Annotated in this window: 823 protein-coding genes, 17 tRNA genes, 2 other RNA genes and 94 pseudogenes (1 of these 936 cut by a window edge); 549 read left to right on the forward strand and 387 right to left on the reverse strand. The window is 58.7% G+C overall.

What is annotated here, in order from left to right; genetic code table 11:
• Positions 1-5: 5 nt before the first annotated feature.
• From ACZ1GU_RS04940 to thiL, 8 genes and pseudogenes are all read right to left on the reverse strand, one after another.
• Complete coding sequence (locus tag ACZ1GU_RS04940; protein WP_472646977.1) at positions 6-188, reverse strand: hypothetical protein; 183 nt, start codon at positions 186-188, stop codon at positions 6-8.
• Complete coding sequence (locus ACZ1GU_RS04945; protein WP_472646978.1) at positions 175-1,035, reverse strand: GNAT family N-acetyltransferase; 861 nt, start codon at positions 1,033-1,035, stop codon at positions 175-177. Before ACZ1GU_RS04945 ends, ACZ1GU_RS04940 begins: the two co-directional genes overlap by 14 nt.
• Positions 1,032-1,940, reverse strand: a complete 909-nt coding sequence (locus ACZ1GU_RS04950) for a cupin-like domain-containing protein (protein WP_472646979.1) — start codon at positions 1,938-1,940, stop codon at positions 1,032-1,034. Before ACZ1GU_RS04950 ends, ACZ1GU_RS04945 begins: the two co-directional genes overlap by 4 nt.
• Positions 1,937-3,103: a GNAT family N-acetyltransferase gene (locus ACZ1GU_RS04955; RefSeq protein ID WP_472646980.1), complete on the reverse strand. Its 1,167-nt coding sequence runs from the start codon at positions 3,101-3,103 to the stop codon at positions 1,937-1,939. Before ACZ1GU_RS04955 ends, ACZ1GU_RS04950 begins: the two co-directional genes overlap by 4 nt.
• A gap of 167 nt (positions 3,104-3,270) precedes the next feature.
• Entirely contained in the window at positions 3,271-3,558 is a 288-nt protein-coding gene (locus ACZ1GU_RS04960) for an alpha/beta hydrolase family protein (RefSeq protein ID WP_472646981.1), read from the reverse strand.
• Complete coding sequence (locus tag ACZ1GU_RS04965) at positions 3,542-5,335, reverse strand: alpha/beta hydrolase family protein (protein ID WP_472646982.1); 1,794 nt, start codon at positions 5,333-5,335, stop codon at positions 3,542-3,544. Before ACZ1GU_RS04965 ends, ACZ1GU_RS04960 begins: the two co-directional genes overlap by 17 nt.
• Before the next feature lie 214 nt (positions 5,336-5,549).
• Positions 5,550-7,665 (reverse strand): annotated as a pseudogene (locus ACZ1GU_RS04970) (sodium-translocating pyrophosphatase).
• A 164-nt stretch (positions 7,666-7,829) separates the two neighbouring features.
• The gene (gene thiL / locus ACZ1GU_RS04975) at positions 7,830-8,771 is read right to left on the reverse strand and encodes a thiamine-phosphate kinase (protein WP_472646983.1); all 942 of its coding nucleotides are present in this window, start codon (positions 8,769-8,771) and stop codon (positions 7,830-7,832) included.
• Between the two features lie 60 nt (positions 8,772-8,831).
• Between thiL and ACZ1GU_RS04980 the strand changes: the two genes are divergently transcribed.
• Positions 8,832-9,809 carry an alpha/beta hydrolase gene (locus ACZ1GU_RS04980; protein ID WP_472646984.1) on the forward strand — a complete coding sequence of 326 codons (978 nt, stop codon included), beginning with the start codon at positions 8,832-8,834 and terminating at the stop codon, positions 9,807-9,809.
• Here the strand turns inward: ACZ1GU_RS04980 and nusB are convergent.
• Genes nusB through hisG form a run of 3 tightly spaced genes read right to left on the reverse strand, consistent with a single transcriptional unit; the run spans position 9,806 to position 12,236 of the window.
• Complete coding sequence (gene nusB, locus ACZ1GU_RS04985) at positions 9,806-10,273, reverse strand: transcription antitermination factor NusB (RefSeq protein ID WP_472646985.1); 468 nt, start codon at positions 10,271-10,273, stop codon at positions 9,806-9,808. The two genes, ACZ1GU_RS04980 and nusB, sit on opposite strands and share 4 nt — an antisense overlap.
• Positions 10,270-11,562 carry a histidinol dehydrogenase gene (hisD, locus tag ACZ1GU_RS04990; protein WP_472646986.1) on the reverse strand — a complete coding sequence of 431 codons (1,293 nt, stop codon included), beginning with the start codon at positions 11,560-11,562 and terminating at the stop codon, positions 10,270-10,272. The genes nusB and hisD overlap by 4 nt, the downstream gene beginning before the upstream one ends.
• Positions 11,562-12,236: an ATP phosphoribosyltransferase gene (hisG, locus tag ACZ1GU_RS04995; protein ID WP_472646987.1), complete on the reverse strand. Its 675-nt coding sequence runs from the start codon at positions 12,234-12,236 to the stop codon at positions 11,562-11,564. The genes hisD and hisG overlap by 1 nt, the downstream gene beginning before the upstream one ends.
• A gap of 101 nt (positions 12,237-12,337) precedes the next feature.
• On the opposite strand from hisG, the gene ACZ1GU_RS05000 reads away from it, so the two are divergent.
• Both ACZ1GU_RS05000 and ACZ1GU_RS05005 read left to right on the forward strand, forming a co-directional pair.
• Complete coding sequence (locus ACZ1GU_RS05000; RefSeq protein ID WP_472646988.1) at positions 12,338-13,402, forward strand: DUF2332 domain-containing protein; 1,065 nt, start codon at positions 12,338-12,340, stop codon at positions 13,400-13,402.
• Between the two features lie 41 nt (positions 13,403-13,443).
• Entirely contained in the window at positions 13,444-13,944 is a 501-nt protein-coding gene (locus tag ACZ1GU_RS05005) for a hypothetical protein (protein WP_472646989.1), read from the forward strand.
• On the opposite strand, the gene ACZ1GU_RS05010 is transcribed toward ACZ1GU_RS05005, so the two are convergent.
• Positions 13,905-14,792, reverse strand: coding sequence for an alpha/beta fold hydrolase (locus ACZ1GU_RS05010; RefSeq protein WP_472646990.1), 888 nt, complete (start codon positions 14,790-14,792; stop codon positions 13,905-13,907). The genes ACZ1GU_RS05005 and ACZ1GU_RS05010 overlap by 40 nt on opposite strands.
• Positions 14,793-14,924: 132 nt before the next feature.
• Between ACZ1GU_RS05010 and ACZ1GU_RS05015 the strand changes: the two genes are divergently transcribed.
• Both ACZ1GU_RS05015 and ACZ1GU_RS05020 read left to right on the forward strand, forming a co-directional pair.
• Entirely contained in the window at positions 14,925-15,617 is a 693-nt protein-coding gene (locus ACZ1GU_RS05015) for a TetR/AcrR family transcriptional regulator (protein WP_472646991.1), read from the forward strand.
• On the forward strand, positions 15,605-15,913 hold the full coding sequence (locus tag ACZ1GU_RS05020; protein WP_472646992.1) for a hypothetical protein: 309 nt from the start codon (positions 15,605-15,607) through the stop codon (positions 15,911-15,913). The genes ACZ1GU_RS05015 and ACZ1GU_RS05020 overlap by 13 nt, the downstream gene beginning before the upstream one ends.
• On the opposite strand, the gene ACZ1GU_RS05025 is transcribed toward ACZ1GU_RS05020, so the two are convergent.
• From ACZ1GU_RS05025 to ACZ1GU_RS05035, 3 genes are all read right to left on the reverse strand, one after another.
• Complete coding sequence (locus ACZ1GU_RS05025; protein WP_472646993.1) at positions 15,883-16,692, reverse strand: SDR family NAD(P)-dependent oxidoreductase; 810 nt, start codon at positions 16,690-16,692, stop codon at positions 15,883-15,885. The two genes, ACZ1GU_RS05020 and ACZ1GU_RS05025, sit on opposite strands and share 31 nt — an antisense overlap.
• Positions 16,693-16,704: 12 nt before the next feature.
• On the reverse strand, positions 16,705-17,541 hold the full coding sequence (locus ACZ1GU_RS05030) for a helix-turn-helix domain-containing protein (RefSeq protein ID WP_472646994.1): 837 nt from the start codon (positions 17,539-17,541) through the stop codon (positions 16,705-16,707).
• Between the two features lie 144 nt (positions 17,542-17,685).
• The gene (locus ACZ1GU_RS05035; protein ID WP_472648714.1) at positions 17,686-17,928 is read right to left on the reverse strand and encodes a BolA family protein; all 243 of its coding nucleotides are present in this window, start codon (positions 17,926-17,928) and stop codon (positions 17,686-17,688) included.
• A gap of 74 nt (positions 17,929-18,002) precedes the next feature.
• On the opposite strand from ACZ1GU_RS05035, the gene ACZ1GU_RS05040 reads away from it, so the two are divergent.
• Positions 18,003-18,596: a J domain-containing protein gene (locus ACZ1GU_RS05040; protein WP_472646995.1), complete on the forward strand. Its 594-nt coding sequence runs from the start codon at positions 18,003-18,005 to the stop codon at positions 18,594-18,596.
• A gap of 9 nt (positions 18,597-18,605) precedes the next feature.
• Here ACZ1GU_RS05040 and ACZ1GU_RS05045 read toward each other — a convergent pair whose 3' ends face one another.
• Both ACZ1GU_RS05045 and ACZ1GU_RS05050 read right to left on the reverse strand, forming a co-directional pair.
• Positions 18,606-18,965: a DUF1428 domain-containing protein gene (locus tag ACZ1GU_RS05045; protein WP_472646996.1), complete on the reverse strand. Its 360-nt coding sequence runs from the start codon at positions 18,963-18,965 to the stop codon at positions 18,606-18,608.
• 61 nt (positions 18,966-19,026) lie between these two features.
• On the reverse strand, positions 19,027-19,872 hold the full coding sequence (locus tag ACZ1GU_RS05050; protein ID WP_472646997.1) for an oxygenase MpaB family protein: 846 nt from the start codon (positions 19,870-19,872) through the stop codon (positions 19,027-19,029).
• A 105-nt stretch (positions 19,873-19,977) separates the two neighbouring features.
• Between ACZ1GU_RS05050 and ACZ1GU_RS05055 the strand changes: the two genes are divergently transcribed.
• Positions 19,978-20,970 (forward strand): AAA family ATPase, encoded by a 993-nt coding sequence (locus ACZ1GU_RS05055; protein ID WP_472646998.1) that lies wholly within the window; start codon positions 19,978-19,980, stop codon positions 20,968-20,970.
• A 58-nt stretch (positions 20,971-21,028) separates the two neighbouring features.
• Positions 21,029-23,206: a transglycosylase domain-containing protein gene (locus ACZ1GU_RS05060; RefSeq protein WP_472646999.1), complete on the forward strand. Its 2,178-nt coding sequence runs from the start codon at positions 21,029-21,031 to the stop codon at positions 23,204-23,206.
• Here the strand turns inward: ACZ1GU_RS05060 and ACZ1GU_RS05065 are convergent.
• Both ACZ1GU_RS05065 and ACZ1GU_RS05070 read right to left on the reverse strand, forming a co-directional pair.
• Entirely contained in the window at positions 23,203-23,622 is a 420-nt protein-coding gene (locus ACZ1GU_RS05065; RefSeq protein ID WP_472647000.1) for a PaaI family thioesterase, read from the reverse strand. The genes ACZ1GU_RS05060 and ACZ1GU_RS05065 overlap by 4 nt on opposite strands.
• Positions 23,615-24,115, reverse strand: a complete 501-nt coding sequence (locus ACZ1GU_RS05070) for a PaaI family thioesterase (protein ID WP_472647001.1) — start codon at positions 24,113-24,115, stop codon at positions 23,615-23,617. Before ACZ1GU_RS05070 ends, ACZ1GU_RS05065 begins: the two co-directional genes overlap by 8 nt.
• A 124-nt stretch (positions 24,116-24,239) precedes the next feature.
• Between ACZ1GU_RS05070 and ACZ1GU_RS05075 the strand changes: the two genes are divergently transcribed.
• Genes ACZ1GU_RS05075 through ACZ1GU_RS05085 form a run of 3 tightly spaced genes read left to right on the forward strand, consistent with a single transcriptional unit; the run spans position 24,240 to position 26,286 of the window.
• Positions 24,240-24,398: a hypothetical protein gene (locus ACZ1GU_RS05075; protein ID WP_472647002.1), complete on the forward strand. Its 159-nt coding sequence runs from the start codon at positions 24,240-24,242 to the stop codon at positions 24,396-24,398.
• Between the two features lie 14 nt (positions 24,399-24,412).
• Positions 24,413-25,396 (forward strand): hypothetical protein, encoded by a 984-nt coding sequence (locus tag ACZ1GU_RS05080; RefSeq protein WP_472647003.1) that lies wholly within the window; start codon positions 24,413-24,415, stop codon positions 25,394-25,396.
• A complete protein-coding gene (locus tag ACZ1GU_RS05085) occupies positions 25,384-26,286 on the forward strand; it encodes a transposase (protein WP_472647004.1) in 903 nt (300 codons plus the stop codon). Before ACZ1GU_RS05080 ends, ACZ1GU_RS05085 begins: the two co-directional genes overlap by 13 nt.
• Here ACZ1GU_RS05085 and ruvX read toward each other — a convergent pair.
• From ruvX to pyrE, 9 genes and pseudogenes are all read right to left on the reverse strand, one after another.
• Entirely contained in the window at positions 26,283-26,765 is a 483-nt protein-coding gene (gene ruvX / locus ACZ1GU_RS05090) for a Holliday junction resolvase RuvX (protein WP_472647005.1), read from the reverse strand. The genes ACZ1GU_RS05085 and ruvX overlap by 4 nt on opposite strands.
• Positions 26,762-27,562 carry a DUF3089 domain-containing protein gene (locus ACZ1GU_RS05095; protein ID WP_472648715.1) on the reverse strand — a complete coding sequence of 267 codons (801 nt, stop codon included), beginning with the start codon at positions 27,560-27,562 and terminating at the stop codon, positions 26,762-26,764. The genes ruvX and ACZ1GU_RS05095 overlap by 4 nt, the downstream gene beginning before the upstream one ends.
• Positions 27,498-27,932: a hypothetical protein gene (locus ACZ1GU_RS05100; RefSeq protein WP_472647006.1), complete on the reverse strand. Its 435-nt coding sequence runs from the start codon at positions 27,930-27,932 to the stop codon at positions 27,498-27,500. Before ACZ1GU_RS05100 ends, ACZ1GU_RS05095 begins: the two co-directional genes overlap by 65 nt.
• 38 nt (positions 27,933-27,970) lie before the next feature.
• Positions 27,971-28,846: a signal peptidase I gene (gene lepB / locus ACZ1GU_RS05105; protein ID WP_472647007.1), complete on the reverse strand. Its 876-nt coding sequence runs from the start codon at positions 28,844-28,846 to the stop codon at positions 27,971-27,973.
• Between the two features lie 21 nt (positions 28,847-28,867).
• Positions 28,868-29,281, reverse strand: a complete 414-nt coding sequence (gene acpS / locus ACZ1GU_RS05110; protein WP_472647008.1) for a holo-ACP synthase — start codon at positions 29,279-29,281, stop codon at positions 28,868-28,870.
• A complete protein-coding gene (locus ACZ1GU_RS05115; RefSeq protein WP_472647009.1) occupies positions 29,278-29,586 on the reverse strand; it encodes a hypothetical protein in 309 nt (102 codons plus the stop codon). The genes acpS and ACZ1GU_RS05115 overlap by 4 nt, the downstream gene beginning before the upstream one ends.
• Positions 29,583-29,870: a pyridoxal phosphate biosynthetic protein gene (locus tag ACZ1GU_RS05120; RefSeq protein WP_472647010.1), complete on the reverse strand. Its 288-nt coding sequence runs from the start codon at positions 29,868-29,870 to the stop codon at positions 29,583-29,585. Before ACZ1GU_RS05120 ends, ACZ1GU_RS05115 begins: the two co-directional genes overlap by 4 nt.
• A 2-nt stretch (positions 29,871-29,872) precedes the next feature.
• Positions 29,873-30,613 (reverse strand): pyridoxine 5'-phosphate synthase, encoded by a 741-nt coding sequence (locus ACZ1GU_RS05125; RefSeq protein WP_472647011.1) that lies wholly within the window; start codon positions 30,611-30,613, stop codon positions 29,873-29,875.
• Between the two features lie 9 nt (positions 30,614-30,622).
• Positions 30,623-31,205, reverse strand: a pseudogene (pyrE, locus tag ACZ1GU_RS05130) (orotate phosphoribosyltransferase).
• Between the two features lie 209 nt (positions 31,206-31,414).
• On the opposite strand from pyrE, the gene coxB reads away from it, so the two are divergent.
• The 16 genes and pseudogenes from coxB (at position 31,415) to ACZ1GU_RS05210 (ending at position 43,369) form a co-directional block, all read left to right on the forward strand.
• Positions 31,415-32,446 (forward strand): cytochrome c oxidase subunit II, encoded by a 1,032-nt coding sequence (coxB, locus tag ACZ1GU_RS05135; protein ID WP_472647012.1) that lies wholly within the window; start codon positions 31,415-31,417, stop codon positions 32,444-32,446.
• A 44-nt stretch (positions 32,447-32,490) separates the two neighbouring features.
• Positions 32,491-34,213: pseudogene (ctaD, locus tag ACZ1GU_RS05140) on the forward strand (cytochrome c oxidase subunit I).
• A gap of 115 nt (positions 34,214-34,328) precedes the next feature.
• Positions 34,329-35,270, forward strand: coding sequence for a heme o synthase (locus tag ACZ1GU_RS05145; RefSeq protein ID WP_472647013.1), 942 nt, complete (start codon positions 34,329-34,331; stop codon positions 35,268-35,270).
• Positions 35,267-35,401 carry a hypothetical protein gene (locus ACZ1GU_RS05150; RefSeq protein ID WP_472647014.1) on the forward strand — a complete coding sequence of 45 codons (135 nt, stop codon included), beginning with the start codon at positions 35,267-35,269 and terminating at the stop codon, positions 35,399-35,401. Before ACZ1GU_RS05145 ends, ACZ1GU_RS05150 begins: the two co-directional genes overlap by 4 nt.
• Complete coding sequence (locus tag ACZ1GU_RS05155; RefSeq protein WP_472647015.1) at positions 35,398-35,985, forward strand: cytochrome c oxidase assembly protein; 588 nt, start codon at positions 35,398-35,400, stop codon at positions 35,983-35,985. The genes ACZ1GU_RS05150 and ACZ1GU_RS05155 overlap by 4 nt, the downstream gene beginning before the upstream one ends.
• A gap of 38 nt (positions 35,986-36,023) precedes the next feature.
• Positions 36,024-36,908: a cytochrome c oxidase subunit 3 gene (locus tag ACZ1GU_RS05160; RefSeq protein WP_472647016.1), complete on the forward strand. Its 885-nt coding sequence runs from the start codon at positions 36,024-36,026 to the stop codon at positions 36,906-36,908.
• 95 nt (positions 36,909-37,003) lie between these two features.
• Positions 37,004-37,297, forward strand: coding sequence for a DUF983 domain-containing protein (locus tag ACZ1GU_RS05165; RefSeq protein ID WP_472647017.1), 294 nt, complete (start codon positions 37,004-37,006; stop codon positions 37,295-37,297).
• A complete protein-coding gene (locus ACZ1GU_RS05170; protein ID WP_472647018.1) occupies positions 37,294-37,908 on the forward strand; it encodes an SURF1 family protein in 615 nt (204 codons plus the stop codon). The genes ACZ1GU_RS05165 and ACZ1GU_RS05170 overlap by 4 nt, the downstream gene beginning before the upstream one ends.
• A 161-nt stretch (positions 37,909-38,069) precedes the next feature.
• Positions 38,070-39,473, forward strand: a complete 1,404-nt coding sequence (gene thrC, locus ACZ1GU_RS05175; protein ID WP_472648716.1) for a threonine synthase — start codon at positions 38,070-38,072, stop codon at positions 39,471-39,473.
• Complete coding sequence (locus ACZ1GU_RS05180; RefSeq protein ID WP_472647019.1) at positions 39,473-40,363, forward strand: class I SAM-dependent rRNA methyltransferase; 891 nt, start codon at positions 39,473-39,475, stop codon at positions 40,361-40,363. Before thrC ends, ACZ1GU_RS05180 begins: the two co-directional genes overlap by 1 nt.
• Before the next feature lie 27 nt (positions 40,364-40,390).
• The gene (locus ACZ1GU_RS05185; RefSeq protein ID WP_472647020.1) at positions 40,391-40,783 is read left to right on the forward strand and encodes a dihydroneopterin aldolase; all 393 of its coding nucleotides are present in this window, start codon (positions 40,391-40,393) and stop codon (positions 40,781-40,783) included.
• Positions 40,780-41,100, forward strand: coding sequence for a Rossmann fold domain-containing protein (locus tag ACZ1GU_RS05190; RefSeq protein ID WP_472647021.1), 321 nt, complete (start codon positions 40,780-40,782; stop codon positions 41,098-41,100). The genes ACZ1GU_RS05185 and ACZ1GU_RS05190 overlap by 4 nt, the downstream gene beginning before the upstream one ends.
• Entirely contained in the window at positions 41,093-42,142 is a 1,050-nt protein-coding gene (moaA, locus tag ACZ1GU_RS05195; RefSeq protein ID WP_472647022.1) for a GTP 3',8-cyclase MoaA, read from the forward strand. The genes ACZ1GU_RS05190 and moaA overlap by 8 nt, the downstream gene beginning before the upstream one ends.
• A 1-nt stretch (position 42,143) precedes the next feature.
• Positions 42,144-42,386: a MoaD/ThiS family protein gene (locus ACZ1GU_RS05200; protein WP_472647023.1), complete on the forward strand. Its 243-nt coding sequence runs from the start codon at positions 42,144-42,146 to the stop codon at positions 42,384-42,386.
• A 6-nt stretch (positions 42,387-42,392) separates the two neighbouring features.
• Positions 42,393-42,836: a molybdenum cofactor biosynthesis protein MoaE gene (locus ACZ1GU_RS05205; RefSeq protein ID WP_472647024.1), complete on the forward strand. Its 444-nt coding sequence runs from the start codon at positions 42,393-42,395 to the stop codon at positions 42,834-42,836.
• A gap of 92 nt (positions 42,837-42,928) precedes the next feature.
• A complete protein-coding gene (locus ACZ1GU_RS05210; protein ID WP_472647025.1) occupies positions 42,929-43,369 on the forward strand; it encodes a hypothetical protein in 441 nt (146 codons plus the stop codon).
• On the opposite strand, the gene ACZ1GU_RS05215 is transcribed toward ACZ1GU_RS05210, so the two are convergent.
• The 3 genes from ACZ1GU_RS05215 to ACZ1GU_RS05225 form a co-directional block, all read right to left on the reverse strand.
• Positions 43,366-43,596: a helix-turn-helix domain-containing protein gene (locus tag ACZ1GU_RS05215; protein ID WP_472647026.1), complete on the reverse strand. Its 231-nt coding sequence runs from the start codon at positions 43,594-43,596 to the stop codon at positions 43,366-43,368. The genes ACZ1GU_RS05210 and ACZ1GU_RS05215 overlap by 4 nt on opposite strands.
• Positions 43,490-44,065 (reverse strand): Crp/Fnr family transcriptional regulator, encoded by a 576-nt coding sequence (locus tag ACZ1GU_RS05220; RefSeq protein ID WP_472647027.1) that lies wholly within the window; start codon positions 44,063-44,065, stop codon positions 43,490-43,492. The genes ACZ1GU_RS05215 and ACZ1GU_RS05220 overlap by 107 nt, the downstream gene beginning before the upstream one ends.
• 177 nt (positions 44,066-44,242) lie before the next feature.
• Positions 44,243-44,566 (reverse strand): hypothetical protein, encoded by a 324-nt coding sequence (locus ACZ1GU_RS05225; protein ID WP_472647028.1) that lies wholly within the window; start codon positions 44,564-44,566, stop codon positions 44,243-44,245.
• Positions 44,567-44,800: 234 nt separating this feature from the next.
• On the opposite strand from ACZ1GU_RS05225, the gene rplU reads away from it, so the two are divergent.
• From rplU to ACZ1GU_RS05245, 4 genes and pseudogenes are all read left to right on the forward strand, one after another.
• The gene (gene rplU, locus ACZ1GU_RS05230; RefSeq protein ID WP_472647029.1) at positions 44,801-45,286 is read left to right on the forward strand and encodes a 50S ribosomal protein L21; all 486 of its coding nucleotides are present in this window, start codon (positions 44,801-44,803) and stop codon (positions 45,284-45,286) included.
• 12 nt (positions 45,287-45,298) lie between these two features.
• Positions 45,299-45,569: pseudogene (rpmA, locus tag ACZ1GU_RS05235) on the forward strand (50S ribosomal protein L27).
• Positions 45,570-45,792: 223 nt separating this feature from the next.
• Positions 45,793-46,341: a GNAT family N-acetyltransferase gene (locus tag ACZ1GU_RS05240; RefSeq protein ID WP_472647030.1), complete on the forward strand. Its 549-nt coding sequence runs from the start codon at positions 45,793-45,795 to the stop codon at positions 46,339-46,341.
• A gap of 134 nt (positions 46,342-46,475) precedes the next feature.
• A complete protein-coding gene (locus ACZ1GU_RS05245) occupies positions 46,476-47,066 on the forward strand; it encodes a TetR/AcrR family transcriptional regulator (RefSeq protein WP_472647031.1) in 591 nt (196 codons plus the stop codon).
• A 3-nt stretch (positions 47,067-47,069) separates the two neighbouring features.
• On the opposite strand, the pseudogene ygfZ reads toward ACZ1GU_RS05245, so the two are convergent.
• Positions 47,070-47,799, reverse strand: a pseudogene (gene ygfZ, locus ACZ1GU_RS05250) (CAF17-like 4Fe-4S cluster assembly/insertion protein YgfZ).
• On the reverse strand, positions 47,796-48,689 hold the full coding sequence (locus ACZ1GU_RS05255; RefSeq protein WP_472647032.1) for an ATP-grasp domain-containing protein: 894 nt from the start codon (positions 48,687-48,689) through the stop codon (positions 47,796-47,798). Before ACZ1GU_RS05255 ends, ygfZ begins: the two are co-directional and overlap by 4 nt.
• Before the next feature lie 82 nt (positions 48,690-48,771).
• On the opposite strand from ACZ1GU_RS05255, the pseudogene pyrC reads away from it, so the two are divergent.
• Positions 48,772-49,810: pseudogene (pyrC, locus tag ACZ1GU_RS05260) on the forward strand (dihydroorotase).
• On the opposite strand, the gene rarD reads toward pyrC, so the two are convergent.
• Positions 49,807-50,715 (reverse strand): EamA family transporter RarD, encoded by a 909-nt coding sequence (gene rarD, locus ACZ1GU_RS05265; RefSeq protein WP_472647033.1) that lies wholly within the window; start codon positions 50,713-50,715, stop codon positions 49,807-49,809. The pseudogene pyrC and the gene rarD sit on opposite strands and share 4 nt — an antisense overlap.
• Before the next feature lie 384 nt (positions 50,716-51,099).
• Here rarD and ACZ1GU_RS05270 point away from each other — a divergent pair, with 384 nt between their 5' ends.
• Positions 51,100-51,819: a hypothetical protein gene (locus ACZ1GU_RS05270; RefSeq protein WP_472647034.1), complete on the forward strand. Its 720-nt coding sequence runs from the start codon at positions 51,100-51,102 to the stop codon at positions 51,817-51,819.
• Between the two features lie 18 nt (positions 51,820-51,837).
• Here ACZ1GU_RS05270 and astD read toward each other — a convergent pair.
• A pseudogene (astD, locus tag ACZ1GU_RS05275) lies at positions 51,838-53,253 on the reverse strand (succinylglutamate-semialdehyde dehydrogenase).
• A gap of 167 nt (positions 53,254-53,420) precedes the next feature.
• Positions 53,421-54,862 (reverse strand): annotated as a pseudogene (locus tag ACZ1GU_RS05280) (protein adenylyltransferase SelO).
• Between the two features lie 84 nt (positions 54,863-54,946).
• Between ACZ1GU_RS05280 and ACZ1GU_RS05285 the strand changes: the two are divergent.
• From ACZ1GU_RS05285 to ACZ1GU_RS05305, 5 genes and pseudogenes are all read left to right on the forward strand, one after another.
• Entirely contained in the window at positions 54,947-55,816 is an 870-nt protein-coding gene (locus ACZ1GU_RS05285; protein WP_472647035.1) for an alpha/beta fold hydrolase, read from the forward strand.
• The gene (locus tag ACZ1GU_RS05290) at positions 55,813-56,919 is read left to right on the forward strand and encodes a glycosyltransferase (protein WP_472647036.1); all 1,107 of its coding nucleotides are present in this window, start codon (positions 55,813-55,815) and stop codon (positions 56,917-56,919) included. The genes ACZ1GU_RS05285 and ACZ1GU_RS05290 overlap by 4 nt, the downstream gene beginning before the upstream one ends.
• Positions 56,920-57,114: 195 nt before the next feature.
• Positions 57,115-57,954, forward strand: a complete 840-nt coding sequence (locus tag ACZ1GU_RS05295) for a tetratricopeptide repeat protein (protein WP_472647037.1) — start codon at positions 57,115-57,117, stop codon at positions 57,952-57,954.
• A 51-nt stretch (positions 57,955-58,005) separates the two neighbouring features.
• Positions 58,006-59,354: pseudogene (locus tag ACZ1GU_RS05300) on the forward strand (outer membrane protein assembly factor BamB family protein).
• Positions 59,355-59,453: 99 nt separating this feature from the next.
• A complete protein-coding gene (locus ACZ1GU_RS05305) occupies positions 59,454-60,848 on the forward strand; it encodes a methyltransferase family protein (protein ID WP_472647038.1) in 1,395 nt (464 codons plus the stop codon).
• Here ACZ1GU_RS05305 and ACZ1GU_RS05310 read toward each other — a convergent pair whose 3' ends face one another.
• Together ACZ1GU_RS05310 and ACZ1GU_RS05315 are read right to left on the reverse strand one after the other, a co-directional pair.
• On the reverse strand, positions 60,849-62,219 hold the full coding sequence (locus ACZ1GU_RS05310; protein ID WP_472647039.1) for a glutamate--cysteine ligase: 1,371 nt from the start codon (positions 62,217-62,219) through the stop codon (positions 60,849-60,851).
• A gap of 63 nt (positions 62,220-62,282) precedes the next feature.
• The gene (locus ACZ1GU_RS05315; protein WP_472647040.1) at positions 62,283-63,050 is read right to left on the reverse strand and encodes a 16S rRNA (uracil(1498)-N(3))-methyltransferase; all 768 of its coding nucleotides are present in this window, start codon (positions 63,048-63,050) and stop codon (positions 62,283-62,285) included.
• 38 nt (positions 63,051-63,088) lie between these two features.
• Between ACZ1GU_RS05315 and ubiA the strand changes: the two are divergent.
• Together ubiA and ACZ1GU_RS05325 are read left to right on the forward strand one after the other, a co-directional pair.
• Positions 63,089-63,992, forward strand: a pseudogene (ubiA, locus tag ACZ1GU_RS05320) (4-hydroxybenzoate octaprenyltransferase).
• Positions 63,992-64,652, forward strand: a pseudogene (locus ACZ1GU_RS05325) (SOS response-associated peptidase). Before ubiA ends, ACZ1GU_RS05325 begins: the two co-directional pseudogenes overlap by 1 nt.
• Positions 64,653-64,686: 34 nt before the next feature.
• Here the strand turns inward: ACZ1GU_RS05325 and ACZ1GU_RS05330 are convergent.
• On the reverse strand, positions 64,687-65,070 hold the full coding sequence (locus tag ACZ1GU_RS05330; protein ID WP_472647041.1) for a VOC family protein: 384 nt from the start codon (positions 65,068-65,070) through the stop codon (positions 64,687-64,689).
• 112 nt (positions 65,071-65,182) lie between these two features.
• Between ACZ1GU_RS05330 and soxR the strand changes: the two genes are divergently transcribed.
• Positions 65,183-65,638, forward strand: a complete 456-nt coding sequence (gene soxR, locus ACZ1GU_RS05335; RefSeq protein WP_472647042.1) for a redox-sensitive transcriptional activator SoxR — start codon at positions 65,183-65,185, stop codon at positions 65,636-65,638.
• Here soxR and ACZ1GU_RS05340 read toward each other — a convergent pair.
• Together ACZ1GU_RS05340 and ACZ1GU_RS05345 are read right to left on the reverse strand one after the other, a co-directional pair.
• A complete protein-coding gene (locus ACZ1GU_RS05340; RefSeq protein WP_472647043.1) occupies positions 65,635-66,162 on the reverse strand; it encodes a SixA phosphatase family protein in 528 nt (175 codons plus the stop codon). The two genes, soxR and ACZ1GU_RS05340, sit on opposite strands and share 4 nt — an antisense overlap.
• A pseudogene (locus ACZ1GU_RS05345) lies at positions 66,159-68,832 on the reverse strand (ATP-dependent DNA helicase). The gene ACZ1GU_RS05340 and the pseudogene ACZ1GU_RS05345 overlap by 4 nt, the downstream one beginning before the upstream one ends.
• A gap of 210 nt (positions 68,833-69,042) precedes the next feature.
• On the opposite strand from ACZ1GU_RS05345, the gene ACZ1GU_RS05350 reads away from it, so the two are divergent.
• A complete protein-coding gene (locus ACZ1GU_RS05350; RefSeq protein ID WP_472647044.1) occupies positions 69,043-69,435 on the forward strand; it encodes a nuclear transport factor 2 family protein in 393 nt (130 codons plus the stop codon).
• A gap of 219 nt (positions 69,436-69,654) precedes the next feature.
• On the opposite strand, the gene ACZ1GU_RS05355 is transcribed toward ACZ1GU_RS05350, so the two are convergent.
• Positions 69,655-70,833 carry a GGDEF domain-containing protein gene (locus ACZ1GU_RS05355; RefSeq protein ID WP_472647045.1) on the reverse strand — a complete coding sequence of 393 codons (1,179 nt, stop codon included), beginning with the start codon at positions 70,831-70,833 and terminating at the stop codon, positions 69,655-69,657.
• 207 nt (positions 70,834-71,040) lie between these two features.
• Here ACZ1GU_RS05355 and ACZ1GU_RS05360 point away from each other — a divergent pair.
• Positions 71,041-72,682: pseudogene (locus ACZ1GU_RS05360) on the forward strand (lysine--tRNA ligase).
• 36 nt (positions 72,683-72,718) lie between these two features.
• Here ACZ1GU_RS05360 and ACZ1GU_RS05365 read toward each other — a convergent pair.
• Positions 72,719-73,387, reverse strand: a complete 669-nt coding sequence (locus ACZ1GU_RS05365; protein ID WP_472647046.1) for a prolyl hydroxylase family protein — start codon at positions 73,385-73,387, stop codon at positions 72,719-72,721.
• Here ACZ1GU_RS05365 and ACZ1GU_RS05370 point away from each other — a divergent pair.
• Positions 73,386-73,535 (forward strand): hypothetical protein, encoded by a 150-nt coding sequence (locus tag ACZ1GU_RS05370; protein ID WP_472647047.1) that lies wholly within the window; start codon positions 73,386-73,388, stop codon positions 73,533-73,535. The two genes, ACZ1GU_RS05365 and ACZ1GU_RS05370, sit on opposite strands and share 2 nt — an antisense overlap.
• Here the strand turns inward: ACZ1GU_RS05370 and ACZ1GU_RS05375 are convergent.
• A complete protein-coding gene (locus ACZ1GU_RS05375) occupies positions 73,517-74,581 on the reverse strand; it encodes an RcnB family protein (protein WP_472647048.1) in 1,065 nt (354 codons plus the stop codon). The genes ACZ1GU_RS05370 and ACZ1GU_RS05375 overlap by 19 nt on opposite strands.
• A 172-nt stretch (positions 74,582-74,753) precedes the next feature.
• Here ACZ1GU_RS05375 and ACZ1GU_RS05380 point away from each other — a divergent pair, with 172 nt between their 5' ends.
• Positions 74,754-75,338: a pyridoxamine 5'-phosphate oxidase family protein gene (locus ACZ1GU_RS05380; RefSeq protein ID WP_472647049.1), complete on the forward strand. Its 585-nt coding sequence runs from the start codon at positions 74,754-74,756 to the stop codon at positions 75,336-75,338.
• A gap of 209 nt (positions 75,339-75,547) precedes the next feature.
• Here ACZ1GU_RS05380 and ACZ1GU_RS05385 read toward each other — a convergent pair whose 3' ends face one another.
• The 4 genes from ACZ1GU_RS05385 to ettA all read right to left on the reverse strand — a co-directional run bounded on the left by ACZ1GU_RS05385 (position 75,548) and on the right by ettA (position 78,231).
• The gene (locus ACZ1GU_RS05385; RefSeq protein ID WP_472647050.1) at positions 75,548-75,844 is read right to left on the reverse strand and encodes a hypothetical protein; all 297 of its coding nucleotides are present in this window, start codon (positions 75,842-75,844) and stop codon (positions 75,548-75,550) included.
• Positions 75,828-76,103 (reverse strand): hypothetical protein, encoded by a 276-nt coding sequence (locus ACZ1GU_RS05390; RefSeq protein ID WP_472647051.1) that lies wholly within the window; start codon positions 76,101-76,103, stop codon positions 75,828-75,830. The genes ACZ1GU_RS05385 and ACZ1GU_RS05390 overlap by 17 nt, the downstream gene beginning before the upstream one ends.
• Before the next feature lie 184 nt (positions 76,104-76,287).
• Complete coding sequence (locus tag ACZ1GU_RS05395) at positions 76,288-76,548, reverse strand: hypothetical protein (protein WP_472647052.1); 261 nt, start codon at positions 76,546-76,548, stop codon at positions 76,288-76,290.
• Positions 76,549-76,557: 9 nt separating this feature from the next.
• On the reverse strand, positions 76,558-78,231 hold the full coding sequence (gene ettA, locus ACZ1GU_RS05400) for an energy-dependent translational throttle protein EttA (protein ID WP_472647053.1): 1,674 nt from the start codon (positions 78,229-78,231) through the stop codon (positions 76,558-76,560).
• 116 nt (positions 78,232-78,347) lie between these two features.
• Here ettA and ACZ1GU_RS05405 point away from each other — a divergent pair, with 116 nt between their 5' ends.
• The 3 genes from ACZ1GU_RS05405 (at position 78,348) to ACZ1GU_RS05415 (ending at position 81,714) form a co-directional block, all read left to right on the forward strand.
• Entirely contained in the window at positions 78,348-79,763 is a 1,416-nt protein-coding gene (locus ACZ1GU_RS05405; RefSeq protein WP_472647054.1) for a M20/M25/M40 family metallo-hydrolase, read from the forward strand.
• A gap of 171 nt (positions 79,764-79,934) precedes the next feature.
• Positions 79,935-80,342: a DUF421 domain-containing protein gene (locus ACZ1GU_RS05410; protein WP_472647055.1), complete on the forward strand. Its 408-nt coding sequence runs from the start codon at positions 79,935-79,937 to the stop codon at positions 80,340-80,342.
• Positions 80,343-80,499: 157 nt separating this feature from the next.
• Positions 80,500-81,714: a GGDEF domain-containing protein gene (locus ACZ1GU_RS05415; protein ID WP_472647056.1), complete on the forward strand. Its 1,215-nt coding sequence runs from the start codon at positions 80,500-80,502 to the stop codon at positions 81,712-81,714.
• A gap of 12 nt (positions 81,715-81,726) precedes the next feature.
• Here the strand turns inward: ACZ1GU_RS05415 and ACZ1GU_RS05420 are convergent.
• From ACZ1GU_RS05420 to ACZ1GU_RS05435, 4 genes are all read right to left on the reverse strand, one after another.
• Positions 81,727-81,803: transfer RNA gene (locus tag ACZ1GU_RS05420), tRNA-Pro, on the reverse strand.
• Positions 81,804-81,861: 58 nt separating this feature from the next.
• Positions 81,862-81,938: transfer RNA gene (locus ACZ1GU_RS05425), tRNA-Ile, on the reverse strand.
• A 76-nt stretch (positions 81,939-82,014) separates the two neighbouring features.
• Positions 82,015-83,025, reverse strand: a complete 1,011-nt coding sequence (locus ACZ1GU_RS05430) for a polysaccharide deacetylase family protein (protein ID WP_472647057.1) — start codon at positions 83,023-83,025, stop codon at positions 82,015-82,017.
• Positions 83,026-83,067: 42 nt separating this feature from the next.
• Positions 83,068-84,996 carry a histidine kinase dimerization/phospho-acceptor domain-containing protein gene (locus ACZ1GU_RS05435; protein ID WP_472647058.1) on the reverse strand — a complete coding sequence of 643 codons (1,929 nt, stop codon included), beginning with the start codon at positions 84,994-84,996 and terminating at the stop codon, positions 83,068-83,070.
• 234 nt (positions 84,997-85,230) lie between these two features.
• Between ACZ1GU_RS05435 and ACZ1GU_RS05440 the strand changes: the two genes are divergently transcribed.
• Genes ACZ1GU_RS05440 through ACZ1GU_RS05450 form a run of 3 tightly spaced genes read left to right on the forward strand, consistent with a single transcriptional unit; the run spans position 85,231 to position 86,549 of the window.
• The gene (locus tag ACZ1GU_RS05440; RefSeq protein ID WP_472647059.1) at positions 85,231-85,692 is read left to right on the forward strand and encodes an Lrp/AsnC family transcriptional regulator; all 462 of its coding nucleotides are present in this window, start codon (positions 85,231-85,233) and stop codon (positions 85,690-85,692) included.
• 8 nt (positions 85,693-85,700) lie between these two features.
• Positions 85,701-86,135, forward strand: coding sequence for a GFA family protein (locus tag ACZ1GU_RS05445; RefSeq protein ID WP_472647060.1), 435 nt, complete (start codon positions 85,701-85,703; stop codon positions 86,133-86,135).
• A gap of 12 nt (positions 86,136-86,147) precedes the next feature.
• Complete coding sequence (locus tag ACZ1GU_RS05450; RefSeq protein ID WP_472647061.1) at positions 86,148-86,549, forward strand: hypothetical protein; 402 nt, start codon at positions 86,148-86,150, stop codon at positions 86,547-86,549.
• Positions 86,550-86,576: 27 nt separating this feature from the next.
• Here ACZ1GU_RS05450 and ACZ1GU_RS05455 read toward each other — a convergent pair whose 3' ends face one another.
• The 8 genes and pseudogenes from ACZ1GU_RS05455 to ACZ1GU_RS05490 form a co-directional block, all read right to left on the reverse strand.
• A complete protein-coding gene (locus ACZ1GU_RS05455; RefSeq protein ID WP_472647062.1) occupies positions 86,577-87,308 on the reverse strand; it encodes a hypothetical protein in 732 nt (243 codons plus the stop codon).
• Between the two features lie 10 nt (positions 87,309-87,318).
• Positions 87,319-88,669 (reverse strand): annotated as a pseudogene (gene accC / locus ACZ1GU_RS05460) (acetyl-CoA carboxylase biotin carboxylase subunit).
• A gap of 9 nt (positions 88,670-88,678) precedes the next feature.
• The gene (accB, locus tag ACZ1GU_RS05465) at positions 88,679-89,176 is read right to left on the reverse strand and encodes an acetyl-CoA carboxylase biotin carboxyl carrier protein (RefSeq protein WP_472647063.1); all 498 of its coding nucleotides are present in this window, start codon (positions 89,174-89,176) and stop codon (positions 88,679-88,681) included.
• Between the two features lie 94 nt (positions 89,177-89,270).
• Positions 89,271-89,711 (reverse strand): type II 3-dehydroquinate dehydratase, encoded by a 441-nt coding sequence (locus tag ACZ1GU_RS05470; protein WP_472647064.1) that lies wholly within the window; start codon positions 89,709-89,711, stop codon positions 89,271-89,273.
• A 24-nt stretch (positions 89,712-89,735) separates the two neighbouring features.
• A complete protein-coding gene (locus ACZ1GU_RS05475) occupies positions 89,736-90,149 on the reverse strand; it encodes a holin family protein (protein WP_472647065.1) in 414 nt (137 codons plus the stop codon).
• 86 nt (positions 90,150-90,235) lie between these two features.
• Positions 90,236-91,093 (reverse strand): HpcH/HpaI aldolase/citrate lyase family protein, encoded by an 858-nt coding sequence (locus tag ACZ1GU_RS05480; RefSeq protein WP_472647066.1) that lies wholly within the window; start codon positions 91,091-91,093, stop codon positions 90,236-90,238.
• A gap of 46 nt (positions 91,094-91,139) precedes the next feature.
• The gene (locus ACZ1GU_RS05485; RefSeq protein WP_472647067.1) at positions 91,140-93,236 is read right to left on the reverse strand and encodes a TonB-dependent receptor plug domain-containing protein; all 2,097 of its coding nucleotides are present in this window, start codon (positions 93,234-93,236) and stop codon (positions 91,140-91,142) included.
• Between the two features lie 152 nt (positions 93,237-93,388).
• Positions 93,389-93,465, reverse strand: a tRNA-Pro gene (locus ACZ1GU_RS05490).
• Between the two features lie 262 nt (positions 93,466-93,727).
• Between ACZ1GU_RS05490 and yajC the strand changes: the two genes are divergently transcribed.
• The 3 genes and pseudogenes from yajC (at position 93,728) to secF (ending at position 96,706) form a co-directional block, all read left to right on the forward strand.
• Positions 93,728-94,048 (forward strand): preprotein translocase subunit YajC, encoded by a 321-nt coding sequence (gene yajC, locus ACZ1GU_RS05495; protein ID WP_472647068.1) that lies wholly within the window; start codon positions 93,728-93,730, stop codon positions 94,046-94,048.
• Positions 94,049-94,114: 66 nt separating this feature from the next.
• Positions 94,115-95,715, forward strand: a pseudogene (secD, locus tag ACZ1GU_RS05500) (protein translocase subunit SecD).
• Between the two features lie 13 nt (positions 95,716-95,728).
• A complete protein-coding gene (gene secF, locus ACZ1GU_RS05505; protein WP_472647069.1) occupies positions 95,729-96,706 on the forward strand; it encodes a protein translocase subunit SecF in 978 nt (325 codons plus the stop codon).
• 9 nt (positions 96,707-96,715) lie between these two features.
• On the opposite strand, the gene ACZ1GU_RS05510 is transcribed toward secF, so the two are convergent.
• Together ACZ1GU_RS05510 and ACZ1GU_RS05515 are read right to left on the reverse strand one after the other, a co-directional pair.
• Positions 96,716-97,903, reverse strand: a complete 1,188-nt coding sequence (locus tag ACZ1GU_RS05510; protein WP_472647070.1) for a glycosyltransferase — start codon at positions 97,901-97,903, stop codon at positions 96,716-96,718.
• Positions 97,900-98,481: a helix-turn-helix domain-containing protein gene (locus ACZ1GU_RS05515; protein WP_472647071.1), complete on the reverse strand. Its 582-nt coding sequence runs from the start codon at positions 98,479-98,481 to the stop codon at positions 97,900-97,902. Before ACZ1GU_RS05515 ends, ACZ1GU_RS05510 begins: the two co-directional genes overlap by 4 nt.
• A 110-nt stretch (positions 98,482-98,591) precedes the next feature.
• Here ACZ1GU_RS05515 and ACZ1GU_RS05520 point away from each other — a divergent pair, with 110 nt between their 5' ends.
• Positions 98,592-99,077, forward strand: a complete 486-nt coding sequence (locus ACZ1GU_RS05520; protein WP_472647072.1) for a DUF6456 domain-containing protein — start codon at positions 98,592-98,594, stop codon at positions 99,075-99,077.
• A 12-nt stretch (positions 99,078-99,089) separates the two neighbouring features.
• On the opposite strand, the gene ACZ1GU_RS05525 is transcribed toward ACZ1GU_RS05520, so the two are convergent.
• The 3 genes and pseudogenes from ACZ1GU_RS05525 to ACZ1GU_RS05535 all read right to left on the reverse strand — a co-directional run bounded on the left by ACZ1GU_RS05525 (position 99,090) and on the right by ACZ1GU_RS05535 (position 101,864).
• Complete coding sequence (locus ACZ1GU_RS05525) at positions 99,090-99,449, reverse strand: SnoaL-like domain-containing protein (RefSeq protein ID WP_472647073.1); 360 nt, start codon at positions 99,447-99,449, stop codon at positions 99,090-99,092.
• Between the two features lie 30 nt (positions 99,450-99,479).
• Positions 99,480-100,058: a uracil-DNA glycosylase family protein gene (locus tag ACZ1GU_RS05530; protein ID WP_472647074.1), complete on the reverse strand. Its 579-nt coding sequence runs from the start codon at positions 100,056-100,058 to the stop codon at positions 99,480-99,482.
• Positions 100,055-101,864, reverse strand: a pseudogene (locus ACZ1GU_RS05535) (ABC-F family ATP-binding cassette domain-containing protein). The gene ACZ1GU_RS05530 and the pseudogene ACZ1GU_RS05535 overlap by 4 nt, the downstream one beginning before the upstream one ends.
• A gap of 127 nt (positions 101,865-101,991) precedes the next feature.
• On the opposite strand from ACZ1GU_RS05535, the gene ACZ1GU_RS05540 reads away from it, so the two are divergent.
• The 3 genes from ACZ1GU_RS05540 to ACZ1GU_RS05550 all read left to right on the forward strand — a co-directional run bounded on the left by ACZ1GU_RS05540 (position 101,992) and on the right by ACZ1GU_RS05550 (position 104,557).
• Complete coding sequence (locus ACZ1GU_RS05540) at positions 101,992-102,309, forward strand: PepSY domain-containing protein (protein WP_472648717.1); 318 nt, start codon at positions 101,992-101,994, stop codon at positions 102,307-102,309.
• 126 nt (positions 102,310-102,435) lie between these two features.
• A complete protein-coding gene (locus tag ACZ1GU_RS05545; RefSeq protein ID WP_472647075.1) occupies positions 102,436-103,113 on the forward strand; it encodes a response regulator transcription factor in 678 nt (225 codons plus the stop codon).
• Positions 103,114-103,231: 118 nt separating this feature from the next.
• Positions 103,232-104,557: a sensor histidine kinase gene (locus ACZ1GU_RS05550; protein ID WP_472648718.1), complete on the forward strand. Its 1,326-nt coding sequence runs from the start codon at positions 103,232-103,234 to the stop codon at positions 104,555-104,557.
• 9 nt (positions 104,558-104,566) lie between these two features.
• Here the strand turns inward: ACZ1GU_RS05550 and ACZ1GU_RS05555 are convergent, their stop codons facing one another.
• Positions 104,567-104,875 carry a chorismate mutase gene (locus ACZ1GU_RS05555; RefSeq protein ID WP_472648719.1) on the reverse strand — a complete coding sequence of 103 codons (309 nt, stop codon included), beginning with the start codon at positions 104,873-104,875 and terminating at the stop codon, positions 104,567-104,569.
• Positions 104,876-104,940: 65 nt separating this feature from the next.
• Here ACZ1GU_RS05555 and ACZ1GU_RS05560 point away from each other — a divergent pair, with 65 nt between their 5' ends.
• The 8 genes and pseudogenes from ACZ1GU_RS05560 to ACZ1GU_RS05595 all read left to right on the forward strand — a co-directional run bounded on the left by ACZ1GU_RS05560 (position 104,941) and on the right by ACZ1GU_RS05595 (position 114,369).
• Complete coding sequence (locus tag ACZ1GU_RS05560; RefSeq protein ID WP_472647076.1) at positions 104,941-105,954, forward strand: polyprenyl synthetase family protein; 1,014 nt, start codon at positions 104,941-104,943, stop codon at positions 105,952-105,954.
• Between the two features lie 8 nt (positions 105,955-105,962).
• Positions 105,963-108,395 carry an ATP-dependent helicase HrpB gene (gene hrpB / locus ACZ1GU_RS05565; RefSeq protein WP_472647077.1) on the forward strand — a complete coding sequence of 811 codons (2,433 nt, stop codon included), beginning with the start codon at positions 105,963-105,965 and terminating at the stop codon, positions 108,393-108,395.
• Between the two features lie 127 nt (positions 108,396-108,522).
• A pseudogene (locus ACZ1GU_RS05570) lies at positions 108,523-108,802 on the forward strand (ETC complex I subunit).
• A 177-nt stretch (positions 108,803-108,979) separates the two neighbouring features.
• An RNA gene (gene ffs / locus ACZ1GU_RS05575) (signal recognition particle sRNA small type) lies at positions 108,980-109,074 on the forward strand.
• A gap of 59 nt (positions 109,075-109,133) precedes the next feature.
• Positions 109,134-111,011 (forward strand): DNA polymerase III subunit gamma/tau, encoded by a 1,878-nt coding sequence (locus ACZ1GU_RS05580; RefSeq protein WP_472647078.1) that lies wholly within the window; start codon positions 109,134-109,136, stop codon positions 111,009-111,011.
• 4 nt (positions 111,012-111,015) lie between these two features.
• Positions 111,016-111,357, forward strand: a complete 342-nt coding sequence (locus tag ACZ1GU_RS05585) for a YbaB/EbfC family nucleoid-associated protein (protein ID WP_472647079.1) — start codon at positions 111,016-111,018, stop codon at positions 111,355-111,357.
• A 117-nt stretch (positions 111,358-111,474) separates the two neighbouring features.
• The gene (gene lon / locus ACZ1GU_RS05590; protein WP_472647080.1) at positions 111,475-113,871 is read left to right on the forward strand and encodes an endopeptidase La; all 2,397 of its coding nucleotides are present in this window, start codon (positions 111,475-111,477) and stop codon (positions 113,869-113,871) included.
• A gap of 224 nt (positions 113,872-114,095) precedes the next feature.
• Positions 114,096-114,369 (forward strand): annotated as a pseudogene (locus ACZ1GU_RS05595) (HU family DNA-binding protein).
• 124 nt (positions 114,370-114,493) lie between these two features.
• On the opposite strand, the gene ACZ1GU_RS05600 reads toward ACZ1GU_RS05595, so the two are convergent.
• Positions 114,494-115,387, reverse strand: coding sequence for a hypothetical protein (locus ACZ1GU_RS05600; RefSeq protein ID WP_472647081.1), 894 nt, complete (start codon positions 115,385-115,387; stop codon positions 114,494-114,496).
• A gap of 25 nt (positions 115,388-115,412) precedes the next feature.
• On the reverse strand, positions 115,413-116,201 hold the full coding sequence (gene rlmB / locus ACZ1GU_RS05605; protein WP_472647082.1) for a 23S rRNA (guanosine(2251)-2'-O)-methyltransferase RlmB: 789 nt from the start codon (positions 116,199-116,201) through the stop codon (positions 115,413-115,415).
• Between the two features lie 135 nt (positions 116,202-116,336).
• Between rlmB and ACZ1GU_RS05610 the strand changes: the two genes are divergently transcribed.
• The 4 genes from ACZ1GU_RS05610 (at position 116,337) to ACZ1GU_RS05625 (ending at position 121,608) form a co-directional block, all read left to right on the forward strand.
• Positions 116,337-116,422: transfer RNA gene (locus ACZ1GU_RS05610), tRNA-Tyr, on the forward strand.
• Positions 116,423-116,995: 573 nt separating this feature from the next.
• A complete protein-coding gene (locus ACZ1GU_RS05615; RefSeq protein WP_472647083.1) occupies positions 116,996-118,765 on the forward strand; it encodes a hypothetical protein in 1,770 nt (589 codons plus the stop codon).
• A gap of 183 nt (positions 118,766-118,948) precedes the next feature.
• Positions 118,949-120,343 (forward strand): hypothetical protein, encoded by a 1,395-nt coding sequence (locus tag ACZ1GU_RS05620; protein WP_472647084.1) that lies wholly within the window; start codon positions 118,949-118,951, stop codon positions 120,341-120,343.
• 119 nt (positions 120,344-120,462) lie between these two features.
• Positions 120,463-121,608, forward strand: a complete 1,146-nt coding sequence (locus ACZ1GU_RS05625) for a beta-ketoacyl-ACP synthase III (RefSeq protein ID WP_472647085.1) — start codon at positions 120,463-120,465, stop codon at positions 121,606-121,608.
• Here the strand turns inward: ACZ1GU_RS05625 and ACZ1GU_RS05630 are convergent.
• Positions 121,569-122,660, reverse strand: coding sequence for a phosphatase PAP2 family protein (locus ACZ1GU_RS05630; protein ID WP_472647086.1), 1,092 nt, complete (start codon positions 122,658-122,660; stop codon positions 121,569-121,571). The two genes, ACZ1GU_RS05625 and ACZ1GU_RS05630, sit on opposite strands and share 40 nt — an antisense overlap.
• A 163-nt stretch (positions 122,661-122,823) precedes the next feature.
• Here ACZ1GU_RS05630 and ACZ1GU_RS05635 point away from each other — a divergent pair, with 163 nt between their 5' ends.
• Entirely contained in the window at positions 122,824-123,576 is a 753-nt protein-coding gene (locus ACZ1GU_RS05635; RefSeq protein WP_472647087.1) for a phosphatidylserine decarboxylase, read from the forward strand.
• A complete protein-coding gene (locus ACZ1GU_RS05640) occupies positions 123,573-124,388 on the forward strand; it encodes a CDP-alcohol phosphatidyltransferase family protein (protein ID WP_472647088.1) in 816 nt (271 codons plus the stop codon). Before ACZ1GU_RS05635 ends, ACZ1GU_RS05640 begins: the two co-directional genes overlap by 4 nt.
• Here the strand turns inward: ACZ1GU_RS05640 and ACZ1GU_RS05645 are convergent.
• A complete protein-coding gene (locus ACZ1GU_RS05645; RefSeq protein WP_472647089.1) occupies positions 124,351-124,623 on the reverse strand; it encodes a hypothetical protein in 273 nt (90 codons plus the stop codon). The two genes, ACZ1GU_RS05640 and ACZ1GU_RS05645, sit on opposite strands and share 38 nt — an antisense overlap.
• A gap of 333 nt (positions 124,624-124,956) precedes the next feature.
• On the opposite strand from ACZ1GU_RS05645, the gene rpsB reads away from it, so the two are divergent.
• From rpsB to ACZ1GU_RS05660, 3 genes are all read left to right on the forward strand, one after another.
• The gene (gene rpsB, locus ACZ1GU_RS05650; RefSeq protein WP_472647090.1) at positions 124,957-125,703 is read left to right on the forward strand and encodes a 30S ribosomal protein S2; all 747 of its coding nucleotides are present in this window, start codon (positions 124,957-124,959) and stop codon (positions 125,701-125,703) included.
• 116 nt (positions 125,704-125,819) lie between these two features.
• Entirely contained in the window at positions 125,820-126,746 is a 927-nt protein-coding gene (gene tsf, locus ACZ1GU_RS05655; protein ID WP_472647091.1) for a translation elongation factor Ts, read from the forward strand.
• A 383-nt stretch (positions 126,747-127,129) separates the two neighbouring features.
• Positions 127,130-127,801, forward strand: coding sequence for a hypothetical protein (locus ACZ1GU_RS05660; protein WP_472647092.1), 672 nt, complete (start codon positions 127,130-127,132; stop codon positions 127,799-127,801).
• A gap of 1 nt (position 127,802) precedes the next feature.
• Here the strand turns inward: ACZ1GU_RS05660 and ACZ1GU_RS05665 are convergent, their stop codons facing one another.
• Positions 127,803-128,639, reverse strand: a complete 837-nt coding sequence (locus ACZ1GU_RS05665) for a metallophosphoesterase (protein ID WP_472647093.1) — start codon at positions 128,637-128,639, stop codon at positions 127,803-127,805.
• 94 nt (positions 128,640-128,733) lie between these two features.
• On the opposite strand from ACZ1GU_RS05665, the pseudogene pyrH reads away from it, so the two are divergent.
• The 10 genes and pseudogenes from pyrH (at position 128,734) to rpmE (ending at position 138,203) form a co-directional block, all read left to right on the forward strand.
• Positions 128,734-129,454 (forward strand): annotated as a pseudogene (gene pyrH / locus ACZ1GU_RS05670) (UMP kinase).
• A 7-nt stretch (positions 129,455-129,461) separates the two neighbouring features.
• The gene (gene frr / locus ACZ1GU_RS05675) at positions 129,462-130,019 is read left to right on the forward strand and encodes a ribosome recycling factor (RefSeq protein ID WP_472647094.1); all 558 of its coding nucleotides are present in this window, start codon (positions 129,462-129,464) and stop codon (positions 130,017-130,019) included.
• A gap of 18 nt (positions 130,020-130,037) precedes the next feature.
• Entirely contained in the window at positions 130,038-130,721 is a 684-nt protein-coding gene (uppS, locus tag ACZ1GU_RS05680; RefSeq protein WP_472647095.1) for a polyprenyl diphosphate synthase, read from the forward strand.
• The gene (locus ACZ1GU_RS05685) at positions 130,711-131,448 is read left to right on the forward strand and encodes a phosphatidate cytidylyltransferase (RefSeq protein ID WP_472647096.1); all 738 of its coding nucleotides are present in this window, start codon (positions 130,711-130,713) and stop codon (positions 131,446-131,448) included. The genes uppS and ACZ1GU_RS05685 overlap by 11 nt, the downstream gene beginning before the upstream one ends.
• A gap of 6 nt (positions 131,449-131,454) precedes the next feature.
• Entirely contained in the window at positions 131,455-132,618 is a 1,164-nt protein-coding gene (gene dxr, locus ACZ1GU_RS05690) for a 1-deoxy-D-xylulose-5-phosphate reductoisomerase (protein ID WP_472647097.1), read from the forward strand.
• Between the two features lie 16 nt (positions 132,619-132,634).
• Positions 132,635-133,744 carry an RIP metalloprotease RseP gene (gene rseP, locus ACZ1GU_RS05695; protein ID WP_472648720.1) on the forward strand — a complete coding sequence of 370 codons (1,110 nt, stop codon included), beginning with the start codon at positions 132,635-132,637 and terminating at the stop codon, positions 133,742-133,744.
• A 162-nt stretch (positions 133,745-133,906) separates the two neighbouring features.
• Positions 133,907-136,554: pseudogene (bamA, locus tag ACZ1GU_RS05700) on the forward strand (outer membrane protein assembly factor BamA).
• Complete coding sequence (locus ACZ1GU_RS05705; protein ID WP_472647098.1) at positions 136,554-137,246, forward strand: OmpH/Skp family outer membrane protein; 693 nt, start codon at positions 136,554-136,556, stop codon at positions 137,244-137,246. Before bamA ends, ACZ1GU_RS05705 begins: the two are co-directional and overlap by 1 nt.
• A gap of 35 nt (positions 137,247-137,281) precedes the next feature.
• Positions 137,282-137,767 (forward strand): 3-hydroxyacyl-ACP dehydratase FabZ, encoded by a 486-nt coding sequence (fabZ, locus tag ACZ1GU_RS05710; protein ID WP_472647099.1) that lies wholly within the window; start codon positions 137,282-137,284, stop codon positions 137,765-137,767.
• A gap of 211 nt (positions 137,768-137,978) precedes the next feature.
• Entirely contained in the window at positions 137,979-138,203 is a 225-nt protein-coding gene (gene rpmE / locus ACZ1GU_RS05715; RefSeq protein WP_472647100.1) for a 50S ribosomal protein L31, read from the forward strand.
• A 58-nt stretch (positions 138,204-138,261) separates the two neighbouring features.
• Here the strand turns inward: rpmE and ACZ1GU_RS05720 are convergent, their stop codons facing one another.
• Both ACZ1GU_RS05720 and ACZ1GU_RS05725 read right to left on the reverse strand, forming a co-directional pair.
• Complete coding sequence (locus ACZ1GU_RS05720) at positions 138,262-138,843, reverse strand: MOSC domain-containing protein (protein WP_472647101.1); 582 nt, start codon at positions 138,841-138,843, stop codon at positions 138,262-138,264.
• A complete protein-coding gene (locus tag ACZ1GU_RS05725; RefSeq protein ID WP_472647102.1) occupies positions 138,840-139,478 on the reverse strand; it encodes a prolyl hydroxylase family protein in 639 nt (212 codons plus the stop codon). Before ACZ1GU_RS05725 ends, ACZ1GU_RS05720 begins: the two co-directional genes overlap by 4 nt.
• Before the next feature lie 213 nt (positions 139,479-139,691).
• Between ACZ1GU_RS05725 and ACZ1GU_RS05730 the strand changes: the two genes are divergently transcribed.
• The 10 genes from ACZ1GU_RS05730 to ACZ1GU_RS05775 all read left to right on the forward strand — a co-directional run bounded on the left by ACZ1GU_RS05730 (position 139,692) and on the right by ACZ1GU_RS05775 (position 148,065).
• Positions 139,692-139,768 (forward strand) — tRNA-His (locus ACZ1GU_RS05730).
• Between the two features lie 68 nt (positions 139,769-139,836).
• Positions 139,837-140,901 (forward strand): Leu/Phe/Val dehydrogenase, encoded by a 1,065-nt coding sequence (locus ACZ1GU_RS05735; RefSeq protein ID WP_472647103.1) that lies wholly within the window; start codon positions 139,837-139,839, stop codon positions 140,899-140,901.
• A 120-nt stretch (positions 140,902-141,021) separates the two neighbouring features.
• On the forward strand, positions 141,022-141,780 hold the full coding sequence (ccmC, locus tag ACZ1GU_RS05740; protein ID WP_472647104.1) for a heme ABC transporter permease CcmC: 759 nt from the start codon (positions 141,022-141,024) through the stop codon (positions 141,778-141,780).
• Positions 141,780-141,920 (forward strand): hypothetical protein, encoded by a 141-nt coding sequence (locus tag ACZ1GU_RS05745; protein ID WP_472647105.1) that lies wholly within the window; start codon positions 141,780-141,782, stop codon positions 141,918-141,920. The genes ccmC and ACZ1GU_RS05745 overlap by 1 nt, the downstream gene beginning before the upstream one ends.
• 5 nt (positions 141,921-141,925) lie before the next feature.
• Complete coding sequence (gene ccmE / locus ACZ1GU_RS05750) at positions 141,926-142,387, forward strand: cytochrome c maturation protein CcmE (protein ID WP_472648721.1); 462 nt, start codon at positions 141,926-141,928, stop codon at positions 142,385-142,387.
• Between the two features lie 12 nt (positions 142,388-142,399).
• Positions 142,400-144,400 (forward strand): heme lyase CcmF/NrfE family subunit, encoded by a 2,001-nt coding sequence (locus tag ACZ1GU_RS05755; RefSeq protein WP_472647106.1) that lies wholly within the window; start codon positions 142,400-142,402, stop codon positions 144,398-144,400.
• Complete coding sequence (locus tag ACZ1GU_RS05760) at positions 144,397-144,927, forward strand: DsbE family thiol:disulfide interchange protein (protein ID WP_472647107.1); 531 nt, start codon at positions 144,397-144,399, stop codon at positions 144,925-144,927. Before ACZ1GU_RS05755 ends, ACZ1GU_RS05760 begins: the two co-directional genes overlap by 4 nt.
• Positions 144,924-145,349, forward strand: coding sequence for a cytochrome c-type biogenesis protein (locus tag ACZ1GU_RS05765; RefSeq protein WP_472647108.1), 426 nt, complete (start codon positions 144,924-144,926; stop codon positions 145,347-145,349). Before ACZ1GU_RS05760 ends, ACZ1GU_RS05765 begins: the two co-directional genes overlap by 4 nt.
• Positions 145,346-146,005, forward strand: coding sequence for a tetratricopeptide repeat protein (locus ACZ1GU_RS05770; protein ID WP_472647109.1), 660 nt, complete (start codon positions 145,346-145,348; stop codon positions 146,003-146,005). Before ACZ1GU_RS05765 ends, ACZ1GU_RS05770 begins: the two co-directional genes overlap by 4 nt.
• A 137-nt stretch (positions 146,006-146,142) precedes the next feature.
• Entirely contained in the window at positions 146,143-148,065 is a 1,923-nt protein-coding gene (locus tag ACZ1GU_RS05775; RefSeq protein WP_472647110.1) for a potassium transporter Kup, read from the forward strand.
• Positions 148,066-148,102: 37 nt separating this feature from the next.
• On the opposite strand, the gene ACZ1GU_RS05780 is transcribed toward ACZ1GU_RS05775, so the two are convergent.
• The 6 genes from ACZ1GU_RS05780 to ACZ1GU_RS05805 form a co-directional block, all read right to left on the reverse strand.
• Positions 148,103-148,768, reverse strand: coding sequence for an inner membrane-spanning protein YciB (locus ACZ1GU_RS05780; RefSeq protein WP_472647111.1), 666 nt, complete (start codon positions 148,766-148,768; stop codon positions 148,103-148,105).
• Positions 148,768-149,706 (reverse strand): signal recognition particle-docking protein FtsY, encoded by a 939-nt coding sequence (ftsY, locus tag ACZ1GU_RS05785; protein ID WP_472647112.1) that lies wholly within the window; start codon positions 149,704-149,706, stop codon positions 148,768-148,770. Before ftsY ends, ACZ1GU_RS05780 begins: the two co-directional genes overlap by 1 nt.
• Complete coding sequence (mtaB, locus tag ACZ1GU_RS05790; RefSeq protein WP_472648722.1) at positions 149,703-150,878, reverse strand: tRNA (N(6)-L-threonylcarbamoyladenosine(37)-C(2))-methylthiotransferase MtaB; 1,176 nt, start codon at positions 150,876-150,878, stop codon at positions 149,703-149,705. Before mtaB ends, ftsY begins: the two co-directional genes overlap by 4 nt.
• 11 nt (positions 150,879-150,889) lie before the next feature.
• Positions 150,890-151,711 (reverse strand): diaminopimelate epimerase, encoded by an 822-nt coding sequence (gene dapF, locus ACZ1GU_RS05795; RefSeq protein ID WP_472647113.1) that lies wholly within the window; start codon positions 151,709-151,711, stop codon positions 150,890-150,892.
• 73 nt (positions 151,712-151,784) lie between these two features.
• On the reverse strand, positions 151,785-152,354 hold the full coding sequence (locus tag ACZ1GU_RS05800; RefSeq protein WP_472647114.1) for an EAL domain-containing protein: 570 nt from the start codon (positions 152,352-152,354) through the stop codon (positions 151,785-151,787).
• Positions 152,302-153,459, reverse strand: coding sequence for a diguanylate cyclase domain-containing protein (locus ACZ1GU_RS05805; RefSeq protein ID WP_472647115.1), 1,158 nt, complete (start codon positions 153,457-153,459; stop codon positions 152,302-152,304). Before ACZ1GU_RS05805 ends, ACZ1GU_RS05800 begins: the two co-directional genes overlap by 53 nt.
• 176 nt (positions 153,460-153,635) lie before the next feature.
• Here ACZ1GU_RS05805 and ACZ1GU_RS05810 point away from each other — a divergent pair, with 176 nt between their 5' ends.
• From ACZ1GU_RS05810 to ACZ1GU_RS05820, 3 genes are all read left to right on the forward strand, one after another.
• Positions 153,636-154,046 (forward strand): EVE domain-containing protein, encoded by a 411-nt coding sequence (locus tag ACZ1GU_RS05810; RefSeq protein ID WP_472647116.1) that lies wholly within the window; start codon positions 153,636-153,638, stop codon positions 154,044-154,046.
• A 71-nt stretch (positions 154,047-154,117) separates the two neighbouring features.
• Positions 154,118-154,867: an SDR family oxidoreductase gene (locus ACZ1GU_RS05815; RefSeq protein ID WP_472647117.1), complete on the forward strand. Its 750-nt coding sequence runs from the start codon at positions 154,118-154,120 to the stop codon at positions 154,865-154,867.
• A 140-nt stretch (positions 154,868-155,007) separates the two neighbouring features.
• Positions 155,008-155,214 carry a hypothetical protein gene (locus ACZ1GU_RS05820; protein WP_472647118.1) on the forward strand — a complete coding sequence of 69 codons (207 nt, stop codon included), beginning with the start codon at positions 155,008-155,010 and terminating at the stop codon, positions 155,212-155,214.
• Here the strand turns inward: ACZ1GU_RS05820 and ACZ1GU_RS05825 are convergent, their stop codons facing one another.
• Positions 155,215-156,534, reverse strand: coding sequence for an MFS transporter (locus ACZ1GU_RS05825; RefSeq protein ID WP_472647119.1), 1,320 nt, complete (start codon positions 156,532-156,534; stop codon positions 155,215-155,217).
• A 116-nt stretch (positions 156,535-156,650) separates the two neighbouring features.
• Between ACZ1GU_RS05825 and pgsA the strand changes: the two genes are divergently transcribed.
• Both pgsA and msrA read left to right on the forward strand, forming a co-directional pair.
• Positions 156,651-157,259: a CDP-diacylglycerol--glycerol-3-phosphate 3-phosphatidyltransferase gene (pgsA, locus tag ACZ1GU_RS05830; RefSeq protein ID WP_472647120.1), complete on the forward strand. Its 609-nt coding sequence runs from the start codon at positions 156,651-156,653 to the stop codon at positions 157,257-157,259.
• Positions 157,260-157,487: 228 nt separating this feature from the next.
• Positions 157,488-158,054, forward strand: a complete 567-nt coding sequence (gene msrA / locus ACZ1GU_RS05835; protein WP_472647121.1) for a peptide-methionine (S)-S-oxide reductase MsrA — start codon at positions 157,488-157,490, stop codon at positions 158,052-158,054.
• A gap of 11 nt (positions 158,055-158,065) precedes the next feature.
• Here the strand turns inward: msrA and ACZ1GU_RS05840 are convergent, their stop codons facing one another.
• Positions 158,066-158,962 carry a LysR substrate-binding domain-containing protein gene (locus ACZ1GU_RS05840; protein WP_472647122.1) on the reverse strand — a complete coding sequence of 299 codons (897 nt, stop codon included), beginning with the start codon at positions 158,960-158,962 and terminating at the stop codon, positions 158,066-158,068.
• Entirely contained in the window at positions 158,959-160,170 is a 1,212-nt protein-coding gene (gene rnd / locus ACZ1GU_RS05845; protein WP_472647123.1) for a ribonuclease D, read from the reverse strand. Before rnd ends, ACZ1GU_RS05840 begins: the two co-directional genes overlap by 4 nt.
• Before the next feature lie 217 nt (positions 160,171-160,387).
• On the opposite strand from rnd, the gene aspS reads away from it, so the two are divergent.
• Both aspS and ACZ1GU_RS05855 read left to right on the forward strand, forming a co-directional pair.
• Positions 160,388-162,205, forward strand: a complete 1,818-nt coding sequence (gene aspS / locus ACZ1GU_RS05850) for an aspartate--tRNA ligase (RefSeq protein WP_472647124.1) — start codon at positions 160,388-160,390, stop codon at positions 162,203-162,205.
• Positions 162,206-162,317: 112 nt separating this feature from the next.
• Positions 162,318-163,337 carry a tetratricopeptide repeat protein gene (locus ACZ1GU_RS05855; RefSeq protein ID WP_472647125.1) on the forward strand — a complete coding sequence of 340 codons (1,020 nt, stop codon included), beginning with the start codon at positions 162,318-162,320 and terminating at the stop codon, positions 163,335-163,337.
• Positions 163,338-163,529: 192 nt separating this feature from the next.
• On the opposite strand, the gene ACZ1GU_RS05860 is transcribed toward ACZ1GU_RS05855, so the two are convergent.
• Positions 163,530-163,964 (reverse strand): PA2169 family four-helix-bundle protein, encoded by a 435-nt coding sequence (locus ACZ1GU_RS05860; protein ID WP_472647126.1) that lies wholly within the window; start codon positions 163,962-163,964, stop codon positions 163,530-163,532.
• Positions 163,965-164,151: 187 nt separating this feature from the next.
• On the opposite strand from ACZ1GU_RS05860, the gene ACZ1GU_RS05865 reads away from it, so the two are divergent.
• The 20 genes and pseudogenes from ACZ1GU_RS05865 to trxB all read left to right on the forward strand — a co-directional run bounded on the left by ACZ1GU_RS05865 (position 164,152) and on the right by trxB (position 187,633).
• Positions 164,152-164,934 (forward strand): hypothetical protein, encoded by a 783-nt coding sequence (locus tag ACZ1GU_RS05865; RefSeq protein WP_472647127.1) that lies wholly within the window; start codon positions 164,152-164,154, stop codon positions 164,932-164,934.
• A gap of 122 nt (positions 164,935-165,056) precedes the next feature.
• Positions 165,057-165,294 (forward strand): annotated as a pseudogene (locus tag ACZ1GU_RS05870) (acyl carrier protein).
• A gap of 113 nt (positions 165,295-165,407) precedes the next feature.
• Positions 165,408-166,667 carry a beta-ketoacyl-ACP synthase II gene (fabF, locus tag ACZ1GU_RS05875; protein WP_472647128.1) on the forward strand — a complete coding sequence of 420 codons (1,260 nt, stop codon included), beginning with the start codon at positions 165,408-165,410 and terminating at the stop codon, positions 166,665-166,667.
• A gap of 4 nt (positions 166,668-166,671) precedes the next feature.
• On the forward strand, positions 166,672-167,640 hold the full coding sequence (mltG, locus tag ACZ1GU_RS05880) for an endolytic transglycosylase MltG (RefSeq protein WP_472647129.1): 969 nt from the start codon (positions 166,672-166,674) through the stop codon (positions 167,638-167,640).
• An 8-nt stretch (positions 167,641-167,648) separates the two neighbouring features.
• Positions 167,649-168,179: a 2'-5' RNA ligase family protein gene (locus tag ACZ1GU_RS05885; protein WP_472647130.1), complete on the forward strand. Its 531-nt coding sequence runs from the start codon at positions 167,649-167,651 to the stop codon at positions 168,177-168,179.
• Between the two features lie 89 nt (positions 168,180-168,268).
• Positions 168,269-168,345, forward strand: a tRNA-Met gene (locus ACZ1GU_RS05890).
• A gap of 242 nt (positions 168,346-168,587) precedes the next feature.
• On the forward strand, positions 168,588-170,288 hold the full coding sequence (locus tag ACZ1GU_RS05895) for a formate--tetrahydrofolate ligase (protein ID WP_472647131.1): 1,701 nt from the start codon (positions 168,588-168,590) through the stop codon (positions 170,286-170,288).
• Positions 170,289-170,585: 297 nt separating this feature from the next.
• The gene (locus ACZ1GU_RS05900) at positions 170,586-170,963 is read left to right on the forward strand and encodes a YidH family protein (protein WP_472647132.1); all 378 of its coding nucleotides are present in this window, start codon (positions 170,586-170,588) and stop codon (positions 170,961-170,963) included.
• Between the two features lie 514 nt (positions 170,964-171,477).
• The gene (locus ACZ1GU_RS05905) at positions 171,478-172,299 is read left to right on the forward strand and encodes a hypothetical protein (RefSeq protein ID WP_472647133.1); all 822 of its coding nucleotides are present in this window, start codon (positions 171,478-171,480) and stop codon (positions 172,297-172,299) included.
• Complete coding sequence (locus tag ACZ1GU_RS05910; protein ID WP_472647134.1) at positions 172,259-172,480, forward strand: hypothetical protein; 222 nt, start codon at positions 172,259-172,261, stop codon at positions 172,478-172,480. The genes ACZ1GU_RS05905 and ACZ1GU_RS05910 overlap by 41 nt, the downstream gene beginning before the upstream one ends.
• A gap of 20 nt (positions 172,481-172,500) precedes the next feature.
• Complete coding sequence (locus tag ACZ1GU_RS05915) at positions 172,501-172,992, forward strand: hypothetical protein (protein ID WP_472647135.1); 492 nt, start codon at positions 172,501-172,503, stop codon at positions 172,990-172,992.
• 60 nt (positions 172,993-173,052) lie between these two features.
• Positions 173,053-174,111 carry a hypothetical protein gene (locus ACZ1GU_RS05920; protein ID WP_472647136.1) on the forward strand — a complete coding sequence of 353 codons (1,059 nt, stop codon included), beginning with the start codon at positions 173,053-173,055 and terminating at the stop codon, positions 174,109-174,111.
• A gap of 45 nt (positions 174,112-174,156) precedes the next feature.
• Entirely contained in the window at positions 174,157-179,289 is a 5,133-nt protein-coding gene (locus ACZ1GU_RS05925) for a hypothetical protein (RefSeq protein WP_472647137.1), read from the forward strand.
• Positions 179,290-179,328: 39 nt separating this feature from the next.
• Positions 179,329-180,663 carry a DUF11 domain-containing protein gene (locus ACZ1GU_RS05930; protein ID WP_472647138.1) on the forward strand — a complete coding sequence of 445 codons (1,335 nt, stop codon included), beginning with the start codon at positions 179,329-179,331 and terminating at the stop codon, positions 180,661-180,663.
• 59 nt (positions 180,664-180,722) lie between these two features.
• Positions 180,723-181,511: a hypothetical protein gene (locus ACZ1GU_RS05935; RefSeq protein WP_472647139.1), complete on the forward strand. Its 789-nt coding sequence runs from the start codon at positions 180,723-180,725 to the stop codon at positions 181,509-181,511.
• 80 nt (positions 181,512-181,591) lie between these two features.
• Complete coding sequence (gene otsB / locus ACZ1GU_RS05940; RefSeq protein WP_472647140.1) at positions 181,592-182,347, forward strand: trehalose-phosphatase; 756 nt, start codon at positions 181,592-181,594, stop codon at positions 182,345-182,347.
• A complete protein-coding gene (locus ACZ1GU_RS05945) occupies positions 182,344-184,155 on the forward strand; it encodes a glycoside hydrolase family 15 protein (RefSeq protein WP_472647141.1) in 1,812 nt (603 codons plus the stop codon). The genes otsB and ACZ1GU_RS05945 overlap by 4 nt, the downstream gene beginning before the upstream one ends.
• The gene (locus ACZ1GU_RS05950) at positions 184,152-185,540 is read left to right on the forward strand and encodes an alpha,alpha-trehalose-phosphate synthase (UDP-forming) (RefSeq protein WP_472648723.1); all 1,389 of its coding nucleotides are present in this window, start codon (positions 184,152-184,154) and stop codon (positions 185,538-185,540) included. Before ACZ1GU_RS05945 ends, ACZ1GU_RS05950 begins: the two co-directional genes overlap by 4 nt.
• Positions 185,541-185,787: 247 nt before the next feature.
• Positions 185,788-186,579 carry a tyrosine-protein phosphatase gene (locus tag ACZ1GU_RS05955; protein WP_472647142.1) on the forward strand — a complete coding sequence of 264 codons (792 nt, stop codon included), beginning with the start codon at positions 185,788-185,790 and terminating at the stop codon, positions 186,577-186,579.
• A 77-nt stretch (positions 186,580-186,656) separates the two neighbouring features.
• Positions 186,657-187,633 (forward strand): annotated as a pseudogene (gene trxB / locus ACZ1GU_RS05960) (thioredoxin-disulfide reductase).
• Between the two features lie 11 nt (positions 187,634-187,644).
• On the opposite strand, the gene ACZ1GU_RS05965 reads toward trxB, so the two are convergent.
• The 3 genes from ACZ1GU_RS05965 to ACZ1GU_RS05975 all read right to left on the reverse strand — a co-directional run bounded on the left by ACZ1GU_RS05965 (position 187,645) and on the right by ACZ1GU_RS05975 (position 189,580).
• Positions 187,645-188,094, reverse strand: a complete 450-nt coding sequence (locus tag ACZ1GU_RS05965; RefSeq protein ID WP_472647143.1) for an MAPEG family protein — start codon at positions 188,092-188,094, stop codon at positions 187,645-187,647.
• On the reverse strand, positions 188,091-188,543 hold the full coding sequence (locus ACZ1GU_RS05970) for an MAPEG family protein (RefSeq protein WP_472647145.1): 453 nt from the start codon (positions 188,541-188,543) through the stop codon (positions 188,091-188,093). Before ACZ1GU_RS05970 ends, ACZ1GU_RS05965 begins: the two co-directional genes overlap by 4 nt.
• Before the next feature lie 65 nt (positions 188,544-188,608).
• On the reverse strand, positions 188,609-189,580 hold the full coding sequence (locus ACZ1GU_RS05975; RefSeq protein WP_472647146.1) for a threonine ammonia-lyase: 972 nt from the start codon (positions 189,578-189,580) through the stop codon (positions 188,609-188,611).
• 62 nt (positions 189,581-189,642) lie between these two features.
• Between ACZ1GU_RS05975 and ACZ1GU_RS05980 the strand changes: the two genes are divergently transcribed.
• Positions 189,643-190,854: a saccharopine dehydrogenase family protein gene (locus ACZ1GU_RS05980; RefSeq protein WP_472647147.1), complete on the forward strand. Its 1,212-nt coding sequence runs from the start codon at positions 189,643-189,645 to the stop codon at positions 190,852-190,854.
• Positions 190,854-192,032, forward strand: a complete 1,179-nt coding sequence (locus tag ACZ1GU_RS05985) for a carboxynorspermidine decarboxylase (RefSeq protein ID WP_472647148.1) — start codon at positions 190,854-190,856, stop codon at positions 192,030-192,032. The genes ACZ1GU_RS05980 and ACZ1GU_RS05985 overlap by 1 nt, the downstream gene beginning before the upstream one ends.
• A 5-nt stretch (positions 192,033-192,037) precedes the next feature.
• Here ACZ1GU_RS05985 and ACZ1GU_RS05990 read toward each other — a convergent pair whose 3' ends face one another.
• On the reverse strand, positions 192,038-193,021 hold the full coding sequence (locus ACZ1GU_RS05990) for a DUF3137 domain-containing protein (protein WP_472647149.1): 984 nt from the start codon (positions 193,019-193,021) through the stop codon (positions 192,038-192,040).
• A 106-nt stretch (positions 193,022-193,127) separates the two neighbouring features.
• Here ACZ1GU_RS05990 and ACZ1GU_RS05995 point away from each other — a divergent pair, with 106 nt between their 5' ends.
• The 4 genes and pseudogenes from ACZ1GU_RS05995 (at position 193,128) to ACZ1GU_RS06010 (ending at position 196,014) form a co-directional block, all read left to right on the forward strand.
• Positions 193,128-193,685: a LemA family protein gene (locus tag ACZ1GU_RS05995; protein WP_472647150.1), complete on the forward strand. Its 558-nt coding sequence runs from the start codon at positions 193,128-193,130 to the stop codon at positions 193,683-193,685.
• A gap of 163 nt (positions 193,686-193,848) precedes the next feature.
• Positions 193,849-195,055: pseudogene (locus ACZ1GU_RS06000) on the forward strand (type III PLP-dependent enzyme).
• 221 nt (positions 195,056-195,276) lie between these two features.
• Complete coding sequence (locus ACZ1GU_RS06005; protein ID WP_472647151.1) at positions 195,277-195,531, forward strand: cold-shock protein; 255 nt, start codon at positions 195,277-195,279, stop codon at positions 195,529-195,531.
• Between the two features lie 273 nt (positions 195,532-195,804).
• Positions 195,805-196,014, forward strand: coding sequence for a hypothetical protein (locus ACZ1GU_RS06010; RefSeq protein WP_472647152.1), 210 nt, complete (start codon positions 195,805-195,807; stop codon positions 196,012-196,014).
• A gap of 115 nt (positions 196,015-196,129) precedes the next feature.
• On the opposite strand, the gene ACZ1GU_RS06015 is transcribed toward ACZ1GU_RS06010, so the two are convergent.
• The 3 genes from ACZ1GU_RS06015 to murI form a co-directional block, all read right to left on the reverse strand.
• A complete protein-coding gene (locus ACZ1GU_RS06015; RefSeq protein WP_472647153.1) occupies positions 196,130-196,822 on the reverse strand; it encodes a nitroreductase in 693 nt (230 codons plus the stop codon).
• 81 nt (positions 196,823-196,903) lie between these two features.
• Positions 196,904-198,124: a 5-aminolevulinate synthase gene (hemA, locus tag ACZ1GU_RS06020; protein WP_472647154.1), complete on the reverse strand. Its 1,221-nt coding sequence runs from the start codon at positions 198,122-198,124 to the stop codon at positions 196,904-196,906.
• A gap of 114 nt (positions 198,125-198,238) precedes the next feature.
• Positions 198,239-199,027 carry a glutamate racemase gene (murI, locus tag ACZ1GU_RS06025; protein ID WP_472647155.1) on the reverse strand — a complete coding sequence of 263 codons (789 nt, stop codon included), beginning with the start codon at positions 199,025-199,027 and terminating at the stop codon, positions 198,239-198,241.
• 131 nt (positions 199,028-199,158) lie between these two features.
• Here murI and plsY point away from each other — a divergent pair, with 131 nt between their 5' ends.
• From plsY to ACZ1GU_RS06050, 5 genes are all read left to right on the forward strand, one after another.
• On the forward strand, positions 199,159-199,749 hold the full coding sequence (gene plsY / locus ACZ1GU_RS06030; RefSeq protein ID WP_472647156.1) for a glycerol-3-phosphate 1-O-acyltransferase PlsY: 591 nt from the start codon (positions 199,159-199,161) through the stop codon (positions 199,747-199,749).
• Positions 199,746-200,879 carry a DNA-processing protein DprA gene (dprA, locus tag ACZ1GU_RS06035; protein ID WP_472647157.1) on the forward strand — a complete coding sequence of 378 codons (1,134 nt, stop codon included), beginning with the start codon at positions 199,746-199,748 and terminating at the stop codon, positions 200,877-200,879. Before plsY ends, dprA begins: the two co-directional genes overlap by 4 nt.
• A 127-nt stretch (positions 200,880-201,006) precedes the next feature.
• On the forward strand, positions 201,007-203,559 hold the full coding sequence (gene topA / locus ACZ1GU_RS06040) for a type I DNA topoisomerase (protein WP_472647158.1): 2,553 nt from the start codon (positions 201,007-201,009) through the stop codon (positions 203,557-203,559).
• Between the two features lie 149 nt (positions 203,560-203,708).
• Positions 203,709-204,029 carry a hypothetical protein gene (locus ACZ1GU_RS06045; RefSeq protein ID WP_472647159.1) on the forward strand — a complete coding sequence of 107 codons (321 nt, stop codon included), beginning with the start codon at positions 203,709-203,711 and terminating at the stop codon, positions 204,027-204,029.
• Between the two features lie 61 nt (positions 204,030-204,090).
• Complete coding sequence (locus ACZ1GU_RS06050; RefSeq protein WP_472647160.1) at positions 204,091-204,699, forward strand: response regulator; 609 nt, start codon at positions 204,091-204,093, stop codon at positions 204,697-204,699.
• 53 nt (positions 204,700-204,752) lie between these two features.
• Here ACZ1GU_RS06050 and ACZ1GU_RS06055 read toward each other — a convergent pair whose 3' ends face one another.
• The 5 genes from ACZ1GU_RS06055 to lepB (ACZ1GU_RS06075) all read right to left on the reverse strand — a co-directional run bounded on the left by ACZ1GU_RS06055 (position 204,753) and on the right by lepB (ACZ1GU_RS06075) (position 208,130).
• Complete coding sequence (locus tag ACZ1GU_RS06055; protein WP_472647161.1) at positions 204,753-204,902, reverse strand: hypothetical protein; 150 nt, start codon at positions 204,900-204,902, stop codon at positions 204,753-204,755.
• Between the two features lie 114 nt (positions 204,903-205,016).
• On the reverse strand, positions 205,017-205,661 hold the full coding sequence (locus ACZ1GU_RS06060) for a hypothetical protein (protein ID WP_472647162.1): 645 nt from the start codon (positions 205,659-205,661) through the stop codon (positions 205,017-205,019).
• Complete coding sequence (gene era, locus ACZ1GU_RS06065) at positions 205,658-206,563, reverse strand: GTPase Era (RefSeq protein WP_472647163.1); 906 nt, start codon at positions 206,561-206,563, stop codon at positions 205,658-205,660. Before era ends, ACZ1GU_RS06060 begins: the two co-directional genes overlap by 4 nt.
• The gene (gene rnc / locus ACZ1GU_RS06070) at positions 206,560-207,270 is read right to left on the reverse strand and encodes a ribonuclease III (RefSeq protein WP_472647164.1); all 711 of its coding nucleotides are present in this window, start codon (positions 207,268-207,270) and stop codon (positions 206,560-206,562) included. Before rnc ends, era begins: the two co-directional genes overlap by 4 nt.
• The gene (gene lepB / locus ACZ1GU_RS06075) at positions 207,267-208,130 is read right to left on the reverse strand and encodes a signal peptidase I (RefSeq protein ID WP_472647165.1); all 864 of its coding nucleotides are present in this window, start codon (positions 208,128-208,130) and stop codon (positions 207,267-207,269) included. The genes rnc and lepB (ACZ1GU_RS06075) overlap by 4 nt, the downstream gene beginning before the upstream one ends.
• A 50-nt stretch (positions 208,131-208,180) precedes the next feature.
• On the opposite strand from lepB (ACZ1GU_RS06075), the gene pgi reads away from it, so the two are divergent.
• The 18 genes from pgi (at position 208,181) to ACZ1GU_RS06165 (ending at position 227,669) form a co-directional block, all read left to right on the forward strand.
• Positions 208,181-209,725, forward strand: a complete 1,545-nt coding sequence (pgi, locus tag ACZ1GU_RS06080; RefSeq protein ID WP_472647167.1) for a glucose-6-phosphate isomerase — start codon at positions 208,181-208,183, stop codon at positions 209,723-209,725.
• 273 nt (positions 209,726-209,998) lie between these two features.
• Complete coding sequence (locus tag ACZ1GU_RS06085; protein WP_472647168.1) at positions 209,999-211,579, forward strand: DEAD/DEAH box helicase; 1,581 nt, start codon at positions 209,999-210,001, stop codon at positions 211,577-211,579.
• 38 nt (positions 211,580-211,617) lie between these two features.
• Positions 211,618-212,925: an MFS transporter gene (locus ACZ1GU_RS06090; protein ID WP_472647169.1), complete on the forward strand. Its 1,308-nt coding sequence runs from the start codon at positions 211,618-211,620 to the stop codon at positions 212,923-212,925.
• 102 nt (positions 212,926-213,027) lie between these two features.
• On the forward strand, positions 213,028-214,377 hold the full coding sequence (gene gorA, locus ACZ1GU_RS06095) for a glutathione-disulfide reductase (RefSeq protein WP_472647170.1): 1,350 nt from the start codon (positions 213,028-213,030) through the stop codon (positions 214,375-214,377).
• Positions 214,378-214,428: 51 nt separating this feature from the next.
• The gene (locus ACZ1GU_RS06100; protein WP_472647171.1) at positions 214,429-215,454 is read left to right on the forward strand and encodes an NAD-dependent epimerase/dehydratase family protein; all 1,026 of its coding nucleotides are present in this window, start codon (positions 214,429-214,431) and stop codon (positions 215,452-215,454) included.
• Between the two features lie 79 nt (positions 215,455-215,533).
• Complete coding sequence (locus ACZ1GU_RS06105; protein ID WP_472647172.1) at positions 215,534-217,066, forward strand: acyl-CoA carboxylase subunit beta; 1,533 nt, start codon at positions 215,534-215,536, stop codon at positions 217,064-217,066.
• Between the two features lie 402 nt (positions 217,067-217,468).
• Positions 217,469-217,762, forward strand: coding sequence for a GIY-YIG nuclease family protein (locus ACZ1GU_RS06110; RefSeq protein WP_472647173.1), 294 nt, complete (start codon positions 217,469-217,471; stop codon positions 217,760-217,762).
• 118 nt (positions 217,763-217,880) lie between these two features.
• Positions 217,881-218,270: a hypothetical protein gene (locus ACZ1GU_RS06115; protein ID WP_472647174.1), complete on the forward strand. Its 390-nt coding sequence runs from the start codon at positions 217,881-217,883 to the stop codon at positions 218,268-218,270.
• The gene (locus ACZ1GU_RS06120; protein ID WP_472647175.1) at positions 218,267-218,476 is read left to right on the forward strand and encodes a hypothetical protein; all 210 of its coding nucleotides are present in this window, start codon (positions 218,267-218,269) and stop codon (positions 218,474-218,476) included. The genes ACZ1GU_RS06115 and ACZ1GU_RS06120 overlap by 4 nt, the downstream gene beginning before the upstream one ends.
• Positions 218,473-218,922: a methylmalonyl-CoA epimerase gene (gene mce / locus ACZ1GU_RS06125; protein WP_472647176.1), complete on the forward strand. Its 450-nt coding sequence runs from the start codon at positions 218,473-218,475 to the stop codon at positions 218,920-218,922. Before ACZ1GU_RS06120 ends, mce begins: the two co-directional genes overlap by 4 nt.
• A gap of 66 nt (positions 218,923-218,988) precedes the next feature.
• Positions 218,989-219,774: an enoyl-CoA hydratase-related protein gene (locus ACZ1GU_RS06130; protein WP_472647177.1), complete on the forward strand. Its 786-nt coding sequence runs from the start codon at positions 218,989-218,991 to the stop codon at positions 219,772-219,774.
• A 45-nt stretch (positions 219,775-219,819) separates the two neighbouring features.
• Entirely contained in the window at positions 219,820-221,973 is a 2,154-nt protein-coding gene (gene scpA, locus ACZ1GU_RS06135; protein WP_472647178.1) for a methylmalonyl-CoA mutase, read from the forward strand.
• A 167-nt stretch (positions 221,974-222,140) separates the two neighbouring features.
• Entirely contained in the window at positions 222,141-222,401 is a 261-nt protein-coding gene (locus tag ACZ1GU_RS06140) for a hypothetical protein (protein WP_472647179.1), read from the forward strand.
• A gap of 37 nt (positions 222,402-222,438) precedes the next feature.
• Positions 222,439-223,461: a biotin synthase BioB gene (gene bioB, locus ACZ1GU_RS06145; protein ID WP_472647180.1), complete on the forward strand. Its 1,023-nt coding sequence runs from the start codon at positions 222,439-222,441 to the stop codon at positions 223,459-223,461.
• A gap of 400 nt (positions 223,462-223,861) precedes the next feature.
• Positions 223,862-224,656 (forward strand): heme-dependent oxidative N-demethylase family protein, encoded by a 795-nt coding sequence (locus ACZ1GU_RS06150; protein ID WP_472647181.1) that lies wholly within the window; start codon positions 223,862-223,864, stop codon positions 224,654-224,656.
• Entirely contained in the window at positions 224,653-225,051 is a 399-nt protein-coding gene (locus ACZ1GU_RS06155; RefSeq protein ID WP_472647182.1) for a lysozyme inhibitor LprI family protein, read from the forward strand. The genes ACZ1GU_RS06150 and ACZ1GU_RS06155 overlap by 4 nt, the downstream gene beginning before the upstream one ends.
• Positions 225,052-225,131: 80 nt before the next feature.
• Entirely contained in the window at positions 225,132-227,150 is a 2,019-nt protein-coding gene (locus ACZ1GU_RS06160) for an ATP-binding protein (RefSeq protein ID WP_472647183.1), read from the forward strand.
• 231 nt (positions 227,151-227,381) lie between these two features.
• Positions 227,382-227,669, forward strand: a complete 288-nt coding sequence (locus tag ACZ1GU_RS06165) for a hypothetical protein (protein ID WP_472647184.1) — start codon at positions 227,382-227,384, stop codon at positions 227,667-227,669.
• Here the strand turns inward: ACZ1GU_RS06165 and aroB are convergent, their stop codons facing one another.
• Positions 227,670-228,791, reverse strand: coding sequence for a 3-dehydroquinate synthase (gene aroB / locus ACZ1GU_RS06170; RefSeq protein WP_472647185.1), 1,122 nt, complete (start codon positions 228,789-228,791; stop codon positions 227,670-227,672).
• The gene (locus ACZ1GU_RS06175; RefSeq protein WP_472647186.1) at positions 228,782-229,360 is read right to left on the reverse strand and encodes a shikimate kinase; all 579 of its coding nucleotides are present in this window, start codon (positions 229,358-229,360) and stop codon (positions 228,782-228,784) included. Before ACZ1GU_RS06175 ends, aroB begins: the two co-directional genes overlap by 10 nt.
• A 38-nt stretch (positions 229,361-229,398) precedes the next feature.
• On the opposite strand from ACZ1GU_RS06175, the gene ACZ1GU_RS06180 reads away from it, so the two are divergent.
• The 5 genes and pseudogenes from ACZ1GU_RS06180 to ACZ1GU_RS06200 all read left to right on the forward strand — a co-directional run bounded on the left by ACZ1GU_RS06180 (position 229,399) and on the right by ACZ1GU_RS06200 (position 234,866).
• On the forward strand, positions 229,399-229,584 hold the full coding sequence (locus ACZ1GU_RS06180; protein ID WP_472647187.1) for a hypothetical protein: 186 nt from the start codon (positions 229,399-229,401) through the stop codon (positions 229,582-229,584).
• Positions 229,581-231,485 (forward strand): hypothetical protein, encoded by a 1,905-nt coding sequence (locus tag ACZ1GU_RS06185; RefSeq protein WP_472647188.1) that lies wholly within the window; start codon positions 229,581-229,583, stop codon positions 231,483-231,485. Before ACZ1GU_RS06180 ends, ACZ1GU_RS06185 begins: the two co-directional genes overlap by 4 nt.
• Positions 231,486-231,500: 15 nt before the next feature.
• The gene (locus ACZ1GU_RS06190; RefSeq protein ID WP_472647189.1) at positions 231,501-232,382 is read left to right on the forward strand and encodes a tyrosine recombinase; all 882 of its coding nucleotides are present in this window, start codon (positions 231,501-231,503) and stop codon (positions 232,380-232,382) included.
• A 10-nt stretch (positions 232,383-232,392) separates the two neighbouring features.
• Positions 232,393-233,338 (forward strand): annotated as a pseudogene (locus tag ACZ1GU_RS06195) (acetyl-CoA carboxylase carboxyltransferase subunit alpha).
• Between the two features lie 52 nt (positions 233,339-233,390).
• Positions 233,391-234,866 carry a M48 family metalloprotease gene (locus ACZ1GU_RS06200; RefSeq protein WP_472647190.1) on the forward strand — a complete coding sequence of 492 codons (1,476 nt, stop codon included), beginning with the start codon at positions 233,391-233,393 and terminating at the stop codon, positions 234,864-234,866.
• A gap of 102 nt (positions 234,867-234,968) precedes the next feature.
• On the opposite strand, the gene ACZ1GU_RS06205 is transcribed toward ACZ1GU_RS06200, so the two are convergent.
• Together ACZ1GU_RS06205 and ACZ1GU_RS06210 are read right to left on the reverse strand one after the other, a co-directional pair.
• Positions 234,969-235,142 carry a Flp family type IVb pilin gene (locus ACZ1GU_RS06205; protein WP_472647191.1) on the reverse strand — a complete coding sequence of 58 codons (174 nt, stop codon included), beginning with the start codon at positions 235,140-235,142 and terminating at the stop codon, positions 234,969-234,971.
• A gap of 116 nt (positions 235,143-235,258) precedes the next feature.
• Positions 235,259-235,441: a Flp family type IVb pilin gene (locus ACZ1GU_RS06210; protein WP_472647192.1), complete on the reverse strand. Its 183-nt coding sequence runs from the start codon at positions 235,439-235,441 to the stop codon at positions 235,259-235,261.
• Between the two features lie 98 nt (positions 235,442-235,539).
• Here ACZ1GU_RS06210 and ACZ1GU_RS06215 point away from each other — a divergent pair, with 98 nt between their 5' ends.
• The 4 genes from ACZ1GU_RS06215 (at position 235,540) to folE (ending at position 237,545) form a co-directional block, all read left to right on the forward strand.
• A complete protein-coding gene (locus ACZ1GU_RS06215) occupies positions 235,540-235,965 on the forward strand; it encodes a (deoxy)nucleoside triphosphate pyrophosphohydrolase (protein ID WP_472647193.1) in 426 nt (141 codons plus the stop codon).
• 48 nt (positions 235,966-236,013) lie between these two features.
• A tRNA-Arg gene (locus ACZ1GU_RS06220) sits at positions 236,014-236,090 on the forward strand.
• A gap of 163 nt (positions 236,091-236,253) precedes the next feature.
• Positions 236,254-236,745, forward strand: coding sequence for a hemerythrin domain-containing protein (locus ACZ1GU_RS06225; protein WP_472647194.1), 492 nt, complete (start codon positions 236,254-236,256; stop codon positions 236,743-236,745).
• 176 nt (positions 236,746-236,921) lie between these two features.
• Positions 236,922-237,545 (forward strand): GTP cyclohydrolase I FolE, encoded by a 624-nt coding sequence (gene folE / locus ACZ1GU_RS06230; protein WP_472647195.1) that lies wholly within the window; start codon positions 236,922-236,924, stop codon positions 237,543-237,545.
• A gap of 70 nt (positions 237,546-237,615) precedes the next feature.
• Here folE and ACZ1GU_RS06235 read toward each other — a convergent pair whose 3' ends face one another.
• A complete protein-coding gene (locus ACZ1GU_RS06235) occupies positions 237,616-238,095 on the reverse strand; it encodes a redoxin family protein (RefSeq protein ID WP_472647196.1) in 480 nt (159 codons plus the stop codon).
• Positions 238,096-238,432: 337 nt separating this feature from the next.
• Between ACZ1GU_RS06235 and ahcY the strand changes: the two genes are divergently transcribed.
• The 8 genes and pseudogenes from ahcY to trxA all read left to right on the forward strand — a co-directional run bounded on the left by ahcY (position 238,433) and on the right by trxA (position 251,297).
• Complete coding sequence (gene ahcY, locus ACZ1GU_RS06240) at positions 238,433-239,851, forward strand: adenosylhomocysteinase (protein ID WP_472647197.1); 1,419 nt, start codon at positions 238,433-238,435, stop codon at positions 239,849-239,851.
• 113 nt (positions 239,852-239,964) lie between these two features.
• Positions 239,965-242,290: pseudogene (locus tag ACZ1GU_RS06245) on the forward strand (sensor histidine kinase).
• On the forward strand, positions 242,290-242,733 hold the full coding sequence (gene tsaE / locus ACZ1GU_RS06250; RefSeq protein ID WP_472648724.1) for a tRNA (adenosine(37)-N6)-threonylcarbamoyltransferase complex ATPase subunit type 1 TsaE: 444 nt from the start codon (positions 242,290-242,292) through the stop codon (positions 242,731-242,733). The pseudogene ACZ1GU_RS06245 and the gene tsaE overlap by 1 nt, the downstream one beginning before the upstream one ends.
• On the forward strand, positions 242,730-243,719 hold the full coding sequence (locus ACZ1GU_RS06255; protein WP_472647198.1) for an aminoglycoside phosphotransferase family protein: 990 nt from the start codon (positions 242,730-242,732) through the stop codon (positions 243,717-243,719). Before tsaE ends, ACZ1GU_RS06255 begins: the two co-directional genes overlap by 4 nt.
• A 29-nt stretch (positions 243,720-243,748) precedes the next feature.
• Positions 243,749-244,438: a nucleotidyltransferase family protein gene (locus tag ACZ1GU_RS06260; protein WP_472648725.1), complete on the forward strand. Its 690-nt coding sequence runs from the start codon at positions 243,749-243,751 to the stop codon at positions 244,436-244,438.
• Positions 244,431-247,436, forward strand: coding sequence for a PD-(D/E)XK nuclease family protein (locus tag ACZ1GU_RS06265; RefSeq protein ID WP_472647199.1), 3,006 nt, complete (start codon positions 244,431-244,433; stop codon positions 247,434-247,436). Before ACZ1GU_RS06260 ends, ACZ1GU_RS06265 begins: the two co-directional genes overlap by 8 nt.
• A complete protein-coding gene (gene addA, locus ACZ1GU_RS06270; protein ID WP_472647200.1) occupies positions 247,433-250,927 on the forward strand; it encodes a double-strand break repair helicase AddA in 3,495 nt (1,164 codons plus the stop codon). Before ACZ1GU_RS06265 ends, addA begins: the two co-directional genes overlap by 4 nt.
• A gap of 49 nt (positions 250,928-250,976) precedes the next feature.
• Positions 250,977-251,297, forward strand: a complete 321-nt coding sequence (trxA, locus tag ACZ1GU_RS06275) for a thioredoxin (RefSeq protein WP_472647201.1) — start codon at positions 250,977-250,979, stop codon at positions 251,295-251,297.
• A 24-nt stretch (positions 251,298-251,321) separates the two neighbouring features.
• Here the strand turns inward: trxA and ACZ1GU_RS06280 are convergent, their stop codons facing one another.
• Positions 251,322-252,134, reverse strand: a complete 813-nt coding sequence (locus ACZ1GU_RS06280; RefSeq protein WP_472647202.1) for an inositol monophosphatase family protein — start codon at positions 252,132-252,134, stop codon at positions 251,322-251,324.
• On the reverse strand, positions 252,131-253,360 hold the full coding sequence (argJ, locus tag ACZ1GU_RS06285) for a bifunctional glutamate N-acetyltransferase/amino-acid acetyltransferase ArgJ (RefSeq protein ID WP_472647203.1): 1,230 nt from the start codon (positions 253,358-253,360) through the stop codon (positions 252,131-252,133). The genes ACZ1GU_RS06280 and argJ overlap by 4 nt, the downstream gene beginning before the upstream one ends.
• Before the next feature lie 114 nt (positions 253,361-253,474).
• Here argJ and ACZ1GU_RS06290 point away from each other — a divergent pair, with 114 nt between their 5' ends.
• The 5 genes from ACZ1GU_RS06290 to ACZ1GU_RS06310 all read left to right on the forward strand — a co-directional run bounded on the left by ACZ1GU_RS06290 (position 253,475) and on the right by ACZ1GU_RS06310 (position 259,056).
• Positions 253,475-254,230: a TonB family protein gene (locus tag ACZ1GU_RS06290; RefSeq protein WP_472647204.1), complete on the forward strand. Its 756-nt coding sequence runs from the start codon at positions 253,475-253,477 to the stop codon at positions 254,228-254,230.
• A gap of 302 nt (positions 254,231-254,532) precedes the next feature.
• Positions 254,533-255,012 (forward strand): energy transducer TonB, encoded by a 480-nt coding sequence (locus ACZ1GU_RS06295; protein WP_472647205.1) that lies wholly within the window; start codon positions 254,533-254,535, stop codon positions 255,010-255,012.
• Between the two features lie 53 nt (positions 255,013-255,065).
• On the forward strand, positions 255,066-255,338 hold the full coding sequence (locus ACZ1GU_RS06300; protein WP_472647206.1) for a hypothetical protein: 273 nt from the start codon (positions 255,066-255,068) through the stop codon (positions 255,336-255,338).
• 137 nt (positions 255,339-255,475) lie between these two features.
• Positions 255,476-258,253, forward strand: coding sequence for a preprotein translocase subunit SecA (gene secA / locus ACZ1GU_RS06305; protein ID WP_472647207.1), 2,778 nt, complete (start codon positions 255,476-255,478; stop codon positions 258,251-258,253).
• A gap of 47 nt (positions 258,254-258,300) precedes the next feature.
• Positions 258,301-259,056: a sulfite exporter TauE/SafE family protein gene (locus ACZ1GU_RS06310; protein ID WP_472647208.1), complete on the forward strand. Its 756-nt coding sequence runs from the start codon at positions 258,301-258,303 to the stop codon at positions 259,054-259,056.
• 6 nt (positions 259,057-259,062) lie between these two features.
• Here ACZ1GU_RS06310 and ACZ1GU_RS06315 read toward each other — a convergent pair whose 3' ends face one another.
• Entirely contained in the window at positions 259,063-260,022 is a 960-nt protein-coding gene (locus tag ACZ1GU_RS06315) for an acyltransferase family protein (RefSeq protein WP_472647209.1), read from the reverse strand.
• A gap of 288 nt (positions 260,023-260,310) precedes the next feature.
• On the opposite strand from ACZ1GU_RS06315, the gene ACZ1GU_RS06320 reads away from it, so the two are divergent.
• On the forward strand, positions 260,311-260,733 hold the full coding sequence (locus ACZ1GU_RS06320; protein WP_472647210.1) for an energy transducer TonB: 423 nt from the start codon (positions 260,311-260,313) through the stop codon (positions 260,731-260,733).
• A 20-nt stretch (positions 260,734-260,753) separates the two neighbouring features.
• Here the strand turns inward: ACZ1GU_RS06320 and ACZ1GU_RS06325 are convergent.
• Together ACZ1GU_RS06325 and ACZ1GU_RS06330 are read right to left on the reverse strand one after the other, a co-directional pair.
• Positions 260,754-260,828, reverse strand: a tRNA-Asn gene (locus ACZ1GU_RS06325).
• 214 nt (positions 260,829-261,042) lie between these two features.
• Entirely contained in the window at positions 261,043-261,831 is a 789-nt protein-coding gene (locus tag ACZ1GU_RS06330) for an NAD kinase (protein WP_472647211.1), read from the reverse strand.
• 112 nt (positions 261,832-261,943) lie between these two features.
• Between ACZ1GU_RS06330 and ACZ1GU_RS06335 the strand changes: the two genes are divergently transcribed.
• Positions 261,944-262,813, forward strand: coding sequence for an EAL domain-containing protein (locus tag ACZ1GU_RS06335; RefSeq protein WP_472647212.1), 870 nt, complete (start codon positions 261,944-261,946; stop codon positions 262,811-262,813).
• 69 nt (positions 262,814-262,882) lie between these two features.
• Here ACZ1GU_RS06335 and ACZ1GU_RS06340 read toward each other — a convergent pair whose 3' ends face one another.
• The 3 genes from ACZ1GU_RS06340 to ACZ1GU_RS06350 all read right to left on the reverse strand — a co-directional run bounded on the left by ACZ1GU_RS06340 (position 262,883) and on the right by ACZ1GU_RS06350 (position 267,130).
• Entirely contained in the window at positions 262,883-263,161 is a 279-nt protein-coding gene (locus tag ACZ1GU_RS06340; RefSeq protein ID WP_472647213.1) for a CPCC family cysteine-rich protein, read from the reverse strand.
• A gap of 170 nt (positions 263,162-263,331) precedes the next feature.
• The gene (gene mfd / locus ACZ1GU_RS06345) at positions 263,332-266,817 is read right to left on the reverse strand and encodes a transcription-repair coupling factor (protein ID WP_472647214.1); all 3,486 of its coding nucleotides are present in this window, start codon (positions 266,815-266,817) and stop codon (positions 263,332-263,334) included.
• A gap of 28 nt (positions 266,818-266,845) precedes the next feature.
• A complete protein-coding gene (locus ACZ1GU_RS06350; RefSeq protein ID WP_472647215.1) occupies positions 266,846-267,130 on the reverse strand; it encodes an FAD assembly factor SdhE in 285 nt (94 codons plus the stop codon).
• 57 nt (positions 267,131-267,187) lie between these two features.
• Between ACZ1GU_RS06350 and recG the strand changes: the two are divergent.
• Positions 267,188-269,264, forward strand: a pseudogene (gene recG, locus ACZ1GU_RS06355) (ATP-dependent DNA helicase RecG).
• On the opposite strand, the gene ACZ1GU_RS06360 reads toward recG, so the two are convergent.
• Positions 269,261-269,722 (reverse strand): low molecular weight protein-tyrosine-phosphatase, encoded by a 462-nt coding sequence (locus ACZ1GU_RS06360; protein ID WP_472647216.1) that lies wholly within the window; start codon positions 269,720-269,722, stop codon positions 269,261-269,263. The pseudogene recG and the gene ACZ1GU_RS06360 sit on opposite strands and share 4 nt — an antisense overlap.
• A 65-nt stretch (positions 269,723-269,787) precedes the next feature.
• On the opposite strand from ACZ1GU_RS06360, the gene ACZ1GU_RS06365 reads away from it, so the two are divergent.
• Positions 269,788-271,590: a DUF885 domain-containing protein gene (locus ACZ1GU_RS06365; protein WP_472647217.1), complete on the forward strand. Its 1,803-nt coding sequence runs from the start codon at positions 269,788-269,790 to the stop codon at positions 271,588-271,590.
• Here ACZ1GU_RS06365 and ACZ1GU_RS06370 read toward each other — a convergent pair.
• Positions 271,587-272,945 carry an ABC1 kinase family protein gene (locus ACZ1GU_RS06370; protein WP_472647218.1) on the reverse strand — a complete coding sequence of 453 codons (1,359 nt, stop codon included), beginning with the start codon at positions 272,943-272,945 and terminating at the stop codon, positions 271,587-271,589. The genes ACZ1GU_RS06365 and ACZ1GU_RS06370 overlap by 4 nt on opposite strands.
• Before the next feature lie 98 nt (positions 272,946-273,043).
• Positions 273,044-273,226 (reverse strand): YqaE/Pmp3 family membrane protein, encoded by a 183-nt coding sequence (locus ACZ1GU_RS06375; protein WP_472647219.1) that lies wholly within the window; start codon positions 273,224-273,226, stop codon positions 273,044-273,046.
• A gap of 204 nt (positions 273,227-273,430) precedes the next feature.
• Between ACZ1GU_RS06375 and ACZ1GU_RS06380 the strand changes: the two genes are divergently transcribed.
• From ACZ1GU_RS06380 to ACZ1GU_RS06425, 10 genes and pseudogenes are all read left to right on the forward strand, one after another.
• On the forward strand, positions 273,431-273,886 hold the full coding sequence (locus ACZ1GU_RS06380; RefSeq protein WP_472647220.1) for a DUF3429 domain-containing protein: 456 nt from the start codon (positions 273,431-273,433) through the stop codon (positions 273,884-273,886).
• Positions 273,887-274,028: 142 nt separating this feature from the next.
• Positions 274,029-275,007, forward strand: a pseudogene (gene thyA / locus ACZ1GU_RS06385) (thymidylate synthase).
• 86 nt (positions 275,008-275,093) lie between these two features.
• On the forward strand, positions 275,094-276,389 hold the full coding sequence (locus ACZ1GU_RS06390; protein WP_472647221.1) for a thiamine pyrophosphate-dependent enzyme: 1,296 nt from the start codon (positions 275,094-275,096) through the stop codon (positions 276,387-276,389).
• The gene (locus tag ACZ1GU_RS06395; RefSeq protein WP_472647222.1) at positions 276,386-277,447 is read left to right on the forward strand and encodes an alpha-ketoacid dehydrogenase subunit beta; all 1,062 of its coding nucleotides are present in this window, start codon (positions 276,386-276,388) and stop codon (positions 277,445-277,447) included. The genes ACZ1GU_RS06390 and ACZ1GU_RS06395 overlap by 4 nt, the downstream gene beginning before the upstream one ends.
• Positions 277,448-277,453: 6 nt before the next feature.
• Complete coding sequence (locus ACZ1GU_RS06400) at positions 277,454-278,734, forward strand: dihydrolipoamide acetyltransferase family protein (RefSeq protein ID WP_472647223.1); 1,281 nt, start codon at positions 277,454-277,456, stop codon at positions 278,732-278,734.
• 75 nt (positions 278,735-278,809) lie between these two features.
• Positions 278,810-278,886: transfer RNA gene (locus ACZ1GU_RS06405), tRNA-Asp, on the forward strand.
• Positions 278,887-279,085: 199 nt separating this feature from the next.
• A complete protein-coding gene (locus tag ACZ1GU_RS06410) occupies positions 279,086-280,213 on the forward strand; it encodes a helix-turn-helix domain-containing protein (protein WP_472647224.1) in 1,128 nt (375 codons plus the stop codon).
• A gap of 80 nt (positions 280,214-280,293) precedes the next feature.
• Positions 280,294-280,890 (forward strand): hypothetical protein, encoded by a 597-nt coding sequence (locus tag ACZ1GU_RS06415; protein WP_472647225.1) that lies wholly within the window; start codon positions 280,294-280,296, stop codon positions 280,888-280,890.
• Entirely contained in the window at positions 280,820-281,383 is a 564-nt protein-coding gene (locus tag ACZ1GU_RS06420; RefSeq protein WP_472647226.1) for a hypothetical protein, read from the forward strand. The genes ACZ1GU_RS06415 and ACZ1GU_RS06420 overlap by 71 nt, the downstream gene beginning before the upstream one ends.
• A complete protein-coding gene (locus ACZ1GU_RS06425) occupies positions 281,301-281,789 on the forward strand; it encodes a S41 family peptidase (protein ID WP_472647227.1) in 489 nt (162 codons plus the stop codon). The genes ACZ1GU_RS06420 and ACZ1GU_RS06425 overlap by 83 nt, the downstream gene beginning before the upstream one ends.
• On the opposite strand, the gene ACZ1GU_RS06430 is transcribed toward ACZ1GU_RS06425, so the two are convergent.
• From ACZ1GU_RS06430 to ACZ1GU_RS06445, 4 genes are all read right to left on the reverse strand, one after another.
• Entirely contained in the window at positions 281,786-282,025 is a 240-nt protein-coding gene (locus ACZ1GU_RS06430; protein ID WP_472647228.1) for a DUF2842 domain-containing protein, read from the reverse strand. The two genes, ACZ1GU_RS06425 and ACZ1GU_RS06430, sit on opposite strands and share 4 nt — an antisense overlap.
• Before the next feature lies 1 nt (position 282,026).
• A complete protein-coding gene (locus ACZ1GU_RS06435; protein WP_472647229.1) occupies positions 282,027-282,593 on the reverse strand; it encodes a 5-formyltetrahydrofolate cyclo-ligase in 567 nt (188 codons plus the stop codon).
• A gap of 143 nt (positions 282,594-282,736) precedes the next feature.
• A non-coding RNA gene (ssrS, locus tag ACZ1GU_RS06440) (6S RNA) lies at positions 282,737-282,909 on the reverse strand.
• Positions 282,910-282,919: 10 nt separating this feature from the next.
• Positions 282,920-283,483 (reverse strand): cell division protein ZapA, encoded by a 564-nt coding sequence (locus tag ACZ1GU_RS06445; protein ID WP_472647230.1) that lies wholly within the window; start codon positions 283,481-283,483, stop codon positions 282,920-282,922.
• A 461-nt stretch (positions 283,484-283,944) separates the two neighbouring features.
• Between ACZ1GU_RS06445 and tkt the strand changes: the two are divergent.
• The 9 genes and pseudogenes from tkt (at position 283,945) to ACZ1GU_RS06490 (ending at position 293,586) form a co-directional block, all read left to right on the forward strand.
• Positions 283,945-285,943: pseudogene (gene tkt / locus ACZ1GU_RS06450) on the forward strand (transketolase).
• An 18-nt stretch (positions 285,944-285,961) separates the two neighbouring features.
• Positions 285,962-286,969: a type I glyceraldehyde-3-phosphate dehydrogenase gene (gene gap / locus ACZ1GU_RS06455; RefSeq protein ID WP_472647231.1), complete on the forward strand. Its 1,008-nt coding sequence runs from the start codon at positions 285,962-285,964 to the stop codon at positions 286,967-286,969.
• Between the two features lie 32 nt (positions 286,970-287,001).
• Positions 287,002-287,409: a hypothetical protein gene (locus tag ACZ1GU_RS06460; protein WP_472647232.1), complete on the forward strand. Its 408-nt coding sequence runs from the start codon at positions 287,002-287,004 to the stop codon at positions 287,407-287,409.
• A 21-nt stretch (positions 287,410-287,430) separates the two neighbouring features.
• Positions 287,431-288,633 (forward strand): phosphoglycerate kinase, encoded by a 1,203-nt coding sequence (locus ACZ1GU_RS06465; RefSeq protein WP_472647233.1) that lies wholly within the window; start codon positions 287,431-287,433, stop codon positions 288,631-288,633.
• A 1-nt stretch (position 288,634) separates the two neighbouring features.
• Positions 288,635-288,946: a DUF4440 domain-containing protein gene (locus tag ACZ1GU_RS06470; protein ID WP_472647234.1), complete on the forward strand. Its 312-nt coding sequence runs from the start codon at positions 288,635-288,637 to the stop codon at positions 288,944-288,946.
• Positions 288,947-289,071: 125 nt separating this feature from the next.
• Positions 289,072-289,521, forward strand: a complete 450-nt coding sequence (locus ACZ1GU_RS06475; protein ID WP_472647235.1) for a PaaI family thioesterase — start codon at positions 289,072-289,074, stop codon at positions 289,519-289,521.
• 94 nt (positions 289,522-289,615) lie between these two features.
• Positions 289,616-290,503 (forward strand): fructose bisphosphate aldolase, encoded by an 888-nt coding sequence (locus ACZ1GU_RS06480; RefSeq protein WP_472647236.1) that lies wholly within the window; start codon positions 289,616-289,618, stop codon positions 290,501-290,503.
• Between the two features lie 51 nt (positions 290,504-290,554).
• Positions 290,555-291,187 (forward strand): thiamine phosphate synthase, encoded by a 633-nt coding sequence (gene thiE, locus ACZ1GU_RS06485; protein ID WP_472647237.1) that lies wholly within the window; start codon positions 290,555-290,557, stop codon positions 291,185-291,187.
• A 353-nt stretch (positions 291,188-291,540) separates the two neighbouring features.
• Positions 291,541-293,586, forward strand: coding sequence for a hypothetical protein (locus ACZ1GU_RS06490; RefSeq protein ID WP_472647238.1), 2,046 nt, complete (start codon positions 291,541-291,543; stop codon positions 293,584-293,586).
• A 43-nt stretch (positions 293,587-293,629) separates the two neighbouring features.
• On the opposite strand, the gene ACZ1GU_RS06495 is transcribed toward ACZ1GU_RS06490, so the two are convergent.
• Positions 293,630-294,037, reverse strand: a complete 408-nt coding sequence (locus ACZ1GU_RS06495) for an elongation factor P (protein WP_472647239.1) — start codon at positions 294,035-294,037, stop codon at positions 293,630-293,632.
• 190 nt (positions 294,038-294,227) lie between these two features.
• On the opposite strand from ACZ1GU_RS06495, the gene efp reads away from it, so the two are divergent.
• The 3 genes from efp to ACZ1GU_RS06510 all read left to right on the forward strand — a co-directional run bounded on the left by efp (position 294,228) and on the right by ACZ1GU_RS06510 (position 295,883).
• Entirely contained in the window at positions 294,228-294,791 is a 564-nt protein-coding gene (gene efp, locus ACZ1GU_RS06500) for an elongation factor P (protein WP_472647240.1), read from the forward strand.
• Positions 294,792-294,941: 150 nt separating this feature from the next.
• Complete coding sequence (locus ACZ1GU_RS06505) at positions 294,942-295,760, forward strand: inositol monophosphatase family protein (protein ID WP_472647241.1); 819 nt, start codon at positions 294,942-294,944, stop codon at positions 295,758-295,760.
• 38 nt (positions 295,761-295,798) lie between these two features.
• Positions 295,799-295,883, forward strand: a tRNA-Leu gene (locus ACZ1GU_RS06510).
• Positions 295,884-296,025: 142 nt separating this feature from the next.
• Here ACZ1GU_RS06510 and ACZ1GU_RS06515 read toward each other — a convergent pair.
• Positions 296,026-296,676 (reverse strand): hypothetical protein, encoded by a 651-nt coding sequence (locus ACZ1GU_RS06515; protein ID WP_472647242.1) that lies wholly within the window; start codon positions 296,674-296,676, stop codon positions 296,026-296,028.
• A 456-nt stretch (positions 296,677-297,132) separates the two neighbouring features.
• Entirely contained in the window at positions 297,133-297,351 is a 219-nt protein-coding gene (locus ACZ1GU_RS06520) for a hypothetical protein (RefSeq protein ID WP_472647243.1), read from the reverse strand.
• Positions 297,352-297,525: 174 nt separating this feature from the next.
• Between ACZ1GU_RS06520 and ACZ1GU_RS06525 the strand changes: the two genes are divergently transcribed.
• The 37 genes and pseudogenes from ACZ1GU_RS06525 to ACZ1GU_RS06705 all read left to right on the forward strand — a co-directional run bounded on the left by ACZ1GU_RS06525 (position 297,526) and on the right by ACZ1GU_RS06705 (position 325,696).
• On the forward strand, positions 297,526-299,967 hold the full coding sequence (locus ACZ1GU_RS06525) for a DUF4062 domain-containing protein (protein ID WP_472647244.1): 2,442 nt from the start codon (positions 297,526-297,528) through the stop codon (positions 299,965-299,967).
• A gap of 301 nt (positions 299,968-300,268) precedes the next feature.
• Positions 300,269-300,641 (forward strand): annotated as a pseudogene (rpsL, locus tag ACZ1GU_RS06530) (30S ribosomal protein S12).
• A 220-nt stretch (positions 300,642-300,861) separates the two neighbouring features.
• On the forward strand, positions 300,862-301,332 hold the full coding sequence (gene rpsG, locus ACZ1GU_RS06535; RefSeq protein WP_472647245.1) for a 30S ribosomal protein S7: 471 nt from the start codon (positions 300,862-300,864) through the stop codon (positions 301,330-301,332).
• 27 nt (positions 301,333-301,359) lie between these two features.
• Positions 301,360-303,492, forward strand: a complete 2,133-nt coding sequence (gene fusA, locus ACZ1GU_RS06540; RefSeq protein WP_472647246.1) for an elongation factor G — start codon at positions 301,360-301,362, stop codon at positions 303,490-303,492.
• Between the two features lie 90 nt (positions 303,493-303,582).
• Positions 303,583-304,760, forward strand: a pseudogene (gene tuf, locus ACZ1GU_RS06545) (elongation factor Tu).
• 315 nt (positions 304,761-305,075) lie between these two features.
• Positions 305,076-305,387 (forward strand): 30S ribosomal protein S10, encoded by a 312-nt coding sequence (rpsJ, locus tag ACZ1GU_RS06550; RefSeq protein ID WP_086436159.1) that lies wholly within the window; start codon positions 305,076-305,078, stop codon positions 305,385-305,387.
• 298 nt (positions 305,388-305,685) lie between these two features.
• Positions 305,686-306,531, forward strand: a complete 846-nt coding sequence (gene rplC / locus ACZ1GU_RS06555) for a 50S ribosomal protein L3 (RefSeq protein WP_472647247.1) — start codon at positions 305,686-305,688, stop codon at positions 306,529-306,531.
• A 4-nt stretch (positions 306,532-306,535) separates the two neighbouring features.
• A complete protein-coding gene (gene rplD, locus ACZ1GU_RS06560; protein WP_472647248.1) occupies positions 306,536-307,159 on the forward strand; it encodes a 50S ribosomal protein L4 in 624 nt (207 codons plus the stop codon).
• Entirely contained in the window at positions 307,152-307,460 is a 309-nt protein-coding gene (locus ACZ1GU_RS06565) for a 50S ribosomal protein L23 (RefSeq protein ID WP_472647249.1), read from the forward strand. Before rplD ends, ACZ1GU_RS06565 begins: the two co-directional genes overlap by 8 nt.
• 8 nt (positions 307,461-307,468) lie before the next feature.
• Positions 307,469-308,305: a 50S ribosomal protein L2 gene (gene rplB, locus ACZ1GU_RS06570; protein WP_472647250.1), complete on the forward strand. Its 837-nt coding sequence runs from the start codon at positions 307,469-307,471 to the stop codon at positions 308,303-308,305.
• A 6-nt stretch (positions 308,306-308,311) separates the two neighbouring features.
• The gene (gene rpsS, locus ACZ1GU_RS06575; RefSeq protein ID WP_472647251.1) at positions 308,312-308,587 is read left to right on the forward strand and encodes a 30S ribosomal protein S19; all 276 of its coding nucleotides are present in this window, start codon (positions 308,312-308,314) and stop codon (positions 308,585-308,587) included.
• Positions 308,587-308,964, forward strand: a complete 378-nt coding sequence (gene rplV, locus ACZ1GU_RS06580; protein ID WP_472647252.1) for a 50S ribosomal protein L22 — start codon at positions 308,587-308,589, stop codon at positions 308,962-308,964. Before rpsS ends, rplV begins: the two co-directional genes overlap by 1 nt.
• A gap of 3 nt (positions 308,965-308,967) precedes the next feature.
• A complete protein-coding gene (gene rpsC / locus ACZ1GU_RS06585; protein WP_472647253.1) occupies positions 308,968-309,663 on the forward strand; it encodes a 30S ribosomal protein S3 in 696 nt (231 codons plus the stop codon).
• A gap of 19 nt (positions 309,664-309,682) precedes the next feature.
• Positions 309,683-310,117: a 50S ribosomal protein L16 gene (rplP, locus tag ACZ1GU_RS06590; RefSeq protein ID WP_472647254.1), complete on the forward strand. Its 435-nt coding sequence runs from the start codon at positions 309,683-309,685 to the stop codon at positions 310,115-310,117.
• Entirely contained in the window at positions 310,117-310,326 is a 210-nt protein-coding gene (rpmC, locus tag ACZ1GU_RS06595) for a 50S ribosomal protein L29 (RefSeq protein ID WP_472647255.1), read from the forward strand. The genes rplP and rpmC overlap by 1 nt, the downstream gene beginning before the upstream one ends.
• A 10-nt stretch (positions 310,327-310,336) precedes the next feature.
• Positions 310,337-310,639 (forward strand): 30S ribosomal protein S17, encoded by a 303-nt coding sequence (rpsQ, locus tag ACZ1GU_RS06600; protein WP_472647256.1) that lies wholly within the window; start codon positions 310,337-310,339, stop codon positions 310,637-310,639.
• 70 nt (positions 310,640-310,709) lie between these two features.
• Complete coding sequence (rplN, locus tag ACZ1GU_RS06605) at positions 310,710-311,078, forward strand: 50S ribosomal protein L14 (protein ID WP_010411138.1); 369 nt, start codon at positions 310,710-310,712, stop codon at positions 311,076-311,078.
• 2 nt (positions 311,079-311,080) lie between these two features.
• On the forward strand, positions 311,081-311,401 hold the full coding sequence (gene rplX / locus ACZ1GU_RS06610; protein ID WP_472647257.1) for a 50S ribosomal protein L24: 321 nt from the start codon (positions 311,081-311,083) through the stop codon (positions 311,399-311,401).
• Positions 311,394-311,983, forward strand: a pseudogene (rplE, locus tag ACZ1GU_RS06615) (50S ribosomal protein L5). The gene rplX and the pseudogene rplE overlap by 8 nt, the downstream one beginning before the upstream one ends.
• Before the next feature lie 40 nt (positions 311,984-312,023).
• On the forward strand, positions 312,024-312,329 hold the full coding sequence (rpsN, locus tag ACZ1GU_RS06620) for a 30S ribosomal protein S14 (RefSeq protein WP_472647258.1): 306 nt from the start codon (positions 312,024-312,026) through the stop codon (positions 312,327-312,329).
• 11 nt (positions 312,330-312,340) lie between these two features.
• Positions 312,341-312,736 carry a 30S ribosomal protein S8 gene (rpsH, locus tag ACZ1GU_RS06625; RefSeq protein WP_472647259.1) on the forward strand — a complete coding sequence of 132 codons (396 nt, stop codon included), beginning with the start codon at positions 312,341-312,343 and terminating at the stop codon, positions 312,734-312,736.
• Positions 312,736-313,269 carry a 50S ribosomal protein L6 gene (rplF, locus tag ACZ1GU_RS06630; RefSeq protein WP_472647260.1) on the forward strand — a complete coding sequence of 178 codons (534 nt, stop codon included), beginning with the start codon at positions 312,736-312,738 and terminating at the stop codon, positions 313,267-313,269. The genes rpsH and rplF overlap by 1 nt, the downstream gene beginning before the upstream one ends.
• Before the next feature lies 1 nt (position 313,270).
• Entirely contained in the window at positions 313,271-313,615 is a 345-nt protein-coding gene (rplR, locus tag ACZ1GU_RS06635; protein ID WP_472647261.1) for a 50S ribosomal protein L18, read from the forward strand.
• Between the two features lie 9 nt (positions 313,616-313,624).
• Positions 313,625-314,467 carry a 30S ribosomal protein S5 gene (gene rpsE, locus ACZ1GU_RS06640; RefSeq protein ID WP_472647262.1) on the forward strand — a complete coding sequence of 281 codons (843 nt, stop codon included), beginning with the start codon at positions 313,625-313,627 and terminating at the stop codon, positions 314,465-314,467.
• A gap of 5 nt (positions 314,468-314,472) precedes the next feature.
• Positions 314,473-314,658: a 50S ribosomal protein L30 gene (gene rpmD / locus ACZ1GU_RS06645; RefSeq protein WP_472647263.1), complete on the forward strand. Its 186-nt coding sequence runs from the start codon at positions 314,473-314,475 to the stop codon at positions 314,656-314,658.
• 74 nt (positions 314,659-314,732) lie between these two features.
• The gene (gene rplO, locus ACZ1GU_RS06650) at positions 314,733-315,263 is read left to right on the forward strand and encodes a 50S ribosomal protein L15 (protein ID WP_472647264.1); all 531 of its coding nucleotides are present in this window, start codon (positions 314,733-314,735) and stop codon (positions 315,261-315,263) included.
• 142 nt (positions 315,264-315,405) lie between these two features.
• On the forward strand, positions 315,406-316,770 hold the full coding sequence (gene secY / locus ACZ1GU_RS06655; RefSeq protein ID WP_472647265.1) for a preprotein translocase subunit SecY: 1,365 nt from the start codon (positions 315,406-315,408) through the stop codon (positions 316,768-316,770).
• 40 nt (positions 316,771-316,810) lie between these two features.
• Positions 316,811-317,455 carry an adenylate kinase gene (locus tag ACZ1GU_RS06660; protein WP_472647266.1) on the forward strand — a complete coding sequence of 215 codons (645 nt, stop codon included), beginning with the start codon at positions 316,811-316,813 and terminating at the stop codon, positions 317,453-317,455.
• An 81-nt stretch (positions 317,456-317,536) separates the two neighbouring features.
• Positions 317,537-318,211 (forward strand): SRPBCC family protein, encoded by a 675-nt coding sequence (locus ACZ1GU_RS06665; RefSeq protein ID WP_472647267.1) that lies wholly within the window; start codon positions 317,537-317,539, stop codon positions 318,209-318,211.
• Positions 318,212-318,243: 32 nt separating this feature from the next.
• Positions 318,244-319,612, forward strand: a pseudogene (gdhA, locus tag ACZ1GU_RS06670) (NADP-specific glutamate dehydrogenase).
• A 375-nt stretch (positions 319,613-319,987) separates the two neighbouring features.
• Positions 319,988-320,356, forward strand: coding sequence for a 30S ribosomal protein S13 (rpsM, locus tag ACZ1GU_RS06675; RefSeq protein WP_472647268.1), 369 nt, complete (start codon positions 319,988-319,990; stop codon positions 320,354-320,356).
• 70 nt (positions 320,357-320,426) lie between these two features.
• Positions 320,427-320,819, forward strand: coding sequence for a 30S ribosomal protein S11 (rpsK, locus tag ACZ1GU_RS06680; RefSeq protein ID WP_298467369.1), 393 nt, complete (start codon positions 320,427-320,429; stop codon positions 320,817-320,819).
• Positions 320,820-320,944: 125 nt separating this feature from the next.
• Complete coding sequence (locus ACZ1GU_RS06685) at positions 320,945-322,000, forward strand: DNA-directed RNA polymerase subunit alpha (protein WP_472647269.1); 1,056 nt, start codon at positions 320,945-320,947, stop codon at positions 321,998-322,000.
• A 94-nt stretch (positions 322,001-322,094) separates the two neighbouring features.
• The gene (gene rplQ / locus ACZ1GU_RS06690; RefSeq protein WP_472647270.1) at positions 322,095-322,523 is read left to right on the forward strand and encodes a 50S ribosomal protein L17; all 429 of its coding nucleotides are present in this window, start codon (positions 322,095-322,097) and stop codon (positions 322,521-322,523) included.
• Positions 322,524-322,629: 106 nt separating this feature from the next.
• Positions 322,630-324,042, forward strand: a complete 1,413-nt coding sequence (locus ACZ1GU_RS06695; protein ID WP_472647271.1) for a serine hydrolase domain-containing protein — start codon at positions 322,630-322,632, stop codon at positions 324,040-324,042.
• 166 nt (positions 324,043-324,208) lie between these two features.
• On the forward strand, positions 324,209-324,775 hold the full coding sequence (locus ACZ1GU_RS06700; protein WP_472647272.1) for a hypothetical protein: 567 nt from the start codon (positions 324,209-324,211) through the stop codon (positions 324,773-324,775).
• A gap of 132 nt (positions 324,776-324,907) precedes the next feature.
• A complete protein-coding gene (locus ACZ1GU_RS06705; protein ID WP_472647273.1) occupies positions 324,908-325,696 on the forward strand; it encodes a hypothetical protein in 789 nt (262 codons plus the stop codon).
• A gap of 36 nt (positions 325,697-325,732) precedes the next feature.
• Here ACZ1GU_RS06705 and ACZ1GU_RS06710 read toward each other — a convergent pair whose 3' ends face one another.
• From ACZ1GU_RS06710 to ACZ1GU_RS06785, 16 genes and pseudogenes are all read right to left on the reverse strand, one after another.
• Positions 325,733-326,413 carry a trimeric intracellular cation channel family protein gene (locus ACZ1GU_RS06710; RefSeq protein ID WP_472647274.1) on the reverse strand — a complete coding sequence of 227 codons (681 nt, stop codon included), beginning with the start codon at positions 326,411-326,413 and terminating at the stop codon, positions 325,733-325,735.
• Positions 326,410-327,111 carry a PepSY domain-containing protein gene (locus ACZ1GU_RS06715; RefSeq protein WP_472647275.1) on the reverse strand — a complete coding sequence of 234 codons (702 nt, stop codon included), beginning with the start codon at positions 327,109-327,111 and terminating at the stop codon, positions 326,410-326,412. The genes ACZ1GU_RS06710 and ACZ1GU_RS06715 overlap by 4 nt, the downstream gene beginning before the upstream one ends.
• A 21-nt stretch (positions 327,112-327,132) precedes the next feature.
• Positions 327,133-328,491, reverse strand: a complete 1,359-nt coding sequence (locus ACZ1GU_RS06720) for an amidase family protein (protein WP_472647276.1) — start codon at positions 328,489-328,491, stop codon at positions 327,133-327,135.
• A 72-nt stretch (positions 328,492-328,563) separates the two neighbouring features.
• Positions 328,564-329,223, reverse strand: coding sequence for a DUF3471 domain-containing protein (locus tag ACZ1GU_RS06725; RefSeq protein ID WP_472647277.1), 660 nt, complete (start codon positions 329,221-329,223; stop codon positions 328,564-328,566).
• The gene (locus tag ACZ1GU_RS06730; RefSeq protein ID WP_472647278.1) at positions 329,220-329,936 is read right to left on the reverse strand and encodes a serine hydrolase domain-containing protein; all 717 of its coding nucleotides are present in this window, start codon (positions 329,934-329,936) and stop codon (positions 329,220-329,222) included. The genes ACZ1GU_RS06725 and ACZ1GU_RS06730 overlap by 4 nt, the downstream gene beginning before the upstream one ends.
• Positions 329,937-329,988: 52 nt before the next feature.
• Complete coding sequence (locus ACZ1GU_RS06735; RefSeq protein WP_472647279.1) at positions 329,989-330,819, reverse strand: hypothetical protein; 831 nt, start codon at positions 330,817-330,819, stop codon at positions 329,989-329,991.
• The gene (gene lpdA, locus ACZ1GU_RS06740) at positions 330,819-332,225 is read right to left on the reverse strand and encodes a dihydrolipoyl dehydrogenase (protein WP_472647280.1); all 1,407 of its coding nucleotides are present in this window, start codon (positions 332,223-332,225) and stop codon (positions 330,819-330,821) included. Before lpdA (ACZ1GU_RS06740) ends, ACZ1GU_RS06735 begins: the two co-directional genes overlap by 1 nt.
• 16 nt (positions 332,226-332,241) lie before the next feature.
• The gene (locus ACZ1GU_RS06745) at positions 332,242-332,544 is read right to left on the reverse strand and encodes a hypothetical protein (RefSeq protein WP_472647281.1); all 303 of its coding nucleotides are present in this window, start codon (positions 332,542-332,544) and stop codon (positions 332,242-332,244) included.
• Positions 332,545-332,565: 21 nt separating this feature from the next.
• Positions 332,566-333,789, reverse strand: a complete 1,224-nt coding sequence (gene odhB, locus ACZ1GU_RS06750) for a 2-oxoglutarate dehydrogenase complex dihydrolipoyllysine-residue succinyltransferase (protein ID WP_472647282.1) — start codon at positions 333,787-333,789, stop codon at positions 332,566-332,568.
• Between the two features lie 38 nt (positions 333,790-333,827).
• Positions 333,828-336,641: a 2-oxoglutarate dehydrogenase E1 component gene (locus ACZ1GU_RS06755; RefSeq protein ID WP_472647283.1), complete on the reverse strand. Its 2,814-nt coding sequence runs from the start codon at positions 336,639-336,641 to the stop codon at positions 333,828-333,830.
• A gap of 57 nt (positions 336,642-336,698) precedes the next feature.
• A pseudogene (sucD, locus tag ACZ1GU_RS06760) lies at positions 336,699-337,590 on the reverse strand (succinate--CoA ligase subunit alpha).
• Between the two features lie 58 nt (positions 337,591-337,648).
• Positions 337,649-338,188, reverse strand: a complete 540-nt coding sequence (locus ACZ1GU_RS06765; protein ID WP_472647284.1) for a hypothetical protein — start codon at positions 338,186-338,188, stop codon at positions 337,649-337,651.
• A gap of 37 nt (positions 338,189-338,225) precedes the next feature.
• Positions 338,226-339,188 carry a malate dehydrogenase gene (mdh, locus tag ACZ1GU_RS06770; RefSeq protein WP_472647285.1) on the reverse strand — a complete coding sequence of 321 codons (963 nt, stop codon included), beginning with the start codon at positions 339,186-339,188 and terminating at the stop codon, positions 338,226-338,228.
• Positions 339,189-339,469: 281 nt separating this feature from the next.
• Positions 339,470-341,449 carry a putative bifunctional diguanylate cyclase/phosphodiesterase gene (locus ACZ1GU_RS06775; RefSeq protein ID WP_472647286.1) on the reverse strand — a complete coding sequence of 660 codons (1,980 nt, stop codon included), beginning with the start codon at positions 341,447-341,449 and terminating at the stop codon, positions 339,470-339,472.
• 92 nt (positions 341,450-341,541) lie between these two features.
• Entirely contained in the window at positions 341,542-341,877 is a 336-nt protein-coding gene (locus tag ACZ1GU_RS06780; RefSeq protein ID WP_472647287.1) for a hypothetical protein, read from the reverse strand.
• A 179-nt stretch (positions 341,878-342,056) separates the two neighbouring features.
• On the reverse strand, positions 342,057-343,241 hold the full coding sequence (locus ACZ1GU_RS06785) for a cell wall hydrolase (RefSeq protein WP_472647288.1): 1,185 nt from the start codon (positions 343,239-343,241) through the stop codon (positions 342,057-342,059).
• A gap of 182 nt (positions 343,242-343,423) precedes the next feature.
• On the opposite strand from ACZ1GU_RS06785, the gene ACZ1GU_RS06790 reads away from it, so the two are divergent.
• The 5 genes and pseudogenes from ACZ1GU_RS06790 to ACZ1GU_RS06810 all read left to right on the forward strand — a co-directional run bounded on the left by ACZ1GU_RS06790 (position 343,424) and on the right by ACZ1GU_RS06810 (position 347,371).
• A complete protein-coding gene (locus ACZ1GU_RS06790; RefSeq protein WP_472647289.1) occupies positions 343,424-344,275 on the forward strand; it encodes an ABC transporter substrate-binding protein in 852 nt (283 codons plus the stop codon).
• Positions 344,272-345,241 (forward strand): annotated as a pseudogene (locus tag ACZ1GU_RS06795) (FecCD family ABC transporter permease). The gene ACZ1GU_RS06790 and the pseudogene ACZ1GU_RS06795 overlap by 4 nt, the downstream one beginning before the upstream one ends.
• Complete coding sequence (locus ACZ1GU_RS06800; RefSeq protein WP_472647290.1) at positions 345,241-345,978, forward strand: ABC transporter ATP-binding protein; 738 nt, start codon at positions 345,241-345,243, stop codon at positions 345,976-345,978. The pseudogene ACZ1GU_RS06795 and the gene ACZ1GU_RS06800 overlap by 1 nt, the downstream one beginning before the upstream one ends.
• A gap of 60 nt (positions 345,979-346,038) precedes the next feature.
• Positions 346,039-346,464: a hypothetical protein gene (locus ACZ1GU_RS06805; protein ID WP_472647291.1), complete on the forward strand. Its 426-nt coding sequence runs from the start codon at positions 346,039-346,041 to the stop codon at positions 346,462-346,464.
• Positions 346,465-346,552: 88 nt separating this feature from the next.
• Positions 346,553-347,371, forward strand: a complete 819-nt coding sequence (locus ACZ1GU_RS06810; RefSeq protein ID WP_472647292.1) for a hypothetical protein — start codon at positions 346,553-346,555, stop codon at positions 347,369-347,371.
• 78 nt (positions 347,372-347,449) lie between these two features.
• Here ACZ1GU_RS06810 and ACZ1GU_RS06815 read toward each other — a convergent pair whose 3' ends face one another.
• A complete protein-coding gene (locus ACZ1GU_RS06815) occupies positions 347,450-349,729 on the reverse strand; it encodes a M3 family metallopeptidase (RefSeq protein WP_472647293.1) in 2,280 nt (759 codons plus the stop codon).
• Positions 349,730-350,247: 518 nt separating this feature from the next.
• Here ACZ1GU_RS06815 and uvrA point away from each other — a divergent pair.
• The 3 genes from uvrA to ACZ1GU_RS06830 all read left to right on the forward strand — a co-directional run bounded on the left by uvrA (position 350,248) and on the right by ACZ1GU_RS06830 (position 354,209).
• Entirely contained in the window at positions 350,248-353,163 is a 2,916-nt protein-coding gene (gene uvrA, locus ACZ1GU_RS06820) for an excinuclease ABC subunit UvrA (RefSeq protein ID WP_472647294.1), read from the forward strand.
• A gap of 272 nt (positions 353,164-353,435) precedes the next feature.
• Positions 353,436-353,804 carry a hypothetical protein gene (locus ACZ1GU_RS06825; protein WP_472647295.1) on the forward strand — a complete coding sequence of 123 codons (369 nt, stop codon included), beginning with the start codon at positions 353,436-353,438 and terminating at the stop codon, positions 353,802-353,804.
• Between the two features lie 108 nt (positions 353,805-353,912).
• On the forward strand, positions 353,913-354,209 hold the full coding sequence (locus tag ACZ1GU_RS06830; RefSeq protein ID WP_472647296.1) for a hypothetical protein: 297 nt from the start codon (positions 353,913-353,915) through the stop codon (positions 354,207-354,209).
• Positions 354,210-354,362: 153 nt separating this feature from the next.
• Here the strand turns inward: ACZ1GU_RS06830 and ACZ1GU_RS06835 are convergent, their stop codons facing one another.
• Both ACZ1GU_RS06835 and ACZ1GU_RS06840 read right to left on the reverse strand, forming a co-directional pair.
• Positions 354,363-355,364, reverse strand: a complete 1,002-nt coding sequence (locus tag ACZ1GU_RS06835; protein ID WP_472647297.1) for a deaminase — start codon at positions 355,362-355,364, stop codon at positions 354,363-354,365.
• 121 nt (positions 355,365-355,485) lie between these two features.
• Positions 355,486-355,887, reverse strand: a complete 402-nt coding sequence (locus ACZ1GU_RS06840) for a hypothetical protein (protein WP_472647298.1) — start codon at positions 355,885-355,887, stop codon at positions 355,486-355,488.
• 568 nt (positions 355,888-356,455) lie between these two features.
• Between ACZ1GU_RS06840 and ACZ1GU_RS06845 the strand changes: the two genes are divergently transcribed.
• Complete coding sequence (locus tag ACZ1GU_RS06845) at positions 356,456-356,779, forward strand: hypothetical protein (protein WP_472647299.1); 324 nt, start codon at positions 356,456-356,458, stop codon at positions 356,777-356,779.
• A 42-nt stretch (positions 356,780-356,821) separates the two neighbouring features.
• Here the strand turns inward: ACZ1GU_RS06845 and ACZ1GU_RS06850 are convergent, their stop codons facing one another.
• The 3 genes and pseudogenes from ACZ1GU_RS06850 to ACZ1GU_RS06860 all read right to left on the reverse strand — a co-directional run bounded on the left by ACZ1GU_RS06850 (position 356,822) and on the right by ACZ1GU_RS06860 (position 359,538).
• Complete coding sequence (locus tag ACZ1GU_RS06850; protein ID WP_472648726.1) at positions 356,822-356,941, reverse strand: RlpA-like double-psi beta-barrel domain-containing protein; 120 nt, start codon at positions 356,939-356,941, stop codon at positions 356,822-356,824.
• A gap of 76 nt (positions 356,942-357,017) precedes the next feature.
• Positions 357,018-357,104 (reverse strand): annotated as a pseudogene (locus tag ACZ1GU_RS06855) (hypothetical protein); the annotation flags it as partial.
• Positions 357,105-358,323: 1,219 nt separating this feature from the next.
• Positions 358,324-359,538 carry an argininosuccinate synthase gene (locus tag ACZ1GU_RS06860; RefSeq protein ID WP_472647300.1) on the reverse strand — a complete coding sequence of 405 codons (1,215 nt, stop codon included), beginning with the start codon at positions 359,536-359,538 and terminating at the stop codon, positions 358,324-358,326.
• Between the two features lie 147 nt (positions 359,539-359,685).
• Between ACZ1GU_RS06860 and ACZ1GU_RS06865 the strand changes: the two genes are divergently transcribed.
• Both ACZ1GU_RS06865 and ACZ1GU_RS06870 read left to right on the forward strand, forming a co-directional pair.
• Complete coding sequence (locus ACZ1GU_RS06865) at positions 359,686-361,062, forward strand: acyltransferase family protein (protein WP_472647301.1); 1,377 nt, start codon at positions 359,686-359,688, stop codon at positions 361,060-361,062.
• 767 nt (positions 361,063-361,829) lie between these two features.
• Positions 361,830-362,549, forward strand: coding sequence for a hypothetical protein (locus ACZ1GU_RS06870; RefSeq protein WP_472647302.1), 720 nt, complete (start codon positions 361,830-361,832; stop codon positions 362,547-362,549).
• An 8-nt stretch (positions 362,550-362,557) separates the two neighbouring features.
• Here ACZ1GU_RS06870 and ACZ1GU_RS06875 read toward each other — a convergent pair whose 3' ends face one another.
• Positions 362,558-363,823, reverse strand: a complete 1,266-nt coding sequence (locus tag ACZ1GU_RS06875) for a class I SAM-dependent methyltransferase (protein ID WP_472647303.1) — start codon at positions 363,821-363,823, stop codon at positions 362,558-362,560.
• A gap of 85 nt (positions 363,824-363,908) precedes the next feature.
• On the opposite strand from ACZ1GU_RS06875, the gene ACZ1GU_RS06880 reads away from it, so the two are divergent.
• A complete protein-coding gene (locus tag ACZ1GU_RS06880; protein WP_472647304.1) occupies positions 363,909-364,346 on the forward strand; it encodes a DUF1801 domain-containing protein in 438 nt (145 codons plus the stop codon).
• A gap of 15 nt (positions 364,347-364,361) precedes the next feature.
• On the opposite strand, the gene ACZ1GU_RS06885 is transcribed toward ACZ1GU_RS06880, so the two are convergent.
• On the reverse strand, positions 364,362-365,117 hold the full coding sequence (locus ACZ1GU_RS06885) for an SDR family oxidoreductase (protein WP_472647305.1): 756 nt from the start codon (positions 365,115-365,117) through the stop codon (positions 364,362-364,364).
• A 135-nt stretch (positions 365,118-365,252) separates the two neighbouring features.
• Entirely contained in the window at positions 365,253-365,774 is a 522-nt protein-coding gene (locus ACZ1GU_RS06890) for a glycine zipper 2TM domain-containing protein (RefSeq protein WP_472647306.1), read from the reverse strand.
• A 275-nt stretch (positions 365,775-366,049) separates the two neighbouring features.
• Here ACZ1GU_RS06890 and ACZ1GU_RS06895 point away from each other — a divergent pair, with 275 nt between their 5' ends.
• Entirely contained in the window at positions 366,050-366,895 is an 846-nt protein-coding gene (locus tag ACZ1GU_RS06895; protein WP_472647307.1) for a PhzF family phenazine biosynthesis protein, read from the forward strand.
• Between the two features lie 5 nt (positions 366,896-366,900).
• On the opposite strand, the gene ACZ1GU_RS06900 is transcribed toward ACZ1GU_RS06895, so the two are convergent.
• Genes ACZ1GU_RS06900 through ACZ1GU_RS06925 form a run of 6 tightly spaced genes read right to left on the reverse strand, consistent with a single transcriptional unit; the run spans position 366,901 to position 371,922 of the window.
• Positions 366,901-367,545 (reverse strand): MOSC domain-containing protein, encoded by a 645-nt coding sequence (locus ACZ1GU_RS06900; RefSeq protein WP_472647308.1) that lies wholly within the window; start codon positions 367,543-367,545, stop codon positions 366,901-366,903.
• Positions 367,542-368,147, reverse strand: a complete 606-nt coding sequence (locus ACZ1GU_RS06905) for a class I SAM-dependent methyltransferase (protein ID WP_472647309.1) — start codon at positions 368,145-368,147, stop codon at positions 367,542-367,544. The genes ACZ1GU_RS06900 and ACZ1GU_RS06905 overlap by 4 nt, the downstream gene beginning before the upstream one ends.
• Complete coding sequence (rlmN, locus tag ACZ1GU_RS06910) at positions 368,144-369,406, reverse strand: dual-specificity RNA methyltransferase RlmN (protein WP_472647310.1); 1,263 nt, start codon at positions 369,404-369,406, stop codon at positions 368,144-368,146. Before rlmN ends, ACZ1GU_RS06905 begins: the two co-directional genes overlap by 4 nt.
• A 55-nt stretch (positions 369,407-369,461) precedes the next feature.
• Positions 369,462-369,947: a hypothetical protein gene (locus tag ACZ1GU_RS06915; protein WP_472647311.1), complete on the reverse strand. Its 486-nt coding sequence runs from the start codon at positions 369,945-369,947 to the stop codon at positions 369,462-369,464.
• 30 nt (positions 369,948-369,977) lie between these two features.
• Entirely contained in the window at positions 369,978-371,144 is a 1,167-nt protein-coding gene (locus tag ACZ1GU_RS06920) for a lytic transglycosylase domain-containing protein (protein ID WP_472647312.1), read from the reverse strand.
• Positions 371,068-371,922, reverse strand: coding sequence for a hypothetical protein (locus ACZ1GU_RS06925; protein WP_472647313.1), 855 nt, complete (start codon positions 371,920-371,922; stop codon positions 371,068-371,070). Before ACZ1GU_RS06925 ends, ACZ1GU_RS06920 begins: the two co-directional genes overlap by 77 nt.
• A 100-nt stretch (positions 371,923-372,022) precedes the next feature.
• Here ACZ1GU_RS06925 and dapA point away from each other — a divergent pair, with 100 nt between their 5' ends.
• On the forward strand, positions 372,023-372,904 hold the full coding sequence (gene dapA / locus ACZ1GU_RS06930) for a 4-hydroxy-tetrahydrodipicolinate synthase (protein ID WP_472647314.1): 882 nt from the start codon (positions 372,023-372,025) through the stop codon (positions 372,902-372,904).
• A 3-nt stretch (positions 372,905-372,907) separates the two neighbouring features.
• Here the strand turns inward: dapA and ACZ1GU_RS06935 are convergent, their stop codons facing one another.
• Entirely contained in the window at positions 372,908-374,233 is a 1,326-nt protein-coding gene (locus ACZ1GU_RS06935) for an alpha/beta hydrolase family protein (protein WP_472647315.1), read from the reverse strand.
• Positions 374,230-374,889 (reverse strand): hypothetical protein, encoded by a 660-nt coding sequence (locus ACZ1GU_RS06940; protein ID WP_472647316.1) that lies wholly within the window; start codon positions 374,887-374,889, stop codon positions 374,230-374,232. The genes ACZ1GU_RS06935 and ACZ1GU_RS06940 overlap by 4 nt, the downstream gene beginning before the upstream one ends.
• Positions 374,890-375,036: 147 nt before the next feature.
• On the opposite strand from ACZ1GU_RS06940, the gene smpB reads away from it, so the two are divergent.
• The 7 genes and pseudogenes from smpB (at position 375,037) to alaS (ending at position 386,248) form a co-directional block, all read left to right on the forward strand.
• The gene (smpB, locus tag ACZ1GU_RS06945; protein ID WP_472647317.1) at positions 375,037-375,519 is read left to right on the forward strand and encodes an SsrA-binding protein SmpB; all 483 of its coding nucleotides are present in this window, start codon (positions 375,037-375,039) and stop codon (positions 375,517-375,519) included.
• 179 nt (positions 375,520-375,698) lie between these two features.
• Complete coding sequence (locus tag ACZ1GU_RS06950) at positions 375,699-376,298, forward strand: DUF2062 domain-containing protein (protein ID WP_472647318.1); 600 nt, start codon at positions 375,699-375,701, stop codon at positions 376,296-376,298.
• Between the two features lie 77 nt (positions 376,299-376,375).
• On the forward strand, positions 376,376-378,829 hold the full coding sequence (locus ACZ1GU_RS06955; protein ID WP_472647319.1) for a response regulator: 2,454 nt from the start codon (positions 376,376-376,378) through the stop codon (positions 378,827-378,829).
• Positions 378,830-378,942: 113 nt separating this feature from the next.
• Positions 378,943-380,451 carry a DUF4139 domain-containing protein gene (locus tag ACZ1GU_RS06960; RefSeq protein ID WP_472648727.1) on the forward strand — a complete coding sequence of 503 codons (1,509 nt, stop codon included), beginning with the start codon at positions 378,943-378,945 and terminating at the stop codon, positions 380,449-380,451.
• 186 nt (positions 380,452-380,637) lie between these two features.
• Positions 380,638-382,134 (forward strand): DUF4139 domain-containing protein, encoded by a 1,497-nt coding sequence (locus ACZ1GU_RS06965; RefSeq protein WP_472647320.1) that lies wholly within the window; start codon positions 380,638-380,640, stop codon positions 382,132-382,134.
• A 177-nt stretch (positions 382,135-382,311) separates the two neighbouring features.
• Positions 382,312-383,377, forward strand: a pseudogene (gene recA, locus ACZ1GU_RS06970) (recombinase RecA).
• Positions 383,378-383,589: 212 nt separating this feature from the next.
• A pseudogene (alaS, locus tag ACZ1GU_RS06975) lies at positions 383,590-386,248 on the forward strand (alanine--tRNA ligase).
• A gap of 27 nt (positions 386,249-386,275) precedes the next feature.
• Here the strand turns inward: alaS and ACZ1GU_RS06980 are convergent.
• The 5 genes and pseudogenes from ACZ1GU_RS06980 to cpdR form a co-directional block, all read right to left on the reverse strand.
• The gene (locus ACZ1GU_RS06980) at positions 386,276-386,461 is read right to left on the reverse strand and encodes a hypothetical protein (protein WP_472647321.1); all 186 of its coding nucleotides are present in this window, start codon (positions 386,459-386,461) and stop codon (positions 386,276-386,278) included.
• 52 nt (positions 386,462-386,513) lie between these two features.
• Positions 386,514-388,277: a cation:proton antiporter domain-containing protein gene (locus ACZ1GU_RS06985; RefSeq protein ID WP_472647322.1), complete on the reverse strand. Its 1,764-nt coding sequence runs from the start codon at positions 388,275-388,277 to the stop codon at positions 386,514-386,516.
• Between the two features lie 71 nt (positions 388,278-388,348).
• A pseudogene (locus ACZ1GU_RS06990) lies at positions 388,349-389,571 on the reverse strand (NADP-dependent isocitrate dehydrogenase).
• 168 nt (positions 389,572-389,739) lie between these two features.
• A tRNA-Val gene (locus ACZ1GU_RS06995) sits at positions 389,740-389,814 on the reverse strand.
• A gap of 109 nt (positions 389,815-389,923) precedes the next feature.
• Entirely contained in the window at positions 389,924-390,313 is a 390-nt protein-coding gene (cpdR, locus tag ACZ1GU_RS07000) for a cell cycle two-component system response regulator CpdR (protein ID WP_472647323.1), read from the reverse strand.
• A 158-nt stretch (positions 390,314-390,471) separates the two neighbouring features.
• Between cpdR and ACZ1GU_RS07005 the strand changes: the two genes are divergently transcribed.
• Positions 390,472-391,422 (forward strand): N-formylglutamate amidohydrolase, encoded by a 951-nt coding sequence (locus ACZ1GU_RS07005; protein ID WP_472647324.1) that lies wholly within the window; start codon positions 390,472-390,474, stop codon positions 391,420-391,422.
• 221 nt (positions 391,423-391,643) lie between these two features.
• On the opposite strand, the gene ACZ1GU_RS07010 is transcribed toward ACZ1GU_RS07005, so the two are convergent.
• Complete coding sequence (locus tag ACZ1GU_RS07010; RefSeq protein WP_472647325.1) at positions 391,644-392,438, reverse strand: SapC family protein; 795 nt, start codon at positions 392,436-392,438, stop codon at positions 391,644-391,646.
• 132 nt (positions 392,439-392,570) lie between these two features.
• Positions 392,571-394,010 (reverse strand): FAD-binding oxidoreductase, encoded by a 1,440-nt coding sequence (locus ACZ1GU_RS07015; RefSeq protein WP_472647326.1) that lies wholly within the window; start codon positions 394,008-394,010, stop codon positions 392,571-392,573.
• Positions 394,011-394,165: 155 nt separating this feature from the next.
• On the opposite strand from ACZ1GU_RS07015, the gene ACZ1GU_RS07020 reads away from it, so the two are divergent.
• Positions 394,166-394,762, forward strand: coding sequence for a hypothetical protein (locus ACZ1GU_RS07020; protein ID WP_472647327.1), 597 nt, complete (start codon positions 394,166-394,168; stop codon positions 394,760-394,762).
• Positions 394,763-394,905: 143 nt separating this feature from the next.
• Entirely contained in the window at positions 394,906-396,309 is a 1,404-nt protein-coding gene (locus ACZ1GU_RS07025) for a DEAD/DEAH box helicase (protein WP_472647328.1), read from the forward strand.
• A 37-nt stretch (positions 396,310-396,346) separates the two neighbouring features.
• Here ACZ1GU_RS07025 and ACZ1GU_RS07030 read toward each other — a convergent pair whose 3' ends face one another.
• The gene (locus tag ACZ1GU_RS07030; RefSeq protein ID WP_472647329.1) at positions 396,347-397,048 is read right to left on the reverse strand and encodes a hypothetical protein; all 702 of its coding nucleotides are present in this window, start codon (positions 397,046-397,048) and stop codon (positions 396,347-396,349) included.
• 85 nt (positions 397,049-397,133) lie between these two features.
• Positions 397,134-399,454, reverse strand: a pseudogene (locus tag ACZ1GU_RS07035) (ATP-dependent helicase).
• Positions 399,455-399,631: 177 nt separating this feature from the next.
• On the opposite strand from ACZ1GU_RS07035, the gene ACZ1GU_RS07040 reads away from it, so the two are divergent.
• Together ACZ1GU_RS07040 and ACZ1GU_RS07045 are read left to right on the forward strand one after the other, a co-directional pair.
• Positions 399,632-399,916: a hypothetical protein gene (locus tag ACZ1GU_RS07040; protein ID WP_472647330.1), complete on the forward strand. Its 285-nt coding sequence runs from the start codon at positions 399,632-399,634 to the stop codon at positions 399,914-399,916.
• Between the two features lie 261 nt (positions 399,917-400,177).
• The gene (locus ACZ1GU_RS07045; protein ID WP_472647331.1) at positions 400,178-400,636 is read left to right on the forward strand and encodes a hypothetical protein; all 459 of its coding nucleotides are present in this window, start codon (positions 400,178-400,180) and stop codon (positions 400,634-400,636) included.
• A gap of 93 nt (positions 400,637-400,729) precedes the next feature.
• Here ACZ1GU_RS07045 and rsmD read toward each other — a convergent pair whose 3' ends face one another.
• From rsmD to ACZ1GU_RS07060, 3 genes and pseudogenes are all read right to left on the reverse strand, one after another.
• Complete coding sequence (gene rsmD / locus ACZ1GU_RS07050) at positions 400,730-401,278, reverse strand: 16S rRNA (guanine(966)-N(2))-methyltransferase RsmD (protein WP_472647332.1); 549 nt, start codon at positions 401,276-401,278, stop codon at positions 400,730-400,732.
• Positions 401,275-402,052 (reverse strand): annotated as a pseudogene (locus ACZ1GU_RS07055) (pseudouridine synthase). Before ACZ1GU_RS07055 ends, rsmD begins: the two are co-directional and overlap by 4 nt.
• A 38-nt stretch (positions 402,053-402,090) precedes the next feature.
• Complete coding sequence (locus ACZ1GU_RS07060) at positions 402,091-403,299, reverse strand: aromatic ring-hydroxylating oxygenase subunit alpha (protein ID WP_472647333.1); 1,209 nt, start codon at positions 403,297-403,299, stop codon at positions 402,091-402,093.
• A gap of 73 nt (positions 403,300-403,372) precedes the next feature.
• Between ACZ1GU_RS07060 and ACZ1GU_RS07065 the strand changes: the two genes are divergently transcribed.
• Genes ACZ1GU_RS07065 through ACZ1GU_RS07075 form a run of 3 tightly spaced genes read left to right on the forward strand, consistent with a single transcriptional unit; the run spans position 403,373 to position 406,433 of the window.
• A complete protein-coding gene (locus tag ACZ1GU_RS07065; RefSeq protein WP_472647334.1) occupies positions 403,373-404,503 on the forward strand; it encodes an MFS transporter in 1,131 nt (376 codons plus the stop codon).
• Positions 404,406-405,101, forward strand: coding sequence for an MFS transporter (locus ACZ1GU_RS07070; RefSeq protein WP_472647335.1), 696 nt, complete (start codon positions 404,406-404,408; stop codon positions 405,099-405,101). Before ACZ1GU_RS07065 ends, ACZ1GU_RS07070 begins: the two co-directional genes overlap by 98 nt.
• 6 nt (positions 405,102-405,107) lie before the next feature.
• On the forward strand, positions 405,108-406,433 hold the full coding sequence (locus ACZ1GU_RS07075) for an AmpG family muropeptide MFS transporter (protein ID WP_472647336.1): 1,326 nt from the start codon (positions 405,108-405,110) through the stop codon (positions 406,431-406,433).
• A 3-nt stretch (positions 406,434-406,436) separates the two neighbouring features.
• Here ACZ1GU_RS07075 and ACZ1GU_RS07080 read toward each other — a convergent pair.
• The 8 genes and pseudogenes from ACZ1GU_RS07080 to purB form a co-directional block, all read right to left on the reverse strand.
• Positions 406,437-407,746: pseudogene (locus ACZ1GU_RS07080) on the reverse strand (bifunctional folylpolyglutamate synthase/dihydrofolate synthase).
• A gap of 5 nt (positions 407,747-407,751) precedes the next feature.
• Positions 407,752-408,600: an acetyl-CoA carboxylase, carboxyltransferase subunit beta gene (gene accD / locus ACZ1GU_RS07085; protein WP_472647337.1), complete on the reverse strand. Its 849-nt coding sequence runs from the start codon at positions 408,598-408,600 to the stop codon at positions 407,752-407,754.
• Positions 408,601-408,620: 20 nt separating this feature from the next.
• The gene (gene trpA / locus ACZ1GU_RS07090) at positions 408,621-409,403 is read right to left on the reverse strand and encodes a tryptophan synthase subunit alpha (RefSeq protein WP_472647338.1); all 783 of its coding nucleotides are present in this window, start codon (positions 409,401-409,403) and stop codon (positions 408,621-408,623) included.
• Positions 409,404-409,726: 323 nt separating this feature from the next.
• Positions 409,727-410,944 carry a tryptophan synthase subunit beta gene (trpB, locus tag ACZ1GU_RS07095; protein WP_472647339.1) on the reverse strand — a complete coding sequence of 406 codons (1,218 nt, stop codon included), beginning with the start codon at positions 410,942-410,944 and terminating at the stop codon, positions 409,727-409,729.
• Between the two features lie 7 nt (positions 410,945-410,951).
• A complete protein-coding gene (locus ACZ1GU_RS07100; protein ID WP_472647340.1) occupies positions 410,952-411,584 on the reverse strand; it encodes a phosphoribosylanthranilate isomerase in 633 nt (210 codons plus the stop codon).
• 11 nt (positions 411,585-411,595) lie between these two features.
• The gene (pyrF, locus tag ACZ1GU_RS07105; RefSeq protein ID WP_472647341.1) at positions 411,596-412,270 is read right to left on the reverse strand and encodes an orotidine-5'-phosphate decarboxylase; all 675 of its coding nucleotides are present in this window, start codon (positions 412,268-412,270) and stop codon (positions 411,596-411,598) included.
• A gap of 4 nt (positions 412,271-412,274) precedes the next feature.
• Positions 412,275-412,661: a hypothetical protein gene (locus ACZ1GU_RS07110; protein ID WP_472647342.1), complete on the reverse strand. Its 387-nt coding sequence runs from the start codon at positions 412,659-412,661 to the stop codon at positions 412,275-412,277.
• Positions 412,662-412,785: 124 nt separating this feature from the next.
• The gene (gene purB / locus ACZ1GU_RS07115; RefSeq protein WP_472647343.1) at positions 412,786-414,096 is read right to left on the reverse strand and encodes an adenylosuccinate lyase; all 1,311 of its coding nucleotides are present in this window, start codon (positions 414,094-414,096) and stop codon (positions 412,786-412,788) included.
• Positions 414,097-414,321: 225 nt separating this feature from the next.
• On the opposite strand from purB, the gene ACZ1GU_RS07120 reads away from it, so the two are divergent.
• The 4 genes from ACZ1GU_RS07120 to ACZ1GU_RS07135 all read left to right on the forward strand — a co-directional run bounded on the left by ACZ1GU_RS07120 (position 414,322) and on the right by ACZ1GU_RS07135 (position 419,395).
• Positions 414,322-415,734 (forward strand): DUF3857 domain-containing transglutaminase family protein, encoded by a 1,413-nt coding sequence (locus tag ACZ1GU_RS07120; RefSeq protein WP_472647344.1) that lies wholly within the window; start codon positions 414,322-414,324, stop codon positions 415,732-415,734.
• A gap of 65 nt (positions 415,735-415,799) precedes the next feature.
• Positions 415,800-417,104, forward strand: coding sequence for a tetratricopeptide repeat protein (locus ACZ1GU_RS07125; RefSeq protein ID WP_472647345.1), 1,305 nt, complete (start codon positions 415,800-415,802; stop codon positions 417,102-417,104).
• Between the two features lie 119 nt (positions 417,105-417,223).
• A complete protein-coding gene (locus ACZ1GU_RS07130) occupies positions 417,224-418,360 on the forward strand; it encodes a DoxX family membrane protein (protein ID WP_472647346.1) in 1,137 nt (378 codons plus the stop codon).
• A gap of 135 nt (positions 418,361-418,495) precedes the next feature.
• Positions 418,496-419,395: an NAD(P)/FAD-dependent oxidoreductase gene (locus ACZ1GU_RS07135; protein WP_472647347.1), complete on the forward strand. Its 900-nt coding sequence runs from the start codon at positions 418,496-418,498 to the stop codon at positions 419,393-419,395.
• A 5-nt stretch (positions 419,396-419,400) separates the two neighbouring features.
• On the opposite strand, the gene radC is transcribed toward ACZ1GU_RS07135, so the two are convergent.
• Entirely contained in the window at positions 419,401-420,135 is a 735-nt protein-coding gene (gene radC, locus ACZ1GU_RS07140; RefSeq protein WP_472647348.1) for a RadC family protein, read from the reverse strand.
• Positions 420,136-420,239: 104 nt separating this feature from the next.
• Here radC and ACZ1GU_RS07145 point away from each other — a divergent pair, with 104 nt between their 5' ends.
• From ACZ1GU_RS07145 to ACZ1GU_RS07185, 9 genes are all read left to right on the forward strand, one after another.
• Positions 420,240-420,974, forward strand: coding sequence for an intermembrane phospholipid transport protein YdbH family protein (locus tag ACZ1GU_RS07145; protein WP_472647349.1), 735 nt, complete (start codon positions 420,240-420,242; stop codon positions 420,972-420,974).
• Between the two features lie 28 nt (positions 420,975-421,002).
• Positions 421,003-423,468, forward strand: coding sequence for an intermembrane phospholipid transport protein YdbH family protein (locus ACZ1GU_RS07150; protein ID WP_472647350.1), 2,466 nt, complete (start codon positions 421,003-421,005; stop codon positions 423,466-423,468).
• A 77-nt stretch (positions 423,469-423,545) separates the two neighbouring features.
• Positions 423,546-423,755 (forward strand): YnbE family lipoprotein, encoded by a 210-nt coding sequence (locus tag ACZ1GU_RS07155; RefSeq protein ID WP_472647351.1) that lies wholly within the window; start codon positions 423,546-423,548, stop codon positions 423,753-423,755.
• A gap of 24 nt (positions 423,756-423,779) precedes the next feature.
• Positions 423,780-424,169, forward strand: a complete 390-nt coding sequence (locus ACZ1GU_RS07160) for a YdbL family probable chaperone protein (RefSeq protein ID WP_472647352.1) — start codon at positions 423,780-423,782, stop codon at positions 424,167-424,169.
• Between the two features lie 191 nt (positions 424,170-424,360).
• Complete coding sequence (locus tag ACZ1GU_RS07165; protein ID WP_472647353.1) at positions 424,361-424,687, forward strand: AtpZ/AtpI family protein; 327 nt, start codon at positions 424,361-424,363, stop codon at positions 424,685-424,687.
• 69 nt (positions 424,688-424,756) lie between these two features.
• Complete coding sequence (locus ACZ1GU_RS07170) at positions 424,757-425,545, forward strand: F0F1 ATP synthase subunit A (RefSeq protein WP_472647354.1); 789 nt, start codon at positions 424,757-424,759, stop codon at positions 425,543-425,545.
• A gap of 46 nt (positions 425,546-425,591) precedes the next feature.
• Entirely contained in the window at positions 425,592-425,819 is a 228-nt protein-coding gene (locus ACZ1GU_RS07175) for a F0F1 ATP synthase subunit C (protein ID WP_027442220.1), read from the forward strand.
• A 110-nt stretch (positions 425,820-425,929) separates the two neighbouring features.
• Complete coding sequence (locus tag ACZ1GU_RS07180; RefSeq protein WP_472647355.1) at positions 425,930-426,424, forward strand: F0F1 ATP synthase subunit B family protein; 495 nt, start codon at positions 425,930-425,932, stop codon at positions 426,422-426,424.
• Positions 426,417-426,950, forward strand: a complete 534-nt coding sequence (locus tag ACZ1GU_RS07185; RefSeq protein WP_472647356.1) for a F0F1 ATP synthase subunit B family protein — start codon at positions 426,417-426,419, stop codon at positions 426,948-426,950. Before ACZ1GU_RS07180 ends, ACZ1GU_RS07185 begins: the two co-directional genes overlap by 8 nt.
• 62 nt (positions 426,951-427,012) lie before the next feature.
• Here the strand turns inward: ACZ1GU_RS07185 and ACZ1GU_RS07190 are convergent, their stop codons facing one another.
• From ACZ1GU_RS07190 to aroA, 7 genes and pseudogenes are all read right to left on the reverse strand, one after another.
• Entirely contained in the window at positions 427,013-427,495 is a 483-nt protein-coding gene (locus tag ACZ1GU_RS07190; protein ID WP_472647357.1) for a zinc-binding dehydrogenase, read from the reverse strand.
• 35 nt (positions 427,496-427,530) lie between these two features.
• Positions 427,531-427,992: an alcohol dehydrogenase catalytic domain-containing protein gene (locus ACZ1GU_RS07195; RefSeq protein ID WP_472647358.1), complete on the reverse strand. Its 462-nt coding sequence runs from the start codon at positions 427,990-427,992 to the stop codon at positions 427,531-427,533.
• 5 nt (positions 427,993-427,997) lie between these two features.
• Entirely contained in the window at positions 427,998-428,756 is a 759-nt protein-coding gene (gloB, locus tag ACZ1GU_RS07200; protein ID WP_472647359.1) for a hydroxyacylglutathione hydrolase, read from the reverse strand.
• Between the two features lie 196 nt (positions 428,757-428,952).
• Complete coding sequence (rpsA, locus tag ACZ1GU_RS07205; protein ID WP_472647360.1) at positions 428,953-430,662, reverse strand: 30S ribosomal protein S1; 1,710 nt, start codon at positions 430,660-430,662, stop codon at positions 428,953-428,955.
• 210 nt (positions 430,663-430,872) lie between these two features.
• Entirely contained in the window at positions 430,873-431,493 is a 621-nt protein-coding gene (locus ACZ1GU_RS07210) for a (d)CMP kinase (protein WP_472647361.1), read from the reverse strand.
• Complete coding sequence (locus ACZ1GU_RS07215; protein WP_472647362.1) at positions 431,490-431,750, reverse strand: CBU_0592 family membrane protein; 261 nt, start codon at positions 431,748-431,750, stop codon at positions 431,490-431,492. The genes ACZ1GU_RS07210 and ACZ1GU_RS07215 overlap by 4 nt, the downstream gene beginning before the upstream one ends.
• Positions 431,747-433,064 (reverse strand): annotated as a pseudogene (aroA, locus tag ACZ1GU_RS07220) (3-phosphoshikimate 1-carboxyvinyltransferase). Before aroA ends, ACZ1GU_RS07215 begins: the two are co-directional and overlap by 4 nt.
• Before the next feature lie 147 nt (positions 433,065-433,211).
• On the opposite strand from aroA, the gene ACZ1GU_RS07225 reads away from it, so the two are divergent.
• The 9 genes and pseudogenes from ACZ1GU_RS07225 to ACZ1GU_RS07265 all read left to right on the forward strand — a co-directional run bounded on the left by ACZ1GU_RS07225 (position 433,212) and on the right by ACZ1GU_RS07265 (position 441,389).
• Positions 433,212-433,559 carry a TIGR02300 family protein gene (locus ACZ1GU_RS07225; protein WP_472647363.1) on the forward strand — a complete coding sequence of 116 codons (348 nt, stop codon included), beginning with the start codon at positions 433,212-433,214 and terminating at the stop codon, positions 433,557-433,559.
• A 99-nt stretch (positions 433,560-433,658) separates the two neighbouring features.
• Positions 433,659-433,734, forward strand: a tRNA-Ala gene (locus ACZ1GU_RS07230).
• Between the two features lie 204 nt (positions 433,735-433,938).
• On the forward strand, positions 433,939-435,411 hold the full coding sequence (gene ffh, locus ACZ1GU_RS07235) for a signal recognition particle protein (RefSeq protein WP_472647364.1): 1,473 nt from the start codon (positions 433,939-433,941) through the stop codon (positions 435,409-435,411).
• A gap of 33 nt (positions 435,412-435,444) precedes the next feature.
• Positions 435,445-436,008, forward strand: a complete 564-nt coding sequence (gene rpsP / locus ACZ1GU_RS07240; RefSeq protein WP_472647365.1) for a 30S ribosomal protein S16 — start codon at positions 435,445-435,447, stop codon at positions 436,006-436,008.
• An 8-nt stretch (positions 436,009-436,016) separates the two neighbouring features.
• Positions 436,017-436,535 (forward strand): ribosome maturation factor RimM, encoded by a 519-nt coding sequence (rimM, locus tag ACZ1GU_RS07245; RefSeq protein ID WP_472647366.1) that lies wholly within the window; start codon positions 436,017-436,019, stop codon positions 436,533-436,535.
• Between the two features lie 4 nt (positions 436,536-436,539).
• Positions 436,540-437,493, forward strand: a complete 954-nt coding sequence (locus ACZ1GU_RS07250) for a carbon-nitrogen hydrolase family protein (protein ID WP_472647367.1) — start codon at positions 436,540-436,542, stop codon at positions 437,491-437,493.
• A 340-nt stretch (positions 437,494-437,833) separates the two neighbouring features.
• Positions 437,834-438,576 (forward strand): annotated as a pseudogene (gene trmD / locus ACZ1GU_RS07255) (tRNA (guanosine(37)-N1)-methyltransferase TrmD).
• Entirely contained in the window at positions 438,573-438,941 is a 369-nt protein-coding gene (rplS, locus tag ACZ1GU_RS07260; protein WP_472647368.1) for a 50S ribosomal protein L19, read from the forward strand. The pseudogene trmD and the gene rplS overlap by 4 nt, the downstream one beginning before the upstream one ends.
• A gap of 129 nt (positions 438,942-439,070) precedes the next feature.
• Entirely contained in the window at positions 439,071-441,389 is a 2,319-nt protein-coding gene (locus ACZ1GU_RS07265; RefSeq protein WP_472647369.1) for a S9 family peptidase, read from the forward strand.
• Here the strand turns inward: ACZ1GU_RS07265 and ACZ1GU_RS07270 are convergent.
• Positions 441,349-442,269, reverse strand: a complete 921-nt coding sequence (locus tag ACZ1GU_RS07270) for an alpha/beta fold hydrolase (protein WP_472647370.1) — start codon at positions 442,267-442,269, stop codon at positions 441,349-441,351. The two genes, ACZ1GU_RS07265 and ACZ1GU_RS07270, sit on opposite strands and share 41 nt — an antisense overlap.
• An 87-nt stretch (positions 442,270-442,356) precedes the next feature.
• Here ACZ1GU_RS07270 and ACZ1GU_RS07275 point away from each other — a divergent pair, with 87 nt between their 5' ends.
• The 10 genes and pseudogenes from ACZ1GU_RS07275 to ACZ1GU_RS07320 all read left to right on the forward strand — a co-directional run bounded on the left by ACZ1GU_RS07275 (position 442,357) and on the right by ACZ1GU_RS07320 (position 450,771).
• Entirely contained in the window at positions 442,357-443,382 is a 1,026-nt protein-coding gene (locus ACZ1GU_RS07275; RefSeq protein ID WP_472647371.1) for an aspartate-semialdehyde dehydrogenase, read from the forward strand.
• Positions 443,383-443,385: 3 nt separating this feature from the next.
• Positions 443,386-443,928 carry an aspartate-semialdehyde dehydrogenase gene (locus tag ACZ1GU_RS07280; RefSeq protein WP_472647372.1) on the forward strand — a complete coding sequence of 181 codons (543 nt, stop codon included), beginning with the start codon at positions 443,386-443,388 and terminating at the stop codon, positions 443,926-443,928.
• Positions 443,929-443,940: 12 nt separating this feature from the next.
• Positions 443,941-444,591 (forward strand): DsbA family protein, encoded by a 651-nt coding sequence (locus tag ACZ1GU_RS07285; RefSeq protein WP_472647373.1) that lies wholly within the window; start codon positions 443,941-443,943, stop codon positions 444,589-444,591.
• Positions 444,555-445,355 carry an alpha/beta fold hydrolase gene (locus tag ACZ1GU_RS07290; RefSeq protein WP_472647374.1) on the forward strand — a complete coding sequence of 267 codons (801 nt, stop codon included), beginning with the start codon at positions 444,555-444,557 and terminating at the stop codon, positions 445,353-445,355. Before ACZ1GU_RS07285 ends, ACZ1GU_RS07290 begins: the two co-directional genes overlap by 37 nt.
• Positions 445,352-445,873: a hypothetical protein gene (locus ACZ1GU_RS07295; protein ID WP_472647375.1), complete on the forward strand. Its 522-nt coding sequence runs from the start codon at positions 445,352-445,354 to the stop codon at positions 445,871-445,873. Before ACZ1GU_RS07290 ends, ACZ1GU_RS07295 begins: the two co-directional genes overlap by 4 nt.
• Positions 445,874-445,938: 65 nt before the next feature.
• Positions 445,939-447,805: pseudogene (locus ACZ1GU_RS07300) on the forward strand (M2 family metallopeptidase).
• Between the two features lie 170 nt (positions 447,806-447,975).
• Entirely contained in the window at positions 447,976-448,881 is a 906-nt protein-coding gene (locus tag ACZ1GU_RS07305; RefSeq protein ID WP_472647376.1) for a YncE family protein, read from the forward strand.
• Positions 448,868-449,320 carry an ATP-dependent zinc protease family protein gene (locus ACZ1GU_RS07310; protein WP_472647377.1) on the forward strand — a complete coding sequence of 151 codons (453 nt, stop codon included), beginning with the start codon at positions 448,868-448,870 and terminating at the stop codon, positions 449,318-449,320. The genes ACZ1GU_RS07305 and ACZ1GU_RS07310 overlap by 14 nt, the downstream gene beginning before the upstream one ends.
• A gap of 9 nt (positions 449,321-449,329) precedes the next feature.
• Complete coding sequence (gene rimK / locus ACZ1GU_RS07315) at positions 449,330-450,235, forward strand: 30S ribosomal protein S6--L-glutamate ligase (protein WP_472647378.1); 906 nt, start codon at positions 449,330-449,332, stop codon at positions 450,233-450,235.
• Positions 450,235-450,771 (forward strand): type III secretion system chaperone family protein, encoded by a 537-nt coding sequence (locus ACZ1GU_RS07320; protein ID WP_472647379.1) that lies wholly within the window; start codon positions 450,235-450,237, stop codon positions 450,769-450,771. The genes rimK and ACZ1GU_RS07320 overlap by 1 nt, the downstream gene beginning before the upstream one ends.
• 36 nt (positions 450,772-450,807) lie before the next feature.
• Here ACZ1GU_RS07320 and ACZ1GU_RS07325 read toward each other — a convergent pair whose 3' ends face one another.
• The 4 genes from ACZ1GU_RS07325 to rpsF all read right to left on the reverse strand — a co-directional run bounded on the left by ACZ1GU_RS07325 (position 450,808) and on the right by rpsF (position 453,680).
• Positions 450,808-452,244: an AMP nucleosidase gene (locus ACZ1GU_RS07325; RefSeq protein ID WP_472647380.1), complete on the reverse strand. Its 1,437-nt coding sequence runs from the start codon at positions 452,242-452,244 to the stop codon at positions 450,808-450,810.
• Positions 452,245-452,385: 141 nt separating this feature from the next.
• Complete coding sequence (rplI, locus tag ACZ1GU_RS07330) at positions 452,386-453,078, reverse strand: 50S ribosomal protein L9 (RefSeq protein WP_472647381.1); 693 nt, start codon at positions 453,076-453,078, stop codon at positions 452,386-452,388.
• 12 nt (positions 453,079-453,090) lie between these two features.
• The gene (gene rpsR / locus ACZ1GU_RS07335; protein ID WP_118052723.1) at positions 453,091-453,315 is read right to left on the reverse strand and encodes a 30S ribosomal protein S18; all 225 of its coding nucleotides are present in this window, start codon (positions 453,313-453,315) and stop codon (positions 453,091-453,093) included.
• On the reverse strand, positions 453,315-453,680 hold the full coding sequence (gene rpsF / locus ACZ1GU_RS07340) for a 30S ribosomal protein S6 (protein WP_472648728.1): 366 nt from the start codon (positions 453,678-453,680) through the stop codon (positions 453,315-453,317). The genes rpsR and rpsF overlap by 1 nt, the downstream gene beginning before the upstream one ends.
• 225 nt (positions 453,681-453,905) lie before the next feature.
• On the opposite strand from rpsF, the pseudogene ACZ1GU_RS07345 reads away from it, so the two are divergent.
• A pseudogene (locus tag ACZ1GU_RS07345) lies at positions 453,906-454,863 on the forward strand (DUF808 domain-containing protein).
• Complete coding sequence (locus tag ACZ1GU_RS07350; RefSeq protein ID WP_472647382.1) at positions 454,863-455,513, forward strand: glutathione S-transferase family protein; 651 nt, start codon at positions 454,863-454,865, stop codon at positions 455,511-455,513. Before ACZ1GU_RS07345 ends, ACZ1GU_RS07350 begins: the two are co-directional and overlap by 1 nt.
• Before the next feature lie 6 nt (positions 455,514-455,519).
• Here the strand turns inward: ACZ1GU_RS07350 and ACZ1GU_RS07355 are convergent, their stop codons facing one another.
• Complete coding sequence (locus ACZ1GU_RS07355) at positions 455,520-455,759, reverse strand: hypothetical protein (protein WP_472647383.1); 240 nt, start codon at positions 455,757-455,759, stop codon at positions 455,520-455,522.
• A 35-nt stretch (positions 455,760-455,794) separates the two neighbouring features.
• Positions 455,795-457,165, reverse strand: a complete 1,371-nt coding sequence (locus ACZ1GU_RS07360; RefSeq protein WP_472647384.1) for a glutamate ligase domain-containing protein — start codon at positions 457,163-457,165, stop codon at positions 455,795-455,797.
• A gap of 125 nt (positions 457,166-457,290) precedes the next feature.
• Here ACZ1GU_RS07360 and ACZ1GU_RS07365 point away from each other — a divergent pair, with 125 nt between their 5' ends.
• The 5 genes from ACZ1GU_RS07365 to ACZ1GU_RS07385 all read left to right on the forward strand — a co-directional run bounded on the left by ACZ1GU_RS07365 (position 457,291) and on the right by ACZ1GU_RS07385 (position 462,308).
• Positions 457,291-458,118 carry an LD-carboxypeptidase gene (locus tag ACZ1GU_RS07365; RefSeq protein WP_472647385.1) on the forward strand — a complete coding sequence of 276 codons (828 nt, stop codon included), beginning with the start codon at positions 457,291-457,293 and terminating at the stop codon, positions 458,116-458,118.
• Positions 458,119-458,147: 29 nt separating this feature from the next.
• A complete protein-coding gene (gene fabD, locus ACZ1GU_RS07370) occupies positions 458,148-459,086 on the forward strand; it encodes an ACP S-malonyltransferase (protein ID WP_472647386.1) in 939 nt (312 codons plus the stop codon).
• Positions 459,086-459,838, forward strand: coding sequence for a 3-oxoacyl-[acyl-carrier-protein] reductase (gene fabG, locus ACZ1GU_RS07375; RefSeq protein ID WP_472647387.1), 753 nt, complete (start codon positions 459,086-459,088; stop codon positions 459,836-459,838). Before fabD ends, fabG begins: the two co-directional genes overlap by 1 nt.
• Before the next feature lie 178 nt (positions 459,839-460,016).
• Positions 460,017-461,144 (forward strand): DNA polymerase III subunit beta, encoded by a 1,128-nt coding sequence (gene dnaN, locus ACZ1GU_RS07380; protein ID WP_472647388.1) that lies wholly within the window; start codon positions 460,017-460,019, stop codon positions 461,142-461,144.
• Between the two features lie 75 nt (positions 461,145-461,219).
• Complete coding sequence (locus ACZ1GU_RS07385) at positions 461,220-462,308, forward strand: DUF2855 family protein (RefSeq protein ID WP_472647389.1); 1,089 nt, start codon at positions 461,220-461,222, stop codon at positions 462,306-462,308.
• On the opposite strand, the gene ACZ1GU_RS07390 is transcribed toward ACZ1GU_RS07385, so the two are convergent.
• The 5 genes and pseudogenes from ACZ1GU_RS07390 to ACZ1GU_RS07410 all read right to left on the reverse strand — a co-directional run bounded on the left by ACZ1GU_RS07390 (position 462,305) and on the right by ACZ1GU_RS07410 (position 467,617).
• On the reverse strand, positions 462,305-463,069 hold the full coding sequence (locus ACZ1GU_RS07390; RefSeq protein WP_472647390.1) for an SDR family NAD(P)-dependent oxidoreductase: 765 nt from the start codon (positions 463,067-463,069) through the stop codon (positions 462,305-462,307). The genes ACZ1GU_RS07385 and ACZ1GU_RS07390 overlap by 4 nt on opposite strands.
• A gap of 70 nt (positions 463,070-463,139) precedes the next feature.
• Positions 463,140-464,907: pseudogene (locus ACZ1GU_RS07395) on the reverse strand (N-acyl-D-amino-acid deacylase family protein).
• Between the two features lie 57 nt (positions 464,908-464,964).
• Positions 464,965-465,816 carry an alpha/beta fold hydrolase gene (locus ACZ1GU_RS07400; RefSeq protein WP_472647391.1) on the reverse strand — a complete coding sequence of 284 codons (852 nt, stop codon included), beginning with the start codon at positions 465,814-465,816 and terminating at the stop codon, positions 464,965-464,967.
• A 101-nt stretch (positions 465,817-465,917) separates the two neighbouring features.
• Positions 465,918-467,033, reverse strand: coding sequence for a PHA/PHB synthase family protein (locus ACZ1GU_RS07405; protein WP_472647392.1), 1,116 nt, complete (start codon positions 467,031-467,033; stop codon positions 465,918-465,920).
• On the reverse strand, positions 467,015-467,617 hold the full coding sequence (locus ACZ1GU_RS07410; protein WP_472647393.1) for a hypothetical protein: 603 nt from the start codon (positions 467,615-467,617) through the stop codon (positions 467,015-467,017). Before ACZ1GU_RS07410 ends, ACZ1GU_RS07405 begins: the two co-directional genes overlap by 19 nt.
• 212 nt (positions 467,618-467,829) lie before the next feature.
• On the opposite strand from ACZ1GU_RS07410, the gene ACZ1GU_RS07415 reads away from it, so the two are divergent.
• The 6 genes and pseudogenes from ACZ1GU_RS07415 to lepA all read left to right on the forward strand — a co-directional run bounded on the left by ACZ1GU_RS07415 (position 467,830) and on the right by lepA (position 476,986).
• Positions 467,830-470,043 (forward strand): EAL domain-containing protein, encoded by a 2,214-nt coding sequence (locus ACZ1GU_RS07415; RefSeq protein ID WP_472647394.1) that lies wholly within the window; start codon positions 467,830-467,832, stop codon positions 470,041-470,043.
• A gap of 5 nt (positions 470,044-470,048) precedes the next feature.
• On the forward strand, positions 470,049-471,140 hold the full coding sequence (locus tag ACZ1GU_RS07420) for a PAS domain-containing protein (protein WP_472647395.1): 1,092 nt from the start codon (positions 470,049-470,051) through the stop codon (positions 471,138-471,140).
• A complete protein-coding gene (locus ACZ1GU_RS07425) occupies positions 471,062-472,762 on the forward strand; it encodes an EAL domain-containing protein (protein WP_472648729.1) in 1,701 nt (566 codons plus the stop codon). Before ACZ1GU_RS07420 ends, ACZ1GU_RS07425 begins: the two co-directional genes overlap by 79 nt.
• 125 nt (positions 472,763-472,887) lie before the next feature.
• Positions 472,888-473,847, forward strand: coding sequence for a diguanylate cyclase domain-containing protein (locus ACZ1GU_RS07430; protein ID WP_472647396.1), 960 nt, complete (start codon positions 472,888-472,890; stop codon positions 473,845-473,847).
• Positions 473,747-475,078, forward strand: coding sequence for an EAL domain-containing protein (locus tag ACZ1GU_RS07435; RefSeq protein ID WP_472647397.1), 1,332 nt, complete (start codon positions 473,747-473,749; stop codon positions 475,076-475,078). The genes ACZ1GU_RS07430 and ACZ1GU_RS07435 overlap by 101 nt, the downstream gene beginning before the upstream one ends.
• 89 nt (positions 475,079-475,167) lie before the next feature.
• Positions 475,168-476,986, forward strand: a pseudogene (lepA, locus tag ACZ1GU_RS07440) (translation elongation factor 4).
• A 25-nt stretch (positions 476,987-477,011) separates the two neighbouring features.
• Here lepA and ACZ1GU_RS07445 read toward each other — a convergent pair.
• Positions 477,012-477,746 (reverse strand): response regulator transcription factor, encoded by a 735-nt coding sequence (locus ACZ1GU_RS07445; protein WP_472647398.1) that lies wholly within the window; start codon positions 477,744-477,746, stop codon positions 477,012-477,014.
• A 200-nt stretch (positions 477,747-477,946) separates the two neighbouring features.
• Here ACZ1GU_RS07445 and ACZ1GU_RS07450 point away from each other — a divergent pair.
• The 4 genes and pseudogenes from ACZ1GU_RS07450 to ACZ1GU_RS07465 form a co-directional block, all read left to right on the forward strand.
• A pseudogene (locus ACZ1GU_RS07450) lies at positions 477,947-478,180 on the forward strand (hypothetical protein); the annotation flags it as partial.
• Positions 478,181-478,241: 61 nt separating this feature from the next.
• Complete coding sequence (locus tag ACZ1GU_RS07455; protein ID WP_472647399.1) at positions 478,242-478,400, forward strand: hypothetical protein; 159 nt, start codon at positions 478,242-478,244, stop codon at positions 478,398-478,400.
• Positions 478,401-478,414: 14 nt separating this feature from the next.
• Positions 478,415-478,981 (forward strand): annotated as a pseudogene (locus ACZ1GU_RS07460) (hypothetical protein); the annotation flags it as partial.
• Positions 478,982-479,114: 133 nt separating this feature from the next.
• Entirely contained in the window at positions 479,115-480,248 is a 1,134-nt protein-coding gene (locus ACZ1GU_RS07465; RefSeq protein WP_472647400.1) for a YadA-like family protein, read from the forward strand.
• 40 nt (positions 480,249-480,288) lie between these two features.
• On the opposite strand, the gene ACZ1GU_RS07470 is transcribed toward ACZ1GU_RS07465, so the two are convergent.
• The gene (locus ACZ1GU_RS07470; protein WP_472647401.1) at positions 480,289-481,098 is read right to left on the reverse strand and encodes a hypothetical protein; all 810 of its coding nucleotides are present in this window, start codon (positions 481,096-481,098) and stop codon (positions 480,289-480,291) included.
• A 170-nt stretch (positions 481,099-481,268) separates the two neighbouring features.
• On the opposite strand from ACZ1GU_RS07470, the pseudogene ACZ1GU_RS07475 reads away from it, so the two are divergent.
• A pseudogene (locus ACZ1GU_RS07475) lies at positions 481,269-482,068 on the forward strand (outer membrane protein assembly factor BamD).
• A 6-nt stretch (positions 482,069-482,074) separates the two neighbouring features.
• Here ACZ1GU_RS07475 and ACZ1GU_RS07480 read toward each other — a convergent pair.
• Positions 482,075-482,512 (reverse strand): DUF1499 domain-containing protein, encoded by a 438-nt coding sequence (locus tag ACZ1GU_RS07480; RefSeq protein ID WP_472647402.1) that lies wholly within the window; start codon positions 482,510-482,512, stop codon positions 482,075-482,077.
• A 142-nt stretch (positions 482,513-482,654) separates the two neighbouring features.
• On the opposite strand from ACZ1GU_RS07480, the gene ACZ1GU_RS07485 reads away from it, so the two are divergent.
• The 8 genes and pseudogenes from ACZ1GU_RS07485 (at position 482,655) to ACZ1GU_RS07520 (ending at position 492,394) form a co-directional block, all read left to right on the forward strand.
• On the forward strand, positions 482,655-484,706 hold the full coding sequence (locus ACZ1GU_RS07485; RefSeq protein ID WP_472647403.1) for a CapA family protein: 2,052 nt from the start codon (positions 482,655-482,657) through the stop codon (positions 484,704-484,706).
• A 64-nt stretch (positions 484,707-484,770) separates the two neighbouring features.
• Positions 484,771-486,435, forward strand: a complete 1,665-nt coding sequence (gene recN, locus ACZ1GU_RS07490; protein WP_472647404.1) for a DNA repair protein RecN — start codon at positions 484,771-484,773, stop codon at positions 486,433-486,435.
• Positions 486,435-486,620 carry a hypothetical protein gene (locus ACZ1GU_RS07495; RefSeq protein ID WP_472647405.1) on the forward strand — a complete coding sequence of 62 codons (186 nt, stop codon included), beginning with the start codon at positions 486,435-486,437 and terminating at the stop codon, positions 486,618-486,620. Before recN ends, ACZ1GU_RS07495 begins: the two co-directional genes overlap by 1 nt.
• Positions 486,621-486,972: 352 nt before the next feature.
• Complete coding sequence (locus ACZ1GU_RS07500) at positions 486,973-487,662, forward strand: GNAT family N-acetyltransferase (protein WP_472647406.1); 690 nt, start codon at positions 486,973-486,975, stop codon at positions 487,660-487,662.
• 9 nt (positions 487,663-487,671) lie between these two features.
• Positions 487,672-489,740, forward strand: a pseudogene (gene ligA, locus ACZ1GU_RS07505) (NAD-dependent DNA ligase LigA).
• Entirely contained in the window at positions 489,737-490,756 is a 1,020-nt protein-coding gene (locus ACZ1GU_RS07510; protein WP_472647407.1) for a hypothetical protein, read from the forward strand. The pseudogene ligA and the gene ACZ1GU_RS07510 overlap by 4 nt, the downstream one beginning before the upstream one ends.
• The gene (locus ACZ1GU_RS07515) at positions 490,753-491,253 is read left to right on the forward strand and encodes a CinA family protein (protein WP_472647408.1); all 501 of its coding nucleotides are present in this window, start codon (positions 490,753-490,755) and stop codon (positions 491,251-491,253) included. The genes ACZ1GU_RS07510 and ACZ1GU_RS07515 overlap by 4 nt, the downstream gene beginning before the upstream one ends.
• A complete protein-coding gene (locus ACZ1GU_RS07520; RefSeq protein ID WP_472647409.1) occupies positions 491,243-492,394 on the forward strand; it encodes a serine hydrolase in 1,152 nt (383 codons plus the stop codon). The genes ACZ1GU_RS07515 and ACZ1GU_RS07520 overlap by 11 nt, the downstream gene beginning before the upstream one ends.
• A 12-nt stretch (positions 492,395-492,406) precedes the next feature.
• Here the strand turns inward: ACZ1GU_RS07520 and ACZ1GU_RS07525 are convergent, their stop codons facing one another.
• The 5 genes from ACZ1GU_RS07525 to ACZ1GU_RS07545 all read right to left on the reverse strand — a co-directional run bounded on the left by ACZ1GU_RS07525 (position 492,407) and on the right by ACZ1GU_RS07545 (position 496,385).
• Entirely contained in the window at positions 492,407-493,078 is a 672-nt protein-coding gene (locus ACZ1GU_RS07525; RefSeq protein WP_472647410.1) for an SDR family oxidoreductase, read from the reverse strand.
• Positions 493,079-493,141: 63 nt separating this feature from the next.
• Positions 493,142-493,888: a DUF2459 domain-containing protein gene (locus tag ACZ1GU_RS07530; RefSeq protein WP_472647411.1), complete on the reverse strand. Its 747-nt coding sequence runs from the start codon at positions 493,886-493,888 to the stop codon at positions 493,142-493,144.
• Entirely contained in the window at positions 493,864-494,766 is a 903-nt protein-coding gene (locus ACZ1GU_RS07535; RefSeq protein ID WP_472647412.1) for a 50S ribosomal protein L11 methyltransferase, read from the reverse strand. Before ACZ1GU_RS07535 ends, ACZ1GU_RS07530 begins: the two co-directional genes overlap by 25 nt.
• Positions 494,767-494,809: 43 nt before the next feature.
• The gene (locus ACZ1GU_RS07540) at positions 494,810-495,688 is read right to left on the reverse strand and encodes an MBL fold metallo-hydrolase (RefSeq protein WP_472647413.1); all 879 of its coding nucleotides are present in this window, start codon (positions 495,686-495,688) and stop codon (positions 494,810-494,812) included.
• Positions 495,678-496,385: an SDR family NAD(P)-dependent oxidoreductase gene (locus ACZ1GU_RS07545; protein WP_472647414.1), complete on the reverse strand. Its 708-nt coding sequence runs from the start codon at positions 496,383-496,385 to the stop codon at positions 495,678-495,680. The genes ACZ1GU_RS07540 and ACZ1GU_RS07545 overlap by 11 nt, the downstream gene beginning before the upstream one ends.
• Positions 496,386-496,503: 118 nt before the next feature.
• Between ACZ1GU_RS07545 and sdhC the strand changes: the two genes are divergently transcribed.
• The 5 genes and pseudogenes from sdhC to ACZ1GU_RS07570 all read left to right on the forward strand — a co-directional run bounded on the left by sdhC (position 496,504) and on the right by ACZ1GU_RS07570 (position 500,773).
• A complete protein-coding gene (gene sdhC, locus ACZ1GU_RS07550) occupies positions 496,504-496,896 on the forward strand; it encodes a succinate dehydrogenase, cytochrome b556 subunit (protein WP_472647415.1) in 393 nt (130 codons plus the stop codon).
• Positions 496,896-497,282 (forward strand): succinate dehydrogenase, hydrophobic membrane anchor protein, encoded by a 387-nt coding sequence (sdhD, locus tag ACZ1GU_RS07555; RefSeq protein ID WP_472647416.1) that lies wholly within the window; start codon positions 496,896-496,898, stop codon positions 497,280-497,282. Before sdhC ends, sdhD begins: the two co-directional genes overlap by 1 nt.
• An 86-nt stretch (positions 497,283-497,368) precedes the next feature.
• Positions 497,369-499,118: pseudogene (gene sdhA, locus ACZ1GU_RS07560) on the forward strand (succinate dehydrogenase flavoprotein subunit).
• Between the two features lie 13 nt (positions 499,119-499,131).
• Positions 499,132-499,662, forward strand: coding sequence for a hypothetical protein (locus tag ACZ1GU_RS07565; protein ID WP_472647417.1), 531 nt, complete (start codon positions 499,132-499,134; stop codon positions 499,660-499,662).
• Positions 499,663-499,717: 55 nt separating this feature from the next.
• The gene (locus tag ACZ1GU_RS07570) at positions 499,718-500,773 is read left to right on the forward strand and encodes a C13 family peptidase (protein ID WP_472647418.1); all 1,056 of its coding nucleotides are present in this window, start codon (positions 499,718-499,720) and stop codon (positions 500,771-500,773) included.
• On the opposite strand, the gene ACZ1GU_RS07575 is transcribed toward ACZ1GU_RS07570, so the two are convergent.
• On the reverse strand, positions 500,730-501,461 hold the full coding sequence (locus ACZ1GU_RS07575; RefSeq protein WP_472647419.1) for a peptidylprolyl isomerase: 732 nt from the start codon (positions 501,459-501,461) through the stop codon (positions 500,730-500,732). The genes ACZ1GU_RS07570 and ACZ1GU_RS07575 overlap by 44 nt on opposite strands.
• A gap of 128 nt (positions 501,462-501,589) precedes the next feature.
• Between ACZ1GU_RS07575 and ACZ1GU_RS07580 the strand changes: the two genes are divergently transcribed.
• The 4 genes from ACZ1GU_RS07580 to creD all read left to right on the forward strand — a co-directional run bounded on the left by ACZ1GU_RS07580 (position 501,590) and on the right by creD (position 505,304).
• The gene (locus tag ACZ1GU_RS07580) at positions 501,590-501,973 is read left to right on the forward strand and encodes a BlaI/MecI/CopY family transcriptional regulator (RefSeq protein WP_472647420.1); all 384 of its coding nucleotides are present in this window, start codon (positions 501,590-501,592) and stop codon (positions 501,971-501,973) included.
• Positions 501,970-503,760 carry a M56 family metallopeptidase gene (locus ACZ1GU_RS07585; protein ID WP_472647421.1) on the forward strand — a complete coding sequence of 597 codons (1,791 nt, stop codon included), beginning with the start codon at positions 501,970-501,972 and terminating at the stop codon, positions 503,758-503,760. The genes ACZ1GU_RS07580 and ACZ1GU_RS07585 overlap by 4 nt, the downstream gene beginning before the upstream one ends.
• A gap of 196 nt (positions 503,761-503,956) precedes the next feature.
• Positions 503,957-504,364 (forward strand): inner membrane CreD family protein, encoded by a 408-nt coding sequence (locus ACZ1GU_RS07590; RefSeq protein WP_472647422.1) that lies wholly within the window; start codon positions 503,957-503,959, stop codon positions 504,362-504,364.
• Positions 504,324-505,304 carry a cell envelope integrity protein CreD gene (gene creD, locus ACZ1GU_RS07595; RefSeq protein ID WP_472647423.1) on the forward strand — a complete coding sequence of 327 codons (981 nt, stop codon included), beginning with the start codon at positions 504,324-504,326 and terminating at the stop codon, positions 505,302-505,304. The genes ACZ1GU_RS07590 and creD overlap by 41 nt, the downstream gene beginning before the upstream one ends.
• 72 nt (positions 505,305-505,376) lie before the next feature.
• On the opposite strand, the gene ypfJ is transcribed toward creD, so the two are convergent.
• The gene (gene ypfJ / locus ACZ1GU_RS07600) at positions 505,377-506,252 is read right to left on the reverse strand and encodes a KPN_02809 family neutral zinc metallopeptidase (protein ID WP_472647424.1); all 876 of its coding nucleotides are present in this window, start codon (positions 506,250-506,252) and stop codon (positions 505,377-505,379) included.
• 126 nt (positions 506,253-506,378) lie between these two features.
• On the opposite strand from ypfJ, the gene ACZ1GU_RS07605 reads away from it, so the two are divergent.
• The 6 genes and pseudogenes from ACZ1GU_RS07605 (at position 506,379) to ACZ1GU_RS07630 (ending at position 512,225) form a co-directional block, all read left to right on the forward strand.
• Positions 506,379-507,134, forward strand: a complete 756-nt coding sequence (locus ACZ1GU_RS07605; RefSeq protein WP_472647425.1) for a 3-hydroxybutyrate dehydrogenase — start codon at positions 506,379-506,381, stop codon at positions 507,132-507,134.
• A gap of 23 nt (positions 507,135-507,157) precedes the next feature.
• Positions 507,158-508,633, forward strand: coding sequence for a M20/M25/M40 family metallo-hydrolase (locus tag ACZ1GU_RS07610; RefSeq protein ID WP_472647426.1), 1,476 nt, complete (start codon positions 507,158-507,160; stop codon positions 508,631-508,633).
• 119 nt (positions 508,634-508,752) lie between these two features.
• Positions 508,753-510,210, forward strand: a pseudogene (gene guaB, locus ACZ1GU_RS07615) (IMP dehydrogenase).
• Between the two features lie 30 nt (positions 510,211-510,240).
• Complete coding sequence (locus ACZ1GU_RS07620; protein ID WP_472647427.1) at positions 510,241-510,477, forward strand: hypothetical protein; 237 nt, start codon at positions 510,241-510,243, stop codon at positions 510,475-510,477.
• Positions 510,474-511,652 carry an RsmB/NOP family class I SAM-dependent RNA methyltransferase gene (locus ACZ1GU_RS07625; RefSeq protein ID WP_472647428.1) on the forward strand — a complete coding sequence of 393 codons (1,179 nt, stop codon included), beginning with the start codon at positions 510,474-510,476 and terminating at the stop codon, positions 511,650-511,652. Before ACZ1GU_RS07620 ends, ACZ1GU_RS07625 begins: the two co-directional genes overlap by 4 nt.
• Before the next feature lie 30 nt (positions 511,653-511,682).
• On the forward strand, positions 511,683-512,225 hold the full coding sequence (locus ACZ1GU_RS07630) for a tetratricopeptide repeat protein (RefSeq protein ID WP_472647429.1): 543 nt from the start codon (positions 511,683-511,685) through the stop codon (positions 512,223-512,225).
• Here ACZ1GU_RS07630 and ACZ1GU_RS07635 read toward each other — a convergent pair.
• Together ACZ1GU_RS07635 and ACZ1GU_RS07640 are read right to left on the reverse strand one after the other, a co-directional pair.
• Positions 512,222-512,716, reverse strand: a complete 495-nt coding sequence (locus ACZ1GU_RS07635; protein WP_472647430.1) for an RNA pyrophosphohydrolase — start codon at positions 512,714-512,716, stop codon at positions 512,222-512,224. The two genes, ACZ1GU_RS07630 and ACZ1GU_RS07635, sit on opposite strands and share 4 nt — an antisense overlap.
• Entirely contained in the window at positions 512,713-513,663 is a 951-nt protein-coding gene (locus tag ACZ1GU_RS07640; protein ID WP_472647431.1) for an alpha/beta hydrolase, read from the reverse strand. The genes ACZ1GU_RS07635 and ACZ1GU_RS07640 overlap by 4 nt, the downstream gene beginning before the upstream one ends.
• A gap of 97 nt (positions 513,664-513,760) precedes the next feature.
• On the opposite strand from ACZ1GU_RS07640, the gene ACZ1GU_RS07645 reads away from it, so the two are divergent.
• The 3 genes and pseudogenes from ACZ1GU_RS07645 (at position 513,761) to ACZ1GU_RS07655 (ending at position 517,444) form a co-directional block, all read left to right on the forward strand.
• Entirely contained in the window at positions 513,761-514,747 is a 987-nt protein-coding gene (locus ACZ1GU_RS07645) for a metal-dependent hydrolase (protein ID WP_472647432.1), read from the forward strand.
• Between the two features lie 15 nt (positions 514,748-514,762).
• A pseudogene (locus ACZ1GU_RS07650) lies at positions 514,763-516,155 on the forward strand (cryptochrome/photolyase family protein).
• A gap of 86 nt (positions 516,156-516,241) precedes the next feature.
• Positions 516,242-517,444 (forward strand): serine hydrolase domain-containing protein, encoded by a 1,203-nt coding sequence (locus ACZ1GU_RS07655; protein WP_472647433.1) that lies wholly within the window; start codon positions 516,242-516,244, stop codon positions 517,442-517,444.
• Between the two features lie 35 nt (positions 517,445-517,479).
• Here ACZ1GU_RS07655 and ACZ1GU_RS07660 read toward each other — a convergent pair whose 3' ends face one another.
• The 3 genes from ACZ1GU_RS07660 to purF all read right to left on the reverse strand — a co-directional run bounded on the left by ACZ1GU_RS07660 (position 517,480) and on the right by purF (position 520,156).
• Complete coding sequence (locus ACZ1GU_RS07660) at positions 517,480-517,821, reverse strand: PilZ domain-containing protein (RefSeq protein ID WP_472647434.1); 342 nt, start codon at positions 517,819-517,821, stop codon at positions 517,480-517,482.
• A 142-nt stretch (positions 517,822-517,963) separates the two neighbouring features.
• Positions 517,964-518,683, reverse strand: a complete 720-nt coding sequence (locus ACZ1GU_RS07665; protein ID WP_472647435.1) for an SDR family NAD(P)-dependent oxidoreductase — start codon at positions 518,681-518,683, stop codon at positions 517,964-517,966.
• On the reverse strand, positions 518,684-520,156 hold the full coding sequence (gene purF / locus ACZ1GU_RS07670) for an amidophosphoribosyltransferase (RefSeq protein ID WP_472647436.1): 1,473 nt from the start codon (positions 520,154-520,156) through the stop codon (positions 518,684-518,686).
• Positions 520,157-520,344: 188 nt separating this feature from the next.
• Between purF and ACZ1GU_RS07675 the strand changes: the two are divergent.
• The 3 genes and pseudogenes from ACZ1GU_RS07675 (at position 520,345) to ACZ1GU_RS07685 (ending at position 522,799) form a co-directional block, all read left to right on the forward strand.
• Positions 520,345-521,587, forward strand: a pseudogene (locus ACZ1GU_RS07675) (lipoprotein-releasing ABC transporter permease subunit).
• The gene (locus tag ACZ1GU_RS07680) at positions 521,580-522,260 is read left to right on the forward strand and encodes an ABC transporter ATP-binding protein (protein ID WP_472647437.1); all 681 of its coding nucleotides are present in this window, start codon (positions 521,580-521,582) and stop codon (positions 522,258-522,260) included. The pseudogene ACZ1GU_RS07675 and the gene ACZ1GU_RS07680 overlap by 8 nt, the downstream one beginning before the upstream one ends.
• Before the next feature lie 59 nt (positions 522,261-522,319).
• Positions 522,320-522,799, forward strand: a complete 480-nt coding sequence (locus tag ACZ1GU_RS07685) for a glutathione peroxidase (RefSeq protein WP_472647438.1) — start codon at positions 522,320-522,322, stop codon at positions 522,797-522,799.
• A gap of 6 nt (positions 522,800-522,805) precedes the next feature.
• Here ACZ1GU_RS07685 and ACZ1GU_RS07690 read toward each other — a convergent pair whose 3' ends face one another.
• Positions 522,806-523,096 (reverse strand): DUF6958 family protein, encoded by a 291-nt coding sequence (locus ACZ1GU_RS07690; RefSeq protein WP_472647439.1) that lies wholly within the window; start codon positions 523,094-523,096, stop codon positions 522,806-522,808.
• A 100-nt stretch (positions 523,097-523,196) separates the two neighbouring features.
• Between ACZ1GU_RS07690 and dnaE the strand changes: the two are divergent.
• The 6 genes and pseudogenes from dnaE (at position 523,197) to ACZ1GU_RS07720 (ending at position 531,218) form a co-directional block, all read left to right on the forward strand.
• A pseudogene (gene dnaE, locus ACZ1GU_RS07695) lies at positions 523,197-526,737 on the forward strand (DNA polymerase III subunit alpha).
• A 117-nt stretch (positions 526,738-526,854) separates the two neighbouring features.
• Complete coding sequence (locus tag ACZ1GU_RS07700) at positions 526,855-528,453, forward strand: long-chain fatty acid--CoA ligase (RefSeq protein WP_472648730.1); 1,599 nt, start codon at positions 526,855-526,857, stop codon at positions 528,451-528,453.
• Positions 528,454-528,459: 6 nt separating this feature from the next.
• Positions 528,460-529,005: a pseudouridine synthase gene (locus tag ACZ1GU_RS07705; protein ID WP_472647440.1), complete on the forward strand. Its 546-nt coding sequence runs from the start codon at positions 528,460-528,462 to the stop codon at positions 529,003-529,005.
• A gap of 12 nt (positions 529,006-529,017) precedes the next feature.
• Entirely contained in the window at positions 529,018-529,455 is a 438-nt protein-coding gene (locus ACZ1GU_RS07710; RefSeq protein ID WP_472647441.1) for a DUF1330 domain-containing protein, read from the forward strand.
• Between the two features lie 44 nt (positions 529,456-529,499).
• Positions 529,500-530,660 (forward strand): pyrophosphate--fructose-6-phosphate 1-phosphotransferase, encoded by a 1,161-nt coding sequence (locus tag ACZ1GU_RS07715; protein WP_472647442.1) that lies wholly within the window; start codon positions 529,500-529,502, stop codon positions 530,658-530,660.
• A gap of 9 nt (positions 530,661-530,669) precedes the next feature.
• The gene (locus tag ACZ1GU_RS07720) at positions 530,670-531,218 is read left to right on the forward strand and encodes a hypothetical protein (RefSeq protein WP_472647443.1); all 549 of its coding nucleotides are present in this window, start codon (positions 530,670-530,672) and stop codon (positions 531,216-531,218) included.
• A gap of 119 nt (positions 531,219-531,337) precedes the next feature.
• On the opposite strand, the gene ACZ1GU_RS07725 is transcribed toward ACZ1GU_RS07720, so the two are convergent.
• From ACZ1GU_RS07725 to ACZ1GU_RS07745, 5 genes are all read right to left on the reverse strand, one after another.
• A complete protein-coding gene (locus ACZ1GU_RS07725; protein ID WP_472647444.1) occupies positions 531,338-532,447 on the reverse strand; it encodes a PA0069 family radical SAM protein in 1,110 nt (369 codons plus the stop codon).
• A 28-nt stretch (positions 532,448-532,475) separates the two neighbouring features.
• On the reverse strand, positions 532,476-533,006 hold the full coding sequence (moaB, locus tag ACZ1GU_RS07730; protein ID WP_472647445.1) for a molybdenum cofactor biosynthesis protein B: 531 nt from the start codon (positions 533,004-533,006) through the stop codon (positions 532,476-532,478).
• A 6-nt stretch (positions 533,007-533,012) separates the two neighbouring features.
• Positions 533,013-534,290: a lytic transglycosylase domain-containing protein gene (locus tag ACZ1GU_RS07735; RefSeq protein WP_472647446.1), complete on the reverse strand. Its 1,278-nt coding sequence runs from the start codon at positions 534,288-534,290 to the stop codon at positions 533,013-533,015.
• On the reverse strand, positions 534,259-534,798 hold the full coding sequence (locus ACZ1GU_RS07740) for a hypothetical protein (protein WP_472647447.1): 540 nt from the start codon (positions 534,796-534,798) through the stop codon (positions 534,259-534,261). Before ACZ1GU_RS07740 ends, ACZ1GU_RS07735 begins: the two co-directional genes overlap by 32 nt.
• A gap of 276 nt (positions 534,799-535,074) precedes the next feature.
• Positions 535,075-535,590, reverse strand: coding sequence for a hypothetical protein (locus ACZ1GU_RS07745; RefSeq protein WP_472647448.1), 516 nt, complete (start codon positions 535,588-535,590; stop codon positions 535,075-535,077).
• Between the two features lie 90 nt (positions 535,591-535,680).
• Here ACZ1GU_RS07745 and ACZ1GU_RS07750 point away from each other — a divergent pair, with 90 nt between their 5' ends.
• Genes ACZ1GU_RS07750 through ACZ1GU_RS07785 form a run of 8 tightly spaced genes read left to right on the forward strand, consistent with a single transcriptional unit; the run spans position 535,681 to position 544,056 of the window.
• Entirely contained in the window at positions 535,681-537,324 is a 1,644-nt protein-coding gene (locus ACZ1GU_RS07750) for an electron transfer flavoprotein-ubiquinone oxidoreductase (protein WP_472647449.1), read from the forward strand.
• Complete coding sequence (locus tag ACZ1GU_RS07755; RefSeq protein ID WP_472647450.1) at positions 537,324-537,839, forward strand: hypothetical protein; 516 nt, start codon at positions 537,324-537,326, stop codon at positions 537,837-537,839. The genes ACZ1GU_RS07750 and ACZ1GU_RS07755 overlap by 1 nt, the downstream gene beginning before the upstream one ends.
• Positions 537,840-537,848: 9 nt before the next feature.
• A complete protein-coding gene (locus ACZ1GU_RS07760) occupies positions 537,849-538,661 on the forward strand; it encodes a 4-(cytidine 5'-diphospho)-2-C-methyl-D-erythritol kinase (RefSeq protein ID WP_472647451.1) in 813 nt (270 codons plus the stop codon).
• On the forward strand, positions 538,658-539,383 hold the full coding sequence (locus ACZ1GU_RS07765) for an N-formylglutamate amidohydrolase (protein ID WP_472647452.1): 726 nt from the start codon (positions 538,658-538,660) through the stop codon (positions 539,381-539,383). Before ACZ1GU_RS07760 ends, ACZ1GU_RS07765 begins: the two co-directional genes overlap by 4 nt.
• Positions 539,384-539,425: 42 nt before the next feature.
• The gene (gene ilvD, locus ACZ1GU_RS07770; protein ID WP_472647453.1) at positions 539,426-541,141 is read left to right on the forward strand and encodes a dihydroxy-acid dehydratase; all 1,716 of its coding nucleotides are present in this window, start codon (positions 539,426-539,428) and stop codon (positions 541,139-541,141) included.
• Positions 541,122-541,478, forward strand: coding sequence for a hypothetical protein (locus ACZ1GU_RS07775; protein WP_472647454.1), 357 nt, complete (start codon positions 541,122-541,124; stop codon positions 541,476-541,478). Before ilvD ends, ACZ1GU_RS07775 begins: the two co-directional genes overlap by 20 nt.
• A complete protein-coding gene (locus ACZ1GU_RS07780) occupies positions 541,475-542,863 on the forward strand; it encodes an NAD(P)H-hydrate dehydratase (protein ID WP_472647455.1) in 1,389 nt (462 codons plus the stop codon). Before ACZ1GU_RS07775 ends, ACZ1GU_RS07780 begins: the two co-directional genes overlap by 4 nt.
• Complete coding sequence (locus ACZ1GU_RS07785; RefSeq protein ID WP_472647456.1) at positions 542,860-544,056, forward strand: class I SAM-dependent RNA methyltransferase; 1,197 nt, start codon at positions 542,860-542,862, stop codon at positions 544,054-544,056. Before ACZ1GU_RS07780 ends, ACZ1GU_RS07785 begins: the two co-directional genes overlap by 4 nt.
• 9 nt (positions 544,057-544,065) lie before the next feature.
• On the opposite strand, the gene ACZ1GU_RS07790 is transcribed toward ACZ1GU_RS07785, so the two are convergent.
• The 4 genes from ACZ1GU_RS07790 to ACZ1GU_RS07805 all read right to left on the reverse strand — a co-directional run bounded on the left by ACZ1GU_RS07790 (position 544,066) and on the right by ACZ1GU_RS07805 (position 546,957).
• Positions 544,066-544,845 carry a hydrolase 1, exosortase A system-associated gene (locus tag ACZ1GU_RS07790; RefSeq protein WP_472647457.1) on the reverse strand — a complete coding sequence of 260 codons (780 nt, stop codon included), beginning with the start codon at positions 544,843-544,845 and terminating at the stop codon, positions 544,066-544,068.
• Positions 544,842-545,522: a hypothetical protein gene (locus ACZ1GU_RS07795; protein ID WP_472647458.1), complete on the reverse strand. Its 681-nt coding sequence runs from the start codon at positions 545,520-545,522 to the stop codon at positions 544,842-544,844. The genes ACZ1GU_RS07790 and ACZ1GU_RS07795 overlap by 4 nt, the downstream gene beginning before the upstream one ends.
• A gap of 6 nt (positions 545,523-545,528) precedes the next feature.
• Complete coding sequence (locus ACZ1GU_RS07800; RefSeq protein WP_472648731.1) at positions 545,529-545,813, reverse strand: phosphopantetheine-binding protein; 285 nt, start codon at positions 545,811-545,813, stop codon at positions 545,529-545,531.
• Between the two features lie 130 nt (positions 545,814-545,943).
• Positions 545,944-546,957, reverse strand: a complete 1,014-nt coding sequence (locus ACZ1GU_RS07805; protein WP_472647459.1) for a GNAT family N-acetyltransferase — start codon at positions 546,955-546,957, stop codon at positions 545,944-545,946.
• A gap of 22 nt (positions 546,958-546,979) precedes the next feature.
• Here ACZ1GU_RS07805 and ACZ1GU_RS07810 point away from each other — a divergent pair.
• From ACZ1GU_RS07810 to ACZ1GU_RS07870, 13 genes and pseudogenes are all read left to right on the forward strand, one after another.
• Positions 546,980-548,517, forward strand: a pseudogene (locus ACZ1GU_RS07810) (acyl-CoA ligase (AMP-forming), exosortase A system-associated).
• Entirely contained in the window at positions 548,514-549,761 is a 1,248-nt protein-coding gene (locus ACZ1GU_RS07815; RefSeq protein ID WP_472647460.1) for a pyridoxal-dependent decarboxylase, exosortase A system-associated, read from the forward strand. Before ACZ1GU_RS07810 ends, ACZ1GU_RS07815 begins: the two are co-directional and overlap by 4 nt.
• 210 nt (positions 549,762-549,971) lie before the next feature.
• Positions 549,972-550,610, forward strand: a complete 639-nt coding sequence (locus ACZ1GU_RS07820; RefSeq protein ID WP_472648732.1) for an XrtA/PEP-CTERM system exopolysaccharide export protein — start codon at positions 549,972-549,974, stop codon at positions 550,608-550,610.
• Positions 550,611-550,626: 16 nt separating this feature from the next.
• A complete protein-coding gene (locus ACZ1GU_RS07825; protein WP_472647461.1) occupies positions 550,627-552,147 on the forward strand; it encodes an XrtA system polysaccharide chain length determinant in 1,521 nt (506 codons plus the stop codon).
• Positions 552,148-552,157: 10 nt separating this feature from the next.
• Positions 552,158-553,039 carry an AAA family ATPase gene (locus tag ACZ1GU_RS07830; protein WP_472647462.1) on the forward strand — a complete coding sequence of 294 codons (882 nt, stop codon included), beginning with the start codon at positions 552,158-552,160 and terminating at the stop codon, positions 553,037-553,039.
• A gap of 16 nt (positions 553,040-553,055) precedes the next feature.
• Positions 553,056-553,178 carry a hypothetical protein gene (locus ACZ1GU_RS07835; RefSeq protein WP_472647463.1) on the forward strand — a complete coding sequence of 41 codons (123 nt, stop codon included), beginning with the start codon at positions 553,056-553,058 and terminating at the stop codon, positions 553,176-553,178.
• Entirely contained in the window at positions 553,175-554,860 is a 1,686-nt protein-coding gene (locus ACZ1GU_RS07840) for a TonB-dependent receptor (protein WP_472647464.1), read from the forward strand. The genes ACZ1GU_RS07835 and ACZ1GU_RS07840 overlap by 4 nt, the downstream gene beginning before the upstream one ends.
• Positions 554,836-555,987, forward strand: coding sequence for an XrtA/PEP-CTERM system-associated ATPase (locus ACZ1GU_RS07845; RefSeq protein WP_472647465.1), 1,152 nt, complete (start codon positions 554,836-554,838; stop codon positions 555,985-555,987). The genes ACZ1GU_RS07840 and ACZ1GU_RS07845 overlap by 25 nt, the downstream gene beginning before the upstream one ends.
• On the forward strand, positions 555,988-556,887 hold the full coding sequence (locus ACZ1GU_RS07850; RefSeq protein ID WP_472647466.1) for an XrtA system polysaccharide deacetylase: 900 nt from the start codon (positions 555,988-555,990) through the stop codon (positions 556,885-556,887).
• A complete protein-coding gene (locus ACZ1GU_RS07855) occupies positions 556,884-557,945 on the forward strand; it encodes a FemAB family XrtA/PEP-CTERM system-associated protein (protein ID WP_472647467.1) in 1,062 nt (353 codons plus the stop codon). The genes ACZ1GU_RS07850 and ACZ1GU_RS07855 overlap by 4 nt, the downstream gene beginning before the upstream one ends.
• 10 nt (positions 557,946-557,955) lie before the next feature.
• On the forward strand, positions 557,956-559,179 hold the full coding sequence (locus ACZ1GU_RS07860) for a TIGR03087 family PEP-CTERM/XrtA system glycosyltransferase (RefSeq protein ID WP_472647468.1): 1,224 nt from the start codon (positions 557,956-557,958) through the stop codon (positions 559,177-559,179).
• Complete coding sequence (xrtA, locus tag ACZ1GU_RS07865; RefSeq protein ID WP_472647469.1) at positions 559,169-560,206, forward strand: exosortase A; 1,038 nt, start codon at positions 559,169-559,171, stop codon at positions 560,204-560,206. The genes ACZ1GU_RS07860 and xrtA overlap by 11 nt, the downstream gene beginning before the upstream one ends.
• A gap of 11 nt (positions 560,207-560,217) precedes the next feature.
• Positions 560,218-562,116, forward strand: coding sequence for an XrtA/PEP-CTERM system amidotransferase (locus ACZ1GU_RS07870; RefSeq protein ID WP_472647470.1), 1,899 nt, complete (start codon positions 560,218-560,220; stop codon positions 562,114-562,116).
• On the opposite strand, the gene zapE is transcribed toward ACZ1GU_RS07870, so the two are convergent.
• Genes zapE through ACZ1GU_RS07885 form a run of 3 tightly spaced genes read right to left on the reverse strand, consistent with a single transcriptional unit; the run spans position 562,113 to position 564,477 of the window.
• Complete coding sequence (gene zapE, locus ACZ1GU_RS07875) at positions 562,113-563,219, reverse strand: cell division protein ZapE (RefSeq protein WP_472647471.1); 1,107 nt, start codon at positions 563,217-563,219, stop codon at positions 562,113-562,115. The two genes, ACZ1GU_RS07870 and zapE, sit on opposite strands and share 4 nt — an antisense overlap.
• Before the next feature lie 3 nt (positions 563,220-563,222).
• Complete coding sequence (locus ACZ1GU_RS07880; RefSeq protein ID WP_472647472.1) at positions 563,223-563,693, reverse strand: PaaI family thioesterase; 471 nt, start codon at positions 563,691-563,693, stop codon at positions 563,223-563,225.
• 4 nt (positions 563,694-563,697) lie between these two features.
• Entirely contained in the window at positions 563,698-564,477 is a 780-nt protein-coding gene (locus ACZ1GU_RS07885; protein WP_472647473.1) for a succinate dehydrogenase iron-sulfur subunit, read from the reverse strand.
• A 212-nt stretch (positions 564,478-564,689) separates the two neighbouring features.
• Between ACZ1GU_RS07885 and ACZ1GU_RS07890 the strand changes: the two genes are divergently transcribed.
• A complete protein-coding gene (locus ACZ1GU_RS07890) occupies positions 564,690-565,424 on the forward strand; it encodes an SDR family NAD(P)-dependent oxidoreductase (protein ID WP_472647474.1) in 735 nt (244 codons plus the stop codon).
• Here the strand turns inward: ACZ1GU_RS07890 and ACZ1GU_RS07895 are convergent, their stop codons facing one another.
• Positions 565,425-566,444: a D-alanine--D-alanine ligase family protein gene (locus tag ACZ1GU_RS07895; protein WP_472647475.1), complete on the reverse strand. Its 1,020-nt coding sequence runs from the start codon at positions 566,442-566,444 to the stop codon at positions 565,425-565,427.
• Between the two features lie 245 nt (positions 566,445-566,689).
• Between ACZ1GU_RS07895 and ACZ1GU_RS07900 the strand changes: the two genes are divergently transcribed.
• The 3 genes from ACZ1GU_RS07900 (at position 566,690) to ACZ1GU_RS07910 (ending at position 569,856) form a co-directional block, all read left to right on the forward strand.
• Positions 566,690-568,093: a hypothetical protein gene (locus tag ACZ1GU_RS07900; RefSeq protein WP_472647476.1), complete on the forward strand. Its 1,404-nt coding sequence runs from the start codon at positions 566,690-566,692 to the stop codon at positions 568,091-568,093.
• An 85-nt stretch (positions 568,094-568,178) separates the two neighbouring features.
• Positions 568,179-568,814, forward strand: coding sequence for a class I SAM-dependent methyltransferase (locus ACZ1GU_RS07905; RefSeq protein ID WP_472647477.1), 636 nt, complete (start codon positions 568,179-568,181; stop codon positions 568,812-568,814).
• 43 nt (positions 568,815-568,857) lie between these two features.
• Complete coding sequence (locus ACZ1GU_RS07910) at positions 568,858-569,856, forward strand: hypothetical protein (protein ID WP_472647479.1); 999 nt, start codon at positions 568,858-568,860, stop codon at positions 569,854-569,856.
• Positions 569,857-569,898: 42 nt separating this feature from the next.
• Here the strand turns inward: ACZ1GU_RS07910 and ACZ1GU_RS07915 are convergent, their stop codons facing one another.
• Positions 569,899-572,610 carry an Rne/Rng family ribonuclease gene (locus tag ACZ1GU_RS07915; protein ID WP_472647480.1) on the reverse strand — a complete coding sequence of 904 codons (2,712 nt, stop codon included), beginning with the start codon at positions 572,608-572,610 and terminating at the stop codon, positions 569,899-569,901.
• 443 nt (positions 572,611-573,053) lie between these two features.
• Here ACZ1GU_RS07915 and ACZ1GU_RS07920 point away from each other — a divergent pair, with 443 nt between their 5' ends.
• The 9 genes and pseudogenes from ACZ1GU_RS07920 (at position 573,054) to ACZ1GU_RS07960 (ending at position 582,787) form a co-directional block, all read left to right on the forward strand.
• On the forward strand, positions 573,054-573,938 hold the full coding sequence (locus ACZ1GU_RS07920) for an N-acetylmuramoyl-L-alanine amidase family protein (RefSeq protein WP_472647481.1): 885 nt from the start codon (positions 573,054-573,056) through the stop codon (positions 573,936-573,938).
• A 66-nt stretch (positions 573,939-574,004) separates the two neighbouring features.
• Positions 574,005-576,517, forward strand: a pseudogene (locus ACZ1GU_RS07925) (penicillin-binding protein 1A).
• 116 nt (positions 576,518-576,633) lie between these two features.
• Positions 576,634-577,761: a peptide chain release factor 2 gene (gene prfB / locus ACZ1GU_RS07930; RefSeq protein ID WP_472647482.1), complete on the forward strand. Its 1,128-nt coding sequence runs from the start codon at positions 576,634-576,636 to the stop codon at positions 577,759-577,761.
• A 29-nt stretch (positions 577,762-577,790) separates the two neighbouring features.
• The gene (locus tag ACZ1GU_RS07935) at positions 577,791-578,489 is read left to right on the forward strand and encodes a class I SAM-dependent methyltransferase (protein ID WP_472647483.1); all 699 of its coding nucleotides are present in this window, start codon (positions 577,791-577,793) and stop codon (positions 578,487-578,489) included.
• Positions 578,490-578,634: 145 nt separating this feature from the next.
• The gene (gene fabA / locus ACZ1GU_RS07940; protein WP_472647484.1) at positions 578,635-579,144 is read left to right on the forward strand and encodes a bifunctional 3-hydroxydecanoyl-ACP dehydratase/trans-2-decenoyl-ACP isomerase; all 510 of its coding nucleotides are present in this window, start codon (positions 578,635-578,637) and stop codon (positions 579,142-579,144) included.
• Between the two features lie 10 nt (positions 579,145-579,154).
• The gene (locus tag ACZ1GU_RS07945) at positions 579,155-580,384 is read left to right on the forward strand and encodes a beta-ketoacyl-ACP synthase II (RefSeq protein ID WP_472647485.1); all 1,230 of its coding nucleotides are present in this window, start codon (positions 579,155-579,157) and stop codon (positions 580,382-580,384) included.
• Between the two features lie 31 nt (positions 580,385-580,415).
• Positions 580,416-581,216, forward strand: coding sequence for an enoyl-ACP reductase FabI (locus ACZ1GU_RS07950; protein ID WP_472647486.1), 801 nt, complete (start codon positions 580,416-580,418; stop codon positions 581,214-581,216).
• Between the two features lie 13 nt (positions 581,217-581,229).
• Positions 581,230-581,685, forward strand: coding sequence for a GNAT family N-acetyltransferase (locus ACZ1GU_RS07955; RefSeq protein WP_472648733.1), 456 nt, complete (start codon positions 581,230-581,232; stop codon positions 581,683-581,685).
• Between the two features lie 13 nt (positions 581,686-581,698).
• Entirely contained in the window at positions 581,699-582,787 is a 1,089-nt protein-coding gene (locus ACZ1GU_RS07960; protein WP_472647487.1) for a DUF7079 family protein, read from the forward strand.
• A gap of 32 nt (positions 582,788-582,819) precedes the next feature.
• Here ACZ1GU_RS07960 and ACZ1GU_RS07965 read toward each other — a convergent pair whose 3' ends face one another.
• Positions 582,820-584,124, reverse strand: coding sequence for an ammonium transporter (locus ACZ1GU_RS07965; RefSeq protein ID WP_472647488.1), 1,305 nt, complete (start codon positions 584,122-584,124; stop codon positions 582,820-582,822).
• Between the two features lie 22 nt (positions 584,125-584,146).
• Positions 584,147-585,100 (reverse strand): 2-hydroxyacid dehydrogenase, encoded by a 954-nt coding sequence (locus tag ACZ1GU_RS07970; RefSeq protein ID WP_472648734.1) that lies wholly within the window; start codon positions 585,098-585,100, stop codon positions 584,147-584,149.
• A 157-nt stretch (positions 585,101-585,257) separates the two neighbouring features.
• On the opposite strand from ACZ1GU_RS07970, the gene ACZ1GU_RS07975 reads away from it, so the two are divergent.
• Complete coding sequence (locus ACZ1GU_RS07975; RefSeq protein WP_472647489.1) at positions 585,258-585,740, forward strand: SH3 domain-containing protein; 483 nt, start codon at positions 585,258-585,260, stop codon at positions 585,738-585,740.
• Here ACZ1GU_RS07975 and ACZ1GU_RS07980 read toward each other — a convergent pair whose 3' ends face one another.
• Both ACZ1GU_RS07980 and ACZ1GU_RS07985 read right to left on the reverse strand, forming a co-directional pair.
• On the reverse strand, positions 585,741-586,166 hold the full coding sequence (locus tag ACZ1GU_RS07980) for a hypothetical protein (RefSeq protein WP_472647490.1): 426 nt from the start codon (positions 586,164-586,166) through the stop codon (positions 585,741-585,743). It lies immediately after the preceding gene.
• Positions 586,166-587,362: a thiolase family protein gene (locus ACZ1GU_RS07985; protein WP_472647491.1), complete on the reverse strand. Its 1,197-nt coding sequence runs from the start codon at positions 587,360-587,362 to the stop codon at positions 586,166-586,168. The genes ACZ1GU_RS07980 and ACZ1GU_RS07985 overlap by 1 nt, the downstream gene beginning before the upstream one ends.
• Before the next feature lie 168 nt (positions 587,363-587,530).
• Here ACZ1GU_RS07985 and ACZ1GU_RS07990 point away from each other — a divergent pair, with 168 nt between their 5' ends.
• The 23 genes and pseudogenes from ACZ1GU_RS07990 to ACZ1GU_RS08100 all read left to right on the forward strand — a co-directional run bounded on the left by ACZ1GU_RS07990 (position 587,531) and on the right by ACZ1GU_RS08100 (position 608,367).
• The gene (locus ACZ1GU_RS07990) at positions 587,531-588,961 is read left to right on the forward strand and encodes a coniferyl aldehyde dehydrogenase (RefSeq protein WP_472647492.1); all 1,431 of its coding nucleotides are present in this window, start codon (positions 587,531-587,533) and stop codon (positions 588,959-588,961) included.
• Positions 588,962-589,121: 160 nt separating this feature from the next.
• A complete protein-coding gene (locus ACZ1GU_RS07995) occupies positions 589,122-589,496 on the forward strand; it encodes an NADH-quinone oxidoreductase subunit A (protein ID WP_472640909.1) in 375 nt (124 codons plus the stop codon).
• A gap of 71 nt (positions 589,497-589,567) precedes the next feature.
• Positions 589,568-590,098 carry a NuoB/complex I 20 kDa subunit family protein gene (locus ACZ1GU_RS08000; protein WP_472648735.1) on the forward strand — a complete coding sequence of 177 codons (531 nt, stop codon included), beginning with the start codon at positions 589,568-589,570 and terminating at the stop codon, positions 590,096-590,098.
• A complete protein-coding gene (locus tag ACZ1GU_RS08005) occupies positions 590,095-590,607 on the forward strand; it encodes a hypothetical protein (RefSeq protein WP_472647493.1) in 513 nt (170 codons plus the stop codon). The genes ACZ1GU_RS08000 and ACZ1GU_RS08005 overlap by 4 nt, the downstream gene beginning before the upstream one ends.
• Positions 590,604-591,371: an NADH-quinone oxidoreductase subunit C gene (locus tag ACZ1GU_RS08010; protein WP_472647494.1), complete on the forward strand. Its 768-nt coding sequence runs from the start codon at positions 590,604-590,606 to the stop codon at positions 591,369-591,371. The genes ACZ1GU_RS08005 and ACZ1GU_RS08010 overlap by 4 nt, the downstream gene beginning before the upstream one ends.
• Complete coding sequence (locus ACZ1GU_RS08015) at positions 591,368-592,579, forward strand: NADH-quinone oxidoreductase subunit D (RefSeq protein ID WP_472647495.1); 1,212 nt, start codon at positions 591,368-591,370, stop codon at positions 592,577-592,579. Before ACZ1GU_RS08010 ends, ACZ1GU_RS08015 begins: the two co-directional genes overlap by 4 nt.
• Positions 592,576-592,812 carry a hypothetical protein gene (locus tag ACZ1GU_RS08020; protein ID WP_472647496.1) on the forward strand — a complete coding sequence of 79 codons (237 nt, stop codon included), beginning with the start codon at positions 592,576-592,578 and terminating at the stop codon, positions 592,810-592,812. Before ACZ1GU_RS08015 ends, ACZ1GU_RS08020 begins: the two co-directional genes overlap by 4 nt.
• The gene (locus ACZ1GU_RS08025; protein WP_472647497.1) at positions 592,805-593,473 is read left to right on the forward strand and encodes a complex I 24 kDa subunit family protein; all 669 of its coding nucleotides are present in this window, start codon (positions 592,805-592,807) and stop codon (positions 593,471-593,473) included. Before ACZ1GU_RS08020 ends, ACZ1GU_RS08025 begins: the two co-directional genes overlap by 8 nt.
• A gap of 177 nt (positions 593,474-593,650) precedes the next feature.
• Positions 593,651-593,836 carry a hypothetical protein gene (locus ACZ1GU_RS08030; RefSeq protein WP_472647498.1) on the forward strand — a complete coding sequence of 62 codons (186 nt, stop codon included), beginning with the start codon at positions 593,651-593,653 and terminating at the stop codon, positions 593,834-593,836.
• Positions 593,826-595,118, forward strand: coding sequence for an NADH-quinone oxidoreductase subunit NuoF (gene nuoF, locus ACZ1GU_RS08035; RefSeq protein WP_472647499.1), 1,293 nt, complete (start codon positions 593,826-593,828; stop codon positions 595,116-595,118). Before ACZ1GU_RS08030 ends, nuoF begins: the two co-directional genes overlap by 11 nt.
• A 3-nt stretch (positions 595,119-595,121) precedes the next feature.
• Positions 595,122-597,140 (forward strand): NADH-quinone oxidoreductase subunit NuoG, encoded by a 2,019-nt coding sequence (gene nuoG, locus ACZ1GU_RS08040; RefSeq protein ID WP_472647500.1) that lies wholly within the window; start codon positions 595,122-595,124, stop codon positions 597,138-597,140.
• Positions 597,137-597,328 (forward strand): hypothetical protein, encoded by a 192-nt coding sequence (locus tag ACZ1GU_RS08045; protein ID WP_472647501.1) that lies wholly within the window; start codon positions 597,137-597,139, stop codon positions 597,326-597,328. Before nuoG ends, ACZ1GU_RS08045 begins: the two co-directional genes overlap by 4 nt.
• On the forward strand, positions 597,328-598,377 hold the full coding sequence (gene nuoH / locus ACZ1GU_RS08050) for an NADH-quinone oxidoreductase subunit NuoH (protein WP_472647502.1): 1,050 nt from the start codon (positions 597,328-597,330) through the stop codon (positions 598,375-598,377). Before ACZ1GU_RS08045 ends, nuoH begins: the two co-directional genes overlap by 1 nt.
• On the forward strand, positions 598,374-598,862 hold the full coding sequence (gene nuoI, locus ACZ1GU_RS08055) for an NADH-quinone oxidoreductase subunit NuoI (RefSeq protein ID WP_218405600.1): 489 nt from the start codon (positions 598,374-598,376) through the stop codon (positions 598,860-598,862). Before nuoH ends, nuoI begins: the two co-directional genes overlap by 4 nt.
• Positions 598,863-598,904: 42 nt before the next feature.
• Positions 598,905-599,528, forward strand: a complete 624-nt coding sequence (locus ACZ1GU_RS08060) for an NADH-quinone oxidoreductase subunit J (RefSeq protein ID WP_472647503.1) — start codon at positions 598,905-598,907, stop codon at positions 599,526-599,528.
• A gap of 14 nt (positions 599,529-599,542) precedes the next feature.
• Positions 599,543-599,845 (forward strand): NADH-quinone oxidoreductase subunit NuoK, encoded by a 303-nt coding sequence (gene nuoK / locus ACZ1GU_RS08065; RefSeq protein ID WP_472648736.1) that lies wholly within the window; start codon positions 599,543-599,545, stop codon positions 599,843-599,845.
• Positions 599,846-599,853: 8 nt separating this feature from the next.
• Positions 599,854-601,860, forward strand: a complete 2,007-nt coding sequence (nuoL, locus tag ACZ1GU_RS08070) for an NADH-quinone oxidoreductase subunit L (protein ID WP_472647504.1) — start codon at positions 599,854-599,856, stop codon at positions 601,858-601,860.
• Between the two features lie 14 nt (positions 601,861-601,874).
• Complete coding sequence (locus ACZ1GU_RS08075; protein WP_472647506.1) at positions 601,875-603,425, forward strand: NADH-quinone oxidoreductase subunit M; 1,551 nt, start codon at positions 601,875-601,877, stop codon at positions 603,423-603,425.
• A complete protein-coding gene (gene nuoN, locus ACZ1GU_RS08080; protein ID WP_472647508.1) occupies positions 603,425-604,903 on the forward strand; it encodes an NADH-quinone oxidoreductase subunit NuoN in 1,479 nt (492 codons plus the stop codon). Before ACZ1GU_RS08075 ends, nuoN begins: the two co-directional genes overlap by 1 nt.
• A complete protein-coding gene (locus ACZ1GU_RS08085; protein ID WP_472647509.1) occupies positions 604,900-605,631 on the forward strand; it encodes a biotin--[acetyl-CoA-carboxylase] ligase in 732 nt (243 codons plus the stop codon). Before nuoN ends, ACZ1GU_RS08085 begins: the two co-directional genes overlap by 4 nt.
• Positions 605,632-605,636: 5 nt before the next feature.
• Positions 605,637-606,415, forward strand: a pseudogene (locus ACZ1GU_RS08090) (type III pantothenate kinase).
• A 9-nt stretch (positions 606,416-606,424) separates the two neighbouring features.
• Positions 606,425-608,083 (forward strand): ribonuclease J, encoded by a 1,659-nt coding sequence (locus ACZ1GU_RS08095; protein WP_472647510.1) that lies wholly within the window; start codon positions 606,425-606,427, stop codon positions 608,081-608,083.
• Positions 608,083-608,367: a DUF1467 family protein gene (locus ACZ1GU_RS08100; RefSeq protein ID WP_472647511.1), complete on the forward strand. Its 285-nt coding sequence runs from the start codon at positions 608,083-608,085 to the stop codon at positions 608,365-608,367. Before ACZ1GU_RS08095 ends, ACZ1GU_RS08100 begins: the two co-directional genes overlap by 1 nt.
• Before the next feature lie 3 nt (positions 608,368-608,370).
• On the opposite strand, the gene ACZ1GU_RS08105 is transcribed toward ACZ1GU_RS08100, so the two are convergent.
• Positions 608,371-610,635: a coiled-coil domain-containing protein gene (locus ACZ1GU_RS08105; RefSeq protein ID WP_472647512.1), complete on the reverse strand. Its 2,265-nt coding sequence runs from the start codon at positions 610,633-610,635 to the stop codon at positions 608,371-608,373.
• Entirely contained in the window at positions 610,604-611,026 is a 423-nt protein-coding gene (locus ACZ1GU_RS08110) for a hypothetical protein (RefSeq protein WP_472647513.1), read from the reverse strand. The genes ACZ1GU_RS08105 and ACZ1GU_RS08110 overlap by 32 nt, the downstream gene beginning before the upstream one ends.
• A 70-nt stretch (positions 611,027-611,096) precedes the next feature.
• Here ACZ1GU_RS08110 and ACZ1GU_RS08115 point away from each other — a divergent pair, with 70 nt between their 5' ends.
• The 4 genes and pseudogenes from ACZ1GU_RS08115 (at position 611,097) to ACZ1GU_RS08130 (ending at position 615,086) form a co-directional block, all read left to right on the forward strand.
• Positions 611,097-611,393, forward strand: coding sequence for an Hpt domain-containing protein (locus tag ACZ1GU_RS08115; protein ID WP_472647515.1), 297 nt, complete (start codon positions 611,097-611,099; stop codon positions 611,391-611,393).
• 107 nt (positions 611,394-611,500) lie between these two features.
• Positions 611,501-612,685 (forward strand): hypothetical protein, encoded by a 1,185-nt coding sequence (locus ACZ1GU_RS08120; protein ID WP_472647516.1) that lies wholly within the window; start codon positions 611,501-611,503, stop codon positions 612,683-612,685.
• A gap of 55 nt (positions 612,686-612,740) precedes the next feature.
• Entirely contained in the window at positions 612,741-613,706 is a 966-nt protein-coding gene (locus ACZ1GU_RS08125; protein WP_472647518.1) for a hypothetical protein, read from the forward strand.
• A gap of 869 nt (positions 613,707-614,575) precedes the next feature.
• Positions 614,576-615,086: pseudogene (locus tag ACZ1GU_RS08130) on the forward strand (sensor histidine kinase).
• On the opposite strand, the gene ACZ1GU_RS08135 reads toward ACZ1GU_RS08130, so the two are convergent.
• Complete coding sequence (locus ACZ1GU_RS08135) at positions 615,083-616,369, reverse strand: citrate synthase (protein ID WP_472647519.1); 1,287 nt, start codon at positions 616,367-616,369, stop codon at positions 615,083-615,085. The pseudogene ACZ1GU_RS08130 and the gene ACZ1GU_RS08135 overlap by 4 nt on opposite strands.
• Before the next feature lie 45 nt (positions 616,370-616,414).
• A complete protein-coding gene (gene gltX / locus ACZ1GU_RS08140; RefSeq protein ID WP_472647520.1) occupies positions 616,415-617,833 on the reverse strand; it encodes a glutamate--tRNA ligase in 1,419 nt (472 codons plus the stop codon).
• 28 nt (positions 617,834-617,861) lie between these two features.
• Here gltX and ACZ1GU_RS08145 point away from each other — a divergent pair, with 28 nt between their 5' ends.
• On the forward strand, positions 617,862-619,640 hold the full coding sequence (locus ACZ1GU_RS08145; RefSeq protein WP_472647521.1) for a ComEC/Rec2 family competence protein: 1,779 nt from the start codon (positions 617,862-617,864) through the stop codon (positions 619,638-619,640).
• 8 nt (positions 619,641-619,648) lie between these two features.
• Positions 619,649-620,068 carry a hypothetical protein gene (locus ACZ1GU_RS08150; protein WP_472647522.1) on the forward strand — a complete coding sequence of 140 codons (420 nt, stop codon included), beginning with the start codon at positions 619,649-619,651 and terminating at the stop codon, positions 620,066-620,068.
• 30 nt (positions 620,069-620,098) lie between these two features.
• Here ACZ1GU_RS08150 and lexA read toward each other — a convergent pair whose 3' ends face one another.
• The 9 genes from lexA to ACZ1GU_RS08195 all read right to left on the reverse strand — a co-directional run bounded on the left by lexA (position 620,099) and on the right by ACZ1GU_RS08195 (position 629,512).
• Positions 620,099-620,791 (reverse strand): transcriptional repressor LexA, encoded by a 693-nt coding sequence (gene lexA, locus ACZ1GU_RS08155; RefSeq protein WP_472647523.1) that lies wholly within the window; start codon positions 620,789-620,791, stop codon positions 620,099-620,101.
• A gap of 184 nt (positions 620,792-620,975) precedes the next feature.
• The gene (locus ACZ1GU_RS08160) at positions 620,976-622,160 is read right to left on the reverse strand and encodes a molybdopterin molybdotransferase MoeA (RefSeq protein WP_472647525.1); all 1,185 of its coding nucleotides are present in this window, start codon (positions 622,158-622,160) and stop codon (positions 620,976-620,978) included.
• Positions 622,157-622,630, reverse strand: a complete 474-nt coding sequence (moaC, locus tag ACZ1GU_RS08165) for a cyclic pyranopterin monophosphate synthase MoaC (RefSeq protein WP_472647527.1) — start codon at positions 622,628-622,630, stop codon at positions 622,157-622,159. Before moaC ends, ACZ1GU_RS08160 begins: the two co-directional genes overlap by 4 nt.
• Positions 622,631-622,819: 189 nt before the next feature.
• Complete coding sequence (trpC, locus tag ACZ1GU_RS08170) at positions 622,820-623,605, reverse strand: indole-3-glycerol phosphate synthase TrpC (protein WP_472647528.1); 786 nt, start codon at positions 623,603-623,605, stop codon at positions 622,820-622,822.
• A 12-nt stretch (positions 623,606-623,617) separates the two neighbouring features.
• Positions 623,618-624,610: an anthranilate phosphoribosyltransferase gene (gene trpD / locus ACZ1GU_RS08175; RefSeq protein ID WP_472647529.1), complete on the reverse strand. Its 993-nt coding sequence runs from the start codon at positions 624,608-624,610 to the stop codon at positions 623,618-623,620.
• Complete coding sequence (locus tag ACZ1GU_RS08180) at positions 624,607-625,194, reverse strand: anthranilate synthase component II (RefSeq protein WP_472647530.1); 588 nt, start codon at positions 625,192-625,194, stop codon at positions 624,607-624,609. The genes trpD and ACZ1GU_RS08180 overlap by 4 nt, the downstream gene beginning before the upstream one ends.
• 14 nt (positions 625,195-625,208) lie before the next feature.
• Entirely contained in the window at positions 625,209-626,018 is an 810-nt protein-coding gene (locus tag ACZ1GU_RS08185) for a phosphodiester glycosidase family protein (RefSeq protein WP_472647532.1), read from the reverse strand.
• 29 nt (positions 626,019-626,047) lie between these two features.
• A complete protein-coding gene (trpE, locus tag ACZ1GU_RS08190) occupies positions 626,048-627,562 on the reverse strand; it encodes an anthranilate synthase component I (protein WP_472647533.1) in 1,515 nt (504 codons plus the stop codon).
• A gap of 15 nt (positions 627,563-627,577) precedes the next feature.
• Positions 627,578-629,512: a peptidylprolyl isomerase gene (locus ACZ1GU_RS08195; RefSeq protein ID WP_472647534.1), complete on the reverse strand. Its 1,935-nt coding sequence runs from the start codon at positions 629,510-629,512 to the stop codon at positions 627,578-627,580.
• 204 nt (positions 629,513-629,716) lie between these two features.
• On the opposite strand from ACZ1GU_RS08195, the gene tpiA reads away from it, so the two are divergent.
• The 3 genes and pseudogenes from tpiA (at position 629,717) to ACZ1GU_RS08210 (ending at position 632,688) form a co-directional block, all read left to right on the forward strand.
• Positions 629,717-630,478, forward strand: coding sequence for a triose-phosphate isomerase (gene tpiA, locus ACZ1GU_RS08200; RefSeq protein WP_472647536.1), 762 nt, complete (start codon positions 629,717-629,719; stop codon positions 630,476-630,478).
• A 77-nt stretch (positions 630,479-630,555) separates the two neighbouring features.
• Positions 630,556-630,975 (forward strand): preprotein translocase subunit SecG, encoded by a 420-nt coding sequence (gene secG / locus ACZ1GU_RS08205; protein ID WP_472647537.1) that lies wholly within the window; start codon positions 630,556-630,558, stop codon positions 630,973-630,975.
• Between the two features lie 79 nt (positions 630,976-631,054).
• Positions 631,055-632,688 (forward strand): annotated as a pseudogene (locus tag ACZ1GU_RS08210) (CTP synthase).
• 411 nt (positions 632,689-633,099) lie between these two features.
• Here ACZ1GU_RS08210 and ACZ1GU_RS08215 read toward each other — a convergent pair.
• Positions 633,100-633,579, reverse strand: a complete 480-nt coding sequence (locus ACZ1GU_RS08215; RefSeq protein ID WP_472647538.1) for an Hsp20 family protein — start codon at positions 633,577-633,579, stop codon at positions 633,100-633,102.
• Between the two features lie 199 nt (positions 633,580-633,778).
• Here ACZ1GU_RS08215 and grxC point away from each other — a divergent pair, with 199 nt between their 5' ends.
• From grxC to ACZ1GU_RS08235, 4 genes are all read left to right on the forward strand, one after another.
• On the forward strand, positions 633,779-634,042 hold the full coding sequence (grxC, locus tag ACZ1GU_RS08220) for a glutaredoxin 3 (RefSeq protein WP_472647539.1): 264 nt from the start codon (positions 633,779-633,781) through the stop codon (positions 634,040-634,042).
• A 9-nt stretch (positions 634,043-634,051) separates the two neighbouring features.
• The gene (locus tag ACZ1GU_RS08225) at positions 634,052-634,864 is read left to right on the forward strand and encodes a carbon-nitrogen hydrolase family protein (RefSeq protein WP_472647540.1); all 813 of its coding nucleotides are present in this window, start codon (positions 634,052-634,054) and stop codon (positions 634,862-634,864) included.
• Positions 634,865-634,872: 8 nt separating this feature from the next.
• Entirely contained in the window at positions 634,873-635,352 is a 480-nt protein-coding gene (locus tag ACZ1GU_RS08230) for a DUF1178 family protein (RefSeq protein WP_472647541.1), read from the forward strand.
• A gap of 37 nt (positions 635,353-635,389) precedes the next feature.
• Positions 635,390-635,466: transfer RNA gene (locus tag ACZ1GU_RS08235), tRNA-Arg, on the forward strand.
• A gap of 48 nt (positions 635,467-635,514) precedes the next feature.
• Here ACZ1GU_RS08235 and ACZ1GU_RS08240 read toward each other — a convergent pair.
• Positions 635,515-636,414 carry a haloalkane dehalogenase gene (locus tag ACZ1GU_RS08240; RefSeq protein WP_472647543.1) on the reverse strand — a complete coding sequence of 300 codons (900 nt, stop codon included), beginning with the start codon at positions 636,412-636,414 and terminating at the stop codon, positions 635,515-635,517.
• 103 nt (positions 636,415-636,517) lie between these two features.
• Positions 636,518-637,408, reverse strand: coding sequence for a mechanosensitive ion channel family protein (locus ACZ1GU_RS08245; protein WP_472647544.1), 891 nt, complete (start codon positions 637,406-637,408; stop codon positions 636,518-636,520).
• A gap of 162 nt (positions 637,409-637,570) precedes the next feature.
• Here ACZ1GU_RS08245 and ACZ1GU_RS08250 point away from each other — a divergent pair, with 162 nt between their 5' ends.
• The 3 genes and pseudogenes from ACZ1GU_RS08250 (at position 637,571) to ACZ1GU_RS08260 (ending at position 640,514) form a co-directional block, all read left to right on the forward strand.
• Positions 637,571-637,870: an FtsB family cell division protein gene (locus ACZ1GU_RS08250; RefSeq protein ID WP_472647545.1), complete on the forward strand. Its 300-nt coding sequence runs from the start codon at positions 637,571-637,573 to the stop codon at positions 637,868-637,870.
• Between the two features lie 138 nt (positions 637,871-638,008).
• A complete protein-coding gene (gene pdhA / locus ACZ1GU_RS08255; RefSeq protein ID WP_472648737.1) occupies positions 638,009-639,136 on the forward strand; it encodes a pyruvate dehydrogenase (acetyl-transferring) E1 component subunit alpha in 1,128 nt (375 codons plus the stop codon).
• 3 nt (positions 639,137-639,139) lie between these two features.
• Positions 639,140-640,514 (forward strand): annotated as a pseudogene (locus tag ACZ1GU_RS08260) (pyruvate dehydrogenase complex E1 component subunit beta).
• Positions 640,515-640,599: 85 nt separating this feature from the next.
• Here the strand turns inward: ACZ1GU_RS08260 and ACZ1GU_RS08265 are convergent.
• From ACZ1GU_RS08265 to ACZ1GU_RS08280, 4 genes are read right to left on the reverse strand one after another with little or no spacing between them, the layout of a single operon-like run.
• Positions 640,600-641,283 (reverse strand): TadE/TadG family type IV pilus assembly protein, encoded by a 684-nt coding sequence (locus ACZ1GU_RS08265; protein WP_472647546.1) that lies wholly within the window; start codon positions 641,281-641,283, stop codon positions 640,600-640,602.
• Between the two features lie 17 nt (positions 641,284-641,300).
• Complete coding sequence (locus tag ACZ1GU_RS08270; RefSeq protein ID WP_472647547.1) at positions 641,301-641,918, reverse strand: TadE/TadG family type IV pilus assembly protein; 618 nt, start codon at positions 641,916-641,918, stop codon at positions 641,301-641,303.
• A complete protein-coding gene (locus ACZ1GU_RS08275; RefSeq protein ID WP_472647548.1) occupies positions 641,915-643,507 on the reverse strand; it encodes a vWA domain-containing protein in 1,593 nt (530 codons plus the stop codon). The genes ACZ1GU_RS08270 and ACZ1GU_RS08275 overlap by 4 nt, the downstream gene beginning before the upstream one ends.
• Entirely contained in the window at positions 643,464-643,943 is a 480-nt protein-coding gene (locus ACZ1GU_RS08280) for a TadE/TadG family type IV pilus assembly protein (protein WP_472647549.1), read from the reverse strand. Before ACZ1GU_RS08280 ends, ACZ1GU_RS08275 begins: the two co-directional genes overlap by 44 nt.
• 176 nt (positions 643,944-644,119) lie before the next feature.
• On the opposite strand from ACZ1GU_RS08280, the pseudogene ACZ1GU_RS08285 reads away from it, so the two are divergent.
• The 3 genes and pseudogenes from ACZ1GU_RS08285 to ACZ1GU_RS08295 form a co-directional block, all read left to right on the forward strand.
• Positions 644,120-644,407: pseudogene (locus tag ACZ1GU_RS08285) on the forward strand (squalene/phytoene synthase family protein); the annotation flags it as partial.
• Positions 644,408-644,416: 9 nt separating this feature from the next.
• A complete protein-coding gene (locus ACZ1GU_RS08290) occupies positions 644,417-644,782 on the forward strand; it encodes a hypothetical protein (RefSeq protein ID WP_472648798.1) in 366 nt (121 codons plus the stop codon).
• A gap of 48 nt (positions 644,783-644,830) precedes the next feature.
• Positions 644,831-645,295, forward strand: a complete 465-nt coding sequence (locus ACZ1GU_RS08295) for an EF-hand domain-containing protein (protein WP_472647550.1) — start codon at positions 644,831-644,833, stop codon at positions 645,293-645,295.
• A 3-nt stretch (positions 645,296-645,298) separates the two neighbouring features.
• On the opposite strand, the gene trmFO is transcribed toward ACZ1GU_RS08295, so the two are convergent.
• On the reverse strand, positions 645,299-646,681 hold the full coding sequence (gene trmFO / locus ACZ1GU_RS08300; RefSeq protein WP_472647551.1) for a methylenetetrahydrofolate--tRNA-(uracil(54)-C(5))-methyltransferase (FADH(2)-oxidizing) TrmFO: 1,383 nt from the start codon (positions 646,679-646,681) through the stop codon (positions 645,299-645,301).
• 67 nt (positions 646,682-646,748) lie between these two features.
• Between trmFO and ACZ1GU_RS08305 the strand changes: the two genes are divergently transcribed.
• On the forward strand, positions 646,749-647,414 hold the full coding sequence (locus tag ACZ1GU_RS08305) for a lysoplasmalogenase family protein (protein ID WP_472647552.1): 666 nt from the start codon (positions 646,749-646,751) through the stop codon (positions 647,412-647,414).
• A gap of 19 nt (positions 647,415-647,433) precedes the next feature.
• On the opposite strand, the gene gyrA is transcribed toward ACZ1GU_RS08305, so the two are convergent.
• The gene (gene gyrA / locus ACZ1GU_RS08310; RefSeq protein ID WP_472647553.1) at positions 647,434-650,226 is read right to left on the reverse strand and encodes a DNA gyrase subunit A; all 2,793 of its coding nucleotides are present in this window, start codon (positions 650,224-650,226) and stop codon (positions 647,434-647,436) included.
• A 307-nt stretch (positions 650,227-650,533) separates the two neighbouring features.
• Here gyrA and ACZ1GU_RS08315 point away from each other — a divergent pair, with 307 nt between their 5' ends.
• On the forward strand, positions 650,534-651,886 hold the full coding sequence (locus ACZ1GU_RS08315) for a tetratricopeptide repeat protein (protein WP_472647554.1): 1,353 nt from the start codon (positions 650,534-650,536) through the stop codon (positions 651,884-651,886).
• A 77-nt stretch (positions 651,887-651,963) separates the two neighbouring features.
• Here the strand turns inward: ACZ1GU_RS08315 and ACZ1GU_RS08320 are convergent, their stop codons facing one another.
• The 4 genes from ACZ1GU_RS08320 to ACZ1GU_RS08335 are packed head-to-tail and all read right to left on the reverse strand — an operon-like array spanning position 651,964 to position 654,662.
• Positions 651,964-652,692 (reverse strand): NYN domain-containing protein, encoded by a 729-nt coding sequence (locus ACZ1GU_RS08320; protein ID WP_472647555.1) that lies wholly within the window; start codon positions 652,690-652,692, stop codon positions 651,964-651,966.
• A gap of 40 nt (positions 652,693-652,732) precedes the next feature.
• On the reverse strand, positions 652,733-653,374 hold the full coding sequence (locus tag ACZ1GU_RS08325; protein WP_472647556.1) for a carbonic anhydrase: 642 nt from the start codon (positions 653,372-653,374) through the stop codon (positions 652,733-652,735).
• The gene (locus ACZ1GU_RS08330; protein WP_472647557.1) at positions 653,374-653,682 is read right to left on the reverse strand and encodes a P-II family nitrogen regulator; all 309 of its coding nucleotides are present in this window, start codon (positions 653,680-653,682) and stop codon (positions 653,374-653,376) included. The genes ACZ1GU_RS08325 and ACZ1GU_RS08330 overlap by 1 nt, the downstream gene beginning before the upstream one ends.
• Entirely contained in the window at positions 653,679-654,662 is a 984-nt protein-coding gene (locus ACZ1GU_RS08335) for a sodium-dependent bicarbonate transport family permease (protein ID WP_472647558.1), read from the reverse strand. The genes ACZ1GU_RS08330 and ACZ1GU_RS08335 overlap by 4 nt, the downstream gene beginning before the upstream one ends.
• Positions 654,663-654,783: 121 nt before the next feature.
• On the opposite strand from ACZ1GU_RS08335, the pseudogene lipA reads away from it, so the two are divergent.
• Together lipA and ACZ1GU_RS08345 are read left to right on the forward strand one after the other, a co-directional pair.
• Positions 654,784-655,759: pseudogene (gene lipA, locus ACZ1GU_RS08340) on the forward strand (lipoyl synthase).
• Complete coding sequence (locus ACZ1GU_RS08345) at positions 655,759-656,220, forward strand: type II toxin-antitoxin system RatA family toxin (RefSeq protein WP_472647559.1); 462 nt, start codon at positions 655,759-655,761, stop codon at positions 656,218-656,220. Before lipA ends, ACZ1GU_RS08345 begins: the two are co-directional and overlap by 1 nt.
• Here ACZ1GU_RS08345 and ACZ1GU_RS08350 read toward each other — a convergent pair.
• Together ACZ1GU_RS08350 and ACZ1GU_RS08355 are read right to left on the reverse strand one after the other, a co-directional pair.
• A complete protein-coding gene (locus ACZ1GU_RS08350; RefSeq protein WP_472647560.1) occupies positions 656,181-656,681 on the reverse strand; it encodes a CinA family protein in 501 nt (166 codons plus the stop codon). The two genes, ACZ1GU_RS08345 and ACZ1GU_RS08350, sit on opposite strands and share 40 nt — an antisense overlap.
• Positions 656,638-657,849 carry a bifunctional 2-C-methyl-D-erythritol 4-phosphate cytidylyltransferase/2-C-methyl-D-erythritol 2,4-cyclodiphosphate synthase gene (locus ACZ1GU_RS08355; RefSeq protein WP_472647561.1) on the reverse strand — a complete coding sequence of 404 codons (1,212 nt, stop codon included), beginning with the start codon at positions 657,847-657,849 and terminating at the stop codon, positions 656,638-656,640. The genes ACZ1GU_RS08350 and ACZ1GU_RS08355 overlap by 44 nt, the downstream gene beginning before the upstream one ends.
• Positions 657,850-657,928: 79 nt before the next feature.
• Between ACZ1GU_RS08355 and dusB the strand changes: the two are divergent.
• The 7 genes and pseudogenes from dusB to hflX all read left to right on the forward strand — a co-directional run bounded on the left by dusB (position 657,929) and on the right by hflX (position 667,247).
• Positions 657,929-658,946 (forward strand): annotated as a pseudogene (gene dusB, locus ACZ1GU_RS08360) (tRNA dihydrouridine synthase DusB).
• Positions 658,943-660,043 (forward strand): two-component system sensor histidine kinase NtrB, encoded by a 1,101-nt coding sequence (locus ACZ1GU_RS08365; RefSeq protein WP_472647562.1) that lies wholly within the window; start codon positions 658,943-658,945, stop codon positions 660,041-660,043. The pseudogene dusB and the gene ACZ1GU_RS08365 overlap by 4 nt, the downstream one beginning before the upstream one ends.
• The gene (locus ACZ1GU_RS08370; RefSeq protein ID WP_472647563.1) at positions 660,040-661,452 is read left to right on the forward strand and encodes a sigma-54-dependent transcriptional regulator; all 1,413 of its coding nucleotides are present in this window, start codon (positions 660,040-660,042) and stop codon (positions 661,450-661,452) included. Before ACZ1GU_RS08365 ends, ACZ1GU_RS08370 begins: the two co-directional genes overlap by 4 nt.
• 59 nt (positions 661,453-661,511) lie before the next feature.
• Entirely contained in the window at positions 661,512-663,737 is a 2,226-nt protein-coding gene (locus ACZ1GU_RS08375; RefSeq protein ID WP_472647564.1) for a sensor histidine kinase, read from the forward strand.
• A gap of 64 nt (positions 663,738-663,801) precedes the next feature.
• Entirely contained in the window at positions 663,802-665,190 is a 1,389-nt protein-coding gene (ntrX, locus tag ACZ1GU_RS08380; RefSeq protein ID WP_472647565.1) for a nitrogen assimilation response regulator NtrX, read from the forward strand.
• Positions 665,191-665,381: 191 nt separating this feature from the next.
• Positions 665,382-665,921, forward strand: coding sequence for an RNA chaperone Hfq (hfq, locus tag ACZ1GU_RS08385; protein WP_472648738.1), 540 nt, complete (start codon positions 665,382-665,384; stop codon positions 665,919-665,921).
• 32 nt (positions 665,922-665,953) lie between these two features.
• Positions 665,954-667,247, forward strand: a pseudogene (gene hflX / locus ACZ1GU_RS08390) (GTPase HflX).
• 6 nt (positions 667,248-667,253) lie between these two features.
• Here hflX and mazG read toward each other — a convergent pair.
• The 10 genes and pseudogenes from mazG to ACZ1GU_RS08440 all read right to left on the reverse strand — a co-directional run bounded on the left by mazG (position 667,254) and on the right by ACZ1GU_RS08440 (position 676,845).
• Entirely contained in the window at positions 667,254-668,048 is a 795-nt protein-coding gene (mazG, locus tag ACZ1GU_RS08395) for a nucleoside triphosphate pyrophosphohydrolase (RefSeq protein WP_472647566.1), read from the reverse strand.
• Positions 668,049-668,120: 72 nt separating this feature from the next.
• Positions 668,121-668,888 (reverse strand): MBL fold metallo-hydrolase, encoded by a 768-nt coding sequence (locus tag ACZ1GU_RS08400; protein ID WP_472647567.1) that lies wholly within the window; start codon positions 668,886-668,888, stop codon positions 668,121-668,123.
• A pseudogene (locus ACZ1GU_RS08405) lies at positions 668,885-669,660 on the reverse strand (TatD family hydrolase). Before ACZ1GU_RS08405 ends, ACZ1GU_RS08400 begins: the two are co-directional and overlap by 4 nt.
• Complete coding sequence (gene metG, locus ACZ1GU_RS08410; RefSeq protein ID WP_472647568.1) at positions 669,660-671,264, reverse strand: methionine--tRNA ligase; 1,605 nt, start codon at positions 671,262-671,264, stop codon at positions 669,660-669,662. Before metG ends, ACZ1GU_RS08405 begins: the two are co-directional and overlap by 1 nt.
• On the reverse strand, positions 671,257-672,219 hold the full coding sequence (locus tag ACZ1GU_RS08415) for a DNA polymerase III subunit delta' (RefSeq protein WP_472647569.1): 963 nt from the start codon (positions 672,217-672,219) through the stop codon (positions 671,257-671,259). The genes metG and ACZ1GU_RS08415 overlap by 8 nt, the downstream gene beginning before the upstream one ends.
• On the reverse strand, positions 672,216-672,860 hold the full coding sequence (gene tmk / locus ACZ1GU_RS08420) for a dTMP kinase (protein ID WP_472647570.1): 645 nt from the start codon (positions 672,858-672,860) through the stop codon (positions 672,216-672,218). Before tmk ends, ACZ1GU_RS08415 begins: the two co-directional genes overlap by 4 nt.
• Positions 672,857-674,032, reverse strand: coding sequence for a D-alanyl-D-alanine carboxypeptidase family protein (locus ACZ1GU_RS08425; RefSeq protein WP_472647572.1), 1,176 nt, complete (start codon positions 674,030-674,032; stop codon positions 672,857-672,859). The genes tmk and ACZ1GU_RS08425 overlap by 4 nt, the downstream gene beginning before the upstream one ends.
• Before the next feature lie 50 nt (positions 674,033-674,082).
• The gene (locus ACZ1GU_RS08430) at positions 674,083-675,129 is read right to left on the reverse strand and encodes a lytic murein transglycosylase (RefSeq protein ID WP_472647574.1); all 1,047 of its coding nucleotides are present in this window, start codon (positions 675,127-675,129) and stop codon (positions 674,083-674,085) included.
• Positions 675,130-675,207: 78 nt separating this feature from the next.
• Positions 675,208-675,945: a sulfotransferase-like domain-containing protein gene (locus tag ACZ1GU_RS08435; RefSeq protein WP_472647576.1), complete on the reverse strand. Its 738-nt coding sequence runs from the start codon at positions 675,943-675,945 to the stop codon at positions 675,208-675,210.
• Between the two features lie 48 nt (positions 675,946-675,993).
• Positions 675,994-676,845, reverse strand: coding sequence for an aminotransferase class IV (locus ACZ1GU_RS08440; protein WP_472647577.1), 852 nt, complete (start codon positions 676,843-676,845; stop codon positions 675,994-675,996).
• Between the two features lie 83 nt (positions 676,846-676,928).
• Here ACZ1GU_RS08440 and ACZ1GU_RS08445 point away from each other — a divergent pair.
• Positions 676,929-677,018, forward strand: a tRNA-Ser gene (locus tag ACZ1GU_RS08445).
• A 27-nt stretch (positions 677,019-677,045) separates the two neighbouring features.
• Positions 677,046-677,414, forward strand: a complete 369-nt coding sequence (locus ACZ1GU_RS08450; protein ID WP_472647578.1) for a hypothetical protein — start codon at positions 677,046-677,048, stop codon at positions 677,412-677,414.
• On the opposite strand, the pseudogene lpdA (ACZ1GU_RS08455) reads toward ACZ1GU_RS08450, so the two are convergent.
• The 4 genes and pseudogenes from lpdA (ACZ1GU_RS08455) to ACZ1GU_RS08470 all read right to left on the reverse strand — a co-directional run bounded on the left by lpdA (ACZ1GU_RS08455) (position 677,411) and on the right by ACZ1GU_RS08470 (position 681,193).
• Positions 677,411-678,827 (reverse strand): annotated as a pseudogene (lpdA, locus tag ACZ1GU_RS08455) (dihydrolipoyl dehydrogenase). The gene ACZ1GU_RS08450 and the pseudogene lpdA (ACZ1GU_RS08455) overlap by 4 nt on opposite strands.
• Positions 678,828-679,015: 188 nt before the next feature.
• The gene (locus tag ACZ1GU_RS08460; RefSeq protein ID WP_472647579.1) at positions 679,016-679,402 is read right to left on the reverse strand and encodes an acyl-CoA thioesterase; all 387 of its coding nucleotides are present in this window, start codon (positions 679,400-679,402) and stop codon (positions 679,016-679,018) included.
• On the reverse strand, positions 679,395-679,823 hold the full coding sequence (locus ACZ1GU_RS08465; RefSeq protein ID WP_472647580.1) for a hypothetical protein: 429 nt from the start codon (positions 679,821-679,823) through the stop codon (positions 679,395-679,397). The genes ACZ1GU_RS08460 and ACZ1GU_RS08465 overlap by 8 nt, the downstream gene beginning before the upstream one ends.
• Positions 679,824-679,909: 86 nt before the next feature.
• The gene (locus tag ACZ1GU_RS08470) at positions 679,910-681,193 is read right to left on the reverse strand and encodes a pyruvate dehydrogenase complex dihydrolipoamide acetyltransferase (RefSeq protein WP_472647581.1); all 1,284 of its coding nucleotides are present in this window, start codon (positions 681,191-681,193) and stop codon (positions 679,910-679,912) included.
• Between the two features lie 121 nt (positions 681,194-681,314).
• Between ACZ1GU_RS08470 and ACZ1GU_RS08475 the strand changes: the two genes are divergently transcribed.
• Positions 681,315-681,767 (forward strand): universal stress protein, encoded by a 453-nt coding sequence (locus ACZ1GU_RS08475; RefSeq protein WP_472647582.1) that lies wholly within the window; start codon positions 681,315-681,317, stop codon positions 681,765-681,767.
• 23 nt (positions 681,768-681,790) lie between these two features.
• Here the strand turns inward: ACZ1GU_RS08475 and ACZ1GU_RS08480 are convergent, their stop codons facing one another.
• From ACZ1GU_RS08480 to radA, 12 genes and pseudogenes are all read right to left on the reverse strand, one after another.
• A complete protein-coding gene (locus ACZ1GU_RS08480; protein WP_472647583.1) occupies positions 681,791-682,306 on the reverse strand; it encodes a peroxiredoxin-like family protein in 516 nt (171 codons plus the stop codon).
• 62 nt (positions 682,307-682,368) lie between these two features.
• Positions 682,369-684,682, reverse strand: a pseudogene (gene rnr, locus ACZ1GU_RS08485) (ribonuclease R).
• A gap of 24 nt (positions 684,683-684,706) precedes the next feature.
• Positions 684,707-685,864, reverse strand: coding sequence for a M28 family peptidase (locus ACZ1GU_RS08490; protein ID WP_472648739.1), 1,158 nt, complete (start codon positions 685,862-685,864; stop codon positions 684,707-684,709).
• Positions 685,758-686,207 (reverse strand): hypothetical protein, encoded by a 450-nt coding sequence (locus tag ACZ1GU_RS08495; protein ID WP_472647584.1) that lies wholly within the window; start codon positions 686,205-686,207, stop codon positions 685,758-685,760. The genes ACZ1GU_RS08490 and ACZ1GU_RS08495 overlap by 107 nt, the downstream gene beginning before the upstream one ends.
• Before the next feature lie 48 nt (positions 686,208-686,255).
• Entirely contained in the window at positions 686,256-686,795 is a 540-nt protein-coding gene (locus ACZ1GU_RS08500; protein WP_472647585.1) for a DUF805 domain-containing protein, read from the reverse strand.
• Positions 686,796-686,812: 17 nt separating this feature from the next.
• Positions 686,813-688,357, reverse strand: a complete 1,545-nt coding sequence (gene proS, locus ACZ1GU_RS08505; RefSeq protein WP_472647586.1) for a proline--tRNA ligase — start codon at positions 688,355-688,357, stop codon at positions 686,813-686,815.
• A 79-nt stretch (positions 688,358-688,436) separates the two neighbouring features.
• A complete protein-coding gene (gene phaR / locus ACZ1GU_RS08510) occupies positions 688,437-689,039 on the reverse strand; it encodes a polyhydroxyalkanoate synthesis repressor PhaR (RefSeq protein WP_472647587.1) in 603 nt (200 codons plus the stop codon).
• A 76-nt stretch (positions 689,040-689,115) separates the two neighbouring features.
• On the reverse strand, positions 689,116-690,171 hold the full coding sequence (alr, locus tag ACZ1GU_RS08515; protein WP_472647588.1) for an alanine racemase: 1,056 nt from the start codon (positions 690,169-690,171) through the stop codon (positions 689,116-689,118).
• Positions 690,161-691,822, reverse strand: coding sequence for an MFS transporter (locus tag ACZ1GU_RS08520; protein ID WP_472647590.1), 1,662 nt, complete (start codon positions 691,820-691,822; stop codon positions 690,161-690,163). Before ACZ1GU_RS08520 ends, alr begins: the two co-directional genes overlap by 11 nt.
• A gap of 57 nt (positions 691,823-691,879) precedes the next feature.
• A complete protein-coding gene (locus ACZ1GU_RS08525) occupies positions 691,880-692,320 on the reverse strand; it encodes an iron-sulfur cluster assembly scaffold protein (protein WP_472647591.1) in 441 nt (146 codons plus the stop codon).
• Positions 692,320-692,856: a CvpA family protein gene (locus ACZ1GU_RS08530; RefSeq protein WP_472647592.1), complete on the reverse strand. Its 537-nt coding sequence runs from the start codon at positions 692,854-692,856 to the stop codon at positions 692,320-692,322. Before ACZ1GU_RS08530 ends, ACZ1GU_RS08525 begins: the two co-directional genes overlap by 1 nt.
• Before the next feature lie 11 nt (positions 692,857-692,867).
• Positions 692,868-694,236: pseudogene (radA, locus tag ACZ1GU_RS08535) on the reverse strand (DNA repair protein RadA).
• Positions 694,237-694,308: 72 nt separating this feature from the next.
• Between radA and ACZ1GU_RS08540 the strand changes: the two are divergent.
• Positions 694,309-696,628: pseudogene (locus tag ACZ1GU_RS08540) on the forward strand (patatin-like protein).
• Between the two features lie 3 nt (positions 696,629-696,631).
• Here the strand turns inward: ACZ1GU_RS08540 and ACZ1GU_RS08545 are convergent.
• The 3 genes from ACZ1GU_RS08545 to dnaK all read right to left on the reverse strand — a co-directional run bounded on the left by ACZ1GU_RS08545 (position 696,632) and on the right by dnaK (position 700,772).
• Positions 696,632-697,522, reverse strand: a complete 891-nt coding sequence (locus tag ACZ1GU_RS08545) for an MBL fold metallo-hydrolase (RefSeq protein WP_472647593.1) — start codon at positions 697,520-697,522, stop codon at positions 696,632-696,634.
• Between the two features lie 88 nt (positions 697,523-697,610).
• Positions 697,611-698,759 (reverse strand): molecular chaperone DnaJ, encoded by a 1,149-nt coding sequence (dnaJ, locus tag ACZ1GU_RS08550; protein WP_472647594.1) that lies wholly within the window; start codon positions 698,757-698,759, stop codon positions 697,611-697,613.
• 78 nt (positions 698,760-698,837) lie between these two features.
• Positions 698,838-700,772, reverse strand: a complete 1,935-nt coding sequence (gene dnaK / locus ACZ1GU_RS08555; RefSeq protein ID WP_472647595.1) for a molecular chaperone DnaK — start codon at positions 700,770-700,772, stop codon at positions 698,838-698,840.
• A 170-nt stretch (positions 700,773-700,942) separates the two neighbouring features.
• Here dnaK and ACZ1GU_RS08560 point away from each other — a divergent pair, with 170 nt between their 5' ends.
• Positions 700,943-701,452: a copper chaperone PCu(A)C gene (locus tag ACZ1GU_RS08560; protein ID WP_472647596.1), complete on the forward strand. Its 510-nt coding sequence runs from the start codon at positions 700,943-700,945 to the stop codon at positions 701,450-701,452.
• A complete protein-coding gene (locus ACZ1GU_RS08565; RefSeq protein ID WP_472648740.1) occupies positions 701,449-701,964 on the forward strand; it encodes a vgr related protein in 516 nt (171 codons plus the stop codon). Before ACZ1GU_RS08560 ends, ACZ1GU_RS08565 begins: the two co-directional genes overlap by 4 nt.
• On the opposite strand, the gene grpE is transcribed toward ACZ1GU_RS08565, so the two are convergent.
• Genes grpE through ACZ1GU_RS08580 form a run of 3 tightly spaced genes read right to left on the reverse strand, consistent with a single transcriptional unit; the run spans position 701,961 to position 704,172 of the window.
• Entirely contained in the window at positions 701,961-702,533 is a 573-nt protein-coding gene (grpE, locus tag ACZ1GU_RS08570; protein WP_472647597.1) for a nucleotide exchange factor GrpE, read from the reverse strand. The two genes, ACZ1GU_RS08565 and grpE, sit on opposite strands and share 4 nt — an antisense overlap.
• A 33-nt stretch (positions 702,534-702,566) precedes the next feature.
• Positions 702,567-703,613: a heat-inducible transcriptional repressor HrcA gene (hrcA, locus tag ACZ1GU_RS08575; protein ID WP_472647598.1), complete on the reverse strand. Its 1,047-nt coding sequence runs from the start codon at positions 703,611-703,613 to the stop codon at positions 702,567-702,569.
• Positions 703,614-703,632: 19 nt separating this feature from the next.
• The gene (locus ACZ1GU_RS08580) at positions 703,633-704,172 is read right to left on the reverse strand and encodes a DUF6438 domain-containing protein (RefSeq protein ID WP_472647599.1); all 540 of its coding nucleotides are present in this window, start codon (positions 704,170-704,172) and stop codon (positions 703,633-703,635) included.
• A 75-nt stretch (positions 704,173-704,247) separates the two neighbouring features.
• Between ACZ1GU_RS08580 and rph the strand changes: the two genes are divergently transcribed.
• Together rph and rdgB are read left to right on the forward strand one after the other, a co-directional pair.
• On the forward strand, positions 704,248-704,961 hold the full coding sequence (gene rph, locus ACZ1GU_RS08585) for a ribonuclease PH (RefSeq protein ID WP_472647600.1): 714 nt from the start codon (positions 704,248-704,250) through the stop codon (positions 704,959-704,961).
• Complete coding sequence (gene rdgB / locus ACZ1GU_RS08590; RefSeq protein ID WP_472647601.1) at positions 704,958-705,593, forward strand: RdgB/HAM1 family non-canonical purine NTP pyrophosphatase; 636 nt, start codon at positions 704,958-704,960, stop codon at positions 705,591-705,593. Before rph ends, rdgB begins: the two co-directional genes overlap by 4 nt.
• On the opposite strand, the gene ACZ1GU_RS08595 is transcribed toward rdgB, so the two are convergent.
• Positions 705,594-706,256 carry a CAP family protein gene (locus ACZ1GU_RS08595; protein WP_472647602.1) on the reverse strand — a complete coding sequence of 221 codons (663 nt, stop codon included), beginning with the start codon at positions 706,254-706,256 and terminating at the stop codon, positions 705,594-705,596. It lies immediately after the preceding gene.
• A gap of 31 nt (positions 706,257-706,287) precedes the next feature.
• Entirely contained in the window at positions 706,288-706,764 is a 477-nt protein-coding gene (locus ACZ1GU_RS08600; protein ID WP_472647603.1) for a CAP family protein, read from the reverse strand.
• Positions 706,765-706,859: 95 nt separating this feature from the next.
• Here ACZ1GU_RS08600 and hemW point away from each other — a divergent pair.
• From hemW to ACZ1GU_RS08615, 3 genes and pseudogenes are all read left to right on the forward strand, one after another.
• A pseudogene (gene hemW, locus ACZ1GU_RS08605) lies at positions 706,860-708,012 on the forward strand (radical SAM family heme chaperone HemW).
• Positions 708,009-708,908 (forward strand): tyrosine recombinase XerC, encoded by a 900-nt coding sequence (locus ACZ1GU_RS08610; RefSeq protein WP_472647604.1) that lies wholly within the window; start codon positions 708,009-708,011, stop codon positions 708,906-708,908. The pseudogene hemW and the gene ACZ1GU_RS08610 overlap by 4 nt, the downstream one beginning before the upstream one ends.
• Position 708,909: 1 nt before the next feature.
• On the forward strand, positions 708,910-709,485 hold the full coding sequence (locus ACZ1GU_RS08615; protein WP_472647605.1) for a hypothetical protein: 576 nt from the start codon (positions 708,910-708,912) through the stop codon (positions 709,483-709,485).
• Positions 709,486-709,492: 7 nt separating this feature from the next.
• Here the strand turns inward: ACZ1GU_RS08615 and gshB are convergent, their stop codons facing one another.
• The 3 genes from gshB to rsmI are packed head-to-tail and all read right to left on the reverse strand — an operon-like array spanning position 709,493 to position 711,676.
• Complete coding sequence (gshB, locus tag ACZ1GU_RS08620; RefSeq protein ID WP_472647607.1) at positions 709,493-710,443, reverse strand: glutathione synthase; 951 nt, start codon at positions 710,441-710,443, stop codon at positions 709,493-709,495.
• Positions 710,444-710,465: 22 nt separating this feature from the next.
• Positions 710,466-710,825 (reverse strand): YraN family protein, encoded by a 360-nt coding sequence (locus ACZ1GU_RS08625; RefSeq protein ID WP_472647608.1) that lies wholly within the window; start codon positions 710,823-710,825, stop codon positions 710,466-710,468.
• The gene (rsmI, locus tag ACZ1GU_RS08630) at positions 710,822-711,676 is read right to left on the reverse strand and encodes a 16S rRNA (cytidine(1402)-2'-O)-methyltransferase (RefSeq protein ID WP_472647609.1); all 855 of its coding nucleotides are present in this window, start codon (positions 711,674-711,676) and stop codon (positions 710,822-710,824) included. Before rsmI ends, ACZ1GU_RS08625 begins: the two co-directional genes overlap by 4 nt.
• Before the next feature lie 37 nt (positions 711,677-711,713).
• On the opposite strand from rsmI, the gene ACZ1GU_RS08635 reads away from it, so the two are divergent.
• The 3 genes and pseudogenes from ACZ1GU_RS08635 to ACZ1GU_RS08645 all read left to right on the forward strand — a co-directional run bounded on the left by ACZ1GU_RS08635 (position 711,714) and on the right by ACZ1GU_RS08645 (position 715,280).
• Complete coding sequence (locus ACZ1GU_RS08635) at positions 711,714-712,877, forward strand: penicillin-binding protein activator (protein WP_472647610.1); 1,164 nt, start codon at positions 711,714-711,716, stop codon at positions 712,875-712,877.
• 58 nt (positions 712,878-712,935) lie between these two features.
• Positions 712,936-714,913: pseudogene (gene parE / locus ACZ1GU_RS08640) on the forward strand (DNA topoisomerase IV subunit B).
• A complete protein-coding gene (locus tag ACZ1GU_RS08645) occupies positions 714,906-715,280 on the forward strand; it encodes a hypothetical protein (RefSeq protein ID WP_472647611.1) in 375 nt (124 codons plus the stop codon). Before parE ends, ACZ1GU_RS08645 begins: the two are co-directional and overlap by 8 nt.
• On the opposite strand, the gene ACZ1GU_RS08650 is transcribed toward ACZ1GU_RS08645, so the two are convergent.
• Positions 715,277-716,497, reverse strand: a complete 1,221-nt coding sequence (locus tag ACZ1GU_RS08650; RefSeq protein ID WP_472647612.1) for a bifunctional alpha/beta hydrolase/OsmC family protein — start codon at positions 716,495-716,497, stop codon at positions 715,277-715,279. The genes ACZ1GU_RS08645 and ACZ1GU_RS08650 overlap by 4 nt on opposite strands.
• A 215-nt stretch (positions 716,498-716,712) precedes the next feature.
• On the opposite strand from ACZ1GU_RS08650, the gene ACZ1GU_RS08655 reads away from it, so the two are divergent.
• Positions 716,713-717,570 (forward strand): AAA family ATPase, encoded by an 858-nt coding sequence (locus tag ACZ1GU_RS08655; protein ID WP_472647613.1) that lies wholly within the window; start codon positions 716,713-716,715, stop codon positions 717,568-717,570.
• Positions 717,571-717,583: 13 nt separating this feature from the next.
• Here the strand turns inward: ACZ1GU_RS08655 and ACZ1GU_RS08660 are convergent, their stop codons facing one another.
• On the reverse strand, positions 717,584-718,981 hold the full coding sequence (locus ACZ1GU_RS08660) for a methyl-accepting chemotaxis protein (RefSeq protein ID WP_472647614.1): 1,398 nt from the start codon (positions 718,979-718,981) through the stop codon (positions 717,584-717,586).
• 163 nt (positions 718,982-719,144) lie between these two features.
• On the opposite strand from ACZ1GU_RS08660, the gene ACZ1GU_RS08665 reads away from it, so the two are divergent.
• Positions 719,145-720,329, forward strand: coding sequence for a vWA domain-containing protein (locus ACZ1GU_RS08665; protein ID WP_472647615.1), 1,185 nt, complete (start codon positions 719,145-719,147; stop codon positions 720,327-720,329).
• Positions 720,330-720,353: 24 nt separating this feature from the next.
• Here the strand turns inward: ACZ1GU_RS08665 and ACZ1GU_RS08670 are convergent, their stop codons facing one another.
• The 4 genes from ACZ1GU_RS08670 to ACZ1GU_RS08685 form a co-directional block, all read right to left on the reverse strand.
• Complete coding sequence (locus ACZ1GU_RS08670) at positions 720,354-721,259, reverse strand: hypothetical protein (RefSeq protein WP_472647616.1); 906 nt, start codon at positions 721,257-721,259, stop codon at positions 720,354-720,356.
• Positions 721,256-722,092, reverse strand: coding sequence for an aspartyl/asparaginyl beta-hydroxylase domain-containing protein (locus tag ACZ1GU_RS08675; protein WP_472647617.1), 837 nt, complete (start codon positions 722,090-722,092; stop codon positions 721,256-721,258). Before ACZ1GU_RS08675 ends, ACZ1GU_RS08670 begins: the two co-directional genes overlap by 4 nt.
• A gap of 71 nt (positions 722,093-722,163) precedes the next feature.
• A complete protein-coding gene (locus tag ACZ1GU_RS08680) occupies positions 722,164-722,427 on the reverse strand; it encodes a hypothetical protein (RefSeq protein ID WP_472647618.1) in 264 nt (87 codons plus the stop codon).
• Complete coding sequence (locus tag ACZ1GU_RS08685) at positions 722,427-723,629, reverse strand: exo-beta-N-acetylmuramidase NamZ family protein (protein ID WP_472648741.1); 1,203 nt, start codon at positions 723,627-723,629, stop codon at positions 722,427-722,429. Before ACZ1GU_RS08685 ends, ACZ1GU_RS08680 begins: the two co-directional genes overlap by 1 nt.
• 80 nt (positions 723,630-723,709) lie before the next feature.
• Between ACZ1GU_RS08685 and ACZ1GU_RS08690 the strand changes: the two genes are divergently transcribed.
• Entirely contained in the window at positions 723,710-724,189 is a 480-nt protein-coding gene (locus tag ACZ1GU_RS08690; protein ID WP_472647619.1) for a TspO/MBR family protein, read from the forward strand.
• Here the strand turns inward: ACZ1GU_RS08690 and ACZ1GU_RS08695 are convergent.
• Entirely contained in the window at positions 724,186-724,701 is a 516-nt protein-coding gene (locus tag ACZ1GU_RS08695; protein ID WP_472647621.1) for a DOMON domain-containing protein, read from the reverse strand. The two genes, ACZ1GU_RS08690 and ACZ1GU_RS08695, sit on opposite strands and share 4 nt — an antisense overlap.
• A gap of 89 nt (positions 724,702-724,790) precedes the next feature.
• On the opposite strand from ACZ1GU_RS08695, the pseudogene tyrS reads away from it, so the two are divergent.
• From tyrS to cysK, 4 genes and pseudogenes are all read left to right on the forward strand, one after another.
• Positions 724,791-726,021, forward strand: a pseudogene (gene tyrS, locus ACZ1GU_RS08700) (tyrosine--tRNA ligase).
• Between the two features lie 111 nt (positions 726,022-726,132).
• Positions 726,133-726,471 carry a PilZ domain-containing protein gene (locus ACZ1GU_RS08705; protein WP_472647622.1) on the forward strand — a complete coding sequence of 113 codons (339 nt, stop codon included), beginning with the start codon at positions 726,133-726,135 and terminating at the stop codon, positions 726,469-726,471.
• 73 nt (positions 726,472-726,544) lie between these two features.
• Positions 726,545-727,858 (forward strand): MFS transporter, encoded by a 1,314-nt coding sequence (locus tag ACZ1GU_RS08710; protein ID WP_472647624.1) that lies wholly within the window; start codon positions 726,545-726,547, stop codon positions 727,856-727,858.
• 1 nt (position 727,859) lies between these two features.
• Positions 727,860-728,780, forward strand: a complete 921-nt coding sequence (gene cysK / locus ACZ1GU_RS08715) for a cysteine synthase A (protein WP_472647626.1) — start codon at positions 727,860-727,862, stop codon at positions 728,778-728,780.
• A 329-nt stretch (positions 728,781-729,109) separates the two neighbouring features.
• On the opposite strand, the pseudogene ACZ1GU_RS08720 reads toward cysK, so the two are convergent.
• The 5 genes and pseudogenes from ACZ1GU_RS08720 to ACZ1GU_RS08740 all read right to left on the reverse strand — a co-directional run.
• A pseudogene (locus ACZ1GU_RS08720) lies at positions 729,110-730,916 on the reverse strand (acyl-CoA dehydrogenase C-terminal domain-containing protein).
• 47 nt (positions 730,917-730,963) lie between these two features.
• Positions 730,964-731,401, reverse strand: a complete 438-nt coding sequence (locus tag ACZ1GU_RS08725) for a MerR family transcriptional regulator (RefSeq protein ID WP_472647627.1) — start codon at positions 731,399-731,401, stop codon at positions 730,964-730,966.
• A 31-nt stretch (positions 731,402-731,432) separates the two neighbouring features.
• Positions 731,433-731,813, reverse strand: a complete 381-nt coding sequence (gene hisI, locus ACZ1GU_RS08730; protein WP_472647628.1) for a phosphoribosyl-AMP cyclohydrolase — start codon at positions 731,811-731,813, stop codon at positions 731,433-731,435.
• 333 nt (positions 731,814-732,146) lie between these two features.
• Positions 732,147-732,731: a ComF family protein gene (locus ACZ1GU_RS08735; RefSeq protein ID WP_472648742.1), complete on the reverse strand. Its 585-nt coding sequence runs from the start codon at positions 732,729-732,731 to the stop codon at positions 732,147-732,149.
• 27 nt (positions 732,732-732,758) lie between these two features.
• Positions 732,759-732,965 (reverse strand): annotated as a pseudogene (locus tag ACZ1GU_RS08740) (double zinc ribbon domain-containing protein); the annotation flags it as partial.
• A gap of 53 nt (positions 732,966-733,018) precedes the next feature.
• Here ACZ1GU_RS08740 and ACZ1GU_RS08745 point away from each other — a divergent pair.
• Positions 733,019-733,774: a class I SAM-dependent methyltransferase gene (locus ACZ1GU_RS08745; RefSeq protein ID WP_472647629.1), complete on the forward strand. Its 756-nt coding sequence runs from the start codon at positions 733,019-733,021 to the stop codon at positions 733,772-733,774.
• On the opposite strand, the gene ppdK is transcribed toward ACZ1GU_RS08745, so the two are convergent.
• The 3 genes and pseudogenes from ppdK to ACZ1GU_RS08760 form a co-directional block, all read right to left on the reverse strand.
• Positions 733,775-736,438 (reverse strand): pyruvate, phosphate dikinase, encoded by a 2,664-nt coding sequence (gene ppdK, locus ACZ1GU_RS08750; protein WP_472647630.1) that lies wholly within the window; start codon positions 736,436-736,438, stop codon positions 733,775-733,777.
• Positions 736,439-736,534: 96 nt separating this feature from the next.
• A pseudogene (glyS, locus tag ACZ1GU_RS08755) lies at positions 736,535-738,654 on the reverse strand (glycine--tRNA ligase subunit beta).
• Entirely contained in the window at positions 738,651-739,568 is a 918-nt protein-coding gene (locus tag ACZ1GU_RS08760; RefSeq protein ID WP_472648743.1) for a glycine--tRNA ligase subunit alpha, read from the reverse strand. The pseudogene glyS and the gene ACZ1GU_RS08760 overlap by 4 nt, the downstream one beginning before the upstream one ends.
• 203 nt (positions 739,569-739,771) lie before the next feature.
• On the opposite strand from ACZ1GU_RS08760, the gene ACZ1GU_RS08765 reads away from it, so the two are divergent.
• The 11 genes from ACZ1GU_RS08765 (at position 739,772) to ychF (ending at position 747,488) form a co-directional block, all read left to right on the forward strand.
• Entirely contained in the window at positions 739,772-739,897 is a 126-nt protein-coding gene (locus tag ACZ1GU_RS08765; RefSeq protein WP_472647632.1) for a hypothetical protein, read from the forward strand.
• Between the two features lie 105 nt (positions 739,898-740,002).
• The gene (locus ACZ1GU_RS08770) at positions 740,003-740,383 is read left to right on the forward strand and encodes a hypothetical protein (protein ID WP_472647634.1); all 381 of its coding nucleotides are present in this window, start codon (positions 740,003-740,005) and stop codon (positions 740,381-740,383) included.
• Entirely contained in the window at positions 740,380-740,574 is a 195-nt protein-coding gene (locus tag ACZ1GU_RS08775) for a helix-turn-helix transcriptional regulator (RefSeq protein ID WP_472647635.1), read from the forward strand. Before ACZ1GU_RS08770 ends, ACZ1GU_RS08775 begins: the two co-directional genes overlap by 4 nt.
• Positions 740,561-741,196: a hypothetical protein gene (locus tag ACZ1GU_RS08780; RefSeq protein ID WP_472647636.1), complete on the forward strand. Its 636-nt coding sequence runs from the start codon at positions 740,561-740,563 to the stop codon at positions 741,194-741,196. The genes ACZ1GU_RS08775 and ACZ1GU_RS08780 overlap by 14 nt, the downstream gene beginning before the upstream one ends.
• 58 nt (positions 741,197-741,254) lie before the next feature.
• On the forward strand, positions 741,255-742,202 hold the full coding sequence (locus ACZ1GU_RS08785) for a TraB/GumN family protein (RefSeq protein WP_472647637.1): 948 nt from the start codon (positions 741,255-741,257) through the stop codon (positions 742,200-742,202).
• Complete coding sequence (locus ACZ1GU_RS08790) at positions 742,202-743,107, forward strand: TraB/GumN family protein (RefSeq protein ID WP_472647638.1); 906 nt, start codon at positions 742,202-742,204, stop codon at positions 743,105-743,107. Before ACZ1GU_RS08785 ends, ACZ1GU_RS08790 begins: the two co-directional genes overlap by 1 nt.
• Positions 743,108-743,255: 148 nt before the next feature.
• On the forward strand, positions 743,256-743,954 hold the full coding sequence (locus ACZ1GU_RS08795; RefSeq protein ID WP_472647639.1) for a 50S ribosomal protein L25/general stress protein Ctc: 699 nt from the start codon (positions 743,256-743,258) through the stop codon (positions 743,952-743,954).
• Positions 743,955-744,045: 91 nt separating this feature from the next.
• Positions 744,046-744,612, forward strand: coding sequence for an aminoacyl-tRNA hydrolase (pth, locus tag ACZ1GU_RS08800; RefSeq protein WP_472647640.1), 567 nt, complete (start codon positions 744,046-744,048; stop codon positions 744,610-744,612).
• A gap of 24 nt (positions 744,613-744,636) precedes the next feature.
• A complete protein-coding gene (locus tag ACZ1GU_RS08805; RefSeq protein WP_472647641.1) occupies positions 744,637-745,293 on the forward strand; it encodes a lysostaphin resistance A-like protein in 657 nt (218 codons plus the stop codon).
• 21 nt (positions 745,294-745,314) lie between these two features.
• Complete coding sequence (locus tag ACZ1GU_RS08810; protein WP_472647642.1) at positions 745,315-746,307, forward strand: SDR family oxidoreductase; 993 nt, start codon at positions 745,315-745,317, stop codon at positions 746,305-746,307.
• Between the two features lie 80 nt (positions 746,308-746,387).
• Positions 746,388-747,488, forward strand: coding sequence for a redox-regulated ATPase YchF (ychF, locus tag ACZ1GU_RS08815; RefSeq protein ID WP_472647644.1), 1,101 nt, complete (start codon positions 746,388-746,390; stop codon positions 747,486-747,488).
• A gap of 12 nt (positions 747,489-747,500) precedes the next feature.
• Here the strand turns inward: ychF and ACZ1GU_RS08820 are convergent, their stop codons facing one another.
• Both ACZ1GU_RS08820 and mutL read right to left on the reverse strand, forming a co-directional pair.
• The gene (locus ACZ1GU_RS08820; protein ID WP_472647645.1) at positions 747,501-748,271 is read right to left on the reverse strand and encodes an aminoglycoside adenylyltransferase domain-containing protein; all 771 of its coding nucleotides are present in this window, start codon (positions 748,269-748,271) and stop codon (positions 747,501-747,503) included.
• Positions 748,258-750,117 carry a DNA mismatch repair endonuclease MutL gene (gene mutL, locus ACZ1GU_RS08825; RefSeq protein ID WP_472647647.1) on the reverse strand — a complete coding sequence of 620 codons (1,860 nt, stop codon included), beginning with the start codon at positions 750,115-750,117 and terminating at the stop codon, positions 748,258-748,260. The genes ACZ1GU_RS08820 and mutL overlap by 14 nt, the downstream gene beginning before the upstream one ends.
• A 188-nt stretch (positions 750,118-750,305) precedes the next feature.
• Here mutL and ACZ1GU_RS08830 point away from each other — a divergent pair, with 188 nt between their 5' ends.
• The 5 genes from ACZ1GU_RS08830 to rodA are packed head-to-tail and all read left to right on the forward strand — an operon-like array spanning position 750,306 to position 756,059.
• Positions 750,306-751,349 carry a rod shape-determining protein gene (locus ACZ1GU_RS08830; RefSeq protein WP_472647649.1) on the forward strand — a complete coding sequence of 348 codons (1,044 nt, stop codon included), beginning with the start codon at positions 750,306-750,308 and terminating at the stop codon, positions 751,347-751,349.
• Positions 751,350-751,367: 18 nt separating this feature from the next.
• A complete protein-coding gene (gene mreC / locus ACZ1GU_RS08835) occupies positions 751,368-752,258 on the forward strand; it encodes a rod shape-determining protein MreC (RefSeq protein WP_472647650.1) in 891 nt (296 codons plus the stop codon).
• Positions 752,258-752,812 carry a rod shape-determining protein MreD gene (gene mreD, locus ACZ1GU_RS08840; protein ID WP_472647651.1) on the forward strand — a complete coding sequence of 185 codons (555 nt, stop codon included), beginning with the start codon at positions 752,258-752,260 and terminating at the stop codon, positions 752,810-752,812. Before mreC ends, mreD begins: the two co-directional genes overlap by 1 nt.
• On the forward strand, positions 752,812-754,935 hold the full coding sequence (gene mrdA / locus ACZ1GU_RS08845) for a penicillin-binding protein 2 (protein WP_472647652.1): 2,124 nt from the start codon (positions 752,812-752,814) through the stop codon (positions 754,933-754,935). Before mreD ends, mrdA begins: the two co-directional genes overlap by 1 nt.
• Positions 754,932-756,059, forward strand: coding sequence for a rod shape-determining protein RodA (gene rodA / locus ACZ1GU_RS08850; RefSeq protein WP_472647654.1), 1,128 nt, complete (start codon positions 754,932-754,934; stop codon positions 756,057-756,059). Before mrdA ends, rodA begins: the two co-directional genes overlap by 4 nt.
• Before the next feature lie 16 nt (positions 756,060-756,075).
• Here rodA and ACZ1GU_RS08855 read toward each other — a convergent pair whose 3' ends face one another.
• Positions 756,076-756,816, reverse strand: coding sequence for a helix-turn-helix transcriptional regulator (locus ACZ1GU_RS08855; protein ID WP_472647655.1), 741 nt, complete (start codon positions 756,814-756,816; stop codon positions 756,076-756,078).
• Positions 756,817-756,998: 182 nt separating this feature from the next.
• Between ACZ1GU_RS08855 and ACZ1GU_RS08860 the strand changes: the two genes are divergently transcribed.
• The gene (locus ACZ1GU_RS08860; RefSeq protein WP_472647656.1) at positions 756,999-757,337 is read left to right on the forward strand and encodes a hypothetical protein; all 339 of its coding nucleotides are present in this window, start codon (positions 756,999-757,001) and stop codon (positions 757,335-757,337) included.
• A gap of 119 nt (positions 757,338-757,456) precedes the next feature.
• A tRNA-Lys gene (locus ACZ1GU_RS08865) sits at positions 757,457-757,532 on the forward strand.
• 108 nt (positions 757,533-757,640) lie between these two features.
• On the opposite strand, the gene ACZ1GU_RS08870 is transcribed toward ACZ1GU_RS08865, so the two are convergent.
• From ACZ1GU_RS08870 to ACZ1GU_RS08895, 6 genes and pseudogenes are all read right to left on the reverse strand, one after another.
• Positions 757,641-758,354 carry a glycoside hydrolase family 3 C-terminal domain-containing protein gene (locus ACZ1GU_RS08870; RefSeq protein WP_472647657.1) on the reverse strand — a complete coding sequence of 238 codons (714 nt, stop codon included), beginning with the start codon at positions 758,352-758,354 and terminating at the stop codon, positions 757,641-757,643.
• Positions 758,299-760,035 (reverse strand): glycoside hydrolase family 3 protein, encoded by a 1,737-nt coding sequence (locus tag ACZ1GU_RS08875; protein ID WP_472647658.1) that lies wholly within the window; start codon positions 760,033-760,035, stop codon positions 758,299-758,301. The genes ACZ1GU_RS08870 and ACZ1GU_RS08875 overlap by 56 nt, the downstream gene beginning before the upstream one ends.
• 37 nt (positions 760,036-760,072) lie before the next feature.
• On the reverse strand, positions 760,073-761,020 hold the full coding sequence (locus ACZ1GU_RS08880) for a glycoside hydrolase family 16 protein (RefSeq protein ID WP_472647660.1): 948 nt from the start codon (positions 761,018-761,020) through the stop codon (positions 760,073-760,075).
• A 130-nt stretch (positions 761,021-761,150) separates the two neighbouring features.
• A complete protein-coding gene (locus tag ACZ1GU_RS08885) occupies positions 761,151-762,530 on the reverse strand; it encodes a TonB-dependent receptor domain-containing protein (protein WP_472648744.1) in 1,380 nt (459 codons plus the stop codon).
• Between the two features lie 69 nt (positions 762,531-762,599).
• Positions 762,600-762,923, reverse strand: a pseudogene (locus tag ACZ1GU_RS08890) (hypothetical protein); the annotation flags it as partial.
• 577 nt (positions 762,924-763,500) lie between these two features.
• Positions 763,501-763,968, reverse strand: a pseudogene (locus ACZ1GU_RS08895) (TonB-dependent receptor plug domain-containing protein); the annotation flags it as partial.
• A gap of 159 nt (positions 763,969-764,127) precedes the next feature.
• Between ACZ1GU_RS08895 and ACZ1GU_RS08900 the strand changes: the two are divergent.
• Together ACZ1GU_RS08900 and ACZ1GU_RS08905 are read left to right on the forward strand one after the other, a co-directional pair.
• Positions 764,128-765,183 (forward strand): LacI family DNA-binding transcriptional regulator, encoded by a 1,056-nt coding sequence (locus ACZ1GU_RS08900; protein WP_472647661.1) that lies wholly within the window; start codon positions 764,128-764,130, stop codon positions 765,181-765,183.
• A gap of 1 nt (position 765,184) precedes the next feature.
• Positions 765,185-766,432, forward strand: coding sequence for an MFS transporter (locus ACZ1GU_RS08905; protein ID WP_472647662.1), 1,248 nt, complete (start codon positions 765,185-765,187; stop codon positions 766,430-766,432).
• 13 nt (positions 766,433-766,445) lie between these two features.
• Here ACZ1GU_RS08905 and ACZ1GU_RS08910 read toward each other — a convergent pair whose 3' ends face one another.
• The 5 genes and pseudogenes from ACZ1GU_RS08910 to ACZ1GU_RS08930 form a co-directional block, all read right to left on the reverse strand.
• Positions 766,446-767,474, reverse strand: coding sequence for an ACP S-malonyltransferase (locus tag ACZ1GU_RS08910; protein ID WP_472647663.1), 1,029 nt, complete (start codon positions 767,472-767,474; stop codon positions 766,446-766,448).
• A gap of 1 nt (position 767,475) precedes the next feature.
• Positions 767,476-769,659, reverse strand: coding sequence for a thiamine pyrophosphate-dependent enzyme (locus ACZ1GU_RS08915; RefSeq protein WP_472647664.1), 2,184 nt, complete (start codon positions 769,657-769,659; stop codon positions 767,476-767,478).
• Between the two features lie 213 nt (positions 769,660-769,872).
• A complete protein-coding gene (locus ACZ1GU_RS08920) occupies positions 769,873-771,069 on the reverse strand; it encodes a hypothetical protein (protein WP_472647666.1) in 1,197 nt (398 codons plus the stop codon).
• The gene (locus tag ACZ1GU_RS08925) at positions 771,011-771,823 is read right to left on the reverse strand and encodes a hypothetical protein (protein ID WP_472647668.1); all 813 of its coding nucleotides are present in this window, start codon (positions 771,821-771,823) and stop codon (positions 771,011-771,013) included. The genes ACZ1GU_RS08920 and ACZ1GU_RS08925 overlap by 59 nt, the downstream gene beginning before the upstream one ends.
• Positions 771,824-771,833: 10 nt before the next feature.
• A pseudogene (locus tag ACZ1GU_RS08930) lies at positions 771,834-772,559 on the reverse strand (hypothetical protein); the annotation flags it as partial.
• Between the two features lie 437 nt (positions 772,560-772,996).
• Between ACZ1GU_RS08930 and ribB the strand changes: the two are divergent.
• The 3 genes from ribB to ACZ1GU_RS08945 all read left to right on the forward strand — a co-directional run bounded on the left by ribB (position 772,997) and on the right by ACZ1GU_RS08945 (position 775,785).
• Positions 772,997-774,244, forward strand: a complete 1,248-nt coding sequence (gene ribB, locus ACZ1GU_RS08935) for a 3,4-dihydroxy-2-butanone-4-phosphate synthase (protein WP_472647669.1) — start codon at positions 772,997-772,999, stop codon at positions 774,242-774,244.
• 6 nt (positions 774,245-774,250) lie between these two features.
• A complete protein-coding gene (gene ribH, locus ACZ1GU_RS08940; protein WP_472647670.1) occupies positions 774,251-774,673 on the forward strand; it encodes a 6,7-dimethyl-8-ribityllumazine synthase in 423 nt (140 codons plus the stop codon).
• Between the two features lie 536 nt (positions 774,674-775,209).
• The gene (locus ACZ1GU_RS08945) at positions 775,210-775,785 is read left to right on the forward strand and encodes a MarR family transcriptional regulator (RefSeq protein WP_472647671.1); all 576 of its coding nucleotides are present in this window, start codon (positions 775,210-775,212) and stop codon (positions 775,783-775,785) included.
• A 21-nt stretch (positions 775,786-775,806) separates the two neighbouring features.
• Here the strand turns inward: ACZ1GU_RS08945 and eno are convergent.
• Positions 775,807-777,086 (reverse strand): annotated as a pseudogene (eno, locus tag ACZ1GU_RS08950) (phosphopyruvate hydratase).
• A 167-nt stretch (positions 777,087-777,253) separates the two neighbouring features.
• Here eno and ACZ1GU_RS08955 point away from each other — a divergent pair.
• From ACZ1GU_RS08955 to ACZ1GU_RS08980, 6 genes are all read left to right on the forward strand, one after another.
• Positions 777,254-777,889, forward strand: a complete 636-nt coding sequence (locus tag ACZ1GU_RS08955; protein ID WP_472647672.1) for a hypothetical protein — start codon at positions 777,254-777,256, stop codon at positions 777,887-777,889.
• A gap of 28 nt (positions 777,890-777,917) precedes the next feature.
• Positions 777,918-778,388, forward strand: coding sequence for a phage holin family protein (locus ACZ1GU_RS08960; RefSeq protein ID WP_472647673.1), 471 nt, complete (start codon positions 777,918-777,920; stop codon positions 778,386-778,388).
• Positions 778,385-778,798: a hypothetical protein gene (locus tag ACZ1GU_RS08965; RefSeq protein ID WP_472647674.1), complete on the forward strand. Its 414-nt coding sequence runs from the start codon at positions 778,385-778,387 to the stop codon at positions 778,796-778,798. Before ACZ1GU_RS08960 ends, ACZ1GU_RS08965 begins: the two co-directional genes overlap by 4 nt.
• A complete protein-coding gene (locus tag ACZ1GU_RS08970) occupies positions 778,791-779,354 on the forward strand; it encodes a hypothetical protein (RefSeq protein ID WP_472647675.1) in 564 nt (187 codons plus the stop codon). Before ACZ1GU_RS08965 ends, ACZ1GU_RS08970 begins: the two co-directional genes overlap by 8 nt.
• Positions 779,355-779,452: 98 nt before the next feature.
• Positions 779,453-779,683: a DUF4170 domain-containing protein gene (locus ACZ1GU_RS08975; RefSeq protein ID WP_472647676.1), complete on the forward strand. Its 231-nt coding sequence runs from the start codon at positions 779,453-779,455 to the stop codon at positions 779,681-779,683.
• Positions 779,684-779,704: 21 nt separating this feature from the next.
• Positions 779,705-780,193, forward strand: a complete 489-nt coding sequence (locus tag ACZ1GU_RS08980) for a GNAT family N-acetyltransferase (protein WP_472647677.1) — start codon at positions 779,705-779,707, stop codon at positions 780,191-780,193.
• 19 nt (positions 780,194-780,212) lie between these two features.
• On the opposite strand, the gene greA is transcribed toward ACZ1GU_RS08980, so the two are convergent.
• The 5 genes from greA to carA form a co-directional block, all read right to left on the reverse strand.
• On the reverse strand, positions 780,213-780,689 hold the full coding sequence (gene greA / locus ACZ1GU_RS08985; RefSeq protein ID WP_472647678.1) for a transcription elongation factor GreA: 477 nt from the start codon (positions 780,687-780,689) through the stop codon (positions 780,213-780,215).
• A gap of 113 nt (positions 780,690-780,802) precedes the next feature.
• Positions 780,803-784,144 carry a carbamoyl-phosphate synthase large subunit gene (gene carB, locus ACZ1GU_RS08990; protein ID WP_472647680.1) on the reverse strand — a complete coding sequence of 1,114 codons (3,342 nt, stop codon included), beginning with the start codon at positions 784,142-784,144 and terminating at the stop codon, positions 780,803-780,805.
• A gap of 23 nt (positions 784,145-784,167) precedes the next feature.
• Positions 784,168-784,671 carry a hypothetical protein gene (locus tag ACZ1GU_RS08995; RefSeq protein WP_472647682.1) on the reverse strand — a complete coding sequence of 168 codons (504 nt, stop codon included), beginning with the start codon at positions 784,669-784,671 and terminating at the stop codon, positions 784,168-784,170.
• Positions 784,668-784,976, reverse strand: a complete 309-nt coding sequence (locus ACZ1GU_RS09000) for a hypothetical protein (protein ID WP_472647683.1) — start codon at positions 784,974-784,976, stop codon at positions 784,668-784,670. Before ACZ1GU_RS09000 ends, ACZ1GU_RS08995 begins: the two co-directional genes overlap by 4 nt.
• 83 nt (positions 784,977-785,059) lie before the next feature.
• Positions 785,060-786,241: a glutamine-hydrolyzing carbamoyl-phosphate synthase small subunit gene (carA, locus tag ACZ1GU_RS09005; protein WP_472647685.1), complete on the reverse strand. Its 1,182-nt coding sequence runs from the start codon at positions 786,239-786,241 to the stop codon at positions 785,060-785,062.
• 147 nt (positions 786,242-786,388) lie between these two features.
• Between carA and ACZ1GU_RS09010 the strand changes: the two genes are divergently transcribed.
• The 11 genes from ACZ1GU_RS09010 to ACZ1GU_RS09060 all read left to right on the forward strand — a co-directional run bounded on the left by ACZ1GU_RS09010 (position 786,389) and on the right by ACZ1GU_RS09060 (position 796,674).
• Positions 786,389-786,853, forward strand: coding sequence for a GatB/YqeY domain-containing protein (locus tag ACZ1GU_RS09010; protein ID WP_472647686.1), 465 nt, complete (start codon positions 786,389-786,391; stop codon positions 786,851-786,853).
• 70 nt (positions 786,854-786,923) lie between these two features.
• On the forward strand, positions 786,924-788,822 hold the full coding sequence (gene dnaG / locus ACZ1GU_RS09015) for a DNA primase (RefSeq protein WP_472647687.1): 1,899 nt from the start codon (positions 786,924-786,926) through the stop codon (positions 788,820-788,822).
• A gap of 9 nt (positions 788,823-788,831) precedes the next feature.
• Positions 788,832-790,856, forward strand: a complete 2,025-nt coding sequence (gene rpoD, locus ACZ1GU_RS09020) for an RNA polymerase sigma factor RpoD (RefSeq protein ID WP_472647688.1) — start codon at positions 788,832-788,834, stop codon at positions 790,854-790,856.
• A 184-nt stretch (positions 790,857-791,040) separates the two neighbouring features.
• Complete coding sequence (locus ACZ1GU_RS09025; RefSeq protein WP_472647689.1) at positions 791,041-791,778, forward strand: sterol desaturase family protein; 738 nt, start codon at positions 791,041-791,043, stop codon at positions 791,776-791,778.
• Positions 791,779-791,900: 122 nt separating this feature from the next.
• Complete coding sequence (gene rpiB / locus ACZ1GU_RS09030; protein ID WP_472647690.1) at positions 791,901-792,380, forward strand: ribose 5-phosphate isomerase B; 480 nt, start codon at positions 791,901-791,903, stop codon at positions 792,378-792,380.
• Positions 792,377-793,687: a serine hydroxymethyltransferase gene (gene glyA / locus ACZ1GU_RS09035; RefSeq protein WP_472647691.1), complete on the forward strand. Its 1,311-nt coding sequence runs from the start codon at positions 792,377-792,379 to the stop codon at positions 793,685-793,687. The genes rpiB and glyA overlap by 4 nt, the downstream gene beginning before the upstream one ends.
• A 3-nt stretch (positions 793,688-793,690) precedes the next feature.
• Positions 793,691-793,909 (forward strand): hypothetical protein, encoded by a 219-nt coding sequence (locus ACZ1GU_RS09040; protein WP_472647692.1) that lies wholly within the window; start codon positions 793,691-793,693, stop codon positions 793,907-793,909.
• Between the two features lie 9 nt (positions 793,910-793,918).
• A complete protein-coding gene (nrdR, locus tag ACZ1GU_RS09045; protein ID WP_472647693.1) occupies positions 793,919-794,395 on the forward strand; it encodes a transcriptional regulator NrdR in 477 nt (158 codons plus the stop codon).
• Positions 794,396-794,404: 9 nt separating this feature from the next.
• A complete protein-coding gene (locus ACZ1GU_RS09050) occupies positions 794,405-795,145 on the forward strand; it encodes an RNA methyltransferase (RefSeq protein ID WP_472647694.1) in 741 nt (246 codons plus the stop codon).
• Between the two features lie 159 nt (positions 795,146-795,304).
• Positions 795,305-795,919, forward strand: a complete 615-nt coding sequence (gene rpsD, locus ACZ1GU_RS09055; protein ID WP_472647695.1) for a 30S ribosomal protein S4 — start codon at positions 795,305-795,307, stop codon at positions 795,917-795,919.
• A gap of 122 nt (positions 795,920-796,041) precedes the next feature.
• Positions 796,042-796,674, forward strand: a complete 633-nt coding sequence (locus ACZ1GU_RS09060; RefSeq protein ID WP_472647697.1) for an NAD(P)H-dependent oxidoreductase — start codon at positions 796,042-796,044, stop codon at positions 796,672-796,674.
• Here ACZ1GU_RS09060 and ACZ1GU_RS09065 read toward each other — a convergent pair.
• From ACZ1GU_RS09065 to ACZ1GU_RS09120, 12 genes and pseudogenes are all read right to left on the reverse strand, one after another.
• The gene (locus ACZ1GU_RS09065) at positions 796,671-796,982 is read right to left on the reverse strand and encodes a chorismate mutase (RefSeq protein WP_472647698.1); all 312 of its coding nucleotides are present in this window, start codon (positions 796,980-796,982) and stop codon (positions 796,671-796,673) included. The two genes, ACZ1GU_RS09060 and ACZ1GU_RS09065, sit on opposite strands and share 4 nt — an antisense overlap.
• 40 nt (positions 796,983-797,022) lie before the next feature.
• Complete coding sequence (locus ACZ1GU_RS09070) at positions 797,023-798,441, reverse strand: alpha/beta hydrolase family protein (RefSeq protein ID WP_472647699.1); 1,419 nt, start codon at positions 798,439-798,441, stop codon at positions 797,023-797,025.
• On the reverse strand, positions 798,413-799,021 hold the full coding sequence (locus ACZ1GU_RS09075; protein ID WP_472647700.1) for a hypothetical protein: 609 nt from the start codon (positions 799,019-799,021) through the stop codon (positions 798,413-798,415). Before ACZ1GU_RS09075 ends, ACZ1GU_RS09070 begins: the two co-directional genes overlap by 29 nt.
• 62 nt (positions 799,022-799,083) lie before the next feature.
• A complete protein-coding gene (tgt, locus tag ACZ1GU_RS09080) occupies positions 799,084-800,211 on the reverse strand; it encodes a tRNA guanosine(34) transglycosylase Tgt (protein ID WP_472647701.1) in 1,128 nt (375 codons plus the stop codon).
• A 22-nt stretch (positions 800,212-800,233) separates the two neighbouring features.
• Entirely contained in the window at positions 800,234-801,007 is a 774-nt protein-coding gene (locus tag ACZ1GU_RS09085) for an ABC transporter permease (RefSeq protein ID WP_472647702.1), read from the reverse strand.
• Positions 801,004-801,963: an ABC transporter ATP-binding protein gene (locus tag ACZ1GU_RS09090; protein WP_472648745.1), complete on the reverse strand. Its 960-nt coding sequence runs from the start codon at positions 801,961-801,963 to the stop codon at positions 801,004-801,006. The genes ACZ1GU_RS09085 and ACZ1GU_RS09090 overlap by 4 nt, the downstream gene beginning before the upstream one ends.
• Positions 801,964-802,004: 41 nt before the next feature.
• On the reverse strand, positions 802,005-803,039 hold the full coding sequence (queA, locus tag ACZ1GU_RS09095; protein WP_472647703.1) for a tRNA preQ1(34) S-adenosylmethionine ribosyltransferase-isomerase QueA: 1,035 nt from the start codon (positions 803,037-803,039) through the stop codon (positions 802,005-802,007).
• Between the two features lie 38 nt (positions 803,040-803,077).
• Positions 803,078-803,765: pseudogene (locus ACZ1GU_RS09100) on the reverse strand (peptidylprolyl isomerase).
• 101 nt (positions 803,766-803,866) lie between these two features.
• A complete protein-coding gene (gene coaD, locus ACZ1GU_RS09105) occupies positions 803,867-804,379 on the reverse strand; it encodes a pantetheine-phosphate adenylyltransferase (RefSeq protein WP_472647704.1) in 513 nt (170 codons plus the stop codon).
• A complete protein-coding gene (locus ACZ1GU_RS09110) occupies positions 804,376-804,840 on the reverse strand; it encodes a hypothetical protein (protein WP_472647705.1) in 465 nt (154 codons plus the stop codon). The genes coaD and ACZ1GU_RS09110 overlap by 4 nt, the downstream gene beginning before the upstream one ends.
• Positions 804,837-805,748, reverse strand: a complete 912-nt coding sequence (locus tag ACZ1GU_RS09115) for a polyprenyl synthetase family protein (RefSeq protein WP_472648746.1) — start codon at positions 805,746-805,748, stop codon at positions 804,837-804,839. The genes ACZ1GU_RS09110 and ACZ1GU_RS09115 overlap by 4 nt, the downstream gene beginning before the upstream one ends.
• Positions 805,749-805,754: 6 nt before the next feature.
• Complete coding sequence (locus tag ACZ1GU_RS09120; RefSeq protein ID WP_472648747.1) at positions 805,755-806,039, reverse strand: exodeoxyribonuclease VII small subunit; 285 nt, start codon at positions 806,037-806,039, stop codon at positions 805,755-805,757.
• A gap of 64 nt (positions 806,040-806,103) precedes the next feature.
• Here ACZ1GU_RS09120 and ACZ1GU_RS09125 point away from each other — a divergent pair, with 64 nt between their 5' ends.
• The 4 genes from ACZ1GU_RS09125 (at position 806,104) to ACZ1GU_RS09140 (ending at position 809,791) form a co-directional block, all read left to right on the forward strand.
• Positions 806,104-806,505: a DUF2177 family protein gene (locus ACZ1GU_RS09125; protein ID WP_472647706.1), complete on the forward strand. Its 402-nt coding sequence runs from the start codon at positions 806,104-806,106 to the stop codon at positions 806,503-806,505.
• 98 nt (positions 806,506-806,603) lie between these two features.
• Positions 806,604-807,200, forward strand: coding sequence for a hypothetical protein (locus ACZ1GU_RS09130; protein WP_472647707.1), 597 nt, complete (start codon positions 806,604-806,606; stop codon positions 807,198-807,200).
• A 15-nt stretch (positions 807,201-807,215) separates the two neighbouring features.
• Positions 807,216-809,468, forward strand: coding sequence for a phosphoribosylformylglycinamidine synthase subunit PurL (purL, locus tag ACZ1GU_RS09135; RefSeq protein WP_472647708.1), 2,253 nt, complete (start codon positions 807,216-807,218; stop codon positions 809,466-809,468).
• A 62-nt stretch (positions 809,469-809,530) separates the two neighbouring features.
• Entirely contained in the window at positions 809,531-809,791 is a 261-nt protein-coding gene (locus ACZ1GU_RS09140; protein WP_472648748.1) for a DUF6122 family protein, read from the forward strand.
• Here the strand turns inward: ACZ1GU_RS09140 and ACZ1GU_RS09145 are convergent.
• On the reverse strand, positions 809,788-810,591 hold the full coding sequence (locus ACZ1GU_RS09145; protein ID WP_472647709.1) for a Coq4 family protein: 804 nt from the start codon (positions 810,589-810,591) through the stop codon (positions 809,788-809,790). The genes ACZ1GU_RS09140 and ACZ1GU_RS09145 overlap by 4 nt on opposite strands.
• A gap of 143 nt (positions 810,592-810,734) precedes the next feature.
• On the opposite strand from ACZ1GU_RS09145, the pseudogene ACZ1GU_RS09150 reads away from it, so the two are divergent.
• Positions 810,735-811,422: pseudogene (locus tag ACZ1GU_RS09150) on the forward strand (nitroreductase family protein).
• Between the two features lie 9 nt (positions 811,423-811,431).
• Here the strand turns inward: ACZ1GU_RS09150 and ACZ1GU_RS09155 are convergent.
• Complete coding sequence (locus ACZ1GU_RS09155) at positions 811,432-812,253, reverse strand: Coq4 family protein (protein ID WP_472647710.1); 822 nt, start codon at positions 812,251-812,253, stop codon at positions 811,432-811,434.
• A gap of 85 nt (positions 812,254-812,338) precedes the next feature.
• Positions 812,339-813,247 (reverse strand): phosphoserine phosphatase SerB, encoded by a 909-nt coding sequence (gene serB, locus ACZ1GU_RS09160; RefSeq protein ID WP_472647711.1) that lies wholly within the window; start codon positions 813,245-813,247, stop codon positions 812,339-812,341.
• Between serB and miaA the strand changes: the two genes are divergently transcribed.
• The 5 genes and pseudogenes from miaA (at position 813,240) to ACZ1GU_RS09185 (ending at position 818,325) form a co-directional block, all read left to right on the forward strand.
• A complete protein-coding gene (gene miaA / locus ACZ1GU_RS09165) occupies positions 813,240-814,187 on the forward strand; it encodes a tRNA (adenosine(37)-N6)-dimethylallyltransferase MiaA (RefSeq protein ID WP_472647712.1) in 948 nt (315 codons plus the stop codon). The genes serB and miaA overlap by 8 nt on opposite strands.
• 124 nt (positions 814,188-814,311) lie before the next feature.
• Positions 814,312-816,093: pseudogene (gene ilvB / locus ACZ1GU_RS09170) on the forward strand (biosynthetic-type acetolactate synthase large subunit).
• A 30-nt stretch (positions 816,094-816,123) separates the two neighbouring features.
• Positions 816,124-816,640, forward strand: a pseudogene (gene ilvN / locus ACZ1GU_RS09175) (acetolactate synthase small subunit).
• Positions 816,641-816,670: 30 nt separating this feature from the next.
• Positions 816,671-817,705 (forward strand): ketol-acid reductoisomerase, encoded by a 1,035-nt coding sequence (ilvC, locus tag ACZ1GU_RS09180; protein WP_472647713.1) that lies wholly within the window; start codon positions 816,671-816,673, stop codon positions 817,703-817,705.
• 74 nt (positions 817,706-817,779) lie between these two features.
• Positions 817,780-818,325, forward strand: a complete 546-nt coding sequence (locus tag ACZ1GU_RS09185) for a DUF4329 domain-containing protein (protein WP_472647714.1) — start codon at positions 817,780-817,782, stop codon at positions 818,323-818,325.
• 490 nt (positions 818,326-818,815) lie between these two features.
• On the opposite strand, the gene ACZ1GU_RS09190 is transcribed toward ACZ1GU_RS09185, so the two are convergent.
• On the reverse strand, positions 818,816-819,292 hold the full coding sequence (locus ACZ1GU_RS09190; protein WP_472647715.1) for a YHS domain-containing (seleno)protein: 477 nt from the start codon (positions 819,290-819,292) through the stop codon (positions 818,816-818,818).
• Positions 819,293-819,498: 206 nt separating this feature from the next.
• On the opposite strand from ACZ1GU_RS09190, the gene ACZ1GU_RS09195 reads away from it, so the two are divergent.
• The 3 genes from ACZ1GU_RS09195 (at position 819,499) to ACZ1GU_RS09205 (ending at position 821,551) form a co-directional block, all read left to right on the forward strand.
• A complete protein-coding gene (locus ACZ1GU_RS09195; protein WP_472647716.1) occupies positions 819,499-820,647 on the forward strand; it encodes an alpha-hydroxy acid oxidase in 1,149 nt (382 codons plus the stop codon).
• Positions 820,648-820,767: 120 nt separating this feature from the next.
• Positions 820,768-821,040, forward strand: a complete 273-nt coding sequence (locus ACZ1GU_RS09200; protein WP_472647717.1) for an I78 family peptidase inhibitor — start codon at positions 820,768-820,770, stop codon at positions 821,038-821,040.
• Positions 821,041-821,083: 43 nt separating this feature from the next.
• Entirely contained in the window at positions 821,084-821,551 is a 468-nt protein-coding gene (locus ACZ1GU_RS09205) for an I78 family peptidase inhibitor (protein WP_472647718.1), read from the forward strand.
• 64 nt (positions 821,552-821,615) lie between these two features.
• On the opposite strand, the gene ACZ1GU_RS09210 is transcribed toward ACZ1GU_RS09205, so the two are convergent.
• Positions 821,616-822,170: a YHS domain-containing (seleno)protein gene (locus ACZ1GU_RS09210; RefSeq protein ID WP_472647719.1), complete on the reverse strand. Its 555-nt coding sequence runs from the start codon at positions 822,168-822,170 to the stop codon at positions 821,616-821,618.
• A gap of 360 nt (positions 822,171-822,530) precedes the next feature.
• Between ACZ1GU_RS09210 and leuA the strand changes: the two genes are divergently transcribed.
• Positions 822,531-824,207, forward strand: coding sequence for a 2-isopropylmalate synthase (gene leuA, locus ACZ1GU_RS09215; protein WP_472647720.1), 1,677 nt, complete (start codon positions 822,531-822,533; stop codon positions 824,205-824,207).
• Positions 824,208-824,226: 19 nt separating this feature from the next.
• Here leuA and ACZ1GU_RS09220 read toward each other — a convergent pair whose 3' ends face one another.
• Positions 824,227-825,939 carry a vWA domain-containing protein gene (locus ACZ1GU_RS09220; RefSeq protein ID WP_472648749.1) on the reverse strand — a complete coding sequence of 571 codons (1,713 nt, stop codon included), beginning with the start codon at positions 825,937-825,939 and terminating at the stop codon, positions 824,227-824,229.
• Positions 825,940-826,401: 462 nt separating this feature from the next.
• On the opposite strand from ACZ1GU_RS09220, the gene ACZ1GU_RS09225 reads away from it, so the two are divergent.
• Both ACZ1GU_RS09225 and ACZ1GU_RS09230 read left to right on the forward strand, forming a co-directional pair.
• Positions 826,402-827,442, forward strand: coding sequence for an amidohydrolase family protein (locus ACZ1GU_RS09225; RefSeq protein WP_472647721.1), 1,041 nt, complete (start codon positions 826,402-826,404; stop codon positions 827,440-827,442).
• Between the two features lie 48 nt (positions 827,443-827,490).
• Positions 827,491-828,477 (forward strand): NAD(P)H-dependent flavin oxidoreductase, encoded by a 987-nt coding sequence (locus ACZ1GU_RS09230; RefSeq protein ID WP_472647722.1) that lies wholly within the window; start codon positions 827,491-827,493, stop codon positions 828,475-828,477.
• Here ACZ1GU_RS09230 and ACZ1GU_RS09235 read toward each other — a convergent pair.
• From ACZ1GU_RS09235 to ACZ1GU_RS09245, 3 genes are all read right to left on the reverse strand, one after another.
• Positions 828,474-829,013 (reverse strand): AHH domain-containing protein, encoded by a 540-nt coding sequence (locus ACZ1GU_RS09235; RefSeq protein ID WP_472647723.1) that lies wholly within the window; start codon positions 829,011-829,013, stop codon positions 828,474-828,476. The genes ACZ1GU_RS09230 and ACZ1GU_RS09235 overlap by 4 nt on opposite strands.
• Before the next feature lie 71 nt (positions 829,014-829,084).
• On the reverse strand, positions 829,085-829,783 hold the full coding sequence (locus tag ACZ1GU_RS09240) for a hypothetical protein (RefSeq protein WP_472647724.1): 699 nt from the start codon (positions 829,781-829,783) through the stop codon (positions 829,085-829,087).
• Positions 829,784-829,976: 193 nt separating this feature from the next.
• Complete coding sequence (locus tag ACZ1GU_RS09245) at positions 829,977-830,468, reverse strand: flavodoxin family protein (RefSeq protein ID WP_472647725.1); 492 nt, start codon at positions 830,466-830,468, stop codon at positions 829,977-829,979.
• 81 nt (positions 830,469-830,549) lie between these two features.
• On the opposite strand from ACZ1GU_RS09245, the gene recJ reads away from it, so the two are divergent.
• The 9 genes and pseudogenes from recJ (at position 830,550) to phoB (ending at position 838,857) form a co-directional block, all read left to right on the forward strand.
• On the forward strand, positions 830,550-832,337 hold the full coding sequence (recJ, locus tag ACZ1GU_RS09250; protein WP_472647726.1) for a single-stranded-DNA-specific exonuclease RecJ: 1,788 nt from the start codon (positions 830,550-830,552) through the stop codon (positions 832,335-832,337).
• 85 nt (positions 832,338-832,422) lie between these two features.
• Positions 832,423-832,497 (forward strand) — tRNA-Glu (locus ACZ1GU_RS09255).
• Between the two features lie 98 nt (positions 832,498-832,595).
• The gene (locus tag ACZ1GU_RS09260; protein WP_472647727.1) at positions 832,596-833,675 is read left to right on the forward strand and encodes a histidine kinase dimerization/phospho-acceptor domain-containing protein; all 1,080 of its coding nucleotides are present in this window, start codon (positions 832,596-832,598) and stop codon (positions 833,673-833,675) included.
• The gene (locus ACZ1GU_RS09265; protein ID WP_472647728.1) at positions 833,663-833,878 is read left to right on the forward strand and encodes a hypothetical protein; all 216 of its coding nucleotides are present in this window, start codon (positions 833,663-833,665) and stop codon (positions 833,876-833,878) included. The genes ACZ1GU_RS09260 and ACZ1GU_RS09265 overlap by 13 nt, the downstream gene beginning before the upstream one ends.
• A gap of 86 nt (positions 833,879-833,964) precedes the next feature.
• Positions 833,965-835,351: pseudogene (gene pstC / locus ACZ1GU_RS09270) on the forward strand (phosphate ABC transporter permease subunit PstC).
• A complete protein-coding gene (gene pstA, locus ACZ1GU_RS09275; RefSeq protein WP_472647729.1) occupies positions 835,351-836,616 on the forward strand; it encodes a phosphate ABC transporter permease PstA in 1,266 nt (421 codons plus the stop codon). Before pstC ends, pstA begins: the two are co-directional and overlap by 1 nt.
• A 38-nt stretch (positions 836,617-836,654) precedes the next feature.
• A complete protein-coding gene (gene pstB, locus ACZ1GU_RS09280; RefSeq protein WP_472648750.1) occupies positions 836,655-837,401 on the forward strand; it encodes a phosphate ABC transporter ATP-binding protein PstB in 747 nt (248 codons plus the stop codon).
• A pseudogene (gene phoU, locus ACZ1GU_RS09285) lies at positions 837,401-838,070 on the forward strand (phosphate signaling complex protein PhoU). The gene pstB and the pseudogene phoU overlap by 1 nt, the downstream one beginning before the upstream one ends.
• A gap of 97 nt (positions 838,071-838,167) precedes the next feature.
• Entirely contained in the window at positions 838,168-838,857 is a 690-nt protein-coding gene (gene phoB / locus ACZ1GU_RS09290; protein WP_472647730.1) for a phosphate regulon transcriptional regulator PhoB, read from the forward strand.
• A gap of 3 nt (positions 838,858-838,860) precedes the next feature.
• On the opposite strand, the gene ACZ1GU_RS09295 is transcribed toward phoB, so the two are convergent.
• From ACZ1GU_RS09295 to ACZ1GU_RS09310, 4 genes and pseudogenes are all read right to left on the reverse strand, one after another.
• Positions 838,861-839,601 (reverse strand): extensin-like domain-containing protein, encoded by a 741-nt coding sequence (locus tag ACZ1GU_RS09295; RefSeq protein ID WP_472647731.1) that lies wholly within the window; start codon positions 839,599-839,601, stop codon positions 838,861-838,863.
• A gap of 9 nt (positions 839,602-839,610) precedes the next feature.
• Positions 839,611-843,189 (reverse strand): annotated as a pseudogene (locus tag ACZ1GU_RS09300) (error-prone DNA polymerase).
• A 1-nt stretch (position 843,190) separates the two neighbouring features.
• Positions 843,191-844,624 (reverse strand): UdgX family uracil-DNA binding protein, encoded by a 1,434-nt coding sequence (locus ACZ1GU_RS09305; protein ID WP_472647732.1) that lies wholly within the window; start codon positions 844,622-844,624, stop codon positions 843,191-843,193.
• Positions 844,624-845,863 (reverse strand): annotated as a pseudogene (locus ACZ1GU_RS09310) (putative DNA modification/repair radical SAM protein). Before ACZ1GU_RS09310 ends, ACZ1GU_RS09305 begins: the two are co-directional and overlap by 1 nt.
• Positions 845,864-846,091: 228 nt before the next feature.
• Here ACZ1GU_RS09310 and ACZ1GU_RS09315 point away from each other — a divergent pair.
• Both ACZ1GU_RS09315 and ACZ1GU_RS09320 read left to right on the forward strand, forming a co-directional pair.
• On the forward strand, positions 846,092-846,664 hold the full coding sequence (locus tag ACZ1GU_RS09315) for a phosphoribosyl-AMP cyclohydrolase (RefSeq protein WP_472647733.1): 573 nt from the start codon (positions 846,092-846,094) through the stop codon (positions 846,662-846,664).
• A gap of 306 nt (positions 846,665-846,970) precedes the next feature.
• Positions 846,971-847,798: a class I SAM-dependent methyltransferase gene (locus ACZ1GU_RS09320; protein WP_472647734.1), complete on the forward strand. Its 828-nt coding sequence runs from the start codon at positions 846,971-846,973 to the stop codon at positions 847,796-847,798.
• A 157-nt stretch (positions 847,799-847,955) separates the two neighbouring features.
• On the opposite strand, the pseudogene ACZ1GU_RS09325 reads toward ACZ1GU_RS09320, so the two are convergent.
• The 3 genes and pseudogenes from ACZ1GU_RS09325 to ACZ1GU_RS09335 all read right to left on the reverse strand — a co-directional run.
• A pseudogene (locus ACZ1GU_RS09325) lies at positions 847,956-848,255 on the reverse strand (PilZ domain-containing protein); the annotation flags it as partial.
• Between the two features lie 112 nt (positions 848,256-848,367).
• Positions 848,368-850,020 carry a DUF6504 family protein gene (locus tag ACZ1GU_RS09330; RefSeq protein WP_472647735.1) on the reverse strand — a complete coding sequence of 551 codons (1,653 nt, stop codon included), beginning with the start codon at positions 850,018-850,020 and terminating at the stop codon, positions 848,368-848,370.
• A gap of 3 nt (positions 850,021-850,023) precedes the next feature.
• The gene (locus ACZ1GU_RS09335; protein WP_472647736.1) at positions 850,024-850,698 is read right to left on the reverse strand and encodes a hypothetical protein; all 675 of its coding nucleotides are present in this window, start codon (positions 850,696-850,698) and stop codon (positions 850,024-850,026) included.
• A 167-nt stretch (positions 850,699-850,865) separates the two neighbouring features.
• On the opposite strand from ACZ1GU_RS09335, the gene ACZ1GU_RS09340 reads away from it, so the two are divergent.
• Complete coding sequence (locus tag ACZ1GU_RS09340; RefSeq protein WP_472647737.1) at positions 850,866-851,348, forward strand: pyridoxamine 5'-phosphate oxidase family protein; 483 nt, start codon at positions 850,866-850,868, stop codon at positions 851,346-851,348.
• 59 nt (positions 851,349-851,407) lie between these two features.
• On the opposite strand, the gene ACZ1GU_RS09345 is transcribed toward ACZ1GU_RS09340, so the two are convergent.
• Positions 851,408-852,820: a sodium-dependent transporter gene (locus tag ACZ1GU_RS09345; RefSeq protein WP_472647738.1), complete on the reverse strand. Its 1,413-nt coding sequence runs from the start codon at positions 852,818-852,820 to the stop codon at positions 851,408-851,410.
• Between the two features lie 133 nt (positions 852,821-852,953).
• On the opposite strand from ACZ1GU_RS09345, the gene panB reads away from it, so the two are divergent.
• Both panB and ACZ1GU_RS09355 read left to right on the forward strand, forming a co-directional pair.
• The gene (gene panB, locus ACZ1GU_RS09350) at positions 852,954-853,826 is read left to right on the forward strand and encodes a 3-methyl-2-oxobutanoate hydroxymethyltransferase (protein ID WP_472647739.1); all 873 of its coding nucleotides are present in this window, start codon (positions 852,954-852,956) and stop codon (positions 853,824-853,826) included.
• A 58-nt stretch (positions 853,827-853,884) separates the two neighbouring features.
• Positions 853,885-854,955, forward strand: coding sequence for a DUF475 domain-containing protein (locus tag ACZ1GU_RS09355; RefSeq protein WP_472647740.1), 1,071 nt, complete (start codon positions 853,885-853,887; stop codon positions 854,953-854,955).
• On the opposite strand, the gene ACZ1GU_RS09360 is transcribed toward ACZ1GU_RS09355, so the two are convergent.
• From ACZ1GU_RS09360 to ACZ1GU_RS09385, 6 genes and pseudogenes are all read right to left on the reverse strand, one after another.
• Positions 854,936-855,901 (reverse strand): bile acid:sodium symporter family protein, encoded by a 966-nt coding sequence (locus ACZ1GU_RS09360; RefSeq protein WP_472647741.1) that lies wholly within the window; start codon positions 855,899-855,901, stop codon positions 854,936-854,938. The genes ACZ1GU_RS09355 and ACZ1GU_RS09360 overlap by 20 nt on opposite strands.
• 40 nt (positions 855,902-855,941) lie before the next feature.
• Entirely contained in the window at positions 855,942-857,468 is a 1,527-nt protein-coding gene (locus ACZ1GU_RS09365; RefSeq protein ID WP_472647742.1) for a tetratricopeptide repeat protein, read from the reverse strand.
• Positions 857,452-858,821: pseudogene (gene prsR / locus ACZ1GU_RS09370) on the reverse strand (PEP-CTERM-box response regulator transcription factor). The gene ACZ1GU_RS09365 and the pseudogene prsR overlap by 17 nt, the downstream one beginning before the upstream one ends.
• Before the next feature lie 36 nt (positions 858,822-858,857).
• Entirely contained in the window at positions 858,858-860,954 is a 2,097-nt protein-coding gene (gene prsK / locus ACZ1GU_RS09375; RefSeq protein ID WP_472647743.1) for an XrtA/PEP-CTERM system histidine kinase PrsK, read from the reverse strand.
• Entirely contained in the window at positions 860,951-862,336 is a 1,386-nt protein-coding gene (locus ACZ1GU_RS09380) for a TIGR03013 family XrtA/PEP-CTERM system glycosyltransferase (protein WP_472647744.1), read from the reverse strand. Before ACZ1GU_RS09380 ends, prsK begins: the two co-directional genes overlap by 4 nt.
• 181 nt (positions 862,337-862,517) lie before the next feature.
• Complete coding sequence (locus ACZ1GU_RS09385) at positions 862,518-863,855, reverse strand: helix-turn-helix domain-containing protein (RefSeq protein ID WP_472647745.1); 1,338 nt, start codon at positions 863,853-863,855, stop codon at positions 862,518-862,520.
• Between the two features lie 158 nt (positions 863,856-864,013).
• Here ACZ1GU_RS09385 and ACZ1GU_RS09390 point away from each other — a divergent pair, with 158 nt between their 5' ends.
• Both ACZ1GU_RS09390 and ACZ1GU_RS09395 read left to right on the forward strand, forming a co-directional pair.
• Positions 864,014-865,612, forward strand: a complete 1,599-nt coding sequence (locus ACZ1GU_RS09390; protein ID WP_472647746.1) for an isocitrate lyase — start codon at positions 864,014-864,016, stop codon at positions 865,610-865,612.
• Positions 865,613-865,714: 102 nt separating this feature from the next.
• Positions 865,715-865,897: a hypothetical protein gene (locus tag ACZ1GU_RS09395; RefSeq protein WP_472647747.1), complete on the forward strand. Its 183-nt coding sequence runs from the start codon at positions 865,715-865,717 to the stop codon at positions 865,895-865,897.
• Between the two features lie 189 nt (positions 865,898-866,086).
• Here the strand turns inward: ACZ1GU_RS09395 and ACZ1GU_RS09400 are convergent.
• From ACZ1GU_RS09400 to ACZ1GU_RS09430, 7 genes and pseudogenes are all read right to left on the reverse strand, one after another.
• A pseudogene (locus ACZ1GU_RS09400) lies at positions 866,087-867,425 on the reverse strand (amidohydrolase).
• A 42-nt stretch (positions 867,426-867,467) separates the two neighbouring features.
• Entirely contained in the window at positions 867,468-869,267 is a 1,800-nt protein-coding gene (locus tag ACZ1GU_RS09405) for an SLC13 family permease (RefSeq protein ID WP_472647748.1), read from the reverse strand.
• A gap of 85 nt (positions 869,268-869,352) precedes the next feature.
• Positions 869,353-869,547, reverse strand: coding sequence for a GNAT family N-acetyltransferase (locus tag ACZ1GU_RS09410; protein ID WP_472647749.1), 195 nt, complete (start codon positions 869,545-869,547; stop codon positions 869,353-869,355).
• Positions 869,519-869,941, reverse strand: a complete 423-nt coding sequence (locus ACZ1GU_RS09415; protein ID WP_472647750.1) for a GNAT family N-acetyltransferase — start codon at positions 869,939-869,941, stop codon at positions 869,519-869,521. Before ACZ1GU_RS09415 ends, ACZ1GU_RS09410 begins: the two co-directional genes overlap by 29 nt.
• Positions 869,942-869,966: 25 nt before the next feature.
• A pseudogene (locus ACZ1GU_RS09420) lies at positions 869,967-870,762 on the reverse strand (LysR family transcriptional regulator).
• Positions 870,763-870,830: 68 nt separating this feature from the next.
• A complete protein-coding gene (gene apaG, locus ACZ1GU_RS09425) occupies positions 870,831-871,232 on the reverse strand; it encodes a Co2+/Mg2+ efflux protein ApaG (RefSeq protein ID WP_472647751.1) in 402 nt (133 codons plus the stop codon).
• A 110-nt stretch (positions 871,233-871,342) separates the two neighbouring features.
• Positions 871,343-871,972, reverse strand: coding sequence for a DsbA family protein (locus ACZ1GU_RS09430; RefSeq protein WP_472647752.1), 630 nt, complete (start codon positions 871,970-871,972; stop codon positions 871,343-871,345).
• A gap of 110 nt (positions 871,973-872,082) precedes the next feature.
• Between ACZ1GU_RS09430 and ACZ1GU_RS09435 the strand changes: the two genes are divergently transcribed.
• The gene (locus tag ACZ1GU_RS09435; RefSeq protein ID WP_472647753.1) at positions 872,083-872,730 is read left to right on the forward strand and encodes a hypothetical protein; all 648 of its coding nucleotides are present in this window, start codon (positions 872,083-872,085) and stop codon (positions 872,728-872,730) included.
• Between the two features lie 34 nt (positions 872,731-872,764).
• Here the strand turns inward: ACZ1GU_RS09435 and ACZ1GU_RS09440 are convergent, their stop codons facing one another.
• Complete coding sequence (locus ACZ1GU_RS09440) at positions 872,765-874,285, reverse strand: SulP family inorganic anion transporter (RefSeq protein ID WP_472647754.1); 1,521 nt, start codon at positions 874,283-874,285, stop codon at positions 872,765-872,767.
• A 215-nt stretch (positions 874,286-874,500) separates the two neighbouring features.
• Here ACZ1GU_RS09440 and ACZ1GU_RS09445 point away from each other — a divergent pair, with 215 nt between their 5' ends.
• Positions 874,501-874,866: an excalibur calcium-binding domain-containing protein gene (locus ACZ1GU_RS09445; RefSeq protein ID WP_472647755.1), complete on the forward strand. Its 366-nt coding sequence runs from the start codon at positions 874,501-874,503 to the stop codon at positions 874,864-874,866.
• Positions 874,867-874,992: 126 nt separating this feature from the next.
• Positions 874,993-875,403 (forward strand): DUF6628 family protein, encoded by a 411-nt coding sequence (locus ACZ1GU_RS09450; RefSeq protein WP_472647756.1) that lies wholly within the window; start codon positions 874,993-874,995, stop codon positions 875,401-875,403.
• A gap of 10 nt (positions 875,404-875,413) precedes the next feature.
• On the opposite strand, the gene ACZ1GU_RS09455 is transcribed toward ACZ1GU_RS09450, so the two are convergent.
• The gene (locus tag ACZ1GU_RS09455; protein WP_472647757.1) at positions 875,414-876,631 is read right to left on the reverse strand and encodes a trans-sulfuration enzyme family protein; all 1,218 of its coding nucleotides are present in this window, start codon (positions 876,629-876,631) and stop codon (positions 875,414-875,416) included.
• A 10-nt stretch (positions 876,632-876,641) separates the two neighbouring features.
• A complete protein-coding gene (locus ACZ1GU_RS09460) occupies positions 876,642-877,190 on the reverse strand; it encodes a TetR/AcrR family transcriptional regulator (protein ID WP_472647758.1) in 549 nt (182 codons plus the stop codon).
• A 75-nt stretch (positions 877,191-877,265) separates the two neighbouring features.
• Between ACZ1GU_RS09460 and ACZ1GU_RS09465 the strand changes: the two genes are divergently transcribed.
• Positions 877,266-877,676, forward strand: a complete 411-nt coding sequence (locus tag ACZ1GU_RS09465) for a hypothetical protein (RefSeq protein WP_472647759.1) — start codon at positions 877,266-877,268, stop codon at positions 877,674-877,676.
• A gap of 77 nt (positions 877,677-877,753) precedes the next feature.
• Positions 877,754-879,007 (forward strand): phospholipid carrier-dependent glycosyltransferase, encoded by a 1,254-nt coding sequence (locus ACZ1GU_RS09470; protein ID WP_472647760.1) that lies wholly within the window; start codon positions 877,754-877,756, stop codon positions 879,005-879,007.
• Positions 879,008-879,133: 126 nt separating this feature from the next.
• Here the strand turns inward: ACZ1GU_RS09470 and ACZ1GU_RS09475 are convergent, their stop codons facing one another.
• From ACZ1GU_RS09475 to ACZ1GU_RS09495, 5 genes are all read right to left on the reverse strand, one after another.
• Entirely contained in the window at positions 879,134-880,231 is a 1,098-nt protein-coding gene (locus ACZ1GU_RS09475; RefSeq protein WP_472647761.1) for a glycosyltransferase, read from the reverse strand.
• Positions 880,232-880,253: 22 nt separating this feature from the next.
• Positions 880,254-881,312 carry a 3-isopropylmalate dehydrogenase gene (gene leuB / locus ACZ1GU_RS09480; RefSeq protein WP_472647762.1) on the reverse strand — a complete coding sequence of 353 codons (1,059 nt, stop codon included), beginning with the start codon at positions 881,310-881,312 and terminating at the stop codon, positions 880,254-880,256.
• A 70-nt stretch (positions 881,313-881,382) separates the two neighbouring features.
• Positions 881,383-881,925: a DNA repair protein RecO gene (gene recO / locus ACZ1GU_RS09485; protein ID WP_472647763.1), complete on the reverse strand. Its 543-nt coding sequence runs from the start codon at positions 881,923-881,925 to the stop codon at positions 881,383-881,385.
• 15 nt (positions 881,926-881,940) lie between these two features.
• A complete protein-coding gene (locus ACZ1GU_RS09490; RefSeq protein WP_472647764.1) occupies positions 881,941-882,192 on the reverse strand; it encodes an accessory factor UbiK family protein in 252 nt (83 codons plus the stop codon).
• 69 nt (positions 882,193-882,261) lie between these two features.
• Positions 882,262-882,810, reverse strand: a complete 549-nt coding sequence (locus ACZ1GU_RS09495) for a TspO/MBR family protein (RefSeq protein ID WP_472647765.1) — start codon at positions 882,808-882,810, stop codon at positions 882,262-882,264.
• A 303-nt stretch (positions 882,811-883,113) separates the two neighbouring features.
• Here ACZ1GU_RS09495 and ACZ1GU_RS09500 point away from each other — a divergent pair, with 303 nt between their 5' ends.
• Positions 883,114-883,392: a hypothetical protein gene (locus tag ACZ1GU_RS09500; protein ID WP_472647766.1), complete on the forward strand. Its 279-nt coding sequence runs from the start codon at positions 883,114-883,116 to the stop codon at positions 883,390-883,392.
• Between the two features lie 74 nt (positions 883,393-883,466).
• Entirely contained in the window at positions 883,467-884,123 is a 657-nt protein-coding gene (locus ACZ1GU_RS09505; RefSeq protein ID WP_472647767.1) for a DUF6969 family protein, read from the forward strand.
• Positions 884,124-884,234: 111 nt separating this feature from the next.
• Here the strand turns inward: ACZ1GU_RS09505 and ACZ1GU_RS09510 are convergent, their stop codons facing one another.
• Positions 884,235-884,999 (reverse strand): TlyA family RNA methyltransferase, encoded by a 765-nt coding sequence (locus tag ACZ1GU_RS09510; RefSeq protein WP_472647768.1) that lies wholly within the window; start codon positions 884,997-884,999, stop codon positions 884,235-884,237.
• A gap of 43 nt (positions 885,000-885,042) precedes the next feature.
• On the opposite strand from ACZ1GU_RS09510, the gene ACZ1GU_RS09515 reads away from it, so the two are divergent.
• The 5 genes from ACZ1GU_RS09515 to ACZ1GU_RS09535 all read left to right on the forward strand — a co-directional run bounded on the left by ACZ1GU_RS09515 (position 885,043) and on the right by ACZ1GU_RS09535 (position 889,492).
• Positions 885,043-885,606 carry a hypothetical protein gene (locus ACZ1GU_RS09515; protein ID WP_472647769.1) on the forward strand — a complete coding sequence of 188 codons (564 nt, stop codon included), beginning with the start codon at positions 885,043-885,045 and terminating at the stop codon, positions 885,604-885,606.
• A gap of 670 nt (positions 885,607-886,276) precedes the next feature.
• Positions 886,277-887,368 carry a branched-chain amino acid aminotransferase gene (locus tag ACZ1GU_RS09520; RefSeq protein ID WP_472647770.1) on the forward strand — a complete coding sequence of 364 codons (1,092 nt, stop codon included), beginning with the start codon at positions 886,277-886,279 and terminating at the stop codon, positions 887,366-887,368.
• A gap of 6 nt (positions 887,369-887,374) precedes the next feature.
• Positions 887,375-888,406 (forward strand): oxygen-dependent tRNA uridine(34) hydroxylase TrhO, encoded by a 1,032-nt coding sequence (gene trhO, locus ACZ1GU_RS09525; RefSeq protein WP_472647771.1) that lies wholly within the window; start codon positions 887,375-887,377, stop codon positions 888,404-888,406.
• The gene (locus ACZ1GU_RS09530) at positions 888,403-889,065 is read left to right on the forward strand and encodes a glutathione S-transferase (protein ID WP_472647772.1); all 663 of its coding nucleotides are present in this window, start codon (positions 888,403-888,405) and stop codon (positions 889,063-889,065) included. The genes trhO and ACZ1GU_RS09530 overlap by 4 nt, the downstream gene beginning before the upstream one ends.
• 43 nt (positions 889,066-889,108) lie before the next feature.
• The gene (locus tag ACZ1GU_RS09535) at positions 889,109-889,492 is read left to right on the forward strand and encodes a hypothetical protein (RefSeq protein ID WP_472647773.1); all 384 of its coding nucleotides are present in this window, start codon (positions 889,109-889,111) and stop codon (positions 889,490-889,492) included.
• Here the strand turns inward: ACZ1GU_RS09535 and ACZ1GU_RS09540 are convergent.
• The gene (locus tag ACZ1GU_RS09540) at positions 889,489-890,394 is read right to left on the reverse strand and encodes a LysR family transcriptional regulator (RefSeq protein WP_472647774.1); all 906 of its coding nucleotides are present in this window, start codon (positions 890,392-890,394) and stop codon (positions 889,489-889,491) included. The genes ACZ1GU_RS09535 and ACZ1GU_RS09540 overlap by 4 nt on opposite strands.
• Positions 890,395-890,508: 114 nt before the next feature.
• Here ACZ1GU_RS09540 and ACZ1GU_RS09545 point away from each other — a divergent pair, with 114 nt between their 5' ends.
• From ACZ1GU_RS09545 to ACZ1GU_RS09555, 3 genes are all read left to right on the forward strand, one after another.
• Entirely contained in the window at positions 890,509-891,210 is a 702-nt protein-coding gene (locus ACZ1GU_RS09545) for a pirin family protein (RefSeq protein ID WP_472647775.1), read from the forward strand.
• A 79-nt stretch (positions 891,211-891,289) separates the two neighbouring features.
• Positions 891,290-891,883, forward strand: a complete 594-nt coding sequence (locus tag ACZ1GU_RS09550; protein ID WP_472647776.1) for an FMN-dependent NADH-azoreductase — start codon at positions 891,290-891,292, stop codon at positions 891,881-891,883.
• 35 nt (positions 891,884-891,918) lie between these two features.
• On the forward strand, positions 891,919-892,305 hold the full coding sequence (locus ACZ1GU_RS09555) for a DoxX family protein (protein ID WP_472647777.1): 387 nt from the start codon (positions 891,919-891,921) through the stop codon (positions 892,303-892,305).
• Positions 892,306-892,342: 37 nt separating this feature from the next.
• Here the strand turns inward: ACZ1GU_RS09555 and ACZ1GU_RS09560 are convergent, their stop codons facing one another.
• Both ACZ1GU_RS09560 and ACZ1GU_RS09565 read right to left on the reverse strand, forming a co-directional pair.
• Entirely contained in the window at positions 892,343-894,415 is a 2,073-nt protein-coding gene (locus tag ACZ1GU_RS09560) for an NAD(+) synthase (protein ID WP_472647778.1), read from the reverse strand.
• A 57-nt stretch (positions 894,416-894,472) separates the two neighbouring features.
• Positions 894,473-895,483 carry a DNA topoisomerase IB gene (locus ACZ1GU_RS09565; protein WP_472647779.1) on the reverse strand — a complete coding sequence of 337 codons (1,011 nt, stop codon included), beginning with the start codon at positions 895,481-895,483 and terminating at the stop codon, positions 894,473-894,475.
• Between the two features lie 110 nt (positions 895,484-895,593).
• Between ACZ1GU_RS09565 and yghU the strand changes: the two genes are divergently transcribed.
• Positions 895,594-896,448 carry a glutathione-dependent disulfide-bond oxidoreductase gene (yghU, locus tag ACZ1GU_RS09570; RefSeq protein ID WP_472647780.1) on the forward strand — a complete coding sequence of 285 codons (855 nt, stop codon included), beginning with the start codon at positions 895,594-895,596 and terminating at the stop codon, positions 896,446-896,448.
• Between the two features lie 97 nt (positions 896,449-896,545).
• A tRNA-Gln gene (locus ACZ1GU_RS09575) sits at positions 896,546-896,620 on the forward strand.
• A 48-nt stretch (positions 896,621-896,668) separates the two neighbouring features.
• On the opposite strand, the gene ACZ1GU_RS09580 is transcribed toward ACZ1GU_RS09575, so the two are convergent.
• The 8 genes and pseudogenes from ACZ1GU_RS09580 to ACZ1GU_RS09615 form a co-directional block, all read right to left on the reverse strand.
• A complete protein-coding gene (locus ACZ1GU_RS09580) occupies positions 896,669-897,181 on the reverse strand; it encodes an NAD(P)/FAD-dependent oxidoreductase (RefSeq protein ID WP_472648799.1) in 513 nt (170 codons plus the stop codon).
• The gene (locus ACZ1GU_RS09585; RefSeq protein ID WP_472647781.1) at positions 897,109-897,651 is read right to left on the reverse strand and encodes an NAD(P)/FAD-dependent oxidoreductase; all 543 of its coding nucleotides are present in this window, start codon (positions 897,649-897,651) and stop codon (positions 897,109-897,111) included. The genes ACZ1GU_RS09580 and ACZ1GU_RS09585 overlap by 73 nt, the downstream gene beginning before the upstream one ends.
• 44 nt (positions 897,652-897,695) lie before the next feature.
• Positions 897,696-898,683: pseudogene (egtD, locus tag ACZ1GU_RS09590) on the reverse strand (L-histidine N(alpha)-methyltransferase).
• On the reverse strand, positions 898,683-899,963 hold the full coding sequence (egtB, locus tag ACZ1GU_RS09595) for an ergothioneine biosynthesis protein EgtB (RefSeq protein ID WP_472647782.1): 1,281 nt from the start codon (positions 899,961-899,963) through the stop codon (positions 898,683-898,685). Before egtB ends, egtD begins: the two are co-directional and overlap by 1 nt.
• A 111-nt stretch (positions 899,964-900,074) precedes the next feature.
• Positions 900,075-900,659: a GGDEF domain-containing protein gene (locus tag ACZ1GU_RS09600; protein WP_472647783.1), complete on the reverse strand. Its 585-nt coding sequence runs from the start codon at positions 900,657-900,659 to the stop codon at positions 900,075-900,077.
• Between the two features lie 21 nt (positions 900,660-900,680).
• Positions 900,681-901,145 (reverse strand): hypothetical protein, encoded by a 465-nt coding sequence (locus ACZ1GU_RS09605; RefSeq protein ID WP_472647784.1) that lies wholly within the window; start codon positions 901,143-901,145, stop codon positions 900,681-900,683.
• A 99-nt stretch (positions 901,146-901,244) separates the two neighbouring features.
• Positions 901,245-902,618: a class II 3-deoxy-7-phosphoheptulonate synthase gene (locus tag ACZ1GU_RS09610; protein ID WP_472647785.1), complete on the reverse strand. Its 1,374-nt coding sequence runs from the start codon at positions 902,616-902,618 to the stop codon at positions 901,245-901,247.
• Between the two features lie 137 nt (positions 902,619-902,755).
• On the reverse strand, positions 902,756-904,542 hold the 3' portion of the coding sequence (locus ACZ1GU_RS09615; protein ID WP_472647786.1) for a M16 family metallopeptidase. Its footprint extends 1,282 nt past the window's final position; only the last 1,787 of its 3,069 coding nucleotides appear in the window; its start codon lies off the right edge, out of view; it ends in the stop codon at positions 902,756-902,758.

The following is a 904,542-nucleotide window of genomic DNA, read 5'->3' on the forward strand; positions in this document are numbered from 1 at the left end:
CCGCTCTAGCGTTGCCATACTCGGCGCAAGATCGCGGCCTGCAACCCACCGCGCACAAACAGGATGTCGGAAACGCTGGAGGTCTCCTCTGCGCCCATCTGCCGCTTGTAGCCGCCATCGCCAAGGCCCCAGTCGATGCGAGCGAGGCCGCGCTTGGCTGCGCTGGTGAAATCATCATAGAGCAGCACGCGGTACGGGCGAGAATTTGTGGAATTGCTGGTCGTAATTGTTGGCGATGCAATAGCGCGTGTCGCCGCAATCCAGGCCGAAGGTGAAGGCGGCGGGCGTATCGCCAACACACAGTAGGCTGCCGCGGATCATTGCGGCGATGGCCGGATCGCGGGCGATGTCTTCCCAGAATTGACGCAGGCCCGGGTCATGGAATTTTGTGTCGCCGCCTTGCTCCAATTGCCCGACCCATGAATTGGCTTCGACGGTGGCAATGGCATTGCGGGTGGCGTCGTTCCAATCCTCACCGGTGAAATGCGAAATTGTTACCGGGCCGGTCTTTTCGAGTTGGCGCACGCGCCAGCGATCCTTTTGCTGGCCTTTGCTCGATGGCCATTTGCCCGAGGCGGTGAGCGCGACGAGATCGAGCACGAAAAGCGAGCCAACGGGACGGGATAGCGCGTGCCAGCCAGCCTGCTTCGCGGCGTCAATCAGCTTGATGAGCGATGGATCATCGTCGATCACCGGACCAATGCGCCAGACCGGACCAAGCTGTTTGACGAAAGCCTTGCTGCTCATGGCGCTGGCGAGCGCAGTGACGCTGCAATTCTGGTCGATGGGGGCGCCGCGGAACGGCCAATAGGCGCCTGCGATCTGGTTGACTGTGATGGGGCCGATGGGCTTCGCGCGCAGTGGGAATGCGGCGAGCGCTGCTCCATGCTCATCCTTCGCCAGCAATGTGCGGGCTGCTGGCTCTGTGCCAGCAGAGAACCATTGCGCGCGCAGGAACGCGCGGCGCGGATCATCGGCAATCTGATCAATCGCGACAGGTCGCTCTGCCGTGTCGATGGAGAAGGGCGCGTTCATACGGCGGTGTCTTGGCTTGGCAGACCAGCGCGGTCGAAAAGACGTCGCCAAGCCCGAAAGCCGAGCGCCTTTGCGCGGCTCTGGCCCGGCCAGCGTGGCGGTGCCTTGGGTGTGACGCCGAGATGGCGCAGCAGCACGTTTGCGCAGCGCGCATCGCTCTCATCATAGCTCCAGTTGGAGCGCCAGGTGATAGAAAGCGAGATTGAACTGGCCGGTCCGTTGCGCACAAAATGCGGTGCCATCACGGGCACATAGACTGCCTCGCCCGGGCCGAGTGGAAACTCGCGGCCCTGGCTGGCAAAAGCATCATCCCATTTCAGTTCGCGCGCGCCGCCAGCGTGATAGGCTTCGTGCGCAGCATCGCTGGCAAACCGTGTGTCGCCAGCCGGGAATTGAGTCATCACCTTGCTGCCTTTCACTTGCAGCAGGATGTTGTGCTCCGGGTCGAAGTGATAGGGTGTGACGGCGTCGGGGCTGGAAATGAAGATGAAGGCTTGAGGCGTTAGCATTTCGCCCGTTTTGGCCTCGATCTCGTTTTGCAGTTCGCCCAACAGATCTTGCAGCAGCGTGCGATAGGCGGGCGCTTGCTCTACGTTTTTGAGGACTGCCCAGCTGTTCGTTTCGGCAACCCTGCGGATGGTTTCGCCAATCGAAAGGCCGGTCGCGCCTGGCTTGACATCGACGCCAATCGGCAAATCGCCGCGATTGTATTCGACCGATGCTTCGGGAAGGCTCTCGGCTAATTGCGCCAACGCATGCAGTTCGAGCAGTGGATGTGTGTCGAGCGCATGGCGCAAGGTGTGCGGCGTTTCGGGATAATTCTGGCCAAATGTCGCGCGCGCTTCCGGATCGAAGATCGACACCGCTTTTGCATCAGCACCAAGGTCAGACAGTGGCGCGTTCATTTGGCTTTCCCATTACCCGCGCGCGTTTCGCGGCGCATCAATTGCTTGAACATTGCGCGGCGCAGTTTTCCGCCAATTGCGACGTTGTAGCTATGAAGGGTGCGTTTCTCCCGCCACAAGCGCTCGATCATCGGGTGTCCTTCGGCAGCACAGCTATCGGCCCATTCGATCACCTCGCAATCGAGCAGTTGGAGATTTTCCAGCTGCAGCAAAAGCCCGGGAGAATGCTTCTTGTAGCGCTCGTCAAAGGTGGTTTTGAAACTGAATGCGCCCGGTGGGCAGAGGAAATTCGCCAGCATCGCCACCGCGCGGCCATCGACGCGCAATGCGAGGCGTTCCAGCCGACCGGCGCTGGCTGCGCCGGCAAGCGTTTCCGCAAAGAATGTCTCGGTTTCGGGCGCGCTGGCGAGAGCGGAGCCTTCTGCGCCTTTCCATCCGGCGCGCTCGATCGAGAGGAATTCCTGTGTCCATTCGGCCAGGCCGGTTTCGCCTTCCAAGCGCTCGACCGATAAAACACCCTCGTCGCTCAGACGTTTGTGCTGGCGGCGCAACTCCTTGCGCTTCTTGGCCGACATCGACTTTTCGAGATATTCCTCGGGCGAAACCTCGGCATCGAGCATGGCGCGTTCATCGGTTTTGACGATGGCATGCGCGCGGTCCTGCTCATGCAGAGCTTCGCGCAAGGCTTCGCCCGTCGGACCGCCAGCCGGGATCATCGGAAGGTGGAGCATCAAAGCCGCGCCGGTGCGCGTGTCCAGTGCGGTGAACAAAGTGCGCCAGAAATTGACCTCATGTCCGCTTGCGATCAGAGGCGCGCCGCAAAAGGCATTGTCGTGCAAAGCGGTCCCGAAATGCGGAACCGGATAGCCGTAATAGTGTGCGCTTTTCTCGAGCGGGATCAGTCCGAGCAATTCGCCATTTACGATATAGGCGAACAGCTCTGCGCTCTTCGTGCCGGAAACATTGGCTAGCGAGGCTGATAAGAACCACTCTTCAAAGAATGGATTGGGCTCGGCTGCGCGGTTCGTCAACTCGTCCAACGCAGCAACGAAGGCGGAGCGGTTGATATGGGCCGCAGGGAGCGCATGCATGCCATCGCTCCACCCGTCGAGCGGGGCAGAGGTGCTGCTGTCAGGCATTAATGGCGATGCTGCCATATCCATGCGTTAACCCTGTTTTGGCGCGCAATTCGGCGCGTTCGCGCAGGTTAAAGCAGATTGGCGTTAAGGAATGGTTGTTGTTCGGCGTGCGCGCGCTCCTAATCGCGCCCTGAACGAAAAAGGGCGACTCCGATCAACGAAGCCGCCCCAAGTCTGTTTTTAAGGACCGGTCAATCTAGGTTGATCAGCGGTGGAGGTGTATCGGTGTCCGAAGCGGTGTAGGCCGGGTTATACCGTTCCAGCCATGCGTATGCTTCATTGATCCACTGCATATGAACATCGTCATAGGGCAGGTTATGCGTGCCTTGTTCCTGCACGATGTATTTGAAATCAGTGCCTTCCCGCTTGCCCGACTTCTTCAGGTTTTTGACCAAGGTTTCGGCCTGTTCCATCGGGATACGCGCGTCACGTTTCGCAGTGACGATCAGGATCGGAGACCACTTACCGTCGGTGTTCAAAGCCGGCGAAATACCCTCTGGATCCTCTGATGTTGCCTGAAACCCGCTGTTGAAGCGTACTGAGGTTCTTTGCATCCCACTTATTCATCAGTGGCATATCGTAAACGCCTGCACCCGCAATCGCGCATTTCCAGAGCCCTGGATCGCGCTGAGCGCCGCGGGCAGCGGCATAGCCGCCGTATGACCAGCCCATCACACAGGCGCGCTCAGGATCGATAATTCCTTTCTCACCATAATAGGTCAGAATGTCATTCAGATCGTCTTGCATGCGCTTGCCGTAGCCGCCCGGCTCACGGCCGATTTTGACGAACTCTTTGCCGTATCCACCCGAACCGCGATAGTTTGGCTGGATCACGACATAGCCTTGCTCTGCAAGCGGCTGATTCCAGGGCTCAAGGCGGTTTGTTGCAGACAACACGCCGAACGGACCGCCATGAGGCATTACGACCACCGGCAGGTTTTTCTGTCCCATACGATGACGAGGATACGTCACGATCGCCTGAATCTTGGTCCCGTCGCTTGCAGTGTACCATTCTGCTTTCACTGGATTGAGCGGCGCGTCTTTAAGTGCTGTTCGCTGCCAGTTGAGCAACTGCATAGAGCCGGTGCGCGTATCGAACATGTAGAAGCCTGCAGCGCGGGTTACACCACCACCACTTAGGATGACCTTCGACATGTCAGGGGTGTAGTCAAAGATACGTACTTCGTCTTCGCCGAACACTTCCTCGAGCATCGACTGAATCGTCTTCAAGTCGGGATCGGTATATTCGACCCGCATAGTGCCATCAAATGTGCCGTACCCAAGGATTTTGGACTCGTCGTCATTGAGCACAAGACCCTGCACGTCGAAGCCTTCGGTTTCGAAGACTTTCTCGACCGGACTCATTGTGAGCATGTCGATTTTGTAGACCGCGTTGTATCCTTCATGGTTTGAGGTGGCGTAAGCGTAGTTAGTGCCAGGAATGAACATCGACGGTGTTGGCAACGATTCAGTGAAGGTCGCGTCTGCTTCGTTGTAGACAGTCTTCAGATTCCGTTCGCCCTCAGGCTTGAAAAGCATGCGGAATTTACCGTTGTCACGATCACGGTTGAAACCGGCTCGGACCTCACCCTTGCTGTCGACAGCCCAGCCACGCACGATTGGATTGGTGCGCTGAACCATCTTATACTTGCCAGTGGCAACATCGACTTCGATCACTTCGGGTAGAAATCGGCGTTCAAGCCGTTCTGAGACCGCATCGCGTTGCAGCAGATACTTACCGGTATCATGGTCGATATGCAGAATGTTGCCCGCATCTACCCCCGATTTCTCCCAAGCCTGCTGAACCAACTCACCCGAATTCACGTTGTAAGCCACCAAACGGCGGAAATCAGCGGTGTCACCGCCCAAATCTTCGCGGTTTACCGTGGTGATGACAATGTGTTCATTTCCGATCCAGCGGAAATTGGTCATTGTCCGCTCGCCGCCTTCACGCGCTTCTTCGGCGGCAAGAATGGCTTTCTCTTGCATTGTGTCGAGATTGAGCGTGACAAGCAAAGAGCGACCGCCGCGGCCAGCTTCGTAGGCAAGCCGTTTCCCGTCAGGAGAAATCCTAATGTTGCTCATGTTTGGCGCTTTTACGAATTCCCCCGCAGGAATGCGCTTTTCAGCCGTTTCAGGTACTTGCGGCGCAGCCTCTTGCGCAGCAGCAGGTGCTGCAACCGCGCCCATAGCGAGCACAGACAAGCTCAGCGCCCCCGCGCTTACCCCGCGAAGGATCGATGTCTTCAATTTCATTCTACAGTCCCGTTTCTTCGGATGGCGACCCATCCCATCAAGTGCGACAAAGCAGAGCTAACCCCGCTCCACTTCCCTCCTGATTCCAAAGTTATGCCAAGCGTCGGCGAAAAATCAACCGCCGCGGCATCATCAAAGAAAAACCCCGCCGAGCCTTGGCTCAGCGGGGTTGCGATAGATTCCCCTGCATGAAGCGCAGGTGAAGGTTAGATCATCAATGACCAGCCAAAGCCGCGAGCAGCAGCAGCGCGACGATGTTGGTGATCTTGATCATCGGGTTCACGTACCGGACCTGCGGTGTCCTTGTAAGGGTCGCCAACAGTGTCGCCAGTCACAGCAGCCTTGTGAGCTTCCGAGCCCTTCCCGCCGTGATTGCCGTCTTCGATGTACTTCTTCGCATTGTCCCATGCGCCGCCGCCAGCGGTCATGGAAAGCGCGACGAACAGACCGCCGACGATCACGCCGAGCAGCAACGCTCCAAGTGCGGCGAAGGCCTCGTTCTGGCCCGCAATGAAGTAGATCACGTAATACGTGACGATCGGTGCGAGCACCGGAAGCAGTGACGGAATGATCATCTCCTTGATCGCAGCCTTGGTCACCAGGTCGACCGTGCGGGCATAGTTCGGACGGCTGGTGCCCTCCATAATGCCCGGGTCGTTCGCGAACTGGTCACGCACATCGACAACTACGTCGCCAGCTGCGCGGCCCACGGCGGTCATGCCCATCGCACCGAACAGGTACGGGAGCAGCGCGCCCAGCAGCAGGCCGACGATCACGTAAGGATTCTCGAGGCTGAAATTGACTTCAGCGGTCGGGAAATACTCACGAAGGTCAGCGGTGTAGGCTGCGAACAGCACGAGCGCTGCAAGACCAGCTGAGCCAATGGCATAACCCTTGGTCACGGCCTTGGTGGTGTTACCCACCGCGTCGAGCAGGTCGGTCTTTTCACGGACGCTCTCGTCCAGGCCCGCCATCTCGGCGATGCCGCCCGCATTGTCCGTAACCGGACCGTAAGCGTCGAGCGCCACAACCATGCCAGCCAGCGCAAGCATCGCGGTCGCACCAAAGGCGAGGCCAAGGAGGCCAGCCAGCTGATACGCGCCGATGATGGCTGCGATGATGACGATGGTTGGCAGAGCGGTCGATTCAAGGCTGATCGCCAGACCCTGGATCACGTTCGTGCCGTGGCCCGTTTCCGAAGCTTTGGCAATCGAGCGGACCGGACGGAAATTCGTGCCGGTGTAGTATTCGGTGATCCAGATGATGATGCCGGTCAGCGCCAGGCCGATCAGCGAGCAGTAGAACAGGTCACGACCGGTGAACTCGACCATGCCGAGGCCCGGATTGAGGACGGTGTTCATATCTGCGCCAACGGTTCCAAGCGCGTGCGCGGTTGCGAACCAAATCAGCGGGATCGCCAGCACGGCAGTCACGATGAATCCTTTGTACATCGCGCCCATGACGTTGGTGCCATTGCCGAGACGCACAAAGTAGGTGCCGATGATCGAGGTGACGATACATGCACCGCCGATGAGAAGCGGAAGCGCCATCAATGGCAGAAGCAAGTCACCGATATTGGTGAGCAGCAGCGCCATCAGAACCATGGTCGCACCGACGGTGACAACATAGGTTTCGAACAAGTCAGCCGCCATACCAGCGCAGTCGCCGACATTGTCGCCCACATTGTCGGCGATGGTCGCCGGGTTGCGGGGGTCATCCTCCGGGATCGACGCTTCGACTTTACCGACAAGGTCGGCGCCCACGTCAGCAGCCTTGGTGAAGATACCGCCGCCAAGACGCGCGAAGATCGAAATCAGCGAGGCGCCGAAGGCAAGGCCGACGAGACCGTCGATCACGGTGCGGCTGTTCACAGCCTCAGCCATCGGTCCGACCAGGACGTAGAAGAAGACGGCGATTGCCAAGAGAGCGAGACCAGCAACCAGAAGGCCGGTGATCGCGCCTGCGCGGAATGCGATGGTGAGGCCGTTTTGCAGCCCTTTTTCAGCCGCAGCAGCGGTACGGACGTTCGAGCGAACCGAGATGTTCATCCCGATATAGCCCGCGACGCCAGAAAGCACCGCGCCGACTACGAAGCCGACCGCCGGAACCAAGCCGAGGAACGCCCCGACCAGCACCGCAGCGATCACACCAACGATGCCGATCGTGGTGTATTGACGGTTGAGATAGGCCTGCGCGCCTTCCTGAATCGCTCCCGCGATTTCCTGCATTTTTGCGTTCCCGGCATCAGCGCCGAGAACCTGGCGGCTGGTGATGATGCCGTAAACAACGGCGAGCAGTCCCAGCCCGATTGAAATTAGTATGAGCTCCACGGAAATAATCCCCTCTTCCAAAGCGTGGAAAAAACGCCCCGATTGAGAACGGGGCGGTTAGGCGCGTGTGGCTATAGCGGTTGGTCCGAGGTGACAAGGGCGTAAAGCGTGCCATTCGTCGGATTTGTGCGGTTTGGCGGCTTTAGCAAGGAGCCGAGGCGCGATCAGCCGTGCTGATAGCCGAGCGGTTGGGCCTCATCAGCAGGCTTGCCGTCGATAAGCAGAGCATGCTCTCCGCGAGCCGTGACCGAGCCGATGCGTGTTGCTGCGACGGGCAGCTTCGCGCCGGCTGGAGCGGTAAAGAGCAGCGCGTAATCATCGCCCCATGAGCAGGCAGTTCTTCGCATTGGCCAACCGTTGCTCATCACATCCAACTGATTGCCTTGCCTCGCTACCTCGATGAATTGTTCTGAGTGTGGCACATCGTCTTGCACAAGGTTCAGGGTCACTGTGCTTGCGTGAGCAAGACGCGCGGCGTCCAGGAACAAACCGTCCGACACGTCCATCATCGCGGTTACGTGGGGTGCCAGTCGCTGACCTTGCTCAAGCAAAGGAGTGGGCCTGAGGAATGCATCGAGGAACAGTGGATCTGCGTTAAACCCGCATTCCTCGTATTTCGTCAGTTGATAGCCAAGGAACGCATTTCCAATTTCGCCGCATAAGAACACGTCATCACCAACCTCCGCGCCCGAGCGGCTGGGAACGGGCGTGTGGCTGGCTCGACCAAGCGCAGTGAGGCCAAGAGTTTGCGGTCCATCAGCGGCGATTGTGTCTCCGCCGAGCAGCGGCACGTCGTATTTAATCAGAACCTCGTTCAGCCCTTCAATGAAGCGCTCGTCACCCTTGCCGAGCGAATGCCCCAGCAAGACGCCGATGGGCTCCGCGCCCTTGGCCGCGAGGTCGGAGAGATTGGTCGCAACCAGCTTCCACGCGACATCCGCCATATCTTGATCGGGCAACCAATGGGTGCCTTCCGCCATCATGTCGTGCGTTATGACGAGCGTTTCGCCGCCGACTTCCAGAACCGCGCAATCATCCTCGATCCCGCGCGCACCAGGATGGAGCGGCAGGTTGCGAAGAGCAGCTATGAAGTCGGTTTCGTTCATGGCTTCCAATTGGGAGCAAGGCACGGCATCACAGGCGCTCCTTGCACCGGAGAATTGCTGATGTCACGTCTGATTGGTCTCGCTTGCATTGCACTTGCAGCGGCGTTTCTGCCTTCCGGCAATGTCATTGCGCAGGAGACGGACAAGCCGGCTGTGCCTCAAGTGTCGGCTGGATCAATCGTCTGGTGGGAAGATTTCGCCCCCGCTGAAGCTGTCGGTGTTGGCGATATATGGATATGGCTACCGCCAAGCTACGAAAGCGAGGACGCCAAGCGCTTTCCGGTCCTTTACATGCATGACGGGCAGAACATTTTTGATCGGCGGTTGACCAATTACGACAAGGAATGGGCGGTCGATGAGGCGATCGCGCGCATGGCGCTGCGCGGGGATTTGCGCGAATGGATCGTCGTCGGCCTGCGCAGTCCGGAAAATCGGTATCAGACGCTCTTCCCGCAAAAAGTCTTCGATTATCTGCCCGAAGATCAACAGCGCCGGGTGACCGAGATTGACCTGGCTGGGATCGCCGCAGGCCTGCCTTTGACCGGCGATGCCTATGCCCGGATGCTTGCAGTCGACCTCAAAGCCAAGATTGATGCCGAATTTCGTACGCTCGCAGGGCCAGGCGACACGGCTGTGATGGGGTCATCAATGGGTGGACTGATCAGCCTATATGTGATCGGCGAATACCCGCACGTGTTCGGTCAGGCAGCAGGGCTCTCAACTCATTTGCCGCTCTCTGATCCTGAAGGCGGAGACCCTGAGAGCCGCGCGGCCGAAGTCGCCGAAGCGTTCCGTTCGTACTTTGCTCAGACCAAGCTGGATCCGGCGCGCAACCGGATTTATGTCGATCATGGCACGGCGACGCTCGACCAGTATTACCCACCCTATTTCAAAGCGTTCGACGCGATGATGGAGGGTCTTGGCTGGCGGCAACCGTCGTTCGAAAGCCGGGTCTTCATCGGCGCCGAGCATGAGGAAAACGCGTGGGCGCAGCGGATCGATATCCCGCTGTCCTTCCTTGACGCGTCTGACCCTTAGGCGCGAACCTCTTTGCTTACTGCATCCAAAATGCCGTTCACGAACTTCGCCTCGCGGTCATCGAAGAAGGCTTTTGCCACATCGACATATTCGTTGATTGCCGCGGCAGGAGGCACATCGGCGCGGGCGATCAGTTCGTAGACGCCCGCGCGCAGCACTTGCACCATAGTCTTGTCGAGCCGCGCGATAGTCCAGCCCTCGGCAAGTTTGCTCAGCAGCAGCGCGTCGATCTCTTCGCGGCGGGCATCGACCCCGCGCACAATATCATCGAAGAAGTCGACCTCCGCGTCGGCAAAAACCTCGCCATCATGGTCTTCATCGTCGACTTCGCGGCCCAGCCGGTGCTGGTGAAATTCGTTGAGCAGTTTGGCGGTTGCTGTGCCTTCCATTTGCTGCTGGTACAGCGCCTGGACGGCGGCGAGGCGCGCGGTCGAGCGGGCCTGGGAACGGGCGGGCGTATTCATTTGAGGCGAAGCTCCACGGATTTGGCATGCGCGGGCAGACCCTCGGCGTGGGCGAGGGTGGCCGCAGCGGGACCGATCGCGGCAAAGGCCTCGTCGTCCAATGAGATAAAGCTGGTGCGCTTCATGAAATCGAGCACGGATAGGCCACTGGAAAAACGCGCGCGCCGTCCGGTTGGCAGCACGTGGTTTGGCCCGGCAACATAGTCACCGACCGCTTCCGGTGTCATCCGGCCCAAGAACACGCTGCCTGCATGTTTGATGTTTGCGAACAAAGCTTCGGGGTCGGCGACCGCCAGTTCGACGTGCTCAGCAGCTAGCCTGTCGGCGAGGGCAGGGGCCTCTTCCTCGAGGTTCTCGACCAGAATGATGACGCCATGATCGTCCCAGCTTTGCTTGGCGGTTTTGCCGGTGGCCAATTGCGAGATCTGAACAGTCACGCGGTCTTCGACTTGCGCTGCGCAGGTCGCGTCATTGGTGATCAGGATCGATTGCGACGTCGGATCATGCTCGGCCTGGCTCAGCAGATCTGCTGCGATCCAATCGGGATCGTTGTTGCAATCTGCGATTACCAGGATTTCGCTCGGACCCGCGACCATGTCGATGCCGACCACGCCGTAAAGCTGGCGCTTGGCCTCTGCGACATAGGCATTGCCAGGGCCGGTGATGACATCGACTGGCTTGATCCGTTCTGTGCCATAGGCCAGCGCACCGACTGCCTGTGCGCCGCCAACGCGCCAAATCTCGCTGACTCCAGCGACGTGAGCCGCCGCGAGGACAAGCGGGTTCGAATTGCCCTTTGGCGTTGGCGTGACAACCACGATCCGTTCAACCCCTGCGACTTTGGCAGGGATGGCGTTCATCAGGAGCGAGGAAGGATAGGCCGCGCGACCGCCGGGCACATAGAGCCCGACCGCGTCGACAGCGCGCCAGACCGCGCCCTGGCGCACGCCATCCTCGTCGGTGAAGTCACGGTTCGCCGGGATCTGGTCGCGGTGGTAGGCCTCGATCCGCCGCGCGGCGAGGTCAAGTGCATCGCGCAGCTCTCCATCGAGCGCCTTGTACGCTTGTTCGCAGCGCTCAGGCGAAATCGACCAGTCATCATCCGTGTTGAGCGAGTGGCCATCAAAGCGCTGGCTATACTCAATCAGCGCAGCATCGCCGCGCGATTTCACTTGCGCAAGGATGTCCGACACTTTGCCAGAGACATTCTCACCGCTCTCGCGCCGCGCATTGACGATCGCGGCAAAACGCTTTTCAAAATCGGCGTCTTTGGTCGAAAGCTTTTGCATCACGCAGCGTCCTTATCGGCGCCACCGCTGACGGCTCTGAAAGCGTTTACTAGATCGGCGACCCGCTGATCGGTTTTGAGCGCCGCGCGGTTGACGATCAGGCGCGCAGAGATGTCGATGATCTTGGACGTTTCAACGAGGCCGTTCTGCTTCAGCGTCGCGCCGGTAGAGACCAGATCGACAATCTGGCGCGCAAGACCGAGCACCGGTGCCAGCTCCATCGCGCCGTTGAGCTTCACGCATTCGGCCTGAATGCCTTGGAGTTCGAAATGGCGGCGGGTCAGGCTCGGATATTTGGTCGCGACCCGCAAGTGGCTCGATGTGCCATGCGGCGCAGTGTCATCAGCGAGCCGCGCGACCGACAAACGGCAGTGTCCGATATCAAGATCGACCGGTGCATAAAGATCGGCGTAATCGAACTCCTCGATCACGTCGGAACCGACAATCCCCACCTGCGCAGCGCCATGCGCCACGAACGTCGCCACATCGAATGCGCGCACCCGGATGAGTCGCATATCGGCGCGATTTGTGCCAAAGCTCAAAGAGCGGTTGGCCTTGTCGTGGAACGCGGCCTCGGGCTCCACCCCCGCACGCGCCATCACAGGCAGCGCTTCATCAAGAATGCGCCCCTTGGGAATAGCAAAGGTGAGCTGGCCAGGATTGTCAGTTGTCATTGCGAGGCGGCACTTAGGCATTGCACCGGCAAAGGGCAACATGCGCGAGCCAAGGCTCATGCGCTTTTGCGAGGCCGACATGAGTGAAGGAGAAACGTTGAATGGACAAACCGGCGATCATGGAACTCGATGATTTTTCCGCAGCGCTCGATTGGCAGGCGACCCATGCGGATGAAAACGGCGCTCCCTGCACGGCGCGGATCGTGCGTGCGCTAGAGGCTGTGGCGAAAGGGGAGACGACAGTTGCCGAGCGCATGACCAATTGGCCGGGTTTGACTTTGAAAGACGCGATGCCGCTGCGGATTGCGGGCGGGCTGCATTACCTCAAGCTGTCGGGCGTGGATGAACGGCTCGCGCCGGTCTACGCAGGCGAGATCACCGATCAGACCGAGGTTGATGCTTTGGTTTGTGCCGTGGTCGAAGCGCACGATGCGGCGCTTGTTCCATGGTTCGATGGGCCACCGCAGACCAATGAAGCCGGGCGCTCTGCAAGCATTATGGCGGGTCTGCTTTGGCTGGCCGAGCGCGTGCCGGCGCGGTTCGACATGTTCGAACTGGGCGCAAGTGCAGGCGTCAACACCATGATGGACCGGTATTTTTACCGGTTGGGCGATACCGAAGCGGGGCCGGCGAGCTCGCCCATGCAGATCAAGCCGGAATGGCGCGGCGCGTCACCTCCGCAGGTCGATTTCGAGATCATCGGTATCCGTGGCTGCGATGTCAGCACGATCGATTTGAGCGATGCCGACGCGGCTTTGCGGCTCAAAAGCTATGTCTGGCCCGACGCTTTGGAGCGCATGAAGCGCATTGACGCGGCGATCCAGCTTGCGGGCGAGCGCGCGCCGGACCTCACGCAAATGGACGCCGGTGATTTCGTGCGCGAACAATTGGCGCGGCTGCAAGACGCGGGCACGACCCGCGTCATGTTTCATTCGATCATGTGGCAATATATGCCCGCCGAAACGCAAAGCGCGATCACGCGGGCGAAGGAAGAGGCTGGAGCGCAGGCAAGCGCTGGTAAACCGCTGGCCTGGGTATCGCTAGAAACCGACCCGGCGACCTTCCGGCACGAATTGCGCGTGCGATATTGGCCGGAAGGCGAACAGGAAGTGTGCCTCGCCCACGCTCACCCGCACGGCGCCTGGGTTGATTGGAGCGGGAAATAATAGAGTTGCAAATCGAAACCTAATTCGCTATGTCGTGGCTCATGACGACGAAACTACCCTACGCTGACCTGTCGCTCGACGCCGCACTCGCTGAGTTCCGCAAGGAGCATGGCCTTGACCAAAAATACGCCGTGATGCGGGCTGAAGCGCAGCTCCACTTTGAGCGGCATGATATCGTGCACGTACTGTTCGGGCTCGACACGTCGATCAGACAGGAAGCGCAGGCGGATGGGTGGACGCTGTTCGGGACCGACATTTCAGGCCGCGACATTCGCGATTTTTTCAAGCTGCCTGAAGAACAGGAGCTGATTAAAGACGTCGGCCTATTGACGATTGCGCGCGGTTATCTGGCGGCCATCGTCGATTATCCGCGCATCGCGTGGCAATCGCGCAAATTGCATAAGAAGTGGCGTTGGTCTGACAACCGCGCCTATCGTGATTGGTCAGTATCAGCCATCCGAGAGGAATTCGGGATCGGTACGAGCGCTAAAAGCCTGAAGCATCAGCGCGCAAGGAACTCTTCCATCGCAGCGTTGACCTGATCGGGCGCTTCCCACGGCACGAAATGCCCGCAATCGGGCACTTGCTTGATCGTCAAATCGTCAATGATCTCGTCGAGCCCTTCGAGATTCTCGGCAGGCAAAGCGAGGTCGTCCATCGCCCAAATGACGAGTGTCGGGATGGTCAGGTTTGGCAGCTCCGGCCCGACGTAGTCTGACGGTATCTCGAACGGTTCATCCATTGTCGGCACGGCGATCGGGCTCGCGCGGTAATAGTTGATCATGCCGAAGGCCGCGTCGCGGTTCTGCCAATCGCGCAGCAGAGCCTCGCGCTCTTCCGGTTCCATCGCCGCCGGGCGATCCCACTTGACCTCCTGCAACATTAGCCCGGTAAGCCCTTGATCCTTGATCAGCGCATCATTCTCGGTGTCCTTGAACCCGCGAATATACTGGCTCGCCTCGCGCTGGCCGGGATGGGTGTAGAGCAGCTTTTGGAAGATCAGTGGGTGCGGAGCGTTGGCGATAATCGCGCGATCGACCCGTGCGTGCTGGCCGCCCAAAGCGACGCCCCAGGCAATCGCTCCGCCCCAATCGTGGCCGACAATCGTGAATGTCGGGATCGCGAGCGTGTCCGCCAGCAGGAAGATGTCACCGATCAATTTGTCGGGAGTGTAGGCCTCGACCTCCTGCGGCTTGGACGAGCTACGATAGCCGCGTTGATCCGGCGCGATGCAGCGATAGCGGTCCGAGAAATGCGCGATCTGATGGCGCCAGGTGCGGTGGCTTTCGGGAAAGCCGTGAAGAAAGATCAACACCGGTGCATCGACCGGTCCTTCGTCAACAATGTTGAGGTGAATGCCGTTGGGCAAGTGAACGCGCTTTTGTTCCATCCCGTGAATGTGACGCGAAGCCGAGCAATTGGCCAGTGCCTTTGATGACTTGTATAAGAATGACCGTTCTGATATTGCCTGCGCATGCCAAGACCCCGCTCTTCAGAACGCCAGGATGTGCTTGACCGGGCCATGCGTGCTTTTTGGGCCAACGGCTATTCGGCGACGTCGATGGCCGAACTTGTCGAAACAACCGGGTCGACGCGGCAATCGATCTACGGGGATTTCGGCAGCAAGCATGGGCTCTACACCGCGTGTTTTGAGACCTATCAGAGCGAGGTCGTAACTCCGGCGCTGGAGCCGTTTGCTGATGGGACGCGCGGAATTTCGGCTATCGCGGACTATTTCGAAATCCAGATCAGCCGCGCAGAGCGCATCGGGCTGCCCGGACCGGGCTGTATGGTTGGCAATGCGACGACAGAACGCGGCGCAAGCGATCCTGAGATTGCAGAGCTCGTCCAGCAGCACCATGACCGGCTGGCGAGTGCATTCGCCAAAGCGCTGCCCGACAGTCTTGCCGACATACGCCGCGCGGAACTTGCCCAATTCCTCGTCTTGGCTGCCCAGGGGCTCTGGGCGATGTCGCGTGTCGCGAGTTCGAGTCGAGCCTCTGCGCGCGCAGGCGGCAACAATAGTCTCAATCTTGGAACGGGAGTGCAGGCATGCAGCCTAACTATCCAGCGGAGGGCTCGTTCAAACTGGCGCTCCTGCTCAATTTCTTCTGGATCAACGTCTCGGAGGTCGCGCGCTATTTCCTCGTGGTTCGCCCGCAGCTCCACGCTGCGTTTCCCGAGCGGCCCGAGATCGCGCAGATGGACTGGGTGATTTTTTCGATCTGGGGTGTCTGGGATCTTATCCTGATCCTCGCAGCGACGGGTTTCTTCTGGATCTGGCTTGGGCGATTTGGCGCGTCGATCCGGCAAGTGATCCTCGCTGCGAGCGCCTTTACTGTGACCGTATTTGGACTGCTCTGGTTGGGCGTCGCCAATATGGGGCTCGCGCCCTATTCAATGATCGCTGTCGCTTTGCCATTGGCGTGGCTCGAACAGGTTATCGCCTGCGGGATTGTGGCCTGGGCGATGAAGCGCGATCAATCCTCCGCTTCCATGCGCTCCATATAGCCGCTGGCGACCATGCCCGCCATTTGATCGAACAGCGCCTCTGGCGTGCGGCGCAATTCGCCCATTTCCAATTCCGCCCCTTTTGCGACGATGATCTCGCGCTCGCCCTTCGCGATGCCATCAAGCATAGTTTTGGCGGCTTCATCAGCGGGAATGCCATTATCGATCACGTCGTCGCTGCGCCCACGCTTTGCGCCGTCTGCGGTGAGAGCATTGCGCGCGACATTGGTCGCGACCGAGCCGGGATAGATCATGTGCACATTGACCCCGCTCTGGCTCAGCTCGGCGCGCAAGGCGTCGCCATATCCGGCGAGGCCGAACTTCACCGCGCTGTAGGCTGTGCGCATCGGGACGCCGACTTTGCCCGCTATGGATGAGATAAAGGCCAAACCGCCCGAGCCTCGCTGGACCATATGGCCGATCAAACCTTGGCTGAAGGCGATTTGCGCGGTCAGGTCAATGTCGATGATGTCGCGGTAAACCTGCATGTCGGTTTTGAGCGCGCGGCTGCGCTGCGAGACCCCTGCATTGGCAAAGGCGAGGTCAACGCCCCGCCATGAAGTCGCCGTTTCTATGGCTTCGGCCAAGGCTTTATCGTCGCGCACATCGAAAGGCAGGATCAGGTTGTCGCCGCAATCGCCCGCAACCTCTTCGAGCCGCTTTTCATCACGACCGGACAGGATGACATGCGCACCGCGCCCCGCAACATCGCGCGCCAGGGCGGCGCCAATTCCCGATGACGCGCCGGTGATCCAGACGACTTTGCCTTTGAAATGCATAGTTCTGCCTTCCTAATCCTCGAACTTGCTCTCTTCACGCAGCTTTAGGCCCGCTGTTTGCAGCGGTGTAAAGGCTTTCTTGAACTGGCCGGGTGTCATCTGAGCAAAGCGCTTAAACTCGCGGTTCAGGTGCGATTGGTCGGTGAAGCGCAGCTCTCGCAAATCGGCCTCGCTTGGCGTGCTGAACCCTCTGATCGCAGCTGCGAGGTCAAGGAACCGGCTGCGTCGCATCACTGACTTGGGCGTCAGGCCAAAATGCTGTTTGCAGCGCCGCTCCATCTGCCGGACAGACAACCCGATCTCGTGCGCGGCATCTTCAATCATCATAGTGGAGTTGGTTCGCGAAATTCGCTCGAACTTTGCCATCGCTTTATCGGGTTCCGGACGACCAAGCTCTTCGATACGCCCAAGTATGGCTTTTTCCATCGCCGCGACTTTCGCATCGTCATCGGGCGCGGCTTCGACGTCCTTGAGCATTCCTTGGAAGTTGACGCCCGACAGGGCTTCCATCGGGATCAGGCGGTCGACGAATTCGGTGTGGTCTCGCCGCGCGACACAGCGCCACGCGCTTGGCCGGATCGCGAATCCGGCGACGGCAAAGCTCCCCTGCACGCGAACGCGGAACGGAAATTCATTCGACCCGAAGAAGAGCGCTTTGCTGGGCCGGGACCATTCGCCGGGCGCGACTTCTCCGACCCATTCGCCCTTCAACAGGCAGCGAACGAAGGCGGTCTCAGCGAGTAAAAAATCTTCTATTATGAAGTCGTCGGGCAGTTCGGCTTCGAACACGTAGAAACGCCTGACATAGGGTTTGAGCCGCTCAGACGGAAGGTAGGTACGCGATAGCAACACCTGTCCACCTTCTCCCCAACAACCCGTCGCCCGCTTTCAGGGGCGCTCCTGTTCTAGCTGGCGAGTATTAGGGGCTTAAATCAGCGAAATTGCAAGAGAAGCTATGAGTTGACGAACTTCACGCTGCGGCTTGGGGCTTCGTCAAGGCGCGCTGGCCTTGATTGCAACGGCGTGCACGCGCTCTCCGACGATATCGCCCAATGCGGCGATCACCGCGCGTTGACGCGCCAGGCGATTCATGTCTGCAAAGGCCGCTGCTTCGATCACGATCGTGAAGTGCGATTCCCCGCTGCCATCATCGCCGACATGGCCGGAATGCTGCGCGCTGTCATTGATGACTTCGAGCTTTGTGGGGTTGAAAGCCGCGGCCAGCAACTCGGTCATTTCAGCTTGGATCGTTCCGCTCACTGGTAATTGTCCCTTGGATTTTGCCGGGGAAGTCCCCATGCTTAGCGCTTATGCGCTCAATGAAATTTCATGGCCGTCATGAAGACGAAAACCGCATTTGTGAAGCGCCAGGGTGCGCCGAGGCCGGCGAATTCAGAGCGCCCGGCAGGCAGCCTAACGGGTTTGACGGGCCGGGCACCTGGCGCTGGTTCTGCCTCCAGCATGTGCGTGAATTTAATGACGGGTATGACTGGTTTGAAGGGATGAGCGCGGAAGAAATCCTTCAAGCGCAATCGCCCGCGAGCGGCTGGAAGACCGAAAGCCCCAGTTTCAGACCGACCGCAGGCGTCGATGGAATGCCGCGCTGGGCCGATTTCGACGATCCGCTCGATGCGATTTCTGCGCGCGCGAACGGGATCAAGAGCCGCGCCCAGCGCGAGGCGCAAATGGCGATGGACGGGCGGTTCTCCAAAGAGGAAGCGGTCGCACTTGAGACGATGGGGCTTGGGCTTAATGCCGACCGGCGACGCTTGAGACGCCGCTATTCAGAGCTCGTTCGCCGCTATCACCCGGACCGCAATGGGGGTGACCGCAAATACGAAGCGCGGCTCGGCCAAGTGGTCGAAGCCTATCAATTGCTGCGAAAAAGCGCGGTGTTTGGGTGAGGCTGGGAGCTAGCGCCCCCGCGTTAGTACCGGTGTAAACTCGCCAAAGATCAGTCGTGATCCATCAAAGGGCGGATCGCCTTCGGGATAGCCTTCGAAGCCTTCGCCTTTGCCCATCGCTTCCTTGGCTTTGTCGAGGGTTTCCTTATCCGGCCAGATCACCCAGCCGGCGACGATCCTCTCCCCATCGGGCGCGGCAACGGCTTTGCGCATGTCGGTATTCTTGCCTTCGGGTACGTTGGATTCCCAAGCTTCCATAACTTCCAAGGCGCCGTGCTTCATCGACCAATCGGCCATGAATTCTGCGGCTTCCTTGTAGGCTTCGCGATTGTCCTCGCTCACTGAAAGCAGTGCTACGGCAACATACATATCCATCTCCCTCCAGACGATTCTGTCGCGGGAGGCATATCACGATTGCGATGGTGCCGGGTCAGTTTTGTTTGAACGCCCAGCGTAGGGTGCGGCCCATTCCCCATGTCGCGGCCCGCGCGGGCAGGGCTGCAAGGCCGGGGCGGGCGAGGCCCAGCATATTGCGGCTCCAATCAGGCAGCATGGCGACGGCATCCGCGCCAAGCATGGCTTGCAGGCCCGGCGGCGTGCCTTGGGGCCGCTGGGTCAGCACCAATTGCGCAACCTCGCGCGCCTCGAGGGAAGGGCGCAAATCCATGCGCAATTCACGGAACAGAGCGTCGGCCTCAGCGCGGGTTTCAGGCACGGGTTCTGCGCCGAGCGCGCGGGCAATCACCGCGAATTGCCGGTAGTATTCGTCTTGCTCGGCCCGCGGCATATCGGGCCGGACATGGCGCATATAGCCCGCAAGGAAGCTCTGCGCTTCGGCAACATGCACCCATGCGAGGGTGCGCGGGTCGCTCGCGACATAAGGCGATCCGTCGGGCAGGGTGCCAGTCACTTGCGCATGAATGCCATTGACCCGCTCTATCGCCGCCATCGCCCGGTCGCGGTGGCCGAAGGTGGTGACCGCGATGAACTTCGCGGTGCGGCGCAAGCGCCCGTGCATATCCTCGCGAAAGTTTGAATGGTCGAGCACCCCCTGCAAGGCATGCGGGTGAAGCATTTGCAGCAGCAGGCTGCGAATGCCGCCGGTCATCATCCCGACCAGATCGGCATGCACCATGCGGATTGGCGAATCGCGCTCGAACAAAGCCTCATCCGAAGGCGGCTCCGGCTTTTGCCCAGCGCTCGCATCGTTGAATACAGCGCGCACCTGTTCAACCAGTTTAAGCCGGAAGGCTTCGAGGGGATCGGGGCGCGCCATTGCGCATCTGATATAGTGTCCAAACGCACCATTCAAATTGGTAGCATCAAAAAACTTACCCGCATGCTTGCAGCTTCGCGCGCGCCGTTATAGGCGAGCATTGCAATGAGCTCTCCATTACACACCAGCTTCGATCAAAGCGCTGAAACGCTGATCCCCGAACCCGATACCACGGTCGATGTGCGCGACACATTCGGTATTGATATTGATTGGCAAGTGCCCGCCTTCAGCCTGTCGGATGAGCACGTGCCGGAGCTCGATGAAAGCTATGTGTTCGACCCCGACACCACGCTGGCGATCCTTGCAGGCTTTGCCCACAATCGCCGCGTGATGGTCCAGGGCTATCACGGCACGGGTAAATCAACGCATATCGAACAGGTGGCCGCGCGCCTTAAATGGCCGAGCATTCGCGTGAACCTGGACGCACATATCAGCCGGATCGATCTGGTCGGGCGCGATGCGATTGTGTTGAAAGACGGCCTGCAGGTCACGGAATTTAAAGAAGGCATTCTGCCCTATGCTTTGCAGCATCCGGTCGCGCTGACCTTTGACGAATATGATGCGGGTCGCCCCGACGTGATGTTCGTTATCCAGCGGATTCTCGAATTTGATGGCCGGCTGACGCTGCTCGACCAAAACCGCGTGATCACACCGAACCCGTGGTTCCGCCTGTTCGCGACGACCAACACCGTTGGCCTGGGCGATACAAGCGGGCTCTATCACGGTACGCAGGCGATCAACCAGGCGCAGATGGACCGCTGGAATATCGTGGTTGCGCTCAACTATCTGCCTGCCGAGACCGAGCAGAACATTGTCAAATCCAAGGCTCCTGAAGCCGACGACGCTCTGGTCGCGGATATGGTCAAAGTGGCCGAGCTGACGCGGCAGGGCTTTATGAACGGCGATATCTCGACCGTGATGAGCCCGCGCACGGTCATTACGTGGGCGCAGAACGCGGCGATCTTCAACTCGGTCGGGTTCGCCTTCCGCCTGTCGTTCCTCAACAAATGCGATGAGGCCGAGCGGGTGCTGGTGAGTGAATACTACCAGCGCGTCTTCAACGAAGATCTGCCCGAAAGCGCCGCAAAGAGCGCGTGAGGTCGCCGCGCAAGAAAGCACTCGCTTTCACTGTGTTAATAGTGTAACACACTAGTCGATGTTGTGGCGTCGTTCTTCACGTTCTGATTCTAGCGGGCGCGGTAACCGGCGCGATGCGGGCTATTACTCGTCGCAAGACCCCTATGGCAGCGCGCTTGATGCATTCGATGACAAGTTTGATTGGGGCCAGCATGAAGGTCGCGAAAAGCCCAAACGGCGCTGGCTGAAATGGCCGAGTTTCCGCCGCGAACGCGAGCCTGACTACGCGCCGCCTGAATTCGATTATGATGATTATGAGCCCGCGCAGCCGCCTTCCAAATGGCGCAAGCGGTGGAAATGGATCTCGCGCGGACTTGCAGCCTGCCTGTTCATCTTCATCCTGATCGTTGGGTGGCTGGCGTTGACCGCGCCCCTCTCCAAATCGCTCGAACCAATCGCTCCGCCGCAGGTAACCCTGCTGGCGAGCGACGGCACGCCGATTGCGCGCAGCGGCGCGGTGGTGGATGAGCCGGTCGATGTTTCCAAACTGCCCGACCACGTTGTCGGCGCGTTTCTGGCGATTGAGGACCGGCGGTTCTATTCCCATTGGGGCGTCGACCCGCGGGGGATTGCGCGCGCGGCATGGTCGAACATTTCCGGCGGTCCGCGCCAGGGTGGAAGCACGATCACCCAGCAGCTGGCGAAATTCACCTTCCTCACGCCCGAACAGAGTATGACGCGCAAGGCGCGCGAAGCCTTGATCGCGCTGTGGATCGAGACATGGCTGACCAAGGAAGAGATACTCGAACGCTATCTCTCCAACGCTTATTTCGGCGACAATCAGTATGGGCTTCGCGCGGCGAGCCTGCATTATTTCTACCGCCAGCCGGAGAATTTGCGGCCTGAGCAAGCGGCAATGTTGGCAGGCTTGCTGAAGGCTCCTAGCCGCCTTGCGCCGACCAAGAACTATGACCTCGCCGAAGAGCGCATGGGGCTGGTGATCGGCGCGATGGTGGAAGAGGGCTATCTGACCAAGGCAGAAGCGGATGCGCTCGGCGCGCCGAAGCTTGATGTGCGCACCCGCAACACTTTGCCGACCGGAACTTATTTTGCCGACTGGGCGCTGCCGATTGCGCGCAGGACCTCTGAGGCGAGCTACGCCAAGCAAGTGATCACGACGACGCTAGATGCGCGGTTGCAGGCGCTTGCGAGCCGGGTGGTGAGCGGAGCGAAGCTGGGCGATGCTCAGGTGGCGCTGGTCGCGATGCGTCCAAGCGGTGAGGTCGTCGCGATGGTCGGCGGCAAGGACTACGCGAAGTCGCCGTTCAATCGCGCGACACAGGCCAAGCGACAGCCCGGGTCGACCTTCAAGCTATTCGTCTATCTCGCCGCTCTCGAGGCCGGTTGGGAACCGGGAGATACGATTGCCAACACCCCGATTGAAAGCGGCAGCTACCGGCCCAAAAACGCGCGCGAGAATTACTCGGACGCGATCACTCTGGAGCAAGCATTCGCCAGCTCCAGCAATGTCGCCGCCGTGCGTCTGTTCCAAGAGGTCGGCAGCGAACGTGTGATCGAGACCGCGCGCGAGCTGGGCATCACCGCGCCGCTGCCCAAGGGCGATCCGAGCCTTGCGCTCGGCACGTCGAGCATGACGCTGCTTGAACTCACCGCCGCCTATGCCGGAGTTGCAGGCAACACATTTCCGGCAGAGCCGCACGCCTTCCCGCGTGAGGAAGCGGGTTGGCTCGATTGGCTCACCTCGGGTGAAGACAGCCTGCCTTCCTCCACGCATCGCGAGATGGAGCAGATGCTGCGTGCTGCGATCAACGATGGGACGGGCCGCGCGGCGACTTTGCCAATTGCGAATTATGGCAAGACCGGCACGACGCAGAACTATCGCGACGCTTTGTTCGTTGGCTATGCCGATGATCTGGTGGTCGGCGTGTGGGTCGGCCATGACGACAACTCATCGCTCGACGGGGTGACCGGCGGCAGCACTCCTGCGCGGATCTGGAAAGATTTTATGCGCGGCGCGCTGTCACTCGGTCCGGCCAAGCCGACGACCGCGCCCGATCCGCAAGGTCCGGTCCAACCGCTCGACATCGAGCTGGGCGAGCCGATCGAGCTTGACGACAATGGCACCGAGCTGACCTTTGACGAGGACGGCGTGACCGTCACCGCCGATATCGAAGGTCTGCCGGTCGAGTTCCGCTTGGACGAGGATGGGCTGAGCGTTGAGCCAGCAGAGCGTTAGCCACTCACCTTTTCAGCCATCAGGATGTTCATAATCGCGGTCGCAATCGGCTGGGAGCGATCATCCTGCCACGCTTCAACCGTGATATTGGCATTGCGCCGCCCGAGCCGCGTGATCCGTCCGAGCGCGTAAGTCTGCTTTTGTTTGCCCGCAGCCAGGAATTGCACGGTGATATTGACCGGCTTCAGCTGCGGATTGCGCCCCTCGCGGATCAGCACGCTGCGCAGAGCGGCATAGCCTGCATTCTCCAAGAGGCCCGATGTAGCCCCGCCGTGAAACGCCCCAGGGCGCCCTTCAATGATCGAGGAAAAGCCAACCGTGAGCACCGGCATATCGTCCTGCACCTCGTGCAGGGAAATCCCCAGCGACGCGGCATAAGGCGGCAGTACGATTGCAGTATTGTCGGAGTTACTCATCGCCTGTCCCCGCTTCGCTACCACTGGTTTCGCTCACTGAAACCTTACCCTGTCGTGGATCGCGGCCAATCGTCATAAACACACCCGCAATGTGCGCGACCGGATCATCCGGATCGCCATCATGCGCGATGCCGCGCACAAACGCTGCCGAGCGGGTGGTACGATAGCATTCGACCCGCCCGATTACATTGGTGCGCTCTTTGGCCGGACGCTGATAATCCACCCGCAGGTCAAGGGTCGCAATCGGGGTAAAGTCGCCCATTGTCGTCCAGATCGCCATCCCGCTCGCCATATCCATCAGGCTGATAATGGGGCCGGAGGCGAGCACGTGGCGATCTTCCTCACCCAGCAGGTCTTCGCGCCAGGGCAATTCCAGCTCGACCCAGTTTTCCCCGTGATCGCAGTAAGCCAGGCCAAGCCAGCCCGAATGACCATGCTTCGTAAAGAATTTCGCAGCGTCTGCTGGATTAAATCGCGGCATCGTTTTTGTCATATTATTGCTGTCTAACACCCTGAAAACTATTTCAATATTTTAATTTTTCATAATCTTATTGCGCGCCCATTTTGCTTTTCACGCCGTGGCAACTCTGCACGGTGGGAACGTGGAGAATGTGATTATGAACCTTCCAAAAATTGACCTGGCTTCATTGCCCGGTCTCGACAGCGCGGCCGGCCTGTTCGGCTCGGTCGTCGAGGCAGGCCCAACCTATGATGACCGTATCATCATTATCATGGTCTATGTCTATGACACCATTCCACCGGACGCGGTTGTATAAGGGTATCTGCGACAATGCAGGTTCACCCTGATATCTCGGCGCTGCGGAGCGATCCTGCTCTGCAGCGCCAAGCTAACGACACGATGTCGGCTGCGTTTTCCGGTTGGAAGGAAAGCGAGGGCTATGCGCGGATCGCCTCTGATCTGAAAGCCTATGACCAAGGGCGCGCGCTTGCCGATTGCGCCGATCTTGGCCGTATGCTGGCCAATGTTGAAGCGGCAGACGCCTTTGTGGCCTCATGGCGCGATGCGCTGCTGGCGGCATTGCGGACGCAGCCGCTTGGTAATGTCCCCTCGCGCCACAGCATCAGCAAGGGGCTGACGACGATACAGCTCATGGTGGCGGGTAATGCGACATTGTCTCTGCTTGCCTATGAGGAGCGCAGCGACCTGGCCGAACCGCAAAGCGCGATGTTCGTGGATCGCGAGCTGCACGAAATGGTGCTCGCTGGCGGGGCGACAGGCATGCGGCATACGCTTTCGCAGGAGCAGGGCGGACAGGCGCAAGTCGCCTCTCACAAATTTGAATACGGGCGGGGATCGACCGCCAGCTTCGCGCCTCGTACCGATGCGCGCCAATTTACCCGCGTGGCAGGCTCCATGCTGGTTTTGCAATTGAGCCGCACGCCTGCGCGGCCTGCGCCATCCGCGCTCTATTCGCTCGATAATGGCACTTTGTTGCAGCGGACCAGCGGAAACAAGCGCGCCAGCCAGAACTTTCTGGCGCTCGACGTTCTGGGTGCAATGGGCCGCACCGATGCGGTTCTAGCGATGATCGAGCTGGCCTCGTCCCATTCCGAAGAGCCTGAGCTGCGGTGGGAGGCAGTGCGTCAGGTGCTAGGGCTGGATGCAGCGCAAGGGATGACCTTGCTCGGCCAATTGTCGGCCCGCGACACCGATCCGCTGGCTGCCCCGGCGCAATCGCTCCAGCAATCGCTTGTGCAAGCCGACGCACAGTTGGCGCAATTTGCTAAGGAGAACGCACGATGCCCCGCATAATCGACGCCGCGTCATCTGACGCAGTGAGCCTTGAAGAGACCATCGCCAGCCTTGAGCAGACAGGATTCGATCCGCGCGATGCGGAAAGCACACAGAACGCTGCCATTGAATTGCGCAAACTGACCAACAATCGCAGCTTTTTGGGCGATATGCTGGTGGACCAGATCAAGAACCGCCACCGCGAGGATGTGCTGCAAAGCGGTTATGGCCCGCAGGCGATTGTGCTCAGCCCGGTGCGCGGCAACATTTTTCTGCGTGCAAACATCTGGCCGGCTGAAAGCGATTTGTGCTTTCAGACGAGCGGTGCGAAGACGTTCGTCTATGACGTGCCGCACGATCACAACTTTTCGTTTCTGACGAGCGGTTATCTCGGGCCGGGCTATCGCAGCGACTATTACGAATACGAATATGAAGACCACGTCGGCTATGCGGGTGAGGCGGCGAAGCTGACCTTTGTCGAGCGCAGCGCTCTGTCACAAGGCAAGCTGATGCTCTACCGCGCGCACCGCGACATTCACTCGCAATTGCCGCCCGAAAGCCTCTCGGTCTCGCTCAATGTGATGCATGTCGATCCGGCGCAGGACTGGTATGATCAATACGGCTTTGATCTCGACGATCATCGGATCGAGCGGGTGGTTAGCCCCAATTCGACCGAGGCGTTTTTGCGCGTAGCGGTGGCGACCGGCGCGGATGAGGCGCTGGACTTTGCCGAATGGGTCGGGCGCGAGCATCCGAGCGACCGCTTGCGGCAGGCGAGCTTTGAAGCGCGGAGTTTGCAATTGCGCGATGCGGCGGCGCGCGATGCTCTTTGGCGGGATGCGGAACTATCGGGCAGCCGGATGCTGCAAGAGGCCGCTAAACAGCAGCGGGCGCAATTGGTCGAGGCTTAGAGGATACCGCCAGCCAGCCGGTCTATCGCGCCTTGCAATATGACCGCGGCGGCGTGGCTATCGATGCTTTCGGCACGTTTGGCGCGGCTCATATCCTGACCGATCATCGCGGCCTCCGCGCTCTGGGTGGACCAGCGCTCATCCCACAGCAGGATCGGCAGATCGAAACTGTCGGCGAGATTGCGGGCATAGGCGCGGCTGCTCTGCACGCGCGGCCCCTCGCTGCCGTCCATATTGCGCGGCAGGCCGATGACAATGCCGGCGGTGGCGCGTTCTGTGATGAGTTTGCGTAAAAGCTCGCGATCATGCCCGAATTTGCCGCGTTTGATGGTCGAGCCGTTTGTGGCGAAACGCCAGCCCGCATCGCAAGTGGCGGTGCCGATGGTCTTGGTGCCGAGATCTAGGCCAAGCAGCGCCCCGCCATCAGGCAGAGCGTCGCGAAACACGCTCGCCTCTTCTGTAATCAAGGATTGGCTCAAGGACGCGCGCCCCACGCATTGGCGCGTCGGGCAACGTCGGCTTGCGTGTTCGCCCAGAACAGGGGGATGTCATAGACGTGGTAATTGTTGCCCGGCAGTACATAGCGGCCCATGTCGGGCGGGTCGCCGATCAGCAGCAGGCCGCGATTGTCGCAGCGCGCGGGGATCGCGCCGGGGACAAGCTCGCCATCGCTGAGGTCGTCGTTGGGGAGCAGCGTGCCAAGGTTTTGCGCCATGTCAGCCGAGCCGCCAAACGTGCCGCTCAGCGGGTTGGTGCACAGGATCTCGCTCGTGCCGCGCTTTTCACCGTCGAACCCGGTGCTCTCGGAATAGGTTTCGATCACGTCGGACGGGTCGGCAGGCTCGGCAAAGCTCGACCATGACAGGATGCAGCCGGTCTGGCTTGGTGTAGCGCACGCGGGCAGGCCGAGAGCGGGCAGATCGTGCGTCATCGAAATCGGCCAGCCAATGACATAGGCGGCGATGATCCGGTCCGCGACTGGTTTGCCCGCGACTTCCTCTTTCAGGAGGCGCAGGAGATGGAGCGAGCCCTGACTGTGCCCTGCCAGAACGATCGGCGTGTCCTCATCGACGGAATCGAGGAAGAAGCGATAAGCTTCGCGCACATCGGCAAAGGCCGCGTCCAGCGCCATCTGCGCCTCGGGCTGATCGGTCAGGAACGCTCCCATTGTTGCCTGGCGATAGCGCGGAGCCCAGATCTCCGAGGCGGAGTTAAACGCGCTCGCCATGCCGCGCACATAGAGCCGCGCCACGCGCTCGGCTTCCTCTTCGCCAATCGCTGCGTTCCAGCTGGTCTTGTCGAGATGGCTGGTCGGGTGGACGAAGAATACGGCGTAGTCGCGGGCTTCGGGAACGACAGCTTCGCGGCGCGCCGGTGCGTCTTCGCTCGCTTCGCCTCCGAGCCGGTTCAGGCGTTTTAAAGGCGGGCTGCCAGCGGGCTGGATCGCTTACGCCCATACCGGGGCGCGAATACCACAGGCCGGGGTCCTGATAGGCGTTGGCCTCGAGCGGATCTTGCTCGACAAACTCGGTGTCGGGGACGAGCGCGATCGCTGCCAATTCGCTCGACCAGACGCGCAGAGCGATCAGCACGACAAAGATCAGGACGATCACCAAAGCGACAAGTTGCAGAAATCTCTTGGCCATAATGAAGCTACGTTTGGGGTCCCGTTTCGGTTTCTGGCCTATTCGGTTTGTGCGGTGGATTGTTCAGCAAGTGGCGGCCGCAAAGTGCTCCACGCTCTCTCGCCGCGCAAGGCGCCCCACCAGCTCAGCGGGTTCCACGTGGCTGACCCGTCGAGCGAGAAGGTGATGAATTCAGCCCGCCCGCCGATATTCTCGAGAGGTACCGGCCCGCCAAGGCCGCTTTCGGCAATGGTCGCGCGGCTGTCAGCGGAGTGATCGCGGTTGTCGCCCATCACGAAAACCGAACCCTCGGGCACGGTCAGCGGACCGAAATTGTCGCTTACCTGTTCGCGGTGATCGATGGTGAGGTAAGTCGCGCCATTGGGCAAAGTTTCGCGGTAGGTGTCGGGCTCGAAGAATTGCTCACCGTTCGCTTCGCGGACGCGATAGGCTTCGAATGCGAGCAGGCACGGCGCGCCATCGCAGGTCAGTTCCGGCTCGAACGGGATTCGCACCGGCGGCATGACCTCGCGCTTGATCGGCTCTCCGTTGAGGACAATCAGACCGTCTCGCAGCTCGATGGTATCGCCGGGCAGGGCAACAACCCGCTTGATGTAATCTTCGTTGCGCTCAGGATGCACCGGGATGACAATGTCGCCATATTCGGGCGTATCGCCGAAAATGCGCCATTCACCGCGCGGCAGCAGATGGAAACTCGCCGAGGCCCAAGACCAGCCATACGGATATTTGCTAACGATCAGACGGTCGCCCACATGCAGGGTCGGCATCATCGAGGTCGACGGGATGTAGAACGGCTTGGCGATCAGGCTGTGGAACGCCAGCACCGCGAGCAGCATCAGGCCAAGCCCGCGCAGCTCTGCCCACCAATTTACCTTGTCGTCCGTGGTCTCAGGCGAAGTTTCTTTTTCAGTCACGTATATGCTCGAAAGGGCCGCTTATTTGGCCGCGATGATGGGGAGGGCTTCGATAATTACGAAGGCCTGCGCCCATGGATGATCGTCGGTTAGGGTTAGATGAACGCGCGCCTCATGGCCTTCCGGGACCATTTGCGCAAGCCGTTCTGCCGCCCCGCCGGTGAGCGCGAGGGTCGGCGCGCCCGATGGCGCGTTCACTACACCGATATCTTTCATGAAAACGCCGCGGCGAAAGCCCGTGCCGACCGCTTTGCTGAATGCCTCTTTGGCGGCGAAACGCTTGGCGTAGGTTCCTGCGATGGTGAAGGGGCGCCGCCGCGCCTTGGCACGCTCTTTCTCGGTAAAGACGCGGTTCTCGAACCGCTCGCCAAAACGGTCGAGAGAGTTTTGGATCCGCTCGATATTGCAGAGGTCTGATCCGGTGCCTATGATCATACCACGGCACCTGAAAGCCAGACAAATCCGATGAGAACGACAAGCATGCTGCCCACCCAAATGACAATCGCGACGTTACGCATGTTTCTGGTCCACACGAAGATCGTCGCGATCAAGAGAGCGATGCTGACCAGCAGGGGACTGTAGATCATGAGCAGCTCAGCGCCCGGAATGCCGTCGCCGCGGTGGACCTCTGATCCGAAGGCCAGCCCAATGAGCAATACGAATGCCGACCCGATAATCAGCATCACATACCAGCAGATCATGACCGCCAGCAGGAGATTCGATTTCGTCGCATCACTCATGTCCCGCGTCCTCCGAACAGCACCATGGCCAAGAGGCCGACCGCGACGCAATGCAGCATCACCTGGCTCTTGAAGAGCGGGTGGGCGAAATCGCCATTGGCGCGCTGGATCGATCCGACATAGCCGAAAATCTGCAGCGCGACCCAGCCGATTGCAAAGGCGATCATCACGCCGTTGGATAGGGCAAAGCCGAGAAACCCGATGGCTGCGAGAAACAAGGCCGCGGCGGCAAAGGCCCAGCCTTTTTGCGCGCCGCTAAGCTCAGGCAGCTCAGGTTCCTCCACGCTCAACGCGCCTCATCCATCAAATCGCGCATCCGGCGGATTGCGGATTCGAGACCAACGAACACCGCCTCGCCGACTAGATAGTGCCCGATATTGAGTTCAGCGATTTGCGGGATCGCGGCAATCGGCTGAACGTTATCGAATGTCAGGCCGTGGCCAGCATGCGGCTCAATCCCGTTCTTGGCGGCGAGGGCGGCCATATCGCTGATGCGCTTCAACTCGCTTGCGAGCTTCTCATTGTCGCCGTCGAGGAAGGCGTGCGCATATTCGCCCGTGTGAAATTCGACGACCGGCGCGTCCAGTCGCAAGGCCGCGTCCAATTGCCGCTCGCTCGCCTCAATGAAGAGCGAGACGCGAATGCCCGCATCGCGAAGCTGATCGACAATCGGCACCAGCGAGTTGTGCAGGCCCGCTGCATCCAGCCCGCCTTCGGTGGTGCGCTCTTCGCGCTTCTCCGGTACGATACAGGCCGCGTGCGGTTTATGCCGCAGCGCAATCTCGAGCATTTCAGGCGTTGCGGCCATTTCCAGATTAAGCGGCAGTTCGGTCGCGCTCTGAATGCGGGCCAAGTCCTCGTCGCGAATATGCCGCCGGTCTTCGCGCAAATGCGCCGTGATCCCATCGCCGCCGACGCTTGCGACGATCTCGACCGCGCGGACAGGATCGGGATGATCCCCGCCGCGCGCATTGCGGATGGTCGCAACGTGATCTATGTTCACTCCGAGGCGTAGTTTGGTGGTCATTGGGCTTTTTTATTCCTTGCGGCTGCCGGGCTTGGTGACGGGAATGGCGGCGAGCTCCTCCGGCACTTCATCATCGGCATAGGTCGGAAAGTTGATGGCTATCAGCGGGAAAAATGGGACGCCAAGATCCACTTTTCCAGCCGAACGATCGACCAGCGAACATTCGGCGGTCACTTCGCCGCCTTCACGGCCCACCGCTTCGATCGCTTCGCGGCTGGAAAGGCCAGTCGTCACCACGTCTTCGACCATCAGCACTTTCGCGCCGGGTTCCAGCGCGAGATCCGCGCCGAAAGTGAAACACGCCGTCTGGGCGTTCAAGAAACATCGCATCTTTTTCGAGGCAGCGACCAACTTCGTGTCCGACGATCAATCCGCCCATTGCGGGCGACACAACCGTGTCGACTTCGGAGCGAATCTCTCGCGGAATATTGGCGCAGATTGCGCGCGCCAATCGGCCCGCGCGTTCCGGATTCATCAACACCCGCGCGCATTGCAAATAGTACCCGCTATGGCGGCCAGAAGACAGCTTAAAATGTCCCTCTAACAGCGCGTCGCAGCTACGGAATTCGGCCAGCACTTCCTCTTCAGTCATTGCAGAAAATTACATCCCTTTTTGCAAACTTGCGCGCCAATCATGCTGGCTTGCATAATTTTCTCCCTAGAAGCGCTTGAGGCTCGGAGCAAGCGCAGCTAAGGGGACGGTGAAGCTGGCTTCATTGTCAGTGCGTAAGCCGTGCGAAACATACGATAAAGATGTATGGGTCAAGGCGGCATGGGATTAGCAGCGGATAGATTAGACACATGAAACTGGGTCATTTTTTCGACCGTGCGTCGCTCGCAATTTTTGCTTTGATGGCAGCGATGTCGATTGCCTTGATGCCGCAAGCGGCACTGGCACAAGATACGGAATCGGGTGAGGTTGCTGCGGCAGCTGAAGCTGGAGCCGAAGCGGGTGATGCGGCGGCAAGCGAGCAGGCCTCGTCATACACGCCGATGGCACCTACCGAAGGCAAGGGCATGCCGACATCGTTCGAAGACGATGCGATGAAGAGCATGACTTTCCAGGATCAGTATTCGGCAGATGGTGAATATGCGCTCTGGATGCACGATGTGATCCTGCTTCCGGTGATTACCGCGATCAGCCTGTTCGTGCTTGGCCTGCTGTTCTGGGTGATCTTCCGCTATCGCAAGGGCGCAAACCCTGTTCCTTCGAAGACCACGCACAACACCGCGATCGAAGTGATCTGGACGATCGTTCCAGTGATTATTCTTGTCATTATCGCTGTTCCGTCGATCTCGCTCCTGGCGCGCCAGTATGAGACACCGCCGGAAAACGCCATCACGATCAAGGCGACCGGATATCAGTGGTATTGGACCTACACCTATCCTGATAACGGTGATTTCGAGATCGTCTCGAACATGCTGACTGAGGAAGAAGCTGCGGCGAGCGGCGAACCGCATCAGCTTGCAGTTGATAACCGCATGGTTGTGCCGGCTGGCGTCCCGCTGCGGATCCAGACGACCGCTGCCGACGTGATCCACGCTTTTGCGGTTCCTTCGCTGTGGTTCAAGATGGATGCGATCCCTGGTCGCCTCAATGAAAAGCTGCTGACGATTGATGAGCCGGGCGTGTATTACGGCCAGTGCTCTGAGCTGTGCGGCGCTAAGCATGCTTACATGCCGCTGGCGGTCGAAGCTCTGCCAATGGCTGAATATGAAGCGTGGGTGCGCTCGCAGCCGGGCGGAACTGTCGCAAGCGATGCGGTTGCTGAAGCTGCGCCAGAAGCAGATGCTGGCGAAGCGGCTGAAGCTGAAGCCGAAGTCGCTTCGTAACTGATTAGAACATAACGATTTAACGAACCTGAGAGATACCAACGATGGCTACCACCGCTGAAGGTTTCGACATCCATACCGAAGATCACGCTCATGATGCGGATCACAAGCCAAGCTTTTTCAAGCGTTGGTTCATGTCGACCAACCACAAGGATATCGGCACGCTCTATTTGATCTTCGCGATTTTCGCGGGGATCATTGGCGGTGCGATTTCCGGCATCATGCGGATGGAGCTGGCAGAGCCGGGCATCCAGTATCTGCAGTTCTGGGCGGACTTCATGGGCAATACGCCGGGCGATACCAACGCCGCGCTGCACATGTGGAACGTGTTTATCACGGCACACGGACTGATCATGGTCTTCTTCATGGTCATGCCGGCCATGATTGGCGGCTTTGGCAACTGGTTCGTGCCGCTGATGATCGGCGCGCCGGACATGGCCTTCCCGCGGATGAACAACATCTCGTTCTGGCTGACCGTTGCCGGTTTCATCAGCCTGCTGTTCTCGCTGTTTGTGCCTGGAGGAACCGGTACGGGTGCAGGCGTAGGCTGGACGGTTTACGCACCGCTATCGACGACCGGCTCCGTTGGTCCTGCGGTCGACTTTGCGATCTTCTCTTTGCACTTGGCGGGCGCCGGCTCGATCCTGGGTGCGACCAACTTCATCACCACCATTTTCAACATGCGCGCGCCGGGCATGACCCTGCACAAAATGCCGCTGTTCGTGTGGTCGGTGCTGGTCACAGCCTTCCTGCTTTTGCTCGCGCTTCCGGTGCTTGCCGCAGCGATCACCATGCTGCTGACCGACCGTAACTTTGGCACGACCTTCTTCGATCCGGCCGGTGGTGGCGACCCAGTTCTCTACCAGCACCTGTTCTGGTTCTTCGGTCACCCGGAAGTTTACATCATGATCCTGCCGGGCTTCGGTATGATCAGCCAAATCGTTGCGACCTTCAGCCGCAAGCCAGTGTTCGGCTATCTCGGCATGGCCTACGCCATGGTTGCGATCGGCGTCGTCGGCTTCATCGTGTGGGCTCACCACATGTACACCGTCGGCCTCGACGTGAACACGAAGATGTACTTCACCGCGGCGACTATGGTCATCGCTGTTCCGACCGGTGTGAAAATCTTCAGCTGGATCGCGACGATGTGGGGCGGCAGCTTGGAGTTCAAATCACCAATGGTCTGGGCGATGGGCTTCATCTTCCTGTTTACCGTTGGCGGTGTGACCGGCGTTGTGCTCGCCAATGGCGGCATCGACGACAACCTGCACGACACTTACTACGTGGTGGCTCACTTCCACTACGTGCTGTCGATGGGTGCGGTGTTCTCGCTGTTCGCGGGCTTCTACTACTGGTTCCCGAAGATGAGCGGTACGGATGCACTCGGAGCTCCTGTCGCATCTTCACTTCTGGGGCTTCTTCATCGGCGTGAACGTGATCTTCTTCCCGCAGCATTTCCTCGGGATGCAGGGCATGCCGCGCCGCTACCCTGACTATGTTGAGGCGTACACCTACTGGAACGAGATCTCGACGCTTGGCTACGCGATCATGGCGGCTTCCATGCTGCTGTTCTTCGCCAACCTCGTCTACGCCTTCACGGCAGGCAAGCGCGTCGGCAACAATCCATGGGGCGAAGGCGCAACCACGCTTGAATGGACGCTTTCGAGCCCGCCACCGTTCCACCAGTTTGAAACGCTGCCTGTGATTGAGGATCACCACGATTATCACAATCACCTGCCGAGCGAACAAAAGCCTGAAACGGCCTGATCCCTCCCGGCGACCGGCCAGCCGGTTGCCGAGCTGAGACACGAAAACCAAAGGGGGCGCGCTGGCAATGGCGCGCTCTCTTGCCAGAAAGGATAAGACGCAAGAGCCTTAAGCGATGGATACGTTGCTGACCCCGACTGCAAAACCGCAACCAATGCCGGCGGATTGGCGTGATTTCTTTACGCTGACCAAGCCGCGCGTGATGACGCTGGTGATCTTCACCGGCATTTGCGGGCTGTTGGCCGCGCCAGGCAGCATCCACCCGGTTCTTGGTTTCACCGCTATCCTCGCCATTGCGATGGGTGCTGGCGGTTCGACCGCGCTCAATCACTGGTGGGAAGCGGAAATTGATGCAGGGATGAAGCGGACCCAGAACCGCCCGCTCCCCAGCGGACGCCTGCGCCGCGAAGATGCGCGCGATTTCGGCATTTTCCTGTCCGCCGTCTCGGTCGGGATCATGGGTGTGGCGATCGGCTGGCTCGCCGCTGCCTCGCTCGCAGTCGCGATCATCTATTACGCTGTCATTTATACCATGTGGCTGAAGCCGCGCACCCCGCAGAACATCGTGATCGGTGGTGGGTCAGGCGCGTTTCCGCCCTTCATCGGGTGGGTTGCTGTCACCGGAGAGATCACTCTCATGCCGGTGCTGCTGTTCGCCATCATCTTCATGTGGACGCCGCCGCACTTCTGGGCGCTCGCGCTGTTTATGAAGTCGGACTACGCCAAGGTCGGCATCCCGATGATGCCAGTAGTCGCGGGCGAGAAATCCACCCGTCGCCAGATACTTGTCTACACCGTACTGCTCGCACCTGTCGCGATCGCGCCGTGGCTGATCGGTGCAACCAGCTGGGTCTATGGATCGGTCGCGGTCGCGCTATCGCTGCTGTTCCTCGCGCTTGCTTTGCCGGTCGGATCGCGCACCAGCGATGAAGCAATGCTGGCGGAAAAGACACTGTTCAAGTTCAGCATCTATTACCTGTTTATCCTGTTCGCGGCGCTGGTCGCGGACCGGTTGCTCGCGAATAACGGCCTCATTTCGGGAGGTGTGTTCGCATGACCCCCGAAGAGGAAGCCGAAGTGAAGCGCCGGCAGAAAGCGCGCAATTGGGTGCTTGGCGGCACGCTGATCTTTTTCGTGGTGCTGTTCTACCTTATCACCATTGCGCGTATCGGAGGGCAGGCGGGATGAGCCAGACCTCCGCAATCGAACGCAATAACGCTCGCGTTGGCCTGATGGCCTTTGGCGGCGCGCTCGCCATGCTCGGTATGGGCTATGCCGCCGTTCCGCTATACGAGCTGTTCTGTCAGGTCACAGGCTTTGGCGGCACGACTCAAGTCGCAAGCCTCGATGAAGCGAACCGTGCCGCTGCCAAGGCAAGCTCTCGCACCATGTCGATCCGCTTTGATGGATCAACCGCGCGCGATGTGCCGTGGCAATTTGCGCCTTCGCAGGCGACCGACACCGTGCAGATCGGTGTGCGCGACCTTGCGACCTATGTTGCCAAGAACAATTCGGGCGTGCCGATTACCGGCACCGCCACCTTCAATGTCGAGCCGAGCCAGGCAGGCAAATACTTCCACAAAATCCAGTGCTTCTGCTTTACCGAGCAGACCCTGCAGCCGGGTGAGGAAGTCCACATGCCGGTGCTCTACTACGTAGATCCAGCCATCAACGATGATGATTTTATGGACGACGTTGAACAGATCACCTTGAGTTACACTTTTCACCGCGCGAAAGAGACCGTATCGTCGGCTCTGGACCGCGAAAACTGATATTTGAAACACGCATCCTGGGAACGAAAGAGACCATCATGGGCGGGAAAGTAAACCACGATTATCACATTCTAGAGCCTGACATCTGGCCATTTGTCGGGTCCATGTCGGCGCTCGCCTTCACTTCGGGAATGATCCTTTGGCTCAATCCGGACGTGTTCGGCAATTCTGGCTGGATCGTGATGGGCCTCGGCCTTGCCGGTCTGCTCGCCACCTTCTTCATGTGGTTCAAGAATGTCGTTGTCGAAGCGCAACGGGGCGATCACACGCCAGTGGTTCAGCTCCACATGCGCTATGGCATGATCCTGTTCATCGCCTCTGAGGTGATGTTCTTTGTGGGCTGGTTCTGGAGCTTCTTTGACTTTGCTCTGTTCCCTGAACCACTTGTGGTCAGCGCGGCTGGTACGGCAGAGCAGGTCACCACGAACCTGTTCCTCGAAGACAATACGGCGACGGGCGGAACGCTGGTTCCAGAGGGCATGGAAGTGCTCGATGCGTTTTCGTTGCCGCTGCTCAACACGCTGATCCTGCTGTGCTCAGGTACGACCGTTACCTGGGCGCACCATGCGTTGATCCACGGTGATCGCGAAGGTTTGAAGCAAGGTCTTTGGGCGACCATCGCTCTTGGCGTTCTGTTCAGCCTTATCCAAGCCTATGAGTATTCGATCGCACCGTTTGTGTTCGGCCAGAACACCTACAGCTCGGCCTTTTACATGGCGACCGGCTTCCACGGCTTCCACGTTTTGATCGGTACGATCTTCCTCGCGGTATGCCTCTATCGCGCATATATCGGCCACTTCACGCCGCGCCAGCACTTCGGTTTTGAAGCGGCTGCGTGGTACTGGCACTTCGTCGATGTGGTGTGGCTGTTCCTCTTTATCGCCGTCTACATTTGGGGCGGTTGGGGTGCACCGGTTCACTGATGCAATCGGGCGAGAATTCGCCGAATGAGAAAGGGCAGCCGGGTTTTGGCCAGGCTGCCCTTTTCGGTTTGTGCGTGAGGTGCTCAGAGCCGACATTGTTTGCTGCGCCGGCGCGGGTTGCGGCCAAGTGCTCGTCATGTGGATTGAACTTTGCCGAACTGGAGCGCGGGGCGCGAGCAGCGGGATTGGTAACGATTGTGATGGCAGCCGTGTTGATCGGCGTCGCCCTTTGGATCGAAGATACGTTTCGCCCGCCACTGGTTCTTCAATTGCTGGTGTGGGCGCCGCTGACCGTGGCGGTGGTGGTCGGGAGCCTGCGCGGCTTCAAGACATTTATGATGATGGCGAGCTATGAGCGTCACCTGGCCCAAGAGGATAGCGAGCAATGACCTGGCGCGATTTTCCGATAATTCCGAGCGTGCTGGTGCTGGCCGCAGCGGCAACGATGGTGGCGCTGGGTTTCTGGCAGCTGGGCCGCGCGGAGGAAAAAGCGGAGCTGATTGCGAAGTATGAGTCTGCGCTTAGCGATGAAGCGTCGGTCGATTTTCCCGCCAACCCTGACGGCGTGGAGGGCGGGGCATACGATGCCGATACGCTATTTCGCCGCTCGCAGTTTGAGTGCCGGGAGATCACCGGTGTTACGAGCATTTCAGGCAAGAGCGAACGCGGACAAAGCGGCTTTGCGCATATTGCGACATGCGCGACCGAGTTTGGCCCGAGCGAGGTGAAGCTCGGTTATTCGCGTGATCCCAACACGCCTGCTTGGACTGGCGGAGAGGTCCAGGGCCTGATTGCACCGGGTGGCCGCTATGGCGTTCGCTTGCAATTGGATGAGCCGATTGATGGGCTTGAGCCTTTGGCGAAACCTGATCCTGCGGATTTGCCCAACAACCATCTCGCCTATGCGGGGCAGTGGTTTTTCTTCGCGCTGACTGCGCTGGTGATCTATTGGTTTGCGCTGCAATCGCGGGTCAAGACGCGCGCGGCAAAGCGGGATTAGGGGCGGGACAAAGCTCGGTCACGTAGTGACCGCAAGGCCGACTGGCCGCCCGAGCTTATGCGAGGAAGCCAAGCGAACGGATGTGAGCGCCCGGCGACTGAGGGCGAAACAAAAACGCTTGCTTGCCCCAGCACCTCAGCACCGCTAACCGCCTTTCCAACATGCAATATGTATCGACCAGAGGCAGCGCACCGGCGCTCGATTTTGAAGGCGTAACCCTTGCGGGGCTCGCGTCTGATGGTGGGCTGTATCTGCCGTCCGAATGGCCGCGCTTTGACGCTGCTGAAATCGCTGCGATGGCCGGGTTGCCCTATGCCGAGCTAGCGACGCGGGTGATGCTTCCCTTTGTAGGAAACAGCCTAAGCGAAGACGAGTTGGGCGATCTCTGTGCGCAGGCCTATCTGCGCTTTAGCCACAAGGCGGTGACCCCGCTGGTGCAGCTCGACGAGCGTCAATGGCTGCTCGAATTGTTCCACGGACCGACTTTGGCGTTCAAAGATGTCGCGCTGCAATTGCTCGGTCTGTTGTTCGAAACGTTCCTGTCTCGCTCGGGCAAGCGCCTTACGATCGTCGGGGCGACAAGCGGCGACACTGGCTCTGCCGCGATTGATGCTGTTGCCGGACGCGAGGGTGTCGAGATATTTATGCTCCACCCCAATGGCCGGGTGAGCGATGTGCAGCGCCGTCAGATGACGACCGTGCGCGCGCCCAACGTCCACAATATCGCCATCGACGGCAGCTTTGACGATGCGCAGGCGATGGTAAAGCGTATGTTTGTAGATGACGCGCTCACGAGCAAACTACAGATCGGCGCGGTCAATTCGATCAACTGGGCGCGGTTGATGGCGCAGGTCGTATATTACTTCGCTGCGGGCCTGCAACTGGGCGCGCCGTATCGAGCTGCCGCCTATTCCGTGCCGACTGGCAATTTCGGCGATATCTTTGCCGGCTATGTCGCGCAGAAGATGGGGCTGCCAATCGAGCAGCTCATCGTCGCGACCAATGTTAACGACATTCTCCACCGGGCAATCAGCAGCGGCGACTATTCGGCTGGCACGGTCACGCCGACCGCGACCCCTTCGATGGACATTCAGGTTAGCTCCAATTTTGAGCGGCTCCTGTTCGATTGCGGCGAGCGCGATGGCGCAGCTTTGGCTGAGCAAATGCGCAGTTTCGACGAGAACAAGGCAATGCAACTGACCAATGCGCAGCGGCAGGGCGTGGCTGATCTCTTCACCAGCGCCCGCGCTGACAGCGATGACATGGCGAAGGCGCTGCGCTGGGCGCATGAAAGCGCTGGTCAGGTGCTGGATCCGCACACAGCCGTCGGCCTGCACGCGGCGATCGAGAGTGAACTCGACCCTTCGGTTCCAATCGTCACCCTCGCAACAGCGCATCCGGCGAAGTTCCGCGAGGCAGTTGAGCGCGCAACCGGCATTCGCCCATCCTTGCCTGCCCGGGTCGGTGACCTGTTCGCGCGCGAAGAGCATTTCACCGAGCTGCCTGGCGAATACGATGCAGTGCGCGATTTCGTCCTCTCAAATGCGGCGGGTGCTATTGCCTGATGGCGAGGCTTGTCCGCGATCCGGTGATAATGGAGTGCGAAGGCTGGGATGCCTATCGTTTGCTCGACAGCGGCGCTGGGCGGAAGTTTGAGCAGTTCGGACCCTATTCTTTTATCCGGCCTGAACCGCAAGCCATGTGGCAGCCGCGCCTTGCCGATTGGGATGCCGCTGGCGAGTTCGTCCCCGGTTCCGACGAAGACGGAGGAGGGCGCTGGTCGTTCAACCGCGACGTTCCCGAGGATGGTTGGGACCTTGCTTGGAAGGAAGCGCGCTTCAAGGCTCGACCCACACCATTTCGTCACCTCCAATTCTTCCCGGATATGGCGCCCGTTTGGGATTGGATGCGCGGGACGCTGACCGGACGCGAGGCTGCCGAAACCATGAACCTGTTCGGCTACACTGGCGTCGGCAGCCTCGCGCTCAGCCAGCACGGGCGCGTCACACATGTCGATGCGTCGAAAAAGTCGGTGGCGCAAGCGCGCGAGAACGCCGCGATATCCGGCATGGGGGATCGTCCGATCCGTTGGCTGGTCGACGATGCGGCGAAATTTGCCGCTCGCGAGGTCCGCAGAGAGCGGCGCTATGACGGGATCATTCTCGATCCGCCAAAATTTGGTCGCGGGCCCAAGAACGAGACCTGGCGCCTGGAAGAAAGCCTGCCCGATTTGATCGACGATTGCGCGAAGCTGCTCGATGACAAAAGCGCGTTCCTGTTCTTAACTGTTTACGCCGTGCGCATGAGCAGCCTGGCGATTGCAGGGCTCTTGGACGAGGCGCTACGCGAACTCCCCGGGACGATCGAGCATGGCGATCTTGCCGTGCGCGAAGAAGGTGAGGGCGCACGCTTGCTTCCGACTGCCATCTTCGCAAGGTGGAGCAATCAGGGCTAAAGCTCGCATCCGAACATGACGCAGACAATGAACGATTCGCTGATCCTTGAAGTAGCCGACCTCGAAGTGGATGTCCTCACCGGCATCTATTCGGAGGAAACCGGCAAGCCTCAGCCGCTGCGCATCACCGTGCAGGCGCGCTATGACGTGGCCGATCACTATGATGCGGACACGCCGCTGGATGCCAGCAAGAACTATATGGACCTCAAATTTGCGGCGTCCGAGGGCCTGCCCAAGGGCGTGCATTTCAAACTGATCGAAGCGGTGGGCGATCACATCTGCGAGACCTTGTTTGTACAGGATGCGCGGGTGCAGGCGGTGACGGTCAAGATCATCAAGCTCGCTATTGCCGAGGCGAATGAGAAGATCGGCATCACGCTTCACCGCGAGCGCAGCGTGTGGGAGAGCAAGAGCGCATGAGCCAGTGGGTCCAGCAAGTCTCAGAACTCCCTGAAAGTCCGCTGGCTGCGAGCGTCGCGTTTTTCGAACACCATCTGAGCGCAGCGTGCGATGCGCTTGCTAATCCTGATGTGACGGCGTTGGCGATACTCTTGCCGGCTGCCGATACGAGCCACGACGATTGGCGTCGGTCGCTTGCGAGGGATCTGGCGCGGGAGTTTACTCCGCAACGCGTGAATGTCGTCGGTTCCGGCGGCGTTGAAGAAACAGAGGCACTGGTTGACTATTTGGCTGGTGCAACCGGCGTCACAGGCCACTATTGTGCCGCGCATGAGTGAGCTTGCTGCCTCTCCTCGCGCACCCGATGTGCTGGTCCCCCAGCTCTCCAAACCGCTGATGAACTCGTTTCAGCGCAGCATTACCTACTTGCGCCTGTCGGTCACGGATCGGTGCGATCTGCGCTGCTCATACTGTATGCCGGAGCAGATGAAATTTCTGCCGCGCCGCGAAGTGCTCTCGCTAGAGGAACTGCGCGATTTGGCCTTCGGCTTCATCGACAGGGGCGTCACTAAGCTTCGCATCACAGGCGGCGAGCCGCTGGTACGGCGAGACATTGTCGACCTGTTCAAGGCGCTAGGCGGACGGCTGGGTGACGGGCTTGAGGAACTCACCCTGACAACCAACGGGACGCAGCTGGCCAAACATGCCGATGCGCTTGCGAAGTCGGGCGTGCGGCGGGTCAATATCTCGCTCGACACTCTGGACCGTGCGAAGTTTGCCGAACTGACCCGGCGCGATGCATTGCCTCAGGTCCTCGATGGAATTGCTGCTGCCAAAGAAGCTGGCCTGAAAGTGAAACTCAACGCGGTTGCACTCAAAGGCATCAATGAAGCGGAGCTGCCAAGCCTGATCGCGTGGGCGCATAGCGAAGGGCTCGATGTCACGCTAATCGAGGTTATGCCATTGGGCGAGGTCGAAGAGGATCGCGTCGATCATTATTTGCCGCTGACTGATGTTCGTGCGTCTCTTGAGCAGCGCTGGACGCTTACAGACAGCGACGCGAATACGGGCGGTCCGGCGCGCTATGTCGATGTGGTAGAAACGGGCGGACGGCTCGGATTTATCACTCCGCTGACCAACAATTTTTGCGCGGGTTGCAATCGGCTGCGTGTGACTGCCACGGGCCAGCTCTATCCTTGTCTTGGCGGCGGCGAGCGGGTCGATCTACGCGCTGCTTTGCGGTCGGATGACTCTGCTGAGAATTTCCAGTGTGCTTTGGACGAGGCGATGATGATCAAGCCAGAGCGGCATGCATTCAGAATCGACGAGCGCGGCGCAGAGCCAGCGCTTGCGCGCCATATGTCGATGACGGGGGGCTAGGATGGCGGTGCGTATCCTCTTCCTCGGTCCGTTGCGCGATCTCGCAGGCGAGGAGGAGCGCGAGGTCGACGCTCCACTCGATTGGGCAGGGCTGCTGCAAGCCGTCGGTCCCGACGTCGCTGAACAACTGAACGAAGCCCGAGTTAACGTTGCCTGCGCGGGTAAGGTGCTGGCGGACAAGACTGCTCTCACCGCACAAGACGGCGATGAAGTAGCGCTGCTTCCGCCTGTTTCCGGCGGCTGACCTCCAATGAGGGACGTCCGGCTCCTCGACCAGCTCTTCATTCCTGGCACATTGATCGGCCCTTTTACCATGGCGCACCCAGGTCTGGGCGGGGTTTGCACCTTTGTCGGAGAGGTCCGCAGCGACGAAGGTGTCGAGGCATTGGAGCTTTCGCATTACGAGCCAATCACGTTGCCCGGCATGGAGGACCTAGCAGACACGGCAATTGAGCGCTTTGGTCTGATGGGCCTGCTGATGGTGCACCGCATCGGCGCGATGCGACCCGGCGAACCCATTGTGTGCGTCTCGGCGGCCGCCAAGCACAGGCGCGGCGCGATCGACGCCGTCGATTTCTGCATGGATCATCTGAAAAGTGCCGCATGGTTCTGGAAACGAGAGAAGCGTTCAGGCCAGTGGCGCTGGATTGAACCGCGCAGCGAAGACTATGCCGATCTAGCGCGCTGGCAGTAATGTTCGAAAGAATTTCGCCAGTTTGATCTGAATCAAGGTGCGCGCATGCTTAGCAGGGTAACTCTCTCCTCACGGACGGAAGGAGACTACCCATGAGCAAACATATCAAAGAGCAAATCGAAGTTGGCAAGGCGCGGATCGTTACCGCTCCTGCAATTGAGCCAGCTGTCAAAACGAGCTTCGAGGTCGACCGCACCTTCGAACTGCCAAAGGCGCTGTATGGCGTGACAGTCGGCTGCTACTTCGCGTTCCTCGCGACGATGTATGTCGGCTTCACTTCACCGGGACTGGTCATCCCGATGGTGATTTTCGCTGCCTTTATCGTTGCTGGTTTTGGTGTTCCCGCAATCTGGACACGCTTGAAAGCGAACACCGAATCTCGCCCGCTCACCATGGGGGAATTCACACAACGTGGCATCATGACAAATACCGACCGCCTCGCTCCACGGGACGTCGCTATTCAGATGCTTATCCTGCCGGTGCTCATCGTGCTCTGGGGCCTTGCGGTGGTGACCATAGCCGCTTTGGTCTAGTAAACCTTCCTTGCGGAGAGGGCCTGCAGGTGCGCGGGGTCGACGAGTTCGATCCCGCGCTTGCCTGTGCGTTTGATAGCGCCAACTTCTTCCAACTCACCCAGTTTCCGGCTGACAGTCTCAATCGTGAGCCCCAGCATGTTGGCGAGTTCGCCGCGAGTAAGCGGAAGGTCGAATTGATCGGTACGGGTGGCACGGCGATTGGCTAGCCGCCTGAGCGAAGTCATAAAGCAATGACGCAATCCGAGCTTCTGCGCTCGCATGAGCGGTGAGTTCGAGCAGGCCGCGAGTCGCGTGCAAATCCTCCTGGGACCGCCGTAGCAGCGCCTTTGCGAGCGCCGGATATTCATCGACCGCTCGCTCAATATCGACCTTTGCGAAGGTGCACAGAGTGCTTTCTGTCAGCGCGATGACATCGTGGTGGGCGAATGGCGCGAACAATTCCCCAATAAATCCTGATGGGTGGACCAGTGCGAGGATGTTTTCATTGCCCTCGGCATCTACCGCGGAGACTTTGAGCGCGCCGGTGACCAGGGTCGCGCAAGCCGCGTCTTCATCTCCCGCAGCGAATAGCATCTCGCTTCGCTTGAGCGTGCGAGTGCGTCCCGCAGCGGCCAAGGCTTCGCGTTCCTCCTCGGTCAGAACCGAGCAGGCGGCGCTATCGCGAACAGGACAGGATACGCAGGCGAGGCTCATCAGCGAATCATCCGTCGAAGCTCGGCCAGAATTTGATCCTCTGAGCTGATTTGCGTCGCGATTCTCGCTCTTAGCTCAGCAATTTCGGGTGCTATCGCGAGGTCGCTGGAAGCTTCTGCGTATATTTGATCGACATCGGCAAGCGCGATCGCAGTCTGGCTGCGCTGCGCATCGAGGTCAGACAAAGACACCTGAGCCGCGGCCCATTGATTGCTTGTCTGCGATCGGTACGCGCGCAGCCTGCACCGCAGCCTCGACGCGCGGGACAGCCGCGAGGAATGCGTCGTAAGAACGCTGCGCGCGCGCCTCTATCGCAGGAAGTCCGGCGAGCAGGGCCGGATCGATTTTTATCGGCTCCGCCTCAGTGGGAGCTGGATTGAAGGCGCCGGTGACGCGCTCTGCATCGCGCACAGCGAGCGAGGGGTATTTGTCGCCACTGCCGACGCAGCCCACCAATAGCATGGCGGAACATAGCAAGATGGAGGATGTGGGCCGGCGCATAATTCGCCTGCAACTATCATGTTCAACAGAGCTGGCAAAGCGCGATCGGCCTCGCGGCCAAAAAGTCGAAAGATTCCCGATTTCACCTTGGACAAGCGTTGACTTGCAAGCGCCTTTCCCTTAACGGCGTGCGTCTTCCCAGCGCTGCAATGTTTGCGGCGCGGTGTTTTGCGTCTTGTTTTTGCGAGATCTCGCATGGAGCAAGGCAAAGCTTTAGATCGAGAGTAGATAGTCATGTTCGCAGTAGTGCGCACGGGCGGTAAGCAATATCGGGTTGCCGCTGGAGACAAGATTGCCGTTGAGAAACTCGCTGGCGAAGCGGGTGATACGGTGACTTTGGGTGATGTTCTTTTGGCTGGTGAAGGCGAGAAGATCGCTGACGCGTCCAAAGTGACGGTTTCGGCAGAGATCATCGCGCAGGCCAAGAGCGAGAAGGTCGTCGTTTTCAAGAAGCGTCGCCGCCACAATTATCGCCGCAAGGCTGGTCATCGTCAGCAGATGACCCTGCTGCGCATCACCGATGTGGGCACTGGCGCGAAGAAGGCTCCGGCCAAGAAAGCGGATACTGCCAAGAAGGCGGACACCGAATCGAAGGCGGCTCCAGCTAAAAAGGCACCAGCCAAGAAGGCAGCGCCAAAGGCTGCTGCGGCGAAGAAGCCAGCAGCGAAGAAAGCTCCTGCTAAAAAGGCTCCGGCCAAAAAAGCAGCTGACAAGAAGTAAGGATTAGAAACCATGGCACATAAAAAAGCAGGTGGTTCGTCACGCAACGGTCGCGACTCAGAGGGTCGGCGCCTTGGTGTGAAAAAGTTCGGCGGTCAGAATGTGATCGGCGGCAACATTATCGTGCGTCAGCGCGGTACCAAATTCTATCCAGGCACCAATGTCGGCATGGGCAAGGACCACACTCTCTTTGCGACTGAGCAAGGCGTGGTGCGATTCCACAAAGGCAAGCTCGTACCGCAAATACGTGTCGGTGGACATGATTGCGGAAGCAGCTGAATAGCCGGACGGTTCAATAACAGGATCGTCCCACGGGGCGGTCCCAGCCGATGACATAATCGGCAGCGTAGAGGGAGAAGGGCCACCCCAAAATCGGGGGAGCCATCTCCCTCTTCTCGTTTCTCCCTCGAATATGGACCGTGTTGTCGCGGATTTGTTGTCCGCTGCAATGCAAGTGTCACGCACAGTTCCTACGTGAACAGAGCGGGGCGTTGAGGAGAGATACGATGTTCCATCGCAGCGAAAGACTGTTGTTGAGACCGATCTGGCCAGAGGATTGGCGCGGCGTATTCACCGGCATTGCCGACGAAGGCGTTGTGCGAAATCTCGCGCGTGCTCCCTGGCCGTATAGCGAAGCAGATGCGCGAAAATTCACACAATCCTCTGGCGACCCGCTCTATCCGCGTTTCCTCATCACGCGCGCTCGCGATGCAACTGTAATCGGCTGCATCGGGATCGATGCAATGGATGATGACAAGGGCGGCCAAGAGGTCGAATTGGGATATTGGATCGCTCGTCCATTTTGGGGTCAAGGCTTTGCCACTGAAGCGGGACGAGCGGTCATTGAAGTCGCCGCTGCACTCGGTCACAAGCAATTGAAAGCATCGCATTTTCTCGACAATCCTGCCTCTGGCGAGGTGCTGCGTAAGCTCGGCTTTTCTTCGACCGGTCGTGTGGTCGAGAGGCATTCGTGCGGGCGCGGCGGAAAGGCGCCGGTGGCAGAGTTTGCGCTTGGTTTGGAGAGCGAGCTAGCCGGAGTGAAAGCCGCTGCGTGATCGGCTTTGAACGATCTAGGTAAACCAGTTTGTTCGTACTAGTTCAATACCGGGACTTGCCGGGCAGGGCACCGCCATCTATTTTGATCGGTAAGCAAGGGGCCAAAAGCTCTAACGCGAGGGGCATCGCAAGTATGACAGGTCGCAAACGTCTTTCTCCGGAGGAATCACGCAGTTCCGCTCTAGAAGCTGCGCGCGCTCTACTGATTGAGACAGGTCCGCAATCTGTCACGCTAAAGGCGGTTGCGGGCCGAATTGGCCGCACACACGCGAACTTGCTGCATCACTTCGGTTCGGCATCGGGCCTTCAAAAAGCGCTGGCAGAGCACCTCGCGCGTACGGTTTGTGAGACGATCATCGAGGCCGTCCGGGCAAGCCGCGCTGGGCTAGGATCTGCGCGCGAAGTGGTTGATCTCGCTTTTGATGCCTTCGACAAGGAAGGTGCTGGTGCGCTGACCAGCTGGATGCTGCTCACCGGCAATGAAGATGCGTTGCATCCGATTATCGAGACGATCCACGATCTGGTTGATGAGATTGCGCCGGAGGAGGCGTGTCATGACGGAGACGAACAACGCGTTCACCGCGAAACGTTGAGCCTCGTGCTTATGGCGCTGGGCGATGCCTTGATCGGCGCTGCTCTCGCGAAATCGCTTGGGCTTCCGCGCGATGCGGCGCGGGTTCGCGCTCAGAAGATGCTCGAGGCTTCGCTCGCCGAATATCAGTAGCGATTATGCGGTGAGTGCGGCTCGCTGCCACTCCGGCAGGGCCGAAGGATCAAGGTCTGCAACTCGCAAGTGATCGACCGCGACTCCGTGGTCGGGATAGGCGATCTTGCGGCGCTTTTCGTCCGATCTTTCAAGCGGAACGATGACCACGCGACGGTTGACCTTTTGCCGCCAATTCATGCGCGCGGTGTTTTCCTGACCGATGTAGCAGCCTTTTTCGAAGCTCACCCCATTAAGCTCGACGGCGTTCGTTTCGAGCCACAAGAGATCGCCGAATTCAGCGCGTCCTTCAGGCACGCCGAGTGAGAGCCGGTGCGCCAAATATTCTGCATCTGCCGACGGTGTATCATCGTACCGGGGCAATCCATCGCCAGCCCAGCTCTGGAAGCCTTGGATCGACTGAAGCGCCGTCACCATCTGTGGCGCCCCAGTGCACCGCGAGGCTTTCATCACGCGCAATCTCGATCTTGCGCCGCAGGCGATACAGCGAAAGCCGCTTGGCCAACTCATCCGCCGCATCTGCCTCGCAATCGAGCAGCAGAGCCTCGCCGTCGCGCCAGACGAAAAAGTCGAACATCGCCTTGCCCTGCGCGGAGAGCAGTGCGGCGTAGACTGGCAATTCGCCGCTCACGTCATTTGTCACAAGTCCTTGCAAGAACTCACCGACATTCTCGGTATTGTCGAGCGGCGAAAGGCGCAGGATCGCACGATTCTTCAGAAGAGTGGCGGTCATTGTTTCTCTAGTCTCTTTGCAATGGCGGACGCGATGCGCGGGCCAAGTTCCGGCCCTTGCTCGGGATAGAGATAGGGTTCCACCATCTCGGCTTCCATAAGCAACAGCGCGCCATCTTCGCCGCGCACCATGTCGATCCGAGCGTATAGCGGCGCATCAAACGGCAGGGCGGCAATGACCGCTTCGGCCTGAGCGAGATCGGAAGCGCCAGGGGCCAACTCCACCTCAGTTCCGCCGTAAAGCGATTGAATGCGGTATTCGCCGCTCGCCGCACGCTTACACAGCGAATGGCTGAATTCGCCATCGACAAAGAGGAAAGAGAATTCACCCTCGCTTTGGATCGAAGGGAGAAAGGGTTGGAGCATCGCGGCATGGCCATAGCGCCAATCGGCGGCAGGGAGTTCGTTCTGCGAGAACATGACTTGCCCTTCCGCGCCCGCGCCGACCTGACGTTTGACCACAAGCTTGTCGCAGCCGAACTCATCCGTTGCCGCTTTGACGTCATCGGTTCTCACATCATCGAGCCAGATGGTCGAGATCGTTGCTGCGCCAGCTGATTCGAGCTCACGCAAGTAGGTTTTCACCGAATTCCAGCGGACAATCTCTGCCGAATTGCACAGCTGCACCCCGCTCGTTTCAAGCGCATCGAGCTTCGCGAGATAGGCTGCATGATTGTCCTGATAGTTCCATGCAGATCCGAGCATTGCGAGGCGGATGCCATCGAAGGCCGACACATCAGCCTCCCAATCGATCACTTGCATCGCGATCCCGCGCTGGGCCAAGGCAGGTTCAATCGCCGCTACCATAAGGTCGTGTTCGTAGGCATCGCCTCGCCGTTCACCAGCGCCCGGTAAAGTGGTCGCGCAAGCCATAAATGCAATCGTCGTCATGACGTGACCCTCTAGGCGAGGCGATTGAGAGTGACCAGTCTGGGGTGGAAAACGCGTTCGCTCGGCTCTAGGGCTTCTGTCGATGACCGACACTTTGACCATCCGCCGACCAGACGATTGGCACCTGCATTTTCGCGACGAAGAGATCATGCGCGAAGTTGTTCCTTACACGGCCCGGCAATTCGCGCGCGCGATCGTGATGCCCAACTTGTCGCCGCCCGTGACCGACACGGCAAGCGCGGCGGCCTATCGCGAACGGATCATGGCGGCTCGTGCCAGACGGCGCCAGCTTCACGCCGCTTATGACGTGCTACCTCACGGACACGACCGATCCGGATGATCTGGTGCGCGGCGCAAGAGAGGGCGTATTCACCGCAGCCAAGCTCTACCCGGCCAATGCGACGACCAATTCAGCGCACGGCGTGAGCGATGTTGCGACGATCTACCCGGTCCTCGAAGCGATGGAGCGCGCAGACATCGTATTGTGCGTCCACGGTGAGGTGACCGAAGCCGATATCGATGTATTCGACCGCGAGGCTGAATTTATCGAACGACATCTGCGGACAATCGTGCGCGACTTTCCGGCGTTGCGCGTCGTTTTTGAGCATATCACCACGTCTGACGCGGCGGATTTTGTGAAGGCTTCCGGCGAAAACGTCGCCGCAACAATCACGCCCCAGCATCTGCACATCAACCGCAATGCTATGCTTGTCGGCGGCATAAAGCCGCATAATTATTGCTTGCCCGTCGCGAAACGAGAAGCGCATCGGTTGGCCCTGCGCAAAGCTGCCACCTCAGGGTCGCCGAAATTCTTCCTCGGCACTGATAGCGCGCCGCATCTGCGCAGCGCGAAAGAAAGCTCGTGCGGCTGCGCGGGCATTTTCAACGCGCCGAATGCCCTTGAGAGCTACCTCAAGGTCTTCGACGAGGAAGATGCGCTCGAGCACTTTGAAGCCTTCGCCTCGTTCAACGGACCGCGCTTTTACAAGCTGCCAGTCAATGAAGCGACCATCACGCTTGAGCGTGGTGAAACACAGGTTCCGGCCTCAATCGCGATGGCGAACGAAGAAATCGTGCCATGGCATGCTGGCGAGACTCTTGGCTGGCGGCTGGTGGACTAAACGGCTGGCGAGGCGCTGCGCCTCGTACGCACCCACAAGTCGCCGACGAAGATTGCTAGGGCTGTCCAGATAAGCAAGAAGCTGGCCAGCTGCACTGGCCGCAATTCTTGCTCAAAAACCGTAAGGCCAAGGATGAAGACAATGGTCGGGGCAAGGAACTGGATAAAGCCCAAGGTTGAATAGGGCATGCGCTTCGCGGCGATTGCGAACAGCAGTAGCGGGACGGCCGTCAGAACGCCTCCGGCAACGATCAATAGGCTCAGCCAAGCGTCGTTTACAAACGCTGATCCCGCAGGCGTTTGCGCATACCACCAGACGATCAGACTTGCCGGTGCCAATAGAATTGCAGACTCGATCGTCAATCCGGGCAAAGAGCCCACAGGAACTTGTTTTCGCACCAACCCATACAGCCCGAAGCTGAATGCGAGGCTGATGCTGATCCAAAGGGTGGTTAGCGCGCCTCCAAGGAGCAGCGCGACCGCCGCGCTGGCGATCGCAACTGCTAACCATTGCCAACGACTTAGGCGCTCGCCCAGAAAGAGCGTGCCGAGAAGTACGTTGAGCAATGGGTTGAGGTAATAGCCAAGGCTCGCTGCGTAGACCTGATTCTCCATGATCGCCCAAACATAGATGAACCAGTTTGCGGCGATCAGCGCCGCACTGACCGTGAGCAAGCCGAGCATGCGTAGCGACAAAATTGCATCTTTTAGGGCAGGAAACTGTCTGCGCAGGGCAACTATCAAAAGGCAGAACGGGAGCGTCCAGATGATCCGCCAACCGACAAATTCGAACGCCGGAACACTTTTTACAAGTATCAGATAAAGCGGTAAAAATCCCCAAATCAGATAGGCTCCGAACGCTGCGGGCAGGCCTGATGGCGTGCGTTCGAACTGGGGTGTTTCCATGGCCGAACTGGTAGAGACGATGATCGCTTTGCACAAGCCGTGCAAGGGGGCAGACCCGGGTCATTTTCGTACGTCGCGGGGTTACATATGTTTACAACCCTGCACGCATTGTTGCACCGAATTCAGAGAAATTCCGCTATGAAGACAGAAGAGAAAGCGGGGTGCTGCTCGGGGGCACAAAGTGAGTGGTTCCCGCTTTTTCGCCCAGATTATTGTCTTAGGGCCCATTCCCACCAATGGCCCAAGCGCGGCTCCCACCAGCCGCGGAAAGCGCTCTCAGGCCGCATGGCCTGGGGGCGTTTTCATTTCTCGTTTTCTAGCGTCTCCAAGTGGTCGACTAGGTGAAAATTAACCAAGATCGGTCAATGGGGGAGTATGCGGCTAATGCGTCCCTTTTCCCGATTGGTCATTGCGATCGGTGGAGCTTCTGCTCTGTCCGCCTGCGCGGATGATGCGGCGACGAAACTGGGTGACCAAACACGTGATCCTATTATTGCACGGGCGCTACATGATCCATTGATGGTGGATCCGGATCTCGCCTATCGCAATGAGGCGGCTGCTGCATTGACCTATGGTGCTGGTCAACCGTTGCCCGTTCTGGCTGGCAATGCTGAATTGGCGCGGCTTGCGCGCGATGATGCCCGTTTAGAGCTGTTAGAAGATGGCGCCATAGCCGAGTTGCCTGAGCCGAGCGACGCGAAATCAGCGCCAGAACTATCTGCTTCCACATCTGCGCGAGACCTTGTCATGGCGTTCGATGGTCCATCTGAATGCACGCAACATTTGAAAGCCGACTTTGGTTGGGCGACGCGCCTCGACCGCTCAGTGCCGATTTTGCCTCGCGGATATGTTCGAGCGGCAGCCGGCGTTGAGAGCGATACGTGCTCGATACGTGTCGTGCGATATCTGACACCCGCGACAGTCGACACTGCAATGGAATACCATTTCAATTGGGCCGTGAGATCCGGCCTTAAACCGGCAATCTATGAATCGCCCCAGTCAATGGTGATCGTCAAATCTGATGGAAGCTCGCAGGTCACAATCATACGTGAGAGCCCGAATGCGATGCGCCAAGTGGATTTGGTGTCTTGGCGGAAAAAGTGACTCGTGGGGCGCCTTGGCTTAGTCTTTGAGACCGATGCCAATATTAGCTCGTGGCTGTTCCATCTCAGTGCTGGCAACCGGATAGGCGCAGTAATCTGCGGCGTAGTAGGCTGCCGCTACCGGTGATTTCCGGAAAGGCCAATGCCGCCGAACGGCTGCGATGATGAAGCGCCATTGGTGGGTCGGTTCCAGTTGATAATACCTGCACGCACGTTGGCCCAGAAACGGCCAAAGTCTTCGGGAGATCCGCCGATCAACGAAGCGGACAATCCGAAACGCGTGTTGTTTGCTTCGGCTATCGCAAGGTCCAGATCGGGCACTCTGATGACTTGGAGGATCGGTCCGAACAGCTCGACATCCGGGCGATCTGCTACTTCGGTCGTGTCGATGATCCCGGGCGTTAAAAACGGCTTTTCAGGATCACTCCTACGCAAATGAGCCAATGGCTTGCCGCCCTCGGTTACGAGTGCGAGAAAACTTTGCTCAAGTTTGTCTGCGGCTTCATTGTCGATTACCGATCCCATGAACGGTTGCGGGTCAGCGAAGGGCTCATCAACTATGAGCTTGCGCGTGAGTTTGAGCAGAGCCTCCATCAACGGCTCATACATGCTTTCTTTCACGATCAACCTGCGCGCGGCGGTGCAACGCTGACCAGCCGTGGTGAATGCGCTTTGGACAATGAGAGATGCGGTATCGCTCACGATAGGCGTATCGGTCACAACCAGCGGGTTATTGCCGCCCATTTCGAGCGCAACGATCTTGCCAGGATTGGAAGCCAAGCGGCGGTTAATAGCAATTCCGGCCTGGACAGAACCTGTAAACAAGACACCGTCCACACCGCCGTGCGCGACCAATTCCTTCCCCTCTTCGGCGCCGCCGTAAACTAGCTGGATGACATCTTTCGGGATACCGTACCGCATGCAAGCATTCGACCAGCATTTCGCCAACTGCCGGCGTTTTTTCTGACGGTTTGAACAGGATCACATTACCAGCGATCAGCGCTGGAACGATGTGTCCATTGGGGAGATGTGCGGGGAAATTGTAGGGACCCAGAACAGCCATTACGCCGTGGGGCTTGTGGCGCACCGCAGATGTTCCCTGCAATGCGCTGTCCAGCCTCTTACGACCAGTGCGCTCGCCATAGGCATTGACCGAAATTTCGACCTTGCCCATTACGGCATCAACTTCCGTGCGGGCTTCCCACAAGGGTTTGCCAGTTTCGGTTGCGATCAGTTTGGCGAATTCTTCATGCTGTGCGCGGACCTGATTTACGAAGCGGCGCAAGAACTCAATTCGATTGGCAAGCGGGGTTCCTGCCCATTCAGGCCAAGCGCGGCGCGCCCGGCTTACTGCGGCTGCGACATCGCTCGCTTCGCTGCGCCAAATTTCTTCTCCCGTGGCGGGCGCATAAGAGATTAGTGTTTTTTCAGTCACCTACGATAACTTACCTGTGCTGGCGCGTTGGCCGCGCGCTGTTGTGTTATGCCCGGCGAGCGTCCTCCCAATCGCCGACGAACAGTCAACTAGTTTAGCTGTTGCGCAAAAGCTAGTGCGCCTCACATGATTACGACAATTGAACGCACTGAACCCGTAAGGTGGAATTACGCGATACCTGCCTTGGAGGGTTTCCGCAGCGCTTGTGTTTCCCCATGACTTGCGGGCGGCGGCGGGTTTCCGTGCGCTTCGGCCATGCGCCTGATCCGGGTGATTTTTTGTGTGAGCGGTGACCAATCATCATCGCTGTCAATCGCTGACCAAATGGTTTCGACCTCTTGGATCAACATGGATTCGGGCGTTTCGCCGTTCCAATAATCGTGGTTGTCGCCGATCGGCTGGTAGTCCGCCAGCGCTTCCGCGAGGTCGCCCGAGGCATGCTTCCCGCCGCGATGCTTGAAAAAGAACTCATCGGGCTGCGCTTTGCTCTCGCGCATCTCTTTTTCGCAGGCCGCGACAAGCGCCGTGTCGGTCTCCAGATCGCGCGAATGAAGCCCCAGTCGCCAACACCATCGTCGCGCGACAGCGGCCATGTATAGATCACCGTATCGGTTGAGGGCTGCGATGAGTGGTTCAGCTTCGCACACCAAACGCAAGGCAACAGCGAACTGCCCGCAATTCCAATGCAGTGCTTCGGGTTGGCGGTACCGAACGCGTAAAGCCCGCCATGATCGAAATAGGCAGCGGTAAAGCTAGGATCCCATTGCGGGAGCCAGCGCCACGGACCGTAATCAAAGCTCTCCCCCGTTACATTCATGTTGTCGGTGTTGAGCACGCCGTGCACAAACCCTGCGACCATATAGCTCGCTGCGAGATCGGCCATCCGCTCAACCACTTGATGCATTAGAATGACAGCTGGCTCATCGCGGCCCGGAGCATCCTCCGGGGGCAAGGAGCCGGGAAACTGCTTGAGGCAATAGTCGATCAGGGCCGTCATTTGATCACGTTCTTCGTGTGCAAGCAGGCGCTGGAACGTGCCGATCCGGATGTGCGAATGCGACAGCCGAACCATCACCGCTGAGCGGGCAGGCGAAGGCTCATCATCGCGCCACAGCTGTTCACCGGTCTCGATCACCGAGAATGTCCTGGAGGTGTTGACGCCGAGCGCTTCGAGCATTTCGGTGGCAAGGATTTCCCTTACCGCGCCTTTCAGCGTCAGCCTCCCATCTCCGCTTCTACTGTAAGGCGTTTGGCCGGAGCCCTTTGTGCCGAGATCGAGCAGCCGGTCATCGCCCCCTCTAAGCTGTGCGGCAAGAAATCCCCGTCCATCGCCAATGTCGGGATTGTAGTTGCGAAACTGATGCCCATGATATTTGAGCGCGAGGGGCTGCGATAGATTGCCAGGCAAGGGTTCAAATCGCCCGAAATGCTCTACCCAGTGTTCATCGGTTAAGTGCGCTAGGCCGACTTCGGTAGCTGCACGGTCATTGCGAAAACGAAGCCGCGTTTGCGGAAAGTCGGCTGGATCGACAGGCGAGCCAAGCCAGGGAGCCAAGTCATCGATCGGCGTATCTGGCCGGTAATCAGGATGTTGCGGTTCAGCGCTCATGCCGCGATAGTGGAGGTAAGCCATTCGCCGCGCAAGCGCTCGCGAACCAAACGGAACAGTTAATTGAGGGATTGCGGATAGCTCATGACGGGCATTTTTGAGGACCGGTACTGGACAAGTGAGGACGGTCTGGCACTGCATTATCGCGACTACGCCGGATCAGATGATGCGAATACGCGACTGCCGGTAGTTTGCCTTCACGGGCTAACGCGCAATGCACGCGATTTTGAGGATCTTGCCGAGCATCTCGCAAAGCATCGCCGTGTGCTTGTGCCCGAAATGCGCGGACGCGGGATGAGCGACTATGCGCCAACATCAGACAGCTACAATCCGGCAGTTTATGTTGATGATGTCGAAAAGCTTTTGGCCGAGCAAGGCATTGATCGTTTCATTGCGGTAGGGACATCGATGGGCGGCTTGATGACGATGTTGATGGCCGCTGCGAAGCCCGGGCGCATAGCAGGCGTTGTCATGAATGATATCGGGCCAGAGATTGATCCTGCAGGCATTGAGCGGATCGGCAGTTACGTCGGACAGCAGCGCAGTTATCCGACCTGGGTTCACGCGGCGCGGTCTATGGCGAGTGTCCATCAATCGAGCTTTCCTACCTATGATCTTGATCAGTGGTTGAAAATGGCCAAGCGCACCATGGTGGTCGGACAGAACGGGCGGATCAGCTACGACTACGATATGGCAATTGCCGAGCCTTTTTCGCAGCCGGGTAATGCCGCGCCGGCGGACTTGTGGCCGGCCTACAGCGCGCTCGAAAATGTGCCGATGGTATTGGTAAGAGGCGAATTGTCCGATCTGCTGTCCGAGGCGACAGTTCAGAAAATGGCTAACCGCAATTCAGCGATGACGCGTGTCACAGTCCCAAATGTGGGTCACGCGCCGACCTTGGACGAACCCGAAGCGCGCGATGCGATAGATGCACTTTTGGGCCAAATCGCATGAGCAAGTCCAAGACAGTGAGGGCGCATTCATCCGCCCCCAAGGTGCTTCACTGCCATTCGACTTTCTCGGCTGGAGGAAAGGAATTGCGCAGCGTCCATTTGATGAATGCGTGGGGAGGGCGGCTCGACCATACGATCATTTCCGGGCAGCCCGATCAATTGGGCGCTCATACAGCCATCGCCAAAACCGTGCCGGTGAGGTTTCCGCGTGATTTTCCTTCCTTGAGCGGATTTCCCTCACCTGGGCGATTGCAGAAAATTGCCAAGGCGCTGACCGCATATGACCTCGTGCTAACCTATAATTGGGGCGCGATGGATGTCGTCATGGCGCATACCGTATTCAGTCGCGCTTTCGACTTACCGCCGCTTATCCATCATGAAGATGGGTTCAACGAAGATGAGGCCGAGAAGCTCAAAGCCAGTCGTAATTGGTTTAGGCGGATTGCTCTGGGGCGCTCTGCGGCGCTAGTTGTGCCATCGGAAACGCTGGAAAAAATCGCGCTCGAAGTGTGGGATCAGCCGGGCGAACGCGTAGTCAGGATCCCCAACGGTGTGGACACTCTGGCTTTTGCCAAGACCCCTAAAGCAGACAGCCTGCGCGTGGTGAAACACAAGGGCGAGTTCTGGGTTGGCACTCTTGCTGGCTTGCGTCCGGTAAAACAGCTTACGATGCTGGTCGAAGCCTTCGCGGTGCTACCGGAGGAATGGCATTTGGTCATTCTGGGTGAGGGGCCGGAAAAAGACGCTATCCGTGCAGCGGCAGCCGAAGCAGACATAAGCCACCGCGTGCATCTGCCAGGGAAAGTCGCTGATCCTGCGTCAGCGGTCGGGCTGTTCGATATCTTCGCGCTCTCTTCAAAAAGCGAACAGTTCCCCTTGTCCGTGGTGGAAGCGATGGCGGCCGGCGTGCCAGTTGCAGCGCCAGATGTGGGGGATGTGCGAGAGATCGTAGCGGATGAAAATTGTGATCTGATCTGTAAAGCGAATTCTGCCGAGGCGCTGTCCCATGCTTTGAAGGCACTGGCTCAAGATCCTGATTTGAGGAAAAAATTGGTGAAGCAAACCGCAAAAGAGCGCTCGCCCAATTTGATAGAGCCAGCATGATCAAACGATATGAGGCGCTGTATGCAAAGGCGCTTGGCCGCGACTTTTAAGGTGGCTTGGCTGCGCGCTTAACCTGCTGTTCAACCGCAGATTGCTCAACTCTCTGGAGACTTTGGCCAGAGAGCATTGCGGTCGCTGCAATGCACCCCTAAAGCTGCGACCCATCATAGCTAAGACTTAACGGAAAGGGCCCACGTGGCGCTGACACCAAAGGGCGGGAAGACCGCCGAAGACGACAAGGCAGCGAAGAAGGCAGCAGAAGACGAGGTCATTCTGCGCGAAATCGACGAAGCCGTTCGCAAAGATGATCTTGAACAGTTCGGCAAGAAATACGGCACCGTTCTGATCGGCGGCTTGGCCGTCATTTTGCTTGGGTTTGGCGGATACCTGTTTTGGGATGCGCAAAAAGAAGGCGAAATGGAAGCTCAGTCTGAAGTGCTTGTCGGTGCGCTTGATCAAGTGGAAGCCAACAATTTCGACGCGGCCAGCGAAGCCGCGAGCGAGCTCTCGACAACTGGCGGGCCGGCTGCGAAGGCGAGTGCGCTGATGCTGCAAGCTGGCGCCGCACTTGAAAATGATGACAAGGCTGCTGCGATTGCTCTGTTTGCGCAGATCGCAGGTGACGAGAATACTCCGCCAGCCTTGCGCGATTTGGCGACAATTCGCGAGGTTGCGACCAATTTCGACGAACGCGAACCGTCAGAAGTGATCGAAAAACTGAAGGGGCTGGCCGTTCCTGGCAATGCCTTTTTCGGGAGCGCGGGTGAGCTGACAGCGATGGCGCACCTTGAGGCTGGGAACGATGCTGAAGCGGGCGCGCTGTTTGCTGCGATTTCGCAAGATGAGGGCGTGCCGGAAACCTTGCGCGCGCGCGCCCGCCAGATGGCTGGTTTGTTGGGTGTCGATGCGATCGAAGACCCCGAGGAACTGCTCGAAGATGAAGGGGTGATCGACGAAGACGGAAATCCTGTCGGCGGCGCCCCAGCAGGTGCGCCGACTCCCCGGCATAGTGATCGAGAGCATTCACGAAATTAAAAGGTGCCGAGCTATAACGCACCGCAAGGAAACAGTCTGATTGGACGGATGATGACGAGCATTACCAAGACTTCACGCAACGCATTGTTTGCAGGCGCATTGGCTGCGCTGGTAACGGGTTGCAGCGGTGGCCTGTTTGGCGGAGGCGACAAAAAGGCGACCCCGACAGTCGGCGAACGCACTCCCATCCTTTCGCGGATTGAAAGCGGTGCGACGGTCGATCCGTCTTTGGCGCAGGTCAGCGTCGTCCTACCTCCTGCTCAGACGAACGAAGCCTGGGCGCAGGTGGGTGGTTCAGCCAGCAAATCCTATGGTCACCTGGCATTGTCCGACACGCCGACAAGAGCATGGACGGCCCAGATTGCTGGCTCGAATGGGCGCACGCGTTTGGCAGCCGCTCCAGTTGTTGGCGGCGGCGCGTTGTTTGCGGTCGGAACTGACGGAACCATTCACAGCTTTGACTCGAAGACCGGCGCGCGCCGCTGGCAAATCTCTCCTGAAATGGAAGCCGACATGCGCCCTTCCGCTTTTGGTGGCGGCGTCAGCTATTCCGATGGCAGGCTATATGCCACTAACGGTGCTGGCGAGGTCAAAGCGCTGAACGCCGATGACGGAGCTGAAATCTGGAAGGTGAAGCCTTCGGGGCCACTGCGTGGCTCGCCAACCATCGCTTTCGGCCAAGTCTATGTGATGACGCAAGATAATCAGGTGTTTGCGCTGGACGCAGCAACTGGCGAATTGCTGTGGAATGATGCGGGCTCTGCCACGCAGGCTGGCGTTTTCGGCGTGGCCGCCCCTGCAGCGGGACAGGGCACAGTGATCGCGGGATATTCGAGCGGGGAGCTTTCCGCCTATCGCTATGAGAACGGGCGGACCCTCTGGGCCGACGCTCTTTCGCGGACCAATATTTCGACGCAAGTTGGCTCGCTCACCGACATCGACGCCGACCCGATTATCGATTCCGGGCGCGTCTATGCGCTTGGGCAAGGCGAGCCGGATGGCAGCCTATGAACTGCTTACCGGGCAGCGGATTTGGGAATTGAACCTGGCCGGGATATCTACACCAGCGATTGCGGGTGAGTGGATCTTTACGCTCACGGACGACGCGCGATTGCTCGCCATTGCCCGTTCAACGGGCCGGATCTCGTTGGATCACGCAATTGCCGCAATACCGCGATGAGGAGGACAAAAAGGGCGCGATTTTCTGGACCGGTCCAGTTCTCGCCGGCGGCCAGCTCTGGGTGGCAAGCTCGCGCGGTGCGCTTTATCGGATCAGCACTGGGGAGGGCTCGGCTCAGGGCTTCGCTGAGCTCGATGATCCGGTGAGCCTGCCGCCGATCGTCGCTGATAACATGATGTATTTGCTGGACGATGGCGGCACGATCCACGCTTGGCGGTAAGAGTCTACGGTTAACCGTTCTGCCTGTGCTGTTCCTCCCCGGGACGGCGCGGGTTTTCTATCCAAGCTGTTAACCCTTTGCCGCTAAGGGCAAGGGGCAATGAATGCGATCGCAGAAACGGACAGCGGCAAGACCGACAGCGTAGCTTACGCTCCGCCGTGCAGCGATGTGTCTGCGGGCGTTGGGTTCGCCGGCTTGCTGGGCATGCTGGTCTGGTTGCTGTTCTGCCGAACCTATCCGGCGATTGCAGAGTTTTTTGACATTCCCGGCCCGCGAGGTGTGCTGTCTGGTCCCTATGCGGCGCTTGCGACGATGCTGTTTACCGCAGGACCAATGGCGATTTGGTCGATCTTGGTCGACCGCGTGCATTTAAGGCCGTCCACAGGCCTAGATTGGTCACAAAAGAAATCTATGGCCGACACGCTCGAGGTCTCGATCGTCAAGATCGCAGGGCTATGGGCTACATGGGCGATCATCGCCGGATTGTACTGTCTCGCAAGGTGGTATTGGAACGGCCAATATCTGTTTGCGATGGAAGTGCTGGCATTTGCAGCAATTCCGCTCGTAGTGCTGACTGTTCCCTATGTGCTGTGGATCGACCGCTATATGGTCGACCCGCGCGATGGAGCATGGCATTTTGGTGCAATGCTGATCGGGCGCGAAGCGTTCGACGCAGAGGCGGTTAAGAAGCACTGGAGAGCCTGGATCATCAAGGCTTTTTTCGGCGCATTTATGATCTCGATCCTGCCGTTTGGCTGGGCACAGATTGTCCAAGCCGACATAGCCGCAATCTATCAGAACCCGGTCGAGCTGGGCCTGATCCTCATCGCGCTGCTGTTTGTAATCGACGTGCAGATCGGGACGGTCGGCTACCTTTTCACAATGCGCCCGCTCGACGCGCACATCCGTAGCGGCAATCCGTTTTTGGGTGGCTGGCTTGCGGCGCTTATCTGTTACCCGCCGTTTGTGTGGGGCATTATCGGCAACGGCCAAGTTCTAAGCTACGAGCACAATGTCGAGGGTTGGGGCTTTTGGTTTGATGGCAATCCAGCGCTGCTTTGGGTGTGGGCGGCGTGGCTCGTCTTCCTCACCGCGGTCTATGCATGGGCGACAGTTGCGTTCGGTATCCGCTTTTCAAACCTTACCTATCGCGGTGTGCTGACCAACGGACCTTATCGCTTCACGCGCCATCCGGCTTACTTAAGCAAAAACCTGTTCTGGTGGTGCTCGGTAATGCCGTTCCTCGTGACAAATGGGTCAATGACCGACGCGATCCGCAACACTTTCTTCCTGCTGGCGGTGAATGCGATCTATTACTGGCGCGCACGGACAGAAGAGGTGCATTTGCTCGCCGAGGATCCGAAATATCGCGAATACTACGATTGGATGGAGCGGCACGGCGTCATTACTGCTCCGCTTGCGCGGTTAAAGCGTGCGGTGCTCAGCCGCGGTCGGCGCGTGCAGGTTGGTTCCGTCGCCGAACCAGCCGAATAGTCAGAAGCTGTATTTGTAGACGCGGGTTATGTCCCCGTTCCATTCGCCGTGATAGCGATCAAGCAGGCGCTGCGCGGGCACTTTGCCGCTCGCGACGATTTCGTCGAGCGTTTCGAGAAATCCTGTCTCGTTGTCGCCGCTCAGGTTCAGTGCGTTGCGAGATTTGAGTCCTTGGCGCGCAATCGCCAGCACCTCTTTGCCCAAGTCCTGCATCGTACCGCCACCGGGAATTTGGGCATCTAGCCCCAGCTTGGGTGCATCATTGCGCAGGCGTTCACGCTCTTCCATCGACCAATCTTTGACCAGATCCCAGGCAGCATCAAGCGCGCCCTGATCGTAGAGAAGGCCAACCCAGAGGGCAGGAAGCGCGCAAATGCGGCTCCACGGACCACCATCGGCTCCGCGCATTTCAAGAAAGCTCTTAAGCCGTACCTCTGGGAAAGCGGTCGAGAGGTGATCCCACCAGTCGCTTTGCGTTGGCTTCTCGCCGGGTAGGGCGGGCAGCTTACCCTCAAGAAAATCGCGAAAGCTCTGTCCCGCTGCGTCGATGTATTTGCCGTCGCGGAACACGAAATACATTGGCACATCGAGCATGTAGTCGACCCAGCGTTCATAGCCGAAGCCGTCTTCGAATACGAAGGGGAGCATGCCTGTGCGATGCGGATCGGTATCTGACCAGATGTGCGAGCGATAGGAGAGGTAGCCGTTGGGCCTGCCTTCGGTGAAAGGCGAGTTCGCAAACAGGGCGGTCGCCAGCGGCTGCAGAGCTAGGCCGACGCGGAATTTCTGAGCCATGTCGGCTTCAGATGAATAGTCGAGATTGACTTGAATGGTGCAGGTCCGCAGCATCATGTCGAGGCCGAGATTGCCGACCTTGGGCATGTGCCGCATCATTATTTGATAGCGGCCCTTTGGCATCACGGGCAGCTCTTCGCGGGTCTTGTCTGGCCACATGCCGAGGCCGAGGAAGCCGATACCACAGCGCTCGCCAATGGCCTTTACCTGCTCAAGATGGCGGCCTGTTTCCGCGCAAGTTTCGTGCAGGTTTCGAAGTGCTGCGCCGGAGAGCTCTAGCTGGCCCGCAGGCTCAAGGCTAACCGCTCCGTCTTCGCCCTTAAGCGCGATGACATTGCCGTTTTCTTCGATCGGCTCCCAGCCAAATTCGCACAAACTCAAAAGGATATCGCGAATGCCGTTCGGTTCGTCATAGGACGGGGCGCGAAAGTCCTCGCGTCGATATACAAGCTTTTCGTGTTCGGTCCCAATCCGCCAATCTGCTTTGGACTTTTCGCCGCCTTGCATTGGCGCGACCAATTGGTCGCGGTCTTCGATGATCGGATCTTGCTCGCTGGAGGCTTCGCGCGTGCTCATGCCGGTTGCCTTAGGAAACTGATCTGCGAGTGGGAAGCGTAAATTGCATTGGGTGCAACGAAGTCAAACTTCGGCTTCGTCCAAGTCGTTCCAGTCGCCGGCCTCGGCCATCCAGACCGCGAGCGCGGCTATCGCAGCTGTTTCGCCGCGTAGAATACGCGGGCCGAGCGAGATTGGCTTGGCCGCAGGGTGGGCGCGGATGGCCGCACGTTCGGCATCGTCGAAGCCGCCTTCCGGGCCGATCAGGATCGCCGCGGCGCCCTCATGGTAGACAAACGCATCAGCCGCAAGCTCTCCGCCTTCTTCATCGGCAAAGAATAACGCGCGGTCGGCTGGCCAGTCACGCAGCATGGCATCGAGTTTCTGCGGTGCCAGGAGCTTCGGCAGCGCGGTGCGCGCGCATTGCTCGGCAGCTTCGATGGTGAGGGTGCGTGCCCGTTCCAGGTTGAGTTTGTCTGCGACACAACGTCGCGTAATAACGGGCTGGATCCGCGCGGCGCCCAATTCGGTAGCCTTTTCCAGCACCATGTCGAAGCGGTCCTTTTTCAGCAGAGCTGGGCAGAGCCAAAGGTCCGGAACTTCCTCACGGTCGCACAGTTTCTCGACCAGTTCGAGCGTCACATCGCGCTTGCCTGCTTCGACCACCCGCGCAGCCCATTCGCCTGTCACATTGTCGCACAGGATCACCGCATCGCCCTCTTGCACGCGCATAACCCGCGAAAGATAGTGACCCTGCTGGTCACCAATCATAAGAATCTCGCCTGCCGCAAGATCGTGTTCGACAAACAGGCGCGGCGCGCTTTTCGGGGGCCAAGATGGGGTCGCAGGCATGGCTTCCCCCTTGGCGTGCGCGCGGCTAGAGAGCAAGTGTGAGCGAACAGATCGTCCCTGATAGCGAGCATCGCGGGCTGATTGCCCTGCTGCCGCAATTGCCAAGAGATTTGGCGCAATTGGCCCGCTTCGACCGGTACGATTGGCTGGTGGCTGCTGTTCTGGCCATGCGTCTTTGGCGTTTGGCTTGCTGGTACAGGGCCGCAGCTTGTGCTGCTTGGCTGGCTGCTGTTGGGGTCGATCGCGATGCGCGGTGCAGGTTGTGTTTATAACGACGTCGTTGACGCCGATCTCGACAAGAAGGTCGCGCGTACAGCTTTGCGCCCTGTGGCTAGTGGACGCGTGTCGAAACGCACAGCTTGGATATGGCTGGTCTCTCTGTGTCTCGTCGGACTCGTAGTTCTGCTCCAGCTGAGGCTGGAGGCGCAGATTGTTGCCTTCGCAAGTCTAGCACTCGTCGCTGCCTATCCATTTATGAAGCGGATCACTTGGTGGCCCCAGGCTTGGCTAGGCATGGTTTTTACATGGGGCGTGTTGGTGGGTTGGACCCATGTGCGGCTCGACAATTGGGACGTGCTCGCCTGCATCTACGCCGGCTGCATCGCCTGGGTGATCGGCTACGACACGATCTATGCCCTGCAAGACAGAGAGGATGACGCGCTGGTCGGCATTCGATCCTCAGCGCTTCGCTTGGGGGAGAGGGTCAAAAGCGGCGTAGCTGTGTTCTATGGTGCGGCGATTGCATTGTGGGCACTCGGATTTTGGCTTTACCGCCCTGACTGGATAGCCTTGATGGCTTTGCTTCCGGTCGCGTTCCATTTGGTGTGGCAGGTCGCAACACTTGACGCGAGTGATCCCGAAAATCCGCTCTCCCGCTTCCGCTCAAACCGCTGGGCCGGAGCGTTGATGGCAGCAGCCTGCTTCGTGGTGGGCAACGCCTGATGTGCAATCTTTACCGGATGACCAAAGCGCAGGACGAGGTCGCCAAGTGGTTTGGCGCGATTGAGGCCTTGGGCGGCGCAAACTTCGGGTCCGAAGTCTATCCCGGCTATCCCGGAGCGGTCGTTGCCGACGGAAAGCTGCGCCAGATGAATTGGGGCTTTCCGCTGGTGATGAAGGGCAAGAGCGGCAAGATGCTCAAGCCAAAGCCGGTCAACAATGCCCGCCAAGACAAGCTGAAGAGTTTCTTTTGGCGGCATTCCTTTGAGGAACGCCGTTGCCTGATCCCAGCGACCGCCTGGGCCGAAGCGCAAGGTGCCAAGGGCGCGAAGACTCGCACTTGGATGTCTCTCCCCGATGGTGAATTGTTTGCCTGCGCAGGGGTTTGGCGCAATTCCGACGAATGGGGCCAGTGCTACTCAATGGTTATGACCGACAGCGCCGGTTCAGCCGCTGCCGACATCCATCACCGCATGCCAGTTTTATTGCGTACCGGAAGACTATCAGACTTGGGTCTCCGGAACCCCGCATGAGGCCTTTGACTTGTGCCGCCCGTGGAAAAGCGAACTGATCGTTGACCACACGGATGAGAGCTGGACGCGTGGCTCAGCCAAGCCAGTATTACGGGACGAAGGCGGCTCGGAGCAATCGCGATTGTTGTGATGGCCGAATATCGGTTCTTTTAGTATCGGTTCGTTCATTGGCTGTCCCCGGCATAGCTGACGACCTCAAACTCGATTCCGTCCCAGTCGAAGAAATAGAAGCGCTTGCCGGGATCGTATTCATCGTGACCAAAGGGTTTGAGGCCTGCATCGGCAACCACTTTTTCCGCGGCTTCAAGATCATCGACCAGCAACCCAACATGGTTGAGCGGTTGGCCCTTTGAATAGTCACCTTTGACGTGATCACCGGTGTAGAGCGCGAGATAAGTCGTCTCGTCTCCGACATGCACGGTCCAGCCAAATTTCTGACTTGGGCCGCGCCAGCGTTCGTGCCATCCGAGCAATTGTTTGAATAGCTCCGCGCTACGATCGGGATCTGTGACCGAAAGATTGGCGTGTTCAATTTGACCTTTTGGCATTTTTTGCACTCCTTGTTGGCGGAGCAAAATGTGTCCGCGAATCAGTAAGTGCATGATTAGTGCAACCTCAACCTCACTTGAGGTCAAGGACAATTTTGTCTAGGCGTACTCCATGGTGAGAACATTGACCAAGAATGATCTGATTTCGATAGGTGAAATCGCAAGTCGGACGGGCTTGTCCGTCTCCGCTATCCGTTTTTACGAAGACAAGGGTTTGGTCGAACCTATCCGCACCAGCGGCAATCAGCGCCGATTCCTGCGCTCTGACATTCGACGCCTGAGCTTTATCCTCATCGCGCAGCAATTGGGTTTAGCGCTTGGTGAGATCGAAGAAGAGCTCGCTAAACTTCCGCAAGGCCGTACGCCCAATGCCAATGATTGGAGCAAGATCAGCCGATCCATCCGCACGCAGTTGGACCGCAAGATTGCTCAGCTTGAACGGACAAGAGAGCGATTGGATGGATGCATTGGCTGCGGCTGTTTGAGCCTGAAAAAATGCCAGCTGTACAATCTTGATGACCATTTGGCTTCGCGTGGGGCGGGGCCACGGCAAATCTTCGACGGTTAGTGCTCCGGGCCTAGCTCTGGATCGAGGTCGCGCGGGCGAGCAAAATGCACGAGCTTCGCGCAATATTTCTTTAGCTCACTCCAGTCATCGATCGTGCATTCGAGCACGGCGAATGTCGCGGTCGGAAATTTGACCGAAGCCTCCTTGAATAGGTCATTTTCATGCGCGGGGGAGACGAGGTCTAGCAGCACTTCCTGAAAACCGGGATTGTGACCGCCGATCAGAATCGCGTCGTGGTCGCTCCCAAGCTCTTCAACCACCTCAAGGATGGTGTCTGAGCTGGCGAGGTAGAGTCGCTCATCATATTCGGTATTAAGGTCAGGCAAAGAGAGCACGTTCGTCTGTTTGACGCGCTCCGCCGGGCTGGCGATCACCAAATCCCACTTGATGCCATGGTCCTTGATATGCGCGCCGATGATTTCCGCGCCTTTGCGCCCGCGATCATTCAGGCCGCGATCAAAATCGCGCTTGGCCATATCATCCCAATCGGATTTGGCATGTCGCAGAAGGCCCAGAATTTTCACTGTATGTATGGTTCCTCACCAAGCACGTCGGCGAGATCGTCCCCGCCATTTCCGTCACCCGAAACACCCATTTCGACGCGTTGTAAAGCTTCCTCAAGCGTTAAGCGGATGACGGGTGTTCCCTCTGGGAAGGCGGTGAGCAAGCGGGTGGGGAAAGCGGCGGAGAGCACGACGAAATGGCCTGCATCATCCTTGCCTCGGATCAGCCGCCCGAATGCCTGAGCGAGCCGTGCGCGGATAATGCGATCATCATACTGGCTCGCTGGACCGTGCGCGCTCGCCGCGAGCCGTCGTGCTTTATGGAGAATATCAGGGCGGGGCCAGGGCACTTGCTCCATCACCACGCAGCGCAAGGATCGGTACGGGCACATCGACACCATCGCGCAGGGCATCGGTGCCCAGCAGACTGGCGCGTGGATCATCGCGGAAAATATCGACCAGGGTTCCGGTGTCGATCGGATCGACATGCTGCGCATAGAGCGGCAGGCCAGCTCGTGCGAGCCGGTCGGCAATGCGTCCGTGTACCGCTCGCATGCGGCGGATCGCGGTGAACAGGCCGAGCAGGCCGCCATCGCTCACCTCGATCAGCTTGGCATAAGCGCCTGCGAGCGCGGGCAAATCGCCTTTCTTAATATCGGTGACGATCAGCACTTCGGCGCGCTTTTCATAGTCGAACGGGCTTTGCGCGGCGGAGCGCAGCGGTTCGCTTTCGATGTGGTTTGCGCCCGAGCGCGCGATGGCTGAGGTCCATTTGTCGTCCTCGCTTGCCTCGCTGCTAACGCGATCGGTTAGGGTGGCGCTGGTAAGCATCACGCCGTGTGCGGGCTCAAGCACGGTCTTCGCGAATGGCTTCATCGGGTCGAGCCAGCGGCGGTGAATGCCAATATCAAACTCGCGCGCATCGTTGCGCTCGACCGAGAGCCAGTCGACGAACTCGGGATCTGCCGGGCCGCCCAGCCGCTCGAGCAGAGCACCCCAAGCGCTCAGCAAATCGACCCGCCAGCTGAGAGAGAACCGCGCGCCTTCGATCCGCTGGCGACCTTGCCCGTCGAGCCAGTCGGGAGGGTCGGCCATGATGGCCTCGAGCCGAGTTGCAAGTTTGATCAGCGGCGTACGGATCGCCGCGAGCGCTTCGCCCGCATGGCCCGCCGCTTCGATCAGCTCGCCTGGCAGGCCCGACGCCTCGGTCTCGATCCCATAGCCCGCATCGACCCCGCCACTTTCGTCACGCGCATAGGTGGCGGCGCGGACTTGGGCGAGCAGCGCTTCGAGCGGGCCAGACGGTTCGCCTTCGTTGAGGCGCTGAAGCCAGCCCTCGGCCAGGAGTACCTGTGCCGCTTCGACAGCGTCTTCTATCGCAATGCCGCCTTCGTCATCATAACTTGCGACATCGGCAAGCCGCGCGGAAAGGCCGCGCCTCCGCCCTCTGTTTTTGCGTTCGGGACCGAGGATCCAGCGGCGCAGCTCAATGGCTTCTTGACCGGAGAGCACGGCGGCGAAGGTCGAATCCGCCGCTTCAAAGACATGGTGGCCTTCGTCAAAGATGACACGGGTCGGCTGCATCGCATGATCGCGTCCGCGCGCGGCGTTGACCATGACGAGGGCGTGGTTGGCGATGACGAGATCGGCTTGGACGCTGTTGCGGCTCGCGCGCTCGATAAAGCACTTCCGGTAATGCGGGCACCCGGCATAGACGCATTCGCCGCGTTGGTCGGTAAGGGCTGCAATACCGCGCTTGCGGAACAGGGTGCCGAGCCAGCCAGGTAAGTCGCCGCCGATCATGTCGCCGTCTTGCGTGAAAGCTGCCCAGCGCGCGACCAATTGCGCGAGGATGGCGGGGCGCCCCGCAAAACCGCCCTGGAGCGCGTCCTCCAGGTTTAGCAGGCAGAGATAGTTTTCGCGGCCCTTGCGCACCACGACGGGCGGGGTGCCGTCCTGGCGTTTGGAGGGCCAAGCGCGCTTGCTCTCGCTGCGCAATTGGCGTTGGAGGTTCTTGGTGAAGGTCGATACCCACACCGTGCCGCCAGCCGCGCGCGACCAAAGGGATGCAGGCGCGAGATAGCCCAAGGTTTTGCCGATACCCGTGCCCGCCTGCGCCAGCACGATATGCGGCACCTCTCGCTTGTCGCGCGGATTGAAGATGCGCGCGACGTCTTTTGCATAGTCACGCTGGCCCGCGCGTTTCTCAGCACCCTCGCCGGTCAGGTGATCGAGCTGGGCAAGCACATCCTCTTCGGAAAGTTCGATCTGACGCGGCGGCGCGCGCTCGCCCGCATCCTCCCATTCAGGGAGCTTTGAGAACAGCCACTTTTCCGCACGCTCGGGCCTTGCGATATTTGGTTTCATGACGCCAGCCCAAGGCCAGCGCAGCCGTTCAAGCGATTGAAGCGCCGACCATGCGCCATCGCGCTCAAACCAATCGGGTTGTTCGCAATCGGCGATCAGCTTCGCAGCGGCGGTCTGCAGGAATGCGGGTACATCGGCGTCGCCCTCTGGCTCTTCCAGTTCAAGCGCCTGAGCCAGACCCCTAGGCGTTGGCACGCAGAATGATGCTGGGTGCACGAAGGCGAACAGCTCCAGGAGGTCGAGGCCCGACAGGTCAGGATAGCCCAGCCGGTTTGCAACCAGCGGCGCGTTGAGCAGCAGCATCGGCGTATCGGCGGCGGCCATGATCGCGTCGCCTTTGGACACCGCGCCGGTCTCGCCAGCGGGCGAGCGCAGCCAATTGCCCGAATGGCTGGCGTGGAGCGCTGGCAGAGTAAGCGGGGAGGGGGCGTTCGTGCTCACGTGGACTGAAATGAAAGAGCGAGAACGAAAAGTAAACGATTGCAGCCCATGCTGCGCACGGTTTTTGAGGATGGGGACAAAATTATGCGCAAAATGGCTAAATTTTTAGGCGCAGCCGTGCTCGTGGCATCATCGCTCACCGCACCAATGGCGGTCGCAAAAGCTGACGATTCTGCGGTCGTACAAGCGCATGTGAACGCCTATCGAACCGGCAATCTCGATGCTTTTGTAGCGACGTTTGCCAAGGATGCCCGCGTAGAGGCGAATGGCATGGTTGCTGTCGGACGTGCGCAAATTCGCGCGTTTTATGCCCTCAACTTCAAGAAGGGCGCACCGAAGGTGACTATCGTTGACAGCGGTATGAGCGGTCCAAATGTCTACATAACCATCAGCTACACCTTTACCGATGGCCGCGAGGTTTGCTGTTCCTATTCCGAGTATACAATCGAGGACGGCAAGATTACCCAATTGGTCGCTGTCGGCTGAGGCCTAGCCGTACCGTTGCCTCGCGACGAAAAAAAGCGGCGCAGCACGAACGCGCTACGCCGCTTTTCTCAAATGCGACCCGGATTACTTTTGTTCTCAAAAGTCTTTCTCACGCCGGCACTAGCTCCAAATCAAATGCCGTCGCGCGGACCATTTGGTTTATCAATGCACACACCCTGCCATTCGATCCCGACGAATGTATCTTTTTCCGAATTCGGATCAGGCGACCGCTTTCATGATTTGCAGTCCGCGATCATAGACTGCACCGACCACCCGATCCCTGCCGTCGTTTTTTGCGCAATAGACCGCCTGGTCGGCATTCTGCACGGCATCCTCAATGCTGTCCTTGCCAATCCGTTCGTGAAAGCCGACGCTTGCGGTCATCTTGAGGCGAGCGAGCGGACCCTCGAACTTCAGCTCAGCAATCGCTTTTCTCGCTGACAGCGCAAGAGCAGAAACCCCTCTTGCGTGCCGTTCTTCGAGCAGGACAACGAATTCCTCGCCGCCTAGCCGGAATACATAGCCAAATTCAGCAAACAGCCTGTCGAGCCGCGCGCCAACTATTCGCAGCACATCATCACCCGCATCGTGGCCGTATCGGTCGTTGACTCGTTTAAAATGATCGAGATCGATCGCGATCACCGCGCCAAAGGCGTGTCTTCCCACTTTTTCCTTGGCGATCTTTCGGTCAAACATGCGTCGATTGCCGAGCTTTGTGAGCGGATCGATCTCGCCTTCCTCGATGCGGTCGCGGACAATGTCGTAGCCGATCATCATGACCAAAACGATGCCAAGCGACATGCCCATAAGCGCGCTCGCCGAATGGAAGACGAGATTCAAACCCTCGTAGAACGCGATAACGTCTTCGCGTGTTTCACCGATCGGATTGAGACCGATCGCAATTGTCCTCCCGCCATAGGAAAGCGCAGCAGCCAAAATGATGCAGAATGCGATTAAGTCGACCACAGATTTGCGCCGGACAGCCCAAAGCTTGGGAAGGCTGAGAGCAATGATGAGGGCGCACGCTGACTGAACAAATACGCCTCTGACCCACTGAGAAGGAGACCAGGGCATGTCTGGCATCACAAAGATACAAGCAGCTAGGGTCAGCCCGACGGCAATTTTCGGCGCGAACTGATCATGCCGGGCGAGGAAGGCTTGCGTCATAATGAGCAGAGGCAAAAAGTGCGTCGCAACGGCATACCATGCCGCCCATGGGTTGCCTGTTGGATCTCGGTAACCATCAACAAGGATAGAGGTGAACGCAACGAAGAACCCAGCAGCGGCCCATCGCGCGGCGATCAACCTGCGATCGACGCACGCAATGATGACCAGCGCAAGCGTGAAAAGCGCATACATTGCAGGGATCAAAATGAAGAAGGCGTTGCTACCTGACATAGTGTTTGTCGCTAGGGTGGTTTAGTTTCCAAGCGCCTAATTTTGCGTCTGAATTCACAAATTTTCCTGTTCGAGAATTGGTCCCACAGGAAATGGCTTTTGCAACAATGAGTTCGTTCGAGACGGTGTCGTGCCAACAGCAAACACGCAGGCTTCGACCGTTTCGCGCTTGCGCGTTGGCCGCCTTTACGCAAAAGCGCCTGATCTATGACCAACAGTGCACAAATTGACGAATTGATGGAGGCCGCGCGTGCTTCCAAGGCTTGGCCTTTTCAGGAAGCTCAGCGTCTGCTGAAACGCTATCCTGACGGCGTCAAACCTGATGGTTCGCCGGTATTGTTCGAGACAGGGTATGGCCCGAGCGGTCTTCCGCATATCGGCACCTTTCAAGAGGTACTACGTACCACCTTCGTCCGCCGTGCATTCGAAGCGCTGATTGGAGCAAAGCCTGAAGACGGCAAGACCCGCCTTGTCGCGTTCAGCGACGACATGGACGGCCTGCGCAAAGTGCCGGACAACGTGCCCAACCAGCAAATGCTGACCGAGCATCTGCACAAGCCATTGTCGCGGATTCCCGATCCGTTTGAGGCCGGGCATGAAAGCTTTGCCGCACACAACAACGCGATGCTGCGCGAATTTCTGGATCGCTTTGGCTTCGACTATGAATTCGTTGCTTCCAACGACATGTACAATTCCAGCTAGGTTCGACGAGGCTTTGCGCAGCGTGCTGCGCAACAATCAGGCGATCCTCGACATCATGCTGCCTACCCTGCGCGCTGAGCGGGCGGCGACCTATTCGCCGATCATGCCGATCAGCCCGATTTCAGGACGTGTGTTGCAAGTCCCTGTCGAAGTGGTCGACGCCGACGCCGGTATTGTTCGTTTTACGGATGAAGACGGCAGCGAGGTCGAACAATCGGTGCTTGGCGGTATGTCGAAGCTGCAATGGAAGGTCGATTTTGCGATGCGCTGGGTCGCGCTGGGTGTCGACTATGAAATGTACGGCAAGGATCTGACGGATACCGGCGTGCAATCGGGTAAGATCGCCAAGGTGCTTGGCGGGCGTAAGCCGGATGGTCTGATCTACGAGCTGTTCCTCGATGCCAATGGTGAGAAGATTTCCAAGTCCAAGGGCAATGGCCTGACTATTGAGGAATGGCTCACCTATGGCAGTCAAGAAAGCCTCGGATTTTACATTTTCCCAAATCCGAAGAGCGCAAAGCAGCTGCATGTCGGCGTGATCCCTCGCGCGGTCGATGATTACTGGCAGTTCCGTGAACGGCTGACCGAACAACCGCTCGACAAGCAACTGGGCAATCCCGCCTGGCATTTGCTGCGCGCCAATGGTGGGTATGAAGGAGCCGAGGCTCCCGGTGCGGGCGATAGTCTGCCGGTAAGCTACGGTCTGCTATTGAACCTTGCGAGCGTGCTTGGCGCAGAGGCGACCGAGAGCAATCTGGCCGACTATCTCGACACCTATCTCGATGAGGTTGAGCGCGGGCCGGAACTCGACACTTTGATCGCGTCAGCGGTGGCTTATACGCGCGATTACATAGTTCCGACTCTCAACAAGCGCGCACCAGCTGAGAACGAGGCGGCGGCGTTGCGCGCGCTCGATGCAGCCTTGGCGGGCGCGAGTGAAGATGCGGCGGCGGAAGACTTGCAGACGATGGTATACGAGATCGGCAAGGACGAAGCGCATGGGTTTGAGAACCTGCGCGATTGGTTCCGCGCGCTCTACGAGACATTGCTTGGTAGCGAGCAGGGACCGCGCATGGGCAGCTTTATCGCGCTGTATGGGATTGATAACTCGCGCAAGCTGATCGCCGAGGCGCTGGCGCGCGCCTAAATCTTGAATGGGAACGGGCGGCATTGTGCCGCTCGTTCATCCCCATTTGCGAGTTCGGTACCAGCGCGTAATCACGTATTTCTCGCCTTTGATCACAGGCGTTCCTGCGTGCAGCGTATCGCGGTTAGGGCTGCCATCTGGCTTGGCGTTGTTCCAAACGAGCAAGACACCGCGCTTGGGTTCGACCTTGATACCGACTTCGGTGAAATGTGTTTCACCGCCTTCTTCGACGTCATTAAGGAACGCCATCGCCGTCCAGCATCTTTGTCCACCGCGCTTGCGCTCGGTCGGCCAATAGACCTGGTTGGTATGGAAGAAGTCGTGGTGCGGCTTGAACTGCTGCCCAACGTGATAGCGCTGTCCCTGGATCGACTCTCCGTTCGCAGGATTAATGCCGAGCAAATCATCAATGCGGCGTGAGACGGATCGTACGAAGCTGTCATTGGCATTTAGATCGCCGGAATACGATGTGCGAAACCCATCGTTTTCTTGCTCTTCGTGAAGCGTGGAAGGACGGGCGACGAGGTCAATCATTTCGCAGAGCCGCGCGCATTCCGCTTCTGACAGGAAATCACCAACGGCGTAAATCTCTGCTTTGTCGGTATCGACTTTGTACGCGCCCGGATCGGCATCAAGGCGTTTGCGGACGCTCTCTCCCACGCGTTTAAGCGAGGCTTGATCGGGGATGGCGGCAGTCTTTGGCATGAAACACGTATCGTTGTTGGAGGGCTATCGCGGCTATGTGCCAGCCAATCGCAGCGTAGGAAAGTCCAAAGCGAAGCCCCCGCCAGCATCTCTGCCAGCGGAGGCTCTGTTTGCTTCTGACTTACTGACTTACCAGAAGAAGTCGTAAATCACGTCGACCACTTCGCCGCTGTAGATGTCGACCAAAACGACGTCATCGTAATAGCGAACCCAGCGATATGGCCCATACACCTGCGGCAGGCGATAGCGCCATGGATCGTTGATGTAATACCGCGAGGAGAAGAACAGGCTATCAAGGTAGAAGCCTATGCTGACGCGGCTGTAACGGTGGCTGCGATAGGGCGAGTAGTACCGACCAAGGCGGAAGATGTTCCGATTGGCGCGGCGGTGGCCATACCAGTTGTAACGGTTGTGCTTTCTCCAAGCGCGGTTCCAGCGCTTGTGATCGCGGTATCCGGCCCGGTAGCCATTGCGGTAGCCACGACGCTCTGCCCGGTAGCCCCGGCGGCCGTCCCGGTAGCCACGGCGACCGTCTCTGTAGCCGTCACGCCGACCGTCGCGATACCGATCGCGCCGATCCGCCCGACGCTCTGCCCGGCGGCCATCACGGCGACCGTCCCGGTATGTATCGCGGCGTTCAGCCCGGCGCTCGGCACGATAGCCGTCACGACGACCGTCACGGTAGGCGCGGTTGCGATTACGATCTGCGTAGGTCTGATTGCGGCGCGTTTCTACTGCGCGCCGGTCGCGGCGGTCGCCGCCTCGGCGGACCTCTGTCGTGCGGCGTTCTGCACGGCGCTCCGCCCTGCGTTCACCGCGACGCTCTCCACGCCTTTCAGCCTGGCGTTCAGCGCGTGCGCGCGAGGGCGCTTCGCGTGCCTGTCTCTGCGTCTGACGGAACTCGCGGCGATCGGTCCGCACCTCTCGGCGGGCTTCCCTTCGTTCACCGCGTCGTTCACCTCGAGCCTCACGGCGCTCGCCTCGACGTTCGCTCCGAACCTGACGCCGTTCGCCGCGACGCTCACCGCGTGCTTGCTGGCGATTGGCGCGCCGGTCGGATCGAGCCTGAAACTGCTCACCGCGATTTTCGAAACCGCGACTCTGTGCCTCAGCTTCGACCGGAGCGACAGTCACCGCCATCGCCACCGCAAGAGCGGACAGCGCACTTCCCTTCAGCAGTTGGTATAAAGCCATTTGGGGGCCTCCTGTTTTGCCGCTCCACCACTCACGGCTGTGTTGATATGATGGTGTTCTACAGACGAGTCCATGTCTCGATACTTAACCACTTGTTTAGGGTTACGTTCATGTTTGAAGCACATTTGCTGAACGCCTTGACCGCGGCTCGCATTGCGCCAATGGCGTGCCCATGGACCCGACTTTTGACGAGATACGCCGCGAGATCGCTGATCGCCTGACCCGCGCAGCCAAGGACCGCAAGTCCGCGATGCACACGCCCGTTGTCGTGACCGGAGACGTCGATGCGCGCGTCATGGTGCTGCGCGCTTTCGACCGCGAGGCTTGGTCGCTGCGATTCCACACCGACACCCGCGCGCCCAAGGTCGCCGCGATCGAGGCTGACCCGCGTATGGCTGTGCTGTTCTACGACAAAGGCGCCAAGGTCCAGATCCGCTTGCGCGGCCGGGGCGAGGTGCTACGTGAAGGTGCGGAGGCGGATGCTGCATGGGCGGCTAGCACCAACTTCGCGCGCCGCTGCTACCTTGGCGAAGGACCGGGCGCGGCCGCGCAGGAGCCGACTTCCGGTCTTCCCGCCGAGTTCGAAGGGGCTGAGCCGAGCGATGCGCAAGTCGTCCCCGCAAGGCCCAATTTCGGCGTCCTCAAGGTGCATCTGGAGAGCCTCGACTGGTTCTACCTCAAGCACACCGGCCACATCCGCGCACAGTTCGCACGCGGCAACAGCGGTGAGTGGGAAGGGCGCTGGGTCTCGCCTTAGCGCTCTCTGGTTCGTCTCACATACGCCACACATGGACCGCATGTTACACGGTCTTAGCGACAAAAATCCGCCGGACGCTGCACCCCCTGATTTTCCGGTCTGAGGTCGTGAGAATGCGTTCGTAGTCATAGGCTGACCACTAGTGCTTCACCCGCGAGTAGGAAAACGCGGATCTACCTCATGCCGATGACCAGATTGCGAAAGCGGCCCTAAGCTTCCGGCGGGCTCCATTCGACCAGCTTCAGCTTCGCGAGTTTGCCGCGCGCGATGCCGGGTTCGCGGTGCTCTTCAAACTCGACCGAGCCCTGCAAGGCGCCCATCGCGATCTTTGCGTCGAGCAGCAAACAGTCACCGGCAGCGACGCTGACGGGATAGGTCTTGGCTGTGCCCTTGGTTTGCGAGGCCATCTGCGCAATCACCGTGTGGTCGCCCGGCTCAACCTCTGCTTTCACAAAACGCCCAGTGCGGAATTGCGCCGTCATATCGTCATCAATCGTGACATTCATTCCCTGTTGCCCTGCAACAAAGGCATCGCGCATCACGTAGATCGCGGCCTTGCCGTCGGCTACGGTGAATTGGCGGGCGAGCCGCAGTGGTTGCTTCGTCGGCTTCCGCGCCGCCTTTGTTCTTGAGCAAAACGAAGGCGATGAAGCCCACCACCGGGATGAATAGCAAGAGGCCAAGAGTCGGGTAGATAAAGCCAAGGATAAGGCCGATGACGATTGCGCCGGCGATAAGCACGATGTTGCGGGTTTTCACATCCATTGAACGAAGCTCCTGAGGGGATTAGAGTTCTTACGTAGCTTCGGGCCGAGCCAGAAGCGAGAGCAATGACAAGCGCTATGCCCGATTGCGTTTTTATGGTGTGAGCCGCTGGCAAGCGGGTGGGTGGACCTTATCGTCATCTGGCAGTTGAGTGGTTTGGGACCATGCTTTTGCGAAGCACGGCTTAAAGCCAGTCGGAAACAGCCGCATATGCTTGCACGATCGCGGCTATCGCTACGATCGTCGCCGCAACAGCAGACCAACGTGCTGCACTATTTGCCGCTTTTTGAGAAGCGTCGCTCGCAGCGCGCTGCTCTGCCAAGAATGTCTGCTGCTCCTCTTGCTGTTTCGCGAGAAAGCTTTTGAGATGCACTAAGTTGCCGCCCAATTGATCGCCATGCGATCCAATGGACTCTGTCAGGCGACTGACTTGCTCATCGTTCATTGACTGATGCTACCTAGTCAGTTTCTTATACGCCAACCTCGTAGGCCGGTCCGCTGCATCGCCCAGACGGCGGCGTTTGTCTTCCTCATACGCCTCGAAGTTGCCTTCGAACCATTCGACGTGTGAGTTACCTTCAAACGCCAGAATGTGCGTTGCGAGGCGATCCAGGAAGAAGCGGTCGTGCGAGATTACCACGGCGCAGCCGGCGAAGTTCTCAATCGCCTCTTCCAGCGCGCCCAGCGTCTCGACGTCGAGATCGTTGGTCGGCTCGTCCAGCAGCAGAACGTTGCCACCTTGCTTCAGCATTTTTGCCATGTGCACGCGGTTGCGCTCACCGCCGGAAAGCTTGCCGACATTCTTTTGCTGGTCGCTGCCCTTGAAGTTGAACGCGCCCACGTAAGCCCGCGTCGAGGTGTCGTGGCCGTTGACCTGCATGTAGTCGAGCCCGTCGGAAATTTCCTCCCAGACATTGTTTGATGCGGTGAGGTCATCGCGCGACTGGTCGACATAGCCGAGATGCACGGTGTCGCCGATTTCGATCGTCCCGCTGTCGGGTGTTTCCTGTCCGGTGATCATGCGGAACAGCGTCGATTTACCCGCGCCATTGGGCCCGATCACGCCAACAATGCCGCCCGGTGGCAGCATGAAGCTGAGGTTTTCGAACAAGAGCTTGTCGCCGTAGGCCTTGGAGATGTTCTTGGCTTCGATCACCTTGCCGCCGAGGCGCTCTGGCACCTGAATGACGATCTGCGCCTTGCCCGGCTTGCGGTCGTTCTGGCTGTCCTGCAATTGTTCAAACTTGCGGATACGCGCCTTGGATTTGGTCTGGCGCGCGGCGGGCGTTTGCTTGATCCACTCGAGTTCGCGCTGCAGCGCTTTCTGCTTGCCCGATTCCTCGCGGCTTTCCTGTTCGAGGCGCTTCGCCTTCTTCTCGAGATAAGTCGAGTAATTGCCTTCGTATGGATAGTAGGAGCCGCGGTCGAGCTCGAGGATCCACTCCACCACATTGTCGAGGAAGTAGCGATCGTGCGTGATCATCAGCACGGCGCCGGCATAGGCCTGAAGGTGCTTTTCCAGCCATTCGACGGATTCTGCGTCGAGGTGGTTGGTCGGCTCGTCGAGGAGAAGAATTGACGGCTTTTGAATGAGCAGACGGGTGAGGGCGACCCGGCGCTTCTCACCGCCGGACAAGTTGGTGACGGGGCTGTCCGAAGGCGGGCAGCGCAGCGCCTCCATCGCGATTTCGAGCTGGTTGTCGAGCGTCCAGCCGTCAACCGCGTCGATCTTTTCTTGCAGCTCGGCCATTTGCTCGCCCAGCGCTTCAAAGTCTGCGTCAGGCTCGGCCATTTCGGCAGAGATCTGGTTGAACCTTTCGACCATGGCGGCGGTTTCGCCAGCCCCTTCGCGCACGTTTTCGAGCACGGTCTTGCTTTCGTCCAGCTGCGGCTCCTGCGGCAGATAGCCAACCGTAATGTTCTCACCCGGCCAGGCCTCGCCCGTGATGTCGCTATCGATCCCGGCCATGATCTTCATCAGCGTCGATTTGCCTGCGCCGTTAGGGCCGACGATGCCGATCTTCGCGCCTTGGTAGAATTGCAGATTGATGTTGCTCAGCACCGGCTTTTGAGCGCCGGGGAAGGTTTTGGTCATGTTCTTCATGACATAGGCATATTGCGCGGCCATCGGGCGTGTCCTTTAAACTCGAATTCTTTGTGATGAGATTCCACTGGGCAAATAGTGCGCGCGGCGGTGAAGGGCAAGCTGGACTTGGGCCAAGCGCGAAGCTAGCTGGTTGGGTCATGAAAAAGACCATGCTCGCGCTCGCTGCGCTTTCGCTCCCAACTCTTGCCACGGCTACGCAGGCTCAGGAAGTCGGCTCTGTCTCGCTAGAGGATATGGCCGACGGTGCCCTGACGCTTGATACGATTGCGTGGGACTTTGTCGAAGGGATCACAACCGAGGTGGGGCCGCGTCAGGCGGGGACCGAGGCCGAGGCGCGCGGGCGCGAATGGGCGATGAACTGGCTGCGCGAGAACGGGTTTGCCAACGTCGCGAACGAACCGTTCGAAATGGATACGTGGGTGCCGGGCGAGTTGCACAAGGCTGAGATTGTCTCGCCATTCCCGCAGCCTTTGGTGGTCCAGCCGCTGGGTGGCAGCGCTTCAACCGGTGCGGACGGGATCACGGCGGAGGTGGTCGAGTTTGAGAACGTTGCCGCTCTGCAGGCAGCGCCGGAGGGCAGCCTTGCGGGCAAAATCGCCTACATCTCACACTCGATGACGCCGACCCAGGACGGCTCGCAATATGGCTTTGCTGGCCCAGCGCGCTGGGTCGGGGCGAGCATCGCGAAAGAGAAGGGGGCTGTCGCGACGGTGATCAAGTCGGTCGGGACGGACTATCACCGCAACCCGCATACCGGCGGGACGCGCGTGGTCGACGGCATGATCCCGGCGGGCGCTCTGCCACTGCCCGATGCGGAGAACTTGGAGCGGATGTTTGATCGCGCAGATGGCCGCCCGATCACGATGAAGCTGACGCTCACACCGCAGCAGCTCGGCAAGACGATGAGCGGCAATGTCGTGGGCGAGATCGTCGGCAGCAATCCGAACCTACCGCCAGTGCTGCTCGCATGCCACATCGATAGCTGGTGGAATGCACCGGGCGCTTTTGACGATGGTGCAGGCTGCGGCATTATCGCCGCGGCAGCGCTTCATGTCTCGCATACCGGCCAGCCACTGCGCACCATCCGGGTGCTGTTCGCTGGCGCCGAGGAAACGGGCCTGTGGGGCAGCCGCGCCTACAGCGAGGCGCATATCAATGAACCCATCGCGGTGGGGCTTGAAAGCGACTTCGGTGCGGACCGGATCTGGCGCTTTGAAAGCAATTTCCGTGAGAGCAATCCGGATCTGCACGCCAAGATTGCGTCTGCTGTTGCGCGCTTTGGCGTGGCCAACTCGACCATCACCGCGACCGGCGGTGCGGACCTCAACATCGCCCGCGACCAGAAGACCGCGATCATCGATTTGCAGCAGGACGGCACGCGCTATTTCGATCTCCACCACACGCCCGACGACACGCTCGACAAGATCGATCCGGTGCAGCTGCGCCAGAACGTCGCCGTGTGGACGCAGGTGGTCGGGATCCTCGCTAACGAGCCGCGCTCAATCCAGACTGGCGGGATAGTGCCAAGCGCTCCTGCGATTATGGAAGAATAGCCGGACCCAAAAAGGCTAGGCGGCGTTGAACCTCTGAAAAGAGGGAAGCCGCCATGTTTGTATCATCAACGGAATTGGATATCGCGCTGCGAGGCATCCTGCTTGCCGCAATCGCTCTCATCTGGGTTACGCTGCTCATTCGAGATCAACGGATTGCGATCGCTTTCCAAGATGACCAATTTCGATTTCGTGATGACCGTCGCAATGGGCAGCGTCGCTGCCGGTGTCATTCAAGCGGGCGACTGGAAAACTGTCGCGCAGGCGATGATCGGGATGGCCGGACTTGTGCTCGCACAATATCTGGCTGCAAAGTTGCGCTCCAACTCCGACGCGGTTGAGACCGTCATGCAAAACCAGCCGCTGCTGCTCATGCGCGACGGTTCGATCTACCACGAAGCGTTGAAGAGCGCGCGCGTAGCCGAAAGCGATCTGATCGCCAAACTGCGCGAGGCCAATGTGCTGGACTTCTCTAAAGTTCGAGCGGTCGTTCTGGAGACCACAGGCGATGTTTCCGTGCTGCATGGCGAGAGTCTCGATGAAAAACTGATCGAAAATGTGCGGTCATCGGCCAGCGGCTGACCCTTGGCAGCCGCTTTTCTCGCGCATGAGCAGTGCTCATTACAGACAGTCGGTTTAACGCCAAGCGCTCCTGAGATTATCGCCCATTACGTGGTTTTTCGAAAGCCGATGTTAACCATATCGGTCTAGCCCACCATCAGGGAAACTCGGTGGGTCGATGCAAACGCAAATACTCGGACTTCTGACGCCTTTGATGGCGCTGTTGTTCTCAATCACATTCGCTGTCTTCTGGAAGGCGGGGCGCATGAAGCGTCACGTGCTCGGCTTTGCCATTGGCTATTTGCTATTTGCCGCCGGCTTTCTGGCGACCCACATCCTGCCGCCCGGCGCTTTCTATGTCTTCCACGTCACACAGCTGCTCTACACCTCGGCGCTCATTGTCTATCTCGCCTCAGCGTGCGAGCGCGCGGGTCAAAAACTCCACCTCGGCAGTCAGCTTGGCGTCTACGCCATCAGCGCTTCGGCCCTGGCCGTGGCGGTCAGCATGACTACCGACGTCGGCCCAAGGCTGATTATCGTCAACACAGGCTATGGCGTGATGTGCGCAATGGGTTTCACAACCCTTCTCAATGCTGGGCGACGCAATCTTGTTGACGTTGCGATCATCGCTGTCATCGCCGTGCAGGCGATCGATTTCCTGATCCGCCCCAATATGACCTTGATGTACGAGCGCACCATTCCAGCGGAGGAATATCGCCAGTCGGTTTATTACTCGCTGATTGGCCTCGTCCTAGGCGTGAAGTCGGTTGTCGGCGCGATGGTGTTGATGGGCGCTACGATCATAGAATGGACCAATTCGCTGAAGGAAAGCAGCTCACGCGATCCGTTGACCGGTCTGCAAAACCGCGCCGCGTTCGAACAATCCATGCTGTCCATGCTCCCGCAGGCTCAGGTGGAAAAGCGACCGCTCAGTCTGGTCATCGCCGATATTGATCACTTCAAGCGTGTGAATGATATCTGGGGGCATCAGGCGGGGGATCAGGCGCTGGCAGGGTTCGGCAAGCTGATCAAAAAGATGGTGCGTGAATGCGACGTCGCCGGCCGCGTCGGCGGCGAAGAATTTTGCATCGCCGTGTGGGACTGCCCCAATGATCCGGCAGAACGACTGGCCGAAAGGATCAGGCAGGCATATGCGCGCCTCGAACATGATGGCCTTGGCGCTGAGATCCGGCTGACCGCAAGTTTCGGCGTGGCCACTGCGAACGAGCGCGAGAGTTATGCGCACTTGTTCGCACGGGCTGACGAAGCGCTCTATCGCGCAAAATCGAGCGGCAGGGACCGGGTCGAGAATGCCGAGCGCAAACGGATCGAGCCACTAGAGCCAGTCGCGAAAGCAGATCTAATCGAATTGAAGAGCGTGGCGAAAAGCTGATCTTGAGAAATCTGGTCGGGGAGAGAGGATTCGAACCTCCGACCCCCTGTACCCAAAACAGGTGCGCTACCTGGCTGCGCCACTCCCCGACAGATTTCAGTCACCTTGGAAAGGTCCAAGATAAGTTATGGCATCGCTGACCAGCGGTGGTGGGCCCGGCAGGACTCGAACCCGCGACCTAGCCGTTATGAGCGGCCAGCTCTAACCAACTGAGCTACAGGCCCGTATGGTCCGGCCACGATGCTGCGGGAGCCTCTACAGCGCAGTTGCGAATGAAACAAGCACTCGATTGCGCCTATTTCACTTTTTTTGCGGCTGGGCGAGTTTGATGATTTCGGCGACACTGGTGGGCTGCACCTTGCGACGATTGAGATAGCCGTAAACCTGCTCAAACCAGTGGTACAGCGCCTCCACATCTTCGAGCGTTTTCGAATAGGGCGTGTGACCAGGCGCAAGCGAGGGGCTGTGGAATGACAGCACCAGAACGGGCAGGCCATCGTCAAGCGCAATGTCAATCCCGCGAACGGCCTCGTCGACGCTTACCCCTTCGGGAGTAAGGGCAATGCGTTCGAGCATTGCGAGTCGCGACAGCGCACTGCCGAGGCGCGGCATCTTCTCCTGAGCCTTGCGGATGAAGCGGCCCTGCTTGCGCAGCATCCCCCAGTATGTGCTGGTCACCGGCAATTCGAGCAGCTCGTGCGCGTCATCCGCCCAATAGGGTTCGAGCGGATGCGCCGAGTAATCGGGGCCGTACTGATCAGAGTAGTCGAACAACGGGCGGACCGAAGTATCGACTTTGATTCCTCCTTGTTTGAGCATTTCGGCGCTGTGCTCGCTGAGACCATAGCGCCCAGCGCGATAAATTTGCGGCGCGAGGCCGAACGCGGTTTCGATTTTGTCGCGAAGGCTCTTGAATTTCGCCGCTTCGAGTTCCTGCGGCAAGTTACCTGCGTAGCTGTTGCGGGCGTTGACCTCTTCGTCGAATGGCGGATTGACCCAAGGGTGCAATTGTACGCCGACCTCGGCGGTGCCGCGCTCCAGCGCATCGCTGATGATCTCCACCGCCGGTTCGCAGGTCGCAATCGGCCAGTCGACCAGATAGACGGGGCTGACCTTCAAACCTTCGCAAAACTCCTGAAACCGCTGCAATTGCGCGACATGCGTGAGGCCGTGCCCTTCACGGCTGAACGGCGCGTTCCAGTCAAATTCCTCTTCAGTGTCGACCGTGAGAAGCGCCCGCTGACCAAACGCTTTTTCGAAACCTGCCAGCGCATTCGGCTTGGGCGGGGTCAGCAACGACGGAGTAGGCATTCTTGTGCACGCCCCCTCTGGTCGGTGACGGGAAGCGCGCGCTTATGCTTCTCCGCCTGCACGATGATCGACCGGCTCGTCATCTTGAAATGGAGCGGGGTCTTCGTCGCTCGCATCCTCTGCTTGGCTAGGCAGCGCGCTTTCTTCGGTCAAGAGCGGGAGCGTGAGGAGTAGATATTCATCCTCATGCGAGAGCATTCCGCCTGCTGCTCGCGCTTCCGCGCGGGCAAGTCGCAGGGTGAACCCTGCGCCAAACAGTCCGGCATTCACTGCGACATTGGCGGGCTTAACGTTGGCTGCGAACAGGTCATCCTGGCCAGCAAGTTGCTCCGGCAATTCGCACAAAAGGCGCGCGCGCGAGTGCTCGCCGATCAGGCGGCAGGTGATGATCTCGCCAGAGCCGCATGCACCTCCAAGGGTCGCCAGAATACGCCAGATCAGCGCTTCTGCGTCTTCTGGATCAAGCGCAATCTGCACAGGCTTATCGTCGTCTTGCAGCAACTCTACACCGGCCATGCGCGGGCTGAGAACGCCAGCAATCTGTCCAGTGATCCGTGCTGCAATATCGCTCAGATCAGCTTCCCCTTCGATCATTTCGAGCGCATCGGTTTCCAGCCGCGCAAGGCGGTCCAGTTCCTCAAAACCAGCGAGAATGCGAGCAGCGTCAGCGGCAATCGCAGCAGCCAACGCGCGATATTCGTGAGGGGCAGGGCCAAACAATTGCTGCTGGATGACCTCTGCATAGCCTTGCACGGCTGTCACCGGAGTGCGCAGTTCATGCAGCAATTGGCGTATGCGGTCGGCTTCGATCCGTCGGCTTTCGGCCTGAGCGTCGCCGTGCGCTGTGCGGCGAAAACGTCCGACATATCCAGTGAAGCTGCCTTCGTCAGAAAAGCGCGGCTGCGCATCGACCAGCCAATCGCCTGCGATTGCCGCCGCCCCTTGCAAAGCAAAGGGTGCCTGATGGATCGGCTGGCGACGGTCGAACGCGCGCTCGATCAAGCTCTGCGTGGCAGGATCAGCGAAGGCCTGTGCGGGAACGAGCCTCTTGCCAATGACCATCGGAGCGGCGGCGGCCTCCGCCCATTCGATCCGTCCACTGGCATCAACGCTAAAACCGAACGCTTGCAGGGCTCGCGCCTGCGGCCTGTCCTCATCTTCGAGCGGCAAGAGCGGCGCGTTCTCGAGATTTCGCGCCACCTCTCGTTCGCGTTTGAATTGAGCGATTCGTTCGACCAGTGCGGAAATTTCATTTCGCCCGGTGTCTGCCTCTTCGGGGCCGACAAATGGAGCGGAGCCCGACGCTTCTATCTGCTCAGCCGGATCGATGTCCTCCGGTGGAGCTTCTTCGCTCAGCTCAAACGGCTCATTCGCGGGCGAAAGATCAAACACCGCCGGACGATTGCGGGCAGGAAAGGTCGTGGGCGGTGCGGCCATGTCATCGACTGAGAACGGCGGAGCTGATTGCGTCTCGTCCGCCGGTGCATCCTCGGCTTCATGCGCGTCGACAGTTTGTTCGGGTTGAGGAAGGCCGCGGTCGTGAACTCCCAGCCGGTCCAGCAGAGCTTCGACATCCACTGGCAGGTCATCGCGCAGCCGCAAAAATCCGCGCGCTCTGACCGGCAGTCGCGGGATCAACGCCGACCAATCTTCTTCGCTTAGGTCGGCTCGGTTCAGTGCGGCAGAGGCCACTTCGGGTTCGAAATCGGCCAGATGTGCCGTAAGATCTGCGTTGCGAAGGCGCCAGCCGCGTTCTCGGATTGCCGCCGCCCGCTCGCTGGCGGGGACGATTTCCGCCAACGCATCCATCCTCAGCCACGCCGCAGCGACCTGGCTTTGCGCAATGCTGTCATCACGCGAGAACTTGCGATTGCCAAGAATATCAAGCAATTGCCTGAATTGCGTGCGCGCACCCGTCTTGCTCTCGCCAGTTTGGCGCAGAACAGTAGCAAGACGATCATCGTAAAACATCGTGTCTCCGATACACGCACACAGGCGCCAAGCGCCATAGGTGGAGCAAATTTGCATACCAGCGCTTACTCACGGGCAGGGCGATACATTCCCATGCGTTGCAAAGTGGGACAATTGCTGCCAAGCATAATTTTATTAGGTTTTTGCACGGATTTGTGCGCAGATACTTTCGAGTGGTTGTTAGTTATCAGCCATGATCGAACCATAAATTGAACGATTGGGAGCGTGCGCCGCATGGCCAATTTGGATGAAATAGATAAGCGCCTCTTGTCCGAACTTCAGGCAGAAGGCCGGGTTACCAATGTCGAGTTGGCGCAGCGTGTCGGCCTTACCGCGCCCCCGTGTTTGCGCCGTGTTCGCGGGCTAGAGGATGACGGTGTGATCCGCGGCTATCACGCAGATCTTGATCCGTCGAAGCTGGGTTTCGCGATCACCGTGTTCGCCATGGTCAGTCTCAAGAGCCAGGCCGAAAGCGCGCTTCGCGAATTTGAAGATGCGATGCGCGATCTGCCCGAAGTGCGCGAAGTGCACATGCTCAACGGGGAAATCGACTTCATCCTTAAAATCGTCAGCAATGATCTGCAGAGCTTTCAGGAGTTTCTGACCAGCAAACTTACACCGGCACCAAATGTCGATAGTGTCAAAACTTCGCTGACCATCCGCACCGCCAAATATGCGCCGGGAGTGCCTCTCTGAGTGGGCCTGTGCCTCTCGTCGGACCGCTGCAAGGCAAATGCCTGTGCGGCTCGGTCACTATCACGCTGAACAGCGCACACGCAGAGGTCGACGTGTGCCATTGCTCCATGTGCCAGCAATGGACTGGCTCGATGTACGCCGGGATCGAAAGCGAAGACTTCGAGATTTCCGGGGAGGAGCATATCTCCACCTACAATTCGAGCGATTGGGCCGAGCGCGCCTTTTGCGGCACATGCGGCAGTTCGCTGTGGTACAAGTTCAAGCCAACCGGCAATCGCACCTTCCTTGCGGGCATGTTCGATCTGCCCGAAGGCTTGCCGATCAAGCATCAGATCTTCGTCGACGAAAAGCAGGATTGGTATGATCTGGCGCAGGAAAGCCCGATGAAAACCGCGCAGGAAATCATTGCTGAGGCCAAAGCCGCTGGTCTCAAGTTTGAATAGGGCTTTGCCGGAATGATCCAGGATGCTCCCCCGATTGATCCGCCGGCCGAGGCCGAGATCGCCATCGTGGATGAGCAGGCGGCGGCGCAGCCTGAGGGGTTACCCACGATTGAAAATGCAGATGGCTCATTGGTTATCGACCTAAAGCCGCTCGCCCCGGTCCCTACTTACGAGCAGTGCTTTGACCGCGATGCCAACCCGCTCGATAATACGATTGTGGTGTGCCGGAAGGTGACCGATCAGCGGCTCGGTCCGCAGACCCCTCCGGCAGACGAATTGACGTTTGGCAGCGCGATTCCACGGGCTCGCGTCAGGATTTCAGACAATGCGCAGGCTGAGATCAACACAATCAAGAAAGGTGTTGGTGGCGTTGACGCCGATGGCGCCGAGGTCAGAGTGAAGATCGATTTTTGAGGGGCGGTTGGGGTTAAGTCTTCCGCGTCATAATTGTTCGATGATGTTCAAGGCAGGGTCGAAAAACATAAATCGATCCTCTTCGCTAGCTCGCAAGCCAACTTCAACGATCGCGTCTTTCACTTTTTCCGAACCTAGATGGCGCACCATGCTTGTGTGGGCAGCGTCGGGTACATTGTCCCAGATTGAGTGCTTTAGATCACCATGCCTGATCAAGCGATCCTGGTGATCGATCGCGATCTTAGCTAAATTTTTCACTGCGTTCGATTTGCTCAACGAGACAGCTAGTTTGAGTTGAGCTTGTGCATCTTCGCCGAGGATGAGGGTCGCTACTAGCCAAGACTCAAAATCGGCAAACACGCCGACAGGTTTTTTGGAGGCACTTTCGAAACCCGTAATGAAAAAGCTGCGCAGGGCGATGCGCTGCCGTTCAGACCAAGTTTGCCATACGGCATACTGTAGTTTGTTTGCGATGGCCCAAGGCTCAAACCCAGTCCACCCTTGATCGAAGAGGGCAACCTCTAAAATGCGAGGAAGAAAGTGCTGATAGTCGGTGACGTCACCGACCGTGTAGAGTGCTGAACTGGCGTAGGGTCCAAGAGTTTCCGGCGGAACTTCCCGGAGAGGCAAAGCCACTAGCCTTTCATAACTCAATCGGTCCGCTTCGCTTTTGGCGGGAGAGAAATCCAATTTTTTCGGGGCCGCATTCGACGAGAACGCTTCATAAAGAGGTCCGACCAACTCATTGGGATCGAGCATGGACTGATTTTTACTCCTCCCGCTCGGCCAGCCAATCTTCGAGCCATTTGATCGAGTAATCGCCCGACAAAACATCGTTCTGCCGCAACAATTCCTGATGCAGCGGAATGTTGGTCTTCACGCCCTCGACCACCATCTCTTCGAGCGCCCGGCGCAGGCGCATGATGCAGCCTTCGCGGTTGCGGCCATAGACGATCAGTTTGGCGATCATGCTGTCGTAGTAAGGCGGGATCGAATAGCCCGCATACAGCCCTGAATCGACCCGCACGTGCATGCCGCCAGCCGGGTGGTAATAGGTCACCTTGCCAGGTGAAGGCGCGAAGGTGAACGGGTCTTCGGCATTGATCCGGCACTCGATGGCGTGGCCGGTGAACTCGAGGTCTTCCTGAGCGACCGAGAGCGGCTTGCCCGCAGCGATGCGGATCTGCTCGCGCACCAGATCAACGCCGGTGATTGCTTCGGTCACAGGGTGCTCAACCTGAAGCCGGGTGTTCATCTCAATGAAGTAGAACTCGCCGTCTTCCCACAGGAACTCGATGGTGCCTGCGCCGCGATAGCCCATGTCGCGCATCGCCTTCGAGCAGACCTCGCCCATCCGCATCCGCTCTTCATGGCTGATAACGGGGGAGGGGGCTTCTTCGAGCACCTTCTGGTGGCGGCGTTGCAGCGAGCAATCGCGCTCGCCCAAATGGATCGCATTACCATTGCCGTCGCCGAACACCTGAAATTCAATGTGGCGCGGATTGCCGAGATATTTCTCGATATAAACCGTCGCGTCGCCGAAAGCGGCCTTCGCCTCGCTACCTGCTTGTTTCATCAGCGTTTCGAGCTGGTCCTCGCTTTCGCAGACCTTCATCCCGCGACCGCCGCCGCCAGAGGCCGCCTTGATGATCACCGGATAACCGATCTCGACTCGCGATTTCCTTGCCTTCCTCCGGATCAGAGACCGCGCCGTCAGAGCCGGGGACCAGCGGCAGGCCAAGCTCGCCCGCGGTCTTTTTCGCCTGCACCTTGTCGCCCATTGTGACGATGTGTTCAGGCTTCGGCCCGATCCATTTGATGTCGTGGGCTTCGACGATCTCTGCGAACTTCGCGTTCTCCGACAGGAAGCCATAGCCCGGGTGTATCGCATCGCATTGCGAAACCTCGGCGGCGGAAATAATTGCCGCAACGTTCAGGTAGCTGTCTGTTGCAGACGGCGGGCCAATGCACACCGCGTGATCGGCCAGCCGCACATGCATCGCGTCGGCATCGGCGGTTGAGTGCACTGCGACCGTCTCGATCCCCATTTCGTGGGCCGCACGGTGGATGCGCAAAGCGATTTCGCCGCGATTGGCGATCAATATGCGGGTTATGGACATGGCAGAGCCTTACCCGATGACGACCAGCGGCTGGTCGAACTCAACCGGCTGTGCGTTTTCGACCAGAATGGCTTTGATCGTGCCCGATTTGTCGGCGGGGATGGGGTTCATAACCTTCATGGCTTCGACGATCAAAAGCGTGTCGCCTTCTTTCACTTTGTCGCCAACTTTCACAAAGTCATCCGCGCCGGGTTCGGGAGCGAGATAGACGGTGCCCACCATCGGGGAAAGCATCGCGCCTTCATGGGCTTCGCCAGCAGTTTCTGCCTCTGGGGTAGGCGCTGCCGCAGCTGGAGCGGGTGCTGCGGCAACCGGTGCAGGCGCGACAGGCGCGTGCATAGGGACGGGAACACCGCCGCCGCGCGCTACGCGGATCTTGCGATCATCGTCCTCAACTTCGATTTCGGTGAGGCCGGTTTCAGCGAGCAATTCCGCCAGCTCGCGCACCAAGGCCGTGTCGATATTCATGCCGGAATTCTTTCCAGCGGCAGGCTTCTTCGTAGCCATGCATACCCCTTGTGTAGTTTCGGGGGCTGGTTATTCACGCCAATTGCGGCTGGCAAGTGGCAATCGTTGAAATTTCCGCAAAAGTGCGAGCGTGTCAGACCTCGCCTGCCGCCACGGCTTCGAGCGCCATGCGATAGGAACCGGCCCCGTGCCCCTCGACCGTCTTGGCCGCAGCCATGCCGACATAGGAAGTGTGGCGGAACTGTTCGCGGGTCTTGGGATCAGACAGATGCACTTCGATTACAGGGGTTTGGATCGCCTTGATCGCATCGAGTAAAGCAATCGATGTGTGCGTGTAGGCTGCCGCGTTGAGCAACACAGCGCGCGCACCCTCGGCCTGCGCTTCGTGTAGCCAGTCGACCAGCATGCCTTCATGATTGGTCTGACGCATATCGATAATGAGACCAAGCTCACGGGCGCGATCTTCGAGCATTCCCGCAATTTCATCGAGCGTTGTCGAGCCGTAAATCTCAGGCTCGCGCAGGCCGAGCAGGTTGAGGTTGGGGCCGTTGAGGACATAGACAGTGTTGCTCATGCCCTCAGGCTTAGCCCGCTTTGCCTATTTAGCAACGCCCTTGATCTTACCCCATTGGCGCGCGGCGGTGTAGCCGAGGTAGCCGGTGCCAAACAGCGCGTAGAGCGGTTCGGGCAGGCCGTTGAGATAGGCGTTCATGCCGCTGGCGATATCGCGCGCCGCGCCGGGATTGAACGCGGAGAGCACACCCATCGGCAATGCCCACAGGATCATCGCATACATAACGTAGAGAAAGCTCGGGCGTGCGCGGCTGGTCCACGGGTCGGTGCTCTGCGCCTCGGCCACAATCGCCTGCAAGCGCGCCTCGATCAGGTTCATCTCCTGGCTGCCTTCGAGCTTGAGCAGTTCCAGCTTCGCCTTTGCACGCGCTTCTTTGTCAGGGATGATTCTGTCGATGATCGAAGTGATGGGACCGATCAGAGATTCGAGAATGGCCATAATTGCTGCGCGCCTTCCATTTGCGAGAGTCGCGCCTCAATTATCCAAATGGGTTCAAGTAGGAAAATTCTATCTCCTAAAAAGCCTTATTCACCGTTCTCAGCCAGCAGTCTCTGTGCCAGCGCCAGATGTGGGCGGTCGAGCATATTGCCATTCAGCGCGAGCGTGCCAGCGCCAGGATTCTCAGCAAACAATTGCACCACAGCGCGGGCATGGGCGAGTTCGTCGTCGCTCGGTGTGAAGGCTTCATTGATCGGCGCGATCTGTGCGGGGTGAATCGCAAGCATGCCGCGAAAGCCCTGCCGCCGAACCCGCAAAGCGCGCGTGCGCAGCGCATCGAGGTCGCGAAACTCGGGCTGCACGGTTTCGATCGGCGCGACTTGCGCTTTGACTGCGCCGAGCAAGCAAAGGCTGCGCGCCATCTCGTAGGTATGAGTGTATTCACCGTCTGGGCCGCGCTGTTCCTGAGCGCCCAGTTCAGATGACAAGTCCTCCGCGCCCCAGCTCATCGCCACCAGTCGCGGCGCCCCGTCATAAGTGCCGGTGGTGAACATCGCTGCGGCGGTCTCGGTTACGAGTGCGGCGACTTTGATCGAGCCTTGTTCAATGCCAGCCGCTTGCTCGCGCGCGGTCAGCATTTTGCCGAGCGTTTCGACATCATGGCCGCCCTCGGCTTTGGGCAGGAAGATACCGCCCGGCTGCGCGGCAATTATCGCGTCCAGGTCCGCCTCGGTCCAGCCGCTTGAGAGCGGGTTGACGCGCACCCAGATACGCTGGCGATTTTCGTGGCCAGCAATGGTTTCGCGCACCAGTTCGCGCGCGACGGCCTTATTCTCAGGCGCAACTGAGTCTTCCAGATCGAGCAGGGCGATGTCGGCCTCGCTCGCGATCGCTTTGCCCATCTTCTTTTCGCTGTCGCCCGGGGCGAACAGCCAGGAACGCATTCTCAAACCCATCAGCCAATCCTCTCGTGAGAGCCGAGTAGGGCGGTTAGAACGATCCTTCAATGTCGATTGAGTAGATCGTGCCGAAGCGGCGACGGCGCTCTTCGCGAAAGTCTACAATTCCGTTCAACCGGTCGGAGAAGATTGTGCGATCCAAATTGTTGGCGCGGTCCAGGATGTTGCCGATACGGCCGCGCACGGTCAGGCCGAACACATCCTTATGCTCGACGAAGACGCGCGCAAACCCCGACCGTTCGGTGCGGTCTGCGATTTCATCCAATCGCACAAAAGCACGGTTGTCGTCGATCCGGAACGCGCCGCCAATCGCCCACGGCGTGCCGAGGAAATCCTGCCGCACCTCGGTGTCGAATTCGATGTAGCGCTGGCCCGATATTTCGCGCGGCGTGCCAAGCAACGGGTCGAGCACTTCGCTTTCGGAATATTCGAGCTCGGTGTCGACCCTCAGCCCCTTGATACCGATAGGATCGAACAGCAGGGTGAGTTCAGCCGAAGCCCCCCAGATTGTTGCGCTGTCGATATTCCCAGGAGCCTGGCCGCCGGCTTCAATCGGGATCTGGTCGACGATGTCGCTGATATCCTCGTAAAATCCGCGCAAGTTTAGCGAACCGAACGCGCCAAGGCTCTGTGTTGCTTCGAGCTCGAACAGCCAGCTTTGCGGCGGGACCAGATTGGCATTGGTCACGTTTACACGGTCCTGATCGAGATTGGCCGAGGCGATGAAGTCGAAGAATTGCAGTTGGCCGACCTGCCGCTCGATCCGGCCAGAAAGATCGAGCGAAGGATTCGCGTCCCAATCGAGCGCGATGAAACCTTTGGGCCGGACAAAGCTGCGGGTTTGCCCCGCGACGCCCGATTGGCTGATGCGCGAATATTCCCCGCCTGCGGAGAGCTGCAATTGCAGTGCGCTGGAGAGCGCGCGGCTGTAGGTGAGGCTGGTCTCTGCGCGATCTTCTTCGACGCGCGCGGTTGCACCGTCGAACGCGACGGGCTGCAAGTTTCCGTCCGCATCGCGCTCCTCAAAAGCGGAATTGATATCGAGGAAGTTTTTCACTCCCTCAAGCGCAAGTTGGAAGTCTCCGCCCAGCGCGCCGAAGCTGTATTCGGAGCGCAGGATTGTCTCGCCTTCATCGGCATCGCGTGTGAAAACCGAGCCTTGCGGCGCCGAGCCATCGGCGAATGTGGTTAGAACTTCCGAACGGGTGGGGCTGTCTTCATACCGATGATAGGCGATCAGCTTGAGCTGGCCGCCGCCGAAACCAAAGCTGTAGTCTGCGCCGATCTCATAATTGAACTCGTCCTCGCCGGAAGTGAATTCGCGTAAGCGGTCGCTCGCCGCGATAGTGCCGCTGCGCTCGGAAATCTCGCTCTGGTTGAAGATAAAGCCGACAAGCTGTCCGGTAAGATTGAGAACATTGCCGTTATCAGCGGTGCGCGCATAGGAACCGGAGAGATTGATCCGGTCGGCATTGAAGTTTGATCGTTCTTGCCGGGTGTCGATAAGATTGTCGTCGCCGTCAAAAACGCGTTCCAATCCTGCGTCGCCGCGCCTTCCGGAATCGTTTTCAAGGCTGAGCGTCCATTCGGTCTTCTCACCGCCGCCAGCGACTGACACCTGGCCATCGCCCCATCGAAATGGGACGCCAGATGATCGCCATTCTGCCGAATAGCGAAACTGTCCGGCAATTCCGCCTGAGCTAGAGGTGACGACGTTCAGAACCTGTCCGGTCAGCCCGCCAATATCGAGGCTTGCACCGTCGACGAGTTCGAGCCGCACGACATCTTCGACCGGAAGGCGTTGCAGCGCGTCGACGGGTCCGTTTGACTTGCCTGAAATGCGCCTGCCATTGATGAGCACGTTTGTGTCAGCCTGACCAAGCCCGCGATCACCGCCACCTTCGCGAATGGAGAAGCCAGGGATCTGGCGGGCCATATCGAGCGCGTTGCGCGGGGCGAAGCGTTCGAAGTCGGCAGGTGTAAAGCTGCGGCGAACTTCTGACTCGCTCGCTGCAATCTGTCCGGCCACCACCGCTTCATTTGCGGCGGCATTTTCCTGAGCGGCAAGCGGCGTCGCGATCGGCGCAAGTGCCGAACAGACAAGGATGGCAGCGCAGTTGCTGTGCAAATTGGGCCGATTTCTCATGAGTGGCTTCAAACGCGCCTTTCCGATGCGGGTTCCTGCGCGCAAACGGGAAGGGCGCAAGCTTTGGCAAGCGCATTGATGCAAAGTTTCAAAATGGGAAGAGAAATCGCGTCACTATTCGACGAATGTTCCACTGGTCGGGACGACTGGATTCGAACCAGCGACCCCCACACCCCCAGTGTGATGCGCTACCAGGCTGCGCTACGTCCCGATCCAGTGGAAGGCGGCGCTATAAGCGCGGTCTTGAATAGTGGCAAGCGAGCATTGTGCGATCCGCAAAGTTTCGCCAATTCGCCTGCGCCGGATTCAAACCTGTGTGCGAAGCGCAACGCTTGGCGAGCAGTTGATTGCCGCGACCTTGCATTGCTGCTAGGCGCGCCCACTTACCGATAATTCGGGGCGGGATAGCGCGGTGCATATTGCGCGCGGTTCAACGTCCAGAATGACTTTGAAGACACGATAGGCTTAGTACGATGCTTGAACTTCTCGCTGCTGCCGGTGCTGGACAGGCGCCTCCGGGATGGCTGCAATGGCTTCCCATCCTCGGCATGATCCTAATTTTCTGGTTCCTTATCATCCGTCCGCAAATGAAGCGGCAGAAGGAGCATCAGGAGAAGGTCGCTGGCCTGAAGAAGGGTGATCAAGTCGTTACTGCTGGCGGGCTGGTCGGCAAGGTTGCCAAGGTCACCGATGAATACGTCGAGCTCGACCTGGCACGGGATGTTCGGGTGAAAGCGGTCAAGCACACCATTGGTGATGTTATTCAGCCCGGCGGCAAACCAGCCAACGATTAAGCGCGTATCCTCGCCGTTCGGCGAGCGCTCGAAGATAAAATAGAAGCGGAATAAAGCGAAACGCTAATGCTCGATTTTCCTCTCTGGAAGAAGGTGTCGCTCTGGGGGGTGACGTTGCTAGCGACGCTCGCGGCGCTGCCCTCTCTGCTCGCCTCGACCAATATTGATTGGCCCGATGCGCTGCCCAGCCCGCAGGTGAACCTCGGCCTTGACCTTGCAGGTGGCAGTCACATCCTGCTCGAAGCGGACCCGGCAGAAGTCGGTGTGCAACGGCTTGAGAATATGGAAGAAAATGTTCGCACGGCGCTGCGCCAGGCAGAGCCGCGCATTCGCATTGGCGATATTTCGACTTCCGATGGCGCGCTTTCTTTCATGCTCGACAGCGCCAGCGACATTGATCGCGCACGCGGCCTGATTGAGCCGATGATGCAAGGAAACAACCTCGTCCGGGAATGGAATCTCTCGGTCGAAGACACCCAGAGAATGATCCTGACCCCGACGCAAGACGGGATTGATCAGGCCGTCGATGATGCAATGGAAACCGCGATTGAGGTGATCCGCAAACGTATTGACGAGCTTGGTACGCGTGAGCCGACCATCATCCGTCAGGGCGACACGCGGATTGTTGTGCAGGTTCCAGGCCTTGAAAACCCGCAACAGCTCAAAGACCTGCTCGGCAAGACAGCGGAGCTGGAGTTCAAACTGGTTGATCTGTCAGCACTGCCGGTACGATGTACAAGCCGGTGTCGCGCCTCCGGGAAGCGAGATCTTCCCCTATGCTGACGGAACCCCCGGCAAGGTCAGTTCGAGGCAGTTCGTCGGCTTGGCGGCATTCGCGGCGACAGCCTCACCAATGCTCAGGCCGGCGTCGATCCGCAAAACAACGAGAATGTGGTCAACATCCAGTTCGATCAGCAGGGCGCATCGAAGTTCTGCCGCTTGAGCACCGAGAACGTGAACCGGTACCGTTCGCGATTATTCTCGATGGCGAAGTCCTGTCAGCGCCGAACTTCAATGAGCCGATCTGTGGCGGCTCGGCGCAGATCTCCGGCAGCTTCAATGCTGACAGCGCGAACGAACTGGCGATTGCGCTGCGCTCTGGCGCACTTCCGGTTGAGCTTACAATTGTTGAGGAGCGGACGGTTAGCGCGGAACTGGGCGCGGATTCGATCCGCAAGGGTCTGCTCGCCATGCTCATCGGTTCGGTCGCGGTGATCGCCTTGATGATCGCGACCTATGGTCGTTTCGGGATTTACGCGACGTTTGCCCTGATCTTCAACGTGCTGATTATCCTCGGCATCATGGCCGGCCTAAACACCACGCTTACATTGCCCGGCATCGCCGGTTTTGTGATCACCGTGGGTGCGGCGGTGGACGCCAACGTGCTGATCAACGAGCGAATACGCGAGGAGCGAAAACGCGGGCGGCGTGTCGTCGCTGCGGTCGAGAATGGCTACAAAGAAGCCAGCCGCGCGATTTACGATGCCAACATTACCAACTTCATCGCCGGCGTTCTGTTGTTCCTTTTTGGCTCTGGCCCGGTTCGCGGATTTGCCGTGGTGCTTGTCGTCGGCCTGTTCACCAGCGTTTTTACCGCGCTTGTCCTGACCCGCATGTGGGTCGCCGGATGGCTGCGGGCAAAACGCCCTAGCGACATCAACGTTTGAGGAGGGCTGACAGATGAAACTGCTCAAACTCGTCCCCGAAGACACCAACATCAAGTTCCTAAAATTCAGGCTGCCGTTCTTCATATTCAGCCTGTTGCTGATCGCGGGTAGCTGGGGTTTGGTGCTGACCAAAGGCATCAATTACGGCGTCGATTTCGCCGGCGGCCAGCAAGTCCGCATGACCTTCACACAGTTGGAGCAAGCCCCAATTGGTGAGCTGCGTCAATCGGTCGAAGGGCTGGGCTATGGCACGCCCGTCGTGCAGGAATTCGGCGCACCCAATGAGGTCTCGATCCGCGTTCCGCTTCCCGAGAATGTCGAGGAGCAAGAAGGTGCTGCGACCGAGATCGGCAACCAGGTCATCCAGATGATCGAGGACGAATATCCTGGCGTGCGCGCCGATGCGAACGAAACCGTCTCCGGTAAGGTGGCTGGCGAGTTCCGCCAAGATGCGGTGCTCGCTTTACTCGCAGCGATGCTCGCGGTGGCGATCTACATCTGGGTCCGGTTTGAATGGCAGTTCGGCGTTGGCGGTCTATTCGCTCTGTTCCACGACGTGTCGGTCACGCTCGGCATGTTCGCGCTGTTCCAGCTGGAGTTCAGCTTGCAGATTATTGCCGCTATTCTGGCGATCATCGGTTACTCGCTGAACGATACGATCGTGGTCTATGATCGTATTCGGGAGAACCTGAAAAAGTATCGCAAGATGCCGCTCCCAGAGCTACTTGATCTCTCGGTCAACGAGACATTGGCGCGCACGGTGATGACCTCGCTCACGCTGCTGGCGGCGCTCTTGCCGCTGCTTTTGATCGGTCCAGCCAGCCTGTTCGGTCTGGTCGCAGCGATCACAGCTGGCCTGTTCATCGGAACTTATTCGAGTGTCTATCTCGCTGCGCCGATCCTGATCTGGCTGGGTGTGACATCGAACAGCTTCGTGCCGCAGGAAAGCAAAGCAGACATTCAGGAACGCAAGGCACGCGGCGAAGCGTAACGAGCTGACTTAGTTTCGGCTTGCTGCCAGCTTCTCATAGTGGGCGGCAAGTTCGGCTGCGTTGATCTCCCAGTCAAACCGGTCGACGATGGCGGCAACCTCCTGCTTGCTCACCGGCTTTGCCATCAGAGCTTTGACCGCACCGGCAACTGCCTCGGGCGATCGCGGCACAAGTCTGCCCGCAGTTTCACCGGTGATCAGCTCGCGCGCACCGCCGACATCGCTGGTCACAACCCGCGCGCCGCAAGCAAGCGCTTCGACCCAGGCATTGGCGAGTCCTTCCGAAGCAGTGGGAAGCACCATCACATCGGTTGCGGAGAGGATAACGGGAAGCAAATCGTGGTCGATTGATCCGGCGAAGCGCACACGATCCGACACACCAAGATCGTAAGCAAGCCCGCGCAGTTGCTGTTCATGCTCACCTTTGCCGATCAGGACAAGCCGGGCGTTGGGCAGAGCGGAAAGCGCATTGATAGCAATGTCTTGACCCTTGCGTGTGATGAGCGCGCCTATGCATGCGAGCAGTGGCACGCCCTCAGGAAGTTCGAAATCCAGTGTCTGGCTCAATTGAGATCGCAGGCCAACGTGATCCATCGGGCGAAAGCGATCGCGATCAAGACCGGTGTAATGCACTGTGATTTTCTCGCGCAGCACACCCATCGTAACCATGTCATTGGCCAGTGCCTTGCTCACCGAGAGAATGCCGTCTGCACGTTTGGCAGCGCCGAGAATTTGTTCCCGCGTGCCGCGCTGTTCTCCCCAATAGGCAATGTCGCTGCCGCGTGCCTTGATCGATAAAGGCAGGTCCAGCGCTTCGGCGATTTGCGCTGCTGCTGGCCCCTCGGGAAAGAAGAATTGTGCATCAAGCACGTCAATCGGGTGTTCGGAATGGATGCGCTCGATCAGTGGCAGCGTCGCTTTGACAATTGCTGCTGCGTTGCGCCGCGCGCCGAACCGAGGGATGAGGCGGAAGCGGGGGCGGTAAATGTCGATCCCGCCTTCCTGCGCAACAGGGGGGAGATCGGCGATCGCGCGATACCGCCCGAAGGCGACCGGGGGAATGCCAAGCGGATTGACCATCGTGACCCGCCAGTCTCCGCGCTTTGCCAGCGCTTCTAGCGATCTGGCGACGAACGTCCCGAACCTCGGATTGGTCGGGTTGGGGTAAAGCGTGGACAGTGATACGACGTGCTTCACAAGCGGCGCACCAGCATTTCAGCGACAGCAATCCAAGGGGGATTGTCGACCACTTGCTGTTTCTGGCCGCTCCCCGCAGGTAAAATCCCGACAAGGGTTCCGCGGCGATCAATCAACCGGCCAAAGGCGAAGCGGCTGCCCGGACGAGGGACCAGACAATCGCGATTGATCGCGCTCGCAGCATCTTCAGGCTGCAATTGCCGCAGCCACAGCAGGTCGCCAGGTCGAAATTCACCGGTGCTGGCCGATACGCTCAGCACGACAAGTTGGCCGCTATCGCTGGTCGCAGCGAGATCTGTCGGAAGAATGGCTTCGCGCGGCGCCGAGAGCGCTTCCGGGCCATCAGCTGTCAAGTCTGCGACGATCTGGGATTGTGGTGCTTCTTCTGAGCGCACCAGAGTTTCGGGATCAACGGCCAGTGCATGCCCGATCCGATCCATCCACTTGATCGACAGGTTGCGCATCCCTGTTTCGAGCCGCCCGATGGTTTGCGCAGTGGTGGGCGGATCGCAGGCCTCTGCCAGTTCGGCCAGAGTGATCCCTTTGCTCTTGCGAATGTCACGAATGCGATTGATCATAATTGCCAGCCCTCTCTCCAGCGCATGAACCGATTTGGTAATTTGAACTTTCCTACACGAACCAAATTATTGCAAGTGTCATTTCGAAGCGACCCACAGGAGGGATCTGGATGAAACGGACATTGGTTGAGCGGGAATTGACGCAAGAGGGTCCGAAGCGTGAGCAGTCGCAGCACAGTTCGGCGAAGGGGAAACGCCGCTCGGTGACCGTGAATATCGGGGAGTCACCACTCAGCTGGTTGCATGCGCGCGGGCATATTTCGGGCCGGTTGCACGATGCAGGTGAAAGGCTGCGCGCAGACTATGAGCGGGCGCAATTGCCAGCCAACGTGACAATGCGGTGGGATCCAGTGCGTAGCAAAACAACCGGCGAGCAGGGGCTGTCCGCGAGCGAGAAGCAGATCGCCGCCAAGCGCCGTTTTGACGAAGCGCTAGGCCAGGCGGGCAAAGGCCTGGAAGATATTTTGTGGCGCGTGGTGTGTGCGGGCGAAGGCCTGCCCGAAGCCGAGAAAACGCTGGGCTGGCCCGCACGCAGCGGGAAGCTTGTGCTCAAACTCGCGCTCGACCGGGTCGCGGATTATTACCGCATCACATGATGCGCTTGGGAGTTACTCGGGCGCGCCTTCATAGAAGAAACGCTCCTCGGCAATCTTTCCATCTTTGACGGTGTAGATCGCGGTTTCCGATGATTGGCTTCGCTCGCCCATCATCGTAACGTCCATTGAGTAGTTCACCGCGAATTGATCCCCGACAACGTAAGGCCCGGACATCTCGAAGTCATGCATTTCGGCGTTTTCGTTCCACCATGCATGCTTTTGCAAAAGCTGCTCGCGCCCCTGCACGTGGTTCATCGGGCCATTGCCTGGCTCACGGCTGACAATGTCATCAGACCACATGGCTTGATAATCAGCTTCGCGGTCTTCCTTGACGGCGTTGAAAAAATCCTGAGCAAATTGATCGATCGACATAGAACTTCTCCCGTCTGAATTTGCGGAAGACTATAGCGAGATTATGTCAGCAACACGGCGGCGCAATTCGGGCAAGACTTGGGCCTCGAACCACCGGTTTTTGGCACTCCACATCCGCACCCGCCACGAGGGATGGGGCAGGGGGAAGAGCGGCGCAAACTCATCAAAGCGCCGTACGCGTTCGGTCAGCGACAGCTTCTTGGTTGCGGGCAAGTAGTGCGCCTGCGCATAGGACCCGACTAGCAGGATCAGGCGATTCTCAGGAAGCTGCTTGATAATGCGATCGTGCCATTGCGGCGCGCATTCCTTGCGCGGAGGCAGATCTCCGCCAGCGGTTTTGCCGGGGTAGCAAAACCCCATAGGGACAATCGCAAACTTGCTGGGATCGTAGAGTGTGTCTCGATCAACGCCGAGCCATTCGCGTAAGCGATCGCCGCTGTCATCATCCCACGGAACTCCGCTCGCATGGACCTTTGATCCGGGCGCTTGTCCGATAATCAGCACCCGGCTTGTGGCGGAGAACTGCACCACAGGACGGGGTCCGTGCGAGAGATGTTCGGCGCATAAAGTGCAGGCTGCAATCTCGCGGTGCAACGCTGTGTCGCTCATCCCTCGACTTGCTCGGCCAGCATCAGCCAGCGTTCTTCCGCCTCGTCCTTCTCCGCGCGCGCGTTCTCAATGCCCTTGGAAATCGTGGCAAAGCGTTGCGGGTCTTTGGTGAAGAGATCGGGGTCTGAAAGGATGGTCTCGCCCTTGGCTATCGCCGCTTCCAGCTCCTCGAGCCGCGCGGGCAAAATCTCGTAATCGCGCTGATCCTTGTACGAGAGTTTGTCCGATTTCGCGGGCGCTGAAGACTTGGCCGCAGGCTTCGATGCAGGTTTGGACGAAGCCTTCGTTTTGCTCGCGGTACGGCTGGCGACGCTTGCGCTCCCAATCCTCGTAGCCGCCGGCGACGATGTCGACCCGCCCGCTGCCATCCAAACCCAATGTCACGGTTACCGTGCGGTCGAGAAAGTCGCGGTCGTGGCTGACGATCAGAACCGTTCCGTCAAAGTCAGCGATCACCTCTTGCAGCAGGTCGAGCGTTTCGAGGTCGAGATCGTTGGTCGGCTCATCGAGCACAAGTAGGTTTGCTGTCCGCGCAAATTCGCGCGCCAGCAAGAGGCGCGATCGCTCACCGCCAGACAGGATTGCAACCTTCGTGTCGACGATCTTGGGGTCGAACAGGAAATCCTTGAGATAGGCCTGCACGTGTTTGCGCGCGCCGCGAACGTCGATCCAATCGCCGCCTTCAGCCAGAATATCGCGCACCGTCGCTTGTGGGCTGAGCAACTTGCGCTGCTGATCAATCATCACGCCGGTGAGCGTACGGGCATGGCTGACATTGCCGCTGTCCGGTTCCAGCTCTCCGGTCAGCAATTTGAGTAGCGTCGTTTTGCCCGCGCCGTTCGCGCCGACAATGCCGATGCGGTCGCCGCGCTGTATGCGCAGCGAGAAATTCTTGATGATGGGACGATCTTCGAAGCTTTTGCTGACCTTCTCTGCGACGATCACCGACTTTGATTTAAAGTCTTCGTCATTGGCGAGTTTCAGCTTTGCCGAGCTCGAATCGGAGATCATCGCCGCCCGCGCTGCACGCATCTGGTGCAGCTTTTCGAGCCGCCCCTGGTTGCGTTTGCGCCGCGCTGTGACGCCGCGTTCGAGCCAATGCGCCTCCAACTTCAGTTTGGCGTCGAGCTTCTCCGCCGCGCGGGCCTCTTCCGCATAAACGCTCGCTTCCCATGCTTCATAGCCGCCAAAGCCGACCTCTTTTCGCCGCAGGCTTCCACGATCGAGCCAAAGGGTCGCGCGGGTCAGGCGCTTCAGAAACGTCCGGTCGTGACTGATCGTGATGAACGCGCCTTTGTAGCGGCTGAGCCAATCCTCAAGCCAATCAATTGCGCTAAGGTCCAGATGGTTTGTTGGTTCGTCGAGCAAGAGAATATCGGGCTCCTGCGCCAACGCCCGAGCGATGGCTGCGCGGCGTCTTTCACCACCGCTTGCAGTCTCGGCGTCGCGGTCCATCGCAATCCCGAGCTGGCCCGCAATCGCTTCCACCTCGTGCGCTTGAGGGGCGTCATCGCCCGCGAGCGCAAAATCCATAAGGGTAGCGAAGCCGCTGAAATCGGGCTCTTGTTCCAGAAAGACAACGCGCGTTCCAGGCTTGATCCGGCGCTGGCCGCGATCCGCTTCGATCCGGTCGTCAATCAGTTTGAGCAGCGTCGTCTTACCGGCACCATTGCGTCCGATCAGCGCCAGCCTGTCACGCGGGGCGACATGCAGATCGATCCCGTCCGTGCCGGGACCGCCGAACAGCCAGCGTCCGCCTTGTTGCAGGCCTAAGCCTTCCCAGGAAAGAATTGGTGGTTGCGCCATAGGCTGAGCGCGGTAGGAGTTTGCCGTGTGGCGGGCAAGTGCGCAACATTCAGAAACCACTCTGAATGGCGCGCAACGGCGCTATTCACAGCGTGTTAAACGCGACGTCGGTAGATGCGGGGGCATGATGAAACGCGGACTCTCTATTTTGAGCGCTTTGGCGATTGGTGCGACAGTTGGCATTCCAGCTGCGCCTGCACAGGCGGCATATTCGCAATCGCAGTCGGACCAGAGCAGTGCTCGCAAGGAAATGAAGGCCGGCAACCAGATGTCGCTGCGCCAGATCGAGGCGCGCGTGCTCCCCCGCATGCGCGGCAGCGAATATCTCGGCCCGTCTTACGACAGCACGGCGCGCGCTTACCGTTTGAAATTCATCAAGGATGGCCGTGTGACCTTTGTCGATGTTGATGCCCGCACCGGGCGCATCATCAACCGCTCGCGCTAGCTTCAATTTAAGCAAAAAATCGGCGCAATCCGTGCGCAATTCGCAACGCTTGCTTGACGCAAATTGCGCAAAAGCGCACGACGAGCGGCGAAAGTACAACGCCACCGACCCGGGGAAACGTCACTTATGCGCATTCTGATTGTCGAAGATGAACCGACACTTGGCCAGCAATTGAAATCCACGCTCGAACAGACCGGTTATGCCGTCGATCTGTCGACCGATGGTGAAGACGGGCATTTTCTCGGCAGCACCGAAGATTATGATGCGGTGATCCTCGATCTCGGCCTGCCTGAGATCGATGGGCTTTCGGTGCTGGGCATGTGGCGCAAGGAAGGGCGGGAATTCCCCGTTCTAGTGCTAACAGCGCGTGACAGCTGGTCTGACAAGGTTGCCGGATTGGATGCGGGCGCGGACGATTATCTCGCCAAGCCATTCCAGACCGAGGAACTCATCGCTCGCCTGCGCGCGCTTATCCGCCGCGCTTCGGGCAATACTTCTTCGGAGCTGACCGCTGGCGATGTTCGGCTGGACACCAGATCTGGCCGTGTGACGCTGCAAGGAGAGCCGGTCAAATTGACTGCGCAGGAATATAAGCTGCTTAGCTATCTCATGCACCACAAGGGCAAAGTGGTCAGTCGGACCGAGTTAATCGAACACATTTATGATCAGGATTTCGATCGCGATTCGAACACGATTGAAGTGTTTGTAACGCGCATCCGCAAGAAACTTGGCGCAGAAGTGATAACAACGATCCGTGGACTCGGTTATAGCCTCGACGACCCCGCAGACGCACCAAGAGCGTGAGCCATTGGCTGCAGGCGCATCTTCGCCAGAGGGCGGAGGTGACCTTGCGGCTGATGCGCAATCGGGTGAAGTTGTCCCTTCGGGCAAGCAGCCCCATACCGGCAGTCTTGCCCGGCGCATGGCGTTTATCGCGGCGGGCTGGATTGCGGTGCTGTTGCTTGGTGGCGGTCTCGCACTTGATCGCGCGCTGACCAATCAGGTCGAGCGCAGTTTTGACGAACAACTCGAATACATTCTGACTGCGATGATCGGCGCTGCCGAGGTTCAGGCCGGCGGTGAAGTGGCGTTCAACCGCGTGCTGGGTGACCAGCGCTTCCTAGAGCCCAATAGCGGACTTTATTACCAAGTCAGCGGGGAAGGGGAGGAGCCGTGGCCATCTCGCAGCCTATGGGACCGCGTGCTGGATGTGCGCGGCGACCACTTCGACAATCAAGCGCACTTCTACAATTCGAACCAGTTTGACTATGAGCCTTTGCGCGTGGTCGAGCGTTCGATCATCCTGCCCGGGTCTGACACACAATGGTGGTTCACCGTTGCCGCTAGCCGTGAAGAACTCGACGAGGAAATCGCGGAGATCCGCGCGATCCTGTTCTGGAGTTTTGCGGTGCTCGGCCTTGGTTTGCTGCTGATGGCGATCCTTCAAATCCGCTATGGCCTCTCGCCACTGCGCCGTGTGCGCGCAGCGATCCAGAACCTGCGCACCACTGGAGCGAACCGGATCACCGAGCCGCTGCCGACCGAAGTCGAACCGCTGGTGGAAGAGTTGAATGGTTTGCTCGAGCATTCAGAAAAGCAAGCCGAGGAAGCGCGCACGCATGCGGGCAATCTTGCGCATGCATTGAAGACGCCGCTGACCGTTTTAACCAATGCCGCGACGGCCAAAGCGCCTGACCTTGGCGACGCGGTGATCCGCGAAACGCGCACGATGCAGCGCCATGTCGATCACCATCTCGCGCGCGCTCGTGCAGTCGGACGCCGCGCAGTTGGCCACGCCCGCACCAGCGTCTTTGCCAGCGCTGAGGCAGTGCGCCGCGCGGTCGAGCGACTGTATCCGCAGGCACGGATAGATGTCGCAGGGAATAAGCAGAGCAACGTCGCGATTGAACGGCAGGATCTTGACGAAATCCTTGGCAATCTCATCGAAAATGCCGCCAAATATGGTGGCGGCAGCGTCTTCGTGACGGTCGATGCCGAAGCGGATGACGACCCGCCGAGCGAGCAATGCGTCATCTGGGTGGAGGATGACGGGATGGGCATCCCCGAAGAAGAGCGCGAGCGCATCTTCGATCGCGGCGCGCGGCTGGATACTGGCAAGCCGGGCACAGGCTTAGGCCTCGCCATCGTTCGCGATGTTGCCGAGATCTACGGCGGCAGTGTCGCTATCGAGGAAAGCGAGGACTTGGGCGGTTTGCTGATCAAGCTCAGCCTGCCTCGCACCTCTTAAATTTGACTGCTAGCGCTGTTGCGCTCTCTCATGATGGCGGATCACCTCGTCGATGATGAAGCGCAGGAACTTCTCGCTAAACTCTGGGTCAAGATTGGCTTCTTCGGAGAGCGCCCGTAGCCGCTCAATCTGACGTTTCTCTCGGTCCGGATCCGCAGGGGGCAGTGTGACCTTTGCCTTATACTCGCCCACCGCCTTTGTGATGCGAAACCGCTCAGCGAGCATATGGATCAGCGCGGCATCGATATTGTCGATGCTTTTACGAAACGTCGCGAGCTGCGGATCATCAGGCTTCGAAGGATGCGTTTCATCGGACATACCTTGCAGAGTTAGCAGCAATTCTACGCTTGCCAAGCAGCCTTGGCTCGCGCAAATGCGCCTGCATGAGTGCCGAAGTGGTCCCAATGCCGCGCAAGAAGCGGCTGACGCTCGATCCGATGCTGTCATTGACCGCGAACGGAATGAACGCGGTCAACACTGTTATTCTTGAGCGGATGCAGAGCGAAATTCCGCTGATCCCGCGCCTTGCTGGTCACCTAATTTCGGGCGGCGGCAAGCGCTTGCGCCCCATGCTAACGCTCGCGGGCGCTGAACTGGTGGGTTATCAGGGCACGCGCCATCACAAGCTCGCTGCGGCTGTCGAGTTTATCCACACCGCGACTTTGCTGCACGACGATGTGGTCGATGGCAGCGAGCTTCGCCGAGGCAAGGCTGCAGCCAACATCATCTTTGGCAATCCGGCGACCGTTCTGGTCGGTGACTTCCTGTTCAGCCGCGCGTTTGAGCTGATGACCGAAGACGGCAGCCTAAAAGTGCTCAAAATTTTGAGCCATGCGAGCGCTGTGATCGCCGAGGGCGAGGTTTCGCAATTGACCGCTCAACGTCAGATCGAGACCAGCGAAGAGCGTTATCTCCACATCATCGGCGCGAAGACGGCTGCTTTGTTCGCCGCCGCAAGCCAAATCAGCGCCGTGGTCGCCGAATGCAGCGAGGAGCAAGAGCGCGCGCTTGAAGATTACGGTCGCAATCTGGGTGTGGCCTTCCAGCTCGTCGATGACGCGATCGACTACGATTCCGATGCTGCACAGATGGGCAAGGACCAGGGCGATGACTTCCGCGAAGGCAAGATGACCCTGCCGGTGATCCTCGCTTTCGCACGTGGCGACGATGACGAGCGCAAGTTCTGGAAGGCCGCGATTGGCGGTCACCGCACATCAGACGAGGATTTGGCGCACGCGATCACGCTGATCGAGAAGCACAATGCGCTTGAAGATACGCGCGAACGAGCGCGCCATTTCGCACAGCGCGCGATTGATGCGATCTCGATTTTCCCCGATGGCAAAGCGCGTGCGGCGATGGCCGAAGCGGCGCAATTTGCCGTTGCGCGGGGGTATTGAGCGGGGCTTTGGACCCTGCGCTTCCCATCCATGAGGTCATTCCCGAACTGCGCTGCGCGCTGAGCGAGCAGGGCGCTGCCGTGCTGATTGCGCCGCCGGGTGCGGGTAAGACCACCGCCGTCGCACCCGCTCTGCTCGATGAGGATTGGTGCAGTGGGCAGATAGTTCTCACCTCACCGCGCCGCGTCGCTGCACGGGCAGCGGCTGAACACATGGCACAAATGCTCGGAGAAAAGCCGGGGGAAACCATCGGCTATGCGACCCGCATGGACAGCAAGGTCTCCAAAAAGACGCGAGTGCTGGTCGTGACCGAAGGGATCTTCGTCAATCGAGTGCTCGCAGATCCCGAGCTGCCGGGCGTGTCCGCCGTCCTGTTTGACGAAGCCCATGAGCGCCATCTCGACTGCGATCTTGGGCTGGCGCTCGCGTTGGAAGCGCGCAGCGTTTTGCGCGAGGATCTGCGTGTGCTGGCCATGTCAGCGACGATTGATGGCGCGCGCTTTTCAGACCTGCTGGGCGATGAAGCGCCGGTGATCGAGAGCAAAGGACGCAGCTATCCGCTCGACATCAAATGGCTCGGCAGCAGTCCGACCCAGCCAATCGAAGCGCAAATGGTGAGCGCCATTCTGACTGCGCGCCGCGAGAACGAGGAGGGCGACATCCTCGCCTTTCTGCCAGGCGTGCGCGAGATTGAAAGAGTGCGCGAACGACTGGAAGCAAACCTTTCCTCAGATACGCCAATCCTGCCGCTGCACGGGCAGGTTGATCGGGCTAGCCAGCGCGCCGCAATCCGGCGCGATCCCGACGGGCGCAGACGAATCGTTCTTGCGAGCGCGATTGCGGAGACTTCTTTGACCCTGGACGGTGTTTCGATTGTCGTCGATTGCGGATTGGCGCGCTACGCCGAGTTCGATGCAGCGGCTGGCACTCAGCGGCTCGTCACGCGAGCGGCCAGTCGGGCGGCGGCGACCCAGCGGGCAGGGCGCGCGGCGCGGCAAGGGCCGGGCGTGGCTTATCGCTTGTGGGAAGAGGCGGGGCATAGCGGCAAGCCAGCATTCGCACCGCCCGAAATCGCCAGTTCCGATCTTGCGCCGCTTGTACTTTCGCTCGCCGCATGGGGGATACGCGACCCGGCGTCGCTGGCGTGGCTCAATCCGCCTCCCAAAGCCGCGGTTGCGAGTGCGCGCGAACGGCTGAGAGCAATGGGCGCTCTCGGCGAAGAGGGCGGCATAACCGACTGGGGCGCGACCATCGCGAAAATGCCGCTCGATCCCGTCTCCTCGGCGGCAATCTTGTTCGGCGCGCAAGCAGGCCAAGCTTTGGTGGCGGCAAAGCTGATGCTGCTTTTACAAGAGCGCGGACTTGGTGGTCGCGGAGAAGACCTTTTGCATCGGCTCTCACGCTGGGACGATGATCGCGGCCATCGCGCCAAGAGTGCGCGCAAACTGGCAGAGCGCTGGGCAAGTACGGCTGAGGGATTGGTTGGCTGTTCCAGCAACGAAGGCCAAAACCCGGCTCTCTTTTTGGCATCGGCTCGGCCTGACATGATCGCCAGAAAGCGCGACAAGAATGGCGAGCATTGGCTCTCGGCTGGAGGTTGCGGTTACGTGCTTGATCCAGCTTCGCCGCTCGCACGCGCCGAGTGGATCGTGATTGGCGATGCAAGCGGTCAGGCTAAGGGCGCACGCATTATCGCAGGCGCTGAGCTGAGGTATGGGGATGTCGAGCAAGAACTGGCTAACCAAATCAAGACGCAGAAAGCGGCGCGGTGGAACGCCAAGGAGAGCCGTGTCGAAGCACGCGTGGAACGCCGTTTGGGTGCGATCACATTGGCGAGCGGACCGGACGCTGAGCCCGACGCGCAGGCCATTGTGGATATCCTTGTGGAGAAGGCTCTGGAAAAGCTGGGGGAATTGCTGCCTTCAGAACTGATCGCGCGCGGCAGTTTCGGTGGAATTTCGGATCTCTCTCTAGAAGCGCTGAAAGAACAAGCGGAGCTCTGGCTTTTGCCACTCCTAAGCGGGCGGCGCGACCTGAACCTCTCTCCAGTCAAATATGCCGAGGCCGCGCTTGCTACGCTCGACTGGAATGAGCAGCAAAGACTCGATAGCGCAGCGCCGGCACATTTCACTTCGCCCGCCGATACGCGGCACAGAATAGACTATTCTGGCGACGATGCGCCTAGTGTTGAGGTGCGCGTCCAAGCGCTCTTTGGCCTCGATACGCACCCAATGATCGGGAGCACGCCCTTGCTGCTCAAGCTGACCAGCCCTGCAGCTCGTCCAATCCAATCCACTCGCGACCTGCCGGGCTTCTGGCGCGGTAGCTGGGCCGATGTCGCGAAGGACATGAAGGGGCGCTATCCAAAGCATCGCTGGCCCGATCAGCCGTGGACCGAAAAACCCAGCCTGAAGACGAAAAACGCCTTCAATCGAAGCTGAGTTTGGATTATTGGCGAGACAAACCGGTCGCGCAGCGACCGCAAGGCCGACTGGCCGCCGCGGCTTATGCCGTGAAAGCCAAGGCAGGCGGATGCCTGCCGCCCGGCGTCTGAGGGACTAAAAGAATATGACCGCAATTATCTATCAGCAGCCGAAAAGCGCGATGCAATCGGGCAAAGCCAAGACCGAAATGTGGGTCCTTGAATTTGAGCGTTCCGAAGCTCTGCGGCCCGATCCGCTGATGGGTTGGAGCGGCAGCGGCGACACACAGTCGCAGGTTCGGCTGACCTTCCCGGATAAGCAGGCGGTACGAGGATTACGCCGCGAAATACGGTATTCCCGCACGTGTCCACGCCACGCCTGCGAAGGGCCTCAAACTGCAAGCCTACGCTGACAATTTTAGATGATGTTTTTGCGCGGAGTTTGAACATCCGTTCAAACCTTTGGTTGCACCGCCCACTCCCCCGCCCTTCCACCCGGATTGCGTCTGGGTAAGTTCCGGGTGGAAGGGCGGGGGAGCGGGCGGCTCGGTCATCTTCGGAAAACATAGTTGAATTCTTCGCATCTCGCCGCCATATGCAGCGCCGGGAGTCGGGTGGACGTTTGCGTTCGCTCACCGGGTCAGGTCCGGAAGGAAGCAGCCCAGGTGAATTGCGACGGGTCGCTCGGCTCCTTTTTCCAACAAATCGTTCGATGATCGCAATGACAAACGCAGCCTTTGCGCGTAGCTATTCGCGCATGGGTGATTCACCAGACAACATGGATTCGCCACCTTGGGGTGGAGAGGATCAGGAAGATGATAAGCCAAGCGCTGCCGAGCTTGAGGCTGCTGGCCAGAACTCTATGTTTGGCGATCCCGAGCCAAGTCCGGAGCCAACAGCTGAAACGACCGCGGAAACACCCAAGCCAGCGACTATAACGCCGAGCGATCCTGTGGTTGAACAGCCGAAAGCTGCGGCGCCTGCCGAAACCAATCAGCCTTACCGCGTGCTGGCGCGCAAATACCGCCCGCAAACCTTCTCCGAACTGATCGGTCAGGAGCCGATGGTCCGCACGCTCGCCAATGCGATTGAGCGCGACCGATTGGCGCATGCCTTCCTGATGACCGGGGTTCGCGGGGTCGGTAAAACCTCTACCGCACGGCTGATCGCCAAAGCTCTGAACTGCATCGGTCCGGATGGCGAGGGCGGACCGACCATTGACCCGTGCGGCCAGTGCGAGCCGTGCACCGCCATCGCGCAAGGTCAGCATATAGACGTGATCGAGATGGACGCGGCCTCTCACACCGGCGTCGACGATGTGCGCGAGATCATTGAGGCGGTGCGCTATGCTGCGGTCAGCGCGCGCTACAAGATTTACATCATTGACGAGGTGCACATGCTCTCGCGCAATGCCTTCAACGCATTGCTCAAGACGCTCGAAGAGCCACCCGCGCATGTCAAATTTCTCTTCGCGACTACCGAAGTCGAAAAGCTCCCCGTTACCGTGCTCAGCCGCACGCAGCGCTTTGATTTGCGCCGTATCCCGGCTGGCATGCTGGCCGAACATTTCGGCAATGTCTGCGCGAAAGAGGGCGTTGAGGCGGAGCCAGAAGCGCTCAACATCATTGCGGGCGCAGCGGAAGGATCAGTGCGCGATGGCCTTTCGATCCTCGACCAGGCGATTGCCCACGCCGATCTGGACGGAGGTGGCAACGTCACCGGAGAGCGAGTGCGCGACATGCTCGGCCTTGCCGACAAGAGCGCGCAGCGGAAACTGCTGGAAACGCTCCTGAGCGGAGATGCGTCTGCGCTGCTCGCTGGTATTGATGAGCAATACGCGCTGGGTGTCGAGCCGCTGGCCTTGATGCGCGCGCTCATGGACCTGACGCATAAGATCACTGTCTCGCAAGTCTCTGGCGCTGAACCGGATGCTCCGACGGAGGAAGAACGCACGGCGCTTGGCAAATTCGCGACCGAACTTAGCGCTGGGCAATTGCACCGTCTGTGGCAATTGCTGCTCAAGGGGCACGAAGAGGTTCGCCAGGCCCCTGATCCGCTGGTGTCGCTGCAAATGGCGCTGCTGCGGGTCATGCACGCGGCCGACATGCCCGATCCCGGCCAGCTGGTGAAGCGGATGGAGGAGCTGGCGAAGTCTGCTCCCGGGCCTTCCGCTATGGCTCCTACGGCGTCTGACGCCGCGCCCGTCTCAGGTGACGCTACACCAGCCCCAACAGGTTCGCTAGATTGGGCTGAACTCGTGCAACAAGTCGATGATGCGGGGCAATTGCGCGTCGCTCAGATCATGCGCGACCGCATCCGGGTCATTGAACTTGCGCCCGAGCGCCTCATATTCGAACAAGCGGATAGTTTCGCAGACGATCCCGCGCCGGACATTCGCGACGCCTTGCTCAAAGTGACCGGCAAGCGCTGGTTGCTTGAGAAGGGAACGGGCGAGGCGCAACCGAGCTTGCGCGAACAGGCCGATGCTGAGCGCAATGCTGCGGCTGAACGTGTGCGATCTGATCCACTGGTGAAGGCAGCCTTCGAGGCATTCCCCAATGCCGAACTGCTCGACCCGCACGACAATTCCACCCCCAGTGCCTTGCGCGCCGGCGGTGACAAATGGAGCCGATAGACCGATGAAATCGATGGAAGAAATGATGCAGGCCGCACAGAAAGCGGTAGAGACGATTCAGACCCAGATGAATGACATGCAGGTCAAACTCGACAATATCGAGGTTGAAGGTCAGGCGGGCGGCGGTCTGGTCAAAGTGAAGGCGACTGCAAAGGGCCGAATTATCAAGGTTGATATCGACGACAGCTTGATGAAGCCTGAAGAAAAAAACATCGTTGAAGATCTGGTGACCGCCGCGTTCAATGATGCGCGCGACAAGGCTGACCGGGTCTCGGCAGAGCAAATGAAGGAAATGCAGGGCGGAATGGGCCTGCCCCCAGGTTTCAACCTACCCGGTATGGGATAATAGCCGAGCGTTTCCATACCGCTAAAATACCAGCCATTGCGGGCTGCGGCACGCCTTCCCATATCTTGTGACAAAGGCGCGCATTGAGCCGCCAGATCAATCTAGACGGCAGTACAAATGACACAGCATTTTCCTCTCCTTCCCTTGCGCGACATCGTCGTGTTTCCCGGCATGGTCGTGCCGCTTTTCGTTGGGCGCGAGAAATCGGTTGCGGCGCTCGAAGCAGCGATGGAAGCCAGCAAGGATATCTTCCTGCTCGCCCAGCTTGATCCCGCGTGCGACGATCCTGGCGAAGACGATCTCTATGACGTTGGTGTGGTCGCGCAGGTGCTTCAACTTTTGAAGTTGCCAGACGGCACGGTCCGCGTGTTGGTCGAGGGTACGCACCGCGCGAAGCTCGAAATGTCGCGGCTGGAAGACGACTATGTGCTCGCCAGCGTTGCGCTGGAAGAGCCCGAGACGGTCAGCGGCAGCGAAGTCACCGCGCTGATGCGCCAAGTCATCGACCAGTTCGGTGAATATGCGAAGCTCAACAAGAAGCTCGGCGACGACTCCGACATCGATCTATCCGAGGTCGATGACGCGGGCGAACTCGCTGATACGATTGCCGCCGCGATCAATGCGAAGGTCTCTGACAAGCAAGCCCTGTTGACCGAAGCCAATCCCTTGAAGCGGCTCGAAATGGTCATGTCTTTCATGGATGGCGAGCTTTCGGTCCTGCAGGTCGAGCGCAAGATCCGCGGTCGCGTGAAGCGCCAGATGGAGAAGACCCAGCGCGAGTATTATCTCAATGAGCAACTGAAGGCGATCCAGAGCGAGCTTGGCGGTGGCGACGGCGAGGACGGCGATGAGATCGCCGAGCTGACCGAAAAGATCGAAAAGACCAAGCTGTCAAAAGAGGCCAAGACGAAGGCTAATGCTGAGCTGAAAAAGCTCAAGGGCATGCAGCCGATGAGCGCTGAGGCGACGGTCGTGCGCAACTATCTCGATGTGCTGCTGGGCCTGCCGTGGGGTAAGAAATCGAAGCTCAAAAAGGACATTGCGAAGGCGCAGGAAGTGCTAGATGCCGATCACTATGGCCTCGAAAAGGTCAAAGATCGGATCATCGAATATCTCGCCGTGCAGGCGCGCACCAACAAGCTGAAAGGTCCGATACTGTGCCTCGTCGGCCCTCCCGGCGTGGGTAAGACTTCACTCGGCAAAAGCATTGCCAAGGCGACGGGCCGCGAGTTTGTGCGCCAGTCACTCGGCGGCGTTCGCGATGAGGCCGAGATCCGTGGTCATCGCCGGACATATATCGGTTCGATGCCCGGCAAGATCGTCAACAATTTGAAGAAGGCGGGAAGCAGCAATCCGTTGTTCCTGCTCGATGAGATCGACAAGCTGGGTCAGGACTTCCGTGGCGATCCGGCGAGCGCCTTGCTTGAGGTGCTCGACCCTGAGCAAAACGACAAATTCCAGGATCACTATCTCGAACTCGATATCGACCTCAGCGACATCATGTTCGTGACTACCGCTAACTCGCTGAACCTTCCTCAGCCGCTGCTCGACCGGATGGAGATCATCCGTCTTGAGGGGTACACCGAGGATGAGAAGGTCGAGATCGCGATGCGGCATTTGCTGCCAAAGCAGATCAAGGAACACGGTCTGAAGGATGACGAGTTCGAGCTGACCGAAGAGGGTCTGCGCGACCTGATCCGGTATTACACCCGCGAAGCTGGGGTACGGACGCTTGAACGCGAAATCGCGCGACTTGCTCGCAAGAGCCTTCGCAAGATCCTCGAGAAAGAAGAAACCTCGATCACGATTACGCCTGACAACCTTGGCGACTTCGCTGGCGTGCGCAAATTCAAGCACGGCATGTCAGAGGAAGAGGCCCAGGTCGGTGCGGTCACGGGTCTTGCATGGACATCGGTTGGCGGCGAATTGCTGACCATCGAGAGCGTAACAACGCCGGGCAAAGGCGAGGTGAAAACCACGGGCAAGCTTGGCGAGGTGATGAATGAGAGTGTCGCAGCAGCCTTCAGCTTCGTGAAAGCGCGCGCTCCTGCTTACGGGATCAAGCCGTCGATCTTCCAGCGCAAGAACATCCACATTCACTTGCCCGAAGGTGCGGTGCCAAAGGATGGGCCGAGCGCCGGTATCGGCATGGTGACGTCGATAGTCTCGACTTTGTCGGGAGTCGCCGTTCGCCCCGATATCGCGATGACGGGTGAAGTCACACTGCGCGGTCGTGTGCTCGCTATTGGTGGCCTCAAAGAGAAGCTACTCGCGGCGTTGAGAGGCGGGATCAAGACAGTCCTCATCCCGGAAGAGAACGTAAAGGATCTGGTCGAAATCCCCGACAAGGTTAAGGACGGTCTCGAGATCCTTCCGGTCGCGCATGTCGATCAGGTTTTGGAGCAGGCGCTTGTCGAAGCGCCGGAACCGATTGAATGGACCGAAGCGGACGATCTGGCGAGCCAGCCAAGCCCGTCGACGCCTCCCGGTTCGGGAACCGCAACCGCGCATTAAGGTAGCGACAAATTGTAGAAACGCGACAAGTGGCGGCGGGCCTAGCCTGCCTATGCTCATTGATCCTTATCGTTTCGTCGCAAATGCAAAAGAATTGTCCGAAAATGGCGCTTTTCCGCGCGATTTGCCTTTGACAGCGGTGCTAAAAAAGTCTCTCTTGCGCGCTTTCGGAGAGGCGATTCACCGAGACACACTTTAGCAAATCGAATGAGGGGGTTCCCAGAATGAACAAGAACGATCTGATCAGTGCAGTTGCCGAGACAAGCGGCCTTTCAAAAAGTGATTCTGCGACCGCAGTTGAGAGCGTGTTCGAGACAATCACAAAGTCGCTGTCTAAAGGCGACGAAGTTCGACTGATCGGTTTCGGTACGTTTTCTGTTGCCAAGCGCAAGGCTTCGACCGTACCGTAACCCGCGCACCGGCGAGCCGATGAATATCCCCGCATCGACGCAGCCAAAGTTCAAGGCCGGCAAAGGCCTCAAGGACGCCGTAAACTAAGACTGATTTCTGGCTGGCGCATCGCCTCAGCGCCGCCGACAATTAGAGAAAACCCCGCTGGAGCGATCCGGCGGGGTTTTTCTATTTGCACTTCTGCGTCTGTAGTCAGCGGCTCTAGCGGGCCTCACTGTGACATTCTGATGAGCGCTGTCGGTGCAGACTTGGTGCGCGGCGAAACATCCCAACTAAGGGTGAGAGGACCGTCTGGATCACTCGCCTCTGCAATCGGACCACCATCAGTGTTGTTCGCCAGGATGGCACCATCGGTGACGATTGAAAACGTGCCTTCAATCACAGGCACATTAGGCATCCCTTTGATAGGATTGTCCGATCCGCTCGATCCAATCGATGCGAGCCCAGCCATAGCAGCTGTACCACCCATCATGCTCGCCATTGGATTGTTCTCGTTTTGCGCGGCAAATCCGGGTGCGTTGACCCGCACCACATTTTCATCGCGCAAGACGATCTCGACAAAGGGGTTGGTCAGCGGAATGCCTTCGATGATCGGGAAGATGAAGTCGTGGCTCAACGAGCCAGACACAGAGTAAGACACGTCAAACACGCCGTCGCCCTTGTCCTCGACCCGGTTCCAACCTTTGTGGCGAAGCAGCAGCTGGCGCAGTTCCTCGACCGCTTCCGGATCGGTCGGATCCACGCCGCCCAGCATGGCTGACATCTCTTTCGCTTCCTTTTTCGCCTCGGCTGCGCGTTGCTCTGCATTGGCATCCCATTCGGCGCGCTGCTCAGCAATCTCCGCCTCAGTGCATTCGCGATCTTCGAAGGTCTCTTCGTTGAAGCAATCAGCCGTAAATTCCTCAGCCGCTGCGCCCATTTCGGCAAGGCCTGAAAGGCCAAGGAAGAAGATTTCGCCTTCATAGGTGAAGGTGAAGCTATCCTCTCCGGTCAGCTGCAATTCGGAAGTGAACTTGCCTGGTGCAACCAGACAGCCGGTCAGAAGAATTGAGAAGCCTGCCAGCAATGCCGCAGCTTTTAAGCGAATGGGTGTGAATTTGGTCATGAAGTGATCCCCTGTGGCTGAGATATCAGCGTGTTGCGACGGCGTATAGCGCAATTGCAGCTGCGTTTGAAACATTGAGACTTTCGATGGCGGAGGTGATGGGAAGCCGGGCCAATGCATCGCAATGCCCTTCAATATTGTGGCGCATCCCTTCGCCCTCCGCACCAAGCACCAGCGCAACTGGGCCAGCTGGCAGCGCTTCGCCCAGTGTTGCGTCGGCCTCTCCGGTCAACCCGATACGCCAGTAGCCCGCCTCGGCCAGCTCATCCAAGGCCCGGGCGAGATTGACGACGCGCACCCAAGGGACGGTTTCCAAAGCGCCTGAGGCTGATTTCGCAAGCACGCCGGATTCGGGCGGCGCGTGACGGTCTTGTGTCACGACTGCGGTCGCTCCAAACGCCGCTGCCGAGCGCAGGATCGCGCCCACATTGTGCGGGTCTGTGACTTGATCGAGGATCACAATCGGCTGGCTGGCGTCACCGGTTGCAATCTCATCGAGGAACACCGTGTCGAGCGGTTCGCATTCTAGCACCAGCCCCTGATGCGGCGCGTCCTTGGCGACCAAACGCGCAAGATCGGTCACTTCGGCATATTCGAGCGGGAAGTCAGACGGCAGCTCGCCATCGAGGCTATCGATCCCCTCGCGCGTGGCCCACAGCTTGCGGTGCTTTCGCGCCGGGTTCTTGAGCGCCGCTTCGACCGGATGGCGACCCCACAGGCGTGTATGGCCTGCGGTGCCTTTACCGGAACCACGCCCACCCTTCATTCGACCCGCGCGCCCGCGCAGCGCCTTTTTGCGTTCACCCTTTGCCATTTCACGTCCCTAAAACTGAGCTTTGTTTGTCCCCCTGCCACTCGCCCCATTGACAGGCAAGCGCCGCTTCGCCATTGGGGCGCGTCTCGGCATGAGGAGCCCGCAAGGGCACGCTCATTTTCCCGCAAGCGATGTGGACAGGTGGCCGAGTGGTTAAAGGCAGCAGACTGTAAATCTGCCCGCGCAAGCGTACGCTGGTTCGAATCCAGCCCTGTCCACCATTGCTTACCTTTCGGATGAACCAGCGTGTGCTATCGCGCCAGCGATGGCCGCTGGGTCGGATTCGGAGCGAAGCGGAGAAGGCGGCCCCGCCGCCAATCCAGCCCTGTCGACCACCTGCTTGCGTTTCTGGTCGCGCTTCCGCTTTGCTACTTGAGCGCGTCATGTCGCGGTCCAACTGACGCTGTTTGAGAGACAGGCAAGGCATGTCACTCGCTTCACCGACGGCCAGCCACACTTGGACCGGATGTTACACGGTCTTGGCGCTAAACTTTTCCGACATGGGCGGAGCCGAATGGGACAGTTCGAGCTGATCCAAGTAATTGATTCAAAACGTGTCATGAACTTGCGAATACGCACTGGGGCGCATGGAGGAAAAGCGCCGCCCTATCTTTCGTCGCAAATCTTCAAGCCATTTGACGACTTTCTACAATCAATTTCTCCCATCAGGATTATCTTGCGAGGCCTCATGCAAGGGGGAGTCAAATAGATCCGGCGCAATGTGATTGAATAAGATCGGATCAGAGGGCCGCTTGCACGCCTCCCTTTTTCAAAAATGAAGAAGGGAAATACACATGAAAAAGTCACTTTTGTTTTCGACCGTTCTTTCAGCCGCGGTCGGCATCTATGTGCTCGCGGCACCACAGCAGGTCCAGGCTCAATCTTGCCTGCTTGACACCAATGACGATGGCAATGCCGACAGCAATGTGGACACAGATGGCAATGCAAGTACGGTTGAATCTCAGGATACCTCTTGCGGCGTAAGTTCTGTCGCAGACGGTGAAAATGCCAATGGTGATGGTGCAACAGCTTACGGCGATTTTGCCCGCGCGCGCGGCCCGGGAACACTGGCGATTGGCAATGACGTCTTGGCTGACGGTATCGGAGCAGTGGCAGTCGGTGGCGATTCTGATAGCAACGGCGCTGACCGAGTTACGAGTGCGACTGGAAATGGTGCCTCTGCATTCGGTAACGGTGCAGGTGCGACTGCGCTTAACGCGACAGCTCTGGGCTACAACACTCTGGCGAGCGGCACTGGGTCCGTGGCCATTGGCAATAGCGCTAGTGCCGCAGTCAGCGCCTCTTTGGCTATCGGGCAAAATGCTTCCACGTTGAACGGCGGCGCGATTGCTATCGGAAACGCTACGACCGCAGAGGGTACTCAATCGGTCGCAGTTGGACGCAATGTGTCAACGGATGGCTTCGATGCGGTAGCACTTGGTGCCGTTGGGTCGGCAACCGGATCTTTTGCGATCGGTATTGGTGGCCAATTCAATGCGAATGGTAACAATGCGATTGCAATAGGCGGTAACGCTCGATCACAGGCCGAAGATGCGGTCGCAATTGGTGGCTCGGCAACGGCTGATGCAGTCGGAGCGATTGCATTCGGCGCAGGCAGCGATGCCAACGGTGTAGCATCTATCGCCATTGGCGCAGATGGCGCAGATACGGATTCTCTGGGTGCACAAGCGACAGCTGACAGGGCATCGGCCTTTGGTGCAGATGCCTTGGCCGAGGGCGAGGACTCGACTGCAATTGGCAGCGGCACCCGGGCAAGCGCTTTGCGCAGCGCCGCCTTTGGACGCGGATCGCGCGCGCTCGCAACCAGTACCACCGCAGTCGGTGATACGGCCTTTGCCACGGCAGGCCGGGCGACAGCGATCGGGCAGCGGGCCAATGCGTTTGGCGGTCGGTCAACAGCGGTTGGTTTTGATACTGACGCCGCCGCGAATGCGACTGCCGTGGGTGACACGGCAGCAGCGACAGGAGTTGGGTCGACAGCAGTTGGCTTCCGCGCCAGTGCAGACAACTCCAATTCGACCGCAATCGGAGCCAACGCGACAACCACGGCCGCCAACCAGGTGACAATCGGCGGCACAGGCTCAAGCGTAAGGATTGGCGACATCGACGCTTCGACCGCCGCTCAGGTTGGTCCGGTGGATGCAGTAACGGTCGACGCCAATGGCACTTTGGGCCGTCAATCGGTTGCCACGGCTGCCTCGGTCAACAATGTCCGTGTTGCGCTCAATGCCTTCTCGCAGGTCAGCACGGCGCAGTTCGATGCGCTCAGCACGCGGGTCGACGACCTAAACTTCCGTCTGGAAGACCTTGACGAGAGCACGCGCGGCGGGATCGCGGCGGCAGCGGCTATCGGCAGCGCCATAGCAATGCCGGACAAGTCGTTCACGATTTCTGGCAACATCGCGACGTATCGTGGTGAGCAAGGCTTTGCCGCGAGCATCACGGGGCGCGTGAATGACAGTTTTGCCATTGGCGCGGGCATTGCGGGCAACACCGGCGATGGCGCGGTCGTCGCTCAAGCGGGCGTGGCCTTAGGCTTCTAAGCCGCAAAACCTGGCCTTGTGGCGGCATTTTGGCAATGTCGATTCAATGCAAGCATCTTGCCGAAATGCCGCTACAGTCCTGCCCCTGTGGGGAGGTGGGCCCGATAGGTCATTTGTTTCTGAAAAATGCGATAGCGAGCCGCTGACAGCCTCCCTTTCTTGACGGGAAGAAGGGGAATGAAAATGATTAACCCAAGACTGCTTATCGGCGTAGCGGGTGTTGCCTTGGCCGGTGCTCTAATTATCGCACCGCAAGACGCCGGGGCCGAGGCCTGCCTGCTCGACACCAATGAAGATGGCAATGCCGACAGCAATGTCGACACGACCGGCGGCGCGGTTTCCGATGATGGCAATAACGAGCTCGCCTGCGGCGTCGGCGCGAATGCGAGTGGGAGCAATAGCACCTCAGTCGGCGCAAGCTCGGTTGCGCAGGGACCTTCTTCTACTGCGGTTGGGTTTGACTCGCTCGCGTTCCAAACGAACAGCTCAGCTCTGGGGGTTTCGGCGACGGCCGCGGGTGTGGACAGCACTGCCGTAGGACAGGGATCTTCAGCAGTAAGCGATGGTTCGTCGGCGTTTGGTCAAAGCGCAAGTGCGACTGGGATCGGTTCGGTTGCAATAGGTATACAGGCAAACACCAGCGAAGACTGGGCGATTGCTATCGGCGCTGATACCGAGGCCACCGGAATAGCTTCCATCGCCATTGGTGGTGACGGTGCGGATGGGGGTACGCTGGGCGCGCAGGCCTTGGGTGTGCAGGCAACGGCATTGGGCGCGGACGCGTTGGCAGAGGCTGACGAAGCGACAGCCATCGGCAGCGGAACCCGAGCTGCCGCGCTGCGAAGCGCGGCCTTTGGTCGCGGATCGCGCGCGCTCGCAACGAGCTCGACGGCGGTCGGCGACACTGCCTTTGCTCTGGGCGGACGCGCCACAGCAATTGGTCAGCGCGCCAATGCATTCGGAGGACGGTCGACCGCGGTTGGCTTTGACACCGATGCAGGAGCCAATGCTACGGCTGTGGGCGACACGGCCAATGCCAGCGGTGTTGGCTCGACAGCGGTCGGCTTCCGCGCAACTGTCACGCACGCCAATTCGACAGCGGTCGGCGCGAACGCGACCACAACAGCTGACAGTCAAGTAACCCTTGGAGGCACGGGCTCAAGCGTGAGGATTGGCGACATCGACGCGAGCACCGCCGCGCAGGTTGGCCCGGTTGATGCGGTGACCGTCGATGCGAACGGCACGCTCGGCCGCCAGAGCGTCGCCACCGCCGCCTCGGTCGACAATGTCCGCGTGGCGCTCAACGCGTTCTCGCAAGTGTCGACCGCGCAGTTCGACGCTCTGGCAGGGCGCGTTCAAGACCTCGACTTCCGCTTGCAGGACTTGGATGAAAGCACCAGCGGAGGCATCGCCGCAGCCATGGCGATGGGCGGTGCGCCAATTGTGCCGGGCAAGAACATCTCGATGACGGTCGCGGTACGCAACCTATCGCGGGGAGCAAGCGTTTGCCGGATCGCTGACGGGCCGCGTCTCGGACAGTTTCTACATCTCCGCCAGTGTCAGCGGGAACACTGGTGATGACAGCGTCGGTGCACGCGTCGCGGGGACAATAGGGTTCTGATCGCCGCGCAGGGCAGGTGTTGAAGTCGCGCAATAGAGCCTTGCCCCGCTCCGGGCAGAGGCTTAATTGCGAGGGCATGAACACCTTCCCAGAAATGCTCACGCAGCGCCCCGTCATCTCGGCCACCGGCCTGTTCACCCCCGAACAATCGATCACTAATGCAGAGCTGGTCGAAAGCTTCAACGCCTTCGTCGACCGTCACAATGCCGAACATGCCGATGCGATTGCCGCAGGCGAGGCTGAGGCGCTGACCTACAGCTCGGTTGAATTCATCGAGAAGGCGAGCGGGATCAAGGCACGCCATGTGATGGCGAAAGAGCCGATCCTCGATCCAGCGGTGATGTCGCCGCGCTGGGACGAGCGAGGCAATGACGAGCTTTCGATCATGGCTGAGATCGGCGTGATCGCCGCGCGCGAGGCCTTGGAACGGGCGGGGCGCAAACCCGAAGACGTCGATGCGGTGCTGTGCGCGGCGTCGAACATGCAGCGCGCCTATCCGGCGATGGCGATCGAAATACAGGAAGCGCTCGGCATCGAAGGCTTCGGCTTTGACATGAATGTCGCGTGCTCCTCGGCCACCTTCGGCATCCAGACCGCAGCAGATTATGTCAGCGCAGGCAATGCCAAGAGCGTGCTGGTGGTCAGCCCGGAGATCACCTCGGGCCATCTCAATTGGCGCGACCGCGACAGCCACTTCATCTTCGGTGACGTGGCGACCGCTGTGCTGGTCGAAGATGCGGCCATCGCGCCTGAGCAGCATTGGGACATTCTTGGTACCAAGCTGAAAACCGTGTTCTCAAACAACATCCGCAACAATTTCGGCTTCCTCAACCGTGCGCATCCCGAAAGCGCGGGCGAAGCCGACAAGCTCTTCGTCCAGGAAGGGCGCAAGGTCTTCAAGGAAGTCGTGCCGATGGTCGCACAGATGATCCTCGACGAAGCCGAACGCCTCGATGTTGAGCCAACCGAGCTTCGCCGTATGTGGTTGCATCAGGCCAATGCCGGGATGAACCGTCTGATCGCGCAGAAAGTGCTGGGTCACGAAGCGAATGAGGATGAGAGCCCGACCGTGCTCGACACCTATGGCAACACATCAAGCGCGGGTTCGATCATCGCCTTCCACCTGCACAGCGAAGATATGGTCGAAGGTGACACGGGCCTGATTTGCAGCTTTGGCGCGGGCTATTCGGCTGGGACGGTGTTCGTGCGCAAAGCCGCCTGACCGCGATTTTCCAGGAACGCATCCCACGCGGCGATGATCCGCTGCGCTACCCACCAGATCGCTGCGACCGCAACCACTGAGACAAGCCCGTCGACCGCATAATGGTAGGCGAGGTGGACGCTGCTGATCCAGGTGATTGCGAAAAACGCCCCGAAGAATAGGGCCGCGCGCGGAGAAATCTGCCGCATGGCGAGCCAATAGAGAAACGCGATCGCGACATGCATGCTGGGCATTGCCGTGATACCGCTGCCTAGGCCATTGTCGGCAGTGGCGAAGCGCTCCAGCAACATTTCCTGTACTGTCAGGACCATGATCGGAAACTGTTCGTTTGCGGCCTTGAGATACGCCATTTGCTCATCGAAACGCGGGTCGCCGAGTAGCGGCCCAACAAAGCACGGGCCGACCGAGGCGAGCCATGTAGCCATCGCCCCGCCAACCAGCGTCCAGCTTAGCACATAGGACAGGAAGAATTGGCGGCGCAGCGGGCTATCGACATTGGCAAAAGCGAAGTAGAGTACGCCGGGATAGAGAAGCAGAAACCATAGCTGATAGAGCAGGGCGAGGAACGCGGTAACAATCGGGAAGCCCAGCACCGGCTGGAGGACCTCCCAAGCGTCATACCCAAAGAAGATCGCGCGATCCCATGCAACGAAAGTGTCGTCCCAGGTGTAGTCGTTGAACAGCGGAATTGCCGCCTTCATCTTGGAAAAGAACGGCAACAGCACGATCGCTACGCCAAGCAGCGGAAGGCCTGCGACAACGGCTCGCTTGAACTCCGGCGATGAGTAGCGCGCCTTCAGGAAATCGACCGGGCTATCCGGGCGATGCTTGAACAATTGCCGCGTGCTGTCGAATGCCGCAATCACGATCAGAAACAGCGCAAACAGGCGTATATTGACCCATATGCCAATAAAACTGGGCGGTACGCCCTGACTGAGCAACAGTCCGATGCAAAGCGCCATCAGCGACAGACCAATGGCAAAGATTGGTGCTTCGCTGGTCCAGCGGCGGGTGATTGTACCCGAGATTCCGGTTGATTGTTCGTTCGTCATGCGCGGGCAGATTTACGGTAAACATATCACTAAAGAGTGAATGCGGGCGGGCGTTTAGCGCAATTTTCGCCGCTGCGCGCCGGCTGACCGCCGCTGACTTTATCGGCGGCAAAGCGTGCCAGATCGCTTGCGAGCCGCGACCGCAGTGCCTAAGTGGCGGCCTATGCCCGGAGAAATTCTTGACAATGAAGGTCGCGGCGATGTCAGCTGGAGCTGGCCGCCGATCCACCCCGAAGGTCGCAAATTTGGCGTTATCGCCATCGCGATCAGCCTTGTGTTCCTGCTGCTGCTCGATTGGGAGATCATCGGCTGGCCGCTGCTCGCTTTGTCGGGCGGCGTGTTTGCATTCTTTCGCGATCCGGAGCGGGTCGTGCCGCAAGCTGACGATGCGATCATCGCGCCTGCCGACGGCTTGGTTTCGCTGATTACTGAATGCGAGCCTCCAGCGGAGCTGACCATTGACGATGGCTCTGGCACCCCCGGATTGCCCGACGGCTCGGTCACTCGTGTGTCTATCTTCATGAGTGTGTTTGACGTGCACATCAATCGCTCGCCGATTGCAGGTGCGATCAGGCGGTTGGTCTACATCCCCGGCAAGTTCATGAATGCCGATCTCGACAAGGCGAGTGAAGAGAATGAGCGTCAGCATATTCTGGTCGATCGCGGTGACGGCGTGATGATAGGCTTTACCCAGATCGCTGGACTGGTCGCACGGCGGATCATTCCGTTCGTGAAGCCGGGAGACACGGTTGCTAAGGGGCAGCGCGTCGGCCTGATCCGTTTTGGCAGCCGCGTTGATGTGTATCTTCCAGCTGGCACGTCACCCAAGGTACTTCTCGGTCAACGTGTCATCGCTGGTGAGACGGTCTTGGCGGAAATCGGCACGCAGAAACTGCTCGAGGGCATTTCGCAGTGAGCGAAAAACGCGTCGGGCCAAAAGCTGCAGAGGATGACGAGCGCGATCGCGCGCCGCTTGACAGAAAGGGTCTGACGCTTCGGGCGATGCTGCCCAATGCGATTACCGCTGCGGCGCTATGCGCTGGTCTAACGGGTATTCGCTTTGCCATAGCGGAGGAATGGGCGCTGGCTATTCTCGCTGTTGTGCTCGCTGGCGTGCTTGATGGGATCGACGGACGCATAGCGCGGCTCCTGAACGCGCAGTCGCGGTTCGGTGCTGAACTGGACAGCCTTGCGGACTCGCTGTCCTTCGGCATGGCTCCCGCGATTATTTTGTACCTCTGGGCCTTGCAGGACTTGCCGCGCTTCGGCTGGTTTGCGGCCCTTGCCTTTGCGATCTGCTGCGCGGTTCGTCTTGCACGCTTCAACGCGCAGATCGATGTCGATGATCAGCCGCATAAATCAGCGGGCTTTTTAACCGGGGTGCCTGCTCCGGTGGGGGCGGGGCTTGCTTTCCTGCCGTTCTATCTCTGGATGGAGACAGGGAATGAGGCATTTCGTGAGCCGCTGATGGTCGCCATATGGGTGGCGTTCATGGCGTTCTTCATGATTTCCAACATGGCGACGCTTAGCTGGGGATCGCTAAGACCACGCCGCGGCATTCGTCTTGGAGTTATCGTATTTGCAGCGCTCGCCTTTGCGGCTTTGCTGCTCGAACCATGGTGGCTGCTAACCACAATCAGCGTCGGCTATATCGCCTTGATGCCTTACGCTCTGTTCAAATATGGCCGGATCAAGCGGCGGCGGCGTCAGTCGCTTGAGAGCCAGTAGGGCGGGGCAGGCGCCTCGCAAAAGCGCGGCTCGTTCCGCCACGGTGGGTCACAATCACAGGCCGCAGACGCAATTCGCACGCATCGACCATCGGCACGAAGCCGGAATCTGCTAGAGCGCGTTCACGCGAAATTGCCTTGAACGCATTGCTCCAACGCAATGCGCTGTCGATCAGAGATGCGCCAACCGCAAAAATCACGGTCGCGAACAGAGCGGTCAAAACAAAAGCGATCATAACTCAAATACCTTATGCTTACGCATTATTACGGATTGGAACGGAAAATCGTTACGTCGGTTCCTGTTCCACGTTTGTTCTGATGCACTTGTTCACCAAGTGTTCCGCGGGGTCAAGCATTTTGTTCCACTTGTGTTCCAACACCAGCGGTTTGCACTAGATTTTGTGTCCAAGGGGCGCTAATGGCCGCGCCATCGCGGAGAGAAGCGATGCGAATCGGCACGGCTCTCTCGGCGAAATTCACATGGAAGGCGCAACATACCGGTGCCGCCCGCGGGACACTCCGCAAGCGGTTCCATGCTTTCCAGAGGACGAACCGGAAAGGAATTACCTATGGCGGCCACCACCGTCACAATGCAGCAATTGATTGAGGCCGGCGCACACTTCGGCCACCAGACCCACCGTTGGAACCCGCGTATGAAGCCGTATATCTTCGGCGCGCGCAACGGTGTTCACATCATTGACTTGTCACAAACCGTGCCTTTGTTCGCACGCGCGCTCGATTTCGTTGAGCAGACCACCCGCGCAGGCGGCAAGGTTCTGTTCGTCGGCACGAAGCGTCAGGCGCAGGAGCCAGTGGCTGAAATCGCCCGCGCTTGCGGCCAGCACTTCGTCAATCACCGTTGGCTCGGCGGCATGCTGACCAACTGGAAGACGATCAGCGGTTCGATCAAGGAATTGAAGTCGCTTGAGGAACAGCTTTCGGGCGACACCGGCGGTTTCACCAAGAAAGAAGTTCTGCAGCTCACTCGCAAGCGCGACAAGCTTGAAATGTCGCTTGGCGGTATCCGCGATATGGGCGGCATTCCTGACGTGATGTTCGTGATCGACGCGAACAAGGAAGACCTCGCCATCAAGGAAGCAGCTGTGCTCGGCATTCCGGTAATTGCGGTGCTCGACACCAACACCGATCCGACCGGCATCGCTTTCCCTGTTCCGGGCAATGACGACGCCAGCCGCGCTGTGCGCCTTTATTGTCAGGCGATCGGCGATGCAGCGGCAGCGGGTCGCGGCGGCGCGGTTGTAGACTCGGGCGACATTGGCTCGATGGAACAACCACCGGTCGAAGCGACTGCCTAAACGCTGAATTGTTCGACGCGCGTGCCAGTTGCGCGCGTCACATTCATTGATAATTGCGCCGGGCATTCCCCCAATTGGACCCCGGCGCCCCAGAATTATTTGAAAAGGAAATTCCCATGGCTGATTTCACCGTCGCCGATGTGAAGACCCTGCGCGAGAAAACCGGCGCAGGCATGATGGATGCGAAAAAAGCGCTGACCGAAGCCGGCGGCGATATCGAAGCGGCTGTTGACGCACTGCGCGCCAAGGGTCTTGCGACCGCACAGAAGAAGTCGAGCCGTACGGCTGCTGAAGGTCTCGTCGGTGTGGCCGTTGAAGGCCCCAAGGGCGTTGCTGTTGAAGTGAACTCTGAAACCGACTTCGTCGCCAAGAACGACAAGTTTCAGGACTTCGTGCGCAAGACCACTCAGGTCGCGCTTTCGCTGGGCAGCGACGATGTCGAAGCTTTGAAGTCGGCTGACTACCCCGATGGCGGCACGGTCGCTGACAAGCTGACCGACAATGTCGCGACTATTGGTGAGAACCAGCAGATCCGCCGTATGAAGACAGTGACGGTCGGCAGCGGTGCGGTCGTTTCCTACGTCCACAACGCGGCAGCTGACGGTCTTGGCAAGATCGGCGTGCTGGTTGCTCTTGAAAGCGACCTTGGCGCAGACGTGCTCGAGCCATTCGGCAAGCAGCTTGCCATGCACATCGCTTCGATGTTCCCGCAGGCTCTTAACGCAGACGGCCTCGATCCGGCTTTGATCGAGCGTGAGCGTTCGATCGCTGCTGAGAAGGCAGCCGAAAGCGGCAAGCCCGAGCAAGTCCAGGAAAAGATGGTCGAAGGCGCGATCAAGAAGTTCGCGAAAGAGAACGCTCTGCTCAGCCAGATGTTCGTGATGGATAACAAGACTTCGGTCGAGGACACCGTTGCGAAGTTCGGCAAAGACAATGGCGGCTCAGTCACGCTGACCGACTATGTCCGCTTCCAGCTGGGCGAAGGCATCGAAGTCGAAGAAAGCGACTTTGCTGCTGAAGTGGCGGCTGCCGTCGGAGGCTAAGCCAAGGTTCACGCCTAACAAACTTTCAAATCCGTTTTGGATTCGTTCAGCCACTGGCTCCTAGAGGGCCGGTGGCTTTTCGTTTTAACGTGATAAAACAAAGGTCTGACGCCCTTTTAAGGGGTTCATCACATCACCAGTTAACGCGGGAGGCGATCATCCCCCTCCGTCGTCGCTTTCGCTTGTGCGAACGCCCCAGCAATCCGGGTCGCAAGTTGGTTTGCAATGGGGTGCCTCCGGTCAAAGGGAGGAGCGACACCGGAAGTCACGGCGCGTGAGCCGGTGATACGCTGATGAGATCGCCCGACTGCAATTGCGTCTCGACAATCCGGTGCACTTTAACCAGTGTGTGTGCGATGGCTCCTGCTCAAAATCGAAGGCGGATGGATTGGCAAACGCCAGCTTGGATCGTTGCTGCGCTGACAGGCTTTGCCATGCCCGCAATGATGATTGTCTTGCTTGCGAATGCTGCTGGCCAATCATCGCTTGCGCAATTGATCGCCCCGCTTCTGGCGGTCGCGCTGATGGGTAGCGGCATGATTGTAGCTGCAATCACCGGTCGAATATGGTTCGGCATAGGCGCGGCGATGTTTGCCGGAATGGTGCTTGTCCTGATTGTAAATTGGGTCGCTACCCAAGGCGTGCTGCATCCGGTGCAGACCGCAGGGGCGTTTCTAATCGCCAGCCTCAGTTTCGCCGCGCGCGGCGTACTTTTCAGAACATCGTCTGGTTACAAAGGCTGGTGGATCGCATTGGCGATCGTCGCGGGCGAGGGCGCAATTCTTGCTGCCGCATCGGCAGAGCCAGGGGCCATTCCGCGATGGCTGCTAGTGCTTTTGCCCGCGCAATGGGCGAGCCTAGCAATCGGAGCTGCGATCACGGGCGAAGGCGTGGGAGTCGCGCATGCCGCGCTCATCGCATTAGCTGGCACCGCTGCTGCGACGTCGCTGGTCGTCAAGCTGTGGCCACGCCGTTGGACCTATGCGGTAATGTTCACGACATGGATCGGATTGTCTGCGCTCGTGTGGAACGCAGGATTCGGGGTTGCTTCCTGAGCTAACGCTGCGCCCCCGCGCTCCTCACCGCCACAATCCATATCTCGGGCTGGGTAAACAGTCGCAGGGGAAGCAGGCTCGTCCCGATCCCCGCGCTGGTGATCAATGTCTTGCCGTGCTGGCTGACGACACCACAAGCATATTTCTCGCCATAGTCTGACATGGTCGCAGGCGAGCCGCCCCATGGATAGGCGATCTGCCCGCAATGGGTATGCCCTGCGAGCACGAGCACGGTATCGACCGGCACCTGCGGAAACACATCGGGGCTATGCGTAAGCGTAACTCTCACACCATCAAGCGCACGCTGCGCGGCAAAGGTCGCCTGCAAATCTGCCCGACCAGTGAAGTCGTCATCAATCCCGCCGATGGCCAGCGGCCCAAGCTGCACCGCGTCATTCTCTAACACGGTCATATTCGGGATCGCCGTCAGTTCTTTCTTGAGCGCAGGCCAGTCAGACCAATGGTCATGATTGCCCGGCACGAACACGGTCCCCAGCGGCGCATCCAGTTTGGCGAGCGGCGCGACGATCTCGTCCGGCTCATAGACGTGCGTGGCGGTGCGTTTCTCGCTCACCAGATCGCCTGAGATCATGACAACGTCCGGCTCTAGCGCGTTTACTTGTTTGACGATCCGGGCAAGCCGCGTTGGCGGCATATCCGGTCCGGCGACATGAATGTCCGCCAGTAAGACAATCGTGACGGGCGGGGCGTCAGCGGGGAGGTCTGCGCTCTCGACCATATGCCGCTGAACCACGGGCGCGCGCATGGTGTCATGCCAAGCCTTAGCGGCGACCAACAGAGCAATGAGCAGCCCGGCAATCATAGCTTTGCGGATCATCGCATCCCCTTATCCACCGCTATTCCCCTTGGCAGCGCCAACGCCGAGCGATAAGGGCAGCGCAGCGAATTATCCAGCGAAAGACTTGTCGAACATGGCACTTCCCGAAATCAAGCGCGTCCTCCTGAAATTGTCAGGCGAGGTTCTGATGGGAGAGCAGGAATACGGCATTGATCCGGCCTATGTTGCGCGGCTCGCTGAAGAGGTGAAAGCAGCCAAAGACAGCGGGCTTGAAGTCTGCCTCGTCATTGGCGGCGGCAACATTTTCCGCGGGGTTGCGGGCGCTGCCAAAGGGCTCGACCGTACGACCGGCGATTATATGGGCATGCTCGCGACGGTGATGAACGCACTCGCGATGCAAAACGCGTTGGAGCAGGCGGGCGTCCAGACCCGCGTGCAATCCGCCATCCCGATGAGCAGCGTGTGCGAGCCTTACATTCGCAGGCGGGCAGAACGGCACCTGCAAAAGGGCCGGATCGTCATCTTCGCCGCAGGTACTGGCAACCCTTTCTTCACCACCGACACCGGCGCTGCCCTGCGCGCGGTACGAGATGAATTGCGATGCGCTGATGAAGGGCACGAGCGTTGACGGGGTCTATGACTGCGATCCCAAGCACAACCCGGATGCGACCCGTTTCGATACGATCTCTTATGATCAGGTGCTGTCCGACAATTTGAAGGTTATGGACGCCACCGCCGTTGCGCTTTGCCGTGAGAACGACATTCCGATAGTGGTGTTTTCGATCCGAGAAAAAGGCAATGTGGCCACCGTCCTTTCGGGCAAAGGCACGCAGACGATAGTACAAAAAGGATAAGTGACCGATGGCTCAATATGACAAGGCCGATATCGAGCGCCGGATGAATGGTGCGGTGGAATCGCTCAAAAGTGATTTGAGCGGTCTGCGCACAGGCCGTGCGAACACCAGCCTGCTCGATCCCGTGGTGGTCGAGGTGTACGGTTCAATGATGCCGCTCAACCAGGTCGCGACCGTCTCTGCGCCGGAGCCGCGCATGTTGAGCGTACAGGTGTGGGACAAGAGCAATGTCTCGGCTGTCGAGAAGGGCATCAGCAAGGCCAATCTCGGTCTTAACCCGATGACCGATGGTCAAAACGTGCGTTTGCCAATGCCGGACCTCAACGAAGAACGCCGCAAGGAACTCGCCAAGCTCGCGGGCGAATATGGCGAGAAGGCCAAGATTGCGATCCGCAATGTCCGCCGCGATGCGAACGAGAGCCTGAAAGCTGACGAAAAGTCGAAGGATATATCCGAGGACGACCGCAAGCGGCTGGAGGATGAAGTCCAGAAGCTGACCGACAATTACGTCACCGAAACCGACAACGCGGTTGAGAAAAAGGTGCAGGAGATCCTGACCCAATAAGGGCGGGCTGCGGCAGACATGGCGTCTCAGTCAAATCGCGCGCGGCATGTCGCCATTATCATGGATGGCAATGGCCGCTGGGCGAAAAAGCGCGCGCTGCCGCGTGCTGTCGGGCATCAGCGCGGGGTCGAGGCGGTGCGCAAGCTGGTGCGTAGCGTTGAGAGCATGGGCCTAGATTGCCTGACGCTTTACGCCTTTTCATCGGAAAACTGGAAGCGGCCCGACGAAGAGGTCGATGACCTGATGAACCTGATGCGCAAGTTCATCAAATCAGACCTGCCCGAGTTTATTGTCAATGACGTGCGGCTGAAGATCATCGGCGATTGGCAGGGACTTGCGCCTGATATCGTCGCGATGCTCGAAGATGCGCTGGAGCAAACCTCCAAAGGCTCGAACACGCTCGCGGTTGCACTCAATTACGGCTCGCAGAACGAGATTGCGCGCGCCGCAGCGAAAGCGGCCGCAATCGGAGATGTGACGCCAGAGGCTATAGCGGCGCATCTCGACACTGCCGACCTGCCGCCGCTCGATCTGCTCATACGCACCAGCGGCGAAGTGCGGCTGTCGAACTTCTTGCTGTGGCAATCGGCCTATGCCGAGATGCTTTTTGTCGATACGCTTTGGCCGGATTTCAAGCCCGAGCATTTGCAAGAGGCATTGGATAATTTCGCCAAAAGGGAGCGGCGATTTGGTGGACGGTGATCAGACGGCGCCAGTAACAGCGCCGAAGTCGAAAAATGCAGATTTGCCGGTACGGCTCGCTTCTGCGCTCGTCATGGTTACGGTCGCGGCGTTTGCTCTGTGGCTGGGCGGCTGGTTCTGGGTAGCCTTCGTGGCGCTGCTTGCAGGTCTCGTGCTGTGGGAATGGAACAGACTGATCAAGGCGTTCGCAGGCTCGCCGCTAACCGAAGTCATGTGGATGTTCTTCGGCGCGTTATATGTCGGCGGCGCTGCATTGGCGATGGTCGAAGTGCGACAAAGTTATGTCCCGGTATTTATGCTTGTCGGGTTTATCCTACCGGTGATCGCGGTTGACGTTGGGGCCTATTTCGCCGGACGCGCGATTGGCGGCCCGAAAATCGCACCCAAGCTCAGTCCTTCCAAAACCTGGGCTGGCTTAGGTGGGGGCGCGCTTGCGGCGAGTGTGGTAGCAATTGGCGTGCAGCTTTCGTATCCCGAACAGCCGCATTTCGGCCCGGTCGTGAGCGATGGGTTCAGTCTCGCGAGCCTTATCGGCCCAATCATCGCAGGCGTTGTGATTGCTGTGATTGCTCAAGCTGGCGACTTTTTTGAAAGCTGGATGAAGCGCCGCGCAGGGGTGAAAGATTCGGGCACGCTGATCCCTGGGCATGGTGGCGTTTTCGACCGGCTCGACGGCTTTATCGCGGTGTTTTTCGTTCTCGCCATTACGCGCATCTTCTTGGGTTAAGGCAGGATGGCGCGCTCGATTACCATCTTGGGAGCGACCGGATCGGTCGGAGCATCGACGCTCGATCTGATCCGCCGCAACCGCGAGGATTGGCAGGTCGAAGCGCTGACCGCGAATTGCTCGGCGGAAGAGCTGGCGGCGCTCGCACGCGAATTCGGTGCAAAGGTGGCGGTTGTCGGCGACGAGAGTTGCCTTGACGATTTGCGCAGCGCGCTTTCGGGCAGCGGGATCGAGGCAACTGGCGGAGCCGAGGCTCTGTGCGAAGCCTCCGCACGCCCGGTCGATCTGACCGTCGCGGCGATTGTCGGCTGCGCAGGCCTTGCCCCGGTGATGGCGACGATTGAGCGCGGCGGCACAGTCGCTCTTGCCAACAAGGAAGCGCTCGTTTCCGCCGGTGACGTCATGACGGCAGCGGTTGCGAAGCACGGCGCGACGTTGCTGCCGGTCGATTCCGAGCACAACGCGATTTTCCAATGTCTTGCCGGGAGCGACATTGCCGATGTGGCGCGCATCACACTGACAGCGAGCGGCGGACCGTTCCGTGAATGGACGCAGGCTCAACTCGATGCGGCAACCCCCGAACAAGCGGTCGCGCACCCCAACTGGGATATGGGCGCGAAGATCAGCGTCGATAGCGCGACGATGATGAACAAGGGGCTTGAGTTCATCGAGGCGCACCATCTCTTCCCGGTCGGTCTCGATCATCTTGGCATCGTGGTGCACCCACAGAGCGTCATTCACTCGATGGTCGAGTATAAGGATCGCTCGACGCTCGCGCAGCTTGGCCCTTCGGATATGCGCGTGCCGATTGCCTCGTGCCTCGCGCACCCCAAGCGGATGGAAACGCCGATGGAGTCGCTTGATTTGCCGGCGATTGGCGAGCTGACCTTCTTCAAGCCGGATGAAGCGCGATTTCCCGCGACCCGGCTGGCGCGCGAAGCCATTCAGGCGGGGGCGAGTGCTCCTGCGACGCTGAACGCCGCGAATGAGGTGGCGGTTGCCGCTTTCCTGGCTGGTCAGATTGGGTTCACCCGGATTGCCCTAGTGGTCGAGGATGTCCTAAATCTCTATAGCGTCGCCACACCGCGCACACTCGACGATGTTCTCATCGTCGATGCCGAAGCGCGGGCGCACGCTAGCGCTGTGTTGGAGAGCCTCGAGAGTGTTTGAATCGCCACCTTTTTGGATGTATTTCATCGGCTTCGTGCTGTTGCTCGGCCCGTTGGTGACTGTTCACGAGCTTGGCCACTATCTCGTTGGCCGCTGGTTCGGCGTGAAGGCAGAGGCTTTTTCGGTCGGCTTTGGCAAAGAGCTGTTCGGGCGCACGGATAAGCACGGCACGCGCTGGAAGCTCTCGGCACTGCCGCTGGGCGGTTATGTCCAGTTCAAGGGTGATATGGACCCGGCGAGCATTCCCGATCCCAACGCGCCGAGCGGGACCGTCGATGATGGCAGCTTTCAGAACGCTGCGCTTTGGAAGCGCGCGCTGATCGTTGCGGCGGGGCCGGTCACTAACCTTTTCGTGGCCGTCGCAATTTTTGCCGCGTTCTTCACGATCTATGGCAAACCGACAATCATAAGCGATGTCGATACGCGTGAAATCGGCGCGTTTTCTGAAGAATCGGCGGCGCAAGATGCCGGCCTCATGATTGGCGATACAATTGTCGAGATCGACGGCGAGGAGATATCCGACTTCGATGACATCCGCAAACAGATCGCGCTCTATCCCAATAAATCGGTTGTGATCGAGGTTGAGCGCGAGGGCGAGGGCACCCTCGAATTTCCAGTCACTATCGCGAGTGTCGATCAGACCGATGAATTCGGCAATTCAGGCAAAGTTGGCCTTATCGGCGTCTCTCCGCTTGATGCGGAATATGTCTTTCGAGACGTGGGCGTTTTGCAGTCTATCCCGCTGGCCGCGAACCAATGCTGGGAAATCACCAAGATGATGGTGACTGGGATTAAGCAGATCATCACGGGCGAGCGCTCGATCAAAGAGTTGGGTGGACCGATCAAGATCGCCAAATATTCGGGCGAACAACTCAGTAAAGGCACGGTTGACTTCATCAACTTCGTCGCGCTGATCTCGCTTAATTTGGCATTCATCAACTTCTTGCCAATCCCTGCGCTCGATGGTGGTCACTTGGCTTTCTATGCCGCTGAAGCGGTCCGTAGAAAGCCTGTTGGCCCTCGCGCGACCGAATACGCCTATCGCGGCGGAATAGCTTTCGTATTGCTGTTCATGGTGGTCGTGACCTTCAACGATTTGGTCTCGCTGCCGATCTTCGGCAGTTAGTCGGGGAAAGGGAGCCATTGAACGGCAATTGGCGGGTTCGCCCGCTTGATTGCTCAGGCGGCATCGGGCACAGGCAGGGCCTGTGAGGAAACAGCCTAATGAGATTGCGCCCCGGGCAGGCGTGCGTGATTGAACGACTGGTTAGACGGGAACACTTACTTCATGAATCGAAGCAACGAGGCACACGCCGTGTCTGTTAAGTCAGCCGGGCGGCTCTCTATCGCACTTCTGTGCACCAGCGCGCTTGCTGGGTTGCCGCACGTCGCGCTCGCGCAAGAGACAGATGATGCAACCGCGGCGCAGCAGCCTGCACAAGCAGAACCCGCACCGCCGCCCGCACCAGCCACGCAAACGATCCGCAGCATCACGGTTGTCGGGGCCGAACGGCTCGAGCCGACAACGATCCTTAGCTACATCCGTTTGCGCGTTGGTCAGGAATACACCAGTGTCGCAGCCGACCAGGCGATTAAGGACCTGGGTGCGACCGAGTTGTTCGCGGGCGGCGCACAAATCCGTAATGACAACGGCAATGTCGTCATTACGGTCACAGAAAACCCGGTGATCAACCGGATCGTTCTCGAAGGCAATGACCGAATCAAGAACGACAAGATCCTGCCTGAGATCAAGCTGTCTCCGCGTCAGATTTTTACCCGTTCGAAAGTGCGCGCCGACGTTGCCCGGATTATTGAACTCTATAAGCGGCAAGGCCGCTTTGCGGCGACCGTCGAACCAAAGATGGTCACCCTGCCGCAGAACCGCGTCGATATCGTATTCGAGATCAGCGAAGGGCCAAAGTCCAAGGTCCGAAAGATCAACATCATCGGTAACGAAGAGTTTTCCGATGGCGAGCTGCGCGGTGAGATGGTCACCAAGGAATCGCGGATTACGCGCTTCTTCAGCTCAAACACCAGCTATGACCCTGACCGTCTGGCATTTGACCAGCAGAAGCTGCGTCAGTTTTACCTGACGGAAGGCTATGCCGATTTCCGCGTGGTATCTGCTGTTGCCGAACTGACGCCTGACAAGCGCGACTTCATCATCACCTATGTGGTTGAAGAGGGCGAGCGCTATCGCTTTGGCGATGTCGAGGTGGAAAGCCAGATCCGCGATTTTGATGGCGATGCGTTGGCCGCGCGCCTGCCGATGAAATCGGGCGATTTCTACAACGCAAAGTCGGTTGAAGACACGGTCGAACAACTCTCCGATCTCGCCGGATCGTTCGGTTATGCCTTTGCCGATGTGCAACCGGAATTCCGCCGCGACAAAGATAACCTGCAGATGAACATCAATTTCGTGCTGCGTCAGGCGCCGCGCGTTTATGTTGAGCGGGTTGATATCAATGGCAACACGCTGACTCAGGACAAGGTTATCCGCCGTGAATTCCGTATCAGCGAAGGCGATGCCTTTAACTCGCTTGGCGTTCAGCGGACCACCGCGCGGATTGCTTCGCTTGGCTACTTCCAGGAGAACTTTGAGGTCAATCAGGTTGAAGGCAGCCAGCCAGACCGGATCATCCTCGAGGCCAACGTGGAAGAGCAGCCCACCGGCGAATTGCAATTCTCGGTACCGGTTTCTCTTCGATTGAGAGTTTCATTCTGTCTGGTTCGATCCGTCAGCGTAACTTCCGCGGACGCGGTCAGACGGTTGGTTTGAACCTCAACTTCTCTCGCTTCTCGCGTTCGGCGCAGCTGAGCTTCTCCGACCCGTATGTGTTCGACCGAAATATCTCTGCCGGCATCGACATTTATCGGCGCGATTTCAATAGCTTCAACTTCAATGGCCGAGATCGCAACAGGACCTTTGAACAGGCGACCACCGGCTTTGCCATCCGTGGCGGCGTTCCGCTGACCGAGTTTACGTCCCTCGTCGCGAGCTACACGCTCAATTACGATGACGTTGATCTGGATCGCGGGATTTTCTTCACCGATACAAATGGCGACGGCATCCCGGGCAACAGTCCTGAAGATACCTGCGATCCGCTGCGCGCGGGCCGGTTCCTATGTGACGCTTTGGGTGAGCGGCTTAGCTCGATCCTCGGCGTGAGCCTCAATTACAGCACGCTGAATTCTCGTTTGCGGCCAACCGCTGGTGCGAGGGTGAACTTCTCGACGGAATTTGCTGGCCTAGGCGGCGACGTGCGCTACCTTCGCTTCCGCGGCTCAGGCGCGCAATTCTTTAACATCGGTAGCGGCTTTATCTTCTCGCTTTCGGCAGAAGGCGGAACGATCATTCCGTTCGAGGATCGCGCGGGAGTGGGCATCGACGATGTTCGCTTGACCGACCGTTTCTTCCTGGGTGAACCACAAATTCGCGGCTTCGATATTCGCGGCGTAGGTCCGCGTGTGCTTCGCCGTGGGTTTGACGGTGAAGGCAATCCGATCTTGGAACGTGATCAAATCCAGGATGACGCGATTGGTGGCAGAAATTATTACCTTGGCCGTGCAGAGCTTGAAATTCCGCTCGGCACAGGCGCGCGTGAGCTTGGTCTGCGTCCATCGGTGTTCGTGGATGTCGGCGCTCTCTGGAATGTGACAACGCCTGTGTTGACGAACATTGCCCCATTCATCGACGCTGCCGGTAACCCCACCGATGACGCAACCGCTCCGGATGGCACAGCAAACGTGCGAAATCCTGGCGCATTTGAAGAAATTTTCCTCGGCGACTCCGCAAGTCCGCGTGTGACAGTCGGCATCGGGGTAAACTGGAACTCGCCATTCGGCCCGTTCCGCATCGACCTCGCACATGCATTGCGCACGGTCGAAGGTGACGACACCAAAACATTCTCATTCAATGTAGGAACTCAGTTCTAATGAAACTTTTTGCCAAATCGCTCGCGCTTGCGAGCATCGCTTTAACCACCGCGATTGCTGCGCCTGCCACCGCCCAGGTGCAGGGCAATATCGCAACGATTGATACGCCAAGTGTTGTTATCGGAACCACCGCATTCCAAAACGCCTATCAGCAGATCACGACCACCTATCGTTCGCAGATCGATACGCGCCGCGCCAAAGGTCAGGAGCGCCAAACGCTACTGCAGCAACTCGACACGGACAATAATGGTGAATTGAGTCAGGCAGAACAGCAAGCGGCCAATGGTTCGACACAGCTGACGCAAATCCAGACCATCGATCGTGAAATTCAGCAATTGAGTGCGCAGATTGACGGTGCGCGTGTCTACGCTGTCGAACAAATCCTCGCGCAGTATCCGACCGCGTTGCAAGAGGTTGTGCAGGCCAATTCGATCCAGATGATTGTTTCGCCAGAAGCCATTGTCTATGCGCCACAAGGTGCTGACATCACACAGAAAGTAACCGCTGCGCTCAACGCCAAGGTCGCAAGTGTGCAGGTTGTGCCGGCACAAGGATGGCAGCCGCAGCGCAATTCCGTGGCGCTGTTCCAACAGATCCAGCAGGTGCTACTGACCGCGCAGGCAATCCAGCAGCAACAGGCAGCTCAGCAGCAGCAACAGCAGCCAACTCCGCAAGCGCCCACGGGCCGCTAAGACGCGCAGGCAACTAGAAACGAGGGGGCAGAGCTATGAGTGACGAAACGGAACAGACCGGCTCGTCAGAGCGGAATGTGGATTATGACATTCACAAAGTGCTCAAAGCTCTGCCGCATCGCTACCCGCTGTTGCTCGTCGATCGCGTGCGCTCAATCGACTTGGGCGAGCGCATTCATGCGGTGAAAGCCGTGAGCATGAATGAAGAGTTTTTCCAGGGTCATTTCCCGGGCGCTCCTATTATGCCTGGCGTGCTGCAGATCGAAGCGTTGGCGCAGGCTGCAGGAATCCTCGGCATTGAAACGATGAATTTGGCTGATTCTGGAAAGCTCGTGATTTTCATGGGCATCGAGAACGCGAAGTTCCGTGCGCCGGTGACACCGGGGTGCTTGCTCGACCTGGAGGTCGAATTCCTGAAAAAGGGTAGCCGCGCTTATAAGTTTGCGGGCAAGGCGAGCGTCGAGGGCAAAGTGACCTGCCAGTGCGAATTCACAGCAATGATGGCGGATGCACCCTCATAGGTGTGTAGCGCATCCGCGCTGCGATTTCCTCGCTCACGCGACCTGAAGGCCGCGTCGCTGCGGACGGGCAGTCGCCCTTGCAGTCGCGCCCCAACCGAGACCCGCTTTTACTTCTAGGCTTGCATTTTAAACCCAGCGCGCTAAACGCGCGCCTTCTCCGAAATCATAGCAAGGCCGGTCGGTACCGGCTCACGCTCAAAAGGAATTTGATATGAAAGCCGAAGGGCATCCCGATTACCACATGATCACGGTCAAGATGACCGATGGTACTGAGTTTCAAACGCGCTCAACCTGGGGCAGCGAAGGCGACACTCTGTCGCTTGACATTGACCCGACCAGCCACCCGGCATGGACCGGCGGCAACCGTCAGGTTCAGGAAGGTGGACGTGTGGCTGCGTTCAACAAGCGCTTCGGCGGGCTTTCGCTCAAAAAATAAGCGCACTCGCTTTTGCGACGTTCAAAGATGGCGGTCCGGTAGGGCCGCCTTTTTTGTTTCATACCCGGTCCAAGGGGATGTGCGGGCCCTTTGGTGGAACGATCGTAATCTCGTCACGCGCCGCAACTCGCCCGCCTTCGCGAGCGATTGTCATGATCCCGGCCTTTCGAACGATGCCTTCATCGGATTTGACCGCTACCTCTTTGAGCAGCCCTGGTCGGAAGGCCTCGATTTGCGCGCATGGGTTTCTGAGGCCGGTCACTTCCAGAACCGCCCCCTTACTGATCCTGAGCAGAGTGCCGCGTCCGAGCGAAAGTAGGTCGACCCCGCGTGTCGTGATGTTTTCGCCAAGTTCGCCGGGTTTGAGGTGAAATCCCTTTTCTGCCAGTTCGTCGAAAAGTTCTGAGTGGATGAGGTGCACCTGTCGCAAATTGGGTTGCTCAGGATCGACTCTGACCCGCGAAAGATGCTGGACCTTTTCGCCCGAATGCGCGTCACCTTCCACCCCTACACCAGCGATTATTGTGATTGCATCGCATGGCTGTTTCGAAAAATTGTGGGCGTCAGACCGGCTGACGGTGAGAACTTGTCTGGTGCCGCTGGATGTCATTCGTGTCGGCAGTTCTGCTTGCTCGGTCATATCCATCCCCAGGGCTTTTCGCGATACCACTTGGTGATCACATATTTCACGCCTTTGCGCACCTTCATACCATGATGCACTGTCGCCGGGTTAACGCTGCCGTCCGCGCGTCGATTGTTCCACGATACAAGCTTGCCAATCTCCGGGCGAAAGATCTTCTTGATCGCTTTGAAACGCGTCCCACCGCCTGCTTCAACCACGTTGAGATAGACCATAAAGGTCCATGTGCGCTGTCCCGCGACCGAACAGAATTTGTCATAATCCACGCCGCCGGGCGTGAAGTAGTCGGTGTGCGGCTTGAACTCTTGTCCCACATTATAACGCTGCCCTTGGAGCGGCTCGCCATAGGCAGGATCAATGCCGTTTAAACTCTGGATCAGAGCTTCAAATCGTTTCACCGCTGGTTCGTCCGCACTAAGATCGCAGGTTTCGCTGGTGCGGAAATAGTCGTCGCCATTGCTGTCTGCGATAGTGGAAGGACGACGATCCTTGTCGATCAGCGCGATCAGATCTGCGCAATGGTCTGGCGTCAGAAACTCGCGCAATCGGAACAGTTCAAGTTTGTCGCTCGGCAGTCTTTGGATCGCTGGATGCGATTGCAGTTTTTCCGCCGAAGATTCGCCCGACCCCATCATGGTCCAATGTCGCGCGACTAAAGCCGAGTGACAAGTGCGAAATAATCTTGCGCATACTTCAATATCACGCAGTTTTTGCTTCCCTTACCCTGCGGTTTGTGCAACAGGCTCGCCCCGCTCGCAGCCAGCCTTGACCCGCTGGCCAGCAGGCGTAACAGGCCTCCCTTGCGCAGCTAACGCATGGACCGAATGGTGCGTTGGGGGATGCATGTGGCGATCGTAGCTCAGTTGGTTAGAGCGCCGGTTTGTGGTACCGGAGGTCGGGGGTTCGAGACCCCTCGATCGCCCCATTTCTCCCGATCATGAAGTGGTCCAATCGCGTGCTAAAGGCTGCGCCGAAAATGGAGCTGCGTGGCCGATGACTGCTTTCTGGACCGAACCGGATTTTGACGATCACGAATTCGTGCATGTCGTGCATGATCGCGAAAGCGGGCTTGCAGCGATTATTGCGGTCCATTCGATGCATTTGGGGCCGGGCGCAGGCGGAACGCGCGTGTGGCATTATCCCGATCCGAAAGATGGCTTGCGCGATGCGCTGCGCCTCAGCCGCGGCATGAGCTACAAGAATGCGATGGCAGGCCTGCCGCTGGGTGGCGGCAAAGCTGTGATCCTCGCGGACAAGAACCGCACTAAAACGCCCGAAATGCTCACCGCCTTCGCCGATGCTGTCGAAGGGCTGGGCGGGCGCTATGTGACCGCTGCAGATGTCGGCATCACGGAAGCCGACATGGTCACCATGTCGAAACGGACCAAGCATGTCTCCGGCCTTCCTGTCGAAGGCGAAGGCGATGCTGGCGGTGATCCGGGGCCATTCACCGCGATGGGCATCTATCACGGTATTAAGGCTGCTGTTCGCCACAAGCTTGGCAAGGACAGCGTCGATGGTGTCCACGTTGCGGTTCAAGGTACAGGAAGTGTCGGTGGCGGAGTGGCGAAATTGCTCGCCAAGGACGGCGCTAAGCTGACTGTGGCAGACATCAATGCGGAGCGCGCCAAGGCGCTGGCCAGCGAATTGGGCGGCAAGGCGGTGGACGCTGAAACCATCATGAGCACGCCATGTGACGTGTTTAGCCCTAATGCGCTCGGCGCGATCTTGGATGATGAGGGCATTGCGCGGCTCGACTGTGCGATCGTCGCAGGCGGCGCGAATAACCAATTGGCGCGCCCGGAGCACGGAACGGTTCTCGCTGGACGGGATATTCTCTACGCGCCTGACTATGTTATCAATGCCGGCGGCATCATCTCAGTTGCGCTCGAATATCTGGCGCGGCGCGACGGCGTTGTGGCTGACCTCAACGACGTGCGCAAACGCATTGCTCAAATCCCCACGCGCTTGGAGCAAATCTGGCAGGAGAGCGATCAAACTGGAGACACGTCTGATGTGGTGGCCGACCGGCTGGCTGCAAAGCTGATCGGACGGTAATTCAGCACGATTGCGCGAAACTGGCCGGATATTGCCAGATTTGCGCGTCAAACGTGCGCCAGCAGGGCTTGCCGCAGGGCGTAGGAACGCTACATCCGGCTAAAGCATTTATCGGTAATTATGCACGGCTACGCCAACCCCACCCGTTTTTTGAGCCTCGCGCGCTGGCTCACCCCGCTGCTGCTCGGCTTGGGCGCGGCATTGACGCTCGTCGCGCTGGCTTGGGGCCTGTTTTACGTGTCGCCTGATCGCTTGATGGGTGAGACCGTTCGCATCCTTTTCATTCACGTGCCCGCAGCTTGGCTCGGTATGGGCGGCTGGACGGGCATTGCGATTGCGAGCGCCGCTTTGCTCATCTGGAAGCATCCGCTCGCCGCGATTGCTGCGCGCGGCATCGCTGTTCCGGGTATGGTGTTCACCGCGATCTGCCTTGCCACTGGTTCGATCTGGGGGCGCCCCACCTGGGGCACATGGTGGGTGTGGGATGGCCGGTTGACGAGCATGCTGGTGCTGCTGTTCCTCTACGCCGGATACATAGCGCTTGCGCAGGCAAGCGCGCGCGATGGCGGATCGAGCAAGCTGCCTGCGATTTTTGGGCTTATCGGTGCGATCAACATTCCGATCATCAATCGCTCGGTCGTGTGGTGGAATTCATTGCACCAAGCGCCAAGCCTCTCGGCTGGCAAGAGCGCGATTGATGGTGAGTTCCTTGTCCCGCTGCTCATCGCCGTGTTCGGCTTCTCACTGCTGTTTGGTGGCGTCGTGCTCATGAGGATGCGTGCGCTGATCGCAGAAATGCAGGTCGAAGCGCGCTTGCGTCGCCGCGCGCTGGAAGACGATGACGCACCCGTCACTGCGGCTCCGGCAGGGAGTGCGTGATGCGTGAAGCGCTCAACCAGTGGGATTATGTGATGGCCTCCTATGTCGTCGCGATTGGAGCAATGCTGACGCTGCTGATCTGGGCGTGGACTACGATGCGCGCTGCCGAGAAGCGCCGGGATCAGGTGAAGCGGCGGTGAGCGAGATCAAGGCCAAACATCAGCGGCTAGTATTGGTCGCCATAGCGCTGGTCGCGATTGTCGCAGCTGGCCTGTTCGCAGCCTATGCTTTGCGCAATCAGGCGAACTATTTCTACCTCCCCGAACAGATGGCGGCCAATCCACCCGCGGCTGGCCAGCCAGTTCGGCTCGGCGGGATGGTGCAAACCGGCTCGCTGGAGCGGCTCGAGGATGGCATCACCGTCGCCTTTGTGGTGACCGGCAATGAATCCGCGACGATCCCGGTGCAATATAGCGGGATCCTGCCGGACCTGTTCGTCGAAGGGTCGGGCGTGGTCGCTGATGGCAGTCTACGAGAGGATGGCACATTCCTCGCGACCAATCTGCTCGCGAAGCACGACGAGAATTACGTCCCGCGCGAGCTCGAAGGGCTGCATGGTGATGAAGCGGCTCAGCAGGCGGCGGAAACCGTCAGCTATGGCAATTAGAGCGCTGCTGCGATGATTGCGGAGATCGGCCTGGCTGCCCTATGGCTCGCTGCGGCTCTAGCTGTGCTGCAACTGGCCGCGGGCGCGCTCGCGACACGGGATGCGGATGGCGCGCCAAGCGAATTCGCAAATCTGGTGCGCCCTGCTGCGATCACGCAGGCGCTGCTCGCCGCGCTGTCCTTTGCGATGTTGTTGTGGTGTTTTGCGATTACCGATCTGTCGGTGAAGCTCGTCGCGACCAATTCGCATTCGATGAAGCCGATGCTTTACAAGCTTACGGGAACATGGGGAAATCACGAAGGTTCGATGCTGCTGTGGGTGGCGGTGATGGCGCTATCCGGTGGCCTGATCGCGTGGCTGGAGCGCCGATTGCCAGCAAAGACGATGAACGCGACGCTCGCCGTGCAGGGCTTTGTTGCGATCGGATTTTACGCCTTCCTGCTGCTGAGTTCTAACCCTTTTGAGCGCCTCCCCGTGCCCGCGCCAGAGGGGCAGGGCCTCAACCCGCTTTTGCAGGATATCGGCCTCGCGCTGCATCCGCCGACGCTTTATATCGGTTATGTCGGACTGTCGGTGGCGTTTAGCTTTGCGCTCGGTGCGCTGCTGACCGGCCAGGTTAACCCAGAATTCGCCCGCGTGATGCGACCATGGGTGCTGGGCGCATGGGTGTTCCTGACGCTTGGGATCACTGCTGGCAGCTATTGGGCCTATTACGAACTTGGCTGGGGCGGATACTGGTTCTGGGACCCGGTCGAAAACGCGTCGCTGATGCCGTGGCTAGCAGCCACTGCCTTGCTGCATTCGACCAGCGTCCTCGCCGCGCGTGATGCACTTCGGACGTGGACGATTATGCTCGGCGTTGTCGCCTTTTCTATGAGCATGCTCGGCACATTCCTGGTGCGCTCTGGCGTGCTAACCAGCGTCCATGCCTTTGCGGTCGATCCGGAGCGCGGCTCATTCATCCTTGCTCTGCTGGCGATCTATATCGGCGGAGCGCTGACCATCTTTGCCCTGCGCGCGCATTCGATCTCCGAGGGCAAGCGCTTCTCCGCAAGCAGCCGCGAGAGCGCGCTCGTCTTCAACAATGTTATGCTGTCTGCGATCCTTGGTGTTGTCCTCCTCGGCACGTTATATCCGCTGCTGACCGAGGCGTTTGACGTGCGGGTGTCAGTCGGTCCGCCATACTTCAATCCGGTAAGTGCGATCTTTGCGGTCCCGATGTTCATTGTGATGGCGGTCGGGCCGATCCTGCGCTGGCGCGAAGACAAGCCGGCGCGCGTGCAGGTGCAGATGATCGTCATAGCAGCAGTAATGCTGGCGGTACTCGCTGTGGCCGCCTTTGCGGGCGAATACTCTATTCTGGCCGTGCTGGGACTCGCGCTGGCAGCTGGCCTCGCCATTGCAGCATTTCTGCCCCTGAGAGGTCGCACTTTGAGCCGCGTGCCGCTAGCGACATGGGGCATGGTGCTCGCGCATTTCGGTGTCGCCGTATCGCTGTTCGGAATGGCCAGCGAGAGCGCGTTCACCAAAGAGCGGCTGGCGGCGATGGTTGCTGGTGAGAGCGTCGCGGTGGCGGACTGGCGGATCACGCTCGACGCGGTTGACCCGATTGCCGGGCCGAATTGGACGGCGATGGAGGCGCGGATCAGCGCGGCGCGCGGTGGCGCCGCTCCAGTCGAGGTCACGCCGCAGGCAAGAACCTTCTGGGCCCCGTTTCAGGCCACCAGCGAGAGCGCACTGCTCACCCGCTGGGACGGACAGCTCTACGCTGTGATCGGCGACGGTGCAGGCGTCGATGAGGAGGGTAACACACGCTGGCAAATCCGCGTCTGGTGGAAGCCGTTCGTGACCTTCATATGGTATGGCGGCTTGCTGATCGCGCTTGGCGGAGCGCTCGCCATCATCGGGCGCTTGAGCAGCGATCTCAAGCGGCGCAAAGCTGTGCGCAGAGGTGACGAAAAGCGCGAAGAAGCTCGCGCTCTCGCAATTGAATTGGACAAGGAGCCTGCATGATGCGCTGGAAACTCTGGATACCGCTTGCTCTGTTTCTGTTTTTCCTTGGCGTTGCGGGCTATCAGCTGACGCAGCCAAAGGACGATACGATCCCGTCGCAGATGGTCGAAAAGCAGCTGCCGCAATTCGAACTGCCCGCAGCGGTGGAGACCATGCCCGGCGCATCGAGCGCGAACTTTATCGGCGGCAAGCCAAAGCTTCTCAACATTTGGGCGAGCTGGTGTCTGCCCTGCATCGCCGAGGCGAAACAGCTCGAAGTGCTGGAAAAGCAAGGCGTCGAAATCATCGGCATTGCGATCCGCGACAAGCCGGAGGATGTTGCTGACTTTCTCGAGCGCTATGGCAACCCTTACACGCGGATCGGGGCGGACGATATCTCGCAACTGATGCTTGATCTCGGCGCCTCTGGCGTGCCGGAAACCTATGTTATCGATCCCGAGGGCAAGATCACCTACCAGCACATCGGTGACATTCGTCTGGAGCATGTGCCACTGTTGCTTGAGAAGCTGGAGGAAGCTGCAAAGTGAGGCTGCTAGCGGCTTTGATGCTGGCACTGATGTCCGTAACTGCAACCGCGCAGGATTCGATGCCGCCTGCGCCCTATGCGTACAAGCAGCTTGAGGACCCTGCGCTTGAGGCGCAGGCGCGCGATCTGATGCTGACATTGCGCTGCCTTACCTGTCAAAGCCAGACGATTGCGGATAGCGACGCGCCGATTGCAGGTGATATGCGCCATCAGGTGCGCAGCCGTATCGTTGCTGGTGAAAGCCCGGAAGAAGTGCGCGAATGGCTGCGGACGCGCTATGGCGATTATGTCAGCTACGAGCCGGAAGTGAGCGCAACGACATGGCCGCTATTCCTTATCCCGCTTGGGTTCCTACTCACGATCGGGCTGATCTTGTGGCGGCGTATCAAGGGTATCCCACTTAACGAAGGTGACGCTGCTTGACTTGGTTCGCTATCCTTGTGGTTGCGCTCGCGGCCTTTGCGTTCACTGCGATTGCGCTCAAGCTGCCGCGATCAAGCTGGACGATGTTTGCCGCTGTGCTGGTCTTCGGCTTGGCGGGTTATGCGTGGCAGGGCAGCGCATCACAGCCCGGCAGTCCCAAGGCCGCGCAAACAGGCCAAATCCGGTCGGGCGACGCGATGGTCGATGCGCGGCTTGCGCTGTTCGATGATGAGGGGCTTAAGGCTGCCTATATCACAACCGCCGATGCTTTCGCTCGCAGAGGGCAGTTCGGGCGCTCTGCCGCGATTTTACGAAGCGGGGTAACGGAAAACCCCGAGCACTTCGAGGGCTGGCTCGCGCTCGGCATGACCTTATTTGAGCATGCAGAGGGCAATGTGACACCGGCAGCGCGCAACGCTTTTGACCGGGCCAGTGAATTGCAGCCGCGAAACCCTGCGCCAGCCCTGTTTCTCGGCACGGCCTATTTTGCCTCGCGTGATGTGCGCGAGGCGCGCGCGGTATGGGGCCAATTGCTGCTCGATACGCCCGAGGATGCACCATGGAGAGCTGATCTTGAACGACGCGTCGAAGCGCTCGATCAAATCCTCGCTGGTCCGGCGAGAGCCGCTCCACCGCAGGATACGCCGCAAAGTTAGGCGGCGCTAAAGTTGCAGGGGCTTTGTCGCAGTGCTAAGCGCCGCGGCCTTGCAAAAATGCAAGGGCTTGAGTCGCCTCAAAGAGCGGATCGAGCTGGGGCAGGGGCAGTACCGGGAATTCGGGAAATCCAACGATTATGAGCGATACAGCAGCGCCAGCACATCAGCCGCCCACAGGTGGCAAGTCGCACAGCGCTTCCAAAACAGCGTTGGCGGTTGGCGCGATCGGTATCGTTTTTGGCGATATCGGCACGAGCCCGCTTTATGCGTTCCGCGAAACATTCGTTGGCCCGCATCCGCTGGCGCTTGATCAAGCACATGTGCTGGGTGTGATCAGCCTGATTTTCTGGTCGATGACACTTGTGGTGGCGATCCAATACGTCACCATCCTGATGCGCGCGGACAACAAGGGGCAGGGCGGATCGCTCGCGCTTGTTGCACTGATCTCGGGACAATTGAGCAAGTCGAAATATGGCTGGGTGGCGTTGCTGCTCGGCGTGTTTGCGACTTCGCTGTTCTACGGCGACAGCATGATCACGCCTGCGATTTCGGTCCTATCGGCGGTTGAGGGGCTGACTGTAGTTGACCCCGGTCTGCAGCGCTTCGTTATCCCGATTGCGCTTGGCTTGCTGGTGTTCCTCTTCATGCTGCAAAAGCGCGGTACGGCGAAGGTCGGCGCGCTGTTTGCACCTGTGATGATCGTCTACTTCACTGTCATTGCCAGCATGGGCGCGTGGCAGATCATCCAGACGCCCGATATTTTGTGGGCGCTCAACCCCTATTACGCGATCAACTTCTTCGTGATCGATGGCTGGCTGGCGTTTCTCGCGCTCGGCTCGGTCGTACTCGCGGTGACGGGTTCGGAAGCGCTCTATTCCGACATGGGGCACTTTGGACGCGGTCCGATGCGACTGTCGTGGTTCGGCTTTGTCATGCCGTGCCTGCTGCTCAATTATTTCGGCCAAGGCGCGATGATCATTGGCCTGCCGCCAGAGGCTGCGGCTGAGGCGATCCAAAGCCCGTTCTTCTTCCTCGCGTCGGAAGAATGGCGTCTGCCACTCGTGTTCCTTGCAACCGTCGCGACCTTCATCGCCAGCCAAGCGGTGATTTCAGGCGCGTTCTCGATCACCCATCAGGCGATCCAGATGGGCTATATCCCGCGTCTTTCGATCCGCCACACCAGCGAGACCGAAGGTGGGCAGATCTACATCCCAGTCGTGAATTGGGCGCTGATGATCGCGGTCATCATCCTGGTGCTGACCTTCCAGAACTCGTCCAACCTCGCCAGCGCCTATGGCATCGCGGTGACGGGCGCGGTCACGATCGATACGCTGCTGATGGCGGTGCTGCTGATCGGCGTGTGGAAGTGGAAGTGGTGGTATGCCGCCCCGGTCGTGCTGCTGTTCCTGATCGTCGATGGGGCCTATTTCGCCGCGAACCTCACCAAGGTTCCCGATGGCGGCTGGTTCCCGCTGATGGTCGGCTTCATCGCCTTCCTGCTGCTCACCACCTGGGCGCGCGGTCGCAAGCTGATGCGTGAGCGGATGAGCGAAGTCGCTTTGCCGATGGAAATCTTCGCCAAGTCGGCCAAGAACTCCGCCACCCGCGTTCCCGGCACTGCGATCTTCATGGCCTCGAGCACCGCTGGCGTGCCGTCTGCGTTGCTCCACAACATCAAGCACAACAAGGTGCTGCACGAACGGGTCGTCATCCTGACGGTGAACATCCAGGACGTGCCCTATGTCGATCCGGATGCGCGCTGCGAGTACACCGATATGGGCGATGGATTCTATCGCGCGGTGCTCAATTATGGCTTCATGGAAGAGACCAACGTACCGCTTGGCCTCAAGAAGATGGAGCGGTGCGGTGGCGAATTCGACATGATGCACACCAGCTTCTTCCTGTCGCGGCAGACGCTGCTGCCGAGTGAGAAGCCGGGCATGCCCATCTGGCGCGAAAAGATCTTCGCGTGGTTGCTAAGGAATTCAGCGACGGCGATGGAGTTCTTCCGCCTGCCGACGAACCGCGTGGTGGAGCTGGGTAGCCAGGTGGAGATTTAAGGCAAGGGCTTTGAGCTGATGCTTTAAGTCGGAGTCTTCACCCCGTCGGCGGCTTGTCCTTCACCACATCATCCTCTGCCTCTTCAAAGCTCAGCCCGTGCTTCATCAGCATGGGGATTTGCGTGAAGGTGAACAGGAACGTAAGCGGCAAGAACACCCAAAGCTTGGCCCACAGCCAGCCTTCAAAGCTGAGGTAAGCGCGCAGGCCTTCATTGAGCGCGGCTAGAACCAAGAAGAACACGCCCCAATTGCGCGACAGCTTGAGCCAGCCCTCATCTGAGAGGCCCTCAAACGCGGCCTCCAGCAGGATTTTGAGCAGCGCTTTGCCCATCTTCCATCCGACCAGCAAGACAACGCCGAAGACGCCGTAGATCATGGTCGGCTTTAATTGCACGAAGACAGGGTCACCGAACAGGATTGTGAGCGCGCCAAAACCGACGATCAGCGCGGTCGAAAACCACAGCATGGGTGAGACTTTGCCAAGCCGCCATTTGGACACGGCCAGCGCGATGATGGCTGCGATCATAAACGCGGCTGTCCCGCGAATGATCGCGAACAGCTCGCCCGCAGGTTCAGGTTCGTCCGGTGCAAAGAAGCGGTAGGTGCCTAGGAAGACGAGCAACGGCCCGTAATCGACCGCGACATTGAGCCAGCCGGAACTTTGTTTTTTCGCTTCAGGAGCGGGCGCTTGCGTATCAGACATCAGGCAACTCCCGCGATGACTTTGGCGACCAGATCAGGATCGAAGGGGCGCAGGTCTTCCATTGTCTCTCCCACGCCAATTGCGTGGATCGGCAGGCCATATTGTTCTGCCGCTGCGACGAGCACACCGCCGCGCGCCGTGCCGTCGAGCTTGGTCATAATGAGACCGGTGACGCCCGCGACTTCCTTGAATACGTCGATCTGCGAGAGCGCGTTCTGGCCGTTGGTCGCATCGAGCACGAGGATCACGTCATGCGGTGCTTCCGGGTTGAGGCGCCCGAGGACGCGGCGGATCTTCTCCAGCTCATCCATCAACTCGCGCTTGTTCTGGAGGCGGCCTGCTGTGTCGACGATCAGTGCGTCAATCCCCGTGTCGGTCGCTTCCTTGACCGCGTCGAACACGATTGAGGCGGGGTCTCCGCCTTCCGGTCCGCGCACGATGGGAACCCCGATCCGCTCCGCCCAGGTAGCAAGCTGGCCAATGGCGGCGGCGCGGAAGGTGTCACCTGCGGCCAGCATCACGCCGTAATCATCCTCTTGAAAGAGATGTGCGAGCTTGGCGATGGTGGTGGTCTTGCCCGATCCATTGACGCCGATCACCAGGATGACTTGCGGGCGAGGGAAGGCCACGATGTCCAGCGGCTTGGCAACCGGGCGCAGGATTTCTGCGATTTCCTCGGCCACAGCCTCCTTCAATTCGTGTTCGGAAATCTCGAGGCCAAAGCGCTTTTCGGCCAGCTTGGCGCGAATGCGCGCGGCTGCCGCAGGTCCGAGGTCAGACACAATGAGTGCATCTTCAACATCATCGAGCGTCGCATCGTCGAGCTTTGCGGTGCTGACGATCCCGGTGAGGTTGGACGATAGCCTGTCCGATGTCTTGCTGAAGCCGCCGAACAGGCGTTCGCTCCAGCTCGACTTGGCCGGTTCACTCTCACTCATTGCAGCAGGCCTTCTTCATGGCGGGTCGGTGTGATGTCGATGATATCGCCGCGCCGTGTTCCTTCAGGTAGCGCGATGCGGGCGTAGCTCTCGCTGTAGCCGGTATTGTCTCCCTCGGCGAGGACGCGTTGGCTTTCGCCCACAAGCCGTTCGAGCCACGCAGAGCGGGTTTCGGAGGCGACAGCGCGCAGCTCAGCGGCGCGGGCCTTGATAAGCGCGCGGTCATGCTGAGGCATACGCGCGGCGGGCGTGCCTTCGCGCGGGGAGAAAGGAAAGATGTGCGCGTGCACGATGTCGAGCTCGCGGATTATTGAGAGGTTCGCTGCGTGATGCTCTTGCGTTTCGGTCGGGAAACCGGCGATCAGGTCCGCACCGATGGCGATGTCCGGACGGCGCGCTTTCAGCCGCTGCACAATATCAACCGCATCGCCGCGCAAGTGCCTGCGCTTCATGCGCTTGAGGATCAAATCATGCCCGTGTTGCAACGAGAGATGCAGATGCGGCATCAGACGTTTCTCGTTAGCGAAGAGCTCGAATAAGGCTTCGTCAATCTCGATGCCGTCGAGTGACGACATGCGAAGTCTGGGCAGTTCAGGAAAACGATCAAGGATTGCGCCGACCAGCGACCCAAGCGGCGGTGTGTCCGGCAGGTCTTGACCCCAGCTGGTCACATCGACGCCGGTGAGCACGACTTCGCGCGCGCCGAGCGTCACATGCTGTTCAATCTCGTGCAGGACCTCGGCGATGGTCAGCGAGCGGCTTTTTCCGCGCCCTTGCGGGATGATGCAGAAGGTGCAGGCGTGGTCGCAGCCATTTTGCACCGCGATGAAAGCGCGGGTCTTGGTCGGGGCAGGAGGCGCCTCGCTGATCGGCAGGTTCCAAACGCGCGGATCAAGCTTGGTCTCGTTCGCGATCAGGCCGTCGACCTCGGGCATGTCAGCAAGCTGTTCGCGTTCAATTTCGGCAGCGCAACCTGTGACAAGCAAGCGAGCATCGGGTCGAGCGCGTCGCGCCTTACGAATTGCCTGGCGGGTCTGACGCACCGCTTCATTCGTCACCGCGCAGGAATTGATCACGACCACGTTTTCATCATCGGGCAGCATCGCGCGCAATTTTTCGCTCTCGGCGATGTTAAGCCGGCAGCCAAGCGAGACGACTTCGGGCGAGATCACATCACTGTCGCTCACGCGTAATCTTCCCATTCGAACGTGCCGCGAAACGCTTCGGTTGCGGGGCCGCTCATCAGGATCGTTTCATCATTGCGCCAGCTGATTTGCAAATCTCCGCCGGCCAGTGACACCATGACGTCACGTCCGGTGATGCCACGTTTGGCCGCAGCGACCGCAGTGGCGCAGGCTCCTGTGCCGCAAGCGCGCGTCAGGCCCGCTCCGCGCTCCCATACGCGCAACTTGAGGTGATCCGGAGCGACAAGGCTTGCAACGTTCACATTGACGCGCTGGGGGAAGACGGGGTCGTGCTCGATCTCTGGACCAAGAACGTCGAGCGGGACTGCGTCGGCATCGTCGACGAAGAAGACCGCATGCGGGTTGCCAACATTGACTGCTAGCGGGTTTTCAAGCGCGCCATTCTCCATTGACCAGGCCATCGGCATAGAAAGAGTATCCATCGCATAGTCGAGCGGAATCGCGTCCCATTCGAAGCGTGGCCTGCCCATGTCGACGCTTGCGCCCCCGTCTTTCGGCTCCAGCTTGATCGCGCCGCCATCGGTCTCGACCACGGCAGAGGAACCATGCAACAGGGCAACCGCGCGACTGGCATTGCCGCAAGCCTCGACCTCTCCTCCGTCACTGTTGAAGATGCGCATGCGAAAGTCGTGCGTCTGGCTGGGTTCCAACACAATCAACTGGTCGCAGCCAATCCCTCGGCGGCGGTCAGCGATGGCGCGCGCAAATGCTCCGGTGACAGACGGCAGCTCTTCTTCGCGCGCGTCGAGCACCACGAAGTCGTTGCCGAGGCCGTGCATCTTGATAAAGGGCGTGCGCATAGTCAGCTGCGCATCTATGCACGCGGGGTCAGTTCGTCCAGTTTTGTGTCGAAATCGCTATTGAGTTCAGCGATTATTTGACAGCGCGGCGAAGAGCACGCGCGGCCTCGACAGGGTCGTCCATGCTCTGCGTCTCTTCAACTTTAATCGAACGATCAACGGGGGTATCTGCAAGCAATCCAGCAGTCTTCAACCGTTCACGGACCTTCTCGCCGTTCTCCGGCTGGCCATAGAGGTAGCCCTGACCCTTCAAGGTGCCCATTGTTTTGAGCAGGTCAAGAATGGCCTCATCCTCAATGCCTTCTGCGACAATCGGCATATCGAGGCCATTGCCGAGCGACACGATCGCATCGACGATCTTCGAGCTCGCATCGGGATTGCGTAGTTCGCTGATAAAGCTGCGGTCAATCTTGAGGCGATCGAACGGCAGCGAGCGCAATTGTTCGAGGCTTGAATAGCCTGTGCCAAAGTCATCAAGGCTGACCCGGACTCCCTGGTTGCGAAGGCTCGCAATCATCGAGCGCACCATGCCAACATTTTCGTGCAAGCAGCTTTCCGTGATCTCGATCTCAAGCCTGCGTGCAGGGAAATTACATTCGACCAGCAGTTTGAGCAGCTTCTGCGCAAACCACGGATCGCGCATTTGTACCGGCGAAATGTTGACCGAAAGCGAAATTGACAGAATCCCACAGCAATGCCTCCTCAAAGGCCTGTACCATCAACTTTTCTGACAACTCACCGATCACACCGATATCTTCCGCAATCGGAATAAATATCTCGGGGCTTACGATACCAAGCTCCGGTGAATGCCAGCGTGCGAGCATCTCGAATCCGACCAGCTCGCCGGTTTCAAGGTCAACTTGCTGTTCGAAGTATGGGATGAATTCTTTGTTGCTAAGTCCGCGCCGAATACCTGTCTCGAGCTCATTGCGAAAACGCAGCTCGTTCTCCATCGTCGCCTCGAACCAGCAATAGCGGTTCTTGCCGTTCTTCTTCGCGTGGTACATCGCGATATCGGCGCGGTGCATCAATGTCTGTGCATCGCAATTGGCGCCATAAACATCGTCCTCAATGTCCGAGGCGATACCAATCGACATGGTCAAGTCGATCGTCATATCCTCGCTTTGATGGATTTTGGGAAGGCCGCTGAACAGGCGGATGACATGTTCGTCAATGCGCTCGGGTTGTTTCTTGTCATACGGCACGACGAAAGCGAATTCATCGCCGCCCAAGCGGGCCAGAACGGCATCTTTGGGCAGTTTGTCGCGCAACTGATCAGCCAATCCGACAAGAACTTTGTCACCGGTCGCGTGGCCATTCATATCGTTGATATGTTTGAAGTTGTCCAAGTCGATCATGACATAGGCAAGGGCTTGGCCACGGGCATTGCATTCTTCGCGAAGCTTTTCTGTCGCGCGCGCCATGCTACGACGGTTGAGGCAGCCGGTCAGCGGATCAATTTCCGATAGTTTGCGCGCCTGCTCTTCGGCTTTGCGGCGCTCACTGATCTCGTGGGTGAGTTCACGATATCGGCGCCAACCGAAAATGATCAGCGCAATGTTGAGCAACAAAGCGTTGGTGAGGACGTGATCAGGCCCAGATCCTTCACCGAGCATCGACCGCACGACTTGCGGCAGGACAGTGCCACCCGTTCCAACAAAAAGGATGATCGCGGCTGTTGCGATTCCGAGCGCGACGATGTCCCGCTCGGCGTTGCCAAACCGTTTTTTCTTTGTTTCTTCTGCCACCGTCAATGTGTTCGGTCTTTGACCGATCCTGCCCCCAGTGATTTCGAACTGCCACGTCTTGACGAAACAAATTAAAGATCGGGTTAACTCCGTTCTCAAGGGCGGAATCGGGTGGCATCGCGATGGCTGGCTCGTTAGGGAGTCGCCAGACAACATTTCAAACCGGAGACGCAAACGTGCCTGCTTACTGGCTGATCAAATCCGAACCATTCAAATACAGCTGGGACGATCTGATCCGGGATAAAGAAGAAGTGTGGGACGGTGTGCGCAATCACCGCGCCAAGAACAATCTCAAGGCCATGGAAGTAGGCGATCAGGCCTTCTTCTATCATTCGCGCGAGGGCTTGGAGATTGTCGGTATCTGCGAGGTTTCGGTGGCAGACCTGAAAGACCCGACCGATCCGACAGGCACATGGGATACAGTGAAGTTCAAGCCGGTTCGTCCTTTGGAAAACCCCGTGACGCTCAAACAAATCAAGGCCGAACCGAAGCTCGCGGATTGCGAATTGGTGCGCCTGTCCCGGCTGTCAGTTGCAAGCATCACGCCTGATGAGTGGAAGCTGATCTGCAAGATGTCCCAAGGCTGACATTGTTTCGGAACATTCAGGGTCGCAAGTCCGTTGGGTAAGCAAACACTTATTTGCAAACGGAGACGACAATGAACAGGTTCGAAGGCAAGCGCATCCTCATCACGGGCGGAACCAGCGGCATGGGGCTGGCTGGTGCCAAACTGATCGTGGACGAGGGCGGCGAGGTCGCCGTTACCGGAACCAGTCAGGACCACTTGGATGAAGCGGGCCGTAGCCTGCCGTCGGGTTCACTCGTGCTCCGCAATGATGCTTCCGATCCAGAAGCTGCAGTTGAACTGGGTGAAAAGATAAAGGACCAGATGGGCGAGATCGATGGCGTCTGGCTTAACGCAGGTTTCGGTAAATTCGGCCCGCATGAGAGCGTCACCGCGGGCGCTTTCGACCGTATGAACAATGTGAATGTGCGCGGCCCGGTTCTGCAAATGGCGCAGCTGATCCCATTGATCAAAGACGGCGGCTCGGTTGTTCTCACGTCTTCAGTCGCACCATATCTTGGGCAGGAAATGGGTGCTGTTTATGCCGGGACCAAAGGCGCTGTAACAGCGATTGTGCGGACTTGGGCTCGCGCGCTCGCTCCGCGCGGCATTCGTGCAAACGTGGTCGCACCTGGCCCAATTGAAACGGGCTTCTTTGAGGCTACTGGCATGGACGAAAGTCAGGTCGAACAGATGAGCAAGCAGATCCAGAAGCAAGTCCCGTTGGGTCGTTTCGGAACATCGGAAGAGGCGGCACAAATCGCGCTGTTCCTGCTCTCCGATCACAGCTCTTACGTGACCGGTTCAGAATACATGGTCGATGGCGGCATGACGATGCGTTGATGCTTGTCAGGCTACAATTCTGGCGGTGCGCGAGGGCTGCCGAAAGCCTGCTCTGATGAACAGACAAGGTTACTGTGCCAGCTTGTGACAGTTGACAATACGGCCTCAACAAATCGTTAAAAAAGTCTTAACGAGGGGGCATGAAAACAGCACAAACGCGTCGCAACCTTGTCCTAACCGCAGAGTCGGCTCGTCATCCGTTTCGGGCGACATTGCCACCACATGTCTTGACTGATGAGCTCGCTGCGCCGGCTGAAAGCCTGTGGCAATTGACCCGCGATGATGTGCGCGGATTTGCGACGGTCTACGTAGCAGCTTTTGCAGCGATGCTGGCTTTTATTGCTTGATCAGGCAGTAGCCATTTCTGCTTCATCGCGCTCTGCGCGGTAGAGCCGCCGGCCTAGCCACGCTGAAATCACGCACATTGCGGCGCTCAGCAGCAGCTGCTCTGCAATCGGGATGCCAAAGACGCTGAGGCTCATAGCGATCAGCGCTCCAACAACCATCGCGCCTGAGTTTACGATATTGTTGGCAGCGATTGTCCGCGCCGCTTTGTTGGGTGCGACACGCGTTGTGAGGAATGCATAGAGCGGGACCACAAACATGCCGCCAGCAATTGAAATGCCAAGCAGGCAGATGAGCAGCGTCAACGCTGATGGCCATCCGATAAATTCGCGCACGCCCATCAATTCGGTCGGTGCGTCGGCAGCCCAAGCTCTGCATACGATGTAGAAAGCAACGACGAAAACGCCCATCGCAATGACCGAAACGGGCGCATAGCGAGCGGACACAGTGCCCTTAAGCAGCGCGTTGATCGACACCGATCCGATGGCAATTCCGACTGAGAAGGTCGCAAGGAAGAGGCTCGCAACTTCCGGGCTAGCCATCAGTGTGTTCTTCGCAAGCGGAGGGAACTGGATCGTCAGAACCGCACCAATCGTCCAGAAGAAACTGATCGCAATAATCGCGAGGTAAACTTGGCGGTCATCCATCGTCGCCCTTATCAAATTGACCGAGGCGCGCCAGACGTTCCAGTCGAGCTTCTTTATCTCGCCCAATGGCGGGGCTTCAGGAATGAAGCGGCTGGTGAAATATCCGACAATGGCCGTGATGATGATGCCGATCGCAGCCCATTCGACCGGAATCCATCCTGCGAGCACAGTCCCGGTCAGGATCGCGATGTAGGTGCCTGCTTCGACCAGGCCTGTGCCCGCCAGCACTTCTTCTTTCTTCAAATGCTGCGGCAGAATTGCGTATTTGATGGGGCCGAGAAACGTAGACTGCACGCCGGTCAAAAACAGGGCTGTCATCATCAGCGGGATTGCGAAACTTTCGACAGCTACGCCGCGCCAAGCGAGATACAGCCCGGTTGCACCGGTAAGCATCAAGCCGATTTCGCACAGCTTCACGGTTCGAATAATCGCAGCTTTGTCGCGCATGTCGGCAAGCTGCCCCGCGACAGCCGACAATGCGAAAAAGGGCAGGATAAAAAGCCCGGTCGCTACCGCGCTGAAAATACCTTCCTGGCTCTCGTCATTGTAGAGCTGGTAGACAACAAACAGCACCATCGCTGTCTTGTAGAGGTTGTCGTTGAAGGCATTGAGCAATTGCGTGCAAAACAGCGGCAGAAAGCGTTTGCGATGCAACAGGTGCGTCGATGTGGTCATGCAAAAATGTGGCCTCTCGCTCCGCAGTGGTACCGCGATAGACGATACGCAGACGTTAACAAGCCGAGTCTCACATCTTTTTCCTTAACAACTGAGCGGCTAAAGCATCTTCCACTATGTTGACGCTGCCGAACATACTGACCTTGTCGCGCATTCTTGCGCTGCCGCTTCTGGCGTTTTTCCTGTGGTGGCCGGACTGGCGGCTCGGTTACGCGATTGGCTTTGCGCTGTTTGGCTTGATTGCCATCACCGACTTCTTCGATGGCTATCTCGCGCGGGCGCAGGGAACCGTGTCGAAACTGGGCATTTTTCTCGATCCGATTGCAGACAAGATCATGGTCGCTACGGTAATTCTGGTGCTGACCGCGCAAGGGTATATGCGCGGGCCATACGTGGGCGACATGCACGTGATCGCGGGTCTCATTATCCTGATGCGTGAAATCGCCGTGAGCGGTTTGCGTGAATTTTTGGGCGGGATCCAGGTGTCGGTACCCGTCAGCCAGCTGGCAAAATGGAAGACGACGTTTCAACTGATTGCCTTGGGCGCATTGATCGGCGGCGGCGCGGTGCACGGCCAACCATGCCAAGTGCCAGGTGCAAGCTGCGCCTCAATTGAGGAAACATGGATCCACCTCGTCGGACTGACCGCGCTTTGGGCCGCAGCCGTCCTGACCTGTATCACCGGCTGGGATTACCTGCGCGTAGGCCTCAAGCATATGGATTGATCAGCCGTATTGAGGGACATCTGGTCCTCAATCGCGCCTCCCGACGTAACCATTTTCTCCTTTGGATCGTATCTTAGAATGAACCGTTTAGGCAGAGTGAACGCCCAATTAGGCGCGAAGGGATACCTATGGCGAAAAATCTGATCATGTACCGTTTGGCAGCCGCACTGTTAGCAGGAGGGGCGCTGGCGCTTTCGTCCTGCGCGTCGCCATACAGTTCAGCGGATAATGAAGCGGTACGGCAGCACTTTGGTCACGACCGAAGGCCTTCCCGAAGGACAAGCTACTGCGGTGTTCGCGATGGGCTGTTTCTGGTGCGCGGAGGCAGACTTCGAAAAGGTCGATGGCGTTATTGATGTGGTGTCGGGCTATACCGGCGGGACCACCAAAAGCCCGACCTACCAGCAAGTGACATATTCAGAAACCGGTCACTATGAGGCTGTGCTCGTCACGTATGACACCTCAAAACTGAGCTATAAAGATTTGCTGCCGGTGTTTTGGAGCAATGTCGATCCGTTCGATGCCAGAGGACAATTCTGCGACAAGGGCACAAGCTATCGTGCCGCAATTTTTCCAGGAAATGACGAAGAAGCCGAATTGGCGAGCGCCTCTAAGAAAGAGGTTGCCGAGCAATTCGACCGTGAAATCGCGACGGCAGTTATCGATCGCAGCGACTTCTATCTCGCTGAGGACTACCATCAGGACTACTACAAAAAAAACCCGATCCGCTATCGCTATTACCGCAATGGCTGCGGGCGTGATGATCGCTTGGAAGCAATTTGGGGTGAACGCTAAGGCGCGACTGCCTACCCGGCGCGAAGCTCCTCGGCGAGCAGCTTGAAGTCATCGCTACGCGGCGAATTCTTGCGCCAAATCAGCGTGATCTCTCGGCTGGCTTCGGCGCTTTTCAGCGACCGCGCGACCACCTCTGTGCCGTTCAAGATGCCTGCATTCAGCGCCATCTCTGGCAGCATGGTCAGCCCCAGATCATTGTCGACCATCTGAACCAAAGTGTGCAGGTTCGTGCCGATCATTGTCGCGCTGCCGCGCAGCTCTGGTCGATTGCATGCTGCAAGCGCATGATCGCGCAGGCAGTGCCCGTCTTCGAGCAGCAGCAGCCGCCCTTCATCAATCATGCTGGGCGGAACTGTGTCCGGCGGATCACGTGGGTCGTCCTTGGGAAAGGCGACGAATAAGCGATCATCGCTGATATGCTCTGACTCCACCTCGCCGGTGGCAAAGGGCAGGGCGAGAAGCACGCAATCGACGCGTCCGTGCTGGAGCGATTCCACCGCATCCGCGCTGGTTTCTTCGCGCAGCAGCAACTTGAGGTCGGGGCGCTCTTTTTTCAGGCGCGGCAACATGCGGGGAAGCATAAACGGCGCGATGGTTGGGATTACGCTCATGCGCAAAGTGCCGGATAATGGCTTACCCGCCGCCTGGACCAGATCGGAAAGCTCTTCGGCCTCGCGCAGAATGCGGTGCGCCTTTTCGACCACCGCGTCGCCCAAAGCAGTAAAGCGCACGACCCGGCGGCTGCGTTCAACTAAGGTTATGCCGAGCAGCGATTCCAGCTCACGAATCCCAGCCGAAAGCGTCGACTGCGAAACATAGCTCGCATCGGCGGCACGACCGAAATGCTTGTGCTCGTGCAGCGCTACGAGATATTGCAATTGCTTGATGGTGGGGAGGTAGGTGCTCACTCGCCTTCCTGTGCTTCCTGCGCCTCTGCCATGCTCGCCTGCATGTCATCAATATGCGTCATGGCGAGCTTGCCTTTACGCACCGCGAAGGCGAGGCGCCCCTCGACCAGTTCGAGCGCATCCTTACCGAACACGTCATAGCGCCAGCCTTCGAGCACTTTAAGATCGCGCACGCCCGCAGCAAGCGCTTCCATCTCGTCGGCTTTGGTCAGCAGGCGGGCGGCTACGTCGATTTCGCGCGCGCGAATTTTCAGCAGCAGTTTGAGCAGGTCAGCGACCAGCGCGCCTTCTTTGCCGAGCGGCGCACCGCGTTTCATCTTGGCGGGCATTTCATCCTTGGGCAGCGGCTCGGCTTCGGTGGCCACTTTCATCAGCCTTTTGCCAATATCGTTGTCCCGCCATGCCGATGACAATCCGCGAACTTTTGCGAGATCGGACTGCTTCTTAGGAGGATGGCTGGCGATATCGGCGAGCGTCTCATCGCGCATAATCCGGTCGCGCGGGATATTCTTGTGCTGCGCTTCGCCTTCGCGCCACGCGGCAAGCGCCTTCATCCGGCCAAGCACCGCAGGGTTGCGGCCAGGCTGGCGAATGCGCCGCCAGGCAAGGTCAGGGTCGGTGATGTAATTGCTGGGATCGGCCAGCTTCTCCATCTCTGCATTGAGCCAATCGCCGCGCCCGGTCTTGATCAGCTTTTGCAGCATCTTCGGAAAAATCTTGGACAGATGCGTCACGTCGCCGATCGCATATTCGATCTGGCGGTCGGTCAGCGGACGGCGGCTCCAATCGGTAAACCGCGCGCCCTTGTCGATCTGGATGTTGAGCCAGGTATCGACCAGATTGGCATAGCCGATCTGTTCGGACTGGCTGATTGCCATCATCGCAATCTGGGTGTCGAAAACGGGATGCGGGGTCTTGCCAGTCATATTGACGATGATCTCGACATCCTGCCCGCCCGCGTGGAAGACTTTTAAGACCTCGTCGTTCTCAGTCAGCAGATCGAGCAGTGCGGTCAGATCAATGCCATCGGCCAGCGGATCAATCGCAGCGGCCTCTTCCGTATTGGCGATCTGCACCAGGCAGAGCTCTGGCCAATAGGTGTTCTCGCGCATGAATTCGGTGTCGACGGCGACAAATTCGGATTGGGCCAGGCGCTCGCACAAATCGTTGAGAGCCTCGGTCGTCGTAATCAGATCATGTATCTTCATCTGTGTCTTTTCTGTGTGTCGGGCGGAGTACCACCCTCGGGCCAATGAGAGAAAAGGCCCATTGATAACGCTGTGTGCGCCCGCGAAACCTTGACAAAGCCCCACGCTTGCCCTGTTAGCGCGCGCATACAAATGACGCGCTGAAACCGGGTCAGGCCACGACAGCAATCGTGGCGCGCCTTTAGCGCCATACTCTCGAACAGGACAAGAGTTTAGGATGCACACCTACCGTTCCCACACTTGCGCACAGTTACGTGACACGCATGTCGGCGAAACCGTTCGGCTTTCGGGCTGGATTCACCGCAAGCGCGACCATGGCGGCGTTCTGTTCGTCGACTTGCGCGATCACTACGGCATGACGCAGATTGTCGCGGACGAAGATTCGCCAGCGCTACCGGTGCTCGAATCTTTGCGCGCAGAGAGCGTGGTGACGATTGATGGCGATGTAAAAGCGCGCTCGGCAGAGACGGTGAACGACAATCTGCCGACCGGCGCGATTGAAGTGTTCGCGCGCAGCGTCACGATCCAGAGTGCTGCTGAAGAGCTGCCGATGCCAGTTGCGGGCGAGCAGGATTACCCGGAGGATATCCGCCTCAAATATCGCTATCTCGACCTGCGCCGTGAGACCATGCACCGCAACATCATGTTGCGCAGCAAAGTGATCTCTTCGATCCGTCAGCGTATGGTCGATCAGGGCTTCACTGAATTCCAGACGCCGATTCTCACCGCATCTTCGCCAGAGGGTGCGCGCGATTTCCTCGTGCCGAGCCGTATGCAGCCGGGCAATTTCTACGCGCTTCCGCAAGCGCCGCAGATGTTCAAGCAGCTGCTGATGGTGTCGGGCTTTGATCGCTATTTCCAGATCGCGCCGTGCTTCCGCGACGAAGACCTTCGCGCTGATCGCAGCCTCGAGTTTTACCAGCTCGATTTTGAGATGAGCTTTGTCACTCAGGAAGACGTGTTCCAGGCCTTGGAGCCGGTTCTCGCTGGCGTCTTTGAAGAGTTTGCCGACGGCAAGACTGTCACCGCATCGGGCGAGTTCCCGCGCATCCCCTATGCCGAGGCGATCCTCAAATACGGCACAGACAAGCCTGACCTGCGCAACCCGCTGATCATCAGCGATGTTACCAGCCACTTCGAAAAATCGGGCTTTGGCCTGTTTGAAAAGATCGTTGGCGGCGGCGGCGTTGTCCGCGTGGTGCCTGCGCCGGGCACGAATGAGAAGAGCCGCAAGTTCTTCGATGATATGAACAATTGGGCGCGCAGCGAAGGGTTTGCTGGCCTCGGTTACGTCACCCGCAAAGGCGGCGAGTTCGGCGGGCCGATTGCCAAGAACCACGGGCCTGAACGGATGGAAGAGCTCTATAACGCGCTTGGCCTTGGCCCGGATGACGGTCTGTTTTTCGCTGCCGGCAAGGAAGCCGAGGCGGCCAAGCTGGCCGGTGCCGCGCGCACGCAGGTCGGCGAGCAACTCGGTCTGATCGAAGAAGGCTGTTTCAAGTTCTGTTGGATCGTCGATTTCCCGATGTTCGAGTATGACGAAGAGCTGAAGAAGGTCGACTTTTCACACAACCCATTCTCGATGCCGCAAGGCGAGATGGAAGCGCTCGAAACGATGGACCCGCTCGAGATCAAGGCATGGCAATACGACATTGTCTGCAACGGCTATGAGCTGTCATCGGGCGCAATTCGGAACCACCGTCCGGACATCATGTACAAAGCGTTCGAACTTGCAGGCTACGACAAGGCGACGGTCGACCGCGAATTCTCCGGAATGATCGAGGCGTTCAAGCTGGGCGCACCGCCGCATGGTGGCTCGGCGCCGGGTATTGACCGGATCGTGATGCTGCTCGCCGGCGAAGAGGCAATTCGCGAAGTCATTGCCTTCCCTATGAACCAGAAGGGCGAAGACCTAATGATGGGCGCGCCGAGCAAGGCTGAGCCGAAGCAGCTGCGCGAACTCTTCCTGCGCACGGTCGAACCACCACAGAAGCAAGAGCAGGGTGGCGCGGCCAAAGGCTCCAGCGAAAGCTGATTGCGTATCCTGACCTTTCCCTCGGGTGAAACCTTTGGAAAGGCTGGCCATTCATCTTTCCCTCACTTGCCCCGCGCGATAGCATGGGGCGTGAAACATGGGGAATTTCGACATGAAACGTAGCCGGTTGAGCGCGTTTGCGGCATTTGCGAGTGGTCTCGCAGCGATCACAAGCGCGTCTGCGCAAGCTGAAACGCTAACCGTTGGCGGTCACCTGCCGGCCACGACCGATGCCGGGCTCGACGTGGAAACAATCGCCGTCGATGATTTAAGCGGCGGCATGGGCTCGCGTCTGAGTTATGAACTCAAAAACGCGCTTGAGCGAACGCGGGTCGAGGATCAGAATTGGTTCGAGATTGTGCCGCTTGGTGCGAAGCCAGTCGACGCAATTATCCAAGGCAGCGCTGGCATTCAATCATCGGTGCTGCAGCTTGAGCCGAAGCGCGAACGCGAGTGCGTGGAAAAGGATAAAGACAAGAAGTGCGTTCGCTACCGCACGAATGTCTATGAGTGCACGCGAACCGAAGTTTCATTCTTTCCGGACATCGAGATTGTAGGGCGCGAAGGGGAGATCCTTTACACGGCGCGAAATGAGTTGAACCGTAACGAGGACGTGTGTGCCGACACCGGATCGCCGCCTTCTGTTTCAGGGATGTCCGATGCGCTTGTCTCCAATTTTGCGTGGCGCGTGCGCAATGCATTGGCTCCACGTTTCTTGAGCCGGGAATATCGAGTGCTTGAGCGTCGCAAAGGTCTGGAAAAAGCGGATCGCAAGGCTTTCAAAGAAGCGCTGCGTCTGACGAAGACGGATGAAACTGCGGCATGCAAGGCTTTCCAAGCGCTCGAAGCTGCCAATCCGCAGCACGTTTCTGTGCTGTTCAATGTTGCCATGTGCCAGGAGCGCGACGGAAACTACGAGACATCTTTGGCGACGCTTGAGCGCGCACTTGCGGTCGAACCGAAAAAACTGATGGCGCTGGAATCGGTTGATCGCGTTCAAGGTTGGATCCGCGGAGAAGATCAGTTGATCGCGCGGGCTGAAATCATGGGTGCACGCTATCCAGACTTTGCTGCCTTGCCCGATACTTCAGGCGGCGGTGAGGGCCAAGCGGAAGGCACTCAGGTAGAATAACAGCCTCGCCGCACAATCGAGTTGGGAACAGCAAAAGGCGCCCGATCCGTTGCGGATCGCGCGCCTCAGTGTTTGGGGATTGTGTTGAAACTTGTGGGCGGGCGCGTCAGCGTGGCTTGAATGTCAAACGCTTAGTACGCCTCGCGCTCGACGCCCGGGTGCAAGTCCCCACTTGCACTAGCATGCACGACGTTATGCGTATTGCTTTTCAATCATGTCGCCGAAGCGTTCGCCGACCTTGATTTCAGAATAGGCTGGTTCAATCCAGCCCTTCATCTTCTGATCCACGTTATTGTTTTCAAGTGCATCGCGGAACTGGTCGGCAATGTAATCTTCGCCTTCCTCTACTCGCTCGGCTGCGGCTTCATCGCCGTTCTCGAATGCGTCGGTGATCTTGAGAAACATCTGGTGCACCGTACCGCTTGCGCTTGCCTCGGTGATCGGACTCACATCCAGTTCGACGAGGCCGCTGTTCAACATCGAGAGCGTTTCTGCACGCTTCTCACGGCGGGTCTCCAGCGCACGTTTCAGTGCCGGGCTCTTCGCCGTTTCGGCCGCCTTGCGGTATCCTTCGACCGAATCATAAGTCGTTTGTGTCAGTGATTTTAGCAGTTCAATATTTGTCATGTGTCTCCTTAAAAGTTGTCGTTTCGCGTCGTCGTGACATGAGTTTAACGGGATAAAGCACAATTGTTTCCGATGCTTACGATGAAGCGAGTGTCAGCTGCGTTAAGCTGTGATTGGACGTGTATTTCCCCGGTCAGAGCCATTTGCCAATTGTAACCCGCGCCTGCATGGCTACGAATGTCTCACCATGATTCCGACCCGTCGCGCCATGATTTTGAGCAGTCTCGCCGCCGCCGCCGCGGCAACGGTGCCGCTCGCCGGTTGCGCGAAACCCAAGCCAAAGTCTGGCGCAACGCGGGTAACGGTGTTGGGTGCAATCCACGGGCGTCATCGTGATAGTGAGCGGTATTCACTCGACGTATTGCGCGAGGCGGTGCGCCGCGCCGCTCCAGATGTGATTATTTCAGAGATTCCGCCCGACCGGATCGATGAGGCCAAGCGGAGTTTTGCCGAAACTGGCGAGGTTACCGAGCCGCGTACAAAAGTCTTTCCCGAATACACAGACGTTATCTTCCCGCTCACGCGAGAAATGAATTTCGAGATCCTTCCAGGCGCCGGATGGACGCGCGAAATTGCAGATAATCGCCAGGCGGCGTTGGCACGTATCGAAAACGATCCACAGCGCGCTGAACAATGGACGGAGCATCTCGCTGCCCGGCGGGCCTATTCGCGCGAGCTCGCGGGGCGCGGCGATGACCCCAAATTCATTCATACAGACGAGTATGACGCGATCGTCGAGCGCGCCCAAAGGCCTTACCAGCGGTATTTTGATGCAGATCTGGGCCCCGGCGGCTGGACGCAAATCAACAAGGCGCACAATGACTTAATCCATTCTGCGCTCGATTCTGTCAGCGGTGAGGAACTCAACGCACTTGTAACTTTCGGAAGCTGGCACAAATATATGATCAAGCGATCATTGGCATCGCGCGATGATATCGAGTTACTCGACGCGCGCGCTCTGTTCGATTGACGCGACATTCGGTCCCCGTCCGGGGACAGTTTCGGAGGGGTATTCATCTCCTCTTGCACTCACTCGCAGCGTTCATTAGGGCGATAGCGAATTTCACACCCCAATTTTCAAGAGGGAATACTATGAGCGATACTGCCGACCGCGTGCAGAAAATTGTCGTCGAACATCTCGGCGTAGAAGCCGACAAGGTTTCGCAGGATGCAAGCTTCATCGATGATCTGGGCGCAGACAGCCTAGACATCGTCGAGTTGGTCATGGCTTTCGAAGAGGAATTCGGTGTCGAAATCCCTGACGATGCGGTACGAAAAGATCACCACTGTTGGTGACGCGACCAAATTCATCGAGAGCCACAAAGGCTGATTAGACGCGGACTGAAGTGCGCGAGGTTTTGCGCACCTTTCCCGTCGATTTAGGCTAAATCATCAGGCCCGCGCCCCCAGTGGGCGTGGGCCTGAGTTGTATTGGAGAATTGAATGCGCCGTGTTGTCGTCACCGGGTTGGGTCTTGTCACGCCGCTGGGCGGCGATGTGGAAACCACTTGGCGCAACCTGATTGCAGGGGAAAGCGGCGCGGGGCCAATCACGCGCTTCGATCCGGAAGATCAGAAGTGCAAGATTGCTTGCGAGGTCAAGGACAAGGATCATCCCTGGGGGTTTGATCCGGACAAGCGCGTCGATGGCAAGATCCAGCGTCAAGTCGATCCGTTCATCGTTTATGGCATCGATGCCGCCGGTCAGGCGATCGAAGATGCCGGCCTTGAAGACATGGATGAGGCGACGAAGCTGCGCACGGGTTGCTCGATCGGTGCCGGTATTGGCGGCCTTCCGGGGATCGAAAAGGAGAGTGTCAACTTGCATGAGCGCGGTCCTGGCCGCGTAAGCCCGCACTTCGTGCACGGGAGGCTGATCAACCTCGTCACGGGGCAAGTTCAGATCAAATATGGCTATATGGGCCCCAATCACGCGGTTGTGACGGCTTGTTCGACTGGTGCCCACTCCATTGGCGATGCAGCGCGCATGATTGCTGCTGATGACGCTGACATCATGCTCGCAGGCGGCGCAGAAAGCACCGTCAATCCGCTCGGCATAGCGGGCTTCGCTCAGGCGCGCGCTCTCAACACGAGTTTCAACGATCGCCCGACAGAAGCGAGCCGTCCATACGACAAGGACCGCGAAGGCTTTGTGATGGGCGAGGGCGCCGGTGTCCTCGTTCTTGAGGAATATGAGCACGCCAAAGCGCGCGGAGCAAAGATCTACGCCGAGGTGACCGGATACGGCCTCTCAGGCGACGCCTATCACGTCACAGCTCCGCATCCTGAGGGCAAAGGCGCGGAACTCGCCATGCGGATGGCATTGCGCAAGGCTGGCTTGTCTGAAGGCGACATTGATTATGTAAACGCGCACGGCACTTCGACCATGGCCGACACGATCGAACTGGCCGCGGTCAAGCGAGTGTTAGGCGATGATCTGAGCGGCGCGTCGATGAGTTCGACCAAGTCGGCGATTGGCCACTTGCTTGGCGGTGCAGGCGCGGTCGAAGCGGTGTTCTGCATTCTCGCGATGCGCGATGGCATCGTCCCGCCGACGCTCAACCTTCACAATCCTGATGAAGGAACCGAGGGTATCGACCTCGTCCCGCTGGAAGCGAAGAAGCGCGAAGTGCGCGCGGTGCTGAACAACAGCTTCGGTTTTGGCGGCACCAACGCTTCGCTCGTCATGCAAAAGGTGGATTGAGAATATGCGCCGGCTCGGCCTGATCTTTGCGGTGGGGCTGGCGCTGCTGCTGGCGGCTGGTCTTTTTGCAGGTAGCCAGTTTCTTGGCTCGGCGACGGTCAAGGAAGAGAGCAACTTCGTCATTTCGCCGGGCTCCTCTCTGAGCGCGGTGGCCGCAAAATTGGAAGAAGAGGGCCACATTTCTTCGGCTGACGGCTTCCTCTTGCGCGCTCGGCTTCTCGGCTCCGGTGATCCGATCCAAGCTGGAGAATTCTCACTCACTCCCGGAATGACGCAGGGGCAAATCCTGTCAGCATTCCAAAATGGTGATGTGGTACGTCGCTTTGTAACCATACCGGAGGGCATGCCTTCGATCCTCGTGCACGAGCGGTTGATGGCAGAGGAATTGCTAACCGGCGAGGTCGATGTACCGGTCGAAGGGTCGATCTTACCCGATACATATGATTTTGAGCGCGGCGAGAGCCGTCAAAGTGTGGTTGCGCGTATGCAATCGGCGATGGACAGCTATCTCGCCGAGGCGTGGGCAGAGCGCGGCCCGAACACCGTGGTCGACACGATGAAAGAGGCTGTGATCCTTGCCTCAATCGTGGAGAAAGAAACGGGCAAAGCCTCCGAACGCAAGCAGATCGCGGGGCTTTATTCCAACCGTGTGAAGACAGGAATGCTGCTGCAAGCCGATCCGACGATCATATACCCGATTACGAAGGGCAAGCCGCTGGGGCGCAGGATCCGCCAATCGGAAATTGCGGCGGTCAACGGCTACAACACCTACACGCGGATTGGACTGCCCGAGGGGCCGATCACGAACCCGGGCCGTGAAAGCATCGCGGCCGTGCTCAACCCGGCTGAGACAAACGCGCTCTTCATGGTCGCCGACGGAACAGGCGGGCATATGTTCGCCGAGACCCTCGCGGAGCATAACGCCAATGTTGAGAAGTGGTACGCGATCCGCCGTGCGCGCGGTGAGATGTAACGCGAAGAGTGGCCAACCCATACATCGTCACAGCGGCACTTCCGCCTGATGTCGCATCCTGGGCTGAAGGTCTTCGCCGCGCGCATTATCCCGCACATCGCAACCATTTGCACGCGCATGTCACGATGTTCCACTCCTTCGCGCCTTCACTGCTTGAGGAACTCAAGAGCTACATTCCTCGCCTGACGGCTGAATATGCTCCGGTAGAGGCGCGGGTTAGCGGTGTGATGGATTTGGGCAAGGGAACTGCAATTGCGCTCGAGAGCCCTGATTTGCTTGCTGTGCGGGCCGAGATTGCTGAGCACTTCCACGGCAGCCTCACCAATCAGGATCTTTACGAGCCGCGCCCGCACATCACGATCCAAAACAAGGTGACAAAGGAAGAGGCGAGGGCGCTGCAAGCGCAACTGCGACTTGATATCGAGCCTTGGATTGAGCGCGGTGCCTTTCGCTTTCCCGCGATTGAGCTGCACCTTTATCAAGGCGGTCCTTGGGATTTGGTGAAGCGCTGCGCGCTGCGCGGAAAAGCGCTTCCATAAAACCTTCGCAAGAGTGGTTGACCGCTTGGCGAGCGCAGCCTAAATGCGCCGCTCGTTTGAGGCGTTTGCGCCTCGCGAACCCCAATTGGGGCGGAGTAGCTCAGGTGGTTAGAGCAGTGGAATCATAATCCATGTGTCGGGGGTTCGAGTCCCTCCTCCGCTACCAATCCTAAAGCGGCATAGTTCGGCTGGATATGTGAGTGGTGGGCCAATTGCGGTTACAAACCGCCGCCAGCCTGCAAGCTCCCATGCGTGATCGCCTTGCCGCAGGACATTATTGACCCACAGCAACAACAAATATGCGCCCATAGTGCTGCTAGGGCTTGTTTGAGCGGCGAAATACTTCAGACAGTCGCGCAGCTTATGTCAGTGTGCTTCTCTGACAACTTTTGGGGAGGGCGAGCGCTGATGGCGCGAGACGATTTACCTGGACCTGGGGCACCTGATATCGAAATCGCCCGTGCAGCAGCGATGGAACCCATTCTTGACCTCGCCAAACGGCGGCTGGGTTTGGACCCTGAAACACTGGTGCCCTTCGGCCACTACAAGGCGAAATTGAGCCTCAAGCATATCAACACGCTTAAGGACCAGCCTGACGGCAAGCTCGTGCTCGTTACGGCCATTACGCCGACACCTGCAGGCGAGGGCAAAACCACAACCAGCGTTGGATTGACCGATGGTCTGAACGCAATCGGTGTGAACGCGATGGTTTGCCTGCGCGAACCTTCTCTTGGTCCGTGTTTTGGTATGAAGGGCGGGGCGGCAGGCGGTGGCCGGGCGCAGGTCGTCCCGATGGAAGACATAAACCTTCACTTCAACGGTGATTTCCACGCAATCACCTCTGCGCATAGTCTGTTGGCCGCTCTCATCGACAATCATCTGCAATGGGGCAACGCGCTCGATATCGACCCGCGTCGCATCACATGGCGGCGGGTTGTCGACATGAATGATCGCGCCTTGAGGAATATCACAATCGGCCTCGGCGGTCCTGCTCACGGCATTCCTCGCGAAAGCGGGTTTGATATCACGGTCGCCTCGGAAATCATGGCGATCCTGTGCCTCGCTAGCGATCTTCAAGACCTGCAAAAGCGGTTGGGCGACATCATTGTGGCTCGCACTCGCTCCAAAAAACCAGTCACCGCGCGCGATATCGGTGCTGATGGGGCGATAGCAGTGCTGCTGAAGGATGCGCTCGCGCCTAATCTGGTTCAGACGATCGAGCACAGCCCGGCCTTTATTCACGGCGGACCGTTCGCCAACATCGCGCATGGCTGCAATTCGGTGATGGCCACCAAAAGCGCACTCAAACTAGCCGATGTTGTCGTCACAGAGGCAGGCTTTGGAGCGGATCTCGGCGCCGAGAAGTTCCTCGACATCAAATGCCGGCAGTCTGGTTTACGCCCTGATGCGGTGGTGCTCGTCGCCACAGTGCGCGCCTTGAAAATGCAAGGCGGCGTCAAGAAAGATGATCTGGCAAATCCCGATCCCGAGGCACTCAAACGCGGCGCGCTAAATATCGGCCGCCATATCGAAAATCTGAAGAAGTTCGGCATTTCTCCGATCGTTGCGATCAACCATTTCGTCCATGACACGGCAGAAGAAGTCGGGACTTTGCAGCAGATTTGTGCGGAGCACGGCGTGGCCTGTGCGGTTTCGAAGCACTGGGCCGATGGCGGTGAAGGCGCTCGCGACCTAGCGACGGCGGTGAAGGCTGCGCTTGATGCCGACGAAACCGCAGTGGAATTGCTCTATCCTGATGAAATGCCGCTTGCTGAGAAAATCCGCACTGTAGCGCAGGAAATCTACCGCGCCGACGAGATCGTCCTGTCTGCGGCGGTGAAGCGGTCGCTTCAGGAGTTTGAGGACTTGGGTTACGGAGCCCTTCCGATATGTGTCGCCAAGACTCAGTATAGCTTTTCGACTGACGCGGCTAAGCTGGGGGCTCCATCTGGCCACAGTGTTCAGGTTCGAGAAGTGCGCCTGTCGGCTGGCGCGGGCTTCATTGTCGCGATCTGCGGTGACGTCATGGTGATGCCGGGCTTGCCTCGCAGACCTGCCGCGCTCGAGATTGGGCTGGACGAGAATGGCGAAATCGTCGGGCTCGCGTAATTGTGGCGCAGGGTGCGCTAGCGCGGGCTGAATGATGGGATACTCCGAAGAAAGACCAGTTTCGGCACATCACAGGTTTGTGCCAAGCACGCAGCGCGGCTTGGCCCAGTGCTTTCATAACAGACTCTCTAGAGTTAGATTACCTATGATGTATGGCTATCAAAACTCTATTTTAACGCGAGTTTATCCGTTCTGAAGTAGCGCTAAGTATGCGTAAGGGGTCGGCATTAGTGGCTTTGTTCAACGCAGATTGCGCATTTGAATGACGTGCCCGCCAAACAGCGCTAATGCATTATCATGACAGACCAAAGCACAAGCAACGAGCTCGCCGAAGATCGCACCGACCTTGCTGAAGATCGCACAATAATGGCCAATGAGCGAACATTCGCGGGATGGATGCGGACGGGACTGGCATCGGTCGGCATAGGGCTTGGCTTCAACGCGCTGTTTGAAAAGCTTGAACCGTCATGGCTCCCGAAAGGCATTGCCACACTGTTCATACTGATCGGGATCGCGATTTTCTGGGCCGCGGAGCGCAAGGGATGTGCGGTCAACGCTCGGCTCAATTCTCATCGAGCTGAGCCAATTAAGTCTGTGAATTTGAAAATTATCGCGGCCCTGATGTCTTTGGGAAGTTCCGCGCTAATCCTCGGAATCTGGCTCTTGAGCGTCTGACCGATCTTATTGCGATGCGATTTAAGCTCTCATGCGATGTAAGATTTGTCTTTTAAATATATAAAAACATGATGAAATATCACTAAGTTCAATCTTAAATCTTTGCCGACGTCCTCTTGCTCGTCATCAAGTTGCCGAGCATTGCGGTTGATTGCGTGATCTAGAAATCACTATAGATTACGAATCTAAGGCAATTAAAAACATACTGAATTTAAGCCTTGAGGTCTGGCGAATAGCTTCGGATTAAGCCTGGAGTTAGCTGATCTATCTCTAGCTACACAGCTCTGACGGGCTCTTCGCGTATACTGCGCCCAGTATGACCTTCGGTTCAGTTACGTCTCACAGCTTCGATCTCAAAAACCGGCCTGAAAACCGCTGGTCAGCGAACGCTCGGTTAAACGCGGAATTAACCCTCTCTCTGGGTGATTGTAAACTCGTGTAAACCGCTAAAGTCTGCGCTTTCGGATCGATATGTAAACGGTTCGATAACCAATTCTGCGTATTCGTCCGAGGCATGAATACACGGAACCTCATTAAGCCAAGCCTGGCTAACTCGCTCGCACCGGCTCTCGCCGTCGCAATTTTTGCGACCGCTGCCGCCGCTCCTGCTCACGCTGCTGGCGTCGATGCCGGTACTCTCATCGAGAACACCGCGACCGCAACCTACGACGATGGGACGGGGCCGCAGACTGTGGACTCCAACACCGTCACTGTTCTTGTCGACGAGCTTCTCGACGTCACGGTGACGTCGCTCGATGGTGGGCCAGTTGGCACGACGCCGGGCGACGAAGTGCTTACGTTCGAGATCACGAACCAGGGTAATGGCCCCGAAGCGTTCGAACTGACAGCCAACCCCGTGGTAGCGGGCAATGACTTCGACACGACCGTCGATGGCATCGCGGTCGATACAAACGGAAACGGCACATACGATCCGGGCGTCGACCAGATCCTGACCGGTCCAGAGACCACAGCAGTGCTGGCAGCCGATGAGACGCTCACCGTGTTCGTTCTCGTCACGGTTCCGGCAAGCGCGACCGACACACAGCAAAGCGATGTCGAGCTGACTGCCGAAGCCGTTACCGGAACGGGTGCGCCAGGCGACACCTTTGCCGGACAAGGCGTGGGCGGCGGCGATGCGATCGTCGGCACCACCGGCGCAGATGCGACCGCGACCGGTTCGCTGCTGGTTGGCATCACGACGGTCGATCTCGTCAAGTCAGCCGCAATCGTCGATCCCTTCGGCGGAACCAGCGCTGTCCCTGGCTCGGTCGTAACCTTCACGATCTCGGTACGAGGTGACGGGCAGCGGCACAGTCGACAATCTGATCGTCACTGACGCCTTCCCAGCAGACACAACTTATGTGCCCGGCACGCTGACGCTCGCGGGCGCCGCGCTCACCGATGCGAGCGGCGATGATGCGGGCGAGACCGATGCGACGGGCATCACCGTTGATCTTGGCACGGTCGCAGGCGGCACAACGCAAGCCATCACTTTCGATGTCACGATCGATCAATAATCAAAACAGGGTCCGATAGAATGACTTTTTCCAAGACAATTTTCGCAGCTCTTTTGGCTCTGGCGCTGCCAGCCATGCCTGCGCTTGCGCAGGGCAATGCGATGGAGCTTAATGGCGACGTCAAAGCGGTGAAGACCACCACTGATGCCGCGGGCAATGAAAGCACTGAGCTGGTGGAGCCGAGCGTGATCGTCCCGGGCGATCGTTTGATCTTCGGCACCGACTACACAAACTCAGGCGCGGAAACGGTAACCGACTTTGTCGTGACCAATCCGCTGCCAAAGGCTGTAGCCTTGGCTCCAGACGCCAGCCCTGAACTAACCGTTTCGGTTAATGACGGAAAAGATTGGGGTGTTCTTGGCACCCTTACCGTGACGCAGGAGGATGGCACCAGCCGTCCCGCCGAACACGGTGATGTCACTCATGTTCGATGGACGCTTGCCTCGGTTGCACCGGGCGAGAGCGGTACGGCTCGAATATCCAGCAATCATTCGCTGAGAGGCGAACGGTAACCGCCAAGCCTTGCGGGCGGGACTTTATTAGTCGTGGGGCACACGCAGAGGAACTCTAACATGAGACCTACCACCCAGTTGCTGGGAGCTGTCAGTTCGGTTGCGCTCGTTGCTATGAGCAGCGCGCCAGCTTTGGCTGCAGGCACCACAGCAGGTGATACGATCACCAACAACGTCTCCGTCACGTACGACGTAGGCGGTGTGACTCAAGACGTGGAAACTGCATCTGATACTTTCACTGTCGACCAAAAAGTCGATGTGACGGTAACGGCTGTGGGCGGTTCTACTTCTGTCTCACCCGGTGAGCAGAACGCAGAGCTAGTCTTTGATGTCACCAACCTGTCGAACAGCGATGTCGACCTTGACCTGACCACGGCTTTGACCGCGGGTACGGCTGGTAACATCGCCAACTTTGAAATCTTCCTTGATGCCAATGGGGACGGCGTATTGAGCGCGGCTGAGATCTCAGCCGGACCAATTACCTTCCTTGACGAGGTCACCGAAGACGAAGTTGTGCGCGTGATCGTTGTCGCCGACATCGATCTAGCTGCGACTGATGGCGAAACATTTGATGTAACGCTGACGGCTGACGCACACGAAGCTGGCGCAGCTGGCCTTGGCGCGGAACTGACGAACACTGCAGGGGCAAACACTGCCGGTGTTGATACGGTTCTTGCCGATAATGCAGGCGCTACCGACGGTGTGGGCAACGGCGACTTCTCAGCGACAAACACCTATGTGGTTGCCGCGGCGAATGTCACTGTAGCGAAATCCAGCAGCATCTTCAGTGATCCAATCAATGGTACTAGCAACCCGAAGGCAATTCCGGGCGCGTTCGTTGATTACTGTATTACTGTAACGAACGCTGCTGGTTCAGCGACGGCAACCGATGTCAACGTGAACGACTTGCTGCCAGCAGACGTAACATTCGATGCGTCTTTCGGCATTTTCGTGAACGGCGACGCAGCGTGTACCGGTGGTACCGACGGTGTACCGGGCGGCACGGCCTCATTTAGTGCGGGCAGCGGCCCGGGCGGTGAGGACGAGGTCGACGGTGTTCTGGCGGACATTCCCGGCGGCACAACCCGCTCGCTCTACTTCCGCGTCGAAATCAACTAGTCGACCTGGAATAAGACTTTGCGTGTAGCTCTCTCTCTGAGACGCTTGGCAGCAGCACTTATCTTAGTGCTGCTGCCATTTGTCGTGCTCGGAGAGGGGGCGCGCGCGCAAACGGCCTCGGATCGCACAATCACGAATATTGCCGAGGCAACCTGGCAGTTTGATGGAACCACGATGAGCATCAGCTCCAACGAGGTTTCTATCAATGTGTCACCAGCTCCGCCTGAGATCCGTGCTTTCCGGCCTGCGCCGGCAAGCTCGTTCGAGCTGAATTATCAGGCACCATTGTGCAGCATTGCGGGTCAGTCTCCGCAAGCCATCTCCACAAATGGACAAACCACGCAGCAAAATGCCAGTGTTGAGCAGACCAATGTGCTTCGCGCGGGCCAAAACCTGCTGTTTGAGGTTTCGGCAAGCGCCGCAAACGTCGATTCTGGTGCGATTGACCAGCTAAGCGTGGTGATCACCACGACGAACGGCGACAGAGAGACCGAAACAATCTTCGAAACCGGGCCCGATACGGGCGTATTCATCGGAGAAATCCCGACCGTACGCGCGCCGCCGGCTCCGGTTCAGAGCGATTGTCGCCTCAGTGTCGCTGACGGTGAAATGATCCAGATCGCGGCTTCGCTGCCCGGTCAGTCCGATGTTATCGTGACCACCGATGTCGAAGTACTCGCCGATCCTTTTGGTGTGGTGTTCGACAGCGAAACTGGTGAGCCTGTTGATGGTGCGACCGTTTCATTGGTCGATGCCGATACGGGCCTGCCAGCAGTAGTGTTCGCCGAGGATGGGGTAACACCTTGGCCTTCAACCGTTATTTCTGGCCAGCCGATCACCGATGGTGCAGGAAATGTGATCCCGATGGGGGCTGGTGAATTCTGGTTCCCGCTTACGTCGCTGGGTCGTTATCGCTTGGTGATAGAGCCGCCTGAGCCTTACACGGCACCATCAGTCGTTGCTCCTGAGCAGATTGCTAACCTAACGCGACCCGATGGTCGATCATTCGTTATCCAAATAGGTTCGTATGGCGGTGTCTTTGAACTGGTCGATCCTACGCCGGTTCAGATAGATATTCCGCTTGATCGACCCAGTTTGGACATCGGGCTAACCAAAACCGCGTCTCGCGACCGCGTGCAGCCCGGTGATGTCGTGTTCTATGCTGTCACCGCGACAAATAGCGATCCTGATCGCATTAAGCGCGACGTGGTGCTGACCGATACACCGCCATCCTCGTTGCGATTGCGCCCGGATACCATCCGGATTGATGGCGCTGAAGACCCTGACGCGATCACGATTGCGCCCGATGGCAGCGTGCTATCCGTGGCGCTCGGCGATCTCGCTGGCGGGGCTTCGAAGCGCGTCACCTATGCGATGGTAGTCCGCGCCGATGCTTCTCCGGGCCGCGCGCTGAATCGCGCTGAGACTACAGATTCTCTCGGACGGACGGCTACGGCCAGCGCCGTCGTTGATATTGAGCGCGACAGCATTGCTGATCGCCTGACCATTATTGGCCGTGTGACCGCAGGGCGCTGCTCTGTGCGCGATCCTCGCGTCGGCATTCCCGGCGTCCGCATAATGCTAGAAGATGGCAGCTTCGCCATTACCGATGCCGACGGTCGTTATCACTTTGAAGGCGTGGTGCCAGGTACTCATGTCGTGCAGGCCTCTCGCATGACCCTGCCCGAAGGGGCCGAGTTCATCGATTGTCATCGTTCTAGCCGCAATGCGGGCAGCGCCAATTCGCGCTTTGTCATCGGACAAGGCGGCAGCCTGATCGTGGCTGATTTCCATGCCATCGTCCCAGAAGGCGCGCTGGAAGCTGTTGCTCCACTGGCAGAAACCACACCAGAGGGCTCGATCGCTCGCGACGTCGCGGAGACCGCAACCCCGACCGCACGGACCGGTGACGCCTTGGTTGGCTCGCCAATCGCAGGCGGCGCGCTGCTCGCAGATCGTCCCGCGACCGTGGGCGACGGCCTGAATGATGCTAAAACCACGCAAGACCTTTCGCCCAAGACCGACTGGATCGCTCTCGGCGATGGTCCGGACGGCTGGCTCACCCCAGAGGTTGATCACAACCCCCGCGCACCGGCGATCCGCGTCGCTATCCGCCACCGCAAGGGCCAGAAGGTCGTTCTGCGCGTCGACGGTGAAGAAGTGAACCCGCTCGCATTCGACGGCACCAAGAATCCTCAGCGCGGCAAATTCGCTGTCAGCACCTGGCGCGGCGTTCCGCTTCGAGGCGAGCGCACTGTGCTTGAGGCTGACATCTACAATTCTTTCGGAGAAGTCCGCGAAACGATCACGCGTGACGTGTTCTTCACCACTACACCTGCAAAGGTTGAGTTCCTGCCAGAGCAGTCGAATCTGATTGCCGATGGGCGCACCCGTCCCGTGATCGCTGTCCGCGTGCTCGATCGCAACAATCGTCCGTTGCGCGAAGGCATCGCCGGTGAATTCTCAATCAACTCGCCATATGAAAGCGCAGAGCAGATTGATCGCCAGCAGCTCAACCAGCTCACTGGTTTGGCTCCGAGCTCGGCCCGCTGGGTAGTGAAGGGCAATGACGGCATTGCGCTGATCGAACTGGCGCCAACCATGGTCTCCGGCTCTGTGCAGCTCGACTTCCGTTTCGATGATGGCGAAATCACCCGCACGCAGGAGCTTGAGGCTTGGATCGAGCCAGGCGATATCGAGTGGACCATTATTGGTCTCGCTGAAGGCACAATCGGCGCAAAGAGCGTTGCGGACAATATGGAGCGCGCGGGCCGCTTTGACAGCGATCTGGGCGACGATGCGCGCGTCGCTCTCTATGCAAAGGGCCGGGTGCTCGGCAAATACCTGCTCACACTGGCCTATGACAGCGCCAAGCAGCGCGAAGACCAGCGTGTACTCGGGACCATCGACCCGAATGCCTACTACACCGTGTTTGCTGACGGCTCGAGCCGCCGCTTTGACGCTGCGAGCCGCGAGAAGCTGTATGTTCGTATCGAAAGCTCGACCTTCTACGCGCTCTATGGCGATTTCGAAACCGGCTTCAACCAGACCCAGCTTGCGCGCTACAACCGCACCGCAACCGGCATCAAGGGTGAGGCACGTATCGGCCAAGTCAAGGTCGCGGGCTTCGGCGCGGAAATCTCAACACGTCTGCGCCGTGACGAGATCCAGGGGCAGGGCATTAGCGGCCCATACCGCCTGTCAAACCGCGCAATTCTCGCCAATAGCGAGCGGGTCGTACTTGAAGTACGTGACAGGTTCCGTTCTGAAATCATTGTTTCATCAAGAGAATTGACGAGATTTATCGACTATGATGTTGATCTGCTTTCTGGCACGATCACATTTGCTGAGCCGGTACTTAGCCGCGATTTTAGCTTAAACCCACAATTCATTGTAATCACATATGAAACTGATGGACTGGGCGATGAAAAGCTAAATGTCGGTGTCCGTGCAGATTGGACCAGCGAGAGCGGCCAGCTTCGCATCGGTGCGACCGCGATCTCCGACAAGGGCGAGGGTGCCCGGACCGATCTCGGTGCGCTCGACCTGCGTGCGCGGATCGGCGACAACACCGAAATTCGCGCTGAAGTCGGTTTTAGTCACAAGGACGACCGTACCTCTAACGCCTGGCTCGTTGAAGCTCAGCACCAGACCGGCAACCTCGACGTTCTGGCCTATGCGCGCGGCGTCGATGCCGACTATGGCGTGGGCCAAGAGAATGCAGCAGAGCGTGGCCGCAGCAAGGTTGGCGTGGATGCGCGTCTGCGGCTGCACGAACACCTCAGCCTTGTTGGCAGTGTTTGGCAGGACGATAGTCTGACAGACGACAGTCGCCGTCGCGCGGCTCAGGCCCAGGTCACTTACACGACGCAAGGCACGGATCTGAATGTCGGGCTGGCTCATTTTGACGACCGCCTCGCTGATGGAACCAAGAACAGGTCTACCGTCCTCGAAGGCGGTGTGACGCAGCGTCTCTTCGACAATAGACTTGAGTTGAGTGTTTCTACCAGCATTGCACTTGATAATACTGAAAGTATTGACCTTCCTAACCGTCATCGCTTTGGTGCACGCTATGCGATTACTGACGATATCCGTCTGGTCGGTCTTTACGAAATCGCTGACGGTGAAAACATCGACGCACGCACATTGCGCGGTGGTATCGAAGTGACACCATGGCAGGGCGGTAAGATTGTGACCACCCTCGGTCAGCAAGACATTGGTGAGTTCGGAAATCGCAGCTTTGCAGCTTTCGGTCTCTCGCAGACTGTACAGGTGAGCCCGGAGCTGACGATTGACGCCACATTGGACGGCAGCCGCACTCTCAACGGTTCACCTGACGTCACTGACGTCGTGAATGCGCAGCAGCCGGTCGCAAGCGGTGGCCAGCTAACCGGCAACTCGCAATTTGAAGACTTCACCGCAGCAACAATCGGTGCGGCATGGCGCAAGGACCGCTGGAGCGCGACCGCGCGCGGCGAATACCGTGATGGCGAGTTTGCCGATCGCAAAGGCGTGACAGTCGGTGCGATCCGCCAGCTGGGCGAGGGCAGCATTGTAGGCTCGGGCGCGACTTGGACTGAAGCGACTGCTACAAACGGTGCCAAGACCGAGATCTTCGATGCCAGCATCGCTTTTGCGCACCGTCCAGATAGCTCGGAAATCGCGATGCTCGGCAAGCTCGAGTACCGCAGCGATAAAATTACCGGCGCAGTTACAGGCGAAACTGCCGGCGCAGGGCGTACCGCGCTGATCGTTGATGGCGATGCACGGTCGCGCCGTCTGATCGCCAGCGTTTCCACCAATTGGTCACCGCGTGAATGGGATCGCGACGAGAATGACGAGCTGGTGCAGCGCCGCAACGACGAATACTCGCTATTCCTTGGTGCCCGCTACAACCTCGATCGCTTCGAAGGCACCGAGTTTTCGGGCACAAGCCTGCTGGCAGGGGTTGATGCGCGCATTGGCATCGGCGAACGCTTCGAAATTGGCGCTACCGGTACTGTGCGCGCCAATTTGGAAGATGATGTCACAAGCTTTTCTTACGGCCCACAAATCGGCTTTGTCCCGGTACGATGGCATGCTGCTTACGGTGGGCTACAACATCGAAGGTTTCCGCGACGAGGATTTCTCCGCCGCGCGCAATACCGACAAGGGCGTGTTCGCGGCGGTGCGAGTTAAATTTGACGCAGATACCTTTAGTTTTCTGGGGCTTGGCCGGTGAACTTGTCAATTAACCTCACTAACCTGCGCGTCGTCGTGACGTCATTGCTGCTGGCTATGCTGGCGCTGTTCGCGCCGCAAGTGGCTTTGGCTCAAGATGCAGACATCGACTGGGCCGACGCAGGTGTCGCCAGCTTGACGCCAATGCCAAACGGAACCGTCGTCACGGGATCTGACGGCACAACCGCGACGGTGACATTCACAACGCAGACGCAAGGGACGAGTACCTTCACTCCGCAATTCGGTGGTGATTTTGTAAGCTACTTCTCCGGGACCGTAGGCTCTGGTGTTTCTCCCTTGCTGATGAGCTTCAACAATTCAGAGTATGACCCGCTGGATCGCGTGATCGTCACAGTGACCCTAAGCCGCGCCGTTGAGAACCTGACGTTCTCGATCAACGATTTCGACAACGGCAACTTTGTCGATGCGATGGAGGTGTATTACGACAACGATTTGTCGGGTTCATTCATCAACGCTGCTGACAATCCCGCGTTCTACACGACCGGCGTGGCACAGACGCGCACCAACGATGCTGTCCTCAACGGCTGGATCGGCACCTCGAACGCTGACACGGCGAGCACCAACGGTGACTTGTATTTCGATTTTAATGGTCAGCCGGTCCGCCGGATCCAATTGGTTTACTTTAGCTATACAGGAACGGGCGATCCTGGCGGGCAATTTTCCACGCTCTCTGACCTCGAATACAACCAGCTGACGGCTGACTTGTCCGTATCTAAGCAATTGCTCGGCTCTGCGCCAAGCAATGGCGGATTCGTGACGTGGCGCCTCACCGTGACCAACGACAGCGCCTCTGAGACCACCGCGAACGGCGTCGTTGTTCGCGACAATCTGCCGGGCAGCTTTACGTTTGACGGTGCGAGCGGTGATGGCAGCTTTAATTCCACGACGGGCGATTGGACCGTGGGCTCTCTTGCGCCTGGAGCCAGCGCAACGATCGACGTGTCGGGTTTCATAAATGCGAGTGCGGGGACTACCATCACCAACACCGCAGAAGTCATCGCCAGCAGTCAACCCGACCCTGATTCCACAGCCAACAACGGAGTCACGACGGAAGACGACTTTGGGCAATCCAGTTTTGTTGTCGCGGATGACCCATCTGGTACGCCGCCAATTCTCTCATGCCCCGCAGGTCAGTCTATCTTCGATTGGGATGCAGTCACCTGGGCCGCAGGCAGCCTCAACAATTCCTACCAATTGAGCAATTGGGGAACGATCGAATTCGACATCGTTTCGTCCGCGAATTTGACGAGCCGTGCGTCGTTTGGCGGTCAGACGCCGATCCTGACGACGGTACCGTATCCGGCGGACTGAATCCCGCGGAACTTGGTCTCGCTTTCAATGCCGACAATGACAACCGCAGCCAGGAGGTCGTGACAACGGTCACCCTTCCGCGTGTTGTGACGGGAGCCCAGTTCAAGGTCTTTGATATCGACCAGTCGAGTTCGTTTCAGGACCGCGTAACCGTTTACGGTTTCAACAATGGTATTCGCGTGAATGCCATTCTGACCAATGGCTCAGCCAACACGATCAGCGGCCCATCGCTGCTCGGTTCTGGCGGGGCTGGCGATACCACCAATGCGGGCGACGGCACATTCACCTTCCTTGATCCGATCGACACAATCGTCATCGAATATGGCAATGGCCCGTCGGCCCCCACAAATCCCGGCAACCAGAGCATTGCCATCCACGATTTCACTTTCTGCACGCCGCAACTGCCGGATCTCTCGGTCACGAAAATCAGCTCGGTGCTCTCCGATCCGGTGAATGGTTCGACCAATCCAAAAGCCATTCCAGGTGCTCTCGTCGAATATCTGATCACAGTGTCAAACACCGGCGCAGGCTTTACCGATGCCGATAGTGTGATCGTATTGGATGATGGTCCTGCCGATGCGAAAATGTGTTTGATTTCGGCGGGCACCGGCCCGGTGATCTTTACCGATCCAAGCTCGAACACCGGTCTGACCTACAATTACGCGAGCATTGGTTCGACGACGGATGATATCGAGTTCTCGAATAATGACGGTGCGAGCTTCGCCTACACCCCGGTCGCCGATGCGGACGGATGCGACACCGCCGTGACAGACTTCCGCTTGACTCCAAGCGGTGCGATGGCGGGTAACAGCGCATTCACGCTACGAGTACGCTATATCGTCGAATAAATTAGATTGAGCTCGTCAATGCATACGTAATGCGACTGGGGACCGATTGACCGAGCGCGCTCAGTGTATATGTCGCTGCAATGCACCGCAATCCGGGCCTTGCTGAACCGCCATCTCTTGCGAGCTTGATTGCAAGCGGTCCTGTCTCGCTGTTCCTCGACTTTGACGGTACCTTGGTAGAGATTGCCTCGCGCCCCGATGCAATTGATGTGCGCGAGAGCCTCAACTTAAGCTTGGAACGGTTGGCTGCGCGCGTCGAAGGCCGCTGCGCGCTCGTGAGCGGACGTTCGGTTGACGAATTGCAGCATTATGTAGGCGCGGCTTCGATTGGCTGGGCGGGCTCTCACGGCGCAGATGTCAGAGCGCAAAACGGCAACCAAATTGGCAAAGTGCCAAATGGGTTATCAAATGAGGTTGAGGAGCTGCTGAAACGGTTTTCTGAAGCGCGCGGCGTCGATTTTGAAGAAAAACCGCATGGCGGAGCGCTTCATTATCGCAACCGGCCCGAAGAAGGCGAGGCCACGCACGATTTCGTCGAGAAGCTTGCTGCTGAACACAGACTTCGCGCTCAAAGCGGCAAGTTTGTTGCCGAGCTCGTGGCAAATATATCGAGCAAGGCGGAAGCTGTGCACGCATTTATGGCGCAACCTTCGTTTGCTGGCTCGCGTCCCTTCTTTTTGGGCGATGATTTGACCGACGAAGCAGGCTTTGAGGCATGTGCGCAGCTTGGCGGCGCGGGTGTGATCGTGGGAGAGCGAGCTCAGCAGAAATCTGAAACGAAAGCGGAATTCGCTTTGCCCGATGTCGCATCTGTGCATGTATGGTTAGACTTATGACCCAACCGCAAGCCGTCGTTCCCAACCTGCAATTATGGCCCATCGGCAATTGTCAGGTATCGGGCCTGGTAGATCGCACTGGAGCTCTCGTATGGGGCTGCGTGCCGCGCGTCGACGGCGACCCGGTGTTCTCCTCTCTGCTCAATGGAGACCAGCGTGAGGCGGGCATATGGCGCTTCGAGCTCGATGGACAGGTTAGCGCGAGCCAACAGTATATTCGCAACACACCCAATCTTGTCACCACGCTCACGGCAGATGACGGCAGCTCTGTGGAGATTCTCGATTTTTGTCCGCGTTTTGAGCGGTCTGGGCGGATGTATCGGCCCGTGTCTTACGTCCGGATCGTGCGACCGATTGCTGGAAATCCGCGTATCAAGGTGGTGCTAAACCCGACCAAGAATTACGGCGCGGAGCTGGCTGAGACCACGCACGGCACCAATCACATCCGCTATCTCGCCGGCGCGCAATCGCTGCGCCTGTCGACCGATGCGGCGGTCGGGTACATTCAGGAAGGGCGGTTCTTCAGGGTCGAAACCGACACCCATTTCTTCCTTGGTCCAGATGAGCCATTCGTCGGAAACTTGCGCGAAACCGTTCGCTCGATGGAGCAAAAGACGCGCAAATACTGGCAGCACTGGACACGCGGCCTTCACATTCCGCTCGAATGGCAAGAAGAGGTCATCCGCTGCGCGATCACGCTCAAGTTGTGCCAGCATGAAGAGACTGGCGCGATTGTCGCGGCGCTCACCACCTCCATCCCCGAAGCTGCGGATTCCGAGCGCAATTGGGACTATCGTTACTGCTGGATTCGCGATTCCTACTACACCGTGCAGGCTCTGAACCGGCTGGGCGCGCTCGATGTCATGGAGAAATATCTCGGATATTTGCGCAACATCGTGGATGGGGCGCGCGGTGGGCAGATTCAGCCGCTTTACTCGGTGATGGGTGAAAGTGAGCTCAGCGAAACCACTGCAAGCTATCTCGCCGGCTATCGCGGCATGGGGCCCGTGCGGCGCGGAAACGCCGCCTATAAGCAAGTGCAATATGACTGTTATGGCCAGATAATGCTGCCGAGCGCGCAGGCGTTCTTTGACAAGCGTCTACTCCGGATGGCCGATGACCGCGATTTCGAGAATCTCGAACAGGTCGGCAAGATGGCTTGGGCTATGCACGATCAGCCGGACGCAGGACTGTGGGAGTTCCGCACCCGGCAAGAGGTGCACACCTATTCCGCCGTGATGTGCTGGGCGGCGTGTGACAGGCTCGCCAATGTTGCCGATCATATCGGCAAGACAGATCGCGCGAAAGTCTGGCGCGAGCGGGCTGAGAGCATACGCGCAAAGATCGAAAGTGAAGCGTGGAAAGAAAACGGCGATAAAGGCGGCCATTACGGTGCTAGCTTTGAGAGCGACTATCTCGATGCAAGCCTGCTGCAGATGGTCGAGCTGCGGTTTCTCTCGCCTGATAATGAGCGTTTCCAGCAGACCTTTGCTGCAGTCGAGCGCGATCTCAGGCGCGGCGATCACATGCTGCGCTATGCAGCCGAGGACGATTTTGGTGCCCCCGAAACCGCCTTCAACGTCTGCACATTCTGGCTCATCGAAGCCTTGCACCTCGCCGGGCGAGACGAAGAGGCGCGCACGCTCTTCAGCACCATGCTCAGCCACACCACGCAAAGCGGGCTGCTGTCCGAAGACCTCGACTATGAGACCGGCGAACTTTGGGGGAACTTCCCGCAGACCTACTCGCTGGTAGGTGTAATCAATTGTGCCGGGCTTTTGTCCAAACCGTGGAGTGAAGTGCGATAAGCCGTCTCGTCGTCATCTCGAACAGGGTCGCTGTGCCCAAGGCGCGCGGCGCCGCTGGCGCGCAAGGCGGATTGGCGGGCGCGCTCAACGCTGCGCTCAAGAAGAATGGCGGGCTGTGGTTCGGCTGGTCGGGTCAAGAAAGCGAAGACCGCACCGGAAACATGAACCTTCAGCGCGGCGATGGTGTAACGACCGCGACGATCGACCTTTCGACGCGCGACGTCGATGAGTATTACAACGGATATGCCAATTCGACGCTGTGGCCGCTGTTCCATTATCGCATCGATCTGACCGAATATGAGAGCAAGACCGGCAAAAGTTATGAGCGGGTCAATGATCGTTTCGCCGACAGCGTACTACCGCTGATTGAAGAAAACGACCTTGTCTGGGTCCATGACTACCATCTGATCCCCTTGGGCGAACGCCTGCGTCAGCGCGGTGTCAAAAACCGCATCGGCTTCTTCCTCCACATCCCTTGGCCTCCCACGCGCCTCCTGACGTCGCTGCCGTTTCACGACCGACTGGTGCGCACCATGCTCGATTATGATCTACTCGGATTTCAGACTGAAGAATGGCTCGGCAGCTTCCTGCACTATTGCGAGAACGAGCTGGGTGCAGAGGTCGATGAGGCGACCGGGCGCATTGCATTTGAGGGCCGCGAAACGCGCGCAAAGGCGTATCCGATTGGCATTGATTGGGATCATTTCCAGCAAGTTGGCGCAACCGAAGAGGCCAAGCACGCCGAAACACGTTTTCTCGATTCCATGCGCGGCAGAACAGGGATGATCGGCGTCGATCGGCTCGATTACTCCAAGGGGTTGCCCGAACGGATTGACGGCATCGGGCGATTTTTTGACAACACTCCGGAGCGCACCCGCGATCTTGTATTCATTCAGATCGCCCCGCCGAGCCGCGAGGATGTCGAGAGCTATCAGAAGATCCGCGCCGAACTTGAGCAGAAGACCGGACAGATCAACGGCGCGCGTAGCGAGGTCGACATTGTTCCGATCCGCTATGTGAACCGCGGACACAGCCATAGCGAGCTCTATGGCTTTTTCCGCGCCGCCAAGATTGGCCTCGTCACGCCGCTTCGCGATGGGATGAATTTGGTTGCGAAGGAATATGTCGCCGCGCAAGACCCGGATGATCCCGGCGTGCTGGTGTTGTCAGAATTTGCGGGCGCAGCCTTGCAATTGGGTTGCGACGGGAAGGGTGCAGTGCTGGTCAATCCGCATAGTCCCGATGACTTGGCCCGCGCTATAGGAGCCGCGCTTGATATGCCGCTGGAGGAGCGAAAGAGCCGATATCAAGCGATGGTCGCGACGGTCCGCGACGACAACATCCAGAATTGGACCAAGGATTTCTGCGCTGATCTGGCTGGCTGAGCAGTCTTTCGATCGGCAATACGAGCCGCGCAGCCTCAATCGGCTTCCTGACAAAGTCTTACCCTCCTCCGTAAATCGCCTGCTCTTCGTCGCGGTTGGCAGTCATCATCGGCAATCAGGACATAAGCCATAGTCAGGCTTGTCTTGTTTTTCACTATCCCCATCCATTGCGAGGCTTCATGCACTATAACGTATGTTTGATCCATTCTGATTGCTGCGCGTCGAGGTGGATGCCAGGGTGTACGGCATGATTCGAACAGAGCCGCCCGCGCAATTCCTCAAAACCGAAGCGATCCATAATCTGCGTGATTATGGCGGCTATTCCGTCGGCGGAGGCGGGCGTGTGAGAACGGGCCTTCTCTTCAGATCGGGTCATCACGCTGACGCGAGTGAGAGCGACTTATCGACCGTTTCGGAGTTGGATTTGCGCCACGTCATCGACCTTCGGGGTGAGAGCGAGCGGGCGCGCCATACCTGTCGCCGAACCGAAGACTTTGATGGCGAGGTGCTCTACTTTGAGGGTGAGACGGCAGGTCTTGCGCCGCATCTGGAAGCCGCCGAAAGCAGCCTTGATCCAGAAACCGCCCACCGCGCAATGGTTGGCCTTTATGCCGCTTTGCCTGACCGTGAAGGTTTGACCTGGGTGTTGCAGCGCTATTTCGAGGCGCTTGCAAGGGGCGAGGGGCCTAGCTTGATCCACTGCGCGGCAGGGAAGGACCGCACCGGGATGGCAGTCGACCTGTTGCACCATATCCTCGGCGTGCATCCGGATGATGCGATGCATGATTACCTGCTCACCAATCATTCTCCGCGAAACGAAGAGCGCATCGCGCACGGAATGGAACTGATGGGCGACAAGTACGGTGCCATCGATGAAGCGACCGTGCGGGTGCTGATGGGCGTTGACGAAGCTTTTCTGAATGCCGCTCGTGCCTCTGTGCAAGAGCGGTTCGGCTCAACCGATGCCTATCTTGAGCAGGCTTTGGCCGTGAATGCTTCAAAGCGAGAGGCGATCAAAGCTGCGCTTGTGGAAGCATAAGACAAACCTCTTCGCTGCGAATTGAAGCGGCGCCGCGAAGGGCCTAAGTATCAGCCAAACGAACAGGAACGACTTCAATGGCTACTCATCACACAAAAATGCTCATCATCGGCTCGGGCCCTGCGGGATACAGCGCAGCGATCTACGCGGCGCGCGCCATGCTGGAGCCAATTGTGGTGCAGGGGCTTCAGCCAGGCGGTCAGCTGACTATCACCACCGATGTCGAGAACTATCCCGGCTACCGCGAAGTGGTGCAGGGGCCGTGGCTGATGGAAGAGATGAAGGCGCAGGCCGAGCATGTCGGCACGCGCATGATGTGGGACACGATCGTTTCGGTTGATCTTGAAAATGGTCCTCCGTTTCGCGCGATCGGTGACAGCGGCGATGAGTATATCGGCGAGACGCTGGTGATCTGCACCGGTGCACAGGCCAAATGGCTCGGCGCTCCGGGCGAACAGGAGCTGGGCGGCAAGGGCGTGTCTGCCTGCGCGACCTGTGACGGCTTCTTCTATCGCGGCAAAAAGGTCGCGGTGATCGGCGGCGGCAATACGGTACCGTCGAAGAGGCACTCTACCTTACCAATCACTCCGATGACGTGACACTGATCCACCGCCGGGACGAGCTGCGCGCGGAGAAAATCCTGCAAGACCGCTTGTTCAAGTCAGACAAGATTTCGACCTTGTGGAACAAGACCGTGAAGAGCTTTGAAGCGGGCGAAGACGGCTCGCTCAATCACCTCGTTCTGGAAGACACGCAGACCGGCGAAACCTCTACGCTTGAAGTCGATGGCGCGTTTGTCGCTATCGGTCATGCCCCAGCCACCGAGCTTTTCAAAGGCAAGCTGGCAATGGACGAAAGCGGTTATCTCGATGTTGAACCTGGCACACCCAAGACCGCCATTCCCGGCGTGTTTGCCGCCGGTGATGTAACCGACCATGTCTATCGCCAAGCGGTTACCGCGGCGGGCATGGGCTGCATGGCGGCGCTTGATGGTGAGCGTTTCCTCGCCGCGCGCGAAGACGCGGAAGAAGAGCAAGCCGAAGCGGCGGAGTAACCCGGTTTCGGCTATTCCACTGCGTAGCCGAACACCACCATCGTCGCATGGAAGATCAGCGCGATCAGCACCAGGCTTGAAAGCGCGAACAGTACAAAGCGCACAATCACTCTGTTCGCGGTCACTTGGATCAGAGAATGCGCCACGCGCAGGCCGGTGTAGATCCAAGCCAACAGAGCATGCTCGCCATCGCCGTGGCCGCTGATCGCTAGCACGATCACCACTGCGTAGAACAGCGTGGGTTGCTCATGGAGGTGGTTGTAATTGTCCGCCTTCCAACTGACCTTTTCGGGCAGTTTTTCGCGCAGGCTTGCACCTGTGCTGCCAACCAGCTTTGACGGAGCCTCGATTTCCGGCGCCTTGGACATGGCCGGAATGCGGGTCGCGTACATCCAGACCCACATGATCATGGTCCAGATCATCAGCGCGACGGCAGGTTGCAGGATTACCAAATCAGTCATGTCGGAAGCGCTCCGGGATTGTGAAAGAGTGTCGCCATCACCGCGCGAATGGCTAGGACGATCAGCACTATTGAACTGGCCAAGAACAGCGCGAATCGGATCGGCAGCTTGTTGACGAGAATTTGCCAGAACGAGTGCACAATTCGCAGCCCGACATAGGCCCAGGCCAGCATTACATCGAGCGCGCCCGGCCCCATGATCGTCAGGATGACGATGGTGATGTAGAAAAGGGTCGGCTGCTCATGCAGGTGCGTATGGTTGTGCGCGGGCCAGTTCGCCTGGTCAGGGATCACCCCTTCAAGATCTTGACCGCGTGCGCCTTTCTTGCGCGACAGTTTCGACTTATCGACCTTCGCCAAAGAGCCAAAACGCGCCGGTATGATCCACAGCAGTACGATCAGCGTCCACACCACCAGTACAGCGGCAGGGGCGAGCATTTGCGCTTGCATGATGTCCCTATCTCCCTCTTGCCATGTTCCTGCGAGAGCGCGTTCCGATTGTCAAATGCAACCGATCAGGTTTCTGCGTTGTCGACCGCGTTGCTGTCCGCGATGGTCGCCGCAAAGGCTGCGGGATCGGCATTGCCGCCCGTGAGCATGATGACAGTGCCATCATCGAGCGGTACTTTCCCTGACAGTGCTGCTGCGAGGGCTGCTGCGCCGCCCGGCTCGATCACCATGCGTAGGTTGGCGAAGGCCCAACGCTGCGCCTCGCGCACTTCCTCATCGGTGACGGTCACTCCCGGCTCAGCGCGGCCAGCAAGCACTTCGAGGTTAATCTGTTTGGTCGCGGTCGGTTGGAGTGCGTCGCATATGGTGGTCGGCGCATCATCACCGACAGGTACGATCGCGCCAGCCTCCAATGCTTGCCCCACCATGTCCCAGCCGTGCGGTTCAACCACCTGGATCCCCGCTTCGGGGCAGGCGAGGGCGAGACCTGCGGCTAGGCCTCCGCCGCCGCAGCACGCGACAACGCGGCTTGGCTGACCGCCCAACTGCTCCGCAATCTCGATCCCGGCGCTTCCTTGACCCTCGATCACCCACGGATCGCCGAAGGCATGGACCAGCGTTCCGCCTTTCTGCTCAATCAGCTTGGCCGCTACTTGGTCACGGTCCTCGCCAGGCCGGTCGTAGAGCACGATCTCCGCTCCGAGCGCGCGCGTGTTGTCGAGCTTCACCTGTGGGGCATCGCGCGGCATCACGATGGTCGCTGTGATACCCAGTTTGCGAGCCGCCCAAGCGACGCCTTGCGCGTGGTTGCCGCTCGAGACCGCGACAACGCCGTCAGCGCGCTCCGCCTCGGTCATTGCCGATAGCCTGTGCCAGCCTCCGCGTATCTTGAATGCGCCAATGGGTTGAAGGTTCTCTGCCTTTACCCAGCATTGCACGCCGACAATTTCGACCGGCAGCAGCGGGGTAGGAGGCAGGATCTCGGCGATTTTGCGCGCTGCCTCAAGCACGCCATCACGAGTAGGTGTTCGGATCATTTTGCGGTCTTAGCGCATTGCTCTAATGCGCGCGCAAGAATCATTTTCGAAAGGCAGCCAATATGTCTACAGTTCTCGTAATCGGTGCCGGCGGTGTTAGCTCGGTCTGCGTCCACAAAATGGCGCAAAATGCTGGCATTTTCACTGATATCCATCTCGCCAGCCGGACCAAGCGCAAGTGCGATGCCATCGCCGCCAGCGTCAAAATGCGCGAAGGCGTCGACATATCGACCTATGAAATCGACGCGGAAGAAGTGCCCGCAATGGTGCAACTGATCCGCAAGGTTCAGCCCAGCCTCGTCGTCAATCTCGCGCTGCCGTATCAGGATTTGCCGATCATGGATGCGTGTCTGGAGGCAGGCGTGCACTATCTCGACACCGCCAATTACGAGCCGAAGGACGAAGCAAAGTTCGAATACAAATGGCAGTGGGCCTATCACGACCGCTTCAAAGAGGCCGGCCTGATGGCGCTGCTCGGATCAGGCTTTGATCCCGGCGTCACCAGCGTCTTCACCATGTGGCTGAAGAAGCATAAGCTGAAGACCATCCGCCAACTCGACATTCTCGACTGCAATGGCGGCGATCATGGTCAGGCGTTTGCGACCAACTTCAACCCCGAAATCAACATCCGCGAAGTGACCGCTCCCGCGCGTCATTGGGAAAACGGCGAATGGGTCGAGACGCCTGCCATGCAAGTGAAGACCGAGTTCGACTTTGAAGAGGTGGGCAAGCGCAATGCCTATCTGATGTATCACGAGGAGCTGGAAAGCCTCGCCAAATTCGTGCCCGAGCTCGAGCGCGCGCGCTTCTGGATGACCTTTGGCGATGAGTACATCAAGCACCTCACCGTGCTGCAGAATGTCGGCATGACCGGGATTGAGCCGATCCGCTATCAGGGCAGGGAAATCATCCCGCTGCAATTCCTCGCCGCCGTTCTGCCCAAGCCGGAAACGCTCGGTGAGACGACCACGGGCAACACCAATATCGGCTGCATCGCGACCGGCGAAGCGCTGGATGGCTCAGGCGAAAAGACGTTCTACATCAACAATATCTGCAGCCACGAAGCGGCCTACGAAGAAACCGGCAATCAGGGGGTCAGCTACACCACCGGCGTTCCCGCGATGATCGGTAGCGCTCTGATGGTGCAGGGCGTTTGGTCAGGGGACGGCGTTTTCAATATGGAAGAGATGGATCCCGATCCCTTTATGGAGATGCTCAACGCGCACGGCTTGCCGTGGAACGTGAAGGAAATGGACGGACCGGTCTCTTTCTGATGGAAACCAAAGCCGGTGATCCGGGCGCCTTCGCCCAGTTTGATTTGAACCGCGTCGACAGTCCCGCTTTCGTGGTCGATGCAGCAAAGCTGCGCGCTAACTGTCAGGTGCTGGCCGAGATCCGCGACGAAGCAGACATCAAGGTGCTTGCCGCGCTCAAGGCATTCTCGATGCACGCGGTCGCGCCCCTGATCGGCGAATATCTCGACGGGGCAACATGTAGCGGATTATGGGAGGCGCGGCTCGCCAGCGAGTATTACGACGGCGAAATCGCAACCTATTCGCCCGCGTACAAGCCCAACGAGCTCGAAGAGATTTGCCGACTTTCCGATCATGTGATCTTCAACTCGCCCGAGCAGATCGGGCGCGCGGCGCTGATCCTCGACCATGCGGCGACCACGGGCGGCGATGTCTCGGTGGGCCTGCGCATTAATCCGATGGTCGCGACTGGCGAAGTGCCCAAATACGATCCCAGCGCGCCCGGATCGCGGCTCGGCTTTCCCATCGACCAGCTGACTGACGAGCATATGCACGGCGTGGACGGCATTCACTTTCACAACCTGTGCGAGCAGACTTTCGAGCCGCTCAAGCAAACATGGGACCGTGTGTTCGACGCGATTGAACCCTATTTCGGTCAGCTCAAATGGATCAATATGGGCGGCGGGCATCACATCACCCGCGCCGATTACGAGCGCGACGAACTGATCGAATTTCTCACGGACGCCAAGGAAGACACCGGCGCTGAAATCTACCTGGAACCGGGCGAGGCAATCGCGCTCGATGCCGGAATTCTTGTGGGCACTTTGCTCGATACCGGCTTCAACGACATGCCTATCGGAATCACCGATGTCTCAGCGACGTGCCACATGCCCGACGTGCTCGAGGCGCCGTATCGTCCCGCCATGCTGGGCGAGCTGACCGACGAAGACGTCATTCCGATCCGGCTGGGTGGGCCGTCCTGCCTAGCCGGCGATGTGATTGGAGACTATCGCCTGCCGGTCAAAGCCGAACCGGGCGCGCGCTTCGCCTTCCTCGATCAGGCGCATTATTCGATGGTGAAGACCAACACTTTCAACGGCGTGCAATTGCCAAGCATCTGGCTGTGGGACAGCGAGACCGATGCGCTCGAATGCGTGAAGCGGTTTGAATATGAGGATTTCCGAGACCGGCTGAGCTAACCGCTTCAACTGACCTTTCGACCAAATCCGCTGTGCCCACGCGGATCGCCGCGTTCATGCTTGTTGAGCGCGATCGCCAACCCAGCGAGCGATGCGAACTGCTTTGCGGTTTTTTCGGCGCGCTCATGATCGCCACCCGCATTGATGTGGCCGCTTTCAAACAAATTGCCGCTCTCAATCGCGATAATCACCTCGCCATGCGCGAACAGCGCACGCACTGCATCACCGTCAAAAGCTTTCTCGATTGCGAGAAGATGTTCGACATAAGCCGGGTCGACCAACACCCGTGCTTCGATATTGTCATTGCTATAGACATCAAAGACGTCCTCAAACGCAGGATGAACTTGATCGATCAGGGCGAGTTCTAGCCCCTTGATGGAAATTCGGTCCTTGCGCCCACCAAGCCCGAACCATTTTTTATGCTTGCCCGCGCGTTGCAGCAGTGTGGTGCACTCGAACTTGCGGCCAAATTCCATGCGGATGATTGCCCCGCGAAACACCGTGACCCAGCGGCGGTTCTTACCTGAACCGCGTCGTTCTTCGAGATGCGCTTCGTAGAGTTTGAAGTGGTGACCTTCGATATCGCCGGACCACTGGTCTTCGAAGTCACTACGATCATGGCTTGGAAGCAAGCCAAAGCGCTTGGCATCGTCAAACTCGCTGCCTGCATGAACTTCGTGGCTGTAATAAAGGCCCAATTCTCGCGCGATGGCAGAATTGATGCCGATCTTGATCGCCTGCTTCGCCTTGGCAATGGGCATGTAACCCCAGGCATATCCGCCGCCAATGCCGATCGCGCTAATCATGATCTTCATGCCGCTGCCCCAATCGGGGCCGAACCACAGGAAGGCGAGCAGCGGCAGCACGACGACTGTCGCAATGGTCCAGCGATTGCTTGCGTTTTTCTTAGCTTGCGCGCGCATGTCCTGCTGACTGTCGAGCCAGCTTCCCAGCTCGCCGCCCATCAGCTTATTCACATCTGCGCGCATTTTGCCCCCTTGGAACGCCACGAAACTGTGCGAGAGCACGAAACTCTCGGTTTTCCCTTAACCAATTGCTGTTAATATACACAAAGGTGGCAATGGAGGGTTAAAGATGTTCTGGACGTTGGTGATTGTTGTCGGTTTTGCCTTGCTGTTGGCGGTGCTCGTCATCGGGGTTTACAACAACCTTGTTCGGCAGCGGCAGAACGTGAATCAGGGCGTCGCCGATATCGATGCTCAGTTGAAACAGCGCCACGACTTGATCCCCAATCTGGTTGAGACCGTCAAAGGCTATGCCAGCCACGAAGCCAGCACATTGGAAGCGGTTATCGAGGCGCGCAACACAGCTGCCAAAGGCAAGCCCAATTCGGGCGACGAGCAGGGATTGAAGATCGCGCTCGACAATTTGCTAGCGCTGGGTGAGGCCTATCCAGACCTCAAGGCGAACACGAATTTTCAAGAGCTTCAGCGTGAGCTTTCGGAAGTTGAGGACAAGCTCGCCGCTGCTCGCCGCGCGCTTAACGCAGCCGTTGCGTCGTTCAACACCGCGCGCGAAAGCTTCCCGGCGGTGCTTTTCGCCGGCATGCTCGGCTTTGAGCAGGCGGATTTCGACCGGCTCGATGACAGCGAAAAGGGCGTCGTCGATCAGGTGCCGAGCGTCGCCTTCTGATTTTGTCGGATGGGGCGGGAACTACCTGCGCCTCAACGCTTTTCATCTTGCGGAAGCGGATTTTCCGACTATATCCGCGCTTCCGCTGCCCCATGGGAACCTAACCGCAAGGCAGGCCTGAACGTTTAACGTCACAAACTAAACCTTCCGGGGGTCCCTTGAGTTGCACATCTATCCTGACGCCAAGGCTGTAGTTCAGGCGCTCGCGCCGGACGAACCCATCATCCTCAATCGCCCGCATGCTGCCATGCGCGCCGCTCGGTTCTTCAACTCGAAGTTTCCGGGGAAGGTACTTTATGCGGTGAAGGCCAATCCTGCGCCTTCACTGCTGCGTGTGCTGTGGGAAGCTGGTGTGACGCATTACGACGTCGCCTCGATTGCGGAAGTGCGTCTGACGCGCGCTGAGCTACCGGATGCGGAATTGTGCTTCATGCACCCGATCAAGACACGCCGCGCAATCGCGGAAGCCTATCATCAGCACCGCGTGCGCACATTCAGCTTGGATAGCGCTGAGGAACTCGCCAAGATCATCGAGGCGTGCACCGACCCGGAAACCGGTGAGCCTGCCAGCGATTTGCGCCTGTGTGTGCGCATCCGTGTCTCTTCGGAATATTCGGAGCTCTCGCTCGCCAGCAAGTTCGGCTGCGACCAGACCGAAGCGCCCGCTTTGCTGCAAGAGGCTCGCCAGCATTGCGATTGGCTGGGCGTGTGCTTCCATGTCGGCAGTCAGGCGATGACGCCGTTCGCGTTCGTCCAGGCGCTCGACCGCACCCGCGCCGCGATTGCCGAGGCCAGCGTGGTGATCGACATGATCGATGTCGGCGGAGGCTTCCCCAGCATCTATCCCGAGATGGAGCCGCCACCGCTCGAAGATTACTTCGCGCTGATCGGCAAGCATTTCGAAGACCTGCCTATCGCCTACAATGCAGAGCTGTGGTGCGAGCCGGGCAGGGCGCTTGCGGCGGAATATTCCTCGCTAGTCGTGCAGGTCGACAAACGTCGCGGCGATGAGCTTTACATCAATGATGGCGCCTATGGCGCGCTCTACGATGCGGCGCATGTCGGCTGGCGTTTCCCGGTTGCGGGTCTCGCGGATAATCTGCGCGATCCACCGGTCGATTTCGCATTCTACGGGCCGACCTGTGACGATGCGGACTATATGGCGGGGCCATTCCCGCTGCCCGGCGACATCCAGGCGGGCGACTATATCGAGATCGGCATGATCGGCGCCTATGGCGCGGCGATGAAGACCGGCTTCAACGGCTTCGGCAATGCGGATGAATATGTCGTCGCGGACGAGCCGATGATGAGCCTCTATCGCGGTGACCGCGTGCGTACCGGATGCAGATAATGTGGTGAGCTTGCGGTAGGACCGGTTCGACCCCTCAGAAGCAATGGGGGGCTCTTCTATCGATGTTCATGTCTTTGCGCGGGGTTGCAATTGTCACTCGCCATAACCATCTAACACTAAGCTACCAGTCGTAATCGACGGTCACCGCTCCCACAATCTGGAGCCTTTCCTTCAGTTCCGCCTCTTAGTCGCAGCCGGGTCTATTTTGGCGCGCTGCACGCTCGTTTGAAGGAATTCCACATGACACATTTTGGCAAAATCAAGAGCTATGACAGCAGCGTGGGCACAGGCTCAATCACCGCTGAAAAGGGCGGCGATGTGCTACGTTTCAAGAAGGCTGACCTACAGCAAGAAGGTCAGGTGCCGAAAGTAGACCAGCGTTACAGTTACGAAACGAGCCAGGTTGACGGCGGCAAGAAGCAGGCGGTGAATCTGCAGCACCAGCAGGGCGAAAGCCAAGGTCAGAAGGAGCAGGCCAGCAAACAGCAGAGCTGATCCAGCCAACAGCAGGGCCGGGGGTTCTTACTCCCGGCTCATGCTCCATCCCTTTTGCAAGGACTTCTCCCATGCCGATGAATCAGTTTCTTTTCGATCACCAGCTTGCAGCCATGAAATTGGACCGCTCGGGTTCGGCTGAAGAGCGCAAGGAAGCTATCGATCTGATGGGAAAGCGGGCGAAACGGATGGCAAAGTGGCGCAAGGCAAATGGCTTATCCCATCAGGGCTGGCCTCGTGACGAGCGTGCGCCCACTCGAAAGGATGTATGACATGAGTGTTTCAATCGCAACGGGTCCCAAGCAGTCTGGAACCGACGAATGGGAAAGCGAAGGCGGTTCCTTGAAGCCAGATGCTGCAACCCCGCTGCCGGACGGGATTATTGCTGTCACGTCGGTTCGCTATCGCGTCGGACCATACATCTATTCCAAGCTTGAAGATGCACTGGCGGAGCATGGACGCAACCGTTCTCTGTGCAAGTGACAAGCGGCTAGGCGATCATCTTGCGAACTTAGCCTGAAAGCACGGCGACCGCGTGCGGCCCCCGATGCGGATAACGTAATGATTTGACGGCAAGGCCAATTTTTCCCGTAAGGCGTTATTCAAACCCAACAAACGTCGCGGCCTCATCGACGCTGCGGCGCGTGATCTTCACCGGGTTTGCCGGGAAGTCTTCATCTGGCCAGCCAAGCGCGACGGCTTTCATGATAACCTGATCGTCGGGTATATTCGCGTGTTCGCGCACGACGGGTGATTGCATGATGCCTTGCGAGTTGATCACGCAGCCAAGTCCGCGTGACCATGCCGCGTTGACTAAAGCGGTCGTCACAGCGCCGCAATCGAACACGGTGTCGTCGGCGTCGGACAATTCCTTGTCATAGGTGACGATCACGCACACCGGCGCGTCGAACTGGCGGAAACCGCGCAGCACCCAATCCTGCCTTTTTTCCTTGTCGTCGCGGCCAATCCCCATCGCTTCGAACAGCTGGATTGCGCAGCCGACCTGCCGGTCGCGGTGAACGCCCTCAAACGGATGACCCTTGCGGAACTCGCGGCTGTCCGGCTCGCCGGCAAGAATACGCTCGGTGTTGCCCTTGCGGATCCGATCGAGAGGCTCACCCGTGATCACATGGAAGTAATAGGGCTGCGTGTTCATCGAGGAGGGCGAGCGCATCGCCATCGTCAGGACTTCCTCGATCAGCTCCTGCGGCACAGGCTTGTCGAGATAACCCCGGATTGAGCGCCGCCCGAGCACGACTTCGTCATATTTCTGATCTGGATTGCCGTACACGCATATCTCTCCTGAAAATTCAGGCGAGTGCTAGCGCAGGTTGTCGGCAACGCAAAGGACGTTACGGCAGCGCCGAGGGGCCTACGCCGCTTCTCGAAGCTCCAGCTCAAGCCGGTCCCAGATTTCAACGAGCGCGCTCACCAGCTCGTCCATCATTTCGGCGGTGTGCATCGGTCCGGGTGTGAAGCGCAGGCGCTCCGTCCCGCGCGGGACGGTCGGGTAATTGATTGGCTGAACATAGCAGCCATATTCGGCGAGCAGGATGTCGCTGATCTTCTTTGCGCGCACCGGATCACCGACCATCAGCGGAACGATATGCGTGACGCTGTCCATCACTGGCAGGCTCGCATCGCGCATCTTCGCTTTGAGCATTTCAGCGTTGGCTTGCTGTGCGTCGCGTTCTTCGCTCGACTGCTTCAAATGCTTCACCGCTGCTAGGACGCCAGCGACCAGCACCGGCGACAGCGAGGTCGTGAAGATGAAGCCCGGCGCGTAGGAGCGGATGCAATCGACCACGCGCTTGTCCGCCGCGATGTAGCCGCCCATCACGCCGAAGGCTTTGCCCAGCGTGCCTTCGATAATGTCGATGCGGTGCGCTGCTTCGTCGCGTTCCGAAATGCCGCCGCCATGCTCGCCATACATGCCGACCGCGTGCACTTCGTCGATATAGGTGAGCGCGTTGTATTTCTCTGCCAAGTCGCAAATCGCGTGGATCGGGGCGACATCGCCGTCCATCGAATAGACGCTTTCGAACGCGATAACCTTGGGCGTGTCGACGTCTTCTGCAGCAAGCAGCTCTTCGAGGTGCTCCAGATCATTGTGACGGAACACGCGCTTTTCGCAGCCCGAATTGCGGATCCCGGCGATCATGCTGGCGTGGTTGAGCGCGTCGGAAAAAATCACGCAGCCTGGCAGCAATTTGCCTAGTGTTGAAAGCGTGGCATCGTTTGAGACATAGCCGCTGGTAAAAGTCAGCGCAGCTTCTTTGCCGTGAAGCTCAGCCAGCTCCTGTTCCAGCTCGACATGCAGGTGTGTGTTACCGCCGATATTGCGCGTGCCGCCGGAACCGGCGCCGACATCGTGCAGCGCGTCTTCCATAGCGCCGATCACCTTGTCATGCTGTCCCATGCAGAGGTAGTCGTTCGAGCACCAGACGGTGATCGGTTTCGGCCCGTTGTGCCCGTGAAAACAGCGCGCGTTAGGAAAGGCGCCCTTATTGCGCATGATGTCGATGAACACGCGATAGCGGCCTTCCTCGTGGAGGCGATCAATCGCTTTGTCGAAGACTGTACCGTAATTCACGCGTCTGCTCTTTGGTTTTGCCCGCCAGGGGTGGGCCGTTTTCAGGGCGCGATTTAGGCGCGGAATGCCCCCATTTCCAGCGCTATCTTTGCGAACCATTTGCAGGTGGTCTGCTTAAAACCGATCAATCTGATCGATTTCATAATTCGCAAGGGCGCTCGCTAGTTCCTGCAAGCGCGAAAGCTCGCCTGTCGTGACTGCGCGATTGGGGCCGCTGCGGGCGAATTCTTGACCTTGAAGCAAGTCCGCAATGCGGCGGGCAATTCCCTCGGCGCCGTCGATAAAACGCACGTCAGGCGACCACCCTAGATCGTTGACGGCGACCTCGTGCAACTCGTCGGCGAGCAGCGGAAAGTGGGTGCAGCCGAGCACAACACGGTCGATCTTCATCTGCCCATCTTGCTCGTCCAGACCTTCAAGCGCGGCTTTGAGCACTTCGCGATTGACGGGCTTGCCGCGCAGTTTGTTCTCCGCCTCGTCCACCAAGGCAGGCGCGGCGTAGCGCAACAACTTACCGCCATTCATAAACTCCGCCTCCAACCGGTCGACATAAGGCTGGCGGACGGTGGCAGCGGTCCCGAGCATGCCAATCACCCCGGTTTTGCTGGTGAGCGCCGCGGGCTTGATCGCAGGCACGGTTCCGACAATCGGGATTTCGAGCACTTCGCGGACCATGCCGAGCGCAATCGTGCTCGCCGTGTTGCAGGCGATGCAGGCGAGACGCGGCTGGTATCGCTCGCACATCCGCCCAAGCAGTCCGGCGACTCGCGCGGCGACCTCGGCCTCGGTCTTGGTGCCATAGGGTAGGCCTGCATAATCGGCGGCGAAGATGATCGGTGCATCGGGCAGAGCTTTACGCACCTCGTCATAGATGGTCAGCCCGCCAACACCGGTGTCGAGCAACAGGATCGGGGCGGTCGGATTGGGAATTGATCGCGCTTTCTTGGCAATTGCTTGTCGTCGCCTCGCCTTTTACTTACGGCTTGCGAAAAGGGAAGCGGGCCACAATCTCTTGTGGTGGAGAGGCGAAGTTCATGGAAGCAATCTACGCAGCGATCCTCGGCTATGTGCTGGGATCAATACCGTTCGGGCTGTTGCTGACGAAAGCCGCAGGGATGGGCGATGTGCGCCAGATCGGCAGCGGCAATATCGGCGCGACCAATGTGCTGCGCACAGGCAATAAGGGGCTAGCTGCGGGCACATTGCTGCTCGACCTGGTGAAGGGCTTCGCGCCCGTTTTCATCGCCGGCCAGCTTTGGGGCGAGGTTGCAAGCGCCTTTGCTGCGGGCGGAGCGGTGCTGGGTCATTGTTTCCCAATCTGGCTCAAGTTCAAGGGGGGCAAAGGCGTTGCCACCAATGCCGGCGTTGCGTTCGGTTTAGCCTGGCCGATCGGACTGGTTTATGCGGTCGTGTGGATCGCAATTCTCGCGATCTTCCGCATTTCCTCGCTCGCCGGGATGAGCGCGGTGGTTGCTGCCGCCGCCGCAGCGGCGCTCTTTCGCTATCCGCAATTCTTCCCCGTGCTGTTCGCGATCGCTTGTCTGATCATCTACCTCCACCAGGAGAATATCGGACGGCTGATGCGCGGCGAAGAACCCAAGATCGGCGGGAAAAAAGACGCGTGAGCGATCCGCCGGTGCCTGCGCTGACCCAGCCTGAGGCGTTTGCGCGCATTCGCCTTCTGCGTTCGCCCAATATCGGCCCGGTAAGCTATCGCACATTGCTGGCGCGTTACGGTAGCGCGGTTGAAGCGCTCGAAACGCTTCCCGAACTCGGATCGCGCGGAAAACGAACTTACGCTCCAGCGCCGCGCGACCAGATCGAACGCGAAGTGGAGGGTATCCAGCGCGCGGGCGCAAGCTACCTGTTTCACGATCAGCCTGACTTTCCCGCATTGCTAACTGAGATCGAAAGCGCGCCGCCAATCCTGACCTATCGTGGCGACTTGCGCCTCGCCTCCAAGCCTTGCGTGGCGATGGTGGGCGCACGCAATGCATCAGCGGCGGCGGTGAAGCTGGCGCGAGAATTGGCGGTCGATCTGTCTAGCCAAGGCTATGTCGTCGTTTCGGGACTGGCGCGCGGGATCGATGGAGCGTGTCACGAAGGCGCTTTGCCCGCGACCATCGGTGTGATCGCCAGCGGCATCGACATCGCTTATCCGCCGCAGCACAAAGATTTGCAGGAACAGATTGCGCAGCAAGGCCTGCTGATCGCGGAGCAACCGCCGGGCACAGAGCCGCGCGGGCGGCACTTCCCCAGCCGCAACCGGATTATTGCGGGGTTGGCGGCAGGCACGCTCGTTGTCGAAGCCGCGCCGAAATCCGGCTCACTCATCACCGCGCGGCTGGCGGGCGAAGCGGGCAGGGAAGTGATGGCGATCCCCGGCTCGCCGCTCGACACGCGCAGCCTCGGGTGCAACCAGCTGATCCGCGATGGCGCGGTGCTGGTGCAGACGGCCGAGGAAGTGATCGAATTGCTCGAAAGCTTTGAAGGCACGCCGCGATCACGCTTCAACGTGGCAGAGACGGTCGCCGAGTTCGACTATGACGAATTGCGCCATCTCGAATGGGGCGAAGCGAAGACCGATTACAGCCGCGATGTCGCAAAGTTGCTGAGCAAGACGCCGATTGCGGTGGACGAACTGGTTCACCAGTCTGGCGCGAGCGCAGCAGCGGTGCAAATGGCGTTGCTGGAACTGGAGATCAGCGGAGAGCTGGAACGGCACTCTGGCGGTCTGGTGAGTTTGGCGGGGTAGGGGATGCGAAAGAACGTGCAGCAAGGCGACATGATGTAAACTTGCGATAATCCCACTTGACGCGTCTGTGAAACCGACTCCACCCTCGCGCGTACGTACGCACGTAAGGAAATAGAACAAAAACACCATGCAGCTTGTTATCGTTGAATCGCCCGCCAAGGCGAAGACAATCGAGAAATATCTGGGCAAGGACTTCAAGGTTCTCGCCAGCTACGGCCATGTGCGCGATCTCCCGCCAAAGGATGGCAGCGTGCGCCCCGACGAAGATTTCGCGATGGATTGGGAGCTGTACCGCGACAAGCAAAAGCGATTTAAGGAAATCGCCGATGCGGCGAAGGGGGCCTCGCGGCTGGTTCTTGCGACCGATCCCGACCGCGAGGGTGAGGCGATCAGCTGGCACGTTCAGGAGCTGCTGAAGAAGCGCAAGGCCCTGCCGACTAAAGTCGACCGGGTGACGTTCAACGCGATTACCAAGAAGGCGGTCACCGACGCGATGGGATCGCCGCGTGAGCTCGATACCGATCTGATCGACGCCTATTTGGCGCGCCGCGCGCTCGACTATCTGTTTGGCTTTACGCTCTCGCCCGTTCTGTGGCGCAAGTTGCCCGGCGCAAAGTCGGCGGGTCGTGTGCAGTCGGTTGCGCTGCGTCTTATCGTAGACCGTGAGCGTGAGATTGAGGCGTTCAATCCGGTCGAATATTGGTCTGTGCTGGCCAAGATGGAGCATGACGGGACCGAGTTCGATGCGCGGCTTGTCAAATTCGATGGCAAGAAGCTGGGCAAGCACGATCTCGGCAATGAAGCGAGCGCTATGGCAGCGAAGGCTGCGGTCGAAAGCGGGAGCTTTACGGTCGAGGAGATCGAGACCAAACCGCTCAAGCGCAATCCTGCGCCACCCTTCACGACCTCAACCCTGCAGCAAGAGGCTGCGCGCAAGCTGGGCTTTTCGGCCAGCCACACGATGCGGTGTGCGCAGTCGCTCTACGAAGCGGGCGCGATCACCTATATGCGGACCGACGGCGTGCAGATGGACATGTCGGCGATCATGGCGGCGCGAGATGCGATTGAAGAGCGCTTTGCCAGCGAATATCGCCCGGAAAAACCGCGCTTTTACAGCAGCAAGGCCAAGAATGCTCAGGAAGCGCACGAGGCGATCCGTCCGACCAATTTCAGCCGCGATAGCGCTGGCTCCGGCGACGAAGCGAAGCTTTATTCGCTGATCTTCAAGCGCGCGATGGCAAGCCAGATGTCTACCGCTCAGCTTGAGCGCACGACCGTCACCATGCGCGATGCGACGGGTCAACATGAGCTTCGGGCGACCGGCCAGGTGGTCAAGTTTCCGGGCTTTTTCGCGGTCTATCAGGAAGGCTTCGACGATAAGTCTGACGATGACGAAGACGGCCTGCTTCCGGCAATGCACAAGGGCGATGCGCCTGCGAAAAAAGCGGTCGAGGCCAATCAGCACTTTACTCAGCCGCCGCCGCGTTTCTCCGAAGCTTCGCTCGTCAAGCGGCTGGAAGAACTCGGCATTGGACGCCCTTCGACCTATGCCTCGACTATCCAGACCCTGCGCGATCGCGACTATGTGCGGATGGAGAAAAGTCGTTTCCACGCAGAGGATTCCGGGCGGCTTCTCACAGCTTTCCTTGAACGCTTTTTTCCGACCTATGTGGCGTATGATTTCACCGCGGGCATGGAAGACGAGCTCGACACCGTTTCTGACGGGCGCGAGGATTACAAGGAGCTGCTCGCGAAGTTCTGGAAAGATTTTAAACCCAAGACCGAAGAGGTGATGGAGAAGCTACCGTCAGAGGTGACGGAAGTGCTCGACGAATATCTTTCCGACTATCTCTTCCCGCCACGCGAGGACGGCAAGGATGCGCGCTTCTGCCCGCTGTGCGAGACCGAGGGACGCGAAGGCGGGAAGCTATCGCTTCGCGGTGGCCGCTTTGGCGCGTTCATCGCGTGTGCAAACTATCCCGAGTGCAAGTTCACCCGCCGCTTTGCCCAACCGGGCACGGATGGCGAGGATGGAAGCAATGATGGCGTGATGGGGCAGCACCCGGAAACAGGTGAGGACATTGAGCGCAAGTCAGGCCGCTTCGGTCCCTATGTCGAAATGGCGGACGGTGATAAGAAGAAACGCGCCTCGATCCCCAAAGACCTCGACGACTTCGATCTCGAATGGGCGATCAAGCTACTCGACCTGCCGCGCATCGTCGGTGCGCATCCGGAAACGGGCAAGGAGATTGAGGCTGCGATTGGCCGCTATGGTCCCTATCTTCGGCACGACGGCAAATATGCGAAACTCTCTAGCACCCGCGACGTGTTTGAGACCGGAATGAACGCTGCTGTCACCATGCTTGCCGAGGCGGCGAACCGCAAAGGCGGCGGGCGTGGCAAGGCGGAGCCGATCAAGACCCTCGGCGAACACCCGACCAGCGGCGGCGAGATTAAGGTGATGCCGGGGCGCTATGGCCCTTATGTGACCGATGGCAATGTCAACGCGACGATCCCGAAGGACATAAAACCGGAGGATATCGAGGCGGCAAAGGCGATCGAATTGATCGATGCGCGTGCCGCGAAAGGTCCTGCGAAGAAGAAACGCAAAAAGGCGGCTCCCAAGAAGAAGGCTGCGGCAAAGAAGCCAAGCGCCAAGAAAAAAGCAGCTGCAAAGTAAATTGAAAGCCGCGGAGAAGCAGGGTGAATCCGCACCTTGCGGCAACCCTTTGTCCGCGCGTTTGCAAATCCTTTAGTATTCTTCCCTATCCCGTGTGTTGAAGTACCGGCGCTGCAAAAGCGCTCGGGCCCATATCAAAGGCCGCACACGTGATCGAAATCGAAGTCCAGAACGAAACGCACCAAACTCAAGAGCTCCTGCGCTTTGCTGCTGTTCCGCGCATCGGCGAAGGGCTTCGCCTGCGCGAACCTGATGGCATTTGGGCGAGCTACGACGTGCTCGACGTGTGGTATCAAAAGGCGGAATTTGGGGACGTCTGGATGCCCTATCTGCACGTGTGCATGACGCCAGGCGAAGCATCGGTCGGCGCGGCTGAACCGACGCCTTTCGAGGCAAACGATCAAGTATCAGAATTGGACCGGGCGGAAGAAGTCGATGAAGAGAACTTCGCGAGCCTTCGGGGGAGCTAGAGCCATTCAAAATCTAATCAAACGCACGACTGGCCCCAAATCACCGGGCGGTCAGGCTCGCATGGCCCAAGCGATGGAAGGCAAAACCCTTGCCGAGAAGCTCGCTGCTGCCAAAGGCGGGGCTGCTGATGAAGCTGCGCCTGCCGAAGACACGCCAGTGGCACCGGCTCCAGTTACCGAGGCACCAACTGCAGCATCCGTAGACGCTGTTGCTCCAGTACGAAGCGGAAATGACACCGACTCGATCGTCGAGGCCGCCAAAGCCATGCGTGACGGCGCAGGGACACATGTCCAGCAGTCTGCCGCGAAAGTTTGCCTGATAGTCGATGACAGCCGCGTGATCCGCAAGGTTTCGAGCAAGATTGCGAAGAGCTTGGGCTACGTTCCGATCGAAGCGGAAAATGGACAGGAAGGCCTGGCGCGCTGCAAAAAGAGCATGCCGCATCTAATCCTTACCGACTGGCAAATGCCGGAAATGGACGGGATCGAGTTCGTGCGGCAATTGCGCGCCATCCCTACACCCAAAGCGCCGACTGTCGTGTTTTGCACGTCGAAAGGCGATGCGACCGACATCCATGAAGGTATCGCTGCTGGCGCAGATGACTACATCGTCAAACCGTTTGACGAGCCGAGCCTGCGCGCCAAGCTGGAAAAAGTCAGCAAGGGCTGAAACGGTGAATGACAGCGCGGCACCGAGAAGCCGCGCTGCCAATTCGGTTCTGATCACCAAGGCAGAGGGATGTAGTCCGGCTCTGGATGTGGGCAACCGTTCGGGAAGTAGCTGTTTCCGCACCACTCGCCGCCGGGATGACGCTCTTCGATCTCACGAATAATGTTGCCGCCGGCAACAGTCGAAACTTCAAATTCAGTCATAGTTTTCATCTTTCACACTCCTTTTTGCTGATGAGGAGTTTTGAATAGGATGAGGTTGCACGTGCCGCGATTGGGCAGACGCACTAGGACAAGCGGGTTAGGATGGATGGGGGATCAGGTGCCCGCCAGATTTCTACCTGCATCCTTCCATGCGCGGCTGTTGGTAAGGCTGCTGGCGCGCAATGGTATCTTCGCATCAGGCGCGATCTGGTGGATTATCCCTCGCAAATTTTCAGTTAGGCTCGGCGGCATCCACGGATTAAACGTTATCGTATTGATCCAGTCGAGCTCGATCGGGAGGTCGGCATATTCGCGCACCTCGTCGCGCTTTGCGATGATCCGCCATTCGCGCTCGTCCGAATACCCTTCGCGCTTGACAAAAGGCAGGATTTCTATGCCTGATGCGGTGCTCTGTTCGAGTGCGTGCACACCCATGTAGTTGACCGGACCGGCGCGAAAACCGGTCTGCTGCTTGACCGCTCTCTCCAGAGGCTCGCGGTGAAACTCAATCGACACGCCATCAATGCCAGATGTGAAGACCCGCCAGTGGTGATAGGTCTCTTTGGCCATCGTGCAGCATAGGGCAAGCACCGACGGCGAAGAGGTTTTCGCGCGGTACAAATCCATGAAATAGGCGTCGTTCGCATCATCCCATTTCGATGGGCTGAGCAGCACAAGCTTCTTCTGGTTGAGCGTTTGCAGGGCGCTGGAAAGCGTCGTGTAGCGTTTGACGAATTTCCTCAGCGCGCGCGTGCTCATTTGACCCAGTCGAGACCCATCTCTTCAAAGATTTCCTTATCTTCCGACCAATTTTCGGCGACCTTTACGTGCAGGAAGAGGTGCACTTTGACGCCAAGTATCTCGGCGAGCTCCTTGCGCGCCGCTTCGCCGATTTCCTTGATCCGCTGGCCGCCTTTGCCGAGTACAATCGGTTTCTGGCTGTCGCGCGCGATCACGATCTGCTGACGTACTTCGACCGAGCCGTCGCTGCGCACTTCATAGCTTTCCGGGCGCACCGCCGCATCATAAGGCAGCTCGTCATGCAGTTGCTGGTAAAGTTGTTCGCGCGTGATTTCCGCCGCCAACAGGCGCTCGGAAGCGTCGGAGACCTGATCTTCCGGATACATCCAGGGGCCGGTCGGCATCATCTTCGCGAGCGCCTCGAGCATTTCCGGCACGCCATCGCCGGTCAACGCCGAGACGAAAAACACTTCATCGAATGCGATCCGCTCGGTCAATTCCTGTGCAAGCGCCAGCAGCGGCTCTTTCTTCGCCTTGTCAACCTTGTTCAGCACCAGGATCTTGCGCTCTGGCCGCTTCTCCAGCGCTTCGACCAGCGGCATCAGTTCATGGCGGCGCTGCTTGATCGGATCAACCATCAGCAGGATTGCGTCCGCGCTTTGCGTGCCCTCCCATGCAGCGCTGACCATCGCGCGATCAAGACGGCGGCGCGGCTCGAAAATGCCGGGAGTATCGACCAGGATCATTTGCACAGGACCGTAAAAAGCGATGCCGAGCATGCGGGCGCGGGTTGTCTGCGCCTTGGGCGAGGTGATCGCAACCTTCTGGCCGACCATCTGATTAACGAGAGTGGACTTGCCCGCATTGGGCGCGCCGATAACGGCGACAAGGCCGCACTGTGTTGGCGCATCAGCGCTCATGAAAATTGCTCCATAAAGGATTTGGCTGCCTGCTTTTCGGCTTCGGATTTGCTCGGTGCGGTTGCTTGCGCTTGGCCGACATTGTGCACGCTCACCTGCACAGTGAAGCGGGCCGCGTGATCCGGGCCGCTACGTTCGATGATCTCATAGTGCGGCGCGCGGTGACGATTGCCCGCCGCCCATTCCTGAAGTGCGGATTTGGGATGCTTGGCGACACCAGCTTTACCTGCCAGTTCCGCTTCCCAAACGCGGTAAATGAAGTCGCGCGCAGTCTCGAAACCGTGCTCGATAAAGCAAGCGCCAATCAGCGCCTCCATCACATCTCCAAGGATGTTATCGCTATCCGCGCCGCCATCCTCGCGCGCCTGTTTACCGAGCCGCAAGTGTGCCGGAAGTCCAATCGAACGCGCGATCCTTGCGCAGGTTGCACCGCTGACCAGCGCATTGAGGCGCTGTGAGAGCTTGCCTTCTGGCGCGTTGCCCTCGCCGTAAAGCCAATGCGCAACCGACAGGCCGAGCACGCGGTCGCCGAGGAATTCGAGGCGCTGATAGTCCTTTGGTGTGGGGGCACCGTTAGGCACGGCGCCTTGCACGCTGCCATGGGTTAGCGCTTCTAGCCAGGGGGCTTCACTGCGCATTTCGAGGCCCAATGAGGCGAGCCATTCCGCCGTTTCCGGACCGAGCTGGTCGAGCGGAGGGGCGGTCAAATCCCGTCTCCCATGCGGCTCCAACGTGCCGCAGAAAACCAAGTCCACGGCAAGAACCAGTTTGCGCCGCCATCGGTCGACCACATCACGACGCTCGCCTGACCTACGAGATTATCCTGCGGCACAAACCCGACCCCGCCGCCCGCAACGGCAGGGAAGCGGCTGTCCTGCGAGTTGTCGCGATTGTCGCCCATCACGAACATGCGGCCTTCCGGCACGATGACTGTGTCTTCGTTATCGGATGTGGTCGGGCCGAAGTCGAGCACGTTGTAGCTCACCCCGTTTGGCAGGGTTTCCCGGAACTGGGCATAGACGCACACGTCATCTCCCTCGGCATTGATCTGCTGCTCTGCGCCCCATGCGCAGCCGGTATTCTCCGAGACGGGGATCACGAAATCCTCGATCCGTTCTTTGGGGACAGGCTGACCGTTGAGGATGACCTGCCCATCCTGCATCGCCACGCTGTCACCGGGCAGAGCGATCACGCGCTTGATATAGTCCGTGCCGTCGATCGGGTGCTTGAAGATCACGACATCGCCCGCCTCGGGTTGATCGGCCAGCATTCGGCCCGGGATTAGCGGCGCGCCAAATGGTAATGAATTGTTCGAAAACCCGTAAGACCACTTGGCCGCGAGCAGATAATCGCCGTTCCAAAGGCGCGGCAGCATGCTTTCTGACGGGATCGAAAAGGGCGAAAAGATAAAGCTGCGGAAGATCAACACCGCCAGCACCAGCTTCACCAGGAAAAAGGCGAAACTGGTCAAGCTCTCCGTTTGCTCTTCAACTGCTGCAGTATCGCTCGCAGCCGCGCATACGTCACCAACCGGTTCGTCCGCATCAGTTTGGGTCTTAACATTCATCGGCTTCGTCCCTAACCGCGTGGAGGCAATCAAGCCAAGGGAATTTGCCAATGTCCGATCCGATTTCCACCGCCTGGGATGACATTTCCAAGCTTCCGCAGCCGTCTCTCACTGAGCTGTTCGATGCCGATCCAGATCGCGTGGAAAAGCTGAGCCAGCGGATCGAGGCGAGCTTTGGCGACCTGGGTGAGCTTGGTATTCGCTTCGATTGGTCGAAAACGCATCTCGACGATGCGGTTCTGGGCGAGCTGGAAAAGCTCGCCGAGGCGATGGATTTTACGGGTCAGCGAGAGCAGCTGTTCAATGGCGGGATCGTTAATTCGACCGAGGGACGCGCGGCGACCCACGGCGCGATGCGCGGCAGCGGCACCGAGGCACAGGTCGAAGAGGCAGAGGCGCTGACGGCGCGGATGGGCATGCTGGTCGAGGCAATCCATCAAGGCGCATTGGGAGAGATCAAGCACCTCATCCATATCGGCATTGGCGGATCGGCGCTTGGCCCCGCTCTCGCGGTGGACGCCCTTGGCCGCGACCTGACTTTGGTCGATGTGCATGTCGTCTCCAACATTGATGGTTTGGCGCTGGAGCAAGCCTTTGCCGCGTGTGATCCGGCGACGACGATGATTGCGGTCGCCTCCAAGACCTTCACCACGACCGAGACGATGACTAATGCCGCCAGCGCGTTCAAATGGCTGAGCGAAAATGGTGTCGATGATCCGGGCGGGCGCGTGGTTGCGCTGACGGCAAGCCCTGAAAAGGCGGTTGAGTGGGGCGTTGACGAGACCCGCGTGCTGCCGTTCCCTGAGAGCGTCGGCGGGCGCTATTCGCTATGGTCGAGCATTGGCTTTCCGGTGGCGATGGCGGTCGGCATAGAGGATTTTCGGGCTATGCTGGCGGGCGCGCAGGCGGTCGATACGCATTTTCGGGAAAGCGAGGGACGAGCGAACTGGCCGCTGCTCGCCGCCTTTGCCGACCAATATTATGTGCGCGCTCGTGGATGTCAGACCCGCGCCGTGTTCGCCTATGATGAGCGGCTGGCGCTGCTGCCCGACTATCTCCAGCAGCTGGAGATGGAATCGAACGGCAAGCGCGTGACCAAGGATGGCAAGCCGGTTGAGCTTCCTACCGCCGCGGTGACTTGGGGCGGGGTGGGCACGGACGCGCAGCACGCGGTGTTCCAGCTGCTGCATCAGGGCACGCATCTGATCCCGGTCGACTTTATCGCCAGCATTGCGCCGGGTGATGAGCTGGATCCGGCGCATCACGCAATCCTGCTCAACAATTGCTTTGCGCAGGGGGCTGCTTTGATGGCGGGCGGCAATATGGCGAAGGATGGCAAAGATCCCGCGCGCGCCTTCCCCGGCGATCGGCCCAGCGCAATGATGCTGGTCGATGATCTTGACGCAGCGGCGCTCGGCGCGCTGATCGCGTTTCACGAACACCGGACTTTCGCCAATGCGGTGCTGATGGGGATTAATCCGTTCGACCAGTTTGGCGTGGAGCTGGGCAAGAAAATGGCGCAGGATATGGAAGGCGGCGAGGGCGACTTTGATCCGAGCACGAAGGCGCTGCTGGCAGCGGCGGGGATGGGGTGAAGTTTCCTAATTCGACCGGCTCGCGACAAACGGAAAACGAATTGCTTTGACTTTTTGCACTGCAGCATCCACATGGCGCGCAACATGAAACGAACAAAGCCAGCGTGAAGCGGCGGTTCTTGAAAAATCACTCCCGCCCCGGCAGCGTTTCGACTCACATTTCCCACAACTTCCCTATTCACGCGGGCGGTTATTTAACCACCGCGACCGCGCCCGGATTCCATCTGGTTTCCGGCCAGCGTGCCGCACATATTGCGAGCTTAACACTCAAACATGACGACTACATTTGACCAATTGGGGCTGTCTCAGCCCATCCTTCAGGCATTGGACCTGCAAGGCTACACCACGCCGACACCTATTCAGGAGCAGGCAATTCCCTCCGTCCTTGAAGGCCGGGACTTGCTCGGCATTGCGCAAACAGGAACGGGCAAGACCGCAGCCTTCATGCTGCCGGGCATCGACCGTCTGCGCGAAAGCGATAATCAGATCCCGTTCAAATCCTGCCGGATGCTGATCCTTGCGCCGACCCGCGAACTGGCCGGGCAGATCGCCCAGAGCGCGAAGGATTACGGCGCGCTGGCTGGCATGAAAGTGCACTCGATCGTCGGCGGAACCTCGGTCAATAAAGACCGCAACAAGCTGCATCGCGGCACCGATATTCTGGTCGCTACACCGGGCCGTTTGCTCGACCTGATCGACCAGAAAGCGTTCAACCTTTCAGGCGTTGAAGTGCTGGTGCTGGACGAGGCCGACCAGATGCTCGACCTCGGCTTTATTCATGCGCTGCGCCGGATCAACGATCTGGTCCCGAGCGACCGCCAGACGCTGTTTTTCAGCGCCACCATGCCCAAGCAGATCAAGGAACTGGTCAAGGGCTATTGCAACAATCCAGTCCATGTGAGCGTGACACCGGAATCCTCCACCGCCGAGCGGATCGACCAGTACCTTTTCATGGTGCAGCAGAATGAAAAGCAATCGCTGCTCGAAATGGTGCTGTCTGGCCGCCATGCGGTACCTGGCAAGATTGAGCGTGTGCTGATATTTACGCGGACCAAGCACGGCGCAGACCGCGTCGTGAAGAAGCTGAGCCAGTGCGGCATCGCTGCCAACGCGATTCACGGCAATAAGTCTCAGCCCCAGCGAGAGCGCGCTCTAAGCGAGTTTAAGCGGGCGAAAACGAATGTGCTGGTGGCAACGGACGTAGCGGCGCGCGGGATTGATATTCCGGGTGTTAGCCACGTGATCAATTACGAGCTGCCTAACGTGCCGGAGCAATATGTCCACCGCATCGGGCGCACCGCGCGTGCGGGCAAGGATGGCGTTGCAATTGCTTTCTGTGCCGAGGATGAGCGCGCGTATCTCAAAGATATCAACCGCACGACGGACGCCGAATTTGAACGGCTCGACTTGCCGGAAAACTTCCGCGCGGTTGTCGAAGGCGTCGGCCCGACCAAGCCGGAGCCACGCGGCGCAACGCGTGTCTCGAAGAAGAAGGTCAGGCCGAAGCCGATTGGCGCGAAGAAGCATGGCGGCGGCAAGCCGCAAAATGGCTCAGGCGAGGACGGCGAGGAGCGCAAGCCGTTTCGCAAATCCAAGCCGAAGCACAATGCCCGCAAGGGTCGCCCAAACCGGGACAGTCGGCCTGAAGGTGATCGTCAAAGGGGTGATAGGCCGCAGGGTGATCGTCCAAGGGGTGACAGGCCGCAGGGCGATCGTCCTCAGGGCAACAAGCGGCGCGGCGGACGTCCGGGCGGCAATTCCGGTGGCGGCAGGCCCGGAGGCAGTCGTCCTGGTGGCAACCGTCGCAGATCGGGCGGCGGAAATCGCCAAGGCGCCAATCGCTCACGCGGCTAAACTCGGCACAAATCCGCGCGGGGGGCATTTAAGCTCGCATGCAGGGCAAATCTTCAACGCTGGAAACCGTCTTCGAGGCGCTCGTCATCGATGATGACGGGCGCACGTGCCGCGACATTCCCGACAGTTCGTGCCGCGAAGAGCCGCGCAATTTCTTCACCCATGTCGGCTCGCTGTCATTGAGCAAGTTGGCCGATGGCCTAATCGATCCTAAGCTGGTTTTGAGCTGGCTGATGACGACGCTCGGCGCGCCGGGCTATCTCATCGGCTTGCTGGTGCCGGTGCGCGAAGCAGGTGCGCTGCTGCCGCAATTGTTCACGGCTGGCGCGATCAGGCAGATGGCAAAGCGCAAATATGCCTGGGCTGCCGGCGCGGTCTCTCAAGGGTTGGGAGCGTTTGGCATTTTGGCGAGCGCGCTGTTGTTCGAAGGTGTGGTCGCGGGCTGGGCGATCCTCGGCTCGCTTACGGTCTTGGCCGTGGCGCGCAGCGTGTGCTCGGTCTCCTACAAAGATGTGCTGGGCAAAACCGTGTCTAAGTCGCGGCGCGGCACAGCCACCGGCACGGCGGGATCGATCTCGGCAGCGCTGGTGATAGTCTTCGCGCTGCTGCTCGTGACCGAGGTGATCGACCGCAAGGAACTTGTCCTCGGCGGACTGGCGGTGGCTGGCCTTTGCTGGATAACCGGAGCGGCTTTGTTCGCGACGCTTCAGGAGCACGCGGGCGCAAGCGAGGGCGGATCAAACGCATTCGATGTCGCTAAGGAAAACCTCTCGTTGCTGGCCGAGGATAAGCAACTGCGCCTCTTCATCTATGCGCGCGGTAGCCTTACGGCGACGGCGCTTGCACCGCCATTCATGATCGCGGCTGCCTCATCGGGCGGAGGAAGCGTGTTTGAAGGGCTGGGCTATCTGGTTCTGGCTTCGTCCGGCGCGGCTTTGGTCAGCTCTGCAGTCTGGGGCCGGTTGGCCGACCAATCGAGCCGCAAGGTTCTGATCTTTTCCGCTTTGGCAGGGGCAATCGCATTGGCGGCTACAGCGGCAGCGGGTTGGCTGGGAATGCTGTCCAACGCCTGGCTGCTGCCAGTGCTGCTGATGGGCCTGATGATCGCCTATCAAGGCGTGCGCTTGGGCCGCTCGACCCATCTGGTCGACATGGCAACCGAGGATACGCGCGCAGCCTACACCGCGCTCTCAAACACGGTCATCGGCGTGATCCTGCTCGTCGGGAGCGTGTTTGGAGTGATCGCGCAGGCCTTTGGCGCGGAGGCCGTGCTGGCCGGCATGGCGGTGTTGTGCGTCGCGGGTGCAGCCTTCGCCTTGCGGCTGGAAGAAGTGCAGCAGGCGTAACCCTTTTGGGTCTCATCGCGAATTGTCGATGCGCGCGCACGCTTGGCAATTCTGCCAAGCCCCGCCATAGCGCGCGCAACAGTTTCAAGGAGCACTGCCGCCATGGCCGAATACGATTACGACCTTTTCACTATCGGTATTGGCTCTGGCGGGACACGGGCGAGCCGTGTCGCGGTCGCGCATGGTGCGCGTGTCGCAGCGGCAGAAGAGCACCGGGTCGGAGGCACCTGCGTCATCCGTGGCTGTGTCCCGAAGAAGATGCTCGTTTACGGTGCGCAGTTTGCTGAGGATCTTGAAGACGCAACGCAATTCGGCTGGACCGTTGAGGGCAAAAGCTTCGATTGGGTCAAGCTGCGCGACCATGTGCTCGGGGACGTGGAGCGGATCGAAGGCGTATACACCGAGACGCTCGACAAGCACGACGTGACGATCTTTCATGAGCGCGCAGAGATCACCGGCGATCATGAAATCACGCTGGCAAGCGGTAAAGTCGTCACCGCGAAATACATCCTCATCGCGACCGGCGCATGGCCGCACGTGCCCGAGTTCGAAGGCTCAGAGCATTGCATCACCTCGAATGAGGCATTTCACCTCGATGACATTCCAAAGCGCATCTTGATCGCAGGCGGCGGCTATATCGCCAACGAGTTTGCGGGGATCTTCAACGAATTCGGCGCGAAGGTGACAATCGCCAACCGGTCGGATGTCATCTTGCGCCAGTACGATTTCTCTCTGCGCGATCGGCTGATGCAAATCTCCATGACCAAGGGCATTGAGTTCTGTTTCCACGCCGAGTTCGAATACGTGCGCAAGAACGACGATGGCAGCTTCGCGGTGAAGATGACCAATCACGAAGAGCGCGAGTTCGACCTTGTGATGATCGCGACCGGGCGCGTGCCGAACACAAAAGGGCTGGGTCTCGATAATATCGGCGTCGAGCTTGGCGATAAGGGCGAGATCAAGGTCGACGATTTCTCGAAGACCAATCTCGATTATGTCTATGCCGTTGGCGATGTGACCGACCGCGTCCAGCTTACCCCGGTAGCCATCAGAGAAGGTCAGGCATTTGCCGATAGCATGTTCGGCCCGGGCGAGCCGTATTGCGTGGACCATTCCTGCATCCCGAGCGCAGTGTTCAGCCACCCACCGATTGCGTCTGTTGGCCTCAATGAGCGCGAGGCGAAGGATCAATATGGCAAAGTCGCGGTCTACACCTCTGACTTCCGCCCGATGAAAAATGTCGTCGCGGGACGCAATGAACGCAGCCTGGTCAAGATGATCTGCGATGATGCAAACGGGACGATCCTTGGCATCCACATGATCGGTCCGGATGCGCCCGAAATCATGCAAGCCGCTGCGGTCGCAGTGAAGGCGGGCATGAACAAGGCCGACTTCGACGCGACCACCGCCATTCACCCGACAGTCGCCGAAGAGCTCGTTTTGCTGAGGTAAGTTGCCCTCTGCCACTCACCTCAATAGAGAGAGGCCAAAGGGAGAGGGACTATGACCAAGACCGTACTCGTCACGGGCGGCACAGGCTACATTGCGGGCGAACTCATCCGGCAACTCTTGGCGCGCGATTGGACCGTTCACACGACCGTTCGCAACAAGGCCAAAAGCGAAGCGATCTTGCGGAAGCGCCTCGGCAATCCGGGTGACGACAAAGTCAAAGTTTTTCAAGCCGATCTGATGAGCGATGATGGCTGGGCTGAGGCGGTCGCAGGATGCAGCCATGTCGCGCATGTCGCTTCGCCGATCGCCGCCTCTACGCCCAAGGATGAGAATGAGATGATTGTGCCGGCGCGCGAAGGAACCTTGCGCGCACTGCGCTTTGCCAAGGATGCGGGTGTCACGCGGTTCGTGCAGACCAGCTCGATGGCAGCCGTCGCCTATGGTCGCAGCGAGAAGGAATACACCGTCAGCGAGGCGGACTGGACCGACATCACGCATCCAGACGTCTATCCTTACGTCAAATCCAAGACGATTGCAGAGCGCGCGGCGCGCGATTGGGTCGCGGAACATGGCGGCGACATGGAGTTCGTCTCGGTCAATCCCTCGATGGTGCTGGGCCCGGTCGACGATCCTGATTTCTCGCCCTCGGTTGAAGCGGTGCGGCAGTTGTTGTCGGGCGAGGTTCCGATGGCGCCCGACCTCGGCTTTGCGATTGTCGACACGCGCGACACGGCAGAGCTGCATGTCAAATGCCTGGAAGAGCCCGGGCTGGGCGGCGAACGTTTCCTTGCCGCGGGTGGCTTCTACAAATTCATCGAAGTCGCACAGATGCTCAAAGACGAACTGCCGCCCGAGCATACCAAGAAAGTGCCAACGCGGATCATGCCCAACTTCCTTGTCCACGTGCTTGGCCTGTTCAACGCAGGGGTTCGTTCGATCAAAAGCGAGCTTGGCAAGAGCCGGCATTGCGATGTGAGTCATGCGAAAGAGCGTCTGGGCTGGCAAACACGGCCCGCGAAGGAAAGCGTGGTCGACTGCGCCAAGAGCCTGATCGAACACGGGGTCGTAAAGGTCTGACCCACCACTCGCATTGACGATCCGCCGCCGCTGCGGCAACGCGGTTCGCAATTGAGATTTCGAGAGCAGGGGCCCCTTTATGTCTGCCAATATCGCTGAAATGGAACGTCGCCGCGAAGCCGCCCGCATTGGTGGCGGACAGAAGCGCATCGACGCACAGCATGCCAAGGGCAAGCTGACCGCGCGCGAGCGGCTCGATGTACTCCTCGACGAAGGCAGCTTTGAAGAGCTCGACACCTATGTTGAACACGATTGCGTCGATTTTGGCATGCAGGATCAGAAGATCCCGGGCGATGGCGTCGTCACCGGCAGCGGCACGATCAATGGCCGGCTAGTCTATGTGTTCAGCCAGGATTTCACCGTGTTCGGCGGCTCTTTGTCAAAACGCCATGCGGAGAAGATCTGCAAGGTGATGGACAATGCGATGAAGGTAGGCGCGCCCGTCATCGGCCTGAATGACAGCGGCGGCGCGCGCATTCAGGAAGGCGTCGCATCGCTTGGCGGCTATGCCGAGGTGTTCCAGAAGAACGTGCTCGCAAGCGGTGTCGTGCCTCAGCTGAGCCTGATCATGGGGCCGTGTGCGGGCGGCGCGGTGTACTCGCCTGCCATGACCGACTTCATCTTCATGGTGAAGGACAGCTCCTACATGTTCGTCACCGGGCCGGACGTGGTGAAGACCGTCACCAACGAAGAGGTGACGCAGGAGGAGTTGGGCGGAGCGGTGACGCACACGACCAAAACCAGCGTTGCCGACAATGCGTTTGAGAACGACATCGAAACGCTGCTCGCGACGCGCAAGTTCTTCGATTACCTGCCGCTTTCCAACCGTGAGGAAGTGCCTGAATACCCCACGAACGACAGCTGGGACCGCGAGGAGCACTCGCTCGACACTCTGATCCCGGACAATGCGAACCAGCCTTATGACATGCATGAGGTGATCGCGAAGACGCTGGATGAAGGCGACTTTTTCGAGATCCAACCCGCCCATGCGGCGAACATCATCTGCGGTTTTGGCCGGGTTGAAGGGCGCACCGTGGGCGTGGTTGCGAACCAGCCGATGGTGCTTGCGGGCGTGCTCGACATCAACTCGTCAAAGAAGGCCGCGCGCTTTGTGCGTTTCTGCGATGCGTTCGAGATTCCGATTGTAACCTTCGTCGATGTGCCCGGCTTCCTGCCCGGCACCTCTCAGGAACTCGGCGGCATCATCAAGCACGGTGCGAAGCTGCTGTTCGCCTATGCCGAGGCGACCGTGCCCAAGATCACTGTGATCACCCGCAAGGCCTATGGCGGCGCGTATGACGTCATGGCGTCAAAGCATTTGCGCGGCGATTTGAACTATGCTTGGCCGACGGCTGAGATCGCGGTGATGGGCGCGAAGGGCGCGGTGGAGATTATCTTCCGACAAGATCGCGACGATCCCGACAAGATCGCTGAGAAAACGAAAGAATATGAAGACCGCTTTGCGAACCCATTTGTGGCGGCATCGCGCGGCTATATCGACGAGGTGATCTACCCGCACTCGACCCGCAAACGTGTGGCGCTTGGCCTACGCAAACTGCGGACCAAGCAGCTCGAGAACCCGTGGAAGAAGCATGACAATATTCCGCTGTGAGAAATTTTCGGACAGCTTCGACGGCCACGATCCTATTTTGGCTGACGGTCGTTTTCTTTCACATTGGAATTGTGTTGACGGTTTTTGTCGGAATGATTTCGTCGGGCTTGATTTTAGTCGCGCTCGGGGTTGCCTCAATGTTTGGCGCGATGGGTTTGGCTACGTATTGTCTCTTCGCTGTTCGTTGCCAGAACTGCGGAGAACGGTTCTTCGATTTCATCTTCCCTGGCTTCCCAGTCCAAGGTGGTTGTCAAAGTTGCCGCGTCTCTAAAGATGAAGGACTATCGAACTGAAACTCAGTCGTCTCAGCCGTCATTGCGAGCGTAGCGAAGCAATCCAGAGCGGAATGCGCAACATGCTGGATTGCAGCGTCGCCCCGAAACAAGTTCGGGCCTCCTCGCAATGACGAAATTGCCATGTGTCTACATCATGGCGAACATACGCAACGGAACCCTCTACACCGGGGTGACGTCAGATTTGCCCAAGCGCGCTTGGCAGCATCGCGAAGGCCTCGTCGAAGGTTTTTCCAAAAGATACGGATGCAAGCTACTTGTCTGGTTCGAACGGCACGACACAATGGAAAGCGCCATTCTTCGCGAAAAGCAGATCAAGGCTGGCAGTCGAAAGGCCAAGCTCAAATTGATCGAAACGCTCAATCCGACATGGCGCGATCTGTTTGACGATGTTGCGCAATGACCTGCCAACCGTCATTGCGAGCCGCGAAGCGGCGCGGCAATCCAGAACGATTGCGCGCTAGGCTCTGGATCGCCACGGCCCTTTGGGCCTCGCGATGACGAAAAGGGCAAACCAAGCAATGCAACCAAAACACCCCATCGTCCGCGCCATGCAATGGTTCGTCGCGCTGTTTTTCTTCCCGGCGCTCGCGGCTGTCGCGTGGATCAAGGCGCCGCAATTCGATCCCTACACGATGAGCTTTTTCACCAAGACCTATGTCGAGCCAACACATGATATGCCGGGGGATATCCGCATCGTCGGATGGATCATGATCGGCATCGGCGCAATTGTCGCCTATGCGGGGTTGAAAGGTGTGGTCAAACGCATTGGCAAGTGGCTCGACAACGCGATGCTGCTATGGATCGGGATGCTGGTTGTAGCGTTCGGCGCATCCTTCTTCGCGGCGGCGGACTCAGCGCAAGAGCGGATCGAACAGGAGACAGCGGGTGAAACTCGGCAGGCGAAATGACTGACCTTCCTACAATCTTTGCAGGATTGGCGGCGATCTCGCTGCTTGTTTGGACGCTCTTTCTCAGCTTGTCTTCTCGGCAAAAATCACGCGAGGGTCAAACTGGTGGGCCAGACTACAAGCTCTTCTCGTGGCTTGCCTTGATCGTCGCGGTGTTCTTCGTCTTTTTGGCATTTGCCACGTTTGAAATTCAGGTGATCCAATGAAACTCGGCAGACTTAATCACATCGGAGTGGCAACGCCTTCCATCGCTGACTCTATCGCGCATTACCGCGATACGATGGGCGCGACGCATATTCATGAGCCGTTCGATCTGCCCGAACAGGGGGTGAAGGTGTGCTTTGTCGATACGCCCACCGATTCCGGCATGAACGGGACGCAGATCGAATTGATCGAACCACTGGGGGAGATGTCCGCGATCAATAGCTTCCTCGCCAAAAACCCGCTCGGGGGTCAGCATCACGTCTGCTTCGAGGTTTCCGATATCGAGGAAGCACGCGCTGAGTTTGAGGCAATGGGCAAACGCATCCTCGGCCCGACGCGCATCGGCGCGCATGGCACACCGATCTTCTTCATCCATCCCAAGGACATGCAGGGCATGCTTACCGAGATCATGGAAACGCCCAAGGAAGGCGCGCACTGGTCGAATTGAAGCTCTTGCCAGCGGCCCTTCCAAGCGCCTAGGTCCGTTGCAAAGAGAGACCTTGGGAGAGCTTGGGTGAACTACGAAACAATCCGCGTGACGCGCGATGGCCCGCTGATGACAATCACGCTGAATCGTCCGGATCGATTGAATGCCATGCCGCCACAAATGGCCGATGAGATTGGTGCGGCGTTTTACGACCTTGATGGCGCGCGTGCGGTCCTGATTACGGGCGAGGGCAAGGGCTTTTGCTCTGGCGCAGACCTTTCCGCGCGCGGCGACCGTAGCGAGGCGGACATAAAGGGCGGCAGTCACAAGGCGCTGCAAAATCACTACAATCCCGCGATCAGCCAAGTGCTTCGCGCGCCAGTCCCGGTGATCTGCGCGGTCAACGGACCGGCGGCGGGTGTTGGGTGTTCGCTGGCCCTTGCAGGCGACTTCGTGCTTGCGGGCAAGAGCGCCTATTTCCTCCAGGCCTTCGTCAATATTGGCCTCGTGCCCGACGGCGGATCGACCTGGCTGCTGGCCCGCGCGATTGGCCGGGCTCGCGCGACGCGGATGATGATGCTGGGCGAAAAGATCGGCGGCGAACAGGCCGAAGAATGGGGTCTTGTCTACAAATGCGTCGATGACGCGGCCCTGATGGATGAGGCGCGCGTGCTTGCTGAAAAGCTCGCCAATGGGCCGACGCTTGCGCTCGCGACAATGAAGGCGAACATCAACCAATCGCTCGACGGATCGCTGCAGCAGGTGATGCTGGCAGAGGCAGAGGGACAAAGGCTTGCCGGAGCGAGCGACGATGCGCGCGAAGGCGGCATGGCGTTCCTCGAAAAGCGCAAGGCTCAATTCAAGGGAAAATAGTCCGCGCGACTTTTCCCGCGCGGCAAGTGTGGTAAAGCGCGCGCCATGACCAACACACCGACCCCCGAGGACTGGAAAGCGCTGGCGGACAAGGAGTCCAAAGGCCGCGATTTGACCACGCAGACGCCTGAAGGCTTTACTGTAAAGCCGCTCTACACCGGTGAGGATCACGCGGATTTCGATCCCGGTCTTCCCGGCTTTGCGCCGTTCACGCGCGGGGTGAAGGCGAGCATGTATGCCGGGCGCCCGTGGACGATCCGGCAATATGCAGGCTTTTCTACTGCCGAGGAATCGAACGCATTCTATCGTCGCAATCTCGCGGCGGGGCAAAAGGGCCTGAGCGTTGCTTTCGATCTGGCCACCCACCGCGGCTATGACAGCGATCACGAGCGCGTCGTCGGCGATGTTGGCAAAGCGGGCGTTGCGATCGACACAGTTGCCGACATGGAAATCCTGTTCGATCAGATCCCGCTCGACACGATGAGCGTGAGCATGACGATGAACGGCGCGGTGATCCCGGTGATGGCGTTCTATATCGTCGCGGTAGAAAGGTCTGGCGTGAACCAGGATCAGCTTTCGGGCACGATCCAGAACGACATTCTCAAGGAGTTCATGGTCCGCAACACCTATATCTATCCGCCCGAGCCGAGCATGCGGATTGTGTCGGATATTATCGGCTACACCAGCGCGAACATGCCGCGCTTCAACAGCATATCGATTTCGGGCTATCACATGCACGAGGCCGGGGCGACGGCGGTGCAAGAGCTCGCCTTCACCATCGCCGACGGCAAGGAATATGTCGTGCGGGCGATGGAAGCTGGGCTGGACATTGATGCGTTTGCGGGTCGCCTCAGCTTCTTCTTCGGCATCGGCATGAACTTCTTTATGGAGATTGCCAAGCTGCGCGCAGCGCGCACGCTCTGGTACCGCGTCATGGACGGGCTGGGCGCACAGAAAGACCGCTCCAAAATGCTGCGCACGCATTGCCAGACCTCCGGTGTGAGCCTGCAAGAGCAGGACCCGTACAACAACGTCATCCGCACCACGATTGAGGCAATGGCGGCCACACTGGGCGGGACACAGAGCCTCCATACCAACGCGCTCGACGAAGCGATTGCGCTGCCGACCGATTTCTCCGCCCGCATCGCGCGCAACACGCAATTGGTGCTGCAAGAGGAAAGCGGGATCACGCAGGTCGTCGATCCGCTGGGCGGCTCGCATTACATTGAGGCGCTGACTGCGACCTTGGTCGAGGAAGCCGAAAAGCTGATTGCAGAGGTCGATGCGGCGGGCGGTATGACCGCCTATGTCGACACCGGCGCGCCCAAGGCTGCGATTGAACGCGCGGCGGCGGAAAAGCAGACGAGCGTCGACAAAGGCGAGACGGTGATCGTCGGGGTCAACAAGTACCGCAAGGACAAGGAAGACCCGATTGAAACGCTCGACATCGACAATGCGAAGGTGCGCAAAGGCCAGATCGAGCGCTTGAAACAGGTGCGCGCTGGCCGCGATGAGGCCGCGTGTCAGGCGGCGCTCAAGGCGCTCACCGGAGGCTGCAAATCAGGCGGCAATGTGCTCGAACTCGCCGTCGAAGCCGCACGGCACGATGCGACCTTGGGCGAAATCTCTGCCGCGATGGAAGAGGTTTTTGGCCGCCACGATGCGACGCCAATGCCTGTGACCGGCGTCTACAAAACCGCTTACGAGTTCGATCAACGCTGGGCGCAGGTGACCGACGGCGTCGCAGCGGTCGAGCGCCGCCTGGGCCGCAAACCGCGGATCATGGTCGCCAAGATGGGGCAGGACGGGCACGATCGCGGCGCGAATGTCATCGCCAGCGCCTTTTCAGACATGGGTTTTGAAGTCGTCTCCGGCCCGCTGTTCCAGACACCACCAGAGGCGTGCGCAATGGCGCTGGAGCACGATGTCGATGTGGTTGGCGCCAGCTCGCTTGCGGCAGGTCACAAGACGCTGATCCCCGAGCTGATCCGCTTGCTAAAGGAGGCAGGCCGTGCGGATATCAAAGTCACTGCAGGCGGCGTGATTCCGCCGCAGGACTATGACTTCCTTCGCGAAGCGGGCGTGCAGGGCATTTACGGTCCAGGCTCCAACGTGGTCGAATGCGCAGCGGATATTCTGACCCTGCTCGGCCACAATATGCCGCCCTTGGGTGAGGGCTTGGACGAGGCAGCGGAGTGAGGTTTGCAGCACCCTCTTATTTGTTGCTTTCCGCATGCATCGCGCTGCCCACCCAACCAGCCTTGGCCTGCACGCATGAAGCGGCAAAATCGGTGGGGCGTTATCTCGATCGAGAGCGCAAAAAGAGGATAAAAGTTGAGGGCACGCTGCGGGTGGCGAGTTCTTTCATGATAACTCGACCGGATGATTTCAACAAAGACGCTATCGTAGAAGAGACCTGGCACTTCGGAAGTCTTGAGACCGACAAGGGTCGTAGATACGAAACATACCACAACACCGACAACTTGATCGTTTTGTGCGGGCGGGCTCAAGGGCCCGTGCGCGATGCGACAGGCGTGTTCTACCTTCAAAAGAACCCGGAAAACGGGAATTTCTACATCTACGATTGGGACGGCGACTACTTGCCCGTCGACACGGCAGAAAACTGATTTAAAGCCTGCCGTCCTTGATACTTAGAGGAAATTGATGACCAACCCCCGCAATGATTGGACCCGTGACGAGATCGCGGACCTTTTCAACCTGCCGTTTACCGAGCTGTTGTTTCGCTCAGCCAGCGTTCACCGCGAGAACCATCCGCCCGAGCAAATCCAGCTGTGCACTCTGCTTAGCATCAAGACCGGCGGGTGCGAGGAGGATTGCAGCTATTGCAGCCAGTCCGCGCATCACAGCACCGATGTGAAGGCGACCAAGCTGATGGACCCGCAGGAGATATTGCAACGCGCGGCTGAGGCCAAGGATGCCGGATCGCAGCGCTTCTGCATGGGCGCAGCGTGGCGCAATCCCAAGGAACGCGACATGCCCAAGATCGTCGAGATCGTGAAGGGCGTGCGCGAAATGGGGATGGAGACTTGCATGACGCTCGGCATGCTGACTCCCGATCAGGCTGATCAGCTCGCCGAAGCGGGCCTCGACTATTACAACCACAACATTGATTCTTCGCCGGAATATTATGAGCGCGTGATCTCGACGCGGACGTTTGAGAATCGGCTCGACACGCTCGGCAATGTGCGCGCGGCGGGGATCAATGTGTGCTCTGGCGGGATTATCGGCATGGGCGAAACGCGTGAGGATCGCGTTGGCTTTGTCCATACGCTCGCGACTTTGGATGAGCATCCCGAAAGCGTGCCGGTCAATGCGCTGGTGCCGGTGAAGGGCACGCCGCTGGGCGATATGCTGGCCGATACGCCGCTCGCGAAAATCGACGATATCGAGTTTGTGCGCACGGTTGCGGTCGCGCGAATTACGATGCCGATGTCGATGGTGCGACTATCTGCCGGGCGTGAAAGCATGAGCGAGGCGACGCAGGCCCTGTGCTTCCTCGCGGGCGCGAATTCGATCTTTACCGGAGACAAGCTGCTGACCGCGCCTAATGCGGGCGATGATAGCGACGGCGCTCTATTTTCGAAGCTGGGCCTGACGGCGCTGCAAGGCGAGGAGCCTGCGAGAGGTCTAAATCCGGCGCGCAAAGTGAGCGAGGCAGCGGAGTAGTGCTTCTAGGCTTCCACTTTGATCCTAGAACCGGAAAGACTATTGATAGAGATAATAAGGAAGTTCTTGTCGTTCCTGAAATCAATGGAGAAAAACAGAACGGACCATGGCTGATTGGTCAAGTGGAAGACTTAACGGGAAGAATTCGGTTCAGTTGGGTGTCGACTCGTACTTGGCATTCCGCAGGTTACAGGAACTCAGAAGGTAGCGAGATTAAACATGAAATTGTGCATTTCGTTTGCTGGGAAACCTCACCGCTCGCGAAATTTAGTTCAGACAGATATCTTTCCAGAATTGGAGAGCATTTGACAGATCATAAACACATGTACCGCATGGGATTAGCGTCATCGCAATGGCAAAAATCCCCTGAATTGGAGAAAGAGTGGCGGGCCTCCCAAGAATGACCCTCGGTTTCTCCGTCGATGAGCTTTTGCCCAAGGCACGCGGCGGCGGGCAGCTTAAGATGGGCCTTAGCAAACTCTCCGAAGGAGACTGGCTCCAGCCAAATCCTGATACCGCCGCGAGGCGCAAAGGCTTCGAAGAATTTCCAGAAGGCGCTCAGCTGACCGCAAAGGCCTTAGGGCCGGGCGAAGAACTGGCCGACATGCTGGGCCTCAAAGGCGGCCTGATCGAGTCGGCAATGGCGCATCACGAGGACATGTGCTTGCTGACCCAGCTTGATGGCGAGGAGCATTACCGGCTGATCGGAACGGCGGTGGCATGGCCGAGCGATTGGCGTCCAGCGGATAAAATGGGGCTGCCTTTGCGTGCACTGCATGCGCCGATTGCCGGCTATGAAGAGCAGTTGGCGAGCGGCGTCGATCACTTTATGGCGAAGCTCCAGCCCGGCCAAATCTATGGCCGCTGTAATTGGTTTGTCGCGCCGACCGGAGATATGCGCTGGACCGCCGACAAGCCTGCACCGGTCGCCTTCGCGCATGTCACGCCGGACAATGCAGGCGAAACCCTGTTCGTCCGCTCAGAGCGCCAGACCCTGCGCCGCCTGCCAGAAACCGGAGCAATCCTGTTCACCATTGGCATCTACGTGGAGCCGCTCGGCACGCTCAACAAGGCCAATATCGCTCGTCTTGCGGTGGCGGCTCAGACCCTTCTGGCAAATGAGGGTGACCGCCGGGGCGCGCCGCATTATGCAGCAAGTCTCAGCGCATTCGCCGCGCGAAAGGACCTGACATGATAGAAGCTCTCCTCCTGCTGTTCCAGGCCGATTACGTGCCGCCATGCGATTGGGAAAAGGCTGATCAAGGCATTCAGGCAGAGATGAATATCTGCGCGCTCAACGACTTCATTGCCGCCGATAAAGAGCTCAATGAGCAATGGACGATCACCTCGGCAGTGATGAAATCGCGCGACAAAGGCTGGAATCCAGAATGGGACGAGCGTCCGGGGTATTTTGAAAGTCTGCTTGCCTCGCAGCGCGCCTGGCTGAAATATCGCGATGCGCATTGCCGGGTGGAGGGATATGTCGCGCGCGGTGGCTCGATGGAGCCGCTGCTCGTCTCGACTTGCAAGACCAGCCTAACCAAAGCGCGAACACAAGAATTGCGCTCGCTTGCAGACAGTCCTGCTTAGGACAACACCGCGCCGTCTTGCTTGGCGCGCTTCAAGACGGCATAGCGCCTGTCATTCTAGTTCACGCCCGGGGGCCCAATTTGTTTTCCAAGATCCTGATTGCCAATCGCGGGGAAATCGCCTGCCGCGTCATCAAGACCGCGCGGGCCATGGGGATCGCGACGGTCGCGGTTTACTCGGATGCCGATGCGCGCGCGCCGTTTGTGCGGATGGCGGATGAGGCGGTGCATATCGGCCCGGCGCCTGCGGCGGAAAGCTACCTGATTCCGGAAAAGATTATCGCGGCGTGCAAGGAAACCGGCGCTGAGGCGGTGCATCCCGGTTATGGCTTCCTGTCCGAACGCGCGAGCTTTGTCGAAGCGCTGGAAGCTGAAAACATCGCCTTTATTGGCCCGCCTCCTGGAGCGATTGCGGCGATGGGCGACAAGATTGAATCGAAGAAACTCGCGCGCGAAGCAGGCGTCAATGTCGTCCCCGGCTTTGTCGGCGAAATCCGCGATACTGATCACGCGGTCGAGATTTCAAACGACATCGGTTATCCGGTGATGATGAAGGCCTCTGCCGGCGGTGGGGGCAAAGGCATGCGCCTCGCATGGTCCGAAACGGACGTGCGCGAGGGCTTCGAAGCGACCAAGCGCGAGGGGCTCAACTCATTCGGGGACGACCGCGTCTTTATCGAAAAATTCATTGAGAACCCGCGCCATATCGAGATTCAGATCCTCGGCGATAAGCACGGCAATATCCTGTACTTGAACGAGCGCGAATGCTCGATCCAGCGGCGTCACCAAAAGGTAGTCGAGGAAGCGCCTTCACCTTTTGTGACCGACAAAATGCGCAAAGCAATGGGCGAACAATGCGTCGCTCTGGCGCGCGCAGTCGACTATCATTCGGCGGGCACGGTCGAGTTGATCGTGAGCGGCGCGGACAAGACCGGCGAGAGCTTCTACTTCCTCGAAATGAACACCCGGCTCCAGGTCGAACACCCTGTGACCGAGGCGATCACCGGCGTAGATCTGGTCGAACAGATGATCCGCGTTGCAGCGGGCGAAAAGCTCGAAATGACGCAGGACGATATCGGGATTGATGGCTGGTCGATTGAGAACCGCGTCTATGCCGAAGACCCCTATCGCGGATTTTTGCCCAGCACCGGTCGCCTGGTCGAATATGAGCCGCCACTCGAAGGCTGGACCGATGATGGGGAGGCCAATGGCCGCCGCGGTGTCGATGGTGTGCGCGTCGATGATGGCGTGTTCGAGGGCGGCGAGGTCTCGATCTTCTACGACCCGATGATAGCCAAGCTGATCACCTGGGCTCCGACCCGCGAAGAGGCGGTCGATAAACAGATCGAGGCGCTCGATCGCTTTCGCATCGAGGGGCTCGGCCACAATATCGATTTCCTCAGCGCGATCATGCAGCACGAAAGGTTCCGCTCGGGCGAGCTGACCACCGGCTTCATCGCAGAGGAATATCCCGAGGGCTTCACCGGCGCGCCAGCGGACGAAGCGTTCATGCGCCAGCTAGCGGCTCTGTTCGCGGGCGCGGAGTTTACCGAGCGCGTCCGCGCGCAGCAAATCTCTGGGCAGATGGCAACCTTGCCGCATCCGCCTTCGGATTGGATCGTGAAGATCGGCTCGGAGACCTATGACGTGCTGCTCGAAGAGGGCGGTGCGCGGGTCGATGGCGTTACTATGCGCGGCACGTGGGATTGGGAATGCGGCATGCCGCTCGCCAATGTCACCGGCGAATACGAAATCGGCGTTCAGGTCGAGCGGATTGGTGTGCGCTGGCGGATGACGACGCAAGGCGCATCGCATGCAGCGCTGGTGCTCCCTGCGGGCATAGCGCCGCTTGCAGAGCATATGATCGAGAAGGTTCCGCCTGATCTATCGAAGATGCTGATCTGTCCGATGCCCGGCCTGCTCGTGAAACTGCACGTTAGCGAAGGCGAAGAGGTGCAGCCCGGTCAGCCGCTGGCGACGGTCGAAGCGATGAAAATGGAGAACATCCTGCGCGCTGAAAAGGAAGGCACGATTGCCACAATCAACGCGGCTGAAGGCGAGAGCCTGGCAGTTGATGCAGTCATTCTCGAACTCGAGTAATTGCGCGTTTGCTTGTTTTGCAAACGTTGCAAGATTTACCAATTTCACGAATATTTGCTTCGCCGGAAATTTTCTTAGGCTCGCGTAAAACAAGTGCCGTTCGACTGTATCAATATCGGACGGAGCTCTTGTTGATTCGCGACAATCTCCCGAATTTGCTGGATAATACGATCCGAATTGGAAACAGTTCTCCCAATCGCGAATCATCGCGAAGGCTTTATGAGGTTGGTTATGGCGAAGCAAGGAACAGGGTTTTTCGATGCCAAAGGGCACTATTTCCGCTCGCCCGAAGAAGCGACCGTTAGCGATATAGCCGCGCTTCTGGGGCAAATTGGCGATGGCGAAAGTCTCGCCCCCGGTATCGCGACAACATTGCTCAGCCGCCGCGCTGACATTGAGCGTTTGTTTGCAGAGCACGATGCTATGTTGGTCGAGCAGGAACGGATCAAGGCAGCGCTTGAAGGCTTACCTGAGAAGGTTTCCAAACTGCCGAGCCGCGCAAGCAAACACTTGGCCTGATCAGAGGTGCGCCAGTTCGTCATCGAGGAAAGCGGCGACATCGCTTAGATCGACATCGCGCGCCATAAACGCGCCGCCAATGCCATCGAGCAACAGAAAGGGAAGCGTTCCGCTTTCCATCTTTTTGTCGTGCCGCATGTGATCGACGAGCCGCGCTCCGTCGCATGACAATCCGAGCGAGGTGATCTCCGAGCGCAGGCCGACTTGCGCAATCGCCCGCGCGACCCGATCCGCGTCGGCTTTATCGAAATGCCCGCGCCGTGCCGAATAGCGCGCCGCGAGCACCATACCGAGCGCGACGCCTTCGCCGTGCAGCAGGTCTTGCGAAAACCCGGTTTCCGCCTCGAGCGCGTGCCCGAACGTGTGGCCAAGATTGAGCAGAGCGCGCCGACCCGAAAGCTCGCGCTCGTCCTCCGCGACGATGCGCGCCTTTGCACGAATACTGGTGGCGATTGCGTAAGTGAGCGCTTTGGGCTCTCGCGCGATGACCTTTTCGCCGTTTGCTTCCAGCCAAGCGAAGAAATCAGCATCGCCCAGCAGGCCGTATTTGAGCACCTCGGCATAGCCGGCGCGCATTTCGCGGTCGGGCAATGTGTCGAGAACTAGGGGGTCAATCAGCACAGCGGAAGGCTGGTGAAAGGCCCCGATCAGGTTCTTTCCTGCTCCCGTATTGATTGCGGTTTTTCCGCCGACCGAACTGTCGACTTGTGCAAGCAAAGTGGTGGGGATTTGGACAAACCCACATCCGCGCTTGAGCACAGCGCAGGCAAAGCCGGTGAGATCGCCAACCACGCCGCCGCCGAGCGCGAATACATGATCGCTGCGGGTCACGCCAAGCGCGAGCAGCCAATCGGTCAGCTTTTCCAGCACGCCCCACGACTTCGCGCCTTCACCTGGTTCGACCACGAACCAGTCTGCTTCATAGCCTTCAGAAGAAAGGCTCTTCTCGATTGGATTCTGAAACAGCCTGTATGAATTGGTGTCAGCGACGAACGGAACCTTGCGCTCGTTATACGGCTGAAAATACTCAACTGCTTTGACGGCAAAGTCATGAAGAATGCAGCCGCTTTCAATCGTCACATCATAGCTGCGTCCAGCTAGTTCAACGGGGATCACATCCATCTGTCGATTGCCTCGATTATGCGGAGCGCAGTGTCTTCGTGCGGGCCGTCCACGCTATCGACCCGGATCTGGGCCTGCGAATAAAACGGTTGGCGCGCTTGATACAGCCCGCTGAGAATGTCCTTGGGATCGCCGGTTCGCAGCAAGGGCCGCGTATTCCGCCGCGAAGTGCGCTCGACGAGGGTGTCAATGTCGCAATCGATCCACACGGCGACCGCCTTGTCGAGGATCAGCGCGCGCGTCTCGTCATCAATGAACGCGCCGCCACCGGTCGCGATAACGCCGGAATGTTCGTCAATGAGCCGGGCAATCACCCGGCGTTCGCCCGCGCGGAAATAGTCTTCGCCAAATTCATCGAAGATTTCGGAGACCTTGCGCTGTGCGGCTTCTTCGATCGCATCATCCGCATCGACAAAGCCGCGTCCCAGCATATTGGCAAGCCGTCTTCCGACGGTCGACTTGCCCACACCCATCAATCCGACAAGCGCAATTGGCTTGTCGAGCTCGCGCGAGACCCGCGAGATTGTGGGCGTCAATTCGCCGTGGTTTATAGCGCCGTCTTCGGTCATTGCGGCAAGGCCTAGAGATGGGGTAGGGCGCTTGCAACATGGCACGTTCACCCGGCACACTCAGACCTATGGATAATTCGGCTGGCTCAAGCGGTTTGCGTGGTCGGTGGCAATGGTATTTGCTGGCGGTGATAATTATTGTGATCGCGCTCGCTTGGATTGATGGCGGTGAAGAACCGCTGCATCCTATCGAGCAGGAAATTGAGGTGCCGGAAGGGCAATGATGGAACGCTTTGGGATCAAGTGGGTCGGCGGAAAACCAGCTGTCGCAGCAGCTGCGATGGGTGCTGCTGTGATCACGGGTGCGATGGCAGCAAGCTATGCGGGCGCACAGGATGCACCGGAATCGCTGCTACCGCCGGGCTTTGACGATCCTGCGCCGCCTCCACCTCCGCCGCCACCGCCTCCACCGCCGCCATCAGGTGGGGGCGCGCCTTCGGCCGGATCATCTTCGCCAGGTGGGGGGATAGCCCCGCCGCCATTGCCGGGTGGAGGGGGTAGCGTTGACTTGCCGCCGGTCCCGAGCATCTCAAGCGGTGAGCTTGGCCGCTTGCCCAGCGTCGAAGAGCTTGAGGCGATGTCGACCGACGATCTCGACGAATTGCTGGGTCTTTCGCCGAGTTACGACATTCCGCCGGCGGCGCGTCGCCGGATGACGCAAGTAGGACTGCTGGGCGAGGACGAGGGCGGCGTGCCGACAGCGTCGCTCGCCAAGCAACCCGCATCGCTAGTGCGCGCCGCGCTCGAAGGGACCAAGGGCCGCCTGGTCTCGCGCTGGGGACACATTCTGTTGCGCCGCGCAGCTGCAAGCCGGCTTGAAGCGCCTGATGGTATGAACCCGGCAGAATTCGCCGCCTTGCGTATAGCTTTACTCAACCGTCTCGGGGAGTTTACCGCCGCGCGTGCGCTCGCTCAGGATGTCGACACCGGCAATTGGAACGACGCGCTGACCGACGCGGCGCTCAATGCCTATGTCGGTTCGTTCGATTTTGTCGGCGCGTGTCCGGTTGTACGGCTTAAAGGCGGCGAACGCGAAGACCCTCAATGGGTCATGTGGCAGGCGATTTGCAGCGCCTATGCGGGCGAGTCAGCCATTGCCAATCGTGAGCTCAACCGGGCGCTTGATGGCGAAATTGCGCCCGCGATCGATATCTTGCTTGCGCGCCGTTATGCTGGCGCTGCGGGTAGTGGTCGGCGCGCGGTCGAGATTGAATGGGACGGGGTAGAGGAATTGAACCCGTGGAGATTTTCGCTCGCCAACGCAGTCGGTGAACCGATCCCGGAAAGCCTGCTCGAAAATCCGGGCGCCTATTTCGCGCGGTCTGCAGCGACCGGGCCAGCGGTTCCGCTCGATCAGCGCGCCGCTTTCGCGCAAATTGCAGGCGCTGAGGGTATCCTGTCATCCTCAGCGATAGTCGATCTCTACAGCCAGATATACGCCGATGATGGGCTAGAGGGCGATGGCGCCGACACCGCCGTGCAATTGCGCGAAGCATATGTCGCAAGCGAAGCATCGGATCGGCTTGCGGCAATGCAAAACATTTGGGGTCCGGATGGTGGCTATGGCGGCTATGTTCTGACAGCTTACGCAGCCGCACGCATGCCGGCTCAAGCTGCCTTCGCCGATGAATCGGGCGATTTGATCGCCTCTATGCTCACGGCTGGCCTGGATCGCGACGCTTTGGCCTGGGCCGAGGTAGCGCCTGCTGGAAGCATGGGTTGGGCGTTGATTACCTTGTCGCAGGCGCAGCGCGGGGTTCCCGCTTCGACCGAAGATCTCGACGAATTCATCAGCGACGATGACAGCGAAGACAGCCGCAAATCGCAATTCCTTATTGCAGGACTTGCGGGACTGGGACGGATCAGCAGCGCGGATCGTGACAGCTTCTCAAGCGATCTCGACATGAATTTGTCACGCAGCACCAAGTGGACACAAATGATTACCCAAGCGGGTGAGTATCGCAATCAGGCGCTCGTGTCGTTCCTTGCTGGGTTGGGCATGCAGGGAGAAAGCTGGGGTCAGATGACGCCACTGCACCTGTATCATATCGTCTCTGCGCTTAACGCAGCAGGCCTTGATGCTGAAGCGCGGATGATCGCAGCGGAAGCGGTCGCTCGCGGCTGATCGGGAGCGGCGCTGATGTCAGCCGCGACGGACGCCTTTCTCGATATGCTCGCGGCCGAACGCGGCGCGGCGGCCAATACCTTGGCAGCCTATCGGCGCGATCTTGCGAACACTGAAGAATTGATCGGCGATCCCGCCAAAGCGGCGCGCGATGATGTCGCCAAATTGGCGGGCGAATGGGCGAGCCTTGCTCCTGCGACTGTGGCGCGCAAAGCCTCGACACTCAGGCAGTTCTTCGGTTTCGCGCTGGATGAGGGCTGGCGCGATGATGATCCATCAGGTGCCTTGCCGCAGCCCAAGACGCGGCGCCCTTTGCCAAAGGTGCTCTCGCACGATCAGGTCGAACAATTGTTCGCCCGCGCGGAGCTGGAGGCGGAAAGCGAAAAACCGGATGCGGTGCGGCAATTGGCGCTGCTCGAACTGCTCTATGGGTCGGGCCTGCGCGCGACAGAGCTCGTTTCGCTGCCCATCAGCGCAGTCCCGCGCGACGCGCCGCTGCTGACGGTGATGGGCAAAGGCGGTCAGGCGCGCATGGTTCCGGTGAGCGAAAGAGCGCAGCACGCGCTGGCCCGCTGGCTCGAATTGCGCCCGTCCGACCCGCGTTTTTTATTCCCTTCGAGAGGCGGTAAACATCTGTCGCGCGTGCGACTTTTCCAGATATTGAAGGCACTGGCAGCGCGCGCCGACCTCGACCCGGCAGGGATCAGCCCGCACGTTCTGCGCCACGCGTTTGCCACGCATCTGCTAGAGGGCGGGGCAGACCTTCGCGTCCTGCAAACGCTGCTCGGTCATGCCGATATCGCCACCACGCAGATATACACCCATGTCGACGCCGCACGGCTGGTGGAACTAGTCAATTCGCGCCACCCGCTTGCCACCCGCCGCAACTCGGACTAGCGGAACAGGCATGAACGCTTACCTCGAATTCGAGAAACCCGTCGCCCAGCTGGACGAGCGCATCAAGGAATTGCGCAGCGCAGCTGAAGGCGATGACGTCGATATTGCATCTGAACTCGCGCGGCTTGAAACCAAGAGCGCCGATCTGCTCGCCAGCACCTACGCTTCGCTAACGCCGTGGCAGAAGACGCAAGTCGCTCGGCATCCCAATCGTACCGCATCTGCGCGACTATATCGAGCACGCGTTTGAGGATTTTACCCCACTCGGCGGCGACCGCTATTACGGAGATGACCAGGCGATAATCGGCGGATTCGCGCGGCTGAATGGTCGCCGTGTGATGCTGATCGGGCATGAGAAGGGTCACGACACCGAAACGCGCATCAAGCACAATTTCGGCATGGGCAAGCCAGAGGGCTATCGCAAGGCTATCCGCCTTATGGAGATGGCGAGCCGATTTGGACTGCCAGTGGTGACATTGGTCGATACCTCCGGTGCATTCCCGGGCGTTGAAGCGGAGGAACGCGGTCAGGCCGAAGCGATTGCTCGCTCGACCGAGGCCTGCCTAGCGCTACGCGTGCCCATGGTTGCGGTGATTGTAGGCGAGGGTGGTTCTGGCGGTGCCGTTGCTCTCGCTAGCGCGGAACGGGTCCTTATGCTCGAACATGCGGTATATTCTGTGATCTCGCCCGAAGGCTGCGCGTCGATCTTGTGGCGCACGGCGGACAAGGCCCCTGAGGCAGCGCAGGCGATGAAGGTCACCGCGCAGCACTTGAAGCGGCTCGGTGTCATCGACCGCATCATCAAAGAGCCTGTCGGCGGCGCGCATCGCGATCCGATCGCTACCGCGAAGAACCTTGCCAAAGCGATCGGCCAGGAATTGGACGGGCTTATCGACTTACCGAGCGAGACGCTCATCCGAACGCGGGAGGAACGATTCCTCCAGATGGGCGGTTAGGTAAAGGACAGCCAAAACCATAACTTGCGTCATATTTGAGGAGAATAGAACCGTGTCGAAAGTCACCCATAGGATCGCCCTGGCAGGCTCAGCACCCCTCGCACTTCTCCTTTCTGGTTGCCTTGGCGGCGGTGAAATTCCGTCTGCCTCAACCCCGATTACGCAAACAGAGGCTCAGCAGGGAGCTGAGTTTCACCCCAAATTGCTCGCCGAATTTGGTGGCGCGATGACCGGTCCACGGGCCGCCTATGTGGAGCAGGTGGGCAAGAATATCGCCGTGCACTCAGGTCTCGGCAATGCGCGTGAGAGCTTTACGGTGAGCACGCTCAACAGCTCGGTCAATAACGCGTTCGCGGTGCCCGGCGGCTATATTTATACGACCCGTCAGCTGGTCACCTTGATGAATAACGAGGCCGAATTGGCCGCGGTGCTCGGACATGAAGTTGGCCACGTTGCCGCGCGTCACTCACAGCGTCGCCAACAGAGGTCACAGCGCAACACGCTGCTCGGCGGGTTGGGCGCGATCCTTTCAGGCGTTCTGCTGGGCGACAGCCAGCTTGGCAACACGCTTAGCCGCGGCTTCTTACAGGGCTCGCAGATGCTGACACTGAGCTTCTCGCGCAGTCAGGAATTGCAGGCCGATGATCTCGGCATCGAATATCTTAGCCGCGCCGGGTACGATCCGCGCGCGATGGGGACCGTGCTGGCCAGCCTTGCGGCGCAAAACTCGCTGGATGCGCGTTTGCAAGGACGCGGAGATGCGAAGGTTCCAGCTTGGGCTTCCACTCACCCTGACCCAGCAAGCCGGGTGCAAGCCGCGCTGTCAAAGGCGGGGACAGTCGGCGGTGTGACGAATCGCGACACCTTCCTCAGTCGGATCGACGGCTTTATTTATGGAGATGACCCCGCGCAGGGCGTGATCGAGGGACGGCAATTTATCCATCCTGACCTGCGCTTGTCCTTCACCGCGCCCCAGGGCTTCTACATGGTGAATGGCACGCGCGCGGTGAGCATTAACGGGCAAAGCGGGCAGGCTCAACTGACCTTGGCTCCCTATGCCGGCGACCTTGATGCCTATGTCCGCCAGCAGTTTACCGCCTTGGGCAATGAGCAGCAGCGGATTACGCCATCACGAATCGAACGCACAACCGTGAATGGCATTCGTGCGGCTTACGGCACTGCGCGGGTGAACAACGGCAATTCGCAGGTCGATGTGACGATCTTCGCGTATGAGTTCGCCAATGACCGCGCCTATCATTTTGCTGCGATCACACCTGCAGGGCGGGGCAACACTTTTGGACCGATGTTTAATTCGATGCGGCGGGTTAGCGCGAGCGAGGCGAGTAATGTTGTGCCGCGCCGGATTGATGTGGTGACAGTGGGCCGGAGCGATTCGGTACAATCGCTGTCTCGTCGGATGGCCTATTCCGATGCGCAAGAAGCGCGATTCCGGGTGCTTAATGCCCTCGGTTCAGGCGAAGGGGTGCGTCCCGGGCAAAAGGTAAAGCTGGTGGTGCGCACCCGATAAAAGCGCTGACGGGCGAATAACGCACTCGTCAAATCTAATGCAGGCACAAAAAAAGCGGCGGGGAAATCCCCGCCGCTTCTCTTTGGCGTATCGCCTTAAGACTTATGCGTCTTCGTTTGCCATTTCGGTAGCAACTTCAGAGAAAGTCTCGTCGAGCTGGTTGCCGAGGCTCTGCATAGCAGTAATAGCAGCAACAGCGATAAGAGCAGCAATCAGGCCATACTCGATAGCGGTTGCACCCTGCTCGTCAGCGAAAAGCTTGTTGAAAAATTTCATTTGTAGTCTCCTGGTTCAGTCTTCGTTACCCGTGTCGACCCCTGTTTGGGTTCGGACAGATTGCGGTTTAATCGGCAGCTATTGAAAAATTGCTAACTCGCAGCCTTTCAAAAGTCTTAATCTGACGACGCCTCCACATTTGTTCTGACAGTTGCCCAAAGCCCGGTGTTTTCGTTAGCGACAGCTTCCAAAGACCCGATGACTCCGATCACGATCAGACTCACGATCAGGCCGTATTCAACTGCGGTAGCCCCTGCTTCGTTATTTTTGAGTTCCCGAAGGAATGTCTTCAAAAGCATGGTTCCACCCGTTGCTTACGTTTCTGATGACACCCCAAATGAGCCAGGCCGGTTAAAAAAGTGTTGATGCGGGCCAGAAAGATGGAAAAAATTCCGACATGCTGACTGAGTGGATTCCCGTAGTTGCCGGCGCATTGTCGAGAAAAGACGGGAGGTTCCTGATGCATAAACGTCCGCTCGAAAAGCATCACGGCGGGCTTTGGGAATTTCCGGGAGGCAAGGTCGAACCGGGCGAGACCCCAGTAAATGCGTTGATTCGTGAGTTGCACGAAGAACTGGGCGTCGAAGTGACGGCGAATAATTGCCGGCCTTCCGGCTTTGCTGAGGAGCCTTTCGAACCCGGCTGTCAGCCGATTGTCATAATGCTTTACACAATCGGCGATTGGGATGGGGTGCCCTGTGCCTTGGAAGGCGGCGAAGTCGACTGGTTTACATCGAGTGAAATCGAGGCTTTGGACAAACCACCGCTGGATATCGCTCTCGCGGCACAACTCTTCAAAAAAGGCGACATGAATTGGTGCTAAAGGGATTGCCAAGCGCGCGAAGCCCCCTTATGTGCCGCCCCTCTACGCGCGCCAGTAGCTCAGCTGGATAGAGTACCTGACTACGAATCAGGCGGTCGGAGGTTCGAATCCTTCCTGGCGCGCCAAAAAAGCCCACCCCAGCAAGGGGTGGGTTTTTTTGTTGGGTCATGGGTAGGATCGAGCTTCGCAAATCGAACTGATGCGTCGGCCAATCCTATCTAGGGCGTGGCACATTCTCGGAACATTTCCTCCGCAAATTCATTGGTAAAATGAAAGAAGAGGAGATTTATGTCACAGGAAACTACCGTTCTGAACCGCTTGAAGTCCGACCACGACCGTCAGCGCGAGCTGCTCGATAGAATCGCGGAAACCAGCGGCGATACGGAAGAGCGCCGCGAGCTTTTCACCGAATTGACCAAGGAATTGAAGAGTCACGCGGCAGCCGAAGAGCAGGCCGTCTATTCCGAAATGCTCGCCGATCCTGAAGTCAGCGATGAAACGCGCCACTCGGTCGCAGAGCACCATGAGATTGATGAGATGCTCAACGATCTGGCAGCGACGGACATGGGCTCACCAGGCTGGCTGCAGAAGTTCAAGCAGCTCGATCATCGTTATCGTCACCACATCAATGAGGAAGAAGACGATCACTTCCCTGATTTCGCCGAACAGATCGACGAGGCGATGGACAAGGAAATGACCGAGGCTTTTGACGATCGCAAGCAGGCGGAAAAGGCAGCGGCCGAGGTGACACCTGAGAAAATGGAAGACGCCAAAGAATAAGCTCCATAGGCAACTAGCGAGAGCGCCCTCGATCCAATGGATCGGGGCGTTTTCTTATTTCCCCAGAGCTAATTAGGAACCACGGGCTTTCACCGGCGTTGTCGAACTTGGGATCGGAAGGAAATTGTGGAGGGCCGGGTAGAGAGTCCGTCCGCTAGCTGAGAAAGCGAATAGCCATGAACTACATAAACGTGCATGATCACACGGAATTTGACCCGGAGAATCCATTGAACAAGCCAGAAGTGCCCGAGGATGTGCAGGACGCTGTGCGAACGCTGATCCGTTGGGCGGGTGATGATCCGGAGCGCGAAGGACTGATCGATACGCCTAAGCGAGTGGGGCGTGCGTGGCTTGAATATTGCGCGGGTAATAAAGAGGATCCTGCCGTTCACCTCAGCCGCATTTTCGAAGAGGTCGGCGGCTATGACGAGATTGTTTTGCTTAAGGACATCCCGTTCCATTCGCATTGTGAGCACCACATGGCTCCGATCACAGGCAAAGCGCATATCGCCTATCTGCCGAACAAGAAGGTTGTGGGCATCTCGAAGTTGGCGCGCGTTCTGCACGGCTTTGCGAACCGGCTACAGGTGCAAGAGCGCCTCACCGCCGAAGTCGCAGACTGCATCTGGGAGCATCTTGAGCCACAGGGCGTCGCCGTCGTTATCGAGGCCGAGCATGGCTGTATGACTGGGCGCGGCGTAAAAGTGCATGAGGTCGAGATGCTGACCAGCCGCATGCTCGGTTGCTTCCTCGAAGATCACCGCAGCCGCAAAGAGGTGATGAGCCTGATGGGATACTGATCAACTCGCAGATGACCAAAAAGAAGGGCGCCTCAACCGGGCGCCCTTCTTGTTTGCGATGTGATGATCTTTAGAGCTGATCGAGCATGTAGTCCGCGCTTGAGACTTTGAACTCGCCGCCCTCTTCCACGTTGAGTTGTTCGACCACGCCATCATTCACGACCATTGAGAATCGCTGGCCGCGTTTGCCCATGCCAAAGCCGCTGCCGTCCATCGTCAGGCCAACGCCTTCTGCAAACTCCGCATTGCCGTCTGCCAGCATGGTGATGTCGTCAGACCCTGCGGCCTGGTTCCATGCGCCCATGACGAATGCATCGTTGACGGCTGTGCCCACAATTTCATCGACGCCTTTGGCCTTCAGTTCGTCGGCCTTCTCGACAAAGCCGGGCAGGTGCTTGGCAGAGCAGGTCGGCGTGAACGCGCCGGGCACAGAGAACAGCGCGACCTTCTTGCCAGCGAAGTAATCTGCCGACTGGACCTGCTCCGGTCCGTCGGCGGTAGCCTTTACCATTGTTACATTGGGCAGCTTATCGCCAACTGAAATCGTCATAATCCGTGCCTCCTTTGCGGCTTCATTCCTTATTGCACTTAATGCACTTGAGGCCAGCTTCAAGGCGAAAGGCCATGCTTAATTTGGCTTCACCGTGGTGGTTGAACAATCAGTAAACCGCGCGCGCGATAAATGACGTAGTTCTGGTAATTTAGAGCGTTTTCACACCTCGGGCCTTCGGGCGCGGAGTGAGGCGGCTGCGCATGCCCCCGCGCAGCCGCCGATCCTGTTTGAAGGGGATATAAAGAAAACTTTATATTTGCTTGTCGGGCCTGTGACGGCTAGGTGCGCCGGATAGTTTCAATCTACACCAATTTTGCATTCCCCGGAGACACTCATGGCCACCGCTGCCGCTACTCAAGACTATATCGTCAAAGACATTTCGCTCGCGCAATATGGCCGCGACGAGATCGCAATTGCTGAAACTGAAATGCCGGGCCTGATGGCTCTGCGCGAGGAATATGGCGCGTCGCAGCCGCTGAAAGGCGCGCGCATCACTGGATCGCTGCACATGACGATCCAGACAGCTGTGCTGATCGAGACGCTCGTCGCGCTCGGTGCCGAAGTGCGCTGGGCGACTTGCAATATTTTCTCGACGCAGGACCACGCTGCTGCCGCTATTGCCGATAAGGGCATCCCTGTGTTCGCGATCAAGGGCGAAACACTCGCTGATTACTGGGACTATGTTGGCCGCATCTTCGACTGGTCGACCGATTCCGACCCGGACCTGACCGCAAACCTCATCCTCGATGATGGCGGCGATGCGACCATGTTCGCGCTGTGGGGCGCGCGGATCGAAGCTGGCGAAGAAATGCCTGCGCCTGCAAACGCTGAAGAGATCGAATTCCAGCGCGCGCTCAAAGCCTTCGTTGCGGCAAAGCCGGGCTACCTCACCAAGAGCGTTAAGAACATCAAAGGCGTGTCCGAAGAGACCACCACCGGTGTTATGCGTCTTTACCAGATCGCCAAGCAGGGCAAGCTGCCTTTCCCCGCGATCAACGTGAATGACAGCGTGACCAAGTCCAAATTCGACAACCTCTATGGCTGTAAGGAATCTTTGGTCGACGCGATCCGCCGGGCAACTGACGTGATGCTGGCCGGTAAGGTCGCTTGCGTTGCCGGTTATGGCGATGTGGGTAAGGGCTCGGCAGCTTCGCTGCGCGATGGTGGGGCCCGCGTGATGGTCACCGAAATCGACCCAATCTGCGCGCTGCAAGCGGCGATGGACGGATACGAAGTCGTCTCGATGGAAGAAGCAGCCAAGCGCGCTGACATCTTTGTCACCGCAACCGGCAATGAAGACGTGATCACCGGCGAGCACATGAAGGCGATGAAGAACATGGCCATCGTCTGCAATATCGGTCACTTCGACAGCGAGATCCAGATTTCCGCGCTCGACAATTACGAGTGGAAGGAAATCAAGGAAGGCACTGACCTTGTGACAATGCCGGACGGCAATTCGCTGTTGATCCTCGCCAAGGGACGCCTGGTGAATCTGGGCTGTGCCACCGGTCACCCAAGCTTCGTGATGAGCGCAAGCTTCACCAACCAGACGCTGGCTCAGATCGAACTGTTCACCAAGGCGGATGAGTATCAGAACGACGTCTATGTTCTGCCCAAGCACCTCGATGAGAAGGTCGCGGCTCTGCACCTCGATAAGCTTGGCGTTGAGCTCAGCAAGTTGAGCCAGAAGCAAGCCGATTACATCGGTGTGCCAAAGGATGGACCGTTCAAGCCGGATCATTATCGCTACTAATCCGCGCCGTTCATCGACAATTTCCAAAGAGCCCTCGCAAATAGCCTAATTTGCGGGGGCTTTTCATTGCGCAGCCGTTGCAACATGGCAGCTCTCGTCATAGCTCAGCAGCGATGGAATTCTCGCCCACCGCATTGGCTTTGATCGGCCTCGTGCTTGCCGCATGGACGGTGGGTGCGGCTGTGCTGATGGCCCGGGCGGGCAAACAGACCCGTCGGACCAAGGCATTGCAAACATCGCTGCGGCGGATGCAGCATATGCTTGATGTCGCGCCAGCTATTCCATTGCTGGTTCGGGTCGATGGCCGGATTGAAGCGCCAGAACGCCTCGCACGCTGGTTGGGGCTGGAGTCAATGCCGCTCTATCTCAGCGAACTCGACGCAGAAGGCGGTGAAGGGCTGACCAAAGAGCAGCTTGCCGAGCTTTCCGAAAATGTTCGCCGTACGCAGAAGACCGCAGCGCCATTCCAGATGGCGCTCACTCCGCCAGGCTCGGAACGCAGTCTCGCCTTGCAGGGAGCGCTTGCTGACGCGCGTGTTTCACCCGGCGGCGCGGCTCTGGTATGGGTGTTCGACTTTTCCGAAAGCGAAGACGAATTGTCGCGCCTGCGCGCCGCAGCCATGCGGGCCGAAAGCGATTTTGCTGCGCTGATCGGCCTGATCGAAGCCGCACCGATGCCGATGTGGTTCCGCGCATCGGACATGAAATTGCGGCTTGTGAACCAGGCCTATGTCGATGCGGTCGGAGCGGAAGATGCGGCGGCGGTGATCAACAACCAGATTGAGCTGATCGAGGAAATGGATGGGCAAAAGCCGTCGGAAATCGCCCGCGCATCGCTAAAGGCGCAAGAGAAATCTGAGCGCATTGTGCCTGCGACCATTCTTGGCCAGCGCCGGTCTATGCGGGTCAGCGACCTACCGCTCGGCAGCGAAGGTGTCGCTGGCTATGCCATCGATATCGAAGAGCAGGAGCAAGAGCGCCGCGAGTTTCGCGCCTATCGCGATGCGCAGCGCGCGATGCTCGATCAGCTTTCCGTGGGTGTTGCGCTGTTCGATGCAAAAGAGCAGCTCAGCTTTGCCAACCGTCCGTTCCGTCGCCAGTTCGGCCTCGCCAATGAGGCGGTGAGCGGCCTCGGCTTTGCGCGCTTCTTGTCGGACGCGCGCGAACAGGGTTTGACGCCGGAAGTGCGTGACTTCCCTGAATGGCGGCGCGAGCATGTTGCATGGTTCGAGGCGTCGGAAACCATTGAAGAAGCATGGCCGCTGTCAGGCGGAACGCACTTGCGCATCGTCGCGCAGCCGATGCCCGATGGCGGACTGGTGCTGATCGCGGAAGATCGCACCGAAAGCCTCTCTCTATCCGCGACGCGTGACACCCTGCTGCGAACCCGCACGGCGACCCTGGATAGTTTGTTTGAAGCGCTGGCGATCTTTGCGCCCGACGGATCGGTGCAATTGTGGAACCGGAGCTTTGCTGGGACGTGGGGACTATCAAGCGAGTTTCTCGACACCCACCCGAGCGCACAGGAACTGCTCGATGCGATTGCGGAGAACCTCGTCAAACCGCAGCAATCCAAGTCGATCGGCGCGGTGGTGCGCGCGGCCACGCTTGACCGTCAGGAAAAAGGCGAGCCGGATCGAGCTTAAAGATGGGCGCACACTGGAATTTGCGGGCGTGCCGCTGCCCGATGGCAACGGGCTTCTGACCGTGCTCGACATCTCCGCCTCGCAAAACGCGGAAAAAGCTCTGGTCGAACGCAATCAAGCACTTGAAGAGGCGGACACGGTCAAAGCGCGCTTCCTCGCCAATATGTCGTATGAATTTCGCACCCCGCTCACCTCGATCGGCGGCTTTGCCGAGCTGATCAAGAGCGGCGCGGCGGGCGAGCTCAGCGAGCAAATGGGCGAATATGTCGATGCAATCATAGAGAGCGTTGCGCGGCTGACCGATCAGGTCGAAAACGTGCTCGATCTGTCGCAAAGCGAAGCTGGTCTGCTGCCGATCAGCAAGCAAGATGTCGACCTGCTGCCGTTCCTCACCGCGCTTGTTCGCGAGCGTGAGAGCGCGATTATTGAAGCGGGACTGGGCCTTGACCTGCGCGGCAAGAAGGGGCGGGTCGTGCAAGCTGATCCGCGCCAATTGGGCCGCGCGCTTGGCAATCTGCTCGACAACGCGATTGCGGGCACTCCGGCGGATGGGCAAATCCTGATCAACATTGCGGCGAAAGAAGGGTTGGTCGAAATCGTCATCTCCGACAATGGCAAAGGCATGAGCGCAGAAGAACTGGCCCTCGCGCTTGGCACGTCAGGCAATCAAGATGGAAAACGTGCAGGCCTTGGCATTCCGCTCGCTAAGCAATTGATTGAAGCGCATGGCGGAACGCTTGAAATGCAAAGCGAAGAAGGCGCGGGGACGACCGCGATCATTCTTCTGCCGTGATGGAAGTTGACTTGCCCGATCTCGCGGCGATGGACGCTTTTGGCAAGCGGATCGCAGAGCAATTGCGCGGTGGCGATGTGGTTGCGCTTTCCGGGGGATTGGGCGCGGGCAAGACGACGCTCGCGCGCTCCATCATTGCGGCTTTGGGGTATGAAAACGAAGTGCCTTCGCCGACCTTCACCATCATCGAAACCTATGATGCGCCGCCGCCGCGACTGCCGGTCGTCCATGCTGATTTCTATCGTTTGGAGCACCCGGACGAGCGCCATGAGATCGGCCTTGATGATTACCGCGAAGGCGCTGCTCTTATCGCCGAATGGCCCGAGAATGCAGGCGGTTTCGCGCATGAGGCGGCTTGCCTCTCGATCACACTTGAAACTGTGGGGCAGGGGCGCAAAGCGACTGCCCAAGGCGGCACGGATTGGGTAGGACGGATGCCATGAGCGATCTTCCCGACGGACTTCACGCCTTTCTTGATTCTGCCGGTTGGGGCGATGCCGTAATCGACCCGATTCCCGGCGATGCCTCGTTCCGCCGCTATTTTCGTCTTCGCAAGGACAGCGGTGAGGGCGCGATGCTGATGCATGCGCCGCCGCCGCATGAAGACCCGGTGCCGTTTTTGAATGTCGCCGAGTGGCTCACCGAAAAGCAAATGCGCGCGCCGCAAATCTATGCCAGCGATCCAGCACAAGGATGGGTTCTGACCGAGGATTTCGGCGATGATCGGATGCGGGACTGGCTCGATGACAACCCAGAGCGTGAGCGCGCGGCTTATGAGGGTGCGATTGACGCACTGGTCGATTTGCACGCCTGTGAACCCGGCCCGTTCGCGCCTTACGACATGCCGACTTACGCGCGTGAAGCAGCGCTTTTGACCGAATGGTATTGCCCGGCGCAGGGTCTCGATGTTGACGCGGCGGGCTATCATGCAGCGTGGGAAGAAGCGCTATCGCCGATGATTGCGCGGCAATCGCCGGGCGTGACGGTGCTGCGCGACTATCACGCGGAAAACATCATGCTGCTGGGCGATCCGGCCCAGCGCGCACCGCAGGGCTTGATTGATTTTCAGGACGCGTTGGTCGGACATCCGGCCTACGATCTCGTGTCGCTGTTGCAAGATGCGCGGCGCGATGTCTCGGAGGAATTGGAGGCGGCGATGCTTGCGCGCTATCTGGAGCGTGCCGAAGCCGATGAGCATTTTGCCGCCGACTATGCGCGGCTTGGCGCGCAGCGAAACGCCAAGATCGTTGGCATTTTTACGCGTCTCTACAAGCGTGATGGCAAGCCGCGTTATCCGACGCTGATCCCGCGTGTTTGGAAGGCGATGGAGCGCGATCTCGCGCATCCGGCTCTCGCGCCGGTCGCAAGCTGGTTTGATGCAAATATCCCGGCGGAATTGCGCGCAAGTTTTGGCGGAGAGATCAAGTGAGCAAGTCTGAGCTTGCCAGCGACACTGCGATGGTCATGGCCGCAGGTTTGGGTAAACGGATGCGGCCGCTGACGGCGAGCCAACCCAAGCCGCTCGTGCGGGTCGCGGGCAAGCCGCTGATCGACCACGCGCTTGACCGGCTCGCCGAGGCCGGCGTCGCGCGCGCTGTCGTCAATGTGCATTACCTTGCCGACGCGCTCGAGGCGCATGTGAAAGAGCGCGGTGCGCCGCAGATCATCGTCTCGGATGAGCGCGATGAATTGCTGGAAACCGGCGGCGGACTGATCAAGGCAAAGTCGCATCTGCCCGACCCATTCTTTTGTCTTAACGCCGACAATATCTGGCTCGATGGTCCGAAGGACGCGTTTCACGATCTGTCGAAGAGCTGGAACCCGGATATTATGGACGCGCTGCTCCTCGTGGTCCCCCACGCGCAGGCGCGCAATTTCGCCGGACCGGGCGACTTCCATATGGATACGCGAGGGCTTTTGAAGCGACGCATCCCAGGGCGGATCGCGCCCTTCATTTACACCGGCATCCAGCTGATCTCGCACCGCCTGCTGCGGGACGCGCCAGAGGGCAGGTTCTCGACCAATGTGCTGTGGAGCCGCGCGATTGAGGAGGGCCGCCTGTTCGGCGCATCCTTCACCGGCGAGTGGTTTGAAGTGGGCACGCCCGATGCGATCCGGCCAACCGAAGATGCGCTGAAGGGTGGCTGACCGCAAAGAGCCACACGTATACTCCATCGCCGCGCATCGCGGCTTTGCCGATGCGCTGGTTGCGGGTTTGGTCCCGCGATATTCGGAGGAAGGCTTGGGGCTTGCGCGTCTCACCTTGCTCGTTCCATCGAGCCGCGCTGCGCGGACAATCAGCGAAGCTTTCATACGTCACGCGGGTGAGGCGGGCACGCCGGGTCTGCTAATGCCGCGCATGGTCGCGGTTGGCGATCTCGACCTCGACGAGAAGCTCGGCACTCTGCTCGACCCTTTGGGCGCGAGCGACATTCCACCTGCGATTGAGCCGACGCGCCGCTGGTTTGAGCTTGCGCATTTGCTGCGTGAGGAATTGCAGGGCGGCCAGGCGCCGCTTCCGCCCGACGCAGCGATCCTGCGCATGGCGCGCGATTTGGCTCGCACGATGGATCGCTTGCTAGTCGAGGAAAAGGCGCCTGAAGACCTGCTTGACGACACTGTGCTCAACCTTGAGCCGAGCCTTGCCAAGCATTGGCAGGAATCGATCCGCACCTTTGCCCGAGTGCAGGCGCGCTGGCGCTTTGCTCTCGATGAAAGCGGGCATGTCGATGCGGCAACGCGGCGCAATATGCTGTTTGACCGGGCTGCACGCGAATGGAAATCCAGCCCGCCAACAATGCCGATTGTCGCTGCTGGCGTGACCAGCGCTGCGCCCGCGCTTGCACGAATGCTGCGCAGCATGGCGGACCTCGATAACGGCGCGGTGATCCTGCCCGACCTTGATCTCGCAATGCCGAAAGAGGCTTGGGAGGAGCTCGGCCGCGCGGGGCAAAGCGATGAACCGGGCGGTGAGGTCTTTGGCCAGGATGATGCGCTCACCCACCCGCAATATCACCTCAAACTGCTTTTGGGCCGGATGGGCATCGCTCGCGAGGAGGTACGGCAATGGCATCGCAAGGGGCTGGGCGCGGCGGAACCGGCGCGCACGCATGCGATCAGTTCGCTGTTCCTGCCGCCAGAGGCGAGCGCCAGCTGGGTCGATCTTCCCTCAGACAAGCGCCGCCTTGCCGATGTGCGCTTGCTCACCAGCGCGACTTCGGAAGAGGAAGCCCAGGCCATAGCGCTGCTCGTGCGCGAGAAGCTGGAAGAGCCGGAAAAACGCATCGCCGTGATCAGCGGGGATCGTAGCCTGGCGCGGCGCGTGACGCAGCATTTGGCGCGCTGGAACATCATCGCTGACGATTCCGCGGGCCGCCCGCTGTCGCTCACCGCTGCGGGCCGGTTCTTCGCATTGCTTGGTGAACTGGCGAGCGGCATCATGACGCCAACTGCGATTATCGCCGCGCTGGCGCATCCTCTGGTCCGATCGGGCGATGAGCGGCGCGAATGGCTAGCGAACCTGCGCTCATTTGAGCGGGAGCTGCGCGGACCGTCACCCGCTTCCGGTTTCGGTCCTTTGCGCGAAGTCGCCGAAAAAGCTGGCGTGTCTGATTGGTGGGCGGAGGCTGAAGCGTTGCTTTCACCTCTTGGAATCGAAGGCAACACCGTTGCGCTTGCCGATGCGCTTGATCTGCTGAGCGCTGCTGCCGAAGCGCTGGCGGGTGTGGGCGTTTGGGCGCGCGAGGATGGCCGCGCTTTGTCCGCGATGGTCGAAGATCTGCGGCTTCACTCCCGCGCCAGCGGCACTCAGCTTTCGCCGCGCGATTTGGCAAATACCTTGCGCGATGCGATGGACGAGATCGCCGTGAGGCCGCCCTATGGCGGGCATCCGCGCGTCGCGATTTACGGCTTGTTGGAATCGCGCATGGCGCGCGCCGACCTCGTCATCTGCGGCGGCTTGAACGAAGGCACCTGGCCGCAGAGCCCTTCACCCGATCCGTTGCTCGCGCCCGGAGTGCTGCGCGCGCTCGGAGTGCCCGGCGCGGAGTTTCGCATCGGCCTTGCCGCGCATGACCTCGCCGGAGCCATGGGCGCGCCCGAAGTGGTGCTGAGCCGGGCAGAGCGCGACAAGGACGGGCCGACGATCCCCTCGCGTTTCCTGTTGCGGGTTGAGGCATTGCTGGGCGAGCTCTCGGATGATTACCGTGAGGAGACTATCCCCGCGATCCTGCCGCAGCTCGACCGGGCGGTTGCGCGTGCGCCGCAATACCCTCGTCCGGCGCCAGATCCTTCCTCAGAGCAGCGTGCCGTCCCGATCAAGGTTACCGCGCTCGACCGACTGCTGGGCGATCCGTACCAGTTCTATGCCGCCGAGGTTCTCGCGCTCAGACCGCTCGAGCAATTGGAGGCCGACCCGTTTAGCGACCCAGCTCTGCGTGGCACTTTGACGCATAAAATCCTCGAGCTGTGGCATGAGGCGAGGGCCAGCGACCCGAAAGCCGACATTGTCGAAGTCGCGGAGGTGCATTTCCGTGAGGCGCAATGCCATCCGCTGTTCATGGGCCTGTGGCGACCACGCCTGCTTGCGGCGCTCAAACGGTTTGCCGAATGGATCGACGCCTATGAGGATCGCGAAGTTGTCGCGTGGGAGCGCAAAGGTTCGATGGTGGTCGATGGCGTGCGGGTTTATGGCCGCGCAGACCGGATTGACCGGCTGGCTGACGGCACTCTGGCGATCGTCGACTATAAGACGGGGCGGCCACCGAAATCGTCCCAGGTCGAGGCGGGTTTCGCGTTGCAATTGGGTTTGCTCGGGCTGATTGCACGCAATGGCGATTTCGAGGGCCTGTCGGGTGAGGCCACTGGCTTTGAATATTGGTCGATGGCGAAAGACGGCGGCGAGTTTGGCTTCATCGACAAGCCCATGAAAGTCGATGGCAAGCGAAGCGGATTATTACCCGAAGAGTTCTTGCCCAAACACGAGGAAAAGCTCGCCGAGGCGATCCGCCGGTTCATCAAGGGCCGCGATCCGTTCACCGCGAAAGAGAACCCGGACTATCCCGGCTACACCGATTACGATCAGTTGATGCGGCTCGAAGAGTGGAACATTACGCTCGCCGATGACGATGCGGATGGTTCGGCATGAGCGGCAAGGTTTTCGAGCTCAAGGGCGATCAGCTAAACGCGGCGAATCCGGCGGACAATGTCTGGCTGTCGGCTTCGGCAGGGACAGGCAAAACGCAAGTGCTTTCCGCGCGTGTGCTGCGGCTGTTGCTGCGCAAGGATGTCGATCCAGGCCAGATCCTTTGCCTGACCTTTACCAAGGCGGGCGCGGCGGAAATGGCCAACCGGATCAATGCGGTGCTCGCGCGCTGGGTGCGGCTGGAACCGACCGCGCTTGCGACCGAGCTTGGCCACCTGGGCGCGGATATCGGTCCCGAGACGCAGGCGCGTGCGCGCACTCTATTTGCGAGCGTGCTTGATTGCCCGGGCGGCGGGTTGCGGATCGATACGATCCACGCTTTTGCCCAGTGGCTGCTCGCGAATTTCCCCGGCGAGGCGGAGCTGCAACCCGGCGCCAAGCCGATGGAGGATCGCGAGCGCGATCATCTGGCACGCGAAGTGCTTTCTGGAATGCTCGAAGAAGCTGAGCGAGTAGGTGACCAAAAGGTGCTCGATGCGGTCGGTCTGTTTACTACGCGCAAAGATCCCGACGCCTTGCGCGCTTGGTTGATGCGGTGTGCCAGCGCACGCGAGATGTGGCTCGGGCCAGGTGCGTGGCAGCCGCCGATGAAATCGCGGGTCAATCGCCTGCTCGATATGCCGGTCGATGCGGATGAAAGCTGGGCCGAAGAGGTATTCCACCCCGACACTTTTCCGGACCATCAATTGCGCGTGATGCTGCCGCCTCTCATGGCTTGGGGAACAGCGACAGGCAATAAAGCAGTCGAAGCCATCAAACTATGGTTGTCTCTCGATCATGCAGATCGTGTTGATCGCACGGACTTGTTGCTTGGAACAGTGCTCACGAAAACTGGCAAGCCGAATGGCAAGCTGTCTAAGCCGCAAAAGGATGATCCCAAGTTTGTGGTTCGCCAAGAAGAGATTGCCGATGTCATGCGTCAGCATTCGGAGCGACGCGCGCTGCTCAGCCTCGCTGAATTGCTCGCGCCTGCGCTTGAGTTGGGGCGCGCCTTCGCGCTGCGCTGGGAAGAGGCAAAAACCCGCGAGGCGCTGCTCGACTTTGACGATCTGATCCAGCTCGCCGCAGACCTGCTTGGGCGCAAGGAGGCCTCAGACTGGATCCGTTACAAGCTCGACCGTCGTTTCGATCACATCCTGATCGACGAGGCGCAGGACACCAATAGCGCGCAATGGGATATCGTTTTTGCGCTGATCGATGACTTCTTTTCGGGCGAGGGCGCAGCCGGCGACAAGTTGCGCACGATCTTCACCGTCGGCGACTACAAGCAGGCGATCTTCGGCTTTCAAGGGACCAGCCCAGAGAACTTTGCGCGTGCCAAGGACAAGGTGAACGCCGCGATCGAAACGGCGCGTGCCAATGCCGCGCAAGTGCGGCGCAGGCGTTTGCCGAATTGGCGCGACCTCGACCTTGGCGAGAGCTTCCGGACTTCCAATGCGGTGCTCGAATTCGTCAACCGAGCGATTGATGCGGTTGGCGCGGGCGCGTTTGGACTGAAGGACGAACCCGAGCCGCATAGTGGCGAAGAACGCGCGGGCCTCGTGACCATGTGGGAGCCGGTGCGCGGAGCATCGGAAGACGGCGATGATGAGCAGGATTGGCTCGCCAAGCACGACCGTCAATTGGCTGACAGGATCGCTGAGCAAGTGCGCCGCTGGCACACCCGCGAAGAGCCGTTCATACTCGCGAAGGACAAGGCCGATCCGCGCGCAGCGAGCGCGGGCGATGTCATGGTGCTGGTCCGCAAGCGCAAGGATCTGGCTGCGCTGATTGTCGCGCGCTTGCATGCCAAGGGCGTTCCCGTGGCGGGTGTCGACCGGCTGAGACTGGGCGCGCCGCTGGCGGTTAAAGACCTGCTCGCTGCCTTGCGATTCGCCGCGCAGCCACTCGACGATCTGATGCTGGCAAATTTGCTAGCAAGCCCGCTGATCGGGTGGTCGCAGGATGAGCTGCTCGAATATGTTCCTCGCGACAAAGGCGTGCGGCTCTGGGATCATTTACGCAAGTCGGAAGAGCCGTTCGTTGCCGAAACGGCGGAGAAGCTGCGTGAATTGCTGCGCCTTGCCGACTATGAAACGCCGCAGGCTTTGCTCGCGTGGTTGCTCATCGGACCGTGGCAGGCACGCGCCAAGCTTGTCGCTCGGCTGGGGCGTGAGGCGAATGATCCGATTGATGAGCTGGTCAAAGCAGCTTTCGCCTATGAAAGTGCGAGCGTCCCGAGCCTTGTCGGCTTCCTGCAATGGTTCGACGCTGGCGAAGGTGAGCTGAAGCGTGATCCGGGCGAGGCGGGTGAGCAGGTGCGGGTGATGACCGTGCACGGTTCGAAGGGACTGCAGGCGCCGATTGTGATCTTGGCCGATGCGACCGGAGAGCCGGGGCAGGGCGGTTCGATTGAGTTGGAAGAGACGCCGCTTGGCGAGGATACGACTACGGATGACAGGCGGATTGTCCCGCTGCCGCGCCTTTCCAAAGAGGAAAAAGCCGGTCCGGTCAGCGATGCCGACGAAGCTGCGACCATCGCTGAGATGCAAGAGCATTGGCGGCTGATGTATGTCGCGATGACCCGCGCGGAAGAAGGGCTGTTCGTTACCGGATCGCTCGGTCCGCGGGACCAGAACGGCCCGCATGAAGATAGCTGGTATGCGCGGCTTGCGCCGATCTTTGAAGAAGACCCGCTCGAGGATGAATTGTGGGGCGCACGGCGAGAATGGGGTTATCGCGCGATGCATTTCCCGGAGGCCACGGGAAGCGATGTGTCGGGGAGCGCGGTGGAACTGCCCAAATGGGCGCGTACGCCGATTGGCCCCGAGCCGCGACCGCCGCGTCCTCTCGCTCCAAGTTCCGCCGGTGAGGACGTGGCCGCTGATCCGCCGCTCGCGCCTGAAGTGGCTAAGGTCGCCGCGCGGCGCGGGGTTTTGATCCACGCGCTGCTTGAGCGGCTTCCCGAGATTGCGCCGGACGAACGCGATTTCGCTGCCGAAGTATGGCTCGAGCGCCAGGCGAGCGACCTTTCGGAGCAGGCGCGCCGCGAAATGGTCGAGCAAGCACTCGGTGTTATCTCTGACCCGCAATTCGCAAACATCTTCGCGCCGGGTGCCTTGGCTGAGGTTCCGCTTGCCGCGACGGTCGGCGGGATCGTGGTTGCAGGAACGGTCGACCGCCTACTCGTCACCGAGGATCGCGTCACCATCGTAGACTACAAAACTACGCGCCGCCCGCCGGCATCCTCGGACGAGATACCCGCTGCGACGCTTAAACAGATGGCAGCCTATGCCGCCGCGCTGGAAGTGATTTATCCGAACAGAGTGATCGAAGCGGCCGTGCTCTACACTCAAACCCCGCAGATTTTCGCACTTTCACCCGAGCAAATCGCATTACACAAGAACGCTTTGGGCGGCGCGCAGGAAAGCTATCCACCGCCGATGGTTGAGTGAAACGCAAACGCGCCTAGATAGGACCCAACCGAATAACAGGAGACATTCCATGGCAACCTTCGCCGTTACCGATGACAGCTTCAAATCCGATGTGCTGGACAGCGACACCCCCGTTCTGGTCGATTTCTGGGCGGAGTGGTGCGGCCCGTGCAAGATGATTGGCCCTTCTCTTGAAGAAATCAGCGCCGAGCTCGATGGCAAGGTGAAGATTGCCAAGATGGACATTATGGAAAACACTGGCGTGCCGGCAGACTTTGGCGTCCAGTCGATCCCGCTGATGGTGCTGTTTAAGAACGGTGAAGCGGTCGCGCAGAAACTGGGCGCGGCTCCGAAAAGCCAACTCAAAGAGTGGATTGAAAGCGAATTGTAAGAGCTTTGAGCGTTGGCGCGGTCGTTAGGTCGGCTGCGCCAACATCCGCTTCACAAACGCATCCCACAGGGCTGGGCTAGAAGCGCCGACCATGCCCTCCATATCGCCTTGATCCACGCGGTATTCGCTGCCGTCGAGCCGAGCTGCCTTCCCGCCCGCTTCGTTCAGCCACAAGACGCCCGCTGCGTGATCCCAGGCGAGCGTGCGCTTGAAAGTCGAAACGTCGTTTTCACCCAGAGCGAGCCGGGGATATTGTTCAGCGGCGCAGCGCGGGATGTCGGTCAGCGCATAATGCGGCGCGATTTTGGCATCGACTTCGGCGCGTTCTTGTTCATCCAGAAACATTTTTGAGATTGCCGCGATCGGCGGGTTGTGGCCGCTGGTGCGAGCGGTGATCTGCACACCGTCAATGAAAGCGCCTTCGCCCTTTTTCGCGTGGCACAGGCGGTCGCGCACCGGGTCGTACAGCCACCCTGCTACCGTCTCGCCAGCATCGGCCAGCGCGATGATAATCCCGAACGGCTCCTTGCCCTCCGCGAAATTGGCTGTGCCGTCGAGCGGGTCGATGATCCAGCATTGCTTCGAGAGGTTATCGAGCACGCCCGCGTCCTCATGCGCAGTCTCTTCGCCGACGATGGGCACGCCGGGCGCAAGCTTGGTCAGCGCTTCGGATAGAAAGGCTTCGACCTCGCGGTCCACCACGGTGACGGGGTCATCTTCGCCTTTCAGCTCGATCTCATCATCGCTGAGCGCGCGAAAACGCGGCAGCATCGATCCGCGCGCGGCAAAACGCAGCAGGTCGCGGATTTCGGCGTCCAAGGCGGAGAGTTCGCTCATGAGCGATAATCTGCATTGATCGAAATATAGCCATGCGTGAGGTCGCAGGTCCAAACCGTCGCGCGGCCATCACCCAAGCCCAAATCGACAGCGAGGTCAATCTCCTCGCCCTTCAAATGCTCGGCAACGGGGGCCTCGTCATAGTCCTCGACCGGCAGGCCGTTCTTCGCCGCCCAGACGCCGCCAAAGGCGATCGAGAGCGTGTCGCGATCTGCCGGTTCGCCTGCTTTGCCGACTGCCATGACGACACGGCCCCAATTGGCATCCTCGCCCGCGATAGCGGTTTTGACCAGCGGTGAGTTGGCGATGGCAAGGCCGATGCGGCGCGCGCTGTCATCGCTCGCGGCGCCCGAGACGCGCACGGCGATAAACTTGGATGCGCCTTCGCCGTCCCGCACCACGAGATGCGCGAGTTGGCGGCAGATATCGGTGAGCGCTGCGGCGAAGGCGTCGGCACCGGGGCTGTCCCATCCGGTGATGCGCGCATTGCCCGCTTTGCCGGTCGCGAAGGCCATCACCGTGTCGCTGGTCGAGGTATCGCCATCGACGGTGATGCAGGAATAGGTTGAGGCATTGGCGCGGTTCAACAGCTGTTGCAGGAAGTCCGGCGCGATGTCGGCATCGGTGAAGATATAGCCGAGCATGGTCGCCATATCGGGCGCGATCATGCCGCTGCCCTTGATAATCCCGACAAGCTCGACGCGCTGCTCGCCTATCATGGCAGAGGCATGCGCGCCTTTCGGGAAGGTGTCGGTCGTGCCGATCGCGCGTGCTGCGTCCTCCCAGCTTGCCTCGGTTGCGGTGAAGGCCGCGGCAAGGCCTTCGCGCGCTTTGTCCTTGGGCAACGGAACGCCGATCACGCCGGTGCTCGAGACGAAGACCTGCTCTGCAGCGCAATCCAGATGCCCGGCAGCTTGCGCCATGATCTGCTCGACCGCTTCGCGCCCGCGATAGCCTGTAAAGGCGTTGGCATTGCCCGAGTTAACGACCAAGGCGCGCGCCGAGCCTTGCGCGATATTTGCCCGGCCAAGCTCAACTTCGCTCGATGCGCAGGCGCTTTGCGTGAAGACGCCCGCAACGCTGGTGCCCTCGGAAAGCTCGATAAATGTGAGGTCGGCCCGGTCCGCGCCTTCCTTGTATCCGGCACGCGCCACGCGCGCAGAAACTCCCGCAATTTGCGGCATGTCGGGGAAGGGGCGAGCCAGCGGCGAAGTCGTCAAGTCCATGGGGCTCGCCCTAGTGGGCAACGCTATCAACCGCAATTCCCGCTTGGTTCTTTGTTGTTAAGCTTCGCTTTGATAAGGCTTGAGCTCACTTCACAAAACGGGCGGGAATCTACGATGAAGTTCAATCTGTTGGTCGCGGGTGCAGGCGCGCTCATTCTTACTCAGCCAGCCTTGGCGCAGTCAGCTCAGGAGGCCGCCGAAGATGCAGCTGAGGCAGTTGCCGAAGCAGCTGAAGATGTTGCTGAGGAAGCTGGGGATGATACTCCTGTTCTAATGGCACCACCGCCGCTGCCGCTTCGCGTAGCTCCAGCGCAGCCCTATCCCAGCGACCCGCGTCCAAATCAAACGCTCTTCCGCCTGATCAAGCCGGTAGATTATCCTGTCGAGGCATGGAATGCGGATCAGGAAGGGTTCGTCGGCTACGATATCCAAGTGAGCGCGGATGGAACCGCGGAGCGATGCTATGTCACCGAAAGCTCCGGCCACGCACTACTCGATAAGGCCACCTGCGATCTGGTGATGGAGCGGCTCACGTTTGATCCAGCTCTTTCTGACGAGAATGAAGCGACTTCCGGCACCTTTTCAGGCTCCTACACCTGGCGCAAGCGCGAACCGGAAATGCCGCAAATGGCCATCACTTTTCGCTATCTTCAAGACGAGCAGGGGGTCACGAGCGAATGTGAGTTCCTGAGAATGGAAGGCGATATACCCGACAAGATGATGAGGGATATTGAAAGAGACCGCGAGCGTGGTCGGCTTTGTCCGGGGAACGGGAGCAATCGCGGGATCCCGTACCGCGATGAAAATGGAGTTCCGATTGCAAAGCGGGTGACGGTGACTTTTGATGTCGTGCTGGAGGATGTGGAATGAACGCGCGGCTGATGAATTGCGCAAAAGCGCTCGCTCCGATCCTTGCGATCACTGTCGTGCAACCAGCCTCGGCGCAATCGGAAGGAACCGCATCTCAGGCGAAGCCAGAGGCCAGGCAAGTCGTCCCATCGCCGCCAGCGCCCCCTGCGCCTTCCTCGGTAGAGATACCACCGCCTGCACCTCCAGCGATCCGCATCCCGCCACCTCGGCCTCAGGCCCGTCCGATGCCAGCTTAACGGCCAACGACATACGAACGAGGCGCGAGGCCCATCGAACAGTATTACTGGTATCGCAATGTCACTATGCCCGCCGATCTGTATCGTCAGAGAGCCGAAGGGCTTGTGAGTTATCAGGTCGATCTTGACGAGGAAGGACGCCCAAGCAATTGCCTTGTTACCGAGACCAGTGGTTTTCCAGCGCTTGACATTTTGACCTGCGATATCGTCGTTTCCAAAGGCAAGTTTGTCTCGGCGCTTGACGAAGCGGGTGATCCAATTGCGTCGACCTATTCCGGATATAAGTCATGGGATCACAAGCCCCACGATCTCAACGATTTCGATATCATAATTAGGGTGGTTGTAGATGAGAACGGTGAGCAGACGTCGTGCGAAGTGGTCGAGCAAACCGGGATTATGCCTCAAGGCTTTAACGGTGAAAGCCCGTGCAGGGGGCTAGTCAGGGGTCAGGGCCCTTACCGCGATGAAAATGGTGTCCCGCAGGCCCGCGAAATGGTGTTCAAGGTTTCGATCGAAGGCTCCGAGCCAATAGCTGACGGCGAGTAACTTTGCCCGCAGACTGGACGAACTGGCCTCTAAGCCATATATCGGAGCGTGTTATGCGTCGCCAATTGATCGCCTTTCTTGCACTTCTCACAGGGCTCGCCGCTCTGGGAGCGCCTGCGAGCGCGTCAGTCAATGAAGCGCTAAATCAGAATTTCGATGTCTCCGCGCATGCCGAGCCATCGGATAATTGTGATCGCGCGACCCCGGCTGACGATCCTCAGAAGAAGGCGACGAAGTGTCGCAAGGCCAAGAAGCGCAAGACCGGCCAAGTTCCAGAAGCGCTGCGTTTGCCTGTCCTTATGGGAATTGAGCGCGCTTACGAATAGCGCTGCGGAACACGCATCGAACGCTTGACCCAAGCGGCGCAGAGCACCTGCGCAATCCGGGTATTTCATGCATATTTTTTCCGATGCCGCCCTCGCGAAATGCTGGGGGCGCTCCCGATTTCAAGGCCACAAGTTCCATGTTCAACGCAATCACAAAATCCATCTTCGGCTCATCGAACGATCGCTACGTTAAGTCGGTTCGCAAGGTTGTCGCGCAGATCAACGCGCTCGAGCCGCAAATCCAGGCGCTGTCCGATGAGGAATTGAAAGCTCAAACGGATAAGTTCCGCGAGCAGCTCGACAATGGCGCGACGCTTGACGAGATCCTGCCCGAAGCCTTTGCCACGGTGCGCGAAGCCTCGGTGCGCGTGTTCGGCATGCGTCACTTCGATGTGCAGATGATCGGCGGCATCGTGCTGCACCGCGGCGAGATCGCGGAAATGCGCACGGGTGAGGGTAAGACCCTGATGGCGACGCTGGCGACCTACCTTAACGCGATCGAGGGCAAGGGCGTCCACGTCGTGACCGTCAACGATTACCTCGCCACGCGCGATGCCGAATGGATGGGCCAACTGTATAACTGGCTGGGTCTGAGCGTTGGCGTCATCGTTCCGAACATTGACGAATATGCCCGCCGCGATGCTTACAATGCGGACATCACCTACGGCACGAACAACGAGTTCGGGTTCGATTATCTGCGCGACAATATGAAGCACGAGCGCGGCCAGATGGTGCAGCGCCCGTTCAACTTCGGCATCGTTGACGAGGTGGACTCGATCCTGATCGACGAAGCGCGGACGCCGCTGATTATCTCCGGACCGACCGAGGACAAATCCGACCTCTATGTCGCGCTCGATGCAGTTGCGAAGGAAATCCCTGAGGACTGGTACGAGAAGGACGAGAAGACCAAACAGATCCAGCTGACCGAAGAGGGGCTGGATGAAGTCGAAAAGATCCTGATCGAGAAAGAGCTGCTCGAAACCGACAACCTCTACGACGTCGAGAATACTCAGGTCGTCCACCACTTGGACCAGGCGCTCAAGGCCGTGCACATGTTCAAGCGCGACACCGATTACATCGTCAAGGACGACAAGGTCGTGATCATTGACGAGTTCACTGGCCGCATGATGGATGGGCGGCGTTGGTCCAATGGTCTGCACCAGGCGGTCGAGGCCAAGGAAGATGTGAAGATCGAGCCGGAAAACCAGACCATGGCCTCGATCACGTTCCAGAACTATTTCCGTATGTATCCCAAGCTCTCGGGAATGACCGGTACGGCGGCGACCGAAGCGGCGGAATTCTGGGACATTTACAAAATGAACACGGTCGAGATTCCGACCAATCTTCCGGTCGCGCGGATCGACGAGGAAGACGAATTCTACAAGAACACGATGGACAAGTTTAAGGCGATTGCGAAGGCGATTGCCGAGAAGGCCGAGATCGGCCAGCCGGTTCTGGTCGGCACGGTCTCGATCGAAAAGTCTGAATTGCTCAGCAAATTCCTCGATGAGGAAGGCGTGAAGCACGAAGTCTTGAACGCCCGTCAGCACGAACGCGAGGCGCATATTGTCGCGCAGGCGGGCCGTCTGGGTGCGGTCACCATCGCCACCAATATGGCGGGTCGCGGTACCGACATTCAGCTGGGCGGCAACCTTGAATATCGCATAGGCGACGAGCTTGCCGATCTGGCAGAGGATGATCCCAAGCGCGAGGCAGAAATTGCTCGGATCACCGCCGAGGTCACGGAAGAGAAGCAAAAGGTTCTCGAAGCGGGCGGGTTGTTCGTCCTTGGCACAGAGCGGCACGAAAGCCGTCGGATCGACAACCAGCTGCGCGGCCGTTCGGGCCGTCAGGGCGACCCGGGTCTCTCGCGCTTCTACCTCTGCCTCGAAGACGATTTGCTGCGTATCTTTGGCCCGGACACTCTGTTCGCCAAGATGATGAATTCTAACCTAGAAGATGGCGAGGCGATTGGCTCCAAGTGGCTGTCCAAGGCGATCGAGACCGCACAGAAAAAAGTCGAGGCGCGCAATTATGACGTGCGGAAACAGGTCGTCCAATACGACGATGTGATGAACGACCAGCGCAAGGTCATCTACGAGCAGCGCTCTGAAATCATGGATTCCGAAGCGGTCGATGATGTCGTCGTCGATATGCGTCACGACACGATCAATGCGTTGGTCGGCACCGCGTGTCCTCCGGGCTCTTACCCGGAGCAGTGGGATATCGATGGCCTCAAAGAGAAGCTGGAAGAGGTGTTCAACCTGACGCCGCCGATCGATGAGTGGATGGAAGAAGAGCAGGTCGAGCCGGAACTCCTCGAGGAGCGACTGACCGCGATGACCGACGAGATGATGGACGCCAAGATGGCGGATGGCGACCAGAACATCTGGCGCATCGTTGAAAAAGACGTGCTGCTGCGTCAGCTGGACGCGCATTGGAAAGACCATCTGGCGACGCTCGATGCGCTGCGTCAGGTAATCTGGATGCGCGGTATCGCGCAGAAACAGCCGATCAACGAATACAAGCAGGAAGCGTTCGGCCTGTTTGAAACCATGCTCGACAATCTGCGTGAGGAAGTGACCAAGATCCTGTTCCGGTCAGAGCTGCGCATGGCACCACAGGAAGATCCGGCGGAGGCGCTGCCCGATCTACCCGATTTCCTTACCGGCCATATCGATCCGCTCACCGGCATCGACAATTCGAATGATGGCGATGGGTCGGCAGAACGTCCTGAGATGTTCGGCTCGCTTGCAGGCAGCCCGCGCGCAGCATCGGGGCCGGGCGGTTCCAATCCAGACAACCCTTGGGCCAATCAGGAAATCAGCCGCAATGCGCCATGCCCATGCGGCAGCGGCAACAAGTACAAGCATTGCCACGGTGCTGCAGGGGCGAAGAAGCCGACTATTGCCTGAACGGGCATCCGGGCTGGGCGGATGAGCGCGGCTGAGGAGATGCGAGCATGATCGGCGCGGTTCCGGCGCTGCTCGCGCTCGCATTCCTGGTGACCGCGCTGCTCTATGCCAGCGTCGGGTTTGGCGGTGGGTCGACCTATTCCGCGCTGCTGGCGTTGTCGGGACTCGATTATCGCTTGCTGCCGCTGGTTGCGCTCGCCTGCAACATTGTCGTTGTCGCCGGTGGCACAATCCGGTTCGCGCGGGCCAGGATAACCCCTTGGCGCGGCGCGCTTATGGTGACCGCACTGGCTGCGCCAGCCGCCTTCCTGGGAGGGCTGACCCCGATTGACCGCGAGGCGTTTATGCTGCTGCTAGGGGGCAGCCTGATCCTGACAGCGGTGACGATGTTGATCCCGGTGCGGGAGGGGGTAGCAGGCGAACCGACCCGTTTTGCCAAAGCCATGCCGTTTGCCGCCGCGCCGTTGGGATATCTCGCAGGGCTCGTCGGAATAGGCGGGGGCATTTTCCTCGCGCCTTTGCTTCACCTCACGCGTTGGAAGGATGCGCGCGCCATCGCTGCGACTGCGAGTTTCTTCATCCTCGTCAATTCGCTTTTCGGCCTCGCCGGACAATTGCTGAAGCAGGGGCCGGCGGCCTTTGGCGGCGCCATTACCTACAGCCTGCCATTGCTGATCGCAGTCGTGATCGGAGGGCAGATCGGCAGCCTTATGGCGGTGCGGTTGCTGCCCAAACGCTGGATCCGCTGGCTGACCGCAGCACTGGTGCTCGTTGTCGGGATCAGGTTGATCGTGGCAGGCTAGGGCGCTTCACGCCCTGGATGCGGCAGGCGCAGCTTTCTCGCCCGACTGTAGTCCAAACAGCGCCGCATTGCGCTTCCACTCGAATGTCAGCGCGACCGCAGCTGCGACCGCGAGAGCAGCCGCCGTCGCAATCACTGGATGCACGCCCAGATGCTCGCCAATCTGCAGGATCGGATAATGCACCGCGTAAAGCGGGAAGGAGATGCTCCCCAAGATAGCGCTGAACCGGTTCGCATTGGCGGATAGGCCCGCCAGCAGCAGCGCCGGTGATACCAGCATCACGAACACCAGATCGTAGAACATGCCCTTCGGCAACAGCAGCAGCGCAAGCACCAGAGCAGGATTTGCGAAATAGGGCGGTATGATTGTGCGCCAATCGAGCCGGAACAGCATAATTCCGATCGTATAAGCGAGCAGCACGCGCGGAACGCCCAGCCATAAATTGTCGTTGCGGTGGCCGACCAGAATATCCGGTCCGGCAAAGGCGAAAAGCGTGCCCGCGCTTGCCACAGCGACCAAGCCCAGAACCCAAACTGGCAGTCGCCACATCAACACCGCGTGCACGGCGTTTGCGACCAGTTCGAAGAGGATCGACCAGGCAGGCTTATTGAGCATGAACGGGTAGACTGGTCCGCTAGGGATGTAGACCAGCGTCGCCGCATAGATGACCGCGACGGATGCTAGGTCGGAGCGGGCGAAGAAGAACAATCCCAGCGCGGCGCCCACAGCCATCGGCCAGAACAGCCGCTTGTAGCGCATCAAAGTGAATGAGACCGGGTTCAGGCCGGAGGCGAACTTGGTCTCATAGGTCCGCGCCATGACATAGCCGGACAGCATGAAGAAGAAATCGACCGCCAGATACGCGCGGTCAAACAGGTCCGCCACGTCGTAAATGGTGAACACGTGAAAGCCTACCACGGTCAACGCGGCATAGCCTCTCATCGCATCCAGTCCGACGAGCCTCATATCAGGCGGTTCTGTTCGGCACTTTGTCCATCAGACCGCGCTAAACAAAAGTGGTTAAGTTTTTGGGCGGTTCGGCGGTTGGAAAGGCTGGATTTTTGAGGGTTTCAGGTGGAAACAGGCGTTCGAGCTGCGCGTGGTGTCGGAGAAGCGATTGATCTGCAACGCGAATGGGCTCGACTTGGTTGGACTACGCATCGCAGTGCGTCTTGAGATTATTTTACAACTCGGCGTGTTTTCGAAGGCAAATGACGTCTGGAACTCAGCGGCCAGGGCTCTATAGTTTCATCCATGACAAGCATCCCAAAAACGAAGCATATTCAGCTCATTGCACTGTTGGCACCTTTTGCGCTGGGTTCGGTTGCCGCTCACGCGCAAACAACTGCCGACGAGGCTGATCAGACTGTAGCAGCACAGCCCGTCGCGGCTGCCTCGCTCGCTCGATCTGCTGAAATGACGCGGATGCCACCGTTCAACTATCCGGCGCAGTCGCTGCGTCTGGAGCAGCAGGGACGAGTTGAATATCGCTATTCTGTCAATGTGAAGGGCAGGGCCGTCGACTGCATCATCACGCGATCGAGCGGGTATCGGCTGCTTGACGAAGAAACTTGCAAGTCAATGACGAAGCACGCCCGTTTCCGGCCTGCTCTCGATGAAGCTGGCAATCCCATTTTGGCCACATATTCAGGCAGCCGGAACTTCCAGCTCGACTAACTCAAAAATGTGGGATGAAATGGCTCCCCGAGTTGGATTCGAACCAACGACCAAGTGATTAACAGTCACCTACTCTACCGCTGAGCTATCGGGGAGCAGCTTCCCAAGCGGTATCGAGGGAAGCGGAGGCGAGCCTATATGGCTGCGCGCGAAACTTGGCAAGAGGGTTTTGGAGGAAAAATGCGCGGTTTTGACGGCAGAGTCCAAACGGTGGCGTAGCCACCGCAAGGGCGCACGCCCGCCCGCAGCGATGCGCCTGAAAGGCGCATGAGCGAGGAGTTCGCGAGCGCGGATGCGCTTGCGCAAAAACTATAGAGCAAACTGCTCCGCTACGATCCGCTCATCGAGTGAATGGCCCGGATCGAATAGCAAGGTCAGTTCCGTCTCGCGCTCAATCGTCAGCGTCACCTCGGCAATGTCGCGCAATTCGCGCTGATCGGCCACGGCAGAGACCGGGCGCTTGCCCGCCTCCAGAATGCGGAACTTCACCGGCAGATGATCGGGCAGGATCGCGCCGTTCCAGCGACGTGGGCGGAACGGGCTGATCGGGGTCAGCGCCAGCAGATTACACCCAAGTGGCAGGATCGGGCCATTGGCGGAGAGATTGTAGGCGGTCGATCCAGCCGGGGTCGACAACAGCACCCCATCGCACACCAGATTCTCGATCCGCACGCGATCATTGACGCTCACCTCGATCTTGGCCGTCTGCCGCATTTCACGCAGCAGCGAGACCTCGTTGATCGCGAGAAACGTGTGACGCTCCCCGCTTTGCGTGACCGCTTCCATTTTCAGCGGCGCAATGGTGAAGGGCCGCGCGCGTTGAGCCCGGCGCAGTGCATTCTTGCCGTCGCGAAACTTGTTCATCATAAAGCCGACGGTTCCGCGATTGAGGCCAAAGGCCGGGATGATCCGCCCCGCATCAATCATCGCATGCAAAGTTTGCAGCATGAACCCGTCACCACCCAGCACAATCGCGGCATCGGCGGTTTCGAGCGGTGACCAATCGTGCTGATCCTTCATCGCTTCATAGGCTTTTTGCGCCCGATCACTGTCTGAGGCAAGCAGCGCAACCCGCTCAAATTCCTGTTTTTTTGGCAATTCGTGGTCCTCAAAATCGGGATGCAGCTGCGGCGCTATCCACAGCTTTGCTATAGCGGGTTTTCCTGATGTTCCAATTTCGGTCGGATTGCAATTGGCGCATGCATTCGCCGTGCGCTACACTATCGGCGACGTGATGGAGTCGCAGTCCCCTTCTTTGCGCAAAGGCACACGCGGTGGTTTTCCCGGTGTGAAGCCCGAGGCGCTCGATGCTGATCTGCTCAGCGCACTTGACCGGCGCGAGATCGAGGTGCTGTTTCAGCCGCAATTTTCCTGCGCGACCGGGCGGGTTGTCGGGGCAGAGGCGCTGGCGCGCTGGCGGCATCCGACCCTGGGAGAGATCGGCGCGCGCGATCTGTTTGCGATTGCGGAGCGGGCTGCGCTGGTTGCGCCTTTGTCGCGCCATGTGGTCGCCCGCGCGCTGGAAGATGCACACCGCTGGCCAGAGGAATTGCAGCTTTCGCTCAACATCACGCCGGAGGAATTGGGCGATGCGCGGTTCGCGGCGGACTTTGCCGAATTGATCGGCAAGAGCGAAATCGCGCCGCAGCGGCTGATGCTGGAAATTACCGAGGATGTGTTGCTGCGCAATTTGCGGCAGGCAGCCGAGGCGTTGAGCGCGTTAAGGGCGCTGGGGTTCAAGACTGCGCTCGATGATTTTGGCGCGGGCTTTTGCAACTTCCGCTATTTGAAAGAGCTGCCGCTCGATGCACTCAAGCTCGACAAGGTGATGGTCGAAGGCGTGCCGGGTGACACCCGCGATCTGGCGGTGTTCCGCGCGATTGTTGAGCTGGGTCATGCGCTCGGTCTTAAGGTCATCGCCGAGGGGATCGAAAGCGAGATCCAGCGCGCGACGGTGATCAGCGAAGGCTGCGATTACTGGCAGGGCTTCTTGCAGGCGGAACCCATGCCAAGCGAGAAGATGCTGGGTGTGGCGAGGGCCGCGCGGGGGTTAGGGTTCCGCTCAAGGCTCAATCGCTGAAGGCCGAGCGGATTTTGCGTTTCTTTGAGGATAAGCGCATGAATTCTTGCGAATGCTAACGGTCTGACGTCAACATAACTCAGAGGCTGTTGGACTCCGCACGTGCTGGACGACACTTTTGTCAAAAGCACCAAATCTCTGGTAGTTTAGTCTAGCCGCGGACAACGAAAGATCGCCATTGGGTCCACCTCGAACTAAATCCGCGTCATGATCGTCTTGGCCGTCATCCTCCCAGAAACAAACCGGGCAAATTTCAAATCCACCACGTTCATCTAGCGTGCGGCTGCGGCAGCACGGGCATTGGTATGGACCTCCGTCAGCTGGTTTATATACATTCTCGAATTTCATCTAAGCAAAATGACATCGAATTCACACGACCGCAAATGGATCGTTTGTTTGAGGTCCCGTTCATGCTGAGGAGCCGTTGAGCCTGTCGAAACGGCGTCTCGAAGCATCCGCCCTTCGAGACGGTCATTCAGCCTCCAGCTTCACGACCTCGTCAGGACGCACGGTAGCGTTCAAGCCGCCTCGCGCTTCTTCGCCTTGCGCGCAATCCCGCTCAAACCCTTGGTCAGCTGGAACAAGCCGTTGAGGCGGCTCTGCGGGTCGCCCCACGCGCGGTTGATCACCAGCTTCATATCGGGGCGCAGTTTCGCGGTCCCCTGAAGCCTATCAACATAGGCGATCAGGCCCGGACCGTCGGGGAAGTCATCCTTGTGGAAGGTGACGAGCGTGCCGCGCGCGCCCACATCAATCTTGGCGATGTTCGCTTCGATCGCCTGATGCTTGATCTCGATCAGACGGATGAGGTTCTTGGTCGCATCGGGCAGATCGCCAAAGCGGTCGATCATTTCCGCCGCCATGCTTTCAATCTCGGCCTTATCCTGCGCCTGATTGAGGCGGCGATAGAGCGCCATGCGCACGGCCAGATCGGGCACGTAATCCTCTGGGATCATAATCGGCGCATCGACGGTGATCTGCGGTGAGACCGTGTCGCGGCTCGGCTCCAGCCCCATCGCGCCGGCCTTTGCGGCGAGGATCGCATCTTCGAGCATCGATTGGTAAAGTTCAAAGCCAACCTCGCGGATATGGCCAGATTGTTCATCGCCCAAGAGGTTGCCCGCGCCGCGAATGTCGAGATCGTGGCTTGCGAGCTGGAAGCCCGCGCCAAGGCTGTCGAGATCGCTCAAAACCTTCAAGCGCTTCTCGGCAATCTCGGAAAGCTGCACGTCCTTCTCGTAAGTCAGATAAGCGTAGGCGCGCAATTTCGCGCGGCCCACCCGCCCGCGCAATTGGTAAAGCTGCGCGAGGCCAAAACGGTCGGCGCGGTGGATGATGATCGTGTTCGCACTTGGCAGGTCGAGGCCGCTTTCGACAATCGTGGTCGACAGCAGAACCTCGTATTTGCCTTCGTAAAACGCGCTCATGCGCTCTTCGATTTCCCCTGCACCCATCTGGCCGTGCGCGGCGATGACTTTTACCTCGGGCACGTTTTCGGCGAGCCATTCCTCGACCGTTTCCATATCGGAAATGCGCGGCACGACGATAAAGCTCTGCCCGCCGCGATGATGCTCGCGCAGCAGTGCTTCGCGCATCACCATATCGTCCCATTCCATCACATAGGTGCGCACCGCAAGCCGGTCGACCGGCGGGGTTTGGATGGTAGAAAGCTCGCGCAGGCCCGTCATCGCCATTTGCAGCGTGCGCGGGATCGGCGTGGCGGTCAGCGTGAGCATATGCACGTCGGCGCGCAGCTGTTTGAGCTTCTCCTTATGCGTCACGCCAAAGCGCTGTTCCTCGTCGACGATCACCAGCCCGAGGTTCTTGAAGCTGGTCGATTTGGAGAGGATGGCGTGCGTGCCGATGACGATGTCAATGTCGCCAATGGCGAGGCCGTCGCGGGTCTCGCTCATTTCTTTGGAGGAGACGAGGCGGGAAAGGCGCCCGACTTTGAGCGGGAAGCCTGCAAAGCGCTCGGCAAAGTTTTGATAGTGTTGGCGGGCGAGCAGTGTGGTCGGCGCGACGACCGCGACCTGCTGACCGTTCATCGCGGCAACGAAGGCGGCGCGCAAGGCGACCTCGGTTTTGCCGAAACCGACATCACCGCACACCAGCCGGTCCATCGGCTTTCCGCTTTCCAAATCGCGCAGAACGTCCGCGATGGCCGCGTCCTGATCGTCGGTCTCTTCCCACGGGAAGCGGTCGACGAATTGGTTGAAGCTGGCGTCATCGACGGCGAGCGCGGGGGCTTTTTTGAGCGCGCGCTCGGCGGCGACCTTCATCAGTTCCCCAGCGATTTCATTGATGCGTTCTTTCAGGCGCGAGCGGCGGCGTTGCCACGCTTCTCCGCCCAGCCGATCCAGCATCACCGCATCTTCAGAAGAGCCATAGCGCGACAGCACATCGAGGTTTTCAACCGGGATGAACAGCTTGTCCCCGCCGCGATATTCGAGCGCCACGCAATCGTGCTTGCTCTTGCCGACGGGCACGGGCTCGAGCCCGCGATATTTGCCGATGCCGTGCTCGACATGGACGACCAGATCGCCGCGAGCGAGCGCTTGCAATTCGGCGAGGAATGCGTCGGAGTCCTTGCGCTTCTTCTTGCGGCGAACCAGCCTGTCGCCCAGCACATCCTGCTCTGTCAGGACTTCCAATTCGTCGCTGGCAAAGCCGGTGTCGAGCGGCAGGACCATCGCGACAACGCCGCTTTTGACCGAGGCGCCGAGTGCTTCTTGCCACGTGTCGGCGGTGGCAGTTTTGACGCCCGCTTCGGTAAGAATCGAGGTGATCCGCGAGCGGCTACCGGTGGAATAGGCGGCGAACAGAGCGCGTTTGCCCTGCTTGGCGAGCTCAGCGAAATGCTTGGCCGCTTGCTCATAGACATTGTCGCCGCGGGCGCGCTCGGGCGCGAAATCGCGCGCGGAGGTGAAGCCGAAATCGATGTTGGTGTCGCTGTCGGGCGCGGCGAAGATCTGGCTGCGATGCGCAGGCGCTTTGGCAATCGCCGCGTCAAATTCTTCGCGCGAAAGATAGAGCGCGTCGCTGGCCAGCGGGCGATAACTGCCGGCGGCTTCAGCTGCGGATCGCACGCGTTGATCGTGGTAATCGGTGATGTCTTTGAGGCGCTCCTCAGCCGCGCCAATTGCACCGTTGTCGATCACCACAACATCGTCATCGTCCAGATGATCGAAGAGGGTGTCGAGCCGCTCTTCAAACAGCGGCATCCAGTGCTCCATCCCCGCCAGCCGCCGTCCATCGCTGACCGCTTCGTAGAGCGGGTCTTGCGTGGCGGTCGCGCCGAACATCTCGCGATAGCGGCTACGGAACCGCGTGATGCTGTCCTCGTCGATCAATGCTTCGGACGCTGGCAACAGCAGATGCTTGTTTAACGTGCCGGTGGAACGCTGCGTGCTTGGATCAAACAAGCGCAGGCTCTCGAGCTCATCGCCGAAAAAATCGAGCCGCAAGCCTTCATCGAGCGAAGAGGGGAAGATGTCGACAATCGAGCCGCGTACGGCAAACTCGCCGTGATCGACCACGGTGTCGGTGCGCGAATATCCTTGCCGGGTGAGCAGCGCAGCGAGGCTTTCATGCCCGATCTCGGTCCCTTGCTTGAACTCGCGCACGCTCTCGCGAATGCGGAACGGGGTGAGCACGCGTTGCAACACCGCGTTGACCGTCGTGACCAGCAATTGCGATCCGCTGGCGGGATTTTGCAGCGCGTGGAGCGCTGCCAACCGCTTGGCGCTGACCGACAGAGCCGGGCTGGCGCGGTCATAGGGCAGGCAGTCCCATGCCGGAAACTCGATCACCTCGATCTCTGGCGCGAAGAAATGCGCCGCCTCGCTGACGCTGCGCATCGCGGTATCGTCTGGAGCGATGAAAACCGCGCGTTGTTTCGCCGCACGGGCAAGATCGCTCAGCACCAAAGGCAGGCTGCCGCGCACCAGCGAGGAGAGCGTCAGCGGCGTTTTCGCCGTCAATATGCGGGAGAAATCAGGCATGCTTCGTCTTCAACGCAGGCGGGGGCTATCAGTGCCCCATATCGACGTAGTCGAGCTTTTGCATCTGCTCGATCAGCGGGCCTTGAAAGCGCGGCGGCGTTGGCTGAGTGCCGAGCGCCCATGCCATCACGTCGACATCGTCTTCGGCCAGTAGGTCTTCAAACCATTCCATTTCCGTCACGCCCCAATCGGCATGATAACGGTCGAAAAAGCCGCCAATCATATAATCGGCCTCACGCGTGCCGCGATGCCAGGCGCGAAATTTCGCGCGGGCGAGACGTTCGGGGGTTATCTGATCGGGGGAAATGGACATGCCGCGCCGCCTAGGACACTCGCCAAGGGCGCGCAAGCGGGTATAGGGTGACGCGCGATGCGGCCCGATATTCTCAACCCTCTGTTTGCGGAAAGCACCACGCTGGAAGGCGTCGGGCCGAAGCTGATGAAGCCGCTCGAAAAGCAGGGTCTGACGCGGATCAAAGACCTCGCTTATCACCTGCCCGAGCGGTTTGTGACGCGGCGGGTGGTCGAAAATCTCGATGCGGCGAGCGAGGGCGAGCAGGTCATCGTCGCGCTCACTCCGACCGAGCATCGGGGCGCGCGCAATCCCGGTCGCGGGCCGTATCGCGTGTTGGCGCAGGACGAGGTCGGCAACATCTGCGCGCTGACATATTTCGGGCGCGCATCCTACACCGCAAAGAAGCTTTTGCCGGTGGGGGAGAAGCGCTGGGTCGCAGGAAGGCTCGACCGCTATGGCGACATGCTGCAGATCGTGCATCCTGACCATGTCGAGAAAGAGGCCTCTGCGCATCTCGCTCGGCTGAATGAGCCAGTCTATCCGCTGTCAGAAGGGCTGACGCAGCCGCGCATGGGGGCACTCACGGCGCAGGCGCTGGAGCGCTTGCCAGAGCTGTCCGAATGGATCGATGGCAGCCAGTTTGAGCGCGAAGGGTGGCCCACTTGGCGCGATGCGCTGCACCTTGCGCACAAGGATGAAAACAAGAGCGCGCGCGACCGGCTTGCTTACGATGAGCTGCTCGCCAATTCGCTCGCGCTGCTGCTCGTGCGGGCGGAGGGCAGGCGGCGCAAGGGGCAGGCATTGCAAGGCGATGGCAGCTTGCGCGACAAGCTCGACCTGCCGTTTGCGTTGACCGGTGCGCAGTCGCGCTCGATAGGCGAAATCGAAGGCGATCTGGCACAGGAAGCACCCATGCTGCGCTTGCTGCAAGGCGATGTCGGCGCGGGCAAGACTGTGGTCGCGCTCGAGGCAATGCTCATCGCCAATGAAGCGGGAAAACAGGCGGCATTGCTCGCCCCGACGGAAATCCTCGCGCGCCAGCATTTCGAAACGATCCGCAAAATGGCGCAGCCCACCGGGGTCGAGGTCGCGCTGCTCACCGAGCCGGGCCAAGGGCAAGGAGCGCGAAGGCCTGTTGATGGGGCTGCTCGACGGCTCGATCGATATTCTCGTCGGCACGCATGCGATCTTTCAGGATACGGTGAACTATAAGGATCTTGGCCTAGTTGTGATCGATGAGCAGCATCGCTTTGGCGTCGCGCAACGATTGCAGCTTGCGGCCAAGGGCAAGCGCGCGCCGCACACTCTGGCGATGACCGCGACGCCGATCCCGCGCAGCCTCACGCTCGCGCAATATGGCGAGATGGATGTGAGCCGCCTGGATGAATTGCCGCCAGGCAGGCAGGCGATCGACACCGTTGTCGTCGCGCAAGACCGGCTAGAAGATGTGATCGCAGGCGTTGCGCGGCATGTTGCTGCGGGCCAGCAGGCCTATTGGGTGTGCCCGATGGTGCGCGAGATGAACGGCGCGTTCCAGGCCGACGATATTGCCGCTGTCGAGGCGCGCTATGCGGCGCTGAAAGAGCGCTTTGGCGAGGATGTCGTGATGGTTCACGGCCAGCTCAAGCCCGAGGAAAAAGACGCAAATATGGAGCGGTTTGCGAGCGGCGAAGCCAAGCTGCTCGTCGCGACAACCGTGATCGAAGTCGGCGTCGATGTGCCTGCCGCTACGCTAATGGTGATCGAGCAGGCGGAGCGATTTGGCCTTGCGCAACTGCACCAGCTTCGCGGACGCGTGGGGCGGGGCAGCGAAAAATCGGTCTGCCTGCTGCTGCGCGGCAACGAACTGTCAGAGACCGGCAAAAAGCGGCTTGCCCTGATGCGCGAGACGCAGGACGGCTTTCGCATTGCCGAAGAGGATCTGGAACTGCGCGGCGGCGGCGAATTGCTCGGCACGCGGCAATCGGGCGAGGCGGCGTTCCGCATCGCCGATCTCGAACAGACGCAGCGCCTTTTACCAGCGGCTCATGCCGATGCGCGCCTGCTGATGGAGCGCGATGGGGGGCTCACCAGTGCGCGCGGTGAGGCGGCGCGCGAACTTCTCTATCTGTTCGAACGCGATTGGGGCGTGCAGCTGCTAAGGGGCGGTTAGCGCAGCCGTTCTACCAAGGCCTCGGCGGCCATCCAGACGTCTTCCCAGGTGTCGTCGAACTGGTCCTCGCCGTCATAGTATGGATCGGAAATGGCCGCGCCTTCGCGGTCGGGGACCATGTCCATCAGCAGCGAGACATGCGTTTCTGATCCCTTTGGACGCACAGCCTCGATATTGCGCAAGTTCTGGTGATCCATCCCGAAAATATGCGTGAAGCGGGTGAAGTCTTCGCGGACCAGCTGCCGCCCACGCAGCCCGGATATGTCGATACCGTTTGCCGCAGCAGTCTCGACCGAACGCGGATCAGGCGGCGAATTGATATGATAGGCAGACGTGCCGCAGCTATCGATCAGGACATCGAGCCCGGCATTATCAGCGGCGCGGCGCATCGCGCCCTCCGCCAATGGCGAGCGACAGATATTGCCAAGGCAGACGAACAGAAGCGCAGGTTTCGACATGGCCAGCATCCTACTGGACCGCAGGTGCGCCAATCAATATGCAATGCGCCAAACAGGAGGTTTTCATGCGCCCACTCTTTGCCGCCATCGCTCTTGCCACCGCCACTTTGGCCGCACCCGCATGGGCAGGACCGGAGGAAGATTACAAACAGCTACGCGAAGAGATCTGGCAGGCGACACTCGATGACAATCCACTGCTGGCGACCAGTATTGGCGACCGGCGCGGGGATGGGAAGCTGGGCGATCTGTCGCTCGAAGAGTTTGAGCGCTCTGCGATCGAGAGCGAGGGGTTTCTTGCGCGGCTTTACCAGATCAACGCCAACGACTTGCCGCAGGATTTGCAGGTCGATTACGCGATCCTTGTGCGCAGCATTCGCGATCGGCTGACAGGCGCACAGTACGATCACAATCGCTACCAGATATTCACCAATCGCGGCGGCTGGTTCAGCAGTTTTGCCTCGCTGCCTAATCGCTCGCCATTTTTCACGCTCGCTGATTATGAGAGCTATATCAGCCGCTTGGAAGCATTCGCTAAGGTCAATGCTGACGGCATCGGCCGCAGCCGCGAGGCGGTAGCGCGCGGGCTGACGCATGCGTGCGAGCCGATGCAGGGATTAGAGGATCGGATTAAAACGCAGATTGTTGAGGACTATAAAACCTCTCCATTTTGGAAGCCGTTTGCCGGTGACAAGCCAGCGTCGATCTCGGATGCCGAGTGGGAAAATTTGCAGGATCAGGCGAGCGTTGCCTTGGAAGAGGCGGTGCTGCCTTCGTATCGCGACTTTCTCACATTCTACACCGAGGAGTACGCGCCCAATTGCCGCACGGGCACTCCCGGTGTGCTTGCGACGCCAGGCGGCAAGGAATATTACGATTACCGCGTAAAGAGCTTCACCACGACCGATATGACGGCGGATGAGGTTCACCTCTTGGGACTGAGCGAAGTCCGGCGCATTCGCGCTGAAATGATCGAAGTCGCTGCCTCTGCCGGGTTCAACACGCGCGAGGCCTTCATTGAGCATCTGCGCACCGATCCGCAATATTACATGACCGATCCGGACGAGTACCTTGAGTACACACAGGCGCTCGCCAAGCACATTGATGGCTTTATGCCCAAGCTTTTCGGGCGGTTGCCGCGCAATCCCTACACCGTCTCACCAATTCCGGCGGCGCAGGCTCCGGGCAACACGACGGCCTATTATGAGCCGGGCTCGCTCGAGACCGGGCAGGCGGGCATTTACCGGCTGAACACGACCGAGCTGGATCAGCGCCCTTTATGGGAACTGCCAGCTCTGGGCGTGCATGAGGCGGTTCCGGGCCACCACCACCAGATCGCTTTGCAGCAGGAATTGGACATCCATCCGCTGCGCGCCAATGGCACATTCTTCACCGCCTTTGTCGAGGGGTGGGGGCTTTATTCGGAGCGGCTCGGGATCGAGATGGGGCTCTATGATACGCCAGCAAAGCAGATGGGGCGTTTGAGTTATGAGATGTGGCGCGCGACCCGCTTGGTGGTCGATACCGGGCTGCACTCGAAGGGCTGGAGCAAGCAGCAGGCGGTAGACTACATGCTCGACAACACCGCGCTGTCCCCTGCCAATATCGACGCGGAAGTGAACCGCTACATCACCTGGCCGGGGCAGGCTCTTGCCTACAAAGTGGGTGAGCTCAAAATCCGCGAATTGCGGACCCGAGCTGAGGATGCGCTGGGGGCCGATTTCGACCTGCGCGCCTTCCACGATAAGGTCTTAGAGAATGGATCGGTTCCGCTCGACGTTTTGGATGACTACGTCACGCGCTGGATTGAGAGCCAAGCAGGTGCGATAGAATACGTTGATGGCTATGCTTCGGAAACGCCGGAAGGCTAAGCCGCCTTCGCTGGCAGCGGATCGGTGCTCGCAAGCACCTCCTCGGCAATCCGGCGGACGTTCACCTGCGCTTTGAGCCGCGCGCCGAGCAGGGCTGTGCCGCTCACCTTGCGCTGAACGAACAGTGTCTCGACCGGCGGAAAGGCCCAGGTGTCCTTATCCTGTGCAATGGCCCAACCTTCGTCACGCAGCAGCGGGACGAAGCTGCGGTCGCCGAAGTCGAAATCCTTGTCCTCGCGCATTTCGTTGACGACGATGTCGATCATTCGGTCGACCCGCTCACCGTGTTTCTCGACCACGATCGGCAGCATGAAACCGGCGGCGATCGTTTCTTCGCGCACCTTGTCTTTGTCACCGGCTAGGCCCGCTTGCAGCAGGCGGCGATAAGCGTTGCTGACATCGGGATCGACATCGCGGCACGCGCCGAAATCGAGCAGCACGATCTGGCCCGTATCCTTGCGATAGCGGAAATTGGCAAAGTTGGGATCGGTCTGCATCACGCCGAACTCGAACAACTCGCGCGCGACGAGCCGCATCAACCGGCCCATCACCTCATCACGCCGCTCGTCAGTTTCGTTCTCGAGCTCTTCGATAGAACTGCCTTCTTCAAAACTCATTGCGAGAATTCGGTCGCGTGTAAGCCCTTCGTGAAGGCGCGGGACAACAAAACCTTCTTCGCCTGCCAGCCGCGCGCGATACATCTCCATCTGCGCGCCTTCGCGGTGATAATCGGCCTCTTCGTGCAGCTGCTTCTTCGCTTCGGCGAGCAGCGCTTCGATCTCCAGCTCGGGCGGGGCAAAGCCTGACACTTTGAGCAGCGTCATCACATTGTCGACATCGCTGTCGATGCTGTCGGCGATGCCGGGATATTGCACCTTGATCGCGAGCTCTTCGCCATCGCGAGTCAGCGCCTTATGCACTTGACCGATGCTGGCCGCGGCAATCGGGCGTGGATTGAACCAGCGAAATTGCTTGCGCCAATCGGGGCCCCATTCCTGCTTCAGCACTCCGTCAAGTTGACGTGCGGGCATGAAGTTTGCCTGATCGCGCAAGGTCGCCAAGATTTTGGAGAGTTCAGGCGGCAGGAAGTCGCCCGAGTCCATGCTGATCATCTGTCCCATTTTCATCGCCGCGCCGCGCAGATGCGAAAGGCGATCGGTCATGCGCTGGACATTGCCCGGTGTGAGGACGAGATCGCGGGCATTGATGCCTTCGCCGCGCGCGAGCCTGCGCGCACCCTCAGCCATCATTCCGCCAGCCACGCCCGAAGCGAGCCTGCCAAAGGTGGCCAGGCGCGACACCCTGCCCGAGGGCACGGCACGTTGGCGCGATTTGTCTGATGGGTCTTGAGACATAGTGTGGCGGCTCGTTATGCGAAAATCGGTTGCCCACAAAACGAAACGGCCCCGGGATGTATCCCGAGACCGCTGCGTTTATTCGATTGCCTTGCCTATCAGGCGAGCGCGCGTCCGCCGCCCCGCAGATAGTTCACGTACAGACCGTGGATGAGGCCGGGTACGTAGAGGATGATCGTCAGGATCAGGTTGATCCAGAAATCGCGGTCGAGGCCGTGCTTCAGCGCGACGCCGAGCGGTGGAATAAGGATCGTGGCGATAAGGGTGATAATTGCCATCATGTGGGGACTTCTCCTGTGAATTGCGTGTGGCGCGTCGCCGCGCTCGGTATGTAAAAGTAACGGCTGTTTGTGGTTGATGTTCCAAGGTTTTCGTCGGAACATTTTCGGGTCTCGTGTGTTTGAAAAGGCGGTTCGAGGCGTGAATGCGGGCTGCGAAATGCACTCTGCGGGAACCCAAAGCCCAGCCGATGCGCTTGAGCTGTCATGGACGAACAACCTTCTCTGACCCCTGCCGCACGCACTCTCGGCTATGCCGGGCTGTTGCCGCAGATTATCTGCGTGACGCTCGCAGCGACGGGTCACGAATATGCCTATTCTGCGCTGGCAGGCGGTTTTGCCTATGCGGCGCTGATCTTCAGCTTTCTGGGCGGTGTATGGTGGGGACAGGCGCTTGTTAAGGGTAATGCAGGCGCTGGCGCCTATCTGCTCGCTGTCCTGCCCAGCCTGATCGCGCTCGCGCTGTTCATGCCGTGGACCTTCGGCTGGGATTGGCCGGGGCCAGCCTTGCTTTACCTCGGCGCGCTGATTGCACTGAGCCCCCTGGTGGACCGGATGCTAGGTTTTGCCGCGCGCGACTTCCTGCAAATGCGCTGGCATTTGTCGCTGGGCTTGGGCGCGCTAACGATTGCGCTCGGCTTTATCGCCGATCGGATCGTTTGAGTCGCCACTTTCAATGTCGGGGGATGGTCGCCCCACACAGCGCCAGCTCCATGAAGGCGCTGAGTGAGGCGAACCAAGGCGCGGCGTATAGGTGTGGATGGGTGGGGTGGCAAGCGGGCATTTGCGCCTTATAGTTTGGCCTATGGTAGCGCTTGAAACACCCCAGACGATTCCATCCGAACTGCACGGCCCTGGCCATCCCGAATGGCAATATCTCGACCTTATGCGCCGTATTTGGGAGGGGGAGCGAACGCAGCGACCGCACCGGAATTGGCACACGGTCCATCTGCGGCGCGCAATTGCGCTATGAATTGGCCGATGGCGCGATGCCATTGCTCACGACGAAGCGTGTATATTGGAAGACGGCGACGCGCGAAATGCTGTGGTTCCTCACAGGCGAGACCAATATCCGCCCGCTGGTGCTGCAAGGTGTGAAGATCTGGAACGAGTGGCCGCACGCTCGCTACGTCAAGGAAACGGGCGAAGACATCGCGCTCGCTGCTTTCGTCGAGCGTATCGCTGATGATGAGGAATTCGCGCGGCGCTGGGGTGATCTCGGGCCGGTCTATGGCAAGCAATGGGTAGACTGGCCGACCTATCGCTATCGCAAGGACGGTCTTTACGAAAAGGGCGAGGCGATCAATCAGGTCGCGCAGGTGGTTGAGAGCCTGCGCACATCACCTGGCAGCCGTCGCCACATCATTGAGGGATGGAACGTGGCCGAGCTTGACCAGATGGCCCTGCCACCGTGCCACAAAACGTATCAGTTCCATGTCGAAGGCGAGGGCGCAGAGGCCAAGCTCAATTGCTTGCTCTACCAGCGCAGCTGCGATGTCGCGCTAGGTCTGCCGTTCAACTTGTGGTCGGCGGCCCTGCTCACCCGCATGATGGCGCAGCAAGTCGACATGCAGCCGGGCGAGCTGGTGTGGATGGGAGGCGATGTGCACCTCTATCTGAATCACAAACACTTGATCGCAGAGCAACTGACTCGCGAGCCGTCGGGCAGCCCCACTTTGGAAATCACCAGAAAGCCCGAAACAATTTTCGATTACTCGATCGAGGATTTTGTGGTGCATGATTACGCGCCGCAGGCTCCGATCAAGGCTCCTGTTGCGGTGTGATCCGGGCCGCTTGACCGCCATAATTTGCTGCCATAGGCGACGCTGAAACCACCCAAGTGGCCCCTTTAATTTGGGAGAGCGAAACTATGGCCGAACAGGCCTCTAACCGACCCGCCTTGGCGCTGCACGTGCCAGAGCCGCGTTCGCGGCCCGGCGATCCGGTCAATTTCTCCGATGTCGATATTGGTGAACCCGGCAAGATGCCGCGCCCGGATGAGGGCTGCGATCCGGGTGAGATGAAGGACCTGGCCTATGGTCTTGTCCGCGTGCTGGGCGAAGACAATAAGGCGCACGGTCCTTGGGATCCGAAGCTGTCGCCTGATACCTTGCGCGAAATGCTCGGGTATATGGCGATGGTCCGCGCCTTTGATGAGCGCATGTTCCGCGGCCAGCGGCAGGGCAAGACCTCGTTCTACATGAAGTGCACGGGCGAAGAGGCTACCAGCGTCTCCGCCGCTATGGCGCTTGCCAGCGATGACATGGTGTTCCCGAGCTATCGCCAGCAGGGTATCTTGCTGGTGCGCGGCTATCCGCTGATCGAAATGATCAACCAGATCTATTCGAACAAAGGCGACAAGCTGAAAGGCCGCCAGCTGCCGATCATGTATTCGAGCCGCGAGCACAGCTTTTTCTCGATCTCCGGCAACCTCGCCACGCAGACGCCGCAAGCGGTCGGCTGGGCGATGGCGAGCGCGATCAAAGGCGACAGCCGGATCGCGGCGACATGGGTGGGCGAGGGCTCAACCGCCGAGGGCGATTTCCACAGCGCCTGCACCTTTGCGACGGTGTATAATGCACCGGTTATCCTCAATGTTATCAACAACCAGTGGGCGATTTCGAGCTTCTCCGGTTTTGCCGGGTCGGAGCGGACGACCTTCGCTGCCCGCGCGCTCGGATATGGCCTCGCTGGCCTGCGGGTCGACGGCAATGACGCGCTGGCTTGCTACGCCGCGCAGCAATGGGCCGCGAACCGTGCCCGCGCTAACCAGGGTCCGACGCTGATCGAATACTTCACCTATCGCGCTGAGGGGCACTCAACCTCGGACGATCCATCCGGCTATCGCTCCGCCCAAGAGCGTGAGGAATGGCCGCTCGGCGATCCTGTGATGCGACTTAAGAACCACCTGATCGCACTCGGCGAGTGGGATGAAGAGCGGCAGGAGGCGATGGATCTCAAATGCGCTGAGGAAGTGAAGGCAGTCACCAAAGAGGCCGAGAAGAACGGCATTCTCGGGCACGGTCTGCACCATCCATTCCATACCATGTTCGAAGACGTTTTTGAAGAGCTGCCCTGGCACCTCAAGGAGCAGGCCGAACAGGCAACGCGCGAGCGCCAGATCAAATGGCCTGACGAGCACCCAATGGATGGAGCGGGCAAATGAACGCTCAAACCGAAACCACCAAGCCGCAGACAGGCGAGGCCGAAGAACGCCGGATCAATATGATCGAGGCGATCAACGAAGCGCTCGACATCATGCTGGAGCGTGATCCTGACACGATCGTGATGGGCGAGGATGTCGGCTATTTCGGCGGCGTGTTCCGCTGCACCGCTGGCCTGCAAGAGAAATACGGCAAAACCCGTGTATTCGACACGCCGATTTCGGAATGCGGCATTATTGGTGTCGCAGTGGGCATGGGCGCCTACGGCCTGCGACCGATCCCAGAGATTCAGTTCGCCGATTATATCTATCCCGGCCTTGATCAGCTGATTTCTGAAGCGGCGCGGCTGCGCTATCGCTCTGCGACCGAATACATAGCCCCGATGACGGTGCGGTCACCTTTTGGTGGCGGGATTTTCGGAGGGCAAACGCACTCGCAGTCCCCAGAGAGTATCTTTACCCACGTAGCGGGCCTGAAGACGGTGATCCCGTCCACGCCCTACGATGCAAAAGGCCTGCTGATCTCCTGCATCGAAGACAACGACCCTGTGATCTTCTTTGAGCCGAAGCGGATTTATAACGGGCCGTTCTCAGGCTTTTACGACAAGCCGGTCGAGCCGTGGAAGAAGCACAAGGATAGCGTAGTGCCAGAGGGGTATTACAAAATCCCGCTTGGCAAGGCGCGCCATGTAACAGAGGGCGAGCAGCTGACTGTGCTGGCCTATGGCACGATGGTTCATGTGGCCGAGGCGGTTTGCGCAGATAAAGGCATCGAGGCCGATATTCTCGACCTGCGCACGCTGATGCCGCTCGATATCGACGCGATCGAAGCATCGGTTAAGCGCACAGGGCGCTGCCTGATCGTCCACGAAGCCACCCGCACATCGGGCTTTGGAGCGGAGCTTTCCGCGCTGGTGACGGAGCGCTGTTTCTATCACCTCGAAGCCCCGGTCGAGCGCGTCACCGGCTTTGACACACCCTATCCGCACAGCCTCGAATGGGCCTATTTCCCCGGCCCGGTTCGCATCGGCGAAGCAATCGACAAGATTTTGAAGGACTGACCTCCGATGGCAAAGTTCACATTCAACATGCCCGATGTGGGCGAAGGCGTGGCCGAGGCGGAGATCGTCGAATGGCAGGTGAAGGTCGGCGACACGGTGTCCGAAGACCAGCATCTGGTCGATGTGATGACCGACAAGGCGACGATTGACATCGAAAGCCCGGTCGATGGCAAAGTGATCGAGGTTGCTGGTGAAGTCGGCGACGTAATTTCCGTCGGCGCGATGCTGCTGGTGATCGAAGTCGAAGGCGATGTGCCCGACGAGGTGGAGGAAAAGGCCGCAGAGCCTGCGTCCGCACCGGAACCGGAGCCAGCGCCCGAGCCGACACCGGCTCCAGAACCGGCGCCTGAGCCAGTTGCGGTCACTAAGCCTGAGCCATCCACCGGCGGAGCAGAACGTGAAACGGTTTCTGAGGCCAAGGTCCTTGCGACCCCCGCCGTGCGCCAGCGTGCGCGCGATCTCGGCATTGATCTCGCCGACGTAAAGCCTGCTGCCGATGGCCGCGTGCGCCACGCCGATCTCGACCAGTTTCTGTCCTACAATGCCGGAGGCGGTTTTGCCCCGACCGGCGCGACCCGTGCGGACGAGGAAATCAAGGTCATCGGCTTGCGCAAACGCATCGCGCAGAACATGGCCGCATCCAAGCGCTCGATCCCGCACTTCTCCTATGTCGAGGAATGCGATGTGACCGAGCTTGAGCGGATGCGCGCCGACCTCAACGCCAATCGCGGTGCAAAGCCGAAGCTGACCATGCTGCCGCTGCTGATCAGCGCGATCTGCAAGCTGATCCCGGACTATCCTATGATCAATGCACGCTATGATGACGAGGCGAATGTCGTCACGCGTCACGGCGCGGTGCATCTCGGCATGGCGGCGCAGACCGATAACGGCCTGATGGTGCCGGTGATCAAGAACGCGCAGGCGCAGAACATCTGGCAGCTGGCACGTGAAATTGGCCGTCTGGCAGAGGCCGCGCGCGACGGCTCAGCCAAGTCGGATGAGCTATCCGGCTCGACGCTGACCGTCACCTCGCTCGGCCCATTGGGCGGGGTCGCGACCACTCCGGTTATCAACCGGCCTGAAGTCGCGATTATCGGCCCCAACCGCATTATCGAGCGGCCCATGTTCGTCACGGGTCCGGATGGCGCAGAGCGGATCGAGAAGCGCAAGCTGATGAATATCTCGATTTCCTGCGATCACCGCGTGGTCGATGGCTATGACGCGGCGAGCTTTATTCAGGACGTCAAAAAGCTGATCGAAACGCCGGTCTTGTTGCTGACCGAATAAAGTTTGAGTTTTCGCGAAAAGGGTCGTTGACAGCCTATCGGCTCGGCCCTATTTGCGCGTCTCCCAAGTGGCTGCGCGGGTGTAGCTCAGTTGGTTAGAGTGTCGGCCTGTCACGCCGAAGGTCGCGGGTTCAAGTCCCGTCACTCGCGCCACTTGGGGAATTCCTGAAAGTTCAGAGACACTGCGAAACCCGCACAATAGCGCGGTGAGTTTGCTCGTGCGTCGGCCCTCGACGTCTCAATTCTTAAATTGCAGGCAATTTGCGCCGCTTTGTCGTGAATTGAGACGACCTTGCGCGGCCAGGCGATATTGCGCGCGGCATTCGAACAGCGCACAGGATGCACCGCAGATATGGATCGCCCCGAAGACCTCATCATGAATTGGCGCAGCGTTGCGCTGGCGAGCATCCTGCTCTGCGCGTTGATTGCGCAGGCCTATTTGTGGGCCAAGGGAATAGAGCGGCGCGCGCTTTTCTGGCTTGCGGCATTTGTCGGCGCGGTTGCAGTCCACATGGTCCCGATGGTGATTGGCTTTGCCGGCGCGTACGACATTTGGCCCGGCCTGACCTTCCTGCCAACGGGCATGGAGCTGTTTCTCGGACCGCTGCTCTATCTGCATGCGCGCCAGCTGATGATGGGCGCGGTTCCGTTAAGCCATTACTGGCTGCTTGCGCCCGGTGTCATCAATTGGCTCTATCAATTGTGGGCCTTTACCATGCTCGGTGATTACCGTGCGAAATGGGCCTACAATAACGCCTTCCATGAGCCCTACATCGTCCCGCTCGTCTCGGTTGGAGCGATGCTGCTTGCTGCATGGTGCTTTTGGCAGATCTGGCGGATGCGGCGGGCCTATCTCGACTGGCTCGGCGCCAACCGATCCGATGGCGACGAGTTCGAGCCGACATGGATCACGCATTCGGGGCTGCTAGGCCTTGGCCTCGCAGCGTTATGGACGATTGAGTTCGTCGTCTCCAACGTGACCGATGCGGATTATTTCGACGCATTCTGGTGGGACATGGCCGGGTTGTTCGTAGTCCTGATCCTCTCGCTTGAGGCGCTTGCGCGGATTCTCCAACCGTTCCCAAAGATGCTCGCGCCCGATGCGATCTCAGTTGAAGAACTGATGGAGGCAACCGCTGCCGAACGCGACTGGGTGACCGAAGGCGAGCGTTTGCAAGCGATGGTGATCGAAAATGGCTGGCATCTGGAATCGAGCCTGTCGCTGCAGACGCTCTCGCGCCGTTTTGGCATGAACCAGGCCTATGTTTCGCGCGCGCTCAACCAAGGCCTTGATCTGAGCTTCAGCCAGTTCATCAACGGCTTGAGAATTGAACACGCGAAGGCGATGATCGAGCGTGAAGACGTCAATCTGCTTGATGTCGCGCTGTCATCGGGTTTTGGTTCAAAGGCGAGTTTCAACCGCGCATTTCGACTGCATGCGGGGACCAGTCCGAGCGAATTCAAACGTCTCAAATCATAAATACTGACGCAAAAAAGGCGTATTGCGCCGACAGGTTGCAGCAATAAGCGCAGAGGGCGCTCCAGCAAGGAGATGCCTTTATGAAATTCGTTCAAACCTTTGTTGTCGCCGCAGCCCTTACCGCTTCTGCATGCGATGCCGATGCGAGTGAGCCGCAAATCGCGCCGCCACTCGCCGCTGATGCGGTGATGACGCCTGACCAAGTGCGCGCCGACGTTGCACTGGCAAAAGAAGCGTTTGAGCGAGTCCATCCGGGCTACACGCGCTATGCCACCAAAGCAGAAATGGATGCCAAGTGGCAGGCGATCATTGATCAGGCCGATACCAAAGGTGGCATGAGCCTGCCCGAATTCTACCTCGCGTCTGAACTGGCATTGGTTGCGATCCGCTGCGACCACACCAAGGCCGAATTGCCGCGATCTCTACGCGCAGTGCGCAAAGGCATGCCGCTCTACCTTCCGATGCGCTGGCGCATGATTGAAGGTCGCGCGCTGATTGAAAGCGCGGGCGAGGGTACGGGCCTGAACTTTGGAGACGAGATCGTCAGCATTGATGGCCGCACGATCGCTCAATTGCTCGATGAGCTGGTCAAATATGTGCCGGTGGATGGCTATACCGAATGGTCACGGTACGGGCGGCATTGCGCAATCGCTCGAATTCATGGGTGGCGGGGTTGATCACTTCGGCGCTCTCCTATGGGATGTGCCCGAACTTGCTACGTTAGAGGTGCGCTCGGCCAATGGCGAAACGCGCACGGTAGAGGTGAAGCGGACCGACTTCGATGGCTGGACTGCGCTCGGCAAGAAGTCTCAGGCCAATTTCAAGGACGCCGTGACCTTCAAACGAATTGGCGAAAACGCCGCTTATCTAAGCGTCGACACCTTCGTGAACTACCGCGACCCGGTGAAGCCGAAAGTCATCTATGATCCGATTTTCGAAGCGATGAAGAAGGAAAGGCGCCGCACTCTGATCCTTGATCTGCGCAAGAATGGCGGCGGATCGTCCGATGCCAATTACGGGTTGCTCGCAGAATCTTCTGACAGAGAAATTCCGGCCGCGTTCCGGAATGATCGCCAAGACGCTCAACATGGATGGCATTCGCCCATATCTGTGGACGTGGGACAAGCGTGCGCTCAAGCCCAATCCGCTGGGCTTTTCGAAACAGGATGACGGCACCTATGCGCTGCGCAGCTTCGCCACCGATGAACTGAAAACAGTCAAGCCAACCAAAAATGCGTTTGATGGTGAATTGATCGTGCTGACCAGTCACACGAATTCATCGGGCAGCACCAACTTCATCAGCTGGATGACCGAGCTGGGCCGCGCCACCACTGTGGGCGAAAAGACCGGAGGATCGAAGGAAGGGCCGACCGCCGGTCTGCAATTTACGCTTACCCTGCCGCATAGCGGTGTGCGTATGCGGCTGCCGTTCTTTCATGTGAAAAACAATGTGAAAAGTTTTGAGAAGGGCCTCGGTATAACGCCCGAAATCTCAGCGCCGCTGACGGTCGAGGCGTTTCGCGAAGGCCGCGACCCGGCGATGGAGATGGCGCTGGAGCTGATTGCGCAGACTTAATCCTGAGGGGGTGGAGGCGGGCTCCAGCGGCCTGTCTCCATCCAGATCAGCAGCGGTTTGAGTGGCAACAGCCAGATCACGCCGAGGATCAGGTAGACGATGGTTTGCAGCCAGCCCGGCCATGTGCTGATCGTCGTCGGAGCGAAATGGGCGATCAACAAACCATAAGCGGTGAGGCCGAGCAGCAGGCCAACTATACCAACGGGAATGCGCCAGGTCGGTTCTTCGCGGTTCATCTCACAATCCATAACTGCGCGTCGGGGTGATCACAGCGTCTAGCTGAATATCGTGCGGCTCGGTGGGGAGCGCGTCGCAAAGCTGCACATCCCACGCCAAACCAATCGCCAAGCGGCCCGGATGTTCCGCGAGCCAGCGATCATAGTGCCCGCCGCCTTGACCGAGCCGCTCTCCTTCTGCGGTAAAGCCGATCAGAGGCACGAACAGGACATCGGGCACCACCTCGGCAGCGTCAGCGGCAGGTTGCGGAACGCCATAGGGGCCGTCTTCGAGCGCTTCTCCGCTGAAGGGATCATCGAATTCGGCAAAGCTCATGGGCGCATCGCGCGCGTCAAATCGCGGCAGGGCGATGGCATGCGATTGTTCGAAGAAGAACTTGGCATATCCGAGCGTGGGCGCCTCTTCGGCGGTTGCCGCATAGAGGCCGATGGTCGCGTCTTTGCCGATCCGTTCCAGCAGAGTGCCGGGTGGGCGGTGGAACAGTAACGCCTTGATGGCCTCGGGCTGCGCGAGAACATGCTCACGGCGGGCCTTGCGTAAGTCTTTGCGGAGAGTGGATTTGTCCAAGGTTACTTCCCAGGGAGATAAGTGGTCGGCCCGAAGGGTCGCAAGGGCGACTGCCCGCCCGCAGGCGCCCCGTATTGAGCGAAAGCGAAAGGAGGGAACTGCGCCGAGGACGCAGCGCGAATGCGCTGCAAAAACACAAAGATGACGGGACCACCATGGGCCGGACCAGGAGAAATCCTCTGACGCGAAAACGTCAGGTGGGCGCCGTATGCCCAAGTCCCACGGTACCGAACCGGTGGACTCGGGCAGGGACAGCTCCCGTTGGATTGCTTATAGCCTCAGGGATATTCAATCGGCTCGTACCGGGCAGCCCCGCCGCGATCTATTTAGGACGCTGCTGCCCCAGTCTCAAGAGCCTCTGCGCAGGCTTCGGCCTGAGCGGCGAGCGCTTCGAGTCGTGAGACCAGCACATTTTCGCCAAACATATCGGTTTGCTGCGCGTTGGCGGCCTCGTCTTGCGCTTCGGCCCGAGCCTTTTGCGCGGCGTCTTCAGCGGCAGCGGCAACCGCCGCATTGACAGCGGTTTGGGTTTCGTCCTTTGCGGCTTTGAGCTGGTCGGCGAGCGAATCCCGCTCCGCCTCAAGGCTCGACTGAACTTTGCGGAGCTGTTCGAGTTCCGCGGCGAGCTCTTCCGCTCTGCCATTTGCCTTTTCAGGTTGTGGCGCCGGTGCAGGAGCCGCAGCCTTTCCATTCTTCGCCTCGTGCAATTCATCGGCCAGGATCAGCGATGCAAACAGAAAGTTCTGCACTTCTTGCGGTGCAAGATTATCGCCCATCTGCGTGAACTTATCATCAATCATAGAGCCGAGCTTGGCGATGTGCTGCTCTTCGCCGTCGGCGCATGCGACGGGATAGGACCGACCGCCGATCTGAAGCGTTACCGTGCTCATTCCTCAAGCTCCGCGATCACACCATCAAGCTGCGTGAGCGTGTCCGCCACTTCTTCGCGCAGTTTCTCATGCGCATTGACCAAGGCCATCAGGCGCGGTGAATTTGCGCCATCATCTCCTGGCGGTTGAGGGGCTGCGGTACGGGGTCGCGGCGCGCGCTGCGTCAATGCGGGCCAACGCGGTCTCTATCCGCGCCATTGCCTCGTCTATCTTGGCTTCGCTCATAATCCGCCATTTACCAACAAAGATTCGCCCCTGCAAAGCCTTGGGTGCTCCTGTTGATAAGTGCTCGCAGCGAAGTGTGCGGCAAAAGCGGTCAAATGATTGGCGGGGGTAGGGCGGTGCGCGCGCTTGACCTGACTATGCGCCTACGCGAAGGCTTCCGGCGCGCGGCGAGATCGATGCGAAAGACACGGGCGTGCGCGCGCTCAACATCGCTGGCAGCAGGAGCCCACCCGAGCATGACGACCGACACCGCCCGCTTGCAGAATATGGCGAACGCCATTCGCGCGCTTTCAATGGATGCAGTTCAGGCGGCAAATTCGGGGCATCCCGGCATGCCGATGGGCATGGCCGATGTGGCGAGCGTGCTCTATTCCGGCCATGTGAAGTTCGATCCGGCGCGTCCCGATTGGGCGGATCGGGATCGTTTTGTCCTGTCGGCGGGCCACGGCTCGATGCTGATCTATTCGCTGCTGCATCTCACCGGATATGCGGCGCCGACAATGGATGACATCCGCAACTTCCGGCAACTCGGTAGCCCGTGCGCCGGCCACCCGGAAAACTTCCTGCTCGAAGGTGTCGAATGCACCACCGGCCCGCTGGGTCAGGGACTGGCGATGGCAGTTGGCATGGCGATGGCAGAGCGGCATTTGAACAGCGTGTTTGGCGACGATCTGGTCGATCACCGCACCTGGGTGGTCGCGGGCGATGGCTGCCTGATGGAAGGCATCAACCACGAAGCGATAGGCCTTGCTGGCCACCTCCAGCTCGGCAAGATGATCGTGCTGTGGGATGACAACAACATTACCATCGACGGCACGGCAGACCTGTCGACCAGCGAGAACGTGAAGGCGCGTTACGAGGCGACCGGATGGCACGTCGTCAGCTGCGATGGCCACGACTTTGCCGATATCGACCGTGCGATCGGCGAGGCGAAAGCCGATCCGCGGCCGTCATTGGTCGCGTGCAAGACCGTGATCGGCAAGGGCGCCCCGAACAAGCAGGGCACATCCGCAACGCATGGCGCGCCCTTGGGGCCGGACGAGATTGCCGCCGCTCGCGAGGAGCTAGGCTGGGTGCACGAGCCATTCGTGGTTCCTGACGACATCCTCGCCGATTGGCGCGCGACCGCCGATAGCGACCGCGCTGCGCATGGGGCGTGGCAATCGCGCCTCGATGCCTCAGGCCAGAAAGCAGCATTTGAAAACCATATGATGGGCGTGTCCGATCTGGCGGCACCCGCGCTTGAAGAGCACATTCACGCGCTCGCTGCAGAGCCGCAAAAGGTTGCGACCCGCAAGGCGTCGGAAATGGCGCTCACCCCGCTTACCGCAAAGTTGCCGCAACTGATCGGTGGTTCGTACCGACCTTACCGGATCGAACAACACCAAGACCGCCAGCACCCTGCCGATGACGGCGGATGATTACAGCGGGCGCTATGTCTATTACGGCATTCGCGAATTCGGCATGGCCGCGGCGATGAATGGAATGGCCTTGCACGGCGGCGTGGTGCCCTATGGCGGCACATTCCTGATCTTCTCCGACTATGCCCGCAATGCGATCCGCCTGTCGGCGCTGCAAAAGACCGGCGTCGTCTATGTGATGACGCATGACAGCATCGGCCTTGGCGAAGATGGCCCGACGCACCAACCAGTTGAACAGGTGATGAGCCTGCGTCTTGTGCCGAACCTCAACGTCTATCGCCCGTGCGACACGATCGAGACGGCGGAGTGCTGGGCGCTTGCGCTCTCGACGCCGGAAACGCCTTCAATCCTTGCGCTTTCGCGACAAGGCCTGCCGCAATTGCGCGGCGAGGGTGATGCGGATTGGTCTGCGGAGAGCAATCGCAGCGCCAAAGGCGGCTATCGCCTGCGCGCCGCAAAGGCCGAGCGCAAGGTCGTACTGATCGCGAGCGGAAGCGAAGTCTCGCTGGCAGTGCAATGCGCAGAACAATTGGAAGCAGCTGGGATCGGCGCGGATGTCGTCTCGATGGTCTCGACCGACCTGTTCGACCAGCAAGACGCAGATTACCGTGCAGACGTATGCCCTGCCGATTGCCTCAAAGTATCGATAGAAGCAGGCAGCACACTCGGTTGGGAGCGCTACACTGGCAATGACGGGCTGAATATCGGGATCGACACATTCGGCGCATCTGCCCCGGCGGGCGATCTGTTCGCCCATTATGGTTTCACTGCGGACGCTATCGTGCCGCAAATCAAAGACAAATTGAACGGATAAGCAGGAGTTTCCCCTCTCATGGCGATCAAAGTAGCAATCAACGGATTTGGCCGGATTGGCCGTCTTGTCGCACGCGCAATTCTGGAGCGCGGCGATCACGATCTGGACCTCGTTTCGATCAACGATCTGGCGGATACCAAGTCCAACGCGCTGCTGTTTCAATATGACAGCACGCATGGGCGCTTCCCCGGCACGGTCGAGGTCGCCGATGGCGCGATCGTTGTGAATGGCAAGTCGATTGCCGTCACGTCCGAGCGCAATCCCGGCGATCTGCCGCACGGCCAACAGGGCGTAGACATCGTGCTGGAATGCACCGGCTTCTTCCAAAGCCACGACGCTGCGAAGCCGCACCTTGATGCAGGCGCCAAGCGGGTGCTGATTTCGGCCCCGGCAAAGGAAGTGTCAGCCACCATCGTGTACGGCGTGAACCACGACACCCTCACGGCGGATGACGTGATCGTCTCTAACGCCAGCTGCACCACCAACTGCCTCTCGCCCGTGGCGAAAGTGCTGAATGACCTTGTGGGTATCGAGCGCGGTTTCATGACCACGATCCACTCCTACACCAATGATCAGCGCATGCTGGACCAGATGCACAGCGACATGCGCCGTGCGCGCGGCGGCGCGCAGAATATGATCCCGACCACCACCGGCGCAGCGCGCGCTGTTGGGCTGGTGCTGCCGGAACTGGCGGGCAAGCTGGACGGCTCTTCCGTTCGCGTCCCAACCCCTAATGTATCGCTGGTTGATCTGGTGTTCACACCGGGCCGCGACACTACGGCTGAGGAATTGAACGCTGCGCTGAAAGCCGCCGCCGACGGTCCGATGAAGGGCGTTCTCGACTACACCAGCGATCCGCTGGTCAGCAGCGACTTCAACCACCACCCCGCGAGCTCAACGGTCGACAGCCTTGAAACCAGCGTGATGGAAGGCAAGCTAGCCCGCGTCGTTTCATGGTATGACAACGAATGGGGATTCTCCAACCGGATGATCGACACCGCCGGCGTAATGGCGAAATTCCTTTGACGATCAGGTGTTGAGATTTGAGCGTGTTGGAATTGCATCCTGAATACCTGGCTGACTTGGCGCGGCAATTTGGCTTTCTGGGTGCGTTTCTAGGCGGGGTTTCGGCCACGTTCTTTGTGACATTGCTGACACTTGCCAAGCCTTCGCTCGTGGTGCGTTGGAGTATCGGATTGTCGGCTGTTGCAGCCGCGGCATTCATTATGACCGCCTATATGAGCGTCGGGGTCATCGCGAAAAACCATCCAAAGGCGCCGCAGATCGTCATCGAAAGCGCCAATGCACCCGTGCAATTGGGAATGGCCTTTAGCTTTGCGATTGGGACGTTTTCGTTGCTTGCCGCGATCGGGACGAGTGGATGGTCGCGTTCGAAGCCACTCGGCTATGTTACAACAACGGTAGCCATACTCGCTGCAATCCCCCTTTTACTCGACTTGGCCTAGATTGGCCGGAGAAGTTGTCCAATGCCAGATTTCAAAACTCTTGACGATCTTCCCGAAGACCTCACCGGCAAAGTCGCGCTCGTTCGCGTTGACTTGAACTTGCCGATGAATGGCGGCTCGGCGAGCGATGTGACGCGGGTCGAAGCGGTCAAACCGACCATACTCGAGCTGGCGGACAAGGGCGCGAAAGTGCTTTTGCTCGCGCATTTCGGGCGTCCGGGCGGCAAGCGTTCCTCGGTCCTGTCGACCAGCATGGTGCAGGGCGACGTCGAGGAAGTGCTCGACCGTGAGATCATGTTCATTCCTGAACTGATGGGGCCGGTGGTCGAACAGTCGATCGGCATCTTGCGCCCCGGTGATATTGGCCTGCTAGACAATGTCCGCTTCTGGCCGGGTGAAGAGGGTAATGATCCAAACTTCGCGCAAGGCATTGCTGCACATGGCGACTTCTACGTGAACGACGCTTTCTCGGCTGCGCACCGCGCGCATGCAACGACAGAGGGGCTCGCTCATCACCTGCCATCCTATGCAGGCCGCGCGATGGAACGCGAGCTGTCCGCACTCGACAGCGCGCTCGGGAATCCTGAAACGCCTCTGGCGGCAGTGGTTGGCGGCGCCAAAGTGTCGACCAAGCTTGCCGTGCTGGAACACCTCGTTGGCAGAGTGCAGCATCTCATCATTGGCGGCGGGATGGCCAATACCTTCCTGGCTGCGCGCGGTGTGAATGTCGGCAAAAGCCTTTGCGAACATGATCTTACAGAGACAGCCTCGAAAATCATGGACGAGGCGGAGCATGCCGGTTGCACGGTGCATCTGCCCTATGACGTCGTGGTGGCCAAGGAATTCGCCGCCAACCCGCCAAGTATGCGCATCTGCAATGTCCATGAGGTTGCCGAGGACGAAATGATCCTCGATATCGGCCCGAACGCGACCGAGGCGCTGGCCGATGTGCTCAAGACGTGCCGCACGCTTGTGTGGAACGGGCCGCTCGGCGCATTTGAGACCGAGCCGTTCGACACCGCCACAATGGCGCTGGCACGCCATGTCGCGGCGCTGACCCAGGAAGGCTCGCTGATTTCGGTCGCCGGCGGCGGCGATACGGTCGCCGCGCTCGCGCAAGCAGGCGTGACGGGTGACGTGACCTACATCTCGACCGCTGGCGGCGCGTTCCTCGAATGGATGGAAGGCAAAGAGCTGCCCGGCGTTGCGGCACTGAGCGCCTGATATGGCAGACATTGCTGCGACAATCGAAACGCTCGAGCACCGCTTTATGCGCGCCTGGATGCGGCGCGATAACAATGATCTGCGCGGGCTGCTGCGCCGCGATTTCATGATGATCGTTGGGGCTGAGCGCTCCCAATTGCTCGATCGGCCAAGCTTTCTCGAAGCAGCTGAAGGACGGCTATCCTGTTCGGCCTATCGTTTCCGCGAAGTGATCGTGCGCAAGCATGGCCCTTGTGCATGGTTCGCGGTACGGGGTCGATCTCGAAATGCGGATCGGCGGACGCGATTGGGAAGGGCAGTTCTGGCTCACTGATCTGTGGCGTCGCGGAAAGGTCGCCCGCGGCTGGAAACTCGCAGAACGCAGCCTGTCACGCACCGATGGTGATGAGGCTCTCCCCGGAGCGCTCAAGAAACTGCAATTGTGGAATTGACCGTCAAATGAGTGAAACCGAATACGGCTATGGCGGCGCGATCGAGTGCACCGAAGGCGAGTTTGCCGGGTGGTACCACTGGAATCACGACGCGTTCGAGACCCAATCCGGCCCGTTCTACATGCTGCGTCAGGACGATGGCAGCTATTTGAGCGCCTTTCGCGCCGAGGCGCGCCACATGAACGGAGCGGGCTTCATGCATGGCGGATGCTTGCTGACCTTTGCCGACTTCGCGCTTTTCGGCATCGCGACAGACGAGCTGAATGGCGACAACGCGGTGACGATGAACCTGTCCGGGGACTTCCTTGGCGCAGTTGAAGAGGGCGCACTTGTCGAAGCGCGCGGCGAAGTTACGCGTGGCGGCGGCAAGACAATCTTCGTGCGCGGCCTTGTAACTGCAGACGGAAAGCCTGCGCTCAGCTTTACCGGGATCATCCGGCGGTTGGGGAAGCGCTGAGCAGCCATGGTTGCTAGAGCGCTATCCGCTGGCTAAGGCGAAATCAGTGACACGCGCATACCTATGCGCTGGGTAAAAACGCAAGGGATCTCCGATGACTTTCGACGAAATGGCCGCCAAGATTAGCACTGGCGACGGCTTTATTGCAGCACTCGATCAGTCGGGAGGTTCAACGCCGAAGGCCTTGAAAGGCTATGGAATTTCCGAAGATGCGTGGTCTGGCGAGCATGAGATGTTCGCCAAGATTCACGAAATGCGCACCCGCGTGATTACCGCGCCCAGCTTTGCCAGCGGCAAGGTCATCGGCGCGATCCTGTTTGAACGGACGATGGACAGCCAGGTCGAAGGTGTCTCAACCGCTGATGCGCTCAAATCGCGCGGCATTGTCCCCTTTATCAAAGTCGATCAAGGTCTCGCCGATGAAGAGGACGGCGTGCAGATGATGAAGCCGCTCGACAAGCTTCCCGCGCTGCTCGAAAAGTCGGTTGCGAACGGCATGTTCGGCACCAAAATGCGCTCGGTGATCAAGTCGGCTAGCCCGACCGGAATCGCCGCGATTGTCGCGCAGCAATTCGAGGTCGGCAACCAGATCGCGGATGCGGGCCTCGTGCCGATACTTGAGCCGGAATATGATATCACCGCCGCTGACCGGGGAGAGGGCGAAGAGATATTGCTGGCCGAGATTATGAAGGGTCTCGACGCGCTGCCAACTGGCCGCAAGGTCATGCTCAAGCTGTCTATTCCCGTGAAGCCGGGACTTTATGCGCCTGCCATCGCGCACCCCAACGTACTGCGCGTTGTAGCGCTGTCTGGCGGGTTTTCGACCGACGATGCGTGCGAGCGTCTGGCGCAAAACCCGGGTATGATTGCGAGCTTTAGCCGCGGGCTGCTGCAGGATCTGCGCGCTGCACAAAGCGATGCCGAGTTTGACGAGACGCTCGGCAAAGCGATTGACAAGATCTGCACCGCCAGCGTCGGCTGAGCCGGCCAATCAGGGATTGGCTCGCTGCACCAAGCTGACTATGGCGCGAGCATGACCGAACAGCACACAACCGACCTTTACCTGATCTCTCCGCTTGATGTGGGCGGTGAATTCCCGCAGCGGCTCGAGCGCGCGCTTGCGGCGGGCAAGGGGCTGGTCAGCGCATTTCAGTTTCGCGTCAAAGGCCTTGAGCAGCATGAGGCGGCGCGGCTCGCTGCGCCCTTGCAGGAGATCTGCGCCGCGCACGAGGTCGCCTTTATCGTCAATGACAGTGTGCCATTGGCAAAGCGCCTCAAGGCTGACGGTGTGCATCTGGGGCAGGGCGACGGCGATGTGAGGGAAGCGCGCGAAGAGCTTGGTCGGGAGGCGCAGATCGGCGTCACCTGCCACGCGTCGAAACATCTCGCTATGGAAGCGGGCGAGGCGGGCGCGGATTATGTCGCCTTCGGTGCTTTCTTCGATAGCACCACGAAGGATAAGGGCGATGCCGAGCGCCCTACGCCAGAGCTCATAGAATTCTGGTCCAAACTGTTCGAAATCCCCTGCGTCGCGATTGGCGGGATCACGCCCGGCAACTGCGCGCCGCTAGCCGAGGCGGGCGCGGACTTCCTCGCGGTCTCAGGCGCGGTGTGGAACGGCGATGAAGTCGCGGCGATTGAGGCGTTTATGAAGGCGATGCGCTAAGGATTGTTTGAAGTCGCGACTCGGGCAGTGCGCACATCTGGAACTAGTCCTGCAAATTTTCGCAGATCAGACAATTCCGCTCAAAAAACGCACTTTTTCGCAAATTGACACGCTTTTGGGGGCGTTTTAACACGGTCTGACACGGTTCTTAACACGCTCTCTAACACGCTAGGCCTTTAGCTAGGGTCCCCGCAGGAATGGTGTCCCTGCCAGTGAGTGGGCGTGTTTTGCCTTAATCGACCCTTTGGGCCGGATGCGCTCACTCACTGATCGGGCACTCTTCATCTGGGGGCTTTTCCCGGCGTTAGCACCATCCCTGCATTGTGAAACACCAATGAGGGGACACCTTCGACATGAAAAAGCTTACTCTACTTTCGACTGCAGCAGCCACGGCCACTATTGCCGCGCTCGCATTGCAGCCCACACCCGTCGCCGCAGAGGACTGCATCGTATCAGTAAATGACAATGACACGCCCAATGGCCGAGCAGGTGCCAATAGTGGCGGAGTTGATGACAGTCTGGCCTGTGGTCGAAACGCAGCAGCGACCGGAGATGGAAGTACTGCTGTGGGCGCCGGGGCGCAGGCCACACGAGACTTTTCGACCGCAGTTGGGGTAGAGACTACCGCATCAGCCCCGGCAGCTTCTGCTTTCGGTAACGATGCTTCTGCAACTGGCTTTGCATCAACAGCACTTGGCAACCAATCTGTCGCGATCGGCTCCAGCACAACTGCAGTAGGATCCTCCGCAGTAGCGAGCGGTTTCTTTTCTACCGCTGCTGGTGCGGCGAGTGAGGCAATTGGGGACAATTCTGTTGCTTTGGGCGTAGAAAGCGTGGCGCAGAACAATGCTGATGTCGCGTTAGGTGGCTTCGCGACCACATTGGGAACTGGCTCAATCGGCGGCAATATTGCGATTGGTGGCGTCCCTTCGAATATTGGTGCGTCTGGTCCGGGAGGGAGTTCCGCATCGACGGCGAGAACACCCACGACAGCCAATGGAGGCGGATCGATTGCTATTGGCGCATCCACGCAGGCGACGGCACAGAATGCAGCCGCGCTTGGATCGAATGCAAGAGCAAATTCAGACTCAGCTTTGGCCATTGGGAACTTCAGCACCGCAGAAGGGCAGTCCTCGACCGCTATCGGAGACGCAGCCTTCGCAGGTGGCGAAGAGTCCATTGCTTTTGGTCGAGAGGCCAATGCAGTTGCCAACGGCGCCATTGCCATTGGGGGCACTGTTCCCGATCCAACTAATGGTAATACTGGCAACGATGACCGTATCGGCGTGCAGGCGACAGGCATTGACTCAATCGCGATCGGCACCGCTGCAGCGGCTGATAGCTTTCAAGCCACCGCTATAGGAGCCGGAGCAATTGCTTCGGCTCAGCAAACACTTGCTCTGGGAAGCCAAAGCAGGGCCACTGGATTTGGCGCGATTGCGATCGGCAATGAGGGCGACGAAAGTGGCCTCGGTCCGCAAGCTGGCGGTTTTAATGCGATCGCGATTGGCACAGATACGGATGCGCGGGCGAGCAACAGCATTGCGTTCGGCGCGGATGCGGAGGCGCTGCGAGAGGAAGCGACCGCTATCGGCACGGATACGCGCGCTGGCGGGCTGCGCAGCGCAGCCTTTGGCCGCGGATCGCGCGCGCTCGCGACCAGTGCGACGGCAGTCGGTGACACAGCGTTTGCCACTGCGGGCCGCGCCACAGCGATTGGTCAGCGTGCCTTGGCGAGCGGCGGCCGAGGAACGGCAGTCGGCTTTGATACCGAGGCTGGAGCAAACGCGACGGCAGTTGGGGACACGGCGGTTGCGACTGGCGCCGGTTCGACTGCAGTTGGATTCCGCGCTGCAGCGGCGAATGCGAATGCCACCGCAATTGGTGCAAACGCGGCGACAAATGCCGACAATCAGGTGACGCTCGGCGGAACCGGAAGCTCGGTTAGGGTTGGCGACATCGACGCCAGCACCGCCGCGCAAGTCGGTCCGGTTGACGTGGTAACAGTCGACGGCAATGGCACACTCGGTCGTCAAACGGTTGCTACCGCTGCCTCGGTCGACAATGTGCGCGTGGCTTTGAATTCCGTCGCAATGGTGTCGGACGCTCAATTTGATGCTCTGAGCGGACGGGTGGATGCGCTCAACTTCCGCCTCGAAGACCTCGATGAAGGCCTCTCCGGCGGCATCGCCGCAGCCATGGCGATGGGGAACGCACCGATCATCCCCGGTAAGAACTTCTCGGTATGGGTGAATGCTGCGACCTATAACGGTGAACAAGGCTTTGCCGGGTCAATAACCGGGGCTGTTTCAGAGGGTGTCTATCTGTCCGCCAGCGTGGGCGGCAACACAGGTGACGGCGATGTCAGCGGACGCGTGGGCGTTGGCTTCGGGTTCTGATTGAGCAAGTGCGGGGGCCGCGGCCTCCGCACATTTGCTGACCTCAATCCTCGCTGAACCTCTGCGCGCCTAGCCGGGTACACAAGACTTTCGTGCGTTTGCCATTCGCATCCAGCTTGACCATCTGGTTCGTGCCGATGCGGCGATAGCGCTCCCCTTTGCGCGGTCCGCGCGTGAAGGTCAGAATACTGCCCTTCAGCAGATACACGCCGCTGCCGTTTGGCCCGACATAGCTCGAGGCTGCGCCCAGCCGGAATTCACCATCGGGGATTTCAGTGTAGGCTGAACCGCCAGCATCCCCTGGCAACACGCATTGGTAATTGCCTTGCGGCATGGTGGAGAGCATTCCTCCACCGCTGCTAGTGCCCGCGTTCTGTCCGCGCACTTGCGGACCGGTCGCAGCCAGTGCAGCGGCAAATGCCGTCAAGCCAAGGATGTAGCGCGTTTTCATAGCGCCTCCGGCTTTACCAGCGCGCGCGCCTGACCGCCAGCGGCTTAACCTTAATTTATGCATGGCTGCGGCGCATATATTTGCGCTGCTTTACCTTGCATGAAGGCTCCGCTATGCGCGCAGCCACATGCCGGATGTGCACCGCGCACTCCGAGCCAAATCATTTCCCAATCGAAGGCACGAACTTCCCATGAAAATCAGCGGCGTCGATATCCGTCCGGGTAACATCATCGAATATGAAAACGGCATCTGGAAGGTTGCCAAGATTCAGCACACGCAGCCGGGCAAGGGCGGGGCGTATATGCAGGTCGAGATGAAGAACCTGCAGGACGGGCGCAAAACCAATGTGCGTTTCCGCAGCGCCGACAGCGTCGAAAAGGTGCGGTTGGACACCTCCGACTATCAGTTCCTCTACGAAGATGGCGACATGCTCGTTTTCATGGATCAGGTGAATTATGAGCAGATCATGCTGCCGTCCGATTTGTTGGGCGATGCGCGTCCGTTCTTGCAGGACGGGATGCAGGTTCAGCTGGAGCTGTGGGAAGAGAAGCCGATTTCGGTCCAGCTGCCGCAGCAGATCGAGGCAGAAATTGTCGAGGCCGACGCGGTGGTGAAGGGGCAGACGGCCTCTTCCAGCTATAAACCGGCTGTGCTCGACAATGGCGTGCGGATCATGGTCCCGCCGCATATCGAGAGCGGCACGCGGATCATCGTCGATGTGTACGAGCAATCCTATGTCGGTAAAGCGGGCTAGGAGGGTGCATTGGCTCCACCCCGGGCTGCAAATCCCACGTTGCTGCGCTTCCGGTGCTCACCTATTTAAACATAGGCTCCGCTCCGGTTCTCGCACCGCAAGATTTTCGCTCCAGGCTGATGCCAATCCCCTCCTCCTAGGAGTGATTTTATGAGTATGTTTTCAGGCCTGGTGCGCGTGATGGAGCGCGCCGCGCGCAAAGCCGGTGGACGTTTGCGGCGCGACTTTGGTGAGGTCGAGCATTTGCAGGTGAGCCGCAAGGGCCCTGCCGATTTCGTCTCGAAAGCCGATATGCGCGCCGAGCGTATCCTTTATGATGAGCTGCTCAAAGCGCGGCCCGGTTGGGGCTTTGTGCTGGAAGAGGCGGGGATCATCGAAGGCGATGAAGGCATGCCGCGCTGGATCATCGATCCGCTCGACGGGACGAGCAATTTCCTCCACGGCATCCCGCATTTCGCGGTTTCTATTGCGGTGCAGGAGCCGCGTTTGGATGGCAAAGGCTGGGGCGACGTCACCGCGGCGGTGATCTATCAGCCGATTGAGGATGCGACCTATTGGGCCGAGAAAACGCGCGGCGCATGGCGGCAGGATGCGCGGCTGCGCGTGTCGGCGCGGCGGAGCCTGTCGGACGCGCTGATCGCGACCGGCATTCCGTTTCAGGGGCATGGCGACTTTGCCGAATGGAGCCGTATTTACGGCGCGATCGGTCCGGAAGTGGCGGGTATTCGCCGGTTCGGCGCTGCCTCGCTCGACATGGCGTATGTGGCGCAAGGTCGCTTTGATGGCTTCTGGGAAAGCGGCCTTAACGATTGGGACACGGCGGCGGGCTGCCTGTTGATCCGCGAAGCGGGCGGCTTTGTCAGCGATTTTCGCGGGCGCTCGGAGCCGATCCATTCACGCCAAGTGCTCGCCGCGAACAATGGTCTGCATTCAAAGCTGCACAAGCTGCTCGCAAATAGCTTGAAGTAGGCTGGGACCGGCGCTAACACGCGCCGCCTACGCAGGGTGCCCCTGTGGTGGAATTGGTAGACGCGCTCGACTCAAAATCGAGTTCCTAACGGAGTGCCCGTTCGAGTCGGGCCAGGGGCACCAAATTTTCTTAGAAAATTTGGGTTGTTTGAGTTTCGCACGCCATCCGGCGTGCGATGTCCTCGCTCACGCGACCTAAAGGTCGCATCGCTGCGGGCGGCCACAAGGGCCTTGCGGCGCTTCGCGCCGGACCATTCCCAGCCAGTCAGCCTGCTCCTCTTCTTTCCGCCTCCCACTCTGCGCGCCAGCGCTGTTTGAAGCCGAGCAGCCACTCCTCCACCGCCCGCTTGCGCTCAGGCGAGCGCGACGCCGCAAGCGCCTCCGCCTCCAGCTCCTCACGCAGCTCGGCCCGCATCTCCTCGCGCAGAGCCTCCACATCCACCCCCGCCTGCGCCCCGTAACGATGCGGCAACCGCCCGCGCAGGAAGAACATCACCAGCGCCTCGTTATGGCGCACCTCATAGCCCAGCACCTTGCCCGCAGAGACGACCATCCGCTCCTCCCCCGCAATCGCCCGGGTGAGCGCGGTCGCCTCCAACCGCGACACCCCGCGATCAATCGCCGCATCCCACGCCGCGCGAAAGCTCTCCGCCCCGGGCCGCGCGCGCAGCTTGTAGATCGCCTCGACAGACTTGCCGATATGCCGCGCCGCCGCCGTGACGATGCCGGTGGCCGCAAGATGAGCGATGAAGGCGCGCTGCAGATCAGGGGTGATCGAATTGCGACGGGGCTGCTTGTGTAGGACGGGGGTGAAATCGAGCAAAGGGTCGGACGCGTCGGGCGGCGAACCTTCGATGGCGACGGCGGAAGTGGCTTGGCGGGGGATCGCGCGTTTATTGGTTAGGTTGGAGGACATAGCGGAAACCTATTGGCTGAGCGGCGGTGTGTTTTTGTTTTTCGCACGCCATCCGGCGTGCGGTGTCCTCGCGGCTTGCGGACAAGTCCGCGCCGCTGCGGGCGGGGGCAAGCCCCTTGCGGACCCTGACGGGTCCGAACCATTCCAAGCCATCTGACAAGCACCGAGCGCCTTGGCACTACGTCACTGGCTTGGTCGCGAAGTGCCCTCAGCTGTCCGTCATTGCGAGGAGCCGCAGGCGACGCGGCAATCCAGAGAGCTTCGGGACTGGATTGCGTCGCTACGCTCGCAATGACGAGTAGGAAAATGGTTTCTGGCTTGGTCGCAGAGCACGGTCGCGCCAGCGACCGCAAGCGCGCAGCGCGCCCGGAGGGGTGGCGCCGAAGGCGGAGACGGCGCGTAGCGCCAGCCCAAAACAAAAAACTCGGTCCATCGAAGCGCTTCGCTCTCTACCTCTCACCTCACCCTTCCCAAAACCATCAGCTCATTGCGCACGTGGCGGGCGAGTTGGGCGCTGGTGGTGCCGGGATTGGTGGGGATCAGGCCGAGGGCGACGCGGGCGTGCCAGTCCTGCTCGATGCGAAGGGCGTCGCGATCGCCCGGAGGCGCGCTGGTGCCAAAGACCTTGCGCTCGGCAGCGGGCCTCGGGGTGGGGAGGTGCTTGGTGGATTTCATCTAAGGTCCTTTGAACCGTGGCGGAAAGGACCAAGGGATTAAGCAGAAAGTCGGAGAGTAGGAAAATCTTCCTCCAATTTATTGCCGTTTGTGGAGAAACCAAGGCCCAGGCTAATCGCGAGTCCTCAAAGCTGTTAGGGCAATTTTCGCGGAATACTATATCTGAGGCGATAAATGACTGAAAGCATCAAAGTCGTACGCATTTTTATTGCTTCGCCAGGAGGCCTCGAGACAGAACGAGAGGCTGCCCGTGATATTGTTCGGGAGATTAATCAGGCGCACTCAGACCATTGGGGCTGTCAGATTAGGCTTGTAGGTTGGGAGGATACACTTCCTGGATTTCAGCGCCCTCAAAGCAAGATCAATCAAGATCTTGATCGATGCGAGTATTTTTTGGGATTGATTTGGGATCGTTGGGGGACGCCCCCTTCGCTCGATCAAGATGGTCCTAGCTCTGGTTTTGAAGAAGAATACCTGCGGGCTTTGTCACATCTGAGCGAAGGCAGGATGAATGACATGGCAATGTACTTCAAGTCAGTGGATATTCCCGCTGGTATGCAGCCCGGACCCGATATTCAGAAGGTGTTAGCGTTCCGGCAACAGTGTATCGATGAGAAGCAGTTCCTTTTTCAAGACTTTAGCGACATAGAAGCTTTCAAATCGATCATCCGGGCGAAAATCATTGAGATAGGTTGGCGAGAGACGGAACTATTGCAAAGCCGCGCTGAACTACGCACTCAAGATGAGAAGGTCCCACAAGAGCCATCGAGCGATCACAGTGCTCCTCGGTTGATCGACCAAGAAGCACTAGAATTCGTCTCGAACTTGAGCCAACGTAGCGCAGATTGGGACGCCACCTCCTCCACTGAAATCGCCCGCTTTAGGCTGATAGCATCTTCAATCGGACGGAGCGGAAACGACGAGCTTCATCTGGGCAACCACGATGCCAATCTGGTTTTTCGATCACGTGAGGCTACCAAATTTTCGCATCAAGAGTTGCTGGCACTGATTGACACGGGTGTCGCAGCTTACAGGCATCAAAACGTTCCTCTTTGGTATTGGCTCACCGCGGAAGGTGGCAAGACCAACACTCTTCGTCGGGTTGCTGGTCTTACTAGTTACGGGGACGACATCGAGAAACGTAATGCTTTAGAATTGCTTGCAAAAGGGAGCTTCAACATTAGATCAGAGTGGGACCAGAACTTCTACGAGATCATTTTTCGGGAGTGGCTCTCTGATGGGACCAAGGAGCCAGTTTTCCAGGCCGCATTAAACTACATAGACAGAATGCAACACAAAGGTGACCTCGCGTTGCTTGAAGAAGCTGCAGGGCAAGCGAGTGATGCGAGGGCGCGAGCAATACATGCTGTAAGGGTCTCTCTGACTGCAGGGGATGGCAAACCGAATGAAGCGCTCAAACTGATCGCTGAAACTGGAGCTGAGAAGATAACGAAGAAGACGATTGCTCAGATTTTTGGTCGCCCCGACGAATTGGAAACCTCGACCGCTAAGGGCGCCATGGATTGTCGTGCTGAAAAGGTAAGAGAGCTAGCCTTAAGACTCCTCTTGGATCGAGGAGAAGTATCATTTGAAGAAGCAATGGTTTGGGCGACCGATGGCAACTATACGGTTCGCCTGATCGCAGCAGATGCTCTTGATGCCATTGGGCGTCCGCTTGATGAGAAAGAGCTAAAAGGGTTGCTAGTCCAAAAGTCCAGTAGAGGACTTCTCGGTGCGTCTGGCAACAATGAAAAATATTTGGACAGGTACCGTGACGCCAAGCTTAGGAAGCAGGGATTCAAAGAACTAGCCGATGCAGTCCTTGCCGCAGGGCCACGTTGCCACCGTGAATTGTCTGTCCTTTATGATAAGTACGGGTCGCGATTAAGAAGTGAGCTTCGCGCAAGAATCGAAGATCGTCACTCTGCCTTTTATCGAGAGGCAATAAACGCTGACGAGTCTCTAGCGTCTATGAATGAAGAGGGTCGCGAAACAATATATAGCATTGGGGCAACTTCAAGAGATCTAATGACCTCGACTGCGTTTGCGTCACTTGCCAAATTTGGTGAAAAAAGTGATCTCGATATGATAAGGTCGGCGTTAGATGAAGGAACCGCGAAAGGAAGTTATGAGGTTCTTGAATTTTTATCAAAGCACGGTGATTGGTCGGATATCGGAAGAGTTGCCGATATGGACTTCGGCTATACTTCGATATCGATGCTGCTCTCAACGGATTTCGAGAAACAAGTCGCCGCAAAAGCGAGATGCTTAGTTGATATCGGTGGCCATCAGCCGAAAGACTTGCTGCATAGTGTTTCTTCATTTCCTGTACGCATTGGAATAGTCAAAGGACTAACCAAAGCGGCGTTTAAGTCTCTCACCAACGAAGAGCTCTTAGGCGAACTCAATATGGAAAATGACGAATATCGCGTCACATTCGCAGCTAGGGCTGTGGTGGAGCTGACTCAGAGCAGACTTTCGGAGCTGCTCGAGGCTTACCTGAGCATTGAAGGATATCGATACTACAACACTATTCACTGGCTTGATCTGGGCGCGAACACCAATCGCAAGTTGGCAATTCGCGTGGCGAAAGACGTTTTGAGTGACAACCCTTGACCCCTCCACAGTTTCCCCCTAGATGCGCCGCCATCTGGGCAGTCCTCCACGCGAGTCCATGTCCGAATTTGAGCTGAACATTGGCGGTTGCGTTATTTGTTTAAGCTGGATTTCCGCCACCTCGGGAATGTCGGCTTAAAGACACATCCGGCAAAGTAATCCGGCGCTTTTGGCCCCGGGTGGAGCGTTTCAGGCTCGTGACAGACCATCGGCCCGCGACTGACGCGGCGCTCGGCACGGTCTGCACGATCTGCTTCCCTTCATCTTGGTAACCTGACCGCCAAACACACGAAGGGTATTTATGCCAACGATTAACCAGCTGGTCCGCAAGGGCCGCGTTCCGCAGAAGGCCAAGAGTAAGGTCCCTGCGATGGAGCAGAACCCGCAGAAGCGCGGCGTCTGCACCCGCGTCTACACCACGACGCCGAAGAAGCCGAACTCCGCTCTGCGTAAGGTTGCCAAGGTGCGCCTGACGAACCAGCGCGAAGTCATCAGCTACATTCCGGGCGAGGGCCACAACCTGCAGGAGCACTCTGTTGTGCTCATCCGCGGCGAGCCGTGTTCGCGACCTTCCCGGCGTTCGTTACCACGTCCTTCGCGGCGTGCTCGATACGCAGGGTGTGAAGGACCGCAAGCAGTCGCGTTCGAAATACGGCGCCAAGCGGTCGAAGTAAGGTTTTAGTGCTCGCCATCGGCCTTGTGCTGGTGGTGGGGTGAGAGTTTTTTGTGCGTGCGGTCGTCACATACGTGCCGACCTCTGTGCCAGCCCATCTCCCGCTCCCAACCACCCGATATGATCCCCGATAGGTTATCGGGTGGTTGGGAGCGGGAGACGGGCCGGAACAGCCAAGCCCCGACGGATGTCGGGGTGCACTCCGAAGGAGTTAAACAAAGATGTCACGTCGTCGTAGACCCGAGAAGCGGGTAATCTTGCCGGATCCCAAGTTTGGTGATCAGGTTTTGTCGAAGTTCATGAACAACCTGATGCTGGACGGTAAGAAGTCCGTTGCAGAAGGCATTGTTTATTCAGCGCTTGATACCGTGGAAGCCAAGGCCAAGACCGATCCGGTCCAGCTGTTCCACGAGGCGCTCAACAACATCAAGCCGCAGGTCGAGGTTCGCTCTCGCCGTGTGGGTGGTGCTACGTACCAGGTGCCGGTCGAGGTTCGCCCCGAGCGTGCGCAGGCTCTCGCGATCCGCTGGATGATTTCGGCGGCGCGTGGTCGTCCTGAAACCACGATGTCGGCGCGTCTTTCGGGCGAGCTGATGGATGCGGCTAACAATCGCGGCAATGCGGTGAAGAAGCGCGAAGATACGCACCGGATGGCCGATGCGAACCGTGCGTTCTCGCATTACCGCTGGTAACTCTCCCCTCTTACGAAAGATACGATTATGGCACGCGAATATCCGCTAGAGCGGTACCGCAATATCGGCATCATGGCTCACATCGATGCTGGTAAGACGACTACGACCGAGCGTATTCTCTACTACACCGGCAAGTCCTACAAGATCGGCGAAGTGCACGATGGCGCGGCGACGATGGACTGGATGGAGCAGGAGCAAGAGCGCGGGATCACGATTACCTCGGCTGCGACGACCTGTTTCTGGAACCCGGAAGACAGCTCGATGGACCCGATGTCCGACCCGAAGGCTCTGCGCGAGAACTCGCCGAAGCACCGGATCAATATCATCGATACGCCAGGGCACGTTGACTTCACGATTGAAGTTGAGCGTTCGCTGCGTGTGCTGGATGGCGCGGTGGCCTGCTTTGACGGCGTTGCGGGCGTTGAGCCTCAGTCGGAAACGGTATGGCGCCAGGCTGACAAGTATTCTGTCCCACGTATGTGTTTCATCAACAAGCTAGATCGCACGGGCGCAGATTTTAAGTATTGCGTGCAGTCGATTATTGATCGCTTGGGGGCGACACCTGCTGTTCTTTATTTGCCGATCGGCGCAGAAGCGAACCTCGTTGGTCTTGTCGACCTAGTGAACCAGCGCGCGATCACATGGAAGAATGAGGACCTGGGCGCGGAATATGCTTTCGGTCCAATCCCTGACGACATGGCTGATGAAGCAGCTGAATATCGAGAGAAGCTGATCGAGCTTGCCGTTGAGCAAGATGATGATGCGATGGAAGCATACCTCGAGGGGAACGAGCCGGATGCCATCACTCTGAAAGGTCTGATCCGCAAAGGCACACTGAATCAGAGCTTCGTTCCAGTTCTGTGCGGTTCGGCGTTTAAGAACAAGGGCGTTCAGCCTCTGCTCGACGCCGTAGTCGATTACATGCCGTCGCCGCTTGACGTTGCTGCGATTAAGGGCGTGAAACCTGACAGTGACGAGGAGGACACTCGTCCATCAGACGACAATGCGCCGTTTTCAGCGCTGGCGTTCAAGATCATGAACGATCCGTTCGTGGGCTCGCTGACCTTCACCCGCATTTATTCGGGTAAACTTGAGAAGGGTTCGGTTCTGAACTCGGTCAAGGATAAGAAGGAAAAGATCGACCGCATGCTGCTGATGCACTCCAACAATCGTGAGGACATCGAAGAGGCGTTTGCCGGCGACATCGTTGCGATTGCAGGCCTTAAGGAAACGACGACTGGTGATACGCTTTGCGCGCCATCGGCTCCGATTATCCTCGAGCGCATGGAATTTCCCGATCCCGTGATCGAGCTTTCGGTGGAACCGAAGACCAAAGCTGACCAAGAGAAGATGGGCGTTGCGCTCAACCGTCTTGCAGCTGAGGATCCATCTTTCCGCGTCAGCACCGACCACGAAAGCGGTCAGACGATCATCAAAGGCATGGGCGAGCTTCACCTCGACATCCTCGTCGATCGTATGAAGCGCGAATTCAAGGTCGAAGCGAACGTCGGAGCGCCGCAAGTGGCATACCGCGAAGCTCTCGACCGCGAAGTCGAAATCACCTACACGCACAAGAAGCAGTCTGGTGGTTCGGGTCAGTTCGGTGAAGCCAAGGTTGTCGTCACTCCGGGTGAGCGCGGCCAGGGCATCATCTTCGAAGACGAGATCAAAGGCGGTAACATTCCGCGCGAATACATCCCGTCAGTCGAAAAAGGTATGCGCGAGCAGGCTGAAAGCGGTCACCTGATCGGCTTCCCGATCATCGATTTCACCATCCGTCTGATTGACGGTAAGTATCACGATGTTGACTCCAGCACCGTGGCTTTCGAAATCACCGGTCGCGGTGCGATGCGCGAAGCGGCGCAAACCGCGGGCATCAAACTGCTTGAGCCAGTGATGAAGGTGGAAGTTGTCACTCCGGAAGATTATCTGGGTGACGTGATCGGCGACATGAACTCACGTCGCGGGCAAATCCAGGGCACAGACAGCCGTGGAAACGCGCAAGCGGTTGAAGCGTTCGTCCCGCTTGCCAATATGTTTGGCTACGTGAACGAGCTTCGCAGCTTCACCCAAGGTCGTGCGCAATACACCATGCAGTTCAGTCACTATGACGAAGTGCCGGCAAGTGTTGCACAGGAAGTCAAAGAGAAGCTTGCTTAACTCAGCAAGCAAGGGTAGGGGCGGCGCCTGATTCAGCGGGTGCCGCTTTTCCCGCACGGATTACATTTCGAGACAAAGGTTATTTGAAAAATGGCTAAGGAAAAATTTGAGCGTAATAAGCCGCATTGTAACATCGGCACCATTGGTCACGTTGACCACGGTAAAACCACGCTGACTGCTGCAATCACCAAGGTACAAGGTGCGGCTGTCGACTTCGGTAACATCGACAAAGCTCCGGAAGAGCGTGAGCGCGGCATCACCATTTCGACCGCACACGTCGAATATGAAACCGACGCACGTCACTACGCACACGTCGACTGCCCAGGTCACGCTGACTATGTTAAGAACATGATCACCGGTGCCGCGCAGATGGACGGCGCTATCCTGGTTGTGAACGCAGCTGACGGCCCAATGCCACAGACCCGTGAGCACATCCTGCTTGCTCGTCAGGTCGGCGTTCCACAGCTTGTTGTCTACATGAACAAGGTTGACCAAGTCGACGACGAAGAGATCCTCGAGCTGGTTGAGCTCGAAGTGCGCGAACTCCTCAGCGAGTACGGTTTCGACGGTGACGAAATTCCAATCGTCAAGGGTTCGGCTCTCGCCGCTCTTGAAGGTCGCGATCCAGAAATCGGCGAAAACTCGATCAAGGAACTGATGGAAGCTGTCGACAGCTACATTCCACAGCCGGATCGTCCGGTTGACCAAGATTTCCTGATGCCGATCGAAGACGTGTTCTCGATCTCGGGTCGTGGTACGGTTGTTACCGGACGTGTTGAAACCGGTAAGGTCAATGTTGGCGACGAAGTCGAAATCGTCGGTATCAAGGACACCACCAAGACGACCGTCACCGGCGTTGAAATGTTCCGCAAGCTGCTCGACTCGGGCGAAGCTGGCGACAACATTGGTGCTCTGATCCGCGGCGTCGGTACCGTGAAGAAGTTGAGCGTGGTCAGGTTCTCGCGAAGCCGGGTTCTGTTACCCCGCACACCGAGTTCAGCGCAGAGGTCTACGTCCTGTCGAAGGACGAAGGCGGCCGTCACACGCCATTCTTCGCTAACTACCGTCCGCAGTTCTACTTCCGTACGACTGACGTGACTGGCGAAGTGATCCTCCCAGAGGGCACCGAGATGGTTATGCCTGGCGACAACGTGACGATCAACGTGAAGCTGATCGCTCCAATCGCTATGGACGAAGGTCTGCGCTTCGCTATCCGCGAAGGCGGCCGCACCGTTGGTTCGGGCGTTGTTGCTAAGATCACTGCCTAAGCCGTACGGCGCCTAGTCGGCGCAAGCGATAGAAAAGTGGCCCGGTTCTCCAGTGTGAGAGCCGGGTCCTTTTTATGAGAGCAGTGTTTGGCAAAGCACGCTTCGTCGCAGCTTTTGTGTGACTGGCATTGGTCGGCGCATTTCAGGGGTTGTCAGGACGGGAGTGCAGCCGTATACGCGCGGCTCAAGGAAGCGGATTCGTTCGCTGACACGCAATTTTGTAAGGCCGCCCGTGGATGGAAACGGAAACGGGGCTGGCCTTTTGTTTTTGAGGTGGGGCAACTCACTTCCGGCTCTTTCGCATTGGTATAGGTAATGGAAGCTCAGAATATCCGCATTCGCCTGAAGGCGTTCGATCACCGTGTTCTCGACCAGGCAACTGGCGAAATCGCAGAGACAGCACGTCGCACCGGCGCTCTTATTCGTGGCCCCATTCCCATGCCAACGCGCATCGAGAAATTCACCGTGAACCGCGGCCCGCACATCGACAAGAAGTCGCGCGAGCAGTTCGAGGTGCGCACGTTCAAGCGGCTGCTCGATATTGTGCAGCCAAACGCTCAGACCGTAGACGCGCTGATGAAGCTCGATCTTGCAGCTGGCGTGAACGTAGAGATCAAGCTCGCTTAAGCGAACTGGTCCGCCGCCCATCCAGCAGGGCGTAAAGCGGGTTGGAAATTTTGGAGCTCTTATGGCTCCGCTGCTGCGAAAGCACAGCAAGACATAGGGATACCGCCGGGCGTTTCCTCGGAAGCATCAAGCTCGGGTCTGCGTCCCCCGTCTCGCTCAACCGGCCATGTGGCTGCGCGAGCATTCAGCCCGGACGGGGCGACGCATCAAAATTGGGTTGAATGGACCGGTTCGTTTTGAGCGGGTTCGCAAGCACATGGGGATGGGCCCCTTGTGCCTCTGTTTAGGAGTTTTGACGATGCGCACTGGCGTGATCGCAAAGAAAGTCGGGATGACCCGCCTGTTTCAGGAGGATGGACGTCACGTTCCCGTGACCGTTCTCGCTCTTGAAGATTGTCAGGTTGTCTCGCACCGCACACAAGAGCGCGACGGCTATTTCGCCGTTCAGCTGGGTGCGGGCACTGCGAAACAAAAGAACGTAGCCAAGCCACAGCGTGAGCACTTCGCGAAAGCGGAAGTCGCGCTGAAGAAGCAGGTTGCTGAATTCCGGGTCGACAGCGAAGAGGGGCTTGTCCCTGTCGGTGCTACTATCAGCGCCGATCACTTCCTGGCCGGCCAAAAGGTCGACATCACCGGTCACACTCAGGGTAAAGGCTTTGCCGGCGCCATGAAGCGTTGGGGTTTTGGCGGTTTGCGCGCCACCCACGGTGTTTCGATCTCTCACCGTTCGCACGGTTCGACGGGTAACCGTCAGGATCCGGGCCGCGTGTTCAAGGGCAAGAAGATGGCTGGTCACATGGGTGACCGTCAGCGTACGCAGCAGAACCTCGAAGTGGTTCGCACTGATGCGGATCGCGGTCTGCTCTTCATCAAGGGTTCGGTCCCTGGTTCGAAGAATGGCTGGCTGCTCGTTCGCGACGCTGTGAAGCTTGCACTGCCTGATGATTTGCCGTTCCCCGGTGCAATCATCGACACCAACGCTCCAAAGCAAGAGGCTGACGCACCAGCGGAAGCTCCTGCTGAAGAAACTGCAGCACCGGTAGAAGCAGAAGCTGCTCCGGCTGAAGCACCTGCTGAAACTCCTGCCGCCGAAGCGGACGCGCCTGCGTCTGATGCTTCTGGCGATGAAAACAAGGAGGGCTGAGACCATGAAAGTTAAAGTCCAGAAAATCGACGGGAAGGCCTCGGGCGACATCGAATTGAACGATGACGTTTTCGGCGTAACCCCTCGTGCTGACATTCTGCACCGGGTCGTGACCTGGCAGCTGGAAAACCGCCGCGGCACCGCTCGTCCAACGCGTGAGCGTTCGGATGTAGCCCGCACCGGTAAGAAGTTTGGCGCTCAAAAGGGTTCGGGCGGCGCTCGTCACGGTGCCCGCTCTGCTCCGATCTTCATCGGTGGTGGTAAGGCGCATGGCGCTCGCAAGCGTGACTTCAACCAGTCGCTGAACAAGAAAGTTCGCGCGATGGGTCTGAAGATGGCGCTTTCGACCAAGGCAAAAGACGGTCTCGTAATCGTCGACAGCCTCGGCCTGAAGGATGCGAAGACACAGGTGCTCAAGGGTCACTTCGACAAAGCTGGGTTCACCGGCAAGGTTCTGGTGATCGACGGCGAGAGCGTGGATGACGGCTTCAAGAAAGCTGCTGGCAACCTCAAAGGTGTCAACGTCCTCCCTGCAGCCGGTGCCAATGTCTATGACATTTTGAACCACGACACGCTTGTCCTCACTAAGGATGCGGTCGCGAAACTGGAGGCGCGCTTCAATGGCTAAGAAGCAAGAAATTGATGCCCGTCACTACGACGTGATCTTGGCTCCTCACATCACCGAGAAATCGACGCTTCTGTCGGAAAACAATGCGGTGGTGTTCAAGGTGGCTCTGGATGCGACCAAGCCGCAGATCAAAGAAGCTGTCGAAGCAATCTACGAAAAGAAGGTTGCCGGCGTGAACGTGATCGTGGCCAAGGGCAAAACCAAGCGCTGGAAGGGCAAACCCTACAAGCGCATCGACGTGAAAAAAGCGATCGTTACCCTCGCTGAGGGTGAAATGATCGACATCACCAGCGGTATCTGAGGCGGATCATGGCACTCAAGAACTACAAACCGACAAGCCCCGCTCGCCGCGGCCTTATCCTTGTCGACAAGACCAGCCTCTGGAAGGGCAAGCCGGTCAAGTCGCTCACGGAAGGCAAGCGCAAGACCGGTGGCCGGAACAACAAAGGTCATGTCACTTCGCGTGGCATTGGCGGCGGTCACAAGCAAAAGTACCGCTTCATCGATTTCAAGCGGCGCAAGTGGGATGTTCCTGCGACCGTCGAGCGGATCGAGTATGACCCGAACCGCACGGCGTTCATCGCGCTGATCAAACACGAAGATGGCGAACAGGCTTATATCCTGTGCCCTCAGCGTCTTGATGTTGGCGACACCGTCATTGCGGCAGAAAAGACCGATACGAAGCCGGGCAACGCCATGCTTCTGGGTCAGATGCCGGTTGGCACGATCTGCCACAATGTCGAGATGAAGCCGGGCAAGGGCGGTCAGATCGCTCGCTCAGCTGGCGCTTATGTCCAGTTGGTAGGTCGCGACCGCGGCATGGTCATTGTTCGCCTGAACTCGGGCGAGCAGCGTTACCTGCGCGCCGATTGCATGGGCACGGTTGGTGCGGTGTCGAACCCCGACAACCAGAACCAGAACTTGGGGAAGGCCGGTCGTCGTCGTTGGATGGGCATCAAGCCTCTCACACGCGGCGTCGCCAAGAACCCTGTCGATCACCCGCACGGTGGTGGTGAAGGCCGCACCAGCGGTGGCCGTCACCCGGTTACCCCGTGGGGCAAGCCGACCAAGGGTGCCCGCACTCGCAAGAACAAGCAGACGGACAAGATGATTATCCGTTCGCGCCACGCCAAGAAGAAGAGGTAAGACACGATGGCACGTTCCGTCTGGAAAGGTCCGTTCGTCGAGCTCAGCCTTCTGAAGAAGGCGGAGGACGCACAGGAAGCTGGTGGCAACAAGCCGATCAAGACCTGGTCGCGTCGTTCCACGATCCTGCCGCAGTTCGTTGGTCTGACATTCAACGTCTACAACGGTCACAAATTCATTCCCGTCTCGGTTTCCGAGGAAATGGTCGGGCACAAGCTTGGCGAGTTCGCTCCTACGCGTACTTTCCCGGGCCATGCTGCCGACAAGAAGGGTAAGCGCTAATGGGTAAGGCAAAAGCACCCCGCCGCGTTGCAGACAACGAGGCTTTGGCTGTTGGCACGCAAATTCGCGGGTCGGCGCAAAAGCTCAACCTCGTTGCTGAGCTTATTCGCGGGAAGAAAGCCGAAGAGGCTTTGAACATCCTCTCCTTCTCCAAGAAGGCGATGGCGAAAGACGCCAGCAAGGTGCTCGCATCCGCGATCGCCAATGCGGAAAACAACCACAATCTCGACGTCGACGCTTTGGTCGTTGCAGAGGCTTCGGTTGGCAAGTCGATCACCATGAAGCGGTTCCACACGCGTGGCCGCGGCAAATCGACTCGCATTCTGAAGCCATTCAGCAAGCTGCGCATCGTCGTTCGCGAACAGGAAGAGGCGTAAACCATGGGTCAGAAGAGTAATCCGATTGGTCTGCGTCTTCAGATCAACCGCACCTGGGACAGCCGCTGGTACGCCGAAGGGCGTGATTATGCCGCGCTGCTCGCGGAAGACATCGAGATCCGCAAGTACATCATCAAGAACCTGCCACAGGCAGCAATCTCGAAGGTGGTGATTGAGCGTCCGGCAAAGCTTTGCCGAATTTCGATCTATGCGGCTCGTCCTGGTGTCATCATCGGCAAGAAGGGCGCGGACATTGAAAAGCTGCGCACCAAGCTCGCCACGATGACCGACAGCGAAGTGAAGCTGAACATCGTTGAGATCCGCAAGCCGGAAATTGACGCCAAGCTCGTCGCTCAAGGCGTTGCTGATCAGCTGATCCGCCGTGTCGCTTTCCGCCGCGCTATGAAGCGCGCTGTGCAATCGGCGCTGCGTCTTGGCGCTGAGGGTATCAAGATCACTTGCGGTGGTCGTCTCGGCGGGGCAGAAATCGCTCGCGTTGAATGGTACCGCGAAGGTCGCGTGCCGCTTCACACTCTGCGGGCGAACATCGACTATGCCGAAACCGAAGCGCTCACCGCTTACGGTATCATCGGCATCAAATGCTGGATCTTCAAAGGCGAGATTCTGGCTCACGATCCAACCGCGCAGGACCGCCTGATGATGGAAGCTCAGACTTCCGGCGTCCGTCCGGCTCGCTGATTGCAGATAGGTAGAGAAAATGCTGCAACCTAAAAAAACCAAGTACCGCAAGGCCTTCAAGGGCAAAATTCACGGTAATGCCAAAGGTGGCACGACCCTGAACTTTGGCTCGTACGGTCTGAAGGCGTTGGAGCCCGAGCGTCTGACAGCACGTCAGATTGAGGCTGCTCGTCGTGCGATTACCCGCGCTATGCGCCGTCAGGGCCGCCTGTGGATCCGTGTGTTCCCCGATGTGCCTGTGTCGAAGAAGCCTGCTGAAGTCCGTCAGGGTAAAGGCAAGGGTTCGGTCGAATATTGGGCAGCTCGCGTAAAGCCGGGCCGCATCCTGTTCGAACTCGACGGTGTTCCAGGCCCACTCGCTGCGCTCGCTTTTGAACGCGCTGCGATGAAGCTGCCGATCAAGACCAAGGTTGTTGCCCGTCTGGGTGACACCTCGCACCTGGGAGGCAAATAATGGCGAATATCGAAGATCTTCGCACCAAGACTGACGATCAGCTGTCGGCTGAGCTCACCGAGCTCAAGCGCGAGCAGTACAATCTTCGGTTCCAGGCTGCGACCAACCAACTCGAAGCGCCAGCGCGGATCAAGGTAGTGCGTCGTAGCATTGCCCAGATCAAGACGCTGCAAAATGAGCGCGCTGCTGCTGCAGCGGCTAAGGCTTGAGGAGTAGACAATGCCGAAACGTATTCTGATCGGGACCGTCACCTCCGACAAGACCGACAAAACCGTGACCGTGCTGGTCGAACGCAAGGTGAAGCACCCGCTCTACGGGAAGATCATCCGTCGTTCGAAGAAGTATCACGCTCACGACGAAAAGAATGAGTACGCCATGGGCGACGTCGTTCGCATCGAGGAGACCAAACCGATCTCCAAGACGAAGACTTGGGCTGTCAAAGACCGGGTCGTGGCGGGCGGAACGCAGGCGATTGAAGCGGATCTCGAAGTCGCTGAAGCGACCCCGGGCGGCGCAGAGTAATTAGACGAGGAACTGTCAGGCCCCGGTCAGTATCGGGTGACTTGGCAAGCCAAGAGAAGGAACCGGATCAATGATCCAGATGCAATCCAATCTCGACGTCGCGGACAACAGCGGCGCTAAGCGCGTCCAGTGCATTAAAGTGCTGGGCGGGTCGAAGCGTCGGTTTGCCTCCGTTGGCGACGTGATCGTGGTTTCCGTAAAGGAAGCCCAGCCACGTGCTAAGGTCAAAAAGGGCGACGTTCACCGTGCTGTGATCGTCCGCACCAAGAAGGACGTTCGTCGTCCCGATGGCAGCGTGATCCGTTTTGACAGCAATGCGGCTGTTCTTGTGAACAAAAGCGAAGAGCCAATCGGCACACGTATCTTTGGCCCAGTGGTTCGCGAACTTCGCGGCCGTGGCTTCATGAAGATCATTTCGCTCGCTCCGGAGGTGCTCTGATCATGGGTGCTGCAAAGATCAAAAAGGGCGATCAGGTAGTCGTGCTTTCGGGCAAGGATAAGGGCCGCTCCGGCACTGTCCAAAAGGTTTTGCCAAAAGATGGCAAAGTCGTTGTCGAAGGCATCAACGTGGCTACCCGTCACCGCAAGCCGAGCCAGGCCAACCCGCAAGGTGGCATCGACCGCTTCGAAGCGCCGATGGACATCTCCAAGGTTGCCGTGGCTGATCCGAAAGATGGCAAGCCAACCCGCGTCCGTTTCGAAGAGAAGGACGGCAAAAAGGTTCGCGTTGCTGTAAAGAGTGGGGAGACTATCGATGGCTGATAGCTACGCTCCGCGCCTCAAGGCGAAGTACGAAGAGCAAATCGTCAAGGCGATGACCGAAAAGTTCGGTTACAATAACCGCCTCGAAGTGCCCAAGATCGAAAAGATCACGCTCAACATGGGTGTGGGCGAAGCGAGCCAGGACAAGAAAAAAGTCCAGATCGCTGCTGAGGAAATGACGCTGATTGCTGGTCAAAAGCCGGTGATCACCAAGGCGAAGAAGTCGATCGCTCAGTTCAAACTGCGCGAAGGCATGCCAATCGGTTGCAAGGTTACCTTGCGCCGCGATCGCATGTTCGAATTCCTCGACCGCCTTGTCACCATTGCAATGCCACGCATCCGCGACTTTCGCGGGCTGAACGCCAAGTCGTTCGACGGTACCGTGGCAACTACGCGATGGGTCTTAAGGAACAGATCGTGTTCCCTGAGATCAGCTATGACAAGATCGACAAGGTGCGTGGAATGGACATCATTGTCACCACCACCGCGAAGACTGACGAAGAAGCGCGCGAATTGCTGCGTCTGTTCGGTTTCCCGTTCAAGGGCGATGCGAACGCGTCCGAAGAAAAGGCAGCGGCGTGAGCCGGTTGTCGCAACGAGTAGAGAAGAGAGCTTAAGTCCAATGGCGAAACTGAGTTCGATTAACAAAAACGAGCGTCGCAAGAAGCTCGTTAAGAAGTACGCAGACAAGTATGCCAAGCTAAAGGCAATTGCGGACGACAAGTCGCTTGATGAAAGCGAACGTCTGATCGCGCGCCTGAAGATGGCTGAAATCCCGCGCAACGCGAACCCGACCCGGGTCCGCAATCGCTGCGCCACCACCGGCCGCCCACGCGGCTATTACCGCAAATTCGGTATCAACCGTATCGAACTGCGCAATCTCGGCAACAAAGGTCTGATCCCAGGCCTTACGAAGTCGAGCTGGTGAGGATCTGACAGATGGCTATGACTGATCCATTGGGTGATATGCTCACCCGTATCCGCAACGGCCAGCAGGCGAAAAAGGACAGCGTCCTTTCGCCGGCTTCCAAGTTGCGTGCGAATGTTCTCGAAGTGCTTCAGCGCGAAGGCTACATCCGTGGCTATTCCGATGATGCCTCGGGCAAGCACCCGCAACTGCGGATTGAATTGAAGTATTTCGAAGGCGAGCCTGCGATCAAATATGTCGCACGCGTCTCCAAGCCTGGCCGCCGCGTCTATTCGGGGAGCCAAGAGCTTCCGACTGTACGCAACGGCCTCGGCATCACCATCGTTTCGACCCCTCGCGGTGTGCTTTCGGATGCCGAAGCCCGCAACGAAAACGTCGGCGGTGAAGTGCTCGCGGAGGTGTTCTGATGAGCCGCATTGGCAAGAAAGCTGTCGCGATCCCCAGTGGGGTTACCGCCAGCATCGACAATGGCACACTGAGCGTGAAGGGTCCGAAGGGCACTCTCACCATGGGTCTGTCCGACCTCATCGACTACAAGGTCGAGGGCGACGAGATTCAGGTCAATCCGGCGAATGACAGCAAGCAAGCACGCTCTTACTGGGGCATGCAGCGCACGCTGGTTTCAAACCTGGTTGAAGGTGTCACCGAAGGCTTCAGCAAGACGCTCGAGATTTCCGGCGTTGGCTACCGTGCGAAGGCTCAGGGCAAGACCTTGAAGCTTGAGCTTGGTTTCAGCCACGATGTGAATATCGACGTGCCTGAAGGTATCGAAGTTAAGACGCCCGACCAGACCACGGTCGAGATTTCCGGCATTGACAAGCAGGCCGTTGGTCAGCTTGCCGCTGAAATCCGCCGCTGGCGGAAGCCTGAGCCTTACAAGGGCAAGGGTATCAAGTATCGCGGCGAATATGTCTTCCGCAAGGAAGGGAAGAAGAAGTAAGATGGCTAAACTTTCTCTGTTTGAACGTCGCCGTCGCCGGGTCCGGACTGCGCTTCGCACCCGTGCCGCTGGCAAGCCGCGTCTGTCTGTGCACCGCACCGGTCGTCACATCTACGCTCAGATCATCGACGACGCTGAAGGCCGCACGGTCGCAGCTGCTTCGACCCTCGGTGCGAAGAAGTCTGGCGCGAATGTCGATGCCGCTTCGCAAGTTGGCAAAGAGATTGCCGCTGCGGCGAAGAAGGCTGGCGTGACCACTGTCGTGTTCGATCGCGGCGGGTTCCTGTTTCATGGCCGCGTCAAAGCGCTGGCCGATGCCGCTCGCGAAGGCGGGCTGGAGTTCTGATTATGGCTGATGACAAGAAAACTGAAGCACCGGTACGAAGAAGCCAAGGTCGAAGAGACTGCTGCTCCGGCGGAAGAAGCCAAAGTAGAAGCAGAAACGCCTGCTGTCGCTGAGACGCCTTCGGAAGCTGCTGAAAATCAGTCGGCAGCTGACGGTGATGCAGACAAGCCTGCCGAAGCGCCTGCTCCGGCTGAAGCTGCTCCTGCAGAAGCGCCAAAGCAAGGTCGCGGTGGACGCGGCGGTGGCCGCGACAATCGTGGCGGCGGACGTGGCCGTGGTGGTCGTGACAATCGTCGCGGCAAGCGCGAAGAAGAAGATGACGGCATCATCGAGAAGCTGGTTCATATCAACCGCGTTTCGAAGACGGTTAAGGGTGGTAAGCGCTTCGGCTTTGCCGCACTCGTCGTCGTTGGTGACGGTCAGGGCCGGGTTGGCTTTGGCAAGGGCAAGGCGCGCGAAGTGCCAGAAGCCATCACCAAGGCAACCGCTGCTGCTCGCAAGAAGATGATCCGCGTCGCTCTGAAAGAGGGCCGCACGCTTCATCACGATGCCAAGGGCCGTTTCGGCGCAGGCAAGGTCACCGTTCGTACGGCGCCTCCGGGTACCGGTATCATCGCCGGTGGTCCGATGCGTGCTGTGTTTGAAAGCCTCGGCGTTGCCGATGTTGTGACCAAGTCGGTCGGCACGTCGAACCCTTACAACATGATCCGCGCCACCTTCGACGCGCTCGTCAATCAGACTTCGCCGAAGTCGGTTGCCCAGCGTCGTGGTAAGAAAATCGCCGATCTTTTGGGTCGTGGCGGCGCTGACAAGGTGGAGGCTGAAGCCGACGCCGCAGCAATCGCGGAGTAAGATCAATGGCTGCTAAAAAAACCATCAAGATCAAGCAGATCGGTTCGCCGATCCGTCGTCCAGAAAGTCAGCGTAAGATCCTGATCGGTCTGGGCCTTAACAAGATGCACAAGATCGTGGAGCGTCAGGACACCCCAGAGGTGCGCGGCGCGGTTGCCAAGATCCCGCATCTGGTCGAAGTGATCGACTAAACCATATTCGGGGCCTCGCATCATGCGGGGCCTCATTCTTTCAGCGCGAACAAAAGCGAAAGCGAGTGCAAACTATGAAACTCAACGACATCCGTGACAATGAAGGCGCCCGTAAAGGACGCATGCGCAAGGGCCGTGGTATCGGTTCTGGCAAAGGCAAGACCGCTGCTCGTGGCCAAAAGGGTCAAAAGAGCCGTTCCGGTGTTGCGATCAAGGGCTTCGAAGGCGGTCAGATGCCGCTTCACATGCGCCTGCCAAAGCGCGGCTTCAACAACCCATTCGGCAAGGATTTCGCCGAGGTGAACATCGGCATGGTCCAGAAGTTCATCGACGCCAAGTCACTGGACGGGAAGAAGACTGTCGACGAAGCAGCCCTGCGTGAAGCAGGCCTGATCCGCGGCGGCAAAGACGGTGTCCGTCTGCTCGGCAAGGGTGAGCTTAAAGCCAAGGTCAAGTTCGTCGTCGCTGGCGCATCCAAGGGTGCGATCGAAGCGGTCGAGAAAGCCGGTGGCAGCGTCGAAGTGGTCGAGGTGAAGAAGCCATCGTCCAAGCCTTCCAAGAAGAAGGCTGAAAAAGGCGCCAAGGCCAAGGCGAAAGCTGAATAATTCGGTAAATAGTGGGCGAGGGGTTCGACATTCGGCCTCTCGCTCCCTATCTAACCTGCCTGAGTTCACGACTTTCAGCCGGCGGGGGTCGGCCAGCCTGAAGAAAGGCTGACAAGTCAGACGCTAGGATCGATATTTAGACATGGCATCACGCGCCGACAGCATTGCGAGCAATATGAGTCTCGCGAATTTTTCCAAAGCCACCGAGCTGCGCCAGCGCATCTGGTTCACGATCGGGGCTTTGATTATCTTCCGCTTCTTGAGCTTTGTTCCGCTGCCAGGGGTCAATCCACTGATCCTTGAGACGCTGTACGACCAGACTCGTGGCGGAATTCTCGACCTGTTCAACACATTTTCGGGCGGCAGCCTTGAGCGGATGAGCCTCATCGCGCTCGGCGTGATGCCTTATATTACCGCTTCGATTGTGGTGCAGATGGCTGCGGCCCTTCACCCGACGCTGGCAGCGCTCAAGAAAGAGGGCGCGACGGGCCGGCAGAAGCTCAACCAATATACGCGATATGGCACGGTGTTCCTGTGCGCCATTCAAGGGTGGTTCCTTGCCGCTGGTCTCGAAAGTTTCGGCGCGCAAAGCGGTCTGCAAGCGGTCGTCAACCCCGGTTATATGTTCCGCGTTGGCGCGGTGATCAGCCTTGTCGGCGGCACCATGTTCCTGCTGTGGCTGGGTGAGCAGATCACCTCACGCGGCATTGGCAATGGCGTCTCGCTGATCATTATGGCGGGTATCGTCGCACAGTTCCCGACCTTCGTGTCCAACCTGTTCGAAGGTGGCCGCACTGGTTCGATCGCACCGGGCCTCATCATCGGGTTTATGATCATGGTCGTGATCCTGATAGTGGTGATCTCTTTCGTCGAGCGCGCCCAGCGCCGGCTTCTGATCCAGTACCCCAAGCGCGCAACACAGCGCGGCGTGATGCAGGCGGATCGTTCGCACCTCCCGCTGAAGCTCAACACCGCCGGTGTTATTCCGCCGATCTTTGCAAGCTCGCTTCTGCTTCTGCCGCTGACGATCACGCAGTTTGCCGGTGCGCCGGGCGACGTTGATAGCGCGACCGGAGGGTTCCTGCAGCAGCTGAACTTCTACCTGCAGCCCGGTCAGTGGATTTACCTCACGCTCTACGCGGTTGGCATCATCTTCTTCTGTTTCTTCTACACTGCGGTTGTGTTCAACCCGGAAGAGACGGCGGAGAACCTCAAGAAGAATGGCGGCTTCATCCCCGGCATCCGTCCGGGCAAGCGCACCGCTGACTATCTCGAATACGTGCTGACGCGCATCACGGTGGTCGGAGCGATCTATCTCGCCGTGGTCTGCGTGCTGCCCGAATATGTGATCCGGCAAACGGGTCTGCCGCTTTTCCTTGGCGGTACCAGCCTGCTGATCGTCGTGAACGTGACCGTGGATACGATCAGCCAGGTGCAATCGCATCTCTTGGCCCATCAATATGGCGACCTTATCAAGAAAGCGAAATTGAAAGGCCGCAAGCGCTAAGCCTTGCGCTCTCAGCCGTAACTCAGGGGTATCTGCTGCGATGAACATCATTCTTCTTGGTCCTCCGGGTGCAGGCAAAGGAACGCAAAGCGCTGGCCTGGTAGAGCGCCACGGAATGAAGCAGCTTTCGACCGGCGACATGCTGCGCGCGGCGGTTAAGGCTCAGACGCCAGTTGGCCTCGAAGCCAAGGCAGTCATGGATCGCGGTGAACTTGTCTCTGACGATATTGTCTCGGCGCTAATCGATGAGAACCTCGCTGAGATGGAAGCGGGGCAGGGCGCTATCTTTGATGGCTACCCGCGTACCGAAGTACAGGCTGAAATTCTTGACAGTCTGCTCGAAAAGCATGGTCGCAGTCTTGATCACGTGATTGAGCTTGGCGTCGACGTTGATGCGTTGGTGGCCCGAATTACTGGGCGATTCTCATGCGCGAAATGCGGGACGCTTTACCACGACACCGCAAATCCTCCTGCAGAGGAAGGCGTGTGCGACAATTGCGGCGCGACTGAATTCAAGCGTCGCCCGGACGACAATGAGGAAACTGTGCGCACCCGCATGGAAGAATACCGCGCCAAAACTGCGCCGATCCTTCCCGGCTACGAAGCGCGCGGCATCGTTACCCGCGTTGATGGCATGGGCGCTATCGACGAAGTGGCTGGCGCCATCGACGCGGTGCTTGCCTAAGCTCAGCTTTCGGGGCACTCGCCCCTTTACGCAGCTTCCCAGCTTCGCGTAAACGTCCTCGCCAAGACGAGGAGATCCACTATGCGCGCAGTTCTGGCTGCTTTAGCGGCGTTTGCCGCTGCACAACCCCTTTCAGCTGAGGTCATTTCGACCAGCGAAAATGGCTTTGTCACGCGCGACGAAGCTGTCGTTGAAGCGACGGCCAAAGAGGTTTGGCTGGCGCTGATCTCGCCCGCACGCTGGTGGAATTCCGCGCACACATGGTCTGGCGATGCGGCCAACCTGACCATGACCCCGCAGGCTGGCGGGTGTTTCTGCGAGAAGATCCCGGAAGACCCTGACCCCAACAAGATCACACTCGAGGGTAGCGTCGAGCATATGCGCGTGATCCAGGCCTATCCCGAAAGCGCTCTGCGGATGCAGGGTGCGCTCGGGCCGCTGCAAAGTGAGCCGGTGATGGGCATTCTCACGATCGCCATCAGCGAGGTGGACCAGGGCACGCGGATCGTGTGGGAATACAATGTCGGTGGTTCGATGCGCTACGAAGTCGCAGACATCTCCAAGGCCGTCGACGGTGTGATGACGCAGCAATTGTCGGGCCTCTCGCAGATGTTGGGACAGGTGTCGGGTCCGGAGTCCGATGAGCCCGATAGAGCCGATGACGAGGATGATGGTATCCAAGAAGGTGCAGCCGATCCGGAACCGAGTGAGGAGCCAAGCGTCGAAGAGGCAATAGACGCGATGGCCGACAACTAACCGATCCGCCATGCGCCGCAGGAGTATGATGCATGGCAGTATCCGATCACGTTACCCTCGACGAGTTTATGGAGGGCGTGAAAGAGCGCAACGAGGGCCAGACTGAATTCATTCAGGCCGTCCGCGAAGTCTCACAGGACATCTTCGATTTCATCGAGGACAAGGAGGAGTATCACGAAGCGCAGATCCTGCGCCGGATCGCGGAGCCTGACCGTATTGTCTCCTTTCGCGTGTGCTGGGAAGATGACGATCACAATGTCCGCGTGCAGCGCGGTTGGCGGGTACAGAACAATAACGCGATCGGCCCATATAAAGGCGGCATCCGCTTTCACCCGACCGTCAATGAGAGCGTGCTCAAATTTCTGGCCTTCGAGCAAACCTTCAAGAACTCACTGACAGGCCTGCCCATGGGCGGTGCAAAGGGTGGTTCAAACTTCAATCCGCGCGGCAAATCCGACAGCGAAGTCATGCGGTTCTGCCAGAGTTTTATGACAGAGCTTTGTCGTCATATCGGTCCCAATGTCGACGTTCCGGCGGGCGATATCGGCGTGGGCAGCCGCGAGATCGGCTACATGTTTGGCCAGTACAAGCGCATTACCAATCGCTGGGAAGGCGTGCTGACCGGCAAGGGCCAAGAATATGGCGGCTCCAAGATGCGCCCCGAAGCGACCGGCTACGGCGCGGTCTACTTCCTGTGCAATATGCTGCGCCACCGCGATGAGGAGATTGAAGGCAAGACAGCGGTGATTTCAGGCTCGGGCAATGTCGCGCTCCACGCTGCGGAAAAGTTCATCCAGATGGGCGGCAAGGTCCTGACGCTCTCTGACTCTGACGGCTTTATCCATGATCCTGATGGGATCGACGAAGAGAAGCTCGAGTGGATCAAGGACCTCAAGATGAACCAGCGTGGTCGAGATCAGCGAATATGCCGACGAATATAGCGGCGCGGAATTTCACGAGGATAAGCGCCCTTGGCATATCGAGGCTGACTGCGCGCTTCCCTGCGCGACGCAGAACGAACTTGAGGAAGAAGGCGCAAAGGCGCTTGTCGATAATGGCGTTATGGCGGTGGTCGAGGGTGCCAATATGCCCTCGACGCTGGATGCGGTGGAGATATTCCAGGATGCAGGGATAATGTACGCGCCAGGCAAAGCAGCCAACGCTGGCGGTGTCGCAGTGTCGGGCCTTGAGATTAGCCAAAACTCAGAACGGATCAGCTGGAACCATGAGAAGCTGCACGACATGCTGACCGATCTGATGGCTGACATCCACGATAAATGCGTCGAGTACGGGGCAGAGGGCGATCCGGATGATGGCGGGCATGTGAACTATGTCAAAGGCGCAAATGTCGCCGGCTTCAAGAAAGTCGCCGATGCGATGCTGGCCTTTGGCGTAATGTAGTCGCGCTGAACATGCGCGCCAAACAGGCGACTTTCCACATACCGCCAGCCCCTCCGTTTTGACCTTGACCTTAGTTTGGATTATTCACCTTGCATCACCGAGAAAGTGCACCATATCGTGCGCTCGGTCAGTTATGCGCGGCTAGCGGTTGACGTGGGCGTCAGAATCGCCTTAAGCGCGCGCAGTATTCGACATGTTCGAACCGAGTCCGGCGAGACAGAGCCACGCGCTTTGTCCATTCCGGACTTTTGTTGTTTCAGTGCTTGGTCCCCTGGATTTTGCGCGGTGGCAGCGTCGAACACGTCGATGTTGAGCGTTGAGATAGGGTGAGGGCCGCCTTTCGTGTCCAAGTCCCTGTGGAGCATGGAGAATTAAGTGGCTCGTATTGCCGGGGTAAACATCCCCACAAATAAGCGCGTTATCATTGCGCTGACTTACATTCACGGGATCGGTCGTACGACTGCCGTGAAAATCGCCGACAAGCTTGGCATTGATCACACCACACGCGTGCAAGACCTTACCGATGAGGAAGTTCTGCGCATTCGTGAAACGATTGACGCCGATTACCAGGTCGAGGGTGACCTGCGCCGCGACACTGCGATGAACATCAAGCGTTTGATGGACCTGCGGACCTATCGCGGTCTGCGTCATCGTAATGGCCTGCCCGTTCGCGGTCAGCGCACGCACACCAACGCCCGTACCCGTAAGGGTAAGGCCAAGCCGATTGCAGGCAAGAAGAAGTAAGCATCTGGTCCCGATCAATCGGGAGCCCAGACGCTTTTCCCTTCTTCCTACAACATAAGGAATACGAGAAATGGCACGCGAACCAGGCGGTAAAGTAAGACGCCGCGACCGTAAAAACATCAGCAGCGGCGTTGCGCATATCAACGCCAGCTTCAATAACACCATGATCACGATCACCGATGCGCAAGGCAACGCGATCAGCTGGTCCAGCGCCGGCATGATGGGCTTTAAGGGTAGCCGTAAGTCTACTCCTTATGCAGCTCAGGTTGCCGCCGATGACGCCGGCAAGAAAGCCGCCGAACACGGTGTGCGTACACTGGAAGTCGAGGTTAAGGGTCCAGGCTCTGGCCGTGAGAGCGCGCTGCGCGGTCTCGCTGCTGTTGGCTTCAACATCACCTCGATCCGTGATGTCACGCCAATCCCGCACAATGGTGTGCGTCCGTCCAAGCGGCGGCGCGTCTAACACTCCGTTCCCGTTCGGCAGCCCTCTGGTTTGCCGGACATTCAGGGCGGTCCAAGACGCACTTTCGCAAGCGCCGAGGCCCGCCACACTTTTTGAACCGCTTCATAGCGAATTAGGGGAAATCCATGTCCGTCAACACGAAGAACTGGCAGGAACTCAAGAAACCCAACGCTCTCGAAATCAAGGAAGGCGGCGATAAGAACCGCAAGACGACTTTTGTCGCTGAGCCGCTCGAGCGCGGCTTTGGTCTTACGCTTGGCAACGCGCTGCGTCGCGTATTGCTCTCCTCGCTTCAGGGCGCGGCTATCACCTCGATCAAGATTGAGAACGTGCTTCACGAATTCTCGTCGCTCGCCGGCGTACGCGAAGACGTGACCGACATCGTTTTGAACGTGAAGCAAATCGCGCTCAAGATGGAAGGCGAGGGCGCCAAGCGTCTGCAGCTTTCTGCAACTGGCCCGGCTGAAGTGAAGGCTGGCGACATCGCAGTTTCTGGCGACATTGAAGTGATGAACAAGGATCTCGTCCTGTGTCACCTCGATGAGGGCGCGACGCTCAACATGGAACTGACCGCTGACGTGGGTAAAGGCTACTCGCCTGCAGTTCAGAACCGCCCTGTTGATGCGCCGATTGGCCTGATCCCGATAGACAGCCTGTATTCGCCTGTTCGCCAGGTGAGCTACAAGGTTGAGAATGCACGTGTTGGCCAAGAGCTTGACTACGACAAGCTCTCGCTGACCGTCGAAACCGACGGCACAGTCACCCCTGAAGATGCAGTGGCTTATGCGGCGCGCATCCTGCAGGACCAGCTGACCCTGTTCGTCCACTTCGAAGACGGCATTCCGCAGCCACAGTCGGCAATGATCGGCCAGGCCGCAACACCTCAGGAAGACGACGCCAATCAGCTCAACCGTTATCTTCTCAAGAAGGTCGACGAGCTCGAACTGTCGGTGCGTTCGGCCAACTGCCTCAAGAACGACAACATCATCTATATCGGCGATCTGGTCCAGAAGACCGAAGCAGAGATGCTGCGCACGCCGAACTTTGGCCGCAAGTCGCTCAATGAGATCAAGGAAGTTCTCTCCAGCATGGGTCTGCGCCTCGGCATGGACATTCCAGGCTGGCCACCAGAGAACATCGAGGAAATGGCCAAGAAGCTCGAACAAGAGTTGCTCGGCTAAGCAAGGTTTCGGCGGCGCGCCTCGAGTCATTCGAAAGCGCCGCCAGCTACGGGCTACCTCATACGGGCCCATAACGAACACGAAGGAATGAATTATGCGTCACGGAATTTCACAGCGTAAGCTGAGCCGTAAGTCGGGCCACCGTAAGGCTCTGTTCCGCAACATGGCAGCGGCTCTGATCAAGCACGAGCAGATCCAGACCACTTTGCCAAAAGCGAAAGAACTGCGTCCTTACATCGAGAAGCTGATCACGCTGGCAAAGCGCGGCGGCCTCTCGAACCGTCGTCTCGCACAATCGCGCTTGCTCGACGAAACCCAGCTGAAGAAGCTGTTCGATGTTCTAGCTGAGCGCTATAGCGACCGCGACGGCGGCTACACTCGCATCATCAAGGCTGGCTATCGCGAAAGCGACAGCGCGCAGCTCGCAATCATTGAGCTGGTCGAGCGCGATGTCGATGCCAAGGGTCAGGACAGCGGCCCTGTCATGAGCGACGAATATGACGAAGAGGAAGTCGCAGCGTAAGTCTTTTTGCGATTGGGGCGGCCCTGGCACGCTGATATAAAAACGGGCTGGCGGAGCGATCCGCTGGCCCTTTTCTTTTGTGCGGGCGCGGCTAGGGTCCACGGCCATGCACAAACTCATATTCGCAGCCGCTGGCGCGGCGCTCGCTCTCACCGCCACCACCGCATCAGCTCAATCCGAACAAGAGAGACTGGACGACCGCTATAACCGCGCGCTCGCGGCGGGCTACAAGGCGCTGATGCTGTGCAGCGCGATCGCGAATGCCGAGCGTGTCGGTTTGGGACGTACCGCCAAACACATACACGAATGGGAACTCAGCGGGATTTACCCGGCGCTTGACCCAATCATTCGCGAACTGCGCTATAAAGTCGTCCGAGGGGAGCCGAGAGAATTTGTCGGGCCTAAAGCCGGCTTTGTCCGACATGTCGAGGTTGAATGGGCGGATGACATGCCTCCGCGCTTGGCCGAGTATCGAGGCAGAAATGGCTGTACGGTTCTGCCTATCGGTGCCGATCCGGATAGCCTGGGCGACAAAACTGATCAGATGAGGCCGCAATCGCCGGTGGTCTCCCTGCCCATCGACACCAGCAACGCCGAACTTCAGGCACTGGGAGAGGCGGCATTCGGCGACATGTATGGTGAAGACACACGCACGACCGCGGTTCTCATAAGTCAGCGGGGACGCATGGTGCATGAAAGCTTTGCCGAAGGATATTCACGCAATACTCCCCAACGCACCTGGTCTGTGGCGAAGAGCATTGCAGCCACAATCCTTGGCATGGCGGTACAGGATGGGGCGGTCCGTATAGATGAAAGCGCGGGGGGCGGTGAAGTCGACGGTGACCCGCGCTCTGACATCACAATCGATCATATGCTGCGTATGGCGTCGGGCCGTTATTCTGACACTCCGGGGAACCGCACCGATCCGCTATATTGGGGTGGGACAACGGTCGACGAACGAGCGCGCAATTGGCCACTCATTCACAAGCCTGGCACGGTATATCGCTACGCCAACAATGATACCTTGATGGCGATTGAGCCCATTCAGAGCTGGATCAATGAGAAGCGTGTCGATCGTCTCGCAGACCGGCTCGGCATGTTCGATGCTGCAATCGAAAGCGATTGGCGAGGCAACTTTGTACTCTCCAGCCAAGTCTGGGCATCCGGCGCGGACCTCGTGGAGTTGGGCCAGCTTTATCTGGACGATGGCACCCATTGGAGTCGGGACCAGCGGTTCCCCAAAGGCTGGCGCGATTACGTTTCCGACCCAAGCGGCCCGCAGCCTGAAGGCACAGACTGGGGCTACGGGGCAGGGTGGTGGACCTTCCGTCGCCCGGAAGGGAACGCCTTTGAAGGCATTCCCGACGACGCATTCGCGGCGCGCGGCAATCGCGGGCAGTATGTGGTCGTCGTGCCTTCGCGCAACGTCGTCATTGTCCGGCGCGGAGAGGACATGGTCGGCACGCGTTTTGATATTGCCGCGTTCACGCGTGACGTATTGGCGGCACTAGAAGAATGATCGGCACACACCGATACGTCGCGTTACATTCATTCATACAAAGCGACTATAACCTGAACATTCCCTGCTAGTCTCGCTCAGAATCGCCTCAGACTTGTTCATCTAAAAGGGTCTCACAGTGAACGGAAATTCCTCCGACACTCTAAGACCCGAGGATGATACCCCCATGACTAAGCAACCCAACACATTCGCCAAGACATTGGCCAAGGGCTCGCTCGGGACTGTCGCGGCAGGCGCGATGGCCCTGGCAACAGCTGCTCCGGCGCAAGCCCGCGACTATGACAACAAGATTGATGCGGGCGACGTGATCGCAGGCGCACTCGTGATCGGCGGGATCGCCGCTGTCGCTGGCGCGTTTGGCGGCAAGAAAGACCGCTATGACCACCGCGACCGCCGCTATGGCTATGACCGTGGTTATGATCGCGGCAATTATCACCGCAGCGATTATCGCTACAATCGCGGAAATCCACGCCGCGCCGTCGAACGCTGTGTCCGCGCAGCCGAACGGCAAGCGCGCCGTTTCGGAGGCTATCGCTATGCCGATGTCACGCAGATCCGCGACGTTGAGCGCACCCGCTACGGCTACCGCGTGAAGGGACGGATCGAAGTGCAGGGACTTCGCGGCAGCGGCTATGGTTACGGCAATCGCGGTTATGATCGCGGTCGCTTCAGCTGCTACATCGAACGCGGCAACCGACCTCAAGTCAACTTCCGCAAGATCCGCGGACTTTGATCGCAATCGGGTCTGACAGGCCCCAATGACCACCAGCATAGGCGGTTCAGGCGAATGTAAGCCTGGGCCGCCTATCGCTTGTCCACATTAGAGCGATTGGTGGCCGCTCGCCTGCAACAGGAGGAGCCCCCCATGGGCCAATTGAAAACTCTAGGCGTCATGGCCGGCCTATCTGCCGCCTGCGCTATTTGCGCCGCACCGGCAGCCGCCGCCGAGCTTCCGGTCAACGCTGTGCCAACCGGCATAACCAGCGAGCTGTTCGAGCAGGACGCGGCGTTTGACGTGTTCGCGCATGAAAGCGAAGTGGCCGAACATCATCGCTATCGTCGTTATCGCGGACACCGCCGGGGCTGGCGTCGCCACCGCCGGGTGGGTGTCGGCGATATTGTCGCAGGGGCTGTGATAATCGGCGGAATTGCCGCGATTGCCAACTCTGCATCGCGCAAGAACGAGCGCCGTTATCGCGACCGTGACTATGACTATCGAGATGATCGCCGGTATGACCGGCGCGAAGATCGCCGCGGTGACCGTCGCTATGATGGCGGCACGGGACTCGAGAATGCTGTCTCGCAATGTGTAAACCGCATTGAGCGCGATGTACGGGTCGACAGCGTCGATAGCGTTGATCGCAACGGTGAAGGCTGGCTCGTGCAAGGCGCGCTTTATGATGGAGAGCGTTTCACCTGTCGCATTTCTAATGACGGACGGGTGAGCGATGTGAACTTCGGCGGCGCCTTCACCGGCGCTTCAGTTGAACCCGCAGAAGACAATCAGTGGAGTGATGAGCGATACGAGGAAGCGCGTCGCTCGCAATCATCGGGTGAGCCGGTGCGCTCAGCATCAGATGCGACCGAACCGCAACCTGCCTATCCGGGCGGACCACTGCCCGGTGATGAGGTAGATGCGGATCTCGACGGCTGATCCGCGGTCTCAAATCGTATTTTAGAGGGGCGGGGTTCACTCCGCCCCTTTTTTGTCGTGGAGCTCTGCAGTCGGTGCCGCATCACCGTCTGCTCGGTAGATCGGCAGTGCCAACTGCCAGCGTATCGCTGCGCTTCTCAGTGCGAATCCAGCGACAAAGGCTATGCCCCAGATCGCCGCATCGGGCAGAGCGAGAAGCGGGGCAACGAGCATGCCGGCGACCGTCAAAGCTGCGCTCAATGCGGCGGCGGTCACGTACAGCTCTGGCCGCATGATGATCGACGGACGGCCCGCGACCACGTCGCGGATGATCCCGCCCGCGCAACCTGTGATGATCCCCATCAGGGCCGCTGGGGCTGGAGGCACTCCGTACGCGATCGCCTTAGCGGAACCCAACACGGCATAGGCGGCAAGGCCCACCCCGTCGGCCAGATCGAGCAGCTTGCCCTCCCACCAGCGTGTGGGCGTGAACCACGCGATCAGCGCGGTGGTGAAGCAAATTGCTGCCACCCAGGGATCGGTGATCCAGAACACTGGCGCGCCGATCAACAGGTCGCGCACGGTGCCTCCGCCGACGCCTGTCACCAATGCGAAGAAAGCGAGCGTGACAAACGTTTGACGTTCTTTTGCCGCGATAATCGCTCCTGACAATGCAAAGACTGCGATCCCTGCAACATCGAGGATATCGAGCACTGGAGTGAGGATTTCCTCGTTCACGCTGCGGCGCTCGCTTGGGAGCGTGTTTTGCGGCGGCGGAACATCAGGATAGTGCCGAGCAACGCGCCGACCAGACCGAGGGCGGCAAACAGGATCAAGATCGGGTGACTGGTGTCTTCACGTTCGGACAGGTCCATGATGTGGAGGCCCCACATGAAATCGAACCAGCGCCACCAATTGGTGCGCACGGCTTCAATCTCTCCTGTGTCGCGGTCGATATAAATGTGCGCGCCATCGTCCAGCGCTACTTGCCAAACGGGTATTGGGCGGCGGAAATCGAAGGGCACGTTATCCGCTTCGAAGAACGTGACCGAACGCACCTTGTCTCCGCCAACAATTCGCTTCGCTGCAAGGGCACGGGCCTGCGCGCTATCGAGCGGGGCGATTGGTTCACCGCTCGCCATGTCGACCCGCGTCACGCTGCCATCTAGGCCGGTGAGGATTGCGACGGCGCGGCCACCCTGCATGACCGCGCGCATCTCCTTGAGTGCGCTGTCGGGTCCGGCGAGATCGCTGTCCGGCAAGATCAGGGGTTGGTCAGGTGTCGCAACGCGCAGGTGGTTGCCGCGAACCTCCTCGATCGGTTTTGAGACCATGAAGAGACCCGTGGCGAGCCACATCACTATCGGCACCCCGACTAGCCATCCAAGCCATATGTGCCAGCGGGCGAAACGCTGCATCCAGTGTCTGCGAGCCATTGCGGTCTTCCTCCCGATGGATCAGCCGTGCAGGATTTCGCCTATGGCCTTGGCCGCATGGATGCAATCAAGATCGGACCAGCGTGGGCCCATAACCTGCATGCCGCAGGGGAGTGTGGCGCCGCGATCTGTGCCTTCGCCAATCGGTAGGACTGTCGCGGGCAGATTGGGGAAGGTCGCTAGTCCCGCCCAGGCCAGACCAGCGCCCGCGCCAATCTCCTCGCCATTCACGTGTAAGGTCCCGTCAAATACCGAACCCTCTTGGTGTGGCACGGCAAGCACGGGTGCGGGTGGGGCGAGAACGAAATCATAGCTCTCAAACAGACGCTCCCAAGCGAGTTCGTTGCGCGCTTGCTTGTCGAGCAGGTTGAACCAGTCTGCGGCACTTGCGCGCTTGCCATTCGGAGCAGGTCCTCCGCGCGACATGGCGGTGTTGAGCATGCGCAAATAGTCGGCTTGTTGCTTGGCCAAGTCAGGAATCAGATCGCTTTTCCGTTCGATCGCAATGCCCGCTTGTTCAAGTGCGGTCAGCGCCGCTTCGGTCGGCGTCCGCACGCTGTCGTCAATTGGGCTGCCGGGGAATTCAGTAAGAGCGAGCAAGCGGCAATCTTTCAGACCCTTCCGGCTTTCCCGAAGCGGATGCTGCGTGCCAATCCGCATAAGCGCATCGAGATCATCGGCATTGCGCGCGAGCGGCCCTGCAATCGACAGCGCGCCGTCATGGCCATCGCGGCCGGGGCCAAGTGAGGTCATCGCAGGGTGATCATGCCCGTGTTTGCTTACGAGACCCCACGAGCTCTTGTGCCCCCAGATCCCGCAGAAATGCGCGGGCACACGCACTGATCCGCCAATGTCAGTGCCGAATTCGCAGGGAACCATCCCGCTCGCGACCGCCGCTGCGCTGCCGCCTGACGATCCTCCGGGGGAGCGATCATGGTCGTGCGGATTGTTCGTGCGGCCATAGACCGGGTTGTTCGACTGCCAGTCAGTAAGATCGGGCGGAACGTTGGTCTTGCCGATCAGGATAGCGCCCGCCGCCTTCAACTTTGCGACCAGTTTTGCATCGCGCGAGGCGATGTTGCGGGCATAGCGTTCGTGCCCCCAACTAGTCGGCAGCCCCGCGATATCGAAGCTTTCCTTGATCGTCATCGGCACGCCGAACAGCGGCTGATCATCGCGCGGCGTGACACCATCCAGTGCTTTGGCTGTGTCGCAGGCCCGCTCAAAATCGGGCACCGCGAGCGCATTGACCTCAACATCGAAATGCTCGATCCGGGTGATCGCGGCATCGACCGCTTCTGCCGGGGACAGCTTGCCCGCACGGATCGCAGCCGCCGTTTCCAGCGCACCCGGTTTATCGGTCAATTGCGGATAGGCCATGCCGCTTTCTCTCCCCTAATTGCACCGGTGGTAGGCGACAGCGGGGAGGCGAGCAACTCTCGTGTGAAGCGCCTATTCCTTGATGCCTGGTACTTCGGCACCATTCTGGAACAAGGTCAGCGATTTCACTGCGCCGCTTTCATCGCGTTCAAACCGCACCTGCGCGTCGACGACCTTGAGGAAGAACATGTCTTCGCTTTCGGGGAACAGCTCAAACGCACTTTGGCCGGTCGCTTGCGCCATGAATTTGCCGTCCTGAGTGAAAACGGTGATCTTGAATGTCGGGGCGAGGGAATAGACACCTTCGTAGTCGGCGGGTTCGAACGACAAATCGACCACCTCTCTCTCGCCCGGCAATGTCACTTCGCCGCCGCGCACAAGTTCCATCATCTGCGTCCCGAGTTTGGTCGCAGAACCGCCGTTGAGATTGGCGAGCACGGCAACGGTCGTGCTGCGTGCCGGATCATAGCCCAACCACGCGTTGAACCCTTCGATCCCGCCGCCGTGATAATAATAGATATCATCGCCCTCGACGTCCTTGAGGACGCCATGGGCATAGCCATCACCGTCAAACGCATCGAAGGCGCTGGGTTTGAGAAACTCTTCCAAGCTCTCTTGCGAGATTATCTCTCCGCTGAAGAGTCCGGTATTCCATTTGTGCAGGTCAGCTGTGGTTGAGTAGAGCGCACCGGCTCCGGTCGGGATGCCCATATCGACATAGTCCGCGTTCACCCGGTACCGTTCGCAGCAGGTGAGTAGCCATCGGCGCGCCGCGGAATGATCTTCGCGGTGTCATCAAGCGCGGTTTCGCGCATGCCAAGCGGCTCAAAAAAATTGCTTTGGTAAAAGTCTCCAAGGCTTTGTTCACTGAGCTTTTCGACGATGCGAGAGAGCAGGACATAGCCGGAATTGGAGTATTTGAAGGCGCTGCCCGGTTCAAATTCTAGTGGCAGATCACGGAAAGTCGCGATCAACTCGTCCTGTGTTGTTGGCAAATATTTGAGGCGACCAAACCCATCAAGCGAAGTGACATTGGGTAGACCGGCAGAATGACGCATCAGGTGACGGACGGTGATCGCTTCCCAAGCCTGAGGCGTGTCTTCGAGGTAGGTAGAGATAGGCGCGTCGATATCGAGCTTGCCTTGTTCTGCCAGCAAGAAGATCGCTACGCTGGTGAACTGCTTTGTCACCGAACCGATGCGGAATTTCGTTTGCGGAGTGTTCGCGACGTTCCATTCGAGATCAGCTGAGCCCCACGCCTTGTTGAGCAATTCCTCATCGCCCTGCGCGACCAGTACCGCTCCCATGAATGCGCCGCTTTCAGCCTCCGCTTCGATCACTTGCTCCATGCGTTCCGGGTCTTGCGCGAGAGCCGGTGCGCTGAGCGAGATTGCCGAAGCCGAAGCGAGAATGGACAGAGCGATGCGGCGGGGACTGACGAACATAAAACCTCCCATGTGTATTAGTTAAATAATACACATGCGGGACATGCGAATGTCAAGCGTCCATTTTTTCCTGTCTTTGCGATGCCGCCAAGGCAAGACCGTATCCCAAAATCGGTGACGCACCATAGCCGATCAGAACACTTGGGTAATTCGTGATCAGCGCGATGATTGAGAACCCAGCGAGTGTTCCGGCCAAAGCAAAACGCTCGCTTTCCGGTCGCGGCAGGGCTTTGACGATCAGCAGTATTGCGGCAATCACGCTGAAACCCAGCCACGAGGCGAATAGCGGCGACGCCGGAATGAGATCGGCAAAGATGCGCTCAACGAAGGGTTGTGCGGGGAGCTCCCCACGAAGGCTGGCGGACAGGCCAACAAGGAAGCCGACAATCGCGACCACGCCGGGCTTCCAGTCATGCCAGGCGAAATACAGTCCGACACAAGCGAGCATCAATGCAAAGGCAGAAGCCGCATCAGGCTGAACCAGAGTTATGAGGAGCGCCGCGAGCATAATCGGAGGGGCGAAGTCGCGATCACGGGCGGCGAGACATGCGAGCAGCGGGATTACGAGGCCGCCAGTATGGATCGAGAAGCCAGCGATGGTGACCCAACGACTCACTTCGCTCACCACTGGCCCGGTGACCAAAGGCGCAGCCAGCGAGGCCAACAAGATTACTGTCAGAACGCGGCGCGCTTTGAGCCCGCTCGGCAATCGGCCAAAGGCGACCCAAAAAATGGCTGCTGCCAGCGCGGCAGCGTTTATCAGGATGTAACTCCGCGGCGCATGGAAGCTGGCCAGAAATGCAAGGCCGGAAAGACAGGGCAAGAGCAGGGCGAGCAAGGCGACCAACCGGCGCGCAAGCCAGACCTTCGCCCCGTCTGTCATCACATGTGGATCGGTTTGCCTTGCACCGCCATCGCAGCTTCCTTGAGGGCTTCGGCGTGAGTCGGGTGCGCGTGGCAGGTGTAGGCGATGTCTTCCGACGTCGCGCCGAACTCCATGGCTTGCGCAGCCTGCGCGATCATCGTGCCGGCAAGGCTCGCGACGATGTGCACGCCCAGCACGCGGTCGGTTTCGGCATCGGCGACGACTTTCACAAAGCCATCGGTGTCGCGGTTCGCCTTGGCGCGGCTGTTCGCCATCATCGGGAACTTGCCGACTTTGACCGTGTGACCGGCTTCTTTCGCCTCCGCTTCGGTCATGCCAACATCGGCGAATTCAGGCATGGTGTAGACGACACCCGGGATCACATCGTGGTTGATGATGCCGGTCAGGCCAGCGACGTTTTCCGCGCAGGCAATGCCCTCGTCCTCGGCTTTGTGTGCGAGCATCGGGCCAGGCACCACATCGCCGATCGCCCAGACACCCTCTACGCCGGTGCGGAAATCGTGATCGACTTCGATTTGGCCGCGCTTGTTGGTTTCGATGCCGATTTTGTCGAGCGCAAGCCCTTCGGTGTTGGGACGACGACCGATCGACACGAGCACATGGCTAGCCTTGATGGTCTGCTCGTCACCGCCAGCGGCCTTCTCAACAGTCAGCGAAACGCCTTTTGCGCTCGCCTTCGCGCCGGTGACCTTATGGCTGAGCATCAATTCCATGCCCTGCTTCTTGAAGATCTTCCCCGCTTCCTTGCGAACGTCGGTGTCCATTCCGGGTAGCAACTGGTCGAGGAATTCGATCACAGTGACCTTTGCACCGAGACGCCGCCATACGCTGCCGAGCTCAAGGCCGATCACGCCGCCGCCGATGACCACCAAATGCTCTGGCACTTCTTCGAGTTCCAGCGCGCCAGTGGAATCCACGATGCGCTTCTTGTCGTTGTCGACCTCGACGCCGGGTAGGGGAGTGACGCTAGACCCGGTGGCGATGATGATGTCCTTCGCCGTTACCGTGTCTTTGCCAACTTTCACCGTGTGCGCGTCTTCAAATGCCGCGTGTCCCTTGATCCAGGTGACCTTGTTCTTCTTGAACAGGAACTCGATCCCACCGGTAAGCTCACCCACCGCCTTGGTCTTCTCCGCCATCATTGCGCCAAGATCGAGCTTTGGCTTGGCCGTGATACCCCATTTCGCAAAATGTCCGCCCTCGGCTTCTTCGAACAGCTCAGAGCCGTGCAACAAAGCCTTCGACGGGATGCACCCGACATTGAGGCAGGTGCCGCCGAGCGTTTCGCGGCTCTCTACGCATGCGGTCTTCAGGCCCAGCTGCGCGGCGCGGATTGCGGCAACATAGCCGCCGGGGCCAGCGCCGATGACCAGGCAATCATAATCGTAGGAATGGTCGGACATTTCGGTCTCTTTTGGATTAGCCCGCGTCAGCAGGGGCAGGATCAACTGCGGGAGTGTTTTCCGCGATGCATTCGTTTGTGACTTTGTCTGCCAATGCTGGGTCCACGCTCATCGTAGGACCGACTTCGGCGAGAACCTTGTCAGCGCTGCACTCGCAAATAGGTGTTACCGCATCGACAGGAGCGCCGGTCGCGCTCGCCGTGGTCACGCATTCTTCAACGAAAGAGGCGCGAAAGCTCTCTTCGGTTTGTTCTTCAGCGGCGCCGCAAGCGCTCAAGGTTGCACCCATTGCGGCGGCAAGAATGATAGATTTTTTCATGTGTAGTTCCCTCCTCAAAACTTAAAGGTCGATCAACATCCGGGTCGGATCTTCAATCGCTTCCTTGATAATTTTCAACGCTGTCACCGCCTCACGGCCATCAATCAGGCGGTGATCATAGGACAGCGCGAGATACATCATTGGTTTGATTACCACCTCGCCATTGATCGCAACAGGGCGGTCCTCAATCCGGTGCAGGCCCAGCACAGCCGATTGCGGCGGGTTGATGATCGGGGTCGACATTAGCGATCCGAACACGCCGCCATTGGAAATGGTAAAGGTGCCGCCGGTCATATCGTCCATGGTCAGCGTGCCTTCCTTGGCGCGCTTGCCATAGTCCGCGATGTCTTTCTCTATCTGGGCAAAGCCCTTCTTGTCGCAATCGCGCACGACCGGAACGACCAGGCCGTTTGGCGCGCTGACGGCGACCGAGATGTCGACATAGTCGTGATACACGATCTCATCGCCCTGGATGTATGCGTTGACACTCGGCACGTCTTTGAGCGCGAGGCAGGCTGCCTTCGCGAAAAAGCCCATGAAGCCGAGGCGGATGTCGTGCTTTTTCGCGAACAGGTCTTTGTACTTGGTGCGCGCTTCGATAACCGCGCTCATGTCGCAATCGTTGAAGGTGGTGAGCAGCGCCGCTTCTTCCTGCGCGCCCTTGAGGCGTTTCGCGATGGTCTGGCGCATCCGCGTCATCTTGACGCGTTCTTCGCTGCGGCCACCGGCAGCTGGAGCCGCTCCAGCAGGCGCGGGGGCAGGTGAAGCGGCGGGTGCTGGATCGCCCTTTGCCTTAGCTGCGGCGAGCACGTCTTCCTTGGTCAGGCGTCCATCCTTGCCGGTGCCTTTGATCGTGGTCGGATCGACCCCGTGTTCGAGCACTGCCCGGCGAACAGCCGGCGAGAGCGTTTGTGCAGCGGCCTTCACATCATCGGATGCCTCCGCCTTCGCAGCTGGAGCAGGCGCATCAGCCTTCGCTTCGGATTTCGGCGCAGGCGCAGCCGCTCCGCTTTCGTCGATCACTGCGATCACTGCACCGACCTCAACCGTGTCACCGACAGCTGCCTTATGCTCGGTCAGCACGCCGGCGACGGGCGAGGGCACATCGACCGCGACCTTGTCGGTCTCGAGGCTCGCAATCGGCTCATCCGCCGCGACCGCATCGCCGGGCTGCTTGAGCCATTCGCCAATTGAGCCTTCGGTTACGGATTCGCCGAGAGCCGGGACTGTGATTTCAGTTGCCATAATATCTATTCCTCAACGCGTTTGTGCGGTGAATTCAGTTACTTCTTGATACCGAGCGCGGCCTTCACCAGCGCTTCTTGCTGTTCGGCGTGGCGCTTTGCGAGGCCGGTCGCAGGAGACGCGGCAGCGTCACGGCCGGCATAGCTTGGGCGCATGCCCTTGTGCCCTGCGTCGTTCAGCGCCTCTTCGATCCGCTCGTTCACGAAGAACCAGGAACCGTTATTCTTGGGCTCTTCCTGACACCAAACGACCTCTTCGAGATTGGTCATGCGCTTCAGGCGCACGGCCAGTGGATCGCCGGGGAAGGGGTAGAGCTGTTCGATGCGGACAATCGAGACGTCTTTAAGCTTTGCCTCGTCGCGCGCTTCGATCAGGTCATAGGCGACCTTGCCGCTGCACAGCACCAGTCGCTTGATCTTCTTGTCGGCGGCGCTGTCGGGAGCCATGGACGGGTCTGATTTGATCCGCATGAAGTGATGCTCGCCGAGGAATTCTTCGCGCTCGCTCTTCGCCATCGGATGGCGCAGCAGCGACTTCGGCGTCATGATCACCATCGGCTTGCGGAATGACCGCAGCATTTGGCGGCGCAATACGTGGAAATAGTTTGCCGGTGTGGTGATGTTGCAGACCTGAATGTTGTCGTTCGCGCACAATTGCAGGAAGCGTTCAAGCCGCGCTGAGCTGTGCTCAGGACCTTGGCCTTCATAACCATGCGGCAACAGCATCACGAGTCCGTTTGCGCGCAGCCACTTTGCTTCGCCGCTGGCGATAAACTGATCGATCATGATCTGAGCGCCATTGGCGAAATCGCCGAATTGCGCTTCCCACATCACCAGTGATTTGGGGTCAGCCATCGCAAACCCGTATTCGAAGCCTAGGACGCCATATTCGGACAGGGTGCTGTCATAGACCTCGAACTTGCCGTGCGGCAGCGTGGTGAGCGGGATATACTTGCGCTCATCGCGCTGATCGATCCAAACGGCGTGACGCTGGGAGAAGGTGCCGCGCCCGCTGTCTTGACCGGACAGGCGCACGCCGTACCCTTCCATCACGAGGCTGCCGAAGGCAAGCGCCTCTGCGGTGGCCCAATCGAACCCTTCGCCGGAGGAGAACATCTCTTCCTTGGCCTTAAGCACGCGGCCCAGGGTCTTGTGGATTTCGAGGTCGTCCGGAACTTCGGTCAGGACCCGGCCGAGACTGTCGAACTGCTTGGGCTCAATCGCGGTGTCGACATTGCGCCGCGCGGTTTCCGGATCGACTGGCTTGTTGAGGCCCGCCCAGCGTCCTGCGAACCAATCCGCTTCATTTGGCTTATAGCTTTTGGCCGCTTCGAATTCCGCGTCGAGCTCTTTGACGAACTCGTCCTGCAATTCATTGAGCGTGCCGCCTTCGATCACGCCTTCTTCGATCAGGCGCTGCGAATAGCCGACGCTAACCTTGGGATGCTTGCGGATCTCATCATACATGAGCGGCTGCGTGAACTTGGGTTCATCGCCTTCGTTGTGGCCAAAGCGGCGATAGCACCACATGTCGATCACAACGTCGCGCTTGAATTTCTGGCGGTATTCGACCGCAAGCTTGCAGGCGAACGTCACCGCTTCGGGATCATCGCCATTCACATGCAGGATCGGAGCCTGCACACCTTTCGCCACGTCGGATGGGTAGGGCGAGTTACGCGCAAACCGTGGCGAGGTGGTGAAGCCAATCTGGTTGTTGATAATGAAGTGCAAGCAGCCGCCCGTGTCATAGCCGTTAACGCCCGACAGGCTCAGGCTTTCCCACACGACGCCTTGCCCGGCAAAGGCGGCATCGCCGTGGATCAGCACGGGCAGAACCTGGTCCTTATCTTCCAGATCATCGCGCACGGCCATCTGAGCGCGCGCTTTACCCAGCACGACCGGATCAACCGCTTCCAAGTGCGATGGGTTGGGAACGAGCGACATGTGCACATCGACCCCGTCAAAGCTGCGGTCGGTGCTGGTGCCGAGGTGATACTTCACATCGCCCGATCCACCGACATCTTCGGGGCTGGCGCTGCCGCCGGAAAATTCGTGGAAGATGACCTTGTATGGCTTCGCCATCACGTTCGCGAGCACATTCAAGCGCCCACGGTGAGCCATGCCGTAAATGATCTCGCGCACGCCGGCTGAGCCACCGTGCTTGATCACCGCTTCGAGTGCAGGGATCATGGACTCGCCGCCATCCAGACCAAAGCGCTTGGTCCCGACATACTTCTTGCCGAGGAATGCTTCGTACTGCTCGCCGCGAACCACCGCAGCGAGGATCGCGCGCTTGCCCTCGGGCGTGAACTGGATCGTCTCGCCAGGGCTTTCGAACTTGTCCTGCAAAAACCGCCGCTCTTTGGTGTCGGCGATATGCATGTATTCAAGGCCGACTTTGCCGCAATAGGTCGTCTTCAGCGCCTCGTGCAGTTCGCGCACGGTAGTCCATTCGAGACCGAGCACGCTGCCGACGAACACTTCCTCGTCTTCTTTGCCGGCAAGACCATGGAAATCGAGCGTCAGGTCTTCGGGCATGTTGTGGCCCGACAGGCCGAGCGGATCGAGGTCCGCGGCCATATGCCCGCGTACACGGTAGAGCCGCACCAGTGTCATCGCCGCGATGGAAAGGCTTGCCGCTTTCTGGATCGCTGCGGGATCGAGCTTCTTACCCGCGCCCTTTGCCGCCTGTTCGACCGCGAGCTTCATCACGGTCGGATCGAGCGCCTGCGTCAGGTCATCGCCCGCAGCGCCGTCATTCAGCGGCCAGCGCGGATTGCTCCAGGACGGGCCGGGTTGCGGCCCGTCCTGATCGGACATTTGCGGGATGAAATCTTGCGGTTCGTTACCCATTGGTATTCTCCGGGGAGGAGGGGAGGCCCCCGCTTATTCGCGAGGGCGCGCCTTGGATCAGGCCATTTCCTTCAGCATTGCGTCGAGCGTGGTGCCAAGCTCTGACGGTGAAGGCGAGACGCGGATGCCCGCATCTTCCATCGCCGCGATCTTGTCTTCCGCGCCGCCCTTTCCGCCCGAAACGATCGCGCCGGCATGGCCCATGCGGCGGCCCGGAGGTGCGGTGCGCCCAGCGATAAAGCCAACGGTTGGCTTTTTGCGGCCCTTGGCGGCTTCTTGCTTGAGGAACTCGGCGGCTTCTTCTTCGACTCGATCCACCGATTTCACCGATCATGATGATGCTCTCGGTTTCCGGATCATCAAGGAACAGGTCGAGCACGTCGATGAAGTTGGTTCCGTTCACCGGGTCGCCGCCAATTCCGACCGCTGTGGTCTGGCCAAGGCCGACCATAGTGGTCTGGTGCACAGCTTCATAGGTGAGCGTGCCGGAGCGAGAAACAACGCCGACGCTGCCCTTCTTAAAGATAGAGCCGGGCATGATGCCGATTTTGCACTCTTCGGGAGTGAGGACGCCGGGGCAGTTCGGGCCAATGAGGCGCGATTTGCTGCCTTCGAGCGCAGCCTTGGCGCGGACCATGTCGAGCACCGGAATGCCCTCTGTGATGGCGATAATCAGCTCCATCTCGGCATCGATCGCCTCGCAGATCGCGTCCGCTGCGAAGGGCGGGGGCACATAAATGCACGAAGCGGTCGCGCCGGTCGCTTCCTTGGCTTCGCGCACAGTGTTGAATTGCGGCAGACCGATATGCTCGGTGCCGCCTTTGCCCGGCGTGACACCCGCAACCATCTGCGTCCCGTAATCGAGCGCCTGCTGAGTGTGGAAAGTGCCGGTGTTGCCGGTCATCCCTTGAGTGATGACCTTGGTATCTTTGTTTACGAGGATGCTCATGCGATGCTCCTATTTCGACTTGGCCGAACGGCTCAGGCCAAGTCTGTGATCGACTGATTTATTGAGGCGGATTTGATTGCAGTGGCGTTGGTCGGACGGCATATTGAAAACGCATCGCCGTGTTTTCTTTGTTGATACTGGCCACTTCCATCAAACGGGTGTCAGTGACGAACTGGACACTGTTAAACACATATTTTGACGTATCGACATGGCTTTCTGCCGTCAGGCCGGTGAAAGCAGAGATGGCGGTCGCTGCAACCACAGCGTTACCTGGACCTGCAATTTGACAACTTCCGGGAAAGTCCTTCGTGTCCTTGGAAAAAGAGCTCTTAGGGCCGACGTAAATGATCGACACATCACCGCGCTGTAGAGCGGCGGCGTCTGCCTCACTATAAACAGGGGCGATTTCCCTATCCGGCTTTACCCAACCCGCCTCTTTCAGCTCCGCCTTCGTGGCCATCGCATCCTCGAACAGGCTCGTGCAGATGGAAATTGCTTCTTTCATGTCGATCTGCGTCACAGGCTGATCGTTCGCAGCCGAAACCGACGAAAGCGACATGGCGATGGCCGCCGCACCATAAATTGATGCTTTGTACATGGTCACTTTACCTTCTGTTGCCGGGGATGCGAAAGTGTTACGCAAGGCTGCTATCCAGCCCCTTACACGCATCAAGCAACTCCTCGACCGCGTCGGTTGAGACTTTGAGGTTGGCTTTCTCTTCGTCGCTGAGTTCGATTTCGATCACCTCCTCGGTGCCGCCCGCGCCGATCACGGTAGGGACGCCCACGTAAAGCCCGTCGAGGCCATACTTGCCTTGAACGTACGACGCGCATGGCAGGATGCGTTTCTGGTCGCCGAGATAGGCTTCGGCCATCGAAATCGCCGATGTTGCGGGAGCATAATAGGCCGAGCCGTTGCCGAGCAGGCCGACGATCTCGCCGCCGCCCTTGCGGGTGCGGTCTACGATTTCGTCGATGCGTTCAGCCGACACACCCTTGATCTTGGCGTAATCGTCAACGGGGATGCCGTTGATCGTGGTGTAGCTCTTGACCGGGACCATCGTGTCGCCGTGGCCGCCGAGTACGAAAGCGTTCACGTCCTTGACCGAGCAATCGAACTCCCATGCGAGGAAAGTCGCGAAACGCGCGCTGTCGAGCACGCCTGCCATGCCGACAACCTTGTTATGCGGCAGGCCGGAGAATTCGCGTAGTGCCCATACCATCGCGTCCAGCGGGTTGGTGATGCAGATCACGAATGCGTCTGGGCAGTTGTTCTTGATGCCTTCGCCGACGGCTTTCATGACCTTGAGGTTGATGCCGAGCAGATCGTCGCGGCTCATGCCGGGCTTGCGCGGCACGCCAGCAGTGACGATGACTACGTCCGACCCAGCAATGTCGGCATAATCATTCGAGCCGGTGATCTTCGCGTCGAAGCCTTCAATCGGGCCGCACTGACTGAGGTCGAGCGCCTTGCCCTGCGGCATACCCTCGGCAATGTCGAACAGGACGATGTCGCCCATTTCCTTCTTCGCGGCGAGGTGAGCGAGCGTGCCGCCAATCATACCGGAGCCGATAAGCGCGATCTTCTTGCGGGCCATTAGGGGGAAGTCCTTCTGTTGCATCATCGGGACGAGAATTGGGTTGCAAACGCATTGCGGCAAAGGGGCGCCGTCCCAAGCGGCCAATTCACCAGCGTTTTGAGGAGTCCGACCTAGGCGGGGATATTAACGATTGCAACCTGCAAAGCGCCTGTGATTACACTTATTTATGCAAGTAGTTCGCAATAGCATTAAAGTCCTGGATCGCGGAAGTTTTGCACCAAGTGTGCAGTGGGGAAGCGTAAATTGGCGCAGGCGTTGGCTAGCGGCTCTGCCGCCTGTCAGGCGCTTCGGCGTAACCCGCTTTTCTCCGCCAACTCCTCGCGCTCCTTGGTCAGCAGCATCGTAGCAAGGTAATCGGGCACAGCCTTGCTAAAGTAATATCCCTGCCCGAGCGAGCAGCCGGCTGCGCGCACAGCCTGCACCTGCTCGACCGTCTCAAGGCCCTCGGCGACGATCTGCATTTCGAGGGTTGATCCCATCTCGGCAACCGCTCTGATAATCGCGTCGCTTTTCTTGCCAACGTTCGGGCCGGAGACAAAGCTGCGATCAACCTTGATCTTCGAGAACGGGAAAGTGTTGATATAGCCCAGCGACGAATAGCCTGTGCCGAAGTCATCGAGCGCAAACTTCACGCCGATTTCAGAAAGCTCTGCAATGAACGCTTCGGTTGCGTGGTTATCGTCGATAAACAAGCTTTCGGTGACCTCGAGTTCGAGTCGCTTCGGGTCAAGTCCAGCTTCGCGCAGCGCATTCTTGATGCCGAGCGCTGCGCCCGGAGCACGAATCTGCAAGGGCGAGAGATTAACGGCCAAGGTGATGTCTTCAGGCCAATTCATCGCCGAGCGCGCCGCCTGTGCTGTAATCCAATTGCCCAATGTGACGATCACACCCGTTTCTTCCGCCACGGGTATGAATTCGTCAGGGCGCAGCTCGCCTTTATCCGGGTGGAACCAGCGAACCAGTGCTTCAAACGTGCGAATTCGTCCGGTTTCAAGATCAATGATGGGTTGGAAGAAGATCGAGAGTTCGTCACGCTGCAAGGCCGTGCGAAGTTCGCCTTCGATCTCGCGGCGACGCAGCAGATCGCGTGTCATGCTTTTGTCGAAAAACCGGGTTTGCGCGCGGCCTCCGACTTTCGCGTGATAAAGCGCAAGGTCAGCCGATTTCATAACCGTATCGGCGTCATCGCCATCGTCTGGCAATAAGGCGACCCCGACAGAGGCGCGAACTTCCAGCAGATCGCCTTCGACGCGAATTGCTCGCATCATTTCGGCATGGATCTCGCTCGCAATCCGCTCTGCATCTTTGCGGTCAGTGATCGGGCAGAACACAACAAATTCATCGCCCCCAAAGCGTGACACGGTTGCTTTTTCCGGAGCAAGATCGCGCAGGCGCCGGGCAACTTCTGTCAAAACTCGGTCGCCAACGGGATGGCCGAGCAGGTCGTTCACTTCCTTGAAGCGATCAAGGTCGATCCAGAACACGCCAAGACGCGTATCGCGATCAACCGCCATCATGGTTTCAACCATGGCGTGGTTTAGACCGGCGCGGTTGGCCAGCCCTGTTACCACGTCAGTTCGCGCCAGAACTTGCATCTTTTCGGCCATTTTGGCGCTGTGTTCGGCGGTACCGAGATAGAATCGCGGATGATCTTGAAGACGTCCATGATGATGGCGACCATCGCAAGGACCATAAGAGAAATCGTCGCGGCCAGTGTCAGAAACGCAGGCGTCCCTATCACGGCGTACCGATATCATCAGAGGCACACACACCAAAAGCAGCTGGCCGATAGCAATGAAAGGCCGGCCAGCATTTCGCGAGGAAACGCCCACGCCGTAGGCAAGCGCGTTTGCGACCATCAGAACCTGAACGTCGGATTGGAGCTCAAACCAGATGGTTACGGAAGCGACCAGACCAAGGACAAAAGCGTAGCTGAACGCTCCGATCTCGTAGAGCGCTTCAAGTGTTCGCGTGCTTGTCTCGCGGCGGTTGGGCGACAAGCGGACTGCCGTTGTCACCCGGGTCGCAGCAATGACCGCCAGGACAACGCAGCCGACCATAAGCAGGCGATTATTGGTGATCCAAGCGGCGATTATTGATGACGCAACGCCGGTAATCGCACCGACTGCTAGGCTGGTGGGCTGCGTGTAGAGGGTTTCGACGAGAATGCGGCGGACGCGCGCGGACAGTGTGTCGGCACGATTGTGCACAGCAAGTACACTAAGAAGCCTCACGATGATCCCCTGTTTGCCCACCATGAAATCGACCTAGTCCTAACAAGTCAAAGGCTGGTTAATGCGGCGCTTACGAGATTTTCTTCTGAGAATTTGGTCGATTGTAGTCGCGAAGCTCAGACAAATGGGGTTGTCGTTTCATCCCGTTCAAGCGGCTCGATCTGTTTTTCGAGTTTGAGCGCAAGCCGGCGGTCCAACGTGCGCGTGATGCTGAGCCACCAGTCATAGGACTGGCGGTCGCCTTCGAAAAAAGCGTCCTTGGCATTGCTGCGGGCAACTTTTGCAGCGGCCAGTCCATGCTTGCCGAAATGACGCAATGCAGCTTTTAGCACTTCGTCATTGGCAACCGTGTTGCCATTATCGTTGGCCGCCCTGACGGTGGCGCGCTTCGCCAGTGCCCGAGCTATCGGAGAACAGGCAGGCGTCCGCGCGGCGGCGAAGTGGATGGTCATAACGGGGCACTTATCCTGGTTGGTGCGCTGGTTGGGCGCACACAATGAGCGATCTCTGTTGATGCCTTTAAAGCCGACCCGCTAAGCCCGAGTGTTGGGATAGGGTTTCCGACGGATTAACCCAAGCTTTCGGGACGGCAGCGGGAAACTCCGTACGCGGTGCTAGAACTATTGTTCAGCTATTCCAGCTCAGATCCACTGAAGTTCTGGACTTCGATGCGCTTCTTGTCTTGGGCAGCAAGCACAGCAGCAGCGCCGTCTTTCCATTGTCCCGCATTGGAATAGGGCGCTTTGACTTGCCCGGCTTCTCGCAAGCCTTGGTCGGCAAGCGCTGCGTCAGGTGTCGAAGGCTTTAGCGCCGAACGGCGGTCTGATGGCGTGGCAGGTGACAAAGTCGCCTGAGTGCGCGCGTTGGAAGCGGGCACCGCCGTTACCGCTACAGGATCGATCCGCGGCGTAAATTCCGCGGTACGCGCTGCGGCTGCCGCAGCTGCACTTGGTTCAAACCCGGCATACCTCTGTGTGAAAGCGGCTTTCGTCCCCGCGCGGCCACGGTTCTTGTAGAAGCGGTGCGCGCCCACGGTCCCGATGTGATCGAGCGAGCTCGCCCAGTACGGGTTCACCCAGAGTGTGTGGTAGTGCGTAGCGAGCCCGATTGGCGAATAGACGCTGCCCGAAAGCGCTTCCGATGCAATCCGGCGAGCTTTAGCCATGCCGCCAGCGCTCGCATTGCGGCGCAGGCTGCCATCGCAGGTAAAGGTGAACTGGCAGCCGGTTTTGCGCTGCGAGCCCTGATAAACAACTCCGCATACGCTCGACGGCCAGCTGGTGTGCGCCACCCGGTTGAGCACAACCTGCGCGACTGCGCGCTGGCCCGCTTCGCTTTCGCTCGCTGCCTCGTAATAGATGGCTTGCGACAGGCATTGCAGTGCGCGTGACTGGCTTGTCCCGCTGGCAAGATTCACGAACGGGCTGGCGGCGGGGCCAGCATCTATCAGCGCGCCAATCTCGCGGCCATCGGCCCCTATGTCGAGCGGGTCCACGGTCGGCAGCGCGACCAAGGCATCCTTGGGCGGGTCTGCAAGATAGTAGAACGCAGACCCGGGGAAACTCCCGCCAGGCTGTTCGAACGGCATCGCCGACGCTGACGCGAAACGCGTTTCTGCTTCGTCGCTCGGTGCATCGGCGGCAATCGCTCCAAAGTCTCCTGGAGCTGCCATAGCAGGCACTGCAATCGCTGCACTCAGCACCATCAACCGGCGCTTGAGCGGCAGACGCGGAGCGCGCTCGGTCGATGCCTCGCCAGAAAGGTCTGGCAGGCATATGGGCTTTTGCCGATCAGGAGTGCGTTTGAATGTCCACATAGTGCGATTGACCTCGAAGTAGGATCACTTGCCGTCGCGCGCGACGGCGCAGATCGGGCCGTCCCGAAACCGAACAGGTTGACCAGGCGTGTTAACAGGGGTGGCCGAGGCGGGTTGCTCGCCGGTAAAGTCGCCCCTATCGACTACGGCTTAGACGCTGAGGGATGGGCGGTTTGCGCGGAATGTCACGGCAGGTGATCGGATGGATGACGGCTGCGCTTGCGAGCGCGGCTGCGGCCTGCAGTGCGCCTGCCGCGGCGCCAGACGATCAAAACGAAAATGTGCCAACTTTCGTCAGCCTCAACCCTTGCACCGATGCTATTCTGGTGGAGGTGGCCGCGCCTGAGCAAATCCTCGCGCTTTCGCATTACAGCCGCGATCCGAACGCCAGTTCGATGGAAGTCGAGCGCGCTTACGAATTCGGCGTTACCGGCGGCACCGCTGAAGAAGTGTTCGCGCTCAATCCCGACATCGTGCTCGCAAGCACATTCATGCAGCCTGCGACAAGGGCAGCGCTAGAAGAAATGGGGCTACGGATTGAGGTGTTCGGCAGTCCAAACAACGCCATAGAGAGTATTTCTCAGATCGATCGTATCGCAGCTTTGGCTCTGAAACCTGAGCAGGGCGAGGCGCTCACAACTGCAATTTCTGCCCAAGCGTCAATCGGCGAAGATACCGGTTTTACCGCGCTTCTCTGGCAACAGGGGCAGATCGTTGCAGGCGGGGAAACCATGGTGGCCGAGCATCTCGACTGGGCGGGTTTCACCAATTACACATCAGCGCGCGGGCTCCAGCAAAGCGACCGCGTGACGCTTGAGCAGCTTATGACCGATCCGCCGGACATTCTGCTCGTGTCTGGCTCTGATCGCGGGCTTGTCCACCCGGCGCTGGCCGAGCAGACAAAGTTTCTGGTCGCCGATTTCGATCCACAGCTGATCTATTGCGGCGGCCCGACTATTCTCAAAGCGCGCGAGCGCTTGGCGGAGATCCGCGAGCAATTTCGCAGCCAGTTTTGGCGCGGGGCGCATCCATGAGCCGCGCGACCTCGACATTCGCTGTGCTGCTGGTTCTGGCTTTGCCCGTATCGCTGCTGGCCGGGCGCGTTTGGATTGATCCGGCGAGCACGCCCAATGCTGCCCTGATCCTGCTCGAGCTCCGCTTGCCGCGCAGCGTGCTCGCGATTGTAGTCGGTGCAGGGTTGGGCGCTGCGGGCGCAGCGATGCAGGGCTATCTGCGCAATCCGCTCGCAGACCCAGGTCTGTTCGGCATCGCCCCTATGGCGGCGCTGGGCGCAGTGGCGAGTTTCTGGCTGGGCTATGCGGCGAGCGCATGGGCTTTGCCATCCTTTGCACTGATCGGCGCTGCGCTGGGCATGGCGCTGCTCGCGCTGATCGCTGGCCGCACGTCGTCAGGAATGGGCGGCGGCATAGCGCTTTTCACCCTTGCCGGATTGATGATCGCAAGCCTTGCTGGCGCTCTGACGGCACTCGCGATCACGCTGGCGCCAAACCCGTTTGCAATGAGCGAGATTGTGCTGTGGCTCAACGGAGCTCTAACGGACAGGTCGTGGCGCGAGGTCGCCATAGCTGCGCCTTTGATCGCACTTGGTATCGGTGTGCTTATTTTGGCGTCAAAGCCGCTCGACGCGCTAACCCTCGGCGAAGAGGCGGCGCGCAGTTTGGGCGTCAACACGTCTTTGCTGCTGTGGCTGCTTGTCGTCGGCGTCGGGCTGACCGTTGGTGCTGGCGTCGCGGTGGCAGGGATTATTGGCTTTGTCGGGCTGATCGTGCCGCATCTGGTGCGGCTCGCTAACCGACCGACTGCCCTCCAGTCTGATCGTGCCCAGCGCGCTCGCGGGGGCGTTGCTGGTCTTGGTCGCGGATAGCGCGGTGCGCGTACTCCCGCTGGTCACGGAGTTGCGGCTTGGCATTGCGCTTTCGCTTATCGGCACGCCGTTCTTCCTCTGGCTGCTCTTGAAGATGCGAAAGGGCGCGCTGTGATGCTCGCCGCTGACGATCTTTCGCTGGCGCGCGGCGGCAAGCTGGTGCTGGGTCAGGTTTCAACCGCATTAGAGCCGGGCAAAATCACCGCGATTTGTGGCCCGAATGGAGCGGGAAAGTCGAGCCTGTTGTTGGGGCTTGCTGGACTGCTGACACCGGCGGCGGGCAGCGTCACGCTAGATGACCGCGCATTGACAAAAATTGCTGCAAGCGAGCGGGCAAAGTCTCTCGGTTATCTCCCGCAAGCCGCAGAAATTGCTTGGGATGTTGCAGTCGAGAATCTCGTCGCGCTTGGCCGAATGCCGCATCGCGATCGCGGAAAGCCAGCGATTGAACGGGCGATTGCAGCCTTGTCGCTTGAAGGCCTACGATCGCGTCCTGCAAGCAAGCTGTCGGGCGGAGAAAAGGCCCGCGTTCTGCTTGCGCGTGTTCTAGCAGGGGAGCCGCAATGGATCCTCGCAGACGAGCCGCTTGCTGCGCTTGATCTCGCGCATCAAAGCGCGCTGATCCGTCATTTCAAATCGGCGGCAGAGGAAGGCCAAGGTGTCGTGATCGTGCTGCATGATCTCGCCACCGCGATGAACCACGCGGATCGCGTGCTGGTGCTGCGCGAGGGGCGCCTGGTGGCTGACGGCAGGCCGGAAAAAGCACTCACGACCACGATGATCGAGAACGTCTGGGGCGTTGAGGCGCGTTGGGTTGGAAATGCCGGTGCGCAGGCGCTTGTGACTGAATAAGGCGTTCAACTTGCGGCAAGACGCGGGCGCTAAGGCGGGGCTCGAACGAGGGAGAAACCCATGAAACGCATTCTATCCGCGGCGCTCGCATCTTGCGCTTTGTTCGCCTCTGCAAGTCCGGCGATGGCATGTAGAGGACCGCAATTCGAGAAAACCATTTATCCTGTGATGGAAGAGAAACCGGAGCTGGAAAGTGGTGCGGTCGGCGAAATCTTCAAAGTTCGCTTTTCAGGTGAGCGTTCGGGGCGCCAAGACCGACTCTGGCCCAATTTCTATATTGTGGATGTGCTGGAGGGGAAGCGAATGGGTGAGAAGCTGGCGATCCCTGCGCATGTCACTTCGTGCGATTCCGTGGCAATCGCGAAGGGCGCACAAGGTTTCGTCGTGGGCACGCTCGCGCTTGAAGATCGGGATGGAAAGCCGCTCGATATTCCGATCCTTCAGACGGGATATTCCGGACGGGTGGAGGGCTTTCCCGGATTCTGACAGCTGAGGGTCAAATTCCGGTTTAACCATACTTCAAGCCCTCGGCGCTAAGCCCGCACGCACGCACATCATAGGGGGCGTGTACGTGTTGGAACGAATTTCCCGTATTGGGCTGATTGTAAACTGGAAGACGCTTGGGATCGCAATCCTGGCGGTCTTCGCGACGTGGTTCTCGCTTCGCGTGAACCTGATCGCGGATTATCCGCTGACCATTATCTCAACGGCGGTGATCTTCCCGATCGTGTTTTCGATCGGCCATGCTTACAAGCGCCGCGAAGCTGCCCTTGACGACTATGGCACGATCAAAGCGCATGGCCGCGCGATATACTTCGCCGCGCGCGATTGGCTGCCCGAGAAAAGCGAGGATCGCCAAGACCACCTTGAGGGTGTGCTGATCCATCTGCTGAAGAGTTGCCGCGACCTATTCAAGGCTGAGCGGCAGGACATCTCGATCCATGAGCGCGAGGTCTATGCCTCATTCTCCGAATTGTCCGAATTCGTGAAGCGTATGCGTGAGGAGGGGCTCGCTTCGGGTGAGTGCTCACGCTGCAACCAGTATATCTCGAAGATGATTGTCGCTTTTGAGAGCGTGAAGCATATCTATCAGTACCGCACGCCGCGCACGCTGAGCGCGTTCAGCGACTTCTTTATCATTGTGCTGCCAATCATTTACGGACCGTACTTCGCATATCTCGCGCTCGAATACGAAGCCGATATCCTGACCTATGTGATGCCCGTGCTTTTCGCGATTATCCTGACCGGCCTCGACAATATTCAGAGTCATCTTGAGGATCCGTTCGATCAGATCGGTCCGGATGACGTCGCGATCAATGCCGAGAAATTCGTCGAATTGCTGGCGTGCGGCGAGCAGGAGCAGGAGCAGGAAGCTCAGCCGGTAGCTGCCTAAGTTTGGTCTCAGGTGAAAAAAGAAACCCCCGGCGGGCGCGGAGCCTACCGGGGGTTCTCTTTGTTGCCGTTTTGAGGCTTACTCGGCGCCGCTATCGACGGTGCGCGGCGGGAGCCTGCCGTCCGATGTGCCGACATCGGCTTCGGTGTCGCCGCCCGTAAGCCCGCGGCTTTCGATCATGTATGTCACGTCCGGCTCGCGTCCGGCGAAGTTCTTGTACATCTCGAAATAGTCCATCGTGCCGCCGCGGCTGAGCACGGTCTTGCGATAGTGATCGCCATTTGCGCGCGTCAGGCCGCCATTTTCGAGGAACCAGGCGCGGCTGTCCTTATCCAGCATCTCGGTCCACAAATAGCTGTAATAGCCCGCGGAATAGCCCGCTGGTGACGAGAAGATGTGGTTGAAGTACGAGCTGCGATAGCGCGGCGGGACGAGGTCGATCTCAAGGCCAAGTTCTTCCAGCGACTTGCGCTCGAAGGCGTCGACCTTCTCCGGCGTGTCGATGGCGGCGGCTTGCTCCGGTGACAATGCGTGCCACTTCATATCGAGCAAGGCTGCTTCGACCACTTCGCCGAAATCATAGCCTTGGTTGAACTTCGATGCGGCCTGGATCTTCTCGACCAACTCCATCGGGATCGTCTCGCCCGTTTCATAGTGCTTGGCGTAGTTTTGCAGCACCTCAGGGTAGGTCGCCCACATTTCGTGCACCTGGCTCGGATACTCGACAAAGTCGCGCGCCGTTGCCGTGCCGGACAGGCTTTCATAGCGCTGATCAGCGAAGAAGCCGTGCAGCGCGTGGCCGAATTCGTGGAAGGTCGTCTCGACGTTGTCAAAGCTGACGAGTTGCACTTCGCCTTCGGGTGCCTTCGGGATGTTGAGCACGTTGTAGATCACCGGCTTGGTGCCCCACAGATCGCTCTGATCGACGAAATTGCTCATCCATGCGCCGCCACGTTTGCTCGGGCGCTGGAACGGGTCGAAGTAGAAAAGGCCGAGCTCGCTTCCATCAGAATCGAACACGGTATAGACCCATACATCAGGGTGATAGACGGGGATGTCGTCGCGGCGTTCAAAGGTCAGACCGTAAAGCTTTTCCGACATGTAGAACACGCCGTCCTCCAGCACTTTTTCAAGCTGGAAGTATGGCTTCACCGCGTCTTCGTCGAAGGCGTATTGTTCCGCTTTCACCTTGTTGGCGAAGCGGTACCAGTCCCAAGGCTGAACCTCGAAGTTGAAGCCATCGGCTGCGATCCGCTCATTGAGCAGGCCAGCTTCGCGGCGCTGGGTCGCGGCGAGGGCGGGGACCATTTGCTCCATGAAGTCGAGAGCGGTGCGCGGCTCCTTCGCCATCCGGTCATACATGGTGTAGCTGGCCCAATCGGGCTTGCCGAACAAAGCCGCTTTCTCGGCGCGCAGGGTCGCGATCTTGGCGAGCAACATGCGCGTGTCGAACTCGCCCGGCTGATCGGAGCGATTGACGCTGGCCTTGAACAGGCGCTCGCGAACCTCGCGGTTTTCAAGCGCGGGCAGCAAAGGCTGCTGCGTGGTGTTCTGCAGCGCGATAGCAAACTTGCCTTCGTGGCCCTTCTCAGCTGCAAGCGCCGCTGCGCCTTCAATCTCAGCATCGGACAAACCAGCGAGTTCTTCGCGTGTATCTACGATCACCGCGCCAGCATTGGTCGCATCACGCACTTTCTGGCTGAAATCGGTGGTCAGCGTCGACAATTCGGAGTTGATCGCCTTCACGCGCTCTCGCTCCGCTTCGGTGAGCAGCGCGCCAGCTTGCACCATGCCGGAATAGGTCTCTTCGAGCAGTTTCGCGTCTTCGACGGTCATCGCCATGCTCGCGCGCTGGTCATAAACCGCTTTCACGCGGGCAAACAGTTCGGGGTTGAGTGTGATCGCATCTGAATGGGCGGTTAGCTTGGGACTGATTTCCTGATTGATCGCATCCAAACGATCTGTCGTTGCCTGACCCGTCAGAGCAAAGAAGACGCGGCAGACGCGGCCCAACATCCGGCCCGATTTCTCGAGTGCAACGATCGTATTGTCGAAAGATGGCTTTGCAGGGTTGTCGATAATCGCCTGAACCTCGGCTGCCTGGATCGCCATGCCTTGCTCGAATGCCGGCAGATAGTCGTCTTCGCTGATCTTGGTGAAATCGGGCGCAAGGAACGGTAGCGTGCTGTCTGAAGCAAAATAGCCTGTGCCTTCGGGGATGTCGGGCGAATAGGCAGCTTCGGCCTGAGCTTCGGCAATGGGGTCCACGCCATCGTCTCCATAGGTTGTCGCGCAGCCTGCCAGCATGGCAGCGGCGAGGGTAAGGGGGGCAGTGCGGGCCAAAAGATGGGCCTTCATAATATCTCCGGTTTGATTGCGACCAAGCAGGGACCAGACCGCAATGGCCCGGTTAGGATCCCGCCGTAAGAGGTTAACTATAGTTGCGCGACATGAACCGGAAATTGCGCGCGAATGCAAGGGGCGGTCGATGAGGGAGATACAAAGCCCGACGCGAGATCATCGCGCCGGGCCCGGTATCTTTGAAACTCTGACCGACGAACCTCGTGGTGCGACCCGAAAGGCTTGGGGGAAGACTTGCAAAGAGACGTACAACCTTAAGGTTCAGACGAAATCGCGAAACTTCAGGTTTCCTGTAGGTCCACGGGGGCGAGCGCGATTAAAATTCATCTCGAAGCTCGAATCTAACGCGGTTTGCTCCATCACGAGAGATTGGAAAATGCCGTCCCAATACCTATCCTGTTGGAACCAGATCACTGCCCCATCGCTAAGCTGTTATGCGCGATTGCTCGATCCGACTGTGGGTCGTGCAACGGACCGCCTTGACCAAAGCGAACATTTGCGGAACAAACACTCTTATGGCTCTTACAAAAATTTCGGTCCGCGGTGCGCGCGAGCACAATCTCAAAGGCGTTGATATTGATCTGCCGCGCGATGCGCTGATCGTGGTTACGGGCCTGTCTGGCTCGGGAAAGTCGTCGCTCGCCTTTGATACCATCTATGCCGAGGGGCAGCGGCGCTATGTCGAGAGCCTCAGCGCCTATGCGCGGCAGTTCCTTGAAATGATGCAAAAGCCCGACGTCGAGCATATTGACGGGCTGTCTCCCGCGATCTCGATTGAGCAGAAGACGACCAGCCGCAATCCGCGTTCGACCGTCGCGACCGTCACCGAGATTTACGATTACATGCGGCTGCTATGGGCGAGGGTGGGTGTGCCTTACTCTCCGGCGACGGGTAAACCGATTAGCGCGCAGACTGTCAGCCAGATGGTTGACCGGGTGATGGAATTGCCTGAAGGCACGCGGCTCTATCTGCTCGCGCCGGTCGTTCGCGGGCGCAAGGGTGAATACCGGAAGGAAATGGCCGAATGGCAGAAGGCTGGCTTTAGCCGTGTGCGGATCGACGGGGAGCTTTATCCGATTGAAGAAGCGCCTGCGCTCGACAAGAAATTCAAGCACGACATTGAGGTCGTGGTTGATCGGCTGGCGGTGAAGAAGGGGCTGGAGACGCGGCTTGCCGATAGTTTCGAGACGGCGCTGAAGCTGGCCGAAGGGTTGGCCTATGTCGACCTCGCCGATGGTGTGGTGCCAGGGCGCGAGGATGAAGAGGCGTCTGGTGGCGCAATGAAAGGCGCAGGCATCCCTGCCGACCGGATCGTGTTCTCCGAAAAGTTCGCTTGTCCGGTAAGCGGCTTCACCATTGAAGAGATCGAACCGCGTCTGTTCTCGTTTAACTCGCCGCAGGGCGCATGTCCGACCTGCGACGGGATTGGCGAAAAGCAACTGTTCGATGAGCAATTGGTCGTGCCGAATGAGGCTTTAACGCTGAAGCAGGGGGCGATTGCGCCTTGGGCCAAGTCCAACCCGCCGTCGCCCTATTACATGCAAGTGCTGACCAGCCTCGCGAAGGCCTATGACTTCACGATCACGACGCCGTGGAAGGAGTTGGAGCCGGATCAGCGCATGATCATCCTGCACGGCACGGGCGGGATGCCGGTGCAGCTGACATTCAAGGACGGGCGCAAGGAGTACACGGTCAACAAGCCGTTTGAGGGCGTAATCGGCAATTTGAACCGCCGGATGATGCAAACTGAAAGCGCATGGATGCAGGAAGAGCTGGGCAAGTTCCAGACCGCGCAGCCATGCGAGACCTGCGGCGGCAAGCGGCTCAACGAGAAATCGCTGGCGGTGAAGGTTGCGGGAACGGACATTGCCGCGCCGGTGACAATGAGCGTGTCGGATGCGAAGGAGTGGTTCCTCGCCCTCGATGACAAGCTCACCAATCAGCAATCGCAAATCGCCAAAGCGATCCTCAAAGAGATCAACGAGCGGCTGGGCTTCCTCGACAACGTCGGGCTGGATTACCTCAATCTCGACCGCACCAGCGGCACGCTGTCGGGCGGTGAGAGCCAACGGATCAGGCTTGCGAGCCAGATCGGCAGCGGCCTGTCGGGCGTGCTCTATGTGCTTGATGAACCCAGCATTGGCCTGCACCAGCGCGACAACGACCGGCTGCTCGAAACCCTGAAGCGCCTGCGCGATCTCGGCAACACCGTGATCGTGGTCGAGCATGACGAGGATGCGATCCGGCAGGCCGACCATATCGTCGACCTAGGCCCCGGCGCAGGTGTGCGCGGCGGTGAAGTGGTCGCGCAAGGGACGCTCAAGCAGATCATGAAGAGCCGCAAGAGCCTCACCGCCGACTACCTCACCGGGCGGCGCGAGATCGCGGTTCCGACCGAACGGCGCAAGGGCAATGGGCACAGACTGACCGTGAAGGGCGCGCAGGCGAACAACCTCAAGGACGTCACCGCCAGCATTCCGCTTGGCACCTTCACCTGCATCACCGGCGTCTCCGGCAGCGGCAAATCGAGCTTGACCATCGACACGCTTTACGCCTCTGCCGCGCGGGTGCTCAATGGCGCGCGCGTCATCGCGGGCAAGCACGAGGCCATCGAAGGGCTCGAGTTCTGCGACAAGGTGATCGAGATCGACCAGTCCCCCATCGACCGCACTCCGCGCTCCAACCCCGCGACCTATACCGGCGCCTTCACCAACATCCGCGACTGGTTCGCCGGCCTGCCCGAAGCGCAAGCGCGCGGGTACAAGCCGGGCCGCTTCTCGTTCAACGTCAAAGGCGGACGCTGCGAGCAATGCACCGGCGACGGCTTGATCAAGATCGAAATGCACTTCCTCCCCGATGTCTATGTGACGTGCGAGGAATGCGGCGGCAAACGCTATAACCGCGAAACGCTCGAGGTGAAGTTCAAGGGGCTGAGCATCGCCGACGTGCTCGACATGACGATCGAGGATGCGGAAGAGTTTTTCAAAGCCGTGCCGCCGATCCGCGACAAGATGCGGATGCTGAACGAGGTGGGGCTGGGCTATGTGAAGGTCGGCCAGCAGGCGACGACTTTGTCAGGCGGCGAGGCGCAGCGGGTGAAGCTGGCGAAGGAGCTGTCGAAACGCTCCACCGGGCAGACGCTCTACATTCTCGATGAGCCGACCACGGGCCTGCATTTTGAGGATGTTCGCAAGCTCCTCGAAGTGCTGCACCGCCTGGTCGAACAGGGCAATTCGGTGGTGGTGATCGAGCACAATCTCGATGTCATCAAAACCGCAGACCACATCCTCGACCTTGGCCCCGACGGAGGCGTGCGCGGCGGCGAGCTGGTCGCGCAGGGAACTCCGGAAGAGGTGGCCGAGGAACCGCGCTCCTACACGGGGCAGTATCTCAAACCGATGCTGATCCGCCAGAAGGAAGCGGCGGAGTAACTTCCTCGTCATGCTGAACTCGTTAGGCCGTTGGCCGTCTTCTACTCCAGCATCCATCGCCGAGAACAACCTTATTAGTCAGCGCTGGGGATGGACCCTGAACCAAGTTCAGGGTGACGGTGTTGAAAAGAGGAGCATCGCTGCGGGCGGGCGCAAGGCCCTTGCGGCTCTATCGGGCCGAGCACCAGGCCAAGCCCCGCACCCCACACAAAATAACCGCGAATTAACGACTTAGCTCTACCCACCTCTCCCGCACAAATGGGAGGGCGCATATGAAACTTCGGGCATTTGGCGGCGTAGGCATCGTCGCGCTAATCGGAATGGCAACCTATCAGGGTCTGGGCGAGAGCAGCCCGGCCTTCGCCGAATATGAGCAGATTTGCGAAAAGGATCAGGCCGCAGGCAAGCTCTCTTTCGAGCAGCGGCAAAAGTGCAATTGCGTGCGCGCGCGGCACGACAAATTCGTGAAGAACAATCCCGGCACCCGCATGAACCGCACCGCCTTTGAAGAGGCGTATTACGGGTGCTTTGATCCGTCATCCGACGACGCACTCAGCTCGGCGGAGATGGATATGTGGAATGCCGGCTATGACGAGCAGGCGTATGACGACAGCGCAGGCGGCGACGACTGGGGCAATTGAGGGCGAGGCGCGGCTTGTTGGTTTGAGCGTGAGGCCTTTGCCTCCGCTGCGCACACCTGACGCGAGCGCCGCGCGGATGTGCTATGAAACCCGGGGAGGGGGACAGTCATGAAGAAAGTGCTGGTTTTTATCGTGGCCGGGATCATCGGATTTCTGGTCACGTTTTCGTTCACCGCGCGCGACGAGATCGGGGCGGAGGTCGACAAGCGGCTCGATGAGGATTTTGTCGAGCAATGCGTGGCCCGCGCGCAGTTTCCGGCGGAGTTGAAGCCGCAAGCGCGCAGCATCTGTGGCTGTATGAAGGGCGAGTTCGACCGCAAGGGCCTGACGATCACTGACGCGTTCGGTGAGCGCCGCAGCGAGATGCAGAAGGTGACGCAGGACTGCGCGACGATCTATTCTTAGGGCGACTGCACACCGTCATCCCGGACCCCGATCCGGAATCCAGCTTGTTGGTTACACGAAGGCGCGAAGGCACGAAGAAGCCGCGCGAGCCCCAGCGCAGGCTGCGGCCTTAGACAAGAGAAGCGCTGAAGCGCAAGAGGTGTTGAGGTGGGACTACTTTGCTCTTTTTTGCACAGCGTCCTGGAGGTCTAACAGCGCAAATCTTAGTTCCTCTTCCGAGGCAATTTCCAAGGGTCGGTAATATGGATAATGGCTTAAGAAAATTGGTGCTGCCATTTTTGCATCCCATTCAACAATTTCACCCGTCACTTTATTCTTTCTGTCACGTACTTTCCGGAAGGCAATTCTGTACCCGTTTGGGGTCACTCCTTTTAGCGTCTCGAATCTGACCCTGTCTTTCCGATGAGGCTGATCGATTGCGACTGAGTCATTGTACAACTCTTGAACAAGGCTCTTCGGGTACGGTTGAATGTAAACGACACGGCCTATCCCCGATGATATGATAAGCTTAGTGCAAAGATGGCAAGGCATTGTCGTACTATATAGTGTTGCGCCTTGTATCGATTTATTAGTTCGAGCTGCATCGGTAATTGCGTTCATTTCCGCGTGAACCATGCGACCATATTCCATTACATCAGCAATCATTGAGCCCTTGAGTGGGGCATCGCTGCGGTCGAACGCTCTGATTGCTAATTCTTCAAGTGGCAGTTCCTTGAATTTTGGGTCCAGCCAGTCCTGCTGAAGGCGCTGTAGGGCATCAGTCGCCATGTCTTCTCTAACTTGATGGTTAGAATCCCGTCCTAAAACGTAATCTCGCTTGTCGTTGAGGTCGCCTTCCCAGTAGGTTCCGCCACCCGCCTTTGGAACCTCATTGCAACCCATCGAGAGTATTTGGCAATCGTCGTCAAAGATAGCAGCTCCTACTTGGCGCGAGAGATCAAGCGAGCGATATGCTGCTGCGTTTGCATGATAGATGCAGTACTCATCCTTCGTTGGTGAGATGAATGGCGATCCAAAATAGATATCGATAAGTCGTTTGACCGAGCTTGTAAGGGATGAAACAGATTGACAATCAACGACGTAATCTGCGTGTTGGTAGCAATCCAAAACCCGTTGGCCAGCCCGATGCTCGCGCTCATCTTCATCAATCGCCATAATTTTGAGGGCTTCAGACTCTAGATCAGTTCTCGAGCGACCGCGTTGGGTTTTGAGCAGGTTCTTGACCAGATTATTTATGCGGTTCTCTTTAGAATCATAGCAGGAAATGAAAACGATATTACGGTACGAACACTTGCTTCAGCGTCTTAATTTCTTCAGGTCGCTTTAGTTGACGGAATACATGAACAACGTCGGTCGGTATTTCGTCGCTCTCATCTCTAGGTGCATGCTGAATTAGCTTCTGGATTCCGTAGAGTGCAAAGATGTCGTTGCGTTTCGTGTCAACTCTGAGGCTGTCGCCCGCTCTAATGAATTTTTGGTACCGCTCGAATTCGTTTTCGTAATCTAAATCGTAGTCGTGGTCGAAATCCAGAAAAATATCCGTTAGCCGAATAGCATTGCATTCATACTCAACGGACTTGAGTGCGGTCCGAATTGTATTCTCAACATCGTTTAAATTGACACCGATTGGTGCGATTAGTGCAAAGAATACTTCTCTTCTATCAAGTTGCTCTGACATTCCTTCACCAACGCCAGGCGCTTAAAGATGTCAACAGGGGCTAGAATTCTACGTGTGAATCAGTGTAAAGGATTCGTAGATAAAAGGGGATAAAGCTGTGGAAAAGCAGTTGAAGGGATCAGCTTGGCTAAAGGAATCAATGTCAAGGGCTGGTCGTAGTTATAATTCCGTTCCAAGGTCGATTCAAAGTCGGTCAAGTGTAGGTATTCCATCTGGTCCAAACGTGCCTAATTTGGGCGGCCCTACACGAAAAATAAAATAGATATGTGTTCGCCGTAATTGAGATGAATACTGCGGTGCCTTTCCATTGATGCGCGGGGCGATAACCTCTGCGGTTAGCCCCATTTACTTGTGGTCCTAGATCGCAGCGAGGCTGAGATGCGGCGCTGCTCAATGCGTGCGAGCAGGCCGAGGATTTGCTCGCCACGCGCGCGCTGAACGGGGTGGAGGAGCAGGTGATCTATCACGGGGAGGTGGTGGCGACGCGGCGGCGCTATGATTCCCGTCTGTTGCTGGCGCATCTGGCGCGGTGTAGGTTGGATGGCGGAACACACGAAAGGGGTCCTATATGCCGTTCACTACCAAAGCCGTCGCACTGCCTGTCGCTCTTGCCGGAGGGCTGATGCTCTCTGCCTGCGGCGGGGGCGTCGACAAGGATGCCATGCTGGAGAGCTTTGCGGCTGAGTGCGCCTCCTCGTTCGCCTCAGAAGGCGGGCCAGCGGAGCTTGCGGGGCCGTTCTGCGATTGCTCGGTGGCTCAGATCAAGGAGCAGGATCTGGGGCCGATGGACCTGATCAATCAGGAGAAGATGACTGCTATCGGCGAATCGTGCATGCGCGATGTGATGGCGACGATGGACGGCGCGTCTGAGGAAGCGCCCGCGACGGAGTAAGCGGGGTATAAAATGGGGGCGCTCGTGGGCCAGGGAGGCTCGCTAGCGTACCACTTCCATCGAAACCCGGGCGTGGCCGCTGGCGACCATGCCGATCTGCTCGGCGGCGCCGCGGCTGAGATCGATGGTGCGCCCGCGGATGAAGGGTCCGCGATCGTTGATCCGTACGACGACGGAGCGGTACGTTGCGGCGGTTGGTCACGCGGACCTTGGTGCCGAAGGGGAGCGTCTTGTGAGCCGCGGTCATCGCGCGCATGTTGAAGCGCTCTCCATTGGCGGTCTTGCGGTACGTGGAAGCGGCGTCCGTAGTAGGAGGCGACGCCATTGCCGAGCGAGCGGATGGTGCCTGATGTGGCGGGTTCGGGCTCGGGCGGCTCTTCGCGCGGGGGCTCGAAGGTGCTGAGGTCGACGGAGCCTGGTGTGATGTCGATCGGGGTGGGGGCGACGCGGTAGGGCGCGAACTGGGCAGAGAAGCTGGGCTCGGCGGGGGGAGGTACGTCCGCCTCGTCTGACGAGGCGGCGTGGGTCGCCGGGGTGGAGGCGAACAGCGTGGCTGCTGCACTCGTCGCCATTGCGCTGGCGAGAAACCGCTTTCCTACCCCTCTCATAGTGTTGAAGCTTGTGACTTAGCGGGCGGCTTGTGACAATCGGGTGTCACTCGTTTTGGCGGCTTGATGGCTCGGCCTGCCGCGAATGCGGGCTGGGTTTGGCTCTTTGGCAGTTTGAATCGCGATCCGGTGGATTGGCGCCGGTCGACTGTGGCGGCTCCAGCTGACCGTCGGAGGTTGCAGGCGCAAAAGCAAATGGGGCCGGCATTGCTGCCGACCCCACTCTTACCGCCGCGTGGTCGTCTTACTTGGCGAACCTTGCAAGACGCACTTGGCATCCGATGTTTTCACCTCCGCACAAAGTGCGACGGGCGTCTGCACCGGCGCTCGCGCCGGCATCCAGCATCCACTTGCGAGCAGTCTCCACATACTCGAACCTCGGTTCGTGTTTGCTTCTTCTGCTCCTTGGGCAGAGCTGAGACCTCCAATCTGATATGCCTTTGTTTTCAAACCGATCCGGGTCGCCCCTTTTCGTCCTCAATCAAAGACCAGTTTGGTGGCCATCCGATGGATCAGCTTCGCGATCTCCTCAAACGATCCAGTTCGTTTCGGGCCGAAGCCTTACGCGCTCTGTCTCTCGGCGTTCGCGTGGACAATCACCATCGCGTCGATTGATCTAATCAAAGTTCAAAAACAGCGCCTTGCGGCTCTCTTCTCAATCTTTTCTTGTCTCTTTCGATGTTTTGAGAATGCGCTTGGGGAACGGTTTAGGCAAGCATAGCAAGGCCGACTTATCCACTTTTGCTCAGATCACTTGTGGAGGGAGGTGGATAAGTCATCCATTCGTCGCATACGCTAGGCTGGAGACACGAATAGCAGTCGATTCTTGCCAAATCGAACCAGATTTCACCGTTTTCGATCGAGATCGCGGCTGCGACTCGTACGAATGCTTCTCACGGAAGGTGAAATGTAGGAAAGCCCAAACGGTTCCCCAACTCAACGATCCCGCTTGGCCAGCAGCTTCAACCTTAGAGCGTTGAGTTTGATGAAGCCCTCTGCATCATGTTGATCATAAGCCCCGGCATCATCTTCAAAGGTCACATGCGCTTCGGAATAAAGCGAGTTCGGCGACTTGCGGCCCACTACGCTGGCGAGGCCCTTGTAGAGCTTCAATCGCACAGTCCCGCTTACCTTCGCTTGCGAATGATCGATCGCCGCTTGGAGCATCTCGCGCTCGGGCGAGAACCAGAAGCCGTTGTAGATCAGCTCAGCGTAGCGCGGCATTAGCTCATCCTTGAGATGCGCCGCGCCTCCATCGAGCGTGATCTGCTCAATGCCCCGGTGGGCTCTGGCGTAGATCTCGCCTCCGGGTGTCTCGTACATGCCGCGGCTCTTCATCCCGACAAAGCGGTTCTCGACCAGATCAAGCCGTCCGATACCGTGCACCCGTCCCAAGTCGTTCAGCGCAGTCAGCAGCTGAGCTGGCGACATCGCCTCGCCATTCAGCGCAACACCGTCGCCGCGCTCAAAATCGATCGTGATGTATTCTGGCGTATCCGGCGCGTCCTCTGGGTGACCAGTGCGCGAATAGACATAGTCGGGCGTCTCCTTCCACGGGTCTTCGAGGACTTTGCCCTCGGAAGAGGTGTGGAGCAGGTTCGCGTCGGTCGAAAACGGGCTTTCGCCGCGCTTGTCGGTCGGAACCTTGATTTGATGCGCCTCTGCCCATGCGATGAGGGCGGTTCGCGACGTAAGGTCCCATTCGCGCCACGGAGCGATCACGTGGATGTTTGGATCAAGCGCATAGGCAGACAGCTCAAAACGCACCTGGTCATTGCCTTTGCCGGTGGCGCCATGAGCAATCGCATCGGCATCCGTCTCACGCGCGATTTCGACCAGACGTTTGGAGATCAAAGGACGGGCGATTGATGTGCCGAGCAGATAATCGCCTTCGTAGCGAGCATTGGCGCGCATCATTGGGAAGACGTAATCGCGTACGAATTCCTCGCGCAAATCTTCGATGAAGATGTGCTTGTCAGGAATTCCCATCGCGCGAGCCTTTTCGCGCGCCGGCTCGATTTCCTCGCCTTGGCCCAGATCAGCAGTAAAGGTCACAACTTCGAGACCGCGTTCGACCTCAAGCCATTTGGCGATGACGGAGGTGTCGAGGCCGCCGGAATAGGCCAGAACGACGCGTTTGATATCGGACATTTGAAAGGGCTCCTAAGGATCGCGGCGCGGCTAGCAGGGCGAGGGGCATGGGGCAACGGTTAAGCGCAGGCCTCACCCATAAGAGCTTGCGGAAATTGTTTACGATCACAATGTTAGAGCGAAATTTGGGTTGGAGGGATCATATCCATGGCTGCTGGAAACGTCGCGAAGCGCAAGAAGGGCCTGTGGGGCCAAGCGCGTGAATTGGCACAAATGGCGCCGCCAGAGCGCAATCGCTGGGTTGATTTCCTGCGGGCCGTGTCGATCCTTGCTGTGGTGTTTGGCCATTGGTTAATGGCGGGTCTTTACGTCGATGAATCGGGCGCATTGCAGCGCGGTGATTTGTTGAGCGTGGCGCCTTGGACCCATTGGCTGACCTGGGGTTTTCAGGTGATGCCAGTATTCTTCCTGGTCGGGGGCTATTCCAACGGGGTCAGCTGGGGCGCATCCTTACGCAAAGCCGAACCCGGGCAGCGCGGGGTATATCGCGACTGGCTTGCGAGCCGCGTGCAGCGCCTGATTGCGCCGACATTTCCGGTCCTGTTGCTGTGGGCAGTTTTGGCGATAGTCATGACGCAGGTCGGATTGGATCGCAGCCAAATCCGTATGGCGACCGAAGCGGCGCTCATCCCGGTCTGGTTCCTCGCCGTCTATCTGATCGTAACCGCCTGCACGCCGCTCGCTTACAAGGCGTGGCAGCGCTTCGGTTGGCTGAGTTTTGCGATCTATATCCCGATTGCGATAGCGACCGATTGGCTGACGTTTTCGGTCGGAGTCCCATACATCAACTTCACAAACTTTCTCTGGGTATTCCTAGCGATCCATCAGTTGGGCTTCGCATGGCGGGAAGGGCGCTTTGAAAACCGGCTGTTTGCGAGCGGTTGGTTTGCGGCGTCGCTTGCAATCCTGATCGCGATAACGGTCTATGGTTTCTACCCCGTGTCGATGGTCTCGGCACCGGGCGGCTTCTCCAATTCGCTCCCGCCAACTTTGGCGCTGTTTGCGCTCGGCGCAGCTCAGGTTGGCCTCGTGCTTTTGCTCGAGCCGATCGGGCGCAAGATGCTCAACAATCTCACCGTCTGGACCGCGACCGTTCTGATGAACGGTATGATCATGACGGTTTATCTATGGCATTTGACCGCATTCGTTCTGGTGATGACCATTGCGTGGATTGGCTTTGGCGGGATCGGACTTAGTTCCGTGCCCGGCACCATCGAATGGTGGGTGTCGCGGCCTCTTTGGCTCGGAAACTATATTCTTGCGCTTTTGCCGATGATTGCGCTGTTTGCACGCCACGAACGTAGTTTTGACCCGGTTAGGGGCGGTCGGACTGTCCCCAAAGCGCGGATATTGGCGGGCGTGCTTTTGATCTGCGTCGGGCTTGCTTTGACCGCAGGCGTAACGATTGCGAGCCCCGAAGGCGTGACGGGCCTTCGCATTTGGGTGGTGGCTCTGCCGTTTGTAGGTGCGGCTTTGCTAGGTTTTGGCCCAGCGTATCGGCCCAGATCGCGCGATACGGCTTAGATAAGCCACCTTTTGGGTTCACTTCCCGTTCAACGCACGGGGAGCAGGCACGGCGCACTAGGTCGCACAGACACGCCGTGGATTGGCCAAAATAGGCTGACAGCTGCTATTAGAGCATAGCGTCGCTCTGGATGTAATTCCCGCGCAGGCGCTGGCTTGGGGGAAGTGCTATGCGACTTTGGCTTTATGGTTTGGCGACAGTCATCGCGGGGATATCTGCCTTGCTGCTCGCGATTACCCCGGCACCCTCTCAGAAAACACAGGCCCGCACTGGCAGCGCGGCTCAGTTAACGGCAATGCTGCAAGGCAGCGGTCTGGATGTGCAATGCCACAACAACCGGACATTCTGCCGAGCGGACGTTTCGCGTTGCGACAGTAACGAGCGCGAACGGCAAAATTGGCGCACACAATGCCTTGCTCCGCATAAAAAGAGATATGAGGATTGCGTTCGGACCTTCCGCAGCCCTCTTAACAATGGATATGGCCGAGACTACCGAAGACGCGCTGCGCAGGCGGCCTGCAGTCACCTTGCCAATTACGAGTCGACCCGGTGCCAGGTAGAGCCGCAGATTTGCCCGACCTACCGGCAGTGTGAGCAGCAATTTGGCCAATGTGTGCAAGATATGACCGCCGCATTTCGAGAGCGTCAGACCCCTCGCGATGACGGCGCCTATGTTCCTGAGCCGCAGCCTGCGCGAACGACTCGCCCAATACCGCGTCCCACCAGCCAACCAGCGCGCATCAATATGACCCGGGCGGCAAAGAGCATGGCAAAGACGCAGGCTAAACAGCGGGCAAAGGCAGAGACACGCGATCTCGCGCTTCGCTACGCTCAATTGGGAAATATGGCAGGATTGGAACGGTTGCTTGATGAGGGGATGGCGCCCGGCTTTTCGAACAAGGATGGCAACACATTGCTCCATGCCGCTGCATCTGCTCCGGCCTATATCCGCGATGGAAATATCGCCATGCTGGAACGGTTGATTGCTCTGGGTGTGGATGTGGATCGCCGCAATCAAGCGCGAGAAATCCCGTTGTCTCTCGCGCTTGATCAGCGGATAAAATACAAAAGCTACCAGGCTTCTGACCGGACTGCGCCCACCACGCCTTATAAGAACGACGTGCTGCATACCCTGGTCGATGCAGCAAAGATTCTGCCCAAAGAAGGCGGCGAAGGCGGGCTGACTTTGCTGCATGTTGCCGCGCTCGATTACGATGCGCTGATGATCCAAAAGCTGCTGCGGCGCAGCTTTCCTATCGATGTGAAGGATGATCGCGGGCGCACCGCTTATGATATTGCGGCGCGAAAATCGCCCGCGCTGGCGGCTCTATTTCCGCAGCATGCCGTGACTGGCGGCGAAGCGGGTAAGGCAGCGGTCAAGCGCGCTGCGGAATGCAGCGATCTCTCGCTTGTCCCAGAGGATCAATGGCCGCGTTATCGCGCGCTGGCTGAGCGCGGCGTTCTCATAATCTGCGCGGCTGAGTAGCAGGCGGACTAGCGGCTCTTTTGCGCGGGCGCTTCCATCAGGCGCGCTTCCTCTGCCGCAATGTAGTCTCGCGTGAGCGGCAGAGCGTAGCGATTGCGGGTATATTGGATCTGGTAATTGCACATGCTGCCGTTTTCAAAGACGGTCGCTGCGCCTGAGAGATAGAACGTCCACATTCGGAAAAATCGCTCGTCATACATGGCAATCATGGCCTCGCGGTTCTTCATGCAGTTCGCGTACCATGCGCGCAAAGTTTTGGCGTAGTGCACCCGCAAGGTCTCAACGTCCGAAGCGATCAGGCGGAATTTCTCGCTGGCAGCCACGGTCTCTGACAGGGCGGGAATGTAGCCGCCGGGGAAGATGTATTTGCGAGTGAAGGCGTCGGTTGAGCCCGGGCCGCCCATGCGCCCGATCGTGTGCAGCAACATGACACCATCATCGGTTAGCATCTTGCCGCAAGCCTCGAAGAACGTCTCGAATTGAGGCTGTCCTACATGCTCAAACATGCCGACCGAGACGATCCGGTCGAACTTTCGGCCCGCAGCCGCGAAGTCGCGATAGTCGACCAGCTCAATGCTGACACGGTCGGCAACGCCGGCATCCTTCACACGCTGTTTGGCGAGGTCGATCTGCTCTTCTGAAAGGGTGATGCCGACCACTTCGACGTCGTAATGCTTGGCGAGGAAGATCGCCATTCCGCCCCATCCGCAACCGATGTCGATCACTTTCTGGCCCGGCTTGATCGCCAGTTTGGCAGCGATGTGTGCAAGTTTCGCAGTTTGCGCCTCGCTCAAGTTTGCGACGCCCTCTGGCCAGTATGCGCAGCTGTATTGCCAGTGCTCTTCGTCGAGCATCAGGCGGTAAAAGTCGTTTCCGATATCGTAGTGGTGGGCAACATTGCTCTTTGAGCTGATCCGGTTGTTGACCTTTTCGGCTGCAAAACTGGCACTGTTGACGACGCGGCGCAGCAGGCTGGGCGGGCCGATATCGCCGCCCTTGTCCCAAGGGTTGTTCATCCGCAAAAGCGTGACAAGGCCCATGATGTCGCCTTCTTCGACAACGAGGCGACCATCCATAAACGCCTCGGCAGCGCCAAGACGTGGATCCATGATGATGTCGCGCGGCACTTTGGAATCGGTGAAGCGCAGGACAATCTCAGGGAAGCCCTCTGCAGGTTCACCGTAGGTCTTGGCCGTGCCATCGGCGAACACCACACCAAGACGCCCCTGTGTAACGCCTTTCTTCAGAAAGCGGTCGAAAAGTGTCATACTCATATAAATCTCTTTACGGTGCGGGGGCTTGTATCGTTACGAATGGCAGCCTTGTTTGAAGTGTCAACATTGGTCTAACTTCGCAGGCATGAGCGAAAACAAGACCCAGCCCACACGCGCGTCGGTTGACGGCTTTATTGATGAAGTGGAACCGGCTGCGAAACGCGAGGATGCGAAAGTGCTCGACGCGCTGTTTCGCAAAGTGACCGGGCAGGTCCCGCAAATGTGGGGGCCATCCATCATCGGCTACGGCCATTACCGCTATAAGTATGAAAGCGGGCGCGAAGGGGACTGGATGCGCAGCGGCTTCAGTCCGCGCAAGGCCAAGCACTCGCTCTATTTGATGGGGCGATATTGCGACGAGGCGACCGGCAAAAAGGTCGACGCGCTGCTCGAAAAAATGGGCAAGCACAAAACCGGGGCGAGCTGTGTTTACGTGAATAAGCTTGCCGATATTGATTTGAATGTTCTCGAAGAGATCATCGGGGTCTGCTGGGTTGCGATGAACCGCAAATACCCGGGCTGATCCGACTTCTGTGCCCTATTCACCGCGAGCAAGATAGATGACGTCGCGTGGCTGATCGAGCAGGTGCTGGCCGCTGTCGATGTATAGCGTAGACCCGCTCCGCAATGCGTTTTTTGAAAGAAACCAGGCCGCATCCGCAATCTCGTCCGCGCCTGTTTTGCGTCCGAGCAGATTGAGCCGATGGGATGTTTCGGTCTCATCCTCGCTTTGGTCGTGACTTGCCAGGATCGCTCCGGGCGCGATGCCATATATGCGATCCTCTTCGCCAGCTGCGCCCATAGCGAGCATCGGTATCGTCGAGGACAAGGCGTGCTTTGCCATCGTATAACTGAAGAAGTCCGGATTGGGATTTTCAAGCTTCATGTCGGTGATGTTGATGACACAGCGCCCGGCGTGACTGCGCGCACGACCCAAGAAGGCCTGCGCCATGCGCGTCGGTGTCACCGCGTTGACCTGGCTTGCTTCTGTATTGATCTGCGGGTCGAGCCCGGTCGCTTCATCCGGCACAAACACAGCGGCTGAATTCACCAGAACGCGAAAGTCATCGTGCTTTGCCGCAAGGTCTTCGATCATTGCGACGACCGCGTCGCCGTCCATCAAGTCGCATTGCGCGATGCTCGCTGAAGGGAGTGTGTCGGCAAGCGCTTCGGCCTCATCCGACGACGAGTGATAGTGGATGATCGTGTGCCAGCCTTCTGCGGCGAAACGTTTGACGATCTCAGCGCCAATGCGGGCGGCACCGCCGGTAACGAGGATTGTTGGCCGGGTCATTCCGTCACGCCCTATCAGCGCGTTGAACCCGCATCAATCGGCGATGTCCCGACGGCGAAAAGCAAATGGGCGTCGCTGGAACCCGAGGATGCCGGCGACGCCCGAGGCGTTTGTGGGAGTGGAGCGCCTCTTAACTTAGCGACACTTGACATCACCGCGGTCAATTTCGCGGCTGAGAAGGCCACCGGCGACAGCGCCTAGGACCGTGCCGAGTGTCCGGTCGCCGCGACGGTCAACTTCGCGTCCGAGCAGAGCTCCGACACCAGCACCGATGATCAGACCAGTCGTGCCGTTGTCGCGCTTGCAGTAGTAGCGTCCATCCCGACCGCGCCAGATGCGGTCACCACGGCGAATCTTGCGCGGCTCGCGATAGCGACCGTAGCGATCATACCGACGGTCATAACGACGACGATCATAATCATCGTCATCATCGTAGTAATAACGGTCCCGGTCGCGATAGCGGCGACCATAGGCGCGCGCATGACGGGGCGGATCCTTTGCGTGATCAGCGGTTTGCTCGATGGCATCAAAACCGGTCACCAGTTCAATGCTCGTCGGTGCGAAGCCGTTTGCATCAATGCTCAAATCCGCTGCTTGTGCAGGAGCGGCGGCGATGGCGAGAGTGCCAGCGGCGGCGAAAGTGGTCAAAATCTTCATAGCGGTTCCCTCTTCTTTCTGAGTCCCTGCGTCGGGGGCAAGAGGGCTTTTCGTTCATCTTGGGAAAACGCTAGATGAACAACTTGTTCGGAATTCCGTTCAGGAGATAGGCCGTTTAGATTAAGCGGTGAGTTGAGCTGTCCTGTCTTATAGGGATGCACTTTCGGATCCGAATGACTCACTCTGATTTCGATGGCGTAGTCGCGCGTAGTTTGCGTCTCGCAATGCTGCGCAATTGAGTTATTGCGCATCTGAATGATGCGAGGAGAACGGAATTGCCGGTAAGCTGTGATCTCATAGACGTATTCTGCGATGGACCGCTTAGCGGCAATCCCCTCGCGGTAGTTCACGGCGCGACCGATATGAGCGCAGAGGATATGCTGGCCCTAACACAGTGGCTTGGCTTTTCGGAGACGACCTTCCTTCTTCCGCCGACTGACCCGGGTGCCGACTACCGAGTTCGGATCTTCTATCCCGGCGGTGAGCTGCCTTTCGCAGGGCATCCGACTTTGGGCACGTGCTTTGGGTGGTTGGCTGCAGGCGGGAAACCCAAGATTGGCGGTCGCGCCATTCAGGAATGCGGCATCGGTTTGATCGAAGTCCGTGTCGCCGATGAGCAACTCGCGTTCAAAGCGCCCGACCTCCTCAGGCATGAGCCGCTGAGTGAGGAGGAGCGCGCGGCGGCGATTGAACTGGCGGGAGTTGACGAGGAGGCGTTGGTGGAAGCCGTGCACGTCGTAAACGGTCCGAAGTGGCAGTTGCTGCGCTTGCAATCAGCCAACGATGTGCTCGCCGCCACGCCCGCGGCCAAGGCACCGCTTGGCACCGATATCGGTATTGCGGGGCCACATGATGGAGGTGAGCGCGACTGGGAATTGCGGGCCTTCTTCGCGGACACCTTTGAGCGTTTCACGGAAGACCCGGTTACGGGCAGCTTCAATGCTGGCGTGGCCATGCACCTGTTCGGCGAAGGTTTGGCGCAAGGCTCCTATCGCGCGGGGCAGGGGCAGAAGGTCGGCGCGAACGGCCTTGTCCATTGCGAGCAGGACGACAACGGAGATGTCTGGGTCGGAGGCAAGTGTCGCTTCGTCACCCAAGGCGGAGAGCTCACTCGGGCGTGAGGCGCTCATCCAGCCTGAAGCTTGGCCGCCACTTTAGCGCGCAGCTTTGGGGCGAGTGACTGCAATTGCGAGACTGCGCGCAGGTCATCCCGCGACCCTGAACCGCTAAAGATCGTGAGGAAAGTGCGTTCAACTGTCCAATCCGATGCGCCGACTTCCACTGGCTCCAAGCTGTCACCGGCTTTTGCCGAGCCTTCCTGAAGCACGCGGAAGTACCAACCGCACCGGCCCGATTTGACGATTGCCGCGACCATGCCCTTCTCACCAAAGCGGTGCTCGATCTTCCAGCACGGTTGGCGCGGCTGACTGACCTCAAGCAGCGCGCTGCCAAGGCGAAACCGGTCGCCGATATGCACATCGCGTTCGCCAAGGCCGCTAACAGCCAGGTTCGAGCCGAACGCACCGGGCTCGCCGAGCAGCGGATGGTCGCCGATCTTCTCTCGCCAGAAGCGGTGGTGGTCCAGCGGGTAGAGGTGGACGGCCATCTCCGGACCACCGTGAACGCTGCGATCCGCTTGCTCATCCAGCACGAAGCCATCGGTGTTGATCTTGAGAAGTCCCTCGACAGGCTGCTTTGCAATCGCGCTTGTCTCGTCGCCGCGAAACGGGCGGGCGCTTCCGACGCAGATTGAGGAGATAATCTTTCTCATGCCTTTCTCACGGTAAGTGCCATCCAGTCGCGTACCGTGCCATCGCTACCATTGCCGCGAAAGACGTCTTCGCTGGTCACTTCAAACTGTGCAGCTGCGTAGGTGTTTCTGAGCCAGTCAGCGCTTGGAAAATTGTGCATTCGACCAAGAAGGTCGCGGCCTTCGCCATCGCCCAGCTTGAAACTGGCATAGTGCCATCCGTCTGGTCGCAATGCGCGGTGAATGCGCGCCAGCACACCGGGCAGTTCAGCGCGCGGGCAATGCAGCAGGCATGCATGCGCCCAAACCGCATCATAAGTTTCCTCAACGTCAAGCTCGTCGAACCGCATCAGACGCGCACTGACATCATGCCGTTCGTTGGCCTTTGTAACCATCGCCGGAATTCCATCCGTCGCATCCACATGAAAGCCTTGCTCGATCATATAGGCGCTGTCACGGCCTCCGCCGCACCCCAGCTCGAGTATCTCGGATCGCGGCTCGAGGCATTTCAGAAATCCATCAAGATGGCGGCTCTGACCATGTGCGCCGCTGGCCGTGTAAAACGGCACGCGTTGTTGATAGAAGTCGTAAGTGGCTTGATCGATGGGGCCCGCGCCGCTCACTCGGCAGACGCCGCAGCCGCTTCTGCTGCCTCACGGTCACGTTGGGCGCGGCTCTTCTTTTCAGCAGCGGTTTTGAGCTGTCCGCAGGCCGCATCGATGTCGCGGTCGCGCGGCGTGCGCACGGGTGCGCTGATCCCGCCTTCGAACACGATGTTTGAAAACGCCTTGATCCGATCCGGCGTCGAGCATTCGTAATTCGCGCCGGGCCACGGATTGAACGGGATGAGGTTCACTTTCGCCGGCAGGTCATACTTCTTGAGCAGGCGCACGAGCTCATGCGCATCCTCATCGCTGTCATTCTTGTCTTTCAGCATCACATATTCAAACGTGATGCGCCGGGCATTGGTTGCGCCGGGATAGTCGGCACAGGCCTGGAGCAAATCCTCCAGCCCATATTTCTTATTCAGCGGCACAATCTCGTCGCGCACGCCTTTGTTCACAGCGTGAAGCGAAACCGCGAGATTGACGCCGATTTCCTCGCCACAGCGCTCCATCATCGGAATCACGCCGCTGGTCGAAAGCGTGATGCGGCGCTTGGACAGCGCCAGGCCATCGCCATCCATGACGAGGTTCATCGCGTCGCGAACATTGTCGAAATTGTAGAGCGGCTCACCCATGCCCATCAGTACGATATTGGTGAGTAGACGGCCATCGGCGGTGTAGTGGCCCCTAGGATCGTCCGTGTCTTCGGCATCATCGAGCCCGTCCATCCGGCCCTTTGGCCATTCGCCTAAAGCATCGCGCGCGAGCATTACCTGTCCGACAATTTCACCGGGCGTCAGATTGCGCACAAGACGCATTGTGCCCGTGTGACAGAATGTGCAATTGAGCGTGCAGCCGACTTGGCTCGAGACGCACAAAGTGCCGCGATCCGCATCCGGTATGAACACCATCTCGAAATCGTGGCCATCATCGGTCTGGAGCAGCCATTTACGCGTACCGTCGGTCGAATGCTGCGCTTCGACGATATTGGGCCGCCCGATAACAAAGCGCTCGGTAAGCCATGGTCGCATCGTCTTGGCGATATCGGTCATCGCTTCAAAGTCGGTCACGCCGCGGTGATAGAGCCAGTGGAACACCTGCTTTGAACGCAGCTTTGCCTGACGCGCATCAAGACCCGCTTCCTCAAACAGATCACGGATGCGCGGGCGGGGCAGGCCCATCAAGTCCACACGCCCATCGGCCCGCGGCGTCACATCGCGCGGAGTCGTGACCGGATCGGAATGTCCGGCAATTGGCATGAGGTTCGTATCGGCCATGATTGGCGGCGCATATAGGCGCGGATTGCGCGCTTTGCCAGCCTGTCTAAGCGGCTCAGCTCAATTCGGCGCATCCGACGATCGCGGCGTCGATTGCAGTTGCCGCTCCGGCTAGCTGATATCGGTCCGTAAATGCGCGGCCCGATGCGTCGCGTGCGCGGATGCTCATGCGCGTGGCAGAGCGCATCGCCGCGACGATGGCTGCATCCATACTTGCATTTTGCGCCCAAGCATCGCCGCCGCCACCGGTCAGCGTGAAGCGTTTGTCACCGATGCTCATGCGGATGGTGCCGCTCTTTGCGGTCGCGCGCGAAAGGCGGATGTGCACTTGGTTGCGGATCTTGCGACTGGGCCACGTCGCGACCGTCGCGTAAGGCGAGAAGTCGCGGCGTGTTGTGGCACTAGATGGCTTTGCAATCGCGTAGCAGCGCGGCGTGCCTGCATCGCGAAAGGCTGCCCAGTTCGAATAGACACCGAGATTGTCTTTCGCGATTGCCAGCGCGGGCAGGGCAAGCGCCAGCGCACCAGCGCAGGCACTCATCTTTCGTACTAACGCCCCCCGCACGATCGACTAGCGCAGATAATAATTGATCGAACGAGCGCCGCCCGCTTGCTGCGGGTACATGTGGCCGTAAGCGACCGCATTTCCGAGCACGCGCATGATGTAATAACGCGTCTCAAAATTGGCCGGGATGCGTTCAACCCAGGTTACCCAGTCAATGTCTCCACGGCGTGGATCTCCATTGAGGCGTAGCCATTGGTTCACGCGTCCCGGGCCGGCATTGTAAGCGCCGATGGCGAGCGGATAGGCACCGCCATAGTAATCCATCATCCGCGCGAAATAGCTATCACCCAAGCGGATGTTATAACTCGGCGAGTTGATGAGATTGGCCGACATATAGGTGATGCCGAGCTTGCCGGATTGCTCGCGTGCTGTGCCCGGCATAAGCTGCATGACGCCGCGCGCACCCGCATGGCTCACGCGGAAGCGGTCAAACTCGCTTTCCTGCCGCGAGATTGCATGCACCATCGTCCAATTCGTGCCTTGTGGCGGCGTGATGGTCGGGTGACCCATTCTCTCGAAGCCTTTGAGCCCGTGCTCGCCAGCGGTCATACCAGCGACGACCGCCAATTCATCAAGACCTGTTTGAGCGGCGAGGTCGGCGACCATGCTCATCTCTTCAGGCGTATCGGCGCTATCGGCCAGCGCCTCGAAGAAGCGGCGCTCCGTTTGCCATGCGACGCGATTGGCAGCGATCGAGCGGATTGCCTTCACAACCGGGCGGTTGTTGAATTCGGTGCGCGCCTCTTGCGAAATGGTGACCTGTGGGGCGGTCGCAAATTGCGGCAGCGCTCGACCCAGTGCCTCGTGTGCCAGCTGACCGTAATAATATTCCGGATACTCGGCGGCCATTTCGAAATAGCGAGTGGCTTCAGCGCTCTGGCCTGCCTGACGTGCAGCGCGGCCCGCCCAGTAAAAGCCTTTGGCGCGGATGAGAGGTGTGCCGGCGCCCGTGCCATAGCGGTAGAAGAGTGGCGCTGCGGTCGCTCCGTCTCCAAGGCTCCATAGCGCCTTGGTCCCGCCGAGCCACATGAGGTCAGTGTAGCGGTCACGCAGGGCAAAGCTGCCCTTGGCCACGTCATAGCCTTGTGGAAACAGATCATCGGTGTTTGCCGCGATTTGGGCAGCTTGTCGCGCGCCGACGGTCTTGGCGATGCTTAGCATGCGTCCAACCATGTCTTCGGCCTTGTGTGGAAGTCGCGAGAAGCTCGGTACGGTTGATCAGCGCATTTGCTGCCTCAAAGTTTTGGCTCCGACTGCGCAGGTGGCCGACATAGTTGTAAACGTAGCCGGGGTCTGCACGCGCCTCACTCGGTGCGGGATCGACTCTACCCTGAAGCAGGCCAAGCCGCGCCATCGCCAGTGTGCGGTCGCTTGGGTCGAGATTGGTGATCTGACGCGCGGCAGCTTCGGTCTCACCCTGCCACAAAAGCGCGTCCATCCGCGCCTTGTGATCCTCTTGTGTAAAGCGCGAGCCAAACAGACCGGTAAGATACGCTTCGGATGGACCGCTCATCTCGCCTCCGCGCCATGCTTCACGCGCGACATCAAACGCTTCGGCACGCTGTGCCCCTGCAAGGGCAAGCGCATAGCGTGCGCGCGCCGCATTGGTGAGCGGCGGGTGCATATCGAAATAGCGGATCAAATCGGCAGTTGGAGGAGCCTCATTATCCAGCGCGTTTTCGGCCCGCACCCGGATTGTCGCCATGCGCGGGAAATCGGGATAGGCCATCGCGAAACCGGCATAATCGCCAAAGCTGGATAGGCGCGATTTTTGGAGCACTTCCCAGCGCGCAATGGCCTGTCCGATGGCGCGCGGTTGCTGCGCCACCATACTGTTTTGCGCATTCGAACTTTGCGCATAACACGGCCCGGTCATCGCGGCGGTTGAAGTGAAAAGAATGGCGGCTAGGGCAAAGGGGTTGCCAAAAGAACTTTTTTGCATGCTGGACATTTTGCCAATCGGCTCCTTATCAGGCGCTGAACAGTGCCTCGGCGCTTCACATTTTTGCGCTGGTTAACAGCGCTATGAGTCAATTTAGAGGAATACAACAATGTTTAGCGGCTCAATCCCCGCTCTGGTGACTCCATTTCGCGATGGAGCGTTTGACGAAGCTGCATTTCGCCGCCTCGTCGACTGGCAGATCGAGCAGGGGAGCTCCGCTTTGGTTCCGTGCGGCACGACGGGTGAAGCTTCGACTTTATCCAACGCTGAGCACCACCGCGTGATTGAAGTGTGCATCGAGCAAGCTGCGGGCCGTGTGCCGGTGATTGCGGGTTGCGGATCGAACGATACCAAAAATGCTGCACTGCATATGAATTTCGCGAAAAAGGCAGGGGCGGCGGCGGGACTTTGCGTTGCGCCATACTACAATCGCCCAAGCCAGGCAGGCCTGATAGCGCATTTCAGCTATCTGGCGGAAAACTGCGATCTGCCGATTGTGCTCTACAATGTGCCTGCGCGGACCGTGACCGACATTGAAGATGAAACCGTGGTCGCGCTGGTCAAAAAATATCCCGAGCAGATTGTCGCGATTAAGGATGCAAGCGGAGATCTTTCCCGTGTCGCGGATCATCGCATGGGGATTGGCCGCGACTTCTGTCAGCTTTCCGGCAATGATGAACTATGGCTTCCACATTCCGCTGCTGGCGGGCGAGGGGCAATTTCGGTTACCGCCAATGTCGCACCTGCTTTGTGCGCGGAGTTTCATGACGCGATTGCTGCAAACGAGCTGCAAAAAGCGCGCGAGCTCAACGATCGGCTATTCCCGCTGCACTATGCCATGTTCTCTGATGCGTCGCCCGCGCCAGTAAAATACGCTCTTAGTCAGGTGCATGACTGGATCGAGCCGAGCGTGCGGCTACCAATCGTCGAGGCCAGCGATGTAGCGCGCAAAGCGGTTGACGCGGCACTAGAACACGCGGGATTGGTGTAAGATCTAATCGGCGGGGTTGTGCTTTTGAACGAAGCCAACCGCAGCCTCCAGCATCGTGCGCCGAGTTTCAGAGCGTGACAGCCAGTGGTCCTCGCCATCAAGGCTGATCAACTCATAAGGTTTATCTGCATCCTTCAGCTTGTCCGCCATCTTGGAGGAATGGCTATATGGAACCACGATATCGTCGCGGCCATGGATCAGCATGATCGGCGCATCGGCTTGGTCGGCAAAGCGTAGGGGGGAGACGGCGTCCCAGCCTGAGCGCGGTCCAAGCTGATTCAGCAATGCGGCTTTGGTCGTGCGCTCCTTACCCGATGCCTGATAGTCTTGTTGATACATGTCCTTGATATCGCTGACTGGCGCGACCGCAACGGCGCAGCGATAGATTCCTTTTTGCAAGGTTACGCCAGCCAGAGCAGCATAGCCGCCGTAGCTCGCGCCTACGATACAAGCGCGCTTAGGGTCGACTATCCCGTCGGCGGCAAGCGCGGCGAGGCCATCCGACTTGTCGGTTTGCATCTTGAGACCCCACTGACCGTAGCCCGCCGATGTGAACTCATCGGACACACCGGTCGAGCCGCGGAAGTTGGGCTGAAACACCGCATAGCCGCGCGACGCATAGGCTTGCGCCCGCCAATCGAATGTCTCTTTGTCATGAGCGTGCGGACCGCCATGCGGCAGGATCACAACCGGCAGGTTCTTCGGCTCGCGGTCTGGTGGAAGGGTCAGAATACCCGACATCTTGAGACCGTCGCTTGTCTCATATGGAAAGGTAGAAACTGGCCCAACATATTTGGGCTCAATTTTCAGACGCTCATAGGCGAGAGGATGCGCGCTGAGATTTGCAACATCAACGCTATACCAAGTTCCGCTGTCGCGGTTGCCAGCTGTCCTCACGATCATTTGTGACAGGTCGCGCGTCCAATCGATCGGCCGCGTTTCATAGCCCCTAAATGCGGCCTGTACCTTGCGCAGCGCATCACCCTTTTTCTCGTCGGAGAACACGATACGCTCTTCGCCGCCGCGCTCTTTATATCCCATCAAGCGAGCAGACTGGTCATCAAAGAACAGACGTTCGACCGAGGTATCAGGAAGAAACTCAGTCAACTCGCCACCTTGCGAAGGCACTTGGAACCACCGAACACCGTCTTCTGTGCGCTCTGAAAGCAAGATTGATTGGCCATCATTGCTGAGACCCAGGAGGCCAATCCGGGACAGAGGATTGTTGCCTCGCGCAATCACTTTGTTTTCACCGTTACGCAGCGTCCAATTGCCATTGTTGTCATCAATGTCGAATGTTGCTGCGATTTCGCCATTGGCGTCGATCAACCAATCGTTGTCATGACCGGGCCGGGCGGCATTGGCGACCCTCTTGACGGAAAAGTCCTGCAAATCGACCCGAAAAAGATACGGGCGGCCATGATCAAATTCATACTCTCCTCGCGAACTTTTTTGAGCTGGATTCCGCCGTAAAATCCGAAATATCGGTCACCAATCTTCCGGATCCCATAGTCGCCCGCAATGGAGTCGATAATATTGCGGCGATTGGCGAAGATCATGCCTGCTTCGAGGCCTTTGGTGACGGGCAGAACACGGCCAATGAAGAATTCCGCCTTGTCGGTGGTGAAATTCCGTCCAAGATCTTCCGTCTGGCTCGTCACAAGCAACAGGCGATCTTCTCCAATCCATTCGATATAACGGATTTTCAAATCGCCCACAGGCATGTTGGCGAGGATCGTTGATTGTCCCTCAATAGCGACGATTGACCTTTTGCCTTGCACCTCAGCGATCAGAGCGACCCGCTTACCCGAAGGCGAAAGAGTAGCGTCTTCGACATCCGGCAACTCGCCATATTCCGCGAGCGGAAGCGGAGCGAGACGCTCAATCGCCTTCTCTTGCTTGTTCGGCTGTTCTTGAGCTGCCAGGTTAACGGGCACCAAACAGCTGGTCGCTGCAGCCAAAGCAGCGATAGAAACGAAACGCATGAATTTATGACCCCATATCATCGATCAAGATGAAGTTTGCCCCTGCCGCAAACTCTTCAACCAAATCATGCCGAATAGGATTGAAAATTCAAGAGTATTTGCAGCCACATTGCCAATTTAGCGCAAGCGACTAAATGACACAGTGTTATGGCACGCCCCAAACCCGAAACTTTCGACAAACATAAAGTCGTCGCGGAAAATCGCCGCGCACGATACGATTATCATGTCGACGAGAAATTCGAAGCAGGGCTGGCGCTGCAGGGAACCGAGGTAAAGGCGCTGCGCGCAGGCGAGGCGAGCATTGCAGAAAGTTATGCCGAAGTGCGCGATGGTGAGGTTTGGCTGATCAATGCCAATATCCCTGAATACAGTCACGGAAATCGGCTGAACCATCAGCCGCGCCGGATGCGCAAGCTGCTGCTCAATGCCCGCGAGATCGGCAAGCTGTTCGGAGCGGTCGAGCGCAAGGGCATGACGCTGGTCCCGCTATCGATCTATTTCAACAAGCATGGGCGGGCGAAAGTTGAGCTGGCTTTAGCAAAGGGCAAGCAAGCTCATGACAAGCGTCAGAGCGTGAAAGAGCGCGATTGGAAGCGCGACAAGGCCCGGTTGATGCGCGAGCGCGGATAAAGTCAGCCGCTAGCTTTTCTGATCTGTAAGTATTCACCCACTGGTCAGCGTCGATTTTCTACCCATATGCGATGCATGGTCTCTGGATTGCAATTCGCCGATGCCCACTTGCAATTTGTAAGTGGCAAGAGCAGTGCGCGGCCAAGTCCAACCCCAAACTTCCAGGTTGAGCCGATCCGATGAACGCTGAGCGCCGCAAAACCTGGGCGATGGACACCATTCGCAAATATATGCCCACGCGCGAACAGCTGGCGGGCAATCGATATCTAAAGCCTTTCGCGCATCGGTTTCTTTCTCCCGAATTGTGGCGTTTCACGCGCAGGTCTGTGCCGCGCGGCTTTGCGTTGGGATTATTCTGCGGTTTTGTCATTCCGGTTGGCCAGATTTTTCTGGCGGCATTTATGGCGCTACCTGCGCGCGCGAACGTGCCGCTTGCTTGCCTTGTCACCTTCATCACAAATCCCTTCACCTTTCCGTTCTGGGCTGTGATCGCCAACAGGATCGGTGACTTCATGCTCAGACTTGATCAAGCAAGCATGGGCGGCGAGGTCCAAATTGAAATGGCGAGCGGGCGGTGGTCCTGGTTTTTCGAATTGTTCGAAGGCGTGGGCGTCACCTTGCTGGAGACGGTGTTCGGCTTTGTTGTGCTCGCTCTGGTCTCGGCTGCTTTGGGTTATCTGATCTCCGGTGCGGTTTGGCGCGTCATGGTTGCGCGTCGCCGTGCAAAACGCTTGGCAAGGATGGAAGCGCGGCTCGACCAGCGGCTCAATGCCAACTAAGATCAGCGCTTAATTTTCTCGCTTCCGGTCGGCCAACTGGCCAAGACCGTGCACGCTTGCTGGAGACATTCTTGTCCATGAAATCGGTTTTGATCAGGACTAGCGATAGCACCGATCAAAGTCGGCTATTGGTTGCCGGACTGGTTGCAGCACTTGGATTTAGCGCAGTTGTGCTGTGGATAGCAACGCGAGAGCCAGCGCTCGTCCTTTCCTATGCGCTTGGATTGGCGGTTTTGTTGGTCGGCGCGTTTGCGTTTGAGCGGATGCGGTCTGAACCTAGCGCTCTGGTCGAATCCGCGCCTGATTGGACAGTGACCATCGCCGCAATTGAGCAATTCGGAGACGCGGTTGCCATCACTGACCGTGCAAACCGCCTGGTCTGCGCGAACTCCGCTTTTGTTGATGATTTTGGTATCGGCGCTGCGCCGCCTTCCTTGCCGCTTGAACGGGCCGAGCTTGAGGTTATGACGCGGCTCGCCAGAGAGGCATGGCGTGACGGCTCTGGCGCCTTGGAGGAGCTGAAGGGGCGGTCTGGTGACACCCCGTGGAGCGTAAAGGTCGAGCGCGTCGGGCGCGGTGAAGATCATTTGATCTGGCGCTTTCGCAGGCATGTTTTGCCCAATGCTGATGCTTTGGCTGATCTCGATCTCGCCGGACCCTTCGGTCGAATGCTAAGCCGTGCCGGGATCGAAACAGCCATCACCAGTGCGGATGGCGTGATCAAGTCGGTCAGTTCAGGATTTGCCGAGCGCGCTGCGGGAGATGCAAGCGCGACAATGGCGGGACAGGATTATGTGTCGTTCCTGCGTTCGGACGATCGCGACCGTATTTTCTTCGCGCGCGAGGGTCGCGGTGGAACGCCGCAAACGCTGATCCATGTGCCGCTCGATGATCCGGACTCGCGAGCGCAATCGGGACCCGATGAGGCACCTTCCTTGATGCTGCTCGTCGATAGTGGTGTCGGGATCGGCAGTGGTTGGGACGGGTCGTCGCAGGCTGGTGTGGCGCAACTCGATGCCCTGCTAGCGCAATTGCCGCTCGGCCTGGCCATGACTGATCGCGACGGTCGCTTCCTGTTCTGTAACGACGCTTTTCTGCGCTCGGTGGATCGCGAGGGCAGGGGCCTACCTGCCTTCCCGACCGATCTGGTGGTGCGAGAAGATAAAGGCGCTTTGTCGGATGCAGTTCGGCGGCATGGCCGTGGTCCTGCAACTAGCGGTGATATGGCCGTTCGCCTTTCGATCCAGCCAGACGAGCCGGTGTCTCTAGGCCTTGCTGGCGTGCGCGGGCTGGGTGAGGCTGCCGTCCTGCTAAGTCTTGCTGATTCGAGCGAAGAAAACCAATTGAAGCGACAGGTCGCGCAGGCGACCAAGATGCAGGCGGTCGGGCAGCTGGCAGGCGGCGTGGCGCATGACTTTAACAACGTGCTGACAGCTATTATCGGTACATGCGATCTCATGCTGTTGCGCCACACACCAGGCGACAGCGACTACGACGACATTCAGCAGATCAGGGCAAACTCCAACCGCGCTGCATCGCTGACGCGACAATTGCTCGCCTTCTCCCGCCAGCAGACCTTGCGCCCAGAGATCCTGCAACTGCCTGACGTGGTCAGCGAGGTCGGTCCGCTTATTAAGCGATTGCTTGGCGAAAAGATTGACTATTTCGTGCAGCATGATCGCAATCTCGGGGCAGTGCGCGCCGACCCTCAGCAGCTAGAGCAGGTCATCATGAACCTTGCGGTGAATGCGCGCGATGCGATCAATTCGAACTCCCCGAGGGGCGGGCGCATCTCGCTTTTGACGCGGAGTATTCAGGCAAAGGAAGTGATCAAGCTCGGCTCGGAAATCTTGCCCGCCGCGGATTACACGGTGCTGATTGTGCAGGATACCGGCGGAGGCATACCGGCGCACGTATTGCCCAAACTGTTCGAACCGTTCTTCACGACCAAAGAGCAAGGCAAAGGCACCGGCCTGGGCCTCTCCACCGCCTACGGCATCGTCAAACAATCGGGCGGTTTCATCTTTGCCGACAATGTGGTCGACAAGGATGAGAAGGTGAAGGGCGCACGCTTCACCATCTACTTCCCGGTTCATCACGGCGAAGCGCCGAAGAAGAAGGAAGTTGCTTTACCGGAGGCGTCTTCCGACTGGGCGGCAGGCGGCAAGATACTGCTGGTTGAGGACGAAGATATGGTCCGAGCGGTTGCCGAGCGTGCGCTAGCCCGCGCAGGCTATGAGGTCACCGCCTGTCCGGGCGGCGAAGAAGGGCTTTCAGCCATTTCAGAAGGCGGCGAATTCGATCTGATCGTGAGTGATGTCGTAATGCCGGGTATGGATGGGCCGGCTATGGTTCGCGCCATTCGCCAGCAGCGACCTGACATGCCGGTGCTGTTTATGTCGGGCTATGCCGAGGAACAATTGCGCAAGGATATCGACATTCCCGATATGCACTTTATCGCCAAACCATTCAGCGTTCAGGCGATTGGGGACAAGGTCGGCAATGTGATGAAGCAGGTGAAACGCGCCTGATTTCCGCTACTTCCGTCCGGAATACTTCTACACAGCGCTAGCCAACAATCCATTCATCGCGCATACAGAGCGCTCGGTCATGCTCTAGGGATCGGGTAAAGGGAGACTGGGTGATGAAGTCGATCAAGCGGAGTTTGGTAGCGGGTGCGGCGCTTGGAATGAGCGCGGCGATGGCGGGAACGGCGTGGTCGCAATCTATCCCTGACCCCGACGAGACCGCGCAAGGCGATGTCGCGGTTACAATTTACAATGGCAATCTCTCGCTGGTTCAGGATGTGCGCCAGCTCGATATTCAGCGAGGCCGCAGCCGCGTTGAGTTTCCCGATGTCTCAGCCAGTATTCAGCCGCAGACGCTTAGCTTTTATGCGCCCAATACGACGATCATCGAACAGAATTTCGATTTCGATCTTTTGACGCCGGGCAAGCTGATGGAGAAGGCAATTGGCCAGACCGTCACTCTGCTCCGCACGAATCCGGCCACGGGCCGTGAGACACGCGAACGCGCAAAGGTGCTCTCGACTGCTGGCGGTGTCGTCGTTCAGATCGGCAACCGGATTGAGGTTTTGCGCGATGACGGCTTGCCCGTGCGGGTGATCTTTGACCGCGTACCGCCAAACCTTCGCGCGCGCCCGACACTGTCAGTAAATCTCGACAGCTCACGCGGAGGAACGCGGCCCGTTTCGATCCGCTATCTGACGGGCGGTTTGGGTTGGAATGCCGACTATGTTGCGCTGTACAATGAACAGACCGACTCGGTTGATATGCAGGGTTGGGTGACTCTCACCAACAATACCGGCACGACATTTCATCGGGCGAAAACCTTGCTAGTCGCAGGCAATCCCAATGGGCGCGGTGGCAATAGAGGACGCGGCAATCGCAACCTCGTTTCACCCGGCACGGAGACTGCGGGTCGCGAACGCTTGGGCGATTTCTATCTTTATCCGATCACCGCGCGCACAACGATTGCCAACGCTCAGACCAAGCAGGTCAGCTTCCTCGACGTGCAGTCTGTACCAGCACGCAAGATTTACGAACGCACCGTTGCGTGGCTTCGCAATGACAACCGTCCGGTGAATGTCTCAAGCGCGATCTCTTTCTCGACTTCGCGCGATCAAGGGTTGGGCGATGCTTTGCCTGCTGGCACGGTTCGTTTCTACCAACGCGACAGCCAGGGAACGCCGCAATTTATCGGTGAGAACGGCATTGGCCATACTCCGATGGGTAGTGAGCTTTCGCTGAAAACCGGCGACGCTTTCGATATCTTTGTTCAGGCCGATGTTGAAAAGCGCGAGAAGATCACTCGCTCACAATGGGAACGAAGCGCGCGTTATAAGGTCATCGAGGAAGGGCAGGTCACTCGTGAGGTCGAGGTCGAGCGCCGCCGCAATGACGATTTTTATCGCACCACCATGCGCTACACTTTGACCAACGCAAAGCCTGAACCGATCGAGATCGACCTCACGCAAAGCGGGCTCAGCCGTTATTACTGGTCGAACGATTTTCGCGTAATCAGCGAGGACGTGACGGGCGAACAGATCAACAATGACCGGCGCAAATGGGTCGTGCCTGTGCCAGCCAATGGGAAGCGCGAATTCCGCGTAACGTTCGAAACGCGGTATTGATCGGGAGGCGACTGTCATGATGCGCGCCTCCGCATTGTTGTCTGTTTTGTGGCTTAGCCTCGCTTCTGTGGCACCGCCCGCAAGTGCTCAAAGCGAGCCTGCGCGCCCGGTACCGTTGACGCAAGCGCGCCGCAAAACCTTTCGGTTACGATCTACCGTGACCCGACGCGCCGGGAAGGTCAGGAGATGAACAAGGATTGGCCGCGCGGTTTCGCCATGATCAGCGAGACGCGCATGGTCACTCTGCCGGCGGGGCAATCGACAATCCGGTTTGAAGGCGTCGCAGAGGGCATGGTCGGCGTCAGCGCGATTGTCTCTGGCCTGCCCGGCGGAACGATTGAGAAGAACCGGAATGCAGAGCTGCTGTCTCCTGCGGCGCTTGTGAATGGCGCGCTCGGCAATCGGGTAACGATCACGCGAACCAATCCAGCGACCGGTGAAGCAGAGGCTGAAAGTGCGATCGTGCGCACCCGCGCCGATGGCGGATTGCTGCTGCAAACCGAGCAGGGATATGAGGCGGTGCGCTGCGCGGGATTGCCCGAAAAACTCACCTTTGATCGTATTCCAGCGGGCTTATCGGCCAAGCCGGTGTTTTCGATCAACACACGCGATGAAACCGGAGGCACCTATCAGGTTGTGCTGACTTATCTTGCCTGGGGCTTTGATTGGCAGGCGAATTATGTCGCGACTTTGCGAGACGAAAATTCGGTTGGCGCCGACGGCAAATTTAAGCTCGGCCTGCTTAGCTGGCTCACTCTCCTCAATGACAACAATCAAAGTTTCAACGATGCGGAGCTGTTAGTGATTGCCGGCTCTCTCAATATCGTCAGCGATTTCGATGCGCTGTCAGAAGAGCCCGTTGCCGCGCCGATGCGACTCACATGTTATCCCTTCGGCAGCACGGCAGCAGGGACGCCAATCGTTTATCCGGACAATGCGCCTTTGGGGGGCGCCGAGTTGTTTGACAGTGATAGCATTGTCGTCACCGGCGCTCGGCGCGCCAAGTCAAATCTGGAATCGCCAGCGCCGGTTGCAGCTATGAGCGCTGAAGTGATGGAAGCCATTGAAGAACAGCTCGGCGATCTGAAGCTCTACCGCGTGCCTGAAAGAGTCAATGTTTCAGCGCAAGGCTTGAAGCAAGTAGCGTTTCTCAATCGTCAAGATGTCGAGGCTCGGTTCCTCTACCGGGCGACTTGCGAGTTCCAGATAACGCTTGAGGGGCGTGCATATCCCGGCATCAATCCGACCGAAATGCTCCTGGTTACAAAGAATGAGAGAGATAGGGGCTTGGGTGTCGCGCTGCCGCAAGGTGGGCTTGCGCTGTTTGAACCAAGCTCGTTTGGGCCGCAATTGGTCGCCAATCTCGATATGCGCGACTATGCCGAGGATCAGGATATCGAACTTTCGGTAGGTTCCAGTAATCAGGTTTATGCGCAGTGCATTCCCGCCCCTGGGCCGGTCACCAATGCAAATATGCGCGATTGGTTCACGATGGGAGCGAAGCTGAGCAACGCCAATCCGCATGCCGTGCGTGTGCGGATTGATTTTGGCGAATCGGGTGGATGGGATGTACGTTGGCGGGGCGTTAAAACCCGTTCATATAACGGTCGCATCATTGCCGAGATCGAACTCCCGGCCAACGCAGAGCGTGAGGTAAGCTGGCAAATTCGCGCCACCGAATAGCCGCTTAACTCACGAATTTCTTACATTCTTGGGATATATTGGCGCGCCAATCTTTGCCCTGAAAAAATATTTTCGTTCTCCACTTGTTCTATTGGAACAAAGCAGATACAAACTATCCCAACACAGGGGTGGTCGATAAGCTGTATTCGGCCCTAGGCAAGCGAAGGAGGTCATGCGATGGCTGCGCAATTGAAAGTCGTTGAGAAGGAAAAAGGCGTGGACCGTCAAAAGGCACTTGATGCTGCACTTGCGCAGATTGATCGCGCGTTCGGCAAAGGTTCGGCGATGAAGCTGGGCTCTCGGGAGGCGATGAACGTAGAATCGATCCCGACCGGTTCGCTGGGACTGGATATTGCTCTGGGTATTGGTGGCCTTCCGAAAGGCCGCGTGATCGAAGTCTATGGTCCGGAAAGCTCGGGCAAAACCACGCTGGCGCTGCATGTTATTGCTGAGGCGCAGAAGGCTGGCGGCACGGCAGCTTTCGTCGATGCCGAACATGCGCTTGATCCGGTTTATGCCAACAAGCTCGGCGTCGATATTGACGAACTGATCGTCTCGCAGCCTGATACGGGCGAACAGGCGCTTGAAATTACCGACACTCTGGTTCGCTCGAATGCGATCGACGTGTTGGTTGTCGACTCAGTCGCGGCGCTTGTCCCCCGCGCTGAAATTGAAGGTGAGATGGGCGATTCCCACGTGGGCCTTCAAGCGCGGCTTATGTCCCAATCGCTGCGCAAGCTGACCGGGTCGATCAACCGTTCGAAGTGCATGGTGATCTTCATCAACCAGCTGCGCATGAAAATTGGCGTGATGTACGGCAATCCGGAAACGACGACGGGCGGCAATGCGCTCAAGTTCTACGCCTCGGTCCGCCTCGACATTCGCCGCACCGGTCAGATCAAGGATCGCGACGAAGTGATCGGCAACTCGACCCGTGTGAAAGTGGTGAAGAACAAGGTTGCTCCGCCGTTCAAGCAGGTCGAATTCGACATCATGTATGGCGAGGGCATCTCCAAAACCGGTGAGATCCTCGACCTTGGCGTGAAGGCTGGCATTGTCGAGAAATCAGGTAGCTGGTTCTCTTACGACAGCATTCGCATTGGGCAGGGGCGTGAGAACGCCAAGAAGTATCTCAAAGATAATCCAGAAATTCGTGACCAGTTGGAAGCTGCTATTCGCGGTACGGACCGACGAGGTCGCCGAGGAGATGATGACGGGCCCGGACGCGGAATCCGACGACTGATCCTCAAGCGGGCGCGCTTTGATTGCGCTCGGAAACTCGGAAAGCCGGCATACGCCACTCCCCCTCGGCGATGCCGGCTTTTCTGTGCCTGCTCTTGAGTGAGCATAGGCGTGACTCCAGTCCGGCCTATTGCCGGAAATGTTCGCACACAGTGTTCGCAGGTCACTTGGTGGCTTGTCGCTGCGCATCGGATTGCCTAACTGCGTTCCACCATGACTTCGACCAACGACATTCGCCGTTCTTTCCTCGATTTCTTCGGGGCTGCTGACCATGCGCAGGTGCCTAGCGCCCCTTTGGTCCCGTACAACGATCCCACCTTGATGTTCGTCAATGCCGGGATGGTGCCTTTCAAGAACGCGTTTACCGGGCTCGAGACCCCTCCAGCGCCGCGCGCTGCATCGTCGCAAAAATGCGTGCGCGCTGGCGGCAAGCACAATGACCTCGACAATGTCGGCTACACTGCCCGGCATCACACTTTCTTTGAAATGCTCGGCAATTTCTCGTTTGGCGATTACTTCAAGGATCAGGCGATTGAACACGCTTGGACTTTGCTCACTCGCGAATGGGGACTGCCAGCTGAGAAGTTGACGGCCACCGTCTATCACACGGACGATGAAGCGTTCGATCTTTGGCGCGAGATTTCTGGTCTGCCTGAAAGCCGTATCATTCGTATCCCAACCAACGACAATTTCTGGTCGATGGGTGACACCGGGCCCTGTGGTCCGTGCTCGGAAATTTTCTACGATCACGGTGACCATATCGAAGGTGGTCCTCCCGGCAGCCCTGATGAGGATGGTGATCGGTTCGTCGAGATCTGGAACCTTGTTTTCATGCAGTTTGACCAGAAGGCTGATGGTGAGCGCGTCGACCTGCCAAGCCCTTCGATCGATACCGGCATGGGCCTCGAACGGATCGCCGCTGTGATGCAGGGTGTGCACAACAATTATGACACGGATACTTTCAAGGCGCTGATTGCCGCTTCTGAACAGCTGACCGCTGTGCCGGCGCAAAGCGACCAAACTGCTAGCCATCGCGTTATCGCGGATCACCTGCGTTCAGTGAGCTTCCTGATGGCGGACGGCGTTTTGCCTTCGAACGAAGGGCGCGGATATGTGCTGCGGCGGATTATGCGACGCGCAATGCGTCATGCGCACTTGCTGGGCGCCAGCGAGCCTCTGATGCACCGACTTGTGCCCGCACTCGTGACCGAAATGGGTCAAGCCTATCCCGAACTGACGCGAGGTCAGGCCTTGATCGAAGAGGTGCTCGAGCGCGAAGAAACCCAATTCCGCAAGACCCTCGAAAAAGGTCTCAAGCTGCTCGACGAAGCGACGGGCGATATGGGTGAGGGCGGCGAGCTCGACGGCGAAACTGCGTTCAAGCTCTACGACACATACGGTTTTCCTTACGACCTTACCGAAGACGCGCTGCGCGCGCGGGGGATCGGTGTCGATCAAGCTGGATTCGATGCTGCAATGGAGCGCCAGAAAGAGGCCGCCCGTGCTGCATGGAAAGGCTCAGGTGACGCCGCATCAGGCGAGGTTTGGTTCGATATTGCAGAGCGTGAGGGCGCGAGCGAATTCACGGGTTATGCCTCGACGTCGGGCGAAGGCACTGTCGTCGCGATCGTCAAAGATGGCGAGGAAGTGCAATCGACCGCCGCTGGCGATGAGGTCGTTCTGCTCACCAACCAGACACCGTTCTATGGTGAGAGTGGCGGGCAAACCGGTGACACTGGCACGATCAACACGCCCGCAGGCTTTGCCGCGACCGTTAATGACACGTCCAAACCACTTGGCCGCTTGCACGCTCACCATGTGAAGATCGATGCTGGTGCGGTGGAACTTGGTGATAGCGTTCACCTCGATGTTGATGTTGAGCGCCGCGATCAGGTGCGGGCCAACCATTCGGCGACCCACCTGGTTCATGCGGCGCTGCGCAATCGTCTCGGCGGACATGTCACGCAAAAGGGATCGCTGGTCGCGCAGGATCGGCTGCGCTTTGACTTCTCGCACCCAAAGCCGCTTGAGGATGCCGATGTCGCCGCCATCGAGGCGGAGGTGAATGCAGAGATCTCGCGCGAATGAGCCGGTGGCGACGCGTCTAATGAGTCCGGATGACGCGGTTGAAGCCGGTGCATTGGCTCTCTTCGGTGAGAAGTATGGCGATGAAGTGCGCGTGCTTTCGATGGGCCGGGCGAGTGAAGACGACCGCAATTACTCAGTCGAATTGTGCGGCGGAACGCACGTAAAGGCGACGGGTGATATTGGCGTTTTCCGGATCGTCTCGGAAAGCGCGGTATCCTCAGGCGTCCGGCGGATCGAGGCGCTGACCGGGGAGGCTGCACGCCAATGGCTGGTCGAGCGCGAGGAAGCGCTGAAGGCTGCTGCCGGCGCTATGCGGGCAACTCCAGAAGAAGTGCCGTCGCGGATCGCTTCTTTGCTTGATGAGCGCAAGCGGCTCGAAAAGGAACTGGCTGAGGCGAAGAAGGCTTTGGCGCTTGGCGGCGGTGGATCGGGAGATCAGGGCTCTGCCAGCGCGGATGAAGAGATCGCTGGTGTGAAGTTCAGCGGTCAGGTGCTTGAGGGGCTGAACCCGAAGGAGCTGCGCCCTCTGCTAGACGAAGCCAAAGCGCGCCTCGGTTCGGGTATTGCAGCAGCGGTTGCGGTGAATGATGGCCGCGCGGCGCTAGCGGTCGCCGTGACCGATGACCTGACCGACAAACACGACGCAGTCGCGCTTGTCCGGGCTGGCGTTGAGGCGCTTGGCGGCAAGGGCGGCGGTGGCCGCGCGGATATGGCGCAGGGCGGCGGGCCGGAAGGCGATAAGGCTGCCGACGCGATCGAGGCGGTGAAAGCTGCGCTTACCTGACGTTGCCAACGTCCAGGACCTCAGGCGTCAGGCGTCAGGCGTGTCTTTGGTCACACCGCTGCTACCTTGCGGTACATCGTTACCGCCGGTGTCTCCGGGCTGTCCGCGAGATCCGTCGGTTGGCGCCGAGTCTTTCAACGGTCCCTTGACGTTCTGTGGCTTGAACTTTTCACTGTTCGGGGTCGGTTCTGACGGGTCATTTTTGTCAGCCATTTTCAATCTCCTATTGCTGTACCAACGCGCAACTAGGAAAATTGTTCACCGATCAACTGTCAGTCGTTGAAGTCCTTAGCTTCGGTTTGCTGCTGAGCCTGCCTTCGATCTCGAGCTTTTCGCGGAACTCATCGCGCTTCTCGTGGATGGAGGCGATGACCGGGCCCATCGCCACACCGATATCGACGAGCACTGCTTCGGATAGTTGCAGCGAGCTTTCGAGGTTTTCGGGGACTGCGTGGCTCGCACCTGCCCGGTAGAGGGCGGCTGCGTGATCGGTGTCGCGGGCACGGGCCACGATTAGCAGCTTCGGATAGTCTTTGCGCAGTTTGGTGACGAGACGCTGAGCCAGCACGGGCTCGTCCATGGTGAGGACGACTGCTGGCGCTCGTTCAATGCCTAGCCTGGTCAGGGAATTCCCGCGGACCGCATCACCGAATGTCACGCGATAACCTTGGCGTGCCGCGCTCTCGATCAAGTCAGAGTCGGAATCGAGCGCAACATAAGGCTGGCCATGTTTGACCAGCATATCGGCGACCAGACGACCTACCCGGCCTATGCCGATAATGATTGTGCGCGCTTCGTCGTTGTGGTCCTCGGGCAGCTCGGGAATGGGCTCCACTCGGCGGGCGATGACCCTGCCCAGACGAGCCAAGAGCGGTGTGATCGTGAGACCAATGGCGGTCACGATCTGCCAGAATTGGGCCGTTTCCTGATCCACCACGAGGGCTGTGGTGGCCGCCGCTAGCACGATCAGCGTCGTCTCGCTCGGGCTCGCCATCAGTACACCTGTTTCTGCTGCTGTACTGCGCCTTGCACCCATAAGCCGCAGGAGCGTGCCGGTGACAACGGCTTTGAATACGAGCACGCCGACAACCGCCGCCATGATCGGTGCAAGGTTGGCCCAGATTGTCGCCAAGTTGATGGTCATACCGATGGTGATGAGGAATACGCCAAGCGCGAGGCCCTTGAACGGCTCCATGATCGATTCGACTTCGCCATGATACTCGGTTTCCGCGATCAACAGACCGGCGATCAGGGCGCCAACAATGGGCGAAAGACCAACCGCAGAGGTTGCCAGACTAGCCCCGATGACCACGAGCAGAGAGGCGGCGAGGAACAGCTCGGGGCTCTTTGTGCGGGCGGCCTGCGAAAACAAGCTTGGAAGCGCAAAGCGTCCCACGATCAGCAGGACGAGGACGACCAGTCCACCTTGCCACAATGTGTCGGTTAGACCCGTCCAACCCTCGGCCTGGGCATGTGGGGCCAGCGCGCCGAGAATAAACACGATCGGCACGATCATGATGTCTTCGAATAGAAGCATTGAGAGCGCGGCGCGGCCCACCGGCGAACGCGTGCCCGATATTGGCAGCACGATTGCGGTAGAGGAGAATGCAAGCGCGAAGCCCAAGGCCAGCGCTCCAGTCCAGTCCATACCGCTCACATAGCCGAAGAAAGCAGCCGAGACCGAGCCGATGATGAGCAGCTCGAGTGATCCGAGCCCAAACACCATTCTGCGCATCTGCCACAGGCGGTTGAACGACAGTTCCAGCCCGATGGCGAACAGAAGTAGGATGATCCCGAAATCGGCAAAGGGCGCCAAACCCTCAGGATCGGATATCGTTATATATTCCAGCCACGGCTGTTCGGAAACAAGCGCGCCCAGGCCATATGGGCCGACCAGCACACCGATGAGGATGAACCCGATGATCGGTGTGATGCGGAAGCGCGCAAAGACGGGAATCACGATGCCCGCTGCGCCGAGGATCACCAGCGCATCGGAGAGCATCGGGGAGGGGGCGAGTTCTCCGGCCATTTAGTTGGCCGAACGCGGCGCGCGCTGCACAATTGCCGCTAACGCGCCGCTATTGGGCGAAAAGACGGACCTTAGGACCAGTTCGCCATTTCCTTCTCAAGATTCGTCACAATCGCCTCGAAGAACTGCTCTGTCGTCAGCCAGTTCTGGCCAGGGCCGATCAGAAGCGCGAGATCTTTGGTCATCGAACCGTTTTCAACCGTCTCAATGCAAACACGCTCAAGCGTTTCAGCGAATTTGACCACATCCGGCGTTTCGTCGAATTTGCCGCGATACATCAGGCCGCGCGTCCATGCGAAGATCGATGCGATCGGGTTGGTCGAGGTCGCCTTGCCTTGCTCATGCTGGCGGAAGTGGCGCGTGACTGTGCCGTGAGCGGCTTCGGCTTCAACGGTCTTGCCGTCTGGTGTCATAAGAACCGAAGTCATCAGGCCGAGCGAGCCGAAACCTTGTGCGACAGTATCGGACTGAACGTCACCATCGTAGTTCTTACAGGCCCAAACGAACTTGCCGCTCCATTTCAGCGCAGAAGCGACCATGTCATCGATCAAGCGGTGCTCATATGAGATGCCGGCTTCTTTGAATTTTGCTGAAAACTCAGCATCATACACTTCTTCGAACAGGTCTTTGAAGCGACCATCATATTTCTTCATAATAGTGTTCTTGGTCGACAGATAGACCGGCCATTTGCGGTCGAGGCCATAGTTCATGCACGCGCGCGCAAAATCGCGAATGCTGTCGTCCAGATTGTACATCGCCATTGCGACGCCGCTGGATTGGAATTCATAGACGTCGAGATCGATGTTTTCGCCGTTCTCGCCTTCGAACACCAAGCGCAGCTTGCCTGGGCCAGGGATCAAAGTGTCAGTCGCGCGGTACTGGTCACCAAACGCGTGACGGTACCGACCACGATCGGGTCGGTCCAGCCCGGAACGAGGCGCGGAACGTTGTCGATCACGATTGGCTCGCGGAAAACCACACCACCAAGGATGTTGCGGATCGTGCCGTTTGGCGAACGCCACATCTTCTTGAGGCTGAATTCCTCAACGCGTGCTTCATCAGGAGTGATGGTCGCGCACTTAACGCCAACGCCATGTTCCTTGATCGCATTTGCAGCGTCGATCGTGATCTGATCGTCGGTTTCGTCGCGCTTCTCGATTGAAAGGTCGTAATACTTAAGATCGATATCGAGATAGGGCAGGATCAGCCGCTCGCGGATCCACTGCCAAATGATCTTGGTCATCTCGTCGCCATCAAGCTCGACGACCGGGTTTGCTACTTTGATTTTTTGCATGGCTAACGCCTCATCCCTTTTGGACTACGTTTGTAAGGCAGGATGTTTGTATTGATCCCTTGAAAACGCGCTCTAGCAGAGGTGCGCAGGCATTCAAGGTGTCAGCTCCCGTAATTGACGTGAGCGGATGCGAAAAAGGCGCCGCATCAGCGGAGCCTTTTTCCTCGATGGTGGGCGTACCAAGATTTGAACTTGGGACCCCTGCAATGTCAATACAGTGCTCTACCCCTGAGCTATACGCCCGCACCATCGGAAAGCCTCATCGAAGTTTCCCTCGCGAGGAGCGGCCCTCTAACGCGAGCCGGTTTTCAGCGCAAGCGCAAAGCGCACCGAAAAGCTGCAAATATTGATGCTAGAGACTGGCTTCGCGCTGGTCTTCGAATACGCGCTCCACCTCAAGCACGAGATCGCGCAAGTGGAACGGTTTCGACAAGACTTTGGCATGCGGCTGTTCGCGGCTTGCGCGCAGGGTCACCGCAGCAAATCCGGTAATAAACATCACCTTGGTGCGCGGGCTTACCTCTGCGCAGCGCTGCGCGAGCTCAATGCCGTCCATTTCAGGCATGACGATGTCAGAAAGCAACAGATCGAAATGCTGCTCTTCCAGCATCGGTACTGCCTCGGTACCACGATCAACGGACTCCACTTCGTACCCCGCATTTTCCAGAGCACGAGTGAGGTAAGTGCGCATGGCATCTTCGTCCTCGGCAAGGAGGATTCGGGGAGGGTGGTTCGTTGTCATGCGATTCTGATACCACCAAGCGCTTAAGAAATCTTATCCGAAAGGGTAGTTGACCTGCTTTGAGACATCGTTTGACGCAAATATTTGCCAAATCATGATCTCACAGCACCGGTTGTGTTTTGACACGGCGCTTTAAAGAGGGCAGCAATCAGCCTGTAATGCCACCGCAATCATTCAACAGTCCAGATGCCCGTTCCCATTTTGGTGGTCGGATTTCAGCCGGCGATGACGAGCCGGCCTTTGTCCTTTCGGGACCAGCGACGATGCCATTGCCGGTCGTGATTGCGGTGCCCCATGGTGGCAGGGTTTATCCCTCATCAGTTCTCGCAGAATTGCGGGATGCAGAACTTTCGCAGCTGCGGTTGGAGGATCGCTACGTTGACCTTCTGGGTGCGGAAATCGCGAAATTGACCGGAACAAGTTTGCTGATGGCGAAAGCTCCGCGGGCTATGCTTGATCTCAATCGGTCGCGCGAAGACGTGGATTGGGACATGATCAGCGGCTCCGACAAACCGCAATTCCGCCATTCGCAGGCAAATCGGCGCGCACGCAGTGGTTTAGGATTGGTGCCCCGTCGTCTGTCCGGGCTTGGGGAAATCTGGCGCAGCAAACTGTCTCATGAAGAGCTGCAGCAACGCATCCAGACAATTCACAAGCCCTATCATCGTTGCTTGGCGCAAGAACTGGAGCGAATTCGCGCAAAATGGGGCGCAGCGCTTTTGATTGATCTGCATTCAATGCCACCGCTCAGACAACGCGAAGGTCAATCAGGCGCCCCTAAAGTCGTATTGGGTGATCGGTTCGGCGCTTCATGCAACGCATCTTTGATAAACAGAGCTGTGCGTTATCTGGACTCAAATGGGTGCCCGCTTGCTCATAATCGCCCCTATGCCGGTGGGTACGTGCTCGACCGCCATGCCGATCCTGCGCGTGGTTTGCACGCTATCCAGCTCGAAATCTGCCGCTCAACCTATCTTGATGCGAAACTGGCAGAGCCAAGCGACCGCTTAGTTCCTCTCGCGAAAATGCTGGCCGGGCTGGTCAGAGAACTTGGAGCTGAAACGGCGAGGCATGGAGATGGCTCGATGTTCGCCCAAGCCGCGGAGTAATTCAGCACCTTATTGCAAGGCACTCGCGGCAAAGAAAAAACCACCCCGTGCACAATGCACGGAGTGGCCAAGGTTCAGGGAGGATCGCGCCCTAGGGCGCGAGTTCCAACCAAGTCATGAGGGGCGACTTGGCCGGTGACAAAGAAATAGGGCTTGGCTGAAGGCTATTCAAGCCCCGGCCAAGCCCTGATTGTCCGATTAACTTTTTGTAATTGTGCGCGTCAGTTCGCCTTTTCAGGCGCGGGTGCCGCGGTCGGCTCAGGCATCTTGCCTTGCGCATTCTGCCGCTCAAACAATGTGCGCATCAGGTTCATCGAAAACAGATGGGCGTGAATCAGCAAGATCATGCCGTTCTTGTTGAGTGCGTCGAGTGTCTCGAGTGGCAACTCACGAAGTTTCTTCTCATCGACCATGCGGAAACCGCGATAAACGAACGGATTGTCCGGCATATCCTGGCGAGTGATGGCGATTTCGCCGTCCATCAGGATGTCGAGCTTCTTGAGCTCTTCAAGGAAAGCACGGGTGCGCTGGCCTGATTCTTCGAACTTGCTGCAGAAGTCGAGCACCGCTTTTGTGTATTCCGTCGACTCGCCGCCATCGGTGAATAGCTCGTTTCCATCTTTGTGCTTGCCAACGACGCCGGAGCTCGGGTCAAAGCAGAGCGAAAGCTCTTCAGAGCCTTCTTGCAGTTTGGCGAGCATGAACGGGTAACGGCGAATATAGGCAGGGACATACACGCCCGCTTCCATTTTCTTGTTCTCGTCAATGAACGTGTTCACACCCTCATTGAGGCCCATCAATGCGATCGGCAGCGGGTTCTCGCCAGCTGTGAAAACGATCGGGAAATTGCGCTGCGCATCGACGAATTCGTCGACGGTCAGAGGAATGGCGTGCGCCGTTTCAAGGAAATTGGCATCGTCGAACGGCTTTACCTTCCATTCCTTGTGCTCTTTGCTGTTGAGCGGAAGAAGGTCTTTGTAAAACAGCGGAAGCTGCGGCTGAGGCGCGCTGGCCATGTGAATTCTCCGGATAGTCGGGTCTGAAAATGTGGGCGGCCTGGACGTCGAAACGGCGGGCCGAACGCGCGCGGCTTTAGGCGTTCAAGCGCGCTGGCGCAAGCTAGAGTGCGGATCGCGGCGAAATTGGGCTCAGTTGCGCACAAGTTTGCCTGGATTGAGCAGGTTTTGAGGATCAAGTGCTTGTTTGACGCCTCGCATGATGGTCAGCGCGGCAGGATCGCTCAGCCGTTCGAGTTCAGCGATCTTCATTTGTCCAATCCCATGTTCAGCGCTGATCGATCCTCCCCATTGGGTAACGAGATCATAGACTTGACTGGAGATGGTTTTGCCTTCGCTGTCTTCCCACACGCCTGGCGTTGCACCATCTGGTGCTATCACGTGGAAGTGAACATTGCCGTCACCCAGATGGCCGAAGGCGATCGCCCTTGTCCCCGGGTTTTCAGTTTCGACCTGCTTGATCGCCGCAAGAATGAATTCGGGCATGCTTTCGACAGGAACTGAAATATCGTGCTGGACAGCCGGGCCAAGCGCGCGCTCTGCCGCCGAGATCGAGTCGCGAAGCAGCCAGAATTGCTCAGCTTGCGTCTCGCTAGATGCGATCACTGCATCTTGGAGCAGATCTCGCTCCATCGCACGGGCCAGTACCTCTTCGACTTGTCCTCGCAGTTTCGCCGTATCTGTGCTGGTTGATACGAATTCGATCAGCGTGTTCCATGCGTGTTCACCGCCCAACGGATCACGCGCACCGGGCAGATGATCGATCACGTTGGCGAGGCAGTGGTCCGGTATGATCTCGAAGCCCTCGAGCGGGTCAGGCAGCTCGTTCTGCAAAAATCTCAGCAAAGTGCGCGCGCCGATCACCGTTTCGACACCGGCCCAGACGGTTACCCGCGAATGTGTTCCAGGCAAGAGTCGCAGATTGGCGGCGGTTACAATGCCCAGCGTGCCTTCTGACCCGATAAGCAATTGTTTCAGATCAAACCCGCGGTTGTCTTTTTTGAGCGACGTCAGGCCGTCGAACACCTCGCCATTGGCGAGCACCGCCTCGATACCGAGCACCTGCGCACGCATTGTGCCGTGGCGCAGCACCTGAGTGCCGCCGGCGTTGGTCGAGATGAGTCCGCCGATTGTTGCTGACCCTTTGCCGCCAAGCGTTAGAGGAAAGCGCAGGCCAACCTCATCCGCAACGTCATGGAGTTCCTGCAGCACCAGGCCGGCTTCGCAGACGATCTGACCAGCCTCGACATTCATCTCGCGAACCGTTTTCATGCGGCGCAGTGAAAGCAAAATGGATGTGCCGCTTTGGTCCGGTGTCGCGCCGCCCACCATACCGCTATTGCCCCCTTGCGGCACGATGGGAATGCCATGCTCGGCGCACAATTTGACCAATCCAGCGACTTCATCGGTCGAAGCGGGGGAGGCTAGCGCCAAAGCCTTGCCTGTGTATCGGCCACGCCAATCGGTGAGCCAGGGCTCAAGCAGGTCGGCGTCACGGGTGAAGCCCTTGGGACCGAGCAGGGCTGATGCTTGATCGACGAAGGTGTCGAGGTTTTGAGGGGCAGATCTCATAATTGTGGCGGCTATGCCACAGCTCGGCGCAATTGTGCCAGTGCTTTGCGTGTCATCAGGGTTTGAATTAAGCCAGCATTCAATTCTGCGTGTTAGAGCATTGAGCTTGAATGATGCCCGTCGCGGCGCGAAGATTATCAGGAGGCCTCCAGTTCATGCAAAGCATGCTCGCACTTGCGGCCCCGCTTGCACTGGTGCTGCCGCTTTTGGGCCAGGTTGCGCCTTCGCAGCTTCAGGGCATTCCTGCCGAACCATCGGCTGGTGAACATTCCAAACCGGTGGCCAAAAACACTCCGGTGAGCGATCCGACAGCAAGTCTTCCAGCGTCTGCAACACCTCTTGAGGCGCTCTATCGCAGCAATGTTGTGCGTCAGGTTCGCATCGAGCAAAGGGTCGTGGTGCGCATATCGCCTCAGCGATCAAACCAGCGTGCCAATTTGTTGGCCCAAACACCGCAGCGCGAGCTTGCGACACGGTTCGAAGAGCGCAAGATGGACAAATGTATCCCGGTCGAGCGCATCGCTGGCGTCCAGACAGGTAGTGGCACTCGGTTGCTGCTATTCTTGCGTGACCGCCGGATCATTACTGCGAACCTCGAGAAAGCATGTTCCGCCCGTGACTTCTATTCCGGCTTCTATGTCGAGAAAAACAAGGACGGAAAGCTGTGCGTTTCGCGCGATAAACTTCAGTCGAGGTCGGGTGCCAAGTGCGAGGTTGCGAGAATGCGGCAATTGGTCGCGGTAACTGACTGAGCCGCACAGGCTGCCCAATTTTCGCCGTTTTCTTGACTTTTTACCATATTTCAGCGATCTGACGCGCACTCGATGCGGGTGTTCCGCGACGAGTCTAAATTTGCGGCATTCAAGGTCGCCATTATCCGGAAAATTGAACCATAATGAATTTCGCCGATCTCGGCCTCTCACCTGAATTGCTCAAAGCCGTCGAAGATGCCGGTTACACCGAGCCGACCGCGATCCAGGCAGAGGCGATCCCTCCCGTCCTGATGATGAAGGACATTATCGGTATCGCGCAGACGGGCACGGGCAAAACTGCCAGCTTTGTTTTGCCGATGATCGACGTGATGGCGAGCGGTCGCCGCCGCGCTTTGATGCCGCGCTCGCTGATCCTTGAGCCGACGCGCGAACTCGCTGCGCAGGTTGCCGAGAACTTCGAGAAGTACGGCAAGAACCACGATCTCAAGATGGCGCTGCTGATTGGCGGCGTGCAGATGGGTGATCAGATCAAGGCGCTGAATGAGGGTGTCGATGTGTTGATCGCGACACCGGGCCGCCTGATGGACCTGTTCGAGCGCGGCAAAATCCTGCTCAATGGCTGTGAATTGCTGGTGATCGACGAAGCGGACCGGATGCTCGACATGGGCTTCATCCCCGACATTGAATTTATCTGCTCCAAGCTGCCAGAGACGCGTCAAACGATGCTGTTTTCGGCTACTATGCCGCCCCCGATCGAGAAGCTGGCGAAAACATTTCTCAACAATCCCAAACGGATTGAGACGACGCGTGCGGCCTCTACCAACAAGGACATCACCGCCTTCAAGATCCCGGTCGACAACCGCAAGAAGCGTGAGACGCTGCGTTGGTTGCTGTCGAACGACAAGGTTGAAACCGCGATCATCTTTGCCAACCGCAAGACGACCGTGCGTGAACTCAACAAGAGCCTGCAACGGCACGGATTCGCGAGCGGAGAAATCCACGGCGATATGGATCAGAATTCACGCCTCAAAGAGCTTGATCGGTTCAAATCGGGCGACGTGAATATCCTTGTCGCGTCCGACGTTGCGGCGCGCGGTCTCGACATCAAGGGTGTCAGCCATGTGTTCAACTTCGACACGCCGTGGCACCCGGATGACTACGTCCACCGTATCGGACGCACGGGCAGGGCAGGGGCCAAGGGCCGTGCCTTTACTTTGGTATCGAAGGAAGATGCTGAAGCGATCGCCAATGTCGAGAAGCTGACCGGACATAAGATCAAAGTCTTCGGCAAGGATGACGTGCAGGTTGAACTCGTTGATCCTTCTGATGACGACGCGCGGGACGAAAAGCCGAGCGAAAAGAAGTCCCGCTCACGAAGCAAGAAAAGCGACCGTGATGAGCGCGAAGAGCGCGATGAAAAGCGCAAGGATGAAAAGCCGAAGCGCGCGAAGAAACCATCTGGCAAAGACAAGCCTGACGATAAGCCAAAGCGCAAATCACGCCGCAAGGACGAGGACGACGAGCCGGTGGCAGCGGGCGAATGGAACGGCCCGAAACCCGGTTTCTTGGATGTAGGCTTAGACTAAGCGCCTAAACATTTAGCTGGGCCGTAATGGGCAGCGTTCATTCACCGCGCATGCCCGCATTCTGCTTCATTGCCTCAGCTGACTGTACCATAGCGTAGGCCGAGGCTGCACACGCTTGATAGTAGCCGTTGCCCCCGGCGTCCGCACTCCCGGTGTATCTGACTTTTACGATCCAACCGTCATACTCAAATACGGTGAGCGCGGTGACGTCATCTACCTCGGACCCTTTGCCTGTCTCAGGGCCATCAACATCAAAAAGTGTGAACCCAAATGGGTAGGAGTTTGGTCCCTCTGGTGTCGGAAGCGTGTTGGACAACCCTTGCGCCATCACCCTTTGACAGCGTTGGGATTCAGTTTGTTCGTGCGCTATCGTTAGGGCGGTGGTTTCAGCCATTTGGTTTATTGCCTGGACTGCGCCCGAGAACGCCTGAGGGCCCGTTAGGCCTTCGAATTTGTAGAAATAGGCGGTTATCTTTTTCGATCCATCGCTGCTCACATAGCCGCAGCTGACGTTGTTTCCCTCTTCATTGTAGGAGACCAACCCGGTTATCGTAAGGTCAGTTAAGGTTCGAGGGCAAAGCGCGCCGCTGAATTTGTGGACGAGGACTGGGTTTCCTTCGGTGTCATTAACCGTGACCCAGTGTTCGGGAACGAAGCCCGGTGGAGACGGGGCGTCTTGCGAGAATGCTGGCGTCGATATAGCCGCAAGAATAGCCGCGAGCGTCACTGTGTGTTTCATGAAATTCCCCCTCAAATGTCTCAGAAGTCGGCATTTATTTGCTTGAAAGTGAACAGCTTGTGAAGGTGCAAACCTTTGGCCAGTATCACCCAACCAATTTTACAAAGCTGTCAAGCACGCGCTTTGTGCCGAATTCTTCGAACTCGATTTCCAGTTTGTTGCCTTCCTGATCGGTCACGCAGCCTGTGCCGAATTTCTCGTGGCTGACCATTGAGCCGATCGTCACATCGCTGCGCGGTTTTGCAGCAAAGCTGGCGGTACCGAGCGCGAATTCTCACGGACCCGGTTTGGCTTTGTATCATAGCCAGAAGTGAGGGCGCGTTGCCAACCTGGTCCCCGCGATTGCGCCCGATCAGGCTGCGCTTTCGCGAGATGGGCGAAGGGATCTTCCTGCTCGCTCCAATTGGCCTGCCACAGGCTCGCACCGCCACTCATCGTGGTCTCTTGCGTGATATGTTCCTCAGGAAGTTCTTCGATAAATCGCGAGGGGATCGAGCTCGTCCATTGGCCATAAATGCGGCGGTTGGCGGCGTGGTAGATCGTGCATTTGCGCCGCGCGCGGGTGATCGCGACATAGGCAAGGCGGCGTTCTTCTTCGAGGCTGGCGAGGCCGCCTTCGTCAATCGCCCGCTGCGACGGGAACACGCCTTCTTCCCACCCGACACAGTAAACATGGTCGAATTCGAGGCCCTTTGCCCCGTGGATCGTCATGATCGTGACGGTTTCCTCTTCATCGCCGCGATCATTATCCATCACCAGGCTGACATGCTCGAGGAAGTCGCCGAGAGTTTCGTATTCTTCCATCGCGCGCGCTAGCTCGGAGAGGTTCTCCTGTCGCCCTGCGCTTTCCGGGCTACGATCCTTTTGCAGCATGTCGTTATAGCCGCTTTCCTCGAGCACCATGCGCAAAAGGTCAGCTGGCGTGACTTCCTCGGCCGTTTCGCGCCAGACGAGGAATTGCCGCATCAGTGCGCCGATTGTGTTGGCGGCGCGAGCGGGCAGCTCATCGCTATCGGCCAGTTGTAGCGAGGCGGCAGCAAGTGGAAGTCCGACCTTGCGCGCGTGTTGGTGCATCTTTTCCAGCGTCTTCGCGCCAAGTCCGCGCTTGGGTTGGTTGTAGATACGCTCGAAGGCGAGATCATCCTGCGGTTGCGCAATGACGCGCAGATAAGCGAGGGCATCACGAATCTCCGCGCGCTCGTAAAAGCGAAAGCCGCCGACGATGCGGTAATTGATGCCGATCTGGATGAAGCGGTCTTCAAACTCACGCGTTTGATATTGTGCACGCACGAGGATCGCGACCTGATCAAGCGGCGCACCTTCGCCTTCGAGCCGCTCGATATCTTCGCCGACACGGCGCGCTTCTTCCGGGCCGTCCCATACGCCGACCACGCGGACTTTGTCGCCGGCATTCACCTCAGTCCAGAGGGTCTTTTCGTGGCGCTCGCTGTTCGCGCGGATCAATCCCGAAGCTGCGCCCAGAATATGCGGGGTGGAGCGATAATTCTGTTCCAGCCGCACGACATGCGCGCCGGGGAAGTCCTTCTCAAAACGCAGGATATTGGCGACTTCTGCCCCGCGCCAGGAATAGATCGATTGATCATCATCGCCGACCACGCAGATATTCTTATGGCTCTGCGCGAGCAGCCTCAGCCACAGATACTGGACGGCATTGGTGTCCTGATACTCATCAACGAGTACATACTTAAACCGCTGCTGATAATCCGCCAGCACGTCATTATGCTTGCGGAAGATGTTGAGCACGTGAAGCATCAGGTCGCCGAAATCGCAGGCGTTCAACGCCTTCATCCGGTCCTGATAGAGCTGATACATGGCGGCCCCGCGGCCATTGGCGTAGCTTTCGTTCTCCACCGCATCGAGATCGCCGGGATTAAGTCCGCGGTTCTTCCACCGATCGATCAGCGCGGCGAGTTGACGCGCGGGCCAGCGTTTCTCGTCGAGATCATTCTCGGTGATGAGCTGCTTGAGCAGGCGCAGCTGATCGTCAGTGTCGATAATGGTGTAGTTCTGCTGCAGACCGACCAGCTCTGCATGCCGGCGCAGCATCTTGGCGCAGATTGAGTGGAATGTGCCGAGCCAAGGCATGCCCTCGACACTCTCACCCAAATGCTTGGCAACACGTTCGCGCATCTCGCGTGCAGCCTTGTTCGTGAAGGTGACGCACAGGATCTGGCTGGGCCAAGCGCGGCGGGTGGCGACCAGATGCGCGAGCCGTGCGGTCAGTGCCGCCGTTTTGCCTGTACCCGCGCCCGCCAGCATCAGCACCGGACCTTCGGTGGTCAGCACAGCTTCGCGCTGGGGCGCGTTCAGCATCGCAGCATAGGGCGGCACAGGCGCGCCGTCAGGCGGCGTTGCATTGGCGGGAAGGGGAAGGGAGTCGCTCATGTTCAGGTAGGTGAACAAGTAGGGAACGCAAAAGCGCTCGGCAAGCGCTCTGACACAGTTTTCGACTGGTCGTGCATGGAGCACGTCTTATCGGCGACACAGAGATTTTCGGAACCGGCGGTACGGGTTTCTGCATTGGGTCAATGTAACTCAAATCAAGTCTAAAGGATTGTAAACATGATGAAACTTGCTGCCATTTCGCTCGCCGCTACTGCTGCTCTCGGTCTTTCTGGTCCTGCGATTGCAGATGATCACGGCGACAAGAACAAAGCTGCATACAAGGCGCAATCGCCAGAGGTGATTGAACGCAACAGGCAGGGCAAAGCAACCAAAGTGCGTATCGACGGCAAGGAGGTCGCTGTCTGCATGAGTGAAACGCAAGACAGCTGCATCAACCCGCGCGCGGCGGGCCTCAATTGGGGCGATCGTCCGCTTGAGTATTTTCCAGAGAATCGCGGGTAACTTCTAAACTACAGCGCTGATGAGGGCGGTGAGGCTACAAAGCTCGCCGCCCTTTTCTGTGTGCCAGCGCGGCAAGTTTCGCTCCATCGCGCTTTAACCACGCGTGGCGCTTAACCGTGCTGGCAATGCGCCGCAAGCGATTGCTAAAGCTTCGCAAATCTCGATTGTGCCTCCATATACATAGGCGTCTGCCCAGAGGGGATCTCGCTAAGGGCAGGCGGGTCGCGTTCGTAACGCTTGGGAAAACTATTGGAGAATCCCATGCGTAAATCACTTTCACTTCTTGTTGGCGTCGGGGCAATGGCGCTTGCTATTCCGATTGGTTCGGCAGCTCTTGCTCAGGATGGTGCGGAAGAAACCGCGCCGAGCACCTCTTCCGAGCTGACCCCCGATCAAACGGCTGCCTATGACAGTTGGCCGCCCGATCAGCAGGCTGCCTATGATACATGGCCGATGGAAACTCGCGGTTACTATTGGACGCTTTCGCCAGACCGCCAAGGTCTGTTCTGGAGGCTATCCGATGAGGATCGCATCCTGATCACGTCGATGAGCGGACCAGATCGCGAATCGACCTGGCAGATCATTGAAGCGCGTGCCTCCGGAGCCGATGCTCCAGCTGGTGAGCCAAGCGACCAACCGGTCGAAGAGCCCATGGCTGAGCCACCGAGCGAGCCGCAGAGCGAGCCCCAGGGCGAACCCATGCCCGAAGGCGAGCAATAAGAGCTTGCGGGTCTGCCAGACGGCCCCAAGTGTGGCAGACCCGCTCTTTTTCTAACTGTCCGAGTTTCCAGATCAGCACCGCATGGCGAAACGCTATGCTTGAGGTAATCGCAGCAGAGTAAGCTTGCCTTTTCCCACTCTGCGTTCGGTCTCGACGTCCAAACCTTTCACGTCTGCGTCCTCACCGCGCGCAGTTTCCATCGCCATCCAGGTCGCTGGTCCGATCCAGCCATGGCGCTGCAGACGATCAAGCGCGACCATGCCTGCTCCCGTTTCGTAAGGCGGATCAAGCAGGATCAAGTCATACGGCTCAGTGGCAGGGCCTAGCGCCATGACGGAGCCAGCCCGCACCGTTGCTTTCCTAGTCGCGTCGAGTGACGATAAATTCGCCCGAATGGCGTCGAGCGCCGCTCTATCCTGTTCAACGAAATAACAATGCGCGGCACCGCGTGACAGAGCTTCGATGCCAAGGGCGCCAGAACCCGCAAACAGATCGGCAACGCGCAGATCTTCAAAACTGCCAAGCCTGCTGGCAAGCATTGAGAACAGCGTCTCGCGCGTGCGATCTCCAGTAGGACGTGTCGCATCGCCCCTGGGCGCGATCAGCTTTCTGCCGCGCCATTCGCCTGCGATCACTCTCATTTCTTTGCGACTCTTTTCAGACTGCTGACAAAGCGGTCGAGATCGCCCTTGCGAATGCGCTGAGCCTGCCCGCGCGGCAAGTCGCCGAGAAGGAAGGGGCCATAGGCGGTGCGGATCAATCGGTTCACCTTGAGCCCAAGATGTTCAAGCACGCGGCGCACTTCGCGGTTCTTGCCCTCAGTTATGGTCATCTCGATCCACTGATTGCGACCCTTGCCGCGCTCCAGGTTCGCATCAATGGAGCCATAGCGGATGCCGTCAATGGTCACGCCATTGATCAACTCTTCGAGCTGGTCCTGGCTGACTTCACCAAAAGCGCGCGCGCGATAGGTGCGCGGGACACCGGAGGCAGGCAGCTCCATCTGCCGTTTAAGCCCGCCATCATTGGTGAGGAGCAGCAGTCCTTCGGTGTTTAAATCCAGACGCCCAATCGGCATTACGCGCGGTGTGTCTTTGGGAAGGGCATTGGTGAGCGCTTGATAGATCGTTGCGCGGTACGCTCGCATCACGTTCGGCGGTAATCAGGCCAGTGGGCTTGTGAAAGGCAAAAAGCTGGGTCGGCTCGGGCTTTGCTACCGGTTTTCCGTCAACACTGATACCTTTGAGCGAGGTAAGGAAAGTGGCAGGCGTCTCAATCGTTTTTCCGTCGAGCGTGATCCGCCCATCGGCGATCATCCGCTCGACTTCACGGCGGCTGGCAACTCCCGCGCGGGCGAGCAGTTTGGCGATCCGATCCCCTTCGGGCCGATCAGCAGATTTTTCGGATTTGGTCATTGCGAGAGCCGCCTAGGCGCTTGGCGTAATACGCGCAATCAATTCGAGCATTGGCGCGTCAGGCGTCGTACCGTTCGCAAGATTTCTTGAACGGTCTCATCAAAGCGGCTGATTCCGCCCTCCAAGGTTCCAAGCGTAAGATGTTCGATAGCTCCGGTCTCAAGGCCTTGCTGACCCAGTTCTGCCGCGCGGAAATCTTCGCTCGCGAAGACGCCGCCATCGAGCAGCGCCCAGCTCCGCTCCCAATGATCGCGGGCCTTGTCGCTCGTCGGCTCCTCGGGGATCAGCATGAAATCATCGACCAACGTATGATTATGCGCCTGCGGCATCAGGGTCATCACGTTGAGGTAATCGGGACTTGGGATGATCACCGTTGCGGGTAGCAATTGATAGGCGAAGGTCACCACGCGGCGCAGAGCCGACATGTCACTAAAGTCCACTGCTTCCATCTCTTCCAGCCGCCCCACGGCTGAGCGTTGATGCGGACCAATTGTATCGCCAGCCGTAACGCCATCTTTGAAGAAGGGGCCAATCGTGTTCGCGTGAAGCCGGGTGACGTGATAACTTTCGAGGAAGGCATCCATGATGAGCTTCCAATTGCCTGCGACCGAGTGGGTCTTGCGCCGAAACAGGAAGGAGCGATCCATACCGAACGCGGCGAAATCTTCTCCCAAGGCTTTGGCATCGCTGAAATCCGCACCGTCCACGGGCGCAAACCAAATCAGGCCTCCCGCTTCGCACGAGGGCAGCTCGATCAGGCTGTGTTCGGATTTGTCGAGACCGGGGAAGGTCTCTGGACGGGGGAGAGCAAGCAGACTCCCATCAAGCTGGTATGTCCATGCATGGTAGGGACAAACCAAACGGCTGGCGCATTGCACTTCTTCGCCTTCGACCAGACGTGTTCCCCTGTGCCGACAGACGTTGAGGAAGACGTGCGCCTCACCCTGCTTGTCGCGCGTGATGAGCAACGGGCGACCCGTCCCATCGTGCGGCACGGCCATGCCGGGGTCCGGCAGCACAGCAGATGGCAAAAGCACCTGAGGCATCCGGTCGAACAGAGCCGCTTTCTCGCGCTGGAAATGCTCTGGATCCGTATAGAGAGATGCGGGAACGGTGGTGATTGTGTCGGCTTCGCGCGTTACGCCATTCTTGATTTGCTCTGCCAAAGCCAATTGTCCCGGCGTTGGCCGCAGCGTTCCTGCGCCATTTTGCGGCAAAGGTGTTGATGGCGTTGTTGGCGCGTTCATCGAAGCGTTCCTATTCCTCTCATCCGCAGCTAGTGTTGCAGAAGTTTGATGCGAGTAAAAGGACGCGAGCGACATGGCTGAACAGGCCGAGGCCAAGAAACCGAGCGCGTGGCGCGCACTGGGCGTGGCGCTATCCAATCGCAAGACTTTCTTTATGCTCGTTTTTGGCTTTGCCAGCGGCCTGCCATTTGCACTGTTTCTGGGCACGCTTTTTGCCTGGCTGACCGAGGCCGAGGTTGATCTTGAGACGATGGGTATCTTCTCACTCATCGGTCTCGCCTATGCGTTCCAGTTTCTGTGGTCGCCGCTGATCGACAAAGTCGACATTCCAGGGCTGCGCAGGCTCGGCAAGCGCAAGCAGTGGATCGTACCGATGCAATTGGCGCTCGGCGTGATCCTTGTGACGCTGAGCCTGCTGGAGCCAAAGACGCAGCTCGGCTGGTTCAGTCTACTCGCCGGGATTGGGGCGTTTGCCAGCGCGACGCAGGATATCGCGATCAATGCCTGGCGTATCGACGTCGCAGACGAGAAGGCGACGCTCGATATCCTCTCGACGATCTATCAGATGGGTTATCGCTTTAGCTCGCTGGTGGGCGGGGCGCTTGGCCTGATCATCGCTGCGCGGATCGGCTGGCCAGAAACCTATATGATGATGGGCGGCTTCCTGCTGCTTGCAGGCTTCATAGGGCTGTTTGCACCCAATGCAGAAGGCGATGCGGTGATCGGTGAAGCGCCAGCGGATGAGCAGGTGCTCGCCTTGCGCAAGGCGGGCGAACTTGCGCCCTCGGTTCGTGCCAAGGCGCTGGGCGCAGTTGGACTTCTGTGGGCGCTCGCCATCGGCGTGGTGCTCGCCTTCATGATCATGTCGATGACTTACGCGCCGGAGGATCGCCCGAACCCGACCGAGTTCACCAAGAATTTTGGACCGTGGATCATTGTCGCGACCATTGTGCTTCCGGCGCTGATCGCCGGATGGCTCGCGGCGCAAAAACGCGATGGTAAAATGCTCCTACAGGCAGACGCGCCCGCAGCGACCGGCGGAGCATACGCGATGGACCACCTCTACCGCGCGCTGGTGTTGCCGCTGGTGGAGTTTGTCGGCACGAATGGGATGGAGCCTCGTCCTGATCCTCGCTGTCGTACTGACCTATCGGATTTGCGACGCGATCTGGGGGACTTTCGCCTATCCGTTTTATCTCGGTGAATTGAACTACACCAACGATGAGGTTGCGTTTGCGTCTAAGTTCTTCGGCATTGGTGCCATCATCTTGGGGCTGGCGCTCGGCGGGCTGATGTTGACCGTCATTGGCCGGATGGCGACGCTCTTTATCGGCGGGCTGCTAGCGGCGCTCACGAACCTGCTCTATGCGGACCTCGCGATCGGCGGCGCCAACATGCAAGCGGTCAGCGATCTGGTCGGTTTCACGTGGCTCATAAGCCAGGTCCCCGTCATCGGCAGCGCGGCGCTTGCCAAGCTCACCATCACAATCTTTTTCGAAAACCTCGCCATCGGGATTGCTGGCGCGGCGTATATCGCCTGGCTGTCCTCGATCGTCTCGAAGAAGTTCAGCGCGGTGCAATACGCGCTGCTTTCCTCGCTCACCCTGTTGGTCGGCACGTTGGGACGTGGCGCGTTGGGCGAGATGATTGAGAACCAGGGCTATTTCGACGTCTTCGTGCTGACGACATTCATTGGACTAGCCGCAGTTGTGCTCGTTGCGTTCGAATGGTGGCGTCAGGCGCGGGCGGGCAAGGATTCCGGCGTGGTCACGCCCGATCCGGCGGCGCAGCCAGCGGAGTAGCAGAGCTTGACCGCTTCAGCCGACCCCGTCCGGCGGGATCTGTGGAGCGCGCTCAAACCCTATTTCGAGAAAGAGCCGCTTGCGGCGTTCTTCGTTGGGGTATCCTCCGGCTTTCCCTATGCCATGATCGGCGCGACACTGACCACGCGGCTCGCGCAGGACGGGATCGACAAGGCGACCGTTACAGCGTTCACGCTCGCGTTCCTTGTCTACAATTTCAAGGTGTTCTGGGCGTGGGTCGTCGATGGTGTACGCATCCCTGTTCTAGGTCGGCTCGGCCAGCGAGTGTCCTGGATGATCCTTGCCGGTTTCTTCGTGATTGCAGCGGTCGTGAATCTCGCGCTGGTCGATCCGTCGAGCAGCCTCTCCGCAACCATCATCGCAGCGGTGCTGGTCGGCGTTGCGGGCGCAACCTTTGATATCGTGATCGACGCCTACCGGATCGAGATTTTACGCCCCGATCAGCTTGGCACTGGCTCGGGTATGAACCAATATGGCTGGCGCGTGGGTTCAGCCGGGGCAGGGGCTATCGCGCTGGTCGTCGCGGCTCGATATGGCTGGGAAGCGGCCTATCTCGGCTGCGCTGCGCTTGCATTGCCAGCGATGATCACCGCGCTCATCATGGGCGAGCCCGCGCGCCGTCAGGTTACGATTGCGCGCAAAGGTGTGAGCGAAGTGTGGCATTCTATCGCTGGGCCGTTCGCCGAGTTCTTCCAGCGGCACGGAGCGTGGCTCGTCCTCGCCTTTATTCTCGTCCACAAGATTGGCGACACGCTTGCCAACCTGACATTCCGCCTGTTGTTCGATGATCTGGGATTCAGCAACGATGAGATCGCGGTTTACGACGTGGGCGTTGGTTTTTGGGCCTATCTGATCGGGATATTCATCGGCGGGATCATCTATGCGCGGCTTGGTCTCAAGCGCTCGGTCCTGATCGCGCTCATATTGATGGCGGTGTCCAACCTGAGCTTTGCTGGCCTTGCGGTTGCGGGCGCGAGCAATCTCGGTCTCGCGTCAGCAATCGGCTTTGAAAATTTCGCCAGCGGATATGGCGGCGTGGTGGTCGTCGCCTACTTCTCCGCGCTGTGCGACCTGCGTTTCACCGCGATGCACTATGCCATGATCAGCGCGGCGGCGAGCATTGTCGGGCGGCTTTTGACTGGCACGACAGCGGGCGCGCTGATCGAGGGGATTGGATATGTCAATTTCTACCTGTTGACCACTGTGCTGGCCGTGCCTGGCATCGTTTTGTTTGCGTGGATGATGCGCACAGGGTTGGTCGATGACGCGATGGGGACAGCGGGCACGGAACCCGCGCCAGATGATGCCTAGCGCCTAGTCTGGCACCTCGTCATTGAGCCTGAGCGCTTCGCCCGCGAGGTAGAGCGAACCTGCGATCAGGACGGGATACCCGTCATCGGGAACATTGAGCATCGCCTCTTCAAGATCGGCGCGCGCCACTGCATCGGGTCCAAAGGCGCTCGCCGCATGGCTGTCATGGTCGGGCACGGGGACGACTTGCAGCGTGCAAATGCGGTCGCCCAGCGGTTCGGTGATTGCTGAGGGGTTCTTGTTCTCTAGCATGCCGATGATGAGGTGGAGATCGGTTTCGAAGAATCTTGCAATCTGCTCTCCCGCACTCAAATTATGGCCACCGTCGAGCCAGATGCCGGGCGCGGAATTCAAAATGGTAAGCGGACCGTTCTGCAACAATTGCATACGCGCTGGCCACTTGGTTGACATCAAACCTGCTTTGATTGCCTCACGTTCGACCGTAACTTTGTTCTGATGCCTTAGCATTGCGATTGCTAAACCTGCATTTTCAGCTTGGTGGTGACCTTCAAGATTTGGAAATGGTAATCGCAGCCTTTCAAGCGGTTCACCCCGATAGGTGAAGGCAGAGGAGAGAGTTGCTCCCCAGTGCTCGGATTTGACGAGCAGTCGAGCGCCGATGCGCTTTGCAACTTCTTCAAGCGCAACGAGTGACGCAGCAGGATACTCTTCTTCCCCCAAAGTCACCAGCGGCACGCCCTCTTTCGCGATTCCGGCTTTCTCAAACGCAATGCGCGCCATCGGCTCTTTCGGCACACCATCCTCCGGCGCGAGCAGGAACTTCTCGTGGTCCAGCCCCAGCGCCGCGATCCCACAAGCTGCAAGCACTTCCGGTTCCAGCACATTGGTTGCGTCAAAACGCCCACCGAGGCCAACCTCGACCACACAGGCATCGGCGGGCACGCGCGAAAATGCGAGAAACGCCGCCGCAATCGTCACTTCGAAAAACTCGGTCCAAGCTCCTCGCACGCGTCGAGAACCTCGCTGAGCAGCTCGGCCAGCGGCCCATCCTCGATAAGCTTGCCCGCGAGGCGAATGCGCTCATTGTATCGCACGAGATGCGGGCTTGTGGTGACGTGGACCCTATGACCCTGCGCCTCCAGCATCGCCCTCAAAAACGCGCAGGTTGACCCCTTTCCGTTCGTCCCGGCGACATGAAACACCGGCGGCAGCCTACGATGCGGATTGTCGAGCCGCTCCATCATCGCAGTGATTGTTTCCAGTCCGATACGCCCTTGCGGAACGCTTAGCGTGCTCAGCCGGTCGAGCTGAGCCTGCACGCGGGGGTCGTCTGAACGACCGAAATCAACCATGGGTTTTAGGCGGCCTGTTGCGGCAGCAGATAGTCGATCACGTTGGCGATTGTCGCCTTCAGATCGTGCCGCTTCACCACCATGTCGACCATGCCGTGCTTGTGCAGATATTCCGCGCGCTGGAACCCTTCGGGTAGCTGTTCGCGGATCGTATCCTGAATCACGCGCTGTCCGGCAAAACCGATAAGCGCGCCAGGTTCCGCGATGTGGATATCGCCGAGCATGGCATAGCTGGCAGTGACCCCGCCCGTGGTCGGATCGGTCAGCACGACGATATAGGGCAGGCCAGCTTCTTTCAGCCGCCGCGTCATCACGGTCGCGCGCGGCATCTGCATCAGGCTCAAGATCCCTTCCTGCATCCGAGCGCCGCCCGCTGCGGTCACGACGATATAGGGGCACTTGCGGGTCAGAGCGCGCTCCGCCCCGGCGCAGAACGCCATGCCCACGGCCATGCCCATCGATCCGCCCATAAAGCTGAAATCCTGAACGCCGACAACCGCCGGATGGCCGTCTATCGTGCCCGAACCCACCGAAAACGCGTCCTCATGCGGGTTGCTGGCCCGTGCAGCCTTCAAACGGTCGGTGTATTTCTTGCTGTCCTTGAATTTGAGCGGGTCTTCCTTGACCTGCGGCTGTGGTAGCAATTCAAAGCCCTCATCCAACAGCATGGAAAGCCGCTGATCCGCACTGATCCGGCCATGATATTCGCAGCGCGTGCAGACAAAAAGATTGTCTTCAAATTCCTGCGCGAACAGCATCTCCTGACAATTTCGGCATTTGACCCACAGATCCTTTTCAGAGCTGCGTTTATCGCTGAAGCCAAGCGAGTTTCTAACCCGTGTAAACCAGTTCATGTGTGTATCCCGTGTGGAGCCTATCGTGCGGAATGGACCGCGCCCGCCAGCTCGGATGTGTAGTCTTTTAGCTTGGCCGGGGCGTCTTTGCCAAATTCGCCGACGATTTCGACGAAAGCGGATCCGACGACAACGCCGTCCGCGACTTTGGCAATAGCGCTGGCTTGCTCGGCGGTGCGCACGCCAAAGCCGACCGCAATGGGTAGATCGGTGGCGGATTTAAGCGCTGCGACAGCCTGTTCAATACTGGCCTGCGCTGCCTGTTGTTTGCCCGTGATCCCTGCGACCGACACGTAATAAACAAAGCCGTCCGAGCCTTCGAGCACTTGCGGCAGTCGCGCTGCGTCTGTTGTTGGCGTGGCGAGACGGATTGGCGCAATGCCCTTTTCGCGCAGGGCCGGGCCAAGCGCGTCGTCTTCTTCTGGCGGGATATCGACGCAGATGACACCATCGACGCCAGCGCCTTTAGCTGACTTGGCAAACCACTCCGGCCCGCGCCGGATCATCGGATTGGCATAGCCCATCAGCACCAGAGGGATGTCGGGATGGCGCTCGCGGAACTCGTAAGCGATCTGGAGCACATCGGCGGTGGTCGTGCCCGCGCCAAGCGAGCGCAGGTTTGCGCTCTGGATCGCGGGGCCATCGGCCATCGGATCGGTGAAGGGCATTCCAAGCTCGATCACATCCGCACCGCCCGCAACCAGAGCGTCGAGATTGGCCGCCGTGTCGCCATCGCCAGCCGTGATGAAGGCGACAAAGGCGGGATGGGGCTTAGCGAAGGCGTTGGATAGGCGGCTAGTCAATTGAGCCCCGCAGATCGGAAGCTTGCGCAAAGGATTCATTCAGCTGTTCGATAGTGATAATCCTATCGAATGCCTTCCAGAATGGGTTTGAGTATGCCGAGCGGATCTCGGCTTTCTTTGGAAAACGGTACCGTCCGCCATCATTTCTCCAATTTCCCGAGAAAGGCGATTGAATGATTTCTCCCCATTCTCGATTCTATATTCTTCAAGTGCGGCGCCAAGACTTGGGTAAAGCTGGTCTGCCATCTGGTGCCAATAGCGCTGCATGAAATCGACAAAAGCTGTGGAATTGCAATCTGCCGCATCTGACGGGTTTTGCCCGCTCACATCTCCACTCCGAGCTTTTCAGCCACGGTGAAGATGTCCTTGTCGCCTCTCCCGCACAGGTTCATCAGGATGATCTCCTCATCGCGCATTTCCTTGGCGCGCTTGGCGACAGCGGCGAGGGCGTGGGAGGGCTCGAGCGCGGGGATGATCCCCTCGGTGCGGCACAGCAGCTGAAAACCTTCCAGAGCTTCGTCATCGGTGACCGCAGTGTACTCGACCCGACCGCTTTCCTTCAGCCATGCATGCTCCGGCCCGATACCGGGATAATCTAGGCCGGCACTAATCGAGTGCCCTTCGGTGATCTGGCCGTCTTCGTCCTGCAAGAGGTAGGTCTTGTTGCCGTGGAGCACACCGGGCGCACCACCGAGCAGGCTCGCCGCATGTTCATCGCCATCCAGACCGTGACCCGCCGCTTCAACGCCTAGCATCTTTACATCAGCGTCATCGAGGAAGGGGTGGAACAGGCCCAGCGCGTTAGAGCCGCCGCCGATGCAGGCGATCAACAGATCGGGTAGCCGTCCAACGCGCTCCAGCATTTGTTCACGCGCTTCTGTGCCGATCACGCTTTGAAAGTTGCGCACCATTTCGGGGTAGGGGTGCGGGCCAGCAGCCGTGCCGATGATGTAGAAAGTGTCATGAACGTTAGCGACCCAATCGCGCAGCCCCTCGTTCATCGCGTCTTTGAGCGTCGCGCCGCCGCTGGTGACGGGCACGACTTCTGCGCCGAGCAATTTCATGCGGAACACATTGGGTGATTGCCGCTCTACGTCCTCCGCGCCCATATAGATCACGCAAGGAAGGCCGAAGCGCGCGCAGACGGTTGCGGTGGCAACGCCGTGCTGGCCAGCGCCGGTTTCGGCGATGATGCGCGTCTTGCCCATGCGCTTGGCGAGCAGGATCTGGCCGATGCAATTGTTGATCTTGTGCGCGCCGGTATGGTTGAGCTCGTCGCGCTTGAACCACACTTGTGCGCCGCCGAGTTCTTCCGTCAGCCGCTCTGCAAAGTAGAGCGGGGAAGGGCGCCCGACATAATGCTTCATCAAGTCGTCGAATTCGGCCGCGAATGCCGGGTCATTCTGCGCCTTGCGATACTCCTTCTCAAGATCGAGGATCAGCGGCATCAGCGTTTCGGCGACATAGCGTCCTCCGAACTCGCCAAAATGCCCGCGGTCGTCGGGTTGATTGCGGAAGGAATTGGGGGTGTTTTCAGTCATCGTTTTCTCAGGCTTCGCGAGCCGCCTTACAGAAGGCCGCGATCTTGTCCACGTCCTTCACGCCCGGTTCGGTCTCTACGCCAGAAGACGTGTCGACCAGTTCAGTTCCGGTGGCGCGGACGGCCTCGGCGACATTGGCCGGCGTGAGACCACCGGCGAGCCCCCATGGAACTTGATGCTTGTGGCCTTGCAGCAATTCCCACCGGAAAGTTTCGCCATTGCCCCCGGGCAAAGCCTTTGCAGGCGCGTCGAACAGGAACCGGTCAATGTGCCCGACGAACTTCTGCGAGCGTTCCAACGTGCCCGCGTCCTTTAGGCCCAGCGCTTTCCACACCTCTATACCAAGCTTCTCACGCACCAGGCCGACCCATTCAGGCGTCTCTCCGCCGTGGAATTGCACCACGTCTGGCTTGATTTCTGCAATTGCTCGGCCCGTTGTTTCGACATCCGCGTTGACGAGCAACAACACCGCTTTGACGGAGCTTGGCACCAGCTGCCGCAAGCGCACCGCGTAGCCAATTTCCAGGTGACGAGGGCTCGGCTCGAAATGAACGAGGCCGACATGCGTCGCCCCCGCCTCAACCGCGGCCTGGATAGCTTCCGGGGTCGTTAGCCCACAAATCTTGATCTGAACGGACATGTAGAAGCGTCTTAGAGCGTTGCTTCTATGGCTCGGGCTGCGGCCAAGGGATCATCGGCGCGGCTGATCGGGCGACCGATTACGAGCACGCTTGCACCGCCATCGCGGGCAGCGCGAGGTGTCACAACGCGCTTTTGATCGCCGGTCCCGGCTCCATTAGGACGCAGACCGGGAACGACGAAGAATCCGTCCTTCCACTGCTTGTGGACTTTGCCCACTTCCTGACCGGAGCAGACGATCCCGTCCAGTCCAGCGGTGTGCGCCAGCTCGGCAAGGCGCATCACCTGAGTTTCCGCGCTTCCATATACGCCGGTAGCTGTAAGGTCGTTTGAGTCCATGCTGGTGAGCGTGGTGACCGCGACCACTTTGCAACCCTCTGCAGCTGCTGCCTTGGCGTCTTCCATCATTGCGCGCCCGCCGCTTGCGTGAACGGTGACGATTGCAGGTTCGTAGACATGGATCGCCTGCATTGCGCTCGCGACGGTGTTGGGAATGTCGTGAAACTTCAGATCGAGGAAAATGGGCAGGCCCAGATGCGCGATTTCATGAACGCCGTGGCCGCCATGCGCGCAGAAGAATTCAAGGCCGAGCTTCACTCCACCAATATGCGCCTGCACCTTTTCAATCAGAACCTTGGCTGGCTCGATCTGCGGCACGTCAAGTGCGAGAAAAACGGGATTGCTCATCGCATTAGCTGTCCGTTTTTGGCGGCTGCACGGGCGGCGCGGGTGAAAGCGCTTCGGGTGTCTCCGAGGGCTGCGGGTCAGGTGCCGGGTCTGGTTGTGCAGTTGGCTGTGCTTCTGCGGCACCGGCAGTTGGCTCATGACGGCGGGCGAGCGCATTCGACTTCACGGCGCTTTCCAAGCTGCGAATCCGGCGATTGAGGCTCCATTTCACGCCGCGGTGATAGAGCCAGGTCGGGACCAGCCCGATCAGGAACGAAACTATAACAATCGCGGGAACGCGGGTTTCCCAAACCAGGCCAGGCCAGATGCGCACTTCGCTCGCCCGGTCAAAATTCCCAAAGGTGAAAGCGACGAGCGCGAGCAGCACCGCGATCCAAAGCATTGTGCGCACTATCTGCATCAAATTTCCCCGACCTATTACCTGTTCTGCGCGTCCTACTGTCAGAACAGCGCTTTGCCCGTCGAACCTAAGGGTTTTGGCGAGTGAGTCTAGCGCCAGTGTTTGGTGCGGGCGATCAACCAAACACGCGATCGAAAATCGTATCGACGTGCTTGAAGTGGTAACCGAGGTCGAATTTCTCTTCGAGTTGCTCAGGTGAGAGCGCCGCGATCACTTCTTCGTCGCCTTTCAGAAGGTCGAGCAATTGCAGCTTCCCGTCTGACTCCCACACATTCATCGCATTGCGCTGAACGAGGCGATAGGCATCTTCGCGGCTAACGCCAGCCTGGGTCAGGGCAAGCAGCACACGCTGGGAGTGCACAAGGCCGCCCATGCGATCCATATTGGCCTGCATCCGCTCAGGGTAAACGAGCAGCTTGTCGACCACTCCGGTCAGCCGCGTGAGCGAGAAGTCGAGTGTTATAGTGGCGTCGGGGCCGATAAAGCGCTCGACCGAGGAGTGCGAGATATCTCGCTCGTGCCACAGTGCGACGTTTTCAAGAGCAGGCAGAGCATAGCTGCGGATCATACGCGCCTGCCCCGTGAGGTTTTCGGTCAGGATCGGATTGCGCTTATGCGGCATCGCCGAGGAGCCTTTTTGGCCGGGAGAAAAGTATTCCTCTGCCTCAAGCACTTCGGTGCGCTGCAAGTGACGGATTTCTACCGCTAGGCGCTCGATCGAGCCAGCAATCACCGCGAGGGTGGCAAAATACATCGCATGGCGATCGCGCGGAATAACCTGGGTGCTGACTGGCTCAACTGTGAGGCCAAGCTTATCTGCCACGTGGGCCTCAACCTGGGGGTCGATATTTGCGAAGGTGCCCACCGCTCCCGAAACCGCGCAAGTGGCGATTTCCGCGCGCGCTGCGACTAAGCGTTCGCGGCAGCGGTCAAACTCGGCATAGGCTTGCGCCAGCTTGAGGCCAAAGGTGACCGGCTCTGCGTGGATGCCGTGGCTGCGCCCGATCGTAGCGGTGTATTTGTGCTCCTCTGCGCGGCGTTTGATCGCGGCAAGCAGATCATCGAGGTCAGCGAGGAGAATGTCGGACGCACGAGCCAGTTGCACCGCCAAAGTCGTATCAAGCACGTCAGAGCTGGTCATGCCCTGGTGCATGAAGCGCGCTTCGTCACCGACTTGCTCTGCTACCCAGGTGAGGAAGGCGATCACGTCGTGCTTGGTGACGGCCTCAATCGCGTCGATAGCCTCGACATCGATCCTGGGGTTGGTCGCCCACCAGTCCCAAAGAGCTTTCGCGGCGCTCTTCGGGACGACACCAAGCTCGCCAAGCTTTTCGGTCGCGTGCGCTTCGATCTCGAACCAGATGCGGAATTTTGCCTCAGGCTCCCAAAGGGCGCTCATTTCGGGGCGGGCATAACGAGGGACCACGGGTCAACTCCATCGACACTTGTGTTGCAGGGAATGTTACCCGCGCGGCTATGCTGCATCGGATCGGATGGCAAGAGGGGTGCTAACGATTGTCCCTGAAAGTCGCTCATCTTCGTATCAATCATAGACGAGGGTGCGCAAATACTGGCGTTGAGCGAATTTGGCGTTTGACTAGAGAGAGTTATTCCATAATTTGAACTGGAATATAGAACTGGGGCAATACACATGAAATTTTCGGTCTGCCTTTCGGCAGTTTCGCTCATCGCTTTGGGTGCATCTTCAGCCGCTAAAGCTGGCGATGAACCACTTTATCAGCCGGCCCCCGAATGGATTGAGCCCGTTGTTCTTTCCGAGGTCGAGCGCGACCCCTCCAATTCCCAAATCGTCAACGACACCCAGATCCGCATCAATCCTGGCCAGCACTGGGAATATACCGATGTCGTCTATCGGGTCGGCAGTCTTTCTGACCTTTCAAACGTCGGCACGCTGACCGCACAATGGTTGCCGGACAAAGGCGACCTTATTGTTCACGAAATTTCGATCCGGCGCGGCGACGATCTGATCGACCTTGTTGAGCAAGGCGAAGTCATGGAAGTGCTGCGCCGCGAGGAGCAGTTGGAGCAACGGATCCTGGATGGATCGCTGACCGCCACTCTATCTGTCCCCGGCTTGCAGGTGGGCGATGAGTTGCGGCTCAGCTATTCTGTCACGTCATCCGATCAGGCCCTGGGTGAAGAGGTCCAAAGCCAGTCTTATCTTTGGCGTGAACCCGATACAGTCGCGGATTTCGCTCGGATACGCGCGTCGTGGCCTGAAAGCTTGGACGTGAAATACAAGGCAGGTCCAAACTTCGATTTGCCGCCTGTATGGGACGAAGCCGGGCACAATTGGGTCGAAGTGTTGCTGCCGCTGGCAGAGGCGGACGAATTTCCGAGCGATGCGCCGCTGCGCTATCGCCGTGGCACTCTTCTTCAGCTTGGAACATTTGCTGACTGGGCCGAGGTGTCGAGCACAATGGCACCATACTATGAAACGTCCGGATCGCTTGATGGCCTGGGTGATCTGCTGGAAAAAGTTGAAGCAATTAGAACCGGTTACGCTACCGATCTTGAGCGCGCAGTGGCTGCGCTTGAGCTGGTCCAGGAAGACATCCGCTATCTGCTGAACGGCTTGGATGGCGGCAATTACCTGCCACAAGATGTCGCAACGACTTGGGAGAACAAATACGGGGACTGCAAGGCCAAAACCGTCATATTGTTGGCGATCCTGCAACACTTGGGCATCGATTCCGAAGCTGTGCTGGTGTCGAGCAGGGCAGGCAATGCGGTACCGATTTCACTGCCGTTGCCGGGTGCATTCGACCACGTCCTCGTGCGCACTGAGATCGGGGGCAATCTCTTTTATCTCGATGGAACTTCGCTCGGTGCAAATATGCGAACGGTCGGTAACGTCCCATCGTTCGAGTTTGCTTTGCCGATCCGCTCTGCGGGCGCAGAACTTGAGCCGATCAAACAAGTGCTTCCGCGTGTGCCCGAAGTTAGCATGCGTTTCTCATTTGACGCGTCTGCCGGCGTAGACTTGCCGACGTTAGCAACAATGGAGATGCAGTTTCTGGGCGCTTCGGTACCGCTCGGGTGAATGCAGAGGCGGATAAACTTGACGATGACCGCAAAAAACAACTGGCTCGGCGGCTCGGTGGTGACATGGCTTTGCTCGATGTCGAGATCGTTTCTGGCGAAGATGACAGCGAAGCTACGGTCATCGTGACGGGGATTTCGGATGCACCGGTTGAATTTGACGGGCTTCGAGGGGAAGCGGATCTTTCGATGAGAGCGGAGCAAATGAAGTTCTCGCCGAACCGATCTCGAAAAGAGTGGCGGGAAATCCCAGTTCGCGCAGACTCCGGGGCGGGGTTGAATATGCGCATGGATATTATCTTGCCCGACAGTGAGGACAATTACGAGCTCCGCGGTGAGACTTTCGTCAATGCCGAGGTGGGAGGCAAAACCTACGAGAGGACAATCAATTTCTCCGACGGTTCGGTGTCCGTGAACGAGACGCTGATCACAAACGGCGTAGAAGTTCAGCCCGAGCAATTCCGTGAAGAACGCCGCAAAGCAGCGAGTTTGGCCCGTCAAGAATCCAAATTGATCGTCAAGGAGGATATACCGCGCCGCTGGCGATACGCCCAAAACAAAGATCGTAGTGGTCTTGAAGCGCTTGAAGCGGCTTTCGCTAAAGTCATTGCGAACGATCCTGACGAGGCCGGGAGCTATCTATCTCGCGCGGCATTCCGCTACGACACTTATGATTTTGCCGGGTCTCTCGAAGACATGAATAAGGTCATCGAGCTCGAAGCCGATGCCGAATATTTCAGCCAGCGCGCGACGGTGCACGGGCAATTGCTGGATCAAAAGGCGCGCAAAGCCGATCTTGAGGAAGCGTATTCGCTGGATCCGAAGCCTTGGCGGGCAATGCAGTTGGCAGAAGCATTGATCGATCTTGAGCAGATTGATGCCGCGCGTGAAATCCTCGAATACGAAGACGGGGACGAATCCGTGCGTCAAGAATTGGCAATAGCTTTGGCTGAACTTGATGCGCTTGAAGGTCAGCCAGAAGTTGGATTGGACCGGATCAGAGAATTCGCCATCGACAATCCGAATGATGCAGGCCTGCTCAACGAAAAATGCTGGTTTATCGCTAAATGGCAGGTCGGACTTGATGACGGAGTTTCGGTCTGCACAAAGGCAGTCGAAAACAGCGGGGAGGCTGCTAACGTTCTCGACAGTCGAGCGCTGCTTTTCATGCGCAAAGGAATGTTGAGCGAAGCGATGGCGGACATCGATGCGGCTCTGGAACTGGAACCAAACCAGACTGCGACCGTGCTCCTGCGCGGTTTCGCTCGTTTGGAACAGGGTGACAAGCAAGGGCAAAGCGATATCGATGAAGCGCTTGCCCGCGATCCGGAATTGGCCACAAGGTATCGACGCTGGGGTTTTGATCTCTAGTGAAACCCTCGGTGTGCTTGCCCGCCACCCGACGTCGCGAACGATACACGCTTTGAATCGCAAGTGGCTTGTAACTAGTCTAATCCTCTATCGAACAGAGCCGTAAGGAGGATTTGCGGATGACGGATGCAGCAGCAGGCACGCTTCAAGAGGAGCGCCTCTCTCCATTCGTCCGCGTCACGCTGCGCAGTTGGGCCAAATGGTATTCCGGTGGGGCCGAGCTATTTTGGCCCTTCACCGATCTGTTCGTTCGCTTTTTTCTCGCACTAAGCTTTTTCCGCTCCGGTCTGGTGAAGGCGACCGACTGGGACACGGCTCTGTTGCTCGCGACCCAAGAATACCCGGTTAGCTGGATGGAACCGGCGACGGCGGCGACAGTCGGGCTCGCGATTGAATTGGTTGGACCAGCGCTGCTTCTGTTTGGTTTCTTCACTCGGCCTGCAGCATTGGCGATGGCCGCGCTTACGGTCGTCTCCCAAGCGGTTTACGTCCCTACCACCAGCAATCTCATGATAGCAGCCATGCTGATTTGGTATGTGTTCCAGGGGCCGGGCGCATTCTCTCTCGATCAATTGCTTGCCCGAGGTTTGAAGACGAGTGCCTTGCCTCTTGCCCGGCCAACTGTCCGGCTTGGCGAGCTTATGCGCCAACACGGATCGCCTGTCGCTATGATGGTGATCAGACTTTGGCTGGCGCTCACTTTGCTCGCCTATGCCGAAGTGTTTGAACCTTCAATTGCCCTTGCAACTTGGTTGCCGATCACTGTCTTCACGGGATTTCCCGATTGGCTCGCCGTAGCGTTTGCTGTGCTCATGGCGATCGGGTTTGCTGCCAGTTTCGTTTCGTATGCTCTCGTCATCCTGATCGGGATATTCATGATCGCAGGGGTTCACGAGAATGTGACCTTCTATCCAATTTTGCTGTTGGCAATCTATGAATCCCGCGGAGCAGGAGTGGCCTCGATAGATCAGGCCATCGGGATATGGATGGAGAAGAATATTCTCTTCGACCGAGACTATGCCGACATCCCAGAACGCTGGCCGCATATCGTCGTGGTTGGTGCAGGTTTCGGTGGTCTTGCAGCGGTGGAACGCCTGAAGCGGTTGCCTGTTCGCATTACGCTCATCGACAAGCGCAATTACCACCTTTTCCAACCCTTGCTTTATCAAATCGCGACCGCGACCCTGAACCCGTACCGATATCGCGACGCCGATCCGCAGTCTGTTCAAGCCAGATGGCAATGTGCGGGTGGTTAAGGGCGAAGTGCGCAGAATCGATGCGGAAAAGAAAGCGATAACCTATTGCAGTGGTGATCACAGCGAGCAGGAGCTTTCCTATGAAACGTTGGTGCTCGCTACCGGTGCGACGCATTCCTATTTTGGCAAAGACGAATGGGGGAATTCGCACCTGGCCTTAAAACAATTGAAGATGGCGTCGCAGTTCGCGCGTCGATCCTTGAGGCATTTGAACAAGCCGAGGCAAGCAATGACCCCGAGCGGATCAAGCGCCTTCTTACATTTGTCATCGTGGGTGCAGGTCCGACTGGCGTCGAATTAGCAGGCGCGATCGCGGAATTGGCCAAGATCAATGTTGAGCGAGAGTTTCGTACTATCGATCCGAGCAGTGCGCGGGTTGTGCTCGTCCAGTCGGGCGACCGTATCTTGCCAGCCTTTCCCGAGAGCCTCTCTGTGGAAGCTGCTATGTCGCTTGAAAATCTCGGTGTCGAAATCCGTACCGGTTCGCGCGTGACTGAGATTGCTGAAGCGCATGTGTGTATAGGCGACGACACAACAATCGAGTCGGAAACAGTCCTGTGGGCAGCGGGCGTAAGAGCCTCACCTGCGGCGGAGTGGCTGGACGCGGAGTGTGATCGCTCGGGTAGAGTCATCGTCGATGAACATTTGCGGGTGAAGGGGCAGCGCGACATTTTTGCCATCGGTGACACCGCAGGCAGCACAGCCTGGGATGGGGAGCCGGTTCCGGGATTGGCTCCAGCAGCGAAGCAAGCGGGTGCCTATGTTGGGAAGCTGGTCGAGGCCGAATTGCTCGATAAAGAGTGTCCGGGCCCGTTTGCCTACAAGCATCAGGGCAGCCTTGCGACCATTGGCCGCAAGTCAGCAGTTGCGGACTTTGGCCGGTTTAAGATGTCAGGATCACTCGCATGGTGGCTTTGGGGCATCGTGCATGTCGGCTTCCTTACCGGAGCGCGCAACCGCCTCACAGTCATTCTGAATTGGGTGTGGAGCTTCTTCGCCAATCATGCAGGCGTGCGGCTTATCACAAAGTCCTGAGCGGGTCAGAGCAGGCCCTTCGCGCGCAGGCTCACGTGCCCCTCGCGCCCGACAATCACATGATCGTGCACTGTCACTCCCAATAAGCGTCCAGCCTCTGCGATCTTCTGCGTCACCTGAATATCCGCGCGCGAAGGTTCTGGGCTGCCGCTGGGGTGATTGTGGACGAGGATGAGCGCACTTGCACCGACGTCCATCGCCTTGCGGATCACTTCGCGAGGGTGGATGGCGGCCTCATCAATGGAGCCGTCGCCGACATGGTGATCGTCAATCAGGCGATTCTTCGCATCAAGATAAAGCACGCGGACACGCTCAACGGTCAGATGCGCCATGTCGATCGCGAGATAGTCGATGAGGTTCTGCCACGATCCGAGTACGGGCTTGTTGGAGACTTCGCTGCGGGCCATGCGGCGGGCGGCAATTCCTACACTTTTAAGGGCTGCGGCGCTGGTATCTCCTACACCCTTGACCTGTCTTAGCGCAGCCGGATCTGCGCTTAAGACCGCGGAAAGCGATCCAAAATGCGCGAGCAACGCTTTTGCCACCGGTTTGGTGTCGCCTTGCCGGATGCCTGCAAACAACAGGTATTCTAGCACTTCATAGTCAGCGAGCGCCTCCGCGCCGCCTTTCAGCAAGCGTTCCCGAAGGCGCGCGCGATGGCCGGCACCCGCGTGCTTACCCGCACCGCTTTTTTGAGGCTGCGCGACACCTTCGCCAAACATGTCTTCAGTTTGCGGCAAGCTGTCCCCCACTAATGCGTTTACGCGTGCATGCGGCTTGCTCTGCTGCATTGCCTTTAACAATCGATGCGCGCAAGTGTGGTTTGGTTATGGCGTCCGGTGAGATGGAACATATTGATAAGGCGCCGAAGCGGTCATTCTGGCCGAAGAGGAAGCGTTCGCGCCTCGCGCCGATCTGTGTCGCACTGATCGCTGCCGCTGTGCTCCTGGCTTGGACGACACGAGAAGACATCGCAGACGATTTCATTGCGTCTGAGCTTGAGCAGTTGGGCTTGGACGCCACCTATGACGTGTACGAAATCGCCGCTGATCGGCAAGTGCTTACCAATCTCGTGTTCGGCGATCCCGACAAACCTGACCTTACGATTGAGCGGGTTGTTGCCCAGATCGAGTATGGGTTTGGCGCGCCTCAGCTTGGCCAGATTGAGGTGCACGGAGCGCGAGCTTTCGGTACGTTTCAGGGTGGCGCTCTGAGCTTCGGCTCTCTTGATGCGTTGCTGTTTGCTGAGAGCAAAGAGCCGGCGGGTCTACCCGCACTTGATCTAAGACTAATCGACGCGCGCGCTCTCATCGTCAGCGAGTTTGGCAATATCGGGCTCAAGGCTGAGGGCGAAGGGATGCTCAATGACGGCTTCGCCGGCACGATTGCCGCGACCGCTCCCGGTTTGGCGGCGCAGGGATGTAAGGCAGGAAAGGCGACGCTCTATGGTGGTCTGACGACAGGCAATGGTGAGCCGAGCTTTGCCGGACCAATCCGGCTGTCCAACGTTCGATGCGCCGAGCATGGACTGGCCCTGAGATCAGCTCGATGTTGTCGCAGAGGTCACTCTCACCAGTGATTTCGCCGGAGCCACAGGTGAAATTGGCATGAGGGCAAATGAGCTCTCAGGCGCGGATGCGCGGGCAATTGGTGTTGGTGGAGATATACAATTCAGGTGGGCCGACGGGATGCTGTTTGCGCGCCACAATCTGGACGTTGAGGATGCTGTCACTGAATTCGGCGCGATTGCGCGGCTCGGGGCGGATGGGACCTTGCGAGCTCGCGATAACTTTGAGCGCTTGGAATGGGACACGCGGATCGAGGGTCAGGGGACGGCAATTGGCCGCGATCTGACTTCGCAAATCGAAGCCGCGCGCTCTGGCGCGAGTGGCACGCTCGCTGAGCCGCTACTTCGTCGCCTGCAATCGGGCGTGTCGCGTGCGACCAAAGGCGGCTCGCTCGCCGCAGACCTCACACTGCGGATATCGCCTGAGAGCACAAGCCTGGTGATGCCTGAGGGTCGCTTGCGTACGGTGAATGGCGAGACCGTCTTAGGTGTCTCGCGCCTCGCTTGGTCCAGCTCGCAGAACGCGCCTGGTAGGCTTTCGGCCAATCTCGCAACGGGCGGAGCAGACATTCCTCGCATTACAGGCCGGATGGAGCGTGTGGATGGTCGATCGCTGGCATTGCGGCTGCGGATGGACGAATACGCGGCGGGGCAGAACCGCTTGGCCGTTCCTGAGCTGCTCGTGACCCAAGCTCCGAGCGGCGCTCTGCGGCTTGATGGCTCAGTCCTCGCCACTGGTGACCTGCCGGGCGGCGCGGTGCAGAACCTTGCGCTTCCACTGCGAGGCTTATGGTCGCCCGAAGCGGGGCTCGCGCTGGGTCGTGATTGCACCACCCTGCGGTTCGACGGTCTCACGCTCTACCAATTATCGCTCAATCGCCGGGTGATTGAGATTTGCCCGCTGCGGGGGCGCGCGCTCGTCGCCTATCGTGATGGTTTGCAAATAAGCGGACGGACCGGTTCGCTGGCGCTTGACGGAGCCATATCGGATACCCCGCTCGCGCTCACGGCAGGGGCCGTCGACTTCAGCTATCCGGGCAGCGCTCGAATCAATGACCTTGCTGTGGCGCTGGGTGACACCGAAGAACCGATCAGCCTTTCTGCCGAGTCGATCTCCGCGAAGCTCGGTGAAGCAATTGGCGGCACAATACTCGGCGGCGAAGTCCGTTTCGATTTCGCCGCACAGGACCCTGAGGCAGTCTATCAGATTCCGTTCGAACTCGTCGATTTCGCCGGAGACTGGACCTACGACGAGGCACTGCGGATAGAAGGCGCGAGTTTCGTGATGCAGGACCGCTTGCCCGATGCGCGGTTCAACCCGCTTAGCGCGCGCGATGCTATTCTGACATTAGAGGGCACCTCAATCGTGGCGTCGGCAGACTTGCGGCATCCTGCCTCCGACCGCATCGTGACGACCGCCAATGTCTCGCACGAACTTGGCACAGGCGTTGGCAATGCACGGCTTACAATGGCTGGCCTGACCTTTGATGAGCGTTTGCAGCCCGACGACCTCACGATATTGACGAAGGGCTTCGTTTCACTCGCGAACGGCCAAATTTCCGGCAATGGCCGAATCGATTGGAGCTCCGAAGCAGTCACCAGCAGCGGTATTTTCACGACGCAAAGCTTCGATTTTGCGGCGGCCTTTGGCCCCGTGAAGGACGCGCAGGCCACTGTCGAATTCACCGATTTGCTCGCGCTCACAACCGCCCCGGGTCAGGAAGTTGCGCTTGGCTCGATCAACACCGGCATCGAAGTGCAGGGCGGCAAAGTGCGATTCTCGCTGGTAGAGGGACAATTGGTGAGGCTGGAGGATGCGCGTTGGCCGTTTATGGGCGGCGAGCTTATCATGCGTCCTGTCGACCTCAATTTCGCCGTGCCTGAAGAGCGCCGTTACATTTTCGAGATCGTCAATCTGGACGCCGGCACATTCATCAGCGAGATGGAATTCGGAAACCTTGCCGCGACTGGCAGGTTCAACGGCTCGGTTCCGATTATCTTCGATAAGCAGGGCAATGGCCGAATCGAAGGCGGCTTGCTGATCTCAGAAGCGCCGGGCGGCAATCTCTCCTATATCGGCGACCTCACGTATGAAGACATGGGTGAGATCACAAACTACGCCTTCAACATGCTGAGAAGCTTAGATTATCGCCAGATGGCGGTCACGATGGACGGCAATCTTACGGGCGAAATCATCACCAGCATCCGCTTTGACGGGATCAGCCAAGGGGAGGGCGCGTCCCGAAATTTCGTGACGCGGCGTCTCGCGAAGCTGCCGATCCGGTTCAACGTCAATGTTCGCTCGCAATTCTGGGAGCTTAGCCGCCTGCTACGCTCCACCTATGACGCAGAATATCTACGTGATCCTTGCCTCACATCGGATCCGAAGTGGCGTGCAAGCAGGTTCTACGGAGTGGCCTGCGCGGGCAAGCCGGACACAAACCCCGAAGATGAACCTTTGGATGAGTTGCTCATTCAGCAGCAGGAAAGCGATACTAGCCCATGATGCAACGCAAATTGACCGCGCCATGCGCAGATGCCAGAGGTTTTGCTCGACAGAATAATGATCGGGGGGACTTCACAATGCGGCGGAAGCAGGCTCGGGCCGGATTGAGGATGGCTGGCGTAATGGCGCTTGTCGGAGCTTTGGGAGGCTGCATCAATGTTGCGGCGCCCGAAAAGCCGATCGTGATCGAGCTCAACATCAATATTCGGCAGGAAGTTGTTTTTGCTTTGGCCGAAGATGCGGCGAACACAGTTGAGGAAAATGCGGATATTTTTGAGCTCGCTTGAAGCTCACCGCAGGAGGAAAAAAGAATGACAAATCTGCGCAACCTGATGCTCGCAAGCCTTGCTGCAGGCATCGCCATCGCCGGGGTGGCCTCTCCGGCACAGGCTCAGCGCGATCCCGCTTATGCAGCGGCTCGGGCGAACGGTTCGATCGGTGAGCAGCGCGATGGCTATCTCGGAATCGTTACTGGTCAGACCGAGCAGCTTCGCCGATTGGTCAATGATATCAACATCAAACGCCGCGCAGTTTACGCTGAGCGCGCTCAAGCCGCCAATGCAACATTGGACGAATATGCTTTCACAGCTGGCTGTCAGGCAATCTTGCGCACAACGCCGGGTGAAAAGTATCAGGCGCCTGATGGCACCTGGCAGACCCGCACTGATGCGGCTCCGCTGCGCGATCCACGTTGCCCTTAATCGCTTGACCGGCGCGTTACGAAGCGCGCAAATCCGACGAGACTTGCGAATTCTGCAAGCTCGGTGGCCATAATTGCTGCATACACAGCCCGCCTGCGGTTGACTTGCATATGCCCCCCTTCTAAGGGGTGCGCGCCCTCAGCGGGCACCTTGTTGCCTGTGTTTTGCATCCACTAACCGGAAGGCTGATCATGAGCGACGAGAAACCCGCACGGGAACGTATCGCCGAGGATGCGAGGATCGATGCACTCGAAGAGCGGTTGAAAGCCGCAAGCGAGCGCGAAGAGGAACGCATCCGGCCTCAGGTATCGGGAACTGACGCGAATTATCGCAGCGGCAACCGGGTGCTTGCAGACCTACTTGGCGGAATTCTCGGTGGCGCAGTGATTGGTTGGACGATTGACTATTTCGCCGACACTTCGCCTGCGGGTCTGTTGATAATGATGTTCCTCGGGATCATTGTTGCCTTCAGAAACATTATACGTGCGGCGAACACTCGCCCTGACGATCCTGAGTAGCGCCATCGCGGCGAACCGGGATCATATGTCAGGGCGCGTTTCATACTAGGGTTTAAGGACTTAGAGATCGTGGCAGCCGAAGCAGGCAAAGTCGATCCGATGAAGCAATTCCAGCTCGAACCGATGTTCGGTTCGGGGACCTGGGAATTGGCCGGATTCAATATCGCCTTCACCAATTCAGCGCTCTGGATGGCAATCACAACGTTCCTCATCTGGGCGTTTGTTTTTGGCGGCATGAAGCGCGAACTCGTGCCGGGTCGTTGGCAAATGGCGGTGGAGAGCTTCACCGGCTTCATCGACGATATGCTCGAGGCCAATGTGGGTAAGGCGGGGCGCAAATATGTGCCCTACATTTTCAGTCTGTTCATGTTTATACTGTTCGCCAACCTGCTCGGCCTGCTGCCGATTGGCCTAGTCGGCGCTCACCCGTTCACCTTTACAAGCCACTTCACCGTCACCGGCGTGCTCGCAATCGTCAGCTTCACAATCGTGCTCGCTGTGGGTTTCTGGAAGCATGGTCTGCACTTCTTCAGCCTGTTTGTGCCGCACGGTACGCCGCTGTGGCTCATCTGGCTGATTCCGGTGATCGAGCTTATCTCGTTCCTGGTGCGCCCTTTCAGTCTCGCGCTGCGTCTGTTCGTTGCGATGATGGCCGGCCACGTTCTGCTCAAGGTTCTGTCGAGCTTCGTGATCGACAGCGTAAACGCGGGGCCCGTATTTGGCGGGTTCATTGGCGTGCCGAGCTTTATCCTAATGATCGCCATTAGCGCTCTCGAAATTCTCGTGGCCGGTATTCAGGCCTACGTTTTCGCACTTCTGACGTCGCTGTATATCAACGACGCAGAGAACCTTCACTGAGTTTACCTCTTTAATTAATTAGATTGATCCCAAAGGAGTTTTTCAAATGGAAGCAGAAGCAGCCAAGCTCGTAGGCGCAGGCCTCGCAGCAATCGGTGCCGGCATGGCAGCGATCGGCGTGGGTAACGTATTCGGTTCGTTCCTTGAGAGCGCACTGCGTAACCCAGGCGCCGCAGACGGTCAGCAAGGCCGTCTGTTCATCGGCTTCGCCGCCGCCGAACTTCTCGGCCTGCTGGCGTTCGTTGTTGCGATGATCCTGATCTTCGTCGCCTAACAATTTTTTGGCGGTCCGGTCGGCATTTGGCTGACCGGAGCGCCAAGCACCATTTCCATCGCCCCGAGTAACCGCTCCGGGCACATATTGACCGCTTTCGGACAGCTCGCATGCCTCAGATTGCCCAACTTGCCGAATTCGCCACGAGCCAGATATTCTGGACGTTGCTGTTTTTCGGTCTGACTTTTTTCATCATCGGTCGCGGAATGGTGCCCAAGGTGATGGGGACCGTTGAGCTGCGCGATAACCAGATCGCTGGTGATCTCGCCGCAGCGAAGGCAGCGCGCGATGCTGCTGATGAGCAGGAAGAGGCTTGGCGCAAGCGTGAGAACGAAAACCGCGCCGCCGCTCAGCAATTGATTTCCGACGCCAAAGCGAAAGCTGCGGCGAAGACTGAGAAGAAGCTGGCGACTGCGCAAGCCAAGATTGATGCCAAGCTTGAAGCGGCTGAAACTGCAATTGCAGAAGCTCGCACGAGCGCGATGACCGAAGTCGAAACGGTTGCCGCCGAAGCGACGCAGGACATCGTCGCGCGACTCGCTGGCGCAAGTGTCGACAAACGCACCGCGCGTTCTGCGGTTAAGAAAGCGCTCGCCAATGGCTAATGTTCTTACAATTCTTGCCGCGTCAGGCGGAGCCGAGAAGGTCGCACCATCTGCGCTGTTCTTGCAGGATTACCAATGGGTATCCCTGGCGATGTTCATCCTGCTGGCGATCTTCGTGTGGAAGAAGGTCCCAGGCTTGATCACGGGCGGGCTCGACAACAAGATTGCCGAGATCAAGAACCAGCTTGATGAGGCGAAAAACCTGCGCGCAGAGGCCGAGGCTTTGCGCGATGAGTATGCTGCGAAGATCGCTAGCGCTGAGAAGGACGCAGAAGCGATGCTTGAAGGGGCTCAGCGGGAGGCTGATGCCGTTCTTGCCAAGGCAGAGACCGATGCCAAAGATATGATCGCGCGTCGTCAGCGTATGGCTGAAGACAAGATTGCTGCGGCTGAGCGCGATGCAGTCGAAGAAGTGCGCAGCAGCGCCGTTGATGCAGCAGCTGCAGCGTCTCGCAAGATTATCGCGGAAAAGCATGACGCCGAAAGCGACAAGGCTTTGGCGGATGAGATTATTTCTTCGATCTGAATCAGGCAATGCTTGAACAAGAGGGCGGTCCTTGCGGGCCGCCCTTTTTGTCTAGGAGCGAGCTATTTTCCCGGCTCGAATATCACTTTTCCGACTAATTCGCGATTGGCCATTGCTTCAAACCCTTCGCGCCATCGAGAGAGCGGTAGAGTACGGTCGATTGCGGGCCTAATCCGACCCTTAGCGGCAAGCTGACTGATTGCGGCATTGATCGCGCGGCCCCGTTCAGGAAAGCGGCGCGCATATTCGCCTGCACGCAGCCCTACGATTGAGAAGCCTTTGATCAGCGGAATGTTGGTCGCGACGTTTGCGATCCTGCCGCTGGTAAAGCCTACCACAACCACCTTGCCCCCGAATGTCACGCAGCGGGTTGATTCGTCGAATACATCCCCTCCGACAGGGTCAAAGACGATATCGCACAAATGCCCGTCTGTGATTTCCGCCACCTGTTCGCGGAAACGCCCTTCTGCCGTGATGACCGCATCTGCGTTGGTAAGAGCGGCAATCCGGTCGCGCTTTGCCTCCAAGCCTGTCGCTGCGATCACCTTTGCGCCAAGCGCCTTGGCGAGATCACAGGCGGCTAGTCCGACCCCGCCGCTCGCCCCGTGTACCAGTATCCATTGGTCGGCATGCAGGTCGCAGAGCTCAACCAAACCAGTGTAGGCTGTCGAGTAAGCAGCTCCCAAGGCCGCGCCCTCTGCAAAGCTGAGGCTAGAGGGCAGGGGGAGAGATTACTTGCAGGAATACTGACAAGTTCGGCAAACGCGCCGATCTTGTTGCCGCCTATCACACGGTCGCCCGGCGCAAAGCCGCTATCGGCTTCTGCCTCGATGACCTCACCTGCGCATTCAAGCCCGCTGATGAAGGGGGCATCTGGTTTGAACTGATACTCCCCGCGGGTCATCAGCAGGTCGGGAAAGTTGAGCGAGGCCGCGCGAACTCGAACGACAACCTCGCCAGCTTTGCGTTGTGGCAGAGGCAGTTCGGCTAGCGACACGCCGGAAAGGTCATCCGACATTCTTGCGACTTGCAAGGCCTTCATAAGGCTTAGAAGTTATCCTTGGCGGATCGCAGCGCGGCAAAGGTCTCATGCGGAGCGCTTCCGCCCCACTTGGCAATGATAGTCGGATCATCCGCGCGCAAGAACGGATTGGTCTCAAGCTCGCGCTTCAAGACTGTCGGCACAGTTGGCTCACCGCGCGAGCGCTTGTCCTTGATCTCCTCGACATAGGCCTGCAGCGCCTTGTTCTCGGGATCAGCATGCAGTGCGAACTTCGCATTTGCCTCGGTGTATTCGTGTGCGCAATAGAGCGTAGTCGCGGTCGGCATTCGGCGAATACGGTCGAGGCTGGTCCAGAACTGCTTGGGCTCACCTTCGAACATTCGTCCACATCCCAGCGCAAAGACAGCGTCGCCAACGAAGGCCACGCCTTCCTCGACAATGTGAAACGCGATGTGGCCGTTTGTATGGCCGGAGACGTCGATCACGTCGGCGCGGTGTTCACCAAGATTGACGCTATCCCCGTGGCTCACCACCCGATCGATAGGCGAGAGCTTTTCGACCTCTCTGGGAGCAAGAACACGTGCGCCGGTTGCGTCGATGATTTCCTTGTTTCCGCCTGCATGATCGGGGTGCCAGTGGGTGTTCCAGATATGAGTGATTTTCCAACCCTTGCCGTCCGCCTGCTTCAAATATTCCTTGGCGTCGGGCGTATCGATAGCGGCAGTTTCTCCGGTAACAGAATTGTGGACCAAGAAGCCGTAATTGTCGGAAAGGCAGGGGAATTGGTGGATTTCAATAGTCATGCCGGCATCCTACGCTTCAAGCGTCGCTGATGGAAGCACCAATGAAAAGGCCCGCCCACTCGTTGAGCAGGCGGGCCGTTTCTGGTTTCAATTCAAGCTTCAGCTTGGTCCTTGGTCACGGCAGTCAAAGCGCGACTGCGCGCCGGTACGGTTAGGCCGAAAGGCTTGGATCGGATGATCCAAGCCCCGAACAAAATCAGTCGTCGCCCTTCTTGAGCGCTTCGCCGAGAATGTCGCCGAGCGATGCGCCGCTGTCGGATGAACCGAACTGCGCCACAGCCTCTTTTTCTTCGGCGATCTGACGCGCCTTGATCGAGAAGTTTGGCTTCTTCGAACGATCGAAACCGGTGACCATCGCGTCAACCTTGCTGCCGGTCTGGAAGCGGTCTGGACGCTGCTCGTCGCGGTCGCGGTCGAGATCCGAGCGCTTGATGAAGCCGGTTGCGCCGTCTTCGCCAACTTGCACTTCGAGGCCGCCATCGCGGACTTCGAGGACGGTGACAGTGACGGTCTGACCCTTGCGCAGATTGTCGGCACCAGCGGCGCCTTCTGCGGTCGGTGCGCCCTTTTCGAGCTGCTTCATGCCAAGGCTAATGCGTTCTTTCTCAACGTCGACGTCGAGAACGATCGCCTTGACTTGCTCACCCTTGCGGTGGAGCGCCAATGCGTCTTCGCCTGAAATGCCCCATGCGATATCCGACATGTGGACCATGCCATCGACATCGCCATCGAGACCGATGAACAGGCCGAATTCGGTAGCGTTCTTGACTTCGCCCTCGACTTCGGTGCCCACTGGGTGCTTCTCGGCGAACTCGTCCCAAGGATTGCCCTGAGCCTGCTTGAGGCCGAGCGAAATGCGACGCTTTTCACTGTCGACTTCGAGCACGATTACATCAACTTCCTGAGAAGTGCTGACGATCTTGCCAGGGTGAACGTTCTTCTTGGTCCAACTCATTTCAGAGACGTGGACGAGGCCTTCGATGCCGGCTTCCAGCTCAACAAATGCACCATACTCGGTGATGTTGGTGACGGCGCCCTGCAGCTTCGCACCAACTGGATACTTGGCTGCGACGCCATCCCATGGATCGCTCTCGAGCTGCTTCATGCCAAGGCTGATGCGCTGCGTTTCCGAGTTGATGCGTACGATCTGCACCGTGACGGTCTGACCGATCTCGATGATCTCGCTCGGGTGGTTAACCCGCTTGTAGCTCATGTCGGTGACGTGCAGCAGGCCGTCAATACCGCCGAGGTCTACAAACGCACCATAATCGGTGATGTTCTTGACCACACCGTCGATGACCTGACCTTCTGCCAAATCGCTGATGAGTTCGCTGCGTTGTTCGGCACGGGTCTCTTCAAGGACAGCGCGGCGCGAAACGACGATGTTGCCACGGCGGCGATCCATCTTGAGGATTTGAAATGGCTGCGGCACTTCCATGAGTGGAGTGACGTCGCGCACTGGGCGAATATCGACTTGGCTGCCAGGAAGGAAGGCGACGGCGCCGTCGAGGTCGACGGTAAAGCCACCTTTGACGCGGTCGAAGATGCGGCCTTCGACGCGCTTGCCTTCGCCAAACTCGTTCTCGAGCTTGTCCCAAGCAGCTTCGCGGCGTGCGCGGTCGCGGCTGAGCATCGCTTCGCCGTCTGCGTTTTCGACGCGGTCGACATAAACTTCGACTTCGCTGCCGACTTCGAGACCGTGGTCGTCTTCGTTGCGTGAAAATTCTTTGAGGTTGACGCGGCCTTCGGATTTGAGGCCTACGTCGATCACAGCCATGCCGGCTTCGATCGCGGTCACAGTGCCTTTGACAACGCGGCCTTCAAAGCCTTCGTCGCCTGCACCGCCGAGTTGTTCGTTAAGAAGCGCTTCGAAATCGTCGCGCGTTGGGTTGGCAGAAGTTGCCATAGGTTGGGGTTTCCCGTTTACTGTTTGCTACCGGCCACCGGTTGTCCGGGGTCTTAAACTGCCTCCCACGCACCATTGCGGGGGCTAGCAGGGCAAGAGGCCGACATCTGCGCGGGGCCGAATGCCATCGCGCAGGTCCTTTCCATCCAGCGATTTCAAGAACGGCGCGCGCCTAGGCCAGACGCGGGGGAAATGCAAGGAAAATGAGGCCTAGCGCATAGCGTCGGAGACTGCATCTATCACAGCGGCAATGGCTGCGTCTTTCTCAAGCGCGCTGGTGTCAATGACCATGGCATCTTTTGCAGCCCGTAGCGGAGCGTCTTTCCGGCCAATGTCGCGGTTGTCCCGCGCAATGATGTCATGCTCGATTTCGGTAAGCGGGATTTCGATTTCGCGACCTGTCATTTCCAGCCAACGGCGGCGTGCGCGTTCTTCCGCACTGGCGGTAATGTAGAGCTTCACATCGGCATCAGGGGCGATGACTGTACCTATGTCGCGTCCGTCAAGTACGGCTCCGCCTTCTTGCTCAGCAAATGCGCGCTGACGCTTAAACAGAGCTTCGCGGACTGCGGGATGAACCGACACGCGGCTTGCCAGTCCACCCGTTTCTTCGCTGCGGAGCGTTTCGTTGTCGAGAAGACTGTCGGGGAAGTCGCAGGCGGCGAGGGCATCTGCCGGATCATCGGGATTGCCACCATTGAGAGCCACTTGGCGACCGACCGCGCGGTAGAGCAGCCCGGTATCGAGATGTGGCAAACCAAAATGCGCGGCGAGCGCTTTGGCGATCGTGCCTTTGCCTGAGGCGGTGGGTCCATCGACAGCGATGATCATGCGGCTTTGCCTCGCATTTTGAGTGCTTTCAGTATGCCAAAGATGGCGATTGCGGCCCAGAAACCTTCCAGCTCGAGGCTCGGCCAATTGGTGTGCACGAGGAGCGATACCGTCAGCAGCGCGGCTCCGGTCAGGTTTGTGCCGTGCAGAATGAATGGGTTGGGTTTGTCGACATATGTCAAATAGGCATAAGCTCCGATTATGCAGGCCGTGCCGACAAAGCCGATAAGCGAATATATGTCGAGCGGGGTGGTCATTGTGCTGCCTTGCCAAGCAATTCCATAAAGTTGGGGAAGCTCGTCTGGATTGGTGAGGTGTCGTCCACCTGCACCCCGCCGCGGCTTGCGAGGCCTGCGATTGCCATGCCCATGGCGATACGGTGGTCAAGATGCGTCGCGACTGGCTCGGTCGTGGTGCCACGGAGAGGTGCTCCGCCGGTTCCTTCGATAATAAGGCCATCGGCTGTCTCTGCGACGCTGGCGCCAGCGGCAGAAAGCGCTTTTGCCATCGCCGAGAGCCGGTCGCTTTCCTTCACCCGCAATTCTTCAAGGCCGCTTGTTCGGGTTGTGCCTTCCGCAAGCGCGAGTCGCGACAAAGAGGACGGGAAACTCATCTATCATGGCGGGCGCCACGGCAGGATCGACATCAATGCCGGTCAGCGTCGAATGGCGGACGCGCAAATCGGCCACGGGCTCGCCGCCGACTTCGCGCGGATTCAATTCGTGGATAGAGCCGCCCATGTCGCGCAAGACCTGCATCAGACCGGCGCGAGTTGGATTCAGGCCGACATTCTCGATCACCAGATCGCTTCCCTCTATCAGTAATGCAGCCACGATGAAGAAAGCGGCTGAAGACGGGTCGCCAGGCACATCCACGTGCTGGGGCTGCAAATCCGCTTCACCGTGGATGCGGATCACGCGCTCGCCGTCTTCCTCTTCGACTTCCAAACTGGCTCCAAAGCCGCGCAGCATACGTTCGGTATGATCGCGGGTGGGCATTGGTTCGATCACGGTTGTGATGCCGGGCGTGTTGAGGCCTGCTAGCAGCACAGCGCTTTTGACTTGGGCAGACGCCACCGGCAGACGATATTCGATCGGAACAGCGGGCAGGGCACCACGCATCATCAGCGGCAAGGTTCCGCTCGAGGACGCCTCAAAGCTCGCACCCATGAGGCTTAGCGGATCAATTACGCGGCCCATGGGGCGGCCAGACAGGCTCGCATCGCCCGTGAAGGTCGCTGAAATGCCGTGGCTAGCGATAATTCCCATGAGCAGACGGGTCGATGTGCCCGAATTGCCCATAACGAGCGCTCGTCTCGGTTCTAGCAATCCGCCCACGCCGACACCGGAAATACGCCAGCTGCCGCTTTCATCGCGCTCAATATGTGCGCCCATCGCTCGCATGGCTGCGGCGGTGGCCATCACGTCTTCGCCTTCCAGCAGTCCAGTGGCGGTGCTTTCGCCAACGGCCAGCGCGGAAAACATCAGCGCGCGGTGGCTGATCGACTTATCGCCGGGGACGCGTATGGTGCCCGTCAGCGGGCCTTGCGATGTGAAAGTATGGCTGCTCATTGCGCCGGGGTCTTTGACAGTGACCTCGCGTTCTGGCAAGGCGCGCCGCGATCAATTTTGGCGCTCTTGATTCCTGCCATAACCGGTCTCAATTAAGCAGCGCAGACATATGCTTGGGCAGATCCAAGCAAACTCAAGGATTTTACCATGGCGAAGCCTGAATGGGGCACCAAGCGTTCTTGCCCCAAATGTGGAGAACGCTTTTACGATCTCGGCAATGATGATCCAGTGACATGCATCGAATGCGGTGAGGAATGGAGCCCTGAGCCTGTGCTCAAGACCAAGCAGCCGATCCCGTTCGATGCGGATGACAAGAAAAAGAGTGACGGCGAGGCCGATAGCGATCTGTCGGGCGACGACACCGATGATGAACTGAAAGACATCGAAAACATCGATGACGAGGAAGACTCGCCCGATAACGATGTCGACCTTGGCGGCGACGATGACCTTGGCGTATCCAAGGGCAAGGGCGACGACGAGGACGACGATAATTGATTTAGGTCTTGCCAAGGCGGGGACGCACTCGTAATGGCCTGCGTCCTTGCCGAAAAGCAGGATTTGCGAGTATAATTGCTCGCGTACATTGACTGGTTCGGGGCCTTAGCTCAGCTGGGAGAGCGCAACACTGGCAGTGTTGAGGTCAGCGGTTCGATCCCGCTAGGCTCCACCAGTCAAAACAAAACAAGTCGGACTTTCATCGAGAAATTCCGCACGCTGGCCGACGAGGTTTCGTCCGCCGGCGTTTTTCGCGTTTATTTCAGGCCCAGGTCTGAATAGGGAGTTTCTCAGAAAAAGTGGATGCCACTTTTTCGGTTCGAGAAGCGACCAAACAAGTTGAGCGAAGGCGAGAGCCTGAGCGAGGAGTTTGAAGACGATGTTTGACAATTTGTCTGACCGCTTGGGCGGCGTCTTTGATCGCCTCAAAGGGCGGGGCGCCCTGAAAGAGCAGGACGTGCGTGACGCGATGCGCGAAGTGCGCGTGGCTCTGCTCGAAGCCGACGTAGCGCTGCCGGTTGCCCGCCGCTTTATCGATGCTGTCACCGAAAAGGCCGTTGGGCAGGACGTGCTCAAATCGGTCACGCCAGGACAGCAGGTCGTCAAGATCGTTCATGACGAGCTGGTCGAAATGCTCGGCGGTCCGGACAGCGAAGGGCTGACGCTCGAAGCCAAGCCGCCTGTCGTGATTATGATGGTCGGTCTGCAAGGCTCGGGTAAAACCACGACCACGGCCAAGCTCGGTAAGCTGATCCGTGAAAAGCACGGCAAAAAGGCGATGATGGCTTCGCTCGACGTCAACCGGTCGGCGGCGCAAGAGCAGCTTCAGGTGCTCGGTGAGCAGGTCGAGGTTGCGACCCTCCCTATCGTCGAAGGCCAACAGCCGGTCGATATCGCGCGGCGTGCGATGGAATCGGCGCGCTTGCAGAATTTCGACGTGTTGCTGCTCGATACCGCGGGCCGGTTGCACGTCGATGAAGCACTCATGGCCGAGATGAAGGCAGTTGCCGGCGTTTCCGCGCCGACTGAGGTGTTGCTCGTGGTCGACAGCCTGACCGGTCAGGACGCGGTCAATGTCGCGCAGAGCTTTAGCGGTGAAGTGCCGCTCACCGGTGTTGTTCTCACCCGCATGGACGGCGATGCACGCGGCGGTGCGGCGCTTTCGATGCGCGCTGTCACGGGCAAGCCGATCAAGTTCGCTGGTACGGGTGAAAAGCTCGATGCGATTGAGCCATTCCGCGCGGGCAGCGTAGCAGACCGCATTCTCGGCATGGGCGATGTCGTTAGCCTGGTCGAAAAGGCCGCGGCGACGATCAAGGAAGAAGATGCCGAAGCGCTCGCCAAGCGCATGGCGAAAGGTCAGTTCGACCTCAACGACTTGCGCACTCAACTTCAGCAAATGCAGAATATGGGCGGCATGGGCGTGCTTGCTGGCATGATGCCCGGTATGAAAAAGGCGAAAGCGGCGATGGCTGCAGCCGATATGGACGACAAGGTTCTCGTCCATATGGATGCCATCATCGGCTCAATGACCCCGAAGGAGCGCGCCAATCCAGCGCTGCTCAATGCCAAGCGCAAGCGGCGCGTGGCTGCAGGCAGCGGCACCGAGGTGCAGCAGGTCAACAAGGTGCTCAAAATGCACCAGGAAATGAGCCGCGCGATGAAACAGATCAAGAAGATGGGCGGTCTGAAAGGCCTTGCATCCATGTTTGGCGGCGGGGGTCTTCCCGGCATGGTCGGAGGCGGCCCTGGCGGTCTTCCAGGACTTGGCGGACCAGGCGGAAGCAAAGCGCCGGGTGTCGATATGGATACCCTTCCGCCGGATCTCAAAAATTTACTCGATAAGAAATAAATTCATACAGTTACATTCGAAAGGTAGAATATCATGGCAATTGCATTGAGGCTCTCGCGCGGTGGCGCAAAAAAGCGTCCTTATTATCGCATCGTTGCGGCAGACAGCCGTAAGCCGCGTGATGGTCGTTATCTTGAGCAAATCGGTACCTATAACCCGCTGCTCGCAAAGGATGATGAAAAGCGCGTCCAGCTGAACGAAGACCGCGCGCGTTACTGGCTTGGCGTTGGCGCCCAGCCATCAGACCGCGTGCTGCGTTTCCTCGACGCCGCTGGCATTATGGAGCGTCCTGCTCGCAACAACCCGAACAAAGCGAAGCCGGGCGAGAAAGCGACCGAGCGCGCTGAAGAGAAGGCGGAGAAGGCCGCAGCAGCCAAGGAAGCTGAAGAAGAAGCCAAGAACGCCGCTGCTGAAGCTCCGGCAGAAGAAGCTGCGGTAGATGAGACTCCAGCCGATGAAGCAGCTCCCGCAGAAGAAGCCACTGCTGAGGAAGCTCCGGCAGAGGAAACGCCAGCGGAAGAAGCTGCTGCTGAAGAAGCTCCTGCCGAGGAAGCCCCAGCTCAAGAAGCTGCCGAAGAAGAGAAGTCGGAAGACTAATCTTTCAGATGGCGGATCAGCCCGTTACGCCAAAGCTCGTTGAGCTTGCCGCCATCACCGGCGCGCATGGCGTGGCGGGCGAGGTTCGCTTGAAACTGTTCGGGGAGGGCGTGAAAGCGCTCTCCCAGCACAAAAGTTTCAACCAAGGCGCGTTGAAACTCACCAAAATCCGTTCTGATAACAAGGGCGGCGCGGTTGCGCGCTTTGCGGGCATTTCGAACCGCAATCAGGCCGAAAAATTGCGCGGCACGGTGCTAACCGTCGCCCGCGAAGGCCTCCCTACGCTGGAGGATGATGAATACTATCACGCTGACTTGCTAGGCCTTGCAGCGGTAACGGACGCTGGCGAGACTGTCGGCACGGTCATCGCGGTCGAGAATTTCGGCGCAAGCGACATCGTCGAAATCCGCCGCGAACCGGCGCCCGCCAAAGGCATGAAGACTTTCATGGTCCCGATGAGCAAGCAGGCGGTAATAGAGTGGGACACGGAAAAGCTTGTGATCGCAGCTGATTTCGCAGACGACTGATCGCATGACCAAACTCAACGTCGCTATTTGCCAAGCCGCCCCGATCCCGCTTGATTTCAACGGGGGGATCGAAAAGGCGGTCCGTCTTGCGCGAGAGGCTATTGATGCTGGTGCGCAGTTTGTGGCGTTCGGCGAGACATTTCTCGGCGGCTATCCGCTGTGGCTGGATGAGGCACCCGGCGCGGCTTTGTGGGACCATCCGGGGACCAAAGCCTGCCACCAGATCATGCTCGATAATGCGATTGTGGCGGGTGACGAGCGACTGCTGCCGTTCCAAGAGCTGTGCGATGAGAGCGGGGCGTGCATCTCGCTGGGTGCGCATGAGCGGGTGCGCCAGAGCCTTTACAACAACCAGTTGCTGTTCCGCCCGGGTGAAGCGCCGCTCGACCACCGCAAACTGGTGCCAACCCATGGCGAGCGCCTGATCTGGATGCGCGGCGATGGCTCGACCATCGGCGTGCATCAGGCCGAATGGGGTCGCGCTGGCAATCTCATATGCTGGGAGCATTGGATGCCGCTTGCGCGTGCGGCGATGCACAATCTGGGTGAAAGCGTGCATGTCGCCGCATGGCCGACCGTGCGTGAGGAGTATGCGATTGCCTCAAGGCACTACGCGATGGAGGGACGCTGCTTCGTCCTCGCCGCAGGCTTGGTTCAGCACCGCGATGATCTGTTTGACGGGATAGAGCGTGTGGGTGGCGATCCGCACGCGAAGGCTCTATTCGAGGCGATTGAGGGTGATCAACTCAACCGGGGCGGCTCCATGATCATCGCCCCCGACGCGCGCGTGCTGGCACAAGCTGGTGAGGGTGAGGAAATCCTCCACGCCGAGCTGGACCTGAGCGAGATCGGGCAGGGTCTGGCGAGTCTCGACACCGATGGGCATTACTCACGACCGGATGTGTTCGAGCTCAATGTCGACACGCGAGCGAAGGATGGGGTGAATTGGAACTCGTAGTCGTCTTAGTATGTTTTGCTTCTCTGTCGTTAACGATCAATCTGATCTCGCGGCGTTTCGTCCCGTTAATAGACCGAGGCCTTTATTGGTCGATAAACTTGTCCCTCGTGCCTTTTTTCTCAACGGCTTGTGGTGCGTGGCGGCTATTGATTCCAAATACGGTCGGCTCAGAATGCCCGGAGCCCAGTGGTGAGAGTTTCGCATTCGATTGTGGAATGATTGATGACAGGCTTGGAGCGTTCTTCGGAGCGTACACCCTGATCCTTATTGTGCCACTCGCATTTGTTGTAGTGGCAATTCCGATCACTTTCATCATGGAACGGTGGAGCGGATTTCACAAATGACCTTCGCTGCCACCATTCTCACGCTCTATCCGGAGATGTTCCCCGGACCGCTCGGCACTTCGCTTGCGGGCAAGGCGCTGGAGCGCGGGGACTGGTCACTCGACAACGTGCAAATTCGCGACTTTGCGCTCGATAAGCACAAGAATGTCGATGACACGCCTGCCGGTGGTGGGGCCGGGATGGTGCTGAAGTGCGACGTGATGGCGGCAGCGCTCGACAGTGTGCCGCAGGGCCGCCCGGTGCTTGCCATGACCCCGCGTGGGCGTCCCATCACTCAGGCGCGCATCCGCGAGCTCGCAGAGGGCCCCGGCGTAACCCTGATCTGCGAGTACGGTTCGAAGGGTTCGACGAGCGGCTGTTTGAGGCTCGCCCCGAGATCGAACAGGTTAGCCTCGCCGACATCGTCCTCTCCGGCGGAGAAATGGCCGCGCTCACCATACTTGATGCTTGCATTCGGCTGCTTCCCGGAGTAATGGGCGCGCCCAACAGCGGAACCGAGGAAAGCTTCGAAGATGGCCTCCTTGAATATCCGCACTACACCCGACCTCAAGAATGGGAAGGGCGCACGATCCCTGAAGTGCTGCGATCGGGGGATCATGCGAAGATCGCTGCTTGGCGAAAGTCAAAAAGCGAAGACATAACTCGGTTACGCAGGCCGGATCTATGGGAACGCTATTCTGGCGCTCCGGTCCAGTCTGCCTCTGGCGCGCGGCAAAAAGATGAAGGAACGGACCAGTGAACCTGATCCAGCAAATCGAAGCCGAAGAAATCGGCAAAGTAACCAAAGAGATTCCTGAGTTTCAGGCTGGCGACACTGTGCGCGTCGGCGTGAAAGTCACCGAGGGTAACCGTGAGCGTATTCAGAACTTTGAAGGTGTGTGTATCGCCCGTTCAAATCGCGGCATGGGCAGCAACTTCACCGTTCGCAAAATGAGCTTTGGCGAAGGTGTTGAGCGTGTATTTCCGCTCTACGCTCCAATCGTTGACAGCATTACCGTGGTTCGCCGCGGTGTCGTGCGTCGCGCTAAGCTTTACTATCTGCGTGGCCGCACCGGTAAGCGTGCGCGGATCGCGGAACGTCGGGATAACGCTCCAAAGGCGTAAGTCTCACGCTAGACGAATTTGCAGAGGGGCGTTCCTTAACGGAGCGCCCTTTTTCGTTGGGGCTTGCCATTGCAAGCGGGCATTGCGAGGAAGGCGGCAATCCAGTTTACCAATGGGGCTGTCCTTGAAATGCGCTTATCGATCCTTGCCGTTGCCGCCGCACTTATCTCCGTTCCAGCGCTTGCGGATGATCACGCTGTGAGCGATGCGCCTGATTTGACGTTCGAGCGCGTTTTCGCCTCGCCTTCGCTTGATGGTCCGACGCCGCGGCAGGCCAAGCTATCGCCTGATGGCCGCTATCTCACCTTGCTGCGCAACCGCGAGGATGAGCGTGAACGCTACGATCTGTGGGGCTATGACCGTGAGAGCGGCGAATGGACGATGCTGGTCGACAGCGAGAAGCTCGGCTCGGGCCGAGAATTGTCCGAAGATGAAAAAATGCAGCGCGAGCGCGCACGGGTCGGCAATTTGCGCGGGATCATTTCCTATCAATGGACCAGCGACGGGTCTGGCATGCTCGTACCGCTAGACGGAGATCTCTACCTCGCAAAGCTCGATGGTTCGATCACGCGCCTAACCGATACCGAGGAAAGCGAACTCAACCCAAAGCTGTCCAGTAAGGGTGGCTACGTATCGTTCGTGCGCGACCGGCAGTTGTGGGTCGGTGGGATTGGTGGGGACGCCGCACCAATCACTCCCAAAGAAGGCGATACGATACGCTGGGGCGAAGCGGAGTTTGTGGCTCAGGAAGAGATGAGCCGGCTAGATGGCTATTGGTGGTCAGCCGATGATACCCGCATCGCTGTGCAGCGCACCGATGAAGCGCGCGTCGGCATCGTTACCCGCGCGGCGATTGGGGCTACGGGCACGCGTGTGTTCGATCAGCGGTATCCGGTGGCGGGTTCGGACAATGCCGTGGTCGAGCTCTTTGTGATGGACCCTGATGGCGGTAACCAGGTGAAGGTTGACCTGACCAGCAATCAGTCGCCCGATTATTACAACGCCGATGATCCGACTGACTTTTATCTCGTGCGGGTTGATTGGGGGAAGGACGGGTCACTTTACGTCCAGCGCCAGAACCGCGAACAGACCGTTCTTGATGTGCTCAAGGTCGACCCGTCTACGGGGGCAAGCGAGGTCTTATTCACTGAAAAGGCAGCCCGCAAGGACTATTGGATCAACCTCTCCGATAATTATCGCTTCCTCAAAGACGGGAGCCTGCTGTGGTGGTCCGAGAGGGATGGGTATGGCCATTTTTACCGCATTCAAGGACTTAATGAGGCCGAAGTTTTGCTCGAAGATGAAGGTGGAGGAATTGTTTCGCTTTACGAAAGTCTGACTTTCATTCGATTGACCAGCGGGAGCTCGCCGACAACCCAACTTGTCGGAGTCGATGAAGCAGCCGGCGTCTTCTATTTCCAAGGCACCAAAGACGTCCTCACGCAGCAGATTTACCGCGCCAACCTCGACGGCAACGGCGAACCTATCCTACTGACCGATCCAGAATTCACACACAGCGCGGTTATGGACAAGGATGGCAAGACGCTGCTGATCAACCGTTCCAACACCAACCAACCGCCGCAATCGGTTTTGGCCAATTCAGATGGTGAAGTTCTGGCCGCGATTGAGGGGAATCTGGTGGAGGGCGATCACCCCTACGCGCCATTCCTCGCGGGTCATGTTACGCCGGAATATGGCACAGTGAAAGCCGAAGACGGCACCGATCTGCACTACATGATGCTGAAACCGGAAATGGAGCCGGGCAAGAAATATCCCGTGTTCTATTATCACTATTCCGGGCCGGGCCCGCAGATCGTTGATAAAGGCTGGGGCGGGGCGCTGGTTCAGGCGATCGTGGACAAGGGCTACATCTATTTCGCGCTCGACAATCGCGGCACCGCCAATCGCGGAGTGGCGTTTGAGCAACCCCTCTACCGCGCGATGGGCGGCGTAGAGGTCGACGATCAACGCGAGGGCGCGAAATATCTCAAGACGCTCGATTTCGTCGATCCAGGCAAGATTGCGCTCTATGGTTGGTCTTATGGCGGTTATATGACGCTAAAGCAGATGCAGGCCGATCCTGGGCTGTTCGCCGCTGGTATCTCCGGTGCTCCTGTCACCAAGTGGGAACTCTACGACACCCACTACACCGAGCGCTACATGGGTGACCCGCGCAAAGTGCCTGAGGCATATGAAAAAGCGAGCGCGATCCCTGACGCGATCAAGATCAGCGATCCCCTGCTGCTCATCCATGGAATGGCTGACGACAATGTCGTGTTTGAAAATTCATCGGAATTGATCAGCGTTCTTCAAGAGAACAATGTGCCGTTCGAAATGATGCTCTATCCCGGCTACACCCACCGCGTCGCAGGCGAAAACATCAGCCCGCATTTGTGGAACACGATTTTTACCTTCCTCGAACGGAACGGCGTGACCCCGCCGGAATAGGGGAGCGCCACTGCGCGAGCCATTCGAGCGCGGTCTCAGCGACTTCATCTGGCGCTTCGACCTGGGGGTAGTGCCCCATTGTCGGGAGCAAATGCGCATTTGCGCGCGGGACCACCTCGCGCCATTTTTCATAGGCATGCTGGCCGGATACCGGATCTTTTGCCCCGTTGATCAAGCCGATCTTGGTTTCGGCGCCGACGAGCGCAGCCTCCCAGCGATCCTTATGTTCAACCCGGTCCGCAATGTAATGCAGCAATTTGTGCGTAAGGCGGTTGCCGCCTTTGCGCGCAATGAAGTCCCAGAACTCGTCAAGCTCTTGCTCGCTCGGTTTGGTATCAGGTCCAAAGACCTGGCTGAAGCTCGCGCTAAAGCGCTTGCGGTTCATCAGCAGCCCGACCAGGAAGCCCAGCGGCGACACACCGATCTTTTGCATCAGCACCGGGCGATGCTGATCAGGAAAGATTCCGCCATTAAGGAACACCATCGCGCCGAGGCCGTCCGCGCCCGAAGCTTCTTGCTGCCGCGCGAGCAATTCCTGCCCGACGGATACACCGTAATCATGGACCAATGCGTCATATTCCGTGATCCCGAGGTGAGTGAGCAACGCCTCTTGCAAATCGGTCTGGCGGTGGATCGAATAACCTGAGCTTGGTTTGTCCGACAGACCAAAGCCGAGCATGTCACACGCGATCAAGTTGTGCCGCGCTCCAAGCTGATCCCACACCTGCGCCCAATCCCACGAACAGGTCGGAAACCCATGCACCAATAACAGCGGGCGCGCATCAGCCACCGCCGCATTGGAGCGCCAATAGGCAATCTGGTGCCCCTGAAACTCGAAATAGCTCGCTTTCGACCGCCATTCCGCAATATCGCGCTGCATACGTTTCCCCCTAAAGAAAAGCTTGCCAAGCCACGCCCGGCGCGGCAGCGAAACACACGAATACGTAATTCCATTGGAGTAAGCAATTTGGGCTACCGAGTGGCAGTGGTCGGCGCGACCGGCAATGTCGGACGCGAAATGATGCAGGTGCTGGCTGAGCGCGAGTTTCCCTGTGACGAAGTCGCAGCGGTCGCATCTTCGCGCTCGCAAGGCTCCGAGGTTGAATTTGGCGATACGGGCAAGATGCTCAAATGCCAAAACATCGAGCATTTCGATTGGGCAGGATGGGATATTGCGCTGTTTTCAGCCGGCTCTGGTCCGGCAAAGGAATATGCGCCGAAGGCAGCGGCGGCAGGCTGTATCGTGATAGACAACTCTTCACTCTACCGTATGGAGCCGGACGTGCCGCTGATCGTGCCGGAAGTGAATCCCGACGCGATCGACGACTACAAAAAGCGCAATATCATCGCGAACCCGAACTGTTCGACCGCACAACTGGTCGTTGCGCTAAAGCCGCTTCACGATGCTGCGACGATCAAACGGGTGGTTGTATCGACCTATCAGTCGGTTTCAGGTGCAGGCAAAGCAGGCATGGACGAACTGTTCAACCAAAGCCGCGCAATCTTTGTCGGCGATCCAGTGGAGCCTGTCGCTTTCACCAAGCAGATCGCTTTCAACGTCATTCCACACATTGACGTCTTCCTTGATGATGGATCGACCAAAGAAGAGTGGAAGATGATGGTCGAGACGAAGAAAATTCTCGATCCCAAGATCAAGCTAAACGCAACATGTGTGCGTGTTCCGGTCTTTGTCGGCCACTCCGAAGCGATCAATATCGAGTTCGAGAACGAGATTTCAGCCGAGCAGGCGCAAGACATCCTTCGTGAAGCTCCAGGTATCATGCTCATCGATAAGCGCGAGGATGAAGGCTATGTGACACCTGTCGAAAGTGCTGGAGATGGGGCAACTTACATTAGCCGCGTTCGCGAAGACCCGACGGTCGAAAACGGGCTGACGCTGTGGTGCGTCTCGGATAACCTTCGCAAAGGTGCAGCGCTGAACGCGGTGCAGATCGCGGAACTTCTGGGACGTCGTCATCTGAAGAAGGGCTGAGGCATGCGCGCATTGGTTTTGTCATTCACGGCTCTGGCACTTGCCGGCTGCGATAGCGGAAGTGTGCCGAGTCCCACGGAACAGCAAAGTCGGATTGACGGGGGTCAAAACCTAGCGCTTGATCAAGTCGAGTTGCGCGGCGATGGCTTGGTCGCTGGTCCCGAAGCATTTTACTTCTCTGCTGGTGAGAAGGAAGTCGAGGGTGCCTTGGAGAAGATTCTGAGTCCAAGCAGATTGAGCTATGAGGGATCCGCCTGCCCGAGTGGCACGGTCAAAATGGTCCGATTTTCTGACTTTCTGAACATAAATTTTTCCGATGGCATGCTGGTGGGTTGGTTCTTGAACGAGGAAAGCGACAAAATCCGCGTCGTTGGAGATGTGCAAGTCGGAACTTCTTTAGCTGAAGCTAGGCAAGCAGACGGCTTCAAGGAGATCGGCGACACCGCAATGGGGCTGGAGTTTTCAATCGGTAGCCAGCTTGGCGGGTTCGCCGAGGACGGCAAAGTTTGGCTGCTATACGCTGGCACACAATGTTTCGAGCGATAATAGAGGCAAATTATGACACTCAAGGCTGACCTCTTTTTCAGCTTTCGCTCGCCCTATTCCTACCTCGCCATCGGTCGCTATCGAGCGATGGCTGAGGACTATGACCTCGACATCACTCTGCGGACAGTTTGGCCAATCGCCATTCGAGATCCGGACATCCTGTTTACCGGCAATCCGGCGGCTCCACGCTATATCTTGATGGACTCGTTCCGAGCAGCGCAAATGCTGGGCATTCCGTTTCGATGGCCAAGGCCCGATCCTGTGGTGCAAGACTTGGCAACGCGGACAGTTGCTGATCACCAACCTTACATCCTGCGAATAGTTCGGCTTGGACAAGCGGCGACAAGGCGAGGGAGAGGTTTGGCGTTTGCGGATGAGGCTTCGCGGATCATCTTTTCTGGTGAGGTCGATGATTGGCATAAAGGCGATCACTTAGCAGGTGCGGCAGAGCGTGCAGGTCTCAATCTGATCGAACTCGATGCCGAGGCGATGAATGATCATAAGGCGCTTGATGCTGAAATCGAAGCCAATCAAGCCGCGCTTGAAGCTGCAGGTCATTGGGGTGTGCCAACGCTCGTGTTCGACGGCGAACCATTCTTCGGACAGGATCGCGTCGAGATGGCGAAATGGCGGATGGAGCAGAAGGGTTTGGTAAAGCGGTGAGCGACGTGGCGACTTCCACATTGGCATCCTTCGATGGCACCGAACTCGCGGTGCACCGATTGGGCGAGGGCAGGCCCGTCATTCTGCTGCACGGCTTGTTCTCCAGTGCCGAAATGAACTGGATCAAGTGGGGTCATGCTCAAAGGCTTGCTGCCGAGGGCTTCGAAGCCATTATGCTAGACTTTCGCGTTCACGGTGCGAGCGATGCGCCGCGAGAGGCTGCCGCTTATCCAAATGGTGTGTTGGTGCGCGATGCAGTTGCATTGGTCGATCATCTTGGACTTGGAGAGGGCGAGTTCGATCTCGTCGGCTTCTCGCTTGGTGCGCGAACAGCCTTGCATGCAGTCGCCAGCCAAGTCCTCGAGCCGCGAAGTCTTGTCGTCGCCGGAATGGGCGTTGCGGGCTTGAGCGAATGGCGCAAACGCTCTGCATTCTTTAAACGTGTGATTGATGAGTTCGACACGATCGAGCGCGGGGATCCCGCCTATTTCTCGCGCCAGTTTTTGAAGTCGCAAGGCGTGGATCGCATTGCAGCCCGACTACTACTCGACGCGATGGGCGATCTCGACATTTCCGCACTTCAAAACATCACCATGCCCACGCTCGTGCTTTGTGGAGTGGATGACCAAGACAATGGCTCGGCAAGCGATCTCGCGGAGCTTCTGCCCAATGCGAGCTACGAAGAAGTGCCAGGCGCGCACCTCGACAGCGCCACGAAGCCAGAGTTGGGCGCAGCGATCACAGCTTTTTTGAAGTCGATATGAGCATCTCGAAGCGGGCCTTCTTGTTCTGCTTTTTCGGCGGGCTCTGCGCCTTTGCGATCACCATCTATCTTCATTTGCCGCTGATGGTTGATGGCGTGCCTGAAGGGATCGCCGAACATCAGCGCGCGCCTGATGCGGCAACCGTCAATGCGATTCATGATGCGTGGAAAGGTGCCGGTGTTTTCGATCAAGCGCGCTTGGCCATGATCTCAGACCTGATCTTTATCGGCATTTATGGGATCGGCTGTGTGCTAGGAGGGTTCTACTATCGCAATAATTCCAACAGGCTTTTGCGCGTACTCGGATGGATCGCACTGATAGCCGGTGCTGTGTTTATGGTCACAGATTACGCCGAAACGGTCGCGCAATTCATTCAGCTTTCGCGTGATGCGGGAAGTGACGGTTTGGCCCAGCTTGCTTCGAGTGTACGACCCACAAAGATGATCACATGGATCGCAGCATTCTTTGCCGTGATTGCCGCGCTGATTCTCGAACGCCAATCGTTTGGTCGCGCTTGATCTAAGCTGCTCGCAGGTCCAGTGTAGTCGCAAACGATACCAATTCTCTGAGAGGACCTTCCGTCATGAAACTTGCCCGCGCCTGCTTTGGCCTGCCGCTGACTGCGCTTGCACTGAGCCTCGCTGCCTCGCCAGCCATTGCCGACGACCACGCCGCTGAAGAAAGCACTGTGAGCGAAGCGGAATTTCCCCTGACGCCCGCAGGCGCCGAAGCATGGGTTCAGAACGTCGAGGCCGACCTCAACGAATTCTCCAAAACCTATGGTCACGTCCTTTGGCTCAGCCAGACGAACATCAACCACGACAGCAACACGCTTGCATCGCAATATGGCGCAGAGTCGACGTTGAAGACGGTCGCATACGCGAACGAGGCTGCGAAATACGCGCGTATTGAGGGACTTGACGCTGATACAGCGCGCAAGCTTGATATTTTGCGCAATGGGATCGTGATGCCTGCGCCAGGCCGCGATGGCGCAGCCCGTGAGCTCAGCGAAATCGCGACGCAGCTTGGCGCTGCCTATGGGCAGGGTCGCGGGACGCTGAACGGCGAGGAAATTGGCGGCTCCGACATCGAAGCGGAGATGGGCAACCTTGAGCGTTCGCCAACCGAGCTCGCCGAGATGTGGACCAGCTGGCATGACAATGTCGGTGCGCCGATGCGCGAGGACTACGCGACAATGGTCGGCATCGCGAATGAAGGGGCGAAAGAGCTGGGATTCGATGATCTGGGCGCGATGTGGCGCTCTAACTACGATATGGACCCCGATCAGTTCGCGGCTGAGACCGAGCGGATGTGGCAAGAGGTAAAACCGCTATACATTGCGCTTCACACCTATGTGCGCCGCAAACTGAACAAGAAGCACGGCGATGCTGTCCAGCCCGCTACCGGCCCCATCCGCGCAGACCTGCTCGGGAACATGTGGGCCCAGGAATGGGGCAATATCTATCCGCTCGTCGCGCCAGAAGGTGCGGGCGACATTGGCTATGACCTCACCGATTTGATCGCAGAAAAAGGCTATGACGAGAAAGACATGGTTCGCGTCGGCGAGCAGTTCTTTTCCTCACTCGGTTTCGAAGCCTTGCCCGAAACCTTCTGGGAACGCAGTCAATTCACCAAGCCGGCTAGACCGCGAAGTCGTGTGTCACGCATCAGCATGGAACATCGACAATATCGACGATTTGCGGATCAAGATGTGCATCAAGCGCAACGCCGACGACTTTGTGGTGATCCATCACGAGCTCGGCCACAATTACTACCAACGCGCTTACAACGAGAAAGATTTTCTCTACTTGAACGGTGCGAATGACGGATTTCATGAAGCGATTGGCGACATGATCGCCCTGTCGATTACGCCCGAATATCTCGTTCAAATTGATATGCTTACGCCTGACGAAGTGCCGAGCGCTGACAAGGATATTGGCCTCTTGCTGCGTCAGGCGATGGATAAGGTTGCGTTCCTGCCATTCGGTTTGTTGGTCGATCGCTATCGCTGGGGTCTGTTCGACGGATCAATCGACATGGCCGACGCCAACAGCGCGTGGACTGACCTGCGTACGGAATATCAAGGCATCGTTCCGCCGGTTGAACGAACCGAAGCCAATTTTGACGCAGGTGCCAAATATCATATTCCCGGAAACGTGCCTTACACGCGCTATTTTCTTGCGCGCATATTGCAGTTCCAATTCTTCAAGGCGGCATGCGACACAGCAGGCTGGGAAGGGCCGCTGCATCGCTGCTCTTTCTATGGAAACGAGGAAGTGGGCAAGAACCTCAACGCGATGCTCGAAATGGGGGCCTCAAAGCCCTGGCCCGACGCGCTTGAGGCCTTCACCGGTGAACGGCAAATGTCTGGCACGGCGATGGTCGAATACTTCGCGCCGCTGCTTGAATGGCTGAATGAACAGAACGAAGGACAGGAAGCCGGTTGGTGACGAACAGCTCAGCCTCCTCCTCAATCCTGTCCTTTCTTGCGGTGCCATTGCTAGCCGCCTGCAGCGCATCACCTGGGGCAAATGAATGGACTGTCTATGAACCACTAGGTGAAGCGACTGAGCGTTCTTTTGGCCCGGCATTGCTGGTCGCCAATAAGCGCGGCAATACATTGTCCAAAATTGACCTCGAGATGGGCAAAGAAGTGCTGCGAAAGGACAGCTGTACCAATCCACATGAGCTAGCAACTTCGCCAAACAAGGAGATTGTCGCGCTTGCCTGTTACGGGGGGACTACAGTAGATTTCTTCTTGGTAAGTGACCTCACCAAGCTAGATAGCATTGATCTTGGAGAGAATGCGCGCCCCCACGGCATCGTCTGGTACTCTGAGAATACAATCTATGTGACCGCCGAAGGGCGCCAGTCAATTTTCCGGATCAAGAGCGACGGCGTTGGCGAGCCGGTCCTCACCGAGTTCCCAACCGGGAAAAGAGGCAGCCACATGCTCGCGGTTGCACCCGATGAGAGCGCGGCATGGACCACTGACTTGGGTTCCAAAACAGTGACTCGGATTGATTTGGAGGGCGGGGCGGAGCCGCTTTCAGTCACGGTTGGCGAGGAGCCCGAAGGGATTGACCTGTCGCCCGATGGCCAGACTTTGTGGGTTTCGGCCCGTGGTTCGAACCAAGCTTTTCAACTCGATCCGACTTCGATGGAAGTGCGCAAGACGCTCGATACCGGGCGCTTCCCATTGCGGCTCGTAGTGCGACCACAAGGCGATTTCGCAGTGACTTCTAACCTCGCAGATGGCGGGCTCAGCGTCATTGATCTGAGTAGCGCTGAGGTTGTCCGACAGATCCAAGTTTCGGGTCCAGAAGAAGCCCAAACGCGATTTCAAGTTACGATCCTCTGGTCAGACGATGGCGAGCGCATCTATGTCGCAGAGACCGGAACGGATACCGTCGCCGAAGTGAACTTTGCGAGCGGCGAAGTCCTACGGCGGTTGCCGACCGGTGATGGAGGTGATGGAATGGCTATTGTCGAACCAGTGAGCAATTTCTTCAATGCCGATCAGTGATTTGCCGATCGTGGGGTGGCGAGAAATCGTTGCTCTTCCGAAATTGGGCCTCAGCGCGATCCCAGCCAAGATTGATAGCGGAGCGCGTACATCATCTCTCCATGGCCGTGTCCTCGAAGAGATTGAGCGCGACGGCAAGAAACTCGTCCGTTTTGCAGTCGATTGGGACGGGCGCGAACATGTTTGCGAGGCGGTGCATGTGGATATACGAGGTATCACGAGCTCGAACGGTGAGACACAGCAACGCTATGTCATCAAGACGCCTCTAAACATTGGTGACACGACTTTCCGCGCGGAATTCAGCCTAGCTGATCGTTCCGATATGAAGTTTCCGATGCTCATCGGGCGCTCGGCGCTGCGACGCCGGTTCTTGGTTGATAGCGGACATTCGTGGCTGCAAACGCCGGGTGTTGAACCAGTACAAGGCTTTAAGCCATAAGGAAAAATTATGAAAATTGCGATGCTTGCGCGCAATCCGAACCTATATTCCCATAAGCGTCTCGTAGAGGCTGCCGAAAAACGTGGTCACACACTTGATATCCTGAACACTACGCGCTGCACCGTGAACATCGCGAGCCATCGCCCCACCATCAGCTATAATGGAGATACGCTGACGGGCTATGAAGCCGTGATCCCGCGGATCGGTGCATCGATCACCAATTACGGTCTGGCGGTGTTGCGTCAATTCGAGATGCAAGGTGTCTGGCCTCTCAACGAGAGCGTGGCGATTGGCCGTAGTCGTGACAAACTGCGTAGCATGCAGATACTTGCTAAATATGGGCTTGGATTGCCACTCACCGCCTACGCCAATGATCCGAAACAGGCGGAAGAGATCATAAAGGCCGTCAACGGTCCGCCGGTGGTCATAAAGCTTCTCGAAGGGACACAGGGAATTGGGGTCGTTCTCGCCGAGACCATGTCGAGCGCGAAGTCGGTCATTGAGGCGTTTCGAGGCGCAAATGTGAACATCCTCGTGCAGGAATTCATCAAGGAAGCGGGCGGAACCGATATCCGTGCGCTTGTAGTCGGCGGGAAAGTTGTCGCGGCAATGAAGCGGACGGGAGCGGCGGATGACTTCCGCTCCAACCTTCACCGCGGTGGCAGCGCGACCGTTATCAAAATCACGCCTGAAGAGCGTTCCACTGCTGTTAGAGCTGCCAAGCACATGGGTCTGAACGTCTGCGGTGTGGATATGCTGCGCAGTAACCATGGGCCGGTTATTATGGAAGTGAATTCCTCCCCAGGGCTTGAGGGCATCGAAACGGCAACTGGCAAGGATGTCGCCGGACAAATTATTGACTTCATTGCAGCAAAGGCGAAAGCTGGCGCAACGAAGACAAAGGGTAAGGGATAATGAAATTTTCGGGGGGACTTGGCGCTGCAATCATTGCTGTTGCAGCACTGATGCCGACGAGTGCCGAAGCGCAAAACCAAGCGCAGCAACAAAGGCAAGTTCAGTTTGTGACGCAATTCGATGCGCCAACTGTCTCGCGTTTGCTCCTGGACGTGCAGGCCACATGGCAGGTTGAGCAGGACGCGAGCGGCGCAACAGTCTACAGAGCGCAAGCGGGTGAGGGTATTGCCTTCGCGCTAAGCCCTCGGTCCTGCAGCGCAGAACAAGGCTGTGTCGGCTTGCTGATGCTCGCCACCTTCACTCGCTCAGACGATCGCAGCGCGGTCGAAATGGATGCCTTCATAAACGCGTACAACAACCTGAATCCGAACAGCAAAGCGTTGAGAGCCGGAGATCAGGCCGTTGTCTTGCAAGGCTATGTGAACGCCGTTTACGGGATCACATACGCCAATGCACAGGCTCAGTTGCTGGTCTTTGGCCAAGAAATTCAGAAGATGCGTACTGAACTGACCGCGTTTTCCGCTCAAGGACGCTAAGCCTAGCTGACTGACGCTTATTAACTCGTTTTTCGATCATCTGAACGGCGGTTCGTTGAAGGCGCGCAGCTTCCGGCTGTGAAGCCGGTCGCCTTCGTCGCGCAGCCGCTTGCATGCCTCAAGACCGATTTGAAGGTGAGCGGCAATCGCCTCTTCGTAAAACTGGTTGGCCTGTCCCGGCAGTTTGATCTCACCGTGGAGCGGCTTGTCTGACACACAAAGCAAGGTCCCATAAGGAACACGGAACCGATATCCTTGCGTCGCGATTGTTGCGCTTTCCATTTCAACGGCGATCGCACGGCTTTGTGAAAACCTTTTGGCCGACGTGGAGTAAAGCAGCTCCCAATTGCGATCGTCGGTGGTGACGACTGTACCTGTGCGCATGCGCTGCTTGAGGTTTGCACCCTGCATGCCAGCAACCTCTTCGGTCGCGCCAGCAAGTGCCTGTTGCACTTCCGCAATCGGCGGGATTGGAACCTCGGGAGGAAGCACGGCGTCGAGCACATGGTCATCGCGCAAATAGGCGTGAGCGAGGACGAAATCGCCGATCTTCTGGCTGGAGCGAACGCCTCCGCAATGGCCGATCATCATCCAAGCGTGCGGGCGCAGCACCGCGAGGTGATCGCAGATCGTCTTAGCGTTGGACGGTCCGACACCGATATTGACCAAAGTGATGCCTTGCCCGTCTTCGCGGATAAGGTGGTATGCCGGCATTTGATGCCGCCGCCATGCAGTATCGTTGAGCTGCTCCTGAGCGTTGTCGGTGCATTCGTCGATATTGAGGCCGCCAGCACCGGTAAGACTGACATAGCCGCCTTCGCAGATCTGCTGAGCGCCCCAGTTCACGAACTCATCGACATAGCGATGGTAATTGGTGAACAGGATAAAGTCCTGAAAATCCTCAACTTGAGTGCCGGTGTAATGTGCCAAGCGAGCCAGCGAATAGTCGGTACGCAGGCCATCGAATAGCGACAAAGGCATCGCCTCTGCTTCGTCAAACTCGATGCCGTCGGCGAGCTCATCGCCGATCAGGGCGAGATCAGTCGATGGGAAATGCTTGGCGATGTCCTGTGGTGCAATGCCGACCATCGCCGCGCCCGCGGCCCCATCTAGGACATATGGGAAGGGAATCTCCTGCCGTGAGCGACCGACTTCGAACTCGACCTCATACTCGCCAGCAATAAGTTGCAGCTGCTCTTCGAGATAGCCTTTGAATAGGTCAGGGCGCGTTACAGTAGTCTTGTAAATGCCTACCTGTTCGAGCCGCCCGAAGGCTCTGCTGCGATCCAGCGGTTCTCCGATGCCTGAATAGTGGAGGGTCAATTCCGGATATGCATAGCTGCCATCCTCGCGTCGACTTGCCGGGGGCACAGAGCCGTCCTTGCCAAAGGCAATCACATCTTCGCGCAGTGTTGAAACGGCTTCATCGTAAATGCGCTGAAGCTCGGTCAGGATGTTTTCGATTGGTTGCATATCCGTAAGTTAGGACTCCGATTGTTTCATTTCAAAGGCGTTTGAATTCATTGTGGGCGCGGGCGCGCAGGTTGGCGCTCTTACAAAAAGGGGCGCGACCTTGCGGCCACGCCCCTTTTTGCGTCGAGAGTGAAGGCCCAATCAGGCTTCGCCCTCTTTGTTGTCTTCATCTGCAGGAGCATCGGTTTCGACAACCGCGTCCGGCATGGCCTCTTCGGCTTCTTCAATGTTCTTGACCGCAGCTTCTTCAAGCAGTTCGGTCGGGATTTCTCCCGGCTCAAGGTCAGGATCAATGCGGTTCGCAGCAGCAGCTTCTTCAAGCTCCTTCTGCTCATCTTCGAACATTTGGGCGAGCACGTCGACACCTTGCGATTGAAGCTCGGCTTCGTCGTCAGAACGAGCGACGTTTGCCTTCACGGTAACGTGAACTTCTGGGTGCAAAGCGACAGTCACATCATGCATGCCGATTGTCTTGATCGGTGCGCCCATGATGACTTGCTTCTTGTCCACGTCGTGGCCTTGCTCAACCAGTCCGGCAACCATGTCACGTACGTTGACCGAACCGTAAAGTTGGCCAGTGTTCGACGCAGCACGGATCAGAACGACTTCTGCGCCGTCAACTTTTGAGCCAGTCTTTTCAGCTTCGGTCCGACGCTCAGCGTTCTCTTTCTCAAGACGCTCACGGTTCGCTTCGAAGACCTTCTTGTTGGCGTCGTTTGCGCGCAGCGCCTTCTTCTGCGGGAGCAGAAAGTTGCGAGCATAGCCATCCTTGACGGTAACAACGTCACCGATTGTGCCGAGCTTCTCGATACGTTCGAGGAGAATGATATCCATTTTCTTTCTCCCTTATTTCACGATGTACGGCAGCAGGCCGATGTGACGTGCGCGCTTGATTGCTTTGGCGAGCTCACGCTGTTTCTTGGCAGAAACGGCGGTGATACGCGAAGGTACGATTTTGCCACGCTCAGACATGAAGCCTTGGAGCAAGCGTACATCCTTGTAATCGATCTTCGGCGCGTTCTCACCCGAGAATGGGCAAGATTTGCGGCGGCGGAAAAACGGGCGTGCCATCAGTCGCGCTCCTCACGGTCTGAGCGACGCTTACGGTCGCGTTCGTTCTTGCGCATCATCACGCTTGGACCTTCTTCGTGCTCTTCAACACGGATGGTCATGTAGCGAATAACGTCTTCGTTGATGCGGGTCTGGCGCTCGAGTTCTTCGACCACCGAGCCAGGGGCCTCGATGTTAAGCATCACGAAGTGCGCTTTGCGGTTGCGGTCAATTTTGTAGGCGAGGGATTTCAGGCCCCAAGTTTCAGTCTTGGTGACTTTACCCTTATTCGCTTCTACGATTTCAGTGGCGTTCGCCGCTAGCGTGTCAACTTGAGCCTGGCTCAGGTCCTGACGCGCGAGAAAGATATGCTCATACAGAGCCATCTCGCTTCCTTTCATGTCTATGCCGATCGCTGGCTTATCCGTCCGGATGACGGGGCCCCTCCGGCTTTCTTTGTTCGCCTCCCGAAGAAAGCGATGCGCGCACATAACGGTTTGACGAGGTAATGCAAGGGGAAACACAGCGTGCGGCGGTGGTCCAATCGCGCGACTTGCGTTGTTTGGCGTCACGCGGCAGGACTGGGGCTTGGAAGGTAAAGGGGATTTCAATTGCCATCAGGTCTTGTTGCGCTGCTCGATGACGTTTCTATCATCGCGAGAACCGCGGCTGCGTCTATTGATGATGTTGCGTACCGCTGCGGGTAGAGCCGGGTCCAAGACTGCGGGCGTAGTGATTGACGATGCGGTCGTCACGCCAAGTTATGTGACGGGTTTGTCCCCTGCGCGCGAACTGCCGATCATCTGGGCGATCACCAAGGGCAGCCTTTTCAACAAGCTCGTCATCCTTTTGCCGATTGCGATGCTGCTCGATTATTTCGCGCCGTGGCTCGTCATCTATCTCCTTATGATCGGCGGTGCTTTCCTGTGTTATGAAGGCGCAGAAAAGATCATGGAGAAGTTTGGCGGCGAGAAGCACGGTAAGACGGTTGAGGACAAAATCGACGACCCCGTCGCGTTTGAAAAACAACGCATAGCTGGCGCGGTTCGTACTGATTTTATTCTTTCGGCAGAGATCATGGCCATTGTGCTCAACGAACTTACGCAAAACGCCGTGATCGCTGAAAGTCTTTGGCAGAAGGGGGCAGCGCTGGCGATTGTCGCAGTCGCGGTCACCGTTGTGGTCTACGGGACTGTCGCAATTATTGTGAAACTTGATGATATCGGCCTGGCTATGACTAAGCGCGAAAGTGAGGGCGCGCAGAAATTCGGGGCAGGGCTGGTGGCGTTTGTGCCCAAATTGCTCACCGCCCTATCGGTGATTGGGACCGCGGCGATGCTCTGGGTTGGTGGCGGCATCATCGTTCACGGTACGCACGAAGTCGGCTTTCACTTGCTCTATGACATTGCCCACGGTGCCGAATATGCCGTTGCGAGCGTTTCAGGCGCTCTATCGGGTGTCGCAGGATGGTTCACCTATGCTGCGATTTCAGCTGTAATCGGGCTCGGACTGGGCTTTGTAATAGCGATCGTTCTGCACAAGGTGATCGGCTACGAAGGCGCACATTGATGACGGCGTGTCCGACGCTTTATACATGCGCCGGCTCGCGCGGTCTGCGGGCGACCTGGGCAGCAGAGGAGGCTGGGGTCGAGCTCGATCTCAAGATGCTACCATTCCCACCGCGTTATCTCGCGCCTGAATATCTGGAAATCAATCCGCTCGGGACAGTGCCTCTGCTGTTAGACGGTGATGCGCGGATGACGGAAAGCTGCGCAATCGCCCACTACCTCGCGACCAAGGATGGGTTCACCGATTTAGCCATTGCTCCGGGTGAAGCTGATTACGCTGAGTATTGCGACTACACATATCATGCGGATGCGACGATTACCTTTCCGCAAACGGTCTATATGCGCTTCGCGATCTTCGAGAAGGAAAAGGGTTTCGCCGAGGCCGGCGAAGCCTATGCCAAATGGTTTCAGAAGCGGCTTATCAAGATCGAGCAGCGTCTTGAAACGCGCCGATTTCTATGCGCGGACCGCTTTACCGTGGCGGACATTTGCGTCGGATATGCTTTGGTGCTGGCGGCCAAGATCGGGTTGGGCGAAGGCGTGCCACAGACGCTCAAGGATTACCGTTCACGGCTTACCGCACGCGATGCCTATCGAAGAGCAGTGGCGCGGGAAGAAGAGGGCGCGCGATTGCTGAAGAAGAGCGATTAAGGCGCTCTACTGTCCGGGATTATCCAGCTCAAACCCGCATTTTGCGCAAGTCTTGTTCGGCCAAGGCACAACCAGAATCCCGCGAAAGAAAAGGTTTTTGCCGCATTGCGGGCAATTGAAATGCCGCATCCGCGCATTGGCTGCAATCAAGACGACGATTGCTACGGCGAACGCCCAGGTCGAGTGGCCGACCATACGGTCAATGGTGATGACGAAAAGAAAGGTCGCCAGCAGTGCAAATAGCATGAGTTGTGCATGCCGCACAGCGAGGCGGTACATCGTCATGAGAGCTGGTCGAACACCGAGTTTGCAAAGTCTGTCAAAGTGTCGTCGCGTGCGCCCATTACGACGATACGATCACCGGGCTTTGCAAGTTCAACAAGTCGTCTTCCGCAATCCTCACGAGATGGGATGTGCTCAGCCGCGCTGCCTGCATCTTCAATGAGCTTGATGATGCGCTCTGTGCCTTCGCTTCGATCGACAGTTCCGCCGTAATACACGGGATCGCACATGATAGTGATGTCTTCACTGTCGAGCTCGCGGGCAAAGGTCTCCGCCAATTCCTCACCCATCTGCCTCAGCGGGCCATATCCATGGGGTTGGAAGAAGGCGATGACACGGCCGGGCGTGGCCTTGAGAGTGCGCAAAGTTGCCGCGCATTTTTCCGGATTGTGGCCGAAATCATCGATTACTGTGATGTCATTCGCGCTCGTGCCGATTACATCAAAGCGGCGTGCAAGGCCTTTGAATTCGGACAGAGCCTGGCAAGCTCGCTCGAGCCCAATCCCTGCAGCACAGGCTGCTCCGATCGCCGCAAGAGCATTCGAAAGATTGTGTAGGCCCGGCATCGGGACGGCTAGCGAGCATTCTTCCAGCGCGCGATTATCGACCACTACAGCTGTCACGTCGAAGGCACCTTCAACGATTGAGCCCGGTTTGACAGTGATGTCTGCGTCTCGGTTTTCGAGCCCGAAAGAGATCATCTGCCGCGCGCCTTCGGATACCGAAGCCTCGCCGAGCAATCGTGCCTCTTCATTGTCGAAATTGACCACTCCGCAACCCGAGACTCCAAGGAAATCTGAAAAGAGCTTTCGCAATTCTTCCAAACTTTTGTGATCCAGACTTACATTCAGCAAGACGCCGATAGTTGGGCGGTAAAGCGCAATCGAACCATCGCTTTCATCGACTTCGCTGACGAATATCTCAGGGCGACCGACGCGTGCGCTGGCAAGCGGATTGTCGGCGCTAATGAAGTTCTTCATCACGGCGCCGTTCATGATCGTCGGGTCGTGGTCGACGGCGGCCAAAATTGTGCCAATCATCCCTGTGACGGTTGATTTGCCTGAAGTGCCTGCAACAGCGACGGAGTAGCCCGCCCCGTTGAAGAGGCTCGCCAATATCTCTGCCCGCGTGAAGCGCTCGCAGCCAAGCTCCTTGGCTCGCGCGGCATCAGGCACTGTGTCCTCAACCGCGGCGGAAGCAACGAGAACTTGATCCGCGGAAACAAGACCACTGCCATCCTGCGGGAACAGCTCAAAACCATTATCCGCAAGCCATTCAAACTTTTCCGGGGTCCGCCCTTGGTCATACGACCGGTCGGAGCCCGCCACTTCGCAGCCCATGCCCCGGAGAATTTGTGCAAGTGGCAACATCCCCGATCCGCCTATCCCGCAAAAAAGAAGGGGCGCTCTATAAGCGCCGCTTGATCGATCCCGTTACCCATGCGACCACAGCTATTAATATGTGCCGGGCAAAACAAGCGAATTAGATCAGAGCTATGACGAATATTGCGATTTGTGCGCCAGCGACACCGATCACTCGCGAGCAGGCCGATGCGTTGGAAGCGTTGGTGGCGACGGAATATCCGATGCACTCCGTCACCTTTCACGATCAATGTTTCGAGTTGGACGGCCACTTCGCGGGCCCCGATCTGCGAAGACTGGAGGCGCTGCTCGATTGCGCGAATGATCCAGCATACGACGCCGTCTGGTTTGCCAAGGGGGGATATGGTTCGAACCGGATTGCCGAGGCAGCTATCGCGCAGATGAGCGAGGCCGCGCGGTCGAAGACTTATGTCGGGTTCTCAGATGCAGGCTATCTGCTTGCTGCTTTGTATCGCCACGGAATTGGCCAGCCGGTGCACGGCTCAATGCCGGTCAGTGCGCGCAGCGAAGGCGGCAGGCAGGCTATCCGGCGTGTTCTCAACTGGTTTGCGGGGGACAATAGCGGGTTGGAGCCGAGTGTGGACGGCAAGACCCCAGCGGTCGCTTTCAATCTGATCACGCTTGCGATGATCGCAGGCACGCCGGTTATGCCCGACTTGGAAGGCCACGTGCTCATGGTCGAGGAGGTCAGCGAGCATCTCTATTCGATTGACCGTTTGTTCTTCAGCCTATCCGGATCTCTGCCGCGTCTGGCGGGACTTCGCCTCGGATCAGTGACGGACATCCCCGAAAACTATCGCGATTTCCAGTACTCACCGGAAGAAATCGCTAAGTTCTGGTGCGCACGTGCGGGCATCCCTTACCTCGGCCGCGCCGAGATAGGCCACACCTCTGCCAACATGGTCGTACCGTTCGGCCTTGCCAGCCCATCAGCCGATTAGTAGGCGCGCGGACCAGTAGGAGATTATTGATGCGGGCATTCGTTTTTCCGGGGCAGGGCAGCCAGAAGGTCGGAATGGGCACAGAGCTTTCCGCCGCCAGCTCTGCCGCTCGTGAAGTGTTCGAGGAGGTTGACGAGGCACTATCGCAAGAGCTGTCGGCGGTTATGGCAGAGGGGCCAGCTGAGGACCTGACGCTCACGGAGAATGCTCAACCTGCGATCATGGCCAACGCGATAGCCACGCTGCGGGTGCTCGAAAAAGAATTCGGTGTTTCGCTGGCCGACGCGGGCAGCTGCGTTGCTGGGCATTCATTGGGCGAGTACACGGCTTTGTGCGCGGTCGGCGCGTTTTCGCTTTCTGATACAGCGAAACTTTTGAAATTGCGCGGGCAAGCGATGCAAAGCGCTGTCCCGGTGGGCAAGGGGGCGATGGCCGCTTTGCTCGGTGCCGACGTCGAGAAGGCGGCGGCGCTTGCTGCTGCGGCTGCTGCCGGTGAAGTCTGCGAAGTCGCCAACGATAATGACCCCTCGCAGGTGGTCATTTCTGGAGCGAAGGCTGCGGTCGAGCGCGCGGTTGCGATGGTCAAGGACCACGGCATCAAGCGCGGCGTTCTGCTGCCCGTTTCCGCACCGTTTCACTGCTCCATGATGCAGCCTGCCGCAGATCGTATGGCCAAGGCGCTTGAAGCGACACCGCCGGGCGCGCTCGCGTTGCCGCTCTATGCCAACGTGACTGCTGGCAAGGTCACTGATCCGGCTGAAGAGCAACGGCTATTGGTCGAGCAGGTCACGGGGCGGGTGCGCTGGCGCGAAAGTGTAGCCCAGATGCACGCAGATGGGGTCGATCAGTTCGTCGAACTAGGCGGCAAGGTTCTAACGCCCATGATCCGCAAGATCGCCGACGAGGCTGAAGCAGTCAGCCTGATTACAATGGAAGAGCTTGAGAGCTTCGCGAAGGAGATCGCCTAATGTTTTCACTATCGGGAATGAACGCACTGGTGACCGGCGCGAGTGGCGGCATCGGATCGTCGATCGCGATCGCCCTCGCATCGCAAGGTGCGCGTGTCGCTCTGTCGGGTTCCAACGGCCAAAAGCTGCGCGCTTTTCGTGAGCAATTGATGGCAGAACAAGGCGGCGATCACGTTGAAATCACCTGCGATCTTTCGAATACTGAGCAGGTCGAAGAACTGATCCCGGCAACTCTCGACACGCTTGGCGGGATCGACATCCTCGTAAACAATGCTGGCATCACCCGCGATAACCTTGCGATGCGCATGAAGGATGAGGAGTGGGACGATGTCACACGCATCAACCTGGAGGCGACATTCCGCCTGATGCGCGCGAGCGCTAGGCCAATGATGAAGGCGCGCTTTGGCCGTGTCATCAACATCACCAGCGTTGTCGGCGCGACTGGCAATCCGGGGCAGATGAACTATTGCGCGGCAAAAGCTGGCGTAACCGGAATGACCAAGAGCTTTGCCCAGGAAGTGGCCTCACGTGGTATCACGGCCAATTGCGTGGCCCCCGGTTTCATCCGCACAGCGATGACGGCTGCGCTCGATGAAAAGCAAACCGAAACGATCAATGCGAAAATTCCAGCAGGCAAGATGGGCGAGGGCGATGATATTGGCGCTGCCGTCGCCTATCTGGCTAGCCGCGAGGCAGGCTATGTCACTGGCCAGACCCTGCATGTGAATGGCGGCATGGCGATGATGAGCTGATCACGTTCAAGACCTGCTTCTTCACAACCGATTTACCCTTATCCCCAAGGGAATCTGCCATAAGTCGTCACGCCGCTTGCCCGACGCCCGCAGCGCGCTAAGGTTTTAGCGCAATTCCGGCGCTGGCGGGACGATTCCGGCCACCTTTGGCGCCACAGTACTAGGGTAAGGTTCAGCGATGAAAGCAACCATCGAACGCGCAACTCTCCTGCGGTGTCTCTCCCACGTTCAATCCGTGGTCGAGCGTCGTAATACGATCCCCATCCTCTCGAACGTCCTCATTGAGGCGAGCGATGATGGCAGCGTGAGGGTCATGGCGACCGACCTCGATCTGCAGGTTGTGGAAACTATGTCTGCGGCATCGGTCGACGGTTCCGGCGCGATCACAGTTTCCGCGCATTTGCTCTTCGATATTGCGCGTAAACTACCCGAGGGTAGTCAGGTTAGCCTAGAGACCGGCGACAACCGGATGGAGGTTAAGGCTGGTCGTAGCCGCTTTAAGCTGCCGACCCTGCCGCGTGACGACTTCCCGGTGATCGTCGAAGGCGACCTACCAACCTCGTTTGAGCTGCCAGCGCGCACGCTCGCTGAGCTTATCGATCGTACGCGCTTTGCGATCTCGACGGAAGAAACACGCTATTACCTCAACGGTATTTTCTTGCACGTGACAGATGATGATGAGCCGGTGCTGAAAGCGGCGGCGACCGATGGTCACAGGCTTGCGCGCTTCACGCTTTCGCGTCCTGAAGGCGCCGAAGGCATGCCAGACGTGATCGTGCCGCGCAAAGCTGTGGCGGAGCTGCGCAAGCTCCTTGAAGAGGCGCTCGACGGGAACGTTCAGGTCGACCTATCGGCCAGCAAGGTGCGATTCACGCTCGGCGGTGAAGGCGGCGTCGTTCTCACGAGCAAACTCATCGACGGAACCTTCCCCGACTACAGCCGCGTAATCCCGACCGGTAATGACAAGCTGCTCAGGGTTGATCCCAAGAGCTTCTATGACGGTGTGGATCGCGTTGCGACAATCGCAACGGAAAAGACTCGCGCGGTTAAAATGGGGCTCGATACCGACAAGGTCACACTGTCCGTAACCTCGCCCGACAATGGCACGGCGGCTGAAGAACTAGCCGGTGAATACAAGTCGGAGGGTTTCGAAATTGGCTTTAACGCCAATTACTTGAAGGACATTCTTAGCCAGATCGACAGCGACACGGTTGAGTTGCACCTCGCAGATGCGGGCGCACCAACCCTTATCCGCAAGGACGACAAGAGCCCGGCGCTCTATGTGCTGATGCCAATGCGCGTATAGTCCTGCAGATTAGGCGTGTTCTCAGTAGGAAAGTCATGTGTGATGGGATAGAGAAGTCTCAAAGGAGAGACTTTCATGACCCTCGCACAAGTGCACGTAAACAAGACTGCTCTCAACGAAGCGACGACAGTTGAAACCGATCTCGGTCCACTTGCCGAGGGCGCAGTTCGCCTGGAGATTGAGAGCTTCTCGGTAACTGCCAACAACATCACCTACGCTGTGGTTGGTGACGGATTTGGATATTGGAACTTCTTTCCCGCGCCGGAAGGTCAAGGCATCGTGCCAATGTGGGGGCACGCAAAAGTCATCGAGAGCAATTCGGACGAAGTCTCTGTTGGTGAGCGCGTTTACGGCTACCTGCCAATGGCGACGCATCTCGATGTAATCCCTGGCCGCGTTTCCGACAGCAGCTTCATGGATATGGCCGAGCACCGCCAGCCGATGAGCCCGATCTACAATCAGTATTCTAGGCTAGCCGCTGATCCGGAGCACGATCCGTCCAAGGAGGCGGAGCGCATGATCTTTGGTCCTCTGTTCAAGACCGGCTTCCTGATCGAGTACTTCATGCGCAATAATCAGTGGTTCGAGGCGGAGCAGGTGATCCTCACCAGCGCCTCATCCAAGACTGCGATGGGGTTGGCGAGCGTTGCGAAGCAAAATTCGCCGGGCGTAAAACGGGTCGGCCTGACGTCCGCAGGTAATGTGGACTTTGTCGAGGAAACAGGGCTCTACGACAAGGTCTATTCCTATGATGAAGTCGGCTTGATGAGCATTTGCCCGAGCGTCGTGGTCGACTTTGCCGGAAATGCCAGCCTGCTTGCTCAAGTCCACGAGCATTACAGCGACACGCTTAAATACTCATGCCTTGTTGGCGCGACCCATATCGAAGAACGAGGCGAGGGCGGTATGAACGCAGATCGTGGCCTTCCAGGCCCGAAGCCCACCTTGTTCTTCGCGCCCGATCATGCGGTCGCCTTCTTCAAGGAACTCGGTCCGGTTGAGGGCGGTAAATTGGTGGCGAAATCTTGGCACGTCTTCCTCGATGCGGTCGAGGGTGCTGTCGAGATCGAGCAGCATTCTGGCCTTGATGCAGCGCGTTCAACTTATCTTGAGATGATCGATGGCAGGGTCGATCCGTCAAAAGGTATCGTGATCGAGCCCTAGTCCGCTTCGGCATCAGCCGCGATGCCATAGTGGAAGAAGCCATGGTGCTGCGCGCGGTGGCGCGCTTCCATAAGGCGTTCTGTGCCCTTCTCCGTCGGTACGATGCACCAACCGCCTCCGCGCGAGAGCACTGTTTCCAGTCCCTGCTCAAGCACTTCGGGTCCGGGTTGGGCGCGCCAGTGATCTCCAAGCTCGTCGGGCGCAGATCGCGCGCCGCCAAAGCGGTCAGGCCGAGCCTGCGCTGCGTTCCAGATTTGCGTGTTGAGGATACCGGGGCAGAGGATCGTCACGCCGATATCGTCCTCGGCGAGCTCCGCGCTCAGCGCCTCGCCGACCGCTGCGGTCATCTGTTTGGTGGTAGCATAAAGTGTGAAAGGCCCGCTTACGGGCACGACGGACGCTGAACTCGCGGTAACGCCGACATGCTTTGAACCGTCGCGCGCTCGCAATATCGGGAGCCAGGCTCTGGCAGTGTTGATCGGGCCCATGACGTTCACGCCCATCAGCCATTCGAGTGTGCGCTCCTTTGCCCCGCACACAGTATCGGCAGAACCGACGCCAGCGTTGATCCAGAGCAATGAAGGTTCAACGCCTTGGGCGATCAGTTTTTCGGCGACACGGTGCGTTTCTTTGCTGTCGGATACGTCACAGCCATGAGCCAGCGAGCCTTTCCCACACAGTTCTGCAGTCTGTTCGGCTTCGTAAGCGTCGATATCGAGCGCGCAGATACGCATGCCCTTCGCAGCAAAGTGTTGTGCCAACCAGCGCCCGATCCCGCGGTACCGGCGCCTGTTATGACGGCCCAATCTCCTTCTACTGGCGTAAAGCCACTCACTCCGCCGCCTCGGCCAGTTCTGCGCGTTGTGGGCCGCGGATCAGCCCGCCGGGTGTCTCGCCGGTCCATTTACCCTCACGGAAAGTCACGATACCGTTCTTGATTGTGCAGGCATAGCCGTCTGCCTTTTGCAGCAGGCGCTTGCCGCCAGCGGGTAGGTCGAAGGCGAGCCAAGGACGACCGAGCTTCAATCGTTTCATATCAATCACGTTCAAGTCTGCCAGATAGCCCGGCGCGATCACGCCGCGATCCTCAAGCCCGTAGAGCACTGCCGTGTCGCGACACTGGCGCTTGATCGCGTTTTCGAGCGAAATCCGATCGCCGCGTTTGCGGTCCCTCACCCAGTGTTGAAGCATGAATGTTGGGGATGCTGCGTCGCAGATCGTGCCGCAATGCGCTCCGCCATCAGACAGTGAATTCACCGTATCATCAGCGTGTTGGAGCGGGTGCAGGAAGTCGAGATTGCCCTCGGCATAGTTCAAGATCGGCAGATAGATGAAGCCTGTCGCATCATTGCGGCAAAGCATGTCATAGGCGTATTCCTGCGGATCGACGCCCGCCGCCTGTGCGCGCGCATTAACGCTGGCCGATGCGTCCGGCTCATAGTCAAAATCCGGGTCCATCTCATATTGCAGCGCCCACCCCTGTGTGATGACCATCACCACCTGAATGATGTCCATTGGCGCTTCGGAGTAATCGTTTGGCTCTGCCAGCAGTTGAGCCTTGAATTCTGGATCAAGCAGCTTCGCCTTCTGTTCTTCCCAAGAAAGCTCTTTGATCGCCTCCCAGCTTGGCCGGAATGCGAACGGATTGACCGTCCCTTGCCAAGCCATGATGATGCCATTCCCGCGCAGAGCGATCTGAGCGACGATGTTGGCGCCATTGTCATTTTCAGCCCGCATCGTGGCGATCTGCTCTTCGAGTGGCAATTCCTTGGCGATCGACTGGAGCGCGGCGAAGGTCACTGGAATACCCGCCTCGCGGCTGAGCTTGCCCATCCATTCAAATTCATTCCAGTCGCGTTGTAAGTCGCTCGCCATTTCGAAAACGGCATGCCCGCCAGCCTGTTTGGCCCGTCCCATCGCGCGGCTCGATCGAAACGAGTTCTTCGGCGGTCGCCGTGGTGCCGGGCACGAGCTCACCATCGACCGATTTGTGCAGGACTGTTCGTGATGTAGAGAAGCCGAGCGCACCCGCTCGCACGCCTTCTTCGACGATGGCGCTCATCGCTTCGATGTCTTCGTGTGTTGGGACGGCGCCGGGCTGTTCGCGATCTTCGAGCACATAGGCGCGGACCGCGCCGTGTGGCACATGCGTGCCAACATCGACCGTACGAGGAAGCTTTTCGAGCGCGTCGAGATACTCGGGAAACGTCTCCCAGTCCCAGGTGATTCCTTCAGCGAGGGCGGTTCCCGGAATGTCCTCCACGCCTTCCATCAAGCTGATCAGCCATTCATGCCGATCTGGTTTTGCGGGCGCAAAGCCGACGCCGCAATTGCCCATGACGACTGTCGTGACGCCGTGCCAGCTCGATGGGGCCATTTCCTGATCCCAGGTTGCTTGCCCGTCATAGTGGGTGTGGATATCGACGAACCCCGGAGTGACGATCAGTCCATCGGCATCGATGACCTCGCGCGCCTCGCCTTCGACATTGCCGACAGCGGCTATCACGCCGTCTCTAACCGCAACATCGCCTTTGAACGCAGGCTCACCGGTGCCGTCCACGACAGTGCCGCCACGTATGATTAAGTCGAATGCAGGCATATGTGATTTCCTCTCTCGGTAGAGAGGGTCTCACAACGTCAACTGGCTGTCTAGATGTTAGGCTGCAGCCAACTGCCCGTCAGGGCTTTCGGGCGCGTCCAGATGCGCGCGGATCGCAGCAACGCTTTCATCCTTGTGGCTCAACAGGAAAAGGTGTCCGCCGCCTTCCATCACCACCAGGTCACTGTTCGGGATCAAGCTGGCGAGAAACTTGCCATTGGCGAGCGGAACGATCGCATCGTCATCACCCATCATAATGAGCGTACCCTTTTTCATGAAGGGTAGGGCAGGCGCGCTTGTCCATCCCAGCATACAGAGCAGTTGGTACATGTAGCCCCGAGCGCTTGGAGGCGTGAGGCGCGACATATGGCCGCCTTTGCCTGCGCTTGTGCCGAGGCCTTCGCCGTACAGCGTTTCAAAGTTCTTCAACATGAAGTCAGGGTCGATGTAGCGGCGAGGATTGGCCATTTTTGTCAGCGCCTTGGGGCTTCCTGGCACCATCAACATGCCCGCACTTGTGGCGATCAGGACGAGACGCCGCGTGCGCCCGGGATGCTGGATCGCAAAATGCTGAGCCATGCCACCGCCCCAGCTTATGCCCATTACGTCCACCACACCTACGCCTAGTTCATCGAGCAGCTTCGTAGCCGTCCACGACATCGTCCACGGAGTATAGGGAATAAGCGGTTCAGGTGAGCCACCAACACCCGGCATATCGAACATGATGAAAGCGCGCTCTGGCAAGGCTTCGGCCAGCGGGGCGACCGCTTCGATATTTGCGCCGATCCCATTGAAAAAGAGCACGGGCGGATGGTCCGAAGCCTCGTCGAGCCGCCAGTGCGCAACGCGTAGATCGCGTCCCCCAACATTGTGGAGACCGACAACAGCGTCCTTCATTGCATCAGACAAACAAATTTCCCTTCGAGGCGAGCCGAAACGGCGGTTGTCGATCCCTCACAACCGCCGCCCGGTATTCGGCATACCGGCGCTGCCGGCTATGGCGCGCGCGATTACACCTCTTCTATTACGTAGAGACCTGGGGCCGGGTCCAGCGGTTTGTGCTTGGCACTCCCCAGCTTTTTGGGTGCTGCCTTCTTCGCGCCAGAACGCTTTTGAACCCATTCCATCCAATAGGGCCACCAGCTACCCTTTACTTCTTCCGTTCCCTGCAGCCACTCATCGGCGGTAGGAGGCAGCTTACCCTTCTTCTTCTGAACGAAGTACTTCGCCTTGGGATTGCCTGGAGGGTTGAGGATCGCCTGCATATGTCCAGATTGACTGAGGACATAGGTCACGTCCTTGCTTCCGAACAGCTGTGTCGAGCGATAAGTCGCCTTCCACGGGGTGATGTGGTCGGTGACACCGCCGAGAACAAACAGGTCCGAGGTTACTTTGGATAGATCAAGCAGATGATCCGCGACTTCGACTTCACCCTTTTTGGTGAACGCAAGTGTCTCAAACAAGGTCAGAAAATCGCCCATTAGAGCGCCTGACAGGTTGGTCGCATCCGCGTTCCAAAAGAGAACATCAAATGCTGGCGGGTCCATGCCGAGCAGGTAGTTGTTGATCACATAATTCCAGATCAGATCGTTTGGCCTGAGCCATGCAAACCCGCGCGCAAGATCGTCTGCCTTGATGATGCCGGCTTTTTCAGCGCGCTGACGGGCGAGGGCAGTTCCGTTTTCCGAAACCAGAGATGCCGCCTCCACGTCAGTTGGCTTGGGATGTAAGACGCATACCATCAGAGTGAGAGTGCCGAGCAGATCACTCTTGTTAGCAGCCAATTTCGAGGCAAGCACCGAGGCTGTCTGACCGCCAGAGCAACCCGCTGATACATTGACCTTTTTCGATCCCGTTATCTGGGCGACAGCTTCCATCGCTTCTTCGCAAGAGCGGATGTAATCGGCCATGCCCCAGACACCTTGTTCCTTGGTCGGATTGCGCCAAGAGATCACAAAAGTTTGAATGCCATTGTCGACCTGATACTTGACGACCGACTTGTCTGGCGAGAGGTCGTTGATGTACATTTTGTTAATCTGTGGTGGGATCGTAAGCTGAGGAATTTCGTGCACCTCATCGGTTGTCGGTGCGTATTGAACCAACTCCATCATTTCGGTGCGAAGCACGACTGAACCGTTTGAAATCGCGATATTCTTGCCGATTTCGAACGGTACCGCTTGTCGACCTGGCTGACCATGCCTTTGTTGTTGACCAGATCGTTAAAAGCGTTCTGCAAGCCCTTGATCAGGGAAAGGCCGCCGGAATTGATCACCTGTTTCTGTGCGACTGGATTGCCGATTAGCGAGTTGGTTGGAGCAAGGCTGTCAAGAATAATGTTCGAGATAAAATTTGCTCGGTTGCGTTCCAGCTCATCCAATTCGAGCTCTTCCAGCCAGTTTCGCATCCCTTTCTGCACTGCGAGATAATACTGCGCGCCCGCTTTGAAGAATGGATTGAATTGCCAAGCCGGGTCCATGAAGCGCTTGTCTTTGGGGTCAGGCGCCAGTTCGCTTTTGCCGGTCATGATCTTGACCATGTCTTCACCCATGGCCTGAGCATGTTTCATGATCCGCTTTGGATCCGAGGCTGTTTCGCGCAGTAAAAGTGCCACTGCCCCGACGAAGTCTTCTCGAGCCAAACCTACCAATGGTCCCAATGCGTTAGTCGATTGGGCTGCTTCGTTTTCGAGCTTAACCGTGCCTTCTGACATTCTATCCCCTTGTGCGCGTTTTTGCGATTGCTGCTTTGTTGCCCGCAAACTGCCTTTTTTGTGACAACTAGACAAGGGCTCAACTGCAGCCCTGTTCCCGGGAGATCATTTAGAAAAATATCAAGGATTGGAGCGTAGCTAGCAGTTGTAAATTGCCGGAACCTTCGGGACAGACTGCTGACCCTTTGGTTTCAATAGGGACCTTGAACCGGATGGCCGGACTGTTTTCAAAGATAAACAAGGCAGCGGAAGCGGTATCGGTCGATGCACGCAAGCACACGACAGTTGAGCCCATCCCATCGCCGAATGCGGCGCAACGGCTTTCGCTGTTGGATAATCTGGAAAGTTCCGGTCTCAGCTGGATTTGGGCGTGTGATGGCGAAGGCCGTCTCACCTATCTTTCGAGTTCCGCCGCAGAAACGATTGAATGCGAAAATGGCGAACTCATCGGAACTCATATTTCCGATATTTTTCAGATCGATGACGATCCTGCAGCTAGGCAAAGCCAGCGCCCGCTTAAGTTCCTGCTCGCTGCTCATAACTCCATCGGCCCACTTACGGTCAGAATTGCATGCAAGACCGGTGAACAATGGTGGGAAATCGCTGCCAAACCACAGCACGATGGCCAGGGCGAATTTCTAGGACATCATGGCACTGCGCGGGATGTCAGCGCTTCGCGACACGAACTGCAAAATGTTGAGAAGCTCTCGAAATATGATTCCCTGACGGGGCTGGCAAACAGGCACTACATTGCCAAAAAGCTGGAAACCACGATGTCCGCGTTCCTCGCTGCAAAACGCTCGGTTGCCTTAATGAGGCTTGATCTCGATCGGTTCAAGCAGGTGAATGATACCATGGGTTACCCAGCCGGAGATGAGCTGCTCAAGCAGGCTGCGGACCGCTTGAAACGGATCATCGGCGATCGCGGAGAGATTGCCCGTCTTGGCGGCGACGAGTTTCAAGTCATTTTGCCGGATATCGACGATCGCGGCGACCTTGGTGACCTTGGTTTTCGCATCGTCCAGATGCTTTCTCAACCGTATTCCATCGACGGAATGAGAGCCGTTATCGGCTCTTCGGTCGGAATCGCCGTGGCTCCCTATGACGGGGTCGATAGCGAGGAGATCAGCAAGGCTGCAGATTTGGCGCTTTACTCGGCAAAATGCGAGGGCCGCGGACAATACCGTTTCTATTCCAGCGATCTGAAAGAGGCTGTGAATGAGCGCGCGCGGATCGAAGAAGACTTACGGGATGCGCTAGCCAAGTCAGAGCTGCAAATGCACTATCAACCGATAGTGAGCGCAGAAACCCACCGGGTAGAGTGCATGGAGGCACTCATGCGGTGGGAGCATACCGAGCGCGGCATGATCTCGCCGGCGGATTTCATTCCTGTCGCTGAGGATGTGGGTATCATTCGCGAAATGGGGACTTGGGCGCTGGGTGAAGTGTGTCGACAGGTCACCAAATGGCCGGAGACCGTGCGGGCGGCCATCAATGTTTCTGCTGTTCAATTTGCGGCTGACGACTTCGTCAGCATCGTTAAGCAGGCAATTGAGGCCTCTGGCGTCAATCCAGCACAGATCGAGCTCGAGATCACAGAAAGTGTATTTATTGGCGATCTTGAGCGCACATACAAAATATTCAAAAAGCTTAAAAATCTCGGTGTGAAACTCGCACTCGATGATTTCGGCACGGGTTACTCATCACTCAGTTATTTGCGCGACGCGCCGTTTGACAAGATTAAGATCGACCAAAGCTTTGTCCGGGGATGTTCTGCCGATGACAGCAACAATCCTGCAATCATTGCGGCTGTTGTCGGCTTGGCTGGCGCATTGCGAATGGAGACTGTGGCCGAGGGCGTAGAGAACAAGGATGAGCTTGAGGTGGTGAAGACCCAAGGCGCATCTCACATTCAGGGAATACTCTTCTCAAGAGCAATCCCGGCAGACGAAGTTCTTTCGCGCTTTGAGAGAGGCGAGCTTGAGTTTGAACCTATAGGGCCGGACCGTTATCGCCATGATCGCCGGACAGAATTCCGGCGGATCGGACTGATCCACGACGACCATCGTTACAATGTCGTGCTCCGCAATTTGTCGAAGACTGGGGCAAAGATCGAAGGGCTGCTGAACGTACCGATCGGAACCGATGTAGTGCTCGATCTTGGTGGCGGGCAACTTGCAGTTGCTACAGTCCGGCGCTCCGATGGGTTCAGCCAAGGGGTCGAATTTGAAACGCAGCTGATTAGTGATGGTGCAAAAGGCTTGTGCACCAGGCACCGGGTTTCGCCCTATCAGATAGAGGCTGCGGGCCGACCTCTCAAATCCCTCGCAGACGATGCGTATGCAGCGCTGACTGGTGGCGTCATGCCCACAAGCAAGGCGTTCATGGAAGTCGAAATCGGCAGCATTGTGTCGTCGCAGGATTGATGGAGATGCAAGTCAATCGTCCTCGCATTGAACAGTCCGCAGAGGCACCGGGAGACCCGAACGGTGCGTGCGGTGCGGAGCTCGATGGCGAGGGCAAGCGCGGCGTCGCGGCAGGAACTGCGAGGGATTCGGACGATCGTCGTAGTGCAGCCCGAGTCCACTCATCTGTCATACCTCCTCCCCAAGAGGCCGAAAACGGGCAAAAAGCCGACCATGAATATGCGTTACCTGCCCAGCCTAGGGCGATGGCTGGTTTCCTGCTGTTGGCCTATGCTCTTGCGGCGTTTGTGGCGAAAGGGGTGCCGCTCGGCATAGTTTCGGCTCTTGCAGCATTCGCCTCAATCGCGATGTTTGCATGTGGGTCATATCTCGCTGCCTATGAGCGCAATGAGAATTCGAGCAGATATGCGAGCTCGTTCGTTCTTGTCCTCGGCGTCTTGGTACCGATGGTCTGTGCGGGCCTTGTCTTCAGCCATTGGATCGGAGCTGGCTTGCCTTGGCAATGGGCAATCGCGTCTCTGGTCTGCATAAACGCGGCTACTACAGCCTTGCTCGGGATGCGGATCGTTTCCCTATTTACGGCGAAGATGTCGATCTGGACAGCATTTGCATTTGGTGAGCCCAGTGCAATTATGGTCTCAGCCTTGGTGGCTGCTGGCCTTGCCCTGATCTTGGTCGCCCGAATGGAATGGCTCGATGTGCAGGAGCGAAAGTTTGCCCGCGAGGCGCGCGAAAGGCTTGCTGCACGTGCTGAAGACATCTTGCGCAGTTTCGAAGACACTGGCCAAGGTTGGTTTTGGGAAACCGATCGGCGCGGACTGATCAGCTATATTTCGCCTTCTGCAGCAGACGTCTTAGGCAAATCAGTCGCCGACCTTCTGGGGAGACCGCTCAGCGAAATAGTAGCGACATCTGACGGATCGAAAAGAGCAGACCAGACCCTACTTTTCCATTTGTCGGCACGGTCTGCTTTTTCCGATGTAGAATTGTGTGCTGCCGGTACGCGCCCCGCACGTTGGTGGGCTTTGACCGGTACCGACCGGTCTACGACTCATTTGACAATTTCTGTGGTTTTCGTGGCCACGGATCCGATCTGACTGAGCAACGGCGCTCCGAACAACAAGTATCTCGGCTCGCACACTTTGACTCGCTTACTGGCCTCGCCAACCGCCTGCAAATGGCCCAGTCGCTCGAGCGTATTTTGGGCTCACCGCGTGAGCGCGACAGGGAGTGCTCGGTGCTGATGCTGGACCTCGATCGTTTCAAGCAGGTGAACGATACTCTCGGCCATCCAGCAGGGGACGCGCTTCTCAAACAGGTTGCGCAGCGCTTGAAGCAAACGGTCGGACAGCAAGGGCGCTGCGGGCGCTTGGGCGGCGATGAATTCCAGGTTATTATTCCTGGACAATCGTCGAGGGAAGCGCTCGGCGTGCTCGCTCGGGAAGTAATCGCGCGTCTGTCGCAGCCGTATTCCGTTGAGAACCACAATGTCATTATCGGCGCATCGGTTGGGATTGCGATGGCGCCTGAACACGGCTCCAGTCAGGAAGAACTAGTTCGTAATGTCGATCTGGCACTGTATGCGGCAAAGGATGCCGGGCGCGGAACGTTCAAGTTCTTTGCCGACAATCTGCATTCGGCTGCCGAGGCGAGGGCGCAGCTGGAGCAAGATCTTCGCGAAGCCATTGCAGATGGCCAATTGCAGCTCTTCTACCAGCCGCTCGTTTACGCCGGCAGTGAGAAGATCACCGGGTTTGAGGCGCTGTTGCGCTGGAACCACCCAACCAAGGGATGGCAATCGCCTCAAGAGTTCATTCCTATCGCCGAAGATGCGGGTCTGATCGACGGGATTGGCCAATGGGCATTACGCAATGCTTGTGAGGATTTGGCCCGATGGCCCGAAGACGTGCGCTGCTCGGTAAACGTTTCACCGCTGCAGTTTACCAATCCCGATTTTCCCACGATTGTCGCGAACGCGCTTGCCCATGCAGGGGTCGATCCCGGACGCCTGGAACTCGAGCTTACAGAGAGCGTTTTTCTCAATGAAGGCGCGAACACCGATGCCACTTTTGCCGCGCTGAAACGTGTTGGCGTGCGCTTGGCGCTGGATGACTTTGGTACTGGGTATTCTTCGCTGGGGTACTTGAAGACGGCTCCATTCGATAAAATCAAGATCGATCAGAGCTTTGTGAGAGGCGCAACCGAACCTGGCAGCCGAAATGGGGCGATTATTGCATCGATTACCAGTCTCGCTGCCGCTCTGCGCATGGAAACAACGGCTGAGGGCGTTGAGACGCTCGATGAGTTGGAACTGGTGCGAGAACTCGGTTGCAGTCACATCCAGGGCAATATCTATCACGGGGCGCTGGATGCAACGGCTGCGACCTTATTGGTCCAAAAATCGACTGCGTTAAGTGCCGAAGGCCCAAGGTCTACGCGCGCACCTCGCAAAGTGCTGTTGAGAAGGATCGCGGTTATCGTTGGCGAAAACAGGCTGCCAGCAACTTTGCGATCAATCTCTGAAGGTGGCGCCATGATTGATGGGGTGTGGATGCTCTCCAAGGGCGATCCTGTAATCGTCGAATTCGACCATGGGCGGTCAATCAATGCCGAGGTTCGCTGGGTGCGCGAAAGTCGGATTGGCGTGCAATTTGCCCAGCTCCTTCGACAAGGGCCGGACGGGACATTCGACATCCTTCGTGAAACCGCCAAAGGCTGACCGCAAAAGACGAGTTAGCCGGTCGACTAAACGTCCATTATTAGGATAAAAGTAACCAACCGGCTTTACCCCTCAATAATCACCAGAAGGTCTGGTGCGGTTTGAAAGGTAAGGCGAAGGTGCCTTTGAAAAGCTTTCTCGGATCAATCGGCGGCGGCGTGAGGGGCGGGCGCGGCGCAAAAAGTGTGTCCACGCTAAGCGAGACGGAAAAGCTCGAAATGCTCGACGAGCTGGAAAGCTCGGGTCTGGGATGGTTCTGGGCGTGCGATGCCGACGGCAAGCTCACGTATTTGAGCGGTGCAATCGCAGACCGCATCGAGGTCGAGTTTGACGCTTTGATTGGACAACCGCTTGCCAGCGTTTTCGAGGCGCAGGAAAACCAATCCCGCAGCAAATCACTGTCTTGGATGCTTGGAACGCATAAAGCGTTCAACGGCTTTATTGTTCAGCCTGCGATCGGGACAAGTAAGACTGTCATTCGCCTTGCAGGTCAGCCCGTAACGAACAGTCGGGGCAAGTTTACTGGTTTCCGTGGGACAGGAACGGACATTACCGAAGAGTTTCATCGGGAAGAAGAGACAGAGCGGCTAGCCAAGTATGACTCGTTAACTGGCCTCGCCAATCGCCACCGCATGGCGCAAATCATCGATTCAACGCTGGTGGCTTTTCAGGCTGCCAAGCGAAATTGCGCGGTGATGATGCTCGACCTGGACCGGTTCAAGCACGTGAACGATACACTTGGTCACGCTGCAGGTGATGAACTTTTAAAGCAGGTTTCAGCTCGCTTACAGCGATCAATCGACCAAGAGTGTGAAATTGGACGCTTGGGTGGTGACGAATTCCAGGTCATGGTCCCAGATGTCGATGATCGCGGAGTCCTGGGCGATATCGCGATGAAGATCATCGCGATGCTTAAGCAGCCCTATTCTTTGGATGAGGGGCGCTGCGTGATCGGAGCGTCTGTCGGAATTGCGATCGCGCCGCATGACGGCGTCACTCGCGATGAAGTCGTTCGCTCGGCTGATCTTGCTCTTTATGCAGCCAAGAACAGCGGTACGTGGACAGTACCGTTTCTATTCCGGTGAGCTGGAAAACGAAGCAATCTTTCGCAGGCGGCTCGAGGAAGATCTTGGCGCAGCCGTTCGAGACGATCAATTGTTCCTCAAGTATCAGCCGATCGTCTCGACAGCATCCCAAAATGTCGAAACTCTAGAGGCCAAGATTTGCTGGAATCACCCGCAACGCGGTGAAATCGACGAAGAGGAGTTCGCATCAATCCTGGAAGGTGCGAGCCAAGTTATCGAGGTTGGCACTTGGGCGATTAAGCAAGCTTGTGAGCATGCCAGCAAATGGCCTGAGAGTGTCCGTGTTGCAGTGAATGTACCTGTGCCCCTGTTTGGCGCGGATGATTTCGTCGATCGTGTCGATGATGCGATCAAGGCCTCTGATATTGCCTCCAACCGTCTTGAACTGGAAATCAGCGAAGCGATCTTCTTCGGAGACACCAATGCGGTAGACCGGACGTTGGGAGCCTTGTTTAAAATCGGCGTGCGGCTCACATTGGATGAGTTCGGAAGCGGCTATTCGTCGCTAGCGTACCTGCGTCGCGCGCCGTTCGATACGATCAAGATCGATGAAAATTTGATCATTGAAGCCGAAAATGGCGATGAGAATCGCGAACTCGGTCTGGTCAAAGCGATCGTTGCACTTGCTGGCGCCTTGGACATGAATACCGTCGGAAACGGCATCGAAACGACAAGCTTGATGAGAGTTCTGCGCGATTGCGGAATAACCTATTTGCAAGGGCCGATCTTTTCCGATCCGATCGACATCGAAGCAGTGTGCGAAGAATTGACCGGCAATAGCTGGAAGATTGAGGCAAGCGATGACCGCACCAAACGCGCGAGACGTCGGACCGTATTCCGCAAAATACAAGTGATCCACGATGATCATTCCTACGAGGTCACCTTGCGCAACCTTTCGAAAACAGGCGCCCTTATTCAAGGATTGGCCGACGTGCCTAAGGGCACTCAGTTCGTTGTCGACTTGGGCGGAGGTCAATTGGCGGTCGCAACGGTGATCCGAACCAGTTCAGACACACAGGGGCTGGAATTCGAGCAGTCGCTGATCGACGATGGAGCCGGCGGATTATGTACGCGCAATCGCGTCTCGCCATATGCTCTTGCTGCGGCAGGAGCTCCGCTCGCAGCACTCTCGCAAGGTGATTACAAAGGCATGCAAGGCGGAATGCTTGGGCAGGGCGGTAGTGTGCCACAATTCGGTTATGCACCGGTCCGTCATCACGAAGCAGGCTAGTCCGCCACTAGAACCTAATCGCGCGCTTGGGGAGTGTTGCGATTTTCGCGAATGACATTGGCCTTGCGGCCCGCTAAATGCGCTCGGAAATGACTGACCTTTCCAAAATTCGTAACTTCTCGATTATCGCCCATATCGATCACGGTAAGTCCACGCTGGCTGACCGGTTGATCCAATTCACCGGTGGCCTGACCGAGCGTGAAATGTCCGAGCAGGTGCTCGACAATATGGATATCGAAAAAGAGCGCGGCATCACGATCAAGGCACAGACCGTGCGCCTCAACTACACCGCCAAGGATGGCGAGACCTATCAGCTCAACCTGATGGACACCCCCGGCCACGTCGATTTCGCCTACGAGGTCTCGCGTAGTTTGGCTGCATGCGAAGGTGCGCTGTTGGTTGTCGACGCCGCACAGGGGGTCGAGGCGCAGACTCTCGCGAATGTCTACCAGTCAATCGAGCATGACCACGAAATCGTTTCGGTAATCAACAAGGTCGATTTGCCTGCCGCCGAACCCGAGCGTGTCCAGGCCGAAATCGAAGAAGTCATCGGCTTAGACGCGTCCGAAGCCGTCATGACGAGCGCGAAAACCGGCATCGGAATCGAGGATGTGCTCGAAGCAGTGGTTGCCAAGATCCCGGCTCCGCAAGGTGATCGCGAAAAACCGCTTAAAGCATCGCTCGTCGACAGCTGGTACGATCCGTATCTCGGCGTCGTCATCCTTGTGCGCATCATCGAAGGGGTTCTCACCAAGGGCCAGCAGATCAAGTTTATGCAAGGCGGCACACAGCATCTGATCGACCGTGTCGGCTGCTTCACCCCCAAACGCACTGACCTGCCGGAGCTTGGCCCCGGCGAAATCGGATTTATCACCGCGCAAATCAAGGAAGTCGAACAGGCCCGCGTCGGCGACACGATCACCACGGTCAAGAACGGCGCGACAGAGGCGTTGCCCGGTTATAAGGAAGTCCAGCCGGTGGTGTTCTGCGGCCTGTTCCCGGTCGATGCGGTCGAGTTTGAAAAACTGCGCGAGAGTATCGGCAAGCTGCGCTTGAATGACGCGAGCTTCAGCTTTGAAATGGAAAGCTCCGCCGCGCTTGGCTTTGGCTTTCGCGCCGGCTTCCTTGGCCTGTTGCATCTGGAGATCATCCAGGAACGCCTCAGCCGCGAATACGACCTTGATCTGATCACAACCGCGCCGAGCGTCGTCTACCGTTTGCAACTTGGCAAGACAAAGAACGAGGACGCGACCGAGATCATGCTCCACAATCCGGCACGACTGGCCCGATGTGAACCGGATCGAGATGATTGAGGAGCCGTGGATCAAAGCGGTGATCTACACGCCTGATGAGCATCTCGGGGCGATCTTGAAATTGTGCCAGGACCGACGCGGGATCCAGACCGATCTCACCTATGTTGGTGGGCGCGCGCAGGTGACATATGAGTTGCCGCTGAATGAAGTGGTGTTCGATTTTTACGACCGCCTCAAATCAATTTCGCGGGGGTATGCCAGCTTTGATTACGAGCAGATCGGGCTGCGCGAAGGGGACCTCGTCAAGATGAATATCCTGGTCAATAACGAGCCGGTTGATGCCCTCTCTCTGATCGTTCATTCAGGGGTTGCGGAAGAGCGGGGCAGGGGCATGTGTGAGCGCCTTAAAGACCTGATTCCAAGGCACTTATTCAAGATTCCCATCCAGGCTGCGATCGGCGGAAAGATCATCGCCCGCGAGACCATCAGCGCGATGCGCAAAGACGTCACCGCGAAGTGCTATGGCGGCGATATTTCGCGCAAGAAAAAGCTGCTCGAAAAGCAGAAAAAAGGCAAAGCCAAGATGCGCGAGTATGGCAATGTCAGCATCCCGCAAGAGGCATTCATTGCCGCATTACGCATGGGTGAGGAGTAGCGCGGCATATCAACTGCGCACGCCCTTACGGATGGATCAGGTGCAGCAAAGTCGCCCGCGCGGCTGCCTGCGCACGGGTGCGTGCCTTCAACTTTTTGCAAGCATTGCGAATATATTCCTGCACCGTGAACTCAGAGAGGCCCGTGCGCTCGGCAATCTGACCGTTCATCATCCCGCTGCAAACCCAGACCAGGCATTCCTGCTCACGCTGAGACAGAGGTTGCCAATCATGGCTTTCGACCAATTCCTTCATCTGCAGACCTTCCTGAAGGAAAACAACCGCCGGCAGAAAATCAGGAGCGATCCGGTCATAGGCCTCAATCGCCTCTGCCTCTGACGTAAAACAGCTCGCTGTCATGATGGTGAATTCTTTGCGCCACGGATCAACCAAAGACGCACCAAACCCGCCGCGAAAGCCGAAATCCTGCATGCGCTTGTAAAAGGCCAAATCACTCTCCGACCAGAGGTCGAATTCCGGGTGGCCTTGGGTACAGGCAGTAACCCGGTCAAATTTCCCATACTGAACCAGCAGGTCCATCGACCGGGTCATTTCTGGATGATCGCGCACATGATCTTCAAAGTCCCGCGTGATTATCACCCCGTGGCTTTGATCGGTGAGAACATATTTGCCGATTTCCATGACGGTGGCAGAGCAATTCTCAAATCCGTGATCGCCAAGCTCTGCGAAGAGCTTTCCCCAAGCCTGCGCCGGATCCTCGGCGGAGATGGCGGCGCTCGCCCAGTCGAGAGGATCGAGCATGCCCATTTAGCGTGAGCGGCCCCGCGGCGGAAACTGGCTGACCGCCGTGCGTGATTGAGAATGTCTACTCAATGCCGTCAACGCTTCCCCCGTCCCGGCTTCAACTCGTCAACCCCCTTTTTATGAGGGATCGCGGCAAATTTCCAGTGAGTTTAGTCATTTAGCATTTGCAGGCCACGCAGGGTGGAAAGGACACGGCGATGAACAGGATTGTATTGGCGACGGGGATCAGCTTTCTGGCGGCAGCGACGGCGATAGGAATTCCGGAGGAGGCACAGGCACAGGACTGTTTGCTTGACACGAATGAAGACGGCGATGCTGACAGCAATGTCGATACGGTCAGTGGTGCGACTTCTGATGCTGGCACGAGCGAACTCGCATGCGGCAATCAAGCCGAAGCAAGCGGAGGAAATTCTACGGCGGTGGGGGCGTTTACGGAAGCGACTGGGACGGACAGCACCGCGATCGGCGCTTTTGCGGACGCGCTGGCGACCAATGCGACGGTACGTGGGATTTGGCGCGACGGCGAATTCCAACGACTCAACAGCCTTGGGCTACACAAGCAGGGCGATTGCGACTGCCACAACCGCGCTCGGAGCGAACGCTCAGGCCACGCAAGCCAACGCGACCGCCCTCGGTACCGTACAGCGTTAGCTTTCGGCGAAAATAGCACGGCTGTTGGGACGATCGCACTTGCGAATGGTACAGGCGATACTGCCTTGGGCAATTCGGCTGTGGCCGATCAAAGCTATGCCACCACCACGCTTACAGGTAATTTCGGTTCACAGATCGGGCTTTCGGCGGCATCCACCGCGGTCGGACAATTGGCATTTGCCGCGGGATCCCAGAATACCGTAGTCGGCGTTGGCGCAAGAGCCGTCCGAATCGCAGATAATGGCGACGGGACATTCGAATGGAGCCCAATTGTTGGGGGTACAGCGATCGGCCACACCGCAGTCGCTGGTTCGTTAGGCGCCTCAGCCTTCGGCAGGGGCGCTCAAGCGCTCGGAGACAATTCAGTGGCTATAGGCACTGTTGCTACGGCCAGCGACTTAGGAGCGATCGCAATCGGTAATGGCGCCGAAGCAAGCACGGCTGGGTCGATTGCGATTGGCAGATCAAGTGACGCGACGGGCAACTCTACAGTTGCGCTTGGAGCATCCTCGCTAGCGACAGGGTTGGGTTCTACAGCTTTGGGCGTTTCGGCTGCTGCCTTTAGAGATCGGACACTGGCAGTCGGAGCAGCGGTACGAAGCCTCCGGTGTGGGATCGACTGCATTAGGGTATGGATCTGTCAGCACGAGCGACCCTTCATATTTTTCGAATTTCTCATACGATGCGGTCACGGCAGAAACAGCATCTGCAGCCGTGTCAGCAGGAAGGGATGCCTACGCGGTCGGCGAGGGAACCATTGCTATCGGGGCCAAAAGTCGTGCCTTCATATACCAACCGACATCAGCAAGCTCTTTCAACTACCTCGCCGTTCCGCGCGCAATCGCTATTGGTGCAGATGCCGAGGTGACTGGCGTCAACGCGATTGCCGTGGGAGCCGTCTCGAACGCTATCGGTGTATCTTCCATCGCCATCGGCGGCGATGGTACAGACAGCGACACACTAGGCGCACAGGCGACGGCGGATCGCGCGAGTGCGTTTGGTGCAGACGCTCTTGCGCTAGGAGAGGATTCCACCGCTATCGGGACAACAACGCGGGCATCGGGCCTGCGCGGGTCTGCATTTGGACGGAGTTCGCGCGCGCTCGGGACCAGCTCTGCCGCCTTTGGCGATACGGCGTTTGCGGTCGGGGGACGTGCAACGGCGGTTGGGCAAAGAGCGTTGGCCAACGGAGGCCGCTCAACCGCGGTCGGCTTTGATACAGAAGCGGGTGCGAACGGCACAGCTGTCGGCGACACGGCTGTTGCGACCGGCAATGGAGCAACCGCTGTCGGCTTCCGAGCGACGGTGACCCACGCGAACTCGACCGCCGTTGGTGCCAACGCGACCACAACAGCTGACAGTCAAGTAACCCTTGGAGGCACGGGCTCAAGTGTTCGCATCGGCGACATTGATGCGAGCACCGCTGCCCAGGTCGGTCCGGTTGATGCGGTCACGGTCGATGCCAATGGCACGCTGGGACGTCAGAGCGTGGCCACCGCTGCGTCGGTTGATAATGTCCGCGTGGCGCTCAACGCCTTCTCGCAAGTCTCGACCGCGCAGTTCGATGCGCTGAGCGGACGGGTAAGCACCTTGTTCGATCTCACCGAGACGATCGACAAGGATGCGCAGCGCGGCATTGCCTCGATCGCTGCTCAGGCCAACCTGCACTTCCCGAGCGAAGCGGGCAAGACCAGCTATGCCAGCAATGTTGCAACCTATCGCGGCGAGGTTGGTGTCTCTGCAGGCCTGATGCACCGGTTTGAAGGGGACTTCGCGATCACCGCCGGTGTCACATATGCAGGCGGCAACTCAACCAGTGTGCGCGCAGGCATCGCGGGAGAGTTCTGAAGGTATTCGGGCGGGTATTTTTACCTGTCCTGTCGCTTCGCTACTTGAGGACGGGAACACCCAAATCGCGCGCCTTCAACGCCTCGAACCGTTCCCAAGCCTCGCGGGTCTCCTCCGACAGCTGCTCCCACTCCCGTTCGCGCTGAGCTTCCTGCGCTTCGCGGATGGCGTCGATCTTGCGGTCGATGCTGGCGCGGATCTCTTGCCGGGTTGGGGCGTTAGCCTTCGCCTCGGCCTCCAGCTCCGCGCGGATTGAGGCACGCAGGCGTTTGCGCAGCCGTTTCTTGATGCGCTTTGCCAGGCGTTCCTCGCGCATGATGTCGATCGCATCGCGGCCTCGGCGTGTTCCTTCGGGAAAGCGCTTTGGCGCTCGGTTCTTGAGCAGGAACATCAGCAACCGGTCGTTATAGACGCGGCGCGTGCCGATCAGCTCTCCGGCGTGGTAGACCGGCTCCTCGACGCCGTTCAGCGCGCGGTCCATCGCGACGTCTTCGATCCGCGCTATGCCATGATCGAGCGCCTCTTCCCACGCCTTGCGAAAGCTCTCCGCTTCGGGGTGGCGGCGCAGTTTGTAGATATGGTGCTCGCCAACACCCAGGCGGCGGCAGGCGGCGCGCACGCTGCCGGTATCGGCGAGCGCTTCGATAAAGGCGCGTTGGCGCTCTGCGCTCCACCCGCCGCGGCGCATGCGCTTGCGCGGGACAGGGGTGAAGGTGGGGAGGGAGGGTTGTTTGTTTTTCGCACAGCCATCCGGCTGCGCGGTATCCTCGCTCACGCGGTTTTCAGCCGCATCGCTGCGGGCGCCCGTGCGGGCTTGCGAACCTGCGGTCCGTTTTGGTGTCTCACTCATAACACCTCGTGGAGCAGAAAACGTCCAAGTAGGAAAATGGGGCGTTTTTGTTCCGGTGCCTGGCCTCTCGCGCCCTGCGAACAAGCTTCCAATGCGTTTCTTGGCCTAATCAACATCTACTCATCCAACTTCACTTGGCGTTCACGTTTGCCGCGGCTATATCGCCGCCCATGAATACCAGCATTCGCAGCTCGCTCATTCGCGCCGGACTCGTCGGAGCCGTCCTCGTCACAACCACCGCCTGTTCGAGTGGCGGATCAGCCAATGAAGACGTCGCCTATGTCGCGCGCGATGTGGAATCGCTCTACACCGAGGCGAAGCGGCGCATGGACAATGGCAATACGTTGCTCGCCGCAGCGCTGTTTGACGAGGTGGAGCGGCAGCACCCTTATTCGCCATGGGCACGGCGCGCGCAGTTGATGAGCGCGTTCAGCTATTACGTGGCGCGCGATTACAACAAGGCGATCCAGAGCTCGCAGCGTTTCCTGTCGATCCACCCGGGTAACAAGGATGCGCCCTATGCTTATTACCTGATCGCGCTCAGCTATTACGAGCAGATCTCTGACGTGAACCGCGACCAGAAGATCACCGAGCAGGCGAAGACGGCCTTGCGTGAGGTCAATCGCCGCTTCCCGCAGAGCGAATATGCGGTACGATGCGCGGTTGAAGCTGGACCTGGTGGACGATCATCTTGCGGGCAAAGAGATGGAAATCGTACCGGTTTTATCAGCGCTCTGGCCGCTGGCTGGCTGCGAATTTGCGCTTCCGCAACGTGCTGGAGCAGTACGATACGACCAGCCATGCGCCTGAAGCCCTTTACCGGCTGACGGAGAGCAGCCTTGCGCTTGGCGTGCCAGAGGAAGCGGTCAAATATGCCGCGGTGCTCGGCGCGAACTATCCCGGCAATGAATGGTATGAAAAGGCTTACGAGCTGGTGCAGGACCACGCGAGCGGCGTGACCGCCAGCTAACGGCCTTTACTGAGGGAGCCTGCTGCGCAGCTCCGCTACGCGTTTGGCATTGGCGCCCGCGTCGGAATATCCCACGCGTGAAGCAGAGCGTACATGCACGGCGTCATCCGTTTTGCGCAGCTCCAGATCATCGACAAAACCAAAAGTTGCTGAGCTGAACTCTGCGGCAATATAGTCAGCACCCTGCGTCGTGATGCGCCCTCCCATCGCTTCGACGGTGGCGGGGAGGGCATCCCAGGCGTCGACGGGTAAACTTGCGACTTTCTTGTCGCCAACAGTCCCTGTCTCGCTCGACACACAATTGGGCGAGTCAGGGCAGGGCGCGAGCGTTTTGTCGACCAGTCCGGGAGCAGATCCTGCTTTCGACTTTTGCCCAAGATAGGCAAAGCCTCCCACGCCAACGACCAGCAGTACAATTGCAATGAAAATGATTGTCTTAGCCACCGAAACAAACCCTTGTGATCAGTCAACGGCTTCTAGGCGTAAAGATTACGCGCGGGCAACCGTCTGAATTGGGGCAATGCAAATGCCGCTGCTAAACCGTCCTTAACCAAATTTCATTGGCTCGGCGCTAAACGTCGAAGCGATGAATATTGGGTCTTTTCTCCTTAAGGCGCTCGCTTTCTCGGGCCTTGTTGCGCTGCAGATGGCGGTGCCTGCGGTGCATGCGCAGAGCGACCGCGCGGCAGCGGATGAAATCGCCATTTACGGAACGCTGGATGGAACGCACGACGAGGTTGATCTCTCGCAAGTGCGCGTCGCTGTGAACGGCATTCCGGCTACAGTGCGCGCTGACAACTCCTATCAAGTTACAACGCGGTTTGCGCCCTATTACCGCGTCGAGATTTCTGGCGGCGGGGTGTTCGAAACGCTGCAAACCTTCGGCAACACCGAGTTGCGCGATGAGACATGCAAGTGCTTGATCGTCCCGACTATCGAGCTCGTGGCACAACGCCCGGGGCGCATCGAGCTGTTCTTTGCTGGCGATACGATGGCCGGACGCCGCTTCTACCGGGATCGCGGCAGCAGCTCACCGCCGGTCCTTACGCCCGGAAACTACGCCCGTCAGCTCGACGCAGTGCTCGCGCCGTTCAAACCCTACATTGAGAGCAGCGATTACGCCTCGCTCAACCTCGAGACCGTGCTGGTCAGCGAAGAGCCGAGCGAGCCTTCGCCGAAGAAATACGTCTTCTTTACCCCGACTGAGATGGCAGGCGCGATGGCGCGCGCAGGGGTCGATCATGTCTCGCTCGGCAACAATCACACCGCCGATTACGGCGATCCGGCTCTCATCTCTACCATTGAGGCGCTCAACGACGCCGGTGTCGAATGGTCGGGCGCAGGAATGAACCGTGACGAAGCTGAACAAGCCACGCAGGCCGACATTGGCGGCACGCCGCTCAGCCTGCTCGGCTTTGTCGGATGGCGCGGCAATTGGGAGCCCAACCAGGTCGCCACCGATGAAAAGAGCGGTGCGGCATGGGGCGCAAAGGCCCGCATCCGCAACACTGTGCGGCGCGAAAAGGCCGCGGGGCGCGTGCCGATCCTGCAATTGCACGGCAGTGCGGAATATTCCGACCGGGCCTCTACCACTACGATGAGCCGCTTGAAGCTCGCTGTCGATGAAGGCGCACCGATTTCAATCGGCCATCACCCGCATGTCGTGCATGGCATCACGACCTACAAAGGCGCGCTGATCGCGCCATCGCTTGGCAATTTCATCTTCGACCAGACCCGCCCGCAGACGCAAACCAGCTACGCGCTCAAAGTGATCCTCGAAAACGGCGAGTTTCTGCGCGCGGAGGCGATCCCGCTGCAAGTGCTGGATTTCCGCCCGGTGCCAGCGGTGGGCGCGATGCGTCATGCGGCGCTGTCGCGCCTTGCATCGCTGTCGTCAGAGATGGGCAGCGATCTGACCGCGACCGGCGGGCATTTGGCGCTCTGGGCCGAAAGCAAGGCAAATTTCCTCGCGCGCTGCCGACAAACCCCGCAGAAGTCGCGCGTTGTCTTGCTACCGGTGTGTGCTCGCAAGGGGAGCACCCCGGGGCGCAATATCATCGCGCGCGGCGACTTTGAGAATACCACCTTTGGCGAGGCCCGCGACCGCTTCTGGGCGGTGCGCAACGCCCGCTATCAATTCACCGCAGACGCAGTTGGAAATGGAGCGTTGAGCCTAAAACCCACGCGCGCTGGACGCGGCGCATATCTCTATTCCCGCTCTTATCTGCGCGATGTCGAGGGCACACGCTTCACCGTAAAGGCGCGCATTAAAACAGCGGTTGCGACCGAAGTCGAGCTGCGCATCAAGACCCGCCCGCGCTCTGGCGATCCAACCACGCCATCGGTGCGCGGTGATATGAAGGGCACGCAAAATCTCGCTGCTTCAGGCGAGTGGCAGGAGGTAAGCTTTGACCTGACGCTACCGCCCGAAGCAGACAGCAGCGCCGCTCGCGCGTTCCGACCGATCCTGCGTTTTACAACCGACCGCAAAGGGCCGCGCCGTCCGCCAGCGCTCATCATCGACGATGTGGCGCTGATTGAATGGGCGGCGCCGGACAAGGCTAGCGACCCGCATCAGACGTGGCTCTGGACCCATGTGCGGGAGGCTTCCGAGCCTGCGCTTGCCGCTGCGCAATAATTCCACACCTTAGCAGTCCCTCAGGCGGTGACGCCGGCGAAACGCTGCGCTACCATTGCGCGCAATGCTCACCCGCCTGTCCATCCGCAACATCGTTTTGATCGAGGCGCTCGACCTCGATTTCACGCGCGGGCTTGGCGTGCTGACCGGCGAGACCGGTGCGGGCAAGTCGATCCTGCTCGATGCTTTGGGATTGGTTCTGGGCGACCGAGCCGAGACTGCTCTGGTGCGCGCGGGCGAGGCCAAGGCGAGCGTCACGGCCAGCTTTGAATTTGCCGAGCTTCCCGCAGCGATCACCGAGACCTTGGATGATGCCGATATTGAGATTGAAGCGGGTGAGCCGTTGATCATCCGGCGTCAGGTTAAAGTTGATGGCGGATCAAAGGCATTTGTGAACGATCAGCCGGTTGGCGTCGCGCTGCTGCGGGAGATCGCGGCGAGCTTGGTCGAATTGCACGGCCAGCACGATGATCGCGGCCTCGTAAACCCGCGCGGCCACCGCGCTCTGCTTGATCGCTACGCAGGTAGCGACCTCGCCGGGTTGGAGCGTGCTTGGCACAGCTGGGCAAAGGCGGAGGCGCGCTTTGCCGAGGCGCGCTTGTCCGTCGAACAGGCCGCAGCAGACCAAGAATTGCTGCTGGCTCATTTGGCCGAACTTACCAATCTTGAGCCAAAGGCGGGCGAAGAGGCTCGCCTCGCTGAAGCGCGCGCAGCCATGCAAAAGGGTGAGAAGCTAGCGGGCGACCTCGAAGAATTGCGTCACATCTGGGAAGGTTCGGATTCTCCGCTGGCCGCTTTGCGTGTCGCGGCACGGCGGCTTGACCGGATCGGCGGAGAGCATGAATTGCTGGCCGAGGCTTTGGCCGCGCTCGATCGGGCCGTAATCGAAGCTGGCGAGGCCGAGGAAAAGCTGGAGGCGGCGGCTCAGGCGCTGATCCATGATCCGGCGGCATTGGATGAGGCGGAAACGCGCCTGTTCGAACTGCGAGCAATTGCGCGCAAGCATCGCTGCGAGGTTGACGAACTGCCCAAGGTGATGCGCGATATGCGCGCGCAACTGGATGCGATTGAGGGCGGCGAAGCGGAGCTCGATGCTTTGGAGATCGCGGCGAAGGAAGCGCGCGAAGCTTACGTGACCAAGGCAGAGACAATCCACGCCGGGCGCATCAAGGCCGCGAAGAAGCTCGACAAGGCGGTGGCGGCGGAACTTGCCCCATTGAAGCTTGATGCGGCGCGGTTCCTTACGGCGGTCGGCAAGTTGCCTGAGGAGAAGTGGGGCGCGAACGGCATCGACAGTGCAGAGTTTCTGATCGCGACCAATCCGGGCGCGGACTATGCGCCGCTCGGCAAGATCGCATCAGGCGGCGAACTGTCGCGCTTTATCCTCGCGCTGAAAGTGGCGCTGGCGGAGAAGGGCGGGGCGGCGACGGTAATCTTTGATGAGATCGATCGCGGTGTCGGCGGAGCGGTCGCAAGCGCGATTGGTGAGCGTTTGGCGAGGCTGGCAGATGGCGGGCAATTGCTCGCTGTGACGCACTCACCGCAGGTCGCAGCCCGCGGCAACCAGCATTATCTGATCGCGAAAGCCTCCAGCGGGACGGTGACCAAGACCTCGGTTGCACTGCTCGATGAGGCGGGCCGACAAGAAGAGATTGCGCGGATGCTTTCCGGCGCGGAGGTCACACCTGAAGCGCGGGCGCAGGCTGATCGGCTGCTGGAGGGTGTGTGATGCCTGACATTCTGGTCGAGTTGATCCTGTCTTGGGTGTTCATCGCGGCGGTGGTGATCGGTATGATCACGGTCTTGCTGGGGTTCCGGCGAAAGACTCTACCGGCAAAGCTCGCGCATTTCGGGGTGGGAGCTTCACTGCCCTTCGCCGCGATGGCCGTGGTTTGGTTCAGCTTGGAAGGGTGACTGCGCAAGTGGGGGTTATTGTGAATTCTGCAATTGCTCGGATTTTAGGTTTGCTGCTTGCAGTGATCGCTTTCCTCGGGATGTTACCAGTCCTCCTACTCTTCATGATGGAGTTCGGTTTGAACTGGGCGACGATTTGGTCGTTTTTGGCAATTGCAGGTGCAGCTACGAATATGGTCTTTTGTTTCGAGATCGCGCGCAACCAAAGAGGATCAAAGTGGCTTTGGGCCGTCTTGGGAATATCGTTGTTGATTTGTATTCCGCTCATGATTGCTAATGGGGCCCGGTGGTGACCAATCTCTCTGATCCCGCTGCCGTCGGTAGCCTCACGCGGCCATAGGAATTGCAAAAGATGGATCAATCGCCCTTGGAAAGACCGGTGTGGTCGACACTGAATGGGCCGCAGAAACATCTCGCCCGCGTTTCAGGTCATGCCGTCCGAATTGATCCTCGCTACGGACCCTTTGCAGCAGCATCAGATCAAAGCGAGGCTGCGCAAGCCGATCTCGCTGAGATTGTTCACCGCTCACCCCACGACATTTGGCTCGTCGAACCAGACGAATGGCCTGCACCTGCGGGGACGAAAACAGTTCGCACTGCGCCGCTGTTGCAGATGGTAGCGGATGCGACGTCAAACGCGACTGCGCACGCGGAAGATATCGTCCCGCTTGGGCCTTCCGATGTGCCCGCTATGACCGATATCGCGCTCGCGACCGAGCCGGGACCTTGGGGCGAGCTGACGCATCAATATGGCCAGTTTTTTGGTATTCGTGACGGTGACAGGCTCGCCGCGATGGCAGGCGAACGCATGCGGCCTTCATCGCAATATGCGGAAGTCAGCGGCGTGTGCACTTGGCCGGAATACAGAGGGCAGGGGATGGCTCGCCGCCTGATCGCGCATGTCATGCAGGCACATCGCGCGCGCGGGGCGATCCCCTTTCTGCACTCATACGCTGGCAACGAGGCTGCAATCGGCCTTTACAAGAGCCTTGGCTTTGCGCCCGCAAGAAAGCTGGTGGTCACTGTGCTCGCAGCGTCTTAAGAGCACCTGATGACTGACGTTTCGAAATTGGATGAGGTTGGTGCTGCGAATGAACTCATGCGGCTCGCGCGGGAAATCGCGAAGCATGACAAGCTCTATCACGCGCAAGACAATCCCGAGATCACAGATCAGGAATATGACGCGCTGGTGCGGCGCAATGCGGAGTTGGAAGCACAGTTTCCGCACCTGATCCGCGAGGATTCTCCGTCGAAGAAAGTCGGTCATGCGATTGCTGCGTCGCCTCTTTCCAAGGTGACGCACGAGGTTCGCATGATGAGCCTCGACAACGCCTTTAACCGAGAGGAAGTCGAGGAGTGGGTCGCCAGGATGCGGCGCTTTCTGTCGCTGTCTGCGGACGAGCCGGTTGCGATCACTGCCGAAGACAAGATCGACGGGCTGTCATGCGCGCTGCGGTATGAGCAGGGAAAGCTGGTGCGTGCTGCCACTCGCGGCGATGGTCAGGTCGGTGAAGATGTCACTGCGAACGTGCAGCATATCGCCGATATTCCGCAGCAATTGACAGGCGGTAATGTCCCCGATGTGTTCGAGGTACGCGGCGAAGTTTACATGTCAAAGCAGGACTTTACCGCGCTCAATGCTGCGCAGCATGAGGTCGGCGGGAAGCTGTTTGCGAACCCTCGCAATGCGGCTGCGGGATCCTTGCGACAGAAGGATGCAAGCGTGACTGCAAAGCGTCCGCTGAAGTTCTGGGCTTATGGTTGGGGTGCGGCGAGCGAGCTACCTAAGACCACGCAACATGACATGATGCGCATGATTGAAAGCTGGGGCTTTCCTGTCTCACCCTTCCTGACCGTTACTGATGATGTCGACGCGATGATCGCGCATTATGAGGAGATCGGCAGGCAGCGACCCGATCTTGGCTATGACATTGACGGCGTGGTCTACAAGATTGACCGACTTGATTATCAGCAGCGGCTAGGCTTCGTCGCGAAGGCACCGCGCTGGGCTCTGGCGCATAAATTCCCGGCTGAGCGGGCTGAAACAACGCTGGAGGCGATCGACATCCAAGTCGGGCGCACCGGCAAGCTGACCCCGGTTGGCAGGCTCGCGCCGGTGATGGTTGGCGGCGTGACGGTTACCAATGTGACTCTGCACAATCGCGATGAGATCGAACGGCTCGGCGTGCGTCCCGGTGATCGCATCGTCGTCCAGCGGGCGGGTGATGTGATCCCGCAAGTGGTCGAGAATCTGACCCGAGATACTGAGCGCGACCCTTACGTCTTCCCTGATACTTGCCCCGAATGCGATAGCGAGGCTGTGGCGGAAGAGGGCGAGGTTGATGTTCGCTGCACGGGGGGTTGATCTGTCCGGCACAGCGTACCCAGCGGCTTGAGCATTTCGTGTCTCGAAAGGCGCTCGATATCGAAGGGTTGGGTAGCAAGACGATCGCGCAGTTCTTTGAGCTGGGTTGGCTTGAAAGTCCGGCGGACATTTTCCGACTGAAGGATCGCCGCGCGGATATTCTCGCGCTTGAAGGATGGCAGGATAAGTCTGTCGATAACCTGTTGGCTTCTGTGGAGGAAAAGTGTGCGCCCGATGCGGCGAGACTGCTGTTCGGACTAGGTATCCGACACGTCGGCGAGGTGACCGCACGCGATTTACTGAAGAACTTTCATGAGCTTTCCGCGATCCGAGATGCGGCGGAGAAAGCCCGCGCGGGAGATGAGGATGCGGCGGCTTCAATCACATCGATTGATGGCATTGGTGAGAGTGTCGCGACAGCCTTGGGCGATTTCTTCCACGAGGATCACAATGTGGCTGTGTGGGAAGACTTGCTCGGTGAACTCTCGCCACCACGCTACGAGGTCGAAACTCTCGACAGCCCCGTTGCGGGCAAAACCATCGTTTTCACCGGCAAGCTTGAAACGATGTCCCGTGATGAGGCGAAGGCGCAAGCGGAACGGCTCGGCGCAAAGGCCTCCGGTTCGGTCAGCGCAAAGACCGATATTCTCGTTGCCGGTCCGGGCGCGGGCAGCAAGTTAAAGAAAGCGCAAGAGCTCGGCATCGAAGTGCTCGACGAAGCGGGCTGGGCCGAGATCGTGGCGGCGGCGGGATGATGAGAATGTACGACTTCAGGCACGCCAAGCTGTGCCTTCTCGGTGGCGCCTTACTGCTCCCGCTTTGTCCAGCAACCGGCAATGCCCAATCGGGCGCAGCTGTTTCGGCAGAAACGCAGCTTGCCGCTGATCCAGAAACAGTAACAATTCCGTTTGACCCAGAGATCAACGCACGAATTGCCTATTCGGTCGTGCTCGAAAAGCGTCGGCCAAGCCGCGTGCGTAAGATCACATTCGAGCAACAGCTGACTTTCCGCGAGCATAGCACGGGATTTTTGGTCGATATTGAGGCACTGTCGATCTCGGTTGGAAATGACAGGCTTGACCTCACAGACAGTCAGGCTTTGCAAATAGTTCCGCCACCCCTTCGCCCTTTTGTGATGTCGCTAACGCTTGAGCTTGATCAGTTTGGTGAGCCAGTCCGGGTTGATGATTGGGACAAAGTAAAAGCGCTTATTACCCAATTGCCCGATTATGTTTTGAACGAGGCGGATGCAGATCGAACAGAGCAGACCAAACAGGCAATCGAGTTAGCGTTTGGTCCCTTGCTCAATGCAACGGCGGAAGATGCTCCTTCCATGCTCGTTCAAGGTTGGCCAGAAATTCTCGGCTATGGCGGCGCTTCACTCGAACTTGGCGAGGCTTACGGGGCAGAGACTGAAATTGAGGGAGGGCTGTTGCCGTCTCCAATTGCTGCGACTGCGGAGCTCTCCATGTTTCGGACTGATGAAGGTAATCTTCGCTTCGTCCAAAGTGTGCGGGCCGATCCCGAGCAGCTGAAAGATGCCGTTCTCTTCATTCGTTCGAAACTTGAAGAGCTGCAAAGCGAAGGTGACGGACAGGCCAATCATAGAGCCGATGACGGACTGGCTGAAATAGAAATGCTCGACGATCTCGATGTCGTATTCGACGCGATCACCGGCGTCCCGCTCCGGGCTTCGATCCGGCGGCAGACGATTCTGAACAATGCGATTGTTTCAGGCGACACCATCACCATCACACGACAGTCGCCGTGACCGACCTCCTCGTTGAGCTCCACCCGCAAGCCGCGCGCATTGCCGAGTTGCTCAAGGCGCGCGGGGAGAAGGTCGCGGTCGCTGATGGCGCGACCGGTGGACTGATCGCAGCCTCCTTGCTCACGGTTCCCGGTGCACTCGATTTCTTCGTCGGGGGCGGGGTGGTCTATTCCTTTCGCGCGCGAGACGTTTTGTTCGATCTCCCGCGCGAGGCTTACAAAGGTATGCGCGGCGCGAGCGAACCCTACGCGCTGCTTCAAGCCCGCGCGATCCGCGACAATTTCGGCGCGGAATGGGGACTGGCGGAGAGCGGTTCGGTCGGCGGATCGACCCATCCGAGCGGCGCGCCAGCCGGCACAAGCGTCGCGGCGCTCGTCGGCCCGGACGGGTTCGAGCGCACACTTACACTAGAAACGGGCAGCGATGATCGCATCGCCAATATGCAAGCGTTCACCCGCAACGCGCTCAATCTCGCTGAGGTTGGCCTTGCGCCCTGAGCGAGCAACAGGGGGCAATCGGGTTGCGACATTCGCCGCGGTGCTGGGCCTCACGGTTTTGCTGGCGGCGCTCGCTTGGACCTATGCCGGTCGTTTGACGGCGCCTGCGATCAATACGTCGCTAGCGGCTGCCGAGACGGCGCCTGAACCACCCGAAGACACTCGCCCGGAATCGGTCAAACAGCTCGAAACCAGGCTGCAGGAAATCGGCACAGCCTTTGCCGGACAAGTCGGGATTGCTGTGGTCGATATCGCGGGTGACCATCGCGCGGGCTTCAACGCCGAACGGATGATGCCACAGCAATCGGTCAGCAAATTGTGGGTCGCGATGGCTGCGCTCGATCAGGCGGATGCAGGCACGCTCGACCTCACTGAAACCGCCACCGTGCGCCGCGAAGACCTGACCCTGTTTCACCAACCGATCCGCAAGCGCGTGCTCACCGCGGGCAGCTTCACTACCAACCATGCCGATTTCATGCGCCGCGCTTTGGTGGAAAGCGATAACACCGCCAATGACATGCTGTTGAAGCGCGTGGGCGGGTCAGTATCCGTTCGCGAAATGTTCGCCGACAAAGGGCTTGATAACATCCGCTTCGGGCCCGGCGAACGCATAATGCAATCCGAGCTCGCGGGGCTCGAATGGGATCAGTCGTTCTCGCTCGGCAAGGTCTTTTTCGAGGTGCGCAAACTTGTGCCGCATTCAGAGCGGCGAGCGATCTTCGATGCCTATGTCGATGATCCGGTTGATGGCGCGAGCACGATGGCATTGGCCGATGCTTTGGCGCGGCTTGTTCGCGGAGAGCTGCTATCAGAGCAATCCACCGCGCAACTCATCGGCTTGATGCGCGATGCAAAGAGCGGCCCGAACCGGCTCAAAGGCGGTCTGCCCGAAGGCTGGCAAATCGCGCATAAGACCGGCACGGGCCAGGTGCTCGACATCGTCCCGCCGGGTGTGATCGGTGAACAGACCGGCTATAACGATATCGGCATTCTCACCGCGCCTGATGGCGCGCAGTATGCGGTTGCGGTGATGATCGCGCATACGCGAACGCCCGTGCCCGAACGGATGGATATGATGCACGCTGTGGTCGCTGCGGTGGCGGAGTATCACTGCACCACCGCAGTATGCGAACAGCCTTAGATCACACTCGCATCAATCATTGGGCATCAGATAGATTTCTCGCACCGCCGATGTCTCGGGCTGCGTAATCGCAAACATCACCGCATTGGCGACATCTTCGGGCTGAAGCTTGTCGGGCTTTGGCTCGTCAAAGAACGGGGTGTTGACCATGCCCGGCGCGATCACGGTGGCGCGGCCACCCCATTCGCGCATTTCCTCTGCCAGGTTCTCGCCAAAGCCATGCACGAACCACTTGGTCGCCGAATAAATCGAGCCTTTGAACGCGTCGCGGCCCGCCTTTGATCCGGTGACGACAAAGTGCCCCTTGGTCTTTTTGAGTTCGGGGATTGCCTCATGCGCGGCATAGAGCACGGCGAGGATGTTGAGGTGGATCATGTCGTGCCACTCGTCAGGGTCGCCGTTTTCGACGCCCGGCTTGTTCACGCCCGTGCCGGCATTGGCAAACACCGCGTCGAGACCGCCGAAATGCGCAGCGGTTTTCGCGATGGCTGCGGCGATTTCCTCGCGTTTCGTTGCGTCGCAGGGGATGGCGAGCGCGGCGTCTCCAATCTCGTCTGCGAGCGTGTTGAGCTTGTCTTCGGAGCGGGCAATGAGCGCGACGTTCCAGCCTGCTGCTGCGGCTGCGCGAGCGGTTGCTTCGCCAATGCCTGTCGATGCGCCGGTGATAAGGAGAGTTCTTGCCATGATGTGAGCCTTTGATTGAGAAGGGGGTTCCCCTCTTTCAAAGGTTTGTGGGCCAAGGGGTTCCTATTCGCGGGCTAATTCGGTGCTGTGAGGCGGCAGCCATTTCATCACGCCGCCAGAGAACGGCGTCCACCATCCGGTGCGTATGCCGGCTTGCGCAAGCCGGTCACTGGTCCATTGATTGCAGGTAAACGTCACCGAATAGCTCGGCAGGGCGGTGTAATAGGCGCTGGTGTCATACGTGCCGTCCTCGAACTCGCGATAGACCGCGCCATCGAGTGGCGGAAGGTCGGCGAGGATCGCTTTGACGAGCGCGGCATATTGCTCGCCTGAAATGGTGATTTCGCGGCGGTCACGGTCGAGCGGGGGGTGCACGTAGTTTGTGGTGCGGATCAACCCTTCGCCGCCAGTGAAGAGCACGCGAACGGCGGTGGAAGCATTCATGTCGGAGATTGTTGGCGTGTTGAGAATGACCTCGCGTTCGCCAAAGCCAATGGCGACGTGAGTGGCAGGGACGGGGCGGTCCGCGTCGACCCAGTGATTGGTGCTGGGAAAGGTCTCGCGCCAATCTTTCGTCGGATGAGCGATCGGCAGCACAAATTGCGTGTGCACGCCGTTGGTCTCGATCATGATCGTGACGGGATCGCTAATCGGCTCGGCCAGCTTCTGCCCGCGCGGGATCGACGATCCGATCCAGGCGAACAGCAGGAATGTGATGACGAGAGCAGCAATTCCGGCCAGCCCATAGAGAGCTAAGCGACCAGCCTTGCGCGCGGCCATTTTCATCATGCCCGGCGGCGGCGCAGCCACAGAATCGACCAATCGCCGCGTACCAACCGGGCTGTTGGCCGAAAGCCTGCGCGGCGATAGGCTCGGCGCACTTGCGGCTCCTGCTGGGTCAGCAATCCTGCGAGCAGCACGCTGCCACCTGGCCCAACGCCGTCGGCGAAGTCCGGCGCGAGTCCCACCAAAGGACCGGCAAGTATGTTGGCGATGAGCAGATCATAAGGTGCGCGCACCCGCAGCAGCGGATCGTCCATCCCGTCGGCAATCACCATCGCCATCTCGCCGGGGCGTGGTCCGAGCCGGACGCCATTCATTGCGGCGTTGTCTGCGACTACGCCAGCGCAGACTGCGTCGATATCCGAAGCGGTGGCGCGCGCCGATGGCCAGAGATGCATCGCGGCAAAGCCGAGCAATCCTGTGCCTGTGCCAATGTCGGCGATATTGCGCGCTACCATACCGGTGCGCTTCATAGCCCAAAGCATTTCGAGGCAACCGGCGGTGGTCTCATGCTGGCCTGTGCCGAAGGCTTGGCTTGCAGGAATAGCGAAATTGATCGCTTGCGGGTCAGGCGCGAATTCGGGCGTATGGACATAGAACGGCCCGGCGCGGATCGGCTCAACGCCCTGCTGGCTAAGCGTTAGCCAGTCTTCATCGGGGAGCTTTTCAACCGTGATTTCAGGTGCTTTGTCCGCGAACAAGTCTGCGACAGCGCGCTTTTGCGTCGACGTTGGTTTGGACGGATACCATCCCTCCAGCACCCATTCTTGCGGGCGATCCTCTGCAACCTCACGCCCGGAGATTACAAGGTCGAAATCCCACTCCTCGATCTCGTCATGGGCTAGCAATGCGGCCTGCACCTTTGGCTTGGGCGCAAAGGCGGTGAGTTTCCAGCCAGAGCTCATTCGGCGTCCGCTTGCTCAGCAACCTCTTTGGCGAGGCGCTTTTCTAGGTCGCTGCGCTTCTTGTTGGCATAGGAGGAGCAAGGATCGTCCATGTCCAGCAAGCTCCCTTTTCGAGCCATTTGAACAATTGCGCGTGGGATGGGTGCGCCGCGATCAGAATGTCGCAATCAACCGCGCCCAAGCGATCAATCCCGGCATAGTATTCGGCGACGTAATCCGGGTGATCAGAAAAGCGATATCCGTCCGCGCTCACCGGAGACAGACTGTCGGCGTAAACGATTGTCTTGCAGACATCGCCTTCGCAGCTTGGCCAGCTCCAACTGGTGGCGCCTGGCGAGTGTCCAGGCGTATGGATCGGAGTAATCCCGTCATATCCCTTGAAGCGATGGGTCATATCCTGCGGGATAAGCACCACGCTCGACACCGGCCTGAAGGGCGGGTGATCTGAGCTGGCCTGAGGATCATTGCTCGCGACCACTCCACTCATAAGAACCTCGCTTGCCGGTTCGGACGCCTCGACCGTAGCGCCAGTTGCTTCGGCAATGCGAGCAATCCCACCGACATGGTCATAATGTTCGTGGCTGATGTAAATGTATGCGATTTCTTTTGGATCAAAGCCAAGCGTGCTGACGTTGTCGAGCACCACCTTCGCGCCTTCATCGGTTCCCGTGTCGATCAAAGTGTCATAATTCTTCCCATCGATCAGGATCGCCGAAATCCCGCATGTGCCGACATAATAGCTGTTGCCGTAAATCTTGAAGGGCGGGGCGGGCTTGTCCCAATCATCCCACGGTTTGCAGGTGTCGAGGAAGGCCTGCTGGTCTGCTGGTAGTGAGCTAGACGGCGCGGCTTCATTCGCAACGCTTGTTGCGCAAGCGGCCAATGCCAGCGTCGCCAGCGCAACCGGTATTTTAGCGAACATAGCTTGCTCCATTGGCGTCGATCACCGCGCCAGTCATGCTGGCAGGGGCATCGAGCGCGCAGAAGGTGATGACCGCTGCGATCTCTTCCGGCTCGGCGACCTTGCCCAGCGGAATATCCGCTAGCAATCCCGCGCCGCCGCGGCTTTCCAGGTAGTCATCCGCCATGCTTGTATCGGTAAAGCCCGGAGCTATCGCAAAGCTGAATATGCCCTCGCTGGCATAGGCGCGCGCGATGGTCTTGTGCATCGCCAGCATCCCGCCTTTCGCCGCTGCATAATGCCAATGCGCGGGAGAATCGCCACGGTGGCCCGCGCGGCTTGCGACATGGACGATCCGTCCTCCGACGCCGCGTTCTTTCCAATGGCGCACCGCAAAGCGGCTGAGCTGCGCCGCCGCCGTGAGATTGATCCGCAACGTCTCCTCCCAGCTATCGAGCCAGGCAATATCGGACGAATCGAGCGAGTTTGCCTCGAAAAGCCCGGCATTGTTAACCAGCACGTCGATTGCACCGTCCGCTTGCTCCAGCGCCGCATCCCATAGGGCTTGCGCTGCGCCGGGATCGGTGAAGTCCGCCGCCAGCGTGTCAGGCGAAGGCTTCGTGGCATGGCCGATCACCTTTGCTCCGCGTTCGATCAGCTTTTTGTGCGCCGCAGCGCCAATTCCCCGGCTCGATCCAGTGAGTAAGATGCAAGTCATACATCGCTCTATTTCGAACTTTGCACGCAGAGTCGAGCGCTCACCGCTTGTCACACGCGTCAGGCGCGTTAAGTGGGGCTAGCAAAGACCTTCGGGCACAAACGGGATAGACATTTACATGGCGAACAGACCGCTTTCCCCCCATTTGCAGATCTGGCGGTGGGGGCCGCACATGCTGGTATCGATTTTGCACCGCGCGACCGGCGATGGCATGGCCATTGTCGGGCTGGGCGTGTTGATCTGGTGGCTGGGCGCGCTTGCGAGCGGACCGGAAGCCTACACTACTTTTCAGGATCTGATGACCTCGCCGGTCGGATACATCGTGCTGGTTGGCCTCACATGGGCGTTCTTCACCCATATGATGAGCGGCTTGCGCCACTTCGTGCTCGATATTGGCGCGGGGTATGAGCTCAATGCCAACCGCATCTGGTCGATTGCCTCGCCCATTATCGCGATCCTCCTCACGGCGGGCTTTTGGGCTTTCATGCTGACCAAGCAAGGAGTGATCTGATGGGTACGGGAACATCAATCGGAAAAGTGCGCGGGCTTGGCTCGGCCCACGAAGGCGCGCACCACTGGCTGGTCCAACGCTTCACCGCGATTGGCAATGTCGTCCTCACCATCTGGCTGGTGGCCAGCATCATGCTGCTGCCCGACCTTGGCTATGCGACTGTTTCGGGCTGGCTCTCAGGCCCAATCCCAGCGACCGCGATGATCCTGCTGATCATCTGCACGTTCTGGCATGCGCGACTTGGCCTCCAAGTCCTGATCGAGGATTATGTCCACGAAGCCGGATCGAAATTCGGCCTGATCGCCGCCCTCAATCTTGCTGTTATCGGCGGAGGCGCATTCGCAATCTTCAGCGTCGCCCGCCTTGCCCTTTCTGGAGCCGCCTAATGGCTGACCTAAATTCGTACACTATCATTGACCACACTTATGACGTGGTTGTCGTTGGCGCGGGCGGTTCGGGCCTGCGCGCGACCATGGGCGCGGTCGAAGCGGGCCTGCGCACCGCCAACATCTCCAAGGTTTTCCCGACGCGCTCGCACACTGTCGCAGCGCAAGGCGGCATCGCTGCATCGCTCGGCAATAACACGCCCGATCACTGGTCATGGCATATGTATGACACGGTGAAGGGCGCGGACTGGCTGGGTGATCAGGATGCGATCGAATATCTCGCACGCGAGGCTCCGCAGGCGGTTTACGAGCTGGAGCATGCAGGTGTTCCGTTTTCGCGCAATGAAGACGGAACGATCTATCAGCGTCCGTTTGGCGGGCACATGCAGAATATGGGCGAGGGGCCTCCGGTCCAGCGCACCTGCGCCGCGGTCCGACCGCACCGGCCACGCCATGCTCCACGCGCTCTATCAGCAGAGCCTGAAATATGACGCGGACTTCTTCATCGAATATTTCGCGCTCGACCTGATCATGACGGGCGAGGGCGCTGATCGCCGCTGTGTCGGCGTGATCGCGATGTGCCTCGACGATGGCACGATCCACCGGTTCCGCGCGCAATCTGTCGTGCTCGCAACCGGCGGCTATGGCCGCTGCTATTACACCGCGACCTCTGCGCACACCTGCACCGGCGATGGCGGCGGCATGGTGCTGCGCGCTGGCCTGCCCTTGCAGGATATGGAGTTTGTGCAATTCCACCCGACCGGCATTTACGGTGCGGGTGTTCTCATCACCGAGGGCGCGCGCGGCGAGGGCGGATACCTCACCAACTCCGAAGGCGAGCGCTTTATGGAGCGCTATGCTCCCTCGGCGAAAGACTTGGCATCGCGCGACGTTGTCTCGCGTTCGATGGCGCTCGAAATGCGCGAAGGGCGCGGCGTCGGGAAAGAAGGCGATCACATTCACCTTCACCTGGATCACATCGATCCCAAGGTCCTGGCCGAGCGTCTGCCGGGCATTACCGAAAGCGGAAAGATCTTTGCCGGTGTCGATCTGACCCGTGAAGCTCTGCCGGTTACGCCGACGGTTCACTACAATATGGGCGGCATTCCGTGTAATTATCACGGGCAGGTTGTGACCTTGCGCGATGGCGATCCCGATGCGGTTGTGCCGGGGCTTTATGCCGTTGGCGAAGCGGCCTGTGTCTCGGTTCATGGCGCAAACCGTCTGGGCTCGAACTCGCTGATCGACCTCGTCGTATTTGGCCGAGCGACTGGACTGCACCTCAAGGACAATCTGACGCCGGGCGCGAGCCAGCCTGAGCTGCCAGAGAACAGCGCCGAGCTGTCGCTGACCCGTCTCGACCACTTCCGCTATGCCGAAGGCGGCTCGCCAACCTCGGCCATCCGCGCCGACATGCAGAAGGCGATGCAGGCACACGCTGCCGTGTTCCGCGATACCGAGCTGATGGATGAAGGCGTGAGGAAGCTCGCCGAGCAGAACAAGCGCATGGAGGATATTCACGTCTCCGACAAATCGCTGATCTGGAACAGCGACCTTATCGAAACGCTCGAGCTCGACAATCTGATGAGCCAGGCGAACGTGACGATGGCATCGGCTGCGAACCGCAAAGAAAGCCGCGGCGCGCACGCGCATGAGGACTTCCCCGATCGCAATGATGCGGAATGGATGAAGCACACCATCGCTTGGTTCGATGGCTGGGGCGGCGGCGCTAAAGGCGCTGGCAAGGGCGATGTTACGATCGATTACCGCCCGGTCCACGAATACACGCTGACCGATGATGCGAAATATATCGAGCCTAAGGCACGGGTGTATTGAGCGGTCTGCCTGAGTGAAGGGTGTGCTCTCACGCGAAGGCGTTATCAATCGTTTGAACGGTTATTGGCAGATGGAAGCCGCCAACGTTTTTCTCGTGCCGGCGGCGATGATCGGTACGACGTATTATCAGGAAAGTACGCTCGGTTGGTTGTCGGTGTTCGCGATCGTTCCGATGTGCGCTTTGCTGGTCATTGGTGCAGCCTATTGGCGGGGGAAGCTGATCCAGCTGAAGGGCGACGGTGGCGCATTGGACCGAATGCTCGCGTGGGCTCATCATCTGGACCTGCCTCTGGCAGTTTTGAGCGTTATCGCTTTGCTTTTGACCTTGGTCAGCTGGGTGGTGCCATCTCTTTCCGTCTCTCTGGCAGATAGGGTTGTTGCGACGATTGCGGCGTCGCTCGCGGTACTGGAATACGTCAATTACTATCACCGCCAATTGCAGCACTTTGACCACCTCGCCGACTTCAAGCGATTGCTGAGCGGCAGGGGATTTCGGCGCGCGCAAATGGCGGTCGATCTTGAGTACTTCAGGCGAAATCGATGAGGTGCGGCGATGATGGCTTGACGCCCCGCGTCCTCTTGCGCAGCTTGTCGCTCTAATGAAACGCGGTTCGCTCCTCAAGATTGCCACAGTGATGCTTGCATTCGCCATTGCGGGACCAGCCTATACGCAATCGAGCGACACCAGCGCATCCGCCAGCAATCCCAACCAGCCACCCCCGCACACCAAGCCGTGGCCGAACTTTGCGACTGGGACAAATCCCAATGCGATCAGAACCAGTCTGGCCCAGTCACCAGAGTTTGAGCGCAATACATCGCCGCTGACGCTGCTGAGGGAACGCCGCAAGCTAGACGCCGCGCTCGCGCAAATTCAGCCGCAGCGCCCCGGCACGGTCGACGCTTACGTACTCACGGTCGCGCTCGACAGCGATCCGGTGTTCGCGCGTGAGGCGCGAGAGGCCGCGAAGGTGCTCTCCCGCCGCTATGGCGCGGAGGGCCGCACGATCACGCTTGCGGGGCCGGACGGCAAGTCCAACGAACTACCCAAAGGTTCAATCCGCGCGCTGCTCACCACGCTCGCGCATATCTCTAGCGTGATGGACGGCGATGAAGACGTGCTGGTGCTCTACTCGACCAGCCACGGTCTGCAGCAAGGGCTGGCCTATCACTATGGCGACACCGGATACGGTGTGCTCAGCCCGGCGCGTTTCAAAGCGGCGCTGACCGAGCTGGGCATCGAGCGGCGCATCCTCATCATCAGCGCGTGCTATTCGGGCGTGTTCGTGCCCGCGCTCGCGAGCGACGACACCGCGATCCTCACCGCTTCGGCCAGCAATCGCACATCGTTTGGCTGCAATGCCGAGAATGACTGGACGTTTTTCGGCGATGCGATGATCAACAACGCTCTGCGCAAGCCGCAATCGCTCGAGCAGGCATCGGCAGAAGCGAGCCGTTCGATAGCCGAGTGGGAAAGCGAAGCGCGCGTGCTCGCTTCGCTGCCTCAGATTTCGATTGGCGGGTCTGTCGGCGACTGGATGCCAGCGCTCAATGCGCGGTTGCCACAGCAGGCGAGCGCACCGGTCGGCAGGCCCGCTGTCAGCGTCATTGCCGCTAAAGAGCCGGTTCCGGCGTCTCCGGCGCGTCGCTCTCGCTAGGCGCGCGTTTCGCCTCGGTAATCACCACCGGCTCGGCGAGGATTTGCCCCTTCATCCAGCCTTCGCCTTTTTCCGGGTCAACCGGTGCGGCATGGATCGCCTTCACCACATCCATGCCGCCGATGACATATCCGAACACCGCGTAGCCCAGGCGCTGGTCTTCGACTTCCGAATTGGGCCGCGCATCGAGTCCGCGTTGATCACCGATCATAATCGAGAAGTCGCCAGTTGCGGTTCCCGGCTCATAGCGTGCCATCGACAGCGCGCCATTGGTGTGGCTGAGGCCCGTTTCGCTGGTCGGCTCGTGCGCGATGGGATCAAGAATGCGTTTCGGATCAAATTGCGTGCCGCCCTGGATCAGGCCGCTGGGATCTTCTCCCTTTGGGCCAAGCGCGCGGTAGAACACCGTCCCGTCAAAGCGGCCTTCCTCGACATAGCGTAGGAAGTTTGCGGCGGTGATCGGCGCGCGCTCTGTCTCTAGCGCGATGGTGATGTCGCCCATGCTAGTGGTGAGCACAACATCGACCGTTGCTGGTACGGCATCTTCCGCTCCCAGATCGGGGGTTTCGACCAGCACACCAATCTCGACGGGCTTATTTGGCGTGTGTTTCATAATTATGCCGTCTTGCGCCACGGCAGGCGTAGCAATCAGAGCGAACGAGGCGAGCAGAGCGCGGATATATGTCATTCGTCCACCGTGAAACGTCGTTTGCAGAGAAGCAAGCCCTGACAGGTGCCATTCATACAGGCTTCATGTTTACATCCGTAATCGCAGTGACTACAGGTGTAATCAGTCGAGTGGGAGGGTTGATCAGCATGGCAGACAAACAAAAGCCAGAACGCATCAGCGAAGCCGAACATGCCGTTATGGAAGTCTTGTGGGAGCGCGAAGGCCTCACCGCAACCGAAGTGTGCGATGCCGTGTGCAAGCAGCGCGACTGGAGCCTCGCCACGGTAAAGACGCTGCTCTCTCGTCTCGTCGGCAAGAACGCCATCGCGGCTCAGCCCGATGGACGGCGTTTCCTTTACAGTCCCCTTATCGCGCGGTCCGACTACATCGGCGGTGAATCGCGCCGCTTGGTCGATCGCCTGTTCGGTGGCAGCGCCTCTTCGCTGTTTGCGCATCTCGCACAACAGGAGGCGCTCACCGAAGATGACCTCGCCGAGATGGAAGCTTTGTTGAAGGAGCTTAAATCATGACCGATTGGCTATTCGACACGATGCTGTGGACCGCCGGATTGATCGCGCTGGTCCTTATCATACGCCGCCCCGTGGCCAAGCATTTCGGGCCGCAAGTGGCCTATGCTCTATGGGCGATCCCGGCAGTCAGACTGGTTTTGCCACCGCTTAAGCTGCCAGCATGGCTGAACCCAGCGCCTGCGATTGAGCCAGTGACCGCCCCAATAGCGGTGGGCGACACGACCCCGATATCATTTGAAATTGTTCAACCCGAAGCTCCTGCTGCGACCATGAGTGGGTTGGACGCGGCGACCGGCACAACCTTATCGTCAACCCCGCTGCCACTCATAGAGATTGGCATGTCGATATGGCTGGCCGGCGCCGCCCTGTTTCTGGTGCTGCGTTTCCGCAATTACTTCAAATTGCGCCGAGAATTGCTGGAAGATGCGATCCAAGTCGGTCGCCACGGCAAGATACGGATGCTTGAGACACCCGGCACGCGCGCGCCGATCGCGTTCGGTGTGCTCGACCCGGTGATCGCGATGCCGCCCGGCTTTATGGCGCAGCCCAACCGCACAGCGCGTGACCTCGCGCTGGCGCATGAATTCTCTCACCACGAAGCACGCGATTTGTTGGCCAATGTTATGGTTCAGCCGCTGTTCGCGCTGCACTGGTTCAATCCCCTGGGACGCTTTGGCTGGTTGGCATTGCGCCGGGATCAAGAGGCGGCGTGCGACGCCCGCGTAATGGCGGCCACTCCGGCCGAAGTGCGCGGCGACTACGCCACTCTCATCGCAAGTTTCGCAGCAGGGCCCAAATTTGCTCTGGCCGCGCCAATGGCGTGTCCGGTGCTGGGTGAAAAATCGATAGTTCACCGCCTAAGGAGCCTGAAAATGTCCGATATGTCCCTTCGCCGCCGCTTTGCCGGTCGATTTATGGTTGGAGCTGCGCTGCTTGCACTGCCGCTGACCGCGTCGATCAGCTATGCGGAAGAAACCGTGCCAGAGGCACCGCCGGCGCCATTGGCCCCGGTAGCCCTTTCGCCTCATGCCGCACCATTGCCGCCGGCTCCACCTGCGCCACCGGCCCTTATGCAGGATATCGAGACGATCGATCCCGGGCAAAGCGAAGCCAATACGGAAGCGATTAGCGAGGAAACAGAGCGTGACGTCGAGGTGCGGATCGAACGGATTGAGCGCCGGGCTGAACGCGCGGAGGAACGCGCTGAGCGTGTCGAAGATCGTGAGCGCCGTGTGTTGCTGCTTCGCCGAAATCTAGAAGGTGGTCGTCACCTCAGCGATGAGGAAGTCGATGAGATCATGATCGAAGTGCGCGAGAGCCTGGCAGAGGCTGACGAAGCGCTGGCTGAAGCGCGGGTAGAGATTGAGCGCGTGCGTTTGGAAAACGACGGCAAGCGCACTCAGGTGAAGATGAAGTGCCGCTCGGGCAGCGATGACGTTGCCGAAGTGATCGAGAAGGAAAACGGTAAGCAGGTCGTTTATCTGTGCCAGACACGGGTGATGGCCGAAGCGCTAAAAGGTCTTAAGGAGGCCCGCAAAGCGATCTCAAAGAACCGCGAGATAACGGGCAAGATGCGCAGTGATTTGCTCGAAACTCTGGACCAGCAAATCCGCGACTGGGAGAACGCTGATCGCGGCGCTTGGTTGGCCAAGACGCTTTCTTCGCAAGCCAGGTTTGATGCCGAGCGGCGCAGCAACTTGCCAAACGCGATAGCCGAAGCGCAAAGACGCGCTGCTGAATTGCAGCGCAGATCAGCAGAAGGGCGGCAGCGCTTCCCACAAAGCTAAGACCGAATATCTTCGGCACACAGTTTGGCGGCGGGTGGAAATTCCATCCGCCGTTTCTGTATGATGGTTCATATTGAATTCACTTCATCGCTCTCATTGCACGGTTCGTCGCTGGAAATAGGAGGTGGAAGTGGCGAGAGAACGTTCCCCGGGAATAAAGTTACTGTTCGCAGTATTGGTAGGAGCGGCCCTGATTGTGCCGCTCGTTATGGTCTATGCACTGGTCTATGACCGGCAGGATCAGGCGCGCACGGCGCAAAACTCTATCACGGCAGGCTGGGGCGATGCGCAAGTGCTCGCCGGGCCGCTGATGGTCGTGCCCTACATTAAGGAACGCGTGACCAGTGAGCAGGTTAACGGTCAGACCGTCACCCGCACGGTCAACGCACGTGAGCTGCTTTACATCGCGCCGACTAAGCAAGATTTGAACACGGCGATTGATCCACAAGTTAAGTCGCGCGGATCGATCCACAAGACGGTTATCTATGAGACGACCCAGACGGGTGCAGCGACTTTCGCTTTGCCCGAAGATCTCGACCGTTTCGGAGTTACGGCTAGAGCAATTGCGCCTTTCAGAAGCAGAAATCCGCTTTCCTATCTCTGATCCTCGTGGGCTCCAGACCGATGCGACTTTGACTGTCGGCGGAGAGACCCTGGCACTGCGCCCGGGTCTCGGAACCAACAGTGCAGGCAGCGGTGTGCATGCCTTCTTTGATTGGGGCGAGGGCGAGGAAGTCTCGCTTGATTTCAGATATCGCCTGCGCGGCAGCAGCGCGCTGAGCATGGTCCCGCAGGGAATGGAAACCAACTGGACTGTCGAATCGAGCTGGCCGCATCCGAGCTTTGCCGGCAGCTTCCTGCCCAATGCCGATAGCACCGAGGTGACAGACAGTGGCTTCAACGCCAATTGGTCGATCTCCAATCTGGCGCTGGGGCAAACCCTGATCCGCACCAGCGAGCCGCAATTGCCGCAGGTTGTCACGGACAGAAGCTATTCGGTCTACCCGATGGAAACGGGCGGCGATGATAGCGTCGCGACGATCCGCCTAGTCGAGCCGGTCGATCTTTACAGCCGGGTGAACCGTTCGGTGAAGTATGGCTTCCTGTTCATCGGCTTTACCTTCCTCGCCTTCCTGATGTTCGACATTGTCGGCGGGGCGCGGGTTTCTGCAGCGGAATATTTGCTCAGCGGAGCGGGCCTCGTGCTGTTCTTCGTGATGTTGCTCGCCTTTGCCGAGATGATCGGGTTCGCGTGGGCCTATTTGATAGCAAGCGCCGCGATAATCGGGTTGTTATCGGCCTACAGCGCCGCAATTCTGGGCAGTTGGAAACGGGCGCAAATCATAGGCGGACTGTTGGTGGGCCTGTATGCACTGCTCTACGTCTTGCTGAACCTTGAGGAATGGTCGCTGGTGATCGGATCGGTGCTGCTGTTTGTCGCTCTGGCCGCGGTGATGTACGCAACCCGTCAGATCGACTGGTCATCAGTCAATTCGCTTAAAAGCGATGCGCCGGATACCAAAGAAGAGGTTCCTGCGACCTAAGCCTTCGCAGCAATCGAGCAAATATCGGGGCCGGAGCGGGATGACCGCTTCGGCCCTGGTTGCATTTACGTCTTAGCTAAAGTCGAAATAGACGTTGCACACGTCGCTATCGGCGCTGTCGAGCCCGCGGCGCAGTGCCTGCATCCGTTGTTCGCTCGTCCCATGCGTGAAGCCTTCGGGATTGATCCGCTGGCCCGCATTGCGTTGCAGAGTATCATCGCCAATCGAAGCGGCTGCGCGCATTCCTTCTTCCAGATCACCGCGCTCAATCAGATTGCGGTTCTTGCCCGCCCACACACCGGCATAGCAATCGGCCTGCAATTCCATGCGCACCTGCAATTGGTTGCGGCCCTGCGGGTTTTGCTGTTGCGCGCTGCGCACTTGATCAGCAAGGCCCGTGAGGTTCTGGATGTGGTGGCCGTATTCATGCGCGATGACGTAGAGCCGGGCAAAATCGCCTCCGGTGCCCGCCATCCGCGCGAGTTGATCGTAGAATGTCGTATCGATGTAGATAGTGTAATCCGCTGGGCAATAGAACGGACCCGACGCGGAACTGGCCGTGCCGCACCCTTGGGTCGCCACCCGGCCACTTGGGAACAGATTGAGCGTTGGCTCGATGTATTGAATCCGCGCCCGCGCAAATTCCGGTTCCCACGTTTGATTGAGCGAGGTGAGCGCGTTGCACGCTTCCATCGCATATTCGCTGCTGGTGCAGATCTGCTCTTCGCTCATTGAGCTTTGTTCCGTCTGAGCCGGGCCGGTCTGCTGCTGCGCCCCTTCGACCATGCCCAACATCTGTCCCGGATCAACTCCAAAGACCAACGCGCCAATCGCCACGATCACCAGGCCACCACAGCCCACACCGCCAGCGCGGCCACCCGGCATCCCTCTGCCACCTCTGCTCGAGCGGACTTTGATTTTCGACGTGTCGAACCGATTGAGACGCATTAGAATTCCTTCCCCAGATGCGGTCTAACCCGCACACCACTCGCTTCGCCTGCGCATAAGTGCTGGACACCGCCGCCAGCAATGGCAAAAGCTCAAGCTTGAGACACTGTTTTGCAGGAGTTATTGATGTTCCTCAAGGGTAAGCGCGCTTTGGTGACCGGCTCGACGTCGGGCATCGGCCTTGCTGTTGCGCGAGCGTTGCATGCGGAAGGGGCAGAAATTATCCTCAATGGCTTCGGCGATCCAGAGACTGTTGCCAGCCTGCAAGAGGAAATGAGCGCGGAGTTTGGTGCGGCTGACCTGCTCGATCCGGCGGCTATCGAATCCATGATGGCGCATATCGGCCCGGTCGATATTCTGGTGAACAATGCCGGCATGCAGCATGTCTCGCCGGTCGAGGATTTTCCGGTCGACAAATGGGATATGGTGATCGGCCTCAACCTGACCGCACCATTTCATACAACGCGGCTCGCTGTGCCGGGTATGAAAGAGCGTGGATGGGGGCGGATCATCAACACAGCCAGCGCGCATTCGCTCACCGCATCGCCGTTCAAAAGCGCTTACAATGCCAGCAAGCACGGCATTGCAGGCTTCACCAAGACCATCGCGCTGGAGCTGGCGCAAACCGGCGTCACCGCCAATTGCATCAGTCCGGGCTATGTCTGGACTCCACTGATCGAGGGGCAAATCCCCGATACGATGAAAGCGCGCGGGCTGACCCGCGAAGAAGTCATCAATGATGTGCTGCTCGCCAAGCAGCCGACCAAGAAATTCGTCCAGCCCGAAGAGATTGGGGCGCTTGCCGTGTTCCTCTGCCGCGAAGAGGCAGGCAATGTGACCGGCGCCAATTGGAGCATTGACGGGGGATGGACCGCCGAATGACGAGGCGCGGGGCGTAAGCAGGGATGAAACCGGTGCAATTCATCAGATTGTGCAGCATTGCTGCGCTGGCATTGTTTGCGAGCGCCTGCGTCCGCGGGCCGATTGCCAGCGCTCCGCAAGAAGAACGGGCGCAGATCGCGAGCAATTTGACGCGCGATATCAATGTGCTTGCCAGCGCCGAATATGGCGGGCGCTTGCCGGGCACGGATGGTGAGCAACTGACCGTCAATTACATCGTCAATGAGCTGCAAGCGGCAGGTTTCGAGTCCGGCACCAATGATCCGGGCAATCCCTGGCGCGCGCCAGTTCGGCTTGCCAGCTCGCGCCCTGGTACCAGCGAGATCAGCTTCCGTGTGCGCAACCGCGTTCGTGCAATCGACGAAAGCGCAGCCGTGGCGTTCACATCGCGCCGCAACACACTGGTCGAGAACGCGAATGTTCTGTTTGTCGGCAAGCTCGCAAACACTGTTCGCGAAGAGGATGTCGCGGGCAAAGTCGCGTTGATGTTGGGCGAAGCAGGTGTTAGCCCGATGCGCCGCACCACTCTGTTCGAAAAAGGCGCAGCAGCGGTCATCACCGTACTCGAGAGCGAGGAAGAGGTCGCCGCCATGCGTGAAGCAAGAGCGGGCGAAAACCTTTCTTTAGCAAGCGGTGAGGGGAGTGAGCTGAGCGCTTTCATCACCAGTGAAGCTTTGGGCGAAGCGGTTGGCAAGCGGCAGTGGGAGGCGCTGGTCGAACGCTCCGAGGATGAGAGCTTCACGCCGGTTGAGATGAATTCGCTCGCGACCATCAGAGCGCAATCGGAAAGGCGAGAATTTACTTCGTTCAATGTAATCGGCCGTTTGCCCGGCCAAGCCCCCGGGTCTGGTGCAATCCTGCTGATGGCGCATTGGGACCATCTGGGCGAATGCGGGGACGTTGGTGCCGAGGACAGGCTCTGTAACGGCGCGATAGACAATGCGAGCGGCGTTGCGGTGGTCCTCGAACTTGCCCGGCGTTTGAAAATGGAGGAGCCGCTGGATCGCGATGTATATGTGATCGCCACGACAGCGGAAGAGGCTGGTTTGCTGGGCATTCGCGCCTTCGTCGAGACACCTGCAATTCCGCTCGACAGTATTGTCGCGGCATTCAATTTCGACACCGTTGCGATTGCCCCTGCGGGAAGCCCGGTCGGCTTTATCGGGGAGGGTCGCACTCCGCTTGACGAGATTATCAAACAGACCTTGCGTGCAGCGAAGCGAGAGCTCGGCAGCCGCGAACTGGCTGAAGCCTTTCTCCAGCGTCAGGATGGCTGGACCCTATTGCAAAATGGGGTTCCTTCGGTGTTCCTCTCCACGTCTTTTGGTTCGGAAGCCTACTTTGGCCCATACCTCGAAGAGCACTATCACAGCGCCTCGGATGAGGTTGAAGTCATTGAGCTGGGCGGAGCGATTGACGACCTGTTGTTGCACGAAGAGCTGATCAGACGGTTGGCCAATGTGAAAACCTATCAGCCCTAGAAATAGTGCGCCTGCGGATAGATAGGACTGTCGCAGGCCAAGCGCTCTAGCGGATTGGGGAAAGTGCGGTTACATGGGCCGCCACGATTCTCCCGCTCCAACACAGAAAGTGGCGCTTTATGGACATCCCACTCGGCCTTACCTTTGATGACGTTTTGCTGCGTCCGGTACGAAAGCGATGTACTGCCTTCGATGGCAAACACGCAGACGCAGCTGACCAAAGACATTGCTCTCAACATTCCAATTCTGTCCGCAGCGATGGACACGGTGACCGAGGCGGACATGGCGATCGCGATGGCGCAAATGGGCGGTATCGGAGTGCTCCATCGCAATCTTGAGGTTGATGAGCAATGCGCCGCAGTACGTGTCGTGAAACGCTACGAAAGCGGGATGGTGGTCAATCCTATCACCATTGGGCCCGATGCGTTTCTGGGTGAAGCCCAAGCGCTGATGGAGCAGCACAAGATCAGCGGCATTCCCGTCACTGACAAGAACGACAAGCTGGTCGGCATTGTGACCAACCGCGATGTGCGTTTCGCTGAGAACCCCGCGCAGCCAGTGCGCGAGCTGATGACGACAGACAATCTCGCGACGGTGCCGCTCGGCACCAGCCAGGAAGATGCGCGTCGTCTGCTGCACCAGCGCCGGATCGAAAAGCTGCTGGTGGTCGACGACGATTATCGGTGCATCGGCCTGATCACGGTCAAAGACATCGAGAAAGCAGTAAATTACCCGACTGCCACCAAGGATGGCGCAGGTCGTCTGCGCGTAGCGGCTGCGACGACCGTCGGTGATAAGGGTTTTGAGCGCACCAAGGCTCTGATCGAAGCCGAGGTTGATGTCGTTATCATCGACACCGCTCATGGCCACAACAAGGATGTGTCCAAGGCCGTTGAGCGGGCCAAGGCTCTATCCGACAGCGTTCAAATTGTCGCGGGCAACGTTGCCACCGCCGAAGCCACACGCGCGCTGATTGATGCGGGCGCAGACGCCGTGAAAGTCGGGATAGGCCCGGGCTCGATCTGTACCACCCGCGTGGTCGCGGGTGTGGGTGTACCTCAGCTCACAGCGATCATGGACAGCGCAAACGAAGCCGCCAAGTCCGGCGTTCCGATCATCGCGGATGGCGGATTGCGAACATCCGGCGACGCGGCCAAGGCTCTTGCCGCAGGCGCATCGAGCGTGATGGTTGGCTCCATGCTTGCTGGCACGGTACCGAAAGCCCGGGCGAAGTCTTCCTTTACCAAGGGCGCAGCTACAAGGCCTATCGCGGCATGGGCAGCGTCGGTGCGATGGCGCGCGGATCTGCCGACCGGTATTTCCAACAAGACATTTCGCAGCAAAAACTGGTGCCCGAAGGGATTGAAGGGCAAGTGCCGTTCAAAGGCGCAGCGTCCGACGTGGTTCACCAACTCGTCGGCGGGATCAAAGCGGCGATGGGCTATACCGGCTCGGCCACTATCCCTGACCTGCGAGAACGTGGTAAGTTCGTTCGCATCACCAATGCCGGGCTTTCGGAAAGCCATGTGCATGATGTCGCGATAACCCGCGAAGCCCCGAATTATCCGACACGTTAGGAGCATGAAATGGAGTTGGTAGTACCCATAATGCTCCTCATTATTGGGACGCATCCTGATCGACCCGATGAACCCGATCTTCATCGGCCTGAGCTTGTGTTCCTTTCGATGGAGGAATGCGAGGACATCGGTGCCAAGATGGCAAGGCGCATGACGCAGGCTGCCAGCGACAAAAGCGGCGCGCGCTATGAGCATCGCTGCATGCCAGCGCCTTCGCCGGAAGAATACGAAGCGGCTTGGATCGAACGCCAAAAGTCTAGCGAATGAGACCTGCTGCACGCGTTCAAGCCGCGATTGAGCTGCTCGACGCGATCATTCACGGGGCGCAAAGCAAAGGCGCGCCCGCGGACCGCCTGATCTCAGAGTATTTCAAGGCGCGTCGCTATGCCGGGTCGAAAGACCGGCGGGCGGTGCGCGAGCTGGTCTATCAGGCGATCCGCACCTGCGGTCCGGTTCCTGAAAACGGACGGGCCGCTTTGTTGGCGCTGGCAGAAGATGATCCTTCGCTGCGCGAGCTGTTTGACGGATCGGAGCACGGCCCGCGTCCCATCGCGCCCGGGGAAGAACCTGCGAAACGCGGTGTCGCGCCGCAATGGCTGACGGAAGAACTGGCGAAGTCCGACATCAAGGGCGAGGTAGCAGAGGCGCTTTTGGGCCGCGCTCCGCTCGATATTCGGGTGAACGCTTTAAGGGCGGACCGAGAGACTATTGAGCTGCCTGATGACGGTGAGCGGCTAACCGCGCCGCAAGCTTTGCGCTTCCCATTCGGCACTCAGGTCGAACAATGGCCTGCTTACCGTGAAGGCGCGATAGAGGTGCAGGACCACGGCAGCCAGCTTGTGTCTGAGGCCGTGCAGGCCAAACCCGGCGATATTGTCATTGACCTGTGTGCTGGCGCGGGCGGCAAGACGCTCGCCCTTGCGGCCAAGCTCGGCAATGCGGCGACAATCATCGCGGTCGACACCGACAAACGACGGCTCGGCAATCTCGCACCGCGCGCAAACCGTGCGGGCGCTCGCATTGACCACACCGTGCTGCTTGATCCCGGTAAGGAGCTGGAGGCGCTGGCCGAATGGCAGGGCAAAGCCGACCATGTGCTCGTCGATGCGCCATGTTCCGGTACAGGCACATGGCGCCGCAATCCCGAAAGCCGCTGGCGGATCACGCCAAACGAGCTCGCCAAGCTCAATAGGTTGCAGGACCATGTGCTTGATATTGCCGCCCAACTTGTGAGGCCGGGCGGTGCCATCACCTTTGTTACGTGCTCACTGCTCGATGCCGAAGGGCTGGATCGCGTCGCGGCATTCCTGGAGCGCCATCAGGGATGGAGCGCGCAAAAAGTGTCGCTGCCGCTCGGGCGAGAGCGCGGCTATGGCCACCGTCTCGATCCGTATCACGACGGCACGGACGGATTTTTTGTCGCAAATCTCGTTTCTGCATGATAGCAATCTTGGCCATGGCCCAGATCGCTCATGGATAAGCCATCATCTTTCAGCTCTGCTGACCTATTGGAGACGCTCATGCGCTTTGCGCCCGCTGCCGCTGCTTTATCTTTGGTTTTCGCCGTCACTGCGAGCGTAGCAGGCGCGCAGAACAGGGCACCGGATGAACGTGCGGTTGCTTTGGTTGCGCAAGGTCAGGCGGCGCTCAAGGCAGGCGACTCGCAGGCAGCGATTGACGCCTATGAGGCCGCACTGGCGGTCGATCCGGGTTACACCCGTATCTTTATCGAGCTGGCCGAGGCGGCGCGCTTCGAAGGGCTGCAGGGCAAAGCGATCCGTTACTACCGCGAGGCATTGGTGCGCGATCCCGGTAATTTCGCCGCGATCTCGGGCGAGGGCGCTGCTCTGGTCGAAAAGGGCGCGCTGGAGAAGGCGAAGCGCAATCTGGCCCAATTGCGCAGTCTGTGCGGCTCGACTTGCCCAGAAACGCTTGCGCTGCAATCCACCATTGCCGCTGGCCCGCCCGCGCGCTTTGCCGCCGACACAGATAGCGAAAACGCAGCTGCGAACTAACCCGCGCGTCCAATAAGCGGCGCAAATTCCTCAACGAGAGCCGCGTAAACGTCGCGTTTGAACGGCACGATCAGCTCGGGCAGGCGTGCCGGTTCCACCCATTGAAACGTCTCAAACTCCGCCGGGTCATGCGCGTTGAGATTGATGTCAGCGTCCTCGCCTATGAACCGACCTAGGAACCAGTGCTGTTCCTGCCCACGATATTTACCCTTCCAGATCTTGCCGAGCAATTCGGGCGGTAGATCGTAGAGGTGCGTTGTGGCTGAGCGCGCGATCACCTCGACCAGATGCGCGCCCACACCGGTTTCTTCCTCAAGCTCTCGCAAGGCTGCCTGCTCTTCGTCCTCGCCCGGATCTATCCCGCCTTGAGGCATTTGCCACGCGCCGGAAAATTCTGAGCCGCGCCGGTCAATGCGTTGGCCGACAAAGACTTTTGCTTGTCGGTTGACGAGCATGAAGCCTGCGCAAGGCCGATAGGGGAGGTGGCTCATTGCGAGTTCTCCAACTTGAATTTCATCGCAGCGATAATGCGCTCCAGATCGGCCTGTGCGCTCGGGACGGCTTGCCGCAGATTGGTGAAGGAGTGGGTGACGCCCTGCATTTCGAGGAAGGTCACCTCGCGGCCCGCTTTAATGAGCGCTGCGCCGTAATCGCGACCGGAATCGCGGATTGGATCGAGGCTGGCGGTGACCAGCACGGTCGGCGGGGCGGTTGTATGATCGCCAAGGATCGGGAAGCCGCGCGGATCGGCGCGGTCCGCCTTGTAGTTGGCATCGAAGAACTCGACCGCTGCCTTGGTCAGCACAAAGCCATCGGCGAACTCCTCAAGGCTGGCCGAGCCATTGGCGTCGCTCGCGAGGGGAAAGATCGGCACTTGCAGCAGGACTGGGACATCCGCCGGGTTCGCTGCCAATTGCTGGCCGACGACGATGCTCGCATTGCCGCCTGCGCTGTCGCCAATGGTGATGATTCCGCTGGCTTCGCAGCCCAAGGCTTCAGGTGACGATGCGATCCAGCGCGTTGCGGCCTCGCAATCCTCAATCGCGGCGGGGAATGTGTGCTCTGGCGCGCGGCGGTAATCAACCGCAACCAGCGGCAAGTCCATCAGCGCAGCAATCTCGGTGCAGAGGTTGTGATGCGTGTCGAGGTCGCCAATGACAAAGCCGCCGCCGTGGTAAAACACGATCACCGGGTCAGCCTCGCGGGTCTCGCGCGCGTCATAGAGCCGCAGTGGGATATCGCCATCAGGGCTTGGACAGGTGAGGTCACGGATCACCGCCAATTCACGCGCGGGTCGGTCGGCCATCGCGTGCAGCGCCATATAGGCCGCGCGCGCCTCTTCCAGCGTCATATCGGCAATGGGCGGGCTGTTCGCTGCGGCAAGCCCATCGAGCAATGCCTTCATGTCGGGGCGGATATAGGGAGCATTGTTGCTCATCAGCGGACCTCTTGCTGGAATGTCATTGCCGCTCGTTAGCGGTCTCTCGCGGGCTTTTCCACTTGGTTTGCGCACACTTGCTGGCTAGGTGAGGGCGATGGACAATCTCACGCACAGCCTTGTCGGCGCATTGCTCGGCCAGGCAGGCCTCAAGAAAAAGACCGGACTGGCGATGCCCGCATTGATTATCGGGGCGAACCTGCCCGATGTCGATGCGGCGTGTTTCTTCTGGCTGGAAGGGACCGAGCACCTCGGGTTTCGGCGCGGGATTACGCACGGGCCGCCTGCAATGGTGCTACTGCCGTTGATCCTGGCGGGGCTGCTGTGGGGCTTTGACAAATGGCAGGAGAAGCGCGGAAAACGGCCTGAGAAGCGCCTGCCGGTGAACTTCAAATGGCTATTTCTGCTGAGCTTTATCGGGTGCTTGACGCACCCTGCGCTCGATTGGTTGAATGTGTATGGCATTCGCCTGTTGGAGCCGTTTTCCTCGCAATGGTTTTATGGCGATACGCTGTTTATCATTGATGTGTGGCTGTGGGCGCTGATGGGTTTTGCGACGTGGTTTTCGCTGCGAAATGAGAAGCGCGGCGGCAACTGGACCAGGCCTGCTTGGGTGGCGATCGTGATCGGTGCGGTCTACATCGCCGTAAATAGCTTATTCAGCTCGATTGCGACGCGATACGACTATTATGTTGAGGACACCGAGTTAATTGCATCGCCTGTGCCGTTTGCATTCTGGGAACGCGAAGTCATCCAGCATGCGCCGAATGCTGAAGCGGAGATTGCCAATCCCGCTCTTGGTTATTGGACGTTAAGCGATGGGCACGGACCGTTTGTACCACTACCGGAAGAAAGGTTGGTGGTCATCGAAGAAGCGCAAAATCAAGCACCGACTGCGTCCGAGATTGCGGAACACAATTCTCAGGTCGCTGCATTTCTGTTTTGGTCTCGTACGCCGTTTGCCAAGTGTTCGGATGATGGCATTGTAACCTTACACGATGCGCGCTTTTACGATCCGCGTGCGCGGGACCGCTTCTCGGTCGCACTGCCGGATGTGAAATGTGTGGAACTTCCCATGCGATAGTGCGCTTCACAAGGCATGACCAAACCTCAAATCGTCTGGCTGCGCCGCGACCTCCGCATCGCTGACAATCCCGCGCTTTATCACGCTTCAAGCCAAGGCCCCGTCATCGCCGTCTATGTGCTCGATGATGACGCTCCAAAGCATCACAAAATGGGCGGAGCTTCGCGCTGGTGGTTGCATCACTCGCTTGAAAGCCTCGCCAAGAGCCTTGGCCAGCGCAATGCGCGGCTAATCCTGCGGCGCGGCGATGCAGTCGAAGAACTCACCAAGCTGGCCGAAGAAACGGGCGCAGAGACAATCCACGCCAATCGCCATTACGAGCCGTGGTGGCGCAAGGCGCAGGGCAAGCTGGAAGAGAAGCTTGATCTAAAACTCTACGACGGTGTCTACCTCTTCCCCGCCGGCCACGTGACCACTGGCTCCGGCGATCCGTACAAGATTTACACCCCGTTTTACAAAGCGATGCGCGAGGAGTTTCCGCCGCGCGACGCGCTGCCAGAGCCGGAGACGCTCTCCTCGCCTGATAGCTGGCCGCAGAGCGACGATCTCGATGATTGGGACTTGCTGCCTACCAAGCCCGATTGGTCGGGCGGGATTGCCGACTTCTGGGAGGTCGGTGAGGAAGCAGCGCACACCCGGCTCGAAGAGTGGGAAGACCACGTCAGCGACTACGAGGACAAGCGCAACTTCCCCTCGGTCGACAAGACATCGCGCCTGTCGCCGCATCTGCACTTTGGCGAGATTTCGCCCGTGCAAATCTGGCATGCACTCAAGTACAAACGCTCCGATGGCTGGCAAAGCTATGAAAGCGAGTTGGTGTGGCGTGACTATGCCGCGAACGTCATTTGCCAGTTCCCCGCCTATGCGAGCGAGAATTACCGCGAGGACTATGACGACCTCGAATGGCGCGTGCCGTATCAGGACGAAGGCGCTGCGAGTCGACCTCACGGCATGGCAGAAGGGGCAAACCGGCTACCCCATCGTCGATGCAGGGATGCGCCAGCTGTGGAAGACGGGCTGGATGCACAATCGCGTGCGCATGATCACGGCCAGCTTCCTTATCAAGCACTTGCTGATCGACTGGCGCAAGGGCGAGCAATGGTTCTGGGATTGCCTGGTCGATGCCGATTACGGATCGAACGCGGTCAATTGGCAGTGGAATGCGGGCACGGGCGTTGATTCCAACATGTTCAGCCGGATTATGGCCCCGCTGACGCAGTCTGAAAAGTTCGACAGCGCGGCCTATATCCGCGAATTTGTGCCAGAATTGGCGCATCTCGACGAACCCTATATCCACGATCCAGAAGAGCATGGCTGTAAGCCGGATGATTACCCGGCCAAGATGATTGCGCATAAGGAAGGGCGCGAAAGGGCGCTCTCTGCCTACAAGTCAATGAAGGGCAACTGAGCGCTGCGTCTTTGGCGCAGCGCTTGTCTCGTGCGCGTGAGTGCGGCAATAGGCTCGCAAAACGATACCTAGGGAGAGCCGCACACATGACTATCACAAATGCCCTGCTGGCCGGGGCAGCCACCTTGTCGCTCACGGGGTGCTCGGCGAGCTATGTGGCGGATGCCGGCGAACCGACTTTCACTGATCTTGAACCGGTCATCACGACCGAGCCGCAAGAGCAGGATCAATCTGCGCTGGCAGTCCTGTTCTGGGATGATGCGACCCGATCGGCAAACTTTCGCAAGATGGAGGCGCTGTTTGCAGGGCATGAGGTGCCACCTTCTACCAGCCCACGCGCTTTGCCCGAAGGCGCGCCGCTTCCAAGCAGCATTGAGGCCCAGATCCGCGCATTGATGGCGGAGAGCAATGCTTCCGGCGTGATGGTCCTCAAAGATGGCGAAAAGCGTTTTGAGGCCTATGGCCTCGGCTTCGGCGCAGAGCAGCGCTGGACCAGCTTCTCGGTTGCAAAGAGCTTCACCTCAACCTTGCTGGGCGCAGCGATCCGCGATGGCTTTATCGGCAGCCTCGATGACCCGATCACGCAATACGTTCCGGACCTTGCAGGCTCATCTTATGATGGCGTGACGGTCGGTCAGCTCGCGACGATGACTAGCGGCGTGGCGTGGAACGAGGATTACACCGATCCGAACAGCGACGTGGCGCAGCTCAATCGCTTTGTCGTCGAATACGGGCCCAACGCGATCATCGAGCAGATGAAGAGCCTTGGCCGCGCGGCTCCTGCTGGTGAGAAATGGAATTACAGCACCGGCGAAACCAATCTGATCGGTGTGGTCATCGAGAACGCGATCGGACAGCCTTTGGCCGAGTACGCACAGACCAAGATCGTCGAGCCTGCGGGCTTTGAAGGCGGTATGTTCTGGATGACCGACCCGCGCGGCGGCAATGTCGGTGGCTGCTGTCTCTCGCTGCGCCTGTCAGACTATGCGCGCATGGGCCAATTTGCGCTCGAAGGCGGTGAGAACATCGTTCCTGAAGGTTGGTTCGCCTCCGCAGGGGCTGCGCAAGTCGACTTCGGAGCGAATGCACCGGGATTTGGCTATGGATATCAATGGTGGACCTATCCCGGCGGCAATTACGGCGCGCAGGGTATCTTTGGCCAGTCAATCACTCTGATCCCGGAAAAGGACTTGGTGCTGGCAGTCGTCAGCAATTGGCCGACGGCAACCAGCAGCGAATATCGCGCAAAGTGGCGCGATGTCGCTGGCGAGATCGCCGCGGCGTTCTGAGCTCAAATTGTTGCGACCCGCACAGGGCGGGATGCTCAGCGGCGATAGTCGCCAGTGTTGCTATAGCGCTGCAGGATGCTGTCGTGCACAATCGGGCTCAGCAGCTCGTTGAACGCGCATCCTACCAGGCAATTGTCCCACCAGACGACTTGTGCCGAGAGCGACTCGAGGCCGGGCAGGGTAAGCCAGCACATCTGGCCTTCGTGCATCCGGTTGATCGATGCGGCGGAGAAGCCCGAGATCGAAAGGTCGTGGACCACAGTCTGAAATGCGCGGCCACCCGACGCGCGCAAGGTCGCCGGAATCGTGAGTTTCGTGCGCGGAGAACAGCGGTCCTCTTGCGCAGCAATTGAATAACGGTCGTGTTCGGTCTGCATCGTCTGCGTCCCTCAAATCCAATCAACAAGTGGTCTCTTTGCCGTTTGGTCAGGCGCGCAGATTCACTGTCCAGACTTAAGGGGGAGTTACTGAGGATGGTTAGCGGATATTTACCAGAGCAGCGCCGCCGGGCGTGCTTCGCTAGTCAACGCGTTCGCGGTGGCCGGTCTCGAAATCATTCATAAGCAATTCGACGATGCGATTTGCCACCGTTTCCGGGGGTTTGACTGTATCTGGATTCTCACCCGGATAGGCTCGTGCGCGCATTTCTGTGCGGGTTGCGCCGGGGTCCAGAATGGCAACGCGCACATTGGCAAGTTTTTCGACTTCTGCTGCATAGGTGTCGAGCAGATTGTCAAACGCTGCTTTGGTCGAGCCATAGGCGCCCCAGAACGCGCGTGGGTCCGCACCGACACTGCTGGTTAGTCCAATGACCCGTCCAGCCTCTGCCTTCTTCACCAACCGGTCAAAGCTGGCGAGCAATGCCTGGGTGGCGATCACATTGGTAACGAGCGCCTGATTGTACTGCTTGGGATCAATCTGCGTGACGGGTGTTAGCTCGGGCAGATAGGCGGCTGAAATAATGAGGTAATCCAGCGCATCCCAGCGGCTACCAATCGCGCTCGCAAGCCGCGTCACGGCATCCGGTTCGGTCAGATCCACCGGAGCAATCGTCGACGTCCCGCCTGCATCGTGGATCGCGTCCTCGACCGCTTCTAGCGCTTTTACCTTGCGGGCGACGAGAATCACATGCGCCCCTGCTTCGGCCAAGGCCTGAGCGGTGGCAGCGCCGATCCCCCGGCTTGCACCAGTGACAAGCGCGGTCTTACCGACGAGCGGTTTTGATGAATTGTCAGTCATTTACGCTGCTTTGTGATCGTTGAACGGCAATTGCGCTGGTTCATGCGTGCCCAAATCAAGGTCGGTCAGCGATGTCGGGTAGTCGCCGGTGAAACAGGCGTCGCAGAACTGCGGGCATTCCTTGTCGCGCTGTTCCGACCCAACCGCACGGTAGAGACCGTCTATCGAGATGAAAGCGAGGCTATCCGCCTGGATAAACTCGCGCATCGGCTCCAAGTCCATGCGCGCGGCGAGCAGTTTGGAGCGCTCGGGTGTGTCAACGCCGTAGAAACAGCTATGCGCGGTGGGCGGGCTTGCCACGCGGAAGTGCACTTCCTTAGCGCCCGCTTCCTTCATCATCTCGACGATTTTGAGGCTGGTTGTGCCGCGCACGATTGAGTCGTCGATCAGCACGATCTTCTTGCCCTCGACCAGACCGCGATTGGCGTTGTGCTTGCGCTTGACGCCCGAATGGCGCGCGGTGTCGGATGGCTGGATGAAAGTGCGCCCGACATAGTGCGAACGGATAATGCCCAGCTCGAAGGGCAGGCCGGAGGCTTGGGCAAAGCCGATTGCCGCCGGAACGCCGCTATCGGGAACGGGAACGACCAGATCGACATCGCAGGGCGCTTCCTTGGCAAGCTCTGCTCCGATGGCCTTGCGCGCCTCATAGACGCTTCGTCCGGCAAAAACGCTGTCCGGGCGACTGAAATAGACGTGCTCGAAGATGCAGGGGCGCGGCTTGTGCTCGCCGAAGGGGCGGAGCGAGCTGACTTTCCCATTGAAATCGACTTGAACCATCTCGCCGGGTTCAACTTCGCGGATAAACTCAGCGCCAACCACATCGAAAGCGACGCTTTCGCTGGCAAACACAACGGCATCGCCCATCTTGCCCATCACCAGCGGGCGAATGCCGAGCGGATCGCGGCAAGCGATCATGCCTTCGGGTGTCATTACGATCAGCGCATAGGCACCTTCGACCAGGCGCAGAGCATCGATCAACCGGTCCGCGACGGTGGGATAACGCGAAGTCGCAACCAGGTGGATGATGACTTCGGTGTCGGAAGTCGACTGGAAGATCGATCCACGACCGACCAATTCCTTGCGTAGCGCCATCGCATTGGAAATATTGCCATTATGCGCGACCGCAAAGCCGCCGCTGGCAAGCTCGGCATAGAGCGGTTGCACATTGCGTAGGCCCGATCCGCCCGTGGTCGAATATCGGACATGGCCGGCTGCCATCCCGCCGGGAAGCTCCGCAATCGCCTCAGGTGTCGAGAAGTTTTCGGCCACATGGCCGAGCCCGCGCCGCGAAACGAAGGTTGTGCCATCAAAACTGGTAATGCCGACCGCTTCCTGTCCGCGATGTTGCAGGGCGTGGAGGCCCAAGGCCGTCGCTGCAGCCGCATCAGAGGCGTTGATCGCCCCGAAAATACCGCACTCCTCGCGAAGTGTGTCGCCGTCTTCGTCGTGAAACGGGTGCGTGAAATTCATCGCTGATCCTGCCTAAGCCGCGCTGCTGGATGGCCGTCTCAATGGCGGTGTTACAGATCAATTACAACCCGTTTGCGGTGGCTACACCTGCCTTTTTTCGCACAGTTGCATTGCAGGCATACGTTGCGCCGTTCACGCGGCCTGCTTAAAGCCTTCGTCCATCGGAAACTGCTCAGAAGCGCAGCACTTTGTTTTTATCACCTTTCGAATGGATGATCGCCAAACGCTACCTCTTGCCGGGCAAGGGGGAGGCTTTCATCGCGCTCGTCGCCGGGATTTCGGTCGGCGTGGTGATGCTGAGCGTTGCCATGCTCGTCGTCGTGATGAGCGTGATGAACGGGTTTCGCGCAGAATTGCTCGACAAGATCGTCGGGCTGAACGGGCATGCCATTGTGCAAGCCTATGGCGGGCGGCTCGACAATTGGGAGGACACGCTCCGGCGTATCCAGGCGACCGAGGGCGTGACCGATGCCTCTCCGCTGATCGAACAACCTCTGCTGACCAGTTTCAACGTACCGGGTCGAGGCAATCTTGGTACGCGGCAACACGCAGGAAGATATCGATACGCTCGGTGAAAAGGTCATCCTTGGCGACATCGCGGGGCTGGAAGTTGGCGCCAACAAGGTCGCGATTGGCGTGCGGCTCGCGCAGAATATCGGGGCAAGTGTGGGAGACACGATCACCATTATCAATCCGCAGGGACGATCGACGCCATTTGGCACCGTCCCGCGACAGATCGGCTATGAAGTCGCGGCGATCTTTGAGGTCGGGATCTATGACTACGATCAGGCCTTCGTAGTGATGCCGATGGGCGATGCGCAAACCCTGCTCTTGCTCGGCGATACAATCGGCATGATCGAGGTCACGACCGAGGATGCTGATCGGGTTGAAGAGATACTCGATCCGATCAAAGCAGATCTGGAGGGTCAGGCAGTTATTTCGGATTGGAAGACGATCAATTCGACCCTGTTCGAAGCCTTGCAGGTTGAACGCGTTGCTATGTTCTTTGCGCTCAGTTTCATGGTGCTGGTGGCAGCTTTTAACATCCTTTCGAGCCTTGTGATGCTTGTCCGCGCCAAAACGCGCGATATTGCCATCATGCGCACGATGGGAGCAACTCGGCGCAGCCTCCTCAAAATCTTCGTCACCACCGGCAGCACCGTCGGCGTAATCGGGACCGTGGCGGGCCTGGCGCTGGGCTTCATCATCCTGTTCTTCCGCGAACCGATCGTGAGCTTCATAGCCTGGTCAACAGGGGCGCAGATCTGGGACCCACAAGTCAGGTTCCTCTCGACGCTGCCATCCCGCACCGATCCGTGGGAGGTGGCCGGAATCGTCGCTCTGGCGCTGATCCTCAGCTTCCTCGCAACGCTCTATCCCGCGTTCAAGGCCGCGAGCACCGATCCAGTGCAGGTGCTCCGCTATGAATAGCGCGCAGCCGATTGCTTCGCTCAAGGGGCTCAAGCGTAGTTTCAGCCAGGGTGGTCAGACCATCGAAGTTCTGCGCGGCGTCGATCTCGACATTATGCCGGGTGAAATCGTCGCGCTGCTTGGCCCATCTGGCTCAGGCAAATCGACCATGTTGCAAGCGGTCGGCCTGCTCGAAGGCGGGTTTGAAGGGTCGATCGCCATCGCAGGGACCGAGGCAAGCCGTTTGCCCGCCGATGGTCGTACTAAGCTGCGCCGCGAACATCTCGGATTTGTTTATCAGTTTCACCATTTGCTGCCCGACTTCAACGCGCTGGAAAATGTGGTGATGCCGCAAATGGTCGCCGGTTCTGCGCGGGCCAAGGCGGATGTGCGGGCGCAGCGTCTGCTCGAGGCCCTCGGCCTTGGCCACCGCTTGACCCACCGCCCGAGTCAGCTTTCGGGCGGCGAGCAGCAACGCGTCGCGGTGGCGCGGGCACTTGCAAATCGCCCGACTTTGGTTCTCGCCGATGAGCCGACCGGCAATCTCGATGAAAGCACATCTGACACGGTCCTGGGCCAGTTTCTCGAGCTGGTCCGGGGAGAAGGCAGCGCTGCGCTGGTCGCGACCCATAACGAGCGCCTTGCAAGCCGCATGGACCGCGTAGTGCGCCTGCATGATGGGGTGCTCACCTAGGGCTTGTCTGACAGCGCGGCGATGCCCACGTTCAGGGAAGCATCCTGAGGGGACGAAACATGACCACAATCGCAGATTTCACCGTCACCACCAATCGCGGTGAGGAGCTCGACCTGTCTAGCAAGAAAGGTCAAGTCCTGCTGGTCGTGAACACGGCGAGCAAATGCGGCTTTACCCCGCAATATGATGGCCTTGAAGAGCTGTATCAGAAGTACAAGGATCAAGGCTTTGAAGTGCTTGGCTTTCCCTGCAATCAGTTCGGCGCGCAAGAGCCGGGAAGTGCCGATGAGATCGCTGAATTTTGCAAGGTGAATTTCGGCGTCACCTTTCCGCTGATGGAGAAGGTCGACGTAAACGGTGCTGACGCATCGCCGCTGTTCGACTGGATGAAAGGCGAGGCCAAGGGCATCATGGGTACCACTGCGATCAAATGGAATTTCACCAAGTTCTTGATCAATCGCGACGGCGAAGTGGTGAAACGCTATGGTTCGGGCGATAAACCTGCGGCCATCGCCAAGGACATCGAAAAACTGCTGTAGAGCGCGCTATTTCCAGTGCCAGCGCAGCGGCTTGGTAGGTTCGCGCTCCAATAACCCCTTGGCTTCCAAGTCGAGCTGAACGGTTTTCGCCCACCATCCGCAGGTCTTGCCGCCGGGGAACAGGTCCTCGCTGAGATGCGGTTTGACCGCGTCGCGCGTTTCGGCTTGCGTAAGTCCCGGTGAAGCCTTGGGCAAAGCTGCATCAAAGGCCGCGCGCATATCCGCATATTTCGCCGCATTCACCCGGCTTTTGCGGCCCGGCACATTGACGTTTTCGACCTCGATCATCTCGGGCATTGTAACCTCCGTGATCGCAATTGTAGCTTGCCCCCAGCTTTTCCCCAAGGGGCGCATCTCATTCCCTTGAACTACCGCCGCGTGCGCGTAGCTTGGCAGTATGGCTTTCGCTCCCTTCGTGCCCCTACGCGTTCTCTCGTCCTATTCTATGCTGGAAGGGGCGATTGACCCCAAGGCGATTGCAAAGCTGGCGAAGGAACGCGGCTTTCCCGCAATAGCAATCTGCGACCGCAACGGCCTCTACGGCGCGGTGATGTTTGCCGGCGCGTGCAAAAGCGAAGGCGTTCAGCCCATCATCGGGACTCTGCTGGGCGTCGCGCGGCCCGGATCGGATGAGCGCGAGCGGGTGATCGTCGATTATCTGCCGCTCTATGCGCAGGATGAGGCGGGTTACGACAATCTCTGCCACCTGGTCTCAAAGGCGCACCTTGAGCGTCCGCTCGAGCTGGAACCGCATGTGCAAATGGTGGATCTTGAGGGGCACACGGATGGCCTGATCGCGTTGACTGGCGCGGGCGAGGGTGGTCTCACCCGCCTGCTTGCCGAGGAACAGCAGGATGCGGCCACCGCACTCTGTGATGAGTTGAACCGGCTGTTTCCTAATCGGCTCTATATCGAGCTTGCGCGCAACGGTGATGATGTGGCCGCCAAGGCGGAAGACGCGCTGATAGAGCTGGCCTACGACCGCAATCTGCCGCTGGTCGGCACGAACCCGTCGAACTTTGCCGATCCGCATATGCACAAGGCGCATGATGCCATGCTGTGCATCGCGAACTCGACCTATATAGAGAATGACGATCGACCGCGCTCCAATGCTCAGGCCTTTGTGAAATCAGCGCCGATGATGGATGAGCTGTTCGCCGACATCCCCGAAGCGATTTCCAACACTCTCGTGATCGCCCAGCGCTGTGCGTTTGCTCCACCCTATCGGGATCCGATCCTCCCCAGCCTCGCAGGGGACCTTGAGGGCGAGGCCAAGATGCTGGCGGAGGAATCGCGCAAAGGCTTGGAAGCGCGGCTCGAACCCTATGGCGACATGTCGGAGGAGGAGAGGAAGACCTATTTCGACCGTCTCGATTACGAGATCGATATCATCGTCGGCATGGGGTTCCCCGGATACTTCCTGATCGTTGCCGACTTCATCAAATGGGCCAAGGATAACGGCATTCCAGTGGGGCCGGGGCGTGGCTCGGGTGCGGGGTCCATTGTCGCCTGGGCGCTCACGATCACCGACCTCGATCCGATCCAGCTTGGTCTGCTGTTCGAGCGGTTTCTGAACCCCGAACGGGTTTCGATGCCGGACTTCGACATCGACTTCTGCGAGACGCGGCGCGGCGAAGTGATCCGCTATGTTCAGCAGAAATACGGCGCGGATCACGTCGCGCAAATCATCACCTTCGGCAAGCTGAAGGCGCGCGCTGTGCTGCGCGATTGTGGGCGTATCTTACAGATGAGCTATGGTCACGTGGATCGGCTCACCAAGATGGTGCCCAACCATCCGACCGATCCGTGGACATTGCCGCGTGCGCTCAATGGAGCGGCGGATTTCAAGGCAGAATACACCAATGACAATGAGGTGAAGCGCCTCGTTGATCTCGCGATGCAGCTGGAAGGTCTGCCGCGCAATAGCTCGACCCACGCCGCCGGTGTTGTGATCGGAGACAGACCGCTGGCGCAATTGGTCCCGCTCTACCGCGATCCGCGCTCGGATATGCCGGTGACGCAGTACGACATGAAGAATGTCGAAAGTTCCGGCCTCGTCAAATTCGACTTTCTCGGCCTCAAAACACTGTCCGTGTTGCGCAAGGCGACCGATCTCCTGGAGCTGCGCGGTATCACAATCGATCTCGGCACGCTGCCGCTCGATGACACCGCGGTTTATGACCTCATGCAGGATGGTAACACGGTGGGCGTGTTCCAGCTGGAATCTGAAGGGATGCGGCGAACGCTGAAGGCGGTGAAACCCAGCAACTTTGGCGACATTATCGCGCTCGTTTCGCTCTATCGCCCCGGTCCGATGGATAACATTCCGCTGTTCGGACAGCGCAAGGCGGGTGAAGTGCCAATCGAATACCCGCATCCCAAGCTCGAGGGCATTCTCGCCGAGACTTACGGTATCTTCGTCTATCAGGAACAGGTTATGCAGGCCGCGCAGATCCTGGCAGGATATTCGCTCGGCGATGCAGATCTACTGCGCCGCGCGATGGGCAAGAAGGTCCAGGCCGAGATGGACAAGCAGCGCGTACCGTTTCGTTGAGGGCTGCAAGGAAGTCTCAGGCATCGAAGCGCAGCAAGCCAACGAATTGTTCGACTTGATCGACAAGTTTGCAGGCTACGGCTTCAACAAATCGCACGCCGCGGCCTATGCCCTACTCGCTTACCAAACCGCTTGGCTGAAGGCGCATTATCCGGAAGAATTCTACGCCGCCTCGATGTGCTTCGACTTGCATCAGTCTGAAAAGCTGAGCATTTTTGTCGATGATGCGCGGCGCTATCGCCCGCCTGGCACAAAAGTGTCGCCGGATGGCGAGAATGAGGGCGTCACGGTCCTCCCACCCGATATCAACCATTCCGAAGCGCGCTTCACCGTGCAGCAGACCGACAGCGGCTATGGCGTGCGGTATGCGCTGGCAGGGATCCGAAATGTCGGTGAGAAGGCGATGGACGCTATCGTCGCTGAACGTCAGGCGAGCGGGCCTTTCGAGAGCTTGCAAGACCTGTTCGAGCGGCTCCCGCACGGCTCGATGAACCGCCGACAATTGGAAGGATTAATCGGCGCAGGCGCCCTCGACAGTCTGGAGCCCAATCGCGCGTCGCTGATGGCGAATGCCGACATGCTGCTTGCGATTGCCGATGCGGTCGAGCGCGAACGCTCCAGCGGGCAGGGCGGCCTGTTCGGAGGGGATAACGCGCCGCAAGAGGAATTGCGCCTCAAGGCGGTAGAGCCGTGGACCGATTCCGAGGTGATGACGAAAGAGCGCGAGAATTTCGGTTTCCGCTTCTCCGGCGATCCGCTCGGCAAATATCGGCAAGTTGCGTCCGCTCAGGGCGCGCGCTCCTATCAAAGCCTGCTCGACGGCGGAGCGCCAGCTAAGGGACGTGCGCAAGCGAGGGTCGCAGCTATGGTTGAGAGCGCCAGCAAGGCGAAAACACGCCGCGGCAAGGACTTTGCCCGGGTGCAATTCGACGATGGCTTTTCGCAATTCTCCTCCGCCTGTTTCGAGGAAGCACTCGTCGAACAATTCGTCGCGTGGGCTGAGACCAATGAGCGCGTCTTGCTGACAGTCGAAATCGACTCTCCAGGTCCTGGCGAACCGCCGCGCCTTACCGTGCGCGGGGCTAAACCGCTCGCCGATGTGAGCGGCAGGGTGGCGATGCAACTCCGCGCCGACATCCTGAGCGTCGAGGCGCTCAAGGATCTGAAGCTGGGGCTTCCCTTGGATGCCGAGGGCCAGGACCAGGGCGGAGGCGAAGTGGTCGTGCGACTGATCCTGGCGTCTGGCGAGGAGGCGCATATGCGGCTTGGGCGGAACTTCTTGCTCGATGGTGATCTCGCTGAGCGGCTCGCCGACATCGAAGGCATCGAAAATGTCGAGCTGAAACCCCTGATGGGCCGTGCGAACCTCAAACTGGTGGCATAGGCGCCCCACACATTTCGGTCCGCATTGAAGACCCAATTGCCAAGCGCGCCAATGCGCGGCATGAACGCTCCCAACGAACACAACGCAAAAGCGCGACAAAAAATGGAGAGAGAACCGATGCTCGGAGCCATGCAAGATTGGACCATGCGGATCACCCATGTGATCGACCACGCGGCGCGCGAAGCGGGCGCCCGCGAAATCGTCACCCGCTGGGCCGATGGCAGCGAAACGCGGACCGATTGGGCGGGAATTCGCCGAGATGCTTTGAAGATGGCGCAGGCATTGCAGGCGCTTGGTCTGAAGAAAGGCGATAAGGTCGCCAGCCTTGCGATGAACCACTCGCGCCATCTGGTCAGCTGGTATGGCGTCGCCGGAATGGGCGGGGTGCTCCATACCGTGAACCCGCGCCTGTTCGAGGATCAGCTCGAATACATCGTCAATCACGCCGAGGATAAGGTGCTCTGCTACGACGCGGCATTCCAGCCCATTGTCGACAAGATGAAAGACAAGTGGACCACGGTCGAGCACTACATTTGCTACGATTCCGGCGAGCACAATCCGTCATTTGAAGACTGGATCAGCGCGCAGGATGGCGACTTTGAGTGGGTGACAGGGCCGGAAACCGATCCGTGCATGATCTGCTACACATCTGGGACCACAGGCAATCCCAAAGGCGTGCAGTACGAGCACCGCTCCACGGTGATGCACGCGCTTGCAGGGCTCCAACCAGCGGCGTTCAATTTCAGCGCGTCATCCGTGATGCTGCCCGTGGTCCCGATGTTCCACGCTGCGAGCTGGGGCTTGCCCTATGCGGGCGCGATGGCAGGGATCAAGTTTGTATTCTCCGCGGTCAACGACCCGGCGGTGCTGCACGAATTGATGCTGCGCGAGAGAGTGACCGACAGCGCCGGCGTGCCAACCGTTTGGCTCGCGCATTTCCAATATTGCGACAAGGAAGGTATCGACCTGCCGCCTTTGAAGGCCGCAACAATCGGTGGCTCGGCCTGTCCGCGCTTTATGATCGAGCGACTGATGAAAAACGGTACGCGCGTTCAGCACGCCTGGGGCATGACCGAAACCTCGCCTATTGGTACGGTTGGCGGTCCGACCTGGGACTGGGACGAACTTACATTCGAGGAAAAAGTCGACAAGACCGCGATGCAAGGCCGCCCGATCTTCGGCGTTGAACTGCGCACGGTCGATCTTGACGATATGTCGACCGAGCTGCCGCGCGATGGCAAAACGTCAGGCGCGCTGCAAATTCGCGGACCGTGGATCATCAAACGCTACCTCAAGGCCGAACAGGACGCGGTTGGCAATGATGGCTGGTTCGACACTGGTGATGTCGGCATTATCCACCCCGATGGCACTTTGCAGCTGACCGACCGTACCAAGGACGTAATCAAATCGGGCGGCGAATGGATCAGCTCGGTCGAGCTGGAAAACGCAGCCGTGGGTCATGAAGGCGTGGCCGAGGCCGCGTGCGTCGGCATGTATCACCCCAAATGGGATGAGCGACCTGTGCTGTTCGTAGTCAAGAACGAGGGTTCTGACGTGACCGCCGAGGACGTGATCGAGCATTTGAAGCCACTGATCGCCAAGTGGTGGCTGCCCGATGCGGTCGAGTTCGTCGACGACATTCCGCACACGGCGACCGGCAAGATCAGCAAGAAAGACCTGCGCGATCGCTTTGCCGACTACAAGCTTGAGGCCTAAACCCAAATGAGCAGGCTCATCCTGCTCAACAAGCCGTTTGGCGTGCTCTCGCAATTTACCGGCGGCAGGGACGGGGTGGAAGACACTCTCGCGCATCTGGTCGAAGTGCCGAACGTCTATCCTGCCGGCAGGCTCGACAAGGATAGCGAGGGGCTGTTGCTGCTGACTGATGATGGGCGCTTGCAGGCGCGCATTGCCGAGCCGCGTCACAAGATGGCAAAGACCTACTTTGCGCAGGTCGAAGGCGAGCCGGAAGAGGCCGCGCTGGAGAGCTTGCGGAGTGGGGTTGAGCTGAAGGGTGGCATGACCCGTCCGGCAGAAGTTAAACGGATCGATACGCCGGACCTGTGGGAGCGTGATCCTCCGATCCGCTATCGCAAGAATGTGGCCGACAGCTGGATTTCGCTTGCCATAACCGAAGGCCGCAATCGGCAAGTGCGGCGCATGACTGCGGCGGTTGGGTATCCTACTCTGCGGCTTGTTCGCTGGGGTGTGGGGGAGTGGAATGTGGCGGGCCTTGCGCCGGGCAAATGGCGCGAAGTCACAGTTTAAGGAGCAACGGCAATGACGAGCTATATCGATCCTTCACCCGCGAATTTTCAGGCGTTCAAAGACCTGCCGCGCGATGAGCCGATCCACATGCTCAACCTGCTGCGCTATCGTGATGAGGCCGAATATCCCAAGGGCCATGAGCATGCAGGCAAGGGCTGGAGCGGAAGGCGTGCTTACGAGGAATACGGCAAGACCAGCGGACCGATCTTTCGCCGTGTGGGCGGCGAGATCATCTGGCGCGGAGCGTTTCAAACCATGGTCACGGGACCGGAACCGGACGAGAAGGTGTGGCACGATGGCTTCGTCGCGCAATACCCCAACGCTGGCGCCTTTTTCGAGATGATCAAGGACGCCGACTACCAACTGGCCGTAGTCAATCGCACTGCGGCCCTGGTCGATAGCCGCCTCATGCGCTTTGCCCCCGGTGAAGTTGGCGGAGGATTTGGCTAAAGTCATGGCTACCAAGACAGTCGCCATGCTCACCGCAGGAGGCCTTGCGCCATGTCTCAGCTCTGCTCGTGGGCGGGTTGATCGAGCGCTACACCGAAATCGCGCCAGACATCCGCATCATCGCCTATCGCAACGGCTATGCCGGGCTGCTCACCGGTGACTGGATTGAGGCCTCCCCCAGCGTGCGCGCCACTGCCGGGCGGCTCCATGCCTTTGGTGGAAGCCCGATTGGCAACAGCCGCGTAAAGCTCACCAATGTCGAGGATTGCGTGAAGCGCGGTCTGGTCGAACAAGGCCAGGACCCGCTGGCCGTGGCAGCCGAGCAATTGGCCCGCGACGGGGTGGACGTGCTGCATACCATCGGGGGCGATGACACCAACACCGCTGCCGCAGATCTTGCCGCGTTTCTGCGCGCGAACGGGCATGATCTGACTGTGGTCGGCCTGCCCAAGACGATCGACAACGATGTGGTCCCGATAGCGCAGTCACTGGGCGCCTGGACAGCAGCAGAACAAGGCGCGACCTTTGCGCGCAACATCATCGCCGAACACTCGTCCAATCCGCGCATGTTGATCGTGCACGAGGTGATGGGGCGCAATTGCGGATGGCTGACAGCGGCGACGGCGAAGGCGCACCATGACTGGGTCAAGACCGCGCCCTTTGCCGAGTGGGTCGATAACGCCGCTGCGCGCTGGGCGGTGCACGGGGTTTTCGTGCCCGAGCGCGCAATCGATTTTAACGCAGAGGTTGCTCGCCTGCGCGCAATCATGGACGAGCATGACGGGGTGAACCTGTTCATTTCCGAAGGGGCAGGCGCGCGCGAGATCGTCGGCGCGATGGAGGCAGCGGGCGAGGAAGTACCGCGCGATGCCTTTGGCCATGTAAAGCTCGACAAGATCAATCCCGGCGCGTGGTTCGCCGATCAGTTTGCCAAGCATTTGGGCGCGGAAAAGGTGCTGGTGCAAAAGAGCGGCTATTTCTCTCGCTCCGCGCCCGCGAATGAAGCTGATCTGGAGCTGATCCGCGCTTGCACGCATCACGCAGTGGAGGCAGCGCTTGCGGGCCGCTCAGGCGTGGTCGGGCAGGATGAGGATGCGGGCGACGAGCTGCGCGTGATCGAATTTGATCGGATCAAGGGTGGCAAAGTGTTCGACACCAACGCGCCGTGGTTCGCGGAGTTATTGCGTGAGTTGGGGCAGGAGTAGGAGGTCAAGATGAGGATTGGATTCTCGATTTTCCTATGCGCGCTCTTGGCAGCTTGCGGAACCGGTCGGGAGCGGGACTCAAGCGAAGGTCATTACACGCCACCAGAGTTGCAGTCTCTCAAGGAGAACGCGTCAGCTTGCTGGCGAGACGCAGAGTTGGTCCCAATCGAGCATTCGGAACATTGTGTAAACGTAAGCGAGACATTCTTTGCCAGTATGAAGAGTGAGTGCGACGGCAGCCGGTCCTTTGAATGCCTTGAATACAGCGCCGCGCGCAACGACATCATGTTCCAGTTTCAAGCAGCAATTACAAACAGCCTGTTGAAGTTCGGGGCTTCCAAAACCGTAAAAGAAGAAGTTGAAAAGAATGGAGCTTTCTTCGTCCATTTCAACGGCGAACTGCTGCGTAAAGCTTTCAACATATGTTTAGCTGAAGAAGAAAGTGCATTGTCGAAGCGCGGACTAAAACGCGTCTTGAGCCTGACTTTTCCAGATCTGGAGGAAGGCCAGATGTGTATCCGCGAAGGTTATCCAGACTTCGAGGTCGAGGAAATTTAGCTTTCTCGGGCATTCCAGCTGAATCGAAGACAGCCAGAGGCCAACCTGGAATCTCATGCAATGAAGCGTAGTCCCTTTGTGGCCCTATATCCTAGCGTGCGCTGAGGTGACGGTAGGCACTAAAACAACCGCATCTGCCCGCCCACCTCTGGCCGTCGGAACTGTGAGCAATCAAGCTCAAACCGTGGCGCGGTTTTGCCATGCCCCACACCAGCGCGCTTACAGGCGATGCGGAAGCGCGCGCGGAACAGGTCCGCCCACACGCCTTCGGGCCGCATGCGAGTGAAGAAATCAGGATCATTGTCCCGCCCGCCACGGATCGAGCGCACAATGCTCATCACTTTGCCAGCGCGGTCGGGGTAGTGCACCGCGAGCCACTCGCGGAACAGTGGCGCAACTTCGTGCGGCAGGCGCAAGGGTATCCATCCCGCCGAGCGCACACCCAATTCGCCCGCGCGCTCGACAATCCCTTCCATAAATTCGTCGGTGATCGCGGGGATTATCGGCGAGACCGAGCAATGCACGGGCACTCCCGCGTCAACCAGCTTTCCCAGCTCTGCAAGCCTTTTGGCCGGGGCAGCGCATCGCGGCTCCAGCTTGCCCGACAGTTTCGGATCAAGCGTCGTCACCGAAATCGCCACTGCGACCAGTTTGCGCGTCGCCATCTCCTCCAAGATATCGAGGTCGGCCAGCACCCGGTCTGACTTGGTGGTGATCGTCACCGGATGGCGCGCTTCAAGGCACACTTTCAGCACATCGCGCGTGATCCGATAACGCTTTTCAATCGGCTGATAGGGATCGGTGTTGGTCCCCAGGGCTATCGGCTGAGGTTTGTAACGCGGCTTGGCGAGTGTCTCTCGCAGCAGTTCTGCCGCATTGGGCTTTGCGAACAGCTGCGTTTCAAAGTCCAGTCCCGGCGACAAATCGTGATACGCGTGGGTCGGGCGGGCAAAGCAATAGACGCAGCCATGCTCGCACCCGCGATAGGCGTTGATCGAGCGGTCAAACGGGACGTCGGGCGATTGGTTGAAGCTGAGGATGGTTTTGGGGCGTTCCTCGGTGACGTGTGTCCGCAGCTTTATCGGAGGGCCGTCCAGAGCTTCAACATAGTCGCGCCAATCGCCATCCGCTTCGCGAGTCGCCAAGCCGAACCGCTCGGGAACCGCAGAGGACTGCGCTCCGCGTCCATTAATGGGCTGTTCTTTTGGCCGTTCCACATATGAGAACATAGAAAGAACATATGCGATTTGGAAGAGGCTATTTCTCTCTCAATCTCGGCATCAATTCGACGAAATTGCACGGGCGATTGCGGTTGTCGAGTTGCTCATCGAGGATCCCATCCCAGCCATCCTTCACCGCGCCGTTGGAGCCGGGCAGTGCGAAAATGTAGGTTCCTCGCGCCACCACCGCGCAAGCCCGTGATTGCACCGTGCTCGTCCCGATCGACTTGTAGCTCAGCCAGCGGAACAACTCGCCAAAGCCGGGGATGTCGCGCGCGCCCTCAATCCGACCAAGCGCCTCGGGCGTAACATCACTACCGGTTAAGCCCGTGCCGCCCGTGCTCACAATTGCATCAATGTCTGGGTCATCAATCCACGCATCGAATTGCTTAAGCAGCAAAGCCGCGTCGTCTTTCACAATAGCGCGCGCGGCCAGGAAATGACCTTTGTCAGTCATCCGTGCAGCGAGGATATCGCCCGAGGTGTCATCCGCCTCGGTCCGCGTGTCGGAAACGGTGAGAATGGCAATATTGATCGGGGTGAATTCTCTCGCCTCGTCAATTGCCATCGAACGCTACCTCTCCAATCGTGCCGAGCGCCTGATAGCGGCCTGCGGAAACTCTGGCCAGCGCCCCTGTGCGAGTGCACGGCGGCTCGGCGAGGCAAGGCCCGCAGAACGCTCATACATCCAGTAATTGCGCATCACGATCGCGACATAGCCGCGGGTTTCCCAATAGGGGATCGATTCCATGTAGAGCAGCGGATCATTGTTATCACGGATCTCGCTGTTCCAGCGGCTTACCGGCGTCAAACCGGCGTTATAGGCGGCCATGATCTTCGGCAGCTTGCCCTCGGTCGCGTAGCTGTCGCGCAGCATTTCGAGATGCCGCTGACCATAGCTGAGGTTCACTTCGGGATCGTTGAGATCGGAATAGCTCGCGCCAAGGTTCATGCTGCGATTGTGATCGCGCGCCGTGCCTGGCATGATTTGCATAAGGCCACGCGCATTGGCTGGGCTGACTGCGCCGGTGCGGAAGTTTGATTCCTGCAAGGCGTGGGCGAAGGCAAGGGCAGGGTCGACCCGCCAGCCTGACACCGGCTGCCAACGTGCTACCGGATATTGCAGGGCTCGGCTCGACCGAGCCCCACGCGGCGCGTTACGGGCCATGAACAATTGCGTTGATGGCAGGCCGAGTTCGCGGGCGAGGCGCGACAGAGCTTCATACTCACGCGGACTGCCGATGCGGGCCTGGTGACGCAGCACTTCATCGGCCAAAGTCGGGCGATCAATCTCGGTAAGGGCCGCCGCGATCCGCACATTGTCGTTGCGTGACAATGTGTTCCAATCGTCTTTTGAGAATGGCGCAGCCTGCGCGCTGGCCGGCGGCTTCACACCCAATTGCTCGCTTGCGAGCAGACCATAAAGCGTCTCTTCGTAGCGTGCAGCGGCAGAAAGGTGGTTCTGCGCTTTTCCCGGCTCGCGGCAGCGCACCAGCGAGCGATGCGCCCAATAATGCGCGGCAGCGGTTAGCTCGACATTGGTGGAGCGGCTCGCTGCGCGTTCAAAATTCTCACCAGCGAGAGCGCAAAACCCTTGGCGCCATGCGGCAAGTCCTGCGACCCAGTGCCCTTCGGCCACCCAAGCTCCGCTGCCTTCGCCGACAGTTTCGGCAAGTGCGAGTGAAGCTTCGTCATTATTCTCAATGTAGTAGCTCCACGCGACACGTTGCCGCCATTCAGCACGGGCTGAGGGACTCAGCTGCGCATCGACCTCCATCAAGAGCGCATGAGCTCCCGCAGGGTCATCATTCTTGATGCGATCAAGAATGTCTGAGCGGACGCTGGCCGGCATGGAGCCGTCCACCACCGAACGCGGACGTGTGCGCTTGGACGGATAAGGCTGGCTGCTGAAGCTCTGCGCGCTCGGCATCGACGGAATATATTCCAAGCCGCGTTTTACACCCATTCGTGCCGAGCTGCTCGGCTTGCGGCAGGTGAACGCCGTCTTTGAACCAATCGCTGATCTGCCCCGCGCTGATCTTGGGGCTCTTGGCGTGCGTGTAATACTCAGCGCGAGCGACTTGATTGAGCACGCCGCCATCGCTCTCGGCCAGCATCGCTTCAACGCGTTCCCATTGCTGGCGATCAATCGCGTTGAACAGATTGTTGTAGAAATTCTGCTCGCCGCCGCTCAGGACTTGCGGGATAACCTGACTGCGCTCGCCGCCGCGCCCTTCATAATGCGCGACCAAGCCGTCCGACTGCGCCAAAGCGCCGCCGGGAAGGGCGAGAGGAGCGGTGAAACAGGCGGCCAAAACTGCTGACCTAAAGGCTTTCGCCATCACCGATTTGCCTGCCATTCAATCCATCTCCGCCAGAAACGTGCTTTCAGCCTTGGGCTCGCCATCAGGCTTTCCAGACTTTCGCTAACAAGGAGCGGGATAGATCGCTCATTGTGGTTTTTTTCTGATGAAGGCTTGTGGTTTACGAATTGTGAATTCGTAGCGTCTTGCGCCGTTTCGTTGCCTAGGAGCGGCAAAAGGTTGGCGCCAAGGGCCAGAACCGCCTTGGGTGCGGCGTGTTTAATGTGCTCGGTTAACACCTCGGCCATCCCGGCTTGCGCGAGCGCACGTGTGTCAGCCATTGGCGTCGTACCGGGTGAGGGCGGATGCGATGTAGGTCCTGTCCTCGGCGATCCCCATCGCGGCAAGCATATTGACCAGCAATCGACCTTGAGGGCCTGACAGCAATTGCTCGCGATCCTGATCCTCCGGCGCCACAACCAGAACCATCAGATCGGCATTGGCTTGGCCCCTTGGCGCAACGCGACCACGCGGTCCAATTCCGTCCAATCCTGGCGCATTGAGCCAGAACTGGTGGAAAGCTTCAAGACTGTCGGGGCGACCTTCGGCGAACAGATCGAGCGTAGGCTGAACAGTTTTTTGCACATCCGCTTGCGCTGTATTCGACAATTGCGCCGCTGGTTTCGCGTCGTTTTGATCTTGTTTGGCGGCAGTGGCATCAGCAGGCGTTTGTGCATTTGCAAGCCAATCCGTAGCGTCATCGACATAATCGAGATCAACGCCTGCATCTTTCCACCACGCAAAAGCGGCGGCAATGTCATCGGCAAAAGAGGTGGGCGGGGCGTTCATCGGCTACAACCAAAGTCTTGACCTCGCGCCCTCATATTAGCAAGTGGTCAGACACGCAAAACCTAGGATAATTCAGGAAACATCGGGCTCATGAGCGAACGGGAATCAATGGAATGCGATGTCGTAATCGTTGGCGGAGGCCCGGCTGGTCTCTCAGCAGCGATCCGGCTGAAGCAATTGAATGAAGAGCTTGAGGTGGTTGTCCTCGAAAAAGGCTCCGAAATTGGCGCGCATATCCTGTCTGGCGCGGTGGTCGATCCCAAGGCTTTGACCGAACTGTTCCCCGATTGGCGCGACATGGATTGTCCGATGGCGGAAACGCCGGTGACGGATAACTGGCACTGGGTACTGTCAAAGACCGGCAAGACCTCTCTGCCGCACCTCGTGATGCCGCCATTGATGAGCAATCACGGCTGCTACACGGGCTCGCTCGGCAATATGACGCGTTGGCTCGGGGAGCAGGCAGAAGCTGCGGGCGTGATGGTATTCCCTGGTTTCCCTGCTGCCGAAGTTCTGATGAATGACGGTGTTGTCGCTGGCGTGGTGACGCAGGATATGGGCGTCGCGGAAGATGGCAGCCAAAAACCCGATTATCAGCCGGGGATGGAGATCCTCGCCAAATACACGCTATTTGCCGAGGGCGCGCGCGGATCGCTGACCAAGCAGATGAAGGCCGAGTACAACCTTGAAGCCAATTGCGAGCCGCAGGTATATGGCCTTGGTATCAAGGAATTGTGGGACATTGATCCCAAGAAACACGTGCCCGACCGCGTGATCCACACCCAGGGCTGGCCGCTGAGTGAAAGCGGCACGTGGGGCGGCGGTTTCTTCTACCATCAGGCGAACAATCAGGTCGCCATCGGCTTTGTCACAGCGCTTGATTACAAGAACCCGTGGGTTTCGCCCTATCAGGAATTCCAGCGTTGGAAGACGCACCCGGAGATCAAGGCGATCCTCGAAGGCGGAACGCGCGTTGCCTACGGTGCGCGGGTTATCAACGAGGGCGGATGGCAGTCTGTGCCCAAACTCGCCTTCCCCGGCGGCGCTTTGATCGGCTGCGCAGCTGGCTTTGTGAACGTGCCGCGGATCAAGGGCAGCCACACCGCGATGAAGAGCGGTATGCTGTGCGCCGAAGCGATTGTCGCCGAGATTGAAACGCAGGCGAGCCAGCCAGAGCTGCAAAGCTATGAGCCGTCTGTGCGCTCAAGCTGGATCGCGGATGAGCTCAAACTGGTGCAGAACGCAGAGCCTGCGGTTGCGAAGTATGGCGATGATATCGGCACGATCCTTGGCGGGATCGATATGTGGATGCGCACTCTCAAGATCGGTCTGCCGATTGCGATGAAGCACCACGCCGATTACACCATGACGGGCCGCGCGGACCTTTATCCCAAGATCGACTATCCCAAGCCCGATGGCGAGATCAGCTTCGACCGGCTGACCAATGTCGCCTACAGCTTCACCAACCATGCCGAAGATCAACCGGTCCACTTACAGGTCGGCGATCTCGAACTTCAAAAGGCCAGCGAATTTGACGTGTTTGGCGGGCCGTCCGCGCGCTATTGCCCGGCGGGCGTCTATGAGTGGATCGAGGAGGAGGGCAAGGAGCCCAAGTTCCAGATCAACTCGCAAAACTGCGTCCACTGCAAGACCTGCGACATCAAAGACCCGAACCAGAACATCAATTGGGTCACGCCTGAAGGTGGAGGCGGGCCGAACTATCCGAATATGTGATGGTCGAAAGGCTGCCAGGCATTTTCCTTTCTTCGACCGCTCTATTGGGCGCGGTGCTCTGTTCGTCCGGCTGTTCCGCGGCCACCGACGCTCCCAGCACGAAAGAGACTTTTGAGCGCGTCAGTAAGCACCAAGAGTTGATAGCAAAAATTGAAGCTCTCGTTGAGCTTCCTGAGGGCGCACGCGAATTAGAAGACTACGGGCGCAATTATGCCAGGGACGGGCAAGGAAGGGTTATAGCCGTCTACAACTTGCCTCCGCAGCCTAGAGAATCCGATGCGCGGTGCTCCGTCTACGAAGATGGGGTGTTTCGACCGTGTACGGATGCCGAAAGCGCAGAAGCTCAAATCCAGTTCGACGCAGAGATTGAAGGCCAGGCGGCAGCAGGAGAATCGCGTTGGTTCGAAAACCCGGATGATCTGCCAGTGTATCTTGACGGTGGGTGCTCATTTATCTCAGTGATTTACTATCCAGAGATCGACAGTGCCGACGCAAGCTGCAATGGCGTGGCTTAAAGTGAATCGTTGACCACCATCGAAACCGCCTACGCCAAGATCAATCTCGCGCTGCATGTTCGCAGGCGGCGCGACGATGACTATCACGAGCTTGAGACGCTGTTCGCCTTTGTCGACGCAGGCGATACCCTGACAGCGCGCGTGGCCGAGCAGGACACCGTCACCACCACAGGCGAATTTGCGGGCGGGATCGACAATCCCTTCGACAATCTCGTGGCGAAGGCGCTTTCAGCACTCCCGCGCGCGCAGGCACTCGAAATCACCCTCGAAAAGAACTTGCCTGTTGCTGCGGGGCTCGGTGGAGGGTCAGCCGACGCAGGAGCGGTCTTTCGCATCGTCCGCGAGGCATTCGGGCTGCCAGACGACTGGCGCGAGCGCGCAGCAAAACTAGGCGCGGATGTGCCAGCTTGCGTCGACAGTGACATGCATATTGGCGTGGGAGTGGGTGACGAGCGGCGCGAAGTCGAAAACGATCTTACCGGCACGCCGGTCTTGCTTGTCAATCCGCGTGTCCCGCTCTCGACGCCGCCGGTTTTCAAGGCTTGGGATGGGAAAGATCGCGGAGCGCTCCCGACCGGAACGGCGAGCGAAATCGCCCTTCAAGGCCGCAATGATCTGCGCGATCCCGCTATCAGCATAGCCCCGCAAATCGCTGATGTACTCGCGCAATTGTCGCTGGACGAACCGCAAAAGTTTGAAATGTCAGGATCAGGGGCCACATGTTACGCATTGTACGAAAGCAGCGCGGCGCGTGATGAAGCGTATCAGCGGATAGCGACGAGCCACCCGGATTGGTGGCAAATGGCAGGGGCATTACGATGATCGACGATTTGCCGTACCGACAGGTGGGCGTTGTCAGGCGCGGCGGAATGCTCTGCGTCGCCGATCATGCGTCCAATTTCGTGCCGGACGACATTCCGCTCGGCGTCAATCCAGACAGGATGGAGACCCACATCGCGTGGGACATCGGCGTTGCGGGCATTGCTGGTCGCATGGCCCGTCGTCACGACATCCCCGCGCACTTGGCTGAAATCAGCCGCCTCGTGGTCGATCTTCACCGCGAAGAGGATCATCCGGCTGTCGTTCCAACCGAGAGCGATGGCGTCCTAATTCCCGGCAATATCGGTGCGGATGTGGAGACGCGGCTTGATCGCTTCTATCGCCCTTATCACAGAGCGCTGGAGAAATGGCTCGAGGATGCTGACCCCAAGCTGATCATCTCGCTGCACTCCTTCACGCCCCGTCTTGAGACCGACGCTTCGCAAGAGCGCCCATGGGAAGTTGCGCTGCTCTACAACGAGGATGACCGCGCCGCACGCCACGCGATCCGCTTGTTTGGCGAGCTTGGCCTCAATGTTGGCGACAACGAGCCCTATTCGGGCAAGGAGCTCAACGCCACGATGAACCGTCATGCCGAGGCGAAGGGCCGATATTACTGCGCGATCGAAGTGCGGCAGGATCTCATCACTACGCGCGCCGAGCAATCGCGCTGGGCGGCAATGATTGCCGACGTATGCGGAAGGGTTGCGCTGGCGCTCGACTGAAGGCACAGGCTGTTTCCCGAAAACCTCGATTCAGGAAACAAAATGTCGTTCGACAAATCCAAATTGCCCTCGCGTCACGTCTCTGTCGGGCCGGAGCGTGCACCGCACCGTTCTTATTACTACGCGATGGGGATGACCGAGGAAGAGATCGCGCGCCCATTCGTCGCGGTTGCCAGCGCAGGTAATGACAGCGCGCCGTGCAACACGACGCTCGATCCGCAGGCGAATATTTGCCGCGAGGGCGTCATCGCGGGCGGGGGAACGCCGCGCCGTTTCAACACAATCACGGTAACCGATGGCATCGCGATGGGCCACCAGGGCATGAAAAGCTCGCTGATCAGCCGCGAAGTGATCGCCGACAGCGTAGAATTGTCGGTGCGCGGACATTGCTATGACGCGCTGGTGGGCTTTGCCGGGTGCGACAAGAGCCTGCCCGGCATGATGATGGCGATGCTGCGGCTCAATGTGCCGTCGATCTTCGTCTATGGCGGCTCAATCCTGCCCGGCACGCATCACGGCAAGGATGTGACCGTAGTCGACGTGTTTGAGGCGGTTGGACAGCACGCTGCTGGCAATTGTCCCCTGCAAGAGCTGATCGCGCTCGAAAAGGTTGCTTGTCCCGGCCACGGCGCTTGCGGTGGTCAGTTTACCGCGAACACAATGGCATGCGTTGGCGAAGCGATCGGATTATCGCTGCCGAACAGTAACATGGCGCCCGCTCCTTACACATCGCGCGAGGAGATTGCGCGCGCTGCCGGCAAGCAGGTGATGAACCTACTCGAGCTGAACTTGCGCCCGCGCGACATTTGCACGCGTGAAGCGTTCGAGAATGCTGCTCGGGTCGTCGCTGCGACGGGTGGCTCTACCAACGCGGCCTTGCATTTGCCCGCGATGGCCAGCGAGGCCGGGATCGACTTTGACCTCTTTGATGTCGCCGAAATCTTCAAATCGACGCCCTACATTGCCGACTTGAAACCGGGCGGCAAATATGTCGCCAAAGACATGTATGAGGCCGGCGGTGTCTATATGGGCATGAAAACGCTGCTCGATGGTGGTTTCCTCGATCCCAATCCGATGACGGTGACCGGAAAGACGTTGGGCGAGAACATCGACGAGATCACGTGGAATCCCGATCAGAAGGTGTTCTACGACGTGAAGGCGCCGATCACGCCCACCGGCGGCGTCGTGGGCCTCAAAGGCTCGCTCGCGCCCGATGGAGCGATTGTGAAGGTTGCAGGGATGGAGCGGCTGCAATTTACCGGCCCTGCGCAAGTGTTCGATTGTGAGGAAGACGCCTTTGCCGCGGTTGAAAATCGCCAGATCAAAGAGGGCAGCGTAATCATAATCCGTTATGAAGGGCCAAAAGGCGGCCCTGGCATGCGCGAAATGCTCTCCACCACCGCTGCGCTTTACGGGCAGGGCATGGGCGAGAAGGTCGCGCTGATCACCGATGGGCGGTTCTCGGGCGCGACGCGCGGCTTCTGCATCGGCCATGTGGGGCCGGAAGCAGCCGATTGCGGGCCAATTGCGCTGGTCGAAAACGGGGACGAGATCGCGATCGATGCCGAAGCGGGCACAATCGACCTTAACGTCGCCGAAGACGTGCTGGTCGAGCGCAAGAAGGCGTGGCAACCGCGCACCAATGACTATCAATCCGGCGCTTTGTGGCGCTATGCCCAGAATGTCGGGTCGGCGCGCTCTGGCGCTTTGACTCATCCGGGAGCCAAGAGTGAAACCCATGTCTTTGCGGATATTTAGTGCAAGCTTCTGCGCGCTGGCACTGGCCGGATGCGATGGCGGCGACGCCAGCTCCGAGCCGGAGGGCAATACGATTGATTGCGCGATCGGGCCCGGCGCGGAGTATTCGAGTGTGTGCACGCTGGAACGCGTGGGTGAGGGTGCCGAGTTTCTCATCCACCATCCCGACGGCGGGTTTCGGCGTATTGCCATCGATGCGGAAACGCGTGCGCTTGTTTCGCTTGATGGCGCGGACCAGCTCGAGGATCGCAGCCTTGATACTTCCAAGGCGCGACAATTTGCCATTGGCGAAGATCGGTATGTGATCCCGGCCGACATGCTGACAGGCGGACAGTGAGCCTCAACCAAATCCTCACCGTCGCCCAAATGCAGGCGGCTGAGCAGGCGATTTTCGACACCGGCATCACGGTCGATGAACTGATGGCGGTCGCAGCGGGCGGTGCAGCCGAGTGGATAAGGCGGATTGCTGCGGGTAGGGCGGTGACAGTGCTTTGCGGGCCGGGCAACAATGGCGGCGATGGGTATGTAATTGCCGAGATCCTGCGCAAAGCGGGTCTAGCGGTGACGGTTGTCGCGCCGATGGATCCGGGCACCGATGCCGCCCGCAATGCGCGCGAGAGATTCAAAGGCAAGGTGCTGAGTTCAGGCGGCGAAGCCCAAGGTGAGGTCTTCGTTGATTGCCTGTTCGGATCAGGCCTGACGCGCGCCCTCTCGCCAGAGCATTCGCTGATGCTGCGCGATCTGGCCAAGCGTCATACGATCTGCGTGGCGGTCGATCTGCCCTCAGGTGTCGAAAGCGACAGCGGTGCAATGCTCAATGAGCGCCTGCCCCTATACGACGTGACTTTGGCTCTCGGCGCGTGGAAGTTTGCCCATTGGCAACTGCCGGCGCGCGAGATCATGGGCACCATGCAGTTCGTGCCAATCGGGGCCGATCCGGTTGCGGGTGCTGCGCAATTGATCGCGAAGCCTCGCTTGAGCGCGCCCGGCAGCACGGCGCACAAATACACGCGCGGGCTTTGCGCTATCGTCGGAGGCGAGATGCCCGGTGCGGCGCTGCTCGCGAGCAAGGCAGCAATGCGTGCAGGCGCAGGCTACGTGAAGCTCCTCTCTGAAACTGCGCCGCGCAGGCCGGCGGGATTGGTTGTCGATCAGTCTAGCCTTGAAGATGCATTGTCCGACGAGCGTTTTAGAGCAGTCTTGATTGGGCCCGGTTTGGGTAGGTCGATGAGTTCTTTGGTCAAACTTCGGCAGGCCCAAACGCCTAATCTGCCTATTGTTTTTGACGCGGACGCGTTGATTGCCCTTAAGCCAGAATTTCTATCAGATTGCCCTCAGAGTCTCGCCACCCCACACGATGGAGAACTTGAAGCCCTCTGCAAGAACTTCGCTGTAATCGCAGAGGGGCGCAAAGCACGCGCTCAGGCACTAGCGTCGGCCAGCGGAATGGTGGTGCTTGCGAAGGGACCTGACACGATCATCGCTGCGCCGGATGGGCGCTTGGCTGTCGCTCCGCCAGCCCCAAGCTGGCTCTCGATTGCGGGCACGGGAGATGTGCTCGCCGGGATCGCCGTCAGCCGCATGGCAACGGGGCAGGACGCCTTCACTGCCGCCTGCGAAGCCGTCTGGCTTCACGGAGAGGCCGCGCGGATGTGCGGACCTGCATTTACAGCCGACGAGCTTGCCCAAAGCGTGAATGCCGCTATGCGCTCCTGCTTGTGAGCAGCACCAGCACAATCATTCGCATTGCGGCCAAAGGCGACGGCGTGACCGAAGATGGCCGCCTTGTGCGAGGCGCCGTGCCCGGTGACAAGATCGGTCCTGATGGCACGATTACTCGCGGCCCCAACCACGTTACGCCGCCTTGCCAGCATTTTGAGCGATGTGGTGGATGCCAGTTGCAGCACGCGAGCGAAGCGGCGCTGGAGGACTTCGTGCGCTCGCGCGTAGTCAATGCGGCTGAAGGGCAGGGGCTCTCTCCCGTTGAAGTCCTACCAGTCCACCTTTCGCCTGCGCAAAGCCGTCGCCGCGCGACATTGCACGCTCTTCGCACAGCGAAAGGCGCGGTCATCGGTTTCCGCGAAAGCGGTTCGCACAATATCGTCGATCTTGCCGAATGCCCGGTACTGTTGCCGGAACTCACCGCTCTGATACCGGCTCTGCGCACCTTCGTTGCAGCGCATGGAGGCCGTGCGCCGATCGATGTTGGTCTCGCTATGTCGGATCAGGGCGTCGATTGCAGCCTCAGCAATATCGCTCTCGAAGGACTGGAGGCGACCGAGGCGGCGCTCGATTTCGCGCGCGACAATGGCCTCGCACGGCTTTCGATCGATCAAGGCTATGGCGCAGAGACCGTGTGGGAGCCCGTGCCGGTCATGGTCACGCTAGCGGGCGTACCCGTTCCAATGCCTGTCGGCGCATTCCTGCAAGCAACCCGCGATGCCGAGGCGCGCATGGTCGCAGATGCGCGAGAATGGCTGACCGGAGCTGGCGTAGTCGCTGATCTTTTTTCGGGCCTGGGAACCTTTGCGTTTGGGCTGGCCGAGGGACGCAAAGTGCTCGCGGTTGAAGCTGATCAGGCTGCTCATCTCGCTTCTAAAGCGGCAGCGGCACGCAGCCCGCTCGAAGTGCACACCATGCACCGTGATCTCTTCCGCAATCCGGTTGAAGCGGCGCAAATCAGCAAGTTTGGCGGTGTGCTGCTCGATCCGCCACGCGCTGGTGCGCGCGAGCAAGTGGCACAGATTGCGACAAGCACTGTGGCACGGGTCATTTATGTCAGCTGCAACCCATCCAGTTGGGCGCGTGACGCGGCAAGGCTGGTCGAAGCGGGCTTTACTCTCGCAAAACTGCGTCCAGTCGGGCAATTCCGTTGGTCAACGCATGTCGAGCTAGTGAGCTATTTCACACGTTAGGCGCGGCGATCAGGCACGCAAGGCAGCCAATATCTGCCCGCGGAGCCATTTTTCGGCATGCGATTCGACATAGGCGTGGCTGGCGCCATCACAGCGGGCAATCCGATCATCAGCTGCATCCCAATGATTGAGGAACGCCTGACCAGTGCGATCATCGTCTGAAACGAGGAAGCGCACCGGCCCGGCAAACTCGCTCAGCCCCGCGCGCATTTCTTCGAGCAAACCGTTCGTTGCCGACGTGCTCTTGACCGATTTCTTCAGCCCTTTCGCCAGCTTGCGAAGATTCACGCCACCGCCCAGCAAGCGCTTGACCTCTTTGGGATTCTTCAGCTTTTCGAGATAGCGCGCTCGAACCGCATCGGGAGCTGGCATACCGTCACCGCCATCGTCCTCAATCGTCCACGGGTTCGATAGAATCAGGCCGTCGCACTCAGCGCCTTTGGCCAACATCAGGGCAGAGGCAGCATCGCAATTGCCAAAGCCGATAATGCGATCGAGTTGAGGTGCGATGGCTTGGAAGGCATGGATGGCGGCCTTGATATCGCCCTTGGACTTCCGAAAACCACGGTTCTCGCCTTGGCTGTCACCGACACCGCGACGGTCAAAGCGGAACACCGGAAAGCCAGCTTTCGAAATGGTCGCTGCGAGCTTCGCTTGCCCGCCAAAGGCGCCAGAGCGAATTTCATTGCCGCCGCTGACGATCAGCAGACCCGTAGTTCCAGGCGCCGTATCGAGCGTGCCTGCGCATTTGAGCGTGCCGCAGCCAAAGTCCATGTGCAGGCGGCTCACGGTGTCGCAAGCTCCTCTGCGAGGAGGCGGGCCAAGGCATCGGCCTGAACGGCGTCTTCGTCTGGTTCGGCGCGCAGCCAAAGACCACGGCCACCCACGTCTTTCTGCGAAATTTCAGTAAGGTGCGGCGCGCCGTCGTCGTCAGCATCGGCCAAGTCGCGGAACAATTGCGGGCTGATCTCCCAGCCTGCGAGTCTGAGACCGTTTTCTCGACCTTCAGCCATGAGCGCGTCGCTCGAAACCTCTCGGCCACTCTCTCGCGCTGCGATGACGGCAGCGCGGATCATCCCGCGCAGCTGCTTCGCACCGGCGTGTGGTGCGTATTTCCATCCGGAAAGTCCCCCAGGTGCAAGCAGAGCTCCACATCGAAACGTGAGGACATGGGTTGCGCTCACATGCTCTGCCGTAGCCGTCATAGCGGCGCGCCAAGTGCCAAGATTCTGCGACCCAAGCGGCTGAGCACTCTCGTTCCAACCAGGCAGATCGGGCAGGGTGCTGGCAATGCCGGCTTCAGCAAGCCGGCGCATGATCTCAACGATTTGCCGACGGAGTTTATTGTGCTCATCGAAAAACGGGGGGGCGATCAGAACAGTTTGTGCGCCATCACCGCCCAGCGACAACAGCAGCTCGTTTGCAGTGCTGCCATCCGGCAACGGACATGGCCATTCGCCCAGCACGATGGCTTAGCCCTCATTCACCTTCGCAACGGCAAAATCAAGCAATACGCCATAGGTTTCAAGCATTTCGCCATCGACGTCGTCATCCTCGATGATGATATCGAGCCGATCTTCCATCTCTGTGAGCAGTCCCGCGACCGCCATCGAATCCAGTTCTGGCAAGTGACCAAACAGTCCAGTGTCAGCATCGAATTCGGACACCTGATCATTGTCGATGCCAAGCACGTCGGAAATGATCGCCTTTAGGACCGCGTCGACCGCCGGATTGTCTTGCTCGTCAGAAACCGTCACGTCCGCGCTTTGCTCGGCAGAACAATCTGACGTTTGCGATGTCGTATCGGTCGCTTGATTGGTGGACATCGATCCCTCGTTTCCCCGTTGCAGAGCGTATTTTTCGCCCGCGCTCGAATGGGCGCTCGCCTTAGCTTTGCGTTCGAGAAGGCGCAAGTTTTTGGGTCACGCCGCGAACGGTCCTTTTGACTAGGGCAGGCCACGCACGCGGCTGTGACGGATCGAGGCAGTCGATCCTATAACGCAAGCGGGTCTCTTCCATCCAGTCGACTTTGTAAGGCTGATCGCCTGTGCCGAAATCGATCAGGGATACCTTATCGCGGTCGATCACATGCTCGAACAGAGCCGCGCTGAGCGTTGTTCCGGCAGAGAGCTGCTTGTGGCTTTCAAGATGCGCTAGCTTGTGGATGTAGGCGCAGCCATTCTCGACCGTCCAGCATTGCGCAGCCACGGCGACTTCACCTTCATACGCCAAGCCCAGCCTCAAACGCCCGGCTTCACTTTCGGCACGCGCAAATTCGCTCAGCATCGCCGGTTGATCCTCGGCAGGCTTCCAGCTCTCGGCATAAATTCGCTCATAATTGGCCCACGCAGCCTCATCAAAGCGATCGAGCACATCGACGCGTACTTTCTTGCCTTTGCGTTTGAGCGTGGTGCGCATCCGTCCGGGTCGCGACGCCCAATAGTCGGCAAAGCTGCGGTCGTTCACACGCAGAACGTGGTTGATGTCGCAGGGTTCGACCGCGACTTTCCAACCGGCTTGCTCGAAAGCGTACGCCAACCGCGTAGCTGATCCGTCTTCCGCGGGCACGGGTTCGAGGGTCACCCTGAACCCCCGTGATTTCAATTGTCGGGCGATTTCCACCAGCAACCGATCACCGAGATCCCCTTCGGGAGCCATTTGGCGCCAGGTGAAGCTATACCAATTGCGCAGTGGCGTGATGTGCCCGTTCTGCTCAGTCAACGCCAACGCCGCCGCATCATTCGCCTCGCCCGCAATCGCGATGAGAGGTGTAAGGCCTGTCGCGACCAGCAATTCATACCAATCCGCGCGGTCGAAAGGCGATTGGGCACGGCCACGCTGATCGTGATGACACAGGTCACGCAAGACGTTAACGCTATCGTGATACTGGAACTCGATCACGCGAGAATACCCTTACAAACTCATGCCTAATCAACCCGATCCTTCCCCATTTCCCCTCGATCACATCGCCGAACGCGGTGTGGCGCTGGGTCATGGAGAGCGGCTGGCGCTGATCCTTCGTGACCGCGTGCTTAACCATCAGGAGTTAAGACAGCGTGTCTCTCAGTTGGCCGCGTGGCTAGCGAACGAAGTGCCAGAAAAGGGCGCGAGGGTGGCGACTTGGGCCGCCAAAGGCGAACTCACGTGCTTAATGCCGCTGGCGGCGGCGCGGGCGGGCCTGGTTCACGTGCCGATCAATCCGCTGCTCAAGCGTGCACAGGCCAAGCATATCCTCTCCGATAGCGGTGCAGCGATGCTGATCGCGACAAAAGCGCGGATTGGGTCTCTGGAAGAGGCCGACTTGCCTGACGGTTTGGTAGTTATAGAGGAAAACGAGGCGCTTGAACGGGCCTTTGAACAATCAGATGAGCTTGGCCCCTCGGACGCCGAACCCGATGACCTTACCGCTATTCTCTACACCAGCGGATCGACCGGCAGGCCCAAGGGCGTGATGCTCAGCCATGCCAATCTCTGGCTCGGCGCGGTCAGTGTGGCGCATTATCTCGAATTGGCGGAGGATGATGTGACGCTGGCGGTGCTGCCGCTCAGCTTCGATTATGGGCAGAATCAGCTGCTTTCGACCTGGTATGCGGGCGGGGCAGTGGTGCCGCTCGATTATCTGTTCCCCAAAGATGTCGTGAAAGCCTGCGCCAAGCATCAGGTCACGACTTTGGCGGCGGTTCCGCCGCTATGGGTGCAATTGACCGAGCTGGATTGGCCGGAAGAGGCGGTCCGACCAATGCGGCGGATGACCAATAGCGGCGGAGCGCTGACCACGGATTTGGTCAGGGATTTACGCCGGATATCTCCTGCGGCAGACCTCTATCCGATGTACGGACTGACCGAGGCTTTTCGATCAACCTATCTCGATCCACTCTTGGTCGACGAGCATCCCACATCAATGGGCAAAGCTATCCCGTTTGCCGAGATTCTTGTGATCAACGATGCTGGCGAGATTGCTGCGCCGGGCGAAGAGGGCGAGTTGGTCCATTGCGGACCGCTGGTGGCGCAAGGATACTGGCAAGATCCCGAGCGGACTTCTGTCCGCTTCAAGCCTGCGCCTGCGTGGTCGGATTATGGCGGAACGGTACCGTGTGGTCGGGCGACCGCGTGCGCTTCGAGGAGAGCGGTTTGCTCTATTTCGTCGGGAGGCGCGATGCGATGATCAAAAGCGCGGGCAATCGGATCAGCCCTGCCGAGGTGGAAGAGGCCGCAATTGAGACCGATCTGGTGATCGAGGCGGTCGCTTTGGGCATCCCCGACGAACGCTTGGGCCATGCGGTGCATCTCGTAGTGCGCGGAAGCGACAGTGAAGAGGCGCGCAAGGCCCTTGCCAAAGCTCTCAAAAAGGATTTGCCCAACTTCATGCAGCCTGCGGAGATACACTGGCGCCAAGCCATGCCGCTCAACCCCAACGGAAAGATTGATCGGACCGCCTTGCTTGGGGAGCTTTCGCAGTGAGTGGCAAATCACCTAAGGTAAAGGCGCTGGGCCCCATTCCAGCAGGTTTTGAGGCGGTTGATGGCGAACTTGCAATCGCGGGTAAGTCTGCGAGTCATTGGGCTGAAGTGGCCGGGAAAACGCCGGTGTTCGTCTATTCGCGCTCGCGTCTCGATGCCCGAGTGGCGGAGCTGCGGGCTGCTTTGCCGCAGCGCATCGGCCTCAACTATGCCGTAAAGGCCAACCCCTATCTCCCAGTGGTCGGCCATATGGCTGGGCAGGTCGACGGGTTCGACATCGCCTCTGCGGGTGAGTTGGAGATCACCAACGCTGCCGGGATTGACCCGGCCAAAGTGAGCTTTGCAGGACCGGGCAAGCGCGATGAAGAACTGGAAGCGGCCATCGCCGCTGGCGTCACTCTGAATTGCGAGTCCGAAGGTGAAGCTGCGCGAGCGCTCGACATCGGTCAGCGCATCGGCCAGGCCCCTCGTATTGCTATCCGCGTGAACCCAGACTTCGAGATGAAGGGCTCGGGCATGAAGATGGGCGGGGGCGCAAAGCAGTTCGGCGTTGATGCAGCGCGCGTGCCCGATCTTGCGCGCGACATCATTGCCAAAGGCGCAGAGTGGCGCGGGCTTCACATCTTCACCGGCAGTCAGGCGTTAAGCGCGGAAGCGATTATAGAAACACAAGGCAACGTGCTGAAATTGGCTGCGGAATTAGCCGCATCAATTGGTCATAACCTGCCAAAGCTCAATATGGGCGGCGGGTTTGGCATACCCTATTTCCCCGGCGATGAGCCGCTTGACCTAGCATCGATCGGGTCGGCGCTGGCCAAGATGACGAGCAATCTCCCCGCAGAGCTTCAAGGCACCGAACTATGCCTCGAACTCGGGCGCTTTCTCGTCGGAGAGGCAGGGGTGTATCTCACCCGCATCGTCGATCGCAAAGTTAGCCACGGCACAACCTATCTCGTTACAGATGGCGGGTTGCACCACCAGCTCGCCGCATCCGGCAATTTCGGCACTGTCGTGCGCCGCAATTACCCGGTCGCTATCGCCAACCGTTACACCGAATCAGCTAACGATATTGCCAATGTCGTGGGCTGTTTGTGCACTCCGTTGGACCGTTTGGCGGACAATGCGGCGTTCCCGAAAGCCGAAGTGGGCGATCTTGTCGCAGTCTTTTGTGCGGGTGCCTATGGGGCCACAGCAAGCCCGTCTGGCTTCCTCGGACACGGTCCAGCGGCGGAAATCCTTGCCTAAGGGTTAAAACCTACGCAATTTTGCGTGTTTAGGGTTTGGAAAGCCGCTGTCTCAAATCGGGATAGCGGCCCAAATCGCAGGTTATTCCTAACACAATGTTCACCAATTTAAGCGAGAGAGAACGGGTCATTCGCGCGCTCCGGTGCGTCAGGTCGCTCCTGATGCTGAAGCCGGATCAAGCGAGACCTAGGTCAAGGATACGCTTAAATGTTGAAGTCTGTTTCGCTTTCCCGTTTCGTGGGTTCTGCTGTTGCCCTCCTGCTGATCACCGGTTGCGGTGGTGCAGGCCAGGAATTGCCGCCAGCGTCCTTTGCCACGACTGAGGAAGGGCCGAGCGAAGAATACGTGATCGGTCCGCTCGACCAGATCACCATTCACGTATGGCGCAATCCGGAACTCAGCGCTGAGGACATTCAGGTTCGTCCAGATGGACGGATCACCATTCCGCTGGTGCGTGACATGCCCGCTGTGGGTAAAACAGCGACCAAGCTGCAAGACGATATTCGCGACCAGTTGGCGCAATATATCGAGCAGCCGATTGTCTCAGTTATCGTCAATGAATTCTCTGGCACGTTTAACCAGCAGGTGCGGATCGTCGGTTCAACCGAACAACCTGCTTCACTGCCGTACCGGGCTAACATGACCGTGCTCGACGCGATGATCGCCGTCGGCGGTCTGAGTGAATTTGCCGCTGGCAACCGCGCCAAGCTGATCCGTCTAGATCGCGAGAGCGGCGAGCAGGTGGAATACCGCCTGCGCCTCAAAGACTTGCTCAAGAAGGGCGACAGCAAGGCGAACGTGACCCTGAAACCGGGTGATGTGATCATCATCCCTGAAAGCACGTTCTAAGAGGGCTGCGCGGGGCATGAACGAGATTTTCGAAGAGCTGCGCACGGCGCTCTACGCGGTTTGGCACCGGCGCTGGCTGGCGCTGGCTGTGGCCTGGGGCGTTTGCCTTCTGGGCTGGCTGATCGTGGCGATGATCCCCAATTCCTACGAAGCAAAGGCGCGCATCTATGTCGATGTCGACGATGTGCTTTCGCAGCAATTGGGTATTGCCGGTGATGGCCGTCAGGAAATCATGCGCGTCCGCCAGACCCTCGCAAGCTCGGTCAATTTGGAGAAAGTCGTTCAGGCCACACGCCTTGGCGAAGAAATAACCGAGCGCTCGCAGCTGGAGAGCGCGATTGCCGATCTCGACAAGAAGGTCACCGTTCGCAGCGAGCAAGATAATCTGTTCGAAATCACCGCCGAGGTGGGCAAGGGCGACCTTTCCGATGCTGAAAACGCCGTGCTCGCTCGCGATGTCGTTCAGAAGTTGATCGATATCCTGCGCGAAGAACACGTTGCAGGCAGCCGGGTCGAAGTCTCTGAAGCGCTTGCTGAACTCGACAAGCAGCTTGAAGAGCGCAAGCGCGAGCTGGAAGCGGCTGAACAGCGCCGCCTCGCTTTCGAAGCGCAGCATCCTGATCTGGTCGGCGGCTCAACCACATTGACGACACGCATCCAGCAAGCTCGCACCGAACTGCGCGGTATCGACGCTGATCTGGCAGCGGCGCAAAGCGCGCTTGCTGCGATCAACGGGCAGCTTGCCGGAACACCGCGCACGATTGCAACGCCAGACAGCGGCGGCCCTCGTGCTGCGCTGGCTCAGGCTCAAGCCCAGCTTGCCGAACTGCGCTCTCGTGGACTGACCGCCGAACACCCCGATATCAAGTCGACCACGCGTCAGGTTGAAATCCTGAGCCGTCAGGTGGCTGCACAAGGTCCGGGCGATGTATCAGGCACGCCAAATCCGGCCTATACCTCGCTCGTTTCGATCCGGGCTGACCGTCAGGCCAGCGTTGAATCGCTGCAAGCCCGCCGCGCGGCGCTTAACGCTGATATCGCTTCGCTGATGGGCAGTCGGGCGGCCGAACCTGAAGTCGCAGCCGAAGCCAACCGCATCAGCCGCGACTACGAGGTTTTGCAGAAGAATTACGAAGATCTGCTCCGCAACCGCGAGGCAATCCGCACGCGCGGCAATGTCGAAGACAAGTCGAGCCAATTCAAATTCCAGCTGATCGATCCGCCGGTTGTGCCGCAAGGCCCAGCGGCGCCGAACCGTCCGCTGCTGCTGCTTGGTGTGTTGTTTGTAGGTCTCGCCGCTGGGGCGGGGGTCGCATACGCGCTCAGCCAGTTGCGCTCGACCTTCGCCACTCCGCAGAAACTCGAACGCTCGCTCGATCTGCCGGTCGTGGGCTCAATTTCGATGACCATTTCCGACGCGGCGAAGAAGGTTCGCGCCAAGCGCATGAAGCAATTCGCGGGCGCTACAGCCGGTCTGTTCGCGGTCTTTATCATTCTCGTGGTGATCGAATTCATCACTGTCAGCACGGTCGCGTGAGGGGTTTGCAATGACTGAACACCGCAAAATTTCACGCGAAGGCGCAAGCAAAGTGGGAAGCAATTCCTCACTGTTTGAACGCGCCAGCGATGCCTATGGCCTCAACGCGCTCGCTCCGGCGAAAAAGCCGATCAAGTTGCCTGAGGTTGAAAAGCGCGTCCCACGCCAATCGCGCAAAGCACCCGTGCAGGCCGAAGCGCCGACGCAGGCTCCTGTCGCTTCGCCCACGCCAGCCCAACCAACGCCGAGCGCTCCAAAACCTGCACCAAGCGCACCAGCTGCGCCAGTCATCCCTTTGGGTGGCAGCGAGCAGCAGATCGACCGCGACATCATGCATGATGCCGGACTGATCGTGCCTGAGCGTCCGGTCACAGCGCTGCTAGAAGAATTTCGCATCGTAAAGCGCGAGCTTCTGGCTGACGCACGCGCAGGCGGGTCTGCCAAATCGCGGCAAATCCTCGTGTCCTCCCCGCATCCGGGCGAAGGCAAGACCTATTGCGCGCTGAACCTAGCCATCGCTCTGGCTGCAGAGCGCGATCTCGAAGTTTTGCTTGTCGACGCAGACGTGATGAAGCCCAGCGTCGCCCGCCGCCTCGGCATGGAAACCGACCAAGGGTTGATGGACGCCCTTGCTGATCCGGCGCTTGACCCGGAACGGCTCGCGATCCGCACCGACATCGACAATCTGTTTGTGCTGCCTGCAGGTACGCAAACATCGCGCGCGTCCGAATATCTTGCCAGCGCCCGCACCGCAGAGCTTTTGAAGCGGCTCACCCAAGGTGCGCCAAACCGCATTGTCATTTTTGATACGCCGCCCGCGCTTGCTGCCTCTGCAGCGGCTAGAGCTGGCAGCGCATGTTGGCCAGGTTCTGCTGGTCGCGCGTGCAGATGAAACAAGTCGCGCTGCATTGGAAGATGCAAAACAGCTGCTGTCGGCCTGTGCCGATATCAAGCTGTTGCTCAATGCCGCGCAATTCAGCCCGTCAGGTCGCCAGTTCGGTGACTATGGCGCGCAGGAGGAATGGACGTGATCAAGCTAGTGAGGGCAGCTTTGCTCGTCGGGATGGCAGCGATTGTCGCTGTTGCACCGGCGCATGCGCAGGATAACGGGGAGGGCAGCGCGGAACCCGAAGGCCCGCGCACGACTGTGCAGCCCTATATCGAGGTGTCGCAAATTGTTTCAGCGGAGATTACGCCGGGCGACGACGTGCTCACGTACACGCAGGTTGCAGCCGGGGTCGATATTGCAGCTGCTGGTCGCAATTCGGGCGGTTCGTTGTCGCTGCGTTATGAACGCAACATCGGCTACGAAGACGACAACCTCGATTCCGACACGATCAGCGGCATCGCTCGCGGTTACCTTTCGGTCATCCCGCGCGCGCTGACGCTGGAAGCGGGCGCTTTGGCAAGCCGCACGCGGATCGACGGCAGCGGCGGCACAACCAGCAACCCGCTGGTGCGCGATGACGCCGAAAGCCAGATTTACAGTGCTTATGCCGGACCAACACTGGCAACCCGCCAAGGCGACGTCGACCTGACCGCCTCGGCGCGGGTCGGCTACACCCGCATCGAAGCGAACAACGCGATTGTGAACCCCGCTGGCGATGTCGTCGACGTGTTTGACGACAGCGTCACTTATAATGCTCAGGCACGCGCATCGACTAATCCCGGCGAACCTCTGCCGGTCGGCATTGGCGTCGGTGGTGGCTATTATCAGGAAGATATTTCCAACCTCGATCAACGTGTGCGTGACACTTACGTGCGCGGCGATGTGACCATTCCGGTCACCTCATCGCTCGCAGTCATTGCGGGCGCGGGATACGAGGATGTCGAGGTATCGAGCCGCGACGCACTGCGCGATGTCAACGGTGATCCGGTGATCGGCGACAATGGCCGTCTGGTGACCGACACCAGCGCGCCGCGCCAACTCGCTTTCGATATTGACGGGTTCATCTGGGATGTCGGTGTCTTGTGGCGGCCCAGCAGCCGCACTTCATTGGCCGCAACAGTCGGTCGTCGTTACGATTCGACCACTTACTACGGCAACTTTACCTATGTTCCGAATAGCCGCAGCCAATTGAACCTGTCGGTTTATGACTCGGTGAGCGGCTTTGGCGGAACGCTCACCAATTCGCTCGCAGCGATACCGACTGAATTCGGTGCGGTGCGCAACGCGGTGAGCGGCGATTTTGGCGGCTGTGTCGGTGGAGACACCGGTGCAAACTGCGTCAGCGTGCTCGGCTCTGTACGTTCGGCAGCCTTTCGGGGTCGCGGCGTGCAAGCCAGCTATCAGCGCCGTATTGGCCGTCTGAACGCAGCCATTGCCGCCGGGTATGATCGCCGCAAGTTCATCGCAGCGCCGGGCACTGTGCTCGCCGCAGCCGATGGTCTGGTGGATGAGACTTACTACATCCAGGGCGCGCTCACCCGCGCGATCGGCGACAACGCCAGCCTTTCGACCAATGCCTATGTCAATTGGTTCGATAGCAGCAGCGATATCGGCTCGAACGGCGTGACCGCATATGGAGCCTCAGCCGCCTACAACCAAACCATTGCAGGCAATCTCTCTGCTCGTGCAGCGCTCGCAGTCGATTATCTCGACTCCGACCTGTCGGTACCGATGACTTTGCCTTTGCCACCGCCTTGTTCGGCCTGCGTTACGATTTCTGATCGGGAAAGCACCAGACGATGTACGAAGAATTTTACGGCTTAACCTCTCGCCCGTTTCAGCTGACACCTGATCCGGATTTCTATTTCGAGAGCGCCAGCCACAAAAAGGCACTGTCTTACCTCGGCTATGGCTTAAGCCAGGGTGAGGGCTTCATCATCATTACCGGTGAGGTGGGCGCTGGTAAATCGACGCTCGTTGCGCATTTGATGCAGCAGATCGACCGCGATGCGCTGACTGTCGGCCACGTCGTCACCAGCGCGCTTGACGGTGATGAGTTGATCCATGTTGTCGCGCAAAGTTTTGGTCTTGAAGTCGAGGGCCGCGACAAAGCGGGCGCTTTGGGCGCCATCGAGGCCTTCCTGCAAGACGAGGCGCGCGCCGGGCGGCGCTGCTTGTTGGTGGTCGACGAGTGCCAGAACCTCGGAATTGCCGCGCTCGAAGAGCTGCGGATGCTGTCGAACTTCCAGCTCGGCTCGCACCCATTGCTGCAAGGCCTCTTGCTCGGTCAGCCAGAGTTTCGCCGCACTGTCGCCAAGCATGCCGACCTTGATCAATTGCGCCAGCGCGTGATCGCTTCACATCACCTCGAAGCGCTCGATGAAGGCGAAGTCGAAGCCTATATTGCGCACCGGCTCGATCATGTTGGATGGCAGGGCAATCCCGCAATCACGCCCGAGACACTTGCTGCGGTCTACGAAACGACTGGCGGCATTCCGCGCCGCGTCAATCAGGTCATGAACCGCATGTTGCTCCTCGGCGCGATTGAAGAGCAGAGCGAATTGACGCCCGCAATGGTCGCTTCGGTGTGCGAAGAAATGCTCGCCGATACCGACAAAGGAGCTCGCCTGGACGCGCCGCAATCGCTTGCCGCGGCACCAACCGCTGCCGTTGCAGAAGCCGCTCCAGACCAGTCAATCGGATCTGTTCCCGCAGAAGAAGTGGCAGCGTTACTGGCTCAGCGCGATGCGCGCACGACCGAGCTCGAAGCGGCGATCAATGAACTTCAGGCCGCCGGTGCAAGCGGTGAACCCCTGCAGATGGACGGCGAAGTCAGCGAAGCCATCAGCCGTCTCGAAGCACGGCTCGAAGAGCAGGAGCAATCCTTCCGCCATGTGGTCGGCATGCTGATCGAATGGCTCGAGGAAGACGCATCGCGCGAGGCCGCCTAAATGAATGTCGCGCCTGACTTTTCCGAGGCGACCAAAACACGGATCGTCAACGGCCTCTCGGTCGATGTCGAAGACTGGTTTCAGGTCGGCGCATTCGAAGATGTGATCGAACGCGGCGAATGGGACGGAATCAAAACTCGTGTCGAAAGCAACATTGATCGCATTCTCGATCTGTTTGCCGAAGCCGATGTAAAAGGCACTTTCTTCACGCTGGGTTGGGTCGCCAAACGTCACCCTGCGATGATCCGCCGCATCGCTGATGCTGGCCATGAAATCGCCAGCCACGGCTATGACCATGCGCGGGTCTACACCTTCACCCGCGAGGATTTTGGCAAGGATATCAAACTTGCGCGGGATATCCTGCAAGATTGCTCTGGCACAGAAGTGACCGGATACCGCGCGCCGAGTTTCTCCATCGACCAACGCACGCCGTGGGCTTTCATGGAGCTGGCCGAGCAAGGCTATGCCTATTCGTCCAGCGTCGCGCCGATTGCGCATGACCATTACGGCTGGCCGGAGGCTCCGCGCTTCGCATTTAAGCCAATCGCTTGGTCCGATCTCATCGAGATACCAGTGACCACCGCAATCCTTGGTGGAAAGCGCGTTGCAGCGGGCGGGGGCGGGTTCTTCCGCGTTCTGCCCTATGCCTTTTCACGCTGGGCCATTCGCCAAGTGAACCGGCGCGAACAGCGCCCTGCGGTGTTCTATTTCCATCCTTGGGAAATTGATCCCGATCAGCCGCGCGTTGGCAATGCGCCGATGCGGTCTAAGCTGCGGCACTACACCAATCTCGACAAGATGGCGGGCAAGCTCGCTGATCTGGTTCACGAATTCCGTTGGGGCCGGATGGACATGATCGCGCACCGGGAAGCCGCCAAGGCGGTCACGCTGTCCCCATGAATGCGCAGGTAAAGCCACAGATTGCTGTCCGCGAAGCCAGTTTGAGCGATGCAAGCGAATTGCAGCGCATTGAGGGTTTTGTGCGAGAGCAGAAGGGAGAATTGTTCCATCTCCCTTCATGGCTTTGCGCCGTCGAGGCTGGCACAGGTCAAAAAGCGCGCGGGCTGATCGCTGAACAAATGGGCGTGATGTGCGGTTGGCTCCCGCTGACCGAAGTGCGCTCGCCCTTGTTCGGCAGCGCCTTGGTTTCGAGCGGTTTCGGCGTTGGGGGAGGCATTCTTGCCGCCAATGACCGCGCGGCAGCTCACTTGGCAGGGGCGGCACAAGCGGAAGCAATCCGCCACTCGATCAGCACGATTGAGCTTCGCGGTGGTCCGGTCCCGACGGGCTGGGAAGAAATCTCCGATAAGCACGCTGGCTTCGTCGCGCCGCTCGCAGAGGATGACGAAGGACAATTGCTATTGATCCCTCGCAAGGCCCGCGCCGAAGTTCGCAAGGGTCTGAAAAACGATCTGCAAGTGCGGATTGGCCGTTCTCAAGACGACATCGCCGCGCACTACGCGGTCTACAGCGAGAGCGTGCGCAATTTGGGCACACCGGTTTTCCCGAAATCGCTGTTCACTGCAATGCTCGATGCGTTTGCTGACAGCAGCGATATTCTGACCGTGTTCGAGGGCGATACGCCGATTTCAAGCGTGCTGTCGTTCTTCCACGATGGTGCGGTGATGCCGTTTTGGGGCGGGGGCGTATTTGCGGCCCGCAATCTGCGCGCCAACGAGCTGATGTATTACAAGCTGATGTGTCACGCTCGCGAACGGGGCATGACCCGTTTTGACTTTGGTCGCTCAAAGACTGAAAGCGGACCTTTCAACTTCAAAAAGAATTGGGGCTTTGAGCCCGAACCTCTTACCTATGCGAAATGGTCCGCCGATCGCGAAAAAGCACGCGATATTGACCCCACGAGCGCTGCCTATTCGCGCAAAATCGAGCTTTGGAAGAAGCTACCGCTGCCGCTCGCCAACATGATCGGGCCGTGGATTGCGCGCGGGCTGGCGTAAGGCACGGGCAATGGGCGATATCCTTTTCCTTGCGCACCGCGTTCCGTTTCCGCCCAATCGCGGGGACAAGATCCGCAGCGCGCATCTGCTCAAGAAAATGGCCGAGTTCGCACCAGTGCATGTCGGTTGTTTTAGCGAGAATGCAGAGGACCGCGCGGCTATCAGTGAGATCAAAGCGATTGCTGAAAGCCATTGCGTGCCCAACCGAGCCAAGCCCCTGCCATTGGCGGGAGTGGAGGCCGTGCTGAGCGGCAAGCCGGTGAGCCTGACAGCGTTTCATTCCAAGCGCCTGCAAGGCTGGGTTCGGAAAACATGCGAGCAGCGTCCTGTTGACACCATCGTGGTCTTCTCCGGCCAGATGGGGCAATATGTTCCTGAAGATTTTGCGGGCCGCGTGATCATCGACCTTTGCGACGTCGATAGCGCCAAGTTTGAGAGCTATGCAGAGGCGGGCGAAAGGGTTTGGCTCAACGCCCGCGAAGCGCATTTGCTCGCTGCTGAGGAAGAGCGGTTGGCTCATCGCGCAGACGCGACGATCTTGATCAGCGAAAACGAAGCAAAGCTGTTTCGCAGCCGTCTGACCGATGCATCGCGCCCCAATGTACAGGTTATCGGCAACGGTATTGACGCTGCGTTCTTCGACCCGTCAAGAGTCAGTGCACACACAGAGCTTTCACCAAAAACCGTCCCACATTTCGTTTTTACGGGGCAGATGGATTACCGCCCGAATGAGCAGGCATGCCAATGGGTCGTCGAGCATTTCATGCCTGCCATCCGCGCGACACATCCGAACGCGCAATTTCATATCGTTGGGCGAAATCCTACTGCCAAGGTCATGGAGCTCGCTAGCGTTCCGGGCGTCAAAGTCTGGGGTGAAGTCCCTGATGTCCGGCCCTTTATCGCCAGCGCCGACATCGTGCTTGCGCCGCTATTGATCGCGCGCGGCGTGCAGAACAAAGTGCTCGAAGCGATGGCGATGGCCAAGCCGGTTATGCTCACGCCGGATGCTGCAACCGGAATCGCTGCCAAAGACGGCGAGCATTGGTTGCTCGAAAAGGCCGACGGCGAAGCCATGGCGAAGCGCGCATGCGAGTTGCTGTCTGATCGTGATGCCGCGTTTGAACTCGGCAGCGCAGCACGGCAATTTGTGCTCGACCATCATGGTTGGGACGCGATGCTTGCACCGCTCGCAAATCTGACCGGCCAACAACAGGACGCGCGCAATGCCGCCTGAGGAATTGTCCCAAGACTGGCGGCAAAGCAGCTTTGTCGACGCGATCCCCAACGCTTGGCAACGCCCGCTCGCGATGCTCTTTTTGGCTGTCGTCTCGCTGTTCGTGCTGACCCACCGCGAGTGGGGCGAGATGTTGCACCAATGGTGGAATATCGACACATACAGCCACATTCTGCTCGTCCCCGCCGTTATCGGATGGCTAGTGTGGATGAAGCGCGATGTTCTGGTGCAGGAACAGCCGGCAGCCTGGCTTCCGGGGTTGCTCCTCGTCACCGGATCGCTCGCCCTGTGGACCCTTGGCCGCGCAACAGGGATCAACCTATTCGCACACGCTGGCGCAGTCGCTGCGCTACAAGCGACGATCATAGCTTTGCTCGGCCCGCGCATCGCCATGTTGCTACTCTTGCCGCTGGGCATGGCCTGTTTTCTCGTGCCGTTCGGCGACGAGATAATTCCACCGCTACAAATGATCACCGCAGACATTGCCATCACACTAACCCGGTGGAGCGGCATCCCTGCACAGATTGATGGCATCAAAATCGACACGCCGGTTGGCCTGTTCATCGTCGCAGAGGCCTGTTCTGGCGTGAAGTTCCTGATCGCGATGGTGACGCTTGCTGTGCTCGTTTGCTTCACCCAGTTCAATTCGTGGGCGCGGAGAGCCGCCTTCATGGCGGCCGCGATCATTGTCCCGATCATCGCCAACGGGATCCGCGCGTGGGGCACAATCTACATTGCGCAGAGCCAGGGTGTTGAGTTCGCTGCCGGGTTCGATCACATTTTTTATGGCTGGATATTCTTTGCGCTGGTGCTTTTTATCGTGCTCGCCGCAGCGTGGAAATTCTTTGAGCGCGAGCCGGAAGATGCAGGCTTCACTCCGGCAGAGTTGGACACCATGGCCTGGTTGGGACGGATGAAGCAGGCGTCTGGTCAGACGGTCTTGATCGGCGTCATCGCACTCGCAACTTTCGCGGGAATTGCCGCCGCTCTCATTCCGCCTGTCGCCATCGCGCAAACAATCGGTTAGGCGCAGACCCCATGTGCGGGATCGCTGGAATTTTTCATGCTGAGACGCCGAAGCCGGTCGATCCTGTGCGGGTCGAGCGGATGTGCGATGCACTGGTCCATCGCGGGCCGGATGGCTCGGGCGTGTGGACCGCGCCTGGCATCGGTCTAGGCCATCGCCGTCTTTCGATCATCGATCTGGAAGGCTCTCCGCAACCGATGCAAAGTGTCGATGGCCGCGCGGTCATCAGCTTTAACGGTGAGATCTATAATTACCGCGAATTGCGCCGCGAACTGGAAAAAGTTGGCGCACAATTCAAAACCAGCGGGGACACCGAGGTGATCCTCGCCGCGTGGCAGCGCTGGGGCGTCGATTGCCTCAAGCGGCTCGACGGCATGTTCGTGTTTGCAATCTACGATCTTGACCAACGCAGCTTGTTCATCGCGCGGGACCGACTGGGCGTAAAGCCGCTTTTCCTGTCACGTCTGAGCGATGGCAGCTTGGCATTTGCCTCCGAGCTGAAGGGTCTACTCGCGCACCCATTGCTCCGGCGACGGCTCAACCCGCAAGCGCTCGATGATTACCTCGCCTGGGGCTATGTGCCGGATCACACCTCGATCCTTGTCGGGGTAGAAAAGCTACCGGTCGGTCACTTCTTGTTGCTCGAACATGGCAAGCCGTTGAGCCCCCCGAAGAAATGGTGGGAAATCAGTTTTGCTGAGCGTGAGAAGGGCAAAGAGGCTGATCTTTCGGCGCAGCTGGTGCACCTGATGCGAGAGGCCGTGCAATCACGGATGGTGGCTGACGTGCCGCTCGGGGCGTTTCTGTCAGGCGGTGTTGACTCCTCGAGCGTCGTTGCGCTGATGAGCGAGACGAGCGCTGAGCCGGTGCGCACTTGCTCGATTGGTTTCGATGTCGAGGCACTCGACGAGACCAGTTACGCGCAGCAAGTCGCGGACAAGTTCGGCACCAACCACACGGCTCGCACTGTCGGTCAGGACGACTTCGCCGCGATTGATCAGCTCGCATGTATGTTCGATGAGCCGTTCGCCGATGCCTCTGCGCTGCCGACATGGCGCGTGTGCCAATTGGCTCGCGAGCAGGTGACGGTCGCACTCTCAGGTGACGGCGCTGATGAGGCCTTTGCGGGGTATCGCCGGCAAGTGTTTCACCACCATGAAGAGCGGCTGCGTTCGATATTGCCATCGGGTTTGCGGCAATCGGTGTTCGGAGCCTTGGGTAGCATCTGGCCCAAAGCCGATTGGGCACCGCGACCCTTGCGGGCCAAGGCAACCTTGCTCGCGCTCGCCGATAGTGGGGAGGAGGGCTATGCTCGTGGTCTATCGGTCAACACACCGGATCAACGCACCGCCATCTATTCCTCTGGCTTTGGTCGCGAATTGCAAGGACACCGGGCCGAAGATGCTCTCACCGTGCTTATGCGCGACGCTCCGGCGAAGAGCGGGCTCGACCGAGCGCAATATGCCGATCTCAAATTCTGGCTGCCGGGAGACATCCTTACCAAGGTCGACCGCACAAGCATGGCAGTCAGCCTAGAAGCGCGCGAACCTCTGCTCGACCATCGCCTGATCGAATTCGCAGCACGCCTGCCGGAGCGAATGCGGGTTCGCGGTACAACCGGGAAGTATCTGCTCAAGAAATGCATGGAGCGGTATTTACCACACGACATTCTTTACCGGCAAAAACAGGGCTTTGTGACTCCGATTGCACAATGGCTGCGCGGTCCGTTGGCAAATGAAGCTAGGACCATCGCAAGCTCCTCACAGATCGCGCAATCGGGATGGTTTGATCGGGGGCGGTTGTCCGATCTCGCTGAAGCTCACATCGCCGGACGGTCAGACAATTCGCGGCTGCTATGGCAACTGGTGATGCTCGAAAAATCGCTTAAGCAATTGCAGATCAACGACTAGCCGTCAGCACCGTGGCCGAGCGCAAGGTACTCATCGCTTTGCATTTCGTTGAGGCGACTTGCGGTACGCTCAAATTCAAAGCTGCCATCGCCTGCTTGGTAAAGTGCGTCCGGTTCGACGGCGGTCGTCGCGAACAGCTTGACCTTATGCTCGTAGAGCGCGTCAATCAGCGTGACGAAGCGCGCCGCTTCGTTGCGCTTGTCTGGCCCCATTTGCGGAATGCCAACGATGATCACTGTGTGAAAATTCCGGGCGATCGCGAGGTAGTCTGATGCGCCGCGCGGATCGACGCAGAGCCGCTTGAAGCTGAAAACGCCAACGCCTTTCAGCGATTTTGGGACATGGATCGTGCGCGCGCCGCCCACATCCAGTTCCTCGCTAGGAACGTGCTCAGCATCCTCAGGAGCAAAGTCGGTCAGGCGGAAGAAAGCCTCGCGCACCTTGGCGGTCGCTTCATCACCCAAGGGCGTGTGCCATGTGTCCATTCCGCCGATCCGGTCTAGCCGGTAATCGATCGGGCCATTGAGCGAAACCACGTCCAACTCGCGCTCAACCAGCTCGATAAATGGCAGAAAGTGCTCGCGGTTGAGACCGTCCTTGTAAAGATCTTGGGGAGGGCGGTTTGAGGTGGTCACAATCGTGACCCCTTGCTCACAGATCAAATTGGTGAAGAGACGGCTCATGATCATCGCATCAGCCGAATTGGTGACGACCATCTCATCGAAGGCAAGGACGCGCGCATCCTGAGCAATGTCGCGCGCCACATTCGGGATAGGATCACCCGGATGGGCATCGCGCCAAGCGCGCATCATCTGGTGTACCAGTTGCATAAAGGCATGAAAGTGGACGCGTTTCTTCTCATCAATCGAGAGCCGATTATGGAAAAGGTCCATTAGCATCGATTTGCCTCGACCGACGCCGCCCCACATGTAGATTCCTTTGGGCCGAACCGGTTTGCGGCTGAAGAACTGACCGAGGAGACCGCCCGGAACCTCCGCTTCCAACTCCTTTTGAAGTTGGTCGAGTCGCACCGCAGCACGGCGCTGATCAGGATCAGGCTTTAGCTCACCATTCGCAATCAACCGCTCGTACCGCGCAAGCATGGTTCAGGCCCGGACGCTCATCTTGCGCACAATGCCGGAATAGCTCGCGACGACATCTTCTTCCTGCACGACTTGTCCGCGCACGAACAGCAGTTTGCCCGTTTCGCGCACGATCTCCGTCACCGCATCGAGCGGTCGTTTCGGGTCGCCGCCACCGACGAACTGTGTCGATAATTCCAGCGTCACCGAAGGCCCAGCATTACCCGTGCCGACGACGTGCATGGTGGTGAACATCGAAATGTCGATCAGGCTCAACGTTACCGCGCCGTGGATGATGCCCTGCAGGTTCTCGTGCCGGCGCTCCGGAAACATGCGAAGGCGGCACTTGTCCCCCTCAGCCCGGGTGATGAGCTTGCCCATCACCGCGCCGTTGAACAGCGTCTCGTCTTTCAGATTCCAGTGGTTCCAGCCCGGATTTTCGGGATCTGGCGCATGCTCGAATACGTCGTCCGACAGCTCGCTTAGACGGGCCACAGGCTTAGATTTCGCGTTCGGCCATCATCTTCTTGGTCTCAGCGATCGCTTTCGCAGGCGAGAGACCTTTCGGGCAGACATTCGCGCAATTCATGATCGTGTGGCAACGATAAAGGCGGAACGGATCCTCCAGCTGATCGAGACGCTCACCGGTCATCTCGTCACGGCTGTCGGCGAGCCAGCGATAGGCTTGCAGCAGGATCGCTGGGCCCAAGAACTTGTCCGAATTCCACCAGTATGACGGGCACGAAGTCGAACAGCACGCGCACAGGATGCACTCATAGAGGCCGTTCAACTGCTCGCGCTGCTCTGGCGACTGCAGTCGCTCCTTGCCCGAAGGCGTCGGGCTGACGGTTTGCAACCACGGACGGATCGAGGCGTATTGCGCGTAAAAGTGCGTGAAGTCCGGCACCAGATCCTTGATCACATCCATATGCGGCAGAGGCGTGATGCGGATCTCACCCTTCAGGTCTTCGATCGCGGTCGTGCAGGCAAGGCCGTTCTTGCCATTCATGTTCATCGCGCAAGAGCCGCAAATCCCCTCGCGGCAGGAACGGCGGAAGGTCAGCGTCGGATCAACGTCGTTCTTGATCTTGAACAGGGCGTCGAGGACCATTGGACCACAATTGTCCAAGTCCAACTCGAACTTGTCATAGCGCGGGTTCGCGCCACTATCTGGGTCATAGCGATAGATCTTGAACGACTTGGTGCGACCACCGTCGGCCTTGTGCACCTTGCCCTGCTTGCTGATCTTGGAGTTCTTTGGAAGCGTGAACGTCGCCATTGGTATCGTTATCCCGTTTCGTGTTGCGACCTATCTAACGTCTTGGCCGCACGAGGCAAGGGAGCCCATGATGCGATTGTGTGCATGAGCGTTGCATCAGGCGCAGGCTTGCCTCTAGCCGGGAGAGACATGGACCGCATGTTACACGGTTCAGAGCCCTAAAAAGTGGCTGATTTTCGGAACCTTGTGCCCATCCGCTCGCTCTAGCGTGCATGAGTAAAGTAGGAAAATTCCCGCGCACCGCAGCGGTGTTTGGCAGCACTGGCGGGATTGGCCGCGCTCTGTGCGAAAAGCTGGCCGAACAGGGATGTGAGCGGGTGTACGCAGGGTCGCGTGCGGGCGAGGAGCCTAAAGGTGCGAACATCACCCCGTTTGCATTCGATCTGGAAGATGAAACGAGCATCGCGGATGCCGCCAAGACCATGCGCGATGATCCACCGCGAATGGTGATCGTTGCAACAGGCGTGCTGACGTTGGCCGATGGCACGGGGCCAGAGCGGACCTACAAACGGCTTGATCCGGTGGCGATGGCGCAAGTCCTGTCGCTCAACACGATTGGCCCCGCGATCATCGCCAAACATGTGTTGCCGCTATTCCCGAGGGAAGGGCGCTCTGTCTTCGCGGCCCTTTCCGCGCGCGTGGGGTCGATCAGCGACAACGGGCTGGGGGGCTGGCATTCGTATCGCGCGTCGAAAGCCGCGCTCAATATGCTGCTCAAGAACTTCGCGCTGGAGCTTGGCCGCACGCATCCCGAGGCTGTGGTCGCTGGCCTGCATCCGGGGACGGTGGATAGCGAGCTGTCAAAACCGTTTCAGTCGAACCTGCCGGATGGGCAACTGACCGGGCCGAATGAGGCTGCGGGCAATTTGCTTGAGGTTTTGGGTGCGCTGACACCGGATGAAAGCGGCAAAGTGTTCGACTTTGCGGGCAAGGAAGTGCCTGCTTGATCAGCCAATACTATGCCGTCTTAGCCCTTCGGCGACAATCGTTTCGATCAAGTCCTCTTGCGTCCAACCCGCAAGCTCCGCCGCGCGGCCAAACACCTTTTGCGACCACAGATTGCAATTGAGATTCAGCTCCAGAAACGCGATCTCGCCCGTCTCCTCGTTCACGCGGAATTCGAACCGGCCATAATCAAACGGGCGGTATTCGTCCCAGACCTTGCGAGTCAGCTCGGCGATTTGTGCTTCCATTTCAGGATGCTGGAAGTGATCGAGCGAGTATTTCTGACTGCGGTCGACCAGATCGCGCTTTTCCTGATAGGTGCGCAGGTGCGACGGGTCAGCCTGACGAAAAATCATCATCGGCAGGATTTGCGGCTCGCCATTGATCGTTACCACCGGCACTTCGACATCGCTGCCATCGAGGAACGGTTCGACGATCGCATCCTGCCCGCCATTGGCGGGATCGTTGTGAATGCGCTCCACTGCCTCTTTCACGCCATTCCAATCGCGCGCATCGCCCACGCCCCAACTGGCGGAGGAATTGTTGGGCTTGATCACATAGCGCTGCGCCTGCGGACACTTGTCCTCGGTAATCGGAGCGCCCTTGCGATAGCACGCCCACGGCGCGGTCGGCACGCCGGCATCGCGCGCAGAACGCTTGGCGAGGTGCTTGTCGTCCGATAGGCCGCGCAGGATCGGATTGGCGCCAAGATAGGGAATGCCAGCGCGCTCACACAGCAACGGAACAAGCATTTCCGAATTGAAAAAGCCTGCGCGGTTCAGCAGCGGAAACACGAAATCGACGTCCTTTGGCGGGTCGAACAGAATGTCGAATGTCTGGCTGATCGTCAGCTTCAGGCCAAGCCCTTCAAGCACTTCGCGCATTTCGCGATGATAGAGCGCGTGGTTGCCATCCTCCGGGTGGATCTCGCCCTCCCACAAGGCATTCTTCGCCAGAAAGAGGATGTGCGCGTGCGCCTTAACATCGCCTGGAATGCGCATTGGGGTGAGGCTGTCGGTCATATTTCCTGCCCATAGTTCAAGCTTCGCCGCGCATTTACGGACGATGCGACCGATACGCCAGTGCAAAACTTGTCCTGTGAGAGCTTCGCCCTGCCAGGCCATATCTTTTCAACTGAGCCGATCGGCAATATAGCGACCGAGGGTTGCGTGGGGTTGCAAGGGACGGACGGAAAATTTTTGAGATCACATACAATCGGCCTGCTCACGATCTGATCAGGGATGAAACGTGCGATGCGCTTGTTCATTTGCTGTCTTCTGGCGGCGATGAACGCATCAGCCTGACCGGCGAGGGCGGGCTCAACAAATATTACTCCGCGCCATATCCGCGCGATATCATTGCGTATTCTTCCTCAACGGTGAGCGACATTTCGCCAAAAGCGTTTGCGCATTTGCGTGAAGACTTTGAGGCACGGAAGGAGCGATCGTACTCGCAGCGATTGGACGGACTGCGCGCGCGAATTCAATCTGCTTACGACCTGCCCGAGCAAACCCGCATTGTTTTCGCAGCATCGGGTACGGACCTAGAATATGTCGCGCTTGCTGCGGTTCGCGGGCGCGCGGTCGGCGGCATTCACAACGTGCTTCTTGGGGCTGATGAAATTGGCAGCGGCTGCATCCACTCGGCCCACGGACGCTATTTCGCGCAATTCACCGCCTTGGGTCTGCCTTCCGAACCGAAGACAGACGTTGAAGGCTGCGGGACGATTTCTCTGGTCGATGTGCCGGTGCGCTGCCCGCAAGGAATGGCGTGTTCGAGCAAAGAAATTGCAGACAGTCTCGCGCGCGAGATCGAGCTCGCGATCGCCGAGCACAAGCACGCGCTGGTCCATGTGGTTCATGGATCAAAGACAGGGCTTGTCTTGCCCGAACTGTCCGACCTCGATCGCCTACGCGATGCCTATCCCGGCCAATTTACGCTGGTGATCGATGCATGCCAGGCACGCATCACAAGTCACGCGATCGCTGAATATGTCGCACGCGGGTGCATCATCCTAATGACAGGCTCCAAATTCATGGGAGCGCCCCCGTTTAACGGCTTTGCCATCATCCCGAGCTCTATCGCGGTAATGGCATCGACTCTTCCAGATGGCTTTGCGACACTCTTCAGCCGAGCCGAATTTCCGCCGGATTGGCCAGGGGCAGGGATGCTCCCCAGCGGCGAAAATTTATCGCTCGCCTTGAGGCTCGAAGCCGCGGTGTTTGAGCTGGAGCGATTTCAGCGCATTCCGCTCGATCACATCGAAACAATGATTTCCGCCTTTGAGCAAGGTGTAGAGCGCCATTTGATCGATCCGCTCGGAATCAAGCGGGTTGCTCCTAATCTCGATTCTGATGGCGGCACCGGTGACCGCCCGATAGAAATGCGCACGCTTATCACTTTGGACGTCAGCACCTTACCAGGTGCGACGAGTTTCGACGACGCTGTGGAACTCCACAGGGCGATGGCTTTTGACGGTATCCGACTGGGTCAGCCAGTCAAATGCGTGCGCATCGACGGCCAGTGGGGTGGAACGTTGAGGATCGGGCTTTCTATGCCGATCTTGAGCGCTTGGGCCGAATTGGGTGAAGATGAGCTGGCTCAGGAATTGGCAAGGGACCTCACACAAATCGCGGAAATGCTGCGTATCAAGACCTTCGCCAGCGTCTGATCGCAGGCTGCCGCAATTCTAACAGTTGGCATTCTGGAATTGCGCGCTACACTCTGGAATTCTGGTCGGTCTGTGGAGGGAGCCGATGGGAATTCAACAATGGTACGATGCGCATATCATGCCGCGTCTGGTGGGCTATGCCTGTGGACAGGGGCAAGTCATGAAACGCCGTTCGATGGTCGTGCCTTTGGCGCGCGGAGACGTGTTTGAGCTCGGCTGCGGCGGCGGACTCAATCAGCAATTCTATGACCCTGCAGCGGTCAGCAGCTTTTCCGGAATAGACCCGCATGTGGGACTGCTCGACCGGGCCCGCGCCGAGGCAGAAGCTAAGGGCTGGAAAGCAGACATCCAGGAAGGGGTGGGGGAGGCTATTCCTTTTCCCGACCGTCAATTCGATTGTGTGGTTTGCACCTTCACTTTGTGCACGGTTGAAGACCCTGCGAAGACCATGGCCGAGATGCGGCGCATTCTTAAACCAGGTGGTCAGCTCATCTTTCTCGAGCATGGACGCGCGCCCGACGCCAATGTCGCGAAATGGCAGGACCGGATCGAACCCGTTTGGAAGAAGCTGGCCGGCGGTTGCCATTTGACACGCCCGATCGGCTCGGCGCTGCGCTCAGCGGGGTTTGACGTGGAGCCGCACGGACAGGGATACCTGCCGAAGGCGCCGCGCTTCGCGGCCTGGAACGAGTGGGGAGTGGCCCGCAAACCGGGGCTTTGACCGGTTAGAACTTCATAAGGATTGGCCGCTAATACAGCTGTTTATGAGGCACATTTCTATTCTGTTCGCAGCGGTGTTCACAGCCTCATTTGCGTCATGCGCGCAGGCTAATCCGTCTCTGAGCGATGCGGTGACGGTTGAGGCCATCACACTTGCGTTGCCAGAATGGCCCCTGGATGATGACGCGAGCCCGTTCGAGCGGGCCGATGCAAGATGGGAACGGCATGGCGCTATGCGCGAAACCCTGAAGCATCTGCTCGATCAGCGTGAAGAGCAGCTTGGGTTCAAGGGGGCCGAACAGACAACCTTGGTTGCTGGCATTGAGCTTTCGCAGCAATCTTGGTGGGCATTCGGACGGTTATCGCCGCAGCAATCAGTGTATGTCGCGCTGATCGAAGCGCCCGAGACGTTTGCAGCGGACAAGGATAGTCTTGATGTTTGCATCATCACCTTCAATCCGGATGCGATGCCAAGCGGTATTGAGCTGCGGCATTACCGGCTGCTCTTCGCGGTGCTGATCGAAAGCAAGTGCGGGACAGATGCGCTCAATCTATCGGAAGGCTCCTTGCATTCCAGCCTCACACGCGAATTTTCTCCCCAACCATACCGACTTTACGCCACTGACGAATTTCAAAGCGGTGTCGAGGTGGACGTGCTCACCAAGGATTACGAGCGCGGCGAACGCGTAGATATTCTAGGCATGGTCGCCGCTCACCTGGGAATCACGCAGCCGGCGCAAACGCAGATCGGGAAAGCAAAAGGCTTCTTCGTCCTTTCAGATGGAAGCGTCGCCGCATTCAGGACATTCGATGCGAATGCCGTTCACGCCGTTTGCGTTATAAAGGGCGCCACTTGGCCTGAAGCGCTGCAAGGCCGCATTTCCGATCGAGCCCCTGATACAGATCACGTGCTCCCCTACCGCACATTTTGCGCTGAGCAGCTCGCCTTGGCTGAACGTGAATATAAGAAAGCTCAGTCAGAAGATTGGAAATCACTTCCCACTCCTCCAACTCTGAGCCGAGAGCCCCTGCCAATGCCTTGAGGTCAGGAGCGGCGGCAGGATATCGCCGCCGCGCCTCTCCACTTATTCGCCGAAGGTGCGCTGCCACCAACCGCGCTTGGGCTTGCCGCCATCCTCGCTCGATTCCGCCTGTTGGCTAGCATCTTCGTCAGGAGCGGCAGCCTTGGCAGCCGTCTTTTTAGCGGGAGCCTTCTTGGCAGGCGCCTTGCGCGTCCGCTTTGGCTTTTCGGCAGGCTTCTCTTCCGCTTCCGCAGCGCTCTCTGCTTCTTCGGCAGCAGGTTTCTTGGCCCGACTCGCACGCTTTCGCTTTGGTTTTTCTTCCGCAGCAGCCTCTTCCGCTGGAGCTTCAGCCTTTTGACCCTCAGCTGCTTCAACGTCCGCCTTTTTCTTGCGAGGCGCACGCTTCCGTTTGGGCTTTTCTTCCGGAGACTTTTCCTCGCCTTCGGCCGCCATCGCGCCAGCGGTCTCAGGTGCATCATCCGGACCGGCCACCACCGGCATGTCTTCCTTGACCTGTTCGGCTACCTCTTCGAGATTTTCTGCACCCTCAGCTGCTGCCGCATCATCGGATTTCTTCCGACGACCACGTCCACCACGACGCCGACGCTTCTTCGGCTTGTCCTCGCCATCATCGTCATCGTTTGACTCATCGCGGCTCTCATCGCTTGCGCCATCATCATTGGCCGCCCCGTCTTCATCGCGCTTCTTGTTGCGACCACGACCACCGCGGCGACGGCGACGACGTTTCTTCTTGGGTTGATCGTCGTCGTCTTCGCCATAATCGTCTTGAACCACGTCATCATCATCGTCTTCATCGATGATTGGCTCGAATTTGGGCGCTTCGGAAGGACGTGGGCCAGCACTGGCGACACTCATCTTCGCGCCTTCGTCTTCCCCTTCCGGCGTGACTTCAACCGACACGTTGTAACGATCTTCGATCTCAGCAAGATCCGAACGCTTGGCGTTGAGCAGGTAAACCGCCGCTTCTGTGCTGGCCGACAGCCGGATGAGCGTGCCTTTGCCCTTGGCTGCTTCGTCTTCGATCAGACGCAGAGCCGAAAGACCAGCGGACGAGGCCGTGCGGACAAGGCCCGTGCCATCACAATGCGGGCATTCGCGAGTGGTCGCCTCGAGCACGCCGGTGCGCAGGCGCTGGCGGCTCATTTCCATCAGGCCAAAGCCTGAAATGCGGCCCACCTGGATGCGAGCCCGGTCAGTCTTCAAGGCTTCTTTCATCGCCTTTTCGACTTTACGGACGTTGGAATTGTATTCCATGTCGATGAAGTCGATCACAACGAGACCGGCCATATCGCGCAAGCGCAACTGGCGAGCAATTTCTCGCGCCGCCTCGAGGTTGGTGGCAACAGCCGTCTGCTCGATGCCGTGCTCTTTGGTCGATCGGCCCGAGTTAATGTCGATCGACACCAACGCCTCGGTCGGATTGATGACCAGATAGCCGCCCGATTTGAGCTGCACGACCGGATCGTACATCGCGCGCAATTGATCCTCGGCGCCATAGCGCTGGAACAACGGAACCGGATCGGAATAAGCCTTCACCCGCCGCGCGTGGCTGGGCATCAACATCTTCATGAAGCTCTTGGCGGATTTGTATCCGTCTTCGCCTTCGACGATGACTTCCTCAATTTCGCGATTGTAGATGTCACGGATCGCGCGTTTGATGAGATCGCTGTCCGAGTGCACCAAGGATGGCGCGGTCGAAGAGAGCGTCTTTTGCCGGATTTCGTCCCACAGTCGGGCGAGGTAATCGAAGTCGCGCTTGATCTCGGTCTTCGTGCGGCTGATCCCGGCGGTGCGGACGATCAAGCCCATTGTCTTGGGCAATTTGAGATCGGAGACGACCTGCTTCAAACGCTTGCGATCAGAAGCCGAGCTGATCTTGCGGCTGATCCCGCCACCATGTGAGCTGTTCGGCATCAAAACGGTGTAACGGCCAGCGAGGCTCAAATAGGATGTAAGAGCAGCGCCCTTATTGCCGCGCTCTTCCTTCACGACCTGCACCAGAATTACCTGGCGACGCTGGATCACATCCTGAATTTTGTAGCGACGACGCAGTGCCATACGCTTGGCGCGAACTTCGTCTACCTGCTTTGCACGGCTACGGCCCTTTTTCGGATCACCTTTTCCGCCTTGGCGACGGCGACCACGACCCCGGCGGCGGCCACGGCGAGGTTTGTCATCTTCCGCATCATCATCCGACTTTTCGCCATCTTCATCGTCCGACGCTTCGTCTTCATCGTCATCATCATCATCGTCATCATCGTCATCATCGTCGTCGGTGTCGCCTTCGACATTGCCTTCTTCGATGGTGGCGACTTTATCTTTTTCAGAGGTGTCGATCTCTTCCATGCCGTCTTCGGCAAGGTCTTCGGCGAGAGCTTCAGCGGACTCGTCCTCGGCGTCATATTCGTCGCCAGGTGCAATGCCTTCTTCTTCCTCTTCGGCGCGAAGGCGTGCCTCTTCCTCGGCAGCTTCCGCTTCTTCCGCGAGCAGCCGCTCGCGATCATCCTGCGGGATTTGATAATAATCCGGATGGATTTCGTTGAAGGCGAGGAAGCCATGACGATTCCCACCGAAATCGACGAATGCCGCCTGCAATGAGGGTTCAACCCTCGTAACCTTCGCTAAATAGATATTGCCTTTGATCTGCTTGTGTTCGGCAGATTCAAAGTCGAACTCCTCAATCCGGTTGCCTTTTAGTACCGCCACCCGGGTCTCTTCCGAGTGGCGCGCATCGATTAGCATGCGCGTTGCCATTGTGTTGTCTCCACGCGCTTAATGCGGCTTTCCGCCGGCCATTGAAGCGCAATTTGTAGGGTGAAACAGCCGGTCCGGCTCCCCGATGGAGGCGAGATTGGCTGATCGATTTAATGAATTGCCGCGCGATTCCTTCGCGCGATGGGATGAATGTGTCTGCTGAAGCGAGCCTGCGGATTGTTTCCGCGCTTGGCCCCGCATGCTCCATCGCCAGCGCGGTGCGCTGCGACTGGATTTGCGAGGAGAAGGAACTCGTCACTGCATCAACCTGTAAATGGGCCACAATAAAGATCTCTATCGAGGCCAAACCTTGAAAAACTCTGAGTCGCCTGCCTAAGCTTGGCTGTACGCAGCATTTTTCGTCAAAGCTTCGCTAGCACCGTGGGTTGCATGCCGCAACCATATTGCGTTGTAATGCGTCATCATTCTAAGCGGTGTACACAATGTCGCTCAGAACACTTCTCTTGCTGGTGCTGCTCCTCCCAGTGTTTGTTATCGGCGGCGCGGTTGCGACGGGCACGACTATTCCTGTGCCCGAATGGGGCCGCGATTATGTGCAGCGCATCCAATTGTGGGGCGAGGACGGGCCGGTTGCGCTGCCTGACGTTCTCGGTCCTGAAGACGCCGATCGACCGCTGGTGGTGATTGATGCAGGTCACGGAGGGCGCGATCCCGGCGCAGTTGGCCGTGCAGCCGATGGGTCCCGCGTACAGGAAAAGGACATTACCCTCGCAATCGCACTCGCCTTGCGTGATCAACTGCTCGCCGAGGGCGGTATCCGTGTCGCGCTGACACGCTCAACCGATGTCATCCTGCCGCTCGCCGACCGGCTGGAAATTGCCCGACAACTGGGTGCGGACCTGTTTGTGTCGATCCATGCCGATTCCGCCGGTGAGGGCAATGATGTGTCGGGCGCGAGCGTCTATACACTCTCATCCGAGGCATCGAGCGAAGCCGCAGCGCGTTTTGCTGCGCGTGAGAACGACGCGGACCGCGTGAACGGCATCCAGATCGACGGGCAAAGCGAAGAGGTCAGCGCAATATTGGTCGAGCTTTCGCAGCAGGCGACGCAAGAAGATTCCGCGGACCTTTCAGGCCTTATCATTCGGGAGGGCGAGGGCGCGCTTCCCTTTGTGAGTCAACCTCGCCGGTCGGCGGCGCTTGCAGTTCTGCGCGCGCCTGATGTTCCGTCGATCTTGTTCGAGAGCGGCTTTGTCACCAACCAAACCGATAGCGCGCGCTTGACCACGCCAGAAGGGCAGGCGGTTTACGCTGGCGTGCTCGCGGACGCGATCCGGATTTACTTCGCGCGAAGAGCAGAGCGCTAATTCATCGGAAAATCAGTTGAAAGCCGCTAGCGCGTCAAATCTGACGTGCTAAACGTAGATGCAATCATGACCGAAACGACCGAACAATCGACCTTGGAATATTTTCGCTATCGTGTGGGGCGCGACCTCAGCGCGGTGGGCGCTTGGTTTTCTCAAAAGTGGCGTTCGAGCTGGCTGTTCAAGCTGGGTGCGGCGGCGGTCATTCTCGGCCTGCTGGTCTGGGTGGCTGCGTGGACGTTCCTTGCACGTGATCTTCCCGATGCGGAAAGCCTCGTCGACTACCAGACCCCGCTGCCCACTGTAGTACGCGGAATTGATGGTGAGATTGTGCATTCCTACGCCCGAGAGCGGCGGGTGCAGCTGCAATATCCCGATTTTCCTGAAAGGCTGGTCGAGGCATATCTGTCGGCTGAGGATAAAACCTTTTTCTCGCACGGCGGCGTCGATCTCACCGGCACCGCGAATGCGGTGTTCGACTACATTCGCAAATACGGCTCTGGAGAGCGCGCCGTCGGCGGCTCGACCATCACTCAGCAGGTGGCGAAAAACCTCCTGCTTGGTGACGAATATTCGGTCACGCGCAAGCTCAAGGAGATGATCCTTGCAAGCCGCATCGAAGGGGTGATGAGCAAAGAGGAAATACTCGAACTCTATCTCAACGAAATTCCGCTGGGCCGCCGCAGTTTCGGAGTGCAAGCAGCTGCGCGCGCCTATTTCGATAAGGACGTTGGCGCACTTGAATTGCATGAAATGGCATTCCTCGCGATCTTGCCGAAAGCGCCCGAGCGCTATGGCCGATCTGCCAATGAAGAACTCGCCATCGAGCGGCGCAATTTCGTGCTCGGCCAGATGGAAGAAAACGGCTTCATCACCGCTGAAGAAGAAAGCGCAGCAAAAGCGCAGCCGCTTGGGCTAGTGCGCCAACGCAGCCAGCGCTCGGTTGATGCGGGCTATTTCCTCGAAGAGGTGCGCCGCGAGCTTATCGAGCGGTTTGGCGAGAACGCCGAAGATGGCGAGAACAGCGTATACGCAGGTGGTCTGTGGGTGCGCACTTCGCTTGATCCTGAGATGCAAGACGCCGCGCGGACGGCCTTGCGCAAAGGCCTTCAACGATACCACGGAAATCGCGGCTGGACCGGACCGATCGCGACAATCGATTTTGACGACGGGCCGTGGGCGAGCCAGTTGCGCAGTTCGAACCTTGCAATCAATTTCGAAAACTGGCGCGTCGGAGTTGTCACCCAGCGATCGGGCAGCTCTGCGACGATTGGTTTTTCAGACGGGGAAGAAAAGCCGCTTACCGGTCTACCTAATGCATTGAAGGCTGGTAACGTGATAGTCGCTCAACCAAGCGGCAATGGTTTTCGGGTTCGCACAATCCCCAGCGCGCAAGGCGGACTGGTCGTCCAAAGCGCACAATACGGGCGCATCTTCGCGATGCAGGGCGGGTTTGATTACCGCGTGTCCGACTTCAATCGCGCGACACAAGCGATGCGTCAGCCAGGCTCGACCATCAAACCGTTTGTTTATGCCACCGGGCTCGACAATGGCATGACACCATCGACGCAAATCGATAACTCGCGCTTCTGCTATTATCAGGGACGCAATTTGGGCGAGAAGTGCATCCGTGGCGGGCGCGCGGGCGAATTCCCGATGCGTTACGGGCTTGAGCAATCGCAAAACATCATGACCGTCCAGATCGGCATTCAGGCTGGCATGGACAATGTTGTGAACACGATCGAGCGGCTTGGGATCAGCGATGACCCGGATCCCTACGCAGCGACGTCTCTCGGCTCTGAAGAAACGACCGTGCAAAAGCTCGTCGCCGCCTATGGCGCTCTTGCCAATCACGGACGGCTAAACCAGCCCACTGTCATCGACTACATTCAGGACCGCAACGGCAAGGTCATATGGCGAGCTGACAAGCGCAAATGCACCGGCTGCAATATGGCTCAGTGGGATGGCAAGGCGATGCCGCGCTTTGGACTTAAGGGCGAGCAAGCGATGGATGCGCGAACCGCTTTCCAGACGATGCATATGTTGCGCGGTGTGGTCGAACGGGGCACGGCAACTGTATTGAATGACCTCGGCCTGCCGCTGTTCGGCAAGACCGGTACAACCACGGGACCGAAAGACGTGTGGTTCGTGGGGGGCACTCAACAGATTGTCGCCGGCGCTTATGTCGGGTTTGACCAGCCCCGCAATATGGGTGGCTACGCACAAGGCGGGACTATTGCTGCTCCGATTATCAAAACACTGATTCAGGAATCGCGAGACCAATGGTCCGATTTGCCCGCAATCGCACCTGCGGGGTTCGCATGGTCAGAGTCGACCGCGTCACCGGAAAACGCGTCTTGGATGGCTGGCCCACTGCAGATAAGAAATCCGCTGTCATATGGGAGGCGTTCAAACCCGACACCGAACCGGATCGCGCAACCCGCCTCGACCAGATCAAAGCGAAGCGTGACGAGATTCTTGCGTTGATCAGGTCAGCCCGCAATCGAACAAGCTCGGCAGAGACCGAAACAAACGATGGGCAGCCAGAGGATTTCGTCGAGGATCAGGGCGGGCTATATTAGCGTGACTTGACCGCCAGGCAGTCGCCCCCGTGCTGCGATCCACGAACTCGCGAACTTTACAATTATCACTCGCCCGCTAATCGATGGCGTCAAGTTGAAACACCAAAGGAATTTCCATGCGCGCTGAAGCGCAAGCTCACATTGACCGGATTGAAGCGGCCTTGGGATTGGTGCGACAATCACTCGATTGGGATAGCGCGTTGCGCCGTCTCGACGAGCTCAACGCGCGCGTGCAGGATCCGAGCCTGTGGGACAATCCGAAGGAGGCGCAAAGCGTTAGCCGGGAGCAGAAAACGCTCGAGACGGCAGTGAACACAGTGCGCGACATTTCGTCTGAAATGGCTGATGCGATTGAGTTCATCGAAATGGGCGAAGCCGAGGGTGAGGAAGATATCATCAATGATGGTCTCAAATCGCTCGAAAAGCTCGCCGACCGCGCTGACGCCGACAAGGTGCAGGCGCTGCTTTCAGGGGAAGCGGACGCCAACGACACCTACCTGGAAATACACGCAGGGGCGGGTGGCACTGAAAGTCAGGATTGGGCAGAGATGCTCTTGCGCATGTATGCGCGCTGGGCCGAGCGGCGCGGCTATAAGGTCGAAACGGTTGAATATCAGGCCGGCGATGCTGCTGGGATTAAATCTGCAACGCTGCATATCAAAGGCGAAAATGCCTATGGCTATGCCAAGACGGAAAGCGGCGTGCACCGCCTTGTCCGCATTAGCCCCTATGACAGCTCTGCACGGCGCCACACATCATTCAGCTCGGTCTGGGTCTATCCAGTCATCGACGACGACTTTGAGGTCGAGATCAACGAGGGTGATCTGAAGATCGACACGTATCGCGCATCGGGTGCAGGCGGTCAGCACGTCAACACAACCGACAGCGCGGTGCGGATCACGCACCAGCCCACCGGGATCGTGGTTGCTAGCCAAAACGACCGCAGCCAGCACAAGAACCGCGCAACGGCGTTGAACATGCTCAAGGCGCGCCTTTTCGAGCGTGAGATGGCCGAGCGCGAGGCGGCAGCCAGCGGGGAATATCAGGAGAAAAGCGAGATCGGATGGGGTCACCAGATCCGCTCGTACGTCTTGCAACCCTATCAGATGGTCAAGGACCTGCGCACAGGCGTAACCTCATCCTCGCCTGACGATGTCCTCGATGGCGCGCTTGATCCGTATATTTCTGCTGCGCTGGCTCAGCGTGTGACGGGAGAGACGGTCGAAGTCGAGGACGTCGAATAGTCATGCGGCTGTTGGTGGGATCGTTTGCTATGCTCGCGCTTGTCGCGGGGTGCAAACCTGCGGCGGACAATAAAGGCCGCCCGGAAACAGCGCTCGAATTCCCGCTGCCCGACCGTCCAGTGTCGACCATCACCTCAAACCAGTTTTCCAACGAAGACGCGCGCGACCGACGCGGCGAAGCGCAAAAGGTGATGGATCTTGCCAATATCACCGAGGGAATGACCGTCGCCGATATCGGCGCAGGCGAGGGCTACTATACCGTTCGCTTGGCCGACCGCGTTGGTGAGGCGGGCCGCGTTCTCGCGCAGGACATTGATCGCGATGCTCTGGAGCGGATTGGTCGCCGGGTCGAGAATGAACGGCTTGAGAATATTTCGATCAAGCTCGGTCAGGTTGATGATCCGCAATTGCCACCGGCCAGTTTTGACCGGATTTTTCTCGTTCACATGTATCACGAGGTGAGTGAGCCTTATGCCTTTTTGTGGCGTCTATGGCCCGCTCTGGCCGAGAACGGTCAGGTGATCGTGGTCGACGCGGATCGACCGACAGACCGACACGGGATTCCGCCCAAGCTCCTTTTCTGCGAATTCAGTGCAGCCGGATATCGTCTGATGGAGTTCATCGAGAAACCTGATATAAAAGGATATTTTGCTCGGTTTGAGCGCGCTGAAAGGCGTCCTGAGCCAAATAAAATCACTCCTTGCAGCCTCTCCGCAAGGGCCGACTAGCAGCCTGTTCAGGCGCAATATCCGTCGGAAAGACAAAACTGCATTCCGTAACCAACTAACCGTCCCTGCGCCCTTTCCATAGGGAATGCGCGGTGCTAGTCGCTGCCTCAACCTAAGGGGCAAAAGGGCAGGAGTACCGCCGGGGATGACAGATTTTCCAACCAGCTTTGACCGCGATGATTTGCTGAAATGCGCGCGCGGTGAGTTGTTCGGCCCCGGCAATGCGCAATTGCCCGAACCACCCATGTTGATGATGGACCGGATCACCGACATTTCCGGTGATGGCGGCGAGCATGGCAAGGGCCATGTGGTGGCTGAGTTCGATATCAAGCCAGACCTTTGGTTCTTCGACTGTCACTTTCCCGGCAACCCGATCATGCCAGGCTGCCTAGGGCTTGATGGCTTGTGGCAGCTGACCGGATTCAATCTCGGTTGGCGCGGTTGGAAAGGTCGCGGTTACGCTCTGGGTGTCGGCGAAGTGAAGCTGACAGGCATGGTGCGCCCTGATCGCAAAATGCTGAAATATTTTGTTGATTTCACCAAGGCTGTGCAGACCCGACGTCTGACGATGGGTGTGGCCGATGGCCGCGTCGAAGCCGATGGCGAAGTCATCTATCAAGTGAAAGATATGAAAGTCGCGCTCTCAGAGGCGTGAAGTGGGGATTATGCGTCGCGTCGTCGTAACTGGACTGGGGATCGTCTCCTCGATTGGCAATAATGCCGAAGAAGTGCTGTCCGCGCTCAAAGCGGGCAAATCGGGTATCACTTTCAATGAGGACATGGCCGAGCATGGCTTCCGCTCGCAGATCGCGGGCGCGGTTGACCTGGATGTCGCCGAACATGTCGACAAGCGGACTCTGCGTTTCATGGGACCGGGCGCGGCCTATGCCCATATCGCGATGGGGCAGGCGATTGCCGATGCGGGCCTGGAAGAAAAGGACGTCATAAACCCTATGACCGGGGTGATCGCTGGCTCTGGCGGCCCTTCGACCTCGGCCATGCTGACAGCGCATCAAACGGTGCTCAAGACCGGCGCGACCAAGCGCATTGGCCCGTTTGCTGTGCCCAAGACCATGTCTTCAACGGTCAGCGCGAACCTTGCGACAGCCTATCAGATCAAGGGCGTGAACTTCTCGATCACTTCGGCTTGTTCTACCTCGCTGCATTGCATCGGTATGGCCGCACAGCAAATCGCGCTTGGCCAACAGGACGTGATGTTCGGCGGTGGCGGCGAAGAACTCGACTGGACGCTGTCGTGCCTGTTCGACGCGATGGGCGCGATGTCGAGCAAGTATAACGACACGCCAGAGCGCGCCTCGCGGGCCTTTGACGCTGATCGCGATGGGTTTGTGATCGGCGGCGGCGGAGCCATCGTGGTGCTCGAAGCGCTTGAACATGCGCAGGCGCGCGGCGCGAAAATCTACGCTGAAGTCACTGGGTTTGCAGCCACTTCTGACGGTGCCGACATGGTCGCGCCATCGGGCGAGGGCGGTGAACGAGCGATGCGCGGAGCGCTCAAGTCGCTGAGCGAAGATCGCAAAGTCAGCTACATCAACGCGCACGGCACTTCGACACCGGTCGGTGATGTCGGTGAGATCGAGGCAGTGCGCCGTGTCTTTGGTGATGGATCAACACCGCCGGTCAGCTCGACCAAATCGATGACCGGGCATAGCCAGGGCGCAACCGGCGCGCAGGAAGCAATCTATTGCCTTCTCGCCTTGGAGCACGACTTCATCATCCCGTCGATCAATGTGGAAACGCTCGACCCGGCATTGAAACCGGAAGAGATCGCGACGCAGCTCGTCGAAAATGCCGGGCTTGATACGGTTATGACCAATAGCTTTGGGTTTGGCGGCACCAATGGTTCGATGCTGCTTTCCAAATTTCACGGATAGATTTTCACGCATTTGGTGAGGGAATGTGAAAATGTCAGAGAATACAGGCGCACTCGCAGGAAAACGCGGCCTCGTCATGGGCGTAGCCAATGATCGGTCGATCGCCTGGGGAATCGCCAAAGCCTGCGCTGAGGCGGGCGCGGAACTGGCCTTTACCTATCAAGGGGACGCGTTTGGTAAACGGCTTGCCCCACTGGCCGAAAGCGTCGGCTCGGATTTCATGCTCGACGTCGATGTGACCGATGATGCGTCGCTCGATGCCGCTTTTAGTGCATTGCAAGAGCGATGGGGCAGGCTTGACTTTTTGATCCACGCCATAGCTTTTTCCGATAAATCGGAGTTGACGGGCCGCATCCTCAACACCACGCGCGAGAACTTCAAGAACTCGATGGATATCTCCGCCTACAGCTTCATCGAAGTTGCGCGGCGCGCGCATCCGATGATGGTCGAGCATGGCGGCACCTTGATTACGCTCAGCTATATGGGCTCGAACCGCGTCACGCCGAATTACAATGTGATGGGCGTAGCAAAGGCCGCTTTGGAAGCGTCGGTGCGTTATCTTGCCGATGATCTCGGTCCTGAAGGCATTCGCGTCAACGCGGTCAGCCCTGGCCCGATGAAAACGCTCGCTGGCTCTGCTATTGGCGGTGCCCGCAAGACCTGGAAGCACACCGAGGCCAACGCTCCCTTGCGCGCGAATGCGACTTTGGAAGCCGTAGGCGGCACAGCGGTCTACCTCTGCTCTGACGCAGGGGCTTGCACCACCGGCGAAATCATCCGCGTGGATGGCGGTTTCCACGTTCTGGGCATGCCACAGCACGAGAATCTGTAAGTCTGTGACGCGTATGCCGATCGAACAGACCAGTCTTACCGATGCTTCGGTTCGCGATCTGCTCGAGTTTCACCACCGCGACATGCTTGCTGTTTCACCTCCCGGAACAGCCTATGCTTTCGACATTGATCGCTTGAACGCCGATGACATTCAACTGTTCGGTGCGTGGGACGGCGGAAATTTGCTTGGCGTCGCAGCCCTGCGGTCCCATGATAATTTTGCCGAGATCAAATCGATGCGAACGACCGCTCAGGCGCGGGGGAAGGGCGCTGGCAAAAGGCTACTGGCCCATCTCCTCGACGCAGCCCGCTCTGCGGGGTTCACCCATGTCAAACTCGAGACCGGTATCAGCTCGGCCTTTGACGCCGCTAATGGCCTTTATCGCAGCTTTGGCTTCACCGAGACCGCACCGTTCGCGGGCTATGAAGACAATGGCGACAACCGATTTTACGAGCTAACACTCGATTGATGAGGTTGGCTCGATGAGCGTCGAAAAAGCTGAAGCGCCAAGATTGTCCCTTTGGGCGGGCGAGTTGCTGGCATTGCCGAAAGTTCTCGCAGCACCTTTGCGCAAGCCTGTGCAAGCGGAGCCATTTGGCAATTCGCGCCCTGTCATGGTTCTGCCCGGGATGTTGTCCGGTGATCGTTCCACCAGCCTGCTGCGATCCTCGCTCAATGAAGCTGGGTTTCAGGCTCATGGCTGGGGACAGTCGCTCAATGCCAAGGTCACTCAAAAACGTCTTGAGGCTGTTGAGGCACGGATTGCTGATCTCGCGGACCAAACGGGCCAAGCGGTGATCCTGATGGGCTGGAGCCTAGGCGGAATGTTCACGCGGCTGCTCGCGCACCGAATGCCGCAGCATATCTCGCTCGCCGTCACGCTGGGCGCCCCGTTTTCCGGCGACCGAAGAGCGAACAACGCTTGGCGATTGTATGAGCTGATCAACGATCATCCCGTCGACAAGCCGCCGTTCGAGCATGATCTCGCACTCAAGCCGCCAATGCGCACAATAGCAATCTGGTCAACACGGGATGGGATCGTCGCCCCCGAATGCGCTTCCGGCACACAGTTGCAATCCGACCTGCGCGTGGAGCTGCCATATAAGCATTTCGAGCTTGGTTCGTCCCGCCGGGCGGTCGCCGAAGTGCTCGATGTACTGCGCGAAGAATTGCGCGATGGCACGCCTTCCGCTCTGGCGGTGGCTCGGCTCCCCGCTCTCACCGATAAAGAGATTGCGCGCCGTTTGCCCGTGTGGTCGGCGCTGTCTGATACATTCCTCGACACCGAGCTTGACGATCATAACTACCACAACATTGCGGAACTGATCGCGGAGGCGGGTTATACGAAGGAAGAGCTGGAGACGATCTATCGGGCAGAGGTAGAGCCTGCCTTCTCGTACAATCTGCTCAGTCCCGCTGGAGAATGGGCTGGCTGGCCTGAAGAGTTCGTCGCCGAGCGTGTGATGGCTTGCCGCAAGTCAGCCGAAACACAAGCACGGCCTCGCATCGTTATGCGCGACCATGTGAAGAACGAATGGATCAAGATAAGCCGCGCTCTAGACGCGCTCTAAGGCAAGCTAAGGCGCGCCCCAAGCCATATCCTTCAGTCCATATCCCACGCGTGCTCGCCGTGGCTGGTGACGTCCAGACCTTCAATCTCGTGCTCTCGCTCGACCCGCATCGGAAATACGACTGAAACCATCAATGCAATGATGACGGTTCCGACTGCGCTCCACAGGGCGACAGCGCCGATTCCGGTCAGCTGAGCGACCAATTGGCTGCCCATGCTCATGCCTTCGAAGTAGCCGGTTCCGCCCAGTTCCGGTGCGAGGAAGATTGCGAGCAGCAGCGTGCCGAGCAGACCACCAACGCCGTGCACCGCGAACACGTCGAGCGAATCGTCGATATGCCAGCGCAGCTTGATGAGATGGATCGCGCCGTAGCAAACCAGCGATCCGAGCAGTCCGAGCAGCATCGCCGCGCCCGGTGATACAAACACCGCCGCTGGCGTGATCGTGGCAAGGCCAGCAATCGCGCCTGTCGCCCACCCGATCGTCGTGGGCTTCCCCAATTGCAGTTTCTCGATCAGCAGCCAGGTGAGCGCAGCGGCGCTGGCCGCTAGATGCGTGTTGATGATCGCGCTAGAGGCATTGTCATTCGCGCCAAGCGCCGATCCGCCGTTGAAGCCGAACCAACCCACCCATAGCAGAGCTGCCCCCACCATCGTCAGCGCAGGTGCATTGGGCAGCATGGGCTTCTTTGGAAAACCGTCTCTTTTGCCAAGGAGCAGGGCGATCAGAAGCGCCGACACACCCGCAGTCGTATGCACGACGAGACCTCCTGCAAAATCGAGCGTGCCGAAGCTTGTGGCTAGCCATCCGCCGCCCCACAGCCAGTGTGCGACGGGTGCATAGACGATCAGCCCCCACAGCGCGCTGAAGGCCAGCACCCAAGCAAAGCGTGCACGCTCCACCCAAGCGCCAACCATCAGGGCAGGGGTAATGACCGCGAAGGTCATCTGGAACAGCGCGAAAGTGCTTTCGGGAATGGCCGTACCGGGGCGCAATGTGCCGAGGTCACCGAGCATCAGCGCGTTGCCGCCGCCGATCCAGCCATTCGTCACCTGCCCGAATGCCAAAGTGTAACCGACTGCCACCCACAGAACCGAGGTTGCTGCGGCAATTGCTCCGCACTGCAGCACGACCGAAAGGAGGTTCTTCGCACGAACCAAACCGCCATAGAACAATGCCAGGCCGGGAAGCGTCATCATCAGGACGAGGGCCGAGGACGCGAGGATCCATGCCGTATCGCCCGTATCGCTCGCAATGGTTTGGCCGCCATCCTGCGCGAGAGCGGGGACAGAAATGGCTGCCAAAACCGCAGCCAAAGCACGTAAAAGCCGTCTCATTGTGTCCCCCTGGCGCTTCCGATTAATTCGCAGCGATCAACGCTTCGAGCACTTGGTCAGGCGGGCGATGCCCATCCACCCAAAAGCGGATATTGGCGATCACTTTTTCACCCGAAGCCTCGCGCCCTTCGGCGGTCGCGCTGCCAATATGCGGCAACGTCATCACGTTCGGATGCTTGAGCAGTCGCTCATCGACATGCGGCTCGTCAGGATAGACATCGAGCCCGGCTCCCGCGAGATGGCCGCTATAAAGCGCCTCGATCAAAGCCTCTTGGTCGATCAACTCGCCGCGCGCGGTGTTGATAATGCTCGCACCCGGCTTCATCTGGCCGAACCGACGCGCATCCAGCATATTTCGCGTGGCATCGGTCAACGGGCTGTGTAGCGTGACGATATCCGCCTCGGCCAGCAAGTCGTCGAGCTGTTCTACAAAGCGCGCCCCAAACATCTTTTCGACCGCTTCGGGCAGGCGCTTGCGATTGTGATAGGCGATCTCAAGGCCGAAAGCCCTGGCGCGGTGCGCGACCGCTTGGCCGATGCGGCCCATGCCGACAATGCCGAGCACCTTTCCGCCCAGTTTGCGACCGAGCAGTCCAGACGGCGCCCATCCAGTCCACTCACCGCGTCTTACGAGGGCGGTGCCCTCGCGAATGCGGCGCGGGACGCCGATGATCCCGGCCATCGCGATATCAGCGGTGTCATCGGTGAAGACGCCCGGGGTATTGGTGACGATGATCTTTCGTTCGGCAGCAGCGGCCAGATCGATATGCTCTGTGCCAGCACCAAAATTGGCGATCAAGCCAAGGTGGTCGCTCGCCTGTGCAATCATCTCCGCATCAATCCGATCCGTGACGGTTGGCACAAGAACGTGCGCACTCTTCATTGCTGCGACCAATGCCTCTCGATCCATCGGCTTGTCGTCTTGATTGAGCGAGCAGTCGAACATCTCGCCCATGCGCGCTTCGACCGAAGGCATCAGCTGCCGGGTCACGACCACTTTCAGTTCGCTTGCGGTACGTACCGGTTCGATTGCTGCGTATCACTCGCCATAAACCCCGCGCTAGTGGCTTGTGGGCTGGGTGGTCAAGCATGCTTGAAGATATGCGCCCAGCCAAGCTATAGAATGACGCATCATGGCGCGGATTTTCTTCAGCTTTCTGATTGTTGCATTTGCATTTGTGGCGTCACCGTTTGGCGGGCCAGCGGGCGCGCAGGATCGTACCACGCCTTATTGGGCGTCGATCGATTCCGAGAAAGTGAACATGCGCGTCGGGCCGAGCCGCGATTACCCGATCGATTGGGTCTACAAGCGCAAGGGATTGCCGGTGAAAGTCATTCGCCTTCGCGAAGGTTGGCGCTTGATCGAGGATCCGAACGGGGACCAGGGCTGGGTCGTCTCCAGTCTGCTCAGCGCCAATCGCACAGCTCTGATCATCGGGGAGGGGCCAGTTGATTTGCGCGCCAGTGCCAGCGCATCGTCTGCCCTGCGCTGGAAGGCGCAGCCCGGCAATGTCGGCGCGCTCGGCAAGTGTGAAGCTGGCTGGTGCGAGATTGATATTGCAGGCAGAACCGGTTGGGTTTTGAGGGAACGCCTATGGGGTCCGGGCGAGCCGTAATTATTCGGAGAGCGGCACGATCACATATTGTTCGGTGCCATCGCTCAGCGTGGTTGTGAAAGAACCATCTTCGCCGGTCTGGCCATTGTCCCAGCATCTTTTTTCGCGCTCTTCACCATCCTCGCCGCGCGGATTAAAGCAGAACGACGCGCCGTCGGCCTCCCAAATCCCGCCGCCAACTCTGACATTTTCGCGATTGAGATCAACATAGCTGAAGTCGGGATCTAGCCGTGTCTTCGCCAATATCATTCCTTCGCTGGTGATGGCATAGAGGCCGGGCTTCATCTCAAAACCCGGCTCATCCACTGCCTCGCTCGAGGCAGCTGCGTCTGACGCATCAGGCGAGGGCGCACCTTCGCTATCGGCCGACTGGCTGCACGCTGCTAGAACCACAACCATCGGCAACAAAAGTGCGGCTTTGCGCATCACACGATTTCGACCGCTACTGCCGTCGCTTCGCCGCCGCCGATGCAAAGGCTGGCTACACCCTTGGTCTTGCCCTGCTTCTTAAGCGCATTGAGGAGCGTGACGATAATCCGCGTGCCGCTCGCACCAATCGGGTGACCGAGCGCCGTGCCTCCGCCATTCACGTTGATCTTTTCATGTGGGATGCCAAGGTCGCGCATCGCGAACATAGCGACGCAGGCAAACGCCTCGTTCACTTCCCACAATTCGACGTCGTCAGTCGTCCAGCCCGCGTTGGCGAGGACTTTCTCAATCGCACCGATTGGAGCGACGGTGAAATCCTTTGGCTCACGCGCATGGGCAGCCATAGCGACAATCTTCGCAACCGGGGTCGCGCCTTTTTCCTTCGCAACGCTTTCGCGGGTCAGAACGACGGCTGCTGCCCCATCCGAAATTGAACTGGATGTCGCAGCGGTAATCGTACCGTCTTTGGCAAAGGCAGGACGCAGTTGAGGGATCTTGTCAGGGCGACCTTTGCCCGGCGCTTCGTCATTCTCAACCACGACATCGCCCTTGCGGGTCTTGACCGTGACCGGCACGACTTCATCAGCAAACGCGCCGCTTTCAATTGCAGCATTGGCACGGCGCAGGCTCTCAATGGAATAATCGTCCATTTCCTCGCGGGTCATCTGGTAATCGTTCGCCGTATCCTGCGCGAAAGTTCCCATCGCGCGGCCTTCCTCATAGGCGTCTTCGAGCCCGTCCAAGAACATATGGTCATAGGTCGTATCGTGGCCCAGGCGCGCGCCAGAGCGGTGCTTTTTGAGCAAATAGGGCGCGTTGGTCATGCTCTCCATGCCGCCAGCGACCACCATGTCGATAGTGCCCGATGCAAGCGCCTCACTGCCCATGATCACGGTCTGCATGCCTGAGCCGCAGACTTTGTTCACGGTGGTCGCTTGCACTGTTTTGGGCAGACCAGCCTTGATCGCGGCCTGACGGGCAGGGGCTTGACCCAAGCCAGCTGGCAAAACGCAGCCCATGTAAGCGCGGTCGAAGTCTTCGCCGCTCACGCCCGAGCGCTCCACCGCCGCCTTCACCGCCGTCGCGCCCAAATCGGTCGCAGAGACATCCGCCAGCGCGCCCTGCATCCCGCCCATCGGCGTTCGTGCGTATGAAAGGATGACGATCGGATCGTTAGCGGAGAACTGGGCCATGGGTGGGGGCTCCTTGAGAGAGGTCTAGTGAGTGTCTGTGAGGCGATGTAATGTTGCGCTGCGGCATTGGCAATCGGAATGCGTATGCGAAGCTTCGCCGCTTGTCAGCAGGGCACTTTTTCGCGACAAGAGTGTTAAATCGAAACCAATTGCCTTCGGGAGAGACGCATGGCCGACAATCGCAAACCAGAGCTAGAAGCAATTCTTAAGCGGCAGAGGGAGGCTTTCACCGCGTCGCGTCCTGAAAGTATGAACATGCGCAAGGACCGTATCAAGCGAGCCATGGCGCTGCTCAAAGATCACGGCGAAAACCTTTGCAAGGCGATGAGCGCCGACTTCGGCAACCGCGCGATGGAGCAGTCGATGCTCACCGACATTGCCGGGACGGTTGGAGCTGGCAAGCACGCGCTCAAGAATATGGACAAGTGGGCAAAGCCGGAAAAACGTCCTGTTCAATTCCCTCTTGGCCTGCTGGGTGCAAAGGCCGAAGTTCGCTATGAACCCAAAGGCGTAATCGGCATCCTCAGCCCCTGGAATTTTCCGGTAAATCTCGCTTTCGCACCGCTGATGCAGGTGCTGGCGGCAGGCAATCGAGCGATGATCAAGCCGAGCGAATTCACCGAGCGCACGTCTATGCTGATGGCTGAATTGGTCGAAGAATACTTCACCGCAGATGAAGTCGCCGTAGTCACCGGCGGGCCAGAGGTCGCCGCTGCCTTTACCGAATTGAAGTTCGATCACCTCGTTTTTACTGGCTCCACCGCTACGGGCCGCAGAGTAATGGAAGCCGCAGCGAAAAATCTTGTTCCGGTGACACTCGAACTTGGCGGAAAATCCCCTGTTATCATGGGGAAGAGCGCCGACTTTGCCAAAGCGGGTGAGCGCATTGCACTTGGTAAAATGATGAATGCCGGTCAGATTTGCCTGTCGCCAGACTACATGTTTGTCCCTCAAGACAAGGAAGACGAGGCTGTTCAGGGCGTTTCAGACGGCGTCGCAAACCTCTACCCGACCCTGCTCGAGAATGACGATTACGCCTCAATTGTCTCGGACCGCCATTTTGAGCGACTTCAAGGAATGGTCGCTGATGCGCGAGAGAAGGGCGCAGAGGTGATAGAGGTCAATCCCGGCAATGAAGACTTTGCCAACGCCAACCAGCGCAAAATGCCGCTGACGATCCTCAAAAACGTGAACGAGGATATGGAGGCGATGCAGGAAGAGATCTTTGGCCCCGTCCTGCCGGTAAAGACTTACAAGACGGTCGATCACGCGATCGATTATGTGAACGAACATGATCGCCCGCTGGGGCTCTACTACTTTGGCGAAAACAAGGACGAGCAGGAGCGCGTGCTGACACGAACCATCTCGGGCGGAGTGACGACCAACGATGTGATCTTCCACGTCTCAATGGAAGACCTGCCATTTGGCGGGGTCGGGCCATCCGGCATGGGCAGCTATCACGCGATCGAAGGCTTCAAAGAGTTTAGCCACGCCCGCGCGGTCTACCACCAGCCAAAGATCGATATTGCCAAGCTTGGCGGGTTCAAGCCGCCCTATGGAAAGGCGACTGAAAAGGCCGCAGCACAAATGATGAAATAGCGCCAAGACAAGAGTGAAGGGGACCGGTCCGCAAGCGCCTCCCTCACTCTCTTCGATTTTCTGCAACATTTATACGCAGATTTGCCCGATTCGCGCCCTTGCGTGGGGGCGGCGACCCGCCTAGACGCGCGGTGGGATTAATCACCAATTGGATCGTATCGTGGTCGACCTTAGCCAGTATCTGCCGATACTGATTTTCATCGCCATAGCCTTTGGCTTGTCATGCCTTTTTGTGTTTCTGCCAATGGGCGTTTCTCGCTTGACTGGCGCGCACAACCCGGACGCGGAAAAACTCAGCGAGTATGAGTGCGGCTTTCCCGCATTTGAGGACGCGCGCAGCCAATTCGATGTGCGGTTCTATCTGGTCGCGATCAGCTTCATCATCTTCGATCTCGAAGCAGCGTTTTTGTTTCCTTGGGCCGTGAGCCTTGGAGAAACCGGCTGGGTTGGCTGGATCGGAATGATGACCTTTCTCGGCATTCTCGCCATCGGCCTTACTTATGAATGGAAGAAGGGAGCTCTGGACTGGGAATGAGCACGCCTTCGAACAACACGATTATCACTCCGCCGACTGCGCCGATCAGCGCGACCGAAGCGGCTGCGCAAATGCCGACCGCAAAGGGTGGCGAAGTGCGTCAGCCCGACGCGGACTATTTCAACGCGCTTCAGACTGAGGTGAATGACAAGGGCTTCCTCGTCACATCGACCGAAGACCTGTTCCAGTGGGCCCGCACCGGGTCGCTGTGGTGGATGACCTTTGGCCTAGCCTGCTGCGCGGTCGAGATGATCCACGTAAACATGCCGCGTTATGACATGGAGCGGTTTGGGATCGCTCCGCGCGCGTCCCCGCGTCAATCGGACGTTATGATTGTTGCTGGAACCCTGTGCAACAAAATGGCTCCGGCTCTGCGCAAGGTCTATGACCAGATGTCCGACCCGAAATACGTCATTTCGATGGGCAGCTGCGCCAATGGCGGCGGGTATTACCATTATTCCTACAGCGTTGTGCGCGGATGCGACCGGATTGTACCGGTCGATATCTACGTGCCCGGGTGCCCGCCAACAGCAGAAGCGCTGCTTTATGGCGTGATGCAATTGCAGCGGAAGATCCGCCGCGTTGGGACGATCGAGCGATGAGCATGCTTCGCACCCTGATTGCACTTTTATTCGCAGGTTTTGCGCTGCCCGCTATGGCTCAGCCCGCCGTGTGGACCAGTGTAGAAACGACGCATGGTACGGCCTCATTGGACGTGCCATGTGCGAAGGAAAATGTTCAGGTTAGAGAGCGGGAAGGTCTCGAGGCTATCCGTTGCGAAGTCTCCGGTGTGATCACATTTCTTTTCGTATTGAACAATGACATGCTCGCCATGTTCGGTTTTCCAGGCTCATCAATCGCAGATATCAGGCAGAATATTGAGCAAGACCCCGACACCGAATATTCGCTCAGTACATCCGTAAGCGGGTATCCGGCGTTCTACAGCGAAGGCCAAGCATCGGACGGTAAGGTTGCTGTTGGCGTCGTCGAATTGAGCGAAGACCGCTCAGTGATGCTCAATGTCCAAACGGACGGCAGCGATATCGCTGAGGCGGCCATATCGGACATCTTTGTTCGTTCGTGGGGTTCTTTGCAGGTGACCACGCCATGACAGTACTCCATTCCGCCCCGAAAATCTCCTCGAACGAAGGCGTGAGGGATGCGCTGGTAAAAGCGCTCGGCAAGCATGTCGTGTCGTCTGAGGAACAGCACGGCGAGATTATCGTCACCGTCGCTCGCGACGGCATTAATGATGTGCTTAAGACGCTGCGTGACGACCATGCTTACCAGCAGATGATGGAAATCGCAGGCGTAGATTACCCGGAGCGCGCCGAGCGCTTCGAGGTCGTCTACATGCTGCTGTCGCTCACGAAGAATCATCGGATCATGGTCAAATGCTCGACCGATGAAGCAACGCCCGTGCCGAGCATTACCGATCTGTGGCCCAATGCGGGTTGGCTCGAGCGTGAAGTCTTCGATCTTTACGGCGTGAAGTTTGCGGGCAACCCTGATCTGCGCCGCATCCTCACCGACTATGGCTTTGAAGGGCACCCGTTCCGCAAAGACTTCCCGATGACCGGCTATACCGAGCTTCGCTATTCCGAAGACGAAAAGCGCGTCGTCTATGAGCCGGTGAAGCTCGCGCAAGATATGCGCACTTTCGACTTTCTCTCTCCATGGGAAGGCACTGATTACGTGCTGCCCGGTGATGAAAAAGCGGATGGCGCGCCAGATGTTGAGAAGCCCAAGGTGACTGAAACTCCGAAGGATACCGGCGCGGGCAAGAAGGCCGAGGAAAAGGCCGCCACAGACACACCCGCCGATCCTCCGAAAATGGATGAACCAGATGGCGACGAAGAGGGAGGCGAGAAATGAGTATGCAAATCGAAGAATCGCCGACCACTGAAGGCGATGTAATCACCAATTACACGATCAATTTCGGACCGCAGCACCCTGCGGCTCACGGCGTGTTGCGCATGATTATGGAGCTGGATGGCGAAGTGATCGAACGGGTCGATCCGCATGTTGGGCTACTCCACCGCGGCACGGAAAAGCTGATCGAGCAGAAGACCTATCTTCAGGCGCTGCCATATTTTGACCGCTTGGATTACTGCTCGCCGCTTTGCCAAGAGCATTCTTATGTTTTGGCGATTGAGAAATTGCTCAATCTCGAAGTGCCTGAACGCGCGCAATATTTGCGTGTGTTGTTCGCTGAGCTAACCCGCATCTGCAACCACATGCTCAATATAGGCGCGCATGTGATGGATGTCGGCGCGATGACGCCCAACCTGTGGGTGTTCGAAATCCGCGAAGACTGTCTGACCTTCTTTGAACGGGCTTCTGGCGCGCGGATGCACTCTGCCTGGTATCGTCCCGGCGGCGTGCATCAGGATGTGCCGGAAAAGCTATTGGTCGATATCGGCAATTGGATCGACAACCGGCTGCCGCAATTGTTCGGCGATGCGATGAGCCTCGTGATGGACAACCGCATCTTCAAACAGCGCAACGTCGATATCGCCGTGGTCAGCCGCGATGATGCGATTGCGTGGGGCTTTAGCGGCCCGATGATCCGCGCAGCGGGCATTCCGTGGGATCTACGCAAGTCGCAGCCTTACGATGTCTATGACCGGATGGAGTTTGACATTCCGGTCGGCACGAATTCGGACTGCTATGATCGCTTCATGGTGCGTGTGAAGGAAGTTTACGAAAGCGCCAAGATCATCAAACAATGCCTGCGCGACATGCCCCAAGGGCCGATTGCGAGCACCGATGGCAAAGTCTCACCGCCCAAACGCGGAGAGATGAAGCAGTCAATGGAAAGCCTAATCCACCACTTCAAGCTCTACACAGAGGGTTTTCATGTGCCCGAAGGCGAGGTTTACGTCGCAACCGAAAGCCCAAAGGGTGAGTTCGGCGTTTATCTCGTCAGCGACGGCACGAATAAACCGTATCGCTGCAAGATCCGCCCGACCGCATTTTCGCACCTGCAAGCGATGGATATGATGAGCAAGGGCCACATGCTGCCCGATGCGACTGCTATTCTAGGCGCGATCGACGTGGTCTTTGGGGAGTGTGACCGGTGAAATTTCTAAGCATGTTTGTGTCGTTCTTGAGCGGCCTGTGCATCGCGCTCGGCGCAGCATACATCGCTGTCGGTATCTGGGGCGTGTCGTCACCGGAATCGCTGGCTGAATTGCTCGGTGGAGGCTGGGTTTCCAACGATTATCTCGTGTGGGGACTTGTGCTGCCCATTCTTGGCTATCTCGGCCTGATGCGCGCGCGCACCGACGTGGAGGCTCGCTCCGACGATGGCTGATCGTACACCCGCACCCGATACGCCGGAGCTGCGCGAGCGCTGGGGCTCGTTCGAATGGACGGATGAGAACCGCAAAAAAGCGGATTATCACATCGCCAAGTATCCGGAAGGGCGACAGAAATCCGCTGTGATGCCATTGCTCGACCTTGCTCAGCGTCAAGTTGGCGAAGAGACCGATACGCAGGGCTGGCTGCCGCTGCCCGTGATCGAATATGTTGCGAAATACATCGACGTTCCGGTCATCCGCGTGCTCGAAGTCGCGACATTCTATTTCATGTACAACATGAAGCCGGTCGGGAAGTATCACGTTCAAGTGTGCGGTACGACACCGTGCATGCTGCGCGGCTCAGATGACATCATCTCCGCCTGCAAGAAACGCGGTATGGAGTTCGGCAAGGTATCGGAAGATGGCCTGTGGACGCTCACCGAAGTCGAATGCATGGGCAATTGCGCGACCGCGCCGATGGTGCAGATCAACGACGACAATTACGAAGATTTGACGCCAGAGCGGTTGGATAGCGTGCTGGATGCGCTGGCCAAGGGCGAAACACCCAAGGCTGGAACGCAAGAGCCGGGCAGGCACACGTCAGAACCCAAGAACGGCGCCACGACGCTTAAGGAAATGGTTGACGCCAATCACGATTACCGGAGTGAGTGGTGATGAACGGAGGTGTCATTGCCTTGATGCTTGCGGGCCTGATCGGCTTTGGCGCTGGGGCGTATCTCAGCGCCACTGGTGAAAAAACCGCGGGCATTGTCCTGATGGCAGCGGGCCTGATTTTTCAGGTTCTGACTTTGCGACAGCTTAAGCTGAATAGGATGAGGGAGGGAATAAACGATGAGTAAGTTCAAGCTCCTCATCCTCATCCTCGGGGTGATAATCACGCTGTATGGCGCTTACGCGATGGTCGCCGAGGGCAACAAATCAGCCTTCATATTCATCTTCGGCGGGATCGTCATCGCGTCGATAGGCGCGGGATGGATTGGTAAAACTCACAGTGAGGAAAACGACGATGCTGGCTGATAAGGACCGCATCTTTACCAACGTCTATGGCTTCCAGGATTGGGGGCTGAAGGCAGCGCAGGCGCGCGGCGATTGGGACAATACCAAGGCGCTGATCGAGCGCGGCCAGGACAACATCATCGAAGAGATGAAAGAATCCGGCCTGCGCGGGCGGGGCGGGGCAGGCTTTCCCACCGGCCTTAAATGGTCGTTCATGCCAAAAGAGAGCAAGGATGGCCGCCCGAGCTTTCTGGTCATCAATGCCGATGAATCCGAGCCCGGTTCGTGCAAGGACCGCGAAATCATCCGCCACGATCCGCACAAGCTGATCGAAGGCGCGTTGGTCGCCGGTTTCGCCATGCGCGCACGCGCAGCTTATATCTACATTCGCGGCGAATATATCCGCGAGGCGGAAACGCTGCAGAAAGCAATCGACGAAGCCTATGACGCCGGTCTGATCGGCAAGAACGCTAGCGGCTCAGGCTATGACTTCGATGTGTTCATGCACCGCGGTGCGGGCGCCTATATCTGCGGTGAAGAAACCGCGATGATCGAAAGCCTCGAGGGCAAGAAAGGTCAGCCGCGCCTTAAGCCGCCATTCCCAGCGGGTGCGGGGCTCTATGGATGTCCTACCACGGTGAACAATGTCGAGAGCATCGCGGTTGTACCGACAATCCTGCGGCGCGGCGCGAGCTGGTTCAACAGCTTTGGCCGCGAGAACAATCACGGGACCAAGCTGTTCCAGATCAGCGGTCATGTCGAACAGCCTTGTGTGGTTGAGGAAGCGATGAGCATTCCTTTCCGCGAGCTGATCGAGAAGCATTGCGGCGGAATTACGGGCGGTTGGGACAACCTTCTTGCAGTAATTCCGGGCGGCTCTTCGGTGCCATTGGTGCCTGCCGAGCAGATCATGGACGCGCCGATGGACTTCGACGGGCTAAAAGAGCTTGGCTCTGGTCTCGGCACAGCGGCGGTGATCGTCATGGACAAGTCGACCGACATCGTCCGCGCGATCTCGCGTATCAGCTATTTCTACAAGCACGAAAGCTGCGGCCAGTGCACCCCTTGCCGTGAAGGCACAGGCTGGATGTGGCGCGTGATGGAGCGCCTGCGCACCGGCGATGCCGCAATCGAAGAGATCGACATGCTGCACGAAGTGACCAAGCAGGTCGAAGGGCACACCATCTGCGCATTGGGCGACGCTGCGGCATGGCCAATCCAGGGCTTGATCCGTCACTTCCGCCCTGAGCTGGAAAAGCGCATCCACGAGCACAACGCCCAATTCGCGGAGGCTGCGGAGTAAGTCATGCCTAAAGTCACCGTAGACGGCGAAGAACTCGAAGTTCCGGAGGGCGCGACTGTCCTTCAGGCGGCGGAGCTTGCGGGTAAGGAAATTCCGCGTTTCTGCTATCACGAACGGCTGAGCATTGCGGGCAATTGCCGCATGTGTCTGGTCGAAGTGAAGCCTGGGCCGCCGAAGCCTCAGGCCAGCTGCGCACTGCCAGCAACCGAAGGCCAAGAAATCCGCACCGACACACCGATGGTCAAGAAGGCGCGCGAAGGGGTGATGGAGTTTCTGCTCATAAACCACCCGCTCGATTGCCCGATTTGCGACCAGGGTGGCGAATGCGACCTGCAGGACCAGGCCGTTGCATACGGTCGCGGCGGTTCGCGCTATGAACGCGAAAACAAGCGCGCGGTGACCGAGAAATATATGGGCCCGCTGATCAAGACGATCATGACCCGCTGCATTCACTGCACCCGCTGCGTGCGTTTCTCTGAAGAGATCGCAGGCGTGGACGAGATCGGCGCGCTCTATCGCGGCGAGGACATGCAAATCACCACCTATCTGGAGCAGGCAGCGGCGCATGAACTCAGCGCCAATGTGATCGACCTCTGCCCGGTCGGCGCTCTGACGTCACGCCCTTACGCCTTCGAAGCGCGTCCGTGGGAATTGAAGCGCACGCTTAGCATCGACGTATCCGACGCGATTGGCGCCAACATCTCGTTGCATTCGAAGGGCCGCGAAGTCATGCGGGCGCTGCCTCGCATCAATGATGACGTCAACGAGGAATGGCTGTCGGATAAAGGCCGCTATCAGGTCGATGGCCTGACGCGTCGCCGTCTGGACAAGGTATTCATGCGAAAGCGCGGCAAATTGACCGAAGCGAGCTGGGACGAGGCGTTCAAGGCCATCGCTAAGCAACTCAAAGCCGCGAAAGACAGCATTGCAGCGGTCGCGGGCGATATGCTCGACTGCGAGACTATGTATGCAGCCAAGGCGCTGCTCAAGGCCTGCGAATCGGGCCTCACCGAAGCGCGTCAGACCGGCATGACCTATGATGTGTCGAACATTGCCGCGGTGAACTTCAACTCGACCCTCGCCGGGATTGAGACTGCCGACGCTATCCTGATTGTCGGAAGCCATATCCGCTGGGAAGCAGCCTTGCTCAACGCGCGCCTCCGCAAAGCGGTGAAGGGCGGTGCGAAGGTCTATGTCATCGGTCCTGAGTGGGAGACGACCTATCCCGCGACGTTCCTTGGCAGCGATCTGTCGGTTCTCTCGAATCTGCCGAGCGAATTGGTCGACACGTTTAAGAGCGCTGAGCGTCCAGCATTGATCATGGGCGCTGCTGCACTTGCAAAGGGTGCGCTTGCTGCGGGCCTTGCGCAGGTCGAGCCGCTTGGCCTCGTAAGGGACGAGTGGAATGGCTTCAACGTTTTGCACATCTCGGCGGCACGCATGGGCTCGCTGATGCTCGATTTCACCGTCCCCGGTGGCATGGCGGACATTGCGAAGGCGGCGCCGAAAGTGGTGCTGTCTCTCGGTGCGGACGAAATGGACTACGAACCGTTCGCCGACAGCCTCAAGGTCTATATCGGCCACCACGGTGACAAGGGCGCCCATGCGGCGGATATCATCCTGCCCGCAGCCTCCTATGCCGAGAAGGACGGGACCTACGTCAACACTGAAGGCCGCGTGCAATTCGCGGAAAAAGCGGTGTTCGCACCCGGTGACGCGCGCGAGGATTGGACGATCCTGCGGGCGCTCGCTGACGCGCTGAAAGTGGATGTTGGCTTTGACAGCTTCGCGCAGCTTCAAGCAGCGATGATCGCTGAAGTTCCTGCGCTCGGCGAGGAAGGTTTGGCCGATTACGGCGCGCTTCCGAAGGCGGACGCGAACGCCAAGGCATCAGGCGTGATCGAGAGCTATCCGATTGCGGACTTCTACCTCACCAATCCTATCGCGCGGGCCAGTGCGGTGATGCAGCAATGCTCGGCTGAGCTGCTCCACGCGGATGAGATCAAGGAGGCAGCGGAGTGACTGCTCTTATTCTCATTGGCGGTGTAGTCGCGGCGATCCTTCTCGTCGCTACACTCGTGCTCGTTTCTGCACGGCTGACCGATCGCAAAAGCTCGGAAGAGCTAGCGAGTCGCATGCCCGACGGTTCGGCATCCAATTTTGACGGCCACAGCATGGTGGATACGAGCTGCGGCGGAGGTGGTGACTGATGACCGCATTCTTCGAATCCCTCGGCATGAGCTACGAATTTGCGTGGTTCACCGCCACCATCGTCGGCATTCTCGCCATTTCGCTGATCGTGATGTTCTCGGTCGCGATGGTGATCTATGTCGACCGCAAGGTGCTGGGCGCGATTATGCTGCGGCGCGGACCAAACGTGGTTGGTCCTTTTGGCCTACTTCAGTCGTTCGCAGACGGCCTCAAGGTGTTTCTGCAAGAGACCATCATTCCCTCAGCGGCAAACAAGGGCATTTTCCTTCTTGCGCCGATTATCACATTCACCGTGGCGCTCGCCGCATGGGCAGTGATCCCCTTCGATGCGGGCGTGGTGCTGGCGGATATCAATGTCGGCCTGCTCTACATTCTCGCGATCAGCTCGCTGGGCGTCTACGGCGTCGTGATGAGCGGGTGGGCGTCAAACTCGAAATATCCGTTCTTCTCCGCCATGCGCGCCGCTGCGCAGATGATCTCGTACGAGGTCTCGATCGGCTTCGTGCTGGTTTGCGTCGTGCTTTATGCAGGCACTTTCAACATGACCGGCATTGTCGAGGCGCAGCGCGGGCACGGCCTCGGCGTGATCAACGGCTTCTTCGTCAATCCGCTGCTGTTCCCGATGTTCGTGGTGTTCTTCATCTCCGCCCTGGCAGAGACCGCGCGCGCGCCGTTCGACCTGACCGAAGCAGAATCCGAGCTCGTCGCCGGCTATCAGACCGAGTATTCGAGCATGAGCTTCGCGCTGTTCTGGCTCGGGGAATATGCCAACATCCTGCTGATGTGCTCGCTGTGCACGCTGCTGTTCATGGGCGGTTGGCTGCCTCCGGTTGACTGGGAGCCGCTTTACGCCGTGCCAGGCATCATCTGGTTCCTGCTGAAGACCTTCATGTTCTTCTTCATGTTCAGCTGGATCTGGGCGACCGTGCCGCGTTACCGCTATGACCAGCTGATGCGTCTGGGTTGGAAAGTATTCCTGCCGATGAGCTTGCTGTTTGTCGCCCTTATCTCAGGCTATCTGATGGCCACGGGACACTTTGTAAAATGACCTCCGCAACCCAACTTCTCAAATCGTTCACCCTGTGGGAATTCCTCAAGGCGCACGCGCTGACCTTGAAGTACTTCTTCAAGCCCAAGGTGACGATCAACTATCCGTTTGAAAAGTCGCCGCTGAGCCCGCGTTTCCGCGGTGAGCATGCCTTGCGCCGCTATCCCAATGGCGAAGAGCGCTGCATTGCGTGCAAATTGTGCGAAGCCGTCTGCCCCGCGCAGGCGATCACGATCGAGAGTGAGCCGCGCGAAGACGGCAGCCGCCGCACCACGCGCTATGACATCGACATGACCAAATGCATCTATTGCGGCTTCTGTCAGGAAGCCTGCCCGGTCGATGCGGTGGTCGAGGGTCCAAACTTTGAATACGCCACCGAAACGCGCGAGGAATTGCTTTATGACAAGGCGAAATTGCTCGCAAATGGTGACAAATGGGAACGGGCCATCGCAGCCAATCTTGAAGCGGACGCACCCTATCGTTAAGGGCGCATCGCCACGGATAAGTGGGGACGGAACACGGGGATCATGATTCAAACTCTCGCCTTCTACCTGTTTGCAGGGCTGGTCATTGCTAGCGCCGTGATGGTTATCATGGCGCGCAACCCCGTGCACAGCGTTCTGTGGCTCATCCTCGCCTTCTTCAACGCGGCGGGCTTGATGGTGCTGGTCGGCGCTGAGTTCATCGCCGTGCTGCTCGTCATTGTGTATGTAGGCGCGGTCGCGGTGCTGTTCTTGTTCGTGGTGATGATGCTCGACATCGACTTTGCTGCGATGCGAGCGGGCTTCATCCGAAACTTCCCGCTTGGATTGGCGGTAGCCGCAATCCTGCTCGCAGAGCTGACGCTGGGCGTCGGAGCCTATCAGGCTGGCGGGCTCCAGCTCGGCACGCCTGACGGCGCCAATCAGGCCGCAATGGGTGCGAGCAATATCGAGGCCATCGGCGCGCTGCTCTACGGTCCTTACATAATCCTGTTCGAAATCGCCGGCATCATCCTGTTGGTCGCTATGATCGGCGCAATTGTGCTTACGCATCGCGAGCCAAAACCCGGGGCGCGGGGACGTCAGGACATCGGCAAGCAAATCAGCCGCCGCCCGGAAGAGGCTACGGTGATGAAGAACCCGGACATCGGGCAGGGGGTCGAGCTGTGACCGATTTAGCCGGAATTGGTATCGAACATTTCCTTGTCGTGGGCGCGATTCTGTTCGTGCTTGGCGTGCTGGGCATTTTCATCAATCGCAAAAATGTGATTGTCATCCTGATGTCGGTCGAGCTGATCCTGCTTGCGGTGAACATCAACCTGGTCGCGTTCAGCGCGTTCATGCAGGATTTGACGGGGCAAATCTTCGCCATGCTGGTGCTGACTGTGGCAGCAGCCGAGGCGGCAATCGGCCTTGCGATCCTCGTCATCTACTTCCGCAATCGCGGCACCATCGCGGTTGATGATGTCAATCGGATGAAGGGATAATCCAGACCGTGCATCCGATACTTTTCATCGTATTCCTGCCCTTGCTTGCAGCGATTGTCGCCGGGCTGGGCAATCGCGCTATTGGTAATGTCGCGGCCAAGTCGATCACGACCGGCGCCTTGTTCATCTCTGCAATCCTGAGCTGGCCGATCTTTATTGCCTTCCTCAACGGCAGCGCCACGGCGGAAGTCGTGCCGGTGCTGAAGTGGGTGCAATCGGGCTCAATGACCTTCGACTGGGAACTGCGCGTCGATGCTCTGACGGCGGTGATGCTCGTCGTCATCAACTCGGTTTCCGCGCTCGTGCACCTCTATTCGTGGGGATATATGGAGGAAGACCCGGATCAGCCGCGTTTCTTCGCCTATCTCTCGCTGTTCACCTTCGCGATGTTGATGCTGGTGACCGCCGACAACCTCGTTCAGATGTTCTTCGGTTGGGAAGGCGTGGGGCTCGCCTCATACCTGCTGATCGGGTTCTGGTTCAAAAAGCCGAGCGCTGGTGCTGCCGCGATTAAAGCCTTTGTCGTGAACCGCGTGGGCGATCTGGGCTTTATGCTCGGTATCTTCGGCACGTTCCTCGTCTTCCAGACGACTTCGATCCCTGACATCCTCGAGGCTGCACCCGGCATGTCCGGCAGCACCATCGGCTTCCTCGGCATGCGCCTCTACACGATGGATATTCTGTGCATCCTGCTATTCATCGGCGCGATGGGCAAGTCAGCGCAATTGTTGCTGCACACATGGCTGCCTGACGCGATGGAAGGCCCGACGCCCGTATCCGCGCTGATCCACGCCGCGACAATGGTGACGGCGGGCGTGTTTATGCTGTGCCGCCTGTCGCCGATGTTTGAAACCGCGCCGACCGCGCTTGCAATTGTGACAGTTATCGGCGCTGCGACTTGCTTCTTCGCCGCAACCATCGGCACGACGCAGTGGGATATCAAGCGCGTGATCGCCTATTCGACTTGCTCGCAGCTTGGCTACATGTTCTTTGCCGCAGGCGTGGGCGCTTATGGCGTAGCGATGTTCCACTTGTTCACGCACGCTTTCTTCAAGGCGCTGCTGTTCCTTGGCGCAGGCTCGGTGATCCATGCGATGCACCACGAGCAAGACATGCGCTATTACGGGGACCTTCGTAAGCGCATCCCGATCACGTTCTGGGCAATGATGGCGGGTACGCTCGCAATCACCGGCGTTGGTGTCCTCGGGGTATTTGGCTTTGCAGGCTTCTATTCGAAAGACGCGATCCTCGAGGCGGCGTGGGCGCGCGGAACGGGCATTTCGCAGGCAGCATTCTGGGCTGGCGCTGTCGCCGCACTGCTCACCAGCTTCTATAGCTGGCGCCTGATGTTCCTGACCTTCTGGGGCAAGCCTCGCTGGATCGAAAGCGAGCATATCCAGCATACCGTCCACAAGACCCCTGCCGAAGCAGGTGAGGACACAACCGGCGGATATCACCCGCATGAAAGTCCGTGGTCGATGCTCATCCCGTTGGTGCTGCTCACTGTCGGCGCGGTTCTGGCCGGGTATGTCTTTAAATATCCGTTCGTTGATGGATCATCGGAGGCTGTCGACGGCGCATTCTGGGCTGGCTCGATCTACTTCAACGAAAATCTCGTGCACGCACTCCATGCTGTGCCGCTGTGGGTGAAGCTCGCCGCAACGGTCGTGATGGTGCTTGGCTTCGCGGGCGCATATCTTGCCTACATCGCGAAGCCGGACATCCCTGCCAAGTTCGTCGCGACTTTCCCTTGGCTGCACAAGTTCGTCTTCAACAAGTGGTATTTCGACGAACTCTATGACCGGATCTTCGTGAAGCCTGCCTTCTGGCTTGGTCGGCAGTTCTGGAAACTGGGCGATATCGGCACAATCGACCGCTTTGGCCCCAATGGCATCGCCGCCGTGGTTCAGCGCAGTTCTGTGGCGGCCAAGTCGATCCAGTCGGGCTATCTCTACACTTACGCTTTGATCATGTTGCTGGGGCTGGTGGCCGCGGTGACCTGGGTCTTGTTTTAAGGGGGCATTGAGAAATGGACGGTTTCCCAATCCTCTCGATCATGCTGCTCGTGCCGCTTCTTGGGGGCATCGCGTGTTTCTTCGTGAACGACAATGGCGCGCGCTGGCTCGCTTTGATCGGTACGCTGGCGACCTTCGCTCTCGGCGTGCTGCTTTGGGTGAATTACGAGATCGGTGGGCCGCAATGGCAGTTCACTGAAAGCGCTGAGCTGTTTGCTGGCTTCAAATACGCGCTCGGCATCGACGGCATCGCGCTGATGCTAATCATGCTCAGCGTTTTCCTGATGCCAATCTGCGTGCTCGCCAGCTGGAACTCGATCACCAAGCGCGTGGGCGAGTACATGGCCGCCTTCCTGTTTATGGAAGTGCTGATGATCGGCGTGTTCGCCGCGCAGGACCTGTTCCTGTTCTACATTTTCTTCGAAGCTGGCCTGATCCCGATGTATCTAATCATCGGCGTATGGGGCGGCGATAACCGCATCTACGCGAGCTACAAGTTCTTCCTCTACACGCTACTCGGCTCGGTTCTGATGCTGATCGCGATGTTCTGGATGGTCGCGCAAGCGGGCACGGCGGACATCCCGACGCTGATGCAATATGACTTCCCGGTCGGCGCGCAATTCTGGCTTTTCCTTGCCTTCTTCGCGAGCTTCGCGGTGAAAATGCCGATGTGGCCGGTCCACACCTGGTTGCCCGATGCGCACGTGCAGGCGCCGACTGCGGGTTCTGTGATACTTGCGGGCGTGCTGCTGAAGCTCGGCGGTTACGGCTTTATACGCTTCAGCCTGCCGATGTTCCCGGAAGCAAGTGCGCAGCTCGCATGGCTGGTCTTTGCGCTGTCGATGATCGCAGTGATTTACACCTCCCTCGTCGCGCTGGTTCAGCACGATATGAAGAAGCTCATCGCATACTCATCGGTCGCGCACATGGCGCTGGTGACGGCGGGTCTGTTTGCCTTCAATGTGCAGGGCCTCGAAGGCGCGATGATGATCATGCTGGGCCACGGCCTTGTATCAGGTGCCTTGTTCTTGTGCGTCGGCGTTATCTACGACCGGCTGCACACGCGCGAGATTGACCGCTATGGCGGGCTCAGCATCAACATGCCGTATTACGCGACGTTCTTCCTGCTGTTCACGATGGCCAGCATTGGTCTGCCCGGCACAAGCAACTTTATCGGCGAGTTCCTGGCGCTAGCGGGTATTTATCAGGCTTCCACCTGGGTCGCGCTGATCTGCACCACCGGCATCATTCTGGGCGCAGGATACATGCTGTATCTCTACCGCCGCGTAGCCTTCGGTGCTCAAAAGAACGAAGACGCAGCCGCAATGCCAGACATGGACGCTCGCGAATGGAGCATGATGGCGGCTCTCGCTGCGGCAGTGCTTTGGATGGGTGTTTACCCCGAGAGCTTTCTTGCACCGATGCGCGCAGATATTGCCGCGCTCGACGCCCGGCTCGCAGCAGCGGCTCCCGAAGGTGACAGCCAATTGGCTGCCGGACCAGCACGGGCGCAGGCAGCCAATGCAATCGACTTTGAGGCGCACGATGAAGAGGGCGCGCACTAATGGATTACGCTTCCTCCTTTGCGCTGATCGCGCCTGAATTGCTGCTCACTGCAGCTGGCCTTGTGCTACTTCTCGTCGCTGCCTTTGGCGGGGACAAGATGGCGCGGCCTATCGCGATCCTCTCTGCGGCGACCTTGTTTGGGGCGGGCATCATGCTCGTTCCCGGTTTGCACAGCGGGGTCATGGGCCTCGACACCTATGCATTCGGCACGCTGATCCGCGCTGATGCCTTTGCGCTCTTCGCCAAGGCGATGATCTATCTTGCTGCAATCGGCTGTTTGATGATCGCTCCAGCATTCTTCGCTACCGCTGAGAACGGGACCGAGCGCGGGATGCGCGCGGAATATTCGATCCTGGTGCTGTTCGCTGTGCTCGGTATGAGCATCATGGTCTCGGCCAGCGATTTCATGACGCTCTATCTCGGGCTCGAACTCAACAGTCTAGCGGCCTACGTGCTCGCATCGGTAATGCGCAATGATGGCAAATCATCCGAGGCAGGCCTCAAATACTTTGTCCTCGGCGCGCTCGCATCCGGCATCCTGCTTTACGGCATGAGCCTGCTCTATGGCTTTACCGGCAGCACCGAGTTTGGCGCTGTGCGCGCTGGACTCTCAGGTGAACTCGCGACCGGAGCGCTGTTCGGGCTCGTCTTCGTGCTCGCAGGCCTTGCGTTCAAGATTGCGGCAGTGCCGTTTCACATGTGGACGCCAGACGTTTACGAGGGCGCGCCGACGCCCGTCACCGCCTTCTTTGCGACCGCTCCAAAGGTGGCAGCTGTCGCGCTCACCGCGCGGGTTACGCTCGAGGTGTTCGGAGAGCAATCGGATGCATGGCAGCAGATCGTCATGTTCATCGCGTTGGCCTCGATAGTCTTCGGTGCGCTCGGAGCCATCGGCCAGGAAAACCTCAAGCGTCTTCTGGCCTATTCTTCGATCAACAATGTCGGCTTCATCTTGCTGGGCTTGGCCGTCGCGAACAGCGCTGGTGCGAGCGCGATGATGGTCTACCTCTTCATCTACGTTGCCATGTCGCTCGGCAGCTTTGTCGCGCTCCTGATGCTCCGCGGTGAAGACGGAACTCTTTATGAGACGTTCGATGACATCAAGGGTCTCTCGACAACACAGCCGCTGATCGCCTGGGCGCTTTTGCTGCTGATGTTCAGCCTTGCCGGCATCCCGCCGCTGCTCGGCTTCTACGGCAAGTTCGTGATCTTCCAGGCAACCGTCGAAGCCGGCCTGATCGCCTTCGGCGCAATCGCAATCGCCGCAAGCGTTATTGGCGCGTTCTATTACATAAAGTTTGTGAAAGTGATGTTCTTCGACGAGCCGGTGGACCGCGTGACAGGCAAAAGCGGCACTGCGCATTGGGCTTTGCTGTTCATTACGGCGCTGATCATTTCGCCGCTCGGTTACCTGCTGACGCCCTCGATCACCGACCTGGCAGGCAAAGCCGCTGACGCGCTGTTCCTGATCTCTTGATCAACGTCGAAACCGTCGCAGAGACTGGATCGACCAACGCCGACTTGCTCGCGCGTCTGGGTGCGGGCGAGACTATCGCTGACGGATATTGGCTCCGCGCCGAACGTCAAAGAGGCGGGCGAGGGCGACTAGGGCGCAAATGGGAAAGCCCGATCGGCAATCTCTTTTGCAGCACTGTGGTAAATCTGCGTCCCGACGATGACCAACCACACACGCTCTCGTTTGTGACTGCACTCGCCGTGCACGATGCGTTGACAACACATTTGCCAACCAGCGCAGAGCTTTTTCTCAAATGGCCCAATGATACCTTGATCGGTGGAGCCAAAATTGCGGGCATCCTGCTCGAACGCGCTGGCAATTCGGTGGTTGTCGGCATTGGCGCAAATGTGGCTCAGGCACCGGAAGTACCCGGTCGAAAGACCACCAGTATCGCCGCCGAGCGCGATGATGGCACAGTCGACGCGCAAACGGTCTTGGACAGTCTCGCTGCAGCCTTCCAAACCAGGCTCACCCGGTGGCGAAGCGAAGGCATTACCGCAACCCTCGATGCATGGACGCAGCGAGCCCATCCACTCGGGAGCAAATTGTCCCTCTCCCCGGGCGATGAAGAGCCAATCACCGGCGAGTTTGCAGGCCTCGATACCAGTGGTGCTCTGCTGCTGCGCTTGGCGAACGGGGCCATGCGCACTATTCACGCAGGCGACGTGTCGATGATAAGCGAAGGATAACGATAATGCTGCTAGCCGCCGATGTCGGGAACACCAATGTCGTTTTCGCGCTGTTCGATGGGCGCGAGGTGCGCGCGCGTTGGCGGATAGCGACCGACCCGCGCCGAACGGGCGATGAATATGCGGTCTGGCTGCTGCAATTGCTCGAAATCGAAGGCGTAAAGCGCGACGATGTGACGCAAATCATATTTGCCAGCGTCGTTCCGCGCGCCGACCATAACCTGACGGTCCTCGCGCAGAAATATTTTGGCAAGACGCCGCTTTTTGCGGGCAAAGGCGAAGCCGCCTGGCGCTTTGAAATCGACGTTGATCAGCCCAGCTCTCTAGGCGCTGACCGTGCCCTCAACATCGTTGCGGCGCACGACAAATACGGTGGCGACCTGATCGTCATCGACTTTGGTACGGCCACGAAATTCGAAGCCATCGACTTCAACGGAGCCTATAAAGGCGGCTCAATCGCCCCCGGTATCAACCTCTCGCTCGATGCATTGGTTGGCAAAACCGCTAAGCTGCCGCGCATCGCCATCCGCGCTCCGGACAGCACCAGCGTGATCGGTACCGAAACACCGAAGATCAGATGTTGATTGGCGTGTTCTGGGGTTATGTCGCGATGATGGAGGGGATCGTTGAACGGATGAAAGCTGAAATTGGTCGCCCGGCAAAGGTTGTAGCCACCGGCGGGCTCGCCATATTGTTCGATGACGCGACCGACATTTTTGACCACGTCGACGCCGATCTCACAATCCAAGGTCTCGCCATTCTGGCGGAGCAAGCTGCGAGCTAGACACCACTTTTGAAGAAGAATTTCACACCAGAAAATGAATTGCTTTTCCTGGCCCTGGGCGGGTCGGGCGAAATCGGCATGAACGTCAACCTCTATGGCTGCAAAGGCAAGTGGCTGATGGCTGATTTGGGCATGACCTTTTCGGGCAACGAATATCCCGGTCTCGACCTCGTTTTTGCCGATCTCGAATTCATTGAAGAGCGCCGCAAGGACCTACTTGGCATCGTTTTGACGCACGGGCACGAAGATCACATCGGTGCAGTTCCATACTTCGCAGAAGAACTGGGCGTGCCGCTCTATGCGACGCCGTTCACAGCCGATCTGGTTGCGCGCAAATTGGAAGAGGCAGGTCTGACCGGGCAGGTCGAACTCAACATCATCGAGGAAGATCACGGTCACATTTCGCTCGGCCCGTTCGATGTAACCTATATCCCGCTCGCGCACTCGATTGCTGAGGGCAACGCACTGCTGATCGACACACCTTATGGACGGATTTTCCACACGGGCGACTGGAAGCTCGACGAAGAACCGATCATCGGCGAGCCGACCACCGAAGAAGAGCTGCGTGCAATGGGCGATGAGGGCATCCACACGCTCGTCTGCGATTCGACCAATGTCTTCAACCCCAACCCGTCGGGCAGCGAAGGGGCGGTCTATCGAGGGCTGATGGACGAAGTTGCCAAGCACATTGGTAAGCGCGTGATGGTCACGACCTTTGCTTCAAACGTGGCGCGCTTGCAGACTTTGGGCGATGTCGCACGCGAGACAGGCAGACAACTATGCGTGGCAGGTCGTTCGCTCGACCGGATTATCGAAGTCGCACAGGACAATGGCTATCTCGAAGACTTTCCCGAGACTGTCGATTGGGACACCGCGATGGGACTGCCACGCGGCGAAATACTGATCCTTGCAACAGGCGGGCAGGGGGAGCCTCGCGCGGCCCTCTCTCGCGTTGCAGAGGACAATCACCCCATCTCGCTGACGAGCGGCGACGTTGTGTTGTTCTCTAGCCGCCAGATTCCCGGTAATGAAATCGCTATCGGCAAGGTGCAGAACCAACTCGCGCGGCGCGGTATCGTGATGGTGACCGACCGCCAGAGCGAAATCCACGTCTCGGGGCATCCGGGGCGGCCAGAGCTCGAAGCGCTCTACGGATGGTTGCGGCCCGAAGTGCTCGTGCCCGTACATGGCGAGATGCGCCATATGCTCGAACAGGCGAGGGTAGGACGCGCCAGCGGTATTCAGCACAACATTGTGCAGGCCAATGGCGACATTGTCCGCCTTGCGCCGGGAGAGCCCGGAAAGCTCGCCGAGGTGCGCAGCGGACGGTTGGTGCTCGACGGCGACATCATCGCACCGGCAGATGGCGATGCGATGGTCATGCGGCGCAGAATTGCCCGCGAAGGCGTGATCTTCGTAGTCCTTGCGCCTAATGGCGAAGCGCAAATCGACCCGGTCGGCATACCGCTTGATGAGGACATGGATGATTTCATTGCCGAGGCGAAGTCAGATATCGCCGCCGCGATACGCAAGGTGAAGAGCCGGAACCCTACCGATATGTCAGAGGCGGCGCGTCTTGCGACACGCCGCGCCGCAAGGCGCTGGTCAGGCAAAAGCCCGCAAGTGCGCGTCATTCTGCCCGGCTTGAAGCGCGATGAGGCCAACTGATGCAATGGACATCGATTCTCGCGATTTACGCGCTGTTCTGGGTGATGAGCGCCTTTGTGATGCTCCCGTTCGGAGTGCGGACGTCAAGCGAAGCCGGCGAAAGCCTGGTTCCGGGGCAAGCCGAAAGCGCGCCCGCAAGTTTCCGCCCCGGAAAGCTCGCCATCCGCGCAACAATCATCTCGATTGTGCTCACTAGCCTGTTCGTCTTGAACTACGAACTCGGCTGGATCGGGCCGGATGACCTCAATTTCTTCCCTGAGCCGCCCGCCAGTACGCAGCGTTAAATCCTAGTTGCGCAGACGCTCAATTGACTGAGCGAGCACAACGTAGAGTTTGCCCATATCCGAACCAAGCACGGTAACGCTCAAAGCGTTGCCATCGCGGGTGGAGAGCATTGAGCGCAACATCGACTCAAAATCGTGGATGTAGCGGCTGACATTGGCACGAAATGCGTCGTCACGCTGATAGAGATCTGCGATCTCGCGCGCCTCTCCGTTGTCGATCAAACGCACAGCGCGCCGGGTGAATATCCCGCGATCACCTTTTAGATAGTCTTCCCAAGCGGTGTCGGTCACCTCGGTCGAAAGAGCGGAGGTGATATCGATCGCGCTCGAATTGAGGCTGTCGGTGATCAGAGCCATGCGGCGGGCAAAGTCGTTGTCTACCTGTTCTTCGGCGATTTCGCGCGCACGCGCGACACGCTGCTCGAGGTTCCCGGTCAGCTCGTTCACTTTGACCAGCTGATCGCGGAGTTGCAATGCAGCCTCGCGGCCAACGCCAGACGCATGCGCAGCGGCTTGTTCCAGCCTGCCAATGGCTTCGGCGCTCTCGCTGCGCAGCGATTTATCGAGCGCTTCGACAGCCTGAGCACCAACCGTCTGGGCGAGGGTCGTCATTCGGCTGCTTGTGCCTTCTTCAAGCGCGGAAAAGGCTGATTGCGTCGCGGATTCAAGTTCAGCGATTGCTCCTCGCAGACGCTCTTGAGCGTTTTCAGACAGTGATTCCGTCTCACCCGACAATTTGGCGAGGCTTGAGCGCAAACCTTGCAACTTGGCGAGCGCATCTTCTGATTGTTCAGCCAGCTTGGCCTGAAGCGCATCAATTGAGCCATCCGTTTCCTGCAGGCTGGTACGTGCATTATCCAATTCAGAAGACAGGATCAGAGACTTCTCGCTAGTTTCGCTGATCTTGTCGCTCAACAGGAATGCGCGCTCTTCAACATTGGACATCTTGTCCGCCGAAGCATCGACAGCCAGCGCGAAATCTTCGCGCGCGTGCTTTGCGCCAGACTGGATCATCTCAAGCAAACGCAGTCCGCTATCGGTCAGAGTCGCAATCTGCGCTTCGGTCTCGGCCAGCTCTGCGCGGTTCTCGGCCAACTTCTGTCCAAGATCGGCGAGCCCCTGATCGACACTCGCGCGAGCGACATCCCCTTGTTCGGAAATGGAGCCAAATAGCGCGCCAAGCTGCTCAAGTTTACCACGCATTTCTTCACCGTGCGCGACGAGTTTTTCGGTATCAGCAAGCTGCGCATCACGCCGCGCAGCCAATGCTTCGTCGAGTTCAGCCAAACGCTGGGCAAGCACCTCGGACGCCTGGGCTTCGCGTGTGTCAAACTCGTCCTGACGCGTGGCAATATCCTCGGCGAATTTAAGGCTGCGCTGGCTCAGCGCGTTCTCGAACCGTGCAGCCTCTTCATTGAGGCCCTCGATCCGCGACTTCGCAGCATTGATCGCCTGATCGTCGAGTCTATCAAGTGTTCGTACAACCTCGCTGATATCCTCGCGCAGTCGGTCTTTCGATGTCCGCAAGGCATCAAGCGCGTCGGCTTCTGCTGTGCGCAGGCTTTCGGCCAGTTTCTCACCTTCGCCGCGCAGCGCCGCGATGCGAGCCTGAACCGCATCAAGCGATTTTTCTTCCTGTTCGGCAAACTCGCTATCAAGCGCATTCAAGCCCTCACGCAAGCTGTCGGCACGCTGGCGCATTGCCGCGAGAGCGCCGACTTCGCGATTGTCGAGTTCTGTGCGGAACTGATCGGTTTTCTCATTGAGCGCGGCGAAGCGAGCAGCCGTCTGCTCCTCGATCATCGCCATTTGCGCTTCAAAACCGCTCAGGGTCTCCTCAACCTTCTCGCTCAGCGCCGAAACCTGCTTTGCGCTTGCCTCGCCAAAGGTGTTGAGGCGATCAAAGCCGGCGATCAGCTTCTCTAGTTGTTCTTGAGAAGTGCGTCCGGCATTACCAACCTGGTTGGAAACGTCACGGGCAGAAGTCGCGATAACCGGCAAATCATCGCGCAGTTTGCTCATATTTGCGAGCGCTGTGTCGCTGGCGCTACCGATCTTGTCGACCTGCTTACCATTGTTCTTGATGAGCTGTTGAAGTTCATCCGCATGGGTGGAAATCCGTTCGCTGGCAATCCGGCCAAGACTTTCGAGTTCTAGCGACTGACTGCTCAAGAATTCGCGCGCTAGGCTCAATTCGCGATTGACCACGCCAAGCCGTGTTTCAAGCTCACTCGATTCAGCAGAGAGCATGGCGGCACGTGTCAGCAAACCGGCGAGCCTCGCGATTGGAATTGCGCAATGCAAGAAGCCAAGCGATGCCGATCAGCAGCACCGGCACGGACCAATCGATAATCCATCTCGTCCATTGCTGTGGTGAACTCGAACCGCTGGCAAGTTCTCCGCTTAATGCCCAGATATAAAAGCTGGTCCATGCCCCGACTGCAACGAGCGCAAAAGCAGGCAGCAACCACCCGAAGCGGGGCTTTGCCAGCCCGTAATCGTCGCTTTCGAATGCGTCCTCCTCGATGAAAGCATCGGAGAGTTCATACTCTTCCTGCTCACCTTCGAGAGTTTCGACCGCCTCATTATCAACGGTTTCAACAGGCGCATCCTGCGCAGCTTCTGGCCCTACGGCCCGGATATGTGGTTCCCCAGACATGTGGGGTTAGATACCACAAGCACCCGCAGGATAAACCCCGCATTAACTCTCAAGCGATAAACCGAGTGTTATGGCCTATGAAAGTGGTGCTCTTGATGCGACGCTCGCCGCGGCTGCGGGCAGCGACCCCTCGCTCCATAGCGAGTTGCGCGCAGCGTTTTTGGAGAGCGCAAGCAAGCAGCTTGATCTGTTGAAGCGTTCGCGTTGCGACGGCAATTGGAACGTTGCCGTGATGCGCTTGCAGGGTCTCGCCGCGAGTTTTCACGCTGAAGAGCTTTACCTTGCGACGGAACACGCCCTTGCGTGCGCTCCCGGCGAGCCAGCAGCAATCCGTGAGATCGAAGCTGTAATTGAACGCTTTTCCTGAGCCACAGACAGCAAAATCCAAAAAGAATCAGGTGACACGCGCGCACCGGTGCTTGGCATAGACTTGGCATCGCGTTTACCTCCGTATTTTACGGAGGCTTTCAGACATTGCGCACAGCATTGCTAGCGGCACAGAAACGCACGGATGCGGGCGAACTACGCGCATTTCAAATGCTTGGTGGCCGCAGTATTCTCGCATGGCAATATGATCTTGCGCGGACGTTGGAATGCGACCGGATCATCTGCCTTTGCGATGCGGTGCCGTCTGAAATCCTTGAAATTCAGCACATGGCCGAAGCTGATGGCGTTCAATTTCACACCATCAGAGGATCGCTTCAGCTAGTTGGCCTTATCACTGCCGATCAGAATGTCGTCATGCTGCTCGATGGCTTGATCGTCGATAGCGACGTTGCGAGGTCAGTGGCCGGCTCGGGCCAGACAATCGCATACCTGCCAGCTGACAGTTCGATGGCTCGCGATTTTCCTCAAGATTTCGAACGCATCGATGCTGACAGGGCTTGGGCTGGATTGGCGATTTTTCGCGGAAGCCTGGCCGAGCGGTTAGCTGATCTGCCCGCAGATGGTCAAACAATGTCACTGTTGCTGCGTCTAGCACTACAGGCTCGGGTCCGGGGCTCAGCAGTCGATCCGCTGGCAATTTCTGACGGCAAGTGGTTGCTCGCGGCTGATTCTGCTGAATTGGCCAAACGAGAGACGACCCTGATTTCCGGTAGCGCCGAAAGAGCACCATGGAGCGGCCCCGGGCGGGCTTTGGCCAATCTGATCGTGCGAAAAATGGCGCCTAGCGGCCTGACGCGTGGTCCGCTGCTCACCGCAACCATCGCGATTCTCGGCTTTGTGGGGATGTTTGCCGCATTCTGGGCCGAATATGACATCTTGGGCCTTGTTCTAGGCTCAGCAGGCAGCTTCGCTTTGGCGATGAGCCGCGCGGCCCACAGGCTAAAATCCAGCCTCTTTGCCGAGCCATTTAGCGAACGCAAGACCTCCGCCCTTAACGGGGTACGTGATGGTATCGCGATCGCGGCGCTCAGCCTGCCTGCGTTAATGCCCGCACTCAATGCGACCGATGCGATCCTGCCTGTGTTGGCGATTGGACTCGCACGCATCGCTGCAACAGACCAATCTGCAGCAATTTCAGCATTTTGGACAGATCGGACGACGCATTTTCTGCTCTTCGCGATTTGTGCCATTTTCGGACAGCTCCCGCTTGGCATTGCAGTTTTTGCCGCACTCGCCCTAGCGCAGTGCATAGTGCGGCTACGTGCGTATTGAGGCGAGGTTTCGCTCGGTAATTGGTGGTTTGCACGGCACAGTGAACGGAGCACAAATGGACAGGTCGGCACACTCGGCGATCGAGACCATATTGCGAGATGAATTGACCCGCGGCGACATCGCCCTGCGCGGGGTTGCTCCTGTGCTCACTCATATGCTCTCTGGTTCGGGTGGCTCGCTCGTCAGCGAGGCGATCGTCGCTCGCCTGCGCGGAATATTGGCGCACATCGCCAGCCAGTTGCTGTCCTCCATAGAAGCTGACTATGACGACCGGGAAGCAGATCGTGTCGCAGATTTCATCGCAAACGACGGCGCGATCCTGTCGCATTGCTACGCGCACGCAATGGAAGCCCACCTTACGGAACGCCTCGAGATCAAATCGGCGGTCGATCCGGTGCTTTCACCGCTACTTCAAGAGCTAATCGCCTCCGACAACGCCGAAGTGGCAGAACTTGCGATGGTGACGCTCACCGCACAGTCGCGCTTCACGCAGACAAGCAAGCGCATGGAATTACCGCTAGTGGAGCTCCCGGTAGACCTGTTTCAGCACTTGATCCACCTTTGGAGCAAGATGCCGCTGGCAATCGCCGAAGAAAGTCGATCTGCGATTTTGAAATCGAGTGTCGCTAGTCTTAAGTCGGATTATGACGAGGGAGCCACACGTGCTGGGCTTCTCGCTCGTCTTGTTTCGGCGATGCGTGGCGGGGCAAGGGCGGCCCTGAATCTCGAACATGCGGGTTTCGCTCTATTCACGACTGCATTGAGCGCACTTACCCGTCAACCGCGCGAACTTTCAATCCTGTCCTGCCATCCGAGGCAGGCTGCGAGGCTCGCTCTTAGCCTTAGAGCAGCAGGTCTGATCGAAAGCGAAATCGAGCAGCAATTTGAACTGCTTCACCCGGAGCAAAAATTGCCGCGCGGGTTTGATGACCTGATGCCTGACCGGGCCCAAATTCTAATTAGCCATGCTGAAACTCGTTCTAGCACAACCAAAGGCGCTTCGAAGGTTGGTGAGGCGTGATCAACAGCACGGATACCTTGCTGGCCGCGCGCGGCATTACCGATGAACGTGATCGTCTTGTCACTGCTGACGGCCCGCTTGCGGATCTGCACACTCGTTGTGGCGGTGACATGCCTGGCGTTCTCGCGATCCCGGAGTTGCTTGACCTTGTTCAGCAGGGACGGAATTTCGGCCTTAAGCTTGCGCGCGAGTTCACAGCCTTTGATGGCGATGAAATCGTCACAGGGTTTGTACGGGTTCATCCCTTGGCGAGCGAAGCGGGTGGGGGGTGCGAACTCCTGATCGAAAATTGGCATAGACGTGAAATGCTCGCCGAAAGCGAGGGCGACATTTCGGCCCGTCTGGATGCGATCGACCGTGCGACTGCAGAAATATCGATTAGACTGGATCGAAAGCAGAACGTCCAGTTCTTGAATGTTATCGCCAACGATGCTGAGGCCTTGGGAGAGGCGGCCCAGCAAGGATTGCACCGCAACTGGACCGACCTGATCGAGCTCGAAGGGGTAGGCCACCACCAACCGCTGCACTGGCGGCTGCTTGACGGAGCCAGTTGCAGCGTTCCGGGTTCAAGCCGGACCTGGCGAGCGCGACTTATCCCGCTGGGGCAATCGTCTGAAGCGCCGCGTGGATTCGAATTGTTGCTGATTGCCAATGAGCCACTGGTGAGCGACGCTGACGTCGGCACGGTTGCCGACGACGAGGGGCATATGCGACTGATCGGCAATGCGCTGACACCAGCTCTGAGACAACCGATTGCGCGCCTCATCGCCAATGCCGAGACAATCAAGGCCAAGCTCGCCGGGCCGATCCGAGACGAATATGCCGAGTATGCGGGGAATATCGCCGCTGCCGGGCAACACTTGAACGCAATGCTGGAAGATCTTGCCGACCTTGAGGTGGTCGAGGCGGATGGCTTCACCACTGTATCGGAAGAGGTCGATCTGGCAGATGCGGCTCAGCGTGCCGCAGGTATCTTGGGCGTACGGGCAAGGGCGCGTGACATCACCGTCAACCTGCCAGCGAGCGACAGCGGTATCGTCGCGAGAGCAGAGTTTCGCCGAGTCTTGCAGGTACTGATCAATCTGATCGGGAACGCAATCGCCTATTCGCCGGAAAACAGCGAAGTCACGGTCAAAGTCGCCTCAAAAAACGGCGTCGCTTCGGTTTCCGTGGCTGACGAAGGCGCTGGCGTATCGAAAGAGCAAGCCGCGCGTATCTTTGAGAAGTTCGAGCGGCTCGTACCGCGACAATGATGGCGGATCAGGCCTTGGCCTCTATATCTCGCGCAGGCTTGCAAGGGTGATGGGCGGAGACCTTACGCTAAAAAGCAAACCGGGCGAGGGCGCCCGGTTCACTCTTAGTCTGCCTGTCGCTGACTAGCGCTTGTCTACTGGAACGTAGTCGCGCTGCGTTGGCCCCGTGTAGAGCTGGCGCGGGCGACCGATAACCTGGCCTGGATCGGAGATCATCTCGTTCCACTGCGCGACCCAGCCCACGGTACGGGCCAGGGCGAAGAGCGCGGTGAACATCGTTGTCGGGAAGCCGATCGATGACAGGATGATGCCGGAATAAAAGTCCACGTTCGGGAACAGCTTCTTTTCCTTGAAATAGTCATCGTTGAGCGCGAGCTCTTCAAGGCGCAAGGCGGTCTCGAACACCGGATCATTGACGTTGAGAGCCTCAAACACCTCGCGAAGGGTCTGCTGCATGACAGTCGCACGCGGGTCGTAGTTCTTGTAGACTCGGTGACCGAAGCCCATAAGGCGGAACGGATCGTTCTTATCCTTGGCGCGGTCGATATAGTGCGGGATTTTGTCCGGCGAACCAATCTCTTGCAACATATTGAGCGCCGCTTCGTTGGCGCCGCCGTGAGCGGGGCCCCACAGACACGCAATGCCTGCCGCGATACACGCAAACGGGTTCGCACCCGACGAACCAGCGAGACGCACGGTTGAGGTCGAAGCGTTTTGCTCGTGATCGGCGTGCAGGATGAAGATGCGGTCCATCGCCTTTTCGATCGCTGGATGAACCTCATATTCCTCGGCCGGGACGCCAAAGGTCATGCGCAGGAAGTTGCCGGTGTAGCTCAGGTCATTCTTGGGCTGCATGAATGGCTGACCGACAGCGTATTTGTACGCCATCGCTGCAATCGTCGGCATCTTCGCGATCAAGCGGTGTGAGCTGATCTTACGGTGCTCTGGATCGGAGATGTCCGTGCTGTCGTGGTAGAAGGCAGACAGAGCGCCCACAACGCCGCACATAATCGCCATTGGGTGTGCATCGCGCCGGAACCCCTGGACGAACTGACGTAGCTGATCGTGCAGCATTGTGTGGCGTGTGATGGTATAGGTGAAGTCTTCAAGCTCATCCGCGCTTGGCAATTCACCGTTGAGCAGCAGGTATGAGACTTCCATGAAGCTTGAATGCTCGGCCAGCTGTCCGATTGGATAGCCACGGTGCAAAAGCACGCCTTCATTACCGTCGATATAGGTCAGGGCACTTTCGCAGCTCGCAGTGGACTTGTAGCCGGGGTCAAAGGTGAATGCGCCGGTTTGACCATACAGTTTACGGATATCGACCACATCCGGACCGGTGCTTCCCTCCAGCACTGGGAATTCGTAGCTTTCGCCGCCCAGCTCGAGCTTCGCGTGCTTGTCTGCCAAAATTTGTCTCCTCAATTCCTACCTGCGTGCTGCCTGATATCAGGCTTAGCTCGCTTGCGCGCTGAGACGCGCCAAAGCTTCTTCCCGTCCCAAGAGGACCAGAACATCGAAAATACCGGGCGAGTTCGTCGTCCCGGTGAGCGCCGCGCGCATAGGCTGCGCGAGCTTGCCGAAGCCCAGCTCGTGGGCTTCTGCGATTGCCTTCGTACTGGCTTCGAGGGCCTCAATTGTCCAGTGATTTTCCTGCGAGAGCGCTTGCACCACAAGCGAGAGGCGTGCCCGGCCATCATCATCGAGCAGCTTTGCCGCCTTTTCGGTCATCTCCAAGGGGCGCTTTGCAAACAAAAATGCAGCGCTCTCAGCCAGTTCATGCACGTTCTTCGCGCGCGTCTTCAGAACTGGCATGGCCTTGGTCAACAGCTCCATATCGGCGCTTCCCTCGATGAGCGGAAGGGCGAGCTTTGCAAGTTCACGGTCATCAGCCTCGCGCATGTAGTGCCCGTTGAGGTTCTCGAGTTTTTTGAGATCGAAGCGCGAAGGGCTCTTACCCACGCCGCCGATGTCGAACAACTCGATCGCTTCGTCGCGCGCGATCTCTTCTTTGTCGCCGTGCCCCCAACCAAGACGCAGCAGATAGTTGAACAAAGCCTCAGGTAAAATGCCCATTTCATCGCGGTATGCGTCAACGCCAAGCGCACCGTGCCGTTTTGAGAGTTTTGCGCCATCTGACCCGTGGATCAGCGGCACATGCGCATAGGTAGGTTCGGGCCAATCGCCTTCGATCTGATCCATCGCGTGATAGATCGGCAATTGGCGAAATGCGTTATTTAGGTGGTCGTCACCACGGATCACATGCGTGACCCCCATATCGTGATCATCGACCACGGCGGCGAGCATATAGGTCGGCGTGCCATCAGCGCGAAGGATGATGTAGTCATCAAGCTCCTCATTGCGGACTGTGACTTTGCCCTGGACCTGATCCTCGATGGTGGCTTCTCCGTCTTCGGGAGTCTTGAGCCTCAAAACGAAAGGCGAACCCGCTGGCGCGTCGGATGCGTCGCGATTGCGCCATCGGCCATCGTACCGCATCGGCTGCTTCGCAGCGCGCTGTGCCGCCCGCATCTCCTCAAGCTCTTCAGGCGTCGCAAAGCACTTATATGCATGGCCAGCAGCCAGCAGCTTCTCAGCGACTTCGACATGACGCGATCCGCGTTCTGATTGGAACACCGGATCATCATCATAATCGAGACCTAGCCAGTTCAGGCCGTCCAGAATAGCGTCGATAGCCTCTTGGGTAGAGCGCTTGCGATCAGTGTCTTCAATCCGCAGCAGCGCCTTTCCGCCGTGATGCCGCGAATAAAGCCAGTTAAACAAGGCTGTACGCGCGCCGCCAATATGGAGAAAGCCGGTGGGCGAGGGCGCAAACCGGGTCACCACCCCTTTTTGTGCGCTTTCGCTTGCCATAGCTTGTGATTTCCTTTTCAAGTCAGGGATGGCACCGAACGGGGCGCCTTTTGTGCCGATTGGTGGCGGCACCGATGATAGTTCCGCGACCGATGATGTTGCAGTGCAGCGCACTTGGCGCAAGCCCTTCGTCTTGTCCAGTGCTGGGGCGCGGATTTCTGCCAATCTCGAGCGGTTTTTGGCTAATGCCGGATTTGACCGGGCGCCTTGGATAGCGGTCATATTCGGCGCAGGTATACTCGCATGGTTTGGGCTGAGTGCGCGATGGCAATGGCTCGCAGGGATGGGCGGCGGCCTGCTCCTTGCGATTTCCGCAGCGGCAATCTGGCGCGGCGTGGACGAGCGCATATTGCTGAGGCAGGCGGCGATCACCGTAGGATTGGTCTTTGCGGCCGGAATCGCGACTGTTTGGTTGCGTTCCGAGATGATTGGCGCAGAGCCAATCGAGCGTCCGACAGTCGAGCGCCTCCAGGGCTACGTCTTGGAACGGGAGGATCAGCCAGCGCGCGAGCGCATCCGCCTGGTCTTGGCCACCCGCGATGCAGAAAGCGGGGAGAGCCGCAAGGTCAGGATCAATGTTCCGCTTGAAAAGGCCAGTGCTGACATGGCTGAAGGAGCGGTCGTCCGCTTGCGCGCACGGCTGATGCCGCCTGCCTCGCCAATGCTACCCGGCGCGTACGATTTCGCCCGCGCAGCCTGGTTCCAGGGATTGGCAGCAACCGGGAGCGTTGTCGGTGACATTGAAGTCATTGAGAGCGCCGCGGGAACAGGCACAATACCGCAAATCCAACGGATGCTTTCGGGCCATGTGCGAGAACGCGTTGACGGGTCAGCAGGAACCATAGCGGCGGCCTTCGCCAGTGGGGACCGGGGCGGTATCGCTGAAGAGGACGAGGTTGCGATGCGCGATGCCGGTCTCACGCACCTCCTTTCGATCAGTGGCTTGCATGTGAGCGCTGTCATCGCTGCGGCCTATTTGGTGACGCTGAAGCTTTTAGCGCTGTTCCCGGCGATTGCCCTGCGCGTGCGCTTACCAGTAGCCGCTGCGGCTTTCGGAGCGCTCGCCGGAATCGGCTACACACTCCTTACCGGAGCTGAAGTGCCGACGGTGCGCAGCTGTGTCGCCGCCATGCTAGTCTTGATCGCGCTGGCAATGGGACGCGATGCGCTGTCACTAAGAATGGTTGCGATGGCTGCGATATTTGTGATGCTGTTATGGCCGGAATCCGTCGTCGGGCCGAGCTTCCAGATGAGCTTTGCCGCGGTGGTGGCGATCGTTGCTTTGCATACCTCAGGACCAATCAAGGCATTTCTCGCGCCACGCGAAGAGAGCTGGGTTTCGCGAGGTGGTCGCCGCGTCCTCATGCTGTTCGTGACGGGCCTCGTGATCGAGATCGCGCTGATGCCTATCGTGTTGTTTCATTTTCACCGCGCCGGCGTTTACGGAGCATTCGCAAACGTCATCGCAATTCCCTTGGTGACCTTCATCTCGATGCCGTTGATTGCGATCGGGTTGGTGCTCGATCTGATCGGATTGGGTGCGCCGATCTGGTGGTTGGTGGAGCGCTCGCTCGACCTTTTGCTCGCAATCGCGCATTGGACGTCGGCGCAACCGGGCTCTGTGAAACTAATGCCGCAAATGAGCCAGCTTACCATCGCCTTGTTCGTTTTTGGTTCGTTATGGCTAGCTCTGTGGAACGGACGAGCGAGACTGCTTGGTTTTGCGCCTGTTCTCGCAGCGACTGCTTTACTGCTGACCACTCCAATACCCGACGTGCTCGTCGGTACCGAGACAGCCGCCACGTAGGCGTGACGATGGACGGTGAGCGCTTGCTTTCCTTGCGCAATTCACAGTCTTCGTACGCCCGAGACAATCTGCTCGAACTGGCCAGCGTTTCAAGCGAACCGATCCCGATGGCTGAATGGCCTGCAGCGCGATGCTCAACTGAATTTTGTCTGCTCGATATCGATAGAGGAGGGCGCAGTTGGACTCTGATGATGGCACGCAACCGCGACCTGATTGAGGAGCGCGCTTTGGCGGCAGCATGCGAGCAATCTGACATAGTCGTTGCGGATCGATATCTCCCCGCCTCATGCAAGCCGCGCTGGCTCAAAGCGGATCGGGGGTACCTTCAAGACCATGGCGGTGTCGCAATTGATCTGTCAGCCGAGCGGATCATCTCCGTATCGGAGACCCAAGGGCAACATGGTTGGTGGCGCGGAGCTGTCGACTAGCGAAGCCCCGCGCAACTGAGCTATTATCAATCAGTGATACCGCCGCAGGAGACCTGCAAGCTTGCCTTGCACTTGCACCTCTTCAGGCTGGTAGATCTGGGCTTCGTACATACCGTTGGCGGGATCGAGCCTAACCAGCCCCTTATCCTTGTGGAGATACTTCAGCGTCGCTTCCTCGCCGCGCACCAAAGCAACCACGATCTCACCATCACGCGCGGCGTCGGTCCGCTTCACAAGCGCAAAGTCACCGTCGAAGATGCCCGCCTCGATCATCGAATCGCCCGAAACCTCAAGCGCGTAGTGCTCTCCTGGACCAAGCAGCGCTGCAGGCACGGGCAGGCTGCTCTGACCCTCCAATGCCTCAATGGGAGCGCCCGCAGCGATCCGGCCATGAAGCGGGATCTCGATCACGTCGTTGGCTGGCTCTGGTGAACTATCGGTCGCACTCGGCGGCGTTGTCGCGCGAGCAACCGGGTCAACAGCCGCAGCGCGCGGGACCGGTGTCGCATCCTCGGGCATACGGATCACTTCCAAGGCACGTGCCCTGTTCGGCAGACGCCGAATGAACCCACGCTCCTCGAGAGCGGAAATCAACCGGTGAACGCCCGACTTGCTCTTCAGATCAAGCGCAGCCTTCATCTCTTCGAACGAAGGTGAGATGCCTGTCTCTTCCAACCGCTTCTGAATGAAGCGGATCAATTCGTGCTGCTTTGCGGTCAGCATACGAAAACTCCCTTGCTAGCACGCCATTTCGGCATGCTGATGCATGTTTCTGGTGCAGCCCAAGAGGCATCGTGAGAGATGCAGTGAAACTGCTCTTTCGCGCACCCGAAAGGTGAACGAATGTGGAACAAGTAGGCAACTTAGTATTACGAGTCAAGCGCGTAAAGCTCGGAATACCGCCATTTCAGAGCAGCAACACATCCACAACGCTACCAATCGGGGCTTCCGCCGCATCTTCGGGCCGAACGATGAGACAATTGGCCGATGCCAACGAGACGAGCGCAGACGAGTCCTGGCTGCCTGCCGGCCTGACGTTTGCCCTCTCATGCACGCCGCGCAGGAACTCGCGCCGAGAGCCCGTTGCTGGCAATGGCTCGGCCAGTTCCATGCGAACCGAGCGCGGAAAGGCATCTCTGCTGCCCAGCACTGCGCGGATCAGGGGCAAGGCGAACAGGAAGCCTGTCACGAAGCTGGACACCGGATTGCCAGGCAGGCCGAGCACCACTTGTCGCGAACCGTCCGCGCGGGCGCGGGTCGCGACCATTAGCGGCTTTCCAGGCTTGATCGCGACCTTCCAATACGTGATTTCCGCACCCCAATCGACTAGCGCCTGTTGCACCAGATCGTGATCGCCGACCGACGCACCGCCAGAGGTGATGAGGATGTCCACATCCTCTGCACCAGCCAGCGCATTCGCCAACTCGCTCAAATCATCCGCAACCGGTCCAATGCGTCGCATGTCAGGAGTCAGCCCCTTGAGCATAGCCGCCAGCATCGCCCCGTTGCTCGCTGGGATCTGATGCGGCCCGCATTGCGAGGGATCGCGCGCCAGCTCATCACCGCTATCAAGGACCGCGACTTTTGGAACCGCATGCACAGGCAGGTGGTCATGCCCCGCCGCGAGCGCTAGCGCGAGTTGTCCCGGCCCGATCCGCACACCTGCCTTGAGAACCACATCATCTTCAGCAAAGTCGAAGCCTTGCCTGCGCACGTGCTGAGCAGCGTTCGGCATCTCTGCCGCGCTCACCGTCTCGCCGCTAAAGCTGGCATTCTCCCGGATCAGCACGCGGTCCGCACCGATAGGCATGTACGCGCCGGTCGAGATGCGCACACACTCGCCAATGCCCAGGCGACCGGGGAAGGGCGCACCCGCGCGGCTTTCGCCCGCCAAACGCCAAGGACCACCGCCTGCAATCGCGTAGCCATCCATTGCCGACAAGTCAGCGGGTGGCTGCGTCCTTGCTGCGCGTAGGTCCACGGCCAGATAGCGCCCGACGGCAGCCTCAGCTGTGATCCACTCCACAGCGCCCGGCTGTGCCAGAGCCAGCAGGCGACGGTGCGCTTCTTCGAGGGGCAGCAAGCCGCTCACGCGTCCGCCTTCCAGACCCCGCTCTTGCCGCCGCGCTTCTCGATCAAGCGAACCTCACCGATCACCATGCCCTTATCGAGCGCTTTTGCCATGTCGTAGACGGTGAGCAGAGCGGTGCTGACAGCCACCAGCGCCTCCATCTCCACTCCCGTCTTGCCGGTCAGCGAAGCCTCGGCTGTCGCGCGTATCCCATCGTCCTCAAACGCGAAGTTGACGTTCACCGCGTCGAGCGCGAGCGGATGGCAGAGTGGGATCAGCTCGCCTGTGCGCTTCGCCGCCATGATGCCCGAGAGCCGAGCCGTACCCAGCACATCGCCCTTGGGGGCATCACCCGCGCGCACCGCCGCCAAGGCAGCGGGTGACATACGGATCATGCCAGAGGCGATAGCGACCCGCGCGCTGTCCTGTTTGGCTCCGACATCGACCATGCGAGCGGCTCCATCATCGCCGATATGGGTCAAATCCGTCACAACACAGCTCCTTTGCAATTACAGGCACTTAGTCGAGACATGGACCGCATGTTACAGGGTCCAAGAGTAAAAATGTTCGGGTTGTCCGGCTTGCGGCCTTTTAGGCCGTATTCCCTTGAACAACTCGTGTCGGTTTGAGCGCAAATCATGCGCTTCAGATGCCACAAGATGCAAAAGTAGGACAGTTCCTCACCCGCGCAGTAAGCTTCGCGTTGCGGCTGCTACATCGTCAGCGCGCATCAGGCTTTCCCCCACAAGAAACGTCCGCACGCCTGCGCGAGCCAATCGCGTGCAATCCTCGTGGCTGTTGATGCCGCTTTCGCCAACCAGTAAAGCGCCCTCTGGCGCGAGCGGGGCCAGACGCTCCGATGTGGCAAGATCAGTGGTGAAAGTCTTGAGATCGCGGTTGTTTACGCCAACCAGTTTCGATTTCAGCGTATGGGCGCGCTCCATCTCGGCCTCATCATGCACTTCGACCAGCACGTCCATCTTGTGCTCGCGAGCGGCTGCCTCGATTTCCTGCATCTGCGCATCGGAAAGCGCCGCGACGATAATCAGGATCGCATCCGCTCCCATCGCGCGCGCTTCTGCACATTGCCACGGATCGACCATGAAATCCTTACGCAGCACCGGCAGGTCGCATGCCTCCCGCGCGGCAATAAGGTAGTCCTCATGACCCTGAAAATAAGGTGCATCGGTCAATACCGAGAGACACGCCGCCCCGCCTGTCTGATAATCGCGCGCATGATCGGCAGGACGAAAGTCGGCGCGGATCAGCCCTTTCGACGGCGAAGCCTTCTTCACCTCGGCAATCAAGCCAAAACCAGTCTCGTTCGCAGCGCGCAATGCCGCCTCGAATCCGCGCGGCACAGACTGCTCAGACGCGCGCGCAGCAAGGTCGGCAAGCGATTGTTCCGCTTTGCGTTCAGCGACTTCTCCGCGCTTGTTAGCGCAAATCTCTTCGAGCTTGTTCATCTGATCAGCGACCTATTTCGCAATCTCGATCCAGCGCGCGAGCAAGTCTTTCGCTACGCCGCTGTCGAGAGCCTCAGCCGCCATTTCGGCGCCAATGCCCCAATCGTCGGTTTTGCCAGCCACGATCAAGGCCGCCGCCGTGTTGAACATTACCGTATCACGGTAAGCGCCGGTTTCGCCATCTAGCAGCGCGGCAAGCGCCTTTGCATTGTGCTGAGGATCGCCGCCTCGGATTGCTTCGAGCGGTGCATGTTCAAGTCCCGCAGCGCTCGCATCGATGCGCTTCATCGCAAAGTCGTTGCCGGTGACATCAGCAATCTCGTTACCGCCCGCCAAACTAAGCTCATCGAGCCCCTCATCGCCTGAGACGATCAGCGTCCGATCGGTCCCAAGCCGCGCAGTCGCATCGCCATAGATCGAGACATAACCGGGGCGGGCAATGCCAATCAGCTGCCGCTTCACGCCAACTGGATTGGAGAGTGGCCCCATCAGGTTGAAGATTGTTCTGCGGCCCAGCTTTTTGCGGATCGGCTGAATGCGACCCATCGCCGGATGGTGATTGGGCGCGAAGAGGAAGCAAATGCCGATCTCGCTCAGTGTCTTTTCAGCGGTTTCGCCCGCGACCTTCATATCGAGACCTAGCACTTCAAGCGTGTCAGCTACGCCGGCTTTGGAGGAGATAGCGCGGTTGCCATGCCGTGCGACCGGCACGCCGCAAGCCGCCACGACCAATCCAACAGCGGTGGATACGTTCAGAGTATGATGGCCGTCACCGCCTGTGCCGCAAACGTCAATTGCATCCTCTGGCCCTTCGACCGGAACAAGGCGCGCGCGCAGGGCTCGCGCTGCGCCGGCGATTTCTTCTGCCGTTTCGCTCCGCTCGGTCATGGCGAGCAGGAAACGCGCGATTTCTTCATCGCTTGCTTCGCCATCGAGAATCCAACCGAAGACCTCTTCAGCCTCGGTTTCGCTCATATGCGGGACCGCAAGCGGCAGGGTCTTCATCGGGCAAGTTCCTTGGTTTCAATACCGCACAGGCGCAGAAAATTGGCGAGCAGATCGTGGCCGTGCTCGGTTGCGATACTTTCCGGGTGAAATTGCACGCCGTGGATGGGCAGGCTTTCATGGCGGAACCCTTGCACATGGTCATCGTCCGACCGAGCATTCACATGCAGGCTAACCGGAATGTCTTCGACCACGAGACTGTGATAGCGGGTCGCGGTGAAGGGCGAGGGGACTCCAGCGAACACGCCGGTCCCGTCATGCTTTACGGGCGAGGTTTTGCCGTGCATCAAGCCGCCTCGTATGACTTTGCCGCCGAAATGCTGGCCGATACTTTGATGGCCGAGACATACGCCCAGCAGAGGCCTTTCCGCATCCGCACAGGCCGCAACCAGATCGAGGCTGATCCCGGCCTCATTCGGAGTGCAGGGGCCGGGCGAAATCAGAAAGCCGCTTGCATTTGTCGCCAGCGCTTCTGTAGCGGTCAGCGCGTCATTGCGCTCCACGCGCACCTCAGCACCCAATTCCATAAGGTAGTGGACCAGGTTGAATGTGAAGCTGTCGTAATTGTCGATGACGAGGATCATGGGCGTATCGCGTTCTAGCGTTTTGTCACGACAATCAAGGGGCCAATGCCTGAACGGGTGTCGAGCCTGTCATTGGCGGGATCCCAAAGGGCCGAGACATTGCCATCGAGGAACAACGCGTTCTGCACCTTCAATTCGTCCCGATAGAATCGCGCGAGCTGACCAAAGCTGAGCGGAGCCTCTGACTTCACAAAGTGCGCCTTGCCGCTCGCATCGACGCCCACGCCGTTGCGGATCGCCCGACTTGGCCCGTTTTCGGCGATCTCCGGGTGCAATTCTCCGCCAACGACGAGCATCGGACCGGATTGCGTGCCAAAGCGAGGGCGATCACGGACGTTAGAATAAAAGCTGTCGGAGGTGCGCACGCGCCAGCTTCCGCCACTGCCGTAGAAGACGCCGTTGGGCTTCATATGGAAATTCCCGGGGCCATCGTTGCGGTTCAATTCTTTGAGGCGCTCACCGCTTTCGACATAATAGCCGACCGGCTTGCCACCATCGCCAAACATCCCGCCGTTCACCGCGAAGGCAACGGTTGAGTGGTCGATGCTGCGCGCGAAAGCCGCGAGCGAGCGAAAGGGTTCGCCGCCCGATGGACCAAGCGCGGTGCGGATGCGGTGCTTCGCCGGATCGGCGATGCAATGCGTCAGCTGCACGCCCTCAAACGTGACCGCATCGCAAGCAGATTCCACCGCGACATCGGGTGCGTTGTCTTCGGTGGTCGCGGCAACAGTCTCTTCCGGAGCGGGAGCCTCGCCTGGTTCGCCAAGTTCCGCGCGGGTGACGGGCTCGCCTGCGGGTTGTTCATTGCAGGCTGTGAGGGTCAAGCTGGCCGCTAGAGCCAAGGCGCAATATTTCACTGTCCAAACTCCGGTTCGCTGGCGATCCGCACCGCTTCCTTTGCCGCCGCAATCAGCGCGCCCGCCTTGGCGCGGCATTCGGCGAGTTCATAGTGGGGATCGCTGTCTGCGACGATCCCTGCGCCCGCCTGCACATGCATTATCCCGTCTTTGACGACAGCGGTGCGCAGGACGATGCAGGAATCGACCGAGCCATCGGGCGCGAAATAGCCGACCGCACCCGCATAGGCACCGCGCGTCTCCGGCTCCAGCTCGGCGATGATCTCGCACGCGCGGATTTTCGGCGCGCCCGAGACTGTGCCAGCAGGAAAGCCTGCAAACACCGCTTCGAGTGCGTCTTTATCAGGAGCAAGCTCGCCCACGACATTGCTGACGATGTGCATGACATGGCTATAGCGTTCGATTGTGAAGCTATCGGTGACTTTGACGCTGCCGCGCGCGGCGACTCGGCCCACATCATTGCGCCCCAGATCGAGCAGCATGAGATGTTCCGCGCGTTCCTTCGGGTCTGCGAGCAGGCTCGCCTCGTTCGCTTTGTCCTCGGTAGGCGTAGCCCCGCGTGGCCGCGTTCCCGCAATCGGGCGGATCGTCACTTCATCATTGCGTACCCGGACAAGGATCTCCGGACTTGATCCGACCACCGCAAATCCGGGCAAGTCTAGAAAATAGAGGAACGGCGAGGGATTGATCCGCCGCAGCGCGCGGTAAAGCTCGAGCGGTGGCAGTGCAAATGGCGCGGTGAAGCGCTGCGCCAGCACCGCCTGAAAGATATCGCCTGCGGTGATGTAGTCCTTCGCCCGCGCCACCAGTGCCTTGTAATCATTACCCGCCAGGACCGGCTCAAGCTCCGGCTCGGGCAGCTTGGGCATCTTTACAGGGGCAGGGCGGCGTTGGCCTAACCCACGCAGCACACTGTCGATCCGCTCACCCGCTTCCTCAATCGCGCGTTCCGGCTGCTCCGCTTGCCAAATCGGTGCAACGCAAAACAAGCTGTCGGTGAGGTTATCGAAGATGAGGATGATGGTCGGGCGCACGAACAGCATGTCCGGCAATTCAAGTGGGCTGTCGGGAGCACGTGGCAAGGTTTCCACCAGACCAATCGTCTCATAGCCAAAATAGCCGACAAGGCAGGCGAGGGCGGGCGGTAGCTCTTCCGGCACGTCCAAGCGGCAGCCCTGCGAAAGCGCGCGTAGCTCTGCCATCGGATCATTGCTGTCGCAGGGCTCGAATGCCTCTCGATCTGATTGCCACTGGCGATTGATCTCTGCCTGCGTACCGCTCCCGCGAAAGACAAGGTCTGGATCAAGCCCAAGCAGACTGTAGCGCCCGCGGATCTCGCCACCCTCGACCGATTCTAGCAGAAAGTCGCCGCGTTCCGGTTCAATAAGGCGCAACGCCGCACCAACCGGCGTATCGCTATCAGCAATGACCTTGCGCCAGACAAGCGCAGGCTTGCCACCGCGCAGGGTAGCCGCTGCCACATCGGCATTGCCTAGTGAGGAGAAACCCATCCCAAATCTGCGCGATCAGGTTTCGCCGGCAAGCTGCTTGCGCACCGCTTCGATCGCATCCTCGTTCCGTTCTACGCCCAATTCCTCACGCATAGCGGCGGTCAATTGCTCGGCGTATTCATTCGACACTGCCGGGCCAAGCTGGGTCTGGGTTGCAGCGAACAGGGGATCATCGTCAGGAATTTCGTCCGTGCTGATCTCTTCCAAATCGACCACGAACCAACCCAGACGGTTGGCCGCTTCAAGCCGCTTGGTCGTCCCTTGCGCCATGCTGAAAAGCAATGCCAATGGGGGCGCAACGCGCTGGCGCTGCTGCAACAACTCGGTGCGATCCAAACTGATGCGCTCAATCGGAGGAAGGTTCACATCTTCTGCGCTCATCGCTGCAGCAAGCGTTTCATTCGCCTCCATCCGTTCAAGGATCCGCTCGGCAGCGGCGCGAGCCAATTCGCTGCCCTCGAACAAGCGCCAGTCAAATTCGACCCGGTCACGGATTTCGGCCAGCGGCGAGGTTGCCGATGGAACAATCTCCGGCACTTCAAAGATGAGGAAAACCTGCCCGCGCACGACCTCTGCCAATTGCGGCTCGCTTTCTTCCATGTCGAATGCAGTCTGCAGAGCGGCTTGCAGCTCTGGCGCTACGGTCTGGCCGTCTTGGCCGAAGACCCGTCCATCAGAGAGCAATTGCGGTGTCGTCTGCAAGTTGAGGCCGAATTCCTCCGCAACATCGGACAGAGATGTTCCGCCATCAACCTCTTCTTCGATTCGTGCGCTGAAATCTGACAAAGCAGCTGCGCGCTTTTCCGTCGTGAGCCGTTCAGTGATCTCGGGCGTGACCTGGGCGAGAGTGCGCGCTGGGGTGCGTTCGACGTCATCGACCCGTGCGACATACCAGCCAAGCGCACTGCGTGCCGGTTCGGCGACCTGGCCTTCATTGGCGGCGAAGACTGCATCGGCAACCGCGCTGCTGGTGGCCGAGGCGAGGGCGCTTTTGCTCTGCCCTTCGCTTGCAGAAACACTGAAGCCAGCGCTTTGTGCTGCTGCCTCAAGCGAAGTCCCACCGCGCACCTGATCGCGGATCGCGTTTGCTGCTTCCTGCGTCGGCACAATAAACGAGCTGATCGAGCGGCTTTCCTGCGCAGCATATTGATCGGCATCGCGTTCGTAGCGTGCAGCGATTTCCGCCGGTATCGGCTCGATCCGGGCGCTCAAATTCGCATCGCTGAACGTGGCATAGCGAATTGTGCGACGCTCAGGCTGAATGTAGCGGCCACGATTATCGTCATAGAAGCTGCTCAGTTGCGCTTCGGTCGGATCATCTTCGGGAGCATAGGCCGTGCTTGGGATTAAGGCGATTGAGCCATTGCGGCGTTCGCGCAGCAAAGCGGTGTAGCGCCGCGCGATGCTGCTGGGCACTTCAGCTGCACTGATCGCCGGCACCAGTATTTGCTGCGCCAGTAGTCCATCAGCCAGATCGTTCCTCAACATTGCATCGGTAAGGTTCTGGTTGCGCAGGGCGTTTTGGTAAGTTTGCTCATCAAATTCACCGCTCGGCCCGCGAAAAGCGCCGATTTGCAGGATTTCACTGTTGATCAAGTTGTCTCCGGCACGCAGGCCATACTCTTTCGCATAGCCAGCAATCGCCTGGCGATCGATTAGCTGGGTGAGCACTTCTTCCAGCCCGCCTTGCTCAAGGAACATCGGCATTGTCGTGGTCGGGCGTTCTTGACGCACCTGATTGAGCGCCGAATTGGCGAGTTGAGCCAGTTCCGATGAATCGATCCGTTCATCACCCACAACCGCGATACGATCATTCCCGGCCACGCCGCCAAAAGTCGCATTGTTCGCCACGTCGCTGCTGGCGAAAGCTAAAGCGATCAGGGCGATAAACGCGAAAGTAAATGCCAAGCCGATTTTGGATTGAAAAATCCTGCGGAAGAACGAAATCATCTGGTCTGTATTTCCCGAGAGGTTATTTGGCAGGAGCCGATAAGGCTCCGGTCTGTATGGCGGCTTTATCGGCCCTGCGGCCTCGCGGCAACAGTTGAGCAAGGCTTTTGACTGGATGACTTTCCTCGGCTAGCCGACCTCGCCCTCTGACCGTAAAGGCTTGGAGGATTCGCAAACACAACGCTTGTCGCGCAGGATAATTCTATGGCCCAGCGGCCCTACATCGTCGGTAACTGGAAAATGAACGGCACTCGGGCCATGCTGCCTGAGGCGCGCGCGATTGACCGTGCTGCGCAGCGGCATATGAAAGTGGAAGTTGCGGTCGCTCCGCCATACACTTTGATCCACGCGGTTCACCGCGAAGCAGAGCAGATCGGCGTTGGCGCACAGGATTGTTCGGCTGACGCGGAAGGCGCTCATACAGGTGACATTTCAGCTTCTATGCTGGCCGATGCAGGTGCGAAATTTGTGATCCTCGGCCATAGCGAACGGCGCGAGGCCTATGGCGAAAAGAACGAGCTCGTCCGCGCCAAGGCTGACGCGGCTTTGGAAGCGGGCATGCGCGTTATCATCTGCTGCGGCGAAACGCTCGAAACCCGCGAGACGGGCAAAGCTGAAGACTTCATCGCGGCTCAGCTGAAAGCATCGCTTCCTGAAGTCGAGGGAGCGGGCGAGAAAGTCACGGTCGCCTACGAACCGATCTGGGCGATTGGCACGGGCAAAACCGCGACGGTGGAAGATATCGCCGCGATGCACGCCATGATCCGGGCGCTGCTCACCGAAAAATATGGTGAGGAAGAATCGGAGAACATCCGCATTCTTTACGGCGGTTCGGTAAAGCCGGAAAACGCCTCCGAAATTCTCGGCACAGCCGAGGTGGGCGGGGCATTGGTAGGCGGGGCAAGCCTTACCGCAGACAGCTTTATGGGGATCGCGCTCGCGGCGGGCGAAGCCGAAGAAGGCTAAACGCTCTCGCGCTCAAACTTGCGCAAGAGCATCACGCCTCCTAAATGGCGGACCAGATCAAACGGGTATCACGAATAATGTCGTCACTTTTTCTCTTTCTCACCGTCGTTCAGGCGATTGTCGCTGCGTCACTTGTCGGTGTCGTGTTGATGCAGCGTTCCGAGGGCGGTGGCCTTGGCATTGGCGGCAATCCTGGCGGCGCTCTGGGCGCACGTGGAGCCGCAGACTTCCTGACCCGTTCGACCAAGTGGTTGGCTGTGGCGTTTGTGGGTCTGTCGATCGCATTGGCTGCGCTCGCGGTTGACGTGACCGGCAGCAGCACGATCGAAACGACAATTGATCGCAATGTCGCACCCGTCGATCCGCTGGGTACCGGCTCCGGCGCGACAAGCGGCACAGTCACTGACCCGGCTGCTCCCGCTGACGCACCGGCCAGCGACGATCCGCTCGCGGTACGAGTAATCGCCCGTTCCGGCAATTCGCCGGGCTTTTTTTGACATCGCTGTGGATTGGCAGGGTTTCGCTTGCGCAATTCGCTTGCCCCGAATCCGAAACAAGCCTTAAGGCCCAACTCCCATGGCGCGGTACATTTTTATAACCGGCGGCGTGGTCTCCTCGCTCGGAAAAGGTCTTATGGCAGCAAGCCTTGCAGCACTCCTGCAAGCGCGCGGCTACAAGGTTCGCATTCGTAAGTTCGATCCGTACCTCAACGTGGATCCGGGCACGATGAGCCCGTATCAGCACGGCGAGGTCTATGTGACCGATGATGGGGCGGAGACCGACCTCGATCTTGGCCACTATGAGCGCTTCACCGGCGTTTCAGCGCGCCAGAGCGATAACATCACCTCTGGCCGGGTCTATCAGGACATTATCGCGAAAGAGCGGCGCGGCGACTATCTGGGCGCGACTGTACAAGTGATCCCGCACGTAACCGACGCGATTAAGGAATTTGCGCTCGCCGATCAGGACGATCACGATTTCATCCTTTGCGAGATCGGCGGCACGGTGGGCGACATCGAATCGCTGCCATTCATGGAAGCGATCCGGCAGCTTCGTAACGAGCTGGAGCCGATGCAGACGCTCAGCGTGCATGTGACGCTGGTGCCTTACATTGCCGCAGCCGGTGAGCTCAAGACGAAGCCGACCCAGCACTCTGTCCGCGAACTCGCCAGCCTTGGCATCAAGCCCGACGTGCTGCTTTGCCGCGCCGAGCACCCGCTGCCCGATGGCGAGCGGCAGAAAATCGCCAATTTCTGCAACGTGCGCAAAGAATCGGTGATCCCCGCGCTGGACGCGCCTTCGATCTACTCGGTGCCGCTGCAATATCACGAGCAAGGCCTCGACGCTGAGGTGTTGCGCGGCTTCGGTATAACCGACGCGCCCGAACCCGACCTTTCGGCCTGGCACGACGTCACCGACCGCTACTTCAATCCGGAAGGCGAGGTGACAATAGGCGTGATCGGCAAATATGTCGGTCTGCAAGACGCTTATAAGAGCCTTAATGAAGCGCTCGTGCATGGCGGGATGGCGAACCGGGTTAAGGTCAACATCAAATGGCTCGACGCCGAGATCTTCGAGGGCGCTGAGGACGAACTCGTCGCCAAGCTCGAGCCTTTGCATGGCATCCTAGTACCTGGTGGCTTTGGCGAGCGCGGCAGCGAGGGCAAGATCGCCAGTGTGCGCTTCGCTCGCGAGCGCAAAGTTCCCTTTTTGGCATCTGCCTTGGCATGCAAATGGCCTGCATCGAAGGCGCGCGCGAGGCTGGGCACAGCTCGGCCTCTTCGACCGAGTTCGGCGAGACGAAAGAGCCGGTTGTCGGGATCATTACCGAATGGATGAGCGAGGACGGTATCCAGCAGCGCGAAGATGGCGGCGATTTAGGCGGTACGATGCGTTTGGGCGCCTATGAGGCGAAGCTCGGCGCGAACAGCCATGTCTCGCAGATCTATGGCGGGGCGAGCAGCATCTCCGAGCGTCATCGCCATCGCTACGAGGTCAACAGCGCCTACATCGAACCGCTGGAGAAGGGCGGATTGGTGTTTTCAGGCATGTCACCCGATGGGTTGCTGCCTGAGATTGTTGAACGGCCTGATCACCCTTGGTTTGTCGGGGTACAATATCATCCGGAGCTGAAATCTCGTCCGTTTGATCCGCACCCGCTCTTCGCTGGCTTTATCGCGGCGGCGCTGGAACAATCTCGCCTCGTCTAAGCGCTCAGCCGTTTGCGAATCGCGTTCAGCTGAGCCCTGTTACGCAGCGTGGCAGCTCTGATCTCCTCTCAGGATTGACACTTTTTTACCTGAAATCGGGACAAAATCCCGATCAGTTGTGGATTCAATACCGAAATTGTGTCGCATTCATACAAGTAGGCCGATTTGACCTTGCGCAGCGGGCGTTATTCGAATTAGTCCGTAATCAGACCTATAGGTTTTCTATAGTGTGCTAAGGGTCATTCGATTTCGAATTGCCGGCAATCATTGGCTGGCTTCAGGCTCGACGTGAAGTTGATCGTCTTCTGCGACCCGGACGATCAATTTTGCTAGAGGCGACATATGTCGCGGGGCGGATCATCGATCCGCCCCACATGTTTCTAAAGCTAGATTTATGTGAGTGACGCTTGCTTAAGCTGCGTCTGCTTCACCTTCAGCCTTGGCGTCGGGCACTGCAGTCAGTGTCGCCGATCCGTTCACAGCAATCTTCTTAGGCTTCATTGCCTCTGGCACTTCGCGGATCAGATCGATGACAAGCAAGCCATCAGCCAGGTCGGCGCGTTCTACCCGAACATGATCGGCAAGTTCAAAGCGGCGCTCGAACCCGCGATTAGCGATGCCCACGTGGAGCATTTCAGCATCTTCGCTGACTTCGTCGCGCTTTTTGCCCTGGACCGTCAGGAGGTTCTGTTGCGCGGTGATGTCGATGTCTTCCGCGCGGAAACCAGCCACCGCAAGCGTAATGCGGTAATTGTCTTCGCTGCTGCGGGCGATATTGAAAGGGGGATAATTATCGCCTGAATTGCTGCGAGCCTGGCTTTCCAACAGGTCGAACAGGTGATCAAAACCAACCGTGGTGCGGCGATAAGGGGTAAAATCTAAACGTGACATATTTCAAATCCTCTTGTTTGAGCAATTTGCATTTCAATCTTCAGGCCTGCCTCATGCAGCGCCTGCTTTTGCCAGTTTCGACGCCCATAACTGGCGCGCCATGCTGACACAGTTTATTTAGTGGCGACAGGACCGCTTTCAAGGGGCACAAAGCGCCGCAATCTGCATTGAATAATCGAGTGATCAAACGGGATATTTCATGACCAAGCCAACGGTAGACATCTACACCAAATTCACTTGCGGGTTCTGCACCAGAGCCAAGCAGCTGTTGAGCAGCAAAGGCGTCGAGTTCAACGAATTTGACATCACGATGGGTGGCCCGAAAAAGGCTGAGATGCTTGAGCGCGCACCCAATGCGCGCACCGTGCCACAAATCTTTATCGGTGATACGCATGTCGGCGGGTCGGACGACCTTGCTGCTTTGGAAGCCTCAGGCCAGCTCGACGCGCTGCTGGCGGGATAGCACATAAAAATGCCCAAAATCGCCCTCTTGCAGATGACATCCGGGATCGACGCCGAGGCGAACTTCGCTGTCATCGCAAATGCCGCGCGTGACGCGGCGGAGGAGGGCGCCGAAATGCTCTTCACTCCGGAAATGTCGATCCTTCTCGACCGCAACCGCAAAAGGGCTGCAAGCTGGATCGAGAGCGACGCGCCTCAAGGCATCGCGCAAAGGCTGGGTCGCCTAGCAGCCGAGAATAATATAGCGATCGCGCTAGGATCTATGCCGGTCTCAGGCGAGGGCGGCAAATGGGCCAACCGGGCAATGTATTTCGCCGCCAATGGCACGCGCGTTGCGACTTATGACAAGATCCATATGTTCGACGTCGCACTGGCCGACGGCGAAAGCTGGCGCGAAAGCTCCGCCTATGAGCCTGGCAAAGAGGTTGTAACTCTAGACGAAACCCCGCTCGGCAAACTTGGCCTCGCAATTTGCTACGATATGCGCTTCCCAGCCTTGTTTGAGGCACTGAGAGGATGCGATGCCATCTCCGTCCCAGCGGCCTTCACCGTGCCAACCGGACGCGATCACTGGCATGTTCTGCTGCGCGCCCGCGCTGTTGAAGCGAGCGCATTTGTCATCGCCGCAGCGCAAGTGGGCGAACATGAAGATGGACGGCATACCTACGGTCACTCACTCGTAATCGACCCTTGGGGCGACGTGCTGCTTGATATGGGAGGCGAAGAACCGGGTCTTTGCTTTTGCGATATCGACTTGAGCCGCATTGAAGAGGTTCGCTCACAACTTCCAAGCCTTGCCAACGCCCGCAAAATTCCCAACTAGGCGCGACCATGATTGTGTATGATCTTCACTGCGAGCACGGCCATCGGTTCGAAGGGTGGTTCAGCTCTTCCACCGATTTCGACGCTCAGCGCGACACCGGCCTGCTATGCTGCCCCGAATGTGGCAGCGACGCGGTGAGCAAGGCGCCGATGGCTCCGGCAGTTCCGGCCAAGGGCAATCGCACTATGGTTCAGACGTCCCCAGATGCGATGGGCACCGGAGGTGGGCAGCTGTCCAACACACCCATGACTGCGGACATGAAGCAAGCGATCGAGAAGCTTTCAGAGGCGCAGAGCAAGGCGCTCGAAAACAGCACCTGGGTTGGCGACAAGTTCGCTGAGCAAAGCCGCGAAATGCACTATGGCGAGCGCGACGAAGCTCCCATTCACGGGCAGGCGAGCCTTAAAGAGGCTAAGTCTCTTGTCGATGAGGGCGTGCCGATTGCGCCGCTGCCGTTCCCGGTTTCCCCGCCTGATAAATTGAATTGAATTGATTGGTTAGCGCGCGCTGCTATTGGGGCTTTGGGGCCCCGTAGCTCAGCCGGATAGAGCACCAGATTCCTAATCTGGGGGCCGCGTGTTCGAATCACGCCGGGGTCACCATGTTCATTTGCGCTACCGCTTACGGTACTTGAGCGCGAGAGCGATCACCTACCCCAAAAACCCAGCCTTCTTCGCCGTGTCGATCACGCCTTGCGAAAGCTCTTGCGGACGATCTTCCTGACAGAAATGCCCGCAGGTTGAGAGCATTGCGTGCGGCTGACCGTTCGCTCCGGCGATCCGGTCAATCAACGGCTGTGCAAGACCGCCCGTCACCGGATCATCTTCTCCAAACAGCGTGAGAAACGGCTTGTCGAAGCCGGCAAGCCCCTCCCAAGCGCGCTTGTTCTGCTCGATCCCGTCCATGCCATCCTCAACCGGAACTAGCTGCGGGAAAGCGCGCGCGCCCGCTTTCGATGGTTCGTCGGGGAAGGGCGCATCGTACGCCGCGATCTCGGCTGCGCTGCGCTCCGTCGCGGTGGCGCGTTGAAGCAGATCCCCGATCTGAAATTCCGGCGAAGATTTCGCAAACTCGCGCCACGCCAGAAATGCGGGCGAGGGCGTGCCGCCTGTCGGTAGGAACGTGTTGCTCGCAACGACGAACGCGAATCTGTCGGGCTCCTCGCCCACCATCCGTAGACCCAGCAATCCGCCCCAGTCCTGACAAAACAGGCCAGCTTGTTGCGGCACGACCTGCTCGCGCCATTGTTTCAGCCAGTTGATATGCGCGTCATAAGAGTAGAACCCGATGTCGTCGGGCTTGTCACTTTTCCCGAAACCGATCAGGTCGGGCGCAAGGCAGCGAAAGCCGGCATCGACCAGCAAGGGTATCATCTTGCGATAGAGGAACGACCAGCTCGGTTCGCCGTGGAATAGCAGCACGGGCGGCGCGTCTTTTGCGCCCTCATCGACATAGTGCATGCGGTACGGAGAAACCGTCGCCGAGATCAATTTCGACCCAGTTTTCGCCAAAGGGGTAATCGGGTAGCCCGGCAAATCGTGCTGGATCATGCTTGAGGATTTCCATGGTACTCATCTCCCATTTGAGAAATGAGTAGCACGAAAAGACCGATTGGCCAGCGTCGCTTGCTCTACCGGCGCTCGAACGATTGCCTTAGCCGCCGGTGCTTGGTTCGCCCGGCTTCTCACCCATCGGCACTTTCTCTTTGAACGTGTGCGTGATGTACGGGAACGGAATCTCGATACCCGCATCGTCCAGCCCGCGTTTGATCGCGCGCACGACCGCATCGCGGCTCTCATGACCATCGCGTGGCTTCGATCCCGACCACCAGCGCACTTTGTAATTCACCGAACTCGCGCCGAATTCGTAGGCAAAGACATCAATGCCCTTGTCCGGGTCTACGCCATCAGCCCCTTCAACCGCTTTGCGGATGACGTCCGCGGCTTTGTCCAAGTCGGTGTCGTAGGAAACACCCGCATCCACTTCGTGCCGACGCTGTTGGACGTCGGTGAATATCTCGACCGGGTTCTTAAACAGGATTGAGTTTGGAACGACCGATAGCTCGCCGGACAGCTTTCGGATGTGGGTTTCCCGCAAGGTGATATGCTCGACCTTGCCGGTGATGCCTTCGCATTCGATCACGTCGCCGATACGCATTTTTTCGCGCACCATGATGAGAACACCGGCGAGGAAGTTCTCAAAGATATCCTGAAAGGCAAAGCCGATCGCAACCGCGCCAATGCCGAGGCCCGCGATCAGGCTGGCCGGGGTCAGGCCGGGCATGACCACAATCGCCGCAATCATCAGACCTGCGAGCCAGACCACGAGGCGGACCAGCGTTTCAATGAGATTGCGCAAGGATGGTCGAAGTTCTGTTTTGCCAATCACCTTGTCGGCGATCTTCACAGCGAATTTGGCGACCAGTGCAGTGATGATGATAATGACCAGAGCGATCGCCAGTGAAGGAAGGCTGGCGACAAATCCATTGGCCATCATTTCAATCTGATTGGTGAGCGTTGAAAGCATAAGTGAAAGAGTCCCCATTGAATTTGCTCACTAACGAGAGTGGTGGGGGGATTGTTCCAACTCCGCCGATTTGACTGCTGCAATACCCCAAAATGACACTTTTCTTAACCATATTGACGATTTGTCCTTGAACCGTGTGGTCAACTGTGATTCTGTGGTGTTCAGGGGCAGGCGAGATAAATGCATAAACCACCGAAGGATCAGCTTAAGCAGGGCATGGCACTGATGGTGCTGCTCGTGCTCACCGGTCTGGCTATCGCCGGACCGACAGGTCTGCTCGCGTGGAATGAGAACGCAAACCTGCTCGAACAACGCAAAACCCAAATCGCCGTGCTAGCGACCGAACGCGACAATCTGCGCAACCGGGTGCAATTGCTTGATCCCGGCGCCGCTGACCCGGACCTCGTTGGAGAGTTGTTGCGGCGCGACATGAACGTCGTCCATCCTGACGAAGTTGTCATCACGATTGATGACGAATAGGGCCTCAACCCGATAAGCCCTTGGGTGCTGAACCAAATTACATACGTATGCTGATCAAGAATGGCGCGTCGTGGTGCTGCTTGACGTTGCGTAACGCGCCCAACCGTGACTATAGCAAAATCACATTCTCCTCCCTCAATGCGAGCGCCGTCGCAGCTCGTTGATCTAAGGAAAAAGGCATTGGCCAAACAGCCGAAGAAAACCAAAGCGCCTGCAAAAGCCGCGGTCGCACCGTCCGACGATCCTGATTTTGCGCTACAATCGCTGCAGAAAGAATTCGAATCGGCCAAGCGTTACAACGCATCTGAAGAAGAGATGATGCAATTCTATGAGCAGATGCTTCTCATCCGCCGGTTCGAGGAAAAAGCGGGCCAGCTTTATGGGCTCGGCCTGATCGGCGGCTTCTGCCATCTATACATCGGACAAGAAGCGGTCGCCATCGGCCTCCAGAGCGCGCTCGACGGCGATAAGGACAGCGTGATCACCGGCTATCGCGATCATGGTCACATGCTCGCCTACGGTATCGATCCCAACGTCATCATGGCGGAGCTTACGGGGCGCGAAGCCGGAATTTCCAAGGGCAAGGGCGGCTCGATGCACATGTTCAGCACCGAGCATAAATTCTACGGTGGACACGGCATTGTCGGCGCGCAGGTCGCACTTGGCGGAGGTCTGGCTCTCGCACACAAATACAACGAAGATGGCGGGATTTGCCTGGCTTACTTCGGTGATGGCGCGGCCAACCAGGGCCAGGTTTACGAGACCTTTAACATGGCTTCGCTCTGGAACCTGCCGATCGTGTTCGTGGTCGAAGACAACCAATACGCAATGGGCACATCGACCAAGCGCTCCTCCGCTGAAACCCGTTTTTACCGGCGCGGCACATCGTTCCGCATTCCGGGAATGGAAGTGAATGGCATGGACGTGCTCGAAGTGCGCGCTGCCGCCGAAGTCGCATTCAAGCATGTGCGTGAGGGCAAGGGTCCGGTGCTGATGGAGTGCAACACCTATCGCTACCGCGGACACTCGATGTCCGATCCAGCGAAGTATCGCACCCGCGAAGAAGTGCAAGATCAGCGCGACCATCACGATCCGATTGAAGGGCTGAAAAAGACTCTGATCGAGAATGGCAAAGCCGAGGAAGATTTGAAAGCTATCGACAAAACCATTCGCAAACGTGTGGCCGAGGCGGCTGATTTTGCCGAGAACTCTCCTGAACCTGCGCCGGATGAACTCTACACCGACGTTCTGGTGGAGGAGTATTGAGCGATGGGTATCGAACTCAAAATGCCGGCGCTTTCTCCCACGATGGAGGAAGGCACGCTTGCTAAATGGCTGAAGTCTGAAGGCGATACGATTGAGCCGGGCGATATCATTGCCGAGATCGAGACCGACAAGGCGACGATGGAATTCGAAGCCATCGACGAGGGTGTGCTCGGTAAGATCATGATTGAAGAGGGCACAGAGAATGTCGCTGTCGGCACTGTGATCGCGATGCTCGAAGGCGAGGGCGAAGAAAGCTCGACAGATGCGTCAGAGCCGGAGCCAGCACCAGAAGCCAAAGAAGAACCGGCACCTGCTCCAGAGGCTAAAGAGCAGGCCAGCAAACCTACCGCCGCGCCGCGCCCGAAAGACCCGGAAATCCCCGAGGGCACAAGCTTCTCACAAGTCTCCGTTCGCGAAGCATTGCGTGACGGCATGGCCGAGGAAATGCGCCGCGATGAGCGTGTTTTTGTGATGGGCGAGGAAGTCGCCGAATACCAAGGCGCTTATAAGGTCACGCAAGGCCTGCTTGATGAGTTCGGCGCGAAGCGTGTCATCGACACGCCAATTACCGAATACGGCTTTGCCGGCATCGGCACTGGTGCGGCGATGGGCGGACTTCGCCCGATTGTCGAATTCATGACCTTCAACTTCGCGATGCAGGCCATCGACCACATCATCAACTCGGCGGCGAAGACCAATTACATGTCCGGCGGCCAGATGCGTTGCCCGATCGTGTTCCGCGGACCCAATGGGGCAGCGAGCCGCGTTGGCGCGCAGCACAGCCAGAACTACGGTCCTTGGTATGCTAGCGTCCCCGGCCTGATCGTCATCGCTCCGTACGACAGCTCCGATGCGAAAGGCCTGATGAAAGCCGCCATCCGCAGCGAAGATCCGGTTGTTTTCCTTGAAAACGAGCTCGTTTACGGGCGCAGCTTTGGCGTGCCTGACTTGGACGATCACGTGCTGCCCATCGGCAAGGCGCGTATCATGCGCGAAGGCAGCGACGTCACCATCGTCAGCTATTCCATCGGTGTTGGTCTTGCGTTGGAAGCCGCAGAAGAATTGGCAGGCGAGGGGATCGATGCGGAAGTGATCGATCTGCGCACCTTGCGTCCGCTCGACAAGGAAGCGGTACTTACTAGTCTTGCCAAGACCAACCGCTTGATCGTGGCGGAAGAGGGTTGGCCGACATGCTCCATAGCGTCTGAAATCCAGGCGATTTGTATGGAAGAAGGCTTTGATCATCTCGACGCACCCGTGCTGCGGGTCTGCAATGAGGATGTTCCGCTTCCTTACGCCGCGAGATCTCGAGGAGCTCGCGCTGATCGATGCGAGTTCAATCGTCGAAGCGGCGAAGAAGGTCTGCTACGTCGACTGACTATCGCGCAAAGCGTAACGCGAAAAAGAAAAGGGCAGAGCTGCGATGTGCAGCTCTGCCCTTTCTCTTGTCGCCCGCAAGGAGCCTAGAACGTATCGAACTTGTCACAAGTTGAAGGCTCGACGGTGTTGCCATCCGCATCAGGTGGGTCTTGAGTAAGACCACTCAAATCACGATCATCGCGAATGTTGAAGGCGGCGGTGTAGCGCATCGTTTCGCCAGTGATGAAGTCGTCAAATGGCGTTACGCCATTATAGTCAAAGACCACCTCGACAAACATAACCGCGGTTCCCGCTGATGCGGTAATCTCTTTGCCGCTTTCGCCCATGCCAGGGAAGTCTGTGCCGGTCTCGCCGTCACCTTCCACGCCAAAGCTGGACGTGTAATTGGCGATGCCTTTGCAGCGTTGCCAACGGATTTCCTGTCCGCCCTCGGAGTTCTGTTGCAGGCTGGAAAGGATCACGCGGCCATTGTCCAAAACGTCTAAGCCGCCGCCCAACTTGTAAGCGCCGATGAAAACGTCGTTGATGTCGCTTTCAAACACGCGGCGTGCCGAAAGCACCTCGGTTTCACCGACCCGTGAGGCGTTATCCGCCACCTGCATGGCAAGCTGGCTAATCCGCATGTGAGTAACCGCATAGTTTGCAGTTTCCGCACCCATCATGCCAAGCGAAAGAACGATCGGCATAGTGTAGGCAAATTCGGCGAGCGCCAAACCGGACGAGTCTTGGCGAAGCTCAGACAGTCGCTGGCGAATTTTTTGTAGCATGGGCGTGTTTGCTTTCGTCATGTGCAGTTTCCTGCTTCGATCGTGCGATCCTGCTCATCAAACGGTTGGTTCCGCAGCACGGTAGAGGTTTCTACCGTCACGGTTTCACTAAGGCCGACCATCTTGGCCATTGGAAACAGGCGCGGATAGGTCACCGTGGCGGTGTAGAGAACAGCATCCCGCGCACCGCCGATACCTGCCTGACCGCGATCAGCATCCCATTCGCCGTTGTCATTCGCGTCTTCAAACGGCTCGTTGTTGTCACAAACGCCGTTATTGTTGAAGTCGTTGAAGTCTTCAGGTTCGCCGATGTCGGAGAAGTCGAAGTGAGACAGTTTCTCGAGCGTAACGGTAGCGGTGCTTGGCGCCACGTTAGACACGGCGTCAATTACCGATTGGTCGATGCTAGACTGCTGGCTACCCGCGCTTTCCAGCGTCAGGTCACGGCCCGCTTTCTGCATCGCACCGTTGACCAAAGCTGATGTGTATTGAGTATGGGCCATATCGAAAATGCCCATAATCAGTGTCATCAGAATTGGCGCAACGAACGCGAATTCGACGAGGGTAGCGCCGCGCTCATCGCCCGCCAATGAGGCGCGCTGAGAAGCGAGTTTCCGGTTCCAGAAGGCGATCATGATGTGAGCCTCAGTGCTGCGATAGTTTGAGCGATCTCCTCAAATCGCGCCTTGAGCGCTTCAGAATCATCGGCCTGGAACGCGCGCCCTGGTGACGCGCAATTTTCGAGGTTGCTCGTCAGGGTTGTGCCGAAGGCCACGACCCAAACGGTGATGTTCTCGTTCTGCGCAGCCTGACATGCCGCCTGGAAGCGCGCCGCATGACGATCACGGGCCTGAGTAAAGCCGCCATCGTTGGTCACCCGTCGGGACCACCACTCGATGCCGTATGTCCCGTAAACATCGGTGTTTGGAGCGAGAAGGCCATCGGTCATAAAAACAATATGGCGTGCAATCGCATCGCCGTTGGGAGCGGTGCTGTTATCAGCCGAGAAAATGCCGTCAGGCGCAATAAAACGCGCACCCCAAATCATGCCAATATCGTGATAGGTGTTGCTGCGGCCTTGCAAACTATCGACGTAGGTCTGAAGGTCCTCGCGGGTACGCATAACTCCATCTGTGCTTTCAACGTCGCTGTTCTCCAGCTCAACCAAACGGAATGCAGGGGCTGGACAGCTGTAGCCTGGGCGACTTTCATCCCAAGTTTGTGTCAGCCATCCTTGCGTCCGCGTACCATTATCAATCCGGCGCCAGTTCGAATTGCGGATTACCGGTTTCCAGAATTCATCGTCGGCATCCGGAACGAGATTGATGTTTAGGTCGTTGAAATCGTCTGTGATGGTCGAGAAATCACCGGTAGCAACCGTATCAGCTTCTTCGATACAACCATCCCAAGTTAGCGTCGTCATCGTACCATTCGCTCCGATTGGAAAATCGATTTGACGATTGGCATTCGTGTAAAGCGTTGAAAGGTCGACATCTTCCCAACCTGGCTGACCATGTTGGTTGGCTGGAGGGTTGGCAGTGTCGATTGGACGATATGTCCAATTCTCGAAGGTGATTTCCTCAACGAGCTCTTCGACTTCATCCCAAATAGCGTCCCCGCGACCTTCGTAGACACGATGGCCATAGGTGCATGTTCCCTTGCCGGAATTGCCGTTCTCATTCCAGTTCGAGAAACCTTCGTAAATGAGAATGTCCTCGTTGGTGTCATTATAACGCGTAGTACGAATATTGCCGTTTACTGTCTGACTTTGCTGGTTGAAACGGCCAAGGTTGTCGTCAAACTCCAAGCGATCAGCGGGACGCAAGGCATTACACTGCGATTGAGTCTGGCCACTCTGTGACGAACTATCAACATAATCCAAGCCGTCACGACTGGTTTGTGTAATGTTCACGATCGTAGCGGAGACAAATTCCCAGCTTACGTCTCGATCAAAGTTCGCAACGCGCGAGTCAAACGTATGGCTTGGGGCCATCCATTCCGGACGCAAAGACGCACCAACATTCACGTTCGACGCGTAAGGAACCACTCCATAACGGACCTGGGCGTTGGGCGACGTGGCAGCATCGACCGTGTCATAGAAAGACATAACGGCTTCACGCATACCGATGATCTTCGCTCCGGCGTCTTCCGTGTTCCCGCAGCTACCGCCACCTGGATTGTCAGGTGCACAGTTCATCGAGCCGGTCACGTCGAGCACAAACATGATGTCTGAGTTCGAAATGTTGATCTCGTACCGAACAGCTCACGGAAAGATTGAAGTCGTCATATCCGAAGATGTGCATCAGGCTGGTGGGCAGCTCGCCTGTTGCTGTTCCTTGAACCTCTCCATCGCCGTCGGATGTGTAGGCACGTTCCAGATTATCCAAGCCAAACAGACCATCTTCATAGTTCTGGTCGAAGAAGTTCTCACCGATCGCCTGATGGCTCGAATCGAATGTATCGTCGCTCATCGCGCGGCGTGCGGCGAGCGCGCCAGCGTCACAGGCAGCCTGCAAACGGGTGTTCGTCATGTAATACCGGCTGGCATCCACCGCACCGCCGACCATGCCGATCAGAGGGATAAGTGATGCTGCTGATATGACGATAACATTAGCGGTTGGATCTTTTGCTAAGTTCCAAAAGAATGATCGTTTGCCCATGGCGTAGGAATCCTTGCCCAAATACAATTACGTGACACTGACATAGGGGGCCGAGGTGACTTATTTCTCAATCGGGATGGTAAATGAGAGGTAAACGCGTGATGGTGCGTTAACTCTTGATCAAGCCGATGCCTCGGCTTGACATCCGAAGTATGATCGCAGCTAGCAAAAGACGCATGGAAACCAGCGAACTTGAGCATCTGACGGACGAATTTGAAATCGCCCTCGCGCACACTCATGCGCGTCAGCGAAAGAAGCTATGGACGGTGCTCGCACTGGATCAGAGACTGGCTCGTATAATCAGCACTGCAACCGAGCCAATGCTCGCACAAATGCGCCTTTCGTGGTGGCGAGAGATGCTCCAATCTGCCCCTGGAAAAAGGCCAGAAGGCGACGCTGTTCTGGACGCGATTACATCCCATTGGAGCGGCAGCGAAAACGCCCTGATAGGCCTGATTGACGGGTGGGAGCATATGCTCGTCGAGCCACCAATGGCGGTCAGCGATATTGAAGCCTTCTCGCAAGCTCGCGCGCGAGCCATTGCTACCGCGAATTCTGATGAAATCCAACCAGAAGATGAAACGAGATTTAACCTTCTCGGGCGGATTTGGGCGCTGTCTGATCTCGCGTCCAAAGTCGAATCCGAATCTGAGAAACAGACAATCGTCGAATTGGGTCGCGCTTTGTGTACACAGGCCATTCCCTCAGCGCGGGATTTCAAAGGGCTTGCTGTGCTTGCCGCTCTTGGACGACGATCACTATTAAAAGACGGTAATCCCCTCCTTGATGGCCGAGTTGCAGCCCTGATTGCGGCGCGTGCAGCCTTGTTCGGTAAGTAAAAACCACTACCGCTGTGCAGCGGGGTTAACGCCATGGGAGGGCAACCCATGCAGAAAATAGTATTGGGTGCGTTTCTCGGCCTGATTATGGCAGGCGTCGGTATGTTTTGGTGGCAAGGCCGGGCGCAGGTGGAAGAGAATGCGCCACCTCCACCCGAACCTGAAGAGACAGCACCCGCAGAAGAAGAATTGCCGGAAGTCGATCCAGGCGATCTCACCGGACCCGCTCCGCCCGAAGCCAGCGAGCTGACCAAGGAAGAAAAGCGCTTCTTCCGGTATGATCGCAACCGCGACCGGATCATTACCCGAAACGAGATGTTATCATCGCGCTCGGATGCGTTCCGAAAACTGGATGTCGATGGCAACAATCTGCTGACATTTGAGGAATGGGCGGTCACAACCTCAAAGCGTTTCGAGGGTGCGGACGCCGATGGGAACGGCACTCTGTCTCAGTCGGAGTTTGCAACGACGGCGCCCAAGCGATCGGCTCGTCGCCCGACCTGTCGCTGCTAGAGCTTAGACGGAAATCAGTTCGCCAGCTTTAAGCCATTCGGCAAGATCAGCCTTCGCCCGGCTGGTGTAAGCCTCCTTGCGCTGCTTCTTCTTCACCTCGTGAAGCGGCGGGAACAGCCCGAAATTCACATTCATCGGCTGGAACGTGTCAGCCCGCGCGTCGCCGGTTATATGGCTCAGCAGCGCGCCGATCGCCGTCGAGGCCGGGGGAGGGGACCAATTTCGCCCTGCGACTTCATGTGCCGCCATCATCCCTGCAACAAGGCCGACAGCTGAGCTTTCGACATAGCCTTCACAGCCCGTCACTTGCCCAGCAAAGCGGATGTGCGGGGCAGCCTTAAGGCGCAATTGCCGATCAAGGACCATCGGAGAATTGAGGAACGTGTTGCGGTGCAGCCCTCCAAGCCGCGCGAATTCCGCATTCTCAAGACCCGGAATTGTGCGAAATAGCTCGACCTGTGCGCCATATTTCAGCTTCGTCTGAAAGCCGACCATGTTCCATAGCGTTCCGAGCTTGTTATCCTGGCGCAATTGCACCACGGCATAGGGCCAGCGCCCCTGCGGACGCTCTTCGCTCGTGTCGTAGGGATTATCGAGGCCCACGCCTTTCATCGGCCCATAGCGCAAAGTTTCGACACCGCGCTCTGCCATCACTTCAATCGGCATGCACCCGTCGAAATAGGGAGTATCCTTCTCCCAATCCTGAAATTCGCCTTTCTCACCATCGAGCAGCCCTTGGTGAAAAGCGAGATATTGCTCCTTAGTCATCGGGCAATTGATGTAGTCGCCGTCTTCATTCGACGCTTCGGTCCGCTTGTTCCAGCGCGATTGTATCCAGCATTTCGACATGTCGATGCTGTCGCGGTGGACGATAGGGGCGATGGCATCGAAAAATGCCAGCCGCTCTTCACCGGTCGACTTAACGATGCTCTGAGCAAGCGACTGCGCAGTCAGCGGCCCAGTCGCGACAATGGTGAGCCCGCTATCGGGCAAGGTGTCGATCCGTTCACGTACAATCTCGACATTGGGATGCTCGGAGAGCGCCTTTTGCACCTCAGCTGAAAAGACATCGCGGTCCACAGCCATCGCGCTGCCAGCCGGAACACGGGCCACTTCGCCTGCGCGCATCACAAGGCTGTTCATGGCGCGCATCTCGTGATGGAGCAGGCCAACCGCATTCTTGGTGTCATCGTCTGAGCGGAACGAATTTGAGCAGACCAGCTCTGCCAGCCCGTCGGTCTGGTGAGCAGGCGTCATCTCGCCACCTTTGTTTTCGGGCGCGCCGCGCATCTCGGACAAGCGCACTTTCAGGCCTCGTTCGGCCAGCTGCCAGGCCGCTTCGCTTCCGGCCAATCCACCGCCGATTATGTGAACATCATGGGTCATTATGGAAGCGCAAGTAATTGCGTGCTAGCGCTGCGGCAAGAGGCGGGACACCGGGGACTGAATAGAAATGCCGAAACGCGCACTGATTGAGCATCGCCCTTGGCTGATGGTGAGCCTCATAGCGGCGGTCGCCTATTACTTCCTGTGGAACAATCCGATTGGTGGGGTTTGGCTAATTTTGCTGAAAGGAGCGGGTGTCGGCTTTTTGGCATTCTATGCATGGAGGCGAACGCATAATGTCGCGAACGCCCCTGAATGGGTGCTGATCGTCGTGTTCCTCGCACTGAGCGCGCTTGCTGACATGGTGCTTGAGTTGAGCTTCGAGATAGGCGGAGGCGTGTTCTTTTTGGCGCATTTGACGGCCATCGCGCTGTTCCTGCGCAATCGAAGGCAAGCACCTGTGATGAGCCAAAAACTCTGCGCTCTCGGGCTTCTGATTGGCGTGCCGCTAATCGCCTACCTGCTCGTTCAGGATGTATTCGCGACGCTTTACTCCCTCGGCCTCGCGGCAATGGCGGCAAGCGCATGGCTGAGCCGCTTCTCCCGCTATCGCGTGGGAATCGGAGCGGTGCTGTTTGTCCTGTCCGATCTGCTGATCTTTGTGCGCGAAGGCCCGATGGAGCTGGGCAGCGTGCCAGACGTGCTAATCTGGCCGCTATATTATGTTGGACAAGTTATGATCGCGACAGGCGTCGTGCAGACATTGCGCGGGGAGCTCCCCGGAACCGACTAGGCTCCGGGCAAGCAACGCTCTACTCAGGCAGATCCTCGCCAATTTCATCGTCCGTCTTGGGAGGCGTGTGCGGTGTCGTTTCATCGTCACCGCCGCGGCGATCCACCATTTCTTCGGTCACAGCCACTTCGGCTGCATCCTCGGGTTCTTCGGTCTCATCGATCTTCACGGCGCTAACGATGGTCTCACCCTTGGCGACGTCAAATAGACGAACGCCAGCCGAACCGCGTCCAATCACACGCAGGCTATCAAGCCCGATGCGGATCAGTTTGGCCTGATCGGTCACCAGCATCAGCTGATGCTCCTTGCTTGCCGTGAAGCTCGCCACCACAGGGCCGTTGCGTTTGATATTGTCGATATTGGTGATTCCCATACCGCCCCGACCCGCGCGGCGATATTCATAGGCAGAGGACAGCTTGCCATAACCATTAGCACAAACGGTCAGGATAAATTGTTCCTCATCCGCCATCTGCTGATGCTCGGGTGAAAGGGCAGGGGCGTCCTCATCCGCCTTCCAAGGGGCGACCTTCAAGTAGGCATCGCGCTCATCCGGTGTGGCTGTTCCGCCATGCAGGATAGAAAGCGAAACGACTGAATCGCCGGCTTCCTTGAACTTCATGCCCCGAACACCGGTCGACGTTCGAGAGGTAAATTCGCGGACGTCTTCAGCGGAGAAGCGGATCGCCTTACCCATTTTGGTCGCAAGCAAGACATCGTCGCCCACTTCAAGCAAGCCCACACCAATAAGCTTGTCTTCGCTTTCGGGATCGAACTTCATCGCGAACTTGCCGTTCGACGGAATGTTCGTGAACGCGCCCATCGAGTTTCGGCGCACATTGCCTTTGGCCGTGGCAAATACGACCGAAAGCGCTTCCCAACTGTCTTCGTCTTCTGGCAGCGGAAGCACGGTGCGGATTGTCTCGCCTTCCTCAAGCGAAGGCAGAAGGTTCACGATCGGGCGGCCACGTGTGTTCGGACCGCCCTCGGGCAGCTTCCACACCTTCAGGCGATAAACCTTACCCGTGGTCGAGAAGAACAGCACCGGATTGTGCGTCGAGGTGACGAACATTTCCGAGATCGCGTCCTCGTCTTTGGTCGACATGCCCGCACGGCCTTTGCCGCCGCGGTTCTGCGCGCGGAAAGTCGAGAGCGGGGTGCGCTTGATGTAGCCATCCAATGTGACAGTCACGACCATCTCGTCGCGTTCGATCAGGTCTTCGTCTTCCAAGCCGTCCCAAGCAGGCGCGATTTCGGAGACGCGCGGGGTGGCGTAAGTGGCTTTTACCTCTTCCAGCTCTTCGCGCATCACGCCGTAGAGCTTCACCCGGTCAGCGAGGATCGAGAGGAACTCCTCGATTTTCGCCGCCAGCTCAGTCAGCTCATCGCCGATTTCATCGCGACCCAGCGCGGTGAGGCGGTGCAAGCGAAGCTCAAGAATGGCTTTCACCTGCCGCTCAGACAGCGTGTATGTGCCGCCTTCCTGATCTGCGGTTGGCTCAATCGCTTCAACCAGACGGATATATTGCGCGATGTCGCCAATCGGCCATTCTTTCGCGAGTAGGGTCGCTCGCGCTTCTGCCGGGTTGGCAGCGCCGCGGATCATCGCCACCACCTCGTCGAGATTCGATACTGCGACCACAAGGCCGAGCAAGAGGTGCGCCCGCTCGCGAGCCTTATTTAGCTCAAACTTGGTGCGGCGGGTTATGACTTCTTCGCGGAAGCCGATGAACGACTGGATGATGTCGCGTAGAGTCAGCGTCTCCGGGCGTCCACCACGGATCGCGAGCATATTGGCAGGAAAGCTCGACTGGGCAGGGGTGTAGCGCCACATTTGGTTTAGCACGACCTCTGCCGAGGCATCACGCTTCAAATCGACGACGACGCGCACGCCTTCGCGCGAGCTTTCATCGCGAATGTCGGAAATTCCTTCAATCCGCTTGTCTTTGGCGGCTTCGGCAATCTTCTCGACCAGACCGGACTTGCCGACCTGGTAGGGGATCGAAGTCAGAACGATGCTTTCGCGGTCACCGCGCTTTGTTTCGATCTCATGCCGGCATCGCATCAGGATCGACCCGCGCCCCGTCGTGTAAGCCGCCTTCGCACCGCTTGCGCCGAGGATCAGCGGAGCCGTCGGGAAATCGGGACCCGGGACGTATTCGATCAATTCCTCGGTCGTGATGGTCGGATTGTCCATGTAGGCAAAACAGGCGTCGATCACTTCGCCCAGATTGTGCGGCGGGATATTCGTGGCCATACCGACCGCAATACCGCCTGCGCCATTGACGAGCAGGTTGGGAAAGCGCGCGGGCAGGACCTGCGGCTCTTGCAGCTGGCCATCATAGTTCGGCTGAAAATCGACGGTATCCTTGTCGAGATCATCTAGCAGCGTGTTCGACACCCGCGCCAGACGCGCTTCGGTGTAGCGCATCGAAGCCGGAGGATCGGGGTCCATCGAGCCGAAATTGCCTTGGCCATCGACCAGCGGCACACGCATCGACCAGTCCTGCGTCATCCGCGCGAGCGCATCGTAGATGGCGCTGTCGCCGTGCGGGTGGTAGTTGCCCATCACGTCGCCGACGATTTTCGCGCTCTTGCGATACGGGCGGCCAGCAACAAAGCCGCCTTCCTGGCTGGCATAGAGGATACGCCGATGAACGGGTTTCAGGCCATCGCGAACGTCTGGCAAAGCGCGGCTGACGATCACGCTCATCGCATAATCGAGATAGCTCGTTTTCATCTCATCGACGATGTCGATGCGCTCGAATTCGTTCATCGGAGCAGGTGGGGTGATGGTTTCGCTGTCGTCGCTCAAAATTCAGCCGTTTCTGTGTATGTTCTATTGAATGAAATCAGACAACCAATGTAGGCTCTGGCGGGCGCAAACGCCACTTGAAGGCCCCCAGAAAGCCGCCAAGGCAAGGCTTTTTCCACACATGATCTGGTCAGACATGGTGCAGGTGCATTTCAACGCGCTTGCAGCACCGTTCAAAGGCCGTTCAGCCCGCTTTTGCTAACTCGTAATTGCAAATCTGCCCGGCTGCGTTCATTGCAGCGAGCAGAGATGAATCAACAGCGCGATAAAACGCGCCACATCCAAAATGTTTCAGGAGAACGATCACATGGGGATTTTGACCTTGGGCCGCGCCCGCAAGAAAACTGGTTCGCACCTCGCTCTGGCAATCGCACTGGCGACCGGCTCGGCGGTCATTGGCACTGTTGGCTTCGCTGACACAGCCCACGCGCAAAAGAAGAAGAAGCAGAAAGAGGCCAAGCCGGAATATTCGAAAGAGTTCATCGACGCCTATCAGCCTCTTAACGAGAAAGTCGAAGCCGGCGGTGCCGACCTGGCTTCCATTGGACCTCAACTTACGACGCTTGCTCAGCAGGCAAGTTCAGATGATGAGAAGAATGCTGTCGGCGGCTTAATCTTTAATTTTGGCGCGAAGACCAACAATCAGGTGCGCCAGTTGGAAGGCATGGAGTTGATGCTCGCCAGTGGCAAGACACCTGCTGAAAATCTCGGTCGTTTCAACTTCATCGCGTATCAACTTGCAAACGCCCAAAGCCAATTTGCGAAATCGCGCGGCTATTTGCAGGCTGCAATCGACGCGAATTTCACTTCCGAAAACGTGACTGCATCTGACATGCGGGTTGCGATGGCGGAAAGCTTCTTCTCCGAAGAGAAGTTTCGCGAAGGCCTGACCTATCTTAATTCAGCTATCAGCACGAAAAAGGCGGCAGGCGAAACGGTTGATGAACAGTGGTATCGCCGCGGGCTGACCGTTGCCTACAACAACGAAGTTACCCCTGAGGTTTACGATTTCGCCATCGGATGGGTAGGTGATTATCCTTCGACACAAAGTTGGCGAGATGCGATCAACCTGACGCGAAACCTCAATGACTTTGAGGGCGCTCAGATGCTCGACTTGATGCGGCTGAGTCACAAGGTCGGGGCGTTCCGCGATAAGAACGACTACATCGAGTACATCGAAGCAGCAGATGCTCGTCGTCTTCCTAAGGAGGTCAATGACTTGATAGAGGAAGCCTATGGCAATGGCATGGTAACCCGTGACGACATTTACGTCGCGGATTCCTTTAAGACTGCGAAAGAGCGTCTGGCTGCCGACCGCGCCGATCTTCCCGAGCTAGAGCGCGATGCGCGTGCAGCTGGTGCTGATCTGCGCACGGTGATGATCGCGGGCGATGTGTTCTTGAGCTATGGCGACAACGCTAAGGCTCTCGAATTCTATCAAAAAGCGGTTGGCATGGGTGCAGGAAGCTCTGCTGAGGCGCTCACTCGCAAGGGTATCGCGCAAACGCGTCTTGGCCAATTCGAGGAAGCACAGGCGACACTCGCGCAGGTCGAAGGCCCTCGCAAGCCAATTGCGCGCCTCTGGGCAGCCTATGCTGACGCGCAAAGCGGTGGAAGTTCAGCGGCGGCAGTGGCTACCGAAGCTCCGCCGGTCATTTAAGGCCCATACTAAGACTAGCCATCAGAGAGGGCGCCGGGAGCATTTCTCCTGGCGCCCTTTTTCTTGTACGATTGAGATCAGCGCAAACGCTTCACGTAGATCTGATTATCGTCCCGCCGCTCAACTTTAAAATTTTCGAGTGAATCGAAAAGATCATTCAGGCTCTTGAAGCCATAATTGCGCACATCAAAGCTCGATCGGTTGCCTGCGATCTGCCCCAACTGCGAAAGGCGGGTGAACCCTTTGTCGTCACGCTTCGCCTCTGAATAGGCAGCGGTAATCAGTTCCATCAGATCATCATCAACCACGCCGGAGGATGGAACCTTCGACTGCTTGTTTCCTCCAGCCTGATCAGACGCGTAATTCTCAATCAGCTTCTGAATGTCGATGAAGCGAGTACAGACCGATTTGAAGGCTTCCGGCGTCTTCCTCTCACCAAAGCCATACACAAGGATGCCATCCTGGCGCAGTCGCGTGACCAGTGGTGTAAAATCGCTGTCGGAGGTCATTATCCCGAAGCCATCAACCTTACCCTGATAGAGCAAATCAATCGCGTCGATCGTCATCGCCATATCCGTGGCGTTTTTGCCTTTTGAGACATCGAATTGCTGTTGCGGGCGGATGCCGAACTTGTTCGTGATCTTGTCCCAGCGGGCGAGATTGTCTTTGGCGAAGTTGCCGTAAGCTCGGCGGATGTTGACCTGCCCAAGCTCGGCCATAACTGTGAGAACAGGGTCAATTCCCTGAGGTGTCGTATTGTCTGCATCAATCAGCAGAGCGATGTTTTTTAATTCTGTTTCTGACATGCGCGCATAGATGGTCCCGCATACCTACAGGAGCAAGCATTTAATCTTCCGGAAGGAATTCGCCGGTTTCCTCGTCGAGGGAATAGAGAACGCCCTCTTTGATGGAAAAATGCGCCCCGCGTAGTTTGAGACCACCAGACCTCTCTTTTTCGGCAACCCAAGGGAAGGTGCGCAGATTTGATAGGCTCTGACGGATTGCGGCAAATTCCATCGCAAGTTCGGCCTTGCGCCCTGTGGTCCCATACTTGCCAGCAACTATGCTCGCCGGCCCGTCCAGTAGCCTGATCCAATTAGCGATAAAGCCACCATAGCCTTCGTCGGCTGCATCAAAACTGTGCGTCAACGCCGCCTTACATCCGCCACAGCGGCCATGTCCCATAACCAAAATCTGCTTCACTTCGAGCATCTGAACTGCGAACTCGATGGCAGCTGAAACGCCGTGATGGCCTGGCTTTTCTTCGCAGGGAGGAACGAGCGCCGCAACATTGCGAACAACAAAGATATCGCCTGGGTCGACATCGAATATCTGCGCGGGGTCCACTCGGCTGTCGCTGCAACCGATGATCATTAACTTGGGATGCTGCCCTTCGGCGATAGTCTCGTCAAAACGTGCTTTTTGCCGAGGATAGGTCTCTTTACGGAACCGTCGATAACCCTTTAGCAGCTCAGCAAATTCAGGCATTAAAACCGTTCTCCGCGAATAACCTCAACGTCCCACATGCTGTAAATGAAGCCATATTTCGTCAACATTGGTGCGAGTGCTTCAGCAAGAGCCTGCGCTTTGTTTTCTGGCGCGATTGTGAGTACGAAAACCTTGTCGGTTCCCATGACGCGCTCTTCACGCCAGCGACCTTCGCGTCCCTTTCCTGAACTAACAGGAACCACCGTCCATCCAGTGATTTCGGCTCGATCAATCTCGTCCGTAACGCGTTTGAGTAAAGCGGTATCAGTCAATATCTCAATTCGCTTGCGGATGACAGTTTCGATCATGGCGTTGCTCCTCCAACTCCCGTCAATGCGCTAGCGAGCATGCTGATGAGTCCGATGTTCACGAGGATGTTGAACGGGAACGTGATCGAAAGCGACATGGTTAGGTAGATGCCTGGGTCGGCCTCTGGCAGGGCAAGTCGCATCGCCGCTGGCACTGCAATATAGCTGGCGCTGGCACAGAGCACGCCGAGTGCAGCCGCTGATCCTACATCCAGGCCGCATGCAACCGCTGCTGACGTACCGATCGCGCCGTTGATCAGCGGCAGGCCGATGGCAATCACCAAAAGCCTCCATGTGATGGCGCGCGCATCCATGATCCGCCGTGCAGCAATCAGTCCCATATCGAGCAGGAAGAGGCACAAGACCCCTTTGAAACCCGCTTCGAAAAACGGTGTGACTTCGCTAAAGCCTTCTTCACCAGCAATGATGCCGATTGCGAATGCGCCCAGCAGCAACACAACTGAGGCATTAAAGAACACCTCGTGAAGGAGCTCACCCGTCTTCTGACCGTCCTTCGATCCCATGCCGCGTGCGAGCAAAAGGCCAGTGAGGATCGCTGGTGTTTCCATCGCCGCCATCACTGCGACCATATAGCCACCGGGCGGCTTGTTCTGCGCTTCGAGTATCTCGACGGCGGTCACAAAGGTCACGACGCTGACCGAGCCGTAATGCGCCGCAACCGCACCAGCATTGATCCGGTCGAGCTTGCCGAAGCTCTTGAGCACAAAATTGGCGAGAAACGGCATCAGGAAGCTTGCCGCGATACCCAGCGCGAGTGCGATCAGGACCGTGCTATCGACGCCGGACTTCGAAACAGCCACGCCGCCTTTCAGGCCGATCGCCGCCATCAGATACAGCGACATACCCTTTGCAATGGCTTCCGGAATGGCGAGATCGGATCGTGCAAATGCTGCAAGCAAACCCAGCACGAAGAAGAGCACAACGGGCGACGTAAACGTCTGTAGAGTGGCTGCGTCCATGGGCAAATCGCGTAGCTGAGCCTTGCATCGCCTGCAAGCGACCTGGCCCATATCATACCCAGCATTCCGTAGCTGCGTGGAAGGCATTGCGGAGAGCGGGTGCATTGCCTAAATGGCGCGCATGAACGATCTCGCCAATACGCCCGGCAAATCTCCAGAAGAGCGCCCAGCGCGCCAGCGCAAACCTGACTGGATCAGGGTCCGCGCGCCTGTGAGCGAAGGCTACCAGGAAACGCGCCGGATGATGCGCGAGCTCAATCTCAACACGGTGTGCGAAGAGGCCGCTTGCCCGAATATCGGCGAGTGCTGGAGCAAGAAGCATGCGACCGTGATGATTCTGGGCGATGTCTGCACGCGCGCTTGTGCGTTCTGCAACGTCAAGACGGGCATGCCCCGCGCAGTCGATCCGCTTGAGCCGGAACATACAGCGATTGCCGCGGCGAAGATGGGGCTAGAGCATATCGTCATCACCAGCGTTGACCGCGATGACCTTCCGGATGGTGGGGCAGGGCAATTCGTCAAAGTGATCGAGGCGCTTCGTCGGACTACTCCCGACACGACCATCGAGATCCTGACTCCTGATTTTCGCGGGAAGATGCGTCCGGTACGTGGAAGCGATTTGTGAAGCGGGACCAGACGTTTACAACCACAATCTAGAGACTGTACCGCGGCTTTACCCGACCATTCGTCCCGGCGCGCGCTACTACGCCTCATTGCGACTTCTCGAGGAAGTGAAGAGCCACAATCCGATGATCTTCACCAAGTCAGGCATCATGCTGGGGCTGGGTGAGGAGCGCCTCGAAGTGCATCAGGTGATGGATGATATGCGCAGCGCCGACATCGATTTCATCACAATGGGCCAATACCTTCAACCGACGCCGAAGCATGCGAAGGTCGAGGATTTCGTGACGCCCAAGGCTTTCAACGCTTATGGCTCAATCGCGCGGGCCAAAGGCTTCCTGCAAGTCGCCTCCAGCCCGCTGACGCGCTCGAGCTATCACGCAGGAGAGGATTTCGCGCAGATGAAGGCTGCGCGGGCCGAGAAGTTTGCAAAGCGCGATGCCGCTGCTCGCAAAACGGACACGCTCTCGATCTGATGCCCGGAATTCGCGAGACCCGAAAGCTACCATACAGCGCGGAACAGATGTTCGATCTGGTCGCCGATGTGGCACGCTATCGTGAGTTTCTGCCCTGGGTCATCGCAACGCGAGTCCGATCAGACAGCGAGACTGAGATGACCGCTGACATGGTGGTCGGGTTCAAGAGCTTGCGCGAAAGCTTCACCTCGCGCGTCCAAAAAGACCGGCCACGCTCAATCAAGGTTCACTACGTCGATGGACCGCTCAAAGACCTCGACAATGTGTGGACTTTCCGTCCAACCGAGGATGGCGGCTGCGAAATCGACTTTTGCGTCGATTTCACCTTCAAGAACCGCATGTTCGAGGCGCTTGCCGGCCAGTATTTCGACCGCGCCTTCCGCCGTATGGTCGAAGCATTCGAGCTTCGCGCAGCAGCGCTTTATGGCAGCAGTAATTCGAGCGCGACCAACGTCGCCTGATGGCGGATCGCCGCGCGGTCCTTCACATCGAAATGCTTTAGCTCACCTTCGGGCTCACCTGTTTCGTCGCGCATCGCTCGCGCAAACACCACCGTACCTACCGGCTTGAGCTGTGTCCCGCCACCGGGACCAGCCACCCCGCTGATCGCCACCGCGCAATCAGCGTTCGAATTTGCGAGTGCCCCTTGCGCCATCGCCCAGACACAAGCGATTGAGACCGCTCCGAATGTCTCGATTATATCCTGCGCTACGTCGAGCGCTTCCATCTTGGCCTCGTTCGAATAGGTCACAAAACCGCGGTCGAGCACCGCCGACGATCCGGGGATTTCGGTAAGAGCCGCAGCGACCAAGCCGCCAGTGCAGCTTTCTGCAAGCGCAAGCTTGCGACCTGCGGCCTTGTTCTCTTCGATCACCCGATCAGCAAGTTCGATGATATCTGAAGGGAGCAATCCGTTGGTCATTTCTTTTCCTTATTCGTACCGCGCAAAGTGCTACGATCGCTTGAGCGGCAATGCCTTCGCCGCGCCCGGTAAAGCCCAATCGCTCCGTGGTGGTGGCTTTGATGCTGATCGCACTTTCGTCGAGCCCTGTCATAGCGGCGACAACCTCTCTCATTGCTGAACGATGCGGGCCGATCTTGGGCGCCTCGCAAATAATCGTGCAATCGATATTGCCGAGCGCGTATCCTGCCTCGGCGGCGAGCTTGACGGCGTGTTCGAGAAATTGCGCCGAACGGGCTCCGGCCCATTGCGCATCGCTCGGTGGGAAATGCGTCCCGATATCGCCATCGCCGATTGCGCCGAGCACGGCGTCGGTGATGGCGTGGAGAGCAACATCAGCATCGCTGTGCCCTGAAAGGCCTTTGTCATGCGTCATCTGCACTCCGCAGAGCCACAATTCTTCACCTTCAACGAGACGATGCACATCAAAACCCTGTCCGATCCTGAATGGCGTTGTTCCTGCCTGCACAAAGTCCTCCGCGAATGTGAATTTTTTGAGCCGCTCGTCTCCGTCGACCAGAGCAATCGTGCCGCCACGCGCCATGAGAACCTGAGCGTCGTCTCCGGCTAGCCTGTCGCCTTCCCAAGCTCGATGGGCGGCAAGGATATCAGAGAAGCGGAAAGCTTGGGGAGTTTGCACACGCTTCAGCATCTCGCGATCCGCCGCGCCAGTCATGGTATTGTCGGAGCCCGCTACCGCAAGACTGTCGATGACGGGCAGAACCGGTATAGCGCCCGGGTACTCGCCGAGAGCCGCTAGCAGCCTTGCGATTACTTCATTCAGCAGGTCAGGTCTTGCCGCATCGTGGATCAGCACGCGCTCGGGGACGGTTGCTGTCATCGCCTCAAGCCCTGCACGAACTGAGGCTTGCCGCGTCGCACCACCGTGCACAAACGTGATGTTCTCGACACCAGACAATGCGTCGCTGGCCAATTGTTCAGTTCCCTCGGCCAGGACAACGACGATTTGGGTGGCACCGGCGTGGATCAGCGCCTCAACCGAGTGTGTCAGCAGCGGCTTTCCGCGCCACTCGCGGAATTGCTTCGGCAAGTCCCCACCAGCCCGCAGGCCCTTACCAGCGGCGACCACGATTGCGGCGAATGAGGGAAGGGAGGGCGAATTCGCCATAGTGAAAGCGCGCTTAGGGTCTGGACGCAGATTGTGCAATGCACTATGCGCTGCCCAAATTTTAGGCACTGCAACGAAAATGACTTCGCTTCCAAACCCTCCAGCCTGCAAGCCGATCGACATCGGGCCCGTGCGCATCGACAGCCCCGTGCTACTCGCGCCGATGACGGGTGTTACGGACATGCCGTTCCGCACGCTGGTGCGCCGCTATGGCTCGGGACTCAACGTGACAGAAATGATCGCGAGCCAAGCGGCTATTCGCGAAACGCGCCAGTCGATCCAGAAGGCTGCGTGGGACCCGATCGAAGAGCCCGTGTCGATGCAGCTCGTCGGCTGCGACCCGGAGAGCATGGGCGAGGCTGCCAAGCTCAACGAGGATCGCGGCGCTTCGATCATCGACATCAACTTTGGCTGCCCTGTGCGCAAAGTGACCAATGGCATGGCCGGCAGCGCGTTAATGCGCGAAGTTCCGCTTGCGACCAAGCTAATGGAAGCGACCGTGAAAGCGGTCAAAGTGCCGGTCACAGTCAAGATGCGGATGGGCTGGGACCATCAAAGCCTCAACGCACCGGAAATGGCGCGGATCGCAGAGGACCTCGGCGTCAAGATGATCACCGTGCACGGTACGCACACGCAACCAAATGTACAAGGGTAGCGCCGATTGGTCCTTCATCCGCAAGGTGAAGGAGGCCGTCTCGATTCCTGTCATTGTCAACGGAGATATTTGCGGCATCGAAGACGCGGCCAAGGCACTAGAGCAATCCGGCGCAGACGGCCTGATGATCGGACGCGGAGCCTATGGCAAGCCGTGGCTGCTCGGCCAGGTCATGCATTGGTGGCGGACCGGTGAGCAAATCGCCGCACCAAGCTTTGACGAGCAATATGAGACTCTTGTCGAGCATTATGAACGAATGCTCGATCATTATGGCCGCGATGTCGGGGCCAAGGTCGCGCGCAAGCACATCGGTTGGTACACCAAGGGAATGCACGGCTCAGCCGAGTTCAGGAACAAGGCCAATTTCATCGATGACCCGGAACAGGTCTTGGGCGAGATCGAGCGTTTCTACGAGCCTTTCCTGCGCCGCCGGGCGGCATGATCGTGGCGCAAGAGCGGCTGCAGCCGCGCGCTGAGAAACCCGATGCAGAGGCCCAAATCGGCGGCCTTCTCTTTGCGGTGGTTCTTGTCGATCCCGATGCGAATATCGCCGAGGTCAATCACGCCGCCGAAAACCTGCTCGGCCAAAGCTCCAAGAGGCTGGTCGGCAGATCTGTACATGATGTGGCAGAATTGCTCGATAAGCGTGTTTTCGAACGACTACGGACCTCGGAGGAAGCGGTGGTGGCCCGCGATGTTGCGCTTCGCATTGCCGGTGCTGAAAGGCGTTTGAACGTGACAATTTCGCCGCTCAGCAACCATCCGGGTTGGCGCGTGGTCACTCTATCAGAGAGTGCGCGCGACGACACGAGCGGCGATGACGACACGCGCGAGGGCATGTTGGGCGCACCTTCCATTCTCGCACACGAAATCAAGAACCCGCTCGCCGCAATCCGCGGAGCAGGGCAGCTCGCGGCGCGCAAATTGCCGCACGCCGACAAGTCACTAGCGCGTATGATCACTGACGAAGTGGACCGGATTGCGCGCCTTATCGATCGCATGCAGCAATTGGGCAGCACACAGAGCGAACCGCTAAGCCCTTGCAATCCGCACGAAGCGATCCGCGCCGCAATCGCTACAGTCCGCGCGGCGGGCGATGACGGCGTCGAATTCCACGAAGAGTTCGATCCATCCCTCCCGCCAGTGTACGCCAATCGTGATGCGCTGGAGCAAGTGCTGATCAACTTGCTGTCCAATGCGAGGGACGCCGCCCGTGCGAACGACGAGCCCTCAATAACCGTGCAGACCCGGTTTGTAAGCGGACTGGCATTTAACGCGATCCGATTGGGTCAGCGAGTGCGGCTGCCGATCGAGATTACAATCAGTGATAATGGTGATGGGGTCGACGAAGCCCTCCGCGAGCACGTCTTTGAACCCTTTGTGACCTCGAAGAAGTCTGGGCAGGGGCTGGGCCTTGCGCTGGTTCGCAAGCTGATGCGCGACATGAGCGGCAGAGTCAGTCACGAGCGCGATACAAAGGCCAATCTGACGCATTTTCGTTTGCATATGCGGGTTGCTGAAAAGGGAGCCGCGCAATGAGCGAGCGAATTCTCCTGGTCGAAGATGACAGCGCCATCGCGACTGTCATCACAGCGGCCCTCGAGGACGAAGGCTTCTCCATCGACCGCTGCGGCAGCATCGCTGACCGCAACCGCTTGCTCGATAATCACAGCTATGACCTGATGTTAACCGACGTCATGTTGGAGGATGGCGACGGATTGAGCGCGATGAGCGACGCCAAGGCTCGAGCGCCGGGAATGCCGATCATCGTGCTCTCTGCGCAAAATACGCTCGATACGGCGGTGCGCGCGAGCGACAATGAAGCGTTTGAATACTTCCCGAAACCATTTGACTTGGATGAGCTGGTCCAAGCCGTCAGACAGGGGGTAGGGCAGCGTCGCAAGACTCCAGCAGCGCCCGAGGCTGCAGACGACGGAATGCCATTGGTCGGACGCAGCCAGGCCATGCAAAGCGTCTACCGGATGATCACGCGGGTTCTGCGCAACGACCTGACAGTTCTGGTCACAGGCGAAAGCGGTACGGGCAAAGAGCTGGTCGCAGAGGCCATTCACGAGCTTGGGTCACGCCGCACCGGTCCGTTCGTGGCCGTCAATGCGGGCGCGATCCCAGCGGACCTCATCGAAAGCGAACTGTTCGGACACGAGAAAGGCGCATTCACTGGCGCGATCGCGCAAGCCATCGGCAAGTTTGAGCAGGCAAATGGCGGCACTCTGTTCCTCGATGAAATTGGCGACATGCCTGCCGAGGCTCAAACTCGTCTGCTGCGCGCGCTGCAATCAGGGCAAATCCGCAGGGTCGGCGGGCGGCAAGAGATTGCGGTCGACGTGCGGATCATCGCCGCCACCAATCGCGACCTGGCCCCGATGATCGCAGCAGGCCAATTCCGCGAAGATCTCTTCTACCGCCTCAATGTCGTGCCGATTGAGCTTCCGCCTTTGCGTGATCGGCGCGAGGATATCGACGTGCTCTCCCAGCATTTCCTCGCTCAAGCGGCGGAAGATGGTCTGCCGCGGCGGCAGCTCGCAAAGGATGCGATCGCCGTTCTCGAAGCGCGCAATTGGCGCGGCAATGTGCGCGAGCTGCGCAATGTCATCTACCGGCTCGCCCTGATGGCGCGCGATGACATGATCGACGCTTCGAGCCTCACCGATATCATCGGGAGCGAGAAAGCTCCGGGCGCAGATGGTGAACCCAGCGGATTTGCAGGCGCGCTCGACCAATGGCTTGCCGAGAATAATCCGCAGTTTGGCTCGGTTTATCACGCAGCGCTTGCAGCCTTTGAAAAGCCGCTGATTGAGCACGCGCTCGAGGAAACGAGCGGCAATCAGCTACGCGCATCAAAGCTTTTGGGCATCAATCGCAATACATTGCGTAAGCGAATAGCCGATCTTTCGATCAACCCTGATCGCTTCACAAGAACGGTTTAACGCAAGCGCAACACTCAACACTTGCATTTGAGCAACACCAGCGTTGTAAACCAGCAACGATGGAACAAGCGATTGCAACTTCTACGCAACGCTCACCGCGCTGGTGGCGGCGGTTCCTTGTCGCTTCGCGCAAAGCTAACATTTTTGTGTGGCTTGAATTGGCCTGCGCAATCACTTTGGTGGTCGCACTTTGGGCCACATGGTTTGCGTTTTCTAGCGCGCCGGAAGACGGCGAATTGTTGCCTAGCATGCAAGTGTCGATCCTGTTGATGGCGACGCTTGTACCAGCAATGGCTCTGCTGGTTCTGTTCGGACGACGAATGGCCTTGAAGCGCGCAGCGGGTAGCACCGCGCGGTTGCACGTCAGGCTTGTCTTTTTCTTCTCGATTATTGCTGCAATTCCGACGCTGCTTGTCGCCGGCTTCGCAGCGTTCTTGTTCCAATCGGGCGTGAATTTCTGGTTCAGCGACGATTCTCGCGGGCTGATGGAAAACGCAAACGAGCTGGCGCAAAACTATTACGACCAGAACCAGCGCAATGTTGAGCAGCAAACCGTCGCAATGGCGGGCGACATGCTCTTCATCCTTGAGCGGATTTCGATCGCGGATGAACGCTTTCCAGATCGCTATGCCTATCAGGCCCAGGCACGTGAAATCTCGGAAAGCGCGATATTGCAGCGCCTAGATGATGGCACATTGCGCACTGCCGCAATCATGAACCTGCGAGAAGATAACAGTCCGCTAGAGTTCAGTCAGGATGCCGTCTCGAGGCTCGATGCTGGCGAATTGGTGGTGGTACAGGGCAGCCCTGACAGGATCGCGGCGCTCGCCCCGATAGACAGCGAGAGCGGGGTATATCTTTACAACGCACGTACGCCGGAAGCTGCCTCATTCAACTATTGGGAAAAAGCACAGTCGGTCACATCCAGTTATGACGCGCTGACCCGCGACGCGAGATCTTTGCAATTGCGTTTCAACATGGCGCTCGTGGCCGTGAGCCTTCTCTTGGTCGGGCTCGCCATCTGGTTCGCTTTGCGCTTTGCTGACCGGCAGGTCGAACCGCTAACTGACTTGGTCGGAGCAGCGCGCAAGGTGGGGCAGGGCAACTTTGCACTGCGTGTTGAGGGCCGGACCGGAGCGGATGAGATCGGCTTGCTGAACCGTGCATTCAACAGGATGACCGCCCAGCTTGAGAAACAGACCGACGCCTTGGTCAATGCGAACCGGCAAATCGATGATCGTCGCATGTTTACCGAAGCGGTGCTCGAATCTGTCACCGCCGGCGTGATCTCCGTCGATGGAGAAAGCCGCGTCACCTTGATGAACAGCTCTGCGCAGGAACTGCTGGCGGGCGAAGATCAGACTGATTTGGTGGGAAGTTCGCTCGATCAACTTTCACCGGAGATTTGTTCGCTTGTTCAAACCGAGCAAGAGCGTGGGATCGTAACCCATGCCAAGGGAGCTGAATTGCTGACCCTTGCTGTCAAAATTGCGCCGCGAACCGATGGGCATGTGATCACTTTTGAAGACATCACGCGCCAGTTGCTCGACCAAAGGCAAGCTGCGTGGTCAGATGTCGCACGCCGGATCGCACACGAGATCAAAAATCCTCTCACGCCGATCCAGTTGGCAACCGAGCGCCTCAAGCGGCGTTATCGCAAACAGATAGACAGCGACGGAGAGCTGTTCGATGAATTGACCAGCACGATTGTCCGTCAAGTCGGCGATCTGCGTAAAATGGTCGACGAATTCTCATCGTTTGCGCGGCTGCCGAAACCTGTGTTCCGCAAAGAAGATGCGCTCGACTTGGTGCGCCAATCCCTGTTTCTGCAGGAAGTCGCGCATCCGCAAGTCAATTTCGCGCTGTCTTACGACGGCCTGGACCACGATGGCGAGCTTCAGAAAATCATCAATTGCGACCGTCATCAGCTCGGGCAAGCGATGACCAATGTGCTCAAAAACGCAGTTGAAGCTGTGGAAGCGCGCATCGTCGATGCCGAGCCCGATTTCCGCGGGGCGGTGTCTGTTGAGATGTCAGCGACAGACGACATGCTCACTATCGCCGTCGAAGATAACGGGATCGGCCTTCCGCAAGAGCGGGAACGGATCATAGAGCCCTACATGACGACCCGCGACAAGGGCACCGGCCTCGGCCTCGCGATCGTCAACAAGATTGTCGACGAGCATGGCGGTGACATGAGCTTTGCCGCTGCGGAAAGCGGCGGAACGCGGGTTGTCTTGCGGTTCGCACGCGAACCACAGCCCAAAGAGAGCGAGGCGGCATGACCAATCATAACCGCTCTATTGCCTATAATATTCAATACTTAAGATGCGTTGGGAGAGGCCAATAATGGCTATCGAAATCCTTGTAGTTGATGACGAACGCGACATTCGGGAGCTGGTTTCCGGCGTGCTGGGCGATGAAGGCTATGAATGCCAAACCGCTGCTGACAGCACTAGCGCTCTCAATGCGATCGACGAACGCCGCCCAAGCCTCGTTCTGCTCGATGTGTGGCTGCACGGGAGCGAGATGGACGGGCTCGAACTGCTTGATGAGATCAAGATGCGGGAGCCCGACCTTCCCGTGATCATCTTCTCTGGCCACGGGAACATCGACACTGCTGTCTCGGCGGTCAGTCGCGGGGCGATGGACTTTATCGAAAAGCCGTTTGAGGCGGAACGACTGCTCCTATTGGTTGAGCGCGCGACCGAGACAGAGCGGCTTCGCCGCGAGAACTCACGGCTCCGCGAAGGAACGGTGGAGGGCGCCGAATTCACGGGTAATTCCTCAGCCATCAACACCGTGCGCGCGACACTAAAAAGAGTCGCCAATACGGGAAGCCGCGTTCTGATCACCGGGCCGGCAGGAGCTGGCAAAGAGGTTGCCGCGCGATTGCTGCACGCATGGAGTCCTCGGGCGGAAAATGCCTTCGTCACTGTGAATTCAGCCCGCATCACCGCTGACCGGTTTGAACAGGAATTGTTCGGTGAGGAATCCGACGGCAAACAAGTTCGCCCCGGGCTGCTTGAGCTCGCTGATGGCGGCACTCTGTTTCTCGATGAAATTGCCGATATGCCAATGGCGACCCAGGCACGGATCCTGCGTGTCCTGACAGAGCAGAGCTTTGTAAGGGTAGGGGGCACCCGCCAGATCGGTGTCGATGTTCGGGTTGTTTCGTCATCCTCCCGCGATCTTGCGCTTGAAATGGAAGAAAAGCGGTTTCGCGAAGACCTGTTCTATCGCCTAAATGTTGTGCCGGTTACAATCCCGTCTTTGTCCGAGCGTCGAGATGATATTCCTGCACTTACCCAGCATTTCTTCGCTCGATATTCGACCGATCAAGGAATTCCGGCTCCAGAGATTTCAGAAGAGGCCATGGGCGCGCTGCAGGCCTATGATTGGCCCGGCAACGTCCGTCAGCTTAGGAACGTGGTCGAACGGACAATCATCATGACACCGCGCGAAAAGCTGAAGACGGTCGTTCCGGACATGCTTCCATCAGAGATAACCGGCAGCGATTTTTCCGCCTCTGGGCAAGGGTTCTCTGCCATGATGGGCGCCCCGTTGCGAGAAGCGCGCGAATGCTTTGAGCGTGAGTATCTCACAGTCCAAATCAGACGTTTCTCCGGCAACATTTCCAAGACCGCGACCTTCATCGGGATGGAACGGTCAGCGCTTCATCGCAAATTAAAATTGTTGGGAATGGCCGAGCGGCGTGAATCGGCTCGAAAAGGCTAAGTCTTTTTCAGGCGATTTTATCAATATTCCCCGCCTGTCGCCGCACTGACACAAAACTTGCACACAAATCAGTCATTGCTCGCAGACGCAGCAAAGGCCATATATGACGCATGGTATCAAGGCGGGTGGGCTGTCTTGGGCCTGATCGCGGACCCTAAAAAGGGCCGCCAAGAATGACTGGAGCATCATCAATGTCCGAAGGGCGAACACTCTCCCCCCGCGCGCCCAGCGAGCCGTCTGCCACTGAAACAGATTCCCCGATCAAGCAGACCAATTTGCAAGACGCGTTTCTTAACCTGCTGCGTAAGAACAAGGTCCCGGTGACAATGTTCCTCGTCAAAGGCGTCAAGCTGCAGGGTATTGTCACGTGGTTTGACAACTTTTCGATCCTGCTCCGGCGCGATGGGCAATCGCAGCTAGTCTACAAGCACGCGATCTCAACAATTATGCCCGGTCAAGACATCGATGCCGAGCAATTCCAAATTCGCGCTGGCAGCAAGAAACAGCGACTACTGCAGGACGTATTCCTCAACCGTGTTAGCGAGAGCGAGGTGCAAGTCACCATGTTCCTCGTAAACGGTGTCATGCTTCAGGGACGCATCGCGTCATACGATCTGTTCTGCATGCTGCTCGAGCGCGAAGGGGCAGTGCAGCTAGCCTATAAACATGCCGTCTCCACGATCCAGCCCAGCGGCCCTGTCGATCTGAGCGAGCACGGCGACGAGGACTGACACTGAGTTTCGACGATGACTTGCAGGATGAGGTGACCCGCGGTGCGCGGGCCTTGATCCTATGCCCGGATATCAGGACGCTGCGCTATGATCTGGACGCAGCAGAGCGCCTAGACGAAGCGCAAGGCCTCGCTCTGGCCATCGGTGTTGTCATTGCGCACTCGGAAATCCTCACTATTCGTCAAATGCAGCCGAACACTTTATTCGGTTCGGGGCAGGTCGAAAACATCAAGGTGTGGTGCGAACAGCACGAGGCTGAGCTGATCATCGTGGATGGCGCGCTTACGCCGCTCCAGCAGCGCAACCTTGAAGACAAGTTAAAGCGCAAAGTTATTGATCGCACTGGGTTAATTCTCGAAATCTTCGGAGAACGCGCGGCAACAGCTGAAGGGCGCTTGCAGGTCGAACTCGCGCATCTCGATTATCAACAAAGTCGCCTTGTGCGCAGTTGGACCCACCTAGAGCGGCAGCGCGGCGGCTTCGGCTTTCTCGGCGGCCCGGGTGAGACCCAAATCGAGGCCGATCGACGCATGATCCGTCAGCGGATGGGCCGTTTGCGCCGCGAGCTTGAACAAGTGCGTAAAACCCGGCAGTTGCATCGCGATCGCAGGGGAAGGGCACCGTGGCCAGTCATCGCACTCGTCGGCTACACCAACGCAGGAAAATCAACACTTTTCAATCGCTTGACCGGTGCAGAGGTGATGGCAGAAGACCTGCTCTTTGCCACGCTAGATCCCACAATGCGCGCGATTAGCATGCCCGGTGTTGAAAAGGCCATTCTGTCGGACACGGTGGGGTTCATCTCTGATCTTCCAACGCAGCTCGTCGCGGCATTCCGAGCCACTTTGGAAGAGGTAACAGGCGCCGACATCATTCTGCATGTGCGCGATATGGCGAATGCCGCGCACAGCGCTCAAAAAAAGCAGGTTATGCAGGTCCTTGGTGATCTGGACGTGGTCGACCCTGAAACGGGTGCAAGCGACATTCCGATCCTCGAAGTTTGGAACAAGATTGATCTGACCGATTCGGAGCGCGCCTACGAACTACGCTCCCAGGCCGAAGCTGACCCGACTTGCGCGGCCATTTCGGCCATGACGGGCGAAGGCCTGGACGATCTGCTGGCGCTGGTTGCAGATACGCTCACGCAGAAAGCGCGCGAGATTACGGTTACTCTGCCAGCGAGTGACGGTACGGCGCATCGCTTGGCTTCACGCGCATGGCGACGTGCTGGACGAGAATGATGCCGGCGAGGGAGAGGAGGGGCCCTTGCGGCAACTCACCGTTCGGCTCAATCCGAAAGAGTTTGGCCAGTACGAAACGCTGTAGGGCGCGCTATGCGCCCTTTTCTCTCGATTTCACTTGCTGCCAGGCCGCTTCTTTGTCATCCAGAGAAAGTTCGGCGAATATGCCGCCGCTCATGTCTTCCATCGCACGGAAGCGCTTTTCAAACTTCGCATTGGCTGAGCGCAGCGCATCCTCCGCACTGATGCCGTGCGCTCGCACGTAATTGACCGCCGCGAAAAGCAGGTCGCCAGCCTCTTCGACCTTCTCAGCGCCCGAAGAAGCAGCTTCAAGCTCCTGTATTTCTTCGTAAACTTTGGCTGCGGGGCCAGCGGTGTCGGGCCAGTCAAAGCCGATCCGTGCGGCCCGTTTTTGGAGCTTTTGCGCCCGCATCAAGGCTGGCAGGGCCAGCGCAACACCATCCATGGCGCTTGTCGAGCCTTTTTTGCTGCGTTCGGCTTCCTTCAGGTTCTCCCAGCGCGTTTCGCCCATCGACCCGCCTTCATCGCCGAATATGTGCGGGTGACGCGCTTCCATCTTGTCAGAGATTGCCTTCGCGACGTCTTCGAAGCTGAATTCATCGGCTTCGGCAGCCATTTGAGCATGAAACACGACTTGAAGCAGCAGATCACCAAGTTCGTCCTTTAGTTCAGCCATGTCGCCGCGAGCGATCGCGTCTGCAACCTCATAGGCTTCTTCGATCGTGTACGGCGCAATCGTCTCAAAGCTTTGCGCGACATCCCATTCGCAACCGGTTTTTGGATCGCGCAAACGCGCCATGATTCTGAGCAGGCGATCGATCTGCGATGATTGGAGCGCTGATGACGATGGGGGAGCCTGGTTCACCTCGGGCACTTCCTGTAATATAAGATTGATAATATATATTATGTTAAGTTGGCTCACAGCCTGAATTAGCGCTCATGGCTCTATCACCAGCCCATCATAGCCCACCACCACGTGATCTGGCGTCTCCTCGACCAATGTCTGGTAGTCCATGCTCTTGTCGAGATGGCTCAGCACGAGACGTTTTGCTCCGCATTTCTCCGCAAGCTCCAATGCCATCGCCAAATTCGCATGGGTTGGATGCGGTTCGCGCCGCAAACAATCGCTGACCAAAATGTCCACGTCCTCGAATGTTTCAATCATCTCGTCTGAAATCGCGCTGAAGTCTGTCGCGTAGACAATCGATTTGCCATCCGCCTCAAAACGATAACCAGTCGTTTCGCCTGGACCATGCTCCATCTGACACCAATCGACACCGAAACCTGCAGCCATGCGAAGATTCTCGAGCGTCTCAAGTTTCGCAATCGTCGGATAACCTTCCTGTCCTGCAAAAACATAGCCGAAGCGTTTGCGGAGCTGCCGCGCTGTATCCTCGCCCGCATATCCCGGGATCGGCCCGCCGCGCCCATATCGCATGACGCGCAGGTCATCGATGCCGTGGCAATGATCCGCATGATCATGCGTCCAGAATACAGCGTCAACCTTGTCGATTTTGTTGGCGAGCATTTGCGCGCGCAAATCGGTGGAGGTGTCGACCAGGATGCGTGAGCCGTCATTGCTTTCGACTATGATTGAAACACGCGTGCGGCGGTTTTTCGGCTCATTTGGGTCGCAATCGCCCCAATCATCACCGATGCGCGGTACGCCGGTCGACGTACCCGAACCCAGCATGATCAGCTTCACAAAGCTGCCTTGCTGAACAAGCGTTTGAAGTTTGCAGTGGTTTGTTCAGCCAGCTTCGCCGGATCTTCACCGCGCAACTCGGCCACGAAACGGGCGGTATCAGCCGTGTATGCCGGTTCGCATGGCTTGCCACGGTGCGGCACGGGCGCAAGAAAAGGACTGTCGGTTTCAACCAGGAGCCGGTCCGCTGGAACCGTCTTAGCGACCTCCTGCAAGTCCTTGGCATTCTTGAATGTTACGATGCCCGAAAGCGAGATCGACAGGCCGAGACCGAGCACTTTCTCGCCAAACTCCGCCGAGGCGGTAAAACAGTGGATCAGCGCCGGGAAAGCCCCTTCCCCAACTCGTCTTCGAGGATTGCCAACGTATCTTCTTCGGCATCGCGCGTATGGATGATCACCGGCAATTGCACTTCGCGCGCGACATCGATGTGCAAGCGAAACAGGCGTTGCTGCGTCTTGCGGTCAGAATGCTCGTAGTAATAGTCGAGCCCGGTTTCACCGATTCCAATGACATTGGGATTGTCAGTTGCGGCCAACAAATCGCCGCGCGTAAGGTCGGCGTGCTTATCCGCTTCATGCGGGTGAATTCCGACGCTGGCGAACACATCACCTTCACGACTTGCCGTGCCAACGACCTGATCCCATTCACTTTTCTTGGTAGATATATTGAGAAACGCGCCGATGCCAGCCTCGCGAGCGCGGGCCAGAACACCCTGCTGATCCTCGATCACGCCCTTATATTCCAAGTGGCAATGGCTATCGACGAGCATCACTCGGCTTCCTCTTCCACAGGCAGTTCGAGCCGGGGGAATGCACCTTGGGGTTTCTCCAATTTAAAGCCGCTATCGATCAATCGCTGAAACCATCCGTGCTCTTCGATTGCTGCAAAATCCCGCTCGTTAGCCGGTATCCCCATCTGATCGAGAAGGTTGTCGGTTGCCGTTGGACAAACAGGACGGAGCGCGATTGCAAGTGTTCGGACGGCTCGGAACAACGTCATGAGAACAGCTGCCATTCGTTCAGGATCGGATTTTCGTAGAACCCAAGGAGCTTGTTCATCTACGTATTGGTTGCAAGCAAAAACTGCCGCCATCCAGCGCTCAAGGCCAACACTAAAGTTCAAACCTTCAAACTGCTCACGCAGGGATTGTGCGCCGGCAAAGACTGAAAGCATCAAACCGCTGTCAACTCCGATCGTGGTTCCTTCGACGCCTGACGCTTCCTCGTCCACATACGGCGAGAGCACACCATCCAAATTCTTGTGAATCATGGAGAGCGTGCGCTGCGCTAAGTTACCAAAACTGTTGGCCAATTCTGCGTTCGTGCGCTCGACAATAGCCTGCGGCGAATAGCTGCCATCTTTCCCAAACGCCACTTCGCGCATGAGGAAATAGCGCATGGCATCGACGCCAAATTGCTCGGCCAAGGCCAACGGATCAACCACATTGCCCGCGCTTTTGCTCATCTTCTCGCCGCCGCGTGCGAGCAGAAACCCATGCCCGAACACCTGCTTGGGCAAAGCCAGATCCGCGCTCATCAGAAACGCGGGCCAATAGATCGTGTGAAAGCGCACGATATCCTTGCCGATCAAATGCAAATCAGCAGGCCAGAATTTGCGCATATTCTCGGTATCGTCAGGATAGCCCAAACCGGTGAGGTAATTGGTCAGTGCATCGACCCAGACATACATGACGTGATCGTCACTGCCCGGCACCTTCACGCCCCAGTCGAAACTGGTGCGGCTGACCGAGAGATCGCGTAAGCCACCTTCGACAAAGGCGATCATTTCGTTGCGGCGGCTCGTAGGCTCCAAAAAGCCCGGAGTTTTCAGCAATTCGAGCAGCCTATCCTGATACTTTGACAGTCGGAAGAACCAGCTTTCCTCCACCGTCCATTCGACCGGCGTGCCTTGCGGTGAGAGTTTCTCACCTCCCTCGCCGGTGACGAGCTCGCTTTCGTCATAATAGGCTTCATCGCGGACCGAGTACCAACCTTCATAACGGTCAAGGTAGAGGTCGCCTTTGGCCTCCATCGCCCGCCAGATCGCTTGGCTGGCTCGGTGATGGTCTTCCTCAACCGTCCGGATGAATCGGTCATATTTGACGTTAAGCGCGTCGCACATGTCCTGGAAATAGCCCGCCATTTCATCGGCCAAATCGCGCGCAGTGCGACCCTGTTCTTCGGCTTTTCGCGCCATTTTTAGGCCGTGCTCGTCGGTTCCAGTCTGGAAGCGTACGTCGCGCCCCTGCATGCGCTGGAATCGCGCGATTACGTCGGCAGCAATTGCCTCATAGGCGTGGCCGATATGCGGTCGGCCATTGGGATAGCTGATCGCGGTGGTGATGTAATAGGGAGAAGTATCGAGGTCAGACATTTGCCCGAGCGCTAGCGGGAGCCGCCGCGACAAGCAAGGTTCCGATCTCCATCGCCAGCAATCCGGCATCGAAATTGAAGGTTGGCGCTTGGCCTGCGAGCGCGACCAATTCGCCATGCGCCTCAATCAACGCGAGCCTTTGCGCTGGCTCGGCCGTGCGCGCTGCTTGCGCTGTGATAGCTTGGGCGAGTTCGAGCACGGCTTGCAGTCGCTCGCGATCTGGTCTGCCGCCGATCAGCTTGGCGAGTTCGCCTCGATGGGTGAACCTTGGGTCGCCCTCACGCAGTAATTGGCTTATCGCAGTGGCAATTGGAGCGAGATCCTGATCAATAAATCGCAAGGCAGCTCCATATGAACCTCCGCTGGCGAGCCGCGCGGCTTCAATCGCAGCCGGATTGCTCTCCCCGCCCTGCTCGCTGAGCATCTGCGCGATCTGGCGGGTGCCCAGCACCGGAAAGCGCAGCACCCGGCAACGCGAACGGATGGTCGGCAGCAAGCGCGATGGCCGATGCGTTACCAGAAGGAAGAACGTGCCTTCGGGGGGCTCTTCGAGGCTTTTGAGCACAGCGTTAGACGCCGATGTCTCCATATCGTCGGCAGGATCAATGATGATGGCGCGGCGCGAACCGAGCGTCGGCCGCGTCGTCAGCCGTTTCTGCATCGCGCGGATCTGTGCGACCGAGATATTGCGCTTCGTCTGGTAGGGCTTGCCCTCGTCGCGCTTCTTCTCTTCCTTGTCGTCCTTGGGAAGATGCGTGAGCGTTAGAATGTCCGGGTGATCGCCAGCGGGCTGTGGCACGCCTTCCTCGGCGACCAATTCGCGCGCGGCAACCTGCGCAAAATCATGTTTGCCGAGACCGCTTTTGCCCGCCAAAATCCACCCGTGATGCATGCGGCTGCCCGCCATCGCATCGCGCCATTGCCTCCAAGGACCATCGTGATTGGGCCAATTCATGCTGGCGCGTCCAATAGCGGGTCTAACGCGGCCATGATGCGCGCGTGAACTTCCTCTAGCGACCCGTCGCCATCGATCACCGCAAAGCCATCAGGATCGCGTTCGGCAAATGCGCGGAAAGCAGCCGCGACCGCCGCATGGTAGGCGCTGTCGCGCCCTCCAATGGCATCGCTTTCATCACCATCACGCTCAGCGAGCCGTGCTTGGACACGCCCATCGTCAACCTCGATCAGGATTGTGAGGTCAGGCCGCAATCCACCGCTGCCGATCGCGTGGAGTGTCTGCACTGCGTCATCGCCGATATGCCCTGCCCCGCCCTGATAGGCGCGACTTGAGTCGACAAATCTGTCGCAGATGACCCAAGCACCGCGTGCGATGCCTGGACGGATAACGCGAGCCACATGATCGGCGCGCGCGGCGGCGAACAACAGCGCCTCAGCCTCTGCACCCCAGCCCTCGCCAGGTGGATTGAGCAGCAATTCGCGGATCGCCTCTGCGCCCGGTGTCCCGCCAGGCTCGCGCGATTCCACAACCTCCAATCCGCGCGCTCTTAGTGCCTCTGCCAGCAAACGGCCCTGCGTGGACTTGCCAGCCCCCTCCCCGCCTTCAAGCGCAATGAAACGACCGGACCGCGCGCTCATGAAACCCACCCGGCAAAACCGTTCACCAAGCGATCAAACTGATTGGCTTGGTCGACGGTCTGGCCCGCGAGCAGAGGGACGCTCGCAGGCGGCATTCCGTCGACCTCGATGCGAAGCTCGGCCACACGGTCCCCCTCAGCGAAGGGCGCGCGCAAGGGACCATCATAGGCAATCGACATGGTCACTTCGCCGCTGCTCCCTTCGGGTATGGCAACGAAGACAGAGCGATCCGTTACAAGGTCGATTTTACGGGTCGATCCGCCTTGCACGCGGGCGGTGCCAACGACATCTGCCTCGTTGAACACGCGCCGAGCATCAAAAGCGCTAAAGCCCCATTCGAGATATTCGCGTGACAAACGCGCGCGTTCAGCCTGCGTGCGAGCCCCGGCAATCACCATCACCAGCCGCCGGCCATTTCGCTTTGCCGTGCCAAGAAAGCCAAAACCGGATTCGTTGGTGTAGCCAGTCTTGATACCGTCGGCCCCTTCGACGCGCCCGGTAATCGGATCTTTGTTGGCCTGCGTAATGTCGTTGTAGCGAAACTCGCGCTGCCCGACGTAATTGGCAAACTTCACTGGATGCTTCGCGATCATCGTATCGCCCAGGGTCACCAGATCACGCGCTGTCGTGAAAGTCTTACCTTCATCGGGCCAACCATTAGGCGTGCCGAAGCGGCTGTTGGTCATGCCGATCGACAGCGCTTTGTCGTTCATCGCCGCAGTCCACGCTTCGACCGATCCGGAATATCCCTCGGCCAGCACAATCGAGCCATCATTAGCAGAGACAGTCGTGATCCCGCGCAGCAGATCATCGACTCGGACGTTGGCATCAGCAGGCAGCCACATGGTAGAGCCCTGCCCGTTCCATTCCTGCCAGGTGTCGAACTTGACCCGCATCAATTGCTTGGGATCGAGCAGCCCCTCCCCCATCAATTCAAAGGCGAGAAACGTCGTCATCGCCTTTGTCATCGATGCAGGTACGAACCTGCGATCAGGATTGCGAGAATGTAGAACTTGACCGGATGACACATCGACCAGTAGCGCAATGGGCGCTTCGGCGTCAGTCGGCACGCCATCGGGCAGAGTATTCTGCGCCTTCACAGCGACACTCGACGCTGCAAGAGCGAGTGCAGCTCCGCCTGTCCAACCGATCCTGTTCGCGAAAATCCTCACGCGCGCAGCTATAGCCGGTGCAATTTCCCTTGGCGAGGCAGGCTAGCGGCTTAGTTCACTATCTCGTCAGCAAGCAGGCCGACGCTCATCGCGTAGTAGTTCGAGCAGTTATACTCGAGGATGACCCGGTAATTGCCGGTGAGCAGCCAAGCAGGCCGCCCCGGTCCGTCTGGCTGGAACAACGAGACAAGCGTGTCATCGGCGATTACGCGTTGCGGTCGCACTCCGAGCTCACGCCATTCGCGAACCGTCTTCCATTGGCTGTGTCGTTCATGCACGCGCGGGCAAACGGGAGCGCGCAGTTCGGTCTTGTAGGCGTCGACGTTAAAGCCTGAGGGCACGGAGGCGCGCACGCCCCAAGGCTGGCCTGTGCGCCAGCCTGCGTCTTTGAAGTAATTTGCAATCGAAGCGAATGTGTCAGCGCGATTGGTGAAAATATTGGCCCGGCCATCGCCATCGCCATCCTCGGCCAAGCGCAAATACACCGACGGCAGAAACTGCGGATTACCGAACGCTCCGGCATAGCTGCCCACAAGCTGATCGCGCGAATATCCCTTGTCGGCGACCTTCATCAGAGCGACCCATTCGCCAGAGAACAATTCGCGGCGGCGGCCTTCCCAAGCGAGCGTTGCAAGGCTTCGCGAAAGGTCAAAATTTCCGCGGATCCGGCCATAGCTTGTCTCATGGCCGAAGATCGCGACGATGACCTCAGGCGGAACACCGTATTCGGCCGAGATACGGCGAAGAGTCGAGCGGTTTTGCGCGTAAACATTGCGCCCGCCAGCGATACGCGTGCTGTTTACATGGGTTGCAATATAAGGTGCCATTGCCGGGTAACCGCGCCGCGTCGGGCTGCCTGGCTGACCACGGTCCAGCCATATTACGCGATCATTGGGTGTAAGGCCGAAGGTCATCCGTCGTATTGTCGCCTCGCTCACACCTTCAGCACGTGCACGAGATTTAAGCGTTTCCATAAACGCATCAAAGGATTGCTGGCTGCTCGCCGTCTGCTGCGCCAAAGCAGGGCTCGGAACAGATGGGCTACCCAAAGCCGCGAATACAGCGGCGGCGACAAGTGCGATGCGATTTGATGCCATGACTTGCTTCATCACACAGCGAACATGAATTGCCAATTATCGAATTGGTCCTAATCGACAGAAGTCATTGATAGCGCGCTATTCCGCCTTCAGCGCATGCTCCAGCAAATACTCGTAGTCTTCGCGGCATTGCCGCACGACTTCATGATATTCCCCGGCGAGTTTGGGGATGGGGCCGGGAGCCGAACCAAACCCGGTCGAGGCATTGACCTTGTCATACCAATGTGCGCCCCAAATTCCGTCTTCGGGGAGCGGCCCTTTGGACCACGAAAGCATGGCCGGATCCCAAGCAATGCCAAGGCGTTCACAAAGTATTTTCAGCGTCTTCGACGGATCAGCGAGGATGGTATCGGAGTCGACCACAACCGGCGTCTTTCCGCTTAGTTCGGCAGCAATTTCGAAATATTCTCGCAATTGCGCAAAGCCGAGCATTTCGGCGCGCCGCAACTCGTTCTTTGCGCGATAGCTGGCTACTACCCTCTCGGGCGCGCGGATCAGAAAAGCGTGGCGGTGATTGGGCATATCGCGAATGTCGACTGGTCCGATCATGTGGTGCGGCATATGCTTCTGATACCAGATTGCTGCACCTTCTGGCAGCGCTCCTGATTGGGTCGCAAGCACGCTTTCCCATCCGCAATCCATATTATCAATCGTTTCGACCGCCATCGGATGGGGCTCGCCGCTCGCCTTTAGAAATGCTCCATAAAATGGCTCATCGCTGACGGCGCAATCCGCGCGAGAACCAAAGCTGCGCATCATCGCGGTCGAGATGTTGCGCGGACCGCTCCACATCGCAATTCGTACCGTTGCGCTCATTCGGCGACATCCCGGTCGATCAAATCACGGTAGTGCCCTTGCAGACGCTCAACCGTTGGGCCTCTGCCGTTCGTTAGGATCTTGCTCGTCAACCTCAGTCGCTGGGACGACACCCGCAAATGTTCCGGTGACAAAAGCCTCATCAGCACCATAGACATCGGTCAGCGAGAAGTTCTTCTCGAAGACCGGGATCCCTTGCTCTCGGCAAATCTGAATCACGTTTGAGCGCGTGATCCCGCCAAGGCAATAGTCGCCGCTGGAGGTCCACACTTCTCCGTTACGCACGATGAAGAAGTGGGTGGAATTGCAGGTCGCAACGAAGCCGTGCGGATCAAGCATCAGCGCTTCATCCGCGCCCGCCTGCGTCGCCTGGATGCAGGCGGTAATGCAGTTCAATTTCGAATGTGAGTTGAGTTTTTGGTCCTGCACAGCCGGATCGCCGCGCCTGACATGCACGGTGAAGAGCTTGATGCCGTTCTCGACAGTGCTCGGCAGTGCGGCCTTGTATTCCGGAATAATCACGATCGTCGCGGGCGAGATTACCACGCGAGGGTCTTGATAGGGCGTCGAGCGGATGCCGCGCGTGACCATCAGGCGGATATGGACGCCCTCGCTTTCGCGCATCCCATTGCCATCAATGGTGGCGTAGAGGCGGTCAGAGAGCTCCGTGCAGGAGAGACCGATATCCATCGCGATCGCCTTTGCACCCTCGAACAATCGATCGAGATGCGCTTCGAGAAACGCGATCTTACCCTTGTGGACGCGAAGGCCTTCCCACACGCCATCACCAAGCATGAAACCGCTGTCGAAGACGGAAATACTAGCCTGTGCGCGCGGAACCAGCTCGCCGTTGACGTTGATCAGAATGGTGTCGTTGCGCGGGTCGTACCGCGAAATCATGGGTCCCTTTTGCCATTGCTGCGTTTTAGGGTGCGCTTTGAGGGTGACAACAGCGAAATGTGGCGCTAGCGAGCCTTTCCGACGGACAGTTGGCAGAGTGGTTGAATGCACCGGTCTTGAAAACCGGCAAGGGTGCAAGCCCTTCCAGGGTTCGAATCCCTGACTGTCCGCCACAGTTTCCCTCATTGGAAAGGTGCGTCATGGGCAAGAAGGTTGTACTGATTGGCCTTCACCCGGATGTCGTTGACTGGGATAAGTGGCCGGACCTTTCGCCCGAGAAGCTGATGGAAGGGACGCGCGCGACCGAGCGAGCGCTTGAGAATGAAGGCTTTGATCTTACCATCGGCTTCATCAAGACCGGTGACGAAGGGGCGAAGGAAGCCGAGCAGCTCCTAAAGGACAACAGCTTCGACGTCGTCATGATCGGCGCTGGTGTGCGCAAGGACGATGACCAGTTCCTTTTGTTCGAGAGGCTCCTCAACCTCATCCACAAACTCGCACCAAACGCTCGCATCGCGTTCAACTCGTCGCCAAGTGACACCGTCGAGGCGGTCAAGCGCTGGGCCTAGAAGTGCAGCGCCCGATCATACGCGTCGAGCACGCTTTCATGCATCATCTCTGACAGAGTCGGGTGCGGGAACACCGTCTGCATCAGTTCAGCTTCCGTTGTCTCTAGCTGCTTGCCCACTGTGTAGCCCTGGATCAGCTCGGTCACTTCCGCGCCGATCATGTGCGCGCCGAGCAGCTCTCCGGTCTTCGCATCGAACACCGTCTTGATGAAGCCTTCCGCTTCACCCAGCGCAATCGCCTTGCCATTGCCGATGAAGGGGAAGTTTCCGACCTTCACCTCATGCCCCGCCTCTTTCGCCTTGGCCTCGGTCAAGCCGACGCTGGCGATCTGGGGGTGGCAATAGGTGCAACCCGGGATGTTGTTGCGATCAAGCGGATGCGGATGCACATCCTTATTGCCGAGTTCCTTCGCGATAGCCTCAGCAGCGGTCACGCCCTCATGGCTCGCCTTGTGCGCCAGCCAAGGGCCAGGTGTGCAATCGCCGATCGCCCAAAGCCCTTTCGACTTGGTACGTCCCATCGGGTCAATCCGGATAAAGCCGCGATCCATCTCGGCCAGCTTTTCAAGGCCGATATCCTCGGTGTTCGGTTGAATGCCGATAGCGGTGATGACATGGCTGAACTCGGTCGTCTGGACCTTGCCATCCTTCCCCTTGATCTTGGCGGTGACGCCCTTCGCTCCGACCTTCAGATCCTCGACGCCTGCGCCGGTCATGATCGTCATGCCTTGCTTGATAAGCGACTTCTCGAGGAAGGCCGAGACATCCGCATCCTCGACCGGCACCACGCGATCGAGCATCTCGACCACGGTCACATCGGCACCCATGTCGTTGTAAAAGCTCGCAAACTCGATGCCGATCGCGCCCGATCCGATCACCAGCAACTTGCTCGGCATCTCGGGCGGGACCATGGCATGGCGATAGGTCCAAACCCGCTTCCCATCGGCAGGCGCAAACGGTAGGTCGCGAGCGCGCGCACCGGTGGCCACAATCACATGCTTGGCAGTGAGCTTCTCCTCACCCTTGTCGCCCTTCACGGTCAGCGAGGTCGGTCCGGTCAGCGTCCCCTCCCCCATATGCACCGTGATCTTGTTCTTCTTCATCAGGTGCGTCACGCCCTGATTGAGCTGTTTGGCAACGCCGCGACTGCGCTTCACCACCGCATCAAGGTCAGCCTCAATCGCGCCTGCGACCTTCAAGCCGTAATTCGAAGCATGATCCATGTAGTGCTTGATCTCGGTACGAGCGCAGCAGCGCCTTGGTAGGGATGCACCCCCAGTTGAGGCAGATGCCGCCCAGGTTCTCGCGCTCCACGATCGCTGTCTTCAGCCCGAGCTGCGCGCAGCGGATCGCCGCCACATAGCCGCCAGGGCCCGAACCGAGCACGATCACGTCATAGGATGGATTAGCCATTGAGTATGTCCTTGGGGAGGTGAGGTGTTGAAGCGCGTTTTGACCCGAGACATGGACCGCATGTTACACGGTCCAAAGGCAGAAAAGCACGCTGTTTTTGTTGAAGAATTCCAAAACGGCGAATTGGTGATGTTGGAGACGCGATCTCGGAGATTCTCTGCCATGATTTTGCCGCTATAGGAAAGCGATCAGCCATCGCTCGCCTCCACCGCGCCGACGGCTCGGGGCCGGTCATTCTCGTCGAGAAGCACGAATTTGAACGTGCCTTCAGAAACCTTGGTGATTGCTTCGCCATTGCGTTCGCGCGCGACGCCCTTGGCCAGAATGGTGAGCGACGTATTGCCGGTATTCGTGACCTCGCAATAGACGGAAAGCTCATCGCCGACTTCCATCGCGCCGGGGAAAGTGAAGTCGCTCGCATGCACAACAACTGCTCTGCCCTTGCCCACTCGGCTCGCAAGTGACCCCGCACCAAGCGCCATTTGTGCCATCAACCACCCGCCAAACACCCCGCCGTAAGGGTTGAGATCGCTCGGCATGGCCGTCGCTCGGATCAGAGGCTGTAGGTCAGACATCGCGCCCCTCCCTGACCGGGCGGATAATCCAAAGATGACCCAATATTGCATAGGTGATCGCAGCCACGACGCTTGGCAAACCGAAGGCCAGCATCGCCCCTGCATCGCCGATCGCGAACGAGGCGACTAGCATGACAACCGAAGCAAGCAGGGTAATCAAAACGAGAGTGGAGGGTTTGTGAACCAAATGCTTAGCCGAAAGAAGGAAAATCAAAACTGCTATAGGAAATCCGACCACATAGCTGCCCATCAGAGCGACTGAGAACACTCCGGCTGAATAATCCATCGGGCTGTAATCGCCCCAACCCATGCCAACCTCAACAAACATTGAGATCGCAACCGGCAACCAAGCCGCAATTGCCGCCGCAAATGCGATGACGAAGAATTTTATAATCACCGATGGGATATCGAACTGGGTCATCGGCTAAAGCGGCGAGCTCTGCGCCCTGAGGCTTTGGCTTTCCCCTCCCAGGCGAGCGGAGGAGTTATTAGCGATGGCTTGAGGGGTCAAACCACCAGCCCCATCGGGTTTTCGATCAGGTTGCGGAACTGGTCGAGCAGCTTTGCACCGTCCACCCCGTCAATCGCGCGGTGGTCAAAACTGCCCGTAACACTCATTACGGTCGCCACGTCCAGCGCGCCGTCGACCACATAAGGTCGCTGTTCACCTGCGCCAACGGCAAGGATCATTGCCTGCGGCGGATTGATAACTGCATCGAACTGTTTGGTCCCGAACATGCCGAGATTAGACAGCGAAGCCGTGCCGCCCTGATATTCGTGCGGCTGCAATTTGCCATCGCGCGCTTTGCCCGCAAGCTCTTTCATCTCGGTCGAGATTTCAGCGAGACCCTTGCGTCCGGCGTCCCTGATGATCGGCGTAATGAGGCCAGAAGGCGCTGCCACCGCGACCGAAATGTCTTCGCGCGAATACTGGTGCATCACATCGCCCTGGAATGACACATTACATTGCGGCTCACGCTGAAGCGCGCGCGCCAGGGCCTTGATAATCAGATCATTGACCGACAGCTTCACGCCATCTGGTTCGAGCGACTCGTTTAGCTGCTTGCGCAGTTTGAGTAGCGGATCGAGCCGCACGTCGACGGTCAAATAGATATGCGGAATTTGCTGTTTCGCCTCGGTCAGGCGCCGCGCGATAACCTTGCGCACATTGTTGAGTTTGACCTCTTCGTATGGTGCACCACCATCTTCGGGAGCGATTGAAGGCGTTGGTTTTGCGGCTGGCGCGGCCGCAGCATCGGCTTTCGCCGGAGAACCAGATTTCGCGCCTTCTACGTCGGCTTTGACGATCCGCCCATTGGGACCAGAGCCGGTGATGCCCGCGAGATCCACGCCGTTTTGCTCGGCTATCCGCTTGGCCAAAGGCGAAGCGATCACGCGATCAGATGATGAAGCGGGCTTGGCGGCAGCAGCCGGTTTCGCGGTGGGAGCCGGTTTTGCAGCAGGCTCGTCAGCAGGCTTTTCCTCTTTCGCGGGAGCGGACGCAGGCGCGGCGTCGCCGCTCGGCGCTGCGACATCGCTGGCATCCTCGCCATCCTCGGCAAGCATCGCGATAACCGTGCCGACGGCTACGTTCTCAGTGCCCTCATCGACGAGGATTTGCGCAATCGTGCCTTCGTCGACCGCTTCAAACTCCATCGTCGCCTTGTCGGTCTCGATCTCGGCCATGATGTCGCCAGAGCTGACCTCATCACCCACTTTCACCAGCCATTTGGCGAGCGTCCCCTCTTCCATCGTCGGCGACAGAGCGGGCATCTTCAGTTCAATCGGCATAAAGTGGTCAATTCCCTAAGGTCATGCGTTGCAAATCCCGTGTGACGAATTCGGCCCGCGCGGGCAAGACCTTGCATACGAAACCATTTGATTGGATACCACCGTGAGGGGAGCCAAATCTATGCGTACATTTCTGGTTGTGATGGATGAAAGCGAAGAGGCGCGCGCTGCCTTGCGCTATGCGGCGCGCCGCGCGGTGGCGGTGCAAGGTTCCGTGCACATCCTCGCTTTGGTCCCTCAGCAGAACGTCAGCGCATTTGGCGCGGTGCAGGCGACGATCGAGCAGGAAGCTCATGACCGCGCGGAGATGCTGGCGCACGGCATCGGCGGCAATCTGCTCGCAGAAAGCGGAATTATGCCGACTATCTCGGTGAAAGTCGGCAAAGGTCAGCAGATTGTGAGCGAATTCCTCAAAGCGCATCAGGAAGTCGCAGCCTTGGTGCTTGGCGCGGCGTCGGGCAGCGCTCCGGGCCCATTGGTTACGCACTTTTCAGCGCATGCGGGCGATCTGCCCTGCCCGCTATATGTCATTCCCAACAACTATGATGAGACCGCAGCCGAGCACGAAGCATAGACGTGATTGCGGCTATAATTCGCTCAGGTCAGCGTTCCGCGTGTGGGATAATCGTTTTCGAGAATGTAATCGATACCTTGCAATAGGTCGTCAAGCGGCGGGCGTGAAAACGGCGCGTTCTGGGTCGCGGCAAAATAGAGCGAGCCGTCGGGCCGGACGAGAAACAGGCCTGGTTCGGAGAAGACCTCTGGTTCATCGCTGCCTTCGCGTTTCTGCGAGATGTAGAGGCCCCAAGCACGGGCGTCTTCTTCGCTGAGGCTATGAGCAAGCGGCACATCGCCCGTTTTCCATTCCTCGTGCACAGTTTGCGCACGTTCTGGACTGTCCATCGAGACGGCAAACACGTTGATTCCGCGTTTGGTGAATTCATTCAGTTTGCCGGACAGAGTCTCCAACTGGTTACGGCATACCGGACAATGCTTACCTCGGTAAAACACCAGCATTGTGAAGTTTTCCGGATCCTGCTTCGACAGGTCGAAACGGGCATCGATGGTCAGTGGCAGGTCGAGATTCGGGACCTTCTGGCCGGGCTTGAGCATTTGTCTTCTCCTTTGAGAAACAAATGACTAAGCGTGCGAGCCGTTCCGAGATCAGCTGCGGCCTAGCGCTTCTTGCCCCGTCCCTGATGGCGGATGTTGCCGGGTCGTGCCGCGTTTGCCGGCCATATACTTGCCCTTCCTTTGCCCACCCTTTTTGAAGCTCGGCTTGCCGCGGCGCGGCGGCGGTCTATTGCCGCGCGGCTCAATCGCCTTGCCATCGGCATCGACGGGTACGAATTTGAGCGCGCCGGTGAGAGCGTTGGATTCCGCCAATTGCAGCGTGAGTTTGTCGCCGGGCGCGTAGGTCGTGCCGCTGTCCTCGCCGACCAGTCTTTGCGCGGCTTCCTCATAGCGGAAGTGCTCTGCACCCAGCGTTGAGACCGGGACAAGCCCGTCGCCACCCATCCCCACAATGGTCGCAAAAAAGCCAAAGCTTTGCACACCGGTAATGCGCGTTTCGAAATTCTCGCCGACGCGTCCCGAAAGCCATGCCGCGACATAGCGATCGATTGTATCGCGCTCGGCCTCCATCGCGCGCCTCTCGGTCTGGCTGATGGCGTCTGTGATCTGTTGCAGATTGGTGCGGTCGCGATCCGAAAGGCCGCTGGTTTCTGGGAGGCCCACCCTAGGTTTGGATTGTTCAAGCTTGTACGCATCCACCAGCGCGCGGTGCACCAGCAGGTCGGCATAGCGGCGAATGGGCGAGGTAAAGTGCGCGTAGGAGCCGAGCGCCAAGCCGAAATGGCCGGAATTGGCAGGGCCGTAATAAGCCTGCATCTGACTGCGCAGCACCGCCTCCATCACCTGCGCTTTTTCGTCCTCGTCGCTCACATCCTTGAGCATGCGGTTGAACAGGCTCGGCGTGATAACCTGGCCCAGCGCGAGCTTCTGCCCAAAGGTTTCGAGGTAGTCGCGCAGCGCCATCAGCTTTTCCCGGCTCGGCTGTTCGTGCACGCGATAGACGACGGGCGAATTCTTCGCCTCCAGCGCTTTCGCCGCGGCGACATTGGCGGCGATCATGAAGTCCTCAACCACGCGGTGCGCATCGAGGCGTTCGCGCACAGCAATTTCCTGAATTTGCCCCGCATCATCAAGCACAACGCGGCGCTCGGGCAATTCCAGATTGAGCGGATCGCGCGCTTCCCGCGCCGCCGCCAGCGCCTTCCACGCCGCCCACAAATGCTGGAGATATTCGGGCGCATCGCCGCCGTCTATCGCCGCCTGAGCGTCCTCATAAGGCATGTTGTGATGGATGCGGACAATCGCGCGGGTGAAGCGGTGGCTGGTCACCTTACCCTTGGCATTGATCCGTAAGTGGCACGCCATCGCCGCGCGGTCCTCTCCTTCGCGCAAAGAGCAGACATCGGCGGAGAGAATCTCGGGCAGCATCGGCACGACCCGGTCCGGGAAATAGACCGAGTTGCCGCGCTTTCGTGCTTCGCGATCGAGCGCGCCGCCAGGCCTCACATAATATGACACGTCCGCAATGGCGACGAACGCCTTGAAGCCGCCTTCGCCATCAGGTTCAGCCCAGATCGCGTCGTCATGGTCGCGCGCGTCCGCCGGGTCGATTGCGACGATGGGCAGATCACGCAGGTCCTCGCGCTTCTCATCAGACAGGGTGAGTTCGGTTGCGCGCTCCGCCTCTTCCATAACCTCGGAAGGGAAAGTGTGCGGGATGCCGTGTTTCGCAATCGCGATCAGGCTGAAGCTCTTGGGCGCAAGCGGATCGCCAATGACCTCTACCACCTTCACGCCCGCGCGCTCCGACCGCCCTACCCGCTCGCACAGCACCAACTGCCCTTCCTCGGCCTCGCCCAGATCAGCGATAAGAGAGGAATTGCGGATGCGCTTATCTACCGGCGCGAGCCAAGCCTTGCCGCTGCCATCCTTCTCGACCACGCCGAGCAAGCCTTCGCTGCGCGCGGGTAGCTTCTTCATCGGATGCGCGATCCACCCGCTATCGGTCTCTTCGGTGCGCGAAAGCACACGGTCGCCGCGCTTCAATGCCGCCATCGCCTTACCGCGCGGGCCGCGCTGTTCCTTCATTGTCAGACGCGGGGGCTTATCCGGCGCATCGGGCGCCCAATTTTCGGGGACAGCTATTGCCTCTCCATCTTCAATCTCGACGACCTTGAGCACGGTGACTTTCGGCACGCCCCCCATCCGGTGATAGGCGGTCTTCTTGCCGTCAATCAGCCCCTCTTCAGCCATATCCCGGAGCAGGCGCTTGAGCGCGATCTTTTCCTGCCCCTTCAGGCCAAAAGCGCGCGCGATCTCCCGCTTACCCGCAGGACCATCAGCGGTCTGGATGAATTCAAGGATTTGTGCCTTTGACGGCATGCCTACTGGTCGGCGAGTGGGACGTTTTGCCATAGAACTGCGCCTATGGACGCGAAGCTACTCGCTGTCACCTTCCGGCTGCGCGACAGGCGCGAAAGCGCCGCCGGGAACAGCGCTAGAAACAGGCGAGCAGTAATCTCCTTTGCACGATGCAACGCCGAACAGCCAATCATCCCCGCGCAGCGGAACAGACACCGTGAAAGATGAATTGTAGCGCCCATCGACAAGGTCGCGAATGTCTTCGCCCTTAGTGCCATTAGGCAGAACCTTGCGCCAATACGGCTCGTCAGTCCGGCGGGCTTTGATGATGTAGCGGTCCGCACCTTCGACCCGGTCCCACTTGAGCTCCGTATCCACCCGAACAGCAGCATCAGCAGTTACCGCGGGCGGCATCGGCGCCATCGCCAGCAATTGCAGTGCCTGAACGTTCAACACTGACGCGCGCCTCAAGTAGTCAAAGTCGAGTTCATCAACCGTATCGCCGTAGGTGATGCCATTCTCGGTGCGCAAATCCTGATGCTGGTGCTCGTAATCCTCGACCGAGACTGCGATGCGCAGGGCCGGATAACCCCTGTCGAGGAACGGGATCTGGTCCCCGCCTCGCCCCATCCGATCGGTCCGCCAAATCTGCCGCACTTGCATCCCTTGCGGATTGGCCGCAGCAACATCGCCCAGCCAGCGAGCAAGATTGCGGCCCGGCATGTCGTTCTCTCCGCCAAAGCGGCGCTGGCGTGCGCGCAATCGCTCGGTTGAATCTGCGCGCGGTCCTTCCGAGAAAACGCGCACATGCTCATAGTCGCAATAGCCATCCGAGCCGCATGCGCTGCCGATCATGTCGTTGTTGAGCACGGCCTTCACCGTCATGCCCTGCTCGCCGACCCAATCAGCAAGGATTTGCGCGCCGTAGAGCCCCTGCTCCTCGCCGGTCAGCAAAGCGTAGATGATGGTCGAAGGATATTGTTGTTTTGAAAGGATGCGCGAGGCTTCAAGGATCATCACACTGCCCGACCCATCGTCATTCGCGCCCGGCGCATCGTCCGTTCCGTTCAAAGGGTCGGTGACGCGGCTGTCATAGTGACCTTGAACGATGATGACCTCATTGGGTCTTTCAGTCCCGCGCTGGATAGCGACGGCGTTGCGGACAAGCGTATCGATGGGAATGCGGCGACCATCGTACCGGGATGACCCGCTCGACAGACTGCACTTCGAGACAATCCTCGCACTTCGCTCCAATCCGGCGGAACTCATCGAGCGCCCAGTTAACCGCCGCGCCAATTCCGCGTTTGGGATCGGTTTGGCTCGACAATGTGTGCCGCGTGCCAAAGCTGACAATCGTGTCCATATCCGCACGCAGGCGCTCTTCGGAAACGAGCGATGAAAGGTCGATCCGCACCGGTGTCGGGCCGAGCGGAGACGGCGTGCCGTAATTGGTTATCGAACGCTCTTGCTCGTAACGCTCGTCCTCGGTCAATTCCCTCGCGCCATCAGCGGCGTCTTGAGCGGTGGCTGATGGTGCAAGGAGTGCTAGCGGCGCGGCTGCGAGGATGAGTTTTTTCATGCCTCGCTTTTTTGCCGGTTTCACGCAGCAAAGCAACCGCGCGTGCTGCTATGCTTTTGTGGGGAACACCCCGCAGACAATCACGACCAGATAACCGATCCAGCCGATCAATCCTGAACCAGCGCTCGACATCGCCATCTCGTTCATCGCGTCGACGTTACCGCTGGCCATGACTTCGGCCATTTCATCGACAATCGCAACGCCGGCATAGGCGCTGTAAAGCGCGGTCACAACCGGAACAGCAGCGATAAACACTGGCAGGCCCGCATCACGCAATCTCCGAACAAAAGCCGCGATGATGAGGCAAAGAGCGAAGACGGTCAGGCCGACGCCGATCCATGCCTGGGTCGAGAGACTGCCGGCCATGTTTTGCATCATTTCAGTCTGAATTTGTGTTTCGTCCGCTCCGGAACCAGCGGCAGCAATTACTCCGCCCATCGAGGACGCAGCGAAAACCAGGCCAGAAATGAACGAAAGAATGAAATTGATGATCACAACCAGCAGAACCCACCACCAAAAGGTTGGTCGATCGTCGCGCCCGTCGAAATTGGTCAAATTTGCCAAGCAATGTTTGATTGCGTCACCCACCGTCACTCTCCCTAAACTTAGTAAGCCCGCGCGATAAGTATCCGTTCAACCGCTGGTTCACCAGTGAAGATACATGCGCCATCCACCGTTGCGCTATCGCGCGGTACGTTGCGGAAGGTCAGCTTGAGCTCTTTCAACTGCTCGACAACCTTTTCGAGCGCTGCGCCGGTTGGCTTCGACCACTGCACTTCGACCCAGCCGGGATATTTGCCGCCCTTCTCGAAATGCTCCGAAACAGCGCTCCATTCGGTCACGCAGCGGGTGATATTGGCATCGCGACGCTCGCGCGCTTCGTCGAACAGGTTCGACTGAATGTCCTCGAGCATCGCACCGATCTCGCCCGCGACATCATCGTGCTTCGGTGCAGCAAAAGCGACTTTGCCGTTCTCAGGATTCCACATTTTGTCGCGGCGCAGCAAGCTGACGACTCCAGCCTCAATATCGCGACCGCCGACCTCAATGATGACAGGAGCACCTTTGCGCACCCAGTCCCAACGCTTGGCAGTAGCCTTACCCGGTGCAGTGTCGAGCCAAACGCGCGTCTTCTCGCCGAGGGCGGTGGTGGCGACGAGCTGCTTGTGCAATTCGCAGCAATATTCGAGCAACGCTTCGTCTTCGGGCTTGTCGCGCAGCATCGGCAGGATGATCACTTGATACGGTGCAATCGCAGGCGGCACTCGCAGACCATCATCGTCGCCATGCGTCATGATCACGCCGCCGACCATGCGGGTTGAAACGCCCCAGCTGGTCGTATGGCAATATTGCTGAGTGCCTTCGCGGTCCTGATATTGGATGCCCGCAGCTTCAGAAAAGTTAGTGCCGAGATAGTGGGAAGTGCCGGCTTGCAGCGCTTTACCGTCCTGCATCATCGCTTCGATTGACCAGGTTTCGACCGCACCGGGGAAGCGCTCATTCTCGGGCTTCTCACCAGCGATTACCGGCATGGCGAGATCTTCCTCAGCGCAGGCGCGATACATCTCGAGCGCACGGTGCGTTTCTTCCAATGCCTGCTCGCGGTTCTCATGCGCGGTGTGCCCCTCCTGCCAAAGGAATTCGCTGGTGCGCAGGAACATGCGTGTGCGCATTTCCCAGCGCACGACGTTTGCCCATTGGTTGGTCAGCAGCGGCAGATTGCGCCAACTCTGGATCCAGCGTGCCATCGCATCGCCGATGATCGTTTCCGAAGTTGGACGCACGACCAAAGGCTCTTCCAATTTCGCCTCGGGATCGGGGATCAGACCGCCCTTCTCATCCGCAATCAGGCGGTGGTGTGTGACAACCGCCATTTCCTTGGCAAAGCCGTCAACATGCTCGGCTTCACGCTCAAAGTTCTTGAGCGGGATGAACAGCGGAAAATAGCAGTTTTGCACGCCATCAGCCTTGATCCGGTCATCAAGCAAGCGCTGGATGCGCTCCCAAATGCCATAGCCCCATGGCTTGATAACCATGCAACCGCGCACGCCCGACTCTTCGGCAAGGTCGGCTTCGGCAATGACGGTCTGATACCATTTGGCGAAATCATCTTCGCGCTTCACGTTTAAGGCGTGGCGAATGTTGGACACGAAAGTGTTCCCTCTAGTCTGTATATGTCGAGGCCTGCGCTAAGGCTGGGCCTTGATTTTGGCAATCGCTCAACGCGGGCTATTTGCTAAGTTCGTCGAGCTTCTTTTGCATAGCCGCCATCTGTTCACGCAGCGCCGCAATTTCACTGTTCTCATCTTTTGCCGCCGGCTTGGCCGATTTGCCCTTGTTCGCCGCAGGCTCGCGCTTCGCCATACCTGGCATCAAGGCACCGGCGGCTGCACGCATCACCGCCATATTGGTTTCGTGAATGGCGGTCAGCGGATTGTTGGCCAAGCCGCTTTCAAACGCCTCGCGAATCTTGGACTGGTTCTCGCGGAAGTTGGTCATGCTGGCTTCGAGGTAAGACGGCATAAGCGCCTGCATCGAATTGCCATACATGCCAATCAATTGCCGCAGGAAACTGACCGGGAGCATCTGCTCGCCATTGGCCTCTTCATCCATGATGATCTGCGTGAGGATCGAATGCGTGATGTCATCCCCAGACTTGGCATCAAGCACCTGGAACTCGACATTGTCGCGCACCATCTTCGCAAGGTCATCCAGCGTGATGTAGCTTGACGAGCTTGTATTGTAGAGCCGCCGGTTGGCGTATTTCTTGATGATGACCGCGTCGCCCGATCCCGTGCCTTTCGGCTTTCCGCTTTTTGCCTTGCCTGCCATTTGAATTTCCTATGCGTTGCCCCGAATTAATGCACTTAGCACCTGCACAATGTGCAGTGCAACATGCGCGTTCAACTTAACGCAGGCGCTGTCCCAAAACGGTGAGCAATTCATATTGCGAAAGGCCAGATTGTTGCGCAGCATGGGGCAGGTCATAAGGCACGCTGAGCCAATCCCCTTCGCGCGTTTCGGGCGCATTGATGAGGTCCACCACAACCATGTCCATCGAGACTTTGCCGAGCAGGTCGAGCTTCGCTTCGCCGCGCAGCAAATAGCTGCCTGTGCGTCCGTCGACATTGCCCCAACAGCGCAAGAACCCATCCGCGTAGCCAAGCGAGACAACTCCGACGCGCATGTCATGTTCAGCGGTAAACTCGCCGTTGTAGCCAACGCGGTCTCCTGCGCTCAGCTGCCGGATTTGGATTATGGCGGCCTCAGGAAATGCGACCTGCTTGATATGGTGCGCAAGCTCAGGCCGCGCGATGCCGCCGTACAGCGCAAGGCCCGGCCTTGTCAGATCGAACGCGAAATCCTCGCCCAAACCAACGCCAGCACTATTAGCCAAACTCAGCGTATTGTGCGCAATATGCTGCGCAGCATTCTGAAACAATGCGAGCTGGTTTGCGTTGGTTTCACTGTCCTCGTCAGCGCTGGCGAGATGCGACATCAGCACGTCTACCTCTAGTCCTTGGATTACCTGATCGCTCACCTCTGTTGGAGCGATACCGAGGCGATTGATGCCGGTGTCGATCATCAGGTGGCAGCGGCCTCCCCCACTCTCGACCCAGCGCTTCGCCTGCTCCACGGAGTTGATCACCGGGATTACTCCGACGTCTCTCGCATAGGCACAATCAGCCTCGTTCAAAGGACCATGCAGTACCGCAATCGAGGACGGATCGACGTGCTGCGCCGCAGCGGCAACTTCGATCCAATGCGCGACAAAGAAATGCCGCGCGCCGGCATCGCGCAAGGTCGGCAGGCAATTGTCGATGCCGAGACCGTAGCAATCCGCCTTGATCGCCGCGCCCGCTTGAGCAGGGCCCGAAAGGCGATCAAGCGCGCGCCAGTTGCTCGCCAACGCCTCACGATCAATCCTTAGCCGCAGAGTGGCCGGCGGGGCGCTAAACGACATCGTCGGCGAAGTCTTGCGGCGGTCCGTCTGGCAGTCCCCACCAAGCGATCACGACGCCGAATGCCACCACGATCCAGGTATACCAAAGTCCCGAATAGACATTGCCTGTGCTGGCCACGATGATCCCGGAGATTAGCGGCAGGAAGCCGCCGAGATAGCCTGCGCCGATGTGGTAGGGGATCGACATCGAGGAATAGCGGATGCGCGGCGGAAACATTTCGGAAAGCAGCGCCGCAACCGAGCCGTAGGTCAAAGCCGACAGCACACCCAATGCGAGTAGCATCGCGATAATGCCGAGGATATTGAGAAGCGGCGGAACCTGCCGTTCAAAGTCGAAACCATATGGCGTGAGCGCGGCTTGCAAGCCCCCTGTTCGCGCTGCGCCATCATCCAACCAGGCTGGATCAATCGCCACTGCATCACCCGCAACGCTGAAGCCAAGCTGCTCGCTCTCCTCTACCGTGTAAGCGACGCCGCTCGCAATCAAAGTACCCAGGACCTTGCCGCAGTCAGACGGCTCACGGTCAAGCAGTTCCGCAAACGGATCGGTCACACATTGCTGACCCGAGACGACAACGGGGCTGCGTTCTGCCGCCTCAGCGAGAGCGGGGTTCGCTAGCGAGCCCATCGTCCAGAAAATCGGAAAAAGCAGCGCCAAAGATGCCAGCGCACCGATGATGATCGGTTTCTTGCGCCCGACTCTGTCCGACCATTTGCCGACCACCAAATAAAAGCCCATCGATATCAGGCCGGCAATCAGCAGGATGATCTCGACCGTCAATTCATCGAGCCGCATGTCCCCTTTGAGGAACGACAGGCTGGAGAAGAACGCGGTGTACCAAATGGTCGTGAGAATGCCGGCGACACCGAACAGCGCGACAAAAATGCGTTTCTTGTTCCCGGGATAAGTGAAGCTTTCGACGAAGGGATTCCCCGACGTCTCACCCGCCTCTTTCATCGCCTTGAACACAGGGCTTTCAGACAGTTTGAAGCGCATCCACAGCGAGATCGCAAGCAGGATGATCGAGAGCAGGAATGGCACGCGCCATCCCCATGCGTTGAAATCATCCTCCGGGATAATCGCGCGGCAGGCCAAAACCACGATGATAGACAGCACAAAGCCGCCGACGACGCTCGCCTGGATGAAACTGGTGTAGAACCCGCGTTTCTCTGGCGGGGCGTGTTCTGCCACATAGATCGCCGCGCCGCCATATTCTCCGCCCAAGGCCAGACCTTGGATAACGCGCAGAAAGATCACAATAAGCGGTGCGATAAAGACGTATCCGGGGCCGAAATTCTGCTCAAGATAACCAACCGTCGGGATCAAGCCGACCGCAGCGGTGGCAATCCCCATCAGGGTCACCGTTACTAGAAACGTGTATTTGCGTCCTAATCTGTCGCCAAGAAAGCCGAACAACACCGCACCAATCGGGCGGAATGCAAAACCAACCGCGAAGGTGGACCAAACCAGCAAGAGCCCAAGAGTGGGATCATCAACGTCGTAAAACGCATCTTTTAGGATGTAAGCCAGCGTGCCGTAGATGAAGAAGTCGTACCATTCGAAAATGGTGCCGGCGCTGCTCGCACCGATAACCAGCTTTATCTCTTTTTCGCTCGGTTCGCGCCCGGCCAGCGCCGCTGCTTCTGCCATATGCCTCGCAATCCTCTCCTCGCAGCTGCGCTGATGGCAGCCTTTATGCTTGACGCACTAGCTGCTTGCTTCGGACGAGGAAAGCGCTTCGCGAGCAGCATTCCACACGAGCAGCAAAGCGCCGTGCCGCGCAGGGTGGTCTTTGGCTGCGGCGAGTGCGTCAAAATCGGGCCAATCGGGCATTGGGCCGTCGCGTTCGAGCCAAACCTTGATTGTTTCCTCGGTCCGAATGATGCTGGCGCGATCGCGTCCGGTCGTATGAGCCGCAAAGATCGCCGCCGAAGATTGACCGATTGCGCAAGCGGACACTTGCATTCCAACCCGCTCGATCAGCCCATTTGCGTCAATTTCGAGGCCGAGTTTTATCGCGCTGCCGCAAGTTCTTGACCGCGCTTCGGTGAGCATTGGGAAATCCGGATTGAGCGGATAATCCGCGAGACTGGTTGCCAGAGAAAGCAGCTGCGGAGTGTAGAGCTTTGCGGCGCTGTTCGTGCTCACTAGCGGGAATCTTCTTCAGCCGCTTCTTCCTCTTCCTTGATCAGCCGAGCGCGGCGTTCGGCTATCATCTGCACCATCTCGCGCGAAAACGCATCGACCGCAGGATAAGTGCGCGCAGTAGCGATCCAGGTCGGGCGGCCTTTGTATCCCCAGACCGTGTCGAAACCGAGGACGAGTACAGAGAAAGCGATGACTACAATCAGCGAGCCTTTGACCGCGCCGAAGCCAAATCCCAAAACGCGATCAATTGGGCCAAGGATCGAGTTGCGCGAGGCTTCGCCCGCATTATTCGCGATGACGCGCATCGCCGCATAGGGGATCAGAAGTAGCAGCGCGAAGGCCAGAATCGAGGTCGCAGGCTCCGCATTGTAATATTCGCGCAAAGCATCCGTCAGCGGAGTGTGCAGATAATAGATCGCAAAGGCCGCAAGGATCCACGCCGCAAGCGACAACACTTCCTGAACCAAACCGCGCAGGAAACCGCCAATCGCGGCGACGCCAACGATGATGAGAACGATAATGTCAAAGCCCGTCATGGCTCAGCGATTTATTGCGTCCCCACCACGTGGTCAACGAGGTTGGCGAGTTGTCCCAAGCCGCGATAATTGAGCTTCGATGACTTGAGCTTACCATCCGACGGGCCGTAACCGCTGCTAAAGCCCAGCTTTGCTGCTTCGCGCAGGCGCAGATCACCATGCGCCACCGGGCGGATTTCGCCCGCGAGCGAGACCTCCCCAAACCACACTGATTTCTCCGGGAGCGGCTTGTCTGACAGCGCCGAGATCAGCGCAGCTGCGACAGCCAAGTCTGCCGCCGGGTCCGACAAGCGGTATCCACCTGCAATGTTCAAATAGACTTCCGCTGACGAAAAGTTCAGCCCGCATCGCGATTCCAAAACTGCCAGCAGCATGGCGAGCCTGCCATTGTCCCACCCGACCACTGCACGTCGCGGGGTCGCTCCGGATTGCAAACGCACAATCAGCGCCTGAATTTCGACCAGCACTGGCCGCGTCCCTTCGAGCGCTGGAAAAACCGCACTGCCAGCAAGTGGCTGATCGCGCCCAGACAGGAACAGCATGGAAGGATTGCTTACCTCATGCAGCCCTTCGGTTTCCATCGAGAAGACGCCAATCTCATCGACCGCACCAAAGCGATTCTTGAGCGCACGCAGTATGCGATATTGATGGCTGCGTTCGCCTTCAAAGCTCATCACCACATCGACCATATGCTCGAGCACGCGTGGGCCAGCAATATTGCCGTCCTTGGTCACATGTCCGACAAGTACCAGCGCGGTGCCGTTTTCCTTGGCGTAGCGGATCAGCTCAAGAGCGCAGCCCCGCACTTGGCTGACCGTGCCCGGCGCACCTTCAATCGTGTCGGAATGCATCGTCTGGATCGAATCAATCACGAGCAGAGCGGGCGGCTCCCCCGCCCCCAAGGTCGTCAGAATATCGCGCACCGAGGTTTCCGAAGCGAGGCGGATCGGCGCATCGGCAATGCCCAGGCGGCTCGCACGCAAACAGAATCTGCCCCGAGGCCTCTTCCCCGCTGACATAGACAACATCGCCCCCTGCCCGCGCGATTGTCGCCGCAGTCTGAATCAGCAAAGTCGATTTGCCGATTCCCGGATCGCCGCCCATCAACACAGCAGAGCCGGGCACCAAGCCTCCCCCTAGCGCGCGGTCAAACTCGGCCAAGCCAGTCGCTCTGCGTTTAGGAAGCTCGGTCGGGCGGTCGAGCGACACAAACTCAAGCGCCCGCCCGCCACGCGACAGATCATGCTTTTGCGAGAACACCGTAGCCGGCGCATCTTCGGTTATCGTGTTCCACTCTAAACAATCAGGGCATTGCCCCTGCCATTTTTGCGAAACCGAGCCGCAATTGGCGCAAACATATCGTCTTTTGGTCTTGGCCATGCGCGAATCTTTAAGCGGAACATTTGCGGAACGCAATTGCCAAGATGCGCTTTCCACGGCATCAAGCTCCCCATGCGGCAAAAGGAACTCCGTCTCGCTCTCGTTTGCTATGGCGGTGTAAGCCTTGCGGTCTACATGCACGGCGTCACAAAAGAGATTTGGCACCTCGCCAAGGCGAGCCGCGCCTACCATGCAAACAAGGATGCGCCGTGCAGCGGGGTCGCCCACGTCTATTGCGACCTGCTCGGTGAGATCGAGCGCGACTACAATCTTCGCCTGCGGGTGATGCCGGATATCCTCACCGGAGCGAGCGCAGGCGGGATTAACGCGGTTTTCCTCGCCCAGGCGATACATTCAGGGCATTCACTTGAGCCGCTCACTGACCTTTGGCTCGAAAATGCCGATGTCGATCAGCTGACCGATCCGGAAGCGCAGCCCATGTGGCGCTATGCCAAGATCTGGGCGCAGCCTATCGCGGAATGGCTTTTGAGCCGGCCCGGCAATGCAGTGAGCGAGAGCGTCGCGCCCGAGACGCGCAGCGAAGTGCGCCGCAAAGTCTCCCAACTGGTCCGAGGTCGGTGGTTCAATCCTCCCTTTTCTGGCAACAATTTCTCCGCCTTACTTTTGCAAGCGTTGGAAAGTATGCGCGATGGAGAGCGCGGGCCGCCATTATTGCCTCCGGACCATCCGATTGATCTGTTTGTCACCGCGACGGACTTTCGCGGCCATGTCGAAATGCTGCGGCTTAACAGTCCGCCGATTGTGGAGGAAACCGAGCACCGCACGCCAATCGGCATGCGCGCTTACACCCCAGTTGAAAGCAGCGATGGCTTGGCCAATCCGCTAGAATTGGTGTTTGCTGCGCGGGCAACCGCGAGCTTTCCTGGAGCGTTCCCGCCGCTGCGCCTAGACGAGATTGACAGGCTGGCTGAGGAAAGCGGCACGCACTGGCAATCGCGCGGCGCGTTTCTTAATCGGATCATGCCCGTGCATGTACGCGATGGGACGGTCGATAATGTCTCCCTCATCGACGGATCAGTTCTGGTAAATGCCCCCTTTGGAGGTGCGATTGCAGCGCTGCATGATCGACCGGCACAGCGCGAAGTGGACCGCCGCTTCGTCTATATCGACCCGCGTCCAGATCGCTTTGGGTCAATCCGCGATCAAGACACCGCCGCCGTTGGTTTCTTCCAAGCCATTTTTGGTTCGCTTTCTACCATTCCGCGCGAGCAACCGATCCGCGACAACCTTGAGCGGTTGGAGCAGCAGTCGCGCGATGCCGCGCGCCTCAATCTGATCGTTCAGAAGATGCGCCCCGAGATAGACACTGCCGTCGAGAAATTGTTCGGCATGACTTTCTTCCTCGATAGTCCGAGCACCAGAAGGTTGCACAATTGGCGCGCAAAAGCGCAGCAGGCGAGCCGCGGAACGCGCGGGGTACGCTTTCCACGCTTACGCGCAGACCAAGTTCAATGGGATTATCGATCAGCTCGCCGAGCTGGCTTTGGTCGCCGCCCCCGAATTGTCTCTCGCCGACAGCGTTCCCATCGCCGAGGCTTTGCGCGGCGAGCTAGAGCGGCGCGGATTGGACGAACTGTCGGACGGAGGGAGCGGAGCGAGCGTTGCCGCAATCGCGTTTTTCAGGGCGCATGATGTCGGCTTTCGCCTGCGCCGTTTGCGCTTGCTTGCCCGACGGCTTGCTCGCGATTGGGAAATCGATCCGGACATTTCGGACGATGCGCTCGATGTGGCACGCGAGAAAATCTACGAAATCCTTGCGGTCTACTTCTCGGCCGGCGACCTTCACTCGCTCGGCGAGGAATTCGTGCACCACGCTCGCAATGTGCTGAAAGACCCGGGAGCATTGCTCGATTTTCTTGCCGAGAAACGGCTTTTGCCTGAAACCGATATCAAGGCGGAAGAGATGTTCTGCGACGCGCTCGCTCATATGCCGAAGAACCTGAAGCGGCGCATGCTGCTGACCTATCTCGGATTTCCGTTCTACGATGTCGCGACGCTGCCATTGCTGCAGAACGAAGGGCTCACGGAATACAACGCCGTCAAGGTTGACCGGATTTCACCCGACGACGCGCGCTCAATCCGCGAAGGCGGGACGCGCGCAACGCTAAGGGGCATCGAGCTTTATAACTTCGGCGCATTCTTCAGCCGCTCATACCGCGAAAATGACTACCTCTGGGGCAGGCTCCACGGGGCGGAGCGGATGATCGACCTGATCGCTTCGACCGTCGATGCAGGGATGGCGCCCGCCGCATTGCGCCGCGCAAAACGCGACGCTTTTCTAGCCATAATCGATGAAGAGCTTGCCGCCGATAGGTGCGAAACGAAGCTGCTTCAGGGTATCCGCGAAGAAATCAAATCTCGCTTCGCCTAAGCGTCAGTCCTCGATGCTGTTCCAGATTGCGGTGACGAAAGCGTCTTCGCTGATGAAACCTTCGCCGCGATCGAAATCGGCAAGCGGCTTGGCAGCGACTGCCTCTTCAAGCGTTTTACCCTCTTCATTGAGCGCTTCGACGCGGCTCACGGCTTCGCCAATCATCGCACGATAGGCGACCAGTTCAGCCTTGTTCGACATCGGGCCGTGACCGGGAATAACCGCTGTCTCATCGTCAATCATCGTGATTGCAACATCGAGCGTACCCATCAGATTGTAGACGTTGCCTCCCGATGCGATGTCGACAAAGGGATATCCCGGGATTTTGAAATAGAGATCGCCCATGTGAACAACATTGGCATTGTTCCACACGACAATGCTGTCGCCATCAGTGTGACCGCCGCCAACATAAGCGAGATCAATGACATCCCCGTTCTGGTGGAAGCGTAGCCCCTGGCCATAGGTAACGACCGGAAGAGCTTCTCTTGGTGACGGATCAATGACCCGATCCCCGCGCTGTTGAGGTGTCGACATGCGAACGCGGACATTGTCATGCGCGAATATGGCAGCGCCGCTCTTGCCGAAATGCTCGTTGCCGCCGGTGTGATCGCCATGCCAGTGGGTGTTCACCACATATTTGACAGGACTGGCGCCAAGCGCAGCAACTGCATTCTCGATCTTTTCTGAAAGCGGAGCGAACTGATCGTCGATAAGGATCGTGCCGTCCTCGCCGTAGCTGACGCCGATATTGCCGCCCGCGCCAAACAGAACCGCCACACCCGGAGCGATCTGCTCGGTGCGGATTTCTACATCATCGAAATTGCGCTGACCAATGGCCGGAGCTGCAAGAAGACCAGCAGAAGCGGCGATGGCTATGGTGGCAAGACGGTTCATGGCTCTCTCCCTTAATTGGAGATTGGCCTAGTCCTGACACCATTACCTGTCCAGTTTGAACAATCTATGCTTCAAAGCAGGCCCGCGATCACGCGCCGAACGCGTCTTTCAACTTGGAGAAGAAGCCCTTGCTCTCCGGGCATTCGTCACCGGTCTCGGTTTCGCGAAACTCGGAGAGGATCTCCTTCTGGCGTTTGCTGAGCTTGGTCGGCGTCTCGACCGCGATCTCCACCACCAGATCGCCGCGCCCGCGCCCTTGCAGAACTGGCATACCGGCCCCGCGCACGCGCAATTGCTTGCCCGACTGAATGCCGGCAGGAATTTCGACGCTGTTGGTCGAGCCGTCGAGGTCAGGGATCTTCACTTCGCCGCCCAAGGCTGCCGTGGTGAAGCTCACCGGAACGCGTGTCGCCAACGTCGTCCCTTCGCGCTGGAAAACCTCGTGCGGTTTGACATGAACGAAGATGTAGAGATCGCCCGAGGGAGCGCCGCGCGCCCCTGCCTCACCTTTGCCGGAAAGTCGGATGCGGGTGCCAGTATCTACGCCTGGTGGAATCTCGACCGACAAGGCTTGCGCCCGGTCCACACGGCCATCGCCGCGACATTCGCCGCATGGGTCTTCGAGAACCGCCCCGCGCCCGCTGCAGGTCGGGCATGGACGCTCGACCACGAACAGCCCCTGCTTTGCGCGCACTGTTCCCTGCCCATGGCAAAGATTGCAGGCCCGTTCGCCGGTGCCGGGGCTTGCGCCCGAACCGTCGCATGTCTCGCAGCTCTGCGAGACTTCGATTTCGATTTCAGTGGTCTTGCCGTGGAATGCCTCGTCGAGCGACACCTGCATGTCATAGCGCAGATCCGCGCCGCGACGGTTTTGCTGGCGAGCGCCGCCGGCGCCTCCTCCAAAAGCGCTTCCGAAGATAGTCTCGAAAATATCGCCAATATCGCCGAAGTCAGCCTGACCGCGACCACCACCAAAGCCGGCGCCTCCGCCGCCATTCATCCCTTGGGTGAATGCCTCATGGCCGTAGCGATCGTAGGCCGCGCGCTTTTGCGGGTCCTTGAGAACCTCATAGGCCTCGTTGCAGGCCTTGAACTTCGTTTCGGCTTCGCCATCACCCGGATTGCGATCCGGATGATACTTCATCGCCAGTTTGCGATAGGCGCTTTTAAGGGTCGAGCCGTCCGCGTCGCGCGAAACTTCGAGCACCTGATAATAGTCGAGCTGTGTAGCAGACATTGCAAATTTCCTCCCTAAAACCTTGCCGCCGCCAGCGCGATCCAAGCACTAGCGGCGGCGTAGTTTTCCATCAGGAGATCAGTCCTTGCTGTCTTCGTCGACTTCGGAGAACTCGGCATCGACAACGTCTTCGTCATCGCTCGCATCCGAGCTCGATGCACCGTCACCGGCATCTGCCGCAGCGGCACCTTCATCCTGCTCTTTCTCGTAGATTTGCTGGCCCATCTTCATGGCAGCTTCAGTCAGCGCCTGAGACTTGGCGTTGATCTCATCAACATCGTCGCCTTCAAGCGCGGTCTTGGTATCGGCAAGCGCGGTCTCGACAGCCGACTTGGTGTCAGCGTCAACCTTGTCGCCGTGCTCCTCGAGCTGCTTTTCGGTCGCGTGAACAAGACTGTCGGCCTGGTTGCGCGCTTCGGCAGAGGCGCGGCGCTTCTTGTCTTCTTCAGCGAACTTCTCGGCATCCTGAACCATCTGGTCGATGTCGGAGTCGGACAGACCGCCCGACGCCTGAATCTTGATGGTCTGCTCTTTGCCTGTGCCCTTGTCCTTGGCGGACACGCTGACGAGGCCGTTCGCATCGATGTCGAACGTGACTTCGATTTGCGGAACGCCGCGCGGCGCAGGCGGAATACCAACGAGGTCGAAATTGCCGAGCAGCTTGTTGTCGGCAGCCATCTCGCGCTCACCCTGGAAAACGCGAATTGTCACCGCATTCTGATTGTCTTCCGCGGTCGAGTAAGTCTGCGTTTTCTTGGTCGGGATCGTCGTGTTGCGATCAATCATCCGGGTGAAGACACCGCCCAATGTTTCGATACCGAGTGACAGCGGGGTCACGTCGAGCAGCAGGACGTCTTTAACGTCGCCCTGCAAAACGCCAGCCTGAATGGCAGCGCCCATGGCGACCACTTCATCAGGGTTCACGCCAGTATGTGGCTTCGCTTCGAAGAAGCCTTCAACGACTTCGCGAACCTTCGGCATACGGGTCATACCGCCGACGAGGATAACTTCGTCGATATCGTCCTTGGACACGCCTGCATCAGCAAGCGCCTTTTTGCACGGCTCAAGCGTACGCTTGATGAGGTCGCCGACCAGCTTTTCGAGGTCTGAACGGCTCAAAGTTTCAACCAAGTGCAGCGGCGTGCTTGAACCACCATCCATACGCGCAGTGATAAACGGCAAGTTGATTTCGGTCGTGGCCGAGCTCGAAAGCTCGATCTTGGCCTTTTCCGCCGCTTCCTTGAGACGCTGCAGCGCAAGCTTGTCCTTGCGCAGGTCCATGTTCTCTTTCTTCTCGAATTGTTCGGCGAGCCACTCGACGATCGCGCTGTCGAAGTCTTCACCACCAAGGAAGGTATCGCCGTTGGTCGATTTCACTTCGAACACGCCGTCACCAATTTCGAGGACAGACACGTCGAAAGTACCACCGCCAAGGTCATAGACAGCGATGGTCTTGCCATCGTTCTTGTCCATTCCATAAGCGAGTGCAGCCGCAGTCGGCTCGTTGATGATGCGCAGGACTTCGAGACCAGCGATCTGGCCTGCGTCCTTGGTCGCCTGACGCTGAGCATCGTTGAAATATGCCGGAACAGTAATAACAGCCTGCTCGACGGTTTCGCCAAGATAGCTCTCGGCGGTCTCTTTCATCTTTTGCAGGATGAAAGCTGAAATCTGGCTTGGCGAGTATTCTTCGCCGCCTGCCTTCACCCACGCATCGCCATTCTTGCCTTTGACAATATCATAAGGGACGAGCTCCATGTCCTTCTTGGTCATTGGATCGTCGAAGCGGCGACCGATCAAGCGCTTGATAGCGAACAGTGTATTATCCGGGTTGGTCACAGCCTGACGCTTTGCAGGCTGACCGATCAGGCGCTCGTTATCCTTTGTAAAGGCAACGATCGACGGCGTGGTGCGCGCGCCTTCGGAGTTTTCAATAACCTTGGGTTTGCCCCCATCCATTACAGCAACGCACGAATTGGTGGTGCCGAGGTCAATACCGATTACTTTACCCATTATTTCCCCATCTCTTTCGATAGTTGGACGTTGCCTGTGGAGCTCCCCAGAATTGGCGGAACCGTTCGGCAACTCGAATATGCTGGCGATATAGGTGCGGTTTTGCTTGGCACAAGGGATGGCCAGCCCTAGTTTTGATACGAATTCAAAAGAGGACAATTCTTCCAACCATGTCTCAAACTAATTTTCCGATTGCGCGGACCAGTGCATTCGCCGCGGTCCTTGCTCTTTCCGCATGCAATGAAGCCGAGGCTCCGGTCGAAGCCGAAGTCGAAGAAGTCGCACCAGCCATTGAGCTGGGTGAGACGGGCCTGGCAGTCGCGAACGCGCGGATGGTCATGGCGCCGGTCGCGAGCAATCCGGCAGCGGTGTATTTCGACCTTACCAATACGGGTGAGGCCGATGCGACTTTGCGATCTATCGAGATAAAGGGCGTTTTCCAATCTAAGCTGCATCAAACGGAAAGTTCGGATGGCACAGCTATGATGTCTGAAGTCTCCACAATGTCGATCCCGGCAGGCGAAACCTTATCGCTCGCACCTGGCAGCAATCATGTGATGGCCTTTGATGTGTCGCCCGCAATCGGGCCAGGCGACCGCGTGAATGTAACGGCAACCTTTGACGGCGACCGCGAAGAGACCTTCAAAGCAGAGGTTCGCGCCGCAGGAGACGAGCGCTGAGCGCATCAACCGATCCGTCAAAAGTTTATGCCTGTCCGGTCGGAGGCGAGCGGTCTCTCACGCCTGGCGAGGTTGAGATCGCCCGCGGCGTTTTCGGCGATGCAATCGACTACAGCCAAGTGCAACTACGCCGACGCAAGTGGTTTCCGTTTCAACCGCGCAAAGTCACGATGGCGCCGCGTGGGCATTTGCATTTCCACCCTGACGGCGAAGCCTATTGCGATGATTTCGCGCAGGTCGATGTATTGAAGCAGGGCTTGCTGATCCACGAACTGACGCATGTCTGGCAAACGCAAACGCGCGGTGGATGGTACCTATTGCTCAACCGCCATCCGTTCTGCCGCTATGACTACACGCTCAAACCCGGTCAGCCGTTCAAGCACTACGGGATTGAGCAACAGGCCGAAATTGTGAAGCACGCTTATTGGCTGAGGCGCGGGGTTAAAGTCGCCGGGATTGCGGACAAAGCCGCCTATGATGTGCTGGTGAACTTTAAGGGCGCGACGCTCTAGTCCGGCTTTTTCGCCACGCCAACCATTGCCGGGCGCAGCAGACGGTCCTTGATCATCCAGCCTGATTGCATTTCCTGCACGACAGTGCCGGGCTCCTGATCATTGCTCGGAATCTCGATCATTGCCTGATGCTGATTGGGGTCGAGCGGCAGGCCCATCGCGGCAACACGCTCAATGCCGTTTTGCTTGAATACCTTTTCGAGCTCGCGTTGGGTCGCTTCGATGCCGGTCACAAGACCTTTCATTTTCTCATCTTCGCGCAGGCTCTCTGGAATAGCCTCGACCGCGCGCGACAGATTGTCCCACACGCTCAGCACATCGCGAGCGAAACCGGTTGCCGCATAGCTCCTCGCATCCGAAACGTCTTTTTCCATGCGGCGGCGCACATTCTGGGTTTCCGCCTTGGCGTAGAGCGTTTCCTGCTTGGCTTCTTCAAGATCGCGGCGGAGCGCTTCGAGCGCCTCGCTCAGATCCTCGCCGGCATCCTCGCCATCGTCCAGAAACTCCTCTGGAACACCCTTCAGTTCTGCTTCTGCCGCTTCATCTTGCGGCTTATCATTGTCGATCATCGTCGTACTGTATCCAAATCTGTTTTGAGCCTGTTAGGCGATCAATTTACCCAAAGATCGCGCTGTTAAATCCACCATGGGGACCACGCGGGCGTAATTCAACCGCGTTGGGCCAATGACGCCCAAAACTCCTACGACCCTACCCTCTCGATCACGATAGGGTGAGGCGATGACGGAGGAGCCGGAGAGGCCGAACAGGCGGTTTTCGCTGCCGATAAAGATGCGGGTCGCCTCGGCATCGCGCGCGCTGTCGAGAAGTTCGGCGACTGATTGCTTGTTCTCAAGATCATCAAGCAGCGAGCGTACGCGGTCAATATCGCTGAGCGCGCTGTCATCGAGCAGGTTCGCCGCGCCGCGCACGATCAGCACCGGGCGCTCTTCGGTGTCCTCGCTCCAAACCGCGAGGCCGCGTTCGACCAGATCCTTGCTGGCATCATCCAGCTGCGATTTGCCCGCTTTGATCTCGGCATTCATCGCCGCCGCTGCCTCATTCAGCGTTCGACCAGACAGGCGGGAGGTGATGTAGTTTGTCACCTGATCGAAGGAGCCAGCGGCAATGCCTGAACCGATTTCGAGCACGCGGTTTTCAACCCCGCCATCCTCGCCGACCAGCACCGCGAGCGCTTTGCCCTGCCCCAGATCGACAAGGTTGAATTGCGCGAGGCGTTGTTCGCGGGTCGGAACCATCACCATGCCTGCAGCACCCGATAGCTCTGACAGAACCGAACTCGCCTTTTCAAGCGCGTGCTCAACCGGCCCCGGAGCAGTAAGACGCGCCTCTATCTGTGCGCGCTCCTCTGCCGTGGGTTCAGCGACTTGCATCATGCCATCAACGAATAGCCGCAATCCGCTTTCGGTCGGGAGCCGCCCGGCGCTTGTGTGCGGCGCAGCGAGAAGACCCAAACCTTCGAGGTCAGCCAAGACCGAGCGTATCGAAGCAGGCGAGAGATTGATCGTCTCGTCCGAGGACAACGTTTTCGAGCCGACCGGCTGCCCGCTTTCGATGTAACCCTCGACCACCCGACGAAAGATTTCGCGGGCGCGCTCTGTCATTTCGGAGATTGGGGGCGAGGAAGTCATGACGGTCCGCAATTTGGCATTATGCCGCAGGCTTACCAAACGGTGTTACAGGCTGCACAAGGTGATAGATAGGAAGCTCCCGCCACGCACCGTACAAGCCAGGCTCGATCGCGATCAATTTCGGGTCTCGACAACCCAAATACCAGTCGATCTCATCTTCGCCTTTTGCGTCGATCCATTGAACTTTTACTTCTGCCGCATCTGTATGCACATGGCCCTCGCAATTGTCCCAAGCATATCGTGTCCGTCCCTCAGGACGAAAGGGTGCGATGCGTTCGAGAAAAGCATCAAGTTGAGCAGGCTGAGCACGAAACTCGGTCTTTCCCTCGAAGCTCACCCATTCATGCCCCTCAAATGTCCCGTAACCTTCATTGTCGATCGTCAGCGTAAATGCAGGACAAGTCCCGTAACAAATCTCGGTTGCGAACGTGATTGTGAACGGTTCGGTCGGATATTCGATTGACTTTTGCGTTTCGACAGGAACCTCTGAAGAGCTTTGATCCTCTGTAGAACACCCGGTCAGAATGGCTATCGCGACTAGTAACAGAGCTGTTTTCACAGAAACTCCAATTCAACAGTGGCAAGTTAAAGCAACGCTGGCTACGGCCTCCTCAACAGTCAACCGGAGAATTCCATGCGCCCTTCAGGACGCGCGCCCGATGAAATGCGCGCCATAACTATCGAAACCGGCTTCACCAAACACGCAGAAGGCTCATGCCTGATCAGCTTCGGCGACACGCGCGTACTGTGCACAGCGAGCGTTGAAGAACGTATTCCGCCATGGCTGCGCGGCAAAGGCGAAGGCTGGGTGACAGGCGAATACTCGATGCTCCCCCGCGCAACACACACACGCGGCTCTCGCGAAGCGGCTCGGGGCAAGCAATCGGGGCGCACACAGGAAATTCAGCGTCTTATCGGGCGTTCTTTGCGTGCGGTTGTCGATCTTCAAAAGCTCGGTGAGCGGCAAATCACTTTGGATTGCGACGTGATCCAGGCAGATGGCGGCACGCGCACCGCGTCGATATCCGGCGCGTGGATTGCGCTGCGCCTTGCGGTCAATTCGCTGCTGGAATCGGGCGCGATCAAGGATGATCCGATCACCGCACAGGTCGCCGCGATTTCATGCGGGATTTACAAAGGCACCCCGGTGCTCGACCTTGACTACCCGGAAGACAGCGACGCGGATGCGGACGCGAACTTCGTGCTGATCTCCGGCGGACAAATCGCCGAGGTTCAAGCGACCGCCGAAGGCGCGACCTATGACGAGGAAGACCTGCTGCGCCTGCTCCGCCTCGCCAATATCGGCTGCTCGGATATCTTCGCGCATCAGATAAAGGCGACGGGATGACCCGCAGGCTCGGCTCAGGATCGCTCGTCATCGCGACGCATAATGCGGGGAAGTTGAAAGAAATTTCCGCTCTGCTCGATCCCTATGGGATGAAGTGCATCTCCGCAGGCTCGCTGGGCCTGCCGGAGCCGCCCGAGACAGGCAAAACCTTTGTCGAGAACGCCCTGATAAAAGCGCGGGCATCGGCGGAAGCTTCCGGTCTCGCTGCGCTCGCCGATGACAGCGGCCTCAGCGTTGAGGCGCTAGGCGGACGTCCCGGAGTCTACACTGCAGATTGGGCTGAACGGCAGTGGTTCGAAGGCGAACCGGGCCGTGACTGGTACATGGCGATGGGCAAGGTCGAAGGGATGCTGCAAGAGCTCGGCCCGGAAACCGACCGAAGCGCCGCATTTCACTGCGTGCTGGCGATCGCATGGCCTGATGGCGAACATGCAGTTTACGAGGGCACGTGCCCCGGATCCCTGACTTGGCCACCACGCGGGCAGTTAGGCTTTGGCTATGACCCGGTGTTTGTCCCGGCCTCACGCGAAGGCAACGAAACCTTTGCCGAGATCGACCCGGAGGAAAAGCACGCGATCAGCCACCGCGCCGATGCGTTTGCAAACCTTGTCGCGGATCAATTCAACGTTTGATCAGTAGGCGAATTGGCCGCTGACGTTCCCCGGCGGCGAATATCGGCAGACCAGATAATCTCGTCCCGTGCCTGTCGCGATCCCGCAGCCAAGCCGGGTCGAGTTTGCCCAGATGATCTGGGTGTAGTGCCCCACATCCTGCCAGCGCCCGGTGTTGCTCACAAACGGAAAACGGTCGTGGATGTAATACTGCTTCTCGCTGATCCAGCCATCGGCCATCACTTCGTAGCTAAAGGCGCCTTCTGTGCCGGCCCATAGGTTCTCACCCTGATTGGGACGACTGGAGCCCGGGCTGTGCTCAAATCGGCCTGTGCTCGCCAATTCCTCAGCGTAGGCAAGCGCCTGGCGGCTGAGATCCGCGTCCAAGGTCATGGCTGCTACACCCACCTCATCGCGCGCCTCGTTATGCTCGCGCAGCATCACCGCGTTCATTTCGTCCTGACGCGTCGTCGTGGTTCCACCAGAAGGTGGCGGTGGAGGTGGCGGCGGTGGAGGAGGCGCTGGTGGCGGAGGCGGAGGAGCGGGAGTCGACGATGTTCCGCCAGTGCCTGCGGTGCTGCCGCTGGAGGAAGAGCTGCTTTCGCCGCCGCCACATCCTGATGCGACAAGTATAATCGCAACCGGTGCGGCAATCTTGCTGCATGTTTTCGTGAAATTCGACATTGCTAGACCTTCCTCAAAGCGCCTGAAGCGCTCAACCCACCTTGCGGCCATATGTGTTTCCTGCGGGCCAGTATCGGCACACCAGAAATTCGTCGCGTTTTCCGCGCGCCACGGCGCAGCCCACTTCGCGTGTGTCTTGCCAGACGATCTGCGTGTAGTGCCCGACATCACGCCACTGGCCAGTCCGCGAGACATGCGGAAACTCGCCGCGTTTGAAGTCGCGTTTCTCGGCGATGAAATAGCTGATCATCTCGGTCGGCGAGTAATAGCCCGCTGTGCCCATCCAGAGGTTTTCACCCTGCCCTTTACGCTCTGACTGAGAGCCGTGGCGCATAACACCTTCGCGCGCCAAACGATCCGCCCATTGCTGCGCATCGCGCGCCAATGTGGGAGACCAGCCAAGCGGCGCGCTGCCGAAATTGGCGCGTTCCTGATTGTGCGCGTCAAGCAATTCGTTTGCAAAAGGATCGGGCGCAGCGCTGTCGCGCGCGGTTACGCTCGGGGCCATTGCCAGTCCCGCGTACGCGATCAAACCAAACCATTTCGTGCCAAACATCATGCACGAACCTTGACTCAGAGCGTTTAACAAAGACTGAAGGAGCTATGGCTAACGCGCTGTACATTCATTGGCCCTTCTGCGCGAAGAAATGCCCCTATTGCGACTTCAATTCGCATGTTCGCGATAAAGTCGATGTCGATGCGTGGCAGACAGCGCTGCTCACCGATATGCGCTACGAGGCTGGGCTGACAGGCGGCGAAGCGCTTAGCTCGATCTTCTTCGGCGGCGGAACACCCAGCCTGATGCCGCCAGCTTTGGTTTCAGCGCTGCTCGATGAAGCCGAGCGCCACTGGGGCTTCGCTGACAATGTCGAGATTACGTTGGAGGCCAATCCATCCTCGGTCGAAGCCGCCAAATTTGCAGCACTTGCGGGCGCCGGTATCAATCGGGTTTCGCTGGGCGTTCAATCGCTTGAGGAAGAGACCTTGCAATGGCTTGGACGCTTGCACGATGCGGGTGAGGCGCTGGCAGCGCTAGACACTGCGCAAGCGCATTTTGGACGCGTGAGCTTTGATCTGATTTATGCCCTGCCCGGCCAGACGCCCGAACAATGGAGCGCTCAGCTGGCACGCGCTTTGTCGTTCGGAACCGCGCATCTCTCGCTCTATCAGCTGACGATTGAACCGGGTACGCGCTTTGCCACCGATGTGCGGCGCGGGGTGTTCGAACCTCTGGACGATGATCACGCAGCAGAGCTTTTTGCGATCACGCAGAACATAACCGACGCAGCTGGTCTTCCGGCCTATGAGATTAGCAATCACGCGCGGTACGGGCCAGGAAAGCCGCCATAATCTTACCTATTGGCGATATCAGGATTATTGCGGGATCGGCCCGGGCGCGCATGGGCGGCGCGGCGGTTTCGCGACCATTCGGCACAAAAAGCCTGAGAACTTCCTGCGCGCAGTCGGTGAGCGCGCTCACGGCATGGTCGAAAGCCATGAGCTTTCCCGCCCTGAGCGGGCGACAGAGGCGCTGTTGATGGGCTTGCGGCTGATCGAAGGTGTGGATTTGAGCGCGATAGCCTCGCGGTTCGGCTTTTCCCAAAGCGAGTTGATCGACCAACGCGCGCTCGACCGCAATGTCGACCTTGGCCTTCTGTGGCAAGATGGCGAGCGTCTGGGTGTCACACAAAAAGGGCTGCCCTTGCTTGATGCTCTGCTCGGCGAGATTGTCGCTGATACTTTGGTGAGCGCATGAGCCTGCATGATCTTCTGGCCGAGTGGCGCGCTCATCTGACCGATGCCAAACGCCGTAGCGCGCATACGGTTCGGGCCTATGGCTCCGCAGCGGAACGCCTACTCAATGCGCGCGATTTCGAGGACTGGCAGGCAGTGGCGAACCTAGAGGCGCATGATCTTCGCCGCCACCTCGCCAGCCGTCGTGCGGAAGGTCTATCCAATGCCAGCACCGCGCGCGAACTGTCTGCTTTGAAGGCCTTTATCGCCTTTGCCCGCGCACAATCAGGCGATCCTGATCCCGCTGCACCGCGCCTACGCGGCCCGCGCACCAAGAAGGGCCTGCCCCGCCCTGTTACGCCTGATGAGGCCGTGAATATCGCGGATGTGGTTGCAGGAATGCCAGAAGAAGACTGGATCGGCGCACGCGACCGCGCTGTCTTGCTGCTAATGTATGGCTCGGGCCTACGCATAGCCGAGGCTCTTTCGCTCAAATGGTCCGACGCTGACCTTGGCGAAACCCTGCAAGTGACGGGCAAAGGCGGCAAGCAGCGCATCGTCCCGATCCTACCGATCACCCGCGCCGCCGTTGCGCAATATGCCGAGATGTGCCCGTGGAAAGTCGCGCCCGAAGACGCGCTGTTTCGCGGAGCCAAAGGGGGCGCGCTCTCACCCGGAATGGTGCAAAAGGCGATGGCCAATGCCCGCCGCGCACTGGGCCTGCCAGAGACGGCTACGCCGCACGCGCTACGCCACTCTTTCGCAACGCATTTGCTAGGCGCTGGCGCAGATTTGCGGAGTTTGCAGGAATTGCTGGGGCATGCCTCGCTAGGCTCAACGCAGATTTACACCAAGGTCGACGCGGCCACGATGCTGGAGAATTACCGCAACGCGCATCCGCGGGCGAAGAAGGGGTGAAATGAAAGAACCGACCAATCGAAACTGGTGGATGTATGCGTTTTTCTTGGCGCTCTTCGCCTGCGAGTTGATGCGCGAGCTTTATGTTGTCGCTCAGTCAGAAGAGCCACAACTGCTTACCACCAAGATAGTGACGCAAGTTAATGGCGACGCATTTGCGCAAGGACGCTGGCGTCGAACCGATGGAGGAGATCGCTTAGTACCAAACATGGTCAGCATCGAATGCTTCGAGAACCAAGGCACTTGCCGCGTAACTGACACTTTACTTGCTGATGGCAATGTTATGCATCCAAACACCGCGGTCTATGAGGCCGTATTTGCCAGCGCTCGGGTATCTTATTCGCATGCGACAGGGTGTGTTATCTATGATGTAACGATCGACACTGCAGCACAGCACGCGACCCAAGTTCGACGCCTCAGGCCGACGAAGGAGCAAGATGAGTTATCCGACTGCAATTTGCTCGACGACCGAATGGAAATGGTGCTCACGGACGGATGGGACGCCAACTACGGAGACAATGACTTTCCCGAGGGCTTCTATCCCATACTTCGAGCCATTGTCTGGCTTATCGACTAAACCGCCGTCACCCCACCCGCCCCTCAATCGCGTCCCAGATCATACCGGCGGTATCCGTCCCGTTGAACTTGTCGATCGCGACGATACCGGTTGGCGAGGTTACGTTGATCTCGGTCAGATATTTCCCGCCGATCACGTCGATACCGACAAACGTAAGGCCGAGGCGCTTCAGCTCAGGTCCCATCGCGTCGCAGATTTCCTTCTCGCGCTCGGTCAATTCGGTTGCCTCTGCACTGCCGCCCATGGCCAGGTTTGAGCGAAACTCTCCCTCGCCCGGTATCCGGTTGATCGCGCCAGCGACCTCGCCATCGACCAGCACGATCCGCTTGTCGCCCTCTGCCACTTCGGGAAGGAAGGGCTGAACCATATGCGGCTCGGGCCAGGTCTGGTTGAACACTTCGAACAGGGCGGTGAGATTGTCGCCGCTCTCAGGCACACGGAAAATCGCCTTGCCGCCATTGCCGTGGATCGGCTTCACCACCACCGCGCCATGCTCGGCCATAAAGCGCTTCACTTCATCGGGTGAGCGCGTGACGAGCGTCGGCGGCATAAAGCGGCGGTAATTGAGCACCATCACTTTTTCCGGCGCGTTGCGGACATTTGCGGGGTCGTTGACCACCAATGTCTCGTTCTGAATGCGCTCGAGCAAGTGCGTTGCGGTGATATAGCCCATGTGGAACGGCGGATCCTGCCGCATCAGGATGACGTCGATATCCTTGCCAAGATCAAGGCGCTGCGCCTCGCCTCTGCTGAAATGATCGCCCTCAACCCGCTGCACCGTCACAGGTGAGCACTCCGCATAAAGCCGATCATCCGCGTCGAGCGTCAGGCTCTCGACATGATATTCGTAGACCTGATGCCCGCGCTCTTGCGCGCTCAGCATCAGCGCAAAGCTGGAGTCCCCAGCAATGTTGATATCTTCGATGGGGTCCATCTGGACCGCGACTCGCAAGCTCATTCACTATTCCTCGTAGGTCGCCTCATGGCATCCATGCGTTGGTGATGTGGCGAGGCTTGCTGCCGGGTGCAAGCAGGATCACATCAATCCGCATATCATCGCCATCAATTACATAGTCATGCGCGACGCATTCGACTGCTGCTGCAACACGCCCTAAGCGCCGTTCGTCAATCGCCAGATCAAGATCGCTGCGTTTCTTTCGCCACTTCACTTCGATGAAGGCGACTAGCGCTCCTTTGCGCGCAATTAGATCAATCTCGCCGAGCGGTGTTTTGATCCGCTCCGCCAGCATCTGCCAACCTTGCGCCGCGAGCCATTGCGCCGCCTGAGCCTCGGCATCGCGTCCCTTTTGGTCGGCAATGACGCGTTTGGGATCGCTCATCGTCTGAGTTCCACCGCGCGAGTGTAGAGCTCTTTGCGGTCGAGTCCGGTGGCTTTGGCGACATGCCCGGCGGCTTTGCTGGGGCTCATCTCAGTGAGTGCCGCGCGCAGCAATTCGTCCGGATCGCCTGTATTTGCTTGCTCGGGAGGCGGCCCCACCATCAGCACAATCTCGCCCTTCGGCGGGTGGTTAGTGTAGTGTTCGACGAGTTCCTGAGCGCTACCGGTGCGGCATTCCTCGTGCAGCTTGGTCAGCTCTCGCCCGACGGCGACCTCTCTGGCGCCAAGTTCCGCCGCAATTGCAGTCAGGCTTTTCACCAGCCTCGGCCCCGTTTCGTAGAAGACCAATGTCGCCTTTGTGTCGCCAAGCTCCTGCAAGACCTCGACGCGCGCTTTCTCCTTTACCGGCAAGAACCCCGCGAACAGGAAACGATCATTAGGCAGGCCGGAGAGCGTGAGGCCCGTCACAGCAGCACATGCGCCAGGAATGCTGGTGATCGCAATTTGAGCCTCTCGCGCTTCGTGTACCAGGCGATATCCTGGATCGGAAATCAGCGGCGTGCCGGCATCGCTCACCAAGGCTACTGCGCCCTCTCGCGCGGTCGCCAGCAATGCCTCCCTCGCTGTCTCGCTCGCATGGTCATCATAGCGCCGCATCGGCTTGGAAATGCCCAGATGCGAAAGTAATTTGCCGGTCACTCGCGTATCCTCGCACGCAACCACATCACAGCGTTGCAAAATATCGACAGCACGAAGCGTTATATCGCCGAGATTGCCAATCGGCGTTGCGACGATATACAAACCCTGTTCAAGAGGATCAGGCAAAGGTTTCGGGGTGTTCGTGTCGGTCACGCGCTCTCTTTGGAACAGCCATCAGGGGTCGGCAAGTATGAAGCGCAATTGGTTTTCTCGTCGCAATTTGGTGATTGCGAGTGTCGCTGTTGTTTTAAGCGGCTGTCAGGTCATTCCCAAGACCGGCCCAACGACTACTCCAACAGATGTTGAGCCAGATCCGGAACCGAGCGCGACTGCTCTGCCAACGGACGCAACGCGTCACCGCATTGCATTGCTGGTCCCCATGTCCGGCAGCACCGGCGCGGTCGGCCAATCGCTCGCCAATGCCACAACCATGGCGCTGCTCGACACCAATGCGAGCAACTTGCGGATCACCACCTATGATACGGCGCGCGGCGCCGGCGCTGCTGCACGCCAGGCGGTTGCCGATGGCAACAAGCTAATCCTCGGCCCATTGCTCGCAGAGAATGTCTCGGCCGTGCAAGCTGCCGCTCGGCCAGCGGGCGTCACCGCTATCTCATTCTCCAACGACACCAGTGTCGCCAGCCCGGATGTGTTCGTGATGGGGCACATTCCGGAACAATCCATTCGCCGTAGCGTGCTCTATGCCCGCGAGAGAGGCGCTCGCAACTTCGCCGCGCTCGTGCCTAATGGCAATTATGGCGAGCGAGCGATTAGCGCGCTGAACAACACTTTGCGCGAATTTGGCGGGACGCTCGCAGCTCGCGAGACCTATGCACGCGGGAACACCTCAATTGTCAGTGCGGCGCAAAGATTGCGCGCGGTCGGTGGTTACGACAGCGTCCTGATCGCCGACGGTGCGCGCTTGGCTGTTCGGGCAGCGGGCGAGTTGAAAAACGGCGGTTCAAACACCCGTATCCTCGGAACCGAGTTGTGGAGCGGCGAGTCCGCGCTGGTCCGAAACAGCGAGCTGCAAGGCGCGCTCTATTCCGCGGTTTCCGACAGCCGGTTCAAGCGTTTTTCAGACAGTTACGAGGGCCGCTTTGGCTCGAAGCCCTACCGCATCTCGACCATCGGCTATGATTCGGTCTTGCTCACATTGCGGGTCGCGCGCGATTGGCGCATCGGCAGCGATTTCCCGAAACGGCGACTGCGCGCTGACGATGGCTTCCTTGGCCTCGACGGGCCGTTCCGCTTCATGGCAAATGGCGTGATCGAGCGTGCGATGGAAGTCCGCGAAGTGCGCGCCAATTCGGTCACAATCGTGGATGCAGCGCCAAACCGTTTCGGCGACTGAGCAAAACGCGCTTTCCCCTGCTTGTTAGTGCCTGTGATCGCAGCGTATAGCTGCGGACATGGCAGATGATTTGTTTGAAGGAACGCCGGCTTCTAGCGGCGACTATGATTCCTCCTCTATCGAGGTGCTCGAAGGCTTGGAGCCGGTGCGCCGCCGGCCCGGCATGTATATCGGCGGCACGGACGACCGCGCGCTGCATCACCTCGCTGCCGAAGTTCTCGACAACGCTATGGACGAAGCGGTCGCTGGCCATGCAAGCCGGATCGAAGTTCGCCTAGAAGAAGGCAATCGGTTGAGCATCAGCGACAACGAGCCGCGGCATTCCGGTAGACGAACATCCCAAGTTTCCTGGCAAATCGACCCTCGAAGTGATCCTTTCGACATTGCACTCGGGCGGCAAATTCTCCGGCAAAGCCTATGCGACCAGCGGCGGTCTGCATGGTGTTGGCGTCAGCGTGGTCAACGCACTGTCGTCACACACGCGGGTGGAGGTCGCGCGCGACAAGAAACTGTTCGCGCAGGAATTCAGCAAAGGTCAGACGCTCGGTCCCATCGAAGAGATCGGAGCAGCGCCCAATCGCCGGGGCACACAGGTCACCTTTACACCCGACGACGAGATTTTCGGCGACCGCCAGTTCAAGCCGCATCGGCTGTTCAAATTGGCGCGATCGAAAGCATACCTATTTGCAGGCGTTGAAATCCGCTGGAAATGCGTAGACAGCCTCGCATCTGAAGAGGTCCCCGCCGAAGCGACCTTCAAATTCCCCGGCGGCCTTGCCGATCATTTGGCCGAGCAAATCGGCGGGCGCGAATGCGTGACGGCAGAGGCCTTCACTGGCAATCAGGATTTCCCGGACGAGCAAGGCCGCGTCGAATGGGCGATCGCCTGGCCGCTCTACTCTGATAGCTCTACCAGCTGGTATTGTAACACCGTGCCAACGCCCGATGGCGGTACGCACGAACAGGGCGTGCGCGCAGCGCTTACCAAGGGGCTTCGCGCCTTTGGCGATCTCACTGGCACAAAGAAGGCAAAGGACATCAGCGCCGACGATGTGATGACCGGCGGCGAGGTGATGCTCAGCGTCTTCATCCGCGACCCGCAATTCCAGTCTCAGACAAAAGACCGGCTGACCTCGCCCGAAGCGGCGCGGCTGGTCGAGAATGCGGTGCGCGATCACTTCGACCACTTCCTCACCGACAATATGGAGCGCGGCAAGGCGCTGCTTGGCCAGGTGATGGAGCGCATGGAAGAGCGCCTGCGCCGCAAGCAAGAGCGCGAGATCAAGCGCAAGACCGCGACAAGTGCGAAGAAGCTACGGCTGCCCGGCAAGCTCACCGATTGCTCGGGCGAAGGCGACGGCGAGACTGAGCTTTTCATCGTTGAGGGCGACTCAGCGGGCGGCAGCGCGAAACAGGCGCGCAACCGCAAGACACAGGCCATTCTGCCGATCCGCGGCAAAATCCTGAACGTGGCCTCAGCCACCGCAGATAAGATCCGCGCCAATCAGGAAATCGCCGACCTCGCACTCGCGCTAGGATGCGGGACGCGCAAGGACTGCGATGCGGAAAACCTGCGCTATGACCGCGTCATCATCATGACTGACGCCGACGTCGATGGCGCGCATATTGCTACGCTGCTTATGACATTCTTCTTCCAGGAGATGTCGGACATCGTGCGCAAAGGCCACCTCTTCCTCGCCCAGCCGCCGCTCTACAAGCTGACAGCTGGCAAAGAGAGCCGCTATGCGCGCGATGATGCGCATCGTGCCGAACTCGAAGAGACGGTGTTCAAGGGCAAGAAGGTCGAAGTTGGCCGGTTTAAAGGCCTTGGCGAGATGAACCCGCACCAGCTGCGCGAAACGACGATGGACCCGGACACGCGCAGCCTGATCCGCATCACCCTACCTCAAGAATTTGAGGATCGGGCGAGCGTAACACGCCTCGTTGATGAGCTGATGGGCCGCAACCCGGAACACCGGTTCAACTTCATTCAGAACCACGCCAGCGACGTTGATCGCGATCTGATTGATGCCTGACGACAAGCCCGACCGGCCAGATCCGAACGAAGAAGACATCATGGCGGGCGACCGTCGGCTTTCGCGGCCCGATAGCCGCATGCCCGATTGGTATATTCCCGATGCGAGCTATCGCCCGATCCCGATAGCCTGGTTCACCGCGGCAGTGCTAATTCAATCTGTCGCGATGTTCGCGATCTACATGGTGCTCAGCAACAAGAACGGTTGGCTGACAATCGCCGCAACCGGTCTTGCATCGCTTGCGATCTATTTCTGGTCGATGGATCGCGGCTTGAAATCAGCTGGAAATGGCTGGAAGATTGCGCTCGCCGTCGTGCTCACTCTCCAGTTTCTGCTCGTCGCAAACGGAGCCAGCCCAAGGCTCTAGCCCGCATTCGACGTATGGATATGCAGGTGCCCTTCCAGCGTCTTGTGAACCGGGCACTTGTCCGCAATCTCGATGATTTTGGCGCGCTGCTCATCGGTTAGCTCGTCGCCCATTACTTCGATTGTGCGATGGAGCGCCTGCACCTCCATGCCTTCTTCCTCGAACGCGGCGTGACCGCAATCTTCGGCATGGTTGCGTTCGTGGGTTACGTGAACGCGGTAGCCGTCGACCGGCCAACCCTTGCGGTCGGCATACATTTTCATCGTCATGGCGGTGCACGTCCCGAGCGCGCCAAGCAATAGGTCGTAAGGCGTCGGGCCGGTGTCATCTCCGCCATAGCTGCGCGGCTCATCGGCTATGAAACGATGCGAAACAGTGTGGACTTCGGTTCCGAATTTCCCGTGCCCAGTTTTGACGACCACTCCATCTTCCGGCATCGGCCAATCATCGCGCATCGGCAGATAGCGTTTGGCCCAGACCGCAATCGTCTCCGCCGCAAACGCAGCATCCGCGTTATCGGTCAATAGATGATCTGCACCGGCCAGACTGACGAAGCTTTTCGGGTGATAGGCAGCTTGGAAAAGCGCGCTTGCGTGTTCAACGCCGACAATAGTGTCAGTCGGCGAATGGAGCGCCAGATAAGGCAGGCGGAGCTCCGACACCAGATCGAGCAAATTGATCGCTTCAGTCCGTTCGAGAAACTCGCGGCTTACCGAGAAGCTCTGCCCGCCAATGGTGACTGGCCCTTCGCCTTCCGCCCGGATTGCATCGTGATCACCTTTGATGATGTGCAGCACGTGCGGAACATCTGACGGCGCACCAATTGTCGCCACAGCCGCTACATTCTCCGCGCCAAGTTCATGCGCCGCAGCGAGAACGGCTGCGCCGCCGAGGCTATGTCCAACCAATAGCAAAAGTGCATCGAAGCGATCTCGCAGCGCGCCCGCCGCATCGACCAGGTCGGCAATATCGGTGGCAAAGCCAGCTCGTCCGAAATCGCCTTCGCTCCCGCCAAGTCCCGTAAAATCGAACCTCAGGGTAGCAATGCCCTGTCCTGCCAAAGCACGGGCGACACTAATCGCAGCGCGACTTTGCTTGGTGCAGGTGAAGCAATGCGCAAAAATCGCTGCGCCTCGCACGAGGCCCGTGGGCATTTCCAGCGCGCCATCAAGCGCATGGCCGGCTGTCGTTTTGATCGAGATCGTCTCGGTTGGCATGGCGCGTCCTCCTATTGCGGCAATATCATGTTATTTGGTCGAAATGCGGGTTCGGTTACGTTTGTCCTGAAACAATCGGGATACGACATCGAGTTCGTGCCTGCCAGCCCGGCACGAGTGGCGCCAAGTTCCGTTGCGTCACCCTTGCCTCTTCGCCGCACGCCGCTTAACGCTTCGGCCAACTCAGTTTTTATTCGAGATCGACAGGATTACGCATGACCGACCAGAAGCGTTTTGAGGGCACCAGCAACTACATCGCCACCGATGACCTGAAGGTCGCCGTTGACGCCGCCGTGACATTACGCCGCCCGCTCTTGGTCAAGGGTGAGCCAGGAACAGGCAAGACTGTCCTTGCTCACGAAATTTCCAAAGCAATCGGTGCGCCGCTGATCGAATGGAACGTGAAGTCCACCACCAAGGCGCAGCAAGGTCTGTATGAATATGACGCGGTGGCGCGTTTGCGCGATGGCCAGCTCGGCGAAGAGCGCGTTCACGATATTCGTAACTACATCAAGAAGGGCAAACTTTGGGAAGCGTTCACCAGCGAGCAGCTACCCGTCCTTCTGATCGATGAGATCGACAAGGCTGACATCGAGTTTCCGAACGACCTCTTGCAGGAACTCGATCGGATGAGCTTCGACGTCTACGAAACGCAGGAGCGGATCGAGGCGAAAGAACGCCCGATAGTCGTCATCACGTCGAACAACGAGAAGGAATTGCCTGACGCATTCCTGCGCCGCTGCTTCTTCCACTACATCAAGTTTCCAGACCGCGAGACAATGCAGTCGATCATCGATGTACACTATCCCGGCATCCAGAAAGCGCTCGTCAGCAAGGCGATGGACATCTTCTACGAGCTGCGCGAAGTGCCGGGCCTTAAGAAAAAGCCATCCACCAGCGAACTGCTCGATTGGCTCAAGCTGCTTCTCAACGAAGACATGCCGCTTGAGACCTTGCAGGATGCCAATCCGAACAATGCCATCCCGCCGCTCCACGGCGCACTGCTCAAGAACGAGCAGGATGTGATGATGTTCGAACGCCTCGCCTTTATGGCACGGCGCAACCCGACCTGATCAGCGGGCGGCGTTACAGCGAGTAGGCAAGCTCGAAATCACCCCAGCGCTTTCCGTTAATGTAGAGCGGAATGTAAACATTCCGAACCACCACGTACTGCTCGCCGTCGCCTTCCTGACGGTAAACCGCCATCATGTACGGAGCGGTGCTGCCCTTGGCTTTCTGGTCAATCGGATCGAGGATGATCCGGCCATGGCGGCAAAATGCCGTATCATGTACGATATCGCCAGTCGGTTCACGCGACCTTTCGGAAAGGTGAGTGGGAAGGAAACCATTGGTATCTGTGCATGCAGCAGCCACAATCCTCGGATCACCCTCTTTCGCGCGATCAAGAAACGGGCGCCAATTCTCGTGCGCCCAACTGCTTAGCGCAGTCTTGAAACGTTCGGGATTGCTGCCCGGTATCGACTGATATTCGCGGTCGAACAGTGCGGCCTCCGAAATCTCGCCTTTGGCAATGGCACTTTCAGTGTGCTGCACTACCTCTTTGAGGAATTCTTGCGCGCGCGAAACCATCTCGCTGTCTTCGGGGCACAGACCTGCTTGCACGATCTTGTCGAACATCTCGCTCGCGGTCAGTTCAAGCGACATCATTCGCTTATGGGCGTCCTGTAGTTGGCCCTCGTTTTCGAGAGCAGCCGCGTCGAAGGTCTCAAGAACATTTTGCACCGACGTCACATGATCGCTGATCGTGCCAGTCGACCGTGCGATGACATCGTTCTGCTTATCAACTTCCTCAACGAGCTCGCCCACGGTCGAGATTGTATTTTCGATCCGGGTGACGGACTCTTTCGCACTGGCGCTCGCGGTCGAGCCTGTTTCGATCTTCTCGATCACCGAGGCGGCCTCTTCGCCGAGATTGTCGATCGTCTTGGATATCTCTTCGGTCGCCTTGCGGGTATCGTTGGCAAGACTTTTCACCTCGCTCGCAACGACGGCAAACGTGCGACCTGCCTCACCAGCACGCATCGCCTCAATTGTCGCGTTCAGTGCCAGAATGTTGGTCGTTTCCGCGATCTGATCAATGTCTTCCGCGCTGCGCCGAACCTGATCCATCGCCGCAGCAAATCCCGTCACGTGCTGCCCCAGCGTATCAACCAGTTCGAGAAGTGAGTTAATCTGGCTCAAGGATGAATTGATAAGCGCCGTGCCCTCGCCCAGACGCTCAATCGCTCGCTCTGACAGTAGCCGCGCTTCATCGCTCGCCTCGGCAACCTTGGCTTGATCTGCCTCAAGCGCGCTCACCGTGCCGCGCAGCGTATCATGCTCTTCGCGTAAAGCTTCGGAGGAGCGAATGACCTCCGCAACGATTCCTGCAACGTCCGTACATTGCAGCGTTACGGAGCTGCAGCTCTCTGGGATCATTTCGAGTGCGGTCGCACCCTGCTTATCAATTTCAAACGGCTTCATGCCTGGCGACGCCCCTGTGTTTTGTTGTTCTCAGGCCGTAACCAGCGATGGTTAGCGAAGACTTAAGATCCCCCTGCATTTGAGATCGAACGCAGCGGTTTTTGCGTATGTGGATTGCAACCTAACACTAGCGCTTCGCACCCGAGCGAGCTAAACCCCGCGCATGTTTTTCAATTTTGTCGATGAATTGCGCGAGGCCGGTATCGGTGCCTCATTTAAAGAGCACCTCACTCTTCTGGAGGCGCTCGACAAGGACGTAATCGAGCAGACGCCCGAAGCGTTTTACTATCTGAGCCGCGCGACCTTCGTAAAAGACGAAGGCATGCTGGACCGGTTCGACCAGGTCTTCAACAAGGTATTCAAAGGCATTCTGTCCGATTACGGCCAAAATCCGGTCGATATCCCCGAGGACTGGCTAAAAGCAGTCGCGGAGAAATTCCTGACGCCCGAAGAGATGGAAAAGATCGAATCCCTTGGCGATTGGGACGAGATTATGGACACACTCAAGAAACGCCTTGAAGAGCAGGAAAAGCGTCACGAAGGCGGTAATAAGTGGATCGGCACCGGCGGCACCTCACCGTTTGGCCATTCTGGCTATAACCCCGAAGGCGTGCGGATCGGCGGCGAGAGCAAGCACAAGCGCGCGATCAAGGTCTGGGAAAAGCGCGAGTTTCAAAACCTCGACAACACCAGAGAATTGGGCACGCGCAATATCAAGATGGCGCTGCGACGCTTGCGCCGTTTTGCGCGCGAGGGGAGCCCCGACGAGCTAGATCTCGATGCGACGATTGAAGGCACGGCAAAACAGGGCTGGCTCGACATTCAAATGCGGCCCGAGCGTCACAATGCGGTGAAGCTATTGCTGTTCCTTGATGTCGGCGGATCGATGGACCCGTTCATCAAGCTGTGCGAGGAATTGTTCAGTGCGGCTTCTTCAGAGTTCAAAAACCTTGAGTTCTTCTACTTCCACAATTGCCTCTACGAGGGGGTGTGGAAGGACAATAAACGCCGCTGGCAGGAACGCACCAAGACTTGGGACATCCTCCACAAATATGGCCATGATTACAAAGTTATATTCGTGGGCGATGCGGCGATGAGTCCCTACGAAATCACCCATCCGGGCGGCTCGGTTGAACACATGAATGAAGAAGCTGGCGCGATGTGGATGCAGCGCGTCACCAACACCTACCCCGCGACCGTTTGGCTCAATCCGGTCCCGGAAAAGCAGTGGGGCTATTCGCAGTCGACCAAGATGCTGAAGCAATTGGTTAATGACAGAATGTATCCGCTGACTTTGGAAGGGTTGGAAGACGCTACGCGCGAGCTAAGCCGAAAGCAGGGGCATTGATGACGATCCCAGCTTGACTGATCTTCAGTCTTCCGGATCCAAAACGGTAACGAGCCTTAATATGTAGCCCCGGTCGGCATATTCGTTGCCCGCCGTGACTTCTTCGCAGACAAACGGCGTGGTCGGGAAGTAGCCCATGATATAGCTGTCCCCTTCTCGATCGAGCGCCATGTATTCTTCCCAACAATGGCTCGGGACGAATTCGAAATTGAGGATGGCTCGAAAGGCGTCTTTGGACTGCTTGCCAAGTATCCTCGACCCGTGTGAATTATGATATTTCGCAAACTGTCTTGGAACGTTTGCGAACCGCTCAGTCAGCGCCTCTGGCTCGGTCTTAACCAGAGCACAGATAATCGAACCATCGACTTGAAATCTACATTCGATTTCCACACGACCTTCCAGATCATCGGGCTGGTCATAGCCAAAACGAAACGCTTCATTGAGTTCGACTGGGTTGTATTGCCAAACATACTTTTGGATCGACTGGGAATAGCCATCACGCGGCTGAATGAATGGAATGATTATCTCTGCGATTTTCAGGTTCACCACCTCTTTCGCGAAGGAGTTGTATGCGCCTAATTTCCAATTGGGCGATGTCCCCCACACACCGAAAGCCTTGACGATTTTCCAGCTCTCAGCAGTATTAGGGGAGAGTTCTTCAAGCGCCTCGCACCGCCTCAGAACCGGCGAAAATCGTGGGTGATGCTGGCATTCGACTTTTATCTCGGTTGCCGGCAACCGTCTCGGGCGTTGGACCCCAAACTCGTAGTAAAAGTCTGAAGTTGTGGCCTCAATGGTGGCAATACCTTCAGCAATCGTATCTTCAACAGTTGCCCGATCTGGCGCGGGCAAGTCCTGCGCTTGTACGGTTATCGGTGCGCTACAGAGAGCGCTTAGAAAAATCGCTTTCGTGGGGAAATGTCGCGTCATAAAGCGCTGTTCCTGAACAATTTATCCGGCGCACTTGTCAAGTACAAGAGATGAACTCTCACTGACTGCACCCAGGCTGCCTCGTCATTTGACGCCAGCGCGTCAAGGTCGCTTGGCCGTGAGCCAACTTCATACTTCAGCTGGGAAGCTAGTACAGAATCCACAGCCGCAAACAGCGCATTCAGCTGCTTTTTTTCGATTTCTTCGAGTTCTGGTCGCCAAACGTCAAAGATAAGTACGATGCGGTCTTTGTCAGCGCTATTCCAAGCCTCGTGCTCGACGCTGTCATCAAAAACCACGAGCTCACCTTCAACCCACTGGTGCCGCGAATTGCCGACACGCAGTATTCCCTTTCCCGGTACGATCAGAGGCAAATGGCAGATATACCGCACGTTGATCATGCCCGTGTGCGGGGGAATCCCTTCACCGGCGGCAAGGCGAGAAAACATCGGCGTAGGCGCGCGGTTGGTGATGCGGCAAAGTGGGACCTGCTCTAGGGCCGCATGCGTTGCCGAGCATTGCACTGTGCGATCTGATGAAAAGCGTCCCTTTTCTGCAAGCTCAAAGCTGGACCACACCGCATTCTCCAGCATGCCATGAGCGTCGCCTTGTGGCCGATCTTCAGCCTTCTTCATGTAGGCTGAAAAATTTTCGTCATCATCGAGGATCTGTTCCGCTTCGTTACGGATCGCGTCGGTTTGCGCTTCCAAAGCTTCGGCCCACGCGAAATTTTCGCGGGGCACGAATTCGTTATGCTCCATGCCCACGTAGTAGAATGTCATCGGCATCTGCGGAAATGCGTGCTGCTCGGGTGGGCGTTCGATCTGACCCACCATCATTGCGAGAGACTTGGCGAACCTTGGATGCCAGTCTGATTGCGCAAAACCAGCCTTTCCTAGGTACTTCACGATATGCCTGGTATAGCTGTGATCAAGCCATCGGATTGTTTCGCCAAGCCTTCCGGCGAGCCATCCTGCCCCACGGTACCGCTCTGGATTATCATTTGCAGCGCTGCGCGATAGTAGGCCGAGGCAGCCCTGTGATCATTAGCCAATAGCCGGTGATCCGCTTTTGCCGCCAATGCGTCCGGGTCTCGCGGATTGGCTATGAGGCGGCGATCTGCCTCCTCTTCAGTCATCGTTGGAGCAGGATTAGGATCGTTTGCCATCAGTAGAGCAAATGCTGGCGCACCGCTTGTACCCAGGCTGCCTCGTCATTTGACGCCAGCGCGTCAAGGTCGCTTGGCCGTGCGGAAGGATCATCGACCCATTCACGCAGTGATGGCCCGCCATTGATCACATCGATCGCCAGGACGTCATTGGTGTATTCATATTTGAAGTCTTTGCCCCGCCACAAATCATAGTTGGGATAGAGCGTGCGGATCGCCTTGAAGGCGAGTGCCTGAAGTCGCCAAGGCTTGAATGCATCGTGATCGTAATGCGGACCTTCCGCGTGAATCATCAATGCGTTGCAGAGTTTTCCAGCATGTTTGTGGAAAGTTGGTTCGAACCAGCAATCGCGCAAGATGCAGCCCTGCAGCCAATCAGAATCGAGGCCTTGCATCTCTGCCAGCACAGCCTTGGCATCGATGTCGGGAGCGCCGAAGAGCACCTCGAGCGGCCGCGTGGTCCCTCGGCCCTCTGAGACCGTGGCGCCCTCGATCATAACGGTGCCAGCGTAAGCGCGCGCCATGTTGAGGCTCGCCGCATTGGGTGACGGGTTGATCCAGATGCGGTCCTTTGGCCACCCATGGCCAGGTCCGTCAGGCTGCCAGCCCTCCACCGCTACAACGCGATACTCCACATCGAGGTCAAAATGCTCAATAAACCAATGACCCATCTCGCCCATCGTCAGACCATGGCGCATCGGCATCGGAGCGGCGCCAACAAAGCTTTCATGTCCTGGGACCAGCAAAGTGCCCTCGACCGGACGCCCGGCAGGATTTGGACGGTCGAGCACCCACACCTCTTTGCCATGCGCTGCTGCCTCTTCGAGCAGGTAAAGTAGTGTAGTGACGAAGGTGTAGATGCGGCAGCCAAGGTCTTGCAAATCGAACAGGAACACATCCGCGCTCGACATCATCTGCCCGGTTGGCCGGCGCACCTCGCCATAAAGCGAGAAAACCGGCATGCCGTATTGCGGATCGGTCTCGTCCTGCGTCTCGACCATATTGTCCTGCTTGTCGCCCTTAAGGCCGTGCTGCGGACCAAAGGCACTGGACACAGTTACACCGGCGGCGATTAGCGCGTCGAGACTATGTGTCAGGTTCTCCGTCACACTCGCCGGATGCGCGACAAGCGCGACGCGCTTTCCTTCGAGCGCGCCAAGCAATTGCGGGTCTGCCAACAGGCGATCAATTCCGAACTTCATATCGGCACGGTTGCGACACTGACGCGCCAAAGGCAATGGCTTTTGCCCGTCGTCCACCTATATTGCCCTGCATGGATTGGATGTTGGCCATTATCGCAGCCCTATGGGCGATCATTCTCGGCGGCGCGGGCGGCCTGCTGACCGAAATCGGCGAGTGGTATCGCAATCTGAACAAGCCGAGCTGGCAGCCACCCGATTGGCTGTTCGGTCCAGCCTGGACTTTAATCCTCGGCCTTTCAGGATGGAGCCTCTATCTGGCCTGGCAAGGCGCGCCGTCGCCCGACGACAAACGCATTGTCGCCGCGCTGTTCGGGATTAACTTCGCGCTGCATCTCGCTTGGTCGCCGCTATTCTTCAAGGTGAAGCGTCCCGATTGGGCGCTGATCGAGAACGTATTCCTATGGCTGTCTGTTTTGTCGCTCTGCGCCGTGTTGCCGCAATATTCGTCGCTCGCCGGATGGCTGAACATGCCGTACATCGCGTGGGTTAGCTTCGCGATGCTGCTGAACTGGAAGATCGTCCAGTTGAACGGCCCGTTTGGCGAGCAAAAGGCGACCTAGCGTTCGACGATTATCTGGCGACACGCCTCGCTGTGAAACTCCGGCTTGCCCGGCGGAAACGCCAGCGCCCAAAACTGCAGCGTTCCGTCATTATGCTCGACGATGGCGTTGAGCGCGACCTGCGCCGGGTCCGGCAACTCGGATGCGATGCTCGCCTTGAGCACCAACTCATTGTCACTGTGTGAGCAAGCAATTGCGATCGCATCGACTGGCGCGTCCTGCGAATTCTCTCGAAAACTGTCGAAGTCATAGCAGGCCCATCGGCTCGACGGAGACAGGTTGAATTCGCGGTAATAGGTTCCGCCAATCGGCTGCCAGAAGATCTCGAAGCAGGTCGTCTTCCACAGATTGTCCATCCGCTCAGATGCGGCATGGGTCGGAACCTTGATTCCGGCAATCGTGCCATCGAGACGGAACTCCGCGTCGCAGCCGACATCGGTGGGCGTAATCTGAGCGGTGACCGAACGGATCGGGCCGAGGTCACAGGTCTGGTGGAGCATGAGTGGTTGCATGGCATCGCCTATTGCTGAGCAACCATCGCGAAGCAATGGCCATTCATGGCTTTCCCGTCGCTTTGCACACTGTTAAGCGCACGCGCATCATGACTGCACACGAATCCGATCTCTTGCGCCTGCTCGATGAGCGAGGCTATATCCACCAAGTCACAGATCACGGCGCGCTCGACCAGCTGGCTGCGAAACAGGTCGTGCCTGCATATATCGGCTTCGATGCGACCGCGCCGAGCCTCCACGTCGGCAGCCTGGTGCAAATTATGATGCTGCGCAGATTGCAGCAGACCGGGCACAAACCGATCGTTGTGATGGGGGGCGGTACGACCAAAGTGGGCGATCCATCCGGCAAGGATGAGAGCCGCCAACTGCTCGATGGAGCGGCGATCCAGAGCAATATCGCCTCGATCCGCACCGTGTTCGAACGCTTGCTGACATTCGGCGATGGACCGACCGACGCGATCATGGTCGACAATGATGAGTGGCTTTCAAAGCTAGGCTATGTCGAGCTGCTGCGCGATGTCGGCCCGCACTTCACCATTAACCGCATGCTGACATTCGATTCGGTGCGGTTGCGGCTCGACCGCGAGCAGCCGCTCACCTTTCTTGAATTCAACTACATGATCCTGCAGGCATACGACTTCCTCGAACTCGCGCGCCGCTACGGTTGCCGCTTGCAGATGGGCGGCAGCGATCAGTGGGGCAATATCGTCAACGGCATGGAATTGTCGCGGCGAATGGAAGGGCGCGAACTGTTCGGTCTTACGACGCCGCTTCTCACAACCGCTGACGGTGCGAAGATGGGTAAGACGGCTGCAGGCGCGGTATGGCTCAATGAAGATGCCCTGCCCGCCTATGACTTCTGGCAATATTGGCGAAACATCGACGACCGCGATGTCGTACCGGTTCTTGAAGCTCTTCACCGATCTTCCGCTTGATGAGATTGAGCGACTCGAGAAGCTCGAAGGCGCTGACATCAACGATGCGAAAATCATCCTCGCGAATGAAGTGACCAAGTTGGTGCGCGGCGAGGAAGCAGCAACGGCTGCCGAGGCGACCGCCAAAGAGACCTTTGCTGGCGGTGGTGCTGGCGAAGATCTGCCGACTCTATCGGTCGGGCCTGAAGGCATGCGGATTGGCGCAGTGCTCACCGAGATCGGCTTCACCGCTTCCAATGGAGAGGCAAAGCGCAAAATCGCAGAGGGCGCGGTGAGGCTCGATGGCGAGGCAATCACCGACCCGGGATACCAGGTTGTTCCGGACGCCGGCGAAAGCCTAAAGCTCAGTCTTGGCAAGAAAAAGCACGGCCTGATCACCCAATAGATTGCGCGTATAGCGGACACTGCGGTGAAAGTGTCCCAGCGGCTTTACCAATTATCAGCCTTTCTAAGTCATTGGGGTAGGAACTCGAATGATAATGGAGGGTCGAAAAACGTGTCAGCCGGAGCCAATCTGAGCGTCACAGATATGCGTCGTGCAGCCCGTCACCCGGTGGATTTCCCGGTGATCGTGGAACATTTTTCGCATGGTGATCTGAATCTTCACGTCTCGAACCTGTCTGCGCACGGGTTTATGGTCGACGATGCTGCAAAGCTAAACCGCGGTGATCGTGTCATCATCCGTCTGCCTGTTGTTGGCCGCATCGAGGCCTATGTGATCTGGCAGCATGAAGAGCGCGCTGGTTTCCAGTTTGAACGTATCATTCGGATCGACGATTTCGTCGAGATTATCGACGCGATCCAACCCAATCCTCGCTTGCGTCGCAAGCGTTAGGGCAAAGCTCAACTCCGCCACCTGCTAGTTTCGCCTTCTTGGCAGCGCGCTATGCGCCTGCCATGGGCGGTGCGTGAGCGAAATCGAGCAAACCTCCCCTCACCCGTTTCGGGTCCGCAATTTCCGCGCTTATTGGGTCAGCCGATTTGCGATGACGCTCGCGCAATATGCGATGCTCCTCATAATTGGTTGGCAGACCTACAACATTGCGCGCGACGGAGGGATGTCCATTGCCGAAGCTTCGGGACAGCTCGCACTCATCGGCCTTTTCCAATTCCTGCCGCTATTCGTCCTCACGCCATTCACAGGGCTCGCTGCAGACCGGTTTGATCGGCGGCGCCTAGGCCAGATTACCGTACTGCTGCAATTGCTGTGCGCCGCGGCGCTTGGATGGTTCACTTGGACCGGCGCAATCTCGCTGCCGATCCTGTTTGCGATTGCAGTGGTGCTGGGCATGGCACGCGGGTTTGCGGGACCTGCGCTCTCTGCCCTCGCGCCGAACCTCGTCCCCAAGCCGTCTCTGCCGACCGCAATTGCGCTGTCCTCCATCGCTTGGCAGGTTGGCATGATCGTAGGACCGGCCATAGGCGGAGTGCTTTATCGCATCGCCCCCGCGCTTCCCTATTTCGCCGCGACTGTGCTGTTCAGCGTTTCACTTGTCGCTCTCGCACTTATCGGGAAAGTCTCGCAGCCTGCCGTGCGCAAGGACCAGCGCCCGATTGGCGCGATTGTCGATGGCCTCTCTTACGTTGTGCGCAACAAGATGGTGCTCGGAGCCATCACGCTCGACCTATTCGCCGTGTTTCTAGCCGGAGCGACGGCGCTCTTCCCCGTCTATGCCCGCGACATCCTGCAATCAGGTGAGATCGGCCTGAGCCTCCTCGCCGCAGCACCTGCCGTGGGCGCAGCGAGCACGGCGCTCTATTTCTCGTTCCGTCCGCTCAAGACCAATGTCGGGCCGAAGATGCTGTGGGCCGTTGCGCTGTTCGGCCTCGCCACAGTGGTCTTTGCTGTCTCAACCTCCATGCCGCTCAGCCTAGCTATGCTGCTTATCGTTGGAGCAGCGGACATGTTCAGCGTCTATATCAGACAGTCGCTGATCCAATTGCATACGCCCGATGAAAAGCGCGGGCGCGTCTCCTCGGTCTCCTTGCTCACGATCAGCGCTTCGAATGAAGGCGGCGATGCTTTTTCTGGCTTTCTCGCAAGCGCAATCGGCCCGGTCGCGGCAGTAGCGGCAGGAGGAATCGGCGCGATTGTAACCGTGGCTGCGTGGAGCCGAATATTCCCAGTGTTACGAACGACTAAAACCTTCGATCCGCCAAAAGACATGCTAGAAGACCACACAAATACGACATCCCCAAAGGGAAAAATTCAGGAGAGCTGACATGAAAGCTGCAAACATTCTCGAAACGATTGGCAACACCCCGCATATCCGGCTGTCGCGTTTGTTTCCCGATCACGAAGTGTGGCTGAAGTCAGAACGCGCCAATCCAGGTGGCTCGATCAAGGATCGGATCGCCCTGGCTATGGTGGAAGACGCAGAGAAGTCCGGCGCACTGAAATCTGGTGGGACAATTGTCGAGCCAACCAGCGGGAACACCGGCATCGGTCTTGCGATGGTCGCCGCGGTCAAAGGCTACAAGCTGGTGCTGGTCATGCCCGAAAGTATGTCTGTTGAGCGTCGCCGCTTGATGCTCGCTTATGGCGCCTCGTTTGACCTCACGCCGAAGGAAAAAGGCATGAAGGGCGCAATTGAGCGCGCGACAGAAATTGTCGGAAGCACTGATGGCGCATGGATGCCTTCCCAATTTGAAAACCCTTCCAACCCCTCAGTCCACGCGCGCACGACCGCGAAGGAAATCCTTGCCGACTTCGCCGATGCTCCAATTGATGTGATGATCACTGGCGTTGGCACGGGCGGCCACCTGACCGGTTGCGCAGAAGAGCTCAAGAAGAGCTGGAGCGGCATGAAAGCCTATGGCGTTGAGCCGGAGCTTTCGCCCGTGATCTCCGGCGGCCAGCCCGGCCCTCACCCGATCCAGGGGATTGGTGCAGGCTTCATTCCGGGCAATTTGCACACAGACTCGATTGATGGCGCGATCCAAGTCGATGCCGACGCTGCAAAGGACATGGCGCGACGTGCAGCAGCCGAAGAGGGCATGCTGATTGGCATTTCGTCGGGCGCAACTCTTGCGGCGATCGCGAAAAAGCTGCCCGACTTGGATGCAGGGAGCCGCATCCTCGGCTTCAACTACGACACCGGCGAGCGTTACCTTTCGGTGCCGGACTTCCTGCCCGTAGAATAATGAGACTGCAGGAACCGCAGGGCGCACCGTTCAGTTAATCTGATCTTGATTTGACGATGCCACACTCTCGCGATCAGGAGACAGAGACATGAAATTCGTCAAACTCGATTCTGCGTGGTGGCAACTATCTGGTTGCGGTCCAAAACGTCGCTTGGCTGCGCACTGCTGAAAATGGTCAGACGAATGTCGGCATTGTTGGCGGTCAACCTTTGTTGGTGACCGGGACAATTGAGGAAGTCGCTGAGAAGATCGTCAACGGTTAGGCACCACATACAAAAAGGCCCGAGAGACGCTGCTCCCGGGCCTTTTTCGTGACGATTTCTTTTCGATCAGGCCGCAGTAGCAAACGCCTCTTCGGTCAGCTTCATCATGTTTTCGCTGCCAGCTTCCAGCTTGCGGCGCAGCGCGCCTGCATCAGGAAGGAAACGCTCGGCATAGTATGCAGCCGAGGTCAGCTTTGCTTCGTAGAACGCTGCATCATCCGTACCTGCGTCCAACGTCGCTGCTGCAACCTTGGCCTGTTTCAGCCAGAAGAAGCCAAGCGTGACGATGCCCATGATGTGCATGTAGTGGTGTGCGCCAGCGCCGAGGTGGTTCGGGTTGGCCATCGCGTTCTGCATGAACCACATGGTCGCTGCCTTCTGTTCGCCCAATGCCTTCTCAAGCTTGATCGCTAAGTCAGCGAGATTTTCGTTTGTCTTGGCTTCGGCGATCTCATCGTCGATCATTTTGAAGAAGGCCTGCACGGCGCGGCCGCCCTTCGATGCGAGCTTACGTCCGCAAAGGTCCATCGCTTGAACACCGTTGGTGCCTTCGTAGATCATCGCAATCCGGCTATCGCGTACGAACTGCTCCATGCCCCATTCCTTGACGTAGCCGTGCCCGCCATAGACCTGCTGCATGTTGTTCGCGATGTCATAGCCCTTATCGGTGCCATAGCCTTTGATGACCGGCGTCATCAGGCCGATCAGGTCATCGGCAAGCTGACGCTCTTCCTCGGTCTGCGCCTTATGCGTCAGGTCAACTTGCAGTGCGCCCCACAGGCACAGCGCGCGCATACCTTCGTTGAAAACCTTGGCGTCCATCAACATGCGGCGCACGTCGGGGTGAACGAAGATTGGGTCAGCCTGCTTGTCGGCTTCCGCCGGACCGGTCAGAGCGCGGCCCTGACGGCGATCAAGCGCGTAGTTGACTGCGTTTTGATAGCTGACTTCGGCCTGTGCGAGCCCTTGCAGACCTACGCCGAGACGCGCCGCATTCATCATGATGAACATCGCCGCGAGGCCTTTGTTCTCTTCGCCGACCATATAGCCTGTGGCTTCGTCGTAGTTGAGAACGCAGGTCGCGTTGCCGTGAATGCCCATCTTCTTCTCGATCGAGCCACAAGTCACACCGTTGCGCTCACCTGGCTCGCCATTCTCGTCGAGAATGTATTTCGGCACGATAAAGAGCGAGATGCCCTTTGAGCTGTCGGGCGCACCCGGTGTCTTGGCGAGCACGAGATGAATAATGTTGCTGGTGAGGTCGTGCTCACCGGCCGAGATGAATATCTTGGTGCCGGTGATCTTGTAGCTGCCGTCCGCTTGAGGTTCAGCTTTCGTGCGGATCATGCCCAGGTCGGTGCCGCAATGTGGCTCGGTCAGGTTCATCGTCCCTGACCACTCGCCCGAGATCATCTTGGGCAGATAGGTCTCTTTTTGCTCTTGCGAACCGAGCCGCTTCGATTGCTGCCGAAGCGCCGTTGGTAAGGCCAGGATACATGCCAAAGGCCTGGTTTGCCGTCGCGGTGAACTCTTCCATCACAAAGCCGAGGACGTGCGGCAGGCCTTGGCCTCCGAATTCTTCCGGCTTGGCGAGCGTGCCCCAACCGCCTTCGACATAAGCCTGATACGCTTCTTTAAAGCCGTCAGGCGTTGTCACCGATCCATCTTCATGACGGGTGCAGCCCTGCTCGTCGCCAATCTGGTTGATCGGAGCGAGAACCTCGGCGGCGAATTTGCCAGCTTCGTTGACGATTGCGTCAATCATGTCGGGCGTGGCGTTTTCGAAACCCGGCAGGTTTCCATAGCTCGCCAGATCGAGCATTTCATTGACTACGAAGCGGGTGTCGCGGGTAGGGGCGGTATAGGTTGGCATCACTAAATCCCTTAGTGGAGTGTTTGGTTGGCGTTCAGGCGGAGTGGTCAGCCGAGGTCGAGCTTTTCTATCTCAGCGACAAAGTCGGTCAGTTCTTTGATCGATGAATCGATATCGGCTCGCTGAGCTTTCAGCTTGGCGATATGCGTCTTGCACTTTTCAATCGTGACGCGGCGTTGTTCAACTCGGCCATCATCGAGATCGTAAAGGTCGATCATTTCACGGATTTCAGTGAGGCTAAAGCCGACATTCTTCGCCCGCATGATCCACGCAAGGCGAGCTCGATCACGCTTCGAGTATACCCGCGTCAAGCCGACGCGCGCTGGAGAGATCAGCCCCTCATCCTCGTAAAAGCGCAACGCCCGCGCCGTGCATTCGAACTCGCTGGTAAGGTCGGAAATCGAATATTGCTCTCGCTCGTGCTTATCCGGACGATCCAGATGAGCGCCTTTGCGGGTCGAAGTTTGTGCATGTGCTGTAGCCATGCTCATTCTCTACCTTACCTTTACGTGAGCGTCAAGTCTTGACCTTTACGAGAGTTCCGCCCTCCACATTGCGGTAAAAGCATGACGTCGCGCCGGTGTGGCATGTGGGTCCCGCAGGCGTTACCTTAAGGACAATGGCATCCTGATCGCAATCGACCAGCATCTCTTCGACTTCCAACACGTTCCCTGAGGTTTCGCCTTTCATCCAAAGAGCATTGCGAGAACGGGACCAGAAATGCGCTCGCCTGGTCTCCTGAGTTTTCTCCAGCGCCTCAACGTTCATAAACGCGACCATCAGCACTTCGTTGGTTACCGATTCGGTAACCACCGTCGTCAGCAAACCGCGGTCGTCAAACTTGGGCAGGAATGCGCTCCCTTGCTCACGATCTTCCTTTGACGGTGACGATTTCATTTCACGATTGTTATTCAACGGCGTATCTCTCGACGAATGGATGCAATGCTGCGACAGCTTGTTGCACGATAACCACATAGTTGGCGCAAAATCCACAGCGCAGCGGTTTCAACCTTCCGAATTTAAGACTCAAATGAGACAAGACTTACCGCAAGCCTTTGCGGGTTTGCCCACCGGAATACGGCGTCTCAAGAATGCCAGGTTCAGGGGGTACCGCAGATTGCCGACCGCGGGGTGTTGGCATCAGCGGATTGAACGATGAGGGATTGGATCCTGGCGGCCAAATTAGGGGGTGGCTGTCTGAGCTCTTAAGAGCGGGTTCGATGATTTTCGTCACGTGGCGCCCGGGGTCTTAATGACCTCGGGCGTTATGTTTTGGGTCTTGTACTTTTTGCCCAATGCGAATTCGCTTTCCAGAACACGCGCGAAGCATGCAATCGTGACTGACTTTGCCTCGGCGCCAAGAAGCGCTTCGACACAAGCATCGCTGGTCGCGCCGCTGGTCAGCACATCATCCACCAGAATGACGTCGCGGCCTTTGATCTGGTCAGCGCGAGACGAGTTGATCTCAATGGCCCCCGATAGAACTTTGCGACGTGCGTTCGCGCCCATGCCGCCGAGGCTTTGCGTACGCTTGCGCCTGGTCAGTCCATCAATCAGGAGCTCCCCTTTCCCACGCTTGGCCAATTCTTGAGCGAGCAGTCCAGACTGATTGAAGCCGCGCTGCCACAGGCGCCAGCGATGCAGCGGAACCGGAATAACCAATGGTGGGCCCTCGCCTTTCGCATCCGGTAGCCGTGCGGCGAGCAAGCGACCCAGCAGCGATGCGAGCGCAACCTTGCGTCCATGCTTGAAGGTCAGCACCAACTTTCGGGAGGCGTCATTGTAGGCTGTCGCCGCTGTTATGCCTGAATGCATGGGCGGGTTGGTTACGCAGGGGATGCAGACCGAATCCTCCTCACTTCTGGCCGCGTCGAATGGTCTACCGCAACTTGAGCACGACGGATCACTCGGGATCGAAAGTTCACCCCAACACCCGCTGCAAAGGCCGCCTTGTTCGGCCAGCGCGTCGCCGCATAGCGGGCAGCGCGGCGGATAAACCAGATCGACGATCGGCTTTAGACTCAAACCTATCTGTTGACCCCACCCCATACCACCGTCTCGCACGGCTTGCGTCTCCTGCGCAAGCAATGCAGGGGAGCGCCATGTCCTCCGGCAGCGTTCCTCAGATCTTCGATAAGACCCGTCGCTTGGCGCGTGCTCGCCGCGCTTTGGTGTTTCAGAGCCGCGATGATGCCGCGCATTACATTATCGACGATATGATTGAGGACGTGCTTGAGCGCGTCGATTTCATGCGATTGCCTGAAGGGCAGGCGAGCATCGTAGGCGACATAACTGGCGTGCTTGCACCTGCTTTGGCGGAGCGCGGGATCAAGGCGAGCGACGTTGACGGAATGGCTCATCATGAGGAACACCCGTGGCCTTTCCCGTCCCAAGATTACATCTTCGCGCTTGGCACTCTCGACACTCTTAATGACCTGCCGGGAGCGCTACTTCACTACCGCAATGCCCTGAACGATGGCGGTCTATTCATGGCTCAGATCATGGGTGCTGGGAGCCTCCCTGCTTTGCGCCAGATTGTGCTTGCAGCTGACGGCGATCGGCCCGCCGCGCGCATTCATCCGCAGATAAATAGCCGCGCGGCAACTGCCTTGCTCGAACGCGCAGGCTTCTCTCGCCAAGTCGTCGATAGCCGGACGGTGACAGTTCGATTCTCAAGCCTTCAACGCCTCGTCGGCGATCTGCGCGAACAGGCGCTAACGGCCGTTCTGACAGACCGCGCCCCTACCCTCACCCGCGCTGCCTACACGCGGGCGGTAGAAGCGTTCGACAAATTGCGAGAAGAGGATGGCAAGGTCACTGAAACCTTCGAAATCCTCACGCTTACCGGTTGGCGATGATTACCCCTTGAGCGCAGCCTGCGCCGCTGCGAGCCGAGCAATCGGCACGCGGTAGGGTGAAGCTGAAACATAATCGAGCCCGGTTGTCTCGCAGAAGTGGATGCTCGCGGGATCGCCGCCATGCTCGCCGCAAATGCCGAGCTTGATGTCGCCGCGCGTAGCCCTACCCCGTTCAGCTGCCAGCTCGACTAATTGGCCAACGCCATCAACATCGAGGCTCACGAAGGGATCGCGCGCGAAGATGCCTTTCTCGACATAGGGCGCTAGGAAGCGCGCACTATCATCACGTGACACGCCCAGTGTCGTTTGCGTCAAATCGTTCGTACCAAAGCTGAAGAACGCGCCCTCATGCGCGATCTCACCGGCCATCAGAGCCGCACGCGGCAGCTCGATCATCGTGCCGACCAGATACTCGACGCGCATACCTTTCTCGACGAACACCTCATCCGCCACCCGCTCGATCAGCTCGCGCAGGATCGCCAGCTCCTTGCGAGTCGCGACGAGCGGCACCATGATCTCTGGCAGTGGCGCTTCACCCTTGGCTGCGACATCGCAGGCCGCTTCAAAGATCGCGCGCGCCTGCATCTCGTAAATCTCAGGATAGGTGATCCCGAGACGGCACCCGCGATGGCCCAGCATCGGGTTGAATTCATGCAACTCCCCTGCCCGGCGCTTTAGGTGGTCTACGCCGAGCCCCGTGGCATCCGCCAACTCCTCGAACTCCGCATCGCCATGCGGCAGGAACTCGTGCAGCGGCGGGTCGAGCAGCCGGATCGTGCACGGCAGCCCGGTCATCACCTCGAAGATCGCCGTGAAATCCGCGCGCTGTTCTGGCAGCAGCTTCTCGAGCGCACCGCGACGTCCCACCTCGTCTTCAGCCAAGATCATCTGACGCACCGCGCTGATCCGGCCAGCATCGAAGAACATGTGTTCAGTGCGGCACAGGCCAATGCCCTCGGCGCCGAATTGCCGCGCCATCTTGCAATCCGCCGGCGTCTCCGCATTGGTGCGCACTCGCATACGGCGGTGCTTGTCCGCCCATTCCATCAGCACGCCAAAGTCGCCCGCAAGCTCCGGTTCCACAGTCGGCACAATGCCAAGCATCACCTGACCATTTGCCCCATCGAGCGTGATCTCGTCGCCCTCTTTGAGCTCCTGGTTGCCGATCCGCAGGGTGCGCGATGCGATGTCGATCGACACGCCGTTCGCGCCCGATACGCAAGGGCGCCCCATGCCGCGCGCCACTACCGCTGCGTGTGACGTCATGCCGCCACGCGCCGTTAGGATGCCTTGCGCTGCGTGCATGCCGTGGATGTCCTCTGGCGAAGTCTCGACCCGCACCAGGATTACCTTCTCGCCCTGATGAACCTTCTGCTCCGCCGTATCGGCATCGAGCACGATCTTGCCCGCCGCCGCTCCGGGCGATGCTGGAAGGCCAGTCGTCAGCACATTGCGCTCTGCTTCAGGGTCAAGCGTCGGGTGCAGCAGCTGATCGAGAGCCATCGGATCGACACGGCCAATCGCGGTTGTCTCGTCGATCAGCCCCTCGCCAACCATGTCCACCGCCATCTTGAGCGCCGCCTTCGCGGTCCGCTTGCCAGAGCGGGTTTGCAGCATCCAAAGCTTGCCGCGCTCCACGGTGAACTCGATGTCCTGCATGTCCTTGTAGTGGCCTTCGAGCAGGTCAAACACGCGCGCTAGCTCGCCGTATGCCTCGGGCATTGCCTCTTCCATCGAAAGCGGCTTGGCCCCCGCCACCTCACGCGCCGCCTTGGTCAGATACTGAGGCGTGCGGATGCCAGCCACCACGTCTTCACCCTGCGCATTGATCAGGTACTCGCCGTAGTAAGCGCGCTCGCCGGTCGCGGGATCGCGGGTGAAGGCGACGCCGGTCGCGCTCGTCTCACCCATATTGCCGAACACCATCGCCTGCACGTTGACCGCCGTGCCCCAGTCACCAGGGATGTCGTTCAAGCGGCGGTAGACCTTCGCCCGGTCGCTGTCCCAGCTGTCGAACACCGCACGGATCGCGCCCCACAGCTGCTCGGTCACATCCTGCGGGAACGGCGCGCCCTGCTCGGCTTCGACGATGCCCTTGTACTCGGCGACCAGCTCGCGCCAGTCATCGGCGGACAGCTCGGTATCGGCATAGAAGCCGTTGTCTTCTTTGCGGATCTCCAGCGCTTCCTCGAACAGTCCGTGGTCGATCCCCAGAACCACATCGGAGTACATCTGAACGAACCGGCGATAGCTGTCCCATGCGAACCGCTCATCGCCTGACGTGCTCGCGAGCCCCTCAACCGTTGCGTCGTTGAGGCCGAGGTTGAGCACCGTGTCCATCATGCCGGGCATGGAGACGCGCGCGCCTGAGCGGACCGAGACGAGCAGCGGGTCTGCCGCATCGCCAAAGCGCTTGCCGACGCTGGCTTCAATGTGCGCGAGTGCTTCTGCGACCGCGCCGCGCAGGGCATCGCCGAAGGCCGCGCCTTCTTGCAGGTAGCGCACGCACTCCTCGGTGGTGATGGTGAAACCCGGAGGCACCGGCAGACCGATGCTCGCCATCTCCGCCAGGTTAGCGCCCTTGCCGCCGGTGACCGTCTTGTCCGCTTGGCGCGAGTCGTCATGCGCGGCGTTTCCGCCGAAGGGGTAGACGGTGGTGGTCATAGGTGTCCTACTCGGTTCGTCGATGGTGAAGCACACATGGACCGCATGTTACACGGTCCTGAAGCTAAAAGGTTGCGGGGTGACGGCAGCGCCATCTTACCCTTCGATCCGGCTGAAATCGGCCACATTGCCGACCGCGCGGGTAAAGCTGGCGAGCAGATTGAGGCGCGCTTCGCGTTTGGCGGGACGGTCATCATTAACTGTCACATCCTCGAAAAAGGCATCGATCGGCGCGCGCAGGGTCGCAAGCGCTGCCATCGCATCTTCAAACCGCTCTTCGGATATCGCCGCTGCCGCTTTCGGAGCCGCCTCACCCAGAGCGTCGATCAGAGCCTTTTCGTACCGGTTCGGGCGGGTAGGAAAGCGATTTGCCATCAGCATTATCGGCAGCATACCATTCTTCCTTCTTCAGGATATTCGCCGCGCGCTTGTAGCCGGCCAGAAGATTGGTGCCGTTTTCAGACGCCAAGAAGCTTTGCAATTCGCCGGCACGAACAACGATACGATCCAACCGTACCGTCATCTCGAGAATTCCAGCGCCTAGACGCTTCGATACGGTCATGACCGATACCACTCTGCTTCAACTGAACCTTCAAGCGGCCCAGCAAGAACGGCGGGACAGTCGTAAGGATCTTTCGTGAAGAACGCTCCGCTTCGCTCAATTCTCTTGTAGGGTCTTCTTGACCCAGCCATTTCTGGGCGATGGCGTCCGTGTGAAGTATCACTTGGTTCCCTAAAATGAGTGAAATGATGCCAAGCGCCGTACGTCTTAGCGCGAATGGGTCCTTAGAACCGGTAGGGAATTCCTCAATTTCGAAGAACGCGAACAAGCTATCAAATTTATCCGCCAGCGACACCGCCACCGTGACCGGCGCGGTCGGCACGTCGTCGCCCTGCCCCACCGGCTTGTAGTGATCGCGGATCGCGTCTGAGACTTCTTGCGGCAGGCCTTCCTTCTCAGCGAAATATCCGCCCATCAGGCCTTGCAGTTCGGGGAACTCGCCGACCATTTCGGTTACAAGATCGGACTTGCATAGCTCAGCTGCTTGGCGAGCGAGCTTTGGATCGCAGTCGGGGACAATACCTTCAGTAGCAAGCCACTCGGCCAGCTTTGCAACCCGCTCGACCTTGTCGGCGACCGTGCCCAGCTTCTCGTGGAAGGTAATCCGCTCCAGCTTCTTGGCGTGCTCGGCCAACGTGGTCTTCCGGTCCAGCTCCCAGAAGAAACGCGCATCAGAAAGCCGCGCGGCAAGCACCTTGCGATTACCGTCGACCACCACCGCCGGATCGACCGCGTCGATATTGGCGGTGCAGATGAAAGCGTTTGCGAGGCGGTTCTGGCCGTCATTGGCGGCTTCTTCACACACGAAATATTTCTGGTTCACCCGCGCGGTCAGCTGGATAACCTCGGGCGGAACGTCGAGATATTCCTCCTCAAAGCGCCCGAGCAGAGGCACTGGCCATTCAGTCAGGCCGGCATTTTCAACCACCAGACCCTCGTCTTCAACCAAGGTGAGGCCAGCCGCCTCGGCAGCCGCATTTGCGCCCTCACGCACCTTCGCTTCGCGCTCGGAGTGATCGACGATCACATTTGCGCTGCGCAGAATGTCGCCGTAATCGTCCGCACTGTTGATGGTAAGCACGCCATCCGAGTGAAACCTGTGCCCCATCGTCTCGCGGCCACTGGCTAGCCCGTCCATCACGCATGGGACAACTTCGCCATCGAGCAGCGCGACAATGCCGGACAATGGCCGAACCCAGCGCAGGCTCTCGGTCGAGACCGAAGCTTCGCCCCAGCGCATCGACTTGGGCCAGCTAAAGTCGCGGATGATCGCAGGGATCGCGGCGGCGAGTAGATCGGCAACCGCCTGACCCGGCTTTTCGACAACCGCGAAGTAGGTGTTGCGCCCCTTGACGTCGCGCACTTCGAGCTGATCGCGCGTGACACCGTTCTTGCGGCAAAACCCATCGACCGCCTGATCCGGCGCGCCTTCGGGTGGACCTTTGGCTTCCTCGCTGACGGCTTCGGTTTCGGTCGGCAAATCGCGGGCAATCAGCGCAAGGCGACGCGGGGTCGACCAGATGGTCAGCTCGCCCACAGCCACACCAGCGGCATCCATCTCACGCCGGAACAGCTTTTCAAGCTCAGCCCGCGCGCCCTTTTGCATGCGGGCGGGGATTTCTTCGGAGCGGAGTTCGAGGAGAAAGTCGCTCATTGTGACCACTCCGGATATTTCTCGGCCCAGCCCGCCGCTTCCTTCGCCATATGCGCCTCGCAGCTGCCGCGCGCCAGATCACGGACGCGGCCCATGTAAGAGGCGCGCTCCTGCACGCTGATCACGCCGCGCGCTTGCAGCAGGTTGAAGATGTGGCTCGCCTCAACCGCCTGCTCATATGCAGCGATCGGCACTTGGGCCGCGAGAGCATTTTTGCATTCCGCCTCCGCCTTGTTGAACAGGTCAAACAAAGCGTCCGTGTCTGCGACCTCGAAATTCCATTTTGACATCTGCTTCTCGTTCTCGAGGAAGACATCGCCATAGCTGACGCCGTTCTGATTGAATGCGAGATCGTAAACGCTGTCGACGCCCTGGATATACATGGCGAGGCGCTCAAGACCGTAGGTCAGCTCGCCCGCGACCGGCTTGCAGTCGAACCCGCCCATTTGCTGGAAATAGGTGAACTGGGTGACTTCCATTCCGTCGCACCAGACCTCCCAGCCCAGCCCCCATGCGCCGAGCGTCGGCGATTCCCAGTCATCCTCGACAAAGCGGATGTCGTGCTTGAGCGGGTCGATGCCGATCTGCTTCAGGCTCTCAAGATACAGCTCCTGAATGTCGGCGGGCGATGGCTTCAGGATCACCTGATATTGGTAATAGTGCTGAAGTCGGTTCGGGTTCTCGCCATAGCGGCCATCGGTCGGACGGCGGCACGGCTGAACAAACGCCGCATTCCAGGGCTCTGGCCCGAGCGCGCGCAAAGTCGTCGCGGTGTGAAACGTGCCTGCCCCCATGCGCATGTCATAGGGTTGCAAGATCACGCAGCCATTCGCACTCCAGAAATCGTGCAGCGTCAGGATCATGTCCTGAAACGAGCGTTTCGGATCGCGCTGAGTGGCGCCAGGGGCCGCCATGGGTTGAGGCATCTCTCCGGTCATGGCGGCGGCTTTGGCGGATGCCCTAACCAGCGTCAATGCCGCGGCGCAGCATTGGCACAGAATGGCGCAATTGACGCGGCGTCATGGTCAGCTTTGTGTGACTTTAAGTCAGGTAGTCTTGACATAGTCAGCGAATCGCGACATATAGTCATGCATACCTGACATATAGGAATAATAACGTGACAGACAAAGAGATCGACTTCGAGCACCTGATCAAGCGAATTTTTCAGCCGAAATCTGCCGCAGATCGAGAATTGATGTGGACCGCGATCGGCTTCTTCGTGTTCGGCGCAATCGTGTTCTGAGAGCCCTGACAATGCCTTACTCTATCAAACCGAATTACGATGATGATTGCGCAACAGTGTTTATTGCGCCGCTGATCGTACTCGTGTGTGCGGGATAACACCGGCATGACCAAAGCAACCACATTTGAATGGGCCGGATGGATAGGCCTATCGGCAACCAGCATCGGACTGATCGGCGCGATACTCCCGATCGCCGAAGATATTGGCACGATTGGAGGGGTTATTGCCTTCCTGTGCTGCTGGGTGCTGCTTTCGACCCGCAATGCCGATGAATTCACGCAAGCGCTGTGGACCTCGGCGGCGAGCCTCGCATTTACTTCGCTTCTCGTGATGATGATTGTCTGGCCGTTTCTCGAAGGCGTGGTCGCTGGATTGCGCGGCATCGACGATGCAGAGCCTTCTTTCGCAGGCATTATCGGCTGCGCGATTGTCGCGTTCTACATTGGCCTCTTTTGGAAGCGGTTTGCAGGGGTTCACCTGAGATGAAAAACCGCCTCAAAGTCCTGCGCGCAGAGCGCGATTGGAGCCAAGCCGAGCTTGGCGTTCACCTCGACGTATCACGCCAGGCAGTGAACGCGATCGAGACCGGCAAGCACGACCCTTCCCTGCCGCTTGCGTTCAAGATCGCGCGCCTTTTTGACATGCCAATTGAAGAGATTTTCGTTGACGAATTCTGAGCCAAACGAACAACCCAACTCGCTTCTAGTGCGAGCAATCATCCTCACCGGCGGTGTCGTCGGGTCAGCCTTCCTGCTCGGCGTCCTGATGGGTTTTGTTTCCGGATCGCTGGAAAATGGCGGCGTGTCAGCAACAGGCATCGCCAGTGTCGCTGGCATAGTTCTCGCAATGGGCGCGATCTTTTATCTCGCATGGCGTTTCTGGCCGCGTAGCGAACCGGGCCCAGTGCCAGCAAGCGAACGCAAATCGCGCAACCTGTACTACGCCGGTATGGCGCTCGGTGTGGCTTTGGGAGTCTTTCTCGTCTTGACCGGCGGCGATGCGAGCAACGCTGTTTTCTCCAACGGCCCGATCACATCAACCGCTGCTATCGGAGCGATCCTGGTGTGGGCCATCATCGCGCCGATCGGCACGCTGTGGTGGCTACGCACCACCGATGAGCACGACATTGCGGCCTATCTCGACGGCGGCAATATCGCATTCCATGTCTACGTATTTCTTGTCCCGAGCTGGTGGATGGCCACCCGAGCGGGTTGGATCCCCGCCCAAGACCCGATGATCGTCTGGCTGGGCGTCGCAATCATTTGGGGCATCGGCTGGGCCTACCGAAAATATGCTTAGCCCTGCAACAAATTCAAATTCCGTTCATTTAACAAACAACTAACGAAGGACTATGACTATGAAACTGACCAAACCATTCACCGCCGCATTCACCGGCGTAGCACTCCTCGCTTCCACCGCAGCCTGCGCGCAAACGCAAACTCTCCCAAAGCCGGTTGAGACCACGCAGGTCCCCGCCGAGACTGTCGAGATGGCTGCTACCGGCGCACCTGCTTTGTGGAAGGTGGCCGACGAAGACACCACCATTTATTTGTTCGGTACGGTCCACGCCCTGCCCGCAGACGTCGACTGGTACAAAGGCGCGGTCAAAACTGCGCTCGATGAAAGCTCGGTGCTCGTCACCGAAATCGACATGACCGACGAAACAACCGCTCAAATGCAGCAATTGGTCGGCCAAATGGCGCTGCTTCCACCTGGCACAACACTACGCAGCCTGCTCAGCGAAGAGCAAACTGCCACTTATGAAGGGGCTTTGGCGTCACTCGGCACGCCCGCTGCCGCTCTCGACCCGCTGGAGCCATGGTTTGCCGCAATCGCCATGTCGCAGATCGCCTTTCAAAAGGCGGGCATTACCGGAGAGAATGGAACTGAAACCGTGCTCGAAGCTATCGTTGGCGAAAGCAAGGAACGCGCAGCACTGGAGACGGTCGAATTTCAGCTCGGTATTTTCGACAGTCTTCCGCAGGATGCACAAGTCAAGTATCTGATCGATGCAGCCGAAGAGATCGACAATCTCGCACCAGAACTGCAAAAGATCATCGATGGCTGGGCCGTGGGTGATGTCGAGCGCGTCGCCGCACTCTTGAACGAGGCCATGCAAGAAGACCCCGCTCTCGCTGAGGCGCTCCTTTACGAGCGCAACAGCAATTGGGCCGAATGGATCCAAGCACGTCTCGACGAGCCGGGGACTGTCTTCATGGCTGTCGGTGCAGGTCACCTCGTCGGTGAGAAGAGCGTTCAGGATTACCTCGTCGAACGCGGCATCCAGTCTGCCCGAGTGCAATAGTGCCAGACAGCACATTTTACCGCATCAGCGCCCGCATTGTCGCCCCATTGGCAGCATTGCTGGCGCTGGCTGCGTGCGGTGACAAACCGGGAGGAGAGGCTGCGCCGCCAGCCTCTCCTCCTTTTTATGAAATCGCCAATGCCGACGGAGATGTGGAGGGCTGGATGCTAGGCACCATCCATGCCCTTCCCGACAACACTCATTGGCGCACCGCGGCCATTGACGACGCGATGCAATCCGCAGACATCGCTGTCGTGGAGATCGCTGATCTTGATAACCGCGCGAAACTGACGGCAGTTTACACGGAACTCGCAACCACTCCCGGCATGCCCGAACTGTCAGAGCGGGTTCCCGACGAAGAGCGCACTGCCCTTTTCACTTTGCTGGCGCGTGGCGGGCTGGATGCCAGCGGCTTTGGTTCGACAGAGACCTGGGCCGCTGCCATCCAGCTCGCGCAAATCGGCACGACGGGGAAACCGGCAAACGGCGTTGATCGAGCCGTGATCCGCGAATTTTCAGGTCGCAATGTAATCGAGCTGGAAGGTGCCGAGGCACAGCTAAGTATATTTGATCAATTGGCCGAGGAAGATCAGCGCGCTTTGCTGTCCGGCGTGGTCAAGGAGGCTAAGCAACTCGAAGATGATCCTGCGCGACTTCGCACCGCATGGCTTACCGGCGATGATGCAACATTGGTCGAAGCCACCAGCACCGGGATCATGGCCGACCCAGAGGTTCGCGAAGCCTTGTTAGTGGCGCGCAATCGCGATTGGACGCAGGTTTTGCTGCCAATGCTTGAAGACGAAAAACGCCCTCTTATTGCCGTGGGCGCAGGTCACCTCGTTGGCCCGGATAGCGTCGGGGCGATTCTTGAAGCCGCAGGTTATTCGGTCCGCCGCATCAAATAGGCGGCTCCCGCACGCTGCCCTCCCACTCGATAATCCTTGCCAAACCCGCATCTGCTCTCTAATGGCGCGCCCTTCGACATCATGGTCATCCCTGGAGGCGTGATGGTCGAAAACAAAACCATACACCGTATTTGAAAGGTAGACGATTATGAGCGACGCTCTGACACTGCCGGCCGAAGCACGCGAACGGGCAGGCAAGGGAGCCTCCCGAGCACTCCGTCGCGAAGGCCGCATTCCCGCTGTTATTTATGGCGGCAAGGAAGAACCAACCCCGATCCACGTCGAAGAGAAAGAACTGGTGCGTCAGCTGAACACCGGTCACTTCATGAACTCGATCGTGACGATTGATATCGGCGGCGAAAAGGTTCGCACCCTGCCAAAAGACGTTGCTTTGCATCCCGTCACCGATCGCCCGCAGCATGCTGATTTCTTCCGCATGGTCAAAGGCGGAAAGATCGACGTTAGCGTTCCAGTTGTCTTCGTGAACGAAGAAGAATCGCCAGGCCTTAAGAAGGGCGGCGTTCTCAACGTGGTCCGTCACGAGCTTGAGCTGACCTGTGAGAACGACAAGATCCCAAGCGAGATCGAGATCGACGTAACCGGCAAGGAAGTCGGCGATTCGATCCACATCAGCGAAATCACTCTGCCAGCCGGCAGCGAAAGCGCGATCACCGACCGCGACTTTACGATTGCCACGCTGGTTGCTCCATCCGCGCTCAAGAAGTCGGAAGAGGAAGCGACTGAAGGCGAAGATCAGACTGGCGAGGACATGGAAGCTGGCGAAACCGCTGCGACCGAACAGGGTCCAGACGACGACGCTGCTCAGGAACAAGAAGACAAGAGCTAGGCTCTTTCTTTAGTCGAAGATCACCAAGGCGGCGGGTTCCTAACGGAACTCGCCGTTTTCTTTTGTACTCGCGCTCGTTAGAGGGAGCACCATGCAGCTTTGGGTTGGCCTAGGAAATCCCGGACCGAAATACACCATGCACCGGCACAATGTCGGCTTCATGGCATGTGATGTGCTGGCCGAAATGCACGGCTTTGGCCCGGTGCAAAAGAAGTTTCAGGGTTGGGTTCAGGAAGGGCGCATCGGCGATCACAAAGTGCTGCTTCTAAAGCCCGCGACCTTCATGAACGAAAGCGGTCGCAGCGTCGGCGAGGCCATGCGCTTCTACAAGCTGGATATGGACGCGCTGACCGTATTTCATGACGAGCTCGACCTTGCGCCGTTCAAAGTGAAGGTAAAGCAAGGCGGAGGCACAGCAGGACATAACGGCCTGCGCTCCATCGACAAGCATCTGGGCAAAGACTTTCGCCGCGTTAGGCTCGGCATCGGGCATCCGGGCCACAAGGATCGCGTGTCAGGCTATGTCCTCGGCAATTACGCCAAGGCAGAGCAAGACGCATTGGTGACCATGCTTGGCGCGATTGGGGCAGAGGCGGAATGGCTTGCCGATGGCGATGATCCGCGCTTCATGAGCGAGATCGCGCTAAGGCAGCAGTGACGGGGCTGGAGTGACGGGGCAGAAATGAGCAATCCTTACGAAGAAATGCGTCGAATGAGCGTCGGCCAGATTGCGCAGGGCGTTGGCTTGCAAGCGGTAATATTCTGCGTCATCGGAGTTGGCATATGGTATCTGGCTGGCCGCGAACTCAGCGCCTTTGTCAGCATATCGCTCCACGAAGTTGCGCTGGGCGCGGCCGTCGGTCTCGTCTTCATCGCCATCGCGCACATCACCTTCAAAGGTTTCCCGAAGCTGTCGGAAAAATTAGTACGCTTGCAGGCGCGCAATTTCGGGTTCCTTGAAAAGCAGCTCGGTATGCCGATGATCATCTTCATTTCGATCTGCGCAGGCGTGGGCGAGGAAGCGCTGTTTCGCGGCGGAATGCTGACGCTGATCGACAATTACACGCCGTTCTGGATTGCGCTGGTCGGCTCCAGTCTGGTCTTCACCTTAATTCACTTTGCCAAGCCTCTGATCGCGACGATCATCTTCATCATCGGCGCGGCTTTCGGCCTCATCTATTGGTGGACCGGCAGCCTGCTCGCAGTGATGATCGGACACGCTGTGTATGATGTATACGCACTGTGGTATCTGCAAAAGGAAATGCACCGCCTCGACGTCTTTGAACCGCTCGAAGACATTACAGAAGAACCTGAAGCCGCCGCTCCCCCTGCGGCCTGACCCTTTTAAAAGGAATCCCTCATGCCATCACTCAACCGCCGCACACTTCTTGCTGGAGCCGCCGCCACCGGCGCGCTCGCCGCGACCGCCTCTTTCGCACAGGAAGACATTCTGACCGCTCCAGCTGATTTCATCGGCAAGAGCATCCTTATCACCGGCTGCTCGACCGGCTTCGGGCGGCTGATGGCTGAGGACTTCGCGCGCAAAGGCGCCAAGGTGTTCGCCACCATGCGCAACCTGCCGCGCACCGAGGCTAGTGAACTTGAAGCTTTGGCCGAAACGGACAACCTCGACCTCACCGTTATCGAGATCGACGTCACTGACGATGCGCAAGTCGCCGCCGGTGTCGCCCGCGCAGAAGAACTGGCAGGCGGCGCCATTGATGTCTTGGTCAACAACGCAGGCATCTCCTTCGGCGGCCCGGTCGAAATTCAGGACATGGAGGCGACAAAGCTCACCTTCGACACCAATGTCTATGGCCCGCATCGGATGGCGCGCGCGGTCCTTCCCGCGATGCGCGCGGCGAAATCAGGCCAGATCTTCAATGTCTCCTCGCAGCTCGGGCGGGTGATCGTGCCGAGCTTCGGCCAATATTCGCCGACCAAATTCGCGCTCGAAGCGATGAGCGAACAGCTCGCCTATGAACTGGTCCCGCACGGCATCGAAGTGACCATCATCCAGCCGGGCGGCTATCCGACGCAAATCTGGAAGAACTCGAACGAGAACAGCCTCGAACTGCTCAGCCGCGCCGAAGAGAAGCACACAGCGGGCTATCCCGCTCTGATCGAACCGCTGGGCAAGCGCACCGGCGGCGGATCGACCGATCCGATGGATGTGCCAAACGCCATCGCCGAGATTATCGCCATGCCCACAGGCACCCGCCCGCTGCGCCGCGCCGTGCACCCAGGTGCGAAACCGCAAATGGCGATCAACGATCTATCCGCGAAGGTACAGGTCGGCATGCTGGGCGAGAGCCCCTATGGTCCGTGGATCAAGGCGGTTCACAACGTCTGATCCAATTGCATGGCAGGCTGGCGTTCGCGCGCATCCCCCGCTAAGGGGCACGCTTTCGCATCCATACGAGAGTACAGCACATGGGATTCCGTTGCGGGATCGTGGGCCTTCCCAATGTCGGCAAGTCCACCCTTTTTAATGCATTGACCGAAACGCAGGCCGCGCAGGCCGCGAACTATCCGTTTTGCACCATTGAGCCGAATGTCGGCCAGGTCGCTGTGCCGGATGAGCGGCTCGACAAAATCGCAGCGATTGCTGCCAGCAAAAAGGTCATCCCGACGCAGCTCGGCTTTGTCGACATTGCGGGTCTTGTGAAAGGCGCGAGCGCTGGCGAGGGTCTGGGCAACCAGTTCCTCGGCAACATCCGGGAAGTCGATGCGATTGTGCACGTCCTGCGCTGCTTTGAAGACGACGACATCCAGCACGTCTCGAACAAGGTCGATCCGATTGCCGATGCCGAAGTGGTCGAAACGGAATTGATGCTCGCCGATCTCGAAAGCCTTGAGAAACGGGTTGAGAATGCGAAACGCCGCGCGACCGGCGGCGACAAGGAAGCCAAGGCACTCGCATCTGTGCTTGGTCAAGCGCTCGATCTGCTCAAAGACGGCAAGCCCGCGCGCCTCACCGAGCCGAAGGATGACGAGGAAGAACGCCTGTTCGCCAACGCGCAGCTGCTCACCGCAAAGCCAATCCTTTATGTCTGCAACGTCGCCGAAGACGAAGCAGCCCAAGGCAATGACCTGTCAGCCAAGGTGTTCGAAAAGGCCGCGGTCGAAGGCGCACAAGCTGTGGTCGTCTCCGCCGCGATTGAAGCTGAACTGGTCGAAATGCCGGAGGAAGACCGCGCGGAATACCTCGCTGAGCTCGGTCTTGAGGAAAGCGGCCTCGCCCGCGTTATCCGCGCTGGCTACAAGCTGCTGGGCTTGCAAACCTTCTTTACCGCCGGGCCGAATGAAGCGCGCGCCTGGACCTTCCCTGCTGGCGCAAAAGCCCCGCAAGCCGCTGGCGAAATTCACACCGACTTCCAGAAGGGCTTCATCCGCGCCGAGACCATCGCCTACGAAGATTATATCGCGCTCAACGGCGAAGCAGGCGCGAAGGAGGCGGGCAAAATGCGGCAAGAGGGCAAGGATTACGACGTCCAGGACGGCGACATCATGCTGTTCAAGTTTAACGTTTGAGGTGGCTGGTCATTATTCCTGCAAAGCTGCGATTTTGCTGTCGACGCTTTTCACGAAACTTTTCACGTCATTCTTATCCAAAGGACTTGCATCTGAACCGTGGCGCAGCGCCAGCGCCTTCGAAATCAAGTCATCGCACTCGTTTTGATTGAGCCACCATCCGGCGCCCTCGGACTTTGACAGGATCACTCCGGTTTGGGCAGCGTAAACTGACCTTGCTGCATTGAGAGCCGAGTTGACCAGAAGCCGCGGTTCGTGAGAACGATCCAATTCGTCGAGGTGCCAACGAAGTTCTTCGCGCAAGGCCTCACGCAGAAGGGTAATCGGTATAACCCCGAATGCGTCCTTTGCGCGTTGGCCGAAAAGGGTGCGACCGGACTGCCGACAAAGCGCAAAGTCGATCAGAGTATCGCCAGCTACACCTGACGTTTCGCAATCTGTCCCCCAACTGGCACCGGTGGACAACGCGAATTCAAAGCGGCAATCGATGCTCGGATATCGCGCGATCTGCTGAGCACATAGGATAAACTCAAGACCTAGTGCGGGAACAGGACACTGCTCGTGTGACAGGACTCGCGCTAGTTGCACGCGCTCCGACTCTGAAACAGGACCTACGACCAGTCCAATGACGTCAATATCACTGGAGTCCGCGATCCAGTTCGATTGAGCCGCTGACCCGTGAAGGTATAATCCGACCAGGTTCTCATTGAGAATCCCTCTTGTGCGATCCACAAGCCGAGCCAGATAAGACTGCACGCTGCTGTTTCTCTCAATGCCGGCCAAACAGCTTCTCGACGTCTTCCATATCAAGCTTTACCCAGGTTGGCCGGCCATGATTGCATTGGCCCGAGCGCGGGGTAGCCTCCATCTCGCGCAGCAGCGCGTTCATTTCAGCGACGCTGAGCACGCGCCCTGCCCGCACCGATCCGTGGCAGGCCATAGTCGCGAGGACATATTCGAGCTTTTCTGAGAGCAGCAGCGCGCCGCTATCCTCATTCACCCCGTGCTTGGCAATGTCATCGGCCAGATCGCGCAGCAGCTTGTCCGAATTTGCGCCGCCTAGCGCATGCGGGATTGATCGGACGAGCATGGCCGATAGTCCGAAGCGCTCAATCGCGAGTCCGAACTTCGCAAGACCTTCGGCAGCGGCTTCGAGCCGGTCACAATCGGCCTCATCCAGCTCGACCACATCGGGCACGAGCAAAGCCTGCGCGCGAGCGGTCGCCTCCCCTGCCCCGGCTGCGCGGAGCCGCTCTAGTACGAGCCGTTCGTGCGCCGCGTGTTGATCGACGAGGATCAAGCCATCCTTGCTCTCAGCAACGATATAGGTGTTGGCGACCTGACCGCGCGCAATCCCCAGCGGATAGTCATGTTCCTCCTCGGCAATCGGGGTGGCTTCTTCCGCACGTCCGGTTGGCAGAGCGTGGTCGGTACGATCCGTCGCCTGCGCCTGCCAATCGGGGCGCGCCTCGGAGACCCGGTTTTGAGGAGCGCTCCAATCGCGCCCTTGGAAGATAGAGCGCAAGGCAGGCTGCACTTCGGGCCTCGCAGGCTCGGCCTGCCAGCGCTCCATCGCCGCGCGGTCTGGCCCTTGCGCGCTGCGGCGGTCCCCGGTCGCGAGCGCTTGCCGCAAGCCTGAAACGATAAAGCCACGCACCCCGCTCGCATCGCGAAAACGCACCTCGGTCTTGGCCGGATGGACATTCACATCGACCTCTTCGGGCGGCAATTCGAGGAACAGCGCAAGCACCGCGTGGCGATCGCGTGCGAGCATATCGGAATAGGCCCCCCGCACCGCGCCGACGAGCAGGCGATCCTTCACCGGACGACCGTTGACGAAAAGATATTGATGGTCCGCCACACCGCGATTGTACGTCGGCAGGCCAGCAAGGCCTGTCAGCCGGATCAGCCCTCCCGGCGTCTCGCGGCTGAGGTCAATCGGCACAGAGTTGTCTTTGAGTTCGCGTGCAACAATCTGCGCGACGCGATCAGCCAGCGGCTCATCCTGTTGGGTCGCGAGCACGCGGCGGCTCTTGCCATTGGCAACCTGCTCCAAGGTGAAAGCAATGTCGGGGCGCGCCATCGCAAGGCGGCGCACGACATCGAGACAGGCGATATATTCGCTGCGGGCGGTGCGCAGAAACTTGCGCCGCGCGGGCACTTTGGCGAACAACTGCTCGACCCGCACCCGCGTGCCTGGCGGAACAGCGGCGGGTTTGTCTTCCACCACCTCTCCATGATCGACGACCTTGCGCCAGGCGCTGTCGGCATCATGCGGGCGGCTTTCGAGCGTTAGGCGCGCGACACTGGCGATGGAGGGCAAGGCCTCTCCCCGAAAACCCAAAGTCGCGACCTGCTCTATCGCGTCATTAGGCAGCTTCGACGTGGCGTGGCGTTCGAGTGCCAGCTCCATCTCATTCGGGCTCATTCCGCAGCCATTGTCGGTGACTTCAAAGCGGGTGAGGCCGCCATCGGTCAGCCGCACATCGATCCGCGAGGCACCGGCATCAATCGCGTTTTCGACTAGCTCCTTGAGCGCAGCAGCGGGCCGTTCAACAACTTCGCCAGCGGCAATACGGTTGACCAAATCGCTGGGGAGGCGGCGAATGAGTGGCTTGTTTTTGGGCATTTATCGTATGCTAGACGCCGCGCGCCGCAATTTCGAGGGCAACGGGGGAAAATCCGTGCTCCGTCAACAATTATTTTGGCCTTTTTGCGACGGATTCGCTAGGCCGAATCGGTGTTGTCATCAAAGGGACCATGGGGCCGCAGGGGGACTGCGAAACCGGACCTTAAATCCACGGAAAACAAATAGAAATGAGCTTCTTTGCCAACCTGTTCAAATTCGGTTCTCAGAACATGGCGATTGACTTGGGAACAGCGAACACGCTGGTCTATGTCCAGGATCAGGGCATTGTCCTCAATGAACCGAGTGTTGTTGCCATCGAAACCATCAACGGAATCAAGCGGGTTAAAGCGGTTGGTGATGACGCCAAGATGATGATGGGCAAGACCCCTGACAGCATCGAGGCGATCCGACCGCTGCGCGATGGGGTGATCGCCGACATCGAAATCGCCGAAGAGATGATCAAGCACTTCATCCGCAAGGTGCATGGCAAGCGCAATCTGTTCCGATATCCCGAGATTGTGATCTGTGTGCCTTCGGGCTCTACTTCGGTTGAGCGCCGTGCGATCCGCGATGCGGCCTCCAATGCTGGCGCATCTGAAGTTCATCTGATCCTCGAACCGATGGCCGCAGCTATTGGCGCCGATATGCCAGTGACAGAGCCGGTCGGCAGCATGGTCGTCGACATTGGCGGTGGTACGACCGAGGTTGCGGTGCTCTCACTGCGTGGCCTTGCCTACACCACTTCGGTTCGCACGGGCGGCGACAAGATGGACGAAGCCATCGTTTCTTATGTCCGTCGACATCACAATCTGCTTATCGGGGACTCCACTGCTGAGCGTATCAAGAAAGATTACGGCGTGGCAGTCGTCCCGGAAGACGGCATTGGCGAGAGCATCGTCATCAAGGGGCGCGATCTGGTGAACGGCGTGCCAAAAGAGATCACGATCAATCAGGCGCATGTTGCAGAGGCTCTGTCTGAGCCAATCGGCGCGATTGTCGAAGGTGTGCGCATCGCGCTTGAGAACACCGCGCCGGAACTGGCCGCAGACATTGTCGATCAAGGCATCGTGTTGACCGGTGGCGGCGCGCTCATCCGCCGCCTGGACGAGCATCTTCGCGAAGAGACCGGCCTGCCCGTTTCAATCGCCGAAGACCCGCTGACGTGCGTCGCTGTGGGAACGGGGCGCGCGATGGAAGATCCGATCTATCGCGGCGTGCTGATGACCGCCTAAACCAAGGGGAGAACAGGCATGGCGCCGAATTCATCCCGGCGCTCGGGCCATTCGCGCAGAGCACAATACTCCGTCTTCACCGGCTATTTGCTGGCCGGGGTCGGCGCGCTTGTCGGCGCCGGACTGCTGATCATTTCCCTCTGGCAACCCAGCACATTTAGCGACCTGCGCGGCGTTGCGACCGACGTTGTCGAGCCGGTTGGCGAAGGCACGGCAGCGGCGCGCTCCGGCTCTGACAGTCTGTGGGAAACGATCAAGGCTTATTACCGCGCCGGAAGCAAGAACGCCGCCTTGCAGGAGGAGGTCGAGATTGCCCGCATTCGCCTCAAGGAGGCTGAAGCGCTCGAGCAAGAGAATGCGCGGCTGAAATCGCTGCTCAGTCTCTCCGAAAGCGAAGTCGAGCCGGTAACAGTCGCGCGCCTTGTTGCCTCAAGCTCCACCAGCAGCCGCCGCTTCGCCTATCTTGGAGCAGGACGGAATGATGGCGTTGAGGTCGGCATGCCCGTGCGCTCTCCACGGGGAGTTGTCGGCAGGGTTTTAGAGGTATCGCGCAGAAGCTCGCGCATTCTGTTGCTGACCGACAGCGAGAGCGTTCTGCCTGTGCGCCGATCATCGGATGAAGTCGTCGCCTTTGCCGAAGGTCGCGGAGACGGCCTGCTCAAGATCCGCCTGATCAATCTGGGCCTCAACCCGCTTGAAGTCGGCGATTTGTTCGTCACCAGCGGCGCAGGCGGCTATTACCGGCCCGGCGTCGCTGTCGCGATCCTTACCGAGAAGACATCGGATGGCGGGATCGCTCGCCTCGTTGCAGAGCCTTCGGCGACCGATTACGTTTCGGTCGAACCGATCTGGCAGGAAGAGGCCGTCGACATCGCCGATACCCCTGTCGAGATTGAGCTGGAAGAGTAATGGAGCGCCTCAGCCCCTCGGCTCGTTCGGATCGATATGGTCGCAGGATCAACCGCACCCAATCGCCGTTGCGCACGACAATCGTTCCCTATGCGACGATTCTCATTGCATCCGCCTTGCCGATTTTCCTGCTGGCAGATGTCATGCCGATCGCACCTCCGCTCGGATTTCTGCTGTTCTTATCTTGGCGGATTATCCGGCCTGAGTTGCTACCTATGTGGGTAGGCGTTCCGTTGGGCGCTTTTGACGATCTTTTCAGTGGTCAGCCGTTTGGCAGCGCAATCTTGCTATGGTCGCTGACAATGATCGCATTTGAAATCATCGAAACGCGCTTTCCCTGGCGCGGGTTTTGGCAGGATTGGTTCACCGCCGGTCTAGCAATTGTGCTATATATCCTGTCCGCAATGGTCGTCTCTGGCGCTCCGCTGTCGTCCCACCAATTGTTAGCCGCTGTTCCCCAACTCTTGCTGTCTGTCCTTCTCTATCCAATAATCTCCCGCATGGTCGCAGGGTTTGATCGATTCCGCTTGTCGCGGTCACGCAGGATAGGCTGATGGCGAAGTCTCGCCGCAATCAGCCGCCCGTCACTGCTTCTACCCTAAAGAACACGTTCGACCGGCGCAGCATGGTGATCGGTTCGGTGATGGGCGGCGTTGGCGTGCTGCTGGCTGTGCGCATGGGCTATCTCGCGATTGCAGAGAACGAGAAATACCGGGTCGAATCCGAGAGTAACCGGGTAAACCTCACGCTGATCCCACCGCGGCGCGGTTGGATTCTTGATCGCAATGGAGCCCCCCTCGCCTCTAACCGGGCAGACTTCCGCGTCGACTTGATACCCGAACGGCTAAAGGACGCTGACGCTACCATCGACCAGCTGGGCGAGCTGCTTTCGCTCAATCCCACTCGCATCGCCGATCTCAAACAGAAAGTTGCAGAGGTCAGTGGCTTCCAGCCGGTCGAAGTTGCAAACGGCCTCAACTATGATGAGTTCGCCGCTGTCAGTGTGCGCTTGCCCGATATGCAAGGTGTGCTGCCACAGCGCGGTTTCTCGCGCTTCTACCCCACCGGCCCCAGCGTCGGGCATCTTATTGGCTATGTCGGCCCCGCCAATGCCGAAGAGTATGACGAGGAAGAACGCAACCCGCTGCTGATCACGCCAGGATACAAGATCGGCAAAGACGGGCTCGAGAAACAATTCGAACAGGAACTGCGCGGCGAAGCAGGCGCGCGGCGGGTCGAAGTCACCGCTTCGGGCCGCGTGGTGCGTGATCTTGAAACGCGCGAAGATGTTCAGGGCGACCCGGTTCAGCTTACGATCGACGGACCGCTGCAGGATTATGCCGCAAGGCGCATTGGCCTGGAATCCGGCTCGGTCGTGGTCATGGATTGCCAAACCGGCGACCTTCTCTGCATGGCCTCCATGCCCAGCTTCGATCCCAACAGCTTTTCCGACGGGATTGGCAGCGTCGAATACGCCATGCTGCGTGAAGACCAACGCGTGCCGCTGCGCAACAAGGTGCTTAAAGGGCTTTATCCGCCGGGCTCCACCGTCAAGCCGATGCACTGCATGTCCTTCCTAAAGTCAGGCATCGACCCTGACGAAACCATCGTGTGCGGTGGCGGCCGGCGGATCGGCAATCGCTTCTTCAACTGCCACTCCAATCACGGCGTGGTGAACATGACGAAGGCGATTGCGCAAAGCTGCGATAGCTATTTCTACCATTTCGCTCAGCAGGTCGGCTTTGATAGCGTCGCGCAATTCGCCAAGGATCTGGGACTGGGTCAGGAATACCCCCTCCCCGTCACCAGCCAGTTCTACGGAACAGTTCCGACGCCTGATTGGAAGCTCAATAAGTTTGGCCGCGAATGGCAATCGTTCGACACGGTCAACGCCTCGATTGGCCAAGGATATTACCTTACCAGCCCGCTGCAATTGGCGGTGATGAGCGCGCGTCTCGCCACGGGTCGACGCGTCAATCCGCGCCTCATTATGAAGGAGGAAGCGAGCCCGGGAGCGAGTTACAATTTCAACGAAGAATATGTGACCTACATCCGTCAAGCAATGAGCGAAGTGGTGAACGGGGCGGGCACAGCTCGTCGCGCGCAGTTGCCCATACCTGACGTCAAGCTCGCCGGAAAAACCGGGACCGCGCAAGTCGTCTCGCTCAGCGTGTCGGACGGTCGCACCGGTCCGTGGAAGTTCCGCGACCACGGACTCTTTACCTTCTTCGCGCCGCTCGACAATCCGCGTTACGCAGGTGCGGTGGTGATCGAGCATGGTGGCGGCTCCGGAGCGGCCTATCCAATTGCGCGCGATGTGATGACCTTTATTTTCGACCCGCAAAAGGGTTTGGAGCAGCTCAACGCCCTCGAAAAGCAATGGGGTGGCAACGCACAACAGCGCCTTGATGCACGTTACGCCGCCTACGCGGCAGAGCGTGGGGAGGCAGTGATCGCCCCGCCGAGGCGCGATGAGGATATCTTCGATCAGGTCGAAGCCGAAGCACGCGTCGCCGCCACCCAGTCAGAGGCGATTGCCGAGGATGCAATTGTCCCGCGTGAAGATCAGGGCGCGGTGGGCTCTCCACCCCCTGGTGCTAATCCAATTGCGTCGCCAGCGACCACAACACAGACTACAATGCCAGCGTCGACGTCGACACAGGGGACGCCGCAATGAGTCGCTCCCTTGCCATCGTTCCAGAGCCCATTGCGCGCCAGCCGTGGGGCATGCTGTTCCCTCTATTCGCGCTCGTTTTGTTTGGTGCAGCGGTGCTGTACTCCGCTGCAGGCGGTTCGATGCAGCCCTTTGCCAGCTCGCACCTGATACGCTTCGGCGTGTTCCTGTTGATGGCAGCAATCATCACGTCGCTGCCCAAAGAGCTGGTCAAGTTCATGACCTACCCGGTCTATGTCATCATCTTACTGCTGCTGATCGCGGTGGAACTGCTCGGCCAAGTAAGGGGCGGTAGCCAACGCTGGCTCGATCTGGGTTTCATGGTGCTACAACCATCTGAACTGATGAAGCCGGTGATCGTCGTGGTCCTGGCGCGGTTCTATGCTTCATTGCCAGCAGGAATGATTTCAGACTGGCGGGCGCTTGTTATTCCGGGCGGTCTGGTCATGCTGCCCGTCGCATTCGTCCTGCTGCAGCCCGACCTGGGGACATCGCTCGCCATCGTATTCGGTGGCGCTGTCGTGATGCTCCTCGCAGGCTTGCCGATGAGGTGGTTCATGATCGGCGGCGCACTCGCTGCGATTGCTGCGCCGCTCGCGTACTTCTTCGCGCTTCAGCCCTATCAGCAGCGCCGCGTGATGACGATGTTTGATCCGGAAAGCGATCCGCTCGGCGCGGGCTATCACATCGCCCAATCGAAAATCGCGATCGGATCGGGTGGGATAGTCGGCAAAGGCTTTAACGAAGGCTCGCAAAGCCACCTCAACTATCTACCAGAGCCGCACACCGATTTCGTCTTTGCCACGATGGCTGAGGAATGGGGCCTGATCGGCGGCGTGTTCGTGATCGGAGTCTTCGCGATCATTTTGCGCTGGGGGATTAGGGTTGCGCTAACCGCGCGTGACAGATTTGCCAGCCTCATCGCCGCTGGTATGGTCGCGACGATCTTCTTCTACATCGCAGTCAATTTGATGATGGTGATGGGCATGGCCCCCGTTGTCGGCATCCCGCTGCCGTTTATGAGCCATGGCGGGTCATCAATGATGACCAACATGATCTGTATCGGCGCACTGATGATGGTCAATCGCTGGAATCGTGAGGCTCCGCGCGGCGGGCTGAGCAGCTAATTACACGACTGCCATACTAGGCGTTCACCAGCCCCAGCTTTAGCGCGCGCACCACGGCTCCTATGCGGTCTGACGCATCGAGCTTGGCATAAAGGCGCTTCGAATAGGTCTTCACCGTGTCGGGCGAGATGTCGAGGATCGTCGCGATGGCCGCTACTGATTTGCCTTTAGCGAGCCAATCTAGCACCTCTTGTTCTCTCTGCGTCAGCGCGATCGGATCATAAGCCTTTTCGAGCAGCACGCATATGCGCTGATGACCGGCCTGAGACACAGATCTTACGATCCCGAGCTTGTCAGCATCCACCCTGTCGATCGGCACGCCAAAATCAAACGAAGCATATGCGTTGCGCCCGCGTGGGCCGAATAACGGGATCCCAAAACCGTGGATCAGCCCGTGGCGATGCATTGCGGCGAAATACTCTTCATTTTCGGGAGTGTTTGCTCCCATTTGGATCGCGTCTTTCCATGTGAGCAGCGCCCCGTGATCCATGGTCCGTCCGGGAATCGGGTCCTTCGACCGGAAATCTGATTCCTCGTAAAGTTCAAGCCACCTTTTTTCGAAGCCATGAGCCTCTACGACAGTCCTGTCGGAATTGGGTGAATCAAAAACAGGCGTAAAATGATAGCTTTGGCGAATAACGCCTTGCTCTTCGCAAATGCCGACATTGGTCCACAACACCTCGCCAATGTCGTTGAGCGCTTCAAATCGGGCGAAATACTCCTGCATCGTCACAACATTTAACACAAAGTCACCCAACTGGGCGACTTTCCGTAAACGTCAACCTGAGGGATAACACTGATGGTCGCTCGCAAGAGTACCCGCGTTCGGGTCGCTATCGGCTGCCGCAAGGCAGACCGATTAAGTTGAGCGCGAAAACCTGGCGGCGGTGTCACTGCGATGATCGCCGCCGCCGGGCCACTTGGTTTACGGAGTTCGTCATGCTTTCTGAATGGATGAGAACGAAGTCGCTGCGCGCGCGTATTGCGCATTGGGTCAACAATGCGGCTGAAGATTGCGAGCCAGAGCTTGCAAACGCTGTGTATATCGTTCGCGCGATCTATGCTCGCGAACTCATCGAAGAGGCCACGTCGCTGCGCCAATTGCATATCGTAACGCAGCTATCCCAGACCGAAGCACTCCAGGCGGTGCAATGGCTGGAAGATGCGAAAATGCTCATCGTTGAGGAAAACCAGGCGGATCGATTCGAAACCAAATTGCATCTTTCGCCCAAGTTGCAGCGCGAGATCGCAGCTTTCCAAAGCCGCAGCGCAGCATAATCCCCTTTTTTCGGAACGAGGGTCGCTATATGCAGCGCTCCTAAGCGCAGATGATGATTCGCTGCGCAGCAGGATTGCGATCAATCGCAGCCTGCAAAACGCGATCCGATGATCGGTGTGGACGCATAGCTCAGTTGGTAGAGCAGCTGACTCTTAATCAGCGGGTCCTAGGTTCGAACCCTAGTGCGTCCACCAAACCTGCCCCATGATCTGATGTCGAAGCCAAGTCTTCTGCCTTACAGCCCAGCGGCTATCGGTCTGTTGGCAATTTGCGGAAGGGCTCGGCGAATTCGAGCATAGTAATCAGAAAGAGCATTCGGTTCCTGCAGCGCTTTCATTTCGGGCGATCTGGCTAATATCGATCGTAAAATTCCCCTCAGATGCGAAGGTGATCGATCCTCCCGTTGTGCCCAAGCACGCAGATGTCAGGACCATGTCACGCCAGCCCTTGCCTTCCGCAACCTGCATCGGCTGCGTAATGTCAAAGGCAGCCCCGCCAGCCGTCACCGTGACCGGTGACGTTGGACGAGCATCAACCTTGTAAGCAATACGCCACCCGGTTTCGCTTTCCGGGCCGTTCAACGTCAAGCGCGAGCCAGCCTGGAAAGTAATCGAGCGAGCGTCCTCTTGCGCGTTGCGATCAAGCCCGACAGCGGCAATCCCGTTTCCGGTACCACGCAAATCCGCCAGCACAGCATTGTCGGCAACTGCTTGCACCAAAGCGCCCAACCGACCGGCGTCAAACCAAACAAATGCGTTCCCAGCAGTCAAAGCATCACACGTCTCATCCAGCGTCGCGAGCTCGCTCGATGCACCGTAAGAAAGCCCGAAACCAAATGGGAATAGCGCGCCCTCAGGCGAGTTCAGCGGATTGCCTTCGCATGTGGCGGGCCAGCTGAAAGACAATCGTCCCGTGGGCTGGCGTATCCCGAACAAGACGTCAGATACGCCCGCCCCTTCACTACCGGGAAGCCAAGCTGCGACAAACGCGTCTGCTGCGTTGATCTCGCGGTTCATCCAGAGCGGCCAGACCGGACAGAAAAACCGCGACCGTGGGGATGCCCTCGCCTTTGAATTTGCGGAGCAGTTCAAGCCCCTCTTCGTCGCGAAAGGCGGTGTCTTTCCTGTCACCGACGAACTCGGCATAGGGCTCTTCGCCAAATACAACGATCGCCGCGTCGACCGGAGTAGCTGGCATCGTGCCATCGACCGAAAGCGTCGCGCTGCCGCCCGCAGCATTCGCTTGCGCCGCTATTCCTTGGTAGATCGATGTTGCACCGGGGAAATGTTCGGCGGTCAGGTCACCGCCGCCCTGCCACGTGACCGACCAACCTCCTGCCTGTTGCGGGATATCGTCCGCTGCACTGCCCGCGACGAGAAGCCGTGCGTTCTGGCGAAAGGGCAGGACACCGTCATTCTTTAAGAGGACGAGCGATTTGGCGACCGCTTCGCGCGCGACAGCTCGGTGCTCGGCCAGTCCCAGCTTCTCCCAATCACCTGCATTCGCCCGGCTGGATGGACGCAATCCGCCATCTGACACTCCATCAAGCATTCCAAGCTGCTGTTTGAGGCGCAGAACCCGCGTCACCGCTTCATCCAACCGTTCCATTGGAATGGTTCCGTCGCGCACTTGAGCTAGCGTGTTATCGTAAAGGCCCTTCCACTCTTCAGGGACCATGTAGACATCAAGCCCCGCGAGCAGCGCTTGCGGGCAATCCGAGTTGGTGCAGCCTGAGATCTGTCCGTGACCGTTCCAGTCGCCGACAACCAGACCTTCAAAGCCAAGATTGCCCCGCAGCTCACCGGTGAGAAGCGGGCCATTTCCGTGCATCTTGCGACCATTGATCGAATTGAAGCTGGCCATGATGCTGGTAACGCCGGCCTCAATCGCCGCAGGGTACGGAGCAGCATGGATCGCCATCAGGTCTTGCAAATCGCCGTTAACATCGCCTTGGTCGACGCCTTGTTCGGTTCCGCCATCGCCGAAGAAGTGCTTTGCAGTGGCTGCGACATGTCCCGCGCCAAGGTGATCAGCACCTTCAACGTTGCCCTGCAAACCTTCGATCATGGCTGCGCCCATGGCAGAGACGAGCGCGGGATCTTCGGAATAGCTCTCGTACGTCCGGCCCCAGCGGTCATCGCGGGCGACCGCGACGGTCGGGGCAAAGGTCCAGTCGATCCCGGTCGCTTCGATCTCGACCGCGGTGGCTTGACCTATTTTGCGGATCAGATCGGGATCGCGGGTCGCACCAAGGCCGATATTGTGCGGGAAGACCGTCGCGCCGATTATATTCGAATGTCCGTGGACCGCATCCGTGCCCCACAGCACAGGGATCGCCGGCTCGCCATCTGGCAATGCCTTAACCGACGCGTCCCAATAGGCATCTGCCAGTTCAAGCCATTCGGGCGCAGGGGCAAGGTCATTGCCGCCCGGTCCAGAATTTCCACCGTTCAGCACAGTTCCGAAACGGTATTTCTCGACATCTGCAGGCGTGATCGCCGAGATATCGGGCATGATAAGCTGAGCGACCTTGCGCTCAACACTCATACGAGAAAGCAGATCGGCGATCTGGGCTTCACCGCTGAGGTCTTGCGGCTGCGCACTCGCCGTCTCGACGGTTGTGTCCGAATAAGTCGTCGCACAGCCACTTAGAATAGTCCCGCAAGCGAGCGCAGCGGCGAAAGCAACAGGTTTCATCGTTCAGTCTCTCTCTCGTAGGCCCAAAAGCCGGTCATCACTCTGTTTCGGAACTCTCAGCGTTGATCATGCTGGTCGGCTGAAACACGCGGACGTAATCGACCTCCATCCGCGCGGGAAAAGCAGCGGGATCGACACCCTTCTGCCCGCCCCATGTGCCGCCGACGGCAACATTCAGCAGGAGGTGCTGAGGTTTGTCGAAGGGCCAGCGCGTCTGCTTGTCGCTCTCTTTGCGAAACAGAAATTTGGGTTTGTCATCAACCGCGAACAACAGCATTTCGGGCGCCCAAAGCAGCTGATATTTGTGCATCGCATCGCAGGCTGTCGGCACTGCGTGTTTGCTGGTCTTTTGCGTCCCGCGAGAGAAATTGAACGCGGTTGTGTGGATCGAATGATGGATCACCCCCGGTTCAAACCCGACATGTTCCATAATGTCGATCTCACCGCCTGCAGGCCAAACGACATCGGGATCTGATGGCAGCATCCAGATTGCCGGCCATGTGCCCGTCCCGCACGGCAGCTTGGCGCGGATTTCAAAGAAGCCATAGGTCCAGTCTGCCAGACCTTGAGTGATCAAACGCGCAGAGCTGTATTCTTGACCGCCCCAGTCGGAGAGACCCGCTCCTTCGAGATTTTCCTGGCGCGCTTCGATGACGAGGCGGCCGTCTTCAACGCGCGAGTTTTCATGGCGCGCAGCCGCGTAATATTGCTTTTCGTTGTTGAACCAGCCTTCTTCGTTGCGGAACGTATCGTACTTCCACTTGGCCGGATCTGGCAGGCCTGGCGTGTCAAATTCGTCTGACCAGACGAGCTCGAACCCGGGCGGCACACGGGTCTCGACGCGTGAAGCGTCCTGGGCATTTATGGACGTTGGAGAAGCAGAACTCTCCGCTTCGGGCGTGCCCAACTCCTGAGCTGAGGCACCAGCCGCGAGGCCGGCCAAACAAAACGCAAACGACGCTGCTCTGGAGATACTGCTCCGCATGATCACCCTCTTACAATCATTGCTCTGGAACGCGCCGCGATGTTGCTGCGCGCACCGATCAAAAAATGCGGGATATCAATGGGGTCTCCCCCGATCGCCCATTGATATCCCGAGGTTCCGGCCCTTCCCCTTAGAACTTGGCGCGAATGCGAGCGCCGAACGTCCGAGGCCGGATGAAGAAGCGGGTGTTATCGAATTGCGTAATGATAATCGCAGCTTCTTCTTGTTGATCGGTGATGTTGTTGCCGTAGATTTCGAAGCGATATTTGCCTTCGTCATCGATGGTCCAACCCGCTCCGATATCCAGAGTGAAGTAGCCGTCGATCTTGTCGAGCAAACGGCCACTAGTCACCTCACCCAGTTCAGCACCCGTATCGAGATCGAAATCAAGGCTGTTGAAGATGGTGTGGAATTGTGACGAGCGATAGCCCAGCGAGGCAACCCAATCGAGCTGCCCCTTTGGCAGTTCGATCACTTGGCTAAGCTTGCCGTTCAGCTGCCAGCGCGGGGTGCGTGGCAAACGGTTGCCGCCAATATCACGGAAGAAAGTGATCCCGGCATTGAGATCCGGTTGGAAGCGGAAATCGGGGATCTCTTCAGAGTCGTTGATCTGGGCTTCGAGCCAGAGTGCGGTGAAATCGAAATTGATATTGGCGGGAAGTTCAACACCACCTTCGATTTGCGCCCCGTAGATTTCGGAATCCGCCGCATTGAAGCTGAATGACACGACTAGATCGGTGTTTGTGCCATCCGGAATCTCTACGTCCTGACCCAGAATGCCGATCGCCGTTTCTACCGCGGTTGCAACACTCAGCAGGCCGGTGAAAACCTGATCGGTGTAGTCATTGTAGAAGAACGACGCGTTGAGGTAGGCACTGCGCCCGCCAATATCGAAGGTGTTCTTTGTTCCGACTTCGTAGAGAACGACGTTCTCTGTGCCGTAAGTCGGAGCGATACCGTTGTTACCGAGGTTGTCGTTGAAGCCGCCCGATTTATGGCCGTTGGCAACAAGCGCATAAAGCAGGTTGTCCGGCGTCACGTCCAATTCAGCGCGAAGCCTCCAGTCGACGAAGTCATCCTGAAACTCGCCGTCCTGCTGGAAGATTTGCCCGCCGAACGGCACGGCAAACGTGAACAGGCCCGGGTTGCCAGGGAATGGCGTTCCAAACCAGTTGTCGTCGTTGGTGAAACCTTCACAGAACAGCGTGTCGAAACTGACCGTATCGATACATGGCGTTGTAAGGAACGTAGCGTTGTCATCAGCAACATAGAATCCCTGCGGGCCATTATCCAGGATCTCACCGAGGTTATCGCGCGCACCGAATTGCGCGATCCCATTGCGGTGGAAAGCAAAGACTTCCGCATCCGAGATAGTACCATCACCATCCGTATCAGGATCAATGATCGTGCGGTCAAAAGCGGCAAACTCGAACCCTTCTGTGCCGACACGCACACCCAGGCAGCACTCAAAGCTACCGCCACCCAGCGCAAGGCCATAGCGAGCAGCCACACCGGTGCGTTCTTTTTGATCATCGGTGTAACGGATGCCTGCAGTCAGGCGGAAATTGTCGGAAACCTCATAGGTAGCGTCGGCATAGATAGCATATGAATCGGTATCGGTGCGGGTGTTGAACTCGATACCCTGGAAGAACGGACCACGGTCGCCGGTGCTTCCGAGGAACGAGCGTTGCTCTTCGTTGATATAAAGACCGCCGAGGCTCCAGATGAAGGGACCTACGCTGTTGAAAATGCGCAGTTCGTGGAAGTGCGAACGCAGAGTCCGAGATGATCCGGAAGCGAGAGAAGTTGTCGAGGTTCTCCGCCAAAATGATCGGATCGTTGATGATGTCGTCAGGTTCAGGCGTGAACGGATTATCCCGCTCTGACAGGCGATCAAGCACACCAGGAAACGCCGGCGTCAGCGGTGTTGTCGCTTCGTAGTCATAGACCGCGTCGCGGTAGCTGCCGATATACTCGACATTGAACCCGTCGCCTTCGTACTCGACAGTCGCGCGAATGCCCCAGTGATCGGTATTCAAATCTGGCGTAATGCCACGTGCAATCACATCACGCGGATCGATGTTGTCGAACTCTTGCTGAGTGATGTTGCCATCTTCAAGCGCGCCGAGTGGCAACGCATAGTTCGTGCCGGTGTAGCCGGTCCCGTTCTCAGCAATATAATCGCCTGCAAGAAGGATGGTGAGGCGGTCGGTTGCCTCCCACAGAATTTGGGCGCGACCCGAAAGATTATCCTGTGCTTCGGCGACATCGATGCCCTCAACTGGGCCAACGTTATCGTAGTAGGAGTCGTTCGCTTGGTAGAGACCCGAGAAACGGACCGCGACCGTATCTGACAGTGGAATGTTCAAGACGCCGCGGATCGAACGGTGATCGAAATTGCCGTATTCGGCCTCAATCACGCCATCAAATCCGCCAAGGCCCGGACGGAAAGTGATCGCGTTGATCGAACCGGCGGTAGCGTTGCGGCCACGCAACGTACCTTGCGGACCGACATTGACTTCCACACGCTGAATATCGTGGAAAGCCGAGCCAATGCCCGATGGGCGTGGAATATTCACGCCGTCGAAGTGGAATGCCGCAGCGGGGTCACCCAGCTCTGTATTGTTGGATGATCCAATGCCGCGGATGTAGACCTCGACGTTGCCCTGGTTGTTGGCGACCGAAAGGCCCGGAATCTGGTTCTGAAGGTCGGTGACGTTCTGAACGCCCAGCGCCTTCAAGTCTTCACCGCTGATGGCGAATGCCGTACCCGCAAAGTCCTGCAAGGTCTGCTCGCGACGATCTGCGGTCACGATGATCGCATTCGGATCATCGGTAGAATCTTCAGCCTGCTGAGCTTCATCTGTGTTTTGGTCTTGAGCCATTGCAGGCGCAGATAGCGCGATTACGGATGCACCAATGGCAAGCGCAGCGGTGAAACGACGCATATGATTCTCTCCCTGTATAAGGCCTCGTATGGACCCCTGACGAGTCTTGGTATCGCGCTTTGTGACCGGTCACAAGAGAAAAATGTGACCGGTCACACTTTCGCTTGAAATTCCTTGTGGAATATGAACATATCGGCTCGAGGGGATTTGGAACTGCACATGGCTAGTAAGCAAAGTGTGACTATTCGGGACGTTGCAAAAGACGCTGGCGTCTCTCGCCAGACTGTCTCGCGCGTCATCAACAATGGCCCCAATGTGAAGCCGGCAGTACGCCAAAAAGTTGGCGAGGCAATCGACCGCTTGGGTTACGTCCCCAATATCTCGGCGCGGCGAATGCGCGGCGCGCGGTCTTATCTGATTCTGGCCATCAACGACCGCCAACGGACCTATGAGAATTGGCGGGCTGGGCGCGGAAATGACTGGGTCGATCAAATGCTGTTCGGCGGGATGACCGAATGCGAAAAGCACGGCTATCACATGGTGTTTGAGCTGATCGACGCCGAGCCAAAGCTTGCGTATGACCAGCTTTCAAAAGTCATATCCGAATTGCGACCCGATGGCGTCATTCTCACACCGCCGCACAGTGAGAACGCCTCCCTTGCAGAGCTTCTTACAGACCAAGGCATTGCCTGCTCGCGCGTGGGGCGTCGCGAAGGGGGCAGCTTTGTCGATGTTTGCATGGACGAGTCGGGCGCCGGAGCCGAGGTCACCCGGCATCTTGCAGACCACGGTCACACCCGCATCGCATATCTGGCAGGCTCACCGGACTACGGCAGCTCGCTGATGCGTCTCGAGGGTTATCGCGCCATGCTGGTTGAGCGCGGTCTGGAATTGCGCGAGGACTGGATCGGAGAAGGAGAATTCCGGTTCGATATCGCTACCGATGTCGCGCGCAGGTGGCTCGCTAGTTATGATCGTCCTACCGCAATCATCGCTGACAATGACCAGATGGCGTTCGGAGTGGTCCACGCAGTGCAGCATGTCGGTCTTAATATCCCCGATGATTTGTCGCTCGTCAGCTTTGAAGATACGCCAGGTGTTCGGCTAAGTTTTCCGCCTATGACCGCAATACGTCAACCAACTGCGGCCATGATTGCGCTGGCCTGTGAGGGTCTGATTGCGGTCACTTCCGGAACGGACACCAACGGCTGTTATCAGCTGCCGTTCGAGCTTATCGAACGTGACAGCACCGCCCCGCGCAAGCAAGCAACCTGATTTGCGCAAGAGCGAAAATTTCACTGCTTACTGGACCTATGCGCTCGCTTTTCTGGGAGCGCACCTGGCCTTCATGCCGCTGTTTGTTTTGCTGTTGCCGAGGCGTGTCGAAGTCTTGGCGCCAGAGGACACCGCGAGCTGGCTAAGCTGGTTGCTCCTGACCGGCGGCATTGTCGCCGGACTTGCCAACGTCGCGGCGGGCGCGCTGGGAGACCGCTGGCTCGGGCGATTTGGAAATCGGCGCGGATTGATCGCAACTGGCGCTGGTCTGTTGTTTGTCGCCTATGTCGGACTTGCGATCGCAGGCAGCGTTTCGACCCTCTTGGTGGCCGTTATCTTTTTTCAGATCGCGCTCAATTGCTGCTTTTCGCCTTTGGGCGCGTTGCTGGCCGACCATTTTCCCGACCAAGTCAAAGGAAGATTGGGCGGCTTGATGACGGCGGCTCTCCCCGCCTCGACATTGCTCGTGCTGCCAATCGCCTGGTTGCTTCCGGAGGATGGGGCTTCCGCCTTTCTTCTGACTGGCGCAGTTTCCGTCGGATGTATGCTGCCATTGTTGGCATTCTGGAAGCTCGGCCCTGTCATTGACGCCACCAGTGTCGACGCAGAAGTGGTCGAGACCGCCAGCGACGGAGCTGTCCCCATCAACGGTTCGCCCTTGATCATCGATTTCTCGCTGGCCTGGCTGTCGCGATTGCTGGTGCAAACGGGAGCCGCCTTCGTTATCAGCTACATCTATCTTTACATCGCCCTGATGCAGGATGCGCAGGACAGCTGGGAAAACACCGGTGCCAGCGAAATTCTGGCCGCGCTCACTACGCCTGCTGCCTTACTCGCCATCACTGTGACGCTGCTATCCGGCTATGTTTCGGACCGAGGCAAAAGTCGGCGCGTGCCTCTTTTCGCATTTGCCTGCTTGTTTGGTATCGGCATGGGAATGTTGGCAGGATCAAACCAGCTGGTATGGTTTTTCATTGGCTACGGCCTGCTGCACGCAGCGCTTTCTGCCTACCTCGCGGTGGACACCGCGCTGGTTGCGCAATTGGTAAGCGGCCATGCCAATCGGGGGTTCCTGCTCGGAATCATGAATCTGTCGAACACCTCGCCTTCGATCATAGTGCCCGCCATCGCACTGGTGCTCTTCGCGGACGGTGAGGCCGTGGGGTCTCTGGCCAGCATGTTCATTGGTTTTGCCATCGCTGCAGGTATCGCTGGCTTGCTGGTGCTGGCGATTCGCTGCGTGAAATAGCGCACTGCCTAGCTCAGTGCGTCACCAAACTGCGCTGTTCCTCCCGCCCCATTGCGAGCAGATAGGGCTCCGAGCTTTGGCGCTCGAGGAAGCCTGCACGGTCAAAGATATCATGCCAGGCGTGGCGGATGAGACATTGCCCTAGCGGCCCGCCTAAAGCCGAGCCTGGCCCTGCAAGGATAAGTTTGTCCGGCGCGAACTCCTTCAACGCGACCTCGATCGACTTTGCAAAATCATAGGTCTCAACAATCTGCGTGCCGAGAGTGTAACTATGAAGTGCTTCGGTATCAGAGGCGCTCGGGCTCCAGATCACGCCGCTGCCATCAATCATCGGAACATCGGGCGCTCGAAACAGGGTTTCGGGCAAATGACCGCGCGCAGTCGCAGCGATTTCCTCAAGCAGGGGTGTGTGAAACGCTGCATGCTTGGGAAGCTGAACGAGGGTCGAACCGTCGGGCGCCCGAAGTTCCGCCTGCAAAGCTTTGATCGCATCATTGTCCCCAGCAAGGACCAATGTCCCGCCAAGATCAATCGAGAGGTAAGCATTGGGGGTCGCAGCAATGACATTGAGCACGGTATCTCGCGCCGCTTCATCGACGCGCCAATCTTCGCGGGCTATCGGGCAAAGCAGCTGCCCGCCCACGCCCTCACGTTCCATCAGCCCGCCCATGGTATCGACGAGGTGCGCGCCATCCTCCAAGGTCAGAGATCCAGCGGCAGCGAGCGTGAGATACCAGCCGAGCGAGTTTCCGCACACCGCGACCACTTCGAATGCGTTCCGATCAATCGCGGCGAAATCCGCGAGCGCGCACGTGTAGATCAGGTTCGAGGCGTTGCGACCGGGCAAGTGCCTCGAGGGAGAAAATTTCTCCATAGCATCCAGTTCGATCGCCGCAGTCGCACCTGATTTAGCACGGACAGTATCGAGCGCTGCGACCATATCCATTCGGTCGGCATGATAGCGCTGAAGATACCCAAGCTCGCCCGAAGCGTAAGATCCGCGGCCCGGAAAGGCGACCACCGCGCGTTGCTTGTCTGCCATCTTATGCTCCTGCGCCCGCTTCGCCGATCAAACTTTCGACCGCATCGATGATGTCTGTCTCCTGCAGCAACACTTCGTTTGCCGCCGGTCCCAAGGGGATAAAGCTGTCATCGCCAGTGACTCTCTTGATCGGCCCTGTGGCTCCGTTTTCGCGCAGTTTGGTGATGATCTCTTCGCTTGGAGAGGCCGTTTCGCGGCACTCGTCAACGATCAGGATCGGGGCTGTCAGATCAAGTTTCGTAATCAAGTCAGCGATTGGCAATGGGGTGAGCCAGCGCAAATCAATCACTTCGACACTGACGGATCGCTCGGCGAGTACCGCCTGCGCTCTGCGCGAGAAATAGGTGCCGTTGCCATAGGTAATGATCGAGCAGGCAGCTTCACCCTCACAATCATATTTGCGAACCTCACCGAAGCGGGCGCATGCATGAAACTGATCGTCATGGCACAGCATCTTGCCATCGCCATCTTCATGCAGGTCTTTCGTCCCATAAAGCGCAATCGGTTCGAGGAAGACGACCACGCGCTTTTCCTGTTTTGCCAAGCGAATGCATTCGCGCAGCATCAAGGCTGCCTCGCTGGCAGAGGAAGGACACGCAAGCACTATGCCGGGAATATCGCGGAAAACCGCGACCGAATTGTCATTGTGAAAGTGTCCACCAAACCCCTTTTGATAAGCAAGACCGGCGATACGAATGACCATCGGATTGGCAAATTGCGCATTGGAGAAAAACGAAAGCGTGGCCGCCTCGCCGCGAATTTGATCCTCGGCGTTGTGGACGTAGGCCAAAAACTGAATCTCCGGGATCGGCAGATAACCATTGTGCGCCATGCCAATCGCGAGGCCCAAAATGGTCTGCTCATCGAGCAAGGTGTCAAACACGCGGCCCGCACCAAACCTTTTCTTCAAGCCGGTGGTCGCGCCATAGACTCCGCCCTTCTTGCCAACATCTTCGCCAAAGACGACGATCTCGGGATGCAAATCCATTTGCTCTTCCAATGTCGCGGAGATCGCGCGCGACATATGCTGCGGCTTTTGCGTTGGGGCCGTGAGCAATTCGGACGGCTCGGAGTTCTGCTCGGGAGCTATCGTCTCCATAACCTCTGCTGAGGACGACAATTTTGGCCGGGTCGCGGCCTGATCCATGACAGCTGCGACTTGGGACGAGAGGCGCGCATATATCGCCTTGATGTCATCCAGTGACGCGCCCGTGCTATCCATCACATGCCGCGCGGTGTGCAGCAGCGGATCCTGATCGGCTTCGAGCTCAATCTCAGCCTTGGTGCGATATTGCACTTCCACATCAGAGCCAGCATGTCCCATCAGGCGAACCGTGCGCAAATGCAGGAAGACCGGGCGGCGCGATTGGCGGGCAATGATCTCGGCCTCTTTGGCTGCTCTGGTCGCGTCAACAATGTCTCGCGCATCACCAGCGATGTAGCGCAACCCTGTGCGGTTCTCGAAATTCGCACGCACCCACGACTCCGGTGTCGGAACGGATATCCCTATTCCGTTATCCTCGCACAGAAAGACCAGCGGCAGCGGAAGGCGGCGATAGGCTGTCCAGGCGGCCGCATTGAATGCGCCTTGCGCCGTGGAATGATTGCTCGACGCATCGCCAAAACTGCAGATCGCAACACTATCTGATGGCAGCAAGGTGTCGAAATTCTGCTGCTGCTTCGACAGCCCTATCGAAAATGCCGCCCCTACTGCCTTGGGAAGATGCGATGCGATTGTGCTCGTCTGCGGCGGGATGAACAAATCCTTCGATCCGATCACTTTGTGACGCCCGCCAGAAACCGGATCTTCCGAGGAAGCCGCGAACGACAATGCCATGTCCCATAGCGGTGTCGAGCCGGGGTGCTTACGCGCCCGCTCAATCAGGAATGCTCCGCTACGGTAATGCAGAAAGGCAATGTCATCGACCCTGAAGGCGCGCGCAACGGCCGCGTTTCCTTCATGGCCGGAACTGCCGATGGAATAGAAGCTCTCGCCCTGCGTCGCCAATCGCCTGCTGTCCAAATCGAGGCGGCGGCTCTTGATCTGGCTCTCGAACAATTCGAGCAGGTCGGTCTTGGATAGAGATGCATCGGCAGCGGTTGGCTGCGTCAAAGGTGCGGGAATGCGTCCCTCATTCAATCGCTCAAGAAAGCCGTCTTTCGATGCCGCAATTGCTCCGGCCAATGCTCGATCCCCTCAAATTGGCATCCTGAAGGCTCCAGTAACGGTGCAAGGAAGCTCAAAGCGTTCCGTTATCAGCCTGCGTTGCGATGACCAACAAAAAGGGGGACCTTCGCCACGATCAATTGTTGGCAGCGCGCACAAGAAAGGGGCGGCTTACGCTGACCAACTGGCCAAGCAATAAACCGCCCCATCGCTGGACAAAAGCGCCGCCGATTAGAAGCCGAACAGCACTGTCGCCCGCGTCCCGACATTGCCGTCTCCGGTGTTTCCGCTCACGCCGGCGGCGAGGTAGACATCCTTTGCAATCTCGCCTGCAAGATTGCCGGCAAACGCTTGCTCGCCGCCGTAATCGGCAACCGAGAAGGAGAGCGAGATGGATTTGCCCGGAGCGATGGCCGGACCACCCATCGCCATCGCCGCTGCGATCCCGCCAGAAAGCTCGCTATCGAGCTCTTCGAGGCGGAAGCCGATATTCTGCACGCGGCTGCTCAGCGCATCGAACTGCGCGGTCGAGACTTGCGAAAAGGCGTTGAGAGCCACGCGGACATTGTCGACCGAAGCGGCGGTTGCGACTTGCTGACGTCCGAGTGTGCCATTGCCATCAACCGTTACCACATCAACCGGACCAACCTGCGCTGCGGTGCTGGCGGCGATGTCGCCAATCCGCACGCTTGAGCCTGTGCCGCCGAGGGTCACCTGATTGTCGGCATTGGTCGTAGCGTTTGCGCCAATCGCGGTGGCATTCGCATTGGCCGCTGCTGCGCGGAAGCCGATTGCGGTTGAACCAGCACCGGTCGCAATTGCAGTGTCACCCACTGCCGTCGCGTTAGCGCCCGCTTCTGTGTCAAAGCCAACCGCTGTTCCGCGCCCGCCACTTGCCAAGGCTCGCTGACCAATCGCTGTCGCCCGTCCCGCAGTAGCAAAGGCAGTGTCGCCCACCGCCGTTGCACTGGTTGCCAGCGCACGCGATCCGCGCCCGAATGCTGCGCTGCGCAAGCCGCCAGCGCGTGTAGCCGTGCCGATAGCGGTCGACTCGGCTCCTTGCGCAAAAGCATCCGCGCCAAACGCGCTCGCCCCATCAGCCAATGCCTGTGCACCCAGCGTATCGCCATCAGCCCCATCGCCGCCAATGGCGACCGAGGCTGCGCCGGATGAAACCGTCGCTGTGCCAATCGCCACGGTTCCTACACCCGTTGCATCCGCATCCACTCCCAGCGCGATAGCGCCCTCAAGCTGAGCAGTGGATCGCCTGCCCACGGCCACCGCATCCAGGCCATTACTAAAGGCTCCTGCGCCCAATGCGACCGCGCCGTCTGTTGTTGTGCTGGAACTCGCGCCAAGCGCGATGGCGTCAGTCCCCTGTGCAAAGGCACCTCCGCCTTCGCCGGATTCCGGCGACCGGTACGCCAATCGCGATTGAAGCAGCCCCAATCGCGTCAGAGCTTTCGCCGCCAGCAAAGCTGCTTGCACCGGTAGCGTCCGCAAATCGGCCAATTGCGGTCGCCCCTTCGTCCCTCGCTTGGGCAGAGGAACCAATCGCAACGGCTGCATCGCCACCAAAAGCGAAAGCACCGGTTCCAATCGCAATTGCGTTTCTTTCCGACGCGCTTGCACTGCCGTCAGTCTCATCCGTTCCAATCGCGATTGCACCGGTGGCACTGGCAATGGCGCCCGTGCCCAAAGCAGTGGCGCGCTCGGCTGTAGCCTGGGCTGTCGCACCAATTGCCGTTGCGCCAACAGCTGTGGCTTGTGCACCAGGGGCTACTTCTGAACCCAAGTTGCCGCCAATAGCGGTGGAGCCCGTTGCGCTGGCGGCTGAACTGAAGCCCACCGCCACAGAGGTTCCGCCGGTCGCATCGGCTCCCGCACCAAAGGCAGATGCTCCGTCCCCGGTCGCGCTGCTGATCAAACCGACACTTGTCGCAAATGTCCCGGAAGCAGATGAGTTCTCGCCGAGCGCTACGGCTGCCGAGCCTTCGGCGGCTGCATCACGCCCAATCGCAATCGCTCCTCCTGAGGTTGTGCTGGCATTGAGACCGATTGCAATCGAATCGTCTGACAAAGCACTGGCATCCGCGCCCAGCGCGACCGCCGCACGTACCGGTTGCCTGCGCGCCCGTGCCGCCTTCGCCGTTCTCGTCGCCGCCGATTGCGATTGAGCCAACACCGCTCGCATTGGTGTTGTTGCCAAAGGCCAAAGCGGAGTCGCCTGTTGCGGACGCTTCGCTACCAATGGCTGCGCTAACATTTCCCTGTGAAACTGCTTGATTGCCCAGCGCTACCGAGCCGAATCTCGAACTGAAAGCAGCTTGACCGATCGCCACCGCGCCTGTGGCGGTTGCTTGCGCGCCCCGGCTGGTGGGTACGTCGTTAGCCCTTCCGCCGATAGCAACAGCGCCTGTAGATCGCGCTCTAGAGGTATCGCCGATGGCGATGGCACGACTTCCAGAGGCCTCTGCAAATACACCCACGCCAACTGCACCGACTTGCGTTGAACTTGAGCGATCCCCAAGGGAGACTGAGCTGAACGATTGGGCATTTGAACCCTGGCCCACTGCGAGACTGCCTTTGCCAGTAGCACTGGCAGACTCTCCAACCGCTGTGCTGTTCTCGCCGGTTGCAGCGCTATTTGCACCCAGAGCGGTGGAACTGAGATCGGTTGCTACGCTGAGATTGCCTACCGCGGTGCTTGTTTCACCGGTTGCAACAGACGCCGTGCCAATCGCAGTTGATCTTTGGCCCGTAGCCTCAGCAGAGCGCCCGCAGGCAAGGTTTGCTCCGTTGCCAAAGCTTTCCGCGTCGAGAGTGCCATCAGCAGTACCATTGTCGTCATCATCCAGCACGCAATCTTCGGCTGCGGTACGGTGCGGGTTGGAAAGTAAGCGCAGCAATGGTTGCACCGACTGCAGCGGTTGAAAGTAGAGTAAGCTTTTTCATATCGAAGGTGTCCCCTCATTGGTGTTTCACAATGCAGGGATGGTGCTAACGCCGGGAAAAGCCCCCAGATGAAGAGTGCCCGATCAGTGAGTGAACGCATCCGGCCCAAAGGGTCGATTAAGGCAAAACACGCCCACTCACTGGCAGGGACACCATTCCTGCGGGGACTCTAGCTAAAGCGCTAGCGTGTTAGAGAGCGTGTTAAAAACCGTGTTAGACCGTGTTAAAACGCCCCCAAAAGCGTGTTAATTTACAAAAAAGTGCGTTTTTTTACCGAAATTGGCTGATCGGCGAGCAAAGCGGGCCGCGCAGGCAGCTTCGCAATATAGGGTGATTCGCTCTGTCCAGTGGGTCGCTGCAATACGCTTGCAATCACATTTCAATGTGATACTAGGCTCACATGAGCACATCAACAATCACACGCGTTCGCGATCTGGTCGAGAGCGGAGACATGACCAAGGCCGGCCTCGCCCGCGCCGCCGGCCTTCACGCAAACACTTTGCGCGATGCCTCCGAACCCGATTGGAACCCGACCGCAGAAACACTCGCCAAGCTCGAAGCGTTTCTCAACGCCAATGATGAGCGCCCCGTCTTGGTCGGCATCGAAGAGATCATCGACGAAGCGCGCAACGGCAAGATGTACATCCTTGTCGATGATGAGGACCGGGAAAACGAAGGCGATCTGATCATTCCTGCGCAAATGGCGACGCCTGCTGCGATCAACTTCATGGCGATGCATGGACGCGGCCTGATCTGCCTCTCACTGAGCCGCGAGCGAGTGGACGAACTGGGCCTCGAGCCGATGAGTCGCAACAACAAGGAAAGCATGCAAACTGCCTTCACGATCTCGATCGAGGCGAAGGAAGGCGTGACGACCGGCATCTCGGCAGCGGACCGCGCGCGCACTGTCTCGGTAGCCATCGACTCCTCCAAAGGACCTGATGACATCGTTACCCCCGGTCATGTCTTCCCCCTGACTGCCCGCGATGGCGGCGTGCTGGTGCGCGCAGGTCATACCGAGGCAGCGGTGGACATCTCGCGGCTTGCGGGCCTCAATCCAAGCGGCGTGATCTGCGAGATCATGAACGAAGATGGCACGATGGCGCGGCTCGATGACCTGATCGCCTTCGCCCGGAAGCACGACCTCAAAATCGGCACGATCCGCGATCTGATCGCTTATCGGATGCGCAACGAAAACCTCGTCGAACGCTTGGATGAGCGCAGCTTTGAAAGCGATTATGGCGGACAGTGGCGCCAGATAACCTATCGCAATCGCGTTTCAGGCAACGAAGCCTATGTGCTGCAAAAAGGGCATGTAGTGCCAGGAGAGCCGACTCTCGCCCGCGTGCACCCCATTTCGGTGTTCGACGACGTGCTGGGCCAACCCGGTCCGCGCAAGCGCACATTGCAGCGCGCGATGCAGGCGGTCGGCGATCATGGCTCAGGCGTGATCGTAATCCTTACCAACCGCATCGGCGGCGATGCGTGGAGCCAGGAAGAGCAGATCCGCAATATCGGCATCGGTTCGCAAATACTCGCTGATCTCGACATTCACGACATGATCCTGCTTTCCAATTCGCGCCCCGATCTGGTCGCGCTGGAAGGCTACGGCATCAGCATCGTCGACCACAAACCCATTCCGGAGTGATCAACCATGGCCCGTATTTTGATCGTCGAAGCGCGATTCTATTCTCATCTGAACGACATGCTTATCGCAGGCGCCAAAGCCGCAATTGAGGAAGCCGGGCACGATGCCGAGGTGCTCACTGTACCTGGCGCGCTCGAAATTCCGGGAGCCATTGCATTAGCGGTCGAAGGCGGCGGCTATGATGCATTCGTCGCGATTGGCGTGGTTATCCGCGGAGAAACCTATCACTTCGAGATCGTAGCGGGCGAGAGCGCGCGGGCAATTATGGCGCTGACGATGGACGGCATTCCGATTGGCAATGGCATCATCACGACCGAGGACGAAGCGCAGGCTATCGCTCGGGCTGACCCCGCTCAGAAGAACAAGGGCGGCGAAGCTGCGAAGGCCGCGCTCGCGCTGCTTGAACTTACAGAGAGATTCTCCCGATAATCCGCACTATCTGCGGCTTCCATCTTCGGGGGATAAGGCTCCAAAACTACGTAGTTTCCCTCTGTAGCTTTTATGCAGTCATTCATGTGACTTATGGTGCACTAACGCGATCGGGAGTGCGAGGGCACTGACACGGCTCGCGCACGAACGAGGACGACATGCTGTGACTGCAAACGACCCCACCATCTCTGCAGAGCTGGCACCAATCATTCTGACCCTAGAGGCCCAACTCGCTCATCTTGACAGGCTCGGAGCCTTCATCGCAGCCGCGCATGTCGATGCGGCGATCAACAAGCTGAGACAGGATTCCTCGACTTTGACAGAGGGGCCAAAACCACCAATACCTCCGCATCATCCGCCAAATGCGTAGTCATACGTAAAGCCAGCCAAGCTCTTCTCCACTATGGATAATTTCCATAGGGCAAGCACAACAGTGGGATGGGATTTCACGATCCACGGTCTGCCCCATGGGTGCAGGAGGATTGTATGGTTCTGATTAAGTCCACACGCGATGTAGTTGCGTTCGGCTTCTAAACATGGAGGGAGGCGAACAGATCAACTCGGTCGACTTCTCCGTCGAGTATGACACAGACCGAGCATTGTCCCCAGTCGCGGATCAACTAGTAGCCATCGCCGAAAAGCTGCGCACCGGACAACTTTCTGCAGCGCTTGACGATCTAGTCGCGGTCAAAGAAACGCGTGTCAACGCGCCTGAAACCAAGTTGGGTCACAGAGCCAGGAGTGTGCATGAGCTCTCCAGCAAGAGGCAAACCTATGCCGCGCAAGCGCGTCATGCCTACGAAACCAGACGGTCACGCACAGCTATTTTCGGCGACCCCGATCTGTTCGGCGAGCCAGCATGGGATATTCTGCTCGACCTTTACATCGCGCACTCCGATGGCAAATCGGTGTCGGTATCGAGCGCATGTATAGGCTCGGCGGCGCCACCAACCACAGGTCTGCGCTGGCTCGGCGTGCTGACCGAACAAGGCCTGATATTGCGCGAACACGATCCCGACGACCAGCGGCGTGTCCTGGTACGACTTTCAGAGACCGGGCTGGACGCGATGGACAGATATTTTGCGCAAGCCAGCGAACGCGGCGCGGGCTGACCGACCGCCCTCGCCCAAGCATCACTTTCCGAAGCAATCGCGCCCGGCGTAATGCGCGCTGGCGCCCAGCTCTTCCTCGATGCGGATCAATTGATTGTACTTCGCCAACCGGTCTGAGCGAGCCAGCGAGCCAGTCTTGATCTGACCGCAATTGGTCGCGACTGCAAGATCGGCGATGGTCGCATCTTCCGTCTCGCCCGAGCGGTGGCTCATGACTGAGGTGTAGCTTGCACGGTGCGCCATATCGACTGCTGCCAGAGTCTCCGTCAATGTTCCGATCTGATTGACCTTCACAAGCAGCGAATTGGCCAACCCTTTGGAAATGCCCATGCTGAGCCGCTCTGGATTGGTCACGAACAAGTCATCGCCCACCAGCTGGACCTTGTCGCCAACAGCTGAGGTAAGCGCAGCCCAGCCCTCGAAATCATCCTCATCCATGCCGTCTTCGATGGAGCGGATTGGATAGTCGTTGCAGAGCTTTGCAAGGTAATCGGCCATGCCAGCTCCATCCAGGCTGAGGTTCTCGCCTAATATCTCGTACTTTCCGTCACGATAGAATTCGGTCGCGGCACAATCGAGCGCAAGCACCACATCATCGCCGGGTGTGAAACCAGCCTGCTCTATCGAGCTCATGATAAAGTCGAGCGCATCTCGCGTGCTCGCCAAATCAGGAGCAAAGCCGCCTTCGTCTCCTACAGATGTGGCGAGCCCCTTGTCCGACAACCCCTTCTTCAGCGTGTGAAAGATCTCGGAGCCCCAGCGAACCGCCTCGGCCAAAGTCGGCGCGCCCACCGGCATCACCATAAATTCCTGAATGTCGATCGGATTGTCGGCGTGCTCACCGCCATTGATGATGTTCATCATCGGTACGGGGAGCACGTGCGCTGAAACACCGCCCAGGTACGAGAACAACGGCATACCACGCGCATTCGCAGCCGCTTTTGCCACAGCGAGGCTGACACCCAGAATGGCGTTCGCGCCAAGCCGGCCTTTGTTGTCCGTCCCGTCGAGCGCAATCATCGCCATGTCGATGTCGCGCTGGTCTTCGGCGTGCAGCCCGTTGATCATTTCGGCGATCTCGCCGTTCACCGCATCCACAGCCTTGACCACGCCCTTGCCTTTGTATCGGCCCGCGTCGCCATCTCGCAGCTCTACCGCCTCATAGGCGCCGGTCGACGCCCCAGACGGCACTGCGGCACGGCCAAAGCTGCCGTCATCAAGCAATACATCGACCTCGACAGTGGGATTGCCGCGACTATCGAGAATTTCGCGGTACCGTGCAGGTCAATAATCGCAGTCATGTTTGGCTCCGGGAGGAAAGTGTTGTATATTGGTAAGACACCACCATATTGATGGGCAGTTGCGCTTTATGCGTCGGATCGAATCCGTGCAAGGCGCGTTGAACTGATTAGAACGCTGTGACCCCGCACAGCCCATTTGAATACGTATTTGGAGGATCAAACAGACCATGGCTGACACTGACACGACGAAAACCACAACCAAGTCCCGCAAGACCCCTGCGAAACGTTCGACCACCGCCAAAAAGGCTGCACCGAAGAAGACCGGTGCAACTGCTGCCAAGTCGGCGAAGGAAAATCCCGAGACGACGGTTGAATCTGCGGCCCAGCATCGTACTGAGGCGAAGAGCCGTTTCAACGCCGCGCTTGAAGAGGCAAAGGCCGGTGCAGCTGCACTGCGCGCAGAAGCCGGCACTCGCGCTGGCTCCTATCGGGAGAATGCAATGTCAAAAGGCGACGATCTGGTGGGCGAAGCAAAGGCCTACACGGAGCAAGCCAAGACGAAAGCGGGCGAGCTGGCCACTGAAGGCAAGGCAGCGACCAGCGACGCGATCTCATCGCTCGGCCGCGTTGTCGGCGATACTGCTGAGCAAATCGACGAGCGCTTCGGCGAGCAGTACGGTGACTACGCCCGCAAGGCATCGCGCACGCTGGCTGAGACCTCGGCAAAGCTTGACGCAAAGAGCGTTGATGAGCTCGGCGAAGATGCGCGCGAAATGGTTCGCAAGAGCCCCGGCGTTGCCGTAGGCCTCGCGGCAGTCGCAGGCTTCTTGCTCGCTCGCATGTTCCGCGGCTCACGAGACTGATCCGCAATAGCTTGCGGAGGGGCTGCGCATGCGTGATGAGGATCGGCCAGACCGCTCGATTGATGACAATACGTCTGAATTGAGCCCTGAACTGGGAAGCCACGAGCTTCCCGGACCCGATCCTTCGCCCGTTCCAGACAATACTGCGAGCGAAGACGAGCCGTTCGAAGAATCGCTGACTGAAGAAATCGCGGCGCTGATCGACGATGGCCGCACTTACGCCCAAGCCGAGCTGACGTTCCGCAAGACGCAGGCATCGCTTGCAGGGAACAAGATCGGCCGGATCGTTGGCTTCAGCGTGCTGGCGATCATATTCCTGCACCTTACGCTGATCGCCTTGGCGGTTGGCATGGTGCTGGCGCTTGAGCCGCTTATCACCATCTGGGGAGCCATCAGCGTCGTGGTCGGCGTGTTGCTCTTAGGCGTGGTAGTCCTTGCCCTCAAAGTGCGCAGCAATGCGCGCGGCCTATCGAGCCTGTTCGAGGATGAAGGCGCGTGAGCAAGCTGGAAGAGCAATTTCGCGAAGATCGCGCACTGCGCAATTCGGCGCTCGCCATGTTCAAGGCTGACATCGAACATGTGAAGACAGGTTTGTCCGGCAAGGGCCTTGCCGAACGCACGGTGGGTCGGGTGATCGCTGGTGCCAAGGATGCGCTGGAAACCACAGGCGAGAAAGCCGGTGAGAACAAGAGCCTGATCGCGGCAATGATCACAGCAGTGCTGCTGTGGTTCGCGCGCGAGCCGATCTTGGAGGCGCTAGACCGTGAACTCAATGACGACGCTGATGATGATGCAGAGACTGACGTTGAGTCGGAAGTGAACTCAGACGACACGCCTGCTGAAATCGTACTCACCCCGCCAGAATTTGAGACCCCTGAAGACCCCACCCCCGGAGATGAAAATGAGTGATCCTGCTGACAAACGCGATGAGCTGCGTGCAAAAATCGAAGCGAGTGAACGCCGTAACGCTCAGCGCAGCATTGCCGATGATGCGCGCGAGGCGGCCAGCGCTGCCGGGGAATTCATCAAGAAGCATCCGGGCGCTGCGATTGGCGGTGCGGTCGCAACTGGTATTGCAGTCGGCTTGATGACCAAGCCGGGTCGCCGGGTGGCGGGCAGCGCGGCCAAGGGTGTGGCATCAGGCATCAAAAAGGGCGCTGATGGGGTCAAGAATGCCTCGGTCTCCAGCGCCAAGAAGCGCAGCAACGAGTTGATCTCTTTGGTTGGCGATGCGATTGTTGCCTACGGGATTAAGGCAATCGATGGCGCGCTCGAAACCGCGCAAAGTGGGCAGGATGCGATCGAAGATCTGGGTGATGCTAGCATTGCTAAGGCGCGCAAGATTCGTCGCGAGGCAAGCCACACGATTGCCACGGGCGGTGATCTTTCCAAGACAGTTTCACGCCGAGCTCGCCGCAAGGCTGGCCGCGCGGTACGCGATCTCAAGAACCGGGTTTCGAACTGACCTGCGAATTTTGAGCAGGTCTTGCAGGACTTGCGCCGCGTGACGCTTGCTTTATTGGGCGCGGGGTAATTCACCTCCCCACGGAAAGATGCGTCACAATGGAAGAAACAACACCAAAGCAAAAGCTTCACCTGGTCATGGGTGGCCGCGTGACCGATCCACGCAGCATCGAATTCCAAGATCCTGAAAGCATTCACGTCGTCGGCGTATTCAGCTCTTACGAGGCAGCTGAAGAGGCATGGCGCGCGCAAGCTCAGCGGACAGTCGATGACGCGGAAATGAAGTACGTCGTCGTTCACATCCACCAGCTTCTGACGCCAGACGCCTAAATCGCAGTCTGCTGCGGCGAGATGGCCTACACGATCCGGCAATTCGCAGAGCAGGACGCGCAAGCGCTCGCTGATCTGACTATCGCCGCAATTCGAGAAGTCGGCACCGCGAGCTACTCGGCCGAGCAGGTTGCCGCTTGGGCTGCCAGGCATCCGGGCGCGCAGCGCTTTCTAGATCGGGCAGCTGGCGGCAGCACAATTCTCGTTGCGACCGATTCCGATGATGCTGTGGTCGCATACGCCCTACTCGAATCCGACGGGCATCTCGACATGCTCTATTGTCACCCCGAACACACGCGTCGGGGCCTTGCAGACAAGCTGCTTGCTGCATCAGAGCAGCATGCTCGCGAGGACAGGATAACCAGACTCTACACTGAGGCGAGCGAATTGGCCCTTCCTGCATTCGAGCGGGCTGGATACCAAGTGACGCATCGGCGCGACTTCGAAATCGAAGGCCCAAACGGATCAGTCGCGATCCACAATTATGCAATGGAGAAGTGCCTCGAGTGAGGCTCTTCCACAAGTCAGATCAGATGAATTCGATCTTGTCGACGAGGTAGAACTTGTCGCCTGACGGGACCGTCACTTCGATCTCGTCACCCTTCTCCTTGCCGATCATCGCCCGGGCGATGGGAGAGCTGAAAGAGATACGACCCGCAGACGCGTCAGCCTCGGTTTCACCGACAATCTGGTATTTGATCGGCTTGTCGTCTTCGTCGAGCAATGTAACGGTCGCGCCAAACACGATCTTGTTACCGCTTAGCGTAGCCGGATCGATAATCTGGGCACGGCTAACCTTGCTCTCGATATCGCCAATCATGGCTTCAACTTGTCCCTGACGCTCTTTTGCAGCGTGATATTCGGCATTTTCCGACAGATCACCGTGCGCGCGAGCTTCCTCGATCGCATCGACAATTTTCGGGCGTTCCGCGCGCAGGGCTTTAAGGTCGGCAGTTAACTGCTCATAGCCTTCAGCCAGCATTGGAACCTTTTCCATCGTCGCCATTCTTTCTCTTCCTGTTGGCGTAAGCCCCCGAATTTATTCACCATTTCGAGCATTACCGCATCTGCCGAAGCGGCGATTCAACGTCGAAATGTTGGGAAACTTCGCTTAATTGCCTAGCTATAATAGTCTTGCAATGAACGGACTTCAAGCTGGCTTGGCGATACTGCACCAATTGCAGCCGCCGCAGCCTTCGAAGCCGTCGCTGTCGTGTAGTACGGAACTTTCTTCTCAAGCGCGGTTGCGCGGATCGATTTGGAGTCCCGCAAAGACTGCCAACCCTCCGTTGTGTTGAAGATAAGCGCGATCTCGCCGTCGATGATCTTGTCGACGATATGCGGCTGTCCTTCGGCCACTTTGTTGACCCGCTCCACCTCAAGACCCTGCTCGGTCAGATAAGTTTGAGTGCCGCCCGTTGCGACCACCGTGAAACCTTTTTCGATCAGATCGCGCACAGCCGGAACGATGACACTCTTGTCGCTGTTCTTGACCGAGACGAACACCGTGCCTTCGCGCGGAAGGTTCATGCCCGCCCCCAATTGCGACTTGAGGAAGGCGGCTTCGAATGTCTTGTCGATACCCATGACCTCTCCGGTGGATTTCATTTCCGGGGTGAGAACAGGGTCGGCACCGGGGAAGCGCGCAAACGGGAATACCGCTTCCTTGATCGCCATGTACGGCAGCTCGCGCTTGAACGCTGGGAACTCGGCGAGCTTCTCGCCCGCCATCACCCTCGCCGCGATTTTCGCGACCGGCTGTCCGATAGCCTTGGCAACAAACGGGACCGTGCGGCTCGCGCGCGGATTAACCTCGATTAGGTAAACTTCATCATCTTTGACCGCGAACTGGATGTTCATAAGGCCGCGCACGCCCAATGCCATCGCAAGCGCCTCTGCCTCGCGCTCCATCTCGGCCACGATCTCTGGCGAGAGCGAGTAAGGCGGCAAGGTGCAGGCACTATCTCCTGAGTGAACGCCCGCCTCCTCGATATGCTGCATCACGCCGGCAATGCGAACCTCATCACCATCGCACAGAGCATCGACGTCGCATTCGATCGCGTCGCGCAGATATTGATCGATCAGGACGGGGCTTTCGCCCGAGACGTTCACTGCCGTGGCGATGTAGTCATCGAGCTGCGCTTCGGAATCGACAATCTCCATCGCCCGCCCGCCGAGTACATAGGACGGGCGCAAAAGCACAGGATATCCGATATGCGCAGCGACCGCGGCGGCTTCATCGCGGCTGCGCGCAATGCCGTTTGCGGGCTGTTTCAACTTCAGCTTGTTGACCAGCTTCGCGAAGCGCTCGCGGTCTTCGGCAAGGTCGATTGCGTCGGGCGAGGTGCCAAGGATTGGTATCCCCGCATCCTCGAGCGCCTGTGCAAGTTTCAGTGGCGTCTGACCGCCAAATTGCACAATCACGCCGACGAGCTCGCCGGTTGATTGCTCAACTCGCAGAATTTCGAGCACATCTTCTGCGGTCAGCGGCTCGAAATAGAGCCGATCTGACGTGTCATAATCGGTCGAGACGGTCTCCGGATTGCAATTGACCATGATCGTTTCGAACCCGACTTCTTCGAGCGCGAAGCAGGCATGAACGCAGCAATAATCGAACTCAATCCCCTGCCCGATGCGGTTCGGACCGCCGCCAAGAATAACGACCTTTTTGCGGTCGGATGGCGCCGCTTCGCATTCCGGCTCACCAAAGCTCGGGGCTTCATACGTCGAGTACATGTAGGGCGTGATCGCTTCGAATTCTGCCGCGCAGCTATCGATCCGCTTGAACACCGGGCGCACGCCGAGCCGTTCGCGCAGTTCGCGCACTTCGGCCTCGCTGGTCGCGCCTGCCATCGCCTGCATCGCATCGTGCAGCAGTCCGCTACCCTTAGCCTGCGTTTCGGCCATACCGCCCGCGACCCCGACAGAATTCACCGCCAGCTCGGCCAGACGCTGATCGGAAAAGCCCATTGCCTTGAGCGCTCGCAGTCCAGCAGCGTCTTGCGGCAGGCCATCCTTGCTTACCTGCGCTTCGGCCTGAATGATCCCTTCGATCTGGCGCAGGAACCATGGGTCATAGCCGGTCAGCGGCTGAATTTCCTCAACCTTCATTCCCTCTCGCATCGCTTGAGCGACGTTAAGAAGCCTATCCGGCGTGCGCTGGCTCAGCGACGCGGTGATCACATCGCGGTGCACCCCTTCCAGCTCGGGAACTGGGTTAAACCCATTGAGCCCGGTTTCGAGCCCTCGCAAAGCCTTCTGCATGCTCTCCTGGAAGTTGCGGCCAATCGCCATCACTTCGCCAACTGACTTCATCGCGGTCGACAGTTTGGATTCCGCACCTTTGAACTTCTCGAAGGCAAATCGCGGGATTTTGGTCACAACATAATCAATGGTCGGCTCAAAGCTGGCAGGCGTTGCGCCGGTGATTTCGTTATTTATCTCATCGAGCGTGTAGCCGACGGCCAGTTTCGCCGCCACGCGCGCAATCGGAAAGCCGGTCGCTTTTGACGCAAGCGCAGACGAACGCGACACGCGCGGGTTCATCTCGATCACGATCAAGCGGCCATCCTTCGGATTGACTGCGAATTGCACATTCGATCCGCCGGTTTCGACCCCAATTTCGCGCAGGACGTTGAGGCTCGCAGTGCGCATGATCTGATATTCTTTGTCAGTCAGCGTCAGCGCCGGAGCCACAGTTATACTGTCGCCGGTGTGCACACCCATCGCGTCGACATTCTCGATCGAGCAGATGATGATGCAATTGTCGTGCTTGTCGCGCACAACCTCCATCTCATATTCTTTCCAACCGAGCAGCGATTCCTCAATCAGCACTTCGTTAGTCGGCGAAGCATCGAGCCCTTCGGAAACGATCTTCTCAAACTCGGCCTTGTTGTAGGCGATGCCGCCGCCTGTTCCGCCAAGCGTGAAGCTGGGCCGGATGATCGATGGCAGACCGGTGCGCTCCAGCACTTCGCGCGCTTGTTCCAGATTGTGCGCAATGCCGCTGCGCGCGCTTTCCAATCCGATCGAGTCCATCGCATCGCGAAACCGCTGACGGTCTTCAGCCTTGTCGATCGCATCTGCTTTCGCACCGATCATCTCGACATCATGCTTGTCGAGAACCCCGTCACGATTGAGCGACAAAGCGCAGTTTAGCGCCGTCTGCCCACCCATCGTCGGGAGCAGCACCATCTTTTCATCGGGGTGCGCGGCGCGCTCCTTCTCGATGATCTTGGTGACGATCTCTGGCGTAATCGGCTCGATATAAGTGCGGTCGGCAAACTCCGGATCGGTCATGATCGTCGCCGGGTTGGAGTTGACCAGAATGACGCGATAGCCCTCTTCCTTCAGCGCCTTGATCGCCTGTGTCCCCGAATAATCGAACTCGCAAGCCTGGCCGATGATGATCGGACCGGCGCCGATAACCAGAACCGAGTCTATGTCAGTGCGTTTGGGCATGGGTCTGCTGTATCGCTTTCTATTCAGTATCGCCGGATGCCGGCGGAGCTGTTTCCAAGGTGAAGCCGGTGAGGCGCATGTCCGCTTTCTGAATGGCGCAACCGGTACGCAAGTATTTCTGACGCGGGCAAAGCGGACGGACCCTGCACGCGGTAGAGCGAGGGATCATCGCCAAAGTAGAACGCGCCCGCTTCGGTGACATCAAGCGCCATAAAGGCTTCGACCGGCGGCGCAGTCGCACCAAATGCTGACGTGCGCAAAGACCCGCGCTCGTCTCCGCTGGCCGGCACGATCAATTCGTTGATGGCGTTGAGGTCCATTTTGGTGATGTCAAATGTGTAGGTTGGCAGGACATTGCCCTCTGCCGCCGCGAGCAATTGCTTTACCTTGCGCTTTTTGCCGACGCGCTTCTCGCATTCGGCGGCCTCCTCGACACCTTCACGCCAGTCTGTGTTATCGAACAGGCTGCACGCGCCCAATGGTAGGGCGAGTGAGGCTGCCAAAAAGATACGTAAAACCAAGTTCATTTCTGCGCCACGTAGCGGTTTTCTGTGAACCAGTCGGCTTCACCACTTTTCATCAAAGTCTCGACACAGGTCGTTTGTGATGGCGTCAGGCCCCGCCACTCGATGCCAACCTTTGGAAGACCGTGAGAGCTCATCGTCGGGACAAACTCAAGTTCTGATACTCCACAAGCCAGAAGTTCTTCACCGACTGCTGGCGGTCCTAATTCCAAGGTATCAAGCTGAGCATTGCTTAACTCACTGATGACTGCTTCCGAAGGCGTTTTGTCGGTAAACCAAACTATCAAAGTCGTTTTGCCGTCGAGCACGGAGCTTGGCCAAAGAAAAGCAGTGACCGAGAATATCCCGGCGACCGCAGCACCCAATGCAAACCAGATAAGCCTGGTTCGCCTCACCCCAGACCCCCGACGAACTTCTCGAACAGGTAGAAACTGTCCTGCGGACCGGGGGATGCCTCCGGGTGATACTGCACGCCGAACGCTTGCTTGCCCTTGATCGCGATTCCGCAATTGGAGCCGTCGAACAGCGAGACATGCGTCTGTTCGACCTCGGGCGGAAGAGTATCAGCATCAACTGCAAAGCCATGATTCATGCTGGTAATCTCGACCAGAGCCTCGGTCTCTCCCCAGCTGCCGCCGACCCGCTGAACCGGATGGTTCGCGCCGCGATGCCCCTGATGCATCTTGGTCGTCTTGGCCCCAGCCGCCAGTGCGAGCATCTGATGGCCTAGGCAAATGCCGAAAAGCGGCATATCGCGATCAAGCAGAGCCTTGATTACCGGCACGGCGAACTCACCTGTTGCCGCTGGATCGCCTGGCCCATTCGATAGGAAAACGCCATCGGGTGACAGCGCGAGTATCTTCTCAAGCGAGGTCTTAGCCGGAACCACCGTCACCTTCGCGCCCGCTTTCACCAGATTGCGGAAGATGTTGTCCTTCGCGCCATAATCAATCGCGACTACGTGCGGGGTCGCGTCGTGCGCTGCCCGACCATAACCGTGGCCCAACCGCCAATAACCGCCTTCCCAGCATTCCTGGTTCTCGCGGCTGACACGGCTGGCAAGGTCCATCCCTTCGAGCCCCGCCCATTCCTGCGCCCGCTTAAGCAAAGCCGGAATGTCGAATGTTCCATCGGGCGAATGCGCGATTACGGCGTTGGGCGCACCGGAAAGGCGAATGCGGCGCGTCAAAGCCCGCGTATCGATGCCGGCAAGGCCAATCTTGCCGTTCGCCTCCATCCAATCCGTGAATTTCTCCGCGCTGCGGAAATTGCTGGGCAGCGTGACATCTTCACGCACGACACATCCGACCGCGCTCTCAACCGCGCTTTCGACGTCCTCAGTATTAGCGCCGACATTGCCGATATGCGGGAAGGTGAAGGTGACGATCTGTGCTGCGTAGCTCGGATCGGTCATCACTTCCTGATAGCCGGTCATTGCGGTGTTGAAGCACACCTCTCCCACCGCATCGCCGCTCGCGCCAAAGCCGCGCCCCCAGATCACGGAACCATCGGCCAAAACGAGGACTCCCGTCGCACCTTCAGGTTGCGCAGGATGAGAGGCATCAGAAGCCATTCGGGGCCCTTCCGAGTCAGGTGTTTCCAGCAATGTCGCTAAGACCCACGAGCTAGGCTTGCACTGCCCACGCGTCAACCTATCTCACGCGGCAGAACTCGGCTAAACAGCCGCACAACGAAAACCATCCACAAGAAAGACGAAATCATGTCTGCAGAAACCATGCGCGACACCATCAAAGCTGAAACCATAACCGCGATGAAAGCGGGCGATAAGCAGCGCACGGCGACTCTCCGCCAGATCTCTGCCAAGATCAAAGATCGCGATATCGAGATGCGCACGTCGAGCAAGGATGTACCTGACGATGAGCTGGTGACATCTGTTTTGCAGAAGATGGCCAAGCAGCGGCGCGAATCGATCGAGATGTATGAAAAAGGCGGGCGCGAGGAGCTTGCCGCGAATGAGAAGGCTGAGCTTGTGGTGATCGAAGAGTTCCTGCCGCAGATGATGAGCGAGGACGAGACCAAGGCTGCGATTGATGCGATCAAGTCCGAGCTCGGCGCAGACAGCATGAAGGATATGGGCCGCGTGATGGGTGAGCTTAAAAAACGCCACGGCGCGGTGCTTGATGGCGGTATGGCAAGCGGGTTGGTAAAGGCGGCGCTGAGCTAAATCACACTACGCACAGACTGGTCCACAACCGGCGCTTGATTGCGGCGGCAACTGAGCGCATTTCTAACCTATGTCACTTTCCCCGCAATGGCTGGACGAACTGCGCGCGCGTGTGACGCTGTCGACTGTCATAATGCGCACCGACAAGCTGCAAAAGGCAGGCCGCGAGTGGAAGGCTTGCTGCCCGTTCCACGATGAGAAAACGCCCAGCTTTACGGTCAACGATCAAAAGGGCTTTTACCACTGTTTTGGATGCGGGGCGCACGGCGATGTGATCCGCTGGATGACTGATCAGCGCGGCATGGGCTTTATGGATGCAGTCAAGGAACTGGCTGCTGAAGCTGGGATGGAAGTGCCCGCGCCCGATCCTGTCGCGGCGAAGAAAGCGGAGAAGCGTGCAAGCCTGATCGACGTGACGACCGAAGCGCAGGAATGGTTCGTCAACAATCTGAAGACCGCAGATGGCCGCGAAGCGCTCGACTACCTGCGCGGTCGGGGCCTTAGCAATGCGACCCTGCGCGAATTCGGATTCGGCTTCGCGCCCGAGAGCAAGCAGGCGCTTCCCACCGCCCTACCCCGCTTCGATGATCAAATGCTGGTTGAGACCGGCATGCGGATCGAGACCGATGATGGGACCAAATATGACCGTTTTCGTGGCCGCGTTATGCTGCCTATTCAGGATGCGCGCGGACGGGTGATCGCATTTGGCGGACGCATCCTTGGCAAGCGCGAGGGTATCGCGAAGTATCTCAACTCGCCGGATACACCACTCTTCGACAAGGGCCGCACGCTCTACAACTTGCACCGCGCTTCGCCAGCATCGCGACAAACCGGCCGCGTCATCGTGGTCGAAGGCTATATGGATGTGGTCGCGCTCGCGCAGGCCGGATTCGCCGATGCGGTCGCGCCGCTAGGCACAGCACTCACCGAAATGCAGCTCGAAATGCTGTGGCGCATGGTCGAAGTGCCAATCCTTTGTTTCGATGGCGATAATGCAGGACAAAAGGCAGCAATGCGCGCCATCGACCGCGCTCTACCCATGCTCCAACCTGGACGCTCACTCAGCATCGTGCGCCTTCCGTCAGGAATGGACCCCGATGATCTGATCGCCAAGCAAGGTCCGCAGGCGATGGAAAAGCTGCTCGCGGAACCGAAAAGCCTGCTCGAAACCCTGTGGCAGTTCGAACGCGACGCCCAGCCGCTCGACAGCCCCGAAGCAAAAGCGGGCCTCAAGAAGCGCCTGCTCGATCACGTCGATACGATCAGCAACGGCGATATTGCCGCGCTCTATCGCCGCGAATTGCTGGACCGCTATTCCGCTTTCGCCTTCCCGCCCCGCGAAAACAAAACCGGCGGTTCGAATTGGCGCGGCGGCACAAGAAGCTTTGGCAAGCAGCGCCCGCAATCGCTCTCTCCCGAGGCGCGCGGACAACTGCAACGCGCAATGTCAGGCGGGATGCGCGATGCCTTTACCCGCGCCGTTATAGCCGGCCTTGTTCGCTTCCCAGAAGAGATTTCGCGCCACTCAGAAGCGCTCACCCGGCTCGCCCGATTGGAGCCAAATGCAACAGAACTGGTGGAATCCTTGTTCGAACTTGCAGAAACGCTTGATTCGGGTGGTGCAAACGCCATATCAGAGGCGCAAGGCCTTCCCGCCCCACCGGCAGACAAGAGCTACGCCTTCCTCCGAGAAGGCACCGACCCGGTAGATGCGCGCGAGGAATTGGCTGAAGCTGTGTCGTTGCTGGTCGAAAGGCCGGCCCTTGAAGCTGCGCTCGCAGCGACGGTGGGTCGGTTCGATGAGGATCCGGAAGGGTCGATGGCCGAACAAGCCAGATTGCGACAGAGCCAAGCTATATTGAACGATAGATTGAAAGCCTTCGGGCGCCGCAAGGCTGCTCCTTTGGCGAACACAGAATCAACCGCGGCGCCAGATGACCATCAGGCGGACGAAATGAAAATGGATTGACGGCAATTTATGGCCTCGAAGACAAAAGCCAAAGACACCGAAGACGCTCCCCTGATCGACCTCAATGAGGCGTCAGTGAAGAAGCTGATGAACAAGGCGAAGAAGAAGGGCTACATCACGGTAGATGAGCTAAATGAAGCTTTGCCACAGGATCAGATGAATTCTGAGCAGATCGAAGACGTAATGTCTGCGATCAGCGAAATGGGCGTCAACATCGTCGAAAATGACGAGGAAGCCGAAGCCGAGGCTGAGCAGGAAGCCGAAGTTGCAGAAATGCAGGTCGGCTCGGGCGACAAGAAAGACGCCAAGAAAGACGCGAAGACTGCTCCGGCAAAGAAGGCCGCTGCTGATGGACGCACTGACGATCCGGTGCGCATGTACTTGCGCGAAATGGGCGCTGTTGAGCTGCTCAGCCGCGAAGGTGAGATCGCAATTGCAAAACGGATTGAAGCTGGCCGCGATATGATGATCATCGGCCTTTGCGAAAGCCCAATCACCTTCCACGCGATCATTCAATGGTCTGAAGCGCTCAATAACGAAGACATGCAGCTGCGTGAGATCCTCGACCTTGATGCGATGCTTTCGAAAGAGCCGCCGGCTGACAAGATGGCGGAAGGCGCCGACGATGATGATGACGGCGAAATCTCCGAAGAAACCGCTGGACCGACCATTCGCGACGACGATGATGACGACAGCGATGATGAAACGGAAGATGAAGACGGCGAAGAGGGTTCTTCCAAGAAGGACGATGACGAGGATGAGGACAACACACTCAGCCTCGCGCAGATGGAAGCGACGCTAAAGCCCGACGCAATCGAGCGGTTCGCGCGCATCACCAAGCTGTTCAAGACTTTTGAAAAGCTTCAGGCGGAGCGGGTCGACACGCTGGCAGCCGGCAATGAGTTCCCGAAGGCCAAAGAAAACAAATACGAAAAGCTGGGCGAAGAGCTGACGGCGGAAGTCGAAAGCATGCAGTTCCACGCGACCAAGATCGAATTTCTGGTCGACAACCTCTATGCCTTCAACCGCCGTCTAACCGCCCTGGGCGGACAGATGCTGCGTCTGGCCGAACGCCACAAGATCAAGCGGATCGACTTTCTCAATTCCTATGTCGGCAACGAGCTTGACGATAGCTGGATCAAGGCGAACGCAAAGAAAGACAAAAAGTGGGCGGCCTTTGTCGAGCGCGATGGCGCAGCGATCGAGCGCATTCGCACCGAAATCACCGACATTGCGGCCAACACCGGCATGGCTCTGCCCGAATTCCGCCGCATCGTGAACATGGTGCAAAAGGGTGAGCGCGAGGCACGGATCGCCAAGAAGGAAATGGTCGAGGCCAACCTTCGCCTGGTGATCTCCATCGCGAAGAAATACACCAATCGCGGCCTGCAATTCCTTGATCTTATTCAGGAAGGCAATATCGGCTTAATGAAGGCGGTCGACAAATTTGAGTACCGCCGTGGCTACAAATTCAGCACCTACGCGACTTGGTGGATTCGCCAGGCGATCACCCGTTCCATCGCGGACCAGGCGCGCACGATCCGTATTCCGGTTCACATGATCGAGACGATCAACAAGCTGGTTCGCACAAGCCGTCAATTTCTCCACGAAGAAGGCCGTGAGCCAACGCCGGAGGAAATGGCAGCGCGTCTCTCCATGCCGCTGGAAAAGGTTCGCAAGGTGATGAAGATCGCCAAAGAGCCGATCTCCCTTGAAACGCCGATTGGTGACGAAGAAGATTCGCACCTCGGCGATTTCATCGAGGACAAGAACGCGATCATCCCCGTCGATGCCGCGATTCAGGCGAACCTCAAGGAAACCGTCACCCGCGTGCTCGCCTCGCTCACCCCGCGTGAAGAACGCGTGCTGCGGATGCGCTTTGGCATCGGGATGAACACCGACCATACGCTTGAGGAAGTCGGACAGCAGTTCAGCGTGACCCGCGAACGCATCCGTCAGATCGAGGCAAAGGCGCTGCGCAAGCTGAAGCACCCAAGCCGCTCTCGGAAAATGCGGTCTTTCCTCGATCAATAAGCGCGCTAGGATACGCCGATGGAAAGTTTGCAATCTGCAATCGACTTCATCGGCGGTCCGTACCGCACTTTGGATCCTCGCTGCTATCTATTTCGGTAGCGTAATCCTGGAGCGCCTATGGGCGATCCGAGCCAATCCCGCTTACAACAACAAAGATGCCTTGTGTTCGATCGGGCTCAACCTAATGTCGAATGCGCTGAATCTGGTGCTCGGTATCCTCGTGCCGCTGGCGCTCTATGTGCTGGTGTTCGACAATCTGCGCATCGTCGGCAGCTTAGCGCTTTGGCTCGCGATCCCACTAGCATTCCTGATTCATGAATTCGCCTATTACTGGGATCACCGTCTTGGGCATCGCATAGGGCTGTTCTGGGCCTTTCATGCGATCCACCACTCATCGAACGAGTTCAATCACACGACGGCAGCACGCGGGTTCTTCCTCGATGGCCACCTAAAGGCGCTGTTCGCAATGCCAGCTGCCTTGGTGGGCATTGATCCGGTCGTTTACATCGCGGTCAGCGTCTGCGCTAATGGGTTTGGCATCTGGAATCACGCGAGCTGGGTCCCGCGGCTCGGGAAGATCGATCGGGTGCTGATGACACCGAAAATGCACAAGATCCACCACGCCAATCAGCCGCAATATATTGATCGGAATTACAGTCAGGTCACCCTTCTGTTCGACCGGATGTTCGGCAGCACTGCATATCTCGGTGAAGAGCCTAATCCAGGGTTGGTGAAGCCGACCTACGATTACAACCCTCTCTCAGCGCAGTTCGTGGGCCTTAAACAGCTCAAAGACCGCATGGACACCGCCGAGCGCTGGCGGGACAAGCTCGCTTATCTTTGGCGTCCTCCAGAATGGTCGCATGATGGCGTTTGTCGTTCCGATTGCCCGAAATACGCTCCGCGCACTGAGCCTGCTTGAGGCGATCTTGGCTCGCACCGCGCTGCGAAGTGTGCCGCGCGGCACACGGACTTGGGGAAGCCCATCAAAAAGGCGTTCTACAGCTCTGGCCAATGCGGCCTTAAAGCCTTAAATCAGCCCTCATGCGTATAGCGATTGCATCTGATCACGCCGCCACCGACATGAAGGCGGAATTGACCGAATGGCTTATCGAGGAAGGCCATGAGGTCGCAGACCTTGGCCCTGCTGGGGGCGAAAGCGTCGACTACCCGGACTATGGCTACAAATTGGCCGAAGTCGTGGCAGAGGGAACGGTCGAGTTCGGCGTTGCATTGTGCGGCAGCGGGATCGGCATTTCAATCAGCGTCAACCGTCACCCTGGCGTGCGCTGCGCATTGGTGTCAGAGCCGCTCTCTGCTGCTCTGGCCCGCGAGCATAACGACGCCAACTGCATCGCGCTTGGAGCGCGTCTCACCGGCATCGAAATGGCGAAGTCTTGCGTAGCTACATTCCTAGACACAGAATTTGCCGATGCAGGCGATCCCGAAGGGCGGCACCAGCGCCGCGTCGCCAAACTCGCAACTCCGCCGATCCAGACCACACGAATTGAGACCCACCAATGAGCACCGCACCATCAGACGTCGTAAACCCGATGAACGGATTCTGGCATGATGATCTTGCCACTTCCGATCCCGAGATCGCAGCGGCGATCGGCAAAGAGTTGAAGCGCCAGCAAGACAAGATCGAACTGATTGCAAGCGAGAACATCGCGTCAAAGGCTGTGCTTGAAGCAACCGGAAGCGTCTTCACCAACAAATATGCCGAGGGATATCCCGGCAAGCGCTATTACGGCGGCTGCGACTATGCCGATGTGGTCGAAACACTGGCAATCGAGCGCGCCAAGCAGCTGTTTGGGTGCAATTTTGCCAACGTGCAGCCAAATTCCGGCAGCCAGATGAACCAGGCGGTGTTCCTCGCCATGCTTGAGCCAGGCGACACCTTCATGGGGCTGGATTTGAATTCGGGCGGGCACCTCACGCACGGCTCGCCTGTCAATATGTCGGGCAAATGGTTCAATCCGGTCAGCTATGGCGTGACTGAGGGCGACGAGCGGATTGATATGGATGCGGTTGCTGCGACCGCCCGTGAGCACAAGCCGAAACTGATCATCTGCGGCGGCACGGCCTATTCGCGCGTGTGGGATTTCGCTGCCTTCCGCGCAATTGCTGATGAAGTCGGCGCCATCCTGCTTTGCGACATGAGCCACATTTCCGGCCTTGTTGCCGGCGGCGCACACCCCTCGCCTTTCCCGCATTGCGACATCGTGACCTCGACCACGCATAAGAGCCTTCGCGGTCCACGCTCGGGCATTATCCTGTGGAATGACGAGAAATTCACCAAGCTGTTGAATATGGCGGTGTTCCCCGGTCTTCAGGGTGGCCCGCTGATGCACGTTATCGCGGCCAAAGCGGTGGCTTTCAAAGAAGCTCTCGCTCCCGAGTTCAAGACCTACGCACATCGCATCGTCGAAAATGCCCGCGCGCTCGCAGCGAGCCTTGAAGAAAACGGCTTGCGGATCGTCTCAGGCGGCACAGACAACCACTCAATGCTGGTCGATCTCACCGCCAAGGATGTGACCGGCAAAGCGGCCGAAGCCGGCCTCGACCGCGCATGGCTGACCTGCAACAAGAATGGTATTCCGTTCGACACTCGCTCACCATTCGTGACCAGCGGTATCCGCTTGGGCACACCGGCGGGCACGACCCGCGGCTTTGGCCCGGTCGAGTTCCGTCAAGTCGGCGCTTTGATTGCCGAAGTCGTCGATGGTCTCTCCAAGAACGGCCCTGAAGGCGATGCACAGATCGAAGAAAGCGTGCGTAGCCGCGTTGCTGAATTGTGCGCCAACTTCCCCGTCTATCCGGAGGCGTAGACCATGAGCGAACCTCAGAAAGACGACACAGACTGGGTGGAAGACGCCAAGACTGAAATTTCCGGCATGGCTAAAGAAGGGATGAAGCATCCTTCGACCAAGCCCGTGCTCACAGGTGCCGCAATCGGGGCGGTAGCGGGAGCAATCCTTCCCGTAATTTCACTCCCGCTCGGGCTTGCTGCTGGAGCAGGCATCGCGTTTTACAACCGCATCAAGAAGTAGCACGATCCTATGCGCTGCCCTTTTTGCGCAAACGACGACACCCAGGTTAAAGACAGCCGCCCAACCGAGGACGCGACCTCTATCCGGCGGCGGCGGCAATGCGCCAGTTGCGGTGCGCGCTTTACCACTTTTGAACGTGTGCAATTGCGCGAAGTGGTGATCGTCAAAACCGGAGAAGAAGGCCGCGATGAACGCCGCGAACCATTCGACCGGGAGAAGCTCGAACGCTCAGTCGCGCTCGCTTGCCGCAAGCGTGGCGTTAGCCAAGACCAAATTGACCGACTCGTTTCCGGCATTCAGCGTCAAGTCGAAACCTCTGGTAATCCCGAAGTTCCCTCTGCAAAGATCGGCGAGATGGTGATGGATGGGCTCAAGCAGCTAGACAGCGTCGCATACATCCGCTTCGCCAGTGTTTATCGCGATTTCTCGGAAGCCAAAGACTTCGAAGAATTCGCCAGCACGGTGCAGGAAGCGGCGCAGGACTGATCGCCGCTCATGTCTGAGAGCAACCAACCTGTCATCGTCTTGGTCCGCCCACAAATGGGCGAGAATATCGGCCATGCAGCACGCGCCATGCTCAATTTCGGGCTGACCGAACTGCGCCTGGTCGATCCGCGTGATGGCTGGCCCAACCCTGCAGCTGGTCCCACAGCAGCGGGCGCAGACATCGTGTTAGAACGCGCGCAAGTTTTCGGCACGACTGAGGCGGCGATTGCCGACTGCGCCAATGTCTACGCCACGACTGTGCGCAAACGCGGTGTAACCAAACCGGTTGTGACACCTGCAGAGGCAGCAGAGGAAATGAAGACGAAACCGGGGCGCAGCGCGATCCTGTTTGGGCGCGAAGCATCAGGCCTCGCGACAGAGGATGTTACGCTTGCCCGCAGCATCCTGACCGTGCCGATCAACCCGGAATTTGGCTCGCTCAATCTTGCACAAGCCGTGATCCTGTGTGCCTATGAATGGTCCAAAGTCGCTCGAGATGATGCGGGCCTCGTCCAACCCACCGAGGAAGAGCATCTGCCCGCTGCGCCTCAAGCCGATCTGGATGGCCTTGTCGGGCACCTTGAAACAATGCTCGAGCCTAAAGGATATTTCCTGCCACCTGACCGGGCAGAAGCGACCCGGCTAACCTTGCGCAATGTCCTGACCAAGGCGGAATGGAACCACCTCGAAATCCGCACCTTGCGCGGTGTGCTTTCTTCGCTCCAGCGTGGGGACCGCAGCGGGTCATAATTGGCTTGCTTTTCGTGCGCGCACTGCTATTTGCGCGCCTTCGCAAATTGGTCCCGCACCCCGGTGAAGCGGAGGCCGCGCTGAAGTCACATTTCAGCGGAGCGATGCCGGGTTAAACGGTCGCCATTGGGGCGATCCAGCAATTTGAAGGATTTTCCGATGACGAAGCGTACGCGCTCGAAGCATAAACTTGACCGCCGGATGGGTGAAAACATCTGGGGTCGTCCAAACTCTCCGGTCAACAAGCGTTCTTACGGCCCGGGCCAGCACGGTCAGCGTCGCAAGAGCAAGATGAGCGACTTCGGTCTTCAGCTGCGCGCCAAGCAAAAGCTGAAAGGCTATTACGGCGACGTGACCGAGAAACAGTTCCGCTCAACCTACAAAGACGCGACCAAGATGAAGGGCGACACCGGTCAGAACCTGATCGGTCTGCTTGAGCGCCGCCTCGATATGATCGTCTACCGTGCGAAGTTCGCGCCAACGATCTTCGCGGCGCGTCAGATCGTGAGCCACGGCCACATCCGTGTGAACGGCGTGAAGTGTAACGTTGCCAGCCGCCGCTGCGACGTTGGCGACGTGATCTCGCTCGGCAACAAGGCGAAGGAAATGGCGCTTGTCATCGAAGCGCAGAGCCTGCCAGAGCGTGAAATTCCTGACTATGTCGTTCCAGATGGCAACGACAAAGTCAGCTTCACTCGCGTGCCCAAGCTTGACGAAGTGCCTTATCCGGTGACTATGGAACCGAACCTCGTGGTTGAGTTCTACTCGCGCTAATCCGCGAGAGCATCGAATTGATAAAGGGCGGTCCGATTGGGCCGCCCTTTTCTTTTCGGCGACCTTTTCTTTTGCAGATCCTTCGGGCACTCCTCGCGCAAACAATGGGAGGGGTAAGCTGCATGAATGTCCTGATTGTCGACGGCCATCCGGATGAGGGACGCTATGTCTCCCATTTGCTTAACGTGTATGAGCAAGCTTTACCCGCTGGCTCGACTAACACGCGCGTAGCATTACGCGATCTCGAATTCACTGCGCATCTCCGCCACGGCTACCGCAAGCGCACCGATTGGGAGCCCGACATTCGCATGATGGCGGAGAAACTCGACGCCTGCTATCATGTCGTCTTTGCTTTCCCAATGTGGTGGGGGGCGGAGCCAGCTGAACTCAAAGGGATGCTTGACCGTCTGTTCCTGCCCGGCTTCACCTTCGCTTACCACAAGAATGATACATGGTGGGACAAGAACATGGCCGGGCGCTCAGCCGATGTGATCATCACGATGGACACACCACCGTGGTTCCACCGGCTGGCGCATGGCAATGCGGTGGTTCATCGCTGGAAAAAGCAGGTGCTGCAATTTTGTGGCTTCAAACCAGTAAGGATTTTGCCGCTTGGCCAAGTGAAGTTTGGAGGTGCTGAAAAGCATTCTGCGAAGTGGGAAGGCAAAGTCGCGAGGCTCGCGCGGTCGATCAGACAGGCTGAGCCAGCGAAGAAAGAATTGCGACTCGAACGGTTCTTGAACCGCTCAGCTTAATCCCGCGTGCGGTCCCACTCATCAAATTCGTAAGCGATGGAGCCTTCGACTAGGCGCTCCCAAATGTCCGCGATCACATTTCCGGGAATGCCCTTGGCTTCCGCCTCGGCCACAGCGGCGGCGATCACGCTCGCCTTGCGCGCTTCATCGCGGACCACATCGCGGCTGGGCTTAATCCGAGCCGCCGCCCGCATATAGCCAAAGCGCCGCTCCAGCAGAGCCACTAACGCCCGGTCGGTCGCATCCACACCTACGCGCACATCGATCATAGTCTCGCAGTCGTCAGGTAGTTTGATCGTCTTGGTCATTGCGGCGCACTTGGCCTGATCGATGCGATTTGTCGAGTGCTTAGCTGCCAAGTGCCTGTGTCAGAAACGCATCAATCTCACTTAGCATCTGTGCGCGCGCTTTGCTGTCGCCCAGATTGTGCTGGAGATCTTCAAATTCGGTGTAGCTCACCTGCTTGTCCGCATCCTTCAATTCGTCCGCCATTGCGCGCGAATGACGCACGTCGACGTTGATATCGAGGGTACCGTGGAAAAGCGCGACAGGCGCTGCGAACTTCTCCGCATGGCGGCGTGGGCTCCCCGCAGCGATATGCGGTCCCTGCCCCAATTGCTCATCGCGCAGCCGCGATGATGTGTATCCGCGCGCATCTGAGCGCAGATATTCAAGATCTGTCACAGGCGCGATGGCCACCACTGCCTTGTAAAGCTGCGGATCGACGACTTGTGATTGCAACGCCGCATAACCGCCATAAGACCATCCGGCGATCGCTATCTTGTCGGAATTTGCTATTCCTTCTTTGACAAGCCACCGACCAGCGTCATTCACATCGCCAATCGCGACATCCCATGCTTGATAGCCATTCTTGCCAAACCACGCCTCGCCATAGCCTGATGATCCTCGGAAATTCGGCTGGAGAACAGCATATCCACGGGCCGTGAAGAACTGCACGATCCAGTCGAAACCCCAGAAATCGCGTGCCGCTGGTCCGCCGTGCGGTAGAACGACCGCCGGAAGATTCTTTCCATCTGAGCCAGGTGGCAATGTGAGGTAGCCCGGTATCTGCGTCCCGTCGGCTGCCGGATAAGTGACTGGCTTCATCTGCCCCATAGGCTGATTGACCAAGAGCTCCCGCAACGCCAGCAATTCTTCAAGGCTTCGTGTGGTCTTGTTATAGAGGTAGGCGGTGCCCGGATCAGTATCGGAGGAAGCGATGATCAAAAGCTTGCTTTCGTCAGCGCTTGCGCCTGCAAAATTGATCAAAGGCGTGTTGGGCAACGCTTTACCAAGGTCGCTAGCCAATTTCGCGAGGTCTGCGTCAAAATACCGCACGCTGCGTTTCTCGGTCGCGTAACTTACACCGACAACTCTGCGCTGACGTCCAATACGAATCAGTCCATCGACATCGACATCGTCGCGAGCCAACAGAACACGAGCCGTGTTTGCCCCGTTTAGAGGAACTTCGATCAGCGTTTCGTAGCCTGCGATTTTCTCGAAGCCGAACGCTACGTTGCGCTTTGAATCGACCGCAACCGGATAGAAGTCGTTTAGAGGATTGCCGTCGAGAGTGACATCACTGAATGTATGCCAGCGATCGCTATCCGCTTCCCGATAGTTGAAGAGGTAATCGCCGGTCAGCAGCCCGCGATTGCTAGTGATTGCGCGAATTTTCGCCCGCAGTCGTCCTGTTTCATCGGCAATGTATCGAACTGCTTGTTCGTCGGGTTGCGCTTCAACGCGGCGACGGTACGGACTCCACATCAACCTGATCGACGCCGAGGCCTTCCTTGGTGTTAGCCATGCGCGTTCCGGTCGAGAATTCCTTCACATAGTTGCGAGTCATCAGAATTCGACCGTTTTCACCTGCAACATCGAGCGCAATGATATCGCCGCCATCTTGATTGAACCCGAGGGCCCGGGAGCTTGTCCTCTCGGTCAGACTCTCAAAATTTTGTCCATCGTGATCGATCGCGAAAAGCCGCGTGAACGGAACGAGCTGGCTTCCATTTGCGACCGCCATGATGCGCACTTCGCACACAAGCCGCGTGTCGGTAGCCCATTCGCACCAGGTCAAATCTCCAGCTTTCTCGGTATTGCCGCCTATCACCTTGACGCCCGCCCCATTAGCGAGGTCGACTACCATGATTGCCTCGGAATGATCGGAGCCAGGCCCGATCCACGCAAGCTTATCTCCCGATGGCGATAGAGAGATGTCGAGCACAGATGCGCGGGCGCCAAATCTTTCGGCTATTTCATTGTCAGTTTCACCTTGCGCCAAAGCCACGCTTGACGTGAGCATGAGCGCGCCAGCCGCTATGGCGCGAGCGTAAAAGTTGGTCATTTGAATTGCCCCGTTTTCATTCTGCGCTTTTTTTCTAAAAGAAAATCGCCGTAAAACAAAGACTATGCGGTCAAATAATCGCGCCGGAAATCAGCGGCAAAGGCAGAGAATGTTCCGCCCGCAATGGCACCGCGCATCGCCTTCATCAAGCTTTGGTAGAAGGCGAGATTGTGCTCGGTCACCAGCATTGCGCCGAGTATTTCGCCTGACTTCTGCAAATGATGCAGATAGGCGCGCGAGTAGCTTGAGCAGGTCGGGCATTTGCAGCGCTCATCAAGGGGGCTGGTGTCTTCGGCAAAGCGCGCGTTCCTGAGGTTGAGTGGGCCGTTCCAGGTGAAGGCTTGGCCATTTCGACCAGACCGGGTTGGAAGCACGCAGTCGAACATGTCGATCCCGCGCTCAACCGCCCCAACCAAGTCATCCGGTTTGCCCACTCCCATCAGATAGCGCGGTTTGTCTTCGGGTAATTGACCGGGTGCATAATCGAGCACGCCGAACATCGCTTCTTGGCCCTCGCCCACGGCCAACCCACCAACCGCATAGCCATCAAAGCCAATGTCAGTCAGCTTCTCAGCGCTGATCTTGCGCAGTTCTTCATCCAGAGCCCCCTGTTGAATGCCGAATAGAGCCGAGCGCGACGCGTGCTCCTGACCGCTGTCAAAGCCATCACGGCTGCGCTTGGCCCAGCGCATCGAAAGCTCCATGCTCAACGCGATCTCGTCACGTGGACGATCCGCGCGCGGGCACTCGTCAAATGCCATCACAATGTCACTGCCGAGCAGGCGCTGGATTTCCATCGAACGTTCTGGCGAAAGCATATGCTTTGAGCCATCAATGTGGCTGCGAAACTCGACACCCTTCTCGGTCAGCTTGCGTAGGTCAGACAGGCTCATCACCTGATAGCCGCCGCTATCGGTCAGGATCGGGCGATCCCAATTCATAAATTTGTGCAGTCCGCCCAGCTTTGCGACCCGCTCCGCACCGGGGCGCAGCATAAGGTGATAGGTGTTGCCGAGAATGATATCGGCACCGAGCGCTCGCACGCTTTCCGGCTTCATCGCCTTGACCGTCGCTGCGGTCCCCACGGGCATAAAGGCGGGCGTGCGGATTTCTCCGCGCTGCATCTGGATCGAGCCAGTGCGCGCCCTACCGTCGGTCGCAGCGATTGAGAATTTGAAACGTTCGGCCATGGATGGCGCGCGCCGTAGCGCGTCAATCCCTGAGACGCCAGCCCGTCTTGAAGATGAAAGCAATGACGGCGGTGCAGATCGCAAGAAAGCCGAGCGTCAGGCCGAGCGAGAGCGCTATGGGTACGTCGGAGGTGCCGTAGAAAGTCCAGCGTAGTCCGCTCACGAGAAATGCGATCGGATTGGCGAGCGCGACCGCGTTCCACGGCTCGGGTAGATCGTCGATCGAATAGAATGTGCCGCCCAGAAAGGTCAGCGGCGTCAGGATCAACAGCGGGATGATGCCAAGCTTTTCAAAACTATCGGCCCAAATGCCGAGGATAAAGCCGAACAGCGAGAAACTCGCCGCAACCAGCATAATGTAAAGCGCGGCGAACAACGGATACTTGATCTCGTAATCGACAAAGAATGTCGCGGTAGCGAGGATTATCGCCGCAAGGAGCAATCCCTTGGTCGCCGCCGCTCCGACAAAACCGATCAGCGTTTCGGCAACGCCAACGGGCGCGGAAAGCAGCTCATAGATCGTGCCAGTGAAGCGCGGCATATAGATGCCGAAGCTCGAATTGCTGGTCGTCTCTCCTAGCAAGGTCAGCATGAGCAATCCGGGGATGATAAACGCGCCATAGGCGACGCCGTCCACCGGCTCCATTCGCGCACCGATGACCGTGCCGAACACGATGAAATACAGCGATGTGGTGAGCACAGGGGAAAGGATGGACTGAAACGCAGTGCGCAGCGCGCGCATGAGTTCGCGCGTGTAGATCGACCAAGCACCGCGCGCGTTAAAGCTGAGGCTCATTCCGCGGCCTCCTGTTGATCAGCGAGGAGCGACACGAAGATGTCCTCCAGCGAGCTGTCGTGAATATCAATACCGGTGTAGTCGATGCCCGCCGCAATCAGCGCTTTGGTCAGATCAGCGACCTGCTCGCGCCCCTTCCCGGTGCCATCGCCGCCGCGGAAACACAGCGCGCGGCCTTCGTCCATCATCTCGACCGGGAAATCTGCAAGCGCAGCCGGCACTTCGGAAATTGGCTTTGCCAGTTGGATCACGGCCTCGGTCCGGCCAAGACGCTTCATCATCGCGGCCTTTTCATCGACCATCAGGATCTTGCCGCCGCGAATTATACCCACGCGATCGGCCATTTCTTCGGCCTCTTCGATATAATGCGTGGTGAGGATGATGGTGGTGCCGCGCTCTCGCAATGCGCTGATTTGCGCCCACATATCCTTGCGCAATTCGACATCAACACCCGCTGTTGGTTCGTCGAGGAAAAGCAGGTCCGGCTCGTGCGCCAGTGCCTTGGCGATCAGCACGCGGCGCTTCATCCCGCCCGACAATTCGCGGATCTGGGAGTGACGCTTATCGAGCAGTGTGAGCGAGCGCAGAATCTCGTGAATGCGCTCTTTATCCGGCGGATGGCCGAACAGGCCGCGCGAGAAACGCACCGCTCGTTCCACAGTCTCGAACATATCCGTACTGAGTTCCTGGGGTACGAGTCCGATGCGGGCGCGCGCCGTGCGCCACTCTTTTGCAAGGCCATGACCAAAGGCTGACATGGTGCCGGCTGTGGGCCGAACAAGACCGCACACCGCGCCGATCAATGTCGTCTTTCCCGCACCATTCGGGCCGAGCAGCGCGAATATCTCACCCTTACGGATCTCTAAGTCGACATTGTCGAGCGCCTTCACGCCCTTTCCGTTTTTGGCCGGATAGACCTTTGAAAGGCCGCTGATCTGAAGAATAGGTTCGCTCACCATGCGAGATTTGGCACGTTGGTGAGCGATTGCAACCTCGCTTACGGCAAGAGCAGCGAAGAATCTCCATAGGAGTAGAAACGATAATTGCTGGCGATAGCGTGTCGGTACGCTGCCATCATGCGCTCACGGCCCATCAGAGCGCTCACCAGCATCATAAGCGTGGACTTGGGCAGATGGAAGTTCGTCATCAAGCCATCGACCGCGCGAAATTCGTATCCCGGCGTGATGAAGATGTCGGTGTCGCCTGCAAATTCCTCGATAATGCCGTCGCTGCGAGCAGCACTTTCCAATAGCCGCAAGGAGGTTGTTCCGACCGCGATGATCCGCCCGCCCGCCATACGAGCAGCATTGAGACGCTCGGCAGTTGCTGCATCGATCCGACCGAATTCTGAGTGCATTGCGTGGTCTTTGGTGTCGTCCACCTTGACCGGCAGGAACGTGCCCGCCCCTACATGCAAGGTGAGCGTTTCGAGCTCGATCCCGGCAGCATCGCACGCTTCGACCAGTTCCGGCGTGAAGTGAAGCGCCGCTGTCGGCGCTGCAACCGCTCCGTCCTCGGCAGCGAACATCGTCTGGTAATCGGTGAGGTCTTGCGCATCGACACCGCGCTTGCCCGCAATGTAGGGCGGTAATGGCATGCGACCTGCCCGCTCAAGCAGCACCTCGACCGGCTCGTCGCCTTCGAAGAAAAGGTCAATGCTTCCATCCGCATTGCGCCTTTCAGCGATGGCGGTGACGCCTCCGCCGAAGATCAATTGATCACCTTCCTTCACGCGCTTGGCGTTGCGGATGAAGGCTTGCCAACGGCGCAGATCAAGGCGTTTATGGAGTGTGGCGCCAATCTGCGCTTCTCCGCCCGCGCGCCTGCCTTCAAGCTGCGCTGGAATGACGCGCGTGTCGTTGAACACCAGCACATCGCCCGGTGACAGCAGGCTCGGCAAATCGCGAACAGCCGCATCCTGAAAGGCGCCTTCGCTGCGAACCACAAGCATACGCGCAGCATCGCGTGGCCTCGCTGGCCGCAGGGCTATACGCTCTTGGGGTAGCTCAAAATCGAAAAGATCAACACGCATGGCGGCGCATTAGCGCCCACCTTGCAAGACGCAAAGCCTTACTGTTCGAGCGGCGCGTTCAGGGCATCAACGGTGACTTCAGGTTCGATCCGTGGTGCTTGCAAGCTCGGGCGAGGCTTGTTGTCGCTAGCGAGCGAGGCCTGAACAATCCGGGTCGGGTCCTGCGGTGGCTCACCGCGATTGATCGCATCGACAGCAGCGATATTGTCAATCACGCGGTACGAAATTGGTGTATCGCTTATCCAGGCTGAAGCGCGGATAGAACACGATGAAGAACTGGCTGTTGGCGCTGTCTTCAGAGGCTGCGCGCGCCATCGACACAGTTCCGCGCACATGCGGCATCGGATTGAATTCTGCGGCAAGATCAGGAAGCTGCGAGCCACCCTGCCCCGTGCCGGTCGGATCACCGCCTTGCGCCATAAAACCTTCGATCACGCGGTGAAAGATGATCCCATCGTAAAAGCCCTGACGGGTCAGCGTTTTGATGCGATCGACATGGCTCGGGGCCCAATCCGGTTTCAGGCGGATCGATACGCGCTCGCCATTGGAAAGATCGAGAAGCCACAGGTTCTCAAGATCTTCGCTCGGGTTGTAATTGATCGGGGTGAAAACCTTGCGCGGGGTCGTTGGCTCATCGCCCTCGGCAGCATCCTGACTAAATGAGGCCTGCGGAGTGACAAGAAGCGACAGCGCAGCCGCCGCACCAAAGAATTTTGAAACAGTCATCGAATTTATAGTGTCCAAGTCGTCCAATTTTGTGAAAGCGGTCTAACGTCGAGCGCCTGACACTTCAATGAATGAAGCCATGCTGATCGACAGCTAAGTCGCTACAAATCGCCTTTTCGCCCAATTTCGACGACGCGCGCGTTCACTTCATCGCGCACGGGCTCGCTCACAAAGAGAGTAATGTCTCCGCCATAGAGCGCGATTTCCTTCACCAATTTGCTCGCAATCGGCTGCAACGAGACATCAGCCATCAGGAAAACTGTCTCGATATCGTCATCGAGCTGCTGGTTCATGCCCGCCATCTGATATTCGTATTCAAAGTCAGCCACCGCACGCAAGCCGCGAATGATAACGCTTGCGCCTTGAGATTGGGCGAATTTGACGAGCAGCGCGTTAAAGCCGACCACCTCAACATTGGTGAGACCGAGATTGGCTACTTCGCGCTCAACCATGGCAAAGCGCTCTTCGGTCGAAAACATCGGGTTCTTCGATGGGTTGGTGGTCACTCCGATTATCAGCTTGTCGACCAGCTTGGATCCGCGCCGAATGATGTCGGCATGGCCCAAGGTAATGGGGTCAAATGTTCCGGGATATAGGCCAATACGGGATGTCATTCTTGTGCCGTTTTCCATTCCAGAGTGGTCGTGCCTTCCCCGCCTTCTTCGGGCGTCACAATGCTGACTTGCTCAGCGTCATCATCAGCGGCGTCTGCAGTGTAAAGACCGGCCTCCAACTCTTCGAAGCCGAGCTCTTTTAGGGTATCAACGGTGTCCTGCGCGCAAGCGGAGGGAACTTTGAATACGCGAGTCATCGTTTCCCCCTCTTCCGGGCTAGTCCGGCGCGCCGATGCCAACAGGTCGGCCTCCTCGCATGTATTCACCCCGAACCGGGAGAGCAGCATTTCTGCGGCTTCTTTCTTGTCTTTCTTCGCCTTTTCCGACAGCGGCATCGAATGCTGGGATTGCCCGTTCTCGTCTGGATCATGTCCCATCGCGCTGTGATCGACTTCCGGCTCCGATGAACACGCGGCAAGTGCCGCCGCCAGGAACAAGCTGCTGGTTATTCTAATTTTCATCGATCTCGCTCCACGATAAATCTTGCAAGCGCTCGCAGCATGTCAGCCTCTTCGCCATAGCTCCCGAGGTGGCTAACCGCTTGGTCGACCAAAGCTCTCGCCTGCTCGCGCGCTTTGTCTGAGCCCATCAGCGTCACAAATGTTTGCTTGCCTTGAACTTCATCTTTGCGCAGCGCTTTGCCTGCCTTCTCCTCGTCCCCGCTAACATCAAGCAAGTCGTCGGCAATCTGGAAAGCCAGGCCAATGTCGCGGGCATAGGCACGCAGATGCGCGCGACCCTCCGGCGGAACTTTGCCCAAGATAGCGCCCATTTCCACCGAAGCGGCAAGCAAGGCGCCAGTTTTCAATTGTTGCAGGCGGGTGATCGCTTGAAGGTCGTATTCAACGCCTTCCTCATCGGCGACCATGTCCATCATTTGGCCGCCCGCCATTCCGTTCATGCCGCTGGCTGTCCCGAGGGTCAGCATCAACTCGCTGCGGGTGAATGGATCAGAGCTGGTGTCTGCATCGGCAAGAATCTCGAACGCTAGCGCGTGCAGTGCATCGCCCGCGAGCACTGCGGTCGCTTCGTCAAATTCGTGATGCAAGGTCGCCTTGCCATGGCGCAAATCGTCATCGTCCATGCACGGGAGGTCGTCATGGATCAGCGAATAGACGTGAATGGCCTCGACTGCGCAGCCTGCACGCAAGGCCGCCGTGCGATCCACCCCGAACAATTCCGCCGTGCTAACAAGCAGCAAAGGACGCACGCGTTTTCCGCCGCCAATAGACGCATATCGCATCGCCTCGACCAGACGTGCGCGGGTATCCTGCGGAACCGGCAAAAAGGCATCGAAGGCTGAGTCTATCTCGCCTTGAACGCGCCTCAGCCCGTCTTGCAGCAAGCTGTTATTCTCCACGACTTGCATCATGTTCTATTGATCCGCGTCGAGCGGCTGCGTCCCGGTCGCCGCACCATCGCGATTGGTCACGATCTTCTCAATCCGGGCCTGCGCGGCATCCAGACGCTTTTGACAAGCCTCGCGCAGCTTCTCTCCGCGCTCATACAGCTCAATTGACTCATCGAGAGGCACATCGCCGCGCTCCAGCTGCTGCACGATCGTTTCAAGCGCGCCCAGCGCCTGCTCGAAACTCATCTGCGCAATGTCTGCCGATGCCTGATTTGTCTGTCCCTCTCGGGAACCATTACCCTCGTCCATACGTCGGAGCATTGGCCGTGCATCTCCGCCCGGTCAAGAGCATGCGATCAAGGGATACAATCAAATGAAGTGGATCATCGCTTACATCTCGACCGCGATTGTGTTTGGCGCCCTTGATGCCATGTGGCTGCGCTGGGCTGGCCCCAACCTCTATCGCCCTGTGATCGGCGAGATCATGGCAGACGAGTTCCGCGTCGGCGCCGCTGCGACCTTCTACTTCCTCTATCTCGCTGGAATGATGTGGTTTGCGGTAAAACCTGGCCTCGATAGCGGCAATATCGCGACCGCGATGCTCAACGGCGCACTACTGGGGGCGCTGTGCTACGCGACCTTCGACCTCACCAGCCAAGCGGTATTTAAAGTGTGGGCCACCCACATTTCAATTGCGGACATCATGTGGGGCGCATTTGCAACCGGCGTGACAAGTGGCATAGCAACTTGGGTGACTTTAAAGTTCACTAGCTGATCGGGCTTCGGGGGGCATCTTTGTTTATCGGTCATTTCGCACCGGCTTTTGCCGCTGCTGCCATATCGCCGCGCTCGCCGCGGCTCGGGACGTTGTTCGTGGCGGCGCAGCTCGTTGATTGGGGCTTCTTTGGCCTCGCCATGGTCGGCGTCGAAAAGATGCGGATTGATCCCGATGCGACCGTTATGGTGCCGTTTGACCTCTACCAAATGCCCTTCACCCACTCCTTATTGGGAACGGGGCTCTGGGCGTTAGCTTTCGCGCTGATCGTGTTGATTTGGCAGCGCAATCTCTTCGGCGCAGTGTTGGCGGGATTGGTTGTGCTATCACATTGGTTGCTCGATTGGCTCACCCATGCGCCCGACTTAACGCTCGCTGGAGGACCACAGACCTATGGCCTTGGCCTGTGGAATTACCCGCAGGTCGCCATGCCGCTCGAGTTGCTTATCACTGTTGGCGGATTTCTGATTTATGTGAGGCGGACGCGCGGCCCAATCGGCCCGCCGCTCATCCTGCTGGCGATCTTGCTTCTGCTTCAAGCGGTGAACTGGTTTGGTCCACATCCGGCGGAAGCTGGCTTGGCGCTTTACATACAGGCGCTCGTTGCATTCGCAATCTTGACCGGATTTGCGTGGTGGGTCGGGCAAAATCGGTGGTATATCCGACGCGGCGGCTTGGCGGCCCCCAGCCAGTGAATTACAGGGCGGTGCATGAGCGATTCATCACCAGCCATCACGCCCGAAATTGTCGAACAGCACGGCTTCTCGCCTGAGGAATACGAGCAGGTACTCAAATCTCTCGGGCGCGAGCCGAATATGGTCGAACTCGGCATCTTTTCGGTCATGTGGTCGGAGCATTGCAGCTATAAAAGCTCACGCCTTCACCTGAAGAAATTGCCGACCGAGGCGCCTTGGGTGATCTGCGGCCCCGGTGAGAATGCGGGCGTGATCGACATCGGTGACGGTCAGGCGGCGATCTTCAAGATGGAGAGCCACAACCACCCATCTTACATCGAGCCATATCAAGGCGCGGCGACCGGCGTGGGCGGGATCCTGCGCGATGTCTTCACGATGGGCGCTCGTCCGGTGGCAAATGCCAATGCGCTGCGCTTTGGACGGCCAGAGCATCCCAAGATGCAACATCTGGTCAAAGGCGTGGTCGCAGGGATCGGCGGATACGGCAATTGCGTCGGCGTGCCGACCGTATGCGGTGAGACCAATTTCCATCCGGCCTATGACGGCAATATTCTCGTCAATGCGATGACCGTCGGCGTCGCGGATACCGACAAGATTTTCTATTCGGCAGCAACCGGCGTCGGCAATCCGATCGTCTATGTTGGCTCGAAGACCGGGCGCGATGGCATTCACGGCGCGACCATGGCGAGCGCAGATTTTGAAGAAGACGCAGAGGCCAAGCGCCCCACCGTGCAGGTCGGCGATCCATTCACCGAAAAGCTGCTGATCGAGGCATGCCTCGAGCTCATGGCGACCGACGCAATCGTCGCAATTCAGGATATGGGCGCGACCGGTCTCACCTCCTCCAGCGTGGAAATGGCGACCAATGGGAAAGCGGGCATCCGGCTCGACATGAACAAGGTGCCGTGCCGCGAAGAGGGAATGACGCCATACGAAATGATGCTGAGCGAGAGCCAAGAGCGCATGCTGATGGTGCTGAAGCCCGGCAAGGAAGAAATGGCGGCTGCCATCTTCGAGAAGTGGGAACTCGATTTCGCTGTCATCGGCGAAGTGACAGACACGCGGCACATGGTGCTCGAATTCGATGGCGAGGTCGTGTGCGACATCCCGCTTGGCCCGCTGGCTGCCGACGCGCCCGAATATGACCGGCCCTATCTTTCGAAAGAAGAGTACAAGGCCTGGGCGCAGGTGAAGCCGCTAGAAGATGTGCCGGAAAGTACTGATATCGGCGCGGATCTTCTGAAGCTGATGGCCTCACCCAACCTCGCGAGCCGTCGCTGGATTTCCGAGCAATATGACAGCCAGGTGATGGGCGACACACTGCAAACCGGCGGCGACGCCGGCGTTGTGCGCGTGCATGGCACGAAGAAAGCGCTCGCAATCACCACCGATTGCACCCCGCGCTATGTCTATGCCGACCCGTACGAAGGCGGGAAGCAAGCGATTGCGGAGGCCTATCGCAACCTTTGCGCGGTCGGAGCGCGTCCGCTCGCGGTGACCAATTGCCTGAACTTCGCGAACCCGCAGCGCCCGGAAATCATGGCACAATTCGTACACGCGCTCGAAGGCATGGGCGATGCCTGCCGCGCGCTCGATTTCCCGATCGTGAGCGGGAACGTGTCGCTCTACAACGAAAGCAAGGCGACCGGCGGCGGCAGCGCTATCCTCCCCACCCCAGCCATCGGTGGGGTCGGTATTATCGACGATTATTCGAAGATGATGACGATGGGTTTCAAGGAGCAGGGAGACGCCATCTATCTGATCGCGCCTGAATTCTGGGCCAAGCCTGATCCGAACCGTTCTCACCTCGGCAAATCATTGTGGCTCGGCGAAGTGCATGGGCGCGATGAAGGCCGAGCGCCGCCGGTTGATCTGGCGGCAACGCGCGGCGCGGGCTCAATCGTCCTGCGCCTGATTGCAGAGGGTCTGGTCAACGGGGTTCACGACGTCTCTGATGGCGGTCTCGCCGTCGCACTCGCCGAAATGGCTCTGGCTGGCGGCGTTGGCGCCGAAACGCTCGCGAACGACGCTTACACGCCCGCACAGTGGTGGTTTGGCGAAGACCAAAACCGCTATGTCGTTACCGTCAGCGACACGAATGTGGATGCATTCAACGCCGTGCTTGCGGAAGGGCCGGAAACAGATGAGGCTGCGCTGGTCGGTTTTCACCGCGTTGGCACGGTTGGCGGCGACAGCATTCTCGGCGCATCTCTCAACGATCTGCGCCAAGCCCATCAGAGCTTCTTCCGCGACTGGATGGAAGCATAGAGCTCCTCCAACCCATCCTCCATTATGGCGGCCATTGGCTTGCGCCCTTCCTGATCGCCGCCATCATCTGGCGCGAGCGCTGGAAGGTAGCGGGGTTGGTGATTGCGGGCGCGAACCTCATCGACCTCGACCATCTGCTCGCCGACCCGATTTTCGACCCGAACCGCTGCAGCGTCGGCTTCCACCTGCTCCATGGCTGGGAGGCCGCGCTCGCCTGCATCCTGATGCTCGGCGTGCCGAGATGGTGGGTCCGCGCCTTTGCGCTGGGCGCGCTGTGGCACCTAGCGGTCGACTGGGGGGATTGCGGAATGCAGGCGCTTTAGGCTGCTTGCGTATCCGACAATGCCAGATCGCAGGCCAAAATGCCTTCGCTTTCGAGGATCTGCAGGCACTCGCGGTAGACCACAGGCTCACCGATGCCCATCCGCGCGCGAACTTCATCAATGTCGCTGCGCATCACCGCCTCAACATCCATATGCGCAAGCTTATCCGCTGTCCTGCCCAGCGCACGGCCTTCCTTGATCGCGGCGTAAAGCGGCGCCTTCGTGCCGCTCATCTTCTTGATCTGGCGCGCGCCAGCATAGGCGATAAACAGGATGCCGCCATTGAGGTTCTGCTCGTAGCTAAAGCCGAGTAGAGACGCTTCGCCCAAGGCATCGCGGCCATAGCCCGTCAGCACGTGGAACAGGTCATGCGTGTCGCGCAGCCGCTCAAAATACCACTCGGTCAGGTCTTGTGGGCGGGCGTCGGCGGGCAGCCATTTGTGGCTTTCCTCAACCAGTCCAGCCGCGCTCAGCCCTTCACGCTTCATAAAGCGGATGTAATGCTGCGCGACGCTGTTTTCGTCGCAATCAACCCAGCGATCATGGTCATCTAGCATCGCAGGGATATTGACGCCGCGATTGAGAAAGTCTTGCCCCGTTCCGGACTGGATGAAGTCCCATGCCTGTTTGTGGCTGCGCTTACCCTTAGTCGCTTCGATGATGTGGAACACTTGCGCAGTGTCTTCCTTGTCGGCGACGAGTTTGCGGAAGTGGTGCAAAACCTTAAGCGGATGAAAGCCCGATGTCTGACGTTCCGGAGCCACCAATGGCCGGTCCAAAAGGTTCACTGCTTGCGACACTTCGCCCTCCTACAAACGACTCGGTAAATTTAAGTTAGTTATATGCAACCTACATTGATGTTAGTAGCCGGTCAATACGGATTTCCGTAGGGGCAATACTACTGCCCCCTTTCCTTTGCGTGCCCTTGTGGCAAAGGGAAGCGATGCGTGATCATGACACTGTCCCCTACTCACTCGAAGCCTTGCCCGATGAGCAATCCATCGCCCGTGCCCAGGCCTTGCGCGATCGTCTGAAAGAACGGCGCACTTGTCGCTATTTCTCCGACGAAACTGTGCCGCGCGAGGTTATCGAAGCCGCGATTGAGGCGGTCGGCACAGCGCCCAATGGTGCCAATCACCAGCCGTGGCATTTCGCCGTCGTGCATTCGGCGGAGAAGAAGCGCGCAATTCGCGAAGCCGCAGAGGCAGAGGAAAAGCGCTTTTACGGAGAGGATGGCGATAAGCCCAAGGCAAGCGACGAATGGCTTGATGCACTAAGCGATCTAGGAACCGATTCGGACAAGCCGTTTCTCGAAACCGCGCCGTATCTGATCGTCGCTTTCGCGCAGCGCAAAGGCGGCATCGAAGAGGACGGCAAAACGCAGAACTACTACGTAAATGAAAGCGTCGGGATTGCTTGCGGCATGCTGATCGCAACTCTGCACGAAGCGGGTCTCGCCACCCTCACCCACACCCCCTCACCCATGGGCTTCCTACGCGAGGCGTGTGAACGACCCGAATGGGAAAAGCCGCTGATGATTGTGGTTGTGGGTCTAGCCGACAAAGGACGCAACCGTTCCCGCCCATGCTCTGAAGAAAAAGCCGCTGAGCCAGATTGCAAGCTGGCTCTAGCTTGGCCGATCAGGCTGGAACAGCGTCCGGCGTGTTTTCGCTGGCAAGCATGTCGTAAGGGTCGATACCCTCGTCGCGCCAAATCCGGTGACATTCGCGATATTTGTGCGGCTCAGAGATTTTGAGCATGGCCCGCGCTTCTTGAAGGTCCATAGCGAGCAGATCGCGGATCGACTGCTCGATCAGCTTTGGAGCGCCCGTACCGGTACGGCGGGCCTCGTTGACCGCGCCAAGGATCGGGGCCTTGCTGCCCCAGACCTCTTTCTTGATGTTGAAAGCGCCGGCATACCCGATCAGCAGATGGCCGTGGCTCGGGCTTTGGCCGTGCGTGAACAGCAGCACGCACTGTTCGCCCAGCGCGTCCCGACCATAGCCGGTCAGGATGTGGAACAGGTCATGCGTATCGCGCGAGCGAGACAGGAACCAATTGGTGAGATCGTCGAATTGAGGACGACCCATCTTGTCGTATTCGGCGACGAGCCCGGCCGCTGACAGGCCTTCGCGCTCCATGAAGTCGCAATAGGCATGGCCTACGCTGCCCTTAGGCGTCTTCCGAATAGCCGCATGGTCATCGAGGATGTCAGGAAGGCTCGGCTCACTCTTACGCAGATCTTCTCCCCGAGCGCTCAAGGCGAAATTGCGGACGCGGTCGATATAGTCCTTTGGCGGGAGCGATTCGAAGATCTTGAAAACCTCGCTCGTGTCTTCCTTGTCGCGCATCAGGTTGCGAAAATGATGCACCGCCTTGGGCAGCGAGTATTTCGGCTCTGGACGATCGGGATGACGCAGGATTGTTCCGTCGCTGGCATATTCTGGTGTGAGATTCGTCATCGATTCGCGGCCTTGTTTTTCTGACTTTCGCGCAGGCTAGCGCTGCTTACTTACATTGGTGTTAATAGCATAATTGAGTACGAAATCAAGACCGAAATTTTTGGGGTGTGACCCACTCCTCTTGCGGAATGCCCAGCAGCGCCAGAATGTTCGACAAGTCTCCGCGGTCGATCCTGCCATTTGCGGCAGCCCGCGCCTTGGGCTTGGCGCGATAGGCAAAGCCATAGGTCGCAGCGTCGATCATCGGGATGTCATTGGCACCATCGCCGGTGGCGAGCGAAATCGCGCCCTGTCCAATTGCCGCCAGCTCCTCTCGCAACACGCCAGCCTTGGTCGATGCGTCTGCGACTGGCCCCGCGAGGCCGCCAGTGAGCTTCCCGCCCTCAACCTCCAGCACATTGCCGACCACCCGCTCGAAGCCGAGCTGCTCCGCAACCACATCAGCGAAATGGTGGAAGCCGCCGGTCACGAGCGATGTGCGACAACCGCGCGCCTTCAAAGTTGCCACTAAGGTCGCGGCGCCTGGCGTCAGCGTGATGCGTTCTGAAAGGCATTGCGCAATCGCACCTTCTTCCAGCCCCGCGAGCAAACCGACCCGCTCACGCAGCGCACTTTCGAAATCGAGCTCACCCTGCATCGCTCTTTCTGTGATGTCAGCGATCTGAGGTTTCAGCCCCGCATAATCGGCGAGCTCGTCGATGCATTCCTGCTCGATCATGGTCGAATCCATGTCAGACACGAACACCTTGGGCATTTCAATCGAGCCCTTCGAGATCAGCATGTCGGCAGGCGCGAAGAATGCATCCACCGCTGCAGCGACGCTCAATGCCTCGGCGTCAACGACGTTCAATTGCAGCACCCTGCCCTCGATTGCTCCGTTATCGAGCTCGGACATGGACGTGACCGGGGTGCCCTCTGCCTTGAGCGCGTCGCTCAATGCTCCAAGACGTGTTTCAAGCTGCGCTTTGTCTGCTATCAGCCGAGCGATGAGCAAAGGTGATACTCCTCAATTGAATCCAGTCGCGCTCATTGCAGGGCCGACCGCCAGCGGCAAGAGCGCGGTTGCGGTGGCACTGGCGAAGGCGCTCGCAGAGAAAGGCCAGCGCGGCGTGGTGATCAACGCGGACAGCGCGCAGGTCTATGCCGATCTGCAGGTGCTATCGGCACGTCCCGATGAAAAGGAGATGGACGGAATTGAGCATCGCCTGTTCGGCGCATGGGACGGAGCACAGGCCTGCTCGGCCGCGGATTGGGCGACGAAGGCGCGCGAAGAGATAACGAGTTTGCACGCGGACGGCGCCGTGCCGATCCTGGTCGGAGGGACCGGCATGTATCTAAAGGTGCTGCTCGAGGGGATCGCGCCGATCCCGGAAATCGATCCAGAGATCCGCAAGCACATTCGCGCGCTGCCTGTGCAAGGCGCCTATTCCGCATTGCAGATTGAGGACCCCGAACGCGCGCTGATGCTGGAGCCGACCGACAGCCAGCGTATCGCCCGCGCGCTTGAAGTGGTGCGTTCAACCGGCACGAGCCTCAGCGAATGGCAGAACGCCAAGACCGGCGGGATCGGCGATGACATCACGCTTCATCCGCTTGTGATGCTCCCGCCCCGTGAGTGGCTATATGAGAGGTGCGACCGCCGGTTCGGCCTGATGCTGGAACATGGCGCGATCGAAGAAGTCGAAGCTTTGCTCGCGCGAAAGCTCGATCCAGGTCTTCCAGTGATGCGCGCTATCGGCGTGCCGGAGATCACCGAGTTGCTCGCGGGCACCCTTATGATCCCTGATGTGATTGCGAAGGGCGCGCAGGCGACACGCAATTATGCCAAGCGGCAATACACCTGGTTCCGCAACCAGTCGCCGCAAGATTGGACACGCGTTGAGTCCAAAACCGTCAAAATTGATGATGTATTCGCATCATTATTACATATTTAATCGTTGACACGATAGATTGTAACTCATAGCACGCTCTCAGCTGGGCTCGACGCATTATCGCTGCGCCGGGCCTGTTTAGTTGTTAAGACGGGCAAATGACGCAGCGCGTGTGCGCCAGAAGATGATGAAAGAGGCCAATTCCGTGTCCGACACACCAAGACCCGATCGGCAATCCGGTGCTGCAATCCTGACGCAATGTCTGGTCGATCAGGGTGTGGAGTTCGTGTTCGGCTATCCGGGCGGCGCTGTTCTGCCGATCTATGACGAATTGTTCGGTGATGAGCGGCTACGTCATATCCTCGTGCGCCATGAAGCTGGCGCGGCACATGCTGCTGAAGGGTATGCGCGCTCGACCGGCAAGCCCGGCGTTGTCCTCGTCACTTCGGGCCCCGGCGCGACCAATGCCGTTACTGGAATTGCCGATGCCTTCATGGATTCGATCCCGATGGTCATCATCACCGGTCAGGTCCCGACGGGCCTTATCGGGACAGACGCTTTTCAGGAGGCCGATACGGTTGGCATCACACGCCACTGCACGAAGCACAATTACCTCGTCAAAGATCCAGCGGATTTGCAGGCGACAATCGAAGAGGCTTTTCGCATTGCCACGACCGGTACCGCCCTGGCCCTGTTGTCGTCGACATCCCAAAAGACGTTCAGATCGCGGTTCCGTCATCGCGGGCAGTCACGAAACTGACCGCCTCGCATCGATACGCACCGCAAATGGCAGCGCCGGCACGAACAGATCATCGAGGCGGTCGATATGATCGCGAATGCTGAGCGGCCAATCTTCTACACGGGCGGCGGTGTCATCAATTCCGGTCCGGAGGCAACGCGCCTGCTGCGCGAGTTGCAGAACATAACCGGCGCGCCGACGACCTCTACTCTGATGGGGCTTGGCGCATTCCCAAGTGAGCACCCCGACTGGCTCGGCATGCTGGGAATGCACGGCACATATGAGGCCAATCTGGCGATGAACCGCGCCGATGTCATGGTCTGCATCGGTGCGCGTTTCGACGACCGCGTCACCGGAAGGCTCGATGCCTTCTCGCCAGAATCGAAGAAGATTCACATCGATATTGATCGCAGCTCGATCAACAAGACTGTCCCTGTCGATCTCGGCATTGTCGGCGACTGCGCCACCGTACTCGGTCAGATGATCGAAGCGTGGGGCGCGCGCAAACCGCAGGATCTGGGCGAATGGAAAGCGCGCATTGCCGGATGGCGTGCGCGCGAGTGCCTTGCCTATCCTGAGAAATCAGAGATGCTCATGCCGCAAAAGGCGGTTGAGCGACTTCATGCCCTCACCCATGAGAGCGATCCGATCATAACCACCGAAGTCGGCCAGCACCAGATGTGGGCGGCGCAGTATTTCGGGTTTGAAAAGCCGAACAAATGGCTGACCAGCGGCGGGCTTGGCACAATGGGATACGGTATGCCTGCGGCTATCGGCGCGCAGCTCGGCAATCCCGATGCGCTGGTGATCGACATTGCCGGCGAAGCCTCCATCCAGATGAACATTCAGGAGCTTGGCACGGCGTCGCAATACCGCTTGCCGATCAAGATCTTCATCTTGAACAATGAATATATGGGCATGGTCCGCCAGTGGCAGGAATTGACCTATGAAAGCCGTTATTCGAACAGCTATTCCGACAGCCTGCCCGACTTCGTGAAGCTCGCTGAAAGCTATGGTTGGACGGGCATCCGCATCCACGACGAAAGCGAGCTCGATGCTGGCATTCAGGCGATGCTCGCTGCCGATGGCCCTGTTATGGTCGATTGCCTTGTCTCTAAGGACGCCAATTGCTTCCCGATGATCCCGTCAGGCGCCGCGCACACGGAAATGCTCCTCTATGGCGACCAGGTCGACGGCACGATGGATGACGAGGCGAAGGCGCTGGTCTAATCACCGGCTCGCCGAAGGGGATATGAAAGCATGAAAATTCAAAGCGCTGAAAGCGAGCGCCACGTCCTGACCGTCACCGTAGACAACGAGCCAGGGATCCTCGCCAAGATCACCGGCCTGTTCACCGCGCGCGGCTACAACATCGACAGCCTGACCGTGGCCGACATTTCGGATGACCACGCGACCAGCCGTATCACCATCGTCACCAACGGCCCGCCCGAAGTAATCGACCAGATCGAGGCTCAACTGGAGCGCTTGGTGCCCGTCCACGGCGTTGTCGACTTGACCACCGCAGGCGCGCATGTCGAGCGCGAGCTGGCTCTTATCAAGGTCGCAGGAACCGGAGAAGCGCGGGTTGAGGCGCTGCGCGTTGCCGATATTTTCCGCGCCAGCGTGGTCGACACCACCACCGAAAGCTTCGTATTCGAACTGACGGGCGCGCCGGACAAGATCGATAGTTTCATCGCCCTCATGCGCGAGCTTGGCCTTGTCGAGGTCGTACCGCTCAGGGATCGTAGGAATGATGCGCGGGACCGAAGGGTCCTGAGCCAGAGTTACAGAAGACAAAGGGAATACAATGAAAGTCTATTACGACTCCGATGCTGATCTCGATCTGATCAAGTCAAAAAAGGTCGCGATTGTCGGTTACGGCTCGCAAGGTCACGCCCATGCGCAAAACCTGCGCGACAGCGGTGTGGCAGAGGTCGCTGTGGCTTTGCGCGATGGCTCATCGACCCGGAAAAAGGCTGAAGAGGCCGGCTTTAAGGTGATGAATGCGACCGAAGCGGCTGGGTGGGCTGACCTCGTCATGGTCCTCGCGCCTGACGAGCATCAAGCGGCCATCTGGGCCGACGAAATGGCGGGCCATATGAAGCCGGGCAGCGCCCTCGCCTTCGCTCACGGTCTCAACATTCACTTCGGCTTGATCGAGCCGCCAGCCGATATCGACGTCATCATGATCGCGCCCAAAGGCCCCGGCCACACCGTGCGCAGCGAATATCAGCGCGGCGGGGGTGTCCCCTGCCTGATTGCAGTGCATCAGGAAGGCACATCGAGCGGCGGCAATGGCTATGCGAAATCACTCGCCTTGTCCTATGCAAGCGCGATGGGCGGTGGTCGTTCCGGCATCATTGAAACCAATTTCAAGGAAGAGTGCGAAACCGACCTCTTCGGTGAACAGGCCGTTTTGTGCGGTGGCATCACGCACCTGATCCAGGCCGGGTTCGAGACACTGACCGAGGCCGGGTATGCGCCGGAAATGGCCTATTTCGAGTGTCTGCACGAAACCAAGCTGATCGTTGACCTGCTGTATGAAGGCGGTATCGCCAACATGCGCTATTCGATCTCGAACACTGCCGAATACGGCGACATCAAAACCGGCCCGCGTATCATTACTGACGAGACCAAGGCCGAAATGAAGCGCGTGCTTGCCGACATTCAGTCGGGTCGCTTCGTGAAGGACTTCGTGCTCGACAACCGCGCCGGTCAGCCAGAGCTGAAGGCTAGCCGCAAGGCCGCCGAAGCGCATCCGATCGAAAAGACCGGAGCCGAACTGCGCGCCATGATGCCGTGGATCAGCGCCAATAAGCTGGTCGACAAAGCCAAGAACTGAGGCCACTTCTCTCACCAATATGGGCGACGCAAAGAGAACCGGAATTGTGCTGGCGGTCTGTGCGTACCGCGTGGATGCTTATTTTCCTGCGCAGCGCGACCAGCGATGGTATTGAAGATCGCCGCGAGCCAAGCGTTTCGCAAACGCAGATCCAAGCCTTCGCCAAAGCGCAGCTCGATAAGATGCAGACCCGCTCCTTCGATGAAGGGGCGGAGTTCTGCGCGATGGTCTACGAAGATTACTCGGGCGAGTTGTCGCTCTCGCGCGTCCTCAAAGGCAGCAATCACAGCTGCGCCAGCCTCTACGTGATCGCGCCGGGGATGTTGCCATTGGCAGGGCTGCACACCCATGGGGAATTCGACACCAATTACGTGGGCGAAACTCCGAGTGCGCAGGACCTTATGGTGAGCGCGTCCGAGCGCGTCGATGGCTATGTATCGACGCCCGGCGGCCGGTTGTGGCGGGTCGACTGGCGCACTGAAACGGCGGAGATGGTCTGCGGGGAACGGTGTCTGGAACAGGATCCGGATTTTGACCGCTGTGAAGCGTTTACTCCAGCGGAACGCTACACTCTGAAGGATTTGCGCTTCGGGCCGGAAAGCCTCGATCCCGGCTGTTGATCGAGCGCAGCCAAGCGAGACATAGAGATATTCAAAAAAGTGCGACCGGGAACGCTAGGAGGGTGCTCCCCAGCCGCACAAAATGCGCGCGTCAGGCTTTCGGCGCGCAAGGGTTGGCTGCACAGGGATTTGCAGCGCAAGGGTTAGCCGCGCAGGGATTTGCAGCGCACGGATTTGCAGCACATGGGTTAGCCGCACATGGATTGGCGGCGCAGGGGTTTGCCGCGCACTTCTTGGCAGCGCATGGGCTTGGCGCACAGGCGCTCGTGCTTGGTCCGCACGGGCTAGCAGCCACAGCGGCTCCACCTGCTGACGCAACGGCGAGACCACCGGCGACCATCAACATGCGTGCAAGATTCTTTGATTTGGACATGGGGTGTAATCCTCTCAGGTAATGTTTGGGGTTCAGGTTTTTTGCTTTTTAGCGGAGTATCGGGCGCCCCGACCGTGGGTGGGGTCAGGGAGATGCCGGAGCGCCCAATTCGGTCAATCAGTCACCGAAACGTTTGCCGTCCGGAATCTTTGTCCATGCGACATCAGCTTTGGCGATGAAGCCCGGGATGTCTTTGAACCACATCTGCTGAACTTGCTTGTTGACGTTCAGATAGAGTTTTCCATCGACCAGTTTGTATACGGTTGGATCACCCGGTGCGAGCGAACCGCGGCTCATGGCCCATGCACAATGGCCACCATATTGCGGGGCATAGGCATCGGGATTTTCCTTGAACTTGTCGGCATTGGATTGGCTCGAAAAATGCCATTCAGCGCCGTCATATTTGACGGTAAACTTGGCGTCGCCTTTAACGGGCACGCCAGTGCCTTGGAAATAGCTGACCGTGTCATAGCCGCCGACGGCAACATTGCCTTGATTGACGCCCACAAAAACACCGCCATCGGCATTTGCGGGAGTTGCGATCGCAAGCGGAGCTGCGAATGCAGCTGCGAATGCCAGAAACTTGTATTTCATCGGGGTTCTCCAAAAAACTCGTTGTGTGCGACGATGAAAGCCGATGCCGTTAGGGGATTGGTTCTCTTGCTTGGCTTGTCAGCCGCACACATCATGGAGTTCGCCGGTTTGCGCGGATTGGTTGCAGCTGACCCAAAAAAATTCTGCAATGTGTGCGCAGCGTGCGCGCACTCGACAGAAATGCTGCGATGCGGCAAGGCCCGCTCATGCGATTGAGCGATTGCCACAATATTGAGGATTTCCGCCGTTTAGCGAAAGCCCGGCTGCCCTTCCCAGTGTTCGATTATATCGATGGAGCAGCCGATGATGAGGTTACGAAAAAGCGCAACACCGACGCGTATGACAGCTGCGATCTTGTGCCCGATGTGCTTGCCGGAGTGGCCAAGATCGACACGTCCTGCACAATTCTGGGTCGCAAATCTGCGCTTCCGCTGATGCTCTCACCAACAGCGGTCCAGCGTGCGTTTCACTGGCAAGGCGAAACTGCGGTTGCGAAGGCTGCAGAGAAGTATGGCCTGTGGTTTGGTATCTCCAGCTTAGCCACGCGCAGCATAGAGGAGATCGCGCAACTGACCAGTGGCCCCAAACTCTTCCAACTCTACGTGCACAAGGACAAAGGGCTGAACACCAGCATGATCGAACGCTGTCAGGCCGCAAAATTCGATGCGCTAGCACTCACAGTGGACACGATCGTTTCGGGCAAGCGTGAACGGTGCTTGAGGTCCGGCTTCACCACTCCGCCGCGCTTCACACCTGCAAGTATCTGGAGCTATGCCACCCGCCCGCGCTGGACGCTCGATTATCTGCTGCGCGACAAATTCACGCTCCCCAATCTCGATACGCATGTGAGCGAAGGATCAAGCAAGGCTGTCTCGATTGCTGAGTACTTCAACACCATGCTCGATACGTCGATGGACTGGGATACCGCTGCACAGATCAGGCAGGATTGGGGCGGCAAGTTCGTCCTTAAAGGAGTCATGAGCGCAGGCGATGCTCGCCGCGCGGTCGATATGGGAGCAGATGCAATTATGATCTCCAACCATGGTGGCAGGCAATTGGACGGCAGCCGCGCGCCCTTCGACCAGCTACGCGAGATTGTCGATGCAGTGGGCGGAGAAATCGAGATCATCTGCGATGGCGGCGTCCGGCGCGGCACGCATGCACTGAAGGCATTGTGCGCAGGCGCTACAGCGGCGTCTGGCGGACGGCTCTACCTCTATGCCCTCGCCGCTGCAGGCCAAGAAGGCGTCGAGCGCGCTATTGCTATTCTCAAGGACGAGATCGAGCGCGGCATGCGCTTGATGGGCGTGACCAGCATAGGACAATTGACCACAGATCGGTTACGCTGGCATTGATGCAGTGGCAGGCGCCCTGTTGGGAGGGACAACATGATCAGAGCCCATTGTTACGCTTCAGCCGCATTATTGCTGGTAGCAGCGTGTGCGCAACCACCGGAGTCAGGCGATCCCAAGTTGATGCCCGAAGAAGAACCCGCCACCGCCCCAGCCAGTGATTCAGAGGCGAAGCCCGTTGCCGACAATATTGCCGATGAATGCGGCGCCGCTTCAGTACAGGACTATGTCGGTCAGCAAGGCAGCGAAGCGATAGAGGCGGAGCTTGAAGCAAAAGCAAAAGACAGGTTTCGTTGGCTACCGCCTGGCACAATCGTCACCCAAGATTACGTGCAGAGCCGCATGAATGTCGACTTGGACGAAGCGGGCGTGATCGTGAGAATTCGTTGTGGTTGATCAGATGATTGGTAAGGCAAGTTCTTCAAACACGGATTAGAATATGATCAAATTTCCGGCATCCATCTTAGCTCTATCGCTCGTTGCCCTCACTGGTTGCAGCAGCGAGGTCGAACAGACGCCTGAGACCAATGTCGCGGATGACTTTGCCTCGCGCATCAATGGACCGCCCAAGCCAGCGCAACCAGATGAGGCTGGCGCCGAGACCGCTGCATCGCCTACCAACACCGCTCCCGCTCAGGCGCAAGACGGAATTGCCAGCCCCTATGCGCTAGGAACCGAAAGTGTGCCAGCCGGCACGATCTGTGGAGCCAACTTGATCAGCAGCTTCATCGGGCGCAACGCCGACAACTCGGTCCGCTCGCAAATCGTTGCCACAGTGAGCTCGGCCAATGAAGTTCGCTTCATTCCGCCCGGCGGCGCTGGCTCAATTTCTCCCGATGCGGCCTCTTCGCGGCTTAACGTGATGCTTGATGCTGACGGTGTGATAAGCGGAGCGCAGTGCGGCTAGATCAGCCAACACAAAACCCCGCCGGATCGCTCCGACGGGGTCCCGTTTTTCGGTACTGAAATGATCAGTCTTGGAAGTGCTCATCCGGCGAATGCGTCGGATAGTTCTTGTCACCCGCTTCGATGAAGCCTGGGATGTCTTCTTCCCAGCGGTCCTGAACGCTCTCGTTGAAGTTAAGGTAGAGCTTGCCATCGACGATCTCGTAGACGTTGGGGTCACCTGGTGCGAGGGCATCGTTGGCACCGATCGCCCAAGCGCAATATCCGCCATAGGCTGGGGCATATTTCGCTGGCTCAGCGATGAATTTCTGTGCATTCTCTTCATTGGCAAAGCGGTACTCAAAGCCCTCGTAGAGAACCGCGAAATCGCTTGATCCTTCGACCGGAACGCCGTCACCTTCGAAATAGCTAACAGTGTCGTAGCCGCTGACGGCCAGAGTATCGCCTTTCGATGCGGTGTGGACCGGGCCGGTGTTCTCACCACCAAGATCGGCGATGATATTCGATGTTGTTGCTGGTGCAGAAGCTTCAGCTACTTCGGTTTCAGCCGGAGCATCGGTCGCGGGGGCACAAGCTGCTGCTGTAGCCAACAGCGCAATTGCAAAAATTGAATTCTTCATGTTCGTTCTCCTAAAAATTCTTTGTGTAATCTCGACACATCACCGGGTTCGATAATTGCGCAATGCTGGTTACATCGATCACAAGAAAATATGAAAAGTTGCGTATTTTCAGAAAGAACGCGGTTCGGATACTGAACCACAATTGATCGAATACGCAAGTGGCTTGGCCCATTTGCATCGCGGCTTGCCATCGCTGGCGATTTGCGCGATGCGTACAGCATGAGAAGCATTCTACGGCCACTTCTACGACTTACCCGCCCTTGGGCGTGACCTGACGCATGCATCGATCTGGGCATGCGCGGACGCCCAAGGGATCGAAACCAGCCTCACTCTCAAATTTCCCATTCGAGTCGTCTAATCATGCCCATGCTGTCTGACCCATCCGCAAAATACCGCCCATTTCCGCAAGTGAACTTGCCGGACCGCCAATGGCCAAGCCGCCAAATCACTTCACCACCGCGCTGGCTCTCCACCGATCTGCGCGATGGCAACCAATCAATCATCGATCCCATGGATGCGGTGAAAAAGAACAGATTTTTCGACGAGCTGGTGCGCGTCGGCGTCAAAGAGATCGAAGTGGGTTTCCCCAGTGCGGGGGCTACCGAGTTCGACTTCATCTCTGAGCTGGTAAGATCAGGTCGCGTGCCCGACGATGTGATCGTGCAAGTCCTTACGCAAAGCCGCGAAGACCTGATCCGGACATCGTTTGAAAGCCTTGCCGGTGCAAAGCAGGCGATTGTCCATCTCTATAACGCCGTCTCACCCGCATGGCGCGACATTGTGTTCCGTATGTCGAAAGACGAAGTGCGTGAGATCGCCATCGCCGGTGCAAAGGTCATGCGTGATGAGGCAGGCGCGCGGCCCGATACGGACTGGCACTTCCAATACTCGCCCGAGACATTCTCGACTGCCGAATTGGATTTCAGCATTGAGGTTTGCGAGGCCGTGATGGAGGTGCTCGCCCCTACCCCGGACAGACCGATTATCCTCAACCTGCCCGCCACGGTCGAAGCTGCGACGCCCAATATCTACGCTGACCAGATCGAATATTTCTGTCGCAACCTGCACAACCGCGAAAGCGCGGTGATCAGCCTTCACACACACAATGACCGGGGCACAGGCGTTGCTGCGGCAGAGCTTGGGATGATGGCGGGTGCAGACCGGGTCGAGGGCTGCTTGTTCGGAAATGGCGAGCGCACAGGCAATTGCTGCCTCGTGACGGTCGCGCTCAACATGTACACGCAGGGCGTCGATCCGGGCCTCGACTTCTCCGACATCGATCAGATCATCGAGACGGTTGAGTACTGCAACGACCTGCCCGTGCATCAGCGTCATCCCTATGGCGGAGAACTGGTCTTCACCGCTTTCTCTGGCAGCCATCAGGACGCGATCAAGAAAGGCTTTGAAGCGCGCGACAGCCAAAATGACGAGGGCTGGCGCGTACCCTACCTGCCGATTGATCCAGCTGATCTGGGCCGCGATTACGAAGCTGTGATCCGGGTCAATTCGCAAAGCGGCAAAGGCGGGTTCGCCTGGGTCCTTGAGCACGATCAGGGCCTCAAATTGCCGAAGAAGATGCAGGCCGATTTCTCGCGCCACGTGCAGGACATGGCCGATCGCTTTGGCCGCGAACTCAACGCCGATGATATTTGGGAAGCGTTCAAATCCGCCTACCACGTCCAGACCGAGAACAAGCACTTCCAGCTTGTCCGCTATGAGGAAAGCCGGGCGGGCGATGGCACACGCCTCTTCGCCGGAACGATTGCCGTCGCGGGCAAGGAACAGAGCGTCAGCGGACGCGGCAATGGCTTGATCTCAAGCGTGCTGACAACCCTCGAAGAAAGCTTCGGTCTTGATTTGATGGTGCGCGACTACACCGAGCACGCACTCGGCCAAGGTCGCGATGCGCGCGCCGCCGCCTATCTCGAATGCGAGAGCGGCGGTGAGATCATCTGGGGCTGCGGCATCGACGAAGACATCGCCACGGCCAGTGTCCGCGCCGTGCTAAGTGCGGCAAACAGCGCGGTGGCTAGGTGACGACGAAAACCGAAGGCGTTCAGCTTTCGCTGCGGCGCTTTAGCACGATAAGCGTACGGTCCTTGCGATTGCGGAGGCGCAAAGTATCGTCCTTCAACTGGTAATGCATGACCAACCCCGAGCCGACGATGTAGAGCTTTCTTTCGTTGATCTCATAATACTGCCAGATGCTGTCACCGGCATCGCGGCCACTGTTTCGCTCGGTCAGGAACTGTCCGCTCTCATTGATCTCGACAAAATCGCCGCGCGAAAGGTCTGTCACGCCGCGATGTTTAAGCACTTCCCATTCCCCGAGCACTTCGCGCAGACGCATCCGCTCCGCGCTCGAATTGTAAGCGACGATCTCTGCTGAACTTTCACGCAAGCCATCGACGAGCTTGAGCTCGCCATCCAGACCCGCAAGGCCTGCGCTACGCATCCGTTCAGACAGGGCGGCAAGGCTAGCCCGCGCAGCCTCGGCATCATTATTGCGGTGATAGTCCGTCAACGCGGAATGCATGACGGTGTATTGATCCACCAATCTCTGTGCCAGCCGCAATGCGTCGGGCGGGCTGCTGTCGACAGACGCAACGGTAACCGCATCGTGGCCGCGCTCACCTGACAAGGCGTCTTCATAAGTGATTGCGACCGTGGCCGATGCGTCGAAATCGCCAGTCCCGTTCAGGCTCGCAAAAATCCCGCCGCCATTGGAAGACAGAAACGCGCTGCCGATGAAGGCGCTGACGCTGCCGTCGGGGTTACGGGTCAGGATGTCTTCCGGCACGCCATAGAGATCGGCAATCGTGAAGCCATCCGCCGGATCAATCGTGATGCGGATGTCGCGCGCGACCTCGCTCACCATATTATCAAATTCGCGCTCGAACAGCTCGGTCGCATCCCCTTCCTGATCGACGAAAAAGAGGTTGCCCCCCTTTACTGAGGATATTTTGCTGGCCAGCCTGCCATCGAAAATGCGCCCCACACCGATTGATGTCAGGCCGATGCCAGCCTCCGCGCCCGCAAGCGCTTGTCCCATGAAGCCTTCGGGCGAGGTGTTGCCCACATTGGCGTTTTCATCGGAGAACAGCATCAGGCGCGTATCGCCATTGCTCTTTGCAAGCTCCTCATGCGCAGCTGCATAGCCGAGTTTCAGGCCTGCCTCCATGTAGGTAGAACCGTTGATCTCGATGCTGTCGATCGCGGCGGCAATGCGCTCTCGATTGCCCTCCACGTCTATCACCGGCAGATGCACGTTGGTTTCGCTGCCATAGATGACGATACCGATCCGGTCGCCCTTACCCATTTGCGCGAGCGCGGCGTGTAGCCCCTCTTTGACCTTGGCGATCGGAGCGCCGCTCATAGACCCAGAGCGGTCCACGACCGCAACCAGACTGAGCGGACGGTCCTGATAGGTTTTGGCGTCGATGCCGCTTTCAAAACCTAGTCCCATAAATACGGTGCTGTCGGGCTGGGCTGGCAATTGGGCGGTCATCGATTGCGCGTTGATGCAGAACAGTTTCTGGCATTCTGATTGCACAGGCAAAGTGAGATCATGCTCACCAAGCAAGCCTTCAAGCGTCAGGCTGCTCGGGCGTGGCAGGCTTTTGGAGCCATCAAGCGAGACCGAGCGGAAATGCCGAATGTCCTGCGCGCCGCCCTGACGAATCTTCGTGCCGGTGACGATGATATTGTCTTGCTCGTCCTCTTCGGCCTGAATGGCGCCGCTCGGATCCTGAGCGGTGGCGGGAGTCACGACGAGCAAAGCGGCGAACGCCCCCCTGAACTCAACATCGCCTTGCCCCAATTGGACCTACGAATAAGTGAATGACGGCGCATGCGACTCTCCCCTGTTATGTTGTTAGCCAAACAGCATACATAAAACTGGAAGTAAGGCAAATTTACGTTACGTAAATGGTATACTTAGTGTAAACTTAGCAGATCATTTCCAGCCTCAAATTTTGTCAGATCGGCTTGAGAAAATCGGCTGACTGTCGCCTCCCTTTCCTACTGCGGATAGCAATCCTATTCCCGGATTCATGGCCCATCGTACCACTTGTGTTTTTGAGCGTACCGACACCGCATTTGAATTGTCGCAGTGGCGGAGAATTCTCATTTCAGGACCGTGAAACATGCGGTCCATGTGTGGCTGGTTGTCGACGATCCGTGCCGCGAATGGAGACTGGACGAACGGCTCAGGATCAGGGAGACAGGCAGTATGACTGAAGCGATCCTAGAACACGACTTGCCCATCATCGACCCGCACCATCACCTGTGGGACTTGCGGCCAATGCTGCCGATGTTCCCTGAACCCCGGCATCCCTTCATCGAAACGCTCGTCCACAACGCGTACTACACCTTCGATCAGCTGCACGCACACCTGACGGGCGGTCACAACGTGGTCGCAACCGTCTTCATGGAATGCGGTGCCTTCTACAACGCGGCTTATGGCGAGGCGAAGAAGGCCGTGGGTGAGGTCGAGTATGTGAACGGCGTTGCGGCGCAATCGGCGAGCGGCATCTATGGCGACCTGCGCGCCTGTGCGGCGATCGTCGGCCACGCGGACCTGACTTTGGGTGAGAGCGCAGGCGAAGTGCTCGATGCGCTGCAGGCTGCGAGCCCACGCTTTCGCGGCATTCGCAATCAGGGCGCTTGGGATGCTGATCCAGACGTGCTCGGGCCACCCTTCCACGCGCCAGAGGGGCTCTACCGCGACGCGGCCTTCCGCGCAGGCTTTGCCGAGCTTGGCAAGCGGGGCCTCACCTTCGATGCGTGGGTGCTGGAGCCGCAATTGCCCGATGTCCTTGATCTGGCGCGTGCGTTCCCCGATCAACCGATCTGCCTCGACCACTGCGGGACGCCGCTCGGCGTGGCGGGCTACACGGGCAAGCTGCATGAGCGCTTCGACACGTGGCGGCACAACATCAAGGAGCTGGCGGTTTGCGAGAATGTGCAGGTGAAGCTGGGCGGTCTGGCGATGGCGTTCTGCGGGCTACCTGATCAGGGTCCAGCTGCCGGCTCATCATCCGAGCACCTCGCAGGTCTCTGGCGCCCATACATCGAGACCTGCATCGAGGCGTTTGGTACAGATCGCGCGATGTTTGAAAGCAACTATCCGGTTGACTACTGGGGTGCGGACTATGCGGTGCTATGGAATGCCTTCAAACGGATAACGGCAAAAGCGAGCGATGCAGAGAAGCGCGCGCTTTATGCCGGGAACGCAAGTAGGTTCTACCGCATTGAGGAGGTTCTTGCGTAGTTGCAATTCGCAACCTAACGCGTCGCCAGAGCTTTCTAGGAGAACTTGATGTCCCTTCCCGCGCCGTTTGATCGTCTGCGTCTGCCACTGATTGGCTCACCCCTTTTCATCGTGTCAGGTCCAGAGTTGGTGATTGCTCAGTGCAAGGCCGGGATTGTTGGAAGTTTCCCGGCGCTCAACGCCCGTCCGCAAACGCTACTGGATGAATGGCTGCACCAGATCACGGAAGAGCTTGCAAAACACAATCGGCAGCATCCTGATCGCCCCGCAGCTCCGTTCGCTGTGAACCAGATCGTCCACAAGTCGAATGATCGTGTGATGGATGACATGAAGACTTGCGAGAAGTGGCAGGTTCCGCTGGTCATCACATCGCTCGGAGCGCGAACCGAGATATTCGATGCTGTGCGCAACTGGGGCGGCATCACCATGCACGACGTGATCAACAACCGCTTTGCCAACAAGGCGATCGAAAAGGGCGCTGATGGCTTGATCCCGGTCGCGGCGGGTGCAGGCGGTCACGCCGGTACGCAATCGCCTTTCGCCCTGATGCAAGAGATCCGCGAGTGGTTTGACGGGCTTGTCGCGCTCTCGGGTTCAATCGCCAACGGCGCCTCAATCCTCGCGGCTCAAGCGATGGGCGCGGACTTTGGCTATACTGGCAGCGCCTTCATCGCGACCGAAGAGGCCAACGCCGATCAGGGGTACAAGCAAGGTATCGTTGACGGATCCGCAGAGGGCATCGTCTATTCGAACCTCTTCACCGGGGTGCACGGCAATTACCTGCGCAGCTCAATCGAGAAGGCCGGGCTCGATCCTGACAACTTGCCGGAAAGTGATCCGTCAAAGATGAACTTTGGTAGCGGCGGCAACACCAAGGCAAAGGCCTGGAAAGACATCTGGGGCTCTGGCCAAGGGGTTGGCGCGATCAAGGAAGTCAGCTCGGTCGAAGACATGGTGAGCAAGTTCGAAGCCGAATACCACGCAGCAAAGGCAGCGCTTGCGGACAAGTCGGGCTACACGCGCTGGCGCGACTAAAGCGCTTTCCAAATTGACTCTGCCATTGCGTCCAGCTCGGTGAAATCAATGCCGGTGCCTATCGGGTCTTTGCGGTTCAAAATAATCACGCGTCGCCGCTGGAGCAGCAATCGCCGGAGCGCCGTTTGGAGCAGTCGCAAACGCTCAATCGCCTCCATTCGCGCTTGCTGCGGCTGCCTGAGCATCGCCTGCGACCAATTCAACTCAATCGCTCCAATTCGAGCAATCACAACCTCGTTATAGCGGCGATGCGGCCCGCGATGCAGCGGCATGCCCTTTCGCAACGCAGTGCTTTCATTGGCAGGTAGCAGCAGGCCATTGGCTCTGAAATCGTCAAACCCGACCGACTGCCGTCCGATTTCGGAAAAGAACGATCCGAAGCACCTCTGGTTGAGCAGCTGCTTTGGCAGGAGATGATGCCGCTGTAATCCAGGGTCATGCGAGGGGGTTCCACGGCGATTGACCGAGCGAAACGATATAGGCGCACGGCTTTTGCGCCACGCTGACGAGCCCGCCAGCGAAGTTGATCCCACCATTGCTTTCCCCCTTTGACGCGTTCCCTACTCGCGCCAAATTCGTATAAATCGTCCGTTGTCTGACGGCTCCATCACAAGTCTGCTGCGATCTGGAGCAATAAGTCGTTCGGTTTGTTCAAGCCGACCAAGTGAAACGAGATGATTGACGACGCGCACACCCAGTCTGGTGGCGGCAATCTTGTCATCGGAGATAGGTGGTTCGATGCGTAATTCCTGCCCGATCCAATAATCCAGACCCACGCTTTGCAGCGCTCCATCCAGCGTTTCCTTGAAGGCCGTAAGACCCAGCGCTGGAAACGCTCCGCCGTCTGTCCATGCCGTGGTGATCGATTCAAAAATCGCCTGCCGATCGCACTGCGCGAAGGAGGCCAAACGATCGCCTGCACATCTTCGAAATAGTGCGTAATGTCTCGCGCAAGGGAGACCATCGTGCGAATGACCGGGATTGCGCTTTGTCCACCGGATAAATGTTGGCCAAGTCCCAAGCGCACAGCTTCGTATCGAAATCCTGTTGGCATCGCATCGAGGTCAAATCGATGCTCAATCTCGGGAAATTCGAGTGAAGGTCCCGGTGCGAGTCCTTCGAGATCAAAGGTAAGCCCATCGCGGAGCAATTCGAGCCAAATCAGGTCGGCTTCGGTGCCTGCTGCACTGGGAGTCTGTTTCTTGGAAGCTTCGCTGTCGCCCGCACCCACTAGATGCAAGGGTGCGGTATCGACTGGGTCATAAGAGAGCGTGACTGAGCTTAGCTCTGCGATAAATTCTTTCATCGCTGCACGACTTGGCCGTCTGCCTGCGGCAAACAACAGATGAACTCCAGGAGCTCCAGCTTGCTGGCCTTGATCGATCGTTCCCGCCCTTTTTTCCCACCATGCGAAACGCAGACCCCATGGGCTGTCTGAACTTTTTGAACGCCATCGTCGAGTCTTGTTTCTGAAGATTAAAGGAATTTACCCGGCTTGATCAGAAAACGCCCAGCTCGATTCCCTCTGCAAGACCACCGCCAATCTGCCTGCATTCCTCTAGAATTTCTTCACTGACGGTTTTGCTGGCTGCGATTTCCTCAGGTGTCTGCGCATCAAAATTGAAGATCTTCGGCTCGGCGACCCGTTTGAGGCGCCAACCGTTAGCGATCCGGTCGAGCTGTCGCTGTGCGCCCTCGCCGTCTGATCCTGCCGCAATGATACTCGCGTAGGGGCGACCTTCGATCTGCCCGAGCGCGTTGTAATAATTGCGATCGAACATCTCTTTCATCTCACCGCTCATGCTCGCGAGGTTTTCAGGGCAAACAAAAAGGAAGCCTCCGGCATTCAGAAGATGATGCCCTTCCACATCGCGTGCGAACATCAAATTGACCCGGTCGCCAGCTCCATCGCTTGCAGCGCGAGCCATCTGCTCGCTCGCACCTGTACGGCTGTGCCAGATTATCAAAAGTTGGCCTGTCTTGTCGCTCATGCCGTGAGACGAAGCGAGTGCGCTGTCGATTGTCAATCACCGGTGCTGTTGCCAACGGATTTTCTCGGCTAGACCGGCGCCATGGGATCAAATTCAATCGCGAATGTTTTGGGTGTGGCATCTTCCCTGTCCGGTCGCGCTTGGCACTGGCGTGGCGGGAATATGGATTTGGGCGCTGAGGCAAGCTCACTTAGCAGCGACATCTTGACCCAGTTGCTGCTGACGCGAGGCGTCGACCGAGGTGACATCGCCCGTCACGCCAAGCCGACAATGCGCGATTTCCTGCCCGATCCAGCCGAGTTCCGCGATATGGAGAGCGCGGCTGAACGGATCGCGCAAGCTGTTATCTCTGGCGAAACGATCACGATCTACGGCGATTACGACGTCGACGGCGCAACGAGCTCTGCGCTGATGATCCAAGTGCTTCGCGAGCTCGGCGTCGAGGCGGGCTATTACATCCCGGACAGGTTGCTCGAAGGTTACGGCCCCAGCGGCGAGGCGCTGGTCAAGCTGGCGCGTGATGGATCGAGCCTGATCGTCACAGTTGATTGCGGCGCCATGGCATACGAAGCGCTGGAAATGGCCCGCGACGAAGGCGTCGATGTGATTGTGGTCGATCACCACAAATGCGCTGCCGACCTTCCGCCAGCCGCCGCTTTGGTGAACCCCAATCGCCTCGATGAAAGTGATCTTGCTGCAGCCCACGGACACCTAGCCGCGGTGGGTGTCGCCTTTCTGCTGGCAATAGAACTGGTACGCAAACTGCGCGCAAAGGGCTATTTTCAGGACCGGAAAGAGCCCGACCTGATGGCGCTGCTCGACCTCGTGGCGCTCGGCACAGTGGCCGATGTGGCCGCTCTGCACGGATTAAACCGTGCATTCGTATCACAAGGTCTGAAGATCCTGGCGCGACGCGAACGCATCGGCATGTCGGCATTGATGGATGCGAGCCGATTGAAGCGCGCACCGCAGGCGAGCGATCTCGGCTTTGCCTTGGGGCCGCGCATCAACGCAGCGGGCCGGGTCGGCGACTCAACGCTTGGCGTTCGCCTCCTCACAACCACCGATCCAGAAGAAGCGCGCGAAATCGCCGAACGATTGAGCGCGCTCAACGATGACCGCCGCGCGATCGAAGCTGAAGTGCAACAAGAGGCGGAAGTCCAGCTGCAAGGACAACACAATCACTCAGTTCATGTGCTGAGCGGCGATGGCTGGCATCCCGGTGTGATCGGTATCGTCGCCGGACGGATCAAGGAAAAGACCGGATGCCCTGCGATCGTGATCGCCCGCGACGAAAACGAAGGGCAAGGCAAGGGATCAGGGCGTTCGATCAGCGGCGTTGATCTGGGTGCAGCCATTATCGCCGCTCGCGAAGAGGGGTTGCTGGTGGCAGGCGGCGGGCATGCGATGGCGGCAGGCTTGACAATCGCCAATGACAAGCTTGCCGACTTTGCCGAGTTTCTCGACACAAGGCTGGCCAAAGATGTGGAGCGCGCGCGCCTCGATCAACGCATGCAGCTTGACCTCTCGGTGGCACCAGGAGGCCTCACGACAGATCTCGTAGGGACCTTGGATGCAGCCGGTCCGTTCGGTGTTGGTTGGCCCGCCCCTCGCCTGGCCGTGGGACCAGTGCGGATCATCAAAGCCGATATTGTGGGCAAGGACCACCTTCGATTGATCGCGGCAGGTGAGGATGGAAAGTCGTTCAAGGCGATTGCATTTCGAGCAGCGGAGACCGAGATGGCACAAACCCTCTTGCACCGCTCAAATGGTCGCAAATTCCACTTGGCAGGCCGGGTGAAAATCGACGACTGGGGCCCCCGCAAGGCGGCAGAGCTGCACCTCGAAGATGCCGCATTTGCGGATTGACCAAAGCAATCAGCAAAGTTCTTACCATACAGGGCTTGACCGATACCAATCACCCCACTAGATGCGCGGCCTCGCACTCAAGTGTGGCCCCTTCGTCTAGCGGTTAGGACGCGGCCCTTTCACGGCTGAAACACGGGTTCGATTCCCGTAGGGGTCACCACCTTTTCCCAAAACCCGAAATCGATCGCGGCAACTCCCTCGATAGTTTTCCACGCGTGCTTCCCACGCCAGCCGCTTGGGTCTAAAGGCACGGGCGCGATGGGCAGCAAGCACTCAATCCCGATCGTCAGTTTCATCCTGGCACTGGTAACGTTTGTTGCCATGTTGCTGCTCAAAATTGATCTTGGCCTCGCGATTTCGGTGGTGATTTTGTGGATTGGCTCGCTGTTTCTGGCCGCGTCGCGGTCACCAGAATCCGCCCCGCCCCCTGCCGCGAAAAGTTTCAGCACAGATTCAATGCGTGAGCTGATCGAAAACGCTTCAACTCCGCTTCTTGTTACCGAGGGCGAAAAGATTTCGATCGCGAACCAACAAGCGCGCAAACTGCTAGGTCAGCATATCGTAGGACAGGATACCCGGATGGCGTTCCGCCAACCGGCGGCAATCTCTTTGCTGGGTAAGAAACGCAGCGGTCGCGCTCTGGTCCGCGGGCTCGTTCGTCGGCGCGATATCTGGCAGATAAATCGCCAGGCGGTTGATACGCGGATGGCCGTGATCGAACTCATCAATCGCACGTCAGAGGCAGATATCAGCCGCGCTCACACGGATTTTGTGGCCAATGCGAGCCATGAATTGCGCACTCCACTAGCAGGCATCATCGGTTATGCCGAAACGCTCAGCGAAGACCCTGAGAATATCGAAACGCCAACTGCGCAGAAATTTCTCGGCACAATCCAGCGCGAGGCTAAGCGAATGCAGAGCCTTGTCAGCGACTTGATGTCGCTATCCCGGATTGAAGCTGAAAAACACGATGTCCCGCAAGAAATTGTGCGACTGGGCCCGATCGTGGACCGCGCCGCCAGAGATGCTGCCGGGCCTGAGAGGATCGAGAGATTGCAGCTCGATCTGACAGCCGATGCAAAGGTTCGCGGTGATTTGCAACAGCTTGAACAACTGGTGCGCAATTTGACCGATAATGCGCTGAAGTACGGCGCGGCAGATAGGCCTGTGAAAGTCGAGCTCGCTCATGGACAAGACGATTACATTCGACTGACTGTTTCAAACGAAGGAGACGGCATTGAGCCTGAACATCTCCCGCATTTGACCCGCCGCTTTTATCGCACTGACCCCGGCCGTAGCCGGGCATCGGGGGCACCGGACTGGGCTTGGCGATCGTAAAGCACATCGTCGAACGCCATAGAGGCCGGCTCGATATTCAAAGCCAGCTTGGCCAAGGCGTTCAGGTGAACATTCGCATTCCCAAGGAAAGCGAAGCCAGACATGACTCTGACGGAGTGCCGGAAGCGCCAGCCGCACATGACGAGAAACTGTGGGATTCTGGCTTCCACGGGACTAGCGAAGAATCCGAGGAATTGTCATAGCAATGTCTTATTTCTTCAGCATCGCAGGGGCGCGCGCGGATAATATGAGCGAATCCGCCATTCTCCGGGATCAACAGGGCTAACCCATGTCGCCAATCACGCTACTCCTGATTGCCATCGGGCTTGGACTCGCGGGCTGGCTTGCCGGTACGGGCGAAGGCGTGGAGCTTCCAAAAATCCGATAGCAGCGTGAGATTGGCCGCACGGCCCAATTACCATGCGTGGTATGTCGCGGTCTGGGTGATCATTCCGGTTCTCGCTTTTGTTATTCTGTGGTCCATCATCGCGCCGCAACTGGTTTCGCAAAGCGTGCTCGCATCGCCTGCAGCGCAATCGCTTCCAGCCTTCGGCTTCGAACGAAACTCGATGCTCTCAGAGGCACGCGCCGTAGCGACCGGCGCTGCTCAAGACGTGTTCAATCCGGACGCAAGAGCGCTGATCGAGCCTTTTCGTGAGGCAATCTCGCGCTACAGCCTGATCGGCCTCGTCGTCACCCTGCTGATCGGTTTTGGCGGCGGTGCATTCGCCTTCCTCAAGGTCAAGCCGGATTTCCGCGCCCGCACCCGCGTCGAGCGCACTGTCATGGCCATCTTATTGCTGGCATCCTTGGTCGCGATCCTGACCACGTTCGGCATCTTTGCCAGCCTCGTGTTCGAGACCGTCCGGTTCTTTGGCATGGTCTCCCCAATTGATTTCCTGTTCGGAACGTTCTGGGGCCCGGACCCGATGAGCAGCGCGGAAAACCCCGATGGTTCACGCTACGGCGCGATACCGTTGTTCTGGGGCACGATTTTCATCGGAGCGATCATTGCGATGATCGTCGCAATCCCGCTCGGGCTGATGAGCGCGATTTACCTGACTCAATATGCCAATCCGCGCCTGCGGGCATGGATCAAGCCAGCGCTAGAGATACTCGCCGGTGTTCCGACCGTGGTTTACGGTTATTTTGCGGCGCTTACGGTAGCGCCATTCATTCGCGATGCGGCTGTCGCTGTGGGGATATCCAATGCGTCGACCGAAAGCGCACTCGCCGCTGGCGTCGTGATGGGCGTGATGATCATACCGTTTGTCTCATCAATGGCCGACGATTCCATCGCTGCTGTGCCAAGCTCAATGCGCGATGGCAGCCTCGCGATGGGCGCAACGCAGTCTGAGACGATTAAGCGCGTGCTGTTTCCCGCCGCGCTGCCCGGTATTGTCGCTGGCGTTATGCTCGCGATCAGCCGCGCAATCGGCGAGACTATGATTGTGGTGATGGCGGCGTCCACAGCTGCAAATTTGAGCGCCAACCCACTCGACCGGATGACAACCGTTACCGTGCAGATCGTGAAGATGTTGACCGGTGAAGGAAGCTTCGATCACCCCGCAACGCTCAGCGCCTTTGCGCTCGGTTTCGTCCTGTTCATGGTTACCCTGCTGCTCAATTTCATCGCTCTGCGCGTCGTGAAACGTTTCCGTGAGGCTTATGACTGATGGCTGACATCGCGAATACTCAGCAAGTGCGCCCCACCCGCACGCCGGAATATGCGAAGCGCATCGAGCAGCGATACAAATCGGAGCGTCGCTTCCGTGCGTTGGGAATGAGCGCGATTGTCTTTTCCGTGGCGGTGCTGGTCTTTCTTCTCGGCAATATGCTGCTCAACGGCATCGGCGGATTCCAACGCGCAGAGGTCGCGGTTGAAATCAACTTTGTAGAAGCCGGCCTTGCTGGTGATGCCCAATCGCTCTCTGGCCAAGGTGCGATCCAATCGCTTCAAAGTCAGGGCCTGCCTGACGTGGTAAAATTCTTCGCCGAACAAGAATTGGGCGAAGAAGGAGCGGCGCAGATCAGCAGCGATGCCTGGCGTGATGTCGCGCAGGAAATAATCGCTGATCCATCAATGCTGCGCGAGACTTCAACTGTCTATCTCGCCACATCATCCGACCTTGCCAGTGGCCTCGCTGGCGAAGGCTCGCCTGAAATGATGGCGCTCGCTGACAGGCTGGAGAGCGAAGGCAAGCTGTCGACGAATTGGGACTGGGGCTTTATGACCCGGTCCGATGCGACCAGCCCGCAGCAGGTCGGCATTTGGGGCGCGCTCAAAGGCTCGATCCTGACAATGATCGTCACCTTGCTTCTCGCCTTCCCGATCGGCGTGCTCGCCGCGCTCTATCTTGAGGAATACGCGCCTAAGAACCGCTGGACCGACATCATTGAGGTTTCAATCAACAATCTTGCAGCCGTTCCTTCGATTATCTTCGGTCTTTTGGGCCTCGCGGTTTTCCTCGCGATCTTTCCCAATATGCGCTCTGCGCCGCTGATCGGCGGTATGACATTGGCCCTCATGACCATGCCCGTGATCGTCATTTCCGGACGCAATGCAATCAAAGCTGTCCCTCCGTCCATCCGCGATGGTGCGCTGGCGGTTGGCGCGTCGCCCGTACAAGTGGTGTTCCACCATGTTCTGCCGCTGGCCCTACCCGGCATGCTGACCGGTACAATCATCGGTATGGCGCGTGCTTTGGGCGAGACGGCCCCGCTGCTGATGATCGGTATGCGCGCCTTCGTCGCGACGCCGCCTGAAGGCTTCACGTCACCGGCCACCGTTTTGCCAGTGCAAATCTTCCTGTGGTCCGATGAAATCGACCGCGGCTTTGTCGAGCGCACCAGCGCCGCTATCATAGTTCTTCTGCTGTTCCTCTTGCTGATGAACGGCCTTGCCATTTACCTCCGCAACAAGTTCGAGAAAACCTGGTGACTGTCATTCACGAAAAGCTGGACGATACAAACGCGAAAATGCGCGCGCGTGATGTATCTGTCTATTACGGCGACAAGAAAGCAATCGACGACGTGTCGATCGATATTTCAGCCGATTATGTCACCGCCTTTATCGGCCCGTCTGGCTGCGGAAAATCGACCTATTTGCGCTGCTTCAACCGGATGAATGATACGATCCCGATTGCGCGCGTAACCGGTGAAATCGAACTTGATGGCGAGGATATTCACGGATCCAGCATGGATGTCGTGCAATTACGCGCGAGGGTCGGGATGGTCTTCCAGAAACCCAACCCCTTCCCCAAATCGATCTACGACAACATCGCATATGGTCCGAAGATCCATGGCCTTGCCGAAAAGAAGTCCGAACTCGACGAAGTGGTCGAACGCTCGTTAACGCGGGCAGGCTTGTGGGATGAGGTCAAGGACCGGCTCGAAGATTCGGGCACAGCGCTTTCGGGCGGTCAACAGCAGCGTTTGTGCATTGCGCGTGCGATTGCTGTCGACCCCGAAGTTATCTTGATGGACGAGCCTTGTTCGGCACTGGACCCGATTGCAACAGCCAAGATCGAAGAACTGATCAACGAGCTGTCAGGCCGCTATGCCATCGTCATCGTGACCCACTCGATGCAACAGGCGGCGCGCGTCTCGCAGCGAACCGCTTTCTTCCATTTGGGCAAGATGGTTGAATACGGGCCAACCTCAGACATCTTCACAAATCCGATCGAAGAACGCACCAAAGACTATATCACCGGGCGGTACGGCTAATGACAGAGCATACAGTTAAAGCATTCGATGAGGACATCACGCGCCTTCGCGGGCTTATCGCTGAGATGGGCGGGCTTGCCGAGATTGCCATCCAGGAAGCGCTCGACGCGCTGGTCCGCGGTGACGCGGCTCTCGGCGAAGAAGTGGTTGCGCGCGATAAAAAGATCGACGCGCTGGAAACCGAAGTCGATAAGCTGGCGGTGCGCATCATCGCTCTGCGCGCTCCGATGGCTGATGACCTGCGCGAGGTTATTGCCGCGCTCAAGATCGCCGGAGTTGTCGAGCGGATTGGTGACTATTCCAAGAACATTGCCAAACGCGTTGGTGAGATCGATGGCCGGAACCGGTTTGAACCGCTCACTCTGCTACCGGCTATGGGTGAACTCGCCAGCGAAATGGTTCACGATGTGCTGACCGCTTATGCCGCGCGCGACCCGGAGTTGGCGCGGGAAGTGATCGCAGCTAGATGAGAAGGTCGACGCGTTCTACAACAGCATTTTCCGCAACCTTGTCAGCTATATGGTCGAAAATCCGGCGACTATCTCGAGTGCGGCACAATTGCTGTTCGTTGCTCGCAATATCGAGCGGATCGGCGATCATGCCACCAATGTGGCAGAGATGGTGCATTTTGCAGCGACCGGGGTTTATCCCCCCGACGATGATGGCTGATCTCGCTGCTTGATCTGGAGCGGCTCTGACATCAAACTGTAGCCGTTGTGACATACTGCCAACGCAACAGGATCCGCAGGGCCGGGAAGATTAGTAAATGTCCGTTGCCAAATTGCTGCTAGTCGAAGACGATCCGGCGCTGTCGGAGTTGCTTGAATATCGCTTCAAGAATGAAGGCTACGACGTCCGCATGACCAGCGACGGCGATGAAGCCTTGGTGCTCGCCAGCGAGGACATTCCCGATCTGGTTATTCTCGATTGGATGATCGAAGGCACGAGCGGGATCGAAGTTTGTCGGCGACTGCGACGCGACAAGCGGACCTCTCACGTTCCGATCATCATGCTCACCGCACGCGAGGCAGAGGATGACCGTATTCGCGGCCTTGAAACGGGCGCTGATGATTACTTGACCAAGCCCTTCAGCCCGCGCGAATTGCTGGCCCGCGTTTCCGCCGTGATGCGACGAATTCGTCCTGCACTTGCGGGCGAGACGATCCAAGCGGGCGACATCAGGCTCGATCCGGTCGCGCATAAGGTTGAGCGCGCTGGTCGCTCTTTGCATCTCGGCCCGACCGAATATCGCCTGCTCAAATTCTTTATGGAGAGCCCCGGCAGAGTGTTCAGCCGCGGACAATTGCTCGACGGCGTATGGGGGACGGATTCGGACATCGAATTGCGCACGGTTGATGTGCATATCCGGCGCCTTCGCAAAGCGATTTCGGCGGAGGGCGAGGATGATCCGATCCGCACCGTTCGCTCAGCCGGTTACGCTCTGGAAGCGACCTAAGGCTCAGCGGCACACGCCCGTCCAGCGCCCTGCCTGATCGAAGTGGAAATGATCGGCATGCGCAGCGTTGTAATCGGGCGATAGAACAGTCGCGAATACGCCGCAGGCTCCGTCACGCGCTTGCCGCAGGAACCGCGCCTCATCGCTATCGCCCGGCCAATCGCGCAGTACGCTGATGCTGCGGCCATCGGCTAGCGTGAAACCGGCGATATCAATCGCATTGGCAGTGGCGTGCTCGCTCCATGGAGCGTCTGGATCGCCATACATGCGGCGGCAAGAGAACGCGCCTAGATGCTGGATCGCTGCGATCTCGCTACCCAGAATTTCGCGCGCAGCAGGTTCTAGGCTCTTTGCCCGCCACAACTCCAGTCCTGCTGCAACGGCACAGGTCGTGGCGGGTGTATCAGGTGACAAAGGATAGTCGCCAAGTCGCGTCCTGTCGTCCAATTCGCATTGCCCGCTGCCTTTCGGCTCAAGGGCTACGAAGCTCACCTCGCTGCGATCCAGGGCGGCACGGCATTGCGCGGGATCATCCTTTAGCGCAGCCAGTTTGCCAGCAGTCGCCCAGCCAACCGGATCACGCAAATCGAACGGTGCATAGGGATTGTGCTGTGGATGATCCTTCAACCAGTTCCACCCGAACGCGAGACCGACCGCTAGGAGAATCGCGAACACTACGGGTCGCCGACGGAGCAAACGTCCAAGTTTGCGATCATATCGCGGTGCCGATGTCGGTGCTGCCATTTCGCAAGCCTAGTGAAAGTCGCGAGACTTCGGAAGTATCCTGACATTGCGCGGATGGCCGCTTGCAACCGGCTTTAGCCCGAGTGGATTTGTTGCAGGCGGAAGCTCGTCGATCATGTCGCGCGGATTGATAGCCCGCTTGCCGCCCACCTGCGAAGAGAGCGGTGAATTGACATGATCCGCCCGCGCAATCGGCGCATTCAGCATATCGTCCGACAGGTTGTAGAGCGCCTGCGTTGCATCGGTCATATGATGCGCGATCACATGGATCACCTCGTCATCATATTCGACCCGTACCGCGCACCTCCATCAACCGCGATCCCATCACCACGCGGCGTTGCTTCTCCTTGAGGTCAGGCCAGACGACAAGGTTCACCACGCCTGTCTCGTCCTCCAAAGTGATGAAGCACACCCCCTTCGCGCTGCCCGGTACCGTTGCCGGATCAGGACCACGCCTGCGACCTGCACCATGCTGCGGAACTTGCGATCCCTCAGATCGCAGGCGCGCACAAAGCCGCGCTCGGCAAGGCCTGCGCGCAGGAACGACATCGGATGCGCCTTCAGGCTGAGCCGCGTGGTCTGGTAATCGGCCACCACCTCTTCGGATTGCGGCATGGCGGGCAATTGCACCTGGGTTTGCTCAACCCCTTCGTCGCGCTGCTCGGCGGCGCGGAACAGCGGCAGATCAGGCGCACCGATCAGGCTGCGCGCATCCCACAGGGCTTGCCTGCGCGGCAAGTTTAGCGACGTGAAGCAATCCGCACTCGCAAGCCGCTCGATGTGACTGGGGGAAAGCCTCGCCCGCTCGCGCAAATCACCGACATCACGATAGGGCCCGTTTTCAGCGCGTTCGGCAACCAATTGCGCAGCGACATGCTCTGGCAAGCCATCGACTTGCCTCAGGCCAAGCCGCAGGGCGATGTGCTTATCCAAACGCCCTTCCCTGACTTCCTCCGCGACGCCGATCTCTTCCAAGGTGCAATCCCAGTCAGATCCGTTCACATCAGCTGGAAACACCTCGACCCCATGCTCGCGTGCATCGCGCACGATCTGGGCTGGCGCGTAAAAGCCCATCGGCTGCGAATTGAGCAAGCCGCAGGCAAAGGCGTACGGGAAATGGCATTTGAGCCAACTGGAAACGTAGACCAGATGGGCAAAGCTCGCCGCGTGGCTTTCAGGAAAACCGTATTCGCCAAAGCCCCTGATCTGGTTGAAGCAGCGCTGCGCAAAGTCGCGATCATAGCCGCGCGTAACCATCCGTTCGACCATCATGTCCTGAAGCTCGTCCACCATGCCGCGCGACCGGAAAGTCGCCATCGCCTTACGCAGGCGATTGGCTTCACTTGAGCTGAACTTCGCGGCATCGAGCGCGATTTTCATCGCCTGTTCCTGAAAGATCGGCACGCCCAGCGTTCGCCCGAGAATGCTGGTGAGCTCATCCTTAGGGCCATGCTCATTCGCTGGTGCAGGGATTTGCACCTGCTCCGCGCCGCGTCTGCGCTTGAGATAAGGGTGCACCATATCGCCCTGGATCGGGCCGGGGCGGACAATCGCAACCTGGATCACGAGGTCGTAGAATTCGTGCGGGCGCAGGCGCGGCAACATGTTCATCTGCGCCCGGCTTTCGACCTGAAACACGCCGAGCGAGTCCCCTTTGCGCAGCATCGCATAGGTCTCCCCATCTTCGCGCGGGACGGTGGCGAGAGTCAGCGCGCGGTACCGTGATGCGCCTCCAGCAGATCGAGGCATTTCTTGATACAGGTCAGCATGCCGAGCGCCAGCACATCGACCTTCAGGATACCGAGCGCTTCGATATCGTCCTTGTCCCATTCGATGAAGCTGCGATCAGGCATCGCGCCATTGCCAATCGGCACGGTCTCGGTCAGCGCGCCCTGGGTCAGGATAAACCCGCCAACATGCTGCGACAGGTGGCGCGGCATCCCGATCATCTGCTCGGTCAGGGTAAGCACGCGTTTGAGATGCGGATCATCCAGCTTGAGGCCAATATCTTCGACATGCGCTTCGCCGATTTCACGCCCGTGTCCGCCCCACACGGTCCGTGCGAGCGCGCTGGTCACATCTTCGGAAAGGCCCATCGCTTTCCCGACTTCGCGGATTGCCATGCGCGGGCGATAATGGATCACCGTCGCGGTCAGACCGGCGCGATGGCGACCATATTTGCGATAGATGTATTGGATCACCTCTTCACGCCGCTCATGCTCGAAATCGACGTCGATATCGGGTGGTTCCTTGCGATCTTCCGATATGAAACGATCAAACAGCAGAGCGTGTTTGGAAGGGTCGACGCTGGTTATTTCAAGGCAATAGCACACAGCCGAATTGGCCGCGCTGCCGCGTCCCTGGCACAAGATCGGCGGTTCAACTCCGTTGCGAGCGAAATCGACGATATCTTTGATGGTCAGAAAATAGCGCGCCAACTCCATCTTCCCGATCAGCGCCAGCTCTTTTTCCAAGGTCTTGCGGACATAATCAGGCACGCCGCTTGGATAGCGACGCTGCGCCCCGGCCCAGGTCTCGCTTTCCAAGAACTCCTGCGGGCTCATGTTCTCCGGATAGATCTCTTCGGGGTATTCGTAGGCGAGCTCGTCGAGGCTGAAATCGCACGCGTCGGCAACCTTGCGCGCCGCATCGATCGCATGCGGCCAGCGGGCAAACAGGCGTTGCATCTGTGCTGGGCCTTTGAGGTAACGCTCGGCATTGCCGTGCAGCAAATGCCCCGCATCGATGACTTTCACCTTGTGCCGGATCGCGGTCATCACATCCTGCAACGGGCGGCATGCAGCCGTGTGATAATGCACATCATTGGTCGCAAGCAGCATGAGGCCGTTTTCGCACGCCAGATCATCCAATCGGTCGATCCGTGCGACATCATCGCCGCGATAGAGGTAGCTCGCGGCGAGGTGGCGCATGGTCGGAAGTTGCCGAAGGATGTGCGGGAGGAGCTCGGGAAAGGGAGCGGTTAGCTGCGCACTCTCTTGGAAAGGCTCTGTAGCTGGCTTTCTCTTCCCTTCGTCGTCTTCACCGTCGCGAGAAGCCGGTCCAGGAAACGGCACGACATTGCTCGGCACTTCGATGGTGAATTCGTACCGCTAGATCCTCCGGTGGAAGCAGGATCAGCTGCACGCCCTCACTATGCTCGGCGAGCAATGCGAGATCGATCTCGCACACCCCCTTTTCCTGCCACTTACCACTCAGCGTCTGCATCCGTCCCGTGCTGATCAGGCGGCATAGCCGGCCATAGGCTGCGCGATCCTTAGGATAGGCGAGGAATGCGAGGCCTTCGACCGTCTCGATCCGGGTGCCGATGATGGGGCGCAGTTTGAGCGTATTTGCTTCGGTGTGGATGCGCACCGCACCTGCGAAAGAATTGACGTCGGCAATCCCAATCGCGTCATAGCCAGCAGCCCGCGCGGTGGTGACCAGATCGACCGCATCGGACGCGCCGCGCAAGAAACTGAAGCAACTGACCAGGCCCAGCTCGACAAAGCATGCGCGCGGCGGCGCTTTGATCAGGCCGGGATCAAGCTCCAGCGTGCGTTTGTCAGGGGTGAGCGGCGCTTCGGGCATGTCACGCAGCCAGCTGCGTCAGGCGAGACCTCACCAGCGTAAGGTCAGCCGCGAACAAGGCCGCCTGTTCCTCGCGCGCCGCGCCATCGAGCCGCAGCAGATAAGACGGATGCGCGGTCACCCACAATTCGCTGCCATCGTCGAGCCCGATGGGCTGACCGCGCGTGGATTTGAGGCTGACTGTCCGACCCAGCAGACCGCGCGCTGCCGAAGCTCCCAGAGCGAGAATGAGGCGCGGTTTTACCAGAGCACGCTCGCTTTCCAGCCACCAGCGGCAGGTGTCGATCTCTTTCGCGGTCGGCGTCTGGTGCAGGCGGCGCTTGCCCTTTTGCGCGAACTTGAAGTGCTTCACCGCATTGGTGAGATAGGCCGCGCTGCGATCAATCCCGGCCCGCTCCAGCGCATCATTGAGGACTTGTCCGGCGGGGCCAACAAACGGTCTTCCCGCAATGTCCTCCTGATCGCCCGGCTGCTCGCCAACGATCATCAGTGGCGCGGTTGCTTCCCCCTCGCCCGGCACAGCGCGCGTGCCGCACTCAGCGATCGGGCAATCACGACAAGCCGCTAGCTTCTCGGTCAGTGTAGCAAGGTTTGCAGGTCGCTCTCGCGCCTGCCGCTCGCCTGCCGCAACCATCTGCGCCTCACGCGCCTGAGCACCCGCGATCAATTCCGGAATAAGCTCTGCCTCGGGCATGTTCTTCCAGTATTTCTTCGGCATCTCAGACAGCATCGCGCCAATCTTCAGCCGCGCCGGATTGAAGATCGACGAGTAATAAGACTTCCACAGCTCTTCGACTGGATCGCCATCGGGCGCGTCGCTGCGTTGCGCCGGGCCGCTTTCGCGCATCACTTCGCCGTCCCAATGCAGACAACCGCGCGGGGTCAGGATCGACCATTTCATGTTTGCAAAGCGGCGCATGAAGAAACCCGCATTGGCGCGCACTATGTGATGATCGGGCTCAAACCAGGCGACGTAATGCTCATCACCAGCATCATCTTCGACCTGACGGAAGCGCACAAAGGCGTGCATCTTGTGACTGTCGCGCCGCACCGATTTGTCGAGTTCCTCAATCCGGCGGACAACCAGATCCGTCTTGTCTTCCATGATCCGCGGATTGGCCTGCAATCGCCATAAAAGCAGATAGAGCTGCGCGAAGCGTTCCGGATCGCTGTGTAGGATTGCATTCCTTGCAACCCGGAGGAAGCGCTTGCTCGCCCGTACCGGCCTCGCACCATCCAGCGGCTGCGGCAAAGCATCGCCGCCGCTCGCAAACAGATCGCCCGCACCGCCCGGCTCGCTCCACGACACGCGTTCCGGACGCACACCGCACTGGATCAGCACCCGCGCCTGATCACGCCAGAACGCAAAGTCATCCGGCGTAGGCATACGCACCGCGTAATGCGCGCCAAGCTCCGCATTCTGCATAGCGCCCATCAAAACAGCTCCAACTGCTCTTGCTTGGGAGCCAGCAGGCTGCGCAAATCCGCCCGGTCGGTCAGCGTCGTCGTACCGCCAATCAAGCGTCTCGATAAAGGGCCGCACCTTGGCAATCGATTGCGTCACGCGGGCCACATCATCCAGCCGCAAGGTCCGGTGCCGCCGCGCCGCAAGTATCCGCTTCACCGCTGTCGGCCCCAGCCCCGGCACGCGCAGCAACATCTCCTTGCCCGCGCGGTTCACATTGACCGGAAACGTACCCCTGAACTTGAGCGCCCACGCCAGCTTCGGATCAATATCGAGCGGCAGGTTCCCATCTGCCTCGGTCACCTGCTGCACCTCGCGCGGCGCATAGCCATAAAAGCGCATCAGCCAGTCCGATTGGTAAAGCCGGTGTTCGCGCAGCAAAGGTGGCCGCTGCAACGGCAGCACCGCGCTTGCATCCGGGATCGGCGAGAACGCGCTGTAATAGACCCGCCGCAATCCAAAACTGTCATAAAGCCGGCTGGCCTTGCCCACGATATCGGCATCGCTCGCCGCATCCGCCCCTACGATCATCTGCGTCGATTGACCGGCGGGCGCAAAGCGCGGCGCATGGCGAAAGCGCTTCCTCGCATCTTTCGCCTCGATGATGTCCGACTTGGTCTTGGCAATCGCGCCTTCGATCTGACGCTCATCCTTGTCAGGCGCGAGCCGCGTCAGCCCACTCGTCGTCGGCAGCTCGACATTGATGGAGACCCGGTCGGCATAGAGCCCTGCCTGCCGCACCAGTTCGGGATCAGCCTCTGGAATGGTCTTCAAATGGATATAGCCGCGAAAGTCATATTCCTCGCGCAGGATCCGCGCCGCCTCGACCAGCTGCTCCATCGTGTGATTGGAGCTTTTGATGATGCCCGAGGACAGGAACAGCCCTTCAATATAATTGCGCTTGTAGAAATTGATCGTGAGGTCGGCGACCTCCTGCGGCGTAAAGCGCGCGCGCCGCACATTCGAACTCTTGCGGTTGATACAGTAATGGCAATCGAAGATGCAGTGATTGGTCAGCAGCACCTTCAGCAAAGAGATGCAGCGGCCATCGGGCGCATAAGCGTGGCAGATGCCCATCCCCTCGGTCGAGCCAATGCCTTTTCCGCCCAGCGAGTTCTTCTTCGCTGTGCCGGAAGACGCGCAGGACGCATCATATTTCGCCGCATCGGCGAGGATTTCGAGTCTCTCAAGTGTGGTTTGCTGCGCCATCGGAACACCTTTTTGTTCCTTATATGTTCCGTTGTTGGATTCGCCAAACGCAAAAGTTGCAACAGTCAGCGCAGATCGCGGGAACCCCAAAAAGTTTCATGCGTAATAAGGCCACGGACCGGGCCCCTCTGGCGAGCAATCCTGCTCGTGATGTCGGACGTGAACCGCGGCAATTAACGCCGCCTAGTATTCTGCAGGGGGCACATCTCCCTGCAAGGGAGTATAATTATGAATAAGTTTGTTTGTGTTACTGTTCTTGGTGCAAGTTCGCTGGCTCTCGCAGCTTGCAGCGGCGCTGAAGCGACCGCAGATGAATCCACCGCTGCCGCCAACCCGATCACCGCTGAAGAAGTCGCAGCGGCGCAAACCGCTTGGGGTGAAGGCATCGTAGCTATCGGCAAGACCTTCACTGACGAAGGCGACTACACCGCTCGCGCATCTGAGCACATTGCCACGCACTATGCCTATGGCGATGACGCCACCATCCTCTTCAAGCCAACCCTGGCTGCCGAAGACCAGTTCCGTGAAACCACCGAAGAAGCTCTCAGCTACTTCGTCGGTAAAGAAGGCACAGAAGATGGCGGCTTCGCTATCGCGCCTTACACAGCCGTACGCTGGGACAATAACGGCACGGTGATTTCCGAAGATGGCACCATGGCCGTTGCCATGGGCAACTACTTCTTCACCGGCACTGACGGCAACGAAACCAAGGTTGAGTATTCATTCGCCTACGAACGCGGCGAAGACGGTGAACTCGATATCGTGCTGCACCACAGCTCGCTGCCATACAGCGCAAGCTAATCGGCACAGCCAACATTTGCGAAGAGGGTCGGCACTGCGGTGCCGGCCCTTTTTTGTTTGGCGGTGTCTGGGCAGGTTGCGCAGGAGAGGATCGCTTTTATGCGCGCGGCATCAAATGTCGCATTCTGAGTGGGAAGCGGACCGGCAGGTTTTGGAAATGAACACAGAGAAAGCAGACGCTTTCACACTTAGACCGCTATGGCTGCAAACGACCCATTTGCGGTCGTTGCTAGTCGTCCGATAAACGATGCCTACCGACTGTTGCCATACCTATGTTATCAGAGTGCGGATTCTGGAGTAAATCAATTGGCACTCGAAGCTGAAGTATCTGCACATTATGCCAAAGGCGGTTTGCTCAAGCAGATTCTTGACGCGCTCACCGAAGTTGGGGTTTCGCGCTCTTCTGCGGCACCGGGGGATTTGAAATCAGTCGACGAATTTCACGTTGGTGGAATTTCGGCGACGACCGCATTGATCGATCAACTTGAACTCAAGCCGGAAATGAAGGTCCTTGATATAGGTTCCGGTATTGGTGGTACCGCTCGTTTCATTGCAGGACAAACAGGCGCACACGTCACAGGCGTGGACCTGACACCAGAATACACTTCCACGGCGATAGGCTTGAGTAAGTTGGTCGGGATGGACGATGTGACCGATTTCCGGACTGCCAGCGCGCTCAACCTCCCATTCGAGGATGACAGTTTCGATGCTGCCTTGATGCTTCATGTTGGCATGAATATTCCCGACAAATCCGCGCTTCTGTGTGAGGCTGCGCGCGTTCTGCGCCCTAATGGACTATTCGCAATTTACGACATCATGAAGGTCGGGGCTGAGCCGATCTCGTTTCCGGTTCCTTGGGCAAGCGTAGCGAAAAATTCCTTTCTTGCGGACCTCCAAGCATATCGAGAGGCGGCAAATCAGGCGGGATTTGTGGAAATTTCAAGTCGCGATAAGACGGCGGCAGCACTCGAATTTTTTGCGGAACAGAAGCGACGCCGTGGGACCGATGGCTTGCCGGCGGTCGGGTTGCATATCCTGATGGGGTCAGATTTTCCAACGAAGCTCGCTAACATGGTCAGCAGTATTTCGAATGGCCGGATTGCACCCACAGAGCTCATTCTCCGATTAGGATAACTTCCTTTGACGATAGTAGTCGGGTGTCCGCTTTCGCTCCCCCAGTTTACGACATAAGGGGCCAGCGCAAACTGCGTCCGCTTTTGGTCATTGGCGTGTTTGTATTTCATGACCGAGATTGGGTCGAATGCCGCCAAGCCCTGCGCGTGCTTAGGCCTCAGCCCGCCTTTTTCTGCGGGTCGAACTCGGTCAGCTTGGCGCCGCTTTCCGCGCACAGATAGTCGATCACGGCAGGGTGCATTTGCCCTTCGAAAGCAACACCAGCGGTCTTGCCTTCGATCCAGGCAATCGTGCCCATCGGGGCGTTGATGCCATTGACCTTCATCACGACCCGATCGCCGACATTGCCGAAACCGGCAGTGCCTCTGATCTTGCAGCCACCTTCGGAAATATCGATCAGATCGACAAACACCAGCCGAGAGCGCACACGGCTCTTGACCATCAGGCTCAGCGGCTTGCGTTCGTACCGCGCGTGGGATCGAGTGCATGTTCATGAGGCTTGGCTTAGCGTGAACTGGTAAAAAAATTCTAAGCAGGGCGACCGGAAAAATGGTTAAGTGCCTGCGCTGCTAGGCATACAGCCCTTGCAAATACCAGTTGGGCGCGCCGCCGCGGCCATCGCCGGTCACGCCATTGCGATAAATCCAATAGCGGCGGCCCTGTTTATCCTCGATCCGGTAATAATCGCGCAATCGCACCGTAGAGCGCTCGCGCCACCATTCAGGGGCGATGCGTTCAGGCCCTTCCACACGTGCCACTTCGTGCACTGTGCCGCGCCAGCGAAACCGTTCTGGATAGCCATCGGGCGAGGCATAAAGGACCGTGATTTTCTCTTCCCTATCAAGCAGTTTCAGCGGCCTTTTGTGAAACTCCAGAATCTGTTGGGAGGGGATGTCGGCATCCAGCGGCGGCTGCCAGCCCTGCGCGCGTTCGGGAATGTGGCTGGCGCGCATCACCGGCTTTTGCACGGCCTGCTTGCCAAGGCGCACGGTCAGCCGGTCAAGGCATACCGATAGCGACGTGCCGCGCTGTTCGCTGGCGGCCTCTATATCGGCCTGCGCCAGCCCCAAGGGCGCGGCCCAGGTGGCGCGCAGGCGCACCAGCTCGATCCCGAACCCTGCATCAATATCGTTAAGTTTGTTGGTAAACAGGCGGGTAATGTGTTGCGGATCGCGGGTCGCTGCGGCCATTTCGAGCGTGCGGATCGTCACCTCGCCATCGACCCGCCACATGCCCAGTTCAAGCCGTCTTGCCCCTTCCCCGCGCCCTTCAAGCTCGCGCACCATATCATCGGCGAGGTCCGCCAGCACCTGATCGAGCAGCGAGCGGTGGCGGATCGGCTCCATCAGGCGGCGCTGGACCGTCGCCATCGGCTGCGCGACCACGGGCAGCATCGGTTCGGGCACATGACCGAGAATCTGGTCGATCCGGATCAGCGGGTTGGCGGTGGGCGACTTGCTGCGGAACCGGCGTTTGAGCGCATCGCGGCCCACCTTCTGAGGGTCGAGATCGCGATCCATAAGGCTGTGCCCGCGCGCGACCGCATAGACGTCCTTCAGCTGTTTCAGGCCAAGGCGGCGCAGCACGGTGATCACATCCTCATCGAGCCGCAAGGCCGCAACCGGCAGGTCGGAGAGATAGCTCATCATATCATCCTCCGGCGCGATGATCGCCTCTGCCGCGTTGCGCAGGCGGCCGTAATGCGCCAGCGCCCAGGCCGCGCCCGCAGTCGGAGCGATAGCGGCGCGGGTGATGAGCCGGTGCGCGGCGAAAGAGGCGCGGACATCCTCCAGCAGGCGCGCCTCCCCGCCCAGCAGGTGCGCTGCGCCTGTGACATCGACCAGCACGCCATCGGGCGCATCCATCGCGCTCCACGGCCCCCAACGCTGAGACCACAGCGCGAGCTTTTCCAGAAAGTCGAGATCGCCGGCGTGGTCAGAAGGCGCGGCGACAATCTCGGGGCAGAGCGTGCGCGCATCGGCCAGCATCGTGCCGACCTGCGCCCCTGCTGCGCGCCCAGCCTTGTTCAGCGCATGGATGCGCGGGCCGTGCGCAGTCTCCGTGACCAGCGCGGTTGGCTGCGCATCGGCGCCCTCGCCGCGCGTCAGGTTGTTAGAGCGCCGCCAGCGATCGACCGACAGTCGGGCGAGCCATATCGCCATGATCCGGCGGGGTGGTGGCCGGGATGGCTGCTTTTCTGGTGCGCAGATGTCCTTTCTCATCTCTCAAAATCCATTGTCCGGGGGATGCATGCGGGCGCGGAACAATTCCGCCAGCCACGCCGGATCGCCGGGGGCATCGCGGTTCCAGCGCGGGCGGGCAGAGAGTGCGGCCTGCGCGCGCCAGCGCATGCGTGCCGATGAAAGGTCCGGGCCCGCATCCAGCCGCACCAGCCACAGCGGAACCCCGTGCTTTTCTGCCGTCAGGCTGAGCCGGCGCGAGGCGGTGAAATCAAGCTCTCGCGGGTTTCCGGCGATCTCTCCCACCACGAATGCGAGGTCGCGGCATTTGAGCCCCTCTTCAAGTGCGAACAGCGCATCTTGCGCGTTCTTGGCCGCAACATGGATCACCCGGTGCCTGAGTGTTTTGGGCAGGCCGTGAATATAAGGACGCCCGCCCAATCGGATCGCCTCCTTATCCTGCACCCACAAAATGGCGCGGTGATCCTCCGCATCGCCGAGTGGATCGGCCTGTCGCGCCGCATCCTCCACCGCCAACCCGTCGCAAGCGAGCGCGAGCGCCATCCCCGCCCCGCTCGCATCACCGCCAGCGGCGAACACTTCCGAATGCGAGGCGCTGCCAAGACCTGCCCGCCAGCGTGTCTCACGCTGTTTGGCTTCAGCGAGGATATCGCTGGCAACGCGCCGCTCGGGCGAAGAGGGATTCGAAGAGACTGTCATAATGAAACACTCGAGCATACGACTCGTTTGTTCTTACTATGTTCCATATTTCAGCGATTCGCAATTCGTAATGCGATTTATCGCTCACAAAGCTCGCCTCAGCGACAAAGCCGGAACGTATCGCCTGTAAAACCATTGATTTTACAGACACTAAGGAGATACACTAAATGAACTTTCGCAATGGAAATGCCGACGAACTCAAAACCAAATTCTGGGAGACGCTCGCCGACTCACCCTTCGTCTTCCTCCAGCGCGATGCCGATCCCGAAACCGCAGTGCCGATGACGGCGCAGCTCGATAAAGACGCCGACAGCGCGATCTGGTTCTTCACCTCGAAAAAGAGCGATTTTGCCAAGCTGGGCAATGTGACCGCGACCTATCAAGGCAGCGATCACGACGTGTTCGCCCGCTTCACCGGTAAGCTCGAAGTCGAGGAAGACCAAGGACGCTTCGAACAGTTCTGGAACAACTTTGTGAAGGCCTGGTACGAAGGCGGCAAGGACGATCCAGACCTCTTGTTCCTGCGTATGGACCTTGATCAAGCAGAAATCTGGAGCGGCGAGATGAGCGCGCTCAGCACCGCCAAGATGGCGATGGGCATGAACGTCCGCGACGACATGGAAAACAAGAAGCTCGAGACGACGCTGTAACAGCGCAAACGAGACCGAAAAGGATAAGGGCCGCCATTTGAGCGGCCCTTTTTCGTGCCTTATCCGACCAATCCGAAATAGAGAATAACGGTGAGAACAATCGGGCAAACAAACCGCACCAGCGCGCGCCAGGTCTGGTGCAACACGCCATCAAGGCCGTTCTCATCGTCGATCAGCCGCGCATCCGCGATCCAGCCGACAAAGATACAGGTCAGGATGGCTCCAATCGGCATAAACAGCTTGGCCGTCACCCCGTCGAGCGTGTCGAAGAAGTTGGTCTCGGCAAACAGCGGTATGAAGCCGAGCGGATAAAACTCTGCCATGTCGTTGAACGACAGCGAGGACAGCACACCGAGCACTGCTGCGCCCGCGCCAACGATCAGCGTCGCCACCATGCGCGGCATCTTGAACTTTTCGTAGACATAGGCGGTCGGCGCCTCGAGCAGCGACACCGAACTGGTGAGCGCGGCAAAGAAGATCATGACGAAGAACAACAGGCCGATGATCGAGCCAAACGGCATAGCCTGGAACGCTACCGGCAGCGATGCGAACATCAGGCCCGGACCGGCGCTTGCCGAAAGACCTGCCGCAAACACAATCGGGAAAATTGCGAGACCGGCAAGGATCGCAACGCCCGTATCAGCGCCCGCGATGATGCCGGAAGTCTTGCCCAGATTGGTGTCACGGTTGGCGTATGCACCATAGGTCATCATGCCGGCGACACCCAATGACAGCGAGAAGAACGCCTGCCCGACCGCTGCGAGCATCACCTCGCCCGTCAACTTGCTCGGATCGAAGGTAAAGAGATAGCTCAGCGCTTCGCCGAAATTGCCGGTGAACGCGCCATAAATCGTAATGCCAAGGAACAGCACAAAGAACAGCGGCATCAGATAGACGGCCACCCACTCGATCCCGCTCGAAATCCCGCGCGAGACGAAGAACATCGTCACCGCCAGAAATCCGAGGTTGAGGCCGATCATCAGCGGACCATTGCCGAACAATCCGGGGAGCAGCCCTTCGATGTCGGCTGCGGGACGGCCCGCAAACGCGCCGCCCGTCAGCCCGGTCTGGAACAGATCGCTGATAAAGACGCCGATGTAATAGACGACCCAGCCGCCCACGACGCAGTAAAAACTCAAGATAAGGAAGGCGGCGAACACGCCCATGCTGGCAAGAATGCTCCACCCTTCCGACGCATTGGAATCGCGCGCGACACGGCGCACGCTTTCCGGCGCGTTGGCTTGTCCGTGGCGACCGATCAAAACCTCGGACAGAAGGACCGGCAGACCGATCAGCAATACGCAGAAAATATAGAAGAGAACGAAGGCACCGCCGCCATTCTCACCCGCCTCTGCGGGGAAGCGCCACATATTGCCCAGCCCCACAGCTGACCCGACTGCGGCCAAAATAAACGCTGTGCGCGACGACCAGTTTTCGTGACCGGCTTTTGCGCCCGAACCTGTTACTGCCATGATTGAAAATCTATCCCTCTTGCCGCGCATTCCCCAATGCGCCGTCTCATTGCGCCCCTCTGTGCAATGATTCCGCGCTCAGGCCAAGGGTCTTGCTTTGCCTTTATCCCAAGCGGGCGCTAGATGCGGCCCCATGTCGACAACATTTCAGCTCGATACGAGCACCAGCCGCGCCACTCCCACGCCAAAGCCGCGCAAAAGGCTGACGGTGCCGCGCATTCGCGACCACAAGAAAGACGGCGAGACCAAGGAACCGCTGGTAATGCTGACGGCGTACACCGCGCGTCAGGCGCAGTTGCTGGATACGCATTGCGACCTGTTGTTGGTCGGCGATTCACTCGGCCAGGTGATTTACGGACTCGATTCCACCCTGCCCGTCACGGTCGATATGATGATCGCGCATGGCGCGACCGTGGTACGCGGCAGCTATCACAGCGTTGTCGTGGTCGATATGCCGTTCGGCTCATACGAAGCTTCCAAAGAGCAAGCCTTTGACACCGCAAGCCGGATCATGGCTGAAACCGGCGCGGCGGCAGTGAAGCTGGAAGGCGGCGAAGCGATGGCCGAGACCGTCCACTTCCTTACCAATCGCGGCATTCCGGTGATGGGTCACGTCGGCCTCACCCCGCAAGCGGTGAACGTGCTGGGCGGCTATGCGGCGCGCGGGCGCTCCGATGCGGAAGCAGACAAGATTACCAAGGATGCGAAGGCGCTAGATGAAGCGGGCGCGTTCGCCATCGTGATCGAGGGCGTAGTTGAACCCATCGCCATCGCCGCGACCAAAGCAGTGTCCTGCCCCACAATCGGCATTGGCGCATCAGCGCAATGCGATGGGCAAGTGCTGGTAACCGAGGACATGCTCGGCATGTTCGAACGCGTTCCGCGCTTTGTAAAACGCTACAACGACATTGCCGAGATGATCGACAAGACGGTCGCGACCTATGCAGAGGAAGTGCGCGCACGCTCCTTCCCCAGCGAAGACCAGACCTATCAACCCAAAAAATAGACCAACCAAGGCAGGCTGACCATCGCCTTAAGGGGGCGCCGTTAACGGCGCGCGATCCATGCAGACACTTCTTAAATACTACAAATTTTCGATCGCTTTTACGCTGTTCTGTTTTGTGCTGGCCGGTTGGTATGGCTGGGCCAGCACCGGCAGCGTTACTGCGACCCTTTCGATCCTGTGGATCGTGATCGTGCTGTCTATCCTCGAAGTGTCCTTGAGCTTCGACAATGCGGTGGTGAACGCGACCGTGCTGCGCGAAATGGACCCAGTGTGGCAGCAACGCTTCCTCACCATCGGGATCCTGATCGCGGTGTTCGGGATGCGGATCGTGTTTCCGATTGCGATTGTCTCGATCGCCGCCAGCGTTGGCCCGTGGGAAGCGGTCGAGCTCTCGCTCAACGATCCGGAAGAGTATGAGCGCATCGTTTCTGGCGCGCATATCGGCATTGCCGGATTTGGCGGCGCGTTCCTCGCCATGGTCGGCCTCACCTTCTTCTTCGAAGAGGATAAAGAGGTGCACTGGATCGGCGTGGTCGAGCGCGCGGTGAACAAGTTTTCCAGCGTGCCTGCGGTCGAGATCGGGCTGGTGCTTGGCCTGGTCTACGGCGTTTCGACAATGCTCTCACCCGATGACGCGATGACGTTCCTGACCGCGGCAATCCTCGGCCTGCTGACCTTTATCGGCGTGAATGCGCTGGGGGCGATTATCGAGCAAAACGAGGCGCGCAAGAAAGCCGCTGGCGAAATCGTGCGTTCCGGCCTTGGCGGTTTCCTCTATCTCGAAGTGCTCGATGCGAGCTTCAGCTTTGACGGAGTGATCGGAGCCTTCGCGCTGTCGAACAACATGATCATCATCGCGCTAGGCCTGTCGGTGGGCGCGATGTTTGTGCGTTCGATGACGATCCACCTGGTGCGCGCTGGCACGCTTTCACAGTTCCGCTATCTTGAGCATGGCGCGTTCTGGGCGATCATCGCGCTTGGCGTCATCATGCTGGTTTCGGCGCGCTATCACATCCCTGAAACGATCACGGGCTTGATCGGCGCGGTGATGATCGGTCTCTCGCTATGGTGGTCGATCCGGCACAACCGCGCGGAAAAGGCGGCTGAGGCTAATTCTCAGCCTGTCTGAAGTGCGAGGCAACCGGCGCTGCGAGAAACAGCTGTAGCAGGTGATAGAGCAGCAGCGGCGCAATGATGAAGCCTGCGACTTCAGGCTCAAACATGATCGCGGCGAGCGGCGCGCCAATGGCGACGCTTTTTTGCGCAGCGGCAAAGAGAAACGCGATGCGATCGCCGCGCGGATAGCCCAGCACACCGCTGGCGATCCACGCGGCGGCATTGGCGAGCGCCACGAACCCGGCGGTGAGCGCCACAAACACCGCCCAGCCAGCGGCGCTGAACATTGTCGCAAGCCCCTGCTCCACCGCGCCTGAAAACGCGACATATACGAGGATGCCGATCACGATCCGGTCGAGCCAGACGATCTTCGCCTTGCGCGCGCTGACCCAGTCATATGTCCAACCCTGCACCGCCTGTCCGATGACGAAAGGCAGGATCAGGATCATGCCGATCCGGATGATGACTTCATTGCCAAGGCTCGCCGCCTCGCTGCCCGCCAGAACCGCAAACAGAGGCGCGGTTACAAACACGCCGGCGATGTTGATGAGCGCGGCTCCAACCACCGACAGCGCGATGTTACCGCCGGCAATGCTGGTATAGCTTGTCGCCGACTGGATCGTCGATGGCAGACAGCCGAGAAATAGGAAGCCAAGCGCGACCAGCGGATTGAGCTGAAAGGCCGCGACATGTGAAAACGCGAGGCCCATCAGCGCCATCACCGCGAACACCCACAAGGCGAGCGGCCCGAAGAAACGCCAATTGGCAAACCCTGCCATGATTTCGCTGCGTCTGATCCGCATGCCATTGACCAGAAACAGCAAGAACACGCCGACATTGGCGATCACTTGCGCCGCTTCGCGCCGCTCGCCCATCGCCGGAACGATATTGGCGAGCGCCGTTGCGAGCAGCAGCACGACAATCATCGGATCGGAGAATTTGGCGAGGATCGAACGCATAGAGCCTGCGCCTGTGCCCGCGCTTTTTGCCTTTGTCGAGCTAGTCGCTTGAAGGCGGCGCGAAATCGCTCGGACGCAGCTCTTTGGCCAAAGCCGCAAAGCGTTCTGTCTCGTCTTCTCTCTCAAGCCCGCGCGCGGCCAAAGCGCGCAATGTCAGCAGTTCAGGATCATTGCCCGCGCCAAGCTCAATCGCATGGTCAAGCAGCAGTGCAACGCGCAGCCAATCCTGCGCTTCGGCGCTGCGCCGCGCCAGCATCAAAATCGCCTCGGCATTGTTCGGCTCACCAGCGAGATGACGCACCAAAAGAGTGTCTACCGCATCTTCGTTTCCAGCCATTCGATAGCCGACGATAATCCTCTTGGTGAGCGGCCAAGGTCGCCGGATTTGCGCAGCGTTTTGGTAAAGCTCAAGCGCTTGCTGCGGATCATTCACGGCGAGGCCAACATCTCCGACCAGAGCATGCACATCAGCAGAAGCGGGAAACTGGCGTTGTAAAGAATTGGCCAGCCGCGCTGCACCGCGCACATCGTCATTCGCTATCATAGTGCGGAGCTGCTTTGTCGGTGCGGGCAAAACCGCGCGCGCATCGGCTGTCGTACCCAGCACAAACAATGCACGCTGTCGGCCATCCTGCGCGCGCTGGAGATAGGGGGCAGCCGCCTCGCGGTCGCCCATCCGCTCATGCGCGCGGCCCAGCAATTCGAGCAGGTAGGGCGAGGTGTCGAGCGATCCTGCTCGGCCAGCAAAGCGTTTGATCACTTCCTCGTCACGCCCGCCGCGAAGCAATGCGAGCGCCAGCAATTCGATGACGCGTGTATTGCTTGGCTGGCGCGCGCTCAGTGCGGTCAGCTTTTCTGCAGCGCTGTCATAATTGCCCTGATCGAGATCAATCAAGGCATCGAGCAAGACGGCTGCGGGCACTTCATTGGCCAGCATCGCGCTACGCTCAAGCAGCGCGCGGGCAAAGATCGGCTGACCCGCACGGGCCGCCAGTAGCGCCTGAAGATAGTGCACTTTGGGATGCGAGCGATCGAGTTCGGCAAGCTTGCGTACTTCGACCAGCATATCCTGATTGCGACCAAGGTCTCCCAATGTCGCAGCCAAATCTGCGAGGATTTCGGTATCATCAGGCGCGGCAGCATGCGCCGCCTCAAACCACGGCAAAGCATCCGCCAGCCCGTGAGCATCACGCACCAATTGCGCGCGGAGATACAGAGCAAGCGCCGATTCAGGGCCGAGCTCGAGCGCCTTTTCCGCCGCTTCTAGCGCGGGCAGATGTTCGCCCCCGCGATAGCGCAGCCTCGCAATCTCGACCCAAAGCGCAGGGTTTTCGGGTTCAAGCGCAAAGGCCTGATCCAGCAGTCCGCCAGCCTCGGGCAGATTGCCTTCGCCCATCGCGCCGCGTGCCTGTTCGACCAGGGCCACGAATTCTTCGCCGCCTTCGATCTGCGCGCCGCGCGGCTTTTGGTCCATACCGCCCGAACAGGCAGCGAGCATCATCGCGCCGCCGATCAGCGCCGCCATCCCACCCTTGGCAAGGCTTTGAGACCTACGTCTGCAAATCATATTGCTTGAGCAGATCGTACAAAGTCGGTACCGGCTGATCCCCAGCAGCTTTGCCGTGCTCGAAATATTGCCCTCGCTGCGCGCCAGCGCATGGCGGATCACGCGCCGGTCGGCCTCTTCGCGCGCGGATTTGAGGTTGAGCACGTCCGCATCTTCTTCGTCTTCACCGCCGTCGAAATCGAGGTCTTCGGCGTGGACGAGCTTGCCGTCGGCCATGATCACCGCGCGCTTCACGCGGTTCTCCAGCTCGCGGACATTGCCCGGCCAGTCATGCCCATCAATCGCGGTGAGCGCGTCAGGGCCGAAGCCGGTGACGGTCGGGTTCATCTCGGCAGCGAAGCGCTTTAGAAATGCCTTGGCGAGCAGGATCGCATCGCCATGCCGTTCGGCCAGGTTGGGAATGCGAACCACGATCTCCGCTAATCGGTAGAAAAGGTCTTCGCGGAAGGTTCCCTCGCCGATCATCCCTTCGAGGTTCTGGTGCGTTGCGCAGACGATCCGCGTGTTGACCGCGATCTGCTTGCGGCCGCCAATCCGCTCGATCGTGCGCTCTTGCAGGAAGCGCAGCAGTTTCACTTGAAGCGGCAGCGGAATGTCGCCGACTTCATCGAGGAACAGCGTGCCGCCATTGGCGCTCTCAATCTTGCCCTCGGTGGTTTTGACCGCGCCGGTGAACGCGCCCTTCTCATGGCCGAACAGCTCGCTTTCGAGCAGGTTTTCAGGGATCGCCGCACAGTTGATCGCAACGAACGGTCCGCTGGCCCGGTCGCTGGCATCGTGCAGACCTTGGGCGAGCAGTTCCTTACCCGTTCCGCTCGCGCCCAGCAGCATCACAGAGACGCTGGTGTTGGCGACGCGCTCAATCGTGCGCGCGACCTTCACCATCTCCGGCGCGCCCGTAATCAGGCGGCCCAGTACGGTCTTGTCCTCGCCTGCGCTCGCAATCAGGCGGCGGTTTTCCTGCTCGATTTCATGCAGGTTGAAGGCGCGGCGAACAATCAGACCCAATGCCTCGATATCGACCGGCTTCTGGTAGAAATCGTAGGCGCCGCGCTCAATCGCCTGCAAAGCGCTCTCCCGCGCACCGTGCCCGCTGGCTACGATCACTTTCGTGTCAGGCTTCAGCTCCATGATCGCATCGAGCACGGCAAAACCTTCGCTTGTCCCATCCGGGTCAGGCGGCAGTCCGAGATCCAGCGTGACCACAGCTGGCATTTCACTGCGCAGAGCGTTGATCGCCGCCTGACGGTCGCCAACGATCACAACCTCAAAATCATCATAGGCCCATTTGAGCTGCGCCTGCAGACCTTCATCGTCCTCGACAATCAGCAAAGTGGGTTTTTTGTCAGCCATCAGGCGACCTCATTGGTTTGTTGGGGTTGTTTGGCGTTATCGAGCAATTGCGCCGCTTCGCGCAGGGGCAGAAGCACGCTGAAGCGGGTGCCGAGCCCTTCTCGCGATTCGACATTGATGCGGCTCGCCCATCGCTTTCACGATCTCGCGGGCCTCGAATGCGCCAATGCCGAAGCCGCCATCTTTCGAAGAAACGAACGGCTTGAACAGGCCATTGCGGACAAAGCCGGGTGTCATGCCGCTGCCCGTGTCGATAATGTCAATCTGGCCGTTCAGGCCATCGCTGGAGACATCGAGGTAGATCGGCTTGTCAGAATCGCTCGCATCGATCGCGTTTTGAACCAGATGGATGAGCGCTTGTTCAAGCCCTTCGAAATCGGCCATCACCACGGCGGGATCGACGCGGGTCAACTGCACCGGATGAGCATGGTCAAACCGCTTCGCCAATCCCTTGGCGAGCGTAACCAGATCGACCTCTTGGGTCATTTGCGACTGGCCAGCGCCATAGCGGCCAAGCCGCGCGAGAAGATTGGTCAGTTTGTCCGAGGAATTGCGCAGAGTGACGAGCATATCGGCACGAAATTCGGGGTTGTCGGCATGCTTTTCGGCATTGCGCGCCAGCAGCGAAAGCTGGCTCGCGAGGTTCTTGATGTCGTGCATGACGAAGGCGATGCGGCGGTTAAACTCGTCAAACCGGCTCGCTTCCATCAATGCCTGCTGGCCTGATTGCTCAGCGAGATAGCTTGCGAGCTGCTGACCGACGACGCGCAAAAGATCGAAATCTTCCCAATCAAGACGACGCTCAATCCGCGGACGGGCGAGCACAATTGTCCCGACCAGACGGTCAAAATGGATCAGCGGGACGAGCGCCCAGGCATCGTCTGCATCGCGCAGCCAATCGGGCACATGCGCCTGCTCACCAACGCGGTCATGCCCGGCGCGCACTTCATCAAGGTCGAGAATGTGGCTGTGCTCCTCGAGCAGTCCGCACAGCTCGTAATCAGCCGCCACTCCCGGCACCGCCAGAGTTGGCCAGTTCCACCGCGCAACCAGCTCCAACTGCGCTTCCTCATTGGGCGCGAGCAGCAAGCCTGCAGGACTGTCGGTGATGTCGGCAACCGCCTTCACCGCGCGTTCGTGAAAGCTCGGTCCATTGGCGGCATCGTGCGAGCCGCTGCCCACCGTGCGAGTGAAGCGCAGCCATTCCTCGCGGTAGTCATAACGGTGCTGGAACAGGTGCTTGGTCGCGGTCACACGCAGCCATCCACGCAAATGCTGCGAGGGCAGCCAGACAACCGCACCGAGAATTGCCAGCGCGAGGAAGACGACCTGGGTGGCGCGTCCGAAATCTCCCCCCAGAACGGTGAGCGATTTCGACACCAGCACCATCACCAGCAGATATCCGCCGATGACAAGCAGAGAGAGGCTCTGGAAGGTGACCGCGCGCGAGGGGCGGAATTCAAGGCTGGCGCTGCGGGCATTTGCGCCAAATGCCAGCACGCCGATCATGGCACCGCTCAAAATGCCGCGCATCGCGACCAGCAGGCCGGGTTCCTCGCCGCTCAGATAGGCGAGCGTGAAGAAGTTCAGATCATAGGCCCAGATCCCTGCGAGCGCAGCGGCGCTCCAGCGCAGAATTCGGCGAGCCTCTGCCGAAGCGCCGGCATAGAGGTTGTGCAGCAGCACCAGCGCGCCGATCGAGACAAGCATGCCGAATGCCGCGCTTACCTCGTGCGTAAGCGCTTGCAGACCCGGTGTGATGGCATAGCGAACCTCAATGAGCAGCAGCACCGGCTGGAGCAATTGCACGAGGGCCAAAGTGATGATTACCGGGCGAGTGGGTTTGAGGCTTTCATCGCGGCCATCATTGGCGAAGAGGCGGAAGATAACCGCGATCCATGCAAGGTTGCGCGCGGTTTCGACGAGGCGCGTCGGCGGTTCCCAGGGGCCAAGCCCTGCGGCCAATGCACACCAGATGCTGGTGAGCGCAATTGCAAAGAGCGCTGCTGTGCGGTCCGGGCGCGATCTGTCGCCGCTGCGCGCGATCCACAGGCCTGCGCCCGCGCTGAGCACGGAGCCGGCGAGATAGCCGACAAAGCCCGCATAGGCCGCAAGATCAGCCTCGATAATCACCGCGCGCCTTCCGGCCAGAGCACAACCCGCACCGTTTGCAGCAGGATCACAAGATCCAGAAACGGCGTGTAATTCTTCGCGTAGTAGAGATCGTATTCGAGCTTCTTGCGGCTATCCTCGGTCGATGCGCCGTAGGGGTAGTTGATCTGCGCCCAGCCGGTAATGCCGGGTTTGACCATGTGACGCTCGCCGTAGAACGGGATTTCTTCCTGCAAGTCATCGACGAATTTCGGCACTTCGGGGCGCGGCCCAACAAAGCTCATGTTGCCCTTAAGCACGCTCCAGGTCTGCGGCAATTCGTCGATGCGAACCTTGCGGATGAAGCGGCCCAGGCGAGTAATACGCGGATCGTTTTCCTCCGCCCATTTCGCGCCGTCCTTTTCCGCATCGGTGCGCATGGAGCGCAGTTTGATGAGGTAAAAAGGCTCTCCATAGAGGCCGATGCGTTCTTGTTTAAAAAAGGCCGGTCCCTTGCTGTCGAGCTTCACCAGCACCGCAAAGATCGCGATGATCGGGAATGTGGCGAGCAGCAGAACGAGGCTCGCAATGATGTCGAACACGCGCTTGAACGCGCTTGAAAGCATCCGGCCCGAAGAAAAACCGTCAGAGAAAATCAGCCAGCTAGGATTGACCGTGTCGAGATCAACGCGGCCTGTCTCACGCTCCAGAAAGCTCGAGAAATCATTGACATGCACGCCCTTGGTCTTGATCCGCAAAAGGTCTGGGAGTGGCAGGGCGTTGCGCCGTTCCTGTAAGGCGAGCACCACTTCGCTGACGCCCAGATTCTCGGCAAAGCGGCCCAGATCATGGATCGCTTCGCGCGCAATCGCCTCTTCGACGACCCGCTCCGGCTCGTTCATGGCGATATATGAAACGATGACGAAACCGCTCTCCGGCTTGTCGGCAAGTTCGCGCAAACGCTGTGCCCGGTCCCCTGCGCCAAGCACCATCACACGGCGGCGAAAGGCGGAAGAGCCGAGGAAGCTGTTGAGGAACAGGCGGTCGACGACGAGCAGAGCGATGGCGAGCCACATCGCGAAAAACAGGGTCGAGCGCCAGAAAACATCGCCGCGCAAAATGAAGTCGATCAGGGCGAGCGCGATGATCCCGAGGCTGATCGCGACCAGAAGGCGTGCGCCTGCAAACCGCAATGATCGCAGGGCATTAGGGCCGTAAACTCCAACTGATATCATGGCCACCCAGACCACTGCGGCAGAGCCGGCAATCGCCATCCAGCGCTCACCAAAGCGCCCGGCATCCATCCCGATCTGCGATGCGCGCAGCTGCCACGCGAGCTCTCCCGCGAGCATGAGCAGCGCGAAATCGAGCAGGCCGAGCAGCAGAACGGCGTGCGGGATATAGTGCTTGAACAAGCGGATCATCGACAAATAGGCTCGCGCAAAAGGTCTTTCACGACCCTCGCCTTAACCCTGAGAGATTAAGTGTCGGTAAACTTTACAACGGCTGCGCGATCAGGCGGTCAGCGCCGGATACGAGAGTTAACCCATCGTAAAACGCGACCTACTGGATGATACGGGCGCGCCGCGTCTCATCGAACAGAGATCAATAACGTGATTGCGTGGCGAGCCGCTTGGTTTGCGGGTTGAGACAATCGACCCGCTCGCAGCGCAGACATTCATCCCCCAGCGGCACTGCGTCCTCCGGCTTCAACGAAACCCCGCGCGCCTCGGCCAGTTCGCTGGCGAAGCGCGCTTCCACACCCAGCACAACCGCATTGCGCGCGCTGCACGCCACGCCGACGCCATCGACCGTGCGCGCGATGGTGAACCAGTGTTTGGGCGCAGCCTCCCCCTCGCCAAACAAGACCGGTTGGCTGAGCATCGTGCCAGGCCGCTCGAATGCAGCATAAGGGACCCAGGCTGGCCAGCGCGCACCTTCAAGCGGGTACATCGCCCCGCTTGCCCCGGCGGTGAAATCCGCCAATCTCCCCGAGCGATCAATCCGAGCTGCGAAGAATGGCAAGCCTCGTTCGCCGACGCGTTGCAGGGTCGTGAGCCGCTGCGCCACCTGCTCGAAATTCACCGCGAAACGGCGTTGCAGAATCGTCAGGTCGTGCGCGGTCTGCTCGCAAGCGCGCATGAAGCGGCCATAGGGCATCAGAAGCGCGCCCGCGACGTAATCGGCGAGGTGCTCGCGGAAGCGGTCGCGCGCCTCTCGGGAAGGCAGCTTTGCGCCCTCGACCACCAGATCAATCTCCTCGCGCTGCTCAAGCATGCCGACTTGCCGCGCGATCTGGAACCGCCGAGCGGCGCCGGGCAACGTCTCGGAAATCTGCAATTGCCGCGCATGCAGATCCAACCGGCTCATCTGCCCGGGGATCACCTCTGCAGGGAGGATGCGGACCGAGAATTGATGTCGCTCACGCAAGCGCTGGCTGAGCGCCGCGCTGATTTCCCCCACCGACAGCCGCAATTCCTCGGCAGTCGCCTCCGCCGCATGATCCAGATCGGCAAAGTGGTTCTGCCAGCGCTCGACGGCTTCGCGCGCCTGATTGTCGGGACTGTCGCTGCGCGCTTCGCCAGCACCACCCGCATCGTATAGCCGCGCGAAGGCGGCGGCGGCCTGAGGCGCGGCAGCGAGAAACTCCTGAATTTCCTCACGATCAATACCGAGATCGGCAAACCGCTTATCCGACAAGCGCCGTGCAAGGCCATCAATGCCGCCAATTGTCTCGTCTTCGCGCAGTGAACGCGGATCGAAGTCGAACCGTTCAATCACTTGCACCAACACGCGGGCGGAAAGCGGGCGCTGGTTGCGCTCGATCAGATTGAGGTAACTGGGCGAAATGCCAAGCGATGCGGCCATTGCGGCCTGCGTCAACCCCTCGCGCTTGCGCAATCGGCGCAGTGCGGGGCCAGCCAGAAGTGCGTTGTCAGCCATATCGCCGCTTTGTAAATTACTTTACAGTATTACACAAGATATCGGCTGATTTGGTCCATAGAGACACGATTGTCTGTAAGGTTTACTGGAGAATCACCCGTCAGGAGCGCATACAAGATGGCGAAACCCTCCCCATTCAAAGGCTCAGGAGAACAGCCATGACATATCAGAACACCATCGCGCAAATGCGCAGCACCATCGAAAATGCTGGCCCAAGCTGGGGTGCGATCGACGCAGAAGCGACTGCTCGCATGGCGATCCAGAACCGCTTTCCGACCGGCCTCGACATCGCGAAATACACCGCGAAGATCATGCGCGCCGATATGGACGCTTATGATGCCGACCCAGCGAAATACACCCAGTCGCTTGGCTGCTGGCACGGTTTCATCGCGCAGCAGAAGATGATCAGCATCAAGAAGCATTTCGGCAGCACCAAGCAGCGCTACCTCTACCTGTCGGGCTGGATGGTCGCCGCTCTACGCAGCGAATTTGGCCCGCTGCCCGACCAGTCGATGCACGAAAAGACCAGCGTTCCTGCGCTGATCGAAGAGCTCTACACCTTCCTGAAACAAGCAGATGCCCGTGAACTTGGCGGTCTGTTCCGCGATCTCGACGCAGCGCGTGAGCGCGGCGATGAGGTCGAAGCCAAGCGCATCGAAACCGCGATCGACAATTATGAGACGCATGTCGTTCCGATCATCGCCGATATCGACGCTGGTTTCGGCAATGCCGAGGCGACCTACCTGCTTGCCAAGAAGATGATTGAGGCGGGTGCCTGCGCTCTGCAGATCGAAAACCAGGTTTCTGACGAGAAGCAGTGCGGCCATCAGGACGGCAAGGTCACGGTCCCGCATGAGGATTTCCACCAGAAGATCCGCGCCTGTCGCCACGCCTTCCTCGAAATGGGCGTTGAAGACGGCGTAATCGTTGCCCGCACCGACAGCCTCGGCGCTGGCCTGACCAAGCAGATTGCCTACACCAAGGAAGAAGGCGATCTAGGCGATCAGTACAACAGCTTCCTCGATTGCGAAGAGGTTGATCCGGCCAACATCAAGAATGGCGACGTGTTCTTGAGCCGCGACGGCAAGCTGCTGCGTCCAAAGCGCCTCCCATCAAATCTGTATCAGTTCCGCGCTGGCACGGGTGAAGATCGCTGCGTGCTTGATGGCATCACTTCACTGCAAGCCGGCGCTGACCTTCTGTGGATCGAAACCGAAAAGCCCCATGTGGAGCAGATCGCCGGCATGGTTGACCGGATCCGTGAGGTCGTTCCCAACGCCAAGCTGGTCTATAACAACAGCCCAAGCTTCAACTGGACGCTGAACTTCCGCCAGCAAGTCTTTGATGCATGGGCCGAAGCGGGCAAGGATGTCTCTGCTTACGACCGCGACAGGCTGATGAGTGTCGACTATGACAGCACCGATCTCGCTGCTGAAGCTGACGAGAAGATCCGCACCTTCCAGGCCGATGCTGCGAAGCGTGCTGGCATCTTCCACCACCTGATCACGCTGCCGACCTACCACACGGCTGCGCTCAGCACCGATAACCTCGCCAAGGAGTATTTCGGTGAGCAGGCAATGCTCGGCTACGTGAAGAACGTCCAGCGCGAAGAGATCCGTCAGGGTATCGCTTGCGTGAAGCACCAAAACATGGCTGGATCCGACATTGGCGATGATCACAAGGAATACTTTGCCGGTGAAGCTGCTCTGAAAGCGGGCGGCAAGGACAACACCATGAACCAGTTCGCGGCTGCCTGATAAAGCCGCGCGGAACCTGCGTGAGGATGTGCTAAGGCATCCTCACCGGGAACCAATGACAAGGGCTAAGAGCTTTAGACTTATCAGCCCAGGAGAGTGATTATGACTGACACGACCACCAGCCCCGAACCAGCCCGCGCCCGTGCGCTGCTTTCGACCGCTGATATGAAGCTGCTGCGCCGCGCTTTGGAAAGCCACGCGCGGGGCACCGAAGACCGCGACGAACTCGCGAAGATCAACGCGCTGCACCACCGCTTGGGGACGTACGTGCCCGACGCATCGTAACGAGTTACCCAATCTCACAGTTTCTCCTGGGGAGGAGAATACGGTACCGCTAAAGCGCGAACCCCTTCACGCTTTGGCGGTACGTTAATTTTTTGATGCCCTACCGCTGCGCTACTTGAGGGCGCTTATTTATTGGGAAGCCGTAGCCGCCCGCGCGCTCCGGACACCCATCCGGTCCGCATTAAAAAACTACCCGCCCTTGCGCGGCATCAAGTCGAGCGTTGCCGACGTCATCGCCTCGGTCGCGGTAGAGATCACCGCCTCGGCATCAGGCGCCCAGAACGGCGAATGCAGGGAAGGCAGTTCCAACTCGCCCGCCTGCGATTTTTCCCACTGATCCATCGGCACCCCGCCGACCCAGAAGATCAGCGATTCGATGTTCTCAGGGTCCGCCAGATAGAATTGTCCGAAATCCTCGCCGCCCATAACCGGAGGCACCTCTTGGATACGGTCGCCAAAGCGCGGAGCAAGGCGCGCCATCACCTGCTCGGTAAATTCGGGTGTGTTGAAGGTTGAGGGCAGATACGGGTCCTGCACGGTTACTTCCGGCATGCGATCCTCCGGCATTCCAGCTGCCATCGCCTCAGCCTTGGCGATCCGTTCAATCCCTTCGAGCAAAGCTGCGCGCGATTCCGCCCCGTAAGACCGGACGGTAAGTTGCAGCTTGGCTTCATCAGGAATGATGTTGTGCTTCGCGCCTGCGAGGAAGCTGCCGACCGTGACTACCGCAGGCTCGAGCGGGTTCTTCTCCCGGCTCACAAGCGTTTGCAGGCGCATCACAATGCTCGATGCGACGACAATCGGGTCTTTGGTGGTGTGCGGGTAAGCTCCGTGCCCGCCGACGCCCTTTACCGTGATATCGACGCTGTCGACATTGGCGAGCGCATAGCCTTTGGCATAGCCGATAAAGCCAGCCGGAGCGCCTGCGGCATCGTGGAAGCCGAGCACATAGTCAGGTTTGGGGAAGCGCTCAAACAGGCCGTCTTCCAGCATCGCCAGCGCGCCCAGCCCCAGCTCTTCAGCCGGTTGCAGAATCATCACCAGCGTGCCCGACCATTCATCCTTGCGCTCTGAAAGAAGCTGCGCTGCGCCGATCCATGCCGCCATATGCGTGTCGTGACCGCAGGCATGCATCAACCCGCTTTCGATGCCAGAGGCAGGAACACCGCGCGCTTTGGAAGCATAGGGAAGACCCGTCTGCTCTTCCACTGGCAGGCCGTCCATGTCTGCCCGCAGCATAACCGTCGGGCCATCGCCATTGCGCATCACCGCGACAACGCCGGTCTGCCCAACGCCTTCGGTCACCTCAAAGCCGAGCTCGCGCGCGCGCCGCCAGCTTCTTTGACGTCTCGAATTCCTGGAACGACAGCTCCGGGTTGGCGTGGAGGTCTTTGTAGAGCTCCATCAGGCCCGGCATGTCCTCGCTTACGGCATCGCGCAGCTCATCTGCCTGCGCCGGCGCGCTCAGCACCAATGCTCCCAAGGCGAGGCCAATCGCCGCCGAACCTGTTTTAAAAATACCGCGCATTGTGCTCTCTCCCGCTCGTTTCGCCCTGGACCCGGAGCCGAATTACAGTCCGTAAGTAATCACCAGTAGCACCGACAAGGTCGCCACCATCAACACGACCAGCGGCACGCCAGTGCGCACATAGTCCTTAAAGTCGTAATTGCCCTCGGCCATGATCAGCATGTTGGTCTGATAGGCAATGGGCGTCGCATAGCACAGGTTGCAGCCGAACAGCACGGCCAGCACCAGCGGCTCTGGCGGCAGGCCAAGCTGGGCAGCGATGCTGAAGGCAATTGGGGTGCCAACAGTCGCAGCGGTCGCGTTCGAGGCGAAATTGGTGAGGACTGTGACGAAGGCCATGATCGCAGCCAGCACCAAGGCCGGGGGCAGCATCACTAGGCCGAGCGATAGCGCCTCGCCCAGCCACGCCGCTGCGCCGCTTTCGTCAATGATGCGGCCAATCGCGATACTGGCTGCGACCAGCACGATAACTTGGCCCGATAGCGCCCTGCCCACCCGGTCAAATTTCACGCAGCCGGTGACAAACATCAGGATCGCGCCCGCTAGCGCGGAAATCGCAATCGGGAAGATACCGACCGCGGCGGTGAAGACCGCAAACCCCATGATCGCGGCAGCGAGCAGCGCCTTGGAACGGCGCGGCAATTCGCGCGCACCATCGAGCATCAACAGGCTGTCCGAACGTGCGAATGCCTGCAAGTCTTCTTCAAGCCCCATGACGAGCAGCACATCGCCTTCTGAAATACGCAGGTCGCCGCCATCGGAATATTGGTCGCGCTCACCCAGCAGCCTCTCAGGCCGGTGGATGCCTAACACCGCGACGCCATAGAGATCGGCGATGCCCGAGGATGGCAATGTCCGAGTGATGAGCCGCGAATCCGCCGTGACCGTCATCTCAAAGACGAGAATATCGCTGCCCTTGGCAGACGCATTGCGCTTGATCCGGTCGAGCACCCAGTTCGGCGCCAGCTCTCCCTTCAGTTCTCGAACGGCGTCTTCCAACGCTTCGTGCGTTCCTGAAATATGGATGCGTTGCTGCGCCTGCATCGGTCCAGTCTGATCGCCATGAAAGACGATGCCTTTCGGCAGGTTAGGCAAAATATCGCCAAAATCCTGACCAATTAGATCGCTGTCACCGCCAATCCGCAAACGGGTGTGGAACCGCCGAACATTCTCATCAGCGGCAACCTTATTGTCTTTCAGCAGACGCGGCATAACCAGCCACATGTAAGGCAGCGCGACTAGGCCAGCGAGCAGCACAATCGGGGTGAAATCAAATACGCCAATCTCGCGCATGCCCAGATCAACCGCGATCGAGACCACAAGAATGTTGGTCGACGTGCCGATGGTGGTCGCCAAACCGCCGATCAGCGATGCGGCGTTGAGCGGCATGAGCGTCTTCGATGTCGGCAAGGCTCCGCGCGCCGCGAGGGCAGCAAAGATCGGGATCATCAACACCAGCACCGGCGTGTTGTTGACGAACATCGACAGGAAAAAGACGATGACAAGCGAGACCAGCAGGCCCAGTTGGAGGTTCACCTTGAACACGCGCTCCAAAATGCGCGCGGCAGGCTCTAGCGCGCCGGTCACGACCAGCCCTCTGCCCATAATCATCAGCGCACAGATAGTGATCAGCGCGTAATGACCAAACCCGCCAAATGCCAAGGCCAGCCCGTCAATCGGGCGCGTGTCAGGCAGCGGGAAGAAATAAAGCCCCACCGCAATCACTGCGATGGTGAGCAACGAGACGATCTCGATCGACATCCGGCCCCGCACGAATCCGACGAACATCAGGATCGTCAGAACCATTGCGGCCATCGCGTGATATGAAGGAAGTGCTAGCATTATCCTTGAGGATTGTGGCTTTCCAAAGCTGCGCTGGAATTACAAGCGAAATCGATGGCTTCGTGTTTCTCGGCTAGCGACTAGGCTAGCGCTTGTCGGAGGCGAGCAAGCCATAAAGCAGCACATCGCGCAGGCCGATATGCGTGGTTTCGTGCTCGCGCAAATGGGCTTCCTTGGTGAAGCCGAGCCGCTCTAGAAGCTTGATCGAAGCGGTGTTGTCGACATCGACTTCTGCTGTGATTTTGCGCAGACTATCGGTAGCAAACAGATGCTCGATCAACGCGGTACGTGCATTCGCTTGCAATGCCTTCGCCCTGTCGGTGCATTACGGTGACATAGCCGATTTCTTCGATGCCCTGCTCGTGAGAGGGCACGGAGACAAACCGGCCCACGACGTCGCCTGCATCATCTTCGGCAATCCATGTCCGGCCATTCCAGTCAGGATCGGCGAGCCATCCCCACAGCTCCTCTTCGGAGGTGAATTCCGCCCGCGACATATAAAGGTTTTGCTGCTTGTCCGCGAAGGTCGGGAACAGCGCGGCGCAGTCGCTTTGCTGGAGCGCGCGCAGAGCATAGCGTTGGGTCCTTATTGGCCTCAAGCGCCGGCGCTCGCATCCACTCGCTTGGCTATCCTCGCTCATGCGATCAAAGATCGCGTCGCTGCGGGCGGGCATGCGCCCTTGCGGGCCTTCGGCCCGATCACCGCCCACCCTTCAAAAACTCTACCAGCGTCTTCACCTTCTTCTGCCGCCATTGCGGCAGCGGAGCGACCAGCCAATATGCGCGTTGGCTCTCATTCGGTTCGTCCAGAGCCTCCAGGCGACCATTGTCCAGCGCTTCGGCCACCAAGGGATGCGGCAGCACCGTGCGGCCCATGCCTGCGAGCGCCGAGCTGAGCGCCTGCCCCGGATTGCCAGCCTTGATGCAAGGCTTCGTGCCTTCGGGTAAAGCCGCGCCGGGCCAATCGATCCACGCGTCGCGCGCATTGGGAGCAGCAACCGTCACCCGCTCTGCCGGGGCCAATTGCACGCCCTCCAGATCGCCCGGGCCGTCAACCAGACGGATCGCTATGTCGAGATCTCGCTTCGGTAAAATCGGCGTTTTCGTCTGCGACAATGATGTATTGCACGCCCTCGGTCCCGGCCTGAAACTCGGCAAGACGCGGCGCGAGCCATTGCGCGTAGAATTCGCGCGGCGCGGCAATCGTATAGCGGTCAGAGGCTTGGCCCGCCTGCATCGACTGCACGCTTTGCTCGAATTGCAGGAACCCCTCGCGCAGGGGATCTAGCCCCGCCTCGCCTTCCGGCGTGAGCTCCAGCCCCTTGCTCGTGCGGCGAAAGAGGACAACCCCGAGGTGATCTTCGAGCGCGCGGATCTGTTGACCGACAGCCGCAGGCGTCACCGCCAGCTCATCCGCCGCTCGGGTGAAAGAGAGGTGCCGCGCCGCCGCATCATAGACACGCAGCGCATTCAAGGGGAGATGGGTCCGTTTCACGCGCGATCATTTAGGCCGCACAAACGGACGCTGCAAGCCAGAGCGTATGCGACGAAGAGTCGCGCTTATCAGCGATCTGCTGTTTCGGGAGCCGCAAGTGGGAAGAACGGGATGCGCACTTCGATCGGTGAACCGTCGCCGCGCAGGAAGGTGTAGAAACCTTCCATCGATCCATGCGCCGTAGTCAGCGGGCAACCAGACACGTAATCGTGGCTTTCACCCGGAGCGAGCGTCGGTTGCTCGCCCACCACACCTTCGCCATCGACATGGTTCACCATGCCGCGCGCATCGGTGATCCGCCAATGCCGCGTGCGCAGTTGCAGTGGCTCATGCGAGCCATTTTCGATGCGGATGTGATAGACCCAGAACCACTTGCCTGCCTCTGGCTGTGATTGCTCTGGAAGAAAGTTCACCGCGACCCGGACGGTGACCCCGTCGGTAACAGCAGCATGTTGGAACAGCTCTTTCATAGGTCTCTCAAGGTAACGATTCTCATCGGCTCCACAAGACCACCAACGCGCTTAATCCACGCTGTATCCCAACTTAGCGATAAAAGGACTACCTAGGCGGCGTTACCTACTCACCCTTTGGACAGTTCTTCCTCGATTTGATCGAGCCGCTCCTTGCCGAAGAACATCTCGAACGTGTCGGGATCGGCGCCTGATTTGCCGACGAACATGGTCGGAATGCCGAACGCGCCGCGCTCGACCGCTTTGGAGGTGTTGTCCACCAGCCCTTGCTTCACTTCGTCGCTTTGGCTGCGCGCAAACAGATCTTTCGCGTCGAAGCCCGCTTCGCCGATTACCTCGCCAAGGGCGTCTGGATCGTTGATATCCACGCCTTGCTCCCAAATCGCAGGCAGCATCGCCTCGGCAAATTGCACGCCGCGCCCATCCTGATCGGCGGCATAGAGCATGCGCTGCAAGGTGATCGAATTGAACGGGAATTGCGGGTGCAGCTTGTACTTGTCGAGATTGTGCTTGGCGACGAAACGACGCATTTCGAGCATCGCATAATCGTTTTTACCCTTCACCTCCGCGTCGCGCATAAAGGGCGGCGCATTGCCGGTGAGCTTGTGCATCCCGGCCAGGAAAACGGGCACGACGTCTAGCTCCGCCCCAGTGCGCTTGATCAGATCGCGCAGCGGCCACCACACCAGATAGGCATTGGGACTGACGAAATCGAAAGTGAGTTCAACGCGATTGGCCATGTGTCTTATCTCCCCTTCAAGAGATAGGTTGCACGTTGCAATGGGGATGGCAAGCGCCCCACTCCCGATCGCATGGGGCTTTCTTAAGGAAGCCGGGTTAAGGCGGCGCAATGGATGAGGACGAAATCACGCGGCGGCTAAAGATCGGCCCGACTGCCGAAATCGGAATGCACAACCGCGAGAAGAACTCCTTCCGGGGCATCTCGACGCGGACGCGTTTGCGGTCTCTTTCTGCGGGAGCGGTCAACCAGGAGTTTCTCAACGAAATCTGCCAGCTTTCGCAGCTCGAAGAGCTCAACCTTGGATGGCCCGTCACAGCGACGACGCTGGAGGGCCTCACGCGGCTGGCGAAGCTCAAGGCGCTGCGCATCGACAGTCCGCGCAACATCACAGATTTCTCGCCGCTGACGAGGATCCCTCGACTCGAACGGCTTGAGATCGAGAACGCAAAGCATCTCTACGATCTTCGCTGGCTGTGGCCCCTGAAGGATCGACTGAGAATGCTTGGCATAGATGGATCGATCAACACGACTCAGAAACTGGAAAGCCTTGATCCGCTCGACGGGTTTGCCGTCGAAGAATTGACGCTCACCAATGTTAGCGTGAAGGACAAGGACCTTTCCGCGCTGATCACCTGCCGAGGACTGAGACGGCTGCGATGCGCCAAATCAGTCTCGACTTTCGAAGGCTTCATGGCGCTGGCCGATGCGCGTACCGGATATGGCGTGCGACTGGTTCTCGCCCGAGCATTGGCCTAGGCGAAACTGGCGCAGATAGGGCTGTTGCCGCTGGTCAGCTCATCGGCGCGAGGCCCAGCTCGATACCCGTCCGGTCTTCCAAAGCGAACCGGTCAAACAGGTCTGCGCTCGCAGCATTCAGCCCAACCACCCGAGTGTGCCGGCCATTGCGGCGCATCCGCTCGATCACTTTTTCAAGCGCGCCGATGGCCGAAATGTCCCAAAAATGCGCTTTGGACACGTCGATCACAACGTGGTGCGCGGCGTCTTCATACTGGCTTTCCGGGCCAAGCTTTTCGATAAACTTGTCGACGCTGGCGAAGAAGATTTCGCCAGTCACAACATAGACCGCACTGTGCGGGCGACGAATGCGCTCGACCGCGAAGAAGTTTTTGACCTTCTGCGCAAAGAAGATGCCTGAGAGCAGCACGCCGACGAGCACGCCGAGCGCCAGGTCATGCGTCCAAACGACGACCACAACGGTCGCGACCATCACGATAGAACTGGTCGGCGGGTGGCGACGCAGGTTCGGGATCGAGTTCCAGCTGAACGTCCCAATGCTGACCATGATCATCACCGCGACCAGCGCCGGCATTGGCACTTGGCCAACATAGCTGCCGAGCACGGTGAGCAGGAACAGCAGGAATGCGCCCGCAGTGAAGGTCGACAAGCGGCCTCGCCCACCAGAGGCGACGTTGATCACCGACTGACCGATCATCGCACAGCCGCCCATGCCGCCAAAGCAGGCCGCGACGATGTTGGACACGCCTTGACCCGCGCTTTCGCGGCGCTTGTCGCTTTCGGTGTGGGTCATGTCGTCGACGATCTGCGCAGTGAGCAGGCTTTCAAGCAGGCCGACCGCTGCCATTGTCAGCGAGTATGGCGCGATGATCTGGAACGTCTCCCATGTCAGCGGCACGTTGGGCAGCGCAAAGCTTGGCAAGCCATCGGGCAAAGTACCCTCACCCGCGACATTGTTGACCGGCAGGCCCCAGAAGATCGCAGCGGCGGTGAGCAGAACGATGGCGACCAGTGGGCTCGGCACCGCTTTCGTGATGCGCGGGAAGCCGTAAATGATCGCAAGACCTGCCGCGACCATCACCCAGGTCCACGGCCCCACGCCTTCATTGCCGGGCAAGAGCTGCGGGATTTGCGCCATGAAAATCAGGATTGCGAGCGCGTTTACAAAGCCGGTGATGACACTGCGACTGACGAATTGCATAAGCAAGTCGAGCCGTAGGAGCGCCGCAATCCCCTGAAAAATGCCCATTAGGATCGTCGCGGCGAACAGATACTCAATCGGGTAATCGCGCACCAGCGGGATCACCACAACCGCCACCGCGGCAGTCGCGGCAGAGATCATGCCCGGACGCCCGCCGGTAAATGCAATGACCATCGCGATGGTAACGCTTGCATAAAGTCCGACGCTCGGGTCGACGCCCGCGATCAGCGCGAAGCCGATCGCTTCGGGGATTAGCGCCAGCGCGACGACAATGCCGGCAAGGATGTCAGCGCGGATATTTGAGAACCAGTCGCGCTTAAAGGTGTCCGCGAAAGTGGCGGCTTGAGAGGTCATTACACGTTCCAGATTGTGCGCCGATTGCGGCGTCGGCGGCGCTCTTACCGCGAGAATTTTACAGCCCCTACCGACTTATGCTGCACTGCACAACAGCACGAATGCGTATTCATGGGAGGGTTTACGCGGTTTTACCTCGGCTTTGCACTGCACAAGGTGATCAAGGCGCACGCCTCTATCAAAAGGGAAGCAAATCCTCTATTCGGTCAATCGCTATGGATCGAACACAGCTCCTTTTGGTCGGGCTCGCCTCGACGCTTTCAATTCCGGTCGCAGCCTTCGCGCAGCCGACTGAACCGGTGAACGAGCCGCAGCAAGCAAAGCCAGTTTGCAAGCAAGATCGCGTAACGCGCGAGCTGCGCTGTACTACGCCTCCGCCCAAAGAGGGCCCGGCAGAACCGGCAATGGAGCCTATGGCCCGCACACAAGAACCCGCCCGCGTCTATTATTCTGATTGCGCCGCTGCATGGCGCGCTGGCGCGGCCCCGATTTACGCCAATCAGCCCGGATACAGGACGGAACTGGATGGCGATCTCGACGGAGTAGCCTGCGAACCCTTTCGCAATCGCCGTCGCCGCTAACTCTCTGAATTCACGACTTCTTCGAAAAGGAAAGCAGCAGGCCAGGCGACCTCATATAGAAGAGTTACACTCTCTTGTTGCGATTGATTATCATTTGCGATACCAGAGTCGCATTCGGAGAGAATCATGGCTTCACAATCTCAAATCGCCCGACAATTGCCCTGCCCCATGCCCAGCGAGCCTATGCTGCGCGACACGCTGATCGTCTTCCGGAGGCTCGCCATCCACGGGCGAAACGATGCTCAGGCGAGCCATTTCGCGATGCACAGGTTCGGCCAGCGTTTCCGCCAGGTCCTTGTCCTCATCCGCTGCTTTTTGCACGAAACCGCGAGCGCATCGCAGCGCCGCATTCAGATCGCCTCGTGCTGCGCGCCGCGAATGACGCGAGACGAAGCGCTCTTAATCGACGCGATCCGCGACAATGACCAAGTGGCGCTGTCTGCAGTAACGGACAATGAAACGCCCAATCGCGCCGCCTGCTCGGCTGCGCATTTGCGCGAAGTCCTGTGTGATATCGCGCCCGGTTTCGGAACCTAAGTCGCCACCACTAAATCCCGGCAGCGGCCAGCGCCTGATCCATATCCTCGGTGAGGTCAGCAATGTCCTCCAGCCCGACATTGATCCGCAAGAGGCCCTCGGTGACGCCCATCTCCGCGCGCCCCTCCTCGCTCATCCCGGCGTGGGTTGTCGAAGCAGGATGGCAGAGCAGGCTGCGCGCATCGCCAATATTGTTCGAGATATCGATCAATTGCAGCGCGTCGAGAATTTGAAAGGCTCGCGCGCGAGTGCCGACATCAAAGGCGAAGATCGGCCCCGTCGCGTCCATTTGCGATAGCGCGAGATTGTGGCGCGGATGGCTTGGCAGGCCGGGATGCAGCATGTGCCCACCCGCTTTCTCGAGCCGCAGCTCCAGGAACTTGCCCAGCTCGACCGCCTGCTCGCTCTGCTTGTGCGCGCGCAGGCTGAGCGTCTCCAGCCCCTTATGCACGACCCAGGCATTGAACGCGGCAATGGTCGGTCCGGTGTTGCGCTGAAACGGCATCAGCACCTCATTGATCCAATCTTCGCCGCCGCAGATCGCGCCCGCCAGAACGCGCCCCTGCCCGTCCATCAGCTTGGTCGCTGAATAGGCCACGACATCCGCGCCGAATTCCATCGGACGCTGGAGCGCTGGCGAGGCAAAGGCATTGTCGACGACCGTGGTAATGCCGTGCGCCTTGGCCAGATCGCAGACATGTTTGAGGTCAACCACATCCAGCGTCGGATTGGCCGGCGTCTCGAAGAAAAAGACCTTGGTGTTGGGACGGATCGCGGCCTCCCATGCGGCATCATCCGCGCTGTCGATCGTGGTCGTCTCTATCCCAAACTTGGGCAGCAATTCGTCGACCAGCCAGCGGCACGAACCAAAGGCCGCGCGCGCGGCAACCACATGATCTCCCACAGAAAGTTGGCAAAGCAAAGCCGCCGTCATCGCGGCCATGCCGCTCGCCTGAGCGCGGCAAGCCTCCGCCCCTTCGAGCAGCGCAATGCGCTCTTCCAGCATCGCAACCGTCGGGTTTTGGAGGCGCGAATAGGTCATTCCGACCGCATCGCCTGCGAACCTGTCCGCGACCGTCTGCGCATCGTCATAAGTGTAGCCCGACGTGAGGAACAACGCCTCGCTCGTCTCACCATGCTCGCTGCGCCAGGTGCCGCCGCGCACCGCGCGGGTGGCAGGCCGCCAATTGCGCGTCGCAGCGCGATCCATTCCGGTGGTCTTCTTCATACCGAAACGCTTAGTTTGGCATGAGGTCGCTCGCAAGCAGTCCTTCGCGCGCGGTTCGCGCATGTCCGACAGTGCCGAGCATCAATGTGCCTTCGATCAATGTGAGCAGATAGCGCGCTCCGCCCTTGGGATCGGGATCATCTTCGGGCATTTGCGTTTCGAGCCAGTCGAGAAGCTTATTCATCATCGTCTCGGCAGCCTCCTTATAGCCAGCGACACCGCGCGCCGCGCCGGCAACGATTTCCCACCACAATGTCATGAACGGTTGCACTTCCGGCTGACGTCCATAGGCGAGGATCCGCGCGACACAGTCTTGCCGCGTCTTTGCCCGCTCATCGCCGACTGCCGCCTCAAGCGCGGCGGAATAGACTTGCGCAATATACTCGAGCACATCGGTGATCAGCGCCTCCTTATTACCAAAATGGTAAATGAGCATTCGGTCGCTTGTGCCCGCAGCCTTGGCTAAAGGCCGCAAGCTCGCCTCGCCCAAACCGTGCTGGAGAATGTGATTGGCGAGCGCCGGAAGCAGGCTTTCGCGCGAAAGTGTGGCTTTTGACATTTTCCGCTTGTAGCAATCGCTACAAGTCGCTACAAGCCCTTGTAGCAGTCGCTACACTATAGGAGGACTTGGAGGATGAATACGATCGAAATGCTATGGATCGCGGTCACTGCGGGCGGCGTCATCGCCTTCCTGACCGTCCTGTTGACCCCGCGCGAATCCGGTAGCGCAATCTTTGCAGCCATGCTCGCAGGCGCGTTTGGCGCCTTCACTGCTGTGCAAATCTGGCAAGAAGGCGTGATCGCCTTCTTCATCAATCACACGCAGAATCTCACCGGTCTGCAAGTCTGGTGGGATTTGGTTATGTGCGTGATTATCGCATTATTCTTCATCGCACCGCGCGCTCGCAAAGCCGGTATGAATGTGCCATTTTGGTTCGTATTATCAGGCCTCACCGCCAGCATCGGCCTGCTCGCCATGTGTGCGCGGCTGTTCTGGCTGGAGCATCAGGCCGCGCACGAAACTGGAGAATTTGCAAAGGCCTAGGCTTGTCTGCATCGCCCTGATTGCGATAGCGCTTTCAGGCGATGCAACCGCTCCCTCCTGAAAATACGAGTCTCCATTTGCGCGATCCCTGGCTGGCGAGCCTTGGCATCGTATTTCTCTTCGCCGCTATCGGTTTGGTCAGGCTTGGCGTCCCCAGCGCGCCTTATTTTGACGAGGTTCATTACCTGCCAGCGGCAAAGGCCATCCTGTCAGACGGCAGCTATCTCAATCGCGAGCACCCGCTGCTGGGCAAGCAATTGATCGCGCTGGGCATCGCGCTGCTCGGCGACAACCCTGTCGGTTGGCGCATTATGTCGATTGTCGCGGGCACAATCGCGCTGTTCGCCGCGATGCGCGCGCTGTGGCACGCCAGCCATGATCATTTCGCGACGCTTTCTTATGGTCTTCTGCTCGCGACAGGGTTTCACCTATTGGTGCATTCGCAGATCGCCATGCTCGACGTGTTCATGGCCGCGTTTTTGAGCCTCGCCGCATGGCAATTCGCCGCAGCTGTCCGGGAGCCCGAGCGCGGGCGATTGCGCCTCGCGTTGACCGGCATCGCACTCGGCCTTGCGATGGCGTCCAAATGGAACGCGGTTCCGATTGCGATCTTGCCAGGCCTCACATTCTTCATTGTCAGACTGTCGGCAGGCCGCCGGCATTTGATCACCAGCAGTCGCGGCGCGCCAGTGCCCGGTGTCTCGCTCGCCGAGGCATTTCTGTGGCTTGGGATCGTCCCTCTCATCGCCTACGCCATGACCTATTGGCCGGCCTATGATTGGCTCAATTCTCCCTTGGCTGAAAAGGGCATCTTCGGTCTGCACCGCGAGATGATCGAGCTGCAAGGGTCAGTCAAATCCCCGCACCCCTACCAGAGCACTTGGGATCAATGGATGCTCAACACGCGCAGCATCTGGTACCTCTACGAATTCACCGATGGAGCGCAGCGCGGGGTGATGCTGATCGGCAATCCGCTCACGATGCTGCTCGGCCTGATAGCGCTAGTGTGGTGCGCGGTCGGCGGAGTTTTGCGCAGCGATTGGGCGAAGATCGCAGTCGTGCTGGGCTATGGCGTCAGCCTCGGTCTGTGGCTGATCGCGCCCAAGCCGGTGCAGTTCTACTACCACTATTTCGCGCCAAGCTTTTTCCTGCTCGCGGCGCTGGCGCTGATGCTGAGCGATGTGGTCAAGACACGCTTTAAATGGTGGGTCTATGGGTCGCTCGCGGGAAGCGCGCTCATCTTCGCGCTGTTCTTCCCGATTTTGACGGCGGCGGCATTGGACGGGCCCAGAGACTTCTCCCGCTGGGTTTGGATGGAAGGCTGGCTCTAATTCTTTTCCGCACGCTATCCAGCGTGCGAAATCCTCGCTCGTACGATCAAAGATCGCATCGCTGCGGGCGGCTGGTCAGCCTTGCGGATGCTACGCATCCGGGTCTCTCCTCTTTTTCGCCTAGAGTTAGAACCGCCCCCAAACAAAGCGGCTCGATAGAGCGTAGTTCCACACCGCACCGATCACGATTCCCGCCAGCGCGGCGAGCGCCCAAAACGCGCCTCGGCTCTCGAGGAAAGTCGCCACCGCGACATTGGCAAAAGCACCTACCGCGCAGGTCGCGCAGAACCCTGCCCAGCCGCGCAACACAGCGCCCCACCCTTTGAGGCGCTTGTCCGCATAGGTCAGCCAATTGTTGAGCCAGAAGTTGAAGCTCATCGCGACAAACACCGCTACGCCTTGCGCGAGCGCGAATGTCTTTCCCAAACCGAAGAGGATCGCGCCCAGAACCACCATGTGCACCAGCACGCCGAGCGCGCCAACTGTGCCGAAAAGCGCGAACCGGGTCGGGATCACGCGGCCGATGGTTTTGTCGTAGATTCCGGCCAGAAAATCGAACAGGATGGCGCGGTCGAGCTTGCTCTTCCCTGCCCTGCGGCGCGCAAATTTGAGCGGAAACTCTTTGACGTTCAACGGCTTGTCGGAAGTCGCGAGCAGATCGAGCAGAATCTTGAAGCCAATCCCGGAGAGTCGCGGCGCCAGTGCTCTCGCCACATCGGTGCGGAGCAGAAAGTACCCGCTCATCGGATCGGTAAGGGCCACTCTGGTCATGCGGCGGGCCAGCGCATTGGCAAAGCCGGACAGCCGCTCCCGCGCGGGCTCTTCCCATCGATCAACGCTCGCCCCCGCCATAAACCGCGATGCAACCGCCACATCGGCCTCACCCTTGCGAACCGCCTCGAGCATGTCGCGCAGCAAAGCGGGATCGTGTTGATGATCGGCGTCCATCACGGCGACGAAGGGCGCAGCGGTCGCGCAAAACCCCTCAATCGTGGCGCTCGCAAGCCCACGCCGCCCGATGCGCTGGATCACGCGAATGCGGCTGTCAGTCAGCGCGAGCGCGCGCGCCTCGTCAGCCGTGCCATCTTCGCTGTTGTCGTCGACGATCAGCGCTTCCCAACCCTCTGCCCCCAAAGCCTCCGCGATGCGGTCGATCAATGGGGTGAGATTGCCGCGCTCGTTAAAGGTCGGAAGGATGATCGCGAGTTCGAGAGGCTGACCCATGGCGGCGCGTGTTTAGCAGCCTTCAGAGCCGCTCGATAATCGCGCTGCCGATTTCCTCGCAGCCGTGTTCACCGCCGAGATCGGCTCCGCGAATCCCGTCAGCGAGCGCTTTGGCCACCGCATCTTCGACCCGCAAGGCTTCATCTTCGCGGCCAAAGGAGTGGCGCAGCATCATCGCAACCGACAGCACGGTCGCCATCGGGTTAGCCTTGCCCTGCCCGGCAATATCAGGCGCGCTGCCGTGGATCGGTTCATAGAGGCCGAAAATGCCGTGCTCGGTCTTTCGCTCACCGATAGAGGCGCTGGGCAGTAATCCAATCGAACCGACCGCTGCGCTTGCCAGATCCGACAGGATGTCACCGAACAGGTTGCCGGTGAGGATCACGCCGAATTGCGACGGTCTGCTGATGATTTGCATCGCGGCATTATCGACATACATGTGCTCCAGCTCGATATCGGGGTGCGGGCCTGCCGCCTCTTTCACCGTATCGCGCCAGACCTGGCTGGTTTCGAGAACATTGGCCTTGTCGACATTGGTGACACCTTTGCCAGCCGCCCGCGCCGCGCGAAAGGCGACGCGCGCGATCCGGCTCACTTCGGTCGCGTTATAGGACATCATGTCCCAGCCCTCACGGCTGCCATCGAGCGCAACGCGTTCGCCCTTCTCGCCGAAATAGACATCGCCGGTCAGCTCGCGCACGATCAAAAGGTCGAGCGTTTTTGCGATCTCGGGTTGCAAGGGCGAAAGATGTTCCAATCCGGCGAACACCTTGGCCGGACGCAAGTTCGCGAACAGATCAAGCTCCTTGCGCAGGCCCAGGATCGCCTGCTCGGGTCGCAAGTGCCGCTCCAGCGCGTCACATTCAGGATCACCCACGGCGCCGAACAGCACTGCATCCGATCCGCGCGCGATTTGCAGGGTCTCTTCGGGCAGAGGCATGCCGTGGCGTTTGTAGGCAATGCCGCCGACATCACCTTCGAACAATGTGAGGCCAGGCAGCTTCAGGCTCTCGAGCACGCGCACCGCCTCGCGTGTGACTTCCGGTCCGATCCCGTCGCCCGGCAAAATGGCAATCTTCATGCTCGCCCCTCAGCTGATCATGCGGGCGAGCCGTTCGCCCAATAAGGTTCGTGCGGACATAACATCGCGGTCACGCTCGGCAAGAAGGTAACGCTCGATCGTACCGGTGCAATGCCCGAAATTGCGCGAATTGCGCGGGCAGATCACCTGAAAGATCGGGCTTTGCCCCGCCATAGCCAAGCTCGCGCAGCAGCATCGCTTCATAGGTGATGAGAGCAGACAGCCACCCGCGCGCGGACGGTGCATGGCACACGGCATCGAGCACACCGGACAGCGCCTGATAGAGACCGGGATAGGAATTGCGCTCGGGTAGACTGCTGGCGGTGAGCGCGCAAACCCATGTGATTGCAGCGGCAGGCAAGGGTTCGGTCATCCAAGGCCCACGGCTTTGCGCAAGCTCCACCCGCGCAAACGGCAATTGGCTGTCGGACTTGGCGCGCAGCTCAATCTCGACCGAATTGCCCGGAATCATCACCGGGCGTAATTTGCGTCCGCGCCCACCTGCGACATAGCCGGCGGCGAGGCCGTATTCTTCGGTAAGGAACCGCGCGATGGACGCGCTTTCTCCATGCGCCCGAGATGCGACGAGAATGGCAGGGGCGCGCAGCTGCATCGGCTGCTCGCTTGCTTACTTGCCGGAGAGCTTGGCTTCCAGCTCGGCGATGCGGGCTTCGAGCGCTTCGTTTTGCTCGCGCGCTTTTTGCGCCATCAGCTTGACCGTTTCAAACTCTTCGCGGCTGACAAAATCGACGCCGCCAAGCGCTTCACGCATGCGTTCACGCGCGCTCTCACGCGCCTCACGCGTCATGCCGGCCATGGTGCCAGCGGCGCTGTTTGCGAGTTTGACGAAGTCGGCGATGATCGGGTTTTCGCTTTGCATGGTTGCTATGTGGCGATCCGGTGCAGTGAGGGCAAGTGAAATTGCGCCCTCCCGCGCTTCACATCCGCCCTACAACTCGATCCGCTGCGCCGCAGCCGCATCAGACTGATCGCCGCCATCGGGATTTTCGACCAGAAACTGATAGTTAAGCGCCGTCGCAAACAGCACCCATGCCAAATAAGGCAGCAGCAGCAGGCCCGCTGCCCGGCGCACCCGCCAGAACGCCCAGATGACAATCACCAGCGTCACCGCGACGAGGCCGATCACAATTAGGCCGCCCGTGATATTCTGGCCGCCAAAGAAAGTCGGCGTCCATGCGAGGTTCAAGGCAAAGTGGATCGCGAACAGGACCAGAGCGAGACCGCGCCCTCTTGCTCCCCATGCGCTCGCCACCAGTGCGACCGATATCCCGATCATGACGTAGAGGATCGTCCACACGATCCCGAATGCCGCCGGAGGCGGGAAAATGCTGGGCTTGGTGAGGTTCTGGAACCATGCGGTATCAGGCCCACCCAATTGCCCGGCGAGAAAGCCGAGCAAGACCGTGAGAGGAACCAGAAAAAGTGCCCAGCGCAAGAAGCTCGCGCGCAGCTGCGCTTTGGAAGCCAGAAAAGTCATTCAGTCCCTCAACTTTGACTGGCTGCGATCGGTTCCCGATCATCGCCGCCACAATTTCGACATTAAGACGTCAGTGCCGCGGCGATACACAAACCGGCAGTTAAGGCCAATCGCATCACCCTATTTGAAGGGCAGATCGTCGGGGAGAACAGGGCGCACACGCAATGAACGCACAAAAAAACGCATAAAGCATGCGACATGCACGATTTCTTTTGATAGCCTCGCCACATTCTTGCCGTGATTCGTGGGCGCTGTGCGGTAAGGAAAGTGGAGTGGAGCGCCCCACCCTAGAGGGAATATTCAATGCAAAAGACCAAACTCGCCACCATGCTGGCAGTTGCAGGCGGCCTTTCGGTCGCAACCGCTGCATGTTCGGCTCCAGCTGACGAAGCAGGCACCGATGCAGATGCGACATCTTTGAGCGCTTGTGAAGCCGCTGAAGAAGTAGCTTGTGCAGCTTGTGAAGCTGCTGAAGAAGTAGCTTGTGCTGCTGAAGGCTGCTGTGCAGCTGCTGGTTGTGCTGCTGAAGGTTGCTGTGCAGCCGCTTGCTGTGCAGCTGCATGTTGCGCCGCTGCTGAATAATTCAGCCTAGCAAGACAAAAAAGGCCGATGGCAACGTGGTTGCCGTCGGCTTTTTTGTTTCTTAAGTCAGCATCATGACTCCGATCGAAGCCGCTCAGACCGTCATCGAAACCATCACGCAGATGGCGGGCGAACAGCGTCCATTGATGACGCGCGTTCTACCAGAGCAAGACGTGCATTTCTGGAAGCACTATCCGCCCAAAGATGCGCGCGATGCCAAGACCAAGTCACGCTGGTATTATCATGTCCACGCGCCGGGCAACCGCGATCCGGGCGAGCATGGCCATTTCCACCTGTTCCTGCACCGCGATCAACTGATCACGGGTACAAAGCCTTCGGTGATGCCTCCCGAAGGAGAGAATGCGAAGGCGCATGTGACTCACCTGGTGGCGCTGTCGATCGACACAAACGGCATCCCGATGTCTTGGTTCACCACAAACCGCTTCGTCACCAACGAATTTCTCTACCCCGCCGATGTGATGATCCGGCACTTGCCGCTCTACAATGTCGACAAGACGCGAGAGGATGATCTGGTCAATCGCTTGGTGACGGCGATGGTCGCGCTTTATCGTGACGAGATCGCGGAGCTGCTGCGCCAACGCGACGAGCGTCAGGCTGAGCTGGTCGCGGAGCATGGCAAAAAGGGTTATGAGAAAGATTGCGGCGTTGAGGTTCTGAGCTCCATCCCGATTGATCTGGACGAGAAGATCAGCAGTTTGGATTTGGAGTGATTCTTTGTTTTCCGCAGTCACATCCGTGACTGCAATTTCCTCGCTCCGCGCTCACTACGGGCGGGCGTGCGCCCTTGCGGGCCTTCGGCCTAAGCTCCGCGACTAAGCCAGCTAGTTTCTGATAGCGCTCACCAAAAACTCGACATTCCCTTGCGGTCCGGTGATCGGGCTTTCGACGATGCCCTGCACTCCCCAGCCGCCGCTTTCCAGCCATTCGCGCACTTCGCCGCAAACACGTTCATGCAGCACAGGATCGCGCACCACTCCGCCCTTGCCAACTTCATCGCGCGCAACTTCAAACTGCGGTTTAATCAGCGCAACGAGCTGGCACTCAGATTCAGCGAGTTGCAGGGGCCGCTCGAGCACCTTGGCGAGACTGATAAAACTCGCATCGCACACCACCCACGTCACCGGTTGGTCGATATGCTCATGCGTCAGCACCCGCGCGCTTGTCTGCTCATGCACGGTGACGCGCTCGTCCTGGCGCAGCTTCCACGCGAGCTGATTGGTCCCACTATCCACCGCAAAGACATGCGCCGCGCCCTTGCTCAGGAGCACATCGGTGAAGCCTCCGGTGGACGAGCCAACATCCATCGCAACAACACCAGCCGGATCAAGATCGAAGTGGTCGATTGCATGCGCCAGCTTGATCCCGCCGCGGCTGACCCAGGGATGATCGCGCCCGCGCACTTCGAGTGCGGCGTCTTCGGCAATCTGCTGCCCCGGCTTATCGACCTTCTGCTCGCCGACGAAAACCACGCCCGCCATCACCAGCGCCTGAGCTCGCGTCCGGCTTTCGGCAAGGCCGAGTTCGACCAGCAGGTGATCGACGCGGCGCCTCGCCGGCTTTGCTGAGGATTTCGGTGAATTTCCCATAGACGCATAAGCCGTTAGCGCGCATTGAAGCGGCATGAAAGCAATGACCTGCAAAGCCGCCTCCCTTTCGCTTCTGATGCTCACCGCTTGCGCATGTGTACCCTCGTCCACGCCGCCGGTGGCCGAGACGTCAACGCCGCAACCTGTCGTTGTCGCACCAGCTTCCACACCTACGCCGACACCGGTTGCAACGATCGCCGCGCCGCAAGTCGACTACTATCTCGATGCTCCTCAGACCGAGGGCACCTGGAGCTATGGTGCGGACCCGGACGAGACACTCGCTTTCTTCGCGCAGCGCGGCACGGAGAATGCAGCGCCGTTTATTATCCGCTGCAGCGTGAGCGCGCGCGAGGTCTGGCTTGGTAGGCGCGGAGCGAACGGCTCGACGCAGATGCGGATTACGACGGAAACGACTGCTCGCTCGATGACGGCTGAACCGGTGCCGGGCCAGCGCGACTTAGTGGCAGTTCGGCTGCGCAGCTCGGATCCACTGCTCGACGCGATGGCGATCACCAAGGGGCGTTTTGCGGTCGAGACGGCAGGCCTGCCGACGCTCTACCTTCCGGCCTGGGCCGAGGTCACACGCGTGATCGAAGATTGTAGGTGAGTTGGTTTAGCCGGCTCAATTTGCTCTAAGCCGCAAAAAACCATTCTGACGTGGGATAAGTTTTTTACAAGACTTGTTTTCGCGTCCCGAACGACTCAAATTGGCAACTGAGTTCAGCGGCGAACGCAGTACTCGGCCCCCAGTGAAACGGCAGGGTCTTGGCTTAATAGCGCGAAAGGAGGTGATCCGATGTCTCATGGTTCAGTAGCGAGGTCGGTGAAGATCCCTACGGAGCATATTCGGTAATTTCCCACGCGGAAACAGATGCCGAGTAAGGCTACGTGAGCGGCACTTCCAGTCGCTGACCATGAAAGGGCTGAACCTCCTACGGGCGAGGTTCAGCCCTTTTCATATCAGAAAGCGAATTGTCTATGTTGAAGCGATTTTATCCTTGGCTGGCAGTCCTGCTTATTCTTGGAGTTGTCACCGCGATCTTTGGGGCACTTCTGCCGGGTCCATTGCAATATGTGGCGATGACAGTTGGGTGTTTCCTTATTGGATTGGCCTTGATCATATCGTTCCAGCCGCGATCCTGTGGCCATGGATTGGTTACGATGCGAGGAATGGTCTGTTATCCATGGGTGCTAAAGACCTGCCCGAAGTGTGCGACCAAGGTTTATTGACCTGATCAGTCTTGCCCTTGCAGTGAGTCCGATTTATCCGCACGCGCATGCAATTCGAGACCATCCCTCACCCCTCGCCCACCAATGACGCCGCACGCGAAGCGGCGATTGCCGATCCCGGTTTCGGCACAGTTTTTACCGACCACATGGCAATTATCGATTACGACGAGGGCGTTGAAGGTTCAGTGGGGGGCGGCTGGCATTCAGCACGCATCGGCCCGCGTGAGCCGATCGCGCTCGACCCGGCAGCCAGCGTCCTGCACTACGCGCAAGAAATCTTCGAAGGGATGAAGGCCTACCGGCTGGCAGACGGCTCGATGGCGCTGTTCCGTCCTGAAGAGAACGCGCGCCGCTTCAACGCCAGCGCGCGCCGCATGGCGATGCCGGAACTGCCCGAAGCATTGTTTCTCGAAGCGGTTCGCCAAGTCGTCTCCGCAGACGCGAACTGGTTTCCCGGCGTTGAAGGTGGCTCGCTCTACATCCGCCCCTTCATGTTCGCGACCGAAGCCTTCCTAGGCGTGCGCCCGGCCAAGCAATACAAATTCCTCGTGATCCTCAGCGCGGCTGGCAATTACTTCAAGTCAGGCGCGCCAGCGGTCAGCATCTGGCAATCGGAATACACCCGCGCGGCCCCCGGCGGCACCGGCGCTGCCAAAACGGGCGGCAATTACGCAGCGAGCCTTGTGCCCACTGGCGAGGCGTTCAAGCGCGGACACGACCAGGTGCTTTTCCTAGACGCGGTCGAGACGAAATGGGTCGAAGAGCTGGGCGGAATGAACCTGTTCTTCGTGATGCGCAATGGCCGCGTGATCACGCCGCCGCTCACGGGCACAATCCTGCCTGGCATCACGCGAGAGAGCTTGATCACATTGCTGCGCGAAGAAGGTCGCGACGTGCGCGAAGAGCCCTACTCCATCGACCAATGGCGCGACGATGCGGCAAGCGGCGATCTGGTTGAAGTGATGGCTTGCGGCACAGCGGCTGTTGTGACACCGGTCGGCAAGGTCGGCAGCGCAGATGGCGAATTCGTAATCGGCAATGGCGGACCGGGCGAACTGACCAGCAAAATCCGCGCAAAATTGGTCGGCATTCAGCGCGGCAGCGTAGACGACACGCATGGCTGGGTGAAGCGGATCTAAGCAATCGTGAGCACCTCCAAAACCGAAATCCAGGTCGCAGCGCTCTATAACTTCGCGCCGTTTGACGATCCCGCAGCCCTGCAAGCGCCTCTGCAGGCCGTTTGCGACGAGTTCAGCATTCGCGGCACGATCCTGCTCGCACCAGAGGGTGTGAATGGCACAATCGCCGGTTCGTCAGAAGGCATTGCGGCAGTGCTCGATCACATCCGCACCCTGCCCGGCTGCGCTGAGTTCGATGTCAAATACTCGCACGCAGACGAAATGCCGTTCAACCGCATGAAAGTGCGGCTCAAGCGCGAAATCGTCACCATGGGCGAGCCGGGCATTGATCCGCGCGCGAGCGTCGGGCGCTATGTCGATCCCAACGATTGGAATGCGCTGATCAGCGATCCCGACACCATCGTGATCGACACACGCAACGATTATGAAGTCGCCATCGGCCAGTTTGAAGGCGCGGTCGATCCTGAAACCGCGAGCTTCCGCGACTTCCCCAAGTGGTTCCGCAATCACCGCGAAGATCTGCTATCGGGCAAGAAGAAGGTCGCGATGTATTGCACCGGCGGCATTCGCTGCGAAAAGTCGACCAGCTTCCTGCGGTCCGAGGGGATTGACGAGGTCTATCACCTCAAAGGCGGCATCTTGAAATATCTCGAAACCGTGCCCGAGGAAGACAGCAAGTGGCACGGCGAATGCTTCGTCTTCGATCAGCGCGTCGCGGTGAAGCACGGACTCGAGCTCGGTTCCTATGGCCAATGCTTTGCTTGCCGCATGCCGTTAAGCGAAGAAGAAATGGCCTCGCCCGAATACGCGCCGGGCATCAGCTGCCCGCATTGCATCGACACCCGCGACGAGGCGCAGCGCGCGCGCTATGCCGAACGACAGAAGCAGCAGCAGCTCGCCAAACAGCGCGGCGAAGCGCATGTGGGTGCGACGGTTGAAGGCTCGAGACGCGCGGACGATGGCACGCTTCCCGATGGCTCTTGGGAGCAAAACTTTCCGGGCGGATTGCTTGGCGACGAGGACCAAGAGCGCGCGTGAGCGATCTCCCGATCCTCTATTCCTTTCGGCGCTGTCCCTATGCGATGCGCGCGCGAATGGGGCTCTGGATCGCAGGCGTCACCGTCGAATTGCGCGAGGTGAAACTCGCGAACAAACCGCCTGAATTGATCCACGCTTCGCCCAAGGCGACCGTGCCGGTGCTGGACTTCCGCGACGGATCGGTGATTGAGGAAAGCATCGCGATCATGCGCTGGGCGCTTCATCAAAACGATCCCGAGGTCTGGCTGAGCGGGGATGATTTCCCGCTGATCGAGCGTAATGATGGCGAATTCAAGCACCATTTGGATCGCTACAAATACCCCACGCGTTACCCCGACGAGACAAAAGGCGATGAAAGCGCATTCCGCGAGCATCATCGCATGGCAGGTCTCGCGATCCTGACAGAATTGGATGAACGCCTCGCAGGGCAAAAACAGCTGTGCGGAGACAAGCGATCGCTGGCCGACATCGCGCTGTTCCCGTTCATCCGTCAATTCGCCAACACTGATCGTGCTTGGTTCGATGCGCAGGATTTGCCCGATCTTCAAGCGTGGCTCGAAGGGCATCTTTCCTCGGATTTGTTCAAGGCAATCATGCCCAAAATCACACCGTGGAAGGCGGGCGATGAAGCGATCGCCTTCGGGCCAGCAACAGCCTGATCCCAATAATCTTTATTTAATCAGGTTGCGCTATAGGGACGGCATGAAGGCGCTTGCCCCCTCTTTCTCTGTCTCGGTCGATACCGAGCGCCGCGAGGTGCATTTTGCAGCGAGCGGCCTATGGGACATGGAAGTTCTCGCCGATTTTTCGCGCGAATTGCTGAGCAGTGCCAAACCGCTTTTCAGAGACGAAAGGCCCATGCGCGTGTTTGGCGATCTGACCGGCTTTGTGACGCAAAAACGCGAAGTCGCTGAGGGAATTGGCATTGTAATGCGCGAATCCGCCAAGATGGGTATGGACCGCACGGCCTTGCTGTCAGACTCTATGCTCGCTGCAATGCAATACAAGCGCCTGAACGAAGGTGTTATGACCGAAGTTTTTGAGGACAAGGCCGACGCCGTGGCGTGGCTGCGCGCGCCCGCTTAACGGGCGGCGCAATTCGCCAATTGCTCGCGAAACCTGTCGATGAACCAGCTTGCGGCGGGTCCAGGGCGCGCATCGCGCCGCCAAAGCGCGCTTAAGGGATAAGTATCGCCAGGCTTTTCAGGCAGGTCGAGCTCGACCAGCCGCCCTTCCGCTACGTCGGCAGCGATCATGTGCGAGGGCATATTGCCCCAACCCAGCCCCTCTTTCAGCAGCGCGTGTTTCGCCGCAAGATCCCCCAAGCGCCACGTCTGCGGGCTGAGCACGGAAAACTCGCGCCCCTCCGTCATGGGTGAGCGATCCGACAGCACCAATTGCAAATGCTTGCGGCTTTCTCCCGGCGGGATGTCTGGTCCGGCAAGCGGATGCGAAGGCGCGGCCACCGGGACCAGTTCAACACCGCCGATGACTTGCCGCTCGAATGCAGGATTGTCGCCGATGACCGGACCGCCAATCGCGAGATCGGCTTCCTCACCGATCAGGCAGGCTGCGACCGCGCCCAATCCCTCCACCTGAAGCCGAAGGGCGACGGTGGGAAACATAGTACGGAATTCGCGCAAGACTTTGGCCGTCACATCCCCCGGCACCATCACATCGAGCACTAGGCCGAGCGAGCTTTCCAGCCCCGCATGAAGACTTCTTGCCTTCGCGAGCAACGCGTCCGTGTCATCGGCGATGGCCCGCGCCTCTGCCAGCAAGCCCGCCCCCGCCTCAGTGAGGACCGGTTTGCGTGATCCCTCTCGGTTGAACAAAATCACGGCCAACTGAGCTTCCAGTTGCGCGATGCCATAACTGATCGCGGAAACCGCGCGGCCCATTTCCCGCGCCGCCGCGCCGAAGCTGCCGCGTTCTGCGACCGCGATAAAAATGCGCAGCTGATCGAGTGTTGGTTCGCCAAGTCTCATGACAGACCATATGTTCGGATATTCTGAACATTTTGACAAGTTTTATCGCACTTATCTGTCAATCAGTTCACGCTTATCTCCTTCTCAACACAGACACGAATGAGGAGATTTTTCATGATTGAACTTCGTCCATTTGAAAGCCTCGGCTCCGCCAATCACGGATGGCTCGACGCGCATCACCACTTTTCCTTCGCCAGCTATCACGATCCTGAGCGGGTCAATTGGGGCAGCCTTCGCGTCTGGAATGATGACACCATCGAAGCGGGCACCGGCTTTCCAACTCACCCTCACCAGGACATGGAAATCATCACCTATGTCCGCAAAGGTGCGATCACTCACACCGACAGCATGGGCAATGAAGGCCGCACCGAAGCGGGCGACGTCCAGGTGATGAGCGCAGGCACTGGCGTGCAGCACTCGGAATACAATCGCGAAGACGAGGACACCCAAATCTTCCAAATCTGGATCATCCCCGAAGAGCGCGGCGGTGAGCCGAGCTGGGGCGCTGCGCCGTTCCCCAAGGGTGACCGTGCAGGCAAGTTCGTGACTTTGGCGAGCGGGTCTTCGAACGACAACGATGCCCTCCCCATCCGCACCGACGCCAGGGTTTTGGGCGCCACGATCAAAGCTGGTGAAAGCGTGACTTACGACATCACGGACGCCTCGCGCCATCTCTACCTCGTGCCCGCCACGGGCAAGGTCCGGGTGGAAGAGGTTGAAGCCAAAGCGCGCGACGGCGTCGCGATAACTCAGCGCGACAGCGTGACCATCACCGCTCTTGAAGACAGCGAAATCGTGATGGTGGACGCTGCCTGATAATTCCGGGGCCAGCCGGATCAAACGGCTGGCTCCATCATTAAGCTATTGAACCCCTTACAAAACGAAAGATATTCCTATGACAAACATCCTTCACATTTCCGCCAGCATCAATGGTGCCGCATCGACCAGCCGTAAACTCGGTGACAAGCTCGCAAAAGGCCTCGCTGCCAAGCACGGCATGGATATTGTAGAGCGTGATCTTGCAGCCAACGACCCTCCGCTGATCGATGCGCTGCGCTTTGAAGCGAACAACACCGCGCCAGAAGAACGTAACACCGCACAGAGCGAATTGGCGCAGATCGCCGACGAACTGATCGAAGAGCTGCGCGGCGCAGACGTGATCGTGATGAGCGTACCGATCTACAATTTCAGCGTGCCCGCCAGCGTTAAGGCATGGGCCGACCTGGTCGCGCGCGCCGGTACGACCTTCAAATACACCGAGAACGGCCCAGAAGGGCTGCTGACAGGCAAGAAGGCTTATATCACGGCGTCATCCGGCGGCGTTCCGGTCGGCAGCGAAGTCGACCTCATGACCAAATGGCTTGAGCATTTCCTCGGTTTCCTCGGTATCCCCACCGAAGAAATCGTCGCCGCTGATGGCATCATGGGCGAAAACGCCGATCAGAAGATTGCTGATGCGGAAGCCAAAGTGGATCAGCTGATCAGCTGATCGCTGACAGCGTCACCTGTTGCAGGAGAATCAAAATGAACACTCAAGCTCAAGACACTCTCGCCCTCGTCGCCCGGTTGTTGCTGGCGGCCCTCTTTATCCTCGCTGGCGTCAACAAGATCGGCGGCATGGAAGGAACCGTCGGGTATATCAGCTCGGTCGGACTGCCGATGCCGGAGCTGGTCTATTACGCGACCGTCGCGATTGAGATCATCGGCGGACTGATGCTCGCAGTAGGCTTCAAGGCGCGATATGCTGCCGGTGCGCTCGGCATCTTCTCGTTCCTGACGGCTGTGATCTTTCACAACGATTTTGCGCAGCAGACCGAGATGACAGCGTTTCTGAAGAATCTTGCGATTGCAGGCGGCATGTTTGCTGTCGCTGCCTTTGGGCCGGGCCGCTTCTCAATCGATCGCGGCTAAACCTTAGCGACCCAATTGGACGTGTCGGAAAGAGAGTTCAGCTTTCCGGCACGTTTTCTTTGAGCTCTTCCAGCCAAACATCGGCAACCGCATCAGATGGCGCGCGCCAATCGCCGCGTGGCGAAAGAGCACCCATAGAGCTGACCTTTGGCCCATTAGGCAGCGCGCTGCGCTTGAATTGCGAGAAGCCGAAAAAGCGGCGCAGAAATCCTTCTAGCCACTTGGTCAACACGCCAAGATCGTATTCGTTTTTGCGGGTCTCTGGGAAACCGGCGGGCCATTTGCCCGCTTTGGCATCGCGCCACGCATGGTAGGCGAGGAACGCGATCTTCGATGGCTTCTGGCCATACCGGATCGTGTGGTGAAGGAAGAAGTCGTTAAGCTCATACGGGCCGATGCGTTCTTCCGTGCTCTGAATCGCACCGTCCTCTCCTGCAGGGACGAGCTCGGGCGAGATTTCCGTGTCGAGGATAGCGCCCAGCACCTCGCTGCACACTGGCAGGAACTGCTCCGTCGCGATGGTCCAGCGGATCAGGTACTGGATCAGCGTCTTCGGCACGCCAGCGTTCACGCCGTAATGGCTCATATGGTCGCCCACGCCATAGGTGCACCAGCCGAGCGCCAGCTCTGACAAATCGCCCGTTCCGACGACAAAACCGCTGTGCTGCCCTGCCAGTCGGAAGAGATAGTCGGTGCGCAGGCCCGCCTGCACATTCTCGAATGTCACATCGTAGACAGGCTCACCATCGGCAAAGGGATGCTTCATGTCCTCAAGCATGCGCGTTGCCGCTGGCTTGATATCGATCTCCTCCGCGGTGATCTCCATCGCCTCCATCAGCTTCCACGCATTGGACTTGGTATCCTCGGACGTTGCAAAGCCGGGCATGGTGTAACCGCGGATCGCCGTGCGCGGTATGCCGAGGCGGTCGCAGGCCTTGGCCGCAACGATCAGCGCATGGGTGGAATCGAGCCCGCCCGAAATGCCGATGATCAAGCTCTTTGCCTTGGTCGCTGTGATGCGGCGCATCAGGGCATCGACCTGAATGTTGAACGCTTCGTAGCAATCCTCATCCAGCGTGTGCTGGTTGTTGGGCACGAAGGGGAAACGCCGGATCGGGCGGATCAAGCCGACATCGCGAGGCGCTCCATTCGCTGCCCCTGCATGCTCGAACACAACGCGGCGGAAATGATCCTCTGGCCGGTCATGCGCTTCTGCGGCATCGGCAAAGGTCTGGTTGCGCGTCCGCTCTGACTGGATGCGCTGCGTGTCGATATCGACGAGGCACAATTCCGGCTCGAGATCAAAGCGTGTGCTCTCGGCCATCAGCTCGCCCAGCTCGTAAATGACGCCCTGTCCGTCCCATGCGAGATCGGTGGTGCTCTCCCCGTGGCCGCTGGCGGAATAGACGTAGGAGCAGATCGAGCGCGCAGACGAACTGCGGCAGTGCAGATGGCGATCATCGGCGCGGCCAATCGTGATCGGTGAAGCAGACAGATTGCACAGGATCAGCGCGCCAGCGAGCGCCGCCAAGGTGCCGGGCGGATTGGGCGCCCAGAAATCTTCGCAAATCTCGACGCCGAACGTGAAGCCGGGGAGATTGCCAGCGGCAAAGACCAGGTCCGTGCCGAACGGCACCTCTTCGCCGTTCACCCCGATCCACAAATCCTGACAATCGCGGCCATGCGCGAAATAGCGCTTCTCATAGAATTCGCGGTAGTTGGGCAGATAACTCTTCGGGATCACGCCAAGCAATTCGCCGCCCGCGATCACGACCGCGCAATTGTAGATCTTGTCGCCGCGTTTGAGCGGCGCGCCGATCACAAGCACAGGCGACACATCGTCTGAGGCTTCGACCACCTCAGCGATTGCTTCTTCGACCCGCGCCAGCATTGTCTGCTGAAGGTGCAAATCATCAATCGCATAGGAAGACAGGCACAGCTCTGGGTAGACGACCAGATCGACCGATTGCTCGTGCGCCTTCTTCGCCTCCGCGATCACGCCTGCTGTGTTGTAGGCGACGTCCGCCGGACGGGTGCACGGCGTGGCGGTCGCCACGCGCACAAACCCATGCGTGTGGAGGTCATAAAATCGGTGCGTTTCTTGGCCCATAGCCGACTATTGCTCCCTCTGCTTCAAGCAGCCTCTAGCGGGGAATTCGCTGACTTCCTAGGCCGCGAGCAATTCAGCAGCTTCCGGGCTTTCCTCCAGCAGGTAGAGAAGACCGCGCTCATGGCGCGTAAGATAGCGCGTTGCGCGGGGCATTTGCAGGGTTTCGCGCCACTCATCCCACCCGTTTTCGCGTGAGAGAATGTCGATCACAGCCGGGTGGATATAGCTGTTACGCGCAACTGTCGGCGTGTTGCCCAGCTTCTCCGAAACCTCATCAAGTACCATGCTGATGGTGGGTCGTTCGCTCGCCTGCGCCAGCATGGAAAAAGCAAGCACGCTCGCGTGCCATGTGCGGAAACTCTTGGCCGAGAACTGCTCGCCCATCACGCCGCGAAGGTAGTCGTTCACGTCGCTGCTGCCGATCGGTTGGCGCTGCCCATGATCGTCGTAATACTGGAACAGGTGATGCCCCGGCACATCGCGGGCATCCTCGACCGCACGCGCAAGCGCTTCATCCTCAAGTGTGATGCTGCGCTCTTTCCCGCCTTTTCCGGTGTAGCAAAGCTCAATTTTGCTGCCCGTTATCGTCGCGTGGCGATCCCGCAGTGTAGAGGCACCAAACGACCGGTTTTTCTTCTTGTAGATCTCGTTGCCGATGCGCACGAAACCCATGTCGAGCAGCCGGACAACCGCAGCGAGCACGCGTGAGCGCGTCGCCGTCGCCCCTTCAATATCAGCCTCAACCTGTTTGCGGATTTGGGGGAGCCCCTTTCCGAATTCGGCGCAGCGATCAAACTTTTCCGCCTCCCGCAAAGTGCGAAAATCGGGGTGATAGCGATATTGCTTGCGCCGCCTGTCGTCATATCCGGTCGCGAGGATGTGACCATTCGCTGCGGGGCAGAACCATGCATCGCGATAGGCTGGCGGCAAGGCGACTGCGTTGAGGCGCGCGCGCTCCTTGCGATCCCGGATCAACTCACCTGCAGGCGTGTAATAAGCAAAGCCGCGCCCCGCGCCCTTGCGCGTAATGCCCGGCAGGCTGTCATCGACATAGATCAGCTTTTCCATCGCAAACACAAACGCGTCACCGCGTCGCTTGTTTCCCGCTTGCGCTCGTAACTTCGATCCCCCACCTCACGAATAACACAGCATATCCCGCGCAAGAGGAGCAATTATTCATGGCCGATCCGACTTATACCCCGCCCGCCATATGGACCTATGACGCCGAAAATGGTGGCCGGTTTGCGAGCATCAACAGGCCGACTGCTGGCGCGCGCGAAACCAAAGCACTGCCCGAAGGCGAAAATCCGTTTCAGCTCTATTCGTTGGCGACGCCAAACGGCGTGAAGGCAACGATCATGTTTGAAGAACTGCTGGAGCTGGGTCACACAGGCGCGGAATACGACGCCTATACGATCAATATCGGCGAAGGCGTCCAATTCACCAGCGGCTTCGTCGATATCAACCCAAACTCGAAGATCCCAGCCCTGCTAGACAAGAGCGGCGACACTCCGATTCGCGTGTTCGAATCCGCAGCGATACTGGTGCATTTGGCCGAGAAATTCGGCGAGTTCCTGCCAACCGATCCCGCTGCCCGCGCTGAAACCATGAGCTGGTTGTTCTGGCAGGTCGGAACCGGGCCGTTCATCGGTGGCGGATTTGGCCATTTCTACGCCTATGCGCCGGAGAAATATGAATATCCGATCAACCGCTACGCGATGGAAACAAAGCGGATTTTCGACGTCGCCGACAAGCGCCTCGGCGAAAGTCGTTTCCTTGCAGGCGATGAATACACGATCGCCGATATCGCCAATTTCCCGTGGCTTGCGCCCTTCGTGAATGGCAATATCTACAATGATGCCAAAACCTTCCTGTCGATCGACGAATACAAGAATGTCGCGCGCTGGGTCGAAGAAATCTCTTCCCGGTCCGGCGTGAAGCGCGGACGCATCGTCAACAAGACGTGGGGCGAGGAAAACGAACAATTGCTGGAGCGCCATTCCGCCGCCGATTTTGAGGGCAAAGCGGTCTAATTGCCCAGCGGATAAGAATGAGGGTGTAAATAGGTGAAATTTCCCGCCCGCACCCTCTTCACATCTGCGCGAAGGCCGCTATACAGCGGCGCTCTGCTGGGGTGTAGCCAAGTGGTAAGGCAGCGGTTTTTGGTATCGCCATTCGCAGGTTCGATCCCTGCCACCCCAGCCACTTTTCCTTCACGCTACCGCGTCGCTGCCTGAGCGCACGCTTTTCACGCTACCGCTTCGCTGCTTGGGCGTTTGAGGCATTTCCCAAAATCTCATCGGCGAGCGCCAAGCCGGATAGAAACGCGCCTTCGACGCGCGGGCTATGAAGGTAGTCCCCCGCAATACCGATGCGCTGTGATGCGTCATATCTCGCAGCTTCGCTGTCCGGCTTGCCTGGCATGGCGTACAGCCATCGATGCGCGGCGAGATGGATCGGTATGACCTTTGACACGCCGGTCTGCTCGAAGAAATCGCCCAGCAAGACTGCTGCCGCTTCTTCTTTCGGCAGGTCGAGTATTTCACGCGAACGCGCCGGACTTGCGTGCAACACCCAGCATTCGCCGCCTGCGCGAGCTGGCTTCGCAGAATTTCGCGCGGCCCACGAGATCGCTGCGTCAGGCGCTCGCAAAGCATCGTCCTCGATCTCCAGGCGCTCGGCAAAAGCCGCCATCACCGCCCAGCATGGCTGTGACGTAACCTTGTGCGCCACTGCGGCGAGATCAGGAGCGGCATCGTCCAGCAAGACGGTACCGCTTGCTCCGCCGGCACAGCGCAAACCAAGGCATCGGCGACAAAACTCTTGTGATCTGTCTCCAGCTTCCAGCGATCACTGTCGCGGTGAATGCGCTCGATCCGCGTGCCCCAGCTCACATCAAGATCACTCGCCATCGCGCGGATCGGCCCGTTCATTCCCGGTGTCCCAACCCAGGCCTCTTCGCCAGCAGCGGGCCAAGGAGCGACCACACCGAATGCGTGCCACGCCTCGACCGCCTTGCGGAATTCGGGATCGCGTGCTGTGAAGTATTGCGCACCGTGATCGAAGCCAACCGTCTCGCCAGCGATCTCCGCGCGGCGAGCCGCCATCCGCCCGCCCGGCCCGCGACCCTTGTCGAACAGCGCGACTTCGTGTCCCGCTTCGGAAAGACGCGTTGCGCAGGCTAGCCCCGCCATTCCGGCGCCGATAATCGCGATCTGCATGTTAGAACCGTCCATGCTGCCTCCAACGCGCGGCGCTCCGGTCGGTTTCAATTCTGAGTTTACGGCGCGCTTTTTGGCTCGTGCCGCCTCTGCCAGGATCAGCGAGAAACGTCCTGCCTCGTCCAGCCAGCGCTCGCGCGGCTCCCACCCGCTTGCGAGCAGCAACATATTGGCCGTGCGGCGATCAAACTTATGGCTATTCTCGGTGTGGATCGTTTCGCCTTGTTTCATGGCAAAACTTTGATCGGCAACGCTGAATTCAAAATCGCTTTGCGCAACGAGATGCATCTCAATCCGCGCGAAATCATCGTTCCAGCGCGCTTCGTGCCTAAGTTGATCGACCGGGATATCGCCGCCCAACTCCCGGTTGATCCGCCGCATCAGGTTGAGATTGAATTTGGCCGTAACGCCCGCTGCATCATCGTAGGCTGCGACCAGGATTTCTTCATCCTTGATAAGGTCCATACCGATCAGCAGTTGCGAGCCCTCGCCCAAAGTCTCACGCATGGTGCGCAGCAGATCAACCGCTGTGCGAGCAACCATGTTGCCGATGGTCGAACCAGGAAAGAAGCCGAGCTTCGGCATCGCTGCGACCTCTTCCGGCAATTCAACCCGCCGCATGAAGTCGGCCTCAACCGGATATACCGGCAGGCCGGGAAACTTCGCTGAAAGCTCCTTCGCCGCAGCGCGCAGGAAATCGCCGGAGATGTCGAGTGGGACATAGGCTTTGGGCGAAATGGCGCTCAGCAAGAGCGGCGTTTTCACAGAGCTGCCTGATCCAAATTCGACTACGGCCCGGTCCGGACCAATCATCTGCGCAAATTCGGCGGCGAGCCCGCGCAAGATCTCAGTCTCCGCACGGGTCGGGTAATATTCCGGCAGCTGCGTGATGTCTTCAAACAACTGCGACCCGGCATCATCATAGAGCCAGCGCGCGGGGATCGCCTTTTGCGACTGCTTCAGGCCCGCGAGCACATCCGCGCGAAACGCCATATCAACGCCTTCGTCATCGAGGGAAACGAGGGCGAGGCCCTTCTTAGTCGTCATCAAAGATCCTTTGCGAGCCGCATTCCGGTGAACTGCCAGCGCTGATGCGGGTAGAAGAAATTGCGGTAGGAGGCGCGCGAATGGCCGCGCACCGTCGCGCAGCTCGCGCCCTTTAACACGAACTGTCCGCTCATAAATTTGCCATTATACTCGCCGACTGCACCGCTCGCCGGTTCAAAGCGCGGATATGGCAGGTAAGCCGAGCGGGTGAACTGCCAGCAATCGCCGAACAGCGACAGGCCGCCATGTTGCTCTGGAGCGGCGGCGCGGTCCAACTGGTTGCCCGCGCTCGCGTCGTGTGCGGGCGTGCTTCGCTCTCCATCCTGGCCGCGCGCGATCGCTTCCCACTCGAACTCCGTCGGGAGCCTTTGCCCCGCCCAGCTCGCGAAAGCATCCGCCTCATAATAGGAGATATGCGTCACCGGCGCGCCCGGATCGCGAGGCTGCCAGCCTTGATGGGTGAAGGCCTCGTCATCTCGCCAATAGAGCGGCGCGGTGATCCCGTCTCCGCGCACCCATGCCCAGCCGTCCGACAGCCAAAGCGACGCGGTGTCATACCCGCCATCAGCGATAAATTCGCCCCACTCGCGGTTGGTGACGAGCCGTTCGGCCAGCGCGAATGGCTCGAGAAGCACGCGGTGCCGCGGCCCTTCATTATCAAAGGCAAAACCTTCTCCGACATGCCCGATCAGCGCGACGCCACCGGGATGCTCATGCCAGCCGGGCTCTGTGTTGCCCGCAGACATTGCGGCTTCGGGTGCGCTGTCCCACATGGCCGGGCCGAGCGGGTTTTGAAACAGAGCATGCTTGATATCGGTCAATAGCAACTCGATATGCTGCTGCTCATGTGCGATCCCGAGCGCGATCAGATTGGCATGCGCTGGATCGTCGATCAGCGACGCCATCTTTTGATCGACATGCGCGCGCCACTCGCGAATTTCATCAAGCTCTGGTCGCGACAAAAGCCCGCGAGAAAAGCGCGCAATCCGCTCACCTTCTGCTTCGTAGTAGGAGTTGAAGAGGAATGGCCACTCCTCGTTGAAGAGGCGATAATCGGGCGCATGGTCGCGCAGCAGGAACGTTTCCCAAAACCAGTTTGTGTGCGCGAGGTGCCATTTTGCGGGCGAAGCATCTTCCATCGATTGCAGCGTCGCATCGGCATCGGAAAGCCGCTCTGCCAGCGCCTCCATCAGCGCCCTTGTCGTCTCGTAACGCTTTGAAAGCGAGGCGGGATCATCCGCGTTGAGCGATCCTCGATCTTCAAGCGATGCTTGTGGCACCAGCGTCTCCCAACTGCGCGGGTTGCTCGAAATGGCCCACGCACAAGCAGCCATGCCCGAAAGCGATTGCAATTGAAAGGGATAGGCCGCGACTTCAGGTTCGCTATGCCTTTAGGCTGCCATGCGAACCCGGTTCCGCCCTGCGCCTTTGGCCTCGTAAAGCGCCGCATCGGCCCGAGCGAACAGACTAAGCGACGAATCGTCAGGCATCAGCGAGGTGAAGCCGATGCTTACGGTCACAGGTGGGCGATCCCCGATCGCTGTGCCCACCGAAATCGCCAGTCGCAAACGCTCTGAAATGATCCGCGCGAATGCCTTGTCGGCGCCCGGAACGATCCAGACAAACTCTTCTCCACCGACGCGACCGACGATGTCACCGTCTCGCGCCTGATTTCTCGTGATGCGTGCAACCTCTTGCAAGACTTTGTCGCCATGGGGGTGACCGTAGGTATCGTTGACCGACTTGAAGTGATCGATATCAAACATGATGAGCGCAAGGGGCTCATTCTGGCGATGGGACTTCACCACCAGATGGTCGAGCGCCGCCATCACGCGCCTACGATTGGCGATTCCTGTGAGCGGATCTGTCTGCGCCAATTCCCTCGCCACGCTGGCTTCATGAAGGGCGGAGACACGCGACATTTCGAGTTCGCGTTCACGTTCAACCTGGTCGGTGACATCTCGGACCACGGCCACGACCCTCACGACCTCCTTTTCTCAGTCGCGCAGATTGCAGGCCTGCACCGAAATCGAGCACGGCACACCGTCAAAACCTGTGATGTCGTAGAACATTTCATAGACGCCGGTTTCGTCCGCATGAGCCATAACCTGCCCGACCAGATCAATGTCATTGGCGAACAGCAGCGTTTCGGCATCCCCGGCGACGAATTGTTCGTCCTTGTCGATACCAAACAGCATGCGCATACCATCGGACCATTGCTGCATGCCGGTCTTGGTATCGTATTGCCAAACGCCAAGATCCGCGATGTGTTCAGCCATACGGACCGTGCGCAGCAACTCGTTCATGCGCTCACCGCGCTCTCGCGCCAAGCGGGAGGAAAAGCGCGCTTCGCGGCGCGCGGAAACCGTCGACGCCAGCAGCGCAATGGAAACGAGGCCAAGCAAAAGGCAGACAGCGACAGCAATCTGCTGCCCAGTATCAGCGGCCAATATGCCGTCCATGCAACTTACCCCGCTCGTTAATGAGCGTGGTATATTGGTGAATCGTCAACCGGTTTGCTGTGACACACTAGGTGAATGCACCTAATGCACGGGCAATGCTTATGCCGCGTCTGCCTTGCGCTCGTTGATCTCGCTGTTGAGCATTTCGGCAATCAGGAAGGCCAGTTCCAGCGATTGTTCTGCGTTGAGACGCGGATCACAATGAGTGTGGTAGCGATCGCCCAGACGCTCATCGGTAATCGCCACTGCGCCGCCTACGCACTCGGTCACGTCCTGACCGGTCATCTCGATATGAATGCCGCCGGGATGCGATCCTTCGGCACGGTGCACGGCGAAAAAGCCCTTCACTTCGGTCAGGATGCGATCGAACGGCCGCGTCTTAAACCCGCTGTCGGACTTGATGACATTACCGTGCATCGGGTCACAACTCCACACGACCGGATGGCCTTCGCGTTGAACCGCGCGGACCAATTTGGGCAGGCCCTCTTCGACCTTGTCGTGACCGAAACGGCTAATCAGCGTGATCCGGCCTGCTTCGCGCGATGGGTTCAGTTGATCGAGCAGTTCGATGAGCGCATCAGGCTCGAGCGAAGGGCCGCACTTCATGCCCAGCGGATTGCCGATGCCGCGCGCGAATTCGATATGGGCGCTGCCCGGGAAGCGTGTCCGATCCCCGATCCACAGCATGTGCGCGCTAGTGGCGTACCACTGACCGGTGAGCGAATCTTGGCGGGTGAGCGCTTGCTCATAAGGAAGCAGCAAGCCTTCATGGCTGGTGTAGAAGCTGGTGCCCTGCAATTGCGGAACCGTCGCCGGATCAATTCCGCATGCTTCCATAAAGTCGAGCGCCTCACCGATCCGGTCGGCAGTTTCGGCGAATTTCTCAGTCCAAGGCGTGCGGCCCATAAATTCGAGCGTCCACTGGTGGACCTGACGCAAATTGGCATATCCGCCGCCGGCAAAGGCCCGCAGCAGGTTGAGCGTCGATGCCGCCTGCGAATAGGCGCGGACCATCCGCCCCGGATCGTTGCGGCGCGTCGCCGGGTCAAACTCGATCCCATTGATGTTGTCGCCGAAATAGCTCGGCAGCGTAACATCGCCCTTGGTTTCGGTCGGCGCCGAGCGCGGCTTGGCAAACTGCCCTGCCATCCGGCCAACTTTGACGACCGGACGCTTGCTGGCGAAAGTCATCACGACCGCCATTTGCAGCAGCACGCGGAAGGTGTCGCGAATGTTGTTCGGGTGAAACTCGGCAAAGCTCTCGGCGCAATCGCCGCCTTGCAACAAGAATGCCTTGCCATTGGCGACATCGGCCAGGTCCGATTTGAGCGCGCGCGCTTCGCCCGCAAAGACAAGCGGCGGATAGGCTTCCAGAGTGCTCTCAGCATCGGCGAGTTCAGCGGCATCTTCGTAGTTCGGCAAATGCCGCGCTTCGAAGGATTTCCAGCTTTCCGGGGACCAATTCTGTGACACTTTAAAACTCTTCTCGTTCAAAACGGGGGCAAGATGAGGCGCGAAAAGCGCTCCATGATAATCGCAAATGCGGCGGCGCGGTTACCGCGCATCCATTACAAATGTAAAGCGAGAACCGCCCGAGGCACAACTTTATTTCACGAACGCTCTGATCGGTTCGCGCGATCAAGGCGTATTAGCGACCGATAACCTCCGGTACGGCGTGCGCCTGAACGGGCAGCCGCAGGTGCGCTTTCAGACGGCAGGCTTTGCGACAATTCGGTTCCCTCGGGGATCACGGCAAGCCGCCATCCCGGGCGCTGACCGAAATATCGGCCCGCGAGGAATTGCATGATCTGCGGAGTGGTCCGCGAATAATCATCCAAGAGCGTTGGCAGCAGCCCGACCCTGCGGCGGTCATTCGTCGCGCCTTCCAACTGGAACAGCCAGAAGGTGTTGCCGGTCGATGCGCGGCTGAACAATTGCCGCAGCGGCTCGGTTACCCGGTCAAGCTCCTCTTCAGTCGGAGGTGCATTCACCAGATCGCGTGCAATCTTGTCAGCCTCGGCGAAGAACACCGGCACGTCCTGCGGCTGCAATTGCGCAAGCGCGGTGATCGTGCCGCCCGCGTCGAGATCAACCGGCCAATCTGAATAGATTTGCGGCGCATAGCTCGCCCCGGCGCGCTCCCGCATCGCCTCGAGCAGGCGATTGTTGAAGACGTCGATCAAAATCTGGAGCTGACGGGATTCGCGCAAAGACTGCACCCCTGCGCCGCTTGGCCAAGCGATCACGGCGGCAGCCTGATTGGAATCGCCGCGATGGTTGAGCACGGTGGTGTCAGCCGAGGATGCCGGGAATGCAGGCACCTTGTTCGCCACATCCTGCGGGATCGGCGTGCGTTCCGTCAAAGCGCCAAATGTTGTGCGCAAAGCCTCAACCGTCGCCTCTTTGTCGAACTCGCCGAAGATCAGCACCTCAACCGGACCTTGAGCAAGCAATGGCTCCCAAACCTCGCGAAAGCCCTCTGGCGTGACATTCGCCAAGGCGCTGGGATCGGGTGTTGCGAAACGCGGATCGCGATTGCTCATCAGATATTCCAAATCGCGATTGAGCACGCCGTTCGGGCTGGTCGCAAACGTGTTGTAGGCGAGTTCAGCAGCGGCGCGGGCTCGGATCACAGGATCCTTGTCCCAGCGCGGCATGCCCAGCTTGGCTGCGAATAAATAGAGTTGGTCCGCCACATCATCAGACCGCGTGCGCGCGGTAAAGGTGAACACGGCATCCTCGATCGAAAACTCAAAGCCGAGCTTGCGGCCAGTCGCCAAACGATCAAGCTCTTCCTGGCCCAATTCGCCAAGGCCCGAGCCAACCAGCGCCGTCGTGCCCAAAGTCGCATAGGGCGCGTTTTCAGCATCGAACGCACGATAGCCTGAACCGAAGCGCACTTTCACGACAACACGTCCTGGCTCAGCATTGTTGGCCCAAAGCAGCGTCTTCACACCGTTATCGAAATCGACCTGTTCGATATCCAGCAAACCAATCGGCTCACGCTTTGCAATGGTGCCAGGCTCACCGACGGGCGGAAGCTCATCAAACGAGATTGTGCTTGCGGCCAATCGCGCGCTGCCATCAACGGTCACTTCTTTGCCAAGCGCCAGCCGCAGCGCAGGCTCATCCGCCTCGCCGGCTGCGGGCGTCACATAGACACCGCGCACCACATCGCCGGTGAAGAGCTTGCGCGTGTGCGCCAGCACCTCGTCTGGAGTGAAACGCGGCTTGGTGTCGCGGAAGACTTGCAGGACCACTTCGGGCGACGCTGTAGTCTCACGAATGTCGACTGCATTGATCAAAGTGTTAGCGAGATCAGAGCCAGAAATGACGGTGCGTTGCTCCACCTGATTGGCAAACGCGATGTCGAATTCGGCGACCTCGCGGTCGATTT

It is taken from the genome of Erythrobacter sp. HA7-11 (genome assembly GCF_055693605.1).

Coding starts and splice junctions, on each gene's coding strand:
- ACZ1GU_RS07015 (WP_472647326.1), bottom strand. CDS start 394,010: ATGAGATCTGCCCCTCAAAACCTCGACACCTTCGTCGATCAAGCATCA.
- ACZ1GU_RS07180 (WP_472647355.1), top strand. CDS start 425,930: ATGCCTCAGATTGCCCAACTTGCCGAATTCGCCACGAGCCAGATATTC.
- ACZ1GU_RS06470 (WP_472647234.1), top strand. CDS start 288,635: ATGGCAGACATTGCTGCGACAATCGAAACGCTCGAGCACCGCTTTATG.
- ACZ1GU_RS05855 (WP_472647125.1), top strand. CDS start 162,318: ATGAAACGTAGCCGGTTGAGCGCGTTTGCGGCATTTGCGAGTGGTCTC.
- ACZ1GU_RS05820 (WP_472647118.1), top strand. CDS start 155,008: ATGAAAACAGCACAAACGCGTCGCAACCTTGTCCTAACCGCAGAGTCG.
- ACZ1GU_RS06165 (WP_472647184.1), top strand. CDS start 227,382: ATGGCGAAGCAAGGAACAGGGTTTTTCGATGCCAAAGGGCACTATTTC.
- apaG (WP_472647751.1), bottom strand. CDS start 871,232: ATGAAAGAGCTGTTCCAACATGCTGCTGTTACCGACGGGGTCACCGTC.
- ACZ1GU_RS08215 (WP_472647538.1), bottom strand. CDS start 633,579: ATGTCACGTTTAGATTTTACCCCTTATCGCCGCACCACGGTTGGTTTT.
- ACZ1GU_RS07280 (WP_472647372.1), top strand. CDS start 443,386: ATGCGCGCATTGGTTTTGTCATTCACGGCTCTGGCACTTGCCGGCTGC.
- ACZ1GU_RS07980 (WP_472647490.1), bottom strand. CDS start 586,166: ATGCGCAAAGCCGCACTTTTGTTGCCGATGGTTGTGGTTCTAGCAGCG.
- hrcA (WP_472647598.1), bottom strand. CDS start 703,613: ATGACTTCCTCGCCCCCAATCTCCGAAATGACAGAGCGCGCCCGCGAA.
- ACZ1GU_RS08240 (WP_472647543.1), bottom strand. CDS start 636,414: ATGATCCAGCACGATTTGCCGGGCTACCCGATTACCCCTTTGGCGAAA.
- ACZ1GU_RS05145 (WP_472647013.1), top strand. CDS start 34,329: ATGGATACGTTGCTGACCCCGACTGCAAAACCGCAACCAATGCCGGCG.
- ACZ1GU_RS07895 (WP_472647475.1), bottom strand. CDS start 566,444: ATGACCGACAGCCTCACCCCAATGCGCATTCCAGGCGATGTTAAGGCG.
- ACZ1GU_RS06140 (WP_472647179.1), top strand. CDS start 222,141: ATGATAACTCGACCGGATGATTTCAACAAAGACGCTATCGTAGAAGAG.
- ACZ1GU_RS07355 (WP_472647383.1), bottom strand. CDS start 455,759: ATGCTATTTGCACTGCTGGCGACCTTTCTTTTCGTCATCACCATTGAC.
- ACZ1GU_RS05205 (WP_472647024.1), top strand. CDS start 42,393: ATGAGGGACGTCCGGCTCCTCGACCAGCTCTTCATTCCTGGCACATTG.
- fabA (WP_472647484.1), top strand. CDS start 578,635: ATGACAGATTTTCCAACCAGCTTTGACCGCGATGATTTGCTGAAATGC.
- rpsJ (WP_086436159.1), top strand. CDS start 305,076: ATGGAAGCTCAGAATATCCGCATTCGCCTGAAGGCGTTCGATCACCGT.
- ACZ1GU_RS06955 (WP_472647319.1), top strand. CDS start 376,376: ATGAAATCGGTTTTGATCAGGACTAGCGATAGCACCGATCAAAGTCGG.
- ACZ1GU_RS07420 (WP_472647395.1), top strand. CDS start 470,049: ATGCAAGTCAATCGTCCTCGCATTGAACAGTCCGCAGAGGCACCGGGA.
- ACZ1GU_RS06865 (WP_472647301.1), top strand. CDS start 359,686: ATGGCTGCTGGAAACGTCGCGAAGCGCAAGAAGGGCCTGTGGGGCCAA.
- ACZ1GU_RS07160 (WP_472647352.1), top strand. CDS start 423,780: ATGACAAATCTGCGCAACCTGATGCTCGCAAGCCTTGCTGCAGGCATC.
- ACZ1GU_RS05020 (WP_472646992.1), top strand. CDS start 15,605: ATGGACTGGGTGATTTTTTCGATCTGGGGTGTCTGGGATCTTATCCTG.
- rimK (WP_472647378.1), top strand. CDS start 449,330: ATGAAAATTGCGATGCTTGCGCGCAATCCGAACCTATATTCCCATAAG.
- ACZ1GU_RS08465 (WP_472647580.1), bottom strand. CDS start 679,823: ATGACCCAGTTCGATATCCCATCGGTGATTATAAAATTCTTCGTCATC.
- ACZ1GU_RS06210 (WP_472647192.1), bottom strand. CDS start 235,441: ATGCTTTTGAAGACATTCCTTCGGGAACTCAAAAATAACGAAGCAGGG.
- ACZ1GU_RS08225 (WP_472647540.1), top strand. CDS start 634,052: ATGCCCAAAATCGCCCTCTTGCAGATGACATCCGGGATCGACGCCGAG.
- ACZ1GU_RS07285 (WP_472647373.1), top strand. CDS start 443,941: ATGACACTCAAGGCTGACCTCTTTTTCAGCTTTCGCTCGCCCTATTCC.
- carA (WP_472647685.1), bottom strand. CDS start 786,241: ATGGCTTCTGATGCCTCTCATCCTGCGCAACCTGAAGGTGCGACGGGA.
- ACZ1GU_RS06665 (WP_472647267.1), top strand. CDS start 317,537: ATGCGCGCAGTTCTGGCTGCTTTAGCGGCGTTTGCCGCTGCACAACCC.
- cysK (WP_472647626.1), top strand. CDS start 727,860: ATGAAAGCTGCAAACATTCTCGAAACGATTGGCAACACCCCGCATATC.
- dnaJ (WP_472647594.1), bottom strand. CDS start 698,759: ATGTCTGCTACACAGCTCGACTATTATCAGGTGCTCGAAGTTTCGCGC.
- rnd (WP_472647123.1), bottom strand. CDS start 160,170: ATGAAGATACATGATCTGATTACGACGACCGAGGCTCTCAACGATTTG.
- ACZ1GU_RS05415 (WP_472647056.1), top strand. CDS start 80,500: ATGCAAACGCAAATACTCGGACTTCTGACGCCTTTGATGGCGCTGTTG.
- ACZ1GU_RS09515 (WP_472647769.1), top strand. CDS start 885,043: ATGACCTGCAAAGCCGCCTCCCTTTCGCTTCTGATGCTCACCGCTTGC.
- ACZ1GU_RS07775 (WP_472647454.1), top strand. CDS start 541,122: ATGTCTTTGCGGATATTTAGTGCAAGCTTCTGCGCGCTGGCACTGGCC.
- ACZ1GU_RS06825 (WP_472647295.1), top strand. CDS start 353,436: ATGAAACTTCGGGCATTTGGCGGCGTAGGCATCGTCGCGCTAATCGGA.
- ACZ1GU_RS05395 (WP_472647052.1), bottom strand. CDS start 76,548: ATGAACGATGAGCAAGTCAGTCGCCTGACAGAGTCCATTGGATCGCAT.
- ACZ1GU_RS06480 (WP_472647236.1), top strand. CDS start 289,616: ATGACTTTCGACGAAATGGCCGCCAAGATTAGCACTGGCGACGGCTTT.
- ACZ1GU_RS08545 (WP_472647593.1), bottom strand. CDS start 697,522: ATGAACCGTCTTGCCACCATAGCCATCGCCGCTTCTGCTGGTCTTCTT.
- ACZ1GU_RS09340 (WP_472647737.1), top strand. CDS start 850,866: ATGAACTTTCGCAATGGAAATGCCGACGAACTCAAAACCAAATTCTGG.
- ACZ1GU_RS05270 (WP_472647034.1), top strand. CDS start 51,100: ATGCGTCCCTTTTCCCGATTGGTCATTGCGATCGGTGGAGCTTCTGCT.
- ACZ1GU_RS05075 (WP_472647002.1), top strand. CDS start 24,240: ATGAACCTTCCAAAAATTGACCTGGCTTCATTGCCCGGTCTCGACAGC.
- ACZ1GU_RS05160 (WP_472647016.1), top strand. CDS start 36,024: ATGGGCGGGAAAGTAAACCACGATTATCACATTCTAGAGCCTGACATC.
- nuoN (WP_472647508.1), top strand. CDS start 603,425: ATGGATTACGCTTCCTCCTTTGCGCTGATCGCGCCTGAATTGCTGCTC.
- ACZ1GU_RS08075 (WP_472647506.1), top strand. CDS start 601,875: ATGGACGGTTTCCCAATCCTCTCGATCATGCTGCTCGTGCCGCTTCTT.
- ACZ1GU_RS06100 (WP_472647171.1), top strand. CDS start 214,429: ATGACCAAGACCGTACTCGTCACGGGCGGCACAGGCTACATTGCGGGC.
- ACZ1GU_RS05800 (WP_472647114.1), bottom strand. CDS start 152,354: ATGCGCGATCCGTGGTTTGCGCAGAAGCTGCTCAAACTGCTGGTCGAA.
- ACZ1GU_RS09115 (WP_472648746.1), bottom strand. CDS start 805,748: ATGCAAGTCGTGGAGAATAACAGCTTGCTGCAAGACGGGCTGAGGCGC.
- ACZ1GU_RS08635 (WP_472647610.1), top strand. CDS start 711,714: ATGAAGCGCAATTGGTTTTCTCGTCGCAATTTGGTGATTGCGAGTGTC.
- ACZ1GU_RS08595 (WP_472647602.1), bottom strand. CDS start 706,256: ATGTCGAATTTCACGAAAACATGCAGCAAGATTGCCGCACCGGTTGCG.
- ACZ1GU_RS07120 (WP_472647344.1), top strand. CDS start 414,322: ATGAAATTTTCGGTCTGCCTTTCGGCAGTTTCGCTCATCGCTTTGGGT.
- dnaN (WP_472647388.1), top strand. CDS start 460,017: ATGAAAGCAACCATCGAACGCGCAACTCTCCTGCGGTGTCTCTCCCAC.
- ACZ1GU_RS06735 (WP_472647279.1), bottom strand. CDS start 330,819: ATGACAGACGGGGCGAAGGTCTGGCTTGCGCGCCGGTTGGTCGCCTTG.
- ACZ1GU_RS08440 (WP_472647577.1), bottom strand. CDS start 676,845: ATGATTTCGCGGTACGACCCGCGCAACGACACCATTCTGATCAACGTC.
- ACZ1GU_RS08875 (WP_472647658.1), bottom strand. CDS start 760,035: ATGAAACCTGTTGCTTTCGCCGCTGCGCTCGCTTGCGGGACTATTCTA.
- ilvD (WP_472647453.1), top strand. CDS start 539,426: ATGTCGTTCGACAAATCCAAATTGCCCTCGCGTCACGTCTCTGTCGGG.
- ACZ1GU_RS06870 (WP_472647302.1), top strand. CDS start 361,830: ATGGCAAAGACGCAGGCTAAACAGCGGGCAAAGGCAGAGACACGCGAT.
- ACZ1GU_RS09395 (WP_472647747.1), top strand. CDS start 865,715: ATGACTGACACGACCACCAGCCCCGAACCAGCCCGCGCCCGTGCGCTG.
- ACZ1GU_RS08980 (WP_472647677.1), top strand. CDS start 779,705: ATGGCCTACACGATCCGGCAATTCGCAGAGCAGGACGCGCAAGCGCTC.
- bioB (WP_472647180.1), top strand. CDS start 222,439: ATGACCAACCCCCGCAATGATTGGACCCGTGACGAGATCGCGGACCTT.
- rpsD (WP_472647695.1), top strand. CDS start 795,305: ATGACGAAGCGTACGCGCTCGAAGCATAAACTTGACCGCCGGATGGGT.
- ACZ1GU_RS08370 (WP_472647563.1), top strand. CDS start 660,040: ATGAGCGAGCGAATTCTCCTGGTCGAAGATGACAGCGCCATCGCGACT.
- ACZ1GU_RS06920 (WP_472647312.1), bottom strand. CDS start 371,144: ATGGTTGGACGCATGCTAAGCATCGCCAAGACCGTCGGCGCGCGACAA.
- ACZ1GU_RS07325 (WP_472647380.1), bottom strand. CDS start 452,244: ATGCAACCAATCGAAAACATCCTGACCGAGCTTCAGCGCATTTACGAT.
- ACZ1GU_RS07150 (WP_472647350.1), top strand. CDS start 421,003: ATGAGGGCAAATGAGCTCTCAGGCGCGGATGCGCGGGCAATTGGTGTT.
- otsB (WP_472647140.1), top strand. CDS start 181,592: ATGCACCGCAATCCGGGCCTTGCTGAACCGCCATCTCTTGCGAGCTTG.
- ACZ1GU_RS05210 (WP_472647025.1), top strand. CDS start 42,929: ATGAGCAAACATATCAAAGAGCAAATCGAAGTTGGCAAGGCGCGGATC.
- mreC (WP_472647650.1), top strand. CDS start 751,368: ATGGCGCCGAATTCATCCCGGCGCTCGGGCCATTCGCGCAGAGCACAA.
- ACZ1GU_RS05995 (WP_472647150.1), top strand. CDS start 193,128: ATGTTCTGGACGTTGGTGATTGTTGTCGGTTTTGCCTTGCTGTTGGCG.
- ACZ1GU_RS07225 (WP_472647363.1), top strand. CDS start 433,212: ATGGCGAAGCCTGAATGGGGCACCAAGCGTTCTTGCCCCAAATGTGGA.
- ACZ1GU_RS06425 (WP_472647227.1), top strand. CDS start 281,301: ATGGATGGCATTCGCCCATATCTGTGGACGTGGGACAAGCGTGCGCTC.
- ACZ1GU_RS05000 (WP_472646988.1), top strand. CDS start 12,338: ATGGACAAACCGGCGATCATGGAACTCGATGATTTTTCCGCAGCGCTC.
- ACZ1GU_RS09405 (WP_472647748.1), bottom strand. CDS start 869,267: ATGCTAGCACTTCCTTCATATCACGCGATGGCCGCAATGGTTCTGACG.
- ACZ1GU_RS06400 (WP_472647223.1), top strand. CDS start 277,454: ATGGCAAAGTTCACATTCAACATGCCCGATGTGGGCGAAGGCGTGGCC.
- ACZ1GU_RS09565 (WP_472647779.1), bottom strand. CDS start 895,483: ATGGAAAAGCTGATCTATGTCGATGACAGCCTGCCGGGCATTACGCGC.
- ACZ1GU_RS09060 (WP_472647697.1), top strand. CDS start 796,042: ATGAATGTCCTGATTGTCGACGGCCATCCGGATGAGGGACGCTATGTC.
- ACZ1GU_RS06950 (WP_472647318.1), top strand. CDS start 375,699: ATGAACGCTGAGCGCCGCAAAACCTGGGCGATGGACACCATTCGCAAA.
- ACZ1GU_RS08305 (WP_472647552.1), top strand. CDS start 646,749: ATGCCGAAACGCGCACTGATTGAGCATCGCCCTTGGCTGATGGTGAGC.
- ACZ1GU_RS06565 (WP_472647249.1), top strand. CDS start 307,152: ATGGCTAAGAAGCAAGAAATTGATGCCCGTCACTACGACGTGATCTTG.
- ACZ1GU_RS08995 (WP_472647682.1), bottom strand. CDS start 784,671: ATGAACTTGGTTTTACGTATCTTTTTGGCAGCCTCACTCGCCCTACCA.
- ACZ1GU_RS05350 (WP_472647044.1), top strand. CDS start 69,043: ATGGCTAAATTTTTAGGCGCAGCCGTGCTCGTGGCATCATCGCTCACC.
- ACZ1GU_RS09085 (WP_472647702.1), bottom strand. CDS start 801,007: ATGAGCCTCAGCTTTAACGCGCGCGGTGCTTGGTCGATCTACACGCGC.
- ACZ1GU_RS05600 (WP_472647081.1), bottom strand. CDS start 115,387: ATGACCAAATTCACACCCATTCGCTTAAAAGCTGCGGCATTGCTGGCA.
- ACZ1GU_RS06445 (WP_472647230.1), bottom strand. CDS start 283,483: ATGAGCACGGTAACGCTTCAGATCGGCGGTCGGTCCTATCCCGTCGCA.
- odhB (WP_472647282.1), bottom strand. CDS start 333,789: ATGGCAACTGAAATCACAGTCCCGGCTCTCGGCGAATCCGTAACCGAA.
- ACZ1GU_RS07740 (WP_472647447.1), bottom strand. CDS start 534,798: ATGGCAGGCAAATCGGTGATGGCGAAAGCCTTTAGGTCAGCAGTTTTG.
- yghU (WP_472647780.1), top strand. CDS start 895,594: ATGGCCGATCCGACTTATACCCCGCCCGCCATATGGACCTATGACGCC.
- ACZ1GU_RS07455 (WP_472647399.1), top strand. CDS start 478,242: ATGCGACGGTACGTGGGATTTGGCGCGACGGCGAATTCCAACGACTCA.
- accD (WP_472647337.1), bottom strand. CDS start 408,600: ATGAACTGGTTTACACGGGTTAGAAACTCGCTTGGCTTCAGCGATAAA.
- ACZ1GU_RS04945 (WP_472646978.1), bottom strand. CDS start 1,035: ATGAACGCGCCCTTCTCCATCGACACGGCAGAGCGACCTGTCGCGATT.
- rpsB (WP_472647090.1), top strand. CDS start 124,957: ATGGCGGCCACCACCGTCACAATGCAGCAATTGATTGAGGCCGGCGCA.
- ACZ1GU_RS09520 (WP_472647770.1), top strand. CDS start 886,277: ATGCAATTCGAGACCATCCCTCACCCCTCGCCCACCAATGACGCCGCA.
- ACZ1GU_RS06410 (WP_472647224.1), top strand. CDS start 279,086: ATGGATCGCCCCGAAGACCTCATCATGAATTGGCGCAGCGTTGCGCTG.
- ACZ1GU_RS07350 (WP_472647382.1), top strand. CDS start 454,863: ATGACGGCGTGTCCGACGCTTTATACATGCGCCGGCTCGCGCGGTCTG.
- ACZ1GU_RS05945 (WP_472647141.1), top strand. CDS start 182,344: ATGACCCAACCGCAAGCCGTCGTTCCCAACCTGCAATTATGGCCCATC.
- ACZ1GU_RS06705 (WP_472647273.1), top strand. CDS start 324,908: ATGGGCCAATTGAAAACTCTAGGCGTCATGGCCGGCCTATCTGCCGCC.
- ACZ1GU_RS09315 (WP_472647733.1), top strand. CDS start 846,092: ATGAATAAGTTTGTTTGTGTTACTGTTCTTGGTGCAAGTTCGCTGGCT.
- ACZ1GU_RS06505 (WP_472647241.1), top strand. CDS start 294,942: ATGAGTATGTTTTCAGGCCTGGTGCGCGTGATGGAGCGCGCCGCGCGC.
- ACZ1GU_RS06745 (WP_472647281.1), bottom strand. CDS start 332,544: ATGAAAAAATCTATCATTCTTGCCGCCGCAATGGGTGCAACCTTGAGC.
- moaA (WP_472647022.1), top strand. CDS start 41,093: ATGAGTGAGCTTGCTGCCTCTCCTCGCGCACCCGATGTGCTGGTCCCC.
- phaR (WP_472647587.1), bottom strand. CDS start 689,039: ATGGCAGGCAAGGCAAAAAGCGGAAAGCCGAAAGGCACGGGATCGGGC.
- tsaE (WP_472648724.1), top strand. CDS start 242,290: ATGGAAGTTGACTTGCCCGATCTCGCGGCGATGGACGCTTTTGGCAAG.
- ACZ1GU_RS07765 (WP_472647452.1), top strand. CDS start 538,658: ATGATCGACGATTTGCCGTACCGACAGGTGGGCGTTGTCAGGCGCGGC.
- ACZ1GU_RS09235 (WP_472647723.1), bottom strand. CDS start 829,013: ATGGTGGGATCAACTTCGCTGGCGGGCTCGTCAGCGTGGCGCAAAAGC.
- rpsN (WP_472647258.1), top strand. CDS start 312,024: ATGGCGAAACTGAGTTCGATTAACAAAAACGAGCGTCGCAAGAAGCTC.
- nusB (WP_472646985.1), bottom strand. CDS start 10,273: ATGAATACGCCCGCCCGTTCCCAGGCCCGCTCGACCGCGCGCCTCGCC.
- ACZ1GU_RS08250 (WP_472647545.1), top strand. CDS start 637,571: ATGCATAAACCACCGAAGGATCAGCTTAAGCAGGGCATGGCACTGATG.
- ACZ1GU_RS06815 (WP_472647293.1), bottom strand. CDS start 349,729: ATGAAGGCCCATCTTTTGGCCCGCACTGCCCCCCTTACCCTCGCCGCT.
- ACZ1GU_RS09125 (WP_472647706.1), top strand. CDS start 806,104: ATGAAGTGGATCATCGCTTACATCTCGACCGCGATTGTGTTTGGCGCC.
- ACZ1GU_RS09110 (WP_472647705.1), bottom strand. CDS start 804,840: ATGAAAATTAGAATAACCAGCAGCTTGTTCCTGGCGGCGGCACTTGCC.
- ACZ1GU_RS05545 (WP_472647075.1), top strand. CDS start 102,436: ATGCGCATTCTGATTGTCGAAGATGAACCGACACTTGGCCAGCAATTG.
- ACZ1GU_RS05220 (WP_472647027.1), bottom strand. CDS start 44,065: ATGAGCCTCGCCTGCGTATCCTGTCCTGTTCGCGATAGCGCCGCCTGC.
- trpB (WP_472647339.1), bottom strand. CDS start 410,944: ATGACTGAAAACACCCCCAATTCCTTCCGCAATCAACCCGACGACCGC.
- ACZ1GU_RS05665 (WP_472647093.1), bottom strand. CDS start 128,639: ATGATCCGCAAAGCTATGATTGCCGGGCTGCTCATTGCTCTGTTGGTC.
- ACZ1GU_RS05085 (WP_472647004.1), top strand. CDS start 25,384: ATGCCCCGCATAATCGACGCCGCGTCATCTGACGCAGTGAGCCTTGAA.
- ACZ1GU_RS06790 (WP_472647289.1), top strand. CDS start 343,424: ATGTCACGGCAGGTGATCGGATGGATGACGGCTGCGCTTGCGAGCGCG.
- ACZ1GU_RS06365 (WP_472647217.1), top strand. CDS start 269,788: ATGCGCCCACTCTTTGCCGCCATCGCTCTTGCCACCGCCACTTTGGCC.
- panB (WP_472647739.1), top strand. CDS start 852,954: ATGTCGACAACATTTCAGCTCGATACGAGCACCAGCCGCGCCACTCCC.
- folE (WP_472647195.1), top strand. CDS start 236,922: ATGAACTACATAAACGTGCATGATCACACGGAATTTGACCCGGAGAAT.
- ACZ1GU_RS05745 (WP_472647105.1), top strand. CDS start 141,780: ATGCGTGAAGCGCTCAACCAGTGGGATTATGTGATGGCCTCCTATGTC.
- nuoF (WP_472647499.1), top strand. CDS start 593,826: ATGCTGGCTGATAAGGACCGCATCTTTACCAACGTCTATGGCTTCCAG.
- ilvC (WP_472647713.1), top strand. CDS start 816,671: ATGAAAGTCTATTACGACTCCGATGCTGATCTCGATCTGATCAAGTCA.
- ACZ1GU_RS05380 (WP_472647049.1), top strand. CDS start 74,754: ATGGACCCGACTTTTGACGAGATACGCCGCGAGATCGCTGATCGCCTG.
- ACZ1GU_RS05585 (WP_472647079.1), top strand. CDS start 111,016: ATGAAATCGATGGAAGAAATGATGCAGGCCGCACAGAAAGCGGTAGAG.
- ACZ1GU_RS05980 (WP_472647147.1), top strand. CDS start 189,643: ATGTCTACAGTTCTCGTAATCGGTGCCGGCGGTGTTAGCTCGGTCTGC.
- ACZ1GU_RS08625 (WP_472647608.1), bottom strand. CDS start 710,825: ATGAGCGATCCCAAACGCGTCATTGCCGACCAAAAGGGACGCGATGCC.
- ACZ1GU_RS06375 (WP_472647219.1), bottom strand. CDS start 273,226: ATGATGGCAATTATCACCCTTATCGCCACGATCCTTATTCCACCGCTC.
- pgi (WP_472647167.1), top strand. CDS start 208,181: ATGTCCGATCCGATTTCCACCGCCTGGGATGACATTTCCAAGCTTCCG.
- ACZ1GU_RS06695 (WP_472647271.1), top strand. CDS start 322,630: ATGCACAAACTCATATTCGCAGCCGCTGGCGCGGCGCTCGCTCTCACC.
- ACZ1GU_RS08870 (WP_472647657.1), bottom strand. CDS start 758,354: ATGAACCGCGAGATCAACGCAGCAGACGCGTTTGTCGCAGCTTGGCTT.
- ACZ1GU_RS06715 (WP_472647275.1), bottom strand. CDS start 327,111: ATGGCTCGCAGACACTGGATGCAGCGTTTCGCCCGCTGGCACATATGG.
- ACZ1GU_RS06925 (WP_472647313.1), bottom strand. CDS start 371,922: ATGTCCAGCATGCAAAAAAGTTCTTTTGGCAACCCCTTTGCCCTAGCC.
- ACZ1GU_RS05045 (WP_472646996.1), bottom strand. CDS start 18,965: ATGTATGTTGCCGTAGCACTGCTTTCAGTGAGCGAGGACAATCGCGAA.
- ACZ1GU_RS07385 (WP_472647389.1), top strand. CDS start 461,220: ATGACCCTCGCACAAGTGCACGTAAACAAGACTGCTCTCAACGAAGCG.
- ACZ1GU_RS06255 (WP_472647198.1), top strand. CDS start 242,730: ATGAGCGATCTTCCCGACGGACTTCACGCCTTTCTTGATTCTGCCGGT.
- ACZ1GU_RS07690 (WP_472647439.1), bottom strand. CDS start 523,096: ATGCCCGAGATGATCGAGGTCGAAAACGTCAATGTGCCGGGCCGCAAA.
- alr (WP_472647588.1), bottom strand. CDS start 690,171: ATGTCGTTTAGCGCCCCGCCGGCCACTCTGCGGCTAAGGATTGATCGT.
- ACZ1GU_RS06205 (WP_472647191.1), bottom strand. CDS start 235,142: ATGAAATTTTTCAACAAGCTTTTCGCTGACGAGCAGGGTGCAACCGCT.
- acpS (WP_472647008.1), bottom strand. CDS start 29,281: ATGATCATAGGCACCGGATCAGACCTCTGCAATATCGAGCGGATCCAA.
- nuoG (WP_472647500.1), top strand. CDS start 595,122: ATGCCTAAAGTCACCGTAGACGGCGAAGAACTCGAAGTTCCGGAGGGC.
- rpsR (WP_118052723.1), bottom strand. CDS start 453,315: ATGGCACGCCCGTTTTTCCGCCGCCGCAAATCTTGCCCATTCTCGGGT.
- hfq (WP_472648738.1), top strand. CDS start 665,382: ATGTCCGAAGGGCGAACACTCTCCCCCCGCGCGCCCAGCGAGCCGTCT.
- ACZ1GU_RS08295 (WP_472647550.1), top strand. CDS start 644,831: ATGCAGAAAATAGTATTGGGTGCGTTTCTCGGCCTGATTATGGCAGGC.
- ACZ1GU_RS08615 (WP_472647605.1), top strand. CDS start 708,910: ATGAAAGAACCGACCAATCGAAACTGGTGGATGTATGCGTTTTTCTTG.
- ACZ1GU_RS07130 (WP_472647346.1), top strand. CDS start 417,224: ATGACGGATGCAGCAGCAGGCACGCTTCAAGAGGAGCGCCTCTCTCCA.
- ACZ1GU_RS07250 (WP_472647367.1), top strand. CDS start 436,540: ATGACCAAACTCAACGTCGCTATTTGCCAAGCCGCCCCGATCCCGCTT.
- ACZ1GU_RS06880 (WP_472647304.1), top strand. CDS start 363,909: ATGAGCGAAAACAAGACCCAGCCCACACGCGCGTCGGTTGACGGCTTT.
- ACZ1GU_RS09155 (WP_472647710.1), bottom strand. CDS start 812,253: ATGACGAATCTCACACCAGAATATGCCAGCGACGGAACAATCCTGCGT.
- rplD (WP_472647248.1), top strand. CDS start 306,536: ATGAAAGTTAAAGTCCAGAAAATCGACGGGAAGGCCTCGGGCGACATC.
- ACZ1GU_RS08970 (WP_472647675.1), top strand. CDS start 778,791: ATGAGTGATCCTGCTGACAAACGCGATGAGCTGCGTGCAAAAATCGAA.
- ACZ1GU_RS07915 (WP_472647480.1), bottom strand. CDS start 572,610: ATGGCAACGCGCATGCTAATCGATGCGCGCCACTCGGAAGAGACCCGG.
- ACZ1GU_RS09070 (WP_472647699.1), bottom strand. CDS start 798,441: ATGTGGAGTCCGTACCGTCGCCGCGTTGAAGCGCAACCCGACGAACAA.
- trpC (WP_472647528.1), bottom strand. CDS start 623,605: ATGAACAAGCTCGAAGAGATTTGCGCTAACAAGCGCGGAGAAGTCGCT.
- ACZ1GU_RS05240 (WP_472647030.1), top strand. CDS start 45,793: ATGTTCCATCGCAGCGAAAGACTGTTGTTGAGACCGATCTGGCCAGAG.
- rplR (WP_472647261.1), top strand. CDS start 313,271: ATGGCTAAACTTTCTCTGTTTGAACGTCGCCGTCGCCGGGTCCGGACT.
- hisD (WP_472646986.1), bottom strand. CDS start 11,562: ATGCAAAAGCTTTCGACCAAAGACGCCGATTTTGAAAAGCGTTTTGCC.
- ACZ1GU_RS05865 (WP_472647127.1), top strand. CDS start 164,152: ATGATTCCGACCCGTCGCGCCATGATTTTGAGCAGTCTCGCCGCCGCC.
- ACZ1GU_RS05435 (WP_472647058.1), bottom strand. CDS start 84,996: ATGTTTTACGATGATCGTCTTGCTACTGTTCTGCGCCAAACTGGCGAG.
- ACZ1GU_RS06780 (WP_472647287.1), bottom strand. CDS start 341,877: ATGACCATCCACTTCGCCGCCGCGCGGACGCCTGCCTGTTCTCCGATA.
- rpmD (WP_472647263.1), top strand. CDS start 314,473: ATGGCTGCTAAAAAAACCATCAAGATCAAGCAGATCGGTTCGCCGATC.
- ACZ1GU_RS06295 (WP_472647205.1), top strand. CDS start 254,533: ATGCCCGCCGATCTGTATCGTCAGAGAGCCGAAGGGCTTGTGAGTTAT.
- topA (WP_472647158.1), top strand. CDS start 201,007: ATGCAGCTTGTTATCGTTGAATCGCCCGCCAAGGCGAAGACAATCGAG.
- ACZ1GU_RS05215 (WP_472647026.1), bottom strand. CDS start 43,596: ATGACTTCGCTCAGGCGGCTAGCCAATCGCCGTGCCACCCGTACCGAT.
- gloB (WP_472647359.1), bottom strand. CDS start 428,756: ATGACTATTGAAATCCACCAATTCCCCTGCCTTTCCGACAATTACGGC.
- ACZ1GU_RS09605 (WP_472647784.1), bottom strand. CDS start 901,145: ATGGACGGCATATTGGCCGCTGATACTGGGCAGCAGATTGCTGTCGCT.
- plsY (WP_472647156.1), top strand. CDS start 199,159: ATGGAAGCAATCTACGCAGCGATCCTCGGCTATGTGCTGGGATCAATA.
- ACZ1GU_RS05010 (WP_472646990.1), bottom strand. CDS start 14,792: ATGGAACAAAAGCGCGTTCACTTGCCCAACGGCATTCACCTCAACATT.
- ACZ1GU_RS09460 (WP_472647758.1), bottom strand. CDS start 877,190: ATGTCAAAAGCCACACTTTCGCGCGAAAGCCTGCTTCCGGCGCTCGCC.
- ACZ1GU_RS08760 (WP_472648743.1), bottom strand. CDS start 739,568: ATGGCGGCCCCTGGCGCCACTCAGCGCGATCCGAAACGCTCGTTTCAG.
- ACZ1GU_RS08265 (WP_472647546.1), bottom strand. CDS start 641,283: ATGCTACAAAAAATTCGCCAGCGACTGTCTGAGCTTCGCCAAGACTCG.
- ACZ1GU_RS06110 (WP_472647173.1), top strand. CDS start 217,469: ATGACGAAATTGCCATGTGTCTACATCATGGCGAACATACGCAACGGA.
- ACZ1GU_RS06720 (WP_472647276.1), bottom strand. CDS start 328,491: ATGGCCTATCCGCAATTGACCGATAAACCGGGTGCGCTGGAAACGGCG.
- ACZ1GU_RS05480 (WP_472647066.1), bottom strand. CDS start 91,093: ATGCGTTCCTGGCTGTTCGCCCCGGGCGACAGCGAAAAGAAGATGGGC.
- ACZ1GU_RS08030 (WP_472647498.1), top strand. CDS start 593,651: ATGAGTAAGTTCAAGCTCCTCATCCTCATCCTCGGGGTGATAATCACG.
- ACZ1GU_RS07195 (WP_472647358.1), bottom strand. CDS start 427,992: ATGAAGGCCTTGCAAGTCGCAAGAATGTCGGATGACCTTTCCGGCGTG.
- ACZ1GU_RS09230 (WP_472647722.1), top strand. CDS start 827,491: ATGTCCCTTCCCGCGCCGTTTGATCGTCTGCGTCTGCCACTGATTGGC.
- ACZ1GU_RS07885 (WP_472647473.1), bottom strand. CDS start 564,477: ATGGCGACGTTCACGCTTCCAAAGAACTCCAAGATCAGCAAGCAGGGC.
- ACZ1GU_RS08330 (WP_472647557.1), bottom strand. CDS start 653,682: ATGATCGAAACTGTCATCCGCAAGCGAATTGAGATATTGACTGATACC.
- ACZ1GU_RS05185 (WP_472647020.1), top strand. CDS start 40,391: ATGAACGATTCGCTGATCCTTGAAGTAGCCGACCTCGAAGTGGATGTC.
- ACZ1GU_RS06360 (WP_472647216.1), bottom strand. CDS start 269,722: ATGTCGAAACCTGCGCTTCTGTTCGTCTGCCTTGGCAATATCTGTCGC.
- ACZ1GU_RS04965 (WP_472646982.1), bottom strand. CDS start 5,335: ATGAAATTGAAGACATCGATCCTTCGCGGGGTAAGCGCGGGGGCGCTG.
- ACZ1GU_RS07970 (WP_472648734.1), bottom strand. CDS start 585,100: ATGCCTTCGGTCGAAGCGCGCATGGGCGAGATGTTCGACTGCTCGCTC.
- ACZ1GU_RS07625 (WP_472647428.1), top strand. CDS start 510,474: ATGAGACCTGCTGCACGCGTTCAAGCCGCGATTGAGCTGCTCGACGCG.
- ACZ1GU_RS08560 (WP_472647596.1), top strand. CDS start 700,943: ATGTCTCAAACTAATTTTCCGATTGCGCGGACCAGTGCATTCGCCGCG.
- ACZ1GU_RS07525 (WP_472647410.1), bottom strand. CDS start 493,078: ATGGCAAGAACTCTCCTTATCACCGGCGCATCGACAGGCATTGGCGAA.
- rplX (WP_472647257.1), top strand. CDS start 311,081: ATGGGTGCTGCAAAGATCAAAAAGGGCGATCAGGTAGTCGTGCTTTCG.
- pstB (WP_472648750.1), top strand. CDS start 836,655: ATGCGCGCGCGTGATGTATCTGTCTATTACGGCGACAAGAAAGCAATC.
- ACZ1GU_RS06700 (WP_472647272.1), top strand. CDS start 324,209: ATGACTAAGCAACCCAACACATTCGCCAAGACATTGGCCAAGGGCTCG.
- ACZ1GU_RS08110 (WP_472647513.1), bottom strand. CDS start 611,026: ATGTCTGGGGAACCACATATCCGGGCCGTAGGGCCAGAAGCTGCGCAG.
- uvrA (WP_472647294.1), top strand. CDS start 350,248: ATGGCTCTTACAAAAATTTCGGTCCGCGGTGCGCGCGAGCACAATCTC.
- ACZ1GU_RS06845 (WP_472647299.1), top strand. CDS start 356,456: ATGCCGTTCACTACCAAAGCCGTCGCACTGCCTGTCGCTCTTGCCGGA.
- ACZ1GU_RS07640 (WP_472647431.1), bottom strand. CDS start 513,663: ATGAGCAACAATGCTCCCTATATCCGCCCCGACATGAAGGCATTGCTC.
- ACZ1GU_RS08010 (WP_472647494.1), top strand. CDS start 590,604: ATGACAGTACTCCATTCCGCCCCGAAAATCTCCTCGAACGAAGGCGTG.
- tmk (WP_472647570.1), bottom strand. CDS start 672,860: ATGAGCGCGCGGTCCGGTCGTTTCATTGCGCTTGAAGGCGGGGAGGGG.
- ACZ1GU_RS05100 (WP_472647006.1), bottom strand. CDS start 27,932: ATGGCCAAGAGATTTCTGCAACTTGTCGCTTTGGTGATCGTCCTGATC.
- ACZ1GU_RS06800 (WP_472647290.1), top strand. CDS start 345,241: ATGCTCGCCGCTGACGATCTTTCGCTGGCGCGCGGCGGCAAGCTGGTG.
- dnaK (WP_472647595.1), bottom strand. CDS start 700,772: ATGGGTAAAGTAATCGGTATTGACCTCGGCACCACCAATTCGTGCGTT.
- ACZ1GU_RS07725 (WP_472647444.1), bottom strand. CDS start 532,447: ATGTTCTCATATGTGGAACGGCCAAAAGAACAGCCCATTAATGGACGC.
- rseP (WP_472648720.1), top strand. CDS start 132,635: ATGTATTTCATCGGCTTCGTGCTGTTGCTCGGCCCGTTGGTGACTGTT.
- trxA (WP_472647201.1), top strand. CDS start 250,977: ATGGCAACCTTCGCCGTTACCGATGACAGCTTCAAATCCGATGTGCTG.
- ACZ1GU_RS08270 (WP_472647547.1), bottom strand. CDS start 641,918: ATGATCGCCTTCTGGAACCGGAAACTCGCTTCTCAGCGCGCCTCATTG.
- ACZ1GU_RS06180 (WP_472647187.1), top strand. CDS start 229,399: ATGGCACGTTCACCCGGCACACTCAGACCTATGGATAATTCGGCTGGC.
- ACZ1GU_RS05760 (WP_472647107.1), top strand. CDS start 144,397: ATGATGCGCTGGAAACTCTGGATACCGCTTGCTCTGTTTCTGTTTTTC.
- ACZ1GU_RS07020 (WP_472647327.1), top strand. CDS start 394,166: ATGCAAAGCATGCTCGCACTTGCGGCCCCGCTTGCACTGGTGCTGCCG.
- ACZ1GU_RS05975 (WP_472647146.1), bottom strand. CDS start 189,580: ATGATCCGAACACCTACTCGTGATGGCGTGCTTGAGGCAGCGCGCAAA.
- dnaG (WP_472647687.1), top strand. CDS start 786,924: ATGTCACTTTCCCCGCAATGGCTGGACGAACTGCGCGCGCGTGTGACG.
- ACZ1GU_RS05080 (WP_472647003.1), top strand. CDS start 24,413: ATGCAGGTTCACCCTGATATCTCGGCGCTGCGGAGCGATCCTGCTCTG.
- ACZ1GU_RS07845 (WP_472647465.1), top strand. CDS start 554,836: ATGTACGAAGAATTTTACGGCTTAACCTCTCGCCCGTTTCAGCTGACA.
- ACZ1GU_RS06395 (WP_472647222.1), top strand. CDS start 276,386: ATGAACGCTCAAACCGAAACCACCAAGCCGCAGACAGGCGAGGCCGAA.
- ACZ1GU_RS07735 (WP_472647446.1), bottom strand. CDS start 534,290: ATGCCGGCCAGCGTCCGCTCAGACATTCTTGATCGCATCAAGAATGAT.
- ACZ1GU_RS07955 (WP_472648733.1), top strand. CDS start 581,230: ATGCCGATCGAACAGACCAGTCTTACCGATGCTTCGGTTCGCGATCTG.
- rpmE (WP_472647100.1), top strand. CDS start 137,979: ATGAAAGCCGAAGGGCATCCCGATTACCACATGATCACGGTCAAGATG.
- uppS (WP_472647095.1), top strand. CDS start 130,038: ATGGCGTCTCAGTCAAATCGCGCGCGGCATGTCGCCATTATCATGGAT.
- ACZ1GU_RS05825 (WP_472647119.1), bottom strand. CDS start 156,534: ATGACCACATCGACGCACCTGTTGCATCGCAAACGCTTTCTGCCGCTG.
- miaA (WP_472647712.1), top strand. CDS start 813,240: ATGAGCAAAGGTGATACTCCTCAATTGAATCCAGTCGCGCTCATTGCA.
- rplP (WP_472647254.1), top strand. CDS start 309,683: ATGCTGCAACCTAAAAAAACCAAGTACCGCAAGGCCTTCAAGGGCAAA.
- ACZ1GU_RS06055 (WP_472647161.1), bottom strand. CDS start 204,902: ATGACTGAATTTGAAGTTTCGACTGTTGCCGGCGGCAACATTATTCGT.
- queA (WP_472647703.1), bottom strand. CDS start 803,039: ATGCGTGTTGATCTTTTCGATTTTGAGCTACCCCAAGAGCGTATAGCC.
- greA (WP_472647678.1), bottom strand. CDS start 780,689: ATGGCGACGATGGAAAAGGTTCCAATGCTGGCTGAAGGCTATGAGCAG.
- gshB (WP_472647607.1), bottom strand. CDS start 710,443: ATGAGCTTGCGAGTCGCGGTCCAGATGGACCCCATCGAAGATATCAAC.
- ACZ1GU_RS06785 (WP_472647288.1), bottom strand. CDS start 343,241: ATGTGGACATTCAAACGCACTCCTGATCGGCAAAAGCCCATATGCCTG.
- ACZ1GU_RS07045 (WP_472647331.1), top strand. CDS start 400,178: ATGCGTAAATCACTTTCACTTCTTGTTGGCGTCGGGGCAATGGCGCTT.
- ACZ1GU_RS09225 (WP_472647721.1), top strand. CDS start 826,402: ATGACTGAAGCGATCCTAGAACACGACTTGCCCATCATCGACCCGCAC.
- ACZ1GU_RS06050 (WP_472647160.1), top strand. CDS start 204,091: ATGGCCCAAGCGATGGAAGGCAAAACCCTTGCCGAGAAGCTCGCTGCT.
- ACZ1GU_RS06115 (WP_472647174.1), top strand. CDS start 217,881: ATGCAACCAAAACACCCCATCGTCCGCGCCATGCAATGGTTCGTCGCG.
- ACZ1GU_RS09075 (WP_472647700.1), bottom strand. CDS start 799,021: ATGACCAACTTTTACGCTCGCGCCATAGCGGCTGGCGCGCTCATGCTC.
- rpsH (WP_472647259.1), top strand. CDS start 312,341: ATGGCTATGACTGATCCATTGGGTGATATGCTCACCCGTATCCGCAAC.
- ccmC (WP_472647104.1), top strand. CDS start 141,022: ATGCACGGCTACGCCAACCCCACCCGTTTTTTGAGCCTCGCGCGCTGG.
- fabD (WP_472647386.1), top strand. CDS start 458,148: ATGCGGGCATTCGTTTTTCCGGGGCAGGGCAGCCAGAAGGTCGGAATG.
- ACZ1GU_RS09490 (WP_472647764.1), bottom strand. CDS start 882,192: ATGCAAAGCGAAAACCCGATCATCGCCGACTTCGTCAAACTCGCAAAC.
- ACZ1GU_RS09010 (WP_472647686.1), top strand. CDS start 786,389: ATGTCTGCAGAAACCATGCGCGACACCATCAAAGCTGAAACCATAACC.
- ACZ1GU_RS07655 (WP_472647433.1), top strand. CDS start 516,242: ATGACTATCACAAATGCCCTGCTGGCCGGGGCAGCCACCTTGTCGCTC.
- ACZ1GU_RS08280 (WP_472647549.1), bottom strand. CDS start 643,943: ATGGGCAAACGATCATTCTTTTGGAACTTAGCAAAAGATCCAACCGCT.
- fusA (WP_472647246.1), top strand. CDS start 301,360: ATGGCACGCGAATATCCGCTAGAGCGGTACCGCAATATCGGCATCATG.
- ACZ1GU_RS07585 (WP_472647421.1), top strand. CDS start 501,970: ATGACCGATTGGCTATTCGACACGATGCTGTGGACCGCCGGATTGATC.
- ACZ1GU_RS08955 (WP_472647672.1), top strand. CDS start 777,254: ATGGCTGACACTGACACGACGAAAACCACAACCAAGTCCCGCAAGACC.
- ACZ1GU_RS07990 (WP_472647492.1), top strand. CDS start 587,531: ATGGCCGACAATCGCAAACCAGAGCTAGAAGCAATTCTTAAGCGGCAG.
- ACZ1GU_RS08435 (WP_472647576.1), bottom strand. CDS start 675,945: ATGAGCGCAACGGTACGAATTGCGATGTGGAGCGGTCCGCGCAACATC.
- accB (WP_472647063.1), bottom strand. CDS start 89,176: ATGGCTACGAAGAAGCCTGCCGCTGGAAAGAATTCCGGCATGAATATC.
- ACZ1GU_RS08150 (WP_472647522.1), top strand. CDS start 619,649: ATGGACGGTGAGCGCTTGCTTTCCTTGCGCAATTCACAGTCTTCGTAC.
- ACZ1GU_RS07175 (WP_027442220.1), top strand. CDS start 425,592: ATGGAAGCAGAAGCAGCCAAGCTCGTAGGCGCAGGCCTCGCAGCAATC.
- mreD (WP_472647651.1), top strand. CDS start 752,258: ATGGAGCGCCTCAGCCCCTCGGCTCGTTCGGATCGATATGGTCGCAGG.
- ACZ1GU_RS09305 (WP_472647732.1), bottom strand. CDS start 844,624: ATGGGCGCTATGCAGAATGCGGAGCTTGGCGCGCATTACGCGGTGCGT.
- ACZ1GU_RS07685 (WP_472647438.1), top strand. CDS start 522,320: ATGACCACAATCGCAGATTTCACCGTCACCACCAATCGCGGTGAGGAG.
- ACZ1GU_RS08195 (WP_472647534.1), bottom strand. CDS start 629,512: ATGATTTCGTTCTTCCGCAGGATTTTTCAATCCAAAATCGGCTTGGCA.
- ACZ1GU_RS05355 (WP_472647045.1), bottom strand. CDS start 70,833: ATGTCAGGTAGCAACGCCTTCTTCATTTTGATCCCTGCAATGTATGCG.
- recJ (WP_472647726.1), top strand. CDS start 830,550: ATGGGATCAAATTCAATCGCGAATGTTTTGGGTGTGGCATCTTCCCTG.
- ACZ1GU_RS09510 (WP_472647768.1), bottom strand. CDS start 884,999: ATGGGAAATTCACCGAAATCCTCAGCAAAGCCGGCGAGGCGCCGCGTC.
- grxC (WP_472647539.1), top strand. CDS start 633,779: ATGACCAAGCCAACGGTAGACATCTACACCAAATTCACTTGCGGGTTC.
- scpA (WP_472647178.1), top strand. CDS start 219,820: ATGACCAACACACCGACCCCCGAGGACTGGAAAGCGCTGGCGGACAAG.
- leuA (WP_472647720.1), top strand. CDS start 822,531: ATGCCCATGCTGTCTGACCCATCCGCAAAATACCGCCCATTTCCGCAA.
- ACZ1GU_RS07540 (WP_472647413.1), bottom strand. CDS start 495,688: ATGTTCGCTAAAATACCGGTTGCGCTGGCGACGCTGGCATTGGCCGCT.
- ACZ1GU_RS07310 (WP_472647377.1), top strand. CDS start 448,868: ATGCCGATCAGTGATTTGCCGATCGTGGGGTGGCGAGAAATCGTTGCT.
- ACZ1GU_RS08880 (WP_472647660.1), bottom strand. CDS start 761,020: ATGCGGAGCAGTATCTCCAGAGCAGCGTCGTTTGCGTTTTGTTTGGCC.
- ACZ1GU_RS09500 (WP_472647766.1), top strand. CDS start 883,114: ATGCAAAAGACCAAACTCGCCACCATGCTGGCAGTTGCAGGCGGCCTT.
- ACZ1GU_RS05720 (WP_472647101.1), bottom strand. CDS start 138,843: ATGACCGAGCAAGCAGAACTGCCGACACGAATGACATCCAGCGGCACC.
- xrtA (WP_472647469.1), top strand. CDS start 559,169: ATGCCGCCTGAGGAATTGTCCCAAGACTGGCGGCAAAGCAGCTTTGTC.
- ACZ1GU_RS05015 (WP_472646991.1), top strand. CDS start 14,925: ATGCGTGCTTTTTGGGCCAACGGCTATTCGGCGACGTCGATGGCCGAA.
- ettA (WP_472647053.1), bottom strand. CDS start 78,231: ATGGCCGCGCAATATGCCTATGTCATGAAGAACATGACCAAAACCTTC.
- ACZ1GU_RS07365 (WP_472647385.1), top strand. CDS start 457,291: ATGACGAATATTGCGATTTGTGCGCCAGCGACACCGATCACTCGCGAG.
- ACZ1GU_RS05515 (WP_472647071.1), bottom strand. CDS start 98,481: ATGATCAATCGCATTCGTGACATTCGCAAGAGCAAAGGGATCACTCTG.
- ACZ1GU_RS05050 (WP_472646997.1), bottom strand. CDS start 19,872: ATGGCGCGCCCCGATCCCCTCGAAGCCTTCCGGCTTAAACTGGTTGAA.
- ACZ1GU_RS06310 (WP_472647208.1), top strand. CDS start 258,301: ATGATCGGCGCGGTTCCGGCGCTGCTCGCGCTCGCATTCCTGGTGACC.
- thiE (WP_472647237.1), top strand. CDS start 290,555: ATGACCGAACAGCACACAACCGACCTTTACCTGATCTCTCCGCTTGAT.
- ACZ1GU_RS05200 (WP_472647023.1), top strand. CDS start 42,144: ATGGCGGTGCGTATCCTCTTCCTCGGTCCGTTGCGCGATCTCGCAGGC.
- ACZ1GU_RS05180 (WP_472647019.1), top strand. CDS start 39,473: ATGGCGAGGCTTGTCCGCGATCCGGTGATAATGGAGTGCGAAGGCTGG.
- ACZ1GU_RS05365 (WP_472647046.1), bottom strand. CDS start 73,387: ATGCCAAAGACTGCCGCCATCCCCGATCAAGCCTCGCTTAAACGCGTG.
- rpsC (WP_472647253.1), top strand. CDS start 308,968: ATGGGTCAGAAGAGTAATCCGATTGGTCTGCGTCTTCAGATCAACCGC.
- ACZ1GU_RS06290 (WP_472647204.1), top strand. CDS start 253,475: ATGAAGTTCAATCTGTTGGTCGCGGGTGCAGGCGCGCTCATTCTTACT.
- ACZ1GU_RS05475 (WP_472647065.1), bottom strand. CDS start 90,149: ATGGCCATTCTCGAATCTCTGATCGGTCCCATCACTTCGATCATCGAC.
- rplN (WP_010411138.1), top strand. CDS start 310,710: ATGATCCAGATGCAATCCAATCTCGACGTCGCGGACAACAGCGGCGCT.
- ACZ1GU_RS09545 (WP_472647775.1), top strand. CDS start 890,509: ATGATTGAACTTCGTCCATTTGAAAGCCTCGGCTCCGCCAATCACGGA.
- ACZ1GU_RS05055 (WP_472646998.1), top strand. CDS start 19,978: ATGAGCTCTCCATTACACACCAGCTTCGATCAAAGCGCTGAAACGCTG.
- ACZ1GU_RS06060 (WP_472647162.1), bottom strand. CDS start 205,661: ATGAGCACGCGCGCGCTGAGGAAATTCGTCAAACGCTACACGACGCTT.
- ACZ1GU_RS07575 (WP_472647419.1), bottom strand. CDS start 501,461: ATGACATATATCCGCGCTCTGCTCGCCTCGTTCGCTCTGATTGCTACG.
- addA (WP_472647200.1), top strand. CDS start 247,433: ATGAGCGGCAAGGTTTTCGAGCTCAAGGGCGATCAGCTAAACGCGGCG.
- ACZ1GU_RS06775 (WP_472647286.1), bottom strand. CDS start 341,449: ATGGTGGGCAAACAGGGGATCATCGTGAGGCTTCTTAGTGTACTTGCT.
- ribH (WP_472647670.1), top strand. CDS start 774,251: ATGGCCCGTATTTTGATCGTCGAAGCGCGATTCTATTCTCATCTGAAC.
- ACZ1GU_RS06875 (WP_472647303.1), bottom strand. CDS start 363,823: ATGAGTATGACACTTTTCGACCGCTTTCTGAAGAAAGGCGTTACACAG.
- ACZ1GU_RS07945 (WP_472647485.1), top strand. CDS start 579,155: ATGCGTCGCGTCGTCGTAACTGGACTGGGGATCGTCTCCTCGATTGGC.
- pdhA (WP_472648737.1), top strand. CDS start 638,009: ATGCGAGCGCCGTCGCAGCTCGTTGATCTAAGGAAAAAGGCATTGGCC.
- ACZ1GU_RS09025 (WP_472647689.1), top strand. CDS start 791,041: ATGTCGAATGCGCTGAATCTGGTGCTCGGTATCCTCGTGCCGCTGGCG.
- ACZ1GU_RS07165 (WP_472647353.1), top strand. CDS start 424,361: ATGAGCGACGAGAAACCCGCACGGGAACGTATCGCCGAGGATGCGAGG.
- pth (WP_472647640.1), top strand. CDS start 744,046: ATGCAGCTTTGGGTTGGCCTAGGAAATCCCGGACCGAAATACACCATG.
- dapF (WP_472647113.1), bottom strand. CDS start 151,711: ATGCGCACGCCCTTTATCAAGATGCACGGCCTCGGCAACGACTTCGTG.
- ACZ1GU_RS05635 (WP_472647087.1), top strand. CDS start 122,824: ATGCCCGGAGAAATTCTTGACAATGAAGGTCGCGGCGATGTCAGCTGG.
- recO (WP_472647763.1), bottom strand. CDS start 881,925: ATGCAGCTGCGCGCCCCTGCCATTCTCGTCGCATCTCGGGCGCATGGA.
- ACZ1GU_RS06280 (WP_472647202.1), bottom strand. CDS start 252,134: ATGAGCGAACTCTCCGCCTTGGACGCCGAAATCCGCGACCTGCTGCGT.
- lon (WP_472647080.1), top strand. CDS start 111,475: ATGACACAGCATTTTCCTCTCCTTCCCTTGCGCGACATCGTCGTGTTT.
- ACZ1GU_RS06380 (WP_472647220.1), top strand. CDS start 273,431: ATGGACGAACAACCTTCTCTGACCCCTGCCGCACGCACTCTCGGCTAT.
- mltG (WP_472647129.1), top strand. CDS start 166,672: ATGCGCCGGCTCGGCCTGATCTTTGCGGTGGGGCTGGCGCTGCTGCTG.
- ACZ1GU_RS09190 (WP_472647715.1), bottom strand. CDS start 819,292: ATGAAATACAAGTTTCTGGCATTCGCAGCTGCATTCGCAGCTCCGCTT.
- moaB (WP_472647445.1), bottom strand. CDS start 533,006: ATGGCAATTGACGAGGCGAGAGAATTCACCCCGATCAATATTGCCATT.
- ACZ1GU_RS05915 (WP_472647135.1), top strand. CDS start 172,501: ATGACTTTTTCCAAGACAATTTTCGCAGCTCTTTTGGCTCTGGCGCTG.
- ACZ1GU_RS07920 (WP_472647481.1), top strand. CDS start 573,054: ATGTCGCTCAGAACACTTCTCTTGCTGGTGCTGCTCCTCCCAGTGTTT.
- ACZ1GU_RS05815 (WP_472647117.1), top strand. CDS start 154,118: ATGAACAGGTTCGAAGGCAAGCGCATCCTCATCACGGGCGGAACCAGC.
- ACZ1GU_RS06420 (WP_472647226.1), top strand. CDS start 280,820: ATGGCTATACCGAATGGTCACGGTACGGGCGGCATTGCGCAATCGCTC.
- rplQ (WP_472647270.1), top strand. CDS start 322,095: ATGCGTCACGGAATTTCACAGCGTAAGCTGAGCCGTAAGTCGGGCCAC.
- ACZ1GU_RS06755 (WP_472647283.1), bottom strand. CDS start 336,641: ATGGGTAACGAACCGCAAGATTTCATCCCGCAAATGTCCGATCAGGAC.
- ACZ1GU_RS07855 (WP_472647467.1), top strand. CDS start 556,884: ATGAATGCGCAGGTAAAGCCACAGATTGCTGTCCGCGAAGCCAGTTTG.
- ACZ1GU_RS08180 (WP_472647530.1), bottom strand. CDS start 625,194: ATGATCCTCGTCATCGACAATTACGACAGCTTCACATTCAACCTGGTC.
- hisI (WP_472647628.1), bottom strand. CDS start 731,813: ATGAAATCGTCACCGTCAAAGGAAGATCGTGAGCAAGGGAGCGCATTC.
- rpsK (WP_298467369.1), top strand. CDS start 320,427: ATGGCACGCGAACCAGGCGGTAAAGTAAGACGCCGCGACCGTAAAAAC.
- ACZ1GU_RS06105 (WP_472647172.1), top strand. CDS start 215,534: ATGTCTGCCAATATCGCTGAAATGGAACGTCGCCGCGAAGCCGCCCGC.
- ACZ1GU_RS07570 (WP_472647418.1), top strand. CDS start 499,718: ATGAAACGCGGTTCGCTCCTCAAGATTGCCACAGTGATGCTTGCATTC.
- ACZ1GU_RS05115 (WP_472647009.1), bottom strand. CDS start 29,586: ATGAGTGATGCGACGAAATCGAATCTCCTGCTGGCGGTCATGATCTGC.
- rph (WP_472647600.1), top strand. CDS start 704,248: ATGCGCCCTTCAGGACGCGCGCCCGATGAAATGCGCGCCATAACTATC.
- ACZ1GU_RS05860 (WP_472647126.1), bottom strand. CDS start 163,964: ATGACAAATATTGAACTGCTAAAATCACTGACACAAACGACTTATGAT.
- nuoH (WP_472647502.1), top strand. CDS start 597,328: ATGACCGCATTCTTCGAATCCCTCGGCATGAGCTACGAATTTGCGTGG.
- ACZ1GU_RS07185 (WP_472647356.1), top strand. CDS start 426,417: ATGGCTAATGTTCTTACAATTCTTGCCGCGTCAGGCGGAGCCGAGAAG.
- ACZ1GU_RS08275 (WP_472647548.1), bottom strand. CDS start 643,507: ATGTTTGTGCTCGACGTGACCGGCTCGATGAACTGTGCACCTGACAAT.
- ACZ1GU_RS05895 (WP_472647131.1), top strand. CDS start 168,588: ATGGCGCGAGACGATTTACCTGGACCTGGGGCACCTGATATCGAAATC.
- mrdA (WP_472647652.1), top strand. CDS start 752,812: ATGGCGAAGTCTCGCCGCAATCAGCCGCCCGTCACTGCTTCTACCCTA.
- ACZ1GU_RS06860 (WP_472647300.1), bottom strand. CDS start 359,538: ATGTCCGATATCAAACGCGTCGTTCTGGCCTATTCCGGCGGCCTCGAC.
- ACZ1GU_RS09210 (WP_472647719.1), bottom strand. CDS start 822,170: ATGAAGAATTCAATTTTTGCAATTGCGCTGTTGGCTACAGCAGCAGCT.
- ACZ1GU_RS08530 (WP_472647592.1), bottom strand. CDS start 692,856: ATGACGGGCTTTGACATTATCGTTCTCATCATCGTTGGCGTCGCCGCG.
- ACZ1GU_RS08335 (WP_472647558.1), bottom strand. CDS start 654,662: ATGGACGCAGCCACTCTACAGACGTTTACGTCGCCCGTTGTGCTCTTC.
- thrC (WP_472648716.1), top strand. CDS start 38,070: ATGCAATATGTATCGACCAGAGGCAGCGCACCGGCGCTCGATTTTGAA.
- recN (WP_472647404.1), top strand. CDS start 484,771: ATGCTCACCCGCCTGTCCATCCGCAACATCGTTTTGATCGAGGCGCTC.
- ACZ1GU_RS05625 (WP_472647085.1), top strand. CDS start 120,463: ATGAACACCTTCCCAGAAATGCTCACGCAGCGCCCCGTCATCTCGGCC.
- ACZ1GU_RS08665 (WP_472647615.1), top strand. CDS start 719,145: ATGTTTTTCAATTTTGTCGATGAATTGCGCGAGGCCGGTATCGGTGCC.
- ACZ1GU_RS05900 (WP_472647132.1), top strand. CDS start 170,586: ATGACAGACCAAAGCACAAGCAACGAGCTCGCCGAAGATCGCACCGAC.
- ACZ1GU_RS06940 (WP_472647316.1), bottom strand. CDS start 374,889: ATGCGTTTCGTTTCTATCGCTGCTTTGGCTGCAGCGACCAGCTGTTTG.
- mfd (WP_472647214.1), bottom strand. CDS start 266,817: ATGCCTGATTTCTCCCGCATATTGACGGCGAAAACGCCGCTGACGCTC.
- ACZ1GU_RS08660 (WP_472647614.1), bottom strand. CDS start 718,981: ATGAAGCCGTTTGAAATTGATAAGCAGGGTGCGACCGCACTCGAAATG.
- ACZ1GU_RS09205 (WP_472647718.1), top strand. CDS start 821,084: ATGATCAAATTTCCGGCATCCATCTTAGCTCTATCGCTCGTTGCCCTC.
- ACZ1GU_RS08315 (WP_472647554.1), top strand. CDS start 650,534: ATGGGGATTTTGACCTTGGGCCGCGCCCGCAAGAAAACTGGTTCGCAC.
- era (WP_472647163.1), bottom strand. CDS start 206,563: ATGAGCGCTGATGCGCCAACACAGTGCGGCCTTGTCGCCGTTATCGGC.
- ACZ1GU_RS09440 (WP_472647754.1), bottom strand. CDS start 874,285: ATGACCTCTCAAGCCGCCACTTTCGCGGACACCTTTAAGCGCGACTGG.
- ACZ1GU_RS05660 (WP_472647092.1), top strand. CDS start 127,130: ATGGATTGGCAAACGCCAGCTTGGATCGTTGCTGCGCTGACAGGCTTT.
- trpD (WP_472647529.1), bottom strand. CDS start 624,610: ATGAAGACCCTGCCGCTTGCGGTCCCGCATATGAGCGAAACCGAGGCT.
- ACZ1GU_RS07580 (WP_472647420.1), top strand. CDS start 501,590: ATGGCAGACAAACAAAAGCCAGAACGCATCAGCGAAGCCGAACATGCC.
- ACZ1GU_RS09455 (WP_472647757.1), bottom strand. CDS start 876,631: ATGAAGAAGACCACCGGAATGGATCGCGCTGCGACGCGCAATTGGCGG.
- ACZ1GU_RS09245 (WP_472647725.1), bottom strand. CDS start 830,468: ATGAGCGACAAGACAGGCCAACTTTTGATAATCTGGCACAGCCGTACA.
- ACZ1GU_RS07210 (WP_472647361.1), bottom strand. CDS start 431,493: ATGATCATCGCTGTCGATGGACCCACCGCCTCAGGCAAAGGCACGATC.
- ACZ1GU_RS06765 (WP_472647284.1), bottom strand. CDS start 338,188: ATGTACAAAGCATCAATTTATGGTGCGGCGGCCATCGCCATGTCGCTT.
- purL (WP_472647708.1), top strand. CDS start 807,216: ATGAGCGATTCATCACCAGCCATCACGCCCGAAATTGTCGAACAGCAC.
- coaD (WP_472647704.1), bottom strand. CDS start 804,379: ATGACATCCCGTATTGGCCTATATCCCGGAACATTTGACCCCATTACC.
- ACZ1GU_RS08600 (WP_472647603.1), bottom strand. CDS start 706,764: ATGGCCCCGAGCGTAACCGCGCGCGACAGCGCTGCGCCCGATCCTTTT.
- ftsY (WP_472647112.1), bottom strand. CDS start 149,706: ATGAGTGAGAGTGAACCGGCCAAGTCGAGCTGGAGCGAACGCCTGTTC.
- ACZ1GU_RS05035 (WP_472648714.1), bottom strand. CDS start 17,928: ATGACCGAGTTGCTGGCCGCGGCTTTCAACCCCACAAAGCTCGAAGTC.
- ACZ1GU_RS08355 (WP_472647561.1), bottom strand. CDS start 657,849: ATGGCGAATTCGCCCTCCCTTCCCTCATTCGCCGCAATCGTGGTCGCC.
- ACZ1GU_RS08000 (WP_472648735.1), top strand. CDS start 589,568: ATGCCGACCGCAAAGGGTGGCGAAGTGCGTCAGCCCGACGCGGACTAT.
- ACZ1GU_RS07030 (WP_472647329.1), bottom strand. CDS start 397,048: ATGAAACACACAGTGACGCTCGCGGCTATTCTTGCGGCTATATCGACG.
- ACZ1GU_RS09260 (WP_472647727.1), top strand. CDS start 832,596: ATGGGCAGCAAGCACTCAATCCCGATCGTCAGTTTCATCCTGGCACTG.
- ACZ1GU_RS07005 (WP_472647324.1), top strand. CDS start 390,472: ATGCCACCGCAATCATTCAACAGTCCAGATGCCCGTTCCCATTTTGGT.
- ntrX (WP_472647565.1), top strand. CDS start 663,802: ATGGCTATCGAAATCCTTGTAGTTGATGACGAACGCGACATTCGGGAG.
- ACZ1GU_RS05615 (WP_472647083.1), top strand. CDS start 116,996: ATGAAAAAGTCACTTTTGTTTTCGACCGTTCTTTCAGCCGCGGTCGGC.
- ACZ1GU_RS04980 (WP_472646984.1), top strand. CDS start 8,832: ATGTCACGTCTGATTGGTCTCGCTTGCATTGCACTTGCAGCGGCGTTT.
- ACZ1GU_RS08960 (WP_472647673.1), top strand. CDS start 777,918: ATGCGTGATGAGGATCGGCCAGACCGCTCGATTGATGACAATACGTCT.
- ACZ1GU_RS05315 (WP_472647040.1), bottom strand. CDS start 63,050: ATGCCTGCGACCCCATCTTGGCCCCCGAAAAGCGCGCCGCGCCTGTTT.
- ACZ1GU_RS06965 (WP_472647320.1), top strand. CDS start 380,638: ATGAACAAGGATTGGCCGCGCGGTTTCGCCATGATCAGCGAGACGCGC.
- ACZ1GU_RS07630 (WP_472647429.1), top strand. CDS start 511,683: ATGGATAAGCCATCATCTTTCAGCTCTGCTGACCTATTGGAGACGCTC.
- soxR (WP_472647042.1), top strand. CDS start 65,183: ATGGTGAGAACATTGACCAAGAATGATCTGATTTCGATAGGTGAAATC.
- ACZ1GU_RS05150 (WP_472647014.1), top strand. CDS start 35,267: ATGACCCCCGAAGAGGAAGCCGAAGTGAAGCGCCGGCAGAAAGCGCGC.
- ACZ1GU_RS07950 (WP_472647486.1), top strand. CDS start 580,416: ATGTCAGAGAATACAGGCGCACTCGCAGGAAAACGCGGCCTCGTCATG.
- ACZ1GU_RS07320 (WP_472647379.1), top strand. CDS start 450,235: ATGAAATTTTCGGGGGGACTTGGCGCTGCAATCATTGCTGTTGCAGCA.
- rplV (WP_472647252.1), top strand. CDS start 308,587: ATGGGTAAGGCAAAAGCACCCCGCCGCGTTGCAGACAACGAGGCTTTG.
- rlmN (WP_472647310.1), bottom strand. CDS start 369,406: ATGGCCGATACGAACCTCATGCCAATTGCCGGACATTCCGATCCGGTC.
- ACZ1GU_RS07985 (WP_472647491.1), bottom strand. CDS start 587,362: ATGGCCCAGTTCTCCGCTAACGATCCGATCGTCATCCTTTCATACGCA.
- ACZ1GU_RS08650 (WP_472647612.1), bottom strand. CDS start 716,497: ATGCCAACCGAGACGATCTCGATCAAAACGACAGCCGGCCATGCGCTT.
- ACZ1GU_RS06215 (WP_472647193.1), top strand. CDS start 235,540: ATGCTGACTGAGTGGATTCCCGTAGTTGCCGGCGCATTGTCGAGAAAA.
- ACZ1GU_RS07545 (WP_472647414.1), bottom strand. CDS start 496,385: ATGACTTGCATCTTACTCACTGGATCGAGCCGGGGAATTGGCGCTGCG.
- ACZ1GU_RS07605 (WP_472647425.1), top strand. CDS start 506,379: ATGTTCCTCAAGGGTAAGCGCGCTTTGGTGACCGGCTCGACGTCGGGC.
- ACZ1GU_RS08745 (WP_472647629.1), top strand. CDS start 733,019: ATGTCCTCCGGCAGCGTTCCTCAGATCTTCGATAAGACCCGTCGCTTG.
- fabZ (WP_472647099.1), top strand. CDS start 137,282: ATGAGTGACGAAACGGAACAGACCGGCTCGTCAGAGCGGAATGTGGAT.
- sdhC (WP_472647415.1), top strand. CDS start 496,504: ATGGCGAACAGACCGCTTTCCCCCCATTTGCAGATCTGGCGGTGGGGG.
- ACZ1GU_RS06730 (WP_472647278.1), bottom strand. CDS start 329,936: ATGTTCGTCAGTCCCCGCCGCATCGCTCTGTCCATTCTCGCTTCGGCT.
- ACZ1GU_RS05775 (WP_472647110.1), top strand. CDS start 146,143: ATGAGCGATACAGCAGCGCCAGCACATCAGCCGCCCACAGGTGGCAAG.
- ACZ1GU_RS07265 (WP_472647369.1), top strand. CDS start 439,071: ATGCGCTTATCGATCCTTGCCGTTGCCGCCGCACTTATCTCCGTTCCA.
- leuB (WP_472647762.1), bottom strand. CDS start 881,312: ATGAAGATTGCCATTTTGCCGGGCGACGGGATCGGACCGGAAGTCACA.
- ACZ1GU_RS05405 (WP_472647054.1), top strand. CDS start 78,348: ATGAAAAAGACCATGCTCGCGCTCGCTGCGCTTTCGCTCCCAACTCTT.
- ACZ1GU_RS05255 (WP_472647032.1), bottom strand. CDS start 48,689: ATGACGACGATTGCATTTATGGCTTGCGCGACCACTTTACCGGGCGCT.
- ACZ1GU_RS05025 (WP_472646993.1), bottom strand. CDS start 16,692: ATGCATTTCAAAGGCAAAGTCGTCTGGATCACCGGCGCGTCATCGGGA.
- ACZ1GU_RS09200 (WP_472647717.1), top strand. CDS start 820,768: ATGCCCGAAGAAGAACCCGCCACCGCCCCAGCCAGTGATTCAGAGGCG.
- ypfJ (WP_472647424.1), bottom strand. CDS start 506,252: ATGCGTCTCAATCGGTTCGACACGTCGAAAATCAAAGTCCGCTCGAGC.
- ACZ1GU_RS08320 (WP_472647555.1), bottom strand. CDS start 652,692: ATGTCAGAAACAGAATTAAAAAACATCGCTCTGCTGATTGATGCAGAC.
- ACZ1GU_RS05630 (WP_472647086.1), bottom strand. CDS start 122,660: ATGACGAACGAACAATCAACCGGAATCTCGGGTACAATCACCCGCCGC.
- ACZ1GU_RS08480 (WP_472647583.1), bottom strand. CDS start 682,306: ATGCTCAAGCCCGGCCAGAAGGTCCCGAATCTCGACCTGCCACTGACC.
- rpsG (WP_472647245.1), top strand. CDS start 300,862: ATGTCACGTCGTCGTAGACCCGAGAAGCGGGTAATCTTGCCGGATCCC.
- aroB (WP_472647185.1), bottom strand. CDS start 228,791: ATGGATGTGATCCCCGTTGAACTAGCTGGACGCAGCTATGATGTGACG.
- ACZ1GU_RS05705 (WP_472647098.1), top strand. CDS start 136,554: ATGAAACTTTTTGCCAAATCGCTCGCGCTTGCGAGCATCGCTTTAACC.
- ACZ1GU_RS09450 (WP_472647756.1), top strand. CDS start 874,993: ATGGCTTCACAATCTCAAATCGCCCGACAATTGCCCTGCCCCATGCCC.
- rdgB (WP_472647601.1), top strand. CDS start 704,958: ATGACCCGCAGGCTCGGCTCAGGATCGCTCGTCATCGCGACGCATAAT.
- dxr (WP_472647097.1), top strand. CDS start 131,455: ATGGCGCGCTCGATTACCATCTTGGGAGCGACCGGATCGGTCGGAGCA.
- ACZ1GU_RS07680 (WP_472647437.1), top strand. CDS start 521,580: ATGAATAGCGCGCAGCCGATTGCTTCGCTCAAGGGGCTCAAGCGTAGT.
- ACZ1GU_RS06915 (WP_472647311.1), bottom strand. CDS start 369,947: ATGAGTGCCTGCGCTGGTGCGCTGGCGCTTGCCCTGCCCGCGCTGGCA.
- ACZ1GU_RS07705 (WP_472647440.1), top strand. CDS start 528,460: ATGAGCAGGCTCATCCTGCTCAACAAGCCGTTTGGCGTGCTCTCGCAA.
- ACZ1GU_RS05245 (WP_472647031.1), top strand. CDS start 46,476: ATGACAGGTCGCAAACGTCTTTCTCCGGAGGAATCACGCAGTTCCGCT.
- mce (WP_472647176.1), top strand. CDS start 218,473: ATGAAACTCGGCAGACTTAATCACATCGGAGTGGCAACGCCTTCCATC.
- gltX (WP_472647520.1), bottom strand. CDS start 617,833: ATGGCAAGCGAAAGCGCACAAAAAGGGGTGGTGACCCGGTTTGCGCCC.
- ACZ1GU_RS08795 (WP_472647639.1), top strand. CDS start 743,256: ATGAGCGACGCTCTGACACTGCCGGCCGAAGCACGCGAACGGGCAGGC.
- prfB (WP_472647482.1), top strand. CDS start 576,634: ATGCGCGCTGAAGCGCAAGCTCACATTGACCGGATTGAAGCGGCCTTG.
- ACZ1GU_RS05070 (WP_472647001.1), bottom strand. CDS start 24,115: ATGACAAAAACGATGCCGCGATTTAATCCAGCAGACGCTGCGAAATTC.
- ACZ1GU_RS08900 (WP_472647661.1), top strand. CDS start 764,128: ATGGCTAGTAAGCAAAGTGTGACTATTCGGGACGTTGCAAAAGACGCT.
- ACZ1GU_RS05780 (WP_472647111.1), bottom strand. CDS start 148,768: ATGTCTGATACGCAAGCGCCCGCTCCTGAAGCGAAAAAACAAAGTTCC.
- rplF (WP_472647260.1), top strand. CDS start 312,736: ATGAGCCGCATTGGCAAGAAAGCTGTCGCGATCCCCAGTGGGGTTACC.
- ACZ1GU_RS08345 (WP_472647559.1), top strand. CDS start 655,759: ATGCCCGGAATTCGCGAGACCCGAAAGCTACCATACAGCGCGGAACAG.
- ACZ1GU_RS06490 (WP_472647238.1), top strand. CDS start 291,541: ATGAAAAAGCTTACTCTACTTTCGACTGCAGCAGCCACGGCCACTATT.
- ACZ1GU_RS08145 (WP_472647521.1), top strand. CDS start 617,862: ATGGCACCGAACGGGGCGCCTTTTGTGCCGATTGGTGGCGGCACCGAT.
- ACZ1GU_RS09240 (WP_472647724.1), bottom strand. CDS start 829,783: ATGAAAGAATTTATCGCAGAGCTAAGCTCAGTCACGCTCTCTTATGAC.
- ACZ1GU_RS07510 (WP_472647407.1), top strand. CDS start 489,737: ATGATGAGAATGTACGACTTCAGGCACGCCAAGCTGTGCCTTCTCGGT.
- ACZ1GU_RS07860 (WP_472647468.1), top strand. CDS start 557,956: ATGGGCGATATCCTTTTCCTTGCGCACCGCGTTCCGTTTCCGCCCAAT.
- pgsA (WP_472647120.1), top strand. CDS start 156,651: ATGTTGACGCTGCCGAACATACTGACCTTGTCGCGCATTCTTGCGCTG.
- grpE (WP_472647597.1), bottom strand. CDS start 702,533: ATGATCGACAATGATAAGCCGCAAGATGAAGCGGCAGAAGCAGAACTG.
- ACZ1GU_RS05375 (WP_472647048.1), bottom strand. CDS start 74,581: ATGGCTTTATACCAACTGCTGAAGGGAAGTGCGCTGTCCGCTCTTGCG.
- ACZ1GU_RS08415 (WP_472647569.1), bottom strand. CDS start 672,219: ATGAATTGGCCCAATCACGATGGTCCTTGGAGGCAATGGCGCGATGCG.
- ACZ1GU_RS05530 (WP_472647074.1), bottom strand. CDS start 100,058: ATGAGCGACACAGCGTTGCACCGCGAGATTGCAGCCTGCACTTTATGC.
- ACZ1GU_RS06315 (WP_472647209.1), bottom strand. CDS start 260,022: ATGAGGCTCGTCGGACTGGATGCGATGAGAGGCTATGCCGCGTTGACC.
- ACZ1GU_RS06320 (WP_472647210.1), top strand. CDS start 260,311: ATGACAAGCATCCCAAAAACGAAGCATATTCAGCTCATTGCACTGTTG.
- ACZ1GU_RS06900 (WP_472647308.1), bottom strand. CDS start 367,545: ATGAGAAAGATTATCTCCTCAATCTGCGTCGGAAGCGCCCGCCCGTTT.
- ahcY (WP_472647197.1), top strand. CDS start 238,433: ATGGCCACCGCTGCCGCTACTCAAGACTATATCGTCAAAGACATTTCG.
- rarD (WP_472647033.1), bottom strand. CDS start 50,715: ATGGAAACACCCCAGTTCGAACGCACGCCATCAGGCCTGCCCGCAGCG.
- zapE (WP_472647471.1), bottom strand. CDS start 563,219: ATGCTTGCGCGGTACGAGCGGTTGATTGCGAATGGTGAGCTAAAGCCT.
- ACZ1GU_RS05970 (WP_472647145.1), bottom strand. CDS start 188,543: ATGCAAGCGCAAATGCTCGCCCCTGCCGCTGTACTGGTGGTGTGGACG.
- ACZ1GU_RS07850 (WP_472647466.1), top strand. CDS start 555,988: ATGAATGTCGCGCCTGACTTTTCCGAGGCGACCAAAACACGGATCGTC.
- ACZ1GU_RS05620 (WP_472647084.1), top strand. CDS start 118,949: ATGATTAACCCAAGACTGCTTATCGGCGTAGCGGGTGTTGCCTTGGCC.
- ACZ1GU_RS07040 (WP_472647330.1), top strand. CDS start 399,632: ATGATGAAACTTGCTGCCATTTCGCTCGCCGCTACTGCTGCTCTCGGT.
- ACZ1GU_RS09430 (WP_472647752.1), bottom strand. CDS start 871,972: ATGGCCAATCGCGTTGAACTCACTTTCGATTTCGTCAGTCCCAATGCC.
- ACZ1GU_RS05285 (WP_472647035.1), top strand. CDS start 54,947: ATGACGGGCATTTTTGAGGACCGGTACTGGACAAGTGAGGACGGTCTG.
- ACZ1GU_RS06010 (WP_472647152.1), top strand. CDS start 195,805: ATGAGTGTTTCAATCGCAACGGGTCCCAAGCAGTCTGGAACCGACGAA.
- ACZ1GU_RS07910 (WP_472647479.1), top strand. CDS start 568,858: ATGAGGCACATTTCTATTCTGTTCGCAGCGGTGTTCACAGCCTCATTT.
- ACZ1GU_RS06985 (WP_472647322.1), bottom strand. CDS start 388,277: ATGGCCGGAGAACTCGCCCCCTCCCCGATGCTCTCCGATGCGCTGGTG.
- ACZ1GU_RS07620 (WP_472647427.1), top strand. CDS start 510,241: ATGCTCCTCATTATTGGGACGCATCCTGATCGACCCGATGAACCCGAT.
- ACZ1GU_RS06465 (WP_472647233.1), top strand. CDS start 287,431: ATGCCAGATTTCAAAACTCTTGACGATCTTCCCGAAGACCTCACCGGC.
- ACZ1GU_RS07215 (WP_472647362.1), bottom strand. CDS start 431,750: ATGACCACCCCGCTCGACATATATTCGCTTATCGGCTTTGTCGGCACG.
- ACZ1GU_RS05065 (WP_472647000.1), bottom strand. CDS start 23,622: ATGAGTAACTCCGACAATACTGCAATCGTACTGCCGCCTTATGCCGCG.
- ACZ1GU_RS05330 (WP_472647041.1), bottom strand. CDS start 65,070: ATGCCAAAAGGTCAAATTGAACACGCCAATCTTTCGGTCACAGATCCC.
- ACZ1GU_RS08450 (WP_472647578.1), top strand. CDS start 677,046: ATGGGCAAGAAGGTTGTACTGATTGGCCTTCACCCGGATGTCGTTGAC.
- ACZ1GU_RS08655 (WP_472647613.1), top strand. CDS start 716,713: ATGACCGACCAGAAGCGTTTTGAGGGCACCAGCAACTACATCGCCACC.
- ACZ1GU_RS09380 (WP_472647744.1), bottom strand. CDS start 862,336: ATGATCCGCTTGTTCAAGCACTATATCCCGCACGCCGTTCTGCTGCTC.
- rplI (WP_472647381.1), bottom strand. CDS start 453,078: ATGGATATCATTCTCCTCGAACGTATCGAGAAGCTCGGCACAATCGGT.
- ACZ1GU_RS07435 (WP_472647397.1), top strand. CDS start 473,747: ATGACGGCGTCACTCGCGATGAAGTCGTTCGCTCGGCTGATCTTGCTC.
- ACZ1GU_RS07720 (WP_472647443.1), top strand. CDS start 530,670: ATGAGGATTGGATTCTCGATTTTCCTATGCGCGCTCTTGGCAGCTTGC.
- ACZ1GU_RS06235 (WP_472647196.1), bottom strand. CDS start 238,095: ATGACGATTTCAGTTGGCGATAAGCTGCCCAATGTAACAATGGTAAAG.
- purF (WP_472647436.1), bottom strand. CDS start 520,156: ATGAATTTCACGCACCCGTTTCACGACGAAGACGGCGACACACTTCGC.
- rlmB (WP_472647082.1), bottom strand. CDS start 116,201: ATGGCAAAGGGTGAACGCAAAAAGGCGCTGCGCGGGCGCGCGGGTCGA.
- ACZ1GU_RS04955 (WP_472646980.1), bottom strand. CDS start 3,103: ATGGATATGGCAGCATCGCCATTAATGCCTGACAGCAGCACCTCTGCC.
- ACZ1GU_RS09330 (WP_472647735.1), bottom strand. CDS start 850,020: ATGAGAAAGGACATCTGCGCACCAGAAAAGCAGCCATCCCGGCCACCA.
- ACZ1GU_RS08005 (WP_472647493.1), top strand. CDS start 590,095: ATGAGCATGCTTCGCACCCTGATTGCACTTTTATTCGCAGGTTTTGCG.
- ACZ1GU_RS06340 (WP_472647213.1), bottom strand. CDS start 263,161: ATGAAATTCGAGAATGTATATAAACCAGCTGACGGAGGTCCATACCAA.
- ACZ1GU_RS05985 (WP_472647148.1), top strand. CDS start 190,854: ATGGAAACCAAAGCCGGTGATCCGGGCGCCTTCGCCCAGTTTGATTTG.
- ACZ1GU_RS06885 (WP_472647305.1), bottom strand. CDS start 365,117: ATGACCCGGCCAACAATCCTCGTTACCGGCGGTGCCGCCCGCATTGGC.
- ACZ1GU_RS08325 (WP_472647556.1), bottom strand. CDS start 653,374: ATGCCTGAATTTGCTGAGCTGCTAAAGGGTTATCGACGGTTCCGTAAA.
- ffh (WP_472647364.1), top strand. CDS start 433,939: ATGTTTGACAATTTGTCTGACCGCTTGGGCGGCGTCTTTGATCGCCTC.
- ACZ1GU_RS05470 (WP_472647064.1), bottom strand. CDS start 89,711: ATGAGCAACACTGTCTATGTCCTCAACGGCCCCAACCTCAACCTGCTC.
- ACZ1GU_RS06415 (WP_472647225.1), top strand. CDS start 280,294: ATGAAATTCGTTCAAACCTTTGTTGTCGCCGCAGCCCTTACCGCTTCT.
- ACZ1GU_RS08060 (WP_472647503.1), top strand. CDS start 598,905: ATGATTCAAACTCTCGCCTTCTACCTGTTTGCAGGGCTGGTCATTGCT.
- ACZ1GU_RS08245 (WP_472647544.1), bottom strand. CDS start 637,408: ATGGGGACTCTTTCACTTATGCTTTCAACGCTCACCAATCAGATTGAA.
- ACZ1GU_RS09505 (WP_472647767.1), top strand. CDS start 883,467: ATGACTCCGATCGAAGCCGCTCAGACCGTCATCGAAACCATCACGCAG.
- ACZ1GU_RS07135 (WP_472647347.1), top strand. CDS start 418,496: ATGGGGGAATTCGCACCTGGCCTTAAAACAATTGAAGATGGCGTCGCA.
- ACZ1GU_RS06520 (WP_472647243.1), bottom strand. CDS start 297,351: ATGAAATCCACCAAGCACCTCCCCACCCCGAGGCCCGCTGCCGAGCGC.
- carB (WP_472647680.1), bottom strand. CDS start 784,144: ATGCCCAAACGCACTGACATAGACTCGGTTCTGGTTATCGGCGCCGGT.
- ACZ1GU_RS07410 (WP_472647393.1), bottom strand. CDS start 467,617: ATGTCAGAAGGCACGGTTAAGCTCGAAAACGAAGCAGCCCAATCGACT.
- ACZ1GU_RS05450 (WP_472647061.1), top strand. CDS start 86,148: ATGATCCAGGATGCTCCCCCGATTGATCCGCCGGCCGAGGCCGAGATC.
- ACZ1GU_RS08520 (WP_472647590.1), bottom strand. CDS start 691,822: ATGGCAGAAGCAGCGGCGCTGGCCGGGCGCGAACCGAGCGAAAAAGAG.
- ACZ1GU_RS05390 (WP_472647051.1), bottom strand. CDS start 76,103: ATGGATGTGAAAACCCGCAACATCGTGCTTATCGCCGGCGCAATCGTC.
- ACZ1GU_RS07635 (WP_472647430.1), bottom strand. CDS start 512,716: ATGAGCCACCTCCCCTATCGGCCTTGCGCAGGCTTCATGCTCGTCAAC.
- rplB (WP_472647250.1), top strand. CDS start 307,469: ATGGCACTCAAGAACTACAAACCGACAAGCCCCGCTCGCCGCGGCCTT.
- ACZ1GU_RS08475 (WP_472647582.1), top strand. CDS start 681,315: ATGCGTACATTTCTGGTTGTGATGGATGAAAGCGAAGAGGCGCGCGCT.
- ACZ1GU_RS09345 (WP_472647738.1), bottom strand. CDS start 852,820: ATGGCAGTAACAGGTTCGGGCGCAAAAGCCGGTCACGAAAACTGGTCG.
- ACZ1GU_RS08805 (WP_472647641.1), top strand. CDS start 744,637: ATGAGCAATCCTTACGAAGAAATGCGTCGAATGAGCGTCGGCCAGATT.
- ACZ1GU_RS05410 (WP_472647055.1), top strand. CDS start 79,935: ATGACCAATTTCGATTTCGTGATGACCGTCGCAATGGGCAGCGTCGCT.
- ACZ1GU_RS05005 (WP_472646989.1), top strand. CDS start 13,444: ATGACGACGAAACTACCCTACGCTGACCTGTCGCTCGACGCCGCACTC.
- ACZ1GU_RS06960 (WP_472648727.1), top strand. CDS start 378,943: ATGAAGTCGATCAAGCGGAGTTTGGTAGCGGGTGCGGCGCTTGGAATG.
- ACZ1GU_RS04950 (WP_472646979.1), bottom strand. CDS start 1,940: ATGAACGCGCCACTGTCTGACCTTGGTGCTGATGCAAAAGCGGTGTCG.
- ACZ1GU_RS05455 (WP_472647062.1), bottom strand. CDS start 87,308: ATGCTCGATCCCAATGAGTTGGTCGGACCTCTTTATGAAGCGTTCTCG.
- ACZ1GU_RS08460 (WP_472647579.1), bottom strand. CDS start 679,402: ATGTCTGACCTACAGCCTCTGATCCGAGCGACGGCCATGCCGAGCGAT.
- ACZ1GU_RS08015 (WP_472647495.1), top strand. CDS start 591,368: ATGAGTATGCAAATCGAAGAATCGCCGACCACTGAAGGCGATGTAATC.
- ACZ1GU_RS05965 (WP_472647143.1), bottom strand. CDS start 188,094: ATGACTGATTTGGTAATCCTGCAACCTGCCGTCGCGCTGATGATCTGG.
- ACZ1GU_RS07155 (WP_472647351.1), top strand. CDS start 423,546: ATGCGGCGGAAGCAGGCTCGGGCCGGATTGAGGATGGCTGGCGTAATG.
- ACZ1GU_RS08830 (WP_472647649.1), top strand. CDS start 750,306: ATGAGCTTCTTTGCCAACCTGTTCAAATTCGGTTCTCAGAACATGGCG.
- rpsQ (WP_472647256.1), top strand. CDS start 310,337: ATGCCGAAACGTATTCTGATCGGGACCGTCACCTCCGACAAGACCGAC.
- ACZ1GU_RS05190 (WP_472647021.1), top strand. CDS start 40,780: ATGAGCCAGTGGGTCCAGCAAGTCTCAGAACTCCCTGAAAGTCCGCTG.
- rplC (WP_472647247.1), top strand. CDS start 305,686: ATGCGCACTGGCGTGATCGCAAAGAAAGTCGGGATGACCCGCCTGTTT.
- ACZ1GU_RS09435 (WP_472647753.1), top strand. CDS start 872,083: ATGGATGAGGACGAAATCACGCGGCGGCTAAAGATCGGCCCGACTGCC.
- ACZ1GU_RS09540 (WP_472647774.1), bottom strand. CDS start 890,394: ATGAGACTTGGCGAACCAACACTCGATCAGCTGCGCATTTTTATCGCG.
- ACZ1GU_RS06300 (WP_472647206.1), top strand. CDS start 255,066: ATGCGTCGCCAATTGATCGCCTTTCTTGCACTTCTCACAGGGCTCGCC.
- ACZ1GU_RS07485 (WP_472647403.1), top strand. CDS start 482,655: ATGAATATTGGGTCTTTTCTCCTTAAGGCGCTCGCTTTCTCGGGCCTT.
- rpmC (WP_472647255.1), top strand. CDS start 310,117: ATGGCGAATATCGAAGATCTTCGCACCAAGACTGACGATCAGCTGTCG.
- coxB (WP_472647012.1), top strand. CDS start 31,415: ATGAAACTGGGTCATTTTTTCGACCGTGCGTCGCTCGCAATTTTTGCT.
- ACZ1GU_RS07445 (WP_472647398.1), bottom strand. CDS start 477,746: ATGCTCGATCCTCTCGACTGGGCGAGCGCCGCCATCTCCGCCGAGGAT.
- ACZ1GU_RS06525 (WP_472647244.1), top strand. CDS start 297,526: ATGACTGAAAGCATCAAAGTCGTACGCATTTTTATTGCTTCGCCAGGA.
- ACZ1GU_RS08690 (WP_472647619.1), top strand. CDS start 723,710: ATGTTGGCCATTATCGCAGCCCTATGGGCGATCATTCTCGGCGGCGCG.
- ACZ1GU_RS08975 (WP_472647676.1), top strand. CDS start 779,453: ATGGAAGAAACAACACCAAAGCAAAAGCTTCACCTGGTCATGGGTGGC.
- ACZ1GU_RS06190 (WP_472647189.1), top strand. CDS start 231,501: ATGTCAGCCGCGACGGACGCCTTTCTCGATATGCTCGCGGCCGAACGC.
- ACZ1GU_RS08860 (WP_472647656.1), top strand. CDS start 756,999: ATGCTTTCTGAATGGATGAGAACGAAGTCGCTGCGCGCGCGTATTGCG.
- ACZ1GU_RS08670 (WP_472647616.1), bottom strand. CDS start 721,259: ATGACGCGACATTTCCCCACGAAAGCGATTTTTCTAAGCGCTCTCTGT.
- ACZ1GU_RS05735 (WP_472647103.1), top strand. CDS start 139,837: ATGACTGCTTTCTGGACCGAACCGGATTTTGACGATCACGAATTCGTG.
- fabF (WP_472647128.1), top strand. CDS start 165,408: ATGCGCCGTGTTGTCGTCACCGGGTTGGGTCTTGTCACGCCGCTGGGC.
- ACZ1GU_RS07710 (WP_472647441.1), top strand. CDS start 529,018: ATGACGAGCTATATCGATCCTTCACCCGCGAATTTTCAGGCGTTCAAA.
- ACZ1GU_RS06805 (WP_472647291.1), top strand. CDS start 346,039: ATGAAACGCATTCTATCCGCGGCGCTCGCATCTTGCGCTTTGTTCGCC.
- rimM (WP_472647366.1), top strand. CDS start 436,017: ATGGCGGATCAGCCCGTTACGCCAAAGCTCGTTGAGCTTGCCGCCATC.
- ACZ1GU_RS09390 (WP_472647746.1), top strand. CDS start 864,014: ATGACATATCAGAACACCATCGCGCAAATGCGCAGCACCATCGAAAAT.
- ACZ1GU_RS06085 (WP_472647168.1), top strand. CDS start 209,999: ATGACGACTACATTTGACCAATTGGGGCTGTCTCAGCCCATCCTTCAG.
- tpiA (WP_472647536.1), top strand. CDS start 629,717: ATGGCCCAGCGGCCCTACATCGTCGGTAACTGGAAAATGAACGGCACT.
- ACZ1GU_RS07070 (WP_472647335.1), top strand. CDS start 404,406: ATGGGATGGAGCCTCGTCCTGATCCTCGCTGTCGTACTGACCTATCGG.
- ACZ1GU_RS09040 (WP_472647692.1), top strand. CDS start 793,691: ATGAGCGAACCTCAGAAAGACGACACAGACTGGGTGGAAGACGCCAAG.
- ACZ1GU_RS05290 (WP_472647036.1), top strand. CDS start 55,813: ATGAGCAAGTCCAAGACAGTGAGGGCGCATTCATCCGCCCCCAAGGTG.
- ACZ1GU_RS07100 (WP_472647340.1), bottom strand. CDS start 411,584: ATGTCCGTTCAGATCAAGATTTGTGGGCTAACGACCCCGGAAGCTATC.
- ACZ1GU_RS06185 (WP_472647188.1), top strand. CDS start 229,581: ATGATGGAACGCTTTGGGATCAAGTGGGTCGGCGGAAAACCAGCTGTC.
- ACZ1GU_RS09365 (WP_472647742.1), bottom strand. CDS start 857,468: ATGATTTGCAGACGTAGGTCTCAAAGCCTTGCCAAGGGTGGGATGGCG.
- ACZ1GU_RS09295 (WP_472647731.1), bottom strand. CDS start 839,601: ATGGCAGCACCGACATCGGCACCGCGATATGATCGCAAACTTGGACGT.
- dapA (WP_472647314.1), top strand. CDS start 372,023: ATGTTTAGCGGCTCAATCCCCGCTCTGGTGACTCCATTTCGCGATGGA.
- mdh (WP_472647285.1), bottom strand. CDS start 339,188: ATGGCCCGCAAGAAGATCGCGCTTATCGGCTCCGGTATGATTGGCGGC.
- ACZ1GU_RS09495 (WP_472647765.1), bottom strand. CDS start 882,810: ATGACTTTTCTGGCTTCCAAAGCGCAGCTGCGCGCGAGCTTCTTGCGC.
- ACZ1GU_RS07060 (WP_472647333.1), bottom strand. CDS start 403,299: ATGAACGCGCCAACAACGCCATCAACACCTTTGCCGCAAAATGGCGCA.
- ACZ1GU_RS08365 (WP_472647562.1), top strand. CDS start 658,943: ATGATCGTGGCGCAAGAGCGGCTGCAGCCGCGCGCTGAGAAACCCGAT.
- ACZ1GU_RS07975 (WP_472647489.1), top strand. CDS start 585,258: ATGGCGCGGATTTTCTTCAGCTTTCTGATTGTTGCATTTGCATTTGTG.
- ACZ1GU_RS07295 (WP_472647375.1), top strand. CDS start 445,352: ATGAGCATCTCGAAGCGGGCCTTCTTGTTCTGCTTTTTCGGCGGGCTC.
- ACZ1GU_RS07535 (WP_472647412.1), bottom strand. CDS start 494,766: ATGAGCTCTGGCTGGAAACTCACCGCCTTTGCGCCCAAGCCAAAGGTG.
- ACZ1GU_RS09335 (WP_472647736.1), bottom strand. CDS start 850,698: ATGACAGTCTCTTCGAATCCCTCTTCGCCCGAGCGGCGCGTTGCCAGC.
- ACZ1GU_RS06980 (WP_472647321.1), bottom strand. CDS start 386,461: ATGGCTGACAAAAATGACCCGTCAGAACCGACCCCGAACAGTGAAAAG.
- ACZ1GU_RS06120 (WP_472647175.1), top strand. CDS start 218,267: ATGACTGACCTTCCTACAATCTTTGCAGGATTGGCGGCGATCTCGCTG.
- ACZ1GU_RS07750 (WP_472647449.1), top strand. CDS start 535,681: ATGAGCGAACGGGAATCAATGGAATGCGATGTCGTAATCGTTGGCGGA.
- ACZ1GU_RS08610 (WP_472647604.1), top strand. CDS start 708,009: ATGAGCCTGCATGATCTTCTGGCCGAGTGGCGCGCTCATCTGACCGAT.
- ACZ1GU_RS07905 (WP_472647477.1), top strand. CDS start 568,179: ATGGGAATTCAACAATGGTACGATGCGCATATCATGCCGCGTCTGGTG.
- ACZ1GU_RS05370 (WP_472647047.1), top strand. CDS start 73,386: ATGAAACACGTATCGTTGTTGGAGGGCTATCGCGGCTATGTGCCAGCC.
- aspS (WP_472647124.1), top strand. CDS start 160,388: ATGCACACCTACCGTTCCCACACTTGCGCACAGTTACGTGACACGCAT.
- ACZ1GU_RS09120 (WP_472648747.1), bottom strand. CDS start 806,039: ATGGACGAGGGTAATGGTTCCCGAGAGGGACAGACAAATCAGGCATCG.
- ACZ1GU_RS08290 (WP_472648798.1), top strand. CDS start 644,417: ATGCTCGTCGAGCCACCAATGGCGGTCAGCGATATTGAAGCCTTCTCG.
- lpdA (WP_472647280.1), bottom strand. CDS start 332,225: ATGTCCGACCATTCCTACGATTATGATTGCCTGGTCATCGGCGCTGGC.
- ACZ1GU_RS06155 (WP_472647182.1), top strand. CDS start 224,653: ATGATAGAAGCTCTCCTCCTGCTGTTCCAGGCCGATTACGTGCCGCCA.
- ACZ1GU_RS09550 (WP_472647776.1), top strand. CDS start 891,290: ATGACAAACATCCTTCACATTTCCGCCAGCATCAATGGTGCCGCATCG.
- ACZ1GU_RS09585 (WP_472647781.1), bottom strand. CDS start 897,651: ATGGACGGTTCTAACATGCAGATCGCGATTATCGGCGCCGGAATGGCG.
- ACZ1GU_RS09560 (WP_472647778.1), bottom strand. CDS start 894,415: ATGGGCCAAGAAACGCACCGATTTTATGACCTCCACACGCATGGGTTT.
- ACZ1GU_RS09555 (WP_472647777.1), top strand. CDS start 891,919: ATGAACACTCAAGCTCAAGACACTCTCGCCCTCGTCGCCCGGTTGTTG.
- cpdR (WP_472647323.1), bottom strand. CDS start 390,313: ATGACAACGAACCACCCTCCCCGAATCCTCCTTGCCGAGGACGAAGAT.
- ACZ1GU_RS08785 (WP_472647637.1), top strand. CDS start 741,255: ATGAAACTGACCAAACCATTCACCGCCGCATTCACCGGCGTAGCACTC.
- rpiB (WP_472647690.1), top strand. CDS start 791,901: ATGCGTATAGCGATTGCATCTGATCACGCCGCCACCGACATGAAGGCG.
- ACZ1GU_RS07270 (WP_472647370.1), bottom strand. CDS start 442,269: ATGCAGCGCGATATTGCGGAATGGCGGTCGAAAGCGAGCTATTTCGAG.
- ACZ1GU_RS06495 (WP_472647239.1), bottom strand. CDS start 294,037: ATGAAAACGCGCTACATCCTTGGCTTGACGGCATTTGCCGCTGCACTG.
- ACZ1GU_RS05430 (WP_472647057.1), bottom strand. CDS start 83,025: ATGCCTACTCCGTCGTTGCTGACCCCGCCCAAGCCGAATGCGCTGGCA.
- ACZ1GU_RS09475 (WP_472647761.1), bottom strand. CDS start 880,231: ATGGGTCAGCCTCTCGAACTCGCGATCATCCTTCCGACCTTTAACGAG.
- ACZ1GU_RS07025 (WP_472647328.1), top strand. CDS start 394,906: ATGAATTTCGCCGATCTCGGCCTCTCACCTGAATTGCTCAAAGCCGTC.
- ACZ1GU_RS07890 (WP_472647474.1), top strand. CDS start 564,690: ATGAGTAAAGTAGGAAAATTCCCGCGCACCGCAGCGGTGTTTGGCAGC.
- ACZ1GU_RS06175 (WP_472647186.1), bottom strand. CDS start 229,360: ATGACCGAAGACGGCGCTATAAACCACGGCGAATTGACGCCCACAATC.
- ACZ1GU_RS07645 (WP_472647432.1), top strand. CDS start 513,761: ATGGACAATCTCACGCACAGCCTTGTCGGCGCATTGCTCGGCCAGGCA.
- trpE (WP_472647533.1), bottom strand. CDS start 627,562: ATGGGTTTCTCCTCACTAGGCAATGCCGATGTGGCAGCGGCTACCCTG.
- ribB (WP_472647669.1), top strand. CDS start 772,997: ATGAGCACATCAACAATCACACGCGTTCGCGATCTGGTCGAGAGCGGA.
- ACZ1GU_RS07870 (WP_472647470.1), top strand. CDS start 560,218: ATGTGCGGGATCGCTGGAATTTTTCATGCTGAGACGCCGAAGCCGGTC.
- ACZ1GU_RS06225 (WP_472647194.1), top strand. CDS start 236,254: ATGTCACAGGAAACTACCGTTCTGAACCGCTTGAAGTCCGACCACGAC.
- thiL (WP_472646983.1), bottom strand. CDS start 8,771: ATGAACGAAACCGACTTCATAGCTGCTCTTCGCAACCTGCCGCTCCAT.
- ACZ1GU_RS08495 (WP_472647584.1), bottom strand. CDS start 686,207: ATGAAAAAACTCATCCTCGCAGCCGCGCCGCTAGCACTCCTTGCACCA.
- nuoI (WP_218405600.1), top strand. CDS start 598,374: ATGACCTCCGCAACCCAACTTCTCAAATCGTTCACCCTGTGGGAATTC.
- ACZ1GU_RS08350 (WP_472647560.1), bottom strand. CDS start 656,681: ATGACCAACGGATTGCTCCCTTCAGATATCATCGAACTTGCTGATCGG.
- ACZ1GU_RS05170 (WP_472647018.1), top strand. CDS start 37,294: ATGACCTGGCGCGATTTTCCGATAATTCCGAGCGTGCTGGTGCTGGCC.
- ACZ1GU_RS08230 (WP_472647541.1), top strand. CDS start 634,873: ATGATTGTGTATGATCTTCACTGCGAGCACGGCCATCGGTTCGAAGGG.
- frr (WP_472647094.1), top strand. CDS start 129,462: ATGGCTCAATATGACAAGGCCGATATCGAGCGCCGGATGAATGGTGCG.
- ACZ1GU_RS05645 (WP_472647089.1), bottom strand. CDS start 124,623: ATGATCGCTTTTGTTTTGACCGCTCTGTTCGCGACCGTGATTTTTGCG.
- ACZ1GU_RS07415 (WP_472647394.1), top strand. CDS start 467,830: ATGGCCGGACTGTTTTCAAAGATAAACAAGGCAGCGGAAGCGGTATCG.
- ACZ1GU_RS07755 (WP_472647450.1), top strand. CDS start 537,324: ATGGTCGAAAGGCTGCCAGGCATTTTCCTTTCTTCGACCGCTCTATTG.
- ychF (WP_472647644.1), top strand. CDS start 746,388: ATGGGATTCCGTTGCGGGATCGTGGGCCTTCCCAATGTCGGCAAGTCC.
- ACZ1GU_RS05125 (WP_472647011.1), bottom strand. CDS start 30,613: ATGACCACCAAACTACGCCTCGGAGTGAACATAGATCACGTTGCGACC.
- rpsF (WP_472648728.1), bottom strand. CDS start 453,680: ATGGCTCTGTATGAGCATATCTTTCTCGCGCGTCAGGACCTGAGCCAG.
- ACZ1GU_RS07500 (WP_472647406.1), top strand. CDS start 486,973: ATGGATCAATCGCCCTTGGAAAGACCGGTGTGGTCGACACTGAATGGG.
- ACZ1GU_RS05725 (WP_472647102.1), bottom strand. CDS start 139,478: ATGATGGGGTCGGGCGAATCTTCGGCGGAAAAACTGCAATCGCATCCA.
- gap (WP_472647231.1), top strand. CDS start 285,962: ATGGCGATCAAAGTAGCAATCAACGGATTTGGCCGGATTGGCCGTCTT.
- ACZ1GU_RS05555 (WP_472648719.1), bottom strand. CDS start 104,875: ATGTCCGATGAAACGCATCCTTCGAAGCCTGATGATCCGCAGCTCGCG.
- ACZ1GU_RS06685 (WP_472647269.1), top strand. CDS start 320,945: ATGTCCGTCAACACGAAGAACTGGCAGGAACTCAAGAAACCCAACGCT.
- ACZ1GU_RS06830 (WP_472647296.1), top strand. CDS start 353,913: ATGAAGAAAGTGCTGGTTTTTATCGTGGCCGGGATCATCGGATTTCTG.
- ACZ1GU_RS07665 (WP_472647435.1), bottom strand. CDS start 518,683: ATGACTGACAATTCATCAAAACCGCTCGTCGGTAAGACCGCGCTTGTC.
- ACZ1GU_RS07830 (WP_472647462.1), top strand. CDS start 552,158: ATGACTGAACACCGCAAAATTTCACGCGAAGGCGCAAGCAAAGTGGGA.
- ACZ1GU_RS09535 (WP_472647773.1), top strand. CDS start 889,109: ATGAAGGCGCTTGCCCCCTCTTTCTCTGTCTCGGTCGATACCGAGCGC.
- rpsA (WP_472647360.1), bottom strand. CDS start 430,662: ATGGCAACTTCTGCCAACCCAACGCGCGACGATTTCGAAGCGCTTCTT.
- ACZ1GU_RS09415 (WP_472647750.1), bottom strand. CDS start 869,941: ATGCCCGCCCGCAGCGACGCGATCTTTGATCGCATGAGCGAGGATAGC.
- ACZ1GU_RS05040 (WP_472646995.1), top strand. CDS start 18,003: ATGCGCTCAATGAAATTTCATGGCCGTCATGAAGACGAAAACCGCATT.
- ACZ1GU_RS07125 (WP_472647345.1), top strand. CDS start 415,800: ATGGCTTTGCTCGATGTCGAGATCGTTTCTGGCGAAGATGACAGCGAA.
- rodA (WP_472647654.1), top strand. CDS start 754,932: ATGAGTCGCTCCCTTGCCATCGTTCCAGAGCCCATTGCGCGCCAGCCG.
- ACZ1GU_RS05990 (WP_472647149.1), bottom strand. CDS start 193,021: ATGCGCGCAGATGTGAATAAGCTGATGGGCGGCGAGCTGGGAAGCTGG.
- ACZ1GU_RS05755 (WP_472647106.1), top strand. CDS start 142,400: ATGATTGCGGAGATCGGCCTGGCTGCCCTATGGCTCGCTGCGGCTCTA.
- ACZ1GU_RS09445 (WP_472647755.1), top strand. CDS start 874,501: ATGGATCGAACACAGCTCCTTTTGGTCGGGCTCGCCTCGACGCTTTCA.
- pyrF (WP_472647341.1), bottom strand. CDS start 412,270: ATGAGCAATCCCGTTTTTCTCGCACTTGACGTGCCGCAGATCGAGCCA.
- lexA (WP_472647523.1), bottom strand. CDS start 620,791: ATGCTGACCGCAAAGCAGCACGAATTGATCCGCTTCATTCAGAAGCGG.
- smpB (WP_472647317.1), top strand. CDS start 375,037: ATGGCACGCCCCAAACCCGAAACTTTCGACAAACATAAAGTCGTCGCG.
- msrA (WP_472647121.1), top strand. CDS start 157,488: ATGAAGCGGTACGGCAGCACTTTGGTCACGACCGAAGGCCTTCCCGAA.
- gorA (WP_472647170.1), top strand. CDS start 213,028: ATGGCCGAATACGATTACGACCTTTTCACTATCGGTATTGGCTCTGGC.
- argJ (WP_472647203.1), bottom strand. CDS start 253,360: ATGGACTTGACGACTTCGCCGCTGGCTCGCCCCTTCCCCGACATGCCG.
- ACZ1GU_RS09195 (WP_472647716.1), top strand. CDS start 819,499: ATGCGATTGAGCGATTGCCACAATATTGAGGATTTCCGCCGTTTAGCG.
- yajC (WP_472647068.1), top strand. CDS start 93,728: ATGCTTGAACTTCTCGCTGCTGCCGGTGCTGGACAGGCGCCTCCGGGA.
- ACZ1GU_RS07290 (WP_472647374.1), top strand. CDS start 444,555: ATGGCGGATGGAGCAGAAGGGTTTGGTAAAGCGGTGAGCGACGTGGCG.
- tgt (WP_472647701.1), bottom strand. CDS start 800,211: ATGGCCGAACGTTTCAAATTCTCAATCGCTGCGACCGACGGTAGGGCG.
- ACZ1GU_RS06430 (WP_472647228.1), bottom strand. CDS start 282,025: ATGAACCGCGAAGAACCGACCTGGCGCATTCCCGTTGGTATAGTTGGC.
- ACZ1GU_RS07470 (WP_472647401.1), bottom strand. CDS start 481,098: ATGAGTGAGACACCAAAACGGACCGCAGGTTCGCAAGCCCGCACGGGC.
- rpsP (WP_472647365.1), top strand. CDS start 435,445: ATGGCAATTGCATTGAGGCTCTCGCGCGGTGGCGCAAAAAAGCGTCCT.
- mutL (WP_472647647.1), bottom strand. CDS start 750,117: ATGCCCAAAAACAAGCCACTCATTCGCCGCCTCCCCAGCGATTTGGTC.
- ACZ1GU_RS08695 (WP_472647621.1), bottom strand. CDS start 724,701: ATGCAACCACTCATGCTCCACCAGACCTGTGACCTCGGCCCGATCCGT.
- ACZ1GU_RS08470 (WP_472647581.1), bottom strand. CDS start 681,193: ATGCCGATTGAACTGAAGATGCCCGCTCTGTCGCCGACGATGGAAGAG.
- secY (WP_472647265.1), top strand. CDS start 315,406: ATGGCATCACGCGCCGACAGCATTGCGAGCAATATGAGTCTCGCGAAT.
- ACZ1GU_RS05560 (WP_472647076.1), top strand. CDS start 104,941: ATGAGTGCCGAAGTGGTCCCAATGCCGCGCAAGAAGCGGCTGACGCTC.
- ACZ1GU_RS08685 (WP_472648741.1), bottom strand. CDS start 723,629: ATGAAGTTCGGAATTGATCGCCTGTTGGCAGACCCGCAATTGCTTGGC.
- metG (WP_472647568.1), bottom strand. CDS start 671,264: ATGTCTGACCTCGATACTTCTCCCTATTACATCACCACCGCGATCAGC.
- ACZ1GU_RS05920 (WP_472647136.1), top strand. CDS start 173,053: ATGAGACCTACCACCCAGTTGCTGGGAGCTGTCAGTTCGGTTGCGCTC.
- secA (WP_472647207.1), top strand. CDS start 255,476: ATGTTCAACGCAATCACAAAATCCATCTTCGGCTCATCGAACGATCGC.
- ACZ1GU_RS08680 (WP_472647618.1), bottom strand. CDS start 722,427: ATGGCAAACGATCCTAATCCTGCTCCAACGATGACTGAAGAGGAGGCA.
- ACZ1GU_RS06475 (WP_472647235.1), top strand. CDS start 289,072: ATGAGTGAAACCGAATACGGCTATGGCGGCGCGATCGAGTGCACCGAA.
- ACZ1GU_RS09465 (WP_472647759.1), top strand. CDS start 877,266: ATGAATACGATCGAAATGCTATGGATCGCGGTCACTGCGGGCGGCGTC.
- ACZ1GU_RS08775 (WP_472647635.1), top strand. CDS start 740,380: ATGAAAAACCGCCTCAAAGTCCTGCGCGCAGAGCGCGATTGGAGCCAA.
- ACZ1GU_RS08430 (WP_472647574.1), bottom strand. CDS start 675,129: ATGGCATCAAATCGCATCGCACTTGTCGCCGCCGCTGTATTCGCGGCT.
- ACZ1GU_RS07010 (WP_472647325.1), bottom strand. CDS start 392,438: ATGGCCAGCGCGCCTCAGCCGCAGCTTCCGCTGTTTTACAAAGACCTT.
- ACZ1GU_RS07610 (WP_472647426.1), top strand. CDS start 507,158: ATGAAACCGGTGCAATTCATCAGATTGTGCAGCATTGCTGCGCTGGCA.
- ACZ1GU_RS06090 (WP_472647169.1), top strand. CDS start 211,618: ATGCAGGGCAAATCTTCAACGCTGGAAACCGTCTTCGAGGCGCTCGTC.
- ACZ1GU_RS08725 (WP_472647627.1), bottom strand. CDS start 731,401: ATGGCTACAGCACATGCACAAACTTCGACCCGCAAAGGCGCTCATCTG.
- ACZ1GU_RS05060 (WP_472646999.1), top strand. CDS start 21,029: ATGTTGTGGCGTCGTTCTTCACGTTCTGATTCTAGCGGGCGCGGTAAC.
- secG (WP_472647537.1), top strand. CDS start 630,556: ATGTCGTCACTTTTTCTCTTTCTCACCGTCGTTCAGGCGATTGTCGCT.
- ACZ1GU_RS07360 (WP_472647384.1), bottom strand. CDS start 457,165: ATGTTGCCACTTGCACAAATTCTCCGGGGCATGGGCTGCGAAGTGGCG.
- ACZ1GU_RS05385 (WP_472647050.1), bottom strand. CDS start 75,844: ATGAATGTCACGATTGATGACGATATGACGGCGCAATTCCGCACTGGG.
- ACZ1GU_RS06890 (WP_472647306.1), bottom strand. CDS start 365,774: ATGAAGATTTTGACCACTTTCGCCGCCGCTGGCACTCTCGCCATCGCC.
- ACZ1GU_RS06515 (WP_472647242.1), bottom strand. CDS start 296,676: ATGTCCTCCAACCTAACCAATAAACGCGCGATCCCCCGCCAAGCCACT.
- ACZ1GU_RS06370 (WP_472647218.1), bottom strand. CDS start 272,945: ATGTCTCAAGACCCATCAGACAAATCGCGCCAACGTGCCGTGCCCTCG.
- ACZ1GU_RS07145 (WP_472647349.1), top strand. CDS start 420,240: ATGGAACATATTGATAAGGCGCCGAAGCGGTCATTCTGGCCGAAGAGG.
- ACZ1GU_RS05310 (WP_472647039.1), bottom strand. CDS start 62,219: ATGAGCACGCGCGAAGCCTCCAGCGAGCAAGATCCGATCATCGAAGAC.
- rpsE (WP_472647262.1), top strand. CDS start 313,625: ATGACAAGAAAACTGAAGCACCGGTACGAAGAAGCCAAGGTCGAAGAG.
- ACZ1GU_RS06150 (WP_472647181.1), top strand. CDS start 223,862: ATGACCCTCGGTTTCTCCGTCGATGAGCTTTTGCCCAAGGCACGCGGC.
- ACZ1GU_RS07960 (WP_472647487.1), top strand. CDS start 581,699: ATGAGCGTCGAAAAAGCTGAAGCGCCAAGATTGTCCCTTTGGGCGGGC.
- ACZ1GU_RS07700 (WP_472648730.1), top strand. CDS start 526,855: ATGCTCGGAGCCATGCAAGATTGGACCATGCGGATCACCCATGTGATC.
- ACZ1GU_RS09050 (WP_472647694.1), top strand. CDS start 794,405: ATGTCTGAGAGCAACCAACCTGTCATCGTCTTGGTCCGCCCACAAATG.
- ACZ1GU_RS05440 (WP_472647059.1), top strand. CDS start 85,231: ATGGCCAATTTGGATGAAATAGATAAGCGCCTCTTGTCCGAACTTCAG.
- ACZ1GU_RS05520 (WP_472647072.1), top strand. CDS start 98,592: ATGAAACGGACATTGGTTGAGCGGGAATTGACGCAAGAGGGTCCGAAG.
- ACZ1GU_RS05305 (WP_472647038.1), top strand. CDS start 59,454: ATGAATGCGATCGCAGAAACGGACAGCGGCAAGACCGACAGCGTAGCT.
- ACZ1GU_RS07965 (WP_472647488.1), bottom strand. CDS start 584,124: ATGAGACGGCTTTTACGTGCTTTGGCTGCGGTTTTGGCAGCCATTTCT.
- rplU (WP_472647029.1), top strand. CDS start 44,801: ATGTTCGCAGTAGTGCGCACGGGCGGTAAGCAATATCGGGTTGCCGCT.
- ACZ1GU_RS09355 (WP_472647740.1), top strand. CDS start 853,885: ATGCAGACACTTCTTAAATACTACAAATTTTCGATCGCTTTTACGCTG.
- rpoD (WP_472647688.1), top strand. CDS start 788,832: ATGGCCTCGAAGACAAAAGCCAAAGACACCGAAGACGCTCCCCTGATC.
- pstA (WP_472647729.1), top strand. CDS start 835,351: ATGGCTGACATCGCGAATACTCAGCAAGTGCGCCCCACCCGCACGCCG.
- sdhD (WP_472647416.1), top strand. CDS start 496,896: ATGGGTACGGGAACATCAATCGGAAAAGTGCGCGGGCTTGGCTCGGCC.
- ACZ1GU_RS07660 (WP_472647434.1), bottom strand. CDS start 517,821: ATGCAGACCGAACACGACCGTTATTCAATTGCTGCGCAAGAGGACCGC.
- ACZ1GU_RS08735 (WP_472648742.1), bottom strand. CDS start 732,731: ATGCATTCAGGCATAACAGCGGCGACAGCCTACAATGACGCCTCCCGA.
- ACZ1GU_RS09385 (WP_472647745.1), bottom strand. CDS start 863,855: ATGGCTGACAACGCACTTCTGGCTGGCCCCGCACTGCGCCGATTGCGC.
- nrdR (WP_472647693.1), top strand. CDS start 793,919: ATGCGCTGCCCTTTTTGCGCAAACGACGACACCCAGGTTAAAGACAGC.
- ACZ1GU_RS06350 (WP_472647215.1), bottom strand. CDS start 267,130: ATGTCCATTTCCCCCGATCAGATAACCCCCGAACGTCTCGCCCGCGCG.
- ACZ1GU_RS05525 (WP_472647073.1), bottom strand. CDS start 99,449: ATGTCGATCGATCAATTTGCTCAGGATTTTTTCAACGCCGTCAAGGAA.
- glyA (WP_472647691.1), top strand. CDS start 792,377: ATGAGCACCGCACCATCAGACGTCGTAAACCCGATGAACGGATTCTGG.
- trmFO (WP_472647551.1), bottom strand. CDS start 646,681: ATGACCCATGATGTTCACATAATCGGCGGTGGATTGGCCGGAAGCGAA.
- ACZ1GU_RS06835 (WP_472647297.1), bottom strand. CDS start 355,364: ATGGCGATTGATGAAGATGAGCGCGAGCATCGGGCTGGCCAACGGGTT.
- ACZ1GU_RS08645 (WP_472647611.1), top strand. CDS start 714,906: ATGCCTGACGACAAGCCCGACCGGCCAGATCCGAACGAAGAAGACATC.
- ACZ1GU_RS09185 (WP_472647714.1), top strand. CDS start 817,780: ATGCTTATTTTCCTGCGCAGCGCGACCAGCGATGGTATTGAAGATCGC.
- ACZ1GU_RS09360 (WP_472647741.1), bottom strand. CDS start 855,901: ATGCGTTCGATCCTCGCCAAATTCTCCGATCCGATGATTGTCGTGCTG.
- ACZ1GU_RS08115 (WP_472647515.1), top strand. CDS start 611,097: ATGGCCTATGAAAGTGGTGCTCTTGATGCGACGCTCGCCGCGGCTGCG.
- ACZ1GU_RS06660 (WP_472647266.1), top strand. CDS start 316,811: ATGAACATCATTCTTCTTGGTCCTCCGGGTGCAGGCAAAGGAACGCAA.
- ACZ1GU_RS05905 (WP_472647133.1), top strand. CDS start 171,478: ATGAATACACGGAACCTCATTAAGCCAAGCCTGGCTAACTCGCTCGCA.
- ACZ1GU_RS06005 (WP_472647151.1), top strand. CDS start 195,277: ATGACACATTTTGGCAAAATCAAGAGCTATGACAGCAGCGTGGGCACA.
- ACZ1GU_RS07495 (WP_472647405.1), top strand. CDS start 486,435: ATGCCTGACATTCTGGTCGAGTTGATCCTGTCTTGGGTGTTCATCGCG.
- ACZ1GU_RS08025 (WP_472647497.1), top strand. CDS start 592,805: ATGGCTGATCGTACACCCGCACCCGATACGCCGGAGCTGCGCGAGCGC.
- hisG (WP_472646987.1), bottom strand. CDS start 12,236: ATGACAACTGACAATCCTGGCCAGCTCACCTTTGCTATTCCCAAGGGG.
- ACZ1GU_RS09065 (WP_472647698.1), bottom strand. CDS start 796,982: ATGACCAAGACGATCAAACTACCTGACGACTGCGAGACTATGATCGAT.
- rplO (WP_472647264.1), top strand. CDS start 314,733: ATGAAACTCAACGACATCCGTGACAATGAAGGCGCCCGTAAAGGACGC.
- ACZ1GU_RS07935 (WP_472647483.1), top strand. CDS start 577,791: ATGCTCGCGCTTGTCGCGGGGTGCAAACCTGCGGCGGACAATAAAGGC.
- rsmD (WP_472647332.1), bottom strand. CDS start 401,278: ATGAGAGTGATCGCAGGCGAATGGCGCGGCAGAAAGCTGATCGCGCCC.
- ACZ1GU_RS05225 (WP_472647028.1), bottom strand. CDS start 44,566: ATGCGCCGGCCCACATCCTCCATCTTGCTATGTTCCGCCATGCTATTG.
- ACZ1GU_RS08910 (WP_472647663.1), bottom strand. CDS start 767,474: ATGGCAGACAAGCAACGCGCGGTGGTCGCCTTTCCGGGCCGCGGATCT.
- ACZ1GU_RS07825 (WP_472647461.1), top strand. CDS start 550,627: ATGAACGAGATTTTCGAAGAGCTGCGCACGGCGCTCTACGCGGTTTGG.
- ACZ1GU_RS08770 (WP_472647634.1), top strand. CDS start 740,003: ATGACCAAAGCAACCACATTTGAATGGGCCGGATGGATAGGCCTATCG.
- rpsS (WP_472647251.1), top strand. CDS start 308,312: ATGGCACGTTCCGTCTGGAAAGGTCCGTTCGTCGAGCTCAGCCTTCTG.
- ACZ1GU_RS08375 (WP_472647564.1), top strand. CDS start 661,512: ATGGAACAAGCGATTGCAACTTCTACGCAACGCTCACCGCGCTGGTGG.
- ACZ1GU_RS06260 (WP_472648725.1), top strand. CDS start 243,749: ATGGTCATGGCCGCAGGTTTGGGTAAACGGATGCGGCCGCTGACGGCG.
- ACZ1GU_RS07745 (WP_472647448.1), bottom strand. CDS start 535,590: ATGAACGCCCCGCCCACCTCTTTTGCCGATGACATTGCCGCCGCTTTT.
- ACZ1GU_RS08125 (WP_472647518.1), top strand. CDS start 612,741: ATGGACAGGTCGGCACACTCGGCGATCGAGACCATATTGCGAGATGAA.
- ACZ1GU_RS05155 (WP_472647015.1), top strand. CDS start 35,398: ATGAGCCAGACCTCCGCAATCGAACGCAATAACGCTCGCGTTGGCCTG.
- ppdK (WP_472647630.1), bottom strand. CDS start 736,438: ATGACCACCACCGTCTACCCCTTCGGCGGAAACGCCGCGCATGACGAC.
- tsf (WP_472647091.1), top strand. CDS start 125,820: ATGGCTGATTTCACCGTCGCCGATGTGAAGACCCTGCGCGAGAAAACC.
- ACZ1GU_RS06840 (WP_472647298.1), bottom strand. CDS start 355,887: ATGTCAGAGCAACTTGATAGAAGAGAAGTATTCTTTGCACTAATCGCA.
- ACZ1GU_RS05550 (WP_472648718.1), top strand. CDS start 103,232: ATGGCGTTTATCGCGGCGGGCTGGATTGCGGTGCTGTTGCTTGGTGGC.
- secF (WP_472647069.1), top strand. CDS start 95,729: ATGAAACTGCTCAAACTCGTCCCCGAAGACACCAACATCAAGTTCCTA.
- ACZ1GU_RS06390 (WP_472647221.1), top strand. CDS start 275,094: ATGGCCGAACAGGCCTCTAACCGACCCGCCTTGGCGCTGCACGTGCCA.
- ACZ1GU_RS05580 (WP_472647078.1), top strand. CDS start 109,134: ATGGGTGATTCACCAGACAACATGGATTCGCCACCTTGGGGTGGAGAG.
- ACZ1GU_RS05955 (WP_472647142.1), top strand. CDS start 185,788: ATGATTCGAACAGAGCCGCCCGCGCAATTCCTCAAAACCGAAGCGATC.
- phoB (WP_472647730.1), top strand. CDS start 838,168: ATGTCCGTTGCCAAATTGCTGCTAGTCGAAGACGATCCGGCGCTGTCG.
- lepB (WP_472647165.1), bottom strand. CDS start 208,130: ATGAATGTTAAGACCCAAACTGATGCGGACGAACCGGTTGGTGACGTA.
- ACZ1GU_RS08945 (WP_472647671.1), top strand. CDS start 775,210: ATGGAGGGAGGCGAACAGATCAACTCGGTCGACTTCTCCGTCGAGTAT.
- fabG (WP_472647387.1), top strand. CDS start 459,086: ATGTTTTCACTATCGGGAATGAACGCACTGGTGACCGGCGCGAGTGGC.
- ACZ1GU_RS08100 (WP_472647511.1), top strand. CDS start 608,083: ATGCAATGGACATCGATTCTCGCGATTTACGCGCTGTTCTGGGTGATG.
- ACZ1GU_RS07065 (WP_472647334.1), top strand. CDS start 403,373: ATGGCTGAACAGGCCGAGGCCAAGAAACCGAGCGCGTGGCGCGCACTG.
- ACZ1GU_RS08810 (WP_472647642.1), top strand. CDS start 745,315: ATGCCATCACTCAACCGCCGCACACTTCTTGCTGGAGCCGCCGCCACC.
- efp (WP_472647240.1), top strand. CDS start 294,228: ATGAAAATCAGCGGCGTCGATATCCGTCCGGGTAACATCATCGAATAT.
- ACZ1GU_RS05540 (WP_472648717.1), top strand. CDS start 101,992: ATGAAACGCGGACTCTCTATTTTGAGCGCTTTGGCGATTGGTGCGACA.